Below are 904,654 nucleotides of genomic sequence, written 5' to 3' on the forward strand. Positions count from 1 at the left end.
ATGACAGTAGACGAAGCCAACCACGCGAATACTGTCGGAAGTTCCTGGCGGCGGGTTGTGAGTCTTCTGGAGCAGGACCACCGGGTTTCACCCCGGCAGCGCGGCTTCGTAATCCTCGCCCAGGCGCAGGGCCTGATCGGCTCAACCCTCCTGGTGGCAGTGCCCAACGAACTCACCCGCGAAGTGCTCCAGACCCAGGTCAAGGACGCCCTCGACGACGCCCTGCACAACGTCTTCTCCGACGACATTCGCTGCGCCATCGATGTGGACACGGATCTGGTTCCCCTCCACACGGAGCCCGAACCCGCCGTCGAACTTTCCCTCGCTACAGATCCCACCGTGGAACAGAAGCCGCAGCCCATGCTGCCGAGTACCTCCCACGAATTCGGCCGGCTCAACCCGAAGTATGTCTTCGACACGTTTGTGATCGGTTCGTCGAACCGGTTCGCACACGCAGCGGCCGTCGCCGTTGCCGAGGCACCGGCCAAGGCCTACAACCCGCTGTTCATCTACGGTGATTCCGGTCTGGGAAAGACCCACCTGCTGCACGCAATCGGGCACTACGCCCGCCGCCTCTACAGCGGCATCCGGGTCCGCTACGTGAACTCCGAAGAATTCACCAACGACTTCATCAACTCCATCCGGGACGATGAGGGCACTAGCTTCAAGACCACGTACCGCAACGTGGACGTCCTGCTGATCGACGACATCCAGTTCCTGGCCGGCAAGGACCGCACGCTGGAGGAGTTCTTCCACACGTTCAACGCGCTCCACAACAACAACAAGCAGGTGGTCATCACCTCCGACCAGCCGCCCAAGCTGCTCGCAGGATTCGAGGACCGGATGAAGTCCCGCTTCGAGTGGGGCCTGCTGACCGACATCCAGCCGCCGGAACTGGAAACACGCATCGCGATCCTCCGCAAGAAGGCCCTCAGCGAAGGCCTGTCCGCACCGGACGACGCCCTGGAGTACATCGCATCCAAGATCTCCAGCAACATCCGCGAACTCGAAGGCGCACTCATCCGTGTCACCGCGTTCGCCAGCCTGAACCGGCAGCCGGTGGACGTTGCCCTCGCCGAAATGGTCCTCAAGGACCTCATCACGGACGACGGCGCCCAGGAGATCACTTCGGCGCAGATCCTGACACAGACCGCAGACTACTTCAAGCTCAGCATGGAGGAACTCTGCAGCAAGTCCCGGACCCGCACCCTGGTGACGGCGCGGCAGATCGCCATGTACCTGTGCCGCGAGCTGACCGACATGTCGCTCCCCAAGATCGGGCAGGAGCTCGGCGGCCGCGACCACACCACGGTGATCCACGCAGACCGCAAAATCCGTGAACTGATGGCCGAGCGTCGTGTGATCTACAACCAGGTGACGGAGCTGACCAACCGCATCAAGCAGCAGCAGCGGGACTCCTAAGCCGGGCTTCCGCCCCGCCTCCTTACCTTATTAACAGGCACATGTGGATAAGCCTGTGGATAGTTAAGGGGACAACCGCGGTTAATGGGCTTAAAACCCTTAAGGCATCTGTGGATCAGCGAAACGGCCGAAAAAGTTGTCCCCATCCACACCCTGTTTAAAACCTGCTTCGCCCACAACTGATGAACAGGGCTTAACCGCGGAACCGCACCGCGAAACAGGGTTATCCACAGTTTCCACAGCAGTTATTAACACTACTAATCCCAAAAAATTGAAATTCCCTCAAACAACAATCTCGTTCCCCGCCGCACACAGCCTCGTGGCCTCGGACCCGAAGGGCCAGCGGGCCGGGCGGGGATGGGGAAATCCTCAATCTTCCGGCTAAGCTGTCAGCAGCGCTCCCATCCTTGGGTCTGTTTGTGGTTCAGCAAGCGCGGACCATGCAGGTTCCGGTGTCCGGGGCAAGGTTTTTTTGAACTCCCTGTGGGAGTTCCCGTTGAGAAAATGGCAGCAGCAATGAAAGGCGGCACCCTTCCGTGAAGTTCAGAGTCGAACGGGACGTCCTGGCAGAAGCCGTTACATGGACCGCCCGGTCGTTGTCTCCGCGGCCGCCGGTTCCGGTGCTCTCCGGACTCCTCCTCAAGGCCGAAGCCGGCACCGTCAGCCTCTCGAGCTTCGACTACGAAACGTCGGCCCGCCTTGAGATCCCGGCCGACATCAGTGTTGAGGGCACCATCCTGGTTTCCGGCCGACTCCTCGCGGACATCTGCCGCAGCCTCCCATCTGCTCCTGTCGACGTTGAGACCGACGGCAACAAAGTCACACTCACCTGCCGCCGCAGCAGCTTCCACCTGGCCACCATGCCTGAGGCCGAATACCCCCCGCTGCCTGCGCTGCCCACCATCAGCGGAACCGTCCCGGGCGATTCCTTCGCCCAGGCGGTCTCCCAGGTGATCATCGCTGCCAGCAAGGACGACACGCTGCCGATCCTCACCGGCGTTCGGATGGAAATCGAGGACGACCTCATCACCCTGCTGGCCACGGACCGCTATCGCTTGGCCATGCGCGAAGTGCCCTGGAAGCCCGTCACCCCCGGGATTTCCACCAGTGCCCTGGTGAAGGCCAAAACCCTCAACGAAGTTGCGAAAACGCTGGGCAACAGCGGCGACATCAACCTTGCCCTGGCCGACGACGACAGCCGGCTCATCGGCTTCGAAAGCGGCGGCCGCACCACAACGTCCCTGCTGGTGGACGGCGACTACCCGAAGATCCGCTCGCTGTTCCCGGACGCCACCCCGATCCACGCCACCGTGCAGACCCAGGAACTGGTCGAAGCGGTCCGGCGTGTATCCCTGGTTGCCGAGCGCAATACCCCGGTCCGGCTGGCATTCACCGACGGCCAGCTTCACCTCGACGCCGGCACAGGCGAGGACGCCCAGGCTTCGGAAGAGCTCGAAGCCCAGCTGACAGGTGATGAAATCACGGTTGCGTTCAACCCGCATTACCTCATCGAGGGCCTGAGCGTCATCGAAACCAAGTTCGTCCGGTTCTCCTTCACCACGGCACCCAAGCCGGCCATGATCACGGCACAGGTCGATGCCGACGGTGAAGACCAGGACGACTACCGGTACCTGGTCATGCCGGTGCGCCTGCCCAACTAGGCAGCCACCCTCCCGGTCGGGTTCACCACCTCAGCCCCTCACCTCACCAGCGCAGAAAAGAGTTCCTACCGTGCACATCGGACTGATCGGCCTTGGCAAAATGGGTTTCAACATGCGCGAAAGGCTGCGCAAGGGAGGCGTCGAAGTTACCGGCTTCGACCGCAACCCCGACGTCACCGACGTGGCCACGGTGGACGAACTCATCGCAGCTGTTCCGGCTCCGCGTGTCATCTGGGTCATGGTGCCGGCCGGCGAGATCACCGATGCCGTAATCACCGAGCTGGGTTCCAAGCTCGACGCCGGCGACCTGGTGATTGACGGCGGCAACTCCCGCTTCACGGAAGACCAGAAACACGGCGCCGCGCTGGCTGAAAAGGGCATTCGCTTCGCGGACTGCGGCGTATCCGGCGGTGTGTGGGGCCTGCAGAACGGTTACGGACTGATGGCCGGCGGAGATGCAGCCGACATCGAGCGGGCAATGCCGGCTTTTGACGCACTCCGCCCCGAAGGCGACCGGGCGGACAGCTTTGTCCACGTGGGCGGTATCGGCGCGGGCCACTACGCCAAGATGGTGCACAACGGCATCGAGTACGGGCTCATGCAGGCATATGCAGAGGGCTACGAACTGCTGGCGGCAAAGGACATTGTCACCGACCTGCCGGGAACCTTCCGCGCCTGGCAGAAGGGAACGGTTGTGCGTTCCTGGCTGCTGGACCTTATGGTCAAAGCCCTGGACGAGGACCCGGGCCTGGCCTCCATCGACGACTACGTCGAGGATTCCGGTGAAGGCCGCTGGACTGTTGAAGAGGCAATCGCGAATGCGGTTCCGGCGCCGGCCATTACAGCGGCGTTGTTTGCGCGGTTCTCGTCCCGCGAGGACAACTCTCCGGCCATGAAGATGGTGTCCGCGCTGCGCCATCAGTTTGGCGGGCATGCCACCCGTCCGGCCAAGTAGCGGCAATCCGAGCAGTCCGGGAATCCTGAAGACGGCGTGTACCTAGAAAAGCTTTCGCTGACCGATTTTCGCAGTTATGCCCAGGTGGACCTCACCCTCGAACCCGGGGTGACGGTCCTCGTGGGGTACAACGGCATTGGCAAAACCAACCTCATGGAAGCCATCGGGTACCTGGCCACGCTCAGCTCGCACCGCGTCAGTTCGGATGCTCCGCTGCTGCGTTTCGGCACCGAGCGCGCGCTGATCAGGGCCAAGCTGGTCCGCGGCGAGCAGTCCACCGTGCTGGAGCTGGAAATCAACGGAAGCCGCGCCAACCGCGGGCGTATCAACCGCAGCAACCCCGTCCGGGCCCGCGACATCCTCGGCATCTGCCAGACGGTGCTTTTTGCGCCTGAAGACCTTGCCCTGGTGAAGGGGGACCCGTCCAACCGCCGCCGTTTCCTCGACGAGTTGCTGGTCAGCCTCACACCGCGCCATTCAGCCACGCGGACTGATTACGACCGCGTCCTCAAGCAGCGGAACGCCCTCCTGAAATCCGGCCGGACCGGGAAGTTCACTGCCGGGCACGAGGCCACCCTCGATGTCTGGGACCAGCACATGGCCAGGGCCGGTGCGGAGCTGCTGCATGCCCGGCTGGAACTTGTGGAACGGATCAGGCCGCACCTTGCGAAGGCGTATGCCCAACTCACCGACGGGTCCAAGGCGGCGGATGCGATCTACCGGTCCACGCTCCAGGGCATGATGGACGACGACGGCGCCGGCGCGGGCTACGCGGCGGAACCCGCCGCCGTCGAACGCGTTGAGGACCTCCGGTTACTGTCCGTCGATGAACTTACCCAGTGCTATGTGCAGGCGTTTGCTGCGTCTCGCCGCAAGGAACTGGAACGGGGCATTTCCCTCGTGGGTCCGCACCGCGACGACGTCGAACTCATCCTCGGCGAGGCGCCGGCGAAGGGATATGCCTCCCACGGCGAAACGTGGTCCATGTGCCTTTCCCTGCGGCTCGCGTCCTACTACGTGATGCTCGACGACGCCCGCACCGGCGGCTCCGCCCCGATCCTCATCCTGGACGATGTGTTCGCCGAACTGGACGTCCAGCGGCGGCGTAAACTGGCGGCAATAGTATCCGGTGCCGAACAGGTGCTGGTGACTGCCGCCGTCGACGCCGATATTCCGGACGAGTTGGCCGGGCGGCGGGTGAAGGTGGTCCCCGGAGGAATCGATGAGTCGGAATCCCGATGAATAAAGATACTGGCGGCCTGCAGCCGGGCCGCGACCCCGACGACATCGACGCTGCCCAGGCGGCGCTCAACCGGATGCGCGAGGCGGCCGCCGCCCGCGGCGAAATCCGCCGCAAGGCTCCGCTTCCCGGCGGCGCAGCCAAGAAGCCGGGGCGCAGCGGCGCCGGAACCCGGGGTTTCACCCAGTTCCACGGCACGGGCCGGGACCCGCTGGGCCTGGGGAAAGTGGTGGGGCGGCTGGTGGCCGAACGGGGCTGGACGTCACCGGTTGCGGTCGGTTCCGTCATGGCGGAGTGGGGAACCCTGGTGGGTCCGGAAATTTCGGCGCACTGCACCCCGGAGAGCTTCACCGACACCACGCTCCATGTGCGCTGCGATTCCACGGCGTGGGCCACCCAGCTGCGCCTGCTCAGCTTCAGCCTCCTGGAGAAGTTCCGGACCGAACTGGGCGAGGGCGTAGTCACCAAGATCCAGGTCCTCGGACCGGCGGCCCCGAGTTGGCGGAAGGGCGGGCGGACAGTCAACGGCCGCGGCCCGCGGGACACGTACGGATAACGCCGCGGATCCTGACAGCCGGTGCGATCCCGGCCGCCGCCGGGCCGGACTCTTGAAAAATGGCCAAACGGCGTGTAGGGCGCTCTAACGCCCCTTGGCCGTATAGGAACCCAGAGACCGGACCCCTGGAGCCTTGCAGGCGGGGCCAATGGCCTGCCAGCAGCATATTCCCGCGCGTTTACGGGCCTGGAATGCGGGATTACGCTCTCCAGCACGGTAGAATCGTGGTAGATAACTGGGCGCCGGTGAAACGTTGACTGAGTCCGTTTTCCGGCGCTTTTCCTGCAGCCGGGGCACGGTTCCGCCAGCCAACGAAGTAAGCGGCGTTATCAGTGACGTGCCTGTTGGCAGGAGCCTCTTCTATCGGAGACGGTGACGGCCGGCCATACGAATACAGAGGAGTCGAAAGCGCCTGTGGCTAACGACAATGCAGATATCCCGGCAGTGGAACCCGCAGCTGAGGATGCCCGTACACCCGATGCGCCGGCGGAGGCAGCCGAACGCAAGGGATACGGTGCGAGCGACATCACCGTCCTTGAAGGACTTGAAGCTGTTCGGAAACGTCCCGGCATGTACATCGGTTCCACCGGACCCCGCGGACTCCACCACCTTGTGTACGAAGTGGTGGACAACTCCGTAGATGAAGCCCTCGCCGGGTATTGCACCCACATTGAGGTTGTTCTGCAGGCGGACGGCGGCGTCAAAGTAGTTGACGATGGCCGCGGCATCCCGGTGGACATGCACCCCACCGAGCACAAGCCCACCGTTGAGGTTGTCATGACTATCCTGCACGCCGGTGGAAAGTTCGGCGGTGGCGGGTATGCCGTCTCCGGCGGCCTCCACGGCGTGGGCATTTCCGTAGTCAACGCGCTTTCCAGCCGCGTGGACACCGAAGTGCGGCGCCAGGGCCACGTCTGGCGGATGTCCTTCGCCGACGGCGGCAAGCCCCAGGGCAGCCTGGTCAAGGGTGAAGAGACGGACCAGACGGGCACAACGCAAACGTTCTACCCTGATGCCAGCATTTTCGAGAGCACGGAATTCGACTTCGAGACGCTGCGCGCCCGCTTCCAGCAGATGGCGTTCCTCAACAAGGGCCTGCGCATCACGCTGACCGATGAGCGCAGTGTTCCGCAGGAATCGCCCGAGGACGGCGACCTGGACCTGGACGCCGTTCCCACCGAAGGTGAAGTCGCCGCCGAATACCGGACCGTGGTGTACCAGTACGACGACGGCCTGCTGGACTACGTGAAGCACTTGAACTCCGGCAAAAAGGTTGACGTGGTCCACGAGGACGTCATCGCCTTCGAAACCGAGGACAAGGACCGGAAGATCGCCCTGGAAATGGCGATGCAGTGGACCAACGCGTACTCCGAGAGCGTCCACACCTACGCCAACACCATCAATACGCACGAGGGCGGCACCCACGAAGAGGGCTTCCGCGCCGCCATGACGTCGCTCATCAACCGCTACGCGCGCGAGAAGAACATCATCAAGGAAAAAGACGACAACCTCACGGGTGATGACATCCGTGAAGGCCTCACCGCCGTCATTTCCGTGAAGCTGGCCGAGCCGCAGTTCGAAGGCCAGACCAAGACCAAACTGGGCAACTCTGAGGTTAAGGGCTTCGTCCAGCGCGTAGTCACCGATGGTCTGGGCGACTGGCTGGAGCGCAATCCCGGCCCGGCCCGCGACGTTATCCGCAAAGCGATTTCCGCAGCGCAGGCCCGCATGGCGGCCCGCAAGGCCCGCGATAACGCACGCCGCAAGAGCCCGCTGGAGTCCTTCGGCATGCCGGGCAAGCTGTCAGACTGCTCCTCCAAGGACCCGGAAAAGTGCGAGGTCTACATCGTGGAGGGTGACTCCGCCGGTGGTTCGGCCAAGCGGGGCCGCAATCCGGAAACGCAGGCCATCCTGCCGCTGCGCGGCAAGATCCTGAACGTTGAGCGGGCGCGGCTGGACAAGGCCCTGGGCAACAACGAGGTCCAGTCTATGATCACCGCGTTCGGTACGGGCATCGGCGAGGACTTCGACCTCGCAAAGCTGCGCTACCACAAGATCGTGCTCATGGCCGATGCCGACGTGGACGGCCAGCACATCACCACGCTGCTGATGACCCTGCTGTTCCGCTACATGCGCCCGCTGATTGAAAACGGCTATGTATACCTGGCCCAGCCGCCGCTGTACCGGATCAAATGGTCCAACGCTCCGCACGATTACGTCTACAGCGACCGCGAACGCGACGCGCGTCTTGTGGCCGGCCAGGCCGCGGGACGCCGCATTCCGAAGGACAACGGCATCCAGCGGTACAAAGGCCTTGGCGAGATGGACTACACGGAACTGTGGGACACCACCATGGATCCGGACCACCGGACACTGTTGCAGGTCACCATGGACGACGCCCTTGCGGCAGACCAGATCTTCACCGTGCTGATGGGCGAGGACGTTGAATCACGCCGAAACTTCATTCAGCAAAACGCCAAGGATGTCAGGTTCCTGGATATCTAACGAGCCTCTATACGGCTCCTAAGTATTCCTGAATCGACATATACCTGAAACGGAAAATATAGACTATGAGTGACGAAACACCCGAGGTTCCCGCGGATTCCGCCGGTTCCGTCGAGCCCGTTCTGGAGAGCGACGTGCTGGTCGACCGCGTGGAACAGGTGGACCTGCAGACGGAAATGCAGCGCTCCTACCTCGACTACGCCATGGCCGTCATTGTCGGCCGCGCTTTGCCGGACGTCCGCGACGGCCTCAAGCCCGTCCACCGCCGGGTTCTCTACGCCATGTTCGACGGCGGCTACCGCCCGGACCGCTCCTTCAACAAGTGCGCCCGTGTGGTGGGCGAGGTCATGGGCCAGTACCACCCGCACGGCGATACGGCCATCTACGATGCCCTGGTGCGCCTGATCCAGGATTGGACCATGCGGTACCCGCTGGCCCTGGGGCAGGGTAACTTCGGTTCGCCCGGCAACGACGGCGCAGCAGCACCGCGGTACACCGAAACGAAAATGGCCCCTCTTGCCATGGAAATGGTCCGCGACATCGACGAGGAAACCGTCGATTTCCAGGACAACTATGACGGCAAGAACCAGGAACCCACCATCCTGCCGGCGCGTTTCCCGAACCTGCTGGTCAACGGTTCCTCGGGCATCGCCGTCGGCATGGCCACCAACATTCCGCCGCACAACCTCCGCGAGGTTGCCGACGGTGTCCAGTGGTACCTGGCCAATCCGACCGCCAGCCGCGAAGAGCTGCTGGAAGAACTGTTGCTGCGCATTAAGGGCCCGGACTTCCCGACCGGCGCCACCATCCTGGGCCACAAGGGCATCGAAGACGCCTACCGGACCGGACGCGGCTCCATCACCATGCGTGCCGTGGTGAACGTCGAAGAGCTCCAGGGCCGCACCTGCCTTGTGGTCACCGAACTGCCGTACCAGGCAAACCCGGACAACCTGGCCATCAAGATCGCCGAACTGGTCAAGGACGGGAAGATCTCCGGCATCGCCGACCTTCGGGATGAGACCTCCGGCCGCACCGGCCAGCGCCTGGTCATCGTGCTCAAGCGCGACGCCGTGGCGAAGGTGGTGCTGAACAACCTCTACAAGCACACCCAGCTGCAGGACAACTTCGCGGCCAACATGCTGGCGATTGTTGACGGTGTTCCGCGGACGCTCAGCCTGGATGCCTTCATCCGCCACTGGGTGACCCACCAGATGGACGTCATCGCACGACGGACCCGGTACCGCCTGCGCAAGGCTGAAGAAGAGGCGCACATCCTGCGCGCCCTCCTCAAGGCACTGGACATGCTGGACGAGGTCATTGCCCTCATCCGCGCGTCCAACACCACCGAGGCTGCCCGCGACGGCCTGATGCAGCTGCTGGACATCGACGAACTGCAGGCCCGCGCCATCCTGGACATGCAGCTGCGGCGCCTTGCAGCCCTGGAACGCCAGAAGATCCAGGACCGCCACGCTGAACTCGAGGCCCTGATCGCGGAGTACAACTCGATCCTTGCCTCGGAGGAGCGCCAGCGCGAGATCATCAGCACCGAGCTGTCGGAAATTGTCGCAAAGCACGGGGATGACCGCCGCACGAAGATCCTGATGGGCTTCGACGGTGACATGTCTATGGAGGACCTCATTCCCGAAGAGGAAATGGTGGTCACCATCACGCGTGGCGGCTATGTGAAGCGCACGCGCAGCGACAACTACCGCTCACAGCAGCGGGGCGGCAAGGGCATCAAGGGTGCCCAGCTGCGCGGGGATGACGTGGTGGAGCACTTCTTTGTGACCACCACCCACCACTGGCTGCTGTTCTTCACCAACCTGGGACGCGTCTACCGTGCCAAGGCCTACGAACTCGTGGAAGCGGGACGCGATGCGAAGGGCCAGCACGTCGCCAACCTGCTGGCCTTCCAGCCGGACGAGCACATTGCCCAGGTGCTGGACCTCCGCGACTACCAGCACGCCCCGTACCTGGTGCTGGCCACCAAGCGCGGCCTGGTCAAGAAGACCCGTCTGGAGGACTACGACACCAACCGCTCGGCCGGCGTCATCGCCATCAACCTGCGCGACGGCGACGAACTGGTTTCCGCCCAGCTTGTCTCGGAAACCGATGACCTGATGCTGGTCTCACGGATGGGCCAGTCCATCCGCTTCACGGCTACCGACGATGCGCTGCGCCCCATGGGGCGTGCCACCTCGGGCGTGACCGGCATGAAGTTCCGCGAGGACGATGAACTGCTGGCGGCCGACGTCGTCAAGGACGGTTCCTTCGTCTTCATCGTCACCGAGGGCGGCTACGCCAAGCGGACCGCGGTGGAAGAATACCGCCTCCAGGGCCGCGGCGGCCTGGGCATCAAGGTTGGTAAATACCAGGAAGAGCGGGGCCATCTCGTAGGCGCCCTCATTGTCCAGGAAGAGGATGAAGTCCTGGTGGTCATGGAAGGCGGGAAGGTGGTCCGGTCCTCGGTGGCCGGGGTGCCCGCCAAGGGCCGCGACACCATGGGAGTCATCTTCGCCAAGCCGGACAAGAACGACCGGATCATCGAGGTGGCCCGGAACAGTGAACGCGGCCTTGAGGCTGAGGATGCCGAAGCCGTCGACCCGGAAAACCCGGCTGAAAGCCCGGCTGCGGCCGGGGATGACGTAACGTTGGCTGAAGGTGCCGGGTCCCATGAAGGGTCCGCAGAGGCAGATTCAGCACCGGCCGTGGAATCCGACGAGTCATCGGACGACGCTGAGCTGGACGAAGAAAATACCGGAGGTAACGAGTGAGTAATTCCGACTCATATCCCAAGCCGAACAGCAACACTCCCGGCGGGATCAGGCAGCCGGCGTCCGCTCCGCGCGTGAACGCCCCCGTACGTCCCCAGCAGCGGCCGTCGACGCCGGGTGCCCCGGCCCAGCGTCCGGTGGTTCCCGGCCAGCGTCCGGTGCAGGGCCAGCGCCCCGGCCAGGCGCCCCAGGGCCAGCGTCCCGGGGTTCCCGCCCAGCGGCCCGGCCAAGGCAGTGCCCAGGGTGCCCCCGGCCTGGTTAAGCCGGCTCCCAAGGCGAAGGTACGCCGTGCCCGGCTCCTCGTCAGCAAGGTGGACCCCTGGTCCGTGCTGAAGATGGCATTCCTGCTGTCCGTTGCCCTCGGCATCGTCACAGTCGTAGCGGCAATCGTTCTTTGGACCGTCCTGGACCTGACTGGCATCTTCGACCAGGTGGACAGCCTGCTCGGAACCCTGGCCGGTTCCGAAGGCGGCGGGTTCGAACTGAAGAAGGTCGCGTCGCTGGGCCAGGTGGCCTCGTTCGCGGTCATCATCGCCGTGGTGAACGTTGTACTGCTGACTGCCCTGTCGATGCTTTCGGCGGTGCTGTACAACATTTCCGCCACCCTTGTCGGGGGTATCGGCGTGACCCTCACGGACGACTAGTCCGCGGAATTTCGCCGGAATTCCACCCGCGAAATGCCTCGATTTGAGATCGGGCCGGGATGTGCTGTAAAGTCATGTCTCGGCCCGATGAGGCATCGGGGCGTATAGCTCAGGCGGTTAGAGCGCTTCGCTGATAACGAAGAGGTCCCAGGTTCAAGTCCTGGTACGCCCACGGAACCTGCACAGGTTTCGGAAATGGTTCGGATGAAACCGAACCGGAACGGGGTGCATGTGAAGAAGTTGCTGGTTGTTGCAGTGGCTATCGCAGGCGCCTTGCTCGTCAAGAAGGTGCAGGAATCCGAAGCCCGGAAAACGGTCTGGAGCTACTCGACTGACACAGTCGAGTAGCGCAGGTCCCCGGTCTGGAAGCTGGTCAGAAGGCTTCCGGAACTAGGGTATGATTGACGGGTTGCTTCTTATGGGGGCATGGCGCAATTGGTAGCGCACCTGCTTTGCAAGCAGGGGGTTCGGGGTTCGAGTCCCCGTGCCTCCACCATAAGGAAGGCCCCGGAATGCGGAAACGCAGTCCGGGGCCTTTTGCTTTGCCTTCAGTCCTTGCGCTCCTTTTTGATGATGGTGAGACCGGGAGTTAACGACTGGCAGCGCGGTTTTGCACGGTCAAGGACGCCCGAATTGCGCCGCGTTGCCCGCCCGCGGAAGGGGTGCGCCGGGACCACAGAGGCACCACTACTGTTGGAACGGTGAACTTCTTTATAGCCGCTTTGGGTGTGCTCGGCGTGGCTTCCTCGGGTCCCCTCATTGCGGCCACTCTTGGCGCCACGACGGTCAGCGCACTGGCTATCGCGTTCTGGCGTAATGCCATCGGAGCCGCCGTCATGGCCACTCCGGTTCTGGTGGCCAATCCCCGGCAGTTCAGCAAAATCACACCCCGCGAGTTCCGCTGGTCCGTGCTGGCTGCCGTAGCACTGGCGCTGCACTTCGCCTGCTTCATCACCTCGCTCCAGCTCACCTCCGTTGCTGCCGCCACGGCGCTGGTCTGCCTTCAGTCCGGCTGGATCGCCATCTTCCAGCTCTTCCGGGGCGTGCGGCACCGCTGGCAGGTCCTGGCGGGTCTGGGGATGGCGTTCGGAGGCGTTGTCGCCATCACGGGGTTCGACATGGGCACCTCGCCCGATGCCTTGCTCGGAGATGTGCTGGCGGTGGCAGGAGGCGCCCTGGCGGGCCTCTACACGCTGGCAGGGGGCAAGGCACGCGAAACCATGGGAACGGGGACCTACACGACGCTCTGCTACGGCATGTGCGCGGCCCTGGTGGCCTTGCTTGCGCTCGTCGCCGGACAGCCGCTGCTGGGCTTCGACGCCGCCGGCTGGGTGGGGATCGTGGCCATTACCGTCTGCGCCCAACTGGTGGGGCACACGGCCTTCAACCATTTGCTGGCCACCATGAGCCCGCTGCTCGTATCGATGATCATCCTGCTGGAGATTCCCGGGGCCGCGCTGCTGGCCGCCGTGTTCCTGGCTGAGACCTTGCCGGGAGGCACCTACGCCGGGCTGGCGCTCATTCTGGTGGGTCTCGCCGTCGTGGTGGCCGGCCAGCGGCGCAAAAGGCCCCCACGGCCCGGCGGGAACCTTCTGGCGGAGTTGGGAACGGACTGAAGCCGGCCGGCCCCGGTTCCGACGCCGGGCTGTCAGCGGGCTTGGAGCTACTGGCCGCCGCGGCGCACGGGCTGTGCAGAGTTCACGGTGTGAATGGCGCGCAGGAGCTTAGCCGGGAAGTACACGGAGAAGAACACCACCATGGGTGCCTTGAGGGCCATCTTCTTGACGTTGTGGGCCTTGTACGTCCGGTCGAACCTGGTCACGTAGTACCTGTAATCGCGCGGCGAGTCTTCGAGGCGGCGGGCTGACATGCCGGAGACCATCTGGGGCCAGTACTGCACGCGCAGGTCATGGTCGGCCAAGTGCAGGGACAGGTCGATGTCCTCGTGCATCTCGTCTTTTTCATCCCGGCACGTTTCGTCCCGGATGGTTTCCCAGGCTGAGCGGCGAAGCGCCATATTGGAGCCGAAGAGGAAGTGGTACTGATGCTTGGCCAGCTTGAGCATCAGCTGGCGCATTTTGTCGTCAGCTTTGAGGCCGAAGCGGCGCATCGGCATGTCGTAGTAGACCACCGGTCCGGTGGCAGCCTGGACAGCCGGGTCGAGGAAGGCTTTCTGGACCTGTTCCACCCAGTCAGGTTCCACCACGGAGTCCGCGTCGATCCGGCCCAGCACCTCGCCGGTGGCGTGGTTGAGGCCGAAATTCCGGGTGGGGATGAGCCCCTGGTCCCGGTCCTGGCTCAGCAGGATGATGGGACTTTCAGGGTATTCCTGTTGCATCTGGCGCACTATGTCTGCCGTGCGGTCCTTGGACATGTTGTCCACAACAATGATCTCTGCTGCCGGCACCGATTGGTAGATGGCCGCAATAAGGCATTGCCTGATAACGCTGGCCTCGTTGTATGCCGGGATGACGATGGATACGCCCGGCATAAGCGCAGCGTCGTGCGAGGCATCCTCGGCGGATCTATCGGGTGACATCACCACAAATTTAGCACCCTTGTGTGCTGCGGACCGGGACGGCGGGTGAAGGTCGGAGAAACAGCCGAGGAGCCCCGCACTCAAATGTGCGGGACTCCTCCGGTGTGTGGTGCCGTCCCGTGACGGCGGAGTTCTAGTTTTCGGTTGCCTTGGTGGAACCGTTGTTCATGCTCGACGCAATGTTCTTCACGGCAGTTTTGGCATCCGTGGCAACCTTGGCGGCCTCGTCCTTGGCATCTTCGGCGGCGTCCGCAGCCTTCGCCGCGGCGTCGTCGGACGCGTCGGCAGCAGCGTCCGCTGCATCAACGGCCTTTTCGCCGGCGGTTGCCGTTGCGTCCTTGTCCGTGGCAGCAACGTCATTGACGGTCGTGGCCGGAACGGGTGCGGGGGTTACCGGGGCGGGGGTCTTCCAGGGGTCCTCAACCGGCTTGGAGGCCTTCCATGCTGCCACTCCGGCGGCGACGGCCGCGGCGATGACGCCGAAAATCAGCAGCCCGCGGTGCTTCGGCTTCTGCGGCTTGGCAACTTCGCCGGTGACAACCCGGGTGGCCTCCGCGGCTGCAGCCTTGAGCTGGTGGCCTGCGGCCTGGGCCTGATCCTGGATGGAATGCACAACGCCGGAGTCCGCAAGCCTCTGGGCGACGGCGTCCACGTGGGCCGGTGCGCTTTCGAGGGTACGGTGGACTGCCTCAGAGGCGTGGCCGATCTGGTCCGAGAGCCGGGGCAGGTACTCCACCACCACACGGTCACGGGCCTGGGAGATGACCGGGGTGGCCTTGTCCAGTGCTTCGTGTAAGCGCGGGGTGGCGCTGTCCACAGCGTCATGGATCTTGGGCGCGAGGTGCGCGAGCCCGTCCTGGATGCGCGGCGTCACGGTGGCAACGCCGTCGGCCAGGTTGTGGGCTGCCGATTTGAGCCCCTCCTGGATCTTCGGGGATGCTGTGTCAATGCCGTGCTGCAGGCGGGGAACCGCCCAGTCCACGGCTGCTTCTACGCGGGGGGCTGCCCAATCCTTGGCGTTCTCTACCGCGCTGCTGACTGACTGCTCCAGGTCACGGGCAATACGATCCGATTTCTTCACAACTACCTCCCGATTAATGTGACGGTTCTGTTGTTAGCCTACGTGGATTGGCCCCCACCGGCTATTCTTCAAAGCCATTTCGGGCCGATTTCACCTAGCGCGGAACTGGCCGGCAGGCCTGATGCCGCATTAGCACGACGTGGAACAATGGGCCTATGACTGCCATCGCAACCGCAAAAGCAACCATCCACACCAGCCTCGGCGACATCGTCGTTAACCTCTTCGGCAACCATGCGCCCAAGACGGTCAAGAACTTCATTGGACTGGCCACCGGCGAGCAGACCTGGACCCACCCGGAAACCGGTGAAGACAAGACCGGAACCCCCCTGTACAACGGCACCATCTTCCACCGCATCATCAAGGACTTCATGATCCAGGCCGGAGATCCCCTGGGCCGTGGCGTGGGCGGACCGGGCTACAAGTTCGACGACGAAATCCACCCCGAGCTGACCTTCAACCAGCCGTACAAGCTGGCCATGGCCAACGCCGGCATCCAGATGGGCAAGGGCACCAACGGCTCGCAGTTCTTCATCACCACGATCCCCACCGACTGGCTCCAGGGCAAGCACAGCATCTTCGGTGAAGTTGCCGATGAGGAATCCAAGAAGGTCGTCGACGCCATCGAAGGTGTCCGTACGGGCATGGGCGACCGCCCGGTCGAGGACGTCGTTATTAACAGCATCGACGTCGAGCAGCTTTAACCCCTCATGAGCTACGGAATTCCGGCGGCTGAGCCGTCCGCGCAGATTCCGGTGTGCCCCCGGCACCCGGAAAGGCCTTCCTATGTCCGGTGCCAGCGCTGCGGGCGCCCGGCCTGCCCGGAATGCCAGCGGGCGGCCGCCGTCGGATTCCAATGCATTGATTGCGTCAACGAGACAAAACGGACGACGCCGGCAGCAAAGACGGTCTACGGCGGAACCGCCGTCGGCGGCCGCCCGCTGGTGACGTTCGGAATCATCGCGGCCTGTGCGCTCGTCTACGTGCTGCAGTGGATAGTTCCCAATGACGGGATCTACCAGAACTTCGCCTTCGCCACGGTCTATGCCACCCCCGAATACGGGGTCTTCGAACCCTGGCGCATGCTGACTTCGGCCTTCCTGCACTCTCAAGGGTTCATCCTCCACATCGTGTTGAACATGTACATGCTGTGGATGTTCGGCCAGGCGCTGGAACCCCTTCTCGGGCGCATCCGCTTCCTGGCCCTCTACCTGATATCCGCAATCGGCGGATCCGTAGGCTATGCCCTCCTCACCCCGGCCCTCCCCCCTTCCGGGGTAGTGGGTGCCTCCGGTGCCATCTTCGGGCTGTTCGGCGCCATGCTGGTGGTCCAGCGGCACCGCGGCGGTGATACGAAGCAGCTGTGGGTGCTGATCGCCATCAACGGCGTGATCGGCTTCGTCGTCCCCCAGATCGCCTGGCAGGCACATCTTGGCGGCCTGGTGACCGGTGCTGCCTGCGCCGCGGCAATCGCCTACGCCCCCCGCGGCCCCCGGCGGTGGCTGTGGCAAGCGGCCGGCCTTGTGCTGGTGCTCGGCCTGCTCATCGGCGCCACCGCGGTTCGAATGGCCGGCGCCTAAACACCCTCGCCTTAGTGCGCACAGTCTGTGCGCGCACAATCTGAATGCGCACAATCTGCAGCCGCGCGTGGGCATACCCATGCCACGGCGCTCCAGCCCCAATGCCGTCCTCCCGCGCTGCCCCAGTACCCTCGCAGCCGGACTTCGTGCTGCCGTCAACCTGCCCTGTGGCCGCGCTAGCAGCGGCTGTTTGGCTCGCTCGAACCGGACGTCCGTGAAGTTTTCCACAGCAGTTATCCACATTGTTGGTAACTTACACGCCTGTAGTTCACCACGACTCCCCCACGCAGCCCCTGCCAGCTGGCGATTATCGACAGCACGCCGCACCGTTGTCCACATTTGTGGATAAAGATGTTCCTGCAGGCTGTGGTTAAGTGGACAACTCGGCAAGGAGAACCGGATGCAGGGCGCCTGCCGCAACCACCGCGGCGGACCGAAGTCCGCGTGAACGACGGCCGGGGAGGGGGAACACACACGATCCACCACCCACGTTCGGGGTCGAAAAACCCCGTCCGATCCTTGGTTCATCCTGGGAACGGGACTTGATCAACAGGTTATGCACAGTGTTAATAACTTGCGACGCGGACGTTTCACCCAAGAATTTGGCGGGTTGGAGCCTCGGCCAGGCCCAAAGGTCGAATTATCCCCCGCTTTATCCCCACCTGTGGATAACTTCTGGGGATAGCGTTGTTCTTAAGTGGATAAGTCCACCGCCGCCCCTTGGCAGTCCCAAGTGTGAGATTTTGGTCCCGCCACGGGAACAGCTCCCTGATGGTGTCAGGATTTTCTTCCGATTGGGGTCCGGCAAACGGGTTATCCACAGACAATCCACACTGTTAATAACTTACGGGACTGTGATTCAACCCCTGCGCGGCTCAGATCGGGCCATGGCTGGCAGAACTGCCCCTCGCCGGCGTCTGACTTATCAACAATGGGGATAAGTTTCCCCACAGGGACGGGATAACTCAGGCCGGTCCGTCCACACGCCGGAGGAGCCCCGTCGATGGCTGTCCACTAGGTGCGTGTCAATCATGCCGATCGCTTCCATGAGCGCGTGCATCGTGGTGGGTCCCACAAAAGCGAAGCCTTTGGCGCGCAATGCCTTGGAGAGGGCAATGGATTCCAGTGAGGTTGTGGCGATCTCTGCGTGGCTCTGCGGACTGGGTGTCACCGCCGGCTGGAAGCCCCACACGAAGTCCACCAGCCCGCCCTCGCCCCGGAGGGCGATGGTGGCCTGGGCATTGGTGATGGCCGCCCTGATCTTCAAGCGGTTCCGGACAATGCCGGCATCGAGCATCAGGCGTTCGACGTCGTCTTCGGTGAACGCCGCCACCGTGTCGGGCTGGAAGTCGTGGAACGCCGACCGGAAGGCTGGCCTTTTCCGCAGGATGGTGGCCCAGGAGAGTCCGGCCTGGAAAGCCTCCAGGCTGATGCGTTCGAACAGGCCCTGTTCGTCACGGACGGGCATGCCCCATTCGGTGTCGTAATACTGCTGGAGCAGCGGGTCCGCCGCGGCCCACGGCGGACGGGCCAGGCCGTCGCTCCCGATGATGGTGCGGCTTTCGTCCGGGATCATCTGGTTTCCTTAGCTATTCCTGCACGGTGTTGCCACGTCCAGCATATTGAGCGGCCGGCGCAGGACATGACGTGGTGATCGCGAAATTCATAGTCGAACGCTCACTCTCACATTATGCTGTGGCTCTGATCACAAATTACTGGGAGGTACGTGTGAGGAAAACCAAAATTGCCGTGGCCGGCGTGGCGGGGGTCGTTCTCGGGATGCTCAGCATCCAGGCCCCGGCCGTAGCCGCGCCACCTGCCGACGACGGCTCAACCAGGGCCGCCGCGGCAGTCCGGCAGGACAACCGTCCGGGACCGCGGACGAAGGAACTCGTGGATCGGCGCAACGCAGCCATAGAAAAGGTGGCCAAGGGGCAGGCGAAAGCCAGCCAGGACGGCGTGGTCCAGCTGGCGCCGGACAAATTCGCCGAGGTGGAAACCGCTAAGCAGGACAAGATCTTCACCATCCTGGCTGAGTTCGGCGACCAGGGATCGGGCCGGTTCGGAACGACGCCCGGGCCGGTACACAACACCATCGCGCAACCGGACCGGGCGGTGGACAACACCACGCTGTGGACCAAGGATTTCAGCCCTGCCTACTACGAAGAACTCTTCAATGGCAGCGGCGAATCCATGAAGGGGTACTACGAGGCCGTTTCCAATAACGCGTATTCGGTAACCAACACCGTGACGGACTGGGTTAAGGTGCCCAATAACGGCTCCTTCTATGGCGACAACGCCACCGAGGACACCGGCGGTGCCTGGGCCTTTGTCCGGGACTCCGGCAACGCATGGTGGGATTCCCAGGTGGCGGCCGGCAAGTCACCGGCTGACATTGACGCGTACCTCGCGCAGTTCGATGTGTGGGACCGCTACGACTACAACAACAACGGCAACTTCAACGAACCAGACGGCTACATCGACCACTTCCAGGCAGTCCACGCAGGCGAGGGCGAGGAAGCCGGAGGTGGCACCCTCGGCGAAGACGCCATCTGGTCCCACCGCTGGTATGCCTTTGGCAACCAGTTCGGCTCCGCCGGCCCGGAAGGCAACCTCTCCGGTGGAACCCGGATCGGGTCCTCCAAATACTGGCTGGGCGATTACACGACAGAACCCGAAAACGGCGGAGTCGGCGTCTTCGCCCACGAATTCGGCCACGACCTTGGACTGCCGGACTTCTATGACACCTCGGGAGCTGCAACCAACAGCACTGCGTTCTGGACCCTCATGAGCGCAGGCTCCTGGCTGGGCCATGGAACTTCCGCCAACGAAGGGATCGGCACCACCCCGGGTCTGATGGGGCCCGAAGAGAAGCTCTTCCTCGGCTGGCTCGATTTCAGCACAGTGACGGCGGGGGCTAGCGGAGACTTTGTCCTCAACCCGTCCCAGCTCCAGGCTGAGGGCAAGGACCAGGCTGTCCGGGTCAACCTGCCGGATAAGACCACCACCACCAACTACACAACTCCCGCCTCAGGGAGCCACGCGTGGTGGACAGGCAGCGCGGACAACCTCAACAAGTCCCTGACCCGCACCGTCCCGCCACAGTCGCGGGTGACCGTCACGGCGAATGCCTGGTACGACATCGAAGCGAACTACGACTACCTCTACGGCGAGTATTCCACCGACGGCGGCAAGACCTGGAAGTCCGCAGGGCGTGCACTCAGCGGATCCGCGGCCTGGGGACAGGTGCGTTACTCCTACGACGCAGCCGGCCTGGAATCGCTGTTCCGCTTCAGGTACCAGACCGACGGCGGTGTCCACAACCCCGGCGCCTTCATTGACGACGTCAAGATTTCGGCCGGAAAGACTGTCATCGCGAGCGAGGACTTCGAATCCGGCGCAGGACAGTGGATTGCCGAAGAGCCGTGGCAGCTGAGCAGCGGTTCCGTGACCCGGACCACTGAGCAGTACTACCTCGTGGAGAACCGTGAATATGTGGGCTTTGACGCCACGCTAGCGGAAGGACCGTATGCCTTCACCAAGGCCATCACGGCACCGAACTGGGTGGACTTCTTCAAGTACCAGAACGGAATGCTGGTCTGGTACATCGACGATTCCTACGCGGACAACAACGTGTCGGCACACCCCGGCGGCGGGTCGGCACTGCCCGTGGATGCCCGGCCCGCACCGCTGAAGTGGTCTGATGGCACGATGCCCGGCAACACCCGCCAGCCCTTCGACGCGACCTTCGGGTTGGAGGCCACCGACCCGCTGTGCATCGGGAAGGAAGTCCAGTCCGGCACGAAGCGCAGTCCGTCCGTCAGTTCGCTCGACGCCTGCGCCCCGAGCAGCGCCCCGATCGGTGTCTTCAAGGACAGTGATCCGCTGGCCTACTACAGCGCCGACAACCCGTACGGAAGCGTGAAGGTTGCAGGTCACGGCGTGGAGATTTCCGTAACCTCCGACGCCGGTACTGACCTGGCAATCCATGTGGTCAACCCCGGCCAGTAGGAAGTAACTGCCGGCAATACACAAGCAACAAAAAGTCGGACCGGCACAGCGTGCCGGTCCGACTTTTTCGTGTAGCGGAGGTGTTGGCCGGGCGGATGCCGGGCGCGGGAAGTCTGTGGCTAGGAACGCCAGCGGGTGGTCATCAGGAAACCGGCAATGGCAATGCCGAAGCCGGCCACGATGTTCCAGGATCCCCAGTCCCTGACCGGGAGGGCGCCTTCGCTGATGTAGAAGGTGATGATCCACAGCAGTCCGATGATCATCAGGCCGAACATGACCGGCTTAAACCAGACGGCGTTGGGCTTGTAGGCCTGCGATGCTGAAGCCGGCTTTTCCGCGGCGGCGGTCTTTTTTCGTGGCTTTGACTCGGGCACAGGTCCTCCTGGTCGGGCTGAATCAGGGCGGAGCCTCCGGCTTGATATCCTGCAGGAAGGAACATGCCGGCGGGGTTGGCGCCCTGGTCAGGTCTGAAGTCTTACTAGCAGCCAATTCTAGCTGTAGTTCAGAACACGCCGGCGCCAGCCCAGGCCGCCAATTGAGGAGACCACGTGGTGTTGCTGGAGAAGGAGGCCGCCGCTGCCGTGCCGGCACGCGGCGTCGGGATTCTCCGTAAACTCGTCCAGATCGTTGGCGAGCTGCTGATCACGGTGGGTGTCGTCCTGCTCCTGTTCGTTGCGTGGCAGCTTTGGTGGACCAACGTGGAATCCGATGCGAAGCAGAGCGAGACCATCCGGAATTTCGCCCAGGAACTGGGCGGGTCCCCGGCTCCCGCGGCATCCGATGCGCCGGGCCCCTCGACCTCCGCGCCAGCCGACTACGGTCCGCCCAAGGTCGCCGAAGCGCCCGGACACGGCCAGACCATCGGCATCATGTACATCCCCCGTTTTGGCGCGGACTATACCCGGCCCATCGTGCAGGGAACCTCCACGGACGTCCTGGATACGCTGGGCCTGGGCCACTACAACGACACGGCGATGCCCGGGGCCACCGGCAACTTCGCCGTGGCCGGTCACCGCCAGACCCATGGAGCGGTCCTGGACAACATCCACACCCTGGTTCCCGGCGACAAAATCTACGTACAGACCAGGGACGGGTTCTATGTGTACGTCTTTCGGAACAACCAGATCGTGCTTCCGTCGGCCACGGATGTGCTGCTCCCCGTGCCCACCCAGCCCGCCGCCCGGCCCACGGAGGCCTACCTCACCATGACCAGCTGCAATCCGCGCTTCGGCTCGCAGGAACGCATCATTGCATACTCCCTGCTGGACCACTGGCAGCCCGCTTCGGCTGGACCACCGGCAGAAATCGCGGCCCAGGTGGCCAAGGCACTCGGGAAGGGCTGACGCCATGTACGGATGGATTTTCCGCCACCTGCCCGGGCCGCTGTGGTTCAGGATTGCCACGTCACTGGTGCTGCTGGCCGGAGTGCTGGTATTGATGGTTCAGTTCCTCTTCCCCTGGATGTCACAGTTCACCCAGTTCACCGACTCAACGATTGGTTTAGTAACTCGACAATGAGCACCACCAAGATCCTGGTCGTAGACAACTACGACAGCTTTGTTTACACCCTGGTGGGCTACCTCCAGGAGCTCGGCGCCGAAACGACGGTGGTCCGGAACGACGACGTCACCCTCGCTGAGGCAATCGAGATGGCGGACGCGCGCGACGGCGTCCTCATCTCGCCGGGCCCTGGCACCCCTGCGGAAGCCGGCGTCTGCATTGACCTGATCAAGTGGTGCGGCAGCCGCGACAAGCCGATGTTCGGCGTCTGCCTGGGGCACCAGGCACTGGCTGAGGCCTACGGAGCCACGGTGACGCACGCTCCCGAGCTGATGCACGGCAAGACGTCCCTCGTGGAGCATGAAGGAGCCAGCGTCTTCGCCGGACTTCCCTCCCCTGTCACCGCCACGCGGTACCACTCCCTGGCCGCTGTCCGCGAAACCATCCCGGACATCCTCGAGATCACAGCCCAGACGGCAAACGGCGTGATCATGGGCCTGCAGCACCGGACGGCACCGCTCTGCGGTGTGCAGTTCCACCCGGAGTCGGTCCTCACGGAGGGCGGTTACCAGATGCTGGGCAACTGGCTGGAATCCCTCGGCATGACCGGTGCAGCGGAGCGGGCCGCCAAACTCAGCCCGCTGATCCAGCACTAACGGCCGGGCGCCTTTTTTTCAGGCACCCAATTAGAGGCGCCGGGGCCGCGCCCGTTATCCTCGGTTCCGGCCCGTCTCAGTCGGCGTCGGCGTCGGCGTGGGGGTCGGCGTGGGACTCGGGCTGGGAGCCGGCGCCTTGGCAACGACAATGCTGATGGTCTTCCCCTGCTCAACCAGGGCATTGACGGCGTCGCTCTGGTCGGTCACCTTCCCGGGTTCAACTTCGGAGTTCTCGACTTCTTTCACGTCGATCCCCAGGCCAAGGTTCTTGAGTGCCGTCTCGGCCTCCGCCCGGGGCAGACCGCGGAGTTCGGGCATGGCCACCTTGCCGGTGGACACCACGATTTCCACGGCGGTTCCGACGGCGACCGTCTCGCCCGGTGCCGGCTTGGTGGTGATCACGATTCCGGCGGGAACGGTGGCACTGTTGGCCATGGTGGTCCCGGGGGCGCCGGCAAGGCCTATTTGGCGCAGGACATCCCGGGCCGCTGCTTCCGTCCGCCCGGGCAGGTTATCCGGGATTTTGACAGCGCTTGGACCGTCGGAGATGTTCAAGGTTATCTTCGATTCCGGCTCCATGGCCGTGCCGGCGGCCGGCACCGTGCCGATCGCCGTTCCCTTGGTGATGGTGTCGTGCGGCAGCCTGGTGATCTGCGGGCTCAGCCTGGCATTGTAGAGCCGCTGCAGCGCCTCGGACTCCGTGAGCGCCGATACGGCCGGCACCTCCACCTTCGCCACCGCAGGCGGCGGCTGGTTCATCATGTTGTAGAGCCACAGGCCACCGCCAGCCAGCACCAGCAGGGTGAATATCACCAAAGTGGCAATCCACGTCCGACGGCGGGACTTCTGCCGCGGGGTACGTTCCCGTTCCGGCGGAAAGCCGAGGGGGAGATCGTTGGATTCCGAAGGCTCATATACCTGGGCGGGAATAGCCTGGTCGTCGCCTAGCGTGTCATGGAGGGGGCGGAGCCGGCCGCTTGGCGAATCGTCAAGGAAGCTTGCCCCGGTCAGCGAGTACGGCGCGGCCTGGGCCGTCCGTTCGTTGGCTGGCACGGTGTTGTTGGGATCCGTCGATGCCTCGCCCGCCGCCACATCGGGCACGGGGACACCATTGCGGGCTGCCCGGAGTGCCCGCTGGAATGCGGCGGCATCCTGGAAACGGTCTGCACGGTTCTTCTGCAAGGCCTTGGCCAGGACACTGTCCAGGGCATCTGACACTTCGTGGTTGAGGCTGCTGGCCGGTTCCGGAATCTCGCGCACGTGCTGGTAGGCCACCGAAACGGGGCTGTCGCCGATGAACGGAGGCCGCCCTGTCAGCATCTCGTACAGCAGGCAAGCCGCGGAATAGAGATCGCTGCGGGCGTCCACGGTTTCACCGCGTGCCTGTTCCGGGGAAAGATACTGCGCCGTGCCCACCACTGCCTGTGTCTGGGTCATCGTGGCGGACGAATCGGCCATGGCCCGGGCAATCCCGAAATCCATCACCTTGATGGTGTCCGAATCTTCGCAGAACATCACGTTGGCCGGCTTGATGTCCCGGTGCACGATTCCGGCCCTGTGGCTGTACTCGAGGGCGGACAGTACGCCAAGGGTGAAGTCGATGGCATGACCGATGCTGACTTCCTTCGCGCGGATGAGGTCCCTCAGGGTCTTCCCGGACACGAACTCCATCACGATGTACGGCACCCGGACGGTGTCCTCGGGGCCGCCGGGCACGGCATGGTCCCCGGTGTCGTAAATGGCGACGATCGAAGGATGGTTCAATGCCGCCACGGCCTGGGCCTCGCGCTTGAAGCGTGCCTGGAACTGCGGATCACGGGCAAGGTCCGGCCGCAGCAACTTGATGGCCACGGTCCGGCCCAGCCGGGTGTCAACGCCGCGGTGGACGTCCGCCATGCCGCCTCGGCCGATCAGCTCACCGAGTTCGTACCGTCCGTTGAGGACGCGCTGGGTATTCACTGGGAGGCTGTCCTCTCTGTGCGACGGGAGACGGGGTGAGTTCGGCACGGTACGCGTTAGTTCGTCGTCGACGTGCTCGGGGTGGGCGCGGGTTCGGCGGCGAGGTGGTAGGTCACCACGGATCCGGCGGGGACCTTTTGTCCTGCGCCCGGCTCCGAACTGACGAAGGTCCCCGCTTTTTGTCCGGTGCTGCCGGGTACGTCCGCTCCCTTGACCCACCGGAGCCCGGCGTCTTCGATCGCCTTCTGCGTCTGGGCCTCGGTGCTGCCAACGCCAATCGCGGGCACTGACGACTCCTGAACAGGTTCCGGTCCCTTGGAATAGGTGACCGTGATGGTTTCCCCGGGGTTTACGGGGCCGGACGGCTCAATGTTGGTGACCGTTCCCTCCGCCGCGTCGCTGAAGACCGGGTCGCCCTTGACTGTCAGCCCCATGCCGACGAGCTGGCTGCGGACTGTGTTGTACGGCTGGCCCAGATAGGCGTCCGGGATCAGGTTGATGGTCTCCGGAGTCGACTGCGTGGGAGTGGGCGTCGGGCTCGCGCTGGAGGGTGTGGGGCTGGCCGAACGGGACGTCGGCGAGGCGCTGGTGGTGCTGGGCCTGGCGCTGGTGGACGTCGCCGAAGACTCGGCGGGGCGGGACGGGGAGAAGATGCCAGCCTGGGTAAGCAGGAGACCCACCAGTGCGAAGAGGACGAGCACGATGAGGGCGATGAGCGGCCACGTCCAGGGGCTGCGGCCCTTGCGCTGCGGCTCGTCCACCGGTTCGTCGTACCGGTCCTGCTCTTCTTCCTGGTCCCAGCTGCGTTGGGCAGCCAGTGCGTCGGCGCGTGACAGTGTGCTGTGCGGACCGGTGGCCCCGGCAGCGGCTGCACCCGCCGCAAGCCCTGCTGCCGCGCCGGCACCCGCGGCGCCGACCACCGGAAGTGCGGAAGTCGCCGTCGTCGATTTGTCCTTTTCGGGTGACTCAATGACGCCGGTGGCGGCGGTGGGAATGTCCACCGGCGCGGTGATCGGTCCCGTGGCCGCTTCGAAAAGCAGCATTCCGGGAACGGCGGCGTGGGCTGTGGCGATGTCACCGTTGCGGATGGCTTCCGCTGCCTCGGACAGCTTGATGGCGTTGGCCGGGCGGTTCTTGGGATCCTTGGCGAGCATGGACATCAGGAGTGCCCGCACCGGCGTCGGCAGTGTTTCCGGAAGAGGCGGCGGTGCATCATTGACCTGGGCAAGCGCAATGGCAATCTGCGATTCACCGGAGAACGGACGGTGCCCCGTGAGGCACTCATAGCCGATAACGCCGAGCGAGTAGATGTCCGAGGCACCGGTGGCGGTCTGGCCGGTGGCCTGTTCCGGTGCGAGGTACTGGGCAGTGCCCATCACCTGCCCGGTCTGCGTCAGCGGGACCTGGTCCGCGAGCCGGGCGATGCCGAAGTCGGTGACTTTGACACGGCCGTCCGGGGTGATCAGCAGGTTCCCGGGTTTGATGTCGCGGTGCACCAGCCCCTGGGAGTGGGCCACCGAGAGGGCACGGGCGGTCTGGGCGATCATGGACAGCGTACGGTCCGGTGACAGGACCTGTTCGTGCTCAATGATGCTGCTCAGGGGCTGGCCCGGGACCAGCTCCATGACGAGGTACGCCGATCCCTCTTCTTCGCCGTAGTCAAAAACGTTGGCGATGCCCACATGGTTCAGCAGCGCCGTGTGGCGCGCCTCGGCACGGAAGCGCTGGAGGAACCCGGGATCGCCCGTGTACTCCTCTTTGAGCACCTTGATGGCGACAATCCGTCCAAGGATAAGGTCCTTGGCCTTCCAGACTTCTCCCATCCCGCCAATCGCAATACGCGTGGTCAGCTGGAATCTCCCGCCGAGTGTGATCCCTGATGTAGGCCTCACTTATTCAACACCGCCTCAAAAATCTTCTTCGCGTTCGGACTGGTTAGCTGTGCACCGGTGGTGATGTCCACGCCCTGCATGACGATGGTCACCGACACCTGAGGGTCGTTGGCCGGGGCGAACCCGGTAAACCATGAATTGTTCAAGCCGTCGGTTCCAAGCTCTGCAGTGCCGGTCTTGCCGGCCACCTGGACGCCCGGTACGGCGGCCCCGCGGCCGATGCCTTCACTGACCACACTGGCCATCCACTCGGTGATCTGCCGGGAAATTTCCGGGCTGGTGGATGTCCGGAGGACTTCGGGTTTCGGTTCGCTGATAACGCGCAGGTCCGGGGACCGTACCGTTTTGATCAGGTTGGGCCTCATCTGGACTCCTCCGTTGGCGATGGCTGACGTCATCAGCGCAATCTGCAGCGGGGTGGCACGGACGTCGCGCTGGCCAATGGCGGACTGGGCGAGGCCGGCCGGGTCCAGCTCCTCCTCCGGGAAGGCCTTCTTGGCGTAATCCAGTTTCAGCTGGTCGCCCAGGTCCTCGCCGAAGCCGAACTTTGCGGCCTGGTCGGCGATTGCCTTCTGGCCCAGGTCCCGGGCAATGGACGCGAACGGGGTGTTGCAGGACTGCTGAAGGGCGAACGCGAAGCTGGCCGTGTTCTGGGTGTAGCAGTTGCCGCCGGCGTAGTTCGGCAGCTTGTACTGGATGCCGGGGAAGCTCATCTCGGCGGGGTTGGGCAGCTCACTGTCCTTGTTGTACTTGCCTGAGCTGAGCGCCGCGGCGGTATCCACGAGTTTGAAGACCGAACCCGGCGCCAGGAGTGCACCGGTGGGCCCGCTGACATTCGGGTTCAGGTTGATCCCCGGGACCTTGTTCAGCTCGTTGAAATTCGCAGCCTCGGCATTCGCGTCCTGGGTTGCGATCAGGTTGGGATCGTAGGACGGCTTGGAGACCATGGCCAGGATGTCACCCGTTTTCGGGTTCGTCACCACGATCGAGCCGCGCTGGCCGTCCGGAATGAGGTCGTAGGCGAGCTTTTGGATCGCGGGGTCCAGCGTAAGTTCCACCGAGGCGCCCTTCGGCTGGTTGCCGAGGAACAGCTGGCCGACGCGGTCCAGGAAGAGTTGGTCCGAGCTGCCGGCGAGCTGCTCGTTGAGGGCACTTTCCAGGCCTGTGACGCCGTAGTTCTTGGAAAAGTACCCCGTGATGCCGGCGTACAGTTCGGGCTCCGTGTAGGTGCGCTGGAACTTACAGCTTTCGGTGGCGGCAACGGACTGCGCGACGGGTTTTCCGCCGACGATGATGGCTCCGCGGTCGTTGCAGTAGTTCTGCAGGATGGCGCGCTTGTTCCAGGGGTTTGCCTGCAGTTCGTCGGCGCCCACCACCTGCACATAGCTGAGGGCGCCGAAGATCAGCGCGAACATGGCCACAGCGGCGATCCATGAATTCCGAATGGCGTGGTTCACAGCTGTTTCACCGCTTCAGTTGGCGCGTCGGGATGGGTGGAGGAGGGCTGCCGGCCGGGCTGTTTGGCCGGGCGCGGCGGGGAGGGCGGAACAGGCTTCTCTTCGGCGGGCGCGGCGCCCTGCGGCATGGGCGTGGTATCCACCGGGCCACGGGCCGCGTGCGAAATCATCAGCAACAGCCCCACGATGATCCAGTTGGCCAGCAGCGAGGATCCGCCGGCAGCCAGGAAGGGTGTGGTGAGCCCGGTCAGCGGGATCAGCCGCGTCACGCCACCAATCACCACGAAACACTGAAGCGCGATGGCGAACGACAGGCCGCAGGCCAGCAGCTTTCCGAAGGCATCCCGTGTTCCCAGGGCCGCCCGGAACCCGCGCGTGAACAGCAGGAGGTACATCAGGACGATCGCGAAGAGCCCGATCAGGCCGAGTTCCTCGCCGAAGGAAGCGATGATCATGTCGCTGTTGGCAAACGGGACCAGGTTCGGGCGCCCCTGGCCAAGGCCGGTGCCCACGAGGCCGCCGTTTGCCATGCCAAACAGGCCTTCCACAATCTGGAAGCTTCCGCCGAACTGCCGCCCGTACACCTCGTCCGTAAAGGCGTTCAGCCACCCGTCGATGCGGAGGCCAACGTGGGAGAAAACCTTGGAGGCCACATATCCGCCGCCCAGGATCAGGGCCACGCCGATCACTACCCAACTGATCCGGCTCGTGGCCACGTAGATCATCACAATGAAGAGGCCGAAGAACAGCACGGAGGAACCGAGGTCACGCTGGAAGATCAGCACTCCGATGCTCACCAGCCAGGCGGTGATCATCGGGCCCATGTCCTTGACCCGGGGGAACTGCAACGGGCCTAGTTTGCGGCCTGCGAGGAGAATCAGGTCCCGGTTGGAGGAAAGATACCCGGCGAAGAATATGGCCAACGTAATCTTGGCGATTTCGCCCGGCTGGAAGGTCATGGGGCCGAGCTTGATCCAGACGCGGGCACCGAGGATTTCACCGGCCGAAATGCCCGGGATCAGCGGCAGGATCAGCAGGAGTGCACTGGCGGCCAGGGAAATGAAAGTAAACCGCCGGAGAATCCGGTGGTCTTTGAGGAACCAGATGACCGCGATGGCCACGGCCATGGCAATCAGGGTCCAGCGGAGCTGGTTGTTGCCTGTATCGTCCCCCGGGGCGTCCAGCCGGTGGATCATGGCCAGGCCCAGGCCGTTAAGGGCCACAACCAGCGGAAGTATAACCGGGTCGGCATATTTGGCCCGGACGCGGAGCACGACGTGGAAGACCAGGGCGGCGGCAGCGAGCAGGCTGGACTGGAACCAGAAATCCTGGTCAAATGCTTTTTCCTGGTCCACGCCCACCAGGGCATTGGCGCCGATGCCCACGGCAAGGGCAAGGATCAGGAGCGCCAGTTCGGTGTTCCTGCGCGGCTTGGGGGTGGCCTCAATCTGTGTCACTTGGCCTCCTCGCAAGGGTTGGTGGACGGGCTGGGGGTTCCGGACTGTGTTGCCTTTCCGGGCGGCGCCGTGCCGCTTGGCGCCGGCGCGGCTCCCGAGGCGGACGGGGAGGCGGCGGTGGGCGTGGCTGACGCGCTGGCGCACTCCTCGGCCGGCGACGTCGTTCCGGTGAGATCGAGGTTCTTGACGATCCGCTGCGCATCGTAAAGGTCGCGGGCCGGGACGGTCTGGCGGACCCGCTGCTGCGAGAACTCCGGAAGATCGGACATGCGGATGTCCGTTACCGTCTCCAGCGTTGAGAGCTGAATTGGCCCCAGCCGCTGGGACACGCCGTTATAGATGGCGACCCGCGAATCGTATTCGCCGATGTAGTAGCGCGTTTGCGTCCAGGCATAGCCGAGCCACAGCCCGACGCTCAGGATGACGAGGAGAGCCGCCGCGGTGGCGATTGTCACCCAGCGGCGCGGCTTGGCGGCCGGCTTGTACTCGTCCGTTTCCTCGCGGTCCTGCTCCGATTTGTGGGTGAGGACGGTCGCGGCGCGTCGCGCGACAGTCCGGCCGGCAATCGTGGGAATGGACCCCGACTCGGCGGCGGAGGCGGCTGCGCCGACGAGCTCATGCGGACGCATGGAAAGTTCCTCACGGAGGACGGCGGCAGAGAGGTGCTCGCCCAGGTGCGGGTCCGTGCTGGTGGTGGGCTCAGTGGCCTTGGATGCCGGACCGGTGCCGGCGTCTTCGCCGCGGGTGTCGCTTTCGCCGCGGGTGTCGCTGCCGCTCGCGTCGTCGGCAGGTTTTGCTTTAGGCTCCGGGTTCGGCTGGGCCGTTGCCAGGGCGGCCGCCTTGGTGACGTCCTCGGCGGCGGCCGGCGGCTGCACGATCTCAACAGCAGCGGTGCGGATGTCGTCGGGGGTCTGCTCCGCGATTTCAAGCATCACCACCGTGACGTTGTCCGGCGCTCCGGCTTCGAGGGTGAGATCCACCAGCGTTTCGACGCACTCGCGCAGATCCTTGGTTTCGCGGACTGTGCGCTCCACGACGTGTCCGGCAACGTAGTTCAGGCCGTCGGAGCAGAGCAGCCATCGCTCGCCGGGTTCGACGTCGAGGGTGGCGAGGTCCAGTTCGGGGCTGGCGTCGACGTCGCCCAGGACGCGCATGAGGACATTCTTGTGCGGATGGGTTTCCGCTTCCTCAGGGCGCAGCCGGCCTTCGTCGATGAGCCTTTGGACGAAGGTGTGGTCGACGCTGATCTGCTTGAATTCGCCATTGCGCAGCCGGTATGCCCGGGAGTCGCCGATATGGGCGAAGTGCAGTTTGCCTTCGGCGAGGAGGAGTGCCGTGACGGTGGTCCCCATGCCGGCGAGCTTGGGATTGATGTGGACCAGTTCGGACAGGAGGGAATTTGCGGTCTGGATCTCGTCCGCCAGGACGGTGCCGGCATCGCCGTCGTAATTTCCGTGGTCCAGGTGGAGCATATCCAGGACGGTGGCCGCTGAAGCAACGTCACCTCCGGCGTGGCCACCCATGCCGTCCGCCACGATGGCCAGGTGCCGGCCGACGTAGGCGGAGTCGTCGTTTTTGGCTCGGATTCGTCCCACATCTGAGCGGGCGGCGTAGCGCATGATGAGCGGCCGCGTCGGGGTGGAGCCCTTGTCGGCGGGAGTTTCCGGGACGGCCACGGCTATGGCCTCAATTCGATGACCGTCTTGCCGATTCTCACGGGGACACCGAGCTCCACCGGGAGGGCGCGGGTGAGCTGCTGATTGGCCAGGTACGTGCCGTTGGTCGAGCCGAGATCTTCGATGAACCAGCGGCTGCCCTGCGGAAAGAGCCGGGCGTGCCGGCCTGAGGCGTAGTCGTCCTCAAGGACCAGGGTGGCCTCCTGTGCGCGGCCAAGGAGGATGGGACTGTCCGCGAGCGGAATTGTGTGGCCCTTGAGCGGACCTTCCGTGACAACAAGCTGGCGGGCCTGCTGCTTCGCGGGCGGCGGTGCAGTCTCCGCCAGTTCAGGGTGCTTGCGGACCTGGCGGGCAGTGGGGGCGCCCATGGCGGCCTTCCTGCCGATCATCAGGTCGCGGCGCATGGCGGACACGATGCTGAAGATGAGGACCCATAGCAGCAGGAGGAACCCGAACCGCAGGGCCGTAATAGTCAGTTCGCTCACGGGCGGCCACCGGAATTGGCGGGCAAAAGGCGGAAGATAATTTTGGTCCGTCCCATCGTGATGGTGGAGCCGTCGGTCAGGTCGACGCTGCCGACGACCTTGCGTCCATTGACGTAGCTGCCGTTGGTGGATCCCAGGTCGACGGCCTCTGTGGTGCCGTTGGCGGTGCGGATTTCGAGGTGGCGGCGGGAAACTCCGGTGTCGTCCACCAGGATGTCGGCTTCCGAAGACCGGCCCAACACGATGGAAGCGGCGTTGAGCGAGTAGCGCTGGCCGTCAATGTCCAGGACCGGCTGAAGCCGCACCGGCTGGCGGCTGGGCGCGGCCGGCACGTTGTTGCGCGGCACGGGAGGGGCCGCGGCGGAACCGGAGGCCTTTTCCGTCCTTGAATCGATCTCGAAATCTCCGGCGCGGATTTCTCCGTCGCGCCGGAAAGAAATGCGTACCGAGCCCTGGAGTGTGTAGCCCTGGCTGCGGACGTGGTTGATCACCACATCGCACAGTTCCTCGGCGAGGGGGGTGCCCCATTCCTGGGCGCGCTTGAAGTCGTCTTCGCTCAGGCGGACATCAAAAACGTTGGGTGCAAGGGTGCGTCCGGCGGCGATGGTGATGGCCTTGTGGTCCACTTCCCGGCGGAGGCGGCTGGCGATTTCCACAGGCTCAACCTGGGCCCGCGAACCGGTGGAGAAGACACCGCGGACGGCCTTTTCGATGCCGCGCTCGACTTTGTCCAGCATTCCCATGGCACCTCTCCTCTCCTTACGGCTGCGGGGCAGCACACGATTCGGAACTCAGTTCACAACACTGCCGGAAGTGCGCCGGGGACGGGCACTCCTACACCTGATACTACTGGGCGGGGCTGTGAATGACCTTAATGCACAACGCCGGGGCGGGGAGAATAGTTCTTTCCGCCCCGGCCTGACGCGGGCCCGGCGGCATCGTTTTAAGGGCCCGTCCGGGTGGATGATTCAGCCCGCCGGGAGTGCTGCAGGGCCCGATTGGTGTTTTGCCGTGGTTGTCCGTTATGCTTGATCTCGCTGCTTTTACGAGGCTGGCAGTCCGGAAAACGGGCTCCTGTCGGGTGAAAGAAGTTGCGCGCGAGTGGCGGAACGGCAGACGCGCTGGCTTCAGGTGCCAGTGTCCGAAAGGGCGTGGGGGTTCAAATCCCCCCTCGCGCACGCAATGAAAGAGCCCCGGTCTTAGGACCGGGGTTCTTTTGCTTTAACCGACCGCTTTTCGCCGTTTCGGCCCATCGCGCCGCCGACCGCGCCTCGCCTTTTCCCTGCAGCGCGCCTCCCGCGCCCACCTCAGCCCAGCCCCACCCTGCTAAACGACAGTTAACTTCGCTGAAACGGCTCGGGCTGATTCCTGAAACAACCGTTCCATAGTGTCGGTGCCAGACGGCCCACGGGGCCGCTTGTACATGTGACCGCCCCCCGATTTGGAGTAGACGAATGACAGCTTTCAGTTCGGAAAAACGCCCGCTGCGCCCATCACGGCGGATGGTGCTTGCAGGATTTTCGTCGGCGGCGCTGGTGGCGCTGACCGGCTGCGGAGGTGAATCGGGAGCCACGGCACCGGCTGCGTCAGGCAGTGCTTCGGGGGCTGCGGCCGATTTCGGAACGCTCGAGGTCCAGCTTTCGTGGCTGAAGAACTCGGAGTTCGCCGGTGAGTACTTTGCCGACAGCAAGGGCTATTACAAGGACGCCGGCTTCAGCGCGGTCAACCTGATCGCCGGCGGCCCCGGCGGGGCTTCGGCGGAAACCATGGTCCTCTCCGGCAAGGCGCTGGTGGGCACGTCGTCGCCCGTCGGAGTGGCGCCGGTGGTCCTCAACGAAGGAGCGCCGCTGAAGATCATCGGCTCCACGTACCAGAAGAATCCGTTCACGATCGTTTCGCTGGCTGCCAACTCGATCACCGCCCCGGAGGACCTGGTCGGCAAGAAGATCGGCGTCCAGGCCGGCGTTAACGAAACGCTGTTCGATGCCCTCCTCGAGGTCAACAAGATTGACCCGTCCAAGGTCACCAAGGTGCCGGTGCAGTACGATCCGCAGCCACTGCTGAACGGCGACGTCGAGGGGTTCTTCGCGTACCTGACCAACGAAGTGCTCACCCTTGAGCTGGGCGGGCACAAGACGGCGGTCCTGCCGTTTGCGGACAATGGCCTGCCCTTTGTTGCCGAGAGCTTCGTGGTCACGGACGAGTCCATCAAGAACAAGAGGCCGGAGCTGAAGGCCTTCCTGGCGGCGACCATCAAGGGCTGGAAGGACGCCCTGGCTGATCCGGCTGAGTCTGCCCGGCTCGCCGTTGAGGTGTATGGCAAAGAGCTGGGCCTGACCATGGACAAGGAAAAGGGCCAGGCCGAGGCCCAGAACACCAAGCTCATCACCACGCCGGAGACGGACAGCAACGGCCTGTTCACAGTATCCAAGGAGCTGATGGACAAGAACATCGAGATCCTCAAGCTGGCCGGCTACGACACCACCGCAGAAACGATCTTTGACCTGAGCCTCCTGGACGAGGTCTATGCCGAAAACCCGGACCTGAAGTAGGACGCATGACTGAAGTGAGAACGGAAGCCGTAGCCGGGGGACTGCTTTCCGGAACCGGCATATCGCTCAGTAACCTGGGCAAGAGCTTCCGGATGGGCAGGCAGAGTGTCGTGGCGCTGGAAGACGCCAACCTGATGACGTCCAAGGGAACGTTCCTTTCCCTGCTGGGACCCTCCGGATGCGGCAAGTCCACCATCCTGCGGATCCTGGCCGGGCTGGAAACCCCCACCTCCGGCCAAGTCACGGTGGACGGCCATACGCCGGCCGAGCTGCGGACCCGGCACGAACTGGGGATTGCCTTTCAGGATCCGGCGCTGCTCCCTTGGCGCAGCGCCGTGTCCAACATCCGGCTGCCCTTCGAGGTGGCAGGACTCCCCGTCGACCACGCCATGGTGGACGACCTGGTGGACCTGATCGGGCTGAAGGGGTTTGAAAAGGCGAAGCCGGCCCAGTTGTCCGGCGGCATGCGCCAGCGGGTGTCCATTGCCCGGGCCCTGGCGCTCAAGCCCTCGGTGCTGTTGCTGGATGAGCCGTTCGGGGCGCTGGACGACATGACCCGGCAACGGCTGAACCTGGAACTGCTGCGGATCTGGACGGAGAAGCCCGCCACAACTTTGATGGTCACCCACGGCATCGCGGAGGCCATGTTCCTCTCCGATGTGGTGGCTGTGATGAGCGCCCGTCCGGGCCGGATCAAGGAGATCATCACCGTGGACCTTCCCCGGCCGCGGACACCGGAAATGATGCGGACCCCGGAGTTTCATGCGCTGTGCGACCGGGCCTCCGAACTCCTGTTCGGCGACGCCGGTGCGCCCCTTGAGGAGGTGGAATCACCATGACGCGGTCGTTCCTGTTAAGTACGACGGCGGCCCGGCCGCTGCCGCCATGGGCTTCGGCCGGGATCGGCGTTGCGGCCACCGTCGCGCTCTGGTGGCTGGCCGCCGCGACAGTGCTTTCCGGAGTGGGTGCCAGTGCGGACGGATCCGGCGGAGCCGTCCCGACGCCGCCGGAAGTCCTGGGACAGCTGGCGAGCGACGGCGTCGGGTTTTACTGGCCCAACCTGGCGGTGACAGTGGCGGAGGCTTCCGCAGGATACCTGTGGGGGAACGCCGCCGCGCTGCTGCTGTCCGCGAGTGTCCTGGTGCTTCCGTCACTGGAACGGCTGGTCACCCAACTGGCGGTGATCAGCTATTGCCTGCCCATCGTTGCCATCGGGCCGCTGGCGTTCATAGTTATCGGGTCGCCCGCCCGGGGGGAATCCTCGGGCACGGCCGTCCTGCTGGCGGGCATCTCGGTCTTCTTCACCACCGTGGTGGGTGCGCTGGCCGCACTCAAGAGCGCGGACCGGGCAAGCCTGGACCTCGTGGCAGTCTACGGCGGCGGCCGGCTGAAACAGCTGGTCAAGGTACAGCTCATCTCCGCCCTGCCCGGAATCCTGAACGCGTTGAAGATCGCCGTCCCGGCCGCCGTGCTGGGGGCCGTGCTCGGCGAATACGTGGGCGGCGTGGACCGGGGGATCGGCCCGGCACTGGTCAATGCCCAACAGAACCTCGAGATCGCCAGGGCGTGGGGCGTTGCCCTGGTGGCAGGCCTGCTCGCCGGCGCAGGCTATGGCGTCTTCGCGCTGCTGGCACGGTTCGTGACGCCGTGGTCCTCCGGACGCCGGGCGGCAGCATGATGCCGGGATCGGCGGCCGGCCTGGCTGCACTCAAAGGCGCGGCCCGCGCGGCCGCCGGCCTGCTGGTTTCCCTGGCCGTGGTGCTGCTGCTGTGGGTGGCACTGCTGAAGCTCTTCAACATCTCGCCGTTCGTCGGCAAGGGGCCGCTGGACGTGTTCAACTTCCTGTTCTCGGTGCCGGCCGCGGAGGCCAACCGGCAGGCCGTCCTGCAGAACCTTGGCCAGACCATGGTGGACGCTTTCCTGGGGTTCGCCGCCGGAATGGTGGGAGCCGTTGTGATTGCCGGTGTGTTTGTGTTGTTCCGCGGGGTGGAGAACGCGCTGATGCCGGTGGCCATGCTCCTGCGTTCGGTGCCGCTTGTGGCCCTCGCGCCCATCATCATCCTGATTTTCGGCAGGCAGGAACCGGCTGTTGCTGCCATCGGCGGGATTGTGGTGCTGTTCCCGGCCCTGGTCACGATTGTGTTCGGGCTGCGCTCGGCCTCCCCGGCCATGATCGAAGTGATCGATGTCTACGGCGGTTCCCGTTGGACCGCCCTGCTGAAGGTCGCCCTGCCGTCGTCCCTGCCGGCGTTCTTCACGGCCGTGAAGGTCTCCATCCCGGGGGCGATCACCGGCGCGCTGCTGGCGGAATGGCTGGCCACCGGCGAGGGAATCGGCTACGCCATCATCTCCGCAGTGTCCCGGGCCAGGAACAATGAAGTATGGGCATCGGTGGTGGTGATCACGCTGGTTTCGATCATCCTCTACACCGTGGTGGCACTGCTCGAGGAGGCCATGCTGCGGAGGTCCGGGCAGGCGCCGTCGACGTCCGGCTGACCGGGCTAAGGAGGTGCCTAGCGGATCGCGGCCGGTTCCCGGGTCACCGTAGGGGCATTGTCGGCAGGCACGACGGCGGGCGGCTCCGCCGTCGTCGTCCGTTCCTTGAGGAAGTACACCAGACCGGCGGCGAGGGTGGACGCCGCCGCCAGTGCGAACAGTCCCGGAACCACGCTTCCGGTCTGTTCCTTGATGATGCCGAAGCCGAAAGGGGCCACGAAGCCGCCGAGGTTTCCGAGTGAGTTGATGATGGCGATGGCCGGTGCAAGTACGAGGGGATGCAGGCCCGACTGGGGGAGGGTCCAGAACAACGGCGAGGCGCTCTTGAAGCCCATCGCGGCGACGGCCAGGAACACCAGGGCTAGGACCGGAGTGGCGGTGGCCGCTGCGAACGTTCCCACGGCGGCGACGAGCAGGGCCACCACCAGCAGCGGGCGCTTGGATTTGCCCTTGTCCTGCCACTTGGCGGCGAAGTGCATGGCGACGACGGCGCAGACCCACGGAATGGCGGACAGGAATCCGACGCTCAGGTCCGTGGTGCCGGGGATCTGCTTCACGATGCTTGGCAGCCAGAAGGTGTTGGCGTAGATGGACAGTTGGACTGAGAAGTAGATGCCGCACAGCAGGAGGATCTGCGGGTTCAGCAGCATCTTCCAACGGTCGACGCTATTGTCCTGTCTGCCGTTGTTGCTGCCGCTAGGAGCGTGCTGGGCATCCTCGCTGGCGATGGCGCTGATGAGCGCAGCCTTTTCTCTGAGCGTGAGCCATTTGGCGTCCTCGATTTTGGCATCCAGAAGGAAGTACACCGTAAAGCCAACGACCACGGAGAGCAGGCCCTCGAAACCAAAAAGCCACTGCCAACCGCGGAATCCCAGCACACCCTGAAGGCTGAGCAGCATTCCGGCGATAGCTCCCGAAAGAGCCGCCGCCACCGAGGAACCGGCGATAAAGATGGCGGTGGCCTTGACCCGCTGGCCTGCCGGCACCCAGCGGGCGAAATAGAAGATGGCGGCGGGGAAGAACCCGGCCTCACGCTCCCAGCAGAAACCGCAGCACGTAGAACATGGTCTCGTTCTCCACGAACGCCATCAGGAAGGAGATGCCCCCCCAGCTGACCATGATCCTGGTCAGCCAGATCCTGGCGCCAAACTTCTCCATCATCACGTTGCTGGGGAGTCCAAAGATGGCGTAGGCGATAAAGAACAGCCCGGCTCCGAAACCGTAGGCGGCGGCGCCGATGCCGACATCAGCCTGCAGGTGGTCCTGAGCGTAGCCGATGTTTGACCGGTTCAGCTGGTTGCAGACGAGCATGACCAACATGATGGGCAGGACGCGCCGGAAGAACTTCTTGGTGGCAGACGCCAGATCCGTGACAGCGATGTCTACAGACTGCATGCGGAAAATCCTCTGTATCGATGAATGAAGCTCCCGCGGGGGGACAGGGAGGCCGGCCCTTGTGGTCATCGCCACAGCTTCCCCTCGACTTTATTCAACCGCTGTGATGCACGTCCAACTCGTCTATTGCATTGCGTGATACCTACAGGGCACCGCGGAGGTCCATAGCTCAGAGGCGTGGGCCTACGTCGGCCTTTACCGCAGTGACCGGGCAACCGGCCTCAAGGATGACCCGCTGGGCAGTGCTGCCTAGGAACAGCTTTCCCACCGGGGAGCGCCGCCGCACTCCGATCACAATCAGTTCAACGTCCTCTTCGTACGAGGCATCGATCATCAGGTCCGCGGCGTCCGTGCCGTCATGAGGGCGGAGCGTAGCCTGCACGCCCGCTGCCGCTGCCGCGGCGATGGCATCGCGGATGTCCGAGTCCGCCGCAGCGGACGCTTCGCCCGCCACGGGGCCCATGATCTGCAGAGCGGTCCTCCTCAGCGCGGCCTCCTCGATGGCGGCGCTGAGGGCGGCCCGGCCCTCCTGGCTGGCCACATATCCCACAGCCACGCTCATGCCTGCACTCCCGTGAGGACCGAACCGGTTGCCATGAACTGATGCAGGTTTGCGAGCGTAAGTTCTGCCATTGCCGCCCTCGTTTCGTGGGTTCCACTGCCCAGATGCGGCAGCAAGACGACGTTGTCCAGAGCGAGGAGGTCTTCGGGGACCTTGGGCTCCTCCTCGAAAACGTCCAGCCCCGCACCGGCGAGCCGGCCGGCCAGCAGGGCAGCCACCAGGGCATCCTCATCCACCACGGATCCCCGTGCGATGTTGATCAGGTAGCCGTCGGGCCCGATCGCATTGATTACTTTCGCGTCCACGAGCCTCGCTGAGTCCGGGCCGCCGGCGGCGGCGACAACCAGCACGTCACAACCTGCAGCGAGCTCGCTCGGCGAGCCCTTGTACTTGTAGCTGACGCCCTCCACCGGGTTGCGGCTGTGGTAGCTGATGTCGCAGTCGAAGCCCTCGAGCCGGCGGGCGATGACGCGTCCGATCCGGCCCAGCCCCAGGATGCCCACTCTCTTGCCGCTGGCTTTCCCGGCCAGCGGGAAGTTGCCCTGGCTGAGCCAGTCCCCGCGGCGAACGAAGCGGTCCGCGGCGCTCACCCGGCGTAGGACGTCGAGGTACAGCGCGATGGCAGTATCCGCGACGCAGTCGTTCAGGACGTCGGGGGTGTTGCTGACCACGATGCCGCGCCGGGCGGCCTGGGCAACGTCCGTGGTGTCATAGCCGACGCCGAAGTTGATGACCGCGCGAAGGTTGGGGAGGGCGCGCATCAAGTCCGGGCCCACGCCGAACTTTCCGGACGTCACGGCAACCTCGAAGGACCCGCCATGGTGCTGCAGGAATTCTTCCCGCTCCGGGGTGGAATCGGGGAGCCTCACGGCGTCGTATTCGCTCCTAATGGATTCTTGGACGGTTGGCATGAGTGGCCCTACCTGCAGGACAGCGATGTTCTTCATATGTGCACCCTAGGTTTCCGCTCCATACGCGTCCAACATGTAAATGGCATTGTTCGATTCCCGAAGTGAATCGATGTGTCTACTCCGGCGGAACCGCGCGGATTTCTGGGAGGCGTGGTGCTCGTCACGGCATGTTGGAGCCCGTCGTATGCACTCCGGCGGGCTGTGCGCGGGCGGCAAAAGCCTTGTGGCGCCTGTGGCCCTCAACTAGCTTGAGTCCAGCGCGGCCCGAAACAGCTGATCTTGTTGCCCGGTTCCACGGGTGCAAGAGCACACCCCTGCCGCAACACCCAATTCGGAGGAATCCAATGACGTCTTCTTCAAAGTCCCCATTTCCCGCCGCTTTCCTCAAATTGCCGGTCCTGGCATCGGTCGCGGTGCTCGGTCTTAGCGGCTGTTCAGTGGCTAATTCCGACGCCGGCGCCGCCCCCTCGAACACGGTGCGCGTGGTTCTCGGCCAGGAACCGCCGACGCTGGAAGCCTGTGAGTCCAACCTGACCTCCACCGGCGTTGTGGTGCGCTCGAACGTCACCGAACCGCTGATTGAACGCAACCCGACCAGTGGCGAACTTGAGCCCAAGCTCGCCACCGAATGGAAGGCCACCACCGATACCGAGTGGACCCTTAAGCTGCGCGAAGGCGTGACGTTCCAGGACGGCACACCGTTCAATGCCGAGGCCGCCGCCTTCACCATCGAAAGGGCGGTCAACTCCAAGCTCGGCTGCAACGTGGAGGGTTACGTCTTCGGCGACGCGGACCTCGCTGTGAAGGCTGTGGATGCCACCACCCTGACTGTTACCACTCCCGAACCTGACCCGATCCTGCCGCTGCGCCTTTCGTTCCTGGAGGTTGTGCCGACGTCCACGAGTGCCACGGAGAAGGTCCGTGAACCGATTGGCACGGGCCCGTACAAGATCGAGAAGTGGGACGCCGGCCAGAAGATCACCTTGTCCAGCTGGGACGGCTATTGGGGAGACAAGCCCGCCTATGCCAAGGCCGAGTACCAGTGGCGTTCCGAGAGTTCGGTTCGCGCTGCCATGATTACCAGCGGCGAAGCTGATGTTGCCATGGGACTGAGCCCGGACGACAACATCGGCGACCTGGGCGTCGACTACCCCAACAACGAGACCGTAGCACTGCGGCTCGATGCCAACGAGGCGCCGCTCAATGACATCCGCGTCCGCCAGGCAGTTAATTACGCCATCGACAAGGAGGGAATCGTCAACTCCCTCTATCAGGGCAAGCACCAGGTGGCTGCCCAGTTGATTCCGGAAGGCGTTGTGGGGCACAACGCCGACCTGAAGGGCTGGCCGTTCGACCTGGACAAGGCGAAGTCCCTCGTTGCCGATGCCAAGGCGGACGGCGTTGATACGTCCGCGCAGGTCTCGCTGGTAGTCCGCAGCGCGCAGTTCCCGAAGATCACTGAACTGGCCCAGGTCCTGCAGGAGCAGCTGAGCCAGGCCGGCCTGAACGTGAAGCTGAAGATGCTGGAAACCAGCCAGCACCTGACCTACCAGGTCCGCCCGTTCGCGGACGACGAAGGCGCAGTTGCGCTGATGACCCAGCACGGCAACCAGGCCGGTGATGCGGCCTTCACGGTTGACCAGTACATGCTGTCCACTGGAGCGCAGAGCTACTTCGGCACGCCTGAGTTTGACGCCATGATCAAGAAGGCGGATGCGGCCTCCGGCGATGAGCGGAAGAAGGACTTCGAGGAGATCTTCGCCTACCAGAACGACAAGGTTGTCCAGTTTGCCCACATCTCGCACCAGACCGGCATCATCGGCAAGGCCAAGTCCGTGAATTACACGCCCAATTCGTCCAGTGGCGACGAGCTGCGTGTTTCGGAAATGACCCCGACAAACTAGTGCGGACCTCCGGGAAAGAAGGACAGCCATGCTGATCTACTTGAGAAAGCGGATTGTCTCCAGCGCTTTGCCGCTGGTGGTGGTGATCGTTGGCGTGTTCGCGCTGGCCAGGATGACGGGAAATCCCGCCAGCCTGTACCTGCCGCTGAATGCCACCCAGCAGATGCGCGACGACTTCACCGCGCGGAACGGACTGGACCAGCCGCTGCTGGTGCAGATGGCCGACTACTTCGGCGGAGTGCTGCGGCTCGATTTCGGGCAGTCGCTGCGCACGGGGCAGGATGCCGCGGCCATGGCGCTGCGTGCCTTTCCGGCCACCCTGCAGCTGGCCGCCACCACCATGGTGCTGGCCGTGCTGCTGGCTTTGGTGGTCGGTTGCTGGGCTGCGCTGAAGCCGAACGGCATTGCGGACCGTATCTCAAGTTTCGTCTCCATGGCTGCCGCTTCGATCCCTGATTTCTGGCTGGCAATCGTGGGCATCTGGGTCTTCGCCATTACCTTGGGCTGGCTCCCGACATCAGGTGTGTCGGGCGCCGGCGCCTGGGTGCTGCCGATCGCCACGTTGCTCCTGCGGCCGTTCGGCGTGCTGGTCCAGATTGTCCGCGGCTCCATGGTATCCGCCCTCTCGGAGCCCTACATCAAACTGGCCCGCAGCCGCGGAGCAGGCGAGCTCCGCGTGGTCACGCACCATGCGCTACGAAATGCGGCCGCCCCTGCGCTGACGGTGGCCGGTGACCTGACCGTGGGCCTCGTCAACGGCGCCGTGGTGGTGGAGACCATCTTCGGCTGGCCGGGCATTGGAAAGCTCATGATCGATTCGATTTTGCAGCGGGACTTCGCCGTCCTGCAGGCAGCCGTACTGCTCACTGCCGTCGCGATCTTTGCCCTGAACATCCTCATCGACATGGGGTATGCGCTGCTGGACGCGCGCGTCCGTCCCGTCACGGTAAAGGCATAGGAGTAGCCATGAAGACTTCACTCACTGAGGGTGCGGCACCAGAGAAGCTGCCGGCGGCCCACGAACACCAGAACCAAAAGAAGGACGAAAAACAGGACGGGAAACTGAGCCTCTTCCGCCTCTTGCTCAAGGACCGCTTTGCCACCGTCTCTGCGCTGGTCCTCGTCTTCATCGGCCTGACCGCACTCCTTGGTCCTGCGTTGATGGGCGACTTGGCCACCAAACAGAACCTGCTGTTCGCCAACAAAGCACCATTCACGCTGGCACACGGCTGGGAATACTTCCTGGGCAGCGATTCCCTGGGCCGCAGCATGCTGGCCCGGCTAGTCGTTGCCAGCCGGACCACGCTTTCCGTCGCTTTGCCCGCAGTCGCTGTGGCCCTCCTCATTGGCTCCCTGTGGGGCGTGTGGGCCGGCTATCACCGGGGTTGGCGGGAGAACGTGTCCATGCGCATCGCCGACGTGATCATGAGTTTCCCGTCCCTGCTGCTCGCCGTCGTCGTGCTTTATGTGTTTAGCCCGAGCGCAGCGAATATCGTGTTGATTCTGGCCCTTACCCGCATCCCTATCTACCTGCGCACCGCCCGCGCCGAATCGGCGGAGCTCCAAAGCCGTACATTCGTGGACGCGGCCCGCACCTTCGGTGCCAAGCCCAATGCGATCATCGTCCGGCACGTCATTCCCGTGGTGCTGCCGACGCTTTTGACGCTGGCCACCCTCGAGTTCTGCTATGTGATGCTCGCCGAGTCATCACTGAGCTTCCTGGGCATCGGCATCCAGCCGCCGGACGTCAGCTGGGGCCTGATGGTCTCCCAGGGCCGGCAGTACCTGCAGACCGCCTGGTGGTTGTCGATATTCCCCGGCGTCGCGATCGTGGTCACCACCATTGCCGCCAATGTACTCGCCGCCTGGCTGCGGATCGCTACTGATCCGGCCCAGCGCTGGCGCCTGGCACTTCCCCGCAAGCGGCTGACCGGCCGCATTCCAGTCAAGGAGGCAAAGCCGTGAAAACAGCTACTGACCAAGCTCCCGCAAGACGCTCGCGTGCCGCCGGTGCAGCTGCACCCCCCGTGCAGGCGAAGGCGCACGACGTCGTCCTGCAGGTACGTGACCTCGCGGTGGACATCCGCACGCACCGCGGTACCGTGCGCGCTGTCAACAGCGTGGCCTTCGAAGCTCGCGCCGGCGAAACGCTGGCGTTGCTCGGGGAATCCGGCTGCGGTAAGTCCATGACAGCCAAGGCGCTGGCCGGGATCATGGATCCGGTCTGCGACCTGGCCGACGGCGAAATCGTCCTCAACGGCACCGATCTCGCCGCACTCAGCGCCAAGGAACGGCTCAAGTTTGCCGGGCCGGAGTTGGGCATCGTCTTCCAGGACGCGCTGACGGCGCTGAACCCCGTCTATACGGTGGGCACGCAACTGGGCGAGGCCTTCCGCATCCACCGCGGGCTCAGTGCCAAGGAGGCCCGGGTCAAGGCGATTGACCTGATGAAGCGCGTCGGAATCCCCGAGCCGGAATCCAGGATCAATTCCTACCCGCACCAGTTCTCCGGCGGCATGCGCCAGCGCATCCTCATCGCCATGGCCGTGGCCCTCAACCCGCGCCTGCTGATCGCCGATGAACCCACCACCGCGCTCGACGTCACGGTCCAGGCGCAAATCATGCAGCTGCTGCGGAAGCTCCGTGAGGAGGGCCAAATGGCCGTCATCCTCATTACCCACGACCTCGCGGTGGTGGCCGAGGAAGCTGACTCCGTGGCTGTGATGTACGCCGGAAACGTGGTGGAGAGCGGCCCGGTCGCCGAGCTTTTCTCCGACCCCCGCCACCCCTATACCAAGGGCCTGCTGGAATCGGTGCCCGTCCACCTGGGGCGGGGCGCCCAGCTGAAGTCCATTGCCGGCAGCCCGCCGGAGCTCCACGACATTCCCGCCGGCTGCGTCTACCAGTCCCGCTGCCCACTGGTGCAGGACATCTGCCGGGCCGAGCGTCCCCTGCTCCGCCCGGTAGCCGGCGCCGCCCCCGGCGCCGCTTCCGGCAACCCGGTGAACGCCCCTTCCGGCCGGGAACCGCGGCCCGTCCGCATGGCCGCCTGCCACTTCAGCGAGGAGATCAACAATGTCTGAGCCGCTTCTGAGAATCGACGGCCTGACCAAGACGTTCCACGTGGCCAAGAGCGCCAGCGGCAACACCCGGCTCAAAGCCCTGGACGGCATCAGCCTGACGGTGGGCCGCGGGGAAACCCTAGGGCTGGTAGGCGAGTCAGGCTGCGGCAAGTCCACCCTGGCGCGGACCCTGATGATGCTGGAAACACCGGATGAAGGGCACGTGAGCTTTGAGGGAACGAATCCCTTCGGGCTCCGCGGTAAAGAACTGCTGGGCTGGCGACGGCGGGTGCAGATGGTATTCCAGGACCCATTTGCGTCCTTGAACGCCCGGATGAACGCCGGCGACATCATCGCCGAGCCGTGGGCCACTCACCGTAGCCTCTACCGGACGTCCAGGGAACGCGAAGCCAGGGTCCGGGAACTGCTGCACATGGTGGGGCTGCGTCCCTCCGACGCACGCAAGTCGCCGCAGGAATTCTCCGGCGGTCAGCGCCAGCGCATCGGCATTGCCCGGGCCCTGGCCCTAAACCCGGACGTCATCATCCTCGACGAGCCGGTCTCAGCCCTGGACCTTTCCGTTCAGGCACAGGTCCTGAACTTGCTCAACCAGCTCCAGCAGGATCTCGGGGTGTCCTACATCTTCATCTCGCACGACCTGACGGTGGTCCGCCATGTGGCAGACAGGGTGGCCGTGATGTACCTCGGACGGATCATCGAGACAGGGGCCACTGAGGAAGTCTTTGACCATCCCCGGCACCCCTATACGGCGGCCCTGATGTCGGCGTCCCCGAAGCTTGACGTCAGTGGGACCAAGCGGGACAGGATTGTCCTCCAAGGCGAGCTCCCCTCTCCGCTGGATCCGCCGTCGGGATGCCGCTTCCGGACGCGGTGCTGGAAAGCCCAGGACATCTGCGCTAAAGTGTCGCCGGAACCGCAGGTCCTCGCGGCCCCTGACGGCACGAAGCATATTGCGGAGTGCCATTTTCCGCTCGACTCCATCAAGGGCCTGACGGGCGCCCCGGCGACTGCTGCCGCTGGCACCAAGGCCACGGCAACTGCCACTGCCGCCGCCCCGTGACGGGCCCCGAGTGACTGGTGCCGAGTATGCCGTCATCGCCGGTGTGATCTTCCTGGCCGCATGCCTTCAGGCGTCCAGCGGCTTCGGCATGGGCATGCTGGCGGCGCCGGTGATCGCGATGGTGGATCCGGCGCTGCTTCCGGCCACACTGATCCTCCTGGCCCTGCTCGTCACCGTCATGGTGACCGTGCGGGAACGGCAAAGCCTGGACCTGCGGGGCACGGGCTGGGCGTTAGTGGGCAGGATTCCCGGGAGTCTCCTTGGCGCGTGGCTGGTGGCCGCCCTGTCGAAGGAGGGTCTGGCCTGGGTGGTGGTGGCCGTCGTGCTGACCGGCCTCATCCTTGCGGTCCGCGGCTGGGCGCCCCGACCCGTCCGGACCAACCTCATCGCTGCGGGTGCGGCCTCCGGCATCATGGGCACGGCCACCTCCATCGGCGGCCCGCCCATGGCCCTGGTCTGGCAAGGACACGACGGTCCCCGGCTGCGCGGCACCATGAGCGCCTTCTTTATGGTGGGATCGTCGATTTCGATGGTGATGCTCTGGATCACCGGCGCGGTCACCGCAGAGATGCTGTCCGTGGCGCTGTGGATGGTTCCCGCGGCAGTTGGCGGCTACGTGGCGTCCCGGTTCGTGAACCGCTTCCTCAATGCCGCACGCCTGAAGGCGCTGGCCCTGGGTGCGTCGGCGCTGGGGAGCACGTTGCTGATCGTGCAGCTGGTCGTGGCGGCTACCTAGCCGGGACGGGCCGCGGCACCAGGTTCACAAGCGCCCCGCCGCGCGCAAGCAGCCCGATATTGGCGGCGATGTCAGCGGCACGGCTTTCAAAGGTAGTGCGTGCATGGCCGGAATGGTGCGGGGTCAGCACGGTGTTCGGCAGGGATGCGAAGGGCAGTTCAGCGGGCGGAATTGCGCCGTCCGCTGGCGACCCCCACCAGACGTCGAGGCCGGCTCCGGCGATCCGCCGCTCCTTCAGTGCCGCGAACAGTGCCGCCTGTTCCACCACCGGTCCGCGTGCCACGTTAATAAGGAACGCTGACGGTTTCATGGCGGACAGTTCTGCTGCCCCGATCATCCCCTCCGTCCCGGACTCCAGCGGGACGGTCACCACCACGACGTCGGACGCCGCCAGGAGCCGGTGGAGCTCGCGGATCCCGCCCACCCAGTCGAGGCGGACCCCCTGCGGCAGGGCAGCCGAAGGACTGCGCCGGACAGCGCGGACCTTCATGCCCAGTGCTCCGGCCACGCGGGCAACCTCGGCGCCGATGGACCCCAGGCCCACCAGGCCCAGCGTCAGGTCAGCGAGGACGGGATGGAACGGCACGTCGTCGGCCGTTGCGATGGTCCGCCACTGTCCCTGGCGGACCTCCCGGTCGGCTGCCGCAACATTGCGGGAAAGCATCAGGGTGACCATCAGGACGTGCTCGGCGATGGGCCGTGCGTGGTGGAAGGTGTTGGCCACCAAGGCTGACGGCAGCAGGTGCGGGAAGGAAATCTTGTCGTAGCCCGCTCCTGTCACATGGACCAGCCGCACGCGGCCGGCGGCCTCCGCTTCCACGGGGCCGAGGACGGAGCAAACTACTACGTCGGCGCCCGCCAGGGCTTCCAGCCGGCGGCCGGGAGTCCAAGCCGCCGCCATATCCCACTGGTGAGTGCCGCCGTCGACCTTTAGCCGGTCCTCGAAGCGGCTGATGATGGGATCGGTGACCACGATCTTCAGTGATTCAAGACGGACCGGAGCCTGTTCTCCGGTGTTTACCACCGGGGACCCTGAAGCTCGTAGGAGGGGTGGAGTCGCTGCATATAGCCGGTGTCGTCCCGGCTCCTGATCCCGCAGTCCAAGTACTGGCGGTGTAGGCGCTCCAGGGCGTCACGGTCCACCTCGACCCCGAGGCCCGGGCCTGTGGGGACCTTGACGGCGCCGTCCTTGAACGTGAACACACCGTCGGCAATGACGTCCTCCGACGGGTCCTTCCAGGGCCAGTGCGTGTCGCACGCGTAGTCGAGGTTGGGGGTCGCCGCCGCCAAATGGACCATGGCGGCGAGGCTGATGCCCAGGTGGGAATTGGAATGCATGGACAGCCCCAGGCCGAACGTCTCGGTAATGCCAGCCAGGAACTGGGTCCGGCGGAGGCCGCCCCAGAAGTGGTGGTCCGAGAGGATGACATCCACTGCCCCGGCCGCCACGGCAGGGGCCACGTCCGCGAAGCTGACCACGCACATGTTCGTGGCCAGTGGCATGCCTACCTCGCTGCGCACCGCCGCCATGCCTTCAATGCCTGGTGTGGGGTCCTCAAGGTACTCCAGGACGCCGTGCAATTCCTTGCCCACGCGGATGGAGGTCTCCACTGTCCAAGCGCCGTTGGGATCGATGCGGAGGGGGAGGTCGGGGAACGCGGCGCGGAGGGCATGGATGGCGGCGATCTCTTCTTCCGGCGGGAACACCCCGGCTTTGAGTTTGAGTGCGCTGAAACCGTAGCGGTCCACCATGGTCCGTGCCTGCTGCACAATCCCGGCCGGGTCCAGGGCCGCACCCCAGGCGTCGTCTTCCTGGCCGGGGTGGCCCGCCCACTTGTAGAACAGGTATCCGCTGAACTGCACGGAGTCACGGACGGCGCCGCCCAGGAGGTCGCTGACCGGCCGGCCGAGGAGTCTGCCCTGGATATCCAGCGCGGCGACGTCGAACGCGGACAGGACGCGGTCCGCTGTGCTGGAACCGGTGACCATGCCGCTCATGCCGTGCCCGCCCTGGATGGTGTCCTGCTGCAGGGCCTGGGCGATCCGGAGGCGCAGCACGTTGATGTTGAAAATGTCCGTGCCGGGCACGGCCGCAGCTGCGAGCCGGAGGCGGGCAATATGGCCGGCATCCCCGTAGGTTTCACCGAAGCCCGATACTCCGGCATCCGTCCGGACCTCCACGATCGCCCGCAGCGCGAACGGTTCGTGAACGCCCACGGTGTTCAGGAGCGGAGGGTCCTTGAACGCTACCGGCGTGATGGAGACGCCGGTAATCCTGGCCTGGTTGACGTACTGGGCGGGATCGTATGCCTGGTCCACAGCGCTGTGCTCCTTGGGTTGCCTCGGGGTTGATTTACCTGCTCCGTTCACCGACCATAAGGGGAGTCATCGATCTAAGTCCAAGCTAATTTGTGCACTCAATAATTCAGTAAAGGTATGAATGTTTTCGCTACCACCGTTAGAGGCGTTTGTGGCCGTCGCTGAAGAGCTCCACTTCGGCGCCGCGGCTGAGCGGCTCAACATGACCCAGCCGCCGCTGAGCCGCCAGATCCAGATGCTTGAGAAGAAGCTGGGTACCCAGCTGTTCGGCCGCACCAGCAGGAAGGTGGAGCTGACGGCCGCAGGCGCCACCCTGCTGCCGAGGGCACGCCAGATCCTGGATATGTGTATTAAGACCGACCTGGATGTCCGCCGGGTGTCCTCCGGCGAGGCGGGTGCCATCACAGTGGGGTACACGGCCATAGCCGGTCAGAGCGCCCTGCCGCTGATGCTGCGGCGCGCCGCGGAAGGGATGCCGGGAGTGTCCTTTGTGCTCCGGGAACTGGTCTCAACGGACCAGATGGACGGGCTGGTGAAGGGCAGCGTTGACATCGGCCTGCTGCGGCCCATCGTCGCCCGGCCCGGTGTGGTGTCACGGCCGCTCATGCAGGACCGGCTGGTGGTGGCGCTGCCTGAGGGGAGTTCGCTGCTGGGCAACATGGCGGCGCCGGAGGGGGAGCCGCTGCCGCTTGGATCCTTGGACAGGCTGCCGCTGCTGATGTACTCCACCAAGGAGGCCCGGTACTTCCACGACCTGGTACTCCGGCTGTTCGCCAGCGCCGGCGCGCACGCCAACGTCACGCAGTACGCGAGCCAGGTCCCTGCGCTTCTGGCCTTCGTCCAGGCTGGCCTGGGGGTGACGCTCGTCCCAGCCTCGGCCATGGCTTTCGCCCCCGCAGGAGTGGAATTCCACGAGATTGACGGGCGGCACGGAATCCAGGAGCTGAACCGCGTGGACCTGGAGCTGGCGTGGAACGAAGAGACGGCCAACCCCGCTGTCTTGAGGCTTCTTGAGCTGATCGAGACTTTCTGAGCGGCCGGCTGACCTCCACGCCTGAGCGGCGCCCGGCCGGCCAGCCAGCAGCGGCAACTGGCCGGGTCTACTGGCGGCCGGCCCGCAGCCGCCGCCTTGAGTTGGCCAGGTGGCTGCGCATGGCAGCCGACGACGACGGCACGTCACCTTCCGCGATGGCCGCATAGATCGATTCGTGCTCGTGGACCACTTGGTCGAAGTGGTCGCGGGCGGAGTGTTCGTCGCCGGTGATCAGCCGGGTGCGTGGCATGGCAATCATGGTCTGGCCCAGTGAGGCCAGGGAGTCGGAGTAGAAGGGGTTCCCGGACGCGGCGGCGATGGCTTTGTGGAATTCGTAGTCGGCCTTCATTGCATGCGCCGGGTGGCCGCTGCTTGACGTGAAGTCCTCCAGTGCTTTCTGCACGGCCCTCAACTGCCGGTCCGTCCGGTTTCGCGCGGCCAGTGCGGCAGCCTCGGATTCGACGCCGATGCGGAACTCGAGCAGGCGGAGCCGGTCCTCCAGGCTGGTCACCGGCCGGCCGCCGGGGGCCCACGGATCACCGGCCGGGGGCGGGGTCAGTGCGAAGCTGCCCCGCCCCCGTTCGGTTTCCACCAGTCCCTCTGCCTGCAGCCGGGTCAGGGCTGCCCGGACCACGGTGCGGCTGACGCCGAACTCGCCGATCAGCGTGTTTTCGCTGGGCAGCTTGTCGCCGGGCTGGATGGCGCCGTCAACAATGCGCGTGCGAAGGTCGGCGGCGAGGTCCGCGGTCAGGTTCCGGCTCATGCGTTCAAGGTTACGCGCCGAACTCCACGGATTCGGTGGTCCAGGCGCGTGCCTGGTCGCTGAGGGACACGCCGAGGCCCGGGCGGTCCGGAACCAGCATGCGGCCGTTCTTGGTTTCGAGGCGCTCATTGAACAGCGGGTCGAGCCAGTCGAAGTGCTCCACCCACGGTTCGCGGGGGTAGGCGGCGGCGAGGTGCAGGTGGATTTCCATGGCGAAGTGCGGGGCGAGGCCCAGGCCCCGCTCGTCCGCCAGGGCGGCCAGGCGCAGGAACTGGGTGATGCCGCCGACGCGGGGTGCATCGGGCTGGATGATGTCGCAGCCATTGGCGTTGATCAGGCCCTTGTGCTCGGCCACGGACGCCAGCATCTCGCCGGTGGCGATAGGGGTGTCCAGAACCTGGGCGAGGTGGGCATGGCCTTCGAAGTCGTAGGCGTCCAGCGGTTCTTCGATCCAGATGAGGTTGAATTCCTCCAACTGCCGGCCCATCCGCAGGGCGGTGGCGCGGTCCCACTGCTGGTTGGCATCCACCATGAGCGGTACGTCCCAGCCGATGTGTTCGCGGATTCCGGCCACGCGGCGCAGGTCCTCTTTGCTATCGGGGAGGCCCACCTTGATCTTGATGCCGCCGATGCCTTCGTTGATGGACTGGGTTGCGCGTGCCTTGACCTCGTCCAGGGAGGCGTTGAGGAAGCCGCCGGACGTGTTGTAGGTCTGGACGGAGTCGCGGTAGGAGCCCAGCAGCTTGGCGAGAGGAAGCCCGGCGCGCTTGGCCTTGAGGTCATAGAGGGCGATGTCGATGGCGGCCAGCGCCTGGGTTGCCACGCCTGAGCGGCCTACGGAAGCGCCGGCCCAGAGGAGCTTCGTGTAGATCTTGCCGATGTCGTTGGGGTCCTCACCGATGATGCCCTCGGCCACCTCTTTGGCGTGCGCGTACTGGGCGGGGCCTCCTGCGCGCTTGGAGTAGCTGAAGCCGATGCCGCTGTGGCCTTGTTCGGTTGTGATCTCGGCGAAGAGGAAGACCACTTCCGTCATGGGCTTCTGGCGGCCGGTAAACACCTTGGCGTCGCTGATCGGCACGGCGAGGGGAAGCCTGGCGGCGGAGAGTTTTACGTGGCGGATGAGGTCTACGGTGCTCATGGCTTGCTCCTCGTAAGCAGGATGGTGGGCTGCATTGCCCTCTTACTTAGGATACAAGTATCAAACATGTATTACAAGTAGTTGATCCCCGCCGTCTACCCCACCAGCCACGCCACCACGAGAAGCGCTCCGATACTTAAGACGGTTGTGCAGAGGATGACGTCGCGGGCTACGGTCATGCCGCGGCCGTACGGCGACGCGAAGAGGAACACGTTCTGGGCGGTGGGCAGCGCGGCCATGATCACGCTGGCCAGCAGATGCTGCCCCTCCAGGCCAAAAACAAAGCGGCCCAGGACCCACACAATGAGGGGCATTCCAGCAATTTTCAGGAACGTGGCCACGAGGGTTTCCGTGCGGCCGTCGTCTTTCTGCAGCGGGGCCCGGCCGGCGAGGGACAGCCCGAAGGCGAGCAGCACCATGGGCACGGCACCACCGGCCAGCATGTCGATGGGTTTCTGCATGAGGTCCGGGGCGCTCCAGCCCGTCAGGGCAACGGCGGCACCCAGTCCGGAGGCGATAATCATCGGGTTGGCGAAAGGCTGGAGCAGCAGCTTCTTCCAGGAGATTTTGGAGCCTGACACCAAGCCCAGCACGGTGAGATAGAACGGCGCCATCACCAAAATCTGCACCAGCAGCACCGGTGCCACGTGCTGCGCCGTTCCGACGGCGTAGAGCGACACCGGAATGCCGATGTTGTTCGCGTTGGCGTAGCTGCTGGCCATGGCGCCCACGGCTGTTTCGGCTGCGGGGCGGCGGAAAAACAGAAAACTGGCAAGGCAGTAAAGAAGCCCCACTACTGCTGCCGAAAGCAACGCCAGCGGGGCGTCCGTTCCAAGGGCTGCCCGGATATCGCTACCGGCCACCACTGTGTACAGCAGCGCCGGGTTGGTGACGTAATAGGCGGTGCGGGTCAGTGCGCCCTGGACTTCCGGTCCCAGGATCCGGAAGCGGGCGGCGAAATAGCCCACGGCAATGACAGCGGAGACAATAAGTATTCCGGAGACAACGCCGCCCAAAAGTGCGCCCTTCTATTTACTGTAAGTCCTGGATCCCGCACGGCCGTTGCATCAGGAGGGCCGGCCGTGCGGAAGCTTAAGTTCTATCGCAGGACGTCTACCGCACCAGGCAGGGGCGCTTCGGGTCGAACGACCAGCCGTCGACGTAATACTGCATCCCGATGCTGTCGTCCCGGGCATCCAGGCCGTGCTCCAGGTAGAGCTGGTGGGCCTTGTCCAGGGCGTCACGGTCCAGTTCGATGCCCAGGCCCGGCGCGTCCGGGACCTCGATGGCGCCGCCCTTGATCTGCAGCGGATCCTTGGTCAGCCCCTGCCCGTCCTGCCAGATCCAGTGGGTGTCCAGCGCGGTGATCTCGCCCGGGGCTGCCGCGCCGGTGTGCGTGAACATCGCCAGTGAGATGTCGAAGTGGTTGTTGGAGTGCGAGCCCCAGGTGAGCCCGAAATCATGGCAGAGCTGCGCCACCCGGACGGAGCCGTGCATGGTCCAGAAGTGCGGGTCCGCGAGCGGAATATCGACGGCGTTGCTGCGGATCGCGTGGGACATTTCGCGCCAGTCCGTGGCAATCATGTTAGTGGCCGTCTTGAGCCCTGTGGCGCGGCGGAATTCGGCCATGATCTCGCGGCCGGAGAATCGGCCTTCGGCGCCGCAGGGGTCCTCGGCGTAGGCAACCACGCCCTGCATCCGCTTGCCGAGTCGGATCGCCTCGTCCAGCAGCCAGCCGCCGTTCGGGTCCAAGGTGACCCGGGCGTCCGGGAAGTGCTTGGCCAGGGCGGTGACCACGTCCACTTCGTCGCCGCCGGACAGCACTCCGCCCTTGAGCTTGAAGTCACTGAAGCCGTACCGTTCCTGGGCCGCTTCGGCCAGGGCAACCACCGCCGCAGGTGTCATGGCCTCCTGCCGGCGCAGCCTCTCCCAGCGGTCCGCCGGCGCATCCTCCACCAGGTACGGCAGGTCCGTCCGCCGGCGGTCGCCGACGAAGAAGAGGTACCCGAGCATCGGAACGGAGGAGCGCTGCTGCCCGTCACCGAGCAGTTCGGCCACCGGGACGCCCAGGAACTGGCCGTGGAGGTCCAGCAGGGCGGATTCGACGGCGGTGACCGCGTGGACGGTGGTGCGGAGGTCGAAGGTCTGCAGCCCGCGGCCGCCGGCGTCGCGGTCCGCAAACTCGGCCGCGATCTCCCGCAGCAGCGAGCGGTAGCGGGCCACCGGTTTGCTGGCAATGAACGCCCCGGCCTCCTCAATGGTGGTGCGGATCTTCTCCCCGCCGGGGACTTCACCCAGGCCGGAGCGTCCGTCCGAGTCGGTAATGATCACCACATTGCGCGTGAAGAACGGTCCGTGCGCGCCGCTGAGGTTCATTAGCATGCTGTCGTATCCGGCGACGGGAACTACCTCAACCTTGGCGACGGTGGGCTGGCTGCTCATGCGTTGACCCTATCTTCTGCGTCGGCTGCGGCTTCGACCGTGCCGTCGATCCGGCGGTTCAGGTGCCACGGGTTGGCGTCCTGCAGCGGAGCCGGGAGCAGCTCCTGGGGCAGGTTCTGGTAGGCGACCGGCCGCAGGAAACGGTTGATGGCCAAGGTGCCAACCGACGTCGTGCGGGTGTCCGACGTCGCCGGGAAGGGGCCGCCGTGGACCATAGCGTGGCCCACCTCGACGCCGGTGGGCCAGCCGTTCACGATGATCCGCCCCACCTTCTGTTCGAGGGCGGGCAGCAGTTGCGCCGCCGTCGGGTAGTCCTCTTCGGTGAGCTGCAGGGAAGCGGTGAGCTGGCCTTCGAGCCGGTTGGTCGCCTGGATCAGTTCCTCCGCGGTGGAGTAGCGGATCACCAGGCTTGCCGCGCCGAAGATCTCGGCGTGCAGGACGTGGTTGCTGACGAAGTCGGCGATGTCGGTCCCGAAGATGGTGGGGGCCGGCGCGTTCTCAGTGGGGCCGGCGGTGCCCTTGCCGACGACGGTCACGTTGCCGGCGGATCCGAGCGCCTCGGCGCCGTTGTTCCAGGAACCGGCGATGCCGGCGGTCAGCATGGTCTGGCCGGCACAGGCGGAGACTGCGCGTCCGACGGCGGCAGCCAGCTTGTCGCCTGCCTCGCCGGCCGGCGCGAACAGCAGGCCTGGGGACGTGCAGAGCTGCCCTGAACTTCCGGTGACGGCCGCGACGTACTGCTGGGCGAGTGCGTCGACATCACCCTTGAGGGCGCCGGGGAAGACGAAGACCGGGTTGAGCGAGGACATCTCCGCGTAAACCGGGATAGGCTCCGCCCGTGCCGCCGCGGTGCGCATCAGGGCGATGCCGGCACTTTGCGAGCCGGTGAAACCTACGGCCTTGATGGCCGGGTCCGCAACGAGGGCTTGGCCGATGCTGCTGCCGGGGCCGTAGATGAGTGAGAAGACGCCGGGGTGGAGCCCGGAGTCGCGGACGGCCTTCGCAATGGCCTGGCCGACGAGTTCGCCGGTGCCAGGGTGGGCGTTGTGTGCCTTGAAGACCACCGGGCAGCCGGCGGCGAGGGCCGATGCGGTGTCTCCTCCCGCCGTCGAAAAGGCCAACGGGAAGTTGCTCGCGCCGAAGACGGCCACCGGCCCCAGCGGAATCTGGCGCTGGCGGATGTCGGCGCGGGGGAGCGGCGTGCGCTCCGGCAAAGCCGGATCGATGCGGACGCCCCGGAAATCGCCCTGCCTGACCACCGTGGCGAACAGCCGGAGCTGCCCCGAGGTGCGGGCACGTTCGCCCTGCAGCCGGGCCGCGGGGAGGCCGGTCTCCTGGCCTGCCCGGAGGATCAGTTCGTCACCTATGGCCTCGATGTTATTCGCGATGGCTTCCAGGAAGCTGGCGTGCGTCTCGGGATCGAGGGTGCTGAAGGACGGGTAGGCCGCGGCGGCTGCGGCCGTGGCTGCCGTCAGTTGGTCCTCGGTGAGCAGGGTGTAAGCGGGCTCGAGCTGTTCGTTGCTGGCGGGGTTGAACCCAAAGGCGTTGTTGCCTTCGCCGACGACAGGTCGTCCGGCGATGAGCGAATGTCCGGTGAGTGTCACGGTGGTTACTCCTTGGAAGCGGTGGGTCAGGTGGCAGCGGGTCAGGAGACGGTGGCGATGAGGGCCTTGAGGTCCGCAAGGTCCTGCGGTGCCAGGTTCTGCAGCGGGGGGCGGACGCCGCCGGCCGAGCGCCCGATGGCGTCCAGGCCGCCCTTGACGATGGAAACGGAGTAGCCCTTGACCCTGTCCCGGATGTCCAGGTACGGGATCACGAAGTCGTTGAGCTTCTTGTTCACGGCCACGCGGTCCTGGTTGCGCACGTCCTGGTAGAAGTCCAGGGCGAACTGCGGGACGAAGTTGTACATGGCGCTGGAGTAGGTGCTCATGCCCAGCTGCAGCAGCGGCAGCGCGAAGGTCTCCGCAGTCGGGAGGCCGCCGAGGTAGAAGAGGCGGTCACCGAGCTTGGCGTAAACGCGGGCGTCGTGTTCGAGGTCGCCCACGCCGTCCTTGAAACCGATGAGGTTCTCGTGGCGGTCGGCCAGGGCGGCAACGGTGGTGTCCTTGTAGATCGCGTTGGCACGGTTGTAGATGATGACGCCGAGCGAGGTGGAACTGCAGACGGCGCTGACGTGCTCGATCAGGCCGCCCTGGTCCGCTTCTGTCAGGTACGGCGGCAGCAGCAGGATGCCCTCGGCGCCAGCCGCTTCGGCGGCTTGGGCGTTTTCGATGGCCTGGGCCGTGGAACCGCCGGCTGACGCCAGAACGGGAACTGTGTTGCCGACCTCCTCGACGGCCGCGCGCACGACGCGGGCGGATTCGGCCGGCGTGAGGGAGAAACCTTCGCCCGTGCCGCCGGCGGCGAAAAGCCCGGCCACCGGGTAGCTGGCCTGCCAGGCAAGGTGCTTGCGGTAGTTTTCCTCATCGAACTGGAGCTGCGAATCGAACGAGGTCACCGGGAAGGAGAGCAACCCGTCTTTGAGAACGCTGGCAAGTTCCTGGGGTGAGTGTTTGGCCACGATGGTCCTCCATGTCGGCGCCGCAGCGGTGCGGCAGATGATGTCTTCCCCTTCAGCCTAGGGAGTCAAGTGATGCCTGTCTAAGTTCAATTTTGTATGCATTGATACCCTTTCTGCATCACTTCGGGCCATGATGGGCCTAGGCGGCGACGGTTCCAGTCGGCGGTCCTAGTTCTCCTGGAACTCCAGCGTCTTCAAGGCCAGGGCGAGTGCGGGGTTGGTGATGCTGCGGCTCCAGATCGCGTGCAGTTCCACCGGATCATCCACGCTGCTCTCCAGCGGAAGGAATTCGACGCCGTGGACGCCCAGCAGCGTTGCCGAGTGCGGGACGAAGGCGACGCCGCGTTTGGCAGCTACCAGGGACACCATGGTGAGGATCTGGCTGACGGTGTGGACCACATTGGCGTGCTGGATGGACATCATCCGGACCACGAGGTCATAGAAATACTGGGCCTGAGTGGAGGAGTGCATGATGAGCGGCTCGTCCCGGAGATCCTTCTCGGTGATGTCCCGCTTGAGTCCGGCCAGCGGATGGCTGGATGGCACCGCCAGCACCATGGCTTCCCGGTACAGAAGATGCGAATCGAAGACTTCGTTATCGAAGGGCGGCCTGGCGAGGCCGAGGTCCAGTTCGCCCGAGAGGAGTCCGGCGATCTGCTCGCCCGTCACGAGTTCCTGCAGGTCGATGTCGACGTCGGGTAAAGCTGCGGAAATCTCCTCCAGCAGGGGACCGAGAATACTGAAGCCGCTGGCTGCAGTGAAGCCGATCCGCAAAAGCCCGGAGTGTCCGGAGGCTATCCGCCGTGCCGTGACGGGCGCGCGGCTGGCCAGGGCCATCAGCCGCCGGGCCTCATCCAGGAAGGCGCGCCCCGCGGCCGTCAGCTGGACTTTGCGGTTGTCCCGTTCCAGCAGCTCCGCGCCCACGGCCTTCTCCAGTTTCTGGATCTGGCGGCTCAGGGGCGGCTGGGTCATGTTGAGGCGTTCCGCCGCTCTCCCGAAGTGGAGCTCCTCAGCTACGGCGATGAATCCCGCCAGCTGGTCAAAGGTAAACATGATGCCTTCCGGGTATCACTCGATGCATATTCGGGCTTAGACATGCATCATAGTGGGTTCCTACACTCGATACAGCCAACCGGCCGTGATCCGGTTCACAAACGTATTGGGGCCTAGCCCTGTAGCGCCAACGAGGAGTTCCAATGATGCACTTCCCCACCCGCCGAGCCGTCCTCGGAACGGCTTCAGCCATTACGCTCCTGGCCCTGACCGCCTGCGGCAACGTCGCCGGCAGCGGCGGCGCAGATTCATCCAAATACCCGTCCGGCCCCGTCAACCTCTCCGTTGGCCAGGCTGCCGGCGGCAGCACCGACCTGATCGCCCGCGCCCTCGCCGAAGGCGCCTCCAAAACGCTTGGCCAGCCGATGCCCGTGGTCAACAAGCCCGGTGCAAACGGCGCCCTCGCAACGAAGGAAGTGGCCGGCAAGCCCGCCGATGGCCAGGAGCTGGTCCTGCTGAACGCCTCCCTGATCACCATCACCCCTCTGGCGGTCTCAGCTGAAGAAGCCGTGAACATTGACGATCTGGACATCATCGCCGGCCTGTCCCAGGACGACTACGTCCTAGTGGCAAGCCCCGGGTCCGGATTCAAGACCTTCAAAGATGTGACGAATGCCGGCCGTAATGTGACCTTCGGTACCACGGGCGTGGGCACCGGCAGCCAGCTGGCCCAGACCGTGCTCTTCAAGCAGGCCAAGGTCACCGGCACCGACATCCCCTTTGACAGCGGCAAGCCCGCCCTGACAGCAGCCCTGGGAAACCAGGTGGAGCTCGCAACCATCCAGCTGGGTGAAGCAATGCCGCAGATCGAAGCCGGAAAGGTCGCCCCGCTCCTGGTCTTCTCTGAAGGGCGCAACACGTTCCTGCCGGACACCCCGACCGCGAAGGAAGCGGGATATGACGTTCCAGTAGCCCAGTACCGGGCCGTCGCCGCTCCCAAGGGCACCCCGCAGGATGTCAAGGACAAGCTGCTTGCCGCATTCCAGGAGGCTTTCAAGTCGGACGCCTACAAGGAGTTCAACAAAAAGAACATGCTGACGCCCAAAGAAATCTCGGGTAAGGAAGTGGTCACCGAATGGAAGGCCTACGCAGCGAAGTACAAAGAGCTGGTGGAGAAGTACGACATCAGCCTCGGCGGAAATAAGTGACTCCTGTGAAAGGAATACCCGCAGCACCCGCCGGAGGCAGCAGCGAGACAGCTGCCTCCGGCGGGGACGCCCCTCGAGACCTTGCAGAGGAATTTGCCGACGACCTGACGCCCGAGCAGCTCGCAGCCCAGTGGGAGGAGGAAAAGCCTCCCGCGGCCGGAGCCCTTGCCAACGCCTCGTCATCCCTGGTGGTCATTGGGGTCGGGATCGGCGCCCTCATCCTTTCGGTCGCCATGGGCCTCGGTACGCCTGACAAGCCACAGCCCGGGCTGTGGCCGTTCATCATCAGCTGCGTCATGGTTGCCCTCGGGGCCTTTCAGCTCATCGCCGGGCGGCACAACCGGGATGCGGAGAAATTCACCCGCATGTCCAACGCGCCGCTGACGGGTCTGGTGACCCTCGCCGCCATGGTGGCGCTTATGCCGCTGATCGGTTTTGAACTGCCGGCCCTGGTGTTGTGCATCATCTGGATGCGCTTCCTCGGCGGTGAAACCTGGCGCTCCACCCTTGTGGTCAGCGCGAGCGTCGTCATTGCCTTTTACGGGATCTTTGTCCTCGCGCTCAACACCTCCATTCCCCACCTCTTCTAGGAGACCCCCGTGGATTTTCTAAATCCCGTTATCAACGGATTTGCGGTTGTCCTGGAGCCGACAAACCTCCTTTACTGCCTGATCGGCGTCGTGATCGGGATGCTGATCGGGGTGCTGCCCGGACTGGGGCCCGCGGCCACCATCGCCATCCTCCTTCCGCTTACCTACAACGTTGAGCCCGTCACCGCCATCATCATGCTGGCCGGGATCTTTTACGGTGCGCAGTACGGCGGCACCATCACCTCCGTACTCCTGCGGCTGCCCGGCGAAGCGTCGTCCGTGGTCACAGTGTTCGACGGCTACCAGATGGCAAAGCAAGGCAGGGCCGGTACCGCGCTGGGCCTGGCATCGATCGGTTCCTTCGTTGGTGGCACCGCAGCCATTATCGGCCTGACCTTCCTGGCTCCCATCGTTGCCAGCTTCGCCTTGGATTTCGGACCGCCTGAGTACACCGCCCTGGCACTGCTCGGCATCCTCCTCGTGGCAACGATCAGCAACGGATCGAAGGCCAAAGCGCTCATCGCCGCGGCCCTTGGACTTCTGCTCGCCACAGTCGGCAGGGACATTTTCACTGGTGAAAGCCGCTTTACATTCGGCAGCCTGCAACTCGCGGATGGCATCGACTTCGTGCCGATCGCGATGGGCATTTTCGGCCTCGGCGAGATCCTCTACAATCTGGAGGAACGGCACCGGGCCGCGAAGGCGCCGTCGAAGGTCACCAACGTCTGGCCCTCCCGGAAGGACCTGAAGCAGGCCTCCGGCGCGATCGGCCGCGGCTCCGTCCTGGGCTTCTTCCTGGGCATCCTCCCCGGCGGCGGCGCCACCATCGCCTCCATGGCCTCCTACGCAATGGAGAAGAAACGGGCTAAGCAGCCTGAACGTTTCGGGAAGGGCGCACCCGAGGGTGTCGCCGGACCGGAAACCGCGAACAATGCCGCGGCGACGTCCTCCTTCATCCCGCTGCTGACGCTCGGCATTCCCGCGAACGCCACCATGGCCCTGATGTTCGGTGCCTTGCTGATCCAGGGCGTCACTCCCGGCCCGCAGTTGGTGGAACAGAACCCGGAGCTGTTCTGGGGTGTGGTGAACTCCATGTACATCGGCAACATCCTGCTGCTGATCATGAGCCTGCCGCTGGTGGGGATCTTCGTGAAGATCCTCCGCGTCCGTGGTGCCATCCTGGCACCCATCACGGCCCTCATCACGCTGCTGGGTGCCTACACCATCAACAACAGCATGTTCGATGTCACGCTGGTGGTTGTCTTCGGCATCGTTGGCTACCTCATGAAGAAGTTCGGCTTCGAACCCGGCCCCCTCGTGCTGGCATTCGTGCTCGGAGAGCTGCTGGAAAGCTCCATGCGGCGCTCACTGCTGGTCTTCGGCGGCGACCCGGTGGGCTTCGTCGGCCGCCCGATCTCGGCCACGCTACTCGTGGTGTTCGTGCTGGTCGCGGTGCTTCCGGGCCTCCGGTCCATGCTGGCCAAGCGCAGAACCTCCGCCGCGGCAGAGCCCGCCCCCACCAAAATCAAGGAGAAGGTATGAGCATCATCGTCGGATTCGTTCCCACGCCTGCCGGCGAGGCGGCGCTCACGGCCGCCATCGCCGAGGCAACCCTCCGCAATGAGGACCTGGTGATCGTCAACTCAGCCCGTGAGGGTGCGCTGGTGGACAAGTCCGTGGCGGGCGAGGATGTCCTGGCCCTGGCGGCGAAGCGTGCGGCGGAAGCCGGCGTCGCGGCAAGGGTCATCCAGCCGCCCTACCACCACGACCTCGCTGACGAATTCCTGGATGTGGCCCGTGAAGCGAATGCGTCCCTCATTGTTATTGGCCTGCGGCACCGCTCCCAGGTGGGCAAGTTCATCCTAGGCAGCCACGCCCAGCGCATCCTGATGCAAGCCGACCGGCCGGTCCTGGCAGTGAAGGCGGACGGCGCGCACTTCTAGGAACCACTCCTCAGCCAAGCAGCCCGGTGCCAGGGGCGGTACGCGACCTCAACGGGGTCGCGGACCGCCCCTTTCCGCACCTGCCCCGCGCCCGCCTGGCAGGCTGACCGCAAGCCAAAGCCTACTTCCGCAGCGCCCCGAGCCCCGAGATCAACGCCTCCAGGCCCAGGCTGAAGGCGATGTCCGCAGGCTTTTCGTGGCCTTGCTCGGCGAGGCTCTGCACGGCGGCCGTGAAGTTGGGCGTTGATTCCGCCATGCTGCCCGGATCGAAGATGTCCGCCGGAGCCGTGACGTCGAAGGCCGAACCGAAAATGAAGGACTCCAGCGCCACGATCGAGGAGATGATGCGTTCCTCGGGGAAGCCGGCTTTCCGCAGCCCTGCGCTGACGCTCTCGTACATGGCCAGGGTCTGCGGCGCATCCGTCACCGGCAGGACCGCGATCACCGGGATGAGCGGCGTGTGCTTGGAGAAAACGTCCCGGTAACTCCACGCCCACCGCCGCACGGCATCGTCCCAGGGTTCACGGCCGAACGCGGACACGTCCACCAGGGCCGCGAGGTGGTCCTCCACCAGGACCAGCACGTCCCGTTTGGACGTCACATGGTTGTAGAGGGCCGACGGCGCCACGTCCAGTGAGCGTGCCAGCGCCGCCATGGTGAGCCCGTCGTAGCCGCTTTTCCCGATCAGCCGCAGCGCTGCCGCGGTGATCACCGCCTGGTCCAGTACGGCTGATGCCGGCCTGCCCGCGCGTCGCTTCGGCGGGGTTGCTGCGGGGAGGGAGTCCGTGCGGGATGTGGCGTTCTGGCGGGCGGCTGCCGGCATCGTCGGCCTTTCTGCTGGCTGGGTCCCCAGCATTATTCCATTGACCCCTTCCGCGGCGGAGCTGGAACCGCTATAGTTTCCTAAATGAATGGCATTCATTTAGTGGTACGCATCACTCCCGCGGCCACAGAGAGGACATCATGCTGGAACTTGACCGCGACGTCGTCGTCGTAGGCGCTGGCCCCTCGGGACTCACCGCAGCCCGCGAACTGAAGAAGGCAGGCCTCAGCGTCGCCGTGCTGGAAGCGCGGGACCGGGTAGGCGGCCGCACCTGGACGGACACCGTTGACGGCGCCATGCTGGAAATCGGCGGCCAGTGGGTCTCGCCGGACCAGACGGTGCTGTTGGAACTCCTGGACGAGCTGGGACTTGAAACCTACTCCCGCTACCGCGAAGGCGAATCGATCTATATCGGCGCCGACGGCAGGAAGACCCGCTACACCGGGGATTCCTTCCCGGTCAGCGACACCACGGCCGCCGAGATGGACAAGCTGGTCGGCCTGCTGGACGGACTGGCGGCGGAGATCGGCCCCACCGAACCCTGGGCCCATCCCAAGGCCCGGGAACTGGACACCATTTCCTTCCATCACTGGCTCCGCGAGAACTCCCCGGATGAGGAGGCATGCAACAACATCGGCCTGTTCATCGCCGGCGGCATGCTGACCAAGCCAGCGCACGCATTTTCCGCGCTGCAGGCAGTCCTGATGGCTGCCTCCGCCGGGTCCTTCAGCCACCTCACGGACGAGGACTTCATCCTGGACAAGCGGGTTGTGGGCGGCATGCAGCAGGTTTCGCTGCTGCAGGCACGCGAACTGGGTGACGACGTCGTTCTTAACAGCCCGGTGCGCACCATTAACTGGACGGAAAGGTCCGACGGCGGCACGCGCGTCACCGTGGTGTCCGAACGGGCCACGGTGAACGCCCGCTACGTGGTCATGGCGGTGCCGCCGAACCTGTATTCGCGGGTTTCCTTCAACCCGCCGCTGCCGCGCAGGCAGCACCAGATGCACCAGCACCAGTCACTGGGCCTGGTCATCAAGGTGCACGCCGTCTACAAGACGCCGTTCTGGCGCGAGGAGGGGCTCTCCGGCACGTGCTTCAGCGCTGGCTCGCTGGTGCAGGAGGTGTACGACAACACCAACCACGGGGATTCCCGCGGCACCCTGGTGGGTTTCGTCTCGGACGAGAAGGCCGACGCCGTCTTCGAGCTGAGTGCCGAAGAGCGCAAGCGCACCATCCTGGAATCAATCGCGGCCTTCCTGGGCGACAAGGCACTGGAGCCCGAGGTGTACTACGAGTCCGACTGGGGCGCCGAGGAGTGGACTCGCGGCGCCTATGCCTCCAGCTACGACCTCGGCGGCCTGCACCGCTACGGCAAGGACCAGCACCAGCCCGTGGGCCCCATCTACTGGAGCTCCTCCGACCTTGCGGCCGAGGGCTACCAGCACGTCGACGGCGCCATCCGGATGGGTCAGCTGACCGCCGCCCGGGTTGCCGCCGTTGCGCACCGCGCTTCAGTCACGCAGTAGGAAACCAGTTAAGAGAGGAACGGCCAGATGCGGTACGTAGTGGGGTATTCAGCAAATGCCAGAGGCCATGATGCCGTAAATCTGGCCGTTTCACTGGCCCGGGGCCGTGGTGCAGCCCTGGACCTGGTGGTCGCCATTCCGGAGGTGTCGCCGTTCAGCGCGGCCCATGCGCCGAAGGCCGGATTCGAAACCCTGCTCCATGAGCAGGCCCGCGCGTGGCTCGACGAGGCACTGGCGCTGGTTCCGGCCGATGTCCCGGCGGAAGGGCACGTTCGCAGAGGGGGGTCGGACGCGCAGACCCTGATGGATGCGTGCGCGGAATTTCAGGCGGACATGCTGATTATCGGGGCCACGAGCAACGGGCTGTTCAAACGGTTCACCATCGGATCCGTGGCTGGTGCGCTGCTCCATGCAGCCACCGTTCCAGTGGCGTTGGCACCTCACGGATACCACCGCAGGGAAGCCCTGACCCGGATCAGCTGCGGACTCGGCACCCGCCCCGGTGCCGACGAACTACTGGACTACGCCGTTTCGATGGCGTCCAACCGCGATGTGCCCCTGCGGGTGGTGTCGCTTTTGACGCTCGACGACGGCGGGTCGCCGGACGTCGCCGAGGCGGCCCGCAGCCATGCCGGCAATCGCGTGTCCGCCGCCCTTCCCGGCGGAGACGCGGGCGTCCACGTTGCCGCGAAGGCGGACGTCGTGGTGGCGCAGGGCCGGAGCATCGAGGAAGCCGTGGACCGGCTCGACTGGGAGGACGGCGAGGTCCTGGTGATCGGATCAAGCAGGCTCGCCAGGAGCCGTGCCATCTTCCTGGGCAGCACAGCGAACCGCATCCTCCGCGCCCTGCCGGTGCCCATGATCGTGGTCCCGAGCGACTACGAACTCAAGCACCAGACCCATTCAATGTCGAATGAAACCTCCGGAGAGGCACCATCATGACCACAGAGCACGCGACTTCCGCGGCATCGCAGACCGACCACAAGGGCATTAGTGCCAAAGGCCTGAAGGCCGGATCCGTAGGGCTGATCGGCGCAGTCGTCATCGGCGTCTCCTGCATTGCCCCGGCCTACACCCTCACCGCAGCGCTCGGGCCAACAGTGTCCGAGGTCGGCGTCCACTTGCCGGCCATCTTCCTGGTGGGATTCATTCCCATGCTGCTCGTGGCGTTCGGCTACCGGGAACTCAACAACGCCATGCCCGACGCCGGCACCTCCTTCACCTGGGCATCACGGGCATTCGGGCCGTGGATTGGCTGGATGGGCGGCTGGGGACTGATTGCGGCCACCATTATTGTGCTGTCCAACCTGGCCGCCGTCGCCGTCGATTTCTTCTACCTCATGCTGGCCCAGCTCTTCAGCAATCCGGAACTGGGGGAGCTGAGCAAGAACCTGCCGCTCAATATCGCCACAACGCTGGTGTTCATTGCGCTGGCCTGCTGGATCTCATACCGCGGCATGGATACCACCAAGGGTGTCCAGTATGTTCTGGTGGCGTTCCAGCTCCTGGTGCTCGGCTGGTTTGCGGTGGCTGCGTTCAGCCACGTTGCCAACGGTTCGGCTTTTGATGCCACAGCCATCTCGCCCGACTGGTTCAACCCGTTCGCCGTGGACTCCTTTTCTTCCTTTGCTGCCGGGGTGTCCCTGTCGATCTTCATTTACTGGGGATGGGACGTCACGCTCACCATGAACGAGGAAACCCGGAATCCGGAAAAGACGCCGGGCCGCGCCGCGACGGTCACCGTCCTGGTGATCGTGATCATCTACATGACCGTGGCGCTCTCCACCCTGGCATTCGCCGGCACCGGCGACACCGGCCTGGGCGCGGGCAACCCCGATAACCAGGGCAGCATCTTCGCCGTCCTCGCCGGTCCGGTGATGGGGCCGTTCGCCATCCTGATGTCGCTGGCAATTCTGAGCAGCTCGGCCGCTTCCCTGCAGTCCACGTTTGTGTCGCCGGCCCGGACGCTTCTCTCCATGGGCCACTATAAGGCGTTGCCGGCCAAGTTCGGGCGGATCAGCCCTACGTACAAGTCCCCCAGCTATGCCACCATTGCGGCAGCCATCGCCGCTGCGGCGTTCTACGTCATTACCCGGACCACCTCCGAGAATGCGCTTTGGGACACCATCACCGCGCTGGGCATGATGATCTGCTTCTACTACGGCATCACGGCCCTCGCCTGCGTCTGGTTCTTCCGGGCCCAGGCGTTCAGCGGAGCACACGCGTTCTTCTTCAAATTCCTGGCGCCCCTGCTGGGCGGGGTCATCCTGCTGGTCATGTTCTTCAAGACCGCCTATGACTCCATGGATCCCGCCTATGGTTCCGGCTCCTCCGTGGGCGGGGTGGGCCTGGTGTTCATTCTGGGCATGGGCGTGATCCTGCTGGGCGTGGTGCTGATGCTGGTCATGGCCAAACTCCGCCCGGAGTTCTTCAAGGGGCAGGTCCTGGCGCGGGGTATCTGAGCTGCTGGTATCTGAGCTGCAACCCCCTGGCGTCCCGAACCTCCGGCCCGTCGTTGAAAGTAAGCAAACTTACTAATAGGCTGGGCTGGCGGGGAATTTCCCCGTTCGACACGAACGAGGTGAGTGCATGTCTGACACTGAGAACATCAGCAAAGTCACGAAGATCATCAACGATTCCCACATCGGGATGCTGACCACCATCAACGAAGAAGGCGCGCTGGTCAGCCGGCCGCTTGCCGTCCAGGAAGTCAAGGACGACGGCGACATGTGGTTCTTCACGTCATCGGAAACTTCCCAGGTGGCGCACGTCCGTGCCGACCCGCGGGTGAACGTGTCCTTCGGCAAGAACACCGAGTGGGTATCCGTGGCCGGCACGGCGGAAATCGTCACCGACAGGCAGAAGATCCACGACATGTGGAACCAGGTGGTTGAGGCCTGGTTCCCGGACGGCCCCGACACTCCTGAGGTTGTCCTGCTGCGGGTTGATTCCGATTCCGCCGAGTACTGGACCAGCCCCGGCGGCCGGGCTGCCACGGTGCTTCAGTGGGTCAAGTCGAAGGTGACGAACAGCCGCATGAGCGTCGGCGAAAGCGGCACAGTGGACCTGTAGTCCTCACTGCAGTTGCCGGAGGGCCGCCAGCACCTCCGGCAACAGCACGTCGTTCCGGCCCCACACCGGGTCCAGGACTTCCACATACCAGGAATCTGCGAGGAGCAGGGCCAGTGCGTCGTTGGTTTCCTCGGACCAGTCGCGGAGTGCGTCCTCGTCCACCGGGTTCTCACTGGACCCGAGGACGGTGACCACTGCATCGCCGTCGAACGTTACCGGGACGGCCGCCGCGCTCACCTCACCCGGGGCGTGGCCGATGGTGACGAGCTCGGACCGGGTGGACAGGGCCATGAGTTCGGCTGCGGCCGCGGCGCTGCAGAAGCCGGTTACGTACTGCCTCTGCGAATGGCCGGTGTCGCTGCGGATGCCCGGCTGGGATTCCTTGGTGAAGAGGCCGTTCCTGTTGATCTCTGCCAGTTCAGCGGCGATGGGCCGCGTCTCCTCGTCGAAGCTGGGTGCAAACGTTCCAGGCTGGTATTCGCTGTGGGATTCAAGCCACCGCGCGGTCAGTTCGCCCGCCGCTTCGAGGGTTGTCGCCTGACGCCAGGCTCCCCGGTCAGATCGCAACCGGCCGTGCTGGTCTCGTGTGTCCGTGACTAAAGGCTCCATCATGGGATGCTACCGCCGCAGCTTCCGGCCTTTCCAATGGTCCCGACACACCAGTTAACGTCGCGGCCCTAACTCGTCGGCACTCCCGCCGCGGCTTCCGCGCGGCCCAGGGCATGTTCCAGCCGGGTGACGGCGGGAAGGTAGCCGGCGGCCTCGACTGCCCGAATCCGTTCAGCCTCCCTCATGGCCTTGATCAGGGCCGCCGTCTCCGGCCGGCGCACATCGGTCATGTCCGGGTAGTCAATGCAGCACGCGGGATCCAGCTCATAGCGCTGCCATCTGCTCAGCACTGTGCGGTGCCGCGCGGCCGCGGCTTCGATCTCTGCCTGTGCGGCTGCCTCGTGGAGCCGCGCTTGCTGCCGTGCCATCACCCGGGGACTCCACACATACGCGGCCACTGCAGTGGCGGCGGCAAGGAAGCCCATGGCGAGGCCCAGCCACGGGGATGCCAGGAAGGGGATGAGGACAGCGGGGAACACCACCACCAGTCCGGCGAAACCGTCCCAGAACACGGCGTCGGTCATCTGTCCGGCGTCGCGCCTTGCGTGGTAGCGCGCCGAATAGACTGCGCCGGCCACGCCGCACACCACGACGGCGGCGCAGACTACTAGCTGTAAGGGCCCCATGGGGACCGATTCCGTGATGACAGACACCGTTCCACCTCCCACGGGACCTGCCCGGGCTGGCTGGTTCCGCTACTTCCATTGGAATCCCGCCGCGTCCGGACGTCAATGGGCTGGCCCCGGAGTAACCCGGCCGGGGTGGCTGCCCTGCCCCGTTCCCGGCAGCACCGTGCACCGGTAGCCTAGGCAGCATGCGACTAAAAATGTGCAGCATCCACGTCAAGGATCCGGGCGCGGCCCACCACTTCTACACGGAGACACTGGGTTTTGAAACGCTCATGGCCATGCCCGAATACAACCTGTACATCGTGAAGGATCCCGGCTCCGCCGGGGGCAGTTCGGGATCCCTGGGGCTGCTGCTGGAGCCCAGCGACAATCCCATTGCGGCGACCTATATGAACGGCCTGCACGACGCCGGTTTGCCGGCGATCGTTTTCGGCGTTCCCGATGTGCGGGCTGAATACAAGCGGCTCGCAGCCCTTGGCGTCATCTTCCAGGGGGAACCGACCGAGGGCCCCACGGGCACATCGGTGGTGCTGGACGACGGCTGCGGAAACTACGTCCAACTGCACCAGGACTAGGCCGGCAGCCCCAGAACAGGGGCCAGGGGACTCTGGACTCGACCCGGCAACCGGCTGGTACTGTGGCCGCATGAGCGCAGCATTGGTACGGCCCAGGAATGGCAAAATGATCGCTGGCGTCTGCGCCGGCCTCGCAGCCCGGTTCGGCATTTCAAAAGCCCTCGTCCGCATTGGCTTTGTGCTCTTCGGCCTGTTCGGTGTGGGTGAGCTGGTCTACATCGCGTTGTGGATCGTTATGCCAAAGGAGTAGCACCGCGGGTCAGCGGGGAGGCGCCACTGATTCCCGAACAACCAGCGTGCCCTCCGGGACAGCGGGTTGGGCCGCCGACGCGCCCGGGTCGGTCTTGCCCTCAATGGCATCAATGAGGTGGTCCGTGGCCCATGCGCCCATCACGTAGTGAGGCGACTGCACTGTGGTCAGCGCCGGATCAAGGTTCTCGGCGATGAGTTCCTGGTCCCCGAGGCCCACCACCGACAACTCGTCGGGGATCCTGACGCCCACTTCGCCGGCGGCCCGGTACAGGCCCATGGCCATGAGGTCGTTGAAGCAGAACACTGCCGTCGGCCGGTCCCCGGGCTGCAGCAGGCGCAGGGCCGGCTGGCCTGAGCCGCGGCCAGGTCCTCGCAGATCACCCCGATAACCCCGGAACGCCGGGTCCGCAGGGCCCGGGCCAGCCGGTTCGGATCGTATCCGAGCATGTTCGCGGCTTCGTGGACCCGGTCCCGGTTTTCGGCACCCACCCGGGCGTAGGCCACGTTGTTGAGGACCTGGGAGACGGTGGTGACGGACACTCCTGCGCCGGCTGCCACGTCCTTGATTCCCACTGCCTTATTGCTCATGCATCTCCCGCGTCGTTCTGGCCTAGGGCGATTCTATGGGCGGGACGCTGCGTCCATGGCTGCCCAGCGGTCATCCCGTCCGGCTGCAAGGTCTTCGGGGAGGGGGCCGCCGGCCGGGGTGTTGATCGCTGCGGTGAGCGCGGCCAGTACCTCGTCCTGTGAGCCGCCGGCGTCGATGGGGACGAAGCGGCTGAACTCCGGAAGGGTGCGGTAGCCTTCGCTGAGCGCGGTCAGCTCCTCGAGTGTTTCGGTGTCCGTTCCGCGCAGGAGGATGCGTTCCAGCGCCTGCTCCGGCGCAACGTCGAAGTGGATCACCTTGTCCGGTGCGGGAAGGCGCCGCAGCAGCCAGGGGAGCAACCGGCCCGGCGGGAGTCCGCGGACGCTGCGCAGGGCAAGCTGGCAACACAGGTGACGGTCCATGACCACCAAGCCCGAAAAGCTGCGGGCACGGGCATGGGACACCAGAACGTTGGCCGTCCGGATCACGGTCTCCAGTGCGTTCGCCAGGCGGGGGTTGAGGGGAATTCCGGAGCGCTCCGACCACTGCGACATGTTGCGGCGGCCCGCGTGGTTGCGCAGCAGCAGGGCGTTGCCGCCAGCCAGGCGGGCCGCTTCGACGGCGGCGCGTGCAGCGGTGGTCTTTCCGGCACCGTCAATTCCGGTGAGGACAATTAGCAGGGGTGGCTCGTTTCGTTGGGGCGGGCAGCTCGTGCGTCGGAGGCGTTCAGGCAGTTGATCGGGTGGTACCCGCTTAACGCGGGGCAAGCCCCGATTGTCCCGCGGAACTTGTTTTCTGTTCGCCGTCGCGATTTCATGCGCCGTTAATGGCGGGGTTTTAGCGTGGTTCTTCAGGCACCATCCGCTAGAAGGGATCCATCATGGCCGATATTGCTGCTGTGCTGGGACGGCTCACTCCGGAAGAGCTCGACGAGCTCCGGGAGATTGGTCCCCAGGGGCACCTCACCAGGCGACTTGTTGATGCCTTGGACAGGGCGGCCGGCGGTTCAGGCGCGGGCCGGGGCTACTACGTGCCCACGGGCAGCGTGAGTGCAACCGGCGGACCCCACCTCGTGCTGCGCAGCGACGTCTCCGCATGGTTGTTCGGCGCAGGCCCGCAGCTTCCGCACGGGCACCAAACGGGAGAAGCAACCGACGGGCCTGTACGGCAGGAATCTGACTGGTCGGAGCTGCGCCCCGGCGACAGGGTGGCGATTGTGCGGGGCAACCGTGTCACGGCGTCGGGAATTGTTGACACGATGACCGACGACGCCTCCACGGTGTGGGTCCTGTTCGAAGGTGTTGCACCCCGCCGCATGTTCCACCGGGGCGACCCGGACGACCTTCGTCCCGTCCGCTAACCTCCCACGACGTCAGGGGCCTACTCGGCCTTGGCGCGGGCTTTCTTCGCGTCCTTCTTGGCCGCTTCGTCCTTGACGCGCTGCGCTTCGGCGCGGACTGCCGCATGCGTGGAGCGCTCGGCGACCAGCCAGGCGGGGGGAGCCTGCAGCAGCGCGGTGATTTCCGCCGTCGTGAGTGCCTCTTCGACGCCGCCGCGGGCCAGGCCGCTGATGGAAACGTTCAGCTTCTGCGCCACCACCGGGCGGGGGTGCGGGCCGTTGCGGCGGAGTTCGGCCAGCCACTCCGGCGGATTGGCCTGGAGCTCGGCGAAATCGGCGCGGGTGATAACCGAATCCTGGAACTCCTGGGGTGTTGCGGGCAGGTAGATGCCAAGCTTCTTGGCAACGGTGGCCGGCTTCATGGACTGGGAGTTTGCAGAGGTCATGGTTCAAGGGTATCCGGCGGGGGACCGTACCCTAGCACTGGCGGTACTGTGAACCTGTGTCCGCTGAAGAAGAATCCCCGCAAGTACCCGCACCCGCTGAACCCGAAGGCCGCGTGCTGCGCTTCGCCTACGTTGCCGGCGTGACGCCGGGGAAATGGATCCGCCGCTGGGAAGAGCGGATGCCGGATGTTCCGTTGCGGTCCTTTATGTCCGACGACGGCGCGCAGCTCGCCGTTCTACGTGACGGTTCCGCAGACCTTAGTTTCGTCCGGCTGCCGGTGGAGCGCGAGGGCCTGAACGTGATTCCCCTGTACGAGGAGCAGCCCGTGGTGGTTGCTCCCAAGGGGCATGAGATCTCCGTGTTCGAAGAGGTGGCGCTGGCGGACCTTGCCGCGGAGACGTTCCTCGATGTGGCGGAGCTCGGCGGCCCGGAAACGGCGTTGCAGGTGGTTGCCTCCGGTGCGGGGCTTGCCATCCTGCCGATGTCCGTTGCCCGGCATTTCAACGTTAAGGACACAGTGGCGCGGAAACTCACCGGCGCAGCCACCACGCAGATTGCGCTTGCCTGGCCCAACGAGGCCTCGCGTGAAGCGATGGCCGGGGCCGAACAGCCGGCCATGGATGAAGTGATCGAGGAGTTCATCGGGATTGTCCGCGGACGGACCGCCCAGAGCTCCCGCCAGCCGTCGGCGAAGGTGGAGCCGCCCAAGAAGGAACCGAAGCCGGACCGGCGCGGGACCGGCGTCAAGAAGCCCAAGGTGGCGCAGCGCTACGCTCCCAATCCGGACAAGGGCCGTGGCAAGGGATCGCGCAAAAAGGGAAAACGCTAAGGCTCAGGCGGTGCAGGCGTCCTTGAGTGCGGTGACGGATTCCGCCGGAACCTGGTCGCCCGACGCAGCAATCTGACGCAGCGGGGTGGTGATCTCGGAGGGCACACCGGCGGTCTCGGCGCCGGCCACGAGGCCACCGAGGAGTTCCTTGTCCTTCACGCTGACAAGCCCGTCTTCCACGAGCGCGCACACCTGGCCCTTGACCTGGTCCGCGGCCGCGGTGGCAACCTCGGACGCACCGTCGCTCACTGCCTTTTCGGCTGCTTCCTGGACCTGCCCGCAACCGGTCAGTGCAACGATGAGGGCGGCAACGGACAGGGCGGCGAGGCGGGATTTCATTGTTCCAGCGTAGCAAGCGGTGCCGCGGCCCCCGACGGATCCCTGCCGTCAGCCCGTGAAGCGTGACGTGGTGCCGCGGACCACGAGGACCGGTTCGATCAGTTTGCGGCCCGGCGCCAGGCCGGGGTCCTGGATCCGTGCCAGCAGCGTCTGCGCGGAGTCCGCTCCCACCACGTCGCTGCGGTTGTCCACGGTGGTGATGTCCAAATACCGTGATTTCGCCAGCGGCGAGTTGTCGTAGCCGATCACCGACAGGTCCTCCGGCACGGACCGGCCCCGTGCCTTCGCCGCGGCGAACGCCCCCACAGCCATGGTGTCGTTGGCCGCGAAAATGGCCGTGGTGTCGGGGTAGTGGTCCAGCAGCCAGCAGGCCGACGCGTAACCGTCCTCCTCCGACGTTCCCCCGGATTCCCCTGCGATCCGAAGCTCCAGGCCGGCCGCCACCATACCGCTGCGGAAGCCCTCACGCCGGTGCGCCGCCGCGCCGTCCGAGCCGGACAGATGCCCGATCCGGGCATGGCCAAGCTTCAGCAGGTGGCCGACGGCGAGGCGGCCGCCGCCGTCGTCGTCGTTCGTGATGAGGTCGGCACCGGCCGGAACGCCGTTCCGCCAGCCCGCGACGACGGTGGGAACCCAGGTGCCCGCGAGCATGGGCTCGCTGGGTTCAGCGGCGATCACCAGGCCTGCGACGTGCAGGGCAAGGAGGCCGTCGGTGGCCTCCTTGATCCGGTTCTGCCCGGGCCGAGAGTCCGCCACCGTGACCTGGTAGCCGTGCACCGAGAGCGCGGATTCCATGCCGCGCAACAGATCCACGAACCACGGGTTCCTGAAGTCGTCGATTACCAGCCCGATGCTCTTCGTCTGGCTGCTCGCGAGGGCGGTCGCGGCGCGGCTGGGCCGGTACCCGAGTTGCGAGATGGCGGCCAGCACGGCCTCCCGCCGCTTGTCGCTGACCCGTGAGGGGTTCTGCAGGACCAAGGACACCAGCGACGGCGAAACGCCGGCGCTTTTGGCGACGTCGTAGATCGTGGGCCGGCGGGACCGGGGGGTGTTAAGCGTCATGAAGAGCCTTTCCTGTCTCGTTATCGAGGATAGCCGCATGATGATTGACAGGACATATAGACAAAGCTACGCTCTTTTCAGCGAGTGTTTTTGTAGCGCTACAATTTTCTGGACAGGCGATCGGCCTGGCCGAATTTCAAAGGAGAAATCAATGGCTGAAAGCCTCGGCGTCGCCGTCATTGGCGCAGGCATGGCGGGCAAGGCCCACGCTGCTGCGTACCGGACGGCCTCTACGCTGTATAGCCCCGTGCTTCCCCCGGTGCGGCTGGTCTCGATCGGCGACGTCAACGCCGAATTCGGCTCGCTGGCTGCCCGCCGCTTCGGCTACGAACGCAACGACACCTCGTGGCAGGCCATCGCCGAAGCCGATGACATCGACGTCGTCAGTGTTGTCATCGCCAACTCGCTCCACCGCGAAGTCGTGGAAGGCCTGCTCGCCGCCGGCAAGCACGTTCTGTGCGAAAAGCCGCTGAGCGACTCCCTTGAGGACGCCCGGGCCATGGCTGAGGCCTCCCGCAACACGAGCTCGATTGCCCGCATCGGCTTCACCTTCCGCCGCACGCCCGGCATCGCCTACATCCGCGACCTCATCCGCAGCGGCGTCCTCGGCAAGGTGCTGCACTTCAGCGGCCGCTACTGGACCGACTACGGCTTCAGTCCTTCCGCTCCCATGAGCTGGCGCTACAAGGGCGGCCCCGGCTCCGGGGCGCTTGCCGACGTCGGAAGCCACCTGGCTTACGTCTCCGAGTTCCTCTGCGGCGACATTCAGTCCATCAGCGGCGGCCGCCTCAGCACCGCGATCGATAAGCGACCCCTGCCTCTTGGCGCAGTCATCGGGCACGATCATGCTGCGGTCAGCGACACGTTTGAAGCCGTGGAGAACGACGACTACGCAGCATTCAACGCAGAGTTCGCCAACGGCGCCGGCAGCTTTGAAGTCTCGCGGGTTGCCGCAGGGCACGCCAACAGCCTCAACTTCGAGGTGTTCTGCGAGAACGGTGCCGCCAAGTTCGACCAGCGCCGCCCTGCGGAAATCCAGCTGTTCCTCCACGACGGATCGGGCAACGACAACGGCTACCGCCAGGTGATTCTCGGCCCGGGCCACCCCTACATCGCCGGCGGCCTCGCCATGGACGCCCCCGAGGTCGGCTTCGGCCAGAACGACGCGTTCGGCTACCAGGCCCGTGCGTTCCTCGAAGAGGTTGCCGGCCTCAGCGAGGCCGAGTCGCTTCCCCGCTGCGCCACGTTCGACGAGGGCGTGCGCAACATGGAGCTGCTCGGCGCCGTCACTGAATCCGCGCTCAACAACGGAAAGAAAATCACGCTATGAAGCTCGGCGTCTACAACGCGATCCTCCACGACCGGCCGCTTCCCGAGGCCCTGAAGGTCATCGCCGACCTCGGGCTCACCGGAATCGAAATCAACACCGGCGGATTCCTGCCGGCCGTCCACGTTCCGAACATGGACCAGATCCTGGAAAGCGACGCGGCCCGGGACGACTACCTGGCGATCTTCGAGGGGACCGGCGTCGCCATCGCCGGCCTGAACTGCAACGGCAACCCGCTGCACCCGAAGCGGGAAATCGGCGAGAAGCATGCCGAGGACATCCGTCGTTCCATCCGGCTGGCACACCGGCTGGGTCAGGACCGGGTGGTGACCATGTCCGGCCTGCCCGGCGGCGAACCCGGAGCAACCACGGTCAACTGGGTGGTCAACGCCTGGAACTCGGCCGCCCTGGACGTGCTCGACTACCAGTGGGGCATCGCGGCCGGCTTCTGGAAGGAAACCGACCGACTCGCAGCCGACCACGGCGTCAAGGTTGCGCTTGAGCTGCACCCGCAGAACATCGTGTTCAACACGGCCGACGTCCGCAAGCTCATCGACCTCACCGGCGCCACCCACGTGGGTGTTGAACTGGACGCCTCGCACCTGTTCTGGCAGCAGATGGATCCCGTGACCGTGGTCCGCGAACTCGGTCCGCTGGTCTTCCAGGCAGCCGCGAAAGACGTCCGCGTCAACACCGAAAACGCCGCGCTATACGGCGTCCTCGACAACAGCTTCCGCCGGCTCTCGCCGGATGAAGACCGGACAAACCTCGGCGGAGACGAGTGGGCCAACCAGTGGCCCAAGAACTCCGCCTGGGACTTCGTGGCACTGGGCCGCGGGCACGACACCGCCTACTGGACCGAGTTCCTGCGCGCACTCTACGAGGTGGACCCCAACATGCTGGTCAACATCGAGCACGAGGACACCTCCCTGGGCCGGATCGAAGGTCTCCAGGTGGCGGCCAAGGTCCTGCGGGACGCCGATGCGGCACTGACCGCATCGCTGCACCCGACGTCCTAGTTTCGGCTGGACGCGTCAGTGCGGAGGGCGGTTGTGGTCATCACCGGATGGCCACCACCGTCCTTTTGCGTTTGCCGCTGTACTCCCGGCCCGGCGCCTGGCCGGGACGGTGCGCCGGAACAGTCGGCTCAGTACGAATGACACATGTGACGCGACTCTGTTGCGAGCCGCCCCGGCAACCTATAAAGTGTGAGCCGTGTCACCGACAAGTGGCACATGCTTTTGATCTGCGGCGGGAGAGTCCTGCCGGTACGTTCAGCAGGCGCCGTAGGAGCAAATCCTCCCCAGGAATCTCTCAGGCCCACGTACCGCCGCGGCGAGGCAACTCTGGAAAGTAGTCCGGTCCCCGGGCTCACCGACGGTGCAAGCGGCGCTCTGTAACAGCAGGGTACGCGGAAACTCTCAGGTCACATACAGAGCGGGGAGGAACCCAATCAATGTGGCGCCCTGCGCCACCTGAATTATGGAGTTCCTCGTGACGATTCAGCCGTCCTCTTCCGCGTTTGCGGGCCCCCGCATTTGCCTGCCCTGCAGCCTCAGTGCGCGTCCCCGGTCCGCTCCGCAGCGCCTGGGCAACTAAGGAACCCCGGCCATGGCTGTTGGTGTTTTCGATCTTTTTTCCATCGGGATTGGGCCCTCGAGTTCGCATACGGTGGGCCCGATGCGGGCCGCTGCGGTCTTCGCCGAGGAGCTGAGGGCGTCCGGGGACCTGGGCAAGGTGGCCGGGCTGCGGGTGGATTTGTACGGTTCCCTCGCCGCCACCGGGCACGGGCACGGGACCATGACGGCGATCCTGCTGGGTTTGGAGGGTTACCACCCGGAGAAGATCCTCCCCGCGGAGGTGGAGGAGCGGCTCGCGGCGATCGCCGAGACCGGGACCCTGCAGCTTGCCGGTGCCGGTGACCGTGCGGGCGTTCCGCTGCCGTACGGGGTGAAGGACATGGTGCTGCGGCCGTTGACCATCCTGCCGCGGCACACCAACGGGATGACGTTCACCGTCACGGACGCCGGCGGGGAAGTCCTGCACCAGGCGACGTTCTTCTCCGTGGGCGGCGGCTTCATTGTCCGCGAGGGCGAGGAAGAGGCGGCGCTGAAGGAACTGGACGAGTCCAAGAAGGAGCTTCCGCTGCCGTTCCGCACCGCGGCGGAGCTGTTGAAGCACTGCCGGAACACCTCATTGAGCATCAGCGACGTGATGCGGGTCAATGAAGAAGAGGGCCGGTCCGAGGCCGAGATCCGCGAGGGCCTGCTTCACATCTATTCGGTGATGGAGGAATGCGTCGCGGTGTCCCTGAAGCGGGAGGGGCTGCTGCCGGGCGGGCTGAAGGTCCGCCGTCGGGCACCGGACTGGCACGAACGCCTGTTGAAGGAGAACCGCGGCCAGGACCCCGCCTACCGGGATCCGAAGTACTGGCAGGAGTGGGTGAACCTGATCGCGCTGGCGGTCAATGAGGAGAACGCTTCAGGTGGCAGGGTGGTCACTGCGCCGACGAACGGGGCTGCCGGGATCATCCCGGCGGTGCTGTATTACGCGCTGCATTTCGCTCCAGGCATGGACCAGGCCACCCGGCAGGACCGTGACGATGTGGTGGTGAAGTTCCTGCTGGCTGCCGCCGCGGTGGGGGTGCTTTACAAGGAGCAGGCCTCGATCTCGGGGGCGGAAGTGGGTTGCCAGGGCGAGGTGGGCTCGGCGTCGTCGATGGCGGCCGCGGGCCTGGCCGAGGTGATGGGCGGGACGCCGCAGCAGGTGGAAAACGCCGCGGAGATCGCGATGGAGCACAACCTGGGGCTGACGTGTGATCCGATCGGCGGGCTGGTGCAGATCCCTTGTATTGAGCGGAACGCGATCGCGGCGGCGAAGGCCATTAACGCCGCGAAGATGGCGTTGTGGGGGGACGGCACGCACCGGGTGTCCCTGGACGAGGTGATCGTGACCATGCGCGAAACCGGCAAGGACATGTCCTCCAAATACAAGGAGACCGCGATGGGCGGCCTCGCCGTCAACGTCGTGGAATGCTAAAGGAAAGAGAACTATGACACTGGCACCAGAAGGCCGGAAGATGCTGCGTATTGAGCAGCGCAATGCGGCCACACCGGTGGAGCGCAAGCCGGAGTGGATCAAGGCCAAGGTCCAGATGGGCCCGGAGTTCGTCCAGCTCAAGAACCTCGTCAAAAAGGAGAGCCTGCACACCGTCTGTGAGGAAGCAGGCTGCCCGAACATCTTCGAGTGCTGGGAAGACAAGGAAGCCACGTTCCTGATCGGCGGCTCCGAGTGCACCCGGCGCTGCGATTTCTGCCAGATCGACACCGGCAAGCCGTCCCCGGTGGACATGTTCGAACCCACCAAGGTGGCCCGCTCGGTCCAGGCCATGCAGCTGCGCTACGCCACCGTCACCGGGGTGGCCCGGGACGACCTCGCCGACGAGGGCGTGTGGCTCTACGCCGAAACGGTCCGGAAGATTCACGAACTGAACCCGGGCACCGGCGTCGAACTGCTGATCCCGGACTTCTCCGGCAAACCCGAACACATCGCCGCGATCTGCGACTCCAAGCCCGAGGTCTTCGCGCACAACGTCGAAACCGTGCCGCGGATCTTCAAGCGCATCCGCCCCGCGTTCCGCTACGAGCGGTCCCTGGATGTCATCACGCAGGGCCGGAACCTGGGCATGGTCACCAAGTCCAACCTGATCCTGGGCATGGGCGAGACCCGCGAGGAAATCTCCGAGGCCCTCCGGGACCTGCACGAGGCCGGCTGCGACCTGATCACCATCACCCAGTACCTGCGCCCGTCCGAACGGCACCTCCCGGTGGACCGCTGGGTCAAGCCGCAGGAATTCGTGGACCTCGCCACGGAGGCGGACGAGATCGGCTTCCTCGGTGTCATGTCCGGGCCGCTGGTCCGCTCCTCCTACCGTGCCGGCCGGCTCTGGGCCACCGCGATGCGCAAGAAGGGCTGGGACATCCCGGCCGAACTCGCCCACATCGAGAGCTCCGGCAGCACCCGCCAGGAAGCCAGCTCCCTCATCGCAGCACATTCCTGAGAACCATTTGATAGCCAGAGAGGACCAATGATGTTCCCCATCAGGACCGAAATCATCCCTTCAGAGGGAATCGTTGACCGGGTCAGGGCCCACGTGCCTTTGACCACGGCGCTCACCGTGACGTGCCTGCCCCACCATGGCATTGAGCGGACCATGCGAGCCGCCGTGCAGCTTGGTTTGCTCGGCTATTCGGTCATCCCGCACCTCGCGGCGCGGAGCCTTCCCGGCCGTTCCGAGCTCACCGGCATCCTGCGTGATTGCGACGTTGCCGGCATCGGTGAAGTGTTTGTGATCGGCGGAGACCGGAAGCAGCCGGCAGGCCCCTACGGCTCGGCCCTCCCGGTACTGGAAGACATCGCGCAGTACACCGGGGGCAGGATGCGGGTTGGCATTGCGGGCTACCCGGAGGGCCACCCGTCGGTGGGCCCGGTGGACCTGCTGGACGCCCTGCTGGAAAAGCAGCACCTGGCATCGAACGTTGTCACGCAAATGTGCTTCTCCGCGCCGAAAATCCTCGACTTCGCGGCGCTCCTGCGCCGGGAAGGGGTGCGGCTGCCAGTGTGGGCCGGTGTGGCCGGGGCGGTTCCGCGGACCAAGCTGGTCTCCCTGGCGACGCAGATCGGCGTCGGAAGTTCGCTGAAGTTCCTCAGCCGCAAGGGGCCGCTGGCGCGCAAGCTGCTGAGCGGTGACCGCTACTCGCCGCAGAGCCTGGTGGCCGGGCTGGAAAGCCAGCCGGGGAACATCGCAGGCATCCATCTGTACAGCTTCAACAACCTTGATCCAGCCCCCGGCGGGCCGGATCAGGCGACCACCTCAGCAGCACTCCAGTCCGCTTTGATCCGAGGAGCAGCACGTGACAACTAAGACCCTGACCGCCCACCAGGAGCCGCATCTTGAGCGGCAGCTGAGCAACCGGCACATCCAGCTGATCGCCATTGGCGGCGCCATCGGCACCGGGCTCTTCATGGGCTCCGGCAAAACCATCTCGGCGGCCGGTCCGTCCGTCATCTTCGTCTACATGATCATCGGCTTCATGCTGTTCTTCGTGATGCGGGCCATGGGCGAGCTCCTGCTGTCCAACCTGAATTACAAGTCCTTCAGCGACTTCGCGGCGGACCTGCTGGGCCCCTGGGCCGGCTTCTTCACCGGCTGGACCTACTGGTTCTGCTGGGTGATCACCGGAATCGCGGACGTCATCGCCATCGCCGGCTACTCAAAGGAACTCTGGCCGGGGCTTCCCCTGTGGATCCCGGGCCTGGCCACGATCGCCATCCTCCTGCTCCTGAACCTCACCACGGTGAGGGCCTTCGGCGAGACGGAGTTCTGGTTCGCGCTGATCAAAATCATCGCCATCGCGGCGCTGATCCTGGTGGGCCTGTTCATGATTTTCAGCGGATTCCAGTCCGACGCCGGCCCGGCCACCTTCTCGAACCTGTGGAGCCATGGCGGTTTCTTCCCGAACGAGTTCATGGGTTTTGTGGCCGGCTTCCAGATCGCAGTGTTCGCCTTTGTGGGCATTGAGCTGGTGGGCACCACGGCCGCGGAGGCCAAGGACCCGGAGAAGAACCTGCCCAAGGCCATCAACTCCATCCCCATCCGCGTGCTGCTCTTCTACGTGGGCGCCCTCATCATCCTGATGTCCGTCACGCCCTGGACCCAGTTCCAGGCCGGCCACAGCCCGTTCATCGCCATGTTCTCCCTGGCCGGACTCGGCGCCGCCGCCACTGTGGTGAACCTGGTGGTGCTCAGCTCGGCCATGTCCTCGGCCAACTCCGGCATCTACTCCACCTCGCGCATGGTCTACGGCCTGGCCCAGGAGGGTGACGCCCCGTCGGTTTTCGGCGCCCTGTCACGGCGCAAGGTCCCGCAGAACGCGCTGTTCCTCTCCTGCGTCCTGCTGCTCTCCGGCGTGGTGCTGATGTACGCGGGCCAGGACATCGGCAAGGCCTTCGACATGGTGACCACCGTCTCCGCCGTCTGCTTCGTGTTTGTGTGGTCCATCATCCTGGCCAGCTACATCGCGTTCCGCAGGCGCCGCCCGCAGCTGCACGATGCGTCCAAGTACCGGATGCCCGGCGGCGTCCCCATGGTGTGGGTGGTCTTCGCCTTCTTCGCCTTCGTCCTGTGGGCGCTCACCACGCAGCCGGACACGCTGCTGGCGCTCCTGGTGACGCCGGTGTGGTTCATCCTGCTCGGCGCCGCCTGGCTGGTACTGCGCCGACGCCCCGCGCACCTGGCCCGCTACGCCACGTTCCAGGCTGAACTCAGCCAGGACATGGAGCCCGAATCCGCCGCGCAGGAACTGGGGAACGTGAAGAAATGAGCACCGCACAGACGCTGAACCCTTCTGCCCCGGAACCGGTGGAGCCTGAGGCCGAGGCCGAGCACGTGCTGACCCTCGACTGCGCCGAGTCGCCCGGCATTGTCCACGCGATTTCGGGATTCCTGCTGGACCACGGCTGCGACATCATCGATAACAAGCAGTACGGGGACCGCAAGGAGGGGCACTTCTTCATGCGGGTCCATTTCTCCTCTCCGCAGGAGGCATTCAGCACGGAGGAGCTGCGCAGGGACTTCACCGCCCTCGCGGAAAAGTGGCAGATGAACTGGCAGCTGGAGCCGCACGGCCGCCAACGCCGCGTCCTGGTGATGGTGTCCAAGATGGGCCACTGCCTCAATGACCTGCTGTTCCGGGCGCGCACCGGGGACATCCCGGTGGAGATCGTCGCCGTCGTCTCCAACCACCGCGAGCAGGAGGCGCTGGTCCAGTGGCACGGCATCCCCTTCTTCCACCTGCCGGTGACGAAGGAGACGAAACCGGAAGCCGAAGCACGGCTGATGGAACTCGTAGACGAGCTTGATGTGGAACTGGTGGTGCTTGCCCGCTACATGCAGGTCCTGAGCGATGAACTCTCGGCCAGGCTCGCGGGCCGGACCATCAACATCCACCACTCGTTCCTGCCCAGCTTCAAGGGTGCCAAGCCTTACCACCAGGCTTATGACCGCGGCGTGAAGACCGTGGGCGCAACGGCCCACTACGTCAACGCTGAACTCGACGAGGGCCCGATCATTTCGCAGCAGGTCATCGACGTGGACCACACCTACACGGCGGACGACCTGGTGGCCGTTGGCCGGGACGCCGAATGCGCCGCCCTGCGCAATGCCGTGCGCTGGCACTGCGAAGGCAGGATCCTGCTGCTCGGCAACCGCACGGTGATTCTGCGGTAGGTCCGCCTCCCGCCGCCCGTGACGTCGGACTCGTCGGCAGCTTCGGGGGAATAACAGGAGCATTGATGCGACTTGTTATTACTGGGGCGCCGACCACCGGTTGCCTCGTGAGAGGACCTCTTTTGCCTACTGCCTTTATCCCGTTCACCGTTCGTGCCACCGTCCGTGAGGACCACAAGCGCTCTTTCCGCACGGACATTGAGCGACTCACATCCAGCCACCGTGGCTGGGCGCCGCTGGACGTGGTCAAGTCCACTGACACGCAGGCGCTTTTGCGGGGAGCGGTGCCGAATAGCGTTCACACCGCCACCGATGCGAGCCTGGCCCGTTACCTCCAGGACCGCCTTGTGGCCGACAGCGACATTCACTTGGATCTCGCCGTCAGCATCGAGCGGTAACAGGCTCCAAAGCCCCGGACCATTAGGTCCGGGGCTTTTGTGTGCCAAAAATCGGCCGCCGGCCGGTCCGCCGGGGTTGCGCCGCCGTCGGGAGGGGAAGCAACGGGAAGATGGTGTAAGTTGCTCCCGGCTAAACAAAACACCGGAAATGAGAACCGCCACGTCCATGCTCCGCCTCAAGCGCCTTGCCGTCTTCTGCCTTTTCGCGACCTGCGTCATCACGGGGCTCCTGTTCTGGGTGGTCCGCCCGTCCGGCACGGCAGGGCCTTGGGATCCGTCGGCACCGCCCCAATCCGGGGCGAAACTCGCGTCGCTGACCGATTTCAGCTCCAGGGCCGTGGACATTACGGACAGCACGATCGACGCGGAATGGCTCACCCGGACCGCGGCGCAGACCGGCATTCCCGCCCGGGCACTCCAGGCCTACGCAGCTGCTGCGGAGCTCGCCAACGCCGCCACGCCCGAGTGCCGGATCGGGTGGAATACCGTGGCCGCCATCGGCTTCGTGGAGTCCGCGCACGGGAGTCACGGAGGCGGCAGCCTGTCGAACACCGGGCAGGTGAGCGGACCGATTATCGGCCCCAGCCTCGACGGCGACAGTTTCGCCGCCATCCCGGACACGGACGATGGCGTGCTCGACGGCGACGCCCTCTGGGACCGCGCCGTCGGACCCATGCAGTTCATTCCCTCCACCTGGGAACAGGCAGGGCGGGACGGAAACGGAGACGGTGTCGCCGACCCGCTGAACATCGACGATGCCGCACTCAGCGCCGCCACCTACCTGTGCGGGGGCGGCCGTGACCTCACCACCGCCAAGGGGTGGACCGGTGCGGTGCTCGCCTACAACCAGTCCGACTCCTATGTTCGCCAAGTGCGCGACCAGGCCACCGCCTACGCGGAACAGTCCGGGTCTGCCGGGTAGGTCCGGAATAGTGTCCGGAAGATATCGGTTGAGGCCTGCATGAAGGCAATTACTTACAGCGAATACGGAAGTCCGGACGTCCTTGGGTTGACGGAGGAGCCCCTGCCGAAGGTCGGGCCGGGGATGGTCCTGGTCAAGGTCAAGGCGGCGGCGGTGAATCCGGTCGATTGGAAAATCATGGCCGGTTACCTCGACGCAGCCATGGACCTGCAGTTCCCGGCCATCCCCGGGTGGGATGTGGCCGGCGTTGTAGAGTCGGTCGGCATCGATGCGCCGCATTTCCAGCCCGGCGATGAAGTCATTTCCTATGGCCGCAAAGACTATGTCCACGGCGGCAGTTTCGCCGAGTACATCGCATTGCCGGAACGGCTCCTGGCCCGCAAGCCCGCCTCCCTGACCTGGAACGAGGCCGCAGGCCTTCCGCTGGCGGGACTGACGGCATACCAGGTCCTTAACCGCCTGGGCCTCAAGGCGGGGGAGACCGTGTTGATCCATGGCGGCGCCGGCGGCGTCGGGTCCCTGGGTATCCAGATTGCCGTGGCGCGCGGCGCCAAAGTGATTGCGACCGCTTCAGAAAAGAACCACGACTTCATCCGGTCGCTCGGTGCCGAGCCCGTCAGCTACGGCGAAGGACTCGAAGACAGGGTCCGCGCCTTGCGTCCTGAAGGCGTCGACGTGGTCGCGGACTTCGTGGGCGGCAACCTCGAATCCACGCTGGCTGTCCTGGCTGACGGAGGCAGGCATGCCTCCATCGCGGACAGCGAGGTGGAGCAGCACGGCGGTACCTGGATGTGGGTGAACCCCGTAGGCGCCGAGCTGCAGGAACTCGCCGATCTGGTCGATGAGCGCAAACTCCGGGTTGAGGTGGCACAAACCTTCCCGCTGGCGCAGTCGGCAGATGCCTTCCGCGTCAACATGGAGGGGCACACCCGCGGCAAGATTGTGGTTACAGTCGACGCCGAGTGAGTGCCGAGGGGCGGCCGGATTCCGGCCGCCCCTTTCTTCGTTGGGCCGTAGGCTGGGACCCAGCGGGTGAATGACCGGGAGGTTGGAATGTCCGAGACGACAGTTGCCGAGTTGAAAGCCGAACTGGCCGAGCTTGAAGACCCAGGAATGCGCTCAGTCAACGAGAAGCACGGCGATGATCACGGCGTGAACCTCGCCAAGCTGCGTGCCATCGCCAAGCGGCTCAAGGCCCAGCAGGGCCTCGCCCGCGAGCTGTGGGCGACGGACGACACCGCGGCCCGGCTGCTCGGGCTGTTGATCTGCCGGCCCAAGGAGTTCGAACGCGGGGAACTGGATGCCATGCTGCGCCAGGCGCGGGCGCCCAAGGTACAGGACTGGCTGGTGAACTACGTGGTCAAGCGCAGCCCGCATGCCGAAGGGCTGCGGGTGGCCTGGACTGCGGATTCAGATCCGGTGGTGGCCAGCGCCGGCTGGGCGCTCACCAGCGAACGGGTCGCGAAGAATCCTGAAGGGCTGGACCTGCCGGGGCTGCTGGATACCATCGAGGCGCAGATGAAGGAGGCACCCGATCGCCTGCAATGGGCGATGAACACCTGCCTGGCGCAGATCGGGATTCACCATGCCGCGTACCGTGCCCGGGCGATCGACATCGGTGAACGGCTCGAAGTGCTCAAGGACTACCCGACGCCGCCGAATTGCACCTCCCCGTTCGCGCCGATCTGGATCAACGAGATCGTGCGACGGCAGGCCGCGGGCTGATTCCCGGAAGATACGGCAGGCTGCGTTCCCTGCGGGATATGACCTGCCGCACCGTGGACTGCGCTTAGTCCGTACCGTGGCAGAAGCACTGAGGCCGGTCGCACTGTGTGTCATACGGACCGACGAAGTTGTACGAATCAGTAGGAGGGTCGGCGTCCGTCGAAGGCGATGCGGCTGCTTCCTGGACGTTGCAGCCAGCCTACGACCCGAAGGTCTCCGTTGCCGATCTGCACCGTTTCGCCGGTGTTACAAGGGTCCCGGGTGGCATCCAAGGTACCTTCAGTTCCGGACCCAGCCCGCCCTCAAGGCACAATGGAAGGCATGACCCTTACGACGTTCGCCCTTGTCCGCCATGGCCAGACTGACTGGAATGCGCAGCGCCGGCTGCAGGGATCCACGGACATTCCGCTCAACGACGTCGGCCGCGAACGGGCGCGCGACGCCGCCGCTGCTCTGTCCGGCCACGAGTGGGACGCGATCGTGTCCTCGCCGCTGAGCCGTGCCGCCGAAACCGCCAAGCTTATTGCCGACGGGCTGGGGCTCAGCGTGGACCGGCACGTGCCGGAGCTCACCGAGCGCAGCTTCGGACCGGCCGAGGGCCTGCAGGCCGGCCCCGAACTTGAAGCGCTGCGCATCCCCGGTGGTTTTCGCGGCGCGGAAAGTGAGGACGAGGCAGCCTTCCGCGGGCTGGCCGCGCTGGAGGCACTGGCCGAGGAATTTCGCGGCCGCCGTGTCCTGGTGGTGGCCCACGGCACGCTCATCCGTGTCAGCCTCAGCCGTGCCATCGGCCGCACGCTGCAAAGCGTCGACAACGCCGTTCTGAACCTGGCACACCACCACGCCGTTGACGGCTGGCAGCTGGAATACTTCAACGGCGAACGGTTCGCAGCTCCCGTCGAAGCCTGAGTGGGGCCTATGGGTGGTAGTACGTTTCCGTCGGCGTGAACCCCACCCGGTCCACTTTCCGGTGGTAATGAACTCCAACCATGCCGCCCAGGACGGAGCCCAGCAGGGCCAGCGCGGCGACGGCGATGGCCGCGATGATGCTGCCCGCGCCCAGCGGGACCTCGTTCACGGGAAGGCGAAGTAATTCGTTGAGCATGTTCCGGACATTCAGCTGGCCGCCGCCAACAATCCCACTCACCATGGCGACGACGGCCGCTGCCGCGGCCACAATCACCGCCCATAGCCACACCATGAGTCCCTGTCCGACGCCGTTGAACCGCGCCATCCGTCCCGCGACGTAACCGCCCGAAAAATAGGCGAGGAGGGGGATCACCAGCAGCAGCGCCGTGCCGGTGACACCACCGGGCCATGACCATGCCTGGCCGGCTGCTGTCATGTCCGAGCCAGCCAGAAGGCCCGCCCGTGCGGCCGCCATGACAAAGACGGCCAGCACGACAGTCACAGCGGTCGCCGTCAGCCAGCCGAAGAAGGCCGCACCGATCTTGATGCCGCCGAACCGTTCCTCTTCGCGGGCAACCACCGTTTCCCGGGTGGTAGCAGCCGGACCTGCCGGCAAGGAACCTTCTTCCGGGGCACCCACATCGTCCAAATAGCCCCGGTCCTCCTCGTAGGGGACGTCGCCGTCGTAAGGCACAGGCTCGGTGTAGGGGACAACACCGTCGGGGACAGCCCCGTCGGGTTCGTCGTCGCGGCCGCGTCCGCCATCAGGATCCCTTGCGCCACCCATCACGCATCCCCGCTTTCAATGACCTAACGGTGGGTATGCGTTAAAGCTAATCCCACTCAGGCGCGTCCCACGAGAGGCTTTGGGCCCGGCCCGGCTTCGCCGGTCGAGCAGGGACGCTGTCCGGTAAACCCGGGCGTCAGGCCGCCTGACGGTTACCGTCCGAAAGGGACCGCGGCGGAGAGCTTGCCGACGCCCTGGTCCTGGCCGGGAGGCGGCTGCCTTGGGCGACCTTGCTGTCGCCGTGGAGGCGGACTCCGTGACCTATCACGGCGCCCGCTCCGATCTTGGAGTGGCTGCCGATACGGGCGCGGTGGCCGATCACCGCTCCCTGCCCCACGTACACAGCATCACCGATCACCACCCTGTGGCCGACGCGAGCATGCCTGTCGATCCAGCTGCCGCCGCCCACACGGCATCCGGGGCCCACCTGGGCGCCGGCCTCCACATAGGCGGTTGGACTGATGAAGGACGACTCGTCCACCTCGGCTCCACGGCCGATCAGGCCCCCGCCGTTGGGGTGCCGGCGGTAGCTGATGACCTTCCCGGTGTCGGTTTCCACTGTTTCGATTTTCCTGCTCATGACCTTCCCGTCAGTCCGGTGCTACCCATAACAGCGGACACTCGTTTTAACGCCCGGCGAGCAGCAAGCATTCCATTCACAAACACGGCATTCCGCCAGGTTTTCGGAACATGTGGACCCCTTCCGTGGTTAATCAGAGAAAGGGCGCAGGCTTCCCACGAGGAGGTGTGTGGTGACAACTAATGACAAGGATCTGTCAGGACGCCAGGCCCAAGGTGGCGTGCGCAGCTCGGGGTATCCGGCCGCTGCAGGCGGGCATCCGTGGCGCCGGTACGTGGCATTGGGGGACTCGTTCACCGAAGGAGTGGGCGACCCCGACCCCCGGCGTCCGGGCGGGGTCCGCGGTTGGGCCGACCGGGTGGCGGAGGAACTGAGTGCAGGGCATGCGGACTTCGCGTACGCGAATCTGGCCGTGCGCGGCCTGCTGCTGGAGCAGATCCTGGCCCGGCAGGCCGGTCCTGCGCTGGTCCTCCAGCCGGATCTGATCACGCTTTCCGCCGGAGGCAACGACATGGTTTTCCACGGCAGTGATCCGGACAAGCTCGCTGACAGGCTCGACGACGGCGTGGCGCTGCTCAGGTCTTGCGGCGCCACCCTGGTGCTCTTCACCGGGCCGGACTGGGGGTCAACGCCGGTGCTCGGCCGCAACCGGAGCAGGGTTGCAGTCTTCAACGAAAACATCCGTGAGATCGCCTCCCGGCATGACGCCGTGATCGCCGACCTGTGGGGCCTGCGGGAGCTCCGGGACCGGCGGATGTGGGACCAGGACAGGCTGCACTTGTCCCCGCTGGGACACTACGCCGTGGCGATGAGGGTGCTGGATGCGCTCAGGGTGCCGCACCCCCTGCCGCCCCTGCAGGCCGGTGACCTGCCGCGGGGCGACTGGCGCCAGGCCAGGGCCGAGGACCTTGTGTGGGCCCGCCAGTACCTGTTGCCCTGGGCTTGGCGACGGGTCCACAGGCCTGCCGGCGTTACGGAACCGACCGCGAAGCGGCCGGCCGCCGCCCCGGTTAACAGTTCCGGGGAACCGGCCGTCGCCATGGAGGGCCAGGCTTAGGCGGAGTTCAGCGCACCCCTAGCTCAGCTGGGAGAGCAGGGGACTTTTAATCCTCGGGTCGTGGGTTCGAGCCCCACCGGGTGCACGCTGGAGTGTCGCCCCCGCGGCGTCGGTGCCCTGCCATAAACTCACCCAGTGGCAGATTCAAGCACCGAAGGCAGTGCAAACGTGGCGGTGATCCCGGTGCTGGAGGGTCAGACCTGCATTGGCGAGCTGCTTCCGGACGTTAAATACATGGTGGGAATGAGCTCACCCGAAGGTCCGCTGGCCGACCCCGATGGAACAGCAGACGGCCAGCGGACGCTTTTCTGACCGCCGGCCGCGCGCCGGTCACGGCTGCAGCGGAAGGAACACTACGGTGTAAATCCCCAGCAGGGCGAGGACGACGACGCTCGCGGCCACCGCCGCCGTCGACCCTATGTGCGGGTCCATGGTTTCGTGCTTAATGCCCCGAACGGCGCGGTGGAAGCGGTGTTTCTGCGTCAGGTTAATGGCCAGCGCGGTGACGACGGCGGCACCCACGAGCGTTCCCACGAACCAGCCGTGGTGGGGCAGCCAGCGCAGGAAAACGGCGGCGGCGATCACCATGGACAGGGTGGTGCGGCTCCAGGCAAGATCGGTGCGTTCCGGCTGGAGGCCGGCGTCGCCGTGCCAGGGGGCCTCGCGGTGGGAAGCCATGCTCAGGCCGGCCGGGCGATCACGAACACCACCATGATGGCCGCCACGAGCGCTCCGCCAATTGCCAGCACCGGGGCCATGAGGGGGAGCGGCATTGGTGCTTTTGACCGCATGGCGCGTTCCACATTCACCCACCGGAAGAACGATCCGCCGCCAATCACGAGCGCAAGGACCAGCAGCAGTACCGAAATGGTCTTGCGAAGTTCAGGGCCCAGGAGCTCGGCCATAAACGCCTCAACGGCGACGCCGCCGGCAAGCAGGGCGAGGGACGTTCGGATCCACGCGAGGAAGGTGCGCTCGTTCGCCAAGGTGAACCGCGGATCGGGCTCGGTGCCGCCGCGGAGGATTCGGGACGTGAGCCGGCCCCTCGGGTCCGGCGCTCCGGTATTCGAATCTTCTGACAACGTGAATCCCTCCGCGAGCGGCAGGTCGCAGGCATGCTCCCCTCTCCTGCCTACCACGTTACCGGCCGCGGGTCAGGGATGCCCTTTCGTCCCCCGGAGCCGGAGCCGGAGCCGCCGCCGCGACTGTCTGACGTCAGGGCCGCCCCGACGTCAGGCTGCCCCCGACCAGTGCGGAGTCCGGCGGGCCGCGGCATGCTTGCGGAAGCCGTCAACCGGCAACCGCCGGGTGTCGCAGGCGGCCGGGGCCGGCATGGCAGCAGCCGGTGCCTGCGCGGGTGGCAGAGCCGAACTGCCGGCAGGGCAGAGGTCGCTGATCAGTCCCATACCCGCGCACTCGCGGACTGCATCGATGGCCGCAACGGCCGACGGTTTGTCGCGGTACGCGCCTGACACAGCCAGCTCGGTTCCCTCCGGCGTTGTCAGCCGGAACCGGTACTGCAACTCTGCATCAACAAAAACTTCGAACTTGCCGGCCATAACTAATCCTTCCGGTCTGCGGAGCCGGCCCGCCGGCAGCTTCGCCGCGAAACGGGCCGAACGCATCTCTGCGAACAACTTCCGCTGGTCTGGTCGAACGATCAGAATTGATCGGTTCATCAAGTGCTTTAAGTCTGTCGCGGCCTCTTGTAGGCTCACAAGACCGATCAAGTTAAGCCCACGTAAAATGCATGCAACGGACTGCCACTTCAGGGCCGTCGCATGTCCGGCAAACACTGAGGAGCCCGTCATGACCACACTGTCGGATCGACCCAACACCGCCTTGCTGGTGGTCGACGTCCAGAACGGAGTGGTGTCCGATGTCCACCAGCGCGACGCCGTCGTCGCCAACATCGCCACCCTCGTGGACAAGGCCCGGGGCGAAGGAGTGCCAGTGGTCTGGGTCCAGCACTCGAGTGGGCAACTGGCGAAGGGAAGCGATGCCTGGGAGCTCGTGCCGGAACTGAAGCGCCAGGACGGGGAACCGCTGGTGCACAAGACCTTTGCGGACTCCTTCGAAGACACCGACCTGGAAGACGTTCTGGCCCGGGAAGGCGTGGGCCGGCTGATCGTCTCCGGCGCTCAGACCGATGAGTGCATCCGCTCCACGATCCACGGAGCCTTCGTCCGCGGCTACGACGTGACGCTCGTTGGTGATGCACACACAACGGAGGACCAGAGCGAGTGGGGTGCCCCGCCGCCGGACAAGGTCATCGCGCACACCAACCTCTACTGGAAGTACCACACGGCTCCCGGCCGCACCGCTGCCGTGGAGGACACCAGCGATGTAACCTTCGCAGGCTGAACCGCGCCATCCGGAAGAATGGGTCCCGGCAACAGGCCTCGTGACGAGGCCGCGGGACTGAGTTGGGTGGAGCTGTGGTGGAAGTTGACGTCGTTGTAGTCGGCGGAGGGGCGATGGGATCCGCTGCCGCGTGGCAACTGGCCCGCCGCGGCAGGTCCGTAGTCCTGCTCGAGCAGTTCGAACAGGGGCATCACATCGGCGCCTCCCACGGCTCGACCCGCAATTTCAACATGGCGTACGCCGAGCCCGACTATCTGGACCTGGTCACCGAGGCCAAAGACCTCTGGAACGAGCTCGAGAGTGAAACGGGCACGCAGCTCCTGGACCTGGTGGGGTTGGTGAACCACGGCAACGTCCGGCGGCTGCGCGAGGTCCGTTCGTCGCACGCGGAGCGGGGCATTGCGAGCCACTTCATCCCGGCCGCAGAGGCGGCGGAGCGCTGGCGGGGCATGAACTTCCGGGGCGAGGTCCTGGTGGTGCCCGGCTCGGGACGGGTCCGCGCCGCCGACGCGCTGGTGGCGCTGCGCCAGGCGGCCGAAGCGCACGGCGCCCGCTTTGAATATTCGACGCCGGTCCGGGACATCCGCGTTGACGGCGACCGCGCCGTCGTCGTTATTGACTCCGGCCAGATCACCGCGCATCGCGTAGTGGTCACCGCCGGTGCATGGACCGGCAAGCTCCTCGGTGGCCACGTCCCGCTCCCGGAGCTTGTGGTCACACAGGAGCAGCCGGCCCACTTCACGCCATGGGACGACTCGCTGGAGTGGCCCAGCTTCAACCACAACCCGGACCCGGATGATCCCCGCGACGCCTACTGGTACAGCCCCGTCTATGGCATGCTCACCCCGGGCGAAGGCATCAAGGCCGGCTGGCACGGAGTGGGTCCGGTGACCGACCCGGACGCGCGCAGCTTCACCCCCGAACCTGTCCAGCTGGAGGCGCTGGTGCGGTACGTCCGGGAGTGGCTGCCCGGCGTGGATGCGGGGTCGGCGGTTCCCATCAGTTGCACGTACACCAGCACCGCCAATGAGGACTTTGTGCTGGACCGTTCTGGTCCGGTGGTGGTCGGGGCCGGCTTCTCCGGCCACGGGTTCAAGTTCACCCCTGCCGTTGGCCGGGTGCTCGCAGACCTGGCCGACGGCGGCGGCGCACCCGCCCGTTTCACCGCCCGGCGCTAGGGTCTGCCTTCCGGCCGGCGGAGCGGATTTTGCCGGAGCGGGTAGCGTAGGGTGACATGCGCAACGGTCGACTCGTTCCCTGCATCCTCGCGGTGCTGGCCGTCGTCGTCGGCTTTTTCCTGGCTTTCGCCGGACCCGCAGGTGCCGAACCCTGCCCGGACAAACGGGTTCCGGCTGCCGCTGGCGGCTTCTGTGTTTCCGGCGGACCGCCTTCCCCGGCGTCCACCCCGTCATCAACTGCCCCGGCCGGTGCAGTCAGCCCCGGGCCCGCGCAGGGCGGAGCCGGTCCCGTCGACACGCGGCCCGTGCTCCCCGGTTCCGGCGCGGAAAACGTGCCGCCGCAGGGAAACATGGCAGGCCAGGAATCAGGGCCCGCCCCTGCAGCGTCCGCCGAACCGCCGTCAGCTGCTCAGCCCGCCACGCCTCCTATAAGGGCTGTCTCGCCGATGCCGTCCCGGTCAGCCCGGACGTTGACAGCGGCGCCGCCGGATTCCGGCAGGGGCGGCGCCGGGGGCGTTCCCTTGGCCGGGTACCTGGTTGCCGTCGGCGGCGGGATGCTCCTGCTCTCCTCAGCCTTCGGTTTCATGAGGTTCCGTCCCTCAGCCCGCTGAGGGGACGCGGGTTTTTCCTGGCGCCCGGGAGGCTTCGGCTAGGCTGGCAGCGATAGGCCGTCGACTGCCGTTGCCCCCTGTGGCCGGTGTTGACGGTGCGTCCGGACAACGAGGGGTATGCATCCGTGCGGCAAAGACCTGACCTGAAGCGGGCCCAGCCATGATGCCCGCAAACGCCGTGGACGAGCTCACGGGAATAGCCGGCTTCGCCGCGCGCGGCATCGATGCGCTGGGGGAGTGGGGCGTGGGACTCTTCACCTTTGCCGAAACCATCATCCCGCCCATCCCGAGCGAGGTCATCCTGCCGCTGGCGGGTTTCCTCACCAAGCAGGGGAGCATGAGCCTGGCCCTGGTGTTCGTCACCAGCACGCTCGGCGCCTACGCTGGAGCCTTGCTGCTGTACTGGATTGGCGCGAAGCTGGGACTGGAGCGGGCCATCCGCGGGCTGTCCAGGCTTCCGCTGATGGACCGCGAGGACTTCGAGAAGGCCGCGGACTGGTTCCAGCGCCACGGCAAGTCGGCGGTGTTCTTCGGCCGGTTCCTGCCCGGTGTGCGGAGCCTGATTTCCCTGCCCGCCGGTGCGGAGAAAATGAACCTGGCCACCTTCAGCATCTTCACGATTGCCGGGAGCGGGCTCTGGAACGCCCTGCTGATCGGTCTGGGTGTGCTCCTCGGAGCGCAGTACCGGCTCATCGAGGAGTACTCCAAGTACCTCAATTACGCCGTCTATGCAGCGATTGCGGCCACCCTTGCGTGGTTGTCCGTGAGGGCCTACCGGCGGCAGCGCGAACGCGTGGACCAGAACCAGGGCTAGGGAGTGGCTGGAATGAGCACTGAAGCGCACGGCCGGATCGTCGTCGTCGGCTCCTTGAATGCCGACCTGACCATCTATTGCGACAGGCTCCCACTGCCGGGTGAGACGGTCCACGGCACCGGATTCGCCGTGAATCCCGGCGGCAAAAGTGCCAACCAGGCCGTGGCGGCAAGCCTGCTGGGCGGGGCTGTCAGCCTCGTCGGCGCCGTGGGGGACGACTCCAACGGCGAGATGCTCCTCGCCTCCACCGCCGGCGCAGGCGTGGACATCTCGCACGTGCGCACCTCGGAGTCTGCCGCCACGGGAGTCGCCGTGATCGCGGTGGACGCGCACGGCGAGAACAACATCATCATTTCCGCGGGGGCCAACGGAACCCTCGCTCCCGCCGATGTCGCGGCGTCCGCGGATGCGTTCGACGGCGCGTCCGCGGTCTGCCTCTGCCTCGAGGTCAGCCTCGACACTGTAGCGGCGGCAGCCCGGTTGGGGCACGACGCCGGCGCGACAGTCCTGCTCAACCTCTCGCCTTACGGCGAGATCCCGCAGAGCCTGGCGGATCTTACGGACATCCTGCTGGTCAACGCGCACGAGGCGTCACTGTTCCTCGGTTCAGGTGAGATGCCCGGCGCCGATGCGGACGACGCCGCCTGGAACCAGGTCCGGGAGCGTTTCGCCGGGCGCGGGCTGCAGCGGGTCCTGGTCACCCTGGGTTCCAGCGGTTCCGTTGTCCTGGATTCGCTGGTTTCAGGGACGGGCCGGGTCACCCGGATCGCGCCGGTGAAGGTCCATGCAGTGGACACCACCGGCGCCGGCGACGCGTTCACCGGCGCAGTGGCCGCACGGCTCGCCGCCGGACAGGCGCTGGCCGAAGCCGCTGCCTTCGCCTCCGTGGCGGCGGCACTCGCCGTCACCCGGAAGGGCACGCAGGCCGCCTACGCCGGAATTGTGGATGTGGAGCGGATGCGGGGCACGGGCATTTAGCCCGGGCGGGCTCAGAAGGACCGTCCGGGCTTCTTCCTCTGGACTTCCGTATCGAGTGGGTTGCCAAGGTATGCGCCACGCCCTAAGATGCGACCAAGGCGCCCTGCGAAGTCGTTTATCGGAGGCTGGGCGGCCCTCGGAAGAGGTATTGAGGCAGCATATGGTCGGATTGAAAATCTTGCGCAGTTGCAGCAATGCCCGCCGTTCTCAGCGGAGCGTTGTGATTGGTGACGCTAGGGCGCCCGGTTATCTTCACGCTCGCTCAAGCCTGTGCACGGTGCGCCATGCCTGAGTATGAGGAAGCGCCAGAAAAGGGACCGAATCCGGTCAAAAACTCCGGAACAGGAAAACGCGGTCCAGCGTGGGAGATAGATCCCCGCAACGACCAACTGGCCTATGAGATGCTAACCGCCCGTTTTCTCGCGCACGACGAGCTGTTATGGCAGACGCCCGTCCTCGCCCTCACCGCGCAGTCTTTCCTGATGACGATCTCTCTGAGCCGTGACGTGGCCAATCTGGCGGCAGCAACGGCGGCTGCATTGGGCACAATCTTGATATTGATGTCCATGCATTTGCTCGGCAGGCATCGATTCCTGGAGCTTATCGAGAAACACAAACTCAGGCAGCTTGAAGAAGCTCTGCAAATTGAACCGCTGAGTACCCATTCATGGGCATGGCAGTATCGGCCAACACCCAAGCTGGGCAGTGCATTCAAGCGCCGAGACTATGGACTGGAAAACCCGCGGTATCTATGGATATTTTCCGTTCCGAGTTATGTCATATGGCAGATTGGCCTATCCTTCTTTGCCGTCGCCAATACAGCAATATGCATTTTCCGGCTGAGCCAAATGGGACAGGCCTGAATCGGCGGCACCGTATTCATCGTTCCCCCAGCCTGATGTGGCCCCTCGTCTCACGGCGCCCTACTCCCCGTGCACTTCCGCCTGCTTCTCTTCCGAGCGGTCCAGGTAGGCCAGCAGCAGTTCGGCGGCCCGCTCCAGCTCGCCCGCCTCCAGCGCCTCGCAGATTTCCTCGTTGTCCTTGAGGTAGCCGCTGTAGAAGTGCGCATCCATCGTGGCCTTGTGGAAGAACAGCCGCATCTCAGCCAGGACCTGGGACATGATGGTGTTCAGCCGGCGGCTGCCCGCCAAGGCAACGATCGCCCCGTGAAAGTGCTGGTTCGCGGTGCCCAGCCCCTCGTCGTCGTTCGCTGCGGCCGCGAGCTTGCCTTCCTCCACCGCCGCCCGGACGGCGGCCACGGCCTCCGGGCTGCCGCCGCCACGGATGGCGCTGACTTCGATGGTCCGGCGCACGGTGTAGACGTCGTGGATATCCCCGGCTTCCAGGCTCGCCACGAAGACCCCTCGGTTGGGGTGGCGGACCACCAGCCGTTCGCTCGCGAGCTCGGCGAAAGCTTCGCGCACGGTGTTGCGGGAGACGCCAAGGTCCTCGGCAATCGTGGATTCGGTCAGCCGTGTGCCCGGGAGGAGGACCCCTTCAGCCAACTGCAGGCGCAGTTCATCAGCCACCCTGTCGGCCACCGAAGGCACGATGACGCGCAGCCGGGCTGCTGCCGTTGATGCGCTTGAGACTGCTGCGGAGGTGCCCCGGGTTGCTGCTGATGAAGTGGCCATACTCCAGAATTTACACGATCGTCACATCGTTGAATCGAAGGATTGTTGAACAATCGATAAATTTGGTGCATCCTAGTAAGACCAAATCAATGAGACGAGGATCACAATGGTGTACATGGACCTGAACAGCGACGTAGGCGAGTCCTTCGGTCGCTGGACCCTGGGCGACGACACGGCGATGTTCCAATCCGTGTCCAGTGCCAATGTGGCCTGCGGTTTCCACGCCGGCGATCCCACCGTCATCCGCCGCACCTGCCGCGAAGCCGTGCAAGCCGGCGTGATGATCGGCGCCCACGTGGGCTACCGTGACCTCTCCGGATTCGGCCGCCGCTTCGTGGACATCGATCCCAACGAACTGGCTGACGACATCGTCTACCAGATCGGCGCGCTGCAGGCGCTGGCCGCCACCGAAGGCGCCCGCGTCCGCTACGTCAAGCCGCACGGCGGCCTGTACAACGCGATCGTCTCCCACACCGCCCAGGCACGCGCCGTCGTCGACGCCGTCAAGTCGATCGACGCCTCACTGCCCATCCTCGGCCTTCCCGGCTCGGAGGTGCTGCGCCTTGCAGAAGCAGCCGGACTCCGCGCTGTTTCCGAAGCCTTCGCCGACCGCGCCTACAACCCCGACGGTACGCTCGTCTCCCGCTCGCTCCCCGGAGCCGTCCTGCATGACCCGGCCCAGGTGGCCGAACACGTCCTGCGGATGGCAGCCGACTCCGCCATCCGCACCGTGGACGGCTCCATCCTGAGAATCAATGCAGACAGCATCTGCGTCCATGGCGATTCCCCCGGGGCTGTTGCCATGGCCATCGCAGTGAGGGCTGCGCTTTCCGACGCCGGCATCGCCATCAAAGCTTTTGCCTAACACGGCTTTCGCTTAAGCCGTGTACGCCTAAAACCGTTCGCCTCACCCCGTTACTGCTTTGCGGAGTAAAAAGTTCCGCCCGGCAACCGCGCCCAGCATGCAGGCAGCACCACCGCACCCCCTGAAGGAAAGACCATGACCACACACCACACGGCCGCCCGTACCGGCCGGAAGATCCCGCCCGGCGCCCTGAAGGCGTACATTGCCAGCCTCACCGGCACCTCGCTGGAGTACTACGACTTCGCCATCTACTCGGTGGCCTCGGCATTGGTCTTCCCCAAGATCTTCTTCCCGGGCAACGACGAATTCGTGGGCCTGCTGCTTTCCTTCTCGGCTTTTGCCGTGGGTTACCTGGCACGGCCCATCGGCGGCGTGATCTTCGGCCGCCTGGGCGACAAGATCGGCCGCAAGCACGTCCTCGTGGTCACCCTGATGCTGATCGGCGTCGCCACAGTCCTCATCGGCCTGCTTCCCGACTACTCCGTGATCGGCGTTGCGGCCCCCACCATCCTGGTGCTCCTGCGCCTGGCCCAGGGCATCGGCGTCGGCGGCGAATGGGGCGGTGCCGTCCTGCTCTCCAGCGAATTCGGTGACGCCAACAAGCGCGGCTTCTGGTCTTCCGCAGCACAGATCGGCCCGCCCGCCGGCAACCTGATGGCCAACGGCGTCCTGGCCGTGCTGGCGGCCACGCTCAGCACCGAAGCCTTCCTCTCCTGGGGCTGGCGCGTGGCCTTCCTCGCCTCCGCACTGCTGGTGGTCTTCGGGCTGATCATCCGGCTCAAGCTCGAGGAAACCCCTGTGTTCAAGGCCATAGCGGCCCACGGCGAACAGCCCAAGGCCCCCATCACCGAGGTCTTCACCAGGGAACCGCGCGCGCTGATTGCCGCCGCCCTGTCCCGGGTCTGCCCCGACGTCCTCTACGCCCTGTTCACCGTGTTCGTGGCCGTCTACGCCACCAAGGAACTCGGCCTGACCACCGGCAACGTCCTCACCGCCATCCTGATCGGCTCGGCCTTCCAGCTGTTCCTGATCCCGCTGGCCGGCGCCCTCACGGACCGCTTCAACCGCCGCCTGGTCTACGGCATCGCCGCGGTGGGCACCGCCCTCTACATCCCGCTGTTCTTCCTCATGATCGAGGGCAGATCCGTGCTGATGCTCATTATCGGCGTGGTGATCGGCCTGGCCTTCCACGCCTTCATGTACGGCCCGCAGGCCGCCTACATCACCGAGCAGTTCCCGGCGCGGCTGCGCTACGCCGGCAGCTCGCTGGCCTACACCCTGGCCGGCGTGATCGGCGGGGCTGTGGCACCCCTGATCTTCACTGCGCTCTACGCCGTCTCAGGTGACTGGTTCCTGATTGCGGCCTATCTCCTGGTGGCCGCGGCAGTTACCGTGGTGGGTCTGGCCCTCGGCCGGAACCCGCAGACCGCTGAAGAAGAGCGCCTCCTGGCGGACTCCCACGCCTAGCCGGCGCGGGAAACCTATCCGGCACACCAACCCGTTCAAGCCACCGGCAACGATGAAAGCAGCAGCTATGGAAACCCTGACCGTGCACAAGGTCCTCTCCGTGCGGCCCGTGGGAACACGTGCGGTGCTCGCGGAGCTACCCGGAACACAGGACGTCCTCGCCCTGCAGACCCTGCTCCTGGAATCGCCGTTGCCGGGCCAGGTGGACGTACTGGCGGCCGCGCAGACCGTCATGGTCCGCGCGGATTCGCCGGCGGCTGCCCGCCGCATGGGCGCGCTCCTGCTGGAACTGGACCTCACCGCTCCGGCCAAGCAGGACGGCGGCCTGGTGTTCATCGATACCGTGTACGACGGCGAGGACCTCGCCGAGGTGGGGCGGCTCACCGGCCTGGGCACGGAGGGCGTCATCGAGGCCCATTCCGGCCAGGTCTGGACGGTGGCTTTTGCCGGGTTCGCGCCCGGGTTCGGTTACATGGTGGGGGAGAACCAGGCCCTGGAAGTGCCGCGCCGGAGCTCACCGCGCACCGCCGTGCCCGCGGGGTCGGTGGCACTGGCAGGCAATTACTCGGCAGTGTATCCGCGCCGGTCTCCGGGCGGCTGGCAGCTGATCGGCCGCACCGGGGCCCGCATGTGGGACCTCAGCCGGGCCGAGCCTGCCCTGGCCAGCCCGGGCCACCGCGTCCAGTTCCGAGCCGTCCGCGACGTTGTGACCATGGCACCGGAGCACGCAGCCTCCGAAGCCGCAGCCGCGGCCGGGACGCCGGCCGACACGCCGGACCGGGAAAAACGTTCCGGGCTGCGGATCGTTGCACCCGGGCTGCAAAGCCTCATCCAGGACCTCGGCCGGCACGGCCACTCCGCCCTCGGCGTCTCCGCCGCCGGTGCGCTGGACCGGGCCTCGCTCCGGCGGGCCAACCGGCTCGTGGGCAACAGCCCGTCCGCCGCAGCCATCGAAAGCGTGGCCGGCGGACTTCGGATCCAAGCCGTCGGGGACCAGGTCCTGGCCGTCGCCGGGGCGCCGTCGGCACTGACTGTTGACCCGCCGTCGGACGCTGAGTCCGACGCCGAAGGCAATCAGAGGCGGCAGCGCTCCGTTCCCATGGCCACCCCGTTTGCCCTGCTCGACGGCGAAATCCTCACCCTCGGCGCACCGGAGTCCGGGTTCCGCAGCTACCTGGCCGTCCGCGGCGGGGTTGACGCTGAGCCGGTGCTGGGCAGCCGTTCCACCGACACCATGTCCGGCATCGGGCCGGCGCCGCTTGCCGCGGGCCAGCTGCTGGCGTCCGGCGACGTCACCGAGTCCGGCGTGGTGGGCAGCCCCGAACTTCAGCCGGAGTTCCCCGGAGACGGCGTCACCGTACTGGACATTGTCCTGGGTCCGCGGGCCGACTGGTTCGACGAGGCCGCCCTGGACTCCCTGTGCGGGCAGGAGTGGGTAGTGAAGCCCCAGTCCAACCGGGTGGGCATGCGGCTGGACGGCACGCCCTTGCAGCGCAGCCGGCAGGGCGAACTGCCCAGCGAAGGCACTGTGGCCGGGGCCATCCAGGTCCCGCCCGAGGGCCTCCCGGTCCTCTTCCTGGCGGACCACCCGATTACAGGCGGCTACCCGGTGATCGGCGTGGTGGTGGACCACCAGCTGGACCTTGCCGCCCAGGTGCCGATCGGCGGCAGCATCCGCTTCCGCCGCGTTCCCGAGCAAACATCCCCCGAACGAAATTCTTCCGAACAGACTTCCCAAGAAAAAGTGAGTAACTGATGCGCAAGGTCCTGATCGCCAACCGTGGTGAAATCGCCGTCCGGATTGCCCGAGCCTGCGACGACGCCCGGCTGGAATCCGTCGCCGTGTACGCGGACATCGACGCCGATGCCATGCACGTGGGTACTGCCAGCGAAGCCTTCAGCCTGGACGGCAACTCCCCGGCGGACACGTACCTGAACATCACCAAGCTGCTGGACGTGGCTGCCAGGTCAGGTGCCGACGCCGTCCACCCCGGCTACGGGTTCCTGTCCGAGAACGCCGATTTTGCCCAGGCAGTGCTCGACGCCGGGCTGGCGTGGATCGGCCCCGCGCCGGAGGCCATCCGGCAGCTTGGCAACAAGATCACTGCCCGCGAAATCGCCGTCCGTGCCGGTGCCCCGCTCGTGGCCGGCAGTGACGGTCCCGTGGATTCCGCGGCGGAGGCCCGTGCCTTCGCCGAACAGCACGGCCTGCCCATCGCCATCAAGGCCGCCTTCGGCGGCGGCGGGCGCGGGCTGAAGGTGGTCCGGAACATGGACGAGATCGAGGAATCCTTCGACTCCGCAGTGCGTGAAGCCGTGGCAGCCTTCGGCCGCGGCGAATGCTTCGTGGAGCGCTACCTGGACCGTCCGCGCCACGTCGAAGCGCAGGTCCTGGCGGATACCCACGGCAACGTGGTGGTGGTCGGAACCCGCGACTGCTCGTTGCAGCGCCGGCACCAGAAGCTTGTGGAGGAAGCACCCGCACCGTTCCTCAGCGACGATCAGCGGCAGCAGATCTACAGCGCCGCCAAGGCAGTCTGCCGGGAAGCCGGCTACTCCGGCGCCGGAACCGTGGAGTTCCTGGTTGCCGCGGACGGCACCGTGGCGTTCCTGGAAGTGAACACCCGGCTGCAGGTGGAGCACCCCATCACCGAGGAAACCACCGGGATCGACCTGGTCCAGGAACAGTTCCGGATCGCTGACGGGGAGGCCCTGCGCATCACCGCGGACCCCGAGCCCCGCGGCCACTCCTTCGAGTTCCGCCTCAACGCCGAGGACGTGGGGCGCGGCTTCCTGCCCTCGCCCGGAACCATCGCCGACTTCCACGGCCCCACAGGCCCGGGCATCCGCCTGGACACCGGCGTCCGCTCCGGGTCCTTCGTGGCGCCGCAGTTCGACTCGCTCCTGGCCAAGCTGATCGTCACCGGCGCGGACCGCCAGCAGGCACTGCGCCGCGCCCGCCGCGCGCTCGCCGAAATCGAGATCACCGGCGTGGCCACCGTGCTGCCGTTCCACCGCGCAGTGCTTGAATCGCCGGACTTCACCTCCGAGACCGGCCTGGGCATCCACACCCGCTGGATTGAAACGGACTTCGCGGACCGGATCCCTGCGGATCCGGGCTACAGCACCACCGCCCCCGAGGGCGCACGCCGCACCGTCACCGTCGAGGTGGACGGCCGCCGCCTGGCAGTCGGACTGCCCGCTGACCTGCTGGACGGCTGGGCACGCTCGGGCGGAGCCCTCCCCGCCGGTGTTTCGGTTGGCGACGCGTCCGACGGCGGAGCTGCCGCCGGTTCGGGCGCAGCCGATCCGGGTGAGCTGCGCGCTGACATGGCCGGAACCGTAGTGAAGTGGCTCGTGGAGCCGGGCGCCGAAGTGGCGGCGGGGGACGCCGTCGTCGTTCTTGAAGCGATGAAGATGGAAACACAGGTGACGGCGCACCGCGACGGAACGGTGACCGGCATCCGCGCCGAAGCCGGCGGTGTGGTCGTTGCCGGGGCGGTGCTCGCGCTGATCGGCTAGCTGCCGCCCGGGGACCAAATACCGTGGCGCTGACCAGCGTTCCGGAGGAAAATGCGAGACGTTAGCCAAACATCAAGTCCTCCAGGAACCAGGTCGGAATCATGGCTGAAACGAGCGCAAACGAGAACGTCGTCAACCGGCTGATTGGCTGTATCAATGACCGTCACATCGAGGTCATGGATGAGCTGTTTCATGACGACGCGGTGATGCACTGGCCGCAATCCGGAGAAATTGTGCGCGGCGCCGAGAACCGCAGGGGAATCTACAACGCCTTCCCGCAGCTGCCCACCATCACGCCGCGCCGGCTGCTCAGCGGAGGTGATCTGGTCATCGCCGAGGCCCTGCTGGATTACGGCGGGCCACAGTACGAAACGGTGTTTATCTTCGAATTCCGTGACGGCCGCATTGCGAAAGAAACGGCCTATTGGAGCGAGGCATTCGAAGCGCCGGAATGGCGCGCCCAGTGGGTTGAAAAGGGGTAGCTGGCCCGCGACGCGAACACCTGCGGGAAGAAGGCACCCGGTGTTAGAAGCGCTGGACGTTGACGCCTGCAGCCGCCAGGGCCGCAAGGCACCGCTCCTGGCGGTCCACTGATCCAAGGCTCAGCAGATATCCCCGCCCGGCGTCGAGTTGGACGGCGGGCCCCGTATCCTGGATGATTCCCAGGCCGAAGGCACCGAACCGCAGCCCGAAGCCGTAACGCAGGCCGTGGATGGTCGCCGGAGCCGCCGAACGGATGGCCGCAATGGGAATCCTGCGGCGGTAGAACGGAAACCAGCGCAACCGCACTTCGTTTTCGACGACTTGGATCCTGGAGAAGCCGAACGCCAGGAAAGTGATCAGGATGAGGGCGCATGCAATGGAAGTCCATGCCACGGGTTCCGACTGCAGCGCGCCGGTGAGGAAGATGGCCAGCAGGATTCCTGCCAACAGTAAGACGCTGCCGCCGAGGATTGCGCGCGGCAGGCGGCCGTAGAACATCCGGCCGGAATCGAACAACATACCGGCGTCCTCAGGAGTTGGGCTCACAGCTTCATCCTCACACGGATACCGAACGGCATCTGGCAGACAACCCTAAGGCGCCGCCCCGTCCGAGTTGCCGGCGGGGCTAGCGGCCCACTGCTTCCTTCGCGGACCCGTCCACGGACGTCAATGTCAGGCGTGTCGACTGCAGGACGGTGCCCAGCAGTGAGTGCGCTGAGAGGAGGAGGCTGCTCACTTCGGGGCAGGACAGTTCATAAAACAGCCGGCCGTCCTGGCGCGAGGGGATGACCAGGCGCTGGCGGCGGAGCACGCCGAGGTGCTGTGAAAGATTCGAGGGCTCAAGCCCTGTGTCATCCCGCAACCGGCTGACGGCCACGGGGCCTTCGGAGAGCATCTCCAGAACCTGGATGCGTGCGGGGTGTCCCATGGACTTGAAAAGTTCGGCCTTCACGTCACTCAGGACCAGGCCTGCGGGCAACTCGTCCTTCATCGGGCCTCCCTTCCAACATCCACTATTCGGCGATTACCATAACGCTTGTTCAACGAATACAGCTTATGACAGACAGAAAAGTCTGTCTCGCCCGCACCGCCAGTTGGCGTGATGTGCACCTATATCGTAGCCCCGGCCGGTTTGGGATGATCGCTGGATTTAGTCCGTGGGCACCCCTTGCGCGGACGGCTTGAGTAGTTCAGAATTTCATGAATTCATCAATTCGAACCGGCCGCTCAGCTGCGGCCGGCCACACATGGATGGATTCAGGCTGCTCCTGCTGACAACGGCGTCACGGGAGTGGCGTGATCCCAAGTTCCAGGAGGGCTCAATGGCAGGCATGTTCGAACTATTCGCCGACTCGGATACTTCCTTTAGATTTCGACTGACAGCCCCGGACGGAACAGTCATGGCGCTCTCCAGGCCTTTCCCGGACAAGCGGGCCGCCGTGGCCGGGATCGCCGCGGTGCGCGAGTACGCAGGCATGGGCTTTGTTACCGAAGTCCCGGCGCCGAAGCCCGGCCCGGCCCGCGTAGCCGTGCCGGCGCGTGTCCCCGGCCGGCGTCCCGCGAGCCGGAAAAGCCAGATCCTTCTCCGGTGGCGGCAATCGCTGAGGCCGCGGGGCGTCGTCGCCGATTTCCCCGCGTGGTGAGTTCCATGTCCGCCCGGAGGGCCCCGCAGGCGCACTCCAGCCTGCTCGCGGCGGGGGACTGCATCGCCGGGACATTCCGGTTTGACGCCGTGACCGGCAAGCTCGACTGGTCCGAGGAGCTTTTCCGGATTCACGGCTACGGCCGCGGCGAGATCGTGCCCACCCTTGACCTGTTCCTCTCGCACAAGCACCCTGACGACCGCGGGCGGGGCCTGGAGATTCTTACCCGGATCCGCAACGCCGGAGGCAGTTTCTTCAGCTATGACAGGCTCATTGACGCCCGTATGCGGGAGCACCGGATCCTGACGACCGGCGAGGGTGTGCTTGACGAGGCGGGCAGGCTAAGCCACATTGACGCCTTCGTCATCGACCTCACCAAGATGCTCCAGCGCGAGACGGAACAGTTTGCCCGCGCCGCCGTCACGGCAGCCAACGCGAGCCGCAGCACCATCGAGCAGGCCAAGGGCATCCTGATGGGCGCCCTGCGTATCGGCTCCGAGGAGGCCTTCAGGCTGCTGGTCGGCCACAGCCAGCACAGCAACATCAAGGTGGCTAGGACCGCGGCTGACCTCGTGGCCCTGGCCAACAATGCCAAGGACCCCGCACTGCTGGACGGTTTAATTCAGGCCCTCCATCGCGGCCCTGCCGGACGACGGTCCGGAACGATCGGCGTCCACGGCCCTCCGGGGAGGCGCCCGCAGCGCTCCATGTAAAATTCCTTCTACGATGACTGCCGACGACGCCAACCATTCCACCCTGCTGCCCGCCCAGGCAATGGCGGGCCGCGACGACCCAGTGGACCGCATCCTTGCCGCCGCTTACGAGCTGTTTTCCCGCCGCGGGATCCGCGATGTGGGCACCAATGAACTCATCAGCCGTTCCGGCGTGGCCAAAGCGACGTTCTACCGGCACTTCCCGTCCAAGGATGCCCTGGTCCTGGCCTTCCTGGCACTTCGTGACCAGGTGTGGACCGTGGACCTGATTGTCTCCGAAGCCCGCCGCCGCGGCAGCACTCCCGAGGAACGGCTGCTCGCTATTTTCGATGTGTTCGGCGACTGGTTCCACCGTGACGACTTTGAAGCCTGCACGTTCATCAATGTCCTGCTGGAAATGGGGCCAGACCATCCGCTGGGGAAGGCGAGTATCGGCTACCTGAGCAGGATCCGCGGCCACATCGAGGCCCTGGCCGAGGAAGCCGGGCTCAACCGCACCGAGGAATTCGCCCGCTCCTGGCACATCCTGATGAAGGGCTCGATCATTTCGGCCACCGAAGGGGACTTCCTGGCGTCAAAACGCGCGCAGCAGATGGCCGGCTGGCTGATCGAGCACCACCGGAACTGAGCTCTTAGGCGTCGGCGGCGGCCGCGCCGCGAACAGTTGCGCCGGGAACCGGGGCATCACTCAGCGGGCGCCGGGCCAGCCATGCGGCCACGATCGCGCCCGAGATGTTGTGCCAGAGCGAGAACACGGCGGACGGCCGCGCGGCCAGCGGGCTGAAGTGCGCGGTGGCCAGCGTGGCGGCCAGTCCGGAGTTCTGCATTCCCACTTCGAAGGCCAGCGCCCGGCGGGCCTTGTCGTCCAGGCGGCCCAGCTTCCCTGCCAGGTACCCGAGGCCCAGGCCAAAGCCGTTGTGCAGCACCACGGCGAGGAACACGATGCCGCCGGCGGCCACAATCTTGCTGGCGCTGCCGGCCACCACGATCGCAACGATCAGGGAAATCACAACGGCGGAGGCCCAGGGGAGTGCCGGCAGTACCTTCGCGACGAGCTTCTTGAGGAACAGCCGCGCCAGCAGGCCTGCAATCACCGGCAGGAGGACGGTCTTGACGATGTCCAGGACCATGGCGCCGGCGTCGATCTGCAGGAAGGACCCGGCCAGGAACAGGACCAGCAGGGGAGTGACGATGGGAGCTATCAGCGTGGAGACGGAGGCTACGGCCACCGAGAGGGCAACGTCGCCCTTGGCCAGGAAGGCCATCACGTTGGACGCGGTCCCGGACGGCGCGCAGCCCACCAGGATGAGGCCCACTGCCAGTTCCGGCGGGAGGTTGAGCGCCACCGCAATCAGCCAGCCGGCGCCCGGCATGATTACGTAGTGGGCCACGATGCCCAGCACCACGGCCCAGGGCCGCTTGACCACGGATGCGAAGTCCGGCGGGGTGAGCGTCAGGCCCATGCAGAACATGATGATGCCCAGCAGGTAGGGGACGCTCGGGGCCATGGGCTTGAAGGCGCCCGGCAGCAGGAAGCCGGCAACGCCGGCGGCCACGACCAGGAGCGGAAAGACGGTGACTGCGATCCGGGCGATTTTGGCCTCTGCGGCCAGGGCCGGATTCAGCGGTGCGGCATCAGCTGCGGTGCCGCCGGCCGTGGGTTCGGTGGTTTTGGTTGCCTCAAGCATCCAATAATGCTCACATCCGGACGCCGGGTCCTGCCAGTTCATGAACAGACGTCTGACATTTATGTCGGATCCGGCTCCCGGATGCGGGCCCGCTGCTGCGCCGGCCTGCCGCGGCGGCTTATTGCCCCGGCGGGGTGCTGTAATCGGCGATGTGTGCTGTGGCCGCGTGCTCACGAATCTCCGTGACGCCGGAGGCGGCCGCGGCGCTGTCCCGGTAGATTCCCGAGACCGCCAGGACGTGGCCTGCGCCGTTGACGAGCCGGATGCGGACCCCGCCCTGTTCCTCGGTGACGAGTTCGAATTTCCCTGCCATGCTGGACCTCCCCCAAGGTGGTGCGCCTGCGTGGTGGCCGCAGGCTGCTTCCCTTCCAACCATAGATGACAAATATTGTCACAAAAATTACACAACGTTTTGTGTCTGGAGAACGCAGCGCCCGCCGTGATGGCTGCCGGCCCGCTGGAGCCGGCTAGTGCCCGGCGTTGAGTTTTCCGGCAAGCCGCTCACGCATCTGGGTGCTCGCCGAGTTCAGGCCGATCAGTTCCACTTTCCGGCCGTGCCTTCGGTACTTCTCGGTGACGGCGTCCAGGACGGCGATGGTGGAGGCATCCCACAGGTGCGAAGCGTGAAGATCGATGATGACGCGGTCCACCGAGGGTGCGGAATCGCGGGCGTATTCGAACTGGGTGTAGAGGTCGTTGGAGGAGGCGAAGAACAGCTCTCCGTCCACGGTGTAGGTGGCAACGGTCTCGCCGTTGAGTTCGATCTCCGTGCGTTCAACCGTGGCGAAATGCGCCACCCGCCGGGCAAACATGGCCATGGCCGCCAGGACGCCCACGCCCACGCCGATGGCCAGGTTGTGCGTGGCCACCACGGTGCCCACCGTGATGAGCATGACCGCGGTTTCGGATTTGGGCATCCGCTTGAGCGTCTTCGGCGCGATGGAGTGCCAGTCGAACGTGATGGCGGAAACGAAGATCATCACGGCCACGAGCGCGGCCATGGGGATCAGGCCCACAACATCGCCCAGCGTCACCACCAGGACCAGCAGGAAGACGCCGGCCAGGAACGTTGAGACCCTGCTCCGGGCGCCGGAGCCCTTGACGTTGATCATGGTCTGGCCGATCACGGCGCAGCCGCCCATGCCGCCCAGGAAGCCGGTGACGATGTTCGCCACGCCCTGGCCCCAGGACTCGCGGGTCTTGTTCGAGCGGGTGTCCGTGATGTCGTCAACAAGCTTCGCCGTCATGAGGGATTCCAGCAGGCCCACCAGAGCCATGGACAGCGCGAACGGGGCGAGGATCTGGAAGGTTTCCAGCGTCAGCGGCACGTTGGGAATGAAGAGCGTGGGCAGGCTTTCCGGGAGCTGGCCCTTGTCCTGGACGGCGGGAACGTCGATCCCGGCGAGCACCGCAAACAGCGTCAGGGCTACGATCGCCACCAGTGGGGACGGCACGGCTGTGGTCAGCCGCGGGAACGCAATGACAATCACCAGGCCCACAGCCACGAGCGGATAGACCGGCCACGGCACGTTGATCAGCTCGGGGAGCTGCGCCATGAACACCAGGATGGCCAGTGCGTTCACAAACCCCACCATCACCGACCGCGGAATGAAGCGCATGAGCTTGGTGACGCCCAGGACGGCGAGGAGGATCTGGAAGACCCCCGCCAGGATCACCCCGGCGATGAGGTAATCCAGGCCGTGGCTCCGCATCAGCGGGGCGATCACCAAGGCAACCGCGCCGGTGGCCGCGGAGATCATGGCGGGCCGGCCGCCCACAAAGGAAATAGTGACGGCCATGGTGAAGGACGCGAACAGCCCGATCCTGGGATCCACGCCGGCAATGACGGAGAAGGCAATCGCTTCGGGGATGAGGGCCAGCGCCACCACCAGTCCGGCGAGGGCCTCCGTCTTGAGGCGGCGCGGGGAACGGAGCGTAGCCCGGACGGACTGGAGTTGTTCGGGCTTCATATCTTCCTAAAGCTTGGTCTGGCGATAGCGCTCGATCTGCTTCAGCCGCCGCAGGAGGCTGTCGCGCCGGGGGTGCGGAACGGCGTCGGGCGCCTCCGCGGTGAGGTCAATGTGTTTGGTGCCGTACTGCCACAGCAGCAGGTCATCCAGCAACCGGTCCGGGCCCGGGGAGTACCTGTGGTCCAAGGCTTTGCGGACTTCGGTGATGCGGTTGGCACCGAGCAGCTCAGCAAGCTGCACGGTCTGGTTGAGGCCGTGGGCCGCCATGAGTTCGGCTGCCCAGCCCCAGTCATCATCCACTTTACGGTCCACGTGCGGCAGGAGGGTCCGCCAGACGTCGCGGATCCGGTTCGGGGTGAGCTGTGCAGCGCCCTCGCCGTCCGTGTCCCAGTAGCTGCGCACCTCTTCGTAGCGTTCGTGCAGGTCCGCGAAGGCTGTTTCCACCGTTTCCAGCATGGCCGCGGTGGCCGTGAACTGGCGGTCAAAATGCGGGGTCCAGGCGCGGGGGTCCTCGGCCTTGAAACGGATGTCGTGCTCGATCTCGCTCCAGGCGTGGGCAAAGACGGTGCGGATCTGGCATTCGAAAAAGTAGCTGCCGTTGGGCTGGAGCTCCGGGTTGAACACCTTCTGGTAATCCTTGACGGCTTCGTTCTGGATGGTCCGCAGGATCAGGTGGCGGCTGGAGTAGCCGTAGGTGCCGGACTCGATGGAGCCGATGTCCTTCTCGCGGTCTCCCCGGCAGTCAAAGAGCTGGCGCTGGCGCTTGATCAGGTTGGCCACCACCGCGTTCTCCGCCGGCAGCTTGGTGATGACTCGGACGCCCACCATGTCGTTGAGGGTCCGGAACGGGTCCGGGAACTTCAGAACGGGCGGCCCGCCCGGTTCCAGCGGCTTCTCCGTGCGGGAGATCTTTTCCTTGAAGGACTCCACTGTTTTGGTGCGGCCGGTGACAAACAGGGGCGTCACTTCGGTGTCCTTGAGCATGCTGCGGAGCGTGAGCAGGACTTCCCGGGTGACCAGCTTCAGGGCAGGGCGGACCCGTTCATAGAGCTCCACGTTTTCCTGCACGGATTCGCGCAGGCCTGCGTCCAGGCGGTCCCAGTTGGTAGCCATGGTTCCAGCTTACGGGCGGCCTGTGACAGCAGGGCGGGTGACACCCCCGCGGCTGTTCGGTCGGTGGCGCCGGCCCACGGTGCGCGCCGCCGCCGTCGACCGCGCTGGCGCAAAGCTGTCCGGCACCCAAGGTAGGCTCGGCACATGGCTGATGTGCGGCGTCGGACCCTGCTTTCGCAGGGGCTGCCCGGTGCCGCCGCAGCAGTGACACTGGGGGCACTGTCCGCTTCCTGTTCGTCGGGCCCGAAGGAGGACGCAGTGAAGCGGCACAAGTACCAGTACGGCGATGACCCCAGCCAGTGGGGTGAACTCTTCCTGCCGGAAGCCCCTGGAACCCGGGGCGTGGTGGTGGTCATCCACGGCGGGTACTGGCGCTCGCAGTACGGCGCTGAGCTCGGCGAGCCGCTGGCCAGGGACCTTGCCATGCACGGTATGCCGGCCTGGAACCTGGAGTACCGGCGTGCCGGCAACGGCGGCGGCTGGCCGCACACCTTCGAGGACGTGCTGGCGGGCATCGACAAGCTCCGGGACGTTGCCGCGATGCACGGGCTGGGCCTTGAGAAGGTGGTGGCCCTGGGCCACTCGGCCGGCGGGCACCTGGCCGTCTGGGCGGCCGGCCGTTCCCGCCTGGAGCAGCTCGGGGCGCCGGACGCTGACCGCCAGTTGCAGCGGAAGCACGACGACGGCGCCGTGCACCTCACCGGGGTGGTCAGCCAGGCCGGCCTCCTGAACCTGGCCGATGCCGAAAAGCTGAACCTCAGCAACGGCGCGGTCAGCAACCTGCTGGGCGGTTCGTCAGGGAAGTACCCGAAACGGCACAAGTTTGTTGATCCCATGAGCGCGGTGCCGCTGCGGGTCCCTGTTTACGCAGTCCACGGAAGCGACGACGACGACGTTCCGGCCAGCCAGTCCGTGTCCTACGCCAGCGCGGCCAAGGCTGCCGGCGCGCCCGTCCAGCTGCTGAACGTGCCCGGCGACCACTTCTCCCTGATTGACCCCAAGGCGCCGGCCTACCGAAAGTGCCGGGACCTGGTGCAGGAACTCCTGGGCTGAACCGGCAACCTCCGTCCCGTAGACTGGACTAAGGTGCGCCGGGAAGTCTGGTCGGCATAATTTTGTCGACTCAACGTTTAGGACGTTTCATGAGCCACACCCCTACGCCCACACCCGACGCCAAACCGCGCACTATTCTCGGCTACGGCAGCTACGCCGAATCGCTCCGCATTGGAGAGATCCTGCGCAAGGAAACGGTAGGCGGCGCCCTCTTGGTGGCCGCGGCCGTCATCGCCTTGATCTGGGCCAATTCACCGGCTTCCGACAGCTACTTCGCCCTGCGGGATTACAAAATCGGCTATGAGCCCTGGCACCTCGAACTGAGCTTGGGCGCCTGGGCTGCCGACGGACTGCTGGCTATCTTCTTCTTCCTGGTGGGCCTGGAACTCAAGCGTGAGTTCGTGGCGGGCGACCTCCGCCAGCTCAACAAATCGATCGTGCCCGTGGCGGCTGCCGCCGGCGGCGTGATTGTTCCCGCGCTGATCTACGCCGCCGTGAACATCTACAGCCCTGAAACCCTGCGCGGATGGGCCATCCCCACGGCCACCGACATCGCGTTTGCTGTGGCCGTCCTTGCCATCATCGGCTCACACCTGCCCAGCGCCCTGCGCATCTTCCTGCTCACCCTGGCAGTGGTGGATGACTTGATCGCCATCAGCATCATCGCGTTCTTCTACTCCAGCGACATCCAGGCAGCCCCGCTGCTGCTCGCACTCATCCCGCTGGCCCTCTATGCTTTCCTGGCCCAGAAGTACCGCCGCTTCTTCGGCACCCACTTCATGGCCGCCTGGGCCATCCTCCTGCCGCTCGGCATCGTCACGTGGGCGCTGGTGCACGCCTCCGGCATCCACGCCACGGTGGCCGGTGTCCTGCTGGGGTTCGCCGTTCCGGTGCTCCGTTCCAAGGCCAGCGGGGGTCCGGAAGCCGGCCCCGGCCTCGCGGAAATCTTCGAACACCGCTTCCGTCCCATCTCCGCCGGAGTGGCCGTTCCCATCTTCGCCTTCTTCTCCGCCGGCGTGGCCGTAGGCGGCTGGGAAGGCCTGGGCTCCGCCCTGGCTGACCCCGTGGCCATCGGCATCATCATGGCCCTCGTCCTGGGCAAGCCGATCGGCATCATGGGCACCACGTGGATCCTCACCAAGGTCACCAGGGCGCGCCTGGACTCGTCCTTCAAGTGGATCGACGTCTTTGGCGTATCAATGCTGGCCGGAATCGGCTTCACGGTGTCCCTGCTGGTCGCGGAACTCAGTTTCGGCCACGGCAGCCTGCATGACGACCACGCCAAGGTGGGCATCCTGGCGGCATCGTTCCTCGCCGCCATCCTGGCCACCGTGGTGCTGCGGACCAGGAACCGCCAGTACCGCCTGGCGGAGGAGCGGGAGAAGGTCGACTCGGACCAGGATGGCATCCCGGACGTCTACGAGCACGAGAACCGCTAGCCTCCTCAACTGGTGAGGTCGCGCCGCCCCAGCAGGTAGGCCGCCAACCCGGCTCCGGCCACCGAGATGGCAGCCATCAGCAGGGCTCCTGTTCCGTTGAAGGCTTCCACGGGCATTGCCGAGGAGTGGCGGAACGGGCTCAGTTCGGCAAGGCCCGCCACCCCGGCCCCGCCCAGGGCCGACAAAACAGCGGCGAGGTCCTCCGCGTCGGCGTCGAACTCCACTCCCGTCCCGGCGGTGCGGACACCGTGCACCACGGGCAGCAAGGCGAGTGCGTCCTGTGCGCTGAGACCCAGGACGGTGAAATGGGTCCGGCTGAGGTGACGGAGTACCTTCAGGGACCCGGATTCGACGGCGGTTCCGGTCCTGATGATCGTCACCCTGTCGCAGAGCTGTTCCACTTCGCCGAGGATGTGGCTGGACAGCAGAACCGTGGCTCCGTCACTGCGGACCCGCTGGATGTGCCGCCGGAAGACGGCATCCATGATCGGATCCAGGCCGGCGCAGTGACTGGTCCAACGCCGCCGCGCAGGCCTGTCAGCAGGTCGATCACCTCGCCCCCGCTCAGGTTCGGCCACAGGCTGACGTCACCCGGCACGTACGCGATGTCGCGGTGGGTGCGGACCGGGTCAGCACCCGTGGCGTCCGCCAGGGCACTCCGCGGACTTTCCCGCAGGCCGACCAGGCTTCCCGGCTCTCCGATCCACAGCTTACAAGCGGCACGCCGGGCGCGTAAGTGCAGGCGGCACGGACCAGCACCGCTCCGTGGCAGGACGATGAACCGGGCGATTGAAAGACCATACCCCTCCGGGTATGGTCGTGGTATGGCATCGAAGCCGCCGCCACCGTCGAGGAGGAAGTCATGGACGTTGTTGTCATCGATACCCCGCAGCTGGGGGACCGGAGCTACCTGGTGCACGACGGCACGGTGGGGCTGGTCATCGACCCGCAGCGGGACACGGACCGCGTGGAAGCCGCCGCCCGTGAAGCGGGTGTGACCATCACGCACGTCGCTGAAACCCACCTGCACAACGACTACGTCACCGGCGGCCTGGAGCTGGCCCAGGCGCACGGCGCGAAGTACCTCGTCAATGCCGCCGATCCCGTCCAGTTCGAGCGCGAAGCCATCACCGACGGCCAGGCGGTCCGGGTGGGATCGCTGACCGTGAGGGCAGTCGCCACCCCGGGCCACACCCACACGCACCTGTCCTTCATCGTGGACGACGGCGACAAGCAGGCGGTCTTCTCCGGCGGCAGCCTGCTTTACGGTTCCGTGGGCCGGACGGACCTGGTTGCTGCGTCCGACACCGTGGGCCTGACCCATGACCAGTACGCGTCCGTGCGTCGGCTCGTGGCCGAGGCCCGGCACGATGCAGCGCTGTTCCCCACCCACGGGTTCGGCTCGTTCTGTTCGTCCGGCCCGGCCACCGGCGCCGGCTCCTCCACGGTGGGTGAGCAGCTCACCGCCAACCACGCCCTGACCGATCCGGACGAGGACCACTTCGTCCAGGAGCTCATCGCCAACCTCTCCGCGTACCCGGCCTACTACGCGCACATGGGGGCCATGAACGCCAAGGGCCCGGGCCCCGCGGACCTCGCCGTTCCGGAGTCGGTGGACCCGGCCGAGCTCACCCGCCGCCTGGAGGACGGCGAATGGGTGGTTGACCTCCGCCGCCGCGTGGCGTTCGCCAGCAACCACCTCAAGGGCAGTGTCAGCTTCGAATACGGCAGCGGCTCCAACTTCACCACCTACCTGGGCTGGGTCCTGCCCTGGGATGAGAAGCTCACCCTCGTGGGTTCGCGGGAGGACGTCGAAAAAGCCATCCGCGATCTCTCCCGCATCGGCATCGATTCGCCGGACGCCGCCGTCGGAACCGAACCGCACGCACTGGCGCCGGATGCCGCCGTCGCCTCCTACCCGCGCGTCGGCTGGGACGGACTGCTGGCAGGCCGGGCCGACGGCGACACGGTCCTTGATGTCCGGCGGACGGACGAGTTTGCCGCCTCCCACGTTTCCGGAGCCGTCAACGTCCCCGTCCACCAGCTCCTCACACGCATGGATGAAGTTCCGGCCGGCAAGCTGTGGGTCCACTGCGGAACCGGCTACCGCGCCGGCGTTGCCGCCAGCCTGTTGCAGCGTGCGGGCAGGGACGTGGTGCACCTGGATGCGAAGTTTGAGGATGCCGGGAAGTCCGGCGTCCCCATGGACAAAGCGCCTGGGGCGTAACCGGGAGCGCGTCATCAGGAGCGCGCCCGCCCGGTTCTCTGGCAGAGTATGACCATGCTCACAGTTATTGGCGAAGGCCTGGTTGACGTTGTCCAACGATCCTCGGGAATCGAGGCCCACGTGGGCGGCAGCCCGCTCAACGTTGCAGTGGGACTGGCGCGGCTGGACCACCCCGTGCAGTTCATCGGCAGGTTCGGGCGCGACGCCTACGGAGAGTCCGTGGCCGCCCACCTGAAATCCAGTTCGGTGATGGTGCCGCAGGGCCCCGACGCCCTGCCCACCAGCGTGGCCACCGCGCTCATCGACGACGACGGCGCCGCCACCTACACGTTCGACCTCGCCTGGGAGCTTCCCGGCCTGGCGGACCGGCTGCCGTTCATGCTGCAGGGAACCACCCTGGTGCACACCGGCTCCATTGCCACCATGCTGGCCCCGGGCGCCGCCGAGGTGCTTGCCGCCGTCGAACACGCGCACCCCTCCGCCACCATCAGCTTCGACCCCAACTGCCGCCCCACCATCATCACCGACGTGGACTATGCCCGCCGGCAGGCGGAAAAGTTCGTCACCCTCGCGGACGTGGTGAAGGCTTCCGATGAGGATCTCGCGTGGCTCTACCCCGGCGTGGACGTCCTGGACTCGGCCCGGCGCTGGCTCTCCCTGGGCGGTCCCGAGGGGCCCGCGCTGGTGGTGGTGACCCGCGGCGCGGCCGGTCCCTGGGGCATCACCGCCGCCGGCGAAGCTGAGTTCCCCGCCCCCAAGGTGGATGTGGCGGACACCGTGGGCGCAGGCGATTCCTTCATGGCCGCGCTGATTTCCGGGCTCGTGGACCGCGGCCTGGACGGTGCGCAGAACCGGAAGGAGCTGCGGGAACTGCCGGCCGAATCGCTCCGTGAACTGCTGGCCCATGCCGCGTGGGCCGCGGCCGTCACGGTGTCCCGGCCGGGAGCAAACCCGCCCACCCGGGCCGAGCTGAACCACTTCGAGCTCGACAGCCTGGAACGCGACAGCCTGGCGCGCGACACCGCGCCCGCCGGAGACGACCTGAGGAATGCCGACTCCGCCAGCAACTGAAAGGCAGCACATGTCCCCCCACGATTCCCCGTCCCTGCACGTCAGCAGCGAGTCCTTCCGGAACGGCCAAACCCTGCCGCCCGCCCAGCGCAGCGGCAGGATGCGCGCCGGCGGCAAGGATGAATCGCCGCAACTGGGCTGGAGCGGCGCGCCGGCCGGAACCAAGGGGTATGCAGTCACCGTGTTCGATCCCGATGCCCCGGGCCGCGGCGGGTTCTGGCACTGGGCCGTGCTGGACCTCCCCGCAGCCGTGACCTCGCTCCCCGCCGGCGCGGGTGCGGAAGGCGGCGGTCACCTTCCGGGCGGTGCACTGCAGTTGAAGAACGACGGCGGTTTCCACGGCTACCTGGGGGCCGCGCCGCCTCCCGGCCACGGCCCGCACCGCTACATCGTCACCGTCTATGCCCTCGATGTGGAGCACCTCGGACTGGACGCCGGGTTCAGCCCGGCCAGGCTCGAAGCCAAGCTGGCCCCGCACGTCCTGGGCCGCGGCACCCTCACGGGCATCTTCGAGCGCTAAGGCCCGCCGGCTGCCGGGCCGCGCCCGCCGGGCCCGCGGGCCAACGTAGACTGGCAGTATGCGGCTGGTAGCAAGTGACATTGACGGAACGATCCTCGGGCATGACGGCAAAATCAGCCACCGGACCATCCGCGCCTTCCACGCGTGCCGTGACGCCGGCGTCGAACTGGTCTTCGTCACCGGACGCCCGCCCCGCTGGCTGCACCCGCTGGAGGACCAGCTGGGGCACGCCGGAACCGTCATCTGCTCGAACGGTGCAGTGGTGTGGGACCTCGAGGAGGGCCGCCTGGTGTCCGCACGCGCACTTGCCCTCGACGCGGTCTTCGAGGCACGCCGCATCATCAAGCAGCTGCGGCCGTCTGCGCTGTTCGCCGCCGAAACCCTCACCGGCTTCCACCTGGAACCGGGTTTCATCGAAAACGACTCCAGCGAACTCCTGTCCGAGTTCACCCCGGCGCCGCTGGCCAGCACCCTCACCGCTGACGACGCCGTGGTGAAGTTCCTGGCAATTGTCCGCGAAGGCACCGCTGACGACTTCCTCGCCGAGGTGTCGCCCGCAGTGGCGCACCTCGCGTCGGCCACCCACTCGGCGCCCACCGTCGCAATGCTGGAGCTGGCGCTGCCGGGCGTCAACAAAGCCGTGACCCTCGCCGAATACGCTGCCACCCTGGGCATTGACGCGGCCGACGTGGTGGCCTTCGGGGACATGCCCAACGACATCGAGATGCTGCGCTGGGCCGGCAACGGCTACGCGATGGCCAGCGGCCACCCTGAGGCCATCCGCGCCGCGGGGCAGCAGGCGCCCCATTTCGACGACGACGGCGTGGCCCAGATCCTCGAAGCCAAGTTGGCCGAACTTGGCGTGAAGCCCGTCTAGGCAGGCGCCTGGAATGACGGAGCCCCTGCCGTTCTTCGCCGCCGGAAGCGCCTCCGCGCGGGTCGCCATGGCGCACCGCGGTTTTTCACCGGACGGGCTGGAAAACTCGATGCCGGCGTTCCGCGCCGCCGTCGAACTTGGCTACCGGTACCTGGAAATGGATGTCCACACCACTGCCGACGGGGTGCTGCTGGTGTTCCACGACCCCTCACTGGACCGTGTCACTGACGGGCAGGGCCGCATTGCCGATCTGCCCGCCGGGACAGTAGCGCAAGCAAGGATCGGCGGCCTGGAACCCATCCCGCTCTTCGAAGAGCTGGTGCGGGCCTTCCCCGACGTGCGGCTGAACCTGGACGTCAAGGACTGGAACTCAGTACCCGTTCTGGCCGCCGCGATTGAGAGGCACGGCGTTCACGACCAGGTGCTGATTGCGAGCTTCTCGGACCGCCGGCGACGTGCCGTCCTCAGGCAGTTGAGCAGGCCGGTCGCGGCGTCTGCCGGCATCGTGTCCAACGCGCTGTTCACCATGTTGGGGCCGGTGCTCCCGGCGCCGGTCATCAGGAGGGCGCTGCGGGGCGTACACGCGCTTCAGGTGCCGGTCAGCTACAGCGGCGTCCGGGTGGTGACGCCGGCCTTTGTCCGCCGCGCCCACCGGCACGGCCTGCAGGTCCATGTGTGGACCATCAACGACCCCGCGGAGATGCACCGGCTCCTGGACCTTGGCGTTGACGGTATCGTCACCGACCGGGCGGATCTCCTGAAAACGGTGCTTCAGGACCGGGGCCAGTGGGACTAGCCGCCGTGGCGTGAAGACCGCTGCGCGTCCAGCACCGCGGCGAACTCATCTGCCGGGACCGGCCGGCCGAAGTAGTATCCCTGGGCGCTGACGCAACCGATGCTGGCGAGGTGCTCTGCCTGCTCCGCGGTTTCCACGCCTTCCCAGACCGCTTCAAGCCCGCAGGCCCGGATCAGCTGCAGGATCGCGGCCACCAGGGCCGGCTGGGCCGGGTCGGTTCCCAGGTCCTTCAGGAGTGAGCGGTCCACTTTGACCTTGTCCACGGGGAGCTTGCGCAGGTAGCTGATGGAGGAGTAGCCCGTACCAAAGTCATCGATCTCCAGCCCCACCCCCAGCTTCCGCAGGCTGTTCAAGGAGTACCGGTCCAGTTCGTTGCCGCTGACGATTGCGCCTTCCGTCAGTTCGAGGACCAGCAGTTCCGGATTGAGTTCCGCCGCGCTGAGGGTGTCCCGGACCTCTTCGATGAACTCAAGCCGCTGCAGGTCCGTGGGGGAGATGTTGATGCGCATGGAGAATTCGTCACCCGCGCGGCCCGCGGCCCGCCAGTCCCGCAACTGTCCGACGGCGGTGCGCAGGACCCAGCCGCCCAGCTCGGAAATGAGTCCGGCGTCTTCCGCGAGCGGAATGAATTCGTCCGGCATCACCATTCCGCGGGAAGGGTGCTTCCAGCGGACCAGGGCTTCCGCTCCTTCAATCCGCCCCGTGGTCAGGTCAACCACAGGCTGGTAGTAAAGCACCAGCTCCGAGCCGGAAATGGCCGTTCGCAGGTCCTCGATAAGCTGGCTCCGGAGCTGGCGGGCGTGCAGCATGGCCGGTTCGAACACCTTGAGCCTGTTGCGGCCCCCGGCCTTGGACGCATACATGGCCACGTCAGCTTCAATGAGCAGTTGTTCCGCGCTCTGACCGGCGCCGCCGATGCACAGTCCCATGCTGGCACCGCACTGGACGGCGTCGTTTTCGAGCTCCACCTGGCCGTCCAGGGAGGCGAGGATGCGGCTGCCCACGCTTCTGGCCCTGGCCAGGGTGGTGGCGGGCATCAGGACGGCAAATTCGTCTCCCCCCAAGCGGGCAACGGTGTCCGTCTCCCGGACTGAGCCCTTGATCCGCTCCCCGACAGCAGCCAGCACCTGGTCTCCGGCGGCGTGTCCAAGGGTGTCGTTGATTCCCTTGAATGCATCAAGGTCCAGGAGGAGGAGTGCCGGCGGCAGGCTGCCCAGCGCAGCTTCCGCCAGTGCCCCGTTGATGGCGCTGACCAGGGCCGCGCGGTTGGCCAGGCCGGTGAGCGAGTCCGTGAGCGCCATCTTCTGCATTTCCAGGTGCGCCTCGTTGAGCAGCCGGGTGCGCAGTTCCACCCGTTGTTCCAGCTCCTGGTACATGATCTGAAGATCTTCGGCGAGGAGGTTGGTGCCCATGATGACGGCATCCAGTTCGTCCCTGGCGGGGGACACTTCGATCCTGGAGTGCAGCTCTCCTGCGGCAAGGCGGACGATTCCATCCAGCAGCTTGCCAAGGCGCGGATCGCCGTCAGTGAACATGGGCGTTTTCCTTCAACCACTTGAGTGCTTCAAGTTCGGACGTGAAGTAGCTCGCGGGCCCGGACTTGAAGTCGCCGCCAAGGATGAAATGGGCCAGGATGCGGTCCACCGGGGTGCGGCCCAGCAGTGCCCATGCGGCCACCGTGCTCACATTGCTGAACACGGCCCGCGCCGCCCTGCTGACGGACGCAACGTCCGTCACATCCATCAGCACAGCCAATGGCGATCCGGACTGCGGGGCCCGAAGGCCGGCAGCCAGCAACTCTGCCGAGTGCTCGTCCAGGTGCTCGTCCCGGGGAAGCACGATCCGGACAATCTGCTCCTGCATCAATTCAAGCGGCTTAGGCATCAATCCCCCGAACATATGAGAGGAGCCGTCTGGCCTCCCTTGGCCCACCGAACCTCCGGCGAGGCTTTGTGACTAAAGTACACCGTCCACCCGCGTCCGGAGCCCGCTACCCTACATCGGCCGCAAACGCGCGGACCTGTGCGCTCCGTTCCGAGGCGGCGGCGTTGTCGAAAAGCTCGGCCGCATCCGCCAGCCGCTGCAGCGCCTCGTCCCGTTCACCGTTGGCTAGAAGGGATTTCCCCAGCAGGAATGAGGCTTCTCCGGCCGTTTGGGTGGCCAGGATCCCGGCTTCGGTGCACAGCGGCCTGAGCATGTTGATTGCGGTGGCCATGTCGCCGGTCAGGAAATTCCAATGCGCGCGGGCAAAGGACATTTCGAGAAGATCGCGATCGCTGCCGCCCACCACTTCGGTGGCTAGTTCGGCCCGTTCGATGCAGCGGAGGGTCGCGGGTCCGGTGAGTTCGGCCTCCAGGCGCATCACCGCTGAGGCGCGGTTGAACCTGGCCCAGAGGTCCACGTCCTTCGACGGCGAGAGGCTTTCGGCAGCCATGTCATGGTACCGGCCGCCGTCCGCCACCCTGCCGGTAAGGAACGCTACGTTTCCGATCACCCAATACGCCTTGCCGGCGGTGTCCTCGTCCACGAGTTCAGTCAGCAGGCCCTCCAACAGGAGGCACTGCTCCCAGGCCTCATCCAGCCGGCGGCTTTCGGCGAGGGCGGCAATCAGGGCGCGCTGTGCCTCTACATGGAGGTAGACATACTCAGCGTTGCCGGCCACGAGGTTGGCCGCTGCCGCAGCCGAGGACACGGCATCCGGGAGCCGGCCAAGCCCTTGCTGTGCGACAGCCAGGAGCGTGTAGGCCCGGGCTGCCAATAATGCATGCTCCGCCGAGAGCGGAGACTCGGCGAGGGACTTGGCGACGTCCAGGCACTCGGAGATCGAGCCCTCGTCACGGAGGCACTCGGCCTTCAGGTAGATCATGTTCCACCAGCCGGAATAGTCCCCGGACTCCACAGCGAGGGCGGCGGCCGCGGCAGCCTGCGCTTTCGCGGCCGCATAATCGCGGTTCCTGGCGCTTTCGCGGGCCTGCAGCTCGGCAACTACGTAAGGAGTCAAATTCCGGGGAGACGGCATTTGACAATTATCCACCCTCGCAGCCCCCGCTGCTGTCGGGCCTCCGGAATTACTTTCGTATTACATGGCTTATATGTTGATGATCCGACCGTATAATGACGCTCGTAATGCATGATCGAACCTAATTGATTGAAAGGACCAACGGATGAAGAAGATTGCCGCAACATTCTTGCTCACCGGCGTTCTGGCTGTCGCTGGATTTGCAGCACCCGCCAACGCCGCTCCTAAGTCGGACACAACTGTCAGCAGCTCCGGTAAGACGACGACTACCCAGTCCTCCATCGGTTGGTGGCCCAACTAGTTCGGCAAAACAGAACTGCCCCCGGATTTCGCATCCGGGGGCAGTTCTTTTTAAGACCGGAATACGGTTTAAGGTCCGGAAACAGGCAACTGAACGGTGATGGTGGTCCCTGCCCCGAGTGCCGAGCTGACCGCCAGGTACCCGCGGTGCGCTTTCACAATGTCGTATGCAATGGCGAGTCCCAGGCCGCTGCCGGGGACGGCAGTGGACGTGGCATTGGATGCACGGAAAAACCGGGTGAACAGATGCGGAATTTCTTCCTCCGGGATTCCAACGCCGGTGTCGCGTACATGCACATTTACGCCTGGCTCGCCATCCGTCATTGCCTCAAAACGGCAGCTGACAACAATCTTGCCTCCGCGTGGCGTGAATTTGATGGCATTTGAAACAAGGTTGGTAAACACCTGCTCCAACTGGACTTCATCGGCGATTATCGCGGGGTCGCCGTCACACAGCTCCAAGGAGATGGAAACATCACCCAGTTCCGCCAGGGGTCGCAGCGCCACCGTCACAATCTGCAGGGTGTGCCCCAGCTGGACGGGCCCCAAGTGCAGGTTGGCGCCGTCGTAGTCCTGGCGCGAAACAGTGAGCATATCCTCGATCAGGCGGCGGAGCCGCTCCGAGTTCCGGACAATGATGTCCAGCATCCGGTCCACTTCAGGGGGCACCGGCCCTCCCACGCCGTCCTGGATCATGTCCAGGTAGGCGGAGATGGACGTGAGCGGGGTCCGGAGCTCATGGTTGACGGTGGCCAGGAAATCGGTCTTGGCCTGGTCAAGATGCCGCAACTGCTTTACCACCTGTTGCTGGGCGCTCATCAGGTGGCTTTGGATGAGCCCGTAGGCAACGTTGCCGGCAACGTGCTGGATCAGGGAGATTTCGGTGCGTGTCCAGACCCGCGGCTCGTCCAGCTGCGCAATCCAGATCACGCCAAGGGCCGATTTCCCTTCACCCACGGGAACGAAGGCGGACGCCCAGGGGCCCATGTGTTCAGACCAGGCCGCCAGTTCCTGGTCCTCAGGGGACCATTCGTGGAAGTGGTGGTCCTCCACTGCAAGCACTTCGGCCTCCGACCACAGCCGGTCCGCAACACCGTGCGCGGAGAACTCCTGGATGCCCAGTCCGTCCGGGACCGGGGCGAGGTCAGGGCGGTGCCACTCGGCAGCTATCCGGGGCACGCGGTCGTCGTCGAACGTGGTGAACAGTACGCGGTCGGCACCAAACGTCTCGCCGAATCCCCTCACCACGCAATCCGAAATCAGGCGGGGATCGTGGGTGGCGCGGATTGCGGAGGACACTCCCCGGAGTTTTTCGCGGAGCCGTTCAGCGCTTTGCCGTGCGTCGGAGCGCTGGGCGGCGCGGCTGATCAGGACGTCCGCCCGGTGAACGAGCTCGTCCGGAGCGGCGGGCTTTGCGATGTAGTCCGCCATGCCTAGTGTCCGGAGGCTTTCCGCCGCGGACTCGTCCGCAAGATCGATGAGGAGGAGCAGCGGTGCATTCACCGGCGAGCCCGCCAATGCATGATCCGCGACGACGATGCTGGGATTGTGCTTCTCCAGCAGCGCGGTCAGGATTTCGTGGTTTAAGGCCGTGGAGACCTCGAACCCCGCGGCCGCAAGGACCGCGGCCGTAGCGGACAGGCGGCCGCTGTCCGGATCCGCCACGATGGCCGTGCGTGGTACGAGTGATTTCTCCGCCGTCTGAATTACCACACTGCCCCCTTCGGTCCCCGGTTGAGTACATTGTAGGGTGACATCAGTCGCACGCATCCCGTGCGGGGTAACCCTGGCGGGAGGAATGGCGGATATGTCCGGAGATAGCGAGGTGGGCACAGAGGCGGGATTGTCGCTGGGAACCGACGGAGTGCTTCGGCTGACGTGGCCGCGGGGGGCCTCCATAACGGCTGAGGACGCGGAGCGCGCCATGCTCAGGGTGAACCAGCTGTGCGGCAGTGACCGGCATCCCATGCTGGTGGACATGGCCACCACCGCCGATGTGTCGCGCGGCGCCCGCGCAGTCTTCGGGCGCCCGTGCCAGGCGTCCAGGATCGCATTGCTGGGGTCCTCGCCGGTGGACCGGGTCCTGGCTAATTTCTTCCTCGGGATCAACGCGGTGCCGTGCCCCACCAGGTTCTTCACGTCGGAGCCGGACGCACTTACCTGGCTTGCCCTCACGTGACTCATGGCGCCTGATTCCGCGGGCGCCACTTCGGATGCCCTTATATTTGGACAATGCTCGCCGCCCTGAAGAAGTATCTGCTGGTCCCCAAGCTTGTGCGGTTGTCCGCAGGGGCGCCGCGGGACCACCACGTCGCCTGGGACCGGTTCTGGTCCACTGTGAAAACCACGGGGGCCAGCGGCGACGTTCTCTGGGACTCCGGCACCGACCACGAGATGCAGGGCTACGTGGACAGGCTGCGCCTGCACCTGGACCGGGCGCTGCCGGTTGTGGATATCGGCTGCGGCAACGGCAGCTTCACCCGGCAACTGGCCGGCCATTTCCCGTATGCCGTGGGTGTCGATGTTTCCGCCCACGCGGTCCGGCGTGCCCGCGCCGAGTCGGCCGGGCTGACTAATGTCTCTTACGCCGTCCGGGACATGACGGCTTCCGGCGCCGGCCATGGACTGGATGCGGAGCTTGCCGCGCTGGCCGCGGGGGGACAGGCGGGACGCGGCGCGAATGTGTTCATCCGCGGCGTGCTGCACGTCCTGGGCGAACGTGACCGGTATGCCCTGGCCGAGAACGCCCGCGCCATCACGGGGGCAAACGGCCGCGTGTTCCTGGCCGAAACCGACTTCCGGGGAAACGCCATCGACTACGTGTCGCACCTCGGCGCAACGCTCCGGTCCATCCCTGCGCCGCTTGAAGGTGCCATTCGCGCGCTGCCGATGCCGGGACGTTTCGGCCCCAGGGAGCGGAGCCTGGCGTTCCCGGCCAGCCGCTGGGAACTGATCGAGGAGGGTCCCGCGACGATCGAGACGATGCCCTTGTCCAACCCCGCTCGGGCTGACCTCATCCCCGGCTACTTCGCCGTGCTGCAGGCGCGGGGCTAGCTGCAGGGGAGGGGCCAGGAGCCACTCCCGCCCCTGCGGCCGCTGGCGCTAGCCGCGGCCCATGCTGGTTGAGGGGTCGCCGTCCGCCTCGGACGGATCCGCGCGCAGGTCGCCTGGGTCCGGCTCCGGGAGGCCTGCGGGGCCAGGCGTTCCGTGTCCGGCGGCGCCGGCGCGGAAGCCCGGGTCTTCACCGGGATCCGGATTTTCACCGCGGTCCGGGCCTTCGCCCGGCGCGGGGGCGCCATGAGGATCATCGAGCGGCGGAGCGTCGTCCGGCCGGGTCCGGGGCCTCTCCGGCGGCATGCCGGGCGGGCCTTCGCCCGGATCCACTGAGTCCGTGGCGTTGGAACCTTCGCTGATGGAGGAGTGAACCCGGATGTCCTCGTTCGGATCGCCGGGATCCGGCACATGCCCGTCGTCGGTTCTGGGCGCGGTGCCCGCCAAGTCCTCGACGGCGTTCCTGGCAGCTTTCTCGATGCTGTCTCCGATTCCCATTGCCCCGCTCCTCACTGTTCCCTCGGACTGTTCCATCGGGCTCTTCCATCGGCGTGAGCCGACAAGCCGGTGATGCTGACACTCCAGATTTATCAGCATGCTTATGAATAGTCCAGAGTCCTCCGAAGCCTCAGCTTCCAAGTTCCATCATCAGGGCGGGCAGTTCATCGGCAAGTTCCCGGGCCAGGTAGCCGAGGCTTCCCAGCCGGCTCGCCAGCCTGTCGCCGGCGGCGGCGTGGAGGTGGGTGCCCCAGCACGTCGCCTGCGCATCCGACGTCCCCCGGGCGCGCAGTCCGGCGATGGCGCCGGCCAGAATGTCCCCGCTGCCGGACGTGCCCAAGCCGCCGTATCCGGTGGTGATTTCCCATAGCCGGATACCGCCGTCGCCGGTGTCCTCCGGGCTTCCGCCTTTCCTTCCGCCCTGTCCCGGACCGGCGATGACGCCCTGGCAACTCACCACGGCGCTGTAACGAGCTGCTATTTCCGCAACGTCCTGGTGCAGGTCCTTGACGTCCCGCCCCAACAGGATTCCGGATTCGGTGATATTCGGTGTCAGGATGAGCCGGCCCGCCCATGGGCCCAGCTCGTCGAGGAGGGCCGGAAGGCAGCCCAAAGCGTAGGCGTCGAGTACCACCGCGGGCCGGTCGGCAGAGTCTTCGCCGTCCCCGTCGCCTTCGTCCAGTTTCAGCAGCTCCCTTAGGAGCGACTCCGCCTCGCCCAGGTCGTCCAGTCCCGGTCCCACCAGGACCGCCGTAGCTTTCCCTAGTTCGTCGGCCAAGGCCGATGTCCCGGAGCCCCGGACAGCGCCGTCGTTCGTTTCAGCGAGGCCCACCACCCCCGCTTCCGGCAGCGCCACCGCAACGTGCACCGCCGTGGACCCCGCAACTGCCAGGGTGAGCCGGCCCGCGCCGGCGCGCAGGGCCGCGGTGCCGGCCAGCAGGGCGGCGCCCGGAGTCTTCCGGGCTCCGCCAATGACCAGCACGGATCCGCGGTCGTCCTTGCCGGATCCGCCGCCCGGAAGCGGCCAGTCGTGCAGCAGGGTGGGGGTGACCGGCTCGGCTGCCGGCCTACGCGGGGTGGACACTGGCGTCTCCCGCATGCTCGGTCACTGCAACGCCTTCGCTGACCAGATGATCGGCCATGTTGAAGCTTTCCAGCACCCACGGTCCGGCACCGTCCGGCCGCACGAACCGCGTGAGGGAGGCGTTGAGGATGGTGGATGTGGCCGCGATATCGAGGATTTCCGGTTCGGTGAGCCCTTCCAGGATGTAACGGAACAGCAGGATCAGGGCGTCGTGGCACACCAGCACCACCCGGCCGGCGCCCGGTTGCCGTTCCAGGTCGGCCAGCAGGGAGCGAAGCCGAAGCACGACGTCGGCCCAGGATTCGCCGCCGGGCGGCCGGTAGTAGAACTTTCCCAGCCATCGCCGCCGTGCCGCTTCCTCCGGCAGCCGGGCTTCCACGCCCGCGGAGGTCAGCATGTCCAGGATGCCCAGTTCCCGGTCGCGAAGCCGCTCATCGATGAGGATTGCCGCGGGCCACCCGCCCGTCTTCACGGCGAGTTCGGCCGTTTGGCGGGCGCGGACGTAGGGCGATGACCAGACTGATGCGGGCCGCTGCTCGTCGGGAAAGTCAGCGAACAGCCTGCCGAGGGCAACTGCCTGGTCCCGTCCGGTGGCGGAAAGCTCCACATCGGCATCCCGCGCCGGAACCGCAATGACGTGGGCTCCGGATTCCCTGGCCATCGTCGCGGCCACGTTGCCCTCGCTCTCGCCGTGCCGCACCAGCAGAAGCTCGGTCAGTCCCGTTCGCATGGGACCTCTTCCTGAAGAATCTCGGTCATAGGATTGCGGCATTGCTACCCCCTTGGTCCTGGCCCGTTCCGTGGGCCGTAGTCGCGCCCCCATTGGCGGCGCATGGCTCAGGAATGCCCACGTTACTACTCCTCGTGAGTCCTTGTCGCGGCAACCGGGGAGGGCTAGGCTGGCCACCCATCAGCTTGCGCATCTCCGCATTCTCCCGAAGAACGGACTACACATGAGCACGTACCACCCGGAGAACGACCCCTCGAATCCGGACCGTCCCGGCAACGCGGAACCGGCGTCAGGGCGGCCGGACCCTGAAGCAACGAAACCTGAAGAAACGGCCGGGAAGGACCGGACGTCCAAGGATCCTGCGGCCACGGCGAATCCTGACCCATTGGAAGGAAACATCACCGGCCTGGAGCCCGGCGGCGGCGTTCCGCCCGGCGAAACGCCGCCCGCGGAAGACTCCATGAGCGCGGACCAGGGGCACGGCGAATAGCTGAATCCGGTCCGCCGGGGGCTATCCTCAACGGATGAAGGGTGCCGTAGCTACAGACGTCGAGGCCGGGGGCCTCCGCGGGCGGATGTACGCTTCGCGTGCCACACCAGCCGTCCGCGCGGAGGCCCCCGCGGAGTCCCCGACCATTGTCCTCATCCACGGGATTGGCGTCTCCCACCGCTACCTTGTCCGGCTGCACCAGGCAATGGCCCGGGTGGCGGACACCATTTCGATCGACCTTCCCGGCTTCGGCTCCACGCCTCGCCCGGACCGCCAGCTCATGGTGGCGGACCAGGCAGCCTTTATCCATGACGTGCTGGACAAGGCCGGGGTGGGGCCCCGTGTCCTGGTGGGCCACTCTATGGGGGCGCAGTTCGTCTTGGAAGCCGCCCTGCAGCGTCCGGATCAGGTGCCGCAGGTGGTGCTGATGGGGCCGGTGGTGGACGTTCGGCGCCGCACGTTGCCCCGCCAGATGCTCGCGCTGGCCAAAGACGCAGTCCTGTACGAAACCCCGGGCTCTAACGCCCTGGTGTTCAGCGACTACCTGCGGTGCGGGCCGCTCTGGTACCTCAAAGAGCTGCGGGTCATGATGAACTACCGGACCGAGGAGCGGATCCGCGGGCTGGTCACGCCCGTGATGGTCCTCCGCGGCACATCCGATCCCATCGCAACGGGTGAATGGTGCCGGATCCTGACCCGCCGGGCACCGGCGGGGACGTTGGTGGAGGTCCCCGGCTCCGGGCACGTGGTCCAGCACACCGGCACGGCCCAGGTGGCGGACGCAATCAGCAGCTTCACGGGACTCCCCGGTTCCGGCGCCCCGGAACAAGTCCTGAACCGTCAGTAGTCCGGGCCGCGCTGGTCACTTACGCGGGGTTCATGACAACAGGCAAGCGCTTTCCTATGGATGCTGGCAGGATAGACGCATGCGCATTCTCATCGCTCCGGACAAGTTCAAAGGGTCACTCACCGCTGCAGAGGCCGCCAGCGCCATCGCCGAGGGGGCGCTGCGCGTCTATCCGGATGCGGTTGCCACGCAGTTCCCTGTTGCCGACGGCGGGGAGGGCACCCTTGAGGCCGCCGTTGCCGCCGGCTACGAGGAACGGCTGAACGCGGTCGTCGGCCCCATCCTGGCGCCCATCGGCGCGGCCTGGGCCATCCGCAAGGATGCCTTCGGCGGCGCGACCGCCGTCATTGAGACCGCCCAGGCGTCGGGGCTGGCGCACATGGAGCCGACACCAGCGAACGCGCTGCGCGCCCACAGCTACGGCTGCGGCCAGCTGATCGCCGCTGCGCTGGACGCCGGAGCCACGGAAATCGTGCTGGGCGTGGGCGGCTCCGCCATGACCGACGGCGGCAGCGGCGCCCTGCGCGCCCTCGGCCTGAAGCCGCTGGACGCCGCCGGGAACGTGGTTCCCCTGGGCGGCGGTTCCCTGATGGACGTTGCGGAGGTGGATGTCTCCGGCCTTGATCCCCGGCTGGCTGCCGTCACGTTCCGGATTGCGGTGGATGTCCAGAACCCGCTGTTCGGACCCAACGGCGCGGCGCACGTCTTCGGCCCGCAGAAGGGGGCCGATGAGGACGCCGTCGAACGGCTGGACGCAGGGCTTCGCAACTGGGCATCCGTCCTCCGGGAAGCCACGGGGCGCGATGTCGGCGAGCCCGGAGCCGGCGCGGCGGGCGGGTTCCCGGCGTCGTTCCTGGCGTTCAGCAACGCAACCCTGGAAGGCGGCTTCGCGCTGGTGGCGGGCCTGACCGGCCTGGCGGCGCAGCTGGCGGAAGCGGACCTTGTGATCACCGGCGAGGGGTCCATGGATTCGCAGTCGCTGGAAGGCAAGGCGCCCATTGCCCTGGCCGATGCAGCACGCGAGCGGGGCATCCCCGTGATTGTGGTGGCCGGGCGCATCCTGGTCACTCCCGAGGACCTTGCCGAGCACGGAGTGGTGGCCGCCGCGCAGCTGCTGGACGTCGCGGCCAGCCCGGAAGACGCGGTGGCCAACGCCGCCAAGTACCTCGCGTGGGCCACCAGCCAGGTCCTCGAGGGGGCCTGACGCCGGCGCCTCCGGATATGCGTTAGGCGCCGGTCTCGTAATGCGGTTCGGCCACAGGTTTGGATTCGGGGGAACCCCGTTCGCGAAGGTAGACCGAGGCTCCCACCAGGACGGCAACGGCCAGGAATTCGCTCTGCCAGTTCTGGAAGGACTCAAACCAGAACCGGCTGGTGGCGAGGTAGCCAAGCAGCGTCACGCCGGGCTGCCCGTGGCTTTGCTGTTCCTGGCTGTATTCCTCGCTTCCGCCCACGGCATGGAGGGTGAAGGATGCCAGGAACAGCAGCAGGAACATGATCGACAGTGAGTGCTCATACACCTTGAGCACCACGCCTCCGCGGCGCACGGGCCATGGCGTGGCCGCCTTAACCGTCGCGTCCCGCGGATCCTGGTCCTGCGGCGCGGCGCGGCCCATCGGCTTGGATTCCGAGGAGCCCTTCTGGAAAAGGAAGACCGTCAGGATGACGTACATGCCCATCTGCAGGAATTCCGATTCCCAGTTCTCGAAGGTCGCTTCCATGAATGCGCCGGTGGCGAGGTAGCCGGCAATTCCCACCGCCGGCTGTCCATGGGCAAGCTGGTCTTCGCTGTAATCGCTTGCCCCGCTGACCACCATGCCGCCGAAAAACAACGCGAACAGCCCAATGTTGGCCAGCAGCAGCCCGTGTTCCTTAACCCACTTCTTCATGGCGCCTCCCGTAGAGTTTGGTTGAATTCAGTCACAGGTCCCGGCATTCCGGCTAGACCTTCGCTGCCCGTTTGAGGAGCCAGAGCGGCACGAATACAAGTAGCAGGATCATCGCGGCGAGGATTCCTCCGCCTGCGAGGAGTCCGGCATCGCGCCCGGCGGTCACATCAAACACGAGTGACGCCGTTCCGGCGCTCAGGAGTGCAACGCCGGCCAGCGCCACTTTGGCTATCCGGTCCGCACTCGAGACGAGCATCTTCTTGAGCTGCTTCCGGAAGAGCCTGCGGTGCACGCTGACAGGCAGGAGGATGACGGCGGTGGTCAGTGCGGCGAGGATCACGTTGGCAAGGTAAAGGCCCACCTGGTAGTCGTCCAGTGTCTTGAACCGCTCCTGGAAGGGGATGGTCAGGAGGAAACCTGCGAGGATCTGCACCCCGGTCTGCAGGACCCGGAGTTCCTGGATCAGCTCTCCCCAGTTGCGGTCCATCTGTTGGTTGACGGTCTCGTTCCTGCCGTCGCCAACCACCGCATCGCGTTCTGACATGGGCTCACCTCCGGGCCTCGCACGCCGCAGCGCGCCACTAACTCTCAACCTAGGCTTGAAGCCTCCGTCAGGCAATACTCCGCCCCAGGGCAATACTAAGTTTACTGACTAATTTGTCCAAAACGGTGGACTTGCCCTGTCTGCTGGGATAGTTTCGAAGGGCCGGTCATGGACCGGAACCAGCACAACCGAGACGCTAGCGAGGTGGACTATGACGGACAAGAAGCAGGACCACCAGCCGCGGGACCCCAGGGCGGGCTACCACGAGGGGCCTTTCCCGGAGCAGGTCCAGGAGCAGCCCGGGCTCACCGCGCCCATGGATCCGCAGCCGGACCACGGCGAGGAAAGCTACGAGGGAAGCAACGCGCTAACCGGCAAGGCGGCGCTCATCACCGGCGGGGATTCCGGGATCGGCAGGGCCGTGGCCATTGCCTTCGCCCGCGAGGGGGCCGACGTCGCCATTTCCTACCTTCCCGAAGAGGAAGACGACGCCCAGGACACGGCGGCGTGGATCCGCAAGGCCGGGCAACGGGCCCTGTTGCTGGCCGGCGATGGCCGCAGCGAAGAGTTCAGCACCCGGATCGTGGCGGATACCCTGGCGGAGTTCGGGCGCCTGGACGTGGTAGTGCTGAATGCGGCCTACCAAAAGAACCGCGACAGCTTTGAGTCGCTTCCCACCGAGGAATTCGACCGCGTCTTCAAGACCAACCTGTATTCCCTGCTCTGGACGGCCAGGGGGGCAGTGCCCCACCTCAAGGCCGGCGCCTCCATCATCACCACCGCTTCCATTCAGGCCTTCAACCCGTCACCGGGCCTCATCGACTACGCCATGACGAAGGGCGCCCAGGTCGCTTTCACCAAGGCCCTGGCCCAGGAGCTTGGCCCCAAGGGCATCCGGGTCAACGCCGTCGCGCCCGGTCCCATCTGGACGCCGCTGATTCCCGCCACGGAGTGGCCCGAAAAGCTGCCGGAGTTCGGCCAGGACACCCCGTTGGGCCGTGCGGGACAGCCCGCCGAGCTCGCGGCAGCCTATGTCCTGCTCGCCTCGGATCACGGCTCCTACATCTCCGGGGCCGTCCTTCCGGTGACAGGCGGCAAGGGCCTCTAACGCTTGCCACGGACTTTCCCTTAAGACCCGTCTATCCAGGAGGAATGACATGACGCAGGAGAACCAGGGCACACCCATCGAGGAGGAGGGCGGCTACGGTACGCCCACAGTCGAGCAGGAAATGGGCGGTGCAGACAACAAGAAGTTCGCCCAGCCCCGTGAGGAGGAAGCCTTCGACGCGGCTGGCCTGAGCCAGGACAGCCCCGACGGCGAAACCTACCCCGCCGGCGCGCCGGACCTCAGCCAGTTCGGCGCCGAAGACCAGGACAGTGCAGGAGAACCCGGAGCGGGACGCTTCGGAGGAACGGAGGACCAGATGAACGCGGAAACCGAAAGCAGCGGCCCCGGCTTTGAGCCGGAGAACTCAGGGCCGGACAACCAGACGGCAGCCGGAAGCAACGCCGCGGTTCCGTCCGCGGAGGCCGAGATGGATGAGTCCAATACGGAGGATCCCGACGCAGGGCGGCCGTTCTCCTCGGAACCGAACCAGGACGCGGCCGGAATTCCGGACGGCAGCGGCACGGACCTGCCGGACAGCAAGGCCCCCAAGGACCGGGACGACGACAGTTTTGACGCCGGATAAGTCGACGCCGGATGTACGGCCCGGGCGGGCGGCTGCTGATGCGGCCGCCCGCCCGCGTCGTTAAGGGCGCTTTTTCGGAGTCCGCTTGGCCGCGGCGTTGATCGCGGCCTTGACTGCCGGGGGCAGCCCAGCCTGTTCGGTTTCCGGTTCCGCGACGCTGCCGCGGGCCTTCGCGATCGCCTTCATGCCGTGGTAGATCACCAGTGCGGCAGCGGAGCCCAGGGCGATGCCGGTGAACGTCAGTTCGCCGATGGTCCAGGTGTAGTTCGCGATGCCGATGATCAGGGCCACTGCTGCGGTGGTCAGGTTGACCGGGTTGGAGAAGTTGACCTTGTTCTGGACCCAGATCTTGACGCCCAGGATGCCGATCATGCCGTAGAGCATGGTGGCGGCCCCGCCCAGCACGCCCGCCGGAACCGTGGCGATCAGTTCGCCGAATTTGGGGGAGAAGCTCAGGATGATTGCGAAGATGCCGGCCACCCAGTAGGCCGCCGTCGAATAGACCTTCGTTGCAGCCATGACGCCGATGTTCTCGGCGTAGGTGGTGGTTCCGGAACCGCCGCCGAAGCCGGCCAGCACCGTGGCGGCGCCATCGGCCATCAGGGCGCGGCCGGAGACGCCGTCGAGGTTCTGGCCCGTCATGGCGGACACGGACTTCACGTGGCCGATGTTCTCGGCAACCAGCACCAGCACCACGGGAACGAAGAGGCCCACCACACCAAGGTGGAATTCGGGGGTCTGGAAGTGCGGCAGCCCCACCCACGCGGCGGCGTCCATTTTGGCGTAGTCAACTTCGCCGCGGATCATTGCCACCAGGTAGCCCACCACCACGCCCACCAGGATGCTCAGCCGGCCCAGGATGCCCTTGAACAGCACGCTGACCAGAATGATGGTGGCCAGGGTGATCGCCGCGGTGACGGGGGCGGCGTCGAAGTTGCTTTTCGCGGCCGGGGCCAGGTTCAGCCCGATCAGGGCCACGATGGCCCCGGTGACGATGGGCGGCATGAGCCGGTTGATCCACCCGGCCCCGAATTTCTGCACCACGGCGCCGATAACGGCCAGCCCGGCGCCGGCGAGCACCACTCCGCCCAGTGCGCCGGGAATCCCGAACTGCTGCTGGGAGGCCATGATGGGGGCAATAAACGCAAAGCTTGAGCCAAGGTAGCTGGGCACCCGGCCCTGCGTGATCACCAGGAACAGCAGGGTTCCGATGCCGGAGAAGAACAGGGTGGTTGCCGGCGGCATTCCAGTGATGATCGGCACCAGGAACGTGGCGCCGAACATGGCCACCACGTGCTGCATTCCCACGCCGATGGTCAGCGGCCAGGTGAGCCGTTCACCGGGGGCCACCACCTCACCGGGCCGGACCGACTTTCCGTTGCCGTGAAGCTTCCATTTGGTACCAAGCATGCTCATGGCCGGGAGCCTTTCAAAGAAATTTGTGTCGGGAGCGGGGAAGGAATCTTCCGGAGCAACATTACCGCCCGACGCCGTGGTGCCCGCCGCTGTGGGGAAGGTCACGCGGGGTCACGGGAAGAGGAAGGATTCGCTTGAAGTTGCAACTATGGATAGCAGAACCGCCGGCCGCCTCCGGGTGAGCGGGCCCAGCGAGAGGGATGCAGATGACAATTGCCCATGAAGAAGCAGTGATCGACGCAGCCGCAGTGGACGCGATCTTCGCCGAAGCCCGCACGGCCAACGCCTTCACCGGAGAGGTTACGGATGAGCAGGCCCGCGCCATCTACGAGCTGACCAAGTTCGGACCCACGGCTTTCAATTCCCAGCCGCTGCGCGTGACGTATGTCCGCTCCGACGAGGCCCGCGCCCGGCTGGTCGACACCCTGGCCAACGGCAACAAAGCCAAGACTGCCTCCGCCCCGCTGGTCGCAATCCTCAGCTACGACACCGCATGGCAGGACCAGTGGGAGAACTTCCTGCCCCGCTACAACGCACCCAAGGCCATGTACGACGCTGCGCCGGACCTCGCCGCCAGCACGGGCAACAACAACGCCCACCTTCAGGCCGGCTACTTCATCCTGGCGGTCCGCTCGCTCGGTTTCGCGGCCGGCCCCATGACGGGCGCCGACTTCTCCGCCATCGACGCGGCGTTCTTCCCCGCCGGCGACCAGAAGAGCTTCCTGGTGGTCAACATCGGCCAGCCCGGTCCCGACGCCTGGGGCGAAGCCAAGCCGAAGTTCCCGTACGAAGATGTGGTCCGCACCGTCTAGTTCCGCCGCGTGCGGATCCGCGCGGTTCCGGGGCGGCGTGCTGCCGGATTAGAACGCGGGTAAAAACGCGGGCCCGTCGCGCAAAGAGGCCCCCGGCACGATGGGGGACACGCCGGAGGCACTCTGGACAACATTTCTGCGGTTGAATGCACGGCATGTGTCCGGGGCCACTTCCCATTTTAGTCAAAATCGCCACTGTGGCTACTGTGCCCGGCCGCCTGCGCGGACGGGCGCGGGCTGACCAGCGCCGTGGCACACTGGCCCTATGCGGAACCTGATTCTGGTGGCCTTCATCGAGCCCGTCTCCGACGGGCTCGTGTTCCCCCGCGACGACTGGCCCCTGCACATCACCTTGGTGAGGTTCGACGTCGACATGCAGGTCGGCGGCGCCGTCACCAGCGTTGATGTGAAGAACGACGGCGGCGACGGGCACGGGGACGACGTCGCCGAGCTGATTGCCGGACTTATCGACCAGCCCGTGCGGGCGGCCCTGGGTACCGTGCTCACCATCGGTGCGGACGCCGGTTTTGGCCGGCAGGAGTCCGTCCCTGTCAGCCTCGTCGAGCCCAGCCGGCCCCTGCAGGAACTTCACGAGTCACTGGTGCGAACGGTTGCGGAGTTGCCGGGACGGGTGCCCACGCCGCACCACACCCTGGACAACTACCGTCCCCATGTGTCCCATCACGGTGCCAAGCGCCCCCGTCCGGGAGACGTCGTCGTGCTGGACCGCGTCGCCCTGGTGGACATGGCGCCGGACGGAAACCATTCCGTCCGGCGCATCCTCCACCTGTGGGAACTTACGAAATAACCCCGTCAACCAAGGCCTTGGCTTCGGCCTGGACCTGCTTGAGGTGCTCGGCGCCCTTGAACGACTCGGCGTAGATCTTGTAGACGTCCTCGGTGCCGGACGGGCGGGCGGCGAACCAGGCGTTTTCGGTGACCACCTTCAGGCCGCCGATGGACGCGCCGTTACCGGGAGCCTCGGTGAGCTTGGCCGTGATCGTTTCGCCGGCGAGTTCGGTGGCGGTAACGTCGGACGGCGAGAGCTTGCCCAGCGCCGCCTTCTGCTCGCGCGTGGCTGCGGCATCGATCCGGGCATAGACGGGATCGCCGAACTGGTCCGTGAGGCCCTTGTAGAGCTGCGACGGCGACTTGCCCGTGACGGCGGTGATTTCCGAAGCCAGCAGCGCCAGCAGGATGCCGTCCTTGTCGGTGGTCCATACGCTGCCGTCCATCTTGTTGAACGAAGCGCCGGCGGATTCCTCGCCGCCGAAGGCGCCTTCGCCGGACAGCAGCCCGGGCACGAACCACTTGAAGCCCACCGGCACCTCGACGAGCTTGCGGCCCAGGCTTTCGGCCACGCGGTCGATGATCGAGGACGAGACGAGGGTCTTGCCGATCACTGACTGCGGGTTCCAGCCGGTGCGGTGGCGGTACAGGTAGTCGATGGCGACGGCCAGGTAATGGTTCGGGTTCATCAGCCCGCCGTCCGGCGTGACGATGCCGTGGCGGTCCGCGTCGGCGTCGTTGCCGGTGGCGATGTCAAAGTTCGCGCCGCTGGACATGCGGTTGATCAGCGAGGCCATCGCCGAGGGGGAGGAGCAGTCCATCCGGATCTTTTCGTCCCAGTCCAGGGTCATGAAGGCCCACTGCGGGTCTACGGTGGGGTTCACCACGGTGAGGTTCAGGTGGTGGCGCTCGCCGATCTCGCCCCAGTAGTCCACCGAGGCGCCGCCCATGGGATCGGCGCCGATCCGGACGCCGGCCTCGCGGATGGCGTTCAGGTCCAGGACGGACGGGAGGTCGTCCACATAGCTGCTGAGGAAGTCGAACTTGCCCGTTGTCTCAGCCGCGAGGGCCTCCGCCACCGGGATGCGCTTGACGCCGCGGAGCCCGTTTTCAAGGAGCTCGTTGGCCCGGTTCGCGATCCAGCCGGTGGCGTCAGTGTCTGCGGGTCCGCCGTGCGGGGGGTTGTATTTGAAGCCGCCGTCGCCGGGCGGGTTGTGGCTGGGAGTGACAACAATTCCGTCAGCCTGCGGGGCTCCCGCGGGGGCGTTCCGGTTGTGGGTGAGGATGGCGTGGCTCAGGGCCGGCGTGGGCGTATAGCCATGGCGGGCGTCGATCAGCACGTTCACGCCGTTGGCGGCCAGGACCTCCAGGGCGGAGTTTTGCGCCGGTTCGCTGAGGCCGTGCGTGTCCTTTGCCATGTACAGCGGACCGGTGATGCCCTGCCCGGCGCGGTATTCGACGATCGCCTGGGTAATGGCCACGATGTGGGGCTCATTGAACGAAGCCTTCAAGCTGGATCCCCGGTGTCCGGAGGTGCCGAACGCAACGCGCTGGCCCGGATCGCTCAGATCGGGGGAAACATCGTAGTACGCATCCAGGAGCGCAGTGAGGTCAACAAGGTCTTGGGGTTGGGCAACTGTGCCCGCGCGGCTAGCCATGGCACCAGCATGCCAGACGACGGCGGGACGCAACACGATTTGTCCGGAATCCGGTCCCTATGACGCCGAATTTCATCCGGCATTCACCAATTCATTCCGCTTTGCATTTATTTCGGGGCAGTAATTTGCTCCGGAAAAGCGAGTAGTGGCCCCAAAACTACCTATATACCGGCCGTGCCGCGGCTGCTAATTTTCTAAACAAATTACGACGGCGGGTCCTCCGCCGCCGTCAGCGTTGCGGCGAATCCAAGGGGAGGACAGTCCATGGCAGCAGGCGAGGGAGCGTCAGAACAGTCACGGCTGGCTGCAGAGCGGATTGCGCGGCTGAAGCGCCAATTGGACCACGCCGAACGCGCCGCGGAAACGTGGGGCGCGGGAGCCGAGGGGGAGCGCCGCACGGCCGGCCGGCTCGGTGAGCTGACCCCGGCCGGCTGGTTCATGCTGCACGACGTCCACTGGCCCGGCCGGCCGCTGGCCAATCTTGACCACGTCCTGGTGGGGCCGGGCGGCATAGTGGTGGTGGATGCCAAGAACTGGTCCGGCATGGTTGAGGTGAGGGACGGGGTCCTCAGGCAGAACGGCTATTCACGGAACCCCGCGGTGGACGGTGCCCTGGGGCAGGCGGCGGCCGTCGCTGCACTGCTCGGCGCGCCGCACCGGCGCCTGGTCCGCTCCATCATTTGCCTGACCGGCCAGCCCGACTTTGCAGAGGTAACAGACTCCGGCGTCGAAGTGCTGGGCATCAACCGCGTGGTGGCACGGATAGCGGCCCTCCCGGCAGTGATTGATCCGCAGACGGTGGTTGGCCTGTACTCCCACCTGGGGCAGCAGCTCACGCAGCCCCAGCCGCCCCCAGGACGCGACTACCACGGTGCCGCGCGGCAGAGCGCAGCCCACCATCCGCCACGTCAACGGCCGCAGGTCCCGGCGCCCCGCCCGGACACGGGTGCGGTGTATCCGCCGCCCCTTCCCAGCCGCTATCACGGTTCCGCGGGCAGGGGCACTGCCGGGCTGGCCCCGACGCACATGCGGCGCCCCGCGCACGGTGGCGGGCGGCAGTTGGCGGCCTTTTTGTGCAGCCTGCTGGTCCTGGGAATCGTGGCGTTCTCGCTCGCGGCGCCGCTCTGGAGCCGGTAGTCCCCGCTGGCCGGCGTATCACGGGTGTATCACGGCAGCGCTCGTCCGGTCGGCGCGTTGGTAGGCTGGTTATAGCCACCAAAAAGGGGATTTCCCAATGACGAACCAGCCTGCCCCCGGCGACGAGGGGACGCCCCAGGGCTACCAACCGCCGTCGTATATTCCACCGCAGGGATCACCTCCCGTGCCGCCCGGTGACCCCTATGGCCAGCTGCCGGAATACGGCCAGCAGCCCGGACCGTATGGCACCGCCTACGGGCAGTCGTCCTATTACGGGATGCCGCCCGAGCCCAAGGGCCTGAGCATCGCCAGCCTGTGTTGCGGCATCGCGGTATTCCTCGGACTGGGTCTTTTCATCCTGCCGCAAATTGCCGCCGTGGTCCTGGGGCACCTGGCCTTGCTCCGCGAGCCTGCCGGACGCGGACTCGCCATCGCGGGTCTGGTGCTCGGCTACATTGGCCTGGCGCTGACTGCCATTGTGCTGACGTTCGCGGTGGTGGCGATTTTCGCTGCAGCCAACGCGGGTTACGGGTACTAGACCCGGCCCGCAGATGCCCGGCTCAGTCCGTCAACGTCCGGCGGTCGCCCATCGGGTCAGCGTACGCCGGCCATGAGCCTCTTGATGGCCGGCGAGGCGGCCGCGAGGCCTACAGCCAGCACCATGGCCGTGCCCCCGATGCCGATGAAGTACGGCAGTTCGTCGGCCGGGTTGTATAGCCCGGACAGGATGCCGGCCAGGGTGGTGCCCAGCGAAACGGACAGGAAGAACAGTGCCACCATCTGCGTGTGGAAGGCCTGGGGCGCCAGTTTGGTGGTGACGGACAGCCCGATGGGGGAGAGGAAGAGCTCCGCCAGGGTGAACAGGAACAGGATGCCCACGAGGGCCAGGAGCGGCGTCTTGCCGCTGCCGGCCAGCGGGATGAAGGCCAGGAAGGCCAGGCCCATCACGAACAGGCCGATGGAGAACTTCAGGGCCGAACCGGGCTGCTTGTTGCCCAGGCGGGTCCACAGTGCCGCCATGACGCCGGCGAAAATGATGATGAACACCGGGTTGATCGACTGCACCCAGGCGGCCGGCATTTCCCAGCCGAAGAGGTTCCGGTCCAGTTTCTCCTCGGAGTACACGGCAATGAACGTGAATTGCTGCTGGAAGAGTGCCCAGAACGCTGCGGAGGCAATGTAGAGCGGGATGAATGCCGCCGCCCGCTTGCGTTCGGTGCCCGTCACCTTCCTGCTGGAGAAGATCAGGCCGAAGTAGAGAACGGAAGCTCCGATGGCCGCGTATGCCATGGACATGGCCAGGTTTTCGGCATTCACTGCCCCGGTGGCCAGGAGAACCGCCACCACGGCGGCGATGCCCAGGAAGATCAGCCCGTACCTGGTGCGCTGGGCAGCCGGGAGCGGGTTGGGCACGTGGTGCGCCGCTTCGGGGAGCTTCTTGCGTCCCATGGCGTAGATGCCCAGGCCAAGGGCCATTCCGACGGCGGCGGCGCCGAAGCCCCAGTGGAACCCCTGGCTTTCCTGCAGCCAGCCGGTGACCAGCGGGCCGATCAGTGCGCCGGCGTTGATGCCCATGTAGAAAATGGAGAAGCCGGCGTCGCGGCGTTCGTCCTTCTCCCCGTAGAGGGTGCCCACCAGCGCGGTGGCATTGGCCTTGAGGCCGCCGGAGCCGACGCCCACCAGCACCAGCCCGGCGATGAGTCCGGGAATGCCGGGCACAAGCGCCAACGCGATGTGGCCCGCCATGATCAGGACGGCCGAGCCGAACAGGACGCGTTCCGAACCGAAGAGCCGGTCAGCCAGCCACGCGCCCAGGATGGTGGACAGATAGACTCCGCCGCCGTAGGCGCCTACCAGGCTGGCTGCCAGGCCCTGCTCGATTTCGAGGCCGCCCTGCCCAGCCGTGAAGTACATGTAATAGAGGAGGATGCCCTGCATCCCGTAGAAGGAGAAGCGCTCCCACATTTCAACGGAGAAGAGGCTGGCCAGCATCTTTGGGTGGCCAAAAAATGACGTATCGCCCGGCGTTGTAGCGGGGCGATCGGATAAATGAGTAGTGCTCATTTACTTAAGGGTGGCACTCGGCCGCGCGATTGTCACATTCCCGCTGGCAGGAAAGCAAGGCGGACACGCCTCTAGAACCCGATCTGCGCCGCCACCTGCAGGAGCAGCGCCTCGGACCCCATAGGCCCCACTAGCTGGATGCCCATCGGCAGTCCGGCGCGGGGTGAGCCGCCCGTCCAGTGCACCGGAACGCTGATGGCCGGCAGTCCGCACACGTTGACCATGCTGGACCACGGCGCGTATTCGCACTGCTTCCGGTAGTCGCCGTCGGCGTCGCCCGCCCACTCCGAGACGGGCCAGTAGCCGTCCCCGTGCGAGGCCCCGGTGAACCAGCCCACTGGCCGGGGTGTCTGGGCAAGAGCCGGCGTCAGCATGAGATCCCACTGTGCGTACTGCGCAACAGTGTCCCGCTCGAACTGGCGCAGGAAACCCAGGGCCTCGTTGAGTTTTGACGCGCTCCGCTGCTGTGCGCGCCGCCGGAACGTGCGCGTGAGCGGGGTCAGGAGCGCTTCCCGCTGCGGCGCAATCCTGGCGCTCCCGACTCCCGCCGTCCACGCCGTGGTGAACGCATCCGGGTACCGGTTGTCATACCGGACAGCCGCTTCCGCGGTGGAGTGGCCCGCCGCTTCGAGTAAGCGCACGCCCTCGTTGAGCGCATCCATGGCTTCGGCGGCGGCCGTAAACGGAAAAATAGCCTGCCACGGGCTGTCCAGGCTCACGCCGATCCGGAGTGGGCGCGGCGGCCGGGACACGGACGCGAGGTACCCGCCCGCTTCCGGCGCGGCCACCAGGGCGTCCAGCATCAGGGCGGCATCCCCGGCCGACCGGGCCAGCGGGCCGGCCACCACCAGCCGGGCGGGATCACCCGTGCTTTCACCGGCCGGGACGAGTCCGCGCCCCGGTTTCAGGCCCACCAGCCCGCAGGCCGCCGCGGGGATCCGTACTGAGCCGCCGCCGTCGGACCCCGGAGCGAACGGAACCAGGCCGGCGGCAACCGCCGCGGCGCTTCCGCCCGAGGATCCCCCTGAGCTGCGGCTTAGCGCGTGCGGATTGCGCGACGGCGGCGCGATCAGGTTTTCGCTGTAGGCGGTCAGGCCGAACTCCGGAACCTGGGTCTTGCCCAGCGAGATGGCACCGGCGCCCTTCAATACCGCCGCCAGTGCTCCGTCCGCGGACGCTGGTTTGTGCTCCAGGGCCGCGCTGCCATGGGTGGTCACCACGCCGGCCACGTCGGTCAGGTCCTTGAAGGCCACCGGCATGCCGTGCAGCAGCGGAAGCTGGTCAGGCGATCGGGCGTAGCGCGAGTCCGCGGCCGCCGCATCCGCCAGCGCCTGTTCCCCGGTCACCGTGATGAAGGCGCCAAGGCCGGGATTCCGGGCCTCGATGCGTGCGAGGAAATGCTCCGTCACCTCCCGGGCGGAGAGCCCGCCCGAGTGCAGGGCGTCACGGAGCCCAACCGCGGAGAGTTCGTGGATGTCAGCCAAGGAAACGGGCCTCCAGCCGCTCTTCGACCGCGGTCGCGGCGCCGCCGTCCACCTGCCGGGTGACGCGGTACGCAGCCTTGCCCCGCACCTCGGTGACCGCCTCCACAAGGTCCGTGCCGAAGTAAACCAGGCCCGCGCCGTCGTCCGTGCAGTGGGTTTCGCCGAGCGTGCCGTCGGCCACCAGCCGGTGCACCAGCGGGCGGCGCTGTACCTCGGAGTCGTGGTGCACGCCGTTGGCATAGGGGAGGAAACCCAGGGCGTTGGTCACCGGACGCAGCTGCGGGCCGAACGAATCAGTGGTGCCGGCCTGGAACCAGCAGATGGAGCCGCCCGAGACACCGGCGAGGACCACGCCTGCTTCCCACACCCGCCGCAGGATTCCGTCGAGGCCGTGCGCCCGCCAGACTGCCAGGAGGTTCACCACCGAACCGCCGTTGACCCACACCACATCCTGTTCCAGCAGGTGTGCTTCCGGGTCCTCGATGCTTGGCATGGTGAAAAGGTTGAGGTGGCTGAAATCGAAGCCCGCGGTCTTTGCCGCCTGGTCCATTTCCGCGTTGAACCAGCGCTGGTCACCCGCAGCAGTGCCGATATGCGTCACGCGCGGGGCGCGCCCGGTGACGCCGGAAAGTTCGACGGCGTGGTGCAGCAGTGCGTCAAACTCCAGCCGTGAGCGCCGGCCGGCCTTGTAACCGCCGGACGTGGCAAGGATGGTTGGCTGGTGGGCTGCCATCGACGGTCCTCCTTTACGGTCCCCTTGAAGCGTAACGTGCCCCGGATTCGGGATGCCCGACTCCCGCGGAGGCTACGCTGGAGGCGGACCCGTATTTTCCGGAGAGGACTTCCATGAGCGACTTCGAAACCGTGACCGTGACCGACGTTCCTGCCGACGCCAGAATCCTTGACGTGCGGGAGGACTACGAGTGGTCGGCCGGGCACGCCGAGGGTGCCCTGCACATTCCACTAGACCAGCTGCCGGCCAGACTCGGCGAGCTGGACCCGGACGAGGACGTGTATGTCATCTGCCGCACCGGCGGCCGCTCATTCCGCGCCGCCAAGTGGCTCGTGGGGCAGGGATATTCCGCTTTCAATGTGGCCGGCGGAATGGACCAATGGCTTGAGTCGGGCCTGCCGCTGGTTTCGGACAACGGCCTCAAGCCGGTCATCCTCTAGCACGCGCCCTGGCCGCGCGGCACCAGTACTTCCACAGGCCGCCCACCGGGCGGCGCTGACCTGATCAAGAAGGACCCTCCATGCCCGCAGCATCCGTCACCTACACCTTCCTCGGCCCGGCGGGAACGTTCACCGAGGCCGCGCTGATGCAGGTGCCGGGTGCCGTCGAGGCTGTCCGCATCCCTTCGTCCAACGTGAATACAGCCTTGGACAAGGTCCGCGACGGATCAGCCGACGCCGCCATGGTGCCCATCGAGAACTCCGTGGAGGGCGGCGTCACGGCAACACTGGATGCCATCGCGTCCGGTGCCGAACTACGGATAGTCCGGGAGGCGCTGGTGCCCATCAGCTTCGTGCTGGTAGCCCGGCCGGGCGTGGACATCCCGGATATCCGCCGGATCTCCACCCACGGCCACGCGTGGGCCCAATGCAGGCTGTGGGTGGAAGCTAATATGCCAAATGTGGAATACATTCCGGCGTCTTCCACCGCGGCAGGGGCAATGGGTTTGCTGGGCGAGGAGGGCGTCCACTACGACGCCGCCATCTGCGCACCGATCGTGGCCGCCGAGCAGCCCGGACTGCACGTCCTGGCCGAGAACATCGGGGACAACCCGGGCGCGGTAACGCGTTTCGTCCTGGTCAGCCGGCCCGGCGCGCTCCAGCCCCGCACCGGAGCGGACAAGACCACGGTGGTGGTCCCGCTGCCGGAGGACCGGCCAGGTGCACTGATGGAGATCCTGGACCAGTTCGCCACCCGCGGCGTGAACCTCAGCCGCATCGAATCCCGCCCCACCGGGCAGTACCTCGGCCACTATTTCTTCAGCATCGACGCCGACGGCCACGTGGAGGACGCCCGTGTTGCCGACGCCCTGGCGGGGTTGCACCGCATCAGCCCCGCCACACGCTTCCTGGGGTCCTACCCGCGGGCCGATGCGCAGAGCCCGGACGTGGCACCGCATACCTCGGACGAAGCATTCCAGGCCGCACATGGATGGGTGGCAGGGATACTCAAAGGGGCATCGATCGAGCCTGTTCATGCCCCGCGCGGTTCGCCCACAGCTTAGGCAAATGCCCCTCCGGGTACTTCCCCGCCTGCACCGCAGTGCGTATGCTTGCCTGATCCATTGGGGAAGGCCTCTACCGGAAGGAGCGGGTCATGTCAGGATCCAGCAGCGACAACGACGGCCAGGGAATGATCGTTAATCCCAAACCGACTGCCGATAACCAGGACTGGGACGGCGACGATGCAGACAGGGCGGATCGCCTGCGCTTCGAAGAGGAGCAAGCCATGATCCGTGAGCAGTCCGAAGCGCGTGCGGCGGCCAAGGCCGCAGCGGAGGCAGAGGAGAAGAAGGCCAGCGCCTGAGTCCTGGGTCTCCGCAGGAGGCTTCCCCTCCCGGGTGCCTACTGCGGGGCCGAGGCTACTCTGTCGGCGGCTTCGGCACCCTTACTCTCCGGCACCCGGACCAGCAGGGACCGCGGCTCCACTTGAACGGTAACGTCGGTCGCCTCCCCGGAGGGGTCGCCGTCGATCTGGGTGGCCACCGGCTCGGCGCACTTGATGACGATCTTGCCGGAGCGGTAATAGCTCATCACCGGCAGGTTCCTCTTGTGCTTGAACATGATTTTTGCGTACATCGCGATCCACCCGATGGCGCTGCGGGGGCTCATCACCACCACGTCGAGCATGCCGTCGTCGATCATTGCCTGCGGAATGAAGTCGATGCCGCCCGGAATGAGGCCGCAGTTGGCGAACAACACACTGCGGATCTTCCGGGACTGTTCCGGCTGGTCATCCAATGCGATGGACACCTTCTTGCGCCGCCCGGGCAGGTGCCGGACTCCGGCCTCCGTGTAGGCGAGCCAGCCCACCGCCTTTTTCAACCCGTCGTTGGTGTCTCCCACCACCTCGGCGTCCATGCCCATGCCCGCGATCACCAGGAACGCGTGCTCTGACGAGGCGCCAGTCCGCGAGTTCCTGATACCCATGCGGGCCGTGTCGATGTGCCGCTGGTGCCCGAAGAGTGCTGTCTGGATGCTGCCGTGGAGGTCGTTGACGTCCAAGTGGATGTTCCTGGCCAACAGGTTGCCCGTCCCCAGCGGGACCAGGCCCATCGGCACATTCGTGCGGGCCAGCTTCTCAGCCACCACGCGCACGGTGCCGTCCCCGCCGCCCACCAGGACGACGTCGGCCCCGCTGGCGACTGCCGCCTCGGCCTGAGCGTATCCGGGGTCCTCGGCCGTTGTCTCGAAAAAGAGGGGGGCTTCCCAGCCGGCGGACAGGCAGGCGCGCTGGATGAGCGCACGGGCTTCCGACGATTTCGCCTTGACCGGGTTCATCACCACGGCCACCTTCTGTTGCACCATGCCCGGATGGTGCGTGTCCTCCTGGACGGCGCTGCGCGTATGCAGTGCCTTCAGCCTCCGCACGCCCCACCAGCTGGAGACCGCGAAAGCCAGGGCCGCAGCAAGGATGAGGTAGAGCAGCCAATCGTTCATGGTGCTCCAACACTATCCCGCGCCGACGTCCGCACGGCCCACCGTGTCATGGCGGGCGGATTCGATACTCTTGTCTGGTGATCGACGTAAAAGACCTCAGCGAAAATCCGGACAAGTTCCGTGCCAGCCAGCGCGCCCGCGGCGCCGACGAGTCCGTGGTGGATGCGATCATCTCGGCAGACGCGGCACGGCGTGCCGCTCTGATCCGCTTCGAGAACCTCCGCGCCGAGCAGAATGTGTTCGGCAAGAAGGTGGCGCAGGCCAAGGGCGAGGAGAAGCAGGCACTGCTGGCAGAGGTCAAGGTCCTGGCGGCATCGGTCAAGGCCGCTTCGGCTGAGGCCGACGTTGCCCAGGCCCAGCAGGAGGAATTGCTCCGGGCCATACCCAACCTGATTGTGGACGGCGTTCCGGAAGGCGGCGAGGACGACTACATTGTGGTCAAGACCGTCGGCGAACCCCGCGAGTTCCCCGATTTCGAGCCGAAGGACCATTTGGAAATCGGTGAGCTGATCGGCGCCATCGACATGGAGCGCGGGGCGAAGGTCTCCGGCTCACGTTTCTACTTCCTCCGCGGCGTCGGCGCGCGGCTGGAGATGGCACTTCTGCAGATGGCCATGGAACAGGCCATCGAGGCCGGCTTCGTCCCCATGATCACCCCCACGCTGGTCCGTCCGGAAACGATGCAGGGCACCGGCTTCGACGTCAAGCACGACGCCGAGATCTACCGCCTCGCCGAAGACGACCTGTACCTGGTGGGCACCTCGGAGGTGGCCCTCGCCGGGTACCACGCGGACGAGATCCTGGACCTCTCTGCCGGCCCCATCCGCTATGCCGGCCAGAGCTCCTGCTACCGCCGCGAGGCGGGGTCGCACGGCAAGGACACCCGCGGCATCATCCGGGTCCACCAGTTCAACAAGGTGGAAATGTTCATCTACACCACGGTGGAAGAGGCCGCCGCCGAGCACGAGCGCCTGCTTGCGTGGGAAGAGGAGATGCTGGCCAAGTGCGAGCTCCCGTACCGCGTGATCGATACCGCGGCGGGCGACCTCGGCAACTCGGCGGCCCGGAAGTTCGACTGCGAGGCCTGGGTGCCCACGCAGGGCGCCTACCGCGAACTGACGTCCACCTCGAACTGCACCACGTTCCAGGCGCGCCGCCTGAACATCCGTGAGCGGGTGCTGAACGAGGACGGCGCCCCCAAGGGGACCCGCGCCGTCGCCACTTTGAACGGCACGCTGGCAACCACCCGGTGGATCGTGGCCATTCTGGAGCACCACCAGAACGAGGACGGCTCGGTAAACGTCCCGAAGGCACTCCAGAAGTACCTCGGCGGGATGGAAGTACTGCCGGTGCTGTAGTTCCCGGATTCGGGGGACTTCTGCACCGTGATGCCGGCAGCCGAGAGCTTGCGCCTTAGGAGCGCAGCGTTGGTTGCGGCCTGCCAGTCCCAGCGGACAACCTGGTAGCCGAGCGCCCGAAGCCTGTCCTCACGCTTCTTTTCCGCCAGAATGGCTTCGCGGGTGCTCCTGTCGCCTAGGAATGCGTCGTCGAGGTACTTTGCGTCGCCATCGAACTCCCCGATGACTCTTTGTTCCGGCCAGAAGAAATCCGTCCGCCCGATAAAGCCTTCGTCATCGTAGAACGCATGCTGCAGGACGGGCGCAGGAGTCAACTTCTCGCTACTGGCGCGGCGGCTGCCGAGCACCGCGTCCATGGCGGCCACAGCCTCGGGCAGTTCCATTCGGACTACGCAGTCAATCACCGTCTGGACGAGTGAAGTGACGGCCACGCCCCGGTGTTCCACAATGTCAGCGGTCCAGTGATGCCGTGAGATTCCGTAGCCGCGCACTTGTTCCAGCCCGGTGAGGCCGGTCTTCGGATCCTTGGCCGCCTCGGTGGTTGCGGGCAGCCTGCCAGCTTTGTGCGGCGACTCCGTGATGATGTGGATGTGCGCCGGAACCCGGGGGAGGGGCAACCGCCAGAGGCGGAGTGCAGTCAGGTAGCAGAATGCGGCGGACGGATCACTGGAGGCCACCGCCCCAATTGTGGCCCCATACCGTTGCCAGGGCTTGAGGGCGAGCCATGCGGACTTGTTGTAATAGACCCCGAATCTTACCCGCACCAACTCGCCCTTTTTATAGGCGCGGCTCAGGCTCCTGCTGTTTCCCGTGAGGGCACGTCTCCGGCTGGCAAGAATGAGCATCGGGGGAGCGGAATTCATGCTCCCATGCTGGAGCGGCCATCCCCGCTCATCCAGACGCGCGTGCCCCGATGTGGATAAGTCCAGTCAACTCCCTTAGGAATGGACGACTCCTTGTGGAACGCCGAGGGGAGTTGACCATGCAGCGGGGGCATCTGCCGGGCTTCGGAGCGGGCACCGTCCTGGCAGCCGGGCCGCGGGGTGACCAAGCGGTAAACACCCACAGTGTGGACAAACTGTGGGTGTTTACCACAAGTTCATGGCCGCTGTGGCGTGCGTCCTAGCGGCGCGTCCGGGGCGTCTGCTGTACTAGGTGAATGACAACATTGACTGAAACCTCAGTCGCTGGCAACGACGACCAGCGAAACAACGGCCAGAACGACCCCGCCCAGAAGCTCATGGTGGCCCTGGACGTCGACGGCACCCTCGTCAACCATGACGGCCACATGTCGGCTCCCGTGCGTGAAGCGGCCCAAGCGGTTGTGGCCGCCGGCCACGAAGTTCTCATCGCCACCGGCCGATCCCTGAATGCCACCCTGCCCATCATCGAGCAGATCGGGATCGACACGGGCTACGCGGTGTGCTGCAACGGCGGCGTGACCCTCCGGCTCGATCCGGCCCACCCCGACGGCTACGAAGTCATCCGCAAAGCCACGTTCGATCCGGGCCCGGCGCTCCGCGCCCTCCGCAAGCGGCTTCCCATGGCCAAGTACGCGCTGGAGGATGAGCACGGCAACTTCCTTTCCACCGAGCGCTTCCAGGACGCAAGCTTTGGCGTCGAGGCAATCGGCGTGGACTTCCAGACAATGCTGGATGCCACCGCTGTGCGCGTTGTGGTGTTCAGTTCAGAGAATACGTCCGAGGAATTCAACGAGGCCATCAAGCACATCGGCCTCTCCGGCGTCACGTATTCGGTTGGGTGGACCGCCTGGCTGGACATCGCCGCCGAAGGGGTGACCAAGGCCAGCGCCCTGGAACACCTCCGCGGGCACCTGAGCATCGAGTCGCACCTCACGGTGGCGATCGGCGACGGCCGCAACGACATCGAGATGCTCACCTGGGCCGGCCGCGGCGTCGCCATGGGCCAGGCTCCCGACGAAGTGCTTGCCGTTGCGGACGAGGTCACCATGTCCGTCCACGACGACGGCGCCGCGCACGTTCTCCGCAGCCTGCTTTCCTAAGTAGCTGCTTCCCTAGCGGCAGGTTGCGCCGGTTCTACTTCTGTTCCGCTCCCAGATTGGGCCCGACGGCGAACCGCACCTCGCGCGTCGCGCTTCCGTGCAGTTCCAGGACGGCGAGCTGGTTGGTGCCTTCGCGGATCAAGGGTCCCGGAACGTAGAGCGTGCGCTGGGGACCGCGGCTCCAGTAGCGGCCAAGGTTGAAACCGTTGATGAAGGCAACACCCTTGGTCCAGCCGTCCAGGCGCACGAACCGGTCGCCGGGACCATCGGCCTCGAACGACGCAAACGACAGCGACGGGCCCGGCACTCCGGCCACAGTGTTGCCCTGCGCCGGCAGTTCCTGTGCCGCATCCCTCAAGGACTCCAGATCGCCGACGTCGACATGCCGGATCTGCCAGCCCTTCACTTCGACGCCGTTCAGCAGCGCCGGCCCGATCAGCCCCTTGGCCTCGCCGATCCGCTCGCCGTAATTGACCCTGCCCTGGTCCTCCAGCAGGACCCGTAGGCGCCCGCCGCCGGGCAGGGTGATGGCGCTCTCGCCGAGGTCGCGGCTCAGGACGCCCACGGGAACGCCAGCCAGGAAGAACTGGGCCCGGTCCCTGACCTCCTCGAAGGACAGGACGCCTCCGTGGGCAATGTCCACCTCGTAGAGGAAGAAGCCGCGATATCGCCCGGTGGCCTCTGCAGTAGGCACCGGACCGGGCACCGTGGACGCGGAACCGAGGAAGGGCGCGATGTCCGGGAGCGACGCCGACGTCCGCACGGAAACAACCGATGCGGGCGCCTCCGGACGGAGCTCCGGGACCTCCACCGGCACGGGGAAGTGCTTCGCGATGACGTCCCGGAACGCAAAATACTTGGCGGTGGGGTGGCCGTCCTCGGCGAGCGGTGCGTCGTAGTCGTATGAGGTGATGGTCGGTTCGTAGATGCCTTTGTCGTTGGCGCCGTTGGTGAAGCCGAAGTTGGTGCCGCCATGGAACATGTAGATGTTCACCGAAGCCCCTGCGGTCAGGAGCGCGTCGAGTTCGGCGGCGGAGGCGGCGGCGTCGGTGGTGTGGTGGTGGGTGCCCCAGTTGTCGAACCAGCCGTTCCAGAACTCGGCGCACATGAGCGGCCCGGCGGGCTGCCGTTCGCGAAGGAACGCCAGACGCTCAGCAGAACGCGAACCGAAGGTGCCGGTCTTGTGCAGCCCGGGCAGTGAGCCGTTCTCGATCATGGTGCCGAAGGGCTGGTCGCAGGTGAACAGCGGAACGTCCACGCCCTCGCGCTTTACGAGGTCCACCAGGTGCTGCAGGTACGCCTTGTCGTTGCCGTAGGCGCCGTACTCGTTCTCTATCTGGACCATGATCACCGGCCCGCCGCGGCTGATCTGCCGCTCCGCGACTATCGGCAGGAGGGCTTCGAAATAGGAGTCGACGGCGGCGAGGTAGCCGGGCTCGCTGCTGCGGACACCGACGCTGGGATCGGTGAAGAGCCATGCCGGCAGTCCGCCGTTGTCCCACTCCGCGCAGATGAACGGGCCCGGCCGGACAATGGCGCGCATGCCTTCGGCCGCGATCAGGTCCAGGAACCGGCCCAGGTCCAGCGGCCCCTCCGTCAGGAAGGTGCCCGGCACAGGCGAATGCTCATTCCACGGCACGTATGTCTCGATGGTGTTCAGCCCCATGAGGCGGGCCTTGCGGATCCGGTCCGCCCACAAGTCAGGGTGGACCCGGAAATAGTGAATGGATCCGGAGAGGACGCGGAAGGGTTCATCGTTCAGGAGGAAGTCCTGATCGCCGATGACAAAAGTGTCCAAGGAAGTTCCTAACGGAGGTGCTGCGCGCAGCGGTGCTAAGGGGAGTGCAGCGCGGCGTGGAATGCGTACGAGGCGTTGCTCCAGACCACGAACAGCAGCGGCGCGGGCGCCAGGGCAATGCCGAGCACGGGCTGCAGGACAGCGGCCGAGACGATGATACCCAGCAGGACCAGCATGGCCACGCTCAGGTACCAGCGCTGCGCGACCAGGTAGAGGGATGCCTTGAGGATGCTTTTCAGCCTTGCCTCGGGCAAAAGTACGACGCCGGCAACCGCCGTCACCGTCAGGCTCACCGTCACAGCGGCCGCGACGACAATCAGCGGTACCAGCACGGCTGCTGCCGGCATGGACTGGACGATGACCAGGTCCACGCCGAGGAACATCAGCACGGCAACCGCACTCAGGCCGAGCGGTGCGGCCCGCCGGAAATTGCGCTTGTATCCGCGAAGGAAGGCGGCAACCGGCTTGACCGCGGCGCCGTCGTCGTTCAATGAGCGCAAGGCGGCGAAGATGCCGGCGAGCGACGGGGCCACGGTGACCGTGAGGGCCAGGAAGAACGGCCAGGCGGCCGCAGGATCGGCCACGAGCGCGAGGCAGAGCACCAACGGTGCGTTGGCCACGGCCAGCAGGACGTTCCCGGCCAGGAAGGTGTAAATGAATCCGAAGATGCTCCCGAAGGTTTCGAATCCCGGGCCGGCCCACCGGCGTCGCTGCTCCGGCGCAACCTGTTCACGCACAGCCGTCATCCTTTCATTCCGCTCGTTGCGATGCCCTGGATGAAGTAGCGCTGGCCAAGCAGGAAGATGATGAGGATCGGGATGACGGAGATCACGGATCCGGTCATGATCATGGCGTACTCGGCGTCGAACTGGCCCACGAAGGAGCGCAGTCCCAGCTGGACGGTCCAGAGGCGGTTGCTGGTGAGGTAGATGAACGGGCCCATGTAGTCGTTCCATGTGTTGACGAAGGTCAGCAGCGCCAGGCTGGCCAGGGCCGGCTTGGACAGGGGCAGGATCACGCGTGCCCAGATGCCGTACTCGCTGAGGCCGTCGATGCGGGCTGCTTCGCAGAGCTCATCCGGGATGGTCATGTAGTACTGGCGCATCAGGAACACCCCGAAGGCGCCGAATGCCTGCAGGAGAATGAGGGCGTTGAAGCTGTTGGTCAGTCCCAGCTGCTGCATCATGATGTACTGCGGCACCATGTAGGCCTGCCACGGCACGGCGATGGTGCCGATGTAGGCCAGGAACAGGACATCCCGGCCCGGGAAGCGGACCTTGGAGAAGCCGTAGGCCGCCAGCGACCCCGTCAGCACCTGCAGGCAGGTGATGATCACGGCAAGGTACAGCGAGTTCTGCAGGTAGCCCAGCATGGGGATGCGGGTCCAGATGTCCGTGTAGTTGCTCCACACGAACTCGCTGGGGATCCACTGGATAGGAACGGTGAGGACCTGGTTGTTTTCCTTCAGCGAGGAGGAAATCATCCAGAAGAACGGCACCAGGAGCGCCATAACCAGCACCACGAGCACGCCGTAGATGATGACATTGGCGGTCCGCTTCTTCTGTTCGCGCGTGGAGCGCTTGCGCTGTGAAGCGCGGCGGTCTTCCGGGCTAATTGCCCCGCCCCTCAACGGTACCCCGCCTGTGAGATCAGGGGCTTTGAGGTCTTCGGCCATGTTGGTCATCAGCGTTCCCTCCGCTGTTGGATCTTGAATTGCAGGACGGTGACCGTCAGGACGATGAGGAACAGGACCAGGGAGATGGCCGACGAGTAGCCGAACTTCCCTTCGCCGATGCCTTCTTGGTAGATCAGCTGGGACAGTACCGTGGTGGAACGTCCGGGACCGCCGTTGGTCATGACCACGATCAGGTCGAACACCTTGAAGCTGGAGACGGTCAGCATGACCACCACGAAAAAGGTGGTGGGCCGCAGTGAGGGGATGGTGACGTTCCAGAAGCGTTGCCAGGCGCTGGCGCCGTCCACTTCGGCGGCTTCATACAGCTCGGTGGGGATGGCCTGCAGGCCGGCTAAATACAGGACCATGTAGTAGCCCATGTCGCGCCAGACGCTGGTAATGATGACGGCCGGGAGGGCCCAGTCGGAGCTGGACGTCCAGCCGGGGGCCTCGGCGATGCCGATCGCATGCAGGAACTGGTTGATGGGGCCGCTGTCCGGACTGAACAGCATGTTCCAGACGACGGCGACTGCCACCAGCGAGGTGATGTAAGGGAAGAAGATGGCCACGCGGAAGAAGCCGATGCCCCTGAGCTTGCGGTTCAGCAGCATCGCCAGGACCAGGGCGAGGGCCATGGTGAGGGGGACGTGGCCGAGTGCGTAGACAACGGTGTTGCGCAGGGCCACCCAGAACGAGTCGCTGGCGAACATCCGCTGGAAGTTGGCCAGGCCCACCCACTTGGGCGCACTGAACGAGGTCCATTCCATGAAGGAGAGAGCGAAGGCGGCCAGGACGGGGATGAGGGTGAAGGCCAGGAAGCCGAGGAAGTTCGGAAGGATGAAGGTCCAGCCGATCAGCGTGTTGCGCCTGGCCTGCTTCCTGTTGCCGCGGCTGTGCACGGGGGCGGGAGCCTGGGTGATTGTGTCTGTAGTCATGATGACCGCTCCCGGGGGCCGGGGCGTTCCTCCATTTCAGGATCCGGAAAGTTCAGGTCCGGTTCCGGTGCCTCGTCCTGGGACGTGGCACCGGAACCGGGAGGTGTCACTGGAGCGCTATTGCCCCAGGACTTCGCTCTTGACGCGCTTGCCCATCTCGGCGATGCCATCGGTGATGGAGCGCTCGCCGACCATGATGAGGTCGTGCTCCTGGTTGAGGATCTTGTCCGTGGCTGCGGACTTGTCGCTCACCGGCATTTCAAGGGCGGTCTGGTCCGGCGTGAAGGCCTTCTTGGAGAGCTCGTCGGTGGGCAGGCCTTCCAGCTTGAAGTACTCCGCCGTGACGGCGTCGTTCTTCAAGGCCGGCACAACACCGATCTTGGAGATGGCCTTCGCGCCTTCCTCGCCGGCTGCCCACTCGATGAACTTCTTGGCTTCATCGGAGTGCGCTGCGTTCTTGTTCACAGCGAAAGCAGTGGGGGAACCGAACGTTGTGACCTTGCCGTCGGCGTCCTTCTGCGGCAGTGGAGCCAAGCCCCAGTTGACGTTGGTTTTGCCGTCCTTCTTGGCCTGGAGGATGCCGGCGATGTACCAGGTGCCCATGGGCATCATGGCGGCCTGACCGGATTCGAACATGGTGCGGTAGCTGGTCTTCTGGCTCTTCGCGGTGCCGAAGTCCAAGGTGGCACCGGACTTCTGGAGGTCCAGCGCAGTGTTGTACTGGTGCTCGAAGAAGCCGTAGTCGCCGCTGATCTGGTCGCCACCGTTCTGTGCCGCCGCGATCGCCTGGACCACCGAACGCCAGATGTGGTGGTACGTGCCGTAGACCTTCTTGCCGTCGGCAGTGGTGGTGAGCTTCTTGGCGAGCTCAGAGTACTTCTCCCACGTGAGGTCCTTGGGCTCTTCCACGCCCGCGGCCTTCAATAGGTCCTTGTTGTAGTACAGCAGCCAGAAGTCCTGCCGGTACGGAGCGGCGAAGTACTTGCCGTCCAGATCGAAGGCGTCCAGGCCTGCAAGGTTGTCCTTGCCGACTTTGTCCACCACGCTGTTGATCTCCTGCAGCTGGCCGTTGCTGGCGTAGCGGGAGTAATCGATGACGTTCTTCATGGTGAGGACGTCGGTGGTGTCGCCGCCGGCAAGCATGGTGGTGACCTTTTGCGGGTAGTCGTCCGCCAGGATGTCCACGGGTTCAATGTCGACGTCGGGATGGGCCGCTTCGTAGCCGTCAAAGAGTGCCTTGAACTCCGGAGTGCCCTCGTAGTTCCAGACCGAAACCGTCAGCCGGGTCCTGCCTTCGGCCGCCTGAGGTTCCGCGGGGCCGGCGGCACCGGCGCAGCCGGTAAGGCCGAGCCCTGCAGTCACCGCCAGTGCGATCCCGGCGAGGGTTGTGCGCTTCATTGCGTTCTCCTTAGTAGGGGTTAAAGTTTGCCGCACATGCGGCTGTCATGAGGTGGGGAGGGGTGCCTAGGCGCTGAGGCCGAGGTCTTCGTGCATTACCTGGGCCACAAGGTCCTTGCCGGCGAGGTACCGTTCAAGGTCGTCCAGCGCTGCATCCGACATCCTCCGTGTTTCGGTGCCCAGGGAGCCTGCGATGTGCGGAGTGATGATCACGTTGGGGAGGTCGTACAGCACGGAGTCCGCGGGCAGGGGCTCGGGTTCGGTGACGTCAAGCAGGGCGGTGATGCGTCCCGTGGCGCACTCGGCTTCGAGTGCTTTGGTATCAAGGAGTGATCCGCGGGCGGTGTTGATGAGCGTCGCGTGGTCCTTCATGGCGCGAAGCTCCCGGGTGCTGATCATGTTGCGTGTTTCCGGCAGCGCCGGCGCGTGGATGGTGACGACGTCGGACACGGGCAGGAGTTCTTCAAGCGCCACCAGCCTGCCGCCCGCCGCCGCTACCTCGATGGGATCGGCGTAGGGATCGCTGACCAGGCAGGTGACGTCCTGGAGTTGCTGGACCAGTTGGACCACCCTGCGGCCGATGCGTGAGAAGCCGATGACGCCCACCACACGGCCGATGTTTCCGAGCTCGCCCCGTTTCGTGGCGTAGCGCCAGTCATCTCGGCAGGCCCGGGCATCGTTGGCGAGGACATGGGCCTTCTTACCGGCCAGGATGATCGATGCGAACGTGAATTCGGCAACGGGGATCGCGTTGGCATCTGCGCCGTTGGTCACCAGGATGCCCCGGTCCCACAGTTCTTCGCTGACGAAGCCCCGGACCGTTCCTGCGCAGTGGAAGACAGCGCGCAGCTTGGGCATGCGCGCCAGCCGCTCTGCGCTAAGGCGCGGTACTCCCCAGCTGGTAAGGAGGATTTCAACGTCCTCCAGACGTCCTGCGAGTTCAGGTGCGTCAAGGGAATCCGTCCACGGCTGGCCGCCGAGGTCCACCAGTCTTGCCAGCCGGTCCAGCCGTGTGGAGTCAAACTGGTCAGCAAAGGTTCCGCTATTCATGACCAGCAGTGCCAGGGGCTTGAGCGACATTGAGGGGATCCTCCCTTCGAGTTCTTGGCCGGCCTGCCCGGCCGGTGATTTATGTGTTGCATCACATCTAATAATCAGTACATACTCATAAACAAGACAATTCATTCAACCCAATCGAACTTGATCCCAAACGATCAGACTCGAACAAGCGAGGGAAGAATCTAGTATGGCAACATCCGTCGGCAGCGCAGCCGTGGAAGCGCCGCCCCGGTCCCGCAGGCACCCGCTACGCGCCGCATGGGGCAGCAAGGCTGACGCCGCTGCGCTGATCGAGGCGCTGAATGGTTCGAGGCTGCGCCTCACCGTCCGTCCCGCGGCCGACGCCGCGTGGCAGATCGCTGCGTCCCGCCCGCGGGGGCAGTTGGCTGCAAGGGCGCACGGCGAAAAGGGGAGCCCCTGGCCCCAGCCGCTTGTGTCCCAGTACGCGCGATATTTCCGCGATGGAAACCGCACGGCCTATGAAGGGCTGGTGGCGGCCCGGCAGCAGCGGTTGACCCGCGCCGTGGTGATGGCTGCTACTTCTGCCGAGCGTGACTGGCTGGATGAGGCGATCGACGGGGCGTACCTGCTGTGCGAGCAGAGTTCCTGGAGCTGGGCCGCGCACGACGACGTCAACAGCCACGCCGGGGAGGTTGTCCCGGACCCTTCCCGCCCTTACGTTGACCTCGGCGCAGGGGAGGTTGCGGCGCAGCTGGCCTGGCTGGACCTGGTGCTTGGCGAATGGCTGGATGAGCGGGCACCCGGACTGCGGAAGCGTCTGCGGTACGAGACGCACCACCGCGTGATCCGGCCTTTCCTGGACCGGCTCGACTGGCACTGGCTCGGCCTCGACGGGGATGTCCATAACTGGAACCCGTGGATCCACTCGAACATCATCGTCGCCGCGCTGCTCCTGGAGGATGATCCCGATCTGCAGGCCCGCACCATCGCGCGGTGCATCGAGGGCCTTGACCGCTTCTTCGCCTCCATCCCGGACGACGGCGCCATCGACGAGGGCTTCGCCTACTGGTGGAACGGCGCGGGCCGGGCGCTGGAAGGGCTCGCCGTCTTGGAGCAAGCCACCGGTGGCATGCTCGACGCCGACCTCCCGGTCATCCGTGCGCTGGCCGCATTCCCGCACCGCATGCACCTCGGCCACCGGTGGTTCCTCAATGTCGCCGACGGTCCGGCACGCGCAGCCGACGGTCTGCCGTGGGACATGCTGCACTGCTGGGCCGTGCGGCTGGGCGACACGGAAGCCGCGCAGCACGCTGCTGCCTTCGCCGGCACAGAACCCGATGCGACGGCGGGACTCGGCCGGGTGCTGCACTCGCTGCTGGCGCCCGCGCCGGAGGCCGGCGATAAGCACCCGACGGAGCCGCCACTGACGGCCTTCGCCTACCTTCCGTCCGTGCAGATCATGGTGGCCCGGCAAACTCCGGGCACCGCGTCCGGACTGACCCTGGCAGCCAAGGGCGGCCACAACGGCGAACACCACAACCACCGCGACGTCGGCTCGGTAGTGGTGGCCGTCGACGGTGTGCCGTTGCTTGTGGACGCCGGCCAGCCCACCTACACCGCCCGGACGTTCGGACCCGACCGCTACGAAATCCGGGCCATGCAAAGCGCCTGGCATAGTGTCCCGGCGCCGTTTGGGCTGGAGCAGGGGACCGGGAAGGAGTTCGCCGCGACCGTCCTCCAGGAGCCCACGGCGGAGGAACCGGCACTCGCCCTCGGACTCGGCGCCGCCTACGGACTCGGCCAGGCCGAACAATGGATCCGCACTTCGCTTCTCAACCGGAAACACGGCACGGTTGTCATCGACGATCGCTGGAACCTGCCTGGAACGCCGCCGGGAGGGCGTCCGCCGGAAGGAACGGACGACGTCGACATCACCTACCTTGTGGCCGGAACCCTTAGCGTCGGCACCGACGCCACCGCAACAGTCATGCCGCACGGCATTCCAGCGGGCGGCATGGCGGCCCGAAGTGGAGGCCGGGGCGTCCGGTTGCGCTGGAAGCCGGCCACCGCCGTCGTACTGGTGGACGAATGGCCCCTAGACGATCCGCTGCTGGGGGACGTTTGGGGCGAAAAACTGACCCGCCTGCGGTTCCGCATGCCCGCCGAAACCCGCGCCTCCGGCGCATTCACCCTCACTGTGGAGTCAACGAATGAGTACTGAACCAGGCCCGGAAGCGGGCGGCAAGTCCCTGTTCTCGCTGCAGCGCCGTGAGCGGCTCATGGAGGAACTCCGGGCCCACGGGGCCATCACGGTCCGTGGCATCGCCGCGAAACTGGGTGTCAGCGAACTGACCATCCGGCGTGACGTGAACATCCTTGCGGACGAAGGACTGGTGTCCCGCGTGCACGGCGGCGCCACGCTGCCCAGCCCGCTGGACCGATCCGCGACGGCGGGCCGGCCGTCGTCGCACAGCTACTCCATCGGCATGGTGGTCCCGTCCCTGGACTACTACTGGCCGCAGGTCATCAGCGGCGCCCGCGCGGAAGCCGAGGAGCAGAACCTGAGGATCCTGGTCCGCGGTTCCGCCTACGACGCCGCCGACAACCGCCGGCAGGTGCAGGCCCTACTTGACACCCAGAACATCGACGGGCTGATTGTGGCCCCGGACATGACCGGCGAACGCGGCCAGGAGCTGCTTCGCTGGCTGAACGCGCTGCGCATTCCGGTGGTGCTGGCAGAGCGCCGTTCGCCCGGTGACATTCCGGCCCACCGCCTCGAGTGGGTTGCCACTGACCACGCGTTCGGCGCCGGCATGGCGGTCCGGCACCTGTGGCAGGAGGGCCACCGGCAGATCGGCTGCCTTACCGATTCCTCCAGTCCCACCAGCCCGCACGTGGTGCGGGGGTGGCGGCAGGCCCTGAAAGCCCTGAAGATCCCGCTGGAATGCTCCATCCACGAGGATTCGGCCCAGCTGGTGAACGGCGACCGCACGGCGCACTTCGACCACGTCCTTGAGCTCTGCAAGAAGACGGGGACCACGGCCATGCTGGTCCATTCGGACACCCAGGCGGTGGCGTTCGTGCAGCACTGCGTGGACAGGGGACTGCAGGTGCCCGGGGACATGGCGATCGTAGGGTACGACGACGAAGTGGCCTATCTTGCCGAGCCCGCCATCTCCGCCGTGCGGCCGCCCAAGCAGTACGTGGGAAAGGTTGCCGTCCAGCTCATGGCCGCGCGCCTGGCGGAGGGGAGGATGAGGCCGGTACACCGCATTGAGCTGAACCCGGAGCTGATCCTTCGCGAGTCGTCGGTCGGGGCGCCCCGCGTTCCTGCCGCAGGTGTGCTCCAGGACTCCCTGTGACAGCGGCTGTGGCTGCACCGCGGGCGCTGGTGTTGAGCGGCGCGGGGCGGTACGCGGATCCCTGGCACGCCTTCACGGACACCTCCGCGGCACTGGCGGAGCTCCTCCGGGAGGCCCGCCTCGGCGTCGAGACAGCCGACGACGTCGACGCCGCCTTGGCGGGGCTGGCCGGCCCGACAGGGTCATCCCCTTCGGACCTTCCTGACCTGTTGGTGGTGAACGTCGGCCTTCCGCGTGATGGCCTGCCCTCGCCCGGAACGCCGGAAGCTTTGGCCGGCCTGCGGCGCTGGCTGGCGGACGGCAGGCCCATGCTGGTGAGCCACGCCAGCTCCACCAGCTTCCTGGACTTCCCGGAATGGGCGGAAGCGCTGGGTGGGCGTTGGATCCGCGGCACGTCCATGCACCCTGACTACGGCCCCGCAGCGATTCGCGTGCGGACGGAATCCGGAGACCTGGGTGAAGGCATCACGGACTTTGAGCTGATGGATGAGCGTTACAGCTACCTGCGGACGGCGCCTGCCATCAACATCCATGCCACCCAGACCCACGACGGCCTCGAGCACCCGGTGATGTGGTCCCTGGACCGGGGACCGGGCCGGACGTTCTACGACGCCCTGGGCCACGATGCCGCCTCCTACGAATCCCCCGAGCACCGCGAGCTCCTTTTGCGCGCCATTGCGTGGCTCACCGCGTAGCCTCCACGACCCCAAGGAACCCATGCCCTTCACAGCGACTCCTGCTGCCTTGACCCTGCCCGCATTGGACCGCTCGCTTTCGCCGCACACCGGCCTGACCCGCGAGCATTGGTGCGCCTACGCCGACTTCCTGCTCCGCTCCGCCCACCGCTACGGCAGCGAAGACCACGCGAACCTCCGGCTGCCTGGTGCCAACAGCGCCTACGGCCCGCGCAGCGATTCGCTGGAAGCGTTCGCCCGGACCTTCCTTCTGGCGTCCTTCCGGATGGCCGGCGACCCCGAGGGGACCGGCTGGATTGCGGACTGGTACGCCCGTGGGCTCGACGCCGGGACGAACCCCGCCAATGCGGACCGCTGGCCTACGCCCGGGGAACTCGGTCAGGCCAAGGTGGAGGCGGCCTCGCTGGCGGTCGGGCTGGCTTTGACCCGCGACGTGCTGTGGGACAAACTCCCGCAGCGGGTCCAGGAACAACTGATCGCCTGGTTCGAGACGGTCATCGGAGAGGAATACCCGCCCATCAACTGGGTGTGGTTCCAGATTGTGGTGGAGACGTTCCTGGCCAGCGTGGGAGGACGATATTCGGAGGCGGACATCGACGCCGGGCTGGCCATCCATGATTCCCTGTATCGCGGCCACGGCTGGTTTGCCGACGGCGGGGAGCGCGCCTATGACCACTACGTCGGCTGGGCTTTCCAGGTTTACCCGCAGCTCTGGGCGCTCATGGCCCCGGATGATCCGCGGGTGCGCGCCCGGAAAAAGCTTGATGGAGAGCGGCTCGCTGACTTCCTCGACGACGCCGCATGCCTTGTCGGGGGCAACGGTGCGCCGCTGATCCAGGGACGCAGCCTCATTTACCGCTTCGCCGCCGCCGCGCCTTTCTGGGCGGGCGAGCTTTCGGGTTACACCCGGCTGGCGCCCGGGATGAGCCGGCGGGCCGCTTCCGGGATGCTGGACTATTTCGCCCGCCGCGGGGCGATTAACGGGGACGGCCTGCTCTCCATCGGCTGGCACGGCGAATTTCCCGGCATGAGGCAGTCCTATTCGGGCGCCGGCTCACCTTACTGGGCCGCCAAGGGCTTCCTCGGGCTGGCCCTGCCTGCGGACCACCGGGTGTGGACCGCGGTCGAGGAGCCTCTCCCCGTCGAAGCCGGCGATATCCAGCGGCTCATCACCGCCCCGGGATGGCAGGTGGACGGAACGGCCGCGGACGGCGTAGTGCGCATCCGGAACCACGGAACTGACCACGCCAATCCCGGTATCGAGGCGGCGGACTCACCGCTTTACGCTCGCCTCGGATACTCCACCCATACCTTCCCGGACCTTGAACCGGAATCCCTGGACAACGCCGTTGTGCTGGTGGACAGCGAGGGCCGCCTCACGCACCGCACAGGCTTCGAACACCTCGGCCAGAGGGACCTCGGCGGAGTCCTCGCCGGGGCATCCCGCGCCGTCGTCAACTGGATTGCGGTTGATCCCGACGGCGGGCCTGACCACGGCAGCGGCGCCGCCGGCACTGCCACCCGGGGACCGGAGGTCACCGTGGTGTCGCTGACACGGGGAGCGGTGGAGCTGCGGCTGGTCCGCGTCCGCGGCACGGCCGCCGACGCAGACGCCACGCTCCGGATCGGCGGCTGGCCGGTGGATGCCGCGGCCTCCGTGACCTTCGGGCTTCGTCCCCTCACGGGGTGGGGTTCCCCGCTGGAGGACGCCGGAACCTGGCACCGTGAGGCTCCGCATCCGATGGGGGAGTGCCTGGCCATTCCGTGGGTTGGTACGTCGGGGCCGGTGGCGGACGGCGACTACGCCGCCGTCGTCGGGCTTGGTGGAAAAGGTTCGGACCAGGCCCTGGACGGTGCCCGCCTGACCGACGGGGGACGGCGTTTCGAGTTCGCGGACGGCACCTTGGTTGACCTTGACGCCGTGTGGGCGGAGTTCACCGCACCATAAATTTCACAGCATGGCATAAATGGCACGGCGCGGACGGAACCGGCTCAGCGGACCTCGAGGATCAGTTGGAGCAGCCGGGCCGCTGCCGGGCGGGCCGCGTGTTCCTCGTTCCACTGGGCCCTGGCCACGGCCTTGCTGACGGCCTGGGTGGTGATGCCAAGCTCCTGGGCCACAGCCTTCTGCTGGCCCCGCACACCGGGCGTCAGCAGGTCCAGGACACGCCACTCTGCCGCGCTGCGCTCGTGCACAATGTGGCCGAGGAGCTTCAGGACGGCCTCAGCCTCCGCGGCGAGATCGGCGAACGGGCCGTCAACAGCAACGGGGACGCGGTCCTTGCCGTTCCGCATGCGGTCCACGGCGCGGCGGGCGTAGACCAGGCCGTGCCCGGTAGCGTCCTTGATCTGGTTGGGCAGCGGTTCGTTCACGGGACCCACGCCGATTCCCACGAACCAACTGCCGCAGCGAAGGGCGATCAGGGCTGCCTCCACCGCCTGGTGCGGAAACTCGACGATGCCCTGGACCTCGTCCTCAACTGACCGGTCGAAGTCAAGGCGCGCCGGGATGTGCCGCAGGTCCTTGAGCAACTGCGGCACCCGGTCGCCGTCGCGCCGGCTGTCCGTTTGGTTGATGGTCAGCGTGAACATGGTGGATCACAGAATACCCGGTGGCCGTCCTTCCGGGCCTACCACTGCGCGGACGTCCACGGCCGTGAACTTCGCGTCAAAGGTGTCCCCGCTGCCGCCTCCGAGTGCGGAGGCGAACGCCATCAGCATGTAGGCGGGCGCGAACGACCAGCCGACGGCGCGCCATCCGCCGAGCCAGGCGCCCGACGGCGCGCCATCCGCCGAGCCAGGCGCCCGACGGCGCGCCATCCGCCGAGCCAGGCGCCCGACGGCGCGCCATCCGCCGAGCCAGGCGCCCGACGTCGTGCCGTCCGCGATCCTGACAGAACGCATCCCGGCTGCCGCGTCACCCAGGCTGCCAACCGCACCGCCGATCATGCCGTAGCCGAAGAGGACCAGGAGTCACACGGCCGCCAGGGCTGAAAAAACAGCCAGTCGCTGTATAGCAATGCCAGCGACAGCGAGCCCAAGGCAATATTCTGGACCGAGGAGTTCAGCACTGCCCGTAGGTTGTGCCCGTGCCGTGAAGATGTTGCGATGGGGGAGGACGCTGCCGACGGCGGCATTGACGGAAACGGAGGACCGCCATGGCCAACGCGCCCGGTGGGGACATAGTCAGTGACACCACACCAAGTGATGCCAAGACTTTCGCAGGCGACAGCAGCGAATTGGCTCTCGTGGACCGCTGGTGGCGGGCGGCCAACTACCTGTCTGTGGGTCAGATCTACCTTCGCTCCAACCCGCTGCTGCGGGAACCCCTCCACGCTGAGGACACCAAATCCAGGCTCCTGGGCCACTGGGGCACCACGCCCGGACTCAACTTCGTCTACGCCCACCTCAACCGGGTCATCCGGCGGGACCGGCAGGAGATGCTGTTCATCGCCGGGCCCGGCCACGGCGGTCCCGCGGTGGTGGCCAACGCCTGGCTGGAGGGCACCTACTCGGAGATCTACAGCAACGTGGGAAACGACGAACCGGGGCTCGCAGAACTCTTCCGCCAGTTTTCCTACCCGGGCGGCATCCCCAGCCACGCCGCGCCCGAAACGCCGGGATCCATCAGCGAGGGCGGCGAACTCGGATACTCGCTGGCACACGCTTACGGGTCCGTCTTCGACAATCCCAACCTGATTACCGCCGTCGTGATCGGTGACGGCGAGGCCGAAACCGGGCCGCTCGCGGCCAGCTGGCACTCGCACAACTTCCTGGACCCCGTGGCTGACGGCGCCGTGCTGCCCATCCTGCACCTGAACGGCTACAAGATCGCCAACCCCACCGTCCTGGCCCGGATGCCGGAAGCCCAGCTCGAACAACTGCTCCGCGGCTACGGCCACACACCACACTTCGTCACCGTGACGGACCCGGACGATGTCGAGGGGGCCCACAGCGACTTCGCCGCAGCCGTTGACACCTGCCTTGCCGAAATCCGCGCCATCCAGGCGGAGCGCCGCGCCGCCGGGGTCCCGTCTGCAAACGACGCAGGCGCCGCCCAGTGGCCGATGATTGTGCTTCGTTCACCCAAAGGCTGGACCGGCCCCAAAAAGGTGGACGGCAAGCAGGTGGAAGGCACGTGGCGGAGCCATCAGGTGCCGCTGTCCGAGGTCCGCACCAACCCGGAGCACCTGGCCCAGCTGGAAGCCTGGCTCCAGTCCTACCGGCCCGAAGAGCTCTTCGACGGCGACGGCCGTCTCCGGCCCGACGTCGCTGAAAACGCTCCCAAGGGGGAGCTGCGAATGAGTGCCACGCCGTATGCCAACGGCGGCATCCTGCTGCGCGACCTCAAACTGCCTGACTACCGCAAGCACGCCGTCGAGGTGCCCCGGCCGGGAGTTGAGCGGGTCAGCGCCATGATCACTCTCGGCGGCTGGATGCGGGACCTCATTGCCCAAAACCCGGAGACTTTCCGGCTTTTCGGCCCCGACGAGACTGCTTCCAACCGCCTGCAGGACGTCTACGACGTCACGGACAAAGTGTGGCAGTACCGGATCGACGACGTCGACGAGCACCTTGCGCGCGCCGGCCGCGTGATGGAGGTGCTCAGTGAGCACCTGTGCCAGGGCTGGCTGGAAGGCTACCTCCTGACCGGCCGGCACGGTGTGTTCAGCTGCTATGAGGCCTTCATCCACATTGTCGATTCCATGTTCAACCAGCACGCCAAGTGGCTCAAGGTCCACCGTGAGCTCGCCTGGCGCCAGCCGGTCGCGTCGTTGAACTACGTGCTTTCATCGCACGTCTGGCAGCAGGACCACAACGGCTTCTCGCACCAGGACCCCGGCTTCATCGACCACGCAGTGAACAAGAAGGCCGAGGTCATCCGCGTCTACCTGCCGCCGGACGCCAACACGCTGCTTTCCGTCATGGAGCACTGCCTCGGGTCCAGGGACTACGTCAATATCGTGGTCAGCGGCAAGCAGCCCTCACCCACCTGGCTGGGGCCGGCCGACGCCGCACACCACTGCCAGCGGGGCCTGGGCATCTGGGAATTCGCCGGATCCGAGGTGCCTGGAGAGGAACCGGACGTGGTGCTTGCCTGCGCCGGCGATGTTCCCACCGTGGAAACCGTCGCAGCCGCCGAACTGCTCAAGAAGGGTGCGCCCGGACTGAAGATCCGCGTGGTCAACGTGGTGGACCTGATGCGCCTCCAGGACGCCAGCGAACACCCGCACGGCCTGACCTCGCGGGACTTTGACGGCATCTTCACTGCGGACAAGCCCGTCATCTTCGCCTACCACGGCTACCCGTCCCTGATCCACCGGCTGGCGTACCGGCGGACCAACCAGGAAGGCCTGCACGTCCGGGGATACAAGGAAGAAGGGACCACCACCACGGCGTTCGACATGGCCATGCTCAACGGCATCGACCGCTTCCAGCTGGCCATAGATGCCATCGACCGGGTTCCCGGCCTGGCCGAGCGGCACTCCCTGCTGCGCCAGTCGTTGCAGGACAGCCGCATCCGTGCGCACAACCACACGCGCAGCCACGGCGAAGACCAGGCCGAGATCAGTGACTGGTCGCTCGGCGGGTAATCCCGTTACCCGGTGAGGGCTGCGAGAGGGCCGGACGGCACGTGGATCCAGCCTTCCGTGAGGGCCGCCGCGGCGTGGTCCTCCGGCGGCGCGAGAGTCTGGCCCAGGCCGGCCGCTCGGGCGGTGAGGGAGGCGATGACGGCGTCGAACATGTCGTCAGAAGCCAGGAGGGCATCACGGTATCCGGCCAGGTCCAGCCAGGGGGCGGCTTGGACCAGGCTGTCCACGATGAGGGCCAGCCGCTCCGCCTCCGGGGTTCCTCGCCCTTTGTAGCCGCGGGCGTGGATTCCCCAGAGTTTCAGCGAAGCCGCCGGGTAGACCTCCGCCAGCCGGCCGGAGCCGTCCCTGGCCTGCGGTCCGCGGTCCCGGGCGATCTTGGCCTGGATGACCGCGCAGCGCATGGCAGGGTGGGCCAGCCGGTCCGCGGAGACGCTGAGCGGGATCAGGCCTGTGGCGCGGGTGACGAACCGGTCGGTGTCCCGGTAGGCCAGTAACCGGCGGCCCTCGATGCCGTCGTGGTCCAGCACCGGGCGGGCGTCGAAGTTCAGGTGCCCGGCAAGGAAAGGCAGGAAGGCGTCCGGCCAGCCCACGGGGCAGTCGATGCCCGTCATGTCGGTGCCGCCGAACTGCTCCACGATCTCCTCGTCAGTGACGTTCAGGGAGAGGTGGACCAGCCGTGCGCCTCCGTCCGCCCACTCGATCACCGCCGCCGCGGTTTTCCTGGTGGCCGCCGCGAGGTCCACGCCCAGGGTCTTCACGGTCAGACCGAGCGGTAGCGGAGTGCGCCGGGAAGCTCTCCCCGGTCGCCGAGGCCTTCCCCGGAGGCGAACCGGGCCCAGACGGCGCGGACGGCCCGGCCCTGGGCATTGATCTCGTCCCAGGTGGCGCCGGCGACAAGACCTGCCGCTGCCCAGGTCTGCTGGTCGCCGAACAGCAGCGGCAGGTCAACAGTGTGGGCGGCGCCGAAGAAGTTGCCGGGCGCGGCCCAGGTCAGCACGTAGCTGTAGGCTTTTCCACCCGCCCGGGCGTGCCGCCGGGCGAACTTCCGGGCGGACCGGCCGTACACGGCTTCGGTCACGGCCCGACTCATGGCGTTGACGACGGCGGTCCCGACCACCGGAACCCTGGCAAGACGGCTGGCGACGGGGTTGCCCGGCAGGAACATGCGCGCCTCGTCCGCGGTATGGCCGATCAGGACCTCGATGGCGGGGGCGGCCTGGTTCCACGCGGCTTCAATCTCATGTTCCGGAGGCAGGGGCGCGTGTCCGTACTGTGTGCCGAAGGGCATTGCCGCCTTCAGCCCGAACTTCCGGGCCACCTGCGCAACACGCTCTTCAACGGCAACCACGTCCATTGCAGGGGTGTCCTCCGTGACATGTTCGGCTGCGGCGCCCATGGCAGCGCTCATTTTCTCCCGGCCCCTGGTGATGCCAAGGGGCGCGCTCTGGATGATGGCCCGCTGGAACAGCGACGGCGCCTCCGGCGTCGCCATCAGGTGGGCGACGGCGTCCCCGCCTGCTGACTGGCCGAACGCCGTGACGCGTTCCGGATCTCCGCCGAAGGCGCTGATGTTCCGCTGCACCCAGCGGAACGCCTCGAGCTGGTCCAGCAGGCCAAGGTTGGCGGGCCGGCCCGTTCCGGTTGCCAGATATCCGAACAGGCCCAGGCGGTACGTCACGGACACAACGATGATCCGGTTCTCGGCAACCAGCGCCTTCGGGTCGAAGATGGCCAGGTCTCCGGAGCCGGACGTGTAGGACCCGCCATGGAGCCACACCATGACCGGGACGCGTTCGCCGTCGGCGAGGTCTGCCGGAAGGGTGATGGAGAGCCGCTGGCAGTCCTCGCTGCCGGGAAGCTCGCCGTAGCGGGTCCCCAGGATGTCGTCCAGGAACGGCACCGGACCCTGCGGGCATGCGGGCGAGAGCGAGGTGGCTGAGCGAACTTCGGTCCAGTCGGGTGCACTTGCCGGCGGCTGGAAACGGCCAGCTGTGGCGTAGGGGATCCCCGTGGCGCGCACAACGTCGCCGTCCCGCCAGCCGGCGACCGGCCCGCACGGAGGGCTGAAGCGCGGAGGACTAAAGGCAGGGGCGGCGTTCATGACGCAACGATTTCACGGATTCCTGACACACCCCTGAAAACGACGACGGCGGGCGTCGGGTTCCCGCCAACCGTCAACAGCGCGAACGGACACTTGAGGCCCCGGAATCCGCAGATTACAGGGCCTCAAGTGTCCGTTCGCGCTAGTACGCGAGGCGGTGGAATTGCTAGTGAGCTGCCGGAACGTAGCGCTTGATGGATGCTTCCAGTTCGGCTTCGGCAGCGGCGCGGTCGCCCCAGCCTTCGGCCTTGACCCACTTGCCCGGCTCCAGGTCCTTGTAACGGGTGAAGAAGTGCTCGATTTCCTTGATCAGGTATTCGCTGACGTCGCTGACCTCTTTGATGTGGTCGAAGCGGGCGTCGACGGGCACGCAGAGAACCTTGGCGTCCCCGCCGCCGTCGTCCGTCATGTTGAACACGCCGATGGGTCGTGCTTCAACGATGACGCCCGGGTGCAGATCGAAGTCCTGCAGGAGCACCAGTGCGTCCAGCGGGTCGCCGTCTTCGCCGAGGGTGTTCTCGAAGAAACCGTAGTGGGTGGGGTACTGCATGGAGGTGAACAGGACACGGTCCAGGCGGACGCGGCCGGTCTCGTGATCGACTTCGTACTTGACGCGTGATCCCTTGGGGATCTCGATGGTCACGTCATGCTTCATGGAATGCTCCTCGACTTCAGGGGTGTTCGCGGCACACAGAAAGACCGGAAAAAGGAGTGTCGGTGCCGCCGACTACTATTGAGGATATAGCGATAGGCCCAGGTTTCATGAACTAGTGGGGACATTTCAGGACTATAAGGACCAACAGCAGCATGAAACGCATGATGAGCCGCGCGGCCAGGCATCCCTGGTTTGCGAGCATCGGGCGGCAACTGCCGATGGTGCTGCTGGCCATCCTTATTGTGGCGCTCGCCGTCCCGGCTGCCATGCTCGTCGCACCCGCCTTTACCGGCCGGGGCGCCAGCCCGGAAGGCGCTGCGCCCGCGGTTCCGGCCTGGCAGCAGGTCCCGCGGGACCTTTCCCTCCCGCAGGGCATCTCACCCCTTAAGGACTCGGCCCCGGTCCCGTGGCCGGACACGCTCGCCGCCCGGCTCAATGCCACGCTAAAGACCGACGGCGCCGGGTCATTTACCGGCGTAGTGCAGGACGCCGCCACCGGCCAGGTGCTGTACAACCGGAACGGCTCGGACGGCAGGGTGCCCGCCTCCAACATGAAGCTCCTGACGGCCGCCGCCGCTCTCCGCGCCATCGGACCGGATCAGCGCTTCAGCACCAGGGTGGTAGCGGGCGCCGACGAGGGGTCGGTGGTCCTGACCGGCGGCGGGGATGTCCTGCTGGGTGCGGGAGAGTCATCCCCGGACGCCGTGATGGGCCACGCCGGACTGTCCACGCTGGCCCGGCTCACCATCGCGTCCCTTCAGGAAAGCAGCATCAAGGGTCCGGTGCAGGTTCGGCTGGACGACTCCTTATTCACCGGTCCCGCGCTGAATCCGACGTGGAGCCCGGAGGACGTGGCCGCAGGCGAGACCGCGCCACTGTTCCCGCTGGCCCTCAACTCGGCGCGGTACGACCCCGCCGTCACCACCGGACCGCGCCCGCAGGACGCAGCCATGGGCGCCGCGGAGGCGTTCTCCGCCCAGCTCACCGCTGCAGGCGCCGCTGCCGGGTTGTCCGTCACGCCCGGCGTCGAGCGTGCCAAAGCCCCGGAATCCGGCAAAGTGCTGGCCGAAGTCCAGTCCGCCACGCTCCGCCAGCAGGTGGACCTGATGCTGCAGACCTCGGACAATTATCTGGCCGAGGTGGCGGGCCGGATGACCGCCGTCGCCATGGGACAACCCGGCAGCAATGACGGCGCCACTGCCGCCGTGTACAAACAGGTGCAGGACCTGGGAATCCCCACCGACGGACTCCTCATGGCGGACGTCTCCGGCCTGTCGCTGGGCAACCAGGTGTCGGCCGGCCAGCTCTCGGAGGTCGTCCGGGCCATCACGTCCGGTGCCGAACCCAGCCTCCGGGCTGCCATCGGAGGCTTTCCCGTGGCAGGCCTTACCGGAACGCTGGGCAGCAGGTACACCGACGCATCCACTGAAGGCGGTGCGGGGCTGGTTCGGGCCAAGACCGGAACCCTGAACTCCGTGATTGCCCTCAGCGGCTACGTTGTGGACGCCGACGGCCGCCTCCTGGTGTTCTCCATTATAGGGAACGGGCTGGAGCCCGGCGCGGCGGGGAACAGGACGGCGCTGGACCTCACGGCGTCAGCACTGGCCTCCTGCGGCTGCCGCTAGCCGGCGGGATCGTGCTCAGCAGTGCCGCCATGACAACGGCGGACAGGACGGACCTCCAGTTGTTGCACTGACCCAGGCTCATTGAACCGTTCGCCGGTCAGCGAACTTAACGCGCAACCGCGGGGTGCTGTGATCTGATGGACGCTATGGAGTCAACTGCAGGCGATTCATCAGTACAGGCCCAGGCATTGATCAACTGGGAGCTCGCAGCGTCAACAGCCGCGCGCCTGGCTCCGGCGGGCCCGTCGCTGGGATCCGCCGAAATCGGGGCGGCCGTGGAGAACCTGCGCCTCATGGCGGATATTTCCGTGCCGCACGTCCATGACATCACCGGGCTCGAGGCCGCGCGGGATCTCCGTGATTCCTCTGTGCTGGTGGTGGACCGCGCCTCCTGGGCCAAGGCCAACACGCAAAGCTTCGCCGTCATGCTGAAGCCTGCCATGGAAAAAATGCTGGAGGGCCGCCACGGAGCCATGAGCCCGGGTGCCGCGTCCGTCAGCGGCGCCATCACGGGAAGCCAGTTGGGTGCTGTGCTTGCCTTCCTGTCCAGCAAGGTCCTGGGACAGTACGATCCCTTCTCGGCGCTCGCCGAAGACTCCACCGCCCCGGCAGCCGGACGCCTCCTGCTGGTCGCGCCGAACATCGTCCAGGTGGAGCGCGAACTCAACGTCACCCCCGAGGACTTCCGGCTGTGGGTCTGCCTGCACGAGCAGACGCACCGCGTGCAGTTTGCGGCCGCACCCTGGCTGCGCCACCACATGCTGAGCGAAATCGACACCCTCAGCGAACACCTGCTGGGCAACGTCGACACCCTCCTCGAGCGCGCGTCTGCAGCGGCCCGGTCACTCAAGGACCGCACAGCCGCCGGAACCGCCCCGGGACGCGGCGCCATCCTGGACCTGCTGCAGGACCCGGAGGAGAAGGCCTCCCTGTCGCACCTGACCGCCGTGATGAGCCTGCTGGAGGGCCACGCCAACGTGGTCATGGACGCCGTCGACGCCAGCATCGTTCCGTCCGTCAAGACCATCCGGCAGCGCTTCAACGCCCGCGGCAAGGACCGGGGCGTCGTGGAGAAGTTCATCCGCAGCCTGCTGGGCCTCGATGCCAAGATGCGCCAGTACACGGACGGCGCCAAGTTCGTCCGCGCCGTGGTGGACGTGGCCGGCATGGAAGGCTTCAACCGGGTCTGGGAATCCGCTGCGAACCTGCCCACGGAACCGGAAATCCATGACGCCAAGCTCTGGCTCGAGCGGATGGGGCACTAGTTGTCCCACCCTCCCGGCGGACGACGGCGGCCCGGCCGGCTGTCGCCCGTCGTCGGCAAGGCGCGCAAAATGCTGCAGAACGCCCTGGCCGACGCCGGCTACCCCGAACGGGTGCTCGTCGCCTGCAGCGGCGGCCCGGATTCGCTGGCCCTCGCGGCCGTCGCGTCCTACTTCGGCCGCCGCGGCCACGTTGACGGCCACCCCGTGTCGGTGGGTGCCGTCGTCGTCGACCATCAGCTGCAGCCCGGCTCCGCCGGCGTCGCCGCCCACACCGCCGACGTCCTCCGGGACCTGGCCCTTTCCCCCGTGGAAGTGCGGCGCGTGGACGTCGCATCCACCGGGATCGGCCCCGAAGCCGCGGCACGGGACGCCAGGCACGCGGCCCTGGAGCACGCTGCCGCCCAGGCCGGTGCCGGCGTGATCCTCCTCGGCCACACGCTGGACGACCAGGCGGAACAGGTATTGCTCGGCCTGGCCCGGGGCTCCGGAACGCGTTCGCTGGCGGGAATGCGGCCGGTCCGCGGACTCCTGCTCCGGCCGTTCCTGGGCCTCCGCCGTGCCGACACCCTGGAGATCTGCGCCGTCGAGGGACTGGACCCGTGGCATGACCCCAGTAACGCCGACCCCTCCTTTGCCCGGTCCCGCACACGGGTGGAGGTCCTTCCCATGCTGGAGGAAAAACTCGGCCCCGGGGTCGCGGAGTCCCTCGCCAGGACGGCCGCCATCCTGCAGCTGGACGCCGACTACCTCGACGACGTGGCGAACAGCACGTACGAGCAGCTGGCGGAGCATTCCGGCGTCGAAATCCGCCTGCCCGAAGCCGCGCTCGGTGAGCTGGCCCCTGCCATCCGGTTCCGAGTGATCGCCAAGGCAGCCGCCGCCGTCGGAGGCCAGCAGCCGAGCTATCAGCGGCTGCTGGCCGCGGAGGCGCTCCTGCGCCGGCAGGGTTCCGCCGGCCCGGTGGAACTTCCCGGCGGAGTGAGCGCCTACCGGCTGTCGCTGGCGCAAATCCTCGCCGGCGAAGGACGGAATCCGCCGGAACGGGCGGGGGAGGACGACAACGGCGGTCCCCGTGAGGCCGCCCGCTGTGGGAAGCTAGTATTCCGGCCTCAAAAGCCGCCCCAAAAATAGTCGCACCCGCATCTACACAGGAGCCATTGGTGGATTCAAACGACGTCCAGGCAGACCTCAAGCACGTTCTCTACACCAAGGATCAGATCCAGCAGCGGATTACCGAGCTCGCTGCACAGATCGACAAGGACTACGAGGGCCGGGAGCTCCTCATCGTCGGCGTTTTGAAGGGCGCGGTCATGGTCATGGCAGACCTGGCGCGGGCGCTTCACAGCCACGTTTCCATGGACTGGATGGCAGTTTCCTCCTACGGTTCCGGGACCCAGTCCTCCGGTGTTGTCCGCATCCTCAAGGACCTCGACACCGACCTCATGGGCAAGGATGTGCTGATTGTCGAGGACATCATCGACTCCGGCCTGACGCTTTCGTGGCTCAAGACGAACCTGGAATCCCGCGGCACCGCGTCCGTGGAAATCTGCACCGCCTTCCGCAAGCCCACGGCTGCCAAGGTCCAGATCGACGTCAAGTACGTCGGCTACGACATCCCGAACGAATTCGTGGTGGGCTACGGCCTGGACTACGCCGAGAAGTACCGCAACCTTGACTTCGTGGGCACACTGGCGCCCCACGTCTACGAATAGGCGCATTCCCCGGGATCCCTCCCGGCCGGCCGGACCCCCGCGGGGCCGCGGCCCTGTACCGCTACGCCTAGAGGGAACTTTTGCCTCGCACCGTGCGTGATTCACTCCGAACGGTGTATAGCTAGTAGCTGACGCAGCACCACACGCGCGCAGACCAGTCGCCGTGCAGCACTACCAGGAGGGACGGGGCCAGCCCCCGATCAGATGAAAGCTAAGAGTTTCTTCAAGGGCCCGGGCATCTGGATCGTTGTTGTGGTCGGAATGCTCCTGCTGGCCTTTGCCACGCTCGCCCCCGGCGGGGCCACCCGGATCGACACCAAACCGGGCCTCGAGCTCCTTGCGGACAAGGGCAAGGTGGAACAGGCCAAGATCTTCGACGCGGAGAACCGCGTGGACCTTGTCCTCAAGGACAACCTGGTCATCGACGGGCAGGACAAGGGCAAGAACGTCCAGTTCTTCTTCGTCAACGCCCGCGCCGCGGACGTTGTCAAGGCCGTCACCGATGCCAACCCCTCAAACGGATACACCGACCAGCCCATCGAAAACAACTGGTTCTCCGGGCTGTTCTCCCTCCTGATTCCCGTACTGCTGCTGGGTGTCCTGTTCTGGTTCCTGCTGTCCCGCATGCAGGGCGGCGGATCCAAGATCATGCAGTTCGGCAAGTCCAAGGCCAAGCTGGTTAACAAGGACATGCCCCAGGTGACCTTCAGCGACGTCGCCGGCGCCGATGAGGCTGTAGAGGAACTCCAGGAAATCAAGGAATTCCTCCAGGAACCGGCCAAGTTTCAGGCCGTGGGCGCCAAGATCCCCAAGGGCGTGCTGCTCTACGGCCCTCCGGGTACCGGTAAGACCCTGCTGGCCCGCGCCGTCGCCGGTGAAGCCGGCGTGCCGTTCTTCTCCATCTCGGGTTCGGACTTCGTCGAAATGTTCGTCGGCGTGGGTGCGTCCCGTGTCCGCGACCTCTTCGAGCAGGCCAAGGCCAGTTCGCCGGCGATCATCTTCGTTGACGAGATCGACGCCGTCGGCCGTCACCGCGGCGCCGGAATCGGCGGCGGCAACGACGAACGCGAGCAGACCCTCAACCAGCTGCTGGTTGAAATGGACGGCTTCGACGTCAAGACCAACGTCATCCTGATCGCCGCCACCAACCGCCCCGACGTCCTGGACCCGGCACTGCTGCGCCCGGGCCGCTTCGACCGCCAGATCACCGTTGAAGCCCCGGACCTCGTGGGCCGCGACCAGATCCTGCAGGTCCACGCGAAGGGCAAGCCGATGGCGCCCGGCGTCGACCTCAAGGCCGTTGCCAAGAAGACCCCCGGCTACACGGGTGCAGACCTCGCGAACGTCCTCAACGAGGCTGCCCTGCTGACGGCCCGCTCCAACGCCAACCTGATTGACGACCGCGCGCTCGATGAGGCCATTGACCGCGTCATGGCCGGCCCGCAGAAGCGCAGCCGCGTCATGAAGGAACACGAGCGCAAGATCACGGCCTACCACGAAGGCGGACACGCCCTGGTGGCTGCCGCACTGCGGAATTCCGCCCCCGTCACCAAGATCACCATCCTGCCCCGCGGCCGCGCCCTGGGCTACACCATGGTGGTTCCGGAGAACGACAAGTACTCCGTCACCCGCAACGAACTGCTGGACCAGATGGCTTACGCCATGGGCGGCCGCGTGGCCGAGGAAATCGTCTTCCACGATCCGTCCACCGGCGCCTCCAACGACATCGAAAAGGCCACGTCAACGGCCCGCAAGATGGTCACGGAGTTCGGCATGAGCGAACGCGTCGGTGCAGTGCGCCTGGGCCAGGGCGGCGGTGAGCCGTTCCTGGGCCGCGACGCCGGCCACGAGCGCAACTACTCGGACCAGATCGCCTACATCGTGGACGAGGAAGTGCGCCGCCTGATCGACCAGGCGCACGACGAGGCCTACGCGATCCTCACCGAGAACCGCGACATCCTGGATTCCTTGGCCTTGGAACTCCTTGAGCGGGAAACCCTCAACCAGGCCGAAATTGCGTACGTCTTCCGGGACATCCGCAAGCGTGACTTCCGTGAAGTGTGGCTCTCCAAGGAAACCCGGCCGGTACAGGCGGCCGGTCCCGTGGAGTCCCGGCACGAGCGGGCCGAACGTGAGGCCCAGGAGGAAGCCAAGGAAGCCCGCCTGGAGGAACCGCTGGACGCCCGGCCGCCGCACCCGCAGGGCGTGGCAGGCCAGGAGACCTTCGGCGGCGGTGTTACGGACGTCAGCACCGACGGACCGCAGCACGGCTAAGCTTCTGCTGTGAATCATTTCGACGACGACGACGTTTCCACCACCTCCGATCCCTCGGCTGCGGGCCACTCGCGCCATGCCGGCCACACCAAGGTTGACCGGCCGAGGATCGAGGCGGCGGTCAGGGAAATCCTGCTGGCGATCGGGGAAGACCCGGACCGCGGGGGCCTTCTGGACACCCCCAAAAGGGTGGCCAAGGCCTACGCTGAGGTCTTCGCCGGCCTGCACCACGACCCCGCGGAAATCCTGTCCACCACCTTCGACCTGGACCATGAGGAACTGGTCCTCGTCAAGGACATTCCGTTCTACTCCACCTGCGAGCACCACCTGGTGCCGTTCCACGGTGTGGCACATGTTGGCTACATTCCGTCCCATGACGGAAAGGTCACCGGGCTGAGCAAGCTCGCCAGGCTGGTGGACATGTTCGCAAAGCGCCCCCAGGTGCAGGAACGGCTCACCACCCAGATCGTCGAAGCACTGGTAACGCACTTGAAGCCGCGCGGAGCGATCGTCGTGGTCGAATGCGAACACCTGTGCATGTCCATGCGAGGCATCCGCAAGCCCGGTGCCAAGACCGTCACCAGCGCCGTGCGCGGTCAACTGCATGACCCGGCCACCCGCGCCGAAGCCATGAGCCTCATACTCGGAAGGTAATAAACAGACTATGGACTCCTTAGCTGCAGCCCCTGGAACCGGACCCGCAACAAGCCCATTGCCCATCCTGCGCAAACCGCGGCCGGCAGCCAAGTTTGAAGATCTCCCCACGGACCGCACGCTGGTGATGGGTATCCTGAACGTCACCCCGGATTCCTTTAGCGACGGCGGCTCGCACCCGACGCCGGACACCGCCATCGCGGCCGGCCTCCGGATGTTCTACGCGGGCGCCGACATCATCGACGTCGGCGGCGAGTCCACGCGGCCCGGTGCCGAGGAAGTCAGCCCCGAAGAGGAACAGCGCCGTGTGCTGCCGGTGGTCGAGGCCATGGTCAAGGCCGGTGCCCTGGTCAGCATTGACACCACCCATGCTTCAACGGCTGCCGCTGCGCTCAAGGCCGGCGCCACCATCATCAACGACGTGTCCGGGCTGACGATGGAGCCGGAGATGGCCGAATTGGCCGCCCGCACCGGCGCCCCGTACGTGCTGACCCACCGCCGCGGCGACGCCAAGACCATGAACTCGCTCACGGACTACGGCAACGTGGCGGAGGACGTCGCCGCTGAACTGGTGGGCGTGCGGGACAAACTGTATGCCGCCGGGGTGTCGCCGGAACAGATCATCGTGGACCCGGGCCTGGGCTTCTCCAAGAACGATGTCCAGAACTGGGAGCTCCTGCGGAACATGGGTCCGCTGGAGGCGCTTGGCCACAGGATTTTGGTGGGAGCGTCCCGCAAGCGCTTCCTGGGTACGTTGCTGACCGTTGCGGGCAAGGCCGCCGCTCCGGGGGAGCGGGACCATGCGACTGCCGCGATCACAGCCATCAGCGCCGCCCGCGGCGCCTGGGCAGTGCGCGTGCACGACGTCGGACCCAGCCTTGACGCCGTCAAGGTTGCCGCACGCCTGTCCGCCGGGCCGCTCGGCCACTCCAGTCCCACCAACTAGGCAGCCATCATGGACACAATCACGCTGAGCGGTGTTACCGCCGTCGGCCATCACGGGGTGTTCGATTTCGAACGCCGCAACGGCCAGCCGTTCATCGTCGATGCCGTTCTGCACCTGGATTTCACCAAGGCCGCCGCCTCGGACGATGTCCTGGACACCGCGCATTACGGCGAGGTGGCCGAACGCATCAAGCACTGGATCACCGGCGACCCGCTCAACCTGATCGAGGCCCTGGCCGTCCGCATCGCGGAAGACCTGCTGCAGGAATTCCCGCTGGCCGCCGTGGACATCACGGTGCACAAGCCCAAGGCCCCCATTGAGGTGGAGTTCGGCGACGTCTCCGTCAGCGTGCATCGGCGGCGGTCATGAACCCCCCGTACTCGAACAACCCTTATGTCCGCGCGGTACTGGCTCTCGGCAGCAACCTGGGGGAGCGGAACGACACCCTGTCCAGCGCCGTTGCCGACCTGGTGGACCGGCCCGAAGTGCGGCTGATCGCGGTTTCCCCGGTGGTGCAGACCAAGGCCGTCGGCGGACCTGAGGGCCAGCCGGACTTCCTGAACATGGTGATCACAGTGGAAACGTCGCTGCCACCGTCGGAGCTGCTGCGCCATTGCCAGTCCGTGGAAAACAAGCACCACCGGGTGCGCGAAGTCAGGTGGGGTCCGCGGACCCTGGACGTTGACATCATCACCTACGGCGACCTGGTGAGTTCGGATCCCGCACTGACCCTGCCGCATCCCCGTGCCGCCGAGCGTGCATTTGTGCTGTACCCGTGGTCGCTCATCGACCCCTCGGCCGAGCTCAACGGCGTGCGGGTGGGCGAACTGGCTGCCAGGGCCGCGGACTTCCCGGATCTTTCCCCCTTCGACGGTTTCGGGGACTTCGACGGCCTTCCCACCGCGGGAGCAGTGGAGTAGGCCGTGAAACCCGTCAATCCATTCCTGCTGATCGTCGTGGGGCTGATCCTGGCCATTGCCGGCTGGTTCGCGACTGTCATGACCACCCGCTACGGCCTGGCCACCCCGGTGCTTCCGCAGACCGGCCTGGTGACCATGGGCGTGATCGTGGTGCTCACGCTGGTGCTGGGGATCCGCGTCCTGCGCTGGCGGAACGGCAAGAAAAAGAAAATGCTGAACCCCATCCTGGCCGCATGGACCCTTGTCCTCGCCCAGGCCTGCGCGTACACCGGAACGGTGCTGCTGGGCTGGCACGCGGGAATCTTCCTGGACCTGCTGAGGCTCTGGAACCTGCGCAGCGACCAGGGGATCACCTGGCTGGCCGCGTCGATGGCAGGCGGAGGCCTGGCCATGATCATCGTGGGCCTGGTCGTGGAACGCTTCTGCCGGATTCCGCCCGAAGACGGTGACGCCGACGGGGCCACGGGAACGCCGGGACGGGGCGCCCGCAAGCCCAAAGGGGAAGGCGAATATGCCTACCGAGGCGATTGATCCGCCGGGGATTTCCTGGCTCCGGGTCTCGCCCAAATACGTGACGGTCCGACTGGTGGAATGGGCGTTCGGGAACCTCATAGCCGTGGCGCTGCTGTCGCTGCCGCTCGTGTTCAGGCTGGCGGGCTGGTGGGAGTGGGTTCCGCTCTGGCTGGCCATCACCGTCCCGGCGGTCACCCTGCTGCTGGCCGTCTGGCGGCTGCTGCTGATTCCCCGCCAGGTGCGGGCCATCGGCTATGCCGAGCGGGACGACGACCTCCTGATCCGCAGCGGCATCTTCTTCCAGCGCACCCTGGTGGTTCCCTACGGCCGGATGCAGTACGTGGACATCGGAGTTGGCCCCGTGGAACGCGGACTCGGCCTGTGCACGCTAAAGCTGCACACTGCCTCGGCCGGAACCAACGCTGAAATTCCCGGCCTGCCGGCCGACGAGGGGGCGCGGCTCCGCGAGCAGCTGTCCGCCCGGGGCGCTGCACGTCTGGCCGGGCTGTGACCCCTGACAGCGCTCTGACACCCGGCAGCGCCGGTACCGGGCCGGCTCCCGGCACTGACGGGCAGGTTTCCGGAAAGCCCGGCGGCGAGTGGCTGCGGGTCCACCCCGCGTCGCCGTTCATCCGGGGATGGGTGGCGCTTGCCGCCATCGGTTTCTTCTTCGGCCGCGATTCCTTTGAGCGCCTCCTGCAGGGCCGCCCGCTCTTGGACGACATGTATACCGGGCGCGTGCCGTTCCTTGTCGCCGGCGGCGGACTGATCCTTCTGCTGGCCGTCCTGGGGTTCATCACCACGTGGTACTTCACCAGGTACCAGGTGGCCGAGGGCTACGTCCGGGTCAACACAGGATTCCTGTTCAAGCAGCAGCGCCAGGCCCGCCTGGACCGGGTGCAGGCCATCGACATCGTGCAGCCGCTCCTGGCAAGGATCTTCGGCCTGGCCGAACTCAAGTTCGAGGTGGCCGACGCCGGCGAATCAGCCGTGCGCCTCGCCTACCTCCGCATTGACGATGCCCGCCAGCTGCGGGCCACCATCCTGGCCCGGGCTGCCGGGCTCGTGCCCGAGCCCGGGCAACCCGAAGCAGCCCTGCCGGAGGCGCCCGAATACGCCGTCCTGTCCGTGCCGCCGTCGCGGTTGGTCGGTTCGCTGCTGCTCAGCGAGCAGAGCTTCTTCCTGGTCCTTGGCGCGGCAGCGTCGGTGGTGCTGTCCGCCGTCACTGAAAGCCGCCAAATCTACTTTTACCTGATCCCGGCGGTCCTGGGCATGGCCGCCGCCTACTGGGGATCATTCAACAAGGGCTACAACTTCACTGCGGCCATTTCGCCGGACGGGATCCGGCTCCGGTACGGGCTGCTGGACACGCAGGCGCAGACCCTGCCGCCGGGCAGGATCCAGGCCGTGAAAGTAACGCAGCCGCCGCTGTGGCGGATCTTCGGCTGGTACCGGATGCAGGTGAATGTGGCCGGCTACGGCGGCCCGGGGAGCAACGGTGAAGGTGCGTCGCGCACCATGCTTCTCCCCGTAGGTGGCCTGGCCGACGTCATGCGGATGCTCTCGCTGGTGCTCCCGGACCCGGGAACGCCCGACCCGGCACGCGTCTTTACGGCCGGCCTGACCGGTATGGCCCCGGCCGGACTCCCTCCGGCCGCTCCGTCTCCGGCCGGTCCGTCTCAGCACGGGGTGATCTCCGAAGAAGCGCCCGACGGCGGGTTCCTCACCAGCCCGCGCCGCGTGCGCCTGTTGGCGCCGCTGGGCTGGCGCCGCAACGGGTTCACCGCCACGGACACTGCACTGCTGATCCGTTCCGGCCGCCTGTGGCGCGAGCTGGTGGTGGTTCCGCACCAGCGCACGCAATCGATGGCCCTGCACCAGGGGCCGCTGGCGAGACGCTTCCGGGTGGCGGACCTGGTGCTGCACACCACGGCCGGCCCGGTGTCACCGCGCGTCATCCAGGCCGGACTGGACGAGGCCCGCGACCTGTTTGACGCCCAGGCCGCCCGCGCCCGGGAAGCCCGCAAACGCCAGACCAGCGAGCAATGGCTCACGCAGGTCGCCCCCGCCACGGTGGTTGAGCCCGTCGAAACCAAGGATCCCGACAAGCTCGATCACCGGCACACGCCCGATCACGCCCAGAACCACCAGGAAGGCCCGCACCATGGCTAAGCCAGGACGCCTCGGCGTCGGTATCATCGGCGCAGGAAAGGTGGGCGCAGTGCTCGGCGCGGCGCTCCGCGCTGCCGAGCACGCCGTCGTCGGGGTTTCCGCGGTCTCGGACGCAAGCCGGGAACGCGCCGAAACCCTGCTGCCCGGCGTGCCGGTACTCGACGTGCAGGACATCGTGGAACGGTCCGAGCTGGTGCTGCTGGCCGTCCCGGACGACGCCCTCGGCGGGCTCGTGGAAGGCCTCGCCAAGCTGGGCGCGTGGCAGCCCGGGCAGCTTGTGGCCCACACCTCGGGCCGCTTCGGCGTGGGTATCCTGCACCCGGTTCGGGCGGCCGGCGCCGTCCCGCTCGCGCTGCACCCCGCTATGACCTTCACCGGAATGAGCCTGGACCTCACCCGGCTGCTGGACTGCACGTTCGGGGTCACGGCGGACGCTGCGATGCTGCCCATCGCGCAGGCGCTGGTGGTGGAGATGGGCGCCGAACCCGTGGTCATCGCGGAAGGCGACCGCACCCAGTACCACGCGGCCCTGGCGCACGGTTCGAACCACCTGGTGACCCTCGTTGCCCAGGCCTCGCAGCTGCTGCGCGAAGTGGGCGTCGAAACCCCCGAGCGCATGCTGGGCCCGCTGCTGCGGGCAACGCTGGAGAATGCCCTTGCTTCCGGGGAGTCGGCCCTGACCGGTCCGGTGGCACGGGGCGATGCCGGCACGGTTGCTGCGCACGCGGAGGCCCTGCGGGAACACGACGCCGGCGCCGGCGGCGATATTCTGGAGGCCTACCTGGCGATGGCACGGGCCACCGCGCGCCGCGCCGGGAGCCGGGGGCTGCTGAAGCCGGACCAGCTGGATGCGATCCGGAAAGCCCTGGACGGCGTTGACAACGACGGTGAGGACAACGACGGCCCGCAGGCCACTGGAGGAAACTGACTTGGCGATCAAACTCGTGACCACCGCGGCGCAGCTGCGGGCCGAAAGCGCACGGCTGCTGACGGAGAAACAGGGCTCGTCGCAGGGCCTCGTTCCCACCATGGGAGCCCTGCACGAGGGCCATGCCAGGCTGGCCCGCACCGCCGTCGAACACAACGACGTAGTGGTGGCCAGCATCTTCGTCAATCCGCTGCAGTTCGGCGAGGCCGTGGACCTGGACCGCTACCCCCGGACCCTCGAAGCGGACATGGAGCTCCTGGACGCCGAGGGCGTGGACCTGGTGTTCGCACCCTCCGTTGAGGAGGTCTATCCGGGCGGCGAGCCCCTGGTCCGGGTGACGGCGGGCCGTCTGGCAGAGAAATGGGAAGGCGCGTCCCGCCCCGGCCACTTCGACGGCGCACTCACGGTGGTGGCCAAGCTGCTGCACTACGGAATTCCGGGGACCGGGCTGCCCGCGGGAGGCGCCTTCGTGACCGGCACCGGTGCGGGCCTGCCGGCGTACCGCGCCTACTTCGGCCAGAAGGACGCCCAGCAGCTCACCCTGGTGCGGCGCATGGTGGCGGACCTGAACTTTCCCGTGGAGATCGTGGCGGTTCCCACGGTCCGTTCCGCTGACGGGCTGGCGTTGAGCAGCCGGAACAGGTTCCTGTCCGGCGAGGAACGCGAGGCCGCCCTGGTGCTGTCCCGGGCGCTGCGCCTCCTCGAAGAGCGCGCCAATGCCCACGAACCGCTGGACCTGGAATCCGCCCAGGCCCTGGTGGAGTCCCAGCCCCTGGTGGGTCTGGATTACTTCGACGTGGTGGACCCGGAGACCCTGGAGCCCCTGGCTGAGAACTGCAGGGAGACGCCGTTCCGCGGTGAAGGCCTGGCTATCATCGCGGCCAAGGTGGGGCCGGTCCGGCTGATTGACAACGTGCCGCTGAGCTCCTGAGCCGCCGGACTTCCCGGCCGGGACAGGATTTTTTCCAGTGACGGGAATTACCCCGGGAGATAGACTGTTGGAATCTGCGGCGACGATGCTCGCCGGAAACCACTTCACATCTCCCTGAGGGAATCCCCATGTCTACAGACGTCTCTTCCAACGCCCACGGCGATCCCGTGGGCCCTGCCGCTGCGGCGACTGAGGCGGTCCCGGCGGCCGGGCCGGTGAAGATGTCCCGCGAGTCGGTCACCATCATCGTCACGCTGCTCGTTGCCACCTTCGTGGTGATCCTGAACGAAACCATCATGAACGTCGCGCTGCAGCGGCTGATGGTGGACCTCGGTGTTGACGCGCCCACGGTGCAGTGGCTGTCCACGGGCTTCATGCTCACCATGGCCGTGGTCATCCCCACCACCGGGTTCATCCTGCAGCGGCTGTCCACCAGGGCCGTCTTTATGCTGGCCATGGGACTGTTTTCGGGCGGCACGCTCCTGGCCGCGCTGGCTCCGGGATTCGAAGTCCTCCTGCTGGCCCGCATTGTCCAGGCCGGCGGCACGGCCATCATGCTTCCGCTCCTGATGACCACCATCCTGACGCTGGTGCCGATCGAACGGCGCGGCGCCGTCATGGGCAACGTGAGCATCGCCATTTCAGTAGCACCGGCCATGGGCCCCACCGTGTCCGGGCTGATCCTGGAACACTTCACCTGGCGCTTCATGTTCGTGTTCGTCCTGCCCATCGCCCTGGCTGCCTTCGCCATCGGGGCCCGCTACCTCACCAACATCGGCGAAACCGAGAAGACCCGGCTGGACATCCTGTCCGTGCTGCTGACCGTTCCCGCCTTCGGCGGACTGGTGTACGGCCTCAGCCAGATCGGCGGAGGCCACGGCGGACAAAGCGGTCCCGGCACCGCAGCGGTGGCCGCGCTCGCCATAGGCCTGGTGGCCATGACGGCATTTGTCTTCCGCCAGCTGAAACTGCAGAGGTCCGACGGCCCCCTGCTGGACCTGCGCGCCTTCAACTTCCGCATGTTCACCGTGTCCGTGCTGCTCCTGGTGGTGGCCATGATCGCCCTGTTCGGCGCCGTCATCCTGCTCCCGCTGTACCTGCAGGAAATCCGCGGCCTGAAGTCCCTGGAGACCGGCCTGGTGCTGCTGCCCGGCGGCCTGGCCATGGGGCTCCTTGGGCCGTTCATCGGCCGCCTCTTCGACAAGGTGGGCCCGTTGCCGCTGACCGTCACCGGTTCCGTCATGATGGTGCTGTCCCTCTGGCAGTTCTCCATGCTGAACGAGGAAACGGCCGTGTGGTGGATTGTGGCGCTGCACGTGGTCCTCAGCCTGGGCCTGGCGCTCCTGTTCACGCCTGCCTTCACCACCGGGCTCAACCCGCTGCCGCCGCACCTCTACTCGCATGGATCGGCCATCATGAGCACGCTCCAGCAGGTGGCCGGTGCCGCCGGAACCGCGCTCCTGGTCTCGATCTACGCCGTCGTGTCCGCCGGGTCAGGCGTCGTCGCCGGCATGCACGCGGCGTTCCTGACGGCCGCCGTCATAGCCGTGGCCGCCGTCGTGCTCTCGGCAATGATGCGCAAGACCGCCGGCGCGGAACACCCGGTGCCCGCAGCCCACTAACCCTTTAAGCGCGAACGGACACTTGCGGCCCTCTCCGGAGGGGCTCCAAGTGTCCGTTCGCGCTGTCTGTGCGGCACTAGGTGCCGTTGCGAAGGGTCAGCCGGCGAAGAACTCGCTGAGTTCGGTGATTAGCTTGTCCGGCGCGCGGTTGACGCCGTCGTGGCCGGCTCCGGGCAGGATGGTGTAGCTCGAACCGGACAGGACGTCGTGGATCTGGCCGCACGCGATCCCGAAGTACGCCGGGCTCTTTTCGCCCACGATAATGAGGGTCTCCAGCGGCAAAGCCAGGAACGGCTCAGCCGGCATGTCCGCCGCGATGATCGCCTTGATCTCCCGCACCCCGGTCTTCATCAGCTCGCGCTGCTGCTTGCCGACCGGCGTTCCGGCGGTGAGCTTGTTGGCAAGCGTCAGCATGGAGAGGGGCATCCGCGAGGACAGGGCGCCGCCCGTCTCAAGTGCCCTGACCAGCACGGCGAGGGCGCGGTCGTCGTCGCCGACCGCGTTGGCACGTTCGTATTCGGCGATCCAGTCGGCCTTGACGCTGTGGTTCACGGAGACGGCGGGGTCGTAGACAGCCAGCCGTTCCACCGGAAGCGTACGTGCGGCGTGGAGCGCCACGGCGCCGCCGAAGCTGTGGCCGAAGACGTCCGTGCTGGCCGTGTGCTTCATCACGGTATCCAGGTCGCGGATGTCAACGTCGAGCATGTAGTCGTCCGGCTGCGGTGACGATTCACCCCGTCCCCGTCGGTTGAACGTGTGCACCGGCCGGCCCAGCGAAGCACTTAGTTTCTGGGCAAAGCGCGTGTAGTCAGCGGCAGTGACCATTGAAGCCTGAACGACGACGACGCCCGAGCCCGCCGAGGCCAGCTCGGCTCCCGTGGTGTAAAGCTCCAGCGTTCCGCCGTCGGGTGTTGTGATGTTCTCGCGCGTCATGTTCCGAGCCTACCCGGGGTGGCAGGAACCGCGCAGCAGCTTCGCGCCGCCAAGGGTGCGTCAGCCCTTGTAATACTCGGAGATGTCCTGGACCAGTTCCTTGACTGCCGCGGGGATGGAGGCATGGACGCACTTGGGTGAAATCTGGAGAGCGCTTCCGGGGACCGCGCGGTGCAGCAGTTCCGCTGTCACCTTGTAGTACCGGGGGCTTTTGGCGCCCACCATGAACCGGGTGTTCGGCGGCAGGACGGCGAAATCGCGGACGTGGTCGGCTTCATCGAACACCGCCTTGAGTTCGCCTACGCCGCTGGGCATGAGCTCCTTGAAGAGCCGGTTCACCTTGGTCCGCGAAACGAGCGCCATCAGCCCGGCGAGGACGGGCTCCGGAATCCTGGCCATCGCCGTGCCGGGCTGCATGCCTTTCTTGAGCTTGGCCAGGGCGTGCGGGACGTTTCCGTCGTTGACTGAGCGTTTGAAATCGTCCAGCCAGGACGTGTCCACGCTGCCGTCGATATTTATTGCCGCGTCATAGACCGCAAGCTTGTCCGGCTGGTGCACAGTGCCGGTGAACTCCTGGACCGCGTTGAGGGCAACGGAGCCGCCCAGGCTGTGCCCGAAGAGGTTGCGGGCGCCGGTGGCGTCCATGATGGTGCGGACATCGGCGATCTCGGTGGCCATCGAGTAGTCCTCCGGTTGCGGCGTGGAATCGCCGCGGCCGCGCCGGTCGTAGACGTCCACCGCCCAGCCTTCGCCCAGTCCTTTGGACAGGGCCTCGGAAAACGGCCGGTAGATCAGCGCCGTGAGGAAGGCTCCGCCGATCACCACAACCCGGCGCTCGCCGGGCGCGTCCGCGGTTCCGTATGTGTACAAAGCCAGCCGCCCGCCGTCGTGCGTGGTGATGGCCTGCTGCTTTACTGTTCCCTCAGGTTCGCGGGTTCCCTTCACGGGCCCATCCTAAACGGTTGCCCAGGGGGTTCCCTGCAGTCCGGATGCGCTGGAACCGCAGGCCGGCGTCGTTGGCCAGGAAGCGCGCTGTGGTCAGGGCCAGGCGGTGCCCGGGCCGGAGCGGTCCTTCGTGCAGTTGCCCGGGGACGAGCGCGAAGTCGATCGACGGGACTGCCGCGGCGAGCTGGCGGCCGGTCTCGGCGAAGTACGCCGGGCTCCAGCCTCCGCTGAGCATCAGGGTGGGTGTGGTGACGCCGGCGAAGTCCGCAAGTTCCGCATCGGCGTCCAGCACAGCCCGCATTTCGGCCACCGCGGTGGGCAGCAGCTGCCGCATTTCAGCGCCAAGGCGGGTCCGGGCGGACAGGATGCTGAGCATGCGCAGGGCGCCGAGCGGGAGCTTGGAGACCGGCCCCGCAGTTTCCAGGCCTTGGACCAGGTGCGCCCACGCGTGGTCCAGCTGTCCCGCCGCCATGGAGTGCTCAAGTTCCGGCCGCCAGCGCCGGCTGAGGCTGCCGGACAGGGAAACCGCGGCGTCGTACGTCACGAGCCGCCGGATGGGCTCCGTCCTGGCCGCCTGCAGTGCCACGAATCCGCCGTAGCTGTGGGCCACCACGTCCGTGGAACCGGTGTCCCGCATGATGGTGCGGAGGTCGTTGACTTCAGTCGCCGCCGAATAGTCTTCGAGCTGGCCCGAAGAACCGCCGCGGCCGCGGCGGTTATAGGTATGCACGGGGCGCCCCAGCAGGCGCGCGATCTTCATCGCGAACGGCCGGTAGAGCGCGTCGGTCACCAAGGTTCCGTGAACGACGACGACGCCGGGTTGCGCAGCGCCGTCCGGGAAGCCGCCCGCGCGGCCGTCCGGACCGCCTCCTGCCGCTGGCAGGGCCGGGCCGGCAGCGGGACTGAAGGAGTGCACCTGAAGGTGCCCGTCGCCGTCGTCCGTCCTGATCGTCCGAGTTTCCACAGCCACGAGTCTATTCCCCTCCCCGTGGCGTCCTCCGTGGTGAGGGGGATCATGGCCAGCCGGATAACGTGCCGGGGAACTCCCGGTAAACTTAGGGACTGTGACTTCCCAAAACACCCCCACCCCGACCAATGCTGCCGAACCGGCGGACGCCAGCGAGCAGATGCGCATCCGTATGGAGAAGCGCGCCAAGCTGATTGAACGCGGCGTCGAGGCCTATCCGGTGGGTGTTGAACGCACGCATTCCCTGAGCGAAATCCGTGAGAAGTATTCGCACCTCGAGGCCGATGAGACCACGGGTGACATCGTGGGCGTCACCGGCCGCATCGTGTTTATCCGGAACACCGGCAAGCTCTGCTTCGCCACTCTCCAGGAAGGCGGCACGGACGGCAAGGGCACCCGCCTGCAGGCCATGCTGAGCCTGGCCAACCTGGGTGAGGAGTCCCTGGCCGAATGGAAGGCCCTGGTTGACCTGGGCGACCACGTCCACATCAAGGGCGAGGTCATTTCCTCCCGCCGCGGTGAACTGTCCGTGATGGCCGATTCCTGGACCATGGCGTCGAAGGCCCTGCGCCCGCTGCCGGTGCTGCACGCCGGCCTCAACGAGGAAACCCGCGTCCGCCAGCGCTACGTGGACCTGATGGTCCGCGATGAGGCCCGCGAGATGGTCTACACCCGTGCCGCGATCACCCGTTCCATCCGGGAAAGCCTGCACCGCCGCAACTACGTCGAGGTGGAAACCCCCATGCTCCAGCTGGTCCACGGCGGTGCCCTGGCCCGGCCGTTCGAGACCCACATGAACGCCTTCGACCAGAAGATGACGCTGCGCATCGCCACCGAGCTGTACCTCAAGCGCGCCGTGGTGGGCGGCATCGACCGCGTGTACGACATGGGGCGGGTGTTCCGCAACGAAGGCGTGGACTCCACGCACAGCCCGGAGTTCACCACGCTGGAATGCTACGAAGCCTGGGCGGACCAGTTCGTCATGGCGGACCGCATCAAGGAGATCATCCTCGACGCCGCTGACGCCGCCGGTGTGGGCCGCACCATCCAGACGGAAGCCGGCGAGATCAACCTCGACGGCGAATGGACATGGCTGGCCGTCTACCCCGGACTTTCCGACGCCGTGGGCAAGGAAATCACGCCGGACACCACCGTGGAGGAACTGCGGGCAGTGGCGGCCAAGCACGACGTCAAGGTGGACCCGAAGTGGGATGCCGAAAAGCTGGCGGTTGAACTGTTCGGCGAACTCGTGGAGCCCACACTGCTGAACCCCACCTTCGTTTACGACTACCCGCCCTCCGCGCAGCCGCTCGCACGCCAGCACCGCAACGACGACCGCCTGATTGAAGCCTGGGACCTGATCATCGGCGGCATGGAACGCGGCACGGCCTTCTCCGAGCTCATCGACCCGGTGATCCAGCGTGAACGCCTCACCGAACAGTCCATGCACGCAGCCGCCGGAGATGTCGAAGCCATGCAGCTGGACGAAGATTTCCTCCGCGCTCTGGAGTACGGTGCTCCGCCCATGGGCGGAATCGGGCTGGGCATCGACCGCCTGGTCATGCTGTTCACCGGTGCCGGCATTCGCGAGACCATCCTCTTCCCGCTGCTGAAGCCCGAGGGACACTGACCATGGAGTACGTAGCAGTCCTCCTGCCGTCCCTCGTTGTCGGCTTGCTGTTCTGGTTTGCCATGAAGTCGATCTTCAACGCCGACAAGTCGGAGCGCCAGGCCGAGGCGCGCGCCCAGGCCGAGGCCGATGCCGGCGCGGCCGAATCCAATCACGGAACGAATGGCGCGCCGAATACCGGAACGAATGCCGGCAACGGCAACGGCACAAACTAATACTCCCTGCATATTCCTGCCCACCATTCACAGGAACCTTTTGCGGCTTTGACGCGTTGCCATAAACCGGGGGATACTTTTTACAGATACATCCTGCTTTTCTGCATACCCGTCCTTTCCAAAAGAGAGAATTTATATGGCACAGAAAGTGAAAATCATCCTTGTCGATGATCTGGATGGGGGAACCGCGGACGAAACTGTCCGATTTGGCCTTGACGGCGTCAGTTACGAAATTGACCTGTCGGCTGCCAATGCTGCAGAACTCCGCTCCTCCGTGGAGCGGTTTGTTTCAAGCGCCCGCAAGACGTCCACCGGCCGCGCCACCCGTACCAAGGTCTCAGGCGGCCGTAACCAGGACTCTGCTCAGATTCGTCAGTGGGCCAGGGAGAATGGCTATGCGGTTAACAGCCGCGGCCGTATCCAGGCTGAAATTCAGGAAGCCTACCAGAAGGCAAATTCCTAGCACTGCCGCAGTTTTGCGTGGAAACGCAATGCCCCTGCCAAACGGCGGGGGCATTGCCATTTGAATACCCGGCCCGGCAGTGAAGGGTGCAAGGGGAAAGCGGCACGGATATTCCCGGGCTTATTGCGCCGGGAAACCGCCCGGGGACGAGTTTCCCATCCCGGGTCACGCAATTGGAAGACCGGCCCGCGGGCGGATACCGGGCCTGCAACAAAGGCGATTCGCACCCGGCGAGGGTGGTTCTGCGTCTCCGGCGCCCGGTGGCGGCAACCCCTGGAGGCGCCCCCGGGTTTCCCCTGTGGCGAACACGCTCCACAAGTCCGGGTCTGCCACGTAGCATCAAAGTACGTCGTAGCTAGGAGTGTGGCGAAATGTTTGAGCGATTTACGGACCGTGCCCGTCGCGTAGTTGTGCTTGCCCAAGAAGAGGCACGCATGCTGAACCACAATTACATCGGTACCGAACACATCCTCTTGGGTCTGATCCATGAGGGTGAGGGCGTTGCCGCCAAAGCTCTGGAGTCCTTGAGCATTTCGCTCGACGGCGTACGCGAGCAGGTACAGGAGATCATCGGCCAGGGCCAGCAGGCCCCGTCCGGCCACATCCCCTTCACCCCGCGCGCCAAGAAGGTGCTGGAGCTCTCGCTCCGCGAAGCCCTGCAGCTGGGCCACAACTACATCGGCACGGAGCACATCCTGCTGGGGCTCATCCGCGAGGGTGAAGGCGTGGCCGCCCAGGTTCTCGTGAAGCTCGGAGCGGACCTCAACCGCGTCCGCCAGCAGGTGATCCAGCTGCTCTCGGGCTACCAGGGCAAGGAGACCACCGGCGCAGGCGTCGGCGCCGGCCAGCCGGAGGGCACCCCCGCCGGCTCCGTTGTCCTGGACCAGTTCGGCCGCAACCTGACCCAGGCTGCGCGCGAGAACAAGCTGGACCCTGTGATCGGACGCGAACAGGAAATGGAACGCGTCATGCAGGTCCTTTCCCGGCGCACCAAGAACAACCCCGTCCTCATCGGCGAGCCCGGCGTCGGCAAGACAGCCGTCGTCGAAGGACTCGCCCAGGCGATCGTCCGCGGCGACGTCCCGGAGACCATCAAGGACAAGCAGCTTTACACGCTGGACCTTGGGTCCCTGGTGGCTGGCTCCCGCTACCGCGGTGATTTCGAAGAGCGCCTGAAGAAGGTCCTCAAGGAGATCCGCACCCGCGGCGACATCATCCTGTTCATCGACGAGATCCATACCCTTGTGGGTGCGGGTGCCGCCGAAGGCGCTATCGATGCCGCGTCGATCCTGAAGCCCATGCTGGCCCGCGGCGAGCTCCAGACCATTGGTGCCACCACGCTGGATGAATACCGCAAGCACATCGAGAAGGATGCGGCCCTTGAGCGCCGCTTCCAGCCGATCCAGGTCAAGGAGCCTTCGGTTGCGCACGCGATCGAGATCCTCAAGGGCCTGCGTGACCGCTACGAGGCGCACCACCGGGTGACCATCACCGACGGCGCCCTCGCGTCGGCTGCGAACCTGTCCGAACGCTACATCTCGGACCGCTTCCTGCCGGACAAGGCGATCGACCTCATCGATGAAGCCGGCGCACGCCTGCGCATCCGCCGGATGACAGCCCCGCCGGAGCTGAAGGCCATGGACGAGCGCATCGCCGAACTCAAGATGGAGAAGGAGTCTGCGATTGACGCGCAGGACTTCGAAGGCGCTGCCTCGCTGCGCGACAAGGAGCAGAAGCTCATTGCCGAGCGGGCCGAGAAGGAACGCCACTGGAAGACCGGCGGCATGGACGACATCTCCGAGGTGGATGAGGATCTCATCGCCGAGGTGCTGGCAAACTCCACCGGCATTCCGGTCTTCAAGCTGACCGAGGAAGAGTCCTCGCGCCTGCTGAAGATGGAAGACGAGCTGCACAAGCGCGTCGTCGGCCAGAACGAGGCCATCAAGGCCCTGTCCCAGGCCATCCGGCGCACCCGTGCCGGCCTCAAGGACCCCAAGCGTCCGGGCGGCTCGTTCATCTTCGCCGGCCCCACCGGCGTCGGCAAGACCGAGCTCGCCAAGGCCCTCGCGGAGTTCCTGTTCGGTGAAGAGGATGCCCTCATCACGCTGGACATGTCCGAATACTCCGAGAAGCACACGGTGTCGCGGCTCTTCGGTGCCCCTCCGGGCTACGTAGGCTACGAAGAAGGCGGACAGCTGACCGAAAAGGTCCGCCGCCGTCCGTTCTCCGTGGTGCTGTTCGACGAAGTGGAGAAGGCCCACGCGGACCTCTTCAACTCGCTGCTGCAGATTCTGGAAGACGGCCGCCTGACCGACTCCCAGGGCCGCGTGGTGGACTTCAAGAACACCGTGATCATCATGACCACCAACCTCGGTACGCGGGACATCTCCAAGAGCGTTGCCACCGGCTTCCAGTCCGGCACGGACACGCAGACCGGCTACAACCGGATGCGCGCCCGGGTCACCGAGGAACTCAAGCAGCACTTCCGTCCCGAGTTCCTGAACCGTGTTGACGACGTTGTGGTGTTCCCGCAGCTGACCCAGGACGAGATCATCGAGATCGTGGACCTGTTCGTGAGCCGCTTGGAGAAGCGCCTCAAGGACAAGGACATGGGCATCGAGCTCACCAAGGCGGCCAAGGTCCTCCTGGCCACCCGCGGTTACGACCCCGCCATGGGTGCCCGGCCTCTGCGCCGCACCATCCAGCGCGAGATCGAGGACCAGCTGTCCGAGAAGATCCTCTTCGGAGAGATCCACGCGGGCGACATCGTGGTAGTGGATGTGGACGGCGAAGGCGACGACGCCAAGTTCACCTTCGAAGGGAATGCCAAGCCGCGCATCCCCGAAATCGCCCCGAGCGTCTAAAGCATTACCGCTAAGGCCCGTCTGCTCCGAAAGGAGTCGGCGGGCCTTAGCGTTGGCTCGGCGCCGGGTCCCCGTGGCCGGATCGCGTTGTCACCCGCCTCCAGCTTGGCACCGGCGACATTTGCCGCTTGCTGCTCCTTCGTCGCTTTGACGCAAGCTACACAAATGCCACCGACGCCTTCGCTTCGGTGATGGGCCGGGGCGGCCCCGCGCAGGCGGTGGCGGTCAGGCATTTGCGTAGGCGCCGTCTAAGGGAGGAACGACCGAGGCGCCGGCAAATGTCTCGGCCGACAGCGCCGACCCAAAGCGCCCCGGCGATGCGGGCATAACCCTGAGACGCCGCCGCCTTCCGCTTGGGATGGGCGGGATCTGAGAGCATCGTTTCACTAGTAGTGAACGTGCTGTGATCCGGCGCACAGGCGGTGTTGAATCTCTTCATGGCTTCTGAGGACTCAGCGACCCTGAGCGAACAACCGGCGACCCCCTTCCACGACATTGACCACTACCTCGCCATACCCCGGCTGAGCGGCCTGGCGTTGAGCCCCGACGGAAAGCGCCTGGTGACCACCGTCTCCACGCTCAACGACAAGGGCACCGAGTATGTCACTGCCCTGTGGGAACTGGATCCGGCCGGGGAGAAGCATGCCCGGCGGATCACCCGCAGCGCCAAGGGTGAAGCCGGCGCAGCCTTTGCCGCCACGGGTGACCTCTACTTCACTTCGGCGCGCCCGGATCCCGAGAACCCTGAGGACCGCCCCGTCAGCGCACTCTGGCAGCTGCCCGCCGACGGCGGCGAAGCGCGCGTGGTCCTTTCCCGCGCAGGCGGGATCAGCCAGGTGATGACGGCCAGGGACGCAGGTTCCACCTTCGTCACTGCATCCATCCTGACGGGTTCCGCTGACGAGGAAGCAGACAAGGCGCGGCGAAAGGGCCGCAAGGACAACAAGGTGTCCGCGATCCTCCACAGCGGCTACCCGGTGCGCTACTGGGATGCCGACCTGGGCCCGGACCAGCCGCGAATCTTCGCCGTGGAGCCTGGAGACGAGCCGGATCCCGGCAAGCCGGCCACTGTTGACGTGGCCCCACCGCTGAAGCTGCGCAACCTGACGCCGGACGCGGCAGGCATGCTCCGGAATGCGGACTCGGTGGTCAGTCCCGATGGCAGGACGATCTACACCAGCTTCGACAAGCCCCTCGCCAAGGCGGACTCGCGATCCGTCCTGGTGGCTATCGACGTGGACACCGCAACGCACAGGGTCCTGCTGGACCGGGAAGGCATGAGCTACTTCGCCGGACCGGTGAGCCCCGACAACCGCACGCTCGTCGTCCTCAGCGAATCCGACACCACTCCGCTCCAGGCTCCGCAGGTCAAGCTCCACCTGCTGGACGTCAGCGCGCCGGGGGAGCCGGAAGCAAACCTCCGGCCGCTGGCCCGTGACTGGGACCGCTGGGCCATCAAGGCGGCGTGGTTGCCGGACGGCTCTGCCCTCCTGGTGACGGCCGACGACGACGGCGCCTCCCCGGTCTTCCGGATCTCTCCCGCCGGGGCGGCGGGGTCGGGGCAAGGAGCCGGCGGAACGGCCGGCGAGGAGGAAGTCACCCGCGTGACCCGCGACGCGGCGGCCTACACCGACGTCGTGGTTTCACCGGACGGGCGGAGCGCCTACGCGCTCCGGAGTTCGTACGAATATCCGCCCGAGGCGGTACGGATCGACCTGGCGAGCGGCCAGGTCATCCGGCTGCAGGCTCCAGCCGGGCGCCCGGCGATCCAGGGATCACTGGAACGAATCGAAGCGACCGCCGCCGACGGCGCCCGGGTTCCCGCCTACCTTGCCCTGCCGGAAGGCGCCTCTGCGCAGAACCCGGCGCCGCTGCTGCTCTGGATCCACGGCGGGCCGCTGGGCTCGTGGAACGCATGGACGTGGCGCTGGAACCCTTGGCTGCTGGTGGCCAAGGGCTACGCCGTCCTCCTGCCGGATCCCGCCCTGTCCACCGGCTACGGCCAGGACCACATCCAGCGCGGCTGGGGAGAATGGGGCAAGGCGCCGTATACGGACCTCATGGAAATTACGGACGCCGCGGTGCAACGCCCGGACATTGATGCGTCGCGGACGGCAGCCATGGGCGGCTCCTTCGGCGGCTACATGGCCAACTGGGTGGCGGGGCAGACGGACCGCTTCGACGCGATCGTCACGCACGCCAGCCTGTGGGCCCTGGACCAGTTCGGCCCCACCACGGACGCGTCGCAGTACTGGCTGAAGGAAATGACGGCGGAGATGGCACTGGCGAATTCGCCCCACCTGCACGTCGAGAAGATCAGCACACCCATGCTGGTGATCCATGGTGACAAGGACTACCGCGTCCCCATCGGCGAGGGACTGCGGCTCTGGTGCGAGCTGCTGTCCAAGTCGCAGCTCGCGGCGGATGACGACGGCCGGACACCCCACCGTTTCCTCTACTACCCGGACGAGAACCACTGGATCCTGCAGCCGCAGCACGCCAAGGTCTGGTACGGCGTGGTGGAACATTTCCTGGCAAAGAACGTGCTGGACCAGGACGTGCCTTTGCCCGCTGACCTGGGCCTCTAGTCACCTGCAAGCCGGAGGCGGGGCGGCCGTAAGATGGGGGCTGTGACTGAGACCTTCCGCATCCGCCCTGCCCGCACCAGCGACGTAGCTGCCATCAAGCGCCTTGTGGCCCCGCTGGCGGACAAGAGGATCCTCATGGCCAAGGAGACGGTGGCGTACTACGAGAGCCTGCAGGAGTTCAGGATCGCGGAGTCGGCTGACGGCGAAGTGATCGGTTGCGGCGCCCTGCACGTCATGTGGGAGGACCTGGCCGAGGTGCGCACCCTGGCCGCCTCCGATGAGTGGCGCGGCAAGGGCGTGGGGCATGTCCTGGTGGAAAGTCTCCTGGCGGAAGCCCGTGCACTGGGCGTCTCCCGGGTGTTCTGCCTGACCTTCGAAGTGGACTTTTTCAAGAAGCACGGCTTCGACGTCATGGCAGACCAGACGGCGGTGGACCCGGTGGTCTATTCCGAGCTGCTGCGCTCGCATGACGAAGGCGTGGCGGAGTTCCTGGACCTCGCCCGGGTCAAGCCCAACACCCTGGGCAACACCCGCATGATCAGGTTCCTCTAGCCGCTCGTGGGGCCCGTCGATTACGTCTGACTTCTAAACTCTTCCCTTATATCGAATCGATGTATAAAATTACATCAGCTTGCCCGGTAGCACCCGAATCCCGAGACCACTTCAGAGGACAGAAATGCGCGAGTACGCCATTTTTCCGGATTTTTCGGCGTTTCAAATGGATCTTCCTACGGTACTGAACAGTAGAGAGTCCCTGGGTCGGCCCGCTGAGGCGTCGGCATTCCACATTGGGGCCGCCGCGTGGCCGGATTTCCTGCCGGCCTCCTGGGCGAAGCGCTGAGCGTGGCCGGGGGATCCAAGGCTTGGCAAGGAAGGGACAGTCAATTGGGGGCTGTCCCTTTCGTTTGCCCTTCTTAGCCGGACCGTAGCCGGACGATTCGACAGGGCGCTACCGCTGCCCGGGCCGCGGTAGTAGGGTCAAGACAAAGCCGCCAGGACACTCCAGGGAGCACTCCAATGAAGAAGCTGATCAACGATCCCCGCGCTGTAGTGGACGAGTCCGTGGAAGGCTTCGGCCTTGCCCATGCGGACATCGTGACCGTCAGTGCCGAGCCGAAGTATATTACCCGCAAGGATGCCCCGGTAGCCGGGAAAGTGGGCCTCGTGAGCGGCGGCGGCAGCGGCCATGAACCGCTTCACGGCGGGTTCGTCGGGCTGGGAATGCTCGACGCCGCGGTGCCCGGTGCCGTCTTCACCTCGCCAACGCCTGACCAGATCATTCCGGCGACCCTCGCCGTGAACTCGGGTGCCGGCGTCGTGCACATCGTCAAGAACTACACCGGCGACGTCCTGAATTTCGAAACGGCCGCCGAGATGGCGGAAGCCGAAGGCGTGCAGGTCCGCACGGTGCTGGTCAATGACGACGTCGCCGTGGAGGACTCGCTGTACACGGCGGGCCGGCGCGGCGTGGGCGGGACCGTCCTGGTGGAGAAGATCGCCGGTGCGGCAGCCGAACGCGGGGACGGCCTGGATGCCGTCGCCGCCATCGGGGACCGCGTCAACCAGAACGTCCGCAGCATGGGCGTCGCACTGTCCGCCTGCACGGTCCCGCACGCAGGGGTGCCCAGCTTTGACCTGGAAGAGAACGAAATCGAAATCGGCATCGGAATCCACGGGGAACCAGGACGGCACCGGATCCCCATGGAAAACGCCGACGGCATTACCGACCGCCTCCTGGAGCCCATCCTGTCCGACCTCGGCGCAGCCTCCGGCGACAAGGTGCTCCTGTTCGTGAACGGCATGGGCGGGACGCCGCAAAGCGAGCTGTACATCGTCTACCGCCGGGCAGCGCAGGTGCTCGCGGAGAAAGGCATCACGGTGGAGCGCTCCCTGGTGGGCAACTACATCACCTCGCTGGAGATGCAGGGCTGCTCCATCACCGTGCTTCGGCTCGACGACGAACTGACCAGCCTCTGGGACGCCCCGGTCCACACCGCCGCACTGCGCTGGGGCATCTGACCGTGGGGCTGGACGTTGACTGGGCGGTAAGGTGGCTGACTCTTTCCGCGCAGGCGATGGCGGACCACCGGGTGGAACTGATTGAGCTGGACCGTGCCATCGGGGATTCCGATCACGGCGAAAACATGGACCGCGGCTTCAAGGCAGTGATGGAAAAACTCGCCGAAGCGCCGCCCGCCACCCCGGGAGCTGCCCTGAAGCTGACGGCCATGGCACTGATGTCCAAGGTGGGCGGAGCGGCCGGGCCCCTCTACGGCACCGCCTTCCTGCGTGCCTCCAGCTCGCTGGGCGACGCGGAGGACATTGATCCCGCGGCGCTCGCCGCCGCCATCCAGGCCGCCCGCGACGGCGTTGTGGCCCGGGGCAAGGCCGAATCCGGCGACAAGACCATGGTGGACGCGTGGACGCCCGCCGTCGACGCTGCAGCAGCGCAGGCCGCTGCGGGGGACGGGGACGTCGTCAAGGTCCTCCTGGCGGCCGCGGAAGCCGCCGAGGCGGGTGCAGTTGCCACTGATCCGCTCATCGCCCGCAAGGGACGCGCCAGCTACCTGGGTGAGCGCAGCGCCGGCCACCGGGATCCCGGGGCAGTCTCCACCGCCCTCATCCTGCGCGCCGCGGCCGGGGCGGCCGAATGACGGTCAGCCTCGTGGTGGTGTCGCATAGCGAAAAGATCGCCGACGGGGCGGCGGAACTGGCCGCCCAAATGGCGCCCGACGTCGTGATCCTCCCGGCTGGCGGTACCGACGACGGCCGGATCGGCACCAGTCTCGAAAAGGTCATGGCAGCCCTGGACCAAGCGGCAGGCGAAGACGGCATCGTGGTGCTCACGGACCTCGGCTCAGCCGTGATGACGGCTGAATCGGCCGTGGAATTCCAGCCGGATCCGGACTCTGTGCTGTTGGCCGATGCTCCACTGGTCGAGGGACTGGTGGCGGCAGCTGTTGCCGCGCAGTCGGGGGCGGACGCCATTGGGGTCAAGCAGGCTGCCGAAGCGGTTCGCCGTGCTCCTGCGCCGGAGGCGCCCTCCGAGGCGGAGACCCTGGGACCGCCCGAAGCCGCAGGCGATTTCGAGCTGGTCAACCAGGCCGGCATGCACGCACGGCCCGCGGCAAAGATCGCCGGCGGACTTGCGGGCCTGGACGCGGAGGTGACCGTCAACGGCATGGACGGCGCTTCCATGACCGGCCTGATGACCCTGGGTGCAGGCAAAGGGTCCGTCCTCCACGTCGAGGCCTGGGGGCCGGACGCAGCCAAGGCTGTGAAGTACGTCGGCGGCCTGGTGGAGGCTGGGTTCGGGGAGCCCTGACTTACGGGGCCTGCCGGAGGCCGTCGGCATCCAGCAGCACGGTGGCCGTGACGAACTTTCCGCACTGCTCTCCGTACGGGTACTCCGCCCTGGGCATGAAGCTCAGCGTGCGCCCGGGCAGCGGAGCCCCCGACGTGGAGGTGCCGGTGGCCGTGGCATCAATGCGCGATTCGGTCAGGACATCCATCATCAGCATGCCGGTGAGCGTGCCGTCAGGCGAGGATGTTGCCGAACACGTGCCGTCCGGCCCGGCCGAGGGTTCGCAGCCCAGGTCCACGGCCGTGCTGCCCGGCATCAGCTCAAGGTCCGCTTCCCGGCACGTGCCGTCCTGGCAGGCCTTCAGGTGGATGGCCTCGACGGTTGGGACGTAGCTGGCCGCCACCGTCAGCGCCACCACCGGCGCCTGCGCTATTGCCGGGCACGGCACTGCCTCGGGCAGGCACGCGGACGGGATCAGCGAGGTCGTGACCGCTACCAGGAGTACGCCCAAGGTGCGCATGCTTCACAGTAGATCCGTCCGGGGGCGCGCCGCCAGAGGAAGCCGGGAGGATGCCCGCGAACGCGGACCCTAGCTGACCGGAAAGATGCCGATGAACCAGAACGCGGCAACAGCGAAGACGGCAATAAAGGCGATCATGCAGCCCATGCCGGCTTTCTCCTTCGACGCCTGGTGGATGGACTGGTTCGGATCTGCCGGGTTGTAGGCCACCTCCACGGTTGAGCCCGGCACCGGTTCAGACCGGAACGGGACGTCCGACTCCCCGAAATACAGGGTTCCGCGCGGGTCGGCGAAGCGGTAGGTGGGGCGGTAGAGGCGGTGGCGCGACCCCGACGAGCCAACGGCGCTGGACCACCCGGCAGTGCTGCCGGTCACCGTCGCCTGGACCGTTGGCCACTGTGCCGCGAGCTTCTCCTGGCGTTTGGCCTTCCGCATCGCCACGGTGATCGACACGGCCGCCGCGACAACGAACAATGCCCAGATGATGTACAGCACGGTTTTCACGGTTCTCCCTTTCGGTCAGCAAGCAGTATGCCACTGCCGCTTCGCTTCAATGGCGGACCGCCGTCAGGCGGGTAGCCTCAGGCCGGCCGGGTGCAGTTCCGCCAAGCCGTCGCTGACCAGCCCTGCGAGGGCGCGCTCCAACTGCTCCGGGGCCGAATTCAGCCGGTGCAGCGCCGCCAGCGGAACCCCGATACCTTCCGCCTCGAAGCCAAGGTCCGCGGCGGGCTGATGGAACATCTCCGGGGCCACCGGCGCATCCGCCAGCCGGAGGACGGCCATGACGGCTCCCCGGACCTGCCGGTCGGTGCCGTGCCAGGACTGGCCCTTCGGCGTGTACGACGGCGGCGGCTCACCGGCCGCCAGCCACGCGCACGCTCCGCGCACCGGGCACTCACCGCACTTCGGCGCCCTCGCCGTGCAGGCCAGCGCCCCCAGCTCCATGACCGCCGCGTTCCAGCGGACGGAGAGTCCGACGTCGGCGGGCAAGAGCTCGGCGGCCAGCCGCATTTCGGCCGCCGTCAGCGACTGTGACGGCAGCGCAGTGCCGGAAAAGAGCCGCGCATGGACGCGGCGGATATTGGTGTCCACCACGGTTTCGCGGCGGCCGAAGGCGAACGCGGCGACCGCGGCCGCCGTGTAGCTGCCCACTCCGGGGAGTTCCAGCAGTTCGTCGTACGTGCCCGGCACGCCGCCGTCGTGCTTTTCCACAATGGCGACGGCGGCTGCATGCAGGCGCAGTGCCCGCCGCGGATAGCCAAGCCTGCCCCAGTGCCGGACAGCCTCGCCGGAGGCCTCGGCCGCCAGATGCGCCGGCGACGGCCAGCGGCGGAGCCAGTCCTCCCAGACAGGCAGGACCCGGACCACGGGTGTCTGCTGGAGCATGATCTCACTGACCAGGACACCCCAGGGGGAGCACCCGGGCTCGCGCCACGGCAGATCCCGGGCGGTGGCGCCGAACCAGGCGTCAAGGGCTTCGTGGAGGGCGGCAAGCGGCGGCAATGCCGGGCGACTCGCCGGGGGCGGGGCAGTGGGTACGGCTAAGGCTTCGATGCAAATACTGTAGTGGATACTGGCCAGCCGTCCGGCTTCCCGGCGTGGTGGTGCCCCAATGCGCCCGGCGTTCTCTAGCCTAGAAGGATGGTCAGGCAAGGCACTTCAGGAAAGAACGGTTCGAAACCGAAGGGCACCCCCGGCCGGCAGGCGGGACGGCCTCCGCTGAAGGCCGTCTACCGCCGTCGCAGGCTGTTCGTTGGCCTGGTCCTGCTTCTCGTTGCCTCGGTGGCGCTGGGAGGCTTTGCTGCCGTATCCGGCGCCATGCGCTCGGCCGAGCAGGCTTCCTCCACCGACCGGAACGGTTCTGACGGGCAGGCCGCCAAGCCGGAGGCCACGCCGTCCGCGTCCGCCACGCCCAGCACTCCGGCCACGCCCACCTGTGACCAAAGCCTGGTGACCGTCTCTGCTTCGACCGACAAGGCTGCCTACGCGGAGGGTGAGAATCCGCTGCTCAGCCTGAAAGTAACCAACGGCGGAAAGGTGGCGTGCGAGGTGAACCTGGGCACGTCCCAGATGGAATACACCGTCACCAGCGGCTCCGACCGGATCTTCTCCTCGGTTGACTGCCAGGTTGAGAGCGGGGACCTCGTCAAGACCATCGCTCCGGGCCAGAGTGAGACCGCCAACTTCCCGTGGCAGCGCAACCGCAGCATTCCCGGCTGCGGCGCAGTGTCCGCGAAGCCCGGCGCCGGCGGCGCGTATTACATGTTTGTGGCCAGGCTGGGGTCCAAGGCCAGCTCGAAGGCCGTCTTCCAGCTTCTCTAGGCTGGATGGGGGGCTAGAGGAAGCGGTCCAGCAGGCTCGCCTCGGCCATCCGGCTCAGTCCCTCCCGGACCGTGCGGGCGCGCTGGTCGCCGATGCCGTCCACCGTCATGAGGTCGTCGATGGTGGCTGCCATCAGGTACTGGAGCCCGCCGAAGTGGTCAACAAGCCTGTCCGCCACGGCCTTTGGCACCGCTTTCAGGCCGGACAGGAGACGGTAACCGCGCGGCTGCACCACGGCGTCGAGCGTCTCCACGCCGCCCGCGAAGCCGATAATGCCGGCAATCCTGCTCAGGTCGATCAGTTCGGTGGGGCCGAGGCTCAGCAGGGCGTTGACGGCGCCGTCAATGTCCTCCGGAGTAGCGTTCGGGCCGGCGTAATCGCGGATGATCACATCGCTGCCGGGTCCCCGGCCAACCGTGAGTTCATCCAGCTGGAGCGAAAGCAGGCGCCCGTCCTCGCCGAGCTCAAGGACGTACTGGGAGATTTCCTCGGAGATCCGGCGCACCATTTCCTGGCGCTGCAGCGTCACCGCGACGTCCCGGACAGTCACCATGGCTTCGATTTCCAGGGCCGAAAGGGAACTGGTGACCTGGTCCAGCCGGGACCGGTAGCGTTCCAGGGTGGCCAGCGCCTGGTTGGCGCGGGCCAGGACCTTCTCGGAGCCCTCCAGGACGTGCCGCAGCCCGTTCACGTACAGGGCGATGATCTGCATGGACTGGCTGACAGAGATCACGGGAACGCCGGTCTGGATGGCCACGCGCTCTGCAGTGCGGTGCCTGGTGCCCGATTCCTGGGTTTCGATGCTGGAGTCCGGAACCAGCTGCACGGCGGCCCGAAGGATGTTGCCGGCGTCTTTGTCGCAGATGATGGCGCCGTCCATTTTGGCCAGCTCGCGAAGGCGCGTGGGGGAGAAGTCGATCCCGATGTCGAACCCGCCGGAGCAGATGGACTCGATGGTCTTGTCAATGCCCAGGACGATCAACGCGCCCGTGCGCCCGCGAAGGATGCGTTCCAGGCCATCGCGCAGAGCGGTGCCTGGAGCCACTCTGCCCAGAGTCGCCTTAAGCGAATCTTCAGGGCTCCGAGCCATAGGTTTTCCCTTCAAAGGTGCAGGCCGCTGCCTGCAAGTATGCCGGTTTTACGATTCCGCCGGCAGGATCAAAAGTACTCATTTCCCCACTGGCTCCATCCTAGAGGCAAAGAAGAGCATTAACCGCACGGACAAGCCTCAAAGTGGCCCGTTTGGCCTGCTGCCGGCAGCGGTCCGGAAGGCCCGGGACGACGGCGGCGGGAGGCGGCAGTTGGGCCGTTTACCGGCGCCTCCTGCCGCCCTGCGATAAACTGGAAACCTTGGCTGCACAGTTAACGCCTGCCGGCCCCACGTTTAAATTGCGTTCACATCACATTCACATCCCTTACCCGCCCCCTGTCGCAGCGAAAGTAGCACCGTGTCTCAAGAAGTCCTTAGCCCCGCCCGAGTCCAGGAGATTCACAAGCAGGCGGCCCGGCGTCGGACTTTCGCGGTCATTTCCCACCCTGACGCCGGCAAGTCCACGCTCACTGAAGCCCTGGCGCTGCACGCGAAGGTGATCGGCACGGCCGGTGCGTCCAGCGGCAAGTCCAACCGCAAGGAAACTGTCTCGGACTGGATGCAGATGGAAAAGGACCGCGGCATCTCCATCAGCTCCGCAGCCCTGCAGTTCGCCTACCGTGACACCGTGATCAACCTCCTGGACACCCCCGGCCACGCCGACTTCTCCGAGGACACCTACCGCGTCCTGGCCGCCGTGGACTGCGCCGTGATGCTGGTTGATGCAGCCAAGGGCCTGGAAACGCAGACCATGAAGCTCTTCGAGGTCTGCAAGCAGCGCAACCTGCCCATCATCACCGTGATCAACAAGTGGGACCGTCCCGGCCTCGATGCCCTGGCGCTGATGGACGAAATCACCGAGCGCACGGGACTCCAGCCCATGCCGCTGACCTGGGCCGTAGGCATCTCGGGCGACTTCCGCGGCGTGTGGGACCTCCGCAACGACCGCTTCGCCCGGTTCCAGAGGAACAACGCAGGCGCCAACATCGCGCTCACCGAGTACTTCACCCCCGAAGAAGCCGCCGCCAACCAGGGCGACGACTGGTCCAACGCCGTGGACGAAGCCGGACTGGTCATCGAATCCAACCTGGAGTTCGACGTCGACGCCTTCCACGCAGGCAAGGCAACCCCCATCCTCTTCAGCTCCGCCGCCCTCAACTTCGGCGTCAAGGAAATCCTGGACGCTTTGGTGGACTTCGCCCCGCCGGCGGCGCCGCGGCCCGACGTCGACGGCGAGCCCCGTGCGGTGGATGCTCCGTTCGCGGGCTTCGTCTTCAAGGTCCAGGCCGGCATGAACAAGGCCCACCGCGACCACGTCGCCTTCATCCGCGTTTGCTCCGGCATCTTCGAACGCGGCATGGTGGTCACGCAGACGCGCACCGGCAAATCGTTCGCCACCAAATACGCCCAGCAGGTGTTCGGCCGTGAGCGCGAGGTGATCGACGAAGCCTTCCCCGGCGACGTCGTTGGCCTGGTGAATGCCTCGTCGCTGCGCGTGGGCGACAGCCTGTTCCTGGACGAACCCGTGGAGTTCCCCGCGATCCCGCTGTTCGCTCCGGAGCACTTCCAGGTGGCGCGTTCCAAGGACCCAAGCCGCTTCAAGCAGTTCCGCCGCGGCATCGAGCAGCTCGAGCACGAGGGCGTCATCCAGGTGCTCCGCTCCGACATCCGCGGCGACCAGGCGCCGGTGCTCGCCGCCGTCGGCCCCATGCAGTTCGAAGTGGTGGAGGACCGCATGGCGCACGACTTCAGCGCGCCGATGCGCCTGGAGCGGCTCCCGTACTCGATGGCAAGGATTTCGACGGCGGACGCCATGCCCGCCCTGGCCAACGTGCCGGGCGCCGAGGTGCTGCTGCGCTCCGACGGCGAATACCTGGCCCTCTTCAACGACATTTGGGCGCTGCGGCGGATCGAAAAGAACCACCCGGACCTGACCCTGGTGCCGATCGGCACGCACAACCCCGCCAAATAGCGGGCCTCCGTCAACTCCGCGACCATCGCCGGGATATCATAAGCATACTTATTAAATAACCAGCTGGGAGGCCGATCATGACTGCAAGCATGGAACCCGGCTACCTCCTCAGCGGCCGATACCGGATCGGTGCCCTCGTTGGCAGAGGGAGCCAGTCAGGCGTCTACAAGGCCTTCGATGAGCTCCTGCAGCGCGACGTCGCGGTCAAGCTCTTCCGGGACGACCCCGGGAACCTGGACCACGTGCGCCGCCAGGGCGAGGAAGCGCGCATCCTGGCCGGAATGAGCCACCACGCCCTGGTCACCCTGCTGGACGCGGGCGCGGACCTCAGTGACCCCCGGGACCGGCGCACGTATCTTGTCATGGAACTGGTCCGCGGGCCGGACCTGCGCCAGCGCGCGGCCCAAGGCCCCCTTTCCGCGGCGCACCTGGCACTGATCGGCCACGACCTCGCCGACGGGCTTGCGTATATCCACCACCACGGCATCGTCCACCGGGACGTCAAGCCCGCCAATATCCTCCTGGTGGACTACAACAACGACGACCGCCGGCCACGCGCCAAGCTGAGCGACTTCGGCGTGGCGATGATCCTCGGCGAAGGCCAGCGGAGCGGACCCGGGGAAAGCTCCGGCACCCCGCAGTACCTCAGCCCCGAACAGGCTGCCAGCGAGCCGGTGGGCCCGCCCAGTGACGTGTACTCCCTGGGGCTGGTCCTGCTTGAGGGGCTGACCGGCAAGCCCGTGTACCCCGGGGCGCCGATCGCCTCGGCCATGGCGCGGCTCCTGCGGGATCCGCACATTCCCGAAGCAGTAGCACCCAAATGGGCGGCCCTGCTCACTTCCATGCTGTCCCGCGAGCCGGCGGACCGGCCCGGCGCCCGGGACGTTTCCCTTGCCCTGCGGCAGGAGGTTATCAGCGCGGCCGGGCGCCGGCGGAGCATCAGCCCGGCATCGTCCGGGACCTCAGCGCCCGGGACCCGGGACGCCGGAACTGTGGCGGAAGCGCCGCCGTCGGACGTTTCCGCCGCGAATGAAGAGGCGCGGATGCGCGCCGTCGAACGCTACCGGATCCTGGACACGCCGCCGGACGGCACGTTCGACCGGATCGTGGGCCTGGCCGCCCGGATGTTCTCCGTCCCCGTGGCCATCGTCAGCGTGGTGGACCATGACCGGATCTGGTTCAAAGCCCATCACGGGACCGACGTGGGCGAAATTGGGCGTGATCCCGGGCTGTGCGCATCCGCCATCCTGCAGGACGACGTCTGGGTGGTCCCCGACGCCGTCACGGACCCGCGCACCCTGGCGAACCCGCTCGTCGCGGGCGAGTTCGGCCTGCAGTTCTATGCCGGAGTGCCGCTGCGCACCCCCGACGGATACAACCTGGGGACGTTCTGCATCCTGGACCGCAAGCCGCGGGAGTTCACCGCGGAAGATTCCCGCACGTTGGAGGATCTGGCCGCGATCGTGATGAACGACCTTGAGCTGCGGCTGCAAAGCCGCAGCGCGCTGGCGGCCGGCAGATGAACCGCCGCCTAGCGACGCCCCGCATGCAGGGTCAGTTCCAGCTCAAACCTGGCCCGCGGGTCTTCCAGCGCATCACCGAAGAGTTCGCGCAGCTGCGCCGCCCGGTAACCCACGGTCTGCGGATGGATGCCGAGCTCGGCCGCCACCGGAGCCCGCTGCCCCCAGTGCCGCAGCCAGGAAAGGAGGGTCTCCGCCAGCCTTTCGCGCTGCGCCGGGCGCAGGCCTTCCAGCGGCGCAAGCCTGCGCTCCGCCAATTCGGCGATGGCGGAGGGCTCAGAACCGAGGACAATCTGGGCCAGGTGGTCATCCGCCCAGATGGGCGGATCCTCAGGGCCTTCCCGCGGCGGCAGCACCGAGGCTGCCAGCACGGCGAGCCGCAGCGAGTCGGGCACCTTTTCCCAGCTGCCGGCGGGCCCCACGGCAGCGGACCTGCCCTTCAGCGCCTTGTCCAGCGCCGCCCGGGCGCCCTCGGACTTCCGGGCCGGAACCAAGGCCACGGCATCCGTTTCGCGCTCCACTACCAGTGTTCCCGGCCCCAGCTGCAGCCGCAGCCCTGCCGACCGGTCCAGCGGGAGGGTGACCACCACGAGCCTCCCCGGCAGCGACCAGTCGGCCATGGAAGCCGCCTGCCGCAGCGCGGCTTCGTCCGCCTGGCCCATCAGCAGCAGCTCCAGGAGTTCGGTCCTGCGCCGGTCCACGGCCCCGGCGCGCTCGGACTGTTCAAAGGCGTAGGCCTCGGCGCTCACGGCGGACAGTTCGTCGATGTATGCCAGGATCGATTCGCCCAGGTCCACCACCACGCTCTGGCCCAGGTCCTTTTCCATCGAGATCCGCGACATCTCCCGGAATGTCACTCGGGCACCCATACGGTACGCGCTCAGCAGCGCGTCCATGCTTCGGCCCTGGCGGAATTCGCCGCTGCCAAGCCCCGCCACGAGCTGCCGGCTCTCCTCGGACAGGGCGGGCAGCCTGGTACCGGGCAGCTGGAGGAACCGCTCCAGAGCAGCAGCCACCCCGCGCCGCAGGCCGCGGCCGAAGCGGCCCTCGATGGGCCTGGCGTAGGCAGGAACCAGCTGCGGGACCGCATCGATGATGGCCTCCACAATGCCGGGCATCTTGGGGCGCAGCAGGTCGCTGACCTCACGGGGCAGGGCGAGCCACGGCGGATCGTATGCGGGAGCTGCAGGACTCTTCGAGGCCGGAGGGTTCATGAGAGACTTCCATAAGTTGTTTCGGGGGAACAGTTTAGAACGTTCGATCGTATGCCTTGGGAGAAGAAATATGCCTCGATCCAACATAAGGTTAATAACATGATCCGGCTCCGTAAGCTGGCGCGCGCCGCATCTGTACTGACCACCCCGCTAGCTCCAGAAGATATTCTGTCGCTCTTCAACCCTGTGTTCTCTGCCCGCCAGTTGCGCGGCATCGTCACCAGGGTGGTGGCCGAGACGGCCGATTCCGCCACTATCTTCTTCCGTCCAGGCCGCGGCTGGAAGGCCCACCAGGCCGGCCAGTGGGCCCGCATCGGCGTCGAACTCGACGGCGTGCGGCACTGGCGTTCCTATTCCCTGAGCGCCCCCGCCGGCCAGGATCCCGCCATCACCGTGACCGACGTTGGCGCCGTTTCCGGCGTCCTGGTGCGCAACACCCGCCCCGGTGACGTGCTGTTCCTGGCCCCGCCGCAGGGCGACTTCGTCCTTCCCGAGCACCCCCGGCCGTTGCTGATGCTCACCGCCGGCAGCGGCATCACCCCCGTGATGTCCATGGTGCGAACGCTGGTTCCGCACCGCCCGGATGCCGACGTCGTGCTGATCCATTCAGCCCGGACCCCCGAAGACAGCATCTTCCGGGAAGAACTGTCGGAGCTTGCCGACCAGTTCCCCAACTTCAAGGTCACCCACTGGTTTACGGGCGAACGCGGCCGGGTGGACTTCTCCTCTGCCGCCATGCTGGACGAACTCTGCCCGGACTGGCGCCACCGCGCAGCCTATGCGTGCGGACCCGAAGGATTCCTGGACGACGCCGAAGCACTGTGGTCCGCGGAGGCCGCTGCTGCAGCGGAGGATTCCACGCGCACCGAAGGTTCGGCCGCCGGAGAGTCCCACCAGCCGGAGGGGCCCTTTGCAGCCGACCCGATCAACCTCATCATCGAACGCTTCACCACCAGCCTCGCCGCCGGTGCAGGGCACGACGGCGGACTGGTCACCTTTGAGGCCTCCGACCGCGAGGTTGAGGCGGACGGAAGCACCCCGCTGCTGGACGTCGGCGAAGACGCCGGCGTGCTGATGCCCAGCGGCTGCCGGATGGGCATCTGCCACAGCTGCCTTACCCCCCTGCGGGCGGGGCACGTCCGCGACCTCCGCACCGGCGAAGTCCATGGCGAGCCGGGCCAACTAATCCAGACGTGTGTATCGGCAGCCGCCGGACCCGTTAACCTCGACATTTGAGGAGCACCACCGCATGGCAATAGTTACCAACCACGAAGCCGAGACCACGGAAGACGCCGTTGTGCCCGCGAAGACGCGGCGAGGGGCGCTGGCCACTTCCGGCAGCCCGCTGGTCCGTCCGCCGGCCGCAGCGCACCTCTCAGACGAGCAGGTGGCCGAGCTGGGCCGCGAACTTGATGCCATCAAGGACGACATCCTGGCCAAGCGGGGATCCTCCGACGCCGCATATATCCGCCGCATGATCAAGATCCAGCGCGGACTGGAGATCTCCGGCCGCGCAACGCTCCTGGTCAGCCGGAATAAAGCTGCCTGGATCACCGGCACCACCCTGCTGAGCCTTGCCAAGATCCTGGAAAACATGGAGATCGGGCACAACGTCCTGCACGGCCAGTGGGACTGGATGCGGGACCCGGACATCCACTCCACCACCTGGGAATGGGACTTCGTCACCCCGGCCCGCTCCTGGCAGCACACGCACAATGACCTGCACCACCGCTGGACCAACGTGGTGGGCAAGGACAACGACGTCGGATACAACCTGCTGCGGATGGACCCCCAGCAGGAGTGGAAGCCGTTCAACCTCGGCAACCCGCTCTACAACGCCATCCTGGCACCGGTCTTCGAGTGGGGCATCGCGATCTACGATCTCGAGCTCCAGGACTACAAGGAAGGCAACAAGTCCAAGGAAGCCCTGGTCAAGGACCTCAAGGCGCTCGGCATCAAGGCGCTCAAGCAGTTCACCAAGGACTACGCCGCCACCCCCGCCGTCGCAATGCTGACCGGCTCCGGCAAACAGGCGCTCTACGGCACGCTGACCGCCAACGCGGTACGCAACGTCTGGGCCCACGCAGTGATCTTCTGCGGTCACTTCCCCGAGGGGACGGACACCTTCACCGAGGAAATGGTGGAAGGGGAGACCCGCGGGGACTGGTACGTGCGGCAGATGATCGGCTCCGCCAACATCTCCGGTTCCAAGTTCATGCACCTCATGACCGGCAACCTTTCGCACCAGATCGAGCACCACCTCTTCCCGGACATTCCGTCCAACCGCTATGCCGAGGTGGCGCCGAAGGTGCAGGAGATCTGCAAGCGCTACGGCCTGCCGTACACCACGGGACCGATCTGGAAGCAGGTCGGATCCACGTGGGCCAAGGTCTTCAAGCTGGCGCTGCCGCCCAAGAAGGCCTAACCGCCGGCTCCCGGTGTGACGTGAGAGGGCGCCTGCCATTGCGGCAGGCGCCCTCTGTCATGCCCGGGACATCACGCCGGGGCTCACACCGCGACCTCACGCCGGGGCTTTGCCGCTGCACCGAGAATGTGGGCTACCCGGGGATTGCCCGGGAGGACTGAAAATCCGAAGCGTTCCACATTCTGCAGTGTGAGGCCCGCGGCTGCGATCACGCCGGCGGTGTCGCGGTTCGGATGGCATCCGCCGGCCATCCGGCTCCACAGCGGGGTGAGCAGATCCTCGGCAGCCGCCAGTACAAAGTGTGCGGAGCGGACATGCTCGTAGAACAGCAGAAGGCCGCCGGGCCGGAGGACCCGCAGCGTCTCCGTCAGGACGGCGGACTGGTCCGCCACGCTGCACAGGACCAGGCTGCAGACCACCACGTCCACGGATTCATCAGCCGCGGGCAGTGATTCCGCCACGCCGTTGTGGACCGTGATGGGTACGGGAGCCTGGATTGCCTCGGCCAGCGCCAGCGCCCGGAGCGTCGGGTCCGGTTCGAGCGCCAGCACGCTGCTCACGGCTGAAGGGTAGAAGGGGAAAGTGGCACCGTAGCCCGCGCCGATTTCGACGACGGTGCCGTGCGCTGCCTCGACGAGGCGCCGGCGGTGCTCCGCAGCCCCGCGCGCGTCCATGCGCGGGCCCACACGGGCGAAGTATTGTCCGAAGGATGAATTCCGGCGGTTGGTTTCCGGCATCGGGGGCTCCTTGGGTCAGTGTGCCTGCGCCGGATTGAGCTTCAGCCGGCGCAGCAGCTGCGCATTGAGGGCCACCACCACCGTGGACGCGGACATCAGCACGGCACCGGCTGCGGGGGACAGGACAATCCCGGCGAAGGCCAGCACGCCGGCCGCCAGCGGCACCGCAATGATGTTGTAGCCCGTGGCCCAGACGAGGTTCTGCCACATCTTGCGGTAGCTCGCCCGCGAAAGGTCCACCATGGAGAGGACGGCCCGGGGATCGTTGCCGGCCAGGACCACGCCGGCGGACTCCATGGCCACGTCGGTCCCGCCGCCGATCGCTATGCCCACTTCGGCGCGGGCCAGGGCGGGGGAGTCGTTGACGCCGTCACCCACCATGGCCACCCGGAGTCCGCGGCCCTGGAGCTCGGCGACTTTTTTGTCCTTGTCCGCGGGGAGGACTTCGGCGAAGACCTCGTCGATCTGGAGGTCCGCCGCGACGGCCTGCGCCACCTGCCGGGCATCCCCGGTGATCATGGCCACCTTGATTCCGCGGTTCTGCAGGGCCGCGACGGCCTGCCGGGATTCCGGACGGACGGCGTCTTCGAGGCTGACGGCGCCAAGGACCCGCCCGGCGTCGTCCACTACATGGAGGACAGCTGCGCCCCGGTCCATCCAGGCTGCTGTAACGGCAGCGAGCGTCGGCGGCTCGGCGGCACCCAGTTCGCGGAGGAGGGCGGGACCGCCCACGTATACGGTCCTGCCATCGATGCCGGCACGGACACCGCGGCCGGTCATGGAACTGAAGTCCCTGGCCTCCGGGACGGTGAGCCCGCGCCCGCGGGCGGCCGCGACGATGGCGCGTGCCACCGGGTGCTCGCTGTCCGATTCCACGGCTGCGGCAAGTGCCAGGAGCCCGTCCCGGTCCATCCCCTCAACCGCGGCCACTTCCTTCAGCTCGGGCTCGCCCTTGGTCAGGGTTCCGGTTTTATCGAAAAGCACGACGTCGACGGTCCGCATGCGCTCCAGTGCCATCCGGTTTTTGATCAGCACGCCGGCCCGGGCTGCGCGTTCGGTGGAAATGGCGATCACCAGCGGGATGGCGAGCCCCAGCGCGTGGGGGCAGGCAATGACCAATACCGTAACGGTGCGTGTCACGGCGTCGGGAACACTGCCCAGCAGCGTCCAGACGACGAAAGTGATGACGCCTGCGCCTGCGGCGAAGTAGAAGAGGAACGCCGCTGCCCGGTCCGCGAGGGCCTGGGCCCGGGAGGACGACGCCTGCGCTTCGGCAACAAGCCGCTGGATTCCGGCCAGGGCCGTGTCCTCGCCGATGGCGGTCACCCGAACCCTGACCGCGTTGTCCGTGGCGATGGTTCCGGCCACCACCGGGTCTCCCGGCGAACGCAGGACGGTCTTGGACTCGCCCGTGATCATGGATTCATCGAACTCCGCCTGCCCGTCGCTGACAGTGCCGTCCGCCGGCATCCGGCCGCCCGAGCGGACCAGGATGAGATCGCCGGACCGGAGTTCGGACACGCTGACGGTCTCGGTGCCCGCGTCCGTGATACGTTCAGCTTCGTCCGGAAGCAGGGCCGCCAGGGCATCCAGGGCCCCCTGGGCCGAACCCAGCGCCCGCATCTCGATCCAGTGGCCCAGCAGCATGATGGCAACGAGCAGCGCGAGCTCCCACCAGAAGTCCAGGTCGAATCCGCCGAGCCCCAGGCTGGTGGCCCAGGACGCGACGAACGCCACCGTGATGGCCATGCCGATGAGGAGCATCATGCCGGGTTTCCGGGACTTGAGCTCGTTGAGCCCGCCGCGGAGGAACGGCTGGCCTCCGTAGACGAAAATCACGGTGCCCAGGAGCGGCGGGATCCAGATGGAGCCAGGGAATACCGGCGGCATGTAGCCCAGCAGGTGTCCGAACATCGGGCTGAAGTAGACCACCGGCACAGCCAGGGCAAGGGTCAGCCAGAACCTGTTCTTGAACATCGCTACACTGTGCCCGGCATGCTGGCCGTGGCTGTGGACCATGTGTTCATCGTCAACCGGCCCGCTGCCGCCGGGCTGGTGGCCGGCGGGGTGCCCGCCCTGGCCATGCAACTGGTGGTTGCCGTGATCCGGCAGCGCGGACTGGCCGGCGTGTTGCGGGCCCGGATCTGTTTGCCCGGTGTGCAGTTGGCCTGCACCGTGGCGGGGTTCCATGATGTGCTCCTTTGAGACGTCACCTTGGTTGGCGTTGATCTACCGCCAATATACCCCCAGGGGGTATAAACCGCAAGGGTCTAGCGGACGTCGATGACGCCCATCATTCCGAGGTCCTCGTGGTCAAGGATGTGGCAGTGGTAGACGGACCGGCCCACGAAGTCGTTGAAGGCCACGCGGACCTTCACCCGGCCCTGCGCCGGAACGTTGACGACGTCCCGCCACTCCGGCCGGTCCGGGGCGCGGCCGCCCTCCTCAATGACCTGCATCGGCCAGACATGCAGGTGGAACGGGTGGTCCATGGGGCTGGGATTGGTCAGGGTCCATTCCTCCACGCTTCCTGCCGCCACCGTGGTGTCCGTCCTCGCCTCGCTGAACTCCCGGCCGTTGATGGTGAAGCCCATCATGGCCCCGCCCATTCCCATGCCTGCGCCGGAGGAGAGCGTGAGCTGCCGGTGCGCTGCCACTGCGGCCGTCCGCAGGTCGTCCGGTTCCCGGGCCGACGGCAGCGGCGGCGACGACGGGGACGGCAGCGGCGACGGGGAAGTTCCGGGGCTTCCCGCGACGCGCAGGGTGGCCAGCGCCGCGCCGGCCGCATCCGGTTGGCCCGTCCGCCGGGGGCCGGGTCCCGGGCCCATCATGCCGGCCATGCTGCCGCGGTCGTAGTACGCGGCACGCAGGATGGAATCTCCGGCCGCTGTGGTGACCAGCACGTCTGCCCGGTTGCCCGGTGCCAGGAAGAGTTCCTCCACCGGCGACGGCGTGCGGAACCGACCCGAATCCATCCCCAGCAGCTGAAGCTGCTGGCCGTCAAGCCGCAGCGCGAGATAGCGGGCCACGCAGGCGTTGATGATGCGCCACCGTTCGCGCTGGCCCGGCACGGCGGTGAACTCGGGATTGCTCTGGCCGTTGACCAGGATGAGTTCGCCCTCCCTGCCCAGCATCCGCTCCATCTGTGACACGCGGACAACGTTCCCGCCGCCGTCCAGGGTGGTGTCGGAAATGACCAGGACGCGTTCGGTGCTTGCCGGAGCGGGTTCCGGGTCCTCCACGATGATCGCGCCAAAGAGGCCGGCGAAGACCTGGTCGGCAACCATGCCGTGGTGGTGCGGGTGGTACCAGTACACTCCGGGAGGGTGGTCCGCCGGGAGCCGGTACTCGTAGTCATGGGCGGCGCCCGGATTTACCACAACGAAAGGGTTGTCCCCGGCGCCCTCGGGGGAGACGTGGAGTCCGTGGACGTGCAGGTTGGTGGGCTGGTCAAGGTTGTTGGCCAGCCGGACGCTCAGAACATCGCCCCGCCGCAGGCGGAAGGTCGGGCCGGGAATCCCGCCGTTGTAGCCCAGGGCCCAGGCCTGCTGCCCGGCCAGCTGAATCCGGGCTGCGGCAGCTTCGAGCCGCACCTCCAGCCGGCCGCCGGTGCTGCGCAGCTCGGAAGGCTGCGACAGTTCAGCTCCTGCTGCCGGGGCGGTCCGGGATGATGACCGGGAAGCCAGCGACCACCACAGCCCGGCGCCGCCGGCTGCGGTGGCCGCCGCTCCGAGTCCGCCCAGGAGCAGCGCGCCGCGCCGGCTCATGGGACGGCGGGCGGGACGGCCAGCCACTGGTTCGCGGCTTGGTTCGGCGCCGGGCTGCCGGCGCGGTTCCCTGTCCGGCTGCGGGCCCGGTGGCGTGCTGGCAGGCGGCACTAGGGTTCCTCGCCAAGTGCTCTGACCTGCTCGCGGTACTCGTCGGCGGTCACTTCCCCTTTCGCGAACCGTTCGTCCAGGATCTGCCGGGCCCTGCTGCGGCCAAACCCGGGACCGCCCTGCCCGGGACCGCCGGGTCCCGGCCAGGGACCCGCTCCCGGGTGGTCGGAAGGGGTGAATCCACCACCCTGGTACCCGCCGCGGCCGCCACCGGAGAACACCCGCACGGCAACCAGCACCAGAAGGGCTATGCCCACCAGCATCAGCAATCCCCACAGCCACATCCAGCCCATGTCCGGACCATAACCCCACATCATCGCTGTTCCTTCCGTGGCCTGCAGTCCATACCCCTAGGGTGCGCGCGCTTCGGAGACTCCACTAGGGTCCTAAGTCGCTTGTGGAGGACTGTCTTCAGGGCGGAGCCTGTAACCATAGCCGCGCCCCTGCCGGGGGCCAACCTTCGCCGAGGAGCAGGCCATGCCGCCAGCCGCGTACCCGTCCCGCTTCGCGGGCAAGACTGTCATCGTGACCGGAGCGGGCTCCGGCATCGGACTGGCCACCGCCACCCGCCTGGCCCATGAAGGCGCCAGGGTCATCGCCACGGACGTTGTGGGGCAGCGGCTCACGGACCTTGCCGCCGGCCTGCCGGATTTCGACGTCGTCACGGTCGCCGGAGACGTTGCCGAACCGGAGACCACCGCTGCGATTGTGGCTGCGGCCGACGGCCGGGTGGACTGCCTGGCGAACGTCGCGGGGATCATGGACGCCTTCCTGCCGCCCGCCGAGGTGGACGATGCCACCTGGGACAGGGTGTTCAGCGTCAACCTGACCGACCCCATGCGCCTTACCCGCGCGGTCCTGCCCATGATGCTGGCGGCCGGAACGGGAACCATCGTGAATGTTGCGTCCGAGGCGTCGCTCCGGGCATCAGCTTCCGGCGTTGCCTACACGTCGTCCAAGCATGCGCTGGTGGGCTTCACCAAGAGCGTGGCGTTCTTCTACGGACCCCAGGGCATCCGGGCGAACGCGGTGGCACCGGGGGCTGTTGCCACCAATATCGAGGCTCCCTGGAAGTCGGACTTCGCGGCCGGGCGGATCGGCCCCATCCTCCAGGCCACTGTGGGCTCTGTGGCACAGCCCGCCCAGCTCGCCGCAGCCATCACCTGGCTGCTGAGCGAGGACTCGGCCAACGTCAACGGCGCGATCCTGCCCAGCGACGGGGGCTGGTCCACCATCTGACGCTCAGCTGATGAGCAGGCTCAGGGCCTCGGTCAGGTGCCCCACTTCCCGGACGGAGAAACCGGCCGGAACAGGCCCCGGGCCGTTGGGGCTTGCCGGGACCACAGCGTGGGTGAACCCCAGCCGGTGGGCTTCCTGGATGCGCTGGTTGATGCCCGGAACGGGACGCACTTCCCCGGCCAGTCCCACTTCGCCGAACGCGATCAGCCGGATGGGCAGCGGCTTTTTCGCCTTGGCCGAGGCCACTGCCAGGGCCACGGCAAGGTCGGTTGCCGGTTCGCTCAGCTTCACGCCGCCCACCGTTGCCACGTACGAGTCATCCTTGTGCAGCAGGCAGCCGGCGCGCTGCTGGAGCACGGCCAGCAGCATGGCCACCCGGGAGCTGTCCAGGCCGCTGGTGGCACGCCGGGGCTGCGAACTGGCGCTCTCGGCCAGAAGGGACTGCACCTCTGCCAGCAGCGGCCGCCGGCCTTCCAGGGTCACCGTGATGCACGTGCCGGACACGGGCTCCTTGGTCCGTGAGACGAACAGGCCGCTGGGATCGGCAAGGCCCACGATGCCGTCCTCGTTGAGGTCGAAGCAGCCGACGTCGTCCGTGGGCCCGTACCGGTTCTTCACGGCCCGCAGCAGCCGGAGCCGCGAGTGGCGCTCGCCTTCGAACTGGCAGACCACGTCCACCAGGTGCTCCAGGAGGCGGGGGCCGGCGATGGAGCCGTCCTTGGTCACGTGCCCCACCAGGAGCGTGGTCATGTTGCGGCGCTTGGCCGCGGCGATCAGGGAGGCGGCCACCTCGCGCACCTGGGAGACGCCGCCGGCGCTGCCATCGACGTCCGCGCTGCTGAGCGTCTGGACGGAGTCCACCACCAGCAGCCGCGGCTCCAGCTTCTCCACCTGCCCGAGGGCCTGGCCCAGGTCTGTTTCAGCCGAAAGGTAGAGGGACTCCGCGACAGCATCGATCCGGTCCGCCCGCAGCTTGACCTGTGCAGCGGACTCCTCACCCGTGATGTAGAGGACGTCCTGCGCCGTGCGGGCGAACTTGGCCGCAACGTCCAGGAGTAGCGTGGACTTGCCCACGCCGGGTTCGCCGGCCAGCAGGATCACGGCGCCCGGAACCAGTCCGCCGCCCAGCACGCGGTCCAGTTCGTCCACACCCGTGGGGAGGAACGCGGCGGTGGTGGCATCGACGTCGGCGATCCGGCGGGCAGGCTCCAAAACGGTGGTGGCCGCCGTCGTGCGCGCAACGGCGGCGCCGGTTTCCTCAACGGTGCCCCACGCCTGGCACTCGCCGCAGCGCCCCACCCATTTGACGGTGGTCCAGCCGCATTCGGCGCATTTGTAGGCCGGGGCTTTGGACGCCCGGGAAGTCTTGGTTGCCATTGCTCCACACTATCCGGGGGCAGTGACATCCCGGCGCCAGCTTGTCGGGATCCTGGTTCCGACGAGCCCAACCACCGGGCCCTTGCTACAGCGGCGGGAGGATGTCCCGGGCCTCCCGGGAGTCCATTCCGCTGGCTTCGAGCAAGTCCACCATCAGCGGGCGGAACAGCATGACCACCGTTTCGCCCTCGAGGCGCTGGACTTCCAGCAGCTTCGGGTGCAGGCGCAGTGCGATCGCGCTCAGGTCCTGCCGGGCCGTCCGGAGATGGGCCCGCCGCGCGCCGTCGTGCGTTTCGGCAAGGCCCAGGGACAGTTCGTCGATGGCGGCAGCGGTTTCCTGCAGCACCTCGGCGATGTTTTCGGTGGCTTCGTCGGACAATGCGGCATGGTTGATGGCGCTGGTCAGCCGACGGGCGAAAACCCGGCTGTTACGGAGCGCGAGGTCGATGAAGTCCAGCGACTGCTCCAGCCGGTCCAGCTCATCCCGGTGCCTGCGGTACGCCGGTGCGAGCGTGGCCACTTCACCGGAAGCGCGGAGGGTATGGCGCATCGCGTCCACCAGGGGCTGGCAGTTCCGGCCGCGGATCAGGGCATGCCATGCCTGGGTGGAGTCGCTTTTAAGTAGGGCCTGGGCGCATTCGCGCAGCACCTCGGCGAGCTCGTGCAGCAGTTTCCGGACGTCCTTGCGCGGTTCCCGCCGGGGATCCTTGGGGATGAGGATGGTGACCAGCAGCGCGAACAGACCGCCCACTATCGCATCGATGCTGCGGGTGAACGGGCCGCCGGCGGGCGCCGGCAGCAGCACCACCAAGAGCGACTGCAGCCCCAGCTGCGTGGTGAAGATGTTGCCGCTGTCCAGGAAACGCGCCAGCAGGATGGAGGTGAGTAGCACGACGGCGGCCACCCAGATGTCGTCGCCCAGCCAGTGCAGGAGCAGGTCGCCCACCGCAATGCCGATGGTGCAGCCCAGGCCCACCTCAACCACCCGGCGCAGCCGGGGCTCCCGCGAGAAGCCCAGCGCGATCAGCGACGACGTCGCCGCGAAGAGGGGACCCGAATGCCCCAGTACGTACTCGGCGAAGGCATAGGCCCCCACGGCGCACCCGGTCATCTGGACGGCGGGGATCAGAGAGTTGCGGCTCCGGACCAGGCCGGTGCGGATGCGGCCGCGCAGGAAACGCCCGCTTGCTGAAAGTCCTGCTGGGATGGCCATGCGTTCCAGTCTATTCACTGGCGTTGCACTACGGCCGGAGATGTGATGTGCGCAATGGCGACGCTGCACATGTAAGCCGATGTCCCGCCGTCGTTAACCTTCCGTTCACCTTGGTCCCCACATCCCGTTACCTGAGGCCCATAACTTCAATAAAGGTACAAAAAGTACGCAACTTCTTATGTTCGGACGTCTCCGGTCCGCTACGCATCAGAAATCCCTGGAAGGGGTACATCTAGTGAAGGCACTCCGCTTCGGCCGCCACGCGGCTATCGCTGTCATCGCAGCCGGCGCACTCGCGCTCACCGCCTGTGGCTCAGACAACGCCACGAACACGGCACAGTCCGGCGCTCCCTCTGCCACGGGCGCCAAGGTCACCGGCACGCTGACCGGCATCGGTTCCTCCGCCCAGGGTGCGGCCATGGACGTATGGAAGACCAACTTCGCGTCCGCCAACCAGGGTGCCTCCGTGCAGTACTCCCCGGATGGATCCGGCGCGGGACGCAAGGCCATCATCGACGGTTCGGCCCAGTTCGCCGGTTCCGACGCCTACCTCAAGGATGAGGAGCTCGCCAGCTCCAAGGAAAAGTGCGGCCCCGAGGGCGCCATCAACATCCCGGTTTACATCTCTCCGATCGCCATCGCCTTCAACATCCCGGATGTCAAGGAACTGAAGCTGGACGCCGCCACCGTGGCCAAGATCTTCCGCGGCGAAATCGCCAACTGGAACGATCCCGCGATCGCGGCTTTGAACCCCGACGTTAAGCTGCCGGACCTCAAGGTCACGCCGGTCAACCGTTCCGATGACTCCGGCACCACCAGCAACTTCACCGACTACCTGGCCGCCGCAGCTCCGGAGGCCTGGACCGACAAGGCTTCCGGCGTGTGGCCGGCATCCCTGAAGGGTGAGAACGCCAAGGGCACCTCCGGTGTGGTCAAGACCGTCACCGACACCCCGGGCGCCGTAACCTACGCCGATGACTCGGCCGTCAGCGGCAAGCTCGGCATCGCCCAGATCAAGGTGGGCGAAACCTTCACCAAGATTTCCGCCGAAGCTGCTGCCAAGGCCGTCGACGCCGGCAAGCCGGTGGAAGGCCGTTCCGCCAACGACCTTTCCATCAAGTTGGACCGCAAAACCACCATCGAAGGCGCCTACCCGGTTGTCCTGGTCTCCTTCCACGTGGTGTGCTCCACCTACGCCACCCAGGAAACCGCTGACCTGGTGAAGGCCTTCGAAAACTACGTAGTGTCCGACGCCGGCCAGCAGGCCGCAGCGGACGCGGCGAAGTCCGCTCCCCTCTCCAAGGACCTCCAGGAGAAGGCTGCCAAGGCCATCGACTCCATCAAGGTCAAGTCCTAGGGTTTTCACTGCACAGCAAGGCATAGTGGAAACACGAGCCTGAGCCAGGTTCCCTGTCCCGGACGGGGCGGTCACAGACCGTCGCGCGGGGCAGGGAACCTCGGTGTTTGTCCGAAGTACAGCCAGTTTCACCGCTGCTTGCCGGGTCAGCCCGGACCAGGCAGTCGGTTCTATTCGAACCCAGAGGATCGTTTGTGACCACCACCTCCCTGACACAGTCCCGGGGCGCAGGACGCGCCGGAGACAAGGTCTTTTCCGGAGCCGCCCTGGCCGCAGGATGCCTGATCCTTGCCGTGCTCTTCGGCGTGGCCCTGTTCCTGGTAGTCCAGGCGATCCCTGCCCTGGTGGCTTCGCCGGACAAGATCCAAGGCGGCGAAGGCTTCTTCGCGTACATCTGGCCGATCGTCATCGGCACTGTGATCGCAGCCGTCATTGCCCTGGTCATTGCCACCCCCGTGGCCATCGGGGTCGCGCTCTTCATCTCGCACTTCGCGCCGCGCGGCCTGGCCTCCGGCCTGGGCTACGTCATCGACCTCCTGGCCGCCATCCCGTCGGTGGTCTACGGCGCCTGGGGCGCCGCGTTCCTGGCCAGGGAAATCTCCCCGGCCTATGACTGGCTGGCCAACAACATGGGCTGGCTGCCCATCTTCCAGGGCCCCGCGTCCGCCACCGGCAAGACCATCCTGACCGCCGGCATCGTGCTGGCCGTGATGGTCCTTCCCATCATCACCTCCCTGAGCCGCGAAATCTTCCTGCAGACCCCCAAGCTGCACGAGGAAGCCGCCCTGGCCCTGGGTGCCACCCGCTGGGAAATGATCAAGATGGCCGTTCTTCCGTTCGGCCGCCCGGGTATCGTCAGCGCCGTGATGCTGGGCCTGGGCAGGGCCCTCGGCGAAACCATGGCCGTTGCGCTGGTACTGTCCTCCGGCGCCCTCACCGCCAGCCTGATCCAGTCCGGCAACCAGACCATCGCCGCCGAAATCGCCCTGAACTTCCCGGAGGCCAGCGGCCTGAAGGTGAGCACGCTGATCGCGGCGGGCCTGGTCCTGTTCGTCATCACGCTCGGCGTCAACATGATTGCCCGCTGGATCATCAGCCGGCACAAAGAATTCTCGGGAGCCAACTAAATGACCTCCACCCTCACCCCGGTCCGGAAGCGCTCCGCGCTCACCAAGGGTCAGCTGCCCAAGTTCGCGCCGTACATCGTCCTGGCCCTCGCGCTGGTGGTCGCCGCCGCCATCATGGCCGTGATCGGCTTCAATGCGTTCGGTTGGGGCATCGTCTCCGCCATCCTGTTCACGGCCGGGCTGGTGGGCTGGAGCGCCGCCGTCGAAGGAGGCCGCAAGGCCAAGGACAAACTGGCCACGTGCCTGGTGGTCGGTTCCTTCCTGGTGGCCCTGCTGCCGCTGATCTCGGTGATCTGGACCGTCCTGGTCAACGGGCTCCCCGGCCTCCTGGACCCGGGCTTCCTCACCACCTCCATGAACGGTGTCACCGGCGCCTTCGACAACAAGAGCGTGGAGGAAGGCGCACCCGTTGTGGGCGGCATCTACCACGCCCTTCTGGGCACCATCCAGATCACCCTGCTGGCCACGGTTATCTCGGTTCCGGTGGGCCTGCTGACCGCGATCTACCTCGTGGAGTACGGCGAGGACCGCCCGCTGGCCCGCGCCATCACGTTCTTCGTGGACGTCATGACGGGCATCCCCTCGATCGTGGCCGGCCTCTTCGCCGCCGCCTTCTTCTTCGCCGTGGTGGGGCCCGGCACCAAAACGGGGGCTGTGGCCGCCGTCGCGCTTTCCGTCCTGATGATCCCGGTGGTGGTGCGCTCCAGCGAGGAAATGCTCAAGATCGTCCCCAACGAACTCCGTGAAGCGGCGTACGCACTGGGCGTCCGCAAATGGCGCACCATCCTCAAAGTGGTCATTCCGACGGCGATCTCCGGCATCGCGTCCGGCGTCACCCTGGCGATTGCCCGCGTGATCGGCGAAACCGCCCCGATCCTGGTGACCGCGGGCTTCGCCACCAACATCAACAGCAACGTGTTCAGCGGCTGGATGGCCTCGCTGCCCACGTTCATCTACACCCAGATCCTGAACCCCACCTCGCCGTCCAACCCGGATCCGTCCTCGCAGCGGGCCTGGGGTGCCGCGCTGGTGCTCATCATCCTGGTCATGCTGCTGAACCTCGGCGCACGGCTCATCGCCAGGATCTTCGCACCCAAGACCGGCCGCTAGCTCCGCCGGTAAAATACAATTCGTATCCAGCAAGTGAAGGAATACCATGTCTAAGCGCATCGACGTCAAGGATTTGAACGTCTACTACGGCAAGTTCCTGGCCGTTGAGGACGTCAACATCAACATCGAAGCCAAGTCCGTCACGGCATTCATTGGCCCGTCCGGCTGTGGCAAGTCCACGTTCCTGCGGACGCTGAACCGCATGCACGAAGTGATTCCGGGCGCCCGGGTTGAAGGCGAAGTTCTGCTGGACGGGGACAACCTCTACGGCCCCGGCGTGGACCCTGTGACCGTTCGTTCGCAGATCGGCATGGTGTTCCAGCGGCCCAACCCGTTCCCCACCATGTCCATCCGGGACAACGTCCTGGCCGGCGTCAAGCTGAACAACCAGAAGATCTCCAAGGGCGAGGCTGATGCCCTCGTGGAGCGCTCCCTGCAGGGCGCCAACCTGTGGAACGAAGTGAAGGACCGCCTGGCCAAGCCCGGATCCGGACTCTCCGGCGGCCAGCAGCAGCGCCTTTGCATTGCCCGCGCCATCGCCGTGGAACCGCAGGTCATCCTGATGGACGAGCCCTGCTCCGCGCTGGACCCCATTTCCACCCTGGCCATTGAGGACCTCATCAACGACCTCAAGGACCAGTACACGGTGGTCATCGTCACCCACAACATGCAGCAGGCCGCGCGCGTCTCGGACCGGACCGCGTTCTTCAACATCGCCGGGACCGGCAAGCCGGGCAAGCTGATCGAGGTAGGCGACACCCACACCATCTTCAGCAACCCCACCCAGAAGGCCACGGAAGACTACGTCTCAGGCCGCTTCGGATAAGCCCCGGCCCCCGGTGGTTGAGCTTGTCGAAACCTAAAGCCCGGTGAGGGGCGAGAGCGAAAGCTCCAGCACGAAGGCCGCCCCCGCCGTCACCACCGGGGTGAGGACCCAGAACGCCAGGATCCGGAGCACCAGCCTGCGGTTGGTGACCGGGAAGCCCTGGTTGCTGCCGGCCCCCAGCACGGCCGCCGTCACCGTGTGCGTGGTGGAAACCGGCCATTGCAGCCCGATCGCCCCGAGCAGCAGGAGAACGGAGCTGTAGAGCTGTGCCACGAAGCCCCGCAGCGGGTCGATCCGGGTGAGCTTGTAGCCGATGGTGTAGGAGATGCGCCAGCCTCCGGCCAGGGTTCCGGCCGTGAGCATCGCCGCGGTAAGCAGCGGCACCCAGCCGGGTAGGCCCGCGCCGTCGGACAGCCCCGCGGCGAGTAGCGCCAGGAGCAGCACCGCGCCGGTCCGCTGCCCGTCCTGCAGGCCGTGGCCGAAGGCCACCGCTCCGGCAGCAATGGCCTGGGTGCGGCGCGACCGGCTGTTGACCACGTTGGGCGGCGTGTAGCGGGCCGCCCAGGTGGCAGGCCACACCAGCAGGTAGGCGCCGACGAACGCTATGACGGGGGACAGCAGGAGGGGCAGCACCACCTGGAACAACAGGGAGTTGTTCACTCCGTCCACGGCATTGCCGCCCACCAGCACGCTGGCAAGGCCTCCGCCGGCCAGCCCGCCCACAAGGGCATGCGTGGAGGAGGACGGAATGCCGCGCCACCAGGTGTAAATGCCCCATACGACGGCGCTGAGCAGGCCGGCGAGGAGGATGGTCAGGCCGTTTTCGCCCGGCGGCAGCGAGATCCAGGTCCGGCTGACCTGCAGCGCCAGGAGCCCGCTCAGCCCGGCGCCGACGAAGTTGAAGAGGGCGGCCAGCAGGACGGCGACCGTGGGCGTCAGGGCCCGGGTACGCACGGCCAGGGCCACGGACGTCGACGCGTCCCTGAAACCGTTCAGGAAGGCGAATGCGGAGGCAAACAGCGCCACCACGACGAAAAAGAACAGGGTCACGTCAGGATTCCTTGACGATGATGCTGCCTACCTGGGTGGCGATCCGCCGCATGTCCTTGGTGACTTCCACCAACTGGTTGGCGATATCCCGGTTGCGGGCGTACTGAGCCCACTTCATGTCCTTGATCATGTCCGCAACCCACACCCGGTGGGTCCGTTCCGCGCGCTTGGCCAGGCGGAGGATCTCGATCCAGTAGTCCTCCAGATCGTCCAGGTTGTTCAGCTGCCGCATGGCATCCACGGTGAGCTCGGCCTGCCGGCTGATGATCTCCAGTTGGTCGGCGGCGCGCTTGGGGAGGCGCTCGAGCTTGTACAGGGCCACCAGTTCTGCGGCGGCGTCCAGCTTCTCCATGGCCTCGTTGAGGTAGCGGGAGAGGGCGTACATGTCCTCGCGGGGGAGCGGATTCACGAAGCTGGTGCGCATGTGGGTCAGCAGCGCGAACTGCAGCTCAGCCGATTTGGCCTCGTGATCGTGCATGTCTTCAACCAGGCGGTTGTGTTCGGCGGCCGGGACGCCGAGGATTTCGGCCAGGGTCCCGGTGGCGAGGACGATCTGGCGGGCCATCTGCGAGAGCAGGTGCAGCCCTGCGGGCTCCTGCGGGAAGAGGCGGAGCTTCACCTTCGGGTTCCGGCGACGGCAGGGAGCGGCAGGGAATGTGGCCCTCGGGCCATGTGACTTGACGTTGACCCGCACATGGGGATTACTTTACCGGCAGATCCATGCGGGCATAAAAGTGGTGCCGAACCGGATACGCCTCTCGGCGGTAGGCCGCTCTAGGCGGCTAAATGTTGAAGCCCGGGGGTTTCGCGGTTCGGCACCGGTTTCAGTTTTCTACTTTGGCTGAACCAAGTCAACATTGACAGCCGGGCAGCTCCGTGCGTAACAGTGGAAGACTTGCGCAGCGGGCTCTGTCCGCACGGATGCCTGGCGGGCACGGATGCCTGGCGGGCACGGATGCCTCGCGGGGCGCCTCAGTCCAGTTCGCCCAGCCGCCAGGCGTTGGCCGCGTGCTCCAGGTCCTCGGCGGTCTTCACCAGGAGGTGGGAATTGCGGGTCAGTTTGCTGGCGTGGTTCTCGTTGCTGTGTTCGGCGCCGTCCGCCAGGGTGGCCTGGCCCAGGGCAACCACCCGGCAGAAAGCGGCGGAACGTTCCAGCGCGACGTCGAATTCGCCGTCGAACGCTCCCGAGAGGATGGCGTCCGCCATCGTCTTCATTTCGTCCGCTCCCGGCGGCTCGGCAGCGCCGGCCACCACGTTGGACACCTGCGCCGTGTCCTTGCCGGCCTTGAAGTACACGGAGATCCGCTCGGGGTCCTGGATCGTCGCGGCACGCAGCGCGTAGAGGCGCCACAGGGCGCCGGGCAGCGACCGGGCCGGGCTTTCCGCCCACATCTCGGCGATGGCTTCCAGGCCCTGCTCGTCCGCCAGCTTGACGAGGCGCTTGGTCACCTTGGGATCGTCGCTGTCACGGCCGTGGCGCACCAGCGCCTGGGCGGCAAGGTGCGCAGCCTCGGAGACCCGGGCAGGGTCTGCGCCGCCCGCGAACGGCTCAAAGTCGATGGGCGCAAATGGCTTGGGCTTGTGATGCCGGTTTGCACCGCCGTAGGGCTTGGATCCAGCTTGCTCGCTCATGCCCCCACGCTACTCCTGTGCTGTTCTGTTATCGAGCTTGCCGCCCGGCGGCTTAAGGAGTATTAGGGGGACGCTTGAGCGCCATTGTTCGCGTGAGGGCGCCGGGGTTAAGGCACGACGGCGCCACGCGCCGTTGTGTCAAAGCTGCCCCCGGCGTGGGGTACAGTATTTAACGTCCAGAAATGGACTGGGCTGACAGTTCGTTTTGTGCGCTTTCGCGCACATTCGCGGCAGTCAGTTGGGGCCTTTAGCTCAGTTGGTAGAGCATCGGACTTTTAATCCGTGGGTCGTGGGTTCGATCCCCACAGGGCCCACTCTTTTAGCGAAGAGTGGAAAACCCCCGGCTTCCTGGTGACAGGAGGCCGGGGGTTTTTGTTGTCCGGGCCGGTTGGCCCTTATCCGCATCGACCATTGTCGATATGCTGGCCGGGTGAAGTTTCTCGAGAACGCGCCCCGCTTCCTGTTTTTCACCGGCAAGGGCGGCGTGGGCAAGACCTCCGTGGCGTGTGCAACAGCGCTCTCCCTCGCCAAGGCCGGTCAGAGGGTCCTGCTGGTCAGCACCGACCCCGCGTCCAATGTGGGGCAGGTCTTCGGCGTGACCATTGGGAACACCGTCACTGCCATCCCGGATGTATCGGGTCTCTTTGCGCTGGAAATTGACCCGGAGCAGGCCGTCGAAGCCTACCGGGAACGCATCATCGCGCCCGTCCGCGGACTGCTGCCCGAGAGTGAATTGGCCGGGATCGCCGAGAGCCTCTCAGGTTCGTGCACCACGGAGATCGCCTCCTTCGACGAATTCACCAACCTGCTCGCCGACGACAGCTCCTACGGGGAGTATGACCACATCCTCTTCGATACTGCACCCACCGGCCACACGATCCGCCTGTTGCAGCTGCCCGGCTCGTGGACCGATTTCCTGGCGGCCGGCAAGGGGGACCCGTCCTGCCTGGGCCCGCTGTCGGGGCTCGAGAAGCACAAGCAGGTATATGCCAAGGCTGTGCGGGCCCTCACCGACCCGGCGAGGACGCGGCTTGTGCTGGTCAGCCGTGCGCAGACATCGTCGCTGGGCGAGATCGAGCGGACCTACCTGGAGCTCAACCAGATCGGGATCGGTAGCGGCTACGTCGTCTTAAACGGCGTCCTGCCGGAAGCGGCCGGCGAGGAGGAACTGGCGCGGGCCCTGCGGGCGCGGGAGGCTGCGGCCATCGGGGCCATTCCCGAGGCGGTCGCCGGCCTGCCCCGCGATGTCCTGGACCTGAAGCCGGGCAATATGGTCGGCATTCCGGCGCTGGAGACACTGTTTGCGGCAACTTCCGGTGCCGGCGTCACAGGTTCCGGCACCGGTGACGCAGCGCGGGTCCCGGAGGTTGAGGACGCCCCTCTTGCTGCGCTGGTGGACGAAATAGAGCTGGATGGCCACGGCCTCGTGATGTGCATGGGCAAGGGCGGCGTCGGGAAGACCACGGTGGCGGCCGCCATCGCGGTGGCCCTGGCCAGGCGGGGTCATGCAGTCCACCTCACCACCACTGACCCGGCGGCGCACCTCACCGAAACGCTCCACGGCTCCATTCCGGGCCTGAAAGTTTCCCGCATCGATCCGGAAGCGGCCATCCAGGAATATCGCAGCCACGTGATGGAGACCAAGGGCCGGAACCTGGACGATGACGGACGCGCTGCACTGGCCGAGGACCTGATGTCCCCGTGCACGGACGAGGTGGCTGTGTTCCGGCAGTTCTCCAGGGTGGTGCAGGAATCCCGCCGGAACTTTGTGGTGATAGATACGGCGCCGACCGGCCACACGCTGCTGCTCCTGGATGCAACGGGTTCGTACCACCGGGAGATTGCCCGTCAGGTTGGCGCCACAATGGGGTTCGTTACCCCGCTCATGCGGCTTCAGGACCCGGCGCAGACGAAGGTTGTCCTGGTCACCTTGGCCGAAACGACGCCTGTGCTGGAAGCCGTGGAGCTGCAGGATGACCTGGAAAGGGCCGGGATTCACCCGTGGGCCTGGGTGATCAACAACTCGATCGCCGCCGCACACCCGCAAACACCGTTCCTTCGGGCCCGCGCCGCGAACGAGATCGAACAGATCACGAAAGTGCACACCCTCACGGACCGGGTGGCCCTCATTCCGTTGCTGCCCGAAGAACCCGTTGGTGAAGGTAAATTGGCGGGGCTGACCGCCCTCAGCTCCCAGCCTGCCTGACGGGCAGCATTGCTTCGATGTCCCGGGCCGTGGCGTCCAGCCTGGCGATCGTATCGCGCTGGATCGACCGCAGGTACTCGGCGTCCGACTCGCCGTCCTGCACCCAGTCCTCGTCTCCGGGTGAATCCATCGCCTGGCGCGTGTTGGCTGTCGCGATCCTGATGTTTTCCAGCATCGCGTGCAACCGGTCCTCGATGGCGGGGGTCTCGGCGTTCATGGTTTCCTCCTTGGTTGCGGTCGCGTCGTCAGCTCCCAGGGACTACTCTTGCCGCTGCCGTGTGCGTGGCACAAGAACTAAAGGACCTGTGTGCGCCGTTCGATGAGGACGGTGTCCCGCCATTGGCCCGCAGCGTTGCCGTGGGCCATCCGTGCAATTTTTTCGCGTCGTCCCAAAACCCTGACGTCGGGCGCCGGACTGTGGCTCACAGGGACGCCAGGAGGCCGGCCGTCTGCTCCAGGGCGCCCGGAACGAGGGAGTAGTAGGCCCACGTGCCGCGCTTCTCGCGATGCAGCAGGCCGGCGTCGACGAGGATCTTAAGGTGATGGGACACGGTGGGCTGCCCCAGGTCCAGTGGCTCAGTGAGATCGCAGACGCAGGCCTCCCCGGACCCGCCGCTCTTGACGATGGAAAGCAGCCGCAATCTATTGGGATCGGACAGGGCCTTGAACACGAGGGCCTTGCGCCGGGCATCCTCAGCACTGAGGACAGGCTGACCGGACGGCGCGCAGCAGGCCTCGTCGAGGGCCGGCTCAACAGTTTGCAGAGAATTCATGCGTCTATTATGCACACAGATTGACATTCATCGATATAGTTGGGAATACTTCATATCGACAAACATCAATCTTTCGCAGAGCAGCACAAATGCAGCACAGGAGTCCCGTGAGAACCCAGACCATCCCGTCGCCCACTCGTGGAGGCGAGGCCGCCGTCGTCGGCAAACTCTCCACCTTGGACCGGTTCCTGCCGGTATGGATCATCGCCGCCATGGTCCTGGGCCTGCTCCTGGGCAGCTTCATTCCGGGCCTGAACACCGCACTTGAGGCAGTCAAGGTCGGTGAGGTGTCGCTGCCGATCGCCATCGGCCTGCTGGTGATGATGTATCCGGTGCTGGCGAAGGTCCGATACGACCAGGCCCACCGGGTCGTCGCGGACCGCAAACTCATGATCACTTCGCTGGTTCTCAACTGGGTCCTCGCCCCGGCATTCATGTTTGCCCTGGCCTGGATCTTCATCCCGGACCTGCCGGAATACCGGACCGGCCTGATCATCGTGGGCCTGGCCCGTTGCATCGCCATGGTGATGATCTGGAACGACCTCGCCTGCGGCGACCGGGAAGCCGCCGCGGTGCTGGTGGCCATCAATTCCGTCTTCCAGGTCATCGCATTCGGCGCGCTGGGCTGGTTCTACCTGCAGGTGCTGCCCTCCCTGCTGGGCCTGCCGACCACGAGCGCTGACTTCTCCTTCTGGGCCATCACCGCGTCGGTGCTGATCTTCCTTGGAATCCCGCTGCTGGCCGGCTTCCTCACCCGCACGATCGGAGAAAAGGCCAAGGGCCGCGACTGGTATGAAGGCCGCTTCCTGCCCAGGCTGGGCCCCTGGGCGCTGTACGGGCTGCTCTTCACCATCACCCTGCTCTTCGCCCTGCAGGGCGGTACCATCACTTCCCGCCCGCTCGACGTGGTCCGGATCGCCCTGCCCCTGCTGGTCTACTTCCTGGTGGTCTTCGGCGCCGGCATGCTGATCGGAAAGTGGCTGGACCTGGGCTACGCAAAAACCACCACCCTGGCCTTCACCGCCGCGGGCAACAACTTCGAGCTCGCCATCGCTGTGGCGATCGGCACCTTCGGAGTGACCTCCGGGCAGGCCCTGGCCGGCGTCGTCGGCCCCTTGATTGAGGTCCCCGTCCTTGTTGCACTGGTTTATGCAGCCCTCTGGGCCCGCAAACGCTACTTCACGCCCAGCCCCCTTTCCGTCTAACCCACACACTTCAGGAGAACCCCATGAGCACCGAAGCCGCCAAGAAGCCCTCCGTCCTGTTCGTCTGCGTCCACAACGCAGGCCGCTCCCAGATGGCCGCGGCGTTCCTCACCACCCTCTCCAAGGGCGCCATCGAGGTCCGCTCCGCCGGCTCCCAGCCCGCGGACAAGGTCAACCCGGCCGCTGTTGAGGCCATGGCCGAACTGGGAATCGACATGTCCGCCGAGATCCCCAAGGTCCTCACCACGGAGGCCGTGAAGGAATCGGACGTGGTGATCACCATGGGCTGCGGCGACACCTGCCCGATCTTCCCCGGCAAGCGCTATGAAGACTGGGAACTCGAAGATCCGGCCGGACAGGGCGTGGCTGCCGTCCGCCCCATCCGGGACGATATCAAGGCCCGCATCGAGGACCTCATCGCCTCCCTTACTCCCGCCGCCAAGTAACCGCCCGAACCTAGGAGACCTTCCGTGAGCACCGAAGTGAGCACCCAACAGCTGATCATCATCGGATCAGGCCCTGCCGGCTACACAGCGGCCATCTACGCCGCCCGCGCAGGCCTGAAGCCCCTGGTCCTTGCCGGCTCGGTAACGGCCGGCGGCGCCCTGATGAACACCACCGAAGTGGAGAACTTCCCGGGCTTCCCCGCGGGCATCCAGGGCCCTGAACTGATGGACGGGCTCCAGGAGCAGGCGCAGCGGTTCGGCGCGCAGGTAGTGTTCGACGACGTCACCGAAGTGACGCTGACCGGACACCTCAAGCGGGTGGTCACCGGCGCCGGAGACATCCACGAGGCACCCGCAGTCATCCTCGCGACCGGCTCTGCGTACAAAGAGCTCGGCCTGCCCGAGGAGAAGAAGCTCAGTGGCCACGGTGTCTCCTGGTGCGCCACCTGCGACGGCTTCTTCTTCCGCGACCAGGACATCATCGTGGTTGGCGGCGGCGACTCCGCCATGGAGGAAGCCACCTTCCTCACCCGCTTCGCGCGGAACGTCACCGTGGTGGTCCGCAAGGGCGAACTCCGCGCCTCCCGCATCATGGCGCAGCGCGCCAAGGACAACCCGAAAATCAGCTTCGCCTGGAACTCCGCCGTCACCGCCATCCACGGCGACCCCAAGGTCACCGGCGTCACACTGACAGACACGCGGAACGGCGAAACCCGCGAACATGCCGCAACGGGCATATTCGTGGCGATCGGACACGTGCCGCGCACCGAACTTGTCGAGGGCCAGGTTGACCTCGACGCCGAGGGCTACATCAAGGTGGACTCGCCCACCACCGTCACCAACCTGACCGGTGTGTTCGCCTGCGGGGACGCCGTGGACCACCGCTACCGCCAGGCCATCACCGCCGCCGGCACCGGGTGCGCCGCCGCCCTTGACGCCGAAGGCTACCTCGCCGCCCTGGATGATGCGGACAGTATCGCGACCGCCCTGGTCGAAGAACCAACCCACGCCTAGTTGTTCACAACGGGAAGGGGGTGAGCTGAATGGATACCGACTGCTGCACTGATTCGACCTGTACCGGCACCAGCCAGGACTGCTGCGACAGCGATCTGGACTGCTGCTGACCAGCTCCTCCGCCGCTTGCCGGTCCCACAAGGACCGGCAAGCCCCCCGCAATGCACCGCCGCCCCACCGGATGAAACAGAGGACGCCATGGCTGTAACCACACCCCTTCCCGTAGCTGTCATCGGAGCCGGACCCATCGGCCTCGCCGCGGCAGCCCACCTGATCGAACGCGGCGTGGAGCCGCTGATCCTCGAGGTCGGCGCCACCCCCGCCGCAGCCATCGAGCAGTGGCGCCACATCCGGCTCTTCTCCCCGTGGCAGTACAACACCGACGCTGCCGCCGTCCGCCTGCTCGACACCGCCGGGTGGGAAGCGCCGGAGCCGACGGCGCTGCCCACCGGCGGCGAACTCATCGACCAGTACCTCACCCCGCTGGCTTCCCTGCCCGCGATCGCGTCCCGCCTGCACACCGGCGCCCGCGTCGTGGCCGTGACCCGGCAGGGCATGGACAAAACCCACAGCCGTCACCGGAACGCCACACCCTTCCTGGTCCGGGTGGAACACGCCGACGGGGAAGTCCGCGACTACCAGGCCGCCGGTGTCATCGACGCCTCCGGCACCTGGTCCACCCGCAACCCGCTCGGAACCTCCGGACTGCCCGCCCTTGGCGAGGCTGAGGCGGCTGCCCGCATCTCGTCTCCGCTGCCGGACGTCCTGGGCCGCGACCGCGAAACGTTCGAGGGTCGCACAGTCGTCGTCATCGGCGCCGGCCACTCCGCCGCCAACACGCTGCTCAACCTCTCCGAACTCGCGGCCCAGGTGCCCGGGACGAAGATCGTGTGGGCCATCCGCGGCTCCTCCGCTGCCAAGGTCTACGGCGGCGGCGACGCTGACGGCCTCGCCGCCCGCGGCCAGCTGGGCAGCCGGCTCCGCAGCCTCGTCGAGTCCGGCGCCGTGGAACTTCACACGGGGTTCGGCATCGCCGCCCTCGCAGCTGCCGGCGGCGCCGCCACCCTGACCTCCACAGACGGCCGCACCCTCGAGGCCGACGTCGTGGTGCCCGCCACGGGCTTCCGCCCCGATCTGGGCATCCTCCGGGAACTCCGGCTGGAACTCGACCCCGGTGTGGAAGCCCCGCGTGAGCTCGGCCCCCTGATCGACCCCGAATTTCATTCCTGCGGCACGGTGGAACCCCACGGCGCCAGGATGCTGGCCCACCCGGAGGAAGACTTCTACATCGTCGGCATGAAGTCCTACGGCCGTGCCCCCACCTTCCTGCTCGCCACCGGCTACGAGCAGGTACGCTCCGTCGCCGCTGCCCTGGCAGGGGACCGGAAGGCGGCCGACACCGTCCAGCTCGAGCTCCCCGAAACGGGTGTCTGCTCCTCCGACATCGGCACCAGCTGCGACATCCCCGCGGCCCAGCCCGCAGGTTTTGTGGCCGAAACCTCCGGCGGCTGCTGCGGAACGCCCGAACCGGTCCTCGTCGGATTCCCCACCGGACTGGCCCACGGCCGCTCCGGCGAGAACTGACCTCCTTCGCATGCTTTCGTCAACCGACCCCACCGGAGTGCAAACATGACTGACCACCCTGAACACGGCCTGGGCCTGCAGGACAACACCGAACTGCTGCACCGGATCAGCGCGCGCCTGGCGGAGCGGTTTGCCGGTGTGTTTGCCGCAGAGACGGTGGAACGCTACGTCTTCGAGTCCTATACGGCCCTGGCCCGGACCGCGAAGATCAGCGCCTACCTGCCATCCACTACCGAACATTTCGCCAGCGACCGGCTCAATGCCCTGGCCAAATCCAAAGGCGCGGTCGCCTCCGAGGTGCCCGAAGTGCTGTTTGTCTGCGTGCAGAACGCCGGCCGCTCCCAGATGGCCGCCGCCCTGCTCACGGTCGAGGCCAAGGGCAGGATCCGCGTACGGTCCTCCGGCTCCCTGCCGGCCGCTGAACTCGACCCCGTCGTCTTGACCGTGATGTCTGAAATGGGGCTGGACCTGAGCAAGGAATACCCCAAGCCCCTCACCGATGACGTGGTGCGCGCCTCCGACGTAGTGATCACAATGGGCTGCGGCGACTCCTGCCCCATCTACCCTGGCAAGCGTTACGAGGACTGGGAGCTGGCGGACCCGGCCGGACTGCCCGTCGAGGCGGTGCGGATCATCCGCGACGAGATCCACGACCGGGTCAAAGCACTGGCCGCTTCACTGCTCACCAACCCCGGCTCCCGCAAGGAAGAATCCACCGCATGAACGAGACCACTAAAAAGCCCGCCGTCCTGTTCGTCTGCAGCAAGAACGGCGGAAAATCGCAGCTTGCCGCCGGGCTCATGAACCAGCTCGCTGCCGGGACCGTCACGGTGTACTCCGCCGGGACCAAACCCGGCAAAACGCTGAACCCCCAGTCCGTGGACGCCCTGGCAGAACTCGACATCGACATCAGCGGCGAACACCCCAAGCCCGTCGCGGATGAGGTCCTGGACGCCGTCGACGTGGTGGTGATTCTCGGGACCGAAGCGAAACTTGAACCCCACGAAGGCACGCGCTTTGAGGTCTGGGAAACGGACGAACCCTCCGAACGCGGCATCGAAGGCATGGAACGCATGCGCCTGGTCCGGGACGACATCAGGGCCCGTGTCCGGAAGCTGTACGCGGAGCTCACCGGGAACTGACAGTGACCGCGCCCGCTCCCGCCCGGGTCCTGGTCGCGGAGGGTGCACCTCGCGGCGGCCTCGCTGCGTTGTGCATCACCCAGACCATCGGATGGGGCGTCCTGTATTACGCGCTGATCGCTGCGGTCCGCCCCATCAGCCAGGACACCGGCTGGGGCACGGCCCTGGTGACGGCGGCCTTTTCCGCCGGCCTGCTGGTGTCCGCCATGGCCGGGGTCTTCGTCGGCAGGTTCCTCGACCGGTCCGGGCCGCGCACGCTGATGATCGGCGGATCCATCATCGGAGTGCTGGCCCTGGGCATAGTTGCGGCGGCGCCGAACCTGCCCGTGTTCTTTGCGGCCTGGCTTCTTGCCGGCATCGCGCAGGCAGCCGTGCTGTACCAGCCGGCCTTCACGGTGATCAGCCGCTGGTACGGGACCGCCCGTCTGCGGCCGCTGACTGTACTGACTCTCGTCGCCGGATTCGCCTCCACCATTTTCGCGCCGGTCACCGCAGCCCTGACGTCCGCGTTCGGCTGGAGGGGCGCCTTCATCGTCCTCGCCGGCGTCATGGGACTCATTACGGTGCCGCTGCACGCCCGGTACCTGAACCGGGACTGGGCTCCGGCCGCTACCGGGCCACTTGTGACGGACCAGCGGGATGCAGTGCGCACCATCCGCCGCAGTGGTGAATTCCTTGGCCTGCAGGCACTCATGGTCCTGCTGTGCCTCGGTCTTTACACCGTGACGCTGAATATCATCCCGGTGTTGATGGAAAAGGGGGTCGGTTACGCCACGGCCGCGCTCGGGCTCGGCCTCGTGGGTGCCGGGCAGGTGGGCGGATGGTTGGTATTCTCCGCCATCCCCGCCGGTGCGCGGCTGCCGGTCATCACCGGTACCGCCGCCGCCTCCGCCTTGCTTCTCGCCGCCATTCCCGGACCCGCGCCCGCACTGGTGGCCGCCGGGATGCTCGCCGGCGCCGTCCGCGGGTGCCAGACCCTCCTCCAGGCCACCGTCGTGGCTGAGCGGTGGGGAACACAGCATCTCGGCTCTTTGCAGGGATTGTTCGCGGCACCGCTGACGGCAGTCACCGCCATCGCCCCGGTTGCCGGACCTGCACTCGCAGCCTGGCTCGGAAGTTACACGAACATGGCCTACGCCACGGCTGCCGCCACCGGGACCGCCGCAGTCATCGCCGTCGTCGCTTTTCGACGCACACCGACAATCCCCGCCTAGGTCCGCTGCGGGTGAGCCGGCCCCGCCGCGGGCACCTGCTACTTAGACGTGAGCGTCCACGACCGCTTGGACAGGCCGAACCAGAAGCCGTCGATGGCCGTTCTTGCGGCGAGATCGCCGGACTCGTAGGCAGCACCGAGGGCGACATAGAGCGGTGCCCAGTGCTCGCTGCGCGGATGTGCCTCGCGGGCGGCCGGGGCCTTGTGCAGGAAATCCAGGATGGAGTCGACGTCGCCGGCCGCCATGGTTTCCTCTGCCCAGTGGTCAAATTCGCTCGACACTGAGGGCGGCGTGGTGTCCGGGCCGCCGGCGGGGTTGAACCAGCGCAGGTTGTGCGTGGTGAAGCCTGAGCCAACAATGAGCGTGCCGCGGTCACGCAGCGGCGCCAGCGTCTTGCCGAGGTTGAACAGGCCCTGCGGATCCAGGGTGGGCATGGACATCTGAAGTACCGGAATATCGGCTTCAGGGAACATTTCCACGAGCGGCACGTAGGCGCCGTGGTCCAAGCCGCGTTCCTCGTCGCGTTCCACGTGGTGGCCGTGGGTGGCAACGAGCTTCTCCACTTCGGTGGCCAGCTCCCCGGCTTGGGGGGCGTCGTACGTGACGTCGTAGTACTTCTGCGGGAAGCCCCAAAAGTCGTACACCAGCCCCGGCTTGTTGACTGTGGCACTGAGGGTCACCGGCGCGTTTTCCCAGTGCGCGGACACCATAAGGATGTCCTTGGGCTTACCGAAGGTGCCCGACCAGGCGCTGAGCTCGCTGGTCCAGCGCGCGTCGTCTGCCAGGGGAGGGGCGCCGTGGCTTAGGAAGAGAACCGGCGGGCCGTCAAGTGTTGGTGTCATAAATCCATTGTAGAAGCATTTACTTGAATCTTCAACTATAAATTTCACGAATGCTTTCGTGGATGCGCTGCAGGCTCGCGCACAATAGCTTCATGGCCTACAGCAGCGAGCGGCGCCTTCCGCGACTTGAAGATGTAGCGGAACGCGCCAGCGTCTCGCACCAAACGGTATCCCGCGTCATCAACAACCACCCCAACGTGAGCAAAGCGACCAGGGAGCGTGTTGAGGCGGCCATTGCCGAACTGGGATACCGGCGGAACACCGCGGCGCGCAGCCTGGTGACGCGGCGTTCGCACACCATCGGCGTCCTGGCCAGCGAGTTGTCCCAGTACGGGCCCGCCAACACGCTACTCGGTGTGGAGCAGGCCGCCCGCGATGCCGGCTATTTCGTGAGCATCGCGGCCATCCGCGAGGTCAGCGCGGAATCGATCGCCGATGCCGCACGCCATTTTATGGACCAGGGCGTCGACGGCATAGTGGCCCTGGTGCCGCACACCGGAACCCTGGAGGCCTTGGAAGTGCTGAACCTGGATGTGCCGGTAGTGGTGGTCGGTTCCAGCGGGGCAGGCAGGTTCAGCGGAGCCATGGTGGACCAGAAGCGGGGGGCGCGGCTCGCCGTCGAGCATCTGATTGAGCGTGGCCACAAGCGCATCGGGCATATCTCCGGGCCCCAGGACTGGATCGATGCCGCCGAGCGAACCGAGGGCTGGCGGGAGGCGCTCGCAGCAGTGGGGCTGCCTGCCGACCTTTTTGTTGAGGGCGACTGGAGCGCCGGCAGCGGCTACGGCATCGGCCAGAAGCTCGCCGTCGAGCGTACTGCCACGGCGCTGTTCGTGGGCAACGACCAGATGGCGCTGGGGGTCTTGCGCGCCTTCAGTGAAGCGGGCGTGAGGGTGCCGGAGGATGTGTCCCTGGTGGGCTTCGATGACCAGCCCGAGGCGGGCTTCTTCACGCCCCCGCTCACCACCGTCCGCCAGGACTTCGAAGAGCTCGGCCGCCGCTGCGTAGACCTGATGCTGAGGCTGCTGGAAGACGGCGCCGGGGCAAGCACCACGGTGGTGGAGCCGCGGATGGTGGTGCGGGCAAGTACCGCACCACCATCGACCGAGGCATTTGTTGAGAGATTATGAGGTCGCGGGGCTACCTCACGGAGTTCGCGCGTACGGCTTCCGGCTGAACGGGCGGCGTGACGGGTTCTGAGGCAGCAGGCGGGGTGCCTTTCCATTTGAACCGCTTGCCGGTGGCGGACCCGGACCCACTGGCGCTGCGGTTCTTGTTGAAGATGTCGAAGCCGACGGCGAGCAGAAGAACCAGGCCCTTGATGAGCTGTTGGTAGTCCGTACCCAGACCCAGAATGGACATGCCGTTGTTCAGGACGCCCATGATGAGGCCGCCGATCATGGCCCCGGCAACGGTCCCGATGCCGCCCTGTACTGCGGCGCCGCCGATGAAGGCCGCGGCGATGGAATCGAGTTCGAAGCCCGTACCGCCAGCCGGCTGGGCCGAGTTCAGGCGTGCAGTGAAGACCAGACCGGCCAACGCAGCCAGAACGCCCATGTTCACGAACAGCCGGAAGGTCACGGCTTTGGTCTTGATACCGGACAGCTGTGCTGCGTGCAGGTTGCCACCGATAGCGTACGTGTGCCTGCCGAAGATGCTGTTGTTCATGAGCGCGGAGTAAACGATAACCAGGACGGCGAGAACTATGAGGACGATCGGTGTTCCCCGGTAGCTTGCCAGCAGGAAGGTGATTGCCAGCATAAGGAAGGCGATGAAGGCTGTCTTGGTGGCGAACCAGGCCAGGGGCTCGTTTTCCAGGTGGAACTTGCGACGAACGCGGCGTTCCTTGATGGCCTGGAAGAGTATGGCCGCGGTCCCGCCGACGCCGAGGATGACCGTCAGCCACTCCAGGACGGAGGTCCCGCCGGAAATGTCCGGGAGGAAGCCGCCGCCGAGGGCGCGCAGTTCATTGGGAAACGGCGTGATCTGCTGGTTCTTGAGGGTGATCAGTGTCAGGCCGCGGAAGATGAGCATGCCTGCCAGCGTCACGATGAAGGCGGGGATGCCAACATACGCGATCCAGTAACCTTGCCAGGCGCCCACAAGTGCACCGACGAGGAGGCAGGCCGGGATGGCAATCCACCAGGCCCAGCCCCAATGGACAATCATCACGCCCGACACCGCGCCGATGAAGCCGGCAATGGAACCGACCGACAAATCAATGTGGCCGGCAATGATGACCATGACCATGCCGATGGCAAGGATCAGGATGTAGCTGTTTTGGACTACGAGGTTGGTGACATTCTGCGGCTGCAGGAGGATACCGTCGGTGAGGACTTGGAACAGGATGACGATCAGAATCAGGGCGACGAAGATGCCGACCTGGCGGAGGCGGCTTGTCAGGAAGCCGAGGGATTCTCGTAGGGCTGACATGGGTCGTTATTCCTTTTCTTGGGTCATGTAATGCATAAGGGTTTCCTGGGAGGCTTCCGCGATGGGAACTTCACCGGTGATGTGCCCGGCCGAGAGGGTGTATATCCGGTCGCAGATGCCCAGGAGTTCGGGTAGCTCGGAGGAGATCACAATCACGGCCTTCCCCTCGGCTGCGAGCTCGGCGATGATCGTATAGATCTCAAACTTGGCGCCGACGTCGATGCCCCGGGTTGGTTCGTCCAGGATCAGCACATCGGGGTCGGAGAACATCCACTTGCTCAGGACCACTTTCTGCTGATTGCCGCCGGAGAGTTTTCCGGTGATAGCGGCGACCGAGGGAGCCTTGATGTTCATGCTCTTCCGGTAGCGGTTGGCCACCGTGGTCTCTTTGTTGCTGTCCACCCAGCCGCGTTTGGCGAGCTTGCCGAGGGCGGCCATGGAGATGTTGCGCTGGATGTCCTCGATCAGGTTCAAACCGTAGTGTTTGCGGTCTTCCGTGGCGTAGGCGATCCCGTTGCGGATGGCGTCCGGGACGGTGGAGGTGTCTATTTCCTGCCCGTACTTGAACACCTTCCCGGAGAGCGCGCGTCCGTAGGACCTGCCGAACACGCTCATGGCCAGCTCTGTGCGGCCGGCTCCCATGAGCCCGGCAAGGCCCACCACTTCGCCCTTCCTGACGTTCAGGCTGGCGTTGTGGACCACGGTGCGGGAGTGGTCTTGCGGATGCTGGACCGTCCAGTCCTCGATCCGGAGGACCTCCTCGCCAATGACGGGGGCGCGGTCCGGATAGAGGCTTTCGAGGTCGCGGCCCACCATGCCGCGGATGATCCGTTCCTGGGTGATCTGGCCTTCATCGAGGCGGAGGGTCTCGATCGATTTGCCGTCCCTGATGATGGTCACGGCGTCCGCCACTTTGCGGATTTCGTTGAGTTTGTGGCTGATGATGATGCTGGTGACACCCTGCTGCTTCAAGTGCAGGATGAGGTCGAGCAGGTGGTCCGAGTCTTCATCGTTGAGCGCCGCCGTCGGCTCGTCCAGGATGAGCAGCTTGACTTCCTTCGACAGCGCCTTGGCGATTTCGACCAGCTGCTGCTTGCCGACGCTGATGTGCTGGATAGGCGTCACCGGGTTCTCATTGAGTCCCACCCGGGCGAGCAGCTTCGCTGCTTCGACGTTGGTCTTGCGCCAGTCCACCCAGCCGCGGGTGGCCAGCTCGTTTCCGAGGAAAATGTTTTCGGCGATGGACAGGTACGGGCTCAGCGCCAGTTCCTGATGGATGATGACGATTCCGCGCTTTTCGCTGTCGCTGATGGTGGCGAAGTCGCAGGGCTGGTTCTCGAAGAGGATGTCGCCATCAAAGGTGTTGTGCGGGTACACACCGGACAACACCTTCATGAGGGTGGATTTGCCGGCCCCGTTTTCGCCGCAGATGGCGTGGACTTCGCCTCGATTGACATCAAGGGTGACGTCCTGGAGGGCTTTGACACCGGGGAAGGTCTTGGTGATTCCCCGCATTTGAAGGATGGGTGCGTTCATGCTCATTTCCCGCTGACTGGTTGGAGCTGGGCTCCTGCGGATGCAGGGCCCCAGGAAGGGTGCGGCCAGCCGCCGGCCGCACCCCTCACGGTGCCTACTTGACGTCGGCGTCCGTGTAATAACCGGAGTCGATAAGTTGCTGCTTGTAGTTGTCCTTGGTGATGATCACGGACTCCAGCAGGTAGGCGGGAACCACCTTCACCTTGTTGTTGTAGGTCTTGGTGTCGTTGGTTTCAGGCTCCTGGCCCTTGAGGACCGCATCGACCATCTTGACGGCCTGCTCACCGAGCTTGCGCGTGTCCTTGAAAATGGTGGAGTACTGTTCCCCGGCGATGATGGACTTCACGGAGCCCTTTTCTGCATCCTGTCCGGTGACGATCGGAAGGTTGCCCTTTGAGTAGCCGCCGGTGCTGGTCAGAGCCGAGATGATGCCGATGGACAGGCCGTCGTAAGGCGACAGAACGCCGTCGAGCTTGGTGCCGGAGCTGTAAGCCGCGGTGAGAATGTCCTCCATCCGCTTCTGGGCAACCGGTGCCTGCCAGCGGAGGATGGCAGCCTGTTCAAACTTGGTCTGCCCGCTGGGCACTTTCAGGGTGCCGGCATCCATGAACGGCTTCAGGGTGTCCATCGCTCCGGTCCAGAAGAAGTTGGCGTTGTTGTCGTCGGGGCTGCCGGCGAAGAGTTCGACATTGAACGGGCCCTTGCCGTCAACCTTCTTGCCGCTTGCGTCGAGCAGGCCCAGGCCGGTGAGCAGCGAGGTGGCCTGCTGGACGCCCACGGTGTAGTTGTCGAATGTGGTGTAGTAGTCCACGTTCGGCGTGCCGTTGATGAGCCGGTCGTAGGCGATAACCTTGACGTTCTGCTCCTTGGCTTTTGCCAGGACGTCCGTGAGCGTGGTGCCGTCGATGGCAGCGATGATCAGGGCCTTGGCGCCCTTGGTCAGCATGTTTTCAATCTGGGATACCTGCGTGGGGATGTCATCATTGGCGAACTGCAGGTCGGTCTTGTACCCGAGGTCCTTCAGGGACTTTTCCACGTTCCCGCCGTCGGCAATCCACCGTTCGGATGTCTGCGTGGGCATGGAGATTCCCACCAGGGCGCCCGCCGTGTCCGCGCTCCCGGTGGCGGGCGCGCTGCCCGGCCGGGATCCGCAGCCGGTGGCCCCGACCGTTAGTGCCAGGGCGACTGCCACGACGCCCAGAAGTTTCTTGATTCTCACGGTTTCTCCTTCCACGGCGGGGATGCGCCGCGAACTGGTTCTGAAGCGGAAAGCGAAATGCTCCTCGCCGTAATGTCGGCCACTGCTGTCCGCTCGCCCAACCGCAGGGCGTGGGCCGACGTCGTTGTGACCAATGCTCACGCAACACCTCTGTTAGCGCTAACAACTGACCTAATATTAGGCCTCAAATTGCTGTGAAGCAAATCACAGTGGAATCGCTATTTCCGGGCATCAGGCACCCTGGCCGCCTCCGGGGGAGTGCACGCAGACTACTTGACGCAGAACTTGTTAGCGCTCACAATTGGTGAAGCCGGCGCAGATGCGGGCAGGTTACGGGAGGACATCATGGGCGTCACAGGAGACGGCAAAGAACACTACGTTGTCGGCGTGGACTACGGCACGCTGTCCGGGCGGGCCGTGGTGGTTCGCGTCCGGGACGGCAAGGAACTGGGCAGCGGCGTATTTGAGTACCCGCACGCCGTGGTCACCAATGCGCTCCCGGCGGACCTGGCGGACGTACAAGATGGAACAGCCGCTCGGCTCCCCGGGGAATGGGCGCTGCAGGTGCCCAACGATTACCGTGACGTGCTCCGCCGTGCGGTGCCCGCTGCCATTGCCGACGCCGGGATCGACCCCGCGGCCGTGGTGGGCATCGCCACCGACTTCACGGCCTGCACCATGGTCCCGGTCAAGGCCGACGGCACACCGTTGAACGAACTTCCCGGCTTCGCCAACCGGCCGCATGCTTACGTCAAGCTGTGGCGGCATCATGCCGCCCAGCCGCAGGCGGACCGGATCAACGCCCTTGCCGCGGAACGCGGAGAAGCCTGGCTGCCGCGCTACGGCGGGCTCATCTCCTCCGAGTGGGAGTTCGCCAAGGGACTGCAGCTGCTGGAGGAAGACCCGGACGCCTACGCCGCCATGGACCGCTGGGTGGAAGCTGCCGATTGGATCGTCTGGCAGCTCTGCGGCACGTACGTCCGCAACGCCTGCACCGCCGGGTACAAGGGCATCTTCCAGGACGGCCGCTACCCGTCCGAAGAGTTCCTGGCGGCCCTGAACCCGGGCTTCAAGGATTTTGTCAGCACCAAGCTGGAGCACACCATCGGGAGGCTCGGCGACGCTGCCGGCTACTTGACGGCCGAGGCCGCGGCCTGGACCGGGCTGCCGGAAGGTATCGCGGTGGCAGTGGGCAACGTGGACGCCCACGTCACGGCACCCGCGGCGAAGGCGGTGGAGCCCGGGCAGCTGGTGGCCATCATGGGCACCTCCACCTGCCACGTGATGAACGGCGCCGAGCTGCGTGAAGTCCCGGGCATGTGCGGCGTGGTGGACGGCGGAATCGTCGACGGACTGTGGGGCTACGAAGCGGGCCAGAGCGGGGTGGGCGACATCTTCGGCTGGTTCACCGCGAACGGGGTCCCGCCCGAATACCACCAGGCCGCCGCCGAGCAGGGACTGGGCATCCACGAATACCTCACCGAGCTGGCCTCCCGCCAAGCCATCGGCGAACACGGGCTCATTGCCCTGGACTGGCACTCCGGCAACCGCTCCGTGCTGGTGGACCATGAACTGTCCGGCGTGGTGGTGGGCCAGACCCTCGCCACCCGCCCCGAAGACACCTACCGCGCGCTGCTGGAAGCCACGGCCTTCGGCACGCGCACCATCGTGGACGCTTTCCGCGACTCGGGAGTGCCGGTGAAGGAGTTCATCGTGGCCGGCGGCCTGCTCAAGAACAAGCTGCTCATGCAGATTTATGCGGACGTCACCGGCTTGCCACTGTCCACCGTCGGCTCCATCCAGGGGCCTGCTCTGGGCTCGGCCATCCACGCCGCCGTCGCGGCGGGCGAATACCCGGACATCCGCGCTGCCGCAGCGTCTATGGGATCCGAGCCCGGCGGGGTCTATATTCCCATTCCGGAAAATGTTGCTGCCTACGAGGAACTCTTCCGGGAGTACCGCACCCTGCACGACTACTTCGGCCGCGGCACGAACAGCGTGATGCACCGGCTCAAGGCCATCCAGCGCGCGGCCAGGCCGCCGCTTGCGGCCCCCGCTGGACCGGCTGCCACCGAAGCAGCCTCCAATAATCCGGCCGAAGAGGAGGTGTCCGCGTGAGCGACCTCCTGGAAACCATTGCGCAGGTCCGCCGCGAGGTCTGCGAACTGCACGCCGAACTCACCCGCTATGAACTGGTGGTGTGGACGGCCGGCAACGTCTCTGCCCGCGTTCCCGGCCACGAGTTGATGGTCATCAAGCCGTCCGGAGTCTCCTATACGGACCTCACGCCCGAGAGCATGGTTGTCACCGACCTCTACGGCACCCCGGCGGACGGGGAGTGGGGCAATCCGCCGTTCTCGCCGTCGTCGGATACTGCTGCGCATGCATACGTCTACCGGCATATGCCGGAAGTGGGCGGGGTAGTGCACACGCACTCCACTTACGCCACGGCATGGGCGGCCCGTGGCGAGGCCATTCCCTGCGTGCTGACCATGATGAGCGACGAGTTCGGCGGCAGCATCCCGGTGGGCCCGTTCGCGCTGATCGGCGACGACTCGATCGGCCAGGGGATTGTGGAGACGCTGCGGAACTCCACGTCGCCGGCGGTCCTGATGCAGAACCACGGGCCGTTCACCATCGGCAAGGATGCCCGGGCCGCGGTGAAGGCCGCCGTGATGTGCGAGGAAGTGGCGCGCACCGTCCATATCTCCCGCCAGCTGGGCGAACCGCTGCCCATCGACCAGGCCAGCATCAAATCCCTCTATGCCCGCTACCAGAACGTTTACGGCCAGTAGCGCCGGCCGCCCACTTCTTCAGGAGAACCCCCATGAGCAACGCCAACAACACGTCCGCCAACACAACTTCGCTCGGGCAGTATGAGGTCTGGTTCCTTACCGGCAGCCAGCACCTCTACGGTGAGGACGTCCTCAAGCAGGTCGCCGCGCAGTCGCAGGAGATTGCCAACGCGCTGAACGGGTCCCCGGACGTTCCGGTCAAGGTGGTCTGGAAGCCCGTCCTTACGGATTCGGACGCCATCCGCCGCACCGCGCTGGAAGCCAACTCCGACGATTCCGTGATCGGCGTGACCGCCTGGATGCACACTTTCAGCCCGGCCAAGATGTGGATCCAGGGACTGGACCTGCTGCGCAAACCGCTGCTGCACCTGCATACCCAGGCCAACGTTGAGCTGCCCTGGGCGGATATCGACTTCGACTTCATGAACCTCAACCAGGCCGCCCACGGCGACCGCGAGTTCGGCTACATCCAGTCCCGCCTGGGCATCCCGCGCAAGACAGTGGTCGGCCACGTGTCCAACCCCGAGGTCTCGCGCCAGGTGGGCGTGTGGCAGCGCGCTTCCGCCGGCTGGGCCGCCGTCCGCACCCTGAAGCTGACCCGCTTCGGCGACAACATGCGCAACGTGGCCGTCACCGAGGGCGACAAGACCGAGGCGGAGCTCCGCTACGGCGTCTCGGTGAACACCTGGTCCGTGAACGAGCTCGCCGATGCAGTGCACGGCGCCGCTGAGTCCGACGTCGACGCGCTCGTTGAGGAATATGAGCGCCTTTACGACGTAGCGCCGGAACTGAAGGCCGGGGGAGCGCGGCACGAATCGCTCCGGTACAGCGCGCGGATCGAACTGGGCCTGCGTAGTTTCCTCGAGGCCAACGGCTCCGCCGCGTTCACCACCTCCTTTGAGGACCTGGGCGAGCTGCGCCAGCTGCCCGGCATGGCCGTGCAGCGGCTGATGGCGGACGGATACGGCTTCGGCGCCGAGGGGGACTGGAAGACCGCCATTCTGGTCCGGGCCGCCAAGGTGATGGGCTCGGGCCTGCCCGGCGGCGCCTCGCTGATGGAGGACTACACGTATCACCTGGCGCCCGGGCAGGAGAAGATCCTCGGTGCGCACATGCTGGAGGTCTGCCCGTCGCTTACCTCCACCAAACCGCGCGTGGAGATCCATCCGCTGGGCATCGGCGGCAAGGAGGACCCGGTCCGGATGGTGTTCGACACCGACGCCGGACCCGGGGTTGTGGTGGCCCTCTCCGACATGCGCGACCGCTTCCGCCTCGTGGCGAACGCCGTCGACGTGGTGGACCTGGACGAACCGCTGCCCAACCTGCCGGTGGCCCGGGCGCTGTGGTCTCCCAAACCGGACTTCGCGACGTCCGCCGCGGCCTGGCTGACCGCCGGTGCAGCGCACCACACGGTGCTGTCCACCCAGGTGGGCATGGACGTATTCGAGGACTTCGCCGAGATTGCGAAGACCGAGCTCCTGACCATCGACGAGGGCACCACCATCAAGCAGTTCAAGAAGGAACTGAACTGGAACGCGGCGTATTACAAGCTGGCCGGCGGGCTGTAGGGGGTCCAGCTCAGGCGGTCCCCGCGGCCGCGGCGGCCGTTCAGCAAGCCCGCATCCGTAACGGATGCGGGCTTGCGCGGTTAAGCCGGACGAGGCCCGGACCGGCCTTGACGGATCCGGGATGAACGCTAACAATTATCTTCTATAACGTTGTAGAGAACGAGAAAACGAGGATGTTACGTGGGCACCACCGAACCGACCACCGCCAAGATCACCCTGGACCCCGCCTTCGCCGTAGGCCCGGTCCGGCGCCGCACCTTCGGTGCCTTCGTGGAGCACCTTGGCCGCTGCGTCTACACCGGCATCTTCGAGCCGGGCCACCCGAAAGCCGACGACGACGGCTTCCGGACCGACGTCCTGGAGCTCACCCGCGAACTGGGCGTGTCCACGGTCCGCTATCCCGGCGGGAACTTCGTCTCGGGCTACCGCTGGGAGGACGGCGTGGGGCCGGTGGAGCAGCGGCCGGCGCGGCTGGACCTGGCCTGGCACTCCACCGACCCCAACCATGTGGGCGTGGACGAGTTCGCCAAGTGGTCCGCCAAAGCGGGCGTCGAACCGATGATGGCCGTGAATCTGGGCACGCGCGGTACGCAGGAAGCCCTGGACCTGCTGGAGTACTGCAACGTCGACGGCGGGACGGCGTTCTCCGACCAGCGCCGGGCCAACGGGGCCGAAAACGGCTATGGCATCACAATGTGGTGCCTGGGCAACGAGATGGACGGCTTCTGGCAGATCGGCCACAAGAACGCCACCGAATACGGCCGGCTCGCTGCCGATACTGCCCGCGCCATGCGGATGGTGGACCCCGGCCTGGAGCTGGTGGCCTGCGGCAGCTCCGCCCCGAGCATGCCCACGTTCGGCGAGTGGGAGCGCGTGGTCCTCACCGAAACCTACGACCTCGTGGACCTGATCTCCGCCCACCAATATTTCGAGGACTTCGGCGATCTGCAGGAGCACCTCTCGTCCGGGCACCGGATGGAGGCGTTCATCAAGGACATCGTGGCGCACATCGACCATGTGAAGTCGGTCAAGAAGTCCGCCAAGCAGGTGAACATCTCCTTCGACGAGTGGAACGTCTGGCACATGAGCCGCGACGAATCGAAGTCGCCCACCGGCAAGGACTGGCCCGTGGCCCCCGTGCTGCTCGAGGACCGCTACACCGTGGCGGACGCCGTGGTTGTCGGCGACCTCCTCATCACGCTGCTCCGCAACACCGACCGCGTCCACTCCGCCAGCCTGGCGCAGCTGGTCAATGTCATCGCCCCGATCATGACCGAACCCGGCGGCCGCGCCTGGAAGCAGACCACCTTCCACCCGTTTGCCCTGACCTCGGAGCACGCCAGGGGCACGGTGCTGCAGCTCGCCGTCGAATCCCCGCTCCTCAGCGGCGGCAAGACCGCGGACTTCGCCGCGCTGTCCGCCGTGGCCACTTTCGATGAGGCATCCGGGGAGGCCGTGGTGTTTGCCGTGAACCGCTCGGCGACGGAACCGCTCGCGTTGGACGCCGCCGTCGCCGGGCTGGGGAACGCGAAGGTTGTCGAGGCAGTCACCTACGCCAACAAGTACCCATACTGGCAGGCGACGGCGGATGACTCCACCTCGGTGCTGCCCGGCGAAAACGTCAGTGTAAAGCTCGACGGCGGCCGGCTCACCGCCGAGCTCCCTGCGGTGTCGTGGAGCATGATCCGCCTGGCTGTCGACAGGGCGGGCAGCTAGTGCCCAAGCAGCGCCGGGTCTAGGTGAACGGGGGCGTCCAGGTCGCGTGTGCAGACCAGGACGTCCCCTTCCACATGCAGCCGTGCCGCGTGGATGCTGGTGCGCTGCTCCCGGACCGCCCGGGCCGGATCTTCCAGGCCGTTGGCCATCTCGGTGTCCTGCCACTCCGGATGCGTGAAGTAGAAGATGTAGGCGTGGTGGCCCTGGGTGACCACATCCGCGTGCCGCCCGTAGGTGGCGTCGTCCGCTCCGGTGCCGGGGGTGTCCAGGATGAGGCCGCCGTTGGCCTCCTGCCGGGTCCACGTGAGGCCGTCGGCCGAGCGGTGCACGGCCTGGCCGCGCCACTCATCCACCACCATCCAGTACCAGCCGCCCAGCCGGAACACGTTGGGACCTTCGTGGGCGGGCAGCCCGATCACCTGGCCCTCGGCCCGCCAATGACCGTCGGAACCCATGCGTCCGGCGCGCCCGACGGCGGTGCTGCCGCTGCTGCCGCCGCCGTCGTCCGTTTCTTCCCGGAGGGCCGTTTCTTCCCACACCGCCGACCAGGTGGTGGAGCCGTCCACCTCGTCCTTGAACCACAGGCGCAGCCGGCCGTCCGCCACCACGGCGAAGGCAGCGTCAATGACGTTTTCGGAGCCGACGTCCACCCGGCCCGCGAACTCCCACTGCTCCAGGTCGGGGCTGGTGAAGGGCACCAGGCGACGCCTGGTCTGCTCGGCCCAGGTGCCCGGAGCGCCCGCGCCCCAGGTCAGGAACATGTGATATTCGCCGTCATGCCACACCACCTCCGGCGCCCAGTGGGTATTCAGCCCGGGGGAGTCTTCCGGATCGAGCCCCTCCGCCACGCCGCGGTACTGCCAGGTGGCTCCGGCATCGTTGGAGACGGCAATTCCGATCCGGGTGCCGGTGATCCAGTCCACGCCGTCTGTGGTGAGGGTGGCGCGGCGGGCCGTGTAGAACATCCACCACTCGCCGGTGCCGCGGCGGTGGATGACGGCGGGATCGGCCGCGCCGTCGAACACGGGGCAGCGGAAGAGAGGGGAATGGGCAAGGGGCATGGCTGTTCCTTCGGGACTCGCTGGCGGAGGCCGGGTGGGACGGTTCGGCCGGGCCTAGCCTATAGCTTGTACAAGCTATGGACAGGGCAAAAACCGCGCTGGTCTGCAACGATGTAGCTGAAAGTGTTGCCGGGAAGGGAATCACCTGTGGCTGTGACCATGAACGACGTTGCGCGCGCGGCCGGCGTCTCGCTGAAGACCGTGTCCAACGTGCTCAACGAGTACGAGTTCATCCGGCCGGCCACGAAGCAAAAGGTGCTGGATGCCATCGCGGAACTGGGTTACGAAGCCAACCTGACGGCGCGCAGCCTGCGCTCCGGGAAGACCCGCATGCTGGGGCTGGTATTGTCCGACCTCTCCATCCCCTACTACGCTGAGCTCGCGTCCCGGCTGATGAATGTCGCAGCCGGCCGCGGGTACCGCGTCCTGGTGGAGCAGTCCGGGGCCACTGCTGCGCACGAGTTGAGCGCCCTGCAGGGTCCGTTTCGGCAGCTCACGGACGGGCTGCTGTTCACCCCGCTGACCCTTGATGCCGGGACCATTGCCGCGCACCGGGGCGCCAAGCCGGTGGTGATGCTGGGGGAGCACATCGCGGACCTGCGGTTCGACCTGGTGACCATGAAGAACGCCGAGGCGGCGGCTGCAATCACCGCCCATCTCCTCGCAGGCGGCCGGCGCCGCATCGCCGTCCTCGGCGCCGCGGCAGGCGACACTACGGACAGTCCCGGCCTGCGCCTGAACGGCTACCGTCAGGCACTAAAAGCGGCGGGAGTGGAATTCGATCCCGCCCTGGTGGTGGAGTGCGACTGGCGGCGCGACGGCGGCGCCTCGGCTGTGGGCGGACTGCTCGGCAGCGGCGTCCCGTTCGACGCGGTCTGTGGCCTGAACGATGCCATAGCGCTGGGCGCGCTGCACGAACTCCTGATCCGCGGTATTCAAGTACCTGACGACGTTGCAGTGGCAGGCTTCGACGACATCGAGGAAGCCCGCTTCGCGTCGCCATCCCTCACCACGGTGTCGCCCGGCATGGCGGAAATCGCCGAGAGGTCCATCGCATTGCTCATCGACAGGATCGAAGGCGCGGAGCGGGCCGCCGAAGGCCTCCGCATCGAGGCCGGTTTCGAGCTGAAGATCCGGGATTCGGCGCCTTAGGGCGAGGCCCGGCCGGCCCAGCGTAACGTTCGGCTAATTAGCGCACGTTTGGTTTGCTTAATTCTCGAGCTTGGGTGATCCTCGTATGAGGCAAGCCTAACCTTGGCTCCGATAATTGAGGCTCTACGTTCATGACCGCAAACTATTTGATCGGCCTGCGCGAAGGCCTTGAGGCGACACTCATCGTCGTGCTCCTGATGGCATATCTCCTCAAGACCGGACGGCAGCACCTGCTGCCCAGGCTGTGGGCGGGCGTCGCAGTGGCCGTCGCCGTGTCCGCAGGGTTCGGGGCGCTGCTCACCTTCGGTCCGCGCGGTCTCACGTTCGAGGCGCAGGAAGCCATCGGCGGCAGCCTCTCCGTAGTGGCCGTGGCACTGGTGACCTGGATGGTCTTCTGGATGGCCCGTACCGCCCGCACCCTCGGTACCGAACTCCGCTCGCAAGTGGACAGGGCGGCAGGCGGCGCCGGCTGGGGGCTGGCCGTCGTCGCCGCGCTGGCTGTGGGCCGGGAGGGCCTTGAAACTGCGCTCTTCCTGTGGGCGGCCGCCCAGGCCACCGGAGAGTCGGCAACACCGCTCTTCGGCGCGCTGCTGGGGCTGGCCACCGCCGTCCTGCTCGGATTCCTGCTCCACCGCGGAGTCCTCAGGATCAACCTCGGAGCGTTCTTCACTTGGAGCGGCGCCGCGCTCGTCGTCATCGCCGGGGGCGTGCTTGCCTACGCCGTCCATGACTTCCAAGAGGCCGGGATCCTCCCGGGACTCCACAGCCTGGCCTTCGACGTTTCGGCGGCCATCCCGCCGTCGTCCTGGTACGGGACCGTACTTAAGGGCACCCTGAACTTCTCACCTGCCACCACGTGGCTGGAAGCGGCGGCATGGCTGCTGTACGTCCCGGCCGTGCTGTTCTTCTACCTTCGCTCCAACCGCCGCGGCCGCGCATCGTCGCAGCCGGACACCGCCGCCCGGGCTGCCGTCGCGGCCTCCTGACCCCCACTCCCACACCCCAAAGGACCACCCAATGCCCAGCCCCAGCCTGCCCGAATTCGACCGCTCAGCATCAGCCCGCACGCCGGGGCGCCGCTACGGCGCGGCCAGCCGCCTGGCCGCGGCAGCCGCCGTCGCCGTCCTTCCGCTGACACTGGCCGCCTGCACGGACAACGCAGCGCCGTCGTCCTCGGCCGGCGCCGCAGGTCCCATCCAGGTCACCAGCACCGGCGACGCCTGCAAGGTGTCCACGGCGTCCGCGAAGAGCGGAAACCTCACCTTCGCCGTCCAGAACGACGGCGAGCAGGTCACCGAGTTTTACCTGCTGGCGGAAGACGGCCTGCGGATCCTGGGCGAAGTGGAAAACATCGGGCCCGGCCTGTCCCGGAACCTGGTGGTCACGGTCCCCGCCGGGAAATACACCACGGCCTGCAAGCCCGGCATGGTGGGTGACGGCATCCGGGCCGGCTTCGACGTGACCGAATCCGGCAGCCAGCCCGCGGTGGACAGCGACCTGAAGGCGCTCAGCGACCAGGGGACGGCCCAGTACGTGGCCTACGTCAAGGACCAGACCGAACAGCTGCTGGCCGGTACCAGGAAGTTTGCCGAGGCCTACGCGGCCGGCGATGCCGCCACCGCAAGGAATCTCTACGCCGCAACGCGCATGCACTGGGAGCGTGTCGAGCCGGTGGCCGAGTCATTCGGCGACCTCGATCCCAAGCTGGACGCCCGCGAAGCGGACCTGGCCGAAGGCGAAGTATGGACCGGCTGGCACCGCGCCGAAAAGGACCTGTTCCCGCCGGCCGGATTCCAGCCGCTGAGCGCCGCGGACCGCGAAAAGCTCGCAGCCCAGCTGGTGGCTGACACGGAAGAGCTGGCCACCCGCACCCGGACCGTGGAGCTCACTGCCGACAAGCTGGGCAACGGCGCCAAGGAACTGCTGGACGAAGTGGCCACCGGCAAGGTCACGGGTGAAGAGGAAATCTGGTCCCACACCGACCTGTGGGACTTCCAGGCCAACTTGGACGGCGCACGGATCGCCTTCGAAAACCTCAAGCCTGTGCTGGAGCAGAAAGACCCGGAGCTTGCCAAGAGCCTCGACACCAAATTCGCTGCGCTGCAGGCCGAGCTGAAGACCCATGCCAAGGGTGAGGGCTTTGCCTACTACAACGAGCTGAGCCCCGAGCAGGTGCAGCGCCTCGCCGCCCTGGTGGACTCCCTCGGCGAGCCGCTGTCCAACCTCACCGCGGCAGTCGTACTGTGAGCGGCTGCCCTTTCAGCGGCGGCCAGGACGGGGTTGAACGGGACGCGTCCCAAGCTAACCCGGTTGCGGGGCGCGGGGTTTCACGGCGTGGCCTGCTCTCCTTCGCCGGCGTCGGGGGCGCCGGGGCACTCGCCGGTCTCGCCGCCGGGCTGTGGGGGCGTGACGCCGTTTTCGCGGCCGAGCCTGCCGCCGTGGAACCGGCCGCTGACACCGTCCCCTTCCATGGGGAACGCCAGGCCGGAATTACGACGGCGGCGCAGGACCGCCTGCACATGGCCGCCTTCGATGTCATCACCGAGGACCGCGACGAGCTGATTCGGCTCCTCAAAGACTGGACCTCCGCCGCGGAGGCCATGACACAGGGCCGCGAAACGGGTGAAACCGGGGCGGCAGGCGGCTCCTATGACGCCCCGCCGCAGGACACCGGCGAGGCCATGGGCCTTAGCGCCGGCAAGCTCACCGTGACCTTCGGCTTCGGTGCCAGCCTGTTCGAAAAGGACGGGAAAGTGCGGTTCGGACTTGAGGGCCGGCGGCCGGATGCCCTCATCGACCTGCCGCATTTCCCGGGCGATGACCTGCAGGCGGGACGCAGCGGCGGAGACATCATTGTGCAGGCCTGTGCCGACGATCCGCAGGTTGCCGTGCACGCCATCCGCAATCTGGCCCGGCTGGGGTTCGGGAAGGTCCGCGTCCGCTGGTCCCAGCTGGGCTTCGGACGCACGGCCTCCACATCGCGGGCGCAGCAGACGCCCCGCAACCTGTTCGGGTTCAAGGACGGCACCAACAACCTCAAGGTCGAAGACACTGAGCTGCTGGAGAACCATGTCTGGGCTGAGGCGGGCACCCGTCCCGGGGAGGCCTGGATGGAGGGCGGAAGCTACCTGGTGGCCCGCCGCATCCGCATGCACATCGAGATCTGGGACCGGACGTCCCTGGGCGAGCAGGAAGCCCTGATCGGACGGACCAAGGCCGAGGGCGCCCCGCTGTCCGGCGGCAAGGAATTCACCGCCCCGGACTTCAGCATCAAGGGCAAGGACGGCAAGCCCCTGATGGGCATGGATTCACATGTCCGGCTCGCCCACGCAGACCAGAACGGCGGCATCCGGATGCTGCGCCGCGGGTACAACTACACGGACGGGTCAGACGGACTGGGGCACCTGGACGCCGGGCTGTTCTTCATCGCCTTCGTCAAGGACCCGCGCACGCACTACGTGCCCATGCAGATGGCGATGGCCAAGCAGGACACCCTGGCCGTGGAGTACCTCAAGCACACCGGCTCCGCCCTGGCCGCGGTGCCGCGGGGCACGGGGCCCGGCGGCTTCATCGGAGAAGGCCTCTTCAGCTGACGCCGGCGGCGCCTACAGCCGAAGCGGAGCGCTCCGGCGCGGCGAGGTAGGCGAACAGCTGACGCAGCCCGAAGTGCCACCGCGGCAGCTCTTCGGCGGCACCCACCGTGTTGATGAGGGCCCCGAGGTGGCGGCTGCTGATGGTGACCACGTCCCCCATCTTGTGGGTGAAGCCCTGCCCGGGTTCGTCCCGGTCCTGCGTGGGCGCGAACAGTGTGCCCGTAAACAGCGCGAAACCGTCCGGGTACTGGTGGTGCCTGCCGAAGGTCGCGGCCACCAGCTCCTCGAACGGCCGGCTGATCCGGGCCACGGTGTTCCTGCCTTCCAGCAGGTACCCGTCTGAGCCCTCCACCCGGAGCAGGATCTCTTCCTGCCGCAGGGTCTCGAGCGTGAACCCGCCGTCGAACAGCCGGATCAGCGGCCCCAGCGAGCTGGAGGCGTTGTTGTCCTTGGCCTTGCCCAGCAGCAGCGCACTTCGTCCTTCAACATCGCGGAGGTTCACATCGTTGCCGAGTGTCGCGCCAACAACCTTGCCCGTGGACGTGGCAATCAGTACGAGCTCCGGCTCCGGGTTGTTCCAAGAGGAGAACGCAGGAATTCCGATGCCGGCACCCAGGCCCACCGAAGAAAGCACCGGTGCCTTGGTGAAGACCTCGGGGTCGGGACCGATGCCCACCTCGAGGTACTGCGACCACAGCCCTTCGGCCATGAGCACCCGCTTGGCTTCGGCGGCCTCGGGGGAGCCCGGCCGTACCTCGCCGATACTTCCGCCGAGTGCCCTGCCCACAAGCTCCCGCATCTCGGTGGCCCGGCCGGCGTCCCCGCCGCAGCGCTCCTCGATGACGCGCTCGATCATGCTGTCCACGAACGTCACTCCGCAGGCCTTGATGACCTGGAGGTCAACGGGGGCCAGCAGGTGCGGCCGCGTTGTGTCCCGCGCCAGAGACGCCTCGACGACGTCCGCGGTCTTCCAGCGCGGCTCGGACATGGCGGAACGGACGTCCGCAGCGGGTTCGGAACGTTCCAGCAGTTCGGATACCGTGCCGGCGAGGTGCTGCAGGTCGAACACGTCCCTGCCTTGCACGGCCACTACCCGCGGTCCGGAGCTTTCCACGTCCCAGAGGCGGCCGATGAGGAGGGCGTCCTCCGCGTCCTCCGGAAGGACAGTTGCGGGCGACGCCGGCAGCGCCGTCACAGCCGACCCTCCGGCAGTGCGGACGGGCGGCGCCAGACGCCGTCGACCCTTTGTGGGACGTTCCACGGGTTTGCATCCTGCAGCGGCTCGGGCAGCCGCGGCTGCGGGAAGGACTGGAAGGCCACTGGCCGCAGGAACCGCCGGATGGCGGCCGTCCCCACGGAGGTGGTGCCCGACGTCGTAGCGGGGTACGGGCCACCGTGGTGCTGGGCGTAACTGACGGTCACTCCCGTCGGCCAGCCGTTCCAGAGCAGGCGCCCGCTGATGTCCGCGAGCCTGCCGGCAAGCTCGGCGACGTCGTCCTCGGGTTCCGCCTGCAGGGTGGTGGTCAGCTGGCCCTCCAGGAGCCCGGCAAGGGCGCCGAGTTCGGATTCGTCGTTGTACTCCACCACCAGGCTGGCCGGCCCGAACATCTCCTGGCGGAGGATGCCGGGGTCCCGGCGGACGGCATCGGCCGTGGTCAGCAGGACGGTGGGTGCCGGCGCCTCGGCGAAGTCGCCGTCCAGCAACACCTGCACGCCTGCGGTGTCCCGCAGGTCAGCAACTGCCTGCCGGAACCCTTCATGCAGCCGTCCGCTGAGCAGCTGCGCCGGGGCGAAGTCCGCGAGGGCGGTCCGGAGTTCGTCCCGTACCTTCTCAGTTTCTCCTGCTGGGACGAAGAGCACACCCGGCTTGGTGCAGAACTGACCCATTCCCAGGGTGAAGGAGCCGGCATAGCCGGCCAGGATCTCCTCGCGGCGCGCGGACCAGGCGTTGCCGGTGACGAAAACGGCATTGATGCCGCCCAGTTCGCCAAAGAACGGGATCGGCTCGGGCCGCGCAGCTGCGCGGTCGAACAAAGCCCGCCCGCCCGCCGTCGAACCCGTGAACCCGATGGCCTTCACCAGCGGGTGGTCAACCAGTGCCTCCGCAGCCTGGCGGCCGGTGACCAGGGAGAAGAGTCCCGACGGCGCCCCCGCGCCCTCGAGTGCCGTGGCAACGGTTTCGGCGGTGCGGACCGCAAGTTCCCGGTGTCCGTCGTGCGCCTTGTGGACGACGGCGCAGCCGGCCGCCAGGGCTGACGCGGAGTCACCGCCCATCACGCTGAAGGCGAAGGGGAAGTTGGACGCCCCGAAGACACCCACCACGCCGAGCGGCACGTTGTAGCGGCGAAGGTCCGGCCGCGGCCCCATGCCCCAGGCGGCATCTTCGTGGTCGATCGTCGCGTCGAAGTGCTCGCCGCGGCGGATCTCGTCGGCGAAGAGCCGGAGCTGGAAGACGGTGCGCTTCAGCTCGCCCTGGAGCCGCGGACCGGCGAGATGGGTTTCCGCGGCCGCGGTCTCAACGAGGACCGCGGCGTCGCCTTCCAGGCCGGCGGCTACCGCTTCTAGCCATGAGGCCCGTGTTCCGGGACCTGCCAGGCGGGCCTTTTCGAAGGCTGCGTGGGCGGCCTCGACGGACGCGTTCAGCTGGCCGGCGGTGGTGTTCATCGGCCGGCTCCGGCAGGTGCAAGGCTGGCGCCGGTGACGGCGGCACGGTTTCCCACTTCAAGCCACCCTGCGCCGGAGGGGAATTCCCAGCGCGTCCGGGAGGCGCTGAGCATCTCGGCCCCGGTGCCCGGGCGTTCCGGGGCGGCATAGCGTCCGCCGGCGATCCGGACCGGTTCGGCGAAGTGTTCATGCAGGTGGTCCACGTATTCGATCATGCGGCCGTCCTGGCTTCCGGTGATGGCGGCGTAGTCGAAGAAGGAGAAATGCTGGACCAGTTCGCACAGGCCAACGCCGCCGGCATGCGGGCAGACCGGGACGCCGAACTTGGCGGCGAGCAGCAGGTTGGCGATGTTTTCGTTGACGCCGCCCACCCGGGTGGAATCCAGCTGCAGGACGTCGATGGCCCCTGCCTGCAGCAGCTGCTTGAACACAATGCGGCTGGCTACGGCCTCGCCGGTGGCGACGCGGACCGGGGCTACTCCCTTCCGGATGTCCGCATGCCCCAGGATGTCATCTGTGCTGGTGGGCTCTTCGATCCAGAAGGGGTTGAACTCGGCCAGCTGGTTGACCCATTCGATCGCCTCGGACACTTCCCAGCGCTGGTTGGCATCAATGGCGATGGGGAGGTTGCCCACGGCCTGCCTGGCGAGGGCCATGCGGCGGCGGTCGTCAGCGATGTCGCCGCCCACCTTGAGCTTGATCATGGAGAACCCGGCGGCGGCGGCCTCCTTGCTGAGCCGGACGAGCTTCTCGTCGCTGTAGCCCAGCCACCCCGGCGAGGTGGTGTAGGCGGGGTAGCCATCCGCCCTGAGGGAGGCGATCCGTGCGGACTTGCCGTCCTGGCCTGCCCGGAGGATGTCCAGTGCCTGCTGCGGGTCCAGTGCGTCGCGGATGTGGGTGAAGTCGACGACGTCCACGATCTCTTCCGGGGACATCTCGCTCAGGAGCAGCCAGAGCGGTTTGTTCTCGCGGCGGGCGCGGATGTCCCAAAGGGCGCTGACCAGCGCGCCGGCCGCCATCTGGGTAACGCCCTTTTCCGGGCCGAGCCAGCGGAGCTGGGAATCGTGGATGAGGCGCTTGGAGGCGTTGCCCAGGTCGTAGATCAGTTCATCGATGTCCCGGCCCCGGAGAAGGGCTGCGTAGGAGTTGATGGCTGCCGTGAGGATCTCGTTGCCGCGGCCGCAGCTGAACACAAAGCCGTGGCCTTCATCGCCCGCATCGGTGCGGATGACGACGTAGGCGGCGGAGTAGTCGGGGTCAACGTTGACCGCGTCGGAGCCATCGAGTTCCAGCGATGTGGGAAAGCGGACGTCCTGGGTGGTGATGGAAGTGATGGAAGGCATGGATCTCTTCTCTCGCATTGATCTGGAGGGTGTGCATGATTTCCTATATGAATTTCAACAATCATATAGGAACTGTGATCCAGATCAAGTGCCGAGGGTAAAAAGGAGCCCCGGCCGAGGGGCCGGGGCTTGGATCTAATCCACGATGTGCCGCCTGGGCGGGCCGCCGTCCTGCAGCGGCGCGAGGTCGGCGTGGCCTTCGAAGGCCTGGGCGAAGCGGGCGAAGGAGTTGCGGATGTGCTCCGCCATGGCCGCTTCGGCCAGCTCGGGCTGGCAGGCTTTGATGGCTTCGCGGACCGCCGAATGTTCCGCCACGGTAATGGCGCCGTCCACGTCTGCCGGATAGAGGCGGAAGGTGTGCAGGTGGCAGTGCGTCTGTGCGAAAGCGTGGCGGACTACGGTGTTGCCGGCCGCGGCAAGGATCGTGTCGTGGAAGCGGGTGTCATGGGCTACCAGGTCCTGCCGCAGGTCACCCGCGGACTTCATGGCGCCGCGGAACGCTGCGATTTCCTTCTCGAGGGCGGCCGCGGGGTTGGCCAGCCGGTCTATGGCGGCCGAGCGTGCAGCCCAGGGCTCCACCAGAAGCCGGAACTCAAAGAGTGAGCGCAGTTCGGCCAGGTCCAGGAGCGGCGTGGTGCTGTATCCCCGGCCGGGGTTGTAGACCACGAGATTGTCCCCTTCGAGCCGCTGCAGCACTTCGCGCACCGGCGTTTGCGATACGCCCAGCCTCCGCGACACGGCGTCGATGTTGATCCGGGTTCCGGGTGCGATTTCGCCTTCGAGGATGGAGGCGCGCATGGACGAATACACGTCGCTGACCGCCGCTTTGCCGCGGGAGATGTCGGAAGACTGACGTGGGGGCACGCGCTGACCTCTTAGTGGTGGTTGGGGTTGTCGTTCGGGTGGGAGTCGCTGGGGGAATCATATTCCACGGGACCTACAGTCGCCCCGGCGGGCGTTGCTTCGGGCGATTTTTGGGGGGGGCTTGATCTGGATCACGTTTTCTATATGATTAACCAGATTCCTATATGATTTGGCATCGATATCTTCGGTGTCTTCCCCCGGTGCCACAGGCACCCGAAGCCATGTTCACGTCGAAGGAGACCACATGACTGCGCTCGGAAGTAAAGTTGCCAGTACGTCATCGCCTAAAAATCCCCGCAGCATGACCCGCAAGCGCTGGGTCATTATCTGGCTTGCCTTCATCGGGTTGAGCATCAACTACCTGGACCGCTCCAGCCTCAGCGTTGCCCTGCCTTTCATGGGCAAGGACTTCGAACTCACCGCCACCCAGCAAGGCCTCATTTTTGCGGCCTTCTTCTGGGCCTACGACTTCTGCCAGCTGGCTGCCGGCTGGTACGTGGATAAAGTCGGGCCGCGCCGGTCGTTTTCGCTGGCGGCCGTCTGGTGGTCCGTCTTCACCATGGTGACCGCCGCGGCGACGAACTTCTGGTCCCTGTTTGCAGCCCGGTTCCTCCTGGGTGTGGGCGAAAGCCCTGCGCCCAGCACCGCTGCCAAGGTGGTGGCCACCTGGTTCCCGGTCCGTGAACGGGCTTTCGCCACCAGTATTTGGGACTCGGGTTCCCGCGTGGGGGCCGTGATCGCGCTGCCCATCGTTACCCTGATCGTGGCGCTGACCTCATGGCATGCTGTGTTCATCATCATCGGCGTGGCGGGCCTCATCTGGGCCGCCGTCTGGTGGAAGGTGTACCGCAGCCCCCAGGAGCACCCCGGCGTCAACGCCGCCGAGGTGGCCTACATCGAGGAAGGCGGTGCCCGCGGCGAAGGCAGCGATGACGCCAATGCCGCCAAGCTCCCCTGGCGCTCACTCTTCAAGTACCGGACCATCCTCAGCATGATGTTCGGCTTCTTCTGCCTGAACAGCGCCATTTACTTCTTCATCACCTTCTTCCCGAGCTACCTCGTCAAGGAGCGCGGATTCGACCTGCTCAAGCTCGGCTTCTTCGGCGCCATTCCGGGTATCTGCGCGGTGCTGTGCGGCTGGCTGGGCGGATACCTGGCCGACCGCGCCGTCCGCGCCGGCGCATCCGTCACCAAGGTCCGGAAGACCGCCATCGCCGGCGGCCTCGCAGGTGGTTCGGTGATCATGTTTGCCGCCCTCGTGCCGGAAGCCTGGATGGCCCTGGCGCTGCTCTCGGTCGCCTACTCAAGCCTCACCGTCGCAGCGACCGGCATCTGGTCGCTGCCCGCGGACGTCGCCCCGAGTTCCAGGCACGTCGGATCCATCGGCGGACTGCAGAACTTCGCCTCCAACCTGGCCGGGATCTTCACCCCGATCCTGATCGGCGTGCTGGTGGACCAGACCGGTTCCTTCGTGGCCCCGCTGGCGGTCATCGGAGCAGTCTCGCTCGTGGGCGCCGCAAACTACCTCTTTGTCATGGGCAAGATTGAGCCCCTGAAGGTCAAAGAGCCCGTAGCCGTGGTGTAACCGTAGAAAGGACGGCGGCAACCCGGAGGGGTTTGCCGCCGTCCTTTTGGCACTTGCCCCGGCGCCGTAACGCCTGCGGCTGATCGTGGCACCTTGCCGTAGCCTGAGTCGAAAAGGCGCAAGGGGAGGCAACAGGCATGGTTGACGTAGTGGTGGAAACCGAGATCCGCCGCCCCCGCGGAGTGGTGGCGGCCTTTGCCGCCGATCCGGAGAACGCTTCGGCTTGGTACGCGAACATCAAGGCAGTCAGCTGGGAGTCGTCTCCGCCCTTGGCGGTGGGATCGAAGGTGGCCTTCAGGGCGCAGTTCCTGGGCAAGACCCTGGAGTACCTCTACGAATTCACCGAGCTGGACCCCGGCCGAAAGGTCGTCATGCGCACGGCTCAAGGCCCCTTCCCCATGCAAACCACTTACACGTGGTCGGATTCGGGAAGCGATGCCACGCGGATGACCCTGCGAAACACCGGGAAACCCGCCGGTTTCTCCGCTGTCGCGGGCCTGGTGATGGCCCCCATGATGCGCCGCGCCATGCGCAAGGACCTCGCGAAGCTGAAATCCCTTCTGGAAGCCGACTGACCGCAGCCAACGGTTTCCTTCCGGCCGCATTTCCGCTTTCGCCGAAGTATCGGACGGATGCGAACGTCCCGGCCGGTCAGGTCGCTGTGTTGGCGAGCTCAGCCTCCAGGCGTTCCACGTCGGCCCGGTGGCACAGTTCGGTGGCAGGCGTCATGACCGTGGCACTTCCGGCGGCCACGGCGGCCCGGAAAGCCGCTTCAAGCGGGCGGCCCTGGGCGAGCCGGAGCACAAAAGCGCCGAGGAAACTGTCCCCGGCTCCCACCGTGCTGACCACCGGCACGTCCGGCACGGTGAGCCGGATGAGGCCGGATTTCGACGCAAGCAGGGCACCGGACCCGCCGAGCGTGAGGGCGACGTGTTCCGCAGCTCCGTCAGCAACGAGGGCGGACGCCGCGTCCACCTGGCTCTGCTCACTGTCGAGGGCGGCGCCGAAGTGCGCTCCCAGTTCGCGGAGGCTTGGCTTGACCATGAACACTCCAGCGGCCAGCGCCTCGGTGAGTGCCGGCCCGGAGGCGTCAACGACGCAGTGGGCACCCGCCTGCCGCGCCAGGCGGGCAACCCTTGCATAGAAGTCGTCCGGGACTCCCGGCGGGAGGCTGCCGCTGGCCACCACGTAGCCGCCCGCCGACATGGACGCGGCAACAAGGTCCAGGCAGGCCTGCCATTCCGGTTCCCTGAGCTCCGGGCCCTGGAGCACGAACCGGAACTGTTTCCCGGTGGACGTCTCATCAACGGTGAAGTCCTGACGGGTGCTCCCTTGGATGGGGACCGCCAGCGTCGGGATGCGCTCGGCCTCGATGAGCCGGCGGTAGGCGTCCCCGGTGGGTCCGCCCGCAGTGTACACCGCCAGGGTTTGTCCGCCGAGGCGCTGGATGACACGTGCCACGTTGATGCCTCCGCCGCCCGGGTCGAGGCGGCTTGCGCCGCACCTGAGCTTATGGCCGCTGCTGACCTGTTCGGTTGAGGTGCTGATGTCCAAGGCCGGATTCACCGTCAGGGTGAGAATCGGCTTACTGCCCAACTGCTGTGAGGCGTCCATGGCCCCAGCTTAGGAGACGCGGGGACCTGAAGGGCTGACGGCCACCCGTCCCAACTGCCACACTGTTGCTGATGCAGGCATTCTTCGACGGACTCCTCAACGCCAGCCCGGTGCTGGTGGCGTGTGTTGTGTTCGCGCTCGTTTTCGCTGAGGACGCCCTCTTCATCGGCTTCGTCATTCCGGGCGAAACCGCGGCGGTGGTGGGAGGTGTGATCGCCGGCAAGGGTGGCTTCCCGCTCGCTGCGATGATTGCCGTCGTGGTCTCCGCCGCGATCCTGGGCGACACGGTGGGGTACGAAATCGGCAAGCACTTTGGCCCCCGGCTGATGTCACTCAGGATCTTTGACCGGAAACGCCACCAGCTGGAGAAGGCCCAGGAGTTCCTGAAGCGGCGGGGCGGCCCCGCCATCTTCCTTGGCCGGTTCACCGCTTTCTTCCGCGCCGTGATGCCGGCCCTGGCCGGGCTGAGCGACATGCCCTACCGGCGCTTCGCGCTGTGGAACATCACTGGCGGCGTGCTGTGGGGGAGCCTGTTCGTGACCCTCGGATACCTTGCCGGGAACTTGTACGACGAGGTGGCACACACCGCCGGAAGTGCCGCCGCCATCGTTGTAGCCGCAGTGGCAGTCGGCCTGCTGGTCACATGGCGGATCCGCCGGCACCGGCGGGCGACGGCGGCAGACAGCAGCGCGCGTCCACAACGGTGACCCCCAGGGCGGTGACTACTCACTAGGGGGTGACTACTCACTAGGGATGACGGGGCAGCAGAGGTAAGGCCGATCCTAGGCCGCGATGAAGAGGGCCCAGTCTGGGAAGGGGTCCGCGGGTAGTGGTGGCCCGGTCTCTCCGGGGCCGGGGGCGCCGGCAAGTACGTCCGGCCAGTCGTGCGGTTCCCAGTCCGGTTCCCGTTGGGGTGCCCACCCGGTGTCGTCGTCCGCGAGGCCGGGGCCGTCCCCGTGTCTGGCGTCGCCCGCGGCCCCGGGGCCGACCGGGTGGCCTTGGCCGCCTGCGGGCCTGGCGGCAGCGGAGGCACCGGCAAGTATTTCCGGCCAGTGTGGTGGTTCCCAGTCCTGTTGTTCGCTGGGGTAGGAGCGTCCGGCGGGTGAGATCCAGCCCGGTGGCTGGTCCCGGGTCGCGCCGATCGGTCTCCATGCTGTGGTGTGTTTGAGTCGGTGGTGCTTCCGGCAGGGCTGAGAGAGGTTGCTGACGCCGGTGCCGCCTCCCTCGGACCAAGCCAGCAGATGGTCCGCTTCGTTATCCAGGGAGGGGTTGTTGCAGCCGGGAAAAGGGCACCGGCCGTCCCGAAGCCGCAGCCATTGGCGCATCGCTTTCGGAACCGGGTAGCTGGTGCGTCCGATCTCCAGCGGCGCCCCGTTGCGCGGGTCGGTCAGCACCCGCAGGAACGATCCGGCACCGTCCGCGACCAGCCGGCGGGCCATGGACGGCGGAACGGGACCATACCCGTCCAGGATGGCCGGTTCCGTCCCGGCACCCAGGAGCGAGAACACCGGAACCGTCACCAACACCTGCGCCTTCGGCGACGGGGTACCGTCGGCCACCCCGGCCAGCAGCCAGTCCGCGGCGACGTCCGCACGGAGCTGGGTCAGGGTCCGGGACTCGGCCGGGCCCTGCAGGGCCCGCGCCGCGTCCGTGGCACGGGCCCACACACCCGCCGCCACCTCCGCAGTCACATAGGCCGAGAGCCAGGCCATGCCGTCCCGGTCCGGGACAAATTCCAGCCGACGGTCCGTCACGCCCTTGCGGTGGCGCGTTTCGATGCTGACCGGATGGTGCCGCTCACGCCAGCTGCGCGCCTTGGCCCGGAACCTGCCCGGCACCAGCTCCCCGGCCGGGCAGCCACGCGCAGCAAAAGGAGCCCCGGGGTCCAGGAAATGAGCCTCCAACGCAGCAGCCGCGGCGGGGTCCAGGCCGGATGTTTCATCACACATCACCCGGGCGTGCTGCCACGAAATACTCCCCGACCCCAGCGCGGACAGCGTCAGCGGCAACCCGGTGGTCAGGGCGGCTGACTCCGCCAACAACGCCGCCGCCGATCGTTCACTCACCGTCAGGACACAGGCGACCTCTGCCGTCACCGCCATTTCCCGGGCGGTGCGCTCCTGCGGGGAAACGGCCGGCGCCGCCAACGCCGCGGCCGCGGCCGCGTAACCGGCGGCGAAGTGCACCTTCACCGCGGCCAGCATGGCTTCCATGCCGCCGACCCCCGCCAGACCGTCCAGGCACGCGTCCGCCTCGTCCCGGAGAGGGTCAGCACCAGCAGAGCCCACGGCCCCGGCCCCGCGACCGGCCACGCGACCTGCAAAGCCAGCCAACACGGCAAGGGAAGCCGCCATGGCCTCCAACGTCTCCGCAACCACCCTGCCCTCCATACCCACAGCATGACAGCAGGCACCGACAATAAAGCGGCCTCAAAACGCGGCCTCAGAGTTGCCCCGGAACCGCAGCCGCAAGGGCCGCCACCGCCGTTGTTGCCGCAGGCGGCGGCATTCCTGGCCCTCCGGCTGGCCCTCCGCCGCCTCGCTGCGTGCCAACATCATCTCGGCGAATCCGGACTACAGTGTGGCCGCTCATTTCCAGCGCTACTTCGGCGTCGCCGGCGCGCGCCAGCTGTTTGCGCTTGCGGCCAACGGCGAAACCCTGGAATAAACACGCGTAGAATTGACTACCCGCTGGTGGTCAGGGACTCCACGGCAGCGCCCGCGGCCTGATTTTTCGCGCAGCGTGCCGCACATTACACCACTTCGACTTAGTTCGTGGTGGTGGAGCGGGAATAAGGGTGCGATGGTGTAGGTTGCATTCCCGTCAGACAAGAACATCAGAAAAGAGAAACACCCCAGTGGCAACCGATTACGACGAAGTACGATCCGACGTCAAGGAATCCCAGGAGAACTCCCTGGAGGCGCTCCAGTCCGCCAACGCCCCCGATGCGCGAAGCGTCGTCCGGGAACTGGATGAGACCGACGCCCTCGATGACGGCATGGTCCCCGGCGGGGAGTTCGTCGCCGAGGAACTGGTAGTCCAGGTCATCCCGCAGGCACAGGATGAATTCACCTGCTATTCCTGTTTCCTGGTCCGGCACCGGTCCCAGATCGCCCGCGAAAAGAACGGTCACGCCTATTGCGTTGAATGTGAAGGCTAAGGGCCTCCCTGCGGTCTCCCGCCGTCCCTGAAAACGGGAGAAGAGCCCCGGAAATCTCACGGAAATGTGACCGGCCTACTGTGGTTACATAAGCAGTACGTTGAAGGGATTTCCGATGCATCTGATGCCCCGTGAGCAGGAAAAGCTCATGATCGTGGTCGCCGCAGACCTAGCCCGCCGCCGCCAGGCCCGCGGCCTGAAGCTGAACTTCCCTGAATCCGTGGCGATCATCAGCTACGAACTGATCGAGGGCGCCCGGGACGGCCGCACGGTGGCGGAACTCATGAGCTACGGCACCACGCTGCTGACCCGCGACGACGTGATGGAGGGCGTGCCTGAAATGATCCACGACGTCCAGATCGAAGCAACGTTCCCGGACGGCACCAAGCTCGTCACTGTCCACGATCCGATCCGCTAGGGGCAGGCGATGATTCCAGGAGAGTACATTCTCGGGCCTGCGCCCGTGCTGGTTAACGCCGGACGCGAGGCGATCGACGTCGTCGTCGTTAACACCGGTGACCGGCCCGTGCAGGTGGGCTCGCACTACCACTTCGCTGAAGCGAACGCCGCCCTTGAGTTCGACCGCACGGCTGCCTACGGCCGCCGGCTGGACATCCCGGCCGGCACCGCGGCCCGGTTTGAGCCGGGGGACAGCAAGACCGTCCGGCTGATCGAACTGGCGGGCAGCCGCGAGGTGTACGGCCTCAGCAACGCCGTCAACGGCCCGCTGGCAACGGCCGGACAATCCGGAACGACGGAGGGTGCCAAGTGAGCTTCGAACTGACCCGCAGGCAGTACGCGGACATTTACGGCCCGACGACGGGTGACTCCATCCGCCTCGCGGACACCGAGTTGTTCCTTGAGATCGAAAAGGACCTCACCGTGTACGGCGAGGAAGTGGTGTTCGGCGGCGGAAAGGTAATCCGCGACGGCATGGGCCAGAACGGCCAGGTGACCCGGGAAGAAGACGTGCCGGACACCGTCATCACCAACGCCGTCATCCTGGACTACACCGGCATCTACAAGGCGGACGTGGCCATCAGGGACGGCCACATCTTCAAGATCGGCAAGGCCGGCAACCCGCAGATCACCGACGGCGTGGACATCGTGATCGGCGCCAGCACCGAAATCATCGCCGGGGAGCGGAAGATCCTCACCGCCGGCGGCGTGGACACGCATATCCACTTCATCTCCCCGGACCAGGTCCCCACCGCGCTCACCAGCGGCGTGACCACCATGGTGGGCGGCGGCACCGGGCCGGCGGAAGGCACCAAGGCCACCACCGTCACGCCCGGCAAATGGCACATCCAGCGGATGCTGCAGGCCACCGAGGGGATGCCCATCAACATCGGGCTGTTCGGCAAGGGTCACGCCTCCGCCGTCGAACCGCTGGCCGAACAGATCCGGGCCGGCGCCATCGGGCTCAAGGTGCACGAGGACTGGGGTTCCACCACGTCCTCGATCGACAACTCCTTGAAGGTGGCGGACGAATACGACGTCCAGGTGGCCATCCACACGGACACCCTCAACGAGTGCGGCTTCGTGGAGGACACCATCCGGGCCATTGCAGGCCGGGTGATCCACACCTTCCACACCGAGGGCGCCGGCGGCGGGCACGCCCCGGACATCATCAAGATCGCAGGTCTGCCCAACGTCCTGCCCGCCTCCACCAACCCCACGCTGCCTTACACGCGCAACACCATCGAAGAGCACCTGGACATGCTGATGGTGTGCCACCACCTCAACCCGGATATCCCGGAAGACGTGGCCTTCGCCGATTCCCGCATCCGCGCCGAAACCATCGCCGCGGAGGACGTCCTGCAGGATATGGGCATCTTCGCCATCACCTCCTCCGACTCCCAGGCCATGGGCCGGGTGGGCGAGGTGATCACCCGCACCTGGCAGGTGGCTGACAAGATGAAGAAGCAGCGCGGCGTGCTGAAGGATCCTGCAGGCGCTGCCCATGGATCCGAAGACAGCGACAACTTCCGGATCAAGCGCTACGTGGCGAAGTACACCATCAACGCCGCGATCGCGCAGGGCATGGTGGACTCCATCGGCTCGGTGGAGGAGGGCAAGTTCGCGGACCTGGTGCTCTGGGACCCCGCGTTCTTCGGAGTGAAGCCCGAACTGGTGCTCAAAGGCGGCCAGATCGCCTACGCACTGATGGGCGACGCCAACGCCTCCATCCCCACTCCGCAGCCGCGGACCATGCGCCCGATGTTTGCCGCGTTCGGCAAGGCGGTGCAGCAGTCCTCCATCACGTTCCTGTCCCAGGCCGCGATCGACGCCGGAGTTCCCGAGGAGCTGGGCCTGCAGAAGGTCATCCGGCCCGTGTCCGGGATCCGCACGCTGTCCAAGGCCGACCTCAAGTTCAACGACGCCACCCCGGACATCCAGGTGGACCCGGAAACGTACCAGGTGACCGTGGACGGCGAGGACGTCACCTGTGAGCCGTCGGACGTGCTGCCCATGGCCCAGCGCTACTTCCTCTTCTAACCTCCCGAGCACCGGAGCACCCGTGATTATCGAAAAGATCCTCGGCAACCTGCACGACCTCCCTGCCGCTGAGACCGCCGCCTTCGCCGGGCTGCACCAGGAGAAGGTGGTGCTGCCCAGCGCCCAGCTGGTGAAGCGCATCCAGCGCGTCACCACAGACCACGGCCAGGAGATCGGAATCCGGCTGCCGTCCGGATCCGGTGACCTCCGCGACGGCGACATCCTGCACGTGGCCGAATCCAACATGATCGTGGTGTCCGTGCTGCCCACCGACGTCCTGGTGGTGGCGCCCCGGACCATCCATGAAATGGGCGTGGTGGCGCACTCCCTGGGCAACCGGCACCTGCAGGCCCAGTTCTTCGATGCGTCCTCGGAGTACGGCGCCGAGGTGATGGTGTGCGCCTACGACCACACAGTGGAGGACTACCTCAAACACGTCGGCGTGCCCTACGACCGCCAGGAACGCGTCATGCCCGTCCCCTTCCGCCATGCCGAACACAGCCACTAGCTACCAGCTGGCGCTGCAGCAGCTCACCGACTCCGCCCTGCCTACCGGGGCGTTTGCGCACTCGCTGGGGTTTGAGACATACATTGAGCGCGGGCTGGTCCACGATGAGGCGAGCTTCGGGGTGTGGCTGAACGCGTTCATCGGGCAGCAGCTCACCTACTCCGACGGGCTGGCTATCCGGTTCCTCTATGAGGACGTTCCCGTGGCGGAGCTGGACTCGCTGCTCACCGCACAGCTCCTCCCGCGGCAGCTGCGGGAGGCCAGCACCAAGATGGGCACCCGGCTGCTCGAGATCGGCTCCGAGGTCTTCCCTTCCCAGGAGCTGGCGGAGTACCGGGCGCTGGTGACCACCGGCCGCGCCGCCGGTCACCAGCCGCTGGCGTTCGCCGTCGTCGCCCGTTCCCTGGGGGTACCGCTTACGGAGGCGCTGGCCGCGTACCTTTTCGCCGGGGTCACCTCACTGACCCAGAACGCCGTCCGCGCCATTCCGCTGGGGCAGAACGCCGGCCAGCGGCTGCTGCGGACAGCGTCCGACGGCGTCGCTGCCGCCGTCGAACGGATCGGCCGCCTGGCGCCGGACGACTTCGGGGCCGTCAGCCCCGGACTGGAAATTTCGCAGATGCGGCACGAGCGCCAACGTGCCCGCATGTTCATGAGCTAGCAGGAGGACACCATGTCTGAACCCATCAAGATCGGCATCGGCGGACCGGTAGGCGCCGGCAAGACGCAGCTCGTGGAGCGGCTGACCCGGCACATGAGCCGCGAAATCTCCATGGCCGCCATCACCAACGACATCTACACGATCGAGGACGCCAAGATCCTGGCCGCCAACGGCATCCTCCCCGAGGACCGGATCATCGGCGTCGAAACCGGCGGCTGCCCGCACACCGCCATCCGCGAGGACACGTCGATGAACACCGCGGCCATCGAGGAACTCAAGAAGCGCCACCCGGACCTGCAGGTCATCTTCGTCGAATCCGGCGGGGACAACCTCTCCGCCACGTTCAGCCCCGAGCTCGTCGATTTTTCGATCTACATCATCGACGTGGCCCAGGGCGAGAAGATCCCGCGCAAGGCCGGCCAGGGCATGATCAAGTCCGACCTCTTCATCATCAACAAAACGGACCTCGCCCCGCACGTCGGCGCCGACCTCGCCGTCATGGAGCGGGATTCAAAGGAATTCAGGGGCAACAAGCCGTTCTGCTTCACCAACCTGAAAACGGACGAAGGGCTGGACGCCGTCATCGAATGGGTGCGGCGCGACGTCCTGATGCTCGACCTGGCCCAATGAGCACGACGGCGGGATTTCGACAGGCTCAATCACCGGCGGTTGAGCCCGTCGAGACCCGGGGATTTAGACAGGCTCAATCACCGGCGCCGATGGGGGAGCTGGAGCTTGTCGTCGCTGCTCGGGGTGGCAAGTCGGTGGCCGCGCATCAGTACCATCGGGGCGCCTTGAGGATACTGCGGCCGCATTACCTGGATGACTCCGGGCAGGTTTGTTATGTCATGGTGAATCCGGGCGGGGCCTATCTTGGGGCCGATCTCTATGTGATTGACGTGGAGGTGGCGGACGGGGCGAGGCTCCTGCTGACCACGCAGTCGGCCACGAAGATCTACCGGACTCCCGGCTCCTTTGCCGAGCAGCGGATGACCCTGCGGCTGGGGGAGGGGGCGCAGCTGGAGCTGGCTCCGGACCAGCTGATCGCGTACCGGGAGGCCAGCTACCGGCAGAACACACGCATTACCGTGCGGCCGTCGTCGAGCCTGGTGATGGCTGAAGTGGTCACGCCGGGGTGGTCCCCCGACGGGGCGTCGTTCCGGTACGAGGAACTGCGGCTCCGCAACGAGGTCCGCGTGGAGACACCGGACGGTGCCGGACTGCTGGCCCTGGACAACCTGCTGGTCCGGCCGCCCCTCAACGATGTCACCGGCATGGGGTTCATGGAGGGCTACAGCCATCTGGGTTCGCTGGTGGTGGTGGACGCCCGCGTGGACCAGGCGCTCGCCGACGAGTTCCACGCGCTGACGGCCGGGCACGACGCCTGCACAGGGGTGTCGCTGACCGCATCCGTCGGCGGAACCACCGGCCTGGTGCTGCGGTCGCTTTCCAATTCCACGGAGGAACTCAACCGGCTGCTGGGCGCGTGCACCGCCCTGCTGCGGGACCGCTGGCACGGGCAGGCGCCCCTGAACCTGAGGAAGTATTGATGGCTACGCTCACCGGGGTCGCCGCGATGTACCGGGAACGGGAGCAGCTGCCGCTCCGGACCCGCCTGTTCTTCGCCTTTGGGGCGGTGGGAGCACTCCATCTTGCCGCCGTCGTATTTTTGCTGGCCGGTTCGGCGGGTGCCGCGCAACCGCTGGCGCTGGGGCTGGTGCTCACCGCCTACCTGGCCGGCGTCAAGCACAGCTACGACTGGGACCACCTCGCCGCGATCGACAATTCGACGCGGAAGTTCGTGGCCCAGCACAGGGACCCGGTGAGCGTGGGGTTCGCGTTCAGCCTGGGCCACAGTTCGGTGGTGGTCCTGGCCGGGGTCCTGGTGGTGGGCGGCGCCGCGATAGTGGGCCAGTTCATGACCGAAGGGACCGCCGGGAACGTGGTGCTGGGACTGATCGGCAGCGGGGTTTCCGGGTTGTTCCTGCTGGCCATGGGACTGTTCAACGGCTCGGCGTTCCTGCGCGCCGTGCAGGTATACCGCAACGTGCAGGGCGGCGGGGCAGTGCGGGACGAAGACCTCGAGGCGACGGGTTTCGTGGCACGCCTGCTGGCCACGCCGCTGTCCAAGGTCCGGCGGCCGCGGAACATCTACGTGATCGGCTTCCTGTTCGGGCTGGGTTTCGATACGGCCACCACCATCGGGCTTTTGGTGATGACGACGGCGGCCTCCCTCGCCGGAGTCTCCCCGCTCGCGTTGCTGGCGCTGCCGCTGGCATTCACCGCGGCCATGACGCTCTGCGACACCACGAACGGTGTGGCCATGATGCGCATGTACCGGTCAGCCATCCATGATCCGCAGCGGAAGCTCGGTTTCAACGCCCTGATCGCCGGGATCTCGGCCGTGTCCGCACTGTTCATTTCAGCCATCACGCTGGGCGGATTCTTCAATGCGGCGTTTGGTTTGGAGGATCCCCTGACCACCTGGCTTGGCCGGGTGGACCTGGGCGAGGCCGGACTTCTGCTGGTGGCCGTCCTGCTGGCCGTGTGGGGCATTGCGGCGTGGCGGGAGCGGTGGAAGGGCCGCTCGCAGGTCGTCTAGCCCGATCCCGCGGGAGCCCCATGACGCAGGCCGGAGCGGGTGGCAGGATAGGACGCATGGAACTGCACATCACCGGGGACCCGGCTGCCGACAAACTACTCAGCGACGACGCGTTTGCACTGCTCACCGGAATGCTGCTTGACCAGCAGGTGACCATGGAGTCGGCGTTTGCCGGTCCCGAGAAGATCCGGACGCGCATCGGTTCCATGGACCCTGCGGCGATCGCCGGGTACGATCCGCAGGAATTCGTCGAGATGTTCAAGGAGCGCCCGGCCGTCCACCGGTTCCCCGGCTCCATGGCCGGACGCGTCCAGGCTCTCGCGGAGACCGTGCACCAGGAGTGGAACGGGGACGCCACAGCCATCTGGACCGAGGGCGACCCCGACGGCAAGGAAGTGCTCCGCCGGCTGAAGGCCCTGCCGGGATTCGGCGAGCAAAAGGCTAAGATCTTCCTCGCGCTGCTCGGGAAGCAGTGCGGCCTCAAAGCCGAAGGGTGGCGCGAAGCGGCCGGCCACTACGGCCAGGAGGACGCCTACCTGTCCGTGGCCGACATTGTGGATCCGGAGTCCCTGGTCAAGGTGCGCGCCAGCAAGCAGGCAGCCAAAGCTGCTGCCAAGGCCGCGAAAACCGCCGGGGACTGACCGGCCGGCATTGACCGCCCGGCGTCGGGAAGCGTACTAGTTGGGGAAGCCGACTACGTGGAAGGCGGGACCATCAGTGACTGAGCAGCTCGCAGGCAGGCCGGGTTCCCTGTGGGTGGCCAGCAGCGCACCGACCGGCTACGCCGCGCTCCGGGAGGGGATCGACGTCGATGTAACCGTGATCGGTGGCGGCATCGCGGGCCTCACCGCCGCACTGGCACTGAAACGTGCCGGCCAGACGGTGGCCGTGCTGGAGGCCGCCAGGGTGGGCACCGGAGTCACCGGGAACACCACCGGCAAGGTCACCTCGCTGCACCGGCTGGCCTACACCGAACTTGCCGCACATCACGGCGACGCGGCAGCCCGCTTCTACGGGCAGGCCAACGAGGCCGCGATCGAGCACATCGCCGGCACTGTGGCGGACGAAAGGATCGACTGCGGCTTCCGGCGGGTCTCCAACTACACCTACGCCGAATCGGAGCCTGCCCTTGCGCTGGTCCGGGAGGAGGCTGCGCTCGCCGGGAGGCTCGGGCTTCCGGCTTCCTTTACCACCGACGTGCCGCTGCCGTTCGACGTCCGCGGGGCGGTGCGCTTCGACAACCAGGCGCAGATCCACGCACTCAGGTACGTGCAAGGCCTGGCCCGCGCAGTGGACGGCGATGGCAGCTTTGTCTTCGAAGAGTCGCCAGCCACCGGCTTCCGGGACGGATCGCCGGCCGTCGTCGACACGGGGCGGCGCTCGGTCCGGGCGAAGGAAATCATCGTGGCGACCAACCTGCCGTTCGGGGACAACGGAATCTTCGCCGGGCGATGCTCGGCGCATCGCTCGTATATCGTTGCTGCCCGCTCCGTCCTGCCGCCGCAGGACGCCACCTTCGTTAGCGTTGACGAGCCGATGCGATCCATCCTGACCGTCAACGTGGAGGGCGTCAGCTATGTCCTTGCCGGCGGTGAGGGACACCCCGCCTCGGAGCAGGTTGACTCCGCCGAACGGTACCGCAGGCTCGCCGCTTTTGCCCGGGACCGCCTGGGTGCCGGCGAGATCGCCTTTCGCTGGTCCACCCAGGACGCCATGCCCGCCGACGGGCTGCCCTTCGTCGGCCGCCTGTCGCCGGACTTCCGGCACGTTCACGTGATCACGGGCCTGCGCAAATGGGGCCTGACCAATGGAACGGCCGCTGCGCTGATCCTCCGGGACACCCTCTGCGGGACGCACAACCCGGGGGCGGCCTTGTTTGACAGCACTCGGGCCGTCCGCGAGGAGGATGCGGTGCCGCCTGCAGGGGGTAGGCAGGGCGCCGCACAGCCGGAGGCACCTCTCCCGGAGGTACCTCTGAAAGCGCAGGATATCGCTCCGGGCCAAGGGAGAGTCTTGGACGTGGAGGGTGCAAAGACCGCCGTCTACGTCAGTCTTGCGGGTGAGGTCAGCGCCGTTTCGGCCGTTTGCACGCACCTGGGCTGCACCGTGGAGTTCAACCCGGCCGACGTGACCTGGGACTGCCCGTGCCACGGTTCCCGGTTCAGCACCGACGGCACCGTCATCCAGGGGCCTGCCATCCGGAACCTCGCGTCCAGCCCGGCACCGGCGGACCTTAGCTGAGCCCGGCCAGCTTCGTCCGGAGTCCGCCGATAATTACATCCAAGCCGAAGTCGAAGGCGTGCCCGCCCCGTTCCTCCGACGGTCCCGCATTGCCGAGTGCGCGCTTGAGGGTGGGGTAACCCTCCGCCGGCGGGTCCCAGACAACTTCCGGTGCCGCGAGGTCCAATGCGGCTCCCAGGGCAAAGCTGTCGATCGTGGAGATGGCCGCCACCACGTCCCGTCCCCGGAATCCTGCCGCCTCAAGGGCCAGCGCCAGGTCTTCGTAAAGTCCGATGACGTCCGGATCGGTGATCGTTTGCAGGACCAGGAGCGGTGCCAGCCGCGGGTGGCGCACGAACGCGTCCCGGTAGGCGCGGATCAGGACCCGCAGGGCCGCTTCCCAGTCGCCGTGGTCCACCGGCGGATACGGCTCTTCGGTGATGATCCGGTGGCGCAGGAGCTCCAGGATTTCGTCCCTGCCACTGACGTGGTTGTAGATGGAGGACTGGCTGACGCCGATCTTCTTCGCCAGTTTCGGGAAGCTGAAGTCGCCGCTCTCATCGACCAGCTCGAGGGCGGCCGTGGTGAGGGCCTCCATGGATATCAGCGGGAGGAGCGGGCGCCCCATGGGTTCTCCTGACTGCAGCTCTTGACGGTCAAGCCCAGCCTAGTCGGCGGGACCCGGCGACGCCGTTTTCGGAAAACTATTGTGCTCTGCGCCACACGCATTCATAATAAACGAAAGCCTTTCGTTTAGCAGGGCTTCCCAGAAAGGACGGACTAGTGCCGGATACCCAAACCAGACCACCGACGTCGTCCGCGGACGGCGCCCTCAAACGCAATGCCCTGGGAACGGGAGGCATTGCCTTCCTCGTCATCTCGGCAGCAGCCCCGCTCACCGTCATGGCAGGAGTGGCACCCGTAGCCATCGGCGTGGGCGGCATCGGCGCCCCGGCCGGCTACCTCATGGCGGGCATCGTGCTCACCCTCTTCGCGATCGGCTTTATGGCCATGACCCGCCACGTCAAGGCATCCGGCGGCTTCTACACGTACATCTCACTTGCCATGGGCAAGACCGTGGGACTGGCCTCCGCCATCCTGGCGATCGTCTCCTACAACTGCCTGCAGATCGGCGTCTACGGCCTCTTCGCCGTCCAGACCCACGACATGTTCAAGGTGCTGTTCGGGCTCGAGGTGCCCTGGCCGGCCATCGCGCTCGCCGCCGTCGCAGCCGTATGGTTCCTCGGCTACCGGGGGATCGACGTCGGCGCGAAGGTGCTCGGCGTGCTCCTGGTGGCCGAGACGGGCATCCTGGCCGTGATGGGAGCGGGCATCCTCGGCAGCGGCGGAGCCCACGGGATCAGCGTGGGGTCCTTCAGCCCGGAGAACGCGTTCGGTCCTGGCGTCCTGGCGATCCTTGGCATCTGCTTCGCCGCCTTCATGGGCTTCGAGTCCACCGTGCTGTACCGCTCCGAGGCCCGCAACCCGGACACATCCGTGCCGCGGGCCATGTACATCGCCGTCGGCTTTATGTCCGTGTTCTACGCCTTCATCGTCTGGACCGTCGTCCAGGCCTACGGCGAAGACCGCGCCGCCGAAGCCGCGGGTGAAATGGCCGGCGGGATGTTCTTCCAGACCATCAACCACTATGTGGGGCCGTGGGCGGAAGTGGTGATGTACGTCCTGATCGTCACCAGTGTCTACGCCTCGCAGCTCGCCTTCCACAACGCGATCAACCGTTACGTCTACATGCTGGCGCGCGACGGCGTCCTGCCCGCTTTCCTCGGCCGAACCCACGCCAGGTTCCAATCCCCGCACCGCGCAGGCCAGTTGCAGACCATCCTCGCCGCCGTGGTCATCGCCATCTGCGCCCTGCTCAACGCCGACCCCTACCAGCAGCTGCTGATCTGGGTGAACACGCCGGGGATCTTCGGCATTGTCGGGCTCCAGGGCCTGGTGTCAGTCGCAGCCTTCCTCTACCTGCGCCGGAATCCCGCCGCGGCGTCGCACAAACTCATGGTGCCGCTCAGCCTGGCCTCGGCCATCCTGCTCTTCGGCGTGGTGCTGCTGATCGGCCTGAACATCGAGCTGCTCACCTTCGCCGACGCGCTGACCAACACCATCCTCATCCTGGTGACGCCCCTCGTCTTCATCGCAGGGCTCCTGGCCGCCCGCTGGGTGCGCCGCCACCGTCCCGCGACCTTTGCACAGATTGGAAGCTTCGAAACCCATGAATCCTGACGTGATCATCCTCGCCGGCACCATCCACACGATGGATGGCAGGCCCGCCCAAAGTCCCGCGCCGCAGGCGGTGGCTGTCCAGGGCGGCATGATTGCCGCCGTCGGAAGCCGTTCGGATGCCGAGAGCTGGCCGGCAGCGGAGGTCATCGACTTCGGTGCCGCCGTGCTGACTCCCGGCCTGGTGGACTGCCACATCCACCCTGTCTTCGGCCTGGAACTGACGCGCGGCTGCGACCTTTCCGGCGCCACGGACCTTGCCGGGGTGCGCGCACTGTTGCGCACCGAAGCGGAGGCAGCTACGCCGGGGGACTGGGTGCGGGGCTGGGGCCTGGACCCCAATGTGTTCGGATCCGCCGTCCCCCACCGCGAGCTGATTGACGACGTCGTCTCCGGGCTGCCGTGCCTCATCCGCCTTTTCGACGGGCATTCCGCACTGGCCAGCTCCCGGGCACTCGAACTGGCGGGGGTCACCGGAGCACGGAAGTTCGACCAGGCCTCGGAAGTGGTCTGCGACCCCGGCGGCAGGCCCACGGGGCTCCTGCTGGAGGCCGCCGCCATCGAGCTGGTGGCGCAGCTGATGCCGGCGGAGTCCTTCGACGAGCGGAAGGCGAGGCTGGCGGAATTCTTCATGCAGTTCTCCCGGTCCGGGCTGGCCGGGGCGCACGTGATGGACTGCGGGGAGGGCTCACTGGAGCTCTTCCGGGCGCTCGAAGATGACCTGTATGGCGGCCTCCCGCTGCGCCTGCGGATCTCACCGTGGTGCATGCCGGGCAGCGGCGAGGAAGACTGGCGCCGGCTCGCGGAGCAGATCGGGGTGGGCGGAAAGCGATGGGAGGTGGCCGGCATCAAGCTGTTCGTTGACGGCACGGTGGACAACGGCACCGCGTGGCTGTTTGAACCCGATATCTACGGGGAGTCCGTGGCCCCGTTCTGGCCGCGCCCCGAGGAGTACGCGGCGGCGGTGCGTTTCTTCGCCGGCCGCGGGATCCCCACGGCCACACACGCGATCGGCGACGCCGGAGTGGCCGCGGTCCTGGATGCCTTCGAGTCGCTGCCTCCCGCGGTGCGGTCGGTTGGACCGGAAGCCGTGCACCGGGTCGAACACCTCGAAACAGTCCCGGACGCCCTGATTGAGAGGTTCTCCCGGGCGGGCCTGGTGGCAAGCATGCAGCCGTCGCACTGCACCCACTATTCCCGCGCCGACCAGTCGGACAACTGGTCCACGCGGCTGGGCACGGAGCGCGCGAACAACGGCTGGCGGTGCGCGGACCTCCGCGCGGCGGGAACCACCCTGGCGCTCGGCTCCGACTGGCCGATCGCGCCGTTCGAGCCGCTGCCCATCCTGGCGGACGCGCAATTACGACGGCGGGCCGGCCAGCCGGGCGAACAGCCGGTCGTTCCGGGCCAGGCACTCACTGCCTTGCAGGCGCTCGAAGGCTACACCTCGCATGCTGCCAAGGCTGCGGGGGAGTGGGCGGTTTCCGGGTCCGTCACCGTGGGCAAGCGCGCGGACTTCACAGTGTTCGACGTAGATCCGCTGTCGGTTGCCCCGGATGACCTGGCTGCCGCTCAGGTTCTGGCCACGTTCGTGGACGGACGTGTGCAGCACCTGGCGGTGGGGTCAGCCCGGTAGGACTCCGCCCGGGGCGACGGCGGACGCCGCCCGCCCTTAGGTGGCCGTGTCGTAGTCAAACCGCTCGACGACGGCGCTCCCGTTGGGCGCGGACACTCCGACGACGCGTCCGTGCAGGCAATCTCCAACTGCACGGTGCCCGTCGAGGCCGAGCCGGACGGATTCCGCGGGACCGTTTCCAGCACCTGGTGCAGGGGTCCGATCCGCGCCACGGCCCGGACTTCGTGTTCGGAGGCTTCAACCGCGTACCAGTGGGAGTCGTCGATCCGGAGGACGAGCCTCACCACCGCGCCTGGCGAAAGGCGGAACGTTGCGCGGGTGGTCGCAAGACCCACCGCAGGTGGAGCCGGTCCGAGGCAAAGTCGTCGGAAAAGGATGTGACGCCAGCGGGCACCCGGTGCCGGTCCTCGTCGAAGCGTGGCCAGTCCTGGTCCCAGGTGATGCCGGCGACGAAGGTTTCCCGCCCCAGGACGTGAAAGCCGGGAACCACGCCCCGGGGACGCACGCCCAGATAGACCGCCGCCCAACCGCCGTCGGCCGTTTCGACGAGGTCGGCGTGCCCTACATTCTGTACCGTGGCAGCGGTGCTGCGGTGGCTGAAGGAGGTTCCAGCAGCTGTCCCGCCAGGGGATCCAGCCGCACCTGGACGATCCCCGACTCGTTCTCGCCGGGGCCGAAGCCCACCCAGGTGAGGTAGCAGTTGCCGTCCACGTCCCACGCAATGTCCGGGTCGATGCCCAGCGTCCCGGGTATCTGGACCGGATCACTCCACGGCCCCGCCGCGCTGCTGGCCTGCAGCGAACTGGCTCCGCCGGGTGAGGATGTTCCCGATCTGCTCCCACGTGACAAGGTCCCGGCTGTGAAAGACCGGCGCTCCGGGAAAGTATTCGAAGCTGGACGTTGCCAGGAAGTAGTCCCCGCCCACACGGCAGACGGTGGGTCCGAATAGAAGCCCGGAATGACCGGTGTGGCGGCGGCCGGGGATGTGGCTGGCCGCGCTAGTTCGACTGCACTGTCAAGCAACCAAGGCTCCGTCCGTAGCAACGTGTTCACTTCCCGTCCTCGTTAGGCGGGGAGTCCCTACGCTACGTCCCCGGTTTCCGCAGCCGAACCGGGTTTGTCAATGGTTGGAAGACCAGCGCCGTGGCTTGCCCAGAACTCGCGGAGCCTGCCCCGGGGATCGGACTCCACCCGCGGCTCGGCGTCGAGGACCATCGTCGGCCGGATTCCGCGGTGATCCCGCGCCCCCGTGTGATCCCGGGCCCCGGTGTGATCCCGGTATTCGGGCCAGGGCGGCAGCCCCGGGGCCGCAGGTGTACCGGACCCGGCAAAGGCCGCCCAGGCCGCACTCATGGACCCGCCCAGCTCTTCGGGCGCCTTCCCCCGGGTCAGGTACGCAGCCTCCGCCGAGTCCAATTGCCGGAACACGAAGGGAATCTCCAGTGCATGGCACGAGCCCAGCTTGCCGCCCATGGCCGGGCTCCTCCACGTGAAGAGGTAGCTGAAGTTCCTCCCCGTCGACTCGCTGCGGGCGTCGAGGAGCCTGGTGGTGGGCTGGCGGTATTGCACGTCGGACAGGTAGGCCTCCAGGAGCTGTTTCCCGGTGGGCGCTGTGCCCAGGGTTTCAAAGAGTGCTTCCCCATAGCGGGCCCGATCCCCGCCCGGATCGCCGCTGCGTTCAGCCATCATCTGTTCCACCCGGTCAGCGAGCTCGGGCGGATCCGACGGTGACGCGGGCCGGAGTTCCACGGCGAAGGAACCCTCGTTGAGGTTCGTGCCGGCCAAAAGGTCCACCCCCGAGTTGAGTCCCCGGCGGATTGCGTCCAGCGGGGGCTCAGGAATCGCCGGCGTGCCGGTGGCGGGCTGGAACGGCAGGGGAACACCAAAGGTTTCAGCGGCCGCCGCCTTGCCCAACGCCTCCTGCGCTGCCAGCAACCGGTCCACCGGCAGGGTCAGTAGTTCTGCGGCGCTGGAGGCGTCCAGCCCGCAGTGCCCCAGAAATTCCTCCGTGATTCGGTGGGACGCCTCCGGAGTCCGGACCCGCTCGGCGGTGCCGCTTTGCATGATGGCGCGCCGGAACAGTCCTTCCGACGCCGGCATGCCCAGCAGCGTGCCCACGGCCGCCGCACCTGCGGACTCGCCGAAAAGGGTCACGTTGGCGGCATCGCCCCCGAACGCCGCGATGTTGCTGCGGACCCAGCGCAGCGCCTCCAGGATGTCCAGGAGCCCCGAATTGGAGGAGTCCGCATACTCCGGACCCAGGAGTTCCGGAAGATGCAGGAAGCCCAGTGCTCCCAGCCGGTAATTGACGGCGACCACCACCACGCCCAGCGCGGCAGCCAGCCTGCCGCCGTCGTGCAGTCCGCCGTTGTTGGAACCGGTGACGTACCCGCCGCCGTGGACCCACACCATCACCGGCCGGGCTGCGCCGTCCGCGCCGGGGGTCCACACATTGAGGTTGAGGCAGCTGTCCTCGTCCCACAGTTCCGCGAAACCGTCCGACGGCGGCAGGAACGGGTCCGGGTTCTGCGGCGCCATGGCGCCCGGCGCCGTACAGTCACGGATGCCATCCCAAGGGCGCACCGGCACGGGCGGCAGGAAGCGTTGCTGCCCGGAAGGGGATTCCGAGTAGGGGATTCCCAGGAAGCGGTGCAGCGTCCGGCCGTCCACAGTATCGGCCCTGCCGAGAATCCGGCCGTCGGGAGTGATGGCGAGGCTCACGGCAGCGTCACCCCTGGCGCGGTCACGGCTGCGCCTGGTGCCGCACGCCGCCGCTGGCCTCGGCCTTGAACCCGAGGTTTCGGGACACTGCCCTTGCCGTGGCCTGGACCGCCGGCGCCAGCACATTCGGGGGAGTGGCGCCGTCCGGAACCACAATCGAAAGCGCGGCCGCGACGGCTCCCTGGGCGTCGAAAATCGGCGAGGCCACGGACACCGTCCGGGAAGGTGCTGACCTTCTGATCATGGCCACGCCCGTGCGGCGCACATCGGAGAGGGTGCGCCTGAGCTGCCCCTCCGGCATGGCGTCCACCCCGGCTTCCACGTCGGCCGGCTGCCGGATGACGGCGTCCTGGAACGCCGTGTCCGCGCCGGCCAGCAGGACCAGTCCGACGGCGGTAGACCGGAGCGGCGCGCGTCCGCCCACCCGGTAGGCCACCTCCGTAGCCTCCTTGGAGGACAGCCGCTCGATGAGAACAGCCTCGTTCCCGTCGCGCACGGCCAGCAGCACGTGGTGGCGCGTCACTTCGAAGAGATCCTCGAGGTACGGCAGGGCGATTTCGCGAACGCCGTGTCCGCGGGGTGACAGGGACGCAACTTCCCAGAGCCGCACGCCCACCACGTACCGCCCGTCGTCGAGCCTTTCCAGCGCACCCCAGGCCACCAGCCGGGCGATCAGCCTCAGCGCCGTTGGCGCCGGCATGTCCGCGTACCGGGCCATCTCGGACAGCGTGAGGGCCCGGCGCCGGTCCGTAAACACGGCCAGAAGGCTCAACGCGCGGTCGATCACGGGTTCGCCCTGCTTGGGCCTCTTGCCGCGGACGGGAGCAGTGATGACCGGTCCGGTGCCGTTCGGATCCCCGTTCGGGACTGCTGTCATGTCACACCGTTCCTTCGTCGTCGACAGTGACCCCCACCACCTTAGTGTTTCGACCAATGAAACCAGTAGTCAGCACAATGCCGGGCAGGTAGCGTCCTCCGCGAACCTGCCCGGCATTGATCAGCAAACTGCTAGGAAGCGGACTCCTGCGCCTGGAGCCTGTCCATCCCGTCCGCCAGGATGGTCAACTCGACGCTGTCCGGCCGCTCCACAGTGCTGTTGATGCGTACTGCCGAGCCAGTGTGGGCGGATTCGAGTACTGATTCCATGACTTCAAGGACGTGGTAGGCCAGGGTCCCGCCCGCCCGGGGTTCGGCTCCGTCCGGGGTGCAAGCCAGGTCCGCAATGCCAAAACCGCGGCCGGAGTCCACGTACCCGGCGGACACCGGAAGGGTCTCCCAGGCATCCGCGCCCAGGGAAAACAGCTGGACCTCGCCATCAAAGTGGTTGGGGTCCGGCACCACCAGCGACCCGCGTTCCCCATGGATCTCGATGTTCGGCGACTTGGACTTCACGGCGTCGAAGCTCATAAAGAGGGTGGACAGCGCGCCGGAGGCATGGACCAGGACGCCGGTGACGTGGGAGTCGATGTCTACGGGGACCTTTTCGCCTTGGCGCGGCCCGGAGCCGATGGTGCGTTCATTGCGGGTGTGGCTCGCGGCGCCCACCACGGAGACGACGGGACCCAGCAGGGTTACCAAGGCGGTCACGTAGTAGGGGCCCATGTCCAGGAGGGGACCGCCGCCGGGCTGGTAGTAGAAGTCCGGATTCGGGTGCCAGCGCTCGTGGCCGGGTGTCACCATGGTGGCAGAAGCGGAGATGGGTGCGCCGATCAGTCCGTCATCGATCGCTTTGCGGGCGGTCTGTATGCCCGTGCCGAGGACGGTGTCGGGAGCGCAGCCGACCGCCACGCCTGCCTCGCGTGCTGCGTCCAGCACCTGGCGTGCCTCCGCAGTGGTGGCGGCAAGCGGCTTCTCGCCGTACACGCCTTTGCCCGCCGCGATGGCCTTCAGGGCCACCTCGGCGTGCGCGGCCGGGATGGTCAGGTTCAGGACAAGTTCGACGTCGTCCGCTGCGAGGAGCTCGTCAACGGATACGGCCCGAACACCCTCATACTGTTCCGCCACCGCCTGGGCGCGCGCCGGATCCAGGTCTGCGACGGCCACTAGCTCGATGTCCTTGAGCGTGCGGAAATTAGTGAGGTACTGCGCGATGATGGCGCCGCAGCCGACGATTCCTACTTTCAACGGCTTGCCCACAGCAGGCCCCTTTCGATGATGGTGCGGACGTTGGCGTCCTGGAGGATTTCGACACGGTGTCCGGGGGTGGCGACGAAGATCCGGCCCGTGCCCCATTGCCGCGTCCAGATGGCCGGGGAGGTGACTTCGCGGTTCCATGGGTCCCACTCGCGGACTTTCTGGGTGGTGGTGGCGAGTACGTCGATGTAGTCGTCCGAGAGCACCCAGTACTGCTCGGTCACCAGGTCGAAGTCCATGATGCCCTTGGTGATGGGGTGCTCCGCCGCTGCGGGGAGCATGTTGACCGTGTAGGGAACGTAGTTGTCCGACTGCTCGCCGGTGCACTCATCCGGATGCTTCCCGGGGTGGCAGGCGAACTGGCCGCCGATCAGGTGAAGGTAGTCGGAGTTGTTCCGGTAGGAGTCGGCGATCCCACCGTGCCAGCCGGCCAGGCCGGTGCCGTTTTCGACGGCGGCGCGCAGCCCGGCGAACTCGTCCTTTTCGATGGTGGTCATGGTCATGCACTGCATGATCAGGTCCACCCCTGCCATGTAATCGGCATCGGCGTACACCTTGGGGGATTCCTCCACGCGGACGTCGTAGCCGTTGTCCGTGAGGAAGGGGATAAAGAGCTCCGTGGCCTCGTACGGCTGGTGGCCATCCCAGCCGCCGCGGACCACCAGGGCGTTCTTGCGTTCTGTCATGTCGGGGTTCCTTTTGTTTGGCTGCCGGCCGGTGGGGGCCGGAAAGTCTGGGTCAGCGGCTGGAGAATGCGGCGTCGAAAGCGGCTGCCGGCGGGGCGATCCGGGCAAGTTCCTTGACCATGGCCAGCGCCTGCGGTGCGCCGACAAGCCGGTCCATGCCCGCGTCCTCCCACTCGATGCTGGTGGGGCCGTCGTAGCCGATGGCGTTCAGGGTCCGGAAGATCCGGTTCCACTGGACGTCGCCGTGCCCGGCGGTGACGAAGTCCCAGCCGCGCCGGGGATCTGCCCAGGCCAGGTGGGAGCCGAGGCGCCCGTTGCGCCCGTCAAGCTGGCGGACCGATTCCTTGACGTGTACGTGGAAGATGTGTTCCGCGAAGTCCTGCAGGAACATGACGGGGTCCAGGTCCTGCCAGATGAAGTGGGACGGGTCGAAGTTCAGTCCGAAGCCCTTGCGGTGCCCGATCGCCTCCAGGGTGCGCTTGGCGGTCCAGTAGTCGTAGGCGATTTCGGACGGGTGGACCTCCAGGGCGAAACGGACCCCCACCTCGGCGAAGACGTCCAGGATGGGGTTCCAGCGGTCCGCGAAGTCCTGGTAGCCGGCGTCGATCATTGCCTCAGAGGCAGGGGGAAACATCGCCACCGCCTTCCAGATGGAGGACCCGGTGAACCCTGTCACGGTTTTCACACCGAGTCGGGCCGCTGCCCGTGCGGTGTCTTTCATCGACTCCGCGGCCCGGCGGCGCACCCCTTCAGCTTCGCCGTTTCCCCAGATTTCCGCGGACAGGATGCCCTGGTGGCGTTCGTCGATGGGGTCGTCGCATACGGCCTGGCCGGTGAGGTGGTTGGCGATTGCGAAGACCTGCAGGTTGTTCTTCTCCAGGATGTCCAGCCGGCCTTGGAGGTAGTTGTCGTCCTCCGCTGCGCGCCGAGGGTCCAGGTGGTCGCCCCAGCAGGCAATCTCAAGTCCATCAAAGCCCCATTCGCCGGCGAGTCGGGCCACCTCTTCAAACGGCAGGTCGGCCCACTGCCCGGTAAAAAGCGTTATTGGTCGTGTCATCAGGTTTCCTTGGTTGTGCTGTCTCCGGGCGGGCCGGCTCAGACTTTCTGCCATTGGCTGGAGTTGGCCGCACTGGACTCCACGGCCGCCAGGACCCGCTGGACCTGCAACGCGTCGGCGAAAGAGGGTTCCGGTTGGCGGCCTTCACCGATCGCGGTGACGAGGTCCACTACCTGGTGGGTGAAGCCGTGTTCGTACCCCAGTCCGTGGCCGGTGGGCCACCAGTTCCCGACGTACGGGTGCTCCGGCTCGGTGACAATAATCCGGCGGAATCCGGCGTCGGGGGATTCGGCTGCGTCGTAGAAGGACAGGACGTTCATTTCCTCGAAGTCGAAAGCAAGTGAGCCCCGGGTTCCGTTGAGTTCCAGGCGCATGGCGTTCTTCCGGCCCAGCGCGTAACGGGTGGCCTCGAAGACACCGACCGCACCCGCGGAAGTAGCTCCGCCGTCGAACCTTGCGCTGAAGATCGCAGCGTCGTCCACGGTGACACGTCCCCGAGGTGCGTCGCTGCTGAGGTCGCCGTGTCCGCCCAGGCCCACAAGGTCCCCGGCAAGGGGGCGTTCCGGGACGAATGTTTCCAGCAGCGCCGAGACGCCGGTGATGTTCTGTCCGGTGACCCACTGGGCAGTGTCGATGCTGTGCGCCCCAATGTCTCCCAGGGAGCCGGATCCCGACTTGGCCTTGTCCAGCCGCCAGGTCATGGGGGCGTTTTCGTCGGAGAGCCAGTCCTGCAGATACTGGGCACGGATGTGCCGGAGGTCGCCGAGCCTGCCTTGTTCGACGAACCGTTTCGCCAATGCCAGGGCGGGAGTCCGGCGGTAGCTGAAGCCGCACATCGAGAGGATGCCCTGCTTGGCAGCCGTCTCCGCCGCGAGGGTCATCCTTTCCGCTTCCTCGACGGAATTTGCCAGCGGCTTCTCGCACAGCACATGCTTGCCGGCCTCAAGGGCGGCGATCGCAATCTCGGCATGGGTGTCGCCGGGTGTGCAGATGTCGATCAGGTCGATGTCGTCGCGCTCGATCAGGCGCCGCCAGTCCGTCTCAACCGATTCCCAGCCAAGCTTGTCTGCTGCGGCCCGCACGCCGTCGGCGTTCCGACCGGCAACGGCGGTGAGCCGCGGCTGCAGCGGGAGGTCGAAAAACCGGGGCGCGGTACGCCAGGCGTGGGAGTGGGCTGCGCCCATGAAGGCGTAACCCACCATGCCGACCCGGAGGGGCTGTGCGGGGGTCATGTGTCCGTCCTTTCGTGAAGATCTGGTTGTTACTTGCTGAAGCCGGCGGTGAGGCCTGCGAGCAGCTGGCGCCGGCCGATCACGTAGAGCACGAGGATGGGCAGGGTGCTGAGCACCACCGAGGCAAGCACTGCCGGAATGTTGACGCTGTACTCGCCTTGGAATGTCCACAACGCCAGGGGGAGGACGCGCAGGCCCGGGCTCTGGGTGAGGACCAGCGGAAGCAGGAACCCGTTCCAGACGTGCAGCCCGTTGTAGATGGCCACCGTCACGAGCGCAGGGCGGGTCAGCGGCAGCGCAAGCCGCCACATGGTCTGCCATTCACTGCAGCCGTCGAGCCGCATCGACTCGAACAGCTCATTGGGAACGTCGCGGATGAAGTTGGACAGGATCAGCACGGTCAACGGGATGGCAAAAGCAATGGAGGGAAGCATGAGCGCCAGCAGGCTGTCGTACAGGTTGAGCCGGATGATCATCAGGTAGATCGGGATGATCGTGGCCTGCAGCGGGATCGCCAGACCCATCAGGAACATGCCGTTGACCAGTTTGAGGAACCTGCCCCTGCCCCGGACAATCGCGAACGCGGCCATGAAGGAGATCAGCACGGTGGGAATGACGGCACCCAGCGTGACGATCGTGCTGTTCATGAAGTACTTCGCGAAGTCGGCCTCGAGGACCATCTGATAGTTTTCCAGCGTCGGGGAGGTGGGAATCGCCAGCGGATTCTGGCCGAAATACCCTTCCTGGGTCTTCAGGCTGGTGATAACCACGTAGTAGACCGGAACAATGATGATGGCGAGCCAGATCCAGCCGCCGAGGCCTGCCGGAACGTTGAGCCGCCGCATCCGGGAACCAAATCCCCGCTTGGGGACTGCGACGTTGGGCCGTGAGCCGGTGGGAGTTTCCTCCGGGCTGCGTTTCAGGACGGTGCTCACCTACATACCTTCCAATTGGCTGCCCTGCTTGTCCTTGCCTCCAAGGCGCTGGAGGAACAGGGCGAGTGCAAGGCCGATGAGTACGAGAATGACGGCGATGACGCTTGCCGGGCCCATGAGGTTGGCCCGGAATCCACGCAGGTACATGTCCAGGGCCAGGATCCGCGTGGAGTTTCCGGGGCCGCCGCCGGTGAGGACGAAGATCAGGTCGAAGTACGTCAGCGACCCGACAACCATCAGGGTGGACGACGTGATGATGGTGTACTTCAACTGGGGGAGGGTGATATGGAAGAACTGCTTGATGGTTCCCGCCCCGTCGATTTCCGCTGCTTCGTACAGTGACTTGGGAATTTGCCGCACACCGCCCTGGTAGATGAGTGTGTGGAACGGCACGAACTGCCACGCGATCACAAAGATGACCAGCCCCAGCGCCAGGTGCGGGACGCCAAGCCAGTCCTGCGCCAGGAAGGGCAGTCCCAGCCCGGTGGCCAGGCCGAAGTTCGGGTCCAGCAGGGCCTTGAAAGCGATGGCAACTGCTGCCGAGGAAAGCAGCAGTGGCACGAAGTACAGCACGGCCAGGGCCGCCCGGTAGCGCTGGCTTCCTGCGGTGAAGACACCGAGAAGGAGGCTGATCGGCGTCTGAACCAGCCAGGAGACGATCATGACTAGGAAGGTCAGTCCGAGGGCGTTGTACAGCCCCGGGTCTGCAAGCACGGAGAACCAGTTGCCCAGTCCGGCTGATCCGATGGCCCCGATGCCGTCCCAGCTGGCAAAGCTCAGGATGAGGACACCGACCAGCGGCACAACGGCGAACACTAGGAAGAAGAACAGCGCAGGCGCTGTGAGCCAGGCGAGGGCGGCGTCGCGCCGGCCGCCCTGCCCGGAATCACCTTTGGTGGGGACAGCCCTGGGAGGGCTGGAGACGGCGCTACTCATTTTCCGAGGGTGGCATTCATGTTCTCGGCGAACTGCTGCGGGGTGATCGACTTCAGGAACAGCTGGTCGATGTTATTCAGCAGGGCTTCGGCGGCGGTGGGGCTCAGGGCCTGGTCCCACGACTGCTGGAAGTTGGGGGCGTTCTTGGCCAGGTCGTAGACGAAGTTCAGGAAGCCCTTGTCCTCGGACGTATCGAGCTTGTCCTCGATCCCGTTGACGATCGGTACGGAGCCGGAATTGATGTAGGTGTCGATGACTGTATCGGTCAGGATGCCGTCCTTGAGGAACTTCTTCGCCGTCTCCTTTTCTTTGTCGTTGGCCTTGGAGGAGATGGACATGTACTGGGCGGGGTTTCCTACGCCGTTTTTCGGATCGCCCTTGCCACCGGCGACCGTCGGGAACTGGACGAACCCGAGCTTCCCGTCCTGGACGAAGTTCTGTCCGCCCTTTTTCATGGCACCGTAGGTCCAGGAACCGTGCAGCATCATGGCGGCCTTGCCCGTGAACAGCAGGGCCTGGTCCGCGTTGGAGTCCGCTGCGATGGAGGAGAAGCCCTTGATGAAGCCGTCCGCGGAAACGAGCTCCTGGATCTTGGTTCCGGTTTCGACGACGGCGGGGTGCATCCAGGCGTTGGGCTTACCCTCGAAGATGGCGGTAAATACTTCGGCCCCGCCGATGCGGTCGAGCAGGTATTCCAGCCACATCATGGAGGTCCAACGGGACTGTCCGCCGAGCGAGAAGGGTGCTACTCCCATGTCGTTGAAGGTATTGACGAGGGACATGACGTCGTCCCAGGTCTTGGGCGGCTGGACGCCGGCCTTTCCGAACAGTTCCTTGTTGTAGAACAGGACGATCGGGGCGACGTACTGGTTGGGCAGCGCATAGATCTTGCCATCGACGGTAGCTGCACCGAAGGAGGCGGGGAAGAATTTGTTCTTCAGGTCCGGGTTTTCTGCCAGCCAACTGGTCAGGTCCTCTACCTGGTTAGCCTCGGCGTAGGTCTTCAGGGTGCCGCCACCCCAGCCGTAGATGATGGTCGGGGCCTGACCGGCGCCGATCGCGGTTTTGATTTTGGTTTTGTAGGCGTCGTTCTGGAAGTACGTCACGGCGATCTTGTTGTCCGGGTTAGCCGAACCGAACGCGTCCACTGCCTTCTGCATGGTGGTCTGGTTCGGCTCACCGGAGAGGTACCACATGCTGGCACCGCCGCCACTGGAGGCGCCCGGCCCCGATGTCCCGCAGGCAGTGGTCACCATGGCGGCGAAGGGAGTGAGGGCGGCAAGGGCGAGAAAAGAGCGCCGGGATGTCTGGGGTTGCTTCATTGCTTCTCCATCTGAAATCGCTTCTCTGAGCAGGCCGGACAGTTGTTCCGGAAACCAGTTCGAAATCTTTCGTCCTGGTGATTTAGGTCACGGTCTAAACTAATAAGCTGATAGCGCCCCAGTCAAGAGGCCCGGGCAAGAATATCCGTGTGGAATCGCCCTGACCTTGACCCCGGCCCCTGGCCTGCGCAGAATGAAGGGTCTGAAACTATCGAAAGGTTTCGAAGCTTATGGCAACCAAAATCCGGCCCGAGAAGCCAACCCTTGCCGCCGTGGCGCGGCAGACGGGGGTCTCAACCCCCACGGTCTCCAAGGTGGTGAATGGCCGTGAGGACGTGGCGCCGGAAACGCGCGCCCGCGTTCTTGCCGCTCTGGAGCAGGCGGGGTACCAGTCGCCCCTGCAGCGCCGCTCCGCTACTAAGGCCGGCACGGTGGTTGAGGTGGTTGTCGACGTGCTCACCGCGGCCTACACGGTGGAGGTCCTGAACGGGATACTGCAGTTCGCCGCTGGAGCCGATGTTGAAATCCTGGTGAGCGCCACCGGTCCGGCAACCTCAAGGGAGAGCAACCCGGAGCGCCGCGCCCAGCGAATCATAGACGAGGGCCGGGCGGGAATGATTGTGGTGACATCAGCCTTCAGTGAGGCTCAACTGCACGCGTTCCGGCGCCGCCAGGTTCCCGTCGTCGTGATCGACCCGCTCAATCCGCCCCCGGCGGACGTGGTCAGCGTAGGAGCGACGAACTGGGCAGGCGGCAAGGCGGCAACGGAGCACCTGTTGGAGTTGGGGCACCGGAGGATCGCCTACATTGGCGGCATAGAGCGGGCCGAGTGCAACCAGGCGAGGCTGCACGGCTACATGGCCGCGCTGACGGCTCACGGCGTACCGCTCGATCCCCGGTACGTCATTTCCGGCGGCAGGTTCCGGCGTGACAGCGGAACGGCCGGGCTGAAGGCACTGCTCAAACTTGATGAACGGCCCACAGCCATCTTTGCCGCAAGCGACAGCATCGCACTGGGCGTTTTGAGTGAAGCAGCCCGTCAGGGTATCAGGATTCCGGAAGACATGAGCCTCATTGGCTTCGATGGGACAACCCAGGGTGAGGAGTCTGTCCCGGCCCTAACCTCCGTGGCCCAGCCGCTGGAGGAAATGGGGCGGACTGCATTGCGGGCATTGCTCCGCCAGGCCCGCGGGGAGGTTCTCGACTCCCGCCGCGTCGAATTGGCCACGCAGGTGATTGTCCGTGACTCCACGGCTCCGCCGGCGGCCTGAGTTCATCTTCTCGAAAGGGAAGAACCGCGGAGCGGACCCCTGGCCGTCAACCAAAATGGCGTCGGACCAGGGGCCGGGCGGGTGCGCCGATCCGGTCAGGCAGGCTGCACTGTCCTGCTGGTCGCCACCTCACGCTGCGCCGCGTGCGCGTGCGCGTGCGCGTGCGCCTGTGCCTGCCTGCCGAGCCAGTGCGCGCTTTCCTTGGGGGTCCGTTCCTGCGTGGTCCGGTCCACCGCGATGAGGCCGAACTTCGGACCGTAGCCGAAGATCCACTCGAAGTTGTCGAAGGCCGTCCAGGCGATGTAGCCGCGGACGTCGATGCCGTCAGCCAGGCAGGACGCCACGCCGGCTACCGCTGTGCGGAGGTAGGCCGCGCGCTGGGCGTCGTCGTCAGTGGACAGTCCGTTCTCCGTGACCATGACAGGAATCCCGGCGATGCGGGCTGCCTCGCGGATGGTCGCTTCGAGGGCCTCAGGGTAGATTTCCTCGCCCATCTGGTTGGTCTCGGCCCCCTCGGGAGCGGGTACAACGCCGTCCGGCCCGAACACCGTCCGGCCGTACGTCTGGATCCCCACGAAGTCGTCGCCGCGGGAAGCCGCCAGGAAGCGTTCGTTGACCTCACGGCGGATCCGGTCCGCCCGGTCCCGTCCGCCATCGGCTGCCTGGATGTCAGTGTTGGCCAGGGTCCAGCCGACCTGGAGTTCCGGGCGGATTGCCTTGATGGCGGCCGTGCCCTCGCGGTGTGCTGCGAGCTTGATATCGAAGCCTGCCTCGGAAACCGTGAACTGGAAGGGCGCCACGCGGCTCGGATCGATCCCGAGCCGGTCTGCCGCGGCCGCCCACATCGGCACTTCTCCACGGTGCTCGGCGGCCTCCCCGCCCAGGCCGAGTTCCTTCAGCAGCCACGGGAGGTTGGCTTCGTTGAGGGTGCAGGCCACACCGATGAGGTCGCCGAGGTGCCTCATGGCGCGGTCGCAGTAGCGGGCGAACAGTCCGGGCGTCCGCGAATCCTCCCAGCCGCCGGCCGCCAGGAGCCACCGGGGCGACGTGAAGTGATGGAACGTGACCACCGGGGTAAGCCCGTGCTCGTGGCAGGCCTCCAGCATGCGGCGGTAGTGGTCGAGCTCCGCCACCGAGAAACAGCCTTCTTCGGGCTCGATGCGTGCCCACTCCAGCGAGAAGCGGTAGCTGGTGAACCCCAGGCCGGCGATCAGGGCGATGTCCTCGCGGTACCGGTGGTAATGATCCACGGCGTCCCCGGACGGTTCGGCGAAGATCGTGCCGGGGAGCCTTTCCAGGAACCAGCAGTCACTGTTGACGTTGTTTCCTTCGACCTGGTGGGCTGCCGTGGCAACGCCCCAGAGGAAATCCTGCGGGAAGGCAAAAGAGTCGGTCATCTGGTTCCTTTCGATGCAAGCGCCAAGCGACTGTGCCTGGGCTGACTGTCCATCCTCGGCGGTCGACCCGGTCGGCGGGACCGGCACTTTCATTAGTTGGAAGACTCCTCGCCGAAGCACCTGGTCCGCCAAGCGCCTCCTCGTGACGGCCAACACATAAGTATTTCAACCAATGAAATCCTCGTGTCTCCCCCGAATAGCCGCCATCGATGCTTGAGGGGAGCCGGCCACACGCCTGGCCCCCATAACTGCTTCCCTCCGTTGTCACATCAGAATGCAAAGGCGCACTACATGAAACTTCTGAACTCCACCGCACGCGGCAGCTCCGCCGTACTGGCCGGAGCGCTCCTCCTGGGCTCGTTGACGGCCTGCGGCGGCTCCAGCCAGGCGACCGCCAAAGCGGACACCAGCAACCTGACGCTCGCCATCGATAGCGACTCTGCTTCGTTCGGGTTTGATCCGCTCCGGGTTTCGGCGGCCCAGCGGCAGTTCTTCGAGGGCCTCTACGACAGCCTGATGACCCTCCAGCCGGACGGATCCGCAGGCCCGGGCCTGGCCACGGAGTTCAGCTACAACGCGGACAGCACGGTCCTGACGCTGACCCTCAAGGACGGCGTGACGTTCACCGACGGGTCAAAGCTCGACGCCGAGCTGGTCAAGGCAAACCTGGACCGCCGGTCCGATCCTGCACTGAGCGCCTACTCGGCGGTCGCCAAGGGCGGCGCCCAGGAAATCACCTCCGTGGACGTGGTCAGCCCCACCCAGGTGTCACTGACCTTTGCCAAGCCGCAACCGGGATTCGAGAAGAACCTGGCCTCCACCACCGGCATGATCGTCGGCAAGACCGGCGTCAAGGACACCGCCAGCCTGGCTGCGACCCCGGACGGCTCCGGCCCGTACACCCTGGATCCCTCCACGGTGAAGGGCAACAAGTACGTGCTGGTCAAGAATGACAAGAGCCCGGACGCGTCAAAATACGCCTTCAGCAAGGTCACCTTCAGCGTCATCCAGGATCCCCAGGCGCGGGCCAACGCCCTCGTCTCCGGACAGGCCGACGTCGCCATGCTGACGTCGTCCACCGTGGACTTCGCCAAATCCAAGGGTGTTGGCGTGTCCCAGATCGGCGGCACGGTCAACACCATGATTTCCTTTGACAAGACCGGCAAGACCGCTCCGGCCTTCGGCAGCGAGAAGGTGCGCCAGGCCATCCAGCACGCCATCAACCGCAAGGCCCTGGTGGATGCCCTGCACAAGGGTGACATCCCCGCCTGGAACGCCCTGCCCAAGGATTCCGCGGGCTTCACCGAGGAGCTGGAGAGCCGGTTCACCTATGACCCGGCGAAGGCCAAGAGCCTGCTGGCGGAAGCCGGCTACGCCAACGGCTTCGAATTCACCATCATCGCCAGCGCCCAGACCCAGACGGACCTGCAGGCCGTCCAGAAGGACCTTGCCGCCGTCGGAATCACCATGAACGTCAAGATGGCCGCTTCCACGGATGAAGCGTTTGCCGCGGTGGCGACCACGCCGCTCGGCTATGCGCCGCTGAACTGGGACAACCCGGTGGGCGTGATGTACGGAGCAATCCTTAACGGATTCACGAATGTGCAGAAGGCCACCGACGACCAGCTGAGCGCTGCCACCGGCGAGGCTGCCGCAGCCAAGGACGATGCCGCCAGCAAGGCTGCGCTGACCAAACTGAACACCCGGCTGGTGGAATCCGGCTGGATGATCCCGCTCTACGAAGCCCTCACCAACCAGGGCTACAACACCAAGAAGATCAAGCAGGTGGAGTTCGCCGGTACCAACGCGTACCCGCTGCTTTCGTCCTACGCACCAGCCAGCTAATACCCGGACTTTGCCGGGCTGCTTTCCGCACGGAGGGCAGCCCGGCAGATCCTGACCGATGGAGGTCACCATGGCACTATTCATTTCCAAGCGCCTGCTGATGGCGCTCGCCACCGTGCTGGTGGTGGCGGTGCTGGCATTCCTGCTGGTACATGCAATGCCCGGCAGCCCCGGAGCAGTTTCGCTCGGAGCCGGCGCGTCCCAGGAAGCTATTGACGAGGTCAACCAGCGCCTCGGCTGGAATGATCCACTGCTGGTCCAGTTCTTCCGCTGGCTGGGCGACGCGGTCCAGGGCGATTTCGGGATCTCCCTCATCGACGGCCGCTCCGTGTCCGCCGACCTTGCCAACCGGCTCCCCGTGACCGCGTCGCTGGCTGCCGGCGCGACGGTGCTGAGCGCTGCGCTGGGGATCGTCCTCGGCGTGACCGCCGCCGTGCGCGGCGGCCTCGCGGACCGGATCGTCGGGGGGATCTGCGGCCTGGCCGTGGCACTGCCCGCCTTCTGGATCGGCATCATCTTTGTGTACCTCTTCGCCGTCCAGTCCTCGGTCTTTCCCGCCACCGGCTACGTTCCCTTCGAGGTCTCGCCGCAGGACTGGGCCATGTCCCTCGCACTGCCGGTGATCACCCTGGCCGTGGGCGGTGCGGCGTTCATTGCCCGGCAGACCAGGGCTTCCATGCTTGAGGCGCTGCAGCAGGAACATATCCGTACGCTCCGTGCCACAGCCACGCCCGCTTGGAAGATCCTCTACGTCCACGCCCTCCGCTACGCCAGCCTCCCCATCGTGGCCGGCATCGCCCTGCAGTTCATCGGTTTGTTCGGCGGCTCGGTCATCGCGGAGCAGCTGTTCGCCATGCCCGGCCTGGGCCAGGCAGTCCAGAACTCCGTCAGCACCCACGATGCCCCGTCCGTGCAGGGTGTCGTGGTCATCGCCACCGTTGTGGTGGTGGCTGTGAACCTGGTGCTGGAACTCGCCACCAAGTTCCTCGACCCGAAGTTGCGTGCCTCATGATCCCCTCCGTCGCTCCCGCCCCGCTCCAGCGCAGGAACGCCCTCGCCCGGTTCTCCGCCCACCGCCTCCTAGCCTCTCCGGGCGGCGTGGCGGGCGTCATCTGGCTGGCGGCCCTGGTGGCCGCATCGCTGACAGCCCAGTGGTGGCTGCCGTACAAGACCGAAGACCAGGACTTCACCGCCGTGCTGTCGGGTCCCACCGCGGCCCACTGGCTCGGCACCGATGAACTCGGCCGGGACCTCCTCAGCCGCATTTTCGCTGCGGCCGCAGGCACCCTCGGAACCTCACTGATCACGGTGATTGTCGGCGTCGTGCTTGGAACGGTCCTGGCGATGATGGCGGCCGCCGCCGGCGAACGCGTTGAGGCGGTCATCAGCCGGGCCACCGAAATCATGATGTCCCTGCCCGGCACGGTGATCATCCTGGCCGTCATCGGCGCAGTGGGGACGAACATTCCGCTGATCATGGCGATCCTGGGCGTCCTCATCTCCGCCGGTATCTACCGCGTGATGCTCGGCCAGGCGAAGTCCCTCCAGTCCCAGCTCTACGTGGACGCCGCCAAGGTTGACGGTGTCAGCACGCTGGGTATCAGTCTCCGTCATGTCCTGCCCGGACTGACCAACACGATTGTGGTGCAGTCCGCCCTCATCTTCGCCGTCGGCATGCTCATCCAGGCCGGCCTGGCGTTCATCGGCTTCGGCCCGCCCATCCCGCAGCCCAGCTGGGGCGGCATGATCCAGGGCGCTTCGCAGCACGTCTACGACGCCCCGTGGCTGATGGTCCCCACCGGCGCCGTGCTGGCACTGACGGTCCTCGCCGCCAACGCCATCGGCAACGCCCTGGGCAAGGCGCCCAACGCCACCGCCTCCCACCTGCCGTCAGCGGCGGCCCGCCGCCGGCGCGCCAGTGTAGTGGCTGCAGCCGTGTCCGCCGTCGGAGCCGCCCCGGTGGCTGCTGCGGGGACCGAAACCGCACCCGGAAAGGGCCAGCTGAGCGTCCGCGGACTCTGTGTAGGGGTCGACGGCGGAACTCCGCTGGTCACGGACGTCTCGTTCGACGTCGAGCAGGGGACCGTGCTGGGGCTCGTTGGCGAGTCCGGTTGCGGCAAGACCATGACGGCGCTGTCCCTGCTGGGACTGCTGCCCTCCGGTGTCTCGGTAACGGGCGGCCAGATCCTGTGGAACGGCAAAAACCTCGCCGCCGCTACGGAACGCGACATGGAAGGCATCCGCGGCCGGGACATCGCCCTGATCTCCCAGGAGCCCATGCGGGCCCTGGATCCCATGTTCACCGTGGGCTACCAGCTCACTGCCGCCATCCGGCGGCTCCGGAAAATGGGTAAGGCAGAGGCCCGGAAAGAAGCCCTCGGCCTGCTTGAAAAGGTGGGCATTGTGGATGCCGAACGGATCCTCAAGACCTACCCGCACCAGATCAGCGGCGGCATGGCCCAGCGCGTGGCCATCGCCCTGGCCCTGTCGGGCCGGCCGCGGCTGCTGGTGGCCGATGAACCCACCACCGCGCTGGATGTGACGGTCCAGGCTGAAATCCTGTCCCTGCTCCGCTCCCTGGTGAAGGACACCGGCATGTCTGTGGTGATGGTGACGCACGACCTCGGCGTCGTGGCGGATATCTGCGACAACGTCGCCGTGATGTACGCCGGCCAGGTGGTGGAAAGCGGCCGGACCGCCAACATCCTGGACAACCCCCGCCACCCCTACACGCTGGCCCTCCTCGCCGCGGACCCGCACGCCAACTCCGCGGCTGACATGCCTGAACGGCTGGCCACCATCAGCGGCCAGGTCCCGCAGCCCAAGGACTGGCCTGCCGGCTGCCGCTTTGCGGCCCGCTGCCAGTTCGCCGGATCGGCCTGCGCCACCCCGGTGCCGCTGCTGGCCTCCGGCTCCGAGGAGGGACGGGTTCGCTGCGTCAAGGCCGACGAACTGGCCGTGGAAGGCCTGGAGTGGCTTGCCACCGAAGTGCCCACGCACCGAGTACTGAAAATCGTTGAAAAGGACCTGGCATGAGCATCGAGACGGCGGAACGGCAGGACACGGCGGCAGTTGCGCCGGAGCAGCCCATGCTGGAAGTCAAGGACCTGGTGGTCCGCTATGGCCGCGGGCGCAAGGCTGCGGCCGTGCCGGCAGCAGTGGACGGGGTGAGTTTCAGCATCCTCCCCGGCGAGACCGTGGGCCTGGTAGGAGAGTCCGGTTCAGGAAAGTCCACCATCGGCAAGGCGATCCTCGGCCTCCAGAAGAGTGCCGGCGGCACCATCACCTACCAGGGCGAGGACATCACCCACGCCGGTGCTGCCAAGCGCCGTGCCCTGGGCGGCGAACTGCGGGCCGTCTTCCAGGACCCCAACTCCTCGCTGAATCCGCGGCAGACCGTCGGTGCTTCGCTGGCGGAACCGCTCCGCCTCCGCGGAGTTACTGCCGCGGAGGCGCGGGAGAAGGCCGAAGCCATGCTGGAACGCGTGGGCCTGCCCCGCGAAGCCGTGGACCGCTATCCCAGCCAGTTCTCCGGCGGCCAGCGCCAGCGCATCGCGGTGGCGCGTGCCCTGATTTGCGACCCCCGGCTGGTGGTGTGTGACGAGGCGGTCAGCGCCCTGGACCTTTCCACCCAGGCGCAGGTGCTGAACCTGCTTGCCGACCTCCGGGACGAGCGCGGCCTGAGCTACCTGTTCATCGCCCACGACATTTCGGTGGTCCAGTTCCTCGCCCAGCGGGTGGTGGTCCTGTACCGCGGCCAGGTGATGGAAAGCGGACCCGCGGCCGCAGTGACTGAGGCGCCCAAGCACCCGTTCACGCAGGCCCTCGTGGCGGCCTCACCGGTGCCGAGGCCCGCGGAACAGGCCCAGCGTCGGGCGGCGCGCGAAGCCCTAGGTGTGCGTACTGCCGCCGCCGCGGCGGTATCGCCGGGCGGCTGCCCCTTCAGCCAGCGCTGCCCGCTGGCAACGGAACTGTGCACCTCTGAACGGCCCGCGCTGCGCAAGGTGGGCGCATCCGACGTCGCCTGCCACTACGCCTGATGGAACCCGCGTTGACTGAGCACCGCGCATCCCCGAATCCCGCGCGCCTCCGGACTGAGAGCCTCAGCGGGGCCTTCGGCATCACCAGCACAACCCCGCGGTTCAGCTGGACGCCGCCGCAGGGCACCGTCCGGCAGGCCGCGTTCCAGCTGACCGCCAGCACCGGCTGGGACACCGGGCGCATGGACAGCGGCAAGCACAGCTTGGTGCCCTACGGCGGGCCGGGCCTTGGGTCCCGTGACCGCTTTGAGTGGAAAGTCCGGACCTGGAACGTGGCACCGGACGGCACCGAGGAGCTGTCCGGCTGGTCCGAGCCCATGGCCGTGGAGCTGGGCCTGCTGCACCCCGGCGACTGGAGCGCCCGGTGGATCGGCCCCGACGAGCCGGTGATCCCGGAACCTGGCCAGCGGCCCGGGTACGCCCTGCACCGCGACTTCACGCTGGACGCCGCGCCGGCCTTCGCCCGGGCCTATGCCACGGCGCATGGAATCTATGAGCTGTTCATCAACGGCCAGCGGGTGGGGGACCAGCAGCTCACCCCCGGCTCCACGAGCTACCGCAGCACGCTGCAGGTCCAGACGTTCGATATCGCTCCTTTGCTCCGGCCCGGCTCCAACACCGTGCGTGCCGTCCTTACTGACGGATGGTTCCGCGGTTCCTTCGGGTTCACGCGCGACGCCGACAAGTACGGAACGCAGACGGCGTTCCTTGCGCAGCTGGAAATTGAGTCCGGGGGAGCCCGGACGGTCATCGGCACCGATGAGACGTGGCGTGTTTCGGCGACGGAGATCCTCGCCGCGGACCTGATGGCGGGCCAGCGCGTGGACCTCCGGGCGGCGGCTGTCCAGGATGAAGCAGCCCGGCATGCCGTTCTGCGGGAAGGCAGCTTCAGCACCCTGACCGGTCCGGTGGCGCCGCCCACCCGGATCGTGGAGGAGCTCGTTCCGGTCTCCATCACCAGGCTCGGCAGCGGCCACCAGATCGTGGACCTGGGGCAGAACATCAACGGCTGGGTCCAGCTCAACCGGCTCGGCGCCGCCGGGACCGAAGTGACGCTGGTGTACGGGGAAGCACTCGACGCCGACGGCGAGGTGACCCGGGACCACCTCCGCCCCATCGACTTCAAGAACCCCGGCCAGTACCTCGACGCCGGGCAGGTGGATTCGGTGGTCTCCGCGGGCGTGCCAGGCGAAGTGTTCGAACCCCGCCACACCGCCCACGGTTTCCAGTACGTGTCCGTCCGGGGCCTGGCTGAAACGCTGCAGCCGGAGGACATCGTCGGCTGCCTGGTGCAGACCGATCTGGAGCGCCTGGGCACCTTCAGCTGCAGCGACGACCGGCTCAACAAGCTGCACGAAATCGTGGACTGGAGTTTCCGCGGCAACGCCTGCGAGGTCCCCACGGACTGCCCGCAGCGTGAGAAGGCGGGCTGGACCGGTGACTGGCAGCTGTTTGTGCCCACCGCCGCCTACCTCTACGACGTGGCAGGTTTTTCGCGCAAATGGCTCAATGATGTCCGCGCCGACCAGTGGGACAACGGCGTGATCGTCAACATCTCGCCGTCGCCCGGTCCCGAGGTGACCGGTGCCGAATTCATGGCTTTCACCAACGGGTCCTCAGGCTGGGGCGACGCTATCGTCATGGTGCCCTGGGAGATCCACCTCGCCACCGGTGACACCGGAATCCTGGAAGAGAACTGGGAAGCCATGAACCGGTGGCTCGGCTTCATCCGCCGCACCGCGGAGGGAAACCGGCACCCGGCCAGGGCGGCCGAACGGCCCACACCGGCGCCACACGAGCAGTACCTCTGGGACACCGGCTTCCATTTCGGCGAATGGATGGAACCGGGCGGCCCGGCGCCGGACCTGTTCGCCTCCAAGTCCATGGACAACGGCATCGTGGCCACCGCGTACTACCGGCACTCCTCCGCCATCATGGCCAAGGTGGCTGCCGTCCTGGGCCGGGACGCAGAAGCCCGCGAACTGGGGGCGCTATCCGAAAACGTCCGCCGGGCCTGGCAGCACGAATACCTGCTGGCCGACGGAACAGTGCGCGGCGGCACCCAGGCCAATTGCGTTCGTGCGCTCGCCTTCGACCTGGTGCCGGATACCGCCCGCGCCGCCGTTACGGAGCAGCTCGCCGGCCTGGTCAGGGAGGCGGGCACCCACCTGGGGACCGGCTTCCTGGCCACCCCCTACCTCCTGCCGGCGCTCGCCGACAACGGCCAGCTGGACCTGGCGTACCGGCTGCTGATGCAGGACTCTGCTCCGTCCTGGCTGCTGATGGTGGACCGTGGCGCCACTACCATCTGGGAAGACTGGAGCGGTCTCGGCCCCGACGGCAACGCGCGGGGTTCGCTGAACCATTACAGCAAGGGCGCCGTAGTCTCCTTCCTGCACCGCTACACCGCCGGGCTGTGTCAGGCACCCGGGAGTGCGGGCTGGGAGCGGGTCATCATCGAACCACGTCCGGGCGCCGGGTTGACCTCCGCCAGTACCTCGCACCGGGGCCCGCAGGGGCCTATCCGGGTGGACTGGGCCATCCACGACGGCGTGCTGACGCTCACGGCCGCCGTTCCGTCCGGCACCACCGCGGAAATCCGCTTGCCCGGTGAACCGGCCGCCGTCGTCGGACCCGGAACCCATACCTTTGCCTCCCCCGCAGCCGCCCCCGCAGCCGCCCCCGCAGCCGCCTCCGCCGCAGCGGACGGCGCAGCCACGTACCCCAGCCTTGCAAGGAGCACGCCATGACCCAGGAAACCGCCACCACCACAGCTGCGCCGGAGCGGATGCCTTCACCGCCTCCCTTCCCGGCCTTCCACTCACCGGGAACGCCCCATCCGGCGTCGGAGGTGTCGATGGTGCACCGCGAAGTCAGCTATGCGATCGCCGTCGGCTTCCGGCGCCTTGCCATGGACATCTGGCTGCCGCGCGACGGCGCCGGACCGGTCCCGGTGGTGGTGTGGATCCACGGCGGAGCCTTCCAGCTCGGTGACCGCCGCGAACTGCCGCCCACGTTCGCCAAAGACTCGGTCTTCCGGTTGCTCAACCAGTCAGGCATCGCGTGCGCCACCGTGGACTACCGACATGCCCTGGAAGCACCCTTCCCGGCGCAGCTTCACGACCTGAAGGCCGCCGTCCGGTACCTCCGGGAACACGCTGATGCCCTGGGCATCGACCCGGACCGCATCGGTGCCTGGCGCGAGTCGGCCGGCGGACACCTCGCCGCGCTGCTGGGTGCCACGGGGTCGCGTGAGGACCTTGAGGGCGGGCTGGGCGTGCAGGGGCATTCCAGCGCCGTCAGCGCCGTCGTCGATTTCTACGGTGTGTCCTCGCTGCCGGACATGCCGGTGATGGATATGCCCTCCGGCCTGATGTCCGGCGCACTCATGGCCGCCGTGCCGCCGGGCATGACCATGGAACCAGGTCCCATGCTGGTGGGCGGCACCGCCGACCCCGCACTCCTGGCGGCGGCCAGCCCACTTGGCTACGTGACTGCCGACGCGCCGCCGTTCCTGTTGATCCACGGCGACAGCGACGGCCTGGTCCCGCTGTCCCAGAGCGAACTGCTGGCCGCGGCGCTGACGGACGCCGGTGTCCGCAACGAACTGGTCACCATCCGGGGCGGCGACCACTGCTTCTTCTTTGCTGAAGACCAGCTGGACGGAATCCTCAGCATGGCAGTGGCCTATTTCGTCCGCGAACTCTAAATCGCGGGCTCTAGCGACAGGCCCGGCAGCGGGCGGTAGCATGCCGCTATGGCTATCGCACGCTACCCCACCCTTGTTATTGACTGCCCCGACGCCAGTGCCCTTGCGGGCTTCTACGCTGCCCTGCTCGGGTGGAACGTCAAGGGCGAAGACGGCTGGACCGAGATCCGCCCCGACGACGGCAGTAACTGCATCTCCTTCCAGCAGGTCGAAGACTACCGGGCACCGGAATGGCCGGGTCAGGCCGTGCCCCAGCAAATGCACCTTGACCTCGTGGTGGCGGACCTGGACGAAGGCGAACGGGAAGCCATCAAGCTGGGAGCCACCAAAGCGGACACGCAGCCCGGCACCACCTTCCGCGTCTTCCTTGACCCTGCCGGCCACCCGTTCTGCCTTTGCTCGAGCTGAGCGTACCGCTTGATGGACGTTGATTTCAGTCAATGAAACTCCGCTAGCGGGGGTGTTGGCGGTTCCGGGACGCTGGAGGAAGCACTGAATCCTCCTCCATCTTTGACGAATCGAGCCGACGTTGACTCACCACACCCTCACCGCAAAGCCCGGAGCCATCCGATGAGCGCCGTGCCTTCCGCCCTCCGCTTTGAACACCACGAGGAGCCGTTCGGCATCGGCGAGGACCGGCCGCGGCTCTCCTGGCAGGTCAGCACCGAAACACCGGACTGGGTGCAGACCGCCTACGAACTGGAGCTCGGCCCGGACGAAGACAGCTTGGCCAGCTATGGCCGCATCGAATCCGCCGAACAGCTCCTCGTGCCGTGGCCGGCGCCCCCGCTGCAGAGCCGCGAGCGCGTCGCCGCCCGGGTCCGCGTGTGGGGCAGCGACGACGGCGGCCCCTCCGGGTGGAGCCCCGTCACCTACGTCGAAGCCGGGCTCCTGAACCCGGCGGACTGGCAGGCAGCCATGATCCGGCCGGCCTGGGACGAAGCGAGCGAAGACACGGAACCCGCCTCCCGGCTGAGCCGGACGTTCGAGGTCACCGGCCCGGTGGCCTCCGCACGCCTCTACGCCAGCGCCCACGGCATCTATGTTGCCTCGATCAACGGCCGGCGCGTGGGGCGGGACCTCCTGGCGCCGGGCTGGACCAGCTACCACCACCGCCTCCGCTACCAGAGCCACGACGTCACGGATTACCTGCAGCCGGGCACCAACCTCATTGGATTGGAGGTGGCGGACGGCTGGTGGCGCGGATACCTGGGATTCCAGGGCAAACGCAACACCTATGGCAACCGCACCGCGGCGATCGCCCAGCTGGAGATTTTCGACGACGGCGGCAACGTGATGGTGGTCGGCACTGACAGCGACTGGTTGGCAGGCAGGAGCCCTGTCACCTCGGCAGATCTCTACGTCGGCGAAAGCTACGACGCCCGGCTGGAACCCGAAGGCTGGGCTGGTTCCGGTGGAGCCCTGGACCGCGTGGTCGAGGAGGACTTCGACCCCGCCGTGCTGGTGGCTCCGGACGGCCCGCCGGTCCGCGCAACGGAGGAGCTGGCTGTCCGCGCCGTCCTGGCATCGCCGTCGGCCAAGGCCATCCTGGACTTCGGCCAGAACCTCGTGGGCCACGTGCGTTTCCGTGTCACGGGGAATGCCGGAACCGAAGTGGTGCTGCGGCACGCCGAGGTTCTGGAACATGGTGAGCTTGGTGTCCGGCCGCTCCGTGAGGCGAAGCAGACTGACCGCTACACCCTGCGCGGCGGAGCCGAAGAGCAATGGGAACCTGAGTTCACCATCCACGGCTTCCGGTATGTAGAAGTGACCGGCTGGCCGGGTGAGCTGGACCCGGAGGCCTTCACCGCCGTCGTGATCCATTCAGACCTTGTGCGCACCGGCACGTTCGAATGCTCGGATCCGATGCTGAACCAGCTGCACTCCAACGTGCTGTGGGGCATGCGTGGCAACTTCGTGGATGTGCCCACGGACTGCCCGCAGCGCAACGAGCGCCTGGGCTGGACCGGGGACTTCCAGATCTTCGCGGCAACGGCGTCCTTCCTGTACCGGATTCCGGGGTTCACCACGTCCTGGCTCAAGGACATGGCGGCGGAGCAGGGCACCGACGGTCCGCCGCCGCTGGTTGTCCCCGAGGTGGTGGCCGAGAAGCCGCCCTTCCCGGACCGCCCGGTGATGGCCGCCTGGGGTGACGCCGCAGTGCTGGTCCCCTGGGTCCTCTACCAGCGGACGGGGGACCTCGAGTTCCTTCGGCGGCAGCTGCCGGGAATGATTGCGTGGCTGGAGGCTGCTGCCCAGGCCGCCGGACCGGAGCTGCGCTTTGAGCGCGGTTTCCAGTTCGGCGACTGGCTGGACCCGGCGGCGCCGCCGGACTCCCCGGGCGACGCACGCACCCCCTGGCAGTTCGTGGCGCAGGCCTACGTGGCGTACTCGGCCCGCGTGGCCGGCAAGGCGGCGGAGCTGCTGGGCGAGGATGCCGCCGCCCTGGCTGAGCTCTCGCAGCGGGCCGCCGCGGTGTTCCGCGAGCGTTACGTGGCCGGCGGCGAGCTGCTGCCGCCCACCCAGACGGCCTACGCCGTGGCACTGAGCTTCGGACTGCTGGAAGGCGGGGAGGAAGCTGTGGCCGCCGCCGGACTGGCTGCGGCAGTGGAAGCCGACGGCTACCGCATCGCCACCGGCTTCGTCGGGACACCGCTGGTATGCGACGCGCTGACCGACCACGGCCATACGACGGCGGCCTACCGCCTCCTGCTGCAGACGGAATGCCCGTCCTGGCTCTATCCCGTCACAATGGGTGCCACCACCATCTGGGAGCGCTGGGACTCCATGCTTCCGGACGGCAGCATCAACGAAGGCGAAATGACGTCCTTCAACCACTACGCCCTGGGTGCGGTGGCCGACTGGATGCACCGCAGCCTGGCCGGGCTGGCGCCGGCCGAACCGGGCTACCGGAAGCTCCTGGTCCGGCCCCGGCCCGGCGGCGGGCTCGAGTGGGCCGAGGCCCGGCACGAGACCCCCTACGGGATGGCCGCGGTCCGCTGGAAGCTGGCGGGCCCTGACTTCACGCTGCAGCTGACCGTGCCGGCGGGCTGCACCGCCATTGTGGTACTGCCGGACGCTGACGCTACGGCACATGACGTAGGTTCGGGGACGCATTCGTTCAGCTGCGTCGCGGCGCTGCCCGACGGCGCCGCCAGGGCACCCGAGCTCGCGGCACGGCCATGACCGTGGATCCGGAGCTGGCCGGCCTCATGCACCATGTGGCCGGCGCCGGCTCCTTCGCCGAGCTCCTGGCGGATCCGTCCGGCCTGCAGCGGCTGGAAGCCTTCAGCGCCGGGACGGCCCCGTATACGGCGCCCGACGTTGCGGTCCGGAGCGTGGACGTGCCCGGCCCCAACGGCCCGGTGCCGGTGCGGATTTACGGCGGGCCGGCGTCGGGCTCTTCAGGTCCGGAAGCTTCCACCGGCTCTCCAACCACAGGCTCTCCAACTACAGGCTCTCCAACCACGGACGCGTCCGACGGCGGACGTGCAGGCGGCGCCGGGGGCGCCGGGGGCGGCGGACGTGCAGGCGGCGGCCTGCCCGCCCTCGTGTGGATTCACGGTGGCGGTTTCGCCGGGGGCGGCCTGGACATGCGGGAAGCGGACCAGCTGGCACGGGAAGTGGCTGCCAGAACCGGCGGGATGGTGTTGTCCGTGGACTACCGGCTGGCGCGCGACGGCGTGCACTTTCCGGTGCCGCACGAGGATGTCCTGGCGGCCTGGCTGTGGGCCGTGGAGCACGCCGCGGAGCTGGGTGCTGATCCGCTGACCCTGTGCCTGGGCGGAGCCAGCGCCGGCGGCAACCTGGCAGTCGGGGCTGCCCTGTACCTGAAGGATGCAGGCCGGCAACTGCCCGCAAAACTGGTGCTCGCCTACCCGTTCCTGCATGCGGAGCTGCCGGCATCGGGCGACCCGGAGCCTGCCGGCATGGGGGGTCTTCCGCGGATCCTCCGCTTCACGGCGGACGATTGCCGCGGGATGGTGGAGAACTATATCGGCGGCCCCCTCCTGATGGCATCCTCCTACGCCATGCCCGGGTACGCGGACCCCGCCGGCCTGCCGCCGGCCGCCGTCCTGATCTGCGAATACGATGACCTGCGCGTTTCCGCCGAGCTGTTCGTTGACGGTCTCCGCTCGGCCGGGATTCCCGTGGAGTGCAGGCTGGAGGCCGGCGCCACGCACGGCTACCTGAACCACTCGGCCGGACTGGGCGTTGTGCAGCGCGGCCTGCAGTTCCTGGCGGACGAAGTGGGCTCGGCGAAGCCCTTCCAATGATTGAAATTTCCCGTTTCCAGCGATGCTTTCGTCCAGCAGGCTTAGGGAAGAAGCCGGATCGATCCTGATACCGGCCATGGCAACGGATGGAGTCATTGATGACTGCAGGACAAGTCCTGAAGGGGATCGAGTTTTCCCATCCCGGCGGATTGCCGTTGCTGCTGGACCTCTACTTGCCGGCGGAGTCCGGACCGGAGGGCGGATCCCGGGTTACGGTGCCGGCCGTTGTGCATTTCCATGGCGGCGGCTGGCGGGTGGGGGAGCGTTCCTCCCTCGGGCCGGTGACGGACGGTTTTTCGCTGACTCCCTTTGAGCGTGTGGCCGCGGCCGGATTCGTCGTGGTGTCGGCGGACTACCGCCTGTCCTCGGAGGCCGTGTTTCCGGCCCAGCTGGAGGACGCCCTGGCGGCGGTCTCCTGGATCCGGGCCCACGCGGCGGACTTCAACGTCGATCCGGGCCGGATCTACGCCTGGGGGGATTCCGCCGGCGGCCACCTTGCCTGCCTGGTGGGCCTGGGGGCGGACGGTTCCGGTGCACCGGCCGGCAATGGTGACGGCCCTTCCGGCGGTGCGGCGCCCGTTGCCGCCGTCGCCGCCTGGTACCCGCCCACTGATCTGGTACGGATGGGTGCGCAGGCCCTCCCCGATGCCGTCGCAACGGCCGACGACACCGGTTCCCGGGAGGCGCTTCTTATCGGGACGCAGCCGGCTGAGGCCCCGGACAAGGCAGCCGCCGCGAGCCCGCTGAGCTACGTCGGCGGACACGCGCCGCCGTTCTTCCTGGCCCACGGTACCGCCGACCGGTTCGTCCCGCCGGCGCAGGCCACCACGTTTGCCGCGGCGCTGGAAGCCGCCGGGGCCGACGTCGAACTTCTCCTCATTGAGGGCGCGGACCACATGTGGCTGCTGCCGGACAAAAGCCCGGCAGCAGCGCAGAAGGTGCTGGATGCCACCATCGATTTCTTCCGCAGGCAAGCCCAGGCTTCCTGACCTTGCACCTCCTGACTTTGCACCTTCTGACCTTGCACCTTCTGACTTCGCACCTTCTGACGTGAACCCAGCCTGACCGGCACTCCGTGTGCCCGGGCTAGACCTGAAAGGCTCCACATGCAGTACATCGGCATCAACTACCGCGGGGAATCCTGGGCAGCGGCCCTGGTGGACTCCCGCGTCTTCCCGCTGGCGCCCGTGGGCGAGTTCTGGGCGGACGCCGCCGGCTGGCAAGACAAGTCTGTCCCTTTGACGGCTGGCAGCTCGCAGCCCGGCGCGCCCGTATCCGCCGCCACAGCGTCCGGCGCCTCACAGTCCGGCGCCTCGCAGTTCGACGACGGTTCGCTGGAGCGCGGCAGCGTCACGGAGGTGCCGCTGGTGCCGGCATCGGCCCGGGTCATTTGCGTCGGCCTCAACTACAAGGCCCACGCCGCAGAGGGCAGCTACAAGGACCAGGACCTTCCCCCGTACCCCACGCTGTTCGGCCGCTGGACGGCCTCATTGTCGGTGGGAAACGTGCCGGTCCCGGTGCCCGCCGGTGAGGATGGCCTCGATTGGGAGGGCGAAGTGGCGGCCTACATCGGCCGGCGCGTGGAGTCGGCAGACGAGGCCGGAGCGGCTGAAGCGGTCTTCGGCTACTCCACCTTCAACGACCTGACCGCCCGCCGCGCCCAGAAGCTCACCTCACAATGGACCCTGGGAAAGAACGGCGACTTCACGGGCCCCCTGGGCCCGCTGGTCAGCAGCGATGAGGTGGGCGACCTCCGGGACGGCCTGCAGGTCCGCACCCGGGTGAACGGCGCCGAAGTCCAGAACGGCAACACTCGGGACATGATCTTCTCCGTGCCGGCCATCATCTCGCTGATCAGCCAGACCCTCACCCTCCATCCCGGGGACGTCATTGCCACCGGAACCCCGGAGGGCGTCGGGTACGCCCGCACCCCGCAGTGGCTGCTGCAGCCCGGCGACACCGTTGAAGTGGAAATCGACCGCCTCGGCACGCTGACCACTCCGGTCGGCGACATCTCACTCCGCGGCCGTGCCTGATGGTTACCCTGCAATCCGCATCTCCTGAGAAGCTGCCGGAGGAGGTGCAGGTACTGATCTCCGGCGGCGGCCCCAGCGGACTCTTCCTGTCGCTGGACCTGGCATCCCGTGGCATCCCCAGCGTGGTGATCGAACCGCGGACGTCCGTGGATCCGGCGCGGCCCCGCGCCAAGACCACCAACGCCCGCACCATGACGCACCTGCGCAGGCTGGGACTGGCGGACGCACTCCGCGCCGCAGCTCCGCTTCCGGTGGACTACGCCCAGGATGTGATTTTCTGCACCGGCCTCACCGGGCCGGCAGCCCATGAACTGCGGACCTTCAAGCACGCCTTCCAGCTGGTGCCCGGCCGCTACGGTCCGCAGCCCGAATGCGGCCAGCAGGTTCCGCAGCCCGTCCTGGAGGAAGTCCTCCGCGCGGCGGTGTCCGAGGCTCCGCTGGTCACCCTGCTGACCGGGTGGCATGTTGAAGAGGTCGCTGTTCACCCCGAAGCTGCTCTCGCCGGAACCGCTGTGGCCGGAACTGCTCTTGCCGGACCAGCTGTGCCCGGAACCGCTGTGGCCGGAGCTGCCGTCGTGGTGGCGGACGGTGCCGGACGTACCCGCACCATCACCGCCGGCTTTGTGATCGGTGCCGACGGCGGTTCCTCCGCCGTGCGCCGCAGCCTTGGCATCCGGCTCGAGGGCGGCTCCGCCGCGCTGTCCAACATCAGCATCATGTTCCGCTCCAAGGACCTGGGCTCCTCGATCACCCTGCCCCCGGCCGTCCAGTACTGGGTGGTGGGTGCGGAAACCGCCGGAATGGTGGGCCGGATGGACCTCGCCGATACGTGGTGGGCCATCATCCAGGGTGTGGACGCCGCCGCAGCAAGCGTGTTGACGGACGCCGCCGCCGTCGCCATGGTCCGCGAACTGGTGGGCGCGGAGGTGGATGTCGAGGTGGTGGCCACGGACCCCTGGACTGCCCGCATGCTCCTGGCCCCCGGCTACGGCCGCGACGGTGTGTTCCTGGTGGGCGACGCGGCGCACCTGAATCCGCCATGGGGCGGCCACGGCTTCAACACGTGCATCGGCGACGCAGCCAACGTGGCGTGGAAGATCGCCGCCAGCCTCGCAGGCTGGGGCGGACCGGAACTCCTGGCCAGCTACGGGCTGGAACGACGCCCGGTGGCGGCCAGGACCATCCGCGACGCCGCCGCGAACGGCGAGGCCCTCGCCTACCATTTCGCTGATCCGGCACTCCGCAGCGCCGGCGACGACGGCCTCCGGGCCCGGCAGGCGGCCCACGAGGCGCTCGCCGTGAAGCAGAGCGAGTTCGATTCGCTGGGACTGGTGCTCGGCTACGCCTATGGGGATTCGCTTGTGGTGGTGCCGGACGGTTCACCGGTTCCCGCTGAGGACCCCATCCGGTACGTCGCGTCGGCCAGCCCGGGCGCGTTGCTTCCTCACGCCTGGCTGGATGACTCCACCTCCGTCTACAGCCTCCTCGGCCAGGGCTTCACCCTGTTGGCCGACGCCGGCGCCCTGGGCGGGGTGCAGGAAGCCCGGGTTTTCGCGCCGGTACTCGAAGCCGCGGCCCGGCAGAGCATCCCCGTGACCGTCACCGCCGTCGGGCCCTCCGATGACGGGACGCCGATGGCCGACCTGTGGGGAGCCGACGCCGTGCTGGTCCGTCCGGACCAGCACGTGGCCTGGCGCGGCAGCGTGCCGGAAGCAGCCGCGGCAGCGCTGTCCGTGGCCGCCGGCTGGGGCAGCTCAGCCGATATTTCTTCTCAGCACCCGACGCAGTACAACGAGATGCAGTACAACGAAAGGGACTCCCGTGTCAGCGCCGTCATTCCGTGATTTTCTTTTCGCTCCGGACCATCCGCGGGTGGCCGGGATCCGCGGCCTCACTGCCCGGGACTATGCCGAAGCGGCTAAGACCGACTCGTTTGCCGGGCCCATGATCAAAGGCTGGGAGGCGCTCTACCCGGAACCGTTCACAGGAGTAACGAACGACGGCGTGCTCCGCCCGGGGCTGTATCCGCTGGAGCCCGCACGGGCAGGCGAGGAAGCGCCCACGGCAGCGATGGTGGCTGCCGGCCGAAAACTGCTGGAGGTGGTCACGCTGCAGCAGGCGTCCCGGTTGAGCTATGCCGTGGACGCGCACGAGTGGCAAAGCTGGGCCAACCCGGAGTTCATGCAGCATGACACCGGGCTGCGGCTGGATGAACTCGATCCGCCTGTCCGCGATGCCGCGCTGGCTGTGGTGGAGGCAAGCCTGAGCCCGGCCGGCTTCGAGCTGGCCAGGAACCTCATGCGGATCAACGGATTCCTCGGGGAACTGGTGGAACTGCCGCTGCTGATGAACGAGTTCAGCTACAACTTTGCCCTGTTCGGCGATCCGTCCGAGACCGAACCGTGGGGCTGGCAGCTTTTCGGCCACCACGTGGCGCTTAACTGCCTGGTGGCGGGCACTCGGCTGGTGATCTCACCGGTGTTCCTCGGAGCGGAGCCTGATGTTATCGACGCCGGTCCTCACCGGGGCGTCAAAGTCTTCAAGGAACGTACCGCGCTGGCCCGGCAGCTGATGGGGGCGCTGCCTGACGGGCTCCGGGCTGACGCCACGGTCTATGGCTCAATGGTGGATCCGATCATGCCCGAAGGACGGATCCACCCGGGGGACGAGCGGCACCTGGGCGGCTGCTTCCAGGACAACCGGGTGATTCCCTACGAGGGCATTCCGGTCAGCTCCATGCCGCCCGGGGCCCGGGCAGTGGTGGATGATCTCGTGGAGGACTTCATCGCCTACCTGCCGGACGGGCCCAGGGCAGCGCGGCGCCGGGAGATCCAGGACCACTACGGTGAGAGCTGGTTCAGCTGGATCGGCGGCTGGGACGGCCAGGAGGCCTTCTACTTCCGGCTGCAGAGCCCGGTGGTGCTGATGGAACTGGACCACCACACCGGCGTCTTCCTCCGCAACGACGAGCCTGCGCCGTTCCACATGCACACCGTCCTGCGCACGCCCAACGGCAACGATTATGGCCGCGAGCTGGTGCGCCAGGCGTTGGCTGAATAGAAAAGCGTGCTGCGGCCGGCCCGCCGACATGAATGGCCCGAACTTCCTTTCGGAGGTCCGGGCCATTTCTTTGTCAGGTGCGGCTGTCCTGTCAGGTGAGGGCGTTTTGCCTGGTGCGGCCCGGCTCAGATATCCAGGGCCGCCCGGCGCTGCGGCGGCGGGCCAACCACGGTGAGGTCCATCTCGGCCTGCGCGCGGCCGAAGCCCTCCATGTCCATGTACGGCGCGCCGCCTTCGGTGTACATGTAGTCCTCGGTGGGCTTGTTGAAGTACTCAAAGAAACCGTTGAAGACCGACGGCGTCAGGAAGCCAACCATCTGGGTGTTGTGCGAATCGAACGCGAAGGAGTGGACGGTGCCGGCCGGGGCGTGCAGGAAATCGCCCTTGGTCAGGAGTACCTCGCGGCCGTTGGCGTAGAGCCACATCCGCCCCTCGGTGCACAGGAAGTTCTCAGTGTGCTCCGAGTGGAAGTGCAGCGGAATGTACGGGGACTTGGCTCCCTTGGTATGCACCGCGAAGTAGTTTGAACCGGTGTTAGCCGGCCGGGAGAGATAGGTGAACATGGTCTGGTAGCTCACCAGGCGCTCACCTTCGCCGGCGCTGAGGAAGTACGGGCTCTGCGTGGCAGGAAGGCCGGCATCCTGCTGGAAGGAGGGTGCCACCCGTTCCACGTCCGGAAAACTGATGCCGAATTCCGCGCCAACCTCGGCTTGCTCCTGGGCGCTGCGATTGTGGCCCGCACGCACCGGCGGGACGTGGGAATCGATGGGGGTGCCGACGCGTTCGTAGTATGCCTCGGCGCCGCCCGGGGTCATCCAGTTCAGGAAGCGGGTGTAGTGGCTTGCCATGCGGTAGGCGTGCGGCGTTCCGGGCGGGATCACCACGGAATCACCTGGAGTGAGGATGCGGCTCTCACCAGGCAGCCAGACGTGCAGGATGCCGTCGAAAACGTACAAGGTCTTGTGCTCCACCTTGTGGCTCACGAAGGGGGATTCGGCCCCCATGCCGCCGGAGATATAGGCGGCACTGAAGATGCCTCCGGTGTCCGCCGCGCGGGCGATGACAGTGACCAACTGCCCGTTGATTTCGTACCGGGCACCCTCCCCGGAAGCCATGTAGTAAGGGACGGCCTCGCCGGGCAGCGCGTTCGCCACCGGGAGTTGTTTGTTCATTTCCTCAACGCTGAGGGACATTGGTTCCTTCTTTCCAGTCCGGAGCTTCGCCGTGGCGTGGTCACCAGCATGCCTCCAAACCCGCAGTCCAGGCGTCAGGGTTTCCAATGAGTGAAATACATTTCGGCACGCCGGTAGACCAGGGCAGGATCACTCGAGTCTGAAGTAGTTGTTTCGTTGGGGTTGTTGGCGTGGGTCGATGTGGGGTGGCGGGATGAACCAGGGGATCCCGGTTTTGACCTGGATCTGCCACTGCTCCTTGTGGATCAGGTGGTGGTGATGCGAGCAGAGCAGGGTGCCGTTTTCCGTGCTGGTGGTTCCGCCGTGTGACCAGTAGGTGATGTGGTGGGCTTCGCACCAGGGCGCGGGGATGGTGCAGTTCGGGAAGGCGCAGCCCTGGTCGCGGGCGGTGATGGCTTTGCGGATGTGGGGCGGGAAGATCCTGGTGGTGCGGCCGATATCCAGGACGCGGCCCTCGCTGCCAAGGAGGACGGGAATGATGTCCGCGTCGCAGGCGATCTTGCGGACGGTGGACGCAGTGACTGGCCCCGTGAAGGTGAAAGATGCGGTGCCGGGGGTTCCGAGGCGGTCGAGGAGGTCGCGGTAGTCGATGGTGACCATGACCTGGGGACGCAAACCGCCCGCTGCGGGGAGGTTTCCGGTGGCGAGGGCGGTTTTGGCGGCGCCGACGAGCCCGTCCAGGAGTTGCTGCGGCCGGGTGCGCCCGTCCAGATCACCGCCATTGGCGGTTCCGTTGTTGCCTTCAGCCATTCCGGGGCGGGTGCGGGGGTTGGTGGCGATGTTCATCACGGTCAGGAGGGGTTCGTACTGGTCCTGGGTGGCGAAGATTTCCAGGTGGTGCAGTCCGCGACGGGTTTTCCGGATGAAGGCGCCCTGCCGGTGCCGCAGTTCCTCCTCTGAGGGTTCTGTGCCGTCCTGGTCGATCGCCTCAACCAGTTGCCGGGCAATCCGGGCGACGAAATCGGTGTCGTTCTCCGCCGCTGTCCGGGTCAGGGTGTGTTCCATCCGGGCCATGGTCTCTTCGGGGGCGTGGTGCCGGACCCGGTCCAGGGCGACGGTGATGATGGTCGCGGAACGGGAGCCCACCGACCCGGACGCCACCGCCGCGGCCAGCACAGGCCGTTCCGGAGGTTCGGCGTGGCCGGTGATCCCGGTGCGGGGCAGCACGGCCTCGGCCAGCGCGAGGCGGCGTCGGGCTTCCGCGGCGCTGATCCGCAGCCGGGCGCGGAGGAACTCGGTGGTGTTCCGGCACCCGTCATCCGCCGGATCCGGATCGTTGGACTTCGGCACCCCGGTGCTCGTTCCGGGAACCGCGGCGGCGTCTGTGCCTCGATCGCTGGCGCCCGGGCCGCCATTGGGAGTGCCGGTAGCCCAGCCGATCGGCCCATGCACAGCCGTCTCGCTGCCCCACCCGGTGATCCAGCCCACCGCCGCACTGGAACCGGAACCAGCCCGCGCAGCAGCGGAAGCCTCCCGCCGCGCCCGGTCCACAGCCCCGGCAGCAACCACCTGCAAATATTCAAGGGTCCGGGAAATCTCCTCGACTGTGGCCGCGAAGTCAGCAGCCTCCCGGAAGCGCATCACCGCAGCGTCCGCCACCGCCGTCGAACTCAAAGACACCAGCAGCGCAAGGCACCCGGCCAGATCACCGGAACCCCTGCCGTCGGACGCTAAGGACTCGGGGCGTTGGATTACTTCGGGGACGCTCCGCAGGCCGCGGCTGCGCACAGCGGCAGCAGCGGCGGGCAGCTTGGTCCACCGCAACGCCCCTCCTGCTGCAAGTTCCCCCATAACTTCCATGGGATAACTCTGCCGCGGGGGTGTGACAATTTAGCCCTGCCGCCCTGGCGAGGTAACACGGCACCCGTCCCGGGAACCCCGAGCAGCTACCTGGCGCCGTATTCCTCGTCGGTGACGTGCTCGCCCCAGGTCGCTTCCGGGCCCTCCTGGCCTTCACCCAAGGCTTCCCACATGGCCAGGTGGCTCATGAAATGCTCAGGTGCAGCGCCATGCCAGTGCCATTCACCCGGGGGCGTGTAGATGGTGTCGCCCGGACGGATCTCGATGACCTCGCCGCCGCGGGACTGGACCAGGCCGCGGCCCTCGGTCACGTGCAGGGTTTGGCCGTTCGCATGCGAGTGCCACGCAGTGTGCGCGCCAGGGGCGAAACGGACCATGTTCACGCGCAGCTGGGAGGGTGCTTCGCCCTTGGCGATGACGTCGAACCAGACGTCGCCGCTGAACATGTCCCCAGGTCCCTTGTTGCTTGACGCTTTCGGCTGGATCTCCAACTCTTCTCCTCTGTTGACGGCTGTGTGCCGCACGGATGCGGCATTCCTCGCCTTCAACACTAGGAGCGTTCCGTCGCTGCAGGGAGGCCCTGCCAGTACCTGTACCAACAGGACCTTCCCCGCGCCTAGAGGACGCGGTTTGCTGGATAGGCAGCGAAAACTTCCTAAGGAGCACCACCATGGCAACAGAGACCCCTTCGGCGGCCCAGCAGTTGATCGGCGACGTCGCCCCGAAGCTGGTCCAGCTCACCGACGACGTGCTGTTCGGCGACGTGTGGGAACGGCCCGGACTCTCGCCCCGCGACCGCAGCCTGATCACCGTTGCGGCGCTGACGGCGCTGTACCGCACAGGCCAGCTTCCGTTTCACCTGAAGCGCGCCATCGCGAACGGCGTCACGCCCGATGAATTGGTGGAAACGATCACCCACCTGGCCTTCTACGCCGGATGGCCCAACGCCATGAGCTCCACCACGGCCCTGAAGGAGGTTCTCGCAGAAGAACAGCCGGCAGAAGAGCCGACGACGGCGCACGCCGGCTAGGCAGGCCGGCCCACCCATAGATCCCCATCACCAAAGACACTGCGAAGAGGATTCCCATGCGAGCAACAATGATGTACGGCGCCGACGACGTGCGCGTGGAAAACGTGCCCGACGCGGCCATTAAGGAACCGACGGACGCCGTGGTGCGGGTGGTCCTGTCCTGCGTGTGCGGCAGCGACCTGTGGCCCTCAAACGCGGCGACCTCGTGGTGGCCCCGTTCGTCTGGTCGGACAACACCTGCGACTTCTGCCGTGAAGGCCTGCAGACCTCCTGCCGCCACGGCGGCCAGTGGGGCCACAACCTCGACGGCGGCCAGGGCGAAGCCGTGCGCGTGCCGCAGGCACAGGGCACCTTGGTGAAGCTGCCGGTCGCTGAGGACTCCCCGCTTTTGATCTCCGTGCTGACGCTTTCAGATGTGCTGTGCACCGGGCACCACGCACACGGTCCTGGAGTGCGTCGGGACCCAGGATGCCATCAACACCGCGATCGCCGCCGTGCGCGACGGCGGTGCCGTTGGTAGGGTGGGAGCTGCCCAGTACACCGATGTGCCCATGAATTTCGGCACCGTGATGCGCAATATCACCCTGACCGGCGGCGTGGCCCCGGCCCGGGCCTACATCGAAGAACTCATGCCGGACATCCTCTCGGGAACAATCCAGCCCGGCAGGGTGTTTGACCAGACTGTAGCCCTCGACGACGTCGCTGCCGGCTACCGCGCGATGGCCGACCGCACAGCGCTCAAGGTGCTCATCCGCCCATAAGACCTCCACCCAACCAAATGAATCTCTCACCCAACATTGGAGAATATATTGCTTACCGCTAACGCATATGCCGCCCCGTCCGCTGACGGAGACCTCGTTCCCACCACCATCGAACGCCGCGACGTCGGCCCGCACGATGTGCTGATCGAGATCAAGTACGCCGGCATCTGCCACTCGGACATCCACACCGTGCGCGGTGACTGGGGACCCCAGCAGTACCCGCTGGCACCGGGACACGAAATCGCCGGAATCGTCACCGAAGTGGGTGCTGAAGTCACCAAGCACGCCGTCGGCGACCGCGTCGGCGTCGGCTGCATGGTCAACTCCTGCCGCGAGTGCGTCAACTGCCTGAAGGGCGAGGAGCAGTACTGCCTCAAGGGCAACATCGGCACCTATGGCGCCGTGGACCGCGACGGCACCATCACCCAGGGCGGCTACTCCACCCACGTTGTCGTGACCGAAGACTTCGTGGTGCGGATTCCGGAGGGCATCGAGCTCGACGTCGCCGCACCGCTGCTCTGCGCCGGCATCACGACCTACTCGCCGCTGCGCCACTGGGGTGCAGGACCCGGCAAGAAGGTCGCCGTCGTCGGACTGGGCGGCCTGGGCCACATGGCCGTCAAGATCGCCCACGCCATGGGCGCCGAGGTTACGGTGCTGTCCCAGTCCCTCAAGAAGCAGGAAGACGGCCTGAAACTGGGCGCGGACCACTACTACGCCACCAGCGATGAGAACACCTTCAGCGACCTGGCCGGCAGCTTCGACCTGATCATCAACACCGTCAGCGCGTCGATCGACATCAGCTCCTACCTGCAGCTGCTGACCCTTGACGGCGCCCTGGTGAACGTCGGCGCACCGGCCGAGCCGCTCCCCGTGAACGCGTTCGCGCTGATCGCCGGCCGCCGCTCCTTCGCCGGTTCGATGATCGGCGGCATCCGCGAGACCCAGGAAATGCTGGACTTCTGCGCCGAGCACCACCTGGGCGCCGAAATCGAGGTCATCCCGGCCGAGAAGATCAACGAGGCCTACGAGCGCGTCCTCGCCTCCGACGTCCGCTACCGCTTCGTGATCGACACCGCGACGCTGAGCTAGCAGAAGCCACCAGCGCGCCGTCATAGTGCAGCGCGCCGCGGCAAACTAGTAACACGAAAGCAGCGCCGTCCTCAGGAGAGGGCGGCGCTGCTTTCGGTTGTCATCGGCCGGCGGGCTGCTTGCCCGGTCAGGCCAAAGCCGCTATCCGGCAGTCATCACATGCGTGAAGTGGTCGTACCGGATGGTGAGCGGGCCGCCGTCGTGCACCAGGCTGATGTTGGCGCCGTTCGGCAAACCGCCGGCGCCGTAGCTCTCGGCCCAGGACCGGTTCAGGGCCGCTTTGAACTCGTAGTTGCCGGCGGGCAGGTTGGTCACGGACAGCTTCCACACCAGGTCGGCCGGGTCCAGCTTCAACTGCGCCTGGTCGCAGGCGGGCATCCAGTCCTCCGGGCACCCCTGTTCCAGGTTCATGCTGCCGGCCGCAGCCACGGCGCCGGGCTGCTGTGATGCGTAGACCGGACTGAGCAGGTGGGTCGTGTGGTCGTAGCGGAACGTCACGGCCCCGCCCGGGTGCTCCAGCACAATGTTCGCCCCGTTCAGGGCACCCCCTGCGCCGTAGTTCTCGTCCCACTTGCCGTTGAGCGCGGCCTTGAACTCATACGTGCCCGCCGGCAGTTTCGGCACCGTCAGGCGCCAGACTTTGTCCGCCGGGTCCAGCGTCATGAAGGCCGCTCCGCACGCCGGCTGCCAGTCGTCCGGGCAACCTATTTCAGAATCCAGGCTTCCGGCCACCGTCACGGAGTCAGGCTGCGGAATCTCACCGGCCACTACGGTCCGGATGTCGCTGACCACGCTCTCGGCGCCCGGAACGGACATGGTTGCCCGGTAGCGGACCGCGGTGCCGTCGTCGAGGCCCAAGGCCGCGAGGTCATCGAAGACCGTGTACGCCGGCGAGGAACTGTCCGAACCGATCGCTGCCCACTGGCCGCCGTCCACGCTGCGTTCGAAGTTGACGGTGTAATCAGCTTTCTCGGGGCTGGCCGTGGCGCTGACCTCCACCTTGCCGTCCACGCTGCTGCCCTCCGCCGGTTTCTGCATGGCGAGGACAGGGGAGGGGACCGTACCCGTACGGGCCGGGCTGACCGAAGTGTGTCCGCCGTTGTCCAGGACCGCCGCGCGGTATTCCACGGCGGTGCCGGGCTCAAGCCCAGTGACGTCATGGAACACCTGGTACGGAGCGGTGTCGTCCGTGCCGATCGGCTCCCATTCCCCGCCCGCTGTTCGTGCCTGGAAGGTGACTTCGTAGAACGAGGAACCGTCGACGTCGGCCGCCACCCGGATCCTGCCGTTGTCACCTTCCGCCGTGGCCGGCTCCTGGAGGGCGACGGCGGGAGCCGCCTTGGAGTGCGGAATCCGCCCCGACGATTCGTAGACCACTGCGGAGAGCGGCGGAACGGTGACGGTGAGCTTGCCGTCGTCAGCAGTCTTGGACTCGGCAGCGGAACCGCCGGAGTCGCCGTAGATCCGGCTGTAGTTGCGCTTTGCGATGTAGGTGGGCACCGCGGCCGTCTGCGCGGCCCCGCTGTTGTTTACCGCCACGACGTACTCGCGCTGGTCCTTCGCATCGGTGCGGGAGAACGCGTAGATTCCCTGGCCCTCCGCCGCGTACCGGTTCTGGTGGGCGCCGTTGCGCAGTGCCGGGTGCTCGGCGGTCAGCGCTGCGAGTTCGCTGATCTTGCTGTACAGCGGGTGGCCGGTGTTGAAGTTGTCCGTGGCATGGGTGGCATCAGTGCCCAGCAGGTCGTCGTCAAGGTATTCCGGCACCTGGCTGGCGAAGAGCGTCTGGCGTGCATCCTGGTCCCCGCCCGGGCCGGTGAAGCCCTGCTCGTCGCCGTAGTACACCACCGGGTTGCCGCGCGAGAAGTACATCAGCTCGTGGGCCAGCCGGTCCCGGGCGAGGCGTTCGGTGTCGTCCGCACCGGGGTTGTCGGCGGCAATGAAGCTGCCGATCCGGCCCATGTCGTGGTTGCCCAGGAAGGTGGGGAGTTCGTAGACGTTGGAGTCGGCATCGGTGTACCAGTCGTCCCCGGCGAAGAACGTCTCCAGCTGGCTGGCGGGCTGGCTGCGGGACGCAAAGTTCCGGGCGGCATCCTGGAACGGGAAGTCCAGCACGGCCTGCATCTTGTTGCGGGTGGTGAACTGGGAGGTGAAGCTCTTGGAGGTGTCAAAGACCTCGCCGAACATAAAGAACTCGTCCTTGCCCTGTTCCTTGGCGTATTGCAGGACCTTGGGCCCGAACTCCTGCCAGAACTCGTCGTTGACGTGCTTCATGGTGTCGATCCGGAAGCCGTCCACCCCGAAATCTTTGATCCAGTCTTCGTAGACCTTCGTCATTCCCTCGACCACTTTGGGGTTCTCGGTGAAAAGGTCGTCCAGGCCGAAGAAATCGCCGTAGAAGGAGTCCTCGCCCTGGAAGGTGGTGTCACCGCGGTTGTGGTACAGCGTGGGGTCGTTAAGCCAGGCCGGAACCTTGAGGTCCTCTTCGCCTTTCTCCAGGACTGGCGTGTAGGGGAAGGACTTGGCCGGATCCAGTTCCGGGAACGTGTCCGTGCCGGCGTAGTCGCGGTCGTCGAACACTTCGCCGGCGGCCGTCTTGTACGGTTCGGCGTCCTTGGACTTGTAGGCCGTGCGGGCGCCTTCCTCGTAGCCGATCACGTCCGCCGTGTGGTTGGTAATGATGTCGAAGTAGACCTTCATCCCGCGCGAGTGGGCTTCGTCGATCAGCGCCTTCAGCTCGGCGTTGGTGCCCAGGTGGGGGTCGATCTGGGTGAAATCGGTGACCCAGTAGCCGTGGTAGCCGGCCGATTTGTCCTCCGGCTGGACCGCCTTGTTCTTGAAGCTGGGCGTCAGCCAGATGGACGTGGTGCCCAGGCCCTGGATGTAGTCGATCTTGTCCAGCAGGCCCTTGAGGTCGCCGCCGTTGTAGAAGCCCTTCTTCGTCGGGTCGAAACCGGAGACCATCGGATCGGAACCCAGCCCGCCGTCGTCGTTCGCGCTGCTTCCGTTGCTGAAGCGGTCCGCCATCACGAAGTAGAAGTTTTCGTCCGTCACCGGGGCGCGGAGCGAATGCGAGGCCGACGGCGTGCCCGGGTTTTTCGGCTCCGGCGCGGCGTGGGCGGGGGCCGCCAGCGCGGCGCCGGCAACCAGCGCCGCAACCACCGCGGCGAGGCCCCTTCCCGGTTGCTTGCAGGGTGGATTCTTGGGGTTTGAACTGCGGAAAAACACGATAAGGAAACCTTCCGGAAAGCGACGTTGCTGCTGTGAAGGACGACGCGGGAGACCGGCTTCTGAGAGCCAACTCACAACTGTAAGCGCTTGCACCGACTTTTTCCAGCAAATCCCAAGGTTGCTTGGTATCTGTCCGGATTCGATAGCATGAAACCCACCGACCCGGAGCTAAGGGAGCCTGCTGTTGCCGCCAGAACGCTCAAGACAGCCCGGCCGGCCCGGACCTGCCCACAGCCCGGCAGCCCGCCGCACGGAACAGTGGAGTCAAGAAAACACGGTCCGCCGCCTCAGGGCCGCCGGCTGCGTGTTCGCCGAGGAGGAAGCACGCCTGCTCACCGGCGCGGCTGCCTCAGCTGCCGAGCTGGAAACGATGATCGAGCAGCGCGTTGACGGCCTGCCGCTGGAGCACATCCTCGGCTGGGCCGAATTCTGCGGGCTCCGCATCGGCGTCGCGGCGGGCGTGTTTGTGCCGCGCCGCCGCACCGAATTCCTTGTCCGCCAGGCGGAGTTGCTGCTCCGCGGAACTTCCGGGAGCGCAGCTCCCGACGGTGCAGCTCACGACGGCGGGAGTCCCGACGGCGGGAGTCCCGACGGCGGGACTCCCGACGGCGCGCAGCGCGCCGTCGTCGTGGACCTGTGCTGCGGTTCGGGGGCCGTGGGGGCGGCCCTGGCGGCGCACGTGCCCGGAATCGAACTGCACGCCTCCGACCTGGACCCGGCGGCTGCGCGGTGCGCCAGGAGAAATATCGGGCCGGCCGGTGGGCATGTCCATGAAGGTGACCTCTTCGAACCGCTGCCGGCGCGGCTGCGCGGCCGCATCACGGTCCTGGTGGCCAACGCTCCTTATGTGCCCACCGCCGCGATCGGCACCATGCCGCCGGAAGCCCGCACGCACGAGCCGCTGATGTCCCTGGACGGCGGTCCGGACGGGCTGGACATCCAGCGGAGGGTTATTGCCGGGGCACCGGTCTGGCTTGCCCCGGGCGGGCACGTGCTGATCGAGACAAGCCGGAGGCAGGCGCGGCGGACCGTCGGCCTCATGCGGAGCGCGGGACTCGCCGCCCGGCTGACCGCCGACCCGGAGCTGGACGCCACAGTAGCGATCGGCAGGAGGCCGGGCTGACGCGGGGTGCCGGGGATCCGCTGCTTGCGTCAGTATCCGGCTGCAGCGGTCTCCTCCGCCGCCCGGGACGATCCCGCCAGGAGCTCCGTATAGAACCGGATGTAGTCACCGACCATCCGTTGGGAACTGAAGCGCTGCTCGGCCGCCCGCCTGCAGTCGCGCCGGCTCAGCCAGGTGCAGCCCTGCAGCGCTTCGGCGAGGCCTTGGACGCTGTCCGCCAGGAACCCTGTTTCGCCGTCGCTGACGATTTCCGGAGCCGAGCCCCGGTGCGTGGCCACCACCGGGGTTCCGGCGGCCAGGGCCTCGATCATCACCATCCCGAACGGTTCCGGCCACTGGATCGGGTTCAGCAGGGCAACGGATTCGCCCAGCAGCCGGTACTTGTCCGCCGTGCCCAGCTCGCCGAGGTATTCAACATCCGGGCCCAGCAGCGGTTCGATCACGTCGTGGAAGTAATCGAGCTCGAACGGTTCACGCATCTTGGCACCGATCCGCAACGGGATTCCCGCCCGGCGCGCCACCATGATGGCCTGCAGGAGGCCCTTGTTGGGGTGCATCCGCCCCAGGAAGCAGGCGCCGCCCGTGTGCGACGGGCTGTAGCGGACGCTCCGGACGTCGATCCCGTGGTGGATGACGGCGTCGATGTTCACTCCCCGCGCGGTGGAGGCCTGGTGGTGCGAAATGGCCACCAGCGCTGTCTCCCGCTGCATGGCCCGGTAGATCAGGGTGAGTTCGTCGTCGAAAGGTCCGTGCAGGGTGGTGGCGCGGGGAACACCGGACATGCGCCGCTTGCACAGCGGTCCGAGCAGCGTGTGGTCGTGGATGATGTCCACGTTCTCCATGGCGTCGTAGGCGCGGAGCACGTGGAGGATTTCCTGCCGTCCGGAATCCATGCTCAGCTCGGACGAGTCCGGCAGGCTGGGAACCATCGGCACGGGACACGTGCTGTCTCCCGAGGCCGCCAGCACAACATTGTGCCCCGCTTCCTCAAGTCCCACGGCCAGGGTGTGGACCACTGATTCGGTTCCGCCGTAGCTTGGCGGGGGAACGGGTATCCAGGGTGGTGCCAGTATGCCAATGCGCATTGTGCCTCCTACATCAGCCGGCCTTCCGGCCGGGGTCGTGGTGGACCCGGATGAGGTCCGCCAGGGGTTCCTGCGTCCCCAGATGCAGTTCAATGGACGCCGGCAGCCCCGTCACGTGCGCGGCGTTGCCTGAAACTTCGATGGTCAGCCGGGAGCCGGCCAGCGGCACTTGTTCCTTCTTCAGGTAGCCGAATCCGTCCGGAAAGGCCGGACTCAGCCAGAGCCGGCCGGTGGGTGCGGAAGGATCCAGGCGCAGCAGGACACGGATGAGGTAAAGGGGGGTGGCAGAAGCCCAGGCCTGTGGAGAGCACGACGACGGGTAGGCCACCGGGGGCCTGCCCGCTTCGCGCGGGAAACCGCAGAAAAGTTCCGGGAGCCTGCCGCCGAACGCCTCTGCGGCGTCGAAGATGGACATGGCCACCCGCTGCGCTTCTTCAATGAAGCCGTACCGCATCAGCCCGGCAGCAATCAGGGCGTTGTCATGCGGCCAGATGGAGCCGTTGTGGTAGCTCACGGGGTTGAAAGCGCCCATGCTGGAGGCCAGGGTGCGGACGCCCCAGCCGGAGAACATGTCTGGCTCCATCATGCGCTCCGCCACGCGGGGAGCCTTGTCATCGTCCACAATTCCGGACCAGAGGCAGTGCCCCATGTTGGAGGCGCAGGCATCCACGGGCCGCTTGTCCTTGTCCAGGGCCACCGCGAAGTAGCCGCGCTGCGGCAGCCAGAACCTGCGGTTGAACTCCTCCTTCAGTCCGGCCGCCCGGTCACCCCAGCTGCGTGCAAGGGCGGCATCGCCGACCTCCAGGGCCAGCAGGGCGCGGGCCACGAAGGCGCTGTACGCGTATCCCTGCACCTCGCACAGGGCGATGGGCGGTTCGGCGAGGGTGCCGTCCGCAAAATTGATTCCGTCGTAGGAGTCCTTCCAGCCCTGGTTGAGGAGACCATGCCGGGTGGCGCGCTCATATTCCACGAAGCCGTCCCCGTCACGGTCGCCGTACTGTGTAATCCACTCCAGCGCGCGGTCAGCGTTGGGGAGGAGTTCCTGGACCGCCCGCGGCTCCAGTCCCCAGCGGCTGACTTCGCCCAGCAGCGTGACGAAAAGAGGCGTGGCATCCGCCGTCCCGTAGTAGGTCGTTTCTCCGCCCAGTGACAAGGCGGCGCCGGAACCGAGGCGCACTTCGTGGAGGATCCGTCCGGGCTGTTCCTCAGTGATCTTGTTGATTTTTTGGCCCTGGTGTTTTGCGAGTGTCTGCAGCGTTCCGAGCGCGATGGTGGGATCCACGGGTAGCGCCATCAGGGAGGTCAGCAGGGCATCGCGGCCGAACAGTGCCATGAACCACGGGGCGCCGGCGGCGATCACGGTGCGGTCCGGATGCGCGGGATCCGTGATCCGCAGCGAGCCCAGGTCCCGCTGGCTCTGGCGCAGGATCTTTTCCAGCATGGGATTGTCCATGCTGATGACTGGCGCAGCGGCCCGCCAGGTCCGGTGGCGCAGGGCGGGAACCGATTCGTGCTGGGGTGTGCTGGCGGAAAACCTGCCCGCCGGTTCGCTGCCGTCGGAGCTGGGCGTGACCACAATGGTGGCGGTCCACGAGCTCTTCGCAGGAATGGTCACTTTGAACATCACCCCGTGGCGGTTCACGTCTGCTCCCGGGGCGCGGATGGTCACGCCGAGCAGCCTGCCGTTGTGTCGGCCGCTGATGACCAGCCGGTCATCCTCCGGCCGGTGGGAGGGGCGGAGCTGGCGGGTCTTCCGGCCGGCTTTGACCTCGAACAGGTCCGCGAAGTCCGCCTCCACCGCCAGTTTGATGCTGCAGGGTGCCGGGCTGCTGGAGTAGTTGTGCAGGGTTAGTGTCTCGCGTACACCGTCGCCCACCTGCCGGTCCCGCTCAACCACCATGGGCCGGTCGGCCGCCCCGTCCGGTTGGGGCGCCCGGCCGGTGAAGACGGCGCGGTATGGCTCCGGGTTCGCTGCCAGGAGGCCCTCCACCACGTGGTTGTTCACCAGCAGGTTCCACCGGGACAGGATCCTGGTGTCCTGGTAGAAGACGCCGTGGGCCAGTCCGGGATCCAGGTCACCGTTGCCGGCGGAAATGAAGAACGACGATCCCTCAACGATAGTCACGGCATTGGGGCCCACGGATCCGGCCGTGTCCAGGTTCCAGCCGCTCATGGGCGCCGCCGGGCAAGGGGCCGCGCCGCAGGTGCCGGGGGAACGGGGGCCAGGCGTCGAGAACTCATGAAATCACTCCGGAACGGGGATTCAATGGCTGACTGCTTAGCCACCCACATTCTAGGATTCCGTGCTGGCCGGCCACAAGGTTCTTTGGACCCTTGCTCAGGCCCTTTGCAGACCTTGGCGAACGGAACGTCCCCAAGGGGAATGCGGGCAGAAACGCGCCGACCCGCCCGGAACCAATGGTCCGGACGGGTCGGCGCGACCGCTGACGGAGTTTTAGGTCCGCTCAGGGTTCGTGTTGGTGGCGGCGCCGGCAGGCGTGGCGCCCCCCTCGTCAGACCAGTCTTGGCCGGTGGAGTCGTTCAGGGCCGGATCGCTGGTGGTGTCCGGGATGCCGGTGGCGGCGGTGCTGCCTTCAGTGCTGCTGCCCGTCGTGCCGCTGTCCGCGGTCCCCAGGTTGACAGTCTCCGGATGCGTGCTGTGCGACGGGACGTAGTCGCCGGCAGGCAGCTCGCCCTCCGCGGTGGGGACTTCGGATGTGGCCGTGCTGCCCTTGGTGCTGTCGGTTGACTTGTCCCGGTGCACAGCGGAACTGATAACCGTGCCGGCGCGGCGCGCGGCTTCCGTCAGCTGGTCAGAAACTTCCGGAGCCTTTTCCTTGACCGCCTCCGTTGCCGCAGCCACTTTGTCCTGGACGGGTTTGCTGTCCCAGAACGCCGCTGCCCTTGCCTTGATTTTTTCGTAGGCAGCACGGCCGGACCTGGAGCCCAGGACGAAACCAGCCGCCATTCCGGTACCGAAAAGAAGTTTTGCTTTCATGATGTACTCCTGCTCCGTGAGAAGGTTCCGTACGTGGACGGGCCGGCAAGAAAGGACGCCCGCCCGCCGCTGTAAGGCCGAAAAATTGATGGGGCCCGAATGAAAAAACGGCCCCAGGAAAAAATCCCGGGGCCGTTTCTCAGGCCGGACTCCGCTTTAGCGGGCCGTGCGCTTGGTGATCATGCCGTAAACAAGCAGGACGATGATCGCGCCGCCGATGGCCAGGAGCCATGTGGACAGCGAGAAGAACTCGTTGATGCCAACACCGAAGAGCAGGCTGCCAATCCAGCCGCCGAGGAAAGCTCCTACGACGCCCAGGAGCAGGGTGATGAAAATGCCACCGCCCTGACGGCCGGGGAGGATTGCCTTAGCGATTGCTCCGGCGATAAGACCCAGAATCAGAAATGCGAAAAAACCCATTTTATCGTTCCTTCTTCTTTCATTGAGGAGGTGCCCGGATCCCGGGCACGCTACATCCTTCTACCCAATACTAATCATGCTTAGTATTAATCTGCCAGTCGGTGGACCTGTGAATTCCGTGGAACGCCGATTTTCAGTGGCCTTGGACGTCGGAATTAACTCCGGACCCGTCACCTCCGTCCAGCGTTGCCATGGCTGTTGTGTCGTCCGCGTCCAGGGCAAAACCGAAGATGTCCAGGTTCTCTTTGATGCGTTGTGGACTGGCCGACTTGGGGATGGCAACGAGTCCCTGTTCAACATGCCAGCGGAGCACGATCTGGCCGGGGGTTTTGCCATACTTGTGGGCGATCCTTCCCAGCACTGGGGCGTTTAGGAGGTCACTGCCCGCACCCAGCGGGCTGTATGACTCGGTGACGATTCCGTGCCGCCTGTTGTAGGCGATATCCACGATCCGGGTGATGGCGGGGCTGACCTGGATCTGGTTGACGGCCGGTACAACGTCGCAGGCGGCCAGGAGCCGCTCCAGGTGCGCCGGCTTGAAGTTGGACACGCCGATCGACCGCACTTTGCCGTCCGCCTGCAACCGTTCAAAAGTTTTCCAGGTGGAGATGAATTCATCCCGCCGGGGGAGCGGCCAATGGATCAAAAGCAGGTCCACGTAGTCCAGTCCGAGGCGTTTGAGCGATCCGTCCAGGCCGGCCACGGCCCTGTCCTGACCCTGGAATTCGCCGTCCAGTTTGGTGGTGATGAACAGTTCGGAACGGTCAAGGCCGCTGGACCGGATGCCGTTTCCCACGCCTTTTTCGTTGCCGTATTTCACCGCGGTGTCGATGTGCCGGTACCCGGCGTCCACGGCTTCCACAACGGCGGCAGCCACCTGGCGATCGTCCAGCGGCCAGGTCCCCAGTCCGATCTGGGGAATCCGGTGTCCGTCATTTAGCTCAATCACTGGTGAGAGTGCCATGTGGAAAGTCTTTCCTATCGGAGTCGGTTTGCCCAGATGTCAGAAGGCACGGTATTCCAACGATTCCGCAGCCCTTGCAGGGGACCTCGAACGGCGGCCAACACCGTACTAGGGCCGGCGCGACCATGCGATCAACCGGCCGCTGAGCTCCATGTAAGCGGCGTCTACCTGCCGCAGTTCAGGGTGGGCATCGTGCCAGCGGATGCTTTCGCGGGCGCCGTCCGCGAACGGGATGGAAGCGTGGAACCACGGCACCAGCGACTTGATTTTGGAGTTGTCGAACACCACGGAGTGCGCCCTGTCGCCGAGCAGCCACGGGCCGCGTTCGGCGTCGTGGGCGGCGATGGTTTCCGAGGCCACGTGCACCAGTTCCGGGTCGGCGACGCCGGCTGCCCGGGCAAACAGCCGGTACACCTGGTCCCAGGGCAGGAACTCGTCGGAGGTGATGGTGTAGCTCTCTCCCACCGCCTGCGGCCGGCCAAGCAGGCCCACGAAGGCCTCGGCGAAGTCCCGGCTGTGTGTCAGAGTCCACAGCGAGGTGCCGTCGCCGTGGACCAGCACCGGCAGGCCCTCCCGCATCCGGTGGATGTCCGTCCAGCCGCCCAACAGGGCGATCTTGGTGCGGTCGTAGGTGTGGGAGGGACGGACCACCGTGACCGGGAAGCCGTCGTCGCGGTATGCCCGCATCAGCAGGTCCTCGCAGGCGATTTTGTCGCGCGAATACTGCCAGAAGGGGTTGCGCAGCGGCGTCGATTCCAGGATCGGCAGCCGCGCGGGCGGTTTCTGGTAGGCGGAGGCTGAGCTAATGAACACGTACTGGCCAGTCCTGCCGGAAAACTGCCCGATGGCGGCCGCTGCGTGCTCCGGGGTGAACGAAATGAAGTCCGCCACCACGTCGAAGTCGCGGCCCCGCAGGGCTTCGGGCACGGCTGCGGTGTCCCGGATATCCGCGGTGACCACCTGTGCGCCTTTGGGCGCCGGCCGGCCGGCCGACTTCCCGCGGTTCAGGATGGTCAGCCGGTGGCCCAGCGCGACGGCGTGTTCTGCCGCCGCCGCGCTGATCACGCCGGTTCCGCCGATGAACAGGATGTCCGACGGCGCAGCCACCTTTGCCGGAAAACTCACCAGGCGTAGTCCTCCGGGGCGGTGCGGTGCCCTGGGAAGATGTCGTCGAGGCGCTTGAGCGCGTCGGAGTCGAGCGTCACATCCAGGGCCCGGATGGCGGCGTCGAGCTGTTCCTGCGTGCGGGGACCGACGATCGGTGCGGTGACCGCGGGCTGGTGCAGCAGCCACGCGAGGGCAACGTCGCCGGGCTCGTGGCCGAGGTCGTCGGCCAGGTCCTCGTACTGGCGGATCTGGTCCTGGTGCTTCTTCAGCGTTTCGGCCGCCCGTCCTTCGGTGCGCCGGACGCCGTCGCGCTCTTTCTTCAACACGCCGCCCAGCAGGCCGCCGTGCAGCGGCGACCAGGGGATCAGCCCCAGCCCGTACTGCTGCGCGGCCGGGATGACTTCCAGTTCCAGGTTGCGGGTCAGGAGGTTGTAGATGGACTGCTCGCTGACGAGTCCGGTGAAGTTGCGCCGGGCAGCGGATTCCTGTGCCTGGGCGATGTGCCAGCCGGCAAAGTTGCTGCTGCCCGCGTAGAGGATCTTGCCCTGCTGCACGGCCACTTCCATGGCCTGCCAGATTTCATCCCAGGGAGTGTTCCGGTCGATGTGGTGGAACTGGTAGATGTCGATGTAGTCCGTCTGGAGCCGCTTGAGGCTCGCGTCCAGCGCCCGCCTGATGTTCAGGGCGGACAGCTTGGATTCGTTGGGCCGCTCCGTCATAGTCCCGTAGAGCTTGGTGGCCAGCACCGTGCGTTCCCGGCGCTCGCCGCCCTGGGCGAACCAGCGGCCAACGATTTCCTCGGTCCAGCCGCGGCGGTCGGTGCCGCCGTATACGTTGGCGGTGTCAAAGAAATTGATGCCGGAGTCCAGTGCGGAGTCCATGATGGAGTGCGCGGCCGATTCTTCGGTCTGGGGCCCAAAGTTCATGGTGCCCAGGCACAGGCGTGAAACCTGAAGGCCGGAGCGGCCAAGATGTGTGTACTGCATGCTGAGATGTCCTATCTGTCTGTGATCGAGCTTGTCCGGTGGTTGAGCCCGTCGAGATCGGTTTCGACAGGCTCAACCGCCGACGGTCGGCTACATCTGGCTGAAAGCGGCAACGGCGGGGTCGGCGCCCGCACGGGCGCCCGACTCCAGGGCGGTGATGTCGCTGAGTTCGGCGGCGGAGAGTTCGACGGCGACGGCCCCCAGGTTCTCCCGCATGCGCTTCGAGTCGGCTGACTTGGGGATGACGATGGTTCCCTGGGCAAGGTGCCAGGCCAGCACCACCTGGGCCGAGGTGGCGTCATATTTGCCGGCAAGGTCCTTCACCGCCGCCGCGTTCAGGTCCGCTCCCTGGCCGAGCGGGCTGTACGCCTCAACGGCAATGCCGAGTTCCCTGCACCTGGCGGCCAGCTCCTGCTGCTGGAAAGTGGGGTGGATTTCGAACTGGTTCACAGCCGGGACGACGTCCGCCGCCGGGAGGAGCGTGTCCAGGTGGTCTGCGAGGAAGTTGGAGACGCCGATGGCGCGGATCTGGCTATTGGCGTAGAGCTTTTCCATCGCTTTCCAGGCTTCGGTGAAGAGCCCTTGGGAGGGTACCGGCCAGTGGATCAGGTAGAGGTCCACGAACTCGACGCCGAGTGCCTTGCGGCTGTTTTGGAACGCCTCATGGGCGTTGCCCTGTTCGCCATTGCGGAGCTTGGTGGTGATGAAGATATCCTCGCGGGGAATACCTGATGCTGCGATGGCAGCACCCACCCCGGCCTCGTTCCGGTAGGCGGCAGCGGTATCGATGTGCCGGTAGCCCGCTTCGAGCGCATCTTCGACGATGCGCTGCGTCTCTTCCGGCGGAACCTGGAACACGCCGAAGCCGAGTTGCGGGATCTGGACCCCATTGTTGAGGGTCACCTGCGGGATGGTGTTTTGGTGCGTCTGGGACATCGTCAGTTCTTCCGGTCGAAGGGATCGTCGAATGGCAAGCGGGAAACCGCTTTCGTGCTGGCTATGTTCCGAGCCTATGCACTTTGCACCGCACTGTCAGTAGGGGTGCCTGTTCCTGTTTTTCCTAGGACTGGCAGTCCTACGTTCGTTGTATAAATCAGGCTTCCTGGCCGTGCACAATGGAAGGCATGGGTCAGAGCGCCGAGTTTGGAAAATTCCTGAAGGCCATGAGGTCACGGCTGAAGCCGGAGGACGCCGGGTTGCCCGGAACCTCCGGCGCCCGACGGGTTCCGGGGCTGCGCCGCGAGGAGATAGCCCGGCTGGCGGATGTGAGTACGGACTATTACACGCGACTGGAGCAGGGCCGTAACATCCACCCGTCAAGGGCGGTGCTCGATTCAGTGGCGCGGGCCCTGCGCCTGGATTCCAGCGAGCAGGCGCACATGATGGACCTTCTGGAGAACTGTGCGGAATCGCAGCGCTCACCGATCCCGGCCCAGGGTGTCCGCCCGGCCCTCCGCCAGCTCCTCGGCGCGGTGGGTGACGTTCCCGCGCTGGTTTTGGGCCGCCGGAGCGACGTGCTGGCCGGCAACCCGCTGGCCTTCCTGCTGTTCGCGGATTTCCCGGCCATGCCGGCAGGGGAGCGAAACCTCACGCGCTGGCTGATGCTGGACCCGCGCGCCCGTGAACTGTTCCCGGACTGGAAGGCCGTGGCAGCTGAGGCCGTCGGGGCCCTGCGCGGGGACGTTGGCCGCCACCCGAATGATGCCCAGGCCAATCAGCTGGTGGGTGAGCTTGCGGTGCACAGCGAACACTTCCGCCAGTGGTGGGCCGGGCACCGCGTGGCTGCTCCGTCGGCGGGAAGCATACGGCTCCGCCACCCGGTGGTGGGAGACCTGGAGCTGGACTTTGAAAACCTGGTGCTGCCGGAGGACCCGGACCAAGTCCTCCGCATATTTTCCGCGAAGCCGGGTTCGCCGTCGGCCGATTCCTTGACGCTGCTGGGCAGCTTCGGTGCCGGCATCGAAGACGCAGCGTCTACGGCCCCGCGACCGGCTGTGCAGCTGCCACATGAACCCGGCTGATTCTGGGCAAACGCCCATTGGGGCAGTGCGGTGGGTTTCCTAGCCTTGGGGTAGACCTTTTTTCACTACCAAGGATGGGATTCAACGATGAAGCGCATCGCACTGCTCCGTGAACGGGTGGCCACCGCCGGCGCCACAGGAACCCACTGCCCGGCCTCCGGACTGTGGGCCCCCGTGGACGCACCGCATGACGGCCACACCTTTTTCGAAGGACACATCTTCCCGTCCTACAACGGTTCGCCTGCTGTGTGGCGCCGCCTGACGTCACGGGATACGTCCCGCTGAACTCCGCGGTTTCAGCGCTCCAGGCGGAATCCCAGTTTGATGGTCACCTGCCAGTCGGCCACCTGTCCGTTTTCAAGGTGTCCGCGGATTTCCTTGACCTCGAACCAGTCCAGGTTGCGGAGGGTCTTGGCGGCCTCGGCGATCCCGTTGCGGACGGCAGCGTCCACGCCTTCGTTTGAAGTCCCGACAATTTCAGAAATGCTGTAGGTGTGATTCGACAACTTCGCTCCTCATAATCTCCATTGACACCCGGAACTGCGGGGCGTCCCTGCAGATTAGCGGACGCAGGGCGGCGCGACTAGGGCTTTGTGGCGGCTAGCGGACCCGGAGGTTGCCGCCGCCACGGCCTGGTGGCCGCAGCCCTGAGGCCCGGCGGCCGAGACTCAACGGTCGGGCCCGGTGGGGAGCGGGCCGCCGGAGAACGGTCCGCCGGGGAAGGGGCCGTGCGCGACGCCTGGACCGAATATGGGCCCGGGTTCGGGTCGTTTGGCTTTAAGGCCCAGGTTCGCGGGCCGTTGCCGGACCCGGCGCACCACCCACGGGAAGAGGTAGTCCTTGGCCCAGACCAGGTCGCTGCTCCTGGCCTGCCGCCAGCTGCTGGCGGGCAGCACCTTGGGCTCCAGCGGCTTGAGGGTGTGGGGCACGTTCAGTGTTTCCAGCACCATGGCCGCGATGGTGTGGTGGCCCAGCGGGGAAAAATGGAGGCGGTCGGGATCCCACATGTGCGGAGCCGCCAACTGTCGCAGCGTCCACAGGTCGGCCACCACGCCGTCGTGGCGGGCCGCTATGGTGCGAAGGTTTTCGTTGAAGATGGCCACCTTGCCGCGGATCCGGCCGAACACGGGGGTGCCTCCCCAGTCCGGGCCGGTGAACAGCACCACTGTTGCCCCGGTGGCACTGAGGAGTCCTATGGCCGGCTCCAGCTTTTCCGCCAGCTTGTCCGGATCGCTGCCGCGGAAGACGATGTCGTTGCCTCCGGCTGAGAGCGTGACCAGGTCCGGTTTAAGTTCCACGGCCGGCCCTAACTGGTCATCCACGATCTGCTGCAACAGTCGGCCCCTGACCGCCAGGTTTGCGTAGGCGAAGTCCTGGTGGCCCAGGCTCAGCTCTTCCGCAACCCGGTCTGCCCAGCCCCGGACACCGCCGGGGCTTCGCGGCTCCGGATCGCCGTAACCCTCCGTAAATGAATCACCTAGTGCCACGTATCGGTTCCAGGGGTGCGGAGCCGGAGTGCTCGACGCGGAGGGTGTTCGCGCCGGTCCAGGAATGCTGAACGTACTCACGTTCCCATGGTGACCCCATCGGGGGCCCAATAACAGGGTCGAAGGGCGCAATTCCCTGCGAACCGCAGGGCCTTCGGGCGGTGTGATTCCAGTGACATCAGCCGGAATCGATACCAAGGGGGGTATATGATAGTGGAAGTCCTAGAATCACGGAGGAAGCAATGGAACTCGATCCCACCGACATGAAGCCGGTCATCAACCGCCTGCGCCGCGCCCAGGGGCAGCTCGCGGCTGTAACCCGGATGATCGAAGAGGGCCGCGACTGCAAGAGCGTGGTCACACAGCTTGCCGCTGTTTCCAGTGCCCTGGACAGGGCCGGGTTCTCCATCATCGCCACCGGCCTGCAGCAGTGCCTGCAGCAGGAGGACCCCAGCCTGGACAAGGCTGAACTGGAAAAGCTCTTCCTCTCCCTCGCCTAAGGGCTAGCCGTCAGGCGGTCTTCGCCTCAAGCACGTACGTCTTCAGGTCGTCCAGCGTCTGCTGCATGTGGGCGTCCATGGCGCTGCGCGAGCGTCCGGCGTCCCGCGATTCCAGCGCCTCGGCAATGGCCTGGTGGTGCCCGATCGCATGCTCCTGGATGTCGCGGAACTTGGACGTCTGCGTCCGGCGCTTCTCCAGCACGCGGTGCAGGGGCTCGAACAGGACGGCCACAAAAACGTTCTCCGAGGCGCGGAGGATGACGTCGTGGAACGCGAGGTCGGCCTCAACGAAGGCGGCCAGGTCGTCGGAGTCATGGGCCTTGCGCATGGCTGCCACGTAGCCGTGCAGTGTCCCGATTTCAGCGTCGCTGATGCGGCCCGCCGCCAGTTCGCATGCCCCCGTTTCCAGCATCCGGCGGAGTTCGATCAGCTGGATGGCGGCGGAGGCGTCATTCACGCCCTCTGACGCGGCGCGGAGAACTGCTTCCAGTGATGCCCAGCGGTTGAGCGGGTTGACGAACGTGCCCCGCCCCCGCTCCACGCTCAGGATGCGCTGCGCTTCAAGTGTCTTCATGGCTTCGCGCACAGTCATGCGGCTGACTTCGTGTTTCGCGCTCAGTTCCAGCTCGCCGGGGACACTGGACCCGGGAGGAAACTCGCCGGCAATGATCCGGTCCAGGAGCTCATCGGCCACCACGCCGACCAGTGATTTACGTGCCAATTTTCCCCCGTTCAGCGGTGAGCGACGATTTGTCCGACAAGTCTACTTGCGCGTCCCTGTGCCTTGTGCCACACTAGCATTCAAATGTTAGATGTCTGACATCTTACAAATACCTACCCGCAGCAGAGATTTCATACACAACGGAGTGCAAAGTGCCCCTTGAAGCAGATGTGCTGGCAGCCTTCCCGGCAGAGGTCCAGATTCCCGCTGAGCTGGTTGCCGACGCTGTAGCGGCGTCTTCGGCAGCCTCCCCCCGAGTGCTCGTAGTGCTCGACGACGACCCCACCGGCACCCAGTCCGTCGCGGACCTGCCGGTCCTCACCCGCTGGGACGTGGCCGATTTCACCTGGGCGTTCGCCCATATCCGGGAGAACCAGACGAAGCCCGCCGTCTACGTGCTCACCAACACCCGCAGCCTGGACGCTGCCGAGGCTGCGGCCCGGAACGAAGAAATCGTCCGCAACGCGCTGGCCGCAGCAGGCTCGTCCGAGACCGAATCCGGCAGTGCCGGTTCCAGCCTCCGGCTCGGTTTCGTCAGCCGCAGCGACTCCACCCTCCGCGGCCACTACCCGCTCGAGCCGGATGTCATCGCCGCCACCGTCGCCGCCGTCAGCGGCGAGGCGACTGACGGCGTCGTCATCATTCCTGCCTTTCCCGACGCCGGCCGCGTCACCATCGGCGGCGTGCATTACATGCGGGGCACCGGGGAGGAAGCCGGGACCCTGACACCCGTTGCGGAGACCGAATTCGCGAAGGACGCCTCCTTCGGTTTCGCCAACTCAGAAATGGCCAAGTACGTGGAGGAGAAGTCACAGGGCCGCTTTGCCGCGGACTCGGTGATCGTCCTGGACCTGAACATCATCCGGGCCTCCACCGATCCGCACATCTCCGCCAAGGCCATCGCCGACGCGATCGAATCCGCGACGGACTCCACCCCGATCGTGGCCGACATCGTCTCCGAAAACGACCTCCGCGCCCTCTCGCTGGGCCTCGAGGAAGCCGAACGCCGCGGGAAGAAACTCCTCTACCGCGTGGGCCCGCCCTTTGTCCGGGCCCGGATCGGCCAGGAAATCCGCGCCCAGCTCAGCGGCGAAGAGGCCTACGCCGGCAATACCCCCTCGGAAGCCGGTGGACTCATCGTGGTGGGCTCCCACGTGGGCGTCACCACCCGCCAGCTCAAGGCACTCACTGAACAGCACCGCGCGGCACGAATCGTGGAGATCGACGTCGAGAAGCTGCTTGGCGATAGCGCGGCCGGCTACCTTGACGAGACTGTGGACAAGGTGGTGGAGGCGCTGCGCGGAGGCGACGTCATCGTCCACACCAGCCGCCTGCTCATCAAGACCGATGACGCCGCCGAAAGCCTGCGGATCGCACGCACGGTGTCCGCAGCCGTCGTCGCGGTCGTGAACCGCACGCTCAAGACCTTCCCGCCGCGCTTTGTGATCGCCAAGGGCGGCATCACGTCCTCGGACGTCGCTGCGCACGGCCTGGAAATCCGCCACGCGATCGTCCGCGGTCCCATGCTTCCGGGCATCGTGAGCCTGTGGGAACCGGTGGACGGCCCCGCGAAGGGCATCCCCTACATCGTCTTCGCCGGCAACGTGGGGGACGACCAGTCCCTCGCCGACGTCACCCGCAAGCTCAGCAACACCTTCTGAAACCCGGATTTCGACGGGCTCAATCACCGATCTCATTACTCATTCAATGGAGAACACCATGACCAGCAACTACACCATCACAGTCCTGGGCCTCGGCGCCATGGGCCTGCCCATGGCCACCCGCCTCGCCAGCCAGCTCACCGTCCACGGCTTCGACATTGCCGAGCCGCGGCTGAAGCTCGCCCAGGAAGCCGGCATCCGCACCTTCGACTCCGCCCGCGAAGCCTCCGAAGGCGCCGACGCCCTGCTCCTGGCAGTGCGTAACGGCGAGCAGCTCAACGACGTACTCTTCGGCGAGAACGGTGTGGCCTCCGTGCTGAAGCCGGGCGCCGTGGTGATCCTCGGCAGCACCGTGGGCACCGACGCCATCCCGGCCACGGTGGACCGCCTGGCCGAATACGGCGTCGAACTGGTGGATGCGCCCCTGTCCGGCGGCCCCAAGCGCGCCGGCGAAGGCGACCTGTTGATCGTGGTGGGAGCATCGCCCGAGGCACAGGAAAAGGCCCGCCCGGCACTGGAGCTGCTGGCCTCCACCCTCACCGTTGTGGGCGACAAGCCCGGCGACGGCCAGGCCCTCAAGACCGTCAACCAGCTCCTCTGCGGTGTCCACATCGCCGCCGCCGCGGAGGCCCTGGCCCTGGCCGACGCCCTCGGCCTGGACCAGGAGAAGACCCTCAAGGCGCTCGAAGCGGGCGCAGCGGGTTCGTTCATGCTCTCCAACCGCGGTCCCCGCATCCTGGAGGCCTACACCGAGTACGGTGCCGAGGTGCTGAGCCGCCTGGACATCTTCGTCAAGGACATGGGCATCGTGGGCAAGGCCACCCGCGCCGCCGGCCTGGCCGCTCCCGTTGCCGCCGCGGCCGAGCAGCTCTACCTCCTGGGCCAGGCCCAGGGCCTCGCCGCTGCCGACGACTCCGCCGTCATCAAGGTCGTCGCCCCCACCAAGCGCACCGCTTAACACCAACTAAAGCCCGACGACGGCGGTCCCCCTCCGCCGTCGTCGAACCACCCCGTCCGGCCAGCCGCCCTGGCCTGTCAAAGGAGACACCCAATGAGCGCTCTAGCTCTTCTGGCCATAGCAGTAGCAGGCGTGGCCCTGCTGCTCGTGGCAGTGATCAAGTTCAAGATTCCCGCTTTCCTGGCACTGCTTGTGGTCAGCGTCGGCGTAGCCCTCGTCGCCGGGATCCCCCTTCCGGACATCATCAAAACAGTCACGGAAGGCATGGGCGGAACGCTCGGTTCCGTGGCCATCCTGGTAGGCCTCGGCGCCATGCTCGGAAAGATGATCGAAATCTCCGGCGGGGCGCAGTCCCTTGCCGGAAAGTTCACCCAGCTGCTGGGCCCGCGCCGGGTTATTGCAGCCCTCACGGCAGCAGCATTCCTGCTCGCCATACCGGTGTTCTTCGATGTCGGATTCATCATCCTGATTCCCATCATTTACGGCTTCTCCAAAGCTGCGGGCGTGAACCCGGTCAAGATCGGACTTCCCGTCGGCGCCATCATGCTGGCCATCCATGTGGTTGTTCCGCCGCATCCCGGAGTCGTCGGCGGTGCCGGCATCCTCAAGGCAGACATCGGCTGGGCCACGATTTTCGGCCTGCTCATCTGCATCCCCGTGGGTTTCCTCGGCTATTTTGTGGCCAAGAAGCTGAACCGCCGCGAATACAGCATGCTGTCCACCACGGCCGAGCAGTTCCGCCTCTTCGGCAGCGGCAAGTCGGAAGTTGAACAGGATGCGCCCCAGGGCACGTCGAAGTCGTCCGTGCTCACCGCCGTCAAAACGGCGCCCAGCCCGGCCATGATCATTACCTTGATTGTCCTGCCCATCCTCATGATCATGGTGGGCACGGTGGGCGCGGTCATGCTGCCCAAGGATTCCTTCGCATCCCAGCTCGCCGCGTTCATCGGCGCACCCCTGATCGCGCTGCTCACGGCGTTGGGACTGGCCTACTACTTCCTTGGCATCCGCCGCGGCTGGTCCTCGCAGCACACCGGTGAAGTCATGGACTCAGCGCTCGCTCCCACCGCTATCGTGATCCTCGTGACCGGCGCCGGCGGCGTATTCGGCAAGGTCCTGACAGTTTCCGGCATCGGTAAGGCGCTGGCCGAAGGACTGCAGTCTGCCGGCCTCCCGGTCATCCTGATGGCTTTCATCCTCGCCGCCATCCTCCGCGCCTCGCAGGGCTCCGCCACCGTAGCCATCATCACCACGGCGGGTCTGCTTGCCGCCTCAGTGGCTGACGGCGGCTACTCGCCGGTGCAGACAGCACTCATCCTGGTTGCCATCGGCTTCGGCGCCTTCGGCCTCAGCCACGTCAACGACTCGGGCTTCTGGATCGTGACCCGCTACCTGGGCCTGTCCGTGGCCGACGGCCTCCGGACCTGGACCGTCCTCACCACCATCCTGGGCGTGGCAGGCTTTGCCCTGACCTTCCTGATCTGGACCCTGGTGGGGGGCCTGAGCGTCTGATGCGTGCCCGACTGGACCACCTGGTTGTTTCCGCCCTCCAGCAGGGCGCAGCCGTCCCGGCCTTCACCTGCTACGACTTCACCACAGCCCTGGCCGTGGTGGAGGCGGCGGAAGAAGCCGGCCGCGGGGCCATCCTGCTGGTGGCTCCGAAGACCGCCGGCACAGCCAACGGGCTGCGGCTCATCACGGCGCTGCGCGGACTGGCCGACTCCGCCGGTGTCCCGATTGCCGTGCAGCTCGACCACGCCTCCGACCTCCGCGTGATCGCCGACGCCGTCGCGGCGGGGGCGGATTCGGTCCTCGCGGACGGTTCGTCGCTGCCCTACGAGGAAAACATCGCCCTGGTCCGCGAAGCGCGCGCCGTGCTGGAAGCGCAAGGCCATGCCGACGTCGTGATTGAAGCGGAACTGGGCGGACTGGCCGGTGACGAGGACCGCGCCTTCGGGGCGGACGTCGCAGCGTCTTCCGCGCAGGGCGCCGCCGGGCTGACCGACTCCGCGCAGGTGGAGGACTTCGTTGCCCGCACCGGCGCCCAGCTGCTGGCCGTGGCCGTGGGCAACGTGCATGGCAAGTACAAGGGGGAGCCGCAGCTGCGGTGGGACGTGCTGCAGGACATCGCAGTACGCACGCACATCCCGCTGGTGCTGCACGGTGCCTCCGGCATTCCCGCGGAGGAACTGGTCAAGGCCGCAGCCATGAACGTGGGCAAGGTGAACTTCAACACCGAACTCCGCACCGGCGTGCTGGCCACGCTGGAAGCCGAAACGGGTCCGCACCGTGCCGACGGCGAGAACCTCCAGGGTTTGCTCGGGAAGTGGAACGCCTCGGCCAGGGACTTCGCCGCCGGCGCCCTGTCCACCCTCACCCGCTAGTTCCGGGCTGCGGAAAAACCCCGGACGGGGGAGGCTAGGATCGAGCCATGATCCCGGCCTCCCTCGTTTTTGCGTTCATCGCTGCCCTGCTGCACGTCTACATCTTCACCATGGAGTCCGTCACCTGGACCCGGCCGGCCACGTGGAAGCGCTTCGGGGTCGCCTCGCAGGCCGACGCCGAGACCACCCGTCCGCTGGCCTACAACCAGGGGTTCTACAACCTGTTCCTGGCCGTGGGCGCGCTGATCGGGATCGGCGCGGTCCTTTGGGGCCAGCCACAGGTGGGCTGGACCCTCATCTTTGCCTCCTGCGGTTCCATGCTGCTCGCGGCCGCCGTCCTGGGGCTGAGCGGACGGAAGTACCTCCGCGCGGCCGCCACCCAGGGTACGGCGCCGTTGCTCGCCGTCGTGCTGGGCGTCCTGGGGCTGCTCACCGCCTGACGGGCAAGGCTTCTGGCCCTTGACGGAGGCCCGGCGGACAATGGACAGTACGCAGAGAATCGTTCCGCGTCCTAGGGAGCCCCATGGGTGTTCCGCAGCAGCAGAAGCCGCAGGCCAGCGGAGGGCAGGACCTGCCCGCGCCGGACCGCGACGCCGTGATCGACCTTGCCCGTTTCTTTTGCCTGGCCCTGGTGGTGGTGGGCCACACCATGATGGTCAGCCCCGTGCTCAACCCTGACGGGACCGTCACCACCGAAAACACTCTCGCCTTGCAGGACTGGTTCGAGCCGGTCATCTGGATCTTTATGGTGATGCCGCTCTTTTTCGTGGCCGGCGGGATCACGGGGCTGCAGTCCTGGCGGCGGCTCAGGGTCCGCGGCGGCAACGGCTTCGAATTCGCGCAGGCCCGGTTGCTGCGGCTTGTCCGGCCCGCCGCCGCGCTGCTGGCCGTCATGTTTGCCGGACTATGGGTGGCGCGGCTCTTCGGCGTTGAACCTCAAGTGGTGGAGCTGATTGTCACCGGTGCCGGCATGCCGCTGTGGTTCCTCGCCGCCTACCTGGCGGCCCAGCTGAACATTCCTGTGCTTGCGGCGCTCCATGACCGTGCGCCTTGGCTGACCCTGGCCGGCCTCACTGCACTCGTGATCGCTGTCGACTGCTTCCGCGGGACCCTGCCGCTGCTGGCCTACGCCAACATCCTGTTCCTGTGGTGCGCCGTCCAGCAGCTCGGGTTCTTCCTCGCGGATGTCCCGGCGGGCAAGCCCGGCGCCTCCGCCCTGGTGGGGGTCATCGTGGGGAGCAACCTGCTCCTGGGCCTGGTGACTGGCCTGGGGCTGTACCGCGGCAACATGCTGGTTAACCTGAACCCGCCCAACTTTTGCCTGCTGCTTCTTGGCGCGGCGCAGGCGGCGGCGCTCCAGCTCTCCCGGCCGGCGCTCATCGGCGCCGCATCGGCGCGTTGGGTCCGGGCCGTGGTGGGACTGGCCGGGCGGCGCGCCATGACGGTCTACTTGTGGCACCTGCCGCTGCTGGCTGCCATGTCCGGGCTGCTGCTGCTTACCGATTTCCCCAAGCCGGCAGCCGGAACCGCTTCCTGGTGGTGGTCGCGGCCCGTGGTCCTGTTCGGCGTCATCGCGCTCCTGCTGCCGGTCCTTGCCGTGTTCGGGCGGCTGGAAGAGCGGCCGACGGCGCCTGCGCGCTCCCGCCGCCGGCCGGCAGCCGCGGTGGTCACCGCCGTCGTCGTCGTCTTCATCCCGGTGGTTGACGCCGCGGTCAACGGGCTGACGCTCGCCCTCCTGGGCGGGGGCGCGGCGTGCTTTGCCCTGGCCGTGCTCCTGCTTGGCCGGATTCCGGAGGCGCCCGGCGGCGCGCCGGGCGCCGCCCTCGGACCATTGCCACAGGCGCCTTTTAGTGCCAATGTCGAACCATGACGGAGAACACGGTATCCACTGAAGACACGTTCAGCCCGGACGTCACCACCATCCGGAATGATGACCTCCACCGCTACGAATTGCTTGTCGGCGGGAAACTGGCGGTGCAGTCGCGCTTCGTGGACAGGCCCGGGCACGTGGACTTCATCCACACCGACACGGCGGAGGAATTCAAAGGGCAGGGGCTGGCAAAGGTGCTGGTGCATTTCGCCCTCGATGACGTGGTGTCCGCAGGCAAGCGGATCATCCCGCATTGCCCCTTCATCTACGGCTACCTGAAGAAGCACGACGCCTACGGCCAGTTCATCGACTGGCCTGAGCAGCCGCCGACGGACGAGGTGACCGCTTCCTAGGATTGCGTTCCGGCCGCTGGAGGCCTTGGTGAGGATAGCTGCCTGCAAAGCGACATCGCGTGGAGGCAGGGGCCGTCGCCGTAATTGTGCTGGATCTCGTCGAAGAGGCAGGCCTCCGGGTTGCTCCAGGCTGCCGTGGAGGTCCGGCGGTGACGGCGCAGCGTGACAGCGCAGGAAACGTCGTTGCTGCTGATGACCAGGTCCTGCAGCTGTTCGGCCACGGATGTGTCCAGCGTGGTCTCCTCCATGTTCCAAGTCCAGGTCCGGGTTCCAACTCCGGGTCCGGGCGGAGCCGAAGGGCCCGGACCGGACGGGCAGCTTGTGGCACGGACAACAATTTCGTATGGTTTAGGTGAGTTATGAAGCTGGCTCTTGGATGTCTCATTGGGAGAAACCTTGAACCATAAGCTGCGTGTGCTGGTCCGTGTGGATGTTGATCCCGGACGGGTGACCCTCGAAGTCGCCGGATGCCTGACCCAGGTAAATTACCCAGTGCTGCTGCACATCATGCGCCGTGGCCGCCGGCTCTCGCCGGAGCAGGACATCACCGTTGACCTCCACAAAGCGTCGCACCTGGACCCCGAGGTCCTGATGTACCTGCGCCACATCGCCGGGCAGAACGCTGAAGGCGGCCCCGAAGCTTTCCGGCTCACGCTGGCCGAGCCCGCGGAACTTCCCATCTGCCTTGAGCACGCCGGGCTAGCCGGCGGCGCGGAGTCCACCCTTGACGGGGAAATCAACGCACTCCTGGAGGCTGAAGCCAACCCGGGGTTCGACCTCGACGGAGGTCCTGCAGTTGCCGGGGAACAGCGCACCATTGACGGCCTGGAACTGTCCGAGTACCTCGAGGGGAACCTGGATCCCGCTTCGACAGTCCGGGCGTTGTCCGACGATGCGCTCGGCAAACTGGCCGACGCACTGTACCGGCACCTGGACACTCGCAGCCCCTCCTTCGGGGCGCATACCTGGTACGAACTGGCCGCGGAGGAACTTCATCAGCGGCACCTGACGGAACCCGAGGGGCCTTCGCAGGAGGAAGTCGCGGCCGGCTGACCCCGAACCCCGGTTCCGGGACCATAATCCGCTCCGCGCCTTAGCCCTTTTCCGTGCCGGGCGGATATTGTTGGAGTGACTCAGGACAGTCCGCCCTTCCCGCTCCACGGTCTCACCCCGGAGCCGGATCCTCACCCGGCGGCTGACTGAACGGACGAGGATCCAGGGGGACAGCCGGGCGTGCTGGGGCGAAATGTGGTGCAATCCGCGCCGGAAGCATGGGGACTTCCGCAGGACCGTCTCAGCAGGCGTGCCCGGGCGGTGGCAGGCCTGGAGATTGTGGGCTCCCCGCCGGAAGAGCGGTTCGACCGGATCACGCGCATGGCGCGGCTGATGTTCCGGGCACCCATAGCCACCATTACCATTTTCGACGGCGACACCGCCTGGTTTAAGTCCGCGGACGGCTTTGACGGGCACCAGGCGCCGCTCAGCCAGGTCTTCTGCAGCACCACCGCTGAGACGGGTGAGCGCCTGATCGGGGAAAATGCGGCAGAGGACAGGCGGTTCCGGGATCTGCCCGGCGTCACCGGCGAAGCCCACGTGCGTTTCTACGCCGGAGAACCGCTAGTGGACAGGCACGGCGAAATGGTGGGTTCCTTCAGCGTCTATGACGACCGGCCCAGGGTATTCCGGCCGGATGAACTTGAGCTCTTCCAGGAGCTCGCGGCCTGGGCGCAGGCTGAACTCATTGAGCGGACCGACCTTGCCCGGGCCAAGGAAGTGCAGGAGGCCCTGTTGCCGGGCCGCACGCCCCACATGCCCGGCTACGAGCTGGCAGCCACTGCGGTGGACGACGTAACCGCAATCGTTGTACGGAGGCAGGCATGAGACCGCGACAGCTGACACTACGAGGGCTGACACCGAGACAGCTGACGATCAGGCTGATCGTCCTGGCCACGGCCATCCTCGGCCTGAACTACATCATTTGGCGCTGGATGGTCTCGATCAACTGGGACGCATGGTGGATCGCGGTTCCGCTGGTCCTGGCCGAGACCTACTCCCTGCTGGACTCCCTGCTGTTCGGCGTCACCATGTGGCGTTACAGGCAACGGGACACTCCGCCGCCACCGCCCGCCGGCCTGACCGTGGACGTGTTCATCACCACCTACAACGAGCCGCTGGACCTCGTCATGGGAACGGCGCGGGCCGCCAGGAACATTGAGTACCCGCACAGGACCTGGATCCTCGACGACGGCAACCGCGCCGAACTGCGGGCCATCGCAGAAGCCGAAGGAATCGGCTGGATCACCCGCTCCGAGGATTGGGCCAACCGGCCGCGCCATGCGAAGGCAGGCAACCTGAACAACGCGCTGCTCGCCACCGACGGCGAGTTCATGCTCATCCTGGACGCCGACCAAATGCCGGATCCGAAGATCCTTGACCATACGCTGGGCTACTTCAATGACCGCAAGATGGCCCTGGTCCAGACTCCCCAGGTGTTCGTGAATGTCCCGCCCAATGATCCGCTGGGCAGCCAGGCGCCCCTGTTCTACGGCCCCATCCAGCAGGGCAAGGACGGCTGGAACGCCGCGTTCTTCTGCGGCTCCAACGCGATCATCCGCCGGGAAGCCCTGATGCAGCTGGGCGTGATGCGCTACGTTTCGGAAACGGAACTTGCCCTGAACAAGGCGCTCAAGACGGCGGACAAAGTGGTGGCCAGGGCGAGGCGCCAGCTTGGCCCCGGGCAGGAACGGCTGGCCGCGGCACTGAACACCGTGGCGGCTGACCTGCAGCAGGTCCGGCGTGAGCTCAGCGAGGGACAGGCCATTGCCGGCGTCACGTACCGCTTCCAGGAGCGCGTGGACGCCGTGGCCCGGAACCTTGTGGCCGAAGACTTCGCGGCGCTGCATGCGGAGCTGAACTCCATTGAGGGGCTTTCCCGGACCATCGACGTCGACGGCTCCCTCGCCGTCGTCGACGACGTTGCGCTGGACAGGCTGTCACAGCGCGACTGGTCCCCACTGGGAGCGGTGGAAACCGTGCGCGTCCTGATCGATTCCGTGAACGCCGAGAAGGCTGGCGAGGCCCAGGCCGTGATGCCGCTGGCGACCATCTCGGTTACCGAGGACATGGCCACATGCATGCGGCTGCATTCCCTCGGCTGGGAGTCGGCCTACCACCACGAAAAGCTGGCCGACGGCCTGGCCCCCGAGGACCTCGACTCGATGCTGACGCAGCGGCTGCGGTGGGCCCAGGGCACCATGCAGGTGATGTTCCGGGAGAACCCGCTGCTGCAAAAAGGGCTCAGCGTGGCCCAGAGGCTGATGTACCTCGCAACCATGTGGAGCTATTTGTCCGGGTTTGCCGCCGTGGCCTACATTGCCGCTCCTGTCATCTACCTGGTGCTCGGAATCCTGCCGGTGCAGTCGTTGAGCAACGAGTTCTTCCTCCGGCTCATCCCGTTCCTCGTGATCAACCAGATCCTGTTCATGGTGGTGGGACGCGGCGTCAAGACGTGGCGCGGCCAGCAGTACTCCCTGGCGCTTTTCCCCACCTGGATCAAATCCGTCACATCCGCGTTCGGGAACGTATTCCTGGGCCGGGACCTGGACTTCCGTGTCACCCCCAAGACGCTGCAGGAACGCAACCGGCTGCCGTGGCACCTGGTCCGGCCGCAGCTGATTGCCATGGCTGTCCTTGTCCTCGCTGCAGTGGCGGGCGTTATCCGCCTCCTGCTGGGCCAGGGAGATGTCCTGGGCAGTTCCGTCAACTTTGTGTGGATAGCCTTCGACCTGCTGATCTTCAGCGTGGTCATCGAGGCTGTCCGCTACCCCGGCTATGATGCCTGGCTGGACAGCAACGAAACGAAAGAGGTAAGTCGATGATCGAATTCACCAATGAGACCCTGGCCAACGGCGTGGGCGTGATCCGTCCCGTGGGGAGGCTCAACATGGTCTCTGCGCCGCGTCTCGGCGCCAACATTGACGCGCTCATCAGCGACGGCACGGTCCGGCTGGTGGTTGACCTGGCCGGCACCGACTTCATTGACTCGTCCGGCCTGGGCGCCCTGATTACCGGTCTGAAGAAGACCCGGCAGGCCGGCGGCGACCTCCGGCTGGCCAACCCCACGGCGCAGATCACGGCGGTCCTGGAGATGACCAACCTGAACAGGGTGCTGCAGCCGGTAGCCTCCGTGGACGGAGCCTATTGATGAGCAGCCAGTTCGGCCTGCGGGCCGCCGCGGTTCCCGAAAGCCTGGAGCTGATCCATGAGCTGCTGGAGGAAGTCTGGGTTGGCGAACCCGGGATTGAGCCCATGGACCGGATCCGGTTCGAGACGGCGCTCATCGAAGTGGCGTCCAACATCATCGAGCATTCGCAGCCGGCCAGCACCGACCCCGTCCGGTTCGTCCTGGCGGTCGAATGCGAACCGGAGCGGCTGTATGCCGAATTCACGGACAACGCCCGGCCTGCCGGCATCGACCTGGGGGCGGCCGAACTGCCGGACGACATGTCCGGGAGCGGCCGCGGACTGGCGCTGGCCAAGGTGGCCCTGGACCAGTTTTCCTATGCCAAGGAGGACAAGGGCAACCGCTGGACCCTGCTCTGCCGCCGCAAGTCAGCAGCCACCGCCACGCATTAGGCGGCGAATTCTGCCCCAACCGCTGCGTCGGCGACAGTCAATGACGCCCGATTGAGCCTCAACCACCCCGGAAATCCGCCAATTTAACAATTAGCTCACAAAAGTTTGACTAAAAGGTTTACCTAAGTAAGGCTTGCCTTGCTACGCGTTAGCGCGCCGCCAAACGCCTACCAAAGGAAAACCTTGTGACGCTGTTGCCCCCTGTGGACCAAAAACCCCTGGGCCTCCCTGCCCCGACTGCCGGGCACGACTTCGGCTCCCGGGTGGAGCTCGCCCTTGCCGCCACCAACCATCTGTTCAACTCCCGCAATGCGCCGCGCTACGTGGCCCAGGTCCTCCAGGGCGTCAACGCCGTGGCCACCAAACTGGAGCGGACCACCAAACCGTTCACCGGCGTCGGACCTCGCGAACTCCGGGAACGCGTCGCCGCCGTCGACCTGGGCCGCCCCCTCCCGGACACCGCTGCCGCGCTGGCTGAACTTGAAGAGGTGTACCTGAAGGACGCCGTCTACTTCCACGACGCGAAGTACGCGGCCCACCTGAACTGCCCCGTGGTCATCCCGGCGCTGGTGGGGGAGAGCATCCTGTCCGCCGTGAATTCCTCCATGGACACCTGGGACCAAAGCGCCGGCGCCACCATGATCGAGCGCCGCCTCATCGACTGGACTGCGGAGCGGCTGCACCTGGGCGACACGGCGGACGGCGTGTTCACGTCCGGTGGCAGCCAGTCCAACCTCCAGGCGCTGCTTATTGCCCGCAACCACGCAGTCGCCGCGCTGCGGAAGCTGCCCGGCAATGATTCCCTCCGGCTGCCGGGCCTGCTGGACAAGCTGCGGGTCTTCGCCTCGGAGGACAGCCACTTCAGCATCCGCAAGTCGGCGTCCATGCTGGGACTGGGGTACGACGCCGTCGTGCCGGTCGCGTACGGACCTGACCACCGGATGGACGCGGCCGCGCTGGCGGCCGCCCTCGCGCGGACTGTCGACGCCGGCCTGGTGCCGATGGCCGTAGTGGGAACCGCCGGGACAACCGATTTCGGCGCGGTGGATCCGCTCGCGGAGCTGGTCGCCCTCGCCAGGGCGTACGGGGCGTGGTTCCACGTCGACGCCGCCTACGGCGGCGGGCTCATGGTTTCCGGCCGCTACGGGCACCGGCTGGAAGGAATCGGCTTGGCCGACTCGATCACCGTGGACTTCCACAAGACCTTCTTCCAGCCCGTCAGTTCCAGTGCCCTGCTGGTGCGGGACCGGGCCATGCTGCAGCACGTGACCTACTATGCGGACTACCTCAATCCCGAGAGCGCGGTGCTGGCGGGTATTCCCAACCAGGTGGACAAGAGCATCCAGACCACGCGGCGCTTTGACGCGCTGAAGCTCTGGCTCACCCTCCGGATCATGGGGGCGGATGCCGTGGGTGCGTTGCTGGACGAAGCGATCGACCTTGCAGCCCGCACCGGGCAGGCCCTGGCCGAGGATCCGGACTTTGAGCTGGCCGCCGAACCGCAGTTGAGCACGCTCGTGTTCCGTTACCGCCCGGTCCTTGCTGACGGAAAACGCCTCGCTGAGGACACTTCGGATACCCTCAATCCGGCCATCCGGGCCGCGGTATTTGCCTCGGGCGAGGCGGTGGTGGCCGGCACCAAGGTGGCCGGCAGGCATTACCTGAAGTTCACGCTGCTCAACGCCGAGGCCACCCCGGAGGACATCAACTCGATCATCAGCCTGCTCCGCAGCACCGGCGAAGCGTTGCTTTCCGGGCAGGAGGCCGCAGCGTGAGCGCAGCATCCGGCACCTCCAACTCCGGCACCTCCAACTCCAGCACCTCGGGCGCGGGCCGCATTTACGACGTCGCCGGAATCGGCGTCGGACCCTTCAACCTGGGACTCGCCGCGCTTGCGGAACCTGTGGACGGGCTCGACGCGGTGTTCCTGGAGCGCCGCGACTCGTTCGACTGGCACCCCGGCATGATGCTGGAGCCCGCCCACCTGCAGGTCCCGTTCATGGCGGACCTCGTGTCGCTGGCCGACCCCACTTCCCCGTATTCGTTCCTGAACTTCCTGAAGCAGACGGGCAGGCTCTACCGCTTCTACATCCGGGAAAACTTCTACCCGCTCCGCGCCGAGTACAACCAGTACTGCCAGTGGGTGGCCGGCCAGCTCGAATCGGTGCGGTTCGGCACGGACGTCCGGGAGATCACGTACGACGACGGCGTGTACACGCTGTCCGTGGACGGTCCCGCAGGGCCTGAGGTGCTGTGCGCGCGGCGGCTGGTGCTGGGCACCGGAACGTCGCCGTATGTCCCTGCTGCCTGCAGCGGAATAGTCGAGGCGGCAGCCAACGGCGGCGGTGTGGTGCTCCACAACGCCGACTACCTGGCGCGGAAGAGTGGACTGCAGAAGCAGCGGAGCATCACCATCGTGGGGAGCGGCCAGAGCGCCGCCGAAATCTACTACGAACTGCTGCAGGAGATCGACGTCCACGGATACGGGCTGAACTGGGTTACCCGGTCCGGCCGGTTCTTCCCGCTGGAGTACACCAAGCTCACCCTGGAGATGACGTCGCCGGAGTACGTGGACTACTTCCACGGGCTTCCGGAGGAGCAGCGCGACGGCCTGATCAAGAGCCAGAAGAACCTGTACAAAGGCATCAACTCCGAGCTCATCGACGCCATCTACGACCTCCTCTATGCCAAGAGCCTCGCCGGCGTCGTGGACACGCGGCTGCTGACGCACTCGGCACTCACCGGGGCGTCCTGGGACCCGGCATCCGGTACACACACCCTGCAGCTGCGGCACGAGGAGCAGGGCGCGGACTACTCGCTGGACACCGGCGCCGTGGTGCTCGCCACCGGCTACGGCTACCGCGAACCGGAGTTTCTGGCCGGGGTGCAGGACCGCATCGCCCGGGACGGCGCCGGCAGGTTCGCCGTGGAGCGCAACTACAGTACCGGCGTCGAACCCGGCGAGATCTTCGTCCAGAACGCCGAACTGCACACCCACGGCTTTGTCACGCCGGACCTCGGCATGGCCGCCTACCGCAACTCCTGCATCCTGCGCGGGATCTGCGGGCGCGAGGTCTACCCCGTGGAACAAAGCATTGCCTTCCAGGAGTTCGGGCTGCCGGAGCGGGCACTGGTGAACGCATGAGTTTCACGTTCCGCTGCTTTGACCCCGTCGCCGACGCACAGCTCCTCCACAACTGGGTGACCCGGCCGTACGCCTCCTTCTGGGGGATGCAGTCCGCCACCGTGGCCGACGTTGTGGAGGAATATTCCACCATCCAGTCCAGCGGGCACCACCATGCGCTGCTGGGGCTCGACGACGGCGTCCCCGCATTCCTGATGGAGGAGTACCTTCCGGCCTTCTCGCCGCTGGCAAGCCTGTACGCCGTGCAGCCGGGGGACATCGGGATGCACCTCCTGGTGGCCCCGCCGGCCGGGCCGCCGCGCACCGGCTATACCGCCGCCGTGATGGAAACGGTCCTGGACCGGCTTTTTGCGAAGGACAGGGTGGAGCGCGTGGTGGTTGAGCCCGACGCCCGTAACCACAAAATCCATGTCCTCAATGAACGGCTGGGATTCCAGCCTGCCGGAGAGATCGCACTGCCGGACAAGCAGGCCCTCCTCAGTTTCTGCACGCGGGAGGCCTTCCACTCCGCACGCGCAGCCCTTCATTCACCCCGATCCACCCGTCCCCGATCCAGCAGGGAGCATCACTATGACCGTCGCTGAACTTGAATCCATCCGGACCGCGGACAACGCGGCAACACACCTCACCCCGGAACGCTGGGCCGCGGCCAACCGCCACCTGGTCCGCAAGGCGCTCGCCGAGTTCTCCCACGAGCGCATCCTCAGCCCGGAACGGACCAGCGCCGGGGACCCTGCCGGGGGCGGCAGGGAATCCGCAGCCCGGTCCCACGATTACCGGGTACTGAGTGATGACGCCACGGTTGAATACCGGTTCTCCGCCAGGATCCTGCAGCTGGACCACTGGTCCGTGGACGCCGCTTCGATTAGGTCCAGCCGCGAGGGGCAGGACGCGCCCCTGGATGCGCTCCGGTTCATCACGGAATTCCGCAACGCCCTGGGGATCCGGGAGGAGATGCTTCCGGTGTACCTCGAAGAAATCAGCAGCACGCTCTCCAGCCATGCCTATAAGCAGTGGATGGGCCAGCCGTCCTCCGCTGAACTGGCAGCCGGCATCACCCGGGGCGCGGATGCGGCCACGGACTTCCAGGCCATTGAACGGAGCATGACCGAAGGCCACCCCTGTTTCGTGGCCAACAACGGCCGGCTGGGCTTCGGCATCAACGATTACCGCGCCTTTGCTCCGGAAGCCGGCGCCCCTGTTCAGCTGGAATGGATCGCAGTGCACCGGAGCACGGCAGTGTTCACCTCCAGCGAGGGGCTGGACTACGCCGCCCACCTTGAAACCGAACTGGGCGCAGGCGCCCTCGCCTTCTTCGCCGCCGAGCTCAGTGCCCTGGGGCTGGACCCGGCGGGGTACTTCCTGATGCCGGTGCACCCGTGGCAGTGGGAGAACAAGCTGACGGTGACCTTCGCGGCCGAAATCGCCCGGCAGCACATTGTCCACCTCGGCATCGGGGCGGACAGCTACCAGGCCCAGCAGTCCATCCGGACATTCTTCAACACCGCGGCGCCAGAAAAGGCGTACGTGAAGACGGCCATGTCCGTCCTGAACATGGGCTTCATGCGCGGGCTCTCGCCGCTGTACATGAAGGCCACCCCGGCCATCAATGACTGGCTTCAGGAGCTGATCAGCAGCGACGATGCCCTGCGGGGCAGGGGACTTGCCATGATCCGCGAGGTGGCCGCCATCGGTTATCACAACGGCTATTACGAGGCGGCATCCGTCAAAGATTCGCCGTACCGGAAAATGCTGTCGGCGCTGTGGCGGGAGAGCCCGCTGCCGTTGTTGAAGGACGGCCAGCAGCTGGCCACCATGGCCTCGCTCCTGCACGTTGACTCGGCCGGCAGGCCCATGGTGTCCGCGCTGATCCAACAGTCCGGGCTCGAACCGGGGGAGTGGCTGCGCCGGTACTTCGAGGCCTACCTCGTTCCGCTGGTGCACTGCCTGTACCGCTACGAGCTGGCGTTCATGCCGCACGGCGAGAACGTGATCCTTGTCCTCGAAAACGGCGTCCCCGTGCGCGCAGTGATGAAGGATATAGCCGAGGAAATCGTGGTGATGGGGGACCGGCTTGAGCTGCCGGAGGCCGTGTCCCGGATCAAAGTGGATATTCCCGACGGCGAGAAGGCCCTGGCCATCTTCACCGATGTATTTGACTGCATCTTCCGGTTCCTCGGTGCCCTCCTCGAGGAAGACGGAGTGCTTGGCGGCAAGGAATTCTGGCGCATCGCGGCTGAGGCCATTCGCGACTACCAGGCCGAACACCCGGAGCTGGCGGACCAGTTTGCCCGCCATGACCTGTTTGCGCCCCACTTCCAGTTCTCCTGCCTGAACAGGCTGCAGCTGCGCAACAACCAGCAGATGCTGGACCTCGCGGACCCGTCCGGAGGCCTGCAGATGGCAGGCCGGCTGGCGAACCCGCTCGCAACGTTCGCCTAGGAGGGTCCGCCGAGATGGCATATCACGGCAGTCGTGGCCGCAGAAACTGCCGTGATGTGCCATCTCGGCGCTGGCTAGGAGGGGCGCCAGGGGCAACGGGCTACTAGGCTTCTGCCATGACCGAACAAGTTCCCGGAACCACAGCCCTGATCACCGGCGCCACCGCGGGCCTTGGCGCCGAGTTTGCCCGCCAGCTCGCCGAGCAGGGCCACCACGTGGTGCTTGTTGCGCGGGACGCGGAGCGGCTGCGGGCCTCCGCGCATGAACTGGAGAACAACTACAGCATCACTGTTGAGGTGCTGTCCGCGGACCTGACGGACGACGTCGGGGTGGCCGCCGTCGTCGAACGCCTTTCCGACCCGGCGCGTCCGGTGGAGATCCTGGTCAACAACGCCGGGATCGGCCTGCTGAAGCCCTTCGACCAGAACAGCCTGGACGAGGAACGCAGGCACCTCCGGCTGCATGTCCAGACGCCCATGGAACTGTGCCACGCGGCGTTGCAGGGAATGCTGGCGCGCCACTCGGGCAGGATCATCAACGTGGCCAGCGTTGCGGCCTTCGCCAACCGCGGGAGTTACTCGGCGGCGAAAGCGTGGCAGGTGACGTTCAGCCGCTGGGCCAACCTGGCCTATGCCGGGAGCGGCGTGAAGGTGACTGCGGTGTGCCCCGGTTTCACCCACACCGAATTCCACGAACGCATGGGCATGGACAAGACCGTGGCCCCGCGCTGGCTGTGGCTGCACGCCGATCGCGTAGTCCGCGAGGGACTGGCGGACAACGAACGCGGCCGCGCGGTTTCCATCCCCACGAAGCGGTACAAAATGGTCGCAGCCGCCTCAAGGATGCTGCCCGCGCGGTTCACGTCGGGGCCTCCGCGGCGGCCGGCGAAGTAGCTGCGCGCCTAGCGGGCCAGGCGGCGGCGCCGGACCAGCACGATGACCAAAATTCCGGTCACCGCGCCCACCACCGTTTCCACCGCACGTTCCGTGATGAGCAGTCGCGGGTCCGCCGGGGCGGCCAGCTGCGTCATCAACAGGATCACCGGGGTGAAGGACACCATCGCCAGGCCGTAGTGCCGGGTCATGAACAGTTCGGTGGTGAACTGGAAAACGATGACCAGCACCGCGAGCACGGCGGCTTCCGCCCCCGGAAAGAACGTCAGCGGCGCCCAGGGGGCCGGAAGAAGTACGACGGCGACGACCACCAGTCCCAGGAAGGTCCCCACCATGCGGTGGAGGCCGCGGTGCACGCTGCTGGGCAGGTCGGCCCCGGCCAGCGGAACCGCTGCGGCAGCCATGGCCCAGTGGGGGTGGCCGCTGCCGCTGAGGACGCCGATGGTGCCGGCAGTTCCTACTGCCAGCACATACCGCGTCGCGTGGATCACTGCCGCGTGCCGCCGCAGTCCGCTCAAGGGTGCCGCGGCCCGGACCGCTCCCGGCTGCCACCTTCGGCCGCGCACCCAGCCGCCAAACCCGATGACGATGGAAAACGCCGCGGAGGCAGCGGCGATGAGGAGCGCCGCGAACCAGGGGACGGTTGTGGGGACGGAAGCGCAGGCGCCCAGTGCAAGGATTCCGAAGAACGGGCCGTTGGGCTTCAGGTTCACCCTGTCGGAGAACACCGAACCGGCGCCGGCCAGGACGGCTTCCACACCCACCAGCCACCACGAATGCAAGTGGTTGACGGACAGGAAGATGCCGACGCCAACCCCGCTGAGCAGGACCAGCGCTGCCTGGGCCTGGTGCGTGAGGCGGAGCTGGTGGGGTTCGGACCGCCCGTACATTCCCGTCAGGGCGCCGAACACGCCGTAGATGATCAGGTCCGGTCGTCCCAGGAACAGGAGGGCGAGCGAGGGAACCGCCACGCTCACGGCAACCCGGAGGGCAGACAGGTGATCGTTGTTGGCCGGGCCGAGGCTGTGCAGGGCGCGGAGATGCCGCAGCAGGGCGTGTGCCATGCGAACCTCCGATCTTCCGTCCGTAATCTTCTACCGCAAAAAGTCTGCCAGACGCGCCGGAGGCCTGCTTTGCACGCTGTCACAAAGGAACATGGTGCAAAGCAGGCCTCATCGGGCGGGGTGCTGGACTACAAGGTCAGGCCTTCGCAGGAACCTTTTCGGTTTCCCGCAGCTCGTCCTCGAACGGCATGTCGTCCAGGTTGATCAGCGGGTTCTCGTCCTGGGTGGCCACGAGCTCATGGGCCTCCGCCTTGGTGTCCACGCTGGGCATGGAGCCCGGCAGGGGACGGTTGGCCGATTCCTTCAGGAAGTAGATGGCCACCGCGCCAATGGCCGAGGTAGCCATCAGGTAGTACGCCGGCATCATGTCGTTGCCGGTCGCCTTGATCAGCGCTGCCACGATGAACGGCGTGGTGCCGCCGAAAATCGCCACGGAGAAGTTGTAGGCGATGCCCATGGCGCTGTAGCGGCTGGACGTGGGGAACTGGGCCGGCAGGGCCGAGGCCAGGTTTGCCACGTAAAACGTCACGGGGAAGGCGATCAGTGCCAGGCCGGCCAGGGTGGACCAGATCTCGCCGACGCCGATCAGCAGGAAGGCGGGAGTTGCCAGCACGATGGTGCTCACGGCACCGATCCACAGCACCGGGCGGCGTCCGATGCGGTCCGAAAGCTTTCCGGTCAGCGGAATGCACAGGCTCATAACGACCAGCACGGGGATGGTCAGCAGCGTGCCGTGGACGGGATCGTAGCCCTTGGAGTCCGTGAGGCACGTCGGCATGTAGGAGGTCAGTGCGTAACCGGCCGTGTTCGCCGCTGCCACCAGGATCATGGCCACAATAATGGGGCGCCAGTTGGCCTTCACCACGCCTACCGGGCCCTTGGCGGCAAGGTCGGAGGACTTGGCCGCGTCCTTGCTGAGTTCTTCCTGCGCGTCCAGGGTTGCCTGGAACTGCGGGGATTCCTCAATCTTGCTCCGGAAGTACACGGCGATGAGGCCCAGGGGACCTGCGACGAGGAACGGAATGCGCCAGCCCCACTCTTCCATGGCGGCCTGGCCCATGGTCAGCTGGAGGGCTGATACCAGGGCGGCGCCGATGGCGAAGCCAAGGTAGCTTCCAAGGTCCAGGAAGCTGGCGAAGAACCCGCGGCGCTTGTCCGGGGCGTACTCGCTCACGAAGGTGGTGGCTCCGGCGTACTCGCCGCCGGTGGAGAACCCCTGCACGATCTTGAGCAGCACCAGCAAGGCGGCCGCCCACAGTCCGATCTGCGCGTAGCCGGGCAGGAGGCCGATGGCGAACGTGCTAGCCGCCATCAGCATCAGGGTTGCTGCCAGGACCTTCTGGCGGCCCACCTTGTCACCGAACCAGCCGAAGATCACCCCGCCAAGCGGGCGGGCGATGAAGGTGGCGGCAAACGTGCCCAGCAGGAACAGCGTCTGCGTGGACGGATCGGATTCCGGCAGGAACACCGGACCCATGGTGGTGATCAGGTAGCCGAACACACCGACGTCGTACCACTCCATGGTGTTACCCACGATGGTTCCGCCGAGTGCTTTCTTAAGCATCGGCTTGTTGACGACGTTGACGTCGGAGACTTTGAGTCTGCGGCGAGGCAACAGCCTCGGCTTCTTGGCGCCCTGGGGCGTAACGCCCTCAGGCAAAATATTGTCGGTTCCGCGGGCGTTATCCACGCCTGCTGAAGAGTCGGTCATGCTTCGGTCTTTGGGCATTTGGGCTTCTCCCATGGAGGTCATTTGCTTGCGACTTGTAGCTGCCCCGCTCCGGGCAGGCTTTCAATTTTACGCGACTTCCATGGAGTTTCCGAGTTCGGTGGCGTATGATCCGGGGTTCCGGGGCTGATAGGGGACCGAAACGGAACTTATTTATGCGCCGTTTCACCGCGCCAGCACTGGAAACCCGGGCGAACCGCGCATCGTTACCAAATATTTTCCGATGAACCGGCCAAAAAAGCCCCAAACGCGCCGGATTCGGCGCTGAGCGCCCACCCGCCCGGCCCTCCGTGCAGGCCCTGAATCCCTCCCTGGAGCGGGGGTTCCCAACCGGCCGGATCACTGCCTAAGGTTGACCCATGGGAGGCGTACTTCCGTGTTGATCCCCGGCCGACCCCCGTCGTCGTGACTTCTCCACCGCGATCTTGCAGCGTGTGCGTCCGCACCTCATCACCGCCACCCGATTCCGCACCACAAGGAGAGCACCGTGAACGATAAAGACAGCACCCAGAGCGCCGAACCGGCAACCGGCCAAAGCACCGATGCGCAGGAAGCCGGCACGCCGGACGAGGACGCGCAGAACGCCGGCAAGGGCATCAAGTCCCGGCTGACGGACGCCCAGCGCGAAATGCTGGCCAGCAAGTCCCGCGGCGGTGCCGGTTCGCAGAGCGTGTCGCACGGCCATAAGCCAACGCAGGCAAGCGGCAAGCAAGGCCCTGCCCAGAAAAAAGTCCGCTGGTAGCGCCTGCAGACAAGCAGTAACTGCAGTCCTACTATTGGTGGACACTTCATTTCAATGTGGAAAGGAAGAGCACAATGGCTGAGAACAATCCCGGGGGGCAGCTGGAGCCGGAGCTCGCCGGCCACCTGGCGGAATCCATGGACGAGGCGCCCGCACCGGAGACTGAGCCGGTCGAAACCCCCGCCTCGGCGAACGGCCCCAAATGGCCGGACGGCAGCGGGAAACACAAGCACCCCAAGGATCGCGGCACCTTGCACGGCCGCGAACACGAGACTGCGGTGGGCGCCATCCACCGGACCAGCCGGCCGCAGATTCCGCACCACGATTAGTTGCCCGCCGTGGCACCGGCTTCCAGTGCTACGGACCCGCCAATGCCCCGGTGCCCGCCTGCAACAGGCGGGCACCGGGGCATTTCCGTGGCGTCCCGCGGTGACGGATCAGCCGGACTCCGCCACGACGTCGTCGGCGTTCTTGTCCAGGCGCCAGCCGCGCCACACCGGGTGCCGGAGCTTCCCGCCGCCGGTCCATTCCCCGTAAGTCACTTCACCCACCATCCGGGGCGTGACCCAGTGCGCGTCGGAGGCGTCCGCGGCCGGAACTTCGGCGAAAGGGGAGGTCTTCCTGGCGAGTGTGTCCACCTGCAGCCGCAGCTCCTTCAGCTCCCGGTCGCTGAATCCGCTGCCCACGCGTCCCACATAGCGCAGTTTGGCGCCGTCGGGGATGCCCACCAGCAGGGACCCCACCGCTCCCTGCCGGGACCCCTTGCCGGGGCGCCAGCCGCCCACCACCACTTCCTGGGTGCGCTCGAACTTGAGCTTCAGCCAGGATCTGGTGCGCTCGCCGCTGACATAGCGGCCGTCAAGGCGCTTGGCCATGATCCCCTCAAGCCCCAGTTCCCGTGCGCTTTCCAGGATGTGCTCCACCTCGTGGTCCAGGACTTCGGACAGGTGCACGGGGCAGCCGTCCGGCCAAACCAGCCGCTCCAAACGCTCCCGGCGCTTGCGGAGCGGCAGCCGGCGGAGATCCTCTCCGGCGTCGGACAGCAGGTCGAACACCATCAGCCGGACCGGCGTCGCAGCCCGCGCTTTGGTGACGTCGGCCGCTTTGGTCAGCTTCATCCGTGTCTGCAGCAGTCCGAAATCAGGCCTCCCGGAAGGGCCGACGGCGATGATCTCGCCGTCGGCGGTGAAGCTCTGCTCCGGCCAGCAGGCGCGGTCAGTCAGTTCGGGGTAGCTTGCGGACATGTCATTGCCGTTGCGGCTGATGAGGCGGATCCTGTCGGCGTCTCCAATGATCAGGGCACGGATGCCGTCCCATTTCAGTTCGAAGTGCCAGTCCATGCCGCGAAGATCGGCCGGGGTCCCGGCGCTGGCGAGCATTGGCGTGAAGTCAGGCAAGGCAGAAGGCGCCGGCGGCGGCGCCTCAGCAGAGCTGGCGGCGGAGCCGCCGTGGGAGGTGCGGGCGGAAGCGGGCGGCGGCCCCTCCTTTTCCTTTGGCTCTGCCGGGGCGCCGGTTGCTGAAGCGGCACCTGCGGCTGCCGGAGCCCCGTGCCCCCTGCGGTCCATCAGATGGATCAGCCACTGGGCCTGCTCTGGCGACTTTGACGCGTCGCTGTCCCGGCCGGTCCTGATCAGCGCGAACTTCCGGGTACCGCCGAGCCCGCCGCCGTCAGCCCCCGTGAGGGTGGCGATGACTTCCTTGCCCGCGATCCATTTGTCACATTCGTAGTAGCCGTGGTCCCAGACGGTGACGGTTCCGGCGCCGTACTGGCCTTTGGGGATGGTGCCTTCGAAATCGAGGTAGTCCATGGGGTGGTCCTCGGTCTGGACCGCCAGGTGGTTCTGCCCGCCGGAGGTGGGTACGCCCTTCGGCAGCGCCCAGGAGACCAGGACGCCGTCCCGCTCCAGCCGGAAGTCGTAATGCAGCCGGCTGGCGTGGTGCTCCTGGATGACGAACCGCTCCCTGATGGTGCCCGCGCCGGGGTCGGCCCGGTGCCGGTCGGCGCTGAACGGCTCCGGGGTCCCTTCCGGATCCCGCATGGAGCGGTACTTTTCCAGCCTCGGGTCCGTGCTGCCGCCGTCGGCCGTTGCGCTGCCGCGGTGCCCGGACCCGCTATCGGGACTGGCACCGCCGGGACTGCCGCCGTCGGGATGGCCTTCAACGTGTCCGCCGCCACGGGAAACCACCGCGAACGGATCCTTTCCGTCCTTGACCCGCCGCATGACCTCCCGGTAGTCCAGCTGCTTCAGCGTGGGGGAGGACAGTTCACGCCAGGTCCTTGGCGCGGCCACCGTCGGACGGAGCCGGCCGCGGAGGGAGTACGGGACGATGGTGGTCTTGGCCGCGTTGTTCTGGCTCCAGTCCACCAGAACCTTGCCCGTGCGGAGGGTCTTCTTCATGTCGCTGACGGCAAGGTCCGGGTGGTCGGCTTCCAGGGCGCGGGCAAGTTCGTGGGCGAATTCGGAGATCTGGTCTGAGCTCTGCGTGCCATCGAGCCCGGCATAGAGGTGGATGCCCTTGCTGCCGCTGGTCACCGGAACGGGATCCAGGCCAACGTCCTTCAGGATGGCGCGGGCAAGCCGGGCCACTTCGACGCACTCCGCCAGGCCGGCTCCCTCGCCGGGATCCAGGTCCAGCACCAGGCGGTCGGGGTTCATGGGATTCCCGTGCGGGTCCACGCGCCACTGGGGGACGTGGATTTCAAGCGAACCCATCTGGGCCAGCCAGGTCAGCGTGGCGGCGTCGTTGACCAGGGGGTACTGGTTGCTGCGCTCCTTGTGGCGGATGGAGGCACGTGGAATCCAGCCCGGGGTGGATTCCTCCAGATTCTTCTGGAAGAACATCTGGCCCGGCGCCTCCGCGGTTCCCACGCCGTTGACCCAGCGCTTGCGCGTGGCCGGCCGGTTCGCGGCGGCGGGGATCAGCACTGGGGCGACCGCGGCGTAGTACGCCAAGACATCCGCCTTGGTGGTTCCCGTCTCCGGGTACATCACCTTGTCCAGGTTGGTGACCACCAGTTCGCGGCCCTGGACCCGGACACGTTCCCTACTGCCTGCCAAAGGTCTTCACCTCCGGGCAACTCTGGGGTTCACTTGATCCATGAGAGCCATCTGGAAAGGCGCTATCGCATTTGGGCTGGTCAACGTGCCGGTCAAGGTCTACAGCGCCACCGAGGACCACGACATCGGACTCCACCAGGTCCACAACGCAGACGGCGGCCGCATCCGCTACCAGCGCCGCTGTGAGGTATGCGGCGAGATCGTGGACTACGCGGACATCGACAAAGCCTACGAGGAGGACGGCCGCACGGTGATCCTCACCCGCGACGAACTCAAGGCCATCCCCGCGGAGAGCAGCCACGAGATTGAAGTGGTGCAGTTTGTCCCGTCCGAGCAGCTCGACCCCATCATGTTCGAGAAGAGCTACTACCTCGAACCCGACTCCAAATCGCCCAAGGCCTATGTGCTGCTCCGCCGTGCACTGGAGGACACTGACCGGGTGGCCGTGGTGCAGTTCGCCCTCCGCGAGAAGACCCGGCTGGGCGCCCTGCGGATCCGGGATGATGTCCTGGTGCTGCAGTCCCTGCTGTGGGCGGACGAAGTGCGGGAAGCGGCGTTCCCCGCCCTGGAAACGTCCGTCCGCATCTCCGCCCAGGAACGCGAGATGTCCGCGGCCCTGGTGGACTCCATGGCCGGGGACTTTGAACCGGGCCAGTTCACGGACGACTACCAGGTGCAGCTCCGCAAGCTCATCGACGCCAAGATCGAGCAGGGCGAGTCCCTGGACACGGAACAGACGTTCGGTGCCGAGGCCGCCGAAGCGGGCAGCGGGGAAGTGATCGACCTGATGGAAGCCCTCAAGCGCAGCCTGGAAAAGAAGCGGGGAGGCGGCAGCGGCGACGCGGCAACGGCCGACGACACCGCGGAAGCTCCGGCGAAGGCGACCCGCGCCAAGGCTCCCGCCAAGGCTGCTGAAAAGGCCTCCGCCGGAACGGCACGCAAGGCCTCCGCCGGAACGGCACGCAAGGCCTCCGCCGGAACGGCAGGCAAAGCGGCCGCCGGAACGGCAGGCAAGGCCGCTGCCGGAACGGCAAGCAAGGCCGCTGCAGCCAAACCGGAAGCCAAAGAACCGGCGAAGAGCCGGCGTAAGGGGGCCTGACCCGCGGTTACCCATTGCTGCCGGTCAGGAGTTTCTGAGCGCTGAAATGAGCTCGCTTTTCTTCTTGGAGGAGTAGCCGGTGAGCCCGATTTCCTTGGCGCGCTCCTTGAGCTGGGCCACCGTCCAGTCTTCGTAGTCGCCGACCTTGCCGCCCTTGCGGCCCACTGCGGAGCGCCCTTTATTGGCGGCGGCGTTGGAAATCCGGGCCGCCTTCTGCTTGGAGGCGCCGTCTTCACGGAGTTCTTCGTACAGCTCCGGGTCCTTGAGGCCGGGGTTCTTTTTCTCAGGCATGGCCGGCCGGATCCGATGGTTCAGCGTCGTCAATGAAAGGGGCCACCCCTGCCGGGCGCTGCGGCGAAGGGGCCGGTGTGTGCGGCGGCTGCGCGTGGGCTGCGAGTGGGGCGGCCTCGTGCGCGTGGTGCGCAGGTGCGTTCGCCGCGAAGCCGGCCTCTTCCTCGGTTTCCTCGACTTCTCCGTTGTCCACGGCAGAGCGCCAGGCGCCCGTTTCAATACCGCGTGCCTCGATGAACTGCTTGAACCGCTTCAGGTCGGCGCTGACCTGGTGGCTGTCGGCGCCCACTGCGGAGCCGGCTTTCTCCACCAGCCCCTCGGGCTCCCATTCCAGCGCTACGGTGACCCGGGTGTGGTCCGGCCCGAGGGGTTCGAAGGAGACCTCCCCGGCGTTGCGCGGCTTGTCCGTGCTGACCCAGGCGATGCGCCGGTCCGGCAGCTGCTCAGTGATCTGGGCGCTGTATTCACGCCTGACTCCACCGATGTCCGTCCGGAAATGCAGGGACGTCTCGTCGATCTGCTCAACGGACTCCACGCCCCGCATGAACTCCGGAAAGGACTCGAACTGCGTCCATTGGTTGTAGGCGGTGGACACGGGAACATCCACCTCGATGGTTTCCTGCAGAGTAGCCACTTTTCATCCTCTTTCAGCCCGGGACGTGCCCCCGATTGCGGGCGTGTTGAGCGGCGTGTCGCCACAATGCCACGCTAATCGGGCCGCCAGGCAAACACAAGGATTTACTAAGGCTGCTTAGTTCAGCCGGCAGGGAGTCAAAAGCCGGGAGTTAAAGGCAGCGGCCGGGCCGCGCGCCGCGTGCCCGGAAGACGGGACTTATCGTGGCGCAGCGGGCCGGCCGCTGACTGCTGGTACCGGAGGCGGGCTGTACTAGTCCGCCGTGCCGCTACTCGGCGTCGTGATCGGTTTCCAGGATCTGGACCAGGTGGTCCAGGGCGGTGTCGGCGCCGTCGCCCTCGGCGCGGAGGACCACAACGTCGCCGTGCGATGCACCCAGGCTCATGAGGGACAGGATGCTCGCGGCGTCCATGGCCTCGTCGGCCGGTTCGCCCTGGCGGGCAATGGTGATCTCGTGCGGGTATTCGCCGGCTGCCTCGGCAAAGATGGCGGCGGGGCGGGCGTGCAGGCCCACGCGGCTGGCGATGGTGGCGGTGCGTTCAAACATGTGTGCTCCTTGGATATCAGGTCGAGACAGGTGGTTCGGAAGTCTTCCGAACCGGGTCAGACAGTTACTGGAACCGGCTCCACGGTATCAACGGTCTTGCGGACGGCCCAGCGCTTGAGTGCGATCACTGCCAGGGCGGTGACGATGGTGCCGACGAGGATCGAGACAACAAACATCACGAAGTTGTCGATGGCGAAGAAGACGAAGATTCCGCCGTGCGGGGCCTTCGAGCCTACGCCCGCTGCCATGGAGATGGCGCCGGTCACGGCTCCGCCGAGCATGCTGGCCGGGATCACACGGAGCGGGTCGGCCGCGGCGAACGGGATGGCGCCTTCGGAGATGAAGGACGCTCCCAGCAGCCAGGCGGCCTTGCCGTTTTCACGCTCGGCCAGGCTGAAGCGCTTCTTGTCCAGGACGGTGGAGGCGAGGGCCATGGCCAGTGGCGGAACCATGCCCGAGGCCATGACGGCTGCCATGATCTGCCACGGTGCCTGGTTGTCCAGGGTTGCGGCACCCAGGCCGGCGACGGCGAAGGAGTAGGCAACCTTGTTGACCGGGCCGCCGAGGTCGAAGCACATCATGAGGCCCAGGATGACGCCCAGTGCGATGGCGCTGGCACCGGTGAGGCCGGAGAGCCAACCGTTCAGGCCCTTGGTGATGGCAACGATCGGGGCGCCCAGGATCAGGAACATCAGGCCGGAAGCCACCAGGGAAGCCACCAGCGGAATGATCACCACGGGCATCAGGCCGCGCAGCCAGCGGGCCACCTGGATCCTGCCGATGGAATGGGCGATGTAACCGGCCAGGAGGCCGCCCACGATGCCGCCCAGGAAGCCTGCACCCATGAACCCTGCCACGGCGCCTGCCACGAAGCCTGGTGCGATGCCCGGGCGGTCGGCGATGCCGTAGGCGATGTAGCCGGCCAAGGCAGGGACCAGGAAGCCGAGAGACAGGGCACCGATCTTGAAGAGCACGGCACCGATGTAGGCGCCGAGCGGACCCCAGGCGTTTTCAGGGTATTCGGTGGGCAGGTTGAAGATGCTGTTGTCCACCACGATGGCGTCGGCGAACTGGGTGATCAGGTAACCGCCCATCAGGAAGCCCAGGGCGATCAGGAGACCGCCACCGGCCACAAATGGGATCATGTAGCTGACGCCCGTGAGGAGCGCCTTCTTCAGCTTCTGGCCGATGTGCTCGCCCTTTTCGCTGGCCTCTGCTTCAGCCTGCTCTTCAGCGCCGTAATGCGGGACCCGCCGGGCGTTGGGATTGTCCGCGGCGGCCAATGCCTCCTGGACCATCTTGTCCGGCTCGTCGATGCCGCGCTTGACCGGAGCGTTGATCACCGGCATGCCGGCGAAGCGCTCCTTGCCGCGGACATCCACGTCCACCGCGAAAATCACGGCATCGGCGGCTGCGATCACCGCGGGGTCCAGCGGTTTGGCGCCGGAGGAACCCTGGGTTTCCACCTGCAGGTCCACGCCGACTTCCTTGGCTGCCGCAACGAGGGAGTCGGCTGCCATGTAGGTGTGGGCGATGCCCGTGGGGCAGGCCGTCACGGCCACGAGGCGCTTGGGGCCCCTGCCACCGGCACCAGCAGCGGCACCGGCGGCGGCACCGGCGGACGGTGCGGCTGCGGTCGCTGTTGCGGGTTCTGCGGCGGCCGCAGGCTTGTCGGCCAGGGCGCCCTCCACCAGTTCAACAATGTCGGCCTGCGTGGTGGCTGCGCGGAGCGCCGCAGTGAAGTCCTTCTTGATCAGCGAGCGGGCCAGCTTGGACAGGAGCTTCAAGTGCTCCTGGTCCGCGCCTTCGGGGGCTGCGATGAAGAAGATGAGGTCCGCCGGGCCGTCCTTGGCGCCGAAGTCCACAGGCTGTGAGAGCCGGGCCATGGCCAGGGTGGGCACCGTCACCGCGGTGGAGCGGCAGTGCGGAATGGCAATTCCGCCGGGAACGCCGGTGGCGGTTTTGGACTCACGGGCAAAGGCGTCCGTGAAGAGGCCTTCCGCCTCGGTGGCGCGTCCGGTGGCGGCAACCCTGCCGGCCAGATGGCGGATCACGTCCTCGGGCGAATTGCCCAGGTTCTGGTCTAGCTCGACCAGATCAGTAGTAATGAGCTGAGTCACTGTCAGTCCTTCCGGAGGGCCGTGATGGTTACGGCATCAGGGGTGGTTTGGTGGACCGCCGGAACTGTGGAGCCCGGCAGGGAGGCGGCAGCGGCACCATGTGCCACGGCCTGACGGAGGCAGTCGGCCGGGGCGGCGCCCTGGCTGGAGGCGAGCAGGTAGCCGGCCAGGGAGGAATCTCCCGCGCCGACCGTGCTGACCGCTTTGACCGGCGGGTGCGTGGCCAGCCACGCGCCGTCGGATGTCACAAGTACCGCACCCTTGGAACCGAGCGTTGCCAGCACGGCACCTACACCGGAACGCACGACGGCGGCGGCGGCTGCCGCGGCAGCCTCCGGATCCGCTTCCAGTTCGTCAGCGGTGGACGCCGTGGCGAAACCGGCTGCGGCAGCCAGTTCAGCCAGTTCTTCGGCGTTGGGCTTGAGGAGGTCCGGCATTCCCGACGCACCGCCCGAGAGGGCGGCGGCGAGGGGAGCGCCGGACGAGTCGACGGCGATGCGCGGGGCAGTCTGTCCTGTGCCGTTGCCGTCGTGGGTGGAGCGAAGCCGCCGGGTCACGGTGGCGTAGAAGTCAGCCGGAACCCCGGGTGGGAGCGAGCCGGCCAGGACAACCCAGCTGGCGCCGCGGGAACGTTCCAGCAGCAGCCCGATCAGGGCTTCCTGCTGGTCTTCGCTCAGCACCGGGCCGGGTTCGTTGATCTTGGTGGTGACGCCATCCGGCTCCGTCAACGCCACATTGGTACGCAACGGCTCGTGGATGGGGAGGGCGGCGAAGGGAACGCCGCTGTCACGAAGCCCCGCAAGCACGGGATCGGAGTCGCCCCCCGGGAGGACCGCCACTGTTTCCAGCCCGGAGGCCACCAAAGCGCGGGAGACGTTGACGCCTTTGCCCCCGGATTCCTGGCGGACGGAGATGGCCCGCTGCACTTCCCCGCGCAGCAGGGGCGAGGGGAGGCTGACTGTGCGGTCAAGGCTGGGGTTCGCGGTGAGGGTGACAATCATGCGATCACCACGTCCACGCCGGCGTCAGCAAGCGCCGCTGCGAGTTCCGGGCTGGGTTCACTGTCTGTAATCAAGGTGTCCAGATCTTTCAACGAGGCGAACTGGACCAGCGTTTCCGCATCCAGCTTGGACGAATCGGCCAGCACCACAATGCGGCGTGCCGATTGGACGAAGGCAGCCTTGACGGCGGCTTCTTCAGGATCGGGCGTGCTGAGCCCGAAGGCGGAGTGGATTCCATTGGCGCCGATGAAGGCGATGTCCGGACGGATCCGGTGGGCTGCGTCCACGGTGGACTGCCCCACGGCAGCCTGGGTGAGGCCGCGGACCCTGCCGCCCAGGAGGTGGAGTGCGATGCCCGGTTCGCCGGCGAGTTTCGCCGCGATGGGGATCGCATGCGTGATGACCACCAGTTCATTCTCCGAACCGGCGGACGGGGAAGCGGCGGGATCGGCGAGGCGCAGGGCGATCAGGTCCGCCAGGGCCTCCGTGGTTGAGCCCGCGTCCACCAGGATGCTGCCGGCCGGGCTTTGCGGGATGAACGCCAGGGCGGCCTCGGCGATGCGCAGTTTCTCCGGCTGCCGCTGGATGGTCCGCTCAAGGATGCTTTCCTCGGTGGTGCTGATGCGGTCCGGGGCGACGGCGCCGCCATGGACCCGGCGCACGCTTCCGGCTGATTCGAGGGCGGCAAGGTCCCGCCGGACGGTTTCGGTGGTGATGTTGAAGCGCTCGGCAAGGGCGGTGACGCTGGCGCGGCCGCTCTCGGCGACTAGACCTGCGATCAGCTGCTGGCGCTCCTCGGCGAACACTTACCCTCCATTGCGTAAATACTGCGGGTCCTGCAAGGACGAAGCTTCAGTTACTAGCGTCAGTGATTGGCGTCAGTGACTGCCATCACATGATGTTGAATTGTTTGACTTTATCTTTGTTCTTGTTGGTTTGTCAATGAAAACAACACGAACAAAGATAATTGCTCCCGTGAACGCCGGAAGCCGGGCCGGACCGTGGTGGTCTGGCCCGGCTTCCGGGATGTTCAGTTGCGGATTACCGCTGGCCTTCGTCAACGGCGGCCGGAGGGTCATGGCTAGAGGCTGCCGTCCCGGCTCTCGTTGCGGACAATGCGCTCGCCCGTGTTCGGGTCCACCACTGACCTGGTTTCACTCACCCGCCGGGTGCGCCCCGGCGACGCCAGGACCAGCGAGGCGATCAGGCCGATGACGCCAACGGCCATCAGGATGTAGCCGATCAGGGTCTGGTCCACGTTCGGGATCAGGCCCGGGGTGATGGCCCACGCCAGGATGGCACCGAGGGCGATAAGGAAAATGGAGGAACCGATTCTCATGACTTGCTCCTAGCTGTCCGGGGGACTTGCGGGCAAAACTTGATCAGCATGCTGTCTAGCGACACGCTACAGCCCACCCACGGCTGTTTCAATGAAGCGGACGCCGCGCACCGTGGCCGTGTCCGAGTCGTTATTCTGGGCGATTCCGCGCGGGGAACGTGCCCTTCCGCGGAGGTCGTCTCCTTAGAGCTGACGGCCGGGTTCCGGCGGTGCTGCTGCCGGCCCCCGAAGTAACACCCGGCAGCCGGAGGCGTGCCCCGCGTACTGTGGATTGCGCACGCATTCTCCGGTCAGCCGGAGGAGTGCGTCCGCGATGAACGCAGCGTCACCGGATCCGGCGTCAACAAATCCCAGGAGCAGTGTTACCCATGTCTGAACCATTCCCCGCGGTTGTAGTCACCGGCCTGGGAGCAGTGACTCCCGTCGGCTCAACCGCCGGCGAAACGTGGGACTCGCTCCTGGCAGGCCGCTCCGGAATCGTGCCCCTCGACGACGACTGGGTTGCCGGGCTACCTGTGCGCATCGCGGGACGCGTTACCGCGGACGTCCCGTCGCTGCTCTCCACCTTGGAATACAAGAGGATGGACCGTTGCGGCCATCTGGCCCTCATCGCCGCCCGCGAAGCCTGGGCGCACGCCGGCCGGCCGGAAACCGACCCGGAACGGCTCGCCGTGGTGATCGGCTCCGGCTACGGAGGCCTGGACACCACCCTGGAGCAGGCCCGGACCCTGGACGCCAAGGGACCGCGCCGGGTTTCGCCGCACACCCTCACCCGGATCATGGTCAACGGTCCCGCGGCCTGGGTATCCATCGACATGGGAGCCCGCGGCGGGGCACGGACCCCCGTCAGCGCCTGCGCCTCCGGGGCTGAAGCGATCTCGCAGGCTGCCGACCTGATCCGGAGCGGCGCCGCCGACGTCGTCATCGCCGGCGGAGTGGACTCCTGCATCAACGGCCTGACCATCAGCGGGTTCTCGCAAATCCGGGCGCTCTCCACCCGCAACGACAGCCCGCAGGCCGCCTCCCGGCCCTTTGACCGCGATCGCGACGGCTTTGTCATGGCTGAGGGTGCCGGGATCGTGGTCCTTGAACGCGAAGACCATGCCCGTTCCCGCGGGGCCGAGGTGCTCGGGGTCATTGCCGGAACCGCCGTCACTTCCGACGCCGTGGACATCGTGGCGGCCGACCCCGCCATGCAGCGACGCGTCCTGCAGAAGGCCATTGCCGCAGCCGGCCTCACCGGCGGCGACATCGGCTTCGTCCACGCCCACGCCACGTCCACCCCGGTGGGGGACCGGCTTGAAGCGGAAGCCATCGGCGCCGTCGTCGGGCATTCCGTCCCTGTCACGTCCACGAAATCCCTCACCGGGCACCTGCTGGGCGGGGCCGGGGCGCTCGGTGCCATCGTCACCATCCAGGCGCTGCGCGCGGGCGCCGTCCCGGGAACCCTCAACCTCGACAACCCGGACCCGGACATCCACCTCAACATCGTTTCGGAGACAACCCGCGGGCTGGCCGCAAAGGCCGGTATTTCCAATGCGTTCGGCTTCGGCGGACACAGCGCCTCGCTGGTGATCACTGCCGGCTGAGGCCCGCCGCCGAAAGTTAGGCTGATGCGATGGAAACAGTCGTATGGTCCCGGCCGGAAAACCAGCGCGCCGGCACGCCATTGCTCGTGATGATGCACGGCTACGGAACGGACGAGGTGCGGATGTCGGACCTCTTCGGCCAGCTGCCGCCCGAGTTCACCTGCGCGGCCCTGCGCGCGCCCAAAGTGATCGGTGACGACTACGGCTGGTTCCTGCTGGATTACTTCCTGACCCATGACTTCGCCGACGTCATCTCCGTCAGCAACGCGGTGTTCGACTGGATCAACTCAGTCAAGGGGCAGCACAGCAGCGTGAGTTTGCTGGGATTCTCGCAGGGCATGGCCATGGCCAGCACGCTGCTGCGGCTGCGGCCGCACGACTTCCGGGCTGTGGTGGGGTTGTCCGGATTCGTCCTGGACAACGAACTGCTGGCGATGAGCGAATCCTTCGACAGCAGGCCGCCGTTCTTTTGGGGCCGGGACAAGGCCGACCTGGTGATCAATGAAGCCGCCGTGGAGCACACCGCGGAGTGGTTGGACCGGAACACGCAGCTGACTGCACGGACCTATCCGGGAATGGGCCATACGATTTCCAAGGCCGAGATGGCGGACGTTAGTGCCTTCCTGCGCCACTACGTACTGCGCTGAGCCGCGCAGCTAAGCCACAACGGCCGGCCCTCAAACAGGACGCTCCCGCCCGTAAGCCCGCCACAATCCGCACTCTTGGGAAAAACTAGTTGCGCGCTAAATTTGTAAGCGCTTACACTCTTCTTCGGCCATGTACCGGGCCCAGGACTTCCGCCGAAGAAAGGGTTGAGCCCGTGTTGCATGGCTAGAGCGCCGCGCGTGACCATCCAGGACGTCGCCGCATTGTCGGGGCTGTCCATCTGTACTGTTTCCCGGGCGCTGCGCGGGCTGCCCAACGTGTCGGAAACGGCCCGGGTGAAAGTGGCTGACGCCGCCACCAAGCTCGGTTACAAAGCGTCCCCGGCAGCATCGCGCCTTGCCGGCGGCACCACCGGGTCCGTGGCCATCATCGCGCCCACGGCCACGGCATGGTTCTTCGCCCAGGCCGTGGAGGCGGCTGAGGAAGTCTTCGCTGACAGCGGCTTCGACACCGTGCTCATCAGCCTGCGCAACACTCCCGGCGTGCAGCGCAAGGTCTTCGGCGACCTCGACGCCCTGGCGCAGCGCGTGGATGGCGTCCTGCTGCTCAACATTGCACTCAGCGTCACCGAAATCGACGCCCTGGCCTCCTCCGGACTGGCCGTCGCGAGCGTGGGCATGCACGACGTTCCCTGGGACAACGTGGGGATCGACAACGAGGACGCGGCATGGAAGGCCACCAGCCACCTGCTCGGCCTGGGGCACTGGGACCTGGCCATCCTCTCCGGACGCGAACCGGGGGAGCGCACCGTGGCCACGGCCACGGACCGGCTCAAAGGTTTCCGGCGGGCCCTTGCGGAGCACGACCTGACCGTGGATCCGGACCTGGTGATGGACGCCGGTTCGAGCATCGAAGGCGGCCGCCGGGCCATGACCGAGCTCATCGAAAACCGCAGGATGCCGTCCGCAATCTTCGCCGGCTGCGACGAAACGGCCTTCGGCGCGCTCATGGCCCTGCGGGAGCTCGGTTTGTCAGCGCCGAAAAACGTGTCCATCATAGGAATAGACGATCATCAGATGAGCTGGTTCCTTGGCCTGAGCACAATCGCCCAGCCAGTGGCCGACCAGGGCGCCTTCGCCGCCAACCTGCTGATCGAAGGACTCCAGCGTCCGGGGCCGGTGAGTGCCCCAGCCAGCCACGTACTGGAAACCAAACTGATCGAACGCAAGAGCACACGGCGGAAACGCTGATGAAAACGGTCAGTGGAAACGCTGAGCGAAAAACGCTGAGCACAAACGCCAGCTCCGGCCGCCGACGCCCGCCTCCACCGGCCCGGCCCTGGGCCCGACTGTTCCGGCCCGCACCAAACCTGCAGTATCCATGCACTTCCCCTGCCGCCGTCTGAAAGGACACCGAGTACCGCATGACTGAGCTTTCCAACAGCACCACCGGCAACAGCACCACCTCAAGCTGGACCGGCGCGTCCGCCATCCTCTTCGACCTCGACGGCGTGCTTACGCCCACGGCGATCGTCCACGAGCGCGCATGGCAGGAGCTCTTCGACGGCTACCTGAAGGACGTTCCCGAAGCGGACGGCTACCGCGAAAGCGACTACTTCGACCATATCGACGGCAAGCCACGCTTCGACGGCGTCCGGGACTTCCTCGCCTCGCGCAGCATCGTGCTGCCCGAGGGCCCGGCGGACGACGACCCGGCCAACAACACGGTCCACGGCCTCGGCAACCGCAAGAACAAGGTCTTCAACGACATCGTCGAAGCCGGCGGAGTGGCACCGTACGAAGGCTCCGTGCGCTTCCTGGAAGCCGCGCTCACGCTGGGACTCAAGGTCGCCGTCGTCTCTTCCTCCCGGAATGCTCCGGCGGTGCTGAACGCGGCGGGACTGGCGCACCACTTCCCGGTGGTGGTGGACGGCGTTGTCGCCGCGGCCGCGGGCCTGCCCGGAAAGCCCAGCCCGGCCACCTACGAATACGCAGCGCAACTGCTGGACCTCCCCAGCGCCGAATGCGTCGTGGTTGAAGACGCAGTGTCCGGCGTCCAGGCCGGGAACGCCGGTACCTTCCATTCCGTGATTGGAGTGGACCGGGGAGCCGGCCGGCAGACGCTGCTGGACGCCGGCGCCACCCTGGTGGTCGAGGACCTGAACGAACTCCTCTAGACCGCCCACACGCCCCAACCTGCACCAACGCCAAAAGGAACCCCAACAGCCATGGCACTCATCACCTCTGACCGTGCTCGTTTCCCCAACGACCCCTGGCAGCTCGTGGAGACCGTCCACCTTCCCGGAAACGCCGGAACCCTGGAAACGCTCTTCAGCCTGGGCAACGGCCATCTCGGCATCCGCGGCGCCCACTGGGCCTCCGCGGACGCCGACCTGCCCGGCAGCTTCATCAACGGCTTCCACGAAACCTGGGACATCAAGCACGCGGAAAACGCCTACGGCTTCGCCCGCACGGGCCAGCGGATCCTCTATATCCCGGACGTCAACAACTTCACGGTGATCATCGACGGCGAGACGCTCACCCTGAGCGAATCAACGGTGCTGGACTACCGGCGCTCCGTTGACTTCGCCACCGGCATCTACGAATGCCGGATCACCTGGCAGTGCCGTTCCGGTGCCACCGTGACCACCACCGAGCGCCGGGCCGTGGGCTACCAGTCCCGCGGCACCCTGGGCATCAGCCTCGAAGTCGCTGCGGACCGGGACGTGTACGCGGATGTGACATCCTCCGTGATCAACCGCCAGGACCAGCCCGTGGAGGACCACTCCACCCACGATCCGCGCCGGGCCGGACGGCACGCCGGCCGCGTCCTGCTGCCGGTACGGCTCGACGGCGGGGACGGCTCTCTGCGCCTGTCCTGGGAAGCAGCCGAGTCCCGGCAGCGTGTCGGCCTGGCCGTGGACCACTGGACCTCTGCCGACGTGCAGCCGTTCGAGACCCTGGTTGACCAGGACGACAGCAGCGTCCGGTACGTCCTCGCCGTGAGCGCGGATCAGCCCTTCCGCCTCGAAAAGAGCGCCAGCTACGCCGTGGCGCGGGCCTTCCGCGAGGGAACCATCGACGGCGGCTCCCCCCAGGACCCTTCCGACGCAGCGGAGAACGCCCTGCAGCCCGTCGGCGCGATCTTCGCCGAAAGCGAGGCGCACTACCGGGACTACTGGGCCACCACGGACATTGTGGTGGGCGGCCAGCCCGAACTGCAGCAGGCCATCCGCTGGAACCTTTTCCAGCTGGCACAGGCCACCGCCCGCGCGGACGTTGCCGGCATCCCGGCGAAGGGCGTCAGCGGCTCCGGCTACGAGGGACACTACTTCTGGGACCAGGAGGTGTACCTGCTGCCGTACCTGACCTACACCAGCCCGGACAACGCGCGCCAGGTCCTCGAGTTCCGCCACGAGATGCTCCCCGACGCCAAGGTCCGGGCCAAGGAACTGAGCGTGGACGGGGCACTGTTCCCGTGGCGCACCATCAACGGGCTCGAAGCCAGCGCCTACTACGCTGCCGGGACCGCGCAGTTCCACATCGCAGCCGCCGTCGCCTTCGCCACCAACAGGTACATCTGGGCCAGCGGCGATGAGGACTTCAAGCACGGCATGGGCTCGGAACTGCTGATCGAAACCGCCCGGATGTGGGTGTCCCTCGGCTTCTTCGGCAAGGACGGGCTGTTCCACATCCACGGCGTTACGGGCCCGGACGAGTACACGGCCGTGGTGAACGACAACCTCTATACCAACGTCATGGCGCGGTTCAACCTCCGCACCGCGGCAGCCCTGGACCACCCGGAAATCGACGACGCCGAACGCGAACTCTGGGAGCAGGCCGCCGTCCGGATGCAGTTGCCGTACGACGAGGACCTCGAGGTGTATTCGCAGGACAACGACTTCATGACCCTGGAGCCGTGGGACTGGAGCACGCCCCGATCCAAGTACCCCCTGCTGCTGAACTTCCACCCGCTGGTGATCTACCGCCACCAGGTCCTCAAGCAGGCCGACACCGTGCTGGCGATGTTCCTGCAGTGGCAGGACTTCACGGCTGAGGAGAAGCGGCGCGCGTTCGACTTCTACGATCCGATCACCACGGGAGACTCCACCCTGTCCGCCTGCGTCCAGGGGATCATGGCGGCCGAGGTGGGCTACGGGAAAGCCGCGCTGGACCACTTCACCCACGCGCTGTACATCGACCTTGACGACACCCACGGCAACACGATCGACGGCGTGCACATAGCCTCCACCGGCGGCGTCTGGAGTTCGCTGGTCAGCGGCTTCGCGGGCCTGCGCGACCAGGGCGACGTTCCGTTCTTCGATCCGAGGCTGCCGGTGGAATGGGAGGGCCTGACCTTCCATCTCAAGGTGCAGGGCCGCCTGCTCTTCGTGGAGCTGGACCATGGATCCATCGGCCTGAGCATCCGGGAGGGCGAACCGCTGGAGGTCAACGTCCGCGGCGAGCTGTTCACCGTGGGCAACGAGGTTACCCGGGTGCCGCTGGCCCCCGTCGGCGCGCCCGAGCCCACCATTTTCCCGAGCGGACTCCCGACGGCGTCCATTCCGATTGTGCGCGCGCAGCTAAGCGCGCAGTAGTCCCAGCGGGCAGCAGTCCCAACGCGCAGTAGCCCCAGCGGGCGGGCGGGATCAACCGAACGGTTGATCCCGCCGTCGTGCTGGCCCGCGGCCGCCGGAAGGCCGGCCTAGGGGCTGTCTGCGGGCTCCCGGTCTTCGGAGCTGCGGTCCAGCGGGTGCGCCAGTTCGTCGGCGGGCATCCGCGCCACCACCATCGCCAGTACGGCCATGACGGGGCAGACGCCGCCGGCCACCAGGAAAATCACCCAGGTGGGCACCACCGCCGCCGCGGGTCCGGCCAGCGCCATGGAGACGGGCATCAGGGCCAGCGACACAAAGAAGTCCAGGCTGGAGACCCGGCCCAGCAGGTGGGCCGGTACGCGCCGTTGCAGGAGCGTCCCCCAGATGACCATTCCGATGCCTCCCGTGGCACCGAAAATGAACAGCGCCGCGGCCACCATCCAGAAACTGTCCATGACACCTACGGCCGCGATGGGAAGGCTGCCGGCACCCCAGGAAACCATCATCACCGTGAGGTAGCGGCGCGGCAGCGCAAAGGATGCCGTGGCCAGGGACGCGGCCGCTCCGCCCACGCCCATCACCGCCAGCAGGAAGCCGAACATGCGCGAATCGCCGCCCAGCTGGTCGCGGACAACGAACGGCAGGAGCACCTCGATGGGGCCGATCAGGAACAGCACCGAGATGCAGGCCCAGAGCAGCGTCCACAACAGCCACGGCGTCCGGACCGTATAGCTGACGCCTTCGCGGAGGTCGTGGAAGAAGGACGTTTTGGCCCGTTTGTCGGCGGCCCCGCCGTGGGCGCTGTCCCTGCCCCCGCTGCCGTCGGCGTCCTGGGTGCCGGGAGCTTCAAGGGCGTGCTGGCCGAGGAAGTTGAGGATGATGAAGGCGAGGAGGTGGCAGGCCGCCACGCCCGTGACGGCGTGCGAGGGGGACAACGCCGCCACCAGGATGCCGGCCACGGCGGGCCCGGCCGCTTGCTGCAGGATGGGCCGCATGGTTCCCTCCATGCCGTTGGCCGCCAGCAGGTCCTCCGCCGGCAGGATCCTGGGCAGGATGGCTGAATAAGCCGGGAAAAAGAACGCCGCCCCCACACCCAGCACGAAGGCACCCACGGCCAGGTGCCACAGCTGCAGCCAGCCCGCCAGCGCCAGCCCGCTGATGGCGGCGATCACGGCGAGGTTGGTGCCTTCCACTGCGATGATCAGCAGCCGCTGCGGCACCCGGTCCGCGGCGATCCCGCCGGCCAGGACGAACGCCACCAGCCCCACGCTGCCGGCCGTGGCGACGAGGGACAGCTCAAGCGGGCCGCCGCCCAGATGGATCACCTGGTAGACCATGGCCACGGCCCACATCCCGGAGCCGAAAATCGAGACGGCCAGCGCGGCGATCAGCACCCGGTATTCCCGGTGCACAAAGGGCCGGAGGGCTCTTGGGGTGGGCATAGGGCTAGTGTAGGCCTGCTCTTCCGGCCGCGCCGCGCGCCCGCAGGCACCATTTTCGCCACTGCCCCGTTAGGCTCAGCGGATGGGGAACAGTCCGGCGGGCACCTGGCGCCGCAGCATGGCATTCATCGGCAGCAACCCGGGACTTGCACTGCATCCGGTGAACCGTGACGGGGTCCACATCCCCGGCGAACCCGCCAGCTGCTTCGCCTCCTTTTGGATGGCCGAGTGGTCCAAATGGGGCGCCGGCAACGCCCTGCTGATCGCAACCCGCCAGGGCTGGCGCAGCTACGGCTCCAACGGCTACTTCGCCGAAACCCTGGCCAAGGAACTGACCTGCTACTTTCCGGAGGCAGCCCGGTTCCCGCTGGTCGACATCACCCACACCCAGGACGAGTTCGACGTCGAACTGGACATCGAGCGCGGCTTCCGGGCCGTCGGGGGCAAGGCGGAGCTGGAGATCAGCGGCGTCCTGGACCGGCGCCAGTTCCTGGCGCCCGACTTCCAGCTCGGCGGAAACAGCGCCGCCCTGAGCAACGTGTACCTGCCGTGCAGCACGGGCCGGCTGTCGGAGTTCGGGGTGGAATGGCCCGGCGCCCCCTCGGTGTATCCCGGACCCCGGGGGCCGTCGTCGTCAGCGTACATAGCGGTGGCCGAATCCTGGGTGATGTAGCAAGGTGGCTTAGTGTTAAGGGTGAGGGGCCGGCCACGCGCTGTCCCCGCCCGGAGTGACCACGGTTGCTCCGGCGGCTTGATCCCGTTCCAGGAAAGGTGACGATGGCCATGCGGAAGAACCCGGCAATGAGAATTGCACAAAAGACCGCGCACAAAGCGGTGTTCGACTCCGAGGGCAAGCCAAAGCCCGGACTGCACAACATGATGCTGCGTGCGGTCGAAATCCAGCGCCCGCTGGTGCTCGCCAACCTCCGGCGCCTCCAGCGGAGGCACCCGCGTGCCACGGCGGCGCAGCTGGCAGAAAAACTGGAGCGCGACTACCTGCTCGCCGTGACCGGCGGCGGAGCACTGGTTGGCGGATCCGCCGTCATCCCCGGGGTCGGCACAGTCGCCGCGCTGGGCCTCTCGGCGGCTGCGACCGTCGGCTTCCTGGAGGCCACCGCCCTGTACGCAACGTCCCTGGCCGAACTGCACGGCATCCGCATGGTCGATCCCGAAAAAGCCGGCCTCATGGTCATGGCCATCATGCTGGGCGAGGAAGGGAGTGCCCTCCTCGGAAGCCTCAGCGGCCAGGCCGCGGGCCGCAGCAAGGGTCCTACCGACGCCTGGGGTTCCGTGTTCGCCCGCAAGACGTCCTTCCCCGGTTTCGGGTCGGTGCGGGACCGGATCCAGCGCGCGTTCCTCCGCAACCTCCTGCAGCGGCAGGGAACTGCGCTCCTGGGCCGGGCGCTGCCGTTCGGCGTCGGAGCAGTGGTGGGCGGCGTAGGCAACCGCGTGATGGGACGCGCCGTCGCCGCAAGCGCCAAGGAGGCCTTTGGCCCCATGCCGGACACAATTCCCGGTGAGCTGGCTGCCGGCACGCCGGCCAGCGGCGGAACAACCGGCGGCCGAACAACAAGCGGCGGAACAACCGGCAGCGCCGGTGGCCCGGCCGCCATTGACACCGCCGGGGCGAACCCCGGCGCAAACACCCCCGGTGGGGACTCAACCGTGAAAGGCGGATTCATTGGATCTGAACGCTGACCTGGGGGAGTCCTTCGGCTCCTGGACCATGGGGGATGACGCCGCCATGTTCCCGCTCATCACCAGCGCCAGCGTGGCCTGCGGCCTGCACGCCGGGGACCCGGTCACCATGCTGGACACCTGCCGGGCGGCCTATGAGCTGGACGTCCGCGTGGGCGCCCACGTCGGTTACCCGGACCTCCCCGGCTTTGGCCTGCGGTCCATCGACATGACCTTCGACGACCTTTTCGGGGCCGTGCTGTACCAGCTCGGCGCGCTCGACGGCGTGGCGCACGCCGTCGGGGCCTCGGTGGACTTCGTCAAGGCCCACGGCGCGCTGTACGACCGCACGGTACACGACGCCGAGCAGGCCTCCGCCGTGATCGCAGCTGTCCAGGCCTACGATCCCGGGCTGCCCATCCTGGGGCAGCAGGGGTCCGCGCTCCTGTCCGCCGCCGCGGAGGCCGGGCACCCTGTGTTCCACGAGGCCTTCGCTGACCGGGCCTACTTCCCGGACGGAACATTGGTGCCGCGCTCCCAGGACGGTGCGCTGCTGGAGGACGCCGGGGAGATCGCCGAGCGTGCCGTCCGCCTTGCCGTGCATGGTGAAGTGGAAGCCGTGGACGGAACCGTGATCAGGCTGCAGCCCCATTCGCTGTGCCTGCACGGCGACACTCCCGGCTCGGTGGAGACGGCGACCGCCGTCCGCAAGGCGCTTGAAGCAGCCGGCGTGGAGATCGAACCCTTCGCCTGACGATCCGCCTTCCCCGCTCCGATGAGCGCGAACGGACACTTGCGGCCCCTCGGAAGGCTCGGGAGCGGTGCTTAAGTGTCCGTTCGCGCTTCCAAGGGGGAGGGCTAGTGCCGTTCGGCCCTATCGGGGGCTTGAACCTGCCACCTAGCTTGAGGGCATGGCTGCCGGACCCCATGCGGGGTTAGATGGACCCGCATCAGATGCAATGTTGAAGCTGGGCCGTTTCTTCACCAAATGGGACCAGACCGACGACGGCAGGGCGGTGTTCCGGGAGGGCGGCCGTAAGGGCGATATCTTCTACCGCGACCGCTGGAGCCACGACAAGGTGGTCCGCTCCACGCACGGGGTGAACTGCACCGGCTCCTGTTCCTGGAAGGTGTACGTCAAGGACGGCATCATCACCTGGGAGTCGCAGCAGACCGACTATCCCTCGGTGGGCCCGGACAGCCCGGAATACGAACCACGAGGCTGCCCGCGCGGGGCCGCCTTTTCCTGGTACACCTACTCGCCCACCCGGGTCCGGTTCCCCTACGCCCGGGGTGTCCTCGTGGAGATGTACCGTGAGGCGAAGGCCCGGCTGGGCGATCCGGTTCTCGCCTTCGCCGAGATAGCGGCTGACCCGGAAAAGCGGCGCCGCTACCAGCAGGCCCGCGGCAAGGGCGGCCTGGTGCGTGTCTCCTGGCAGGAGGCGGTGGAGATCGCGGCCGCCGCGCACGTCAACACCATCAAGACCTACGGCCCGGACCGCTGCGCCGGGTTCTCCCCGATCCCCGCGATGTCGATGGTCTCGCACGCCGTGGGGACCCGCTTCATCCAGCTGATCGGCGGGGTGATGACGTCCTTCTACGACTGGTACGCGGACCTGCCCGTAGCCAGTCCGCAGGTCTTCGGCGACCAGACCGACGTCCCGGAGTCCGGTGACTGGTGGGATGCGCGCTACCTCATGATGTGGGGCTCCAACGTCCCGGTCACGCGGACCCCGGACGCGCACTGGATGGCGGAGGTACGGTACCGCGGCACCAAGGTAGTCACGGTCAGCCCGGACTATGCGGACAACACGAAGTTCGCCGACGAATGGCTCCCCGCCCAGGCCGGAACGGACGCCGCGCTGGCCATGGCCATGGGGCACGTCATGCTCAAGGAGTTCTTCGTGGACCGTGAGGTCCCGTTCTTCAACGATTACGTCCGGCAGTACACGGACCTCCCGTTCCTGGTCCGGCTGGAAAGGAACGACGACGGCGCGCTGACGCCGTCGAAATTCCTCACCGCCAAGGACCTCCCCGCCGAAGCAGGGGCTGAGGACGCGGCGTTCCGCACCGTGCTGTTCGACAAGAAGACCAGCCGGACGGCGGTGCCCAACGGCTCGATGGGGTTCCGTTATTCGGGCAGCGGCGAGGGCAAGTGGAACCTTGACCTCGAAGGGATCGAGCCCGTGTTGTCCCTCCGCGAGGTGTCCGGGGAAAGCGCTGAAATCCTGCTGCCGTGCTTCGAGGATGCCGGCGGCGAGGGCAGCGTGCTGCGCCGCGGCGTGCCTGTCCTCGAGGTGGAAGGCCAGCTGGTCACCACGGTGTTCGACCTGATGCTTGCCCAGTACGGCGTGGGCCGCGACGGTCTCCCGGGGGACTGGGCCGCCGGCTACGACGACGCGGCGACGCCCTACACCCCGGCCTGGCAGGAGGAAATCACGTCCGTTCCGGCCCAGGCCTGCATCCGGGTGGCGCGGGAGTTCGCCCGGAATGCCGAGCAGTCGAAAGGCCGGTCCATGATCATCATGGGCGCCGGGATCTGCCAGTGGTTCCACGGGGACACCACCTACCGTGCCGTGCTGGCCCTGGTGATGCTGACCGGCTGCATGGGCCGCAACGGCGGCGGCTGGGCGCACTACGTGGGGCAGGAAAAGACCCGCCCCGTCACCGGCTGGCTGTCGCTGGCCAACGCGCTGGACTGGTCCCGGCCGCCGCGGACCATGATCGGCACCGGCTACTGGTACATGCACACGGACCAGTGGCGGCAGGACGGCTACTCCGCGGACGCACTGAAGTCCCCGCTGTCCACGGGAGCCCTGGACGGCATGCACACCGCGGACGCACTGGCCCAGTCCGCCCGGCTGGGCTGGATGCCGTTCTACCCGCAGTTCGACCGCAACCCCCTGGACCTCGCGGACGAGGCCGAAGCCGCCGTCGCCGCAGGAACCGCCCAGGACACCCCCGGCTACATCGCGGACGCGCTCCAGAACCGCACCCTGAACCCCGCGATCGAGGACGTGGACGCCCCGGAAAACTGGCCGCGGACCCTGGTGCTGTGGCGCTCCAACCTCTTCGGTTCCTCGGCCAAGGGCAACGAGTACTTCCTGCGGAACCTGCTGGGCACCCACAACAACGTGCTGGGCAAGGACCACGCCGAAGGGCTCAAGCCCCGGGACGTGAAATGGCACGAGCAGGCGCCGGAAGGGAAGCTGGACCTGCTGGTCTCCGCGGACTTCCGGATGACCTCCACCACCCTCCTGTCCGACGTCGTGTTCCCGGCTGCTACCTGGTACGAGAAGCACGACCTGTCATCCACCGACATGCACCCCTTTGTGCATGCCTTCAGCCCGGCGATCGACCCGCCGTGGGAGACCAAGACGGACTTCGACACCTTCCACCTGCTGGCCAGGGAGTTCTCCCGGCAGGCGAAGACCCACCTGGGCGTCCGCCGGGACCTGGTCAGCGTGCCGCTGCAGCACGACACCCCCGGCCAGCTGGCCCAGCCCGGCGGGATCGTGCGGGACTGGCGGGACGCGTCCATCCCCGCAGTGCCCGGCCAGAACATGCCCGTCTTTTCCGTGGTGGAGCGGGACTATACGGCCATCGCGGACAAGCTCGCCGCCGTCGGGCCCCTTGCCGACAAGCTGGGCTTCACCGTCAAGAACGTCACCTACAAGCTTGCCGGAGCGCTGGACCGGCTCAGCCGGTCCAACGGCGTGATGCTCGGCGGCGCCGCGGACGGCCGGCCGGCAATCGACACCGACGCGAAAATGGCCGAAGCGATCCTGGCTTTCTCCGGCACCACCAACGGTGCGCTGTCCGTGCAGGGCTTCAAGGACCTGGAAGTCCGGACCGGCCGGAAGCTGGCCGACCTGTCCGAGGGCTCGGAGGAAAAGTTCATCACCTTCGCCCAGACCCAGGCCGGGCCGGTGCCCGTGATTACCTCGCCGGAGTGGTCCGGCTCGGAGACCGGGGGCCGGCGCTACGCCCCGTTCACCATCAACGTGGAACGGCTCAAGCCCTTCCACACCCTCACCGGGCGGATGCACTTCTTCCTGGACCACGACTGGATGATCGACATCGGCGAGGCGCTGCCGATCTACCGGCCGCCGCTGGACATGCACCGGCTCTTCGGTGAACCCAAACTCGGCAGGGACGGGTCCATGGAAGTGGTGGTCCGGTACCTGACGCCGCACTCGAAGTGGTCCATCCACTCCGAGTACCAGGACAACCTGCTGATGCTCTCGTTGTCCCGCGGCGGCCCCACGGTCTGGATGAGCCCGGCCGACGCCGAGGCGATCCAGGTCAAGGACAACGACTGGGTGGAGTGCCTGAACATCAATGGCGTCCTGGTGGCCCGGGCCATCGTCAGCCACCGGATGCCGGCCGGCGTGGTCTACGTCCACCACGCGCAGGAGCGCACCATCGACGTGCCGAAGTCCGAGGCCACCGGCAGGCGCGGCGGCATCCACAACTCCGTGACCCGGCTGCTGGTCAAGCCCTCGCACCTGATCGGCGGCTACGCCCAGCTGGCCTACGCGTTCAACTACCTTGGCCCCACCGGGAACCAGCGCGACATGGTTGCCACCGTCCGCCGTCGTTCCCAGGAGGTGCAGTACTGATGCGTGTCATGGCTCAAATGGGCATGGTCATGAACCTGGACAAATGCATCGGCTGCCACACGTGTTCCGTGACCTGCAAACAGGCCTGGACCAACCGTGCGGGCACCGAATACGTCTGGTTCAACAACGTGGAAACCCGCCCCGGCCAGGGGTATCCGCGCCGCTACGAGGACCAGGAGCGGTGGCACGGCGGCTGGGTGCTGAACAAGCGTGGCAAGCTGGTGCTCAAGGCCGGCGGCCGGGTGAAGAAGCTCTTGGGGATCTTCGCCAGCCCCGTTCAGCCCGAGCTCAAGGACTACTACGAGCCGTGGACCTACGACTACAAGACCCTAGTGGACGCCCCGCTCGGCGACGACTTCCCGGTGGCCCGGCCCAAGTCCCTGATCACCGGCAAGGACACGAAGATCACCTGGTCCGCGAACTGGGACGACGACCTTGGCGGGTCTACCGAAAACGGCCATCTGGACCCCATCGTCGAAAAGGTGCGCCGCGAGTCCGAGGACAAGATCAAGTTCGCCTACGAGCAGACCTTCATGTTCTACCTGCCGCGGATCTGCGAGCACTGCCTGAACCCCTCCTGCATGGCATCCTGCCCCTCCGGCGCCATCTACAAGCGGGTGGAGGACGGGATTGTCCTGGTGGACCAGGACAAATGCCGCGGCTGGCGGCAGTGCGTCACCGGCTGCCCGTACAAGAAGATCTACTTCAACCACAAGACGGGCAAGGCCGAGAAGTGCACCTTCTGCTACCCGCGCGTGGAGGTGGGGCTGCCCACGGTCTGCTCGGAGACCTGCGTGGGCAGGCTGCGGTACCTGGGGCTGTTCCTGTACGACGCCGACGCCGTCACCGCCGCGGCCGCCGTCACCGACCCGAAGGAACTCTACGACGCCCAGATGGACGTGCTGCTGGACCCGAACGACCCCGCCGTCCAGGCCGAGGCCCGGGCCCAGGGCATCCCGGAGGACTGGATCGACGCCGCCCGGCGCTCGCCGGTGTACGCCCTCGCGAAGGTCTACAAGGTGGCCCTGCCGCTGCACCCGGAATACCGGACCATGCCGATGGTCTGGTACGTGCCGCCGCTCTCACCCGTGGTGGACCTGCTGCGGGACCAGGGGCACGACGGCGAGGATCACGGCAACCTCTTCGGCGCCATCGACGCGCTGCGCATCCCGGTGGAATACCTCGCCGAACTCTTCACCGCCGGGGACGCGGACAGGGTCACGGCGGTCCTGAAGAAGCTCGCCGCCATGCGGTCCTTCATGCGCAGCATCAGCCTGGGCAACGACCCCGACGACTCCATTCCCGAGGCCGTGGGCATGGACGGCCAGACCATGTACGAGATGTACCGGCTGATGGCGATCGCCAAGTACGACGAGCGCTACGTCATCCCCAAGGCCCACGTGGAGCAGGCCCACGACCTGGAGGAGATGGGCTGCTCCTTGGATTTCGACGGCGGCCCCGGCATGCAGGACTCCTCCCCGTTCGGCGAAGCCAGCGGCCGGCCCGTTCCGGTGGCGGTGGAAACCTTCAATGCGCTGAAGGACCGCCAGACGTCCGAGTCCGCGCCGGGTGAAACCACCCTGCGCGGCAGGGTGAACCTGCTCAACTGGGACGGCACCGGGGCGCCGCCGGGGTTGTTCCCGGAAAAAGCGCTCTTTCCGGACAAGCACACGCCCGGGGCTGGCAGCACAGCTGCGGCTGGCACCCCGGCGGCAGGGGACCAGCCGTGAGCCGGCGCCAGCAGGTGGTCTACCTCGCAGCGGCCTGGTGCCTGTCCTACCCGGACGAGGAACTGATCGGCAGGGTGCCGCTCATGCGGGCCGCGCTGGGAGAGTTCCCCGGCGCCGTCGCTGACTTCGCGGCGGTGCTGGAGCTCCTGGAATCCACGCCCCCCATGGAGGTGCAGGCCCACTACGTCCGTGAATTCGACCTCGGCAAGCGCCACGCCCTGCACCTGAGCTACTGGACGGACGGGGACACCCGGCGCCGCGGCGAGGTGCTGGGCAACTTCAAGAAGGCCTACCGGCAAAGCGACATCCTGGTGGACACCCACGGCGAACTGCCGGACTACCTGCCCATGGTCCTGGAATACGCCGCCGTGGTGGACCTCGCCGCCGGGCGGGAGCTGCTGACCCGTTTCCGCGCGAGCCTGGAGATGCTCCGTTTCGGGCTGCTGCGGGACGAGTTGCCGCACGCCCGGGTCCTGCAGGCCGTGTGCGCCACGCTGCCCGGGAAATCGCCCGCGGATGAGCAGGCCGTGATGCGGATGGCCGGCTACGGGCCGCCCACCGAAGCGGTGGGACTGGACCCCTACGATCCGCGACTCCTGCCCGTGAAGGGGGCATGACCATGCCGGCATTCGAAGCGGAGCCCGGATCCGCCGTCGAAATTTCCGCACTGGACACGGTCCTCTGGGGCGTCCTGCCGTACCTCATGGTGGTGGTGCTGGTGGGCGGCCTCGTGTGGCGCTACAAGTACGACCAGTTCGGCTGGACCACCAGGTCTTCGCAGCTGTACGAATCGAAGCTGCTCAGGATTGCCTCGCCGCTGTTCCACTTCGGCCTGCTGGCGGTGATTGCCGGGCACTTCTTCGGCCTGGTCATTCCGATGGCGTGGACGCAGGCAGTGGGAATGAGCCAGGATTTCTACCACTTCAACGCGCTGTTTGTGGGCGGGATTGCGGGGGTGGGGACGCTCGGCGGCATCCTCCTGCTGATCTATCGCCGCCGCACCACCGGACCCGTGTTCATGGCCACCACCACGAACGACAAGACCATGTACGTGGTTCTCACCGCCGCCATCGTGTTCGGCCTCTGGACCACCCTGGCCAGCGTTTTCGAGGGCGAGCACGGGCACAATTACCGCGAGACCGTGGCCCCGTGGTTCCGCTCGCTGTTCATCCTCCAGCCGGACATCGCGGCCATGGCCGGGGCGCCGTTCTCCTTCCACCTGCACACGCTGGTGGGCATGGCACTGTTCGTCATCTGGCCGTTCACCCGTCTGGTCCACGCCTTCACGGCGCCGCTGCACTACCTCTTCCGCCCCTACATCGTGTACCGCTCCCGGGATGTTGCGGTCCGACGCGGCTGGTCGCCCGTGGGTACCAAGGACAGGGATACCCGTAACCGCTGAAGTGGCCGGCTGAATCCAAAGCCGGCCGAATCCGAAGGAGTGAACTGTGGCTGGAACAGCACCGTCCCCGACGTCCGACTCCACGGGCCGGACCCTGAACCTGGTGCTGGCCACCGCGGCGTCCGTGGCAGGCTTCTGGGCCTGGAATTCCGTGGCCACCCTCGGCGCCTTCTACACGCAGAACCTGCAGCTCAACCCGGCCACCACCGGCGTCCTGGTCGCCATGCCGGTGTTCGTCGGCTCGCTGGGGCGGATCGTCGTCGGCACCCTGACGGACAAGTACGGCGGGCGGGCGATGTTCACCTTCGTGCTGCTCGCCTCCATCCTGCCGATCCTGCTCGTGTCCGCCGGCGGCACCCTGCGCTCCTTCCCGCTGGTGCTGGGCGCCGGCCTGCTGCTCGGCGTCGCCGGAACCGTGTTCGCCGTCGGAATCCCCTTTGTCAGCGCGTGGTACGAACCGTCCCGGCGGGGCTTCGCCACCGGCGTCTTTGGGGCCGGCATGGGCGGAACGGCGCTGGCCGCCTTCCTGAACCCCCGGCTCGTCGCCGGGATCGGGTACTTCCCCACGCACCTGCTGATCGCCGGGGTCCTCGCCGTCATGGCTGCCCTGGTCTGGTTCCTGATGAAGGAATCTCCGGGCTGGACCCGCAGCAACGCGCCGGTCCTGCCCAAACTGCTCGACGCCGCGAAGACGCCGGTCACCTGGAAGATGTGCTTCCTCTACGCGGTGGTCTTCGGCGGCTTCGTCTCCTTCGCCACCTACCTGCCCACCTACCTGCGGGATGTGTACAGCTTCGATCCCAGCGGCGCCGGTGCCCGCACGGCAGGGTTTGCCCTGGCAGCCGTCCTGGCACGGCCGGTGGGCGGCGTGCTCGCGGACAAGCTCGGGCCCAAACCGGTGGTGATCACCTCGCTCACCGCCGTCGCAATCCTCGCGTGGGTGGTGAACCTGCAGCCCGACGGCGAGGTCCCGGCCGGCCTGACCTTCGTCGCCATGGCGGCCGCCCTGGGACTGGGGACGGGCGGGGTGTTCGCCTGGGTGGGCGTGCTGGCTCCGCACGGGAAAGTGGGCAGCATCAGCGGTGTGGTCAGCGCGGCCGGCGGCCTGGGCGGCTACTTTCCGCCGCTGGTGATGGGCGCGACGTACGACGCCGCGAGCCGCAGCTATTCGATCGGGCTGCTCCTGCTGGTGGTCACGGCGATTGTGGCCCTGGCCTTCACGGTGTTCGCCGTGCAGGGCCGGACCAGGACAAAGGCCGTGCCGGTGTAGCTTCGCTTCCAAGGAGCGCGAACGGACACTTGCGGCCCTTCCGGAAGGCGCGGCGGGGTGCTTAAGTGTCCGTTCGCGCTGGACCGGTCAGCCGAAGACCAGGTGCGCCGCCGTGAAGATGGCCAGCCCGGCCAGGGCGCCCACCACGGTGCCGTTGATCCGGATGAACTGCAGGTCCTTGCCGACCTGAAGCTCGATCTTCTGCGAGGTCTCCTCGGCATCCCAGCGCGCCACCGTATCCGTGATCACGCCGGCGATGTCCGAGCGGTACGTCTTCACCAGGTAGCCCGCGGCGTCACCGATCCACGCGTTGACCTTGCCCGCCAGTTCGGGGTCCACCACCAGCCGTGTGCCGAAGTCGTGCACGGCGGCCTTGAATTTGACGGTCAGTTCGCTGTGCGGATCGTCGACGGCGCCGAGCAGCGCCGCTTTGATGGTGCCCCAGGTGCGGGATGCCAGCTCCCGTACCTCGGGGTCGCCCAGGACCTGCGCCTTGATGCCTTCGGCCCGGGCGATCATCACCGGATCGTGCTGCAGGTCCTGCGCGAGCGAGGTGAGGTAGGTGTCGATGGACTGCCGGACCTGGTGCTGCGGGTCGGCCTGCACGGCTTTGGTGAACTTGAGGATTTCCACGTACACCTTGTCGCCCACAAGGCCGTCCACGAACTGCGGAACCCACTGCGGGGACCGGTCCGAGACCAGCCTGCTGACGGTTTCATGGTTGTCCCGGACCCAGTCCACCGTGCGGTCCACCAGCAGGTCCACCAGGGTGTGATGGTGCCCGTCGGCGAAGATCCGCTCGGCGAGCCTGCCCACCGGAGGCCCCCACGGCGGAGTGAGCAGATGCTTGCGGACCATTGACTCGATCACGGCCTGGACGTCGTCGTCGTTCAATACCTTGAACGCGCCGCGGATGACGGCGGCGCCCTCCTTGGCCACGCGCTCGGCGCCGCCGGGTCCGGACAACCACGCACCGGCTTTCCGCGCGATGTCCACCGAGGCAAGCTTCTCCTGGACCACCTGTTCGGACAGGAAATTCGTCTCCACGAACTCGCCCAGCGAGGCGCCGATCTGGTCCTTGCGGCGCGGAATGATGGCCGTGTGCGGAATCTTGATCCCCATGGGGTACTTGAACAGGGCCGTCACGGCGAACCAGTCCGCCAGGGCGCCCACCATGCCGCCTTCCGCCGCGGCCCGCACGTATTCCAACCACGGGTACTGCTTCTGCAGGGCGAAGGCAACGACGAAGATCACCGCCATGACAATCAGCAGCGCCAGGGCCAGAAGCTTCATCTTGCGCAGGGCGGCGGCTTTTTCGGCATCACTGCCGGGACGGGGAGGTACGACGGCGGCACCGGTAGCGGGTGGGCCGGCATGCGGCGGGCGGGCTGCCGCTGGACGGGTGGTTTGTTCACTGTTCACCTGCATGTGCCAAGCCTAGCCCCGCATCCGCCACGGGTGTCCGCTAACGTGTCACCATGACTACCGACGAGTCCGCCTCCTCCCGGCCGCTGGTCTACGCCCACCGGGGAGCCAGCGCCGCCTTCGCCGAACACACCCGGGCCGCCTATCTGCAGGCCATCGCCGACGGCGCCGACGGAGTGGAATGCGATGTCCACCTCACCCGGGACCAGCACGTGGTCCTGCTGCATGACGCGAACCTGGACCGCACTTCGGACGGCACCGGCCCCGTGGCCGACCGGACCCTCGATGACCTGAGGCTGCTGGATTTTTCCTCCTGGAAGGGCGCCCGGATCCCGCTCGGGTTCGGCGGGAAGTCGGACCAGCTCCTGACGCTGCCGGAGCTGCTGGACATCCTCCGCGAGGCGGGCCGGGACATCGGGCTGGCCATCGAACTCAAACACCCCAGCCCTTATCTGCTGCAGCTGGAGGACCGGGTGCTGGAGGTGCTGGAATCCGAAGGCTGGGATCCCGCCACCTCGAAGGTGGACAACATCAGCGTCTCCTTCATGAGCTTCAGCCCGGACTCTGTGAAGCACCTGCTCAAGACCGTTCCCGCCGAGTTCGTCTGCCAGCTGGTGGATGACGTCAATGCGGAGGAAATCCGCGAGGAACTGGGTCTGGGAGTCATCACGGGCGGGGCGTTGGCGAACGTCATGCGGGCGGCCCAGGTGGAGGGCGAACGGATCCTGAACGACTGCGAAGTGCGGCTGGCAGGACCGGGCATCGAGTACGTCCGCCGCCACGCCCGCACCGTGAAGCGCTGGCTGGATTCCGGCCGGAGGTTCAGGGTGTGGACCGTGGATTCGGATGAGGACGTGGCGCTGTGCCGGGAACTGGGAATCCACGAGATCACTACCAACCGGCCGGCGCAGGTGCTGGCGCGGCTTTCGGACAGCAAACACCCCGTCAGCTGAACGGACTGAGCCTCCGTCCAGGGGCCTCGGCTCTGTTCAGGCGCTTCCGTACCGTTCAGGCGGCAAGGTCGCGTCGCCGCCAACCGGCTAAACCCAGCGCGCCGAGCAGCGCCGCCGCAGCCGTGAGCGCAACAAGCGCCGGGATTCCGTCCGCGTCCACCGGAAGCAGCGGGCTGTGCCGGAACGGCGAGAGATCCATCAGCCATTCCGGAGCGTTCCAGAGCACACCGAATTCGCCCAGTGCAATCAGTCCCAGCAGCAGCACCCAGACTGCCCCCGTCATCCGGGGCACCCACCCGAACACCGCCAGGGCGGCACTGGTCAGCACCCACGCCGCCGGAACCTGGGCCAAAGCCGCCACGGTGGACCGGCCCACCAGGTCCGCGTTGTTGAGGGCCGCTGCGGCCCCGATGCCGATGGAGACGCCGGTCAGCACCTGCAGCAGCCCCACGCCGGCCAGTGCCACGGCGAAGTGGCTGCCGGCCCAGCGGATGCGCGTGGTGGCGGTGCCCAGCAGGGCTTCGGTGTGCCCCGCCGATTCCTCGCTGCGGAGATGGTTGGCGGCGGAAATTCCGTAGGCCGCCGCGAGGACGCCCATGATGCTTATCTCTGCGGCGAGGAACGCGTCGGTGAGGGCCTGCCGGCCGCCCAGGGAACGCATCAGGTCCTGGGCGCCCGGCGACGCCAGGAAGTCCGCCACATTACCGACCAGCGAGCCGATCACCACACCGAAGAGGGCAAAGGCCACGCACCACGCCACCAGCACGCGGTACTGCAGCCGCACGGCCAGGCCCAGGACGCCGGAGAGCTTGCCGCGTGCGGGGCCGGGCCGCTCGTCGCGCAGCCCGGCGCCGAGGTCGCGCCGGGCCCGCAGGAAGAACGCCACAGGAACAAGGGCAGCGCAAAGGGCCAGCGGCAAGGAGAGCACCCACCAGTGGTCCCCGGCATAGGCCCGGATCTGCTGGTTCCACCCGATCGGGGAGAGCCAGGACCACATCGAAGGGCCGGGTTCGGCGAGGTCGCCCACCGCCCGCAGCCCGTAGGTGACGGCAATGACCCCGATGCTGAAGCCGGTGGCGGCCCGGGCGCTTGCCGTCACCTGCGCCGCCACAGCCGCCACGGTGCTGTAGGCCATCCCGGTGGCCGCCCAGCCCAGTCCGAAGGCCAGTGATCCGCTGCCGGGCAGGCCTCCAACGGCAAGGGCGGCCGCCGAGAGCAGCCCGGTCAGGATGCTGGTGGCAAAGCTGATGGCCAGCGCGGACACCAGCGGTGCGTCGCGTCCCAGCCGGCCGCCGCCGAGGAGTTCCAGCCGCCCGCTTTCCTCGTCCCCGCGCGTGTGCCGGATGGTGAGGATGACCATGAGCACGGCCAGGATGGCTGTCATGAAGGCGGTGTACTTGATCAGGGAAAGGGCGCCGAGCGACGCCGGATCGTAGATCCGCCCGAAGAGCGCCACCATGGATGCCGTGGCGTTCAGAGCGGTGGCGGCTGCCACCCGGCTGGGTTCATCCGGGTACAGCTCGGCGCCGGCCACCGCCGTCGAGTAGGCAATCAGGGCGAAGCCCAGGATCCACAGCGGCAACATCCAGCGGTCACGTCTGAGGGCGAGCCGTACCATGACGCCGGTGCCGGCCAGAGTGCCGGCCATCGCCCGCCCGGTCCTAGCGGGGCTTGCTGCCGCGGTACCGGTCATTGCCTGGCCGCTTCGAACGATCCGGCCGGCCCGTAGTGGCGCAGGAACAGATCCTCCAGTGTGGGCGGCTGGCTGGTCAGGGCGTGCAGCCCGGCGGCCGTCAGGGCCTGCAGGAACGGACCCAGCCCCGCGGGGTCCACCTGCGCGCTGACCCGATGGTCCGTCACCACCAGGTCGTGGACGCCCGGCAGGAGATCCAGGCCCACGGGCACCCGTGCGACGTCGGCCGTGACCGACGTGCGGGTCAGGTGCCGCAGCTGCTCGAGCGGACCGGACTCCACCACCCGGCCGGCGCGGATGATACTGACCCTGTCCGAGAGGGCCTCGGCCTCACTGAGGATGTGGCTGCTCAGCAGCACCGTGCGGCCCTGGGCGCGCAGCTCGCGCACGCACCCGCGGAAGGCTTCCTCCATCAACGGGTCCAGTCCGCTGGTGGGCTCGTCCAGGAGGAAGAGCTCGGCGTCCGTGGCCAGGGCGGCCACCAGGGCGACTTTTTGCCGGTTGCCCTTGGAATACGTGCGCGACTTCTTGGTGGGGTCGAGGTCGAAGGTCTGCAGCAGCCGGTCACGCCGGCCGCGGTCGTGTCCGCCCTGGAGCCGTCCCAGCAGGTCGATCACCTCGCCGCCGGTCAGGTTCGGCCACAGGGCAACGTCCCCGGGCACGTACGCCAGCCGGCGGTGCAGCGTGGCAACATCGTGCCAGGGATCCAGACCCAGCACCCGGATCGAGCCCGAGTTGGCGCGCAGCATGCCCAGCAGAAGCCGCAAGGTGGTGGACTTTCCGGATCCGTTGGGACCCAGGAAGCCATGAACCTCGCCCGCCGCCACCTCGAAGTCGAGGCCGTCGAGGGCTGTAACGGTTCCGAAGCGCTTTACGACGCCGGTCATCTCCACAACGCTGTTCATGGTCAACAAACTACGCCCGGATCCGCGTCCTGACACGGGCGGAAAGTCCTGTCCCTGCTGGCACCGCGCTCCTGTTGATCTTCAAGTGTCTTCTCCCTTGTCTTTTCCCTTCGGGACCTCCGCGGTTACCGGGGTGTCCGCGGCTGTGGTTGCATGGATCCATGCCATTCACCTGGTCCGCCCGGGCCACCCAGACCCTTTCAGCGGCCGCCTTGAGCGCCCTGCTGCTGGCCAGTGCCATGAAGCACTTCCGCGACCCCGCGTTCTTCCACCAGGTGGTTCCCGATTTCCTGTGCCGCGATGATTCCGGCGCCCGGCCCAACGGCCCGTGTGCCGTGATGACCCGCGACGAATGGGTGGCGCTCAGCGGCCTGCTCGAGGCCGGTGCCGCCGTCGGACTCCTCGTCCCGGCCACGCGCAGAGCCTCCGCGTGGGGCGTCACTGCGATGTTCACGGTGTTCGTTGCCGGGCACGTCGACGCACTGCGGCGTGCCTACGGGCCGGACGGCACGGCTGGGCAGCGGAAGGTGCATTCCGTGCGGCTGCCGCTGCAGGTGCCGCTCATCCTCTGGGCCTGGAGCCTGCGGAAACCCGCTCCCGGCCCCGTTGCCGGCCGGTGGGCGTGAAGCTCCTCCAGTCCCCGGCCGTGCGTGTGGGGCTGTCCATCAGCATCGCCACGGGGCTGTACGGGATTTCCTTCGGGGCGCTGGGCGTGACGTCCGGGCTGGACTTCTGGCAGACCATGGCACTGAGCCTGCTGCTGTTCAGCGGCGGGTCGCAGTTCGCGTTCATTGGTGTGGTGGCGGGCGGCGGATCGGGCGTGGCCGCCATGGGCGCGGCCACGCTCCTGGGCATGCGCAACGGCATCTATGGCATGCAGCTCAATGCGCTGCTGCAGCCGCGCGGGTGGCGGAAGTACGCCGCGGCCCATGTCACCATCGACGAGTCGACCGCCACCAGCACCGGGCAGACGGACCCGGGGGAGCAGCAGCGCGGATTCTGGACGGCGGGCATCGGCATCTTCGTGCTGTGGAACGTTTTCACGGCCGTTGGTGCGCTGGCGGGCGGCGCACTCGGGGATCCCAAGCAATGGGGACTCGACGGCGCCGCGGTGGCGGCATTCCTGGGCCTGCTCTGGCCCCGGCTCAAGGGCCGCGAGCCGGTGGCCATTGCCGTGGTGTGCGCCCTGGCCACGGTACTGGCGGTGCCGTTCGTGCCCGCGGGAGTTCCAATTCTGATCGCTGCTTTTGTGGCCGCGGCGATCGGCTGGTTCAGCCACGGACGCAGCGACGAAGGCCTGGAGCCTGATGTGGACCCTTATGCCGAAGACCACCACGAGCACCGGGATGAAGGCACGCACCCGCGTCGGCACCCGCATGCGGGAGGTGCGGCGAAATGAACCTTTGGCTGTGGCTGTTGCTGGCCTGCCTCTTTGGCTACGCCTGGAAGCTTCTGGGCTATCTGGTCCCTGCCAGCCTGCTGCGCAACCCGCGGATGTCCCGGATCGCCGGCACCATGACCATCGGCCTGCTGGCCTCGCTCACCATCGTGAACGCGGTGGCGTCGGGCCAGGCGCTGGCGTTTGACGCCCGGATGGGCGCCCTCGCGGCGGCCGGAATTGCGCTCTGGTTCCGGGCGCCCTTCCTGGTGGTTGTCCTGGCAGGGGCTGGCGCGGCGGCCGGGCTCAGGATGCTGGGCTGGAGCTAACGACAGCCGTTAGGCCCTAGTAGTGCCCGGCATGCTGTGGCAGGATGCCACCATGAGCGAAGAACAAGCGCCCGCGGTTCCTGCTGCCGAAAGAGACCCTAAATCCAGGCCCTACGTGCCATCGCCGGGATCCGAATCCACCCGCGAAATGCGCGAGATGTCCCGCCGCCGCAGGGACGCCGAGGAGAAACTCCAGCAGCATCTCCAAGAGGCGGATCACCTGCACGAAGAGCACATGAAGGCCCATCAACGGGAGACGGAATCGGCCCATGAGGACGAGGCCCCGGACGGCGGCGAAGCGTCCGCCGCAGCGGAGGCGGCAGCCGAAGGGAGGGACCCGGACGAACAGGAGGAAGGCAGCAAGCCGGTCGAATGACGCGGCTGCCGAATGACGCGGCTTAGGCCGCGCCAACCGAATCTGTACCGGTCAAGCCGTTGGCCCGTGGGGAGGCTCCGTTGTTCCTGTTTTCCAGCTCCTCCAGCGCGAGGTCGTACCAGACCTGCGCCCCAAAGACCGGGTGGGACGTATCAAGGTCCCTGAACAGGGCATCTGTGAGGGCCTGCAGTTCCGACGTGCTTGCCGCCGAAATTACCAGCAAGGGGTCGGCGTCGCCGTTCATGAGCAAGGCAAGCTGCTGGCGTGTCATTGCTGCACCGGAAGGGGGACTGTACGTAGTGCGTAGACCATGTCGAACTCCAAGGAGAGATACCGTGGCTGACTGCGTAACCTCCATAATTCTATGGTGGTGTGGCGCAAGTCACAATATTTCGGCCTCAGGCCGCACCGGTCACCGGCAGAGGCTGTGGTCAGCGGCCCCGCCGGACGGAAGCTGCCCGGGAGTCCGGAAGTGACCGGGACCCGCCTGGGCCCGTTCCTGGCGGAACGGCTGCAGGACCTTGTTCTTGAAAGCGCCGGTGTGCAGGACTTCCTCCAGGAGCTGTGCGTGTTCTCGGCCGGCTTCATCGGCAAGACCACCGGGTTGCCAATGCTGTGCACCGTAACCCTGGTCCGTCCCCGCCGTCCCGTGGCGTCAGCCGGCAGCGGACCCGGAACGCGGCTGCCTGCGGAAGTCCAGCAGGCCACCGGCCTCAGCCCGTCGCTGGCTGCCCTCGAATCCGGGGCTACGGTTTCCGTACCCGATGCCCGTGCCGACTCCCGCTGGCCCCGCTACAACCGCGCCGTGCTGAAGGCGGGCCAGCTCAGCGTCCTGGCCCTCCCGCTGCAGCTGGATCCGGATGCCTCCGCTTCCGTATCGTTCTTCGCGCCGGAGGCAGGGGCGTTCGACGACGAGGCAATCGTGATTTGTGAAGCCTTCGCCGCCCGTGCAGGCAAGGCCGTGCGGCTGGCCGCACGCATCGGCGCCTCAAGGGACCTCAACGACGACCTCCTCGAGGCCCTGAAGTCCCGCACCAGCATCAACCTTGCCTCCGGAATCGTCATGGGCCAGAGCCGCTGCTCGCAGGCCGAGGCGTTTGCGATCCTGGGCAAGGTCTCCAGCAACCGCAACGTGAAGCTCCGCGTCGTGGCCGAGGACCTGCTGCGAAAATTCGATACCACCCCGGAGGCCACCCACTTCACGGGCTAGCAAAAGTCGCTGCGGCTGTGCTTCAGTGAGGAGTTGTGGCTGAGGTACTTCAGCATTGGCGGCATTGCAGGGCAGTTTGAAGTCGAAGACGAATCAGGCCAGGACGACTGAATCGAAAGCCGTGCCCGGCAGCGGCGACTGCGGTGGCAGCGGCCGGCGGGGGCGCTCGGTACGGATGGCATCCTCCACCAGCGCCACGGGGCGCCGCCACGCGTCGGACCCGGGTTCCATGGTGTCCACGACGCCGATCAGCATGGCCAGCAGGCGGATCACGTCCGTCATCGAGATGTCGGTGCGCAGGGTTCCCTGGGCCTGGCCGCGGCCCAGCAGGACAGCCACCGACTCGAAGAGGCCACCGGTGATTCCGGTCAGCAGCCCGCGGCGTCCCGCCACGGCGCCGAGCAGGTTGGCATCCTCGCTGGCGGCTGCCATCAGCGCATCGATCACCCGGAACAGCCCGGCGGCGGCATCAGGGCCGGCCAGGGCGTCGTCAATCACGGGGTCAACCATCAGGCGGAGCTGGCGGTTCAGTGCGGCCAGGACCAGCTGCTCCTTGTCGGCGAAGTTCCGGAACAGGGTGGCGGGTCCGACGCCGGCGGTCACGGCGATGGTCTGGAGCGGCACGTCCGGGCCGTACTCACGGAAGCATTTCCGGGCTGCGGTGATGATCTTGTCCACATTGCGCGCAGCATCCGCACGAAGGGGCTTGCGTTCCACTGCGAGGTTCATTTTTCAAGGTTAGCAACGCTGGCGCTGAGCGCCGGGGTTACTGATTGGTAGCGGCGAATGTACTCCTATATGACGTTTGCGGCTGTGGCAGACTGGGTCCATGTTGCTCGCATTCTCTGTTGCCCCCTCCGGCCAGCCGGCCCGCCTCGCGGGCGATTCCGCCGCTGATTCCGGCGCGGGTGCGGCTTCCGCGGACGCTTCGGTGCACGACGCCGTCGCTGCCGCCGTCAAGATCGTCCGGGACTCCGGCCTGCCCAACCATACGGACTCCATGTTCACCACCATCGAAGGTGAGTGGGATGAGGTGTTCGCCGTGGTCAAGAAAGCCACCGAGGCCGTGGGGCGCTTCGGCAGCCGCGTGTCGCTGGTCATCAAGGCGGACATCCGCCCCGGCTACTCCGGTGAGCTCACCGCCAAAGTGGAACGGCTGGAATCCGCCATCGCCGACGCCGGCTGATTTCCGCTTCCGCTTTCCACTTCCCCCTTCCACTTCCCGTGGGGCAGCGGCAACTGCCAGACTGACCCCATGGTTGAGCACAAGCCCGAGCCCGGCTGGGTGGCCGTAGAGGAGTTCCTGACGCAGGTCGTGGTCCGCCCCGGCGGCCCGCTCATGCGGGCCGTGACGTCCGCCGCCGACGCCGGAATGCCGCCCATCGAGGTGGCGCCGAACGCAGGCAAGCTGCTCAAGCTGCTGGTGCAGCTTTCCGGCGCCAAGCGCGTCCTGGAGATCGGTACGCTGGCCGGCTTCAGCACCATCTGGATGGCCCAGGGGCTGCCCGACGACGGCGAGCTCGTCACGTGCGAATACCTGCCCAAACATGCCCGCGTGGCCCGCGGCAACGTGGACGCCGCGGGGGTGGGGAGCAAGGTTGATATCCGGGTGGGGGCCGCACTGGACACCCTTCCCGGGCTGCAGGATGACGGCCGCGGACCCTTCGATTTTGTTTTTATCGACGCGGACAAGGAAAACAACCCCCGCTACCTGGACTGGGCCATCAGGCTGGGCCGGCCGGGCACCGTGATCGTGATGGACAACGTGGTGTGGGAGGGCGCGCTGCTCGATCCGTCCATGGACGACGTCAACGCGCCGGGAATCATCAGTGCCCTGGAAATGATGGGGGAGGACCCGCGGCTGGACGGGACGGTCATGCAGACCGTGGGCTCGAAAGGCTGGGACGGTTTCGCGCTGGCCGTGGTGCGCTGAAGAGCGAGGGCGGGGTCCTGCCGACCACCACGGGCCGGACGCCGCCGAGATGCTAAGTATGCTTAGAATAGGCTCATGCCGGACGACCCCGTCCACCACCGCCTGCACCGGAGGAAGAAATGAAGGCTTCACCGACTCTCGCCAGCAATCTGCAGATGGTCCTCACGGACCTGATCGAACTCCACGTCCAGGGCAAGCAGGCGCACTGGAACATCGTGGGAACCAACTTCCGGGACCTCCACCTGCAGCTCGACGAAATCGTCGCCAGCGTCCGGCTGTTCGCGGACGAAATGGCCGAACGTATGCGCGCCCTGCACGCGCTGCCCGACGGCAGGAGCACAACCGTGTCCGCCGACACCCGGCTGGAACAGTTCCCCGCAGGTCTCACGTCCACCAAGGACGCCGTCAAACTCATCACCGCCCGGCTGGAGCGCACTGTGAAGACCATGCGTGACGTCCATGACGAGGTGGACGAGGAAGACCCCACCAGCGCCGACCTGCTGCACGCCGGCATCTCGCGCCTGGAGCAGCTGGCCTGGATGGTCAACGCCGAGACCATGTCGGCGGCCGCCTCCGTCACCGTGCCGGACGAAGACTGAATGCAGCGGCAGGCGGAATGGCGCACGGCAGGCATGGTTCGGACCAGGCGTTGACGAGCGGAAGCACGCGTCAGCCACGACCGCAGGCGGTGCGGATCAGTTCAACGCATGAGCAGCTTGAAGCGATGGGACCGCTGCTCGAGTCGGTGCGCCTCGCGGCGGGAGACGTGCCGGCACTGCTGGGCCTTGCGCGTGACGTCGGACGGACAGCGCCGCGGCCGGCCGAGGGCAGCACCGCGCAGCTGTGGGAACTGCTGGCGTCCGTGACCGCCGTGGACGTGGCAGCCGGCCGGGTGCTTGAACCGCACCTCGACGCCGTCGCCATCCTCGCGCAAGCCGGTTCGACAGACCCGGCCCCGGAGGGGACAACCGAGGGGGCATGGGGTGTGTTTGCCGCGGAGGGACCGGGGCTGCGGCTCGAGGCCACGGCGGACGGCACCGGGAAATACGTCCTCAACGGATCCAAGCCCTGGTGCTCGCTCGCGGCCCGGCTGGACGGCGCTGTGCTGACCGCCCACCTTGCAGCCGGCGAAACGGCGGCAGGCACAGACTCCGGAACGCCGTCGGGCGCCCGGGCCGCCTTTGCCGTCGACCTGCACGCGCCCGGGGTTTCCTGCGAGACCCCTGAGTGGACCAGCCGCGGCCTGCGCGAAATCCCCAGCGGCACCGTGCACTTCGAGGGCGTCACCGCCGTACCGGTAGGCGGGCCGGGCTGGTACTTCCAGCGCCCGGGCTTCGCCTGGGGAGGCATGGGCGTGGCGGCCTGCTGGTTCGGCGGAGCCGTTGCCGTGGCGCGCGATTTCAGCTCCGCGCTGGCTGCCGCCGCGGACAAGGGGCGTGAGCCGGACCAGATCGCGCTGGCCCACCTCGGCGAAACGGACCGGATCCTCACCTCGCTGGCCGGCTACCTGGCCCGGACCGCCGAACGGATCGACGCCGGCGAACTGTCCGGCTCCGGCGCGTGGAGCGAGGCGCTGCGTGTCCGCGGCACCGTTGCCGCCGCTGTCGAACGCGTCCAGACGGTGGTGGCACAGAACCTGGGCCCGGGCCCCCTGGCCTTCAACGAAGCTTACGGAAAGCGCATGGCTGACCTGTCGCTGTACATCCGGCAGCACCACGCCATGCGCGACGACGCCCAGCTTGGTGCCCTGACCTTGAAAGGGGACCGCTCATGGTGACCTTCTCGCACGCGGATACCGGCACTGCCGAGTCCGAATGGGAGGCCAGTGGCCTGTCCGTCCTTCCGGAACTTCCCCTGGATCCGGCCGAACTCGCGGCCCTGACCTTCATTGTGCTGGCGGCTCATCCGGATGACGAGACGCTGGGGGCCGGAGGATTCCTGGCCCGGCTGCACGCCGCCGGCGCGGCCGTCGAGGTGCTGCTGTGCACGGCCGGGGAGGCATCGCACCCGGACTCTCCGACCACGACGCCGGACCAGCTGGCCGCCGTCCGGCTCAGCGAGTTCCGGGCGGCTGTGTCCGGGCTGGCACCCGGAGCGTCCCGGCAGTTCCTGCACTTCCGGGACGGCCACCTCGACGCCGACCGGGACCGCATCGCTGCCGCCGTTCGGGAAACGATCGGAACGTCCGGCCGTCCGGCTAACCAGGTAGTGATCGTGGCGCCGTATCGCTCCGATGGCCACACGGACCACGACGTCCTGGGCGCCGTGGCTGCCGACGTGGCGGCGCAGGGCGGCCACGGGCTGCTGGAGTACCCCGTCTGGTACTGGCTGTGGGCCTCACCGGCGGACGACGCCTGGCAGTCCTGGGTCCGGGTGCCGCTCACTCCGGACGAGCAGCGGGCCAAGGCTGCGGCCCTCCTGGCCCACGCCTCGCAGACACAACCTCTTTCCGACCAGCCCGGCGACGAGGCGCTCCTTGCCGGGAGCTTCCTCGATCACTTCTCCCGGCCGTGGGAAACGTTCGCCTGGCACCGGCCCGCCGGCGGAACCAACAGTGCCGGCGACGCCGAGCAGATCTTCGACGCCGTGCACAGCGGCAACGCCGACCCCTGGAGCTACACCACCAGCTGGTATGAACGGCGGAAGCGCGCGCTCACCCTGGCCATCCTGCCGGAAGCTGCCTACGGCTCCGGGGTGGAAATAGGCTGTTCCATCGGCACCCTCAGCGTGGAACTGGCGGCCCGCTGCAACGAATTCCTTGCGGTTGACGCCAGCAGCGCCGCCCTTGCCCGGGCAGCGGAGCGCCTCTCCGGCCATCCGTCCGCCCGGACCCTCCACCTCACCGTTCCGCAGCACTGGCCGGAAGGCCGCTTCGACCTGGTGGTGGTGTCCGAGACCGGCTACTACCTGAGCATGGAGGAGCTGGCGGAACTCTTCGCGCGGGTCAAAGGCTCGCTGAACCCCGGCGGGACGCTGCTCCTGTGCCATTGGCGCCACCCGGTGTCCGGATGGGAACTGGACGGCGACACCGTCCATGCCGTGGCCCGGCAGCAGCTCCGCTGGCCAACTACGGGACTGTACCGGGACAAGGACTTCGTCCTGGAAGTCCTGGTGTCCCCGGACGGAGCCCAGGCCGGAGCCGTCCCGGAGCCGCCTTCCGCCAGCGGTTCGGAAGAGCCCTGAGATGGCCAGTGGTGCGAGATGACCAGTGAGATGACCGAACGGGCCGGTGACAGTCTTGCGGGGGAGGTCAGGTCCGGGGAGGGCATCGACCGGGTGGTGGTGGTGATGCCCGCCCACAACGAAGACCAGCACCTGGACCGGGCGCTGGCGGCGCTCCGTGCCGCCGCCGACACGCTGCAACGGGAACGTCCGGCGGTGGAGACGGCCATCACGGTGGTGCTCGACACGTGCACCGACCGCTCCGCGGACATCGCCGCCGGCTATGCTGCGGCGGACCCGCGGTTCACGGCCATCCAGGTCCGGCTGGGAAGCACCGGCGAAAGCCGCGCTGCCGGCGTCCTGGCCGCCGGCATCACCACCGCGCCAGGGGCCGGCAGCACCTGGCTGGCGAATACCGACGCCGACTCCGCCGTTCCGCGGAACTGGCTGGTGCGCCAGGTTGAAATGGCCGATGCCGGGGCCGACGCCGTCCTGGGCTCGGTGGAGCCGGACCCTGCCGGAACGGACCCGGCGATCCTGCGCCGGTGGCTGGAGCGGCACCCGTTCCGGGAGGACCACCCGCACATCTACGGCGCCAACTTCGGCGTCCGGGCCTCCGCCTACCTGGCGGCCGGCGGCTTCCCCCGCATGCGCGTCCACGAGGACCGGGTCCTGGTGGAGAACCTGCGCAAGCAGGCCTACTCAGTGCGGGCCACCGACACCAACCGGGTGATTACGTCGGGCCGTACGCACGCCCGCGCCCCGCAGGGGTTCGGGGCGTACCTCCGGGTGCTGGCGCTGGACCTGCCTGCGTTGGACGGGGGCAGTGGTGACTTTCGACCCTAGGAGGCTGAACTCCTAGACCCCATGCTCGATCCATGGGGTTCCTCCGCAGGGCCGTAGTCCCGTGTGTCCGGCGCTGCCCGTGAACAGCGGGCTGGAGCCGTGATTCCCCGCGCCGGCGCGTTGCCGCAGGCCGCCGGCCTCAGCTCCGAGGAGGCCGCCCTCCGGCTGCGACAGATCGGACCGAACCGGCTTCCGGAGGGGCACACGGTCCCGCGCTGGCGAAAACTCCTGGCCGAACTGACGCACTTCTTCGCCATCATGCTATGGGTTGCGGCCGGGCTCGCCTACGTGGCCGGCATGCCGCAGCTGGCCGTGGCAATCGTCGTGGTGATCCTGGTCAACGGACTGTTCGCGTATATCCAGCAGGAACGTGCCCAACGGGCGGCCTCCAAGCTGCGCGAGCTGCTGCCGGCCATGGTTTCAGTACGCCGCGACAACCGCGTTACCAAGATCCACACCACCGAGGTGGTACCCGATGACGTGGTGGTGCTGGTTGCCGGGGACAGGGTCCCGGCGGATCTCCGGCTGGTACTTGCCGCCGGCTGTTCGGTGGACGAGTCGATGCTCACCGGTGAAAGCGAAGCCGTGGCCAAAGACGTGGGCGACGCCGTGCTCGGCGGGACTTTCCTGGTCAACGGCGAGGCGGAGGGGACCGTCACCGGCACCGGCGGCGCCACCCGCCTCGCCGAGATAGCGGCCCTGTCGGGGAAGGTCCAGGCGCCCCCCAGCCCGCTCGCGCGGGAACTGCAACGGATTGTCCGGGTGGTGGCGGCCGTGGCGCTGGGGATCGGTGTGCTGTTCTTTGTGCTCTCGCTGCTGGTGGGCATTTCCTGGCGGGACGCGTTCCTCTTCGCAATCGGGGTGGCCGTGGCGCTCGTGCCCGAAGGCCTGCTGCCCACCGTGACACTGTCCCTGGCTGTCGGGGCGCAGCGGATGGCGCAGCGGAGCGCGCTGGTCCGGAACCTGGAAGCGGTGGAAACCCTCGGCTCCACCACTTTCATCTGCACGGACAAGACCGGCACGCTCACCCAGAACCGGATGAACGCCGTCGAGGTCTGGACCCCGGCAGGGCTGCTCAGCGTCATCGGTGCCGGCTACGGGCCGCAGGCCGAGGTCACCGGCAAGGGCGCCGGGGAGGCCCGGCACCTCAGCACCGCGGCGCTGGCCGCTTCCGCGGGCCGCGCGGTGCTCCGTGAGGGGCAGTGGATCGCCGAGGGTGACCCGATGGAGGCTGCCATTGATGCGCTCGCCACCCGGCTGGCGGGTCCGGGACAAACCGATGATCCCGTGGTGACGCACCGCTTTGCCTTCGATCCCCGCCGGCTAAGGGAGTCGGCGATCGTGGGCACCACGCTCTTCGTCAAGGGTGCACCGGAGTCCGTGATTCCGCTGTGTGGCGGAGACGCCGCGGACCGTGCACTGCAGATGGTCGACCAGATGGCCTCCCACGGCCTGCGGGTGCTGGCCGTGGCCGAGCGGAGCCTGCCCGGGCTGCCCGGCGCCAGCTTCAAACTGGAAGAGGTGGAGCGCGGGCTGACGCTGCTGGGGCTGATCGGCCTGCATGACCCGCCCCGGGCCGAGGTCCGGCTGGCGCTCGAGGCCGCCCGCGAGGCGGGGATCAAGGTGGCCATGGTCACCGGCGACCACGCCTTCACGGCGGCCGCCATAGCCCGTGAAACCGGGCTGATCGGGTCACCCGAGCTGGTGCTGGAGGGACACACGCTGCCGGAGGACGACGCCGTCCTCACCGCCCTGCTGGACCGCGACGGCGTGGTGGTCAGCAGGGTCACCCCTGAGCAGAAACTCCGCGTTGCCCGCCTGCTCCAGCGCAAGGGCCACGTAGTGGCGATGACCGGCGACGGCGTCAACGACGGACCGGCCCTCCAGCAGGCCGACATCGGCGTGGCCATGGGACTGAGCGGCACGGACGTGGCCCGCGAGGCGGCGGACCTGGTGCTCCTGGATGACGACTTCGCCACCATCATCGCCGCAGTGGAGCAGGGCCGGGCCACCTACGCGAACATCCGCCGGTTCCTGACCTACCACCTGACGGACAACGTCGCCGAACTCACCCCCTTTGTGATCTGGGCACTCTCGGGCGGCCGGTTCCCGCTGGCGCTGAGCGTGCTGCAGATCCTTGCCCTGGACATCGGCACCGACCTGCTGCCGGCGCTGGCCCTGGGCAGCGAAGCCCCCGGCAAGGGCACCCTGAAGCGGCCGCCGGAGCGAAGGCACCTGATGGACCGCGCCCTGATGTTCCGGGTGTTCGGGCTGCTGGGACCGGTCGAGGCGGTATTCGAAATGACCGCGTACACCGCCGTGCTCCTCGGTGCGGGCTGGACCCCCGGGGCTGAACTTCCGGCGTCGGACGTCCTGATGGCCGCCTCCGGCGCGGCGTTCACCACCGTGGTCCTGGCCCAGCTTGCCAACGCCTTCGCCTGCCGCAGCGCTTCCGTGCCGCCGTGGCGGCTGGGCTGGTTCAGTAACCGCCTGCTGCTCTGGGCCGTGCTGGCCGAGCTGGGGCTGCTGGCGGTGTTCCTGTTCCTCGGACCGCTCGCCACCCTGCTGGGCCACGCCCCGCCGTCGCCCGGGGGCCTGGCCGTGGCGCTCGCCGCCATTCCCGCCGTGATCGTGGCGGACTGGCTGTACAAGGTAGCCCGGCACCGCAGGACCGGCAGGTGAGGTCCAAAGCCTCTGACCAGCGGGGGCCACGCAAACGAGGATCAATCCATGGAGAGCAACCGGCGGGAGCAGCCATGACTGAAGGCCATGTGGTGTGGTTCGATGAAATCGGGATGGAGGATGTGCCCCAGGTGGGCGGCAAGAACGCGTCGCTGGGAGAGCTGACCCGCTCGCTGAAGTCCCGCGGAGTGCGGGTGCCTGACGGCTTCGCCACCACGGCCGCCGCCTACCGCACGTTCATCGAAGCCAACGGAATCGACGCCGCCATGCGCGCCCGGATCGCGGAGTACCGGGCCGGCGAGATCTCGCTGCGGTCCACGGGCGAGGCCATCCGGGAGCTGTTCCTGGACAGCGAATTCCCGGAGGACATTGCCGAGTCCATCCGCAGCCACTACCGCACCCTTGCTGAAAGGGCGGGGCTGGACCGGCTGTCCGTTGCCGTCCGCAGCAGCGCCACCGCCGAGGACCTTCCTGACGCCAGCTTCGCCGGGCAGCAGGAGACGTTCCTGAACATTTCCGGTGAACGCGAACTGCTGGACGCCTGCCGGCGCTGCTACGCATCGCTGTTCACGGACCGCGCCATCAGCTACCGGGAGGTCAAGGGATTCGACCACTTGGACGTGGCGCTTTCCATCGGGGTGCAGCGGATGGTGAGGTCCGACGTCGGCGCGTCCGGTGTGATGTTTTCCATCGACACCGATTCGGGCTTCCCCCGCGCGGCCGTGATCAGTGCGGCCTGGGGCCTCGGCGAAACCGTGGTCCAGGGCACCATCAACCCGGATAAATATGTGGTGTTCAAGCCGCTCCTGGCGGACCAGGGCCTGGCGCCGATCATCGAGAAAACCCTAGGCTCCAAGGCCCGCAAGATGGTCTACAGCCGGGGCGGCCACGCGCGTACCCGGATGGTGGAAACGTCCGCGGAAGAGCGGGGCTCGTTCGTGCTGGGCGACGCCGAAATCCTGGACCTGGCGCGCTGGGCCGTGACGGTGGAGGAGCACTACGGCCGCCCCATGGACATGGAGTGGGCCCGCGACGGGGAAACCGGTGAGCTGTTCATGGTGCAGGCGCGGCCCGAAACCGTGCAGGCGCTCAAGAGCGGGACACGCTTCACCATCCACCACCTCCGCGGAACGGGCACCGTCCTGGCGTCCGGGGCAGCGATCGGGGATTCGATCGCGCAGGGCACGGCGTGCGTCATCCGGAGCGCCCGGGACATCGAAACCTTCCGCGACGGCGCCATCCTCGTCACCGAGATGACGGACCCGGACTGGGTCCCCGTGATGAAGCGGGCCTCGGGGATCGTCACCGACCACGGCGGGACAACCAGCCACGCGGCCATCGTGAGCCGGGAACTGGGCGTTCCCGCCGTCGTCGGAACCGGGAACGGCACCAGCGTCCTGGGCGAAGGCCAGGCCGTGACGCTGAGCTGCGCTGAAGGGGACCTGGGCCGGGTGTACGAGGGCACGGTCCCGTTCGACACCGAGGACGTGGACCTGGGCGCCCTTCCCGCCACCCGCACCGCCATGATGGTGAACATCGCCAGCCCGGGGGCCGCGTTCCAGTGGTGGCGGCTGCCCGCGGCGGGGGTTGGCCTGGCCCGGATGGAGTTCATCATCAGCAACCTGATCCGGGTCCACCCGATGGCCCTGGTTCATCCGGAGCGGGTCACGGACGCGGACGAGGCCCGGCAGATCAAGGAGCTGACCAGCGGCTACGCGGACCCCCGGGAGTACTTCGTGGAGGCCCTGGCGTTGGGTATCGCCAAGATCGCGGCACCGTACCATCCGCATCCGGTCATCGTCAGGCTCAGCGACTTCAAGACCAACGAGTACGCGCACCTCATCGGCGGCAGCGCTTTCGAACAGCCTGAAGAGAACCCCATGCTGGGCTTCCGAGGCGCATCCCGCTACTACGATGAGCGCTACCGGGAAGGCTTCGCGCTGGAGTGCGCCGCGCTCAAACGGGTGCGGGAAACCATCGGCTTCAGCAATGTCATTGTGATGATCCCGTTCTGCCGCACGCCGGACGAAGCGGACCGGGTGCTGGCCGTCATGGCTCAGAACGGCCTGGTGCGCGGCGAAAACGGCCTGCAGGTGTACATGATGTGCGAGATCCCCTCCAACGTGGTGCTGGCCGAGAAGTTCGCGCCGAAGTTTGACGGTTTCTCCATCGGATCCAACGACCTCACGCAGCTGATCCTGGGCGTGGACCGGGATTCGGAGCAGTTGGCCGGTCTTTTCGACGAACGCGACGAGGCCGTCACTGCCATGATCAGCGAAGCCATCCGCAAGGCTCACGCCGCCGGAATCAAGATTGGAATCTGCGGCCAGGGGCCCAGCAACCACCCCGACTTCGCGGCCTTCCTGGTGGGCGAAGGCATCGACTCCATCTCCCTCAACCCGGACAGCTACCTCAAGACGGTGCGGGTGATCGCGGACGTGGAGGCTTCCCCCTGAGGCTTGGGCGGTGCCGTGTGCCGGCCAAGCCTCAGTGCCCGCAGCGCATTGAGGATGGTGGCCAGGTCCACCAATTCCTGGGACAGGGCGCCGGCGATGGCCGGCACGTAGCCCGCCGCCGCTGCCACCATAAGCCCCACGCTCAGCACGATGCCGATCCAGATGCTCTGCATCGCCACCCGCACGGTCCGCTGCCCGATCCGCACGGCATGCGCCGCCTTGGACAGGTCGTCAAGGATAATCACGACGTCGGCAGACTCGCCCGCCGCGGTGGAACCGCGCGCGCCCATGGCGATTCCGACGTCGGCCACCGCCAGGACGGGGGCGTCGTTGACGCCGTCGCCCACCATCATGACGGGACGGTGCGGCAGCGACCTCACAGCTTCCACTTTGTCCGGCGGAAGGCACTCGGCGCGGACGTCGGTGAGCCCCACTTCGGCGGCGATGTGCTGGGCGGTGGCCAGGGCGTCGCCGGTCAGCATCACAGTCTCGGTGACCCCCAGCGCGGAGAGCTCAGCCAGGGTCCTGCGGGCCTCGGCACGCAGCGGATCGCTCATGACCAGGGCCCCGACGTACACTCCGCCGACGCCCACGTAGATGGCCAGCTGGCCGCTTTCCAGCTCCGTCTCCGCCACTCCGGGCGCAAATTCGGCCACGAAGGCGGGCTTGCCCACCACTACTTCCCGCCCGTCGAAGACGGCGCGGACCCCGTGCGTGGCATGTTCCAGCGCCTCGCTGGCGGTCTCGAACCGGAGGTCGCGCGAGGTGGCGGCCTCCATCACGGACGCGGCCAGGACGTGGGAGGAATACTGTTCCGCGGAGCCCGCTAAGCGGAGCAGTTCGTCCTGGCCCATGGAGTCGGCCGTCACGATGGCCACCAGCGAGGGCCGGCCGTAGGTGAGTGTTCCGGTCTTGTCGAAGGCGGCGGTGCGCACCTTGCCGAGCTGCTCGAGGACCCCCGCGTATTTGACGATGATGCCGGACTTGGCCGCCTGGCTCATGCCGCCCAGGAACGCCACCGGCGCCGCGATGAGCAGCGGGCAGGGAGTGGCCACCACCAGCACCTCCGCGAACCGGGCGGGGCTTCCGCTGGCGATCCAGGCGATGGCGCCGAGCACATAGGCGAACGCTGTGAAGGGAATGGCGTAGCGGTCGGCCAGGCGCACCATGGGTGCGCGGCTTTCCGAGGCCTCCTTCACCAGGGCGACGATCCGGCTGTACTGGGAATCCTCCATGACGGCCGTGACCCGCATCCGGATGGCGGCCTCGCCGTTGACCGAACCGCTCATGATCCCCTCGCCGGCGGTGCGTTCCACCGGAAGGCTTTCGCCGGTGAGGGACGACTCGTCGAACGTGCCGGCGTCGGAAAGCAGCACGCCATCCAGCGGCACCACCTCGCCGGGCTTGACCAGCAGGATGTCGCCCACGACGACGTCCGTGGCCGCAACGTCCTCGTGGGCGCCGTTTTCCCCGTTGCCGTTGGGGCTGGTGCCGTTTCCGGGGGCGACGTTCCGCTCCCGGTGGGCTGTCTGCGGAACACGCGCCAACAGGGCACTGAGTTCCCCCTTCGCCCTGCCCGCCGCGTAGTCCTCCAGGGCGGTGCCGCCGGCCATCATGAGCACGATGATCATGGACGCAATGAACTCGCCCACCAGCACCGTGCTGACAATTGCCGTCACTGCCAGGATGTCGATGCCCCAGTGCCCGCTGCGCAACCGCTGAATCATTCCGACAGACAGGTACGCAGCCACCGCGAGGGCATAGCCGCTCGCCGCGAACCGGGCGATCAGGGGCTGGCCGGATGCCAGCAGGACGACGACGGCAAGCAACGCCAGCACCGTGCCCGCCACGAGCGGATACCGGAGCACAAGTTTCACAGGTAGATCTCCGCCTTTGTCTGGATAGCACGCACGCCATGGCATCCCCGGCCGGGGCGCACCTTTACGTAACACTCCATTGAACCCGGACTCCGGAGCTAGGGGAATAGGTCCTTGATGCGCCGCGGTGTGATGCTTCCCAGGGTGGCGTTGGGTGGCGTTGGGTGGCGTTGGGTGCGAGCGTTCGGCGGCTAAGCCTCGGGCCGCCGATCAGCCGGCTTCGTCCCGAGCGCCACGACGACGGGTGTGGACATGTTGTCCGACGCGCACCCGGCACAGCAGGCGTCGTCGCTTTCGGCATGGGCGGCGCCGGTGCCCGGGACGGCGCAGCACGATTCGCCGCGCCAGGCATTGATGCCCTCCCGGACCGCGATGCCGGCGATGACCAAGGCGGCCCCGGCATCGGCCCACCACCAGCCCAGCGCGCTGTTCAGGACCAGCCCGACCAGCAGGACGGCCGAAAGGTAGGTGCACAGCAGTGTCTGTTTGGAGTCGGCCACGGCCGTCCGGGAACCGAGTTCGCGGCCGGCGCGGCGCTGCGCCCAGGAAAGCAGGGGCATGATTGCCAGGCTCAGCGCGGCGATCACGATGCCCGGCGTCGAGTGCTGTGCCTCTTCCCCGCCAGTCAGGGCCCGCACTGCATCCACGGTCACGAACGCGGCGAGGGCGAAGAACGAAACGGCGATGATCCGCAGGGTCAGGTGCTCACGCCGTTCCGGGTCCTTGGCGGAAAACTGCCACGACAACGCCAGGGCGGAGCTCACCTCAATGACGGAGTCCAGTCCGAAACCTATGAGCGCCGAGGAATCAGCCTCTCCGCCGGCCCAGAGCGCCACAACGGCTTCAATGAGGTTGTAGGTGATGGTCGCGGCGGCGAACAGCCGGATCCTGAGGCTCAACACGGCTCGGCGTTCCGGGCTGGGTGCGTTCAGCGGGGCCGTCATGCGAGGCACTCCCCGTCCGGGGCGCAGCAGGCCGGATCAACCGCCAGGACTACGCCGAGCAGGTCCTTGATTGCGTGGCCAAGCCGGGCGTCCGCGAGTTCATACCGGCTTCGCCGACCGTCAGGAACAGCAGCCACCAGGCCGCAGCCACGAAGGCAGGTCAGGTGGTTGGACATGCTCTGCCGGGAAACCCCGAGGGAGTCTGCCAGGTCCGAGGGGTAGGACGGGGCGTCCGAGAGTGCCAGCAGGATCCGGGCGCGGGTCGGGTCCGAGACCGCATAGCCGAACCTGGCCAGGACGCGAGCCTGGGTGAGCGTTTCCATGCCCTCAAAGTACATCCTTGGGTGTATTCATGCCAATGTGTACCCAAATGGAGCGTCCGCTGGGCCGGGCCATGACGGCGCCAGTGCAGACAGGGAAAAGGCTCCCCGCGGTGTCGCGATGTCGCGGGGCCGTGGCTGCCGGGCCCTTCAGCCCTAGGCGCGGCCCTGCCCCGGCTGTCATGGTTGAACATGGTCGGTGAACCGCCCCTCGAACCGCGCCATCAGCCGCGCAACCGCCGCCGCCTGCTGGCGGCGATCCTCGTGGCGGCCGCTGCGGTCGCCGCGGTTGTCCTCGCTGTGATCCTGGCCGGAGCGCCGCGCGGATCGAACCCGCAAACCGGCCCTCCGCCGGAAAGCCGGTCCTCCACTTCGCCGCCGTCGACGCCGGTCACCCCGACGCCGTCGGTCACCCCGACGCCGTCGGAAAACCAGCCTCCCGAGGCCTCCGAAACCCCGGGCGAAGCGACATCCCCGGCTCCGGTTGCGCCCGGCCCCACACCGCCGCCGGAAACGCTGCCCGTTCCGCAACCCCCTCCGCCGGCTGCACCGTTTCCCCTTGGCCTGGCCGGGAAGGACGTGGAGCTGGTTCCCGGTGCGGGTCCGGTTGTTGCCTTGACGTTCGACGCCGGCGCCAACTCGGCGGGCCTCCCTTCGATCCTGCAGACACTGGCGGGCGCCGGAGTGCAAGGGACGTTCTTCCTGACCGGATCTTGGGCCGCGGCCAATCCGGCCGGAGTGGCCGCCATCGTGGCGGGAGGCCACCGGGTGGGAAACCACTCCCAGACCCATCCGGACTTCACCGGCCTGACGGACGCCGGGATCGGGGACCAGGTCCGCGCGGCGGAGCAGGCGGTGATGGCCGCCGGAGCGGACCCCCGCCCGTTGTTCAGGTTCCCGTTCGGCGCCCGCGACGCGCGTACCATTGCCGCCGTGAACAACCTGGGCTATGTGCCGGTGCGCTGGTCCGTGGACACGCTCGGCTGGAAAGGAACCAGCGGAGGCGTCACTGCACAGTTGGTGGCGGACCGTGCGTTGTCCGCCCTGCAGCCTGGCGAAATCGTCCTGATGCACATCGGGTCCAACCCGGACGACGGCACCACCCTGGACGCCGACGCCCTGCCGCAGATGATCGGGAGGATGCGCCAGGCCGGCTACGGCTTCGTCACGCTGGACAGCCTGCTTGCAGGATAGCCAGCCGGCTAGCCGGCCGGATAGCCAGCGGGACCGGGATCCGGATGGCGGGCAGCAAGACGGGTCCAATGTCTCTGGGCAGGCCGGCCCAACGCTGGTAGGACTGAGCCATGACTGAGTCGCCGACCGCTGCCGCCGCGCTGGCCCCGGTTGACGCCGTGGTGTTCGACCTTGACGGTGTGGTCACGGACACCGCGGAGTTGCATGCCGCCGCGTGGAAGGAACTGTTCGACGACGTCCTCCAGGATTCCAGGATCCCGCAGGACGCCCGGCGCGATCCCTTCACGGACGCGGACTACCTGAGCTACGTGGACGGCCGCACCAGGGAGGACGGAGTGGCGGCCTTCCTGGACTCGCGCGGGGTGACACTCCCTGCGGGCGGGCCGGCGGACGGTCCGGCGGAATGGACTGCGGCCGGTCTTGGGGCACGCAAGAACGGGATTTTCGAAAAACTGCTGAGCCTCAGGCCCGTACCCGTTTTCCCTGGCACACAAGCCCTGCTCGAACGCCTCAAGGCCGGGAAGGTCCCGGTGGCGCTCGCGACTGCCAGCCGGAACGCCCGCGCCGTGCTGGCATCCGCCGGCCTCGAAGACGGCTTCGACGTCGTAGTCGACGGAAACACCGCAGCGCAGCTGGGACTGGCAGGCAAACCCGATCCCGCGCTGTTCCTCCACGCCATCAGGGAGCTCGGGGTGGCGCCGGAACGGGCGGTGGTCATCGAGGATGCCGTGGCCGGCGTGGCGGCCGGCCGCCGCGGCGGGTTCGGCCTGGTGGTGGGGATCGACCGGGCAGGGCACCGGGCTGAGCTGGAAGCCGCTGGCGCCGACGTCGTGCTTGAAGACGTCAGTGAACTGGACCTCGGCCTGGTGATCGCAGACCCCTGGCAGCTGGTTTATGAGGGATTCGACCCCGCCCACGAGGGCCACCGGGAGGCCCTGACCACCCTGGGTAACGGCTACATGGCTACGCGGGGGGCGGCCCCTGAACACCGCAAGGACGATGTGCACTATCCGGGAACCTACCTGGCCGGCGTCTACAACCGGCTCACCAGCGTGATCGAAGGGCAGGAAACCGAGGACGAGCATATGGTCAATATGCCGGACTGGCTCCCCCTGGACGTCTGCGTGCAGGCCGGCAAATGGTGGTCCGAGGGGGGACTGCGGCTCCGCAGCGAGCGGCGCACCCTGGACCTGAAGCGCGCCCTGCTGACGCGGGAAGCTGTGCTGGAGGACGACGCCGGCCGGCAGCTTGAGGTGGTCCAGCGCCGGATGGTCTCCATGGCGGAGCCGCACCTCGCGGCGCTTGAGATGACATTGACAGCCGTCGGGTGGGACGGACAGGTGGGCATCCGCAGCGGCTGCGACACGGACATCACCAACTCAAACGTGGCGGTGGAAGCGCTTCTGTCCAACCGGCACCTGACAGGTGTGGCGGTCTCCGGGGCAGATGACGGGCCAGGGGCAGCCACCCAGGTCGTTCTGGTCCGGACCACCCAGAGCAGGGTGGGTGTTGCGGTGGCCATCAGGACGGAGGTCCCCGCCAGCCTGCATGCCGCCAGGCCCGAAGAGCTTGGCGGAATGTTCGTACACCGCTTCGACGCGGAGCTTCGGGACGGCCAACCTGCCATTGTCACCAAGACCGTGGCAGTGGCCACCTCCCGCGACCACGCCATTTCCTCGCCCCGGACCGCCGCCCTGGATGTCCTCAACCGTTCCCGGGGAGGCTTCGATGTGCTGCTGGCCAGCCACGAGGCGGCGTGGAGGGGGCTGCTCACGCCCTTCGTCATCGAGGTGGACGACTCCACCGAGTCGCAGCTGATCCTGAACCTGCATGTCTTCCACCTGCTCCAGACCATTTCGGCGCACACGGCGGAGCTGGACGCCGGTGTCCCCGCCCGCGGCCTGCACGGCGAGGGCTACCGGGGCCATATCTTCTGGGACGAACTGTTCGTCCTGCCCCTCCTGACGTCCCGGCTTCCTGCCGTGACGCGGGCGCTCCTTGACTATCGGTGGCGGCGGCTGGGAACAGCACGGGATGCCGCGAGGGCAGCCGGGTTCGCAGGCGCCATGATCCCGTGGCAGAGCGGAAGCGACGGCCGGGAGGAGACACCCAGGCGCCTGTTCAACTCCCGTTCCGGCCGCTGGGTGCCGGACTACTCCCACCTGCAGCGCCACTCGGGGCTGACGGTCGCCTACAACGCCTGGCAGTATTTCGAAGCGACCCAGGACCGCGCCTGGCTGACCCACCACGGCGCGGAGATCATCGTGGAAGTTGCCCGGCTCTTCGCGTCGATGGCGGAGTACGATCCCGCAGAAGACAGGTTCCACATCCGGGGGGTGGTGGGTCCGGACGAGTACCACACCGGCTACCCGGACAACCCCGGCGGCGGCCTGGACGACAACGCCTATACGAATGTCATGGCGGCCTGGGTGTGTGACCAGGCGGTGTGGATCATGAGTTCGGTGCGGGGTTTCGACATGGACGATTTCCGGGAAAGGCTGCAGGTCACGGAAGCCGAAATCGACGGCTGGGCGCGCCTGGGGCGCAGGGTGTTTGTTCCTTTCCACGCCGACGGCATCATCAGCCAGTTCGCCGGGTACGAGGATCTCCCGGAGCTGGACTGGGAGCACTACCGCCGCACCTACCGGAACGTCCAGCGGCTGGACCTCATCCTCGAAGCCGAAGGCAGCAGCACCAACCACTACCGGCTGGCCAAACAGGCGGACGTGCTGATGCTGCTCTACGTCCTCGGTGAAGACCAGCTCACTACCTTCCTGGATCGGCTCGGGTACACCGTGACGGCGGAGCAGATCGCCAGGACCGTCGACTTCTACCTTTCCCGGACGGCGCACGGGTCCACGTTGAGCAGGGTGGCGCATGCCTCCGTGCTGGCGCAGCTTGATCCGGAACGGGCATGGGACACCTTCCGCGAAGCCCTCGATGCGGACCTGGACGACACCCAGGGCGGCACCACCCGCGCGGGCATCCACCTGGGCGCCATGGCCGGCTCCATCGACGTGGTCCAGCGCAGCTTCGCGGGCCTGCGGATTACCAGGGACGCCCTGGATTTCTCGCCCCGCCTTCCCGCCGAACTCGGCAAGGTCACGTTCAATGTGCGCTACCGGGACCAGCTGCTCGCCGTGCACCTGGACAAGGACTGCCTGCTGGTTTCCGCGGCCCCCGGAGATGCTTCCCCGGTGATGGTCCGGCTGGGCACCCAGCACGTGCTGCTGCACGCCGGGCAGGACCACGAATTCCGGCTCGGCCACTAACCCATATGGAGGACCGCCGCTCCGGTAATGCGGTCCGCGGCGAGGTCCTGCAGCGCCCGCGCGGCGTCCTCCATCCGGTAGGGGACGGTGGTGGGGCGAAGCGGAATTTCCGCTGCGACGCGAAGGAATTCCTCGCCGTCGGCCCTGGTATTTGCGGTGACGCTGCGAAGCTGGCGTTCCTGGAACAGCTCCGATCCGTAGTGCAGCGGCGGGATGTCGCTCAGGTGGATGCCGGCCACCGCCAGCGTGCCTCCGCGGTCCAGGGCCCGCAGCGCCTGCGGCACCAGCCAGCCCACCGGTGCAAAAAGGATGGCCGAATCCAGCGGGACGGGCGGTTCGTCGTCGGCGTCCCCGGCGAATGCCGCCCCGAGCTCCAAGGCGAGGCTCCGCGCCTCTTCCGAGCGGGTCATCACGTACACGCTGGCGCCGCGGTGCATGGCCACCTGGGCAGCCAGATGCGCGGAGCCCCCAAAACCGTAGATGCCGAGGCGTCCACCTTCCGGAACCGCGGCGCGCGCCAGGGCCCGGTAGCCGATGATGCCCGCGCACAGCAGGGGCGCCGCCTGCTCGTCCGGGAAGACCTCCGGTATCCGGTAGGCATAGCCCTCGTTGACCGTCACGAGGTCGGCGTAACCGCCGTCCCGGTCCCAGCCTGTGAAAGTGGGGGACAGGCACAGGTTCTCCTGGGAACGGAGGCAGAAACGGCAGTGCCCGCAGGTGCCGCCCAGCCAGGCCACACCCACCCGTTCCCCGATCCGGAACCTCGCGGCTCCTTCGCCGAGCTCCACCACTTCGCCCACAACCTCATGGCCGGGAATGATGCCGGTCCGGCGGGGCGGCAGGTCGCCTTCGGCCAGGTGGAGGTCGGTGCGGCACACGCCGCATACCCGCACGGAAAGCAGGACCTCGCCCGGCCCGGGGCGTGGATCGGGTCGTTCGCCGAACACCAAGGGATGCCCTGCCACGGGACCCGGCTTGCCAACCCACCACGCACGCACGGCACACTTCCTGTTCTGATATTCCGCCGCGGCTCTCACCGCGTGATCACCACGTTGCACAGAGCACGCTCCAACGCCGAGGAAACAGTGCTGCCCGGATGGCCCTCCCGGTGATGCGCGCCCAGGACCAGGACGTCCGCCTGCGCCGCGGCGGCCAAGAGTTCCTTTGCCACGGGGTGGCTCTCCAGCAGGATGCCCTCCACGGGAACGTCGGGGGCCAGGCCCCTGGCCCGTTCCACGGCCTGGTCCAGCAGCTCCTTGCCGCGGAGCGGCGCGTGACGCCCGTGCGGGGCCTGGGCCTGGTCCCCGGCTACGTGGATCAGCTGCAGCGGGACGTTCAATGCGGCCGCCATCCGGGCCGCCTCCGCCACAACCTTTGCGTGCCGGGGTTTCTCGTCTACTCCGGCCGCTATCGGCTGGCCGGGACGTCCCGGGTAGCGGACCACCATGAGCGGGCACGGTGAGTGGACGGCCAGATCGAGGCAGGCGGACCCCACCAGTTGGCCCAGGAAGCGGCCCATACCGCGGTGGCCCACGGCGAGGATACCCGCGTCGTGCGCCGCGGCGCGGAGAACCTGGGCGGGAAGTCCGGGTTCGATGACGCCGTCAATGTCGAGAGTGACCCCCAGCCCGGCCGCAACCGAGCCGGCCAGGTCCAGGCCCTCCTGGAGGGTGGCTTCGGCGGCATGCCTGAGCCCGCTCCCTTCAACGCCTTTGACCGGACCCAGATTCTTGGTGAAGACGGGCCACACCCACGCGTGGATGACCTTCAATTTCCGGTTCGTGGCGGCGGCGTGCCCGGCGGCCCAGCGGAGGGCCAGCTGCGACGGTTCGGAGCCGTCATAGCCCACCAGGACCGGTCCGTGCGGGTTCCCGGCTGGATCCGGCATGGAACCTCCCCTCGTGGACGGGGGCGGCGCAATGTCCACCCGGGCGCAATGTCCACCCAGTAGAGACCGGGCATGCCGTTTGTGCTAGGGCCTTTGGTCCTGTCCGCGCTCCCGGCGCTCGCGGTCGTGACGTTCGCGCAGGTCGCGTCCCCGCCGGATATCCTCTTCTTCCCGGACCTGCAGCTTGTCGCTTTGCTTGGTGTCCCGGGGCGGCAGCTGGATGGTTTCCTCAGCCTCGATGCCGGCCTGGAGCTGGCGGCCCCGCTCCATCTCGGCGTCGAACTCGGCGCCGAACAGCAGGGACATGTTCAGGATCCACAGCCAGAGCAGCGCGATGATCACGCCGCCGATAGCGCCGTAGGTCTTGTTGTAGCTGTTGAAATTCGCCACGTAGAAGCCGAACGCCAGGGAAGCCAGCAGGAAGACCACCAGGGCGATGCCGGATCCCATGCTCATCCAGCGGAATTTCGGCTGCTTGACGTTGGGGGTGGCGTAGAAGAGCACGGCAATCGCCGCAATGACCAGTACCAGCATCACCGGCCATTTGGCGATGTTCCAGACGGCCAGGAACGCGTCGCCCAGGCCGATGACGTTCCCGACGGACTCTGCCACGGGCCCGCTGAGCACCAGCATCGCGGCCAGCACGACGACGATCAGCAGATTCACCAGGGTGACGCCGAGCATGGTGCCCCGGAGCTTGAGGAAGGGCCGGCCCTCATCGACCTCGTACACCCGGTTCATGGCCCGGCCGAAGGCGCCCACGTAGCCGGACGCGGACCAGAGCGCGGTGAGGAGCCCAAGGACCAGGGTGAAGCCGGCAGCCGAGGAGCCGGCCAGGTCTTCAACCACAGGGCGGAGTGTGTTGACGGTCTCGCCCGGGGCTATGCCCTGGACGATGTCGAGCAGTGCTGACGTAGTTTTCTGGGCGTCGCCGAAAATACCGAGCAGGGACACCAGTGCCAACAACGCCGGGAAGATTGAGAGGACCGAATAGTAGGTCAGGGCGGCGGCGAGGTCAGGGCACTGGTCCTTGGAGAATTCCCGGAAGGTCTTCTTCGCGATGTACTTCCACGAGGGCTTGCTGACATCGGCGGGACTGTCCGGTTTGCGGGAATCATCCGGTGCGGGAGCGGTACGTGCCTTGGCGGTGCTGCTCTCAGGGGTTTCGGCGGCGTCCATGGAGCCAGTTTCCGCCTTGGTGAAGTTCTTGGCCATTGGAATCTTCTTTCGTGGTTAAGCGCAGCGGCCGGCTGCCCAGCGCGTCAGCGAGGGCAACCGGCCGTCTTTCGGGTCGTGCTACACCTGTTGGACATTGTCCTTGGCGTCTGCGGCGCGGTACTTCACGTCGTCCACTGCGCCCTGGCCTTCGGCCTTGACGTGGTCCGTTGCTTCCATCGCAGTGGCCTTGACGTTTTCCATGGCATCCTGCGCGGGCGCCTTCAGTCCTGCGGCGACGTCCTTGGCAGCTTCGGTCAGCTCGGTGGTGAGCGGCTCGGCCTTGGTTTTGAGCGCATCCGCAGCTTCACGCTCCTTCTGACTCGCCGGAATCAGCGAGGAGAACAGCATCCCGGCGCCGAAGGCGATCAGGCCTGCCGCAAGCGGGTTGCCCTGAGTCTTGGCGCGGACCTGGCGGGGGGCGTCCCCGATGGCCGCGCCGGCGTCGGACAGCTGCCCTCCGGCGCCGGAGGTGCCTGAATGCATCCGATCAGTGGCGTGCTCGGCTGTTCCCATGACCTTCTCCTTCACTCCGAACACGGCGTCCTTCACCTTGTCCGTCTGGCGGTGGACGATGTTCGACGGGGTAACTTTGTCCGCCACGGCGTCGACATTGGTGCCGAGCCGCGCGCGGGTTGCTTCGATGTCGGCGCGGATGGCGTCCGGGTTTTCACTCATCGTGTGTACCTCGAGCTCTCTTGTACCTGGGTCTAGTGGCTGGGTTTGAGGGTGGGGGGTATTTCCTGGAGCGTTTCTGCGGTCTGCGGCATGCCCTTGATCGCGTTGAGCTGTTTACGGCCAACGGCTGCCAGGACAGCGGCGATGATGCCCCAGATAACGGCGAGGACGACGGCGGACCAGCCGAGTCCCATCACCGTTCCCAGCGCCCACCAGAGTGCCAGGGAGAGGAACAGGAGGACGAAGTGGCCCGCCACTCCGGCCCCGGCCAGCATCCCGCCGCCTTTTCCGGCGCGGGACGCCGACTGCTTCAGTTCGGCCTTGGCAAGTTCCACCTCCTGGCGCATCAGGGTGGAGATATCCCGGGTGACGTCGCCAAGGAGGTCACCCAAGGAGGTGTTGTCCGCCTTGGCGTGGGCCGCCGCAGGAGGGGTTTCCGGAAATTGGCTGCTCATCGCTGCCCTCCGCGCAGGGGATCATCCCGGTTCGGGTCGTCGGCGGCGAGGGGGTCGGCGGCGAGGGGGTCAGCGGCCAGCGGATCTGCGGGCCACTGGTCCTGTTGCGTACCTTCGTCTGCCACCGGGTTGGGCGGGTACGTGTCTGCCGGATAACCTTCGGCTCCGGTCTGGGCGTCGCCATAGGCGTCCGCGCCGGCATAGGCTCCGGCGCCCGCTCCGGCTGCGGACAGGCCCGCAGTGGTGGCGTCGGGGGCCGGCATCTGTACCGGCGGCGGCGGAACCGCTGTCCCCGTGTCGGGAACATAGCCGGGAACGGTGGAAATGGGGGCGCGTGAGGTGCGGCCGCCCAGCGAATCAGTGGAGTCCGGTGCCCCGGCAGTGAGGCTGCGTGTCAGCCGGCCTGCGAGGATTCCCGCTCCGGCGGCCAGCATCAGGAATGTTCCGGGGCGCTGCCGGGCGAACGTCTTCACTTCGTCGAGCAGTGATCCGGGGTCCCGGCCTTCCAGCCACGACGCCACGGACGCGGACCGGTCCGCAGCCTGGCGGATCAGGTCAGTGGCCACGCCGGGCTGATCGGAGGCGTCAGCCATGGTGCGGAGCTCGCCGGAAATGGAATGGAGGCCCTGGGCCACCTTCTGCTGCTGGGCGCCGGCCTGGTCTGTCAGGTCCGTCTTTGCCTGGTAGAGCAGATCCTTGGCGTTGGCCTTGACCTCACCGGCGACGTTGGCGGCCTCGGCCTTGGCGGTTTCAGCCACGTGCTGGGCGGAGTCCGTTGCCTGGTGGGCCACGTCCCCGGCCTCCTGCTTGGCCGTCTCCGTCTTCGACGGCGTGCCTTGCGATGCCGGGTAGGTGGTGTCATAGGTGGCGGTGTCATAGGCGGCGTCGGTTTCCGGCATCGCCGGGACGGCCGTTTGCTCTGCGACCCCAGGGGTGCCGTAGCTACCGTCCTGTGGCCATCGGTTCTCTGTCATCTTCGCGCTCTCTTTCCAGAAGGTCGGCTGCTGATCAAGAACCAGCAATAACTGGCTACTAAATAGTAAGCATGATTACTATCAAATAGTAAGCACCCTTGGTGTACTAGTTTTTTGAGCAGGCATTTTCCGGTGCGGCGCTCCCTTCGGATCAGCGCCGCGAGCTGCGCCGCGAGCTTCGCGGGCTCAGCACCGGGCCCAGGCGATGGTGAGGGGGCCGCAGTCGGCGAGGCGCCGGTCAACTAGGGTTGAAGCATGAGCAATGCGGTGGCCGGCTAAATGGCAAAGAAGGGCCGGTCTGTCGGCAGGAACGCTGAACGGTCGACGCCGGGAGTAGTGGAAGTGCCCAGAGGAACCCGCCCTGACGGGCCGGTTGAGGGCGTGTACTACATCGACACCGGGGACTGTGAGCTGATTGCGGACCAGGACAATTCGACCGGCTGGCTCCTGCGCATCAACGGCGTCATGAGCTCGCACATCGACCTGGCGGACCCGCTTTTCCTCGACTTCGAGTACATGCGGTGGATGTCCGCTCTGGTGGAATCGCGGTGGCCCCGGGAAGGCCGGCCCAAGCTGCGCGCCCTGCACCTGGGCGGGGGTGCGTGCTCGCTGGCGCGCTACTTCCACGCCGCCTACCCGGAAGCCCGCCAGGTGGTGGTGGAGCTGGACGGCAAACTGGCCGAGTATGTCCGCGGCTGGTTCGACCTCCCCAAAGCGCCGCTGCTGAGGCTTCGGGTGGGGGAGGCGCGTGAGGTCACGGAGTCGCTCACGCCCCAGACCCGCGACGTCATCATCCGCGATGTGTTTGCCGGCGCCCTGACACCCCGGCCGCTGACCACCGCCGAATTCAACGGGCACGCCAGGAGCGTGCTGGCTCCGGGCGGGATCTACGTGGTGAACTCCGGCGACGCTCCGGACCTGAAGAACGCCCGCGAAGACGCCGCCACCATCGCCGCCGTTTTCGAGCACACCCTGATCATCGCCGACCCCGCCATGCTCAAGGGCCGGCGGTACGGCAACATGGTGATGGCCGGCAGTGACCAGCCGTTCGACGACGACCCCCAGCTGGCCCGCAGGCTGCTGGGCGGCGGCGTCCCGGCCCACATCTGGGACGACGCCAAGGTGCGTGCCTTTGCCGCCGGCGCGCCCGTCCGCCATGACCCCGCACCGCCGTCGCCCGCACCGTAAGCGCAAGGCCGGTGCAACAAAAGCCGCGGTAGGCGCAAAGTTGCGTCAAGAATCGGCTATCGCGGTCATTTTTGTCTTTCCGGCCCTGTGCGCGTTGTAAGTTTGTGGAAGCTCTCCGCTTTCCCCCAAGACCGGAGGGCAGGAAGCCTCCGCGCTTGAGTCCCCTGACTCGCGCGGAGGCTTCCTTCATTCCATCCGGACACCCCCGCGGGGAGTCTCCCCGCCGGGAGTCCTGCCGAGCAGGGCCTCCCGGTGTTCCACCGCCTGGTCCCGCAAGGCCTGCACCACCGCCGCAACTGCGGGCCGCCGCATGGAGTCGGGACGAAGCACCATCCAGTAGGGGAGCCGCTCGGAGAAGGCGTCCGGAAGCAGCCGGACCAGGTCGTCGTGCAGGTCACCCATGAAACACGGCAGGAAGCCAATGCCCGCGCCGGCCCGGGTCGCCTCCACATGGACAAACACATTGGTGGAGCTCAGGCCGTCCTTCATGGCCGGGACCAGCCTGCGCGGCGCATCGAGGTCGTCCACCTGAAGCATGGAGTCCACGAAATAGACCAGCGGGTGTTCCGTCAGTTCCTCCACCGTTGCCGGCGTCCCGTTTTCGGCCAGGTAGGCCTTCGAGGCATACATGCCCAGCACGTATTCGCCCAGTTTGAAGGCTTCGGCGCGGTGCACCTGGGGCTCGCCCACCACCACCTCGATGTCCAGCCCGGAGCGCTGCTGCAGGGCCCGCCGGGTCACGGTGACGATCTCCACGCTGAGTCCCGGATGCTTCCGCCGCAGCTTCGCCACTGCAGGTGCGGCGATGTAGGCGCTGAAGCCGTCGGTGGCTGTCATGCGCACAACGCCCGTGATGGGGTCCGGTGCCTGGCCGGGCCGGCCCAGGCTGCGCACGGCCTTTTCCACCTGCTCGGCCACCAGCACCGCCGCGGCGCCGAGTTCCGTCATTTCCCAGGCGCCGGCCGCACGGGAGAGGACACGGCCGCCGAGCGTTTTCTCCAGGGCCGCTATCCGGCGGGAAACAGTGGTGTGGTTCAGTCCCAGCGCCTGTGCCGCCGTCGTGAATTTTGCTGACCGCGAGACGGCCAGCAGGACCAGAAGGTCATCAGGATTGGCTTCCATATCTGCAATTCTGCACACAAGGAGTGCCGGTTTGGCCATTGAACCGCCGAGTTTCTGCGGCAATACTCATCTGAGCCCATTCAGTGCTGTGGATCACAGCGCGTGTCGACGTGGACACTAAAGGAGAAACAAATATGAGCGTAGAACAACGCTCTGCAGCACCGGCCGCTTCCGCCCCAAAGGGCGCCGGCCTCAAGAAGATCGTCGCAGCCTCCATGGTTGGCACCGTAGTGGAATGGTATGAATTCTTCCTCTACGCCACCGCAGCAACCCTGGTGTTCGGAAAGTACTTCTTCCCCGCCACCGGCAATGAGCTGGACGGCATCATCCAGGCCTTCATCACCTACGCGGTCGGCTTCGTGGCGCGCCCGCTCGGCGGCATCGTCTTCGGCCAGATCGGCGACAAGCTGGGCCGCAAGCCCACCCTTCAGCTCACTATCGTGATCATCGGTGTGTCCACCTTCCTGATGGGCTGCCTCCCCGGCTTCGCCGAGATCGGCTACCTGGCACCGGCACTCCTGGTGTTCCTGCGCTTCATCCAGGGCTTCGCGCTGGGCGGCGAATGGGGCGGCGCCGTGCTGCTCGTCGCCGAGCACAGCCCCAACAAGTCCCGCGGATTCTGGTCCAGCTGGCCCCAGTCCGCTGTTCCGGTAGGCAACCTGCTGGCCACCCTGGTCCTGTTCATCATGTCCAACGTCCTCAGCAGCGCGGACTTCCTCGGCTGGGGCTGGCGCGTGGCGTTCTGGCTCTCCGCCGTGATCGTGTTCGTCGGCTACTACATCCGCACCAACGTTTCCGAGTCACCGATCTTCCTGGAAGCGAAAGCCCAACTGGAGCAGGAGCAGGCCGTCAGCTACGGCGTCGGCGAAGTCATCCGCAAGTACCCCAAAGGCATCCTGCAGGCCATGGGCCTCCGGTTCGCGGAAAACATCATGTACTACCTCGTGGTCAGCTTCGCGATCGTGTACCTCAAGAGCGTGCACAAGTACGACACGTCCTCGCTCCTGCTGGCGCTGCTGATCGCCCACCTCATCCACTTCCTGGTCATCCCCCAGGTGGGACGGCTCGTGGACAGCTGGGGCCGGAAGCCCGTGTACCTGGTCGGCGCCATCACCGGTGCCACCTGGCCGTTCTTCGCCTTCCCCATGTTCGACACCAAGAACGCCGTGGTCATCGTCCTGGCAGTGACTATCGGCCTGTGCCTGCACGCGTTTATGTACGCGGGCCAGCCCGCCCTCATGGCGGAGCTGTTCCCCACCAGGATGCGCTACGCAGGTGTATCGCTGGGCTCGCAGGTCACCTCGATCTTCGCCGGTTCGCTGGCGCCGCTCCTGGCCACGCAGTGGCTCAAGGACACCGGATCGTGGGTCCCCACCGCCATCTACCTGGTGGTGGCGTGCGCCGTCACCACGGTGGCAGTGTTGAGCCTCAAGGAAACCAAGGGCATTGCCCTCGAGGACGTGGACAGGGCCGACGCCGAGCGCGAAGGCCTGGCGGTGGCAGCCACACGCTGAGCTGCTGGATTTTGGCCGGCTCCAGCCTTGCTGGAGCCGGCCGGCTCGTTGAAACATTCGAACAGGAAGGCTGGTTATGGAAAACACGCTGAACGGCCGCAAGGCACTGGTCACCGGAGGAGCCGGCGGCATCGGCGCAGCCAGTGTGCGGGCCCTCGCCGCACGCGGCGCCAAAGTGGTGATCGCCGACGTCGACGAGGCCGCCGCGGCAGCGCTCGCCGGCGAAGTGGGCGGTACTGTCTGGGCGGTGGACCTGCTGGACGTGGATGCACTGGCAACGGCCAGCCTGGACTGCGACATCCTGGTCAACAACGCCGGAATCCAGCGCATCAGCCCCATCGAGGACTTCGAGCCGGCCGATTTCCGCCGGCTCATCACCCTCATGCTGGAGGCGCCGTTCCTGCTGATCCGGGCGGCGTTGCCACACATGTATGCGAACAACTTCGGCCGGATCATCAACCTCTCGTCGGTTCACGGGATCCGGGCCTCACCGTTCAAGAGCGCCTACGTTTCCGCCAAGCACGGCCTGGAAGGGCTCAGCAAGGTCACGGCGCTTGAGGGCGGGGCCCACGGGGTCACGTCCAACTGCATCAACCCCGGGTACGTGCGCACGCCCCTGGTGGAGTCGCAGATCGCCGACCAGGCCAAGGTCCACGGCATCCCCGAGGAAGAGGTGCTCGCCAAGATCATGCTCACCGAGTCCGCCATCAAGCGGCTGGTGGAGCCGGAGGAAGTCGCCTCGCTGGTCGCCTGGCTCGCCTCGAACGACGCCGGCATGGTCACCGGCGCCAGCTACACCATGGATGGCGGCTGGTCGGCGCGGTAGGCCCGGGTCCAGGAAGGTAGGTGGGGAGGCAGCGCTCGGCGCCGGCGGCATTGCCGGTGCCGGCGCCGATAGGCTGGGACCATGCGCAAGGATTTTAGTCCCGATGATTTGCCCGCCGGGGACTTCTACCGGCTGCTGACGGCCGTGGTTGTTCCCCGCCCCATTGCCTGGGTGTCCAGCAGGTCAGCCGACGGTGTGGACAACCTCGCCCCGCACTCCTTTTTCACTGTTGCGTCCGTGACGCCGCCCATCGTGCAGTTCACGTCGGTGGGGAGGAAGGACTCGTTGCGGAACATCCTTGACCGGGGCGAGTTCGTGGTCAACCTTGCACCGGCCGACCTCATGGCCGAGGTCAATGCGACGGGCACCAACTTCCCGCCCGACGTGAGTGAGTTCGATGCCGCCGGCCTGACCCGCGAACAGGGCCTCACCGTGGGTGTTCCGCGGGTGGCGGAGTCCCCGGTGGCCCTGGAGTGCCGGCTGCATTCCACCCTGGAAATGGGAGACTGCGTCCTGGTCTTCGGGGAGGTCACCCATGCCGCCATTTCCACGGACGTATTGGAGGGCAGCCACCCCCGGATCGACCTTCTGGAACCGCTGGCGCGGCTCGGCCGGGATGAATGGGGGCACCTGGGTCCGGTTGAGGAACTCGGACGTATCCGCAGGTCCGAATGGCCGGGCCATTTTCGACGGCGGGACGAACCGGACGCCTGACGCCCTCCCAGCCTGGCGCTGACGGGATCCGCATAAGAGACGCGATACCCACAAAAACGGGGCCGGCCATCCGCTACGGATGACCGGCCCCGTTGCCGGTTCTACTTCAAGAACTCGTTCGTGTAGGTGTCTGCGAGCTGGATGTCCTTGTCGCCAACCTCAGGGTTGGCCACGCGCTGGGTTTTCAGCACCGCCTGGACGCCGTCCTCGGTGAAGGCGCCGTCCTTGCTGAGGGTTTTCTTCAGATCCTCGATCACCTTCGCGTACAAGGCTTTGTCCCCGCCCGCGAACTTCTCCGGCATTTTCGCAGCGATCTCTTCGCCCGAATGTCCGTCGATGAATTCAAGGGTGCGCTTAATCGCCTTGGCAAGTTTGCCGGCCGTCTCCTTGTTCTGGTCCAGCCAGTCGGCTTTGGCATAGAGGCTCGCTGACGGCCACGCGTCGGCGTCGAACACTTCCTTCAGCCCTTCGGCGGTCCGGACGTCTTCCAGCAATACGGGGTCATGTCCGATCCGCTTGGTGAGCACCGAGACGTCGGGTTCGAGCATCACCGCGGCATCGACCTGCCCCTGCTCCATCGCCGCAACGGCGGACGATCCGGCGCCGATGGCGGACACGGAGGCGTCCGTCTGCTGCATGCCGTTCTTGGCGAGCAGGAACTTGATGAACATGTCCGTGGAGGACCCGGGTGCCGTGACGCCCACGTTCTTGCCCTTGAGGTCGGCAATGGTCTTGATCTTGCCTTCGTTCTTCGGCGCCACCAACAAGGCCAGGCCGGAGGACCTGCCCATGTCCACGAAGGCCTTGACCTTCTGGTTTTTCGCCTGCATCTGGATGGTGTGCTCGTAGTACCCGCTGGTCACCTGGGTGCTGCCGCCGATCATGGCAGTCAATGCCTTCGACCCGCCCTGCAAGTCCTGAAGCTCTACGTTCACGCCCTCTTCCTGGTAGTAGCCAAGCTCCTGCGCGAGGGTCGTCGGAAGGTACGTCAGGAGCGTCTGGCCTCCGACGCCGACAATCACCTTGGTGCCTCCGGCCGCGCCGTTGGCTGCGCCTCCCGTTCCAGTCTGTCCCGGGGGTGCAGCGGACGGCGTGCCGCAGGCTGAGAGGGCCAGGGTTGCGGCTGCAACGATGGCCAATGGCCGGATGATGCTCCGGCGCCTTTGCCGGTTTTCGTTTCGAATCATCGAGTGTCCCTTCGTGACAGTGATAGTGGTGTGTTGCGAGCGCCTAGGACGACTGAACAGGGCGCCAACGGAGCAGATGCCGCTCCAAGCGATTGACGAGCAGGTCGATGATGAGGACCACGATCATCAGGATGAACATCCCGGCGAAGACGCCCTTGGTGTCGAAGACGCCCTGCGCCTGGGCGATCGCGTACCCCACGCCGGCGGAAGCGCCGAGGTATTCACCAACCACCGCACCGGTGATGGCGAAGCCCACGCTGATGTGCAGGCTGGAGAAAATCCAGGTGAGGGCACTGGGAATGAAGACGTGGCGAAGCAGTTGCTTCTCGGACGCCCCCAGCATCCGGGCATTGTCAACGAGAACGCGGTCAACGCTCTTCACACCCTCAAGGGTGTTGAAAAAGACAATGAAGAAAACCAGGGTGAATCCGAAGGCCACCTTTGACCAGATTCCCAGACCGAACCAGAGCAGGAAGATCGGGGCCAGGACCACGCGGGGGAGCGCGTTGAACATTTGCAGGAACGGGTCCAGAAGCCGCTCAAGAAAGCGCACGCGGGCCAGGACGAAGCCGAGGAGGAGCCCTGCGGCAGCCCCCACGATGAAGGCGAGTATGGCCTCCTGCATGGTGACCCACAGGTGGGGGAAGACGAATCCGGACGACACCCAGACCCAGACGGTCTGGAAGATATCCGAGGGAAGCGGAAAGAAGAACTCGTCCACCACTCCGGTCCGCACGGAAAGCTCCCACGCGCCGAGGACAGCGAGCGTCAGGAGGAGCTGGGTGCTTCGCATCGCCAGCGGGGACATCTCAGTCCGGGCCGTCCGGCGGCGTGTGCCCGGCTCCAGTGCTGCCGAAAGTCCGTTTTTCTTTGATCCAACGATAGTCATGCGACGTCGCCTTCCTCCGCCATTGCCGTTTCGTAGGTCTTCGAAACTTCGATCTTCAACCTGCCCCAGATCTCACGGTGCAACGCCACGAACTGGGGGTCATCGCGGATATCGAGCAGGTCGCGCGGACGTGGAATATCGATTTCGTAGCTTCCGACCACCGTGCTCCCGGGTCCGGCGCCCAGGATCACCACTTCGTCGGAAAGCGCGATGGCTTCATCCAGGTCATGGGTGATGAAGACCACCGCCTTGCCCGATTCCTGCCACAGCTGAAGCAGTTCGTTCTCCATGATTTGCCGGGTCTGCACATCGAGTGCTGAAAACGGCTCGTCCATGAGCAGGACGTCCGGGTTGACGATCCAGGCCTGGGCGATGGCGGTGCGTTTACGCATGCCGCCGCTGAGCTGGTGGGGGTAGCGGTCAGCGAAGTTCTTGAGTCCGACTTTCTCCAGCCAGCGCCGTGCCTCCGCATGGGCTTCTGACTTCGATACCCCGGCCATCGTCAGGCCGAGGCTCACGTTGTCAATCACCGTCTTCCACGGCAGGAGGGGGTCCTGCTGGAACATGTAGGAAGCGCGTCGGTTGACGCCGTTTACGGGTTCCCCGAAGCTCATCACTTCGCCAGCGCTTGGGTTCAAGAGCCCTGCCGCCATGTTGAGGATGGTGGACTTGCCGGAACCGGTGGGACCCACGATCGAGACAAACCTGCCGGGCTCGACTTTGAGGTTGATGTCCCGGACGGCAAAGTAGGTCTCACCCCCGGGCGTGGGGAACTGCCTGGTGCACCCGGCGAGCTCCACCGCGTACTTGGACTTGTCTGCCTGTGCAGCTGGCATCATTGCACTCTTCCCGGCCCGCGCTGGCCGATTTGTTGTCGCTGCTGATTCTGTGCGGACGAACGTGTTGCGTCGTCCACGTGCCCGCTTCGTCGGCTTTGGCGAGTTGGGCACCTTTTCCACATCGTGGGTTCACCATCAGGATGTGGACCCGATGCTAGCAGTAACCTGCATCACACTCAACGATCCCGGTGAAACTTTCCCGAGGGCCGTCAACCAGGCTCAGCTTGTGGGCGGGGCTCATACACTTTGTCCATGAGCCCCAACGAATCATCGGTCACGCCCTTGCTGGTTCTCCGAAAGATCACCGCCATCCTTGACGCTTTTTCCCTCGCCCAGCCGGAGCTTTCCCTGGCGGGAATCCGGGCGGCCACGGGAATGCCCCACTCCACCGTCCAGCGTCTGGTCGCGAACATGGTCCAGGAGGGGATCCTGGACCGGAGCGGAGACCGGTTCCGCGTCGGGGTTCGGATGGCCCACTGGGCTGCGCCGGCCACCCAGGGCCTGGACTTTCTGGAATTATTGACGCCCGTTCTGCGAAGGCTGCGGGATGAACTCGGTGAAACGGCCTGCATCTTCCGGGAATCCCAGGGAAAGCGGGTGTGCATTGCGCTCGCCGAGACCCGGCGGATGCTCAGGCGGGTAGTGCAGGTGGGCGAGATCATGCCGCTCCACGTGGGTGCCGCGGGCCGCGTCCTGCTGGCCTGGAACCCGGACGTTGCCGAGCAGGTATACCGATCCGGACTGCATTCGCTGACGGACCAGACGATCACGGATGCTACGAGCCTGGAGGCCGCCGTCGCCAAGACCCGGGCTGACGGATTCGCCATCACCACGGGTGAGCGGGTCTCGGGTGCGAGCGGAATCTCGGCTCCGATCTTCGGTCCGCAGGCGGAACTGTACGGCGCGCTGACCGTGATGGGCCCGGCCATGAGGATGCCCTACGACGTGTGCGCCTCGTGGCTTGAGCCCGTCCTCGCGGCGGCGGAAGAGGCCACGAGGGTCATCGGAGGAGCGATCCCGCAAGAGGGGCTACCCACATCGTGGATTTAGGTCCACAATATGAAATAGTCTGGCGCCCAGGAAAAACATCTCACTAGGCTTCCCGCTAACCGAATCCGTGACGGTTGCCGTGGATTTTCCGGTGACCGCAGACCACCGGCGCCCGCAGAACAGGAGTCCAAAGATGGTGAAGGTTTCCGAGACGCCCACGCACGACGACACGTCAAGCGCTGTGTCCGTGCCCGATGTCCCGCAGCAGGCGATGCCCCTGGCCGGCGTGCGGGTCCTGGAGCTGGGATCCCTCATTGCTGGTCCGTTCGCGGGGCGGCAGCTTGCCGACTTCGGTGCGGAAGTCATCAAAATCGAATCACCGGACCGTCCGGATCCAATGCGGGAATGGGGCCGGGCGCGCGTGGACGGCCACACGCTGTGGTGGTCCGTGCAGTCCCGCGGCAAGAAGTGCGTGACGCTGGACCTGAAGTCCCCGCGCGGACGCGAGCTGTTCCTTGAGCTGTGCGAGGAGGCGGACGTCATCCTGGAGAACTTCCGCCCCGGTACGCTCGAAAAATTGGGGCTTTCCCCCGAGGAGGTCTGGCGGGTGAACCCCGGTCTTATCATTGCCAGGGTGTCCGGCTACGGCCAGACAGGGCCCGACGCGCACAAGCCGGGCTACGCCTCCGTTGCCGAGGCGCGGGGAGGTTTGCGATACCTCAACGGATATCCTGACCAGGCCCCGCCGCGCACCGGCATCTCGCTGGGGGACAGCTTGGCGTCGCTCTATGCCCTGCAGGGAATTTTGCTGGCCCTGTACTGGAGGGATGCCCGGGGAGGAACAGGGCAGGTAGTGGACGTGTCCCTCGTGGAAGCATGCTTTTCGCTCCTGGAAAGCGCAGTGCCGGATTACGCGGCAACCGGCGTTGTTCCCGGCCCCAGCGGCTCAGGACTGAAAGGGATCGCGCCGTCCAACATCTTCCGTTCCGCCGACGGAAAGTGGGTGGTGATCGCCGCGAACCAGGACTCGGTGTTCGTGCGGTTGGCTGCCGCCATGGGACGCTCCGAGCTGGCGTCGGACGCGCGCTACAGCAACCATGCGGCGCGGGGCATGCACCAGGAAGAGCTGGAGTCCCTCATTGCCGAATGGGCCGCTGGCTACAACCATGACGAGCTCACCTCGTTGTTGGACCGGCACTCCGTGCCCAACAGCCCGGTCAGCAGCATCGAGGACATTTTCGCGGATCCACAGCTGCGCGCCAGGGGAATGTTGGTGGACGTCCCGGACGAGCAGCTGGGTACCGTTGTGCAACCCGGGATCATTCCGAAGCTGACGCGCAGCGCTGGGGAGATCGGCTGGAGCGGTCCCCTGACGCCGGGCTTCCACAACCGCGACATTTACGAGGGCCTGCTGGGGCTCTCCGACAAGGACCTGCAGGACGCTCGGGCGGAAGGTGCCATCTGATGAATGACATGCAGGCTTCACGGTCGGTTTCCATCGTGGATGTCAGTCCCCGGGACGGACTCCAGAATGAGAAGGTGCCCGTCAGCACCGATGACAAGTTGCGCCTCATCCACGAGCTCATTTCCCTGGGCGCGCGCAGGATTGAGGCCGTCAGTTTTGTGAACCCCAGGAAAGTCCCGCAGATGGCGGACGCGGATGCGGTCATGGCCGGGGTGCCCAGGGACACAGGCGCCAGCTTCATCGGGCTGGTCCTGAATACCCGCGGCGCGCTCCGCGCAGTTGACGCCGGCGTGGACGAGATGAACTATGTGCTGCCAGTGACTGACGCCTTTGCTGCTGCCAACCAGAACACCACCGTCGCCGCCGCCCTCGACGCCCTGGAAGAGGTGTCCGCCATTGCCGCAGCGGCGTCGATTCTGCTCACGGTGACGGCGGCCGTCGCATTTGGCTGTCCCTATCAGGGTGACGTGCCCAAGGAACAGACTCTCGCCGTCGTCCGCAGTGCCCTGCAGCGTGGGACGCTGGCCGAGGTCGCCCTCGCGGACACGATCGGCTGCGCCGTCCCGTGGCAGGTCGGCGACGTGTTCGCCGGGCTGCGCTCGGAGACCGATGTGCAGCTGCGGGCGCATTTTCACGAAACGCGCCACACAGCGCTGGCCAACACGTACGCCGCCATGGCCGCAGGCGTCGGAGTATTCGACAGCGCGGTAGGGGGCCTGGGCGGCTGTCCCTTCGCGCCGGGCGCCGCAGGCAACATTTCCACCGAAGACCTGGCATGGATGCTGGAACGCGCGGGCTTCTGGACCTCAATTGATCCGTTGCGGGCAACGGAACTTGGCCGCTGGATCTGCGACAAAGTGGCAACTGCCCCACGCTCCGGGCTGTCCGCCGCGGGGGTGTTTCCGCAGAAGGCCTGAACGCGGCCGTCCTCCTGCAGTCCCATCCCGCAGACGGCCGCTAGTCCGGCATCCGCACCTGGCGGTAGTCGTAGTAGAGCACTTCGGGCACCAGGTCGGGGTGGGCGTCTGCGGCCGTCCGCAGGCCCAGCGATGAGCCGCGGATCACCGCCACCACGCCGAGCCTGCGGCCGTTGAAGGGGTCGTCGCCGAGGACCACGTCCCCCACCTTGTAGGGCACGGCAGCCGTACGCACCTTCTCGGCTGCATCGCTGAGCCAGGAGGCCAATCGGCCCCTGTCCCGGGGGAGGACAGACGGGGAAGCTGGAAGATCCTTCATCAAAACCACTCCTTTGCAGTGCCCGGACCAGCAGGACGTGCAGGCGGTCCCGAAGCTGCAGCAAAGAGTTCAAATGTCCGGTCTGCGCCTGGTGTCTAACCTATGAGCCAAACCCCACGCGTCGCATGCGTAACTCCTACCCCTTCTGTACCGTCCAACACTCGGAATTTTTTCCGGACTACTTGCCCGGCTCAGCGGGTGCTGAGGCCGTCTCATCCACCAGTTCGGCGCGGATTCGGCCATGGCCCCGGACCCACATGCGGTAGGCAAGCACCAGCAGGCCCAACCACACGGCACCCACGTAAAGGGCAACCCGGGTATCCTCGAACGCCCCCAGGATCACGATCACCAGGGCCATGAACGCGATGGTCAGGATAGAAGCTGCAGGCCACCAGGGGGAGGGAAATTCCGACGCCGGCAGCCGCTTGCGGGCGATCTCCCGTTTCATGGCCACACGGGACGCCAGGATCATGACCCACACCCAGACAGTGGCGAAGGTAGCGATTGAGGCGATGAGCAGGAACACATCCTCAGGGATCACGGCGTTGAGCACCACTCCCACCAGCAGGACCACGGTCATCATCACCACGGTCATCCACGGCACCCCGTTGCGGGAAACCTTGCCGAAGCTGGCGGGTGCGTGGCCCTGCCGGGCCAATCCGAAGAGGATGCGGCCGGCGCCGAAAATGTCGCTGTTGATGGCTGACAGGGCTGCGGTAATCACCACGGCGTTCAGGATGTGCGGGGCGGCGGGAATGCCGAGGCCGCTGAAGATCTGGACGAACGGGCTGCCGTTGGTGCCCACTTCGTTCCATGGGAACAGGCTCATGAGTACGGCCAGGGTCAGCACGTAGAACAGCAGCACACGCACGGGCACGGTGTTGACGGCCTTGGGGATGACCTTCTTGGGGTCGGCCGCTTCACCGGCCGTGACGCCGATGGTTTCGATCCCGCCGAAGGCGAACATCACGACGGCGAACGAGGCCAGGAGCCCTTCGAAGCCGTTGGGGAACAGGCCTCCGTGCTCCACGAGGTTGCCGATCCCCGGAGCGACGGTTGCCCCGCCGGCCTGGAAACCGAAGATGATGATCGCGGCACCGCCGGCGATCATGGCGACGATGGCCACGACTTTGATCAGCGAGAACCAGAACTCCAGCTCTCCGAATACCTTGACGCTGAGCAGGTTCAGGGCCGCCAGGAAGAAGATGACGGCCAGGACCCAGATCCACCGCTCTACTTCCGGGAACCAGAACCCCATATAGATACTGAAGGCCGTGACGTCCGCGATGGCCACGATCGCCATCTCGAAGACGTACGTCCAGCCGGTCACGAAACCGGCCAGCGGGCCGAGGTAGCGGCTGGCGTACTGGCCGAAGGATCCGGAAACGGGGTGCCGCACGGCCATTTCGCCCAGCGCACGCATCACCATGAACACGGCGGCGCCGCCGATCATGTAGGCCAGGAGGACCGCCGGACCGGCTTTCTGGATGGCGGAGGCAGAGCCGTAGAACAGGCCTGTCCCAATGGCCGACCCCAAGGCCATGAAGCGGATGTGGCGGACGTTGAGCCCGCGGTTCAGGACGGTGTCGACGGCGGCGCGGACACTGCTTCCGGCGGCTCCTGATGCCGTGGCGGTGTTTTCGGGCGCCGCTTGTCCTGTTGTCTTGGCTGCTGGTGGGGCTTGTTGCATGCGAATACCTTCTCGTCTTTGGGAGGGGGATCGCTATCCAGCAGACCATTTTCGCGGCCTACGTGATGAGCCTCACGGGGGTTTGGTGTCTTTCATTTCAGACTGTCCGTTGCTCGTCCGCTTTCCCTCCAGGCGCGAACGGACAGTTGCGGCCCCGTTGCCAGGCGCGAACGGACAGTTGCGGCCCCGATGCTCTGTGCGAACGGACAGTTGCGGCCCCGGTGGCTGATGGGGCATCGTCGTTTCTGAGGGTGTTGACCGACCCTCGGGATGCTGCGCCGTTGGAGATCGGCCAGACCAGTTACCGGATTCCCAAAGCGCTGCGGCAATGGCCGGGGGTTAGGGACGGAAAATGCCCGTTTCCCGGCTGTAGCAACCAGTCCCTGGACAACGAAGCAGACCACCTCCTGGCCTGGGCCCGCGGCGGGACCACCGGGATCAGCAACGTCGGCCAACCTTGCCCCAAACACCATCGCCTCAAACACGCCACCGCATGGCCCTACCGGCGCCAGCGCCAACGAACCGCCCGGCTGGACTTCACCCGCAGGCCGCCGCCACGCCAGCGAACAACCAGACTGGGAACCGCCCCAGTTGCCAGGTGAGATCCTGGCCGTGGCCGATTACCTTGCCCCGGGGCCGCCTGGACAGTTCGAAAACTGTCGCGATTCCGCCCTGCCCGCACATCTTGACGCAGATTGGGACCGCGAATGGGTGGTACCCGGGGAGCCGCTGCCCGAAGACCCGCTGCCCGAAGACCTGTGGTCCAAACTCGAACCAACAGACCATCCGCTGGCCGAGGACCCATTCCAGGACTGGGCCCTGTTCCTCACCTCCGAGGCGCACGCGGCCGCCTAGGAAGGTGCGCAGCGCATTCTCAGGTCTAGCCTTGTAGCGTCAACGGTAGCCTCTGGCATCCGCCGGGAGCCCTGCCTCCTGGACTTCCACGAGGTATCGCCAGCCGTCCTGCCGCGCGTGGCCCCCCGCCACCAGAGCTATTTTTCCCGCGAGTGGTTTGGTCATGGGTGGCTTCCTAACCGCTGGGTTCCTAGCCATTCTGCTGTACGGCCAGCACGATGATGGCGGCGTTGATTCCGAGCCCGATGAGCCACCACTTGTTGAAGGTCAGCAAGAGCAGCGCCGCCGAGATCGTTGCTCCGGAAACAGTGACGGGCACCCACCAGGACGTCCCGCCGATAAGCCCCATGCCGCCCGCGGCCAGCACAATGGCGGCGGCTACAGCAAGGGTCGCCGCAAGGCGCCTGACGTTCCCGGCGAACGGCGAGTGCCCGACGTCGAACGGTGCTTTCGAGTCCGGCTTCGGGAGCCAAATGGCGAGGTGGACAAGTCCGTGGGCGATCAGGAATAGCCCAGCAATCCACTGCATGGCCACCTCCTCGCAACTGTCGCTGGCCCCTATCGAAGCACCGGAAGGAAGGCGCGGCATAGGGGCGGAAGTCCCCGGAGGCCCCTGCCTTGGGGAATGTCTGGTATCCCGGACGCCCGTGTGGTTCGATTGCATGCCCGGGCACCCAGGAGTGGAGGACGCTTAAGTACGGGATACCGGACACCTGCAGGTGGCCGGCTGCGAACGATGGAGGACACATGGCGGACAACGAGTCGCCCCCGCAGGCAGCGCCAAAAGCGGCGTCAAAGCCGGCATCAAAGACGGCGGCGAAGGTGACGTCGAAAGTCCCGGCGGCCGAAAACACCCTCCGCATCCTCAAACTGCTGGCCTCCAAGCGCGGCCCCATGGCGGCGTCGAACATTGCCACCGCACTGGGCCTGCCGCGCTCAAGCGTCTACCATCTGCTCGGCGTGATGGAAGCCAACGGCTTCGTGATGCACCTGCACGAGGAGCAGCGGTACGGGCTGGGAATCAGCGCGTTTGAACTTAGCTCGGCCTACTCGAGACAGGAGCCGCTGTCCCGACTGGGCCGGCCGATGCTTGCCTCCCTGGTGGACGTCATCGGCGAAAGCGCGCACCTTGCGGTGCTCCACGGCCGCGACGTGCTGTACATCGTGGAAGAGCGCGCCAAGAACCGGCCGTCCCTGGTGACCGACGTCGGCGTCCGGCTGCCCAGCCACCTCACCGCCAGCGGACGGGCCATCCTGGCCGCGCTGCCCAAGTCGCAGGTCCGCGCGCTGTACCCCGATGCCGCGGCCTTCACCGCCCGGCACGACGTGGAGGGTGCCATTATGAAGTATTCGGCGCTGTCCTCGCACCTGGACCAGGTCCGGCAGCGCGGCTATGCCACCGAGCACGGTGAAGTGACCCCCGGATTCGGCTCGATTGCCGCCGCCGTGACGGACCACGTGGGATGGCCGACGGCGGCGGTCGCCGTGACCTTCCTCGAGGACAAGCTCCCGGCGGACCAATGGCCGGCCCTCGCGGCGCGTGTCCGGAAGGTGGCGGACGAACTCTCCGTCCGCATCCACGGCCGCCCCGCCAGCTAGCCTGCCCCCCATCCATCTAACTGACAATTTGCGTCGTTAAGCGCGCTTTTCGCGACGTTAACTGCCAGCCAGTTGGGCTTGGAGGGCGCGTCTGGAATTCCGGACAGCACCCTTCCGAAAGCTCTGTTTCCGCACCCGCGGACAGGCTTTAGTTGATACAGAACCTCTTCCCCCGAACCACCCGAAACAATGAAGGAGCCCCTCATGGCACCCGCCGATTTCACCACCGGTGCCCGCCCGGTCAAAGCAGCCCGCGGCACCGAGCTCACCGCCAAGAGCTGGCAGACGGAAGCCCCGCTGCGCATGCTCATGAACAACCTGGACCCCGAGGTGGCCGAACGTCCTGATGACCTGGTGGTCTACGGCGGTACCGGCCGCGCCGTCCGCAGCTGGGCCGCGTTCGACGCGATCACCCGCACCCTGGAAACCATGGAAAAGGACGAGACCCTGCTGGTCCAGTCCGGCAAGCCGGTGGGCGTTTTCCGCACCAACGAATGGGCGCCGCGGGTGCTGCTGGCGAACTCCAACCTCGTCGGCGACTGGGCCAACTGGCCCGAATTCCGCCGGCTCGAGGCCGAGGGCCTGATGATGTACGGCCAGATGACCGCCGGGTCCTGGATCTACATCGGCACCCAGGGCATCCTGCAAGGCACCTTCGAGACCTTCGCCGCGATCGCCCGCAAGCTCACCGGCGACGAAAACGGAACCCTCGCCGGCACCCTGACCCTCACCGGTGGCTGCGGCGGCATGGGCGGCGCCCAGCCGCTCGCCGTCACCCTCAACGACGGCGCCTGCCTGATCGTCGACGTCGACGAAACCCGCCTGCGCCGCCGCGCCGGCAAGCGCTACCTCGACGAGGTGGAAACCGACCTCGACGCCGCCATCGCCAAAGTGCTCAAGGCCAAGGAAGAGCGCCGCGGCTGGTCCGTCGGCTACGTCGGCAACGCCGCCGAGGTCTTCCCGGAGATCCTCCGCCGCCACAACGCCGGCGAGCTCACCGTGGACATCGTTACGGACCAGACCTCCGCGCACGATCCGCTGAGCTACCTCCCCGAGGGCATCACGGTGGAGGAATGGCACCGCGAGGCCGCTGCCGACCCCGAAGGCTTCACCAAGAAGGCCCAGGCCTCCATGGCCAAGCATGTCCAGGCCATGGTGGAGTTCCAGGATGCCGGCGCCGAAGTGTTCGACTACGGCAACTCCATCCGCGACGAGGCCCGCAAGGGCGGCTACAGCCGCGCCTTTGAATTCCCCGGCTTCGTCCCGGCCTACATCCGCCCGCTGTTCTGTGAGGGCCTCGGCCCGTTCCGCTGGGTGGCGCTCTCCGGCGACCCCGAGGATATCCGGGTCACCGATGAGGCCATCAAGGAACTGTTCCCGGAAAACAAGCACCTGCATCGCTGGATCGACGCCGCCGCCGAGCGCGTCGAGTTCGAGGGCCTGCCGGCGCGCATCTGCTGGCTGGGCTACGGCGAACGCGCCAAGGCCGGCCTGCTGTTCAACCAGCTCGTCAAGGAAGGCAAGGTCAAGGCCCCCATCGTGATCGGCCGCGACCACCTCGACTCCGGCTCCGTCGCCTCGCCGTACCGCGAGACCGAAGCGATGGCAGACGGCTCCGACGCCATCGCCGACTGGCCGCTGCTCAACGCCCTGCTCAACACCGCCTCCGGCGCCACCTGGGTCTCCATCCACCACGGCGGCGGCGTGGGCATCGGCCGCTCCATCCACGCCGGCCAGGTCTCGGTAGCCGACGGCACCGACCTCGCCGCGGAAAAACTCGAACGCCTGCTCACCAACGACCCCGGCATGGGCGTCATCCGCCACGCCGACGCCGGCTACGACCGCGCCGTCGAGGTCGCCAAGGAACGCGGCGTCCGCATCCCCATGAACGAAGGAACCACAAAGTGACTCTCACGACCCACGAACCGCTCACCGTCACCCTCGGCTCCAGCGGCGTCACCCCCGAGGACGTCGTCGCCGTCGCCCGCCACGACGCCAGGGTGACCATCTCCCAGGAAGCCCTGGACACGGTCGCCAAGGTGCGCGCCCACATCGATGACCTCGCCCACAGCGAGATCCCGGCCTACGGCATCTCCACCGGCTTTGGCGCGCTGGCCAACAGGCACATCCCCAACGAGCTCCGCACCCAGCTGCAGAAGTCGCTGATCCGCAGCCACGCCGCCGGCATGGGGCCGGCCGTGGAACGCGAAGTGGTCCGCTGCATCATGTTCCTGCGCGCCAAGACCCTCGCCTCCGGCCGCACCGGGGTCCGCCCGGTAGTGCTGCAGACCATGGTGGACGTCCTCAACGCCGGCATCACGCCGGTGGTCCGCGAATTCGGCTCGCTCGGCTGCTCCGGCGACCTCGCCCCGCTGTCCCACTGCGCCCTGGTGCTGATGGGCGAAGGCGAAGCGATGGGCCCTGATGGCGCGCTGTACGGGGCCAAAGGCGAAAGGCCCGTTGCCGAACTGCTCGCCGAACACGGAATCGAACCCGTCACGCTCGCCGAGAAGGAAGGGCTGGCCCTGGTCAACGGGACCGAGGGCATGCTGGGCATGCTTCTGATGGCCATCGCGGACATCCGCCAGCTGCTCACGACGGCGGACATCACCGCGGCGCTCAGCGTCGAGGCGCTGCTCGGCACCGACCAGGTGTTCCTGCCCGAGCTGCACGCGGCCCTCCGCCCGCACCCGGGCCAGGCTGCCTCTGCGGACAACATGCTCCGCGTGCTGTCCAACTCCCCGATCGTGGCCTCGCACCGGATCAACGACACCAAAGTCCAGGACGCTTACTCGCTGCGCTGCGCACCCCAGGTGGCGGGAGCCGTCCGCGACACCGTGGACCATGCTGCGCTGGTCGCTTCCCGCGAACTCGCCGCGGCCATCGACAATCCCGTGGTCCTGCCGGACGGCCGGGTGAGTTCCAATGGCAATTTCCATGGCGCCCCGGTGGCATACGTTTTGGATTTCCTGGCCATTACCGTGGCGGATTTGAGTTCCATTGCCGAACGCCGCACCGACCGCATGCTGGACCCTGCGCGTTCACACGGGCTGCCGGCGTTCCTGGCCGCAGACCCCGGCGTCGATTCCGGCCTGATGATTGCGCAGTACACCCAGGCCGGGCTGGTCTCGGACAACAAGCGGCTGGCCGTCCCGGCGTCGGTGGACTCGATCCCCAGCTCGGCGATGCAGGAGGACCATGTGTCCATGGGCTGGCACGCGGCCCGGAAGCTCCGCAAGGCCGTGGAGAACCTCCGCCGCGTCCTGGCCATCGAACTGGTCACGTCAGCGCGCGCCATCGACATGCGGACCCAGCTGTCCGGGGGAGAACTGACCCCGGGGCCGGCCGGAACCGCGGTCATTGCGGCGCTCCGCAACGTGGTGGACGGTCCGGGAACGGACAGGTTCCTGTCCCCGGAGCTGGAGGCCGCAGACCGGCTCGTCGCCTCGGGCGAGGTCCGCGCGGCGGCCGAATCCGCCGTCGGAATTCTGGCCTAAAAGTGAATATTGTGCATAAGGAATGACAATTTCCCGGCGCCCCCGAAATACTGCGCGACACAACAGGCGGGGGCCCGGGAATTGTAGTAGAACTAAAGATGTAGTGATGAAGCCCACACCAAAGATGTTGTGGCAAAAGAACATATACAAAGGGGTAGAAGTTCAATGAAAGCACGGGGGACGGTTCTGTCCAGGCGGGCGGCATTTGCTGCCACGGTTTCCGACTGGAGAACCCTCAAAGCAGGCGAGCGGGTCGAAATCCTCAAGCATGCGCATGTTGTGGCCGCAGGTGAAGTCGAGGAAATTTCCGTGAGTGGAAACGTGCTTTGGCTGGTGCCTTCGGGCCCGCTGGAAACCCAGCTCTTTATGAAGTCCGACGGCGTCCAGGTCCGCAGGATATAGGGCCAGGCGTAAGCCGCGGAGTTAGGCGGCGATGTCCTCGTAGGTCTCACCGAAGGGGACGGACTCGTCCAGGGCCACGGTGAACGCGCCCGGCTCGTGGCGGGTGACTCGGATGCCGCAGTTGCCATCCTCGACGGCTGCTCCGATGAGTTCCTTGACGGCGCTGTCCAGGCCGTCGTGGACCTCCTCGGCGGTCGAAAAGGTCAGGTGGATGGACCGAATGTCCGTGGTCTGGGATTCCATGGTGGCTGAGCTCATTGCAGGACTTTCTCTAAAATATGTGCCGGTTGGCATCAGTCCATTCTACCGTCGATGTCAAGATACGTAAGATGTCTGGCATTTGTCCCCCCGGGCTTCGGGTGCACCGAAGCCCGGGGGGACAACCTGTTTAAGGCTCGCTCGGGCCGTCAGCGTGAGCCGAACGGCGGCGGCCCCAGGAGTTCGATCCCGCCGTTCTTGCGTGCCGACTCCTGCACCTTGGAGAAATCCACGGGGCCGTCCCCGGCGTCAGTGTCCAGCGGGGTGCTCGCGTCCCAATAGAAGGCCTGGCAGCACCCCGGCGTGTGCAGGCACAGCATCCGGGCATGCGGAGAAGTGACCATAAAGGCGTGGGGGACACCCCGGGGCGCAACCACCAGTCCGCCCTCGCGGATCCGGTGTTCCGTTCCGTCCAGGTGCATCAGGATCTCGCCCTCCAGGATGAACATGGTTTCGTCTGAATCGGGATGCGTATGCAGCGGGGTCATTTTGCCGCCGGTCATCTGGTCTTCGAACATCATGAAGGCCCCGCCGGTCTCCTCGGCCTTGGCTTTCCAGACGTGCACGCCGCCGCCGAAGAACCAGCGCCGTTCACCCTGCTCCCGTCCCCGGATGAAGGCTGCGGGCTGAACGACTACAGAGCTGTGGGCTGCGGGGCTGTGGGCTGTGTCCATGGGACTGCCTCTTTACTGAGTGTTTATGGGACTTATGTCCCATAACAAGACTGGAGTACCATAAGGTCCATGTCAACCCCCTATCAGGCCGGCGGGCGAACGGGCCAGAAACAACGGACGTTCCGGGCGCTGGTGGCGGCTGCCCGGGAGGCGGTGGCCGCGGGCCGCACCCCCACGGTGGATGACGCTGCCGTTGCCGCCGGTGTCGCCCGCAGTACCGCCTACCGCTATTTTCCGAGCCAGCGGGAGCTGTTGGCAGCCGCGCATCCGGAGACCGCGCGGACATCCCTCCTTCCGCCCGATGCACCGGAGGACCCCGCCGCCCGGCTGGACGCCGTCGTGCTCGAGTTCACGCAGCTGATCGTCCGGACGGAAGCGCAACAACGCACCATGCTCCGGCTCTCACTTGAGGAGGCCAAGGAGGATCCGCCGCTGCCGTTGCGGCAGGGCAGGGCCATTGCCTGGATCGAGGAGTCCCTGCTCCCGCTTCGTAGCAACTGGTCGCCGGAGGACGTGCGGGCGCTGGCCTTGACCATCCGCAGCGCGATCGGCATCGAGGCCCTTGTCTGGCTCACGGACATCGGCGGCCTCTCACGGGAGCAGGCCGTGGCGTCCATGCGGTGGTCCGCGCAGGCGCTGCTGCGCCAGTCGGTAACATCGGGGCCGCCCCCGCATCCGGCCTGACGGGCAGTAAGCCCTGACGGACGGCCATTGAGCCCCCGCGCCTCTTCCGATATCGTCAAGTCCACAGGACCGGCCCGGGGTCAGCTGGGCGCAGTCACCAGCCACCAGAGAGCAGCCTCCCGTGTCTACCGAGCACTCCGCAACACTGTCCGCCCCGGCGGCATCCGACCAGCGCCCGCCGCTCGAACAGCGCCTTGATCCGCAGATCCGCAAGCTCGCGGTGGGCGTCTGGACGGCGGAGCTGATCGGGGACGAGCTGGCAAACATCAGCTACGGGGGCCGGCCCGTGCTCCGTGCCGTCAAGGCCGTGGTGCGGGACCACGAATGGCGCACCTTTGCGCCGTCGGTGCGGGATGTCGCGGAACTGAAGGACGACGACGGCATCAGCCTCCGGATCCACGTTGACTACGCAGCACCTGATGCAGCACCTGACGCGGAGGCCGCCAGCCCGGACGCGCCCGGCACAGCCGCCGGCCCGGCCTACGAAGCCATGCTGATGCTCCGGATCACCCCGGCCACGGTCGAAGTATCGTTCTCCGGCCGGGCGAAGACGGCGTTCCGGCGCAACCGGATCGGCCTGGTGGTCCTCCATCCCACCAGCGAAGCCGGACGGGACGTCAACGTGGTGTCCCCGGACGGCACCGCGACCAGCGGCGCCTTTCCCGTGGACATCAGGCCCGACCTGGTCTTCACGGATATTTCCTCGCTGGAATGGGCCGACGCCGGCACCGCGTTTGACCTTGGCATCTCCGGCGACATCTTCGAGACCGAGGACCAGCGGAACTGGAGCGATGGTTCCTTCAAGACCTACAGCACCCCCTCCGCGGCGCCCATCCCGGTGGACGTTGCCGCGGGCGACACCGTGAACCAGTCGGTCAGCATCGAGGCCCTCAGCATCGAGACGCCGGACAACCCCTTCCGTGAAAGCCACGAACAAGCGGCCTTCACGGTGGGCGAACCGGCGGGAACCGTTCCGGCGCTTGCCGTGTCCGTGGACTCAACGGAAGCGGACTCCACGGAATTGCCTGCCGGCAGCCCCGGGGAACGGCCGCAGCTGCCCGGCCTCGACGCCGTCCTGGTGGAACTGTACGAGCCCCGGGAACAGTGGCCCGCCAAGCTTGCCGCCGCGGCCCGTGAGGCGGACCGCCATGGCGCAGCGCTGGACGTGCGGGTGGTCTCCGACTCCGCCGACGGAGTTGCGGAGGCCCTCGGCAGCGCTCTGGGCGGGCAGCTGTCACGGATCGTCCGGCTGGGGTTGTTCCACCCCGGGACGCAGTGCACCGATCCGGCGGCGTTTGGTGCACTGAAGGCTTCGCTAAGCGAGGCAGGCTTCAGCGGGCAGTTCCTGGCCGGCACCCGTTCCCATTTCACCGAACTCAACCGCTGGATTTCCGGCAGCAGTGACGGCAGCCCCGTCCCGCAGGACGCCGACGCGCTGACGTTCAGCCTCGCGCCGCAAGTCCACAGCACGGAGGTTCCCCACATCGTGGAGACCGTGCCCGTCCAGCGGCTCGCCGCGGCCAACGCCCTGAAGCTCGGCGACGGGCGTCCGGTCTACGTGGGCCCCGTTACGCTGAAGCCCAGGCTTCACGCCCCGGACCAGCAGGCCGCCGGCGATGAACTCCAGGACCACAGCTTCACCGCGGCGTGGATGTTGGCCAGCCTCGCAGCCCTCACCATAGACGGCGTCGCCTCCGTGACGTACTTCGAAGCCGCGCCGCCGCGTGGCATCACCGCTGCGGACGGCACACTCAACCCCGCGGGGGAGCTGCTGCAAAAGCTCGCCGCGTGCAAGGGGGACCCGGTGCTGGCCGCGGCACCTGTGGCTTCGCACCGGCCGGAAGGAACGAGCGCCCTGACCGTCTACCCGGTACAGTCGGCTGCCGGGCTGCAGCTGTTCATCGGCAACCTCAGCCCGCGCGAGGCCACAGCCCGGCTCAACCTTCCGGGCGGTTCCGCGCCGGGCGCGGCCGACGTGGCGGTCATCGGGGCCTCCGCGGGGGCCCGCGCCCAGGCAATGCCAGCGGAGGCGTCATCACCGGACGACGGCGCCCTGGCGGTAACGCTGGCACCGTGGGCCACCGCCGTCGTCACCTTCCGGGACTGACGGCAGGCGACTGAACTAGCCCAACAGCGTGTTGACCAGCCGCGCGGCCACCTTGGCCGTGCGCTGGTCGATGTCGAACTTCGGGTTCAACTCGGCCACGTCCAGGTGCAGCAGCTTCCCGCTGGCAGCCACCTGGCGGCACACGGCACTGATCACGGGCAACGGAACCCCGTACGCGGCGGGCGCGCTGACTCCCGGGGCCACGGCGGCGGGCAGGACGTCCAGGTCGATGGTCAGGTAGAGCACGTCCACGGTGTCCAGGAAGTCGGCCACGAACTGCCGGGTGGCGTCAGCCGTGCAGTCCTCGTCGAGAAGGTACTTCACGCCCAGCCGTTCAGCGGTCTTGAATAGCACGCGGGTGTTGTTGGGTTCGGAGATCCCCACGACGGCGTAGTTCAGTGTGCGTTCGGCGGCTTCCTCGGCCCGGGCCATCTGCAGGAAGGGTGTGCCGGAGGACGGCTCCGGTGCGTCGCGGAGGTCGAAGTGTGCGTCCAGGTTCAGCACGCCCAGCCGCTTCCCGCCGCGCACGGCTTCGGATCCGGCCACGCCCAGGTAGCTGGCGAATGCGGTCTCGTGGCCGCCGCCCAGCAGCACGGTGAGGTTGCCGGCGTCGAGCATTTCCGAAACAGCCAGCCCGGCACGGGCCTGGCCGGCCTCCAGCGCGTTGTCCTTGACGGTCACATCGCCGGCGTCGAACACGTCCCGCGGTAGGTGGAACGCGAGCGGACCCAGCGCGGCCCGGATGGCACCGGGGGCTGCGGCGGCGCCCACCCGGCCCTTGTTGCGCAGCACTCCCGCGTCGCTGCAGAAACCGAGAATGACGGCGGGGCGCCGGCCTGACTCCGGCGTGCCGGTCTGCAGGTGTTCCGGCAGCGGGGCGGCAGTCTCGTGGCGATACGGCGTGACCGCCTGCCACCATCGGCGGTGCTCGGCGCCGTCGCCGTCGAAACGGCCCCTCCAGGTGACCGGCGGGATATCGACTGTGAGCGCTGTGTGGGGCATACTCCAAGCTCACCGCAGCGGAGCCCCGAAAACCAGCCCTGCCGCCGTCGGACTGTCTCAAATCCCGGACATCATGCTTAAACAGCGCCGAGATGGCACGTCACGGCAATGTTCCTGAAGAACACTGCCGCGAAGTGCCATCTCGGGCGGGCGGGAGAGAGGAGCCGGGGAGCCCCTAGTGGATGCCGATCGCCTGCTCGATGGGCCCGATGCCGAAGAACAGCAGGAACGCGGCGGCCACGGCCCACATCAGCGGGTGGATGTCCCGCACGCGGCCCTGGAACGTGCGGATCAGCACGTACGCGATGAAGCCGGCGCCCAGGCCGTTGGCGATCGAGTAGGTGAACGGCATCAGGGTGAACGTGAGGAACGCGGGGATGGCGATGCCCCAGTCCTGCCAGTCGATCTTGCCCACCTGCGAAACCATCATGAAGCCCACCACCACCAGGGCGGGAGCCACCGCCTCGAACGGGACCAGGTTGATCAGCGGCGTGAAGAACATGGCCACCAGGAACAGCAGGCCGGTGACGATCGAGGCCACGCCCGTGCGTGCGCCCTCGCCGATGCCCGCGCCGGATTCCACGTAGATCTGGTTGGAGGAGACAGACGCGCCGCCGCCCACGATCGCTCCGAGCGCGTCAACCTGCAGCACGCGGTCCACATCCGGGATGTTGCCGTCCTTGTCCACGGTGCCGGCTTCATTGGCCAGGCCCACCATGGTGCCCATGGCGTCGAAGAAGATGCTCAGCAGGATCACGAAGGCCAGCAGCGTCGCGGCTACGAAGCCGAGGTGTTCGAACGCGCCGATCGGGTTGGCCTTGCCGATTAGTGACAGGTCGGGCGCCGCCCACTCGGTGAACTTGGGTGCCACCAGGGACCAGCCCTGCGGGTTGAAGTTCTTGCCGTCGAAGCTGGGGCCGATGTGCAGGGTGAATTCCAGGATGACGGACAGGATGGTGGAGGCGATGATGCCGATCAGGATGGCGCCCTTGACCTTGCGGACCAGCAGGCCGATGGTCAGGATGAGCCCGAAGACGAACACTGCCGTGGGCCAGCCCAGGAGCTTGCCGTCAAAGCCAAGGCCCACCGGGACCGTGGTGCCCGCGGCGTCCGGGATGCGGCGCACAAACCCGGCGTTGACCAGTCCGATCAGGGCAATGAACAGGCCGATGCCCACCACGATTGCAGTCTTGAGGCCGTCCGGAACAGCCTTGAACACGGCGGTCCGGAATCCTGTGAGCACCAGGATCAGCATGGTGATGCCGGAGAGGACAACCAGGCCCATCATGTCCGGCCAGGTCAGGCCGGGATTCGTTGCCACGGTGACAGCCACGAAGGCGTTCACGCCCAGCCCGGTGGCCATGGCGAACGGGTGCCTGGCCCAGGCGCCCATGAGGATGGTCAGGATGCCTGCGGCAAAAGCGGTGACTGCGGCGACGGCCGGGAAGCCCAGGGTTGCGCCGCTGGAGTCAGGTCCGGAGAGGATCAGGGGATTCAGCACCACGATGTAGCTCATGGCGAAGAACGTGGCAAAGCCTCCGCGGATCTCGCGGGAGAAATTTGACCCCCGCTCGGAAATCTTGAAGTACCGGTCCAGTGCAGAGCCCTGCTTAAGCATTAGTCCTCCGGGGGAGAGTGTTGGGGATTACTTGAATCCTAGTAGGTTGCCGGGTTGCGACCCCGCGATTTCGCCTAGTCTGTAAGGAAGCCAACACACAGGAGTAGCACCGCATGCGTTCCATCCGCCACCTGCTGAGCGCCCTCGTCGGGGCACTGTTTTTCACCGCCGCCGTGCTGTCCGCAGCGGTGCCCGCCTCAGCCCACGACGCCGCAGAGTCCAGCAGCCCGGCCCAGGGAGCCACCGTGGCCACTCCTCCGGAGAAGGTGTCCGTGACCTTCAACAAGGACCCGCTGGCCCTCGGTTCGCAGATCCAGGTCAAGGATGCGGCAGGCACCAACTGGGCGGAGGGCCCGGTGGAAATCGTGGACAACGTGGCATCGCAAAAGCTGCGCGCAGGTGCCCCGGCCGGGGAATTCACTGTGGTGTGGCGCGTGGTCAGTTCCGATTCGCACCCGATCGAGGGAACCTTCACATTCACGGCCACGGCCGCTGCGCCGGGTTCCGGGGCTGCTAGCTCAACGCCGGGAGGTTCGACGACGGCGGGACAGGTCCCCACGGCCGGTACCGCGCAGCCCGGCACCACCACCGCGCCAGAGCAGGCGCCCGACGCCTCGGAGCCGTTCCCCTGGAGCCTGGTGCTTTTCGCCGGAACTGCCCTGGGCATCCTCGTGGCGCTGGGCGTGCTGGCGAAGCGCAACCTCAAGTCCGCTGACGGCGACGACGGCGACGCCGGCGACGAGCGGTAGGTCCGGACGGTCACCGGACCCGGCGGGGCGGCGGGGGACGGCGACGGCGTCGGGCGCTAAGCGTGGTCAGTTCAGCAGAGCCGCGGACGGCAGTGCGGCGAAGCTTCCCGTGAGCACTGACGGAACGCTGTCCGGATAGACCTTGGTGGATATCGCCTGCCCTACAACCTTGGCCTGGCGGAGCACTTCCTTAGGCGTAGGAGTGATGAGTTCGCCCACGCCGACGAGGTACATGCCGATGGCCCGCATGGCCGCCGCCAGGTTCTGGCCCAGTGCCAGCCCCAGGTCCGCGAGCATGCGGCGCAACTGGCTGTGCGCGCCCCGGGTCAGGACAATGTGGTGGGCCAGCAGGACGCCGTCCGGCGTGTGGACGGCCCACTGATGCACGGAGGGCTCGGAGAGCCCGGTGCCTAGCAGGTTCAACTGGACGGCGCGGGTGTTGGGGCGGATGTCCAGGTTGTGGCTGCTGGCGTAGTTCCTCAGGTGCCGGAGGATTTCGTTGCGCTCCTGCATGGTGGTGGAATTCGGCGCGTCACAACGCGGCAGGGACACGGTATTGGCGGACTGGATTCCGCCGAGGGTTTCGAGAGCATCCACGGTGATGGAATCCACGCCGCGCCGCCGGAGCTCGCTGGCGATAGCCAGGCCCGGAAGCCCTGAGCCGATGATCACCGTGGTGGTCTGCTCGGTCCCACCATAAATTGGCATGCTCGACACTGCTCGTTCCTCCTCGAATGGTTCACTGTGCAGGCCTCGTACCCCTGCACCTTCCGAAACCCCCAAAGTCCGGCCGCCGCGCGTAAAGCTGTCACTGTGTTCTGAAACACATATCTCAGTTTCGCAACGCCTCGACAATACAGAACTTTTCGAGCTCTGGATAGCCCTTGCCGGACAATGGCTACCCCAACAATCTCACACTTGTAATTCGGCTCATCGGAGGTGGGATCTCTATGTTTCGGGGCGGTTAAAAGTGGGAGCCTGCTTGGATGTCCACAGCCTCTCCGGCAGCCTCCTGAGCACTGGAAGTAGGGTGCTTGCTTACTGTTTGGGAACCGAGAATAGTGGGCTAAAAGAGCGGATTTCCGGCCAAAAGCAGGTCCTGGCTCCGCGTTCACGCGGCGGACGTACACTTCTGGCAGAATAGCGGCAACATCAGGCAGTATCGCGAGGAGGCGGACCCCATGGGCCGAGATCAGGTGCACCCGTCAAGGGATGACGACGGCGGTTCCCCCGCCCCCGAGGGGATCGTGGTGGGCGTGGACGGTTCCGACCACAGCCAGTGCGCCCTCGTCTGGGCAGCCCGCGAAGCTGAGCGTCGCCACCGCCCGCTGCATATCGTGACCGCATACTCCGTGCCGATCTTTGCGGCGTCCGGCCTGGACGGCGGCTACGCCACCGTTGACGACTCAGTAATCCGCGAGGGTGCCGAGGCCATCCTCAAGCAGGCGCTGGACAAGGTGGCTCCCTACGACATCGACGTTGACGCTTCCGTGGAGAACGGCGACGCCTCGGGCGTGCTGCTTGAAATGTCCGAAACCGCCGAACTGCTGGTGTTCGGCACCCGCGGCCGGGGCGGCTTCGTCGGCAGGCTGCTTGGCTCGGTGAGCAGCGCCCTGCCGGCGCACGCAAAGTGCCCCACCGTTACCGTGCCGCTGATCTGCGCGGACCGCCTGGGCGAGACCACGGACGACAGGCACGTCAAGGCCGAGCGGGCCAAGTCCGGCCACCAGCCGGTGGAACACGTGGTGGTAGTGGGCGTTGACGGTTCAGAGCAGGCCCGCATTGCCGTTCTGGAGGCCGCGGACCAGGCCGAACGGCTGGGCGCGCCGCTTCGCGTGGTGTGCGCCGTGCCGCAGTACAGCGGTTCACTGGCGTGGGTCCCTGCCCCCATGGACCGGGAGGCCCTGTTTGCCGACATCCGCGTCCAGCTCGACGCCGGAGTGGCCTGGCTGAAGAGCCACTATCCCAAGCTGACCGTGGAAACGCAGTTCGTGGACGGTTCCCCCATCGACGTGCTGGTTGAAGCCAGCCGGCACGTGGAATTGGTGGTTGTGGGAACGCGCGGACGCGGGGGATTCACCGGAATGCTGCTGGGCTCGACGTCGGACGGCATCCTCCACCACGCCAAGGGGCCGGTGCTGGTGGTTCCGGACCGGGACGACCCTCGGCTCGCCGACCGTGCCAGCTTCGGGCCCATGCTCGGCGCGGCCTGACCCGTCCTCACTCTCCAGCACGTCCGCCCGGCGCACGCACCAGGAGGCCATCAGTGAGCCAGACCAGCACCCCGGACGCGTCCGCGGACAGTCTGGTGCTGGGCCTGGAGCAGATCAACGCCGGAATGCTGTTGCGGGTGGGCGGCAAGGCCGCCAACCTGGGTGAAACCACAACAGCCGGGCTGCCTGTTCCGCCGGGCTTCTGCCTGACCACGGACGCCTACCGGCAGGCGGTGGGTTCCGCGGGGCTCGAAGACGTGCACCGCGCGCTGGCCGCCACCGGTGCCCATGAACTGGCGGCCCTCGCCGGGCTGGCGGCCCGGGCGCGCGAACTCATCCTGCGCGTGGACATTCCGCCGGAGATCGCTCGTGCGGTCCTGGACTACTACGCCGCGCTGGGGACGGACGTACCGGTGGCCGTGAGGTCTTCGGCGACGGCCGAGGACCTGCCCTTCGCCAGCTTCGCCGGGCAGCAGGACACCTACCTGAACGTGGTGGGCGCCGACGCCGTCCTCGAGGCTGTCCGGCGGTGCTGGGCGTCACTGTGGACGGACAGGACGGTGGCCTACCGGGCCACGCACGGGATCAGCCCGTCAACAGTGGCGCTCGCGGTGGTGGTCCAGCGCATGGTGGATGCCGCCGTCGCGGGGGTCCTGTTCACGGCGAACCCGGTGACGGGACGGCGCCATGAGGCTGTCATCGATGCCAGTCCCGGGCTGGGCGAGGCCGTGGTTTCCGGAGCGGTGAATCCGGACCACTTCGTAGTGGACTCTGCCACCAGGGAGATTCTGGAACGGCGCCCCGGGGACAAGGGAATCGCCATCAGGCCGCTCACCGGGGGCGGCACCGAACGGATCATGCTCGCACCGGATCCGGCCCCTTCACTGAGCGATGCCCAGATCCGTGCCCTTGCGGCGCTGGGCAGCCGGGTGGAGCTCCACTACCGGGCGCCGCAGGACATCGAATGGGCCATCGACGCGGCGGACAAGCTCTGGCTGGTGCAGTCCCGGCCCATCACCACGCTGTACCCCCTGCCGGACCCCCGTCCCGATCTGCCGGCCGCTGAAGGAACACGCGTGTTCCTGTGCTTCAGCCTTGCCCAGGGGCTCACACGCCCCCTCACGCCGATGGGCATGGCCGGTTTCCGGCTGATCGCGTCCTCCGTTGCCCGTGCAGCCGGCTTTGAGGTGCCCGAGCCGCGGAACGGTCCTGCACCCTACCGGCAGGCAGGGCAGCGTCTCTTCTTTGATCTCACACCGGTGGTCCGCAGCAACGTGGGCCGCGCCATCGTGCCCCGGGTCTTCGACATCATGGAAGCCAGGTCCGCCACGGTGCTCCGCCGGCTTTTCGCAGACCCGCGGTTCACGGTGACCATCAGGTCCCCGTGGCCACTGCTCCGGCACGTGGTCCCGGTCGCGGCGAAGGCCGGGGTACCGGAGTCGCTGCTCCGGGCACTGCTCCGTCCGGAGTCGGCGCTCCGGCGCGTTGACAGTCTCGGCGAGCGGCTCCGGGCCGCCCTCATGGTTCCTTCCTCAGCCACCCCGGCGGAACGGCTCAACCATGCCGAGCGTATCCTCGGTGAGGAACTCTTTCCCATCGTCCCGGCAGTGCTGCCGCTGCCTGCCCTGGGGTTTGCCCTGCTGGCCGTCGCCGGGAAACTTGCCGGGCGGGGCGCGGAGTCAGGCGAGTTGCAGGCCGTTCTTCGCGGGCTCCCCAACAACGTGACCACGGAGATGGACCTGGCGCTCTGGCAGCTCGCCACGGACATCCGCGCCCACCCCGGTGCGGCCGCAGTCTTTGAGGAGTCATCCCCGCCGGAATTGGCGCGGCGGTACCGCTCAGGCGGGCTTCCCGCCGTCGTGCGGTCCGGGCTGGCGGGTTTCCTGGCACGGTACGGCCACCGGGCCGTCGCGGAAATCGACCTCGGCATGCCCCGCTGGTCAGACGACCCCGCGCACATCCTCGGAGTCCTGGCGAACTACCTCAAACTCGACGATCCGGCCTTGGCCCCGGACCGGCAGTTCGCCAAAGCCGCCCGCGAGGCGGACGTCCAGATCGCGCGGCTGGTGGCAATTGCGGGGAGCAGGGGCGGTCCGGCGGGCAGGCTCCGCGCCCGCATCGTGCGGGGCGCGCTGGAGCGGACCCGGCTGTATGCCGGGCTGCGCGAACTGCCGAAGTACTACCTCGTCGAGGCCTTGGCCTCGGTGCGGAGGCAGCTCACGGCGGTAGGGGCGGAACTTGCGGCGGCCGGCAGCATCGCCGAAGCCGATGACATCTTTTTCCTCGACTTCCCCGAAGCCCACCGGGGCCTGGCCGGGGCGTCGCTGCGGGAGGTCGTGGCCGAACGCCGGGAGGCCTACGATGCCGAATTGGACCGGCGCCGCATTCCCCGGGTACTGCTTTCGGACGGAACGGAACCTGAGGCGCTGCAGGCGGCCGGCACGGGTGCCGCAGCGGGCGTCCTGTCCGGTACGCCGGCCTCAGCCGGAACCGTCACGGCCAAGGCCCGCGTCATCCTCGACCCTCAGGGCGCCGCGCTGGAGCCCGGAGAGATCCTGGTGGCCCCGTCAACCGATCCCGGGTGGACGCCCTTGTTCCTCACCGCCGGCGGCCTCGTGATGGAAATGGGCGGCCCCAATTCCCATGGCGCGGTGGTGGCGCGGGAGTACGGAATCCCCGCCGTCGTGGGTGTCCCGGACGCCACCTCCGCCATCAGCACAGGGCAGGTCATTACGCTCGACGGCGGCGCCGGTACCGTCGCGCCGTCGGCAGGCTGACGGGCTCCGGAGCAAACGCGGGACAGCAATGTCCAAAGGGGTGTACCGGGCCAGTCCGAAGCGTACTCTGGAATCAATAAGCTGCAATGTTGGAGCGGAGTTGTCATGACCAGAAAGTGGCTGCGGTGGATGCCCGCCGCCGCCGTGCCCGCCGTTATTGCCGCCGCTGCGCTGGCCGGGTCCGTGCCCGCAAGCGCGGGCGACCCCCTGCCCGCGAAAACGCAGGAAGAAGTCCTGGCGCTGGTGGCGCAGCACGCTGCTCCGTCCCTCTCCGGGACCCTGGAGCAGACGTCCCAACTCGGCCTGCCCGCACTGCCGCAGACCGGGCCGTCCGCCGGAAGCGACGCCGCCTCTGTCCTGGAACTCCTCAGTGGCCCGCACACCGCACGTGTCTTCACGGACGGACCAGACAACATGCGGGTCCAGGTGCTGGACCGCCTGGCTGAACGCAATGCCGTGCGCAGCGGAGACCAGGTGTGGCTCTACAGCTCCAAGGACAACACCGCCACCCACCTGACCCTCCCCGCCGATGCCGGCCGGCACAAGGATTTCAGCCAGTTCAAGCATCCGGGTGCCGGCACCGACGGTGTGATGCCGACGCCGGAGGCCCTGGCCGCGCGGCTGCTTGCCGCCGCCGATCCCACAACTGAAATTGCAGTGCTTCCGGAGGTTACCGTTGCGGGCCGGGCGGCCTACAACCTGACGATCACGCCACGGACGGAAGGTACCTTGATCGGTTCGGTGGCCATCGCGGTTGACGGACAGAGCGGCCTGCCGCTCAGCGTGGAACTGAAGGCCCGCGGCCAGGAAGAACCGGCCTTCAAGCTGGCGTTCACCAGCCTGTCCCTTGAAGCTCCGGACGCCGCGCTGTTCGCCTTCAGCCCGCCGCCTGGTGCCACTGTCAAGGAGATTGACGTGCCCGCCCACGGTACCGAGCCTCATGCGGCGGTGCCCGGCTCCGTTCCTGGACCGATGGATCGCCATGGCGGGCTCCCGAAGCCCACGGTGACCGGTACCGGCTGGGAGAGCGTAGTTGAGTTCCCTGCCAGCCCGGGGTCAACGGAGGCCGGTGCGATGGCATCCAACGATCCGCTGCTTCAGCAGGCCACTGTTGCGGTGCCGGGCGGACGGCTCTTCAGCACCGCCGTCGTGAACGTGCTGTTGACCGATGACGGGCGCGTCTTCGCCGGGTCTGTTCCCGCGGAGCGCCTGCTGACCGCTGCCGCCGCGAGGTGACAGCCGCGGGCCGGCGTGTCGATCTGGCCATAGAGACGCGCGGCCTCAGCAAACGGTTCGGCCATCAATTGGCAGTGGACGGGGTCAACCTCGCCGTCCCGAGTGGTTCTGTCTTCGGTTTCCTGGGACCGAACGGCTCCGGCAAGACCACCACCATCCGCATGATGCTGGGCCTCGCCGGAGCCACGGAAGGCTCCGTCAGCGTGCTGGGGCTGGCGATGCCGGACCGTTTCCACGAGGTCCTGCCGCGCGTGGGTGCCCTGGTGGAAGGTCCCGCGTTCTATCCGTTCCTTTCCGGGGCAGCCAATCTTCGGCGCCTCGATGCCGCGGACCCCTATGCGGCAGCCTCTACGCGGAGTGCCCGGGTGGAGGCCGCGCTGGAACGAGTGGGCCTCTCGCACGCCGCCGGAAAGAAAGTCCGCGCGTATTCGCTCGGCATGAAACAGCGCCTGGGAATCGCCAACGCCCTCCTTTCGCCCCGGGAACTGCTGGTGCTCGACGAGCCCACCAACGGCCTGGACCCGCAGGGAACCCGCGAAGTGCGCTCGCTGGTGCGCTCCCTCGCGGCCGACGGCGCCACGGTCTTCGTCTCCAGCCACCTGCTGGCCGAAGTGGAGCAGATCTGCACCCACGCGGCCATCATGAGTGCTGGGCGGCTGGTGGCGCAGGGAACGCTTGCCCAACTGCGCGACGCAGGCAAGGCCCGGATCCGCCTGGTAACTCCCGACGCCGGACTGGCCGAGGGTGTCTTCGCCAGCTTGGGAATGAGTCCTGCAGGGGGCCGGAGCAACGGGGCGCTGGTTTACGGCGACGGCGGGCAGGAGGGCGAGGTGGTGGAACCTGAAGCCGTGGTAGCCGCCCTGGTGGCTGCCGGGGTGCGGGTCCGCGGCTTCGCGGTGGAGCAGGGCAGCCTGGAAGACCGGTTTGTGGCGCTGACGGGGGAGGGGTTCGACATTGCCCAGTAACAACATCACCAGGGCGTCCGGATGGCCGCTGCTGGCCTCCGAACTGAGTGTTCTTTTCCGCCGCCGCCGCACCTGGGCCATGCTGCTGGCGCTCGCCGCCGTACCGGTGCTGATGGCCGTCGCTGTCCGGGTTTCCTCGGCAGTCCCGCCCGGCCGCGGACCCGCCTTCCTGGACCGGTTCACCCAGAACGGCCTGTTTGTGGGCGTGACCGCGCTGCTGGTGTGCGTGCCGCTCTTCCTGCCCCTCACGGTGGGGGTGGTGGCCGGGGACACCATCGCGGGCGAAGCGGGCCTGGGGACTCTGCGTTATCTCCTCGTGGCACCGGCCGGCCGCGTGCGGTTGCTGCTGGTGAAGTACGCGGGCGCTGCGGCGTTCTGCATCGTCGCGCCGCTAGTGGTGGCACTGGCGGGGGCCGGCATTGGAGCGTCGCTGTTTCCGGTAGGGCCGGTAACGCTGCTGTCGGGTGACGTGATCAGTCCCCAGGAGGCTGTGCTGCGCCTGGTGCTCGTGGCCGCGTACCTGACGGTGTCACTGCTGGGGCTCTCCGCCGTCGGGCTCTTCCTGTCCACGCTGACGGACGTACCGGTGGGTGCCATGGCTGCCACCATCGTGGCGTCCGTGGTGTCCCAGGTCATGGGTGAGCTGCCCCAACTGGACTGGCTGCACCCCTGGCTGTTCAGCTACTACTGGTTCGGTTTTGCGGACCTGCTCAGGCAGCCGATTGCCTGGGATTCCTTTGCCGGCAATGCGCTGCTGCAGGGCGGCTACATTGCCGTCTTCGGGGCGCTCGCCTACGGCAGGTTCGTGACAAAGGACGTTCTGTCCTAGCCCGGCGGAGCGGCCGGTCCCGGTGCTGCCACTCCCGCTGCTGCTTGTCCCAGTGCAGGCAGTCCTAGTACCGGGCCACGGTGGGGTGGAGCTGCATTCCGGCCATCCACGCCAGGTCCGTCACCGTGATGCCGTCCTCGGGGTTGAGGGCCTGGACCACGCGGCCGCCGCCGAGGTAGATGCCCACATGGTAGAAATCGGGGGCCGATCCCCAGACCAGGAGGTCACCGGGCTGCGCCTGGGAGAGGGGCACGTGCACGGGCGCTTGGGCGTACTGCTGTGCTGCCGTGCGCGGAAGGTATTTGCCGGCAGCCGCGAAAGCGTTCTGCACCAGGCCTGAACAGTCGAACCCGAGCGGGCCGGAGCCGCCGTACTTGTAGAAATACGGAGAGCCCACTTTGCTGAGTGCCACCGAGATGGCGGTCTGGTTGGAGCCTCCGGGGGACGGAGCAGGGACCGGCGCGGGAGCGGGCGCCGGAACTGCCGGGGCGGGGGTCTCGGGCTCGGGCTCCGCGGGTGCGGGGGCCACGGGTGCAGGCGGGGCGGGAGCGGGCGGTGCCGGAGTGTTCGGTGCGGCTGGCGCCGGCCCCGGAGACGCCGCGGCGGGTGCAGCCGGTGCAGCGGGCCTGTTCTGTGCAGCGGCGCCGCCCTGGGCCGTTCCCTGGGACGCCGCGGCCGCGGTAACGGCCGCCAAGCGTTCCTGGGCGCGCTGGCGGTCCAACGCGTCAACCCTGGCGGATTCCAGCGCCACCGTAGTGTTCTTGAGGTTTGCCAACTGGTCCACCAGCACCGTCCGTTGGGACTTCGCCTCGGACACCGCCTTCGCCTGGGCAGCGTTGGCGCGCTCGGCCTCAGCCTTGCGGTCTTCGGCCGACCGGGCCGCGTCATCGGCGGCGCGGTTGGCGTCCTCCGCGGCGGCGGTCAGGGACTTGGCGGCAGAGGCGGCGTTTTCGGCTGCCTCAAAGGCCCGGCTGCGGCTCGCGGAAATGGCTTCGAGGGTGGCGGCCTGTTTCAGCACTTCGCCGTTTCCACTGACAAATGTGCTCAGTGCGGGGTTGAGGCCGCCATTGCGGTACAAGTCCCCGGCCAGTTGCCCTACCTGCTTGCGGGTCTTCGCTTGTTCGGCCTCGGCGGATGCGGCCTTGGCCGAGGCGAGCGTGGCTGCATCCCGCCGGATCTCGAGCGTGACCAGGGCGTCGCCGTAGGCGTTGTTGGCCTGCATGGCGGCGGCAAAGCTGGCTTCCTGGGCGGCAGACGCGTCCGCCAGGATGCGGTCGATCCGGGCGACCTGGTCCGCCGTCGCGCTTTCACTGGCTTTGGCCGCCGCGATCTCTTCGGGGGAGGGGATCTCCGGTGACGCCGGAACGCTCACGGCGGGCACTGCGGCCCGCGGAAGCGGCGCGGCCCCGGCGGGCAGGGCAAGGGATCCGAGGAGTACGACGGCGGTGCTCAGCACAGCCGCTTTGCGGCCGGATCCGGTGAAACCCATCAAGTAACCTCGCAAGAGTTGGGCTGGAATGAGCGAGGAGATTCGATTTCACAGGTGATTGTCACAGGTGAATACCCCGCTGCGGAGACCCAGCACACACGAGGCTACGTGGCCAGCTGCAACTTTGGCAACACTGGTCACATCAATAACATAAACAACAACAATGTAATTTCGTCACATTGGCACGTGGTGTGTCGGGAAAAGGCTGCGCCACGGATCGCTAGCTGTACTCGGAGGCCGGAACCGCTCAGGCGTGCTGGTGGGCCTCGTGTTCGGAGTGGCTCTCGGGCTCCAGCTGGAACGTGCAGTGTTCCGTGTCGAAGTGTGAGCCCAGGCAGGTGGCGAGCTTGTCCAGTACCTGGTCTGCCCCGCGTGCGCTGAGAACGGCGTCCTCCACCACCACGTGGGCCGAGAAGACCGGCACGCCGGAGGTGATGGTCCAGATGTGGATATCGTGCACGGACACCACACCCTGCACGGACAGGATGTGCTCGCGGATCATCTGCACTTCAACACCCTTGGGGGTGGCTTCCAGCAGCACGTCCACAACGTCGCGGAGCAGGTGCCACGCCCGGGGCAGGATCATCAGCGCGATCACCATGGAGGCAAGGGTGTCCGCCGCCTGGAAACCGGTAAACATGATCACCACTGCTGCGGCTATGACAGCGAACGATCCGAGCAGGTCGCCGAGCACCTCAAGGTAGGCGCCACGCACGTTGAGGCTTTCCTTCTGGGCACCGCGCAGGATCAGCAGGGACACCAGGTTGGCCACGGCACCCAGGACGGCGGCGTAGAGCATCACGTCGGTCTGGACTTCGGGAGCCGACCCTATCCGCCGGATGGCTTCGGTGAAAATCACCACGGAAATGACGATCAGCACCAAGGCGTTGGCCAGGGCAGCCAGGACCTCGGCGCGCTGGTACCCGTAGGTCCGCTGGTCGCTCGCCGGCCGGGCGGCAATCCAGGCGGCCAGCAGGGCGATGAAGACGCCGGCGGCGTCGGACAGCATGTGCCCGGCGTCGGCGAGCAGGGCCAGCGAACCGGAAATGACGGCGCCGACGATCTGGATCAGGACCACTGCCAGGGTGATGCCGAGAACGGCGATCAGGCGCTTGCGGTGCTTGCCCGTGGCCGTGATGCCGTGAGAGTGGCTGTGGTCGTGTCCCATGCCTACAAGGCTAGCTAGTCCCAGCCGAGTTCGTGCAGCCGTTCGTCGCTAATGCCGAAGTGGTGGGCAATCTCATGCGTCACGGTCACGGCCACCTCCTGGATGACCTCTTCGCGGGAGGAACAGATTTCCAGGATGGGCTCGCGGTAGATGGTGATGCGGTCAGGGAGTGATCCGGCGTCCCACCAGGAGTCACGCTCGGTCAGCGGAACGCCTTCGTAGAGTCCCAGCAGCACGGTGTCGGGGTCTTCGCCGGGTTGCGGGACGTAGTCGTCCTCGATGAACACGGCAACGTTGTCCATGGCCCGCGCCACTTCCGGCGGGATGCGCTCCAGGGCGTCGCTGACGGCCGACTCGAAATCTTCCTCGGTCATGGGGAACGGCTCGTCATTCTCCGCCCCGTCCGGGACGATCGGCAGGCCGGGCGGCAGGTTGGCGGGCATATCAAGACTCTAGCGGGATTTGCGCCGCGTCAGCCCCACTCCCACCAGGCAGATCACGCCGCCCACAAGACCCCACACGGTGGGCACTTCGCCGAGCACCAGCCAGGAGATGAGGATGGTGGTTCCAGGTACCAGATACGTCGTGGCGGCCAGCTTCCCGGCGTCGATGAGGGACAGCGCGTACGCCCAAGTGGTGAACGCAATCGCCGTCGGGAAGATCCCCAGGTACACCAGCCCCAGGGTGGCCGGCAACGGGGCCTGCTGCAGCTCGCCCACCAGCTGGCCGCTGAACGGCAGGCAGCAGACTGCACCCACCATGATGCCGAACCAGGTGGCCTGTGCAGCGGGGAACTTCCGCAGAACCGGCTTCTGGACAATCACACTGACGGCGGCGAGCACAGCGGCCAGGAGGCAGAGCAGCACGCCGGCCACATCCGCCGTCGAACGCTGGCCCGAACTGAGCGCGATCACCGCGACGCCGGTGAACGCTATCAGGCTGCCGATGATCAGCCAGCGGGGGAACCCTTCCTTGAGCAGAAGGCCCGCCATGACCGCCACCAGGATGGGGTTGACGTTGATCAGCAGGGCAGCAGTGCCGGCGTCCAGCAGGTGCTCAGCGGCGTTGAGGGCCACGTTGTAGCCGCCGAACCACATGACGCCGTACGCCAGGATGGGCCACCACTCACGGCCCTTGGGCAGCATCCGCAGCTTGGGCAGCACCACCAGGCCGAGTACGACGGCGGCAATCGCCAGCCGTCCCAGGGTCAGGGAACCGGGGGAGAAGCTTGGTCCCACGGCGCGGATGCCCACGAAGGCGGAGGCCCACAGGACCACGGTGACGACGACGGCGGCGACGCCCAGTTTGGTGACCGGTGCCCGGCCGGGTGAGTGCCGCGGCGCGGGCGCGTTGCCCTTCGACAGGTGCGGGGCGGGTGAAGGTGCGGCGTGCGGAGACCCTTCGTGGGGGCCTGCGGGCGGCGTGGGGCCGGATTCGGCGGTGGTAGCCATGCTGCCAATCTAGCCCTTGCAGCAGCTACGGGGCTGGCGGAAATCGGCCACGTCTAGTCGAGATCCTGCCAAAGTCTCCCGGCGCAGTGACCCCGTGTCCGGACTGGCGCGATCTAGACTCGAGCCACCCCACTAACGCCCTGATGGTCTGCCAGGGCTAGCTTCCTGGCCCGGCTTTGGGTGCTCTCCTGTTGGTATCCCTCACCTCAGCACGCGCGCAGCGTCCTGGACGGCGGCGGCAACGTCGTCCAGCACGGCCGAACCATAACGCCACTGCTGCCAGTGCAGCGGAACGTCTACGAAGGACTTGGGTGCCAGCCTCTGCAGTGTCCCCTGATCGAGGTCGTCGCCGATTTCGAGCTCGGGAAGCAGGCCCCACCCCATGCCCAGCCGGATCGCCTCGCCGAACTCGTGGGCGGCCGGCACGTAGTGGCGCGGCGGTTGCAGGGCCTTGCGCCTGAACCGCCGCAGGTAGCGGTCCTGCAGGTCGTCCTTGCGGTCGAAGATGATGACAGGAGCCCTTGACAGCGACTCCGCAGTCGGGCCGGCATCGAACCACTGCCCGGCGAAGGCCGGAGTGCAGACCGGCAGGTAACGCATGACGCCCAGCCGGCGCGAAGTGCAGCCCGGGGCCGGTTTTGCGGTGGCCGTGATGGCCGCCGCCGCTGCTCCGCTGCGGAGGAGCTCCAGCGAGTAGTCCTGGTCCTCGCGCAGGATTTCCAGCTGCACCGTGCCGGCCGCCGCGGCCAGCCCGGCCAGCGCCCAGGTATGGAGGGAGTCGCTGTTGATCACCAGCGTGAGGCGGGTGTCCGGGTGCGGGTTCCCCGGCTGCAGTTCATCGGCGAGGTCCGCCGAAAGCATTTCGAGCTGGCGGGCGAACCGCACCACGGCCTGGCCGGACTCGGTGAGCTCGATGGGCCTCGTCCTTCTCAGTACGGGACGGCCGACGGCGACTTCGAGGGCACGGATGCGCTGGCTGACGGCGGAGGCCGTGACGGAAAGGTGGCTGGCGGCGGCATCGAAACTTCCCTGCGCGACGATGGCCGCGAGTGTACGGGCCTGGTCCGGATGGATGTCGATCATTAGCTCATCTTATCTAGTGAAAGAATCTTTAACTGGTTTCATGTGCGCGGGCCTCTTACCGTTGAAAGCGTGATTATTCCCGTGCTTTCAGGCCTGGCCAGCGGCCTGTCCCTCATAGTCGCCATCGGCGCCCAGAATGCCTTCGTCCTCCGCCAGGGCCTCCAGCGCTCGCATGTGGCCCTCGTTATCGCGGTCTGCGCGGTCTCGGACCTGGTGCTGATCCTGCTCGGAGTGGCCGGCATCGGCGTCGTCATTGAGCGGGCGCCGGCGGTGCTCGAGGTGGTGCGCTGGGCGGGGGCCGCTTTCCTGGCGGGCTATGGCGCCCTTGCCGCCTGGCGGGCCATCCGCGGGCAGGCACTCGGACAGCTCGGGCCGGCGCGTGCTGTCAGCTGGGCGGCCGTCCTGGGGACGGGCCTGGCGTTTACGTGGCTGAACCCGCACGTCTACCTGGACACCGTGCTGCTGCTCGGATCCCTGGCCAGTGCGCACGGGCCCGACGGCCGGTGGTGGTTCGCCGCCGGTGCAGGCGTGGCCAGCATCGCCTGGTTCACGGCCCTGGGTGTCGGCGCACGGTTCCTCGCTCCGGTCTTCCGGCGCCGGAGCGCGTGGCGCACCCTCGATGCCGTCATCGCCGCCGTCATGTTTACGATGGCCATACTCCTGGTCAGCTGAGTTCCGCCCGCTCCACCCGCCTGCCTGCCCTCCTGGACTTTCAAACCTAAGGAACCACCATGTACGTCCCCGCGCATTTCGCTGCCGATGCAGGCTCGCTCCGTCAGCTCCTGTCCCGCCCTGGCGCCGCCAATCTGGTGACCTCCACGGCCCAGGGCATGCTGGCCACGTTGCTTCCCTTCGTGTACGACCCGTCGGCCGGTGAGCATGGCGCGCTGCTGGGGCACGTGGCCCGCAACAACCCGCAGTGGTCTGAGCCTGCCCTGGGCGAGTCATTGGTGATCGTCCAGGGTGCGGACGCCTACGTGTCCCCGTCCTGGTACGCCTCGAAGGCCGAACACGGGCGGGTTGTGCCCACCTGGAACTACTCGACGGCGCACGTGTACGGAAACCTGGTCATCCACGACGACCCCGAATGGCTCGGCGCCATGGTCCGCCGCCTGACGGAACTGCATGAAGCGCCCTTCGACCGGCCATGGTCCGTGGACGATGCCCCGGAGCGATACATAGCCGGCCAGCTAAGGGCGATTGTCGGCGTCGAACTGCTCATCACCCGCGTGGAAGGGAAGCTCAAGCTGAGCCAGAACCGGCCTGAGGCCGATATCGACGGCGTGGTGGCAGGCCTGCACCGCCGCGGAAACGATGACGCCGCCCATGACGTTGAGCGGGCACGTCCGGCGGGCCGGTAGACCTCCGGAACGGACGGTTGAAGGGGCCGCACGCCAATTCCCGAATGCTACTTTCCGCCTCCGGACCACTCCAGAAGGCGTTCCAGCGGCCAGGTGTTGACGATCCGCTCGGCCGGCACGCCGTTCGAGGCCGCACGCGCTGCGCCGTACTGCAGGAAATCCAGCTGGCCCGGTGCGTGGGCGTCGCTGTCAATGCTGAAGAGGCAGCCGGCGCTGAGGGCCAGCTTGATCAGTTCATCCGGCGGATCCTGCCGCTCGGGACGGGAATTGATTTCGACGGCCACACCCTGCTCGGCGCATGCCGCGAACACCCGTTCGGCATCGAACTCCGACTGGGGCCGTGTTCCCCTGGACCCCTGCAGGAGCCGGCCGGTGCAGTGGCCGAGGACGTTCATGTGCGGGTCGCTGATTGCCCCGAGCATTCGGGCTGTCATGGTGCTCCGGTCGGAGCGGAGTTTCGAGTGGACGCTCGCCACCACAACGTCCAGCCGGTCCAGCAGGTCCGGTGACTGGTCCAGGGTCCCGTCTTCCAGGATGTCCACCTCAATCCCGGCGAGCAGGCGGAAGTTGCCGTCGCCGTCGTCGTTAAACCCCGCGACGATGTCGAGCTGTTCGGTGAGGCGTTCAGCGCTCAGCCCGTTGGCGATCTTGAGGCTGGGGGAGTGGTCCGTCAGGGCGAGGTACTCCCGGCCCAGGGTGCGGGCGGCGTCCGCCATCAGCTGGATCGGGGACCCGCCGTCGGACCAGTCGCTGTGGCTATGCAGGTCCCCGCGGAGTGCGGAGTGCAGTTCCGTGCCGCCCTCCGCGAGCGGCTGCTGCCCGCGCTGGCGCAGGCCTTCGAGGTAGTCAGGGATGCCGCCGTCCACCGCCTGGCGGATCACCTCAAAGGTTCTGTCCCCGATTCCCTTCATGCTCTTCAGCCTGCCGTTGCGTGCCCGCGCCGCAACCTCGGCCGGATCCAGGACCCCGATGATCCCGGCAGCCTTCCGGAAGGCCTGGACCTTGAACGTCGGGGCCAGTTCGCGTTCCAGCCAGAAGGCGATCTCATTGAGGGCATCAGCGGCATCCATCTGTCCATCTTGCACCCGCTGAATGCCGATTTTGGATATTCCCAAGGTCTGCCCTACACTTTTATAGTCCAGTTCGGAGCAACTCGAAAGGACAAAAACGAAAGGCTTCGGCCCTTTATTTTTGCCCTGATAGAGCCGGATTGAGTTCAGGCCCCCATCGTCTAGCGGCCTAGGACACCGCCCTTTCACGGCGGCGGCACGGGTTCGAATCCCGTTGGGGGTACGCAAGGAAGTGGTCAGGCCGGATGAAAAAGTCTGGTAGGCTAAAGGCCTTGAAAAATTGCAGTAGCGATACTGCAGGCAGCAAGAAAATAGCAAGGCCCTGTAGCGCAGTTGGTTAGCGCGCCGCCCTGTCACGGCGGAGGTCGCGGGTTCAAGTCCCGTCAGGGTCGCTCTGATTGCCAGAAGAAATTCCGGCCGTCAAGGTGACATGTCACCTAGGCTCTGTAGCTCAGTTGGTAGAGCGTTCGACTGAAAATCGAAAGGTCACCGGATCGACGCCGGTCGGAGCCACCACTGGGAAGCATCAGTTCTTCGGAACTGGTGCTTTTCTTCTTTAAACCGCGGACGTTATTGTCTGACCCGCATTTTCGAAGGTAGAGCCGTTCGGCCCGATGTCCGGTGCCCAAGATGGCGTTACCCTCAGGCATGGGCCCCTCAGAAAACCAGGAAAAACCCCGGATCGTCGTAGGCGTTGACGGTTCCGAGATGTCGGTCGCCGCGCTGCGTTGGGCTGCCCGGATTGCCCCCGCGCTGGATGCCACGATTACTGCCGTTGCCGCCTGGCATTTCCCGGTGGACGCGGGATTCGGGTGGTCCGTGCCGCCGGCCTGGGACCCGGAGGCGGCCGCCCGGAGCGTTCTCGAGGATGCCCTCACCACCGCCTTCGGAGACAAGCCCCCTCAGGGCCTCACCCGACGGACGGTCATGGGACACGCAGCCTACGTCCTGATCGAGGAAAGCCGCAGCGCCCAGATGCTTGTTGTCGGATCCCGCGGCCATGGCGGCTTCGCGGGACTCTTACTGGGGTCGGTCAGCTCAGCCTGCGCCGAGCACGCCCATTGTCCGGTGATGGTGGTCCACGGACCGGATGCCCGGGAGGGCGACGCCTCCTGAGGTGCACGGCTGCCTCCCGAGACACCCGCCCGTCGGCTTTCCCCGTCACGTGGTCCTTTCCTCCCGTAAGCCGTGGGGGATTAGGCCATTTCGGGGGGATTTCCTGGTGGTCCCAAGAGTCGCGCTGCCTTCGGTCCGGAAACCCAACTTTGTTGGCGGAACCTTGCCATCCCAGTTCGGATCTGCGGACAAGCCTGGGAGCGGCGGCCCGTCACCATCCGAGGCCGGAACTGCCGTCGAAAATTAGTCGTTGACAGCATCCTAGTAACGCGCGTAACCTAAATCACACGCTCGAAGTAACGCGCGTTAGTAAATAGGTTTCAGCTGGCCATGGCGGCCAGCTCGGCAGGATTTTCGGAGCATTCAATGGCGAAGAGCACACAGGCGGCGGCACCCGCACCGGCACCGACCCCCGCCGCACCCGCCCCCGCGGCGTCCCCCGCGGCTCCCGTACACCGGGGCGTCACCATGGCGGATGTGGCCAAGGCGGCCGGGGTGTCCCGAACCGCGGTGTCCTTCGTCCTCAGCAACCGCGAGAACGCCAGCATCTCGGAAGAAACCAAGCACCGCATCCTCGAAGCCGTCCAGGCGCTCGGCTACCGGCCTAACGCCGGTGCACGTGCCCTCGCGTCGCAGCGCAGCGACTGGTACGGCATCGTCACGGAGATCGTCACCGCACCGTTCGCCGTCGACATCATCAAGGGCGCGCAGGACCAGGCCTGGCTGTCCCGCCGGTTCCTGCTCATCGCGCCCTCCGACCAGGCCGATGCAACAGGACCAAACCGGGGCATGGAAGACGCAGCCGTTGAAAAGCTACTGGAACAAAGAGTGGAAGGACTTCTCTACGCGGCCACGTACCACCGGGCCGTGCACGTTCCGAAAAGTGCCTACGAGGTCCCCACGGTCCTCATCAACTGCTTCGACGCGGACGGGAAGCTGCCCTCGATCGTCCCGGACGAGCGCGCCGGGGGCCGCGTCGCCGTCGAGCGTTTACTGCAAGCCGGCCACACCAGAATCGGTGTCATCAACCTTGATCCGGACATTCCCGCCGCAGTCGGCCGTTTGGAGGGGTGCCGCGAAGCACTCGCCGAAGCAGGGCTGGAACTTGATCCTGAACTCGTCGTCTCGGGACACGCGACGGCGGATGGCGGCTACGAGGCCGCCTGCGAAATTCTTGATAAATATCAGGCCGGGGCAGGCAGGCCAACTGCCCTGTTCTGCCTCAACGACCGGATGGCTATGGGCGCTTACGACGCCATCAAGGAGCGCGGGCTCGCCATCCCCCAAGACATCGCCGTGATCGGCTTCGACAACCAGGAACTCATTGCGGCCTACCTCAGGCCAAAACTGACCACGGTTGCGTTGCCCTTCGAGGAGATGGGTGCGCTGGGTGTCCAGACACTCGCAAGCCTTACAGCCGGACAGCCGATCACTGCACATCAGCAAATGGTCGACTGTCCGCTGCTAGAACGCTATTCAGTCTGACGGCAAATCAACTACTGAACAGCAACCCCAACCACACCTTCACCTTCACCAGCGAAGACGAGGAAAGAGATATCCATCATGACACAAGCACGATTCCTGAGGTCTGCCCGCATCGCAGCGGCCGGACTGGCCATGGGCGCCATGGTGCTCACCGGGTGCTCCGCCAACGCGGGCAACACCGGCTCCGCGAAGGCTGACGCCTCGGCCCAAACCGCCCTGCTGACCATTCCCCGCGAGGACATGGGCACGTTCGTCCGGAACTTCAACCCGTTCGCCCCCACCGTGGCACCCATGACCCAGCAGGCGATCTACGAATCCCTGCTCATCTACAACCCGGCCAACGGCGACACCACCCCGTGGCTGGCCAGCGAATGGAAGGCCGCGGAGGACGGCAAGTCCATCATCTTCACCCTCCGCGACGGCGTGAAGTGGTCCGACGGCCAGCCCCTTGTCCCTGCCGACGTGGTCACCACGTTCGCGCTGCAGAAGAAGATCAAGGGCGGCTACGACTACCTGGACACCGTCACGGCCGAGGGCACCAACCAGGTCAAGTTCAGCTTCAAGACCGCCTGGTCCCCGGCGCTGTTCGATCTCGGCCAGCTGAGCATCCTGCCGGACCACGTCTGGTCCAAGATTGCCGACCCCGAAAAGGACGCCAACGAGAAGCCGGTGGGCACGGGCCCCTACACCGAGGTGGACACCTTCCAGGCCCAGTCCTTCGTGCTGAAGAAGAACCCCAACTACTGGCAGCCGGAGAAGCAGAAGATCGCCGGCATCAAGATGCTCGCCTTCGCCGGGAACGACGGCGCCAACCTCGCCGCCGCGAACGGGGACGTGGACTGGGCTCCGCAGTACATGCCAAACATCGAGAAGACCTTCATTTCCAAGGACCCGGACCACCGCAAGTACTGGTTCCCGCCCACGGGTTCCATGATCAACTGGCAGCTCAACACCACCAAGGCCCCGTTCAACGACACGGACGTCCGCAAGGCCCTCAGCATGGCCGTAGACCGCGACCAGGTCACCAAGATCGGCATGAGCGGATACACCAAGCCCGCGGATTGCACAGGGCTGTCCGGAAACTACGAAACCTGGAAGAACAAAGAAGTCCAGGACAACTGCGAGTGGACCAAGCTCAACGTGGACGAGGCCAACAAGCTCCTGGACAAAGCCGGCTACCCCAAGGGCGCGGACGGCAAGCGCACCCTGAAGGACGGCAAGCCCTTCGAGTTCAAGATCTCCGTGGGCGCGGCGTCCTCCGACTGGCTCTCCGTCGCCAATGTGATCGCACAGAACCTCGCCGAGGTGGGCGTCACGGCCAAGGTCGATTCCCCGGACTGGGCTGCCGTGGTGGCAGGCTACGAGACCGGTGACTTCGATTCCGGCATCGTGTGGACTGCCAACGATCCCAGCCCGTACAAGTACTTCGCGGGAACCATGGGAACCAGCACGGTCAAGCCGGTGGGGGAAAAGGCCTTCGAGAACTACCACCGCTTCGGCGACCCCAAGGCGGACGCCCTGCTGACCGAGTTCGCAGCCGCAGCCGACGAGGACACCCAGCACGACATCGCGGACAAGCTCCAGGAGGAGTACAGCGCGGTTGCCCCCACCATCCCGCTGTTCGCCGGCCCGGAATGGGGCGCCTACAACAACACCCGGTTCACCGGCTGGCCGACGGAGGAAAACCCCTACGCCACCCTGTCGGTCCGCGCCCCCACCACGGTGCTGGTCCTGACGTCGCTGGAACCGGCCAAGTAAGGCACCGGCGGCTCCGACCCGGCTTAACGGCCTTCCGAGGCCGCCCCATACCGCACACCCGGCGCTGTTTCCGGCGCCGGGTGTGCGCCCCTCCCCATTACCTCCCCAAACTCGCAAGCTCGCTTGGGGCCCTCGGTAACGGGGCCCCATCTCTGCAATTCCCGAATGGAGGGAAACCGTGCGCTTTATCCTGCGCCGCCTGGGTTTCTACCTGATCGCCTTCTGGGTGTCCATCACTCTGAACTTCCTGCTCCCGCGCTTTATGCCGGGGGACCCCGTATCCCGCATGTTCGCCCGCACCCAGGACCGCATGCAGCCCGAACAGATCGAGGCGCTGCGCAAGCTGCTCGGCGTCGACGACCGGCCCATCTGGGAGCAATACGTCGACTACCTGCACAACATGGTCACCGGCCAGATGGGCGTCTCCATCTCCCGGTTCCCCACCCCGGTCACGGAAGTGATCGCCTCGCAGGTGGGCTGGACCCTCCTGCTGGGCGGGACCGCGCTGGTGATTGCCGCCGTCGTGGGCAACCTGCTGGGCATCCTTGCCGCCTGGCGGCGCGGCGGGGCGATTGACTCCGCGCTCCCTCCCGTACTGATCTTCATCGGCTCCTTCCCGTACTTCTGGCTCGCCATGGGCGCGCTGTACCTGTTCGGCGTCACGCTGGGCTGGTTCCCCATCCGCCACGCGTTCAGCGACACCATTGAGCCCAGCTTCAGCTGGGAGTTCATGTCCGACGTCGGGATGCACCTGGTGCTGCCGGCCCTCACCATTGTGCTGGTTTCGGTGGGCGGCTGGATGCTGGGCATGCGCAACACCATGATCGCCACCAACGCCGAGGACTACATCACCATGGCCGAAGCCAAGGGGCTGCGCCCCGGGCGGATCATGTTCCGCTACGCCGCCCGCAACGCCATGCTCCCGTCCGTGACCAGCTTCGGCATGAGCCTGGGCTTCGTGGTGGGCGGTGCGCTGCTGACCGAGGTGGTGTTCGCCTATCCGGGCGTGGGCTACCAGCTCCTTAACGCCGTGCAGGGGCTCGACTACCCGCTCATGCAGGGCCTCTTCCTGACCATCACCGCCGCCGTGCTGCTGGCCAACTTCCTGGTGGACATCTTCTACGTCCGCCTCGACCCGCGCGTCCGCGCCAACTAGGAAGGACGGACCATGACCATTTCCATCGGAACCACCGCCTCCACCGTGGCGGGGGAGACCCTCGCCGACAGTACCCTGCCGGGCACCCTGCCGGGTGACGCTGCCGGAACGCCCGACGGCGGCACGGGACTTCCGCCCGGAGCTTCCGTCCGCAGGCCAAACCGGAGCCTGCTGCACGGGCTGCTGACCAACAAGAAGGCCATGACCGGCGCGGCCATCCTGTTCATTTTCATCGCCCTGGCGCTGCTTGCCCCGGTGCTGTACCCGGACAACCCCTCGAAGATCACCGGCATGGCGTCCCAGGAGCCCGATGCCGAGTTCTGGCTGGGCACCACGGCCAAGGGCCAGGATGTCCTGGCCCTCACTATCCACGGCGCCCGCAGCTCCCTGTTCGTGGGCCTGACGGTGGGCTTCGCCTCCACGTTCATCGGCATCCTGGTGGGCCTGGCCTCGGCCTACTTCGGCAAGTTCATCGACGAAGCACTCTCCCTCACCACCAACATTTTCCTTCTCCTGCCGGGGCTTCCGCTCCTGGTGATCCTGGCCGCGTTCCTGCCGCCGGGACTGGGCACAGTGATCCTGGTCCTGGTGGTGACCGGCTGGGCCGGCTCGGCCCGGGTGCTGCGCTCACAGGCACTCTCGATCCGGTCCAAGGACTTCGTGGCCGCTGCCGTGGTCACCGGCGAGCGGCCGCTGCGGATCATGTTCCGCGAAATTCTGCCCAATATGGCCTCCATCGTGATGGGGACGCTCCTGGCCTGCATCATTTACGGCATCGGTGCGCAGGCAGGCCTCGAGTTCCTGGGCCTGGGCGACGTCAGCACGGTCTCCTGGGGCAACAACCTCTACTGGGCCGGCAACGAAGGCGCCCTCCTCACGGGCAGCTGGTGGGTGTTCGTGCCCTCCGGACTGTGCATCGCGCTGGTGGCGTTCTCGCTGTCGCTGATCAACTACGCGGTGGACGAGGTCACCAACCCGCGCCTCAGGAAGATCCGTAAGACCAAGCCTGCAAAAACCGGAAAGCGAGCATCGGCATGACCGTCTCCCAGACTTCCTTCGGTTCCCGCGAACCGGTGCTGGAAATCACGGACCTCACCGTGAAGTACCGCGGCGACACCCGCTCCACCACCGCCGTCGACCGCGTGTCCTTCAGCATCGGCACCGGAGAAATCTTCGGCCTGGCCGGCGAATCCGGCTGCGGCAAATCCACCATCGCCAACGCCATCATGCGGCTCCTGCGCGACCCGGCGGAGATCGCCGGCGGCAGCATCCGCTTCGGCGGCCAGGACGTCCTGGCCATGGGCCCTGAGCAGCTGCGCCGGTTCCGCTGGCAGGACGTGGCCATGGTGTTCCAGTCCGCCATGAATTCGCTGAATCCGGTGATGACCATCGGCGATCAGATCGTGGACATCTACACCACCCACGCAGGCTACACGCGGAAGGAGTCGCTGCGGCGGGCCGCCGGACTGCTGGAACTCGTCCGGATCGACCCCGCCCGGCTGAAGTCCTACCCGCACCAGCTCTCCGGCGGAATGCGGCAACGTGCGGTGATTGCGATGGCCGTCGCCCTCAAGCCCTCGCTGCTGATCCTGGACGAGCCCACCACCGCGCTGGACGTGGTGGTGCAGCAGGAGATCATGGCCCAGATCAAGGAGCTGCAGCGCGAACTGGGCTTCTCCGTCCTGTTCATCACGCACGACATGTCTCTCATGGTGGAGCTCTCGCACCGGATGGCCGTGATGTACGGCGGCCGGATCGTGGAGACCGCCAGGGCCAAGGACATCCATGCCGCCCCGCTGCACCCCTACACCCAGGCCCTCATGGGTGCGTTCCCCCCGCTCACCGGGCCCAGGATGCCGCTGACCGGCCTGGCCGACGGCGTGAAGTTCAGCAACATCGCCGACCTTGAGGAAGCCTCACCCGGCCACTTCGTTTCGCCCCTTCCAGCCCTCCAAGGAGCACAGCCATGAGCACCCCGGTATCAGCCCGGCCGGCAACGGCGGCACTTAAGACGCAGGACCGGACCATTGACGCGGCCCCGGCACTCGAAGTGAGGGGCCTGGTAAAGGACTTCCACAGTGGAGGGCTCTTCTCCCGGGCCGCGGTGCGCGCCCTCGGCGGCGTAGACCTCGCCATCAGGAAAGGCGAGATCGTGGCCCTGGTGGGGGAGTCCGGGTCCGGCAAGAGCACACTGGCCCGCTGCATCGCGCGGCTGGAGAAGCCCACGGCTGGCCGGATCCTGCTTAATGGCACGGATGTGCTAAAACGCGACCGCTTCCAGGCATCCAGGGAATACCGGTCGCAGCTGCAGATGGTCTTCCAGGACCCCTTCGGCTCGCTCAACCCGGTCCACCGGATCGAACATTTCCTGACCCGCTCGCTGACCCTGCACGGCAAAGCCGGCACACCGGCCCAGCTGCGCACACGCCTGGATGAACTGATGACCACCGTGGGCCTCACCCCGGACATGCTCAACTCCTACCCGCACGAACTTTCCGGCGGCCAGCGGCAGCGCGTGGCCATCGCCAGGGCGCTCGCGGTGGAACCCGAGGTGATCCTCGCGGACGAACCCACCTCCATGCTGGACGTGTCCGTGCGGATCGGCATCCTGAACCTGATGCGGCAACTGCGGGATGAGCAGGGCATTTCGATGCTTTACATCACCCACGACCTCGCCTCCGCACGCTACCTGGCGGACCGGATCGCCGTGATGTTCGCCGGGGAGCTGGTGGAGGAGGGCGAATCGCTGGACCTGCTGGCCAACCCCGCCCACCCGTACACCCGGCTGCTGGTCTCGGCGGTGCCGGATCCGGCCCGCACCGGATCCTACGATCCCCACGAACGGGCGGCGCTGCGCGCTGCGGTGATGGAGTCGGCGTCGTGCGCGTTCGACGGCGACCCGGAGCAGCGCTGTTCCGCTGACGAACCCGTCCGGCACCGGGTGGGTGATCCCGCGAATGAACACTGGGTGCGCTGCCACCTTTACCGGCCCCCGGCCACGGCGGCAAGCCACGCCCTCTCCGCCGAGCCCCTCGAATCCGCCGAGCGCCCGGACACGCCGCCAACGGACGAATCCCGCACAGAAAACAAGGCTTCCTCATGACCGAACTGACCCATCCCCTGGCCACCGTTCCGCAGGACGAACTCGTGGCACGTGCCGAGGCGGACCCGCTCAGGCCGCGCTTCCACTTTGTCTCGCCCGCCGGCTGGCTCAACGACCCCAACGGCGTGGGCCAGTGGAACGGGACCTACCACCTCTTTTACCAGTACAACCCGGAGGGCGCCTTCCACCACCGCATCCTGTGGGGGCATGCCACCAGCCCGGACCTGGTCAACTGGACGGACCAGCCCGTCGCACTGGAGCCCTCCGGCGGTCCGGATGCGGACGGCTGCTGGTCCGGTGTGCTGGTGAACGACGGCGGGACGCCCACCCTGGTGTACTCCGGCCGGAACGGCGAGCGGGAACTGCCCTGTGTGGCGGTGGGCTCGCCGGACCTCCTGAGCTGGACCAAAGCGCCGGAAAACCCCGTGATTCCTGCACCGCCGGCCGGTGTGGACATCACCGCCTACCGCGATCACTGCGTCTGGAGGGAAGGCTCACGCTGGCGGCAGCTGGTAGGATCCGGAATCCGCGGGCGCGGCGGCACCGCGTTCCTCTACGAATCCGCGGACCTCCGCCGCTGGGACTACATCGGCCCGCTGTTCATCGGCGATGCGTCGTCCGGTGACCCGTCGGGCACGGACTGGCAGGGCACCATGTGGGAGTGCGTGGACCTGTTCCGCGCCGGGTCCGGGGCCCTGGGTGACCAGGAACCGGACGGCGACGGCGGTCCGGACGCCGACGTGCTCGTCTTTTCGGCCTGGCACGACGGCGATACCCGCCACCCGCTGTACTGGACCGGCCGCTACTCCGGGGATTCCTACACGCCCCGGGAACTCCACCGGCTGGACTACGGCGGCCGCTACTTCTACGCCCCGCAGTCTTTCGCGGACGAGTCCGGGCGCCGGGTCATGTTCGGCTGGCTGCAGGAGGGCCGCACGGAGGCCGCCACGGTGGAAGCCGGCTGGTCCGGCGTGATGAGCCTGCCGCGGGTGGCCACCCCGGGTTCAGAGGGGGAACTGGCCTTCGCTCCGGTGCCGGAGGTGGAGCTGCTGCGGCGCGGCCATGTCCGGACCGGTCCCTGCACGGTGGGCGGCAGCGAGGTCCTGGCCGGAGTGTCCGGAAAACAGCTGGACCTGGAGCTGGACCTGGAACTGGAGCCCGGGAGCGTCTTCCGGCTGGGTGTGCTGGGCTCGGGTGCAGAGAACCCGGACGGAATCCCGGGCCCTGACGGTGTGCCCGCCGGGGCGGAGGAAACGGTCATCGAGGTGGGCTGCGACGTGGGCAGCGGCGGCTTTACACAGTCCTATGTGCTCCTGGACCGCACGCGCAGCAGCCTGGACCAGACGGTGGATGCGGAGGAAAAGTCCGGGCCGGTGCAGCTGCCCGGCGGCAGGCTGCACCTCCGCGTGCTGGTGGACCGCTCGGCGCTGGAGATCTTCGCCAACGGCAAACCGCTTACAGCCCGGGCGTATCCGACGCTCGGCGGGGAAACCGTTCGACTGTCCGCCACCGGCACAGTCCGGCTGCTGCAGCTGGACGCCTGGCGGATGGAAGAAGTGTTCAGCGCCCCGCGCCCGCTGTTCCCCTAGAGCACCACACGGTCGATCAAAGACGATCTGAATGTCCAAAAGGTTAGTTGCAGGTTTTACCGCGGCCGCACTCGGCCTGGGCGCCGTGGGGTCCGGTTCGGTGCTTGTCCAGGCCATGCTGGCTCCGTCCGCCCAGGCCGTCCCGGGCGGCTCTTCCCCGGCAGGACCCGTCACGCTGGGGAGCAGCACCAGCCCCATGCCGGACGTGGTGGCCGTGAGCGGACACTGGACCCGGCAGCCCGACGGCGGCCAGGCCGCCGTCGCGGAGCCGGACCACAACGCCGCGGCCATCAGCGAACAGCTGATCAGCGGCACCGCCCGGTACACGGCCGGAGTCTCAGTCGACCCCGGCAGCCCGTACGCCGTGGGCGCCCTGGTGTTCCGCAGCGCGGCCGATGCCAGCAGCGGCTATGCGGCCACCATCGATCCCAACCTGGACAGGGTCCGGCTGTTCGACCTGGCCACGGGCCAGGATGTGGCACCTCCCGCCGCGGTGGCGCTGGATACCGGCCGGAGCTACGCCGTGGACGTCCATGTGGACGGAGCCCGGATCTACGTGGCGGTGGACGAAGTGCCGCGGATCGATGCCTCCAACCAGCGCTACCAGGGCGGCCATGTGGGCCTCCACGCCTACAACGGGTCCGTGAACTTCAGCGAGCCGCGGGTGCGCAGCGTTGACGCCAACGTGAGCGGCTGGCTGGCTGGCTGACGGGCAGGGCTGGACGGCCACTGCTACCGGATTCCGGGGGACTGCCCCGGGCGGCGCCAACCTCAGGGCTGTTGCCACGGACCAGGCGCCGCAGGTCACGGATTTCAGGGCCGACGTCCAAGTGACGTCCGCGTATGCCGTGGGCGCCGTCCTGTTCCGCGCCAACTCTTCGGGAACGGCAGGCTACGCGGCGGAGGTGGACGCCAATGCCGGCCGGCTGCGGCTGTACAGGATCGAGGACAACGCCACCCTGGGCATCTTCGCGACGGACATCACCGTCAACGCGGTGTACCGGCTGCGGGTGACGGCCGACGGCGGGCAGCTCGCCGTGCACTGGCAGACGGACCTGATGGACCCGAACGGCTACGCCCCGGCCATCACGGCAACGGACACCACGCACGGCTCCGGCCATGTGGGGCTGCTGGCCTTCAACGGCAGCGCCGTCTTCCAAGGCATGGCCCTCAAAGGCCTGGACACCTCCCTGCAGGGCTGGCCCACCGCCGCAGGCAGTGGGAACCGGACGCCCGCGGCCTTCGCTGCGCAACCGACGGCCTGGCCGCCGGCACGGACGCCGCACGCTTCGTTCCGGCGGTGGCGTCCGACGTCGTCGCGTCCCTGGACCTGGACGTCGCCGCCCCGGCCACGGCCGCCGTCGTGGTCCGGAGCGCGCCCGACGGCACCGGCGGCACCGAACTCAGGGTGGACCCCGGCGCCGGGTCGGTGGTCCTGAAGGACCGCGCCACGGGGAGCGTCCTTGCCGGCGGAGTGGTCCCGCCCGACAGCTTTGCCGCCGGCCAGCTCAACCGCATCCAGCTCACCGTCCGCGGCAGGCAGGCCGCGGCGCTGATCAACGGCGTCCAGGCCGTCGCCGGGCCGCCGGGCCGGCGGGGCCGGCTGCAGGCAGCGGCTTCGGCCTGCGGCGGGGGCGCCTACTTCCAGAACGTCCGCGCGGACGACGCCGCCGGCTACACGAACGGCCTCTACCAGCCCGGGTACCACTACAGCCAGAATTCCGGGAACAGTTCGGACCCCAACGGCTTGGTGTATTTCGACGGCGAATATCACCTGTTCCACCAGGACCGCGGCCGCTGGGCCCACGCAGTCAGCACCGACCTGCTGCACTGGAAGCAACTGCCCATTGCCCTGCCGCACCTTGCCGCGGGCGAGTCCTGGTCCGGCTCCGCGGTGGTGGACGCCAACGATTCCAGCGGACTGTTCGCCGGCGGGCAGGGGCTCGTCGCGTTCTATGCGAGCTTCAACCACGACGCCCCCAACGGGAACCAGTCCGTACACGCCGCGTACAGCAAGGACCGCGGCCGCACGTGGTCAACCGTGCAGGGTCCGCCTGTGGTGGAAAATCCGGGCGGCTCGGATGGCGGCTGGGATTTCCGGGACCCCAAGGTCACCTGGGACGCCGCCACCGGCACATGGACCATGGTGGTGGCCGCCGGGGACCACCTGCGCTTCCACACGTCCACGGACCTGGTCCACTGGACGTTCACGAGCTCGTTCGGCTACGGCGACTGGGTCCGCGGCGGAGTCTGGGAATGTCCGGACTTCTTCGAGCTGCCGGTGGAAGGGCAGCCCGGCGCCAAACGCTGGGTGCTCTGGTGGAGCACCGGTGCCGTCAGGCCCACCAATGGCTCCTCGGCGCAATACGTCACCGGAACATGGAACGGGACGTCCTTCACTGCGGACACGGACGCGGAGCAGGTGCTGCAGGCCGATTCCGGCCGCGACTACTACGCTGCCATGAGCTTCTTCGGCGTACCGGACGGGCGGCGGATCATGCTGGGCTGGATGAGCAACTGGGACTATGCCGTCAGCCCGCCCACCGGCCGCTGGAACGGGCAGTTGAGCGTCCCGCGGCAGCTCAGTCTCAAGGACATTCCGGGGGCCGGGCTCCGGCTGGTGCAGGAACCCGTAACCGAACTGGGCGGGCTGCGCACGTCCACGTGGCAGGCGTCCGACGTCACGGTCACGCCCACGTCAGCCAACCCGCTGGCTGCTGCCTCCGGCCGGTCGTTCGAGCTGGCGGCCGAGGTGGCCCTCCCGTCCTCCGGCGGCGCCTCGGGCTTCACGTTCGGGCTCCGGAAAGGCGCGGCGGACAGCGCCGCCGCCGGCACCGCCCAGGAAACCCTGATCCGCTATGCCGCCGGCACGGGAACAGACGCAGCGACGGGCACCGCAGCCGGCACCATGACGGTGGACCGCGGACAATCCGGCCGGGAAGATTTCACCCGGTATTTCGCGGGCGCAGCGGCGGACAACTCCAGCACGGCGTGGAGTTCCGAGACAGTGGCAGCGGCCGGAGGCGGGACCGAGCGGCGGGTGAAGCTGCGTGCGCTGGTGGATTCCTCCTCGGTGGAACTCTTCGGCGGGGACGGCACGGCCGCCATCACCTCCCTTGTCTTCCCGGATCCGTCCTCCACAGGGTTGTCCTTCAGCACCACGGGCGGGACCGCGCGGCTGGTGTCCGCCCAAGTACACGAGCTGGCGGACACGTCCCGCCTCACCACGGCGCCGCCGTCGACCGTCCTGCCCGCGCCGGGCGGTACCGCCCGGCACAACCTGGGTTCCTATGCCGTGGTTCCAGGCGGCCGCTGGGAAAGCACGGGAGCGGGGCTGGCCGGGACGTTCGACAAGGACTCCACCGCCCTAAGCGCCGCCACCTTCTCGAATGTCCGGGTGGCTGCGACCGTGCGCTTCGGCGGCGAGCCCTACGCGGGCGCCATGCTCAGGAGCGACCAGGTGCCGGGGCGGGGTTACGGCGGCGCCGGTTCGGTGCTGCTGCGGGCCTCGGCCGACGGCGCTACGGCGTACTACGTCAACCTGGACCCGAACCTGCGGCTGGCGCGGATCTTCAAGCTGCAGGACGGCGTCTTCGATCCCGCCGCGAGCGTTCTGGCCAGTGTTCCTGTGCTGCTCAGCCACGGCGTCAGTTACAGCCTGGAGGCCGCGGCGGCGGGGGAGCGGCTGACGGTGACGCTCGACGGTGTCGAAATCCTCGCCGTCGATGATGCCTCGCTGTCCTCCGGCAGGGCGGGACTGAACGTGTTCGACGGCCGGGCAGCGTATCAGGATGTGCTGGTGACAGGCTCGGGGTGAGCCCCTTCCAATCCGTCGCGGAAGGTGAATTTCGGGTGGCTGCAGGGTGACATTTCACACTAAGTCTGATTTTATAATGCAACATTTGACTCACCGAATCTGATGTGTCACGCGCGCGCAATGGGCAATGTAAGCGCTTGCACTTTTGGAGCGAAACTCGGTTTTTGGGGCCTTGAAACACGGTTTGATAAGCATGCTTCAGCGTGCCAGCGTAGAGAGCGGCGCAGGAAAGGAGTCCTTTCCGAATCGCCTCCCGGGGCCCTACCCAAGCCCCGTCCCCCTCGACACAAAGGCGTCCTCGATGACGCCTGCCGTGTCATCGGGAAAGCCGGAGTATCGGGGAATGAGGGCACATGCCCGTCTTCCACGAATGGTCTCAACTCCGCGAGAAGAGCAAAAATGCACAAGCACCCCAATACACACCGGATGCTGCGGTGGCGCCCCGCCGCCGCAGCACTGGCAGCGGCCGTGGCGGCCTCCGCCTTCCTTGCCGTTCCGTCGGCCCAGGCCAACGAACCCTCGGACCCGCCGGCCACCCAGCAGATGCCGGCGCCCACCCCCGGCTTCCCGCTGCCCACCGATCACAGCCAGGCGGCCTACGATCCGGCGGCGGACTTCACCTCCAAATGGACCCGCGCCGACGCCAAGCAGATCATGGCGCAGAGCGACTCCACAGTGGCTCCCGGCCAGAACTCGATGAGCCCGGATGTCACCATGCCGGAAATCCCCGAGGATTTCCCCGCGATGAACGACGACGTCTGGGTCTGGGACACCTGGTCCCTGACGGACGAGAACGCCAACCAGATCAGCTACAAGGGCTGGGACGTCATCTTCTCCCTCGTTGCCGACCGCCACGCAGGCTACGGCTTCGACCAGCGCCACTGGAACGCCCGGATTGGTTACTTCTTCCGCAAGACCAACGCCGATCCGGCCAAGGACAAGTGGAACTACGGTGGCCACGTCTTCGCTGACGGCGCCTCCATCGGCAACACCGAATGGTCCGGCTCCACCCGCCTGATGCAGGGTGACCAGGTGAACGTGTTCTACACGGCCACCACGTTCTACGACGTCGCCGAGCGCAACGCAGGCGGCGGCGGCATTGCCCCGGACGCGGCCATCGCCAAGGCGCTGGGCAAGATCCATGCCGACAAGAACGGCGTGACCTTCGACGGCTTCAAGCACACCAAGCTGCTTGAGCCGGACGGCAAGATGTACCAGAACAAGGCCCAGAACCCCGGCTTCGCCTTCCGCGACCCGTACACGTTCGCTGACCCGGCCCACCCGGGCAAGACCTTCATGGTCTTCGAAGGCAACACCGGCGGAACCCGCGGCGAATACGAGTGCAAGCCCGAGGACCTCGGTTACAAGGCCGGCGACCCGAACGCGGAAAGCGTCAACGAGGTCAACAGCAGCGGCGCCTATTACCAGACCGCCAACGTGGGGCTGGCAGTGGCGGACAACAAGGACCTGACTAAGTGGTCCTTCCTGCCGCCGATCCTTTCGGCCAACTGCGTCAACGACCAGACCGAGCGTCCGCAGATCTTCATCCAGAATGAAGGCGGCAAGAACAAGTACTACCTGTTCACCATCAGCCACCAGTTCACCTACGCGGCCGGCATGCGCGGTCCCGACGGCGTCTACGGTTTCGTGGGCAACGGTGTCCGTTCGGACTACCAGCCGATGAACAACAGCGGCCTGGCCCTGGGCTCGCCCACGGACCTGAACCTTCCGTCCGAGTCCCCGGAGGCACCCACCCCGAACCAGAACGGCCGGCAGTTCCAGGCCTACTCGCACTACGTGCAGCCGGGCGGCCTGGTGCAGTCCTTCATCGACAACGTGAACGGCGTCCGCGGCGGCTCCCTGTCGCCCACCGTGAAGATCAACTTCCGTGACGGCGTGTCCCAGGTTGACCGCACCTTCGGCAAGAACGGCCTGGGTCCCTTCGGCTACCTGCCCACCAACGTCAAGGTCGGCGGCGAAGGCCTCTACAAGTAAACCCGCAGCGGGGTGGTAATCACCCGCAGTCAACCGCAGGGGCGTCCGGAAACCATCCGGGCGCCCCTGCGGTTTTCATACCTATATATACGGACACATCACCGAAGCCCGCTTGCCTTCAGGGGAGGGCGCCGCGCCCGCCGCTTGGGATCCCGGCAGGCATCCGGGCTAGACTCGCACGCCGGGGACAGAACGCCATTGCCGCTCGAAGCCCCCAGGGAACGGGCGGCGCAATCTCGACCAGAAAAGTGACTCTTGAACAACCTTTCACGCCCTCTGACCGCAGCAGCCCTCTTCGCCGCGCTGGCACTCACTGCCTGCTCCGCGCCGGAAGCGGGCAGCGCGCCGTCGTCGTCCGCTCCGGGAACCGCCGCGGCAACCGCGACGCCGAGCCCCAGCAAGAGCTCCGGCCCGTTTGGGGACTTTCCGTCCGCGGCGGAGGCATGCACCACCATTTCCCAGCAGGCCACGGGTGCCTCATTGTTTCCACTGTCTGCCGCGCAGGGCAAAACGGCGGAACTGGAACAGCTCAAGGCGGAGCTCAGTGAAACCGCTGAACGTGTACCGGACGAGCTCAAAGCCGACTTCGCCAATCTCAACGCGGTGGCCGTCGCCGGGCTGAGCGACCAGAGCGTGTACTCCAGCGGAAAGTTCGACGCCGCCATGACCCCGGTAACGGCCTGGCTCGCCGCCAACTGCAAATAGCCGATTTCGGCTTGGCGATTTTCACTGGCGTCCGGCCGCTTGTCGCGGCCAAGGGATAGGGTGGTGTTCAAGAGAAGGGGAGTGCCTGATGGAATACCAGAATTCACATCCCGCGCCGGGGGCCCACGCTGATCCAGCCGTTGCCCTGCCAGCCGGCACCGGACGCACCGTCATTTCAGAAACGGCAGTTGCCAAGGTCGCAGGCATCGCCGCCCGTGCCGTTCCGGGGGTATATTCGCTCGGCACCGGCCCGTCCCGTGCCCTCGGGGCCATCCGGGACGCCGTCGGCAGCTCGGACCACGCCGCCGGCGTCCACGCGGAGGTCGGCGAGACGCAGGTGGCGGTGGACATCAACCTCGTGGCCCTCTACGGGACGCCGCTGCATTCGCTGGCGGACCAGGTCCGTGCCGCCGTCTATGCCGCCGTGGAGGAGCTCGTTGGCCTGCAGGTCATCGAGGTCAACGTGGAGATCAATGACGTCTACGTGGCAGGGCCGGCAAAGCCAGGCGTGCCGGTGGATGCCCGGACTGAAAGGGAGGCCATCCAGTGAACCTGACAGTGGTGGGAATAGCAGTGGGGGCCTTCGTGGCCTTTATGTCTTTCCAGTTCGGCGTCTGGGGCTTCCTGGTCTCGCTGCTGTTCATGGGGATCGGCGCCTTCCTAGGCCGTGCCGCGGAAGGGAAACTTGACCTGCGCAGCGTGTTCGATGCCATCACAGGCCGGCGCTCATCGTCATGAGCAGCCCGGCCGGAACCGTGGCCGGTGGCTCCGTGATGGCCGGGCACAACCGCATCAGCACCCAGGCGCTCACCAGCCTTGCACGGGCCGCCGCCGCTGAAGCGCTGGGTGTCCCGGCGCACGACGTCAGGGCTGACTGGTCCGACGACGACGGCCTGCTGGCGTTGTCGCTCGTCCTGCCCATCAGGATCCCCCCGCTCACCGCGGTCCTGCGTGACCCCGGCCGCGTTGCCGGCTTTGGCGGGTCTATCCGGGAGCGCGCCGTCGCGGCCAGGTCCGTGATCCTGCACCGCGTGGCGGAACTTAGCGGGGCGCAGCTGAGCCGGGTGGACATCCGGATCAGCGGCGCCGCCATCAGCGAAGGGGGAAGGGTCCAGTGAATAACGCCACCGACGTCCGCTCCAAGGGCAGCCACGCAGCGGGAAACGGTGCCTCCGGCAAGAGTTCCGGCGGCGCCTCCGGGCCGGAACTCTTGCCGGATTCCCGGGGTGCCGGGATGCGCCGGATCCTGGACCGTGAAACGCGTTCCTCGCGGGCCGGAGTCTCCGGGATCGCCGCGGTCCTGGTGATCCTTTTGTGCGGCTACGGGCTCCTCGAGGCTGCGGTGCGCGCCGTCGGGCAGCCGCCGTGGCTCATCGATCCGCAGACTGCCGCGGAACGGATCATCGCGCTCCCGCAGGGGATGCCGCCGCTGCTGCTCGCCGTCATCGGAGCCGTGACGGCCATGGCGGGGCTGTTCTTCCTGCTCAATGCCGTCCTGCCCGGACGCCGTGCGCGGCATTTGCTCCCTGCCCCGCGCGCCGGAGTGGTGGTTGACGACGAAGTGATTGCCTCCGCGCTGGCCCGGCGTGCCCGGCTGGCCGCGAACGTTACGCAGGAACAGGTGATGGTGGTGGTCTCCCAACGCCAGGTGACCGTCAACGTGCGGCCCACCTCGGGAGTGCCCGTCAGCGAGGACGCCGTCCTGGCCGCCGTGCTTGAAGAACTGCGGGAAATGGCTCCGGAACCGATGCCCGAAGTGCGCGTCAACGTGGCCGCGTCAGGGGTGATCGGGGCATGAACAACACCCCCCGGACCCTGAACCGGATCCTGATCGGAATCCTGGGTGTGAAGCTGCTGGTCATCGGGCTGCTGCTGGTGCTGCTGGCCACCGTTCCGGCAGTGGCCTCCTGGTGGCAGCAGTGGTCCGCCGGCGTGTGGAGCGGCATCAGCCAGCTCCTCCAGCGAACAGGCATCCCCGGCCGCGAGGAAAGCTGGGTGTGGGCCGTGATCGCGCTGCTGCTGGCAGTGGTGATTGGCTTGATGGTGGCCTGGGTGGCCCAGCAGGGCAAGGGCCGCGCCAACCTGATCGTTGCCGAGGACGACGCCGAGGATTTCCCCGGCAACGTGAGGATCGGCGGCGGTGTTGCCGAGCAGGCCCTGCGCGCGGCGTTGGCCGAGCGGCAGGACCTGGCCGGCGCCACGGTGGCCACGTACGAGATCCGCGGCGAGCCGGCGTTGAAGATCCGGTTGCAGCCCCGTCAGGGCGTGGCACCGCACCTGCTTGCGGCTGATGTTTCGGCGCTCGTGGAAGCGCTCGACGCCGTCGTGGGCAAGCGCATCCCTGTGCTCATCCACATCGGCGCCGGTGCCCGTTCACGTTTCGGCCGGGCGGAACGCGTCCGCTAGCCCGCCATAAGCTAGACCGCCACGAGATACACGGCGGAGTTCGGCGCAAGTTTCCGTGCGCCGCCCGTCACCGCCTCCTCCGCGCTGGCCACGGCTACCCGGTAGCCCGCCGGCAAAGTGGCGGGAGCCAGACCCATGTTGGCGATCACCAGCACGTCCCCGTTGTGGAAGGCGAGCACCCCGTCTTCCGGTGCGTGCACCTCGGCCCAGCGGAAGCTCCCGGCGCCCAGCCGGTGTTCCTTACGCAGCGCAAGTGCTGCACGGTACAGCTCCAGGGTGGAACCGTCGACGCCGTCCTGCCGGTCGGCGGCCAGCTCGCCGAAGGCCTCCGGCTGGGGGAGCCAGGGGGCCGCCGGTGTCCTGCCCGTGAACGCCGACGCAAAGCCGTAACCGGGCTCGGCGGCTTCCCACGGCAGCGGTACACGGCAGCCGTCGCGTCCCCGCTCGATGCCGTTCGTCCGGAAGAAGGTGGGGTCCTGGCGGGCCTCGGCGGGAACCGTGGTGTGCTCCGGAAGGCCCAGTTCCTCCCCCTGGTACAGATACGCCGAGCCGGGGAGGGCGAGCGAAACCATGGTGGCTGCCCGGGCGCGGGCCAGGCCGAGTCCGGCGTCAGGCTGTTCGTCCTCGGCAGCAATGCCCTTCGGGAAGGTCGTGGGATCCTTCAGCCCAAAGCGGGTGGTGTGCCGGACCGTGTCGTGGTTGCTGAGGACCCAGGTGGTGGTGGCGCCCACCGTGGCGGCCGCCCGCAGCGAGTCCTCAATGGCCGCTGCCGTCCGCCCGGCATCCCAGCCGGCCAGCAGGAAGTCGAAGTTGAACGCCTGCTGCATTTCATCGGGCCGGACGTACCGGGCCAGCCGCTCGGCCGGTTCCACCCAGGCCTCGGCCACCATCATGCGGTCGCCGTCGTATTCGGACAGCACCCGGTGCCAGTCACGGTAGATCTCGTGCACGCCGTCCTGGTCGAAGAACGGCGACGGCGGGTAGAGCGGCGAGACGGCCTGGTGGTCGTCGTCGGTGTCTGCAGTTATTACGGCGGAGCCGGCGACGGCGGCAGGCTGGGGAGCCGCGGCGGCGTGGGCGCGGTGCGGCTCCTCCGCTTCGGTATGGCCGCCATGGGCTTCACCCGGAAGTTCGGTGGCACCCTCCACCATGGCAGCGGAGCCTTCCCAGTCCGGAAGCCCCGCTTCCTTGACCATGCCGTGGGCCACGTCCACACGGAAGCCTTCCACGCCGCGGTCCAGCCAGAACCGCAGCACCGAGCGCATTTCCTCCCGGACCTCGGCGTTGTCCCAGTTCAGGTCCGGCTGCTTGGTGTCGAAGAGGTGAAGGTACCATTCGCCTGGCTTGCCGTCGGCCTCCGTGACGCGGGTCCAGGCGGGACCGCCAAAAATGGATTTCCAGTTGTTCGGCGCCAGGTCGCCCTTGCCCGAACCAGGGACCGAATCCTTGCCGGGCCGGAACATGTAGCGGTCCCGCTCGCGTGAACCCGGGGGCGCCGCGAGGGCCTCCTGGAACCAGGCGTGTTCGTCCGAGGTGTGGTTGGGCACCAGGTCAACTATGACCTTCAGCCCCAGGCCGTGAGCTTTCTGCAACATTTCGTCGAAGTCCGCCAGGGTACCGAAGAGGGGGTCAACCATGCGGTAGTCAGCCACGTCGTATCCGGCATCCGCCTGGGGTGACTTATAGAACGGGGAGAGCCAGACGGCGTCCACGCCAAGCTTGTGCAGATGGTCCAAATGCGCCGTCACTCCGCGGAGATCGCCCATCCCGTCCCCGTTGGCGTCGGCAAATGAGCGGGGGTAAACCTGGTACACGACGGCGCTGGCCCACCACGCCGGAATCGAGGAGCCGGAAGTGGGAACTGAGCTGCTTGGCACAGATATCCTTTCCATAACATCGGTGTAAACGCTTGCATTTCTCACCGCAACGTTACTAGTGTGATGGGCACCACTTCAACCGCACCGCCGATTTTGCTCGACACTCAGCGAGGAGTCTCTTCATATGAAATCCCCTAAAATCCTTTTGCCGGCAGCTGCTGCCGGCGTTTTGGCGTTAACCCTTTCCGCCTGTGGCGGCGGAGGCGGCACAACGGGCGGGGGTGGCGGCGGCGACGCTGAACAAGGCCTCGACGGCCGCGGTCCCATCACCTACGTCCAGGGCAAGGACAACAGCAACGTCGTCCGCCCCCTCATTGAAAAATGGAACGCCGCGCACCCGAACGAGAAGGTCACCTTCAAGGAACAGACCGACTCCGCCGACCAGCAGCACGACGACCTGGTCCAGAATTACCAGGCAAAGAACCCGAACTACGACGTTGCCAGCGTCGACGTTGTGTGGACGGCCGAATTCGCCGCCAAGGGCTGGCTCCAGCCGCTGAAGGACAAGATGGCGGTTGACACCAAGGGCATGCTGGAGCCCACCATTGAGGCCGGCTCCTACAAGGGCACTCTCTATGCAGCACCGGTGTCCTCCGATGGCGGCATCCTCTACTACCGCAAGGACCTCGTCCCCACTCCGCCCAAGACCTGGGACGAGATGATGCAGATGTGCTCCATCGCCAAGGCCAACAACATCGGCTGCTACGCGGGCCAGTTCAAGAAGTATGAAGGCCTCACTGTCAACGCTTCGGAAGCGATCAACTCCTTCGGCGGCTCCGTGCTGGACAAGGACGGCAAGCCGAGCCTGAACACGCCGGACGCCAAGACCGGCCTGGAGAACCTGGCGAAGGCTTACGCGGACGGCAACATCCCGAAGGAAGCCATCACCTACCAGGAAGAGGAAGGACGCCAGGCGTTCCAGGACGGCAAACTCCTCTTCCACCGCAACTGGCCCTACGTGTACAACCTGGCCACCACCGAAGCATCGTCCAAGGTCAAGGACGTCCTGGGCATGACCGCCCTGCCCGGTAAGGACGGCCCCGGTGCCTCCTCGCTGGGTGGTCACAGCGCCGCTGTGAGCGTGTACTCCAAGAACAAGGCCACTGCCCTGGACTTCGTGAAGTTCCTCACCGACGCAGAACAGCAGAAGTTCTTTGCCACCCAGGGTTCGCTGGCGCCCGTGCTCGGTGACCTCTACGAGGACAAAGAGCTCGTGGCCAAGCTGCCGTACCTGCCGGTCCTGAAGACGTCCATCGAAAACGCGGTACCGCGGCCTGTGACGCCGTTCTACCCGGCGGTGACCAAGGCCATCCAGGAAAACGCCTACCCTGCCATCAAGGGAGAGAAGTCCGTGGAATCAGCACTGTCTGACATGCAAAAGTCCATCGAATCAGCTAGCGCGGGACAGTAGCCTCTCATGGCTACCGAATTGGGCCCGACGCCGGTAAAAAAGCCGGCGTCGGGCGGTCCCGAGATCCACCACGCACCCAAGGGGGTGGGGGAAGACAACCGGATCGCCAGCCAGGGCAGGTGGGCGTCGTGGCTGTTGGCTCCCACTATCATCGCGCTGGCGGTAGTGATTGTTTACCCGATCATCAGCGCACTCGTTATGTCCTTCCAAAAGGACGCCGGCCTGGATCCCGTCACCGGGCTTTTCACCGCCGGCGGTCCTGCAGGCGTCCAGAACTACGTGAACTGGCTGGCCCAGCAGTGCTCCGCTCCCGGCGGCGGCACGGTTGCCTGCCCGCCCGGAACGCTCGGCGCCCAGTTCTGGACCGCGACGGCCACCACCTTTTTCTTCACCGTGGTGACCGTGACCCTGGAAACCGTCCTCGGCTTCTGGATGGCCCTCATCATGGCCAGGACCTTCCGGGGACGCAGCCTGGTCCGTGCAGCGGTCCTGGTCCCGTGGGCCATTCCCACCGCCGTGACTGCCAAGCTGTGGCTGTTCATCTTCGCTTTCGAAGGCATCGCGAACAAGCTGTTCAACACCACCATCCTGTGGACCGGCAGTGAGTGGCCGGCCAAGTGGGCGGTCATCATCGCCGACGTCTGGAAGACCACGCCCTTCATGGCCCTCCTCATCCTCGCCGGCCTGCAGATGATCCCCGCAGAGGTCTATGAGGCTGCCAAGGTTGACGGTGCCAGCACTTGGCAGCGGTTCCGCATGATCACCCTGCCGCTGGTCAAGCCGGCGCTGATGGTGGCCATCCTGTTCCGTACGTTGGACGCACTTCGCATGTTCGACCTCCCGTACATCCTGACGGGCGGTGCCAACAACACCACCACGCTGTCCATCCTGGTGATCAACCAAATCAGACAAGGGTTCAACGCGGCGGCAGCATTGTCCACCATTACGTTCATCATCATCTTCCTCGTCGCGTTCATCTTCGTGCGCTTCCTGGGAGCAAACGTTGTGGAACAAAGCGGAGCCACCGGTAAGAAGGGGAAGAAATGAGCGCCGGGACAGCCGCGACTGCCCTGAGGGCAGAACAGGACAGGGGCAGGAAGACGGCCCAGAACCGGGAGAAGATCGCGCAGGGGCGTACTTACATCAGCGCCGCGGTGATCCTCATCTGGTGCCTGGCGCCCGCGTATTGGATGGTGGTGACCGCGTTCCGGGATGTGGACTTCACGTACGACACCTCGATACTGCCGACCCACATCACGCTGGACAACTTCAACACGGCCTTCGATACCTCCTTTGGCAACAGGTTCGGGCAGGCACTGCTCAACAGTGTTTTCATCGGCGCCGTCGTTACGCTGGTGTCGTTGCTGATCGGTGTTTTCGCCGCCTACGCGCTGGCACGGTTGAACTTCCGGTTCAAGTACCTGGTGCTGGGCTTCATCCTGGGCGCATCCATGTTCCCGGGCGTCGCCCTCATCACCCCGCTGTTCCAGCTCTTCACCAACATCGGCTGGATGGGTACGTACCAGGCGCTGATCATCCCGAACATCTCCTTCGTGCTTCCTCTGACCGTGTACACGATGACCTCCTTCTTCCGCGAAATGCCGTGGGAGCTTGAGGAATCGGCGCGGGTGGACGGCTGCACCCAGGGGCAGGCGTTCCGAAAGGTGATCCTGCCGCTGGCGGCCCCGGCCATCTTCACCACGGCCATCCTGGCGTTCATCTCCTCCTGGAATGAATTCCTGATCGCCAGCCAGCTGTCCAGCGACGCGACCCAGCCGGTTACGGTTGCCATCGCGAGCTTCGCCGGCGCGCAACCGAACCAGATTCCGTACACGGCCATCATGGCCGCCGGAACCATCGTCACCATTCCCTTGGTAATCCTGGTCCTGGTCTTCCAGCGCAAGATTGTTGCCGGCCTCACCGCCGGCGCCGTCAAGTGACTGGTTCGGCTGTGGGCGGGGAACAGAACCACGGACGGGTCCGCAGTGAACACCGGCGGACCCGCTCCGGGGAGGACTTCGACATCATCATCGGCTTCCTCGGGTTCTGGGCTGTCGTGCTGGTGGTGGTCACCGTCTGGATGGAGGTGACCGCCCAGCCGGCAGTCGGATGGGCGCTGGGACTGCTGGGCGTGCTTCTTGCCCTCTATGGCATGGTGCGGCTCCGCCGTCGCCTGCCCGCAAGGACCGCTACGCGTAAGAAATAGGAGCTAATCAAGAGCTCAAGGCTGGGCGGATTAGACTGGCTTGTTGCCGCAGGGGAAGCACAGGTAGCAAGAATCTGCGAACAGCAAGCAAGGGGAAACTGTGGCACGCACAACGGACAGGGCTCAACGGGGCGGCCATTCCGGCGTCAGCATTGAGGACGTCGCAGCCGCAGCGGGGGTTTCTACTGCCACAGTCTCGCGCGCAGTCCGCGGACTGCCCAGGGTTTCGCCGGCCACCCGGGAAAAGATTCTCGAGGTGGCCGGCGCCTTGGGCTATGTGGCTTCATCATCCGCCTCGGGCCTGGCCACGGGACGGACCAAAACCATCGGAGTGCTGGCGCCGTTCGTCAGCCGCTGGTTCTTCTCCAAGGCGATCGAGGGCGCCGACCGTGAGCTGCACGCGCGCCAGTACAACCTGTCGCTGTTCAACCTGGGCGGCCATGGCAGCAACCGTGAGCGGCTCTTCAGCAAGACCATGGTCTATAAGCAGATCGATGCCCTCCTGGTGCTGTGTATGGCGCTGACCCACGAGGAAATCGAGCACCTGCAGAAGATCGACATCCCCCTGGTGGTGGTGGGCGGCCACGTGGAGGAATGCCCCTACATCGGCATCGATGATTACGCTGCGGCGTCCACCGCTGTCCGGCACCTGATCAGCCTCGGCCACAAGGACATCGCCCTTCTCCACGGCGATGACGAAACCGACCTCAACTTCGATGTTCCCCGTGTCCGCATCAAGGCGTTCCAGGACGTCATGGCCGGCTCCGGGCTGCCTGTCCGTCCGGAGTGGGATGAATGGGGCGACTTCACGGTCCGGAGCGGGCAGGATGCATTCACCAGGATGTGGACCCGGCCCGGCGCGAAGCCCACCGCGATCTTCTGCGCGTCCGACGAGATGGCCATGGGCGTCATTTTCGAAGCCAACAAAATGGGTGTCCGCGTGCCGGAGGACCTGTCCGTCATCGGAATCGATGACCACGATTTCTCGGATGCCATGGGACTGACCACCGTGAGGCAGCGGCCTGATGAGCAGGCCGAACTCGGCACCAAGATGCTGCTCGATGAACTGGACGGCGCCCTCGGTGCGGTCCACTCGGAAGTTGCGCCCCACCAGCTGATCGTCAGAAGGACGACGGCGCCGCCGCCGCCTCCACAGACCGCCTAGAACCGACCGCTTAGGGCGGGCGGACGGGTCCAACGGCTAGGACGCCCGGGCCAGCTGCCTGATCGGAATCCAGCGGGAGGCAAGCCGCCGGTAGGCCGCTGCAGCTCCGGTCATATCCCCCTCGGCCAGGCATTCGATGCCGAGCCTCACGTCCATGGGTGAATCGTCCGGATACACCTTGTCCGCAACAGCGCCGTAGTCCAGTTCCACCACTGAGCCGGGGTGGAAGAGTTCCAGCCACTCGGTGAGCTGGGTCATGTCGTCCAGCATGTCCAGGTCCGGGGCGGCGAGGGCCAGGTTGGCTACGGCAAAGCGGACGCGTTCCAGGGCTTCACCAATCGGTGCCCACACGCGGACCGTGATGATTCGCCCGTCGGACTCCACCACATCCTGGGGATCGGATTCCTTGAAGAGGGAGAACCAGCTGAACGGGATGCCCCAAGTGGACGCGCGCGTGTGGACGCGGCTGGTGCCTTCGCGGGCCTTCACCAGGTCGATGCGTTCCTGGTGCTTGTCCCGCTGTTCTTCCGGGATCAGCAGCTCGGCCAGGGGCCCGTGGATGCCCTCCATCAGGGCGTTGGCGGCCAGTCCCGCCCGCAGCACCAGCTGGCTGGGGCAGTACAGCAGTGCCTGCTCCGCGCTTTCGGCGCCGGCAGCGGCGTCACCCTGCGCGCCGGCGTCGGCCGTTCCGGACGCATCGGGTGCGCCGGAAGACTTCTGCGCACCCGGTTGCTTAGGCTCCGGGGGAGCCGGAATGACGCGGACCAGGTCGGTGCGCCCGGTGGGGAAGGGATCGCCGCCGGGGCGTGTGATCCGGCCGAGGGAGGCCTGCAGCTCGGCGTTTTCCACGGCTGCGCGGGAGGCCGTCCTGGCGCCCGCCGCCCTGAGCGCGGCGCGCTGCTCTTCCGGGAAAGCGGAGAGCGGCTCGTAAATCCGCAGCGCGGAGGAGAAAGGCAGGCCCGCCTGGCCGCGGTAGATGTTGCCCGTCATCGCGGCCCCATCAGTCGGCCAGCTCTACGATGACCGGTGCGTGGTCAGATGCGCCCTTGCCCTTGCGTTCCTCGCGGTCGATCGACGCGCCGGTCACGCGTGCGGCGAGTGCGGGGGAGGCGAGGACGAAGTCGATCCGCATGCCTTCCTTCTTGGGGAAGCGAAGCTGGGTGTAGTCCCAGTAGGTGTAGACGCCCGGGCCCGGAGTGTGCGGGCGGACAACGTCCTGGAACCCGGCGGCTTCGAAGGCATGGAAGGCGGCGCGCTCGGGTTCGCTGACGTGGGTCATGGCGTTGGCGCGGAAGAAGTCGATGTCCCACACGTCGTCGTCCTGCGGGGCGATGTTCCAGTCGCCCATCAAGGCAATCTGCGCTTCAGGGTTTTCAGTGACCCAGGTCTGGGCGTGGGTCTTCAGCATGTCCAGCCAGCTGAGCTTGTAGGGCATGTGTTCGTCGTCGAGCGCCCGGCCGTTGGGAACGTAGAGGCTCCATACCCGGACGCCGCCGCACGTGGCACCGATGGCGCGGGCCTCCTGGATGGGATCCTTGCCGTTCTTGCCGAATACCGGCTGGTCCACGAAGGAGCGTTCCACATCTTCGAGGCCAACGCGGGAGACGATGGCCACGCCGTTCCACTGGTTCACGCCAAAGTGGGCCACCTCGTAGCCCATGCGTTCGAAGAGTTCCCAGGGAAAGTTGTCGTCCTTGCACTTGGTTTCCTGGATGGCCAGGACATCGCAGTCGCTGCGCTCGAGCCAGGCCTCCACGCGGTCGGCGCGGGCACGGAGGGAGTTCACATTCCAGGTAGCAATCTTCACAGTTCCTAACTTACCCAACTTGGGCGCAGGGGATCTGTCCAGCGCAGCTGTTTGCCGCCGTCGTGACCCTATTTCGCCCGGAACGGGCCCAAACACGCGGGGCGGGCGGCGGGTATGCGAACAGAAGTGGGCAAAGAAGGTCACGACGGCGGGCGGGACACCAACGCACGACGGCGGCGTGGCGCCTTTGAGGGGCAGCCCCGGGCGCTCTGGAATTTAGTAGGAAGTCCGAGTATATTCAGCAGCAAGGATGATGTAGGTCACATGCAAAGGAGCATTCCGCCATGGTTCGCGAGCTTTCCCATTACATAGACGGACAGCGGGTGGATGGCACCTCAGGGCGCTTCGCCGACGTCTACGATCCCTGCACCGGCAAGGTCCAGGCCAAGGTGCCGTTGGCCAGCGCCGACGAGGTAGGCAACGTGGTTGCCAGCGCGGAGAAGGCCCAGCTTGAGTGGGGCGCCATGAATCCCCAGCGCCGCGGCCGGATCCTGCTGAAGTTCGTGGACCTGGTGAACGAGCACCTGGACGAACTCGCCGCGCTGCTCTCCTCCGAACACGGCAAGACGCTCCTGGACGCCAAGGGGGACATCCAGCGCGGCATTGAGGTGGTGGAATTCGCCGCCGGCGCCCCGCACCTGCTCAAGGGCGAGTTTTCGGACAACGCCGGGACCGGAATCGACGTGCATTCGCTGCGCCAGCCGCTCGGCGTGGTGGCCGGAATTACGCCCTTCAACTTCCCCGCCATGATTCCGCTGTGGAAGTCCGGACCTGCCCTGGCCGCGGGCAATGCATTCATCCTCAAGCCCTCGGAGCGGGACCCGTCCGTGCCGCTGCGCCTCGCGGAACTTTTCACCGAGGCAGGTGTCCCGGACGGCGTGTTCAACGTGGTCAACGGTGACAAAGAGGCAGTGGACGCGCTGCTCGAGGACGAGCGGGTCAAGGCCATCGGCTTCGTGGGTTCCACCCCGATTGCCCAGTACATCTACGCCACCGCCGCCGCCCACGGAAAGCGCGCACAGTGCTTCGGCGGGGCCAAGAACCACATGGTGATCATGCCGGACGCGGACCTGGACATGGCGGTCGATGCCCTGATGGGGGCGGGCTACGGCTCCGCGGGGGAACGGTGCATGGCCATCTCCGTGGCGGTCCCGGTGGGCAAGGAGACGGCCGATGCCCTGGTGTCCAAGCTGGAGGAACGGGTCAAGCGCCTCAAGGTGGGCCACAGCCTGGCCAAGGACTCGGACTTCGGGCCGGTGGTGGCGGCGTCCGCCAAGGAACGGATCGAAGGCTACATCCAGTCCGGCGTGGACCAGGGGGCAACCCTCGTGACGGACGGCCGCGGCCTCACCGTGGACGGTTACGACGGCGGGTTCTGGGTTGGCCCCACGCTCTTCGACAACGTCACCAAGGACATGAAGATCTACAAGGAGGAAATCTTCGGACCGGTACTGAGCGTCCTCCGCGCGGCGGACTACGACGAAGCGCTCCGGCTCTGCAGCGAGCACGAGTTCGGCAACGGTGTGGCCATCTTCACCCGCGACGGCGACGCCGCCCGGGACTTCGCCAGCCGCGTGCAGGTGGGTATGGTGGGCATCAACGTGCCCATCCCGGTGCCGATCGCCTATTACACGTTCGGCGGCTGGAAGGCCTCCGGTTTCGGGGACCTGAACCAGCACGGGGCCGACGCGTTCCGTTTCTACACCAAGACCAAGACCGTGACCACCCGCTGGCCTTCCGGTATCCGCCAGGGCGCCAGCTTCGTGATGCCGGAAGGCAGCTGATGACCGAAGAAACCACAGCAGCAAGCCCCGCGGCGGGCCCCGCTGATGAAGTCCTGTTTGAGCGGCGCGGCCACCTCGGCGTCATCACACTCAATCGCCCTAAGGCCGTCAATGCGCTGACGCTGGGGATGGTGGGTGCCATGCTGGAGCAGCTCACTGCATGGGCGGACGACGACGGCGTGGCCACCGTCCTGGTGCACGGCGCCGGAGACCGCGGCCTCTGCGCCGGCGGCGACATTGTGGCGATTTACCAGGACATGCTGGCCGGAGGGAAGGAAGCGGCCGGCTTCTGGCAGAACGAATACCGGCTGAATGCCCTTATAGCCGGCTATCCCAAGCCGTATGTGGCCTTTATGGACGGCCTCGTCCTGGGCGGCGGCGTGGGGATTTCTGCGCACGGGTCCGTGCGGTTGGTCACCGAGCGCACCCGCTCCGGCATGCCGGAGACCACCATTGGTTTTGTGCCCGACGTCGGCGGCACCCTGCTGCTGTCCCGCTCGCCGGGGGAGGCGGGCACCCATGCGGCCCTGACCGGCGCTCACCTGAGCGGCGCGGATGCCCTCTTCCTGGGCCTGGCGGACCACTATGTGGCGTCCGGGAACCTTCCCGCGCTGGCAGCGGCACTGGAAACCGAGACGGCGGACGCCGCCGTCGAACGTTTCGCCGAAAAGCCGCCGGCATCGGTGCTGGGCGGCCAACGGGACTGGATCGACAGCTGCTACGCCAGCGATGACGCTGAGGACATCCTCCGCCGTCTCCGCAGTTTCGACGGCGAAGCCGCCAGCGAGGCCTTGGAGGCGGCGGACACCATCGAGGCGAAGTCGCCCACCGCCGTGAAGGTGGCACTGGAATCGCTCCGCCGCGCGCGGACGCTGACCCTGGAGGAGGCACTGGCGCAGGAATACCGCGTCGGTTTGCGGTTCCTGGCCGGCGCGGACTTCCGCGAAGGCATCCGTGCGCAGGTGGTGGACAAGGACCGGAACCCGCAATGGAAGCCGGCCAGCCTGCACGAGGTCTCCGCGGCCGACGTCGAGAGGTTCTTCGAGCCGCTGGGGGACCGGGAACTCAACCTGCATTCAAAGGAGGCACGCAATGTCTGACGCATCAGGACCCGGGAAGAAGGAACACGTCGCGTTCCTCGGGCTGGGACACATGGGCGGGCCCATGGCCGTCAATCTGGTCAAGGCCGGGTACACGGTGGCGGGATTCGATGTCGTGCCCGCAGCGCTGGACGCGGCCCGCGAGCACGGCGTACCCACCGTGGCGACGCCCGCCGAAGCCGTTGCCGGAGCCGACGTGGTGCTCACCATGTTCCCCAGCGGACAGCACGTCCTGGCCGCCTACCGCGGGACGGAGGGCCGGCCCGGCCTGCTTGAAGCCGCAGCGCCGGACACCATGTTCCTGGACTGCTCCACCATCAACGTTGACGAGGCCCGCGAAGCGTCGGCGCTCGCGGTTGCCGCAGGCCACAGGGCCGTGGATGCACCCGTCTCCGGCGGTGTGGTGGGCGCGGAAGCCGGCACGCTGACGTTCATGGTGGGCGCACAGCCCGAGGACTTCGAATCCGTCCGGCCGCTGCTGGAAGTGATGGGCAAGCGAGTGGTCCACTGCGGCGGCCACGGGGCGGGCCAGGCCGCCAAGGTCTGCAACAACCTGATCCTGGGCATCTCCATGATCGCGGTGAGCGAAGCGTTCGTGCTCGGCGAGAAGCTGGGGCTGACCCACCAGGCCCTGTTCGATGTTGCGTCCGCGGCATCGGGGCAGTGCTGGGCGCTCACCACCAACTGCCCGGTTCCGGGGCCTGTGCCCACCAGCCCGGCCAACCGCGACTACCAGCCGGGCTTTGCCGGGGCTCTGATGGCGAAGGACCTCAAGCTGGCCCTCAACGCGCTGCAAAGCACCGGGGTGGCCGCGCGGATGGGGCCGCTGGCATCGGAGATCTACGATACTTTTGCGGCTGAGGGCGGCGCGGGCCGGGACTTCTCCGGCATCATCACGGACATCCGGGACAAGTCAGCGCACTAGTTTTGAACGCACCAGGCAGTATTGAAGCAGAACCACGTGAGGAGTCAGGCATGACGGAACAGTACGGGAACATTCTGGTGGAACAGCGCGGACGCGTGGGGCTGGTGACGCTCAACCGGCCGGAAGCACTGAACGCGCTGAACAAGGCCACCATGGACGAACTCGTGGCTGCCGTCACGGCCATGGACTCGGACCCAGGCGTGGGCGCCGTGGTGGTCACCGGGTCCGGCAAGGCGTTTGCCGCCGGCGCGGACATCAAGGAGATGGCAGCCCAGGGCTACATGGACATGTACGCCGCGGACTGGTTCCGCGGCTGGGAGGATTTCACCAGGCTCCGCATTCCGGTGGTGGCGGCTGTCTCGGGTTTCGCCCTGGGCGGCGGCTGCGAGCTGGCCATGATGTGCGATTTCATCATCGCCGGGGACAACGCCAAGTTCGGCCAGCCCGAGATCAACCTGGGCGTCCTGCCGGGCATGGGCGGATCGCAGCGCCTCACCCGGGCCGTAGGCAAGGCCAAGGCCATGGACCTGATCCTCACCGGGCGGTTCATGGACGCTGAGGAGGCCGAGCGCTCGGGGCTGGTATCCAGGGTGGTGCCGGCAGCCGACGTGGTGGAAGAGGCCGTGAAAGTTGCCGAGGTGATTGCTTCCAAGTCCAAGTCGGCGGCCATGCTGGCCAAGGAGGCCGTCAACGCCGCCTTTGAAACCGGCCTGGGGCAGGGCGTGCTTTTCGAACGGCGCCTCTTCCACTCACTGTTCGCCACCGAGGACCAAAAGGAAGGCATGGCAGCCTTCACGGAGAAGCGGCAGCCCGAATTCAAGCACCGCTAGGGGCCCCGGCACCAGTCCCGCAAGGAAGCGCCATACCGGCTATGCCGGCACTCGAGGCGGCGTGTGCCGTCAGCGCAGCTTCCAGTTCCTCGGCCGTCGGCGGATTCGCGCCCGCCCGGCCCACGGTGATAGCCGCAGCCATCGCCGCTGTATGGCCAATTGTTGTGGGCTGTGAGGGCGCCAGGCCGTCCGTCCCGCCGGTGAGCAGCCCGTGGATGAGTGCCGCCATGTACGAGTCGCCAGCGCCGATGGTGTCTTCCACCACGCACTTGATGGCGGACACCAGCGCGGGCGAGATGATCTTCAAGCATGGCGCCGCGAGGGTCCCCGCCAATGGACGTCAGGAGTTGATGCGGCGTGATTGCTGGGATGCACGGTCATGCCAAGTCCGTAAGCTGCAGGGAAGCCTCCGCCGTGCCCCCGTTGGAGAACACCGTAATGCCGGTGTGCAGCGGGTCCGGGAATATCAGCTCAGTGAGTGTGGCGAGTCCGCCCTGGGCGAAGACTTCGACCGAGCAGTGGTCTACGAAGATCCGCAGGGAGTAGGTGCCATCGTCTGCCAGCAGTGGTGCCGTGCTGATGGACGGGAAGGCCTCGTGGAAGCCAGTGTCGCCGGAGTTGGTTCGGTCCACCATGAGTTGTCCGCTGACGGGGCGGATGCTGATCCGGGTCCCCGATGAACCGTTCCCGGAGCCGCGGACCACCAAACCGAACTCGCTTGCTGTCCCCGGCGTAAAGGTGGCCTCGATCAGCTGTACTGCCCTGCCGCCGTCGACCTTTACGCTGCCGTTCAGGGACAGGCGCTGGGTCGGGCCGGAAACAGAACCCTCGGTGCATGCCGGCACGGGCTGCTGGACGAGCCGGGGTTCGCCGTCGATCGAGGCGAGGGAAACTTCGCGCACCAGGCTCATGGGGCTGCGCCAGGGTGAAGTGGGGATGTGGTTGGCATACTGCCAGTTGTTCATCCATCCGATCATGAGCCGCCGTCCGCCCGGGACGTTGCTGAAGGACACAGCCGCGTAGTAGTCCCGGCCCCAATCGAGCCACTGGTAGTCAACCACGCGCTCCGGGTCCTGCATGCCGTCCGTGACGGTGGTCTCGGAGGTGAACGTCACGCCGTCGAAGTCTCCCACGAAGTACTGCCCTGCTGATCCTCCGTTGGGTCCGCCGGGGCTCATGTTCACGGTCAGGACCCACCTGGTGTTTCCTGCATCTCCGTTCACGGGCAGCTCAAAGAGGTCCGGGCACTCCCAGATGCCGCCGGTGCCGTTGGCCGGGCCGAAGGTGCTGAGGTATTCCCAGTTCTTTAGGTCGTCGGAGCGGTAGAGCAGCACGGCGTAGTCGTGGGCTTCGACGGCGGCCATCACCCAGTAGGTTCCGGCGGGTCCGTCGTAGCGGAAGACCTTGGGGTCGCGGAATTCCGGTGAGTTCCTGGTGAGGACCGGGTTGCCAGAGTACTTGGTCCAGGTGTATCCGCCGTCGGTGCTCCACGCGATGGACTGGGCCTGCATGCCCTCGTGTGCCGAACCGGCCTTGTAGGCGCTGGTGTAGACGGCAACCAGGGGGGAGGTCCCGGACGCGCCGAAGCCGGCGGTGTTGTAATGGTCCACCACGATGCTGCCCGAGAAGATTTCCTCAGTTTCGTCGCAGGGGATGGCCACCGGCTGCTCGTCCCAGTTCACCAGGTCGGTGGATGTGGCGTGGCCCCAGGACATGTTGCTGTGGACGTTCCCGAAGGGGTTGTTTTGGTAGTACAGGTGATAAATGCCGTCATGGAAGACCAAGCCGTTGGGGTCGTTGAGCCAGGTGTCCTTGCAGGCGTAGTGCATCGCCGGCCGGTAGGCCCCAAGGATGGGCGTGGCGGTGTTCATGGGTCAGGATCTCGTTTCATGGGGCTGCCGCGGGAAGCGTGGGGCCCGGGCAGGGTGATGGAGCCGCCGGGTACGGAAGTTCGTCCCCGGCGGCTTGAGCGGAGGAAAGGTCAGGAGTTCTTCCGGTACCTGTCGTAGGCCTGCTGGTAGACATCCACCATCTTGTCCAGGCCGATGTTCTTCAGCTGCGAGACGTAGCCGTCCCACTCCGCGTCGATGCCGCCGGAGACGATCCACTTGGCCGTGCTCTGCTTGACGATGGCGGCCACGTCTGTCTCGATGGTGCTGATCTGCTGCACTTCCTCGTTGGACAGCGCCACCGGAGGGTACCCGTCGTTGGCTGCGAAAGGCTTGTAGTTCTCCTCGACGGTCTTCTGCCGCTCGGCCGCGCGCGGCTCGGGTGCCACGACCTTCTCGAAGTTCTCCGCGGTGTTGGCCTTCGGGCCGCCCGGCGCTACCTTCTGGCGGCGTTCGCCTTCACTGGTTCCCGCGGCTGCGGGGATCTGGGTCAGCAGTCCGGTGGCGGGGTCCTTCTGCAGGGTTTCACCGATGGGGCCCCAGTTGGCCTGGGCGGACTGGATGGGATCGTACAGGTTGTCTGCCCAGCGGATGGTGGCGGCAGGGTATTTGTTGGTTCGGGTCACAGCGAAGGCGCCGCGGGCGATTTCCTGGTTGTTGGACTGGCTGGCGAGCCGCTTGCCGTCCACGCCCTCAAGTACGGGGAGCAGTTTGTAGTCGCTGGCGCGGTCGGCGCCGACCATTTCCTTGACTTCCCACCAGACGAAGGAGCCCAGGTTTTCGGTGCTGGCCTTGCCCTTGGCCAGGTAGGCCTTGTCATCCTGGGAGAACGATTCGGGATCGATCAGGCCTTCCTGATACCAGGCATGCAGGGTCTGGAGGGCCTTTTTGTAGCCGTCCTGGGTGGCGGTGTAGATGACCTTGCCGTCCTGGACGATCCTGTGGTCCATGTTGTCCGGGACTCCGCCCAAGGCGGCGATGAGGTCAACGATGTCACCGCACCAGGAGCCGGGCATGAAGCTCAGCGGGATGGTTTTACCGGTGCCTGACGCGTCCTTGGTCTTGAAGGCGAGCAGGGCATCATGCAGTTCGTCCACGGTCCTGGGCATCGGGATGCCCAGCTTGTTCAGCCACGCGGTGTTGATCGCCATTTCGTTGGGGAACTGGACGAGTCCCAGTTCTTCGATGGAGGGCAGGGAGTAGATGTGCCCGTCGGAGGAGGTGATGGCCGCTTTGATGTCCGGCCGGTCGGCGAGCAGCTTGGACAGGTTGGGGGCATTCTTCTGAATGAGGTCTTCGAGGGGGATCAGTGTTCCGCTGGCCGAGTAGGTGGCGATTTCCGCGTCGGTGAGCCCGCTGTTGAAGAAGGCGTCGGGCAGGTCGCCGCTGGCCAGGATGAGGTTTTTCTTTTCCTTGAACACCGTCTCCGGGAGGTTCTCCCAGTCAATATGGATGTTGGTGTCCTTTTCCCACTGCTGCACCAGGGACATGGTGTTGTAATCAGGGGCGAGCGCTGACTTGGTTCCGGAGAACTTGAGCGTCAGCGTGTCCTTGACGATCGGGAAGCCGGTCTCCTGGAAGCCGAACTCCGCGGAAGAGTCTTTGATGGCAGCGGAACCGTTGGAGCTGCCCGAGCAGGCGGTGAACAGCATCGTTCCTGCCATGAGGGCGCCAAGGACGGCGAGTTTGCGGCTGGTAGCCATGGGTCGTTCCTTTTCTGGGTGGGGGAGGAGGAGGTGTGGTGACGGCGAAAGGAAGTTCCGGCGTCGGGCATTGCGTTTGGTTTTGAGGCGGTCAGCTCTTCACAGCGCCGATCATGGTGCCTTTGGTGAAGTGCTTCTGCATGAACGGAAGCGCGATCATCAGCGGCAGGCTGGAGACGACGATCATGGCGTACTTGGTCAGTTCGCCGATCCTCTGCGCTGCGGCGTAGGACTCGATGTCTCCACCGGTGGTGCCTGCGGAGGAGACGTCCGACTGGATCAGGATGTTCCGGAGCACCAGCTGCAGCGGGTATTTCGTGTCATCGTTCAGGAAGATGAGGGCGTCGAAGAACGAGTTCCAGTGCGCCACCACGTGGACCATGATCATCAGCATGATCAGCGGCTTGGACAGGGGCAGGACCATCCTGAAGAAAAAGGCAAAGTCGTTGGCGCCGTCCATCTGGGCCGCTTCCCGGAGCTCTCCCGGGATGGTGTTTTCGAAGAAGGACCGGGCGATGATCAGGTTCCACACACCCACGGCGCCGGGCAGCACAACTGCCCAGACCGTGTCCAGCATGCCGAGGTCCCGGACCACCAGGTACTTCGTGATGAGGCCGCCGTCGAAGAACATGGTGACAACGAACAGGAGCATCAGGATCTTCCGCCCCGGCATGTCCTTGCGGGACAGGGCGTAAGCGCCGAACAGGATGGTGGTCACGCTGATGGCCGAGCCCAGGACGGTGTAAATCACGGTGTTGCCCAGGCCGTTCCAGATCCGGCTGTCCGCGAAGATCCGTTGGTATCCCTCAAGGGTCACGCCGGACGGGAACAGCCAGACTTTGCCTTCGTAGACGGCGTTGGGATCGCTGATGGAGGCGATGACGATGAAATAGAGCGGGTAGACCACCGCGATGATGGACAGCGACAGGATGGTGACCGCGGCGATGTTGAAGGCGGAGTCTGCCCACTTGTCGCGGAACGATTGTGTGCGCTTGGCGGCCGGATGGGGCCTGGTTGCGGGGGCCGGAACGGCCACGGGTTTGGTGTTCAGGGTCATAGCGGCATCACCACAGGGTTGCTTGGTTGGCCCGGCGCGCTACCCAGTTGAAGGTCAGCAGCAGCACGAGGTTGAGGACGGAATTGAACAGGCCGATGGCGGCGGAATAGCTGAACTGGGCCTGCTGCAGGCCGGCGTGGTAGACGTACGTCTGGATTATTTCCGACGTCGGCAGGTTCAGGTTTGTCTGCATGAGCAGCGCCTTTTCGAAGCCGACGTTGAGCAGGTTGCCGATGGCCAGGATGAACAGGACAGTGATCACGGGCATGATCCCCGGCAGATCGATGTGCCGGATGCGCTGCAGTTTGGAGGCGCCGTCCACCTTGGCGGCGTCATGCAGGGCTGGGTCGATGCCGGACAAGGCCGCCAGGTAGACAATCATCGCGAAACCGGCGTTCTGCCAGACATCGGAGATCACGTAGATGGGCCGGAACCACTCGGCGGAGCCCATGAAGAAAACGGGTTCCCCTCCCGCCAGCTGGATCGCATTGTTCACCAGCCCGGACCGCGGGGATAGCAGGACGAACATGATGCCCACCACCACCACCGTGGAGATGAACGCCGGCGAGTACAGCACCGTCTGGGTGAACTTCTTGAACCGCTCACTCTGGAGCTGGTTGACCAGGAGCGCCAGGATGATCGGGATCGGAAAGGCCACAAGCAGACCCAGGATGGCGATCCAGAGCGTGTTCCCCACGACCACACCGAACTGGTAGGAGTTGATGAACCGCATGAAGTGCTGCAGCCCCACCCACGGGCTCCCGGTAAAACCGTCCACGGGGTTGTAGTTGCGGAAAGCGATCTGCACCCCGTACATGGGCCAGTACTTGAAGACGGCGATGTAGATCAGCGCCGGGATTAGTAATACGTATAACTGCCACGCCCGGCCAACCCTTTTCAGGCGCAGCGGAAACGGCTTCCTGCGTGGGGGCCCGGGCGTTGGAGCCAGCGGCGGTGCCGGCGTGGATCGGGCCAAGGTGCGGCTCATGGCTTCTCCTTTGGATGTGTCACTGAGTTCCGTTCAATCAGGGGACAGGTCATGAACTCGACCCGCCCGTCCGGCTCGGCGCCCTGCAGGATGAGGTCCACCGCGCGGCGCCCCATTTCCACGAAGGGCAACTCAAGGGTGGTGAGACCCGGCCGCAGGTGCGGGGCCAAGGTTTCCTGGTTGTCGAAGCCGATGATGGATACATCGCGGGGAATCGACAGGTGCAGCTCCGTGGCGGCCTGGTAGGCGCCCCACGCGGTGCGGTCATTCGCGCAGAAGATGGCCGTCGGCGGGTTGTTTCCCGTCATCAGGTCCATAGTGTGGGTAAATCCGTCCAGTTCGTTGCCGCTGCCGAATCGCACCAGTTCCGGGCGGACGGGCAGTCCGGCTTCGGCCATGGCTTTCGTATAGCCGTTATAGCGTCCGACGGCGGCAGGAAGTTCGCTCTCGAGCGTTTCGATGTTGATCATCGCCACCCGCTCATGCCCCGCGTCGAGAAGGCGTCGGGTGGCGGTGTAGCCGCCCAGTTCCTCATCCGGCGCAACGCTGGGAAGTCTCAGCTTGCGATCCTGCGAGTTCAGCACAACCGAAGGGACTGTCGAGAGGGCCTCGGGTACGTCGAGCCGCCGGTGGTACATGCCGGCGTAGACCACGCCAGCCACCTTGTAAGACAGCATGGAGTCCAGCGAGGCTGCCTCCAGGGCTTTGTCGCCGCCCGTGTTCATGGTGAGCAGGAGGAGGCCGTCCTCCCAGGCGCGCTCTTGTGCCCCTTCGATGATCTTGCCTGCGAAAGGGGACGTGGCGACGGCGTCGCCCAGGAAACCGATGATGCCCGAGATGCCGTCCCGGAGGGTCTTGGCGTGGGCGTTGGTGCGGTAACCAAGCTGGCGCACGGCATCCATCACGCGTTTCCGGGTCTCGTCCGAAAAGCGCGAGCCGGACGCGGAGTTCAGCACCAGCGAAACTGTTGCCTGGGAAACGCCGGCGGCTGCCGCTACGTCGTGCATGGTGGGACCTGACGATGGTCGAGGCTTTGTCACGGGCACCTCCTTGGGCCTGGTTATACGAATCAGTTATTCGTATAACCGACGGAAAAAACTGTAACCTGCGTCATAGGATGCCGTCAAGTACTGGTTGTGAAGATGTGTAGGCCTGCGAGTCGGGCCGGCCTAGGGCCGGGGTGCCCGCCGGTGGGCGCGGAGCACGGAATCGGTGACGGTTACGGAGCCGCCCTCTGCGTCCGTCACGGACCTTCGGCGGGCTTCGCAGACGTCGATTTCCCACTCGTCCGCATCCAGCCCGGCCGCGATCTCCTCCGGGGTGAAAAGCAGGCCCGGCTCGCTGGGGCGGCGGATCCCCACTTCCAGGTCGGAGGGATGGTGGCCCACAACCAGCAGCGTCCCGCCGGGCGCCACTGACGCTGCCAGCCGGTGGTACAGCTCGGTACGCTCGGCCAGGGGCAGGTGCATGAACTGCGCGGAGACGAGGTCGAAGGTGCCGGACGGCGGCGGTGAACTGGTGAGGTCGTGATGGACCCAGGTGATCCGCGCGGCAGCGTCAGCATCCTGCGATGCCCGCTCGGCGGCCCGGGCCAGCGCCACTGAGGAGATGTCCACCGCCGTGACCCGCCAGCCCTGGCGTGCCAGCCAGAGCGAATCGGCGCCTTCGCCGCTGCCCACGTCCAGTGCAGAGCCCGGGCGCAGCTCGGCGGCCTCGGCCAGCAGGTGCGGGTTCGGATTGCGGCTCCAGACCGAGCCGTGCTGGCGGTAGCGTTCATCCCAGAACGACTCGTCAAACTTCATCCGTGGTCTCCTTGCTGGCCGGCGATCCCGTCCCGGCAGCGTGCCCCCAGGGACGGTCCGCGCTACGCCGTGACACTGCCACGATACGCCGTCACCGCGTCCTCCAGTTCCTTCCGCTTCCCAAGGGGCAGGGCTGCCCGCAGCTAGGCCGCGCTGATGCCGAAGAGCCCGATGATCAGCCCCATGACCACCAGCGTGACCAGTTCGTGTGCGCAGTTCAGGACGGTCAGGCCGGCGGGGCGGCCGTCGAAGGCGTCGTGGGTGATGAAGCGGGAGGCCGTGAAGCCGGCCCAGAGGATGACGGCGGTGATCAGGGTGTTGGCCAGGAAGTTTCCGCCGTAGAAGTGCTGGGAAATAGCGGCCGATCCGGCAAGGACCAGGGCGCTGACGAAGCTGACCACCAGCGTGATCAGGATGGGTTTGACGGCGTCCTTTGCATCCCCGCTGGGGGTGACTTTCGCGAGCTTCATCCAGTAGTTGCCGAAGACCTTGGGCGTGTACCAGACCGAGCCAACCACCATGCTGGACATGGTGGCCAGCACCACGGCCCAGATGTTGATTTCCGGAATCATTGCGTTCTCCTCAATCGGCGAAGTCGCCGGCGTTCCGTCGAAATTTCCCCAGGATCCGGATCAGCTGGTCCACGTCCTGGCCGGCGAAACCGGACTGGCCGAACACCTCGGCGTTGAGTGCCGCCGTCGCGCTTTTGGCCAGGGTGCGGCCCTCCGCGGTGAGTTCGATCAGTGTGGTGCGGCCGTCGGTCGGGTGCGGGGAGCGGACCACCAGGCCCGCGTCCTGAAGGCGGTCGACGGCGTTGGTCACCGATGTGGGGTGGACCTGCAGGAGCGCGCTCGCCTTGTTCATGGGCAGCGCGCCGCTGCGGGCGAAACTCAGCAGCGCCAGGAGTTCGTAGCGGGCGAACGTCAGGCCGAAGGGCTTGAGCACTCCCTCGATCCGGGCCAGCAGGATCTGCTGGGTGCGCATGATGGCCGTGATGGCAGCCATGGGCGCGGCAACATCGCCCCAGCCGTGCCGTTCCCAGTTGCGTTGGGCGTCGGCAATGGGATCGCGCGGGAGGGGGGTTCCCATGGCACCTCCTGACAAGTGGGTTGCTCCAGCCTAGCTTTTCAAACCCGGGAAATCCGACTCCGAGTACTCGACGCCCATGCCTTCCGGGACGGGGCCCGCTCCGTGCCGGAGCTCTTCGCTGTGCCGGAGCTCAACGCGCCGGATCTTGCCTGAGATGGTCTTGGGCAGTTCCGCGAATTCCAGCCGCCGGATGCGCTTGAACGGGGCCAGATGGTCCCGGCAATAGCGCAGGATGTCCTCTGCAAGTTCGGGGCCGGGCTGGTGCCCGGCGGCCAGGACCACGAAGGCCTTTGGCACGGACAGCTTCAGCGGATCGGGGGAGGGCACGACGGCGGCCTCCGCCACCGCGGGGTGCTCGATCAGGACGCTTTCCAGCTCGAACGGGGACAACCGGTAATCGGAGGACTTGAACACGTCGTCACCTCGGCCCACGTAGGTGATGATGCCGCGCTCGTCCCTGCTGGCCATGTCGCCCGTGTGGTAGTAGCCGTCGCGGAAGGCGTCCGCGGTCTTTTCCGGGTCGCCGTAGTAGGCCTTCATCAGTCCCACGGGGCGGGGGTCAAGGCGGAGGCACAGTTCGCCGTCGTCGGCCTCCTCTCCCGTGGCGGGGTCAACCAGAACTACGTCGTAGCCGGGCAGCGGCCTGCCCATGGCGCCGATCTTGATCGGCTGGCCGGGGGTGTTGGCGACCTGCACGGTGGATTCCGTCTGGCCGAAGCCGTCCCGGATGGTCTGCCCCCAGGCGCGGTGCACCTGGTCGATCACCTCGGCGTTGAGGGGCTCCCCGGCGGACACCACTTTGGTGGGCGGGTTTTTCAGGACGGTGAGGTCGGCCTGGATCAGCATGCGCCACACGGTGGGCGGGGCACAGAAGCTGGTCACCTTTTCGCGGTCCATCTGTTCCATGAGGGCCTTGGCATCGAACCGGCTGTAGTTGTAGATGAAAACGCAGGCTTCGGCGATCCAGGGCGTGAAAACGTTGGACCAGGCGTGCTTTGCCCAGCCGGGCGAGGCGACGTTGAGGTGCACGTCGCCGGGTCCCAGCCCGATCCAGAACATGGTGGACAGGTGGCCTACGGGGTAGGACGTGTGCGTGTGTTCCACCAGTTTGGCCTTGGACGTGGTTCCGGAGGTGAAGTACAGCAGCAGGGTTTCGTCCGCCTTGGTGGGCGCGTCCGGGGTGAACTCTGTCGGTGCAGTGTGGGAATCGGCGTACTGCAGGGCAGCTGTGTTGGCGTCGGCGCTGTTTACATCGGTCCTGCTGGACTCGCCGTCGGCAATTTGGATCAGTTTGTAGTTGCCCGGAACGCCGGCGAACTTGCCGATGTTGGAACTTCCGACGGCGGCCCAGCCCGCTTCGCCGCGTTCCACCCGGTCCGCCAGGTCCGCCGGGCCCATCAGCGTGGTGGTGGGGATCATCACGATGCCCAGCTTGATGCCGGCCAGCATGAGTTCCCACAGCTCCACCTGGTTGCCCAGCATGATGATCATCCGGTCGCCGCGGCGAACGCCCTGGCTCCTTAGCCAGTTGGCCACCTGGTTGGAGCGCGCGGCAAGCTCACCGAAGCTCCGCCGGGTGGCGCTGCCGTCCTGTTCCACGATCACCAGGGCGGGCTTGGCACCCTTGGCGGGGTCGGCCGCGATCTGGTCGAACCAGTCGAGGGCGAAGTTGAACTCCTCGAAGCGCGGCCACTGGAACTCATCCCGCGCCTGGTCGTAGTCCTCGTGGAGGGCCAGAAGCCTGTCCCTCGCGGCCCGGAAGTCGTCGGTGACTGTCATGGGGGCCCTTTCGCCTAGTGATCCATGTCACTGTGCAATATACTAGGACATCCAAGGGTTTGGAAGAGCGAAGGGATGCGTGCCGGTGCAGCCACAACGACGTGACGGCGGGGAAACCACCACAGTTCCGGAGCAGCCGCCGTTCCCGGACGCGGACCTGATGTACATCGTGGATCTGCTGCCGGCGGGAGAGCGCTCGCGGTACCTGGAAGTGCGGGAGTTCCTGCAATCCCGCATCCGTGCGGCATCCATCGAGTACTGGAACCGCGAGGAATTCCCGTTCGGCCTGCTGGCTGAAATGGGGAAGTACGGGCTCGGCGGGCTGCAGACGGACGGAACGTCGGCGCTCTTCAAGGGCTTGATGTATGTGGAAGTTGCCCGGGCTGACGTGTCATTGTCCGCCCTGGTTGGCATCCACAACGAACTGATCGTCGGGATGATCGACGAGCTCGGTTCGGAAGCGCAGAAGCAGCGCTGGCTTCCCGGGCTGAAAGCCTTTACGCAGCTGGGTGCCTTCGCGCTGACCGAGCCGGATCACGGTTCGGACATAGCCGGCGGCCTCGAAACGTCAGCCCGGCTGGAGCGCGGCGAATGGGTCATCAACGGCGCCAAGCGTTGGATCGGCGCCGGGACGATCGCCGACTTTGCGCTGGTGTGGGCCCGGGATGAGGCGGACCGGCAGATCAAGGGCTTCATTGTGGAGACGGACCGCCCCGGCTACTCCGCTACGAAGATTTCCAACAAGATCGGCCTGCGGATCATGCAGAACGCGGACATCGTCCTCGATGAGGTCCGCATTCCGGAGTCGAATCTCCTGCCCGGAGCCACGGACTTTTCGAAAGCGAACGACCTCCTGCGGGATTCGCGGGCCTGGGTGGGCTGGCAGGCTGCCGGTATCCAGCTGGCCGCGTTCGACGTCGCCCGTTCCTATGCCTTGGAGCGGAAGCAGTTCGGCAAGGAGCTGGCGCGGTTCCAGCTCATCCAGCAGCAGCTGGCCGAAATCCTGGGCAACGCCAGTGCCTCCCTGGCGCTGATGGCGCAGCTGGCCCGGATCCAGCAGGACGGAAAGCTGGAGATGGTGCAGGCCGCCATGGCGAAATCCACCACCACCCGGCTGGCGCGCGCCTCGGTGGCGATGGGCAGGTCGCTGATGGGCGGAAACGGCATCAGCACTGACTACGAGATGGGCAAGCTGTTTGGTGACGCCGAGATTCTGTATACCTATGAGGGCAGCTACGAGATCAACTCGCTGATCGTGGCACGTGCAGTGACCGGGAAGTCGGCGTTCGTCTGACGGTTCTCCGCGGTCCTGGTCTTCTCAGTCCTGTTTTTCTTGGTCCTGGCCGCGCTCGTAGCGGAGCTGAACAACTCCGTTGCCGAACGTCCGGGTGCCGGCCAGCCTCAGGTTCAACCGCACGTCCGGTGACTCGAACAGCGGCCGGCCCTTGCCTTGGCCCAGAACCACGGGGTGCACGTAGATCCGGTATTCGTCGATCAGGCCGAACCGCATGAACGTTGCCCCCAGATTGGCGCCACTGACCGCAAGGTCGCCGCCGGGCTGCGCCTTGAGGGCCGCGATCTCTTCAGGCACGACGTCGTGCATCACCGTGGTGTTCCAGCCGGCGTCGGTGAGGGTCCGGGAGAAAACGATTTTGGGCATGTCACGCCAGATCCCGGCGAACTCGGCCATGACCGCGGGGCTGTCCGGATCCTGGTCCGCCGTAGGCCAGAAATCGGCCATCAACTCGTAAGTGATCCTTCCGTCCAGGAACCCGCCCAGCGCCCTGCACTCATCGTTGAAGTGTTGGTGTAGTTCCTCGTCCACCAAATGCCAGCTGATGTCGCGGTCCAGCCCTTCGAAGTATCCGTCCACCGACACTGACGCCATCAGAATGATCTTCCGCATGTGGATCCCTCCATGGAGTGGCGCCCGGGCGGGACCGCCGTCGTATTTCCCAGTGAATCACTCAAGGATGCGTTGGAACAGGACATGGTCCTGCCAGATTCCAGCAATCTTGAGATACGACGGTGCCAGGCCGATCTCTTCGAATCCTGCGCGGGCCAGTATCTTGCGGGATGCCGCGGCCGGTGAATTCCTTGTCGATCCAGTCTTCCCGCCGGTGCACCGAAGTTGTACCAAGGGGGTCCTTTGTCCCTTCCCCCCGACGGACCTGAAGGCCACAGTTGTCATAGGGGAACCGCGTGTGGGCAGCCCCGACTTGAATGCGCCGTAGAAGGAGGAGCCGTGAAGATCGAATCATGGATTTTCGGAGGCCTGGCCATGTTCTTCGTACCCGTTGGTGTGGTCTATGGCTTTGTCACAGGCTGGACCGAGCCGGTGGGCTTCCTGGCCTTATGGCTGGTGGGCGGGCTGGCAGGACTGATCGGGGGCTACCTCGGCTACACCGGGCGGAGGATCGGAATGCGTCCGGAGGATCGCCAGGACGCGGAGACCCACGAAGGGGCCGGCGAACAGGGCCACTTCAGCCCCTGGAGCTGGTGGCCCATCGCCTTGGGCATTTCCGCGGCGACTGGGTTCCTGGGCCTGGCCATCGGATTTTGGATCCTCTATCTCGGTGCAGGATTTGCGCTGGTTGCGCTGATTGGCTGGGTTTACGAATACAGCCGCGGGGACCACGCCCACTAGGCCGCCAGGCCGCAAGGCGCGGTGCGCGCCGTCGTGCCGGAATGTGGCTCATAAAAAAGTTCGCCCATCGACTTGAAGCTAAGCCTGCTTATGATTAGGCTTGAAGTCATGAAGGGGTGCAGCGTTGTTGCGCACGGACGCCCTTTCGCAAGGTCCTAAAGGGATCGAGCAGCTCGGGAGTGGGACCTGTTCCATGGGCCCTCCCGGTGCCCACGGAGGCTGAGAGCTGTAAGCAACCAAAAAGAGATGCAGAGAAGCGCGGCCTGAAACCGGGCCGCAGTCACCCTGGTGGTCGCCTGACCGCACCTGGGGGCGGATTCTGCCTGCATCACAATCGAGGGAGCGAAACATGTCAGTTATGAAGAAAGCCACTACCGCCGTTGCCGGATCGCTTTTCCTGGTGGGGATGGCCGCAGCGCCTTCGCTGGCCGCGGACAACAGCACCGTCAATGACGGCCTGGTGAACGTAACCGTCGGGGACGTGACAATCCTTGAGGACGTTAACGTGGGTGTGGCCGCTGATGTGACGGCGCAGATTTGTGGCGTGGAAGTTGGGCCTGTGGCCGTTCTGGGCGAGGCTGTCGACGCCACCAGCGCTGAGTCTGTGGTCTGCACTGACAGTGACGGCCCGGTCACCATCACCCAGAATTGACGTTCTGCACTAACGTGCGGAGGCGTTCGCGCCCTGCATTGTTGACTTGATGCCGAAAGGGCGGCGGGACCTCGGTCCCGCCGCCCTTTCGGCATCTCACGGCCCGGGTGTACGTAGTACACTCGATGACAATCATCAGCTAGCAAAGGGGCCAATATGACTCAGCAGGCGGAAGCCACGCGCCGGGTCCCGTTGAACCGGGACCGCGTCCTGACTGCCGCCGTCGTACTGGCCGATGAGGCGGGTATCGAGTCACTCAGCATGAGAAGGCTGGCGCAGGAGCTTGGCGTGGTGCCGATGGCGCTGTACAAGCACGTCGCCAACAAGGAGGAACTTCTCGACGGCATGGTGGACGTGCTTGTTGCCGAAATCGATCCTCCCGTCAGCGACGCCGGCTGGAAGAATGCGGTCCGGCTGCGGGTGCTGTCGGCGAGGAGGTCCTTGCTGCGGCATCCGTGGGCCCGCCAGGTGCTTGAGTCCCGAAGCACCAGGACGCCTGCGGTACTCGGGTATATGGATTCGTTCATCGGGATGTTCCTGGCCGGCGGTTTTTCCGTCGATCTCACCCATCATGTGATGCATGCACTCGGCAGCCGGATGTGGGGGTTCACCCAGGAGTTGTTCGACGATTCCGCCGGCCCGGCGCCAGCTGACCTGGCACCGGAGATGCAGGCGGCCATGCTCCAGGAGATGGCACAACGGTATCCGAACATTCTGCAGGTCGCCATGGCGGCAGAACACGACGACGGGTCCGTGGTTTCGCAGGGCTGCGACGACCAGTTCGAGTTCGAGTTCGCCCTCGACCTCCTCCTGGACGGATTCGAGCGGTTCCATCAGCAGGGCTGGACATCGGAGCGGGCGAGGCTGGAGCGGTGGCTGCCCGGATGTTAGCTTGTGGGGATGGAGGCGCTCGACTGGCTGCTCGACTCTGACCCCGCAATCCGCTGGCAGGTCCTGCGTGACCTCACGGGCGCGCCGCCCGAGGAAGTCCAGGCCGAGCGTGCCCGCGTAGCCACCCACGGCTGGGGCGCGCGGCTGCTGGCGCTGCAGGATGAAGAGGGCCAATGGGACGGCGGCACGTACTTCCCGGCGCAGTTCGACGCTTCCGAAAAAGGCCAGCCCTGGACGGCCACCACGTACAGCCTGCTGTTGCTGCGGGATTTCGGGCTCGACCCCCGCAGCGATCAGGCCCGACGCGCCGTCGCGCTCGTTCGCGAAAGCAGCCGCTGGGAGGAAGGCGGTCAGCCGTTCTTCGACGGGGAAACGGAGCCGTGCGTCAACGGTATGGCCGTGGCGCTCGGCGCGTACTTCGGCGAAAACGTCGACGGCGTGGTGGGGCGTTTGCTGCGTGAGCAGCTCGCCGACGGCGGCTGGAACTGTGAGGCGGAACGAGGCTCGGTGCGTTCGTCGTTCGGGACCACTATCAACGTTCTGGAAGGCCTGCTGGAGTACGAGCACGCGACCGGCGGGTCGCCGGACTCGGCGGTGGCCAGGCAGCGCGGCGAGGAATACCTGCTGGAACGCGGACTGCTTCGGCGCAAGAGCACCGGCGAGCTGATCGACCGTGACTGGCTGGAGTTCTCGTACCCCACCCGGTGGTTTTACGACGCCCTGCGCGGGCTCGATTACTTCCGCGCCGTCCGCAACCGTCCGGACGAACGCATCTCCGAAGCGGTGGAGGTGCTCCGGTCAAAACGGCAACCCGATGGCACCTGGCTGCTGGAAAACACCCACCCCGGCCGGATCCACTTCGCCTTGGAGGACGGTGACGGACGCCCGAGCCGGTGGAACACCCTCAGGGCGCTGCGGGTACTTCAGTGGTTCGAGGGACAGTAGACGACGACGCCACCGCGCGCCCTCCGCCGTCCGGTCACAATCCGGTTCCTCGGCCGGAGTTTTTCCGGACGCCGGCGGCACGGCTACGCTGGCAACCACTACGTGCGCGTCACGTGACCTGAGAGCAGCAGGCAGGGTCGTAATGAGCTGGCAGCAGTTGATGCCGGCTCATCTTCAGTGGGTCGGCGCAGGCCGCCGGGGGGACTCCCCGGTTCTGATCGCAGGAGAGCACCGATGAGCAATGACCAGGGCATGCCGGACATCAGCGGAGAACCCGGGAGCGGAAGCCACCCGCCTGTCCGGACGTCCCGGAAGCGGACCAAGCACCCGCGGTTCCGGACCGGTGAGCACGTCCGCTTCGCCGACGGCCACCTGACCGGCACCGGCGTTGTGGATGACTCCACTAAGGACGGATCGGTCCTCTGGGTCTGGGCTGACGGCGGCAACGGCAGGAAGATGCTCCTGCAAGGCCGCGGTACATCGGTTGAATCGCTGACTTAAGCGCCACCGGCCAGTCTCGGTTGAGCCTCAGGCGAGCAGCCTGGCCACCAGTTCGCCGCGGCTTCCCACTCCCACCTTGTCAAAGAGGGACTTCAGGTGGTCATGGACCGTATGCGGCGAGATGTACAGGTGGTCGGCGATTTCCGCCGTCGCCGAACCGGAGACCAGCTCGAGGCAGACGTCCCGCTCGCGGGGCGTGGCGCCGTAGGCGGCAAGCAGGAGGGTGACCATTTCGCGCGTGGTGGCGGGTTCCACCGTAACCACCATCTGGCCAGGGTCGTCCCCGGTGATGAGCCTGCTGGCCTGGAGCACCACCCAGTGGTCCCCGGCGTCGCGCATCCTCATGCGGGCCGTCCCGGAACCGGCAACCTTTGCGGCGCCCACCACGGAATACAGGGTCATGCCGAAACGCCCGGGAGCCAGGTCTTCCAGCGCCGCCAGCCAGGTGGCCGCGGCCGGCGTGGCGGCACGCAACTCGCCGCGCGGTCCCACCAGGACGATCACCGGACCGTCCGGTCCGCGCATCGCATGCCGCTCAACGCGCAGCGCAACCCGGGTGGCGGCGGCCAGTGTCCCTGCGATGGACGTCAGGAAATCCACTTCCCGGTCAGTGAAGTCCGGACCCGTCTCACGGAACAGCCCGCCCACGGCCCAGCACACGCCATCGGTCCGAAACACCGCACGCAGTTCGTGCTCCAGCCCCTGCGGACGGAGCAGGTCATTGAGGCGCACGCTCCTGACAACGTCGCGGTGCGGTGCATCGGACAGCCGGGCAGCCGGCATCGGCCGCCGGGTGAGCTGCGCGAAGGGGTTCGGCTCCGTGCCCGCGTATTCGGTCTCGGCGAAGCGCACGCCGTACTCATCGGGCGTCGGCCAGGGCGGCCAGTTGGTGATCGACGTCATGATGAGGGTTGCAGGATCCACGCCGGCCCAGCAAGCCTGCTGAAACGGCACGGTGTCATGCACGACGGCGAGCGCTGCGGCGTGCAGGTCAGCCACGCCCATGCCGGTGGCCGCCATCGCCGCGATCTCCTGCCGGGCCCGCTCTGCGCGATCTGCCCACATGCTTCCAGTATCCGCCGCCGACGGCGGACTGCAATCCCCTCATCGGGGGATCTTCCGGACCCTTGGTAACCCCCTCAGCCGGGGATGGGAAAGGCCTCCACCCGCGACGTACTCTTCGAGCATGAACGCAGTTGCCCAGCTGTTCGCCCTGATCGAGGCCCTGATCTATATCGCGGTGTTTCCCCTGGAGGCCTTCTTCCTGCGCCGCCCCGCAGTGCAGAAGTTCCTGAGCACCCCGGCCGGCAACGTCCGCGCCGTCATGATGTGGGCCATTCCTGTCGGCTTCCGGAACCTCCTGATAGCCCTGGGGGTGATTGCGGGACTAGTGGCCCTGAACACCGGGAGCGAGGTGGTGGGCCGGACGCTGGTCACCTACTGCTGCGCCTATATGGTCCTGGGCGGGGCCACCATGGCACTGGCGGATGCCTTGGGGCATTACCCCAGGAAGGGCGACAGCATACCCGGAACGCTGGCGGCCACTGTGCCCGCCCTGATCGCGCTCGTCGCCTCGGCCTTCTGAACAGGGCTTGCCAAGCGGGTTTCACGGACAACGAAGGCCCGCCTATGGGGGACAGACGGACCTTCGCAACTAAAACGCTACAACCCTTCTAAATAGCTATCGAGTGGACAAGCCCGGGGCCCTCGGCGGGTGCGGCATCGTCCCTTGCGATCGCCGGAAGCAGCGGCGTAGTCTCCCTGCTATCAGGCCATCCGGCGGGAGGATCCATGGACGGCTATGCCGAGTTGCGGGCGTTCCGGGCCGCCCACCCGTACCGGTCGCTGACTGTGGACGCCGGCATCGCAGCCGTCCTCGACGCCGAGGGCATCCAGTCCGCGAACGTTTTCGGCCACTCCCTCGGTGCCGGGGTGGCGCACGCCTTTGCCCGCCGTTATCCGCAGCGGGTGGACAAGCTCGTCCTTTCCGGGTTCGGCCTTTTCACCCGTGGCCACACGCGGTTGGTGACCGCCTTTGTCCGCCTGTTCTCAAGGCTTCCCGAGTCGGCCCTCGCAGCTTTCTACCGCCCCAGGATCGCCCGGCTGCTCGACGGGGCCGACGAGGACGAGCGGGTTTTCCTCAGCGCCTACACTGAGGACCTCTTCGCGGCACACACCAAGGAGTCAGCCCTGGCGCGATTTGCAGTGCTCCTGGATCTGGCGGCGCATCCGGACCGTTACGCCGCTGCATCGGCCTTCGAAAGACCGGAGGACGTGCTGCTGATTGCTGCGTCCGACGACCGCGGCTTCACGGCGCGCGAACGCGAGGCCTTGCTGGCCACCTATCCCGGCGCCAGGGCCCATGTTTTCGGACGCGGCGGCCACTGGGCGGCGGTCACCCACCCGACCGAGTACGACGCGTACCTCCTGTATGCCGACCCCCGCATCGGCCATCGAGGGAGTCACAGGCAGAGCAGTGTCCTGTTTATCGGTCCGCACCGGCCCTACCTGGCCTATGTCGCCGATGTCCTTCCCAGCCTCGGCGAGGAGGGCGTGCAGACGTGCACCCTGCGGGACCTCGTCCCGGAGGGTGCCGCAGCGACATTCGAAGCCGACCCGAAGGCGGCTCTCCTGAAGTCGTCGGCGGACATGGTTCTATGAGGAGCCGCCCGCACAGGGGATGGAGGTCGGGACGCCGTGGGCCGACGTCTGGCTCAGTGCAGACGAATGGGCCGAGGCGTTCGAGTCGCCCGCCCCGGGTACGCCGCACAACGAGGCACGCGACGAAGTCTGGGAGGAGTTGCTCAAAATCCTCGTCGGCAAGCACGACGACGATGACGTGCCGGAGGACGTGTTCCGCAGGGTTCTGGCGCAGAACGCGGAGTTGACCGGCGCGTTCAGCAGGGCGTGGCCGCTGCTCCAGTACACGGACGTTGTGGGCGATCTTTGGACCGTGCCCGCCTACCTGCGCATGTGCGCACCCTGGCTGAGCCCGGACGACGCTGGGATGTTGCGGCGCCAGGACCCCACAGCCTGGACTGTGTCCGACGTGCCGCTCCTGGACGCAGCCCGGCAACGGCTGCTTGGCGACCCCGGGGCGTCCCGGCGCAAACGCCGGCAGGACGCCGCCCTGGCAGCAGAACGGAAGCTCATGGACCGGGTGGTGGACAACCTGATCGCGGCGGACGATTCCGAACTGCTGGTGATGTCGATGCTGCGCGGGCAGGACATGCAGGACAAGCTGGCCGATGAGGACGCGCTGCCAGGCGCCGACCCGGACCTGCGCGCCGGACCGTTCGCCCACATTGTGGTCGACGAAGCGCAGGAGCTGACCGATGCCGAGTGGCAGATGCTGCTGCTCCGCTACCCGTCCCGGAGTTTCACCGTCGTCGGGGACCGCGCCCAGGCCAGGCACGGCTTCACGGAATCCTGGCAGGAACGGCTCCGCCGGGTTGGAATGGCGGACGTGAACGTGGCGACCCTCAGCATCAACTACCGAACCCCGGCGGAGGTCATGGCGGAAGCCGAGCCGGTCATCCGCGCCGTGATCCCGGACGCCAACGTGCCCACCTCCATCCGCAGCGGCGGCATCCCGGTGGTCCACGGGTCCGCGTCGGAGCGGGACTCGATCCTCGACAGCTGGCTCGCCGCGCACGCCGATGGGACTGCCTGCGTCATCGGCCCGAGCGGCGCCGCCAGTTCGTTCCGGGCGAGCGCACGCGTCCGGCCGCTGACCCCGGAGCTGTCGAAAGGACTCGAGTTCGACCTGGTGGTCCTTATCGACCCGGAGGCGTTCGGCACCGGCATCGAAGGAACCGTGGACCGCTACGTTGCGATGACCCGCGCGACCCGGCAACTCGTCATCCTCGCAACCCCGGACGTCGGCCCGGGATCCTGATTGCACCCGCCCGATGGTGCCGCGGACTGTCACTCGCCCGCAGAAATGCGGCCCTTGTCCTCGGCCGCTCCATGCTCCATTCTTGGCCTAAACGGGGAGTAGCGGAAGGGGAATGGAATGTCCGGTGTGGATTTGGAAGGCGTCCAGCGGCCGGCGGTGACGGCCCTCGTTTCGGCTGGCATCTGGCTGGTCGGTGTCAGCCCGGTGCCGGGAGTTTATCTCGAGCCCGACCCCGTTCGCCGGCTCGAGATGCTCCGCAGGGGGAAGCGCTCATGGGTTGTCGGACAGCACATCGCCGCGGCAGGCACCGCCGCTGTGCCTGCCGCTTTCGCGCGAGTGGCCCTTGCCCTGCCCCCGGGAAGGACGAGGGTCTTTGCGGCCACCGCCGCTGTTGCGCTCGCCGCCGGGGCACCGTTGTTCGTGTCCCAGCTTGCCTTGCGCGCATCGGATCCTGAGCGCTTTGCGTCGCGGGGTCTTCCCGCGTGGCCCTTCCTCGCCTATTCGTGGCTGCACGTGCTCGCCCTGGGGTCACTTTCCGGCGCCCTGGCTTCCCTGCCCCACAGGGGGAAGGAAGCCGCGGCCGTAGGCATCGCCGCAGTCGGCTCCGGCGCCGTCCTGGCCAGGACCGGTGACATCCCGCCCTTTGTGTTCTACGTTTCCGAACAGCTCGCTGCCGGCAGCCTTCTTCGCCGTGTTTGACCTCTGCATCCCGGCCCCGTTCCGGGAAAGTTAACTCTGGTGGTCGCCGGCCGACATATCGCCGACGCCGGGTGTGCCGTCGGCGAGGGCGTAGCGCTGCATCACCGCACCCTTCGGTGAGGCCACGACCGGCTCGATGAGTCTGAGATTCGTCGGAACCACCCCGTCGGCGAAGACCTTCTTTCCGCTGCCGAGGAGGATCGGATACACCCAGAGGGTGAGCCGATCGAAGAGCCGCTCGGCGAACAGGGTCTGCACGAAGTCGAGACTGCCGATGACGTGGATGTTCGCGTGCCGGTCGCGCAGTTCGCGCACCGCGGCGGCGACATCAGGGCCGAGCAGCGTGGAATCGGCCCACTCGAGAGTCGGCGTCTGGCGTGAGGCAACGTATTTCGGGAGGCTGTTGAACAGCCGTGCGATGCCCCCGTCCGCGTGCGGCCAGTACCCGGCGAAAATGTCGTAGGTGCGGCGTCCAAGCAGCAGCGCGTCCATCCCCGCCATCCCGGAAGTGATCTGTTCGCCGACGACTTCGTCAATGAGAGGCGCTTGCCAGCCGCCAAACGCGAAACCGTCGGCAGGGTCCTCGTCCGGCCCGCCGGGCGCCTGCGCGACGCCGTCGAGCGTGGTGAACAGGTCGATATGGATGAGCCCCATGCCGTGCTCCTTTTCTGTTGCCCGTCGTCGCCCCGGCGGCGGGATCACTTCGAGGTTGCCACACGATCCGTAAGGAAACAACGGGTATCACGGGCGCGGCACGAGGACGGAACGACGGTCTTCAGCATGGTTGTGGCAGGTCCTCAGTACTTGCCTTTGATCACAAAGAAGGAGCCGCGGATTACGCCTGCCAGTTTTGATTTCTGGCGGGCGAACTTGAAACGTGATGCCAGTTCCTCTGGAATCTCCATGCCTTCGGCCAGTTTGAATCCGACCGCCCGCTTCCCGCCGTCGTCGATGCTGTACATGACGTTGACGGAAAGCCCCGACTCGTAGAACACATAAGCCATCTGCAAACCGTCCACTTCGAAGGCGGTCGCTTCGAGCGGGCGGGAGCCGATGACGATGTCACGTTCTTCCTTGAGGATGCGGCTTACCCGCTCTACCACTTCCGGGACCTCGTTGGCGGGGCTCACGGTGAAAACGTGGTCGTACTTGTTCCGGTAGTAGCGCCCCTCGTTGGCGCGCAACCCGGCCAGCGCCTCGGCGACGGGAGACGATTCCAGGCCGACTGTGGAAACGTCCTTGAAGTCAACGATGTACGGCATGCGCCCTCCTGGTCAGATGTGTTGGGACCAACGATAACGTGCGGAAGCGGGAGTCCCGCCAGGCGTAGTGGAGAGCCGGTGCTTGCCGGGGGTGTTTAGGGCAGACTGGTGACCTGAGCGGAATCCGGTGGGTGCTGCACGTCGATCTCGACCAGTTCATCGCGGCGGTCGAAGTGCTGCGGCGGCCGGAGCTTGCGGGCAAGCCAATCATTGTCGGCGGTCGGGGCGACCCCACGGAACGTGCTGTGGTGTCGACCGCATCCTACGAAGCCAGGGCGTTCGGAGTGGGTTCCGGAATGCCCTTACGCATCGCGGCCCGGAAAGTGCCCGACGCCGTGATCCTGCCCGTCGACCAGGAGGCTTACCTCGCGGCGTCTGAAACGGTGATGGCTACCCTGCGCGCCCAGCCCGGCGCCACCGTGCAGGTGCTGGGCTGGGACGAAGCCTTTATAGGCACTGAAACAGAGAATCCGGAAGCCTACGCCCGGCTGGTGCAGGCAGCCGTCCTGGAGCGAACGCACCTGCATTGCAGCGTGGGCATCGGCGATACCCTGGTCCGAGCGAAGGTCGCCACCGGTTTCGGCAAGCCCGCCGGCGTCTTCCGTCTCACTGCCGGGAACTGGCTGGACGTCATGGGCAACCGGCCCACCAAGGACCTGTGGGGCGTCGGAGCCAAAGTGTCGGGCCGGCTGGCCAAACTCGGCATCAACACAGTCGCCGAGCTTGCCGCGTCGGACCCCCAGGACCTGGTCCCTGAGTTCGGCCCCAGGATGGGTCCTTGGTACGCGGAGCTCGGACGCGGGGACGGCGCCAGCGTTGTGGACGACACCCCATGGGTTGCCCGCGGGCATAGCCGGGAGACCACCTTCCAGCAGGACCTGACCGAGCCCGCCCAGGTGGACGACGCCGTCAGGGAGCTGACAGCCCGTGTCCTGGAGGACGTTGAGGCCGAAGGGCGGCCCGTGGTTGGGCTGACCCTCAAGGTTCGGTACGCGCCGTTTTTCACCAAGACCCACGCGAGGAAGATTCCCGAAACATTCGACCGGAACGAAATCCTCGCGCGGGCGTTGGACCTCGCAGCCGCAATCGAAGAGGGACGCCCGATCCGGCTCCTGGGCCTGCGGGCCGAAATGGCAATGCCCGATGACGCCCGACAGGGACATACGCCGACGCGCGGCGGTTGGTGACGGCGTCGCTCCTTTCCTTACTGGCACGGATGAACTGCTTCGCGGTAGCAACGGTCATTTTTCTTCGCAACGGTATTGGCGGACATCGCCTTGGCTCAGCCGGCGTACCGACGAGCGGAGCGCAGGGGCCAGCCACCGATCGTTAGGGCTTCGTGGGCGTCAGCGCCAGAACTCGGTGAGTTGCTCGGCAAGGTCTCTGCCTTGGTCGTAGCCAGCTCGCGCAGCGGGCGGACGCAGCGACAGATCCATTGCATTGGCGCCGAACATGTGCTCCGAGTTGCTGTCCGGAAAGACCGTTGCGACTCTGCTGCCGCTTGCGCGCAGTTCGTCGACCTGCGCTGCAAGGTGCATGCCCCACTCCAGCGGCGCCCGTGATCTGCCGCCGAATGGTGACAGCACCAGTACCCGCCCGTATCCGGATGCCAGATCGGCATTCTCGCTGGATCGTCGGTAGCCGCCGTCGATGTATCTGTCATCTCCGATCCTGTAGGCGAAGCCGCTGGCACAGCTGGCGGCCACGGCGTCCGCCAGGTCGACCCCGCTGTGGCGGTCGAACACGACCGGTTCGCCGGTTTGGGCATTGACCGCCGTGATGAGCAACGTTTGCTCCGGCCAGTGCTGGCTGGGGAGCCGGGAGGCGACGGTATCGCGCCACCGCGTTTGTCCCGAGACGTCCGACGCCGGGTCCAGGTCGAGTGCCGCCGCACCTATCCTGCGGCGCATATCGGCCGCATCCTCAGCGGCGGCCATGATTCGGCTCGTTCTCTCCATATGGTTCGCCGCTGCTCCAGTGGGAACGCGCCCACCGCCGGATCCCGCCGGAGCAGTCCGTTGCTGGGGTGCGGCGGAAAGGATGTCGGCAAGCAGCTGGGCCGGGCTCGCGCCGGTTATCTGGGCCGCGGCCGTAGATCCGGCCGACGTGCCGATGATCAGATCGGCCTTGGTCACATCCAGCCCGGCACCAGACAGACCGGCAATGACGCCGATCAGCCACGCGTTGCCTGTCGACCCGCCACCCCCGAGGACCAACGCCCGCCCGCCCGCGGCCCGTACCTGCTCGGTGGCGTTGACCTGCGGCTGATCCTGGTCGGACCGCGGCAGCTCGGAGGCGGTCGCCGAGGTTAAATGCAGAGTTGGAAATGGTGTTTTGCGCATGGGAGTCGCCTTTCGCGAATTGCCTGGGGGGCGCTCCCGGTGACGACTACTGCCGAAAGCGAGTGCAACTAGCTCGCCGGGTCGTACATGAACTCGCGGAGCTCCTGCGAGCAACGGCAGGCCACCGAGATCTTCCTCGCCCACTCGACCGCGTCTTCGCGCGTCGGCAGCTCCAGCACGGTGAACCCGCCCCTGAGTTCGGAGCCCGGATAAATCTCGTTGCTCACCGACCCGTCGGCGGTGACCAGTACGGGATCGACTTCCTCATCGATTCCACCGCCGAATACGTAGACGCCGGCGGCCTTCGCCTCCTCGATCACGGCGTGGGCTTCGGCGGAGACGATAGGGAAATCCTCGTCCGTGAGCACCATGGCTTCGCTCGGGAAGGAGATAAGGAATTTGGTCATGATCTGATGGTGCCTCGCGGGCGGCCCGGACAGCAAGGGTTGTGGAGTTGAAGGCAACCACTCGGCCCCGCTGGGAGTATTCCGGAACGGGCCACCATTGCTGTGGCTGCGGCAATAATGACCGTTTCGCGTCCATAAAGCCCTGGCCACCCGTCGTCGTACACAGGCTCCTGCCGCGCGCAGCAGGAGTCTTCCTCGCGTCGCGAATCCGCCGTAAACTCCGTCTTGGGCCATTCTGAAACGAGAATGTGGAGGTGTTGCTCATGACACGAGTCATGCGGTTCGACCATGTTGGCGTCACCGTTCAGGATCTCGACCTCGTGACGGCATTCTTCGTGGGACTCGGGCTCGAGGTCGAGGGCCGGACGTTTGTGGAGGGCGAGTTCATCGACACGGTGATAGCAATCCCGGACTCCCGCACAGAGATCGTCATGTTGCGAACGCCTGACGGCGGCACAGGCGTGGAGCTTTCCAGCTTTATCCGGCCAGATCCCGCTCCCGGGTCGCCTGCTGCGATGGCAAACGAACTCGGACTGCGCAGTTTGTCCTTCGAAGTTGACGATCTTCAGTCTCACATCGATCGGCTGGCCGCGGAGGGATACGGGCTGGTCGGCGGCATCGGCCGGTATGAGGATGTCTGGCGTATGGCCTACGTGCGCGGTCCGGAGGGAATTATCGTGGCGTTGGCTGAACGGATTAGCTGACCCAAGTATCGGCCCGACAAGCGCGGTGCGGACGTAACGTTGACCGGGGCGGAATTTTGGCTTTCCGACGAGTGCACGGTTGTCTCTATCCCTCCGGGGTATTTGGCCCCCGGGGGCTGTCGTCCACGCTGCTGAGGCGTTCCGGATGTTTCGGGTCTTTGCCGCGTTCGCGCCAGATTCATCCCGTTGCCACAGCGAGAACCGGGTCGCCCAAATACCGAAAATGATGGTTCCAACCACGATGATGCCGGTTTTGATCCAGAGCCACGGTTCGGTGACGATCGGCAGGAGGCTCAGGACCAGCATCACAGGCGTATAAACCATCATGAAGCGGCCGAGACGACGGAATCTACGCTGCACTTCAGGGCTTGCGGGTGCAGGCTGGAATGCCGAACGCTTCTTTGGCTCCATATATGAACTGAACCACTAACGCAGGTCACCCGATAGTCCCGCAAAAGCAGGAGGGGAGCTGTCTATCCAATCTGGGGATCCCTAACCGTGTCGGCTCGACGGCGCGTGAATGACAGCTTCTAGGCCGCGTTGGAACCGGTCTGAGCCTTCTTGGACTGCCGCCACATCACGAAGTAGGCAGCGGCCAGCACGAGAGAGATGACTGCAAGTGTGAGATGCAGATAGTCAGGGGTTCCTCGGGAGAATTCCATAATCGTCAGGGTCAGCCACAGGAGCGAAGTTAGGGACCAAAGCACCGTCCAAAACACTAGGACGCGCCGACTGGGCTTCGGTGGTTTCTTCCCGGGCTCAGTTAGGCCCATCATGTCCGTCATCCGCAACCAGGCGTCGCGTGGCCCGCTACCCGTCATGGCCCAACGCTAGCCGCCGTCCAGGGGGTTAGGAATGGCCAAGGCGGGCGAGTGTGCGAGGTCGCAAGCTCAGGGCCAATCCTGACAAGTGAGGCACTGGTTTAACAGTGGAGCTCCGGCAGGGGAGGGGCAGGCTATATGCCTGGCCTAGTCGACGAGCGGAAATTGTTCTCGCCGGCGGATATCCGGCGAACCCTGACCGGGCGAAAAAGTGGCTGGCTTGCGAGGGCGACCGGAAGTGGCAAGAAATGAGCAGCCATTGGAAAGCTACCGTCACAATGCTGTCGGGCTGTCGCCATTCCTGACCGGGTCAGGATCTCGTCGACCTAGGCCCGCTCTGCCAGCCGTTTGATCCTGACGATCGCCTCCGACCACATGCCGCGCATGTCGTCCGCCCACTCGTCGGGCACCTCAAGCTCGACGACGAGAGTCGTCACCCCGTCCGTCTCGCTGAACGAGTAGCTCTCGTGCAGCCCGACGGCGGGCCCTTCGCGGTTCTCGACGTCGTTCTCGATATCGCCGAGATAGCGGATCGACACGAACTCGTGGGGCCGGTTCTCGACGATGGTGCCGAAGAGACCGCTCGCCGTGCCGTCGTCGTTCGGGCCGAGGAAGCGGATCTCGTCGCCCTCGTTCCAGCCGCCCTCGTAGGTCGATCCCTCGTGGAAGGCGCCCGTCCATTCGCGGTAGGTGTCGAGGTCGAGCATAACGTTCCAGACGTGCTGCGCGGGAGCGTCGACATCGATGCGGAACCGAAGATTCTCCATGCGCGATTGTAGAACCGAGGCACCCTGGCGACGCAAGACCGCCTGCCCTTTTCTCCCTCGTGGTCTCGGCAATTAGAAGCGATTGGACGTCCGCCATAGCGGGCGCAGCAGCAGTGATGTCACTGGTCCTAACCGGCATTCTTAGACGACAGAAGCGCAGCCCCCAAAGGGAAGGCTGGGTAGTGTCGGTGCACTGGTTGGTGGGGGCGTGAGCCGAACCGTCAGGGGCACGGTCCGCTCGGAGATCCTTTCCGTACGGAGCATCTGCTTGGCGTGGTGGTCAAGTGGCCGTCGGTGTGGCCTGACCGATGACTTTTCCGCGCCGTGCTGGTCTATACAACGAATACCGTCTCACGGGAGACTGAGGCCATGCGCAAACTGACCTTCGGTATGAACCTGAGCGTGGACGGCTACATCGCCGCGCCCGGCGACGACCTCGGCTGGAGCGTACCGAGCGATGAGCTGTTCCAATGGTGGTCAGACCGGGTGGGGACGACGGGCCTGGCGCTGTATGGGCGCAAACTGTGGGAGACGATGAGCTCCCACTGGCCGATCGCGGACCAGCAGCCTGGCGCCACACCGGCGCAGATCGAGTTCGCCCGCCGCTGGCGGGACATGCCGAAGGTGGTGTTCTCCTCGACGACCAGCACGGTCGACTGGAATACCCGCCTGGTCACCGGCGACGCGGTCACCGAAATCACCCGGCTCAAGGCGGACGACGGCGGCCCCATGGACATAGGCGGTGCCACACTCGCCGCGGCGGCCATGCGGGCCGGGCTGATCGACGAGTACGCGATCGTCACCCATCCGGTCCTGGTCGGCGGCGGCACGCCGTTCTTCACAGCCCTGGACAACTGGGTGAACCTGAGCCTGGTGGAAACCCGGACGTTTCCTGGCAGTGTTGTCCTTACCAGGTACGAGACCAGGCGCTGACTGCCCGATGTCGACTCAGCGCGGGCTTCAGAGACTGACACACGATAATGTCCAGCTTCATGCCCGACGGTGGCCACTCCGGCGTCCCCGGGGATGTGGATTTGATCGCTTCGTGGCGGTGTTCTGTCATCGCTTGGTGTCGCACCTGCCCGTTAGCTGATCGTGAGCCCAACCCTTACCGGGCTGAAATTCGGTGTTCCCACGCGCCTCGAACCGAAAATAAGGCGGCATGAGCAGCCCCAAGGAAAGCGACCTTGACCGGGCGCCCGTGACGGGGAACCGAGGTAAAACTATGGTTATGCCAGTTGCGGAACCTTAGGCTGTCAGCATCAAGCCTGGGTGGCTTGGGAGCTCGGCCGGACACGCCGGGCAAGGCGACAAGGGTGACACATGCTCCAAAAAGATGCTGGCCACGAAGACAATAAACGGGAGAGCGCCCGGCTCCTGCGGATGTTGATGTTCTTTGGCAAATACCCCGAACTATTAGCCATCATTTTGGTCGTCATCCTTGCGCTAGTCGGCCTCGTGTTGACCGTTTTCCTGCAATGACGTCAACGGAGCCAGCCAGGCGCAGCAGGATGAACCGATGGAAGGAGCGTCATCAAAACTATCCGTGGGATCAAGCGACTCCTGACCGAATTGCCCCAACCCGCCAGGACCTTCTATTGGTGCTCTTACGCGATGTTTCTTGCGACCTTCGTTATCGGCGCAGCAACCCGGATGAACTCGGCTGTTCGCTGAGTTCCACGACGCCAAGCCTCTCACGCGAAGACGACGCCGCTGCGGATGGGCGTGCTTGTTGACCTACAGCACGACGGCTACCGGGGCTAGGGTTGGGCCATGACAGACGGTGGGCGCCGCAACGTTTGGTTGCGGATGACGGACTCGATAGGCGTGACCGAACCAGGGAAGAAGCCGGCGCGGCCCAGCCCCCGCATCTTGGTGCTCCAAATAGTGGGCTATACCGTAATGACCGTGTGCTTCACGGCGCTAGCGTTTGGGACACAGGACAACATTGTTTTTCTCATCGCCGCTGCCCTGTCCCTCACAGTTGCGGTCGCCTCTCTCGTGATGTGGATTCAGTACATGCGCTCGGACCGTCCCAAACCGCATAGGAACCCTGAGACTGACACACGATAATGTCCAGCTTCATGCCCGATGGTGGCCACTGCGGCGTCCCCGGGGATGTGGATTTGATCGCTTCGTGGCGGTGTTCTGTCATCGCTTGGTGTCGCACCTGCGCCCGTTAGCTGATCGTGAGCCCAACCCTGAGCGGGCCGAAAGGATGGTCAGCCCGCCATATCGGTGGAAAAGTCCGTTCGCCGCAGAAACCACGTGTCTCGGGATAAAAGCATTGGAATGCGGGCAGCCAGGAGGTCGTTTCAGGATGGCCTGTTTTGGGACCTGACCATGGTTTACGCTCTGGTCATGGCAAGCGGAACTAGGGGCACGGTGAGTCCCCGGAAGGAGTAAGGAAGCCACCATTCGAGGTGCCCTTCGCTGCTTGGGCATTGATGGCGGCTATAGCAGTGATGGACATTTTTGGCGGTCAACCTCACGACGGAGCAGATAGATGAAGATCTACACAATGGACGATAGCTTCACGGTCGCAGAAGACGTCAATCTAGTTTCCCGCCGTATAGTCGATCATCTGAGTTCCGCAGGACTACGACCGGATCAGACCCAGGACAGTATCCAGGTTCGCGCCGGCTCGGATATTCTCCTTCGTCTCTTGGGCTTCCTTTTAGTCCCCAACAGCTACCCGGTTGGCCTCGACGTGCATGTGGCCGAAGATGAGCAAGGAACCAAAGTTACATCCGCTGCCTACGACCGACTCGGATGGTACGTGAACAAGAAACTTTTGTGGGGCGAAGATGTTCTCAGTCGCAGGCTCACAGAATTGCTCAACGAAGTACGAACAGCTGTAGGCAAACCGGAGCTTCCGCAACGGTCCGCAACCTTCAGCCCCTAAATAGCGGGCAATAAGCAAACCAGCGAACGAACGGATCCACACCTGCTTCTGGGCTGGTTTCCCCAGTCATCAGAAAGCAGAACCTCCACGCGTCCTATGCGGCGGAAGGGAGCGAACATGGCCAAGCGCCGAATGCACGGTATCTGGGTGTTGTACTTGTTGCCACCCTTCGCCTTCGCCGCCTTTCTCGTTTGGCTCATGAGGAACGTCTGGCACTGGTTCTGACGGGCCTCAGCGAAACTTTGACCCTCGAGCCCCTTACAACCTGTCCCGCCATCCGCAAGTACCGCAGTGCGCATCCGCTGAGATTGGCCGCCAGCGTCCTGGGTGGTTTTGGTACAAGCAGTGACCAGCTCCTGTTGCTTGCCACCGCAGTAACCCTGAGCGGGCCGAAAATTGGCTGCTGTGCACGCGTGACTGGAATTGGAAAGGACTGAGGTGCCCACGGGAGAGCTACCTCTAACGGGCCGGCTCGTGGGAGACTTCCAAAATCCATGTGGCAGATCGTGGTTGACGCCTCTCACGAGTGCCCTACGACCTCACTCAGCTTGTCCAGAGATTCCGGAGCGGCAGCGATCTCCACCTTGCCGTCGTCTGTCAAAAGGGTCATGGCCTGGATCCCGAAGACCTGGATGTATTTACGGTCCTTGCCGCTAACTTTTCTGCGCTCTGGGAGCAGATCCAGGACTTTGATGGTGGTCGGCCGCCCGGAGGGCTCAAGAGTGTCGTAAACCGCGGGCTGGAAGTGGATTGATCCCATGCTGGGCGTCGCGATCCCTTGGTTCCAGATGCTGCTGAGTGAACCGGTTGGAGAGTCCGGGTAGCGGATATAGGCCATGATTTGGTCGTGTTCTTCGAGGCGGACTTTGGTTTTGCTTCTTCGCCGTGTTTCGAAGACTGCAAGGAGCCAGTAGGCCAAGGTCCACACAAAGGCGGTGATGAGGGCGTTCTCGAGGTCGTGTTGTCCAAGGGCAAACCAAACAACTGTCGTGAACACAAAGAAGAGTATGTAGCCCAAAGCCAGGGCTAGATATGGGTGATGTCGGACCCATTCCTTCATAGGGCAATACTAGGCATGCCTCTTACTACGCGATACTCCCGTGGTACATGGTGGAATCCCTTTCGGGACAGTCCACGCCGTTGTTCCGAGGAATTAGGGTCAAGGCTGGCGGCTAGCCTCGTCAGCCGCAGCGCTACATTGAGATCTGCTGGACCGCGCTTGGTATGAACGCCAGAGTGTTGATCAATGCCAGCGTGGCTATGCCATACCCAATGACCAGGGCAGCGATGGCTAGCCCACGGCCACTTTCGCCTCTCAGACGGATCTGATTGAGGGCAACGTGTCCGGCCCCGACTGCAAAAACAGCGAGAACCGCGACGCCGAATACCCAGAATCCTGAGGCAGCGATAACGGCGAAAATGATGGCCGCAAGGGCCAGTTTGTTTGGTCGTCCAGTTGCTGTGCGAGCCGGCACCATAGGCGTACTCATTTCGGTTCCCCCAACCTCGTTAGTACAAGCGAGTTTAGCGGGCCACATGCGCAGACAGAATGGACTTGAAGCGTTTGTTTCGGGAACGCTCTCAAAACCCGAGGTACCCTTGCGGGCACTCGTCTGCACCCACCACCCCGCGAAACACAGCGAAACATTTCTCGCATACCCGCCCGTACAAGCCGTCCCGTTAGCCGGTCCTCCTCCGGACGACCCGCCTCTCACCAGCACAAACGCAGCTCCGCAAGGACACCTCCGCCGTAAGACCCGTCCGGTGAACTGCCCGGTGACGGTGGCATATCTGGTCCACCAAAAAGTCGCGTGGCACACTGTTGCGCATGACCGCTTTGCTGGTCGGCTACGCGCGGGTGTCCACGGAGCAACAGGACCTCACGGCGCAGCGCGACGCACTGTCAGCTATGGGGATCACGCCGGACCGGATCTACGTAGATCACGGGCTGACCGGCACTGACCGGAACCGTCCGGGACTCCGGGAAGCGATGGCGGCCTGCCGGGACGGTGACACCTTCGTGGTCACCAAGCTGGACCGCCTCGCCAGGTCCGTTCGGGATGCCCACGAAATCGTCGACGAGCTCGCCCAGCGGAATGTGAAACTCAGCATCGGCGGATCGGTGCACGATCCCACGGACCCCATCGGAAAGCTGCTGTTCAATGTCCTGGCCATGGTGGCCGAATTCGAGAGCGACCTGATCCGGGCGCGTACCCGCGAGGGCATGAAAATCGCCAAAGCCAAGGGCCGCCTGAAAGGCAAAAAACCGAAGCTGTCTCCGGCGCAGGAAGCCCACCTGGTCAAACTGCACGACGCTGGCGAGCACACCACAGGGGAACTCGCAGAACTCTTTTCCGTAGCCAGGTCCACGGTGTACCGGGCGGTGCAGCGCGCCCGCCACAAGACGGGAGCGGCCCGCTAGCCGGAATCTCAACGCAACAGCCCCTCCGGACCGGAATGGTTCGGAGGGGCTGTTGGTGGTGCAGGGAGGTCCGGCTAGGCGCCGGGACCATTACCCCAAGCCTTTAGAGAGGGCGGATGTTCTCTGCCTGAGGGCCCTTCGGACCCTGGGTCACATCGAATTCGACCTTCTGGTTCTCATCCAGTGAACGGTAACCGCTGCTCGCGATTGCCGAATAGTGGGCGAAAACGTCTGCTGATCCGTCATCGGGGGCAATGAAGCCAAAACCCTTTTCGGCGTTGAACCATTTAACTGTGCCTGTTGCCATGGCTGCATTCCTTTATGTGACTCTGATTCTCTCTGCAGACACAAATGCCCGCAGAGCGGAGAACGTCCCCCGCTGTCCCCAACGTACGGGTCCGACGCCCTGCTTGCAAGGGTATAAGTGCCCTTGCGACACTATATGTCCGTTTCAGCTGCCCTCGGCGTACATGGCAAGCAGGTCCCGGCCGAACTGATGCGGCGACGTTTCGGACGGGCTGTGCCCGCCGCGGTACACCGAAATCCGGGCTCCGATGGACTGCGCGAACTGGCGGTGCAGCTGCAGCGGCCACAGATCGTGCTCGCCCACGGCCACGAATTTCGGCACGGTCGCGGCGGCGAGCACCTCCCTCAGGTCCGGGACGTTCTTCATCAGCCCGTAGATGTCCCGCACCGACTGGCGCCGCGTAAACCTGAACCGGTTCCGGACAAACCGCAGCCGGTGGGGGGAGACCTTGTTGACGTTCCGCCGGATGCCCCAGATCATCAGCGCAGCGCCCACCCGGCCGTTGGCCCAGCCGGTGAGCCGCCCGAACCTGCTGATTCCCCGGAAGCATTGCCCTGTCAGGGGCGGGCAGCTAAGGAGGGTAAAGCTGCGGAACAGCTCCGGGCGCTTCGAATACGCAATCTGTGCCACGATCGCGGCAAAGGAGTAACCCACCACATGGACAGGAACCCCACCCGACTCGAGGACGGCGATGAAATCGTTCACGAACAGCTCGTAGTCATAATGCCTGCGGGGCGGGACAAGGTTCTCCGGCCCGGCGCCTGCCGATTCGTACTGGCCCGCAAGGTCGTAACTCAGTACATAGAACCCTGCCTCGGCAAGCTCCGGCATCATCACGGCGAAATCCTCTTTGGAGCCCGTGGCGCCGGGAACCAGCACCACCCGCGGGTTCTGCGGCTTTCCCATGGCCACCATCGCAAGGCTCCCGCTCGGGGCCGCAAAACGGGTGCTCACCGAGCCTTTGGGCAGTACGGCCCAGTTCCAGTCGCGGATCTCCGCGTCCTTCAGCGCCGCGTCATCCATCACCCCGTCCGTGGAAGGGTATTCCTCGTGCTCGGGGGACGCCATGGCTCAACGATAGCCCCGGCGGAACACGTTTCTTTCAGAAGGACCTCACCACGTCACGGTTCCGGCCGCGCCGTCCACGGTGACAGTCTGCCCGTCGCGCAGCCGCACGGTAGCATCAGCCACACCCACGACGGCGGGGATGCCGTACTCCCGCGCCACCACCGCGCCATGGGAAATGACGCCGCCCATCTCCATCACCAGGGCACCCGCGGTCAGGAAGAGCGGGGTCCAGCCTGGATCAGTGGAGGGGGCCACCAGAATTTCCCCTGGTTCCACATGGGCGCCCACCGGATCCATGACCACCCTGACCTTCCCGGTGGCGGTGCCGGCCGAGGCCGGCGTTCCCGAGAGGCGGTCCGCGGCAGCCGGCTGGGGCAGCGCAGCGGCCGCAGCCATCATGGCGGCCTCGACGTCGGTGCCGTCCGAGAGCAAAAGGCGCGGAACGCGCCGCCGCCGCAGTTCGACGTCGTACACCCGACGGCGGGCGGCGACCATTTCCTTCAGGTCCGCACCGCGAAGCCCCACACGCAGTTCATCAAAGTCCAGGAAGAAGACGTCGCCGGCAGCCGCGACGGTGCCGGTCTTCGCCAGTTCTTCGCCGACGGCGGTGAGCTGCCGGTGCATCTCCGCGAGCACCATCACGATGTAGAACTTGGGCAGTTCCCGCAGGCCGGACAGCTGGCGTGCCCGGCGCAGGCACAGCGCCACCAGGCGTCCCCGCAACCGGCTCCTGGCCGCCGCCCGTTCCACGAGTTCGCTTACCCGGGCCTCCGCGTGATCGGCAGCGCGGGCAAACTGGCGGTCCGGAGCCTGCTCCGGATCCTCAACCCGGAGGTAGTTCGAGATCATCCCCAGAAGGTGGTCCGGTTCTTCGGCCCACCGCGGCATCCCCAGGTCGATCTCCGCCACGGCCCGGTGGCCGTACTTGGACAGGAATGTCCGCAGCCCCGCCTGGACAACCCCCGGCAAAGCGCCCGCCTTGTAGAGGGCCGCCAGCTCATCCGGCCGCAGCTCCGTGAACACCCTGCGTGCCTCCGGGTCCCGGCCGAGGGACACCGCCAGCTGCCACAGTTCCAGGTCCATGATGGTGGTCACGTTGTGGGGAAGCCCCCGAAGGACCGCTTCAAGTTCGCGCGGTTTGGCAATCCCGCGCAGCAGCCTTCGGGCCGCAGCCAGCATCAGGTATCCCGCGGACGGAGCCGGCAAAGTGGCCTCGATCAGCCCGTTGACCGTGCTTCCCAGAAGGTCCTCCGCGTGCTGCAGCCGCCGCGCCGGAGTCGCAGGGAGAGGGAGCGCCAGCTGGGCCTGCAGGCGGTCCTGGTAGCGCCGCGCCCGGCGGAGTTCCCAATCCGGCCACAGCAGTGTCCTGATCATCGCCGGAAGGAGCCCGAGAACCAGGCCAAGGCTCTGGGTTCCCTCGGTACCCTTTGTGCGTGTTCCGGCGGGGCCCTGCGTTCGCTTCCGGCCCGGCTTCCTGCGGGCCGGGCGGACAATGCTGAACCGCGGGTCTTCCAGCAGCGCAGGGAAGACCGCGGCCGACCTCCCGTCAGCCAGCGGCAGCAGCCTCAACAGTGCCTTGCGGCCGGATTTGTTGCGGACCACCGCCGTCAGGTCGACGTACATCCGCAATCCCGGGTTCACGTACTTCCATGGCCCCTTGCTGTTCCTCATGAGGCCCAGTACGGAGAGGCCCATGGGCGTGATGGGGCGGGTAAGTCCCTGGAGCAGCGTGCCGCACAGGTAGACGCGGGTGTCCCCGCCCGCTGCTGCGCGGTCCGCGCCGCCAGGCCCGCCAGGTGATTCGTCCTCCGGCAGCGGATACAGCGTGGTGATGGGCCGCGACTGGGTCAGCCAGGCCTTGCCGCCGGCGTCGATCACCCATTCCACGTCCTGGGGAGCGTCAAACAGCCGCTGGGCGGCGTCACCGAGGGATGTCAGTTCGCGTACCTGGGCCGGGGCCAAGCTGCTCCCGGTGCCCTGCGGCCCCTGCAGGATCCGCGCAGTGGCCGTGTCCACCACGAAGTGGTCCGGATTAACGGCGCCGGACACCACCGCCTGTCCCGGCCCGGGGCTGGAATCGATGACGCTTTCGGTCCGCGTGCCCGTCACCGGGTTGGCGGTGAACAGCACGCCCGCCGTGCCGGCGTCGACCATTTGTTGAACGACGACGGCGAGGCCCGCCTCGCGGTTGCTGATCCCGTTCGCTGTGCGGTAGGCCACCGCACGGTCCGTCCACAGCGACGCCCAGCAGCGCCGGACGGCCTGGACGACGGCGTCGGCGCCGACGACGTCCATGAAGGAGTCCTGCTGCCCCGCGAAGCTGGCAAAGGGCAGGTCCTCAGCGGTGGCGGAAGACCGGACCGCCACCGAAACGTTGCCCATCGCGGCATAGGCTCCGCGGACGGCGGCCTCGACCTCGGCCGGAACCGGCGCTGCGGCCATCGCCTCGCGGGCGTGCCGCGCAAGGCCGTCCCGCTGGTCGTCCGGCAGCCCGGGAACGCCGTCGAACTGTTTCGCCCCGTCCGGACTCTTCGCCCCGTCCAGACTGTCCGCCCCGTCCAGGTGGGCGGCGATGGAGCCCAGTTCCGAAGGCGCGGCCATCCAGTAGCCCGTTGTGGTCAGGCAGAATCCTGCCGGGACGGGGAAGCCTGAGGCGGCGAGCTTGCCGAGGTTCATGGCCTTGCCGCCCACCAGCGCCAGCGATCCTGCTGCCAGTTGGCCGAGATCGACCACCAGGCTGTTTCCGGCGCCGCTGGCCGGCTCCGGAGCGGGGCTTACGGAAGCCATGTCCGGCTCCTAGCCGTTGTCCGAACCCTCTCCGGTGTCCTCCCACATGACATCCAGGTTGCGGAAGATCAGCGGCCCGTCGCACAGCGCCGCCATCTTCGCGGAGAACTCCGACGTCTCCGGCCGGTTGGAATTCTCCATCGCCGATTCATAGGAATCGAAGTCGACGATGGTGAAGTACGTTCCGGGGCGGTCCCTGTCCGCGGTGGCCACGATGCGGCGGAACGTGGCCGGGGTGCCTCCCTCGGTCCGTGACGGGCGCCCCAGTTGTTCTATCTCCTCGATGCGGGAGGTCTGGAATTCGATGATCTGCACAAACCCGGCCATGACTGCTCCTCGACGGCAGTGGATGCTGACGCGGATCACGTTAGACCCGGCGGCGTCCGGTGCAAAGAGGAGAAATGCCCTACTTCGTGGACTGCGTCCCCTGCGGACTACGGTGTGTGGATCCCGCGGACCGTGCGGTTGCGGCCCAGCGATTTGGCCCGGTACAAGGCGGCGTCCGCGGTCGCGATCAGCTCATCAAGGCCGGACGTTCCTTTGCCGATAGGGGCGATGCCGTAACTGACCGTGGGCATCCTGGAACCGTCAGGGCCCTCGACCGCTTCAAGCTGCTTGTTGATCTCCGCCGTGATGGCCTCAGCGCGGTCCGGGCTCACACCGGGCAACAGGAAGATGAATTCCTCCCCGCCGTAGCGTCCCACGAGGTCGGTTGAGCGGACCGTCTCGTTGCAGGCGGAGGCGAACGACTGCAGCGCAGCGTCGCCGGCCGCATGGCCGTAGGTATCGTTGACGGCCTTGAAGTGGTCCAGGTCGGCCAGGACCAGGGTGCCGTGCGCCCGGGTGTGCCGCAGCCGGAGCAGCTCCTCGGAAGCGAGGTCCAGGAACGCCACCCTGTTGAGCAGCCCCGTGAGGCCGTCCTGGGTGGCCACCGCCCGGAGCGCGCGTGTCTGCTGCTCGCTGCTCAGCGCCGCCATGCTGAAGGACACCACCACCAGCAGCACCATGGTCACCAGCGTGGTCACCGCCGACCCGAAATAGGTGACGAAGACCAGTCCGTCCGGGCCTACGCCCAAGTACACGACCAGCCGGCAGAAATAGTAGGCGGAGAAGAACGCCGCCGCGATGGCCAGCGGAATCCGGACCCGGGAGTACCCGGGCTCCAGCCGCCAGAGTTCGCGGGACGCCAGGCCCAGCATCAAACTCATCAGGGCAAGGAAGACAGCGCCGCCGGCCCAGATGTTCACCTCCGGGTTTTCCAGGGCTGATGACACCGTCACCAGGGCGGGACCCGCCGCCAGTTGCCAGGAGCGCGGCCGTGCAGCCCGCAGGGACCGGGCTCCGGCCCAGACGCAGGCTCCGCCGGCAACCAGCAGGCAGTTCCCCAGCGGATTGGCCCACGCCTGATGCGGTGTTCCGTTGAAGAGGTAGGCCGCTGACCCGGCGAGGAAGAGCGTCAGGGCCACGCACCACCAGGCACTGTAAGGCGACCGGGTGCTCCGGTACGCGGCAAAGTAGAACAGGAGCGCCAACGTGAACGCCACAATGGCGAAGGCAACCCGGAGGGTTAAGGTGTCGAGTTGCATTCAGTTTCCCCCAGTTCGCAACCAAGCAAGACCCGGACCGTGCGCGGACCGGGTCCCCTACGCAGACTTAGTATCGCATTCCGGGCCGCCGGGCCGGGCCCCGATGTCGCGCTGCCTGCTGAGCCTGTGTCGGGCTGCCTGCCGGGTCAGGGTGTGAGCAGCACCTTGATGGCTCGGCGTTCATCCATGGCCTTGTAGGCTTCCGGCGCTTCCTCCAGCGGCATGACGGAGTCGAACACGCGCCCGGGGTTGATGGTTCCGGCCAGCACGTCCGCCAGCAGTTCGGGGATGTAGGTCCGCGCAGGTGCCATGCCGCCCGCGATGGACACGTTGGAGTCGAACAGGTACCGCAAGGGGACCTCGCCCCCGCCGGTGGGCACGCCCACGAAACCAAGAGCGCCGCCCGGGCGGACGCAGTGCAGGGCCTGCTCCATGGATTCCTTGGTGCCCACGCATTCCAGCACTGAGTCGGCCAGCACGCCGCCCAGCAGCGCGCGGACCTTGGCCACGCCGTCGTCGCCCCGTTCCTCCACGATGTCCGTGGCGCCGAACTCCCGGGCCAGGGCCTGCCGGTCCGCGTGGCGGGACATGGCAATGATCCGCTCCGCCCCAAGCCGTTTGGCCGCGAGAACACCGCAAAGCCCGACGGCGCCGTCGCCCACCACTACAACGGTGCGGCCGGGCGCCACCTTCGCGGCGAGGGCGGCGTGGTGGCCGGTGGCCATGACGTCGGACAGCGTCAGCAGGTTGGCTGTCAGTTCAGCGTCAGGTTCGGTGACACCCGGGACCTTGACCAGGGTGCTCTCGGCCAGTGGAACCCGGACGGCCTGGCCCTGGCCGCCGTCGATCTTGTGTCCGGTGTCGTCCCGGCCGCCCCAGCCGGCCAGGTGGTCGCAGGCAACGGTGACGCCGTTCAGGCACTGCGGACACTCGCCGCAGCTGATCACGAAGGGAGCGATGACGAAATCGCCCTCCGCAAGCCCGGTCACGGCCTCGCCGACGCTTTCCACCACGCCGACAAACTCGTGGCCGATGGCTGAGGGCCTGCGGGTCGGCCTGACGCCGCGGTACGGCCACAGGTCCGAGCCGCAGACGCAGGACGCCGTCACCTTGACCACCACGTCCGTGGGCAGCTGGATGGTGGGGTAGTCCCGGTCCTCAACCCGGATGTCTCCAGGACCGTGGATGATGGTGGCGCGCATGGGGGCTCCTTCGAACGAGTGCTGGGCTAGGACCGAGTCTAAACCCGGCTCAGTGCGGCGGGAATCCTCTAGCGCATCCCCTCGCGCCGGATTGCCGTGGCGATCGCAGCGGCCCGGGTTTCCACTCCGAGCTTGGCGTAGATGTGCGCCAAGTGGGTCTTCACCGTGGCCTCGGAGATGAACAGCCGCAGGCCGAGCTCCCGGTTGCTGAGGCCCTCGGTTAGCAGGCTCAGCAGCTCCGCCTCACACGGAGTCAGGATCTCCTCCGGGCTCCGCAGCTGCTGGAAGAGCCGCGAAGCCACCGGGGCGCTCATCACGCTCCTTCCCTGGACCGCGCCACGGATCGCGGCGAAAATCTCCTCCGGCGCGGCGTCCTTGAGCAGGTATCCCATGGCTCCCGCGTCGACGGCCCGGACAATGTCCGCGTCCGAGTCGTAGGTGGTGAACACCAGCACGGCCTGCCCGGCGTAGCGCCGGCGCAGCTGCTTGATGGCCTCGATTCCGTCCATGCCCGCACCCATGGCCAGGTCCATCACCACCACGGCGGGGCTGAGCTGCGCCGCCAGGGCCAGCGCGTCCTCCCCGGATGCCGCCTCCGCCACCACCTCGACGTCGGGCTGCGTTCCCAGCAGCGCCTTGAGCCCGCTGCGGACCACCAAGTGGTCATCCACCAGCAGCACGGTAACGGGCTTCACTGTTCCTCCCCGGTGGGCAGTTGCGCGGCCACGATCGTCCCTTCCCCGGGGCTGCTTTCCACCGAGAATACGCCGCCCAGCTGCTCCACCCGCTGCCGCATGGCCCGGATTCCGTAACCTCCGGTGTCCGACGGAGGTGCCAGCGACTGCGGGTCGAAGCCGGCGCCGTCGTCGTACACATCCAGGGTGACGGCGCCCGGCAGGAAGCCCAGTGTCACGGTGGCGTTCGCCGCCGCTGCATGCAGCTTCGTGTTTGCTGCCGCGCTCTGGACCACGCGCACCATCGCATGCCGGACAGCCGCAGGAACGGGGCGCGGCTCGCCGGTGACCAGCAGGCCATCCAGGACTCCGCGTTCCTCTATGCCGGGGCCGACGGCTTCAAGGAGGTGCTTCAGCTGACCCTGGCCGCCGGGGCGGACGTGCGCAGCACCAACCGCTTCGGCGGAACGGCGCTGATCCCCGCCAGCGAACACGGACACGTTGACACCGTACGGATCCTCATTGCTGCCGGCGTGCCCGTGAACCACGTGAACAACCTGAGCTGGACCGCGCTGCAGGAAGCCATCCTGCTCAACGACGGCGGGCCAAGGCAGCAGGACGTGGTCCGCCAGCTACTCGACGCCGGTGCCGACCCCGGTAGTCGGGACCCGCAGGGGAGGACCGCGCTGGAAAATGCCGAGCGGCTGGGGTTCAGCGCAATCGCGGGGCTGATCCGGGGACGCTAGGACGCCGTCAACTCCGCCGTCCTGACCCTCATTCAGCGGCCACCCGGTCCGACACGCCGGTGCATTCGCGTGTCGGACCGTGTCTGCGGACAAAAGAGGGTCAGGACGGGCGCTGGCGCCGCTAACCACTCCGCCACCCACCCGGGTAGTCGCCCACGCCCCGAATAGTCCACCCGGTCAGGTGGTTGCGGGCCACTCCGGCTGCTGGGACACACTGAGGTCAGTCCTCAATGTGGCTTGGATCACAGTCGCATGTTGGGGAATCCGCCGCTGGTGTCACCGCGCCTCAACATACAAAGGAGTATCAATGGAACGGCTCATTAACATCGACAACGGTGGGACGCTGACCGATATTTGTGTCTGGGACGGTGAGAATTTTTCGTTCACGAAGACTCTCACCACGCCCTTTGACCTCTCCCAGTGTCTCTTCGACGGCATGGCCAAAGCTTCCAAGGAAATCTTCGGTGAAGAGGATCTCCCCGGGCTTCTGCACTCAACCCGTCACATCCGGTACTCCACCACCCAGGGAACCAACGCACTCGTGGAGCGCAAAGGTCCCCGGATCGGCATCCTCACTGACAGCCCCACACTGGCCGGCGAACTCCGCGAGGGCCAGACGGCAGCTGAGCTCTTTGAAGACCTCGTCGGCACCCGGGTGGCAGTCATCAACGCTGAACAGGACGTGGAGGAGCTCTCCCAGGACATCGTCAAGCATGTCAACCGACTGACGACCGACGGCGCCGCACGGCTTGTCATCGCCATGGCGGACCGCAACAAGGAGAAGGCCGTCAAAGGCGTCCTGCTCCGGAAGTTCCCCCGCCATCTGCTGGGTTCGGTTCCCATGTTGTTCTCCTGGGAGTTCACGCCCGACACCGTTCAGGCCCGCAGGGTGTGGTCCGGAATCATCAACTCTTTCCTGCATCCCACCATGGAGCGGTTCCTCTACAACACCGAGCACCGGCTTCGCGACCACAAGGTCAAGAACCCGCTCCTCATCTATCGCAATGACGGAGCTTCTTCACGGGTGGCCAAGTCCGTCGCGTTGAAGACCTACTCCTCCGGCCCGCGCGGCGGCCTGGAAGGAACCAAGGCCCTCTCGGAGGCGTATGGACTCGCACACGTTCTGATGATCGACGTCGGCGGCACCACCACGGACGTCGGCTCGGTCAAGAACTCGGCCATCTCGACCGATCGCCGGGGTTCCATCCAGGGAGTTCCGGTGTCATTCGAGATGAGCAACGTCCACTCCAGCGGCGTGGGAGGCAGTTCCGTCATCGCCGTCCGCCACGGCGTCATCACCGTCGGCCCCGAGAGCGTCGGGGCTGCACCGGGGCCTGCTTGTTTTGGTTTTGGGGGCAAGCAGGCCACCATCACGGACGTCAATCTGCTGCTGGGCGTGCTGGATCCGGACACCTACCTCGATGGAGGTTTCAGCCTGGACGCGGAACGCTCCCGCGCCGTCATCACCGAAGCCATCGCCGAACCTTTGGGGATCACCCTGAATGACGCCCTGATCCGGATGGAGGCTGCCTACTTCGAACGCATGTCGCAGTCCTTCGCTGCCGACGTCGAGGCCGCGGACGCCACGACGGTTGCCGCGTTCGGGGGTGCCGGACCGATGAGCGCTTGTGGTGCCGCACGGATCGCGGGAGTCCGCCGTGTCCTGGTGCCCAAGATGGCCGCTGTCTTCTCAGCCTTCGGAATCGGGTTTTCAGACATTGCGCAGACCTACGAGGCGAACGTCGCGGGAATGGACGCGGAAAACTTCGGCGCAACCAAGGAGACGCTGCTGGCCCGGGCTACGCGGGACATGTTCCAGGAGGGCCACGACATCGGCGAATGCCGGCTCGAATGGAACGTGGTCCTGGAAGACGCCGAAGGCCAGCTGGTTTCCGAACTGCCGTACCTGGCGTCCGATCCGCAGCCAGGCACCAGCGAACACAACACCATGCTGACCCTGACCGCCCGGTACGAACTGCCGCACGCATCGATCAGGCGGGCCGAATCAGTGGCGAAGACGCCCGCCGTCGCCGCTTCCACCCGAAAGGTCCGCTCCGCCGTGGACAAGGTGGACGAGGTTCAGGTCTTCGACTTGGACAGCCAAACGGCCGGGGCTTCGGCGGCGGGTCCCGCAATCGTCGAAGGCCCCTACTTCACGGCCCGCGTGCCGCACGGCTGGGTCTTCGACGTGACGGTCTCCGGTGACCTCATGCTCACAGACATGCTCCAGAAGTGACCCCATACAACCAGCAAGAAAACAGGTGAGACACGCTATGCGAATTCCAATGACGGAATATCTGATCATCGATCTCGACACCGAGCGGTGGAACTGCAAGGTATGCGACCACGACCTCGGCGACGCCAGAGGCAACTACAAGGAGGGGACACTGGTCTACGACCGGGACCCCACCGAAATCCACCAGTCGATCCTGGACCCGGAGAAATACGAATTCACATTCGCTCCGGACCCCACCTTCTGCCGGATTCTCGAGTTCTACTGCCCGGGTTGCGGGACACAGCTGGAAACGGAGTACGTACCGCCGGGACACCCGCCCACAGTGGACATGCTGTGGGACATCGACTCGCTCCGCGAAACCTGGATCAAGCGCGGCACCAAGCCTGAGGTCGTCATCAACTACGGACCCGGCGAAGAGGCCGTTGCCGATTTCACCCCGGCCCTCGGCTCCTACAACACCCACAACCATTCCCCCCATTCGTTCAGCTAGTACTTGGAATAAAGGAGACCACTGGTCATGAAACGAATCTCCGTCGACATCGGCGGCACATTTACCGACTGCTTCTTTGCCTGGGAAGACCAATACGTTGAAGCAAAGGCGCTCACAACGCACCACAACCTGGCCCAAGGCTTCAACGAAGCACTCGACCTCGCCTGCTCCCGGGCCGGACTGGACAGGGATCTCGTCCTGAAGGAAGTCGACTCCGTCCGCTACGCCACCACACTCGGCACCAACGCCCTGATCGAAGGCAAAGGCCCCCGGGTGGGGGCGCTGGTCACCCACGGCTTCGAGGACACCATCCCGCTTTCCCGCGGCCGTGGCTACGGAGAAGGCCTGGATCCTTCCAAGCAGCAGAACATGCCTGATGCCACCCGCCCTGACCCGCTCGTGCCCCGCGCGCTGATCCGGTCGGTGAAGGAGCGGATCAACTCGGCCGGCAACGTGGTCGTTTCACTGATGGAAGACGATGTCCGCACCCAGGTGCGGGAACTCGTTGACGCCGGGGCGGAGGCGATCGTGGTCTCCCTGGTCAACTCGACCGAGAACCCGGTCCATGAGCAGCAGATCCTGGAGATCATCCTGGACGAGTACCCGGCCCACGAGCTCGGGGCGATCCCTGTCCTGCTGGGAAGCCAGGTGTCGGGCCGAAAAGGCGAGTACGTCCGTGCGACGTCGACGATCGTGGACGCGTTCCTGCACGAGATCATGTTCCACGCGCTGGGACAACTGTCCAACAACCTGCGTACGTCCGGTTACGACAAGCCCATGCTGGTGATCCACAACTCGGGCGGCATGGCGCAGTCCAACTCGACGGATGCCCTGCAGACCATCCACTCCGGTCCCATCGCCGGCGTGGGCGCTGCCCAGCACCTGGCTGACAGCACCGGTCTGGGAAACGTGATTTCGACGGACATGGGCGGCACCTCCTTTGACATCGGACTGGTCCCGGAAGGCGGCGTCAAGCACTACGACTTCCAGCCGACCATCGGCCGCTGGCTGGTATCCGTTCCCATGATCCACCTTCTGACGCTGGGTGCGGGTGGCGGTTCGATTGCCAGTTATGACCGCATCCACCACGCAGTCCAGATCGGGCCGGAATCAGCTGGCTCGGATCCGGGCCCCGCCTGCTACGACCGCGGCGGCCTCCGCCCCACAGTCACGGACGCCGACCTGGTCCTTGGGTACCTGGACCCGGACAACTACGCCAACGGCTACATCAAGCTGAACAAGAAACGTTCCGCCTACGCAATCGACGAGGTCCTCGCTGATGACCTGAACATGGACACCATCCAGGTCGCCAAGATCATCAAGAATGCTGTCGACGAGCAGATGGCGATCGGAATGGCCAAAGAACTGCGGGTCCGGGGATACCTTCCGGAAGACTTCACCATGCTGGCCTATGGCGGCAACGGGCCCCTGCACGCCTGCGGCATCGCCGATCACGCCGGCATCCGCAGGATCCTTGCACCGCCGTTTTCCTCGGTATTCTCGGCCTGCGGCGCCGGCAACATGAAACCCCTGCACATCCACGAACGCGGCTCCCATGTGGTGCTGTACAACCCAACAGACCGCAGCCTCTACCAAAGCTACGACGAGCTGAACAACGTCATCCAGGAGCTGGAAGCCAAGGGCAAGGAAGACCTGATCCGCCAGGGCTACGACGCCGCCGACATCCGCTACAGCCTCGAAATGGACATGCGCTACGGCAACCAGTTGGTGACCACCGCCGTCGTTTTCGACATCAACCGCGTGAACGGCGTCGCCGACGTGCTTCACCTGATCCGGACGTTCTCGGAAATCTATGGCAAGCGCTACGGTGCCGGCAGCCAGGCTCCCGAGGCCGGCATCCGGGCCCAGACCGTGCGGGTGTCGTCCTATGTGGACGGGGACGTGGTCAAGTTTGATTCGATCGACTCCGGGCATGACCGGACCATGCCCAGCCCGGTGGGCACCCGGCAGGTCCACTTCGTGAAGATCGACGGGGCCGTCGACACTCCGGTGTACGACGCCGAGGCCCTCCACCACCAGCACGTCATCCACGGACCGGCCATCGTCACCACGGAAAACACCACGTACCTGGTGGAACCGGGCTGGCGCCTGGAACCGACATCGCAAGGAGCCGTGTGGTTCCTCAAAGACTGATCCCGTGCCCCACGGATCCCATCCAGACCTTCCAGCTACTCCCATTGAAGGAGCTCGACAGCAATGACGCTTACAGCAAATGAACCCAGCACTTCTGGCACAGCCGGAGATACAGCCGGAGAAGCAGCTTCCCAGCCGCTGACTGCCCAGGAGCAGCAGTGGGTGGACCAGTTCATGGACGAAACAACCCTGTTCCTCGGCCCGGACCCGGCCATCATGCGAAGCCACCAGATCACGTCCCGCTCCGCCTACGAGGAAGAGTGCATCTCCAAGGGCGTGGACCCCATCAAAGTGGACCGCATCCGCAAGCGCCTGGCCGGCGCCCTGGATGAGGGCTACGAAATGTGCGAGGCCATGGGTGCCGCTCCCGGTGCCAAATGGGGGGACCTGACGACGGCGATCTACACCGCCGAAGGGGACGTCACGTACCTGTCATGCCACGGCGTGATCGCGTTCTCGGCGATCCTGCACCACCCGATCCGCTACATCATGAAGTACTGGAAGGACGAGCCGACGGTGGGGATCAACCCCGGCGACGGATTCATCCACAATGACGCCCGGTACGGAAACGTCCACAACACCGACCAGTCCATGATCATGCCGATCTTCCGCGGGGGAAAGATCATCGCCTGGGTCGCCGCGACCATCCACGAAGGCGAAAACGGGGCCTGCGAGCCCGGCGGCATGCCGTCAGGCTCCGAGACCCCGTTCGACGACGGACTCCGGATGTCCCCGTTCAAGATCGTTGAGAAGGGCGAGCTGCGCCGGGACCTGCTGACGTTCCTGCAGCACTCGGTTCGCGACCCCAAGCTGCAACTGGCTGACCTCAAGGTCAAGATCGGTGCCGTCCAGCGCATCCAGGAGCGGGTCGACAGCATCATCGACGAAGTGGGAGTGGAGACCTTCGTCGCTGCCCTGCGGGTCACCGTTGAAGACGTGGAACAGGAAGTCAAGCGCCGCATCAGTGAACTGCCGGACGGGACCGTGTCCTTCAACCAGTTCATGGACTCCACGCTCAAGGAGAACATCCTGATCAAGTTCGCCTGCAAGGTGACGGTCAAGGGTGACAAAATGACCGTGGACTTGAGGGGCACAGGCCCCGAAATCCTCAACCGGGCCATCAACTCCCCGCTGTGCTCGGTCAAGTCGATGATGATGCAGGCGATCCTGGCATTCTGGTGGCCTGACCTGCCCCGCTGTACTTCGGCAATGTCGCCCATCGACATCATCTCGGATGAACACACGTGGGCCGACGCCGGTTACGACGCACCGATGGGGCAGTCGCTGCAGGCCTCGTTCCGGGGATTCTCTGCCCTCCAGACAGCCTTTGCCAAGATGCAGTTCTCCAATCCGGAGAAGTTCTCCAATGTCCTGGCTCCGTGGTTCAACCAGATCAACACCTTCCTGTGGGGAGGCCTGACCCAGCACGGCGACCAGGTGGGAAACCTGTGTGCCGACCTCAACGGCATGGGCGGCGGGGCGAAGGCATTCCGCGACGGTGAAGACGCCGTCTCACCGCTGTTCTGTGCCATGGCGGACACCGCTGAACAGGAAGTCATGGAAGAGGAAGTACCTTTCATGCAGCTGGTCAGCAAGCGGATCGTCCGGGACAATCAGGGCTTCGGCAAGAACAGCGGTGGCATGGGCTACGAGATGATTGTTGCCGCCGAGGGAACGCCGATGTGGGGCTTCATGACCGTTACCTCGGGGTCCAAGTTCTCGTCCGTCACGGGAATGTTCGGCGGCTACGGCTGCAGCACAACGCCGCTGGCCATGGTCAAGGGCATCAACATCTACGACGTGATCCGCAAGGACTCCAGCAAATTCGATTTGTCCATGGAGCGGATCATGAACGAGCAGCCCTATGAGGGCGGTAAGTACACCACTTCCCATATGGGGCTGCAGTTCGACGTCGCCAAGGACGGCGAGATGTACATGATCGCCCAGGGCTCCGGCGGGGGGTACGGCGACGTTCTGGAACGCGATCCGGAAGCGGTGGCCAAAGACCTGGAACTCGGCCGCATTTCACCGAAGGTCGCCACCAGCATCTACGGCGTCGTCTGGGATCCCGAAACCTTCGTGGTGGACCAGGAGGCAACCGCACGGTTGCGCCACGACTCACGGCAGGCGCGGATCGCCCGCGGCAAGCCGTACAAGGAGTTCCTTGAGGGCTACGTGAAGACCGAGCCCCCGAAGGACCTGCTCTACTACGGGTCCTGGGGCGACGACACGGAGGAGCTCACCGCCACCCACTTCACCAACAACGGACCGGAACGGGTCAAGGCGACCATCGACAAGCTGCCGCTGATCATGCTTCCGGACCGCAGGGAAGTGAAGATCAGCGCACTGGAGGACCGGATCCGCGAGCTCGAACTCAAGCACGGGGAAGTTGTCCACCGCAAGTCCTAGACCGTTGCGGCCCGTCCCGACTTGGGACGCAGCAACTCGGAAGCCTTCAGCGCCGCATCCTCCCCATCCAGGACGGTGCGGCGCTGAAGTCCTTTATCAGCCAAAGTATGGAGAAAGACGTCATGACCACTTCCACAGCCACCACCCTCGCCAGCGTTGTTGCCTCCCCTCCGTCCGGGCGGCCGAAAGCCGTGGTGTTCGACCACCACGAGTACGCAGCTTCCGTGATTCTTCGCGGGCGGCCCGTCCCGTGGGACAACGCCACTGCGTACGCGGCTTTCTTCGCCCAGGCACAGGGGCTGCTCCGGCCGGACGTGGCGCTCCTGGACCTGAACCGTTTGTACGGTCACCTGACAGCCGGCAACACCAGGCTCGAGGCCGGCATGGCGGCCAGATCCCGGACAGGGTTCGCGCTGAGGACTTTGCTGGGGGACGAGGACCTTAACCGGGCGGTGCTGGACTTCGTCACCGTGTTCGCCAAGACAGCCCGCCAGCCAGTTGTGCTGCGCATCCCGTCGCCGATGATGTGGCTCAGGGGCACGCATCACCTCTCGGGCGCGGAGGACGCCAGCGACCTCGACGCCGACAACGCCGAGAATGCCTCCATGTATGTCAGTGACTGGCTGCGGGCGTTCGCGGGACTCCCCATCGCCGGCATCCTGCTGGACAACCGGACCCCTTCCGGTGCCTCCCGCGGCGTGCACGTTCCGTTGGAGGCCTACACCCCGATTGCCAATCTGGCCGGCAACTACCGTTGGACGCTTGGGCAGCTCGACGACGACCAGACGCGTCTGCACGGGGACGCTGCCGTTGGCGCCTATATTCCTGCAGGGTTCTGGCTGGAGCGGGACGTGGAACTCCCTGCCGGGGACTTCTACCTGGGCGAGATCCCCGGCACCGCTTCGCCGGAGGTGGTCCTGGCCAGGCTGGAAACCCTGGGGTGACTGCCCCGGGTTACTTCGGGGGGAGCAGGTGCCGGCGTCGGGCCTCTACGACGCAGGCCCTTCTGTCGCTGACGCCGAGAGTGTTGAACAGGCTCTTGAGATACCACTTGACGGTGTTGATGCCCAGATGCAGCTCCTGGGCGATTTCGCGGTTGGACCGATCCTTCTCGACAAGGCGCAGGATCATCTGTTCGCGTTGCGACAGGCCTGGTTCCGGAACGGTGGTGCCCGCGCCGGTGGTGGGAGAGAGTGCCTCTGCAGGCCACCCGGCATCGCGGGTGGTCCTGGCCTGGGCATCCAGCCGGATGAGGATACTGAGGAAACGGGCTAGCTCGTGGCTGCTCCCTTCCGCGACGGGCTCGCGCCGGAGCCTGGCCGAGGTGGCGCGCACCAGCTCCAGGCAGCTTGCGCCGCCATCGAGCACGGGCCGGACCAGGCCCAGCCGGGTACACGTCTCCAGGGCCGGCCGGAGCGTTGATTCGGCTTCCCCGCGGTTCCCCGCCTGTTCGAGGGCGGCCGCCAGCAGGATACGGGCATTCAGCTCTGCCCTCGGCCCCAGATAGGCTGCGGCCCGCGACAGCAGTCGGCGGGCGCCGTTCACCGTGTCCAGCTGGCCGGGGGAGTCCGGGCCTTCGTGCCCGGCGTCAGCCATGGCGGACCGCAGCTGCGTGGCCAGCCGGATCTGGTGCTTGGTCTCGGCCAGCCCTTCCAACCGTGGTCCGGTGGTGTCCGCCGGGTCCCGGGCGGCGCCCACCAGGGCACCATGGGGTTCGGCGTTGACGGGCCGGGGGCTGATTCCCAACTGCACGCGTTCCAGATTCATGGCCAGTTTGAGCCGGCTGAGGCCTAGACTGTCGGCCACCAGATCGCCTTCATCGAGTATTTCCCGTGCCCGCGGCGTGTCCCCCCGGAGTGCTTTGATCCTTGCCAGCGTCCCGTACGTGGACAACATGAAGTCCACCACCCCGCCTTCGGAGCCCAGCTCGCGGGTTTCCTCCAGCAACTTCTCGGCTTTGTCGAGTTCGCCGCGTTCGTACAGGAGCTGGCCCATCATCGCTCCTGCCAGCCGCGCCGCATGTGAGTACCGCCCTGCCTTGCGGCGGCCGAGTTCCACCGCGGACGTGAAGTGCTGGTCCACGCTGTCCAGATCGAGCAGGGCGTAGGCGGCAAGACCTGCGAAACAGTGTCCGTACACGCCGCTGAAGGGTCCGGAGGTGAGGCCGTGGAACTTCGCGGCCCAGCGCTGTTGTTCCAGTGCGAGAGGGTAATCGCCGTCGTGGATCTTCTTGAACGTTGAGACGTTCGCGGCCACTGAGACGATCCAGGGCCGGAGCAGGTCCGCCTGGGCGAAGCACCTCTCGTCCAGTTCGTCCACGTGATTCACCCGGTCGCTGTACATGTCGATGCAGCTCTGCACCACCAGCCCTTCGACGTCCAGTTCAAAACGGTCGTGATCGGTCAGCGTCGCATCGGAGGGCATCACGGCTTCGGCCCGGTCCAGGGCACTCTGCGCCGCTGCAGATTGGTGGAGCAGCGTATGGGCCCACGATATCGCCGTCTGGAGACGGGCTTGCCCGGCCACATGGTCAGCCGGGATCTTGCTGACAAGAGCCAACAGGGTGGACATGCTGGAGTGTTCCACCAGCCACATTGCACGGAATTCGACAATTTCCACTGCGAGCTCAACGTCCCCGGCGGCGAGCGCATGGTCCACTGCGTCGCTGGGGAACCCGTTTTCCGAATACCAGCGGGCCGCGATCAGGTTCAATTCCTTGGTCCGGCCCGGGTAATCGCGCTCCAGGCGGCGGCGCAGGTAGTCCTCAAACAGGTGGTGATAGCGGTACCACGTGCCGTCCTCGTCAAGCGGCTGCAGGAAAAGGTCCTGTGCCTGGATCTTCTCCAGCATTGCCTGGCCCAGTTCCACCCCCGAGAGGGCTGACGCCAGCCCCGCGCACAGCCGCTCCGGAACCGACGTCATCAGGAGGAAGTCCAGCGTCTCGGGGTCGAGGGTGTCGAGGACGTTTTCAGCCAGATATTCACCGATGGACGCGTGCCTGCCGGAGAGCCGTTCGATCAGCTCGGAGGCCTCGCGGTGGTCCCTCAGGGACAGGGAAACCAGCTGCAACGCAGCGATCCAGCCCTCGGTCGTCCGGTGGAGGCTGGCCACGTCTCCCGCGTCCAGATCGAGCCGGTTGATGCCCACCAGGAAGTCCTGGGATTCGTTTTCATCGAACCTCAGCGCGACCGCGTCCACTTCGACCAACTGGTCCCGCACCATCAGCCGGCCCAGTGGCAGGCCCGAGCGCGTGCGGCTGGTGATGATGAAGGACAGATGTGAACCGCCGGCTTCGAGCAGCCGTTCCACCACCGCCCGGGTTCGGGGCTCCGTGACCAGGTGCCAGTCATCCAGGGTGATGACGATGTCCCGGCCGGCTTCATCGATGGCGTTGATGAGTGCGGGAACCACGTATTGCTCGGCGTCGTCCGGACGCTCCTCCAGCAACTGCTGCAGTTCCTCCTCGAGCCCGGGCCAGGCTTTCCGGATTGCCTGCAGCAGATGGGAAAGGAACCAGATGGTGTTGTTGTCGTCCCGGTCCAGGGACAACCAGACGGTAACGAGGCCCTGGGAGGCCAAATTTTCCATCCATTGGGCGGCAAGGGTCGACTTGCCAAAGCCAGCGGGGGCATGGATCAACGCGAGCCGCCGTTTCCGGTCCGAGTGGAGCATCTCGGTCAGCCGGGTGCGATGAACCCACTGTCCAACCGGCTCGGGCGCGCGGAACTTGCTTGACGCACTGGGTGGTCCTGTCGGCATCCGCCACCTCCTTGTGGTCCGGCGTTTGCCGGGAATGCATTTGGCCCTCTGAAATCCTATGGGAACCGCGGCATCATAGACAGCGGTGACCCCTTCCTGCTCTTTCCTGCGGTTCCCGGACCCCCGCTGGTTGGTTCCCTTAGACCGCCTCAAGCACGCTGACGTAGTTGGCGATGCCCACTCCACCCATGTTCTGCACGGCGGCGCGGCGCGGGTTGGCCAGCTGCATGGCGCCGGCGGTGCCGGTGAGCTGCATGGCGGCGATGACATGCTGGGAGACACCGGTGGCACCCACGGGGTGGCCCTTGGCCTTGAGTCCGCCGGAGACGTTGATGGGCAGCTTGCCGTCCTTGAAGACCCAGCCTTCCTCAATAGCGCGGGTCCCCTGGCCGGGTTCGGTCAGTCCCATGGCCTCGTACATCAGCAGCTCGGCGATGGTGAAGCAGTCGTGCACTTCAGCGAAGTCCAGGTCTTCAAGCCCGACCCCGGCCATCCCCAGTGCGCGCTGCCAGGACGCCCGCGTCGCCGCAAACGCCGTGGGGTCGCGCCGCTCGGCGGGGAAGAAATCGTTCGCATGGCCGAAACCGGCGAGCCGCACCGGGGCGGTGGCCCCGCCGGTGGGCGAGACGGAAAGCACGACGGCGGCGGCGCCGTCGGACACGGGGGAGCAGTCGGTGCGGCGCAGAGGGTCGGCCACCATCGGATTCTTGTCCGAAACGGTGCGGCAGAATTCCTCGCCGAGGTCCTTGCGGAGCTGGGCGTAAGGGTTGTCCACGCCGTTGCGGTGGTTCTTCGCGGCGATGGTGCCCAGGACGTCGGACAGGTTCCCTGCGCCAGCGCCATAGCGCTTCTCGTAATGCTTGGCCACCTCGGCGAACAGGCCGGTGAAGCCGGTGGTGGAGGTTTTGCCGGCCATGTCGTAGTCCGCGCCGAGCAGGGCCGCCCCGACGACGTCGGCGCCGGCCTGGGTCATCTTCTCGGCGCCGATCACGAGGACCGTCTTCGCGGTACCGGCCAGCAGGGACTTGGTGCCCTGCTGGAACGCGGCCGAGCCGGAGGCGCAGGCGTTCTCCACCCGCGTGGACGGGACGTTGGCGAGCTGCTCCGAGACCTGCAGGGCCAGCGAGGACGGGAACGCCAGCGGCATCATGCCGGAGTTGAACTGGCCGAGGTAGATCTCGTCAATCTGGCCCGGCTCGATCCCGGCGTTGCCGATCGCTTCCGTGGCAACCTGGACGATCAGGGACTCCAGGGTCTCGTCCGTGAGTTTGCCGAAGCGGCTGTGGCCCCAGCCGGTGAGCAGGATATCTTTTCCGAATTGTTCGCGCAGGCTCATGCTGTGGCTCCTTCAAGGGTGGGGGTTGAGTCGAGGGAAGGGGCGACGTCGAACGCGGCTTCGGTCTTCCCGCGGATCTCCTCGACGGTGACGCCGGGGGCGAGGCGGGTCAGCGTGAGCTGCCTGCCGCCGTCGTCCGTCTTGTCAAGGTCAAAGACCGCCAGGTCGCTGATGATCCGGTCAACGCAGCTCAGCCCGGTGAGGGGCAGGGTGCATTCGGTGACAATCTTGGCGGTGCCGTCCTTGGCGTTGTGTTCGGTGAGGACCACGACGCGCGGGGTGCCGGCCACGAGGTCCATGGCGCCGCCCATGCCCTTGACCATCTTGCCCGGGATGGTCCAGTTGGCGAGGTCGCCGCTGCCGGAGACCTGCATGGCGCCGAGGATGGCCACCTTCACGTGGCCGCCGCGGATCATGCCGAAGGACGCGGCCGAGTCGAAAATGCTGCCGCCGGGCAGCACCGTGACCGTTTGCTTGCCGGCGTTGATCAGGTCCGCGTCCTCCTCGCCCTCGTAGGGGAACGGTCCCATGCCGAGCAGGCCGTTCTCGCTCTGGAGCACGACGCGGACGCCGTCGGGCAGGTTGTTGGCCACCAGCGTGGGGATGCCGATGCCGAGGTTCACGTAGTCGCCGTCGTTCAGTTCTTCGGCCGCGATGGCAGCCATTTCATCCCTGGTCCAGGCCATGGGGTTCTCCTTGGGTTCTTGAAGTCTATTGGGGCGGGGCTTAAGTGTTCGTTCGCGCTGGGGGGCCGGGCAGGAGCGCCGGCTGTCAGGCGGGAACCGGCTCGGCGGCGCGGGAGCGTACCGTGCGCTGTTCGATGTCCTTGACCCTGTCGCTGGCCTGCACCAGGCGCTGGACGAAGACGCCGGGGGTGATGACGTGGTTGGGGTCCAGCTGGCCGGGCTCCACGATCACCTCGGCCTCGGCGACCGTCACCGCACCGGCCGTGGCCACCACCGGGTTGAAGTTGCGGGCGGTGTAGCGGTAGATCAAATTGCCGTCGGTATCTGCGGTGTGCGCGTGGACCAGTGCGACGTCGGCCAGGATGGCGCGCTCCTGGACGTACGTTTCGCCGTCGAACTCCGCGAGCGGCTTCCCCTCGGCGACGAGGGTGCCCACACCGGTCTTGGTGTAGAACGCCGGGATGCCGGCGCCGCCGGCGCGGAGGCGCTCGGCGAGGGTGCCCTGTGGGGTGAACTCCACTTCCAGCTTGCCGGCGAGGTACTGCTCGGCGAAGAGCTTGTTCTCGCCCACATAGGAGGCGATCACCTTGCGGACCTGTCCGGCTTCGATCAGGATGCCGAGGCCTTTGCCGTCCACGCCCATGTTGTTGGACACCACGGTGAGGTCCCTGACGCCGGAATCGCGGACGGCCTCGATCAGGTCCGCCGGGATGCCGCTGAGGCCAAAGCCTCCGACGGCGAGCGTCATGCCGTCCCGCAGTACGTCCTGGAGCGCGGCGGCCGCGCCGGATTTCACCTTTGACATTGCATCTCCTCATTGAGCCTTTAAAGCAATCCACTTTGTGGACTGTTCCTCTGGTATTGGAGCCTACGGTGCCGAAATGGGCACTGTCAATGGACGATTTTGCCCTAAACAGCAGCATTTTTACAGTGTGGACGGTAGGCTTATGCGTGTCCATAATATGGATAGTTTGGGTGGATCTAACGCAAAGTCCGAGGAAAAAGATGTCTTCATTACCGGTCCAGGGCGCACAAGTCGTCAGCCGCGTCGCGTCCCTGCTGCGCATTGTCGGACGGAAACCGGAAGGTTCCCCGCTCGTGGAACTCGTCAGGGAATCCGGGCTCACGCGCCCCACCGTGCACAGGCTGCTTTCCTCCCTGGCTTCCGAGGGCTTGCTGGACCAGGACCCGCAGAGCGGCAACTGGGTGCTGGGTCCTGAGATCCTGCTGATGGGGTCCGTGGCCTCAGCCCGCTTTCCGCTCGAGGACATTGCCCGGCCCAGCCTCCGCCGGCTCGCTGAGGAGACCGGCGAGAGCGCCTTCTTCTCCATCCGCCGCGGAGCGGAAACCGTGTGCCTGCTCCGCGAGGAAGGCAGCTTCCCGGTGCGCTCCTTTGTGCTGCATGAAGGCGTCCGGTTCCCGCTGGGGGTGGCATCCGCCGGGACCGCGATCATGGCGTTCCTGCCCGAGGCGGAGCAGGAGGAGCTGCTGGCCGGCTGGGCCGCACATGCCGGCAGTTTTGCGGCGGCTCACACCGAGGCGCTGGTCCGGGAGAACCTGGCCAAGACCCGGCAGGCCGGCTACTCGGTCAACCCCGGGCTGGTACTGGAGGGCAGCTGGGGCATGGGTGCAGCGGTCTTCGACCAGCGCGGGCGTCCGGCCTGGGCGTTGTCGCTGACCGGAATCGAGCCGCGTTTCAAGGGGGAGCGGCAGGAGACGCTGGGCCGCCTCCTGATGGAAGAGGCGCACCGGATCTCCACGCTGCTGACGCGGTCGCCGGGCGGAGCCTGACGTTGCGCTGGAGTATCGACAAATCCCCGGGCTCGGAGCACGATTGGACTGTATCGGCAGCTCCCAGTGCGGCAGCTGCGCTAGTGGTACTTCTGAAGTTCACAGGAACCGCGTCACGCCTCATAACGGGTGGCGCGTCGGATCCTCATCACTTCTTCCCCGCCTTGAGCCTGGGTAGCCGCGGGGGAGGAGGCACGTGGCTGGCGTATGCCGGGCGGGCACCGGGCCGACGTCGTTGACGACAACCGGAACCGTCAGACCGGTCTCCCGGCCCCAAACGAGAACACAGCGAAACATACAGAAGGAATGAGTCTTATGGCTCTCCAAAAAGAAAGCCGCCGAATGGTGCGCGCGCTCCTGGCGGCCTTAATCTCGCTGCTCATGCCGGTGGCACTCAGTGGCACCGCCGTCGCGGACGGCGGGAAATCACCCAGGACCTGGACTGTCCAGGTTGGTTCCGAGTCAGCGGATCAGGCGATCCAGGGGATGTCCTTCCTCCCGGAAAACATTTACATCAATGCCGGGGACAGGATTACCTGGAAAGCGAACGCGGCAGAAATCCATACCGTGACGTTCCTTGCCGAAGGCCAGTCTCTGGAGTCCACGCAGCCGTTCAACCCGGGCAATCCCCAGTACGTCGAAGCGCAGGGTGGCAAGTCCTACGACGGAAAGTCGTATTACAACTCCGGTGTGATGACGAACGTGTCAGACAGCGGCTTCAAGGAAGTGGGACGCTACTCGCTGAAATTCCCGGACCCTGGCGAGTTCACGTACTACTGCCTGGTCCACGGCATGGCCATGAAGGGGACCGTCCACGTGCGCGAGGCGGGAACTGACTACCCTTACACCCAGTCGCAGTACGACCGTCAGTCAAACAAACAGGAGAGGAAAATCCTGCGGGATGGATACGAGCAGTGGGACGCAGCACGGGCCAAAGCCGATGACCACACCGTCATCGCAGGCACCGACAACGAAACGGCCATGCTCATGCGGTTCGTCCGGGCCCACATCGTGGTCCACGTTGGCGACGAAGTGACCTTCGTGAATGACGGCATGGGAGCCCCGCACACTGTCACTTTCGGTGAAGAGCCGGCGGATGAGTTCGCTGCAGTGGGAGATCCCGCTGACTTCACCGGCGGGGACCTGAGCTCGGGCCTGATGCTGCCGAAGGGCACCTTCACTGTGAAGTTCAACAAGGCCGGAGAATTCGACTACATCTGCGCCCTCCACGACTTCATGGGGATGAAGGGGACGGTGGAAGTCCGGGACTGACCTGAACCTGCGGACCCTACTGGACGAAGGAGCGGGAGCTAGGCCGTGGGCATCAGGATGCACTTTGCGGAATTCGGCGGCCCGGAGGCCGTTACCGCTGACGAGGAGGAGCTGCCGCCGCCGGGCGACGGCGAGGCACAGGTGGACGTGCGCGCCATCGCCGTCAATCCGATGGACTGGAAGGTGGTTGCCGGCTACCTGCAAGCGTTCCTACCGCTGCAGCTGCCAGCTGTTCCCGGGTGCGAAGCGGCCGGAACGGTGACCGCCGTCGGCAACGGCGTCACTGACCTCAAGGTGGGGGACGAGGTCATCTGGAACGGCGTCGCCGGAGGCTACCGCTCGGCGGCCAACTTCCCGGCCGGCCAGCTGACGCCCAAACCCGCAGCCCTGGACTTTGAGCAGGCAGCCTGCGTGTCGATCGCCGGCGGTGCGGCCTATTCAGCCATCGTCCAGCTGGGGATCGGCCCGGGTGACACGGTTCTGGTCCATGGCGCGGCGGGCGGGCTCGGCTCGGCGGCGGTGCAGATCGCCCGGAACCTCGGTGCCCGCGTCATCGGCACCGCTTCGGAGCCGAACCATGAGTACCTTCGCGGTCTCGGAGCCGAACCCGTGACTTATGGCGAGGGGCTCGTGGACACGGTCCGCTCCCTGGGCGGCGTCACCGCAGTGATGGACACCGTTGGCGGAGAGGAAGCGACGGCGGCGATCGTCGCGTTGCTGGGCGGCCACGGCACGGCCGTGACCACTGTGCCCGGGAAGGAGTCCAACGCCGCCGGAATTGCCCGGATCCGGCTGCTGGAGGGGCGGGTGGCGGCAGCGGCCAGGCTGGCTGCCGAGGGAAAGCTCCGCTTCCACATCCAGGAACGGCTCCCTCTCACCGAGGCGGCCCGCGCACTGGCCATCAGCCGCGCGGGCCACGTCCGGGGCAAGATCGTGCTGATTCCGTAAGCAGCCCCTCGACGTCGACCCGGAAAACCGTTCGGGGCAAACCGTCCGGGGCAAGCCGTCGCGGGGCACTTTGACACGGCCACGCCGGAACTGCGGGCCGCAATGGCCCAACCGGTGCCCAACGTGCCCCGTTTCGGGTCATGCAGTTTCGGTTCAGAGCCCTGCCCGGGGATCCGCGGCTACGGCTATTTCCACCAGGTATCGAAGATGGTGACCGGGACCGTGCGCTTGTGGCGCGTACGGAGGTATTTCTGCTCGATCGATTCGGCAACGGCGTCCGGGACGTCGCGGCCTTCGAGGTAGTCGTCGATCTGGTCGTACTTCAGGCCCAGTTCGTCCTCGTCCGTGCGGCCGGGTTTGCCGTCGAGGAGGTCGGCCGTGGGGACCTTCTCCCAGATGCGGGCGGGGGCGCCAAGCTCGGCGAGGAGCGCCCGGTTCTGGCGCTTGTTCAGCCCGAACAGTGGCAGGATGTCCGCGCCGCCGTCGCCGTACTTGGTGAAGAAGCCCGTCACTGATTCGGCGCCGTGGTCCGTTCCGATGACCAGGTAGTTGTGCTCGCCGGCGAGGGCGTACTGCGCGATCATCCGGGTGCGGGCCTTGGTGTTGCCCTTGTGGAAGTCGGAGATCCCGTTGCCCACCGTCTTTTCGAATTCGTCCTCGAAACCGTCCACCGCGGCGGAGATGTTGAACGTCCACTCGGTCTTGGCCTGGATGAAGTCCAGTGCTGCCTGGGCGTCGTCCTCATCGTGCTGCACGCCGTAAGGAAGGCGGACAGCCACGAAGTTCGCTTCTGTTCCTTCCGCCGCGAGCTCTTCGACGGCGAGCTGGGCCAGCCGGCCCGCGAGCGAAGAATCAAGGCCTCCGGAGATGCCCAGGACGAAGCCCTTGGTGTTCGTGGCCTTGAGGTATTCCTTCAGGAACGTGACGCGTTTGCGCACCTCCCCGGCGGGGTCGATCCGGGGCTGGACGCCCATTTCTTCAATGATCCTGGCCTGGAGTTCGCGCATGTGATCCAGACTAGCCAGCAGTGTCAACCATGCTCAACTGTGTCCGCCTGAATCAGCGCGGAATTACTGCGCGGTTGGACCAGGCACAGGACCGGGCGCAGGCGCCGGACCGGTGGAGCCGCGGACGGTCAGATGCGTGGGCATCACGGACCGGCTGCGGGTGCCGCCGCCCGCCAGCGGGTTCAGCTGGGCCAGCAGCATGGAGACTGCCACGCGGCCGGCCTGTTCGATCGGGGAGGCCATGGTGGTCAGCGGCGGATTGCAGAAGTCTGCGCCGAAGATGTCGTCGCAGCCCACAATGCTCATGTCCTCCGGAACCCGGATGCCGCGTTCGCGGAGGCGCTGGAGCATTCCGATGGCGATGAGGTCGTTGAACGCGATGCAGGCGGTTACTCCGCTGTGCACGGCGGCGTCCGCGGCAGCTGCACCGGACTGTGTCTTGGGGGCGAACGGCCCCAGCCGGCGCACTTCGACGCCGCGCTCCTCGGCCGCTTTGGACAGGGCGGTCCAGCGCCGTTCGCTGGATTGTGAGGTGGGAGGTCCTGACATGTAGGCGATCCGGGTGTGGCCCAGCGAAACGAGGTGGTCCAGTGCCTGGCTGGTGGCGGACGGAGTGTCAATGAGGACAGCGGGGACGCCCGGGACGTCCCGGTTGATGGTGACCATGGGCATCTTCGCCGCGGCCGCGAGCAGGGCGTCGTCACTCAGGCGGGACGCGGCCACCACGATTCCGTCCGCGCTCTTGCGCAGTTGTTCCATGGTGCTGGCTTCCACCTCGTCGGATTCCTCGGTGTCCACCAGCAGCTGGGTGTACCCGGCCGCTTTGAGCTGGAGCTGGGTGCCCCTGATGAGGTCGAAGTAGAACGGGTTGGTGATGTCCGGAACCAGCACTCCCACTGCGCCCGTGCGGCCGGAGCTCAGCGCCTTGGCCTGGCTGTTGGGGATGTAGTTCAGCTGGGCCGCCGCGGCCTCGATCCGCTGCCGTGTCCTGATATTGACGCGGTCCGGGGTGGAGAGCGCCCGGGACACGGTGGAGGCCGCCACGCCGCAGAGGGCGGCAATGTCGTGGATCGTGGGCGGGCGGTCCACTGCTGCTGGTTGCGTCGTAGCCACGGCGCTCCTCTCTGAACGTGGTGGCCGGGCCGTGACGGCCGGGTCGGTGGTATGGACCTGTGACTGCGGCCACAGGTCCATACAGCAAAGAATGCCACAGATTGTCAAACAATGGCAACCGGTTGTCACGCGTCGCCGGGCTGGCTACACTGGGCTGGACACCGTTTGTGAACTGCGTCACCGCGCTGGAGCTGGAATGCGAGCTGCCGCGCGGCGGCCGCGAAACCCAGGAGATCCCGCGTGAGCAATACGACAACCGCAGTCTGGCCGCTTTCAGGCTTCGGCGATGAAATTGATCCGGACCCCGCGGTGCAGGCCGCAGTGTTGCTGGCGCTGGGGGCGGGCCACATCGAGGTCCGCAGCGCCTGGGGCACCAACGTTTCCGAACTGGAACCGCAGCAGGTTGCCACGCTCAAGGAAATCCTTGACGAGAAGGGCCTCAAAGTCTCTGCCGTGGCCAGCCCCATCGGGAAGGTGGACGTGGGCCTGCCGGTGGAACACGAACTGGACCGGCTCCGCCAGATCATCTCCGTGGCCAGGGGCCTGGATACCAAGTACGTCCGGATCTTCTCGTTCTACCGGGCGGAAGGCCGCAGCGCTGAAGACATCCGCGACGACGTCATGGTCCGCATGGGTGCGCTGGCAGCGCTTGCTGAAGAGTCCGGCGTCGTACTCCTGCATGAAAACGAAAAGGGCATCTACGGGGACACCCCCGAGCGTGTCCTGGACATCATGAAAACCGTGGACTCCCCGGCGCTGCGCATCGCCTGGGACAACGCCAACTTCGTCCAGGTGGGCGTCAAGCCCTACACCGACGGCTACGCCATGCTGCGCCCCTACCTCGAGTACTTCCAGGTCAAGGACGCCCTGTCCACCACCGGCGAAGTGGTGCCCTCCGGCGAAGGCGACGGCGAGCTGGATGCCACCATTGCCGCCCTGAAGGCCGACGGCTTCACCGGCTTCGCCTCCCTGGAACCCCACCTGGCCAGCGCCCACGAGCTGGGCGGTTTCTCCGGGCCGGTGGCCTTCGGCATCGCTGCCCGCGCCTTTGCCGCGCTCGCCGCAAAGAACGGGATTGAACTCTCGTGAGTACGACGGCGGCGGTGATCGGATGCGGGGACGTTTCCGCCGTGCACTTCGAGGCGGTGGCAAAGCTCGACGGCGCCACGCTGGTTGCGGTCTGTGATGCGGATCCGCAGCGGCTGGCTGCAGCCGTGGCCGCCTACGGCGTCCCCGGTTTCGCCGACCACCTGAGCCTGATCGACACCGTCCGGCCGGACGTGGTGCACATCTGCACCCCGCACGACCAGCACGCCTCGCTGGCCGCGGACTGCCTGGAACGCGGCGTCAACGTCATCGTAGAGAAGCCGCTGGCCCACACCCTGGCCGAGGGCCGGCGGCTGGTGGAAGCCTCAGTTGAAGCCGCCGCGGCGGGCACGGCGAAAATAGCGGTGTGCTTCCAGAACCGGTACAACGCGACATCGCAGGCGATGCACGCCCTGCTGCAGTCCGGCGAGCTGGGCGCGGTGGTGGGAGCATCGGCGACCGTGATGTGGCAGCGCTCCGCCGGGTACTACCAGGACCGGCCGTGGCGGGGGACCTGGGCCGGCGGTGGCGGCGGGTTGATGATGAACCAGGCCATCCACACCGTGGACCTGCTGCAATGGCTGGTGGGCGACGTCGTCGCTGTCACCGGAAACGCCTCCACGCGGTTCCTGGGTGGCGCCATCGAGGTGGAAGACACTGCGGAATTCGTGGCGGAACACGCCAACGGTGCCCGGAGTGCCTTCTATGCCACCCTGGCCAACGCCTTCAATGCGCCGGTGACGCTCGACGTGGTCACCGAAAAGGCGGTCCTGAGCCTGCGCGGCGACCTTACGGTGACCCATGCGGACGGACGCGTGGACGTCGTTCCTGAGCGCAGGAGCGACTCCGGCGGCCGGTCCTACTGGGGTGTCTCGCACGAACTGCTGATCAACGATTTCTATGGCCGCCTGGACGACGCGGAGCCCTTCTGGATCAGCCCCGCGGAAGCCGAAAAGTCGCTGGCAATCATCAAGGATGTCTACCGGCAGAGCTACCCGGAGTCCGCGGACCAAGTGTCCTAAAGGGTTCAGAAGCAGGCGATTGCAGTCGGTTGCGGCCCTTAGAACATTTCATTTGCGGGTATTTATCACGATTATTGCAACACTTTTGACAATCGGTTGCCAAAGCGGGCAACACTGCGTACTGTGAGTCTCACAAGGCCGATGTGGCCCACGCCACACTGGCCTATTCCGTAAGCCTCACGTTCCACAGATTCTAGGAGCCAACAATGAAGTTAGGTCCCAAAGCGGTAGCAACCGCCCTCACCGTCAGTGCGGCCCTCGCGCTGACCGCGTGCGGCGGCGCCGCGAACTCCGGCCAGGCGGCCGGTGCGGCTGCCACCGCACTGACCATCGGCACCATCCAGGACGTACGTTCCTGGGACCCGGCCCAGGCTCACGTGGGGCACGCGCTCCAGCCGTACCAGGCTGTGTACGACACACTAATTCTGCGCGAACCGGACGGAAAGCTCAGCCCCATGCTGGCCACCGACTGGAAGTACAACGACACCAACACGAAGCTCACCGTGGACTTGCGCACGGACGTCACTTTCAGCGACGGTGCCAAGTTCGACGCCGAAGCCGCCAAGGCCAATATGGACCACTTCAAGAAGGCCAACGGCCCGCAGATGGCCCAGCTCGCCTCGGTCCAGGATGTAGCCGTGGTGGACGCGGACACCATTGATATCAACCTCGCCACGCCGGACCCGGCCCTGGAGTACTTCCTGAGCCAGGCAGCCGGCCTGATGGGCAGCCCCAAGGCGCTGGGAACCGAAGGCATCAAGACGGAGCCGGCCGGGTCCGGCCCCTACGTTATGGACAAGGCAGGCTCCGTCAAGGATTCCCAGACCGTGTTCAATGCCCGCAAGGACTACTGGAACAAGGACCTGCAGAAGTACCAGAAGCTGACTTTCAAGATCCTGGCGGATATTACCGCCCGCACCAACGCCCTGGTTTCCGGCCAGGTTGACGCCACAATCCTGGACCCCAAGACGGGCAAGCAGGCCGAGGGTGCCAAGATGAAGCTCGCCGCCAACGAGGTGGACTGGCAGGGACTGCTGCTCATGGACCGCGACGGCGTTAAGAACGCGCCGCTGAAGGACGTCCGGGTCCGGCAGGCCATCAACTACGCGTTTGACCGCAAGACGATCCTGGACCAGGTCATGCTGGGCCAGGGCACTCCCACGTCCCAGCCGTTCGGCAAGGCCAGCGGAGCCTGGACCGAAGAGCTGGAGAACCACTACAGCTACGATCCGGCCAAGGCCAAGCAGCTCCTCAAGGAAGCCGGCTACGAAAACGGCGTCACCCTGGAAATCCCGAGCATCCAGAACTTCGAAACCCAGATCTCCGTAGTGAAGCAGCAGTTGGCGGACGTGGGTATCACGCTCAATGTCGGCGCGGCCCTGACCAACACCTTCACGTCTGACGTCGCAGCACAGAAGTACACCACCATGTTCTTCTCCCTCTTCCAGGGCGAGCCGACGGTTGCCATCAACCAGATCATCTCCACCAAGGCGCTCTATAACCCGTTCAAGAACGCCTCCCCGGAGCTGGACGCCAAGATTGAGGCCGTGCGCACCGGTGGCGCCGACGCCGGCAAGCTGGCGCAGGACGTGAATAAGTACGTCGTTGAGCAGGCGTGGTTCGCCCCGCTGTTCCGCGTCAACCAGATGTACTACCACAACTCCAAGGTGGACGTGGAGCCGCAGATCCAGCAGGCCGTTCCTTCCATCTACAACTACTCACCGGCCAAGTAGGACACCATGATCAGGTTCATTGCGAAGAGGCTGGGCAGCGGGCTGGTGGTGCTGTTTGTTGTCTCGGCGATCACCTTCTTCCTGCTGTACATGTCCAGCGGGAGCATCGCCCGGAACATCCTGGGCGACCAGGCCACGGCTGAGCAGGTGGCGCTGAAAGAAGCGGAACTGGGGCTGGACCAGCCCCTGGTGGCCCGCTACTTCTCCTGGGTGCTCGATGCCCTGGGCGGCAACCTGGGTGCTTCGTGGTTCACCTCGGAACCGGTGGCCAACTCCCTGGCCAGCCGGATTCCGGTCACCATGACCATGGTTTTCGCCGCAATGATCCTGATCGCAATTTGCGCCGCCCTCATCGGCGTTACTGCCGCGGTGAAGCGCGGCTGGGTGGACAGGGTGGTCCAGGTTGGCGCCATCATCGGGGACTCCGTACCGGGGTTCGTGATCGGCGTCATCCTGGTCACCGTCCTGGCCATCCAGCTGGGCCTCTTCCCGGCCACCAGCACCATTTCCCCCGAATCCGGGCCCGACGCGTGGGTCTACTCCATGTCACTGCCGGTGATCGCACTGCTGGTCAACGGCGTCACCGGCGGCGCACAGCAAATCCGCAGCGCCGTCATCAAACAGCTCGAGCGGGACTATGTCCGCACTTTGCGCAGCCGCGGCATCGGTGAGCGCGAGATCCTGTTCAAGCACGTACTGCGCAGCGCCGCTCCGGCCGGCCTCACCGTGCTGAGCCTGCAGCTGATCGGCATGCTTGGCGGCGTGGTGATCATCGAGCAGATCTTCGCCCTCCCGGGTATGGGGCCGCTGGCGGTCACCGCCACCGGCCAGTCGGATCTACCCGTGGTGATGGGTGTCGTGATGTACACGGTGGTCGTCGTCATCGTGGTGAACCTGCTGGTGGACATTCTCAATGGCTGGCTCAACCCGAAGGTACGTGTGTCATGAGCGATTCAGTAGAAACCGCGGCAGTAGCGGCCACCGTGCCTACCGGGCAGAGCGGTACGGTGGTCCGTTCCACCGTCCTGCGGCGCCTGTTCAAGAACCCCCTTGGCATCGTTGCCATGGCGATCCTGCTGGTGATTGCGCTCCTGGCCATCCTGGCTCCGGTCCTCGCGCCGTTCGAGGAGAACTACTCGAACATCGCCAAGACGCTGGCCGCCCCGGACTCCGTGAACATCCTGGGAACGGACAGCGCCGGGCGCGATGTCTGGAGCCGCCTTCTGTTCGGGGCGCAGCTGACCCTTCTGTCCGCTTTGCTCTGCGCGGGCGTTGCCATCGCCATCGGCCTGCCCGCCGGCCTGATCGCAGGCTACTACGCCGGAAAGTTTGAGGCGGTCTCCAACTGGGTAGTCAGCATCCTCATGAGCCTTCCCGGCCTGATCGTGCTGCTGACCATCCGGGCGGCATTCGGACCGTCCGTATGGATTTCCATGATCGCCTTCGGCATCCTGATCAGCCCGTCCTACTTCCGGCTGACCCGCACGGCCGTGCAGTCGGTACGCAATGAGCTGTACGTTGACGCCGCCCGGGTGTCCGGGCTCTCCGACTGGAGCATCATCGCCCGCCACATCTTCTCCGTGGTCCGCGCCCCCATCATCATCCAGACCGCGGCCATCGCCGGAGTGGCCATCGCCATCCAGTCCGGCCTCGAGTTCCTTGGCCTGGGTGATCCCAGTAAGGCAACCTGGGGCGTGATGCTCTCCGAGGGTTTCAAGAACGTCTACCTCACGCCCACGCTGCTCTTTTGGCCGGCCTTTGCCATGGCGCTCACCATCGGCGCCCTGGTGCTGCTCGGCAACGCCATCCGTGATGCGCTGGAAGACGGCGAGAAGATCAAGCACCGCAGGAAGCCTCTGTCCCCGGCCACCGCCACAAACAATCCCACGACTGCGGCGCCCGCTGCCGGGCGCCCGTCACGCAAGTCCGTGGCCGCCGTCGACGCCGGAACGGAGCACCACCTGGTGAAGGTGACCAATCTCGGCGTCGGCTATCCGCAGGCGGACGGCTCCGTGAAGAAGGTGGTGGACGACGTCTCCTTCCACGTTGACCGCGGGGAGATCCTGGGCATCGTGGGTGAATCCGGTTCGGGCAAGTCCCAGACGGCGTTCTCCATCCTGGGGCTACTCCCGGATAACGCCCGCATCGTGGCAGGTTCCATCCAGTTCGATGGCAACTACACCGTGGCCCCCGGCGACGAACGCGTCAACCAGGGCCGGCTGTCCAAGCTGCGGGGCAAGCGGATCTCCTACATTCCGCAGGAACCCATGAGCAACCTGGACCCGGCCTTCACCATCGGCTACCAACTGGTCACGCCCATGGTGCGTGTCCTCGGCATCTCCAAGGACGAAGCCCGCAAGCGGGCACTGAAACTGTTGACCGACGTCGGAATCACCAACCCGGAACGGACCTTCAGCGCCTACCCGCACGAAGTCTCCGGAGGCATGGCCCAGCGTGTGCTGATTGCCGGGGCCATCAGCTGCGAACCGGACCTGGTGATCGCGGATGAGCCCACCACGGCGCTGGACGTCACGGTGCAGGCGGACGTGCTGGACCTCCTGCGCGAGCTCCAGCAGCGCCTGAACATCGGCGTGATCCTGGTGACCCACAACTTCGGTGTGGTGGCCGACCTCTGCGACCGCGTGGCCGTGATGCAGAACGGCCGGCTGGTGGAGGAAGGCTCCGTCCGCGACATCCTCCGCAACCCCAAAGAGCAGTACACCCGGACCCTCCTGGCGTCCATGCTTGAAGGCAAGACACCCATGTCCATGCTTGTATCCAGCCAGAAGGAGCCGGTCGCATGAGCACCACGGAGAACGCCCCGCTGCTGACGGTGGACAACCTGGTGGTGGAATACCCCAGCAAGAAGTTCCGCGCCAAGCCGTTCCGGGCCCTGACGGACATCAACATCACCATCGGCCGGGGCGAAACCCTGGGCCTGGTGGGGGAGTCCGGTTCCGGAAAGACCACCCTGGGCCGCGCCGTCCTGGGCCTGGCCCCCGTGACAGGCGGCAAGATCATCTTCGAAGGCCAGGACATCAGCCACGCCACGCGCAAGCAGCGGCGGACCCTGAGCCGGGACCTCCAGGTGGTCTTCCAAGACCCGTACACCTCGCTCAACCCTGCACTGGAGATCGGCGACATCCTCGCCGAACCCCTCGGCGTGCAGGGCATGGAACAGGCAGCGGCGAAGAAACGGGTCAAGGAACTGCTCGACCAGGTGGGGCTGCCCTCGGATGCCATCCACCGCCTGCCGCGGGAGTTCAGCGGCGGCCAGCGCCAGCGTGTGGCGATCGCCCGGGCCCTTGCCCTCTCGCCCAAGCTGATCGTCTGCGACGAACCCGTCAGCGCACTGGATCTGTCCACCCAGGCGCGCGTCCTGGACCTGTTCCTGCAGATCCAGAAGGACACCGGCGTTTCCTACCTGTTCGTCTCCCACGACCTGGACGTCGTCCGGCACATCAGCCACCGCGTGGCCGTGATGTACCACGGCGAGATTGTGGAGCAGGGGCCGGCGGAGATCGTCACCCGGGACCCGGAACACCCCTACACCCAGCGTCTGCTGCTGGCGTCCCCGGTACCCGATCCGGACCGGCAGGAGCAACGCCGCGCGGACCGCCACCGGCTCCTGGAGATCCAGCGGCAACAGACAGAACAGGCCGGCGCTCTCGCCTGACACCGGGCGTCAGCAAAGGTAACAGCAGCAAACCGGCAAAGCGGCCCTCGAGGGGCCGGAACATTACGGAGGAACACAGTGGCCAAAATAGGCGTACAGGCGATGATGCTGAAAGGCAGCTTCAGCGAACTCGGGGCGTTTGAGACGCTCCGCAAGGTCAGCGCGATCGGTTACAACGCCGTCGAGATTTCCCAGATTCCGATGACTCCGGAGAACGTTGCGGAGCTGGACCGGTCCCGCAGTGAACTGGGCATGGACATTGCGGCGCTGTCCGTGGCGATGGAAACCCCCAAGGGCATGCCGGCCGATTCGCTCAAGGACCATTTCGACAAGGTCGTGGATGACGCCCGGCGGCTGGACACGAAGCTCCTGCGGATCGGCATGCTCCCGTTCCCTGCCATGAAGTCGATCCACGCCGTGGTGGACTTCGCCAAGCAAGCCAACGAGTACGCCGAGCGGCTGCAGGAGCAGGGCATCGGTCTGTACTACCACAACCATCACATCGAGTTCGCGAAGTTCGACGGCAAGTACATGCTGGACGTCATCGCGGAGAACTCCCCGGCCATGGGCATGGAAATCGACGTCCACTGGGTGCAGCGCGGCGGCCTTGATCCGGTCCGGACGCTGGAGAAGTACGCAGGCCGCACCGCCATGGTCCACCTGAAGGACTACCGGATCGGCCAGATGCCGGAATCGTCCTTCACCCTCCTGGAATCGGGTGACTTCGCTGGCTTCATGGCGGAGTTCAGGAACGTGGTCCAGTTTGCCGAAGTGGGCGAAGGAAACCTGGACTTCCCGGCCATCATCCCGGCTGCGGAGGCCGCCGGCGCTCAGTACCTGCTGGTGGAGCAGGACGAACTCTACGGCCGCACCGTGTGGGACGCGCTTCAGACGTCCTACGACAACCTGGCCGCCATGGGCCACTCGAACCTTTTCTAGACCACACCGACTGACTACGGAGAATCACCGCATGAGCAAGAAAGTACGCCTCGGCATCATCGGCCTGGGCCAGCAGGGCGGCGCCTACGCCAGGTTCATCACGGAGGGCATGGTCCCCAACATGGTGGTCGGCGCCATCTGCGATACCGACCCCGCGAAGAAGGAACTGGCCGCTTCCCAGTACCCGGACGCACCCTTCTACGACGACTACATCACCATGCTCGAAAGCGGCGATGTGGACGCCGTCGTCACCTGCGTGCCGCACTTCCTGCACCCGGAAATGGGCATTGAAACGCTCAAGCGCAACATCCACGCCCTCGTGGAGAAGCCGGCCGGCGTTTACACCAAGCAGGTCAAGGAGCTCAACGAGTTTGCCGCGAGCAAGCCCGAGCTGTCCTTCGCCATCATGTTCAACCAGCGCAACAACCCGCTGTACCGGAAGCTCAAGGAGATCGTCGAGAACGGCGAAATCGGCAGCATCCGCCGCACCAACTGGATCATCACCAACTGGTGGCGCCCGCAGGGGTACTACAACTCCAGCGAATGGCGCGCCACGTGGGGCGGCGAGGGCGGCGGCGTGCTGGTCAACCAGGCACCGCACCAGCTGGACCTGTGGCAGTGGATCTGCGGCGTGCCCAAGTCCGTCTACTCCAAGGTTGCCTACGGCTTCCGCCGCGACATCGCCGTGGAAGACGAGGTCACCGCCGTCGTCGACTATGGAAACGGTGCCACCGGCGTCTTCGTCACCGCCACGCACGACCTCGTGGGAACCGACCGCTTCGAAATCCTGGGAGACCAGGGCAAGATCGTCGTCGAAAATTCCAAGACCGCCACCGTGACCCGCCTGAAGAAGCCCGAGCGCGAACTCAGCGACGCCATGGACATGGACGATGTCCGCAAGCTCTTTATGGGCCAGCTGAACCCGGAGCAGTACTACAGCACCGAGGTCATCGAGTTCGAGTCCGTCTGGGGCGGGCAGCATGCCGGCGTCCTTGAGAACTTCGCAGCCAACATCCTGGACGGCACCCCGTTGCTGGCCCCGGGATCGGACGGAATCAACGGCGTCCGCCTGGCCAACGCCATCCACCTCTCCAGCTGGACCGGCACGGAAGTGGGCCTGGACTTCGACGAGGACGTGTTCCTGGCCGAGCTGAACAAGCGTATCGCGGACGAGGGCAAGTTCCCCGAGCGCTCCTAGCCCGAGCCTGCTGGCGGCCCGTTCCCGGCAACCGCTGGCCAACTCAGCCCAACTGGCTCGCAGTTAATGTCGTGATGAGTACTTTTCCCGACATTAACTGCGGCCCGGTTGAGGCGTTACCTCGTTAGGATGGGGCGGTGACTGAACCCAAGACGCCGGACGCTGCCGCACCGACAAGCCCGGCCAAGAAGCACCCCCGGGACGGAAAACCCCACGCCACCATCTACGACATTGCCAAGGTTGCCGGCGTCAATCCCTCCACGGTGTCCCGCGCGCTCAGCAAGCCGGGCCGGGTCAGCGCCAAGACCCAGAAGCTCATCGAGGACGCCGCCGCCGAGCTGAACTACCAGGTCAACCCGTTCGCCCGCGCCCTGCCCACAGGCCGCACCAACACCTTCGGCCTGATCGTCGCGGACATCACCAACCCCACCTTTTTCGACATCATCCGCGGGGCGCAGACAACCGCCACCGTGCGGGACTACACGCTGGTGCTGGCCGAGTCCGCAGAGTCCGCCGTCACCGAACTGACGGCAGCGCGACGGATGATGGCCACCGTGGACGGCCTCATCCTGGCCAGCCCGCGGATGGACGACGACGACATCAGGGCCCTGGCCCGGGACAAGCCGGTGGTGGTCATCAACCGCGAAGTGGACGGCGTTCCCTGCGTGGTCCCGGACGTGAACAAGGGCATCAGCGAGGCGGTCCGCAGCCTGGCCGCCAACGGGCACACGAAAGTTGCCTTTGTTGCCGGGCCTCAGCAGTCCTGGATGTCCGCCCGCCGCTGGGAAGGCGTGCAGGCGGCCTGCGAATGGTCCCGGCTTGAGGCCGTGCGGCTGGAATCAACCAAACCCACGGTCGAGGGCGGCAGGCAGGTGGCGCGCGACGTCCGCGCCAGCGGCGCCACGGCCGTGCTGACGTACAACGACCTCCTGGCCATCGGACTCATGCAGGAACTCCAGGCCGCGGGCATGGTGGTGCCGGACCAGATCAGCATCGTGGGCTTCGACGACATCTTCGGCGCCGACTTCACCACACCTCCGCTCACCACCGTCCGCTCGCCGCTGGGGGAGTGCGGCTCGGGCGCCGCCACCCTGCTGCTCGACCTGCTGCACGGCACGGGGGACCCGGCGGCTACGCTGCGCGTCGAAACGGAGCTGGTGCTGCGGGGCTCGAGCGGAAGGCTGCTGCCCGCCGGCTAGGTCCCGGGACGCAGAATCGGTCCGGGGACACCCGGATTCGCGCGTCCCCGGACCGAAACGGCGTCCTCCGCCTAAATCCAGGCCCCACGTCACCCCGCAACCGGAGTGGCAATTTTTGGCAACCGGTTGACAAACGCCCACAGCAGGCCGGACCATTGATGTATGTCACAGTCGATTGCCGCCAACCCAGACCGGCTCCTGCCCGCGGATCCCGGAACGCGCAGCATTGCGCGCGACCTCCTGCAGCGCGTCCAGGACCTCCCCATCATTTCCCCGCACGGCCACGTTGACGCCGCAGTCATCGAGCACAACACACCCTTCCCGGACCCGGCGGCGCTGCTGGTCAGCCCGGACCACTACGTCACCCGCCTGATCCACGCCAGCGGCGTCCCGCTGAACCGGCTGCGCGGCTCCAACGCCTCGGAGCCTGACTCCCGCGCAGTGTGGCATGAGTTCTGCAAGGCCTGGCCGTTGTTCGAAGGCACCGCTTCCGGCTACTGGCTCCGCACCCAGTTCGACAGCGTGTTCGGCCTCCAGCAGGAGATCAGCGCCGAAACCGCCGATGCCAGCTACGACGCGATTTCCGCCAAGCTGCTGGAGCCCGGTTTCCGGCCCCGCCAGCTCTTCAAGGACTTCAACATCGAGGTCCTGGCCACCACGGACGATCCCCTGGATACCTTGGCCAGCCACAAGGCAATTGCCCAGGACCCCACCTTCCACGGGCGCGTGCTGCCCACGTTCCGCCCGGACGCCTACCTCAACATCGCCCACCCCGCGTGGTCCGCGAACGTTGACCGGCTCATCGCGGCAGCGGGCGACGGCGCCACCGGCTATGCCGGGTACATCACCGCGCTGGAGAACCGGCGTCGTTATTTCGTGGAGCACGGCGCGGTTTCCGCGGACCATGGAGTCCGCACTCCCGCCACGCTCAAGCTCGACGCCGGCGAGGCGGCCAAGCTGTTTGACCGCGCCCGTTCGGGCCAGGCCACGGCGCAGGACCGCGAAGACTTCGAAGCCCACATGATGTACCAGATGGCGCGGATGTCCGTGGAGGACGGCCTGGTCATGACCATCCACCCGGGGTCCTACCGCAACCACCATGAGCCCACGTTCAACGCGTACGGCGCGGACACCGGCCACGACATCCCGTTCGCCGTGAACTACACCGAGGCCATCCGCCCGCTGCTGCAGGACTTCGGCACCGCCGAGGACTTCCACCTGGTGCTGTTCACCCTGGATGAGACCGTCTTCTCCCGTGAACTGGCGCCGCTGGCGGGCTTCTACCCGTCCGTGTACCTCGGCGCCCCGTGGTGGTTCCTCGACGCGCCGGACGCCATGCTGCGCTTCCGCTCGGCCGTCACGGAGACCGCCGGCTTCTCCCGCTCGTCCGGCTTCATCGACGACACCCGCGCCTTCTGCTCCATCCCCGCGCGCCACGACGCCTCCCGCCGGATCGAGGCCTCCTTCCTGGCGCGCCTCGTCGCCGAGCACCGCGTCAGCGAGGACCGCGCACACGAACTGATCGTTGACATCGTGGACGGTTCTCCCCGGCGGGTGTTCAAGCTGTGAGCATCGAACTGCAACCGACGGCGGAACCGGCAGCGCACCTTCCCCGGCTGAGCCGCAGCCTGCGCCCGTCCGCCAAGGCGCCGGTAAGGATCGTCCACCTGGGGCTGGGCGCCTTCCACCGCTCGCACCAGGCCTGGTACACCCAGCAGGCGGGCGACTCCGCGGACTGGGGAATTGCCGCCTTCACCGGCCGGCGCCCCGACGCAGCGTTGGCCCTGGCGGAACAGGACGGGCTGTACACCGTCGTGGAACGCGCCGACGCCAGCGACTCCTTCACGGTGGTGAGCAGCATCGTGGAGGCCGTGGACGGCGCCGACGTGCAGCGGCTGGCGGAGCTCCTTGCGGCTCCCGCCACCGCCGTCGTCACCCTGACCATCACCGAAGCCGCCTACCGGCTCGGCTCCGACGGGCAGCTTGACCGCACGGCGTCCGACGTCGTTGCCGACCTTGCGCTGCTGGCCTCCGGCAGCGGCAATCCGACGACGCCGCTGGGCCGGCTGGTGCTGGCCCTCGCCGCCCGCCGGGCTGCCGGGGGAGGACCGCTTGCCGTGGTCTGCTGCGACAACCTTTCCAACAACGGCACCGTGGCCCACAACGCAGTGGTAGGCATGGCCGGGGCGTGGGACGAAGGCCTGGCCGGCTGGATCGACGCCAACGTCAGCTTCGTCAGCACGTCCGTGGACCGCATCACGCCGCGAACCACGGATGCGGACATCGACGCGGTTGAGTCCGCCTGCGGCTACCGGGACAATTCCCCTGTGGTGGCCGAGCCGTTCTCCAACTGGGTGCTCAGCGGGGACTTCCCCGCCGGGCGTCCCCGCTGGGAAGACGCCGGCGCAGTGTTCGTGGCCGAGATCGAACCCTACGAGAACCGGAAGCTGTGGCTCCTGAACGGCGCGCACTCCCTGCTGGCCTACGCGGGACAGCTCCGCGGGCACGCCACTGTGGCCCAGGCGCTGGTGGACCCGGCTTGCCTGCAGGCTGTTGAAAGCTTCTGGGATGAGGCGGAGGCGAACCTTTCCGGCGCGGAAGGGACAGCAGACCTCCAGATCCCGGCCTACCGGGCCGCCCTGCTGGCTCGCTTCAGCAACGCCCGGATTGCCCACCACCTGGCGCAAATCGCCATGGACGGCAGCACCAAGCTGCGGATGCGCGCCGTTCCGGTGCTGCAGGCCGAACGTGCCGCGGGCAGGTCCGGGGCGGCCGCCGCGCTCATGATTGCGGCCTGGATGGACTACAGCGCTGTCGCTGAGGCATTCCAGGATCCCCTGGCCGACGAGGTGGCTGCTGCCAACCGGCTCAGCGGCACCGAGCGGATCCGTACCCTGCTGGCCCTCGTGGACCCGGGCCTGGCCGGGGACGACGCCGTTGTGGGCCTGATCGAAGACCTGTGCGGAACGTTCGGGGAGCGGGCTGTCTCCCTCTAGCGTCCTCCGCACACGCGCTGCTGCCCGGCTCCCGGATCACGGGGGCCGGGCAGCGGTGTTTCAATGAACATTCAACAAAAGCTATGGCAACCGCTTGCCATTTGATTGCCAAGTGACTAGGATTACAGCAAGAGCTAGTGGCGGGATTCCGGGCTTCGCACCTGTCGGACGCTCAGGACTTTCCAAGTACCAAGCATTTTCACAATTTTTGCCGGCTCCACGGGGGCGGGCACCGGGTAAAGGAGCCCAACCATGAAAAAGCTGAGCAAGCTAAGCATCCTCGGCTACGGCGCCGGCGATGCCGCCAACAACCTCGCCTTCACCACCGCCACCATGTTCCTCCTGGTCTACTACACGGACGTTGCAGGAATCTCCGCGGCCGCGGCAGGCACCCTGCTCCTGGTGGTCAGGATCTTTGATGCGTTCGCCGACGTTTTCGCCGGCCGCATGGTGGACCGCACCTTCAGCAGGCGCTTCGGGAAGTTCCGTCCGTTCATCATGTTCGGTTCCATCCCGCTGCTGCTCCTGAGCGTGGCAACGTTCTCCGTCCCGCAGCTGGGCGAATCTGGCACCCTGCTCTACGCCTACGTCACCTACGCGGCACTCGGCCTGGCCTATAGCCTGGTCAACATCCCCTACGGCTCGCTGGCCGGCGCCATGACCCAGGACCCGGGGGAGCGCGCCAAGCTGGGATCGGCCCGCATGGTGGGCGGACTGCTGGTGGGTTCGGCCCTTGGCATCTTCGTGGCACCGCTGATCAAGCCGGGCGCCGACCTGCAGGGAACCTTCACCACCATCACCCTGCTGTTCGTCGTGATCGGTGCGGTCCTCTACTTCTTCACCGTGATGACCGCCAAGGAACGCGTCCACCGCGCCGTCCCGAACGTCTCCGTCAAGCAGAGCATGGAAACCCTGAAGGGCAACAAGCCCCTCCTGATGCTGTGCATCAGCTCCTTCTTTTTCCTCTCCGGCTACCTGGCGCTCACCTCGGTGCAGCTGTACTACCTGCGCGACGTCCTCGGCCACCTGGACCTGTACCCGGTGCTGTCCATCATCCAGCTGGCCGCCACCTTCGTGCTGGCCGGGTTCATGCCCAGGCTGGTCCGCACCATCGGCAAGAAGCGCGTCTACATCTACTCGTCAGTGCTCACCGTCATAGGCGGCGCCATCATCTTCTTCATCCCCGCCGGCCAGATCTGGATCGGGTTCTCCGGCCTGGTGATCAGCCTCGTGGGCGTCCTCGCCGTCAACATCGTGGTGTGGGCCCTGGAAGCCGACACTGTGGAATACGGCGAATGGAAGACCGGCGTCCGGACCGAGGGCATCACCTACGCCCTGTTCTCCTTCACCCGCAAGACCGGCCAGGCCGTAGGCGGCGCCCTCGCCGCCTACGCACTGGCACTGGGCGGCTACAAGTCCGGCGGTGCACAGACTGCCGACGCCCTCTTCGGAATCCAGCTGGCAGCGGGCGCCATCCCGGCCGTGCTCACCATCCTCGCCGTCCTGGTCATGTCCAAGTACAAGCTCACGGACGCCATGCACGCCGAGATCCTCACCGAAATCCAGGCACGCCGCACCAGCGGCGAAGCCGCAGCCTCAGAGGCAGCCCCGGAAGCCGCCTCGGAGGACGCCGCAGGCAAAACCGCTGCCGCCGCCAAGCCTCTCTCCACCTCCACCAACTAAGCCTCGCCCCAGCCCCGCTCGAAAGGAACAGCTGTGAAAATCATTGCCGCGGAAGTCTTCGTGACAAGCCCTTCCCGTAACTTCGTGACCCTCCGGATCACCACGGAGGACGGCGTGACCGGCATCGGTGACGCCACCCTGAACGGCCGCGAACTCGCCGTCGCCGCCTACCTCAAGGAACACGTCGCCCAGCTGCTGATCGGCAAGGACCCGCACCGGATCGAGGACACCTGGCAGTTCCTGTACCGGTCCTCGTACTGGCGCCGCGGCCCGGTGACCATGGCAGCGATCGCCGCAGTGGACATGGCCCTCTGGGACATCAAGGGCAAGATGGCCGGCATGCCGGTCTACCAGCTCCTCGGCGGAGCCTCCCGCAACGGCCTGCGCGCCTACGGCCACGCCTCCGGTGCGGACATCCCGTCCCTCTTCGATTCCGTCCGGGAGCACCTGGAACTCGGCTACAAGTCCGTCCGCATCCAGACCGCCGTCCCCGGCATCAAGGCCGTCTACGGCGTGGCCGCCCAGGCCCAGGCCTCCGGCGAGCGCTACGACTACGAGCCCGCCGGCCGCGGCGCCTTCCCGGTGGAGGAAGACTGGGACACCCGCGCCTACCTCCGGCACCTGCCCACCGTGTTCGAGGCTGTCCGCAACGAATTCGGCCCGGAACTGCCGCTGCTGCACGACGGCCACCACCGGATGACCCCGATCCAGGCCGCCAAGCTGGGCAAGGCACTGGAACCGTACGACCTCTTCTGGCTCGAGGACTGCACCCCGGCCGAGAACCAGGAAGCCCTGCGCCTGGTGCGCCAGCACACCACCACCCCGCTGGCCATCGGTGAAATCTTCAACACCGTGTACGACTACCAGACCATCATCAAGGAACAGCTGATCGACTACGTCCGGGCAGCTTCCACGCACTTCGGCGGGATCTCCCCGCTGAAGAAGGTCATGGACTTCGCCGCGCAGTACCAGATCAAGTCCGGCTTCCACGGCCCCACCGACATCTCCCCGGTGGGCTTCGCCGCCCAGCTGCACGTGGGCCTGGCCATCCACAACTACGGCATCCAGGAATACATGCAGCACTCGGACAAGACCAACGAGGTCTTCGAGCAGTCCATGACCTTCGTGGACGGCTACCTGCACCCGGGCGACAAGCCCGGCATCGGCGTCGAATTCAACGAAGAGGCCGCAGCCGCGTTCCCGTACCAGCAGGCCTACCTGCCCTACAACCGCCTCGTCGACGGCACCGTCCATGACTGGTGAGGCACGGCTCGTGACAACGCACGCCATCAAACACCGCATCATCGTTATGGGCGTCTCCGGCTGCGGCAAGACCACCATCGGCGACCTCGTGGCCCGCGAACTGGGCGTACCGTTCCTCGACGGCGACTCCCTCCACCCCGTGGAAAACGTGGCCAAAATGGCCGCCGGCACGCCCCTGACCGACGAGGACCGCTGGCCCTGGCTGGCCACCGTGGGCGCCGAACTCGCCACCGCCGGCGACGGCGGCCTGGTGCTTGCATGCTCCGCCCTGCGGCGCAGCTACCGCGACGCCATCCGGGAGCAGGCGCCGGACACCGTGTTCCTGCACCTGCACGGCAGCAAAGAGGTGCTGAGGGAACGGACTGAAGGGCGCACCGGCCACTTCATGCCGCCCGCCCTCTTTGATTCGCAGCTCGCCACCCTGGAACCGCTCGACGCCGACGAAGCCGGCATCGTGGTGGACATCGCCGCCCCGGTTGACCAGGTGGTGACCGAAGCGCTGGCGGGCCTCGCCCTCCTGAACGCTGCCGTCGTCGCCGGTTCCACGGCAGCGGGCACCCGCGAAGGTGCCGCCGGCACCCAGCCGCGGCAGTTCGACGTCGACCTCCAGGCCGCGCCGTTCAACCTCGATGACGCAGCGGTTCAGTGGGTGAACAGCACCCTCGAGTCGATGAGCCTCGAGGAAAAGATCGGACAGCTGTTCATCAACCACAACAACGACTACTCCCCGGAGTACCTCGACGGTGTGCTGGAGAACTACCACGTGGGCGGCATGCGCTACCGGCCCGGCCCCTCGGCCGCGGTGCAGGAACACATCCGCTACGCGCAGTCCAAGACCCGCATCCCGCTGCTGGTGGCCTCCAACCCGGAAATGGGGGGAGCCGGAAGCTGCGACGACGGCACGTTCGTGGCCACGCACCTGCAGGCCGGTTCGCACCCGGACAAGGCCATCGCCCGGCAGATGGGCCAGGTGGCCGGCGTCGAAACCGCGGCGCTGGGCTGCAACTGGGCCTTCGCGCCGATCGTGGACATCCACTACAACTGGCGGAACACGGTCATCTCCACCCGGGCCTTCGGCAACACCCCGGAGATCGTGGTGGAGCGCGCCAAGGAGTACTTCGACGGCATCAGCGAGTCACCCACCGCCTGCGCCATGAAGCACTTCCCCGGCGACGGCATGGACGAGCGCGACCAGCACGTGGTCACGTCCTACAACACCCTTGGCTACGAGGAGTGGAACCGGAGCTACGGGCACGTGTACCGCGAAATGATCGGGCACGGCGTGCAGTCCATCATGATCGGCCACATCGGCGCACCGGAACTGTCCCGGCACTTCCGCCCGGGCCTCGCGGACAAGGACATCAAGCCTGCCACGCTGGCGCCGGAACTGCTGCAGGACCTGCTCCGCGGCGAGCTGGGCTTCAACGGGCTGATCCTCACCGACGCCTCGCAGATGATTGGCCTCACCCAGGCCATGAAGCGCAAGGACCTGGTGCCGGCCACCATCGCCGCCGGCTGCGACATGTTCCTGTTCTTCCGCAACCCTGCGGAGGACTTCCAGTACATGCTGGACGGCTACAAGTCCGGCGTCATCACCGAGCAGCGCCTGCATGACGCGCTGCGCCGGATCCTCGCCCTGAAGGCTAGCCTGGGCCTCCACCGGAAGGCGCGCCACGAGCTGGTCCCGCCGGCGGACGCGCTCGCCGTGATCGGCAGCGACGCCCACCGGGCCATTGCGGCAGAGATCGCGGACAAGACCGTCACCCTGGTCAAGGACACTGCCGGCAACCTGCCCATCACGCCGGAGACCCACAAGCGGATCCGCCTGTACGGCATTTCCGGCGGCTCGGACTTCACCAGGGCTGACCCGCTGGCCTACCTGGACACCGTCAAGGCGGAGCTGGAGAACGCCGGCTTCGAGGTGCACCTGTTCAAGACGGCGGACCAGCGCGAGGCGGCAGGGGAGACCGGCGTGAACTTCATGTCGGTCATCTCGGAGGAAGCCACCGGCGACTACGCGGACAAGTACGACGCCGCCTTCGTGTTCGCCAACGTGAAGGGCTTCGCCCAGGAGGCAGCCATCCGGATCAAGTGGTCCACCCCGATGGCCGCGGAGATCCCGTGGTACGTCACCGAGGTCCCCACCGTGTTCGTCTCGCTCAACCAGCCCAACCACCTGATCGACGTGCCGATGGTGAAGACCGCCATCCACGCCCACGCAGGGTCGCCCGAGGCCATTCGGGCGACCATCGGGAAGATCATGGGCAAATCGGAATTCCAGGGAACGTTCAACGACAACGTTTTCTGCAATTCTTTCGACACCCGGCTCTGACCCGGTAACGGCCGGGGGACACTGAAACGGCCTGGGGACACACGAATCCGTGTGTCCCCGGGCCGTTTCGGTGTCCGGGGACCTTTTGCGCGTCCCATTCCCTGCGGCGGCGCGTCCGGCGTAGCGTGGGTGCATGGAGCGAACGGGGTGCGTGGTTGTCGGCGGAGGGCCGGCGGGGATGATGCTGGGCCTCCTGCTGGCCCGGGCCGGGGTGGAGGTTACGGTCCTCGAAAAGCACGGCGACTTCCTCCGGGATTTCCGCGGCGACACCGTGCACGCGTCCACCATCAGGCTGATCGACGAACTGGGGCTGGGCGACGGGTTCCGGAAGCTTCCGCAGAGCAAGCTGAACAACGTCGCCTTTCCCATCCCGGGCGCCGGACTGGTCACCCTGGGCGATTTCGCGTCCCTGAAGCCCCCGTACAACTACATCGCCATGATGCCGCAGTGGGACTTCCTGAACTTCCTCGCCTCCGAGGCTGCCCGCGAACCCACGTTCACGCTCCTGATGGAGCATGAAGCCACCTCGTTAATGTTCGACGGCGGGCGGGTCACCGGCGTCCGCTACCGGACGCGCGGGAACGGCAGTGCGCAGGGTGGGATGCAGGGTACTGACGGGGCGCTCCACGCGGACCTCGTGGTGGCCACGGACGGGCGCCATTCCGTACTGCGCCGGGCCGCCGGCCTGCAGTCGAAGGAGTATCCGGTTCCCTTCGACACCTGGTGGTTCAAGCTCCCGCGCCACGCTTCGGAACAGGGCGCGGTGGCGGGCATCGTCCCGGCGTTCCGGGACCGCGAAGCCATGATTGCCCTGTTCCGCGACGACTACTACCAGATGGGCTACCTCGGCCCCAAGGGAGCGGACGCCAGGATCCGGGCCGAAGGGGTGGAGCGGTTCAGGGAGCGGGTCGCCGCCTTGCGTCCTGACCTGGCGGACCGCGTGGACTCCATCCGTTCGCTCGACGACCTCCACTGGCTGGACGTGCGGCTGGACCGGCTGCGGCGCTGGTACGTGGACGGGCTGCTGTGCATCGGCGACGCCGCCCATGCCATGTCCCCGGCGGGCGGCGTGGGCATCAACCTGGCCATCCAGGATGCCGTGGCGGCGGCCGCGCGGCTGGCACCGGCCTTGCTCCGGGGGCAGGTGCCGGTGAAGGACCTTGCCGCGGTGGAACGGCGGCGCCGGATGCCCACCGTCGTTGTCCAGACCGTCCAGCGCGTGATGCACCGGGCAGTGTTCGTTCCGCTGTTCGCCGGGAAGCGGTCCGGGGCTCCGCCGGTCCTGCTGTTCTTTGTCCGGCATGCCCCGGTGGTGCGGCGGCTGATGCCGCGGCTCATCGCTTTCGGCCCCAGGCCGGAACACGCGCCGCCGTTTGCCCGCCGCGGTCAGCCGCGGGCGGCGAGGTAATCGATCAGGCCCTTGACGGTGGCTACCGCGGCGTAGTCGCGTTCCGGAATGTCCACGCCGGTGCCCTCGTTGATGGTCTCGACGAGCCGGAGGAAATCCAGCGAATCGAGTTCGAGGTCCTGCCGCAGCCGGGAGCCTTCGTCGAGGCCGTCAAAGTCGACGTCCGGCGCAACCTGGCTGATGGCCGTGTGCACGGCCTGCCGTGCCTCCTGCTCGTTCATAGCTCCTCCGGTTTTTGCAGCAGTTCGTCGATGCGGGCCAGGAAGCGGCCGCCCCGGAGCCCGTCGCTGACCCGGTGGTCGGCGGAGAGGGTGGCGGTGACAGCGGGCCGCACGCCCAGCATGCCGTCGTGCGCCCAGGGCTGCTCCACCACTTTGCCCAGGCCCACCATGGCCACCTGCGGCGGGTAGATGACGCCGTAAACGGCCTCCACGCCGAGGTCGCCCAGGTTGGTGACCGTAATGGTGGGATCGGCCATTTCCGCGCGCTGCAGCCGCCCGGCACGCGCCCGGCTGACCAGGTCCCGCAACTGCTGCATCAGCACGTCCACGGCCAGGGTGTCGGCGTCGTGGATGGCGGGCGCCACCAGTCCGCCGTGCCGCAGGGCCACGGCAACGCCGAGGTGCACGGAGCTGCTCGGCCGGAACGCTCCGTCGGTGAAGAAGCCGTTGATTTCCGGGACTTCCCGGGCGGCCACGGCCGTTGCCTTCAACAGCAGGGCCGACGGAACCAGCCGCGAGGCCACCGGCCGCTGTTCGTTGACCTGTTGCATCCACCCGATGGCGGCACGTAGGTCCAGCGTGGTGCTGACGTAATAGTGCGGGATGGACTGCTTGGACCGGGTCATCAGCGAACCGATGGCCCGCCGGAGGCTGGACAGGCGGTCCTGCGCGTCCGACGGCGGTGCCTCCTTCGGGTGCGGCACCTCCACCCCGGGAAGAATGGCTTCTTCCGGCGGCTCTTCAGCGGGAACGGGCGCCGCCCGTCCGCTGACGGCACGCCGGACGTCAGCCTCGGTGACGGCGCCGTCGGGTCCCGTCCCGGGCACGGTGCCGATGTCGACGCCGAGCTGGTCCGCGAGCCGCCGCGCCCGCGGCGAGGACCGGATCCTGGTGCCAGGGGGCGCAGGGGCGGTGCGCTGAGCCGCCGGGGCTGCCGGTTCTGCCGGTTCTGCCGGGGCTGAACGGACAGCCGGGGCCAGCGCCGGCCGGGCGGCCGCAGCGCGTTCCACGTCGGCGCGGGTGACGGCGCCGTGCTTTCCGGTCCCGCGGATCCCTGCCGTTTCCACGCCAAGCTGGTGTGCCAAGTGCCGGACCGGGGGAGGAACATGGGCCGCGGCCGCGCCTTCGGGCTCTGCGGCAGCGGCGGTGACGGCTGCTTCTGCCGGGGCGGCTGCCGCCTTCGCCTGCGCACCAGCGGGCCGACCTCCTGCCTGGCCGGCGCCGTCGTCGGGAGTCTGGGTGATCCGGGCCAGGGGAGTGCCGATGGGAACAGTGGTGCCAATATCCACCAGCAGTTCGGCCACCACGCCCTCTTCGAAGGACTCCACGTCCATTACGGTCTTGTCCGTGTCCACAACGGCCACCACATCGCCGCGGTGCACGTAGTCTCCCGGTTTGACGAGCCACTCCACCATCTTGCCGTGCTCCATGTCCGCGCCAAGGGACGGCATCCTGAAATCACCCACGCGCCCCTACCGCCTCCCGGGCCGCAGCAACAATGCGTTCCACCGTGGGCAGCGCCGCCAGTTCCAGGTGTTTGGCGTAGGGCAGCGGCGCCTCCGCGCTGCACACCCGGCCTACGGGCGCGTCCAGGTCGAAGAACGAATTTTCGGTGATCCGTGCGCTCAGCTCGGCGGAGATGCTGCCGCTCCGCCAGCCTTCGTCCACCACAACGGCGCGGTGGGTCTTGGCCACGCTCCCCAGGATGGCGGCGTCGTCGAGCGGGCGCAGGACGCGCAAATCGAGCACCTCGGCATCGATGCCCTCAGCTGCCAACTGGGCGGCGGCGTCGAGCACTGCCGGCAGCGTTCCGCCGTACGTGATGAGCGAAATGTCCTGGCCGGCGCGGCGGACCGCAGCGGTGCTGATATCCACGGGGCCGGCGTCGTCAGCGAGCTCCCCGGCCACGTTGTAGAGGGTTCCGTGCTCGAAGATGAGCACCGGATCCGGGTCTTCCAGGGCGGTCCACAGCATCCCGCGGGCGTCCTCAAGGGTTGCGGGGGTGAGGATGCGCAGGCCCGGGATGTGCGCGTACCACCCCTCCAGGCTGTGCGAGTGCTGGGCGCCCAGTTGGCGGCCTGCGCCCGTGGTCATCCGGATGACCAGCGGCACGTTGAACTGCCCGCCGGACATGTGCAGCAGGGTGGCCGCATTGTTCACCAGCTGATCCAGCGCCAGCAGGCTGAAATTCACGGTCATGATCTCCACTATCGGCCGCATCCCGCCCAGGGCCGCCCCGATGCCTGCGCCCACGAAGCCGGCTTCGGACAGCGGAGTGTCCCGGATCCTTTCCGGACCGAACTCCTCGAACAAGCCAAGGCTCACGGCGAAGCAGCCGCCGTAGGCGCCAACATCCTCACCCATGAGGAACACCCGCTCATCGCGCTGGATGGCATCCCGGATGGCTGCCCGCATGGCTTCGCGGTAGGTGGTCTTCATTCCGGGCCCCGCTCGCTGTAGACGAACCGGGTCAGGTCTTCCAGCGGCTCCGGGGTGCCGGCCTCGGCGAATTCCACCGCGGCTTTTACTTCGTCCTCCACCTCCCGCTGGATGGCCTTCCAGTCCTTTCCCGACAACTGCCCGGTGGCTTCCAACGCCGTCCGCAGCGTGTCGATGGGATCGCGCTCCATCCAGCGGGAGACCTCCTTCTTGTCCCGGTAGCGTTCGGGATCGAACATGGAGTGGGCCCTGAAACGGTAGGTCCGCAGCTCGAGGAAATGCGGTCCGCCGCCGGCCCGGACGGCGTCCACCGCGCGGCGGGCTGCCTCTTCGACGGCGAGCACATCCATTCCGTCCGCGGACCACGACGCGATCTCGTAGCCGGCGGCTTTAAGGGCAATGTCGGTCTGCGATTCGGAACGTGCCAGCGCGGTGCCCATGGCGTACAGGTTGTTTTCGCAGCAGAACAGCACCGGCAGCTGCCAGAGCGCGGCCAGGTTCAGGCTTTCGTGGAATGCGCCCTCGGCCACGGCTCCTTCGCCGAAGAAGCAGACGGTCACGCGGGAGCGCCCGGACATTTTGTCGGCGAGAGCCAGGCCCACGGCCAGCGGCAGTCCGCCCGCCACGATCGCGTTGCCGCCGAAGAAGCGGGTGGCGGCGTCGAACAGGTGCATGGAGCCGCCGCGGCCGCGGCAGCAGCCCTCCACGTGGCCGTACATCTCGGCCAGGATGGCTCCGGCGGGCACGCCGCGCAGCAGCGCGTGGCCGTGCTCCCGGTACGTGGCCACCACGGCGTCGTCCGGAGCCAGGGTGCTCATCACGCCTGCGGCCACCGCTTCCTCGCCGATGTAGACGTGCAGGAACCCGCGGATCTTGGCCGCGCTGTAGAGTTCCACGCACTGTTCCTCGAGCCGCCGCACCCGAAGCATCTGGTGGAGCAGGTGGCGGGCATGGTCGGAGTCCGCTTTTCCCGTGCCGCGCGCTGCTGTGCCGGTCACGCTGGCGCTCCGGGATAGCGGCCGGGAGGCGACTCGATGGTGGAGGTGTCCCCCTCGGGGAGGCCGAGCTCGCGGGCCTTCAGGAGCCGCCGGAGGATCTTGCCGCTCCGGGTCTTCGGCAGGGCATCGGTGAAGTCCAGCAACCGGGGAGCCACCGCGGGGCCCAGCCGTTTGCGGGCGAAGCCGATGATGTCCAGCTTGAGTGCCTCCGAGGGCTGCCACCCGGTGCGGAGTTCCACGAAGGCCTTGACCACTTCGCCGGCCACGGGATCCGGGACGCCGATCACCCCGGCCTCGGCCACGGCCTCGTGCTCCATGAGCGAGCTCTCCACCTCGAAGGGGCCGATCAGGTGGCCCGAGGATTTGATGACGTCGTCGCCCCTGCCCACAAACCAGAAATACCCGTCGGCGTCCATCTTCGCGAGGTCCCCGGTGAGGTACCAGCCGCCGGCAAAGCAACGCCGGTACCGCTCGTCCTCGTGGAGGTAGCCGCGGAACATCGACGGCCAGCCGGGACGGAGGGCCAGTTCGCCCACCCCTTCCGGTTCAGTCACGAGGACAGCCTCGCCGTTCCTGAGCACCGCTTTGCCGTCCGGGTCCCGGGCCACAATCGCGGCCTCAACGCCGGGAAGGGGCCGCCCCATGGAACCGGGCCGGATCTCCATGGCGGGGTAGTTCGAAATCATGATGCCGCCGGTTTCGGTCTGCCACCAGTTGTCATGGACGGGCTGGCCGAAGGCCTCCTGGCCCCACACCACCACTTCGGGGTTGAGCGGTTCGCCCACGCTGGCCACAAACCGCAGCGCGGACAAATCGTGCCCTGCCGCGTGGCCGGCCCCGGCCTTCATCAGTATGCGCAGTGCGGTGGGGGCCGTGTACCAGACGGTGACGTGCTGCTCGGCGAGGATCCGGTACCACCTGTCCGCGTCCATCTCCTCTTCGTCCACAATGGTGGTCACGCCGTGGGTGAGGGGAGCAATCACGCCGTAGGAGGTGCCGGTGACCCAGCCGGGATCCGCGGTGCACCAGTAAACGTCGTCCGGGTGCAGGTCCAGCGCGAAGAAGCCGGTGGCGTGGTGTGCCGTGACGGCGTCGTGCACGTGGATGGCCCCTTTGGGGGTGCCGGTGGTGCCGCTGGTGAAGTGCAGCAGGGCCATTTCTTCGGCACGGGTGGACACGGTCTCCAGCCGCTGCGCGTCCCGCATCAGTTCGGCCAGATCCAGGGTTCCGGGGTCCGGCCGGCCCTCGGCATCAATGAGCAGCACGTGTTCCAGTTCCGGCAGCTCGTCGCGTATCTGGGCAACCTTCCGCCGGTACAGTGCCCGGGTGGTGATCAGGGCGCGGCCGGATCCCAGGTGGAGTCGCTGACGGACAGGCTCTGGGCCGAAGGCGGAAAACAGGGGGCAGAAGACGCTGGCATTCTTAAGCGTTCCCAGTACCGCGACATACAGTTCCGGGCTGCGGCCCATGAGCGAAAAGACCCGTTCCCCGCGGCCGATTCCCAGCCCGTGCAGGACGCCGGCAAACCGTCCGGTCTGTTCCGCCAGCTCTGCGTAACTCAGGGACCGGGCGGTACCGTCGGCGCGGATGAAACGCAGCGCCTCGTGGCCTGCCCGTTCTCCGGCGGCGTGGCGGTCCACGGCCTCGTACGCGATGTTGACGCCGCCATCGGGCAGGCCGGCCAGGGCGTGCCGGGCTTCGTCCCAGGAAAACGCGGCGCGGCTGGCGTCGTAGTCCACCATGTTCGGGCGGACGGCGAGGCCGCGGAGGTCCTTGGGGATTGCGGGCCAGCGGGTCGATGGAGCGGTTCCGGCCGTCATGGTTCAATCGGACTCCTCGCCGGGGAAGCTGCATAGAGTAGAAAGTCCCGTGGGTTTCCGGTCTGCCCGCCGGTGTGTCCCCCAGCAATGCGGCACGGGCCGGCACGCACCGCAGAGCCACTAAACTGGAGCCCATGACTGCTCCCAGCTTCCCTGCAGCTGACGCTGCTGCCGCCCGTGCCCGCCTGCTTGAACTGATCAAGGAACTCGCCGTGGTCCGCGGCAAGGTGATCCTGTCCAGCGGAGCCGAAGCCGACTACTACATCGACCTCCGCCGCATCACGCTGCACCACGAGGCCTCCAAACTGGTCGGCCAAGTCATGCTGTCGCTGATGGACGACGCCGGGATCGACTTTGAGTGCGCCGGCGGACTCACCATGGGGGCGGACCCGGTGGGCACCGCCGTGATGCATGCCGCCGTCGACGCCGGCCGGCCCGTCGACGCGTTCGTTGTCCGCAAGGTGCAGAAGTCCTACGGCATGGGCCGCCAGGTTGAGGGCCCCTCGGTGGAGGGCCGCAAGGTCCTGGTCCTGGAGGACACCTCCACCACGGGCGGCTCCGCGCTCACCGCGGTCGAAGGGGTGCGGCGGGCCGGCGGCAACGTCGTCGCCGTCGCCGTGATTGTGGACCGCGACACCGGCGCCAAGGAAAAGATCGAAGCCGAAGCCGGCGTCCCCTACCTGTTCGCCTTCGGGAAGGATGAACTCGGCCTGCACTAGCGTGCAGTTACCGGCGGCGCCTGCCGGGGGAACAATTCAGCCGGAAGCAAACCCCGCTTGGACGGTCAAGAGGCGCGACCTTACAATTTGCGTAGCTCAATTTCAAGTCACGCACCTGGAGAGAACGCGCCATGCTCCCGTCGAACCCGGCACCCACCACCGTCGACCAGATCCAGAACCTCATCCTGGAGAGTGCCGATTTCGAGGACTTCCTCAACGAACTGGCGCGCTTCTCCGCGCACCAGATGGCGGGCGACGGTGACGATGCACTCTGCGGCATCACCCTGCTCCGGGACCGCAAGGCCGCCACCATCGGCTGGAGCAGCGACTCCGCCCGTGAAGTGGACGAGATCCAGTACCGGCTGTCGCAGGGACCGTGTCTGACCGCCGCGCAGGAGGAACGGGAAGTCCACGTCCCGGACCTCTTCGAAGAAGACCGGTGGGGTCCCGATTATGCCAACGCCGTGGCCTCGCACGGGCTGCGTTCGGTGCTGTCGCTTCCCTTTAGCCTCCAGGGGGAAGCCAAGGCAGCCCTGAACCTCTACTCGGACGTTCCGCGCAAGTTTGACGAAAAAGCAGCGGCCCGCGCCCGCGAGTACACCCGTGAAATCTCGCAGGCGCTCCGCCTGGCGGTCCGTTTTTCGTTGCACACGGACAGTGCCACCAACCTCCGTGCGACGCTGGAATCCCGGACCACCATCGACATCGCCATAGGAATTGTGATGGCGCAGAACCGCTGCAGCCAGGAGGCGGCAGTGCAAATCCTGACCGACGCGTCCAGCAACAGCAACGTCAAGCTGCGGGATATCGCGAAGTCGCTGGTGGACTCGGTCGGCGGGGCAGGCACCCGCACGCACTTCGAGGAGCCGGGACAGGGCCAGGACCGCGGCCAGGGACGCGCGACGGCCCGGAACCAGGACCGCCGCGAAGACCGAAGCCAGGCCGGATAGCCGCCAAGTGCAGGCTTGTGGCGCCGCCCCGCGGGGGATACGCTAGCCAAGGTTGAGCCGTCGGCCATAGACACCCTTTTTTGGAGTACTTATGGACCGCAATCTTCATGCCCTCGTTAAGCTGGACGTCGCAGCCGATGTTGTTCGGATCGAGGTCCGGGGCAGCCTCAACCAGGAATCCCGCCCCGCCCTTGTGCACGTCATCCGGCGCATCCGCCGCATGGGAATTACCGCCCACATCCGCGTGGATCTTTCGCAGGCCGCGTTCGTGGAATCGCCTGCGTTGGTGGGGCTTCGCAACGACCTGAACGCGATCGACGGCGGCGCCTCCAACGGCGACACCTCGACCGTCTCCGGCGTATCACTCGAATTCATGCCGCAGCGGGAGTCCCTTTCTCCCGAGGCCGGATCGGCCCTGCAGACAATTGAAATCAGCGGAGAATTCGCCGCCTCCATCGACCCCTCGGGATGCGGGCCGCTGGCCCGGTACTCCGACGACGAACTCCTGGCAGCCAGCGATTCCATCTTCGGCCTCCTGGACGATCCCGCCGCGATTGCCGGAACGGAGCTGCTGGCGCAGTATGACGCGATCGGGATGGAAATCTCACGGCGGGAGAGCGCCGAAGCCGGCCGGAAGCACTCAGCAGACGGCCTGTCGGCGCGTCCGGCGGAGCCCGTGATCTAGCTGGTTTCGCGGGTTTCATATCCGGGTTCCGCTGTGGCTACGGTAGAGGTGTGCCGCGTGTCCAGGAGCCACCACAGCCTGAGGGCGGCCCCGGTTCAGCCGAGGGCCGCCTCCTCAAGCATGCTGCCGAACTCAAGAGGTTTTCCCGGCGCAATTTCCTGACGGGGACGGGGGCGGCGGCGGTGCTGGCCGCAGACATGTTCTTCACCCGGCACGTCCAGGCGGAGCGACGCACCAACAGGATCCTGGCTGTCCGCGATGACTTCGCGGAGAGTTACTACCCGAACGCCAGCTGGATTTTGTTTCCCGGTTACAAGACCAGCTGGGAGGAGGCGCAGTGGATCCTCAACTCGCTGCGCGGTGCCCTGCGCCAGCGCGGCCAGCTGGCCGCCGTCGGGTATTCCAACGAGGGGCTGGACATTGACGAGATCGTGATCGCAGTGATCGAACACGTGCGGGCGAAGCAGTTGACCAGCCTGTACTTCTACGGCCACAGCTTCGGCGGCATGGTGGCCACCCAGGTGGCGGCCCGCCTGCGTGAACTGCACGGCGTGGAGGTGGAGTTCATCCTCTTGGACTCCAGTCCGTACAGCAAGTTCGACGTCCTGGACCAGAGCTGGTTCGAGGGCGTCGTGGTCCTCTACGAGGGCGGCTTCCGGGTGCCCACCGTGCTGCGCGGCGGGTATGAGCTGGGCGAACGCATCATGCACAAGGACGAACGGTCCTGGCGCCAGGTGCTGGACCAGAGCCTGGAGCAGTTGTCACCGATCGCCCCGTCCAGCGTGCTGATCCAGTCCGAATCCGCCTACATCTACCACTTTGACGCCACCCGGTTCGCCGGCAAGCTGGGCGGCACCCGGATGGCCTTCATCGGCAACCCCCGTGACGGCACCGTGAACTACGAGACGGCCCGCCAGTCGTGGGCGCAGACGTTTGCGGCCAACATGGTGTCCAACGACCGCCGCACCGACGATGCACTACCGGCGCATGCCAGCCCGCAGTGGAACCCGTTCGTCTACCGGCCCATCATCGAGGAACTGCAGGATGAGATCTTCCCGCTGCCTTCCGGCGGCCCCAGGATGACTGTGTTCTGAACCTGCGGCCTAGATCTGGCTCTTGAGGTCGGCTACCGAGTTCAGGATCTGGTTGGGACGGAACGGGTACGCGGCGATGTCGTCCTTGTGCGTGATGCCGCTGAGGACCAGCACCGTGTGCAGGCCTGCCTCCATGCCGGCGATGATGTCAGTGTCCATCCGGTCGCCGATCATGGCGGTGGTCTCGGAGTGGGCATCGATCTGGTTCATGGCCGAACGGAACATCATGGGGTTCGGCTTGCCCACAATGTAGGGCTCACGGCCGGTGGCCTTGGTGATCAGGGCCGCGATGGCGCCGGTGGCGGGCATGGGGCCGTCCTTGGACGGGCCCGTGGCGTCAGGGTTGGTGGCGATGAAGCGGGCACCGGCAAGGATCAGCCGGATGGCCATGGTGATGGCCTCGAACGAGTACGTGCGCGTTTCGCCGAGCACCACAAAGTCCGGGTTCTGGTCGGTGAGGATGAAGCCGGCCTCGTGCAGCGCCGTCGTCAGTCCCGCCTCGCCGATGGTGTAGGCGCGGTTCCCGGAGTCCGAACCGCGCACCTGGTCCTTGAGGAACTGGGCGGTGGCCAGCGCCGAGGTCCAGATGTTCTCCTCGGGGATCTCCAGGCCGGAGGAGCGCAGGCGCGCAGCCAGGTCGCGGGGCGTGAAGATGGAGTTGTTGGTGAGTACCAGGAAGCGCTTGGAAGTGTCCACCCAGCGCTGGATCAGTTCAGCCGCGCCGGGAATCGGCTGGTTCTCGTGGACCAGGACACCGTCCATGTCAGTCAGCCAGCACTCGATCTCCTGGCCGCTCCGGTAAACCGCTGCCGATGAACGTACTTCGTCTGACTCTGCCATGCTGATCCTCCAACGCTGATGTGCCGGTTTCCGGGTCCCAGTCTGTCATTTTTCGGGCGCAGGAACATCCCGGGGCCCGCAGAATGACGGACAGCCGGGGCCTTCCTTTCCGTTAGGCTCGAAGCTGGCACCTGTGTGCCAGCGGCCACGGATCGGGGGATATCCGCGGCGGTTTGTTGTGCCGGCGTGCGCCGGCAGATCCCCGCCGCCGGATATCAGCAGGCATCCAGGGAACCCCGGGATGCCCGCCAGCACCTGAAAGGGCCCACCATGAGCAACAACTACAGTGCACCGCCGCCCCGGGACAACCGGGCAGGAGAGACCGGGGAGTACCCGGAGGTCCCCCGCCCGCCGCAGCCGCACCAGGCACCTCCGTACCCGCCGCAGCAGTTCCAGCCCCAGCCCTACCCTCCACAGCCGCCTTACGCGGGCCAGCCGCAGCGCAACAACAAGAACCTGGTCATCGTGCTCGCCGCCGTTGGCGCCGCCGTGATCGTTGCGCTGGTCGCCGTGTTCGTCTGGGTCATCCCGGCGTTCAGCAAGCCGCAGGCGCAGGACAATCCCGTGCCGGCGGCAACGTCCTCCGACGCGGTGTCATCGGAAGCGGCCGAGGAGAGCACCGCCCCTGCGGAATCCGCGGCGCCGTCGGCTGATCCGGGTACGGACGGCATGCCCGCCGGGGCCTTCCCGCTTCCCCAGGGCTGGGATGAACTGCAGGGCCCCGCCAACATTCCCGCCGACGACGATCCGTTGTTCACCAGGTTCGTCACCGGGGAATCCTCATTTGCCTACCTTGCTTCCTGGAGCAGCGACGAAACCTTCGGGATCAGCAAGGACCCCTCCACCGGCGCCCCCATGCAGCAAAAGGCCCAGGGCACTGAGGAGCGCGACGGGGACGGCATCTCCACGGCCTTCGCTTTCTTCGCGGAGGCGGAGGAAGGCAAGTTCGGCAAGGAGCCCGCGAAGGTGCAGGCCGCGATCAAGGATATTGAGGCCAAACTCAAGGCCATCCCCGCCACTGAACTGCCGCAGCACCTGGTCGGCCACAAGTGCGCCAGCAATTTTGAGGCGTCGACGCCGGAAATCCGGGAGTTCCGCCGCGCGGCCGCCGTCGTGGTCGGGTTCACCTGCACCAACGCCGGGGGCGACGCCATCCGGGCCGTCAACCTGTTTACCATCACCCCGTGGGGCACGCCGCAGATGGTGGGTGTCAGCGGACACGAGAGCTACTGGAGCGCCAACCCGGAGGCTTTGGAGAAGGTTGCCAACTCCTACCGGGCCAACCGCTGGAAGCTGGACGGCTAAAGTTGAGGCGTGACTGAACCCCGGACCCCAGCCCTGCCCGTTCCCCCGCCCGAGGAGGAACCGGAACCCAAGGCGGAGGTCGGCGTCGGGCCCTGGGAAGGTGAGCTCCCCGAAGGCGGGCACTGGGACCCGGACCTGCTCGCCGACGGGGACCGGCGCAACGTGGTGGACAAGTACCGGTACTGGAAGCACGAGGCCATCGTGGCGGACCTTGACTCCAAGCGCCACGACTTCCACATCGCGATCGAAAACTGGCAGCACGACCTCAACATCGGCACCGTGGTCCGCACGGCCAACGCCTTCCTCGCCAAGGAAGTCCACATCATCGGACGACGCCGGTGGAACCGCCGGGGAGCCATGGTCACCGACCGCTACCAGCACGTCCGCCACCACCCCACGGTGGAGGACTTCGTGGCATGGGCGCAGGGGGAGGGGCTGGCGATCATCGGGATCGACATCTTCCCCGATTCCGTGCCCCTGGAAACCTATGACCTCCCGAAAAACTGCGTCCTGGTGTTCGGCCAGGAAGGCCCGGGGCTGACCCCGGAGGTCCACGAGGCCGCCCTGGATACGCTGTCGATCGAACAGTTCGGCTCCACCCGGTCCATCAACGCGGCGTCGGCTGCGGCCATCGCCATGCACGCCTGGATCCGCCGGCACGTGTTCAGCCAGCACGTCTAACTCCCTCGCCGAGATGGCACTTCACGGCAGTGCCGGCGGCGAACATTGCCGCGAACTGCCATCTCGGTGCTGTTCAGGACGGCTGCCTGTGGATAACCCTCCCCGGCGGGCCCGCCATCGGGAAGAATTTGGGGATGCACAGGGCCCCGCTTCCCGAACACCTGACGGCCGGCTCGTTCTCCCTTCGCATGTCGGACAAGGCCGGCGTCAGCAGGACGCGCACGGAAGCCAAGGACCTGGCCACAGTTTCCAGGGGGATCCGTGTCCACCTCGGATCCGATGCCAAGGGTGCCGCGGCGTTGCGGGCCTACACCGAACTGGACGACTCTTCTGCCCTGACCCACGTGTCCGCCGCCCGTGTCTGGCGCGTGGCCTTGGCATGGCGGCTGGAGGATGACTGGCGGATCCACCTGTCCCGTCGGCCCGGATTCAGCATGCCCCGCAGGGTCAACGTGGTGGGGCACCTGTTGACCCTCCTCCCCGGCGAGCTCGTGGAGTACGACGGCGTCCGCCTCACCTCGCCTGCCAGGACCTGGCTGGACCTGGCTTCCATGGCCGGCGTGGATGAACTTGTCATCGCAGGGGATTCCCTGGTCTGCTCCCACGGGCCGGAGTTCCCGGCGCCCCGCGACCCACTGTGTACCGAGGCGGAGCTGCGGAACATGGTTGCAAACCATCCCGGCGCCAGGGGAATCCGGTCGGCGAGGACTGCCCTGGAGTTGATCCGCGTCGGGGCCGACTCGCAGCCTGAAACCATGACGCGTCTGGCCTTGGTCAGGGCGGGGCTGCCCGAACCGGAACTGAACCACGTGCTGTGGGGTGTGCACGGCGCCCCGGTGCTGTGGCCCGATGCGGCGTACGTAGAGTGGCGTATCTCGATCCAGTACGACGGCGCCGGCCATGGCGGTGCCGAGCAATACCGGAGGGATATCCGCCGCGAATCCCTGACGCGCGAGCACGGCTGGCTCGAGGTCCGCGTGTCCAAAGACGACCTCACAGGGGACCATCCCGCCGTCGTACCTAAAGTCCGTGCCGCGCTGGAAAGCCGTGGCTGGCACCCGAGATGACATTTCGCGGCAGTGTTGGCACGAAACACTGCCGCGAAGTGCCACCTCGGGCGGGCGCAGGGCAAAGTGTTACCCGGCCAGTGACCCGAAACACTGCCCCCGCGCAGAAATGGCTAGGATGGGTGCTAGCCGACGAGGTTCACTCCAGGGTCAACACAACCCGTAGACGAAATTCACTTTAGGAGTCAGCATGCCCATTGCAACCCCAGAGATCTACTCCGAGATGATCGACCGCGCAAAGGCGGGCGGCTTCGCTTTCCCGGCCGTCAACGTCACGTCCTCGCAGACGCTGAACGCTGCCCTGCGCGGCTTCGCCGAGGCAGAGTCGGACGGTATCGTCCAGGTGTCCACCGGCGGCGCTGCCTACTGGTCCGGCGCGTCCACCAAGGACATGGTTGCCGGCTCGCTCGGCTTCGCCGCATTCGCCCGCGAGGTCGCCAAGAACTACGGCGTCAACATCGCGCTGCACACCGACCACTGCCCCAAGGACAAGCTGGACGGCTTTGTCCTGCCGCTGCTGGCGGCCTCCGAGGCCGAGGTCAAGGCCGGACGCAACCCGCTCTTCAACTCGCATATGTGGGACGGCTCCGCGGAGACCCTGCAGGAAAACCTGCGCATCGCCCGTGAACTGCTGGAGCGCACCGCTGCCGCCAGGATGATCCTTGAGGTGGAGATCGGCACGGTGGGCGGCGAGGAAGACGGCGTCGAGAACGCCATCAACGACAAGCTCTACACCACGGTGGAAGACGCCCTGGCCACCATCGATGCCCTCGGTGCCGGCGAGAACGGCCGCTACATCACCGCCCTGACCTTCGGCAACGTGCACGGCGTGTACAAGCCCGGCGGCGTGAAGCTGCGCCCGGAAATCCTCAAGGACATCCAGGCCCAGGTCGGCGCCAAGATCGGCAAGGAAAACCCGTTCGACCTCGTCTTCCACGGCGGCTCCGGTTCCTCGGACCAGGAAATCGCGGATGCCGTTTCCTACGGAACCATCAAGATGAACATCGACACCGACACCCAGTACGCCTACACGCGTCCCGTGGCGGACCACATGTTCAAGAACTACGACGGCGTGCTGAAGGTTGACGGCGAAGTCGGCAACAAGAAGACCTACGACCCGCGCGTCTGGGGAGCCTCCGCTGAAGCCGGACTGGCTGCCCGCGTTGTTGAAGCAACGAAGCAGCTCGGCTCGGCCGGAAAGACGTTCTAATCATGTCCGACGAGTTCCGCAGGAACCTCATGGGCCCCGAGCCCACGCTCCTGCCCGCGGAGTCCGAGATCTACCAGCACCTGGCCCTCGGCCAGGAGGCGGTGGACCTTGTGGCGAAGCACCCCACGTCCTCGCTCCTGTGGGCGATCCTCGCGGAGGAAGCCTGGGATGAGGGCAGGGTCATCGAGTCCTACGCCTACGCCCGCGTTGGCTACCACCGCGGCCTGGATTCGCTGCGGCGCAACGGCTGGCGCGGCGTGGGACCTATCCCGTGGGAACACGAGCCCAACCGCGGCTTCCTGCGCGCCCTGTACTCCCTGGGCCGTGCGTCCTCGGCCATCGGCGAGGCAGAGGAACCGGAACGCATTGAGAAGTTCCTCAATGACTCCGATCCCACTGCGAAGGCGGCCATCGAAGGCGAGAACCTCAACTGAATTAACGACGGCGGCTCCCCACCTTTCCGGGTGGGGAGCCGCCGTCGTATGTGCTTCAGGCCGTTAGTTCGCCTTGGTGAGGCCGGTGCGGGCCATGGCGTCAGCGTACGCAACGTGCATTTCGTCCAGGTACTGCTGCTGGCGGGCCTCGGTACCTGCGAAGGCGCGGCCGCTGAGCGAGCGGACCTTGTAGGTCTTCAGGCCGCGGCGCCACAGCAGCGGCACCTCGGTCTTCAGGAGCAGCTGGGCGAGGCGGTTGGCCTCGGTGCCGTGGGCCACGATCACGGAGGCACGGGGCACCAGCGCAAGGAACTTCAGGAGCGGCTTGAGGCCTGCCGAAATCTGGTCCGGGGTGAACTTGCCGTTGGGCTCGCCGGGGATGTGCCACGGGTGGACGTTCCAGGGCATGACGAATTCGGGGCGGAGGCCCAGCTTCCACTGCACGCCGAGCATGCGGGTGGCCGCTTCGGTGTCGCCGGCGGTGATGAAGCCGGATTCGTCGGCGGTGCCGATGTTGGAGTACAGGCTGATGATGCGGCACTCGTCGACGTCGTGCATCGGGTCCACATAGGGGACCACGGTGTCCGGCTTGAGGCTCTGGAAGGTGTCGCACAGCTCATTGACAACTGCGACGTTGGGTTCGTAACGGCGGCTCAGAAGCTGCTCGCGGAAAGATTCAGTAGCCAGGGCTGTCATGTATTGCTGTGTCTCCTGCGGGGATCGGTGACGCTGCCGCACCGGATACGGGCATGCCAATTACGGGCACGCCGGATACGGTGTGGTTTGAAAATGTGGTGAGTGGACCGATTCCTGATCGATCCTTATCAGTCTATCAAGCCCAGCGAAATGCCGGGCCTGCCGTCGCTGACAGGCCCGGCACACTGGGCCTCAAGGTTCGGGAAAAGTCCCTAGGACGTCACCACAGCCGCTTGGTGGCGCGGCGTGCGCCTTCGCCCAGGGACTCCAGCTTGGCCATGGCGATCTGCGGGTGGACGCGGCCGCCCAGGCCGCAGTCAGTGGACGCGATGACGTTCTCGCGCCCCACGAGGTCGGCGAACCGGACGATCCTGTCCGCAACGAGGTCGGGGTGCTCCACCACGTTGGTGGCGTGCGAGACGACGCCCGGGATGATGATCTTGCCCTCGGGGAGCTTGGTGTCCTCCCAGACCCGCCACTCATGTTCGTGCCGCACGTTGGCGGCTTCGAAGGAGTAGGCCCCGGCGTTGACCTGGAGCACTGAATCGATAATGTCCGCGAAGGGGATGTCGGTGGTGTGCGGGCCGTGCCAGGAGCCCCAGCAGACGTGCAGCCGGATCTGGTCCTGGGGGAGGTCCCGCAGCGCCCAGTTGGTGGCCTCGATACGAAGCTGGATGAACTTCAGGTAGTCCTCCAGGCTTGGCTCGGGGTTGATCTGGTCCCAGCTTTCGGCCAGGGACGGATCATCCAGCTGGACGGTGAGTCCGGCGTCGATGATTGCCTTGTACTCCTCGCGCATGGCGTCGGCGCAGGCGTAGACGAGCTCTTCGTCGGATGCGTAGTACTCGTTGGCCACGCGGGCGCAGGATCCGGGGGAGAGGGACGCCACGAAGCCCTCGGCCAGCCCGGCAGCGGCCAGGCCCTTCTTCAGGTTGGTGATGTCCGAGGCCACCAGGTCCTGGCCGGTGTATGCCAGCGGGCCGGCGATTTTGGGCTGGGCGACGCTCTTGCGGTGGGCCAGGATCCCGGACGAGGGGTCGTTGTAGGCGTCGTTGAACTTCTGCCGGTCCCGCCGGTCCGGAAACGACGTCAGCACGATGTTGCCGGGTGAGGAACGGTGCACCTCGGCGTCGGCCCAGCGGTCAACGTTGGTGGGCTCCAGGCCGCCGAGCCGGGAGAAGGAGTAGTTCCACCAGGCGCCGTAGTCCACGGAGCTGGCCATGGCGTGGCCGTACTCCCCGTCGTTGGGGATGTCGATGCCCAGGTCCTTCTGCCGCTGGACCACGTCCACCACGGAGGTTTCCAGGAGCTCCAGGAATTCCGGGGTGATACCGCCGGATTCCTTGGCCTCGTTGGCAGCTATCAGTTCCGGAGTGCGGGGCAACGAGCCTGCATGGGTGACGCGGATGTGGTCGGTGTTCAAAGGCATGGCGGATGGTTCCTTTCCATCGGTCCTGGCAGTAGCACCTTCGTTGGGTCGCGGCGTCCTTCAGGGAAGAAGCATTGCGTCCGGCCAAGGTTGCTGCGGCGTCAACGATCCAGGTCTCTCGGCCGCTCGGGATGGGTCACTCTCACTTAATTCCATCCGGGGAAGTTTCCGCAAATCGCTGCCACGCTGTGAACCGGGTGTGAAGCCGCTCCGGTGGAGGGCGAAAGCGGTGCTTGTCACTCGTATCGGCTAAACTTGGGTGGTAAGAGCCCCGGAACTCTTGCGTTGTGCGTGGCGGTCAGTTGGCCGGACAGGCGCGGCAGTGGAATTCGGGGCATTCTCATGAACGGCGCTGTCCCTGGCGGGTCACTTCGGTGAACCGGCTGCGGTCCGGCCCGAACGAATGGGGGAGGATCCCATGCCAGCAATCGTGATCGTCGGAGCCCAATGGGGCGACGAAGGCAAAGGTAAAGCCACTGACCTGCTTGGCGGCCGCGTCGACTACGTGGTCAAGCCGAACGGCGGCAACAACGCCGGGCACACCGTCGTCGTGGGCGGTGAGAAGTATGAGCTCAAGCTCCTTCCTGCCGGCATCCTGAGCCCGAACGCAGTCCCGATCATCGGCAATGGCTGCGTGGTGAACCTTGAAGCCCTGTTCCAGGAAATCGACGGCCTTGAGGCCCGCGGTGCGGACACCTCCAAGCTCCGGGTCTCCGCCAACGCCCACCTCGTGGCGCCCTACCACCAGGTGCTGGACAAGGTCACGGAGCGGTTCCTGGGCAGCCGCGCCATCGGCACCACGGGCCGCGGCATCGGCCCGGCGTACATGGACAAGGTGGCCCGTCTCGGCATCCGCGTCCAGGACGTCTTCGACGAGTCCATCCTCCGCCAGAAGGTGGAAGGCTCGCTGCGCCAGAAGAACGAACTCCTCGTCAAGGTGTACAACCGCCGTGACATCGAGGTGGAGGAGATCGTCAGCTACTTCCTCTCCTTCGCCGAACGCCTGCGCCCGCTGGTCATCGACAGCACGTTCGTCCTGAACAAGGCGCTGGATGAGGGCAAGGTGGTCCTCATGGAGGGCGGCCAGGCCACCTTCCTGGATGTGGACCACGGCACCTACCCGTTCGTCACCTCCTCCAACCCGACCGCCGGCGGCGCCTCGGTGGGCTCCGGCATCGGCCCCACCCGGATCTCGCGCTCCATCGGCATCATCAAGGCGTACACCACCCGTGTGGGCGCCGGGCCGTTCCCCACGGAACTGTTCGACGACATGGGCATGTACCTGCAGAAGACCGGCGGCGAGTTCGGCGTCAACACCGGCCGCCCGCGCCGCTGCGGCTGGTACGACGCCGTGCTGGCGCGCCACGCCTCCCGCGTCAACGGCTTCACGGACTACTTCGTCACCAAGCTGGACGTGCTGACGGGCATCGAGCAGATCCCGGTCTGCGTGGCCTACGATGTGGACGGCGTCCGGCACGACGAGATGCCGATGACCCAGACCGAGTTCCACCACGCCAAGCCGATCTTCGAGTACTTCGAGGGCTGGACCGAGGACATCACCGGTGCGCGCACCCTGGAGGACCTCCCGGAGAACGCCAAGAACTACGTGCTGGCCCTTGAGAAGCTGTCCGGCACGCGCTTCTCGGCGATCGGCGTCGGTCCGGACCGCGACCAGACCATCGTGGTCAACGACCTGATTCTTGACTGACCCCTACTGACGTCCGACGGCGGCGGGTCACCTGGAAGGGTGGCCCGCCGCCGTCGTCGTTAGTGGAGTATGTCCGGGTGGTTACCGGCTAGCCGGGGGACTGCTTGCTGCGGGTCTGCAGCAGGTGCTGCTGCAGTTTCGCTTCGGCATCGCGGCGGCGGCGTGCCTGTTCGCGCATGGCCCGCGTCGCGGCGGAACCCTGCGAACCCATCAGTCCGGTCACATGTTTGGGGGTCGCTGCCGGACCGGCGGCAGGGACGGCCATCACTTCCTCGCTCATGCCCGTATCCTGACACTCCCGCCTGCCGCACGTAAGCCCTGGCGCTGGAGCGTTACAGGATCGGGACCTGCGTGGCGACCACGCGCCGGATACGTAGCGATGCTCATGATGCAGGTGATACCGGGTGTGATTCGGGTACCGGACACTCGTGACCCGGCGGATCCGCTGTCCCTATCTTGGTTTCACCGGCACTGCGCTGGGAGTGGGGTTCCCACAGGCAAGTCGTCGGGCCGCTAACGGGAGGGGATGGACGTCATGGGTCTCAGCTTGAAGTCAACGAAGAACAAAACCGTGTCGGAGCCAGGGCTGCCGGAGCGCTCCGCCGCCCTGGAACAGGGATCGCGCCGGTACCGTGCCCGCGTTAACCGGGCGCCGGTCCTCGACCCCCTGCGCGTGCAGGAGCTCGCCGGGAACATCCACTCGCAAAGCCGGCTGCTTGAATTTTTGAATCTCTTCCTGGTGCTGCTCCCTTCCAGGGTAAACAACGTTGTCGGAGCCCTGGACGGCGGCGACCTTGAGGCGGCGAGTGCGGCAGCCCAAAGCCTTGCCTCGTCTGCCGCGATGGCGGGGGCCAGCCGGCTGGAGCTGGTTGCGTTGCTCGTCGATTCTGACCTCCGTATCGGCCGAGTGGACCGGGCACGCGAGACGGGGCGGCGTCTCGGACCGGACGCCGCTGAGCTGGCATCAGCCCTTTCCCGCCTGCTGACGGGCCGCTGACGGCCGCTAACGGCCAACGCCCGGACCGGCCAACGCCCGGACCCGTCAACGCCCGGACCCGCCAACGCCCGGACCCGTCAGGGCCGCGGATCCTATTCGAAGCGGGTCGCCGTTATCGCCGTCTGGCCACGGACCAGGCTGAACGTTGCGGTCACTGCGCCGAGGGCAAGGAACAGGCTGAGGCCAAGGGCTATGAAGTAGTCGGGCGCCGGCCAGGTTACCCGGTAGGCGTCGTCGATTCCCGTAACCATCAACCAGGCCACGAGGAACCCGAGTCCGATCGAGAGCAGCAGCACGGTGACTAGAGGGACGGCCGCCTCACGCGCGATGATCCGGCGCAGGACAAAGACAGGCATCCCCATCAGCCGCATCAGGCCGAGAACCCTCTTCCGGTCCAGGACGGCGGCGGCGGTGGCGACGGCCAGGGACAGCCCGGCGATGGCGACCGCCACGAACATACCCAAGTAGGCGAGCACGGCCAGGCCCTGGATAAGCCGGGTGCCGGACTGCAGCTGGACGTCCAGCGGGGCGGTGGCCGGGATAGCCGTGACACCCGAACTGTTCAGCGCTGTACGGGCGCGATCCATGGCCGTGGGAGTCCCGTCGGTGCCGACCACAACCACCACTGGAACCAGCCCGTCCAGCTGTGCGGCCGGCGCAGGTGTCAGTGCCAGAGGCTGCGTTGTCCAGTAATGGAGGAATGACGCATCGACCACGACGGTGTCCGCATCGGGGACATCCACGAAGCCCAGCCCTGGGGCGTCCACGGCAGGAAGGTAGATGTCCGGGCCGGCAGCCGTCTCGGTGAGCGCCGCTGGACCATAGCCGACGGCGGCACTCCGGATTCCGGGAAGTTCCTTGATTCTGCGTGCGACGTCCGAGACCTGAACCTGGGTCTGTCCGGCGGCAACGGTTGCATGGAGGCTGGTGGGCTGGAGCAGACCGGGGCGGGCCGGCGGTGCCTCTGTTGTTTGGACGATGCTGGATGCTCCTGCGAAGACGGAGACGACGAAGACCGCGACAACGAGCCCGGAAACAGAACGGAAGGTGGCCACCGGGGTGTTGCGGATCCGGCTGGCGGCAATGACTGCCGATGCGGTCCGCGCCAGGCGCAGCCCCATCCTGCTGACCACCAAGGTCAGCCAGGGGCCGATCACCACAATTCCCACGAGCACCAGCCCAAAACCGCCGATGAGCAGCAGTGATTCAATCCACGGCAGGTTCAACTCCGCGCCCCGGATGATGACGACTGCCGCGATCATGGCGGCGAGCCCGGTGAGCAGCGGCACGGTTCGCCGCATGGTGGGTGCTTTTTCGTGGACTGCGCGGGTCACCCCCAGAGGACCGACGTCCGCCCGGGCGGTACGGTAGCCCGCCACCGCGGAGGAAGCCGCCACCACCGCGGTGACGACGGCGGTGGCAGCCATCCAGCCCGGGGCCAGGTCAGCTTCGAACATCCTGGTGCCATTGACCGGTATTTGCGCGGCAAGGGGCCTCAACAGCACGGCCAAAACAACGCCCAGCACCGCACCGGCCAGGCTCGGGACAGCGGTTTCGACGGCGGCCATGCGTGAGACCACGTGCGGCGATGCGCCGATGAGCCGCAGGGTGGCGAAGCGCTCCCGGCGCTCGGCTGCGCCCAGGCCTGTGACAATGCTGATCAGCAGCAGCACAGGGAAGAACACCGCAATGGCGCCGATGACCAGCACCGTGCTGTAGCCGGCTGCGCTGCCTCCGTAGGGATCAGCAGTGAACCCGGAAACGAGGGACGCCCGTCCACTGCGGCGGAGTTCGGCTTCCGTGGCGCCCGCGACCACCACCAGGGAATCCGGACCGGGCAGGGCGGCATCGCCGATCGGGCCGGCGAACTCGCCGAAACGTTCGCCAAGCTGATCCGGGGGTGTTGAATCGATCAGGTGCTGGAGGGCCGGGGAAGCGTAATACTGGCCCGGCTTCGGCGGGCTGCCGATCCCCGGGATCGTGACGGTGGTCCGGCTCAGGGCCGCGACGTCGCGGCGGTTGATCAGCTGGTCGCGGAACACTTCCACCGGGTTCGCCGTCATAAGCATCGTGTCCGCCGTCAAAGGCACGGGTGTTGCCGGGGCCGAAGAGGCTGGATCGCCCGTCATGAGGGGAACGGCCACGGAGGGCTGGCCGGCTTCCCGCAACCAGGCACCTCGGTCATCGCGTGCGCTGAGGCCGTTGGCGCCACCCCAGAGCAACAGCAGCAGGCATACTCCGACGGCGACCCCTCCCGCGATGCCGGCCAGCCTTCCGTAGGCGGACCGGCTGCCGGCGACTGCCAGCCGGAGCAACCCGGGATTCATGGGGACACCCGGTAGCCAGCGCCGATTGCGCCGTCGCGCACGATGACCTCCCGGTCGGCGTACGCGGCGGTGCGTGCGTCGTGGGTGATGATGACGACTGTCGTTCCCACTTCCCGGACGAGTTCGAGCATGAGTGTCAGAACGTTTTCGGCGGCGAGTGAATCCAGGGACCCCGTGGGCTCATCGGCGAACAAAACGGCAGGGGAGCTCACCAAAGCCCGGGCAACGGCGACGCGCTGGGCCTGCCCGCCCGACAGTTCGCCGGGCAGCTTGGCGCCCAGCCCGTTGAGTCCGAGGCGGTCCAGCAGCTCGCTTGACCGTCGGGCCGCCCCGGAGCGCTTGGTCCCGCCCAGGAGCAGGGGGAGGCTGACGTTGTCCACTGCCGTGAGCTCCGGCAGGAGCTGGCCGAACTGGAAGACGAATCCGAAGTCGGCCAGGCGCAGTTTGGCCCTTTTAGGTTCAGTGAGGGCACTGATCTCCAGCGGCGTCTGCCGTTTTGGCGGAGTGTAGGTCACTGTGCCGCTGTTCGGCACGAGGACGCCTGCCAGGCAGTGCAGCAGCGTTGACTTGCCGGATCCCGAGGGGCCCATCACGGCGAGCACTTCGCCGCGATGGACGTCGAGGTCGATCCCGCGCAGTGCCCGGGTCTGTCCGAAGGAGTGGTGCAGCCCGCGGGCGCTGAGGACGGGTGAAGCGGCGCCAATCGTACTCATGCGCTCAGGAGCTCCTTCTTGAGTTGGGTCAGGCGGGCGCTGGTCAGTTCTATCCAGCGAAGGTCGGCTTCGATGTGAAACAGGCCGTGGTCGCACATCAGCACATGCAACAGGTCCGAGTCCTGCTTGAGGCGGGTGAGTTCACGCATTCGGGCCATGTGTTCCGCCCGCTGTACGTCGAGCAAGCGGTCGGCGTCGTCATCGGTGAGCAATGCGATCACGGTCTTGGCAAAGAGGTTGCTTTGCATGGTTTCCGAGGGAACGTCGGGAGTGAAAAGCCACTCACGGACCTTGTCCTGGCCAGCCACGGTGATCTCGTATTTCTTGCGGTCCGGGCCGCCGCCGGTTTCCTCGCCCAGGGCGCGGATCAGTTCGTCACGGACCATGCGGGCCAGTGTGGAATAGACCTGGCCGAAGGCCAACGCCTTTCCGGTTCCGAAGTAGCGGTCATAGGAGTGCTTCAGGTCGTAGCCGTAGCTCGCTTGGCGGCTCAGGAGGCCCAGCAGCGTGAGGGAGTTGTTCACGCTTCAATCTATACACTGAGTGAATAGTGGATGCCGGCACCGCGTCCTGCCCGTCTGACCGTGTCGTCGGAACGCCGGCGGCGTCGGGGAGGGCTGGGCCGCTGAAAAGTTTCTTTAGAGTTTTTGGGATTTCGCGTAACCCCCGGCACCCCCGCGACGATTACCAGTATGAAAGCGCCGGGTTCGAAGTTGTCCCCCATCAGGTTCGTACCCGGCGCTTGACTGCAAATAGAGAGCCGGGCTGGAACTGCCCCCCATCATGTTCCAGCCCGGCCCTTTTTTGTCCGAAGCCGGTTCAGCAGCAAGCCGGCCCAGGAGTGCGCGGTTTCCGGCGGCTTTCCTTGGGTTACCCGGGGTAAAGTTACGGAGCGGGACACAGCCCGGCCGCCACATCATGGCCATACAATGATGTAGCCATCTCCCTTGAACGAAAGCCATCCGTCCGTGACCGAAGCACTGACCGACGCCTCATTGATGGCCCTCAAGGGCCGCGATGGCGAGTTGTTCAACCTGGTCTATCGGAGTTATGCGTCGCAGGTACTGGGGTACCTGACCGCCCGGGGCGTCGAGGACCCGGAGGCCACCATGCAGGACGTCTTCCTGGCGGTCCTGCCCCGGATAGCCACTATCAGCGGCGGTGCCAGCGGGCTTCGGACGTTCCTGTTCTCGGTGGCCCATGCGCGGATGGTTGACGATCACCGAAGGCAAAGCCGGACGCCCCCGAAGCAGCCTTTCGAACCCGATCTTGACCGGCGGGAAGCCGCCTCGGCTGAAGCCGGGGCAATGCTGCTGGTGGCGCCGGGGGAGGTGCTGGAACTGCTTGACGTGCTGGGAGAGGACCAGAAGGAGGTCCTGACCCTCCGGATCATCGCAGATCTCACCGTTGAGCAAGTGGCCGAAATCATGGGGAAAAGCGCCGGAGCCGTAAAACAGCTTCAGCGACGTGCTTTGGACAGACTCCGTGAACATTCGGCCGTAAAGGACTACGTGGCGCCATGACAACCAGGGATGAGGTTTCTGCCGGGACCGTTGACGGGCTTCTGCTCGACAGTGGCCACACGGACGTGCCCGAGCTGAGGGCCGCCCTTTTGTCCATAGCCTCGCTGGCGCAGATGCAGGTTCCTGCTCCGGGCCCTGAGCTTGCCGCCATGCTGGCCGGACCCCGGGATGAACTGACCCGGAAGCGGTGGCTGCGCCGGCACCGCCCCACGGTGGTGGGCCTTGCAGTCCTGGCCGGCATGGGCCTCGGAGTCAGCGGTGTTGCCGCAACCAGCCAGGGAGCCGCAGAGGGTTCTGGGCTCTGGTCCATCCAAGAGCTGACGACGGACTGGGCCCCGGACTGGAAGCTTCCCGTCGGACCGGGTGCGTCGAACCAGGGCGGGCCCATGGCGTGGAAGTCGCCGCTCGTCCTGCAGCTTGACCAGGCGGCTCCGCCAGGTGCAGGCGAGCCCGCAGACCCGGTGACACCGTCCGAAGGCCGAGAGCCCTCGGACGACGAGGTGCCGGCGACAGCTCCCGATTCGACGGCCTCTCCGCCGGCCAAAGCTCCCGACCGGGATCCCGGGGCGGATGCCGGCAACAGCCAGTCCGGGAAGCCGGGCGGCGGGACGCCCGGCGGCAACGGGGGCGAAGCCGCCTCGGAGGAACATTCCAGGCCGGTCGCCCCGCAAAAGACCGACGCGCCCTCCGAAAAGGCCGCCACAGAGCCGGAAGCGGACAGCACCGGGCATCGCAGCGGCAAACCTCAGAAGGACGAATCCAGGGCGGTCTCAGTGGACTCGGCGCTGGGTTCCGCCGTCGAACCTGTCAACCGCTGGCTGAAGAAGTTCCGGCCGTAGCCGGGCCGCCCCCACCAAGCGCGAACGGACACTTGAGGCCCCGCAAGGCGGGGCCTCAAGTGTCCGTTCGGGCTGAACAGGCTTTGGCTAGGCCAGGACCTGCCGCTTGGAGGAGATAACCCCCGTGTCGAAGCCGGCAAGGTGGAGTCCGCCGTGGAAGCGTGCGTGCTCGATCTTGACGCAGCGGTCCATGACGACGTCGAGCCCGGCAGCTTCCGCTTCCTTCGCCACGTCCTCATGCCAGGAACCGAGTTGCAGCCACAGCGTCTTGGCGCCGGCCTCGACGGCCTCGTCCAGGACGCCGGGAAGGTCGTCGTGCTTGCGGAAGACGTCCACGATGTCGGGGCTCTCCGGCAGGTCGGCAAGCGACGCATAGGTGGGCTGGCCCAGGATTTCCTTGACCACCGGGTTCACGAAGTACACCTTGTAGCGGGTGGAGGACTGCAGGTAGGTGGCCACGAAATAGCTGGCCCGCGAGGGCTTGTCCGAGGCGCCCACAATGGCGATGGACTTCGCCTGGCGGAGCAGGTTGAGGCGTTCGGGAGCGGTAGGACCTTCCCAGGTCCTGGTTTCTGCAGCGCTCATGCGTTTGCTCCGATCGTGCAGGTTTCGACAGCGACGGTTTCGACAGGCTCAACCACCGACGAAGACGCTGCATCCAGCGCCTGGTCGAGGTCCCACAGAATGTCCTCGATGTCCTCGAGCCCGACGGAAATCCTGACCAGGTCTTCCGGTACGCCCGCGGACTCGAGCTGGGCCGGGCTCAGCTGCTGGTGGGTGGTGGAGCCGGGGTGGATCACGAGGGTACGCGAATCGCCGACGTTGGCCAGGTGCGAGGCCAGCTGGAGCGCCTCGATGAACTTCTGCCCGGCCGCGCGGCCGCCCTTGACGCCGAAGGAGAACACCGATCCCGGACCCAGGGGCAGGTACTTCTGCGCCCGCTCGAAGTGCGGGTGGGACGGCAGCCCGGAGAAGTTCACGTAGGCCACGCGCTCGTCCGCTTCAAGCCATTCGGCCACGGTCTGGGCGTTCTTCAGGTGTTCGTCCAGGCGCTGCGGAAGGGTTTCCACGCCTTGCAGCAGCTGGAACGCGGACTGCGGAGAGAGCGCGGGGCCTATGTCGCGCAGCTGCTCGCAGCGGAGCTTGGTCAGGAACCCGTACTCGCCGAAGTTGCCCCACCAGGAGACGTTGCCGTAGGAGGCCACGGGTTCGGTCATGGTGGGGAACTTGCCGTTGCCCCAGTTGAAGCGGCCGCTTTCGACGATGACGCCGCCGAGGGTGGTGCCGTGCCCGCCGAGGAACTTGGTGGCCGAGTGGATCACGATGTCCGCCCCGTGTTCGATCGGCCGCACGAGGTACGGCGTGCTCAAAGTGGCATCGACCACGAGGGGGATGCCGGCGTCGTGCGCCACCTTTGCCAGCCCCTCCAGGTCCTGGACCTCCGACGACGGGTTGGCCACCACCTCCACGAAGATCGCCTTGGTGTTGTCCCGGACTGCGGCGGCGTAGTCCGCCGGGTCAGTGCCGGGAACGAACGTAGTGTCCACCCCGAAGCGGCGCAGCGTGACATCGAGCTGGGTCACCGTGCCGCCGTAGAGCTGGGAGGCCGCGACGATATGGTCGCCGGACTGGGTGAGCGCGGCGAACGTGATGAACTCCGCGGCCATGCCGGATGACGTGGCAACGGCGCCGATGCCACCCTCCAGGGACGCGATCCGCTCCTCGAACGCGGCCACCGTGGGGTTGCCGATCCGGGAGTAGATGTTGCCGTACTTCTGCAGCGCGAACAGGTTGGCGGCGTCCTGGGTGTCCTTGAACACGAAGGACGTGGTCTGGTAGATGGGCACCGCGCGGGCGCCGTGCTCGGCGTCGGGCGTGCCGCCGGCGTGCAGGGCGCGGGTGCGGAAGCCGAACTTGCGGTCAGCCATTAGACGGCCACCAGCCCGGTGGTGGAGCGTGCCGAAGCCACAGGGGTGCCGGACAGGTCCAGTTCGGCGCCGTTCCTGCGGGCGAGGTCCGCTTCGAGTTCGCGGACGATCGGCAGGATGTCCTGGCCGAACGCGGCAACTTCCTCCTGGAAGTGCAGGTAGCCGGTGAGGAAAAGGTTCACGCCGATCTTCTTGTATTCCACGATCCGCTCCGCGATCTGTTCCGGCGTGCCGATCAGCTGGGTCTTGAAGCCGTCGTTGTACTGGACCAGGTCCTCGAAGCTCGAGTCGGCCCACATGCCCTTGCCGTCCTTCGTGGAGGCCCCGGCCTCCTGGACAGCGTCGCGGAATCCCTCGACGGCGGGCTTGTGCGCCTTCTCCACGATCTCACGGAGGGTGTCCCGGGCTTCCTTCTCGGAATCGCGGGCGATCACGAAGCCGTTGAGGCCAAATCTCGGAGAGGGCAAAGCGGCCGGGAGCGCACCCTCGGAGCCGCGCTGCGTCTCGCGCCCACTTTCTCCTGCGGAAGTCACCACCCCCGCGATGTTCTCCTTGAAGCCCTCCAGGTCCTTGCCGTTGGAGAAGTACCAGTCGGCCACGCGGCCGGCGGTGGCCTGCGCCGCGGTGGAGTTGCCGCCGAAGAAGATCTCGGGGTGCGCGCGGCCCGGAACAGCAACCGGGGCCGGGTTCAGGGTGAAGTCGGTGATGTTGTAGTACTTGCCGGACTGGCTGTACTCCTGCTCGGTCCACAGGCCGCGGAGGACTCTGATGAACTCCTCGGTGCGGACGTAGCGTTCGTCGTGCTCCAGCCATTCCAGGCCGAAGTTGGTGAACTCGTTCTTGAGCCAGCCGGAGACGATGTTGACGGCGGCGCGGCCGTTGGAGATGTGGTCCGCGGTGATGATGTACTTGGCCAGCACGCCGGGGTGCCACATGCCCGGGTGGACGGCCGAAATGACCTTCAGCCGCTCCGTGGCCGCCAGCAGCGCCAGGCTGAAGGACGTGGCCTCGTGCTGCTTGTCCGCACCGTAGGAAGCTGCGTACCTGGTCTGCGTCAGGGCGTATTCGAAGCCTGAATCCTCGGCGATCCGGGCCAGCTTCTTGTTGTAGTCGAAGTCCCAACTGGTCCGCTGTTCGATGGTGGAGACCACCAGGCCGCCGGAAACGTTCGGCACCCAGTAGGCAAACTTGAGCGGCTCGGAAAGACGGGCAACGCTGCTGATGTCGTTCATGATTGTTCCTTTACTTCTGTCCGTTGAGGGTGGATGCCGGGGAGGCGGTGTAGCCATCCAAGGCTTCCTGGATGCCGGCGATTGCCGGTTCGTTCTGCAGTGAAGTGGTGTCGCCGAGGGTGGTTCCCTCGAAAAGCTGGGTGAGCAGCCGGCGCATGATCTTGCCGCTGCGGGTCTTGGGCACGTCGGGAACCACGACGACGTCGCGCGGCTTGGCGATCGGGCCGATCTCCTTCGCGACGTGGTTCCGTAGTTCCTCGGTGGTTGAGCCCCTCGAAACCCCGCCCTTCAGCACCACGAACGCGACGATGGCGTGGCCGGTCTTGGGGTCAGCCACCGGGCAGACACCGGCTTCCACCACGTCCGGGTGGGAGACGAGGGCCGATTCGATTTCGATCGTCGAGAGCAGGTGACCGGAGACGTTGAGGGTGTCATCCACCCGCCCCAGGATCCAGATGTCGCCGTCGTCGTCGTATTTGGCGCCGTCCCCGGCCAGGAACCAGCCCTGCGCCGCGTATTTGCGCCAGTACGAATCGAAGTAGCGCTGCGGGTTGCCCCAGACGGTGCGGGCAATCGCGGGTCCGGGGGTGTCCACCACGATGAATCCCTGGACGCCCGGCGGCACGGTGTTGCCGGCGTCGTCCACGATCCGGGTGCTGACGCCGGGAAGGGGGCGGGCCGCGCAGCCCGGCTTGAACTCGGTGTCCGTCGGTGCGGGGGAGAGGATGGTGGCGCCCGTCTCGGACTGCCACCACGTGTCCACCACCGGCGCGGTGCCGGCGCCGACGTTCTGCCGCAGCCAGCGCCAGGCCTCCGGGTTCACCGCTTCGCCCACTGTGCCGAGCATCCGGATGGAGGAGAGGTCGTAGCTGTCCGGGACGCCGTCCGGGAACCAGCCCATCAGCGAGCGGACCAGGGTGGGAGCGGTGTAATACTGCGTCACGCCGTAGCGCTCGATGATCTCGAAGTGCCGGCCCGGATGCGGCGTGTTCGGCGTGCCTTCGAAGATCACCTGCGTGACGCCGTTGGAGAGCGGACCGTAGATCTCGTAGGTGTGCGCTGTAACCCAGGCCAGGTCCGCGGTGCACCAGTGCACGTCCTGGTCCCGGAGCGCCGGGTCCGGATTGCTGAACAGGTGCTCGAAGCTCCAGGACGCCTGCGTCAGGTAGCCGCCGGAAGTGTGCACCAGGCCCTTGGGCTTCCCGGTGGTCCCGGAGGTGTACATGATGAACAGGGGAGTCTCGGCGTCGAACGCTTCGGGTTCGTGGTTGTCGGAGGCCTGCCCGACGGCGTCGTGCCACCAGACGTCGCGGCCTTCAGTCATGGGGACCGTCGCCAGCTGGTCCGCAGGGGTGGTGCGGTTGACCACCAGGACGTGCTCGACGGCGTTTTCCCCGGCAACGGCGGCATCGGCGTTGTCCTTGACCGGCACTGCCACGCCCCGGCGGAACTGGCCGTCCGTGGTGACCAGGAGCTTGGCCCGGGTGTCCTCCACCCGGAATTTCAGCGCCTCGGCGGAAAACCCGCCGAACACCAGGGAGTGGATGGCGCCGATGCGGGCCACCGCGAGGGTGATGATGACTGTTTCGGGGATGACCGGCAGGTAGATGACCACCCGGTCGCCCTTGGTGATGCCCAGTGCGAGCAGGGCATTGGCGGCCTTGGACACTTCGCGCTGCAGTTCGGCGTAGGTGATGGCGCGCCGGTCGCCCGGCTCGCCCTCGAAGTGCAGCGCCACCTTGTCTCCGCGGCCGGCGGCAACGTGGCGGTCCACGCAGTTGTAGGCGACGTTGAGCTTGCCGCCCTCGAACCAGGTGATGTCCGGTCCGGTGCCGGCGTCGAGGTCAGCCGCCACGCGCCGGTGCGCGGTGTGCCAGGGCTTGCCGCTGCGGGGGCCGGCGTCGGGCTCTGCCCAGTCGAGGCGGAGGGCCTGTTCTTCCCAGAAGGCAACGTTGGTGGTACTGCGGTGACGCGCCGGTCCGTCAATGGGGACGCCGTGCACTGCGCCGTCCGTGGGCTCGGTCAGGGACCATCCCGAAGAGCCACGAGAGGAGCCGGGCGCGTCACGCAGCCCTGCTTCGTTCGCCGTCGCGTCCGAAGTGGTTTGTGGGGTTGCCTCGGACGGAATCCGGGCAAGGGTGGGCAGGGCGGAAGAAATCTCTGGGGTCATTGCAGCACTCCATCGGTCCTGGCAGTAGCACCCTTAGTTCCTTTGGTTCCATCAAAAAGAGGAGGAACGGCTTCGTGGGAGTGGTCGTCTCACGTCACCGGGGGTTGCTGCGGCTTCATCGATCCAGGTCTCTCGGCCGCTCGGGATGGTCACTACCTACTAGAACCGAAATGCACGATTTCACAAAATCCGCGCCTTCCGCGCTGTAATATTCGTTCATTGCCGGAGGTTTTCCCGCTGTTCATTCATTTATTCGGGGATTGTCCCGAAATGCCGCAGGAGTAAGGTAGATGCATGGCCCACGTTAACGATCCGGCAGTTATTGACCGACTCATGCGAACCAAAGGCACGTGGGCAATCGTCGGCCTCACAACCAACGAGTGGCGCTCGGCGTATGACGTCTCCTTATATATCCGCGACCGGATGGGCATGGAAATCATTCCGGTCAATCTCCCCGGTGATGACGTGCACGGGGAGAAGGGATACCGCTCCCTGGCTGACATCCCCGCGGAAAAGCACCCGATCGACGTCGTGGACTGCTTCGTGAACTCCCACAAGGTGGGGCCCGTCATAGACCAGGCCATCGCCATGGGAGCCAAGGCAGTGTGGTTGCAGCTTGGCGTGTTCGACGACGCCGCCGTGGAGCGCGCGAAGGCCGCCGGACTGGACGTGGTGGTCAACTCGTGCCCTGCCCGCGAAGGGTGGCGCGTGGGCATCTAGCCCCTGCGGGATGCCGCGCAGCCGGATAGGCTCGTGCCATGGACGTCCACACCCTCCGGAAGATCTGCCTGAGCTTCCCCGGCGCCTTCGAGGACTTTCCGTTCGGCCCGGAAACCTCCGTCTTCAAGGTGAGGGCGGCCGTGACGGGCGGGTCTCGGCACGAAGCCAAAATGTTTGCGGCGTCCGCGATGGATCCGGCTGACTGGTCGGTGAGCCTCAAGTGCGAGCCTGCGCTGGCCGAACAGCTCCGGGCCATCCATCCGGAAATCACCGGCGCCTGGCACATGAACAAGACGCACTGGAACGGCGTCCGGCTGGACGGAACGCTGCCGGATGACATGATCCGGGACATGGTGGAGGACTCCTACGACCTGGTGGTGGCCACGCTAAGCCGGAAGCAGCGTGAACAGCTGGGATGGGCCGGGCTCGCCAGGGAAGAAGGAACATGAAACGTAACCGCCGCCTTGCCCGAGGCAGCCTGAATTACCCGGGTATTGGTTCCACCGAACACGGACGGACGCCGGATGGCGTCCCCTGCGTGGTGACCCAGGCCTACCTCGGCGAGGGGGCGGCACTGTACCGGAGGGTGGCCCACGGGATCCTGGCCTGGCGGCTGCAGAAACGGTCCGGGCTTCGGGTCCGCGCCGACTCCGACGTCGTGGTGCCCGGCGCCCGCGTGGTGAGCGGATTCGGCGTCGGACCTTTCCGGATCAACGCGCCCTGCGAGGTGGTATGGGTACGCCGGCCGGTGCCCGGCGACGGGCCGCAAAGCGCAGGTTTCGGTTACGGGACCCTGCCCGGCCATCCGGTGCGGGGCGAGGAAGCCTTTGAAGTGGAACTGGACAACCGGGGGAGGGTATTCCTGAAGATCACTGCCTTCAGCCGGCCCGCCAACTGGTTTTACGCGGCGGGCAGCGCCGTCACAGCACGCGCACAAAGACACGTCACTTCCCGATACATTGGGAGTGCGCACGAACTGGCCGCAGGTGAAAGCTGATCAGGAGCAGGTGGATGCTGGAACAGAAAACCCTTGACCAATTGTGGAACTTCGATGACCCCGCCGGATCGGAATCCCGTTTCCGGACGGCTGCGGAAGACGAAAAATACGACGCCGACGAGCAGGCCGAGCTCGCCACCCAGGTGGGGCGGGCCATCGGGCTGCAGGGCCGCTACGAGGAAGCCGATGCCCTCCTGGACGCGATCGACGCCGATGAGCCCACCGTGGCCGTCCGCGTGCTCCTGGAACGGGGCCGCCTGCTGAACTCCAGCGGGCACGCCGCGATGGCCGTGCCGCTGTTTGAACAGGCCGCCGAACTGGCAGACCACCTCAGTGAGGAATTCCTCGCCGTCGACGCGCTGCACATGCTGGCCATCGCCGATCCGGAGCACGCCGAGTCCTGGACCCGCAGCGCCCTCGAGTATGCTTCCACGGTGCATGATCCGCGGACCAGGCGCTGGATGGTCTCGCTGCACAACAACCTGGGCTGGACGCTGCACCAGGCCGGGCGCTTCACCGAAGCATTGGTGGAGTTCCAGCTGGCCGAGCAGTGGGCGGAACGCGTCGGAACTCCCCAGCAGCAGGAATGGGCCCGTGAAGCGATTGAGGTGTGCCAGCAATCCCTCGCGTCCGGGCCCGGCATAGAAAAACAACGAAAGGCATAACCCCGTGATCTTCATTGTCGTCAAGTTCAAGGTCAAGCCGGACTGGTCGGAAAAGTGGCTGGGCCTGGTGGAGGACTTCACCACAGCGACCCGGCAGGAGCCCGGCAACCTGTGGTTCGACTGGTCCCGCAGCGTGGAGGACCCCAACGAGTTTGTCCTCGTGGAAGCCTTCAAGGACGATGCCGCTGGCGACCACGTCAACAGCGCACACTTCCAGAAGGCCATGGCTGATATGCCGCAGGCCCTCGCCGAGACGCCGCGCATCATCAGCCGCCAGCTCGACGGCGACGGCTGGGACCGCATGGGCGAACTCACCATCGCCTAGCTGCGCCGGGGAAGGAATGCGATGTGGATCGGCTGGATTGAGTTCGACCTCCTTCTGGGCGACGTGCACACCCTCAAGGAGAAGCGTTCCGTGGTGCGGCCGCTGCTGGCGGAGCTGAAGCGGCGCTTCGAGGTCTCAGTGGCTGAGGTGGGTGACCACGAGCAGTACCGGCGTACGCAGCTTGGCGCCGGGCTGGTTGCAGCCGACCGGGCGCACCTCGTGGAGGTGCTCACCGCCGTCGAGCGCTTCGTGGCCAACCGCCCCGAACTGGAGCTCCTCAGCGCCCGCCAGCGGGAGCTCCGCAGCGACGATTAACGAGCCCTTAAGCGCGAACGGACACTTAAGCCCCCGGCTGGGGGCCATAAGTGTCCGTTCGCGCTTGGCGGGGCCTAGTCGAAGTACTTCGGCAGGGTGGCCTCGTGCGCTTCGCGGAGGGCGGCGAGGGACAGGGTGTCCACGCCGTTGATCTCCAGCTGGCCGCTCGCTGCGTCCACCACACCGATGCGGGTGTGGGCAAAGCCGCGGGCGGTGCACATGTCCGTGAACCGGACTTCCTCGGAGCGCGGCACGCCAACAATGGCGCGGCCCTGCGTCTCGGAGAACAGCGCAGTGAACAGATCCACGCCGTCACGGTCCATGACGTCCTGCAGGGCAATCCGGGCACCCACACCGTAGCGCAGCGCGGACTCCACGAGCGCTGCCGCGAGGCCGCCCTCGGAGAGGTCGTGCGCGGAGTCCACCATGCCGTCGCGGGAGGCGTTGATCAGGATTTCGCCCAGGGCGCGTTCGGCGGCGAGGTCAACCTTCGGCGGCTGTCCGCCCAGGTGGCCGCGCAGGTTGGCCCATTCGGATCCGTCCAGCTCGGCCGCCGTCGTGCCCAACAGGTAGATGGCCTGGCCATCTTCCTTCCAGCCCGACGGCGTGCGGCGGGCGACGTCGTCGAGCTTGCCCAGCACTGCCACCACCGGGGAGGGGTGGATCGGGGTGGTCCCGGTCTGGTTGTACAGCGAGACGTTGCCGCCGGTGACCGGGATGCCCAGCACCATGCAGGCGTCGGACAGGCCGCGGATGGCCTCGGCCAGCTGCCACATGACGTCGGGGTCCTCGGGGGAGCCGAAGTTCAGGCAGTCGCTGACGGCCATCGGTACGGCGCCGGAGGTGGCGACGTTGCGGTAGGCCTCGGCCAGGGCGAGCTGTGCGCCGTGGTACGGATCGAGGTAGGTGTAGCGGCCGTTGGCGTCAGTGGCCAGGGCTACGCCCAGGCCGGTTTCCTCATCCACGCGGACCACGCCGGCGTCGTCCGGGAACGCCATGGCGGTGTTGCCGCCGACATAGCGGTCGTACTGGTTGGTGATCCAGGACTTGTCGCACATGTTCGGCGAAGCCACGAGTTCGGTGACGGCTGCGGCCAGTTCTGCCGGGGCAGAAGGACGGCCTGCGTCCTGCACGGATCCGGTGAAGGCGTCGGCCTGAACGGCGTCCTGCCATTCCGGGCGGGCATACGGGCGGTCGTAGACCGGGCCGTCGTGGGCCACGGTGCGCGGGTCGACGTCGACGATGACTTCGCCTTCCCACGTGATGATCAGGCGGCCGGTGTCGGTCACCTCGCCCAGCCAGGAGTACTCCACGGCCCACTTGTCCATGACGGCCTCGAAGGCGGCCACGTTCTCGGGGGTCACCACGGCCATCATGCGTTCCTGCGACTCGGACATCAGGATTTCGCCCGGGGTCAGGGTGGGGTCGCGCAGCAGCACCGAGGTCAGCTCGACTTCCATGCCGCCGTCGCCGTTCGAGGCGAGCTCGGACGTGGCGCAGGAAATGCCTGCCGCTCCGAGGTCCTGGATGCCCTCAACGAGGGAGCCCTTGAACAGCTCGAGGCAGCACTCGATGAGGACCTTCTCGGCGAAGGGGTCGCCCACCTGGACGGCGGGGCGCTTGGACGGCTTGGTGTCGTCGAAGGACTCGGAGGCCAGCACAGAGGCGCCACCGATGCCGTCGCCGCCGGTGCGGGCGCCGAACAGCACCACCTTGTTGCCCTTGCCGGAGGCATTGGCGAGGCGGATGTCCTCGTGGCGCATGACGCCGACGGCCAGCGCGTTGACCAGCGGGTTGCCCTGGTACACGGAGTCGAACACCATTTCGCCGCCGATGTTGGGCAGGCCGAGGGAGTTTCCGTAGCCGCCGATGCCGGCAACGGCACCGTGCATCACGCGGGCGGTGTCCGGGTGGTCGATGGCGCCGAACCTCAGCGGGTCCATCACGGCCACCGGGCGGGCGCCCATGGAGATGATGTCGCGGACAATGCCGCCGATGCCGGTGGCAGCGCCCTGGTAGGGCTCCACGAACGACGGCGAGTTGTGGGACTCGATCTTGAACGTTACGGCCCAGCCGTCGCCCAGGTTGGTGACGCCGGCGTTCTCGCCGATGCCCACCAGCATGTCCTTCTTCATTTCGTCCGTCACCTTTTCGCCGAACTGGCGCAGGTGGTTCTTTGAGGACTTGTACGAGCAGTGCTCGCTCCACATCACGGAGTACATGGCGAGCTCGGCGCCGGTGGGGCGGCGGCCCAGGACCTTGACCACTTCGTCGAACTCGTTCTGCTTCAGGCCCAGTTCGGCCCAGGGGAGTTCGACGTCGGGGGTCTTGGCCGCGTTCTCGACGGTGTCGATGTTGAACTTCTTGCTGACGGTTTCAGCTGAGGTACTCACTTTGCGCCTCCCACAATCTTGTTCAATACGGAGGTGAAGAAACCGAGGCCGTCGGTGTCTGAGCTGCCGTTTCCGGCGGAGCCGGACAACCCCGTCTCAGGGCCGAAGCCGACCTCCACGGCATGCTCCGGGTGCGGCATGAGGCCCACCACGTTGCCGGCGGCGTTGGAGATGCCGGCGATGTCGCGGCGGGAGCCGTTCGGGTTGAAGCCCACGTAGCGGAACACCACGCGGCCTTCAGCCTCAAGGGCGTCCAGGACCTTCTCATCTGCGATGTACTGGCCGTCCTGGTTCTTCAGCGGCACGGTGATTTCCTGGCCGGAGGCGTAGTCGCTGGTCCAGGCGGTGCTGTTGTTTTCCACGCGCAGGACCTGGTCGCGGCACATGAACTTCAGTTGGTCGTTCTTGATCATCGAGCCGGGCAACAGGTGCGACTCCGTGAGGATCTGGAAGCCGTTGCAGATGCCAAGCACGGGAAGCTTGGCATCGGAGTTGGCGGCGTCGATGATCTGGGACATCAGCGGTGCGAAGCGTGCGATGGCGCCGGCACGGAGGTAGTCGCCGTAGGAGAAACCGCCGGGAATCACGACGGCGTCGACGTCACCGAGGGTGGTGTCCGCGTGCCAGAGTTCCACCGGGGTGGCGCCTGCCAGGCGGACCGCGCGGGCGGCGTCGCGGTCGTCCAGTGTGCCGGGGAAGGTGACGACGCCGATGCGGGCGCCGGCGAGCCGCGGGTTGGCCGTCACGGCCACCGCCTCGCCAATCAGGGGGAGTTCAGTCATCTCAGGCCTCGACGACCTCGACGTTGACTACGTCCTCGATGACGGGGTTGGACAGCAGGGTTTCTGCGGCGTTCCGGGCCTGGGCCAGGATTTCCTCGGTCACCTCGCCGTCGACAGTGAGTTCAAAGCGCTTGCCCTGGCGGACAGAGCTAAAGGCAGTGAAGCCCAGCCGGGGGAGTGCACCCACGATGGCCTTCCCCTGCGGGTCCAGAATCTCGGGCTTGGGCATGACGTCGACAACGATCCGGGGCATCCGGTAACTCCTGTGCGTGAGCGTTGGGTAAGGGCGCAGCGGAGTGGTGCCGTCTCACGCTGGTCTGCTGCTGTATTTACAGCCACTGCGGACTCCAAACATAAGACAGCGGGAACGAGCGCTCCGCGAGCTTGCTAGCCCATTCTACCGGGCGGAATGCGTCAACCCGCATTCGCGGGTTGACTGTGAAATGGGGCACTCGCCGGAGGATGAAGCACGACGCCGGCACTGGTGGTGCGCTGCCGGGCTCAGTAGGATGGCGGCATGGCTCAGAAACCCAAATCCGTACTTCTTCCGGTTATGGCTGTCGCGGTTTTTGCGGGCCTGGGCCGAATGGTGATGCAGAAGATCAAAGCCGATCGCGCGGCCCGGGAAACAAACGTGGCCGGTCCCATCGACGAGAAGACACGCGAGTGGATCAGCGAGGTAGTGCGCACTCCGCGCCAGTAACGCTCCCCGAACACCGGCGCCGGTAGGGCGCCCGAATACGTGACCTTAACAGAAGGCGGTTTCCCCTGCGGAAGCCGCCTTTTGCCGTGCCCTGCCGGTGCCCCGAGTGACAAAAGTAAAACGAATGTTGTGTCCTATGTCATATTCGGCTCTCACTCTGTACTGTTTGACTCGGCTGGTCTCGCCGGATGACAGGAACTGTCGATCCGGCTGCCGTTTCCCAGCTGACCGAGACCGGCCGCACCGCCGGACCCGTACCTCATGAAAGGTTTCAGTCGCTCGTGAAATCAAAAGGAATAAGCCTTGTCCGGGTCGGGGGACTCCGGAAGGCTGCAGCGCTGGCTGTTGGCCTCCCGCTGCTGCTCTCCTCCGTTGCAGTGGGTCCCGCTACCGCGGCGCCTGCTGAACCCACCGGCGTGGAGCAGACCAAAAACGTCAACCCGACAGACTACAAGGACGGCCGCTACATCGTGGTCCTCGCCGAGCAAGCCGCCGCAGCCTACGACGGCGGGACGGCGGGCATAGGGGCAACCAAGCCGCAGCAGGGCCGCAAGCTTGATCCCGGCAGCCAGAACTACAAGGCCTACGACGCACACCTCCGCAAGGCCCAGCGGGACGTCGCCTCCAAGCAGGGCGTCACCCCGACCAAGCAGTTCACGGGCGCACTCAACGGCTTCGTGGCCGAGCTCACCGCGGCGCAGGCAGCCGGGCTTGCCAAGGACAGCAACGTACTCGTGGTGTCACCGGACGTGGAGAACACCCCGGACTACACCACCACCGACTTCCTGAAGCTCACGGGCAGCGACGGCGCCTGGGCGAAGCAGTTCGGCGGCGAATCCGGTGCGGGCAAGGGCGTGGTGGTCGGCGTGATCGACTCCGGCTACGCCCCGGACAACCCGTTCCTGCAGGGTGACCCGGTGCAGCCGCTCACGGGCAAGGCCCAAGTGGGTGTCCCTTATCTCACGGCGGACGGCAAGATCGCCATGCTCAAGGCGGACGGCACCACCTTCCAGGGCGAATGCCAGAAGGGCATCGAATCCGGTGCTTCCTTCGACGGGACCCTCTGCAACTCCAAGGTGGTCAGCGCCCGCTACTTCGCCGACTCCTTCCTGCAGTACGTGGCGCCCGAACACCGCGCCCCGGAGGAACTGATCTCCCCGGTGGACGTGGGAAGCCACGGCACGCACACGGCCACCACCGCCGCCGGAAACGCCAACGTGGAACAGGTGATTGACGGCGCCAGCTTCGGCAAGAGCTCCGGCGTTGCCCCGGCCGCCAAGGTCTCCGTCTACAAGGTCTGCTGGGAAGACGACAACCCCAATACGGGCGGCTGCTACTCATCCGCCTCGGTTGAAGCTGTTGACGCGGCCATCAAGGACGGCGTGGACGTCCTCAACTACTCCATCTCCGGCAACACCAACAGCACCACGGATCCCGTTGCGCTGGCGTTCCTGAACGCAGCGGCTGCCGGCGTATTCGTTTCGGCCTCTGCAGGAAACTCCGGCCCCACCGTCTCCACCGTGAACCACGCCTCGCCGTGGCTGACCACCGTGGCAGCCGCAACCTTCCCCAGCGACCTGCTGGGCACGGTGAAGGTATCCGACGGCAGCATGTACCGGGGCGCTTCCATCATGAAGTCCGAAGTCAAGGACGCCGCCGTGGTGGTGGCCGCGGACGCTGCTGCCCCCGCTGCGCCGACACCTGCGAACCTTTGCGGCCCGGGAACGCTGGACGCTGCCAAGGTTGCCGGCAAGGTCGTAGTCTGTGACCGCGGCGTTGTGGACCGCACGGCCAAGAGCCTCGAGGTCCAGGCAAAGGGCGGCGTGGGCATGATCCTGGTCAACCTGTCCTCCAGTTCCGAGGACGCAGACAACCACGTCGTGCCCACCGTCCACGTCAACGCGCCCAAGAGCCTGGAACTGAAGTCCAGGCTCGCTGCCAATCCGACGCTCACGGTGAGCCTCGTCAAGGGCGACCTCACCGGCGAACCGCTGCCGCCGGCGCCGCAGGTGGCCGGGTTCTCCTCCCGTGGCCCGAGCCTGGCCTCCGGCGGTGACCTCCTGAAGCCGGATATCTCTGCTCCCGGCGTGAACGTCCTCGCGGGCGTTTCCACCATCGGCAACAACGGCGCGCAGTTCGGCTTCATGTCCGGCACCTCCATGGCTGCCCCGCATATTGCGGGGTTCGGAGCCCTGGTTCTCAGCAAGCAGCCCGCGTGGTCGCCTGCCATGGTCAAGTCCGCCATGATGACCACCGCCTACCCGCTGGTCAACGCTGACGGTACGCCGAACCGGAACCCGTTCGAAGGCGGGGCAGGGCATATTGACGCCACGCGGGTGCTGGATCCGGGACTCGTGTACAACTCGGACATCAAGCAGTGGCTGGCCTTCCTGAACGGCCAGGGCGTGGAGACCGGCGAACCGCAGGCCGGCAGCATTGCCGCGCGCGACCTCAACCTGCCGTCCATTGCCCTGGGCAGCCTGGTGGGTGAGATCCAGGTCAAGCGTCAGCTCACGGCGCTGGTTCCGGGTATGTACCGGCCCTCGGTGGACCTGCCCGGCGTCAGCGTCCACGTGGAGCCGCAGGTGCTGAACTTCGCCAAGGCCGGGCAGACCCGTGAGGTCACCATCACCATCAAGAATGTCAGCGCACCGGTGGGCAAATTCACCACGGGAACGCTGACTTGGAAGGGGCCGCGCACGGTCAGTTCGCCCATCGCGGTCCGCCCGGTGGACGCCCAGATTGCACCTTCGTTCTCCTTCAGCTCAGCCACCGGCACGGGCAGCGGAACCATGGACCTGGTCTCCGGCTCGGATTCGCCCATCGCAGTGGGTGTGGAAGGGCTTGCGCCCCTGTCCGAGACGGCCGTCACCAAAACACCCGGCGCGTACGCAGCAAAGAATGACGAACACAACGCACTCGTCAAAGTGGAGGTGCCCGCCGGTGCGACCTTCGCTCGGCTCGGCATCCAGGCTGAAACGGACGACGTCGACTGGGACATGGTGGTTTACGCGCCCAACGGAAGCGGCGGCCTCGCCGCAACCCAGGTGGCCACGGCATCGGCCAGCGAGTTCCTGAACCTGGAATCGCCCCGTGCCGGCACGTATTACATCGTGGCGAATCTGTACTCCACCCCGGACAACGGACCCGCTTCCGCACACATCCAGGCCGTCTCGTTCCTCGGCAATTCCGGGAACCTCACTGTCAGCCCGAATCCGATCGTTGCCCCCAACGGCACGGCCACCACGGCCACAGCCAACTGGACCGGCCTGGCATCGGGATCCTACCTGGGCCGGCTGAGCCTGGGCGGAAACGGGATCAAGACGTGGATCAACGTCAAGGTGGGCTCCGGTACGGCGCCCGCACCGGCCGGTGCCCCGGCGGTCACGCCCGTTGACTCCGTTCCGGGAACCTAGCCCGGAACGCCCCCGCTAAGTAAGCAGCGTCCTCAGGAACGTCCCGGCAGCCGCAAGGCTCCCGGGACGTTCCTGCGTTTGTGGCTTGCCCGTCAGGTCTGGCCGGTGGATCCTGGCGTGCCGCCGAACAACGGAGCCAGGGAGCGCCACCGCGCAATCTCGCAGCCGTCGGTCAGGCTGAAGCGGCTGTGGACGGGGCGGCCGTGGAACGTCCCCGTGACAACGGCCACCTGCGGGCCGCCGTACTGCTGGGTGCACATCATGTCCTTCCGCCGCGGCACGAAGAAGACCTCGTGGCCGAAACGCTCGACGGCGGCCAGCGCCGCAGCGGGGTCCGGCAGGGTTGACCCTTTCAGGGCGGCAGCCTGCGGTGTTATCCCGTGGCGCACAATGAGGCGGAACTCGTGCTCCGGGGCGCCCGGCGCCTCGGTCAACCGGACGGTCAGGTCCACGTCGGCGGGCATCAGTCCCGGACCTCATCGATCAGTGGCGCCAGGGCATCGAGCAGCCGCCTCCGCAGCTCCTGAGCCTCCGCGGCGAACGCCCGCTGGTGTTCCACGTACTCCGCCTTGCCGGCGGCTGTTTCGATCGCGATGGGCGGGTAACCCCACTCCTCGAGGTCGTACGGAGAGGCCTGCATGTCCATGGCGCGGACCCGCCAGGACAGTTCGAAGCAGTCCATGACAAGCTCGCTGGGCAGGGCGGGCACCAGCTTGTAGGCCCATTTGTAGAGGTCCATGTTGGCATGCAGGCATCCGGGCTGCTCCATGGCGCGCTGGTTGTCCCGGCTCGGAGTGAGTTCGTTCAGGGGTGCCGCATCCGGCGTGTAGAAGCGGAAGGCGTCAAAGTGCGAGCACCGGATCCGGTTGTCCTCCACCACACGGTCGGTGCCCTCTGATCCGAGGCGCAGCTGCAGGTATTCGTGGCGCAGCTCAAACTTGTCCTGGTGGTACACCATCGCCCACTCGTGCAGGCCGAAACAGCCGAACTGGCCAGGCCGCGATGCCGTGCCGCGCAGGATTATTTCGGCGAACTGCAGTGCCTCCCTGCGCTCGGCCGCGAATGCGACGAGGTCAACGGTGGCGGCGGTGGTCCCGGGCGGCAGACCGACGGCGGCGAGGTCGCCGTCGTCGAGCATCCGGTAGTACTTCCACTGCGAGCGGGCTGCGGCCCCAGGCCCGGTAAGGAGCACGCCGGCGCCGGGGTGCCAGCGCAGGAGCTGGCCTGGTTTTTGGGTGTAGTACGTGAAGAGGAAATCCTCAACAGGGTGTTTCCTGCCGGCGGCGCGGCGGGCAAGGTAGGGGTCGGCGTAACGCCGGACCCGGGCCTGATGGGCTGCTTCGTGCTGTTTCCAGGTGTCCGCCGGCAGCATCGTTTGCGGGCCGCGCTTCAGAATCTGCATCAGCCTAGGAGGCTCCGCCCGCAGATGCCAGGATGTCCTTGGCCGCATTCCACAGGCCGATCTCGCAGCCGTCTTTGCGGTTAAAGGACGAATCCACCGGTGTGTCATCCACGATCCCGGTGACGGTGGCCTCCTGCGGACCGCCGTACTGCTGGGTGCAGGCCTGGTCCGTTCCACGGGGCGCAGGGCTTAACACGGCAGGGTTTTCCTTCAACGCGGTGCAGGCCGCCGCGGCCGAGGGGTGGCTGCTCTCGGCCGTCGGAACACCGTCCTTGCACACCAGCGTGTAGTTCAGGGCCGGTTCGGATGCCGAGGGCTTAACCATGATGGCGAGCTCGGCGTTTCCCTTGCCCGGGCCGGACGTACCTGGCGCGGCGGTCGGCGGAGGAGAGGGGGCCGGGACGGTTGTTTCCGTGTCCGGCGACGACGTGGCCGTGGGGCTGGCGGTGCTGGAGGTGGCCGAGGGTGAAGGAGTGGGCCCGCCCCCGCCCGGCGAGCAAGCCGAGAGCCCGGCGACGGATACCAGGACGAGTGCGTGAAACCATGCCTTACGCATTACCGGTCCTCCTCATTTTGGTTCATTCTATCGCCGGAGTTGCGCGATGAACCCTGCCGTTCGGCCCGGGGTCCCGGTTTGCAACCCCGGCGGCACGCTGAAGCCGGCGGGGGCGGAGATTAAATCTGTCCGGAACATCTCGATTCCGCAGCCCCACTCCGGTATGTTTCTCCCATCACTGGATGTATGGCCTCACGCCCACGTTGCGCCGACGTGGACGGATGCATCCAGGAGGTGGGACCGGCTACGCCGCCGGTCCGACAACCTAGGAGGCAGTACGTCATGACTTACCAGCCTGTCGGCTCCCGCGCTCACAACAAAAACCCGGCCACCCGCCTCGCAGCCGTCGTCGCCCTGGGAATCTCCCTGATGATCGGCCAGGGGCTGGCTGCCCCCGCTTGGGCCGCCGCCGACCCCGGGGCGGAAGAAACGCCGAGCCTCGATGCCGGCCGCTACATTGTGATGCTGAAGGACAGGCCCCTCGCCGCTTACACCGGCGGCGTCGACGGCATGCCGGCCACCGCCGCGTCCAACGGCAGGAAGCTCGACGCCGGCAGCGCGGAGTCCCGGCGCTATTCGGCACATTTGGAGTCACAGCAAAGCAGGCTGGCCGCGGCGGAAGGCGTGGCGATCGAGGACAGCTACACGCTGGCGGTGAACGGCTTCAGCGCGGAGCTGACCGCGCAGCAGGCAAACGCGTTGACCAAGGACGGAAGCGTCCTTGCTGTCGTTAAGGACGCCCAGTACAAAATCGACTACTCCAGCACCGAATTCCTCGGACTGCCGGGCCCGGGGGGAGTCTGGGCGGAACAGTTCGGCGGCGACGCCAACGCCGGCAAGGGCACCGTGGTGGGCGTACTCGATACCGGCTACACGCCGGGCAATCCCTACTTTGCCGGGGAACAGGTGGCGCCGCTGTCCGGAGCTCCCCGCGTGGGCGAGCCGTACCGGTCGGCAGGAAACCAGATCACCATGCTGAAAGCGGACGGCAGCACTTTCGCGGGCGTCTGTCAGGCGGGCGACCAGTTCGCCGGAACTGAATGCAACAGCAAGGTCATCGGCGCCCGGTACTACGACGCAGCATTCAAGTCCGCTGTCCCGCCGGGCCTGCGCTCGCCGAAGGAAGTGTACTCGCCCGTTGACATCAATAACCACGGCTCGCATACCGCCAGTACCGCCGTGGGCAACAGCGGCGTCAGCCAGGCCGTGGGCGGCCGGGACTTCGGCAAAGGCTCCGGCGTTGCCCCCGCGGCGAAGCTCGCCATCTACAAGGTCTGCTGGGAGGGCGCCAGCCCGGCAACCACCGGCTGCTTCGCTTCGAGCGGCGTGGAGGCCATCGAGGATGCCATCAGGGACGGCGTCGACGTCCTGAGCTACTCCATCTCCGGCACCAACAACTCAACGGTCGACCCCGTGTCCATCGCCTTCCTGAACGCCGCGGCGGCAGGGATCTTCGTGGCCGCGTCGGCCGGCAACTCCGGACCGGTGGCCAGTACCGTCAACCATGCTGCCCCCTGGATGACCAGCGTGGCAGCCTCCACCCACAGCAGCAGCCTCCGCGGCACGGTGGAGTTGTCCAGCGGCGAAAAGTTCGCGGGCGCCAGCATCATGGCCACTGAAGTTGCGGATGCGCCCATCGCGCTCGCCGTGGCTCTAAAGGCGGCAGACGCCCTCGACGCCAACGCCGCCCTGTGCGCGCCCGGCACCTTGGACCCGGCCAAGACCGCCGGCAAGATCGTGGTCTGCGACCGGGGCGTGGTGGACCGGACGGCCAAGAGCATGACCGTGGCCCAGGCGGGCGGCGTCGGCATGGTCCTGGTCAACCTGACGCCGAATTCGCTGGACGCGGACCTGCACAGTGTCCCCACGGTCCACCTCGACGACCCCGCCATCAAGGACGTGGTGGGGGCGGATGCGGCGTTGACGGCGAGGCTCGTGTCCACTGACACCTCCGGCCTGGACCCGCCGCCGGTCCCTCAGATCGCAGGGTTCTCCTCCCGCGGACCCACCCTTGCAGCCAACGGTGACCTCCTGAAACCGGACATTGCAGCTCCGGGGGTAGCCGTGCTGGCAGCCGTCTCACCGGCCGGTTCCAACGGCCAGAACTTCGGGTTCCTGTCAGGTACGTCCATGGCCGCGCCGCATATTGCGGGCTTCGGCGCACTCCTGCTGGGTAAGAACCCGCTGTGGTCCCCGGCTGCCGTGAAGTCAGCGATGATGACCACGGCATACGACCTGGTGGACGCGCAGGGGTCCCCGGTCCACGACGTCTTTGCCCAGGGCGCCGGACAGGTGGACCCCGCCAGGATCGCAACGCCCGGACTGGTGTACGACGCCGGCCCCAGCGACTGGCTCGCTTTCCTGCAGGGGCTGGGCTATCAGCTGGGCGTTGCTCCGGTGGCCGCCAAGGACGTCAACTTGCCGTCCATTGCCCTCGGCGGCCTCACCGGCACCCAGACCGTCACCCGGACCGTGACGGCTCTGTCGGCCGGGAGCTACCGGGCGGAAGTCGACGTTCCCGGGATCACGGCTGAGGTGACGCCGGATGAAGTGACCCTGGCAGAGGGTGAAAAAGCCACGTTCACGGTACAGTTCACCAACTCCGGGGCCACCCTGGACGCCTTTGTCGGCGGCTCGCTCACCTGGACTTCGGATAAGACCGTTGTCCGTTCGCCGGTGGCCATCCGTTCGGTGACCGCAGTTGCGCCGGCCGTCGTCAATGCCTCGTCCGCCGGCGGCAGCGGCAGCGTCGTCATTCCGGTCACGTCAGGCAGTCCCGAGCCAATTGACGTGACCGTGAACGGGCTTGCCAAGGCGAATTCGACGGCGATCAGCCTGGTTCCCGGGCCGTACACCGGGGTCAAGGATGCCGCGAACGACGTTCAGATCGTGAACGTTCCTGCGGGTTCATCCCTGGCGAGGTTTGCAGTGAATTCCGCTAACCCGGCCGCGGACTTCGACCTCTACGTGGTTTCGCCGGCCGGCCTGCTCTATCCGGGGGCTACGCCTGCAGCCAATGAGGCAGTCTCCATTCCGGATCCGGTGGCGGGGGACTGGAAGGTGACCACCAACCTGTTCGCCAGCCCTGGCGGCGCGGCCACGGCAGCTTCCGTAGAAGTGATGATCCTCGCCGGCAATGCCGGAAACCTGACGGTGAGCCCCAACCCGCTCTCCATTGACAACGGCGCCACCGGCGAGCTGACTGCCAGCTGGGCCGGACTGGAAGCCGGCAACTGGGTGGGCCTGATCAAATACGGCACGGGCCCGTCGACGCAGTTGAACGTGGCCGTGACGGCGCCGTGAGTTCGCCCGGTTCCCGGGTGGTAGCCGACGACGACGGATCCCCCGGGACGTTGCACCCGGGCTAGGCCCCGGCGTGGTCCCGTCCGGCCGCATCGCGTGCAGCCGCGTCTTTGGTGGCAGCGATCAGGTCGGTCATCGCCTGGTGGAGTGCGCCCACCTGGTCGCGGGTCAGGCCCAAGCGCTCCATCATGGTACCGGGCACCGCCGTCGCCTGCTGCCGGAGGGCTGCGCCGCTCGGGGTAAGCCCCACGGCGAGGGCGCGTTCGTTGCCGGCTGCGCGGCCGCGGGTGATGTAGCCGGCCGCTTCGAGGCGGCGCAACAGCGGCGAGATGGTGGCCGGCTCCTGAGCCAGGGCGTCGCTGATGTCCCGGACCGAGCGCGGGCTGGATTCCCAGAGGCAAAGCATCACAAGGTACTGCGGGTGGGTCAGCCCGAGGGCATCCAGTACCGGTTTGTAGGCACCCACCACGCTTCGGGAGGCAACCGTCAGGGCGAAGCAGAGCTGGTGTTCCAGCAGGAGGTCTTCGTCAGACGCTTGGGTGGCCGCGGCCGAGCGCTGATTCATCGGTTTCTCCTCAATCGTTAGTGGGCTAATGATTAGCGTACACTGGGTTAGACTCGAACGTTCTGAAGGGAATCCGCAATGGCCAACAAGGAAAACGCCGCCCAGAAGTTCATGCGCGCCACCGGCAGGCTCCGGGCCATCTTCGGGCCAGCCAACCGCAGCGCCCTGGGCCATGAGATGACCGCCGAGAACAAAGCCCTCCTTGCCCGCCGCGAAGCGGAGACGCAGCAGTGGGAAACCATGCACCGGCCGGACGGCAGCACCTACGTGGTGCCCAAAAACCCGGACGACAAGTCCCTTCGCTAGGCTTCTGACGGCCGCGCAGCCCGGGGCCTTTTTTGGTCTCCGGGCGTAAGATATGGGCACAGGTACCAACCGGCCAATGCATCACTGCTTGACCCGAGACAGGGAAAGGGGGTGGGAATTGTGGCAAAGGCGATACAGCGCTTCATGAGCAAGACCGACAAACTGCGGTTCTTCTTCGGACCCGCCACGCGGGGTGATCCGACCGCCCCCGTTGTTCACAAGCATGACGACTTCGAGGCTGCATCCGAAGAGGACTTGCAGCACTTCGAAGTGGAGACAGACTCTGAAGGACACCACTACGCGGTCCGCAGGGAAGACGTCACATAGACCGCTGCATCACACAAGATCGGCATAGCAGAACGGCACGGCGGTTCTCCCGCCGTGCCGTTCTGCTATGCCGTTCTGTTTGCGCCGTCCCGTATGTCCGGCGCTGGCCGACTTTAGCGGCCCGTGCCGCCGTAAACCGTTGCTTCGTCTTCGCTGTCCAGGTCGAATGCCTTGTGGATTGCCCGGACTGCATCGTCGAGCAGGTCGGCGTGCGTCACCACGGAGATGCGGATTTCCGACGTCGAGATCATGTTGATGTTGATGCCGGCGTCGGACAGGGCCTTGAAGAACGTGGCGGAGACGCCGGGGTGCGACCGCATGCCCGCGCCGATCAGCGAGAGCTTGCCGATCTGCTCGTTGTATTCGATGCTTTCGAAGCCGATTTCCGGCTGGGCCGCACGGAGGGCAGCGAGGGCGTCTGCTCCTTCCACGATGGGGAGCGTGAAGGAGATGTCCGTGCGGCCCGTGCCGTGCGTGGACACGTTCTGCACAATCATGTCGATGTTGGAGTGCGCGTCGGCGATGACCTGGAAGATCGCGGCGGCCTTGCCCGGGATATCGGGCACGCCCACAACGGTGACCTTGGCTTCGGAACGGTCGTGTGCAACGCCGGAGATGATTGGCTGCTCCAAGGCAACTCCCTTTTGAGTCGTGATCTTGTCGTCGGCGCCGGGCATGACCCAAGTGCCTTCGTTCTGGCTGAATGACGAACGCACGTGCAACGGTACGCCGAAGCGGCGTGCGTATTCCACGCAGCGCAGGTGCAGGATCTTGGCGCCGGAGGCTGCCAGTTCCAGCATTTCCTCGCTGGAGATGCGGTCGATCTTCTGGGCGGACGGCACTACTCGGGGATCGGCCGTGTAAATGCCGTCCACATCCGTGTAGATCTCACAGACATCGGCGTCCAGGGCGGCGGCCAGGGCCACCGCGGTGGTGTCGGATCCGCCACGTCCCAGGGTGGTGATCTCATTGGTGGTGCGGCTCATGCCCTGGAAGCCGGCCACGATGGCGATGTGTCCCTTGTCCAGGGCGGTGCGGATCCGGTGGGGATCGACGTCGATAATGCGCGCCTTGCCATGGATGCCGTCGGTGATCATGCCGGCCTGCGAGCCCGTGAAGGACTGGGCCGAAGCGCCAAGCTTGTTGATGGCCATGGCAACCAGGGCCATCGAGATGCGCTCACCCGAAGAGAGGAGCATGTCCATTTCACGTGCCGGGGCGGAGTCGGTGACCTGCGCGGCGAGGTCCAGCAGTTCGTCCGTGGTGTCACCCATGGCGGACACCACAACAACCACTTCGTTGCCTGCCCTCTGGGCGTCGACGACGCGCTTGGCAACCCGCTTGATGCCGTCAGCGTCGGACACCGAGGAGCCGCCGAACTTCTGCACGATGAGCTGCTTGGTGCGGGCCGTGGCGACGGGCAGCACGTACGGCTGGTTCTCTGTCTTCACTTCGGTAGTGGGCATACTCATGCGCGCACCCTCACTGCATCAAATCGGGGTTCCTGGGCCAAGCAACCAAAACGGCGCGACGGCGTAACTGATGTGCCCAGTTTATCGCCGGGAACCGCGCGGCGCTGAATTGTGACCGCATGGTGGCCCCCGTCAGTCATCTCCGGCTAGTCATCTCCTGCAAGGGGCCACGACGCCCGGTCCAGGCGGTAGCGCCAGGATGCCAGTGCCTTGCCGTATGTGTCCTGACTGGCGGTGAAGTAGTGATCCCGGGTGAAGCCCAGGCTTTCGAGGAGGCGCCGTGACGCCGTGTTGGGCTCGTAGACTCCGGCGTAGATGGTGTGGGTGCCGCGTTCTGTGAAGAGCCAGCGGACCAGGGCTCCGGCGGCTTCTCGTCCGTATCCCTTGCCGTGGTGGTCCGGGTGGAGCAGGTAGCCGAGGCTGGCGCACCGGGCCGGCACGCCGCCCGGCAGCGGCGGCTCGGTTGTGTTCCACGTGCGGCCGTCGCCGATCACCGCACCCGTTGAGCGCAGGACCACTGCCCAGCCATAGTGGAACCACTCGGCCGTCGAGCGTTCGGCACGAGCTAGCAGATCGGCGAGCAGCCGGTCGGTCTGTCCTGCGGTCAGGGCATGGTGCGACAGGTAGCGGACGGCATCGGGGTTTCCCCTGAATGCCCGCAGCGCGGCGGCGTCGGTGTGCGCCAGGAGCCGCAGTTCCAAGCGTTCCGTGACGAGGGAGGGGAGCGGTTCCATGGACTGCCGGCGCCGCCCGGATCAGCTCAGCGCGTTGCGGCGGCCCTCGAAGGCGCGCCCCAGGGTGACCTCGTCCGCGTATTCCAGGTCGCCGCCCACCGGCAGGCCCGAGGCGAGCCTGGTGACTGTGATTCCGATCGATTTCAGCATCCTGGCCAGATACGTGGCCGTGGCCTCGCCCTCAAGGTTGGGGTCCGTGGCGATGATGATTTCCTGGATGGCGCCGTCGTTCAGCCGGGTCAGGAGCTCCCTGATCCGCAGCTGCTCCGGCCCCACACCGGCGATGGGATTAATCGCGCCGCCGAGGACGTGGTAGCGGCCGCGGAAGGAACGGGTCCGTTCGACTGCCAGGACGTCCTTGGATTCCTCCACCACGCAGATGACCGAAGGATCCCGGCGGGGGTCGCGGCAGATGTTGCACAATTCCTGCTCCGTGACGTTGCCGCACACCGTGCAGAATTTCACGCGTTCCTTAACGGTGGTGATGGCCTCGACAAGCCGCTTCATGTCCTGCGGGTCCGCCTCGAGGATGTGGAATGCCAGACGCTGGGCGGACTTGGGTCCCACACCGGGAAGGCGGCCAAGCTCGTCGATCAGCTCTTGAACTGCACCTTCGTACACAATGTCCTCGTTCGTTTGAATCGTTTGGTTGGATCATAGGTTGGCGGGCGGGCGCGGTTGTGCCGTTCCTTGCCGGGAGGCTGGCGGGGTCAGGCCCCAACGCGGGGGCCGGTTGAAGGATGCCGTCCGGCGGGCAGGCTAGAAGCGGGGTGCGATCGGGCTCCCGTCCAGGGACCGTTCCTCCACCAGCTTTCCGCCCAGAATACGCTCGACGGCGGCGCGTCCAAATACGCCCGATTCTTCAATCGTTTCGTCGTCCGGACTAGGTGTGTCCTGGACGTAGGTTTTGACGGCCTCGGCCTGCCGCGCAGGGGCTTTGGCCCTGCCGGCTTCTGCCTCGGGGCTGTTGGACAGCCGCTGGTACAGGCTCTGCTTCACCGCCCCGCCGGGAGCGGCTGCCGGGGCAGGGGCAGGCGGGACTGTGGGTGATGCGTAAGCCGCCGGTGCGGGTGATGGCGCGATGCTCCTGACATCCGGGCCAGCCATTGCCGGCGACGGGTCGGCTGCCGCAGCGGGACCATACTGCGCGGACGTCGCCCAGCCCGCGCCAGCGGACATTCCGGCACCGGACAGTGCACCTACCGGCTGCCTGACTTCGGCCGGAGCCGGGGCCTCAACGGGTTGAATGCCCTCGGCTTCGTCCCGGATCGCGGCGGACCGGGGCAGCTGTGCCGCCGCCGGTTCGTAGTGGGGCGCCTGGGGCTCCGGGACCACAGGCAGGCCGGCCTGGTCCGGCTCCTCCACGGACTTGCCAACGTTCGATTCGGCACCCACGGTCCACACGCCCGGTGCCTCTTCCTTGGCGCGGGACCAGGGATCATCGGTGAAGGTCTCGCGTGCAGAGCGCGGAGCCTCGACAGAAGCGGAGATCCCGGCCGGCTGATCGCGTGCGACGCTGCTTTCCGGAGCCGCGCGGTCCGGAGCCGGACGGCCCGGTGCGACGGAGGTGGCGGGTCCCGGCCGGGTTGCCCTTGATTGCGCCGGGACGGACGGCGTCCAGTCCATCGGAGGCTCTTCCTCGAGTGGCGGAGCATCTTCGTCCAGCGGCGGGCCCCAGTCGTCATCCGGGTAGCTGTACGATCCGGATGCGTCGTCCTGCTGCCGCGGGGCAGGCGGGGCCTGGGCAGCCTCGGCCTGCGCGGGCTCACGCCCACTGACTGTGTTAGCGGCGTCGGCTGTGTCCGCGGCGCCTGCGGCGCGGCCGGGCGTTGCGTCCGCGACCGGACGCGGGTCCGTGGTACCTGCCGGGGCGGCGGCCGGTGGTGCAGCTGCGGGGCTCATGTCGGGAGTTGCAACCGGTGCGGAGGACGCCGGGGCGAGGCCCCAGGCTACGTCAGCGGCCGTCGCGGCCGTCGCGGGCGGTGCCGGGCTGGCGGCGGGCGCGGGCGTTTCCGGCCTAGCGGGCGTCGCGGGCGTGTCCGGGCTGGCCGGTGCTTTTGGGTTTGGCTCAGAGCTCGCTGAGCTGCTGGCGCCGCCGGATACCGCATTGATCTGGCAGTCGATCCCAACGGTTTTGTGGATTGCCTGGCGAAGATTTTCCGAGTGGTCTGCCCGGCCGAAAGCGCCAGCCAGTCCGGAGGTAGTGAAGGCCAAGGTAAGTACCTGGCCGTCGAACTGGGCCACCTGGGCGTTGGGTTCCACGAGTGCCCACGTGCTGCGCTTGATCTTGCTCAGTGTCTGCAGGACTTCAGGCCAGGCACGGCGCAGGACTTCGACGTCGCCGCCGGCTCCGGGTGCCGGGACGTTGCGTTCCGTCGCCGGCTGGCCCGCTTCGGGGCGCATGGGTGTCCGCTCGGCCGTGGTGGGCTCCACGGGGGCCTGCGCTGCGGGTCCCGATGCAGAGGCAGGTGCAGGTTCGGCCGTGGGCTGCGGACCTGACGCCTGCGGACCTGAAGCCTGCGGACCTGCAGGACGGGCGGGGGCCTGGCCGGGTGCGCCCCGATTCGCCGACGGTGGCTCGTCAACCGGCCAGTCGGTGGTGGAGACGCGCGGCGGGGTGAGGGATTCGCGGGCGGGTGCAGCGGGTGCGGGAGTCACTGACTGCTGCGGCACTGACTGTTGCGGCACTGACTGCTGCGGCACTGACTGCTGCGGTGCGGACGCAGCAGGAACGGCGACGGGTGCAGGCGCCACGGGGGACGCCGCAGCGGGGGCAGGCGTCGGCTCCGGCGCGGGTGCCGGCGCAGGGGCTGCCACGGTGGGAGCCGCTGCGACGGGAGGTGCTGCTGCAGGGGCTGCCACGGCGGGAGCCGCTGCGACGGGAGGTGCCGCTGCAGCAGCGGCGGTAGTTCTGACGTCGTTCCCGCCGTAGTTCAGCCGGCGCTCCACGCGGTCGATCCGGGCTGCGATGCCGCGTTCGGTCTGTTCGGAGTTGGGGAGGAGGATGCGTGCACACAGCAACTCAAGGTGGAGTCGCGGCGACGTTGCCCCGGTCATCTCGGTCAGGGCAGTGTTGGTGACGTCCGCAGCACGGGAGAGCTCGGCTGCGCCAAGGTTGTGGGCTTGGTTCTGCAGGCGGGCTATCTGGTCGGCCGGCATCCCGCGCAGGATGGACTGGGCGCTCTCCGGCATCGCCTGGACGATGATGAGGTCGCGGAAGCGTTCCAGCAGGTCCTCCACGAAACGGCGCGGGTCGTGGCCGGTCTGGATCACCCGGTCCACCGCGCGGAAGACGGTGGCGGCATCGGACGCAGCCACGGCTTCAACGACGTCGTCCAGCAGGGACGCGTGCGTGTAGCCCAGCAGTGCGACGGCGAGCTCGTAGTCGAGCCCGCTGGGGCCGGCACCTGCCATGAGCTGGTCCAGGACGGAGAGTGAGTCCCGGACGGAACCGCCGCCGGCGCGAATGACCAGGGACAGCACTCCGGGCGCCACGGGAACGTTTTCCTGGTTGCAGAGCAACTCAAGGTAGGCCATGAGGGGCTCGGGCGGGACCAGCCGGAACGGGTAGTGGTGGGTCCGCGAACGGATGGTGCCGATCACCTTGTCCGGCTCCGTGGTGGCGAAGATGAACTTGATGTGTTCCGGCGGCTCTTCCACGATCTTCAGCAGGGCGTTGAAGCCTGCCGAGGTGACCATGTGGGCTTCGTCGATGATGAAGATCTTGTACCGGTCCCGGACGGGAGCGTACGTGGCGCGTTCGCGGAGGTCGCGGGCGTCGTCCACGCCGCCGTGGCTGGCGGCGTCGATCTCGATCACGTCGAGGGAACCGGAACCGCCGCGTGCAAGCTCTACGCAGCTGGGGCACTTGCCGCAGGGGGTATCCGTGGGGCCTTCGGCACAGTTGAGGCAGCGGGCCAGGATGCGGGCCGATGTGGTCTTTCCGCAGCCGCGCGGACCGGAAAACAGGTAGGCGTGGTTGACGCGGTTCTTTCGCAGCGCCGTCATCAGCGGCTCCGTGACGTGTTCCTGCCCGATAACGTCAGCAAAGGAATCTGGACGGTATCTGCGATAAAGGGCGGTTGTAACACTCACAGAGAAAACCCTACCAATCCGGGCTGACAGTTTGCCGCCCTGTGGGGGAATAGTAAAGACCCCCCATGCACCCGCCAGAGCCCATTTACCCTTGCTACCTTCCGGTCCTGGGGGAGTTCAACAGGATGACGCCACATGAGGGGCCGTCAATGAGTTTACCCGATGATTTCGTGTGCCCCGAATCGGCCGCCGGCGTCCCGTTCCGGCCCCGCGGCTACGCTCCCCGGCCGCCCTGCAATGGTGCCGGACGGTGTCCGTTGACTGCCCAGCTCATCAGTGCGGGCTCCTCGTAGGGGTGGGCTGAGCGAAGGGCGGCCACCACGGCCTTGAGCACCTCTTCCCCGACGACGCATTCGATCCTCACCTCCGCCACCTGTTCGGTGCGGCCTTCCGCACCGATGAACGGCCGGGATCCAGCCAAGGGCGTGAACCGGCCTGTGCCCGGGGTAGTGAACGCGCAGTGTGAATAGTTGCCGATCCGTCCGGCACCCGCGTTGCCCACGGCAGCCAGGACAGCCTCCGCGTGGTCCGCGGGAACGTAGGTCACCAGGGCGTGCAGTTGCGTCATGTGCCCATCTTGGCAGGACTTACGCTCCTGGTTAGCGGCACAACTCGGTAACGGTCCGGCGATAATCGCGGAGGAACCCTTGCCATCCACCGGCTCAAAGCGGACGATGGATATGTACACCGATTGGGGCAATCTCAAGTTGAGCTCAAGGTTGTGAGCTGCAGGGCCTGGCGCGAGGGCCGGACCCGGCAGCTCAACGGTGTTCCGGAAGAGTGGGCGCATTGGGGGCGTCCATTTTGACGTTAAGGACATATTTTGACTGCAGGATTGGCCCGGAAATGCGCGGGCCGGGGGCGGTTGCCGAGCGTGCTGCCGTAACGCTCCGTTTGGCCCAATTGGGTGATGCCGAAAAGTTCAGGTATTCTAGTATCTGCTTTTGATTCAGAAGCTACTGGAGAATTCGCCTAGCGGCCTATGGCGCACGCCTGGAACGCGTGTTGGGTTAACGCCCTCGGGGGTTCAAATCCCCCATTCTCCGCGGTTTGGCCCCGGTCCTCGGACCGGGGCCTTTTTGCGTTCCGGACCTAGGATGCCCATCCCAGGCGGCGCAGGCGGCGCCGTGCGGCTTGCTCGCTCGGTCCACCCCTGCCGCTGCGGCCGGCCCCGCCCAGGGCCAGCTGGACGACGGCGAGAGTGACTTTGGTGCCAAACCTCACCGGCAACGGCAGCGGGCCCAGCCGCGGCTGCCGGAGTCCCAGCATGTCCCGGTATTTCGGTTCAAGGCTGGAAACGGCAGCGGCAAACAACACCCGGTAGCCGGGTCGCAGCGAAGGATGAAGCGGCGGATTGCGGATGAAGGCCACAATCTCGGCCACCCTTTCGTCGGAGCGGAGGTCGCCGTCGTCGTACCACTTGTCCAGCTGCTGCCGCATGTCCGCCTCGCTCAGCGGCGGTGAGTCCACGCCCATCAGCAGTCCCGCGTGCGCCCACTCCCGGACGTAGGCGTCCGGCCCGCCGGGGATGGGCCGGCCCCAGATCTTGTGGGCGGAGAGGAACGCGTCCGTAAAAGCGATATGCACCCACCGGAGGAGTTCGGGGTCGTTCGCGGCGTAGGTCCTGGCGATGCCGTGGGCGTCCACATACTCTCCCCGCACGGATTCGTGCAGCCGAAGGACCCAGCCGGAGGCTGCACGCGCCGCGGACGTCGAGCCATAGGACACGGTGAAGATCCAGCGGATGGTTCCGGCGAGCCGTCCCAACGGGTCCTCCCGGAACCGCGAATGGTCGTGCACACCCGCCAGGGCTCCAGGATGAAGGGCCTGCATCAGGAGCGCGCGGATTCCCGCCACAATAGTGGTCATTGAACCGTGCACCGCCCAGACGGCGGACCCCGGGAGGTGGTAGCCGGCGTCGTCACCCTCTTCGAGCAGGGGAACCCACCCCGGCACGGCCCCCCGCGTTCCGGTGAATGTTTGCCTGAGCTCGGCCTGCCACTCTTTGAGGACATTGCGCATGGTCCATTCTTGCGCACCGGCGGCGGGCCGCGTCAGGGGAAGATCCAACGCATCAGGGGAACGCCCGGCTCGTGGAGTTTCAGGAGCCCGTGGCTGTGAGCCAGCTGGGAATTTCGGCGTGAAAGGGCGGAATCCCGCGGGAGGATCTGGCGCGGCCCGATGTTGGGGGTTCACAGGGGCGGAGGGCTGTGGTCCCATAGGAATCGTAAGTCCGTCGAGATTGGGGTCTGGCGGGCCTATCGCAGGAGTCAGCACGTGGGAAATCACTGGGGATACGGACCCGACGAACATCCAGGCAGGCCTTGCCTGGCCGCTGCACGGATACTTGGCATATGCGCTGTTTCCACGCTTGGCGTGGTTGCGCTTAGTCTCCAGGGACCCGCCTCACCGCCATCCGCCGTGGTTGCCTCAACCGTGCAGCAGGCCGCGGTGGGCGGTCCGGGTTTTGCGCCCTTATGGCCTGACGCCTTCATGAAACCGCTGGGGATTTCACCCGGGGCTATCGCAGCGAATTCCAACGCCCTGATTTCGTACAGCCGCAGCGATATTCGGACCATTTCCAAGAGCGGCAAACGCGAACTGAACGTTGCTTCCGAGGAGCTGAAGCGGCCGCCCGCCGGTTCGCTGATGGCGCCCCTCGAAGTACTGACCGAGACCTCCGGCTTCGGACTCAGGACAAGTCCCCTGACCGGTACTGCGGGGGAGTTCCACTGGGGCCAGGACTTCGCGGCTGCCTGCGGCACCCGGGTGTACGCGGCCGACGCCGGCGTGGTCAGGGCGGTCGGCTGGCACCCCTGGGGCGGCGGGAACCGGGTGGAGATCGATCACGGCAACGGGCTGATCACCACGTACAACCACCTGGAAGGGATTGCGGTCAAGAAGGGTGACTCCGTCCAGGTGGGCGAGGTCATCGCGAAGGTTGGCACCACGGGTTCGTCCACCGGCTGCCACCTGCATTTCGAAACCATCCTCAACGGCGTCCACACCAATCCGCTCGACTGGAAGCTCCTCCCCACCAGGCAACTGGACGAGCTCGGGAATATTGACATGATCAGCTACGTCCCTGGCGGCAACGCCCCGCAGGGCGATCCCACCTGGGCGATCCCCGTCTCCGCGGACAATTCGCACACAGTGGCGGGCGGAGAGAAGGAGGGTTCCGTGCAGGGAACGCCGTCGGCCGCTGCGACGCCATCCGCGACGGCCACTGCGACGCCATCCGCGACGGCCACTGCGACGCCGACGCCGAGCGTGTCCGCCACACCCACCGCGCCCTCGACCGCGACTACAACCCCGTCGCCCACACCGTCGGAGACTGATACGCCAACGCCGTCGGCCACCCAGACCGAGCAGGCCACTGCCACAGCGTCGCCGACGCAGACCGTCACCAGTGAGCCGGCGGCCGAGCCAACGCCCACCACTGAGCCAACGGCCGAGCCCACCACTGAGCCAACGGCCACCACTGAGCCAACGGCCGAGCCAACGGCCACCGCCGCCGCCACGGCTACCGCCACGTTCAGCGGGGACCCTTCGGCGGAGCCCACAGCCGACACCGACCCAACAGCGACACCCCAGCCGACTCCGACCGGGACGGGCACGCCCACGCCCACGCCCTGACAGCGTCCCGCTCCTCGGCCGCGGATGGCCAGCCACTAAAATTCACTGGGGCACCAACCCATACCCTTGGCCGTTATCAACGAATAACAGCCATGACCAGTTTCTTAAGGAAGCCCACAGTGAATTCGATCCACTCCATTCCACTGACCCTCAACGACGGCACGGAAACAGATTTTGGCCGCTTCAAGGGGCAGGTGGTGATGGTGGTCAACGTGGCTTCCCAATGCGGCTTCACCCCGCAGTACGCCGGCCTTGAGCTGCTCTACGGGAAGTTCAGGGACCAGGGTTTCGAGATCCTCGGCGTCCCCTGCAACCAGTTCGCCGGCCAGGAACCGGGGAGCGACGACGAAATCGCCGAATTCTGCGAGCGTAATTTCGGCGTGACGTTCCCGCTGACCGCGAAGTCCGACGTCCGCGGCAAGAACCAGCACCCGCTGTACGCCGAGCTCACCCGCTTCAAGAACGGACTGCTCCCGGGCCTCGTGAAATGGAACTTCGAAAAGTTCCTGGTAAACCGCGACGGCGTTGTGGTGGCCCGCTTTGCCCCCACCGTTGAGCCGGACTCGCCAGAGGTCATGGCGGCGATTGAGGAAGCCCTCGCCTGACCGCGGCCGCGGGATAGTCCGCGACTGAAGCTAGGGCCCAACGGCCCCTACCCCTAAGTAGGCTTACCGCCTAGACTGGCCGAACCCTCCATACTGTCCAGTACGGCTGCGGCTTTGCCGGCGCAGCACTGCGGGACGGCACGGCCGGTCCATGCCTGCCTCGGAGGGCGCATCAGAACTTCGCGAATCACACTCGGCACCCACGTCGGTGCCAGTGAAACCAGGAGGAAAGAGATGACAGGGAACAAAGCCGTTGCCTACAAGGGGCCGGGAAAAGTCGAACTGATCGACATTGACTACCCCACGTTCGAACTTAAGGACGGACCGGGCGTCAACCCCGCCAACATAGGCCGCCCCGTGCGCCATGGGGTGATCCTCAAGACCGTCGCCACGAACATCTGCGGTTCGGACCAGCACATGGTCCGAGGCCGTACCACCGCCCCCGCTGACTTGGTGCTCGGTCACGAAATCACGGGCGAAGTGGTGGAGGTGGGCCCGGACGTCGAGTTCATCAAGGTGGGGGACGTTTGCTCGGTTCCCTTCAACATCGCCTGCGGCCGCTGTCGCAACTGCAAGGAGCGCAAAACCGGTATTTGCCTGAACGTAAACCCCGCCCGCCCGGGCGCCGCCTACGGGTATGTCGACATGGGCGGCTGGGTTGGCGGGCAGGCGAACTACGTCCTGGTGCCCTACGCGGACTGGAACCTGCTGAAGTTCCCGGACAAGGACCAGGCCATGGAAAAGATCCTCGACCTGGCCATGCTGTCGGATATCTTCCCCACGGGCTTCCACGGCGCAGTCACCGCCGGCGTTGGTGTGGGCTCCACCGTCTACATTGCCGGTGCAGGTCCTGTGGGCCTGGCTGCGGCCACCAGTGCCCACCTGCTCGGAGCTGCGGCTGTGATCGTGGGCGACCTGAACGAGGGGCGGCTGGCGCAGGCACGCAGCTTCGGCTGCGAGACGGTGGACCTGTCCAAGGGCGGCCCGGCGGAGCAGATTGAGCAGATCCTCGGTGTGCCCGAAGTTGACTGCGGCGTTGACGCTGTGGGCTTCGAAGCCAGGGGCCACGGCCACGACGCCAAGGAGGCTCCGGCCACGGTGCTGAACTCCTTGATGGAGCTCACTGCGGCCGGCGGTGCCCTCGGCATCCCCGGTCTCTACGTCACCGGCGACCCGGGCGGCGTTGACGAGGCCGCCAAGAAGGGCGCTCTCTCGCTCAGCCTGGGCACCGGCTGGGCCAAGTCGCTGAGCTTCACCACCGGCCAGTGTCCGGTCATGAAGTACAACCGCCAGTTGATGATGGCGATCCTGCACGACAAAGTGCACATCGCCAAGAACGTCAACGCCAAGGCGATCAGCCTTGAAGACGCGCCCAAGGGCTACGCCGAGTTCGACGCCGGTGCCGCCACGAAGTACGTCCTCAACCCCAACGGCTACTTGAGCTAGTTGCCAAGTACTTGAGTAACCGGGTTCGGCGGCCACATCCCCAGGCGGGTAAGTGGCCGCCGAACTACTTGTTCTTGCCGTTTTTCCAAATATGAACACTGGAGTTTGCACACTATTTGCCGAATGTCTGGTTGGATAGACATTACTGAGAGGGAAGTTGGGGGCTACAGCCTCCACCCAACCAGGAAGGCAGTAATGGAGCTCATCGAGGCCGAACATCCGCGGCCACGTCATTTTCTACTCCACCTGAGCGACCCCCACCTGTTGGGAGGTCAGGATCATCTCTATGGCGCGGTAGACAGCGAAGCCCGCCTGAAGCAATTGTTTGAGGAAGTCAAGGCCTCAGGGGCCCGGCCGGAAGCCGTGATTTTCACCGGCGACCTGGCCGACCGTGGCGAACCGGAGGCCTACTCAAAGCTCCGGGCGATCGTCGAACCCGCCTGCAAATCGATGAACGCGCAGATCATCTGGGCGATGGGAAACCACGACGACCGTGAGAACTTCCGTACCGGCCTGCTTGACCAGCCCGGAAACGACTCGCCGGTGGACCACAGCTACTTCATCAACGGCTTGAGGGTGATCACCCTGGATACGTCGGTGCCGGGATACCACCACGGTGAACTTAGCCGGTCACAGTTGGAATGGCTGGCTGCTGAACTCGCCACTCCTGCGCCGGACGGCACCATCCTGGCGCTGCACCACCCGCCGGTGCCCTCCATCCTGGACCTGGCAGTGCTCGTGGAGTTGCGCGACCAGCACGCCCTGGCTGCGGTCCTGCGCAACTCGGATGTCCGCACCATCCTGGCCGGGCACCTGCATTACTCCACCACCGCCAGCTTCGCCGGCATCCCGGTATCGGTGGCCTCCGCCACCTGCTACACCCAGGATCTGAACGTACCTGTGGGAGGTACCCGGCCGATCGACGGCGGACAGGCCTTCAACCTGGTGCACGTTTACGAGCACACAATCGTGCACTCCGTGGTGCCTGTCGGCAGCGCAGCCACAGTGGGCGAGGTGGTGAGTGCGGCCGAAACACAGCGGCGGCTGGCGGCGGCCGGCATCCGCATTCCGCGGCAGGCCAAAACCCAGGGACACCCGCCCACGCAGAGCATCCCCATGATCAGCCTGGGCTCCGGGCGCTAAGGACCCCGGCCGGGGAGCCCTACTTTTCCCAGGGTGCCTTGATGGGGTAGTACTTCTCCAGGAAGTCCGTCACCAGCCTGGCGCGTTCCTCGGCCTCCACTTCGGGGAAGCTGCCGTCGTTCAGGCAGAAGAAGTCCATGTTGCGCTTGGCCAGCAGCTTGGGCAGGTAGTTGAGCCCGGCGCGGACGGTGGTGTCCACATACCTGACCTTCGCTGCGGTCTGGGTGACCGCGCGTCCGGTCAGCAGTGCGTAGTAGTGGTAGAAGGAATTCGTCACGGAGATATTGTCCGCAGCGCGGAACCGGCTGGCTGCGGTCTTGGCGAATTCCTGCGGGAATTCCTGCTCCATGGTGGCTACAACGCTCCGCCGCAACGGGGCCGCGGTGTGTTCCAGATGGCGGGTGGTGATGCGGCCGAACCGGTCCCACAGGAGCTTCCGGTTCACCCTGGCGGCATTCTCGAAGCCGCTGCGTTCCGCGTCGTTGTCGCCCAGCCCGATGCGGGTTTCCGCCTCGATGAACTTGGTGACCCCTCCCGGGGTGAAGAACATGTCCGGTCCCACTGCACGACCGAAGAACATGTCGTCGTTGGAGTACAGGAAATGCTCCGACAGCCCTTCGATGTGGTGCAGCTGGCACTCGACGGCCTGTGAGTTGTGCGTGGGCAGCACGGACGGGTCCGCGAAGAATTCCTCACTGCGCACAATGGTCACCGACGGGTGGTCGGCCAGCCAGGCGGGAGCCGGGGAGTCCGTGGCAATGAAGATCCGCCGCACCCATGGCGCAAACATGTACACCGAGCGCAGGGCGTACTTCAGTTCGTCAATCTGGCGGTACCGCGCCTCATGGTCATCGCCTTCGCCCACAACAATGCCAGCCATCCTGGCGCGCCGCGCGGCGATGTACTCCGGGGAACTGCCGTCCACCCAGGAAAACACCATGTCGATGTCGAAGCTGATGTCGCTGGCGTGGTCCGCGAACATGTTCTCGATGGTGGGCCAGGTGTGCCCGTAGCGCTCCACGGTGCCGCGAACAGCGTCGGTGGTGAGCATGGTCCGGCGGGTCAGGGAATTTTCAATCGGCAGGACCAGCTGGTCGCCTTCGAAGCTCCACAGCTCGATCTGCACGCCGGCGGAGGAGCCGAACTCGAAACCGCCGTTGGGTTCCACCCGCGGGCGGTAGAGCCGGAAGATCCGGGCCTGGCGGCTGGGGGAGAGCTCGCCGTCGGCCACCAGGACAGAGGACTTCTTCTTGGCATCCACGGTCATGGAGTAGACGGGCTCGTCACGGCATGCTTCCACCAGCGCGGCCCGGAGTTTCTTCCGGTTCTCCCAGTCCAGCGCAATGACCGGCCTGTGGTTGTTGCCGCGGACCAAGAGGTAGTCCAGGCCCGCGTTCGCCAGGACATTGCGGATAAACAGCAGGTCCTCCACCATGGCCTGGTACGGCGTGCGGGTGTCGTTGATCAGCGCATAACGCCCGCGGTGGCGGACCACATCGGGGCGGTTCTTCAGCCGCGCGACAGCCGCCGGCGACGTTACCTCGGGGTGGCTCCTGCCGTCGTCGGAGGCCTGACCGCCGTAGTAGATCTCATCCTGAACGAGTGCGTCTGTAATGGTGTTTCTCCGAGCTTTTGTCTATAGAGGTCCTACCTGCATGATAACCCGCGCCAAAAAACTGGACTAATCCGGACTTAGCCGGCCAGAGCCTCCCGCCAGCTGCGCAGGAAAGCCCCGCCGGCGTCGTCGTGGATCACGTCTTCGGCGAGCCCCAGATCGGCGGCCGTCAGGACCGCATACGGCTTGACGGGAATCCCGTCCGCGGGGCGGACGTCCACATGCTTCACGTCGTGGTCGTTGTGGTGCAGCCAGTCGGCCATGGCGTAGTCGGTGCGCGAATCGCCCACGGTCCGCCAGGCCTGCGGCCGGACGCCCTGCGCCGCGAGCAGCTCCACAGCACGGCTTGCACCCAGGTCCTTGCCGAGGCGTACTGACTCGATGTCCGTGGAAATGATGGTGGGATCCACCCGGTAGTCGATCTGGTCGTCCGAGTCGGGAGCATGGTGGTCCAGGCGGACCACGCCCAGGCCGTGGCGGGCCATCAGCTCCATGGCGTCGGCGTCGAACAGCTTTTGTTCGTCGAGGTAGTCCTGGCTGGACACTTCGATGTGCTGCTCCACGGACACCATGGCACGCTTGGTTTCGTCGTAGAACATGTGTTTCGAGTAATCCTCCGAAACCAGTCGGCGGACGTCATCACCGTAGGCGCGTGGGACGGCAAGGTCGTGGTCCACGTGCACAGGCCCGGGCCCGGCAGCCGTGTAGCTGAACCAGACGGCCCCCTTTTCGCAGATGGCGTGAATGACCGTTCCGGCGGGCATGCCGGCCGCGATCATGGGCCCCATCACCTGTTCGCGGATGAATGCGTCCGAGCGGCCGGTGTTGAAGATGACGGGAATCCCGGCGGTGGCGAGGGCCACCATGTCCGCGATGATCTCCGGCTTGACGTTGCGGGTGACCGGGCTCGCCACCGGGCCGTCGACGTCGAGCAGGAGGGCAAGGGGAGGAGCCGACGACGACGCGGCGGCCTGGGTCTCGGATGCAGTCATGGCTTCATTCTCTCAGTCCGGGCGGTCCCGGCGCAGAATGTTGCCTTGCGCCGCCGCGGGCAGCCAATGGTCACTGTTTGGCTACAACCTTGGCCCTGCGTGGGGTCATTCGTTCCCTTGGGCGGGCAACATCCATAGGCTTGCAGGGTGATATTCAAAGCTGTGGGCGAGGGACGCCCTTACCCCGACCATGGTTACAACACCCCGAAGGAATGGGCTGCCCTGCCTCCGCGGCCCGTCCGGCTCGACGAACTGGTGACCACCAAGCGCACCCTCGACCTCGAGGCCCTCCTCGCTGAGGACTCCACGTTCTTCGGCGACCTCTTTCCCCATGTGGTGCAATACCGGGGAACCCTGTACCTCGAGGACGGGCTGCACCGTGCCGTCCGCACCGCACTGCACCAGCGCACCGCCATCCACGCCCGCGTGCTGGTGATAGATGGCTAGGAAACCCAAGGACATCACGGTCCTGCACGGGCACCGCGTGGTCTCCGGGCCTGAGCTCAGAGCCACGTTTGTCGATGACGACGAAACCGCGGACGACCCCGTCCGATTGCGACGACGCATCCTGCACGGCGTGGTGCTGGTTCTGCTGCTGGGGCTGATCATCTCCGCAATCATCGTTGCCTTGGCCATCATGAACGGACAGATCAAGATCCCGACGGCGGAGCGGAGCCGGTCTGCCGCTTCCGCGTGTCCCACAGCCACTTTTGACTACACCCCGAACGAGAAGGTCAGCCTCAACGTCTACAACGCCACCAACCGGCCGGGCCTGGCGCGTGCCGTGGCGGACCAGTTCCTGGCCAGGAAATTCGCGGTGGCAGTGGTGGACAACACCCAGTCCGGTTACAGGGGCGTGGCCGCAGTGGTTTCCGGGGCTGCGGGCCAGTCGGCCGCTTTCACCGTCCAGCGGAACCTCCCCGCGTCTGACTACTTTCAGGACGGCCGTTCGGACGGCAGCGTGGATGTGATCCTCACGGGTGACTTCAAGGAACTGACCGCGCCGGAACTCGTGGACCAGACGCCCGGTCAACTCAGCTGCCCGCGCGAGAGCCGCCGGATCGTGGACAGCGCCAAGTGGCCGGTGATCCCCAAAGCCGGCTGAGCCCGCTTACGGCTGGGCGAGCCGGACCGGCTGGCCGCCGTCGTCGAACCGTGCCCCGGCGCCCAGTTGGATGAACCGCACGGTGCGGAGCACCGCCTCGGCGGTGCCGTCGCCGCGGGCGGCGCTGGAGGACAGGGTGCCGTGGATGAGCTGGGCCAGCTGCGCGATGTCAGCCTCAGGGAGGTAGCCCTGCGCCATCGCGTCGCGCAGGATGTCCTGCAGCAGGAGGCTGAGTTCGCCCACATGGTCCGCGAGTTTGGAGAAGGACGCGGGCGAGAGCACGGCGGCCATGGCAGGACCCGGCGGCAGGTGGCGGCGGCTCAGGTCCTCCACCTGGGCCCGGACGTAGAGTGCAAGGCGTTCCACCGGGTTCTCCAGGGACTGCAGCGACTCCCGGAGGCCGTCGAGGAAGCGCTCGGTTTCGTCCAGTGCGTAGGCGATGAGCAGCTCTTCGATGTCCGCGTAGTAGTTGTACACGGCGGTGCGCCCGATGCCGGCATGGCGGGCAACATCGGTCATGGTGAGCCCGGGCAGGCCGTGGGTGAAGAGGAGCTCGCCGAAGCCGGTCAGGATGCGGCGTTGGGTCTCGGCTCGTTGGGCAGCATTCGTGGCGGCCGAAATCCTAGGCATACAGACACTTTACAGTGATCTGTCAGCAAACCTGCCCGTGGCGGGCGCGGCGAGCGCGGCGGCTTAGACCGCGCAGCCGTCGGGGCCGCACGCGCCGGCAGTGTCGTCGGAGCTGTTCTTGCTCCCGGGGGCGCCGGTGCCGGCCATAACGAGGGGCTGCTTTTCCTGCCATGCCTGGTTGAGTGCCTGGCTGAACATGGCCGATGGCTGGGCGCCCGATAGTCCGAACTTCCGGTCGATCACGAAGAACGGCACGCCGCTGATGCCCAGGGCACGGCCTTCTTCGAAGTCGAAGCGGACGTCCTCGGCGTACTTGTCCGTGGTGAACAGCTCATCCAGTTCCCCGGCGTCGATCCCCAGGTCCTGCCCCAGGGAGGTGAGGTACTCCCGGCTGCCGATGTCCTTGCCGTGCTCAAAGTGATCGCTCAACAGGCGCTCCTTGGCGGCGTCCTGCCTGCCGTGCGCGGCGGCCAGGTGGATCAGCCGGTGTGCCGTGAAGCTGTTGGCAACCACTACGGTGTCGAACCGGTAGTTGAGGCCCTCGCCCTTCGCCTGCTCCGCCACGTGGTCGAACATCTGTGAGACCTGCGCCGGGGCCATGCCCTTGCGGGTGCTGAGGTAGTCCAGCTCGGTGCCGTCGTAGTGCTCGGGCAGGCCGGGATCCAACTGGTAGCTGCGCCACTTCACCTCCACGGAATCGCGGTGCGGGAATTCGGCCAGGGCCGCTTCGAAACGGCGCTTGCCGATGTAGCACCAGGGGCAGGCGACGTCGGACCAGATCTCAATCTTCATGCCGGCAACAACCCGTCGCCCGCGGCATCCATTCCCCAGCGGGCATGTAGCGTTGCTCACTGCTTGGGGCTTAAGTGTCCGTTCGCGCTGCTGGGTGGGCGAGCGGCCGCTCCATCACGAAGTCGTGTTCCACCGTGGTTCCCAGGTTGAAGGATTTGGTGCCGACCTTCCGGAATCCTGATTTTTCGTAGAATCGGATGGCCTTGGCGTTCTGGCTGTTGACGCCCAGCCACATTCCGCGGGCACCGGAGGCTGCGGCTTCATCCAGGCTGGCGTGCATCAGTTCGGCCGCGGCACCGAGCCCGTGATGGTCCGGGTGGACATAGCATTTGCTGAGCTCGGCCGACGGCAGGACGGTCAGTGCGGCGGCAACGTCCGGGTCGCCGGCCGGACGGTCCACGAGCATGCTGTAGCCGCGGAGATCGCCGTCGGAATCGATCACCAGGACTGTAATGTCCGGGTCCGCCAGGTAACTCCGGAACTTTGCTTCGCTGAGGGTGTTCGCCAGGTGTGCCGCGATGTCGTCCGGGGAGGATTCCGGCGGGCAGGCCAGCGGGAAGGTGACGGCGGCGAGCCCGGCCAGCCGGCCGGCGTCGTCCGCTGTTGCTTTGCGGATGGTGTGCGTCATGCCCAAAACTCTAGTTCCCGCACGCCCTCAGTGGGCGGGATAGGCGACGTAGGCGAAGCGGATGGAGTCCGGCGACCAGCTGTTCACGTTGAGCGTTCCCTGTCCTCCGAAGAGCGGCCAGATGTGCAGCGGTGTGCCCCAGTCACTGGTGGAGACCAGCACGACGTCGACCGGCAGGTCCGCGGGATGGCCTTCGGTTCCGCTGGGAAACCGTATATAGCTGGTCGGGCCCGTCGCAGTGCCCGTCGCCCGTGTCGAACGACGACGTCGGCCCGCCGTCCGCGGGGATGGTCAGGAGCCGTCCGGGCCGGCTGAAGTCGCCGCCGTCGATTCCCACGTACGCGAGGTCACCGCCGTCGGGACTCACGCCATGCAGGAAGTGGAAGGAGCCGTCGTCGGCCGTGACCCGCTCGGCCGCGCCGCCGCCCAGCGGCGCACAGTAGATGTGGCCGTCGTTCGCCGAGAGATAGATCTGCCTGCCGTCCGGGGCCAGGACGTGGTCGTTGTTGAGGTCGGGAACGCCGGTGAGCGGAACCGGGCTGAGTGAACCGCTGCCCGGCTCGAAGCCATAGCTTCCCGTCCCCGTTGAGGATGAGGGCCGAGCCGTCGAGCGTCCAGTTGGGTGCTTCGAGGAGGAACTCGTCCGTGTTGTAGACAAGTTCGGATTCGCCCGTGACGGACGCAATCCACACCTCGCAGCGCTGTCCGGGCTGAAGTGTGCGCAGCATGCCTAGAGCTCCTTGATCCGGATGTTCCGCCACCGGCACTGCGCGCCGACGCCCCAGCGGGCTTCGCCGAAGGCGGCGTCGTCGTCGTGCACCTCGAGGTGCGTCAGAGGGCGCCATAGACCCTAGTCCTTGCTGCTGAAGGCGGCGTCGAAGCTGGTCTGGGAGGCGGGGAAGTCGAACTTCTTGAGGGCGGCGAGGGCTTCGGGGGCGCCGTGGAGGCGGTCCATGCCGGCGTCTTCCCATTCGACGGAGATGGGGCCGTTGTAGCCGATCGCCGTCAGGGCGCGGAACGACGATTCCCAAGGGACGTCGCCGCGGCCGGCGGAGACGAAGTCCCAGCCCCGGCGCGGGTCGCCCCAGGGCAGGTGGGAGCCCATGACGGTGTTCCGGCCGGTGGGGCGGAGCTTGGTGTCCTTGCAGTCCACGTGGTAGATCCGGTCCTTGAAGTCCCAGATGAAGGAGACGGGGTCGATGCCCTGCCACATGAAGTGGGACGGGTCCCAGTTCAGGCCAAACGCGGGCCGGTGGCCGATCGCTTCGAGGGTGCGGACGGTGGTCCAGTAGTCGTAGGCGATTTCGGAGGGGTGGACTTCGTGGGCGAAGCGGACGCCGCATTCGTCGAAGACGTCCAGGACGGGGTTCCAGCGGTCCGCGAAGTCCTGGTAGCCGGCCTCGATGACCTTCTCCGGGACGGGCGGGAACATGGCGACGTACTGCCAGATGGAGGAGCCGGTGAATCCGACGACGGTGTCCACGCCGAGGGCTTTGGCGAGCCGGGCGGTGTGTTTCATTTCTTCGGCGGCGCGGGTGCGGACGCCTTCGGGGTCGCCGTCGCCCCAGACCTTGGACCCGACGATCGCTTCGTGGCGGAAGTCGATGGGGTCATCGCAGACGGCCTGGCCCTTGAGGTGGTTGGAGATGGCCCAGACTTTGAGGTTATATTTTTCCAGGACGGCGAGTTTGGACTCGACATAGCCGGGCTCGTCCCAGCGCCAGGCGTCCAGATGGTCCCCGGAGACGGCGATTTCGAGGCCGTCGTAGCCCCAGCCGGAGGCCAGCTTGGCGACTTCCTCAAAGGGGAGGTCGGCCCACTGGCCGGTGAACAGGGTGTACGGGCGGGGCATGTCAGGCTCCTTCGGTGGCGGGGACGGGGGAGGTGGTGAGCTGGATGATGGAGGATTTGGCGTTGGCGGATTCTTCGATGGCAGCCAGCACCCGCTGGACGGCCAGGCCCTCGTCGAACGACGGCGACGGCGGGGTGCCGCCGTCGATCGCGGCGAGGAAGTCCCGGATCTCGTGCGTGAAGGTGTGTTCCCAGCCGATCACGTGGCCCTGCGGCCACCAGGCAGCCATGTACGGGTGCTCGGGTTCGTTGACCAGGATGCGCCGGAAGCCCTGTTCCCGGACGGGGACGGTGGCGTCCAGGAAGCCGAGTTCGTTGATGGCTTCGAGGTCGAACAGCAGGGAGCCCTTGTCCCCGTAGATCTCCAGTTTGAGCGAGTTCTTTTGCCCGGTGGCCATGCGCGAAACCTCCACCGAGGCGATGGCCCCGGAGTCCAGGGTCAGCGTGGCCCAGGCGGCGTCGTCGACCGTTACCTCTTCGGGGCCGTGCGTCCCGGGGCGGCTGGTCACGAAGGTGTGCAGCCGCCCGGAAACCTCGGTGACCGTGCCGTCGAGGAGGAACATGACCTGGTCGATCGCGTGCGAGGCGATGTCGCCCAGGGCGCCGGACCCGGCTGTTTCCTTGTTCAGCCGCCACGTCATGGGGGAGTCGGGGTCCACCAGCCAGTCCTGCAGGTACGCGGCGCGGACGTGCCGGACTGTTCCCAGCCTGCCCTCGGCAATGAGTTCCTTCGCAAGGGCCAGGGCCGGGACACGCCGGTAGTTGAAACCGATCATGGACTGCACGCCGCGTTCCCGGGCGGTGCGGGCAGCGTCCGCCATGGCCTCGGCCTCGGCCAAGGTGTTGGCCAGGGGCTTCTCGACCAGGACGTGTTTGCCGGCCTCGAGCGCCGCGATGGCAATCTCGGCATGCATCCAGCCCGGCGCGCAGATATCCACGATGTGGATGTCGTCCCGGTCCAGGACCGAGCGCCAGTCCGTCGCCGACTCGGCCCAGCCATACTTCGCGGCGGCGGCCGCGACCTGCCCCGCGTCCCGGCCCACGAGCACTTTCTGCTCGAAGGCCGGAACATCGAAGTAGGAGGCCACGTTGCGCCAGGCGTTCGAATGGGCCTTGCCCATAAACGCGTAGCCGATCATCGCCACACCCAGTGGAGGGTTTTCCGGGTTTGTGCCGTCCGTGCTTTCGGGGGAGTTCATTGCCTGGTTCCTAGAGGGTGGAAGCGGTGGGGTTCCAGTCCTCGGGGAGGGCCGGGGACGCGGGGGCGGAGCTTTCGACGTTGACAAAGGTGCCGGATTCCACGGACTCGGAAATCGAGACCATGGTGTCCAGCACGTGGTAGGCGAGGTTGCCCGTGGCGCGGTGCGGAACCCCGGCCCGGATGGAGCGGGCCATGTCCAGCACGCCCATGCCGCGGCCGTTGGACGGTCCGGTGGCGGGAATGACGGTCCACTCTTCATCGCCCGCGCGCCAGAGCCGCGCGTCGCCGTCGAAGTAGTTGGGATCCGGGAGGGAAATGGTGGCCTCCGTGCCGGTGATCTCCACGAAGCCCATCCGCTGCCGCGGCGACTCGAACGAGAAGACGCTGTGCGAGGACTGGCCGCCCTCGAACTGGGCCATCGCGGACACGTGGGTGGGCACTTCGACCGTGAATTCCTCACCCAGTTTGGGGCCGGAGCCGATGACCCGGACTTCCTTGGCTTTGGAGCCGATGGCCGCCACCTTGCGCACGGAACCGAATGTCTGGACCAGTGCGGTGATGTAATACGGGCCCATGTCGAACAGGGGACCGGCACCGTATTGGAAGAGGAACGCCGGGTTCGGGTGCCAGGATTCCGGGCCGGGGGTCTGGAACGTGGTCATGGCGGTCAGCGGGGTGCCGATGTCGCCGCGTTCAATGATCCGCAGGGCCGTCTGCAGGCCGGCGCCGAGGAAGGTGTCCGGCGCGCAGCCGAGCCGGAGCCCGGCGGCATCCGCGGCCTTCAGCAGCCCCAGGCCGGATTCGCGGTCCAGCGAGAACGGTTTCTCGGTCCACACGTGCTTGCCGGCGTTGACGGCGGCGGTGGCCACCTCCACGTGCGCGGCCGGGATGGTCAGGTTGACGATGATTTCGACGTCGGGATGGTTTAGGGCCGCATCCACCCCGCCGGACTCGGCGATTCCGTATTCCTTCGCCCGCGCCGCGGCCGCGTCCTCGAAGAGGTCGGCGATGACGTGGACCTTCAGGTCCGGGAACATCGTCAGGTTGTCCAGGTACTGCTTGCTGATGTTGCCGGCACCGATGACGGCGACGCCCACCGGCCCCTTCTTCGTGGAGGAGATGCTCATGCCCGCGCTCCTTCGGACTGGGCGCCTTCGCTGGCGTCGGCGTTCAGGAACGCCAGGGACTGGGCGATGCCGTCGAAGATGTCGCCGGAGTAGTCGTCAAACTCCACGACTCCCACTTCCAGGGACTTGGCGGCGCCGATGACATCCCAGACGGCGATCTTGCCCTGGCCGGCGGGCTGCTGGGCCTTGGTGTCGGTGTTCAGCGGGCCGTCCTTGATGTGGATGAACTTCACCCTGTCCCCGAGTTTCGTCAGGATGTCCACGGGGTCCTGGCCGCCCACGGCAACCCAGTAGGTGTCCACTTCCAGGACCAGTTCGGGGTCCAGGAGGTCGGCGAAGTACTCCAGTGCCGTGCGGCCCTCGATGCTGGACTCCAGTTCCCATGCGTGGTTGTGGTACCCGACCCGGATGCCGTATTCGGCGCCCTTCTTGGCCGCCGCGTTGAGGTTCGCGGCGGTGGCCTGGATGTCCCCGGCCTTCTGCCAGTGCTCGGCCGGCAGGAACGGGTCGATGACGGTGCTGATGCCCAGTTCCTTGGCGGCGGCGAAGATCTCGTCCTGGTCCTGGCTGAGCAGGGGAGCATGGCCGGACGGTGCAGTGAGGCCGTTCTCCTTCAGGGCGGCGCCGAGCTCCTTGGCCGTGGCCACGAAGTTGTAGGGCTCAACCTGGGTGAAGCCGATCTCAGCTACCTTGCGGATGGTGCCGGGCAGGTCCTCCTGGATGGCATTGCGCAGGGTGTAGAGCTGGAGTGAGTAAGACATTTTGTTCCTTTGCGGGAGTTTCGTTCCGGAATTGGTTCAGTGCCGGCTGCAGGCGGTGCGGCTTAGCGGCCGGCGTTGCTTAGCGGCCGGCGAGGGATCCGCCGATGCCCCCGACGCTGAAGTATTTGTTCAGGGTGGCGAAGACGATGACGGGCGGGAGCATCATGACCACGGCGAGGGCCATGACGGAGGTCCAGTCCGTGGCGTTCTGCTGGAAGAAAGACTGGACGCCCATGGGGAGAGTGAAGATCTCGTTGGAGCGAAGGAAGACGATGGCCACGAGGTAGTCGTTCCAGGCCAGCAGGAAGGCGAAGATCGCGGTGGAGAGGATGCCGGGCAGGGAGTTGCGGAGTACCACTTTGGTGAAGGAGCCGAAGACGGAGCAGCCATCGATCCAGGACGCTTCCTCGAGGCTGATGGGGATGGAGTCGAAGTAGGCAGCCATCATCCAGGTGGCCACCGTCATGGTGGAGCCGACGTAGATGATGGTGATGCCCAGCAGGTTGTCCACGAGTCCCATGGCTGCGAAGAGGATGAACAGCGGCACCACTGAGGTGATGATGGGCAGGGACTGCATCACGAACAGGAGCAGGGAGTAGCCGGACACGGCCTTGCTGCGGCCGCGGGAGAGGACGTAGCCGGCCGGGGCTGCAACCGCGACGGATACCACCACGGTGGACAAGGTGGTGATGAGGCTGTTCTGCAGCCAGGTTGCGGCGAGGGTCTTGGAGAAGACGCCGCTGATGTTCTCGAACGTCAGGCCCGTGGCGGTGCTGTTCGGCCCGGGTGTGAAGGCCAGGAGTACGGTGACGATGATGGGCACCAACACGATCGCGGTGATGACCAGGATCAGTGTGAACCGCCACCAGCGTCCGCGCATGCCGGCTTCGGAGAGGACGCGCTTGTTCTTGGCGGGGCCGACGACGCCGAGGGTGGGGCCGGATTCTGGGTGGGCGTGAAGGACTGCGCTCATTATTCGACGCTCGACTTTCGGATCTGGCGGTAGAGGATGACGGAGATGACTACGAGCGTCATGGTCATGAGGAAGGCGATCGCGACACCGGGTCCGGTGGCGAAGTCCTGGAAGACGGTGCGGTAGGCCAGGACCACGAGGGAGGTGGTGGCGCTGACCGGGCCGCCGCCGGTGAGCAGGTAGATCGTGGGGAAATCGTTCACGCAGAAGATGGTCATCAGGATCCAGCTGATGTAGGTGGACCGGGCGATCAGCGGCAGGGTGATCTGGCTGAACTGCTGCCAGCGGGTGGCGCCGTCCATGCTGGCAGCCTCGTACACGGTGCTGTCCACGGAGGCCAGGGCTGCCGAGATCATCATCATCATGAACGGGAAGCTGACCCAGACCTTGAACGCCATGACTGTGACGGAAGCGAGGGCGGGGTCCGCCAGGAACAGCGGGGTTCCCAGGCCGAGGTTGCGGAAGAGAGAGGGGATCAGGCTGTCCGGAGTGGCCACCAGCCAGTTCCACGCCGTGGAAGACACCACGATCGGCACCACCCAGGGCAGGAGGAGCAGGACCTTGAAGGTACTGCCGGCGGGAATCTTGGTGCGGAGCAGCAACGCCAGGCCCAGGCCGACCAGCCAGGAGCCGAACACGCCCACAAGGGTGAACCAGAGAGTGAACTGCGCTGCTTTCCAGAACGCCGGTGAGCTCAGCACGTTGGAGAAGTTTTCCACGCCAACGAAATTTCCGGTCTGGAGCAGGTTGCCGTCGTGGGTGGCCTGGACGCCGGCCTGGATCAGCGGCCAGCCGTGGATCAGCACGAGCAGGACCACTGAGGGGAGCAGCAGCAAGAAGAATGTTCTTGTGGCTTGGGCGGAGAGTTTGCTCTTGCGTTTACCGGGGGCTGTCCCGGTCCCGCCGGGAGCAACTCCGCGGCGGGCCCGGGCCAGCCCGAACTGTGTTGTGGTGCTGGACATAGCCGGTTCCGTTCTACTTCTTCAGTACGGATTCGAGGCCGGACTGGAACGCCTGCAGCGCGGTTTTGGCATCCGACTTTCCAGTGATGATCGTCTGGCTGAACTGGTTCAGCGCCTGTCCGCCGTCAAGTGCGGCGAGGTTGGCGTTGAGGGTGTTGCCCTGGGAGGCGAAGGTTTTGGCGATGGGCTGCCAGTCCTTGACGATTTTGACGTTGTTGGGATCGCTGGCGAACTCGGGCATTTCGGTGATGGATTTGAAGACGGGCAGGGCTGACATCAGCTTCTTCTGCCACAGCTGCTTGAGCTGGCCCAGGTAGTACACCAGGAACTCCTCGGACGCTTCCTGGGAGGGCGTGTTGGTGTACATCATGATGTTGTTCGGGAAGACGATGGTGGCTTTGTCGCCGTGCGGCCCGGTCAGGGGGTCGGCCACCAGCAGGTCTCCGGAGGTGTCGCCCACACGCTGCGGGACATTCACCTGGAACAGGCCAAATCCTGCCTTGCCATCCTTCCACTGCGCTGACATGTTGTCGGTGGTGTAGCTGACCGCGGCGGGGTCGACGATGCCGTTGGACACGAGTTCCAGGACGAACTCCATGGCTTCGACGTTGCGGTCGTTGAGGAGGTCCAGTTCGCCGTCCTTGTTGAACACACCGCCGCCGTTGTTGACCATCATCATGATCATCGAGTGGTTGGCGTAGTTGTTGCCGGCGCCTGCGCCTGTGGTGAAGCCGAATGCGCCGATCTTCTTCAGCGCCTTGCCCGCTTCAAGGAGGGAAGGCCAGTCCGTCGGCAGGGCAACGTTTGCCTTCTCGAACAAGGACTTGCGGTACCAGAAGACGCGCATGTCCAGCTGCCACGGAACGGCCACGTAACCCTTGCTCGACTTGAACGGGTCCAGTACGCCCGGCAGGAAGTCATCGAACTGGCCGTTGGCCTTCAGCTTCTCAATGACCTTGTCCGCGTAGGCGATCTGGCCCTGCTGCTCAAACTGGAAGGCCTGGAAACCGCCACCCGTGGACACCGCGGGACCGGTCTTGGATGCGATTGCCGAAGAGAAGGTCTGGTAGAAGTTGGCCCACTGGATGATCTGGTAGGAGGCCTTGCCGCCGTTGGCACCCGAGAAACCCTCGGCAATACCCTTCGCGGCGTCGTTGTAGGCCGGGGTGGCCCACGGCATGTCCCAGAACTTGATGGTTCCAGCCGCGCCGCCTCCACCGCCCTGCGAAGCGGACCCTCCGCCGCAGGCGGCCAGGAGGGGAACGGAGGCCGCAGCCGCGGCGAATCCCAGGAACCCCCGCCGGGAGAAGGCGGAAGATGCGATGGAGGGTTTCGTAGACACGATAGTTTCCTTTCAGGGCCCGGAGTGACTGAATGCCCGGGCCCTTCTCGACAATGAGTGGATGGTGACTTGAGGAACTGGAACTGCTGGTGGTTCGGTAGGGCTGTCTAGCTGGTGAGTTGGTTGAGGAGTGCCATGACGGCGGTGAACTGTGCCAGGTCGTTGGCGGTGGTTCCGGAGGAAACATGCCAGTGGACCCTCGACCAGCTGGTCCGGTGGGAGGATTCGTACAGTGTGGGAAGCGTCGTCGCACCGTCTGCGGTGACTGCCCGGACTTCGGCCGGCCAGGCTGCTGCGGGGTCCGGCAGTACCACGTCGGCACGCCCGGCTGTCGTAAGGATTGAGACGCTGGCGGTGGCCGGCAGTGCGGAGGTGAGGATGCCCTGCAGCGCGACGGGCGCTCCGCCTGCAAGGACGCCGGCCACGGTGTAGCCGTTCCCGTTGCGCTGGACCATCCGGAGGTTGTGGACGTCAATCCCGCATTGCACCAGGACGGCAAGCTGGTCCGTCAGCGGCCGCAGGGGATCCGCCCCCGGTGCCGCAATGGCAACCGAGTCCACCAGGACAGCGTCGTTGAGGGCGGCGGCGATGACAACGTGCACGTTCTTGCTGGTGGAGGCAAGCGCCACGTTTCCGGCCCACTGCAGGTCAAGAACCACCACGGCGGCGGCAGCATCTGCAACGACTGCGAGTCCGGCGGGGTCTTCTGCCACCGGGGCGGACACCACAACGCCTTTGGCTCCGTTGCGGATGGCAGTGGACGCCCGATCAGTCCAGCCGGCATGGCCGGCGACGGCGACGACGTCCGGCGTGCCTGCGCCGTCCGGAGCAAACCGGGCCGGAGCCAGGGACAGGGGAAGGGAAGCGACGACGGCTGACACCGCGCCGGTTGCTTCTGCCTGTGCGTCCGCGTACACGGACAACTGCGTGCTCATGCGTTGACCTCCTGCTCTGCGGCTGCGTCGTGGGGAGCACCGGCGTCAATCCGGCCTGCGGCCGCCTCGGCGATCGCCAGCGCGAACTCAAGGTCATGGATCAGCGTCTCGGCAGACGGCGGCTGGCCCGTCCCGCCGGCCAGTTCGGCCAGCTTGCGCCACTCGCCCTCGTAGCCGTTGTGGCCGAAAGGCCCCAGGGTGACGGTCCGCCCGGCCGTCCGGATCCGGGCGGTTGCCGAGCCTGCATGGACGTAGGACGGGGTGAAGTCGATTTCCAGGGAGGCGTCGTTGCCGATCGCTTCAAACGTCCAGCACGGTTCCCAGGTCCCGTTCATTGCGGCCCGGAGCTCGATGGTGACGTCTCCGGCCCGCAGGGAGATGACGTAGCCGTAGGGGCTTACGGTTTCAGCGTGGAGGACTTCCACCGCCGCAAAGTCGGGGGTGAAGCGGCGGACCAGCGGAAGGTCGTGGATGGCCAGGCCCATCACGCCCCCGGTGAGCATGGCCTTGAGGGCCTCCGGATCGGTGGAGTCACGGCCCGGCACGGGAACGCGGCCCACAATCTCGGTGGCGAAGTCCTCGAAGCGGGGGTTGGGCGGAAGGACGATGGACGACCGGACGGTGTGGACCTGCTCGGGCAGGCCGCCCCAGGCTTCCTCCGCCGCGAGCCAGCCGGGATCGAAGGTGTGCATGGCGCCCACGATGATGGGAACGCGGGTTTCGGCGGAAACGGCGGAAATGGCGGCAGCCTCTTCCCCGTTCATGGCGAACGGTTTTTCGCACAGCACAGCCTTCTTGCCGGCCCGGCAGGCGGCGATGACCTGGGGTGCGTGGAACTGGTGCGGGCTGCAGATGGCAACGATGTCCACCGCCGGGTCCGCGAGGAGTTTGTCCATGCTGGTGCTGAAGCGTGCTCCGACCCGGCCTGCCACCGACTCGGCCACGGCGGGGTCGACGTCCATGATGTGGCGGACTTCGAGAATGTCCCCCAGCCGCGCGAGGGAGGGGAGGTGGATCGCCTGCGTCACAGGTCCCGCGCCCAGAATGCCGACTCCCAGGAGGGTCGGTGATTGCTGTGCTTGGCTCGACAAGTTGATTACCTCTTTGTAATAGCTGGAGCGTGCGGGCTAGGGCTTCTCAGCAATGCCTCGTCTCAGTGACACCGCTCACACATCAAGCTAGACACACTTTTGTCGATCGTCAAGCAAAAGTTGAAAAGTTATCGACGATCTTTCGGTGGCGTGACACGCATAAGACCTTCGTGCTATCACTGACTCATGAGTCCAACGTCTGGAAAAGAGCCCGGCATCGACGCCGGAACCGAGGCCGCGCCCGACGGTGCCGGAAGCCTTTCCCGGGCCGGTGACCTCTTCCAGCTGCTCCGCGACGGGAAGGCCCGCACCCGGGCCGAACTGGCCCTGACCACAGGCCTTGCACGGTCCACGGTCGCCGCCCGCATTGACGCCCTCATCTCCTCCGGGCTGGTGGGTCCTGCCGGTGAGGCCAGTTCCAGCGGCGGCAGGCCGCCGTCGCGCTTTGCCTTTAACCCGGCCGCGCGTTCTATCCTGGCAGTCGACGTCGGCGCCACGCACGTGATCGTCGCCGTCACCGACCTCGGCGGCAACGTCCTGGCCGAACGGCGCCTGGCCCAGGATGTTGCCGACGGCCCGGAAGCGGTCCTGGGCCTTGTGGTTGACGAAGGCAAAACACTCCTCAGCGAGGCAGGCCGGAGTGCAACGGACCTCGCCGGCATCGGGATCGGGCTGCCCGGTCCGGTGGAGCACGCCACCGGGAAGCCGGTGAAGCCGCCCATCATGCCCGGCTGGGACGGGTTCGATGTGGTCCGTTATGTGCAGCGCTCGCTGCCGGTGCCGGTGCTGGTGGACAACGACGTCAACATCATGGCGCTCGGCGAACGTACGGCGTACTGGCCGGAACACGACAACTTCCTCTTCATCAAAGTGGCAACGGGCATCGGTGCCGGCATCATCAGCAGCGGCGAACTCCAGCGCGGCGCCAACGGAACGGCCGGGGACCTGGGCCACGTGCGGGTTCCGCGCGGCGACGAGATCCTGTGCCGCTGCGGCAACTACGGCTGCCTTGAAGCGCTGGCCTCGGGCCCCGCCGTCGCACGCGAACTGGCCCGCCAGGGTCTTCCGGCCGAAAAGGGAGGCGATGTCCTGCGGCTGGTCTCCGAGGGAAACCTCCAGGCCATCCAGGCGCTGCGCCAGGCCGGCCGTGACGTGGGGGACGTGCTGGCCACTGTGGTCAACCTGCTGAATCCCTCGGTAATCGTGATCGGCGGCAGCCTCGGCCAGGCCGGCGAGCACCTGATGGCCGGAGTGCGCGAAGTGGTTTACCGGCGGTCCCTGCCGCTGGCCACGTCACACCTGCGGATAGCGCTCTCGATGGCCGGCGACCAGGCCGCGATCCTCGGCGCCAGCCAGATGGTCACACAGCACGTGTTGTCTCCCGCCGTGATCGAAGCCACCTTGCAGGCAACGGGATAACGCCCGTCATGTTGCCGCGGGCATGATAGCAATGAGTGGATGAAACCGATTTCCAGCACCCGCATTAAGCCGCAGCCCGCATCATGACGGCGAACATCCTCGCCAGGATTCCGCGCGGCTGGATCCTGCTGGCCAGTATCGGGCTCATTGCGCTGAACATGCGCGGCCCCTTCGTGGCTGTGGCCCCGGTGGTGGGCCCGATGCAGCAGGACCTCGGGTTCTCTCCGGTTGAACTGGGGCTGCTGACCGGTATTCCGGTGCTGTGTTTTTCGCTGGCGGCGCCGCTCGCGTCGTTTGCGGGCCGGAAATTCGGGGCGGAATTCGCCATCATGCTGACGCTTCTGGGCGTGCTGGCCGGCGTCATTGTCCGGTCGGCCGGAAACGGCGGCCTGGTGCTGTTCGGAACAGTGATCATCGGTGTGGCCATCACCATCGGCAACATTGCCGTGCCGCTGATCATCCGGCGCGACTTTTCGCCGCAGCGCCAGGGGACCGCCATGGGCATCTACACCGCGGCCCTGAACATCGGGTCCTTCCTCACTTCGGTGGTCACCGCGCCCCTGGCTGAGCTGGCCGGATGGCGGCTCTCGCTCGCGGCCAGCGGGCTTTTCGCCGTGGCCGCCGCGGTTTTCTGGGTGATGGCAGTGGGCCGTCATGCCTTCGTTCCGGCCGCCGTCGAAGAGTCCGATCCCCGTCCCGCCGGCGTTCGGCCGGCGTCCCGCTGGATCACGGCCGGGCTGACCGCGGGCTTTGCCGGGCAGGCGTTCTCCTACTACGGCGTCACGGCCTGGTTGCCGACCTTCCTCACGGACGAACTGGGCATGGCGCCCTCGGCCGCCGGCGCAGGGTCCTCGCTCTTCCAGATCCTTGCTATTGTGGGCGGCCTCGGCGTGCCGATGGTGGCCAGGTTTGCCAGCACGACGGCGGTGGCGGTCACCCTGGGCCTGATGTGGCTGACAGTTCCGCTTGGTCTGCTGCTGGCCCCGGATCTGTGGTGGCTCTGGTCCTCGGTGGGCGGCGCGGCGCAGGGCGGCGGCATCACGGTCATCTTCATTGCCATCATCAAGCTGGCCCGCGACCAGGCGTCCGCCGGCCGGATGTCCGCCGTCGTCCAGGGCGTGGGCTACTCGGTTGGCGCTGTTGCCCCGACGCTGGTGGGCTACGTCCACTCGGTTTCCGGATCGTGGACCAACCCGCTGCTGCTGATCCTTGCATCGGTGGCGGCGTTCGTCCTGGGCACCACCCTCTCCGTGCGCAAGGTGCCGAAGACCCGCTGACGGCCCCGCCGTCGTCGTACCTCCCCCCCACACGAAAAGCGCGAACGGACAGCTGAGGCCCTTACTCAAGGGCCTCAACTGTCCGTTCGCGCTTAATGGTTCTTCCGTTGCCGGGCCGCCGCCCCGGATTTCGGGGTGCCTGTTGCGAAGGGCGTGGCAGCCCGGCAAACGGAAATCTTCTCGATTACCGCGGGCTCAGGCTCGGTTACCGCGGGATCAGGCGGCGACGAGTTCCGCGTCCTCGACCGGTTCCTCGGTGCGGTCCCGGGCCTCGTGCAGGAAGCGGGAGTAGGCCGGCAGGGTCAGGAACGTGGGGAATGCGTCGGCCAGGGTGACTTCCTCGAAGATGTCCCGTGCGTCGGCGAAGCGGTCGCCCTCGAAGCGTTCCAGGCGGGCGAATTCCTCGTCCAGCAGTTCCTCCACCCAGTGGCGGGTGATGATTTCACCCTGGTCGGTAATGGCGCGGGAGAAGATCCACTGCCACAGCTGTGAGCGGGAGATCTCCGCGGTGGCGGCGTCCTCCATCAGGTTGTGGATGGCCACGGCACCGTTGCCGCGCAGCCAGGACTCGATGTAGCGGATGCCCACTTCGATGTTGTTCCGGATGCCCTGCTCGGTGATGGTGCCCTTTGTGGAGGCGATGTCCAGCAGCGCACGGTCGTCCGGGGTGACGTCTTCGCGGAGGCGGTCCAGCTGGTTCGGGCGGTCGCCGAGGACGCCGTCGAACACTTCGCGGCACACCGGAACCAGGTCCGGGTGGGCCACCCAGGAGCCGTCAAAGCCGTCGCCGGCCTCGCGGGTCTTGTCCGCGCGGACCTTCTCGAACGCGATGGCGTTGGCTTCCTCGTCCTTGCGGTTGGGGACGGCTGCGGCCATGCCGCCGATGGCCATGGCGCCGCGCTTGTGGCAGGCACGGACCAGCTGTTCGGTGTAGGCGCGCATGAACGGGGCCGTCATGGTTACCTGCACGCGGTCCGGCAGGACGAAGCGGGGGCCGCGGGTGCGGAAGTTCTTGATCATGGAGAAGATGTAGTCCCAGCGGCCGGCGTTCAGGCCCGCCGCGTGGTCGCGGAGTTCGTAGAGGATCTCTTCCATCTCGAAGGAGGCCGTGATGGTCTCGATCAGCACGGTGGCGCGGATGGTGCCCTGCGGGATGCCGAGGAGATCCTGGGCGAGGATGAAGATGTCGTTCCACAGGCGTGCCTCCAGGTGGTTCTCGATCTTCGGCAGGTAGAAGTAGGGGCCTTTGCCCTGGGCCAGCAGCCGGCGGGCGTTGTGGAAGAAGTACAGGCCGAAGTCCACGATGCCGCCGGCAATGGGTTCGCCGTCGATGAGCATGTGCTTCTCGGGCAGGTGCCAGCCGCGGGGACGGACCACGATGGTGGGCAGTTCGCCGGCCGGGCGCAGTTTGTAGTCCTTGCCCTCGGGGGAGGTGAAGTCGATCCGGCGTTCCAGCGCGTCCGTGAGGTTGAGCTGTCCCTGGATCACGTTCCGCCACGACGGCGTGGAGGAGTCTTCCATGTCGGCCAGCCACACCTTGGCGCCGGAGTTCAGCGCGTTGATGGTCATCTTCTTGTCCACCGGACCGGTGATTTCCACGCGGCGGTCCTCCAGGCCCGGCGCCGGGGGAGCAACGCGCCAGTTCGGATCGTTCCGGACGGACTCGGTCTCGCGGAGGAACCGCGGATCCTGGCCCTTGGCGATCTCGGCACGTCGGGTCCGCCGGGCCTGCAGCAGCTCCTGCCGGCGCTCCGCCGTGGCCCGGTGCAGCTTGGCAACAAACGCCAATGCATCCGGAGTAAGAACCTCGCCCTGCCGGCAAATCGGCTGCGCGGTCAAAGTGATCCCGTTGATGGTGAAGTTGTCAGTGAAGCTGTTCATTTCTGTCTCCTTAAAAGACGAAAAGGGAGTTCGACGGCGGGGTGCGGGTTGGGGCCGAAAAAGGCAATCCTCCGCGTGCTATTCCCCATCCCCGCCATGGGCCTCGCAGAGCTCGGCCGGGCGGGGACGGGGCCCCTTTTACGCACGCTTCCGGATCACCTTTTCCGACCCCCGATGGCTAAGGCACCATGGGTGCCGGCCGCCGTCGTGCCTTCCGGTGAGCGTCATGATCGGCTCACCTTTGGCGGCGAAAGGTTAGTGGAACTGGCCTTCTTCGGTGGATCCCACCAAGGCCAGGGTGGATGCGTTCGGGTTGAGCGCAGTTGCGATGTCGTCGAAGTAGCCGGTGCCGACTTCGCGCTGGTGCTTGGTCGCGGTGTAGCCGCGGGACTCGGAGGCGAATTCCTTTTCCTGGAGCTCGACGTAGGCGCTCATGCCTTCACGGGCGTAGCCGTGGGCGAGGTCGAACATCGAGTAGTTCAGGGCGTGGAAGCCGGCCAGGGTGATGAACTGGAACGTGAAGCCCATGGCGCCGAGTTCACGCTGGAACTTGGCGATGGTGGCGTCGTCCAGGTGCTTGCGCCAGTTGAACGACGGCGAGCAGTTGTAGGAGAGCATCTGGTCCGGGAACTCGGCCTTGACGGCTTCGGCGAACTTACGGGCCAGCTCGAGGTCCGGGGTGCCCGTTTCCATCCAGATGAGGTCGGAGTACGGGGCGTAGGCCTTGGCGCGGGCGATGCAGGGTTCGATGCCGTTGCGGACCTTGTAGAAGCCTTCCGGGGTGCGGACCGGCTGTCCGCCTTCGCGGAGGATGAATTCCTGGTCGCGCTCGTCGACGTCGGAGGTGATCAGGGTTGCTGCCTCGGCGTCGGTGCGGGCGATGACCACGGACGGGGTGCCGGCGACGTCGGCGGCCAGGCGGGCGGCGTTCAGGGTGCGGACGTGCTGCTGGGTGGGGATGAGCACCTTGCCGCCGAGGTGGCCGCACTTCTTCTCCGACGCGAGCTGGTCCTCCCAGTGAACGCCTGAGGCGCCGGCCTGGATCATGGACTTCATCAGCTCGTATGCGTTGAGCGGGCCGCCGAAGCCGGCTTCGGCGTCGGCGACGATCGGCACCATCCAGTCCTCGACGGTCTGGATGCCTTCGGAGAACTCGATCTGGTCGGCGCGGAGGAGGGCGTTGTTGATGCGGCGGACCACCGTGGGAACGGAGTTGGCCGGGTAGAGGGACTGGTCCGGGTACGTGTGGCCGGAGTTGTTGGCATCCGCAGCGACCTGCCAGCCGGAGAGGTAGATGGCGCGGAGGCCGGCCTTGACCTGCTGCACGGCCTGGTTGCCGGTCAGGGCGCCCAGAGCGTTGGTGTAGCCGCCGGTCTTGTGCTCTTCGGTCAGCTGCTTCCACAGCTTCTCGGAGCCGCGGCGGGCCAGCGTGTGCTCTTCGGAGACGCGGCCGCGGAGGCGGACGACATCCGTTGCCTTGTAGTCACGGGTCACACCTTCCCAGCGCGGGTTGGCGGCCCACTCGAGCTCCAGTGCGGCGGCCTGCTGCTCGGGCGTCTGCTGGGTGGGCTCAAATGCTGCAGTCATCTTTGTCTCCTTGTTTGTGCTCCGGGGTGTCCTGGCCGGTCCCCGCCCTGCGCCTTTGCAGTGGGGGGACCGGCTGGACCGGTGCGGTGTTTCTTTCCGTGAGATCTACTTTTCTGCACTTTCAAGAGGGTTACTAGATGAAAACCATGGAAAGAAATGCGTTTCTTCGCGTATGCTCAATAAATGTCGCCTACGAGCTGGAACCGCAAAGCCGCCACCCCGCCGTCGTCCCCTGCAACCGCCGAACTGGACGTCATCAGCCTGGGCCGCCGCGTCCGCCACCTGCGCAAAGCGGCGGCGATGACCCTCGATGACCTGAGTGCCGCCGTCGGGACCGCGCCGAGCCAGCTGAGCCTGATCGAGAACGGCAAGCGGGAACCCAAACTGGGACTGCTGCAGCAACTGGCGGCCGCACTGAATGTCAGCATCGACCAGCTGCTCGGGGCAGAGCCGCCCAACCGCAGGGCGGCTCTGGAAATCGAGCTGGAACGGTACCAGCGCAGCCCCCTCTATGAGTCCCTGGACCTGCCGAAAATCCGCATCAGCTCGCGGCTTCCGATGGATGTGCTGGAGTCCATGGTGGGCCTGCAGCACGAGCTGGAGCGCAGGCTCAACGAGCAGGTGGCCACGCCGGAAGAGGCCCGACGCGCCAACGGTGAACTGCGGGCCATGATGCGGGAGCGGAACAACTACTTCCCGGAGTACGAGGCGGAGGCGCAGAAGGTCCTGGCCTCGGTGGGCCACACCAGCGGCCCGCTCTCCCACCACGTCATCGCGGACATCGCCGGGCACCTCGGTTTCAGCCTGCACCACGTGGGCGACCTGCCGCATTCCACCCGTTCCGTGACGGATCTTAAGAACCACCGAATTTATCTCACGCAGAACCAGCGCACCGATCACGACCCCCGTTCGGTGCTGCTGCAGGCGCTGGGCCACTACGTCCTGGGCCACCAGACACCCTCGAACTACGGGGACTTCCTGATGCAGCGCGTGGCCACGAACTACTTCGCCGCGGCGCTGATGCTGCCGGAGCAGGCCACCGTGGAGTTCCTGCAGAAGGCCAAGCAGGCCAAGGAAATCGCCGTGGAGGACATCCGGGACGCCTTCGCCGTGTCCTACGAGACCGCGGCGCACCGGTTCACGAACCTGGCCACCCAGCACCTGGACATCCGCACACACTTCCAGAAGACGCACAAGAGCGGCATCATCTACAAGGCCTATGAGAACGACGGCGTGACGTTCCCGCAGGACCACACCGGCGCCATTGAGGGCCAGCCGTCGTGCAAAAACTGGACGTCGCGGGTGGTATTCGACGTGCCGGACAAGTTCAGTGCCTACAGCCAGTACACGGACACTCCGTCGGGGACCTACTGGTGCACGGCCCGGACGGAGCGCTCCGCCACCGGCGAGTTTTCGCTGTCCGTCGGCGTTCCGTACGCGCAGGTGAAGTGGTTCCGCGGCCGCGAAACCACGGAGCGGTCCAAGTCCACGTGCCCGGACGAGAACTGCTGCCGCCGGCCGCCTGCCTCGCTGACCTCCGAGTGGGCGGGCAACGCCTGGCCCTCGGCGCGCGCGCACTCGCACCTGCTTGCCGCCATGCCGCCGGGCGCCTTCCCCGGCGTGGACGAGACCGAGGTGTACAGCTTCCTGCAGGCGCACTCGGGGAGCTGAACGGACGCTCTCTCACTTCTTGCGGTGTTTTCCCGGACGCTCTCTCACTTTCTTGGGGAAAGTGAGAGAGCGTTTCGGCGTTTGGCGCCGGAAGTGAGAGAGCGTCCGGGTTTTCGGTGCGAAAGGTGAGAGAGCGTCTGTCCTCACCCGTGCAGTTCCCGGTAGGCCGCAGCGGCTGCGGGGTGCAGCGGCAGGCCGGCCGTGTTGATCAGCGATTCCGGGCTCAGGAACTGGACTCCCAGGCTGGAACGGGGGATCAGTTCCTGGGCATGGTCCACCAGCAGTTCGACGGTTCGCTTCACGGTCCGCGAGTCCAGGTCACTGCGGCACAGGAGCAGGTTGGCCACGCCCACTGCCCAGACAGCCGGGACGCCCTCGTAGGCCCCTTCCGGGATGAGCACCCGGTCATAAAACGCGCCGTACCTGGTCCTCAGTTTGGGCAGCAGGGGCGAGAGGTCCAGGAATCCGAGCCCCACCTCATGGTGGGTGGCGGCAATGGCGGCCGTAGGCACACCGCCGGACCAGAACAGCGCGTCCACCGACCCGTCCTGCAGCGCCGCAAGCCCCGCGTTGAGTCCGAGGTTCAGTACGGTGACCGTTTTGTCGGCCCCGGCAGCGGGCGTGGCACCCACAGCCACGGAAGCCAGCCCGGCGGCCTCCAGCAGGCGAGGAGTGGTGAGTGACGTCCCTGAACCGGGCTCGCCGACAGCAACGGTTCTGCCAGCCAGTTCCGTGACGCCGCGTATGCCGCTGCCTTTCCGGACGACGCAGTGGACGTAGTTTTCGTACACCCTTCCCAGGGCTGTGATGCGAATGTTCGACGTGCTGTGGGTTTCTATGTCCTGCGCGGCGGCATCCGCCAGCGCGACGGCGAACGTCGCTTGCCCGCTCAGGAGCTGCTGCAGGTTGTCCAGGCTGCCCCCGGTGGTCAGGGCTGATGCACTGCCGGCCACGCCATGGCGCTGGAGGGACTCTGCCAGCAGCGTTGCGAATTCAAGGTAGAAGCCTCCCGGCTCACCGCCGGCGACGGTCACGGTGCCCGGCTTGTCCTCAGCCGTGCAGGCGTTGAGGGCCGGGACGAACAGCCCGGCCAGCGCGGCAGCCAGCCCGGCCTTGAGGGCTGATCTCCGTGGCGGTAGGGCTCCGGTCAGGTCGGTCGTGCCGGTCATGCAAGGGCTCCCGGCTCATGAAAAGCCGCGGCACGCGGGAACTCGATGCGCGCGATCAGCCCGTGTGGCGAGGCTTCCGCCAGCAGCAGGCGGCCCCCGTTGGCTCCGGCCAGTTTGTCCACAATCGTCATACCAAGGCCGTTGCCGCGGATATCCCTGTGTTGCGGCGAGCGCCAAAATCGGCTGGTGGCAGCAGCCCGTTCCGCAGCGGAAAGCCCCGGGCCGTCGTCGGAGACTTCCACGGCAACCGCGTCCGGACGAACGCGGACTGCCACGGAGATCCTGGCGCCGGCTGCGTATTTGATGGCGTTGTTGATCAGTTCCCCCACCATCTGGGCCAGTTCGGCGGCATTGCAGGCGATGTGCACCGCCGGGTCCGGCGGATCCTCCAGCACGATCGACGAGCCGCCGCGCCGTGCCGCGGGTCCCGCCCGTTCGGATTCTTCCTGCAGCACGGGGTACGGGTCAATGGCGTCCGGGAGCCCGCGTGAAGGGGTCCCCGGAAGGCCTCCGGCGGAGTCTTCAAACGCCCGGTGCTCGGCTGTCGCCAGCTTCAAGACCCCGTCCAGGATTTCTTCGACGCGTTCCAGTTCCGCCAGGACTCCGGCCGCGGCATTGTGCTCCCGTGCTGTTTGGAGTTCAAGCTGCAGCAGGTCGATCCGCAAGCGCAGGGCACCCACGGGATTGCGCAGCTGATGGGACGTGTCGGCAATCAGCTGGCGCTGGGAGTCGATGCTGTCGCTGACCGTCCGGGCCATCCTGGTGAAGGAACGGCTCAGTTCCCGCAGTTCAGGCGGGCCATCTTCGGGGAGTTGGCCGGCCCGGCCTGTTGCCTCCAGCTCGGTTACCGCCGAATTGAGGCGGTGGACAGGGCGCAGTACCCAGCGTGTCACGCGGGCGGCACCGAGGAGGAGCACTGCGGCGAGGGCGGCCGCCGCCACTCCGACGAGGAGCCACCGTTCCCGGAGTTTCTGCCGGGCTGCATCCAGATTGACCTCCAGGACCGCCTCGCCAAGAACCTGGCTTGCGCTGCCGAAGGAGCGTGAAATCACCTCGGACCCGGTTCCGAACGGCTGAATCGGACTGAGGGTGGTGTCGCTAAGGTTCAGCTTTGCCCGGGCAACAGCGTCGCGGACCTCTGCCCTCTCCTCGCTCAGGCCGCCTGAGCGCAGGGTGCCCTGCTGGAGGCGGATCAGCACCCCCTCACCGTACAGTTCCGAGTACCTGTCCATTTCTGCCTGCAGCTGGATGGATTCACCGTCGGTCGCGGCGTCGAACGCCACCTGCGCGAGCCTGTTCAGGGCAGCCGCCCGGTTGATTTGGAGTTCCTGGGTGAGCTCCCGGCTGGCCGAAGTCAGGAGCGCGGTGGAGGCGAAGATGACGATGAGGACGGACAGCACGCTCAGGATTCCGAGGACGCGGAGCTTCACGCAGGATCCGCCTCGACCCGGTAGCCCACTCCGCGCACGTTGATGATGAAACCGGGGAGCTGGAGCTTCGACCGGAGACCCGTCAGGTGCACGTCAAGGGAACGCGAGGAGGCCAGGAAGGCGTCCCCCCACAGCGCATCCAGGATTTGTTCCCGGGTGACCACGGAGCCTGCATGCCCGGCCAGAAGGGCGAGCAGGTCGAACTCGGTGGCCGTCAGCGGCAGGACCTTGGGGCCGATGGCGGCCACGCGCCGTTCGAGGTCCACTTGGAGTTCCCCCAGCACAATGCTCCGCTGCCTGCTGTCCTTTGCGCGGCCTGCCCGCCTTGTCACGGCTTCGATGCGGGCCAGCAGCTCAACCAGTTTCACCGGCTTGACGAGGTAGTCATCAGCACCCGACCGCAGGCCAAGGACCACGCTGCGCTCGTCGTCACGGGCGGTGAGGATCAGGATCGGGACCGGGGTGACCTGGCGTAGCTTCCGCAGCACGTCGAGGCCGTCCATGTCCGGAAGTCCCAGGTCCAGCAGGATGACCTCGAACCGCCGGTGTTCCAGGAGCGCATCGGCCCCGCGGGCAACCCGGAAAGAGGTGTGTCCGGCGGATACCACCGCCGCATCGAGGGCGGACGCCATCGCGTCGTCGTCCTCGACGATGAGCACATCCATTGCCTGTTCCTGTTCGTTGACGGGGCATCTGCTATCTGCCCGCTGTGGAGATTATCCCTTGTCCCGGCGAAACCTAAGGAAGTGTTAGGAATTCCCCCTCCACGTTGGCTGTGGGGTGGATCACCCATAGCTTGGATGAGTCCTCGGCTTTCGGAGGACCGTCAATGTCGAGGAGGAACCATGAGCAATGTTGCCATGGACAGCACAAAAGTTCGCCCGGAAAGGTTGCCGGGAGCACAGTCAAGCGAGGTTCAGCGATGAGCACCCAGCAAGCAGAAATCCAGAGTGAGTCAGCCCAGACCCGCCGCGCCGTGAGCAACATCCTCAAGGGCTCAGCCGGCAACCTGGTGGAGTGGTACGACCTCTACGTCTACACAGTCTTTGCCGCGTACTTCCAGTCCCACTTCTTCAACTCCAAGGACGAGCTGCAGGCCGGCCTGGAGGCGATGGCCGTCTTCTCGACGTCGTTCCTCATGCGCCCCATCGGCGCCTGGTTCTTCGGCCGCTATGCGGACCGCAAGGGCCGCAAGGCCGCGCTGACGCTCAGTGTGACGCTGATGTCCGCGGGATCCTTCGCCATTGCGATCCTCCCCACCACGCAGCAGATCGGCGTCTGGGCATTGTTGCTGCTGATCCTGGTCCGCCTCATCCAGGGCTTCTCCGTGGGCGGCGAATACGGCACCAGCGCCACCTACATGTCCGAGGCCGCCACATCCAAGCGCCGCGGCTTCTTCTCGAGCTTCCAGTACGTCACCCTGATCGGCGGCCAGATGATGGCCCTGCTGGTCCTCGTCATCCTGCAGAACGTCATGCCGAAGGGCGACCTCACTGAGTGGGGCTGGCGGATTCCCTTTGCCATCGGCGGCGTAGCTGCGCTGGTGGTCCTGTGGCTGCGGCGCTCGATGGAGGAAACCGTATCGGCGGAGCAGGTCGAGGCCGCCAAGATCCCGGCCGTCGCGGGCGTAGCCCAGCCCGGCACCATGAAGCTGCTGTTCACGCAGTACTGGAAGCCGCTGATGATCTGCATCGGCGTCACCCTCGGCGGCACCGTGGCGTTCTACACGTACACCAACTTCATCCTGAAGTTCATGAACGATACCTCCGGCATCGCCAAGACCGACACCTCGGTCATCAACTTCTGGGCCCTCTTCATCTTCATGCTGCTCCAGCCGGTGTACGGCATCATCTCCGACAAGGTCGGCCGCAAGCCGCTGCTGCTCTGGTTCGGCATCACCGGCGTCCTCTTCACCTGGCCGCTGCTCTCCACCCTGGCCGGCACCAAGGACCCCTTCACCGCATTCCTGCTCATGATGGGCGGCCTCCTCATCGTTGGCGGCTACACGTCCATCAACGCACTGGTGAAGGCGGAGCTGTTCCCTGCGTCCATCCGCGCACTCGGCGTCGGGCTGGGCTACGCGATCGCCAATTCGCTCTTCGGCGGAACCGTCCCGCTGATCGGCGCCGCATTCCAGAAGGCCGAGCGGGTGGACCTGTTCTTCACCTACGTCACTGTGGCCATCGCCATCTCGCTGGTGGTCTACGTCTTCGCACTGAGGAACAAGAAGGCCACCCACCTCGACCACGAACAGGGCCACGCCTGGTCCCAGGAGCGCAAGGACGACGACAAGGACAAGGACCTCCTCAACGTCTGACCCGGGGACGGTACGGCGGCCGTAAGGTTCGGGGAAGTAAAAGTACGACGGCGGGGGCCCACCCGCCGTCGTCCCCTCACCACCCCCAGGACGCTCTTTCAGATCCTGCAGGAAAAACCCGGATGCTCTCTCACTTTCTTCTGGAAAGTGAGAGAGCGTCTCGGGGTTTTTTGCCTTAAGTGAGAGAGCGTTCAGCTGGGCGAGGGTCCCCGGGGCGGCGGGCCGCCGTCGGCGGCCGCGGTCAGCCCTGAGATCCCGTCGTCTGAGAAGCCGGCGGCCCGGAACCTGGGAGGCGCCCCAAGGCGGGCGGACTATATTGGCCCTGTCAGCTCATCAAACCTGATCGCGGGAGTGTGCACTCATGGCCAAGGAACTCGCCAGCCAGCTCATTGAACAACTCCAGGCTGCCGGCGTGCAGCGAATCTACGGGATCGTGGGCGACAGCCTCAACCCGATTGTCGACGCCGTCCGCAAGACGGGCGGCTCCCAGCAGGGCGGCATCGACTGGATCCACGTCCGGCACGAGGAGGCGGCTGCCTTCGCCGCCGCGGCCGAAGCCCAGCTGACCGGCCGGCTGGCCGTCTGCGCCGGCTCGTGCGGCCCCGGCAACCTGCACCTGATCAACGGCCTGTACGACGCCAACCGCTCGGGCGCGCCGGTGCTGGCCATCGCCTCGCACATTCCGAGCAAGCAGATCGGCAGCGGCTACTTCCAGGAAACCCACCCGGACCGGCTCTTCAACGAATGCTCGGTGTACTCGGAACTCGTCAGCACGGCAGAGCAGGCGCCCCGGGTGATGCACAGCGCCATCCAGCACGCCGTCGGGCTCGGGGGAGTCGCCGTCGTCACGCTTCCCGGCGACATCGCGGGGCTGGAAGCCACCGGCGAGACGCCGCTGCCTGCAGCCTTCCGCCGCGCCACGCTGACTCCCGACGCCGCCAGCGTCCGGGAGCTCGCCGATGCCATCAACGCGGCCGATAGAGTTGCCATCTTTGCCGGCGCGGGAACGCAGGGCGCCCACGATGAAGTGGTGGCCCTCGCGGAACTCATCGGCGCCCCGATCGGCCACTCGCTGCGGGGCAAGGACCTCATGCAGTACGACAACCCATACGACATCGGCATGACGGGCCTGCTCGGTTACGGCGCCGCCGCCGAGGGCATCGAGGACGCTGACCTGCTGATCCTGCTCGGCACCGACTTTCCGTACGACCAGTTCCTTCCCGGCACCCGGACCGCGCAGGTGGACCGCGCCGCGCACAAGCTGGGGAGGCGAACCGACGTCGACATCGCCGTCCATGGCGACGTGCTGCCCACGCTCTCGGCGCTCATGCCCCTGCTCGCCCGGAAGAAAAACCGCCGCTTCCTCAACCAGATGCTCAAGAAGCACGACAGGCTGATGAACAAGGCCGTGGGCGCCTACACCCGCAAGGTGGAAAAGAAGCAGCCCATCCACCCGGAGTACGCGGCCTCGGTCCTGGACCAAGTCGCGGCGGAGAACGCCATTTTCACCGCGGACACCGGCATGTGCAACGTCTGGACTGCGCGCTACATCAACCCGCTGGGAACGCGCAGGCTGATCGGATCGTACCTGCACGGCTCCATGGCCAACGCCCTGCCGCATGCGATCGGCGCGCAGCTGGCCTATCCCGGCCGACAGGTCATTTCGGTGTCCGGTGACGGCGGCCTGTCCATGCTGCTGGGCGAGCTCGTCACCGTTGCGGCGCACCGGCTCCCGGTGAACGTGGTGGTCTTCAACAACTCCACACTGGGCATGGTCAAGCTGGAGATGCTGGTGGACGGGCTTCCCGATTTCGGCGTTGACGTGCCCGACGCCGATTACGCCGCCGTCGCCCGGGCGCTCGGCTTCCACGCCGTCCGCGTGACCGATCCTGCCCGGATCGAGGACGCCTACCGGGAGGCCTTCGCCCACCCCGGGCCGTCGCTGGTGGAGCTCATCACGGATCCGAAGGCGCTGTCGATTCCGCCGAAAATCACCGGCTCGCAGGTCCTGGGCTTCGCGACTGCGATGTCGAAAGTGGTCCTGAACCGCGGCGCCGGCGAAGCCGTCAGCATGGCCCGGAGCAACCTGCGCAACATCCCGCGGCGCTAGCCGCGCCGTTCGGCGGCAAGCAGTGCCGCCGCTTTTCGATGACCTCGTATGGACGGCCTGCCCAGGGGGAGTTTCAGCGTTGCTGAAATCGTTGCCAAAAGTGAGAGAGCGTCAAAGGACGAGACCAAAACGACGGCAAACCGTGATCCTGCGGGCATCGTTCTGCGGCGGCCAGGCTGGTTGACTGAGGAGACAGGCAGAGTCGCGCCCAGACCCGGCGCGGCAGGTTCCAAGAGCAGGTTCCAAGAGCAGGTCCCAGGGGGAAAAATGAAATCGTTCCGCGTGGCCAGAATCGCGACGGCCGGCGCCCTTGCAGCGCTCACCGCCTGCTCGGCGTCGTCCCCGGAGCTCCTGAAGGCCGACGGCGTGGAACGGGTTTCGGTGGACGACGCGGCGTATGCCGCTGAACTGCGCTCCTTCCGGGCCTCCGCTTTCGGGCTGGGCGAGGCACTGCTGGCCGACGGCGGCGACGGCTCCAACGGGAATGTGGTGTCCTCGCCGGGAAGCCTGCTGATTGCCCTCGCGATGCTCCGCGCCGGGGCCTCTGGCGAGACGGCGGCCGAGATGGACAGCGTCCTGAAACTCCCTGCGGAGAACCGCGACGAGGCCATGAACGCGCTGCTCACCTCCCTCGAGAAGTTCGACGGCGACCCCGGCTCGGTGGATGAGGACAACCCGCCGCGGAAGCCCGTGATGCATGCCGCCAACGGACTGTTTGTGGACAAGGACGTGCCGACGGGCGAGGCCTTCCTGGACACCCTGGCCCGGCACTACGGAACCGGTGTCTATCCCGTGGACTTCAGCAACGAAGGTGCAACGAAGCCGGCCATCGATGCCTGGGTGAACAGGAACACGGGCGGCCGGATCAAGGAAGCCCCCGCACAGTACGATCCGGACAACACGTTCAGCCTGCTCAACTCCCTGTACTTCGCGTCCGCCTGGAGCGCGCCGTTTGACCCGAATAACACCTCGGACCTGCCCTTCACCACCGCCGCAGGCGAGGAAATCGAAGCTCCCGCGATGCATAACGAACTGGAGATGAAATACGCGGAGGGGGCTGGCTGGAAGGGCGTGGACCTGCCCTACGCCGACGGTTTCGTCATGCGGCTGGTCCTTCCCGGCGCCGATGCAGGCGCAGGTGCAGGCTCAACGGCCCTTGGTGCGGAACGGCTCACGGAAATCGCGGACGCTTTGGACGGAGCACCGCTCGAGACCGTGCAGATCCAGCTGCCCCGCTGGGACCACAAGTGCAGTTTCGACCTGCGCAAGGTCTTCGAATCACTCGGGCTCCGGAAGACCCTCAACACCACGGAGGACTTCAACAACATCCAGCCCAAGATGATGATCACCCAGGCCGCGCAGGCTACCAACATCACGGTCGCGGAAAAGGGCACGGTCGCCGCCGCTGTCACCCAGATCAACGGCGAGGCCACCAGCGCTCCGCCGCAGCCCGAGCGCATCATCACGTTCGACCGGCCGTTCCACTACCAGATCGTGCACATGGAAACCGGGCTGCCGCTCTTCATGGGAGTAGTGGCCGACCCCCGTTCCTGACCGGACGCTCTCTCAGATCCTGCACGAAAATCCCGGACGCTCTCTCTTGGGTGAGCGAGCGTCGGGGATTTTCCTGCGACAAGTGAGAGAGCGTCCGGGGCGGTGAGCGCGGACCGCCGGGTTGGCGTCCTTCGGAAAAGGGGTTAGCGCGGGCCACCCTGCCAGAGGGCGTCGAACGGGGCGCCCGAAGCCACGCGGTTGCGGATCCCGGCGGTCACAAAGGCTTTCGCCGTGCGGGCAGCCTCGAGCGGGGTCGCACCCTTGGCCAGCTCAGCCGTCACTGCGGCGGCGAGGGAACAGCCGGCACCCGAAACTGCCACTTCGCCCACCTTGGGGGCGGAGAGGATTTCCAGGGTGTCGCCGTCGTAGTAAACGTCGACGGCGTCAGGCCCGGCCAGGCGCACGCCGCCCTTGGCCAGCACAGCGGCTCCGCTCAGCTCATGGATGCGGATGGCAGCGGCCTTGAGGGACTCGACGTCGGTGATTTCCAGTCCGGAGAGCGATTCGGCCTCGAAGTGGTTCGGCGTGACAAAAGTGGCCAGCGGCAGGATCTGCGCCTTGAGCGCCTCGTCGGTGTCCAGGGCGTGGCCCGGCTCCTGGCCCTTGCAGATCAGCACCGGGTCCAGCACCACGTTGGCGAACCCGCCGGCAGCCAGTGCGGACGCCACGGTCGAAATGGTGGCCGGGCTGCCCAGCATGCCGATCTTCACGGTGTCCAGCACGGACGGCGCGCCGGACGCCGCACCGTATGCCGCCGTCGTCGCCTCCAACTGGTCCGCGATGACCTGCTGGTCCACCGGCACAAAACGGTGGTTCCAGTTGTCGTTCGGGTTGAAGGAAACGATGCAGGTCAGGTTGGCGATGCCAAAGACACCCAGTTCCTGGAACGTCTTCAGGTCCGCCTGCGCACCGGCACCGCCCGTCGCCTCGGAACCGGCAATGGTCAGGGCGACGGCGGGGTACGTGTCAACAGCAGCAGAAGTCATCCACCCATACTGCCACCGGGCCCAAAGAGGGCGCATTGTGCGTATGACCAATATGACGGGACCCCGGCGGCCCGCCGTCGCCGCAGTAGTCGCCGCAGTAAAAGTGCGAGAATGGAACCCGGTTCCGGCGGCAGCACGCCGCGGGGACCCCTCCCAGTGCTAATACCGCCGGCTGCTGCAGCGATCTCCTCCGCGACCTTCACGGGCAGCCGCGCGAACCACTCCGAATGGATCACCATGACTTCCGCCAAGACTTTCCCCGCCCCCGCGGCGCCGAAATTCGCCTCGATCGGTTCCCCCTATTTCGGCATCATGCTGGCCTTTATGGCGGTGGTGCTGATCCTGTCCAACATCGGCGCCTCAAAGGGCGTGGCGATCGGTCCGATCATCACGGACGGCGGCTTCTTCCTCTTCCCGCTGGCATACATCCTGGGTGACGTCATCAGCGAGGTCTACGGGTTCGCCGTGGCGCGCAAGGCAATCATCACCACGTTTGCCCTGTCCGTGTTCGCCTCCGTCTGCTACTGGGTGATCATCGCGCTGCCCGGCTTTGACGACGAATTCGGTGCTTCCAAGCAGGCCGCGCTCGAGGGCGCCCTGGGTCCGGTTCCGCAGATTGTGCTGGCTTCGCTGCTGGCGTTCGTGGCCGGCCAGACCATCAACTCCTGGATCCTGGTGAAGATGAAGGCGCGCACGGGCGAGAAATCCCTGTGGGCGCGGATCATGGGCTCCTCAGTGGCCGGTGAATTCGTGGACACGCTCATTTTCTGCAGCATCGCGGCGTCCGTCATCGGCATCACGGACGTGGGCACCTTCGTGAACTACGTGCTGGTGGGCTTCCTCTACAAGACCCTCGTGGAGTTCCTCTTTGTGCCCGTGACTGCATCTGCCATCGGCTGGATCAAGAAGCGCGAACCCAGCTACGGGGCGTAGCCGCCCCCACCCCGGCCGCCGGTGGGGCTGGTAGTGCCGGTGGGTCAGCCCTTGAGCGTTGAGTCCAGGAGGGTCCGGAGTTCGCGGAAGTGCCGTTCCGTGGCTTCGGCGTGGAATGCAGAGGTGTCGGCCATCGAATACCCGTGGGATGCCCCGGGGTAGATCTCGTTCAACGCCTCGAGGCCCGCGGCGTCGAGCGCCTCGCCCAGGCGCGCGACGGCGTCGGGATCCATGCTCTGGTCATGGTCGGCGTGGCCGAACACGAACCGGGCCGAAGCCTTGCCGAGTCCCAGATGGGGGCTGTCCGGGGCGTCGGTGGCCAGGCCGCCGCCGTGGAAGCCCCCGCAGGCTGCGACCACTCCAGGGTGGGCGGTAGCCGTGCGCACCGCGAGCCGGGCGCCCATGCAGTATCCGAACGTACCGACCGGGCCGGGTGCGACGCCGTCGAGCGTCCGCAGGGCAGCAACCCACGCATCGATATCCGGCTGCGCCTTGTCCGTAGTGAGGCGGCCGACCCGCGGGAACGCTGCCTTGCCGGCAGCCGCCCGGCCCTCGGAGGTGGTCATGTCCGTGCCCGGATCGAGTTCCGCGGCCGTCCCCTCGCGGTAGAAGACGTTCGGCGCCAGGACCACGTAGCCCCAGTCCGCGATGCGCTGCGCCATCTCCTGGATGCGGGGACGCAGGCCGAAGGCGTCCATGTACAGGATGACACCCGGGAAGGGGCCGACGCCGGTGGTGGGGCGGGCGACGAGGGCCTCGGCAGTTCCTTCTGCGGCTGGGATCTTGATGAGCATCCGGTCAGGATATCGGACGACGACGGCGGGAGGCGCCTTTGGGGCGCCGCGCCCCTGCGCCCGCCCCTGCGGCCCGCCCCATACGCCCGCCACATACGCCCGGCCTAGGCGTAGTAGCGGCCCAGGGTCTCGGCCTTGAAGTCGAAGAAATTGCCTGCCTCGATGGCCAGCCGGGCGTCGTCCACCATCTTCACCACGAAGCGCTCGTTGTGGATCGAGATCAGAGTGGCCGAGACCATCTCCTTGGCCTTGAACAGGTGGTGGATGTAAGCCCGCGAATAGTTCAGGCAGGCGTAGCAGTCGCAGCCTTCCTGCAGCGGGCCGAAGTCGCGCTTATACTTGGCGCCGGAGAGGTTGAACCGCCCGTCCGGGTGGTAGAACGCCGAATTGCGGGCAACCCTGGTGGGGGAGACGCAGTCGAAGGTATCCGCCCCGTTCTCGATCGCGGTGAAGATGTCGTCCGGCTCGGAGATGCCCAGCAGGTGCCGCGGCTTGTTCTCCGGCAGTTCCTCGTTGCACCAGCGAACGATGGTTCCGAGGTTCTCCTTCTCCAGTGCCCCGCCGATGCCGAAGCCGTCAAAGTTCATGGCGCCGAGGTCCCGGCAGGCCTTGCGGCGCAGGTCCTCGTACTGGGCGCCCTGGATCACTCCGAACAAGGCCTGGTAGGGCTTCCCCACCCGTTCGTCGGTCAGCCGGAAGTGCTCGGTGATGCAGCGTTCAGCCCAGCGGCGCGTCCGCTCCAGTGACTCCTCCTGGTAGCCCCGCGAGTTCTGCAGCGTGGTCAGCTCGTCAAAGGCGAACATGATGTCCGCGCCTATCCGGTGCTGGACGTTCATCGAGATCTCGGGGCTAAAGCGGTGCCGGTCGCCGTTGAGGTGGCTCTTGAACCACACGCCCTCCTCATCCACGTGGGCCAGCCGTTCCTTGCCGGGGGCGACGGCGTCGTCCGGCCCGGAAGTGTCCACCGACTTCATGTCGATGACTTTCTTGAAGCCGGAGCCGAGGCTCATCACCTGGAAACCGCCGGAGTCCGTGAACGTGGGCCCGCGCCAGTTCATGAAGGCACCCAGGCCGCCGGCTTCGTCCAGGATGTCCGCCCCCGGCTGGAGGTACAGGTGGTAGGCGTTGGCCAGCACGGCCTGGGCGCCGAGTTCGGCGACGGACTCGGGCAGCACCGACTTCACCGTGGCCTTGGTGCCCACGGCGATGAACGCCGGGGTCCGGATCTCGCCGTGCGGGGTGGTGATGGTGCCGGTGCGGCCCAGGAACTCCCCGCCGTTGGCGGCCTCCTGCTCCGGCGTCGGCGAGCATGTCTCGCTCAGCCGCTTGCCCACGGTGAAGGAAAACTCGGACTGCAGGGCTGCGGCTGCCGGCTCGAGAGGCGGGAGTGAAGGATCAGTATTGGCTGGCACGGTTCAAGTGTGCCAGCTTGGCACCGGGAAACTTAGCCGGGGGTCAGTGCACCGGGTCCGATGTGGGATAGTTCTCAGCCCGCCAGCTGTCCAAGCTGTTGCGGATTTCCTCCAGCCGGTGGGCGCCGAGGTCGTAGGTGGACACGATCACCATGGACCCGCCGTCGGGCCTTATGTCGGCAATGGGCGGCTGGTCGGCCACGATCAGCAGGCCGTCGCCGTGCTCGGCGTAGCTGTGCACGGTGAGCCCCACCTGGTGGTTGGTCCGGTACCAGACCTTGCCGGAGATCTCGTCTCCGGTCCCAAGGGTCAGCGAATACGGCTCTCCCGGCTTGGGCAGGTCCCCCAGGCCCAGCTTGTCGATGGCCGAACCGTCCCCGCCCGGAACGGAGAAAAAGGCCGTGCGGCGTTTGCCGTGCGGGTGGTGCTCCAGGGCGAAGCGGAGCTGCTGGAGGAACGTCAGCCAGCTTTGGGTGATGTCCTCGTCCCAGGCTGCCCACTCGGAATTGTGGTCCAGGGCGGCCCGTGTCACGCTGACCTCGGTGCCGGCGGGGACGGGTTTGAGGGTGAACTCGTCCCCGCCGTCCACGGTCAGGCTGGTGTGGTCCGAACCTTCGACTACGGTGTCCTTGAAGTAGATCTCGTTGATTTCGGCCGCAAGATCGTCGGCCTCCCAGCCGTGCCACTGGGCAACCTTGGCCGGTTCGCGCAGCATTGTCCAAACCTGCTGCGCATCGGAGTTGATCACAACGCTCAGATTGTTCGTCATGGGGCGAATCTACAACTCCCGGCGCCGCCCGGGTAGGGCCTAACGGGTACGGACTCGAGGACGGGGGCTTACGGGCCTTAGCCCCGCACGGACTCCAGTTCGTTGCCGATCCGGCGTTCCAGTTCCTTCAGCCCGATCGTTTCCGAGCCGCCGTGAGCCCGCAGGAACATCAGGGCCTCAAGCCGGAGCAGCCGCCATTCGCGTTCGGCGTCAGGGTTCGAATTGTCGATCGCCCGGAAGATTTCCTTGTCGTACAGGTTGGGTTCGTTCAGCGAGCGCTGCCGGACCTTGGCATTCATCCGGGCCTTGAACGGGTCCGTTTCCATCGCGTCGGGGGCACGGAGGAGCTTTTCGTACACCTCGGCGCGGTCCTCCTGCCCGGTCTGCCGGCAGATGTAGCTGGACAGGGCCAGCGCCGCCTCGACGGACGTCCAGCGGCCGGGGTTGCCGTCGAAGGGCAGCACATTGAGCAGGTCCGCTACGGCCAAGGCGCCCTCGGCATCCTTGAGGACGACGAACAGTTCGTGGGCGAGGTCGTTGAGGTCCTTGAGGCAGCTACCGGACTTGGTGTTGATGCCCTTGGCCAGGCGGTCACTCAGCAGCATCACGCCCGACGCGTCCGGGTGGGCGGAGGCGGCCGCCTCCACCACAGACTCGGGCGTTCCCGAGGGCTCCGGGATCAGCGCCAGTTCTTCCTCGCTGGGACCGGCCGCGGCGGCCGCTGTCGGTGTTGTGGCAGGAAGGGGAGGTACAACGACGGCGGGAGCCGCCGGGGCGGAGTCCTCCCCGGCGGAGTCTGCCCGGGCGGCGCGGGGCTCAGCCAGCTGAAGCGGGCTGGCGGCGTCGGACTCTCCGGAAACTGTCGTCTCTTCGCCGCCGGCGTTGACTGCGGTGGTCCCGGCAGAGACCGACTCCCCGCCCGTCCCGGGACCCGCCACCAGGACCGTGGAGCCGGCCGCGATGCGAAGGATCCCGCCGCCGGTGAGCGTCGCGAGGACGACGGCCGGGGTGCCGAAATCGTCGTCCTCGATGAGGACGCTCTGGATTTCGGCGGACCGTTCGCCGTCGGGTAGGAGCAGCAGGTGGCCGGTCTGCAGAGAGCCAGCCTGGAGCTCGCTGTAGTGCTGGGCGGCTGGGCGGTGGGTCATCGGGGGTCCTTAAGTTCTCTTGCGGTCCGCCCTACAGTCTACAAAGGAGCCTGCCCGAAATCGGGGACGCCCGGGTTCCTTCGAGCGTCCCCGCCGAAGCCGCGGGGCTTAGCTGCCGACGCCCGCGAACGCGAGTGCCTGCCGGACCAGGACCCCGCGGCCGCCGCTGAATTCCAGCTGCACATCCGGGCTCAGGACCTCTTCGGGGGTCATCCAGGTGAGCTCGAGAGCGTCCTGGCGGGGCTCGCACTCACCCGTGACCGGAATGATGTAGGCCAGCGAAACGGCATGCTGGCGGTCGTCGGTGAAGCCCGTGTGGGACGGTGCCGGGAAGTACTCGGCCACGGTGAACGGCACCGGGCTGATAGGCAGCTGCGGGAAGGCCAGCGGGCCGAGGTCCTTCTCCATGTGACGGAGCAGGGCGGCGCGGATGGTCTCGCGGTAGAGGACTCGGCCGGACACGAGGGAGCGGATCATGGTGCCGTCCTCGTCGGCCTGCAGCAGCGTGCCCACTTCGTTCACGAACCCCAGCGGATCAAGGCGGACGGGTACGGCTTCCACGTAAACCATGGGAAGCCGGCCCCTGGCTTCGAAGAGGTCCTCATCGGACAGCCAGCCGGGATTCGGGTCAGGAGTGCGCACGTTCATGCTTAAGTTCTACCCCATCCCTGCCCGAACCCCGCGCCGGACCGCCTGTCAGTGCCGGGAAGAGACCCAGAGCGCCGGGGCGTCCCCTCCCGCCGCATCCGGATTTGCCACATGCAGGGTCCGCCCGAATGCTTCTTCCGTCATGGTCACTTTGACGCCCGCGGCCTCCAGCCGGTCCCGCATGGCGGACAGCTCGCCCGTGTACTCGAAGCCCAGTCCGGACCGCGGAGCGCCGCTGCCGGGGCGGACCATCAGCACGCCGCCGTTCTTCGCGGTGAAATCCGCGGTTTCGTCGTCATCCGGCACGGGCCGGAGCCGCGCGCCCATGTTTCGCAGTGTCTGTGCAGCGGCGGCGGCGTCCGGAGTGAACCAGACTCCGACGACGGCGAGCCCCGGATCGGCGTCCGCGCACTGGGCGCCGTGGGCGGCTTTGTCCGCGAAGAAGCTGAAGGCGTCCTCGCCCGTGATCCGGCAGGCGGCGCCGTGGTCGGCATCCACCAGCTCGGCCGCTGTGGTCCCGTCCTCCACGGAGGCCAGGTTGGTCCGCCGGGCGAATTCGGCGAGGTCGCCCACTTCGACGCCGAACGACGTCGTGCCGTCTTCGGCGGAACCGGCCCCGGCAGCGTGCAGCGCCACGCGGCCCGAACCGGCGTCGTACTCTTTCCAGGGGCCGTCGTCGACGGTTTTCACCATTCCCAGCGCCGTCAGGAGCTGCTCCCACTGGTCCGGGCGGGAGGTGAAATGGATGGGTCGGACACGCAGCATTGGATCTCCTGAGCTCGGTTGGCGGTGCAAACGACGGTGGCACTGCCATGATGCCACGCCTTGTGTCTGGAAAGGCGGGGGGCAGAATGGTGCCATGGCCATCGAACTCGAGGAACTGCTGGTGAAGGACGCCGCCGAATGGCGCGCCTGGCTGGAACAGCACCACGCCACCAGCCCGGGCGTCTGGCTGGTGCTGCATAAGAAGGGCGGCAACACCACTGAGCTGGACTACGAAGCGGCATTGCAGGAGGCGCTGTGCTTCGGCTGGATCGACGGGCAGGGCAAGAGGCGCGACGACGACAGCTCCTTCCAGCGGATGACCCGCCGTGGTCCGAAGAGCGTGTGGTCGGCGCGGAACGTGGACCGCATCGAAAAGCTTGAAGCGGCAGGCAGGATGACCGAGGCCGGCCGGGCCGCCGTCGAGGCCGCCAAAGCGGACGGGCGCTGGGAGGCGGCGTATTCCGGGCAGGCATCCGCGGAAGTGCCGGCGGACCTGGCGGCGGCCATCGCCGCCGAACCACGCGCACAGGCGATGTTCGACGTGCTGACGTCGGTGAACCGCTACGCCCTGATTTACCGCACCAACTCCGTTAAGCAGGCCGCAACCCGGGAGCGCAAAATCAACGGATTCGTGGAGATGCTGGCACGCGGCGAGACGCCGTATCCGCAGAAGAAGCGACCCGCCGGGTAGCGTGCGCCCGCGTGCCCCGACAGTCATGGCGTCCGGGGCCGGGTGTCAGGCGGAGGCGTCCTCGTCCACAGGGAAGGCCACGGCCTCGCCCACCACGCGCAGGCAGAGTTCCATGCCCGGCCGCGCAATGGACGCGTTCCAGTGCCGGATGGTGATCACTTCGCCGCCGCCCGGGAAACGGTGGTCCGGGATGGCGCCGGCTGCCAGTTCCGGCGGCACGGCCAGTTTCAGGCGGACTGTGGTTTCCGGTCCGAAGTAGTCCGTGTCAACCACTACGCCGCGGATGGGGCCGTCTTCGGCGATGCGGATCTGTTCGGGCCGCAGCATGAGCTGCACACGGCCCTGGGCCGGGGGCCTGCGCACCGGAATGCCGCCCAGCGAACACGTGGCGAGAGAACCCTCCATCCAGGCGTCCAGGATGACGGCGTCGCCCAGGAACTCCGCCGTGGCGCGGTCCGCCGGCCGGGTGTAGACCACAAAGGGGTTGCCGATCTGGGCCAGCCTGCCGCCGCGCATCACGGCCACTTGGTCCGCGAAGGAGAGCGCCTCGGCCTGATCGTGCGTGACCAGGATGGTGGTCACGCCGGCTTCGTTGAGGACCTTGGCCACAGCGCGCCGGGTGGCTACGCGGAGGCCGGCGTCCAGGGCGGAGAAGGGCTCGTCCAGCAGCATCAGCTCCGGCTCGCGGGCCAGGGCCCGGGCCAGGGCCACACGCTGCTGCTGCCCGCCGGACAGCTGGTGCGGCCGGCGCTTGGCCATGGACGGATCGAGCGACACCATTTCCAGGAGCTCACCGACCCGGGCCGCGACCTCACGCCGTCCGCCGGAGAGGCGGCTGGCGCTGAGGCCAAAGGAGACGTTCTGGCCCACGGTGAGGTGCGGGAACAGGGCGCCGTCCTGGGCGACGTACCCGACGTGGCGTTTGTGCGCCGGCACCCAGCTGCCTTCGCCGGCCACCTTGGCGCCGTTGAGGGAAATGCTGCCGGTATCGGGATGCTCGAAGCCCGCGATGAGGCGCAGCAGGGTGGTCTTGCCCGAGCCGGAGGGGCCCACGATCGCGGTGGTGCCGCCCTTGGCCACGGACAGGTTGACGCCCTTGAGGACCGCCTGTGAACCGAAGTTCTTGGTGACGGCCTCGATCTCCAGGTGGCTGTTGGTGCTGGGCGCCACGGACGGGGCGATCCGGGGTTCCGGAAGCCTGGAGGGGGCATGAGGCGAAGTGTAGGAATCTGTCACTGGCCGGCCACTTTCTTGGACTGCTGGAAGAGGAGATAGGTCATGGGGGCGGAAATGAGGATCATCAGCAGCGCATACGGTGCCGCGCCGGCATAGTCGATCTCGCTGCTCTTGCTCCAGAACTCGGTGGCAAGGGTCCGCGTGCCATTGGGGGAGAGCAGCAGGGTGGCCGTGAGTTCGTTGACGATGGCCAGGAACACGAGGGCGGCCCCGCCGGCGGCAGCGGGTGCCGTGAGCCGCAGCGTGACCCGGATGAAGGACACCAGCGGCGGCTTGCCCAGTGCCTGTGCGGCTTCGTCGAGTTCCTTGGGTGCCTGGGCCAGCCCTGCCCGGATATTGACCAGCGCACGGGGGAGGAACAACAGCACATAGGCCGCGATGAGCAGCACCGTGGTCTGGTAGAAGCCCGGGGCAACCCTGATGCTCACGGTCACGAAGGCCAGTCCCACCACGATGCCCGGCATCGAACTGGTGACGTAGTTGGACAGTTCCAGTGCCTTGCTGAACCAGCCGGGGTGCCGGACGGCGAGGTAGGCCATGGGGAACGCCACCACGGTGGTGGCCAGCGCACCGGCCAGGCCGTAGCCCATGGTCTGCATCAGGGCCGGAAGGAACTCGTCGGCCACCCAGATATCGGCGCCACCCGCGACGATCCAGCGCAGGACGAACGTCAGCGGAAGGCCGAAGGCCAGGGCCGTGAGGGCGGCCAGGAAGAGCTGGGCCGGAGCCTGGTAGACGTGCAGCGGCAGCCGCAGCGCCCTGGCCTGCGCGCCGGAGCCCACCCGGGCGTAGCGCGCGGTGCCGCGGCTTCGCACCTCCACCAGGAGCAGGATCAGGCAGAAGAACACCAACACGCTGGCCAGCATGTTGCCGGCGGTGCCGTTGAACGTTGATTGGTACTGCACCATGATCGCGGTAGTGAACGTGTCGAAGCGGATCATCGCGAACGCGCCGTATTCGGCGAGCAGGTGCAGCGAGACCAGGAGCGCTCCGCCGGTCATGGCGATGCGGAGCTGCGGGAGGACCACCCGGAAGAATGTGCGCCAGGCGCCCAGGCCCAGCGACGCCGCGGACTGCTCGATTGCGGGGTCCAGCCGGCTGAGGGTGGCGGCGGCGGGGATGTACACCAGCGGAAAGTAGGACAGCGTGGCGATCAGGACGCCGGACCAGAGCCCGCCCAGGGACGGCACGGCCGAAACCCAGGCGTAGCTGTTGACGAAGGCCGGGATGGCCAGCGGCGCGGCCAGCAGGACGGCCCACCATTTGTGCCCGCGGAGGGTGGTGCGCTCCACCAGCCAGGCCCCGCCCACGCCCAGAACCACGCAGAGCGGCACGGTCACGGCCATCAGGAGCACCGTGTTGAGGAGTAGCTCCCCGACGCGCTCGCGGAAGATCAGCCCGACGGCGGTGTCCCACCCGGTCGCGGCCGTCATGACGACGACGTACCCGAGGGGGACCAGGGAAAACAGGGCGATGAGGACGGCAATGACGGATACTGCGGAAACGCCGAAAGGCGGGCGGGGGCGCTTGCCCCTACCCGCCGTCGTCGTGCTTCCGGAAGTTTCCGGCGCCGCTAGGTCAGTTGACACTGAGTTGCTTTTTCCTCACGGGTTACAGGAGTCCTGCCTTGGTCATCAGCTCGGTGACCTTTTCGGAATTGAGCTTGGCCGGGTCAACGGTGGGCGCCTGCAGTTCCTTCAACGGAACCAGCTTCTCGTTGGCCGGAACATCGGAGGCAATGGCGTACTCGAAGGAGGTGCCCTTCTGGAGGACTTCCTGGCCCTTCTTGCCGGTGATGAACTTCAGGAAGGCCTGGGCAGCCGCCGCGTTCTTTGAGGAGTTCAGCACGCCGCCGCCGGAGACGGAAACGAAGGCGCCCGGGTCCTGGTTCTTGAAGTAGTACGGCGTGACGTTCTTGGAGTTTTCGCCGGTCTTCGCCTGGTCGCCGTAGTAGTAGTAGTGGTAGATCAGGGCGGCATCCACTTCGCCGGCGTTGACGGCCTTCATGGCCGTGCTGTTGCCCTTGTAGGCCTTGAAGTTCTCCTTCATGCCCTTGAGCCATTCCTCGGCAGCGGCTTCGCCCTTGAGCTCAAGCAGTGCGGAAACGATGGCCTGGAAGTCGGCGCCGGACGGTGAAGCGGCCCACTTGCCCTTCCACTCCGGCTTGGCGAGGTCCAGCATGGACTTGGGCAGCTGGTCTTCGCTCAGCTTGGCCTTGTCGTACACCAGGACCGTGGAGCGCGCGGCAATGCCGGTCCACTTGCCGGTGGAGGGACGGAACTCGGAAGGCACCTGGTCAATGGTCGACTTGTCCACGTCAGCGAACAGCCCGGCATTCTCAACCTGCGCCATCGCGGGGGAGTTTTCCGTGAGGAACACGTCTGCGGGGGAGGCTGCGCCTTCCTGGATGATCTGGTTGGACATCTCGGTGTCCGAACCCTGGCGAAGCGTGACCTTGACGCCGGTTTCCGCGGTGAAAGCGTCAACCCATTCCTTGGTGAGGCTTTCATGCTGGGCGTTGTAGACGGTGATTTCGCCGGACACCTTGCCGTCTGCCCCGGCGGTGCTTGCCGCGGGGGTGGAGTTTCCGGAGCCGCAGGCGGCGAGGCCGAGGGCTGCGGTGGCGGCGAGTGCGATTCCTGCCAGCGCGTTGGTGCGGATCTTCATTGGGGCTTCTTTCTGCAAAAAAGTCTTGGTGGACCGTGGTCCGCATGAGGGGGAAGTTAGGGCATGCTCACTGCAAAAACTGTAGGTTAGCCAAACCTAACGAACCAAGCCGAAATGGGCTTAAGTGATCAGGATCACATCAATTACGTAACTTTTACGTGACTTAATTCCCGTAGGCCCGAAGGTGAGGCATCCGGGGCTCAGTTCCGGGCCGCGGGCTTCGGGGCCTGTCCTGCGGCCTGCACCGACGCAGCAGCCTCCAGCACCATCCACGCCTGGAGCTGGGTGGAAAGTTCGACGGCGGCACCCGCCGGATATGACCGGCCCGCCGGTGTCTCGGGGAACACCGGGAACACCAGGAGCCCGCCGTGCCGCGCCAGCGGTTCCTGCGGATCCACGGCGCGGCGGCCATCCCAGAGCGCCTGTGCCGTCTCCGTAACCAGGGTGGCAGCAGTGGCGCGCGTCCGGTCCGAAAGTCGTCCGTCCATTGCCGCCAGCGCGAGGTACCGCGCCAGGATCCCGGTGAACAGGCCGCCGTCGCCCGTTCCGTCGCAGCGGAGCACAGCGGCTGTCCTGCCGGACTCAAGGGTGGCCGGACGGGTCAGGTTGCGGGACACTGAGTCCACCAGGGCGGCAGCCCGGTCAAGGTTCGCCGGGCCGCCGAGCTCCAGCAGTGCCCCCAGGACCGGGCCCTGGTTGTAGGTGTAGATGGCGGCTTCCAGCACCACCTCGCCGCCGGCGCCGATCCGCAGCCCGTCCTGATACATGCCCAGGCCGGGGTCGAACAGCTTGGCCTGGAGCCAGTCCACCAGGGCCTGGGCCTTGGCCGTGTTGCCGGTGCGGGCATAGTAGAGAGCCACCGGAGCCGTGGCGGGCGTGTTCTTGAAGTCCCGCTTCTTGCTCCAGAAGGTTCCGCCGCCCAGGTCGTCCGTGGAGGCGGAATCGAACTGCAGCGTGAGGCTTTGCCGGATCCGGGCGTGGCGTCGGGCGCCCGGCTTTCGCGTGGCTTCGGCGAGTTTCTCGAGCCGGAGGGTGGACAGCGCGAGCCAGGCCATGTCGTCGTAGTAGTTGTTGACGAACGTGAGGAAGTTGCGCAGCCGGATACCGGTGACCAGCTGCGACGCCAGCCGTCCGGCGCTGGGGCGGCTCCCGCCGTCGAACCTTGCGCCCCGCACCAGCTCGCGGCGGCCGGCGTCCACCAGGCAGTCCACGTAGTGCGCCTGCCACCAGTAGTGCCAGGGCCGCCTCAGGTTCTTCAGCCGGCTGGACGGACGTTCGATCGCCGCGATATGCGTTCCGGGCAGGAAAAACAGCCGCTGCCCGAACATCCTGGTCACGGAGCGGGCTGCTTCGTCGGCGCGGGCGGACCAGTCCGCGGGCGCGGTGACGTCTGGGGAGGTCATGGTGCCAGCCTAGCGGGGCGGCGGCCGGATGCGCCTCACAGGTGGCCGCGGGCGTGCGGTTTGCGCCCAGTCCAGTTAACATGCATTAACTGCGTTACGCCGGGTTCGGTTCCACATCAAGGAGGATGCATGGACATCAAAGGTACTGTCGCGCTCATTACGGGAGGAGCCTCCGGGCTGGGCGCCGCAACCGCGCGCCGCCTGTTCGACGCCGGGGCCTCGGTGGTGCTGGTGGATCTGCCGTCGTCGCAGGGGGAGGCGTATGCGGCGGAGCTGAATGGCGGGTCCGGCGTGTCCGGCGTGTCCGGCGGTGCCGGCGGTGCGTCCGCCGGGGCCGCTTCCGGCGCGTCCGGCCAGACTGCCGCGTTTGTCCCGGCCGACGTGACCAGCGAGGAGCAGGTGAAGGCCGCCGTCGATGCCGCCGTTGCCCTGGGACCGCTGCGCATCGTGGTGAACTGCGCCGGCATCGCCACCCCGGGTAAGGTCCTGGGCCGCGAGGGTGTGCTGCCGCTGGACACCTTCAACCGCGTCATCCAGATCAACCTCGTGGGCACCTTCAACGTGATCCGGCTCGCGGCCGCCGCCATGGCCGCCACCGAGCCCGCCGTGACCGACCTTGGCGGCCCGGAGCGCGGCGTCATCATCAACACCGCGTCCGTGGCCGCGTTCGACGGGCAGATCGGCCAGCCCGCCTACGCCGCGTCCAAGGGTGCCGTGGCCGCAATGACCCTGCCGATCGCCCGTGAACTGGCCCGGTCCCTGATCCGCGTGGTCACCATCGCGCCCGGGATCTTCGAGACGCCCATGATGGCCGGACTGCCGCAGGAGGCGCAGGACTCGCTGGGGAAGCAGGTGCCGCATCCGTCCCGGCTGGGCCGGCCGGCCGAGTACGCCAACCTGGCCGCGCACATCGTCGACAACGCCATGCTCAACGGCGAAACCATCCGCCTCGACGGCGCCATCCGGATGGGACCGAAATGACGGCGGCGCCGGGTCAGGGCGCGGTTCCGGCGCAGCCGGCTCCGGCCGCGAACGCCGTGGATTCACTGCCCACGGCCGACTTCTTCGGGTTCGAATCGCTGCTCAGCGACCGGGAACGGCGGAAGCTGGAGGAGCTGCGGGAATTCCTGGCGACGGAGATCGCGCCGTTCGCCACGGAATGGTGGAACAACGCCGAATTTCCCGCGCACATCCTGCCCGAACTCGCCGCCCTCGAGCTGAGTGCCCCCGCCCAGCGCGGCTACAGCCACCTGTTCGCGGGCCTGGTGATTGCCGAAATCACCAGGGTGGACACGTCCATCGCCACGTTCTTCCTGGTGCACCATGACCTCTTCGTTGAGTCCCTGTACGGGTTCGGTTCCGAGGAACAGAAGGGCCGCCTGCTCGACGACGCCGCCAGCCTCCGCACTACCGGCGCCTTTGCGCTGACCGAACCGGAGCACGGCTCCGATGTGGCCGGCGGGATGGAGACCCGGGCGCGCCGCGTAACCGGGGGAGCCGACGACGGCGGCGACTGCTGGATCCTCAACGGCGCCAAACGCTGGATCGGCAACGGGACGTTCTGCGACTACATGCTCGTGTGGGCCCGGGACGAGGACGACGGCGCCATCCGGGGCTTCATCGTGGACGCGAAACTCCCAGGCCTCAGCCGAAGCCGGATCGAGAACAAGATCGCCCTGCGCACGGTGCAGAATGCCGACATCATTTTCCGGGATGTGCGTGTGGCGGAGGCGGACCGCTTCGCCGGCATCGGAAGCTTCGAGGACACCAACGAACTGCTTCGCGGGTCCAGGATCATGGTGGCGTGGCAGGCGGTTGGCCAGCAGCTGGCGGCGTTCGACGTTGCCCGGCAGCACGCCGTCGAACGCCAGCAGTTCGGCCGCCCGCTGGCCAAATTCCAGCTCATCCAGCAGCAGCTGGTGACCATGCTGGGCAACGCCGTGGCCAGCATGGGCATGATGGTCCGGATCGCCCAGCTGCAGCAGGACGGCATGGCGGACATGGCCCAGGTGGCGCTGGCGAAGTCGTATACCAGCGCCCGGATGCGCGAAACCGTGGCGATGGGGCGGTCCATCCTGGGCGGAAACGGGATCGTCACGGATTTCCGGATGGCCAAGATCTTCGCCGACGCAGAGGCCATCTACACCTATGAAGGATCCTTCGAGATCAACTCGCTGATCGTGGGCCGCGCCGTCACCGGGGTGTCGGCGATCGTCTAAGGCCCCCGGCGGCACGGCACGGGCGCGAACGGACACTTCGGGCCCTCCGGCGGCGCGAACGGGCACTTGGCGCCCTCCGCGCCGGGCTTAAGTGTCCGTTCGCGCTCAGTCGGCGATCATCGGGTCCTTCTCGCCGGCTTCGATCCGGTAGTCCAGGCTGTTGTTCTTCACGGGCATGGGGCAGGTCCCGTAGGGCGTGAAGGCGCTCGGGTAGTTGATGGCGCGGTTGAAGTCCAGGACCACCGAACCGTCCGGCCTGGGCCGCGCCGTGGACACCTTCCGCCACTCGTCCGTCGAGTCCCCGTTGGTTTCGTCGTGGAACGTGGCAGTCAGGGCGCCGAGCTTCTCCTCTTCGGCCTGCAGGTGGAACTCGTGGTCCTTGCCGGGCAGCCGGAATACCAGCTCGCCCACAGTGCGGTGCACGCCGTCCACCAGCGGGTTGGCGGTTCCGATGGGAACGTCCACCGGCGTCGGGTAGGGGCGGAACTCGGCATCGATCACCAGGTCAGGGCGGTACTCAAAGGTGGGCACGCCGTCGAACTCCGTGAACACCGGCGAGCTGGAATCCCGGGTGCGGATGGCGTACTTGTCCGCGCGCACGGCCAGTTCCACCACCACCTGCGTGCCGTCGTCGCCGCCGAACTGCACCCACATCAGCGACTCCTCGTCCGCCAACGCGGCCGAGATGGTGCCGTCCACGGCTTCGCCCGTCTCCATCAGTGTCAGCCCATCGGTCGCCGCCGCGGTGAGGAACGCCGTCGTGCCGTCCGTTGACCAGAGTCCGGGGGCGAGGTCGACGGCGGCCGGCTGGCTGTCCAGCCACTGGAACGACGTGAGAGTCAGCCAGCCGTGCTCGCTGGCCAGTGCCTTGTTGCGGTTGGCGCGGAACCGGTTCCAGCGTTCGAGTTGAGCGTCGGTGGCAGTGTTCATGGTTCCTCGTTCTTAGTCCTGGTTCCTGGGCGGGGCTGGTTACTCCGGTGAGCCCAGGCTGGCGGCTATCAGCTGGGACGCCGCATCCCGGGCTGTTTGTGCGGCTTCCGGGTCACCGTCCAGCACGCCGCTGGCCAGGCCCCCGTCCAGAATCAGCGAGAGGCTCCGTGCGAGCCGGTCCGGCCGCTCGGCGCCTGCCTCGGCGGCGAGCCCCTCCATCCACGCCAGCACCGCCTTCTTATGGGCAACGGTGCGCTCATGAACCCGCGTACCGGACGCTGACTCGGCGGCGGCGTTGATGAAGGCGCAGCCCCGGTATCCGTCGCGGCGGCACGCGGAAGCGAGGGCGTCGAACAACCCCGCCAGCTGCGCCGCCGGAGCCGGACCCGCGGCCTCCGCCGCAGCGTGGAGCTGGCCCGTCCAGATGGCATCCACCTTGTCCAGGTAGGCGAGGATCAGTTCGTCCTTGGCGGGAAAGTACTTGTAGAACGTGGCCTTGGAGATTCCGGATTCCGCGATGATGGTGTCGATGCCGGCGGCGCGCAGGCCGTGGGCGTAGAAGAGCCTGAAGGCGGTGGCCAGGATCTTTTCCCTGGCGGGTCCGGCTGGCGTTCGGACAGCCTGCGGTACGGGTGCTGGCGTCGTCATGACTCTATGGTACACAGACAAGTCTGTCTGCGCCTGCCGCTTGGAGTTCCCCATATTCAAACCGTGATCGTCCTCTGATGGTTGCTTGCCGTAGACAGGTCTGTCTGATAGCGTCGCTGCTAGCAGTAGACGGACCTGTCTACCCAGGACGCTGCAACTAACAGATCAGAATGAGGACACCATGAAAATTGCTGTATTGGGAACCGGCACGGTCGGCAGGACCTTGGCCGGAGCGCTGGCGGAACTCGGCCACGAAATCGTCATCGGGACCCGCGATCCGAAGATCACCCTGGCCCGGACGGAACCGGACGCCATGGGCGCTCCTCCCTTCGGCCAGTGGCTTCCGGAGCACCCCCACGTCCACCTGGCTGCGTACGCTGACGTCGCGGCCGGCGCCGGGCTGATCGTCAACGCCACCGAAGGCGCACGTTCCGTTGCGGCGCTCTCGGCCGCCGGTGCGGAAAATCTTGCCGGCAAGATCATCGTGGATATCGCCAATCCGCTCGACTTCTCGCACGGCATGCCCCCTACGCTTAACCCGGTCAACACGGACAGCCTCGGGGAGCAGATCCAGCGGGCGTTCCCCGACGCCAAGGTGGTCAAGACCCTCAACACCATGAACGCGAGCCTGATGGTGGACCCCGGCCGTGCGGCAGGAGGTGACCACTCCGTGTTCGTCTCAGGCAACGATCCCGAGGCAAAACGTGAGGTGACCACCCTCCTCAAGAGCCTTGGACATCAGGACGTCATTGACCTGGGCGATATCACCACGGCACGCGGCGCTGAGATGCTCCTGCCCATCTGGCTGCGGCTCTGGGGCGCCCTGGGAACGGCGAACTTCAACTTCAAGATCGCACGCTGAGTCGGTCTTTGAGGCGCCGGACCACCGGCGGCGGAGTCTCAAAGTCCGGGGGGCGGCGCCTAATAAAACAGGCGCCGCGGCGGACGTCAAGGGCGCGAACACTATCTGAGACAAATTCCCACGCCGCAACAGTGCCGGGTAACATCCCATAGGAACACGTAACCCGGCTCACAGTATCCAGCGCAGTGTACGAGCCAAGTCCGAACCCTCGAAAGATAGTTTCCATGGCTGACACTGCAGTAAATCCAGGCACCCATCTCGCAGGCACTGACCTTCCCGGCGCCGATGCCAGCACCGACCTCGCGTCCGAGCTCCGGGCGGACGTCCGGCGCGTCTCCACGCTGCTGGGTGAGTCGCTGGTCCGCCAGCACGGCCCCGAGCTCCTCGACCTCGTGGAACAGGTCCGGCTCCTGACCAAGGAGTCCAAGGAGGCTGCGCGCGGAGGCGCGGATGCCACCGGCCCCTGGAGCTCGCACGACGTCGTCGCCCAGGTCCGCGAACTCCTGGGCTCCCTGCCCATTGACCAGGCCACCGACCTGGTACGTGCCTTTGCGTTCTACTTCCACCTGGCCAATGCCGCCGAGCAGGTCCATCGGGTCCGCGGACTGCGGACCCGGCAGGAGAAGGACGGCTGGCTGGCCAAGGCCGTGCAGGAGATCGCCGGCCAGGCCGGCCAGTCCGTGCTGCAGGAAGTAGTCAACGAACTGGACGTCCGTCCCATCTTCACGGCCCACCCCACGGAGGCTTCCCGGCGCTCCGTCCTGGATAAGATCCGCAGGCTGTCCGACGTCCTGGCAGTTTCCACCGAGGAAGGCACCTCGGCCCGCCGCCGCCAGGACCGCCAGCTCGCCGAAGTGATCGACCAGATGTGGCAGACGGACGAGCTCCGCCAGGTCCGGCCAACTCCGGTGGACGAGGCGCGCAATGCCATCTACTACCTGAACAGCATCCTCACCGACGCCATGCCCGAAATGCTCTCGGACCTCTCCGAGCTGCTGGGGGAGCACGGCGTCACGCTGCCGTCGCAGAAGGCCCCCATCCGCTTCGGCTCGTGGATCGGCGGCGACCGCGACGGCAACCCCAACGTCACTGCCGGCGTCACCCGCGAAATCCTGCAGATCCAGAACCAGCACGCGGTCCGGATCAGTATCGCCATGATCGACGAGCTCATCGCCATCCTGTCCAACTCCACCGCGCTGGCCGGGGCGGACCAGGAACTGCTGGACTCGATCGATACGGACCTTAAGAACCTGCCGGGACTCGACCGCCGCGTTCTGGAACTCAATGCCCAGGAGCCGTACCGGCTCAAGCTCACCTGCATCAAGGCCAAGCTCCTCAACACGGCCAAGCGCGTGGCGGCCGGTTCTTCGCATGAGCCCGGCCGGGACTACACCTCGACCGCCGGCGTGCTTGCTGAGCTCGGGCTGCTGGAGAAGTCACTCCGCAACCACCACGCCGGCCTGGCCGCGGACGGTGCGCTCGCACGGGTACGCCGCGCCATCGCTTCCTTCGGGCTGCACCTCGCCACCCTGGACATCCGCGAACACGCCGACCACCACCACGACGCCGTCGGGCAGCTTATGGACCGCCTCGGCGGCCCCGGCGTGCGGTACTCCGAACTCAGCCGCGCCGAGCGCCTGGAGGTGCTGGGGGCGGAACTGGGGTCCCGCCGTCCGCTGTCGGGCCACCCGATTAAGCTCGACGGCGTCGCCGACGGCACGTACGACGTCTTCCGCGAGATCCGCCGCGCCCTGAAGACCTACGGTCCGGATGTCATCGAGACGTACATCATTTCCATGACCCGCGGCGCCGACGACGTCCTGGCCGCTGCCGTTCTGGCCCGCGAAGCAGGGCTCGTCAGCCTCTTCGGTGACGCGCCGTACGCCAAGATCGGCTTCGCTCCGCTACTGGAGACGGTGGAGGAGCTGCGGGCTTCTGCCGAGATCGTGGACCAGCTGCTGTCCGATCCTTCCTACCGGGAACTCGTCCGGCTGCGCGGCGACGTGCAGGAAATCATGCTTGGCTACTCGGACTCCAACAAGGAGTCCGGCGTTATGACCAGCCAGTGGGAAATCCACAAAACCCAGCGGAAGCTGCGCGACGTCGCGGCCAAGCACGGCGTCCGGGTCCGGCTCTTCCACGGCCGCGGCGGATCCGTAGGCCGCGGCGGCGGACCCACGTACGACGCGATCATGGCCCAGCCGAACGGCGTCCTGGAAGGCGAAATCAAGTTCACCGAGCAGGGTGAGGTCATCTCGGACAAGTACTCGTTGCCCGAACTGGCACGCGAGAACCTTGAGCTTTCCCTCGCTGCCGTCATGCAGGGTTCCGCCCTGCACCGCACGCCGCGTACGTCCGAGGACCAGCGCGAGCGCTACGGCCACGTCATGGAGACCATCTCCGATGCCGCGTTCGCACGCTACCGCTCGCTGATCGACGATCCGGACCTGCCGGCGTACTTCATGGCGTCCACGCCAGTGGAACAGCTTGGCTCCCTCAACATCGGCTCGCGTCCGTCCAAGCGTCCGGACTCCGGCGCCGGGCTGGGCGGGCTGCGCGCCATCCCGTGGGTGTTCGGCTGGACCCAGTCGCGGCAGATCGTGCCGGGCTGGTTCGGCGTCGGCTCCGGGCTGAAGGCCGCCCGCGAAGCCGGCAACACGGAGCAGCTCACGGAAATGATGGACCGCTGGCACTTCTTCCGCTCAGTGCTGTCCAACGTGGAAATGACCCTGGCCAAGACGGACATGGATATCGCCGGCTACTACGTCTCCACCTTGGTTCCGGAGGAGCTGCACCACCTGTTCCGGGCCATCCGGGAGGAATACGAACTCACGGTCACAGAGATCCAGAAGCTCACCGGTGAGCACGTGCTCCTCGACGCGCAGCCCACCCTCAAGCGCTCCCTGGAGATCCGAGACCAATACCTAGACCCCATTAGCTACCTCCAGGTGGAACTGATGCGCCGCATCCGGGCCGAAGGCTCGGAGGGCGAGAGCATGTCCGGGGCCGAGATTGACGAGCGCCTCCAGCGGGCCATGCTCATCACGGTCAACGGAGTGGCAGCTGGCCTCCGCAACACCGGGTAGCCCCCCTCGACTCCGGAGCGGTGAGCGCGAACGGGCAGATAAGGCCCTGCGGACGAGGATCTGCGGGCGTTATCTGCCCGTTCGCGCTGACGTTAGGGTTGTTTTCATGCCTTCGTTCCAGACCAGACTCAAGATCACCGGGCTGAAGCCTGGAAATCCTCCCGAGGCCGTGATGGCCGCTGCTGTCGAAGCCCTTGGAACAAGGCACCACGTGGAATCGAACCAGCTCCAGATTGCGGGCGGCGTGCCGGAGCTGAACCTCCGCTTCCTGGTGGAGCCAACGGAATACACCGGTGAGAACAACCAGGCGCGGGAGTCGGCGGCGATGATGCGCGACGCCGTCGAGAACGTTGCGGTGACGGGCGCGCTTTTGGTGCTCCGCCGCAACCGCGGCCGCTGGGCTCCGGTCTAAGCCGGATCGCCGGGTTCGTCCACGGGGGACCGGCTGCCGCGGCGGCGGGTGACAATCATGCCCACGACGGCGCCGATCACCAGCCCGACGGCGACGCCGATCAGCGAGCTCGCCCAGAACGGCAGCTTGGTGGCGGATCCGGTGAAATAGCCGAGCGCCGTGAGCCAGGTGCCCCAGAGAACTCCGCCCAGCGCGGCGCAGAAGCTGAATGCCCGGGTGGTGACGTCGGCAATTCCGGCAGCGGCCGACGTCGCCAGCCGTCCGCCCGGAATGAACCGGACGCCGATGATGGCACCGTACGTGGTGGAACGGCCCGCTTTCGCGATGGCCGAGTGGATGCCCCTGTGGAACGTGCGGCCCCAGCGCCACCGGTCCAGGACGTGGCTGAGGCGGCGCTTGAACAGCTGGAACACCACAACGTCGCCGATCCACGACGCCAGCGCGGCAAGGATTCCCACGAGCAGGAAGTTGGCGCGGCCTTCAGCGGCGAGCGCCCCGCCCGTGATCACCACCATTTCGGAAGGGATGGGCGGGAAGATGGCGTCGCCAAGGACGATGGGGATGATCCAGAAATAGATCGCGGCGCCCCAGGTGTCAACGTTGGCAAGGTCCATGGGCACAAGGTATCTCATTTTCGCGCCCCGGGACTTCCGGCCCCGGGCCGGACTGCGCCGGTATTACGCCGGGGCCTCGCTGAGCCGAAGCCGGCTGCGGTACTCCACCGGCTGCTTGGTGATGGGGTCTACAAAACTGATCCCGCGGGCCAGCAGCTGGAGCGGCTTGGTGTAGTCGTCCGGGGCCTTGTCCAGCAGCTCGGGGTAGAAGGCATCGTTGACGATTCCCAGTCCCAGCGACGCCATGTGCACCCTGAGCTGGTGGGTCTTTCCCGAGTGCGGCTCGAGGCGGTACAGCGCACGGCGTTCCGGGGCACCTGCTGACCTGCCGCCGTCGAACGTTTTCATCCGTTCAATGCGGGTTTCCGCATTGGGTTCGCCATCGACCACCTCGGCCAGGAGGTAGCTGCGGGACTTGGTCATGCGGTTCCGGACCACCACCGGGAAGTCGACGGCGGGATGCCCGGCAGCCGGTTCCGCGGCGGACACGCACTCGTACTCCTTCTGGACCTGGCGCTTCTCGAAGAGCACCTGGTACCTGCCGCGGGTCTCCGGGTTGGTGGAGAGCAGGAGGATGCCGGCCGTCATCCGGTCCAGGCGGTGCATGGGGATCAGGTCCGGGAGGTTCAGCTGGTTCCGGAGCCGCACCAGGGCCGATTCCTGGATGTAGGTGCCGCCCGGCGTGGTGGGCAGGAAGTGGGGTTTGTCCACCACCAGGATGTGATCGTCCTGGTGCAGGATGCTGAGCTCAACGGGAAGCCGGGTCTCCGGCGGGAGGGTGCGGTAGTACCAGATAAAGGTGTGGTCCTCGAGCCTGGTGCGTCTGTCCAGCGGGACGCCGCCCTCGCCCACGATCTCGCCGGCGTCGAAACGGTCCTCGATGCCCCGCGGGTCGATGTGGCCCCAGCGGTGCATCATGTAGTCCATTGCGGTGTCCCACGGCCCCTCGTCCGGGAGGCGCAGGCGGGTCGCGTTCACGCCGTCGCGCACGGGGAGAGGGGATTGCATCACCGGTCCATTCTACTTTGCGCACCACCGACGGTTAAAAAGTTCTTGACAAATAAAATTGTCGGTACCGATACTTAACCCATGTTGGACATCGAAGTGATCGAGGACCCGGCCGCGGCGGAAGCCTCGCTGGACCCCATCCGGACCCGCATTCTCCGGGAGCTGGCGGAGCCCGGCTCGGCCACGCAGCTCGCCGCCAAGGTGGGGCTGCCGCGGCAGAAGGTGAACTACCACCTCAAAGCGCTGGAACGGCATGGGCTCGTGGAGCTTGTGGAGGAGCGGCGCAAGGGCAACGTCACGGAGCGAGTGCTGCAGGCCACCGCGGCGTCGTACCTGATTTCCCCTGTGGCTCTGGCCTCCGTGGCGCCGGATCCGCACCGTTTCGCGGACCGGTTCTCCGCCTTCTGGCTGCTGGCGCTCGCCGGCCGCATGGTCCAGGAGGTGGGGAAGCTCATCGCAGGGGCAGCGGCCGCACGCCAGAAACTCGCCACGTTCGCCATCGACGGCGAGATCACCTTCCGCACCGCCGCGGACCGGGCCGCCTTCGCCGAAGAGCTTGGCGTTGCGGTCACCCGGCTCGTGGACAAGTACCACGACGACGGCGGTACGGGCGGGCGGAAGCACCGCCTCGTCGTCGCGCTTCACCCGGCACTCAAGGAACCGGCACTCAAGGAACGCACAACCACCCCGTCCGGGGAAAATGAACAGGAGCAGGACAATGGCTGACAACCGCAAATTCGAGATTGTTTACGACACCGAACTGCCGGGCACCCCGGAGCGGGTGTGGGAGGCCGTCACCAAGGGCACCCCCGGGTGGATGTTCCGCACGGACCAGTGGCCGGACGTGAAGACCGTGGAGGAATACCCGCAGCACCTGGTGTCCCGCATGGAGGGGCCGGACGGCTGGTTCAACCAGCTGGAGCACGTCCTGGAACCGCTCGAGGGCGGCCGGGCCAGGCTGCATTACGTGCACAGCGGCATTTTCGCGGACAACTGGGACCAGCAGTACGACGGCGCCAGTAAGCACACGGAGTTCTACCTCCACACACTGGGCCAGTACCTGCAGTACTTCGACGGCCGGCCGGTGGTTTTCACGGACATCCAAGGCCCCGCGGACTCGCAGGTGCCGGACGGCTTCGTCCGGCTGAAGAAGGCCCTCGGCGTGGACGCCGCGTCGCAGGGGGACGCGTTTGAGGTGGACCTCGACGGCGTGGGGCGGCTCACGGGGCAGGTGGACTTCTCCAACGAGAACTTCCTGGGCCTGCGGACGGCGGACACCATGTACCGCTTCTTTGGCCGCAACGCCTTCGGAGCGCCGGTGGGCATGACCGTCCACGATTTCAGCGGCGCCGGGGATTCCGAGGCTACGGCCAGGGCCTGGGGCGGCTACCTCGGGAAGGTCTACGCGTAGGACCAGGCCGGCGACACGCGGCCGGCCGGCGACACGCGGCCGGCCGGCGTCAGGCGATGGCGCCGGCGGGCGCGATGGCGCCGGCGGGCGTGCGCTGGAGGCTGCGGTGGAGCCGGGGTGCGGCCTCGAGCTTGTCCTGGGCTGAGCGCAGGGCAAGCACCGCCGTCTCCAACTGAGCGGGCGGGAGCGTGAACGGGATGCGCAGGTAATGCTCGAAAGCCCCGCCCACGCCGAACCTTGGGCCGGCCGCCAGCCTCACCCCGAAGTCGGGCCCGATGACCGTCAGCGCGGTGCTGACCGGTGCGGGGAGCCGGCACCAGACGCTCAACCCGCCATCGGGCCGTTCCGGCTGCCAGCCGGGAAGGACCCCGCCGAGCAGCTCGAGCAGCGCTGCCCGGTTCTCGCGGAGGGCTGCCAGCCGGGCCGGCAGCGGCTCGTCGAGTGACCGGACAAGGTGAGCGGCCGCCAGCTGTTCCACCACCGGTCCGCCCAGGTCCATGGTGGTACGGGCGGCCGCGAAGCGCTGGATCAGCGAACTGCCCGCCCGGATCCAGCCGGTCCGCAGCCCGGCCCAGTGCGACTTGCTCAGGGAGCCGATGGTGACCACCGCAGGGCTGAAGACCGCCAGCGGGGCGCTTTCCACGGCGTCGAGGTTCAGCTCGCGCAGAGTTTCGTCCACCACCAGCACGGTTCCCGCGGCCGCCGCCGCCCGCACAAGCCGGCGGCGCTGGGGATCGGACATCAGCCGGCCGGTCGGGTTGTGGAAGTCCGGCACCACGTATGCCATCGTCGGCCGCTGCTGCATCATGGCGGCTTCCATTCCGGCCACGTCCCAGCCGCGACCGTGCGGGAGGGCGACCGGAACGGGCCGGCAGCCGCTGGCGCGGATGGCATCCAGTGCGTGCGGGTAGGTGGGGTGGTCCACGAGCACTTTGTCCTGCCGCCCGGCCAGTGTGCGGAGCACGATGTTCAGGGCATGCTGCGCCCCCGATGTCACCAGGATCTGGTCCGCCGTGGTGGCGGCCCCGGCCGCCGTGTAGCGCGCGGCAATCGCCTCCCTCAGCGGTGCAATGCCGATGGCGTCATACCCAAAACCCGGAAGCAGTGCCGGGAGTTCCGTCAGTGCGGCGGCGAAGGCCCGGTGCACCACCTCGCCGCTGGCAGGCAGGGACGCGTAGGCGAGATCGAGCAGGCCGGGCGGTGCTGCCAGCCCGGGCGCCCCGGCAAGGGAAGTTGGACTCAACAGTTCGGTGAATGCCGGCCCGCTTGCGCCTGCGGGGATGCGGCGGGGGATGCAGGTCCGGCCGCGGCTGCCCTGCCGGCTGCTCAGGAAACCCTGCTCACGCAGGCTGGCGTAGGCAGCCGTCACCGTGGTCCGGCTGACTCCCAGGGTTGCCGCCAGGGCGCGCTCGCTGGGCAGCGCCATGTCCAGCGGGACGCGTCCGTCCAGGATCAGGAGGCGGACGACGTCGGCCAGCTCGCGGTAGGCGGGCGCCGTGCCGCGGTTCCACCCGCCCAGGAGCCGCGTCAAGGCGGTGGGGTTCAAGGAGCCGGACATGTAGCCAGTATCTCAAACTGGATATGGATTACAAGGCCAGTTATGGCGGACGATGATTCTCATGATGACCCGCAGACTCCTCCAACTGTTCACCGGCCTGGCCATGTACGGCATTTCGCTGGCCATGTTCATCCGTGCCGGCCTTGGCCTTGACCCCTGGGATGTATTCCATCAGGGCCTGGCCGGAAAGACCGGCCTCTCGATCGGCGCCGTGGTGGTCATCGTGAGCTTCCTCGTCCTGCTCCTCTGGATTCCGCTCCGGCAGTGGCCCGGGTTCGGCACCTTGTGCAACGCCGTACTGGTAGGTGTGTTCGCGGATGTGGGGCTGGCGCTGATTCCGGAGTTCTCGCATCTGGGCGGCCAGATCGGCATGCTGGCGGGCGCTGTGCTGCTGAACGGGATTGCGTCTGCCTGCTACATCGGCGCCCGGTTCGGCCCCGGCGCCCGCGACGGGCTGATGACCGGCCTGGCGCGGCGGACGGGGTGGTCGGTGCGGACATCCCGGACGGGGATCGAAGTGGTTGTCCTTGCCACCGGCTGGCTGCTGGGCGGATCCGTCGGCGTGGGCACGGTGGTGTATGCCTTGGCTATCGGCCCGCTGGTGCAGTTGTTGCTGCCGCGGTTCACGGTGCCGGAGGCGGGGAAATCCGTTGCGGACAGGGACGCCGCCGGAGTTGGCCCGGTGCCTGAGCCGGCTTCCTGATCCGTTTCGGGACCCGGTGGCTCAGGCGTTGGGCCCCGGCGGCGGCTGGCAGGTGGGGCAATAGTAGATGTCGCGCTCTTCGGTGCCGGTGCCTTTGGCGAGCACGCCGTGACGGATGGGCGTAGCGCATTTGAGGCACGGCTGGTGCTCGCGGCGGTATACCCAGTATCCAGGACGTCCGGCCATCCGTCCGACGGGCATTCCACGCGGGTTGAGGACGGTGGTCCGGCGGCCCGGTCCCAGGTTGGCCTCCAGCAGCTGCTTGGCCGTGGCCATCATGGCGGGCAGGTCCGTGACATCGGAGACCGGTGCCGCGGGATGGATGCCGGACAGGAAGCAGGCCTCGCAGCGGTAGATGTTGCCGATGCCGGCGAGGTTGCGCTGGTCCAGCAGGGCCACGCCGATGGGGACGTCAGGGGCTGCCCGCAGCCGCCGTTCAGCCTCCGCCATGTCCCAGTCCGGACCCAGCAGGTCCGGCCCGAGGTGGCCGACAACGGAATCCTCGTCGGCGGTGCGGACCACTTCCAGGATGCCAAGGGAAAACCCGACGGCGTCCGCCGTGGCAGTGCGCAGCACGCACCGGGCGGTGAACCCCGGTTTCCGCCAGCGGCCGCCGGGCGGGTAGACCTGCCAGGCGCCTTCCATCTTCAGGTGGGAGTGGATAGTCAGCCGCTCCTCCGCCGGGCCACGTAGCCGCATGAGCAGGTGTTTGCCGCGGGGCACCACCTCGTCCACGGTCCACCCCGCCAGCTTCAGGGTGGCGAACCGGGGCACCCGGAAGTCGGAGGCGGTGAGCTGCTGCCCGGCCAAGGCGGCATGCAGCTGGGCCGCCGCCCGCCAGACGGAATCGCCTTCAGGCACGGATTCTCAGTCCCTTCGGAGTGGAGTACGCGCCGGCGTGGGTCAGGGCGGCGGCGGCAGGAGTGTCCAGGATGCCGTGGCCGTTGACCTTCTCCATGATCAGCTTGTCCACGGCGCCGCGCTTGACCACGCCCACCAGGGCTGCCGCGGCGGCGGCCAGCACGTCAGGGTCTTCATCGAAGGCGAGCAGCGTCTTGCCGCCGCGTTCCACGTACAGGGCCAGGGCGCCGTCGACCATCACCACCAGCGCTCCGGCTTTCCTGCCCGGACGGTGGCCGCTGCCGGCTTCCACGCTCAGCGCGGGCCACGGCAGGGCCGCACCGTAGGGGTTGGCGGGGTCCGTGGCGGCAAGGGCCAGGGCAACGGGCTCCGGCTTGGCCAGCTGGGAGTCTTCGGAGTAAGACCGCAGCCTGTCCACGGTGGCCGGAACGGCGAACTGCGCGGCGCCGAGGTGTTCAATGAAGTAACCCCGGCGGCAACGCCCTGCCTCTTCCAGCCTGGCCAGGACTTTGTACATCAGCCCGAAGCCGCCCAGGATGTTCTCCGCCATGACGGACCCGCGGGTCACAACACCGTAGCGGTCCAGCAGGAGCTCGGCCGTGGCACGGGCGTGGATGGTGGGGTCAAGCTCGGGCAGCGGCAGGGCGGACCACCGGCCGGCCGCCAGCGGCGGGGTGGGAGCGGCGCCGGTCACAGAGCCGTAGCGTCCGCCGGTCAGCCCGGCAGATCCCATCAGACCCGTCCCGTGGGCGCGTCCCAGCCTGCTCATGCGGGGCGCGCGTGCCCGCGGCGCCCGGGCAACCTGGCGGTGCGCCGTGTGGCCCCCGGCGATCATGGCCCGGACCGGAGCGAAGGTGTCGCCGGTGATACGGCCGGCCCACGCCAGGTCCCACAGGGCAGACACCACATCCTGGTCGCTCAGCACGGAGTCCATGCCGCCCGCAATGTCCGTTAGCTGCCGGAAGAAGTAGCCGCCGCCGTTGTTCTGCAGGTGCTCCAGCAGCCGCTGCTGCGCGTCCCCCGGCTGGTAGTCCGGCGCGGGATTCAGCGTCAGTTCGGCCGAGTCCGCGAGGTGCAGGCTCACCCAGCCGTCATTGCCCGGCAGCGCGCCGGCGCCGGACCAGAGGACCTCGCCGGCGGCCATCAGCTCATCCAGCATGGCCGGCTGGTAGTCGCTGACGCGGCTGGCGAGGACCAGCGGCTCCCACGCCGAAGCCGGAACCGGCACGCCGGAAAGCTGGTCGACGGCGGTGATGATGCCGTCCAGGCCGCGCAGGGCGGACTGGCCCCGGCCGTGCCCGGGGATCCGGACGTTCTGCCAGGCCGGGAGGAAGCGTCCGTAGGCGCCGGCATCCACGGGCTCAACTTCGGCCCGCAGCGCCGCCAGCGACCGGCGGCGCAGCTTCCGCAGCACCTCGGCATCGCACCATTCACTGCTGCCGGCCAGGGGTGCGACGGCGGCGGCGTGCGGCGCAGGGGCATCCTCCTCGCCCGGCTCCGGAGTTTCGGGCGCGGGCGCCTGCTGGGGCGGTGTGGCATGCGGGCGGAACTCGCCTTCCACCACGCGGCCGTCCGCGGCGAGCCGCTTGAGCGCGGTGCCGACGACGGCGACGCCGAGTCCCAGCCGGGCCGCGGCTTCCGTTGCGGTGAAGGGCCCGTGGGTGCGGGCGTAGCGGGAGACAAGGTCGCCAAGGGGGTCGGCCACCGGCTCGATGAAGGCCAGCGGCACACCCATGGGCAGGGGCACCCCGATGGCGTCACGCAGGCGGGCCGCATCCTCGACGGCTGCAAAACGTTCCACGCCGCCGATGTTCACCCGGAGTGCGCGGTTGGCCCGTTGCAGGGCGGCAAGGTGGGCAACGGCATCGGCCATGAGGGTTTCGGCAGGCTCAACCACCGGGGTTGGCTCAGGCTCCGCGGCAGGCTCAACCACCTGGGCTGGCTCAAGCTCCGCAGCAGGCTCAACCACGGGTTCGGCACGTTCCAGCCGCGCGGCCACTTCCCCGGGGGTCAGCGGGCCGAGCAGGCGGAGCAGGTCCGCGACGCCTTCCATGCCGCGAACCCGTCGGTCCGGGGCAAGGCGCTGCAGCTCCCGTTCGGTGGCTTCAATTACCTTGGCATCCAGGAGCTCGCGCAGCTCCACCCGGCCCAGGAGCTCATTGAGCAGCGTTGAATCCAGGGCCAGCGCGGCTGCCCGGCGCTCGGCAAGCGGCGAATCGCCCTCGTAGAGGAACTGGGCCACATAGCCGAAGAGCAGGGACTTGGCGAACGGCGAAGGCTGCTGCGTGGTGGTCTGCAGGATCCGCAGCTCGCGCCGCTCAATGGACGCCGCGATGTCCTTCAGCGCCGGGAGGTCGTAAACGTCCTGCAGGCACTCGCGCACCGTTTCCAGCACTATCGGGAAAGTAGGGTACTTCCGGGCCACGTCCAGCAACTGCGCGGACCGCTGGCGCTGCTGCCACAGGGGCTGGCGCTTTCCCGGGTTTTGCCGGGGCAGCAGCAGGGCACGGGCGGCGCATTCACGGAACCGCGAGGCAAAGAGGGCGCTGCCGCCCACCTCGGCCGTCACGATCTGTTCGAGTTCCTCCGGATCGAAGAGGAACAGTTCGGCTCCGGGCGGCTCGTCCTCCATCATGGGCACCCGCAGCACGATGCCGTCGTCCGCGGCCATGGCGGAGCCGTCCATCCCGTAGCGCTGGTGCAGGCGCTGCCCCACCGCAAGGGCCCAGGGCGCGTGCACCGGCATGCCGAACGGGCTGTGCAGCACCACGCGCCAGTCGCCCAGTTCGTCATGGAACCGCTCCACCACCATGGTGGTGTCGCTGGGGACAACTTCGGTGGCCAGCTTCTGTTCGGCGAGGTACTGGATCAGGTTGTTCGCGGCGAAATCATCAAGCCCGCTGGCCTTGCAGCGTTCCGTGGCGGGGCCGACGTCGGACGCTGAGAGCTCACGCACAAAAGCGCCCAGCGCGCGGCCCAGGTCCACCGGCCGGCCCAGCGAATCACCCTTCCAGAAGGGGAGTTTGCCCGGCTGGCCGAAGGCCGGGGAAACGAGGACACGGTCGTGCGTGATGTCCTCGATCTTCCAGCTCGTGGCACCCAGGGCGAAGATGTCCCCTACGCGGGATTCGTAGACCATTTCCTCGTCGAGTTCACCCACGCGGCGGCCGCCCTTGGCGGCGGAGGCGCCGGGGCTGGCGGCTTTTCCGTCGGCGGACGGCGACGCCGAGCCTTCCACCTCGGTGCCGATGATGTAGACGCCGAAGAGCCCGCGGTCCGGAATGGTGCCGCCGGATGTCACGGCCAGCCGCTGCGCCCCGGGGCGGCCTTCGATGGTGCCGGCATTGCGGTCCCAGATGATCCTTGGCCGGAGCTCGGCAAATTCGTCCGAAGGGTAGCGGCCGGCCAGCAGGTCCAGTGTGGCCTCGAACGCCGAGCGGGGGAGGGACGCGAAGGGGGCGGACCGGCGGACCGTGGCGAACCATTCCTCCACGTCGATGGAGCCCAGCGCCGTGGCGGCCACAGTCTGCTGCGCCAGGATGTCCAACGGGTTGGCGGGAACGCTGAGCCGTTCGATCTTGCCGCCCAGCATGCGTTCCACGGTGATGGCCGTATGCACGAGGTCGGCGCGGTGCTTGGGGAACAGGACACCCTGCGACACCTCGCCCACCTGGTGCCCGGCGCGGCCCACGCGCTGCAGCCCGCTGGCCACGGACGGCGGCGACTCCACCTGGACCACCAGGTCCACCGCGCCCATGTCGATGCCAAGCTCAAGGGAGGACGTGGCAACAACGCACCGCAGCCGGCCCGACTTGAGGTCGTCCTCGATCAGCGCCCGCTGGTCCTTCGACACGGAGCCGTGGTGTGCCCGAGCCAGCACGGGGTCGGCGCCTGCGGTACTCCCGGCCTGTGCCATCATGTGCGCCGGGGTCGCCGTTGACGTCGGTGTGCCGGCCGCCGGCCCGCCGGCAGGCACCGTTTCAAAGTCCGGGGCCCCGGCGCCGAACTCTCCCCAGCCGCCGCCCGCGGCCACCAGTTGGCGTTCGGCGTAGATTTCGTTGAGGCGCGCAGTCAGGCGTTCCGCGAGGCGGCGGGAGTTGGCGAACACGATGGTGGACTGGTTGGCCATCACCAGGTCCACGATCTTTTCCTCCACATGCGGCCATATGGATGCCTGCGGCTGCAGCCCCGAAGCAGGCCCGGAGTCGAAGGCGCCGGCGGCCCCCTGCAGGTCGGACATGTCCTCCACCGGCACGGAAACCGTGAGGTCCCAGTTCTTTTTTGACGGCGGGGCCACGATTTCCACCGGCGCGGTGCCCGCCAGGAACTGTGCCACGAGTTCGCGGGGTTCCACGGTCGCGGAGAGCCCGATCCGCTGCGCCGGCTTGGGCAGGAGGGCGTCCAGGCGTTCAAGTGATACGGCCAGATGCGCGCCGCGCTTGGTGCCGGCAACGGCGTGGACCTCGTCCACGATGATCGTGTCCACCTCGGCCAGCGTTTCCCGGGCTTTGGACGTGAGCATCAGGAAGAGGGATTCGGGCGTGGTGATGAGGATGTCCGGCGGGTGGCTGAGCAGCGCGCGGCGGTCCGCCGTCGTCGTATCTCCCGAACGGACGCCCACGGTAATCAGCGGAGCGGGCAGTCCCAGCCGCTTTGCTGTCTGGGTGATGCCGATGAGCGGCGCGCGGAGGTTGCGTTCGACGTCGACGCCAAGCGCCTTGAGCGGCGAGATGTACAGGACGCGGGTTTTCCGCTTGGGCGTCTTTGGCTTCCTGCCTTTGGCGGCCGGGTCCAGGCCCGGCAAGGCTTCCGGCTCGGCGGGAGCGGATGACTGGAGGCGGTCCAGCGCCCAGAGGAACGCTGCGAGCGTCTTGCCGGAGCCCGTCGGGGCGACCACCAGCGCGTGGGACCCGGAAGAGATGGCATTCCAGGCGCCGTTTTGTGCGGGCGTGGGCGCGGAAAACGCGCCGAGGAACCACTCCCTGGTGGCCTGGCTGAACCTGTCCATGGTCGGCGCGGAGGAACGCCGGCCGGCCGGCGCTCCTGACGGTGTGTCGCCTGGCGGCATGCCGCCGGCGGACTCCTTCCCCTGCATTCCTCCATCATGCCCTACGGCACCGACACTCTTGGCGGCACCCCTGGCGACACTACGGGCGGTGTCGCCCGGCGGCAACGAAGCCGCCTCAGCGCCGTCAGTCAAGCTGTCGCAGGTTGCGGACGGCGGGTCCTTCCAGCACCGTGCCGTCGCTGCTGAACCGGGAGCCGTGCAGCGGGCAGTCCCACGATTTTTCGCTGTCATTCCAGCGCACGATTCCACCCAGGTGGGTGCAGACGGCGGACAACGTGCAACTGGTGCCGTCCACGGTGGACACCGCCACAGGCCTCCGGCCGCGGCGGGACACAAGCCCTGTACCTTCCGGCGGCTGCTCCCGGGACTCATCCAGGCGCTTGAGCCCCACCTGCCCCCAGTCCTTGGCCGCAGTAGCCGCCGCGGACGCATTGAGGGAGACCGCGGAGACGGCCCCGGGCGGGGACGTAACCCTATGGTGGATGATGCTGGCCCAGGGGAGGCGGGTGCCCAGGATGTCGGCGGTGACGTCCAGGGCGGCGGCCACGGAGTTGGTCATGCCCCATTTGTAGTAGCCGGTGGCGAAATAAACCCGGCCCCGCCCGCGCGGGAGTTTGCCGAAGAACGGCATCAGGTTCGTGGCCTGGTAGTCCTGGGCCGACCACGAATGGGTGAGACTGGCGCCCGGGAACTGCGCCGTTGTCCACGCAATCAACGTGTCAAGGTAGGCCTGCGCTGACCTCGCGTGGCCCACGGGGTGGCCGTTGCCTCCCACCAGGAGGAGCCGCCGGCCGTCGCCCGGATAATCCCGCAGGGATCGGATCGGCTGTTCAACGGAAAGGAACATGCCGTCCGGGACGGCAGTTGTCCCGGGCAATTCGAACGACGCCGCGTAGGAACGGAGCGGCTTGAGCTTGGCAAAGTAGAGCCCCCGGTCCAGGACCGGAGTGCCCGTTGCCAGCACCACTTCCAGCGCGCGGACCGGCCCATGATCAGTCTGGACTTCCACAGGATCCGGCCCGCCGCCCGCGCGGAGTCCCCGGAGCCCGTTCAGCCGCACGCCGGAGACGATCTGGCCGCCGTGCGAGCGGACATCCTCCACCAGGGAATCGATGACCTCCATTGGATGAATCTGCGCCTGGCCGCCGAGGCGGATGGCACCTGTGACGGTAAAGGGCAGCCCGGGATCGTGGACGTACTCCGCATCAATCCCGGCGGCCCGGGCGGCGGCCAGCTCCCGGCGGAGTGCATCGGTGCCGTCGGCGGAGGTGGCGTAGGTGTAGGCATCGCGGTGCTGGAACGCCACCTCCCGGTCCGCCAGGTATCGGAGCAGCCAGGCCTGGCCCTCGCGGTTCATCTCGACGTAGGCACGCACCACCCGCGGTGAATACTGCTGCTGGAGCGCCGACAGCACGGTTCCCTGCAGGAGGGAGACTTTGGCGGTGGTGTTGCCGGTGGTCACGGCTCCCGGGCTCCGGGCTTCCACCACCAGCACCTTCTTGCCGGCGCGGGCCAGGAGCAGGGCGGCCACCAGTCCGGTCAACCCGGCCCCTGCCACCACGGTGTCAAACGTGCTGCGCGGGTGGAACTGGTCGCTGCGGAAGGAGTGGTTGCGGTCCAACCAGAGCGAGGTCATGGTCCTGCCTGCCTTTCCCCAATTCCGCCGGCACCGGTTACCGGGACCTCGTCGGCGGGACTCCGAAGGATTTCATAAGTAGACTTATCATGTCACGAGCGGCGTGACCGGGGAACAGGAGCGGGACCATGAAGACCACCGAAGCCGCAAGCGCCCGATTTGGCCTTCGGAAGAACGTCCAGAAGTCGTCCCTCATTGCCGGGGCGGCGCTTTTTGTCGTGGGAGTGCTGGGTTTTATCCCGGGCATCACCGAAAACTATGGCTCGCTGGCGTTTGCCGGGCACGGCTCGGAGGCAATGCTCCTTGGGGTCTTCCAGGTGTCCGTGCTGCACAACCTAATCCACCTGCTGTCCGGACTCGCCGGCATGCTGATGTCACGGCGTCCGCTGCCCGCCCGGAACTTCCTCATCGGCGCAGGGGTGTCGTACATGGTTCTGTGGACCCTCGGGCAGTTCCTGGCACAGGATTCTCCCGTGAATATCCTCCCCGTGAACAGCGCCGACAACTGGCTGCACCTGATTCTGGGCATGGCACTGATCGGGTTCGGGGTGGCGTTCTCCCGCGATGCGCCAGCAAAGCTGCGGGAATCCCGGGCCTAAGTTCCTGGCGCTTGAATTCCTGCCGAGGCTACGTTCCTAGCGGGCGTGGAATGCTCCGATGGTCAGCAGTTCGATCGCTTCGTTGTTGCAGGCGGTCCGGGGCTCGGCTAGGAACAAGGAGGCCGTTTCCTCCGGCGGATAGATCCGGTATCCGGCAGCCTGTGCGGGGTCGCACTCGGGGTAATTACCCGCCTGCGTGTAGCGCATGTCCGCCGCGCCCGCCTGCCCCGGGGCGAGGAGGACGTCCGCAACGGGCGAGGCCCCGTCCTGCCGGGCGGGGGCGCCAATGGGGGCCCCGTTGGCGTCCGCGGTGAGGGAGACGCCGGGGAATCCCCGCAGGAGGCAGGGTTCGGTGCCGGAGTTGGTAAGGATGAGCTTGGAATAGACACTGCCCGCTGCACCGCCACCGGTGGAATCCGACGACGCCGTCAGGTTGGCGGCCTTGCACAGCCCCGGTTGCGCGGCGGCCGAAGACGACGGCGGCTGCGACTGCGACTGTGACGGCGCCGGAGTGCTGGGCGACTGGCTCTCGGAGGCAGTCGACGAGGCGGGCGGGGTGCTGGACGTGGAGGCAGTCCCGGAGGTTGCCTGGGGCTGCGGCTGGCTGGGCCCGCAGGCGGTGAGCAGGAACGCGGCGGCCGCAACCGCCGTCGTGATGGCAAGTCCGTTTTTGATTGGCTGAGACCTCATGGCTCAAACTTTATGCCCGCAGTTGCCTGAGTCAACAATGCCACGACCGCTGCCGCGGATTGATGCCCGGATTGTGATTTCCGGGCATCAGTCCTGCGCGCTACTTCTTAGGGGCCGCAGCGGATCCTGACACGCGGGCTTCTGCGGGCTTCCGGTTCCGGCCGCGCATCAGCGCCACCCCGCCCAGGGCAAGTCCGCCGAAACCGGCCACCAGGCCCGCCCAGCTCCGCGCCTGCGCGCCGTCGTCCGGTGTGGAAGCCGAAACGGAGGAGGCCTGCGAAGCGTCCGCCCCTGTTTCTGCGGACGCCGACGCATGTCCGCCATGTGCGTCCGCGGCGGCGGCCGTGACGGTGAGCGAGGGTGCCGGCGCCTTGAGGGAGTGCGGATCCTGGCCGTCCTTGGCGATCTCGGACCAGTCCGTCTGCCCCTGTTCGCAGTTCTGCAAGGTGGGGAAATGGAGGGTCTTGCCGGCGGCGTCAGGGAGCTTGACGGAGAGCACCAGGGCGTCCCGGAGTTCGGGATTCAAGGGTGCCTTGGCGGTGTAGACGATCTGGCTGGTGCGCTTGGTGATGGTGGCGCCGTCCTCCAGCTTCTTGGGCTCCGGCAGTTGCTCCACGACCTTCTCCACGGTCCAGTTCGGGTTCACCGTGGGCTGGGCGTCGTTGAGTTCCTCGGGCAGCGTGATGGTCACCTTGGTGGTGCCGGACTCGTCGCAGCCGTGCGGGATCCCGAAGGTGAGCAGGGCGTAGGAGTTCGCGTCGGTCTTGTCCGGTGTGACGCCGACATGCGCGGAGGCGGCCGTGACTCCGGCCAGCATGAGGGCTGCGGTACCGCCGGCCACAGCAGCTGCGGAGAGGGTACGGCGGAAGGACGTGGGTGAGGGCTTGTTCACAAGGGGGGCCTTTCAGGGGTGCACGAACGCGCCAAAGGCGGTGCGCGAAGAGTATGGAGGGGGTGTCCGGCGCCGGACGGGGACCGCCGGGAACGGCGGATTAGCAGGCGGGCGGGGCCGGGAAGAGTGTCAGGAAAGTACGACGGCGGCGGGCGGGCCCCGCAGGCAGTCAGCCCTGAGGTTGCGCCAGGGGAGGGGAGCTGAATCCTCCGGCCAGCCGGCGGCGGCGGGTGCCGCGACGACGTCGGGCATTGCCGTGCGGGGGAGCCGGACGAGCGGGCGGAGCCACGCCGCGAGGGACCAGAGCGCTGCCTCGCCCTTGGCCAGCATCAGCGCGCACGCGAGGGTGGCCAGGGCGTGTCCGCCCAGCATGAGGCCGGCAACCCAGCCTGAGTCGTAATAGTGCAGGTGTGTGGCGGCGCTGCTGGCGGCGTCCAGCGTGAGGCCGGGGAACGCTGCTGAGGCGGTGTGGTGCCCCGTGGCGCTGTATGGTACCGCTCCGGCCGGAGAGCTGAAGGCGCTGAAAGCCTCGTGGAGGACCAGTTGCCCGGTAACCAGGAGCGCGGCCATCGCGGGAAAGCGCAGTTTGAACCGGGTGGCCGCGGTGGCCGCCATGCCGTTGAGGGCCAGGACCGCCGCCATGATGCCGGGCGCCGGCAGGTCACCGCCGCCAACCACGTGGGCTGCTGCTGCAAGGGTCACGATCATGGCGGCGACCATGGCCGCGCGGAGGGAATGGAAAGGAGTCCGGGCGTGGTGGGTGTGCACGGAGTCCTCCCTCGGGATCGGTTCGTTGCCGGCGTCGGTCCGCGCTCTGGCCGCAGTGGTGGCGCAGCGGCAGCGTGACGGATCCCTGTCATTCTAATAGGGAAGTAGCGACCGCCTGGTTAGTCCGTTTCCGGTCCGGAGCAGTAGTGGCAGTCATCCTCGCAGTGGATGGTGCCGGGGTCGGCCTGCAGCGCTGTGTTGGTTGCGCCGGTCACGAGGTGCTCCCGGTGAGCTGGTAGCCGTCGGCCACGTGGAAGAGCCGCCGGCGGCCAAGGCTGGACTTGATCCACACGACATCGCCGTCCGCAGTGCGGTCGTCCACCTGCCCGGTGTACTCGATGCGGCCGTTACGGCTCAGCTGCACGCTGTCGCCCACCTGCACGTCGTCCCAGCCCCTGGTGCTGATCACCGATTTGTTCTGCGAAGTCACGTATCGTCCCCGTTGCCGTTCCTGAAGCCTGCTTGATTCCCGGTGCCGGCAACTGGTGGTCAGCGCCGACATGATTCATCTAAGCCGCCGGGCCGGGGCGCATTCAATGGATGAAGTGCTGATGCTGGCTGCAGGGAACTGTGCAGGCGCCCAGCAGTCCCTATGCCGTGTCCGGAGCCGGGCCTAGACTGCTGGCATAGCAGCGACCAATCCGAGGAGACAACCATGGACTACGCAGGTACGGGCAATGAGAAAGCTGTTGCGGCAGGCGAGCTGAACCGGACGCACATCGGGCACACTGTCAGCTTCCAGCCGGACGAGTTCACGCTGGTGTTCGGCAGGATCGGTGCCATTGCGCGCAAGGAGGGCGGAGTGACCATTGCGCTGGACGGGGTTGACGGAGCCGGCGGCCTGCAGTCGCACTACAGCCTGCCGCCGACGCAGAATGTGTACGTCCAGCCGGACATGCTGACCAACACGGAGTCCACCATCAAGGACCTGTTCGGCAAGGTCCAGGAGAACCTGCGGGGTGGCGGCCACAAGGGCGACCAGCGCCCCGACGTGCCGTAAGGCCCGCTCCGTAAGGCCCGGACGCTCCGTATGGTCAGCGGCGCGTTATAGAGGACCGTCCACGGCATCCCGGAACGAGGCGCGGAGTGCCGCAAGCAGCCTGTCGAAGACCTCATCCTCGTGGCCGGTGCCTTCAACGCTCAGGAGGATCCCGCGCGCTGAGTAGGCCGCGGCCACCGGCTCCGTCTCGCGGTAGTAGAGCTTGAGGCGGTGCCGGATGACCTCCTCGGTGTCGTCGGTGCGTCCGGTCACGGTGGCGCGGTGAAGCAGGCGGCGGGAAAGTTCGGCGTCGTCGACCGTTAGTTGGAGTGCGACGTCCAGGGCATGTCCGTCGGCGGCAAGCATGATGTCGAGTTCAGCCAGCTGCGAGGTGTTGCGCGGATAGCCGTCCAGGAGGAAGCCGTCCCGGACATCGGCCCGGGCAAGGCGGTCACGGACCATGCGGTTCGTCAGGTCGTCGGGGACGAGGTTGCCCGCGTTCAGGTGAGCCTTGACGTCGCGACCCAGCGGCGTCAGGTCTTTCACGTGATCGCGGAAGACCTCGCCGGTGGACACTCCGTTGATGCCGAGGCGCTGTGACAACCGTTCGGCCTGGGTTCCTTTGCCGCACCCCGGAGGGCCCATAATCAGCATTCGCATCGTTGAGACCGCTCCCCGGGTGCCGTTGAAAGGTGTCCCCCTATGGTGTCCGCATGGAGGCGGCAGCACAAGGGAAGGCCTCACGCCGGGAAGGTGATGCCGCCGAATCCGGCACGAAGACCAAACGGTCTGTCGGCGGCCTGCCGACCGCTGACGCGGGATTCATGCCGCGCTCGCAGTTCATCAGTCAGTCTTTCTGACCAGGCTCCAAGAGATTAATGTCGACGTTGCCGCTTCCGGGTTTCGGTGACCCGCGGCGCTTCCGGAGTTGGGTAGCGCGGTATTCATCGCGTGCGAGGTTGAATGCATAGGGAGTGAAAAACCCTGAGATGCCGATGATCCACAACGCGCCCCCGTCAGGTCCGTCTCCCTCCCACAAGGGGCGCTGGAGCAGCCAGCAGCCCACGATGAACAGGACTCCTGAGAAGATCATGAGAATCCCCATGCCCCACCAGGTGCTGACCTGGGCATGGCCACGGCCGGGCGTGAAGCCGATCTCGTCGCTGGGATAGCTGTGCAGCTCGCCGGTGCTGGTCTTGCGGAGCACCCGCTTCTCACCGGCAGCGACAGCCTTCTTGTGTTCGGCGTATACGGCATCCTGGCGCCGCTCCCGCTCACGGTTGTGGACCACGGTCGGTCCTTTCCGGTGCAATAAATCCCGGCTCTCCAGGGAAGGGGCTCGTGCTGTTCGGGAAGTTCTCCCGGGTGATCTCCAGGGTTCCGGGGTGCTCCTCGAACCATCTTCGTGCCTGATCGTCGGTCACCGCGTACAAGGGCTTTGGCAGCCCCTTGGCTTTCCGGAGCTTGCGGGCCTGCCACTCTTCGCGGAGCGCCTTGATGCTAAGGAGCCAGCCGCCGGTGAACAGGGCCGTGCATAGGAGGGAACCAACGATGGTTATCAGGCCCATGCCCATGTCTCCCGGGTCCGGGAAGGATATGAGTAGGGCTATGAGCCCGAAAAGTACACCCATCGGGGCGAGGATGGCCGGGATCGTCATCAGCACGGTGACGACGCTAAGCCCTGTGAAGGTCCTGGCGCGGTAGTTGCCGCCTGAGGGGTTGTTGCCTCCAAGGCCCCACTCTTCCGGGGTGTAGGCGTGGATGATCGGCTTGTTGTTCCACCCCTCAATTCCGTGCCCGTACCAGTATTTGGGTACGTCTGGAAGCTGTTTGGGTTGAGTGCCGGTCAAAGGTCTGTTTTGTCCCTTCTAAGGAGTTGCCGACGGCCCGTGATCTGTGGAGATCGCTGTTTGGGCGCGTAGCCCTCACACTAGCGAAAAATGAGGCCGCCGACGGCCACCGCCTCGGACGGGGAGGGAGGCCCGGAATTGGGCTGGGCGTAGGGTGGAAGGTGGACGAAAGGAACACTTCATGAAGAAAATCCTCATGGTACTGACCAGCGTTTCCGAGATCGGCGATACGGGAGAGAAGACCGGCTACAACGTGGCCGAGGCTGCACATCCCTGGAAGGTCTTCAAGGATTCCGGGCATTTCGTCGACTTTGCGTCCATCAAAGGCGGCCAGCCCCCGCGCGACGAGGTGGACTCGAAAGATCCCATTCAGGTCGCTTTCACGGAGGACGAGACCACGCGCGCCGGTCTCTACAACACAGCCCGCGTCGACGTCGTTGATCCCGAACAGTACGACGCCGTCTTCCTCGTGGGCGGCCACGGCACCATGTGGGACTTCCCGGACAGCGAAGGCTTGCAGAACCTGGTGGCCAGCGTCTACAATGCCGGCGGCTTGGTGGGCGCGGTCTGCCATGGACCGGCCGGCCTGCTGAACGTGGAACTGGAGAACGGGTTCCGCCTCGTCGAGGGCCGGAAGGTGGCCGCCTTCACCAATGACGAGGAGGTTGCCGCAGGGAAGGACAAGGTCATCCCGTTCTTCCTGGCTGACCGCCTTGAGGAACAGGGCGCCACCCACGTCTTTGCGGATGTCTTTGAGGAGAAGGTCGTGGTTGACGAGCGCCTGGTTACCGGCCAGAATCCGGCCTCAGCCGCCGGCGTGGCCAAGGAAATGGAGAAGCTCTTCGCACAGGTCATCCACCAGGAAAAAGCCGAGGAACAGCAAGAGACGGAATCTCTGCGTGCCGAGAAGGACGCCGAGAAGAACGCCAAGAAGGCTGCTGCGGAAGCAGAGCACTAACAGCTGCAGCCCCTGACGTGAGAGAGCAAGCACAACGTGATGTTCAGCCGACCCATCTTTCGGCGGTTGCCGTCCAGTCCGGCATGACAAGTCCGCCCCCCTTCGCCGCCGCCCAGCCCGCGCATCCCCTCGATTACTGGCTCTCGCCTGAACTGGCCCGGATCAGCCCGCCAACTGCACCTTCCCGGTTGCGGCAACTAGCCGACGCCCAAGGCGCCCTGGCGGCGGCCTGGAGCAGCGCGATCGGCTCCGGACCCCTCCTGATCCTGGGTGGCGGGTTCATCACCGTCATGTCAGGGAACCCTGTTTGGGTCCTGGTCCTCGGTTTGACGGGTGCTGCGCTGATGGTGCTTGGCCGGTATTCCTGGAAGCGGGTACGCGCTTCACTGCCCAATACAGACAGTCTCCTCATCACGCGGGGCCCTGGCACGGCCCGCGGTGGCGTAGTGATGGTGTCTTTGCTGGCTGCCGTCCTGGGCGGATTCCTGGCCACGGAATTGCCTGCCAGCGCCGCCAGGGGCACGGCTACGCTCGTCGCCCTGGTTGGCGCTTACGTGCTCATTGTGGCCCTTCTGGTGGTCTGCATCCTGGTCCCTTCGGTGGTGATGGGCCGGGCCCGGCAGTCCTTCCGACGACGGGTCCAGGCGGACCCGACTCTCCGCACGGCTGTGGAAGACGATCTGGCCACCTGGCGCGACCCTTACGGCAACGCGGGCTACGGCCCCCTCTAGACGTCGAGGCCGGGCTGGCGGCAAGCTGCGGCCAGCGGTGAATGACCCTCCTGCTGCGCAGGAGGACGGCAGTGCGGTTAGCTGACGCGGCGGTAGCGGATGTGGGTGGCCAGCGGTGAGTGAAGCACCTCTGCGGGTTCGAAGCCGAAGGATTCAACGCCGTCGAAGATGCGCTCGCCCGAACTGAGCAGGACCGGTGCGATGTCGAGGGTGAGCTCGTCGATCACGCCGGCCATCAGTGCCTGTCGGACGGTCGAGGCCCCGCCGGCGATGTCCACGCCTTTGTCCCCGGCGGCCTGGCACGCTGCGGAGTAGGCGGCGTCGAAGCCCTCGGTGACGAAGTGGAAGGTCGTCCCGCCGTCCAGCTGGATCGGGTCATGTGCGTGATGGGTCAGCACGAACACCGGCGCGTGGTACGGCGGTTCGGCTCCCCACCACCCGGTCCATTCCTCGTCCCAGTCCCCGCGGATCGGGCCGAACATGTTCCGACCCATCACGTACGCGCCCCGCGGGCGCATGAGCCACTCGTTCGCGACCTTGTCGGCATCGTTGGCTCGGGGGTCGCCGATGTGCCAGCCGTGCAGCTCCAGCCCCCGCTTGCCCAGGGGGTCCTCGCGGCTCTGGTCCGGCCCGGCGACGAAGCCGTCCAGCGAGATCGACATGTGGCAGGTGGTGTCCGGCACCGCGAACCTCCTGAGTGATGACGACCTGCATGCGGTCGTGTTGGGATTCTGGGGATCATAGCACGGGCCGGCATAATGGCCGACCGCCTCCGCCGGGGCAGCCGGGGCCGGGCTCCGTATCCGGGCGCCACGGTTTGACCCGCAAAAGCAATGCTGACCGACAACGGGACGATTCCGCATTTTTGGAAGCAGGCAGCTATCGGGCCCTACGTCCTCGCTCCAAGCACCACGGGACCACCTTTAGCCGCCAGACAAAGCAAAGGCCCTGCTTCCCTTGTGCAAAGGAAGCAGGGCCTTTCTCATTGGCGGTGACGGTGGGATTTGAACCCACGTTGGCTTTGACACCAAACAACATTTCGAGTGTTGCACCTTCGGCCGCTCGGACACGTCACCAACCTGAATAGGTTACCGGAGCATGGCTCGCTTCCCCAAAACGGGGGCGCGCCGAGCAGCATAGTCTTCCCCGCGCCAGTCACGGGGACTAGATTCATAAGCAAGATGATCAATTCCCAGCAGCACTCCCAACACCCTTCCCGGGCCCGGGCCTATTGGACCGTCGGCCACGAAAAAGGCGAGCTCCGCACCGAGGACCTTCCCGCGCCGGGCCCCGGTGAGGCGCTGGTCCGCGCCCTGTACTCCGGAATCAGCAAAGGCACCGAAACCGTGGTCCACTGCGGCAAGGTGCCGCCACGGGTTGCCGAACAAATGCGGGCTCCCCTGCAGGAGGGATCCTTCCCGTCGCCGGTGAAGTTCGGCTACCTCTCCGTGGGAATAGTGGAGGACGGCCCGGAGGGCTGGGTGGGCCGCACGGTGTTCTGCCTGCACCCGCACCAGGACCGCTACATCGTTCCGGTCGAGTCCCTGACCGTGGTCCCGGAGAACGTCCCGGCCCGCCGGGCAGTTCTCACGGGAACCGTCGAAACGGCCGTTAATGCGCTGTGGGAAGCCGGACCCCGGCTCGGCGACCGCGTCGCCGTCGTCGGCGCCGGCCTGGTGGGCGGCATGGTGGCCACCCTCCTGCGGACGTTCCCGCTGCAACGGTTGCAGCTGGTGGATGTCGATCCGGCAAAGCGGGCTTTCGCCGATGCCCTTGGCGTGGAATTCAGCCACCCGGACGACGCCCTGGCCGACTGCGACATCGTGTTCCACTGTTCGGCCTCCCAGGAGGGCCTCGAACGCGCTCTCCAGCTGGTGGGCGACGAAGGGGACGTCATCGAGATGTCCTGGTACGCCGACCGCAAGGTCACCATCCCGCTGGGGGAGGACTTCCACGCCCGCCGGCTGTCCATCCGCGCAAGCCAGGTGGGAGTCGTGGCACGCGCCCGCCGCCACCGCCGGACCACCGCCGACCGCCTGGCGCTCGCCGTGTCCCTGCTCAGCGATCCCGTCTATGACACCTTCCTCACGGGGGCGTCGCCGTTTGCGGAACTTCCCGCCGTCGTTCACGCGCTGGCCGAGGGCCGCCTGGACGCCCTCTGCCACGTGATCGAATACCCTTCCGAACGCCCCGCCGAAGACAAGAGGTAGCCCTTGTTCAGCCTGACCGTCCGCCGCCACTTCATGATTGCCCACAGCCTCCCCCGGGAAGCCTTCGGGCCCGCCCAGGGCCTGCACGGGGCCACCTTCGTGGCGGAGGTGACCTTCCGCCGTCGTGCGCTGAACGACGACGCCATCGTCCTGGACATCGGCGCCGCCGGCGGACTCATCGAAGAAGTGCTGGCCGGCCTGAACTACAAAAACCTGGACGAGCACCCCGACTTTGCCGGCAAGCTGAGCACCACCGAAGCGCTCGCACAGTACATCGCCGAGGCCGTGGCAGCCGAAGTCCGTGGCAGCGAAGACGGGCGGGAGCTGGCCGGACTGGCCGTCACCCTCCGGGAGAACCCGGACGCCTGGGCGTCGTTCGCACTCGACTTCGACGCCGAGTAGCGCCTTCCATGATTAAGCCGGGCAGCCCGGCGGTCCGGCTGGTCGTTCCGGGCAATGTGCGGCACAACTCGGGAGGCAACGCCTACAACGCCGCACTGGCCAAGGGACTCAGGGCCCTGGGGGCGGAGGTGGACATCTGCCGCGTTGAGGGGAACTGGCCGGTGGGCGGCGAGGATGAACGACGGCGGCTGGCCCGGCGGCTGCTCGACGGCGGGGAGGGCGTCGGTTCCATGGGCGCGACGTCCCGGACACCGGTGACCATCGTGGACGGACTGGTTGCGCTGGGCGCGCCGCAGGCCTTGGAAGAGGCAGCCGCCGGCGGGAGGCCGGCCTGGATCCTGGTGCACATGCCGCTGCCCGGGCACCCTGACCTGGAGGGCCGCGCACTGGCTGCCGCGGCGGGCGTCATCTGCGCCAGTTCGACGGCGGCCGACGAGCTCCGCGGCAGGCACAGTTCAGGCAGCCACAGCACAGCCCCGATCCATGTGGCGTTGCCGGGGACCTCGGCCGCCCCGCTGGCAGCCGGATCGAATCCGCCGCATTTCGTTGCTGTGGCAGCCCTCCTGCCGAACAAAAACCAACTCATGCTGCTGGAGGCGCTCGCTGCGATCAGGGAGCTGCCCTGGACCGCGTCCCTGGTGGGCTCCGATTCCGCAGACCCCGCCTACGCGCAGGCCGTCCGCGGCGCGATCCTCTCGCTGGGGTTGACGGACCGGGTCTCAGTCCAAGGTGAGCTCACCGGGCAGGCCCTCGACGCGGAGTGGAGCCGGGCGGATCTCAGCGTGCTCGTTTCACAGGCTGAAGCGTACGGGATGGTGGTTACCGAGTCGCTCGCCCGCGGCATCCCGGTGGTGGTGCGGGACGGCACCGGCGCCGTTGAGGCGCTCGCCGCCGGGTCACCGGATGGCTCAGAAGCTCCCGACGGCGGCGGGGCAGCCGCCCTGCCGGGCACCGCCGTCGTGCTCGGCGCGGACCCGGCCCCGCTGGAAGCCGTGCTGCGCCGCTGGCTCAGCGAACCGGATTTGCGATGCCGCTGGCGCGAAGCGGCGCTGGCCGCGCGGAACCGGCTGCCCGGCTGGGATGTTACGGCCGGGACCGTGCTGCGCATCATTGCAGGGGCTGGCTGACTTGCCGGTGACCTGCGAAGAAGTCCCGGAGCAACGCGGCGCACTCCTGCTCGCGGACTCCGGCGTAGACCTCCACCCAGTGGTTGAGGCGGCGTTCGCGAAGAATGTCGAACACCGATCCGGCAGCTCCCGCCTTTTCGTCCCACGCTCCGAACACAACGCGGGGGATCCTGGCCAGGACGATGGCGCCGGCACACATGGCGCACGGTTCCAACGTCACCACCAGGGTGCAGTCCGACAGCCGCCAGCCGTCGCCCTGCGGAAGGGCCTGCAGCCGGGCGGCCGCTTCACGGATCGCCACCATCTCGGCGTGCGCGGTGGGATCACCGTGCGCCTCCCGTTCGTTCCTCCCTGTACCCAGAACATCGCCGCCGGGCCCGATAACGACGGCGCCGATGGGCACGTCCTCGGTGCCCAGGGCGCGCTGCGCCTCGGCGAGGGCAAGGCCCATCCATTCGGCATGGCGGGGCTCCGGGGAGGTCATGGCTCAATGATAGTTTCGAAGATTAGGAAGGCGCAGGCGACGTATGAGCCCGGGAGACGACGTGAAGACCTTGACTGACCGCATTACCGACCGGTGGGGGCGGTGGGTGGTGCCGTACGCAGCCCTCTGGATCACCATGCTGATTGGCGGCGTGATCGTTGTGACGCTGGCGTTCCTCGGCGCCGAAGTCTACGACAACGTGGTGGATGAGGCCGGCCTCGCCAACCTGGACAAGCCGGCGCTGGCGCTATCGGAGGACCTCCGGACCCCCTGGCTCAATTCCGCGGTCACCGCCTTCACCAATATTGGCGGCGGGATCGGCATGCCGATCCTCGGCAGCATCCTGACGGCGTGGCTGACGTGGGCAGGGCGCACCTGGCGGCCCCTCATTCTGGTAGGCGGCGCCGCGGCTGCTTCGGTCACTGCAACAACGTTTGGCAAGAAGCTCTTTGGCCGCACCCGCCCGGACCATGCAGACGCTGTTCCGCCTTACGAAGATTCGCCGTCATTCCCCAGCGGGCACACGCTCAACACCACCGTCGTGATCGGACTGGTGGTCTATCTGGCCTGCCTACAGATCCAGCGGACCGTTGCGCGGGTGTCCATGATCACGGCCGGTTCCCTCTTCATCATCGCCATGGGCCTGAGCAGGGTGTTCCTCGGCCACCACTGGCTGACTGACGTCATCGCCGGATGGCTCCTTGGCATGGCCTGGGTGGGAATCGTGATCCTTGCCCACAGGCTATTCCACGTGATGCGGCACCGCGAGCATGCCGGTCCTGCCCCGACGTTCGACCACCCGGTGCTCCGGGACGAACTTGCGGCCCACCATGCCGCCCACCGTGCCGAGGACCACTCCGAGGGCAAGGACAGCCCCGGGCAGGCCCACGGCTCACGCGGGGACACTACCTCCGGGTGATAGTTTTGACCCATGCGCACACTCGTCGTGGACCACCCGCTGGTCGCTCACAAGCTCACCGTTCTGCGGGACAAGAACACCCCTTCCCCGGTCTTCCGGCAGCTCACCGAGGAGCTCGTCACGCTCCTCGCCTATGAGGCCACGCGGGACGTCCGCACCGAGCCCGTCACCATCGAAACGCCGGTCAGCACCACCATCGGCACCGCCTTCACCAAGCCCACACCGCTGGTGGTTCCCATCCTCCGCGCCGGACTGGGCATGCTCGAGGGCATGACCAAGCTGGTGCCCACTGCCGAGGTCGGCTTCCTGGGCATGGCCCGCGATGAGGAAACCCTGGACATCATCACCTACGCGGAGCGCCTCCCGGAGGACCTGACGGACCGGCAGATCTTTGTCCTGGACCCCATGCTCGCCACCGGCGGCACGCTGCGCGAAGCCATCAAGTTCCTCTTCAAGCGAGGCGCCTCGGACGTGACGTGCATCTGCCTGCTGGCCGCCCCGGAGGGCCTGGCCAAGCTGGAGGAAGAGCTTTCCGACGCCAACGTGACCATTGTCCTGGCCTCCATCGACGAGAAGCTCAACGAGAAGTCCTACATCGTGCCGGGCCTCGGCGACGCCGGAGACCGTCTCTACGGCATCGCCGGCTAGTTGCTGGGCTGAATCTTCAAGCCGTGGCTGCGGGCCGGGGACTGCGTTCCGGAACGCAGCCCCCGGCCCGCACCCGCGTTCCCGGGAAGCGATCCCGGACCCGCGTTCCCGGGAAGCGATCGCCCCTTCCGGTTTCCGGCGGCCACGGCTAGCCTGTGGCCCATGGACTGGAAACTTGAACTGGTGTTTGTTCCTGTGTCCGACGTGGACCGTGCCAAGGATTTTTACGTCAACAAGGTGGGCTTCAACGCCGACTACGACGAACGGCCCATGGAGGGCATCCGCTTCGTCCAGCTGACCCCGCCGGGCTCTGGCTGCTCGATCGCCATCGGCGAGGGCCTCAACGACGCTCCGCCGGGCACCGCTCCCAGCCTGCAGTTGGTGGTCAGCGACATCCAGGCCGCGCACAAGCAGCTCAAAGACAACGGCGTTGACGTCAGTGACGTGGACGTGCAGGACTGGGGCCACTTCGTCCATTTCGCGGACCCCGACGGCAACAAATGGGCTGTCCAGTACATCCCCCACCGCCCGAACGGCTGAGTCACACAATCGGTCACCGTTGCGGTGTGGGGCAGGATGGAAGCATGAGCTTTCACACCGACGCCACCGCACCGGTTACCGACGCCTCGGCAGCCGTCACCGTTACCGCCCGGGGCGTACTGTTCGACATGGACGGCACCCTGGTTGATTCCACGGCCGTTGTGGAGCAGGTGTGGGGCGAATTTGCCGCCCGATACGACCTGGACATCGCCGAGATCCTCCGGACTTCCCACGGCGTCCAGGCCGGGGATACAGTACGCCGTTTTGCGCCTGCCGGCACCGATGTCGTAGCCCTCACCGCGGAACTGGGCGCCATGGAGCGGGTCCGGACTGACGGTATTGTGGCCCTCCCCGGGGCCGCTGAACTGCTGCGTAGCCTTCCGGCGGATGCCGTGGCGCTGGTGACCTCCGCCGACCGGATCCTTGCCGATATCCGAATGGGCGCCGCGAACCTGGCCATGCCGACCATTGCCGTCACAGCCGACCGTGTCACCCGGGGCAAGCCGCATCCGGAAGGCTACCTCCGGGCCGCCGAACTCCTCGGCGTGGACCCGGCCGATGCGCTGGTCTTTGAGGACGCCCCGGCGGGCATTGCGGCCGGAGTTGCCGCCGGGATTCGGACCATTGCCATCGGACCCAACACCGGTCCGCTGCCGGACGGTGTCCTGCACATCACCGATTACACCGCAGTTTCCGTCAGCACGAACGTGGACGCTGTAGGGGTCAGGCGGATTTCCTTCCGCTTCTGAGGCCCAACCCGGCTCCATGTCCAGTAGTCTCAGTGAAGACGGCTGACTCTTATCTTGGGGGGGGATAGGGATGACCGAAATTCCGATCGACGGCGACAGGGGCACTGTCCAGCTGCGGGGCGGTGTCCTGCGTGTGCGATGGATTCCAGGCCTGGCCATTTGCGAGGAAGCTGCCGTGGCCGTGATGTCGGCCGTCAACGAGTTGAGCCACGGACGGTCGTTTCCGATGCTGGTGGACATGGCTGCGACGGCCACCATGAGTCGCGGTGCCCGGCGCGTCTTTGCCAGTCCCAGCACTGTTGCCAGGGTGGCGCTCCTTGGATCGTCCCCGGTGGACCGGGCTCTCGCCAATTTCTTCCTCCGCATTCACTCTCCGGCCGCTCCGACGCGTTACTTCACCTGCCCGGAGGAAGCCATGCGGTGGCTCCGGCTCCTTTAGCCGTCACCTCTAGCCGTCACCGCAGGAGTGGCGCACCCGGTGCGAGTTCCGCCCGCAGGTCCGCAACCGGAATGCGGCCTGTTGCCAGGTCGCGCGCGAGGCGGGGCCCATGCCGCGCAGGTCGGCGAGGGCGGTCTGCATAAGGTCCACGCCGGAGTCGCCACCGTCGGTCCAGTCCACCGGAACCTCGTGCACTCGCAGTCCGCACTTTTCGGCCAGAACCAGCATCTCGGTGTCGAAAAACCAGGCGCTATCCGCCGTGTGCGGCAGGATGTGCCGGGCAACATCTGCACGGATGGCCTTGAAACCGCACTGTGCATCGCTGAAGTGCACACCCATCAGCGCATGCAGCAGGAAGTTGTAGCCGCGGGAGATGAACCCGCGCATGGTTTGCGGGCAACACGGGAAGTTCTTGCCAGCCGGGTTCCAATCGCAAGGTCCGAATGCCCGGACACGAGCGGTGCCACCAGGGGAGCGAGGGCTGCGAGGTCGGTGGAAAGGTTCACATCCATGTATGCCAGTACGGGTGACGGCGAGGCCAGCCACACCGTCCGAAGGGCATTGCCGCGGCCTTTGGAGGCGAGCCTGACCACAGCAACCTCGCGGAACTCCCGGGCCACACGCTCGGCGACCTTGAGCGTGCCGTCAGTGCTGGCATTGTCTGCCACCGTGATCCGGAAGGCGTGCGGAAACGTGCCGGCCAGATAGGAGTGGAGCTGGCGGAGGGAGTGCTCCAGGACCTGTTCCTCGTTGTACACCGGGATGACTACATCGAGGACAGGCACTGTTGTCGCTGAATGCCCGTGGATCGCCGTTGCGATGGGGGCCCGACGTGCGTATCCCGGCCGCGGGAACGTCGGGGCGGGAGAACCCGGCCGGGCGCCGACGGCGGCCCGCGGTTGCGGGTGCAGCAGGGGTCCCGTGGCCAGGTCTGTGGGCGTCATGGTTCAACTATGCTGCCGCCGCATATGAAGGATTTAGGCCAAAGCTGTGTGGCTGCTGTGGGATTTGCCGGGGCACGGAAGCCGGAACGGAAACGACGGCGGTGCTCCCACCGTCATTGGTGGAAGCACCGCCGCCGCGGATCCTGGGTTAGGGTGCCAGAACTTCGCAGACGTCGATCACCCTGCCCGGTCCCGAGTATCGCCTGAGTTCCCTTTGGAAGTCCCCGGTAACGGCGAAGTTGAAGTTGCCCGATACGAGGACCACTCCGGAAACGTCAGGTCCGGTGTTGTCAGTATCAGCGAATGAAAGAAGGTTCCTGCCGGTCGACTTGAATTCGACGCTGGTGGGATCTTCGGCGTTTGGCACGAATTGGATATGTGAGGCGCCAGTGATGACGTAACTCACAGTCTTACCGTTTGCAGTTAGTGTCACATTAAGGTTTGGGGCAATGGAAATGACTCTGTCCCCAGGGATGACGATGTCCTTTACCCGGCCAGTCACGGTGGCCTCGATGTCGAAGCCACCGGCAGCTTGGCCGCAATGAAAGATGTATTCGGTTTGAAGCGGTGGCTGCGGCGGCGAAGATTGACGCCAGGACGGCCGTCGGAACTAACCATTTTTTCATTGTTGTGCTCCCTGCATCTTGATGACGGCGCTGGGGCCGGCAGCCGCTTGGAAGACGATTGAAAGCGGCGGCGACCAAGAGTCACTCCTCGACCTTGTGAAAACCTTGTGGCGGCGAAACGGAGCACGAAGGTTCCCGGACGCAGCGAAGGCCCCGAATCCGGGTGGATTCGGGGCCTCCGCTGTTGCGAACCAAGATGGCTACAGGTGCCGGCTTAGTACCAGTTGTTGGCGTAGTGGAAGTCCAGGGCGCCGCAGGGGGAGCCGTAGCGTTCCTTCACGTAGTTCAAGCCCCAGTTGATCTGGGTGCGGAAGTTGGTCAGGTAGTCGGACCCGGCGCTGGCCATCTTTTCGGCCGGCAGCGACTGGACAATGCCGTACGCGCCACTGCTGGCGTTCGTGGCGGTGGTCTTCCAATCCGATTCCTTGGTCCAGAGCGTGGTGAGGCACTGCATCTGGTCAGCCGCCCAGCCGTACGTGCCCAGCTGCGAGGCAGCATATGCCTGGGCAGCTGCGGGATCGTCAACGGCGACGGGCGGTGCCGGGGCAGGAGCCGGTTCGGGGGCGGCTGCAGGTGCCGGTGCGGGGGCCGCTGCAGGTGCTTCCGGTGCCTTCTCCGCCGGCTTCTCCTCCGACGACTGCGCGGTCACGCTGACAGAGGCCGGTGCGGGCATGGCGGAAACGAGGATCTTTTCGAACGCGAGCCTCGATTCGGCGTCGGCCGTTGTCGCTGTGTTTCCTGAACCCGTTGCCGATGTTGCGGGGGCTACGGGTTCGGAAGCCTGGCCGGCGGCGCCGACGCCAATCAGCACGGCGCAGGCGGTGGCCACTACGGCGGCACGGCGGCCGGAGCCCTGCAGGCCGGCAGTGAACCGGGACAGCGGGGACGCCGTGGCGGCTGGTTCAGCACGGTGGCGTGAATGGTGCGCAGGCGCTGCGGACTTGTGGGAAGCGGGCTCAGGACGTACTTCTGGCGTGGATTTAGTCATGGTTGCCTCTCGATGCCGGCGGAGTTAGCTGTCGGGTTCGGATGAGGTCATCCGGCCGCACGGAACTTCACGTGTCGGCTTCACCCCAAGGGCGGCAATGCAGAATGCCCGGAGACCTGGGTCCCCCGCCTCTGCCTGATCATGAGGAAATCCGGGTAGCGGCAGAGTTTGGCGTCCATCCGGATATGCGGCCGGAACGGTGGCCGCACTCTAAAAACCGTACAGGAGTCCGGCGCTTAAGTCACATTTAGGTAACGAGGATCACGACGACGGCGCGTTGGCTTGCGCGTGCGCTGAACCTCTCACCCCAAACCGAAGTCGCTAAGCGTCCGGCGATTCCCCCGGAAGGCGCAGTGCGAACTCAGTACGTCCCGGGCGGGAGTTCACTTCCACGGTTCCGCCGTGCGCCTCCACGATCGACTGCACAATCGACAGGCCCAGGCCGCTTGTCCCCTCGGCTGCGGCGGCCCCGGCAGCGCCCCAACGCGCAGCGGATCCAGCCGGGCTGGTGCGGGCAGCGTCCGCCCTGGCAAAGCGTGCAAACACCCGGTCCACGAACTCCGGCGGAATCCCAGCACCGTTGTCCGTCACGGTTACCACGGCGCTGCCGTCGGCCGAGCGCATCACTCCGGTGACCACGGTGGTGCCCGGCTCCGTATGCTTGCGTGCGTTGGAGAGCAGGTTGGCCAGCACTTGGTGCAGCTGCTTGGCATCGCCGCGCACCACCACGGGCTCTTCGGGCAGTTCGAGCTGCCAGATGCGGTCCGGCGCCATGACCTTTTCGTCGCTGACGGTTTCCACTGCGAGCTGCGTCAGGTCCACGTCGCTGATCTTCAGCGGCTGGCCTTCGTCGAGCCGGGCCAGCAGGAGGAGGTCCTCCACCAGGGTGGTCATCCGTTCGGACTGGCTCTGCACCCTGGCGAGTGACTTCTTGCCGTCGGGGGTGAAGTCCTCGGTCATCCGCATCAGCTCCGTGTAGCCGCGGATAGCCGTGAGCGGCGTGCGCAGCTCGTGCGAGGCGTCGGCCACGAACTGGCGCACTTTGGTCTCGCTCTGCTGCCGGGCCTCCAGTGCCTTGGAGACGTTGTCCAGCATCAGGTTGAGGGCGTGGCCCACGCTGCCCACTTCAGTTCCAGGATGCGCGTTCGACGGCGGGACGCGGACTGCGAGGGCCACCTCACCGGCGTCGAGCGGCAGTTGCGAAACCTGCGTGGCGACTTCGGACAGCTGCTCGAGGGGTTTCATGGTGCGTCGGATCAGCACTGTTCCGGCAAGCCCGATCAGGACGAGGCCGCCCATCGAGACGATCACCATCGTCCAGACCAAAGAGCTGAGCGTGTTCTGTTTTTCGTTGAGGGGAAGTCCGGTGACAACCACGTCCCCGTACGGCGCCTCCACCGCCACCAGGCGGTAGGAGCCGGTGGACAGGGCCCGATCGACGGGTGTTCCGTCGTGCTGGAGTGCCAAGAGGATCTGGTTGTCCTCGGGGGAGAGGGACGCCACGGTGGCGTCTTTGGCGAGGAACCCGGCGCTGCTGACATTCCCGTTGTCAATGCGCGCGATGAGCGTCCCGACTCCTTGGCCCGGGCCTTCGAACCCGTCCTGCCTGCCGGACGGGTTGCTGGGCCGTGGCCGTCCTGCCTCGTTCGATAGCCGTGAGGCCTGCCCCAGCCGTTCATCGAGCTGCCTGGTCAGGAAGGAATCCATGGAGGCATAGCTGAAGAGGCCAATGGCGCCGCAGATGGCCACCAGCAGCGCCATGGCCACCAGGACCAGCCGGGTGCGCAGGTGCCACGTCGAAGGGTCGAGCCAGCGGCGGCGGTCTTTGCGGATTTCCCCGGAGAGTGTGGGCACCGCTCAATCCGCCGGTTTGATGACGTAGCCCGCTCCGCGGACGGTGTGGATCATGGGCGGGTGCGTGGCATCCACCTTCTTGCGCAGGTAGGAGATGTAGAGCTCTACGATGTTGGCCTGGCCGCCGAAGTCGTAGTCCCATACGCGGTCCAGGATCTGGGCCTTGCTGACAACGCGCTTGGGGTTCTCCATGAGGTAGCGGAGGAGTTCGAACTGGGTGGCCGTCAGCTGCAGTTCCTCCCCGGCCCGCGTCACTTCACGGGTGTCAATGTTGAGGACGAGGTCGCCCACCACCAGTTCAGCGGTGTCCATAGCGGCCACGCCGGAGCGCTGTACCAGCCGGTGCAGGCGGAGGAGCACTTCTTCCATGCTGAAGGGCTTGGTGACGTAGTCGTCGCCGCCGGCCGCCAGGCCGAGGATGCGGTCCTGGACGGCGTCTTTCGCCGTCAAGAAGAGTGCGGGCACCTCCGGCGCAAAGGCGCGGATCCTGGTGAGCAGTTCGACGCCGTCGAACCCGGGAAGCATCACGTCCAGGACCAGCACATCCGGGCGGAACTCCTTGGCGAGCTTCACGGCCTCGGGGCCGTCGGCAGCGACGGCCACGGACCAGCCGGCCATGCGCAGGCCCATGCTCATCAGTTCGGAGAGGCTGGGCTCGTCGTCGACCACCAGGGCGCGGATGGGGGAGCCGTCCGGGTGGGTGAGCTGGGGAAGGTTGTTAGTCATGGAGTGCGAAGTGGCCATGCGACAACTCTCCGATCTGTCGGTTAGTCCGCGCTATGGGCTTCCTGTGCGCAGCCTGTGAATCACAGCCTAGCGAGCTGGAAGGGCCGCCGGGCGTTTCGCGGGCCGCCTGGCCCGGATCGGCTGCTGTGCCGGGGTGAAGCGGGTCTCACAAGGTCACAGCTTGACCTGTTGCCCCGCACAGCCCGCGCACAGGAACGCTTCCGACTCTGGAGGGGACAAAGCCCCGCGCCAGAGGAGTACGCAATGAACAAGCACCACAGCACGCCGGTTCCGGAGAACGAACCGGACGGGACTTGGGAAAGCCATCCGGTTCCGGACGGCTCTTTGAGCAATCCCGACAGCAGCAACGTCGGATCCCCCGAAAGCAGTTCCGCGAGCGCCGGGCCAGCCTCCACATGGGGAGCGCCGCCGTCGGCTCCTGCTTCCGGGTCATTGCCCGCGGCGGGGTGGGGTTCGTCCCGGCCGTCCGGTGGCTGGGGCGCGCCGGCATCTTCCGGGACCTTCGCCGGAACCGGGCCGAACGGCAGTTCGAAGCAGTGGACAAAGAAGCGTGGGCTGGTCGTGGCCGGTGCGGCCGCGGTGCTGGCTGGCGGAGCCGGCGTAGGGGTCTACGCCTTGACTTCCAGCGCCGCGAAAGCGGACACAGCAGCAGGAGGCCAGACTCTGTTGGAAACTACGCCGGGCGGCCGCGGTGGCGCGCAGGGTGACTTCGCCGACGGCGGGATGCCGCCCCAGGGCGGCCCCGGCAACTTCGGCCCGGACGGACTGGGCGGAATGGGCAGTGGAGTGTCCGCCGCCGTCCACTCCGAGTACGTGACCCTCGTGGACGGCGCCTATGTCACCAAAGTGGAACAGCAGGGGACGGTCACCGAGGTCAGCTCTGACGCCGTGACAGTCAAGAGCACAGACGGGTTCAGCCGGACCTATGCACTCGGTTCGGCTGTGACTGTGAGCAATCAGCAACAAAGGCGTCAACAGGCCGGCGGCACGTCCACCAGCCAACTGACCGTGGCAGACATCGTGTCCGGCGCCATGGTAAAGGTGGTGGCTGGAAAGGATGGCGACAGCTTCCAGGCGGAGTCCGTCCAGTTGGTGCCCGCGACGCTCACCGGCCAGTCCAACTGAGCCGGCAGGCGGAGCCGGCCGGGCACATCGGGCGAATATTTTTGATGTAGCCCGGCCGGGGGCTGGACATGTGCCTTAAGTGAGTCTTGGTATTTCAGCAAATCCATGCTGGCAGAATTTCTGCCTCGAAGAAGGGGCCTCCGGAGAAGAAAATTCGGAAATGGGCACTATCTGATCGACCGTTCTGAAAAACACCTGTTATTTTATTGGCATTTCAGAATCGTGATTTAGGCCACAATGTGGGATTTCGTCTCACGATGCGGACGGAAATGTCCATTGTTACTTGCAAGTTTTCATTGTTACGTTGCACACTTCAATTGTGAACAAGAACTCAACAGCACCTGCAGCCGCAGAATCCTGGACCAGCCCACCTGCTGGCGAAGACATGCGCTGTTGTCGAATGCACGCCTAACTTTCCCACCCCGAGAAGTTTTTAGGCATTCGCCCCTAGCCCAGCGTCGGGCGCCCCTCCCCAGATCTCATTGCGGGGAAAGCCAGCATTCGAGCCGCGATGACGGCCATTCACATTGAGGTAAGCATTCCATGTCAGTTGCATCTGGATACGTCCACATCTCCGTCCGAAACGCCAATAAGGGCGGCCAGCCTTCAGGCCTCCGCCAGGGATTCGGTGCCCGCCCGGCCTTCGCCCCTGCAGCGCCGGGCAATAGCTTCCCGGCCCCCGGTTACGCGCCGCAGGGCTACAACCCCAACTCCTACGGCCAGCTTCGCGCCGTTCCCGCCGCGGAGACCGCCCCGCAGACGGCGCCCACGCCCGTGATCGCCCCGGCCGCCGGCAGCGCCGTCCGCCCCGTCGCAAACGAAAACGTCGCCCGCGGATTTGTCCTGTACATGGGCATCGATGAGGAAACTGCGGCAGCAGCCGGGACCTCCATCGCCAAGCTTGCCCAGGAAATCCGCGCCTACGCGCAGTCCCTCGTCTCCGGTGCGGAGAGCTACGCCGCGGTTGCTGTGGCGCCTGCCAGCGCTCCGGGTTCCGCGCTCGACGTCGTACGGTCCACCTTCGGTGACCCCACCGTCAACTCCCGCCAGCGCACGGAGGCCACCCGGCTGCCCCAGCCGCAGGATCCCCGGCCGTCCGGCGTCCTCATTGACCTGGCCCGCCGCGAAGTCCACCTCGACGGCGAATCCCTGAACCTCACGTTCAAGGAGTTCGAACTCCTCAACTACCTCGTCGAAAACGGCACCCGCACCGTGGGCCGCGACGAACTGCTCGAGGGACTGTGGCGCAATGCCGAAGAGGTTCCCAACGAGCGCACCATCGACGTCCATATCCGCCGCCTCCGCTCCAAGCTGGGCCGTCTCGCCAACACCGTGCGCACCGTCCGCGGCCAGGGCTACCGGTTCTACGAGCACCCGGAGGTCGTGGTCTGGGCCGCTCCGGAATACTCCATCTAGTCTTAATTTCCCGCGAAGCGTCCGTTCCCTTGCTGGGGGCGGGCGCTTTCGCTTTCGCGGCACGATCCCTCGGCGCCTGCGCTCGTTCCTCACGCAACAACGCCGCTTTCGGGATGTGCCGCTGCGCTTCAGCGCCCACTCGCTGCCGGAACGCTGCTCTTGCGCAGGTGGGCCCTGGGAGCATGTGCCTCCGCGGCTGGTGGGGCGTTGGCGCAGGCTGAGGTGTGGTCCTTTGACCCTGTTGGCTCCGGGTGGGGCGGCGTAGGCTCTGATCGTTTATCCGACCATCAGGAGGAACTATGTCTGTCGCACGTATTACAACTCTGAGTTCCAATTCCAAAACCTCGTTCGATGCTGCCATCAAAGAGGGCATCGAGCGCGCCAACAAGACACTTCGTGGTGTCACGGGGGCTTGGGTCAAGGAGCAGAAAGTCGAAATCGCGGACGGTGCCGTCGTCGCGTGGCACGTTGTGCTTGAAGTGACCTTCGTACTGGAGGACTGAACCCCGTGCAGGGCGGCCGTGACCTGAGGGGCAGGGCCGCCGCACTAGGATTGGGGCATGAGCGAGCATCACATCCGGCGTCTGGTCCTCATGCGGCACTCCAAGGCAGACTGGCCCGGAGGCGTGCCCGATCATGAGCGCCCGCTGGAGGAACGCGGGCACCGGGAGGCTCCCCTGGCCGGAAAGTGGCTGCTCAAGCACGGTGTGGTTCCCGATTTCATCCTCTGCTCCAGTGCGCTGCGTACGCGGCAGACGTGCACCTGGGTGTGCGCTGAATTAGGGGACAAGGCCCCGACGCCGAAACTTGAGGACGGCCTCTACGGCGCGTCCGCGCTGCGCATGCTGACGGTCATCAACCACGTTCCCGATACCGTGACCACGCTTATGGTGATCTCCCATATGCCCGGCGTGCAGGACCTTGCCATGCACCTGGCATCGCGCGATTCCAACCACGATGCCTATATGGACGCCGCCACCAGGTTTCCCACCAGCGGCCTGACGGTTCTGGAAACCGAAAAGAGCTGGGCTGAGCTGGACGGTCAGGACGCCCGGCTCACGCACTTCAAGGTCCCCCGGGCGCACTAACGGGGCGCAGAGGACCGGGAGGCCGCCCGCGGGCCTGACACCGGACCGTTCTGCCGCCGTGTTCATGGTCAGCACGGGGTTTGTGATGTTTACTGGAGATATTCGTCAGCGGCCCAGGTTAGAAGGAGATCATCGTGGACTCAGGACAGCTTGTGGGGATCATTATCGGCGTTGTGGTGGTGGTTGCGATCATCGCAGCAGTGCTGTTCTTCAACCGGCGGCGCAAGGTGGAAGCGGACCGGAACCGGGCCGCCGAGATGCGTGAAAAAGCCAAAGCCGACGAGCTCGGAGCGCGGGATCGCGAGGCCAAAGCCGCCCGTGCCGAGGCCGATGCCAAGCAGGCCGAGGTCGAGGCGGAGCGCCTGCGCCGGGACGCCCGCGAAAAGCAGACGGAAGCCGAACGAGTCCGGGCCGCCTCGCAGGACCAGCTCCGCAAAGCCGATGAGATTGACCCGGACGTGGTCACAGCAGATCGCCCTGACACCAGCCGGCATGACGCTGACCGCCATGACGCTGACCGGCACGACACTGACCGGCACGGCGAAACCCTGCCCGCCCAGCCACAGACGCGTGCAGAAGCTGGAACCCGCGGACGCGGGGACAACGTGCCGGCCGCAGCCCCGGGCACCGCAGCCCCGGGCCACGTACCCCCGGGCACGGTAACGCCGGGCCACGCAGAACCCGGCCATGCCGAACCAGTCACCACCGAACCAGGTGCAACACGCCGGCGCGACGCTGCTGACCGTGGCGCAGTGCCTGACCGCGACGCTGCCGACCGCAACGTCACCGCCCACGAAGCTGCCCCGCGTGACGCTACCGACCGTGACGCTACCGACCGTGACGCTACCGACCGTGACGCTACCGACCGTGACGCTACAGACCGCGATGCCACCGACCGCGACGCTGCCCGACGCGACGCCGCCAAGCACGACGCCGTGCCCGAACGCGGCGCGGACGGGGCTCCGGGAGAGCGCCCGCGGAATCTTTGAGCCCGCGTCCTGTGACGCGCCAGCCCTGAACCGGTAGCCCGGAGCGTGAACCTTCGCCATTCCGCCCTTGCGGTCCTTGTGGCCGTCCTGTGGGGCGCCAACTTCGTAGCGATCGACCTTGGCCTGCATGCCAACGGCACGGAGGTGCCGCCGCTGCTCTTTGTGGCCATGCGCTTCGTGCTGGTGGTCTTTCCGTGGATTTTCTTCATCCGCCGGCCGGACGTCAGCTGGCGTGCGATCCTCGGCGTCGGCGTCTTCATGAGTGCCGGACAATTCGGCCTTCTCTACCTGGCCATGGCGCTGGGCATGCCGGCGGGGCTCGCCTCACTCGTCCTGCAGGCGCAGGTGCTGCTTACGGTTCTGCTGGCTGCCGGACTTCTGGGCGAGCGTCCCAGCGTCAGGCAGTTCGCCGGCGTCGTCCTCGGAGTGGCCGGCCTCGCGGTGGTGGCAGTGGGGCGCAGTCTGGTGGCGCCCGTCCTTCCCCTGCTCATCGTCCTGGCGGCTGCGCTGTCCTGGGCGGCCGGCAACATCGTTGCAAGGCAGGCGAAAGCCTCTTCCGGCCTGGGGCTCGTGGTCTGGTCAGGCGCTGTGGTCCCGTTGCCCCTGATCGCGCTGTCACTACTGATCGACGGGCCGGCCGCCGTGGGCGCGACACTCGCAGGCCTGCAGGTGGTCACCATCCTCAGCGCCATCTACACGGCAGTCCTGGGGTCGCTGGTGGGCTACGGAATCTGGAACTGGCTGCTGGGGATATATCCGTCGTCCGCGGTGGTTCCCTTTACGCTGCTCGTCCCGGTGGTGGGAATGACGACGGCGTGGCTGGTCCTGGGCGAGGTGCCTTCACCAGCCGAGGTGGCTGGCGGCCTCCTGCTGCTGGGCGGAGTGGCAGTCGCCGTCCTCCGTCCGGGCCGGCAGGGCGCCACACCCGGCCAGCGACGGTGGCATGCTCAACGCCGCGACGTTGCCTTTGCGGGGGACGTGGGCGACGGCTTGGCAGGAGGCTTGGGCGCAGATTTGGGGGCGGCGGACTTGGGCGCAGGCCGGGCCGCGCGCGGGGCCGGTGACGTGGCCGAAGGCGACGCCGGCCGCTTGGCCGCCGGCACACGGACCGCTCCGGATCGCGACACCGGAGGGCGGCCGTAGGTCGTCCCGGCTGCAGGGCGCGGGGCAGGCCTGGACGCCGGACGCCTGGCGGCGGCTGCGGGCCTGCGCCGTCCTGACTCGCTGCGGCCGGACGGACTCCGGCCGGACTGACCGCGCCGTGACCGGAGCCGCTTTCCGGCTGGCCATACCGCTCCGGCGAACAGAACCAAGAGAGTCCCCCCGCCGGAAACTGCAGCGAGGTAGAAGTAGATGTCGGAGTCCTGGGTGGTCACCGCGGCGCCAAGGGAATCCTGCTCGGCGGTGAAAGCCAGACCCCACATGCGCAGGAACGCGATGGTGAACCCGATGAACAGGCTGGTGCCCACGCCTCCCGCCAGCAGGGCCAGGTTGCGGCCCCGTGCCACGACCTGGATGACGCAGGCGAGGTATCCCACGGCCACAGCCCCGAGGAACGTGAACAGCACGGCCTCTTCGAGCGTGATTGCGGTCAGCACCAGGAGGCCCGCAGCGGCGCAGGCCGCAACGATGGCTATCCTTCCGCTGTTACCCATGTGGCGCATGTGACTAATCTTCCCCGATGCGGGCTACTTCCGGACGTAGCCACGCATGATTGCCATGATGGCCGCGACGCTTTGTTCACGGGTGCGTTCAGGGTTATACGTCTGGCGGTCCAGGCCCACCACGAAACATGCACCGAAGATGGCAGTCTCCAGGCTGCCCCGTGAGATGGATTCGTCCACGGGGTACCGTGCGGCTACGCCCTCGATCGCGCCGCCGATCACTGCGAGCAGCCGGCCGCGGAGCTCAGCGAAGGTGTCCTGCCATTCGCTGGGGATCCGCCAGTTTTCGCTGACCCATAGCCTGGCGAACGACGGGTACTCGGCCATGAAGTCCATCGCCTGGCCGATCATCTCGTCCATGGCGGCCAACGGATCGGCGGAGGAGTCCTGCACGCTCACCAGCCTGGCGTGCAGGATGTCCACTCCGTGGCGCAGCAGCTGGGCAATCAGGTCGGACTTGCTGCCGAAGTTGTAATACACGGTCCCCTTGGACACGCCGGCGGCCGCGGCGATCTCGTCCACGGTGACACCCGCCGCACCGCGCTCGCCGATCAGCTCCATGGAGGCGTCGAACAGCTTCTGCTTGGTGGCGTTGGTACGGGCCGGGCGGAGCTTCTTTTCGCCGGCTTCCTGCATGCTCATACGGCGATCTCCGGTTTCAGCGACTTCAAGGTCCAGAACTTGTGCTTGTGAACGGCCAGCGTTGACAGCGCGGCCCCCAGCACAGTGTAGCCAAGCAGGCCCGCCACGGTGGGCAGGATCATGGACAGGTCCGCGCCGTAGATCAGGTGCCGCATGCCGGTCACCACATAGCCCATGGGAAGGACCTCGTGCACCACGTGCAAGGGCTGGGGCGTGGTCTGCCAGGGGAACGTGCCGCCGGAAGACACCAGCTGGAGTACCAGCAGGATCAGCACCACCAGCTTTCCGGGGGAGCCAAGCAGCGCAACCACGCCCTGGATGATGGCGCTGAAGGCCATGGCAGCCGCCAGCATAAACAGCCACATCAGCACCGGGTGCGCGGGGTTGAGGCCCAGCGCCACGTCCACCACCAGGGTGAGCAGGCTCGCTTGGACAACGGAGACGGCCAGGAACGGCAGCCAGCCGCCGAAGGCGATCTTCCACGACGGCGCGTTGGAGGCCAGCGCACGCTGCGTGACGGGCCGCATGGCCTGGATCAGCATGAAGATGCCGATCCAGAGCGCCAAGGTGAGGAAGAACGGAGCCAGGCCGGCCCCGTAGGATCCTGCTTTGGCCTGAGAGACGTTGCTGACGGCCACGGGATCCGCCATGACCTTCGACAGGCTGCTCTTCTGGGCGTCATCGGGATTGGGCACCTGGCCCGCGCCCTTGGCCAGCTCGGAGGCGAGGGTCCCGGCCCCGGTGGCGGCGGTGGCGGCTCCGTCCTCAAGCTGCGCCGCGCCGCCGTCGAGCGTCCTGGCTCCTTCGGCGAGCTTTTCGGTGCCGTCGACGGCACTCTGCTCGCCGGCGGCCAGCGCGGAGGTCCCGGTATGGAGCTGGTCCGCACCCGCGGACGCCCGGGAGATAGCGTCCGTCAGGGCAGGCGTGGCCGCTGCAAGCTTGGCGGCGCCGGCGCTCACCGCGGCCGAACCGTCCGCGAGCTGCTGGATCTGCGCGGCGTCGGACTGGATTTTCGCCTTGGCGTCAGCCGCGGGCCCGGATGCCGCTGCCGCGTCAAAGTCCGCCAGGATGCTGTCCGCCTGCGCCTGGGTGATAATGCCCGCGGCCATCAGCCTCCCGTTGGACTCCACCACGCGGTTCCTCAGCCCCTGGTCCGCGGCGTCCAGTTGCCCGACGACGTCCTGAACCTTGGTGTTCAGCGTCGCGTTTCCGGCCGCAACCTGGGCGGCGCCGTCGGCCAGTTTCTGCGAATCGGCCGGCAGGGAGGCCGTCTTGTCCTTGAGCTGGCCGAGTCCGTCACTGAGCTGTGCCGCGCCGTCGTTCAGCTGGTTGGCGCCGTCGCGCAGCTTGAGCTGGCCGCTGTAGAGTTCGCCGGCGCCGTTGCTGAGCTGCGTGGTGCCCTGGTGCAGGGTGACGGTGCCGTCGTGGAGCTTGCTGACGCCGTCGGACAGCTGGCCTGCGCCGTCAGCCGCTTTGACCATCTGGGTGTGGATGGTGCCGAAGCCGGTCAGCAGCTGGTTGGCGGTTTCCTCGCCCACTTCCTTTGCCACACTCGAGTGGACGGCAGTGGTCAGCTTGTCCACGATGGTGCTCAGCAGGTAATTGTTGGCATCGTTGGTGGTCACGTTCAGCATGGCCTGGTTGGCGGCGTCGAAGCTGCCGGGTGACACCAGGTTGGCGGAGAAATCCCTCGGAATCTTCAGCGCGAAGGCATACTTGCCGCTGCTGACTCCCTGGTCGGCCTGTTCGGAGGAATCCACGGACTGCCAGTTGAACACGTGCCCGTCGATGAGGCTGTCCGCCACCTTCCGGCCCGCCTGCAGCTGTGTTCCGTCGCTGGAGGTGGCTCCGGTGTCCTCCACCACCAGCGCAGCGTCGATCTGGTCCAGGTTGCTGTACGGATCCCAGTTGGCGTACAGGTACACCGCCCCGTACAGCAGGGGAACCATGGTCAGGGCAAGGATGGTCAGCTTGGGCAGCAGCCCGCCGGTCATGCGCTTGAGTTCGGAGCGGGCCAGCCGCAGCACAGTCACTTTGCATCCTCTGTTTCGGGGGTCGGGGAATCGGCCACAGTTGCTTCCGGGGGTGCGACGTCGGCGGGAGCCGAGGGCCGGGGGACGGCGTTGCCGATCTCGGCGGCGGGGCCCGTCCAGTTGTCCGGGAGGGCGGCAACGGTGGCGACGACGGCGAGGGGCCGGCCGCCGTCGTACGCCAGTTCCTGGAGCCGCGGCAGCCAGGCCGCGGGATCCGCGCTGTGGCGGTCGGGGGAATCGACCACGAGGAGGTCGGTGTGCGGGTCGGCCAGCGAGAGGGCCGTCAGCAGTTCGATGCGCCTGGCCGGGGCCAGCTGCTCCGCCCACAGGCCGGCGATGTCCTCGAAGCGGTTGACCTTGAGCCACGGCGTGCTGAGCAGGGCGCCGCGGTAGCGCCGCGGGATCAGCGCGAGGTCTTCCGTGACGAGGTCCCGCACGCTCAGGTGCTGTTCGGGCTCATTGACGCCGGGGGAGTCCACGAGCGAGCTGGCACTCCGGAGGCGCTTCGTCTTCGCCAGGCCGTCCCAGAGGAGCTCGCCGGTGGACGGCTTCATCCGCCCGCTCAGGGTGAGCGCCAGCGCGGTCCGCTGGTCCTGGCGCGTGCCGGAAACCAGAAGCAGCTCGCCGCGCCTTGCCTGGAGTGAAGTGGGCGGGAGTAGGTCATCCCGCCGGCCTTTCACGTGAAGCTGTCGAACCGAGAGCATGGAAGCCTTTCGCAGTGGGTGTCTGCATCAAGGCTAACTAAACTGACCAGTCAGTTCAAATAGAGCTGGCGGGATGTGAGCAACCAGTCAGCGCGAATGGACACTTGAGGCCCCTGACCAGCGTGGATCGGGGGCCTCAAGTGTCCGTTCGCGCTGTTGTATCAGAGGCCGTACTCCTCGAGCAGCCGCAACCACACCTCGCTGATGGTGGGATAGGACGGCACGGCGTGCCACAGTCGGTCCAGGGGCACCTGGCCCACCACGGCAATGGTGGCGGCGTGGAGGAGTTCGGCCACGTCCGGTCCCGCGAACGTGGCCCCGAGAAGCACCTTACGGTCCTCGTCCACCACCAGCTGGGCCCAGCCCTCGTAGTGCTCGGAATGCAGCGAGGACCCCGCCACGCTGATGGGAAGCTCCACTGAGGACGCGTTGTAGCCGTCTTTTTGTGCCTGCTCCACCGACCGCCCCACGCTGGCCAGCTCGGGATCGGTGAACACCACGTTGGGCACGGCGTGGTCGTTGGCCGTCTGCGCGAAGCGGCTCCAGGGCTCCGGCACCCCGTCCAGCTCGCCTTTGGCCCGCGCCGCGATAGCGTCTCCGGTGGCGCGCGCGGAGTACTTGCCTTGATGCGTCAGCATGACCTTGCCGGCGGCATCCCCCACCGCGTACAGCCAACCGCCGCTGCCGACGTCGTCCAGGCCCTCAACCAGGCCGGTGGTATCCGTGCGAAGGGGCGGCACCTTGCCATCGGCGGCGCCAAGTCCCACGGTTTCCAGGGCCAGCCCGTCCAGCGCGGGATGGCGCCCGGTTGCCACGAGCAGCCGTTCGGCCCTGATGCTGTCGCCGTCGGCCAGGCTTATGCTGAACGAGCCGTCCTCGTTTCTGCTGACCCGCTCCGTCGCGGTGTCGAGGCGGACGTCCACGCCGTCAGCCCGGAGACCGGCCAGCACCAGCTTCGCCGCATCCTTCGGGTACATGCTGAGCAGGCCGCCGCGCGCTACGAGCGTCACGGCCGAACCCAGGCGGGCAAAGGCCTGGGCCAGCTCAGTGCCGGCAACCCCGCCGCCGAGGACCGCCAGGCTGCGCGGAACGCTGCGGGCGGATGTGGCCTCGCGGGTGGTCCAGTAGTCCAGTCCCGCCAGTCCCGCGACCGGCGGCGCCGAGGGGGCCGACCCGGTGGAAAGTACGACGGCGTGCCTCGCCGAGAGCAGGTAGGTGACGCCGTCCTGCCCGGCTACTTCGACGGCCCGCGGTCCGGTGAGGCGGCCGCGGCCGCGGATCAGTTCGATTCCTGTGTCCTCCACCCATTTGACCTGGCCGTCATCCTGCCAGTTGGACGTGAAGTAATCCCTGCGTTTCAGGACTGCGGAGGCATCCAGGGTACGTGTGACCGCCTCCTCGGCGCCGGGGACCGTTTGCGCGCCGTGGAGGGCGGTCCCGGGGCGGAGCAGGGCTTTGGACGGCATGCAGGCCCAGTAGGAGCACTCGCCGCCCACCAGCTCCGCCTCAACCAGCACCGCGGTGAGGCCGCCCTGGACCACGCGGTCCGCGACGTTTTCCCCCACGGCTCCGGCACCGATCACAATGACATCGAATTCGCGTTCAACTCTGGGCGTCATGGCACCAGACTACGCCCGGCTGCGGTGCCGGCCGGCGCGATGAAAGCCACGGGGATGGCGCCGCGAAGCGGGTCCGTGCGGGGCGCGGGAACTTAACAGAAGGTGGGACATCCAATATTGTTTGCTGTGACCCACTCCGCATGGTGGTTCAGAACACTCGGTTAGGGGAACCCATGACTACTTCAGGCTTCGCTTCGCAGGCGCGGTTCAGCGCGCAGGCGCGGCTCCGTGCCCTTCAGGCGGACATCATGGACCTCATCCTCGAGCGTGACCTTGAAGCCGGTGATCCGCTCCCCACGGAGAACGAACTGGCCCTCGCCCTGGGTGTGGGACGCAATACCCTCCGTGAGTCACTCAAGGTCCTCCAGGCGCTTGGCGTTGTTGAAATCCGGCACGGATTCGGCATGTTCGTGGCGCCCAGCAACTTTGACGCCCTGACCGACGGCCTGACCTTCCGGGGCAGGCTGTCGCTGCGGCACAAGGGCGGGGAGGCCCTGGAGCTGGTGGACGTCAGGCAGGCGCTTGAGTCGGGCCTGATCGGGAGCGCCATGGACACCATGACGTCCGGCCAGCTGGCGGCGGTTGAGGAGTCCGTGATCCGGATGGAGGAGCTGGCTGCCGCGGGGGAGACGTTTGTGGAAGCTGACTCGGAGTTCCACCGGCGCCTGTTCGAACCACTCAACAACACGCTGCTGATCAGCTTGCTCGCCGTTTTCTGGAAGGTGTACCGGCAGATCCACCTGGAAGTTGGCGGCGGCACCGAGGACCTCACGGAAACGGCCGCCGTCCACCGCCGCATCTACGAAGCCGTGGCGCAGGGGGACAGGTCGCTGGCCGCGGAACGGCTCAACCACCATTTCGACGGCATCCGCAACCGCATCACCGACGCAATAAACGAGTAGGCCGCAGGGCCGCTGGCGGTCAGCCAGGGGCGGGACCGCCTGGCTGACCGTCCAGGGCGTCAGGCCCAGGCCCTTTTGGCCCGGCGGACGAAACAAACTGAAACAAAAAAGATCCACACCGGCGAACCGGTGCGGATCTTTTGTCTCTGTGCGCCCAAAGGGATTCGAACCCCTGACCTTCTGTTCCGTAGACAGACGCTCTATCCAGCTGAGCTATGGGCGCATTCTCGGCTCCGGGAGTTTTTCGTTCACCCCCGAACCTCGAATTACTTTACGCGAGTTGCCCCGGAGTTCCAAATCGAAACGCCTGTAATGTGCGCGACTAGACCGGTCTATGTGACCTTACTCACAAAAAGGGCCCATTTGGTATATGCAGTTCCTTGATTTTCCGCGGTTTTTGCTTTTTAGGCCCCCGGACATCCCACGTCTGACTCAAAATTTTCAGTGGTCTAGAGCCCTAGCATTTAGGACACACCACTGACCCCGAGGAAGGGAACCGCAATGGGCGATCTCGCACGACTGCCGCTGCTTGAGAAAGCACCCACCACACATGCTGGCCTGCTGGCATGGGTCGAAGAGGTTGCAGAACTTACCCAGCCCGACCGAATCCACTGGGTTGACGGTACGGAAGAGGAATACACCCGGCTCACTGACGAACTCGTCGAAGCCGGAACGCTCACCAGGCTGAACCCGGAGCTGTTCCCGAACTCCTTCGCTGCCTTCTCCGATCCCGCGGACGTGGCGCGCGTTGAAGAGCAGACCTTCATCTGCTCCGAGAACGAGCGCGACGCCGGCTTCACCAACAACTGGATGGCACCGGCCGAGATGAAGCAGAAGCTTCGCGGCCTGTTCTCCGGCTCCATGCGCGGCCGCACCATGTACGTGATCCCGTTCGTCATGGGCCACCTCGACGCGGAAGATCCCAAGTTCGGTGTGGAAATCACCGACAGCGCCTACGTTGTGGCCTCCATGCGCATCATGGCCAATATCGGCACCGAGGTGCTGGATAAGATCACCGCAACGAACGCGTTCTTCGTTCCCGCCCTGCACTCCCTCGGCGCGCCGCTTGCCCCCGGCCAGGCCGACGTCGCATGGCCGTGCAACACGGACAAGTGGATTGTCCACTTCCCGGAGGAGCGCTCCATCTGGTCCTTCGGCTCCGGCTACGGCGGCAACGCCCTCCTGGGCAAGAAGTGCTACGCGCTGCGCATCGCCTCCGTGATGGCACGGGATGAGGGCTGGCTTGCAGAGCACATGCTCATCCTCAAGCTCACCTCCCCGGAGAAGAAGTCGTACTACATGTCCGCCGCCTTCCCCTCGGCCTGCGGCAAAACCAACCTCGCCCTGCTCGATCCGACCATCGAAGGCTGGGAAGTCGAAACCCTCGGTGACGACATCACCTGGATGCGGATCGGCAAGGAAGGCGAACTGCGCGCCACCAACCCGGAGGCCGGCCTGTTCGGCGTCGCCCCGGGCACCGGCTGGGGCACCAACCCCAACGCCATGCGCGCCATCGCCAAGGGCCACAGCATCTTCACCAACGTCGCCCTCACGGACGACGGCGGCGTCTGGTGGGAGGGTATGACCGAGGAAACCCCGGCGCACCTGACCGACTGGCAGGGCAACTCCTGGACTCCGGATTCGGACAAGCCGGCCGCCCACCCGAACTCCCGCTTCTGCACGCCGATCTCGCAGATCGACATGCTGGCCGAGGAGTACTACAGCCCCGAAGGCGTGGAGCTTTCAGCAATCCTCTTCGGCGGACGCCGCAAGACCACGGTTCCCCTGGTAACGCAGGCCCGCAGCTGGACCAACGGCATTTTCATGGGTTCCACGCTCTCCTCCGAGACCACGGCTGCGGCTGCAGGCCAGGTCGGCGTGCTGCGCCGCGACCCGATGGCCATGCTGCCCTTCATCGGCTACGACGCAGGCGACTACCTGAAGCACTGGATCAGCGTCTCAGGCAAGGCCAACCCGGAGCGCCTGCCGCACATCTTCCTGGTCAACTGGTTCCGGCGCACGGCCGACGGCGACTTTGCCTGGCCCGGGTTCGGCGACAACGCCCGTGTCCTCAAGTGGGCCATCGAGCGTCTCGAGGGCAAGGCTGACGCCATTGAGACCCCGATCGGCTTCGTGCCGGCGGGCCACTCGCTGGACCTCACCGGCCTGGACCTGACCCACGCCCACGTGGAGGACGCTGTCCGCGTCGACCGCGAGGAATGGGACGCCGAGCTGGCCTCCATCGAGGAGTGGTACGCGAAGTTCGGAGACTCCCTGCCCGACGCCCTGCGCGCCGAGCTCGAAGCCTTGAAGGAACGCATGGCTGAGCACTAGCAGCGAGCTGGTAACAGGCATAACGACGGCGGCGCCGCACCTTTTCGAAAAGGTGCGGCGCCGCCGTCGTACGTTGCGCGAACGGACACTTGAGCCCCGGAAACGCGAACGGCCACTTGAGCCCCCCGAAACGCGAACGGCCACTTGAGCCCCGGGGCTTAAGTGTCCGTTCGCGCTTCTGCGGTCGGCTGGAGGTCAGCTGGCGAGCCAGATATCGGGGCCGAAGACTTCGTAGTGGATCTTGGTGGCGGGGATGCCGGCGTTGATGGCTTCGTTGCGGATGTGCTTCATGAACGGAAGCGGCCCACAGAGGTACAGCGACGCGTTGGCGGGCAGGTCCACCTCGCGCAGTGACATGAAGCCGGCGTTGGCACCGGCCTGCGGTTCTTCCAGCCAGAGCTGGAGGTCGGCACCCTCGAGGCGTTCGACGTCGTCCGTCATCTGCCCGCGCAGCGCCCAGCTGTCCAGCGTGCTTTCCGCGTGGAGCACCAGAACCCTGCGGTCGGATCCGGCCTCGGCGAGGGACCGGAGGATGGAGGCGGTGGGGGTGCAGCCGATGCCGGCGGAGGCCAGGACCACGGGACCGTCGCCCTCCTTGAGCGTGATTTCGCCGTACGGGTTGGAGATCTCCAGGATGTCGCCCACTTCGACGCCGTTGTGCAGCACCGGGGACACCTCTCCGCCGTCGTCCAGCTTGGTGGTGAAGGTGCGGCTGGTGCCGGCGTCGTCGGAGAGGGAGTACTGGCGCACCTGGCGCAGGCCGTCCGGGAGCTGGACCTTGACGCTGACGTACTGGCCCGGGAGGGCGGGGGTGATGGGAGTGTCGTCGGCGGGCTCCAGGGTGAAGGTCATGGCGCCGGTGCCGGCCGGTGTCTTGGCGGCAACGCGCCACGGGGTCCACATCTTGTCGTTGGCCTGGACGGCGTAGAGACCTTTCTCAATCTTGATGAGAGCGTCGGCCATGAGCCAGTAGACCTCGGTCCACGCTTCCGCGATCTCCGGCGTGATGACCTCGGCCAGATCCTCTGCAATGGCTGCGAAGAGGTGCTCGTAGACAACCTGGTACTGGGGTTCGGTGATCCCCAGGGAAGCGTGCTTGTGGGCGATCCGGGAGAGCACGGTCTCCGGCAGGGTGCCGGGGTTGTTCACCAGGTGGGTGGCGAAAGCCGCGATGCTTCCGGCCAGGGCCTGCTGCTGGTTGCCCGACCGCTGGTTGGAGCGGCTGAACAGTCCGTCCAGCAGTTCCGGGTGGGCGCCAAAGAGGCGGGCGTAAAACTTGGGGGTGATTTCGCCGATCCGGGAACCGACCAGCGGCAGGGTGGCCTCGATGACGGGGCGGGATTTGTCCGAGAGCATGTGTACTCCTGAGGTAAGGGCCCGGGGTCTTCGGCCGGACCGCGATAAATACATGTATCTGAAATACGAGTATTCGTACCTAAGTTCTACACGTCGTAGAAAAGATTTCCAAATCGGAGTTTCAGGCCTCCGGAGGTTACGGAAATTCGCAGGGAATCCGGGGCCGGGACGCCGGTGAATCCGGGCTCGCGGACCTAGAGCCCGGGCCGGAGTCCGATCGCCTGGAAGACCGGTGCCATCTGGCGCGAGCCCGGAAGGGTGGACACCACGATGTCGTCGAGCTCCCGGTAAAAGGCTTCCCGCGCCCGCGCAAGGGCGCCGCGGAGCCGGCACTCGTTGATGAGCGGGCAGTCGCCATTCAGGGAGTGGCAGTCGGCCGGATCGGTCCGGGTGTTCAGCTGCCGCAGGAGCTGACCCACGGTGGCCCGGCGGCCGGCCTCGTTGAGCCGGGAGCCGCCGTTGCGGCCCCGTTCGACGTCGATCACGCCGAGTTCGCGAAGCCTGGCCATCGCCTTGCTGACATGGTTGTAGGGGGTGCCGACGGCGTCGGCGATGCTCTGCGTGGTGAGGAGGTTGCCGTCGGGTGCGGCCGCCAGCACCATCATGGCGCGCAGGCTCACATCAGCGAAGGCATTGATCTTCATGTCAGCAACCCACTGGAGGTCTAGTCCACCCAGATGGAGGGCTCGTTGGAATCAGCTGCCAGCTGCCCGAACTCCCATTCATGGGACTCGGCATGGGGTTCGTACGGCAGCACGGCTGCGAAAACGGATCCGTCACGGTGCTCGGCCGCGACATGGATGGCGTCCGTGTCCTCTTCCAGCAGGGTGATGTCGCAGACCACGGCGGCGGCACGGAAGTCGTCCCGGTTCTGCCGGAGCAGCTCGGTGAGGTCCCTGATCATCGCGTCGGCATCGAAGCCGCCCTCCGAGCCGTCCTCTGCGTCAGCCGGGGTGACGGCGACGAGGCGGACCTCGCCGTCGTTCTCCACTACGAGGGCGAAGGGCAGGAAGCCGCCGTTGCGCCCGAGCTGCTCCTGGGCAGCGCCGACGCCGGTGCCCAGCAGGTTCTCGAGGTCCGTAGCCGTTGCTTCGGGCACCGAGTCCCGCCAGGACGTTCCGGAGAGTTCAGTCATGCGGGCGGCCTAGCCGTTGACCAGGGCCAGCACGCGGTCGCGGATGCGTTCCATGGTGGCCCGGTCCGTGGCTTCGGCGTTCAGGCGGAGGAACGGTTCGGTGTTGGAAGGACGCAGGTTGAACCACCAGCTGCCGTCGCGGGCCGTGAAGGTGCTGCCGTCCAGCAGGTCGATATCCATGTCTTCGCCGGCAAAATCTGCGCGGACCCGCTCCACTGCGCCCGCCTTGTCTTCAATTTCGGAGTTGATTTCCCCGGAAGAGACGTACGGCTCGTACTCGTGGCCGAGTTCGGACAACGGGCGGTCCTGTTCGCCAAGGGCGGCCAGGACATGCATTGCGGCCAGCATGCCGGTGTCTGCATTCCAGAAATCGCGGAAGTAGAAGTGCGCTGAGTGCTCGCCGCCGAAGACGGCGCCCTCTTCGGCCATCTCGGCCTTGATGAACGAGTGGCCGACGCGCGTGCGTACCGCGCGGCCGCCGTCGTGCGCCACAAGTTCCGGGACGGCCTTGGAGGTCAGCAGGTTGTGGATGATGGTGGGTGTTTCCTCGCCCTGCGCCTTGGCGCGGGCGATCTCGCGGCGGGCCACCATTGCAGTGATAGCCGACGGGGACACCGGGTTGCCCTTTTCGTCGATAACGAAGCAGCGGTCGGCGTCGCCGTCGAACGCCAGCCCGATGTCCGCACCGTGTTCGACGACGGCGGACTGCAGGTCCAGCAGGTTTTCCGGCTCGAGGGGGTTGGCCGGGTGGTTCGGGAAAGAACCGTCCAGCTCGAAGTAGAGGGGGACGATGTCCAGCGGCAGCTTGGGCAGGAGGGCATCGCCGAGGACTGCAGGGGTGGTCAGGCCGGCCATGCCGTTGCCGGCGTCGACAACCACCTTCAGCGGGCGTGAGCCCCCGAGGTCCACCAGCGTCCGGAGGTATTCGGCATAGTCCTTCAGGACATCGTGGACTCCGATGAGGCCGCGCGTGCCGGCGGCCGGGATGGATCCGGCGTGGAGGTAGTCCTCCGCGCGGGCCTGGATTTCCTTCAGGCCCGATTCCGACGAGATGGGCTGGGCGCCGGCCTTGGACATCTTGATGCCGTTGTACTCGGCGGGATTGTGGCTGGCAGTGAACGTTGCGCCGGCCGCGTTGAGCGCACCGCAGGCGTAGTAGAGCTCGTCCGTGGAAATGAGGTCCAGCAGCTGTACGTTGGCTCCGCGGGTGGCGGCGCCGTTGGCGAATGCCTTGCTGAACTCGGGGGAGGAAGGGCGCATGTCACCGCCCACCAGGACGGTCTGGCCCTCGAGCTTCAGGACGTCCACGAATGCGGCGCCTACGGCTTCGACGATTTCGGCGGTAATGGACTCGCCCACAATGCCACGAACGTCGTAGGCCTTGAACGATGCCGAAAGGTCAAAAGTCTTTGTCTGGTCGCTAGTCACGCGTTCCATCTTACGTGGAAGCGCCAAACGGCTGTGGAGGAGTGGTTGCGTTACGTGGGCGGCGCGCCGGGCAGGGCGGCGGCAGGGCGGGGGCGCGGGCTTCGGCTGCGCGGAGCCCGGGCGGTGGCAGGGAGCCCGGCTGTCCACATGGCCGGGCTCAAGGCTTCGCGGCTGTCAGAGGGGGCTGGGATACTGAATCAATGGTCAATAACCAGAATGCTGCTGTCCTTTCCGCTACCGCTGACCTCCCCGCGGGTGAAAAGGGGACCCATCACCAGGCTTTGGAGGTGCTGCGGGAGCTGGTGGGGCATCCGGAGGCCAGTTTCCATGACGGCCAGTTCGAGGCCATTGAGGCACTGGTCGACGGCGGCCGCCGCGCCCTGGTGGTCCAGCGGACCGGCTGGGGAAAGTCCGCCGTGTACTTTGTGGCATCGCTGCTGCTCCGGCGCCGCGGTGCCGGCCCCACACTGATCGTCTCGCCGCTGCTGGCGCTGATGCGGGACCAGGTGGCGGCAGCCGCCAGGGCGGGGGTGCGCGCCGTGGCCATCAACTCCGCCAACCAGCTCGAGTGGGACACGGTCCGCGAGCAGCTGGCCGCGGACGAGGTGGACGTGCTGCTCGTGTCCCCGGAACGGCTCACCAACCCGTCCTTCCGGGAGAACCAGCTTCCGGAGCTGATCCGCCGCACGGGTCTCCTGGTGATTGACGAGGCACACTGCATCTCCGACTGGGGCCATGACTTCCGTCCCGACTACCGGCGCATCGCGGACCTCATCACCCAGCTGCCGGACACCGTGCCGGTGCTGGCCACCACCGCCACCGCCAACTCCCGGGTGGTCCATGACATCGAGGAACAGCTGGGCGACGGTGTGCTGACCATCCGCGGGGCCCTGGGCCGTGAATCGCTCCGGCTCGGCGTGCTGCGCCTGCAGGACTCCCGCGACCGGCTGGGCTGGCTGCTGACCCATCTGGCGGACCTGCCCGGCAGCGGCATCATCTACACCCTGACAGTGTCCGCCGCCGAGGACACCGCGCGACTGCTTGCCGAGGCCGGCCATGAGGTCCTCGCCTACACCGGCAGGACGGACCCCGCGGACCGGGAGCGCGCGGAGCAGCTGCTCAAGGACAACCAGGTCAAGGCGCTGGTGGCCACCTCGGCACTGGGCATGGGCTTCGATAAACCCGACCTGGGCTTCGTGGTGCACCTCGGGGCCCCGTCATCGCCCGTGGCGTACTACCAGCAGGTGGGACGTGCCGGGCGTGGCGCGGCCAACGCGGACGTCCTGCTGCTGCCCGGTTCCGAGGACCGTGACATCTGGCAGTACTTTGCCACGGCCTCCATGCCGTCGGAGGAAAAGGCAGCCGCAGTCCTGACCGCGCTGGCCGAGGCCGGCACCGCCGTGTCAACTGTGGCCCTCGAGGCCCGCGTGGACCTGCGCCGCACACCGCTGGAACTGCTGCTCAAGGTCCTGTCGGTGGACGGCGCGGTAGAACGGGTAGGCGGCGGCTGGCGCTCCACCGGCCAGCCCTGGACCTACGACGCCGAGCGGTACACCCGCATTGCCGAGGCCCGAGTGGACGAGCAGGATTCCATGGTCATCTACCAGGACACGGCAGGCTGCCGGATGGAGTACATCACCTCGGTCCTCGACGATGAAACAGCCCGTGCCTGCGGCCGCTGCGACAACTGCGCCGGACGATGGTTCCCGGCGGACATCTCTTCTTCGGCCACGGAGGCAGCCGGGCAGACGCTCAGCCGCGCCGGCGTGGCACTGGAACCGCGGCTGCAGTGGCCCAGCGGCATGGACCGGCTCGGCGTGCCCGTCAAGGGCAAGATCAAGCCGGATGAAAGCCTCGCCGAAGGACGGGTGCTGGCCCGCCTGACTGACCTTGGCTGGGGCGGCGCGCTGCGGGAAATCTTCGCTTCCGGTGGCGCCGACCGCGAGGTGGATCCCGCCATGCTCCAGGCCTGCGTGCAGGTGCTCCGCGAATGGGGCACCGGAAACGGGCGAACACCCGGCTGGAGCGGGGCCGGGCGTCCTGCAGCTATTGTCAGCATCCCGTCTCGCAGCAAGCCCGCCCTGGTCGATTCCCTGGCGCGTGGCATTTCCGGCATTGGCCGCATACCGTACCTGGGCCAGCTGCAGCTGGAGCACGGCGGACCCACCGGCGGGCGTGGAGGCAACAGTGCCTACCGGCTGGCCGGAGTGTGGGACCGGCTGGTGGTGGGGCCGGAGCTGGAAGCTGCCATGGCCGGCATCCAGGGGCAGAGCATCATGCTCGTGGACGATCTCACGGACAGCCGCTGGACGATGACAGTGGCCGGCCGGGCGCTGCGCCGCGCCGGGGCGGGAGCCGTGCTTCCCCTCGTGCTGGGACAGGCGGGATAAGGACCCTGCGGCCCCTCCGCGTAAGGGGCGGACTTATTCTGGCACCGCGCCTGGCACGCCTATAGGATCGGCGAATGAGTCCAGGCCAGGAGCCATGAGCGAATCCCAGAGCAGCGCCGCTTCGACGGTCCGGCAGGAATGGCAGCCCCGTCTGGCCCTGCTGGTGGCTGCCACCTTCTTTATGGAATTCCTGGACGGCACGGTGCTGACCACGGCCATCCCCAGCATCGCGGGAGATTTCGCCGTGGCTCCGGCGGACGTCAACATCACCATGACGGCCTACCTTATGACGGTGGCCATGGGCATTCCGGTCAGCGGGTGGCTCGCGGAGCGCGTGGGTGCCCGCCGCGTCTTCTGCGCCGCCATCGCCGTTTTCACGATTGCCTCCCTGCTGTGCGCGCTGAGCCAGGACCTCACGATGCTCACGGTCAGCCGCGTCCTGCAGGGCGCGGGCGGCGCGATGATGGTGCCGGTCGGGACGCTGGTGGTGCTGCGCAGGACACCGAAGGAGGACCTGCTCCGGGCCACGGCCTACCTTGTGTGGCCCGGACTGCTGGCTCCGGTCCTTGCGCCGCTGGTGGGCGGAGCGCTGACCACGTTCCTGTCGTGGCACTGGATCTTCCTGATCAACGTTCCGTTGGGCCTGGCCGCGTTCATAGCAGCACTTCGCCTTGTTCCACAGGGTGCCGGGGACCAGTCCCGGCGCCTTGACTGGGTGGGGCTGGTGCTGACAACGGCCGGCGTGGGCGCGCTTGTGGTGGGGCTCGAACTGGCCACGGCGCACCCCTCCGGGCCCTTCGGGGCGATCAGCGTGGCCGCCGGTTTCGTATCCATCGCCGGTGCGGTTCTGTGGCTGCGGCGCACCAGCAACCCGCTCTTCCAGTTGAATGTCTTTGGCACCCGGACGTTCCGGGCAACATCCACCGGCGGGTTCGTGTACCGCCTGACCATCAGCGCGGTTCCCTTCCTGCTGCCACTGATGTTCCAGGACGGTTTTGGCTGGGATCCGCTGCACGCCGGCGCCATGGTGGCGGCGGTCTTCATCGGCAACATCGGCATCAAACCGGCAACCACGCCGCTCATCCGCAGGTTCGGCTTCAAGCCCGTTCTCGTCTTCGCCTCGCTCGCCTCGGCTGCCACTTTTGCCTTGTGCGCCCTGCTGGACGCCGGAACCCCGGGACCGCTGATCTTCGCACTGCTGGTCTGCAGCGGCGCCTTCCGCTCCATTGGTTTTTCGGCCTACGCCTCGATCCAGTACGCCGACATCGTGCCGGCGCAGTTGCCGTCTGCCAACGCCATTTCGGCAACCCTGGTCCAGCTGGCGGCCGGTGCGGGCATCGCCGTCGGCGCCCTGTTCCTCCGGCTCTTTGCCGCCCCCGGCGCTTTCGGCGCCGACCCCGTTGCGCCCTACCGCGGGGCATTCCTGGCCATCACTGTGCTGATGCTGCTCAGCGCCGCTGACAGCCTGGCGTTGCACCCGCAGGCGGGCGCCGAGGTCAGCCGCGGGCGTTCGGCGGCGCCGAAGGCCGCAAACCCCTAGCGTGCCGGGCCGTCCGGGCCCCGGTGGCGCCTAGGACTCCAGCACCGCCATGGCAGCATTGTGGCCGCCTATGGCGCTCACCGCCCCGCCGCGCCGCGCTCCGGAGCCGCACAGCAGGATCCGGGGATCGTCGGTGGCCACGCCCCAGCGCCGGGCGGGTGTGTCCAGCGGGTCATCGTCCTCCGCGAAAGGCCAGTCGAGTCCGCCGTGGAAGATGTTGCCGCGCGGCATGCCCACGGCGCGCTGGATATCCAGCGTGGTTTTCGTTTCAATGCACGGGGTCCCGCCGGCACCGGTCAGCAGCAGGTCCTCGATGGGCTCCGCCAGCACCGAGTTGAGGGACTTCACGACGGCGGCCTGCAGCCGCGCCCGCATGGCCTCGTTGTTCTCCGCAGTGATGAGCCTGTCCGGCACATGCAGTCCGAAGACGGTCAGGGTGTGGGCGCCGGAAGCCTGCAGTTCCGGTGAGAGGATGCTGGGATCGGTCAGCGAATGGCAGTAGATTTCGCAGGGCAGCGGGTCCGGAACCGTTCCCTGTTCGGCGGCCAGGTAGGCGTCGTCCAGCTGGGTCCAGGTCTCGTTGATGTGGAAGGTGCCGCCGAAAGCGGCCTCCGGGCTGATGCTGCGGTCCAGTAACCGCGGAAGGCGTTTCAGCAGGAGGTTCACCTTGACCTGGGAGCCCTCGCGCCGGTGGTTGGGGTTCGAGGCCTCGCCCGCCCCGCCGCGCAGCCCGTCCAGCCCCCGAAGCCTGTCCAGGACTGCGGGCGCGACGTTGGACAGCACCCACTCAGCGGATGCGGAACGTTCCAGGCCCTCGTGGCGGTAGCCCACCGAGCCGCCGGGCAGGATGCCCGTGACTTCGGCGGACGTCAGGATGGTGGCGCCGGCCTCACGGGCGGCCCGCTCCAGTTCACCGGAAACGGCACCCATACCGCCGATGGGTACGTCCCAGTCGCCGGTTCCGCCGCCCAGGAGGTGGTACAGGAAGCAGATGTTCTGCTGCAGGTCCGCGCTGCCCGCCCGGGCAAACGTGCCGATCAGGGCATCCGTCAGCACCACGCCGCGCACCAGGTCGCTGTGCAGCCCGCGGGTGATGGCTTCGCCGACGGGCCGTTCGGTCACTGACTCCCACACTTCGCCAGCGCCGGCAGCCTCAGCGAGTTGCCTGGCCTCGGAACGGGTGGGCAGCGGCAACGTCATGGTGGGCCACAGCGCACCGGTGAGCTTTCGGCACTCTGCATAGAACCGTTCAAAGGCCGCGGCCTCGGTGGGCGGTGCACCTACTGAAGCAAAGGACGCCGCCGTGGCCGCCGCGTCCCCGTTGTCGATCAGGAGGCCGCGGCCGGGGCTGGCCGGTTCCGGCGTGTACGAGGAGTAGCGGCGGCGTGCCAGCCGGATGCGCAGTCCCAGGTCGTCAATGATTTCCTGCGGCAGCAGGCTCACCAGATAGGAGTACCGCGACAGCCGGGCGTCCACGCCGTCGAACGCCTGGGTGGATACGGCCGCGCCGCCGGCGTGGTCAAGCTTTTCCAGCAGCAGCACGTCCCGGCCTGCCCTGGCCAGATAGGCCGCAGCCGCCAGACCGTTGTGTCCGCCACCGACAATGACTACGTCATGATTGCTGCTGCCCGCCATGGGCCCATCCTGCCACCCGGTCCAGGGCGCAAGGCCGAAGAAACGCAAAAGGCCCCGGTCCGAGGACCGGGGCCAAACGCGGAGACGGGGGGATTTGAACCCCCGGTGGAGTTGTGCCCCACACTTCATTAGCAGTGAAGCCCATTCGGCCGCTCTGGCACGTCTCCAATTGCTATTCCTAGCCCACCAAGGATACGCAGAACGGGCCATTCAGTGCAAAACGGCCCCACACCGTGAGGAATGCCGCCCTGAACAGGCCTGGCAGGGGCCGCCGCAGGCGAATACGGCAGAGCTAGCTGCCGGAGCGGCCAGCCAGGGAACGCCACAGGAAATGCTGGCTCCGGCTCTGGAGCGCTGCCGCCTGCCGGTTGTCGGAAGCGCCGGCGTGTCCGCCCTCCAGGGCCTCGTGGAACCAGACATTGGGGATGCCCATGGCCTGCATGCGCGCAGCCATCTTGCGTCCCTGCACGGGACCCACCCGGTCATCTGAGGTCGCTGTCCAGATGAACGTTTCGGGGTAGTCCACGCCGTCGCGGAGCAGGTGGTAGGGCGAGAACGTCCGGATGAACTCCCAGTCCTCGGCCACGTCCGGGTCCCCGTATTCGGCGATCCAGGAGTAACCTGCGGACAGCTTGGTGTAGCGGCGCATGTCCAGCAGCGGCACGCCGCAGGACACGGCACCGAAGAGTTCCGGATAGCGGGTCAGCATGTTGCCCACCAGGAGGCCTCCGTTGGAGCCTCCCACGCAGCCGAGGCGTTCCCTGGACGTGACTCCCCGCGAGATGAGGTCCCTGGCCACCGCGGCGAAGTCCTCAAACGCGCGGTGCCGTTTTTCCTGCAGCGCGGCCCGGTGCCACGAGGGGCCGTATTCGCCGCCACCGCGGATGTTTGCCACCACGTAAACACCGCCGCGGCTGTGGGCCGGGGCCTCTCCGCTCTCACCGGCGGCGCCCTGGCCTGCGGTGGCTGCGCCTGCGGCCGGCGCGTCCGTCCTGCGCTCCAGCCAGGCGCGGCCGATCGCACCGCTGTAAGCGGGAGTGCGGGAAACTTCAAAGCCGCCGTAGCCGGACAGCTGCGTGGGGTTCTGGCCGTCGAGCACCAGGTCCTTGGATGCCACCTGGAAGTAGGGGACCCGGGTACCGTCGTCCGACACCGCGAAGTGCTGCTGGACCTCGTACGCCGCCTCGTCAAAGTAGGACGGCGAGGTGCGGACCACCTCGTGGGTGCTCACCACGCCGCCGTCGCCGCTGCGGCGCAGGGTACCCCGGGTGAGGGTGCTCGGCGTGGTGAAGCCGGTGGCAACAAGCCAAAAGTCGTTCCCCGCGCCGGGCGCCTCGCCTTCCGGCACGGGTACGTTGCCGCCCGAACCGTCGTCGTCGTGCTCCTCGTCAACCTCGACGCTGTCATCCTCGTCGTCAACGGCGAAGGCGTTGACGTCGTGCAGCGGCGGGCACGCGTCCAGGAGGCTGGATGCCCAGGCTGACTCACTCGCGCTCCCGCTCCCCGTCCGCTCCGGATCAAGGACGCGGATCTCCGAGGATACATCCCGCAGGAGGTTCAAAAGGAGGAAGTTCCGGGTCCAGCTCCAGGACTGCAGCGAGGTGTGCGCATCCGGGGTGAACAGGACGGCGAGTTCGCGGCTGCCGGCAAGGTAGTCCTCGAACTTCGCGGCGAGCAGCGAGCCGGCGGGGTACGTCGTGCCGTCGACGGCCCAGTCGCCCTGCGGCCGGAACAGCAGCCACTCACGGTGCACGCTCAGGTTCACGTCGGTGGGGGCGTCGATGGCCACCCACGACCCGTCACGCAGCACGGACGTGCTCTTGTTGAAGAAGCTGATCCAGTCCATCGCGAAGGTCCGCTCGTACCCCGGAGTGGAGTCATGGGCCACCAGCGCCATCATGTGGTCCTCGGGGATTTCGAAGATCCGTTCAGCCTCCGGAAGCGACCCTCCGCGGGCCAGCTTGACGGCCGTGCGCGCGTAGGACGAGGAGGTCTTGGGCATGCCGTCGGCGGTGGTGGACACCAGCAGCGTGTCACGGTCCAGCCAGGACGCATTGCCCTTGGCCGTGGGCAGGTCGAACCCGCCCGACGCCGGGTCCACGAACGTGCGGGTCTCGACGTCGAACTCCCGGTAGCGGTTGGCGTCGCCGCCGTCGGGGGAGAGAGCCAGCAGCGCCAGCCGGTGCGGTTCGCCGGGACCGGGGCGGAGGAAATTGGCGCCGTGGAAGACCCACTCTTCGCTTTCGGCAGCGGCCAGCGCGTCGACGTCCAGGAGGACATCCCAATCGGGCTGCCCGCTCCGGTAGCTCTCCCACGACGTCCTGCGCCACAGCCCTTTGGGGTTCTGCCCGTCCCGCCAGAAGTTGTAGTACCAGTCGCCGTGCTTGCCCACCATGGCGATTTTGTCCGTTGAATCCAGCACCTCCAGGATGCGGCTTTCGAGCCTCTCGTAGTCGGCGTCTTCGAGTAGGTCCTCGGTGCGGGCGTTCTGTTCACGGACCCACGCCAGCGGTTCCTCGCCGTAGATCTCCTCAAGCCAGATATTCTCGTCGGTCGGTTCGGGCGCTTGCCCGGCGGCGGAAGGGGTGCCGGAGACGGGCGGTTGATCAGCTGCTGTGGTGGTCATGGCCCTACGAAACAGCATCGGCGCGCAGCTAGCAAGTCACATGCGGATACTCTGGAAGGCGTGGGCACATCGCAAATCATCCGGACGGTACTAGCAGGGGCCGGACCCCGCGGCATCAGTGTCCTGGAGCGACTCCTCGCCAACTGGCGGCTCAAAAACCCCTCCGCTTCCGCGACTTCAGGGCCCGGAGGCGCCGCCACGCTCCATGTTGACGTGGTGGATCCCTACCCGGCCGGACCGGGCCACGTGTGGCAGCCCGGCCAGTCCCGGCTGTACCTGATGAACACGCAGTCGTTCTATCCCACGGTCATTCCCGAAGACCCTGAACTGGCCGAACCGGTGGCCGGTGGCACCTTCGACCAGTGGCGCCGAGCGCAGCAGGACAGTCCGGACTCTTCGCTGGCGGAGGACGAGCACGCGGAACTTTCCGTCCTTGGATCCCGGGATTTTCCCAGCCGCGCCCTGTACGGCCGTTACCTCAGTTCCACCCTGGACGAGCTGCTCGCGCACCTTCCTGAGGGCGTCACCGTGCAGTTCCACCGCACCACCGCCACCGCCGTCCGGCCGGCAGGGAACGGAACGTTCGACGTCGAACTTGAGGAGGGCGGGCCGCTCACCGCAGGGTCCGTGGTGCTTGCCCTGGGGCACCTGGACTCCCGGCTTAACGCCGAGCAGCGCGACCTGCAGTCGGGCGCCGGCCAGTTGGGGCTGCTGTACCTGCCCCCGGCGGTACCGGCCGACGTCGACTGGTCAGTGGTGCCGGCCGGCCAGCCGGTGCTGGTCCGCGGCATGGGCCTGAATTTTTTCGACGTCATGGGCCAGCTGACCGAAGGCCGCGGCGGAAAGTTCGTGGCAACGGAGGACCACGGCACTGCGGGTGAGGTTCCAGGGCAGGGCAGGGACGGACTGGAGTACATCCCGTCCGGTGACGAGCCGCTGATTGTTGCGGCCTCCCGGCGCGGGACCCCTTACCGTGCCAAGGCCAACCTGGCAGGGTATTACCCGTCCGGGGTGACGCTGCGGTACTGCACCGAAGCCGCCGTCGGACGGTTCGCCGCTGCCGGAATCACCCCCGGCTTCGATCACGACCTCTGGCCCCTCCTGCAGCGCGACGCGCTCTGGGCCTACTACTCCACCCTCGTCCGTACCCGCCCGGACGCCGTCACCGAGCCCGAAGCGTTCCTGGCGCTGCTGCAGGAGGCGATGCGGCCGCACGCCCACAGCGTGTCCCACTGGGAAGCCGAAGCGGACGCCCTGGTTGCGCGGCATGTTGAGCCGGACCAGCGCCTGAACCTGCCGGGCCTGGCGGCACCCCTGGCCGGCCGCAGCTTCGCCTCACGGGCGGAAGTGGACGCCGCCGTCGTCGAATACCTGTTTGATGACGCCCGGCGCTCGGCGCTGGGGGAGGACGATCCCGTGAAGATGACCATCGGGGCCCTGCACCACGGCAGGGCGGTACTGAAGACGGCGGTGGCCGACGGCGGCATCACCGACGAGTCCTGGGTCGCCGGCCTGCGAGGCTGGTTTGAATCGTTCGTCGAGGGGCTGGCCAGCGGCCCGCCGGCAATCCGGGCGGAGCAGCTCGCGGCGCTCGCCCGGGCCGGGGTGGTGAGTTTTGTGGGACCGGATCCGAAGTTTTCGCTCGACCGCTCCGCCGGGACGTTTACGGCGACATCCCCGTGGGTGCGGGACGGTGTGGTCCGCGCCCGCGCCATGATCGAGGCCCTTGCGCCCGCCAACAGGGTGTCCGTCAACGTGTCGCCGGTGCTGGAGCAGCTCCTGGCCGACGGCATGGTGCGGCCCCGGATGATGATGACGGTGGAGGGCGCCCCGGTGGAGACGTCAGGGCTGGATGTCAGCCCGCACCCGTACCGGCCGGTGGGCGCCAACGGATCCGTCACAGAGGGGCTGTATGTGCTGGGCCTGCAGCTATCCGCAGCGCAGTGGGGCACGGCCATCGCCGCCGAGGCGCGTCCCCTGAACGGGCCGGTGTACAGCAGCGGCCAGCGGACCCTCCGCGACGCCGACGAAATAGCCCGCCACATCCTCGGCCTCTGACCCGCCCAGACCATCGCCCTCAACCACCGGGACGCTCTCTCACTTTCTTCGACGCAGTGAGAGAGCGTCGTTGGAAGGCCGGCCGGCAGTGAGAGAGCGTCGCAGCCAAACGAAACGTGCCCCGCGTCCGGGGCCGGGAGTCCGAGGGGTCCCGGCCCCGGGGCGGGGCACGTTCATTTGCTGTCAGGCGGGGAAAACTAGCCCTTCAGGCACTTGCGGTAGGCGGCCATTGCGGTTCCGTAGTTGGCCTGGCCCACGAGGTCCGCGGGCCGCTCCGGCTTCACCGGTGCTGTGCAGACCGGCGGTACCGGGCCGCTGTCGGCAACCTGGACTGCGGTCTTGACCACGGTCCCGGACTCGGCAGCGGTGAGCACCAGGGTTCCGGCGCCGGCAGCCGCGCCGGCCGGGACCTTCACGTCCACTGCCGCTGCTCCGCCGGACACCGGGATGCTGCCGAGCTGCGTCACGGTACCCGCTGCATCGGTGAAGGAAGCGGCCAGCGAGGTGTTGACCGGGCTGCCCAGGGATGTGAGGTCCAGCTTGGAGACCGCCAGCGTGATGGAGTCCCCGGCCTTGACCTCGGCGGCCGTGGTGTTCACGACAGCCACGGTGCGGCGGGCAAAGTCCGGCGATACCGGGTTGTGCCCCTGCAGGTACTTGATCCAGGCGTCCCGGTCCACGAGGCCAGAGTCCTTGGTGCCGGTTCCTTCCGTGAAGATCCGGAAGTTGTCGCCGCCGGTTGCCAGGAAGCTGAAGGTACCGATCCGGTAGGACTTGGCCGGGTCGACGAGCGAGCCGTTGACCCGGATGGACGTGATGCGGTCACCTGCGGTGCGGGCGGCGTCGTAGGTGTAGTTGACGTTCTTGGACAACCCCAGCTGCTGGTAGGCGCGGCTCGGGACCGTGCCGTCCGGGTTGGTCTGCCACTGCTGTTCCAGGAGCGTTTTGAACTGGGCCCCCGTCAGGGACGTGGTCCAGAGGTTGTTCACGAACGGAAGCACGGCGTTAGCCTCCGCGTAGGTGATGGTTCCGTCCGGCGCGTAGTACAGCTCGTTGCGCAATCCGCCGGGGTTTACGACGCCGATTTCGGCGGCGCCGAGGTCCGGTGCCCCGAGGGCGTCCACGAGTGAATCCGCCACGAGGTTGCCCAGGGTGGATTCGTTCGCGCGGTCGTCACGGGATGCCGGGCTGGTTACCGTGGCGGGTGTGAAGGCGGTGGTGATATCGGCAGTGACCTTTCCGACCGGCTGGTTCCCGACCACCGCGGCCTCTGCCAAGGCCTTGTCCACAATCGTCTTGACTGCTGCCACGCGCGGGTACTTGGCCACGAGGTCAGCGGCCGTTTCCGTGGTGGTGGGCACAGTGCGCTTGACGTTGCCGGCCTTGTAGCCCGTGACCTGCATGGTCGCGGTGTCGACGGTCAGCTGAATCTGGCCGATGAACTCGCCGTAGCTGCCGGTCTGGACGATGGGGCGTGTCTTGCCGGTCGGCTGGCCGCTGGCATCCAGCATCGGAGCATCCCAGGCATACTGCTTGTGGGTGTGCCCGGTGAAGATGGCGTCCACCTCGGGGGAGGTTTCGTTGACCAGTTTGGCGAAGGGGCCGCCGGCAGCGACTTCCTGTTCCAGAGTGGTGCCCTCGGGCGTACCGGAACCGGCGCCGTCGTGGTCTTCCACGATGATGACGTCGGCGAGCTTGTCCGCGGTGATCTTCGCGGCGACGCGGTTGATCGCGTCAACCGGATCGCCGAACTCAAGCTCGGTGATGCCGGCGGGCGTGACCAGTGACGGCACTTCCTGGGTGACCGTGCCGATCACGGCCACCTTGACGCCGTTCAAATCCAGCACCGTGTATTCAGGCAGGGCCGGTTCCGTGGTGCCTTTCTTATAGACGTTGGCCCCGAGGTACGGGAACGTGGCATTGCTGCCGCCGGCGATGACGCGGTCGCGCAGGTCCGCCCAGCCGCCGTCGAACTCGTGGTTGCCCACGGCGGACGTGCGCAGCTCCAGGGCGTTCAGCACGTCGATGGTGGGCTGGTCCTTGGCGACGGCGGACGCGAACAGCGAGGCTCCGATGTTGTCGCCTGCGGACAGGAAGGCGGTGGCGCCGGGGGCAGCAGCCTCGCGGAGCTTTTCGACGGTGGCGGCGAACAGGACCGAGTTGGAGTCGATGCGTCCGTGGAAGTCGTTGATGCCCAGGAAGTTCAGGTCAACGCTCGGCGGCAGGACCGGTGCGGCCGGCAGATCGAGGCCCACCACCACGGGGTCGTGGTCGCTGGCCCGGAACTGGTCCGGCGCATAGTAATTGGTCACATTGTTGTTATACCGGCTGTACTCCAGCGCCACGGACTCCACGGAGTTGATGTTCCAGATGTCGGCGCCGGTGACCACCGAGTCCGCACCCGGCGAGGCGAGGACATGGTCCAGGGAACCCGTCAGGCCGCCGAACAGGTAGGAGTGCTTGGCTGATCCGTCCGCGTTCCGGGCCTTCTCGTCCTGGTTGATGTAGCCGGCGGCCGTGAGGACGTTGATGGGGTCTTCCTTGGCGTAGGCGTTGAAGTCGCCCATCAGGAAGACCTTGTCCGTGCCCTTGGACGCCTGCAGGTCGTTCGAAAATGCGAGCAGCGACTTGGCCTGCTCGGTGCGGGCGAGGTTCGAGGCGCCCTGGCCCTTGTCGGTGTCTTCAGGAGTTGCAGCCGAGCCCTTGGACTTGAAGTGGTTGGCGATGGCGATGAACTTCTTGTCATCGGACGCGCCAACCGGCTTGAACACCTGAGCCAGCGGCTTGCGGGCGCTGGCGAAAGCCACCGTGTCGTTGTGGATGATGGATTCGCCCACCGGCTCCGCTGCAGCCTTCCTGTAGATGAACGCGGTGCGGATCATGTCCTCGTCTGCCAGCGGGGGAGCGTTGGCGGGTGTGCGGACGTAGTCCCAGATCCCCGGCGTGGGAATGTTCAGGGCCTCTACCAGCTTGGCCAGGGCGTCGTCGCGGTCCTTGCCGAACTGCGCCGAATTCTCAACTTCCATCAGGGACACGACGTCGGCACCGGACTTGCCGATGGCCGCCACGATCTTGTCCTGCTGGCGCTTCAGGTTCTCGGCGTTGGCTGCACCGCGGGCGTCGCAGCCGCCGCGGACGGTGATGGGGTTGCCGTCGCGGTCGGTGTAGAAGGTGCAGCCCGCCAGCATGTCACCGGTGGTGGGGAAGTAGTTCAGCACGTTGAAGGAGGCAATCTTCAGGGTGCCTCCGACGGCGGCGGGGGCCTCGGCGCGGGTGGCACCGAAGGTTGCGGGCTGGATGATGCCGGCGTTTTCCGGCGTCAGGTGGGTCAGCGGCTGGAACTTCCAGGAGTTGTTGGCGTAGCTGAGCACCACGTCGGTCTGGAACGTCACGGGGGCGCCCACGCGGACGGGATCCGCGGTGGTCAGGTACGGCAGTACCTGCGCCTTGGTGGTGGCGTCCTTGAGGAAGTTGGTGGTGGCGCCGTCGTCGAGCTTAATGCCGCGGGCGGCATTGGCCGCCACGGTTGCCGTGTATTCGGCGGAGCCGTACGGGGCGACGGCGGTGGGCTGCTCCAGCGTAGTGGTGCCGCCTGCCAGGCCGATTTCGCCGTACTGGTTCAGGGAGTAGTTGTCGGTGACCGTCACCGGTCCCTGCGGCGTCAGCAGCATGCCTTCGAGGGATTCGCGGAAGGCTTCGTCCGCCGGGAGGGTGAAGCCGGTGGACTTCACTTCCGGGGCGGCCTCATCAAGCTTCTTCAGGCCTACAGCATCAGCCACGTTCACCTGGGTCATCCCATAGAACTCGGCCACGGTTCCGGTGATTTCGACGTAGTCGCCAATCGCGACGGAGCCCACCGTTGCGGGGGAGTAGACGAAGATGGCGTCCGACGCCGTGTGGTTGGCCGGCGTCAGGTCACCGCCGGTTCCCGGGGTCTGGAGGTAGAAGCCGCTAAAGCCGCCGGTCGGGAAGGCCGCGGTCACCTTGCCGCGGGTGGTGACGGCGGTGCCGGGGAACGGGCTGGCCGCGCCGGCGCCCTGGATCTCGGCAATGCTCTTCAGTTCCGAGGGGGTGACCGGCCCCGGGTCAACCGGTGCGGGCTCGGCTGCGCCGTTGGCGGCCTTGGGCGTGATGGCGGCGTTGAGCGTGAAGTCGGCAGAGTTGTTGTTGCTGTCCACGCCGCCGCTGCGGTTCAGGCTCCTGACGTCGGTGTTGCTTCCCGGGGCGGTGGCGGCCTTGGTCTCGAACGTGTTGGAGGTGCCGTAGCCGAGCAGGTCCGCAACGTTGGCAGGCTCGATTACCGAGCCGGTGGCCAGCGGGTTCAGGGCCGCGGTCTGCTTGGCCAGGACGATCGTGCCGCCAGCGCCCCCCGGGTTGAATCCGGTGGCGGTCACATCGGCGGCGGGAAGATCCAGGCCGACGGTGCCGTTGCTGCCGCCCTTGAGCAGGTAATACCCCTTGGCCGGGATCGTACCGGCGAGCGGAGCCGTGCTGCTCGGCGCGGTCGTGCCCGTGGCGGAGCGGTACTGCAGGGACCAGCCGTCCAGGGCCACCGGCGCATCAGACGCGTTGTACAGCTCTACGAATTTGTTCTTATAGGCCGCTCCGGAGCTGCCGCCACTGAGGTAAGCCTCGTTGATGACGACCGGTGACGTGCCCGCAGCGGCCGGTGAGACCTCCACTGCAAACGCGGGAACGGCGGCCAGCGGAGCCGCAATGAGCCCCGCTGACACCGCCGTTCCCAGCGCAATCTTCCATGGTGTGCGTTTCATCCGCTCTAACTCTCATTAGGGTGCCCCGGGTAAGGGCTCAGTGGAATGTGTCCGGCTTTGTGGCACGGACAAAGGGCCCGGACTTTACTCCTGGTCAAGTAGTTTCCGGCACAGCAAAACAGAGTCGAATGAACGTGCGGTTGATTCAGCGTGCATTCTGCGAGACGTCCCCCAGCGAAACGTTCACGGCCAGCCACGGGGCGGCATCGGCCCAGTCCCGGCAACAGTGTTTTTGATTTTTTGCGTATGCCGGCCCACCCCATGCGCCGGACATGCCAAAAGAATACCGGCCAGTAGCTCCGATGGGAGCAGCTGGCCGGTATTTCTTATATCAATTTACTTAAATGAAACGCGGGGGCGTTTCAGGCCCCGGTGGTATCTCCTGAATGTGCCGGATCTGCGGCTCCCTGCCCGGTGTCGGCCACAACCTTGAACAACGCTCCGGTGGGGTCGGCAAGGGTTGCCAGCCGGCCGAACGGGGTGTCGTCCGGTCCGTCGATCACCTGCCCGCCCAGGCTGACGGCCTTTTCTATGGAGGCGTCGGCGTCCTCCACGGCGAAGTAGACCTGCCAGTTGGACGGAACGTCGGCCGGCAGGTAGGCGGAGGCGTCCATGATGCCCGCCTTCGCCGCGTCCCCGGCCCCCAGGGTGGTGTAACGGAACTCGGGGGTGTCGCTCATGACGGCGGTGTCCCAGCCGAAGACGTCCTCGTAGAACTTGACGGCGGCAGGGTAGTCCTTGGTGTGAAGCTCGTGCCACGCCGGTGCGCCGGGCTCGGCCACGAGCTGGTAACCGGTCATTTCACGCGGCTGCCAGACGCCGATGGCCGCGCCGGTGGCATCGCCGAAGATGGCCATGACCCCCTGTTCCGGTACGTCCATCGGGGGCATGTAGACCTGGCCGCCGTGTTCGGTGACGGCGGCAGCCGTGGCGGCGGCGTCGTCGGAACGCAGGTAGGTGGACCAGGCGTCAGGCATCCCTGCCTGGCTGTCGTCCTTCTGCATGAGGCCGGCCACCGACTGGCCGTTCTTCGTGGCGGTGATGTAGCCGCCGTACTTTTCCTGGTCGCCCGCCTGGAATTCCCAGCCGAACAGTTCGCCGTAGAACTGCCGTGCCTTGTCGGTGTCAGAGGTCATGAGGTCGATCCAGCAGGGTGCGCCGGGAGTGATGTCAGGGCTGGGCATGGTGGCTCCTGTCGGTATCCGCGGCAGACGGGACCGCGGGGAAGGCTTGGTCGGTGCAGACAAACCAGACACTATTGCGGAGCGCCGACACTTTCAATGGTCCCGGTCCACACGTCCCCTTAACGGAAAAAGCCCCGGGTCCTGATGGTTCAGGACCCGGGGCTTTCTTCGCGGAAGGTAAGAGATTCGAACTCTTGGTACGGGGTTACCGCACACTGGTTTTCAAGACCAGCTCCTTCGGCCGCTCGGACAACCTTCCTTACCGAGTAGTGTTTCATAGGCAGTTGGCTGCGACAAAAACCGACCGGAGCGTTTGCGGGCAGGCGCTGCCGCTGCGCACTATTTTTGTGGCAGGAAGTAGCTAGGAATCGGGGTTCACCATGAAGGCCGTCTACGTGAGCAAGGCCGGCGGGCCAGAGGTGCTCGAAGTGCGCGAGGTCCCGGCGCCGTTTCCCGGGCCCGGCGAGGTGCTGATCGACGTCGTCGCCGCAGGCCTCAACCGCGCTGATGTCCAGCAGCGCCGGGGCTTCTACCCTCCGCCGCCCGGAGCGTCGGAGATCCTTGGCCTGGAAGTTTCCGGCCGGATAGCGGGCTTCGGGACCGGCGTGTCCAAGCCGTTTTCCGTTGGGGACAGGGTGGTGGCACTGCTTGCGGGCGGCGGCTACGCCCAGCAGGTGGCCGTCCCCGCCGAACAGGTACTGAGAATTCCCGACGGCGTGGACCTTGTTACCGCGGCCTCCCTCCCCGAAGTGGCGGCCACCGTCTACTCGAATTTGATCATGACGGCGCAGCTCCAGCCGGGTGAGACGGTGCTGATCCATGGCGCCACCGGCGGCATCGGCACCATGGCCATCCAGCTCGCCAAGGCCTTCGGTGCCACGGTGGCCACTACGGCCGGAACGGCGGAGAAGGTTGGTACGGCCAAGGCCTTCCTCGGCGCGGACATCGCCATCAATTACACCGAAGAGGATTTTCCCGAAGCCCTCCGGGCCCAAAACAGCGGGCACGGTGCCGACGTCATCCTCGACGTGGTGGGTGCCAAATATCTCCAGCAGAATGTTGACGCCCTGGCGGACTACGGCCGTCTGATTGTGATCGGCCTCCAGGGCGGCACTAAAGCCGAACTGGACCTGGGCAAGCTCCTCAGCAAGCGGGCCGCCATCATCGGCACGGCGTTGCGTCCGCGTCCGGTGGCAGAGAAGGGCGTAATTATGAATGCCGTCCGGGAGGCCGTGTGGCCGCTCCTGTCCGACGGGCGCATCCGGCCGCTGGTGGCCAAGACCTTCCCGCTGGACCAGGTGCGCGCGGCCCACGAATACTTCGACTCCGGCGACCACGTGGGTAAGGTCCTGCTGGTGATGTAGCCGGCCACCCGGAGCCGCGAATGAATACCCGGTATTGCCCCCCCCGGGTAAATCACGCTACTGTAATTCCATACGCGGTATGCACGCGTCTTGGGGGCGCGTGTATGCCGTCGTCTTTGCGACATCAGGGGGCAGCATGTCCATTCGCCATAGTCTCCTCGCCCTGCTCCAGGACAAGCCCCGTTACGGCTACCAGTTGAGGGTTGAGTTCGAGGACCGCACCGGCTCCGCCTGGCCGCTGAACATCGGGCAGGTCTACACCACGCTGGACCGGCTGGAACGGGATGGGCTCGTTAGGAAAGACGGCGGCGACGGCGAGGGACACGTCATCTACAGCATCACCGACGCTGGCCGGAGCGAAGTCGCGGGCTGGTTCCAGGCCCCGGTGGGCCGCGGCAACCCTCCCCGGAACGAACTCGCCATCAAGCTCGCCCTCGCCGTGACCATTCCCGGCGTCGATGTTGCAGCCGTCATCCAAGCCCAGCGCGTCGCGTCCATGAAGGCGCTGCAGGACTACACCAAGTCCCGTCGGGACGCCTCTGCCAGCCAGCGCGGGGCGGACGTCGCCTGGCTGCTTGTTCTGGATTCGCTGATCTTCCAGACCGAAGCCGAAGTCCGGTGGCTGGACCTCTGCGAAGCGCGGATGGCGCAGTTGAATTCCCGGGTCAACCCCTAGCCGGGCCCCCGTCTCCTGCCACTCAACGCTGCTGTCCGACCGTTCGGCGAGGCATACAGGGCCCTCCGTCCCAAAGCAGTATCCGTGCGTCGCCGGCGTTGGTATGGTGCGATGGGGAGATCAATTTCAGCTGGGGTTCTCGAGGAGGAGACATGGGCAAAATGCCGGATGGCAAGGCGCGGACAGCATTATCGGAGGACGCGCTGGTGCCGGATCCAAAGCTTCCGCCAACATCGGTGGACGAGGCGGTCCTGGAGGCCGAAGAGCGCAAATGGACACCTGCGAAAATCGCCATCTGGGCGGCCATCGCCCTGCTTGGCGGCGTTGCCTGGTTCATGCTGGCCATCGTCCGCGGCGAAACAGTCAACGCAATCTGGTTTGTGTTCGCCTCTGTCTGCACGTACCTGATCGGCTACCGCTTCTACTCCAAGGTGATCGAACGGTACATCACCAGGCCGAACGACCGCCGTGCTACTCCTGCCGAGTACAAGGCTGACGGCAAGGACTACGTCCGGACTGACCGGAACGTCCTGTTCGGGCACCACTTTGCGGCCATTGCAGGCGCCGGCCCCCTGGTGGGCCCGGTCATTGCGGCCCAGATGGGGTACCTTCCCGGCACTATCTGGATCATCATCGGCGTCGTACTGGCCGGAGCGGTGCAGGACTATCTCGTCCTGTTCTTCTCCATGCGCCGGGGCGGCCGCTCGCTTGGCCAGATGGCCCGTGAGGAACTCGGTGTGATCGGCGGAACCGCCGCCCTGGTTGCCACCCTGCTCATCATGGTGATCATCGTGGCCATCCTGGCCCTCGTCGTCGTGAACGCGCTGGGCGAAAGCCCCTGGGGTGTCTTCTCCGTGGGGATGACCATCCCCATCGCCCTCTTCATGGGCGTGTACCTGCGCTACCTCCGCCCCGGCAAGGTCCTTGAAGTGTCCCTGATCGGCTTCGTGCTGCTCATGGCCGCCATCATCGGCGGCGGCGCCGTCGCCGGCACCGGGTGGGGCGCGGCGTTCTTCCACCTGGACAAGGTCACCATCGCCTGGGGCCTGATCGTGTACGGCTTCATCGCCGCCATCCTTCCGGTATGGCTTCTGCTGGCACCGCGAGACTACCTCTCCACGTTCATGAAAATCGGTGTGATCGTTATGCTGGCGCTGGCCATCATCGTGGTCCGCCCCGAAATCACTGTCCCGGCCTTCAGCGAATTTGCGAGCCGGGAGAACGGGCCGGTGTTCCCCGGCGCGCTCTTCCCGTTCCTGTTCGTGACCATTGCCTGCGGGGCGCTTTCCGGCTTCCACGCGCTGATCTCCTCCGGCACCACCCCGAAGCTGATCGAAAAGGAACGCCAGGCCCGCCTGATCGGCTACGGCGGCATGCTGATGGAGTCCTTCGTGGCCATCATGGCCCTCGTCGCAGCCATCTCCATCGACCGCGGCCTGTACTTCGCCATGAACTCCCCGGCAGCCCTGACCGGCGGCACCGTGCAAACTGCCGCCACCTGGGTCAACAGCCTGGGTCTTGCCGGGGTGAACATCACTCCGGATCTCCTGACGGAAACCGCCAGGAACGTCGGCGAGGAAAGCATCGTGTCGCGCACCGGCGGCGCACCCACGCTCGCTGTGGGCCTCGCCCACATCATGCAGCAGTTCATCGGCGGCACCGCGATGATGGCGTTCTGGTACCACTTCGCCATCATGTTCGAGGCGCTGTTCATCCTGACCGCCGTGGACGCCGGCACCCGCGTGGCCCGCTTTATGCTGCAGGATTCCATCGGCAACCTCATCCCCAAGTTCAAGGAACACTCATGGCGTCCGGGAGCCTGGCTCTGCACGGCCATCATGGTGGGCGCCTGGGGAGCTGTGCTGCTGATGGGCGTCACTGACCCGCTGGGCGGCATCAACACGCTGTTCCCGCTGTTCGGAATCGCCAACCAGCTGCTCGCAGCCATCGCACTGTCCGTCTGCCTGGCCATCGCCGCCAGGCGGGCCTCGTTCAAGTACCTCTGGATCGTGGCCCTTCCGCTTGCCTTCGCAGCGGTCGTCACCATTACCGCCAGCTTCCAGAAGATCTTCTCGCCGGTTCCGGCCGTGGGTTACTTCGCCAACAACGCAGCCTTCGCCAAGGCCCTGGCCGACGGAAAGACGGAATTTGGCACGGCCAAGAGCGTCGCGGCCATGGAGGCCGTGGTCCGCAACACCATGATCCAGGGCTGGCTGTCGGTCATCTTCGTGGTGCTGAGCATCATCGTCATCATCACGGCGATAGTGGCCACAGCAAAGGCGTTCCGCGATGCACGAAACGGCGTTGCCCACGCCGACCACGAGGACCCTGCGTTGCCGTCCCGGGCCTACGCACCGGCGGGGTTCATCCCCACGCCGGCCGAGCGGGAACTCGTGGCCGAGTGGAACAAACTTCCCGCCGATCTGCGGCTGGAAAAGTCCGCCCACCACTGACGGGAGACGGTCATGAACGCAATACTCGAAGGGTTCCGCGGCTTCGCCCGGTACTTCGGCGGAGTGATGGGTGCGGACGCCTATGCGAAATACCTGGAGCACCATGCGGCCTCGGGACATGAGGAAGCGCCCATGACAGAGCGCGAGTTCTGGCGGGACCACACGGACCGGCAGGACAGCAATCCCCAGGGCCGCTGTTGTTGAACGGCTGCCGCTAGGCACACCTGCGCCGAGGGCGCCGCCGGATCGTTAAGATCCGACGGCGCTCTCGGCCTTTCCGCGCCCTTGGCCTTTCCGGGTCCGTCCCGGGTCCCCCGGGTCCGCCGGGTCCGTCGCGGGGCCGCCGGGTCCGTCAGGGTCAACTGGGTTCATCGACTGGCGCCTGCGCGGGCGGCTCGTGAGAGTATGAACCCATGAGCGATCCGAACGACACTCAGCCTGCTGTTGAGGACCCGGTAGAGGGCACCACTCTCGACAACGCGGCCCCTTCCGGTGCGGCGTCGAACCCTGGGGACGGAACCCGGCCGAAGGGAAGCAACCTCCAGGACCTGGTGGACGAGCCCGCCAAGGTGATGCGGATCGGCACCATGATCAAGCAGTTGCTGGATGAAGTGAAGTCGGCGCCCCTGGATGAAGCCGCACGCGGGCGCCTCGCAGCGATCCATGAACGCTCCATCAAGGAACTCGAGGACGGGCTGGCGCCGGAACTCGTCGCAGAGTTGGAACGGATCAGCCTGCCGTTTCCGGCACAGGCCACGCCGTCCGACGCGGAACTGCGCATTGCCCAGGCCCAGCTGGTCGGCTGGCTGGAAGGGCTGTTCCACGGCATCCAGACCGCCATCGCCGCGCAGCACGCCGCCCGCGAACACGCCGTGGCGCAGCGGCAGCTGCGCCAGCTGCCGCCCGGCACCGTGATCGCGCCCGGCGTCGTAATCGGCGAAGACGGGGAGCCGCAGCGCGCCCGGGCACCGCATCCCGGCGGGGAACGGGCAGGCGAGCCGGAGGACCCGGACCACGGTCCCGGCCAATACCTTTAGGTTCCGCGTGGCATTTTTCGCAGCCGCCCGCCAGGGGCGCAAGGACGACGCCGAGCTCGGAAAGGGGCTGTGGCGCCGCGCCCATGACCGTTTCCTTCGCGGGCTTGACCGTTTCCATCAGGTCCTCGAAGGCGTGGAGGACGACGAGCTGTATGGCGAGCTTGTGGAGATCGCCAACGACCTCGCCGGCCTCGCCGTCCGGGTCCGGCAGGTGTGCGTCGAAGCCCAGCGTCGTTCCCCCAGCGAAGGACTGGACATCCCGGGAGCCTTGGCGGGCGTGCACCGTTCCCTGTCCAAGGCAGGCAACTCGCTCGCCACCACAGCGGAGGCGGCAGCGATGCTGCGCCTCGCCGTCGGGCCCGTCCCGGTGGGCGCCGCCTCGGTCCGCCGCCGGGCGGAGTCGGTTTTTGAACAGATCGCCGATGCCGAACGGCGCCTTGCGGACCAGCCCCAGGACACTTAGGGGCCAAGGGGGACCGGCCCGGCCAGACGGCGGGCGGGGGCGGCTATTCCCGGTTAAGCGCCTAGCTTAGCGGGCCGTTTTCACTGGCCGGGCGGTGCCGTGGTTGGCACTATGAAGTAATGACTCTTTCTCCTGAACTGACTTTCAACGACGGCAACACCATTCCCCAGCTTGGCTACGGAGTGTGGCAGGTTGAGGACGACGTAGCGGAAAAGGTAGTGGTCCAGGCCTTCGAAGCCGGATTCCGCCACATCGACACCGCCAAGATCTACGGCAACGAAGCAGGCGTGGGCCGCGCCATCGAACGCTCCGGGCTGAAGCCTGAGGACATCTTCATCACCACCAAGCTGTGGAATGCCGACCAGGGGTACGAGTCCACCCTCGCGGCCTTTGAGGCATCCATGGAGCGCCTCGGCCTCGAAACCCTGGACCTGTACCTGATCCACTGGCAGCAGCCGAAGCAGGACAAGTACGTGGACACCTGGAAGGCGCTGATCGAACTGCAGAAGCGCGGCCGGGTCAAGTCCATCGGTGTTTCCAACTTCACCACCGAGGGGCTCCAGCGGATCATTGATGAGACCGGCGTTGTCCCGGCCATCAACCAGATTGAGCTGCACCCGTTCTTCAACCAGGCCGAGTTGCGCGAATTCAATGCATCCAAGGGCATCCTCACGCAGGCGTGGTCGCCGCTGGGCCAGGGCGGCGAGCTCCTGGAGCACCCGGCCATCGCGGAAATCGCGGCCAAGCACAATGCCACGCCGGCCCAGGTGGTCATTGCCTGGCACCTGGCCATCGGCAACGTGGTGATCCCGAAATCCGTTACGGAGTCCCGGATCCGCGAAAATTACGCGGCCCTCGACGTCACGTTGGACAAGGCCGACATCCAGGCCATCAACGGGCTGGACCGGACAGCTGAAGGTACCGGCCGCATCGGCGCGGACCCGGCCGTTTCCGACTTCGCCTAAACGTCGTCGGCAAAGCCCGGTGAATCAGTCCCGGTCAGGAGGCCCCGCACTCACGCAGTGCGGGGCCTCCTGCGTATCCTCAGGCCGCCAGCCGCCCCTGCTCTACGGGCACGGCGTCGATAATGGCCCAGCCCTCCTCATCGGAAACGTTCCGGCTGGCGAACCGCTCTGCTTCCGGCAACGTGTCGAAGGCTTCCGTGCGGATCAGGCCGCAGCCGGTATCAAAAAAGGTGACGTGGAATTCCCGGTGCTCCATGACGTCGCCGAGGGTTACCGGGGTGGGTGCCTGGCTGGTGCTGAGGTTCTTGTCCATGAATCCAGTGTGCAACCGGCCTCTGACAGTAAAGGCCACTCAGTCCGGCGTGTTGCGAAGCCGGAGCACCCTCTCCCTGGCGAGGACCTCTGCCCGGTGGCCCCTCTCCGCGGCGCGGGCGGCCAGCTGCATCTGTGCAGCAGCGGCCTCGCGCCGTCTCCTTGCCAGCTCGAACTCCTCCTCCACCTTTTTGAGGCGTGCGCGAAGGCTGCGGGCTTCTCCGTCCAGCCGGGTCATTGCCTGGACGGCTTCCTCGAATTCCGCTGCGCGGTGCGTGGCTTCGTCCGCGGCTGACCGGGCGGCCTCTTCCGCTTCGGCCAGGCGCGCCTCTGCCCGGACGACCGCCGACGGCGTGGGAGCAGACCGCTTCGTCCCCACCGCCTTCAACCGCGGCCGGCCGGCAGAGGCTGCAGGCGCGGTGCTGTCCGGCGGGGCGGTCTCCACGGACGGGCCAGCGTCCGACGGCGGCTCTGCCGGCAGTGCGAGGGCGCCGGGGACGGCCATTGCATCCCGGAGGTCCACCCTGTCCACACCGTCCGCCGAAAGCACACGGAGCAGCCGGCCGCTCCGCACGGCGTCCTCCGCACCCTCGTCAACAGTGGCGGCCCGCAACGTGGATTCCACCTCGGCTGCCACGGCGGCACTCACCTTGCGCCCCTGCTGCTCGGCCACTTCACGTACCGTCCCAATCACGCGGGTGAGGAGCTGGCGGCGCTCCTGGGAGAGCGTGCGGAGGGCGCCGGCGTCGAGGTCTTCCTGGGCGCGCCGCATGGCGGCTCCAAGCTCACCGAGCTCCCGGAGTGAGCCCGGTCGATGCACAGCAAGCATGTTCACCGCCCAGGCAGCGGCCGAGGGTTTGGGCAGGGCACGGACAGCCTCTGCAAGGTCCCGCCCGTTCTCCGCGGCAGCAGCCTTTGCCGCCGCGGCCCGGGCCGCCACGAATCCCTCGAGCGGCAGCCGATAGAGCGCGGAGGCAATGTCCGCCAATTGTTGCTCTCCCATGCGAGCATCATAGGGGCCCGGTGGAGCGGCCGGAGCGTCAGCACATCAGTCCATCGGGGTATTCAACGTCGCATTGGAGGAAATCGAATGATCGAAATTGCCGGGCTGCCTGCCCATATCCTGCTCATCCACGGCGTCGTCGTATTGGCTCCGCTCGCCGGGTTGGCGGCCATCGTGTACGGCGTGTGGCGCGCCGCGCAACAGTATCTGGCGTGGCCGCTGGGTGTGCTGGCCCTGGGGCTCGTCCCGTTGACATTGGTCACCGCGCAGGCCGGCGAGCAGTTGGAAAAAGCCCGCCCGGCCTCACAGCTTCTCCACGAGCACGTTGAACAGGGCGACGTGCTGAAATATCTTGCCGTGGCCTTTTTTGCGGTGACTGCAGTGATGCTGGCGGTCACTTACGAGCCCTTTGCCCGTCGTCTGGAGCGCCTTGGCAGCCTGGGCTTCATTGGCCGGCTGGGGGGCAGCCGTGGAGCGCGGATTGCCCTGCTGACGGCCGGAGCCGTTGCCGGTGCGGTGCTGATCTACCAGAGCATCATCACCGGCCACTCCGGTGCTGCGTCGGTGTGGGCGGGCCGGTAAGGCGAGGCCATGACCGGTGCCCTTGGCCCCTTGCGGTGCCCCGGCCGGTGAGCGAGTGTAGGGGCATGTGGGTGACAGCGGCATGACGGATGCTCCCCGCCAGGTGGCATTTCATGACGCCGGCTCCTGGCACATCCGCCATGCAGCCGAGGCGGTGGCCGCCTACGGCGTTGACCCCGGTACCGGTCTCACCTCGGACGAAGCTGCCCGCCGGCTCGAGCGTGACGGTCCCAACCAGCTCGAGTCCGCGCCGCCGGTACCGTGGTGGCGAAGGGTCCTGTCCCAGTTCCAGGACCCGCTGATCTACCTGTTGCTGGCGGCGATCGCCATTTCGGTGGTGGCCTGGACGGTGGAAGGTGCCCGCGGCGTTCCGGTCGATGCGCTGGTGATCAGTGCCGTGGTCCTGTTCAATGCGGTGCTGGGCTTCGTCCAGGAGAACAAAGCCGAGACCGCCGTGGCGGCCCTGCAGGTCATGACAGCGGCCAACTCCACGGTCCTCCGCGACGGCGAGCTGCAGACGGTGCCTTCAGCGGGACTCGTTCGCGGCGACATCCTTGCCCTGGGCGAAGGCGACGCCGTTGGCGCGGATGCCCGCCTGCTCACCGCCACCTCGCTCCGGGTCAGCGAAGCCTCCCTGACCGGCGAAAGTGAACCGGTTTCCAAGGCCCCGGGAACCCTGGCGGGAAATGTTCCGCTGGGGGACCGGCTGAACATGGTGTTCAAAGGCACGGCCGTCGCCCAGGGCGTGGGCCGGGCGGTGGTGACGGGAACAGCCATGGACACTGAAGTTGGCGCCATCGCCGGGATGCTGGAGCGGACGGTAGCGGAGCCGACTCCGCTGCAAAAGGAAATTGCGGGCGTGAGCCGGTTGCTGGGCACGACGGTGATCGTCATCGCCGTCGTCGTGATGGCCACCGTGGTTGCGGTTAACGGCGTCACCTCCCTGGGCGATCTTGTGACCGTCCTGCTGCTCGGGGTATCGCTGGCCGTGGCGGCTGTCCCCGAGGGACTGCCCGCCATCCTGTCCGTCGTGCTGGCGTTGGGCGTGCAGCGCATGGCCCGCCGCAACGCCGTCGTCAAGCAACTGCACTCGGTGGAAACACTCGGCTCCGCCACGGTGATCGCCTCGGACAAAACGGGGACACTGACCAGGAACGAGATGACGGTGGGCCGGATTGTCACGGCCTCGGGCGAGGTGGAACTGACGGGGGTCGGGTACCGGCCCGAGGGCGGTGCCCGCCAGGACGGCCGGGACGATATTGATCCGGCCGTCCTGTTTGAAGCGGGGCTGGTCCTGGCCGGCGGCACCTTTGCGAACAACGCCCAGCTGAAGGAGCACGACGGCGAGTGGGAGATCCAGGGGGACCCCACCGAAGCTGCTTTCCTTGTCGCGGCACGCAAGCTCGAAGGTGTTACCGAGCGCGTCGGCGAATATGAACGCCACGGTGAAGTGCCGTTCACCTCGGAGCGCAAGCTGATGTCCGCGGTGGCCCACCATAAGGAGCTGGGCACACTGTCCCTCATCACCAAGGGAGCCCCGGACGTGCTGCTTGGACGCTGCACCGGGGTGCAGGTGGGTGAAAGCATTGTCCCGCTGGACGACAGGCGCCGCGAACAGGCACTCGCTGCGGTGGATGCCCTGTCCGCGCAGGCCTTCCGGACGCTCGGCGTCGCCTATCGTCGGTACGGGGACGAGGACCGGCACGAACTTGAGGTACTGGACGAAGCCGATGAAAGCACGCTCGTGTACCTCGGGGTGGTGGGCATCATCGACCCTCCCCGGGCGGAGGCCGCCGCCGCGGTGGCCGCGGCCCAGCACGCCGGAATTCGGGTGCTGATGATTACCGGAGACCACCCGCTCAGTGCGGCACGCATCGCCCGCGACCTGGGGATAGCGGGGGCCGGGGAGCGGGCCGTCACCGGGGCGGAACTCGACGCGCTGGACGAGGCAGGGCTGCGCGCCGTTGCTGCCGCCACATCGGTCTATGCACGGGTGGCCCCGCAGAACAAACTGCAGATCATCGATGCACTCCAGGCTCAGGGCAACGTGGTGGCCATGACGGGGGACGGGGTCAACGATGCGCCGGCGCTGAAATCTGCGGATATTGGCATCGCGATGGGCATCGCCGGGACGGAAGTGACCAAGGAAGCATCCAAGATGATCCTGGCCGATGACAACTTCGCCACCATTGTCGCGGCCGTACGCCAGGGCCGCATCATCTTTGAGAACATCGAAAAGTTTCTTCGCTACCTGCTCTCCTCCAACATGGGCGAGGTGTTCACCGTGTTCCTCGGCGTCGTTTTCGCCGGGGCGCTGGGCCTGGCCGACGCACCGGGTGAAGCCGTGGCGCTTCCCTTGCTGGCCACCCAGATCCTCTGGATCAACCTGGTGACGGATTCCGGACCGGCGCTCGCCATGGGGGTGGACCCGGAGATCGACGACGTCATGGCCCGCAGGCCGCGTGCGACCACCGAGCGGATCATCGGCAGACGGATGTGGTCAGGCATCCTTTCGGTGGGACTTGTCATGGGACTCGCGTCCCTGCTCAGTATCGACATCTTCCTGCCGGGCGGCCTGGTGGAGGGTGACGATTCCCTGCAGGTGGCGCGTACCGCCGGGTTCACCACCCTGGTGTTCGCCCAGCTGTTCAATGCGTTCAATTCGCGTTCCGAGACCTCCAGCGCCTTTCACCGCCTGTTCGTCAACAAATGGCTGTGGGGTGCTGTCACACTGGCTGTGGCCCTGCAGGTGGCCGTCGTTGAGATGCCGTTTCTGCAGGGGGCGTTCGGGACCGCGTCCATGGATGCCTACCACTGGGGAATGTGCGTGCTGCTGGCGTCCGCGGTGCTGGCTTTTGGTGAACTCCGGAAAATGTCATTCAGGCTCCGGACCCGGCTCCGGCACCGCAACGGGGCGGCGGCGTGACCGGACCACTGTGGCTATCAGCAGAACAATAGCCACCAACTGCAGGGCCGCCACGGCGGCAATGAGCGCCGGACGGGAGCCGTAGAGCGCGCCGTACAAGGCTCCACCGGCAAGTGCGCCGCCCCCTTCGAAGGCGGCAAAGATGCCATAAGCTGTCCCCTGCCTGGCCGGCACCACCAGATCGGCCACCAGCGCCTTCACGGTTGAGTCCTGGATGCCCGTGGCGGCTCCCCATACGAGGACCCCGGCCAGCACAGGTCCCAAAGTGGGGGAGAACGCCAGGACCGGGATCAAAGCAACAAGGACCGGCAGGACAAGGAGCACGGCACCGCCGGCGTGGTCGTAGCCGTATCCGCTGGCGAGGGCTCCCAGCGCCGCTGCCGCCATGGCGGCAGCATAAACCAGCGGGACGGCGGAAACAGGGGTATCAACCGCGGCCGTCAGATGGAACGCGATGACGCCGAAGGCCACCAGGCCAGCACTCCAGAAGAACGCGGAGGCGGCGAAGAGGACGAACACAGGAGGAAGGCGTCCCCCCGGCTTGGCGACAAGTCCCGGCGCACCCCGGGCGCCCGGGGCACCTCGGGTGCCAGGGGCGCGCGGGGTGTCTCCCGCATCCGGCGTTTCCAGTAGTTCAGCCGCTCGCTGTGGGTCGGGGACGCGGGGCCGCATCCGGAACAGGAGGGCCATGGCAAGGGCCCCGGGAAGGGCCAGGACCGCAAAAGCCGGCCACAGTGCCCCGGTGGCCGCGATGACCGCGGAGGCGATCAGGGGCCCAGCAAACGCGCCGGCAAGGTCGAGGGACTTGTGCACGGCGAAACCGCGTCCACGTCCGACTGGCCCGGCAACAGAGGCGAGCAGGACAGTCTTCGCAGGGCTCCGCACGGCCTTGCCCACGCGGTCGCCGATGATCATTGCGGACGCCAGCAGCAGCCCCGCGGCTCCCGCAAACGGTGTAACAGCCAGCAGGGGAACACTCAGCACTGTCAGTGCATAGCCGGCAAGCGTGAAAGTCCAGTACTTACCAGTGCGGTCCGCCCATGGGCCAAAAATCAGCCGGAGCCCCTGGGCTGCGGCCTCGGCAGCGCCCGTGACCAGCCCGACCACCAAGGCGGAGGCACCGAGCTGGGCCAGCAGGGGGCCGGCGAGAGGACGTGCGCCGTCGGACACGGCGTCGACAGCCAGGCTGACCAGACCGAATCCAAGCACCATCTTCCAGGGCGAACCCGGCAGCGCCGGGCCGCCTGGAGCAGCCTGGTCGGAAGGATGCGGTTTCACAGCTCAAGCGTTTCGGACGGCCTGCAGGAATACAATAGCTCCGGCTGTTGCCGGTGGCCGTGGACAGACCAGCGGATAAGATCACAGGGTGACGAACTCACCGAGTGGCGAACGCTATGTCGTGCGCCGGTGGTGGAGCAGCCGGGCGCTGCCTTGGGCAGGCCTGGTGGGTCTTTCCATCATCCTGACAGGCATTTCCTTGGAGCGGACCATGTTGTTCGCCTACGAGCCGGTACCGGAGTTTGTAGAGCGGCTGCGTGTGGGCAGGCTGTTCATGCTCGCGGGATCGGCAGCGTCCATCGCCGCCGCAGTCTGGTCCCAGATCCGGCAGTATCCGCTGTGGGTAACGCTCTGCGTTGCCGCTCCGGTGGCGCTGGTGGGCCTGGCCACGATGATCACCACGCCGCCATCGTTCATGCCGCAGATCTTTGGCCTGTTCGCCCTGCCGGCAGCACTGGCAGGTCTCATCGGAGGGGTCACCTTCAAACGCCGGTGACGACCCGGCATGCCTTGCAGGCAGTGCATCCACCTGCGGTCGATGAGGAATACTGATCTACGCATGTCTCCTTATGGAGACCATCGACCTCGGAAAGCCCCTGGAGCATCATGGACACCGAATCAGCACCAACGCGGCCACCCATCAAGGAGCCGCACTTCGGGCCCCGCGTATCCATCACAGGGATCATCATCGCCATCCTTTGGGTGATCACTTTCAATAGCCACTCTCCCCAGGAAGGCAGCGTGTTCACTAACGGAACCGTCGTCGACCAAGAGATCGCCTCCAAGGGCATCTGCTCACCGATCGCCGAGCTGATTGTGGACGGAGTTGCCTACCGGACTCGTCCAGGCCTCGGAGCTGAGCCCTGTGCACACGAAATCGGCGATCCGATCGAGGTCGCGTACCACCCCGACGACATCAGCGGAACCCTGCAGATTCCCTACGATGACAAGGCCACACGGCAAGTGATCGTCATTTCCTTGCCCGGCTGGATTCTTCTCTCGGCCAGCGCCGTCTCACTTGTCAACAACATCAGGTACCGCCGGAGAGTGCGGTCGGCCCCGGCCTGAACACGCGGAAGCCGGCGTCGTCGCGCTGCTATTTTCGGAGCGGGCACCCGGGGCGGTCACGTGGCCGGCCGACGTCTCGTCGCGCATCAGGCGGGTCAATTCCCCGTGCTCAATGTGTGCCGTACGGTCGCCTTGAGCTCAAACGGCGACCACAGATATGCCAGTAAAAAACCCCGCATCGTCACCGAACCAGCGACAACACGGGGTTCTTCCCGAGCTTCCTATCAGAATCGAACTGATGACCTTTTCATTACGAGTGAAACGCTCTACCGACTGAGCTAAGGAAGCACCGCATGAAATTCCCGGAAGAACCGGGCGGATCATGCAAGAGACAACTGTAATAGAGTCCCTTCCCCGGGTCAAAATGAGCCATTCATGTGCCCGCCGGGGAGCCGTCTTGGACGTTGTCTGGATGTTCACCCGGCCGTCAGGGCGGGTTCAGCAGGGTGTCCGGGAGCGCCTGCACTGTGGAACGACCACTTGCGGCCGCGTCGGCGGCCGTTTCTCAGCGAAGGGGCTTGGGCCATGACTCCGGACACAGCAGACGCATCCGCACGGGAAGTATGGGAAACCGCGCCGGCAGCGGCCCGCACGCAGCCGGGTGCCGCCGAAGATCTCCGGCACGAGGTCCGGCTGGCCGTCCTGGCGATGGTGGGAACAACAGTGTTCGACGGCGGCCTGCTGGAGCGTGCCATGACCCGCACCTTGGCGGACCAGGGTGTGGCGGAAGGGTCGGCGCCGTTTGAGCGCATGCTCCGGTACGCACGGGACACCGCAGGGACGTCGAAACTTGAAGTCTTCAGCCATCTGTTCGAGGACCGTTCACGGACGGCCGCGGCGAACTCTTTCTTCGAGCGCAGCTGCGATGAACTGATAGCAGACGGCATCATCCGGGCCGTTCCCGGCGCCGAGGACGCCATTGGCTGGCTGCGGGAGGCCGGCATCATGGTCTGCCTGGCCACCGGGTTCGGTCGCCACACGCAGAACATGGTGCTGGAAAGCCTTGGCTGGATGGGGCTGGCGGACCTGAGCCTTTGCCCGGCCGACGCAGGGCGGGGCAGGCCCTATCCGGACATGATCCTGACAGCCGTCCTGGCGCTGGACCTGGACGATGTCCGGAAGGTTGCCGTCGTGGGTGACAGCTGCGCGGACATCGAATCGGGACTGCGGGCCGGTGCCACCACGGTGGCCGGAGTCCTCACGGGGGCGCACGGGGAGCCGGCCCTGCGAGCGGCGGGTGCCACCGCCGTCGTGCAGTCCGTCCGTGACCTGCCGGTGCTGCTGGAGCCCCGGTCCGCTTAGCCGGTTACGGCAACGCGGCTTACGGCAACGCGGCGGTGCGCCCGCCTAACACTGCGTGTTATCCGCAGGCGCCTCTCCGGTGAGGAGGTAGCCGTCCACGGCGTCGGTGACGCAGCTGTTGGAGCGCCCGTACGCCGTGTGGCCTTCCCCCTTCCACGTCACCAGCGACGCGTTGCCCAGCTGCTTGCGCAGGGCCCCCGCCCATTCCACCGGCGTCGCGGGGTCACCCGTGGTGCCCACCACCACAATGGGGGCCGAGCCCGGGTACTCCACGGGCGCCGGCGTGCGGATGCTCTTGTAGGGCCAGTCCTGGCAGTTGGTGCCGCCGTAGGCAAAGAAGTAGCCCAGGGTGGGGGATTCCTGCCGCAGCTTCTGCTCTTCGGCCCGCATGGCGGCAGGGTCCGTCACCATGGGGTAGTCCAGGCAGTTGATGGCGTTGAAAGCGAAGGCGCTGTTGGACGTATATTTGCCGCTCGGGTCGCGGTCGGCGCCAAAGTCGGCCAGCCGCAGCATCGGCGAGGGATCGCCCTTGAGGGCCGCGTCCAGCGCCTGGGTGAGCAACGGCCAGTTGTCGTCGTTGTACAGGGGCAAAATGAGGCCGCTGACGAAGGCCGAGCCGGTCACCATCCTGCCGTCCTGGGCGCGCCGCGGACTCGCGTCCACGGACTCCACCAGGTCCCGGATCTGCTGGACGCCGCTGTCCACGGTGCCGGTCAGGGGGCAGCCGCTATCCGCGAGGCACTTCGCCACGTAGGCGCGGATTGCCTTCTCAAACGCGCGGGCCTGGCCGCTGGTGAGCTCCTCGTTGCTGAGGGAAGGGTCCAGGGCGCCGTCCAGCACCATGCGGCCCACGTTGTCCGGGAACAGGGAGGCGTAGGTGGATCCCAGGAAGGTGCCGTAGGAGTAGCCCAGGTAGTTCAGTTTGGTGTCGTTGACCACGGCCCGCAGGATGTCCAGGTCCTTGGCAGCGCTGACCGTGTCCACGTGCGCCAGCACAGGGCCGGTCTTTTCGGCGCACTTGGCCGCCGTTGCCTTGTTGTCGGCGAGGGCGGCTGCGAGGCCGGCGTCCGAACTCAGGTCGTAGTTCTTGGTGCGGGACTCGTCGCGTTCCTGGTCGGTGAGGCACGTGACGGGGGCGGACCGCTTCACTCCGCGCGGGTCGAAGCCCACCAGGTCGTAGCGGGCACGCACTTCACTGGAAACGTTCGTCGCACCGGCGTCCTTGACGAAGTCGTAGCCCGAACCGCCCGGACCACCGGGGTTCACCAGCAGGCTGCCGGTCTTTTTGCCCGTTGCCTTCATTTTGAGGGCCGCGATCTCGATGCTGTCGCCGGCGGGCTTCGTGTAGTCGACGGGGACCTTGATTTTGGCGCACTCGAGCTTGTCCTCGCAGGACGTCCAGGAAACTTCCTGCGAGTAGAAGCTCCGGAGCTCTTCGGGAGCCGCTTCGGCGATGGACGGGTCCGCTTTGCCGGTGCTCCCGCCGGCCGATCCGCCGTCGGACTGGCCCAGCAGGGTGCAGCCTGTCAGGGCGAGCAACACGGCCAGGGTGCCAGCAGCTGCCTTGGCCACGGCCGATCCGGACCGTGACCGTAGGGGCAGACGTCGGGCAGGCTTCATGCAGGGCTCCTTGAGGGACTTGGCGTGGGCTCGGGCGAACATACGGCGGCGGGAGGGGGTTGGGCGGGGCGGCACTAGATCAGGCTCGCCGCCATGGATTCGATGGCCAGCAGGGGCGCCACGTTGGTGGTGGTGATCCGTTGTCGCGCCTTGTTGATGGCATCCATCCGGGCAAGTGTTGCCTCCGGACCTGAACGGGCGGCAAACTCCGCCAGCTCGCTCGTGAGTTCAACGTTCACCAGTTCCACGGCGTTCCCCATCTGGATGATCAGCACGTCACGGTAAAACGAGAGCAGGTCCGTGAGGGTCCGGTCAAGGGAATCGGTAATGGAACGTTTGGCCCGCCGCTTCTGGTCATCCTCGAGCTGCTTGAGCTGGCTTCTCATGGCGGGCGGCAGGGTGCCGCTTTCCGGTGCCCCGAGCGTGGCCAGCAGCGCCGCCTTTTCTTCGGCGTCGCGCACTTCGTTGGAGCTGTTGGCTTCCTCGGTGGCGATCTTCACCAGCTTTTCGGCCATCAGGACCGCGGCGGTGATGCCCCGCAGTCCCAGCGGAAAGCGGACGGTTTCCATGCGCCGCTCGCGGGCGTCGGCGTCCCGGGCGAGCCGGCGGGCAATGCCCACGTGGCTCTGGGCGGCGCGGGCCGCGCGTTCAGCAAGAGCCGGATCCACGCCGTCGCGCCTCACCAGCAGCGCCGCGACGTCGGCAGCAGGGGGGAGCCGCAGCGCCACCGGCCGGCAGCGGGAACGGATGGTGACCAGGACGTCCGCCGGCGACGGCGCGCACAGCATCCACACGGTGCGGGGCGTGGGCTCCTCGATTGCCTTGAGCAGCACGTTCGTGGTCCGTTCCGCCATGCGGTCGGCATCCTCCACGACGATGATCCGCCAGCGTCCGGACGAGGGGCGGTTTCCCGCCGTGGACACGAGGTCCCGGGCTTCATCAATGGTGATGGTGACTTTTTCGGTGCGGACGAAGGCCACATCCGAATGCGTTTCCCCCAGGATGGTCAGGCAGGCGGCGCATTCGCCGCAGCCGCGCTGGGTGACGTCCTCCTGGTCGCAGTTGAGGGCGGCGGCAAAGGCTTTAGCGGCGTTGGACCGGCCGGATCCGGGCGGCCCGGTGAACAGCCAGGCATGGGTCAGGCCTTCGCCCTGTGCGGCCTGGCGGAGCTGGGCGACGACGGCGGGCTGGCCCTGCAGATCGTCCCATACCGTCATGGGGCAACGCCTTCTGCGGTGGCCTGCCGGGCCCCTATCAGCGCATCCACCCGTGCCAGGATGAGCCCGGCCAGCTCGGCGACGGGCAGGTGGGCCGGCAGCACCAGGTAACGGTCCGGCCGGCCCGCGGCGAGGTCAAGGAAAGCGGTACGGATCGTGGCGTGGAATTCGTCCGCTTCGGATTCCATCCGGTCTTCGGCGGCGTCACCGGCGGTGCGGCGGAGACGGCCCACGGCGGGGTCGACGTCAAGCAGCACGGTCAGGTCCGGCTGAAGGCCCGACGTGGCCCATTCGTTCAGTTCGCGCACGGCATCGGTTCCGAGTTCCCGTCCGGCGCCCTGGTAGGCCACTGAGGAATCGATGTAACGGTCCGTGAGGACGATGTCGCCGCGTTCCAGGGCGGGCAGGATGACCTGGTCCGCGTGGGCGGCACGGGATGCGGCAAAGATCAGGGCTTCGGTGCGGGCGTCGATGTGGCCGTGGCCGTGGTCCAGTACAAGGGACCGCAGCTTTTCACCGATCGGCGTGCCGCCCGGTTCCCGGGTGCGCAGCACCGTGAAGCCGCGCGAATCAAGGGCCCCGGCCAGTGCTGCGGCCTGCGTGGACTTGCCTGCGCCGTCGCCGCCTTCGAAGGCGATGAACAGTCCGGGGTTCTGGGTAGTCACATGACCAGCCTACCGATAATCACTGACACCGTAGGTGCCGGGCCGTAACGCCTTTCCTGCGCTGTGGGCCTCCCACGTACTCTTTCACCATGAGTCTTTCCGAACAGCAAGCGGCCGCGCTGTCGGCTGAAACGGTGGTTGTGGCCGCCGGCCGCCCGGCCCGCAAACGCGATGCGCCCGTCAACCCGCCCATCGTCCTGTCCTCCACCTATTTCGGGACGGGACCGCTCGCAGACGGCGACCGCGGCTACGGGCGCTACTCCAATCCCACGTGGGATCCGTTCGAAGAAGCCCTGGGCCAGCTGGAGGGGGCGTCCCTCCCAGGGCTGCTGTACGCCTCCGGGCTGGCCGCCGTCAGTTCTGCGCTGTCCCTCATCCCGGCCGGGGGAGTGCTGGTGATGCCGTCGCACAGCTATGCCGGTTCATTGGTGATGGCAACGGAACTCGCGGAGAAGGGCCTGTTCGAACTTCGCACCGTGGACATCGCGGACACCGATGCCGTGAAGGCCCTGCTCGCTCCGGCGGAGGGCAAGCCCGCCAGCATGCTGTGGCTGGAAAGCCCCACCAACCCGATGCTCGGCATCGCTGACATCCGTGCCCTGACCGCTGCCGCCCACGAGGCAGGCGCGATCGTTGTCACCGACAACACGTTTTCCACGCCACTCGTCCAGCAGCCGCTGAACCTGGGGTCCGACGTCGTCCTCCATTCCGTGACCAAATACCTGGCCGGACATTCCGACGTCGTTTTGGGCGCCCTGGTGACCTCCGACGCTGCGATCCGCGCAAAGCTGCTGCACCACCGCATCATCCACGGCGGTATCGCAGGCCCGTTCGAAGCCTGGCTTGCACTGCGCGGGCTGCGGACCCTGGCGCTGCGCATCGAGCGTTCGCAGGCGTCGGCGGCCGTCCTTGCCGAGCGGCTGAGTAACCATCCCCGGATCGAGAGCATCCGGTTCCCGGGACTGGAGACGGATCCAGGCCACGAGCGCGCCAAGTCGCAGATGAAGGGCTTCGGTTCCATCCTGTGCGTGCAGATCGCCCCGGCCGGCGGCCTCAACGGGGCCGACGCTGCGGACAAGGTGGTCCGTGCCCTGCACCTGTGGCTGCCCGCCACCTCGCTGGGCGGGGTTGAATCCCTGATTGAACGACGACGCCGCCACGCGGCCGAACCGGTCAGCGTACCGGACAACCTGGTCCGCCTGAGCGTCGGGATTGAAAACGTTGAAGACCTCTGGGCCGATTTGGAGCAGGCCTTGGACGCTTTGGGCGGCTAGGCTGGGGACGTGGACGGAAAACAGTTGATTATCTTCGTCGAGACCTGGGTCTATTTCATCCTTGCGCTCGTGGCTTTTGGCCTTGAAGCATGGGCGTTCTTTGATTGCCTGCGCCACAAGGCGAACGCCTTTGAGGCTGTTTCCAAGCGGACCAAAACGTTCTGGCTGGCATTGACCGGCGGCGCTGTGGCCATCGGCGGCCTGTCCCTTTACGGTGGCGGCGGTGGCGGTTTCGGCACCCTCGGCCTGTTCGGCCTCGCGGCGGTCACCGCTGCGTCGGTGTACCTCGCTGACGTGCGACCCGCAGTGAAAGACGCCGGCCGCGGCGGCAGCCGCAACATGGGCCCCTACGGGCCCTGGTAACCAGGCAACACCTCAGGCGGGCGCCACAGCGTCCCAACCGACAGTTAACTCGCCCAGCCGCCAGCGTGACGGTCCGTCCTGGACGGGCCAGCCGCCGTCGAGCATTGCCCGGCACATGGCTGTCCACCGTTGCCGGTTCCCGAACGCGGCCAGCGGCGCTGCGTCCAGCCAGGCCTTGTCCAGTGCCTGCAGGAAGCCGTGGATTCTCTCCCCGGGCACGTTTCGGTGGATCAGGGCTTTCGGCAGCCGCTCGGCAATCTCGGAGGGCAGCGCGAAGCCGCCGAAGCGCATGGAGATGCTCAGGCTCAGCGGGCCGCCGGCGTCCAGCGCCACCCAGGTCACGCGGCGTCCTATTTCGTCGCAGGTGCCGTCGATGAACAGCCCGTTGGGGCCCAGCCGGCCCCGGACCAGCGCCCAGATGGCCTCAACGTCCGCTTCCTCGTACTGCCGAAGGACGTTGAACGCGCGTACTATGACCGGCTGCCCGGGCACGGGGATCTCGAACCCGCCCACATGGAAGCTCAGCCCGGACCGCTCCAAGGGTTTGGCCGCCCGGACCCGCTCGGGCTCAATCTCTATCCCGGCCACCCGGACATCCGTGCGCACCGCGGACAAACGGTCGAACAGTTCGACGGCGGTGGCCGGCGAGGCGCCGTAGCCCAGGTCAATGACCAGCGGGTCGCTTGCCCGGCGCAGCCGCCAGGCCTGTGTCCCCGTGAGCCACCGGTCCAGGCGCCGCATCCGGTTGGGGTTGGTGGTGCCGCGGGTCACGTTGCCCACCGGCCGGCTGTTTTTGCCTGCGCCGCCGGCCCCGCCCCGGGTTCCGCTCCCGGTCCGGGCGGCGGCCACCCGTTCAGCTTTCTGCACCACCGGACAAGCTTAACGGTCCTGGTCCCGGCGTCCTGCCCCGATTACGGCCGGCCGGTGTAACGCTCGGCGGTGCCGCCGCCTGCTCGGCTAGGATGAAAACCATGACTTACAAGCTGATTCTGCTGCGCCACGGCCACAGCGAATGGAACGCCAAGAACCTGTTCACCGGCTGGGTGGATGTTGACCTCAACGACCAGGGCCGCGAGGAAGCGGCACGCGGCGGGGAGCTTCTGGTTGAGAACAATGTTCTCCCGGATGTGCTCTACACCTCCCTCCTGAAGCGTGCCATCAACACCGCCAACATCTCCCTGGACAAGGCCGACCGCGGCTGGATCCCGGTCAAGCGCGACTGGCGCCTGAACGAGCGCCACTACGGTGCACTGCAGGGCAAGGACAAGGCACAGACGCTCGCCGAGTACGGTGAAGAGCAGTTCATGGAGTGGCGCCGTTCGTACGACACCCCGCCGCCGCCCCTGGACGACAGCAGCGAGTTCTCCCAGGCGCACGATCCCCGCTATGCCGACCTGGGCGACGCCCTCCCGCGCACCGAGTGCCTCAAGGACGTCCTCATCCGCCTGATGCCCTACTGGGAATCGGACATCAAGGAAGACCTCAAAGCCGGTAAGACCGTCCTGGTCACCGCCCACGGCAACTCCCTGCGCGCCTTGGTCAAGCACCTTGACGGCATCAGCGACGAAGCCATTGCCGGCCTGAACATCCCCACCGGCATCCCGCTGGTCTACGACCTCGACGAGGACTTCAAGCCGCTCAACCCCGGCGGCACCTACCTCGACCCCGAGGCCGCTGCCGAATCCATCAAGGCAGTCGCGAACCAAGGCAAAAAGTAAGCGAACGACGGCGGGCCGGTCACCTTTCGGTGACCGGCCCGCCGTCGTTATGCCGGATGGAATCCCGGCAGAGAGGTCAGCTGATTTCGGTGCTGTGCGGGTGCCACGCGCCGGTGACCAGGTACGTGACTTTCTGGGCGACGGACACGCCGTGGTCTGCGAAGCGTTCAAAGTAGCGGCTGGCCAGGGCGACGTCCACGGTGGTGGCCGGTGACTCGTTCCAGTCGCTGCGGGCGATGGCCTTGAAGACGCTCAGGTGGAGGTCGTTGACGGTCGCATTCGCCTTGAGGATGTCACGGGCAACTTCCAGGTCACGCGTTTCCAGGAGCTCGGTGAGCTTGTCCGCGATCAGCTGGTCCTGCTCGGCGAAGCTCTTGAAGGTTTCGGCGAGCTGCGCCGGAATCACGTTGGCCGGGTAGCGGAGCCGCGCCAGCTGGGCGATGTGCCGGGCGAGGTCTCCCATGCGCTCCAGCGAGGCACTCATCCGCAGGGAACCCACGATCATCCGGAGGTCGCTGGCCACGGGGCCCTGGAGGGCCAGGATGTCGATGGCCCGCTCGTCCAGGCTGTTCTGCAGGAAGTCGATCCTGGCGTCGGCGGCGATGACATCCTGGGCGAGGTCGACGTCCGCCCCCTCGAAAGCAGTGGTGGCCTTGGCGATGGCCTCGCTCACCAGCTTTGAAATTTCGACGAGCTGCTCGCCCACCTGTGTGAGCTCCTCCTGAAAAACCTTACGCACTACGCGTCCTTTCCTTGGAAAACCGTCCCCCACCGAAGTGGCAGCCGGATTTCGTATCACCGCTCTGCAGTCCAACTAATAACTCTGTCAGCGTCCGGTGAACTGTTACGCACCTATAGGTGAACGTTAGCTGAACCCGGCCGGGAATCGCATCAGATTCGCTTTGGGCGCCCGGGGCAGAGCATAAGCTGGAACCGTGGATCCTATGCTCATCGGTGTCATCGCGGGCCTCATCGGCCTGTCCTTCGGCATCTTTGGCGTGCTCGCCTTCCGGGTCAGCGAACAGCAGCGCAAGCTGGTGGATGTTGAATTCGACGAACCGGCGCTGCCGCCCGGCGCCGCGGAGGTGCTCGCCGTCGTCGGCCGTGCCTTCGTCGTGGTCGACGCGATCGACGGCGTGGTGAGGGCAAGCCCGGCGGCGTACGCCTTCGGCCTCGTCCGCGGCCACACGGTAGTCCACAAGCAGCTCCTGGACATGACGGCGCGGGTGCGGCGCGACGGCGTCATCCTCGAGAAGCAGTTCGAACTGCCCCGGGGTCCGCTGGGCCAGGGGACCATCATCGTCCAGGTCCGGGCAGCCATGCTCGGAGAGGAATACATCCTGCTGCTGGCGGACGACCGGACCGAGATCACCCGTACCGAGGAGATCCGCAACGACTTCGTGGCCAACGTGTCCCACGAGCTCAAGACCCCGGTCGGCGCCATATCCCTGCTGGCGGAAGCGCTTGAGTCCTCGGCGGACGACGAAGAGGCCGTCCGCCGCTTCGCCAAGCGGATGCAGAAGGAATCGACCCGGCTGGCCGCGCTGGTGCAGGACATCATTGAACTCTCCCGGCTGCAGGGCGCCAACGTTGCCCAGCAGGGGCACGCGGTGGACATCAACTCCGTCATCACCGAGGCCGTGGACCGTTCGCAGCTGCCCGCCGAAAGCAAGAACATCTCCATCGTGGTCGGCGGCCATGTGGACGCCATGGTGTACGGGGACCAGGACCTGCTCGTGACGGCGCTGCGGAACCTGATCGACAACGCCATCCGCTATTCTCCGGAGAACACCAAGGTGGGGGTCGGGGTTCGCGCCAAGGAAGGGCTGATCTCGATCTCTGTCACCGACCAGGGGGACGGCCTCAGCCCGGAGGACCAGGAACGCGTCTTTGAACGCTTCTACCGTGTGGACGCCGCCAGGTCGCGGCAGACCGGCGGCACCGGCCTGGGCCTGAGCATCGTCAAGCACGTTATTTCCAACCACGGCGGGGAAGTGACGCTGTGGTCGCAGCCCGGCCAGGGGTCCACCTTCACCATCAGGCTTCCAGAGATGGAGGGGCAGGACGACGGCGACGCCTCCGCGGCGCCGGCAGCGGCCGCCCGCAGCACCTCACTACACAGTAACGACGCCTCCGGCGTCCATGAGCAAGGAGCCAGCGCTTGAGCAGGATTCTCATAGTCGAGGACGAGGAGTCGTTCAGCGACCCGCTGTCCTACCTTCTGGGCAAGGAAGGATTCGAGGTGGAGGTCGTGGATAACGGCCTGGACGCCATCACGGAGTTCGACCGGAACGGGGCTGACCTGGTGCTCCTGGACCTCCAGCTGCCCGGCCAGTCCGGCACCGAAGTGTGCCGGCAGCTTCGCCAGCGTTCCACCGTTCCTGTCATCATGCTGACAGCCAAGGACGCTGAAATCGATAAGGTCGTGGGGCTGGAACTCGGGGCTGACGACTACGTCACCAAACCGTATTCATCCCGGGAACTTGTTGCCCGGGTCAGGGCGGTCCTGCGGCGGCAGGGCGAGCCCGAGGAGCTCATCACCAACACGGTCCAGGCCGGTCCCGTGCGGATGGACGTCGAACGCCACGTGGTGAGCGTGGACGGCGAGCAGGTATCGCTGCCGCTGAAGGAATTCGAACTGCTGGAGATGCTGCTCCGCAATTCAGGCCGGGTGCTGACCCGCGGCCAGTTGATCGACCGGGTCTGGGGGTCCGATTACGTTGGCGACACCAAGACTCTTGATGTCCACGTCAAGAGGCTGCGCAGCAAGATCGAGCCGGACCCGTCGGCACCGAGGTACCTCGTGACGGTCCGCGGCCTGGGCTACAAGTTCGAACCCTAGGCACACCGCCCGGCGCGCCGGGCCCCCGGCGCACCGGCCCCCGGCGCACCGGCCCCCGGCGCGCCGCCCGGCGCGTCGGGCAGGGCGAAACCGGCGCAACACAACCGGACAGCACAAAAGGAGGGCTCCCGCGCGGCGGGAGCCCTCCTTTGTGGTGTTGCGAGCTAGTGGCTTTCGCTGCTCGTGGGAGTCGGCGTAGCGGTCCCGGACGGGGTGGGTTCGCTGCCTTCCGGCAGGTACTGCTTGTACTCGGGCAGCGTGGCGTCCAGCACGGGCACCTTGACCTTGGCGGTCTGGTTGGTGCCGTCCTCGGAAATGGTGACCTCGGACAGGGAGCCCGGGATGGCGCCCGTGGTGCTGAGGATCGCCGGATCCGCGGATTCGTTGAGGAGGGTGTAGGAGTTCTTCTTCACAGGCACCTGCGTCTGTGAGCCTCCCGCACCGTTGATGGTCAGCTTGACGTCGCTGGACGAGGAGTTGTAAACAGCCCCGACCACGCGGCCCGGCTTGTCCTCGCCGGTGGAAACGATCATGAAGTTGCGGATCTGGAGGGGGCCCAGATCTTCCCTGGTGCCGTCAGACGCCGAGTACTGCTCAGAAGTTTGCTGCGGGTTGATGTAGCCGCAGCCGGTCACGGTCAGCAGGCCGATGGCAAGTGCTGCCGTTGCCATTGCCAGCTTGCCGCGCTGGCCCCGGTTCATCGCAGTGAAACGCACGTCACGCACTCCTTGAGAGTCTTGAAACATTATTCAGCCATAGCCTATCCTCAAACGGTCTCAAACAAGGATTCGGGCGGTACACATTAACGTCCGGAAACCCGTCCCGCCTGACCGGTCCGTACCCTGTCGGCTGCGCCGCAACCCTGGCCGGCGGCTGCCTCCGTCTGCCCTTGGCACGCCCCTCCCGATGCACTAATATCCGCATCCGTCAAGGGGTTGGAGGGGGTTGATTGGCCCCATTTTCCTTGTATTTACTGGGTTCGAGGCCCCGATCCGTGCCAGTTGTATGCCTTAATCGTGATAAACTGGTCTGCGGGAAAGGGGAAAGTCCACATGGTTTTTGAGGTCGGCGAGACAGTAGTTTACCCTCACCACGGTGCAGCAAAAATTGAAGAAATCAAGATGCGCACCATCAAGGGCGAAGAGAAAATGTATCTCAAGCTCAAGGTGGCCCAGGGTGATCTGACCATTGAAGTTCCAGCAGAGAACGTTGACCTTGTTGGTGTTCGTGACGTAGTGGGCAAAGAAGGTTTGGAGCATGTCTTTGACGTGCTGCGAGCCGAGTTCACTGAAGAGCCTACCAACTGGTCGCGTCGTTACAAGGCAAATCTGGAGAAGCTTGCTTCCGGGGACGTCATCAAGGTGGCAGAGGTCGTTCGCGATCTGTGGCGCCGGGATCACGACCGCGGCCTTTCCGCAGGTGAGAAGCGTATGCTGGCCAAGGCCCGCCAGATTCTGATTTCAGAACTGGCACTGGCTGAAAAGACGGATGAAGAGAAGGCTGCAAGCGTTCTCGACGAAGTCTTGGCTTCCTAAGAATTGAACCCCGGTGGCTCACCAGCCGCCGGGGTTTCTTTTTGCCCTTTTTTGGACAAAATCCGGGATTTCGCCCGGCGCCGGAAGGGCCCGGCCACGTAGTGTTGTGCCCATGACTGCAACAGAAATTTCCGCCGGAGCCGCGCCGGACGACGGGGAATACGCCCCCCGTCCCGTGGTAGCCGTGGTGTTGGTCGCGGCCGGGTCCGGGCAGCGGCTCGGTTATGGCATGCCCAAGGCGAGGGTCCCCCTCGGCGGGGAACCCATCCTGATGCACGCGCTGCGCGGGATCGTTTCCTCAGGCGTCGCGCAGCAGGTCTGCGTCGCGCTCCCGCCGGGCGACGGAGCACTCCGGCGGATGTGCGATGACTTCACAGGCGAACTCGCCGACGGCGGGCCGCTGCTGACGATCGTCGACGGCGGTGCCACGCGTACCGAATCGGTCCGTTCGGCCTTGGCAGCCCTGGAAGAGGGCACCCAGGCTGTGCTGGTCCACGACGCCGCCCGCGCACTGACGCCGGAGTCTGTCTTCCATCGCGTGGTGGACTCCCTAGCGGCCGGCGCCCTGGCGGTCATCCCCGTGATACCCGTGGTGGACACCGTCAAGACCGTTGAAGCAACCAGCGACGAGGACGCACGTATTGCGCCGGAGGTGGTGGTGGGCACGGCACCGCGGGAGAAGCTGCGCGCCGTGCAGACCCCGCAGGGATTCGACCTTGGCACGTTACTGAAGGCGCACCGGGAGGCTGCCGGCTTCGACGAAGCCCAGGCCGCCGCCATAACGGATGACGCCATGCTGGTGGAACGGCTGGGTGTCCCGGTCCATGCTGTCCGCGGAGCCAGCCAGTCACTGAAGATCACTACTCCCTTGGACCTCATCATTGCCGAGGGCCTGCTGGAAGGGCCGCTCGGCGCACGCTGGGTGGAGGGCTGAACATGGCGCCTCCCCTCATTCCCAGGACCGGCATCGGCATCGACGTCCATGCTTTTGCCTCCCCGGACAACCCGCGGGCGCTCTGGCTGGGCGGACTTCTGTGGGAAGGCGAGCAGGGCCTGGCCGGGCACTCCGATGGCGATCCCGTGGCCCACGCGGCTGCAGATGCACTGTTTTCGGCCGCCGGAATAGGGGATCTCGGCACCCATTTCGGCACGGACCGCCCTGAATTCGCGGGCGCCTCCGGCGTGACCCTCCTAGCCGAGGCCGCCCGCATTGTGCGGGCGGAAGGGTTTGAGATAGGGAACATCGCGGTGCAGTTCGTCGGCAACAGGCCCAAATTCGGTCCGCGCCGGGAGGAATCCCAGACGGTCCTGAGTGCTGCGGCGGACGCCCCCGTCAGCGTCAGCGCCACCACCAGCGACGGCCTCGGCTTCACCGGCCGCGGGGAAGGCATCTCGGCCTTGGCCACCGCGCTGGTGTACCGGACGGGCTGAAGCGGGGCCGGCGTTTCGCCTAGGCTTAAAGGAGCCATTTCCCAGCCGAACACTCCAGGAGACCCCTCGTGAAGAAGCCGCTTGCCGCCGTCGTACTCGTTGCAGGGATGCTGCTGAGCGGCTGCGGCACTCCGAAGATGAGCGTTGAGGAAAGCTGCAAGTTCCTCAACGGGGACACTTTCGTCCCCACCGGAAACCAGCAGCAGCAGGCTGACCAGATCGCCAAGCATTACCAGGAAGTGGCGGACAAGGTGGCCCCTGAGGTTGCCGGACCCATCCAAAAAATGGCGGACATCATGAAGAAGGTGGCCGAAACGTCGCTGGGCACCAAAAGCTCCGAACAGACAAAGCAGCTGGGCGAACAGAACAACAAGATCGGCGAAGTCTGCAAATAGCTCTGGTGGGCACCGCCCTAAAGGCCATCGGCTAATCTGGAGCAGTGACCCTGCGCTTTTACGACACAGCATCCGCCGAAGTCCGCGACTTCGTCCCTCTGATACCGGGCAAGGTGAGCCTGTATTACTGCGGCGCGACGGTGCAGGGCCTGCCGCACGTGGGGCACATCCGGTCGGCCATTGCCTTCGACCAGCTCACCCGGTGGCTGGAGTACCGCGGCTTCCGCGTGACAGTGGTCCGCAACGTCACCGACATCGACGACAAAATCCTCGCCAAGTCCGCACTCTCCTTTGAACCGGACTTCGAGGAAGGCCCGGACGACATCCGCGAGGAAGAATGGTGGGCGCTGGCCTACCGCTACGAACAGGCGTTCCTCAAGGCCTACGACACGCTCGGCGTTTCCCGCCCCACGTACGAGCCGCGCGCCACCGGCCACATTCCGGAAATGCACGCCCTGATCCAGCGCCTGATCGACCGCGGCCACGCTTACCCAGCCCTCGACGACTCCGGCGACGTCTACTTCGACGTCCGCTCCTGGAACCGCTACGGCTCGCTCACCCGCCAGAAGATCGATGACATGCAGGGAGCTCCCGACGCCGACCCCCGGGGAAAGAAGGATCCGAGGGACTTTGCGCTGTGGAAGGGCCACAAGGAGGGGGAGCCGACGACGGCCAGCTGGGTTTCGCCCTGGGGAGCCGGCCGTCCGGGCTGGCATCTGGAGTGCTCGGCCATGGTCACCAAATACCTCGGCACCGAATTCGACATCCACGGCGGCGGCCTGGACCTCCGGTTCCCGCACCATGAAAACGAAATGGCCCAGTCCCAGGCGGCAGGGCACCCCTTCGCCAACTTCTGGATGCACAACGGCATGGTGACGTACCAGGGCGAAAAGATGTCCAAGTCCATCGGCAACACCGTCAGCCCGGCGGAAATGCTGGAACTCGCTTCGCCGCGGGTGGTGCGTTACTACCTTGGCCAGGCACAGTACCGCTCCGTGCTGGACTACCAGCCCACCTCGCTGCAGGAGGCGGCCGCCGCGATGGAACGGATCGACGGCTTCGTGGCCCGCGCCGTGCGGACGCTGTCTGACGACGGCTTGTCCGGTGCAGGCTCCTTGCTGTTCGGCAGCTACGGCGAGGTTCCGGACGCCTTCGCCGCGGCCATGGACGACGACCTCAACGTTCCGCAGGCCCTGGCCGCCCTGCACGACACCGTGCGGGCCGGGAACACCGCCCTCACCGCAGGCGACAACGCCGCGGCACGGACTGCCCTGCACTCGGTCACCGACATGCTCCGCGTCCTGGGCCTGAACGATGTCGCAGCCCCCGCACGGGACGACCACGCGGACACGGCACTGGGCGTCCTCGTCGAAGCCCAGCTGGGTGCCCGGGCGCAGGCGCGGGCCACCAAGGACTGGGCGGCATCGGATGCCATCCGGGACACCCTGGCGGCGGCGGGTGTCGTCGTCGAGGATGGTCCGGACGGTGCCAGCTGGAGCCTCAAGCGCGGCTGAGTTCCGCAGGACCGGGCGCCGGACCGGCAATTTAGCCTGAGTAAGTAGACTGGAGGTCAGACTTACTCAACAAAGCAAGGGTGAAACTCATGGCCAACAACGGTCGCCGGTCGGTCAAAGCAAAGAAGGGCCCCACCATCGGAACGGGTGGCCACGGCCGCAAGGCCCTCGAGGGCAAGGGCCCCACTCCCAAGGCGGAGGACCGCCCGTACCACAAGGCCCACAAGAACAAGCAGCTTGCCGAGCGGTCCGCCGCCAAGCGTCCGGGCGCAGCCCGCGGCGCTGGTGCGCGCTCAGGTCCGAAGGGCCGTGCCACGGAGGAAGTCGTCACCGGACGCAACTCGGTGGTTGAAGCGCTTCGCGCCGGGATCCCGGCCAAGGCCCTCCACGTTGCCATCCGCATTGAGATGGATGACCGTGTCAAGGAGTCCCTCAAGCTCGCGGCCGAACGCGGCATTCCGCTGCTGGAAACCGGCAAGCCGGAACTGGACCGGATGACGGACGACGCCATCCACCAGGGCCTCGTGCTGCAGATCCCGCCCTACGAATACCAGGACGCTTACGAGCTCGCCGAGGAAACCGTGGAGAGCTGGAAGAAGGGCCACGTTGCCAACGCGCCGCTCTTCGTCGCACTGGACGGCATCACCGATCCGCGCAACCTCGGCGCGATCATCCGGTCCGTGTCGGCCTTCAGCGGCCACGGCGTCATCGTGCCGGAGCGCCGCTCGGTCGGCGTCACTGCCTCCGCCTGGAAGACCAGCGCCGGCGCAGCCGTCCGCGTTCCGGTGGCGCGCGCCGCCAACCTGAACAACACACTCAAGGCGTTCAAGAACATGGGCATCTACGTGCTGGGCCTCGACGGCGACGGCGACGTCTCGCTGCCGGACCTCAGCCTGGCCAAGGAACCCGTGTGCATTGTGGTCGGTTCCGAGGGCAAGGGCCTGAGCCGCCTGGTCCGCGAAAACTGCGACCAGATCGTCTCAATCCCGATCGACTCGGCGATGGAATCGCTCAACGCCTCCATGGCCGTCGGCATTTCCCTGTACGAAATTTCCAGGCAGCGCGCCGCGAAGTAGGATCCCGTCTCACCGGGGACGCTCTCTCACTTCCTGCAGCTTAAACAGCGATGCTCTCTCACCCGTGAGAGAGCATCGCTGTTTTTGTTGCCAAAAGTGAGAGAGCGTCTGGCGAGGGGCTCAGAACGTGCGGCGGTTAGCCAGGACCGGGAGTTTGGTCCGGGCTTCCTTGACGACCGCGGGGTCCAGGTCGGCGAACAGCAGCCCGGTCCCGGCGTCGAGCTCGTCCAGGACGTCACCCAGCGGGGAGACGACGGCGGAGTGGCCCACCCCGGTGGGCGCCGATCCCTTCGTTTCGACGCCTTCGGTAGCGGGATCGGCCTGGCCGCATGCCAGCACGTAGGTGGTGGTATCCACGGCGCGGGCGCGAGCCAGCAGGCGCCACTGATCGACCTTCCCCGGGCCGGCTCCCCAGGAGGCACACACGATGTTGGCCTCGGCGCCCAGGTCGGCGTTGGCCGTGAACAGTGCCGGGAACCGGATGTCGTAGCAGGTGGCCAGGCCGAAGCTGATGCCGCCGAGCTCAAACGTGACAGGGCGAGTGCCAGCATCCACCGTGTCTGATTCGGCGAAGCCAAATGCGTCGAACAGGTGGATCTTGTCGTAGCTGGCGTCCACACCGGGACCGGTGGCCAGGAGGGTGTTACGAACTTTCCGGCCACGGTTGCCGGAATCGCTGCCGGTGGCATCGCCGGACTCCCCGGGGGTGAACATTCCCGCCACGATCACGATGTCCCTTTTCCGGGCAATGCTGCGCAGCCGGGTGGCCCACGGGCCATCCAGCGGTTCGGCAATGTCAATGAGCGAATTACCGAAAGCGCGCATGGTGGCTTCCGGGAAGACCACCAATTCGGCCCCGCCTTCTTTCGCTTTGCGGGCGAATTTTTCCACGATGTCCAGATTCCCGGAAATATCGCGGCCCGTAACTACCTGAGCAAGTGCAACTCGCACAATTACCTCCAACTTGGCGTCTCACTTCAGTATGCAACGCAGTATGCAGCGCTGAACAAGGCCAGCCCATTTCCCGACACATAGGGCGGAATATCGGACATTTGTGTGGCACAGCTAATATTTAAGCAATGGTCATGCCACTCCTAGACACAGCCTCCACCGTGGACGCCTCCCGGCCGTTTCCACTGGGTATCAGCGTTCCGCGCACGGGTTCTCCGGCAACGGACGATCCTCAGAGTGCCTGCGCCAATGTCGCGGTCTACGCCCCCGGGGTGGCGACGCTGGAAATCGCCTACTGCGCGCCCGGCGGCACATGGCAGCTGAAGACCCTGCCCAACATCACCAACGACGTCCACCACGGCATTGTGGACGGCTTCCCCGCGGGATCCCGCTACGGTTTCCGCTCCTCGCCCGAGGACGACGCCTTGCCCGTATCGGTGCCAACCGTGGCGTTCGACGACGACGGCGAGCAGCCGCTGCTGCTGGACCCGTACGGCCGCGCCGTGGATCAGCGCGACGGATTCCTCACCAATGTGCGCATGTCCGGCGGATTCGACTGGGGCGAGGACCGCAATCCCCACGTCTCGTGGCGCAACACCATCATTTACGAAGCCCACGTCCGTGGCCAGAGCATGCTGCATCCGGACATTCCCGAGGACCTCCGGGGCACGTACGCCGGCATGGCCCACCCGGCAATGATCGAGCATCTCGTCGGCCTGGGCATTACCTCTGTCCAGTTGTTGCCTGTCCACTTCCACTTGGACGAGCCGCATCTGCAGAACCTGGGCATGACCAATTACTGGGGCTACAACACGGCGGCGTTTTTTGCGCCCCATCCGGCCTACGCCACCCGGGCCGCCCAGGCTGCTGGCCCTCAGGCTGTGCAGGACGAATTCAAGGGCATGGTCAAGCTCCTGCACGCAGCCGGCCTGGAAGTGATCCTGGACGTCGTGTACAACCACACGGCCGAGGGCGGCCGGGACGGCCAGACGCTCAGCTTCCGCGGCCTCGGCGAGATGCAGTACTACCGGAACGACGGCCACGGCAGGTACGTGGATACCACCGGGTGCGGCAACAGCCTGAACTTCGGCCACCCCCGCGTGGTCCAGTTGGTCCTTGACTCGCTGAGGTACTGGGTGGACGAGTTCCACATTGACGGCTTCCGTTTTGATCTCGCGGTCACGTTGTGCCGCAACGCCGCGAACGACTTCGATCCGCACCACCCCTTCCTCGTGGCTGTCGCCGCCGACCCGGTGCTGTCCTCCGTCAAGCTGATCGCCGAGCCTTGGGACGTGGGCTACGGCGGCTGGCAGACCGGACGCTTCCCGCCCGGCTGGGTGGACTGGAACGACCACTACCGTGATGCCCTGCGCTCGTTCTGGCTCGCAGACCGGGCCGCGATAGACGCTGGCGGCCAGGGCGGCTCCGTCGCCCGCCTGGCCGACTCCATCTCCGGCTCCGCAAGCCTTTTCGCGGAATCGGGACGGTCCCGTATGGCCTCCGTCAACCTCGTCACCGCGCATGACGGCTTCACGCTGGCCGACCTCGTGTCCTACGACCGCAAGCACAACGAGGCCAACGGCGAGCAGAACCGGGACGGCCACGGGGACAACCGCAGCTACAACCACGGCTTCGAGGGGCCCACCGAAGACGAAGAGATCCTGGCGCTCCGGGCGCAGACCAGCCGCAACCTGATGGCCACCCTGATGGTATCCATGGGCATCCCCATGATCACCGCCGGTGACGAGATCGGCCGCACCCAGCAGGGCAACAACAACGCCTACTGCCAGGACAACCACATCACCTGGCTCGACTGGACCAGCACGCCCGAATCCCATGCCATGCTCAGGAGCACCAAGCGCGTCATCCGGCTCCGGAAGGAGTTCCTGGCCGGCCAGCCGCACCACTACCCTTCGCGGGACAAACAGGCCTACCTGCACTGGTTCGACGAACACGGCAAGCCCATGTCCATGGACCGCTGGAACGATCCCCAGCACCGGGTGGTCCAGTTGTTGCTGGGCTCGGACGACGGCCAGGTGGACGGACTCGTGGTGGTGAACGGCAGCGCACACGACATCAAGATCACGCTGCCCGACGTCAGCAACGACGAAGGCACGGGCAAGCGGCTGTTCGAACTCCGGTTGACCACGTCGGAGCTTCAAGACCGCCGCCAGGGAGTCCGGGTGGCGGCCGGCGAACGGGACGTGGTGCAGTCCAATACCATCAGCATCTACCGCACGTAGGTCCCGGCACATGGGGAATGCATGAGGGGGATCGCGAGGCTCCTGCTGTTGGCTGCGGTCCTGGTGCTCGTTGCCGGACTGGGCATGCTGCTGTCCAACACGCAGGGGAGCCCGGATACTTCGGCGGGTTCGACGACGGCGTCCGCGCCCGCCGTCAGAAGTTCCGTCCCTGCCGTTCCCGACGTGCAAAACACCTCGGGGCTGGAGGCTGTCGCTGCCTCCGGCCTTCCGCCCGAGGCCCGGGAGGCCCTGGCCTTGATCGCCCGAGGCGGCCCGTATCCCTTTTCGCGTGACGGTGCCGTCTTCAGCAATTTCGAGCGTCTGCTGCCGCGGAAGCCGGGCGGCTACTACAAGGAATTCACAGTCAGGACTCCCGGCGAATCGGACCGGGGAGCCCGCCGGATTGTCGTGGGCGGGGCCGGCGAGAAGTACTACACGCCCGACCACTATGAATCTTTTCTGCTAATTCTGGAAGGCAAATAGAGGCACGAATGAAGATTTACTCCGCAGACACCTGGACCATAGATGAGCTTCGCGAGCAGGCGTCGGACGCCGGCCGCCGGGTCCTGGTGATCCCGGCCGCCGATACCAAAAAGGAGGTGCTCCAGACATTCGGGGAAGTACTGGATTTCCCGGAGCACTATGGAGTGAACCTTGATGCCCTCAACGACTCGCTGCACGACTTCGCGGACACGGTCACGGACGACGGCAAGGAGCCTCTGACGTTTATCTGGCAGGTCCCGGCCGTTTTCCGTTCGGACCGGTCCTTCGGCATTATCTGCGAGATCCTGCAGGACGCCGAGAGCTACGCAGGCAAGAGCCTGTCCGTCATCACCGTCTGCCTCTAACCGGACGCTCTCTCACCTCCCGCCGCCTGAAACCAAACGCTCTCTCACCTTTGGCAAGGAAATCACAAACTGCGCTCGTCAAGTTTTTGAGACAGTTCTCGTTGTTGTTGTTTAGGCGGCCAGGGGTTCCTGAACGGTGCTTTGGTAAGCGGTGTGGGCTGTTACGGGTGGTGCGCCGCCGGCCCGGCGGTTGGGTCGCCGGCGGTTGTACCAGCCCTCGATGTAGTCCATCACAGCGCTCCGGGCGGCGAGCCTGGAACCGAAGCGCTTGTGGTGGTAGAACTCGGTTTTGAGGTGTGAGAAGAAGTTCTCGGCGACCGCGTTGTCCCAGCACACCCCGACCTTGCCCATGGACTGAGTGACCGCGTTAGTGCCGCACCATTGCTGGAATTCGTCAGAGGTGTACTGGGTGCCGCGGTCGGAGTGGAAGACCACAGAATTCTCGGCGAAGCGGCCGTGGTTCCGGGCCATCCGCAGGGCCGCGGTGCACAGGCTCGCACGCATGTGTCCGGCCATGGCCCAGCCAATCACCATGCCGGAGAACAGATCGATGACGGTGGCCAGGTAGAGCCAGCCCTCACCGGTGCGCAGGTAGGTGATATCGCCGACCAGACGGGTCCCGGGCATGGTGGAGGTGAAGTCGCGTTTGCCCGTGGCATCGAGCATGTGGTTCTCGATGTGGGCGGTCTTGGCCTGCTGGTCCTGGACCGTGGTCTGCTTCCAGGCCTGAGTTCGGATGGCACGCAGGCCGGTCTCGCGCATGATGGCCCCAACGGTTGGGGCGGAGACCTTGGTCCCGGCGGCGTTCAGCAGCAGGGTCAGCTGGTCCCGGCCGGCACGGCCTTCCTCCTTCGTGTAGAGGTTGGTGACCGCGGCGGTCAGATCCTCATGCCGCACCGCGCGTGGTGAGGGCCCGGCGGGGTTGCGCCACCGGTAGAACGAGGCCCGGGAAACCTTCAACGCCCGGCACAGCCACACCACCGAATGGTTGGCCTTCTCCGCTTCGATGAACTCGTAGAAGTCCTCTACTTTTGCTTCGCGGCAAAGAAGGCGCTGACTTTTCCCAGGAACTCGACCTCGGCCTTCAGCCTGGCGTTTTCGGCCAAGGCCTTTTGGTGCTCTTCCCAGGCAACCGGGCCCCTGTCCTCGGGCGGGACAGGAGCGTTTGGTTGACGTTCCCGATGCCGGTGAAGCCAGTTCCCCAGCGTGCTTTCCTTCACCCCGATCTCTTCGGCGACCTGCTTCACCGAACGGTTCGTGGACAAAACCAGCCGCACTGCTTCCTCACGGAAAGCGGCATCATATTTTCTTCTGGGCGTGGTCATCTGAAGTGAAGCTCCCATCAAGCTGTCTCAGAAAACCATACGACCGCAAACGCTTTCTCACCTTTCACCGTTAAAAACGCAACGCTCCCTCACTGAGGGAGCGTTGCGTTTGACGGCGGGTCAGGCGTTGACGATCAGCCCGAGTTCGGCCCGTGAGGCGAGGGCTGAATGCTTGGGCAGCACGCGCACGGTGTAGCCGAAGGACCCGGACCGGTCGATCAGCAGCGAGCCGCTGAAGAGGTAGCGTCCCTTGCCGAGGTCCTCCTTGGGCACCAGGTCGGCGACAGTGATGTCGGCCAGTTCGTCGCTTTCCTCGGCGCGGCCGAAGGCGACCTCCACAGCCACGTCGTCCGGATCGAGGTCGTGCAGCGCGATGTAGGCGTTCACCTGGAGGGTGTCGCCGATCTGCGGGTCCTCGGACACGCCCACCGAGTCGACGTGCTCCACCTGGATCTGGGGCCACGCAGCACGGATCCGTGACGTCCAGGCTGCCAGGGACTTGGACTGGGCGAAGTTATCCGCGACGGCACGCCGGCCGGCGATGGCAGCGGGGCGGTAGAGGATGTTCACGTAGTCCTGGAGCATCCTCTCAGCGGACACGGCCGGGCCCAGGTGCGCCATGGTGTGCTTGATCATCGATACCCAGTGGGTGGGCACCTTCTGCGGGCCGGACTCCGACGGCCCTGCGGCTCCGGCGCCGTCGGACACGGTGAGCCCGTAGAAGCGGGGCGCCACCTGCGTCTCGAGAAGCTCGTACAGCGCCGCCGCTTCGATGTCGTCCCGTTCCTCGGGCGAGGCGTTGTTGTTGGCCGTGGGGATGGCCCAGCCGTTTTCGCCGTCGTACATTTCATCCCACCAGCCGTCCAGCACCGAAAGGTTCAGTGAACCGTTGATGGCTGCCTTCATTCCGGACGTACCGCAGGCCTCAAGCGGACGCAGCGGGTTGTTCAGCCAGACGTCACAGCCGGGGAAGAGCGTGCGCGCCATGGCGATGTCGTAGTTGGGCAGGAACGCGATCCGGTGGCGCACTTCGGGGTCGTCGGTGAACCGGACCAGGTCCTGGATCATCTTCTTGCCGGCGTCATCCGCCGGGTGCGACTTGCCCGCGATCACCAGTTGGATGGGGTGTGTCTCGTGCAGCAGCAGGGCCTTGAGCCGGGCGGGTTCCCGGAGCATCAGGGTGAGCCGCTTGTACGTGGGCACCCGGCGGGCGAAACCGATGGTGAGGACGTCCGGGTCCAGCACGGAATCAGTCCATCCGAGTTCGGCGTCTGCCGCCCCGCGCTTCTTCCAGGCCGCACGCAGCCGCTTACGGACGTCCTCGACGAGCGAGACACGCATTTCGCGGCGAAGGGCCCAGACGTCCTCGTCGCTGACGTTGTAGGCAAGGTCCCAGCGGCCCATGGCTTCCGCCTCGGCGCCGAACTGCTCACGGGCCAGCTTGGAAACGCGGCTGTCCACCCACGTCGGGACATGGACTCCGTTGGTCACGGAGGTGATGGGAACTTCAGAGTGGTCGAATCCCGGCCACAGGGCCGAGAACATCCCGCGGGACACTACTCCGTGGAGCTTGGCCACGCCGTTGGCCCGCTGCGCCAGGCGCAACCCCATCACGGCCATGTTGAAGACCGAAGGATTGCCGTCGGCAAAGTTTTCGCGTCCCAGGTCCAGGATCCGGGACACCGGCACGTCGGGAGCCAGGCCGGCCTCGAAGAAGTGCTGGATCTGGGAGACCTCGAACCGGTCGATGCCCGCCGGGACCGGGGTGTGCGTGGTGAAGACGGTGGAGGCGCGCCCCGCCGCGAGGGCTTCCTCCCAGGTGAGCGGGCTGTCCGAGGACATGAGCTCCTGGATGCGCTCCACGCCAAGGAAACCAGCATGGCCCTCGTTGGTGTGGAAGACCTCCGGCGCGGCGCACCCGGTGAGGCGCTGGTAAACGCGCAGCGCCTTAACTCCGCCCATACCCAGCAGCAGTTCCTGCTGGAGACGGTGGTCGCCGCCGCCGCCGTACAGGCGGTCCGTGATGCCGCGGGCGGCGTCGTCGTTGCCCGGAACGTTTGAATCGAGCAGCAGCAAGGGAACGCGCCCGACGTCGGCACGCCAGATGTGTGCCAGCAACCGGCGCCCGTGGGGGAGCGGCAGCGAAATTTGGATGGGCTTGCCGTTGCCGTCGGGGGTTTCCTCGCGGAGGAGGGTCAGCGGGAGCCCGTCCGGATCAAGGACCGGGTAGGTTTCCTGCTGCCAGGCATCCCTGGAGAGGGACTGCTTGAAATAGCCGGCCTGGTAGAGAAGGCCGACGCCGATGAGCGGTACGCCCAGGTCCGATGCCGCCTTAAGGTGGTCTCCGGCCAGAATTCCCAAACCGCCCGAATACTGGGGCAAAACTTCGGTGATCCCGAATTCCGGTGAGAAGTACGCGATGCAGGACGGTGCATCGTCGCCGAGGCTCTGGTACCAGCGGGGCTGTTCCAGGTACCGGTCCAGGTCTTCGGCGGCGGCGTGCACGCGGCGGACGACGTCCTGGTCTGCGGCGAGTCGCTGCAGCTCCTCACGGCTCACGAGGCCCAGGAAACTGACGGGATCGTGTGCGCTCTCGTCCCAGATGGCGGGGTTGAGACCTTCAAAAAGCTCCCGGGTGGGCCGGTGCCATGACCACCGCAGGTTGGTGGCCAAACGGGCCAACGGCCGGATAGATTCCGGAAGAACGGTTCGGACAGTAAATCTGCGGATAGCCTTCACCTGCGTCACACTAACGGACAAGATGGGCCGTCGGAACAGGTTTAGGTTTCTTTTAGGTAAATGACGGATTGCTCGGGGAAAAACGGAAGTTCCCTTAGCAAAATGGGGGATTTCTCGATAACGTCGAGTTCGTGACGACTAATACGCGAACCAGTGCCGGATCCAGCAAAAAGCCTAAGGCCCTGATCACGGAAGGCCTGCAGTTTGGCAGGTTCCCGATCACCGCCGTTCAGCCCGTGGTGGACGGAGGTAGGTTTCCCGCGAAGGCGCTCCCCGGCGAAGGGCTCGTAGTCGGCGCGACAGCATTCCGCGAAGGGCACGACCAGCTCGGCGTCAGCGCGGTGTTGTTCGACCCCAAGGGCAAGGAACGCCAGCGCGTACGGCTGGCGCCGCCCCGCGGCGACCGGGGCAAGGGCACCGACCGGTGGGAAGGCATCCTCACGCCTACCGGCACGGGAAACTGGTCGTTCGCCATCGAAGCCTGGCATGACCGGTACGGAACGTGGCACCACAACGCCGAGGTCAAGGTCGAGGCGGGCATCGACGTCGAACTGATGCTGGCCGAAGGTGCCGCACTGCTGTCCCAGGCAGCCGAAGACCCTGCCCGCCCGTCCGCTGACCGGCGGACGCTGCGCACCGCCGTCGTGGTCCTGTCCGATACGTCGCGGTCCGCGGAGGAACGGCTCGCTGCCGGGTTCGGATCCGAGGTGACTGACATCGTCGGCCGCCAGCCCATCCGCGAACTCGTCACTGTCTCCGAACGCTTCCCCCTTCTCGTGGAACGCGACCTTGCCGGCCGCGGCGCCTGGTATGAGTTCTTCCCCCGTTCGGAAGGGGCCGTCCGCGACCACACGACCGGGGAGTGGCAGTCCGGCACCTTCCAGACTGCCGCCAAACGGCTCGATGCCGTGGCGGGAATGGGCTTTGACGTCATCTACATGCCGCCCATCCATCCGATCGGCATCCAGCACCGCAAGGGACCCAACAACACCCTGATTGCCGGTCCGCACGATCCCGGTTCGCCCTGGGCCATCGGCGCCAAGGAAGGCGGACACGACGCCATCCATCCGGACCTCGGCACATTCGAGGACTTCGACGCATTCGTGGCCCGCGCCCGGGAGCTCGGGCTCGAGGTTGCCCTGGACCTCGCGCTGCAGGCGGCCCCGGACCACCCGTGGGTCGAGTCGCATCCGGAATGGTTCACCACCCGCGTTGACGGCAGCATCGCCTACGCCGAGAACCCGCCGAAGAAGTACCAGGACATCTTCCCGCTGAACTTCGACAACGATCCCGAGGGCCTGTCCAAGGAGATCCTGCGGATCGTGCTGCTCTGGGTGAGCCACGGCGTCAAAATCTTCCGGGTGGACAACCCGCACACCAAACCTGTGTGGTTCTGGGAGTGGCTGATCGCGAAGGTCAACAAGAAGCACCCCGAGGTTGTGTTCCTCGCGGAGGCCTTCACCCGGCCTGCCATGATGCATGCCCTGGGACGTGCCGGTTTCCAGCAGTCCTACACGTACTTCACCTGGCGGAACACCAAGACGGAGCTTGAAGAGTACTTCACCGAGGTCAGCCAGAAGTCCCCGGCGTATTTCCGTCCGAACTTCTTCGTGAACACCCCGGACATCCTGACCGAGTACCTGCAGTTCGGCGGCCCTGCCGCGTTCAAGATCCGCGCCGCGCTCGCAGCAACGGCCAGCCCGCTGTGGGGCGTCTACGCCGGCTACGAACTGTATGAGCACGTGGCCCGCCCCGGCGCCGAGGAATACATCGACAACGAGAAATTCGAATACAAGGCCCGCGACTGGGATGCTGCGGCTGAATCCGGCCGGACGCTCGCGCCGTACCTGACCAGGCTCAACGAAATCCGCCACACCCACCCGGCGCTGGGGGACCTGCAGAACCTGACGCTGCACCACAGCACCGATGACGCCACGATCGTCTACTCCAAGCACAAGACGCTTCCCGACGGCACCAAGGACACCCTGATCATCGTGGTGAACGTCGATCCGCACAGCACCCGGGAGAGCACCGTTTCCCTGGATCTGGCCGCACTTGAACTCGACCCGGCCGACCTCACGCACAACGGCGGCTTCAGGGTGGATGATTTGCTGACCGGCGAGAGCTGGGAATGGGGCGAATACAACTACGTGCGGCTTGACGCCCACGTGGAGCCGGCACACATCCTGAACATCCGGAGGTAGCATACGTGAGTTTCAGTCCGCAGAACCCGAGCCAGCATTTCACCCCGAAGGGCACGTTTGAACTCAACGCCCCCGGCCTGCAACACGATCCCCTCTGGTACCGCAAAGCAGTGTTCTACGAAGTCCTGGTCCGTGGCTTTGCTGACGGAAACGGCGACGGTTCCGGCGACTTCCACGGGCTAATCGACAAACTGGACTACCTGCAGTGGCTGGGCGTCGATTGCCTCTGGCTGCCGCCGTTCTTCCAGTCGCCGCTCCGTGACGGCGGCTACGACATCTCGGACTACAACTCCGTCCTGGACGAGTTCGGCACCATCAGCGACTTCAAGCGGCTCGTGGCCGAGGCGCACGCCCGCGGCGTGCGCGTCATCATTGACCTGCCGCTGAACCACACCTCGGACCAGCACCCGTGGTTCCAGGAGTCCCGCAAGGACCCGGACGGGCCGTTCGGCGACTTCTACGTCTGGAGCGACACCGACGAGAAGTACCAGGATGCCCGCATCATCTTCGTGGACACCGAGGAATCCAACTGGACCTTCGACCCCATCCGGCGGCAGTTCTTCTGGCACCGGTTCTTCAGCCACCAGCCCGACCTGAACTTTGAGAACCCCAAAGTCATCGACGCCCTTTTCGACGTCGTCCGGTTCTGGCTGGACCAGGGAATTGACGGTTTCCGCGCGGACGCCATCCCGTACCTCTTCGAGGAAGAGGGCACCAACTGCGAGAACCTGCCCGCCACGCACGATTTCCTGCGCAAGCTACGGAAAATGGTGGACGATAACTACCCGGGCAGGGTCATCATTGCCGAGGCCAACCAACCGCCTGTCGAGGTGGTGGAGTACTTCGGCACCGAGGAAGAACCCGAGTGCCACATGGCCTTCCACTTCCCCATCATGCCGCGGCTCTACTACGCGCTGCGGGACCAGAAGGCGGCGCCCATCATCGAGACGATGAAGGACACCCCGGACATTCCCGAAGGCGCCCAGTGGGGCACCTTCCTGCGGAACCACGACGAACTCACCCTGGAAATGGTCACCGCGGACGAACGCGCGGCCATGCTCGGCTGGTACGCGCCGGACCCCCGCATGCGAGCCAACATCGGCATCCGCCGCAGGCTGGCACCGCTGCTGGATAATTCCCGGTCCGAGATTGAGCTCATCAATGCCCTGCTGCTTTCGCTCCCGGGCAGCCCGTTCCTGTACTACGGCGATGAAATCGGCATGGGCGACAACATCTGGCTCGAGGACCGTGACGCCGTCCGCACGCCCATGCAGTGGAACCCGGACCGCAATGCGGGCTTCTCGCACGCGGATCCGGGCAAGCTCTACCTGCCGGTCATCCAGTCGCTGGTGTACAACTACGGCATGGCCAATGTGGAGGCCGAGGCCGCGCATTCCGGATCGCTGCTCCGGTGGACCCGGCAGATCCTCAGCGTGCGGAAGAACCACCCCGCTTTCGGGCTGGGCACGTTCAAGCACGTCGAGGCAGATCACGACGTCGTCCTTGCCTACCTGCGGGAACTGGGCCCGGATAATGCTGCGGGAGAAGATGCCGAATCGATCCTGTGCGCGTTCAACCTTTCGCAGCACCCCGTGGCCACCACGCTGCGGATTCCGCAGTACGCCGGCCGCGGCCTCCGGGACGTTTTCGGGGGGCAGCCGTTCCCGGCTATTGGCGACGACGGACGCCTCACGCTGACGCTCGGCAGCCACGATTTCTTCTGGCTGCGAATCCGTTCCGCTGCTTCCAACCCGGCGTCGCCGTTTACCCAGGCCATGCCGGTCCTGTCCATCGAAGGCTGAAATGACCCAATCCACACTCAACCCCCCGCTCGCCGAACTGCTCCGCGGCTGGCTCCCGCGCCAGCGCTGGTTCCCCGTCAAGACGGGCGACTTCACCTTGTCAGCCGTCGGCGGGGTGCGCCTGGACGACGGCAGCGGTGAGGTGGGCCTTGAGGTGTTCCTCGCGGCGGTCACCTATCCCACGGCCGACGGCGGCAGCCGCACCGATGTTGTTCAGGTCCCGCTCAGCTATCGCGTGGAGCCCTTGGCCGGCAAGGAGGCTGCGCTGGTCGGTGAGGGCGTCGACGCAGCCCATGAACGGCGCTGGATTTACGACGCCGTCCACGACCCCGTGTTCGTCTCCGCCTGGCTGGAACTGATGCGCAGCGGCGGCACGTCGCCGGAAGGAAAGGCCGTTGGCCATCTGGTCCCCTCCGACTACCGGCTGCCCACCGCCACCGGGACCGTGAAGGTCCTTTCCGGCGAGCAGTCGAACAGTTCGGTGATAGTGGACGACGGCGGCTCTGCAGCGATCGTCAAATTCTTCCGCGTGCTGTCCGAAGGACGGAACCCCGAGGTTGAAATCGGGGCTGCCCTCACACAAGCCAGGACCTCGGAAGTGCCGGCCACGTTGGGATGGGTCACGGGGGAGTGGGAAGCCCCGCTGGGAGGCACCGAGGATAAGCCGCGGGCCGTTGTAGGCGAACTCGCCGTGGCGCATGAGTTCCTGGCCGGCGGGCGGGACGCCTGGCGGCTGGCCGTTGATGCCGCCAGCTCCGGTAAGGACTTCACTGCTGAGGCCCATGCCCTGGGCGTGGCCACAGCAACAGTGCACCGGCGCCTGGCCGAGGCGCTGGGCCTGGCCGCGGAATCCGCGCCGGGAAAGGACATAGCTCCCGGAGTAGTCCAGCGCGTGCGCCAGTCCTGGGCGGAAGCCGGCTCCGCCGTCGGGCCCTATGACGACTCCCTGGCCGGCCTGCTCGGTCAGCTGGAAGGCAGTAATGCCGGGGCGCTGCAGCGGATCCATGGCGACCTGCACCTGGGACAGATCCTGCAGGTGCCGGGGCATCCCGGGGAGCCGGAGCGCTGGGCCATCCTGGACTTCGAAGGCGAGCCGCTGAGGCCCATTGCGGAACGCAACTTCCCGGACGTGCCGCTGCGCGACGTCGTCGGCATGTTGCGGTCTTTCGACTACGCCGCCGGTGCCGCCGAACGCGAGCGGGACGGCGTCCATGTACCCGGTTCGTGGGTGGATGACTGCGCCGAGGCGTTCCTGGCGGGATACGGGGAAATCACGCCCGGGACCATTGACCGCGGCTCGCCCCTGTTTGTGGCATTGTGGCTGGACAAGGCGTTGTATGAAGTTGTCTATGAGTTGCGGAACAGGCCCGGATGGCTGGACATTCCGGTAAATGCATCACGACGTCTCCTCAGCAGTACAGGTTCCGGCGCTTCAGCCGCGGCCGCAGCGGAAGGTAACAAAATGACAGGCTCAGCACGTACAGACCGGCCCGGGGCACCACTGCAGGTGGACCCGGACACCCTTTCAAAGGTGGCGTCCGGCGAATACCACGCCCCGCACTCCGTCCTGGGCGCGCACCTTGACGACCACGGCCATGTCACTGTCCGCACCGTCAAGCACCTTGCAGCCGCCGTGTCAGTGGTGACCGCCGCCGGGACGGTGCCGATGACGCACGAGGCCAACGGCGTCTGGGCTGCCGTCCTCGAACCCCTGCAGCCGGGCCACGTTCCCGACTACAGGCTGGAGGTAACCTACGAGGGTGCGCCGCCGCAGGCCACTGACGATCCGTACCACTACCTGCCCACGGTCGGCGAAGTGGACCTGCACCTGATAGGTGAAGGCCGTCACGAGAAGCTGTGGGAGGTGCTGGGCGCACACGTCCAGCACTACAAGTCTTCCCTCGGCGACGTGGACGGCGTCTCGTTTGCGGTATGGGCGCCGAATGCGCAGGCAGTGAGGGTCAAGGGTGATTTCAACGCCTGGGACGGCCGGGAGAACTCGATGCGCTCACTGGGCTCATCCGGTGTCTGGGAACTCTTCATCCCCGGTGTTTTAGCAGGGGCGTGCTACAAATTTGAAATCAAGACAAAAGCCGGCCACTGGGTGGAAAAGGCCGATCCCCTGGCATTCGGAACCGAGGTCCCGCCGCTCACTGCGTCGCGGGTGGTTGAGTCTGCCTACGCGTTCAAAGACGAGGAATGGATGACGGCCCGCGCCGAGCGGGACCCGCACAATTCGCCCATGAGCGTGTACGAAGTCCACCTTGGATCCTGGCGCCTCGGGCTGGGGTACCGCGAGCTGGCCAAGGAGCTGGTGGAGTACGTCAAGTGGCTCGGGTTCACCCACGTGGAGTTCATGCCGGTGGCAGAGCACCCGTTCGGCGGTTCCTGGGGCTACCAGGTGACGTCCTACTTCGCGCCCACATCCAGGTTCGGCCACCCCGACGAATTCAGGTTCCTCGTGGATGCCCTCCACCAGGAAGGAATCGGCGTCCTTCTTGACTGGGTACCGGCCCACTTCCCCAAGGACGCCTGGGCCCTCGCCCAGTTCGACGGCGAGCCACTGTACGAGCATGCCGACCCGAACCTCGGCGAGCACCCGGACTGGGGCACGCTGATCTTCGACTTTGGCCGGACGGAAGTCCGCAACTTCCTCGTGTCCAACGCGCTCTACTGGCTGGACGAGTTCCACATTGACGGCCTCCGTGTGGATGCCGTGGCCTCCATGCTGTACCTCGACTACTCACGTGAGGAAGGCCAGTGGCAGCCCAACAGGTACGGCGGCCGCGAGAACCTCGAAGCCATCTCCTTCCTGCAGGAAGCCAACGCCACGGTGTACAAGACCCACCCGGGCGCGGTGATGATCGCCGAGGAGTCCACAGCATTCCCCGGCGTGACCGCCCCGACCAGCGTCGGCGGCCTGGGCTTCGGCCTCAAATGGAACATGGGCTGGATGCACGACTCGCTCAAGTACGCGTCTGAGGACCCGGTAAACCGCAAGTGGCATCACGGAACCGTGACGTTCTCGCTGGTCTACGCATTCACGGAAAACTTCCTCCTGCCCATCAGCCACGACGAAGTTGTGCACGGCAAGGGCTCCATGCTCCGTAAAATGCCCGGCGACCGCTGGCAGCAGCTGGCCAACCTTCGCGCGTTCCTGGCTTACCAGTGGGCCCACCCCGGCAAGCAGCTGATTTTCATGGGTACCGAATTCGGGCAGGAAGCGGAATGGTCCGAACAGCACGGCCTGGACTGGTACCTGGCGGACATCCCCGCGCACCGCGGTGTCCAGCTGCTCACCAAGGAACTAAACGAGCTCTACGCTTCGACGCCCGCACTCTACGAGCGGGACAACGAACCGGGCGGATTCCAGTGGATCAACGGTGGGGACGCCGACCGCAACGTCTTGTCGTTCATCCGGTGGGATACCGATGGCAACCCGCTGGTGTGCGCGATCAACTTCTCCGGCGCCCCGCACCAGGGCTACACCCTGGGCGTGCCTGCAGCCGGCGCCTGGCAGGAAGTCCTCAACACGGACGACTCCAGCTACGGCGGCTCGGGCGTCCTGAACCAAGGCGCGCTCACTGCCACCACCGAGGGGCAGGATGGCCAGCCGGCGACGCTGACCGTGACGCTGCCTCCGCTGGGCGCGGCGTTCTTCAAACCTGCAAGCTGATCTTGCGGTGTTGAGCCGCTAACTGATTGGGCGGCGTAGACCCGCTCGAGGGAGATCGGCTGGGAAAAGCCCGGAATCCTTGTGATTCCGGGCTTTTCCCATGCTCCTGACGGGCGGCTTTGTATCCTCGTCCAAGTGGTGGTACAGTTTATTTCCGCGCCGCTCCCCGGAGTTGGCCAACCAAGACAACACGGAATGCGACAAGCACTGTGAGTCGGGATGGCCGATTTGACTCGGGTGAAGCGAGCGGGTAAGTTAGAAAAGTTGCTCCGGAGCGATCCACGGCTGTGAAGTTGTGGTGGTGCCGGGTGTGTCTGTTGTTTGAGAACTCAATAGTGTGCCAAGTTTGTTGATACCAATTTATTTTATGGATTGGTTGAATGTGCTGGATTGTCCACCCCGTGGATGGTCTGGTGTTTTTGGCTGGTTTCAAATTTTGTGCAGCCTGGTTCCGCGTTTTCCCGTGGTGCCTGGTTGTGTCTGTTTTTGTTTTACTTCAACGGAGAGTTTGATCCTGGCTCAGGATGAACGCTGGCGGCGTGCTTAACACATGCAAGTCGAACGATGATCCCAGCTTGCTGGGGGATTAGTGGCGAACGGGTGAGTAACACGTGAGTAACCTGCCCTTAACTCTGGGATAAGCCTGGGAAACTGGGTCTAATACCGGATATGACTCCTCATCGCATGGTGGGGGGTGGAAAGCTTTTTGTGGTTTTGGATGGACTCGCGGCCTATCAGCTTGTTGGTGAGGTAATGGCTCACCAAGGCGACGACGGGTAGCCGGCCTGAGAGGGTGACCGGCCACACTGGGACTGAGACACGGCCCAGACTCCTACGGGAGGCAGCAGTGGGGAATATTGCACAATGGGCGAAAGCCTGATGCAGCGACGCCGCGTGAGGGATGACGGCCTTCGGGTTGTAAACCTCTTTCAGTAGGGAAGAAGCGAAAGTGACGGTACCTGCAGAAGAAGCGCCGGCTAACTACGTGCCAGCAGCCGCGGTAATACGTAGGGCGCAAGCGTTATCCGGAATTATTGGGCGTAAAGAGCTCGTAGGCGGTTTGTCGCGTCTGCCGTGAAAGTCCGGGGCTCAACTCCGGATCTGCGGTGGGTACGGGCAGACTAGAGTGATGTAGGGGAGACTGGAATTCCTGGTGTAGCGGTGAAATGCGCAGATATCAGGAGGAACACCGATGGCGAAGGCAGGTCTCTGGGCATTAACTGACGCTGAGGAGCGAAAGCATGGGGAGCGAACAGGATTAGATACCCTGGTAGTCCATGCCGTAAACGTTGGGCACTAGGTGTGGGGGACATTCCACGTTTTCCGCGCCGTAGCTAACGCATTAAGTGCCCCGCCTGGGGAGTACGGCCGCAAGGCTAAAACTCAAAGGAATTGACGGGGGCCCGCACAAGCGGCGGAGCATGCGGATTAATTCGATGCAACGCGAAGAACCTTACCAAGGCTTGACATGGGCCGGACCGGGCTGGAAACAGTCCTTCCCCTTTGGGGCCGGTTCACAGGTGGTGCATGGTTGTCGTCAGCTCGTGTCGTGAGATGTTGGGTTAAGTCCCGCAACGAGCGCAACCCTCGTTCCATGTTGCCAGCGCGTAATGGCGGGGACTCATGGGAGACTGCCGGGGTCAACTCGGAGGAAGGTGGGGACGACGTCAAATCATCATGCCCCTTATGTCTTGGGCTTCACGCATGCTACAATGGCCGGTACAAAGGGTTGCGATACTGTGAGGTGGAGCTAATCCCAAAAAGCCGGTCTCAGTTCGGATTGGGGTCTGCAACTCGACCCCATGAAGTCGGAGTCGCTAGTAATCGCAGATCAGCAACGCTGCGGTGAATACGTTCCCGGGCCTTGTACACACCGCCCGTCAAGTCACGAAAGTTGGTAACACCCGAAGCCGGTGGCCTAACCCCTTGTGGGAGGGAGCTGTCGAAGGTGGGACTGGCGATTGGGACTAAGTCGTAACAAGGTAGCCGTACCGGAAGGTGCGGCTGGATCACCTCCTTTCTAAGGAGCACCTACAATCACCCTGCCTCATGTATGTGAGTGTTCGGGGGTTGTCAGGAGTACGCCCGTTGCGCAGACGCTAGTTCTGCGGCGGGTGCTCACGGGTGGAATATCAACAAATAGCGGCCGCATGGTTTTGTCCTTGCCCAGTACGGATGTGCTGCTCTCTTGTGGAGCAGGGTGTCCTGGAACGGCGGGGGCGGAGTTGGTGCGGTTTAGTGTTTGGCACACTGTTGGGTCCTGAGGCAACAGGACCATGATCTCCCTTTGCGGGGTTGATCCTGGTACTTGTTTGTTTCTGGTTTCCCGGCTGCAGCGAGCATGCACTGTTTGGGTGTGTGGGGTGTGTGGTACGGGGTTGTTGTTTGAGAACTACATAGTGGACGCGAGCATCTTTTATAAGAAGCAATTTCCAAGAATATGAACCTGGATCTGGCTGCGCGTGATGATGATTCCTTGTCTTTCGGGGCGGGGGGTGGTTGTTGGGTGTGGTTGGTTTCTGTGGTTCTCTCGAAAATTTCTGATTGATCTTTTGTGGTCAAGTTTTTAAGAGCACACGGTGGATGCCTTGGCATTAGGAGCCGAAGAAGGACGTAGGAATCTGCGATAAGCCTGGGGGAGTCGATAACCGGACTGTGATCCCAGGGTGTCCGAATGGGGAAACCCCGCCAGGGACGCGAGTTACCTGGTGACCCGCATCTGAACACATAGGGTGCGTGGAGGGAACGCGGGGAAGTGAAACATCTCAGTACCCGCAGGAAGAGAAAACAATAGTGATTCCGTTAGTAGTGGCGAGCGAACGCGGATCAGGCTAAACCGTTCCATGTGTGATAGCCGGCGGGCGTTGCATGGTCGGGGTTGTGGGACTTTCCGTTCTGTCTCTGCCGGGACAGTGGGGTGTGATGTGCAGGCATAGGTGAACGGTCTTGAAAGGCCGGCCAGAGAGGGTGTGAGCCCCGTAACCGTAATGTTGTGTACCGCCTGGAGAGTATCCCAAGTAGCACGGGGCCCGAGAAATCCCGTGCGAATCTGTCAGGACCACCTGATAAGCCTAAATACTCCCTAATGACCGATAGCGGACCAGTACCGTGAGGGAAAGGTGAAAAGTACCCCGGGAGGGGAGTGAAACAGTACCTGAAACCGTGTGCTTACAATCCGTCGGAGCCAGTCTGATTCTGGTGACGGCGTGCCTTTTGAAGAATGAGCCTGCGAGTTAGTGTTACGTCGCGAGGTTAACCCGTGTGGGGCAGCCGTAGCGAAAGCGAGTCTGAATAGGGCGTTGCAGTGGCGTGATCTAGACCCGAAGCGAAGTGATCTACCCATGGCCAGGTTGAAGCGACGGTAAGACGTCGTGGAGGACCGAACCCACTTCAGTTGAAAATGGAGGGGATGAGCTGTGGGTAGGGGTGAAAGGCCAATCAAACTTCGTGATAGCTGGTTCTCCCCGAAATGCATTTAGGTGCAGCGTTGCGTGTTTCTTACCGGAGGTAGAGCTACTGGATGGCTAATGGGCCCTACAAGGTTACTGACGTCAGCCAAACTCCGAATGCCGGTAAGTGAGAGCGCAGCAGTGAGACTGTGGGGGATAAGCTTCATAGTCGAGAGGGAAACAGCCCAGACCACCAACTAAGGCCCCTAAGCGTGTGCTAAGTGGGAAAGGATGTGGAGTTGCGAAGACAACCAGGAGGTTGGCTTAGAAGCAGCCATCCTTAAAAGAGTGCGTAATAGCTCACTGGTCAAGTGATTCCGCGCCGACAATGTAGCGGGGCTCAAGTACACCGCCGAAGTTGTGGCATTCACATTTTATCCAAGCCTTTGTGGTTCAGGAGTGTGGATGGGTAGGGGAGCGTCGTGTGGGCAGTGAAGTCGCGGTGTAAACCAGCGGTGGAGCCTACACGAGTGAGAATGCAGGCATGAGTAGCGAAAGACGGGTGAGAAACCCGTCCGCCGAATGATCAAGGGTTCCAGGGTCAAGCTAATCTGCCCTGGGTAAGTCGGGACCTAAGGCGAGGCCGACAGGCGTAGTCGATGGACAACGGGTTGATATTCCCGTACCGGCGAAAAACCGCCCATGCTGAACAGGGGATACTAACCGCCCGAGACCTGACCAATCACCCTTGTGGTGTGCGGTTTTTGGTGGAGCGCGGGACCTGATCCTGGGAGGTAAGCGTATTAACAGGTGTGACGCAGGAAGGTAGCCGAGCCGGGCGATGGTTGTCCCGGTCCAAGGATGTAGGGCGAACGGTAGGCAAATCCGCCGTTCATGATGCCTGAGACCTGACGGGACCCCCGTAGGGGGGGATTCGGTGATCCTATGCTGCCTAGAAAAGCATCGACGCGAGGTTTTAGCCGCCCGTACCCCAAACCGACACAGGTGATCAGGTAGAGAATACTAAGGCGATCGAGAGAATTATGGTTAAGGAACTCGGCAAAATGCCCCCGTAACTTCGGGAGAAGGGGGGCCCCAACCTTGATGGACACATGCTGTCCGGAGGGGATCGGGGCCGCAGAGACCAGGGGGAAGCGACTGTTTACTAAAAACACAGGTCCGTGCGAAGTCGCAAGACGATGTATACGGACTGACTCCTGCCCGGTGCTGGAAGGTTAAGAGGACCGGTTAGCCGCAAGGCGAAGCTGAGAATTTAAGCCCCAGTAAACGGCGGTGGTAACTATAACCATCCTAAGGTAGCGAAATTCCTTGTCGGGTAAGTTCCGACCTGCACGAATGGAGTAACGACTTCCCCGCTGTCTCAACCATAAACTCGGCGAAATTGCAGTACGAGTAAAGATGCTCGTTACGCGCAGCAGGACGGAAAGACCCCGAGACCTTTACTATAGTTTGGTATTGGTGTTCGGAGTGGCTTGTGTAGGATAGGTGGGAGACGTTGAAGCCCGGACGCCAGTTCGGGTGGAGTCATCGTTGAAATACCACTCTGGTCACTTTGGACATCTAACTTCGGCCCGTAATCCGGGTCAGGGACAGTGCCTGATGGGTAGTTTAACTGGGGCGGTTGCCTCCTAAAAAGTAACGGAGGCGCCCAAAGGTTCCCTCAGCCTGGTTGGCAATCAGGTGTCGAGTGTAAGTGCACAAGGGAGCTTGACTGTGAGAGAGACATCTCGAGCAGGGACGAAAGTCGGGACTAGTGATCCGGCGGTACATTGTGGAATGGCCGTCGCTCAACGGATAAAAGGTACCTCGGGGATAACAGGCTGATCTTGCCCAAGAGTCCATATCGACGGCATGGTTTGGCACCTCGATGTCGGCTCGTCGCATCCTGGGGCTGGAGTAGGTCCCAAGGGTTGGGCTGTTCGCCCATTAAAGCGGTACGCGAGCTGGGTTTAGAACGTCGTGAGACAGTTCGGTCCCTATCCGCTGCGCGCGCAGGAAATTTGAGAAGGGCTGTCCTTAGTACGAGAGGACCGGGACGGACGAACCTCTGGTGTGTCAGTTGTACTGCCAAGTGCACCGCTGATTAGCTACGTTCGGATGGGATAACCGCTGAAAGCATCTAAGCGGGAAGCTCGCTTCGAGATGAGATTTCCATACACCTTGTGTGTGAGAGGCCCCCAGCCAGACCACTGGGTTGATAGGCCGGATGTGGAAGCGAGGACTAACGACTCGTGAAGCTGACCGGTACTAATAGGCCGATAACTTACACCACACACCACCCCTGCAAACCCGTTCAAAAGGGGTTTGCACCCAGGGGCGGTAAAAAGATAACAAGACTGCTTGCGTCCACTATGTGGTTCCCAACCAACAAACCCGTTGCTTGAGAACCAAAAAACTACATAACAACACCACAACTGCCCTACCAGGCAGAGCATGTTGTAACCACAAAATTTCCCGACCCGCCAGGGTTGTGGAGCAAGGGTTACGGCGGTCATAGCGTGGGGGAAACGCCCGGTCCCATTCCGAACCCGGAAGCTAAGACCCACAGCGCCGATGGTACTGCACCCGGGAGGGTGTGGGAGAGTAGGTCACCGCCGGAACACCATTCAGGTCGAGAGCCCCAACCACACGGTTGGGGCTCTCCCACTTTAACCACCACACCACACCAGCACCCTCTTAAGGCCCCCTTCCAAGCGACCCTCTCTCACTACCGCGGCCCCGGCCCCCGGGCACCCGGGCCGGCCACCGCCCTCGAACCCGGCAACAAGCGAGAGCGTCCGCGAAAAACCGCCCACAGGAGAGCGTCCGCGGCCGGAAAGCGCCGTTTGGGGCCTCCTCGCGTCCGGGTAAAGTTGGTGAGCATGGATAACCTCTTCAGCCACGCGTCCCCTGCGGACGAAGCACCCGACCCCGGAGATGCCCTGCACGCCGTGGTGCACACCGTGGTGGTGCCCGGACCGGTGTCCAAGGCTTTCATCGGATTCACCGAACACACCCACCTTTGGTGGCCACTTGAGGACCACAGCGTGTTCGGCGCCGGCTCGTACGTGGAGTTCGAAGAGAACCTGGTCCTGGAGACCGCTGATGACGGCCGCAGCGCGGTGTGGGGGACCATCGACGACTGGCAGCCTCCGCTGTCGTTCCATGCCAGCTGGCACCCGGGCACAACAGCGTTGTGGTCCACCGAACTCCGCGTTGCCTTTAGGGCAGTTGACGGCGGAACCGAGCTCCGCCTCGTTCATGACGGCTGGGAGGGCGCCGAAAACCCTGCCGTTACCCGTGCCGAATACGATGCCGACTGGCCCGACGTCCTGGCCCGTTTTGTCCGGTTCATGGGTGGTGCCGTTGGCTAGGGTCCGGAGGATGGCTGAGGGGGAGTGGGCTGCCCTGCGCACCGTGAGGCTTGAGATGCTGGCCGATACTCCAACGGCCTACGTTGAGTCCCTGGTGTCTGCCCAAGCGCAGACGGAGGGCCAATGGCGGAGCCGGGCGGCCGCAATGACCGCTCCGGGCAGCGCGACGTTCGTCGCCGAGCGTGGTTTCACGGCTGACTCCTTTTGTGGCCTGATGCGCGTGGTGGTGAAGCACCCCCAGGAGCCTAACCGGCCACGCCAGGCCATGCTCATCAGCGTTTATGTGGCTAGCCTCTATCGGGGCAGCGGCCTCGCAGACGAGCTGCTTGGTAAGACGGTTGAGGCTGCAGCGGGTGAGCTGGGCGCCGGTCTGCTGCAACTGGGAGTCCACGAAGACAATGCCCGCGCGCTTGCTTTCTACGAACACCACGGCTTCCGGGACACAGGGGGCCGGGAAGCCTATGCGCTCGATCCCGGCAAGAAAGAGATCATCATGGAGCGGGAGCTGTCACCGGAAGCGCCGGCCACCTAGAGGGGCAGGCACGGAGACGCTAACGCTGCACGGTGTCTTCCGGTGGCACGGACGTACTGGACCTGACCACAAGGTTGGTGGGGAACTCCGTATCGGTTGCGCCGCCGTCGGCTGCGTCCTCGAGCCCTGCCAGCAGGAGCCGGACCGCCAGTGCACCCTGGCCGCGGGGATCCTGGTCGAAGGTGGTCAGGCCGAAGACTTCTCCAAGTTCATGGCCGTCGATGCCGATGACGGACAGGTCGTAGGGGATCCGCAGGCCGAAGTCCCGTGCAGCGAGAATGGTTCCGATGGCCATCTCGTCGGAAGCCGCGAACACCGCGGTGGGGCGTTCAGAGGCGCCGCCGAGCAGCTGCCTGGCACTCGCGTACGCCCCTTGTATGGTGAAGTCGGCGGAGACCTGCCATTCCGGGCGGACCTGCACCCCGGCAGCTGCCATGGCTTTCTCGAAGCCGCCTTGACGCGTCCCGGGGAGCCGGAAGTCCTGCTGGTAGGAGGCGTCGCCGGTCATATGGGCGATCCGCGTGTGTCCCAGCCTGATCAGGTGGTTGGTTGCGGCTTCGGCGATGCCGGGGTCGTCAATCCTGATAGTGGAGGCGCCGGGCAGCGGGCCGCCGATTCCCACGATTGGTCGGTGGATGGCGAGCAGCTGCTGTATTTCGGCTTCACTGAGTTCGAGTGATACCGCGATGACCGCGTCCACGCGTTTCCGCAGAAGAAAGTCGTTCAACACGCTGTGCCGGCGGTCGGGCCCTTCACTGACGTTGTACAGGGTCAGGTCGTACCCCGCATCGAGCAGTGTGGCCGATACCCCTTCCACCACCGAGGAGAAAAACCAGCGGTGGACGGAAGGGACAACGACGCCAACATTATGGTTCCGGCCCGAAGCCAGGCTGGAGGCGTGGTACGACAGGACAAAGCCAAGCTCGGCTGCCGCAGCCTGCGCACGTTCGCGGCTGCGGGCAGAGACATTGCCTTTGCCGCTGAGCGCCCGTGACACAGTGGCGATGGAAAGGCCCGCACGCTCAGCTACGTCCTTGATGCCGGGCATATTCAGTTCTCCGTGTTCTTACCTGCGAATTTAACCTGCAGCCCGATCACCCAACAGGAAGGTTCAACCAGACCGTCTCACCTGAGCCTAGCTGATGACCGCCTTCGTGCGTTTCGGCTGACCCGGAGGAGCTGCGGAGCAGCACCTGGCCTGGCGGAAGTTCCAGGGACTCATGCCCCACATTCATGACCACGAGGGTGGTGCCGTTGAGGTACGCCAGGGATGTATCCGTGCACCAGCTCTCCAGCCACGCCAACGAACCCCGGCCAAGGTCCAGTTCCCTGCGCATCGCCAACATCCGGCGGTAGAGGTTCAAGTGCGACGTCGGCTGTTCAGCCTGCGCATCACGCGCCAGCTCGCTGAAGCTCTCCGGCTGGGGCAGCCAGGGATCCGCTCCGGACCCGAAACCGGCGTGCAGCTCGGCGGCTCGCCAGGGAAGGGGCACCCGGCAGCCGTCCCTGCCCAGCCGTTCTCCGCCAGTGCGTGCGAACGTGGGGTCCTGGCGCTGGCTGTCAGGGATATCGATTCCGTCGGGAAGGCCCAGCTCCTCACCCTGGTAGAGGTACGCCCCGCCGGGAAGCCCCAGCATGAACATGGAAGCTGCTGCGGCCCGGGTCCTGCCCAAGGCAAAGTCGGGTTGCCGGTCAAAGGCGCCGATCCCGTCGCCGTCGCGCGGTGCGGGGCCGTCATAGCCAAAGCGGGTGGCGTGGCGGACGACGTCGTGGTTGGAGAGTACCCAGGTGCTTGGCGCACCAACGGCGTCCAGCGCCACCAGTGAGTCCGTGATCACGCCGCGCAGGCGGTGAACGTTCAGGCCCGCGTGGAGGTAGGGGAAATTGAACGCCTGGTGCATTTCGTCCGGGCGCACCCACTCGGCCAGGCGGGGCAACGGATCCACATTGGCTTCGGCGCACAGGATACGGTCCTGACCGTACTCCGCCAGGATGCGTCGCCACGCCCGGTAGATATCGTGCAGCGCGGGCTGGCCGAACATGGGTGCATCGTGGCCCGGGTAGCCGTCGCAGCTGTTGCCGTCGGCCCGGCCACCCCACTCCGGCAGCCCGGGGGCTTTGACCAGGGCGTGGGCCACGTCCACGCGGAAACCGGAGACCCCACGGTCCAGCCAGAAGCGAAGCACCCGCTCGAATTCGTCGTGGACTGCCTGGTTGTCCCAGTTGAAGTCTGGCTGGGAGGTATCAAAAAGGTGGAGATACCACTGCCCGGGCCGGCCGTCCGGCTCCGTGATGCGTGTCCATGCCGGCCCGCCAAAGTGGGACTGCCAGTTGTTGGGAGGCTCTTCGCCGAAGGCTCCGCGCCCGTCCCGGAAGATGAACATGTCACGCTCCGGACTACCGGCGGGGGCGGCGAGGGCAGCCTGGAAGGCGGCATGCTGGTCCGAGCAGTGATTGGGTACAAGGTCCACGATCACCCGCAGGTCCAGGAGTGTCGCTTCCGCCATCATGGCGTCGAAGTCGGCCAGGGTGCCGAAGAGCGGGTCCACGTCGCAGTAATCGCTGACGTCGTATCCGGCATCCTTCTGGGGAGAACGGTAGAACGGCGACAGCCAGACGGCATCCACACCCAGCCGGGCCAGCTGGGGAAGCTCTGCGGTTATCCCGGCAAGATCGCCGATTCCGTCCCCGTTCAGGTCCCGGAAGGACCGCGGATAGACCTGATAGATGACGGCGGACCGCCACCACCCGGAAGTTTCATCGGCAGGGTGGACCAGGGTCAGCGGTCCTGCCGCAACGGCGGGGGCTTTGGGCATTGAGTCGACGGACATGCCGGTAATCGTAGAACGGAACATCGCCAAATTGAAAACGCTTCCAATTGTGACGTGCGACTCATTGCTGCCGGTTGGGCTTTGACCCCGCCCTTGAATGCAGCCATTTGCAGGCGATGATCTCCGGAGCCGCCCCTGTCCTGAGTTTTGCTCCGCAGGCTACCGCCGAGTAGGGTAACTTTCCAGCATGGGTCATTCCGTGTAGTTTGGAAGCGCTTGCAGCTGTGAGCCACATCACCGACGATGCCACAGGGCCCTAGGGGCCGACGCGTGGATGCAGGATTTTTTATGAAAGGGACACCAATGAAGGTGCAGAACACCCTCACGAGCGGGACCAGCCGCCGCGTCTTTACGGCGGGCGCGCTCTCCGTCGTGGCAGCCCTGGCGCTCAGCGCCTGCGGCGGCGCATCGGCCACCGCACCGGCCACCGCCACCGCCAAGCCGGACCTGAAGTCCGCCGGCGCAGGCACCATCACCATGTGGGTCGACGCCGAACGGTCACCGGCCCTCAAGGACATCACCGCCAAGTTCCAGGCCGATACGGGTATTGAGGTCAAACTTGTCGTCAAGGATTTCGCGGCCGTCCGCGATGACTTCATTACCCAGGTGCCCACGGGCAAGGGCCCGGACCTGATCGTTGGACCGCACGACTGGGTCGGTAAGTTCGTCCAGAACGGCGTCATTGCTCCGATCGAACTCGGCGACAAGTCCTCGGCCTTCCAGGATTCCTCCATCAAGGCCATGACCTTCAACGGCTCCGTCTATGGCGTCCCGTACGCCATCGAAAACATCGCCCTGCTGCGCAACACCGACATTGTGGCCGAGAGCGCGGCAACGCTGGATGAAGTGGTGGCCAACGGCAAGAAGGCAGTTGCGGACGGCAAAGCGAAGTTCCCGTTCCTGGTGGGCATGGATCCTAAGCAGGGCGACCCGTACCACCTCTACCCGCTGCAGGCCTCCATGGGTTCGCAGGTCTTCGGCCAGGCTGCCGACGGCGGCTACGATCCCAAACAGCTCCTCATCGGTGACGCCGCCGGCGTCGAGTTCGCCAAGAAGCTCGTGGCCTGGGGCGACGCCGGTGAAAAGATCATCAACTCCAACATCACCGGTGACATTGCCAAGGAGAAGTTCCTGGCCGGCGAATCCCCGTACTTCCTGACGGGTCCCTGGAATGTTCCGGACGTGCAGAAGAAGGGCATCACGTTTGCCGTAGACGCCCTGCCGACCGCCGGTGACAAGCCTGCCCAGCCGTTTATCGGCGTCAACGGCTTCTTCATCAGCGCCAAGAGCGCCAACGCCCTTGCCACCAACGAGTTCGTGACAAACTACCTCACCTCGGAAGCGGCGCAGGATTCCATGTACAAGGCGGGCGGCCGTCCGCCGGCGCTGAAGGCCTCCTTCGAGAAGGCTGCCAGCGACCCGGTGGTGGAGGCATTCGGCAAGATCGGTGCCACCGGCGTGCCCATGCCTGCCATTCCGGAAATGAGCGCGGTCTGGGCCGACTGGGGAGCCACTGAACTCGCCTTGATCAAGGGCCAGGGCGATCCCGCTGCCGAATGGGCCAAGATGGCTGCCAGCATCAAGGCGAAGATCGCCGGCTAGCGCCTTCCGCCGGCTAAGCCTTCCGCCGGCTAAGCCTTCCGCCGGTTCACTCGCGCCGGCTGACGCCTTCCGCCGGTTCACCCGCGCCGGCTAACCACTCGCGCCGGCACGGGCCGGGCAGCTTCACCGCCGCCCGGCCCGTTGCCGCAGCGCCCCTCCCGCAGCGCCGCTCCTGCAGCGTCCTGCACTTTCCACGGCCCCGCTTCTTCCAAGGACCATAGACAGCCATGCCCAAAACAGACCTTTTCCAGGACGCCCCGCCGCCCCCGTCGTCGGGAGCCGGGCCTACGCCGGGAGCCGCGACATCACCGGGCGGCAGTACCTCAGGCCGCAGGCCGGGGGCGCCCCACCGCAGCTCCCGCCAGGATTCCGTCAAGGGGACGGTGGCCAAGATCGTGCTCCTGGGCCTTGTTGACGCCCTGGCCGTCTATGTCCTGATGATGCTCTTCCTGAGCCAGTCCTGGGGTGCCCTGGCTGTCTCGTCCGCCGTCGTACTGGCTATTAACTGGATCTACCTCCGCAAGGGGGGACTGCCCGCAAAATACCTGGCCCCGGGCGTACTGTTCCTGCTCGTGTTCCAGGTCTTCGTGGTGCTCTTCAGCGGCTACATCGCCTTCACCAACTACGGCGACGGGCACAACAGCACCAAGGACGACGCAATCTCGGCCATCCAGCTGACCGCCCAGAAGCGTGTCCCGGACTCACCCGCCTACAAGGCCGCCGTCCTCACCAAGGGCAACGACTTCTACCTGCTGTTCACCGATCCCGACGGCAAGGCCTCGATCGGCAGCACCGGTGCGCCGCTGACGGAAGTGTCCGACGCCGGCACGGACTCCACCGGTAAGGCCAACTCCGTTGACGGCTACCGGACGCTGAACTTCCAGGAAATCGTCGCCAACCAGCAGTCGATCCTGGCCATCACCGTGCCCGTCTCGGACGACCCCGCTGACGGCACCCTGCGCACGGCAGACGGCAGCAGCGCCTACGAGTTCAAGCCGGCGCTGACCTATGACGCGGCGGCCGACACCTTCACCGACACCGACACCGGCGCCGTTTACCGCGACAACGGCAAGGGAGCCTTCGCGGACGGCAACGGCCAGACCCTCACCACGGGCTGGAAGATCGACGTCGGCATGGATAACTTCGCCCGCGCCTTCACCGATCCGAGCCTGCGCGGTCCGCTGCTGGGTGTCATCCTCTGGACCTTCACGTTTGCCGTCGCCTCAGTTGCGCTGACCTTCGCGCTGGGCCTTTTCCTGGCCATCACGTTCAACCGCGAGGACCTGCGCGGCAAGAAGGTGTACCGGATCCTGATGATCCTGCCCTACGCCTTCCCCGCATTCCTGTCCGGCCTCGTCTGGTCCGGAATCCTCAACCCGCAGTTCGGCTGGCTTAACCAGACCCTGCTGGGCGGTGCCACCATCGGCTGGCTCACGGACCCGGTCCTGGCCAAGATCAGCGTGCTGGTGGTCAACCTGTGGCTGGGCTTCCCGTACATGTTCCTGGTCTGCACCGGCGCCCTGCAGTCGCTGCCCACCGAACTTGACGAGGCTGCCCGGATGGATGGCGCCGGCCCATGGCGTGTCTTCCGCTCCATCAAACTTCCCCTGCTGCTGGTCTCGATCGCCCCGCTGCTGATCTCCTCCTTTGCCTTCAACTTCAACAACTTCAACGTGATCTTCATGCTCACCGGCGGCGGCCCGCGCTTTGCGGACACCGACCGGGACATCGGGGCCACGGACATCCTGATCACCCTCGTCTACAAAGTGGCGTTCGGGCAGGGGACGGGGCGTGACTACGGCCTCGCCAGCGCCCTGGCCATCATTATCTTCATCATCGTGGCCACCGTTTCGGCCATCAGCTTCAAGCAGACCAAAGCACTCGAGGACGTGAACTCATGAACGGGTCAACGGCACGCACCGGTACGACGGCGGCCCCCGCCGCAGGTTCACCCGCCACAGGTCCTGCCACCGCAGGCACCGTCACCGCAGCCGGCACCGACGTCCACCAGCTGAAGCAGCTGCACCGGCGGCGCACGTTCGGCGCCTGGTTCAAGGACAAGGGCTGGCGGCACCTGGTGGGAATAGCAGTGACCGTCTTCGCGATCTTCCCGCTGCTCTATGTGCTGTCCGCGGCGTTCAATTCCACCGGCACCCTCGTGGGCTCGAATGCACTCTTCAGCAAGCTGGACCTCGGCAACTTCACCGCCTTGTTCAACGACCCGTCCCGGCCCTTCGGGCGCTGGTTCGTGAACACCATGGTGGTGGGCGTGGTTACCTCCGCCGCCACAGTGTTCCTGGGGGCCATGGCCGCCTACGCGTTTTCCCGCATGCGGTTCAAAGGGCGACGGATCGGGCTGCTGAGCCTTCTGCTGCTCCAGATGTTCCCGCAGCTGCTGGCCGTTGTGGCCATCTTCCTGCTGCTCAGCGGGATCTCCGAGGTCATTCCGAGCCTTGGGCTGGGCAGCCAGCTCGGCCTGATCATGGTCTACCTTGGCGGCGCACTCGGGGTGAACACCTACCTCATGTACGGCTTCTTCAACACCGTGCCGCAGTCCCTGGACGAGGCGGCCAAAATCGACGGCGCCAGCCACGTGCAGATTTTCTTCGGCATCATCCTGCGCCTGGTCACGCCGATCCTCGCAGTAGTGGGGCTGCTCGCCTTCATCGGCATCTCCAGCGAATTCGTGATCGCCAGCGTGGTGCTGACCGACCCGGACAGCCAGACGCTCGCCGTCGGGCTCTACTCCTTCGTGGCCCAGCAGCGCTCGGAGAACTGGGGCGTCTTCGCGGCCGGTGCCGTGCTCGCTGCCGTCCCTGTGATGGCACTGTTCCTGTTCCTCCAGCGCTACATCGTCAGCGGCCTCACCCAGGGCTCGGTCAAAGGCTGAGCATGACGGCTTTCCTCCCGCGCTGCCCCCTCCCGCACCACGACGGTTCACCGCTGCATGCGGCCCGGGGCGCCGGACTTGGCGATACTGCCCGCCTCCGCGTGCGGATACCCGCGGCGTGGGGGCGTGCCGCCCGGGTCTGGGTGCGGTCGGTCCAGGACGGTGAACCGCGGTACGACGCCGCCCGCAGCCTGGGGGACCTGGACGGCTGGGCATGGTGGGAGGCGGACATGACCGTCGCCAATCCCGTGGCCCGGTACCGCTTCCTGCTGGAAGTCCCGGACGAACACGACGGCGGCGAACGCGACGGCGGCATGTCCGGCAGTGGAAAAGCCGGGAGCACCCCGGGGTACTGGAGCCTCAACGCCCAGGGGCTGTTCCGCCGCGACGTCTCCGACTACGCGGATTTCCGGCTGACCACGTTCCCTGCCGCGCCGCAGTGGCTGCGCAGGGGAACGATGTACCAAGTGTTTCCGGACCGCTTCGCGCGCTCCGCCGGCGCCGATTCGCATCCCGTGCCGGACTGGGCCATCCCGTCCGGCTGGGACCACACGCCCGTCGAGGGGACCGGAGCGGCCACGCCGTTCCAGTTCTACGGCGGCGACCTCACCGGGGTGGCCGAAAAACTGGACCATATCCAGGGCCTCGGCGCGGACGTCATCTACCTGACACCCTTCTTTCCGGCACGTTCCAACCACCGTTACGACGCCTCCACCTTCGACCAAGTGGATCCGCTGCTCGGCGGAAACGACGCGCTCGTGAAGTTAGTCGAAGCGGCCCATGCCCGCGGGATCAAAGTGATGGGCGACCTCACGGCCAACCATTCCGGCGACGCCCACGAGTGGTTCCGGCAGGCGCTGGCCGATCCGGTATCCGCCGAGGCCGGCTACTACTACTTCAACGCGGAGCACACGGAGTATGAAGCCTGGTACGGCGTTGCCTCCCTGCCCAAGTTCAACTGGTCTTCCGACAGGGTGAAAGACAAGTTCGTCCTCGACGATGACTCGCCGGTGGCGCGCTGGCTCAGGCCCCCGTTCAACCTGGACGGCTGGCGGATCGACGTCGGCAACATGACCGGACGGCTGGGCGCCACGGACCTCAACCGGGAGGTGGCCCGCCTGATCGCGGACCGGGTCCGGGGCATCAACCCCGACGCTGCGTTGCTGGCCGAGGCGACCAACGATGCCGCGCCGGACTTCACCGGCGAACACTGGCACGGCGCCATGACCTACGCCAACTTCACCCGCCCGCTGTGGTCCTGGCTGGCGGGGGACGCCGCGCACGTCAATTTCTTCGGCACCCCGCTGGCCGGCCCCAACCGGATGGGCGCAGAGGATTTCCTTGCCACCCACCTGGACCTGGCAGCGGCGTTCAGCTGGGATCTCCGCCTTCAGAACATGAACGCGCTGAACAGCCACGACACGGCCCGTGCAGCCACGGTGATGATCCCCGGCGGGCAGCTACTCGGGGCAGTCATGATGTTCACCATTCCCGGTGTTCCGGTGGTCTTCGCGGGAGACGAGTTCGGCCTCAAGGGGTACAACGGCGAAGACTCCAGGACACCGATGCCGTGGAACAACACCGCCCGGATCGAGGCGGATCTTCGTGCCGGCTATTCGGCGCTGGCGGCCCTGCGGCGGAATCAGCCGGCGCTCACCGGGGGCGGAATCCGCTGGCTGCACGCCGACGGCGACGCGCTCGCCTATATCCGCGAGACAGCGGAGAGCGCGGTCCTGGTGTTCGTGGCCCGCGCAGCCGCCCGGGCCGATCTCGCGGCTGCCGCGCTGTCTCCGGCCCAGTTCGCAGTCCTCGCCGCAGATCCTGCCTTCTGCACCGGCCACGTCCGAACGGATGCGGGTGCCCGGAGCGCCGGCATCCGGATCAGTGCGGATGAAGCCGCGGCCGCGGTCTGGGTGCTTCCCGGGACCCGGACACCGGACTCCTCAGCTGCTCCGGACATAACTGCAGGGACGCAAGGTCCTGCCGTCTAGACTGGAGGCCGGATTCGACGGACCTGGAGGCCGCATGAGCAACATTGTGGACGAGCTCAAAACCATCCTGGAGCCCGGCAAGCTGGCCGTGGACGACATGACCTTGGCGACCTACGCCGTGGACCAGGCCCCGGTGCTCGACTACCAGCTGCCGCTGGCCGTGGTCAGGGCCGAAACCGTAGCGGACGTCCAGGCCGTGGTCAGGGCCGAAACCGTAGCGGACGTCCAGGCCGTGGTCAGTGCCTGCGCCAAACACAGTGTGCCCATTGTTGCGCGCGGCGCCGGTACCGGTGTGTCCGGCGGCGCCCACGCCAGCCAGGGGTGCATCGTGCTGAGCCTTGAACGGATGAACCGCATCCTTGACCTGAACCCGGATGACGAGACCGCCGTCGTCGAACCCGGCGTTATCAATGCCGACCTCAACGACGCCGCAGCCGTCCACGGGCTGATGTACGCGCCGGACCCCGCAAGCTTCCGCATGTCCACCATCGGCGGCAATGTGGCCACCAACGCCGGCGGCCTGCGCTGCGCCAAGTACGGCGTTACCCGCGATTCGGTCCTGGCTCTCGACGTGGTGCTGGCCGACGGTTCCCTGATCCACACGGGGCACCAGACGTTCAAAGGCGTTGCCGGCTATGACCTGACCGGCCTGTTCGTCGGCTCGGAGGGAACACTTGGAATCGTGGTGGGGGCGACCGTGCGGCTGAAGTACCTGCCCCGCGAAGTCCATACCATCGCCGCCTTCTACCCGGACTTCCGCAGCGCCGCAGCGGGGGTCCTTGCCGTGGGGAAGGCCCGCGTGCAGCCCGCCATCATGGAACTGCTCGACGGCGGTTCGCTGCATCAGCTCGACGAGATCCATGGCTCGGACCTCAGCTCCCGGGGAGCGTCGCTCCTGCTGATCCAGACGGACGGCTTCGGGGCAGCCGCGGAGGCTGAGGTGGTCCGCGAGGTCCTTGCCGCCGGCGGAGCCACGGTGACCACTGAGGACACCGCCGAAGCCGAGCGGCTGGTGGACCTGCGGCGCAACAGCCGCGGCGTTGAAGTGGACGACGAATACCGGGTGGGGGAGGACGTGGCCGTGCCGCGCTCGCGGCTGGTGGACTACGTCGGCGAACTCGAAGCCATGGCTGTGGCCCACGGCGTGCAGCTCAAGGTCGTGGCCCACGCCGGCGACGGCAACCTGCACCCCACCTTCTGGGTGGACCGCGTGGACAACCAGGTGGACGCCGATGCGATGCAACGCCTGGGCGAGGCCCTGGACCGGTCCATCACGGTGGCCCTGGCGATGGGCGGGACCATCACGGGCGAGCACGGGATCGGCCAGTACAAACTGCGGTGGCTGGGCCTGGAACAGCCTGAGCCTGTCCGGGAGCTGCAGCGCCGGATCAAGCACCTCTTTGATCCGGCCGGCATCCTGAACCCCGGAAAAGCGATCTAATTAGTCGTCGGAGTCAGGGTACTCGTCGATGTCTTCGTCGCCGTACCGGGACTGCTCGGTTTCCACTTCGAGGATCTTGAGCAGTTCCGTATCGGGGTTGAGCATGATTGCTGCCTCGTCGCGGCGGTGCCGGAGGATGGAATCGATGTAGGACTGCACGGCCTCAGCCAGCGGAATGTGCCGTTCCTGCTTCTCGGACATATACCAGCGGTGTTCCAGCACTTCGTGGACAGCTTCCGCCGGCTCGAGCTTGCCTGAGAGGTCGCGAGGAATCGAACGGACAATAGGCTCGAAGATCTGGCTGACCCACAGGTGGGCGCTGTATTCCTCATCCATCTTCGGGTTGTTGTCGGCACGGAACGAGTCCATGTCGTTGAGGAGGCGGCGCGCCTGGTTCTCCTGGGCGTCCAGTCCGGTCAGCCGCAGCAGCCGGCGCTGGTGGTGGCCCGCGTCCACCACCTTGGGCTGGAGCTGGATGGTGGATCCGTTCTGGGTGGTCTTGATCGCGTATTCCTCAACGTCAAACCCCAGCTCGTTGAGCTTCCGGATCCGGGCGGCCACACGCCAGCGTTCGCCGATTTCGAAGGATTCCTTCTCGGTGAGCTCGGTCCACAGCCGGCGGTAGCTGTCCATGATGAGTTCACTGGTGGCCACCGGGTCCACCTTTTCTTCGATCAGGCCGCCGTCCAGCAGGTCCATCAGCTCACCGGCGATGTTGACCCGGGCGATCTCGAGATCGTACTCGCGCTGGCCGGTGGAGAGGTCCGGATACAGCTCGCCCGTCTCGGCATCCACCAGGTAAGCGGCGAAAGCGCCGGCGTCGCGGCGGAAGAGGGTGTTGGAGAGCGAGACGTCGCCCCAGTAGAAACCAATGAGGTGCAGCCGCACCATCAGCAGCGCCTGGGCGTCGATCAGGCGGGTGAGGGTGTCTTTGCGCAGCATCTGGGAAAAGAGTGCCCGGTAGGGCATGGAGAACTTCAGGTGCCGGGTGACCAGTACCGGATTCAGCGGCCTGCCGTCCGGTGTGGTGCGGCCGGTGATGACGGCCACCGGCTCAACGCAGGGCACGTCCAGGCGCGCCAGCTTGCGGAGCATGTGGTACTCGTGGCGGGCCACGTGTTCGGAGGTTTCCTTGATGGCGATCACGGAGCCGCCCAGGTGCGCAAAGCGCACGATGTGCCGGGAGATACCGCGGGGGAGCGCCGCGAGGTACTCCGCGGGCCAGTCCTCCAGTGCGATGTGCCACGGCAGGTCCAGGAGCTCAGGATCAGCCGACGCGGCGGTGATGCTCAGATTGCTGGAGACGTTGGCGCCCTTGTCGTCGTTGGCGCTGGCCGCTTCAAACCGAGGCAGTTTGCCGATCTGGCCGTAGTCGGTGGGTTCGTCGTGCCATTGGGCGTTGCTTTCCTCGGTCATGTGCCAATTCTTCCGTACGTAGGGGCAGGCCGCCTAAACAAAGTCAGGAAACCGCGGTTAAATCACGACGGCGGCCCGTCCAGTGAGGAGGGGCCGCCGTCGGTCATTGCTGCGGGGTGCCGGTCAGGTGGTGGCAGGTGGCGCAACCACCTGATTCAGGCTCCGCAACCGGGAACTAGTCGCCGAGGCGCAGGCCGGTCTTGGTGTCGAACAGGTGCACGTGTCCGGACTGCGGGCGAACGTAGATGGACTCACCCTTCATCGGGGGGCGGCGGCCGTCGACGCGTGCCACGATGTCGTGGCTCTTGCCGTCCAGCGTGGTGTGGCCGTAGACGTAGGCGTCGGCGCCGAGTTCTTCGACGACGTCAACCTCAACCTGGAGGCCTTCGCCTGCGGCGACCTGCTCCAGGTCCTCCGGGCGGGAACCCAGGGTGACAGTGCGGCCGTGTGCCTCTTCGAGGACGTCGCGGGGAACCGGGTAGACCGTTCCGCCGAACTGGACGCCGCCGTCGACAACGGGGAGTTCCAGCAGGTTCATGGCCGGGGAGCCGATGAAGCCGGCGACGAAGACGTTCTTGGGCTTGTCGTAGAGGTTGCGCGGGGTGTCGACCTGCATCAGCAGGCCGTCCTTCAGCACAGCCACGCGGTCACCCATGGTCATGGCCTCGACCTGGTCGTGCGTCACGTAGACGGTGGTGACGCCCAGGCGGCGGGTCAGGGACGCAATCTGCGTACGGGTCTGCACGCGGAGCTTGGCGTCGAGGTTTGAGAGCGGCTCGTCCATGAGGAAGACCTGCGGGTTACGCACGATGGCGCGGCCCATGGCAACACGCTGGCGCTGACCGCCGGAGAGTGCCTTCGGCTTGCGGTCCAGGTACGGCTCGAGGTCAAGAAGCTTGGCTGCTTCGCGGACACGCTCGGCGCGCTCTTCCTTGCTGACGCCGGCGATCTTCAGTGCGAAGCCCATGTTGTCCGCCACGGTCATGTGCGGGTACAGGGCGTAGTTCTGGAAGACCATCGCGATGTCGCGGTCCTTCGGCGGAACATCGGTGACGTCGCGGTCGCCAATGAGGATGCGGCCTGCGTTGACGTCCTCAAGGCCTGCGAGCATGCGCAGGGAGGTGGACTTGCCACAGCCGGAGGGTCCAACGAGGACCAGGAATTCGCCATCGGCGATGTCGATGTTGAGCTTATCGACGGCGGGCTTATCGGTGCCCGGGTACAGACGCGTTGCGTTATCAAAAGTAACTGTTGCCACAGTTATCAATCCCTTCACCGGCAGGTACGTGCCGGACGATCCGTTGTGAATGGTTCATGTTTATTCAGTTGTCCACGGTTTTCCAGCCGTGTACTCCCCGGCCGAAGCCGAGGAGTATCACGTGACGCCGCACGGTGTCTGTGCGCCACATCACAAACAGAGTATGTCAGATTTTATGCATTTGGGTGCAAATGTTACGGGCGTCACATGTGAGATTCGTAACCGGGGACCGGCCGGCCCGCGGATTTACGGGGCTTCCCCAACAGCAAGGGTTCGTTCCCGGAGCAGCGTTTCCAGCAGTTCGGCTATGTGTACGGGGGCCTCGACGCGGAACTGAGCCTGGGTGAAGTCCAGCCCCACTTTTACGCCCACGTCCCCCGGATACAGCCGCCCCAGGGCGTCTTCGTCGGTGGTGTCGTCGCCGGCGAACACGACCGCAGTGGCATCGGTCGCCTGGCGGAGGAACGCCATTCCTTCGCCCTTGGACGCGTGGACCACGGAGGTTTCCAGCACCCGGTTGCCGTTTTTCAGGTACACGTCCGGCCGGTCCTGCAGGGCCGCGCGGGCGGCGGCGACGGCGTCCTCGGCCACGTCGTCGGCGGCCAGGCGGGTGTGGAGCACCACGCCGGCCGGCTTGTCTTCCAGCAAGGTGCCCGGCGCCTGCTCCACGATTTCCTCCAGCGTGCGCCGGACGTCTGCCAGCAGGGTCAGCTGGTCGGGGTCAAGCGTCAGTTCCGACGAACCCGGCCCCAACCAGGCTTCGGCCCCGTGGCTGCCGATGAGCAGGGTCTCCGGGGGCGGCGAAGCGACCGCCCGGAGGCTGTCCAGGGCCCGGCCCGAGATGAGTGCCGTCGTCGTCCGCGGGAGGGCGGCCAGGGCGGCGAAGGCCGCGGCGGACCGGGGGAGGGGGCGGGCGTCAGCCGCGTGGTCAACCAGCGGGGAGATTGTGCCGTCAAAATCCATGGCCACCAGGAGATGCTCGGTGGCGGCAACCTTTTTGAGTGCCGCCAGGAGTTCCGGCTGAAGAGTGAGGGGGGCTTTGCCCTGGGCTGCATCAGGTGTCATCGCGGACCACTTTCTCTTTAAGCGCTGCAAGGAAGTCGGCTGACCAGTGGTCGACGTCGTGGTCCAGGATCTGCTTCCGCATGGACCGCATGCGCCGGGCTGCCTCGGCCGGCTGCATATTGACCGCCCTCATGATGGTGTCCTTGAGGCCGTCGATATCGTGCGGGTTCATCAGCAGCGCCTGCTTGAGCTGGTCTGCCGCGCCGGCGAATTCGCTGAGGACCAGCGCGCCGTCGTTGTTGGTGCGGGCGGTCACGTATTCCTTGGCAACCAGGTTCATGCCGTCCCGCAGTGCGGTGACCAGCATGACGTCGGCGGCCAGGTAGAGGGCCACCATTTCGTCGATGGGGTAGCTGTGGTGCAGGTACCTGACGGCGGTGTTCTGCATGGTGTCGTAGGTGCCGTTGATGTGGCCCACGGTGCCTTCCACCTCTTCGCGCAGGAGGCGGTACTGCTCCACCCGCTCCCGGCTGGGGCTCGCCACCTGGATCAGTGCTGCGTCCTCCACGGTGACCTTGCCGTCCGCCAGGAGCTCCTCGTAGGCCTTGAGCCGGTGCCGGATGCCCTTGGTGTAGTCGAGGCGGTCCACGCCCAGGAGGATGGTCTTGGGGTTGCCAAGGTCCCGCCGGATTTGGTGTGCGCGTTCGATGATTTCGGGCTTGCGGGCCAGCTCGCTGATCTGCTTGACGTCGATGGAGATGGGGAATGCCTGCGCGCGGGCAATGTGGGTGGTTTCGCCGTCCGGACCCTTGACGTGGACCTGCTGCTGCTTGACGCTGGCACCCAGGAAACGCCGGGCGGAACGCATGAAGTTGCCGGCATCGCTGGGGCGCTGGAAGCCCACAAGGTCGGCGCCGAGGAGGCCGTCGATAATGGCCCGGCGCCACGGAAGTTGGGCGAAGATTTCCGGCGGCGGGAAGGGAATGTGGTTGAAGAAGCCGATTTTGAGGTCGGGGCGTGCTTCGCGGAGCATCTTGGGGACCAGCTGAAGCTGGTAGTCCTGCACCCAGACGGTGGCACCGTGATCGGCGTGGCGCACGACGGCGTCGGCGAACCGCCGGTTGACCTTCCGGTACGAATCCCACCAGGTCCGGTGGAATTCCGGCGGCGCGATTACGTCGTGGTAGAGCGGCCACAGGGTGGCGTTGGAAAATCCCTCGTAGAAGAGTTCGACGTCGTCCGTACTCAGCTGCACCGGGACCAGGTCCATGCCGCCATGGCTGAAAGGCTTGACGGTTTCATCGGGGGCGCCGTGCCAGCCCACCCATGCGCCGTCAGTTTTGGTCATCATCGGGGCGAGGGCGGTCACCAGTCCGCCGGGCGACCGCCGCCAGCCGTCCTCGCAACCCCTGTCCTCCGGGGCACAGCGGTCTACTGGAAGGCGGTTGGACACCACCATGAAGTCATACAGCGCGTCAGCCGCGTGGCCGCCGCCGCGCGCGGGCTCCCCTTCGGCGCTTGCTTCGGATTTTTCACGGTGCGTAGTCTGCATTGGTGCCCCTTGGGTAGCTAACGGCTCGAAGTCAACCCTAGTCCGCCGGAATCTTCCGGGCTATTCATCCGTTGGGCAGGCGGACAGAAACTTGAAAGCGCAAGCTCTCAGGTTTCTCCCCTAAACTGACAAAGTTGCCACTGACGTGGTCCGCACCTGGCCGATCGACCCGAGGAACTGATGAGCGCCGCAAACGAACCCCGCAAGTCCAAAGCAGAACGCACTGCCGAGGCCCGCGAGAAAGCCCGTGAGATCCGTGAGGCGCAGCTGAAGAAGGACAAGCGCAACAAGCTCCTTATCGGTTGGGGCATCGTAGTGGCCGTTGTTGCCATCCTCGCGATCGTTGCCCTGGTCGTCAGTTCCAACATCAGGAACAACGCTCCCGTGGCGGACGAAGGCCCCACCCCGGCCAACGGCAACATCCACGGCGGTGTGACGCTGCTGGCCAACTCCGAGGTAGTGAAGTCGGACCCCGCCACCGTCAATGTGAAGGACGTCCCGGCCAAGCCGGAAACGGCGCCCGCCGAAGTAAAGGCTCCCGGCGCTGAGGCGGAAGCCGGCAAGCCCGTGAAGGTGGTCGTCTACATCGACTTCATCTGCCCCGTCTGCAAGCGGTTCGAAACGACCTACAACGAGCAGTTGACCAGCCTCCGCAACGAAGGCAAGATCTCGCTGGAGTACCGCCCGCTCGGCTTCCTGGACCAGCAGTCCACCACCAACTACTCCTCCCGCGCGGCCAACGCCGCCGCCTGCGTGGTCAACGAATCCCCGGAAAAGTACTCAGACTTCCTGAATACACTCTTCGACAAGCAGCCGGCAGAAGGCAGCGCCGGCCTCTCGGACAACGACCTGAAGAAGCTGGCCACGGACGTCGGCGCCAAGAGCATCGATTCCTGTGTGGAAGAGAAAAAATACCGGCCCTACGTCAAGGTAGCCACCCAGGAAGCTGCGGCCATCGGCGTGACCGGCACTCCGACCGCCTTCGTGGACGGCAAGCAGTGGGGCAAGGGCGACTCCGCCAACACAGACTTGATCCCCTTCATCCAGGCCGCAATCGACGCCAAGGGCTAGCAGCCGCCTGCCGTGCAGCATTCCAGCGGCCCAGTTCCGGAACCCTCCGGAACCGGGCCGCTGCCGTTTTTACCAGCGGGGCGTCCTTGGGCTAACCTTATCTAGCACTGCATCCAGCGCGGCTGTTTGCGCCTGATCCGTCAGGCAGAAACAAGCACGCCTCCTTAGCTCAGTTGGCCAGAGCACCGCTCTTGTAAAGCGGGGGTCGTCGGTTCGAATCCGACAGGGGGCTCCACGAAGCACCGCGCCTGCCTGCCGGTGTGCCCGGCTATTCGCCTCCGGACTCCGGGCCGTTTGCCTCTGGGCTGGCGCGTCCGCAGGACGGAACGTTGGCTTATGAGCCAAGAGAAAGCCGGGATCCGGCTGGTCCAGCGTCCCGAACAGCCCACCGCCGTCGTCCGGGATAAAGTGCCCATGAACGAGCTGCCGGACTTCTTTGGCCGCGCTTACGGCGCCGTTATGGCAGCGGCCCAAAACCAGGGCGTGCAGCTGACCGGCCCGCCTTTTGGCCGGTACCTGGGCATGCCCACGGACACCGTCGACGTCGAGGCGGGCTTTCCGGTGTCGGCGCCCATCACGGCGTCAGCGGGAGTGGAGGCCGGAACCCTGCCCGCGTGCCGGGCCTTCGAAGCCACCCACGTTGGTCCTTACGACTCGCTGGTCACCACGTACAACGACATCCAGGAGCGGATGAAGGAAGAGGGATTCAGCCCGTCCGATTCCATGTGGGAGTACTACTTAAGCGACCCTGCCACGGAGCCCGACCCGGCAACATGGCGGACCCTCGTTGTATGGCCGGTGGCATAGGTCCCGGGGCAGCCCCCTGGTTCCCCGGACTAGTCCTTCTTCCCCGGACTAGTCCTCCGCATCGATCTTTTCGAGCAGGTCCTTGGCGGCCTTGGCGATTTCATCGTGGTTGTGCTGGGCAGCCCGGCTTTCCAGGGACACAACGGCGCAACGGTGGACTTTTTTGAAATCCCCAAAAGGAAAACTCACGCTGCCCTTGGTTCCCTCTGATTCGTCAGGGTCCAGGCCGAGGTGCCACGCGGAGAATTCCGAAAAGCCGTGCTTGTCGATGAAGGCATTTTCCTGGTCCGTCGAAGGTGCGTGCTCGCTCCAGTCGTCCCGGGTGTCACGGACAACCTTCCCGTCCTTCACCAGGCTGCGGGCGTGCTCCAGCGCCTTTCTGTTCAGTTTCGTGGCCATGCCATACCTCCGGAGGTCTCGGATGCGGTGTGCATCAAGGCTAAATCCACGGTGTGCAGGCCGCCAAGGGCCGCCGCGTCTAAAAGCCGCGCCAAAAAAAGTAACGCCGTGGAGACTGCGGCGAAACGTGCCCACAACATGGGGAGCCTACTTTGGGCCTATGACTTCACGCCTGCTCACCACAATCGCCTCATGGTTCGAGGCACGGCCCGCGCCTGCAGCTGCGTCACCCGCGGGCCACGGCGCCTGGGAACAGGGCAACGACGCCATCGCCGACGTCACCAGGTGGGGCTGGCTGCCGGCGCTGAGCGGCGTGGCACTTGCCGGTGACCACGCGGCCAAGGCGCACCGGGAAACGGCTGCTGCTGCCGGCGAGGGATAACCGCCAGGCTGCGGCCCAGGAAGCATGGTTTCCGCCTACAGGCGACGCAATGTGTCGGGTTGAACACACTTTTCTTCAACTACCGGCATAATGCCCTAAACTGCTTCACTGAGGTGCCTGAAATGGCGCTGCGCAGCAACGAAAGTGAACCCCCAAATGGCTACCGATTACGACGCCCCACGCAAGACAGAAGAAGAGTCTCCGGCTGAATCCCTGGAGGCCCTTCAGGCGTCCCGCGGCGGCGGAGCCCAGACTGCCGTTATCGACGTTGATGAAAACGACACGGCTGAGGGTATCGACCTTCCCGGTGCGGATCTTTCCGGCGAAGAACTCACGGTCACCGTTGTTCCCGAGCAGTCCGATGAATTCACCTGTTCCTCCTGCTTCCTGGTCCGTCACCGGTCCCAGGTTGCGCGCGAAAAGAACGGCATGAAGTACTGCCGCGACTGCGAAGGCTAGGCAGCCCCCGGCGCACCCCACAAGTTCAGAAGCACGGCATCGCAAGGCGCCGGCGGCCCGCAGGGGCTGCCGGCGCCTCGCTGTGTCACCAGGAACTGAGCCCGGGGCCGCCGTCGTTATCACGCATCACGGAACCACGCGCAACGGGCGTCCAAACGGCCCCGGAACGCTTGGATTTTCGCCGCTGAATAACCGTCCCGTAACCTCTCCGGCAGCACGCTAACAGTTGGGCGCCGAAGGCATTTCGGCCCTCGTATTCACTTCCCCGCGCTCCTACGCTTGAGATATCTCATCACTTCCAAGGGTGGCTGAAATGAAGAAATTCCAAGTGTGGCTGGCCGCAATCCTGATGGCGGCAGGATTGGGCCTGGTGGCGCCTGCCCCGGCGTCCGCCTCGTACTGCGGACTCGTGTGGGGATCGCTGTCGAAGTCCGAGGCGGCCATGAGCACCGCGAAGGTCACCAACGTGCGGACAGGGCAGCACTACTGCTTCGACCGCCTGGTGGTTGACCTCAACGGTCCGGTGGAAGGCTACACGGTGCGGTACGTCCCCACGGTGGTGCAGGACGGTTCGGGCCTGCCCATTCCCTTGAGGGGACGGGCATTCCTGCAGATCACGGTCAATGCTCCTGCCTATGACGACAGCGGAAACTCCACGTACAAGCCGGCCGACCCGAACGAACTGACCAACGTTGGCGGCTACCAAACCTTCCGCCAAGTGGCCTGGGCCGGGAGTTTCGAAGGATATTCGAGCATGGGCCTTGGCGTCCGCGGGCGCCTTCCGTTCCGGGTATTCAGCCTGGACGGACCCGGGACCGGATCCCGCCTGGTCATTGACGTGGCCCACTACTGGTGACCTGCTGGCGTAACCTGACCGGCCCTTACTCCGGAACCACCAGGGCGGGGGTGTCCTTGCGGATGGTTTCGCCGCGGAAGAACCCGGGGCTCAGCCTGGCCATAAGCAGCATGAATACGGCGCCCAGGGCGAGGATTCCGACGCCGAGGACGAACACCAGCCCCACGCCGAAGATTTCGGATCCGCTGCCGAACTCCGGCGCCAGGCTGTCCGCGGCCGTCTGCAGGAACACCACCAGCAGCCCCAGCCCGCCCAGCAGCGGGCAGAGGAGCCGCAGCACGAAATTGCGGACGCTGCTGAAGACGGTGTTGCGGAAGTACCAGGCGCACGCGAACGCCGTCAGCCCGTAGTAGAAGCAGATCATGAGTCCCAGGGCTAGGATGGTGTCGTTGAGGACGTTTTCGCTGACCACGTGCATCACCGCGTAGAACCCCGCGGAAAGGACACCTGCTGCGACCGTCGCGAAGCCCGGCGTCGCAAACTTCTTGCTCATGTGGCTAAAGGGCTTCGGCAGGGCGCCGTAGTGGGCCATGGCCAAGAGGCTCCGGGACGGCGAGGTAAACGTGGACTGCAGCGACGCTGCCGAGCTGGACAGAACCGCCAGCGACATCAGGATGGCGAACGGGCCCATGACGGGGGACGCCAGCGCGGTGAAGATGTTTGCGTGGTTCTCTTCGTTGTTCAGCCCGACACCCTCAGTGCCCACGCCGGCGAACATCATGGTGGCAATGGTGACCAGGAGGTAGATGCCCAGGACCACAACGGCGGTCAGGGTGCCGGCAATGCCCGCGGTCTTCTTGCCGTTGGCCGTTTCCTCGTTCACGGTGAGGCAGACATCCCAGCCCCAGTACACAAAGATGGACAGCGAAATTCCGGCGGCGATCTGGCCGAACGTTTCAATCTTCGTGACGTCGAACCATTCCCAGCTGAACGGGATGGAGGTTTCCGAGGAAGACCAGTTGGCGAAGGCCATCGCAACGAACAGTCCGAGCACCAGCAGCTGGAACCCCACCAGGCCGTACTGCACAACCTTGGTGGTGTGCAGGCCGCGGTAGCTGACCCAGACAGCCAGCGCCACAAACACGATGCAGGTGGCGACATTCAGGACCTTGTTGGCGGCGAGGTCCGCCAACTCCGGCACACCCGTGAGTTGGGCGAGGAACAGATAGAAGAAGTCCACCGCCACTGCGGCCAGGTTGGACAGCACGATGATGTTCGCTGCGAGGAGTCCCCAGCCTCCCATCCATCCCACCCACGGGCCGAACGCCTTGGTGACCCAGGTGAAGGTGGTGCCGCTGTCCGGCGAATCGGCGTTGAGCTCCCGGTAGGCCAGTGACACCAGGATCATGGGAATGAAGCCGATGAGGAAGATGACGGGCAACTGCAGCCCGGCCTCATTGACGGTGGGGCCAAGGGCGCTGGTGAGCGTATAGGCCGGTGCAATGGTGGAAATGCCGAGGACGACGACGGCGAGGAGGCCCAGCTGCCCGCCCTTCAGTCCTTTTCCGGTAATGCCGTGTTGCGTGCCGGGGGCGTCGGTACCTGTTAATGCCGTACCGGCTGCGGAGCTGGGGCGGATGGTTTGGGTCATGTCAGGCCCTTTCTGGGTGGTCAGTTCGGTCTAGGAGGCAGCGGGTTGCTGCTGGGTGATGCAGTGGATGCCGCCGCCCCTGGCGAACAGCTCGCGGGCGTCAATGCCCACAACCCGGCGGCCGGGGTAGGCGTCGGCGAGGATGCGGAGGGCCTTTTCGTCGTTGGGATCCCCGAAGGTGCAGGCAATCACGCCGCCGTTGACCACGAGGTGGTTGATGTAGCTGTAGTCCACGAAGCCCTCGTGGTCACTGAGCCTTTCGGGAGCGGGGACCTCGATGATGTTCCACTCGCGGCCGGCTGCGTCCCGGGTGGCGGACAGGAAACTGATGATTTCGCGGCTGACCTCGAAGTCGGGGTGTGCCGGGTCCTGCTGGGAGTGGACCAGCAGTGTGCCCGGGGACGGGATGGCGGCCACAATGTCCACGTGGCCGCGGGTGCCGAAGCGCTCTGAATCCCTGGTCAGGCCGCGGGGAAGCCAGATGACATGGGTGGCGCCCAGGGTGCGGGCGAGCTCTGCTTCCACCTCGGCCTTGGACAGCCCGGGGTTGCGTCCCGGATCCAGCTGCACGGTCTCGGTCACCAGCACGGTTCCCTCGCCGTCCGCCTGGATGCCGCCGCCTTCATTGACGAGGGCGGAGGCAATGTGCCGGGCGCCGGACCGGCCGGCTACTTCCGCTCCGATCAGCGAGTCCTTGTCCCAGCGGGCCCAGTCCTGCCCGCCCCAGCCGTTGAAGACCCAGTCGACGGCACCGAGGCGCCCGTCGCCGTCGAGGACAAAGGTGGGGCCGATGTCCCGCATCCAGGCGTCATTCAGGTCCGCGGTGAGCACCTCGACGGCGGGACGCAGGTAGCGCGCGGCGGTCTCGACGTCGTCGGGCGTCACCACCACGGTGACCGGCTCGAACTCCACCGCGGCATTGGCGACGGCGGCCCAGACGGTCCGCGCGGCATGTGCCTCTTCGGCGGTGTCGCCGAGGGTGTAGCCGCCGGTGGGGAACGCCATCCAGATGCGTTCCTGCGGCGCCGTCTCTGCGGGCATGCGCCAGTGGCTCACGCGGTCACCTCGTGGTAGGTGTGTGCTTCGCCGCCGAGCGGTTGCCCGCGCCGCACGGGTTCGGTGAGCCGGGCGTAAGTGTCCGGACGGCGGGTGGCCAGGAACGGGAACAGCGTGAGCCAGTCCCTGCCCTGGTCCAGGTCCAGGTCGGCGACGAGGACGGCGGATTCGTCGCGGGGCGCCTGGGCCAGGATCCGGCCGTAGGGGTCCGAGATGAAGGAGGAGCCGTAGAAGTTCAGCGTGCCCTCGTTACCCCACCGGTTGGGCGCCACCATGAACAGGCCGTTCGCGATGCCGTTGCCCACGATCACCTGCTGCCAGAGCGGCTGGGTGTCGAAGCCGGGGTGGTCCGGTTCGGAGCCGATGGCGGTGGGGTAGACCAGGATTTCCGCCCCGCCGAGCGAGTACAGCCGCGCGAGTTCAGGGAACCATTCGTCCCAGCAGGTGGGCATCCCCAGCCTGGCGCCGCCGAGTTCGGCGGCGGAGTGGACCTCGTAGGCATCCTCCGAGGCCGGGCCTTGGCGGAAGAACTTGTCCTCGTAGTATCCGGCGGTCACCGGGATGTGGAGCTTATGCGTACGGGCCAGCAGCTCACCCTCGGGGGACACCAGGATCGCAGTGTTCAGTCCCAGGCCGTCGTCCGAACCGTCCGGGTTCTCCGCGCGCTGGTACAGCGAGGCGTGCACGGTAATGCCGTGCCGCCGTGCGGCCTCGGCGGCGAACCGGAACGTGGGGCCGGTCAGCAGGTCCTCGGCGAGGTCCGAGGGGCGTGGCCGGGCGGCCCAGGAGCGGGAAGTGTCGTTTTCGGGAAGCGCATCCGCCGGGTAGCGGGACAGCGTGAGCTCCGGCAGGAAGACGACGGTGGCTCCCAGCCGGGCTGCGCGTGCGATGCCGTCCCCAAGTTCTGCGCGGAGGTCCGCGGGGTCGGCATGCCAGCGGTGCTGGACTACACCGATCCTCAGGGCAGGACGGTCAGAAGGCTGCGTCCGCGCCAGGGAAGCGGGCGGTTCAAGGCGGGTGATTTCAATCATGGTGAATACTCCAGTGAGACGGTCGTCACTAAATGAATGACGTTCATTTAGTATTCACATGAAGGGGCCCTGTGGCAAGGAAAAAATGAAGAATAATCATTTTGTTAAGCCGCCCGCGAGATTCGGTGGCGCCGTTGTGATGGCTGGGATAGTTTCGGATTACCCGAGAAACCGCTGACACCAGGAGGATCAATGAAGGCATCACCGACGCTGACGAATAATCTGCAGGCTGTGCTCGCGGACCTGATTGAACTGCACATCCAGGGCAAGCAGGCCCACTGGAACATCGTGGGAACGAACTTCCGCGACCTCCACCTGCAGCTGGATGAAATCATCGATGCCGCCCGGAACTTCGCCGATGACATGGCGGAGCGCATGCGGGCACTCCACGCCCTGCCGGACGGCCGCAGTTCCACCGTCGCGGAGACCACCAGCCTTGCGCAGTTCCCGCAGGGGCTGATCAACACCAAGGATGCAGTCGACCGCATCGTCGCGGCGCTCGAAGCTGCTGTAGGCACCATGCGCAAGGTCCACGATGAAGTTGATGAGGAAGATCCCACGACGGCGGACCTTTTGCATGAGTTCATCTCCAAGCTCGAGCAGTATGCCTGGATGGTGGGCGCGGAGAACATGAAGGCCTCGGCCAGTGTGACCACTCCCGACAGCAAGTAAGCCCGGCAGTACAGCAGCCAGGTATGACGAAAGCCCGGCGCCGGATGATTCCGGTGCCGGGCTTTCTGTTGCACTACGGAGCGCTGGACGCGCTCCAGGCATTTGTCGAGCAGGACTGAGGCGGGGCGGCTTTACGTGGCTTTGGGCACTCCGCGAAGTACGACGGCGACAAAGGCTGCCGCCCCCGCCATCAGTACCAGCCCGATAAACGCCGTCACGTGGACACCCGACTCAAACGCAACCCGGGCGGCGGACGTCAGGGCGTCCGCCAGCGGTGCCGGGAGCGAGTGTGCCAGTTCCATGGCCCCCGCCAGGGTCTCGCGGGCCTGGGTGATCCCGTGCCAGCCGCCGCCGGGGCCCGCAGCTGCGATGCCCTCCGGCAGGACCAGGTTCCGCTGGTAGGACGCCGTCAGGATCGAGCCGAGGACGGCCGTGCCAAGCAGCGAGCCGATCTCGTAGCCGGTCTCAGAGATGGCCGCAGCCGCCCCTGATTTCTCCGGCGGCACCGCCCCCAGGATCAGGTCGTTGGAAATCGTTTCGGCTGCTCCCACCCCGAGGGCCAGGACCAGGAGGGCGCCCAGCAAAAGCGCCGGGCCGCCGGAGTGGTCGCCGAACGCCACCATGAAGTAGCCGGTGGCGCTCAGCGAAAGGCCTCCGGCCACGACGAAGCCGGGCCGTATTTTCCGCACCAGCGGGACCACCAGCAGCCCGGCGGCCACGGTGGCAATTAGGGCAGGGATCATGGCGATGCCGGCCTCCGTGGGCCGCTGGCCCTCCAGGAGCTGGAGGTGCTGGGCCAGGAACAGGATGAAGCCGTTAAAGGAAAACAGTGCCAGGACGTTGGCCGTGATGGCCGTGCTGAAAATCCTGTTTCCGAAAAGACTGATGTCCAGCAGGGGGCTGGGCAGCCTCTTTTGGCGCCGGACGAACGTGTAGCCCATCAGGAGTCCGAGGCTGATGGCCGCTGCCGGCAGCGGCCCGAAACCCTCGGTTGCCAATGCCTTGATGCCGTAGACCAGCGGAACCATTGTCAACAGGGAGAGGGCGATGCTGGCACCATCCACCGCTCCGGGCCGGGGGTCCCTGGACTCGGGAATCAGGGCCCGGCCAAGCAGCAGGATAGGCAGCATGATGGGCACGGACACCAGCAGGATTGCGCCCCACCAGTAGTGCTCCACGAGCCAGCCGCCGAAAATCGGCCCCAGCGCTGCGCCGCCCGAGAATCCTGCCGCCCACATCGCGATTGCCAGCCGCCGCCGGTTGGGGTCGGGAAAGATGTTGCGGATCAGGGACAGGGTGGAGGGCATGAGCATCGCGCCGAAAAGTCCAAGTGCTGCGCGGCCGGCGATGAGCCATTCTGCACTGGGGGCGAAAGCTGTGGCAGCTGAGACCGCGGCAAAGCCGGTGCTGCCGATCAGCAGGAGCCGGCGCCGGCCGATCCTGTCGCCGAGGCTCCCCATGGCCACCAGGAGGCCGGCGAGGACCAGGGGGTAAGCGTCAACAATCCACAGCAGCTGAACGCCGGTGGGCGCAAGGGCAGTGGCGATGGCAGGCAGCGCGAACGTCAGCGCGGTGTTGTCCACGGCGACCAGCAGTACCGGGAACATCAAAAGCGCCAGGGCCAGCCAGTCGCGGCCCGGCTTCGCGGCGGGTGAGCGGGTGCCGGCGGCGGGGGACGTTGCGGCGACGAGGCGCTGCGCGGCCGGCGTCGAAGGTGATGACAAGTTTCCCATGGGAATAACTGTACCGTCTGGACGGTATAGTTAAGAAATGAGCCCGGACCACCGGGCATGATAGGAACCATGGCCAGAAAACCCGTAGCGCGCGAAGCTGTGCTCGATGCTTTTGAATCCCTGCTGATTGAGGTGGGCGAACGCGCCGCCACGCTGGATGCCGTGGCCCGGCGTGCGGAGGTGTCCAAAGGCGGGCTCCTCTACCACTTTCCGAACAAGGAGGCCATGATTTCGGCCCTTCTGGAACGGATGGATCGGCTGGTTGCGGGGGACTTGGACGCCATGGCTAAAGCTCCCGAAGGAGCCGCCGTCTACTTCATCAAGTCCTCCCTCTGGGCGGACACTCCGCTGGACCGGGCTTTTGTGGCGGCCACCCGGCTCGCCGAAGTTGCGCACAAGGAAACGCTGCACCGTTTTGCGGCCGTCCAGGGGAGCTGGCTTGGACTGTTGGCCGGGGACGTCGGCCCGGCCATGGCCAAGGCCGTGCTGTACATGGGTGACGGCCTCTACTTCAATGCCATGCTGGCCAGCGGCCCCGGCGCCGCCCCGCCCGAAATGAGCGGCGACGTCGATAGCCTGCTGGCCGCCGTCGAGCGGCTCCGCGGCTGACCGTCCCGCGAGGCCGCGGGTCTTTCTGCCGGCACGGCCGCGACCCGGCCCGTAATGCGGCGCTGGACTGTCTGCGGAGTTTGCAGACTGGACTTCCACGTAGGACAATTACAGCTGTGACTGTTGTCACCGCTAACTAAATATGCCTTTGATCTGCGGCGGGAGAGTTCTGCAAGTAGGTACAAGCAGGCGCCGTAGGAGCAAACCCTCCCCAGGAATCTCTCAGGCCCACGTACCGCCGCGGCAAGGCAACTCTGGAAAGCAGCAGGCTGTCCGTTCGTGCCCCAACCCGCTTGGAGGCAGCAGACCGGACACGCCATGCTCACCGACGGTGCAAGCGGAGCTGTGCGAAAGCACGGTCCTGCGGAAACTCTCAGGTCCAATACAGAGCGGGGAGGAACCCGGACCACTGCGGCGTACCCTGCGCCGCCATTAGTAATGGAGTTCCTTCGTGACGGTTAGTTCAGCCTCCACCACCTTCGTCGACCGGCATATTGGCGCCCGCCGCCAGGCCGACATCGACACCATGCTCAAGTCCGTCGGCTACGACACCGTCGAGTCGCTGGTAGACACCGCGGTTCCCAAAGACATCCGCCAGGAAGTCGCCCTGACCTTGCAGGACGCCCTGAGCGAGGTCGAAGTACTGGCCGAGCTGCGCAAGCTGGCTGCCAAGAACAAGACGGCCGTGCAGATGATCGGCCAGGGCTACTACGACACAGTGACCCCGGCGGTGATCCGCCGCAACATCCTGGAATCCCCGGCCTGGTACACCGCCTACACCCCGTACCAGCCGGAAATCTCGCAGGGCCGCCTCGAAGCCCTCCTGAACTTCCAGACCATGGTCCAGGACCTCGTGGGCCTGCCCATCGCCAACGCCTCCCTGCTGGACGAAGCCACTGCCGTGGCCGAAGCGGTCCTCATGATGCGGCGTGCCAACAAGAACAAAGCCGCCCACGACGGCAAGACCGTCCTGGACGCCGATGTCCTGCCCCAGACCATCGCCATCGTCAAGGGCCGGGCCGAGGCCCTCGGCTTCGAAGTCGAGGTGGCGGACCTGTCCCAGGGACTTCCCGACGGCGACATCAACGGCATCGTGCTGCAGCAGCCGGGCGTTTCCGGCCGGGTGTTTGACCACGCCGCCGTCATTGCCGCCGCGAAGGAACGGGGCGCACTGGTCACCGTTGCGGCCGACCTCCTCTCGCTGACCCTGATCACCCCTCCGGGCGAGCAGGGTGCGGACATCGCCGTCGGCTCCACCCAGCGCCTGGGCGTGCCGCTGTTCTTCGGCGGCCCGCACGCCGCCTACATGGCCGTCCAGAAGGGCCTCGAGCGCTCCATGCCCGGCCGCCTGGTGGGTGTGTCCAAGGACAACGCCGGAACCCCGGCCTACCGCCTTGCCCTGCAGACCCGCGAGCAGCACATCCGCCGCGAGAAGGCCACGTCCAACATCTGCACCGCACAGGCCCTGCTGGCCATCGTTTCCTCCATGTACGCCGTCTACCACGGCCCCGACGGACTGAAGGCCATCGCCGAGGCCGTCCACAACAACGCCCGCACCCTGGCCGCGTCCCTGCAGTCCGCGGGGCTCGAGGTCCTGCACGGCAGCTTCTTCGACACCATCACCGTCCGCGTCCCGGACAAGGCCGCTGACATCGTCGCCGCCGCCGAAGCCAAGGGCATCAACCTGCGCGGCATCGACGCAGACACCGTCGGCATTTCCACTGACGAAACCACGACGCCGGAAACCGTCGCCGCCGTGGCCGGCGTCTTTGGCGCTTCGGTTGTGGACGCCGCCGACGGCGGTTCTGACAGTGGCGCTGCCTTTGCCCTCGAGGCCGCCGTCGAGCGTTCCTCGGAGTACCTGCAGCACCCGGTGTTCAACACGCACCGCTCGGAAACCCAGCTGCTGCGCTACATCCGCAAGCTCTCGGACCGCGACCTCGCGCTGGACCGCACCATGATCCCGCTGGGCTCGTGCACCATGAAGCTGAACGCCACCGCCGAGATGGAAGCCATCTCCTGGCCGGAGTTCGCCTCCATCCACCCCTTCGCCCCGGATTCCCAGACCGAGGGCTGGCGCGAACTCATCGAGGGCCTGGAAGCGGACCTCGCCGAGATCACCGGCTACGACCAGGTCTCCATCCAGCCGAACGCCGGCTCCCAGGGCGAGCTCGCGGGCCTGCTCGCGATCCGCGGCTACCACCTGTCCCGCGGCGATGACCAGCGCAACGTCTGCCTGATCCCGGCGTCGGCGCACGGCACCAACGCCGCCTCGGCCGTCCTGGCCGGCATGAAGGTGGTGGTCGTGGCCACCGCCGCCGACGGCACCATCGACCACGCGGACTTCCAGGCCAAGATCGAAGCCCACAAGGACGTCCTGTCCGCGATCATGATCACCTACCCGTCCACGCACGGCGTGTACGACGCCGACGTCCGCGAAATCTGCGACTCGGTGCACGCGGCCGGTGGGCAGGTGTACGTTGACGGCGCCAACCTGAACGCCCTGGTGGGCCTCGCGCAGCCGGGCAAGTTCGGCGGCGACGTGTCCCACCTGAACCTGCATAAAACCTTCTGCATCCCGCACGGCGGCGGCGGACCGGGCGTCGGCCCGGTGGCGGCCAAGGCCCACCTGGCGCCGTTCATGCCGGGGGATGCCAACAAGGCTGCACACGAGGACGGCCACGGCGTGGCGATCTCGGCGTCGCGCTTCGGTTCCGCCGGAGTGCTGCCGATCTCCTGGGCCTACGTGAAGCTGATGGGCGGTGCCGGCCTGACCGAGGCCACCAAGTCCGCCCTGCTGGCGGCGAACTACATCGCTTCCCGCCTGAACGAGTTCTTCCCGGTCCTGTACACCGGCGAAGGCGGACTCGTGGCGCACGAGTGCATCCTGGACCTCCGTGAACTGACGGCCAGGACCGGCGTTACCGCGGAAGACGTGGCCAAGCGCCTCATCGACTTCGGTTTCCACGCACCCACCCTGGCGTTCCCGGTTGCCGGCACACTCATGGTGGAGCCCACCGAGTCCGAGGACCTCGTGGAGATCGACCGCTTCATCGACGCGATGATCACCATCCGCCAGGAAATCGACCAGGTGGCCAACGGCGACTTCACCGTGGAGAACAGCCCGCTGCGCAACGCGCCGCACACCGCTGCCGCCGTCGTCTCCTCCGACTGGAAGCGCGAGTACCCGCGTGAGCAGGCCGCCTTCCCGGTCCACCACCTCAAGCAGGACAAGTACTTCCCGCCCGTGGGCCGCATTGACGGCGCAGCCGGTGACCGCAACCTGATCTGCTCCTGCCCGCCCATCGAAGACTTCGAAAACTAAGGATTGCCCCGATGACTGAGAACTACACCGCGCTCTATGAAGAGCACAAGAAGCTCGGCGCGTCCTTCACCGATTTCGGTGGCTGGCAGATGCCCCTGAAGTATTCCTCCGAGCTGGCCGAGCACCACGCCGTCCGCAACGCCGCCGGCCTGTTCGATCTCTCCCACATGGGCGAAGTCTGGGTCACCGGCCCGGACGCCGCAGCATTCCTGGACTACGCCCTGGTGGGAAAGATCTCCGCCATGTCTGTGGGCAAGGCCAAGTACTCGCTGATCTGCCAGGAAGACGGCGGCATCATCGACGACCTCATCACCTACCGGCGTCCAGCGGCGGACGCCGCAGGAGACAGCACGGACAAGTTCCTGGTGGTGCCCAACGCCGGCAACGCCGCCGTGGTCGCCGCCGCCCTCGCCGAACGGGCAGCAACATTCGACGTCGTCGTGGACGACGCTTCCGCCCGGACCTCGCTGATCGCCGTCCAGGGTCCCAAGGCCGAAGGCATCCTGCTTCGCCTGGTTCCGGCGGCCCAGCACGAGCTGGTTACCGGACTGAAGTACTACGCCGCCCTCGAAGTACCCTTCATGGTGGGCGGCAGCAGCAAGGACCTCCTGCTGGCCCGCACCGGGTACACCGGTGAGGACGGCTTCGAGATCTTCGTCGACAACGACGACGCCGCAGCCCTGTGGCAGGCCATCGCGGCCGTCGCCGAGGAAGGCGAGCTCGTTCCCGCCGGCCTGGCATGCCGCGACTCGCTGCGCCTGGAAGCCGGCATGCCGCTCTACGGCAACGAGCTCTCCCGCGAAGGCAACCCCTTCGCAGCGGGCCTCGGCCCGGTTGTTTCGCTCGCCAAGGAAAGCGACTTCGTGGGCCGCGCGGCCCTCGAGGCACTCAAGGCCGGCGGCGCCGGCTCCACAAGCGGGCGCAAGCTGGTGGGCCTCAAGGGCCTGGGCCGGCGCGCAGGCCGGGGCCACTACCCGGTCCTCAAGGACGGCGCAGTGGTTGGCGAAGTGACCTCCGGCCAGCCGAGCCCCACGCTTGGTTACCCTGTGGCGCTCGCTTATGTCGACGTCGAATACTCCGAGGTGGGGACCGCCCTGGACATCGACCTGCGCGGCAAGGCGGAGCCCTTCGAAGTCGTCGCACTGCCTTTCTACAAGCGCCAAAAGTAGCCCGGCTGGCTCCATCGGGGCCGTTGCCGGCTCCGGGGCCGCAGGCCCCGTCGGGGCTGACATCCTCCGCGTGCTCGGTCGCGTAGACGCCCGCTGGGCGGACGTGACGCTCCCTTAGACGCACGCTTCCGGATGCCAGCCCCGAAGGGGGCCGTCAGCTGTCGCATGCCCACCCGGCAAGCTCGATCATTGGGGGTTGAGCTTGTCCAAACCCGGCCACACGCGGAGAACTCGGTCACCCCGCCTCCCCGCTCGACCACATGAGATTTCAAACGTAAAGGAAAAAACACATGGCAAAAGTAGCCGCTGAACTTCAGTACTCCGACGAGCACGAGTGGGTGGCCCGGGAAGCCGGCAACCTGGTCTCGATCGGCATCTCCGCCGTGGCCACGGACGCCCTCGGCGACATCGTGTACGTTGACCTGCCCGAGGTCGGCGCCACTGTGACCGCGGGGGAGACCTGCGGCGAAGTCGAATCCACCAAGTCCGTTTCGGACCTGTACTCCCCGGTTACGGGCGAGGTCACGGAAACCAACTCCGCCGTCGTCGACGACCCCGCACTGATCAACAGCGATCCGTACGGTGCCGGCTGGCTCTTCAAGGTCGCCGCTGAATCCGACGGCCCGCTGCTCTCCGCCGAGGAATACGCTGCCAAGAACGGCGGCGAACTGTGAGCGGCGCAACCGCGGCCGCAGGCACAAGCACCGTCGCGTTTGAGCAGGTTGTCTCCCCGTCCCTGGATGCGGACCTGTCCGCACTGGACCCGGAGATCGCGGCGAAGATCGACGACGAGCTGGCCCGCCAGCGCACCGGCCTGGAAATGATCGCCTCGGAAAACCACACCGCCAAGGCCGTCATGCAGGCGCAGGGCTCGGTGCTGACGAACAAGTACGCCGAGGGCTACCCGGGGAAGCGCTACTACGGCGGCTGTGAGCACGTTGACGTGGTGGAGCAGCTGGCCATCGACCGGGTGAAGGCGCTGTTCGGTGCCGAGTACGCGAATGTCCAGCCGCACTCCGGTGCCCAGGCCAACGCCTCGGTGATGCACGCGCTGATCAAGCCGGGCGACACCATCATGGGCCTGAACCTGGCACATGGCGGGCACCTGACCCACGGCATGCGGATCAATTTCTCCGGCCGCCTGTACAACGTCATCCCGTACCAGGTCCGCGAAGAGGACCACCGGATCGACATGGCCGAGGTGGAGCGCCTGGCCCAGGAGCACAAGCCGCAGCTGATCGTCGCCGGCTGGTCCGCCTACGCCCGGCAGCTGGACTTTGCCGAGTTCCGCCGGATCGCCGACTCCGTGGGCGCTTACCTCATGGTGGACATGGCGCACTTCGCCGGGCTGGTCGCGGCCGGGCTGCACCCGTCACCGGTTCCGCACGCGCACGTCACCACCTCCACCACGCATAAGACCCTCGCCGGTCCGCGCGGCGGCATCATCCTCTCCAACGACGCCGACATCGCCAAGAAGATCAACTCGGCAGTGTTCCCCGGCCAGCAGGGCGGACCGCTGGAGCACGTTATCGCCGGCAAGGCCGTCGCCTTCAAGATCGCGGCGTCCCCGGAGTTCAAGGAACGCCAGGAGCGCGTCCTTGCCGGTGCCCGGATCTTGGCTGACCGCCTGGTCCAGCCGGACGTCACCGCCAAGGGGATTAACGTGATATCCGGCGGCACCGACGTGCACCTGGTCCTGGTGGACCTGCGCAACTGCGTACTCGACGGCCAGCAGGCTGAGGACCGCCTCGCTGCCATCGACATCACCGTGAACCGCAATGCCGTTCCGTTTGATCCGCGGCCGCCGATGGTCACCTCGGGACTGCGCATCGGCACCCCGGCCCTCGCGACCCGCGGTTTCGGCGAAGCCGCCTTCGCCGAGGTTGCGGATATCATCGCTGAGGCGCTGATTGCCGACGCCGACGCGGACCTCTCCGGTCTGCGTTCACGGGTCGAGGCACTCGCCGCCGCCCACCCGCTCTACCCGTCAGTTGCCAACCTCGGCTAGAGCCCGTATTACAGAAGTACAGATCACGACGCCGGGCGGCCGCCACAAGCTGCCGCCCGGCGTCGTGCATCCGGCAGTGCGACCGCCCACCGGCGGCTGCACTGCCCTCCGGCAGGACCATCTGCCGGACCAGAGTTAGAGCTAGTGAGGAACCGGCCATGGCTGTTGGTGTTTTCGATCTTTTTTCCATCGGGATTGGGCCCTCGAGTTCGCACACGGTGGGCCCGATGCGGGCCGCTGCGGTGTTCGCCGAGGAGCTGAGGGCGTCCGGGGACCTGGGCAAGGTGGCCGGGCTGCGGGTGGATTTGTACGGGTCCCTCGCCGCCACCGGGCACGGGCACGGGACCATGACGGCGATCCTGCTGGGTTTGGAGGGGTACCACCCGGAGAAGATCCTTCCCGCGGAGGTGGAGGAGCGGCTCGCGGCGATCGCCGAGACCGGGACCCTGCAGCTTGCCGGTGCCGGTACTGGTGCCGGTGACGGTGCGGGTGTTCCGCTGCCGTACGGGGTGAAGGACATGGTGCTGCGGCCGTTGACCATCCTGCCGCGGCACACCAACGGGATGACGTTCACGGTCACGGACGCCGGCGGGGAAGTCCTGCACCAGGCGACGTTCTTCTCCGTGGGCGGCGGCTTCATTGTCCGCGAGGGCGAGGAAGAGGCGGCGCTGAAGGAACTGGACGAGTCCAAGAAGGAGCTTCCGCTGCCGTTCCGCACCGCGGCGGAGCTGTTGGGCCGCTGCCAGTCCAAGGGCCTGTCCATCGGCGAGATCATGTTCGTCAACGAACGCGCCTCCCGCTCGGAGCAGGAGATCCGCGAGGGCCTGCTGCACATCTACTCGGTGATGGAGGAATGCGTCGCGGTGTCCCTGAAGCGGGAGGGGCTGCTGCCGGGCGGGCTGAAGGTCCGCCGTCGGGCACCGGACTGGCACGAACGCCTGTTGAAGGAGAACCGCGGCCAGGACCCCGCCTACCGGGATCCGAAGTACTGGCAGGAGTGGGTGAACCTGATCGCGCTGGCGGTCAATGAGGAGAACGCTTCAGGTGGCCGGGTGGTCACTGCGCCGACGAACGGGGCTGCCGGGATCATCCCGGCGGTGCTGTATTACGCGCTGCATTTCGCTCCGGGCATGGACCAGGCCACCCAGCAGGACCGTGACGATGTGGTGGTGAAGTTCCTGCTGGCTGCCGCCGCGGTGGGGGTGCTTTACAAGGAGCAGGCCTCGATCTCGGGGGCGGAAGTGGGTTGCCAGGGCGAGGTGGGCTCGGCGTCGTCGATGGCGGCCGCGGGCCTGGCCGAGGTGATGGGCGGGACGCCGCAGCAGGTGGAAAACGCCGCGGAGATCGCGATGGAGCACAACCTGGGGCTGACGTGTGATCCGATCGGCGGGCTGGTGCAGATCCCGTGTATTGAGCGGAACGCGATCGCGGCGGCGAAGGCCATTAACGCCGCGAAGATGGCGTTGTGGGGGGACGGCACGCACCGGGTGTCCCTGGACGAGGTGATCGTGACCATGCGCGAAACCGGCAAGGACATGTCCTCCAAATACAAGGAAACCGCGATGGGCGGCCTCGCCGTCAACGTCGTGGAATGCTGAGTCCGCAGTTCAATGGCTGAGGGTACAGTGCCCGGGCCTGTCGGGACCTAGTTGTGCAGGGCCGCCCACCAGTTCAGGCTGGTGGCGAAAACGAGCCATGAGATATAGGGCAGCAGCAGGAGGCCGGCGGTTCGGCTGATGGGGCCGAAGTACAGGACAGTCACGGTCACGGCGATGATCAGGGAAATGATGATCGCAAGCCCCAGCCACAGCGCCGCCGTGCCCATGGCCGGATAGAGGCCGAAGAACACCGGCGTCCACAACAGGTTCAACCCCAGCTGCATCCCGTACGCCCTCAGGGCGGGGCCGGTGCGTTGTCCGCCGCGCCGCCAGACGAGCCATGCGGCCACTGCCATGGCCGTGTAGAGCACTGTCCAGGCCGGACCGAAAACCCAGTTCGGCGGGGACCACGGGGCCTTGTCCGCTGTGGCGTACCAGCCGTCCACACTGCCCAGGGTGGCGAAAGCACCCAGCCAGGCAACCAGCGCGGAGGCTCCCAGGAAAACGGCCAGACCGAGCAGCTGCGCACCCGTACTGCGGCTTCCGGGACGGGCGCCAGACCCGCCGCCAGACCCGCCGCCGTCAGCGGCGCTTGCCATGGACCGTTCGTGCGGAGCCTTCATGCTTCAACCCTTGCCAGTCCGGCACCTCGAGTCAAGCGTCAGCCCGGAGCCACGCCGCCGGCGTGCACCGGTCACGCCCTGGCCAGCCCCGCTGTCTACCACTCTGGCCACCTTGCGGGTGGAGTGCCACTATGGAGCTATGACTGGGGGATATGACCGGGACTTTCTGCGGGCACGCCTTGAGCTGCCCAGTCCGTCGGCAGCAACGGTTCTACTTGACTACATCCACTTTTCCGTCCGGCTGCGCACGGCGCGCAAGCTGGCCGCCGTCGTCGGCGTTAATATTCACGGACGCGAGCTGGTGCCGCTGGCCCGCGAGGGGACCTGGCATTTCGATCCCCGGATCCCGAAGGAGCAACAGGCAGGTCCGGAGGTGTACAAGAACAACGCCTTTGACCGTGGGCACCTTGTGCGGCGCCTGGATCCGGTGTGGGGCGATGAGGCGACGGCCAGGGCAGCCAACCAGGACACCTTCGCGTTCACCAATGCCGCGCCCCAGGTCGACGACTTCAACCAGGGCAAGGAACTGTGGGTGGGGCTGGAGGACCACGTCCTCAGCCATGCGGACCTCTATGACGCCAAGCTCAGCGTGTTCACGGGGCCGGTATTGGAAGACGACGACCTGCCGTATCGCGGCGTGCAGATACCCCGGAAGTTCTGGAAGATCGCGGCCTGGACCATGGACGGAAAACTCGCTGCTGCCGGATTCCTGCTGGACCAGTCCCCGCTGTTGGGGAAGGTGGAACTCAAGAAGGCCATCCGGGAACGGCTCCTGGCCGACGAACCGCCGCCGTTGGGCCCCTACCGCACCTTCCAGGTTCCCGTGGCCCGGATCGCCGAAATGACCGGACTGAGCCTTTCCCGGCTGGAAAATGCGGACCGGCTGGCCAAGAGCCAACGTGCCCTGGGCAAGGAGCCCCTGGCCGTCCGGCTTGAGTCCCTGGAGCAGATCCGGCTGTGAGCCCGGCGGACCGCGGGGAACCATCCGGTCAGCGTCCTCCTAGGGAGGCCCGATAGACTTGTGGATTGCATGCCCGGCATGCAGCCGCAGCACCGACCGCAAAGATTGGACACCGCGCACTTGCGAGAATTTACCGCCCGCTTTGCCTCCGCCGAGGAGGTCGCCAACTGGGACAACCACGTCATTGCGAACCCGAACGGCGGAAACCTGCTTCAGTCCGAGGCCTTCGCCGAGGTCAAACAGCACTTCGGCTGGAAGCCCCTCCACCTGGTCTACGAAACCGCGGACTACACGAGCTACAACCTGGTGCTGCAGAAGTCGTTTCCTGTGCTGGGCAAGCTCTGGTACCTCATCAAGGGACCGGACGTGGCAGCGGTTGAGGACATCCCGGGCATCGCTGCGGCGAACGCCGAGTTCGTGAAGCGTGCAAAGCTCGGCGTCTTTGCCATCAAGATTGAGCCGGACATCGTCCTGTCCGATGATGCGCGGCGGGTCATCGAAGGTGCCGGCCTGCTCAAAACGCCCAACCTCCAGCCCAATGACTCCACCGCGCTGCTGGACATTGCCCCGGAAGAGAACCAGTTGCTCCGCAACCTGCACTCCAGGGGACGCAACGCTGTTCGCCGGGCCATCCGGGAGGGCGTGGAAGTCCACAACGTCGAGCCCACCGAGGAGAACTTCCGGGCCATGTACTCGCTGATGACCACCACGGTGGAAGCGAAGTCGCAGGTCAGGGTTCGCGAATACGAGTATTACCGGCAGTTCTGGACCAACTTCATCAACCGCGGCCAGGGCCGGCTCCTGTTTGTCTACGAGAACGGCGTCCCCTCAGTGGGTGCCTTTGTGATCAACTACGGCCGGAAAGGCACGTACAAGGACGGCGGCTCACTCCAGAAGCGCAGCCAGTACGGCGACTCCCACCTGGTCCAGTGGACGGCCATCAACCAGGTCAAGGAGCTCGGCTGCACGGAGTACGACTTCTGCGGCACACCGCCAAGCGACAAACTCAAGGACACGTCCAACCCGTTCCACGGACTCGGCCTGTTCAAGACCAGTTTCAGCAAGACGGTCACCGACTTCGTGGGCTGCTATGACCAGGTCATCAGCCCGGTGAAATACAAAACCTGGACGGCGGCCGGCGAACGCGTCGCCCGCCAGCTGTACACCCGGCGAACAGGCAAGCAGTTCTACTAGACCCTTTGTGAAGCCCTTGAGGAGGCCGCAATGACCAAAGCACCCGACGGTCGCCGCAGGCCGCCTACGACGGCGCTGCCCCCGACCCAGCCGCTCACCGCTTCCCAGGTGCGGCAGAACGCCGCCGCCAAGCGCATGCTGCGCAGGCTGGTGCAGGGCGAAAACCCGCCCACCGCCCCGATGAGCATCGTGGACCGGCTCGCGGGTAGCCCGTATGCCAACCCCATGATCCAGGTCGGGGGAGTGGATACGTCCGCCCGCAAGACGATCGACTTCGCACTCCATCTCGCTGAGTCCATGTTCCGTTACGGCGCCGGCGCCCTCGAAGTGGAAACCAGCATCATCGCCGTCACTGCAGCCTTGGGCCTGAAACACATCGAAGTGGACATCACCAACCAGTCGGTGGCCATCAACTATGCGCCCAAGGACCAGACCCCCATTTCCTTGCTCAGGGTGGTGCGGTCCTGGACCAACAACTATGCGGGCCTGGCACAGGTGCACCAGCTGGTTACGGACATCGTTGCCGGCGGCGTCGGCCGCGACGAGGCAGTCCGCCGGCTGGAAGAAATCATCCGCAGCTCCAAGCCGTTTCCGCGCTGGATGGTCACCGTGGCCTTCGGCGTATTCGCCGCCGTCTTCGTGGGCGTCCTGGGCGGCGGGCCCGGTGCCTCCGCCGTCGCGTTCGGTTCCAACCTGCTGGTCAGCCTGCTCGCCCGGCAACTGGGCCGCTGGCGGGTGCCCGACTTCTTCACCACGGCATCATGTGCCTTCCTGGTGACGCTCATCGCCTTGCTGCTGTGGCGGTTCGGCACTCCCGTCGGGATCCAGATCGCGCCCGAGATTGTGGTGGTGGGCGGAATCCTGCTGCTCCTGCCCACAGGACGCCTCGTGTCGTCCGTGCAGGACGCCATCAACGGCTTCCCCGTCACGGCGGCCGGCCGGTTCCTGTCCACCATGCTGACCTTCGGTGCGCTGGTAACCGGAATCGCCGTGGGTTTCGTGGTCGTGGACAAGACGGGGATGGAACCGATCAACGTCACCAAAACATTCCCTCCGGCGTATCCCTGGTGGGCTTTGATCATCATGGTTGCTATCGCAGTGGTGGCGATCGGCATCACGGAGCAGACCGCCTGGAAGCTGCTCCTGCCCACCGCGGGCGTGGGGGTGGTGGGCCATCTTGTGCTCCTCGGCACGGACCTGATGGGCATGGGTGCCAGGTTTTCCCCGGCAGTGGCGGCAGTGGTTATCGGCCTCCTGGCCCGCGTCATCGCCCTGAAGATGGGCGCCCCCCAGTTGGTGGTGGCCGTGCCTGCGGCGCTGATCCTCTTGCCGGGCCTGACTATATTCCGCTCCATGTATGTCTTGACCATCGAAGAATCCGAAATCCTGATGGGCGCAGGGGGCATGTTGAACGCCGGCGCGATCGTGCTGGGAGTTGCCGCCGGAATCGTCCTCGGCGACACCCTGGCCCGGCCGCTCACCCGCAGCCTTGCAAGCAACGAACGCCGCCGCGCGCGGCGCCGCTAGCCGGTCCCGATCTGACAGGGCCGGCCCTGACCCGCCGGATCCGGACCTGTCAGATCCGGACCTGTCAGATCCGGCGCGTCAGATCTGGCCGACGGGGAGCTTCTTTTCGGCCTGGAAGTCGTCTTCGACCCGCCCCTTGGCCCAGTAGCCGGACAACGACACCTGCGCGCGCTCCAGGCCCCGCTCACGGAACAAGACCTCGCGGAGGGACTTCATATAGCCCCGCTCGCCATGGGCGAAGACCTGAACCCGCCCGGCAGGCCACTCGGCTTCCCGCACGGCGCTCACCAGGAGGTCGCCGCTTCCGGCAGGAGTGCCGTTGCGCGGCAGCCAGTTGATCTGGAGTCCGGCAGGGGCCTTGATGGGCTGCACCTCGGCGTCACTGTCCACTTCCAGGAACGCGATGCCGCGCGCTTCCGGCGGCAGCGACTCGATGACGGCGGCGATGGCCGGCAGGGCGGCCTCATCGCCGGCGAAGAGGTGCCAGTCGGCCGCGGGATCCGGGTTGTAGCCGCCTCCCGGGCCGGTGAACACCAGGCTGTCGCCGGGCCGGGCTTTCGCTGCCCAAGGGCCCGCCAGGCCCTCGTCGCCGTGAATCACGAAATCGATGGCCAGTTCGCGGGCCGCTTCGTCCACCCAGCGGACCGTGTACGTCCGCGTGTACGGCCACTGCTCGCGGGGCATCGATTCGCGGATGGCCCAAAGGTCCAGGGGCAGGGGGTATTCGACGCCCGGCTGCGGGAAGACGATCTTCACGTAGCGGTCGACGTAATCGTTGTTCACGTAGCCGGCGAAGCCTTCGCCGCCGGCCACGATGCGCACCATGTGCGGAGAGAGCTCCTCGCGCCGGAGGACGGTGAGGTTCGTCTGGGGGCGCGATTTTCGGCTGGCTGACGTGGCAGCAGGAACGGAAGTCATGGAAGTAAGCCTAGGCCAGGCTGCCGAGCCGACGCCCCTTACCAACCCGGCCGGGTTCGCTACATTACTGCAGTTGTTGGTCTAATTGATCAGCGCCGCTTTGCAAACCTGGGGGATACACAGCCATGCCTTTGTCCGGAACACTATTCGCGAAACGCGGCAAGGCCCTTCAGGTCACCGGATTTTCCGCGGTTGCCGCGTTCCTCGCTGCCGCCGCCATCCTTTACCCCGGTGTCGAGTCCGCTGATGTCGACCTCAACGACGGCGGCGTGTGGGTTACGAACAAGAACCTCTCCATGACCGCCCGTCTGAACTATCCGTCGCAGGCTCTGGACGGGGGCGTCACCCCGCCGGGTGCAGGCTTCGACGTGGTCCAGCACGCCGGGGAGGTCTTCATTGATGACGGCGCCACCCTGACGCCGGTGGACCCTGCAGCCATGCGGTTGGAAAACCCCCTCGAGCTTCCTGCCGGGGTGCGGGCTTCCGCGGGGCAGGGTTCGTACGTCCTCAGCGACACAGGCTCCGGCGAGGCGTGGGTCGCTTCCGCGGGAAGCGTAGCCGGCTTCACGACGGAGTCCGAACCGGTGGTGACCGGAGCCAAAAACCTGGTTGCGATGATCGGCGCGGACGGCGCGGCCTACATCGCTGATTCCGCGGCCAGCCACGTCACACGGATAGTCGTCAACCCGGACGGAAGCCCGGGCAAAACCGAAAAGGTTGCCTTTGCCGACTTCTCGGCCGCCAAGGACCTGCAGCTGACCACCCTTGGATCCCGGCCGGTGCTTCTGGACGGGGACACGGGTACGGTGTATCTGCCCGGCGGCCGGACGGCTGTGGTGCCCGACGGCAAAGGGGCCCTTCTGCAGCATTCCGGCGCAGATAGCGGATTTGTGGCCGTGGCCACGCCCGGCGGCCTGTTCAAGCAGCCATTGAACGGTGACCCGGCCAGTTCCCAGCCGGTAGCGGACGGCGGCCTTCCGGCCAAGCCGGTGCAGCTCGACGGGTGTGTGCATTCCGCGTGGCACAAGGCGGCCTTGTATGTCCGTGACTGCGAGGACGACGCTTACGACAAGCGCTCCGGCATACCCGGGGCAGACAAGAAATCGGAACTCGTCTTCAGGGTGAACCGCAGCCTTGTAGTTCTCAACGACACCAACGGGGGCAACGTCTGGCTTGTCCAGAAGGAAATGCAGCTGGTCAACAACTGGCAGGATCTTCAGACGCCGCCGAACAAGTCGGAAGAAGAGAAGGAAGACGCCGCAGACCAAAATCCGCTGACCCAGCTTCCGGACAGGACCCAGGAAAACCGGCAACCCAACGCGCAGGATGACGAATTCGGTGTACGGCCGGGCAAGACGACGCTGTTGACGCCCCTTGACAATGATTCCGATCCGGACGGCGACATGCTGACCCTGAACGTTCTCGGGGCGGGGCCCGGCAACGGGGCGGTAACGCCGATCTATAACGGCTCGGCAATGCAGATCGCTGTTCCGGCCGGAGCATCCGGAACGTCAACGTTTGGCTATCAGGTCGAGGACGGCCGGGGGAAGAGCGCGCAGGCCAAAGTCACTGTCCGGGTGCGTCAGGCCTCTGAAAACGGACCGCCGACGCAGAAGCGGAAAACGGTCATCCTTCTGGAACAGGGTAAGTCGATCAGCCAGAACGTCCTGGCGGACTGGGCCGACCCGGACGGGGACGATCTCTTCCTGCGGTCCGCAGTTGCCGACAACGGCAGCGATCAGGTCCAGGCCCGCGCCGACGGGCTGCTGCAGTTCCAGGACATCGGCACCACGACGGGGCAAAAGACGGTCACCCTTCGGGTCTCGGACGGCCAGATCGAGGCCGAAGGCAAAATCACGGTGGATGTCCGTCCCCGAGGCACGCTCCCCCCGGTGGCCAACCCGGACCACATCAGCGTGGTCGCAGGCCAGGACGTGGTGGTCTCGCCCCTGGAAAACGACCTCGACCCGGCCGGGGCATCGCTGCGCCTTGCCCGCGTGGACGGCCCGGCATCGGCAAGAGTGACGCCCCATTTTGACGCGGGAACGTTTGTTTTCAATGCAGCATCGGCCGGAACCTATTACGTCACCTACCAGGTGACCAACGGCCCGGCCAGCCAACTGGGCCTGGTCCGAATCGACGCCACCAATGGAGCGGACAGCGGCGCCCCTGTCGCTGTCCGCGACGTGGCAAGGCTTCCGCAGGGCGGCCAGACCCTTGTTGACGCACTCGCCAACGACATCGACCCCGCCGGCGGAGTGATGGTGATCCAGTCGGTGACGGTCCCGCCGGGTTCACCGCTGTCTGTGGCCATCCTGGACCACAGTGTCCTGAGGGTAACCGACGCCCACGGTGCCACGTCGCCCACGACCTTTTCATATACGGTGTCCAACGGCCGGGAGACGGCGGTGGGCGAAGTGACTGTCCAGCCCGTCCCGGCGCCTGCAACCTTGCGTCCGCCGCGGGCGCTGCCCGATGAGATCACCGTGCGGGCCAATGATGTCGCCTCCATCCACGTCCTGGCGAACGATGTCCACCCGGACGGCGCGCAGCTGACGCTCAACCCCAAGCTGGCCCAGACCGTCGATGCGGCGGACGGGATGCTGGCGGTCTCGGGCGGCGTACTCCGCTTCAAGGCCGGCCCTGCCCCCAAGACAGTGCACGCGATCTATGTGGCGGCGGGTCCCGATGGCCAGGAATCGTCCGCGCAGGTCACCATCCGGATCAAGGGCGGCGGGGAAGACCAGAATTCCCGTCCAGAGCCCCGGAACTTGACGGCCCGCACCATCGCCGGGAGCACCACCCGCATCCAGGTCCCGTTGGACGGCATCGACCCGGACGGAGACTCTGTTGAGCTGATCGGCCTGGACAAAGCCCCCGCCCAGGGAACGGTGGCGGTCGGGGCGACCTACCTGGAATACACGGCAGCTGCCAAGGCATCAGGGCAGGACACCTTCAGCTACGTGGTGCAGGACACTTTCGGGGTCCGGAACACCGCCACTGTCGCGGTGGGGATCGGGCTGGCCTCCGGATCCAACCAGCAGCCAGTAGCGGGTGACGACGCCGTTACGCTCCTGCCTGGCCGGAACGTGGCAGTGAACGTTCTGATGAACGACACGGACCCCGACGGCGATCCGGTCTCCTTGGTGCGGGACGGGATCGAGGCGGATGCTGCCCTCGGTGCGCACACCGAGGACGGCAGGGTGCGGTTCACGACGCCGGCAGAAGCATCCGCCGTCGTCCTCCGTTACAAGATTTCAGACGGCCGGGGCGGAACGGCGACGGGCACCCTGAAGGTGAGCGTCCGTCCGGACGCGCCCCGACAGGCTCCCATCGCCCGGGACGACAGGGTGTCCTTTGCCGAGACGCTGGGCAAGACCGCTGTTGACGTTCCGGTTCTCACAAACGATGAGGATCCCGACGGCGTGACCTCCGATCTGCGGATCACGACCGGAACGGAGCAGACCGGTGTATCGGTGCGCCCCAACGGAAGCGTCAACGTCACGCTGACGCCGAAAGCCAGGATCATTCCCTACACCGTCACCGACCCGGACGGCCTCGGGTCGACCGCGTTCATCCGCGTGCCTGGAACGTCGGAGCAACGCCCCGCGCTGAAAGACAGCACGCCGCTGGAGGTGGTGAGCGGCAAGGTGTTGACTGTCGATCTGAACAGCCTCGTGCTGACCAGGAAGGACCGTGCACCCCGCATCACGGTTGATTCGCGTGTATCGGCGGTGGCTGCCAGCGGGAGCCCCCTGGTCCAGGACGAGGACACGCTACTCTTCACCTCGGCGGATGGCTATGCCGGCCCGGCGTCCCTGACCTTTGAGGTGGCCGACGGCCCCGTGGACGCTCCGGACACACTGACGGCAGTTCTCACGATCAGCATCAAAGTGCTTCCCGATCCTGACCGCAACCATCCTCCGGTGTTCTCCTCGAGCAAGGCCAACGTGGTCCGGGGCGAAGAATCCGTGGTTGACCTGGCCGAACTCAGCGCTGATCCGGACGAAGCAGATCAAGGCAAGCTGAAGTTCTCCCTGGTTCCTCCCCTTCCCAACGGCGTCACCGCCACTATTGATGGAAGCTCACTCAAAGTCACCGCCGGTGGTGACTCCGCTGCCGAGGGCAGCCGCGTGGCCGTCTCGGTTGCAGACCCCCGCGGGCTCTCTTCCCAAGGGACAGTGGAGCTGCTGCCCACCCCGTCGTTGCGCCCCCTGCCGGTGGCAAACGATGACGTGGTTGCCGAGGCCCGGGCGGGTGAGAACCGGAACATAGATGTCCTCGCCAACGACGTGAACCCGTTCCCCGATAGCGGCCTCAAGCTTCTCCATGCGGTTGTTGAGACGGGTGACGGCAGCGCCACCGTGGCCGGCGGGACCGTCGACGTCAGACCGTCCGAAACGTTCGTGGGAACCATGGTGGTCAGGTATCGGATCCAGGACAAGACCGGCGACACCCAGCGGGAGGCCGACGGCCGGATCCGCTTGACGGTAAAGGCCAAGCCGGGCAAGCCCGGCACCCCGGTAGCGACCGAGGTCCGGGACCGGACAGTGGTCCTGAACTGGACGCCGCCACCCGCCAACGGTTCCCCGATCACCGGTTACAGGGTCACGACTACTGCGGGAGTAAGCAAAGTGTGCCCGACGAACACTTGCACCATGGACGGCCTGACCAACGACGTCGAGTATGTCTTTTCCGTGGTTGCCGGGAATGGCATCGGCGACTCGCCGGCTTCCGAACCTTCAGCTCCGGCGCGCCCTGACCAGCGCCCAGAGGCTCCGCAGGCTCCGACGCTGGCATTCGGTGACAAGCAGCTCTCCATCAGCTGGTCCGCCGGCACCAGTACAGGGTCTGCAATCAGCGACTATGAACTGCAGCTGTCACCAGCTCCGCCCTCCGGCCAGACGGTCCGTTCAGCCGGCCCCGGCCTGAGCTTCACGTGGAGCGGCCTCGCCAATGGAACGTCGTACCGGGTGCAACTGCGCGCCAAGAACAAGGCTCCGGAGCCCTCGGACTGGAGCCCATTCTCTGCAGCGGAAACACCCGCTGGCGTCCCGGCTGTTCCAGCCAAGCCCACTACGACCCTCGCCACCTCCGGCGCCGCGAGTTCGGTGATCCAAGTCAACTGGTCAGCCCCGGACGGGAACGGCGACGCAGTAACCGAGTACACGGTGGTGTCCGCCCATGCAGGCTCGGCGTCCGCTACCCAGGTGGTACCCGGGAACCAGACGAGCGCCGCTTTCAGCGTGGGGAATTCGGACACCGGCTACACGTTCACCGTGGCCGCGCGGAACAAGGCGGGATACTCGGCCGCAAGCCCGCGGTCGGACGCCCGCCGGGCGGTGGGCGCACCGGGCCCGGTGGGCGGGCTCAGGGCGGATCCGTTGGACAACAGTGCCCAGTTGACTTTCAGCAGCCCCGGGACCACCGGCGGAGCCGCGGCCGGGGAAACCGTGTACGAGTATCGTGTCAACGGCGGCCAGGTTGCCGGGGTCCCGGCCAGCAAGGTTATTCCAGGCCTTGCGAACAACGGCACTTACACCATCGGTGTCCGTGCTACGAACATCGTGGACGGCCAGTCATACCCGGGGCCGTTTACCGACGCCAACCCCGTGGCGCCCTTCGGGAAGCCGTTCCAGGCGATCACCGATGGGTTCCACTACGGGACGTCCCAGGTGCGGACCGTTGTGACGCCCCCGGCTGCAAACGGCCGGCCCGTGGCGGGCTTTGAATGGACCAGCCGGTATCCCGACGAGGGGCGTGACGGCCCGTCCGGTACCCTTCCTGCCGGCGGAGGTGAGATCTTTGCCGGTGACAAGCCCGACCAGAACGTCCAGGTCTTCATCACCACCCTTGACAGCGAAGGCCACCGCAGTGATGTCCTGCAGGCAGGCGGCAGGACTTACCAGAACGTGAGTTTTGCGGTCAATGGTGAATTCGGGGGACTCTGCGCCTGGACCAGCCGCGACGGAGGACCGGCCGACAACAAGGTGGACTGCCTTGCGGCGGGCGGAGATTGGATTGTCAACGGCACGCGGGTGTCCATCAACTGCTCCATTGCCGCCGCGGGCTATACGTTCCGTGGCGCTCCGGCCAACCTCTGGGCGGTCGGGAGCACATATTCCGTGGCCAGGAACCTGAGGGTGGCGGGCCAGACGTTCAGTGCCCCGGCCCAGACGTGCCCGTCGTGATGCGCGGGGAACGGGGCCGGATCAAGCTGTTGAGGACCGGCTGAAGGTCACAGCACCGGGAGTTCCCAGTCCACGGGCTCCGATCCTTGGGCCCGGAGGAGTTCGTTGGCCCTGCTGAACGGACGGGATCCCAAGAATCCGCGCGCGGCCGACAACGGGCTGGGATGGGCGCTGGCGAGCACCGGAGTGTCTCCAAGCAGCGGGCGAACGCCCTCGGCATCCTTGCCCCACAACACGGCCACGAGGGGCGCTGCCGTCCCGTCAGCAACCCGGCGCCCGGCGACGGCGGCGATTGCCGCCGTCGTGATCGGTTCCCAGCCTTTGCCCCGGTGCGATCCCGCCGCCCCTGCCCGGACCGTAAGGACACGGTTCAGCAGGAGCACGCCCTGGTCCGCCCAGCGCGTGAGGTCCCCGTGGACGCGGGCCGGAAGGCCGAGGTCCGATTCGAGTTCCTTGTAGATGTTCGCGAGGCTGCGGGGAATGGGCCTGGTGTGCCCTTCCACCGCGAAGGACAACCCGATGGGGTGGCCCGGGGTCGGGTAAGGATCCTGGCCGACGATCAGGACCCTGACCGCGGCCAGCGGCCGTTGAAAGGCACGCAAAACGTTCGACGGCGATGGCAGCACCTGGTGCCCGGCCGCCACTTCCGCGGCGAGGTAGTCCAGGACACTCCGCAATTCCGCTTCCACGGGAGCCAGCGCCGCTGCCCAGTCTGCAGCCATCAGGCGGTCCAGCGGCATCTGCGCCATCTTGGCGAAGTCCGCACCCTCGACGGCAGGCTCCAGCTCGAACAAAGCTTCAGAATCAAACACGAGTCCATTCTCGCAGTGCCGGACTCGCAGGAGGCTGGCGGGTGCATTCACGTAGCCGGCACCATCAGAGCCCGCGCCACCCGGGAGCACGTCACACTGCGTAAATGACAGGCGTGTTATTCGCCCGTACCATGGAAAGAGACTTTGACCGGATTAAGTGAGGGATTTTGCCGTGGCCGAACCAGTGCGCGATGACCTGTCACTTGCGGGCACCGGCAGCGAAACCGTGTCCGGCACGGACCCTGCAGCCGCTCCGCGTCCCGGCTCCCGGCTGAGCGAGCGGGACCAGCAGATGCTGGCCTTGGAACGGCAGTGGTGGAAGTACGCCGGGGCCAAGGAACAGGCGATTCGTGAGTTATTCGACCTCTCAGCCACCCACTACTACCAGATCCTCAACACACTGATTGACACTGAGGACGCCCTGGCCCACGACCCCATGCTCGTGAAGAGATTGCGTAGACTACGTACGTCACGCCAACGGGCACGCACGGCGCGCCGTTTGGGCTCCGACGCTTAGACGTCAGGGCCGGGCAACCAGCAAGAACCAGCAAGGACATCGTTTTACCATGACCAAATACGCTCGGGATGAATTCGACAGGGTCCCTGAGGCCTCCTCGCGACAGGGTGTCCACCGTGTCGCCTCCGAGGCTTCCCGGCGCCGGCTGGGACCGATCCTCGCCGTTGGTGTCGCGGCTCTCGCCATCGGACTGGTCGCTTTCCTCTTCCTTCCCAAGCTCGGATTTGCTCCTGCCGGCAGCCCGCTGATGGCGGCGGGGTCCGCCTTGGGCAGCCCTTCGGCTTCCCCCTCCGTCGAGGTGCCGCAGGGCACCGCATCCCCTGGCGCTGAGCCCTGCGCTGAGGCGAGCGTGGCTCCTGCTGCCAGCGAGACGCCTGCCGCAGATAGCCCTTCCGCCACGGTTCCCTCCGCCGAAGCGCAGGCCATGGACAAGACCCAGGCCGTCGCCGTCTATAACGGGACCACCACCGCGGGGTTGGCCGGCCGCGTGAGCAACACCGTCGCCGGGGACGGCTGGACGCTGGGACCGGTGGGCAACTGGGGCGGAATGCCGCAGCAGTCCTCCGTGATCTACTACAGCGGGCCCGAACAGAAAGCGAACGCGGAGGCTCTGGGTGAGCTCCTGAACATCACGTCGCTGGTGGACTCTGCGGAGTTCCAGTTGCCGGTGGTTGTGGTACTGGGCCCCGGTTTCCAGTAGGAATTTTCGGTTACGCCTGAATAACTATTAGGGGCTCGCAGGGCCGGGTCCTGCACCCGGCAAACAGCAATGGCTAAAGTGATTCCGGATGCCGCGCTGCAACGCGGACCGTCCCGTCGGCGCACAATGACGTGGGCCGAGCACAAAGCAACCGGAAAGTGTGGGCAACATGGCATTGGGAACCGTCAAATGGTTCAACGCCGAAAAAGGCTATGGCTTCATCACCGTTGACGGCCCCGGAGACGACGTCTTCGTCCACTGGTCGGCCATCGACGGCGAGGGCTACCGGGCCCTCGACGAAGGGCAGCGAGTGCAGTTCGAGATCGGCGAAGGCGAGAAGGGTCCGCAGGCAGAGAACGTCCGGCCGGCCTGATGCTACCCACCGCGGCAATGCATGCCTCAGGCATCCCCGCCCGCACTGGCCCTGCGCGGCTGAGGTTCACCGCTGCGGTGCTTGTTGCGGCGGGAACGGCGCTCGGGCTGGCCGGCTGCTCCGGCACGTCCGGCAACGCGCGTGTTGATGCCGTCGACGCCGGCGGCGACGGCACGCTGCGGATAGGCCTGATGCTGGACAACACAGGAAAGCAGTCCTTCCTCAACTCGGCCCAGCTTGCCGCGGCCAAACTGGCGGTGCAGGAGATCAATGCCGCCGGGGGCCACAAAGGCCGGCCGGTGGAACTCCTTCCCCAAAAAGTCAGTGAGGACACCACCTCGCTGGCAAAGGAACTCGTGGCGGCCAAGGCTGATGTAGTCATCGGTCCAACTGACTCAAGCCGCGCCCCGGGTGCTATCGACGTCCTGTCGCGGGCCAAAGTGGCCGTCATCTCCCCGGCGAATGCCGCGCACGGCCTCACGCGGTACAAGAGCGGCGGATACTACTTCCGCACGTCGGCAGCAGATGTGGCCCAGGCGCCCGTGCTGGTGAAGCTGGCCAAGGACAACGGGGCCCGGACAATAGCGGTGGTCCACGAGGACGGCATGTACGGCAAGGATGTCTCCGCGGCCGTCGCCGCTGCAGCAAAGGCTGCCGGACTTGGCATTGTGGCGGACTCCGGGTTCGCCGCCGGCCAGGCACACCAGGCCGCGGCAGCCGCCAAGGCCGCAGGGCCGGACTCCGTCATCCTCGTGGCCAGGACCGGCGCGCAGGGCGCCATAGCGGAACTCAACAACGCGGGAGTGGCGGGCAGCAAGCTAATCCTCAGCGACGGCGCCGTCAACCAGTACGGATCCGCTCTGGGGTCCAAGGCGCTCGAGGGTGCGCGCGGAATCCTGCCTGGCGTCTTCCCTTCGGCGCACTTCCAAGGCGAACTGGTAGCGGTTGATCCCGGGCTCAAGGACATGACGTTCGCCGCGGAAACATATGACGCCGTGAACCTGGCCGCTATTGCCGCGACCGCTGCCCAGGACGACGCCGGGCAGTCCATCGCTGCGAAGCTGATCGCGGTCTCCGGGCAGCGCGGCACCGGGGCGGCCGAACCCTGCAGGAACTACCAGGAATGCGCCGATGCCATCAAGGCCGGCAAAGCGGCGGATTACGACGGCGAATCCGGGCCGATCGGCTTTGACTCCAACGGGGACATCACCACCGCCAACTACATGGTGTTCACGTATGCCGCAGATAACAGCGCCCGCATGAGTGGAAGCGAAACTGCGGCCCGGGCCGGCGGCTGATCGCTCCTAGCGTAGTGCGGGCCGCGGAAGGGCCTTTCACCGCAATCTCTGCTTGCACTCTCCCCGGGGGAGTGCTAATTATTGATTTAGCACTCCCACGGACTGACTGCTAAATCAACGCCCGGCTCCGGCCGGCTGCGGAGAGGGGCGGGAAGGACTGGGAGCGAAAGAAATACCTTGCTGGGGTGAGATCCCATCCGCGCGACATACAGAGGCCGCCGGTGAAGGGTCGTCCGTCGCGGGCACCGCAGTGAAGGTTCATTCTTAACGACTGTCCCGAAAGGACTACTGCCGTTATGGCCAAGATCATTGCATTTGATGAAGAGGCACGCCGCGGTCTTGAGCGGGGCCTGAACATCCTCGCCGACGCCGTCAAGGTCACCCTCGGCCCGCGTGGACGCAACGTCGTCCTCGAAAAGAAGTGGGGCGCCCCCACGATCACCAACGATGGTGTGTCCATCGCCAAGGAGATCGAGCTGGACGATCCCTACGAGAAGATCGGCGCCGAGCTGGTTAAGGAAGTTGCCAAGAAGACGGATGACGTCGCTGGCGACGGCACCACCACGGCGACCGTGCTTGCTCAGGCCCTGGTCAAGGAAGGCCTGCGCAACGTCGCGGCCGGCGCTGATCCGCTGTCCCTGAAGCGCGGCATCGAGAAGGCTGTCGAAGCCGTCACCACCGAGCTGCTTGCCTCCGCCAAGGAAATCGAAACCAAGGAAGAGATCGCCGCCACGGCATCCATCTCCGCCGGTGACGACGAAATCGGCGCACTGATCGCTGAGGCGCTGGACAAGGTCGGCAAGGAAGGCGTCATCACCGTCGAGGAGTCCAACACCTTTGGACTTGAGCTTGAGCTCACCGAAGGCATGCGCTTCGACAAGGGCTACATCTCCGCCTACTTCGTCACCGACGCCGAGCGCCAGGAAACGGTCCTCGAAGACCCGTACATCCTGATCGTCAACTCCAAGATCTCCAACGTCAAGGAACTGGTTGCTGTCCTCGAGAAGGTCATGCAGTCCAACAAGCCGCTGCTGATCATCGCCGAAGACATCGAGGGCGAGGCCCTGGCCACCCTGATCGTCAACAAGATCCGTGGCACCTTCAAGTCCGTCGCCGTCAAGGCTCCGGGCTTCGGCGACCGCCGCAAGGCGCAGCTCGCTGACATTGCCATCCTCACCGGCGGCCAGGTCATCTCCGAGGAAGTCGGCCTCAAGCTTGAGACCGCAGGCCTCGAACTCCTGGGCAGGGCACGCAAGGTTGTTGTCACCAAGGATGAGACCACCATCGTCGAGGGTGCAGGCGACGCCGACCAGATCGCCGGCCGCGTTTCCCAGATCCGTGCCGAGATCGAGAACTCCGATTCCGACTACGACCGCGAGAAGCTGCAGGAACGCCTGGCCAAGCTGGCCGGCGGCGTTGCAGTCATCAAGGCCGGTGCCGCTACCGAAGTTGAGCTCAAGGAACGCAAGCACCGCATCGAGGACGCTGTCCGCAATGCGAAGGCTGCCGTTGAAGAAGGCATCGTTGCCGGTGGTGGCGTGGCCCTGATCCAGGCCGGCGCCAAGGCATTCGCCAACCTGCAGCTCGAAGGCGACGAAGCAACGGGCGCCAACATCGTCCGCGTTGCCATCGACGCACCGCTGAAGCAGATTGCCTTCAACGCCGGCCTCGAGCCCGGCGTTGTTGTGGACAAGGTCCGCGGCCTGCCCGCAGGCCACGGCCTGAACGCCGCAACCGGACAGTACGTTGACCTTCTGGCTGCCGGCATCAACGACCCCGTCAAGGTGACGCGCTCTGCACTGCAGAACGCTGCCTCCATCGCGGGCCTGTTCCTCACCACCGAGGCCGTAGTGGCCGACAAGCCGGAGAAGAACGCTCCGGCCATGGGCGGCGGCGACGACATGGGCGGCATGGGCGGCATGGGCGGTTTCTAACCTGCCCGCCCGCACCTAGCGCACCACAATAAAAGTGCGGCTCCCTCGCTTCGAGGGAGCCGCACTTTTGTTTATGGCAGCTAAGGCTTCGGAAACCTCGTGGTGATCATTTGCGCGCCGAGGCAAGCATGTCCTCGACTTCCTTCTTGAAGTCCTCGGCGGCTGCGGACGGCGTCTTGCGGTCATAGAGTACTTCGTCGGTATACCGCTTGATGACGTTCTGCACGCTCCCCGAACCGACGGGAGGGACAGGGGGCGCCTCGGCCATGTCCGGCTTGATGTCCTGGAGGAAATTGACCACTGTCGAGTCCGCGGGCTTCAGCTTCGACGTAATGGTCGTCAGTATTTCAGAGTTGGCAGGGACGCCGCGGTCGGTCATCAGGATCTCTCCCGCCTCCGGGCTGTTTGCCAGGTAATTGATGAACGTTGCGGCTGCCTCCGGGTTCTTGGACCTCGAAGAGGCGGACCAGAACATTGACGGCTTGTAGTACATGCCGTTGTCCGCCGCTTTCCCGTCCGTGCTCGGTGCGCGGAGCATCTTTATGCTGCTTCCCGTGGTGGTCTGCAGGGATCCGAGCTGATTCGTCCACCACCACGCCATGCCAATCCGGTTGGTCCCAAAGAGGCTCTCCTCCAGGCCGGCACCTGCATCCTCCGTTGCGACAGTCGCCGGCGGGCTCGCCTGGGAATCGCGCTGCTTCTTCAGGCGCTCCCAGAATGACGCAGCAGTGCCGGCGTTGAAGTCCAGCTTGCCGTCCTGCGAATACAGGTTTTCGCCATGCTGCCGAAGCCAGATGATGAGGTCGGCTTCGTTGCTGCCGTAGGCGGCTCCGTAGTTCTTGCCCCCGCCTGCCGCTGTGAGTTTTGTGGCGATTCCGTTGAAGTCATCCCAGGTCCACGTGGCGTCGTCGGGCAGCGGTACATTGGCGGCCTCGAACACCTTGGTGTTTGCCATCACCACGTAGGCGTTCTTGCCGGTGCTGAGTCCGTACTGGGCGTCGTTATACCGGCCGGAGGCGAGCTGTTCCTGATCCATTTTCGAGAGGTCGATGCCGTCTTGCTTGGCCAGGTCAAGGAGTGCTCCGCGGCCCCCATACTCAGCGATGTATTTTTGATCCATCTGGATCACGTCGGGTGCATCGTTGGCTGCGGTGGTGGTGGCCAACTTGTCCCAGTATCCGCTCCATTCGCCGGGTGCGGCCTTGATCTTGATGTTCGGATGGTCCGCTTCGAACGCGTCAATCACCTTTTGGGTCTGGGCATTGAGGTACTCGTTGCCCCACCAGGCGAAGCGCAACGTGACTTCCTTGTCCGCTCCGGAACCCGCGGATGCCCCGCAACCTGTGACAAGCAGTGCGAGGGCAGCGGCGGTGGCTCCTATCTTCAGTCGAAACCTGTTTCCGGACGAGATCTTCATTGATACACCTTCCTGTGTACAGCCGGTGGAATGATCAGGAACCGGGCTGTCCGCCCCGCGGGGCACGTGAACTGCAAGAGGATCCACACTCAAGAAAACGTTTTCTGAGTGAGGATTTTGATTCTCGCACGCACCCTCCGAGCCTGTCAACGACCCGCGGTAAGCGTTTTCCAGCGAGCCCCGGGGATTGCCGGAAGCTGGAATGTCGGGCCGGTCTGGCAGGATAGTGCGGTGACGATTACTGCAGCAGCCGACGGTTCGGCTTTAGGAAATCCCGGTCCGGCCGGATGGGCCTGGTACGTGAACGATGACTGCTGGCGGGCGGGCGGCTGGCCGCACGGCACCAACAACCAGGGCGAACTGATGGCCGTGCTGGATCTCTTCCGCTGCACCGCGCACCTTCCCGAGGAAGAGCTGCACATTCTTTGCGACAGCCAATATGTCATCAACTCGGTTACCAAGTGGATGCCAGGCTGGAAGCGCAAAGGCTGGCGGAAAGCCGACGGCAAGCCGGTCCTGAACGTGGAGATCCTGCGGGAAATCGACCAGGCACTGATTGGGCGCAAGTACCGCTTTGAGTGGGTCCGCGGCCACGCCGGGCACGATCTGAATGAGGCTGCCGACGACCGCGCGCGGGCTGCTGCGACTGCCTATCAGCAGGGCATCGCGGTGCGGTCCGGGCCGGGCTTTGTCCGAGGCGACGGGTCCTCCGCCGCCGCCGCAGCAGCCAAAGCGCCGGTGTTGCAGGAGTCCGTGCCGACAGGAACCAGCAACCAGCCGGATCTCTTCAGCGAGCCGGACCTTTTCAGTGAGCTGGACGCGGATCCGTTCGCGTCGCCGGCCGGGCGGGAAGCAGCTCCCGAGGCCATTGTTGAAGCATTGGAACGGGAGCTGCTCAGCCCCGATACCCGTGCCGATATCGGGCGGACCGGCGTGCTGCTGCACCCCGAGTTCACGGAAATCGGCAGCTCAGGGCGGCTGTGGACGCGTGATTCAATGATGATGTCGCTCGAGGAGAACCCCGGCGGTGCAGTTGACCTGGAGATGATCGGAGCCGAGCGGATCGGCGCTGAAGCGGTCCTTCTGACCTACCGCAGCAAGGGGCGGGCGGGATCCTCGCTCCGCAGTTCGCTGTGGGTTCTCGACGGGAAACGGTGGCGCCTGCGCTTCCATCAAGGAACGCCGGAGGCTTAGCCCGGTTCAGCTGAACCGCTGCGTATTGCCCTGCTCTGCCTGGGCATACGTGGCGGCCGCGGAGGCGAGGGCCGTATTGATGGAGGCGAGGGCGGCTTCGACTTTGCCCTGGGTGAGGGTCCACTCCGTGATCAGTCCTTGGAAGTTGGTGGCCGCCGACCCACGCCACGTGCCCTGCAGCTCATCGAGGCCCCTTTTCATCGCCTGGACGTCCGCGCTGATGCGGTCAACCGTGGCCTTGACGTTGGCGGATTTGAGCTGGAGCAGTTCGGTATCAACAGAGATGATGCTCATTGTTAGTGCCCTTCGACGCTGTTCGGAAGCTTGTTCAAGCTTGCGGGCGGCCTGGGTGTCCGGACCGCTACGTCGAGCCTAGGAAGCGGGCGGAAGGCCGCGCTACAGCTGCTGCCTATATGTGGACAACTTCGCCGCCGTCGCCGCCGTCTCGCCGGCTGTCTGCATAGTGGGCTGCCTCGTCCTGAAAGGGGAGGCTCACCACCATGGTGGCACCGCCGCCGTCTGTCGGGACCACCCGGACGGAGCCTGAATGCGATCCGACAATGGCAGCAACGATGGCGAGGCCGAGCCCGCTGCCCCCGGTTTCGCGGGTCCGCGAGGTGTCCGACCGGTAGAAACGCTCGAAGATCCGGGGTGCTTCCTCCTCAGGGATTCCGGCGCCGTGGTCGCGTACTTCTATGACGGAGGACCGCCCGCCGGCATTGTCCGTCCGCACCCCTACGGCGAGCTCTACGGGCGTCCCGGCCGGGGTGTAGCGGAGGGCGTTGCCCACCAGGTTGCCCACCACCTGGCGCAGTTTTGCCTCATCGCCCAGAACCGGCGCCGGGGACGGCGGGCCGCCGTCGAGGCCGGTCAGGGAAATGGTACGGTCCCGGTCGCTGGCCTGGGTGTCCACGACGGCGTCGTTGGCGAGAAGCAGCAGATCCACCGGCTTCTGCTGCAGGGGGCGCTGCTCGTCCAGCCTGGCGAGGAGAAGGAGGTCCTCCACCATGGAGCCCATCCGCTTGGCCTCGCTCTCAATGCGGCCCATTGCGGTGGCCACGTCCTCTTCCCTGGTCAGCGCGCCCTGGCGGTAAAGCTCGGAGAATCCCCGGATGGTCACGAGGGGGGTGCGGAGTTCATGCGAAGCGTCAGCGGCAAAGCGGCGCATCCGCTCTTCCGATGCCATCCTGGCCGCGAAAGCGGACTCAATATGGCTCAGCATCGCGTTGAGGGAGCCGCCCAGCCGGCCCACCTCCGTGGCGGGATTCTCCACGTCCACTCGGCGGGAGAGGTCACCCGCGGCGATGGCGGCGGCGGTCCGCTCCACGCGCGCCAAGGGCCGGAAGGACCTGGACACCGTCCAGGTGGCAATGAAGAAGGCCAGCACCAGGGTCAGGAAACCCACTCCGATGACCACCAGCGAGGCGTGCTCCACGACCGAGTCCACGGGAGCCAGGGGCAGGCCGATGATGACGACGGCATTGCGCTGGTTGCCGTCCACGACAGGCAGCGCCACAACGCGCCAGTTCCGCCCGTCGGTACCCCTGACCTGGAAGGGGGCCAGGTCGAGCTTGTTGGCTTCGGCAGGGGAGAGGATGTCGATGTCCGGGTGCGAGTCCTTGCTGCCGCCGAAGGGGAACGCGTCCTGGTCCTGGCGCAGGAGCATCAGGGAGTAATCCGTGGGGATGTTCGGATTCTGCTGCAGCAACTGGCTGAAGGACTGCTGCTGCTTCACGGAATTTACGGCGACCTTGAGCTTGTCGTCAACCTGCCCCTGCAGATAGCTATGCAGGAGTGTCAGTGTGCCGGAACCGGTCACGGCGAGTGCCACCAGCATCAGCGCCATCATGATGGCCACCAGCTGGGAACGCAGCGAGGCCGACTTCCAACGGTGCACCAAGGTCAGCGCTTCTCAGCTGTCCGCAGTACGTAGCCCACCCCGCGCTTGGTCTGGATCAGGGCCGGGGCGTCGGGGTCGATGTCCACCTTGCGCCGCAGGTACGAGATGTAGGACTCCACGATGGATGCGTCACCATTGAAGTCGTATTCCCAGACATGGTCCAGGATCTGGGACTTGGACAGCACCCGGTTGGGGTTCAGCATCAGGTAGCGGAGGAGCTTGAACTCGGTGGGCGAGAGCTCAATGACGGTGCCGCCGCGGCGCACCTCGTGGGCGTCGTCGTCGAGTTCGAGGTCGTCCACCCGGATCACCGCGTCGTCGTCAGGCATTGGCTGGGTGCGCCGCAGCACGGCGCGGATCCGGGCCACCACCTCGTCCAGGCTGAACGGCTTGGTGACATAGTCGTCGCCGCCCACGGTGAGCCCGGTGACCTTGTCCTCGGTGTCGTCCTTCGCAGTGAGGAACAGGACGGGGAAGTGCTTGCCGGAGGCACGCAGCCGGCGGGTGACGGTGAACCCGTCCATGTCCGGCAGCATGACGTCCAACACGGCAAGGTCGGGGGCGTGGAGCTCGGCGGCGGCGAGGGCGTCGCGTCCGTTGCCGGCCGAGACGACCTCGAAGCCTGCGAACCTCAATGAGGTGGAGAGCAGCTCGCGGATGTTTGGTTCGTCATCGACGACGAGCAGCTTGGCTTCGGGACCGTTCTTTTTCATACCTCCCATGATGCTCCCAGAATCTGGGAGTTTTCTGAGTGAACGTTGAGTGTCCCATGAGTGGATCCCGGCACTCGGGGCGGCGTTACTCTACTATTTTGCCCAAAGGCCTTCTTCGAGGCCGCCCGGGCCACCGAAGGGTATCCATGAAGGCGCCGTTGCTCGAAAATATGGATGCCCTGGGCGATGCCGGGCCAGAACCCCACGAGTTGGCAGCATTGGCTGCGTCGGCCCTGGGCGAAGCAGCCGTCGAATTGCTGACCGCCCGTGCAGAGGCGATTGACTTCCCCATGCTCAACATGACCACCGCAGGGCTCTGGCGGATCGACGGAACGGTCCGCGCCAGCAGTGCCGGTGCCGGCAATACTGGTGGCGTCGCCCGCTTCAGCCTGGTGGTCAAGGTCATTCAGTCACCACTCCTGTGGCAGGGCATTGAGCAGGTACCGGAAGCTTTCCGTGCAGCGCTCGCCGCCCGGTACCCGTGGCGCACCGAGGCGCAGGTCTATGCGTCGGGGCTCGGCGACGTCATGCCGCAGGGCGGACGCCTTCCCGCGGTCTTCAAGATTGCCGAACTGGATAGCCAGCGGACGGCAATTTGGATGGAAGATGTTACGGACGCTGCGATGGCCGGCTGGACGGACCGGTGTTTCGCGGATGCGGCCCGGTTCCTGGGCAGGCTGTCGGGCAGCGCCGGTGCGCGGGAATGCCTCGCCGCCATCCCGGATGCAAGCACTCCCGAAGGACTCCGCTTTTTTGTGGACGGCGTGGGCGCGAACGTCTTCATCCCCGCGATTCAGGGAAAATCCCTCTGGCGGCACCCGGTGGTGGCCGATGCTGCGGACGCGGATCTGATCGCAGGACTGCGTGGCCTTGCGGACAGGGCGTATGCGCTGGTGGAGGAAATCATCGCCCTGCCCCAGCTCCCGGCGCACGGTGACGCCAGTCCGCAAAACCTGCTGGTGGAGGTGCTGCCCGACGGGCCGGCCCCGGCGTCGTTCGCAGTCATTGACTGGGGGAGGTACGGCCTCGCCTGCAGCGGCTTTGACCTCGGCCAGTTACTGTCCGGCTGGGTCAACCAGGGCGTCATGGCAGGGCACGAGCTGTACCGGCTGGGACCCGTGTGCCTTGAGGCGTATTGTGCCGGCCTGGCCGATTCCGGGGCCGACGTCGACGAAGCGTCAGTCAGGCGGGGCCACGCGGCTTCGATGGCCATCTTCACAGGCCTCTCCGCTATCCCGATCCAGAAGCTGGCAGAGCAGGACTCAGCTGCGCTCCGGAGCCTGGTGGCTGCACGTGCGGACATGGCACGCTTTGTCCTGGACCAGCTTGCAGCCACCGACTGACGGGAAAGCGGGAACCCTTTTCGCGGAAAATTCGTTCGTGCCCGAAAGGGTTTCCACTGCTACGAGCCAGCACTAGAGTGAGGCCACTGAGTCCACGAGGATTCAGGACGAATCGTTCATGCGGCACCCAATGAAGGGCATTACCACCATGACGGAAATAAACGCGCCTGAGAGTACCCGTACTGCCGACCGCAGCATCCGCGACTGGGCAGACCTGGCTGAGGAAATGTGGTCCTACCTGACGGGCAAGGGCGCAGCGATCAACTATAACTTCATCGACATGACCGTGGAGGTCCCGCGGGACATCGGCCCCGACGCCCCGCGCGCTACGTGGAAGCTCAACGGCAGCCTCCGGGTGACCACCAGTGACAAAGACGCCCTGGGGTCAGACGAGAACCGGAGCTGAGCCGGACGTGAACGGATTCCGCCTCGACATGGACCTGGACTTCTCATTCACTGATGAGTCCGGAACGGTAACGCGGGGAACGGCGCGGGCCGGCGGCAGCGAGGTACGAATCGCCGTGGACGGCCTGGAATCGTTCAGTTCAAACGGCATGCCGTCGCTTGATGAGATCCGTCCGCTGGCCCAAACGCTCGCGGAACGGGGGCTCACGGTGGTGGTTGACGGTCCGGACGGCCACATCGTGAGCCTCGGCGCGGTGACGAGCCCGGCATCGCAGCGGCTCATCACCCGCTCACCCCATATCAAGCTCGGAAAACTTGGCGCCCTGGCGCCCCTCATGAAGCGTGGACGGCGCCCGGCGCGGGGATTCTCGCTGTTGCCACCGCAGACACCGCTGCCGTTGATGCCGACCGTCAGGCGGAGCATCGTCCGCCATGTCACCACCACCCACCACACGCGGGGCAGCGGCAGGCCGCGGCTTATTTTCGTGCAGGACTCGGCCACGTGGAACGGCCAGGTGCCGCGCGAATTTACGCTCAGCAGGGAGATCGTGAGGATCGGAAGCGACGATTCCTCGGACATCCAGCTTGCCGGCCTGGACGGGATCCATGCGGAAATAGTCCATAACGCTGATGACGAGTACGTACTGGTGCCGCACGGGCGGGTCGCCGGAAGCGTCGCGTCAACCGGCGAGTCCATTCTCCGAACGGGCGCGCGGATCCAAATGGGGCAGTGGTGCCTGGCCTATTTCCGTGAGGAATTCGCCGACCACGGGCGTCCCTTCGGTGGCCGCAGCGGCGGCGAGCTGGCCTACCAGGCGCCGCAGCTGGATCCGCGGACAGGAACTACGGAAGTGGACGGATCGCGCGGGATCAGCTGACCGCCGGCCGTCCGCAGCAGTGGGAGGGCCGGCCGGACCTGCGGGTGCCGTGGATTACGTGGCCGTGGGATTCCGTCCGACGTCTTTGGCGTCCATGATCCGGTATGCGTATCCCTGCTCGGCGAGGAACCGCTGGCGCTTTGCCGCGAAGTCCTGGTCGAGGGTGTCCCGGGCCACCAGGGAGTAGAACCGTGCCGCGCGGCCGTCCTGCTTGGGGCGAAGCAGGCGGCCCAGGCGCTGGGCTTCCTCCTGCCGGGAACCGAACGAGCCGGAGACCTGGATGGCCACCGAAGCCTCCGGAAGGTCAATGGAGAAGTTGGCCACCTTGGACACCACCAGGGTCTTCACCTCGCCCGTCCGGAAGGCCGCGAAGAGCTTCTGGCGTTCCTTCACCGACGTGTCACCCTTGATCACCGGTGCCTGGAGCCGCTCACCCAGCTCGTCCAGCTGGTCAATGTATTGGCCGATGACCAGCAGCTGCTCACCCCGGTGTTGCGCCACGAGTTGTTCCACCACGGTGGTCTTCGTCTCGGACGTGGCACACAGCCGGTATTTGTCGGCGTCCTCGGCCATCGCGTACGCAACGCGTTCGTCGTGTGGAAGGTCCACGCGGACTTCCACGCAGTCCGCGGGCGCGATGTAGCCCTGGGCCTCGATGTCCTTCCACGGGGCGTCGTAGCGCTTGGGGCCAATCAGGCTGAAGACTTCGCCTTCGCGGCCGTCCTCGCGCACCAGCGTTGCCGTCAGCCCCAGCCTCCGCCGCGCCTGCAGGTCCGCCGTCATCCGGAAGATGGGTGCCGGCAGCAGGTGGACCTCGTCGTAGATGATCAGGCCCCAGTCGTGGCCGTCCACCAGTTCAAGGTGGGGGTAGAGCCCGCCGCGTTTGGTGGTCAGGACCTGGTACGTCGCGATCGTGACCGGGCGGACCTCCTTGACCGAACCGGAGTACTCGCCGATCTCCTCCGCCGTCAGCGACGTCCGCTTGACCAGCTCGTCTTTCCACTGCCGGGCGGAGACGGTGTTGGTCACCAGGATCAGCGTCGTGGTGGAGCTGGTTGCCATGGCGGCCGCGCCCACCAGCGTTTTCCCTGCACCGCAGGGGAGCACGACGACGCCGCTGCCGCCGGCCCAGAAGTTCTCTGTGGCCAGTTTCTGGTACGGCCGGAGCTTCCAGCCGGATTCGTTGAGCATGATGGGGTGCGGCGTGCCGTCCACGTAGCCGGCCAGGTCTTCGGCGGGCCAGCCGATCTTGAGGAGCAGCTGCTTCAGCTGCCCGCGCTGCGAGGAGTGGACCACCACGGTCTCGCCGTCGATCCGCGGACCGAGCAAGGGCTGGATTTTCTTGGCACGGGAGACTTCCTCGAGCACGGGGTAGTCGCTGGTCCGCATCACGAGGCCGTGCTGCGGGTCCTTTTCCAGCCGCAGCCGGCCGTACCGGGACATGGTTTCTTCGATGTCGATCAGCAGCGAATGCGGCACCGGGAAACGTGAATACTTCAACAGCGTGTCCAGCACGCGTTCCGCGTCCAGCCCTGCCGCACGGGCGTTCCACAGTCCCAGCGGAGTAAGGCGGTAGCTGTGCACGTGTTCCGGTGCGCGCTCCAGTTCGGCGAAGGCGGCGATGGCGTGCCTGGCTTCGGTCGCCTGCTCATGGTCCACCTCGAGCAGGATGGTTTTGTCGCTCTGGACGATCAGGGGCCCGTCGTTCACGGTGCCCAAGCCGTCATACGGGAGGTACGTGGGGTGCTGGTCACTGCTGGAATTCCTCTTCCGCCTCAATGTCGATGATCCGGTGGATGGAGAGCACGCGTTCCGTTTCGCGTGCGGGGTCGAAGACCCTGACCCGTCCGCCGTTCACAGAAACCGGAACAACCGTTTCCCGGCTGGAATTCCCTTGGCTGTCCACAACGTTCATTACCACTGCCTGCCGGAGGCGGATGGCTTTTTGCAGGGTCTCGAGGCCGAGCTGCGTTGCTTCCTCCCCGCTTGTTGCCGACGGCGGGCGGTGGCCCCCGTTCCCGCTCGGAGCGTGGGGGGCGCTCTGGCTGCGAAGAATCGCAAGCTGGGCGTCGACGTCGGCCTCCGCCGGCGCCGTGCGCGGCGCGCTGTACACGGGACGTCCGCTGCCCGGAACGGCCGTGGTCCGGCGGATCCGGATCAGCGTTGACTGCGGTTCCTCGACGGCCGGCGACAAACCCAGCGCACGCAGTACCTGCGCGGTTTCCTTGGGGGCCGCATGGGAGACGAGGACCGTAGGGGCGATGCGGACCAGCCCCAGCCCGGCGGCGCCGGATTCCTTGACCAGTTCCAGCAGGGCATCTTCGTCGTCACTTTGGATGAAGCTGGCGGCCACGCCAACGCGCAGCCTCCCGTGCCGGGCCGCGGTGTCCTCCACGAGGTATTCGAGCGGCTGCGGTACAGCGGTGGCCGAGTGCTCGCGCAGGAAACCCAACAGGCTGGCGGCGTCATGGCCGGCGTCGAGGGCGCGGCGGACGGACGCCACGGAGAAGCGGTAGATGGTGGCCGGGCCCTGCCCCTCGGCGTCGGCCATCACCAGCAGCTTTTCGCTCAACTCCGGTGCCAGGTAGCCCGGCGCCACGGCGGTGAGGTCAGCCTGCAGCAGGACGTGGTTGAGTGCGGCCGGCAGATGCTCTCCAAGGATGTCCAGTGCCTCATCCGGCCGTTCCGCGGCAATGGCCGAGCCCAGCTGGCTGAGTGCGCCCGATCCGATGAGGCCGAGCATTTCCGCTTCGGCCAGGACACCCCGAATCAGTGAACTGAAGCGCCGGGCCATCCGGGGCTGGGTCCATTCGGCCCGTTGAAGCACGGCCGCGGCGTCCAGTACCGGCGCCTTGCCGTCCGCTTCCTCGGCCTCAAGGGTGAGTTCGTTGAGGATCTCCAGGATGCGCTTCCGGACGACGGGCGCGTCCGGCCGCTGGGCTTCGGCTGAGAGTGCGTTGATGGTGGTGCCGGCAGCTGCCCGGTGCGGGACCTGCCCCGCACCGGGGCCGGTGACGGGCTGGCCCACCAGCGACGGGGCGCGTTCGCTGGCCAGCCAGGCGTTCACGAGCCAGAGCCACTGCTCCTGGCGTGGCAGCGTCAGCCACTCCAGCTGTTCCGGCTGGACCCAGGCGGAACTGTCAACGTCCAGCCGGAGCAGTCCGGCCAGGGCACAGAGCTCAACCAGCAGGCCGGCCCGGTGCAGATCTATCCGCAGCGAGTCAGCCAGCCGCTTCATCTCACGCACCCCGACGCCGCCGCTCCGCAAGGTAACGAGGGGCTGCTCCCGCACGGCATACAGGAGTTCGCCGGTCAGGCGGAGGGTCTCGGCGATGGCGCCCAGGGCGGCATTGCGGCGCAACGCTGCGGTGGTCTGCCCAAGTTTCGGAGCGGGGGGAGTGAGCGTGAAGTCCTCGATCACGGCGCCGCCGCGGAGGGCGATTCCCACGCTGTGCGGCAATTCCACGTGTGCGGCGTCCAGCGGCACCAGCAGGCCCCTTGCCAGGAGCCAGTCCACAGGCCCGACGTCGGAGCCTTCGTGAAGCACCGACGCCCGCCGCTGCGCCTGCGGTACGGCGCCCATGGCCCAGTTCCCGAAGCGGGCCAGGAGGGCCGTGGTGCGGTCCGGGGCTGTGGCGAGTATCTGGTTCAAGGCTTCAGGTGTGGCCGTCCAATGCTGCAGTGACAGGGCTGCTTCCATCGGGGTGGTGGCGGGATGGATCGCGGCTCCGCTGTGGTGCAGTTCGGCGACGAGCTGCACCACGCGCTGGGCGAAGGCCGGCTGCAGCCGGACCAGTTCCGTATAGCTCCGGCCCAGTCCCGCCGGATAAATCCCCACAACGTCACGGAGGCTTCCCACCGGGAGGTAGAAGCGCTGGCGGGGACCGGCCGGGACGACGGCGCCGTGCGGGGGTTCTGCACGGTGCACGAGGGCCAGTTCTTCAAGTGACTGCAGGATGCGTTCAATGGCGGCCAGCGACGCGCCGTGGATGACTTTCTTCAGTCCCGCGGCCGATGCGCTGTGGGCGGTGTCCGTATTGGTGCAGAGGTGGAGGGTCTCCAGGACCTGCATCTGCGGCCGGTTCAGCCGCTCCAGTGCGCGTTGCACGCTGACCCTCGCGCTGGCCCGGGCCGCGAGGGCCGCAAAGTCGGGAACGTTCGGTGAGACCAGGTCCGGCCGCGCGGAGAACAAGGCCCGCAACGAGTCGTCGCTGCGTGCCTCCAGTTCCTTGCTGAGCGCGCGAATAAGGGACATCAGTCCAACGTTACCGCCCGCCGGACTTTCCTGCCCGGCGGCGGGCGGCGACGCCGTCGATCACCAGGACGATCATGAGGAGGAAAGCCAGCGGCAGGCCGTACAGGGCCAGGGACGTCACCCACACCGGGGCTGCGCTGCCGGCAAAGGCAATGGCCATGACGGCGCCCACGGCAGCCAGTGAAAGGACGGCAATAGCCGCCGCAACGATCATCAGTGGCCGCCGGTAGCGGGAGGGTGTCATGGAAGTAACGCTAACAGCCCGGCCCCTGCCGTGCCGCAAAGCGGGAATCCTGGTCCCGGCAGGATAACCTTGAAGATACAGACCAACATGGTCCAGGCAGTCATACCCTGAACCCGCATATCAGTGCGGATGCGGTGGCCGCCGGCCGTGTCACAGGAAGTCCAGAACGAAGAAGGTTGATTACGTGCCTACCGGCAAGGTCAAGTGGTATGACAAGGAAAAAGGCTTCGGATTCCTCGCAGGTGAGGACGGCCAGGAAGTGTTCCTGCCCAAATCCGCGCTGCCCGAGGGCGTAACGGAACTCAAGGCCGGCACCCGCGTGGAGTTCGGCGTTGCTGACGGGCGCAAGGGAGCCCAGGCCCTCGGCCTGCGCGTGCTGGACAAGACACCGTCCATTGCCAAGGCAAAGCGTCCCAGCGCCAAGGACCTGGCACCCCTCGTCCAGGACCTGGTGACCGTGCTGGACAACCTGTCCGGAACGCTGTCCGCCGGAAAGTACCCGGAAGGCAACAAGGCCAAGGCGATCGCCGCTGCCCTCCGTAAGGTTGCCGACGAGCTGGACGCCTAGGCATCCGCATGACTTCCCAACCTGACCAGAGCACCCCCAAACCGGCGTCAAAGCCCCGTGCCGGCGTTCCTGTGTGGCGCACCGGCAAACCGGACGCGGTGCTCGCTGCGGCCGTGGACTTTGCCAGGGCTGCTGTTGAGGGCATCGCCCCGGCCGAGCAGATCGGACAGCATCTGGGAGCCAAGAGCGAGGGGGACCGTGTTGTCACGCATCTCTTCGAATCAAGGCTGGCCGGGTACCAGGGATGGCAGTGGTACGCCGTGATCACGCGCAATTCCCGGTCCAAGGTCATCACGGTGAACGAACTTGGCCTGCTGCCTTCGGAGGACTCGATCCTGGCTCCTGAGTGGGTGCCGTGGGCTGAACGGGTACGCCCGGAAGACGCCCAGGACGATGAATCCGACGCCGACATGGTGGACGCCGGCCCGGCCCTTTCCGACGGCGACGAAGATGCCGCTTCCGATGACGACGGCGAGGTTGCCGGTTCGAACGGCGACCCCGGCGACGCCCCGGAGAGCGAAACCGACTCGGCCCGCGAGGTCGACTAGCCAGTTGGAACCATGGGGGACTGAGCAACCCGGAGGCCGGCGATGATGTCTACCTTCAAGTCCCTGCACATCCTCAATTACCGCCTGTGGTTTGTGGGCGCCCTGATTTCCAACATCGGTACCTGGATGCAGCGCACGGCCCAGGACTGGTTGGTCTTCGCCCATCTGACAGACCACGATGCAGGGGCAATGGGTATAACCATGGCCCTGCAGTTGGGGCCGCAGCTCTTCCTCGCGCCCGTGGCCGGGCTGGTGGCGGACCGTTTCAACCGCCGCCACCTCCTGGTGATGACGCAGTCGGCCATGGCGCTGCTGAGCACAGGCCTCGGGCTCCTGGTGGTCCTGGGCGCCGGGCAACTATGGCACGTCTACGCCTTCGCCCTGCTGCTGGGCCTGGTGTCCGCCCTTGATGCTCCCGTCAGGCAGACGTTCGTCTCGGAACTGGTGCGCGACGATTACCTGCCCAATGCCGTGGCACTCAACAGTGCCTCCTTCAATGTCGCCAGGATGATCGGGCCCGCAGTGGCCGGCGTGCTGACGGTGGCCGTCGGGCCGGGGTGGGTGTTCCTGATCAACACTGTGACGTTCCTGGCCCTCTTGTTCAGCCTGTGGAAGATACCCTCTTCATCCCTGCGCGTCCTTCCCAGGGCGGCGGCCGGCAAGGGACGTATCCGTGAGGGACTGCGCTATGTGCGGTTCCGCCCGGACATCGTAGTGGTGCTCGTGGCGGTCTTTATCGTGGGCACCCTCGGGTTGAACTTCGTCCTGTTCATCGCGGCCATGGTGGGCACGGAATTCGGTCTGGATGCCAGTGCCTTCGGGTTGATGAACTCCATCATGGCCATCGGCTCCGTGGCGGGTGCATTGCTGTCCGCCGGCCGGGCCAAGCCCCGGCTCCGGATCATTTTCGGGGCAGCCGGCGCGTTCGGCGTCACGTCCGGGCTGGCGGCCCTGGCGCCCAGCTACTTCTGGTTCGGCGTCGCTCTGGTGCCGGTGGGCCTCTTTGCCATCACGATGATGACCAGCGCCAACGGCTATGTGCAGACCACCACGGACCCGGTGATGCGCGGCCGGGTGATGGCCCTTTATATGGCTATCTTCATGGGCGGCACACCCGTCGGGGCTCCTCTGGTGGGATGGGTGGCCAACGTTGCCGGCCCCCGGTGGTCCATGTCCGTGGCTGCCGCTTCCGGGCTGCTGGCCGCACTGATCGGCATGGTGTGGATCATCCGGGCTAAGCAGCTGCGGCTCGGATTCAACCGCCGCGCCCGGGGGCTGCGCTATTTCCGGGTGGTGTCCGCGAAGTCCAACAACTCCGGCGAAGCTGAAAGCAGCGTGGGCAAAGAAGAAGGCGCCGTCCGGGACCAAAACCCGGACGACGCCGTCGAACGCTAACGCATCAGCGTTGACTGGTTACTTACTTCCGCAGTTCGCCCACGACGTAGTCGATGCTGGACAGGAGCGCGGTGACGTCGTCCGGATCGATCGCCACGAAGGTGGCGATGCGCAGCTGGTTGCGTCCCAGCTTGCGGTACGGCTCCGTGTCCACAATCCCGTTGGAGCGGAGGACCTTCGCGATAGCCGCTGCGTCGATTGAATCGTCGAAGTCGATGGTGGCAATCACGTTTGAACGGTCTTCGGCCTTGGCCACGAACGGGGTGGCGTATTCGGAGGCTTCTGCCCAGGAGTAGATGCGGCCAGCCGAGTCGGCGGTGCGCGCAGCGGCAAAATCGAGCCCGCCGCTGGCGTTGAGCCACTGCACCTGCGCGTTCATAGTCACCAAGGTGGCCAGCGCCGGCGTGTTGTACGTTTGGTTGAGACGCGAATTGTCAATGGCGGTCTGCAGGTCCAGGAAGTCGGGGATCCACCGGCCGCTTGCCTTGATGCGCGCCGCGCGCTCCAACGCGGCGGGGGAGAAGAGGCCGAGCCACAGCCCGCCGTCGGACGCGAAGTTCTTCTGCGGCGCAAAGTAGTACACGTCAGCTTCCGACACATCGACATCCAGTCCGCCGGCAGCGGAGGTGGCATCGATCAGGACGAGCGACCCTTCATCTGCCCCGGCCACCCGCTTGACGGGGGCGGCCACACCCGTGGACGTTTCGTTCTGGGGCCAGGCGTAGACGTCAATGCCCGACTCTGCCTGCGCCACGGGCCGCGTGCCGGGATCGGCCTTGATGATGGAGGATGCGTCCAGGAACGGAGCCTGGTTGGTGGCAGAGGCGAATTTGGAGCCGAACTCGCCGAAGGAGAGGTGCTGGGCCTTGCTGTCCACCAGTCCGAATGCCGCGACATCCCAGAATGCGGTGGAGCCACCCACGCCGAGGATGACTTCGTAGCCTTCAGGGGCGCGGAAGAACTCGCTGAGGCCGTTGCGGACGGACCCTACGAGGTTCTTGACCGGGGCCTGGCGGTGCGACGTGCCCAGAAGCGTGGCTGATGCGGCGGACAGTGCTTCGATCTGCTCGGGGCGGACCTTTGAAGGCCCGGCGCCGAACCGTCCGTCCTTGGGCAGGAGGTTGGCGGGGATAGTGATGCTGGTGTCGCTCACAGTGGCTCCAATTTTTCGGCGTGGACGTGGAAAAGGCCCGGCAATGCACGGGTTCCTGCAGTGGGAATCCCCTACATTCTGCCTGACGTGCCCGCGGGGCACGGAACGGCATCCGTCATAGTCCAGTCACTGAGACATTGCAGGGGCAACTGTGTTTCCGTCGCTGTTCCGTTCTGCTTCGGTTCCGCTTTGGTTCTGTGGGGGGATTATCCGGAGTAATTCAAAATAGGCTAAGCTGTTCCCTGACGTACAGCGGGCCGCGATGCCGGCCGGGCTGATCCCGTGAGGCCGTCCCCGGAGGTTGATCGGTGGATGCAGGCCCACGTCGCCGAGGCCAACAGGAAGGCCTCCGCGCGGTACGGTGGGACTGACGCAAGGACTGTGCTCGAGGAGCTGAGCTGGATGACGGATCTGATCGACACTACTGAGATGTATCTTCGGACAATCTTGGAGCTTGAGGAAGAGAACATCGTTGCTCTCCGCGCCCGGATTGCCGAACGGCTGCGCCACTCCGGCCCCACCGTCTCGCAGACCATCGGGCGGATGGAACGCGACGGACTTGTAGTTGTTTCGGGTGACCGCCACCTTGAGCTCACCGAAACCGGCCGGAAACGGGCCACGGAGGTCATGCGCAAGCACCGCCTCGCGGAACGGCTACTGGCTGATGTCATCGGCCTCGACTGGGCGTACGTCCACGACGAAGCGTGCCGTTGGGAACACGTCATGAGCGAACGCGTGGAGCGGCGCATCTTCGAACTACTGGACCACCCCACGGTTTCCCCCTACGGCAATCCCATTCCCGGCCTGGCAGCCCTCGGCGGCCAGCCCGCCCCCGCGTTCACCGACGGCGTGGTGAACCTCCTCGACGCCATGAGCGCATACGGGGCCGACTCCCGCGTCACTGTCAGCCGGCTGGCCGAGCCGATCCAGGTTGAGCCGGAGCTTCTGGTGCAGCTCGACGAAGGCGGGATCCGCCCGGGCGCAACCCTCGCGCTGGAGCGTGTGGGCGAGTACATCTCGGTGCGCGTGCCCGAGATCGAAGGCGCCTTGGAACTGCCGCCCGAAGTTGCGGCCCACGTGTTTGTTACCGTCAGCTAACCGCCCAACTCGTAGGACCACCTACAACCGGGCTGAGACGAAGATAACGGAATTATTACCGCGCTGGTTAATCACCTATAGTTGAGGACTAGCGCCGATACTAAAGCGTTACCTGATCCGAAGCCGAGCTCTGCCAGCGGATCAGCGTACGAATCACCTCCTGGCAGAGGCGGGGGAACCACCATCGGCCGTTATCAAACGGTCTTGGGGTGAAGTCCGTCAGCGGCAAGCCACTTCCGACGAAGGATTCCTTAGGGACACCCCTGTGTCGGATGCCTTGCATTGGCGGGCCGGGTCTGTGATCTCTCTGACCCGAATCCGACAGCTAACTTCGCAGGCTATCCAGAGAGGATATTTCTTGACCACGCAGACCGTCAGGGGCCGCCGCAGGGCGACCGGTCCCGCTTCGGAGTACCCCGTGGCCGAAGCCGTTATGACGGTCAGGCCGCGCGATGCACACCGCGATGCCCGGCGACGCCGGAGCCTGTTCAGCCAGGTGACCGAGTTTGCTGCCGCCAGCGGCGTGGGTCAGAAAGCCGGCATTGCTCTGGCGGCCACCGGACTGGTCCTCACCGTGACCGTGCCGTCCACTGGACCCATGACATCCACGGCAGACACGGGAAACCCCGCTGCCGCAGCAGTCGCGGCGCAGCCGGAGGTCTCCGCTGCCGCCAGCGCCAAAATCGACTTCAACCGGACCACCGTAGCCACCAAGGGGGATCCCGACGGCAAGCTCAAGCAACTCCTGAGCGCCCAGTCAGCGGGAACGATCACCCGTGCGGCGTCCACCGGCAGCCTGGGGGCGCCGCTGGAACAGATGGTCACCGCTTCACCCTTCGGTTTCCGGGTCAGCCCCATCACGGGCGGAGCCGGCGAGTTCCACCGCGGCCAGGACTACGCGGCCCAGTGCGGCACCAGCGTCTTCGCTGCTGCCAGTGGAACCGTGACCTTCTCCGGCTGGCACCCCTACGGCGGCGGTAACCGCGTGGTGCTCGACCACGGCAACGGCCTGGAAACCACGTACAACCACCTCTCGTCGTCCAGCGTCCAGGTAGGCCAGAAGGTCAGCCGCGGCGACGTCGTGGCGCTCAGCGGGACCACTGGAGCCTCTACCGGCTGCCACCTCCATTTCGAAGTAATGGTCAACGGCGAAGTCGTCGACCCGCTCGGCTGGCTCTGATCCAAACGATGGGTCACTCTCGCATTCCTGTGACATGCCGTGATCTGAATGTGACATTCGTTCGGAATTCCTGTACCGTTTAGAGCACGCCAACTTTTCCGAAGTTGGCGCTCTTGAGTGGATTGCCTAACTCTGCCACCGCTCAAGGTCCGTTCGCATGACATCGTCTGGCAGAGGCGGGGGAACCAATTTTGGTCTTCGCAAGAAGACCTTGGGGTTAAGTCGCAACGCTTCCCAGGAAGCCGAGCGGCCGGGTGACTCCCATCCGAATCCGACAGCTCACCTCGTAGGCATTGGGAGAGGCTACCTTCGTGTCTACACGTCACAATTCTGCGCGCCACCGTGCGCAAACGGTTCGTACGAACCCGTTGAACTCCGTGTCCAGGGCTGTTACTGCCAACGCCGGGACCGTAGGTCGCCAGGCGGCTGTCATCGCAGCTGCTTCCGGATTGATCCTCAGCGTTGGGATGCCGGCAAATGCCGCCGATACCAACCTGGGCGTTTCCGCTTCGACGGAGTCCGGCTCACAGTCAGCACAGCTGGCCGTAACTGCAGAACCCACAGCGACTGTTTCCTTCGAGCGTCCGGCAGTGACCACGATGGCAGCGCCCAAGGTTGAAACCGTTCGGGCACAGTCCACCGGTGCAGATGCCAGCGAGACCTCCACTGAAGCTGACGGAGAAGCCAAGGCAGGCAAGCTTGCCGACGCCGCTTCCTCAGCCGCAGCATCGGGCCTCGCTGCTATCGCTTACACGGGCATTGGCAGTCCGTACGTCTGGGGTGGAACCACTCCCGGCGGCTGGGACTGCTCAGGCTTCACCCAGTGGGTTTACGCGCAGGCCGGCATCAGCATCCCCCGTACCAATGCATGGACCGCCATGAAGCCCACCGCCACTCCGGCGCCGGGCGACTTGGTCATGCAAAACGGTGGCGCACATGTTGGCATCTACGTCGGCAACGGCATGATGATCAGCGCGCTGAACCCCTCGCAGGGCACCCTCCTGCACGCGGTGTCCGCCACGGGCACCTCCGCGTTCTACACGCTTCGCTAAAACACGCCGCGCTTCCCATCGCTGAAGCGCGCGTACTTCGCTAAAAAACCCTGTTCGGGCCGTTCCGGCTTACCCCCAAGATGCCGGAGCGTCCAAAAACCGCGGCCTGCCATGCAGTCTGAGGAAAACGAAAGAGAGAACTAATGACTACACGTGCCATCGCACGGCACCGCGCCGAGGTTACCAAAACCAACTCGCTTGCTGTCATTGCCAAGGCTGTCGGCGACAACGCCGGCGGCATGGGTCGCCAGGCTGCGGTTATCGCTGCTGCCTCCGGCCTGGTCCTGACGAGCGGTATCGCAGCCAACGCTGCCGACACCAACGTTCAGCGCGAAGCAACCTCTGCTTCCACCCTGGAAGTACAGTCTTCCGCTCCGGCCAACATCTCGGCTGCCTCCAGCATCGCCATCTCCTTCGAGAAGCCGGCTGTTTCCACCTCCCCGGCTCCGGTCGTTGAGGCTCCCAAGCCCGTCGTTGAGGTTCAGGAAGCTGCTCCCGCGGCCGCTCCGGTTGCCGTCGCCGAGACCGTATCCGCTCCGGCTGCTCCCGCAGCACCGGCCGCCCCCGCCGTTGCCAGCGGAAACGGCGCTTCGATCGCAGCTGCGGCTTATGCCCAGCTCGGCGTTGCCCAGGACTGCACCGCCCTTGCCACCAACGCACTTGCTGCCGTGGGCATCAACTACCACGGCTGGCCGGCAGGGTACCTGTCCCTGGGCCGCACCGTGAGTGCCGCCGAGGCACAGCCGGGCGACCTTGCTTACTACGAGAACGGCGGCATGGGCATGGCCCACATCGCCGTATACGTCGGCAACGGCCAGGCCGTGCACGGTGGCTGGAACGGTGGAACCACCTCACTGTTCAGCGTCAACGTCGGCTCCGGCCCGGTCTTCATCCGCGTCGGCGGCTAAAGCCCCGGCTAACGTTTGCCAGAAGAACCCCTGCCTCCGGGCAGGGGTTCTTCTGCGTTTCCGGCAGGTGAATTTTTGCCGACACGGACTGTATGGTATTGGCCCGATTCGGTGATCGGCCACTTGAGTGTTTACTCTTGTGTTGTCGATTCATAGCCCGGACAAGCAGAGGGCAGCCGGCCCTCGAGCCCCTGACGGGTGCGGCCGTGAAGAGGTATGTGCATGCGCACTCTCGTTCTTAATGCTGGATATGAACCGCTGGCGGTTGTGACCTTCCGCCGGGCGCTGGTTCTTGTGCTGACCGGAAAAGCTAGCGTGGTGGCCGAAGGCGACGATCCTGTCGTCGGGCCGCAGGAAATCCTGGGCCGTCCGTCCGTGATTCTCCTGAACCGTTACATCCGGCCGCGGTACAACACCGCCACCGCCGTGAGCCGCCGGGGCGTCCTGCGCCGTGACGGCCACCGGTGCGCCTATTGCGGTAAGGCAGCACACACCATTGACCACGTCCACCCGAAATCGAGAGGCGGCGCGGACTCCTGGGAAAACCTGGTGGCCGCCTGCCTTCGGTGCAACAACGTGAAGGGCGACCACACGCCGGCCGAGATGGGCTGGAAGCTCAGGTTCGTGCCCGCGCCTCCGCACGGCACGATGTGGCAGATTAAAGAGTTGGAAAAGCCCACGCCCGCGTGGGACCCTTTCCTGCTACCCGAATCCGCCGCCTAAGGCGTCACCTCTGCGCAGGGCGGCCTCAATGGCTAGGCTGGCCCTGTGGAGTTTGATGCCTTGATCCTGGCCGGCGGGCGGTCGTCCCGCCTCGGTGGCGTGCCCAAGTCCCAGTTGGTGTACGACGGCGCCACCCTCCTGTCGCGGTCGCTCACGGCGGCTGCCGGCGCGGGCGCCGCCGTCGTAGTTGGCCCGGATCCCGGTGAACTGCCGGCGGGAGTCCTGACCTGCCGGGAGGAGCCAGCTTACGCGGGCCCCGCCGCGGCCATTGCCGCAGGCCTGGAGGCTTTGGGCCGTGCGCGCGGTCCGCTGAGGGCGGCGATGACGCTGGTCCTGGCCTGCGACATGCCCAAAGCGGATCAGGCGGTCGGCGCCCTGAGGACCGCCCTCGCGGACGACCGCCCCGGCCGCCCGGAGTCGGAGGGAGTCATGGCCGTCTCCCCGGACGGCCGCAAACAGCCACTCGCAGGCTTTTATAGCACGGCTGCGCTACAACGGTCCGTGGGCGAAATGGAAAAGAGCGGGGGGCTTGTGGGGGCATCAGTCTTCGCCCTCCTTGCTAGGCTTGACGTGCGGACTGTTACCGTCCCCGCCGGTGCCACGGACGACGTGGATACCTGGGACGATGCCACCGCGCTAGGGGTGTCCCGGCAGGGGTCGTGAGCCATCATTGGTGGGACTGTGCAGTGGCACCGCAACTGAATTCTGAGTTTGGAGGCAACAGTGAAAAGCCAGGACGAAACGCTGGAGGACTGGTGCCGGGCGCTGCTGCAGGCCTTCGAGCTGGAGGACGTCGAGGTGGACGTCAATGAAGTACTCGCGCTGGCAGGTGTTGCGGCCCACTCCGTCGTGCGGCCTGCGGCGCCGCTGACCACGTTCATCGCCGGCTTCGCGGCGGGTATGGCGACCGGCTCGGGGCAGGCCCCGGATGCGGTTTCCATGCAGGCCGCCCTGGGCGTGGCGCGGGCGCTTGCAATGGACTATGCAGCAGTGGATACGGCTGTCGGCGCGCCGCACACCGCGGACGTGTCCGACCCCGTCCGGACCGATCCTGCCTCCGGACTGTCCACCAACAGCGGGAACTCCGGCGCATGACGGCTGCGCCGCCGGACGGCGGTGACGCCGTCAGCGACGTTCCTGACTACGGGGAAACCTCCCACCGCACCGGAGCCGAGGCGCCCGGAGCTTCCGCAGACGGATCCCACGATGCCGGCCCGGCAGGGGCCGTCGATGCCGGGCACACCCATGTGGCGCACACCTGGCAGGAGGCCAGGCAGCTGTCTTTCGATTGCGCCACACCCATCCCGCCCGGGCCGGTGCCGCTGAAGAACGCGCTGGGCCGGACCCTTGCTGCGGATATTACGGCGCTTCAGGACATGCCGCACTACGCTTCCTCGGCCATGGACGGCTGGGCGGTCAACGGGACAGGACCATGGATTTTGGCCGAACCCGGCCAGAGGCTGGCGCCGCACCAGGCAAGCCCCATTGTCACGGGCGGGCTCATGCCCCCCGGCGCGAAGGCTGTGCTCCGCAGCGAAAGCGGCGTGATGGCTACGGATGACGAAGGGCTCCCAGTGCTGGCCCTTGGCGGCGCAGCCAGGCCCGGTGAACCGAAGAACGGCCAGCATATCCGGAAAGCAGGCGAGGAAGCAGCTGCCGGTGACGTCCTGGTCAAGAGCGGTGCCGTCCTTAACCCGGCGCACCTGGCCCTCGCCGCGCTGGCGGGCCACGACTCGCTCCAGGTTCAAGGGAAACCGGTGGTCAGGATCCTGCTGACGGGCTCCGAGGTGGTCGCCGCGGGCCTGCCCGCGCCGGGCAAGGTGCGCGACACCTTTGGCCCGCAGCTTGGAGCGGTGGTGGGGATGCTGGGCGGCATCTTCGCCGGGCAGGAGAAGATCGGCGACGCCTACGACGAGTGGCTTGCTGCCTTGGAAGACGACGGGCCGGAACCCGGCGGGCCGGAGGAAGGCACCGGACCCGTTCACGGCTCGGTGCTGCCGAAGGAGGCAGGGGAGGCGGCCGCGGAAGAGGCACCTGCCGACGTCGTCATCACCACCGGCGGAACCGGCCAGTCCGGGACCGACCACCTCCGCCGTGCAGTCGCGGATCTGGGCGGGCGCCTGTTGATCGACGGCATCGCAATGCGCCCGGGGCACCCGGCCGTCCTCGCTGAGCTTCCGGACGGCCGCTTCATCCTTGGCCTGCCAGGCAATCCGCTGGCCGCAATGATGGCACTCTGCACGGTGGGCGCGCCGCTGCTGGCTGCCTTGGGCCATGGAAGCTTCCCGCCGGTCAGTGAGGTGCCCTGCGGAGCGATGATCGAGGCTGATCCGGGCCGGACCCGGCTGATGCCCTTCAGGCTGTTGTACGGCATGGCATCGCCTGCGCGGCATACGGGACCCGGCATGATGCGCGGACTGGCGGCTGCCGACGGCGTCCTGGTTGTTCCGCCGCACGGCGTTCAGCTAGGGGAGCCGGTACCCGCGTTCGCGTTGCCCTGGGGCGCTCCGATCCAGGCGCCTGAACCTGCCGCCGCCAAGGCCAAGGCGGCTCACCGCAAGCCCCCGCGGAAGCCGGCGGCTGCGGACGGGCCGGTGGACTGGAGCGCCCTGCTCGGCTAAAGCGGCCCCGGCTGGTGAAGGTGGTCCCGGCTTGCAATGATGGTCATATCCCGCACTCTAAGGAGCACATCGTGGCCCGCATGACGCAACGCCGCAAAATCCACAGGTTCGTCCTGGACGGCTCGCCCCAGTCCCTCGAATTTCCCGTGCGGCACCGGGAGGATGTCCTGGCTGTGGAGGAACCGCTGGAAATACGGCTGGATTCCCTTCCGTTTACCGTCACCATGCGCACGCCCGGCGACGATTTTGACCTCGTGGCCGGTTTCCTGGTCTCCGAGGGCATCATCTGGAACCCCGAGCAGCTCATCTCCCTGCGGTTCTGCGCGGGCGAGGACGAGAACGGCGTTCAGACCTTCAACGTCGTGGAAGCGCAGCTCAGGCCGGACGTCGTCCGCCCTGACAGGGGGCGCAACATCTTCACGTCAAGCTCGTGCGGCATCTGCGGGACTGATTCAATCGACGCCGTCCGCAAGTCGTCGCATTTCAGCCCCGCGGCGGATCCGCTGACTGTGCCCGTGGAGACCCTGTCCGGGCTCCCGGACAAACTCCGTGCGGCACAGGCCGTCTTTGACGCCACCGGGGGTGTCCATGCGGCGGGTCTCTTTAGAATCACTGACGACGGCGGCGCGGAGCTGCTGTGCCTGCGCGAGGACGTGGGACGCCACAATGCCGTGGACAAGGTGGTTGGCTGGGCGCTGCGCGAACGGAGGCTGCCGCTGGCCGGGACAGTGCTGCAGGTCTCCGGCCGGGCCTCCTTCGAACTCGTCCAGAAGGCGGCGCTCGCCGGTATTCCGGTACTCGCCGCCGTCAGCGCCCCCTCCAGCCTGGCCGTTGAACTTGCTGATGCCAGCGGCATGACGCTGGCCGGCTTCAGCCGGGGTTCCACCCTCAACGTCTATGCCGGGGACCACCGCATCACTGCTCCCGCCCCGGTGCCGGGATAGGGCAAAAGTGCTTGGCTTATTGGACCCGGCACAGTAGATTTTATCCATCGAATGGACGCGCCGATCCGCTCCTTCGGCTGAGTTCAAGGGCTTGCGCATAAGCTGAAGCCAAAGTCCGGACGCATACCGCGAACCAGCTGTCAGCTTCCATACAACAGGCATTAAAGAGGACCACATTGCACGACGACCGCCGCATCACGGAAGTCCGTCTTGACCGCTTCATGCGCGAACGCGTGGACCCCGCGGTGTACGCCCGCAGCGTCCCGCTGAACCTCAGCAGCTGGGACGTTCCGGACGAGCCTGTTTCCGTCCTGGAAGCACTGCGCCACGACTTTGTCCCGCTGGAACACGGATCGGCGTGGGGCCACCCGTGGAGCACCAAATGGCTGAGGCTGCAGGGCGAGGTGCCCGACTCGTGGGGCACCGCTCCGGATACCGCGGTGGAGATCGTGGTGGACCTCGGGTTCACCCGGGAGCTCCCGGGCTTCCAGTGCGAGGGGATCGCGTGGCGGCCGGACGGCACCATCATCAAGGCCATCTCGCCGCGGAACCAGTACATTCCACTGAAGCTCCTCGGAAGCGGGATGGCAGTGGACTTCTACGTGGAGGCAGCCGCGAATCCTGACGTTGCCCAGGGGTGGACGTTCGCGGCCATGCCTTACGGCGACAAGGCAACAGCGGGACGCGATCCCAAGTACCGGCTGGGTGCCATGGCCATCGCCGAACTCAACCAGACCGTGTGGGAACTTCAGCAGGACGTCTGGACCCTCAGCGGACTCATGCATGAGCTCCCGACGGAACTGCCGCGCCGGCACGAGATCCTGCGGGCCCTGGAACGGATGCTTGACGTCATGGATCCGGATGATGTTCCCGGCACCGCGGCGGCAGGCCGTGCAGAACTGGCTGAAGTTCTCTCCCGTCCGGCGTATGCCTCGGCCCATCAGCTGGTTGCCACGGGTCACGCGCACATCGACTCGGCCTGGCTGTGGCCTGTGCGGGAAACCATCCGCAAGTGCGCCCGCACGTTCTCGAATGTCGTTGCCCTCATGGACGAGTTCCCCGACTTCATCTTCTCCTGCTCGTCCGCGCAGCAGTTCGCCTGGATGAAGGAGTTCTACCCGGAGCTCTTCGGCCGTATCCGCGAGAAGGTCAAGGCCGGGCAATTCGTGCCCGTGGGCGGCATGTGGGTGGAATCCGATACCAACATGCCGGGCGGCGAGGCCATGGCCCGGCAGTTCATCGAAGGCAAGAAGTTCTTCCTCGACGAGTTCGGGGTGGAATGCCGGGAAGCCTGGCTGCCCGACTCCTTCGGCTACTCCGCCGCCTTGCCACAGATCGTTAAGGCTGCCGGCAGCAAGTGGTTCCTGACCCAGAAGATATCCTGGAACCAGGTCAACCGGATGCCGCACCACACCTTCAACTGGGAGGGAATCGACGGCACCCGGCTGTTCACCCACTTCCCGCCCGTGGACACCTACAACTCGGAGCTAAGCGGCCGGGAACTGGCGCACGCGGAACGGAACTACCGGGACCACGGCCGCGGGACTGTCTCCCTGGTCCCGTTCGGCTACGGCGACGGCGGCGGCGGACCGACCCGGGAGATGATCGCCGCAGCCCACCGCACTGCCGACCTCGAGGGGTCCCCGAGGGTCCGGATCGGAACGGCAGCGAACTTCTTCACCCAGGCGCAGGCCGAATACACGTCCCTGCCCGTGTGGGTGGGGGAGATGTACCTGGAACTGCACCGCGGAACCTACACCAGCCAGGCGAAGACCAAACGGGGCAACCGGCGCAGCGAGCACCTGCTCCGGGAAGCCGAACTCTGGTGTGCCACGGCATCAGTCCGCACCGCCGGCGGATTCGCGTACCCGGCCGCCGAGCTGAAGCGCCTGTGGCAACTCGTCCTGCTTCAGCAGTTCCACGATATCCTGCCCGGCAGTTCCATTGCCTGGGTCCATCAGGACGCAGAGCGGAACTATGCGGCCATCTCGGATGCCCTGGAAGCCATCATTGCGGGCGCCGCACGCGCCATGCTCGGTGAGGGCAGCCGCGAGTTCCTGCTCAACGCGGCGCCGCACGAACGCAGCGGCGTGCCCGCGCTGGCTGCCGCAGAACCGGTCCGCAGCGACCACCCGGTAGCGGTCACTGAAGCCGGCGGGGGATACATCCTGGACAACGGCGTCATCAGGGCCGTGCTGGACTCCAACGGACTCCTGACGTCCCTGATCGACCACGCAAGCGGGCGCGATGCGATTGCCCCGGGCCGGTTCGGGAACCATCTGGAACTCCACCGCGATACGCCCAACGAATGGGACGCGTGGGATATTGACGAGTTCTACCGCCGCAACGTGACCTCACTGACCGACGCGCGTTCGGTGACACTCGAGCGGGGAGGCTGGGACGCCGTCGTGGTGGTGGAACGGCTGGCCGGATCATCCGCGATCACCCAGCGGATTTCACTGGAGGCGGGTTCCGGGTCCCTGGGCATCCTGACCTCCGTGGATTGGCAGGAACGCGAAAAGCTGCTCAAGATCGGCTTCCCCCTGGACGTGCGCGCAGACCGCTCAGCGTCGGAGACGCAGTTCGGGCATGTCTTCCGGCCCACGCACACCAACACGTCCTGGGAAGCGGCCAAGTTCGAAATCTGCGCCCACCGCTGGATCCACGTGGCGGAGCCGGGTTACGGTGTGGCGGTCACCAATGCCTCCAGCTACGGACACGATGTCACCCGCAGCGTGCGGGACGACGGCGGCACCACCACTACGGTCCGCACGTCACTGCTGCGCGCACCCAAGTACCCGGACCCCGACGCCGACCGCGGACGGCACGAGCTATTGGTCAGCATCCGGCCCGGAGCGGCCATCGCCGACGCCGTGGAGGAAGGCTACCGCACCAACCTCGCACCCCGCGTAGTCAAGGGGGCCACAGCTGTCAGCCCGCTGTTCACGGTGTTCAACCAGGGGATCGTGGTGGAGGCGGTGAAGCTGGCGGAGGACGGTTCCGGTGACGTCATTGTGCGTCTCTATGAATCTTTGGGGGAGCGCTCCGAGGGCATGGTGACGGCTAACTTCGACACCAGCGACGTGCGGGTGGTGGACCTGCTGGAACGTCCGGTGGAGGGGCAGGGCGTTGAACCGGGCCGTGATTCCGCACAGCTGACGCTGCGCCCGTTCCAGCTGGTCACCCTGCGGTTTGCCCGCTGAGGCCCAGCCGCTGAGGCTGTCCGACCGTTGAATAGGCTGAGTGGGGGCGGTCCCCAACGGCCCGCCACCACTCATCCCCCCAATAGCGTTCAGTAGACGCGCGGCGCCGCACGGATTGTCCCCGTTCGCGAGCCTCGGCATCCACTTTCACACATTCATGATTCTCTCACGTTCTAATGATTATGTGAAAGCGCTAAGCCTACTTTGCAGTAGATGGGCTCCGCGCGGGCGGCCGCGTTGCCCGGATCCGTGCAAGCCAGATGGCGGCAAGGCCCAGGACGAAGCAGAGGGCGGCTCCGTAGTTGATGATGAACCTCAGGGGCCACTGCGGCGGGATAAAGGGGAAGAGCAGGCTCAGGGTCAGGGATACGCCGCCGATGGCCAACAGGAGGGCACCCGCCCGGACCAGCGCCGGCAGCCTGCTGGCGGCCGCCTTCACCATGGCGGGGAGCAGAACCAGGGAGACGTAGGCCGGGTAGGCCCGGCCGGCGGCGCCGTAATACTCGACCAGCGCGGCATTCCGGGCACTGCGCCCGGAGACGGCCGAAAGCCCGGCCGAGGACCCGGACGAATCCATCATTAGGAAAAAGGCGACCATGACGGCGGCGATGACGCCAAAGACCAGGATTCCCGGCAGTCCCAGGAGCCAGCGTCGCGAGCCGTGGACGCCGAACGCCTTGATGAAACGCAGCCCAACGAAAAAGATGACGGCGAAGATCACGAAGCGCAAGATGAGGTTGGTGACGTTGGTACCGCCGAGCAGCCGGTCGATCGCCACGTACGGGCCATCAATGCTGAGGAGGATCGCGAGGGTGGCCAGCACGAAAATGTAGAAGAGCGACCTGTTCTCACCCCTGACGGCACTTGGAATGCGGGCCACCGCGGCGGCGCCACAAATCGCCAGGGTGGACCATTGCAGGATCTCGATCATCCGAGGTTCTCCCAGATTGTCTTGGTTTGTTCGTGGTCTTGTTCCTGGCGCTTGAGGGTTTTTCCCAGTGCCTGGAGCCTTTCGCCCGCGAGCGCGGCGAGTTCGCCGTCAGTTAAGGCGTCCAGGGCCGCCTGCCTCGCTCCGGGTGGCCATCCGGCTTCCGCTTCGGTGATCATCCCGGTGGCTACCAGGCCGCCCGTCAGCCCCACCCCGGCTTCCCGGGACGTGGCGAGGGCCAGTTCCGGAGTCAACCGGTTTGCGGTCAGCTGCGCGGAGTAGTTCTGCGGGGCGATCCCGGTTGCTGTGGAAACCCGGTGCCGCAGCTCGCCGTCGTCAATCGCATCCACCCAGTTCTTCACTGAGGTTGCATGCGGTGCCGGGGTCAGCGGCGGGGCGTGCTCCGGTGCATCCGTTCCACCCCTGCCCGCAGCTCCGGCGGAGCGGGCAATGACTGCTTTCAGCAGATCCATCGTGGCGATCTGGCTGACCAGCTCCGCGGCGCTGGGAAGCATCGGGCTTGCGGCCAGCTCGCTGTAGTTCTCGAAAGTGGCCAGTGCCGCTACGGGGTTGATGTTGAAGGCCCGGCTGATGCTGACAACGGTGCTTTCGGCCACTTTTCCACGGACCAGCTGCTGCGCCAGGGTGGTCCGCTTGACCCCGGAGATTCTGCAGATGTCGGCAGTGCTCGCTTGGGGCGCGATTCCGTGGAGCCAGCGTTGGAACGCCTTGGCGGGGAGTGGCATAGATGGCTTTCTGCAGGATGGGGCGGGCGGATGTCACCGGTCGATTTTACGGCGGGGGGTATATGAACTATGCTAAATGGTCGAACCCGTTGGTCCGTACACCCCCCAAGTCCGGACCAGCGGGTTCTTCCATGCCCGGCGGGATTCCAGGCGGTTTTGGGCCGCAGTGAGAGGATGGACTAATGACTGCAACCCTTGTTGCCAAAGACCTTTCGGGCGGTCACGACCACCGCACACTCTTCTCAAATCTTTCCCTCACAGTGGCCCCTGGCGACGTTGTGGGCGTCGTCGGCGCTAACGGCGCCGGCAAATCCACCCTGCTCCGCCTGCTCGCCGGTGTGGACCAGCCCCTGGCAGGCTCGGTAAGCCTGGCCCCGTCGGACGCCTTCGTTGGCTGGCTGCCGCAGGAACACGAACGCATCCCGGGCGAAACCGTGGCGGACTACGTGGCGCGCCGGACCGGCTGTGCCCAGGCAACGGCGGACATGGAGTCCACGGCTGAGGCCCTCGGTTCGGGCGCCCCGGGCGCCGACGACGCCTATTCCCTGGCATTCGACCGCTGGATGGCCTCCGGCGCGGCGGACCTTGACGAGCGGGTTGCACCGGTCCTTGCCGACCTGGGGCTGGACGTGGGTCCGGAGGCGCTCATGACAGGCCTGTCCGGCGGGCAGGCCGCGCGCGTGGCACTGGCGGCCCTGCTGCTGAGCCGCTTCGACGTGGTGCTCCTCGACGAGCCCACCAACGACCTGGACCTCAACGGGCTGGCCAAACTCGAGTCATTCGTGCAGGGCCTCCGCGGGGGCGTGGTCCTGGTGTCCCACGACCGTGAATTCCTGGCCCGCTGTGTCACCACCATCGTTGAACTGGACCTTGCACAGAACTCCGTTGCAGTCTATGACGGCGGCTACGAGGCATTCCTGGAGGAACGCGCCGTGGCGCGCCGCCACGCCCGTGAGCGCTACGAAGAGTACGCCTCCACCAAGGCGGACCTGGTCTCCCGGGCCAGGACGCAGCGCGAGTGGAGCTCCCAGGGTGTGCGCAACGCCATGAAGAAGAGCCCGGACAATGACAAGATCCGCCGTGCGGCCTCCACCGAATCATCGGAAAAGCAGGCCCAGAAGGTGCGGCAAATGGAATCCCGGATCGCGCGGCTCGATGAAGTCGAGGAACCCCGCAAGGAGTGGCAGCTGCAGTTCAGCATCGGCCAGGCGCCGCGGTCCAGCGCGGTGGTGGCAACCCTGCGCGACGCCGTCGTACACCAGGGCGACTTCACCCTGGGGCCGGTGAACCTGCAGCTCAACGCCGGAGAGCGGATCGGCATCACGGGCCCCAACGGGGCCGGTAAGTCGACGCTGCTCCGGCTCCTGCTGGGGATCCGGCAGCCTGATTCCGGCAATGCGGCCATGGGCGCCTCAGTGGCCGTGGGCGAGATCGACCAGGCCCGCGGCCTGCTGGCCGGGCATCTCACGCTGGGTGACGCCGTCGAGGCCGTCCTGACCGAGCTGACCCCGGCGGAAGTCCGTACCCTGCTGGCCAAATTCGGCCTCAAGGCGGACCACACCTCGCGCCCTGTCGACTCGCTGTCCCCGGGCGAGCGGACCCGCGCGGCGCTGGCGCTCCTGCAGGCGCGCGGGGTGAACCTGCTGGTCCTGGATGAGCCCACCAACCACCTGGACCTGCCCGCTATCGAGCAGCTCGAGGAAGCACTGGAAAGCTACGACGGCGCGCTGCTCCTGGTCACCCACGACCGGCGACTGCTGGAAAACGTGCGCCTGGACGTCCGCTGGAACGTCGAGGACGGCGTGGTGACCGAACAGCACGCCGGCGCAACAACGCCGCACGGCGGCACGGACCGAGTCAACGAACGAACCACGAAAGGCCAGTCACGATGAGCATGGACCGGGTAGCGTGGAGCTCCCTTTACAACATCACGCGGGCCTCCAGCGGTTCCAAGCCGTTCTCCAAGGCCACGCTGAAGCGCGTGTTCGGCTTCGCCCGGCCGCACCGGCGCAAGCTGATCGCCTTCGTACTGCTGTCCATCGCCATGGCTGTCCTTGCCGTGGCCACCCCGGTGCTGGCCGGCCAAGTGGTGGACGCCATCATCGCCGGCGTGGGTGCCGACGTGGTGATCCGGCTGGCCGTGCTGATCGCCGTCGTGGCCGTGGCCGAGGCCGGACTGGGACTCGTGACGCGCTGGCTGTCCTCGACCATCGGTGAGGGCGTGATCGTGGACCTGCGCACCAAGGTGTTCGACCACGTCCAGAAAATGCCGATCGCTTTCTTCACCCGAACCCGGACCGGGGCCCTGGTCAGCCGGCTGAACAACGACGTGATCGGCGCCCAGTCCGCCTTCGCCGGAACACTGTCCGGCGTGGTGAGCAACGTGGTGGCTTTGGCACTGACCCTGGTGGTGATGCTGGGCAAGTCCTGGCTGGTGACCGTGCTGGCCATGGTCCTGCTGCCGATCTTCCTCATCCCGGCCCGCCGGATGGGCTCCAAGCTGGCAGACCTGCGGCGCGAGGCGGCCGAGCACAACGCCGCCATGGGCACGCAGATGACCGAACGCTTCTCTGCCCCCGGGGCCACCCTGGTCAAGCTCTTCGGCCGCCCCGATGAAGAGTCCCGCGAATTCGCCGTCCGTGCCGGCCGCGTGCGGGACATCGGCGTGCGGACCGCCATGCTCCAGTTCACCTTCGTCACGGCGCTGACGCTCGTCTCGGCGCTGGCCCTCGCCCTGGTCTACGGGCTGGGCGGCTTCCTGGCGCTGCAAGGGCAGCTGGCCGCGGGCGACGTCGTGGTGCTGGCACTGCTTCTGACGCGCCTCTATGCGCCGCTCACCGCGCTCTCGAACGCCCGGGTGGAGATCATGAGCGCCCTGGTCAGCTTCGAGCGGGTCTTCGAGATCCTCGACCTCAAGCCCCTGATCCAGCAGAAGCCCGACGCCGTGGAGGTGCCCCCGGGACCCGTCTCGGTGGAGTTCGACGACGTCCGCTTCGCCTACCCCTCAGCGGACAAAGTGTCACTCGCTTCGCTCGAGGACGTGTCCACCCTGGATACCCGCGGCGGCGAGGAAGTGCTGCACGGCATCAGCTTCCGGGTGGAACCCGGCCAGACCGTGGCCCTGGTCGGCTCCTCCGGCGCCGGCAAGTCCACCATCGCCCAGCTGCTGTCACGGCTGTACGACGTCGATTCCGGCGCCGTGCGCCTCGGCGGCAGCCTGCCCGGCACGGGCCTGGACGTCCGTGACACCACGTTCGATTCGATGCGGGCCACGCTGGGCATGGTGACCCAGGACGGCCACCTTTTCCACGAATCCATCGCGTCCAACCTGCGGCTGGCCCGTCCGGACGCCACCGAGGAGGACATGTGGGACGTGCTGCGCAGGGCACGGCTCGAGTACATGATCCGGTCCCTGCCGGACGGCCTCAACACCGTGGTGGGGGAGCGCGGCTACCGGCTCTCCGGCGGTGAACGCCAGCGACTCACGATTGCCCGGCTCCTGATTGCGCAGCCCCGCGTCGTGATCCTGGACGAGGCCACCGCAGCCCTCGACTCCACCAATGAGGCGGCCGTGCAGGCTGCGCTGGGGGCTGCGCTCGAGGGCCGCACGGCCCTCGTCATCGCCCACCGGCTGTCCACCGTGCGCGCCGCGGACATGATCCTGGTGGTGGAGGACGGCACCATCGTGGAGCGCGGTACCCACACCGAACTGCTCGCGGCTGAAGGCCGCTACGCGGAGCTCTACCGCACGCAGTTCGCGGAAGCCAGTGCAGTGGTGGAAGAAGCCGTTCCGGAGTTCTAATCCGGCGCTTAGGCGCGGACGCCCGGCGCTATGCCCGGTCCGCTGCGAGGGCGGGCAGGATGTGGTCCGTGAGCAGCGGTGCGAGGTCCGCCGGCAGGTCGCCGGCGAGGTCGAGCCAGCGGATTTCGGCTATCTCCGCGGACGGGTGCGCGCTCCAGGTGCCCGGAGCGGCGAAAACCGTTGCCTCGATGTCCGTGGCTGCCTCGTTGGCGGCGTCGGCAAGCCACACGCCCATGAGCCGGAGGTCTTCCGGCGCCACGGCGATGCCCACCTCTTCGAGGAGTTCACGCGAGGCGGCCTGGGCTGCGGTTTCGCCGGGTTCGGGTTTGCCGCCCGGGTGCATGAACTTGTCCGTGCCGCGCTTGCGGACGGTCAGCAGGCGGCCGGCCTGGTCATAGACGCAGACGGCGGACACAACAATGCGGTCTTTCACGGCTCCGACCCTAGCCCATCGGCGGCTGGCCGAGCCGTTTCCGGCGCCTTGGTGTGCGGCCCGTCGATGCGCGGCGCATCCGTGCCCGGACCGAGCCGCTGCAGCACCGATTCCAGGAGCAGGTCCTTCCTGGGCCCCTGGACATCCCAGGAATAGCTGAATTCGTCGGGTCCGCGGAGGGCGTATGTCACCCGGTAGGTGTCCGGATCACACCAGTGGTTGTCCTGCCTGGCTGTTTCCCGGAAGCTCATCCGGTGGAAGGGACGCCCGTCGGGGAACGTCATGTCCATCGCGTCGGGGGAATCCGCAGGGTGCAGGAGATAGTCGCGGCTTGCAGGGCCGGTGAAAGTGCCGCCAGCCGGAGCAGGCCAGCGCATGGTGCCGTCTTCGTGGAAGGCAAGGCCGCCGTCGTCGTCCTCCGCGGAAAAGCGGGCGACGCCGGTGAACGTGCCCCGCGCGCCGGAGCTGCGGTCCCACAGGGTGCGGTCCACGGACCAGCTGCCCAGCAGGTAGGACCGCAGATCGAAATCCTGCGCAGAGTTCTGCGCTGCATCCTGCGGCTGGAAGTTCAAGTGCCCTCGATTGGAATCGAACCAACGACACCGGCTTTAGGAGAGCCGTGCTCTATCCACTGAGCTACGAGGGCGGGCGTCCGAAGCGGTTGGCACAGGCCGTCCTGTTCGGGCACGGATACAAGCATACAAGGTGCCGGCCCGTACTACGCTCTTGGCATGACTGCAGCAACACCAGCAACTTCCTACCGGGCCGGATTCCTTCCAGAGATTGCCTCCGCGCGGGAGTATTTCGGGGCGTGGGCCAAGCTGAGCGTGTTGCAGTATTTCGTGGCTGAAGCGGCCGTGATCGCGGCGTGGGCGGGGCCCAGGCCCTATGACCGCCGGACCGGCTACATCAGCGATCTTGGTGCCATCCATTGCGCGGTCTACGAGGGCCGTGACGTGTGCTCGCCCCTGCACACGGTGATGAATGCCTCGTTCGTCGTGCAAGGCCTGGGCATGCTGGTGGGGGCGCTGCTCCTCAGCTCTGCGCTCCTGTGCGTGGCAGCCAGGCCCGGCGTGAGGCTTGCCGTCGGTCCCGGCCACCGCGTCCCGTGGTTCACCGCCCTCGCGGCCAAGGTCCTTACCTTCACCGCGGGAACCGGGACAATCATCGTGGGTGTGGTGCCCGAAGACGCCGGATGGTTTGCCGTGCACCTGACCGGCGCCGTGATGTTCTTCCTGGGGGGAGCGCTGGCGCTCCTGATGTTGGGGTGGCTGTGGCTGCGGCAATCACCCCTGGCCTGGTTCATCCTCGCCTGCGGAGCTATTTCCCTCGGGGCGCTGGTGATCGGCGGGCTGACTGGCATGGATGTCCCGGAACCGGGCACGCTGGAACGCTTTATGGGTTACCCCGTCACCATTGGCCTGGCCACCGCGGGGCTGGTCATCGCCCAGCGCGTGCGCCATGAACTGAAGGCGCGAAAGGCTGCGCTGGCAGCCGCCCGGGCTACCGCGTCCGCGGCTTCCGGCCAATAACGACGGCGGCGCCGCCGGCCAGCAGGCTCAGCACGAGCAGGACCCAGCCGGCAACAGTGAGGCCGGATGCGAGGGCAACCTGGCCGGCGTCGGCCGTTGGCGCGGACATCATCGAATCAATGGCGGCATTTCCCCACAACCGCACGGCGGCGAAAAGGAGCGGGAGCACCCACAGCGCCCAGCGGAGCCCCTTCCGGGCCACGTTGGTCCCGATCAACAGCAGCCAGGTGAAGCTGAAAATCAGCGGAAACAAGGTGCCCGCCGTCTTGTGGAGGTAGTTGAGCTGGCCGCGCGCGTCGTCGTTCATGGCAGCCCTCAGCTGGTCCACGAAGCCCTGGTCAAAGCCGCCGACCAGCGAATCGGGCATGGGCAGGCCGCCCGAGAGCTGGGTGAGCTGGTTCAGCGTCAGCAAATGCAGGTACCAGAACAGGAAAAGGCTGGCCACAACGCCGGCAATGAGGATCAGGCTGCTGTTGTTCTGCGCCTTCTCCGGGGTTCGCCCGGTGGTGGGGTTGATCACCGGCGGCAGATGGTGCTGGGGAACGGACGCCTTGGCGCCGTGCTTCTTGATCCGCTGTGCTGGTGTCTTGGCCATGTGTTCATTATCGCTGGTCCAGTGCACGCTGCTGTTCCCGGATCCTGTCCCTAGCCTGTCCTTGGCGCCTGTCCTTGGCCTGCGGCCCCGGATAGGCTGGACGCGTGACGGAACTGGGAAGACACAAACTTGGCAGGCACAGTGCGGCGGAACTCAACGCGGGCCTGGACGACTACCAGCTGGCCGAAGCGCTGGTCAGGGAAGCAGGCATGCTGGCGCTGATGATGCGCCAGGGCGGCCTGGAAGGGCAGCAAAAAACGTCCGTTTCCGACGTGGTCACGGCCGCCGACCATGCCGCTGAAGACTATGTGCTGGAACAGCTGCGCCGCTGCCGGCCGGACGACGGCATCCTGGGGGAGGAAGGCGCCTCCGTAAAGGGGAACAGCGGCCGGACCTGGGTGATCGACCCCGTGGACGGCACCTACAACTTCCTGCACGGCTCCACGTACTGGTGCTCCGCGCTCGCCCTCAAGGACACCGCCGGCACGGTCCTGGGCGCCATTTTCCAGCCCGAAGAGGACAAGCTCTGGCTTGGCGGAACCACCCGGCCCGCAACCCTCAACGGTGAACGGCTCAGCTCCTTCCAGGACGACGGCGGAGCCCGGACCCTTACACCGCTGGCTGATCAGGGCGCCGCAACGTACATCCACCCGTCCTGGCTCGCTGACCCGCTGTGCGCCATGCCCTGGCATGCCGCGGCCACGGGCGCGGCGGCGCTGCGGATGTTCGGGTCAGGGTCCTGCGACCTGGGCCGGGTGGCCGACGGCGAACTGGACTGCTGGTTCCAGCACAGCTGCCCCGAATGGGACTGGCTGCCCGGCAAGGCAATCGTGATCGCCGCCGGCGGCGCCGCCGAGACCGTCCGGGTCAACGGACTCGAGTGGTTCGTCGCGGGCGGCACGACGGCGGTCCGGCAGCTCCGCGCGGCCCTTGAATCGGGCTCGGTGGAGTAGCCACGGAAGTTAGTGTCGGCCCTACCGCCTAGACTTGTAGCACCATGGATATGTTGTTTGACCCGTATGCTGACGGACCGTTCAAGGCTGCCCCGCAAGCGGCAGCGCTCGCCACATCGCGCCCGGGGGCCGGCGAAGACACGGCGCGCCACTGGAACGGCGGGCCGGAATCCGAGGGGGAACGGGCACGTCCGAAGCTGCCCGGCGTGGACGAACTCCTGCAGGGCCTCAACCCCCAGCAGGAAGAAGCGGTCAAGCACACCGGCGGTGCGCTGCTCATCGTTGCCGGAGCCGGATCCGGAAAGACACGCGTGCTCAGCAACCGCATCGCGTACCTCATCGCCACGAGGAGAGCGCATCACGGCGAGATCCTGGCGATCACCTTCACCAACAAGGCCGCCGCGGAAATGCGGGAGCGCATCGAGGCGCTGGTGGGCGGCCGCGCCAAAATCATGTGGATTTCCACCTTCCACTCGTCCTGCGTGCGCATCCTCCGGCAGGAAGCCGCCAACGTCGGGCTGAAGTCCAATTTCTCCATCTATGACTCCGCGGACTCGCTCCGGCTGGTCACGCAGGTGTCCAAGAGCCTCGACCTGGATCCCAAGAAATTCGCACCTAAGGCCATCCAGCACAAGATCTCGGCGCTGAAGAACGAGCTCATCGACGCCGATTCCTACTCCTCCTCCGCCAACCACAACGATCCCTTCGAGTCTGCCGTGGCCGATGTCTTCAAGGGCTACACCCAGCGGCTGCGCCAGGCGAACGCCATGGACTTTGACGACCTCATTGCCGAAACCGTCTACATGTTCCGCGCGTTCCCGGCGCTCGCCGAATCGTACCGCCGGCGCTTCCGGCACGTGCTGGTGGACGAGTACCAGGACACCAACCACGCCCAGTACGCGCTGGTCCGTGAAATTGTGGGCGAAGGTCCCGGGGCCTCCGAGCTCACCGTGGTGGGTGACTCGGACCAGTCCATCTACGCGTTCCGCGGTGCAGACATCCGCAACATTGTCGAGTTCGAAAAGGACTACCCGAACGCCCGGACCATCAAGCTGGAACAGAACTACCGTTCCACCCAGAACATCCTGAGTGCCGCCAACTCGGTGATCTCCCGCAACCCCAACCGGCCGGAGAAACGGCTCTGGACCGCCGAGGGCGAAGGCCACAAAATCATCGGCTACGTGGGCGAGAACGAACACGACGAAGCCCAGTTCATCGCCAAGGAAATCGACAGGCTGCAGGACGAGGACAACCTCCGTCCCGGCGACGTCGCCATCTTCTACCGCACCAACGCCCAGTCGCGTTCGATCGAAGACGTGCTGGTGCGCGTGGGACTGCCTTACAAGGTGGTGGGGGGCACGCGGTTCTACGAGCGCAAGGAGATCAAGGACGCCCTTGCCTACCTGCGCGTGCTGGTAAACCCCGACGACGACGTCAACCTCCGCCGGGTGCTCAACGAGCCCAAGCGCGGCATCGGCGACCGCGCCGAGGGCGCCGTGGCAGCCCTGGCCGAACGCGAACGCACGTCGTTCATGGCCGCCGCCCGCCGGGCGGACCAGGCCCCGGGCATGGCAACCCGCTCGGTCAACGCAGTGCTGGGCTTCGTGAAACTCCTGGATGACCTCGCCGAGCTGGCCAGCGGTTCCGGTGCGGCGGCCGCCCTGGAAGCCGTCCTGGAGCAGACCGGCTACCTGGCCGGGCTGCGGTCCAGTACAGATCCCCAGGATGAGTCCCGCGTGGAGAACCTCGCTGAACTGGTCGCCGTCGTGCGTGAATACGAACAGGAGAACCCCGAAGGTTCCCTGGGCGCGTTCCTGGAGCAGGTGTCCCTCGTGGCGGACGCGGACCAGATCCCGGATGCCCCGGGCGCGGACATCGACGCCGCGGTGGCGGAAGCCAAACGGCTGGGGGTCGTCACGCTCATGACCCTCCACACGGCCAAGGGGCTGGAGTTCCCGGTGGTCTTCCTCACCGGGATGGAGCACGGCCTCTTCCCGCACCAGCGTTCGGCCACGGATCCCAAGGAACTCGCCGAGGAGCGCCGGCTGGCCTACGTGGGCCTGACCCGTGCCCGCAAGCGACTTTACGTAACTCGGTCGGAAGTCCGCAGCATGTGGGGCCAGAGCCAGTACAACCCGGCCAGCCAGTTCATCGAGGAAATCCCGGCCGAACTCGTGGAATGGCGTCGTGAAGGCACCAGCCGTCAGGTCAGCGGCTGGGGGAGCGGAGCCTCCATCGGGTCCAGCCGGTACGGCGGTTCGTTCTGGGGCGCCGGCACTGCCCGCGGCCAGGCCGCCAGCCCGTCCGCCGGCTTCAACGCCGACGTGCCGGCCGCCGTCGCGAAGAACCGCGTGCAACCGCAAAAGGAAGTGGTGGCCGTCAGCGTGGGGGACAAGGTCAACCACACAAGCTTCGGCAACGGCACGGTCCTGGCCGTTGAAGGCGCCGGCGACAAGACGGTCGCGAAGGTGAAGTTCAGCGTTGGCGAAAAGCGGCTATTGCTAAGGTACGCGCCGCTGACCAAACTGGACGCATAGCGCCGCAGTTTCGCGGCGCGGAGCCGCTCAAGCCCAGAGCGAGTCCGGGGGAACCATGAAGATCCTGTTCGCCAGCCAGGCCATTGACGGCCATTTCAATCCGATGACCGGCGTTGCCGTGCGGCTAAGGGAGCGCGGCCACGAGGTCGGCTGGTACACGGGTCCTGTCTATGAGGACAGACTGCGGAAGCTCGAGGTTCAGCACTTCCCGTTTCGCCGCGCCATTGAGCACCGGGGCGACAACCTGAACGAGCTGTATCCGGAACGCGCCCGGCTCAAAGGCCCCAGGGCCATCGGATTCGACGGTGAAAAGATCTTTGCCAGCAACATCAGCAACTTCTTCGAGGACATCCGGGAGCTCCACGGTGCCTTCCCTTTCGACGTGGCAGTGGTGGACAGCTCCATGTTCATCCAGCGGCTGGTTTCCCGGTTGATGAGCACGCCGGTGGTGACGTTCGTGGCGATTCCCAACATGGAAAGCGACCCCCTGGTGCCGCCGCTCTTCTTCGGTTTCAAGCCGTCCCGCAACCTGGCAGAGAAAGCCGCCCAGGCCGCGGCGGGGCTGCTGTCAGACAAGGTCATCCTCCGGCCGGCCAGCCAGAGCTACCGGCGGCAGCACGCGGCCTATGGCCAGGAGGTCCCCCGACGGGGACGGCTGACCGACGAACCGTACCGCTGCGCGGCTGCCGTCATCCAAACAGGCCCGGAGTCGCTGGACTTCCCGCGCCGGAACGTGAATCCGAAGGTCCACTACGTCGGCGCGCTCCTTCCGTACCGGGCGCCGGAGGCTGTCCATCCCGGGACGGACGGCGCCCGTTCAGCGGAGGCGGTGCCGGGCACAGACGGCGAATGGCCGCGGTCCTACCCGGCCACTATGGTGGTGACGCAGGGAACCGTGGACAACATAGACCAGAACAAGCTGATCGTCCCTGCGCTCGAAGCCGTGAAGGACATGGACGCGCTGGTGATCGTTGCCACCGGCGGCCGCGGCACCGAGGAATTGAAGGCCAGATATCCGCAGCCCAATGTCATCGTGCGCGACTACGTGGACTTCGCCAAAGTCTTCGAGTACACCGATGTGTTCATCAGCAACGGCGGTTTTGGCGGCGTGCAGCTGAGCCTGTCCAAGGGCGTTCCGCTGGTGGTGTCCGGCATCAACGAGGGCAAGAGCGACGTCAATGCCCGGGTGGAATACGCCGGCGTGGGCATCAGCCTGCGGACTGAGGCACCCAGGCCCGGCGACATAGCCCGGGCGGTGGCCGACGTCCTGGGGGATCCCGCCTGGAAGAGACGGGCGGCGCAGATGCGGGAGCAGTTTGACCAGGCGGACCCCGCCGAAGCGGCTGCCGCTGTCGTCGAAGGCGCAAGGCCTGCCGCCGGCTCCTAGCCGCTGCAGGCATAATGGAGCGCATGCGACGGACTGTACCGGGGATCCTGGCCGCCCTCATCCTGCTGGCCTGCACGTCGTGCACCATCACGCAGAAGGACCCGGACTACGTCCCGCCGCCGCCGCTTTCGGCACTGGAACAGCTCAAGCAGGCACCCGTGGCGGACGCCACTCCGTTCTCGGCGGGCAGCGACGTGCTCAGCTTCGTCACCGCCGATCACAGCGCCGTCTGTTCGCTGACCTCGGCACGCGGCGAGCACATCAACCTGCCCTACGAGCAGAACGCGTACAGCGACGCCGCCAACAACAAGCTGGCCATCGTCCCGGTAGCGCACTGCGAACTGGCCGTTTACCCCAAAGCCGAGGCCGCGGACGTGGCGGATGATTGCGCCGGCACGGGCCTGGGCTACCTCGGCGGCACCGCGTTGCTCACGCCGGAGAGGGCGAGTTACGGCGAATGCCGCTCCGGCGTCACGCAGATGGAGGCAGAATTCGGGCCCAGGGGCAGCAAGAACGGGCCGGTATCCCAGCTGCCCGTACTCGAAGACGGACAGAACCTCGAACGGAACGGCCTGCGATGCTCGGCCTATAACGGCGGCGTGGCCTGCGGAAACGTCTCGGCCGGCGTTGCCTTCTTCGTTTCGCGGGACCGTTACGAACTAATTTCCGCGGAGGGTGCAGACCCCTCCGCTACGCCGTCAGAGGCGCCAAAAACCCCGTAATCTAGGGGTTTTTCTACGCTCCATAGAATAGTGTCCTTACTCACATAACGGGTACTCTGGAACGGGCCGGTCCGCAGAAAGGACTAGAGTTCCGAGAGGAGCATTGCGCCGTGTGGCTCGTTTCCGAACCAGTCGCAGGGTGCGTTTATTCCGCAGCCCGGTAACCACGATTACGTGGGGTCCGGCTGTACAGAAACTACTTCGACGTAGAAGGACACTAAACCGTGGACCTGTTTGAATATCAGGCGCGCGATATGTTCGAGGCGCACGGTGTACCCGTGCTTGCTGGCATCGTGGCGCACACCCCTGAAGAAGCAAAGGCAGCTGCCGAGAAGATCGGCGGCGTAACTGTCGTCAAGGCACAGGTTAAGGTCGGTGGCCGCGGCAAGGCCGGCGGCGTTAAGGTCGCAAAGACCGCCGATGAGGCGCTGGAGCACTCCACCAACATCCTGGGCATGGACATCAAGGGCCACACGGTCAACAAGGTCATGATCGCCCAGGGCGCGGACATCGCCGAGGAATACTACTTCTCCGTCCTGCTGGACCGGGCCAACCGCAACTACCTGGCCATGTGCTCGGTTGAAGGCGGCATGGAAATCGAACAGCTCGCCGTCGAACGCCCCGACGCCCTCGCCAAGATCGCCATCGATCCCGCAGTGGGCATCGACCAGGCCAAGGCCGACGAAATCGTTGCCGCTGCCGGCTTCGCTGAGGAACTGCGCGGCAAAGTCGCCGCCGTCATCCTGAAGCTCTGGGACGTTTTCAAGAAGGAAGACGCCACCCTGGTGGAGGTCAACCCGCTGGTCAAGACCGGTGCCGGCGACATCGTCGCCCTTGACGGAAAGGTCTCGCTGGACGAGAACGCCGACTTCCGCCACCCCAAGCACGCTCACCTTGAAGACAAGGACGCTGCTGACCCGCTCGAGGCCAAGGCCAAGGCGCAGGACCTGAACTACGTCAAGCTGGACGGCGAAGTGGGCATCATCGGCAACGGCGCCGGCCTGGTCATGTCCACCCTGGACGTCGTTGCCTACGCCGGTGAAAACCACGGCAACGTCAAGCCGGCCAACTTCCTGGACATCGGCGGCGGAGCCTCCGCCGAGGTCATGGCAGCCGGCCTGGACGTCATCCTGGGCGACGAACAGGTCAAGTCCGTGTTCGTCAACGTCTTCGGCGGAATCACCGCCTGCGACGCCGTGGCCAAGGGCATCGTCGGAGCACTGGCCGAGCTGGGCCACTCCGCGAACAAGCCGCTGGTCGTCCGCCTCGACGGCAACAACGTCGAGGAAGGCCGCCGCATCCTGGCCGAGGCCAACCACCCGCTGGTTACCCTGGCCGCCACCATGGACGAGGGCGCCGACAAGGCTGCCGAGCTCGCCAACGCAGCTAAGTAAAGGGACGCACCATGTCTATCTATCTGAACAAGGACTCCAAGGTCATCGTCCAGGGCATCACCGGCGGCGAAGGCACCAAGCACACCGCCCTGATGCTCAAGGCCGGCACCAACATTGTGGGCGGCGTCAACGCCCGCAAGGCCGGCACCACGGTCCTGCACGGCGATAACGAAATCACCGTTTTCGGCACCGTCAAGGAAGCCATGGCCGAGACCGGGGCCGACGTCTCCATCGTCTTCGTCCCCCCGGCATTCACCAAGGACGCCGTTGTTGAAGCCATCGAGGCCGGCATCGGCCTGGTCGTCGTCATCACCGAAGGCGTGCCGGTCCAGGACTCCGCCGAGTTCTGGGCACTGGCCCAGTCCAAGGTTGACGCGAACGGCAAGCAGGTCACCCGCATCATCGGGCCGAACTGCCCCGGCATCATCACCCCGGGTGAGGCCCTCGTCGGCATCACCCCGGCCAACATCACCGGCAAGGGCCCCATCGGCCTCGTCTCCAAGTCAGGCACCCTGACCTACCAGATGATGTACGAACTGCGCGACCTCGGCTTCTCCACCGCCATCGGCATCGGCGGCGACCCCGTCATCGGCACCACGCACATCGACGCCCTCGAAGCGTTCGAAGCCGACCCCGAGACCAAGGCGATCGTGATGATCGGCGAAATCGGTGGCGACGCTGAAGAGCGTGCTGCGGACTACATCAAGGCGCACGTCACCAAGCCGGTCGTCGGCTACGTGGCAGGCTTCACCGCTCCGGAAGGCAAGACCATGGGCCACGCAGGCGCCATCGTCTCCGGTTCCGCGGGCACCGCTCAGGCCAAGAAGGAAGCCCTCGAGGCTGCCGGCGTGAAGGTCGGCAAGACGCCGTCCGAAACCGCCAAGCTGCTGCGCGAGGTTTACGCAGCCCTCTAGTTCGACCAAGCAGCGCGGGGTCACCTGCCGTCCTTACGGGACGGGGGGCGGCCCCGCGTTTTGCGTTTAATGACGACGACGGACGGCACCTCCCGGCGATGGGGGGACCGTCCGTCGTCGTACTTTTCTGCGGCCTAAACCTTCGCGCCGCTGAGGAGCTCGTCGAGCCGCTCGTAGCCCTCGGTCAACCCGCCTTCCATGCCGGACTGGGCCATGCCGTCGCGGGCCTCAAGGCTCGGATAGACAGAGTGGGCCGTCAGCCGGGTGCGTCCGCCGCCCAGATCCACGAAGGTCAGGAACTCGATGCTGACCACGTCCGGGTAGCCGTCGAATTCGAAGGTCTGGATGGCGAAGTCGTTCTCCCGGACAGTGTGGAAGACGCCGTTGAAGCCATAGCTTTCGCCGTCGGGTGCGATGTGCGTGTAGCGGTAGCTGCCGCCGGTGCGGAAGTCGTAGTGGTCCACGTCCATCTTCAACCGCCGCGGTCCAAGCCACTGGGCGACGAGTTCGGGCTCCTTATGGGCGCGGAAGACATCCGCCACGGGAAAGTCGAACTCCCGCTCGAAGTCGATGAAGGGCAGCCCCTCCGGAACGGAGACTTTCAGGGCGTTGGTCATGATGGGTCCTTTGCCTGTGCGCCGCGTGACGCGGCATTTGATTGGAGCACGGCGTCAAGGCTGCGGAACTGCCTCTCGTGGACCAGCCGGTACTGGTCGATCCAAGCGGTGAGTGCCTCCAGCCGTGCAGGGTTCAGGTGGACGGGCCGGCGCTGGGCGTCACGCGTGCGGGTGACCAGCTGTGCCTGCTCGAGGACCTGGATGTGCTTCGAGACCGCCTGTTTGGTGATCGCGAAGGGTTCCGCCAGTTCGTTTACGGTCGCCGGGCCCCGGCTGAGCCGGGAGATGATGCGGCGGCGGACCGGGTCGGCCAGGGCCAGGAAGGCCGCGTCGAGCTGTTCGTCGTCGCCGGTGTCCATGGCCTGCCAATCATCCGCCCTTTAGTCAATCAATGTCTTTATCAACCTTTTGGTTGTTTAAACATACTCCCGGTATGGAGCGGATGGCAAGGTCGTCTTTCACCGGCATCTTGAACTTCGGGAATGTACTTTGTTAGTATGACAGGACAAACTACTGAGGGAGCTAAAGTGCCGCTGGTACGAATTGATGTCAATCAGGGGCGCAGCCCCGAGGACCTGGGCCGGCTCAGCCGGGGGATCCACGATGCGATCCTGGCCGAGTACGGGATTCCGGAGCGCGACTATTTCCATGTCCTCACCGAACATCCCCGCGGGCAGATCTTTGCGCAGGATGCGGGACTCGGCTTTGAACGCACGCCGGATGTGGTGATGATCCAGATCTTCACTCAGGGCGGCCGGAGCCAAGAGGCGAAGCAGTCCCTCTTTGCAGCCATTGCCGCGAGGTTGGCGGAGCTGGGGGTGGCTGGTGAGGACGTGTTCATCGGGTATGTGGAAAACACTGCCGGCGACTGGTCGTTCGGCTTCGGGCGGGCCCAGTATGTTACCGGCGAGCTGGCGGTTCCACGGAAATAGCCCCCGCATGGGCCCGTTGAGCGTGGTCCCGAGGGGGCCAATCGGCCGGATTATGCCAAGTTGTAAATATGTCAGTACAAACCTTTGACAGGACAATAATTCTAGGGCAAAGTAGTGGTTGTGGCCCCGCTCATGGGGGTCCGCCAGGCACCGGAGCTCTATCTGTTTAGAGGTACAGAGTTCAAACCAGAAAGGTCTGCGATTACCGTGACCCACGAACTGCTCACGATCGGGCGCATCAGCGTTGATATCTACCCGAACGACATCGGGGTTGACCTGGAGGATGTCACGTCCTTCGGAAAGTACCTCGGTGGATCACCGTCCAATGTGGCCGTCGCAGCCGCCCGGCATGGCCGCCGGACCGGAGTGATCACCCGCACCGGCGACGACGCCTTCGGAAAATACCTGCACCGGGAACTGCGCAAGTTCAACGTGGACGACACGTTCGTCACGCCGGTGAAGGAATGGCCCACGGCAGTCACGTTCTGCGCCATCAAGCCGCCGGAGGACTTCCCGCTCTACTTCTACGGACGCTTCCCTACGGCCCCGGACCTGCAGATCAAGGCCGAAGAACTGGATCTTGACGCCATCCGGGATGCACGGATCTTCTGGTCCACGGTCACCGGACTGTGCCAGGAACCCAGCCGAGACGCCCACATCAAGGCCCACGAGGCCCGCCCGCGTAAAGAGCTCAAGGAAGGCCAGTACACCATTCTTGACCTGGACTACCGCCCCATGTTCTGGGCCTCGGAAGAGGAAGCCCGGGCCCAGGTTGCCAGGATCCTGCCGCACGTCACGGTGGCTATCGGCAACGACAAGGAATGCGCCGTGGCCGTGGGCGAGGGAACCCCGGACGAGCAGGCGGACCGACTCCTGGCCGCCGGCGTCGAAATCGCCGTCGTCAAACTCGGCGCTGAAGGTGTCATGGCGAAGACCCGCACCGAGCGCGTGGTGTCCGCCCCCGTTCCGGTGGAAACCGTCAACGGCCTGGGCGCCGGGGACTCCTTCGGCGGAGCCTTCTGCCACGGACTGCTGTCCGGCTGGAGCCTTGCCGAGGTCCTCGATTACGCGAACGCCGCCGGTGCGATCGTCGCGTCCCGCCTGTCCTGTGCGGATGCCATGCCGACGCCGGACGAGGTCACCTCGCTGCTGGCCGAGCGCGGCCGGCTTGTTCCCGGCACCCTGATCACTAATGGGCTCGCCACCGAAGGAGCAGCACTGTGACTCTCAACGTCTCCCGTACCACTCCGGATACCCTCCCGGCCGCTGCGGGCGCGGACGACGATCCCCGCCGTTACGCCCACCTGAGCACCATCCGCCTGGAGGATCCGGACGCTGTTGCCCGCGCCGCGAAGGCACGGCGCCGGCACCCCGGCCTCAAGTACGGCCGGCAGAACTTCATCGTGGCAGCTGACCACCCTGCCCGCGGCGCCCTCGCGGTGGGCAATGACCCTGTGGCCATGGCCGACCGCCGGCAGTTGCTGGACCGGCTGCAGATCGCCCTGGCAAACCCGGACGTGGACGGCATCCTCGCCTCCCCGGACATCATGGATGACCTGCTGCTGCTGGGCGCACTCGACGGCAAACTGGTCTTCGGCTCCATGAACCGCGGCGGACTCACGGGTCTGGTCAACGAATTCGACGACCGCTTTACCGGCCACACGGCGGCAGCGCTGGAGGCACTGGGTGCCGACGGCGGCAAGATGCTCACGCGCATCTGCCTTGGCGACCCCGATACCGTTTCCCTGCTGGAAGCGACGGCAAAGGCGATCGACTCCCTTGCCGAGCGCAAGCTGATTGCCATGGTGGAGCCGTTCCTGTCCGCCTGGCACAACGGCAGGGTCCGCAACGATCTGTCCACCGACGCCGTGATCAAGTCCGTGGCCATCGCCGAGGGTCTTGGTTCCACCAGCGCCTACACCTGGATGAAGCTGCCCGTGGTGGCCGAGATGGAGCGCGTCATGGCTGCCACCACCATGCCCACCGTGCTGCTGGGCGGAGACCCGGAAGGTACCCAGAACGAAGTGTTCGCCAGCTGGGAAGCCGCCCTCGCCCTCCCCGGCGTGCAGGGCCTGACGGTCGGCCGGACCCTGCTGTACCCGCAGGACGGCGACGTTGCCGGCGCCGTGGCCACCGCGGCCTCCCTCCTCCACCACACCGCATCAGCCCACACCGCAGAAGTATCGGAGTAACCTCCCATGGGGATGAAAACTGCCACAGCAGGAACCCGCCGCATGACGGTCGCCCAGGCCGTCGTCGAATACCTTTCCAAGCAGTACACCGTTGACTCTGTCGGCGGACTGGATTACCGCGAACGCCTGATCCCGGGAACGTTCGGCATCTTCGGACACGGCAACGTTGCCGGCATCGGCCAGGCCCTCAAGCAGTACCAGGCTGCCGACCCCACGATCATGCCGTACTACCAGGGCCGCAACGAGCAGGCGCAGGCGCACCAGGCCGTGGGCTACGCACGCCACACCCGGCGCCGCCAGACGTTCGCCATCAGCACCTCGATCGGGCCGGGCTCCTCCAACCTGCTCACCGGCGCGGCCCTGGCCACCACCAACCGCCTCCCGGTCCTGCTGCTCCCCAGCGACACCTTCGCCACCCGCGCTGCGGACCCGGTGCTTCAGCAGCTCGAACAGCCCTACGCCTACGACATCACCGTCAACGACGCCTTCCGGCCGCTGTCCAAGTTCTTCGACCGTGTCTCACGGCCCGAGCAGCTGTTCTCCGCGTTCCACCACGGCCTCCGGGTTCTGACGGATCCGGCCGAAACCGGCGCCGTCACCATCTCCCTCCCGCAGGATGTCCAGGCGGAAGCCTTCGACGTGCCCGAGGAGTTCCTGGCCGAACGCGAGTGGCGGATCCGCCGCCCGGACGCGGACGACGAGGACATCCGCCGCGCCGCCGAAGTGATCCGCGCCGCGAAGCGCCCGCTGATCATCGCCGGCGGCGGAGTCCTCTACGCCTACGCCAACGATGAACTCGCGAAGTTCGTCGAACTGACAGGCATTCCGGTGGGCAACACCCAGGCCGGCGTGGGAGTCCTGCCCTGGGACCACAAGTTCTCCCTCGGCGCGATCGGCTCCACCGGCACGACGGCGGCGAACGCCATCGCAGCCGAAGCGGACCTGATCATCGGGATTGGCACCCGCTACGAGGACTTCACCACCGCCTCCCGGACCGCGTTCCAGAACCCGGACGTGAAGTTCATCAACATCAACGTCGCCGCCATCGATGCGTACAAGCACGGCACCACGCTGCCGATCGTGGCCGATGCCCGCAAGGCCCTGGTCAAGTTGAACCAGGCGCTCGGCGGCTACCGCGTGGGCGCGGACTTGGAACAGCAGGTCGCGGCCGAGAAGAAGCGCTGGGACGCCACCGTGGACGAAGCGTTCGACACCCGCTTCACCCCGCTGCCGGCCCAGAACGAGATCATCGGCGCCACCAGCCGGGCCATGGACGCCCAGGACGTCGTCATCTGCGCCGCCGGGTCGCTGCCCGGTGACCTGCACAAGATGTGGCGCGTCCGGGACCCCTTTGGCTACCAC

At 66.3% G+C, this 904,654-nt stretch carries 823 protein-coding genes, 16 tRNA genes, 3 rRNA genes, 1 other RNA gene, 7 pseudogenes and 5 riboswitches (1 of these 855 cut by a window edge); of the genes and pseudogenes, 494 read left to right on the forward strand and 356 right to left on the reverse strand.

The genetic code is table 11. The annotated features are described in order from the left end of the window. The 12 genes from dnaA to AC1MDG_RS00060 all read left to right on the forward strand — a co-directional run bounded on the left by dnaA (position 1) and on the right by AC1MDG_RS00060 (position 13,373). Positions 1-1,422, forward strand: a complete 1,422-nt coding sequence (gene dnaA, locus AC1MDG_RS00005; protein ID WP_479806744.1) for a chromosomal replication initiator protein DnaA — start codon at positions 1-3, stop codon at positions 1,420-1,422. A gap of 536 nt (positions 1,423-1,958) precedes the next feature. Beyond that, positions 1,959-3,083, forward strand: a complete 1,125-nt coding sequence (gene dnaN, locus AC1MDG_RS00010) for a DNA polymerase III subunit beta (protein WP_011689873.1) — start codon at positions 1,959-1,961, stop codon at positions 3,081-3,083. Between the two features lie 70 nt (positions 3,084-3,153). Continuing rightward, positions 3,154-4,038: a phosphogluconate dehydrogenase (NAD(+)-dependent, decarboxylating) gene (gnd, locus tag AC1MDG_RS00015; protein ID WP_043479798.1), complete on the forward strand. Its 885-nt coding sequence runs from the start codon at positions 3,154-3,156 to the stop codon at positions 4,036-4,038. Positions 4,039-4,074: 36 nt separating this feature from the next. Continuing rightward, positions 4,075-5,280, forward strand: coding sequence for a DNA replication/repair protein RecF (recF, locus tag AC1MDG_RS00020; RefSeq protein ID WP_479806745.1), 1,206 nt, complete (start codon positions 4,075-4,077; stop codon positions 5,278-5,280). Further along, positions 5,277-5,834 carry a DciA family protein gene (locus AC1MDG_RS00025; protein WP_479806746.1) on the forward strand — a complete coding sequence of 186 codons (558 nt, stop codon included), beginning with the start codon at positions 5,277-5,279 and terminating at the stop codon, positions 5,832-5,834. The genes recF and AC1MDG_RS00025 overlap by 4 nt, the downstream gene beginning before the upstream one ends. A 414-nt stretch (positions 5,835-6,248) precedes the next feature. Beyond that, on the forward strand, positions 6,249-8,339 hold the full coding sequence (gyrB, locus tag AC1MDG_RS00030; protein WP_043479804.1) for a DNA topoisomerase (ATP-hydrolyzing) subunit B: 2,091 nt from the start codon (positions 6,249-6,251) through the stop codon (positions 8,337-8,339). A gap of 65 nt (positions 8,340-8,404) precedes the next feature. Next, positions 8,405-11,113, forward strand: coding sequence for a DNA gyrase subunit A (gene gyrA, locus AC1MDG_RS00035; RefSeq protein ID WP_479806747.1), 2,709 nt, complete (start codon positions 8,405-8,407; stop codon positions 11,111-11,113). Then, positions 11,110-11,757, forward strand: a complete 648-nt coding sequence (locus AC1MDG_RS00040; protein ID WP_479806748.1) for a DUF3566 domain-containing protein — start codon at positions 11,110-11,112, stop codon at positions 11,755-11,757. The genes gyrA and AC1MDG_RS00040 overlap by 4 nt, the downstream gene beginning before the upstream one ends. 98 nt (positions 11,758-11,855) lie before the next feature. Further along, positions 11,856-11,929, forward strand: a tRNA-Ile gene (locus AC1MDG_RS00045). Between the two features lie 23 nt (positions 11,930-11,952). Continuing rightward, positions 11,953-12,105: a DLW-39 family protein gene (locus AC1MDG_RS00050; protein WP_479806749.1), complete on the forward strand. Its 153-nt coding sequence runs from the start codon at positions 11,953-11,955 to the stop codon at positions 12,103-12,105. A gap of 72 nt (positions 12,106-12,177) precedes the next feature. After that, positions 12,178-12,253, forward strand: a tRNA-Ala gene (locus AC1MDG_RS00055). Between the two features lie 205 nt (positions 12,254-12,458). Next, on the forward strand, positions 12,459-13,373 hold the full coding sequence (locus AC1MDG_RS00060; protein ID WP_479806750.1) for a DMT family transporter: 915 nt from the start codon (positions 12,459-12,461) through the stop codon (positions 13,371-13,373). Between the two features lie 47 nt (positions 13,374-13,420). On the opposite strand, the gene AC1MDG_RS00065 is transcribed toward AC1MDG_RS00060, so the two are convergent. Next, positions 13,421-14,296 carry a glycosyltransferase family 2 protein gene (locus AC1MDG_RS00065; RefSeq protein ID WP_479806751.1) on the reverse strand — a complete coding sequence of 292 codons (876 nt, stop codon included), beginning with the start codon at positions 14,294-14,296 and terminating at the stop codon, positions 13,421-13,423. 133 nt (positions 14,297-14,429) lie between these two features. Beyond that, positions 14,430-15,377 carry a hypothetical protein gene (locus AC1MDG_RS00070; RefSeq protein WP_479806752.1) on the reverse strand — a complete coding sequence of 316 codons (948 nt, stop codon included), beginning with the start codon at positions 15,375-15,377 and terminating at the stop codon, positions 14,430-14,432. Positions 15,378-15,532: 155 nt separating this feature from the next. On the opposite strand from AC1MDG_RS00070, the gene AC1MDG_RS00075 reads away from it, so the two are divergent. Then, the gene (locus AC1MDG_RS00075; protein ID WP_479806753.1) at positions 15,533-16,078 is read left to right on the forward strand and encodes a peptidylprolyl isomerase; all 546 of its coding nucleotides are present in this window, start codon (positions 15,533-15,535) and stop codon (positions 16,076-16,078) included. Between the two features lie 6 nt (positions 16,079-16,084). Continuing rightward, a complete protein-coding gene (locus AC1MDG_RS00080; RefSeq protein WP_479806754.1) occupies positions 16,085-16,954 on the forward strand; it encodes a rhomboid family intramembrane serine protease in 870 nt (289 codons plus the stop codon). 925 nt (positions 16,955-17,879) lie between these two features. On the opposite strand, the gene AC1MDG_RS00085 is transcribed toward AC1MDG_RS00080, so the two are convergent. Continuing rightward, positions 17,880-18,530, reverse strand: coding sequence for a DNA-3-methyladenine glycosylase I (locus tag AC1MDG_RS00085; protein WP_479806755.1), 651 nt, complete (start codon positions 18,528-18,530; stop codon positions 17,880-17,882). Positions 18,531-18,682: 152 nt separating this feature from the next. On the opposite strand from AC1MDG_RS00085, the gene AC1MDG_RS00090 reads away from it, so the two are divergent. Beyond that, the gene (locus AC1MDG_RS00090; RefSeq protein ID WP_479806756.1) at positions 18,683-20,965 is read left to right on the forward strand and encodes an immune inhibitor A domain-containing protein; all 2,283 of its coding nucleotides are present in this window, start codon (positions 18,683-18,685) and stop codon (positions 20,963-20,965) included. A gap of 119 nt (positions 20,966-21,084) precedes the next feature. Here AC1MDG_RS00090 and AC1MDG_RS00095 read toward each other — a convergent pair whose 3' ends face one another. Beyond that, positions 21,085-21,339 (reverse strand): cell division protein CrgA, encoded by a 255-nt coding sequence (locus AC1MDG_RS00095; RefSeq protein WP_043479817.1) that lies wholly within the window; start codon positions 21,337-21,339, stop codon positions 21,085-21,087. A gap of 174 nt (positions 21,340-21,513) precedes the next feature. Here AC1MDG_RS00095 and AC1MDG_RS00100 point away from each other — a divergent pair, with 174 nt between their 5' ends. From AC1MDG_RS00100 to AC1MDG_RS00110, 3 genes are read left to right on the forward strand one after another with little or no spacing between them, the layout of a single operon-like run. Continuing rightward, entirely contained in the window at positions 21,514-22,308 is a 795-nt protein-coding gene (locus AC1MDG_RS00100; protein WP_479806757.1) for a class E sortase, read from the forward strand. A gap of 4 nt (positions 22,309-22,312) precedes the next feature. Next, positions 22,313-22,483: a hypothetical protein gene (locus AC1MDG_RS00105; RefSeq protein ID WP_011689889.1), complete on the forward strand. Its 171-nt coding sequence runs from the start codon at positions 22,313-22,315 to the stop codon at positions 22,481-22,483. After that, the gene (locus AC1MDG_RS00110; RefSeq protein ID WP_479806758.1) at positions 22,480-23,121 is read left to right on the forward strand and encodes an aminodeoxychorismate/anthranilate synthase component II; all 642 of its coding nucleotides are present in this window, start codon (positions 22,480-22,482) and stop codon (positions 23,119-23,121) included. Before AC1MDG_RS00105 ends, AC1MDG_RS00110 begins: the two co-directional genes overlap by 4 nt. A gap of 54 nt (positions 23,122-23,175) precedes the next feature. Here the strand turns inward: AC1MDG_RS00110 and pknB are convergent, their stop codons facing one another. From pknB to AC1MDG_RS00145, 7 genes are read right to left on the reverse strand one after another with little or no spacing between them, the layout of a single operon-like run. Next, the gene (pknB, locus tag AC1MDG_RS00115) at positions 23,176-25,128 is read right to left on the reverse strand and encodes a Stk1 family PASTA domain-containing Ser/Thr kinase (protein ID WP_479806759.1); all 1,953 of its coding nucleotides are present in this window, start codon (positions 25,126-25,128) and stop codon (positions 23,176-23,178) included. Positions 25,129-25,136: 8 nt separating this feature from the next. Then, positions 25,137-26,972, reverse strand: coding sequence for a protein kinase domain-containing protein (locus AC1MDG_RS00120; protein WP_479806760.1), 1,836 nt, complete (start codon positions 26,970-26,972; stop codon positions 25,137-25,139). Then, complete coding sequence (locus AC1MDG_RS00125; protein ID WP_479806761.1) at positions 26,969-28,429, reverse strand: peptidoglycan D,D-transpeptidase FtsI family protein; 1,461 nt, start codon at positions 28,427-28,429, stop codon at positions 26,969-26,971. Before AC1MDG_RS00125 ends, AC1MDG_RS00120 begins: the two co-directional genes overlap by 4 nt. Continuing rightward, a complete protein-coding gene (locus AC1MDG_RS00130) occupies positions 28,426-29,886 on the reverse strand; it encodes an FtsW/RodA/SpoVE family cell cycle protein (protein ID WP_043479827.1) in 1,461 nt (486 codons plus the stop codon). Before AC1MDG_RS00130 ends, AC1MDG_RS00125 begins: the two co-directional genes overlap by 4 nt. Next, a complete protein-coding gene (locus AC1MDG_RS00135; protein ID WP_479806762.1) occupies positions 29,883-31,562 on the reverse strand; it encodes a PP2C family protein-serine/threonine phosphatase in 1,680 nt (559 codons plus the stop codon). Before AC1MDG_RS00135 ends, AC1MDG_RS00130 begins: the two co-directional genes overlap by 4 nt. A 2-nt stretch (positions 31,563-31,564) precedes the next feature. After that, positions 31,565-32,047, reverse strand: a complete 483-nt coding sequence (locus AC1MDG_RS00140) for an FHA domain-containing protein FhaB/FipA (protein WP_011689896.1) — start codon at positions 32,045-32,047, stop codon at positions 31,565-31,567. Continuing rightward, positions 32,044-32,790: an FhaA domain-containing protein gene (locus AC1MDG_RS00145; protein WP_043479832.1), complete on the reverse strand. Its 747-nt coding sequence runs from the start codon at positions 32,788-32,790 to the stop codon at positions 32,044-32,046. Before AC1MDG_RS00145 ends, AC1MDG_RS00140 begins: the two co-directional genes overlap by 4 nt. 352 nt (positions 32,791-33,142) lie before the next feature. Between AC1MDG_RS00145 and AC1MDG_RS00150 the strand changes: the two genes are divergently transcribed. From AC1MDG_RS00150 to AC1MDG_RS00170, 5 genes are all read left to right on the forward strand, one after another. Then, a tRNA-Leu gene (locus tag AC1MDG_RS00150) sits at positions 33,143-33,225 on the forward strand. A 276-nt stretch (positions 33,226-33,501) separates the two neighbouring features. After that, the gene (locus AC1MDG_RS00155) at positions 33,502-34,599 is read left to right on the forward strand and encodes an ABC transporter substrate-binding protein (protein ID WP_479806763.1); all 1,098 of its coding nucleotides are present in this window, start codon (positions 33,502-33,504) and stop codon (positions 34,597-34,599) included. 5 nt (positions 34,600-34,604) lie between these two features. Beyond that, entirely contained in the window at positions 34,605-35,438 is an 834-nt protein-coding gene (locus AC1MDG_RS00160; protein ID WP_479806764.1) for an ABC transporter ATP-binding protein, read from the forward strand. Next, positions 35,435-36,277, forward strand: a complete 843-nt coding sequence (locus tag AC1MDG_RS00165) for an ABC transporter permease (RefSeq protein ID WP_479806765.1) — start codon at positions 35,435-35,437, stop codon at positions 36,275-36,277. The genes AC1MDG_RS00160 and AC1MDG_RS00165 overlap by 4 nt, the downstream gene beginning before the upstream one ends. Next, positions 36,274-37,095 carry an ABC transporter permease gene (locus AC1MDG_RS00170; protein ID WP_479806766.1) on the forward strand — a complete coding sequence of 274 codons (822 nt, stop codon included), beginning with the start codon at positions 36,274-36,276 and terminating at the stop codon, positions 37,093-37,095. Before AC1MDG_RS00165 ends, AC1MDG_RS00170 begins: the two co-directional genes overlap by 4 nt. Positions 37,096-37,112: 17 nt before the next feature. On the opposite strand, the gene AC1MDG_RS00175 is transcribed toward AC1MDG_RS00170, so the two are convergent. The 4 genes from AC1MDG_RS00175 to AC1MDG_RS00190 all read right to left on the reverse strand — a co-directional run bounded on the left by AC1MDG_RS00175 (position 37,113) and on the right by AC1MDG_RS00190 (position 39,963). Beyond that, positions 37,113-38,081 carry an MFS transporter gene (locus AC1MDG_RS00175; protein WP_479806767.1) on the reverse strand — a complete coding sequence of 323 codons (969 nt, stop codon included), beginning with the start codon at positions 38,079-38,081 and terminating at the stop codon, positions 37,113-37,115. A gap of 43 nt (positions 38,082-38,124) precedes the next feature. After that, on the reverse strand, positions 38,125-38,490 hold the full coding sequence (locus tag AC1MDG_RS00180; protein WP_479806768.1) for an MFS transporter: 366 nt from the start codon (positions 38,488-38,490) through the stop codon (positions 38,125-38,127). A 169-nt stretch (positions 38,491-38,659) separates the two neighbouring features. Then, positions 38,660-39,052 carry a universal stress protein gene (locus AC1MDG_RS00185; RefSeq protein WP_479806769.1) on the reverse strand — a complete coding sequence of 131 codons (393 nt, stop codon included), beginning with the start codon at positions 39,050-39,052 and terminating at the stop codon, positions 38,660-38,662. After that, positions 39,049-39,963, reverse strand: a complete 915-nt coding sequence (locus tag AC1MDG_RS00190) for a 2-hydroxyacid dehydrogenase (RefSeq protein ID WP_479806770.1) — start codon at positions 39,961-39,963, stop codon at positions 39,049-39,051. Before AC1MDG_RS00190 ends, AC1MDG_RS00185 begins: the two co-directional genes overlap by 4 nt. 437 nt (positions 39,964-40,400) lie before the next feature. On the opposite strand from AC1MDG_RS00190, the gene AC1MDG_RS00195 reads away from it, so the two are divergent. The 6 genes from AC1MDG_RS00195 to AC1MDG_RS00220 are packed head-to-tail and all read left to right on the forward strand — an operon-like array spanning position 40,401 to position 46,746. Further along, a complete protein-coding gene (locus AC1MDG_RS00195; protein WP_479806771.1) occupies positions 40,401-41,867 on the forward strand; it encodes an ABC transporter substrate-binding protein in 1,467 nt (488 codons plus the stop codon). 28 nt (positions 41,868-41,895) lie between these two features. After that, positions 41,896-42,825, forward strand: a complete 930-nt coding sequence (locus AC1MDG_RS00200) for an ABC transporter permease (RefSeq protein WP_028272355.1) — start codon at positions 41,896-41,898, stop codon at positions 42,823-42,825. 8 nt (positions 42,826-42,833) lie between these two features. Beyond that, positions 42,834-43,832: an ABC transporter permease gene (locus tag AC1MDG_RS00205; RefSeq protein WP_479806772.1), complete on the forward strand. Its 999-nt coding sequence runs from the start codon at positions 42,834-42,836 to the stop codon at positions 43,830-43,832. Continuing rightward, positions 43,829-44,950, forward strand: a complete 1,122-nt coding sequence (locus AC1MDG_RS00210; RefSeq protein ID WP_479806773.1) for an ABC transporter ATP-binding protein — start codon at positions 43,829-43,831, stop codon at positions 44,948-44,950. The genes AC1MDG_RS00205 and AC1MDG_RS00210 overlap by 4 nt, the downstream gene beginning before the upstream one ends. Continuing rightward, positions 44,943-46,010 (forward strand): ABC transporter ATP-binding protein, encoded by a 1,068-nt coding sequence (locus AC1MDG_RS00215; protein WP_479806774.1) that lies wholly within the window; start codon positions 44,943-44,945, stop codon positions 46,008-46,010. The genes AC1MDG_RS00210 and AC1MDG_RS00215 overlap by 8 nt, the downstream gene beginning before the upstream one ends. Before the next feature lie 10 nt (positions 46,011-46,020). Then, a complete protein-coding gene (locus AC1MDG_RS00220; protein WP_479806775.1) occupies positions 46,021-46,746 on the forward strand; it encodes a sulfite exporter TauE/SafE family protein in 726 nt (241 codons plus the stop codon). Here AC1MDG_RS00220 and AC1MDG_RS00225 read toward each other — a convergent pair. Both AC1MDG_RS00225 and AC1MDG_RS00230 read right to left on the reverse strand, forming a co-directional pair. Beyond that, on the reverse strand, positions 46,739-47,770 hold the full coding sequence (locus tag AC1MDG_RS00225) for a 2-hydroxyacid dehydrogenase (RefSeq protein WP_479806776.1): 1,032 nt from the start codon (positions 47,768-47,770) through the stop codon (positions 46,739-46,741). The two genes, AC1MDG_RS00220 and AC1MDG_RS00225, sit on opposite strands and share 8 nt — an antisense overlap. Further along, the gene (locus tag AC1MDG_RS00230; RefSeq protein ID WP_479806777.1) at positions 47,764-49,065 is read right to left on the reverse strand and encodes a glucarate dehydratase family protein; all 1,302 of its coding nucleotides are present in this window, start codon (positions 49,063-49,065) and stop codon (positions 47,764-47,766) included. The genes AC1MDG_RS00225 and AC1MDG_RS00230 overlap by 7 nt, the downstream gene beginning before the upstream one ends. 121 nt (positions 49,066-49,186) lie before the next feature. Between AC1MDG_RS00230 and AC1MDG_RS00235 the strand changes: the two genes are divergently transcribed. Next, positions 49,187-50,098, forward strand: coding sequence for a LysR family transcriptional regulator (locus AC1MDG_RS00235; RefSeq protein WP_479806778.1), 912 nt, complete (start codon positions 49,187-49,189; stop codon positions 50,096-50,098). A 67-nt stretch (positions 50,099-50,165) separates the two neighbouring features. Here AC1MDG_RS00235 and AC1MDG_RS00240 read toward each other — a convergent pair whose 3' ends face one another. The 7 genes from AC1MDG_RS00240 to AC1MDG_RS00270 all read right to left on the reverse strand — a co-directional run bounded on the left by AC1MDG_RS00240 (position 50,166) and on the right by AC1MDG_RS00270 (position 58,054). Beyond that, on the reverse strand, positions 50,166-50,861 hold the full coding sequence (locus AC1MDG_RS00240; RefSeq protein ID WP_479806779.1) for a FadR/GntR family transcriptional regulator: 696 nt from the start codon (positions 50,859-50,861) through the stop codon (positions 50,166-50,168). 10 nt (positions 50,862-50,871) lie between these two features. Further along, complete coding sequence (locus tag AC1MDG_RS00245; protein ID WP_479806780.1) at positions 50,872-51,999, reverse strand: L-talarate/galactarate dehydratase; 1,128 nt, start codon at positions 51,997-51,999, stop codon at positions 50,872-50,874. A 95-nt stretch (positions 52,000-52,094) separates the two neighbouring features. Beyond that, positions 52,095-53,015 (reverse strand): AEC family transporter, encoded by a 921-nt coding sequence (locus tag AC1MDG_RS00250; RefSeq protein ID WP_479806781.1) that lies wholly within the window; start codon positions 53,013-53,015, stop codon positions 52,095-52,097. Between the two features lie 97 nt (positions 53,016-53,112). Then, complete coding sequence (locus AC1MDG_RS00255) at positions 53,113-54,441, reverse strand: enolase C-terminal domain-like protein (protein WP_479806782.1); 1,329 nt, start codon at positions 54,439-54,441, stop codon at positions 53,113-53,115. Beyond that, complete coding sequence (locus AC1MDG_RS00260; protein ID WP_479806783.1) at positions 54,438-56,045, reverse strand: aldehyde dehydrogenase (NADP(+)); 1,608 nt, start codon at positions 56,043-56,045, stop codon at positions 54,438-54,440. Before AC1MDG_RS00260 ends, AC1MDG_RS00255 begins: the two co-directional genes overlap by 4 nt. Positions 56,046-56,086: 41 nt before the next feature. After that, on the reverse strand, positions 56,087-57,001 hold the full coding sequence (kdgD, locus tag AC1MDG_RS00265; RefSeq protein WP_479806784.1) for a 5-dehydro-4-deoxyglucarate dehydratase: 915 nt from the start codon (positions 56,999-57,001) through the stop codon (positions 56,087-56,089). Between the two features lie 168 nt (positions 57,002-57,169). Next, a complete protein-coding gene (locus tag AC1MDG_RS00270; protein ID WP_479806785.1) occupies positions 57,170-58,054 on the reverse strand; it encodes a LysR family transcriptional regulator in 885 nt (294 codons plus the stop codon). 143 nt (positions 58,055-58,197) lie between these two features. On the opposite strand from AC1MDG_RS00270, the gene AC1MDG_RS00275 reads away from it, so the two are divergent. From AC1MDG_RS00275 to AC1MDG_RS00290, 4 genes are read left to right on the forward strand one after another with little or no spacing between them, the layout of a single operon-like run. Then, complete coding sequence (locus tag AC1MDG_RS00275; RefSeq protein WP_479806786.1) at positions 58,198-59,202, forward strand: Bug family tripartite tricarboxylate transporter substrate binding protein; 1,005 nt, start codon at positions 58,198-58,200, stop codon at positions 59,200-59,202. Continuing rightward, entirely contained in the window at positions 59,199-59,792 is a 594-nt protein-coding gene (locus tag AC1MDG_RS00280; protein ID WP_479806787.1) for a tripartite tricarboxylate transporter TctB family protein, read from the forward strand. Before AC1MDG_RS00275 ends, AC1MDG_RS00280 begins: the two co-directional genes overlap by 4 nt. Before the next feature lie 9 nt (positions 59,793-59,801). Further along, complete coding sequence (locus AC1MDG_RS00285; protein WP_479806788.1) at positions 59,802-61,334, forward strand: tripartite tricarboxylate transporter permease; 1,533 nt, start codon at positions 59,802-59,804, stop codon at positions 61,332-61,334. After that, the gene (locus AC1MDG_RS00290) at positions 61,331-61,735 is read left to right on the forward strand and encodes a universal stress protein (RefSeq protein ID WP_479806789.1); all 405 of its coding nucleotides are present in this window, start codon (positions 61,331-61,333) and stop codon (positions 61,733-61,735) included. The genes AC1MDG_RS00285 and AC1MDG_RS00290 overlap by 4 nt, the downstream gene beginning before the upstream one ends. 121 nt (positions 61,736-61,856) lie before the next feature. Here the strand turns inward: AC1MDG_RS00290 and AC1MDG_RS00295 are convergent, their stop codons facing one another. Further along, entirely contained in the window at positions 61,857-62,558 is a 702-nt protein-coding gene (locus AC1MDG_RS00295) for a TetR/AcrR family transcriptional regulator (RefSeq protein ID WP_479806790.1), read from the reverse strand. 140 nt (positions 62,559-62,698) lie between these two features. On the opposite strand from AC1MDG_RS00295, the gene AC1MDG_RS00300 reads away from it, so the two are divergent. The 4 genes from AC1MDG_RS00300 to AC1MDG_RS00315 all read left to right on the forward strand — a co-directional run bounded on the left by AC1MDG_RS00300 (position 62,699) and on the right by AC1MDG_RS00315 (position 67,159). Beyond that, positions 62,699-64,087, forward strand: coding sequence for a flavin monoamine oxidase family protein (locus tag AC1MDG_RS00300; RefSeq protein ID WP_479806791.1), 1,389 nt, complete (start codon positions 62,699-62,701; stop codon positions 64,085-64,087). Positions 64,088-64,114: 27 nt separating this feature from the next. Then, entirely contained in the window at positions 64,115-65,029 is a 915-nt protein-coding gene (locus tag AC1MDG_RS00305; RefSeq protein ID WP_479806792.1) for a universal stress protein, read from the forward strand. Beyond that, complete coding sequence (locus AC1MDG_RS00310) at positions 65,026-66,549, forward strand: APC family permease (protein ID WP_479806793.1); 1,524 nt, start codon at positions 65,026-65,028, stop codon at positions 66,547-66,549. Before AC1MDG_RS00305 ends, AC1MDG_RS00310 begins: the two co-directional genes overlap by 4 nt. A gap of 127 nt (positions 66,550-66,676) precedes the next feature. Then, positions 66,677-67,159, forward strand: coding sequence for a pyridoxamine 5'-phosphate oxidase family protein (locus tag AC1MDG_RS00315; RefSeq protein ID WP_043479863.1), 483 nt, complete (start codon positions 66,677-66,679; stop codon positions 67,157-67,159). 3 nt (positions 67,160-67,162) lie between these two features. Here the strand turns inward: AC1MDG_RS00315 and AC1MDG_RS00320 are convergent, their stop codons facing one another. Next, positions 67,163-67,768, reverse strand: a complete 606-nt coding sequence (locus AC1MDG_RS00320) for a DUF6919 domain-containing protein (protein WP_479806794.1) — start codon at positions 67,766-67,768, stop codon at positions 67,163-67,165. A gap of 68 nt (positions 67,769-67,836) precedes the next feature. Continuing rightward, positions 67,837-68,421 carry a hypothetical protein gene (locus AC1MDG_RS00325; protein ID WP_479806795.1) on the reverse strand — a complete coding sequence of 195 codons (585 nt, stop codon included), beginning with the start codon at positions 68,419-68,421 and terminating at the stop codon, positions 67,837-67,839. A gap of 161 nt (positions 68,422-68,582) precedes the next feature. Between AC1MDG_RS00325 and AC1MDG_RS00330 the strand changes: the two genes are divergently transcribed. Both AC1MDG_RS00330 and AC1MDG_RS00335 read left to right on the forward strand, forming a co-directional pair. Beyond that, positions 68,583-68,972: a VOC family protein gene (locus AC1MDG_RS00330; RefSeq protein ID WP_479806796.1), complete on the forward strand. Its 390-nt coding sequence runs from the start codon at positions 68,583-68,585 to the stop codon at positions 68,970-68,972. 70 nt (positions 68,973-69,042) lie between these two features. Beyond that, positions 69,043-69,222 carry a PspC domain-containing protein gene (locus AC1MDG_RS00335; protein ID WP_011689918.1) on the forward strand — a complete coding sequence of 60 codons (180 nt, stop codon included), beginning with the start codon at positions 69,043-69,045 and terminating at the stop codon, positions 69,220-69,222. A gap of 9 nt (positions 69,223-69,231) precedes the next feature. Here AC1MDG_RS00335 and AC1MDG_RS00340 read toward each other — a convergent pair whose 3' ends face one another. The 3 genes and pseudogenes from AC1MDG_RS00340 to AC1MDG_RS00350 all read right to left on the reverse strand — a co-directional run bounded on the left by AC1MDG_RS00340 (position 69,232) and on the right by AC1MDG_RS00350 (position 70,490). Then, positions 69,232-69,528 carry a substrate-binding domain-containing protein gene (locus AC1MDG_RS00340; protein WP_479806797.1) on the reverse strand — a complete coding sequence of 99 codons (297 nt, stop codon included), beginning with the start codon at positions 69,526-69,528 and terminating at the stop codon, positions 69,232-69,234. 182 nt (positions 69,529-69,710) lie between these two features. Further along, positions 69,711-69,812: pseudogene (locus tag AC1MDG_RS00345) on the reverse strand (LacI family DNA-binding transcriptional regulator); the annotation flags it as partial. A gap of 33 nt (positions 69,813-69,845) precedes the next feature. After that, positions 69,846-70,490: a nucleoside/nucleotide kinase family protein gene (locus AC1MDG_RS00350; protein ID WP_479809160.1), complete on the reverse strand. Its 645-nt coding sequence runs from the start codon at positions 70,488-70,490 to the stop codon at positions 69,846-69,848. Between the two features lie 200 nt (positions 70,491-70,690). On the opposite strand from AC1MDG_RS00350, the gene AC1MDG_RS00355 reads away from it, so the two are divergent. Further along, positions 70,691-71,170 carry a hypothetical protein gene (locus AC1MDG_RS00355; protein ID WP_479806798.1) on the forward strand — a complete coding sequence of 160 codons (480 nt, stop codon included), beginning with the start codon at positions 70,691-70,693 and terminating at the stop codon, positions 71,168-71,170. A 20-nt stretch (positions 71,171-71,190) separates the two neighbouring features. Here AC1MDG_RS00355 and AC1MDG_RS00360 read toward each other — a convergent pair whose 3' ends face one another. Next, on the reverse strand, positions 71,191-71,595 hold the full coding sequence (locus tag AC1MDG_RS00360; protein WP_043479868.1) for a DUF5997 family protein: 405 nt from the start codon (positions 71,593-71,595) through the stop codon (positions 71,191-71,193). A gap of 56 nt (positions 71,596-71,651) precedes the next feature. Between AC1MDG_RS00360 and AC1MDG_RS00365 the strand changes: the two genes are divergently transcribed. Beyond that, a complete protein-coding gene (locus tag AC1MDG_RS00365; protein WP_479806799.1) occupies positions 71,652-72,425 on the forward strand; it encodes a LysR family transcriptional regulator substrate-binding protein in 774 nt (257 codons plus the stop codon). 3 nt (positions 72,426-72,428) lie between these two features. Here the strand turns inward: AC1MDG_RS00365 and AC1MDG_RS00370 are convergent, their stop codons facing one another. Further along, complete coding sequence (locus AC1MDG_RS00370) at positions 72,429-72,764, reverse strand: hypothetical protein (RefSeq protein WP_479806800.1); 336 nt, start codon at positions 72,762-72,764, stop codon at positions 72,429-72,431. Positions 72,765-72,812: 48 nt separating this feature from the next. Continuing rightward, positions 72,813-73,826: a LacI family DNA-binding transcriptional regulator gene (locus AC1MDG_RS00375; protein ID WP_479806801.1), complete on the reverse strand. Its 1,014-nt coding sequence runs from the start codon at positions 73,824-73,826 to the stop codon at positions 72,813-72,815. Between the two features lie 151 nt (positions 73,827-73,977). On the opposite strand from AC1MDG_RS00375, the gene AC1MDG_RS00380 reads away from it, so the two are divergent. The 12 genes from AC1MDG_RS00380 to AC1MDG_RS00435 all read left to right on the forward strand — a co-directional run bounded on the left by AC1MDG_RS00380 (position 73,978) and on the right by AC1MDG_RS00435 (position 86,392). Continuing rightward, complete coding sequence (locus AC1MDG_RS00380) at positions 73,978-75,156, forward strand: Gfo/Idh/MocA family protein (protein ID WP_479806802.1); 1,179 nt, start codon at positions 73,978-73,980, stop codon at positions 75,154-75,156. Next, positions 75,153-76,172 carry a sugar phosphate isomerase/epimerase family protein gene (locus AC1MDG_RS00385; protein ID WP_479806803.1) on the forward strand — a complete coding sequence of 340 codons (1,020 nt, stop codon included), beginning with the start codon at positions 75,153-75,155 and terminating at the stop codon, positions 76,170-76,172. Before AC1MDG_RS00380 ends, AC1MDG_RS00385 begins: the two co-directional genes overlap by 4 nt. 223 nt (positions 76,173-76,395) lie before the next feature. Continuing rightward, a riboswitch (glycine riboswitch) is annotated at positions 76,396-76,493 on the forward strand. Positions 76,494-76,764: 271 nt separating this feature from the next. Beyond that, positions 76,765-78,192 (forward strand): L-serine ammonia-lyase, encoded by a 1,428-nt coding sequence (locus AC1MDG_RS00390; protein WP_479806804.1) that lies wholly within the window; start codon positions 76,765-76,767, stop codon positions 78,190-78,192. Between the two features lie 13 nt (positions 78,193-78,205). Beyond that, on the forward strand, positions 78,206-79,213 hold the full coding sequence (lipA, locus tag AC1MDG_RS00395; protein ID WP_479806805.1) for a lipoyl synthase: 1,008 nt from the start codon (positions 78,206-78,208) through the stop codon (positions 79,211-79,213). 27 nt (positions 79,214-79,240) lie between these two features. After that, positions 79,241-80,077 carry a methylenetetrahydrofolate reductase gene (locus AC1MDG_RS00400; RefSeq protein ID WP_479806806.1) on the forward strand — a complete coding sequence of 279 codons (837 nt, stop codon included), beginning with the start codon at positions 79,241-79,243 and terminating at the stop codon, positions 80,075-80,077. Further along, on the forward strand, positions 80,067-81,536 hold the full coding sequence (cycA, locus tag AC1MDG_RS00405) for a D-serine/D-alanine/glycine transporter (RefSeq protein ID WP_479806807.1): 1,470 nt from the start codon (positions 80,067-80,069) through the stop codon (positions 81,534-81,536). The genes AC1MDG_RS00400 and cycA overlap by 11 nt, the downstream gene beginning before the upstream one ends. Beyond that, positions 81,533-82,441 (forward strand): formyltetrahydrofolate deformylase, encoded by a 909-nt coding sequence (purU, locus tag AC1MDG_RS00410; protein ID WP_479806808.1) that lies wholly within the window; start codon positions 81,533-81,535, stop codon positions 82,439-82,441. The genes cycA and purU overlap by 4 nt, the downstream gene beginning before the upstream one ends. Positions 82,442-82,563: 122 nt before the next feature. Further along, positions 82,564-82,839 carry a hypothetical protein gene (locus AC1MDG_RS00415; RefSeq protein ID WP_390247600.1) on the forward strand — a complete coding sequence of 92 codons (276 nt, stop codon included), beginning with the start codon at positions 82,564-82,566 and terminating at the stop codon, positions 82,837-82,839. Between the two features lie 148 nt (positions 82,840-82,987). After that, on the forward strand, positions 82,988-83,761 hold the full coding sequence (locus AC1MDG_RS00420) for a lytic transglycosylase domain-containing protein (RefSeq protein ID WP_479806809.1): 774 nt from the start codon (positions 82,988-82,990) through the stop codon (positions 83,759-83,761). A gap of 39 nt (positions 83,762-83,800) precedes the next feature. Continuing rightward, positions 83,801-84,727: an NADP-dependent oxidoreductase gene (locus AC1MDG_RS00425; protein WP_479806810.1), complete on the forward strand. Its 927-nt coding sequence runs from the start codon at positions 83,801-83,803 to the stop codon at positions 84,725-84,727. An 87-nt stretch (positions 84,728-84,814) separates the two neighbouring features. After that, positions 84,815-85,486 (forward strand): DNA alkylation repair protein, encoded by a 672-nt coding sequence (locus AC1MDG_RS00430; RefSeq protein WP_479806811.1) that lies wholly within the window; start codon positions 84,815-84,817, stop codon positions 85,484-85,486. A gap of 312 nt (positions 85,487-85,798) precedes the next feature. Then, positions 85,799-86,392 (forward strand): histidine phosphatase family protein, encoded by a 594-nt coding sequence (locus AC1MDG_RS00435; RefSeq protein WP_479806812.1) that lies wholly within the window; start codon positions 85,799-85,801, stop codon positions 86,390-86,392. 7 nt (positions 86,393-86,399) lie between these two features. On the opposite strand, the gene AC1MDG_RS00440 is transcribed toward AC1MDG_RS00435, so the two are convergent. Together AC1MDG_RS00440 and AC1MDG_RS00445 are read right to left on the reverse strand one after the other, a co-directional pair. Next, positions 86,400-87,179 carry a hypothetical protein gene (locus AC1MDG_RS00440; protein ID WP_479806813.1) on the reverse strand — a complete coding sequence of 260 codons (780 nt, stop codon included), beginning with the start codon at positions 87,177-87,179 and terminating at the stop codon, positions 86,400-86,402. Between the two features lie 136 nt (positions 87,180-87,315). Then, positions 87,316-87,759 carry a transferase gene (locus AC1MDG_RS00445; RefSeq protein WP_479806814.1) on the reverse strand — a complete coding sequence of 148 codons (444 nt, stop codon included), beginning with the start codon at positions 87,757-87,759 and terminating at the stop codon, positions 87,316-87,318. Between the two features lie 172 nt (positions 87,760-87,931). On the opposite strand from AC1MDG_RS00445, the gene AC1MDG_RS00450 reads away from it, so the two are divergent. The 3 genes from AC1MDG_RS00450 to AC1MDG_RS00460 all read left to right on the forward strand — a co-directional run bounded on the left by AC1MDG_RS00450 (position 87,932) and on the right by AC1MDG_RS00460 (position 89,128). Next, positions 87,932-88,816 carry an SGNH/GDSL hydrolase family protein gene (locus AC1MDG_RS00450; RefSeq protein WP_479806815.1) on the forward strand — a complete coding sequence of 295 codons (885 nt, stop codon included), beginning with the start codon at positions 87,932-87,934 and terminating at the stop codon, positions 88,814-88,816. Positions 88,817-88,828: 12 nt separating this feature from the next. Continuing rightward, positions 88,829-88,901 (forward strand) — tRNA-Lys (locus AC1MDG_RS00455). 50 nt (positions 88,902-88,951) lie between these two features. After that, on the forward strand, positions 88,952-89,128 hold the full coding sequence (locus AC1MDG_RS00460; protein ID WP_479806816.1) for a hypothetical protein: 177 nt from the start codon (positions 88,952-88,954) through the stop codon (positions 89,126-89,128). An 18-nt stretch (positions 89,129-89,146) separates the two neighbouring features. On the opposite strand, the gene AC1MDG_RS00465 is transcribed toward AC1MDG_RS00460, so the two are convergent. The 3 genes from AC1MDG_RS00465 to AC1MDG_RS00475 all read right to left on the reverse strand — a co-directional run bounded on the left by AC1MDG_RS00465 (position 89,147) and on the right by AC1MDG_RS00475 (position 90,375). After that, positions 89,147-89,494, reverse strand: coding sequence for a DUF202 domain-containing protein (locus tag AC1MDG_RS00465; protein WP_479806817.1), 348 nt, complete (start codon positions 89,492-89,494; stop codon positions 89,147-89,149). A gap of 2 nt (positions 89,495-89,496) precedes the next feature. Next, a complete protein-coding gene (locus AC1MDG_RS00470; RefSeq protein WP_479806818.1) occupies positions 89,497-89,898 on the reverse strand; it encodes a YidH family protein in 402 nt (133 codons plus the stop codon). Between the two features lie 150 nt (positions 89,899-90,048). Beyond that, positions 90,049-90,375 (reverse strand): YegP family protein, encoded by a 327-nt coding sequence (locus AC1MDG_RS00475; protein ID WP_043476610.1) that lies wholly within the window; start codon positions 90,373-90,375, stop codon positions 90,049-90,051. Between the two features lie 250 nt (positions 90,376-90,625). Here AC1MDG_RS00475 and AC1MDG_RS00480 point away from each other — a divergent pair, with 250 nt between their 5' ends. The 6 genes from AC1MDG_RS00480 (at position 90,626) to AC1MDG_RS00505 (ending at position 95,624) form a co-directional block, all read left to right on the forward strand. Continuing rightward, positions 90,626-91,180 carry a cysteine hydrolase family protein gene (locus tag AC1MDG_RS00480; protein WP_479806819.1) on the forward strand — a complete coding sequence of 185 codons (555 nt, stop codon included), beginning with the start codon at positions 90,626-90,628 and terminating at the stop codon, positions 91,178-91,180. A 77-nt stretch (positions 91,181-91,257) separates the two neighbouring features. Continuing rightward, positions 91,258-92,358, forward strand: coding sequence for an FAD-dependent oxidoreductase (locus AC1MDG_RS00485; RefSeq protein ID WP_479806820.1), 1,101 nt, complete (start codon positions 91,258-91,260; stop codon positions 92,356-92,358). A gap of 56 nt (positions 92,359-92,414) precedes the next feature. Further along, positions 92,415-92,969: a hypothetical protein gene (locus tag AC1MDG_RS00490; protein WP_479806821.1), complete on the forward strand. Its 555-nt coding sequence runs from the start codon at positions 92,415-92,417 to the stop codon at positions 92,967-92,969. 160 nt (positions 92,970-93,129) lie between these two features. Further along, positions 93,130-93,783, forward strand: a complete 654-nt coding sequence (locus AC1MDG_RS00495; protein WP_479806822.1) for a DedA family protein — start codon at positions 93,130-93,132, stop codon at positions 93,781-93,783. 12 nt (positions 93,784-93,795) lie between these two features. After that, positions 93,796-94,761 carry a ribokinase gene (locus AC1MDG_RS00500; protein ID WP_479806823.1) on the forward strand — a complete coding sequence of 322 codons (966 nt, stop codon included), beginning with the start codon at positions 93,796-93,798 and terminating at the stop codon, positions 94,759-94,761. 284 nt (positions 94,762-95,045) lie between these two features. After that, positions 95,046-95,624 (forward strand): hypothetical protein, encoded by a 579-nt coding sequence (locus AC1MDG_RS00505; RefSeq protein WP_479806824.1) that lies wholly within the window; start codon positions 95,046-95,048, stop codon positions 95,622-95,624. 60 nt (positions 95,625-95,684) lie between these two features. Here AC1MDG_RS00505 and AC1MDG_RS00510 read toward each other — a convergent pair whose 3' ends face one another. Next, positions 95,685-96,395, reverse strand: a complete 711-nt coding sequence (locus AC1MDG_RS00510) for a GntR family transcriptional regulator (RefSeq protein WP_043476627.1) — start codon at positions 96,393-96,395, stop codon at positions 95,685-95,687. A 106-nt stretch (positions 96,396-96,501) separates the two neighbouring features. On the opposite strand from AC1MDG_RS00510, the gene AC1MDG_RS00515 reads away from it, so the two are divergent. From AC1MDG_RS00515 to AC1MDG_RS00535, 5 genes are all read left to right on the forward strand, one after another. Further along, positions 96,502-97,260: a LamB/YcsF family protein gene (locus tag AC1MDG_RS00515; RefSeq protein WP_479806825.1), complete on the forward strand. Its 759-nt coding sequence runs from the start codon at positions 96,502-96,504 to the stop codon at positions 97,258-97,260. Between the two features lie 135 nt (positions 97,261-97,395). Beyond that, positions 97,396-98,727 (forward strand): MFS transporter, encoded by a 1,332-nt coding sequence (locus AC1MDG_RS00520; protein ID WP_479806826.1) that lies wholly within the window; start codon positions 97,396-97,398, stop codon positions 98,725-98,727. A gap of 67 nt (positions 98,728-98,794) precedes the next feature. Further along, positions 98,795-100,483: a 5-oxoprolinase subunit B/C family protein gene (locus AC1MDG_RS00525; RefSeq protein ID WP_479806827.1), complete on the forward strand. Its 1,689-nt coding sequence runs from the start codon at positions 98,795-98,797 to the stop codon at positions 100,481-100,483. Next, a complete protein-coding gene (locus AC1MDG_RS00530; protein WP_479806828.1) occupies positions 100,483-102,249 on the forward strand; it encodes an acetyl/propionyl/methylcrotonyl-CoA carboxylase subunit alpha in 1,767 nt (588 codons plus the stop codon). The genes AC1MDG_RS00525 and AC1MDG_RS00530 overlap by 1 nt, the downstream gene beginning before the upstream one ends. A gap of 101 nt (positions 102,250-102,350) precedes the next feature. Beyond that, positions 102,351-102,731 carry a nuclear transport factor 2 family protein gene (locus AC1MDG_RS00535; protein WP_479806829.1) on the forward strand — a complete coding sequence of 127 codons (381 nt, stop codon included), beginning with the start codon at positions 102,351-102,353 and terminating at the stop codon, positions 102,729-102,731. Between the two features lie 43 nt (positions 102,732-102,774). On the opposite strand, the gene AC1MDG_RS00540 is transcribed toward AC1MDG_RS00535, so the two are convergent. Together AC1MDG_RS00540 and AC1MDG_RS00545 are read right to left on the reverse strand one after the other, a co-directional pair. Further along, positions 102,775-103,278: a PH domain-containing protein gene (locus AC1MDG_RS00540; protein WP_479806830.1), complete on the reverse strand. Its 504-nt coding sequence runs from the start codon at positions 103,276-103,278 to the stop codon at positions 102,775-102,777. Between the two features lie 79 nt (positions 103,279-103,357). Next, positions 103,358-103,723: an ArsR/SmtB family transcription factor gene (locus AC1MDG_RS00545; RefSeq protein WP_479806831.1), complete on the reverse strand. Its 366-nt coding sequence runs from the start codon at positions 103,721-103,723 to the stop codon at positions 103,358-103,360. 331 nt (positions 103,724-104,054) lie between these two features. On the opposite strand from AC1MDG_RS00545, the gene AC1MDG_RS00550 reads away from it, so the two are divergent. Genes AC1MDG_RS00550 through AC1MDG_RS00560 form a run of 3 tightly spaced genes read left to right on the forward strand, consistent with a single transcriptional unit; the run spans position 104,055 to position 105,716 of the window. Next, positions 104,055-104,375: a YegP family protein gene (locus AC1MDG_RS00550; RefSeq protein ID WP_479806832.1), complete on the forward strand. Its 321-nt coding sequence runs from the start codon at positions 104,055-104,057 to the stop codon at positions 104,373-104,375. 5 nt (positions 104,376-104,380) lie between these two features. Further along, positions 104,381-105,088, forward strand: coding sequence for a PAS and ANTAR domain-containing protein (locus AC1MDG_RS00555; RefSeq protein WP_479806833.1), 708 nt, complete (start codon positions 104,381-104,383; stop codon positions 105,086-105,088). Positions 105,089-105,101: 13 nt separating this feature from the next. Further along, positions 105,102-105,716, forward strand: a complete 615-nt coding sequence (locus AC1MDG_RS00560) for a TetR/AcrR family transcriptional regulator (RefSeq protein ID WP_479806834.1) — start codon at positions 105,102-105,104, stop codon at positions 105,714-105,716. 4 nt (positions 105,717-105,720) lie between these two features. Here the strand turns inward: AC1MDG_RS00560 and AC1MDG_RS00565 are convergent, their stop codons facing one another. The 4 genes from AC1MDG_RS00565 to AC1MDG_RS00580 all read right to left on the reverse strand — a co-directional run bounded on the left by AC1MDG_RS00565 (position 105,721) and on the right by AC1MDG_RS00580 (position 109,859). Then, positions 105,721-106,776, reverse strand: a complete 1,056-nt coding sequence (locus AC1MDG_RS00565; protein WP_479806835.1) for a bile acid:sodium symporter family protein — start codon at positions 106,774-106,776, stop codon at positions 105,721-105,723. A 118-nt stretch (positions 106,777-106,894) separates the two neighbouring features. Continuing rightward, positions 106,895-107,089, reverse strand: a complete 195-nt coding sequence (locus AC1MDG_RS00570) for a YegP family protein (protein WP_043476651.1) — start codon at positions 107,087-107,089, stop codon at positions 106,895-106,897. 154 nt (positions 107,090-107,243) lie between these two features. Beyond that, on the reverse strand, positions 107,244-108,746 hold the full coding sequence (locus AC1MDG_RS00575; protein ID WP_479806836.1) for a SulP family inorganic anion transporter: 1,503 nt from the start codon (positions 108,744-108,746) through the stop codon (positions 107,244-107,246). Between the two features lie 6 nt (positions 108,747-108,752). After that, positions 108,753-109,859 carry a GTP pyrophosphokinase gene (locus AC1MDG_RS00580; protein ID WP_479806837.1) on the reverse strand — a complete coding sequence of 369 codons (1,107 nt, stop codon included), beginning with the start codon at positions 109,857-109,859 and terminating at the stop codon, positions 108,753-108,755. Between the two features lie 258 nt (positions 109,860-110,117). Between AC1MDG_RS00580 and AC1MDG_RS00585 the strand changes: the two genes are divergently transcribed. Continuing rightward, on the forward strand, positions 110,118-110,912 hold the full coding sequence (locus AC1MDG_RS00585; RefSeq protein WP_479808991.1) for an alpha/beta hydrolase: 795 nt from the start codon (positions 110,118-110,120) through the stop codon (positions 110,910-110,912). 89 nt (positions 110,913-111,001) lie between these two features. Beyond that, positions 111,002-112,351, forward strand: coding sequence for a Na+/H+ antiporter NhaA (nhaA, locus tag AC1MDG_RS00590; protein ID WP_479806838.1), 1,350 nt, complete (start codon positions 111,002-111,004; stop codon positions 112,349-112,351). Between the two features lie 5 nt (positions 112,352-112,356). On the opposite strand, the gene AC1MDG_RS00595 is transcribed toward nhaA, so the two are convergent. Beyond that, positions 112,357-112,836 (reverse strand): ATP-binding cassette domain-containing protein, encoded by a 480-nt coding sequence (locus AC1MDG_RS00595; protein ID WP_479806839.1) that lies wholly within the window; start codon positions 112,834-112,836, stop codon positions 112,357-112,359. 377 nt (positions 112,837-113,213) lie between these two features. On the opposite strand from AC1MDG_RS00595, the gene AC1MDG_RS00600 reads away from it, so the two are divergent. From AC1MDG_RS00600 to AC1MDG_RS00620, 5 genes are read left to right on the forward strand one after another with little or no spacing between them, the layout of a single operon-like run. Next, on the forward strand, positions 113,214-114,578 hold the full coding sequence (locus AC1MDG_RS00600) for an MBL fold metallo-hydrolase (RefSeq protein ID WP_479806840.1): 1,365 nt from the start codon (positions 113,214-113,216) through the stop codon (positions 114,576-114,578). Between the two features lie 54 nt (positions 114,579-114,632). Further along, on the forward strand, positions 114,633-115,649 hold the full coding sequence (locus AC1MDG_RS00605; RefSeq protein ID WP_479806841.1) for a carbohydrate kinase family protein: 1,017 nt from the start codon (positions 114,633-114,635) through the stop codon (positions 115,647-115,649). Between the two features lie 10 nt (positions 115,650-115,659). Beyond that, complete coding sequence (locus AC1MDG_RS00610; protein ID WP_479806842.1) at positions 115,660-116,169, forward strand: YbhB/YbcL family Raf kinase inhibitor-like protein; 510 nt, start codon at positions 115,660-115,662, stop codon at positions 116,167-116,169. A gap of 58 nt (positions 116,170-116,227) precedes the next feature. Then, positions 116,228-117,046 (forward strand): Cof-type HAD-IIB family hydrolase, encoded by an 819-nt coding sequence (locus AC1MDG_RS00615; protein ID WP_043476674.1) that lies wholly within the window; start codon positions 116,228-116,230, stop codon positions 117,044-117,046. 13 nt (positions 117,047-117,059) lie between these two features. After that, positions 117,060-117,842 carry a glycerophosphodiester phosphodiesterase family protein gene (locus AC1MDG_RS00620; RefSeq protein WP_479806843.1) on the forward strand — a complete coding sequence of 261 codons (783 nt, stop codon included), beginning with the start codon at positions 117,060-117,062 and terminating at the stop codon, positions 117,840-117,842. Here AC1MDG_RS00620 and AC1MDG_RS00625 read toward each other — a convergent pair. From AC1MDG_RS00625 to AC1MDG_RS00640, 4 genes are all read right to left on the reverse strand, one after another. Further along, positions 117,839-119,377, reverse strand: a complete 1,539-nt coding sequence (locus AC1MDG_RS00625; protein ID WP_043476678.1) for a putative bifunctional diguanylate cyclase/phosphodiesterase — start codon at positions 119,375-119,377, stop codon at positions 117,839-117,841. The genes AC1MDG_RS00620 and AC1MDG_RS00625 overlap by 4 nt on opposite strands. Then, entirely contained in the window at positions 119,367-119,726 is a 360-nt protein-coding gene (locus AC1MDG_RS00630) for a DUF7793 family protein (protein WP_144406258.1), read from the reverse strand. The genes AC1MDG_RS00625 and AC1MDG_RS00630 overlap by 11 nt, the downstream gene beginning before the upstream one ends. 106 nt (positions 119,727-119,832) lie before the next feature. Further along, positions 119,833-120,843, reverse strand: coding sequence for a hypothetical protein (locus AC1MDG_RS00635; protein WP_479806844.1), 1,011 nt, complete (start codon positions 120,841-120,843; stop codon positions 119,833-119,835). 387 nt (positions 120,844-121,230) lie between these two features. Next, positions 121,231-122,874, reverse strand: a complete 1,644-nt coding sequence (locus AC1MDG_RS00640) for an ATP-binding protein (RefSeq protein WP_479806845.1) — start codon at positions 122,872-122,874, stop codon at positions 121,231-121,233. A gap of 94 nt (positions 122,875-122,968) precedes the next feature. Here AC1MDG_RS00640 and AC1MDG_RS00645 point away from each other — a divergent pair, with 94 nt between their 5' ends. Continuing rightward, positions 122,969-123,340, forward strand: coding sequence for a DUF7793 family protein (locus AC1MDG_RS00645; protein ID WP_479806846.1), 372 nt, complete (start codon positions 122,969-122,971; stop codon positions 123,338-123,340). Positions 123,341-123,393: 53 nt separating this feature from the next. Continuing rightward, on the forward strand, positions 123,394-124,215 hold the full coding sequence (locus AC1MDG_RS00650; RefSeq protein WP_479806847.1) for a class I SAM-dependent methyltransferase: 822 nt from the start codon (positions 123,394-123,396) through the stop codon (positions 124,213-124,215). A 48-nt stretch (positions 124,216-124,263) separates the two neighbouring features. Here AC1MDG_RS00650 and AC1MDG_RS00655 read toward each other — a convergent pair whose 3' ends face one another. From AC1MDG_RS00655 to AC1MDG_RS00665, 3 genes are all read right to left on the reverse strand, one after another. Continuing rightward, entirely contained in the window at positions 124,264-124,710 is a 447-nt protein-coding gene (locus AC1MDG_RS00655; protein WP_479806848.1) for a hypothetical protein, read from the reverse strand. Positions 124,711-124,840: 130 nt separating this feature from the next. Continuing rightward, positions 124,841-125,794 carry an ADP-dependent NAD(P)H-hydrate dehydratase gene (locus tag AC1MDG_RS00660; protein ID WP_479806849.1) on the reverse strand — a complete coding sequence of 318 codons (954 nt, stop codon included), beginning with the start codon at positions 125,792-125,794 and terminating at the stop codon, positions 124,841-124,843. Beyond that, a complete protein-coding gene (locus AC1MDG_RS00665; protein WP_479806850.1) occupies positions 125,778-126,524 on the reverse strand; it encodes a histidine phosphatase family protein in 747 nt (248 codons plus the stop codon). The genes AC1MDG_RS00660 and AC1MDG_RS00665 overlap by 17 nt, the downstream gene beginning before the upstream one ends. A 223-nt stretch (positions 126,525-126,747) precedes the next feature. Between AC1MDG_RS00665 and AC1MDG_RS00670 the strand changes: the two genes are divergently transcribed. The 3 genes from AC1MDG_RS00670 (at position 126,748) to AC1MDG_RS00680 (ending at position 129,065) form a co-directional block, all read left to right on the forward strand. Then, a complete protein-coding gene (locus AC1MDG_RS00670) occupies positions 126,748-127,014 on the forward strand; it encodes a DUF6480 family protein (RefSeq protein WP_479806851.1) in 267 nt (88 codons plus the stop codon). Positions 127,015-127,048: 34 nt separating this feature from the next. Continuing rightward, on the forward strand, positions 127,049-127,861 hold the full coding sequence (locus tag AC1MDG_RS00675; protein ID WP_479806852.1) for an alpha/beta fold hydrolase: 813 nt from the start codon (positions 127,049-127,051) through the stop codon (positions 127,859-127,861). A 79-nt stretch (positions 127,862-127,940) separates the two neighbouring features. Further along, positions 127,941-129,065 carry a glycerate kinase gene (locus tag AC1MDG_RS00680; RefSeq protein WP_479806853.1) on the forward strand — a complete coding sequence of 375 codons (1,125 nt, stop codon included), beginning with the start codon at positions 127,941-127,943 and terminating at the stop codon, positions 129,063-129,065. A 22-nt stretch (positions 129,066-129,087) separates the two neighbouring features. Here AC1MDG_RS00680 and AC1MDG_RS00685 read toward each other — a convergent pair whose 3' ends face one another. Then, positions 129,088-129,750: a DUF6766 family protein gene (locus AC1MDG_RS00685; RefSeq protein ID WP_479806854.1), complete on the reverse strand. Its 663-nt coding sequence runs from the start codon at positions 129,748-129,750 to the stop codon at positions 129,088-129,090. A 52-nt stretch (positions 129,751-129,802) separates the two neighbouring features. Then, on the reverse strand, positions 129,803-130,294 hold the full coding sequence (locus AC1MDG_RS00690) for a DUF6328 family protein (protein WP_479806855.1): 492 nt from the start codon (positions 130,292-130,294) through the stop codon (positions 129,803-129,805). Positions 130,295-130,505: 211 nt separating this feature from the next. Here AC1MDG_RS00690 and AC1MDG_RS00695 point away from each other — a divergent pair, with 211 nt between their 5' ends. Together AC1MDG_RS00695 and AC1MDG_RS00700 are read left to right on the forward strand one after the other, a co-directional pair. Beyond that, entirely contained in the window at positions 130,506-131,402 is an 897-nt protein-coding gene (locus AC1MDG_RS00695; protein WP_479806856.1) for an SDR family oxidoreductase, read from the forward strand. A gap of 49 nt (positions 131,403-131,451) precedes the next feature. Continuing rightward, positions 131,452-131,985 (forward strand): hypothetical protein, encoded by a 534-nt coding sequence (locus AC1MDG_RS00700; RefSeq protein WP_479806857.1) that lies wholly within the window; start codon positions 131,452-131,454, stop codon positions 131,983-131,985. 60 nt (positions 131,986-132,045) lie between these two features. On the opposite strand, the gene AC1MDG_RS00705 is transcribed toward AC1MDG_RS00700, so the two are convergent. Continuing rightward, a complete protein-coding gene (locus AC1MDG_RS00705) occupies positions 132,046-133,401 on the reverse strand; it encodes a uracil-xanthine permease family protein (protein ID WP_043476715.1) in 1,356 nt (451 codons plus the stop codon). Between the two features lie 206 nt (positions 133,402-133,607). Between AC1MDG_RS00705 and AC1MDG_RS00710 the strand changes: the two genes are divergently transcribed. After that, the gene (locus AC1MDG_RS00710) at positions 133,608-134,213 is read left to right on the forward strand and encodes a malonic semialdehyde reductase (protein WP_479806858.1); all 606 of its coding nucleotides are present in this window, start codon (positions 133,608-133,610) and stop codon (positions 134,211-134,213) included. Between the two features lie 265 nt (positions 134,214-134,478). Next, positions 134,479-135,021, forward strand: a complete 543-nt coding sequence (locus AC1MDG_RS00715; RefSeq protein ID WP_479806859.1) for a 2'-5' RNA ligase family protein — start codon at positions 134,479-134,481, stop codon at positions 135,019-135,021. Here AC1MDG_RS00715 and pgm read toward each other — a convergent pair. Then, entirely contained in the window at positions 135,011-136,660 is a 1,650-nt protein-coding gene (pgm, locus tag AC1MDG_RS00720; protein ID WP_043476723.1) for a phosphoglucomutase (alpha-D-glucose-1,6-bisphosphate-dependent), read from the reverse strand. The two genes, AC1MDG_RS00715 and pgm, sit on opposite strands and share 11 nt — an antisense overlap. 264 nt (positions 136,661-136,924) lie before the next feature. Here pgm and AC1MDG_RS00725 point away from each other — a divergent pair, with 264 nt between their 5' ends. Next, positions 136,925-137,797, forward strand: coding sequence for a nuclease-related domain-containing protein (locus tag AC1MDG_RS00725; protein ID WP_479806860.1), 873 nt, complete (start codon positions 136,925-136,927; stop codon positions 137,795-137,797). A gap of 97 nt (positions 137,798-137,894) precedes the next feature. Next, a complete protein-coding gene (locus tag AC1MDG_RS00730; RefSeq protein ID WP_043476728.1) occupies positions 137,895-138,335 on the forward strand; it encodes a DUF4190 domain-containing protein in 441 nt (146 codons plus the stop codon). A gap of 56 nt (positions 138,336-138,391) precedes the next feature. On the opposite strand, the gene AC1MDG_RS00735 is transcribed toward AC1MDG_RS00730, so the two are convergent. The 3 genes from AC1MDG_RS00735 to AC1MDG_RS00745 all read right to left on the reverse strand — a co-directional run bounded on the left by AC1MDG_RS00735 (position 138,392) and on the right by AC1MDG_RS00745 (position 142,078). Next, complete coding sequence (locus tag AC1MDG_RS00735) at positions 138,392-139,861, reverse strand: peptide MFS transporter (protein WP_479806861.1); 1,470 nt, start codon at positions 139,859-139,861, stop codon at positions 138,392-138,394. Between the two features lie 71 nt (positions 139,862-139,932). Further along, positions 139,933-141,345, reverse strand: a complete 1,413-nt coding sequence (locus AC1MDG_RS00740) for an amidase (RefSeq protein ID WP_479806862.1) — start codon at positions 141,343-141,345, stop codon at positions 139,933-139,935. Further along, complete coding sequence (locus tag AC1MDG_RS00745) at positions 141,338-142,078, reverse strand: Type 1 glutamine amidotransferase-like domain-containing protein (RefSeq protein WP_479806863.1); 741 nt, start codon at positions 142,076-142,078, stop codon at positions 141,338-141,340. The genes AC1MDG_RS00740 and AC1MDG_RS00745 overlap by 8 nt, the downstream gene beginning before the upstream one ends. 113 nt (positions 142,079-142,191) lie before the next feature. On the opposite strand from AC1MDG_RS00745, the gene AC1MDG_RS00750 reads away from it, so the two are divergent. The 3 genes from AC1MDG_RS00750 to AC1MDG_RS00760 all read left to right on the forward strand — a co-directional run bounded on the left by AC1MDG_RS00750 (position 142,192) and on the right by AC1MDG_RS00760 (position 143,884). After that, positions 142,192-142,518: a rhodanese-like domain-containing protein gene (locus AC1MDG_RS00750; RefSeq protein WP_011690008.1), complete on the forward strand. Its 327-nt coding sequence runs from the start codon at positions 142,192-142,194 to the stop codon at positions 142,516-142,518. 80 nt (positions 142,519-142,598) lie between these two features. Continuing rightward, positions 142,599-143,582, forward strand: coding sequence for a prephenate dehydratase (gene pheA, locus AC1MDG_RS00755; RefSeq protein ID WP_479806864.1), 984 nt, complete (start codon positions 142,599-142,601; stop codon positions 143,580-143,582). Between the two features lie 92 nt (positions 143,583-143,674). After that, the gene (locus AC1MDG_RS00760; protein WP_043429215.1) at positions 143,675-143,884 is read left to right on the forward strand and encodes a hypothetical protein; all 210 of its coding nucleotides are present in this window, start codon (positions 143,675-143,677) and stop codon (positions 143,882-143,884) included. Positions 143,885-143,922: 38 nt separating this feature from the next. On the opposite strand, the gene AC1MDG_RS00765 is transcribed toward AC1MDG_RS00760, so the two are convergent. Then, a complete protein-coding gene (locus tag AC1MDG_RS00765) occupies positions 143,923-145,017 on the reverse strand; it encodes a diacylglycerol/lipid kinase family protein (protein ID WP_479806865.1) in 1,095 nt (364 codons plus the stop codon). Between the two features lie 77 nt (positions 145,018-145,094). Here AC1MDG_RS00765 and serS point away from each other — a divergent pair, with 77 nt between their 5' ends. Beyond that, complete coding sequence (gene serS, locus AC1MDG_RS00770) at positions 145,095-146,375, forward strand: serine--tRNA ligase (protein ID WP_479806866.1); 1,281 nt, start codon at positions 145,095-145,097, stop codon at positions 146,373-146,375. 1,159 nt (positions 146,376-147,534) lie between these two features. After that, on the forward strand, positions 147,535-148,398 hold the full coding sequence (locus AC1MDG_RS00775) for an HAD family hydrolase (RefSeq protein WP_390247739.1): 864 nt from the start codon (positions 147,535-147,537) through the stop codon (positions 148,396-148,398). A gap of 34 nt (positions 148,399-148,432) precedes the next feature. Here AC1MDG_RS00775 and AC1MDG_RS00780 read toward each other — a convergent pair whose 3' ends face one another. The 6 genes from AC1MDG_RS00780 to AC1MDG_RS00805 all read right to left on the reverse strand — a co-directional run bounded on the left by AC1MDG_RS00780 (position 148,433) and on the right by AC1MDG_RS00805 (position 155,284). Continuing rightward, entirely contained in the window at positions 148,433-150,196 is a 1,764-nt protein-coding gene (locus AC1MDG_RS00780) for a beta-galactosidase (RefSeq protein WP_479806867.1), read from the reverse strand. 35 nt (positions 150,197-150,231) lie between these two features. Further along, positions 150,232-150,933 carry a DUF624 domain-containing protein gene (locus AC1MDG_RS00785; RefSeq protein WP_479806868.1) on the reverse strand — a complete coding sequence of 234 codons (702 nt, stop codon included), beginning with the start codon at positions 150,931-150,933 and terminating at the stop codon, positions 150,232-150,234. Between the two features lie 5 nt (positions 150,934-150,938). Next, positions 150,939-151,880 carry a carbohydrate ABC transporter permease gene (locus AC1MDG_RS00790; RefSeq protein WP_479806869.1) on the reverse strand — a complete coding sequence of 314 codons (942 nt, stop codon included), beginning with the start codon at positions 151,878-151,880 and terminating at the stop codon, positions 150,939-150,941. Next, positions 151,880-152,806 (reverse strand): carbohydrate ABC transporter permease, encoded by a 927-nt coding sequence (locus AC1MDG_RS00795; RefSeq protein ID WP_479806870.1) that lies wholly within the window; start codon positions 152,804-152,806, stop codon positions 151,880-151,882. Before AC1MDG_RS00795 ends, AC1MDG_RS00790 begins: the two co-directional genes overlap by 1 nt. A gap of 117 nt (positions 152,807-152,923) precedes the next feature. Then, the gene (locus tag AC1MDG_RS00800; RefSeq protein ID WP_479806871.1) at positions 152,924-154,204 is read right to left on the reverse strand and encodes an ABC transporter substrate-binding protein; all 1,281 of its coding nucleotides are present in this window, start codon (positions 154,202-154,204) and stop codon (positions 152,924-152,926) included. A 66-nt stretch (positions 154,205-154,270) separates the two neighbouring features. Further along, positions 154,271-155,284, reverse strand: a complete 1,014-nt coding sequence (locus AC1MDG_RS00805; RefSeq protein ID WP_479806872.1) for a hydroxyacid dehydrogenase — start codon at positions 155,282-155,284, stop codon at positions 154,271-154,273. A 166-nt stretch (positions 155,285-155,450) separates the two neighbouring features. Between AC1MDG_RS00805 and AC1MDG_RS00810 the strand changes: the two genes are divergently transcribed. From AC1MDG_RS00810 to AC1MDG_RS00825, 4 genes are read left to right on the forward strand one after another with little or no spacing between them, the layout of a single operon-like run. Beyond that, complete coding sequence (locus AC1MDG_RS00810; protein WP_479806873.1) at positions 155,451-157,445, forward strand: heparinase; 1,995 nt, start codon at positions 155,451-155,453, stop codon at positions 157,443-157,445. After that, positions 157,435-158,586 carry a LacI family DNA-binding transcriptional regulator gene (locus AC1MDG_RS00815; RefSeq protein ID WP_479806874.1) on the forward strand — a complete coding sequence of 384 codons (1,152 nt, stop codon included), beginning with the start codon at positions 157,435-157,437 and terminating at the stop codon, positions 158,584-158,586. Before AC1MDG_RS00810 ends, AC1MDG_RS00815 begins: the two co-directional genes overlap by 11 nt. Beyond that, complete coding sequence (locus AC1MDG_RS00820) at positions 158,583-159,281, forward strand: ThuA domain-containing protein (protein ID WP_479806875.1); 699 nt, start codon at positions 158,583-158,585, stop codon at positions 159,279-159,281. The genes AC1MDG_RS00815 and AC1MDG_RS00820 overlap by 4 nt, the downstream gene beginning before the upstream one ends. 22 nt (positions 159,282-159,303) lie before the next feature. Beyond that, positions 159,304-161,229: a DUF2264 domain-containing protein gene (locus AC1MDG_RS00825; RefSeq protein WP_479806876.1), complete on the forward strand. Its 1,926-nt coding sequence runs from the start codon at positions 159,304-159,306 to the stop codon at positions 161,227-161,229. Positions 161,230-161,273: 44 nt separating this feature from the next. Here AC1MDG_RS00825 and AC1MDG_RS00830 read toward each other — a convergent pair whose 3' ends face one another. Together AC1MDG_RS00830 and AC1MDG_RS00835 are read right to left on the reverse strand one after the other, a co-directional pair. Beyond that, the gene (locus AC1MDG_RS00830; RefSeq protein ID WP_479806877.1) at positions 161,274-161,873 is read right to left on the reverse strand and encodes a hypothetical protein; all 600 of its coding nucleotides are present in this window, start codon (positions 161,871-161,873) and stop codon (positions 161,274-161,276) included. 6 nt (positions 161,874-161,879) lie between these two features. Beyond that, entirely contained in the window at positions 161,880-162,185 is a 306-nt protein-coding gene (locus AC1MDG_RS00835) for a hypothetical protein (RefSeq protein ID WP_479806878.1), read from the reverse strand. 254 nt (positions 162,186-162,439) lie between these two features. Here AC1MDG_RS00835 and AC1MDG_RS00840 point away from each other — a divergent pair, with 254 nt between their 5' ends. Beyond that, positions 162,440-164,875 carry a phosphoketolase family protein gene (locus AC1MDG_RS00840; protein ID WP_479806879.1) on the forward strand — a complete coding sequence of 812 codons (2,436 nt, stop codon included), beginning with the start codon at positions 162,440-162,442 and terminating at the stop codon, positions 164,873-164,875. A gap of 5 nt (positions 164,876-164,880) precedes the next feature. Here the strand turns inward: AC1MDG_RS00840 and AC1MDG_RS00845 are convergent, their stop codons facing one another. The 3 genes from AC1MDG_RS00845 to AC1MDG_RS00855 all read right to left on the reverse strand — a co-directional run bounded on the left by AC1MDG_RS00845 (position 164,881) and on the right by AC1MDG_RS00855 (position 167,631). Continuing rightward, on the reverse strand, positions 164,881-165,633 hold the full coding sequence (locus tag AC1MDG_RS00845; RefSeq protein ID WP_479806880.1) for a DUF429 domain-containing protein: 753 nt from the start codon (positions 165,631-165,633) through the stop codon (positions 164,881-164,883). 2 nt (positions 165,634-165,635) lie between these two features. After that, positions 165,636-166,976 (reverse strand): carboxylesterase family protein, encoded by a 1,341-nt coding sequence (locus tag AC1MDG_RS00850; protein WP_479806881.1) that lies wholly within the window; start codon positions 166,974-166,976, stop codon positions 165,636-165,638. A gap of 166 nt (positions 166,977-167,142) precedes the next feature. Continuing rightward, complete coding sequence (locus AC1MDG_RS00855) at positions 167,143-167,631, reverse strand: inorganic diphosphatase (protein WP_209741677.1); 489 nt, start codon at positions 167,629-167,631, stop codon at positions 167,143-167,145. A gap of 152 nt (positions 167,632-167,783) precedes the next feature. On the opposite strand from AC1MDG_RS00855, the gene dacB reads away from it, so the two are divergent. The 15 genes from dacB to AC1MDG_RS00930 all read left to right on the forward strand — a co-directional run bounded on the left by dacB (position 167,784) and on the right by AC1MDG_RS00930 (position 183,193). Next, positions 167,784-169,256 carry a D-alanyl-D-alanine carboxypeptidase/D-alanyl-D-alanine endopeptidase gene (dacB, locus tag AC1MDG_RS00860; protein WP_479806882.1) on the forward strand — a complete coding sequence of 491 codons (1,473 nt, stop codon included), beginning with the start codon at positions 167,784-167,786 and terminating at the stop codon, positions 169,254-169,256. Between the two features lie 146 nt (positions 169,257-169,402). Continuing rightward, complete coding sequence (locus tag AC1MDG_RS00865; protein WP_479806883.1) at positions 169,403-170,521, forward strand: zinc-dependent metalloprotease; 1,119 nt, start codon at positions 169,403-169,405, stop codon at positions 170,519-170,521. A 69-nt stretch (positions 170,522-170,590) separates the two neighbouring features. Next, entirely contained in the window at positions 170,591-171,652 is a 1,062-nt protein-coding gene (tilS, locus tag AC1MDG_RS00870; protein ID WP_479806884.1) for a tRNA lysidine(34) synthetase TilS, read from the forward strand. A gap of 29 nt (positions 171,653-171,681) precedes the next feature. Beyond that, positions 171,682-172,233, forward strand: a complete 552-nt coding sequence (hpt, locus tag AC1MDG_RS00875) for a hypoxanthine phosphoribosyltransferase (RefSeq protein ID WP_011690021.1) — start codon at positions 171,682-171,684, stop codon at positions 172,231-172,233. A gap of 204 nt (positions 172,234-172,437) precedes the next feature. After that, the gene (gene ftsH, locus AC1MDG_RS00880; protein WP_043476768.1) at positions 172,438-174,507 is read left to right on the forward strand and encodes an ATP-dependent zinc metalloprotease FtsH; all 2,070 of its coding nucleotides are present in this window, start codon (positions 172,438-172,440) and stop codon (positions 174,505-174,507) included. Positions 174,508-174,516: 9 nt separating this feature from the next. Continuing rightward, positions 174,517-175,161, forward strand: coding sequence for a GTP cyclohydrolase I FolE (folE, locus tag AC1MDG_RS00885; protein ID WP_479806885.1), 645 nt, complete (start codon positions 174,517-174,519; stop codon positions 175,159-175,161). Positions 175,162-175,171: 10 nt separating this feature from the next. Beyond that, complete coding sequence (folP, locus tag AC1MDG_RS00890) at positions 175,172-176,107, forward strand: dihydropteroate synthase (RefSeq protein WP_479806886.1); 936 nt, start codon at positions 175,172-175,174, stop codon at positions 176,105-176,107. 9 nt (positions 176,108-176,116) lie between these two features. Beyond that, the gene (gene folB, locus AC1MDG_RS00895) at positions 176,117-176,476 is read left to right on the forward strand and encodes a dihydroneopterin aldolase (protein WP_043476775.1); all 360 of its coding nucleotides are present in this window, start codon (positions 176,117-176,119) and stop codon (positions 176,474-176,476) included. After that, positions 176,473-177,027: a 2-amino-4-hydroxy-6-hydroxymethyldihydropteridine diphosphokinase gene (folK, locus tag AC1MDG_RS00900; RefSeq protein WP_043476777.1), complete on the forward strand. Its 555-nt coding sequence runs from the start codon at positions 176,473-176,475 to the stop codon at positions 177,025-177,027. Before folB ends, folK begins: the two co-directional genes overlap by 4 nt. A 3-nt stretch (positions 177,028-177,030) precedes the next feature. After that, a complete protein-coding gene (locus AC1MDG_RS00905; RefSeq protein ID WP_479806887.1) occupies positions 177,031-177,558 on the forward strand; it encodes a DUF3180 domain-containing protein in 528 nt (175 codons plus the stop codon). Then, positions 177,539-178,051, forward strand: a complete 513-nt coding sequence (locus tag AC1MDG_RS00910) for a PH domain-containing protein (RefSeq protein ID WP_479806888.1) — start codon at positions 177,539-177,541, stop codon at positions 178,049-178,051. The genes AC1MDG_RS00905 and AC1MDG_RS00910 overlap by 20 nt, the downstream gene beginning before the upstream one ends. Continuing rightward, positions 178,048-179,712, forward strand: a complete 1,665-nt coding sequence (locus AC1MDG_RS00915) for a PH domain-containing protein (protein WP_479806889.1) — start codon at positions 178,048-178,050, stop codon at positions 179,710-179,712. The genes AC1MDG_RS00910 and AC1MDG_RS00915 overlap by 4 nt, the downstream gene beginning before the upstream one ends. Continuing rightward, positions 179,705-180,640, forward strand: coding sequence for a Rossmann-like and DUF2520 domain-containing protein (locus AC1MDG_RS00920; RefSeq protein WP_479806890.1), 936 nt, complete (start codon positions 179,705-179,707; stop codon positions 180,638-180,640). Before AC1MDG_RS00915 ends, AC1MDG_RS00920 begins: the two co-directional genes overlap by 8 nt. A 1-nt stretch (position 180,641) precedes the next feature. After that, on the forward strand, positions 180,642-181,571 hold the full coding sequence (locus AC1MDG_RS00925) for a 4-phosphopantoate--beta-alanine ligase (RefSeq protein ID WP_043476791.1): 930 nt from the start codon (positions 180,642-180,644) through the stop codon (positions 181,569-181,571). A 128-nt stretch (positions 181,572-181,699) separates the two neighbouring features. Continuing rightward, complete coding sequence (locus AC1MDG_RS00930) at positions 181,700-183,193, forward strand: MDR family MFS transporter (protein WP_479806891.1); 1,494 nt, start codon at positions 181,700-181,702, stop codon at positions 183,191-183,193. A 96-nt stretch (positions 183,194-183,289) separates the two neighbouring features. On the opposite strand, the gene AC1MDG_RS00935 is transcribed toward AC1MDG_RS00930, so the two are convergent. From AC1MDG_RS00935 to AC1MDG_RS00945, 3 genes are read right to left on the reverse strand one after another with little or no spacing between them, the layout of a single operon-like run. After that, positions 183,290-184,126 (reverse strand): alpha/beta fold hydrolase, encoded by an 837-nt coding sequence (locus AC1MDG_RS00935; RefSeq protein ID WP_479806892.1) that lies wholly within the window; start codon positions 184,124-184,126, stop codon positions 183,290-183,292. A 60-nt stretch (positions 184,127-184,186) separates the two neighbouring features. Next, positions 184,187-185,071 (reverse strand): alpha/beta hydrolase, encoded by an 885-nt coding sequence (locus tag AC1MDG_RS00940; RefSeq protein WP_479806893.1) that lies wholly within the window; start codon positions 185,069-185,071, stop codon positions 184,187-184,189. Continuing rightward, a complete protein-coding gene (locus tag AC1MDG_RS00945; RefSeq protein ID WP_479806894.1) occupies positions 185,049-186,035 on the reverse strand; it encodes an alpha/beta fold hydrolase in 987 nt (328 codons plus the stop codon). The genes AC1MDG_RS00940 and AC1MDG_RS00945 overlap by 23 nt, the downstream gene beginning before the upstream one ends. Positions 186,036-186,135: 100 nt before the next feature. Between AC1MDG_RS00945 and lysS the strand changes: the two genes are divergently transcribed. The 9 genes from lysS (at position 186,136) to dhaM (ending at position 197,123) form a co-directional block, all read left to right on the forward strand. Then, complete coding sequence (gene lysS, locus AC1MDG_RS00950; protein ID WP_479806895.1) at positions 186,136-187,668, forward strand: lysine--tRNA ligase; 1,533 nt, start codon at positions 186,136-186,138, stop codon at positions 187,666-187,668. Positions 187,669-187,670: 2 nt separating this feature from the next. Further along, positions 187,671-187,883 (forward strand): hypothetical protein, encoded by a 213-nt coding sequence (locus AC1MDG_RS00955; RefSeq protein ID WP_479806896.1) that lies wholly within the window; start codon positions 187,671-187,673, stop codon positions 187,881-187,883. Positions 187,884-188,019: 136 nt separating this feature from the next. Then, positions 188,020-188,346 carry a histone-like nucleoid-structuring protein Lsr2 gene (locus tag AC1MDG_RS00960; protein ID WP_011690038.1) on the forward strand — a complete coding sequence of 109 codons (327 nt, stop codon included), beginning with the start codon at positions 188,020-188,022 and terminating at the stop codon, positions 188,344-188,346. 371 nt (positions 188,347-188,717) lie between these two features. Further along, positions 188,718-191,210 (forward strand): ATP-dependent Clp protease ATP-binding subunit, encoded by a 2,493-nt coding sequence (locus tag AC1MDG_RS00965; protein ID WP_011690039.1) that lies wholly within the window; start codon positions 188,718-188,720, stop codon positions 191,208-191,210. 437 nt (positions 191,211-191,647) lie between these two features. After that, positions 191,648-193,798 (forward strand): S9 family peptidase, encoded by a 2,151-nt coding sequence (locus tag AC1MDG_RS00970; RefSeq protein ID WP_479806897.1) that lies wholly within the window; start codon positions 191,648-191,650, stop codon positions 193,796-193,798. Between the two features lie 33 nt (positions 193,799-193,831). Beyond that, positions 193,832-194,350: an amino-acid N-acetyltransferase gene (locus AC1MDG_RS00975; RefSeq protein ID WP_479806898.1), complete on the forward strand. Its 519-nt coding sequence runs from the start codon at positions 193,832-193,834 to the stop codon at positions 194,348-194,350. 465 nt (positions 194,351-194,815) lie between these two features. Then, positions 194,816-195,817, forward strand: coding sequence for a dihydroxyacetone kinase subunit DhaK (gene dhaK / locus AC1MDG_RS00980; protein WP_479806900.1), 1,002 nt, complete (start codon positions 194,816-194,818; stop codon positions 195,815-195,817). Between the two features lie 2 nt (positions 195,818-195,819). Then, on the forward strand, positions 195,820-196,452 hold the full coding sequence (gene dhaL, locus AC1MDG_RS00985; RefSeq protein ID WP_479806902.1) for a dihydroxyacetone kinase subunit DhaL: 633 nt from the start codon (positions 195,820-195,822) through the stop codon (positions 196,450-196,452). Further along, entirely contained in the window at positions 196,449-197,123 is a 675-nt protein-coding gene (gene dhaM, locus AC1MDG_RS00990; protein ID WP_043476817.1) for a dihydroxyacetone kinase phosphoryl donor subunit DhaM, read from the forward strand. The genes dhaL and dhaM overlap by 4 nt, the downstream gene beginning before the upstream one ends. A 1-nt stretch (position 197,124) precedes the next feature. Here the strand turns inward: dhaM and AC1MDG_RS00995 are convergent, their stop codons facing one another. The 3 genes from AC1MDG_RS00995 to AC1MDG_RS01005 all read right to left on the reverse strand — a co-directional run bounded on the left by AC1MDG_RS00995 (position 197,125) and on the right by AC1MDG_RS01005 (position 199,008). Next, positions 197,125-197,622 (reverse strand): hypothetical protein, encoded by a 498-nt coding sequence (locus tag AC1MDG_RS00995; RefSeq protein ID WP_479806904.1) that lies wholly within the window; start codon positions 197,620-197,622, stop codon positions 197,125-197,127. Positions 197,623-197,691: 69 nt separating this feature from the next. Beyond that, entirely contained in the window at positions 197,692-198,126 is a 435-nt protein-coding gene (locus AC1MDG_RS01000; RefSeq protein WP_479806906.1) for a DUF3592 domain-containing protein, read from the reverse strand. 63 nt (positions 198,127-198,189) lie between these two features. After that, positions 198,190-199,008, reverse strand: a complete 819-nt coding sequence (locus AC1MDG_RS01005; RefSeq protein ID WP_479808992.1) for an HhH-GPD family protein — start codon at positions 199,006-199,008, stop codon at positions 198,190-198,192. A 255-nt stretch (positions 199,009-199,263) separates the two neighbouring features. Here AC1MDG_RS01005 and AC1MDG_RS01010 point away from each other — a divergent pair, with 255 nt between their 5' ends. Then, on the forward strand, positions 199,264-199,944 hold the full coding sequence (locus tag AC1MDG_RS01010; RefSeq protein ID WP_479806908.1) for a hypothetical protein: 681 nt from the start codon (positions 199,264-199,266) through the stop codon (positions 199,942-199,944). 13 nt (positions 199,945-199,957) lie between these two features. On the opposite strand, the gene disA is transcribed toward AC1MDG_RS01010, so the two are convergent. After that, the gene (gene disA, locus AC1MDG_RS01015; RefSeq protein ID WP_479806910.1) at positions 199,958-201,034 is read right to left on the reverse strand and encodes a DNA integrity scanning diadenylate cyclase DisA; all 1,077 of its coding nucleotides are present in this window, start codon (positions 201,032-201,034) and stop codon (positions 199,958-199,960) included. Between the two features lie 358 nt (positions 201,035-201,392). On the opposite strand from disA, the gene AC1MDG_RS01020 reads away from it, so the two are divergent. Continuing rightward, entirely contained in the window at positions 201,393-203,006 is a 1,614-nt protein-coding gene (locus AC1MDG_RS01020; RefSeq protein ID WP_479806911.1) for a peptide chain release factor 3, read from the forward strand. Positions 203,007-203,083: 77 nt separating this feature from the next. Then, entirely contained in the window at positions 203,084-204,529 is a 1,446-nt protein-coding gene (locus AC1MDG_RS01025; protein ID WP_479806912.1) for a GAF domain-containing serine/threonine-protein kinase, read from the forward strand. A gap of 8 nt (positions 204,530-204,537) precedes the next feature. Here the strand turns inward: AC1MDG_RS01025 and AC1MDG_RS01030 are convergent, their stop codons facing one another. Beyond that, positions 204,538-205,740, reverse strand: coding sequence for a PucR family transcriptional regulator (locus tag AC1MDG_RS01030; RefSeq protein WP_479806914.1), 1,203 nt, complete (start codon positions 205,738-205,740; stop codon positions 204,538-204,540). Positions 205,741-205,839: 99 nt separating this feature from the next. Between AC1MDG_RS01030 and AC1MDG_RS01035 the strand changes: the two genes are divergently transcribed. Both AC1MDG_RS01035 and AC1MDG_RS01040 read left to right on the forward strand, forming a co-directional pair. Further along, positions 205,840-206,976: a ferredoxin reductase gene (locus AC1MDG_RS01035; protein ID WP_479806915.1), complete on the forward strand. Its 1,137-nt coding sequence runs from the start codon at positions 205,840-205,842 to the stop codon at positions 206,974-206,976. Between the two features lie 13 nt (positions 206,977-206,989). Continuing rightward, complete coding sequence (locus AC1MDG_RS01040) at positions 206,990-208,165, forward strand: fatty acid desaturase family protein (RefSeq protein ID WP_479806917.1); 1,176 nt, start codon at positions 206,990-206,992, stop codon at positions 208,163-208,165. An 83-nt stretch (positions 208,166-208,248) separates the two neighbouring features. On the opposite strand, the gene AC1MDG_RS01045 is transcribed toward AC1MDG_RS01040, so the two are convergent. Together AC1MDG_RS01045 and AC1MDG_RS01050 are read right to left on the reverse strand one after the other, a co-directional pair. Next, entirely contained in the window at positions 208,249-208,902 is a 654-nt protein-coding gene (locus AC1MDG_RS01045) for a class I SAM-dependent methyltransferase (RefSeq protein WP_479806918.1), read from the reverse strand. A 15-nt stretch (positions 208,903-208,917) separates the two neighbouring features. Next, positions 208,918-210,879: a heavy metal translocating P-type ATPase gene (locus AC1MDG_RS01050; protein ID WP_479806920.1), complete on the reverse strand. Its 1,962-nt coding sequence runs from the start codon at positions 210,877-210,879 to the stop codon at positions 208,918-208,920. 18 nt (positions 210,880-210,897) lie between these two features. Here AC1MDG_RS01050 and AC1MDG_RS01055 point away from each other — a divergent pair, with 18 nt between their 5' ends. Beyond that, on the forward strand, positions 210,898-211,107 hold the full coding sequence (locus AC1MDG_RS01055) for a hypothetical protein (protein ID WP_479806921.1): 210 nt from the start codon (positions 210,898-210,900) through the stop codon (positions 211,105-211,107). Positions 211,108-211,172: 65 nt separating this feature from the next. Here AC1MDG_RS01055 and AC1MDG_RS01060 read toward each other — a convergent pair whose 3' ends face one another. Continuing rightward, positions 211,173-212,669, reverse strand: coding sequence for a multicopper oxidase family protein (locus AC1MDG_RS01060; RefSeq protein WP_479808993.1), 1,497 nt, complete (start codon positions 212,667-212,669; stop codon positions 211,173-211,175). Between the two features lie 110 nt (positions 212,670-212,779). After that, a complete protein-coding gene (locus AC1MDG_RS01065) occupies positions 212,780-213,097 on the reverse strand; it encodes an SHOCT domain-containing protein (RefSeq protein ID WP_479806922.1) in 318 nt (105 codons plus the stop codon). A 160-nt stretch (positions 213,098-213,257) separates the two neighbouring features. Here AC1MDG_RS01065 and AC1MDG_RS01070 point away from each other — a divergent pair, with 160 nt between their 5' ends. Next, on the forward strand, positions 213,258-214,019 hold the full coding sequence (locus AC1MDG_RS01070) for an SDR family NAD(P)-dependent oxidoreductase (protein WP_479806924.1): 762 nt from the start codon (positions 213,258-213,260) through the stop codon (positions 214,017-214,019). A gap of 3 nt (positions 214,020-214,022) precedes the next feature. Here the strand turns inward: AC1MDG_RS01070 and radA are convergent, their stop codons facing one another. Both radA and AC1MDG_RS01080 read right to left on the reverse strand, forming a co-directional pair. After that, a complete protein-coding gene (gene radA, locus AC1MDG_RS01075; RefSeq protein WP_043476862.1) occupies positions 214,023-215,396 on the reverse strand; it encodes a DNA repair protein RadA in 1,374 nt (457 codons plus the stop codon). 85 nt (positions 215,397-215,481) lie between these two features. Further along, positions 215,482-216,609: an FUSC family protein gene (locus AC1MDG_RS01080; protein WP_043476865.1), complete on the reverse strand. Its 1,128-nt coding sequence runs from the start codon at positions 216,607-216,609 to the stop codon at positions 215,482-215,484. Between the two features lie 235 nt (positions 216,610-216,844). Here AC1MDG_RS01080 and pstS point away from each other — a divergent pair, with 235 nt between their 5' ends. The 4 genes from pstS (at position 216,845) to pstB (ending at position 221,029) form a co-directional block, all read left to right on the forward strand. Beyond that, entirely contained in the window at positions 216,845-217,966 is a 1,122-nt protein-coding gene (gene pstS, locus AC1MDG_RS01085) for a phosphate ABC transporter substrate-binding protein PstS (protein ID WP_043476867.1), read from the forward strand. A 194-nt stretch (positions 217,967-218,160) separates the two neighbouring features. After that, positions 218,161-219,093, forward strand: a complete 933-nt coding sequence (gene pstC / locus AC1MDG_RS01090) for a phosphate ABC transporter permease subunit PstC (protein ID WP_043476868.1) — start codon at positions 218,161-218,163, stop codon at positions 219,091-219,093. Then, positions 219,094-220,203 carry a phosphate ABC transporter permease PstA gene (pstA, locus tag AC1MDG_RS01095; protein WP_479806927.1) on the forward strand — a complete coding sequence of 370 codons (1,110 nt, stop codon included), beginning with the start codon at positions 219,094-219,096 and terminating at the stop codon, positions 220,201-220,203. 46 nt (positions 220,204-220,249) lie between these two features. Continuing rightward, positions 220,250-221,029, forward strand: coding sequence for a phosphate ABC transporter ATP-binding protein PstB (gene pstB / locus AC1MDG_RS01100; RefSeq protein ID WP_011690076.1), 780 nt, complete (start codon positions 220,250-220,252; stop codon positions 221,027-221,029). A gap of 33 nt (positions 221,030-221,062) precedes the next feature. Here the strand turns inward: pstB and AC1MDG_RS01105 are convergent, their stop codons facing one another. The 3 genes from AC1MDG_RS01105 to AC1MDG_RS01115 all read right to left on the reverse strand — a co-directional run bounded on the left by AC1MDG_RS01105 (position 221,063) and on the right by AC1MDG_RS01115 (position 223,711). Then, on the reverse strand, positions 221,063-222,079 hold the full coding sequence (locus AC1MDG_RS01105) for an inorganic phosphate transporter (protein WP_479806929.1): 1,017 nt from the start codon (positions 222,077-222,079) through the stop codon (positions 221,063-221,065). A gap of 1 nt (position 222,080) precedes the next feature. Continuing rightward, positions 222,081-222,698: a DUF47 domain-containing protein gene (locus AC1MDG_RS01110; RefSeq protein WP_043476874.1), complete on the reverse strand. Its 618-nt coding sequence runs from the start codon at positions 222,696-222,698 to the stop codon at positions 222,081-222,083. A 353-nt stretch (positions 222,699-223,051) separates the two neighbouring features. Then, positions 223,052-223,711, reverse strand: coding sequence for a hypothetical protein (locus AC1MDG_RS01115; RefSeq protein ID WP_011690079.1), 660 nt, complete (start codon positions 223,709-223,711; stop codon positions 223,052-223,054). Positions 223,712-223,952: 241 nt separating this feature from the next. Between AC1MDG_RS01115 and AC1MDG_RS01120 the strand changes: the two genes are divergently transcribed. Beyond that, positions 223,953-224,025: transfer RNA gene (locus AC1MDG_RS01120), tRNA-Lys, on the forward strand. A gap of 116 nt (positions 224,026-224,141) precedes the next feature. Continuing rightward, positions 224,142-225,917: an arsenical pump-driving ATPase gene (gene arsA / locus AC1MDG_RS01125; protein WP_479806932.1), complete on the forward strand. Its 1,776-nt coding sequence runs from the start codon at positions 224,142-224,144 to the stop codon at positions 225,915-225,917. On the opposite strand, the gene AC1MDG_RS01130 is transcribed toward arsA, so the two are convergent. Beyond that, entirely contained in the window at positions 225,898-226,134 is a 237-nt protein-coding gene (locus AC1MDG_RS01130) for a hypothetical protein (RefSeq protein ID WP_479806934.1), read from the reverse strand. The genes arsA and AC1MDG_RS01130 overlap by 20 nt on opposite strands. 205 nt (positions 226,135-226,339) lie before the next feature. Next, on the reverse strand, positions 226,340-226,690 hold the full coding sequence (locus tag AC1MDG_RS01135; RefSeq protein WP_479806936.1) for an ArsR/SmtB family transcription factor: 351 nt from the start codon (positions 226,688-226,690) through the stop codon (positions 226,340-226,342). A gap of 107 nt (positions 226,691-226,797) precedes the next feature. Between AC1MDG_RS01135 and arsB the strand changes: the two genes are divergently transcribed. From arsB to AC1MDG_RS01170, 7 genes are all read left to right on the forward strand, one after another. Next, entirely contained in the window at positions 226,798-227,895 is a 1,098-nt protein-coding gene (gene arsB, locus AC1MDG_RS01140; RefSeq protein WP_479806938.1) for an ACR3 family arsenite efflux transporter, read from the forward strand. 23 nt (positions 227,896-227,918) lie between these two features. Continuing rightward, positions 227,919-228,341: an arsenate reductase ArsC gene (locus AC1MDG_RS01145; protein ID WP_043476883.1), complete on the forward strand. Its 423-nt coding sequence runs from the start codon at positions 227,919-227,921 to the stop codon at positions 228,339-228,341. A 36-nt stretch (positions 228,342-228,377) separates the two neighbouring features. Then, positions 228,378-229,355, forward strand: a complete 978-nt coding sequence (gene trxB, locus AC1MDG_RS01150) for a thioredoxin-disulfide reductase (RefSeq protein WP_479808994.1) — start codon at positions 228,378-228,380, stop codon at positions 229,353-229,355. A 198-nt stretch (positions 229,356-229,553) separates the two neighbouring features. Further along, positions 229,554-230,939 (forward strand): NAD(P)-binding domain-containing protein, encoded by a 1,386-nt coding sequence (locus tag AC1MDG_RS01155; protein ID WP_479806940.1) that lies wholly within the window; start codon positions 229,554-229,556, stop codon positions 230,937-230,939. A gap of 45 nt (positions 230,940-230,984) precedes the next feature. After that, the gene (locus tag AC1MDG_RS01160) at positions 230,985-231,662 is read left to right on the forward strand and encodes an arsenate reductase ArsC (RefSeq protein ID WP_479806942.1); all 678 of its coding nucleotides are present in this window, start codon (positions 230,985-230,987) and stop codon (positions 231,660-231,662) included. Beyond that, the gene (locus tag AC1MDG_RS01165) at positions 231,659-232,081 is read left to right on the forward strand and encodes an arsenate-mycothiol transferase ArsC (RefSeq protein ID WP_479806944.1); all 423 of its coding nucleotides are present in this window, start codon (positions 231,659-231,661) and stop codon (positions 232,079-232,081) included. Before AC1MDG_RS01160 ends, AC1MDG_RS01165 begins: the two co-directional genes overlap by 4 nt. 2 nt (positions 232,082-232,083) lie before the next feature. Continuing rightward, a complete protein-coding gene (locus tag AC1MDG_RS01170; protein ID WP_479806946.1) occupies positions 232,084-233,295 on the forward strand; it encodes an MFS transporter in 1,212 nt (403 codons plus the stop codon). 38 nt (positions 233,296-233,333) lie between these two features. Here AC1MDG_RS01170 and AC1MDG_RS01175 read toward each other — a convergent pair whose 3' ends face one another. Next, positions 233,334-234,137, reverse strand: coding sequence for a dioxygenase family protein (locus AC1MDG_RS01175; protein ID WP_479806947.1), 804 nt, complete (start codon positions 234,135-234,137; stop codon positions 233,334-233,336). A 92-nt stretch (positions 234,138-234,229) separates the two neighbouring features. Between AC1MDG_RS01175 and AC1MDG_RS01180 the strand changes: the two genes are divergently transcribed. Further along, a complete protein-coding gene (locus tag AC1MDG_RS01180; RefSeq protein ID WP_479806948.1) occupies positions 234,230-235,267 on the forward strand; it encodes a LacI family DNA-binding transcriptional regulator in 1,038 nt (345 codons plus the stop codon). A 10-nt stretch (positions 235,268-235,277) separates the two neighbouring features. On the opposite strand, the gene mmsB (AC1MDG_RS01185) is transcribed toward AC1MDG_RS01180, so the two are convergent. The 3 genes from mmsB (AC1MDG_RS01185) to chvE form a co-directional block, all read right to left on the reverse strand. After that, complete coding sequence (gene mmsB, locus AC1MDG_RS01185; protein WP_479806949.1) at positions 235,278-236,570, reverse strand: multiple monosaccharide ABC transporter permease; 1,293 nt, start codon at positions 236,568-236,570, stop codon at positions 235,278-235,280. Between the two features lie 6 nt (positions 236,571-236,576). Next, a complete protein-coding gene (gene mmsA, locus AC1MDG_RS01190) occupies positions 236,577-238,106 on the reverse strand; it encodes a multiple monosaccharide ABC transporter ATP-binding protein (RefSeq protein ID WP_479806951.1) in 1,530 nt (509 codons plus the stop codon). A 94-nt stretch (positions 238,107-238,200) separates the two neighbouring features. Next, positions 238,201-239,325, reverse strand: a complete 1,125-nt coding sequence (gene chvE, locus AC1MDG_RS01195; RefSeq protein ID WP_479806953.1) for a multiple monosaccharide ABC transporter substrate-binding protein — start codon at positions 239,323-239,325, stop codon at positions 238,201-238,203. A 345-nt stretch (positions 239,326-239,670) separates the two neighbouring features. Here chvE and araB point away from each other — a divergent pair, with 345 nt between their 5' ends. From araB to arfA, 4 genes are all read left to right on the forward strand, one after another. Beyond that, on the forward strand, positions 239,671-241,443 hold the full coding sequence (gene araB, locus AC1MDG_RS01200; protein WP_479806954.1) for a ribulokinase: 1,773 nt from the start codon (positions 239,671-239,673) through the stop codon (positions 241,441-241,443). Then, positions 241,440-242,120: an L-ribulose-5-phosphate 4-epimerase gene (locus AC1MDG_RS01205; RefSeq protein ID WP_479806955.1), complete on the forward strand. Its 681-nt coding sequence runs from the start codon at positions 241,440-241,442 to the stop codon at positions 242,118-242,120. The genes araB and AC1MDG_RS01205 overlap by 4 nt, the downstream gene beginning before the upstream one ends. Positions 242,121-242,152: 32 nt before the next feature. Then, entirely contained in the window at positions 242,153-243,688 is a 1,536-nt protein-coding gene (gene araA, locus AC1MDG_RS01210) for an L-arabinose isomerase (protein WP_479806957.1), read from the forward strand. A 180-nt stretch (positions 243,689-243,868) separates the two neighbouring features. After that, positions 243,869-245,404, forward strand: a complete 1,536-nt coding sequence (gene arfA, locus AC1MDG_RS01215; RefSeq protein WP_479806958.1) for an arabinosylfuranosidase ArfA — start codon at positions 243,869-243,871, stop codon at positions 245,402-245,404. Here arfA and AC1MDG_RS01220 read toward each other — a convergent pair. Beyond that, positions 245,401-246,465, reverse strand: a complete 1,065-nt coding sequence (locus AC1MDG_RS01220) for a family 43 glycosylhydrolase (RefSeq protein WP_479806960.1) — start codon at positions 246,463-246,465, stop codon at positions 245,401-245,403. The genes arfA and AC1MDG_RS01220 overlap by 4 nt on opposite strands. Before the next feature lie 147 nt (positions 246,466-246,612). Between AC1MDG_RS01220 and AC1MDG_RS01225 the strand changes: the two genes are divergently transcribed. The 4 genes from AC1MDG_RS01225 (at position 246,613) to efeB (ending at position 251,210) form a co-directional block, all read left to right on the forward strand. After that, a complete protein-coding gene (locus AC1MDG_RS01225) occupies positions 246,613-247,617 on the forward strand; it encodes a LacI family DNA-binding transcriptional regulator (protein WP_479806962.1) in 1,005 nt (334 codons plus the stop codon). Positions 247,618-247,748: 131 nt separating this feature from the next. Further along, a complete protein-coding gene (gene efeU / locus AC1MDG_RS01230; RefSeq protein ID WP_479806964.1) occupies positions 247,749-248,603 on the forward strand; it encodes an iron uptake transporter permease EfeU in 855 nt (284 codons plus the stop codon). A 31-nt stretch (positions 248,604-248,634) separates the two neighbouring features. Next, on the forward strand, positions 248,635-249,864 hold the full coding sequence (gene efeO, locus AC1MDG_RS01235; protein WP_479806965.1) for an iron uptake system protein EfeO: 1,230 nt from the start codon (positions 248,635-248,637) through the stop codon (positions 249,862-249,864). Continuing rightward, the gene (gene efeB, locus AC1MDG_RS01240; protein ID WP_479806966.1) at positions 249,861-251,210 is read left to right on the forward strand and encodes an iron uptake transporter deferrochelatase/peroxidase subunit; all 1,350 of its coding nucleotides are present in this window, start codon (positions 249,861-249,863) and stop codon (positions 251,208-251,210) included. Before efeO ends, efeB begins: the two co-directional genes overlap by 4 nt. Here efeB and AC1MDG_RS01245 read toward each other — a convergent pair. The 4 genes from AC1MDG_RS01245 to AC1MDG_RS01260 form a co-directional block, all read right to left on the reverse strand. Next, on the reverse strand, positions 251,203-252,405 hold the full coding sequence (locus AC1MDG_RS01245; RefSeq protein WP_479806968.1) for a fumarylacetoacetate hydrolase family protein: 1,203 nt from the start codon (positions 252,403-252,405) through the stop codon (positions 251,203-251,205). The two genes, efeB and AC1MDG_RS01245, sit on opposite strands and share 8 nt — an antisense overlap. Beyond that, positions 252,402-253,874 (reverse strand): aldehyde dehydrogenase (NADP(+)), encoded by a 1,473-nt coding sequence (locus AC1MDG_RS01250; RefSeq protein WP_479806970.1) that lies wholly within the window; start codon positions 253,872-253,874, stop codon positions 252,402-252,404. The genes AC1MDG_RS01245 and AC1MDG_RS01250 overlap by 4 nt, the downstream gene beginning before the upstream one ends. Beyond that, positions 253,871-255,217, reverse strand: coding sequence for an L-fuconate dehydratase (locus AC1MDG_RS01255; protein ID WP_479806972.1), 1,347 nt, complete (start codon positions 255,215-255,217; stop codon positions 253,871-253,873). The genes AC1MDG_RS01250 and AC1MDG_RS01255 overlap by 4 nt, the downstream gene beginning before the upstream one ends. A gap of 135 nt (positions 255,218-255,352) precedes the next feature. After that, positions 255,353-256,081: a GntR family transcriptional regulator gene (locus tag AC1MDG_RS01260; protein WP_043476933.1), complete on the reverse strand. Its 729-nt coding sequence runs from the start codon at positions 256,079-256,081 to the stop codon at positions 255,353-255,355. A 244-nt stretch (positions 256,082-256,325) separates the two neighbouring features. Between AC1MDG_RS01260 and AC1MDG_RS01265 the strand changes: the two genes are divergently transcribed. Beyond that, entirely contained in the window at positions 256,326-257,666 is a 1,341-nt protein-coding gene (locus AC1MDG_RS01265; protein WP_479806974.1) for an MFS transporter, read from the forward strand. Positions 257,667-257,803: 137 nt separating this feature from the next. Then, complete coding sequence (locus tag AC1MDG_RS01270) at positions 257,804-258,241, forward strand: SRPBCC family protein (protein ID WP_479806976.1); 438 nt, start codon at positions 257,804-257,806, stop codon at positions 258,239-258,241. 76 nt (positions 258,242-258,317) lie between these two features. Here the strand turns inward: AC1MDG_RS01270 and AC1MDG_RS01275 are convergent, their stop codons facing one another. Continuing rightward, positions 258,318-259,280 carry a 1-phosphofructokinase family hexose kinase gene (locus AC1MDG_RS01275; protein WP_479806978.1) on the reverse strand — a complete coding sequence of 321 codons (963 nt, stop codon included), beginning with the start codon at positions 259,278-259,280 and terminating at the stop codon, positions 258,318-258,320. Positions 259,281-259,351: 71 nt separating this feature from the next. Between AC1MDG_RS01275 and AC1MDG_RS01280 the strand changes: the two genes are divergently transcribed. Then, complete coding sequence (locus AC1MDG_RS01280; protein WP_479806979.1) at positions 259,352-259,987, forward strand: DedA family protein; 636 nt, start codon at positions 259,352-259,354, stop codon at positions 259,985-259,987. Between the two features lie 75 nt (positions 259,988-260,062). Here AC1MDG_RS01280 and AC1MDG_RS01285 read toward each other — a convergent pair whose 3' ends face one another. Further along, positions 260,063-261,670 carry an HNH endonuclease signature motif containing protein gene (locus AC1MDG_RS01285; protein ID WP_479806981.1) on the reverse strand — a complete coding sequence of 536 codons (1,608 nt, stop codon included), beginning with the start codon at positions 261,668-261,670 and terminating at the stop codon, positions 260,063-260,065. Positions 261,671-261,728: 58 nt separating this feature from the next. Here AC1MDG_RS01285 and AC1MDG_RS01290 point away from each other — a divergent pair, with 58 nt between their 5' ends. The 12 genes from AC1MDG_RS01290 to AC1MDG_RS01345 all read left to right on the forward strand — a co-directional run bounded on the left by AC1MDG_RS01290 (position 261,729) and on the right by AC1MDG_RS01345 (position 270,951). Continuing rightward, positions 261,729-261,947 (forward strand): hypothetical protein, encoded by a 219-nt coding sequence (locus AC1MDG_RS01290; protein ID WP_479806983.1) that lies wholly within the window; start codon positions 261,729-261,731, stop codon positions 261,945-261,947. Positions 261,948-262,137: 190 nt separating this feature from the next. Then, complete coding sequence (locus tag AC1MDG_RS01295) at positions 262,138-262,440, forward strand: DUF4193 domain-containing protein (protein ID WP_011690111.1); 303 nt, start codon at positions 262,138-262,140, stop codon at positions 262,438-262,440. 115 nt (positions 262,441-262,555) lie between these two features. Further along, a complete protein-coding gene (locus AC1MDG_RS01300; RefSeq protein ID WP_043477022.1) occupies positions 262,556-262,858 on the forward strand; it encodes an urease subunit gamma in 303 nt (100 codons plus the stop codon). A 9-nt stretch (positions 262,859-262,867) separates the two neighbouring features. Continuing rightward, on the forward strand, positions 262,868-263,212 hold the full coding sequence (locus AC1MDG_RS01305; RefSeq protein WP_479806985.1) for an urease subunit beta: 345 nt from the start codon (positions 262,868-262,870) through the stop codon (positions 263,210-263,212). Continuing rightward, complete coding sequence (ureC, locus tag AC1MDG_RS01310) at positions 263,209-264,939, forward strand: urease subunit alpha (RefSeq protein WP_479806987.1); 1,731 nt, start codon at positions 263,209-263,211, stop codon at positions 264,937-264,939. The genes AC1MDG_RS01305 and ureC overlap by 4 nt, the downstream gene beginning before the upstream one ends. Before the next feature lie 22 nt (positions 264,940-264,961). Then, positions 264,962-265,447, forward strand: a complete 486-nt coding sequence (ureE, locus tag AC1MDG_RS01315; protein ID WP_479806989.1) for an urease accessory protein UreE — start codon at positions 264,962-264,964, stop codon at positions 265,445-265,447. After that, a complete protein-coding gene (locus AC1MDG_RS01320) occupies positions 265,428-266,108 on the forward strand; it encodes an urease accessory protein UreF (protein WP_479806991.1) in 681 nt (226 codons plus the stop codon). The genes ureE and AC1MDG_RS01320 overlap by 20 nt, the downstream gene beginning before the upstream one ends. 12 nt (positions 266,109-266,120) lie before the next feature. Beyond that, complete coding sequence (ureG, locus tag AC1MDG_RS01325) at positions 266,121-266,738, forward strand: urease accessory protein UreG (protein ID WP_479806992.1); 618 nt, start codon at positions 266,121-266,123, stop codon at positions 266,736-266,738. A gap of 89 nt (positions 266,739-266,827) precedes the next feature. Then, positions 266,828-267,658 carry an urease accessory protein UreD gene (locus AC1MDG_RS01330; RefSeq protein WP_479806994.1) on the forward strand — a complete coding sequence of 277 codons (831 nt, stop codon included), beginning with the start codon at positions 266,828-266,830 and terminating at the stop codon, positions 267,656-267,658. Continuing rightward, complete coding sequence (locus AC1MDG_RS01335; protein WP_479806996.1) at positions 267,658-268,710, forward strand: HoxN/HupN/NixA family nickel/cobalt transporter; 1,053 nt, start codon at positions 267,658-267,660, stop codon at positions 268,708-268,710. The genes AC1MDG_RS01330 and AC1MDG_RS01335 overlap by 1 nt, the downstream gene beginning before the upstream one ends. A 56-nt stretch (positions 268,711-268,766) precedes the next feature. Beyond that, on the forward strand, positions 268,767-269,351 hold the full coding sequence (locus AC1MDG_RS01340) for an HhH-GPD-type base excision DNA repair protein (protein ID WP_479806998.1): 585 nt from the start codon (positions 268,767-268,769) through the stop codon (positions 269,349-269,351). A 76-nt stretch (positions 269,352-269,427) separates the two neighbouring features. Next, entirely contained in the window at positions 269,428-270,951 is a 1,524-nt protein-coding gene (locus AC1MDG_RS01345) for an FAD-dependent oxidoreductase (protein ID WP_479807000.1), read from the forward strand. On the opposite strand, the gene AC1MDG_RS01350 is transcribed toward AC1MDG_RS01345, so the two are convergent. Next, positions 270,944-271,558, reverse strand: a complete 615-nt coding sequence (locus AC1MDG_RS01350; protein ID WP_479807001.1) for a TetR/AcrR family transcriptional regulator — start codon at positions 271,556-271,558, stop codon at positions 270,944-270,946. The two genes, AC1MDG_RS01345 and AC1MDG_RS01350, sit on opposite strands and share 8 nt — an antisense overlap. 155 nt (positions 271,559-271,713) lie before the next feature. Between AC1MDG_RS01350 and AC1MDG_RS01355 the strand changes: the two genes are divergently transcribed. Next, a complete protein-coding gene (locus tag AC1MDG_RS01355) occupies positions 271,714-273,171 on the forward strand; it encodes an APC family permease (protein WP_479807003.1) in 1,458 nt (485 codons plus the stop codon). Further along, a complete protein-coding gene (locus AC1MDG_RS01360) occupies positions 273,161-274,804 on the forward strand; it encodes an amidohydrolase (protein WP_479807005.1) in 1,644 nt (547 codons plus the stop codon). The genes AC1MDG_RS01355 and AC1MDG_RS01360 overlap by 11 nt, the downstream gene beginning before the upstream one ends. A gap of 280 nt (positions 274,805-275,084) precedes the next feature. Here the strand turns inward: AC1MDG_RS01360 and AC1MDG_RS01365 are convergent, their stop codons facing one another. The 11 genes and pseudogenes from AC1MDG_RS01365 to AC1MDG_RS01415 all read right to left on the reverse strand — a co-directional run bounded on the left by AC1MDG_RS01365 (position 275,085) and on the right by AC1MDG_RS01415 (position 285,826). After that, entirely contained in the window at positions 275,085-275,522 is a 438-nt protein-coding gene (locus AC1MDG_RS01365; protein WP_479807007.1) for a family 43 glycosylhydrolase, read from the reverse strand. Next, positions 275,465-275,729: pseudogene (locus AC1MDG_RS01370) on the reverse strand (family 43 glycosylhydrolase); the annotation flags it as partial. The pseudogene AC1MDG_RS01370 and the gene AC1MDG_RS01365, both read right to left, overlap by 58 nt. 155 nt (positions 275,730-275,884) lie before the next feature. Next, on the reverse strand, positions 275,885-277,525 hold the full coding sequence (locus AC1MDG_RS01375) for a carboxylesterase/lipase family protein (RefSeq protein ID WP_479807008.1): 1,641 nt from the start codon (positions 277,523-277,525) through the stop codon (positions 275,885-275,887). Positions 277,526-277,547: 22 nt separating this feature from the next. Beyond that, the gene (locus tag AC1MDG_RS01380) at positions 277,548-278,402 is read right to left on the reverse strand and encodes an IclR family transcriptional regulator (protein ID WP_479807009.1); all 855 of its coding nucleotides are present in this window, start codon (positions 278,400-278,402) and stop codon (positions 277,548-277,550) included. Positions 278,403-278,533: 131 nt separating this feature from the next. Beyond that, positions 278,534-279,661 carry a Gfo/Idh/MocA family protein gene (locus AC1MDG_RS01385; RefSeq protein ID WP_479807011.1) on the reverse strand — a complete coding sequence of 376 codons (1,128 nt, stop codon included), beginning with the start codon at positions 279,659-279,661 and terminating at the stop codon, positions 278,534-278,536. Beyond that, the gene (locus tag AC1MDG_RS01390; protein WP_479807012.1) at positions 279,646-280,344 is read right to left on the reverse strand and encodes a ThuA domain-containing protein; all 699 of its coding nucleotides are present in this window, start codon (positions 280,342-280,344) and stop codon (positions 279,646-279,648) included. Before AC1MDG_RS01390 ends, AC1MDG_RS01385 begins: the two co-directional genes overlap by 16 nt. A 52-nt stretch (positions 280,345-280,396) precedes the next feature. After that, positions 280,397-281,401: a sugar phosphate isomerase/epimerase family protein gene (locus AC1MDG_RS01395; protein WP_479807014.1), complete on the reverse strand. Its 1,005-nt coding sequence runs from the start codon at positions 281,399-281,401 to the stop codon at positions 280,397-280,399. 38 nt (positions 281,402-281,439) lie between these two features. Continuing rightward, positions 281,440-282,633 (reverse strand): Gfo/Idh/MocA family protein, encoded by a 1,194-nt coding sequence (locus AC1MDG_RS01400; RefSeq protein ID WP_479807015.1) that lies wholly within the window; start codon positions 282,631-282,633, stop codon positions 281,440-281,442. 29 nt (positions 282,634-282,662) lie between these two features. Then, positions 282,663-283,568, reverse strand: coding sequence for a carbohydrate ABC transporter permease (locus tag AC1MDG_RS01405; RefSeq protein ID WP_479807016.1), 906 nt, complete (start codon positions 283,566-283,568; stop codon positions 282,663-282,665). Beyond that, positions 283,569-284,504, reverse strand: coding sequence for a carbohydrate ABC transporter permease (locus AC1MDG_RS01410; protein ID WP_479807017.1), 936 nt, complete (start codon positions 284,502-284,504; stop codon positions 283,569-283,571). After that, a complete protein-coding gene (locus AC1MDG_RS01415) occupies positions 284,501-285,826 on the reverse strand; it encodes an extracellular solute-binding protein (RefSeq protein ID WP_479807019.1) in 1,326 nt (441 codons plus the stop codon). Before AC1MDG_RS01415 ends, AC1MDG_RS01410 begins: the two co-directional genes overlap by 4 nt. 230 nt (positions 285,827-286,056) lie before the next feature. On the opposite strand from AC1MDG_RS01415, the gene AC1MDG_RS01420 reads away from it, so the two are divergent. Then, positions 286,057-287,097, forward strand: a complete 1,041-nt coding sequence (locus AC1MDG_RS01420; RefSeq protein ID WP_479807021.1) for a LacI family DNA-binding transcriptional regulator — start codon at positions 286,057-286,059, stop codon at positions 287,095-287,097. A gap of 95 nt (positions 287,098-287,192) precedes the next feature. On the opposite strand, the gene AC1MDG_RS01425 is transcribed toward AC1MDG_RS01420, so the two are convergent. Further along, complete coding sequence (locus AC1MDG_RS01425; protein ID WP_479807023.1) at positions 287,193-288,494, reverse strand: glycoside hydrolase family 1 protein; 1,302 nt, start codon at positions 288,492-288,494, stop codon at positions 287,193-287,195. 291 nt (positions 288,495-288,785) lie between these two features. Here AC1MDG_RS01425 and AC1MDG_RS01430 point away from each other — a divergent pair, with 291 nt between their 5' ends. The 13 genes from AC1MDG_RS01430 to AC1MDG_RS01490 all read left to right on the forward strand — a co-directional run bounded on the left by AC1MDG_RS01430 (position 288,786) and on the right by AC1MDG_RS01490 (position 307,461). Beyond that, complete coding sequence (locus AC1MDG_RS01430; protein ID WP_479807025.1) at positions 288,786-290,339, forward strand: ABC transporter substrate-binding protein; 1,554 nt, start codon at positions 288,786-288,788, stop codon at positions 290,337-290,339. Positions 290,340-290,397: 58 nt separating this feature from the next. Then, complete coding sequence (locus AC1MDG_RS01435; protein WP_479807027.1) at positions 290,398-291,351, forward strand: ABC transporter permease; 954 nt, start codon at positions 290,398-290,400, stop codon at positions 291,349-291,351. Next, entirely contained in the window at positions 291,348-293,375 is a 2,028-nt protein-coding gene (locus AC1MDG_RS01440) for a dipeptide/oligopeptide/nickel ABC transporter permease/ATP-binding protein (RefSeq protein ID WP_479807029.1), read from the forward strand. Before AC1MDG_RS01435 ends, AC1MDG_RS01440 begins: the two co-directional genes overlap by 4 nt. After that, positions 293,372-294,379, forward strand: a complete 1,008-nt coding sequence (locus AC1MDG_RS01445; protein WP_479807030.1) for an oligopeptide/dipeptide ABC transporter ATP-binding protein — start codon at positions 293,372-293,374, stop codon at positions 294,377-294,379. Before AC1MDG_RS01440 ends, AC1MDG_RS01445 begins: the two co-directional genes overlap by 4 nt. An 11-nt stretch (positions 294,380-294,390) precedes the next feature. Beyond that, positions 294,391-297,129 carry an alpha-L-rhamnosidase gene (locus tag AC1MDG_RS01450; protein ID WP_479807032.1) on the forward strand — a complete coding sequence of 913 codons (2,739 nt, stop codon included), beginning with the start codon at positions 294,391-294,393 and terminating at the stop codon, positions 297,127-297,129. Further along, positions 297,126-298,088, forward strand: coding sequence for an alpha/beta hydrolase fold domain-containing protein (locus tag AC1MDG_RS01455; protein ID WP_479807034.1), 963 nt, complete (start codon positions 297,126-297,128; stop codon positions 298,086-298,088). Before AC1MDG_RS01450 ends, AC1MDG_RS01455 begins: the two co-directional genes overlap by 4 nt. Positions 298,089-298,136: 48 nt before the next feature. Continuing rightward, positions 298,137-298,496, forward strand: coding sequence for a VOC family protein (locus tag AC1MDG_RS01460; protein WP_479807036.1), 360 nt, complete (start codon positions 298,137-298,139; stop codon positions 298,494-298,496). A 162-nt stretch (positions 298,497-298,658) separates the two neighbouring features. Continuing rightward, complete coding sequence (locus tag AC1MDG_RS01465) at positions 298,659-301,274, forward strand: glycoside hydrolase family 78 protein (protein ID WP_479807038.1); 2,616 nt, start codon at positions 298,659-298,661, stop codon at positions 301,272-301,274. Then, positions 301,271-302,365, forward strand: coding sequence for an alpha/beta hydrolase fold domain-containing protein (locus AC1MDG_RS01470; RefSeq protein ID WP_479807040.1), 1,095 nt, complete (start codon positions 301,271-301,273; stop codon positions 302,363-302,365). Before AC1MDG_RS01465 ends, AC1MDG_RS01470 begins: the two co-directional genes overlap by 4 nt. A 98-nt stretch (positions 302,366-302,463) precedes the next feature. Then, complete coding sequence (locus AC1MDG_RS01475) at positions 302,464-303,354, forward strand: alpha/beta hydrolase fold domain-containing protein (protein ID WP_479807042.1); 891 nt, start codon at positions 302,464-302,466, stop codon at positions 303,352-303,354. Positions 303,355-303,471: 117 nt separating this feature from the next. Beyond that, the gene (locus AC1MDG_RS01480; protein ID WP_479807043.1) at positions 303,472-304,401 is read left to right on the forward strand and encodes a fumarylacetoacetate hydrolase family protein; all 930 of its coding nucleotides are present in this window, start codon (positions 303,472-303,474) and stop codon (positions 304,399-304,401) included. Beyond that, positions 304,401-306,245 (forward strand): FAD-dependent monooxygenase, encoded by a 1,845-nt coding sequence (locus tag AC1MDG_RS01485; RefSeq protein WP_479807044.1) that lies wholly within the window; start codon positions 304,401-304,403, stop codon positions 306,243-306,245. The genes AC1MDG_RS01480 and AC1MDG_RS01485 overlap by 1 nt, the downstream gene beginning before the upstream one ends. Continuing rightward, complete coding sequence (locus AC1MDG_RS01490) at positions 306,223-307,461, forward strand: DUF3500 domain-containing protein (RefSeq protein WP_479807046.1); 1,239 nt, start codon at positions 306,223-306,225, stop codon at positions 307,459-307,461. The genes AC1MDG_RS01485 and AC1MDG_RS01490 overlap by 23 nt, the downstream gene beginning before the upstream one ends. A gap of 125 nt (positions 307,462-307,586) precedes the next feature. Here AC1MDG_RS01490 and AC1MDG_RS01495 read toward each other — a convergent pair whose 3' ends face one another. The 3 genes from AC1MDG_RS01495 to AC1MDG_RS01505 form a co-directional block, all read right to left on the reverse strand. Then, positions 307,587-308,654 carry a quercetin 2,3-dioxygenase gene (locus AC1MDG_RS01495; protein ID WP_479807047.1) on the reverse strand — a complete coding sequence of 356 codons (1,068 nt, stop codon included), beginning with the start codon at positions 308,652-308,654 and terminating at the stop codon, positions 307,587-307,589. 129 nt (positions 308,655-308,783) lie between these two features. Continuing rightward, positions 308,784-310,454, reverse strand: a complete 1,671-nt coding sequence (locus tag AC1MDG_RS01500; RefSeq protein ID WP_479807049.1) for an HNH endonuclease signature motif containing protein — start codon at positions 310,452-310,454, stop codon at positions 308,784-308,786. 86 nt (positions 310,455-310,540) lie between these two features. Beyond that, positions 310,541-310,945, reverse strand: coding sequence for a (R)-mandelonitrile lyase (locus tag AC1MDG_RS01505; protein WP_479807050.1), 405 nt, complete (start codon positions 310,943-310,945; stop codon positions 310,541-310,543). Between the two features lie 179 nt (positions 310,946-311,124). On the opposite strand from AC1MDG_RS01505, the gene AC1MDG_RS01510 reads away from it, so the two are divergent. From AC1MDG_RS01510 to AC1MDG_RS01525, 4 genes are all read left to right on the forward strand, one after another. Then, positions 311,125-311,484, forward strand: a complete 360-nt coding sequence (locus AC1MDG_RS01510) for a carboxymuconolactone decarboxylase family protein (RefSeq protein ID WP_479807052.1) — start codon at positions 311,125-311,127, stop codon at positions 311,482-311,484. A gap of 208 nt (positions 311,485-311,692) precedes the next feature. After that, complete coding sequence (locus AC1MDG_RS01515; RefSeq protein ID WP_479808995.1) at positions 311,693-312,004, forward strand: hypothetical protein; 312 nt, start codon at positions 311,693-311,695, stop codon at positions 312,002-312,004. Then, the gene (locus tag AC1MDG_RS01520) at positions 311,898-312,245 is read left to right on the forward strand and encodes a hypothetical protein (RefSeq protein ID WP_479809162.1); all 348 of its coding nucleotides are present in this window, start codon (positions 311,898-311,900) and stop codon (positions 312,243-312,245) included. Before AC1MDG_RS01515 ends, AC1MDG_RS01520 begins: the two co-directional genes overlap by 107 nt. A 48-nt stretch (positions 312,246-312,293) precedes the next feature. Then, complete coding sequence (locus tag AC1MDG_RS01525; protein ID WP_043477144.1) at positions 312,294-313,337, forward strand: NAD(P)-dependent alcohol dehydrogenase; 1,044 nt, start codon at positions 312,294-312,296, stop codon at positions 313,335-313,337. 141 nt (positions 313,338-313,478) lie between these two features. Here the strand turns inward: AC1MDG_RS01525 and AC1MDG_RS01530 are convergent, their stop codons facing one another. Beyond that, positions 313,479-316,496, reverse strand: coding sequence for an alpha-amylase family glycosyl hydrolase (locus AC1MDG_RS01530; RefSeq protein ID WP_479808996.1), 3,018 nt, complete (start codon positions 316,494-316,496; stop codon positions 313,479-313,481). A gap of 373 nt (positions 316,497-316,869) precedes the next feature. Between AC1MDG_RS01530 and AC1MDG_RS01535 the strand changes: the two genes are divergently transcribed. Continuing rightward, positions 316,870-317,688: a putative protein N(5)-glutamine methyltransferase gene (locus AC1MDG_RS01535; protein ID WP_479807054.1), complete on the forward strand. Its 819-nt coding sequence runs from the start codon at positions 316,870-316,872 to the stop codon at positions 317,686-317,688. Between the two features lie 29 nt (positions 317,689-317,717). Here AC1MDG_RS01535 and AC1MDG_RS01540 read toward each other — a convergent pair whose 3' ends face one another. From AC1MDG_RS01540 to AC1MDG_RS01575, 8 genes are all read right to left on the reverse strand, one after another. Then, complete coding sequence (locus tag AC1MDG_RS01540; protein WP_479807056.1) at positions 317,718-318,773, reverse strand: glycosyltransferase family 4 protein; 1,056 nt, start codon at positions 318,771-318,773, stop codon at positions 317,718-317,720. Positions 318,774-318,786: 13 nt separating this feature from the next. Further along, positions 318,787-320,946 (reverse strand): amylo-alpha-1,6-glucosidase, encoded by a 2,160-nt coding sequence (locus tag AC1MDG_RS01545; protein ID WP_479807058.1) that lies wholly within the window; start codon positions 320,944-320,946, stop codon positions 318,787-318,789. A 282-nt stretch (positions 320,947-321,228) separates the two neighbouring features. Beyond that, positions 321,229-321,771, reverse strand: coding sequence for a hypothetical protein (locus tag AC1MDG_RS01550; RefSeq protein ID WP_479807060.1), 543 nt, complete (start codon positions 321,769-321,771; stop codon positions 321,229-321,231). A 156-nt stretch (positions 321,772-321,927) separates the two neighbouring features. Next, positions 321,928-322,191 carry a GlsB/YeaQ/YmgE family stress response membrane protein gene (locus tag AC1MDG_RS01555; protein WP_011690132.1) on the reverse strand — a complete coding sequence of 88 codons (264 nt, stop codon included), beginning with the start codon at positions 322,189-322,191 and terminating at the stop codon, positions 321,928-321,930. 133 nt (positions 322,192-322,324) lie between these two features. Then, on the reverse strand, positions 322,325-323,155 hold the full coding sequence (locus tag AC1MDG_RS01560) for an aldo/keto reductase (protein ID WP_479807062.1): 831 nt from the start codon (positions 323,153-323,155) through the stop codon (positions 322,325-322,327). 108 nt (positions 323,156-323,263) lie between these two features. Continuing rightward, entirely contained in the window at positions 323,264-324,283 is a 1,020-nt protein-coding gene (locus AC1MDG_RS01565) for an NAD-dependent epimerase/dehydratase family protein (RefSeq protein WP_479808997.1), read from the reverse strand. Further along, positions 324,277-325,248, reverse strand: coding sequence for an aldo/keto reductase (locus tag AC1MDG_RS01570; protein WP_479807064.1), 972 nt, complete (start codon positions 325,246-325,248; stop codon positions 324,277-324,279). The genes AC1MDG_RS01565 and AC1MDG_RS01570 overlap by 7 nt, the downstream gene beginning before the upstream one ends. A 90-nt stretch (positions 325,249-325,338) precedes the next feature. Continuing rightward, positions 325,339-326,184: an aldo/keto reductase gene (locus AC1MDG_RS01575; protein WP_479807066.1), complete on the reverse strand. Its 846-nt coding sequence runs from the start codon at positions 326,182-326,184 to the stop codon at positions 325,339-325,341. A 188-nt stretch (positions 326,185-326,372) separates the two neighbouring features. On the opposite strand from AC1MDG_RS01575, the gene AC1MDG_RS01580 reads away from it, so the two are divergent. Both AC1MDG_RS01580 and AC1MDG_RS01585 read left to right on the forward strand, forming a co-directional pair. After that, positions 326,373-327,269, forward strand: coding sequence for a helix-turn-helix transcriptional regulator (locus tag AC1MDG_RS01580; RefSeq protein WP_479807067.1), 897 nt, complete (start codon positions 326,373-326,375; stop codon positions 327,267-327,269). Between the two features lie 87 nt (positions 327,270-327,356). Then, entirely contained in the window at positions 327,357-327,554 is a 198-nt protein-coding gene (locus tag AC1MDG_RS01585; RefSeq protein ID WP_479807069.1) for a hypothetical protein, read from the forward strand. A gap of 11 nt (positions 327,555-327,565) precedes the next feature. Here AC1MDG_RS01585 and AC1MDG_RS01590 read toward each other — a convergent pair whose 3' ends face one another. Both AC1MDG_RS01590 and AC1MDG_RS01595 read right to left on the reverse strand, forming a co-directional pair. After that, positions 327,566-327,775: a dodecin gene (locus tag AC1MDG_RS01590; RefSeq protein ID WP_011690139.1), complete on the reverse strand. Its 210-nt coding sequence runs from the start codon at positions 327,773-327,775 to the stop codon at positions 327,566-327,568. A gap of 162 nt (positions 327,776-327,937) precedes the next feature. Then, positions 327,938-328,837: an SGNH/GDSL hydrolase family protein gene (locus tag AC1MDG_RS01595; protein ID WP_479807071.1), complete on the reverse strand. Its 900-nt coding sequence runs from the start codon at positions 328,835-328,837 to the stop codon at positions 327,938-327,940. Between the two features lie 161 nt (positions 328,838-328,998). On the opposite strand from AC1MDG_RS01595, the gene AC1MDG_RS01600 reads away from it, so the two are divergent. Next, positions 328,999-329,256, forward strand: a complete 258-nt coding sequence (locus AC1MDG_RS01600; RefSeq protein WP_043477171.1) for a metal-sensitive transcriptional regulator — start codon at positions 328,999-329,001, stop codon at positions 329,254-329,256. A 10-nt stretch (positions 329,257-329,266) separates the two neighbouring features. Here the strand turns inward: AC1MDG_RS01600 and AC1MDG_RS01605 are convergent, their stop codons facing one another. Continuing rightward, the gene (locus AC1MDG_RS01605) at positions 329,267-329,977 is read right to left on the reverse strand and encodes a FadR/GntR family transcriptional regulator (protein WP_043477175.1); all 711 of its coding nucleotides are present in this window, start codon (positions 329,975-329,977) and stop codon (positions 329,267-329,269) included. A 152-nt stretch (positions 329,978-330,129) separates the two neighbouring features. On the opposite strand from AC1MDG_RS01605, the gene AC1MDG_RS01610 reads away from it, so the two are divergent. The 7 genes from AC1MDG_RS01610 to AC1MDG_RS01640 all read left to right on the forward strand — a co-directional run bounded on the left by AC1MDG_RS01610 (position 330,130) and on the right by AC1MDG_RS01640 (position 337,203). Next, positions 330,130-331,638, forward strand: a complete 1,509-nt coding sequence (locus tag AC1MDG_RS01610) for a four-carbon acid sugar kinase family protein (RefSeq protein WP_479807073.1) — start codon at positions 330,130-330,132, stop codon at positions 331,636-331,638. A 58-nt stretch (positions 331,639-331,696) separates the two neighbouring features. Beyond that, positions 331,697-332,596: an NAD(P)-dependent oxidoreductase gene (locus tag AC1MDG_RS01615; RefSeq protein ID WP_479807075.1), complete on the forward strand. Its 900-nt coding sequence runs from the start codon at positions 331,697-331,699 to the stop codon at positions 332,594-332,596. A gap of 93 nt (positions 332,597-332,689) precedes the next feature. Beyond that, entirely contained in the window at positions 332,690-334,108 is a 1,419-nt protein-coding gene (locus AC1MDG_RS01620; RefSeq protein ID WP_479807077.1) for a GntP family transporter, read from the forward strand. Beyond that, on the forward strand, positions 334,108-334,980 hold the full coding sequence (locus tag AC1MDG_RS01625; protein ID WP_479807079.1) for a class II fructose-bisphosphate aldolase: 873 nt from the start codon (positions 334,108-334,110) through the stop codon (positions 334,978-334,980). The genes AC1MDG_RS01620 and AC1MDG_RS01625 overlap by 1 nt, the downstream gene beginning before the upstream one ends. A gap of 47 nt (positions 334,981-335,027) precedes the next feature. Further along, the gene (locus AC1MDG_RS01630) at positions 335,028-335,420 is read left to right on the forward strand and encodes a DUF1304 domain-containing protein (RefSeq protein WP_479807081.1); all 393 of its coding nucleotides are present in this window, start codon (positions 335,028-335,030) and stop codon (positions 335,418-335,420) included. 83 nt (positions 335,421-335,503) lie between these two features. After that, positions 335,504-336,850: an acyltransferase family protein gene (locus AC1MDG_RS01635; protein ID WP_479807082.1), complete on the forward strand. Its 1,347-nt coding sequence runs from the start codon at positions 335,504-335,506 to the stop codon at positions 336,848-336,850. Next, positions 336,847-337,203 carry a GNAT family N-acetyltransferase gene (locus AC1MDG_RS01640; RefSeq protein WP_043477193.1) on the forward strand — a complete coding sequence of 119 codons (357 nt, stop codon included), beginning with the start codon at positions 336,847-336,849 and terminating at the stop codon, positions 337,201-337,203. Before AC1MDG_RS01635 ends, AC1MDG_RS01640 begins: the two co-directional genes overlap by 4 nt. Here AC1MDG_RS01640 and AC1MDG_RS01645 read toward each other — a convergent pair. Then, positions 337,200-337,451 (reverse strand): hypothetical protein, encoded by a 252-nt coding sequence (locus AC1MDG_RS01645; RefSeq protein ID WP_479807084.1) that lies wholly within the window; start codon positions 337,449-337,451, stop codon positions 337,200-337,202. The two genes, AC1MDG_RS01640 and AC1MDG_RS01645, sit on opposite strands and share 4 nt — an antisense overlap. A gap of 148 nt (positions 337,452-337,599) precedes the next feature. On the opposite strand from AC1MDG_RS01645, the gene AC1MDG_RS01650 reads away from it, so the two are divergent. The 10 genes from AC1MDG_RS01650 (at position 337,600) to AC1MDG_RS01695 (ending at position 348,318) form a co-directional block, all read left to right on the forward strand. Beyond that, positions 337,600-338,256, forward strand: a complete 657-nt coding sequence (locus AC1MDG_RS01650) for a hypothetical protein (RefSeq protein ID WP_479807086.1) — start codon at positions 337,600-337,602, stop codon at positions 338,254-338,256. 195 nt (positions 338,257-338,451) lie between these two features. Further along, on the forward strand, positions 338,452-339,084 hold the full coding sequence (locus AC1MDG_RS01655; RefSeq protein WP_479807088.1) for a GAF domain-containing protein: 633 nt from the start codon (positions 338,452-338,454) through the stop codon (positions 339,082-339,084). After that, positions 339,081-341,081, forward strand: a complete 2,001-nt coding sequence (locus AC1MDG_RS01660) for a glycosyltransferase family 2 protein (protein WP_479807090.1) — start codon at positions 339,081-339,083, stop codon at positions 341,079-341,081. Before AC1MDG_RS01655 ends, AC1MDG_RS01660 begins: the two co-directional genes overlap by 4 nt. Next, positions 341,078-341,407: an STAS domain-containing protein gene (locus AC1MDG_RS01665; RefSeq protein ID WP_479807092.1), complete on the forward strand. Its 330-nt coding sequence runs from the start codon at positions 341,078-341,080 to the stop codon at positions 341,405-341,407. Before AC1MDG_RS01660 ends, AC1MDG_RS01665 begins: the two co-directional genes overlap by 4 nt. Beyond that, positions 341,407-341,838 (forward strand): ATP-binding protein, encoded by a 432-nt coding sequence (locus AC1MDG_RS01670; protein ID WP_479807093.1) that lies wholly within the window; start codon positions 341,407-341,409, stop codon positions 341,836-341,838. The genes AC1MDG_RS01665 and AC1MDG_RS01670 overlap by 1 nt, the downstream gene beginning before the upstream one ends. Before the next feature lie 191 nt (positions 341,839-342,029). Next, on the forward strand, positions 342,030-343,613 hold the full coding sequence (locus tag AC1MDG_RS01675) for a pyridoxal phosphate-dependent decarboxylase family protein (protein WP_479808998.1): 1,584 nt from the start codon (positions 342,030-342,032) through the stop codon (positions 343,611-343,613). Beyond that, a complete protein-coding gene (locus AC1MDG_RS01680; RefSeq protein ID WP_479807095.1) occupies positions 343,610-344,983 on the forward strand; it encodes a lysine N(6)-hydroxylase/L-ornithine N(5)-oxygenase family protein in 1,374 nt (457 codons plus the stop codon). The genes AC1MDG_RS01675 and AC1MDG_RS01680 overlap by 4 nt, the downstream gene beginning before the upstream one ends. Beyond that, positions 344,980-345,567 carry a GNAT family N-acetyltransferase gene (locus tag AC1MDG_RS01685; protein ID WP_479807097.1) on the forward strand — a complete coding sequence of 196 codons (588 nt, stop codon included), beginning with the start codon at positions 344,980-344,982 and terminating at the stop codon, positions 345,565-345,567. The genes AC1MDG_RS01680 and AC1MDG_RS01685 overlap by 4 nt, the downstream gene beginning before the upstream one ends. Continuing rightward, positions 345,554-347,425, forward strand: a complete 1,872-nt coding sequence (locus AC1MDG_RS01690) for an IucA/IucC family protein (RefSeq protein WP_479807099.1) — start codon at positions 345,554-345,556, stop codon at positions 347,423-347,425. Before AC1MDG_RS01685 ends, AC1MDG_RS01690 begins: the two co-directional genes overlap by 14 nt. A 116-nt stretch (positions 347,426-347,541) precedes the next feature. Then, on the forward strand, positions 347,542-348,318 hold the full coding sequence (locus AC1MDG_RS01695; protein WP_479807101.1) for an SDR family NAD(P)-dependent oxidoreductase: 777 nt from the start codon (positions 347,542-347,544) through the stop codon (positions 348,316-348,318). Between the two features lie 8 nt (positions 348,319-348,326). Here the strand turns inward: AC1MDG_RS01695 and AC1MDG_RS01700 are convergent, their stop codons facing one another. Next, the gene (locus AC1MDG_RS01700) at positions 348,327-349,382 is read right to left on the reverse strand and encodes an FUSC family protein (RefSeq protein ID WP_479807102.1); all 1,056 of its coding nucleotides are present in this window, start codon (positions 349,380-349,382) and stop codon (positions 348,327-348,329) included. Between the two features lie 136 nt (positions 349,383-349,518). Next, positions 349,519-351,111 carry an MFS transporter gene (locus AC1MDG_RS01705; RefSeq protein ID WP_479807104.1) on the reverse strand — a complete coding sequence of 531 codons (1,593 nt, stop codon included), beginning with the start codon at positions 351,109-351,111 and terminating at the stop codon, positions 349,519-349,521. Positions 351,112-351,598: 487 nt separating this feature from the next. Here AC1MDG_RS01705 and AC1MDG_RS01710 point away from each other — a divergent pair, with 487 nt between their 5' ends. Both AC1MDG_RS01710 and AC1MDG_RS01715 read left to right on the forward strand, forming a co-directional pair. Then, positions 351,599-351,853 carry a hypothetical protein gene (locus tag AC1MDG_RS01710; RefSeq protein ID WP_479807106.1) on the forward strand — a complete coding sequence of 85 codons (255 nt, stop codon included), beginning with the start codon at positions 351,599-351,601 and terminating at the stop codon, positions 351,851-351,853. A gap of 74 nt (positions 351,854-351,927) precedes the next feature. Then, a complete protein-coding gene (locus tag AC1MDG_RS01715; protein WP_479807108.1) occupies positions 351,928-352,182 on the forward strand; it encodes a hypothetical protein in 255 nt (84 codons plus the stop codon). Positions 352,183-352,290: 108 nt separating this feature from the next. Here the strand turns inward: AC1MDG_RS01715 and AC1MDG_RS01720 are convergent, their stop codons facing one another. Further along, complete coding sequence (locus AC1MDG_RS01720) at positions 352,291-354,912, reverse strand: ATP-dependent DNA ligase (protein ID WP_479807110.1); 2,622 nt, start codon at positions 354,910-354,912, stop codon at positions 352,291-352,293. A gap of 40 nt (positions 354,913-354,952) precedes the next feature. On the opposite strand from AC1MDG_RS01720, the gene ku reads away from it, so the two are divergent. Next, complete coding sequence (gene ku / locus AC1MDG_RS01725) at positions 354,953-356,011, forward strand: non-homologous end joining protein Ku (RefSeq protein ID WP_479807112.1); 1,059 nt, start codon at positions 354,953-354,955, stop codon at positions 356,009-356,011. Between the two features lie 24 nt (positions 356,012-356,035). Here ku and AC1MDG_RS01730 read toward each other — a convergent pair whose 3' ends face one another. The 7 genes from AC1MDG_RS01730 to AC1MDG_RS01760 form a co-directional block, all read right to left on the reverse strand. Then, the gene (locus tag AC1MDG_RS01730; RefSeq protein ID WP_479807114.1) at positions 356,036-356,302 is read right to left on the reverse strand and encodes a DUF7218 family protein; all 267 of its coding nucleotides are present in this window, start codon (positions 356,300-356,302) and stop codon (positions 356,036-356,038) included. After that, entirely contained in the window at positions 356,295-356,936 is a 642-nt protein-coding gene (locus AC1MDG_RS01735; protein WP_479807116.1) for an SRPBCC family protein, read from the reverse strand. Before AC1MDG_RS01735 ends, AC1MDG_RS01730 begins: the two co-directional genes overlap by 8 nt. A gap of 268 nt (positions 356,937-357,204) precedes the next feature. After that, entirely contained in the window at positions 357,205-357,483 is a 279-nt protein-coding gene (locus AC1MDG_RS01740; RefSeq protein WP_028270626.1) for an HPr family phosphocarrier protein, read from the reverse strand. A gap of 56 nt (positions 357,484-357,539) precedes the next feature. Further along, positions 357,540-359,603, reverse strand: coding sequence for a PTS fructose transporter subunit IIABC (locus AC1MDG_RS01745; protein ID WP_479807117.1), 2,064 nt, complete (start codon positions 359,601-359,603; stop codon positions 357,540-357,542). A 2-nt stretch (positions 359,604-359,605) separates the two neighbouring features. After that, on the reverse strand, positions 359,606-360,604 hold the full coding sequence (locus AC1MDG_RS01750) for a 1-phosphofructokinase family hexose kinase (protein WP_479807119.1): 999 nt from the start codon (positions 360,602-360,604) through the stop codon (positions 359,606-359,608). Beyond that, positions 360,601-361,410: a DeoR/GlpR family DNA-binding transcription regulator gene (locus AC1MDG_RS01755; protein WP_479807121.1), complete on the reverse strand. Its 810-nt coding sequence runs from the start codon at positions 361,408-361,410 to the stop codon at positions 360,601-360,603. Before AC1MDG_RS01755 ends, AC1MDG_RS01750 begins: the two co-directional genes overlap by 4 nt. A gap of 275 nt (positions 361,411-361,685) precedes the next feature. Next, complete coding sequence (locus AC1MDG_RS01760) at positions 361,686-361,943, reverse strand: DUF6458 family protein (protein WP_043477252.1); 258 nt, start codon at positions 361,941-361,943, stop codon at positions 361,686-361,688. Positions 361,944-362,311: 368 nt separating this feature from the next. Between AC1MDG_RS01760 and AC1MDG_RS01765 the strand changes: the two genes are divergently transcribed. The 5 genes from AC1MDG_RS01765 to AC1MDG_RS01785 all read left to right on the forward strand — a co-directional run bounded on the left by AC1MDG_RS01765 (position 362,312) and on the right by AC1MDG_RS01785 (position 368,735). Beyond that, positions 362,312-363,532, forward strand: a complete 1,221-nt coding sequence (locus tag AC1MDG_RS01765) for a beta-ketoacyl-[acyl-carrier-protein] synthase family protein (RefSeq protein ID WP_479807123.1) — start codon at positions 362,312-362,314, stop codon at positions 363,530-363,532. A gap of 29 nt (positions 363,533-363,561) precedes the next feature. After that, positions 363,562-364,179 (forward strand): alpha/beta hydrolase, encoded by a 618-nt coding sequence (locus AC1MDG_RS01770; protein ID WP_043477258.1) that lies wholly within the window; start codon positions 363,562-363,564, stop codon positions 364,177-364,179. A 198-nt stretch (positions 364,180-364,377) separates the two neighbouring features. After that, positions 364,378-365,388, forward strand: coding sequence for a LacI family DNA-binding transcriptional regulator (locus AC1MDG_RS01775; RefSeq protein WP_479807125.1), 1,011 nt, complete (start codon positions 364,378-364,380; stop codon positions 365,386-365,388). A gap of 173 nt (positions 365,389-365,561) precedes the next feature. Further along, positions 365,562-366,314, forward strand: coding sequence for an HAD family hydrolase (locus AC1MDG_RS01780; protein WP_479807127.1), 753 nt, complete (start codon positions 365,562-365,564; stop codon positions 366,312-366,314). Between the two features lie 51 nt (positions 366,315-366,365). Continuing rightward, complete coding sequence (locus tag AC1MDG_RS01785; RefSeq protein ID WP_479807128.1) at positions 366,366-368,735, forward strand: glycoside hydrolase family 65 protein; 2,370 nt, start codon at positions 366,366-366,368, stop codon at positions 368,733-368,735. 107 nt (positions 368,736-368,842) lie between these two features. Here AC1MDG_RS01785 and AC1MDG_RS01790 read toward each other — a convergent pair whose 3' ends face one another. Beyond that, positions 368,843-370,177, reverse strand: a complete 1,335-nt coding sequence (locus AC1MDG_RS01790) for an MFS transporter (RefSeq protein WP_479807130.1) — start codon at positions 370,175-370,177, stop codon at positions 368,843-368,845. A gap of 82 nt (positions 370,178-370,259) precedes the next feature. On the opposite strand from AC1MDG_RS01790, the gene AC1MDG_RS01795 reads away from it, so the two are divergent. The 8 genes from AC1MDG_RS01795 (at position 370,260) to AC1MDG_RS01830 (ending at position 380,878) form a co-directional block, all read left to right on the forward strand. Further along, on the forward strand, positions 370,260-370,850 hold the full coding sequence (locus tag AC1MDG_RS01795; protein ID WP_479807131.1) for a hypothetical protein: 591 nt from the start codon (positions 370,260-370,262) through the stop codon (positions 370,848-370,850). Positions 370,851-370,954: 104 nt separating this feature from the next. Continuing rightward, a complete protein-coding gene (locus tag AC1MDG_RS01800) occupies positions 370,955-371,875 on the forward strand; it encodes a hypothetical protein (protein ID WP_479808999.1) in 921 nt (306 codons plus the stop codon). Continuing rightward, entirely contained in the window at positions 371,859-372,608 is a 750-nt protein-coding gene (locus tag AC1MDG_RS01805; protein WP_043477279.1) for a LamB/YcsF family protein, read from the forward strand. Before AC1MDG_RS01800 ends, AC1MDG_RS01805 begins: the two co-directional genes overlap by 17 nt. A 157-nt stretch (positions 372,609-372,765) precedes the next feature. Continuing rightward, a complete protein-coding gene (locus tag AC1MDG_RS01810; protein ID WP_479807133.1) occupies positions 372,766-376,476 on the forward strand; it encodes a nitrate reductase subunit alpha in 3,711 nt (1,236 codons plus the stop codon). Then, positions 376,476-378,206 (forward strand): nitrate reductase subunit beta, encoded by a 1,731-nt coding sequence (gene narH, locus AC1MDG_RS01815; RefSeq protein ID WP_479807135.1) that lies wholly within the window; start codon positions 376,476-376,478, stop codon positions 378,204-378,206. Before AC1MDG_RS01810 ends, narH begins: the two co-directional genes overlap by 1 nt. Then, a complete protein-coding gene (gene narJ, locus AC1MDG_RS01820; RefSeq protein ID WP_479807137.1) occupies positions 378,203-378,823 on the forward strand; it encodes a nitrate reductase molybdenum cofactor assembly chaperone in 621 nt (206 codons plus the stop codon). Before narH ends, narJ begins: the two co-directional genes overlap by 4 nt. Before the next feature lie 2 nt (positions 378,824-378,825). Beyond that, positions 378,826-379,608, forward strand: a complete 783-nt coding sequence (gene narI, locus AC1MDG_RS01825) for a respiratory nitrate reductase subunit gamma (protein ID WP_479809000.1) — start codon at positions 378,826-378,828, stop codon at positions 379,606-379,608. 46 nt (positions 379,609-379,654) lie between these two features. Further along, the gene (locus AC1MDG_RS01830) at positions 379,655-380,878 is read left to right on the forward strand and encodes an MFS transporter (protein WP_479807138.1); all 1,224 of its coding nucleotides are present in this window, start codon (positions 379,655-379,657) and stop codon (positions 380,876-380,878) included. Positions 380,879-380,965: 87 nt separating this feature from the next. On the opposite strand, the gene AC1MDG_RS01835 is transcribed toward AC1MDG_RS01830, so the two are convergent. Then, positions 380,966-382,306 carry a DUF445 domain-containing protein gene (locus AC1MDG_RS01835; RefSeq protein ID WP_479807140.1) on the reverse strand — a complete coding sequence of 447 codons (1,341 nt, stop codon included), beginning with the start codon at positions 382,304-382,306 and terminating at the stop codon, positions 380,966-380,968. 50 nt (positions 382,307-382,356) lie between these two features. Between AC1MDG_RS01835 and AC1MDG_RS01840 the strand changes: the two genes are divergently transcribed. Beyond that, positions 382,357-383,256 (forward strand): glycerophosphodiester phosphodiesterase family protein, encoded by a 900-nt coding sequence (locus AC1MDG_RS01840; protein WP_479807142.1) that lies wholly within the window; start codon positions 382,357-382,359, stop codon positions 383,254-383,256. A gap of 55 nt (positions 383,257-383,311) precedes the next feature. Here the strand turns inward: AC1MDG_RS01840 and AC1MDG_RS01845 are convergent, their stop codons facing one another. Both AC1MDG_RS01845 and AC1MDG_RS01850 read right to left on the reverse strand, forming a co-directional pair. Beyond that, positions 383,312-384,904, reverse strand: coding sequence for an ABC transporter permease (locus AC1MDG_RS01845; RefSeq protein ID WP_479807144.1), 1,593 nt, complete (start codon positions 384,902-384,904; stop codon positions 383,312-383,314). 41 nt (positions 384,905-384,945) lie between these two features. Beyond that, a complete protein-coding gene (locus tag AC1MDG_RS01850) occupies positions 384,946-385,854 on the reverse strand; it encodes an ABC transporter ATP-binding protein (RefSeq protein ID WP_479807145.1) in 909 nt (302 codons plus the stop codon). 161 nt (positions 385,855-386,015) lie between these two features. On the opposite strand from AC1MDG_RS01850, the gene AC1MDG_RS01855 reads away from it, so the two are divergent. The 4 genes from AC1MDG_RS01855 to AC1MDG_RS01870 are packed head-to-tail and all read left to right on the forward strand — an operon-like array spanning position 386,016 to position 387,937. Further along, on the forward strand, positions 386,016-386,480 hold the full coding sequence (locus AC1MDG_RS01855) for a DoxX family protein (RefSeq protein WP_479807147.1): 465 nt from the start codon (positions 386,016-386,018) through the stop codon (positions 386,478-386,480). Further along, positions 386,477-387,253: an AzlC family ABC transporter permease gene (locus AC1MDG_RS01860; protein WP_479807148.1), complete on the forward strand. Its 777-nt coding sequence runs from the start codon at positions 386,477-386,479 to the stop codon at positions 387,251-387,253. The genes AC1MDG_RS01855 and AC1MDG_RS01860 overlap by 4 nt, the downstream gene beginning before the upstream one ends. Then, positions 387,250-387,561: an AzlD domain-containing protein gene (locus AC1MDG_RS01865; RefSeq protein WP_043477309.1), complete on the forward strand. Its 312-nt coding sequence runs from the start codon at positions 387,250-387,252 to the stop codon at positions 387,559-387,561. Before AC1MDG_RS01860 ends, AC1MDG_RS01865 begins: the two co-directional genes overlap by 4 nt. Before the next feature lie 52 nt (positions 387,562-387,613). Then, on the forward strand, positions 387,614-387,937 hold the full coding sequence (locus AC1MDG_RS01870) for a hypothetical protein (RefSeq protein ID WP_479807150.1): 324 nt from the start codon (positions 387,614-387,616) through the stop codon (positions 387,935-387,937). A 22-nt stretch (positions 387,938-387,959) separates the two neighbouring features. Here the strand turns inward: AC1MDG_RS01870 and AC1MDG_RS01875 are convergent, their stop codons facing one another. Continuing rightward, positions 387,960-388,208 (reverse strand): hypothetical protein, encoded by a 249-nt coding sequence (locus AC1MDG_RS01875; RefSeq protein WP_479807152.1) that lies wholly within the window; start codon positions 388,206-388,208, stop codon positions 387,960-387,962. A 201-nt stretch (positions 388,209-388,409) separates the two neighbouring features. Between AC1MDG_RS01875 and AC1MDG_RS01880 the strand changes: the two genes are divergently transcribed. Further along, entirely contained in the window at positions 388,410-389,147 is a 738-nt protein-coding gene (locus AC1MDG_RS01880) for a GAF and ANTAR domain-containing protein (RefSeq protein WP_479807153.1), read from the forward strand. A 93-nt stretch (positions 389,148-389,240) separates the two neighbouring features. On the opposite strand, the gene AC1MDG_RS01885 is transcribed toward AC1MDG_RS01880, so the two are convergent. Beyond that, positions 389,241-389,876 (reverse strand): TetR/AcrR family transcriptional regulator, encoded by a 636-nt coding sequence (locus tag AC1MDG_RS01885; RefSeq protein ID WP_479807154.1) that lies wholly within the window; start codon positions 389,874-389,876, stop codon positions 389,241-389,243. Positions 389,877-389,976: 100 nt separating this feature from the next. Between AC1MDG_RS01885 and AC1MDG_RS01890 the strand changes: the two genes are divergently transcribed. From AC1MDG_RS01890 to ppsA, 8 genes are all read left to right on the forward strand, one after another. After that, positions 389,977-390,333, forward strand: a complete 357-nt coding sequence (locus AC1MDG_RS01890; RefSeq protein WP_043477319.1) for a thiamine-binding protein — start codon at positions 389,977-389,979, stop codon at positions 390,331-390,333. 69 nt (positions 390,334-390,402) lie between these two features. Further along, positions 390,403-391,080, forward strand: a complete 678-nt coding sequence (locus AC1MDG_RS01895; protein WP_479807156.1) for an O-methyltransferase — start codon at positions 390,403-390,405, stop codon at positions 391,078-391,080. 119 nt (positions 391,081-391,199) lie between these two features. Continuing rightward, positions 391,200-391,679, forward strand: coding sequence for a Dps family protein (locus AC1MDG_RS01900; protein WP_043477325.1), 480 nt, complete (start codon positions 391,200-391,202; stop codon positions 391,677-391,679). 125 nt (positions 391,680-391,804) lie between these two features. Then, positions 391,805-392,857 carry an acyl-CoA dehydrogenase family protein gene (locus tag AC1MDG_RS01905; RefSeq protein WP_479807159.1) on the forward strand — a complete coding sequence of 351 codons (1,053 nt, stop codon included), beginning with the start codon at positions 391,805-391,807 and terminating at the stop codon, positions 392,855-392,857. Beyond that, entirely contained in the window at positions 392,851-394,263 is a 1,413-nt protein-coding gene (locus tag AC1MDG_RS01910; RefSeq protein ID WP_479807161.1) for a PIG-L family deacetylase, read from the forward strand. Before AC1MDG_RS01905 ends, AC1MDG_RS01910 begins: the two co-directional genes overlap by 7 nt. 18 nt (positions 394,264-394,281) lie before the next feature. After that, positions 394,282-395,088, forward strand: a complete 807-nt coding sequence (locus AC1MDG_RS01915) for a glycosyltransferase family 2 protein (RefSeq protein WP_479807162.1) — start codon at positions 394,282-394,284, stop codon at positions 395,086-395,088. Between the two features lie 99 nt (positions 395,089-395,187). Beyond that, on the forward strand, positions 395,188-397,770 hold the full coding sequence (locus AC1MDG_RS01920; RefSeq protein ID WP_479807164.1) for a cation-translocating P-type ATPase: 2,583 nt from the start codon (positions 395,188-395,190) through the stop codon (positions 397,768-397,770). Positions 397,771-397,844: 74 nt separating this feature from the next. Then, the gene (gene ppsA / locus AC1MDG_RS01925) at positions 397,845-400,226 is read left to right on the forward strand and encodes a phosphoenolpyruvate synthase (protein ID WP_479807166.1); all 2,382 of its coding nucleotides are present in this window, start codon (positions 397,845-397,847) and stop codon (positions 400,224-400,226) included. On the opposite strand, the gene AC1MDG_RS01930 is transcribed toward ppsA, so the two are convergent. The 3 genes from AC1MDG_RS01930 to AC1MDG_RS01940 all read right to left on the reverse strand — a co-directional run bounded on the left by AC1MDG_RS01930 (position 400,178) and on the right by AC1MDG_RS01940 (position 403,370). Further along, positions 400,178-402,148: a heavy metal translocating P-type ATPase gene (locus AC1MDG_RS01930; protein ID WP_479807167.1), complete on the reverse strand. Its 1,971-nt coding sequence runs from the start codon at positions 402,146-402,148 to the stop codon at positions 400,178-400,180. The genes ppsA and AC1MDG_RS01930 overlap by 49 nt on opposite strands. Before the next feature lie 146 nt (positions 402,149-402,294). Beyond that, complete coding sequence (locus AC1MDG_RS01935) at positions 402,295-403,047, reverse strand: cation diffusion facilitator family transporter (protein ID WP_479807169.1); 753 nt, start codon at positions 403,045-403,047, stop codon at positions 402,295-402,297. Further along, positions 403,044-403,370: an ArsR/SmtB family transcription factor gene (locus AC1MDG_RS01940; RefSeq protein WP_479807170.1), complete on the reverse strand. Its 327-nt coding sequence runs from the start codon at positions 403,368-403,370 to the stop codon at positions 403,044-403,046. The genes AC1MDG_RS01935 and AC1MDG_RS01940 overlap by 4 nt, the downstream gene beginning before the upstream one ends. A gap of 189 nt (positions 403,371-403,559) precedes the next feature. Here AC1MDG_RS01940 and AC1MDG_RS01945 point away from each other — a divergent pair, with 189 nt between their 5' ends. Both AC1MDG_RS01945 and AC1MDG_RS01950 read left to right on the forward strand, forming a co-directional pair. Then, positions 403,560-404,561 carry a polysaccharide deacetylase family protein gene (locus AC1MDG_RS01945; protein ID WP_479807172.1) on the forward strand — a complete coding sequence of 334 codons (1,002 nt, stop codon included), beginning with the start codon at positions 403,560-403,562 and terminating at the stop codon, positions 404,559-404,561. A gap of 110 nt (positions 404,562-404,671) precedes the next feature. Next, complete coding sequence (locus tag AC1MDG_RS01950; RefSeq protein WP_479807173.1) at positions 404,672-407,833, forward strand: beta-phosphoglucomutase family hydrolase; 3,162 nt, start codon at positions 404,672-404,674, stop codon at positions 407,831-407,833. Here AC1MDG_RS01950 and AC1MDG_RS01955 read toward each other — a convergent pair. The 6 genes from AC1MDG_RS01955 to AC1MDG_RS01980 all read right to left on the reverse strand — a co-directional run bounded on the left by AC1MDG_RS01955 (position 407,830) and on the right by AC1MDG_RS01980 (position 413,043). Beyond that, complete coding sequence (locus tag AC1MDG_RS01955) at positions 407,830-408,798, reverse strand: zinc-dependent alcohol dehydrogenase family protein (protein WP_479807175.1); 969 nt, start codon at positions 408,796-408,798, stop codon at positions 407,830-407,832. The genes AC1MDG_RS01950 and AC1MDG_RS01955 overlap by 4 nt on opposite strands. Before the next feature lie 68 nt (positions 408,799-408,866). Further along, positions 408,867-409,721, reverse strand: coding sequence for a universal stress protein (locus tag AC1MDG_RS01960; RefSeq protein ID WP_479807176.1), 855 nt, complete (start codon positions 409,719-409,721; stop codon positions 408,867-408,869). An 84-nt stretch (positions 409,722-409,805) separates the two neighbouring features. Continuing rightward, a complete protein-coding gene (locus tag AC1MDG_RS01965; protein WP_479807178.1) occupies positions 409,806-410,936 on the reverse strand; it encodes a YihY/virulence factor BrkB family protein in 1,131 nt (376 codons plus the stop codon). An 81-nt stretch (positions 410,937-411,017) separates the two neighbouring features. Further along, positions 411,018-411,614, reverse strand: coding sequence for a DUF3618 domain-containing protein (locus AC1MDG_RS01970; protein WP_479807180.1), 597 nt, complete (start codon positions 411,612-411,614; stop codon positions 411,018-411,020). A gap of 32 nt (positions 411,615-411,646) precedes the next feature. Next, complete coding sequence (locus AC1MDG_RS01975; RefSeq protein ID WP_479807182.1) at positions 411,647-412,069, reverse strand: phage holin family protein; 423 nt, start codon at positions 412,067-412,069, stop codon at positions 411,647-411,649. After that, positions 412,066-413,043, reverse strand: a complete 978-nt coding sequence (locus tag AC1MDG_RS01980; RefSeq protein ID WP_479807184.1) for a hypothetical protein — start codon at positions 413,041-413,043, stop codon at positions 412,066-412,068. The genes AC1MDG_RS01975 and AC1MDG_RS01980 overlap by 4 nt, the downstream gene beginning before the upstream one ends. Before the next feature lie 279 nt (positions 413,044-413,322). On the opposite strand from AC1MDG_RS01980, the gene AC1MDG_RS01985 reads away from it, so the two are divergent. Then, the gene (locus AC1MDG_RS01985; protein WP_479807186.1) at positions 413,323-414,231 is read left to right on the forward strand and encodes a spermidine synthase; all 909 of its coding nucleotides are present in this window, start codon (positions 413,323-413,325) and stop codon (positions 414,229-414,231) included. Positions 414,232-414,417: 186 nt separating this feature from the next. Here the strand turns inward: AC1MDG_RS01985 and AC1MDG_RS01990 are convergent, their stop codons facing one another. Then, a complete protein-coding gene (locus AC1MDG_RS01990; protein WP_479807188.1) occupies positions 414,418-415,353 on the reverse strand; it encodes a LysR family transcriptional regulator in 936 nt (311 codons plus the stop codon). A gap of 134 nt (positions 415,354-415,487) precedes the next feature. On the opposite strand from AC1MDG_RS01990, the gene AC1MDG_RS01995 reads away from it, so the two are divergent. From AC1MDG_RS01995 to AC1MDG_RS02005, 3 genes are all read left to right on the forward strand, one after another. Next, the gene (locus AC1MDG_RS01995) at positions 415,488-416,867 is read left to right on the forward strand and encodes an MFS transporter (RefSeq protein ID WP_479807190.1); all 1,380 of its coding nucleotides are present in this window, start codon (positions 415,488-415,490) and stop codon (positions 416,865-416,867) included. Between the two features lie 76 nt (positions 416,868-416,943). Further along, positions 416,944-417,693, forward strand: coding sequence for a 3-hydroxybutyrate dehydrogenase (locus tag AC1MDG_RS02000; RefSeq protein WP_479807192.1), 750 nt, complete (start codon positions 416,944-416,946; stop codon positions 417,691-417,693). An 81-nt stretch (positions 417,694-417,774) separates the two neighbouring features. Continuing rightward, complete coding sequence (locus AC1MDG_RS02005) at positions 417,775-418,407, forward strand: flavin reductase family protein (protein WP_479807194.1); 633 nt, start codon at positions 417,775-417,777, stop codon at positions 418,405-418,407. A gap of 101 nt (positions 418,408-418,508) precedes the next feature. Here the strand turns inward: AC1MDG_RS02005 and AC1MDG_RS02010 are convergent, their stop codons facing one another. From AC1MDG_RS02010 to AC1MDG_RS02020, 3 genes are all read right to left on the reverse strand, one after another. Then, positions 418,509-419,546: an ABC transporter substrate-binding protein gene (locus AC1MDG_RS02010; protein WP_479807196.1), complete on the reverse strand. Its 1,038-nt coding sequence runs from the start codon at positions 419,544-419,546 to the stop codon at positions 418,509-418,511. A 91-nt stretch (positions 419,547-419,637) separates the two neighbouring features. After that, complete coding sequence (locus AC1MDG_RS02015) at positions 419,638-420,483, reverse strand: ABC transporter permease (RefSeq protein WP_200890924.1); 846 nt, start codon at positions 420,481-420,483, stop codon at positions 419,638-419,640. After that, positions 420,480-421,319 (reverse strand): ABC transporter ATP-binding protein, encoded by an 840-nt coding sequence (locus tag AC1MDG_RS02020; RefSeq protein ID WP_144406270.1) that lies wholly within the window; start codon positions 421,317-421,319, stop codon positions 420,480-420,482. Before AC1MDG_RS02020 ends, AC1MDG_RS02015 begins: the two co-directional genes overlap by 4 nt. A gap of 255 nt (positions 421,320-421,574) precedes the next feature. On the opposite strand from AC1MDG_RS02020, the gene AC1MDG_RS02025 reads away from it, so the two are divergent. From AC1MDG_RS02025 to AC1MDG_RS02035, 3 genes are all read left to right on the forward strand, one after another. Further along, the gene (locus AC1MDG_RS02025; protein WP_043477378.1) at positions 421,575-422,372 is read left to right on the forward strand and encodes an IclR family transcriptional regulator; all 798 of its coding nucleotides are present in this window, start codon (positions 421,575-421,577) and stop codon (positions 422,370-422,372) included. A gap of 133 nt (positions 422,373-422,505) precedes the next feature. Continuing rightward, positions 422,506-423,777 carry a CaiB/BaiF CoA transferase family protein gene (locus AC1MDG_RS02030; protein WP_479807198.1) on the forward strand — a complete coding sequence of 424 codons (1,272 nt, stop codon included), beginning with the start codon at positions 422,506-422,508 and terminating at the stop codon, positions 423,775-423,777. Beyond that, positions 423,777-424,694: a hydroxymethylglutaryl-CoA lyase gene (locus AC1MDG_RS02035; RefSeq protein ID WP_479807199.1), complete on the forward strand. Its 918-nt coding sequence runs from the start codon at positions 423,777-423,779 to the stop codon at positions 424,692-424,694. Before AC1MDG_RS02030 ends, AC1MDG_RS02035 begins: the two co-directional genes overlap by 1 nt. Positions 424,695-424,734: 40 nt before the next feature. Here AC1MDG_RS02035 and AC1MDG_RS02040 read toward each other — a convergent pair whose 3' ends face one another. Further along, positions 424,735-425,013, reverse strand: a complete 279-nt coding sequence (locus AC1MDG_RS02040; RefSeq protein ID WP_479807201.1) for a hypothetical protein — start codon at positions 425,011-425,013, stop codon at positions 424,735-424,737. A gap of 178 nt (positions 425,014-425,191) precedes the next feature. After that, positions 425,192-426,703 carry an amino acid permease gene (locus AC1MDG_RS02045; RefSeq protein WP_479807203.1) on the reverse strand — a complete coding sequence of 504 codons (1,512 nt, stop codon included), beginning with the start codon at positions 426,701-426,703 and terminating at the stop codon, positions 425,192-425,194. Between the two features lie 221 nt (positions 426,704-426,924). On the opposite strand from AC1MDG_RS02045, the pseudogene AC1MDG_RS02050 reads away from it, so the two are divergent. After that, a pseudogene (locus AC1MDG_RS02050) lies at positions 426,925-427,558 on the forward strand (HNH endonuclease signature motif containing protein); the annotation flags it as partial. Positions 427,559-427,597: 39 nt separating this feature from the next. On the opposite strand, the gene AC1MDG_RS02055 reads toward AC1MDG_RS02050, so the two are convergent. Together AC1MDG_RS02055 and AC1MDG_RS02060 are read right to left on the reverse strand one after the other, a co-directional pair. Further along, positions 427,598-427,723, reverse strand: coding sequence for a hypothetical protein (locus AC1MDG_RS02055; RefSeq protein ID WP_479807205.1), 126 nt, complete (start codon positions 427,721-427,723; stop codon positions 427,598-427,600). A 25-nt stretch (positions 427,724-427,748) separates the two neighbouring features. Next, entirely contained in the window at positions 427,749-428,087 is a 339-nt protein-coding gene (locus tag AC1MDG_RS02060; protein WP_479807207.1) for a hypothetical protein, read from the reverse strand. Positions 428,088-428,305: 218 nt separating this feature from the next. On the opposite strand from AC1MDG_RS02060, the gene AC1MDG_RS02065 reads away from it, so the two are divergent. From AC1MDG_RS02065 to AC1MDG_RS02080, 4 genes are all read left to right on the forward strand, one after another. Continuing rightward, complete coding sequence (locus AC1MDG_RS02065; RefSeq protein WP_479807208.1) at positions 428,306-429,157, forward strand: IclR family transcriptional regulator; 852 nt, start codon at positions 428,306-428,308, stop codon at positions 429,155-429,157. A gap of 204 nt (positions 429,158-429,361) precedes the next feature. Then, positions 429,362-431,065, forward strand: coding sequence for a urocanate hydratase (gene hutU / locus AC1MDG_RS02070; RefSeq protein WP_479807210.1), 1,704 nt, complete (start codon positions 429,362-429,364; stop codon positions 431,063-431,065). Further along, positions 431,062-432,654, forward strand: coding sequence for a histidine ammonia-lyase (hutH, locus tag AC1MDG_RS02075; RefSeq protein WP_479807212.1), 1,593 nt, complete (start codon positions 431,062-431,064; stop codon positions 432,652-432,654). Before hutU ends, hutH begins: the two co-directional genes overlap by 4 nt. A gap of 165 nt (positions 432,655-432,819) precedes the next feature. Continuing rightward, the gene (locus tag AC1MDG_RS02080; RefSeq protein WP_479807214.1) at positions 432,820-433,056 is read left to right on the forward strand and encodes a hypothetical protein; all 237 of its coding nucleotides are present in this window, start codon (positions 432,820-432,822) and stop codon (positions 433,054-433,056) included. Between the two features lie 21 nt (positions 433,057-433,077). On the opposite strand, the gene AC1MDG_RS02085 is transcribed toward AC1MDG_RS02080, so the two are convergent. Then, positions 433,078-433,314 (reverse strand): hypothetical protein, encoded by a 237-nt coding sequence (locus AC1MDG_RS02085; RefSeq protein WP_082049399.1) that lies wholly within the window; start codon positions 433,312-433,314, stop codon positions 433,078-433,080. Positions 433,315-433,463: 149 nt separating this feature from the next. After that, positions 433,464-433,988, reverse strand: coding sequence for a cupin domain-containing protein (locus AC1MDG_RS02090; RefSeq protein ID WP_479807215.1), 525 nt, complete (start codon positions 433,986-433,988; stop codon positions 433,464-433,466). Between the two features lie 69 nt (positions 433,989-434,057). Between AC1MDG_RS02090 and AC1MDG_RS02095 the strand changes: the two genes are divergently transcribed. Together AC1MDG_RS02095 and AC1MDG_RS02100 are read left to right on the forward strand one after the other, a co-directional pair. After that, positions 434,058-434,672, forward strand: a complete 615-nt coding sequence (locus AC1MDG_RS02095) for a TetR/AcrR family transcriptional regulator (RefSeq protein WP_479807217.1) — start codon at positions 434,058-434,060, stop codon at positions 434,670-434,672. Positions 434,673-434,793: 121 nt separating this feature from the next. Next, on the forward strand, positions 434,794-436,779 hold the full coding sequence (locus AC1MDG_RS02100) for a D-apionate lactonase family protein (RefSeq protein ID WP_479807219.1): 1,986 nt from the start codon (positions 434,794-434,796) through the stop codon (positions 436,777-436,779). Positions 436,780-436,794: 15 nt separating this feature from the next. On the opposite strand, the gene hutG is transcribed toward AC1MDG_RS02100, so the two are convergent. Both hutG and AC1MDG_RS02110 read right to left on the reverse strand, forming a co-directional pair. Beyond that, the gene (hutG, locus tag AC1MDG_RS02105; protein WP_479807221.1) at positions 436,795-437,781 is read right to left on the reverse strand and encodes a formimidoylglutamase; all 987 of its coding nucleotides are present in this window, start codon (positions 437,779-437,781) and stop codon (positions 436,795-436,797) included. A 175-nt stretch (positions 437,782-437,956) separates the two neighbouring features. Then, the gene (locus tag AC1MDG_RS02110; protein WP_043477402.1) at positions 437,957-439,399 is read right to left on the reverse strand and encodes an NCS2 family permease; all 1,443 of its coding nucleotides are present in this window, start codon (positions 439,397-439,399) and stop codon (positions 437,957-437,959) included. A 113-nt stretch (positions 439,400-439,512) separates the two neighbouring features. Between AC1MDG_RS02110 and AC1MDG_RS02115 the strand changes: the two genes are divergently transcribed. After that, complete coding sequence (locus tag AC1MDG_RS02115; protein ID WP_479807223.1) at positions 439,513-440,148, forward strand: copper resistance CopC family protein; 636 nt, start codon at positions 439,513-439,515, stop codon at positions 440,146-440,148. A 66-nt stretch (positions 440,149-440,214) separates the two neighbouring features. On the opposite strand, the gene AC1MDG_RS02120 is transcribed toward AC1MDG_RS02115, so the two are convergent. After that, positions 440,215-440,856 (reverse strand): FAD-dependent monooxygenase, encoded by a 642-nt coding sequence (locus tag AC1MDG_RS02120; RefSeq protein ID WP_479809001.1) that lies wholly within the window; start codon positions 440,854-440,856, stop codon positions 440,215-440,217. Between the two features lie 473 nt (positions 440,857-441,329). Between AC1MDG_RS02120 and AC1MDG_RS02125 the strand changes: the two genes are divergently transcribed. The 5 genes from AC1MDG_RS02125 to AC1MDG_RS02145 all read left to right on the forward strand — a co-directional run bounded on the left by AC1MDG_RS02125 (position 441,330) and on the right by AC1MDG_RS02145 (position 448,168). Beyond that, complete coding sequence (locus tag AC1MDG_RS02125; RefSeq protein ID WP_479807225.1) at positions 441,330-442,361, forward strand: universal stress protein; 1,032 nt, start codon at positions 441,330-441,332, stop codon at positions 442,359-442,361. Positions 442,362-442,414: 53 nt separating this feature from the next. Further along, entirely contained in the window at positions 442,415-445,138 is a 2,724-nt protein-coding gene (locus AC1MDG_RS02130) for a PEP/pyruvate-binding domain-containing protein (protein ID WP_479807227.1), read from the forward strand. Positions 445,139-445,243: 105 nt separating this feature from the next. Next, the gene (locus AC1MDG_RS02135; protein ID WP_479807228.1) at positions 445,244-446,374 is read left to right on the forward strand and encodes a LolA family protein; all 1,131 of its coding nucleotides are present in this window, start codon (positions 445,244-445,246) and stop codon (positions 446,372-446,374) included. After that, positions 446,371-447,339 carry an ABC transporter ATP-binding protein gene (locus AC1MDG_RS02140; RefSeq protein ID WP_479807230.1) on the forward strand — a complete coding sequence of 323 codons (969 nt, stop codon included), beginning with the start codon at positions 446,371-446,373 and terminating at the stop codon, positions 447,337-447,339. Before AC1MDG_RS02135 ends, AC1MDG_RS02140 begins: the two co-directional genes overlap by 4 nt. 79 nt (positions 447,340-447,418) lie before the next feature. After that, a complete protein-coding gene (locus tag AC1MDG_RS02145; RefSeq protein ID WP_235347240.1) occupies positions 447,419-448,168 on the forward strand; it encodes an ABC transporter permease in 750 nt (249 codons plus the stop codon). A 64-nt stretch (positions 448,169-448,232) separates the two neighbouring features. On the opposite strand, the gene AC1MDG_RS02150 is transcribed toward AC1MDG_RS02145, so the two are convergent. The 5 genes from AC1MDG_RS02150 to AC1MDG_RS02170 form a co-directional block, all read right to left on the reverse strand. Beyond that, positions 448,233-449,657 carry a C40 family peptidase gene (locus tag AC1MDG_RS02150; protein ID WP_479807232.1) on the reverse strand — a complete coding sequence of 475 codons (1,425 nt, stop codon included), beginning with the start codon at positions 449,655-449,657 and terminating at the stop codon, positions 448,233-448,235. Between the two features lie 247 nt (positions 449,658-449,904). Then, positions 449,905-450,825 carry a cation diffusion facilitator family transporter gene (locus tag AC1MDG_RS02155; protein ID WP_479807234.1) on the reverse strand — a complete coding sequence of 307 codons (921 nt, stop codon included), beginning with the start codon at positions 450,823-450,825 and terminating at the stop codon, positions 449,905-449,907. Positions 450,826-450,839: 14 nt separating this feature from the next. After that, positions 450,840-451,268 (reverse strand): metallopeptidase family protein, encoded by a 429-nt coding sequence (locus AC1MDG_RS02160; RefSeq protein WP_043477480.1) that lies wholly within the window; start codon positions 451,266-451,268, stop codon positions 450,840-450,842. 9 nt (positions 451,269-451,277) lie between these two features. Continuing rightward, on the reverse strand, positions 451,278-452,276 hold the full coding sequence (locus tag AC1MDG_RS02165; RefSeq protein WP_479807235.1) for a DMT family transporter: 999 nt from the start codon (positions 452,274-452,276) through the stop codon (positions 451,278-451,280). Between the two features lie 201 nt (positions 452,277-452,477). Then, positions 452,478-453,359 carry an ArgP/LysG family DNA-binding transcriptional regulator gene (locus AC1MDG_RS02170; RefSeq protein WP_479807236.1) on the reverse strand — a complete coding sequence of 294 codons (882 nt, stop codon included), beginning with the start codon at positions 453,357-453,359 and terminating at the stop codon, positions 452,478-452,480. A gap of 69 nt (positions 453,360-453,428) precedes the next feature. Here AC1MDG_RS02170 and AC1MDG_RS02175 point away from each other — a divergent pair, with 69 nt between their 5' ends. Both AC1MDG_RS02175 and AC1MDG_RS02180 read left to right on the forward strand, forming a co-directional pair. Further along, positions 453,429-454,031 carry a LysE/ArgO family amino acid transporter gene (locus AC1MDG_RS02175; protein ID WP_479807238.1) on the forward strand — a complete coding sequence of 201 codons (603 nt, stop codon included), beginning with the start codon at positions 453,429-453,431 and terminating at the stop codon, positions 454,029-454,031. A gap of 59 nt (positions 454,032-454,090) precedes the next feature. Further along, a complete protein-coding gene (locus tag AC1MDG_RS02180; RefSeq protein ID WP_479807239.1) occupies positions 454,091-454,720 on the forward strand; it encodes an FMN-binding negative transcriptional regulator in 630 nt (209 codons plus the stop codon). A gap of 47 nt (positions 454,721-454,767) precedes the next feature. On the opposite strand, the gene AC1MDG_RS02185 is transcribed toward AC1MDG_RS02180, so the two are convergent. Then, positions 454,768-455,790, reverse strand: a complete 1,023-nt coding sequence (locus AC1MDG_RS02185) for a PHP domain-containing protein (RefSeq protein ID WP_479807241.1) — start codon at positions 455,788-455,790, stop codon at positions 454,768-454,770. A gap of 150 nt (positions 455,791-455,940) precedes the next feature. Here AC1MDG_RS02185 and AC1MDG_RS02190 point away from each other — a divergent pair. The 21 genes from AC1MDG_RS02190 to AC1MDG_RS02290 all read left to right on the forward strand — a co-directional run bounded on the left by AC1MDG_RS02190 (position 455,941) and on the right by AC1MDG_RS02290 (position 474,920). After that, positions 455,941-456,013 (forward strand) — tRNA-Glu (locus AC1MDG_RS02190). 95 nt (positions 456,014-456,108) lie between these two features. Next, positions 456,109-456,182: transfer RNA gene (locus AC1MDG_RS02195), tRNA-Asp, on the forward strand. A gap of 48 nt (positions 456,183-456,230) precedes the next feature. Then, positions 456,231-456,306, forward strand: a tRNA-Phe gene (locus AC1MDG_RS02200). A 132-nt stretch (positions 456,307-456,438) separates the two neighbouring features. Next, positions 456,439-456,906 carry a universal stress protein gene (locus AC1MDG_RS02205; protein ID WP_479807242.1) on the forward strand — a complete coding sequence of 156 codons (468 nt, stop codon included), beginning with the start codon at positions 456,439-456,441 and terminating at the stop codon, positions 456,904-456,906. A gap of 468 nt (positions 456,907-457,374) precedes the next feature. Continuing rightward, positions 457,375-458,391, forward strand: coding sequence for a LacI family DNA-binding transcriptional regulator (locus AC1MDG_RS02210; protein ID WP_479809002.1), 1,017 nt, complete (start codon positions 457,375-457,377; stop codon positions 458,389-458,391). 78 nt (positions 458,392-458,469) lie between these two features. Then, on the forward strand, positions 458,470-460,149 hold the full coding sequence (locus AC1MDG_RS02215) for an ABC transporter substrate-binding protein (RefSeq protein WP_479807244.1): 1,680 nt from the start codon (positions 458,470-458,472) through the stop codon (positions 460,147-460,149). A 178-nt stretch (positions 460,150-460,327) separates the two neighbouring features. Beyond that, positions 460,328-461,305 (forward strand): ABC transporter permease, encoded by a 978-nt coding sequence (locus AC1MDG_RS02220; RefSeq protein WP_479807246.1) that lies wholly within the window; start codon positions 460,328-460,330, stop codon positions 461,303-461,305. Positions 461,306-461,317: 12 nt separating this feature from the next. Continuing rightward, complete coding sequence (locus AC1MDG_RS02225; protein ID WP_479807247.1) at positions 461,318-462,343, forward strand: ABC transporter permease; 1,026 nt, start codon at positions 461,318-461,320, stop codon at positions 462,341-462,343. After that, positions 462,340-463,275 (forward strand): ABC transporter ATP-binding protein, encoded by a 936-nt coding sequence (locus AC1MDG_RS02230; protein WP_479807248.1) that lies wholly within the window; start codon positions 462,340-462,342, stop codon positions 463,273-463,275. The genes AC1MDG_RS02225 and AC1MDG_RS02230 overlap by 4 nt, the downstream gene beginning before the upstream one ends. After that, positions 463,272-464,408: an ATP-binding cassette domain-containing protein gene (locus tag AC1MDG_RS02235; RefSeq protein WP_479807249.1), complete on the forward strand. Its 1,137-nt coding sequence runs from the start codon at positions 463,272-463,274 to the stop codon at positions 464,406-464,408. The genes AC1MDG_RS02230 and AC1MDG_RS02235 overlap by 4 nt, the downstream gene beginning before the upstream one ends. Continuing rightward, positions 464,405-465,997 carry a glycoside hydrolase family 32 protein gene (locus AC1MDG_RS02240; RefSeq protein ID WP_479807251.1) on the forward strand — a complete coding sequence of 531 codons (1,593 nt, stop codon included), beginning with the start codon at positions 464,405-464,407 and terminating at the stop codon, positions 465,995-465,997. Before AC1MDG_RS02235 ends, AC1MDG_RS02240 begins: the two co-directional genes overlap by 4 nt. A gap of 31 nt (positions 465,998-466,028) precedes the next feature. Then, a complete protein-coding gene (locus AC1MDG_RS02245) occupies positions 466,029-466,706 on the forward strand; it encodes a hypothetical protein (protein ID WP_479807252.1) in 678 nt (225 codons plus the stop codon). A gap of 121 nt (positions 466,707-466,827) precedes the next feature. Further along, a complete protein-coding gene (locus AC1MDG_RS02250) occupies positions 466,828-467,436 on the forward strand; it encodes a hypothetical protein (RefSeq protein ID WP_479807254.1) in 609 nt (202 codons plus the stop codon). 311 nt (positions 467,437-467,747) lie between these two features. Then, entirely contained in the window at positions 467,748-469,814 is a 2,067-nt protein-coding gene (locus AC1MDG_RS02255; protein ID WP_479809003.1) for a glycoside hydrolase family 32 protein, read from the forward strand. 399 nt (positions 469,815-470,213) lie between these two features. After that, positions 470,214-471,809, forward strand: coding sequence for a glycoside hydrolase family 68 protein (locus tag AC1MDG_RS02260; RefSeq protein WP_479807255.1), 1,596 nt, complete (start codon positions 470,214-470,216; stop codon positions 471,807-471,809). 255 nt (positions 471,810-472,064) lie between these two features. Continuing rightward, on the forward strand, positions 472,065-472,514 hold the full coding sequence (locus tag AC1MDG_RS02265) for a hypothetical protein (protein WP_479807257.1): 450 nt from the start codon (positions 472,065-472,067) through the stop codon (positions 472,512-472,514). An 88-nt stretch (positions 472,515-472,602) separates the two neighbouring features. Continuing rightward, positions 472,603-473,064, forward strand: a complete 462-nt coding sequence (locus AC1MDG_RS02270; protein ID WP_479807259.1) for an Asp23/Gls24 family envelope stress response protein — start codon at positions 472,603-472,605, stop codon at positions 473,062-473,064. Beyond that, positions 473,061-473,252: a DUF2273 domain-containing protein gene (locus AC1MDG_RS02275; RefSeq protein WP_043477524.1), complete on the forward strand. Its 192-nt coding sequence runs from the start codon at positions 473,061-473,063 to the stop codon at positions 473,250-473,252. Before AC1MDG_RS02270 ends, AC1MDG_RS02275 begins: the two co-directional genes overlap by 4 nt. Continuing rightward, positions 473,249-473,632 (forward strand): hypothetical protein, encoded by a 384-nt coding sequence (locus AC1MDG_RS02280; protein WP_043477527.1) that lies wholly within the window; start codon positions 473,249-473,251, stop codon positions 473,630-473,632. Before AC1MDG_RS02275 ends, AC1MDG_RS02280 begins: the two co-directional genes overlap by 4 nt. Continuing rightward, on the forward strand, positions 473,629-474,312 hold the full coding sequence (locus tag AC1MDG_RS02285) for a hypothetical protein (RefSeq protein WP_479807261.1): 684 nt from the start codon (positions 473,629-473,631) through the stop codon (positions 474,310-474,312). The genes AC1MDG_RS02280 and AC1MDG_RS02285 overlap by 4 nt, the downstream gene beginning before the upstream one ends. Continuing rightward, positions 474,309-474,920, forward strand: a complete 612-nt coding sequence (locus tag AC1MDG_RS02290; RefSeq protein ID WP_479807263.1) for a hypothetical protein — start codon at positions 474,309-474,311, stop codon at positions 474,918-474,920. Before AC1MDG_RS02285 ends, AC1MDG_RS02290 begins: the two co-directional genes overlap by 4 nt. An 11-nt stretch (positions 474,921-474,931) precedes the next feature. Here AC1MDG_RS02290 and AC1MDG_RS02295 read toward each other — a convergent pair whose 3' ends face one another. Then, complete coding sequence (locus tag AC1MDG_RS02295; RefSeq protein ID WP_479807265.1) at positions 474,932-476,812, reverse strand: glycoside hydrolase family 13 protein; 1,881 nt, start codon at positions 476,810-476,812, stop codon at positions 474,932-474,934. Between the two features lie 109 nt (positions 476,813-476,921). On the opposite strand from AC1MDG_RS02295, the gene AC1MDG_RS02300 reads away from it, so the two are divergent. From AC1MDG_RS02300 to AC1MDG_RS02320, 5 genes are all read left to right on the forward strand, one after another. Then, positions 476,922-478,208: an ABC transporter substrate-binding protein gene (locus AC1MDG_RS02300; protein WP_479807267.1), complete on the forward strand. Its 1,287-nt coding sequence runs from the start codon at positions 476,922-476,924 to the stop codon at positions 478,206-478,208. A gap of 6 nt (positions 478,209-478,214) precedes the next feature. Beyond that, positions 478,215-479,255 (forward strand): carbohydrate ABC transporter permease, encoded by a 1,041-nt coding sequence (locus AC1MDG_RS02305; RefSeq protein WP_043477543.1) that lies wholly within the window; start codon positions 478,215-478,217, stop codon positions 479,253-479,255. Then, positions 479,252-480,148 (forward strand): carbohydrate ABC transporter permease, encoded by an 897-nt coding sequence (locus AC1MDG_RS02310; protein ID WP_043477545.1) that lies wholly within the window; start codon positions 479,252-479,254, stop codon positions 480,146-480,148. Before AC1MDG_RS02305 ends, AC1MDG_RS02310 begins: the two co-directional genes overlap by 4 nt. Then, on the forward strand, positions 480,145-480,414 hold the full coding sequence (locus AC1MDG_RS02315; protein WP_479807269.1) for a hypothetical protein: 270 nt from the start codon (positions 480,145-480,147) through the stop codon (positions 480,412-480,414). Before AC1MDG_RS02310 ends, AC1MDG_RS02315 begins: the two co-directional genes overlap by 4 nt. Positions 480,415-480,514: 100 nt before the next feature. Next, the gene (locus AC1MDG_RS02320; RefSeq protein ID WP_479807271.1) at positions 480,515-481,579 is read left to right on the forward strand and encodes a LacI family DNA-binding transcriptional regulator; all 1,065 of its coding nucleotides are present in this window, start codon (positions 480,515-480,517) and stop codon (positions 481,577-481,579) included. 36 nt (positions 481,580-481,615) lie between these two features. On the opposite strand, the gene AC1MDG_RS02325 is transcribed toward AC1MDG_RS02320, so the two are convergent. Both AC1MDG_RS02325 and AC1MDG_RS02330 read right to left on the reverse strand, forming a co-directional pair. After that, complete coding sequence (locus AC1MDG_RS02325) at positions 481,616-482,569, reverse strand: DUF8083 family protein (RefSeq protein WP_479807273.1); 954 nt, start codon at positions 482,567-482,569, stop codon at positions 481,616-481,618. Between the two features lie 10 nt (positions 482,570-482,579). Beyond that, positions 482,580-483,386, reverse strand: a complete 807-nt coding sequence (locus AC1MDG_RS02330) for an exodeoxyribonuclease III (RefSeq protein WP_043477558.1) — start codon at positions 483,384-483,386, stop codon at positions 482,580-482,582. Positions 483,387-483,670: 284 nt separating this feature from the next. Between AC1MDG_RS02330 and AC1MDG_RS02335 the strand changes: the two genes are divergently transcribed. Genes AC1MDG_RS02335 through AC1MDG_RS02350 form a run of 4 tightly spaced genes read left to right on the forward strand, consistent with a single transcriptional unit; the run spans position 483,671 to position 488,025 of the window. After that, complete coding sequence (locus AC1MDG_RS02335; RefSeq protein ID WP_479807275.1) at positions 483,671-485,170, forward strand: CoA-acylating methylmalonate-semialdehyde dehydrogenase; 1,500 nt, start codon at positions 483,671-483,673, stop codon at positions 485,168-485,170. Continuing rightward, positions 485,170-486,270 carry an enoyl-CoA hydratase/isomerase family protein gene (locus AC1MDG_RS02340; RefSeq protein WP_479807277.1) on the forward strand — a complete coding sequence of 367 codons (1,101 nt, stop codon included), beginning with the start codon at positions 485,170-485,172 and terminating at the stop codon, positions 486,268-486,270. Before AC1MDG_RS02335 ends, AC1MDG_RS02340 begins: the two co-directional genes overlap by 1 nt. After that, complete coding sequence (gene mmsB / locus AC1MDG_RS02345) at positions 486,263-487,195, forward strand: 3-hydroxyisobutyrate dehydrogenase (RefSeq protein WP_479807279.1); 933 nt, start codon at positions 486,263-486,265, stop codon at positions 487,193-487,195. Before AC1MDG_RS02340 ends, mmsB (AC1MDG_RS02345) begins: the two co-directional genes overlap by 8 nt. 50 nt (positions 487,196-487,245) lie before the next feature. Continuing rightward, the gene (locus tag AC1MDG_RS02350; RefSeq protein ID WP_479807281.1) at positions 487,246-488,025 is read left to right on the forward strand and encodes an enoyl-CoA hydratase; all 780 of its coding nucleotides are present in this window, start codon (positions 487,246-487,248) and stop codon (positions 488,023-488,025) included. Here AC1MDG_RS02350 and AC1MDG_RS02355 read toward each other — a convergent pair. From AC1MDG_RS02355 to AC1MDG_RS02400, 10 genes and pseudogenes are all read right to left on the reverse strand, one after another. Then, positions 488,012-488,296 (reverse strand): annotated as a pseudogene (locus tag AC1MDG_RS02355) (PfkB family carbohydrate kinase); the annotation flags it as partial. The gene AC1MDG_RS02350 and the pseudogene AC1MDG_RS02355 overlap by 14 nt on opposite strands. A gap of 106 nt (positions 488,297-488,402) precedes the next feature. Then, positions 488,403-489,896 carry a glycoside hydrolase family 32 protein gene (locus AC1MDG_RS02360; protein WP_479807283.1) on the reverse strand — a complete coding sequence of 498 codons (1,494 nt, stop codon included), beginning with the start codon at positions 489,894-489,896 and terminating at the stop codon, positions 488,403-488,405. Positions 489,897-490,006: 110 nt separating this feature from the next. Then, a complete protein-coding gene (locus tag AC1MDG_RS02365) occupies positions 490,007-491,617 on the reverse strand; it encodes an ABC transporter substrate-binding protein (protein ID WP_479807285.1) in 1,611 nt (536 codons plus the stop codon). A gap of 91 nt (positions 491,618-491,708) precedes the next feature. After that, positions 491,709-492,674 carry a carbohydrate ABC transporter permease gene (locus tag AC1MDG_RS02370; protein ID WP_479807286.1) on the reverse strand — a complete coding sequence of 322 codons (966 nt, stop codon included), beginning with the start codon at positions 492,672-492,674 and terminating at the stop codon, positions 491,709-491,711. A 7-nt stretch (positions 492,675-492,681) separates the two neighbouring features. Next, on the reverse strand, positions 492,682-493,662 hold the full coding sequence (locus AC1MDG_RS02375) for an ABC transporter permease (RefSeq protein WP_479807288.1): 981 nt from the start codon (positions 493,660-493,662) through the stop codon (positions 492,682-492,684). Next, positions 493,659-494,702, reverse strand: a complete 1,044-nt coding sequence (locus AC1MDG_RS02380) for a LacI family DNA-binding transcriptional regulator (protein ID WP_479807289.1) — start codon at positions 494,700-494,702, stop codon at positions 493,659-493,661. Before AC1MDG_RS02380 ends, AC1MDG_RS02375 begins: the two co-directional genes overlap by 4 nt. 129 nt (positions 494,703-494,831) lie before the next feature. Beyond that, entirely contained in the window at positions 494,832-495,464 is a 633-nt protein-coding gene (locus AC1MDG_RS02385; RefSeq protein WP_479807291.1) for an SAM-dependent methyltransferase, read from the reverse strand. Between the two features lie 143 nt (positions 495,465-495,607). Then, on the reverse strand, positions 495,608-496,036 hold the full coding sequence (locus tag AC1MDG_RS02390) for a DUF1761 domain-containing protein (RefSeq protein ID WP_479807293.1): 429 nt from the start codon (positions 496,034-496,036) through the stop codon (positions 495,608-495,610). Between the two features lie 10 nt (positions 496,037-496,046). Then, complete coding sequence (locus tag AC1MDG_RS02395) at positions 496,047-496,553, reverse strand: MarR family winged helix-turn-helix transcriptional regulator (protein ID WP_479807294.1); 507 nt, start codon at positions 496,551-496,553, stop codon at positions 496,047-496,049. Between the two features lie 30 nt (positions 496,554-496,583). After that, the gene (locus tag AC1MDG_RS02400; protein WP_479807295.1) at positions 496,584-498,332 is read right to left on the reverse strand and encodes an AMP-binding protein; all 1,749 of its coding nucleotides are present in this window, start codon (positions 498,330-498,332) and stop codon (positions 496,584-496,586) included. Positions 498,333-498,492: 160 nt separating this feature from the next. Between AC1MDG_RS02400 and AC1MDG_RS02405 the strand changes: the two genes are divergently transcribed. Further along, the gene (locus AC1MDG_RS02405) at positions 498,493-499,626 is read left to right on the forward strand and encodes an acyl-CoA dehydrogenase family protein (protein WP_479809004.1); all 1,134 of its coding nucleotides are present in this window, start codon (positions 498,493-498,495) and stop codon (positions 499,624-499,626) included. Between the two features lie 24 nt (positions 499,627-499,650). Here AC1MDG_RS02405 and AC1MDG_RS02410 read toward each other — a convergent pair whose 3' ends face one another. After that, positions 499,651-500,238, reverse strand: a complete 588-nt coding sequence (locus AC1MDG_RS02410; protein ID WP_479807296.1) for a dihydrofolate reductase family protein — start codon at positions 500,236-500,238, stop codon at positions 499,651-499,653. Positions 500,239-500,295: 57 nt separating this feature from the next. Beyond that, positions 500,296-500,412, reverse strand: a pseudogene (locus AC1MDG_RS02415) (GNAT family N-acetyltransferase); the annotation flags it as partial. A gap of 165 nt (positions 500,413-500,577) precedes the next feature. Between AC1MDG_RS02415 and AC1MDG_RS02420 the strand changes: the two are divergent. The 5 genes from AC1MDG_RS02420 to AC1MDG_RS02440 all read left to right on the forward strand — a co-directional run bounded on the left by AC1MDG_RS02420 (position 500,578) and on the right by AC1MDG_RS02440 (position 503,968). Then, entirely contained in the window at positions 500,578-500,979 is a 402-nt protein-coding gene (locus AC1MDG_RS02420; RefSeq protein ID WP_043477598.1) for a cytochrome c oxidase subunit 4, read from the forward strand. A 349-nt stretch (positions 500,980-501,328) separates the two neighbouring features. After that, positions 501,329-501,631 (forward strand): hypothetical protein, encoded by a 303-nt coding sequence (locus AC1MDG_RS02425; RefSeq protein ID WP_479807298.1) that lies wholly within the window; start codon positions 501,329-501,331, stop codon positions 501,629-501,631. A gap of 156 nt (positions 501,632-501,787) precedes the next feature. After that, on the forward strand, positions 501,788-502,522 hold the full coding sequence (locus AC1MDG_RS02430; protein ID WP_479807300.1) for a TetR/AcrR family transcriptional regulator: 735 nt from the start codon (positions 501,788-501,790) through the stop codon (positions 502,520-502,522). Between the two features lie 9 nt (positions 502,523-502,531). Beyond that, a complete protein-coding gene (locus tag AC1MDG_RS02435) occupies positions 502,532-503,467 on the forward strand; it encodes a hypothetical protein (RefSeq protein ID WP_479807302.1) in 936 nt (311 codons plus the stop codon). Between the two features lie 234 nt (positions 503,468-503,701). Further along, positions 503,702-503,968: a hypothetical protein gene (locus AC1MDG_RS02440; RefSeq protein ID WP_479807304.1), complete on the forward strand. Its 267-nt coding sequence runs from the start codon at positions 503,702-503,704 to the stop codon at positions 503,966-503,968. 27 nt (positions 503,969-503,995) lie between these two features. On the opposite strand, the gene AC1MDG_RS02445 is transcribed toward AC1MDG_RS02440, so the two are convergent. After that, positions 503,996-505,033 carry a helix-turn-helix transcriptional regulator gene (locus tag AC1MDG_RS02445; protein ID WP_479807305.1) on the reverse strand — a complete coding sequence of 346 codons (1,038 nt, stop codon included), beginning with the start codon at positions 505,031-505,033 and terminating at the stop codon, positions 503,996-503,998. 121 nt (positions 505,034-505,154) lie between these two features. On the opposite strand from AC1MDG_RS02445, the gene AC1MDG_RS02450 reads away from it, so the two are divergent. The 4 genes from AC1MDG_RS02450 (at position 505,155) to AC1MDG_RS02465 (ending at position 508,565) form a co-directional block, all read left to right on the forward strand. After that, entirely contained in the window at positions 505,155-505,553 is a 399-nt protein-coding gene (locus AC1MDG_RS02450; protein ID WP_043477613.1) for a DUF1304 domain-containing protein, read from the forward strand. 176 nt (positions 505,554-505,729) lie between these two features. Beyond that, a complete protein-coding gene (locus tag AC1MDG_RS02455) occupies positions 505,730-506,629 on the forward strand; it encodes an alpha/beta fold hydrolase (RefSeq protein ID WP_479809005.1) in 900 nt (299 codons plus the stop codon). A gap of 19 nt (positions 506,630-506,648) precedes the next feature. Next, positions 506,649-507,866, forward strand: coding sequence for a helicase domain-containing protein (locus AC1MDG_RS02460; RefSeq protein ID WP_479807307.1), 1,218 nt, complete (start codon positions 506,649-506,651; stop codon positions 507,864-507,866). Positions 507,867-507,983: 117 nt separating this feature from the next. Then, the gene (locus AC1MDG_RS02465) at positions 507,984-508,565 is read left to right on the forward strand and encodes a hypothetical protein (RefSeq protein ID WP_479807308.1); all 582 of its coding nucleotides are present in this window, start codon (positions 507,984-507,986) and stop codon (positions 508,563-508,565) included. 30 nt (positions 508,566-508,595) lie between these two features. Here the strand turns inward: AC1MDG_RS02465 and AC1MDG_RS02470 are convergent, their stop codons facing one another. Next, a complete protein-coding gene (locus tag AC1MDG_RS02470; RefSeq protein ID WP_479807310.1) occupies positions 508,596-509,219 on the reverse strand; it encodes a dihydrofolate reductase family protein in 624 nt (207 codons plus the stop codon). A gap of 143 nt (positions 509,220-509,362) precedes the next feature. After that, positions 509,363-509,827 (reverse strand): phage tail protein, encoded by a 465-nt coding sequence (locus tag AC1MDG_RS02475; RefSeq protein ID WP_479807312.1) that lies wholly within the window; start codon positions 509,825-509,827, stop codon positions 509,363-509,365. Between the two features lie 113 nt (positions 509,828-509,940). On the opposite strand from AC1MDG_RS02475, the gene AC1MDG_RS02480 reads away from it, so the two are divergent. Further along, positions 509,941-511,014, forward strand: a complete 1,074-nt coding sequence (locus tag AC1MDG_RS02480) for a DNA polymerase IV (protein ID WP_479809006.1) — start codon at positions 509,941-509,943, stop codon at positions 511,012-511,014. 159 nt (positions 511,015-511,173) lie between these two features. Here the strand turns inward: AC1MDG_RS02480 and AC1MDG_RS02485 are convergent, their stop codons facing one another. Both AC1MDG_RS02485 and AC1MDG_RS02490 read right to left on the reverse strand, forming a co-directional pair. Then, positions 511,174-512,169 (reverse strand): patatin-like phospholipase family protein, encoded by a 996-nt coding sequence (locus AC1MDG_RS02485; RefSeq protein WP_479807314.1) that lies wholly within the window; start codon positions 512,167-512,169, stop codon positions 511,174-511,176. Positions 512,170-512,237: 68 nt separating this feature from the next. Next, on the reverse strand, positions 512,238-512,576 hold the full coding sequence (locus AC1MDG_RS02490; protein WP_043477631.1) for a YciI family protein: 339 nt from the start codon (positions 512,574-512,576) through the stop codon (positions 512,238-512,240). Between the two features lie 263 nt (positions 512,577-512,839). On the opposite strand from AC1MDG_RS02490, the gene AC1MDG_RS02495 reads away from it, so the two are divergent. Continuing rightward, positions 512,840-513,280, forward strand: a complete 441-nt coding sequence (locus tag AC1MDG_RS02495; protein WP_479807316.1) for a VOC family protein — start codon at positions 512,840-512,842, stop codon at positions 513,278-513,280. 530 nt (positions 513,281-513,810) lie between these two features. Here the strand turns inward: AC1MDG_RS02495 and AC1MDG_RS02500 are convergent. Together AC1MDG_RS02500 and AC1MDG_RS02505 are read right to left on the reverse strand one after the other, a co-directional pair. Next, positions 513,811-513,942 (reverse strand): hypothetical protein, encoded by a 132-nt coding sequence (locus AC1MDG_RS02500; protein WP_479807318.1) that lies wholly within the window; start codon positions 513,940-513,942, stop codon positions 513,811-513,813. A gap of 485 nt (positions 513,943-514,427) precedes the next feature. Beyond that, positions 514,428-514,868, reverse strand: a complete 441-nt coding sequence (locus tag AC1MDG_RS02505; RefSeq protein WP_479807319.1) for an SRPBCC family protein — start codon at positions 514,866-514,868, stop codon at positions 514,428-514,430. A 369-nt stretch (positions 514,869-515,237) separates the two neighbouring features. Here AC1MDG_RS02505 and AC1MDG_RS02510 point away from each other — a divergent pair, with 369 nt between their 5' ends. From AC1MDG_RS02510 to AC1MDG_RS02520, 3 genes are all read left to right on the forward strand, one after another. Then, positions 515,238-515,801 (forward strand): dihydrofolate reductase family protein, encoded by a 564-nt coding sequence (locus AC1MDG_RS02510; RefSeq protein WP_479807321.1) that lies wholly within the window; start codon positions 515,238-515,240, stop codon positions 515,799-515,801. A 390-nt stretch (positions 515,802-516,191) separates the two neighbouring features. Continuing rightward, positions 516,192-516,350: a hypothetical protein gene (locus AC1MDG_RS02515; protein ID WP_479807323.1), complete on the forward strand. Its 159-nt coding sequence runs from the start codon at positions 516,192-516,194 to the stop codon at positions 516,348-516,350. Positions 516,351-517,374: 1,024 nt separating this feature from the next. After that, on the forward strand, positions 517,375-517,773 hold the full coding sequence (locus AC1MDG_RS02520; protein ID WP_479807325.1) for a hypothetical protein: 399 nt from the start codon (positions 517,375-517,377) through the stop codon (positions 517,771-517,773). Positions 517,774-518,293: 520 nt separating this feature from the next. Here the strand turns inward: AC1MDG_RS02520 and AC1MDG_RS02525 are convergent. Then, a complete protein-coding gene (locus AC1MDG_RS02525; protein WP_479807327.1) occupies positions 518,294-518,833 on the reverse strand; it encodes a hypothetical protein in 540 nt (179 codons plus the stop codon). A 768-nt stretch (positions 518,834-519,601) separates the two neighbouring features. Here AC1MDG_RS02525 and AC1MDG_RS02530 point away from each other — a divergent pair. Further along, positions 519,602-520,195: a recombinase family protein gene (locus tag AC1MDG_RS02530; RefSeq protein ID WP_043477665.1), complete on the forward strand. Its 594-nt coding sequence runs from the start codon at positions 519,602-519,604 to the stop codon at positions 520,193-520,195. A gap of 103 nt (positions 520,196-520,298) precedes the next feature. Here the strand turns inward: AC1MDG_RS02530 and AC1MDG_RS02535 are convergent, their stop codons facing one another. The 8 genes and pseudogenes from AC1MDG_RS02535 to AC1MDG_RS02570 form a co-directional block, all read right to left on the reverse strand. Further along, positions 520,299-520,502, reverse strand: a complete 204-nt coding sequence (locus AC1MDG_RS02535) for a cold-shock protein (RefSeq protein WP_013599688.1) — start codon at positions 520,500-520,502, stop codon at positions 520,299-520,301. A gap of 144 nt (positions 520,503-520,646) precedes the next feature. Continuing rightward, positions 520,647-521,570 carry an alpha/beta fold hydrolase gene (locus AC1MDG_RS02540; RefSeq protein ID WP_479807329.1) on the reverse strand — a complete coding sequence of 308 codons (924 nt, stop codon included), beginning with the start codon at positions 521,568-521,570 and terminating at the stop codon, positions 520,647-520,649. 45 nt (positions 521,571-521,615) lie between these two features. After that, on the reverse strand, positions 521,616-524,357 hold the full coding sequence (locus AC1MDG_RS02545; RefSeq protein ID WP_479807331.1) for a PEP/pyruvate-binding domain-containing protein: 2,742 nt from the start codon (positions 524,355-524,357) through the stop codon (positions 521,616-521,618). Positions 524,358-524,366: 9 nt separating this feature from the next. Further along, positions 524,367-524,684: a hypothetical protein gene (locus AC1MDG_RS02550; RefSeq protein WP_479807333.1), complete on the reverse strand. Its 318-nt coding sequence runs from the start codon at positions 524,682-524,684 to the stop codon at positions 524,367-524,369. Positions 524,685-524,791: 107 nt separating this feature from the next. Then, on the reverse strand, positions 524,792-525,943 hold the full coding sequence (locus AC1MDG_RS02555; RefSeq protein WP_479807335.1) for a GGDEF domain-containing protein: 1,152 nt from the start codon (positions 525,941-525,943) through the stop codon (positions 524,792-524,794). Between the two features lie 146 nt (positions 525,944-526,089). Then, positions 526,090-527,145 (reverse strand): zinc-dependent alcohol dehydrogenase family protein, encoded by a 1,056-nt coding sequence (locus tag AC1MDG_RS02560; RefSeq protein WP_479807337.1) that lies wholly within the window; start codon positions 527,143-527,145, stop codon positions 526,090-526,092. 68 nt (positions 527,146-527,213) lie between these two features. Next, positions 527,214-527,840: a response regulator gene (locus tag AC1MDG_RS02565; protein WP_479807339.1), complete on the reverse strand. Its 627-nt coding sequence runs from the start codon at positions 527,838-527,840 to the stop codon at positions 527,214-527,216. After that, positions 527,837-528,175 (reverse strand): annotated as a pseudogene (locus tag AC1MDG_RS02570) (sensor histidine kinase); the annotation flags it as partial. The pseudogene AC1MDG_RS02570 and the gene AC1MDG_RS02565, both read right to left, overlap by 4 nt. A 3-nt stretch (positions 528,176-528,178) precedes the next feature. Between AC1MDG_RS02570 and AC1MDG_RS02575 the strand changes: the two are divergent. The 6 genes and pseudogenes from AC1MDG_RS02575 to AC1MDG_RS02600 form a co-directional block, all read left to right on the forward strand. Beyond that, a pseudogene (locus AC1MDG_RS02575) lies at positions 528,179-528,565 on the forward strand (ankyrin repeat domain-containing protein); the annotation flags it as partial. A 307-nt stretch (positions 528,566-528,872) separates the two neighbouring features. Next, the gene (locus tag AC1MDG_RS02580) at positions 528,873-530,801 is read left to right on the forward strand and encodes a hydantoinase/oxoprolinase family protein (protein WP_479807341.1); all 1,929 of its coding nucleotides are present in this window, start codon (positions 528,873-528,875) and stop codon (positions 530,799-530,801) included. A gap of 49 nt (positions 530,802-530,850) precedes the next feature. Further along, complete coding sequence (locus AC1MDG_RS02585; protein WP_235347246.1) at positions 530,851-531,291, forward strand: acetone carboxylase subunit gamma; 441 nt, start codon at positions 530,851-530,853, stop codon at positions 531,289-531,291. A gap of 27 nt (positions 531,292-531,318) precedes the next feature. Continuing rightward, entirely contained in the window at positions 531,319-533,445 is a 2,127-nt protein-coding gene (locus tag AC1MDG_RS02590; protein WP_479807343.1) for a hydantoinase/oxoprolinase family protein, read from the forward strand. 63 nt (positions 533,446-533,508) lie between these two features. Next, positions 533,509-535,854, forward strand: coding sequence for a hydantoinase B/oxoprolinase family protein (locus AC1MDG_RS02595; RefSeq protein WP_479807345.1), 2,346 nt, complete (start codon positions 533,509-533,511; stop codon positions 535,852-535,854). Between the two features lie 122 nt (positions 535,855-535,976). Further along, the gene (locus AC1MDG_RS02600) at positions 535,977-536,798 is read left to right on the forward strand and encodes a hypothetical protein (protein WP_479807347.1); all 822 of its coding nucleotides are present in this window, start codon (positions 535,977-535,979) and stop codon (positions 536,796-536,798) included. Between the two features lie 10 nt (positions 536,799-536,808). Here AC1MDG_RS02600 and AC1MDG_RS02605 read toward each other — a convergent pair whose 3' ends face one another. From AC1MDG_RS02605 to AC1MDG_RS02620, 4 genes are all read right to left on the reverse strand, one after another. After that, on the reverse strand, positions 536,809-539,613 hold the full coding sequence (locus AC1MDG_RS02605) for a winged helix-turn-helix domain-containing protein (RefSeq protein WP_479807349.1): 2,805 nt from the start codon (positions 539,611-539,613) through the stop codon (positions 536,809-536,811). A gap of 139 nt (positions 539,614-539,752) precedes the next feature. Then, complete coding sequence (locus AC1MDG_RS02610; RefSeq protein ID WP_479807350.1) at positions 539,753-540,949, reverse strand: acetyl-CoA acetyltransferase; 1,197 nt, start codon at positions 540,947-540,949, stop codon at positions 539,753-539,755. Beyond that, positions 540,946-541,635 carry a CoA transferase subunit B gene (locus AC1MDG_RS02615; protein WP_479807352.1) on the reverse strand — a complete coding sequence of 230 codons (690 nt, stop codon included), beginning with the start codon at positions 541,633-541,635 and terminating at the stop codon, positions 540,946-540,948. The genes AC1MDG_RS02610 and AC1MDG_RS02615 overlap by 4 nt, the downstream gene beginning before the upstream one ends. Positions 541,636-541,720: 85 nt before the next feature. Then, positions 541,721-542,440, reverse strand: a complete 720-nt coding sequence (locus AC1MDG_RS02620) for a CoA transferase subunit A (RefSeq protein ID WP_479807353.1) — start codon at positions 542,438-542,440, stop codon at positions 541,721-541,723. 200 nt (positions 542,441-542,640) lie between these two features. Here AC1MDG_RS02620 and AC1MDG_RS02625 point away from each other — a divergent pair, with 200 nt between their 5' ends. The 3 genes from AC1MDG_RS02625 (at position 542,641) to AC1MDG_RS02635 (ending at position 545,646) form a co-directional block, all read left to right on the forward strand. Then, positions 542,641-543,426, forward strand: coding sequence for an IclR family transcriptional regulator (locus AC1MDG_RS02625; protein ID WP_479807354.1), 786 nt, complete (start codon positions 542,641-542,643; stop codon positions 543,424-543,426). 315 nt (positions 543,427-543,741) lie between these two features. Further along, entirely contained in the window at positions 543,742-544,698 is a 957-nt protein-coding gene (locus AC1MDG_RS02630) for a plastocyanin/azurin family copper-binding protein (protein ID WP_043477704.1), read from the forward strand. Between the two features lie 45 nt (positions 544,699-544,743). Beyond that, complete coding sequence (locus AC1MDG_RS02635) at positions 544,744-545,646, forward strand: NADP-dependent oxidoreductase (RefSeq protein WP_479807355.1); 903 nt, start codon at positions 544,744-544,746, stop codon at positions 545,644-545,646. 185 nt (positions 545,647-545,831) lie between these two features. On the opposite strand, the gene nadE is transcribed toward AC1MDG_RS02635, so the two are convergent. Then, positions 545,832-546,653, reverse strand: a complete 822-nt coding sequence (gene nadE / locus AC1MDG_RS02640; RefSeq protein ID WP_043477706.1) for an ammonia-dependent NAD(+) synthetase — start codon at positions 546,651-546,653, stop codon at positions 545,832-545,834. A gap of 63 nt (positions 546,654-546,716) precedes the next feature. Continuing rightward, positions 546,717-547,766, reverse strand: coding sequence for a LacI family DNA-binding transcriptional regulator (locus tag AC1MDG_RS02645; protein WP_479807358.1), 1,050 nt, complete (start codon positions 547,764-547,766; stop codon positions 546,717-546,719). A gap of 240 nt (positions 547,767-548,006) precedes the next feature. On the opposite strand from AC1MDG_RS02645, the gene AC1MDG_RS02650 reads away from it, so the two are divergent. From AC1MDG_RS02650 to AC1MDG_RS02720, 15 genes are all read left to right on the forward strand, one after another. Further along, the gene (locus tag AC1MDG_RS02650) at positions 548,007-548,855 is read left to right on the forward strand and encodes a sugar phosphate isomerase/epimerase family protein (protein ID WP_479807360.1); all 849 of its coding nucleotides are present in this window, start codon (positions 548,007-548,009) and stop codon (positions 548,853-548,855) included. Beyond that, positions 548,852-549,874, forward strand: coding sequence for a Gfo/Idh/MocA family protein (locus tag AC1MDG_RS02655; RefSeq protein ID WP_479807362.1), 1,023 nt, complete (start codon positions 548,852-548,854; stop codon positions 549,872-549,874). The genes AC1MDG_RS02650 and AC1MDG_RS02655 overlap by 4 nt, the downstream gene beginning before the upstream one ends. Positions 549,875-550,080: 206 nt before the next feature. Continuing rightward, a complete protein-coding gene (locus tag AC1MDG_RS02660; protein WP_479807364.1) occupies positions 550,081-551,607 on the forward strand; it encodes an ABC transporter substrate-binding protein in 1,527 nt (508 codons plus the stop codon). 6 nt (positions 551,608-551,613) lie between these two features. Continuing rightward, complete coding sequence (locus AC1MDG_RS02665; protein WP_043477720.1) at positions 551,614-552,555, forward strand: ABC transporter permease; 942 nt, start codon at positions 551,614-551,616, stop codon at positions 552,553-552,555. Further along, complete coding sequence (locus AC1MDG_RS02670; RefSeq protein ID WP_479807365.1) at positions 552,552-554,411, forward strand: dipeptide/oligopeptide/nickel ABC transporter permease/ATP-binding protein; 1,860 nt, start codon at positions 552,552-552,554, stop codon at positions 554,409-554,411. The genes AC1MDG_RS02665 and AC1MDG_RS02670 overlap by 4 nt, the downstream gene beginning before the upstream one ends. Continuing rightward, the gene (locus AC1MDG_RS02675) at positions 554,408-555,283 is read left to right on the forward strand and encodes an ATP-binding cassette domain-containing protein (protein WP_479807367.1); all 876 of its coding nucleotides are present in this window, start codon (positions 554,408-554,410) and stop codon (positions 555,281-555,283) included. The genes AC1MDG_RS02670 and AC1MDG_RS02675 overlap by 4 nt, the downstream gene beginning before the upstream one ends. 78 nt (positions 555,284-555,361) lie before the next feature. Beyond that, on the forward strand, positions 555,362-556,222 hold the full coding sequence (locus AC1MDG_RS02680; RefSeq protein ID WP_479807369.1) for a sugar phosphate isomerase/epimerase family protein: 861 nt from the start codon (positions 555,362-555,364) through the stop codon (positions 556,220-556,222). Between the two features lie 31 nt (positions 556,223-556,253). Continuing rightward, the gene (locus tag AC1MDG_RS02685; protein ID WP_479807371.1) at positions 556,254-557,420 is read left to right on the forward strand and encodes a Gfo/Idh/MocA family protein; all 1,167 of its coding nucleotides are present in this window, start codon (positions 556,254-556,256) and stop codon (positions 557,418-557,420) included. Positions 557,421-557,557: 137 nt separating this feature from the next. After that, positions 557,558-558,619 (forward strand): LacI family DNA-binding transcriptional regulator, encoded by a 1,062-nt coding sequence (locus AC1MDG_RS02690; RefSeq protein ID WP_479807373.1) that lies wholly within the window; start codon positions 557,558-557,560, stop codon positions 558,617-558,619. Positions 558,620-558,781: 162 nt separating this feature from the next. Next, entirely contained in the window at positions 558,782-560,188 is a 1,407-nt protein-coding gene (gene uxaC, locus AC1MDG_RS02695; protein ID WP_479807375.1) for a glucuronate isomerase, read from the forward strand. Further along, entirely contained in the window at positions 560,185-561,615 is a 1,431-nt protein-coding gene (locus AC1MDG_RS02700) for a mannitol dehydrogenase family protein (protein WP_479807377.1), read from the forward strand. Before uxaC ends, AC1MDG_RS02700 begins: the two co-directional genes overlap by 4 nt. 252 nt (positions 561,616-561,867) lie before the next feature. After that, the gene (uidB, locus tag AC1MDG_RS02705) at positions 561,868-563,298 is read left to right on the forward strand and encodes a glucuronide transporter (RefSeq protein WP_479807379.1); all 1,431 of its coding nucleotides are present in this window, start codon (positions 561,868-561,870) and stop codon (positions 563,296-563,298) included. Between the two features lie 33 nt (positions 563,299-563,331). After that, positions 563,332-564,561: a D-mannonate dehydratase ManD gene (manD, locus tag AC1MDG_RS02710; RefSeq protein ID WP_305943393.1), complete on the forward strand. Its 1,230-nt coding sequence runs from the start codon at positions 563,332-563,334 to the stop codon at positions 564,559-564,561. After that, positions 564,551-566,893, forward strand: a complete 2,343-nt coding sequence (locus AC1MDG_RS02715; protein ID WP_479807380.1) for a gluconokinase, GntK/IdnK-type — start codon at positions 564,551-564,553, stop codon at positions 566,891-566,893. Before manD ends, AC1MDG_RS02715 begins: the two co-directional genes overlap by 11 nt. A gap of 133 nt (positions 566,894-567,026) precedes the next feature. After that, complete coding sequence (locus AC1MDG_RS02720; protein WP_479807382.1) at positions 567,027-568,301, forward strand: FAD-dependent oxidoreductase; 1,275 nt, start codon at positions 567,027-567,029, stop codon at positions 568,299-568,301. On the opposite strand, the gene AC1MDG_RS02725 is transcribed toward AC1MDG_RS02720, so the two are convergent. From AC1MDG_RS02725 to acsA, 5 genes are read right to left on the reverse strand one after another with little or no spacing between them, the layout of a single operon-like run. Beyond that, the gene (locus AC1MDG_RS02725) at positions 568,280-568,522 is read right to left on the reverse strand and encodes an acyl carrier protein (RefSeq protein WP_043477746.1); all 243 of its coding nucleotides are present in this window, start codon (positions 568,520-568,522) and stop codon (positions 568,280-568,282) included. The two genes, AC1MDG_RS02720 and AC1MDG_RS02725, sit on opposite strands and share 22 nt — an antisense overlap. After that, a complete protein-coding gene (locus tag AC1MDG_RS02730; RefSeq protein WP_479807384.1) occupies positions 568,519-569,988 on the reverse strand; it encodes a dihydrolipoamide acetyltransferase family protein in 1,470 nt (489 codons plus the stop codon). The genes AC1MDG_RS02725 and AC1MDG_RS02730 overlap by 4 nt, the downstream gene beginning before the upstream one ends. Next, positions 569,981-570,961 (reverse strand): alpha-ketoacid dehydrogenase subunit beta, encoded by a 981-nt coding sequence (locus AC1MDG_RS02735; RefSeq protein WP_479807386.1) that lies wholly within the window; start codon positions 570,959-570,961, stop codon positions 569,981-569,983. Before AC1MDG_RS02735 ends, AC1MDG_RS02730 begins: the two co-directional genes overlap by 8 nt. After that, a complete protein-coding gene (pdhA, locus tag AC1MDG_RS02740; protein ID WP_479807388.1) occupies positions 570,958-571,959 on the reverse strand; it encodes a pyruvate dehydrogenase (acetyl-transferring) E1 component subunit alpha in 1,002 nt (333 codons plus the stop codon). The genes AC1MDG_RS02735 and pdhA overlap by 4 nt, the downstream gene beginning before the upstream one ends. After that, complete coding sequence (gene acsA / locus AC1MDG_RS02745) at positions 571,956-573,779, reverse strand: acetate--CoA ligase (RefSeq protein ID WP_479807390.1); 1,824 nt, start codon at positions 573,777-573,779, stop codon at positions 571,956-571,958. The genes pdhA and acsA overlap by 4 nt, the downstream gene beginning before the upstream one ends. A gap of 134 nt (positions 573,780-573,913) precedes the next feature. On the opposite strand from acsA, the gene pyrE reads away from it, so the two are divergent. The 4 genes from pyrE to AC1MDG_RS02765 all read left to right on the forward strand — a co-directional run bounded on the left by pyrE (position 573,914) and on the right by AC1MDG_RS02765 (position 577,227). Beyond that, a complete protein-coding gene (gene pyrE, locus AC1MDG_RS02750) occupies positions 573,914-574,498 on the forward strand; it encodes an orotate phosphoribosyltransferase (RefSeq protein ID WP_479807392.1) in 585 nt (194 codons plus the stop codon). Positions 574,499-574,629: 131 nt separating this feature from the next. After that, positions 574,630-575,448, forward strand: a complete 819-nt coding sequence (locus AC1MDG_RS02755) for a GAF and ANTAR domain-containing protein (RefSeq protein ID WP_043477758.1) — start codon at positions 574,630-574,632, stop codon at positions 575,446-575,448. 91 nt (positions 575,449-575,539) lie between these two features. Beyond that, the gene (locus tag AC1MDG_RS02760) at positions 575,540-576,133 is read left to right on the forward strand and encodes a hypothetical protein (protein ID WP_479807394.1); all 594 of its coding nucleotides are present in this window, start codon (positions 575,540-575,542) and stop codon (positions 576,131-576,133) included. Between the two features lie 50 nt (positions 576,134-576,183). Beyond that, positions 576,184-577,227, forward strand: coding sequence for a thioesterase domain-containing protein (locus AC1MDG_RS02765; RefSeq protein WP_479807396.1), 1,044 nt, complete (start codon positions 576,184-576,186; stop codon positions 577,225-577,227). 9 nt (positions 577,228-577,236) lie between these two features. On the opposite strand, the gene AC1MDG_RS02770 is transcribed toward AC1MDG_RS02765, so the two are convergent. Then, a complete protein-coding gene (locus tag AC1MDG_RS02770; protein ID WP_011690383.1) occupies positions 577,237-578,067 on the reverse strand; it encodes an HAD-IIA family hydrolase in 831 nt (276 codons plus the stop codon). Between the two features lie 270 nt (positions 578,068-578,337). Between AC1MDG_RS02770 and AC1MDG_RS02775 the strand changes: the two genes are divergently transcribed. From AC1MDG_RS02775 to AC1MDG_RS02795, 5 genes are all read left to right on the forward strand, one after another. Beyond that, positions 578,338-579,372 carry a hypothetical protein gene (locus tag AC1MDG_RS02775; RefSeq protein ID WP_479807398.1) on the forward strand — a complete coding sequence of 345 codons (1,035 nt, stop codon included), beginning with the start codon at positions 578,338-578,340 and terminating at the stop codon, positions 579,370-579,372. Between the two features lie 9 nt (positions 579,373-579,381). Continuing rightward, complete coding sequence (locus AC1MDG_RS02780; RefSeq protein WP_479807400.1) at positions 579,382-580,053, forward strand: TrmH family RNA methyltransferase; 672 nt, start codon at positions 579,382-579,384, stop codon at positions 580,051-580,053. Between the two features lie 134 nt (positions 580,054-580,187). Further along, entirely contained in the window at positions 580,188-581,120 is a 933-nt protein-coding gene (locus tag AC1MDG_RS02785; protein WP_479807402.1) for a hypothetical protein, read from the forward strand. Between the two features lie 190 nt (positions 581,121-581,310). Then, the gene (gene fbaA / locus AC1MDG_RS02790; protein WP_043477775.1) at positions 581,311-582,330 is read left to right on the forward strand and encodes a class II fructose-bisphosphate aldolase; all 1,020 of its coding nucleotides are present in this window, start codon (positions 581,311-581,313) and stop codon (positions 582,328-582,330) included. Between the two features lie 2 nt (positions 582,331-582,332). Next, complete coding sequence (locus AC1MDG_RS02795; protein WP_479807404.1) at positions 582,333-582,764, forward strand: DUF3151 domain-containing protein; 432 nt, start codon at positions 582,333-582,335, stop codon at positions 582,762-582,764. Between the two features lie 63 nt (positions 582,765-582,827). Here AC1MDG_RS02795 and AC1MDG_RS02800 read toward each other — a convergent pair whose 3' ends face one another. Together AC1MDG_RS02800 and AC1MDG_RS02805 are read right to left on the reverse strand one after the other, a co-directional pair. Then, positions 582,828-583,460, reverse strand: coding sequence for a uracil-DNA glycosylase family protein (locus AC1MDG_RS02800; RefSeq protein WP_043477781.1), 633 nt, complete (start codon positions 583,458-583,460; stop codon positions 582,828-582,830). A 220-nt stretch (positions 583,461-583,680) separates the two neighbouring features. Next, a complete protein-coding gene (locus tag AC1MDG_RS02805) occupies positions 583,681-584,889 on the reverse strand; it encodes a cobalamin-independent methionine synthase II family protein (protein WP_479807406.1) in 1,209 nt (402 codons plus the stop codon). 418 nt (positions 584,890-585,307) lie between these two features. Between AC1MDG_RS02805 and AC1MDG_RS02810 the strand changes: the two genes are divergently transcribed. Further along, a complete protein-coding gene (locus tag AC1MDG_RS02810) occupies positions 585,308-586,597 on the forward strand; it encodes an adenylosuccinate synthase (protein WP_043477785.1) in 1,290 nt (429 codons plus the stop codon). A gap of 88 nt (positions 586,598-586,685) precedes the next feature. On the opposite strand, the gene AC1MDG_RS02815 is transcribed toward AC1MDG_RS02810, so the two are convergent. Further along, entirely contained in the window at positions 586,686-586,877 is a 192-nt protein-coding gene (locus tag AC1MDG_RS02815; RefSeq protein WP_479807408.1) for a hypothetical protein, read from the reverse strand. A gap of 291 nt (positions 586,878-587,168) precedes the next feature. On the opposite strand from AC1MDG_RS02815, the gene AC1MDG_RS02820 reads away from it, so the two are divergent. Next, positions 587,169-587,594 (forward strand): Hpt domain-containing protein, encoded by a 426-nt coding sequence (locus AC1MDG_RS02820; RefSeq protein WP_479807409.1) that lies wholly within the window; start codon positions 587,169-587,171, stop codon positions 587,592-587,594. 92 nt (positions 587,595-587,686) lie between these two features. On the opposite strand, the gene AC1MDG_RS02825 is transcribed toward AC1MDG_RS02820, so the two are convergent. Genes AC1MDG_RS02825 through AC1MDG_RS02835 form a run of 3 tightly spaced genes read right to left on the reverse strand, consistent with a single transcriptional unit; the run spans position 587,687 to position 591,158 of the window. Then, positions 587,687-589,921 (reverse strand): FtsX-like permease family protein, encoded by a 2,235-nt coding sequence (locus tag AC1MDG_RS02825; RefSeq protein ID WP_479807411.1) that lies wholly within the window; start codon positions 589,919-589,921, stop codon positions 587,687-587,689. Then, positions 589,918-590,634, reverse strand: coding sequence for an ABC transporter ATP-binding protein (locus tag AC1MDG_RS02830; RefSeq protein WP_479807413.1), 717 nt, complete (start codon positions 590,632-590,634; stop codon positions 589,918-589,920). The genes AC1MDG_RS02825 and AC1MDG_RS02830 overlap by 4 nt, the downstream gene beginning before the upstream one ends. Continuing rightward, positions 590,631-591,158, reverse strand: coding sequence for a helix-turn-helix transcriptional regulator (locus tag AC1MDG_RS02835; RefSeq protein WP_479807414.1), 528 nt, complete (start codon positions 591,156-591,158; stop codon positions 590,631-590,633). The genes AC1MDG_RS02830 and AC1MDG_RS02835 overlap by 4 nt, the downstream gene beginning before the upstream one ends. A 444-nt stretch (positions 591,159-591,602) precedes the next feature. Between AC1MDG_RS02835 and AC1MDG_RS02840 the strand changes: the two genes are divergently transcribed. Further along, on the forward strand, positions 591,603-592,157 hold the full coding sequence (locus tag AC1MDG_RS02840) for an RNA polymerase sigma factor (RefSeq protein WP_011690396.1): 555 nt from the start codon (positions 591,603-591,605) through the stop codon (positions 592,155-592,157). After that, entirely contained in the window at positions 592,154-592,996 is an 843-nt protein-coding gene (locus AC1MDG_RS02845) for a hypothetical protein (protein WP_479807416.1), read from the forward strand. The genes AC1MDG_RS02840 and AC1MDG_RS02845 overlap by 4 nt, the downstream gene beginning before the upstream one ends. Before the next feature lie 87 nt (positions 592,997-593,083). On the opposite strand, the gene AC1MDG_RS02850 is transcribed toward AC1MDG_RS02845, so the two are convergent. From AC1MDG_RS02850 to acs, 4 genes are read right to left on the reverse strand one after another with little or no spacing between them, the layout of a single operon-like run. Continuing rightward, positions 593,084-593,581 (reverse strand): CoA-binding protein, encoded by a 498-nt coding sequence (locus AC1MDG_RS02850; protein WP_479807418.1) that lies wholly within the window; start codon positions 593,579-593,581, stop codon positions 593,084-593,086. After that, complete coding sequence (locus AC1MDG_RS02855; RefSeq protein WP_479807420.1) at positions 593,578-594,924, reverse strand: O-acetylhomoserine aminocarboxypropyltransferase/cysteine synthase family protein; 1,347 nt, start codon at positions 594,922-594,924, stop codon at positions 593,578-593,580. Before AC1MDG_RS02855 ends, AC1MDG_RS02850 begins: the two co-directional genes overlap by 4 nt. Continuing rightward, positions 594,924-596,156: a dimethylsulfone monooxygenase SfnG gene (sfnG, locus tag AC1MDG_RS02860; RefSeq protein ID WP_479807422.1), complete on the reverse strand. Its 1,233-nt coding sequence runs from the start codon at positions 596,154-596,156 to the stop codon at positions 594,924-594,926. Before sfnG ends, AC1MDG_RS02855 begins: the two co-directional genes overlap by 1 nt. Positions 596,157-596,166: 10 nt before the next feature. Further along, positions 596,167-598,326 (reverse strand): acetate--CoA ligase, encoded by a 2,160-nt coding sequence (gene acs, locus AC1MDG_RS02865; RefSeq protein ID WP_479807424.1) that lies wholly within the window; start codon positions 598,324-598,326, stop codon positions 596,167-596,169. Positions 598,327-598,620: 294 nt separating this feature from the next. Between acs and AC1MDG_RS02870 the strand changes: the two genes are divergently transcribed. The 6 genes from AC1MDG_RS02870 to AC1MDG_RS02895 are packed head-to-tail and all read left to right on the forward strand — an operon-like array spanning position 598,621 to position 601,348. Continuing rightward, positions 598,621-599,046 (forward strand): CoA-binding protein, encoded by a 426-nt coding sequence (locus AC1MDG_RS02870; RefSeq protein ID WP_043477811.1) that lies wholly within the window; start codon positions 598,621-598,623, stop codon positions 599,044-599,046. 38 nt (positions 599,047-599,084) lie between these two features. Continuing rightward, a complete protein-coding gene (locus AC1MDG_RS02875) occupies positions 599,085-599,495 on the forward strand; it encodes an MmcQ/YjbR family DNA-binding protein (RefSeq protein ID WP_479807426.1) in 411 nt (136 codons plus the stop codon). Beyond that, positions 599,492-600,043, forward strand: a complete 552-nt coding sequence (locus tag AC1MDG_RS02880) for a DUF1990 family protein (protein ID WP_479807427.1) — start codon at positions 599,492-599,494, stop codon at positions 600,041-600,043. Before AC1MDG_RS02875 ends, AC1MDG_RS02880 begins: the two co-directional genes overlap by 4 nt. 14 nt (positions 600,044-600,057) lie before the next feature. Next, entirely contained in the window at positions 600,058-600,708 is a 651-nt protein-coding gene (locus AC1MDG_RS02885) for a hypothetical protein (RefSeq protein ID WP_479807429.1), read from the forward strand. A 4-nt stretch (positions 600,709-600,712) separates the two neighbouring features. Further along, positions 600,713-601,033: a putative quinol monooxygenase gene (locus tag AC1MDG_RS02890; RefSeq protein ID WP_479807431.1), complete on the forward strand. Its 321-nt coding sequence runs from the start codon at positions 600,713-600,715 to the stop codon at positions 601,031-601,033. A gap of 21 nt (positions 601,034-601,054) precedes the next feature. After that, positions 601,055-601,348, forward strand: a complete 294-nt coding sequence (locus AC1MDG_RS02895) for a DUF503 domain-containing protein (RefSeq protein ID WP_479807433.1) — start codon at positions 601,055-601,057, stop codon at positions 601,346-601,348. A gap of 74 nt (positions 601,349-601,422) precedes the next feature. Here the strand turns inward: AC1MDG_RS02895 and purL are convergent, their stop codons facing one another. Genes purL through purS form a run of 3 tightly spaced genes read right to left on the reverse strand, consistent with a single transcriptional unit; the run spans position 601,423 to position 604,776 of the window. Continuing rightward, a complete protein-coding gene (purL, locus tag AC1MDG_RS02900; protein ID WP_479807434.1) occupies positions 601,423-603,741 on the reverse strand; it encodes a phosphoribosylformylglycinamidine synthase subunit PurL in 2,319 nt (772 codons plus the stop codon). Then, entirely contained in the window at positions 603,738-604,523 is a 786-nt protein-coding gene (purQ, locus tag AC1MDG_RS02905; protein WP_479807436.1) for a phosphoribosylformylglycinamidine synthase subunit PurQ, read from the reverse strand. The genes purL and purQ overlap by 4 nt, the downstream gene beginning before the upstream one ends. A 1-nt stretch (position 604,524) precedes the next feature. After that, on the reverse strand, positions 604,525-604,776 hold the full coding sequence (gene purS / locus AC1MDG_RS02910) for a phosphoribosylformylglycinamidine synthase subunit PurS (protein ID WP_011690410.1): 252 nt from the start codon (positions 604,774-604,776) through the stop codon (positions 604,525-604,527). A 264-nt stretch (positions 604,777-605,040) separates the two neighbouring features. Between purS and AC1MDG_RS02915 the strand changes: the two genes are divergently transcribed. Beyond that, on the forward strand, positions 605,041-605,226 hold the full coding sequence (locus AC1MDG_RS02915; protein ID WP_479807438.1) for a hypothetical protein: 186 nt from the start codon (positions 605,041-605,043) through the stop codon (positions 605,224-605,226). 281 nt (positions 605,227-605,507) lie between these two features. Continuing rightward, positions 605,508-608,642 (forward strand): S8 family serine peptidase, encoded by a 3,135-nt coding sequence (locus AC1MDG_RS02920; protein WP_479807439.1) that lies wholly within the window; start codon positions 605,508-605,510, stop codon positions 608,640-608,642. A 92-nt stretch (positions 608,643-608,734) separates the two neighbouring features. Here the strand turns inward: AC1MDG_RS02920 and AC1MDG_RS02925 are convergent, their stop codons facing one another. From AC1MDG_RS02925 to AC1MDG_RS02935, 3 genes are read right to left on the reverse strand one after another with little or no spacing between them, the layout of a single operon-like run. Beyond that, positions 608,735-609,106: a serine protease inhibitor gene (locus AC1MDG_RS02925; protein ID WP_479807440.1), complete on the reverse strand. Its 372-nt coding sequence runs from the start codon at positions 609,104-609,106 to the stop codon at positions 608,735-608,737. Then, positions 609,106-610,044 (reverse strand): 3-methyladenine DNA glycosylase, encoded by a 939-nt coding sequence (locus tag AC1MDG_RS02930; RefSeq protein WP_479807441.1) that lies wholly within the window; start codon positions 610,042-610,044, stop codon positions 609,106-609,108. The genes AC1MDG_RS02925 and AC1MDG_RS02930 overlap by 1 nt, the downstream gene beginning before the upstream one ends. A 4-nt stretch (positions 610,045-610,048) precedes the next feature. Next, a complete protein-coding gene (locus tag AC1MDG_RS02935) occupies positions 610,049-610,600 on the reverse strand; it encodes a subtilase-type protease inhibitor (protein ID WP_479807442.1) in 552 nt (183 codons plus the stop codon). Between the two features lie 282 nt (positions 610,601-610,882). Between AC1MDG_RS02935 and AC1MDG_RS02940 the strand changes: the two genes are divergently transcribed. Further along, positions 610,883-613,903: a S8 family serine peptidase gene (locus AC1MDG_RS02940; RefSeq protein ID WP_479807443.1), complete on the forward strand. Its 3,021-nt coding sequence runs from the start codon at positions 610,883-610,885 to the stop codon at positions 613,901-613,903. 61 nt (positions 613,904-613,964) lie between these two features. Here the strand turns inward: AC1MDG_RS02940 and AC1MDG_RS02945 are convergent, their stop codons facing one another. Continuing rightward, entirely contained in the window at positions 613,965-614,468 is a 504-nt protein-coding gene (locus tag AC1MDG_RS02945; RefSeq protein WP_479807444.1) for a MarR family winged helix-turn-helix transcriptional regulator, read from the reverse strand. 78 nt (positions 614,469-614,546) lie between these two features. On the opposite strand from AC1MDG_RS02945, the gene AC1MDG_RS02950 reads away from it, so the two are divergent. Both AC1MDG_RS02950 and AC1MDG_RS02955 read left to right on the forward strand, forming a co-directional pair. Further along, positions 614,547-614,774: a hypothetical protein gene (locus tag AC1MDG_RS02950; protein ID WP_043477849.1), complete on the forward strand. Its 228-nt coding sequence runs from the start codon at positions 614,547-614,549 to the stop codon at positions 614,772-614,774. 144 nt (positions 614,775-614,918) lie between these two features. Beyond that, complete coding sequence (locus AC1MDG_RS02955; protein ID WP_479807445.1) at positions 614,919-615,101, forward strand: hypothetical protein; 183 nt, start codon at positions 614,919-614,921, stop codon at positions 615,099-615,101. Positions 615,102-615,214: 113 nt separating this feature from the next. On the opposite strand, the gene AC1MDG_RS02960 is transcribed toward AC1MDG_RS02955, so the two are convergent. The 6 genes from AC1MDG_RS02960 to AC1MDG_RS02985 all read right to left on the reverse strand — a co-directional run bounded on the left by AC1MDG_RS02960 (position 615,215) and on the right by AC1MDG_RS02985 (position 621,970). Further along, positions 615,215-616,573, reverse strand: coding sequence for an aspartate kinase (locus AC1MDG_RS02960; RefSeq protein ID WP_043477855.1), 1,359 nt, complete (start codon positions 616,571-616,573; stop codon positions 615,215-615,217). Between the two features lie 146 nt (positions 616,574-616,719). After that, complete coding sequence (locus tag AC1MDG_RS02965; protein WP_479807446.1) at positions 616,720-617,307, reverse strand: GNAT family N-acetyltransferase; 588 nt, start codon at positions 617,305-617,307, stop codon at positions 616,720-616,722. Between the two features lie 21 nt (positions 617,308-617,328). Further along, a complete protein-coding gene (gene recR, locus AC1MDG_RS02970; protein ID WP_028272227.1) occupies positions 617,329-617,928 on the reverse strand; it encodes a recombination mediator RecR in 600 nt (199 codons plus the stop codon). A 138-nt stretch (positions 617,929-618,066) separates the two neighbouring features. Then, on the reverse strand, positions 618,067-621,402 hold the full coding sequence (locus AC1MDG_RS02975; protein ID WP_479807447.1) for a DNA polymerase III subunit gamma and tau: 3,336 nt from the start codon (positions 621,400-621,402) through the stop codon (positions 618,067-618,069). Between the two features lie 51 nt (positions 621,403-621,453). Further along, an RNA gene (gene ffs / locus AC1MDG_RS02980) (signal recognition particle sRNA small type) lies at positions 621,454-621,550 on the reverse strand. A gap of 66 nt (positions 621,551-621,616) precedes the next feature. Next, entirely contained in the window at positions 621,617-621,970 is a 354-nt protein-coding gene (locus AC1MDG_RS02985) for a hypothetical protein (protein WP_479807448.1), read from the reverse strand. A 393-nt stretch (positions 621,971-622,363) separates the two neighbouring features. Here AC1MDG_RS02985 and AC1MDG_RS02990 point away from each other — a divergent pair. Next, positions 622,364-622,448: transfer RNA gene (locus AC1MDG_RS02990), tRNA-Ser, on the forward strand. A gap of 46 nt (positions 622,449-622,494) precedes the next feature. Here AC1MDG_RS02990 and AC1MDG_RS02995 read toward each other — a convergent pair. Further along, positions 622,495-623,424, reverse strand: a complete 930-nt coding sequence (locus AC1MDG_RS02995; protein WP_479807449.1) for an oxygenase MpaB family protein — start codon at positions 623,422-623,424, stop codon at positions 622,495-622,497. Positions 623,425-623,823: 399 nt separating this feature from the next. Between AC1MDG_RS02995 and AC1MDG_RS03000 the strand changes: the two genes are divergently transcribed. From AC1MDG_RS03000 to AC1MDG_RS03015, 4 genes are all read left to right on the forward strand, one after another. After that, positions 623,824-625,038 carry a M23 family metallopeptidase gene (locus tag AC1MDG_RS03000; protein WP_479807450.1) on the forward strand — a complete coding sequence of 405 codons (1,215 nt, stop codon included), beginning with the start codon at positions 623,824-623,826 and terminating at the stop codon, positions 625,036-625,038. A gap of 119 nt (positions 625,039-625,157) precedes the next feature. Then, a complete protein-coding gene (locus AC1MDG_RS03005; RefSeq protein ID WP_479807451.1) occupies positions 625,158-625,643 on the forward strand; it encodes a glutathione peroxidase in 486 nt (161 codons plus the stop codon). Positions 625,644-625,877: 234 nt separating this feature from the next. Further along, positions 625,878-627,089, forward strand: coding sequence for a formaldehyde dehydrogenase, glutathione-independent (gene fdhA / locus AC1MDG_RS03010; RefSeq protein ID WP_479807452.1), 1,212 nt, complete (start codon positions 625,878-625,880; stop codon positions 627,087-627,089). A gap of 195 nt (positions 627,090-627,284) precedes the next feature. Then, positions 627,285-628,232, forward strand: a complete 948-nt coding sequence (locus tag AC1MDG_RS03015; protein WP_479807453.1) for a phosphodiesterase — start codon at positions 627,285-627,287, stop codon at positions 628,230-628,232. A 19-nt stretch (positions 628,233-628,251) separates the two neighbouring features. Here the strand turns inward: AC1MDG_RS03015 and AC1MDG_RS03020 are convergent, their stop codons facing one another. Beyond that, positions 628,252-629,727: a stealth family protein gene (locus tag AC1MDG_RS03020; protein ID WP_479807454.1), complete on the reverse strand. Its 1,476-nt coding sequence runs from the start codon at positions 629,725-629,727 to the stop codon at positions 628,252-628,254. Positions 629,728-629,924: 197 nt separating this feature from the next. Then, on the reverse strand, positions 629,925-630,839 hold the full coding sequence (locus tag AC1MDG_RS03025) for a hypothetical protein (RefSeq protein ID WP_479807455.1): 915 nt from the start codon (positions 630,837-630,839) through the stop codon (positions 629,925-629,927). A 147-nt stretch (positions 630,840-630,986) separates the two neighbouring features. On the opposite strand from AC1MDG_RS03025, the gene AC1MDG_RS03030 reads away from it, so the two are divergent. Beyond that, positions 630,987-631,286, forward strand: a complete 300-nt coding sequence (locus AC1MDG_RS03030) for a type II toxin-antitoxin system VapB family antitoxin (RefSeq protein ID WP_028272925.1) — start codon at positions 630,987-630,989, stop codon at positions 631,284-631,286. Beyond that, complete coding sequence (locus AC1MDG_RS03035; protein ID WP_479807456.1) at positions 631,279-631,944, forward strand: LytR C-terminal domain-containing protein; 666 nt, start codon at positions 631,279-631,281, stop codon at positions 631,942-631,944. The genes AC1MDG_RS03030 and AC1MDG_RS03035 overlap by 8 nt, the downstream gene beginning before the upstream one ends. Positions 631,945-631,950: 6 nt before the next feature. Here the strand turns inward: AC1MDG_RS03035 and AC1MDG_RS03040 are convergent, their stop codons facing one another. The 14 genes from AC1MDG_RS03040 to AC1MDG_RS03105 all read right to left on the reverse strand — a co-directional run bounded on the left by AC1MDG_RS03040 (position 631,951) and on the right by AC1MDG_RS03105 (position 644,237). Then, complete coding sequence (locus AC1MDG_RS03040) at positions 631,951-632,574, reverse strand: TetR/AcrR family transcriptional regulator (RefSeq protein ID WP_479807457.1); 624 nt, start codon at positions 632,572-632,574, stop codon at positions 631,951-631,953. A gap of 63 nt (positions 632,575-632,637) precedes the next feature. Next, on the reverse strand, positions 632,638-633,366 hold the full coding sequence (locus AC1MDG_RS03045; RefSeq protein WP_479807458.1) for a DsbA family oxidoreductase: 729 nt from the start codon (positions 633,364-633,366) through the stop codon (positions 632,638-632,640). A gap of 70 nt (positions 633,367-633,436) precedes the next feature. Continuing rightward, positions 633,437-633,994, reverse strand: coding sequence for an N-acetyltransferase family protein (locus AC1MDG_RS03050; protein ID WP_479807459.1), 558 nt, complete (start codon positions 633,992-633,994; stop codon positions 633,437-633,439). A 27-nt stretch (positions 633,995-634,021) separates the two neighbouring features. Next, on the reverse strand, positions 634,022-634,156 hold the full coding sequence (locus AC1MDG_RS03055) for a hypothetical protein (protein WP_479807460.1): 135 nt from the start codon (positions 634,154-634,156) through the stop codon (positions 634,022-634,024). Next, positions 634,137-634,652, reverse strand: a complete 516-nt coding sequence (locus AC1MDG_RS03060; RefSeq protein WP_479807461.1) for a TolB family protein — start codon at positions 634,650-634,652, stop codon at positions 634,137-634,139. Before AC1MDG_RS03060 ends, AC1MDG_RS03055 begins: the two co-directional genes overlap by 20 nt. Before the next feature lie 192 nt (positions 634,653-634,844). Beyond that, positions 634,845-635,846: a sugar phosphate isomerase/epimerase family protein gene (locus AC1MDG_RS03065; RefSeq protein ID WP_479807462.1), complete on the reverse strand. Its 1,002-nt coding sequence runs from the start codon at positions 635,844-635,846 to the stop codon at positions 634,845-634,847. Position 635,847: 1 nt separating this feature from the next. After that, entirely contained in the window at positions 635,848-637,044 is a 1,197-nt protein-coding gene (locus tag AC1MDG_RS03070) for a Gfo/Idh/MocA family protein (protein ID WP_479807463.1), read from the reverse strand. A 10-nt stretch (positions 637,045-637,054) separates the two neighbouring features. Next, positions 637,055-638,173 (reverse strand): Gfo/Idh/MocA family protein, encoded by a 1,119-nt coding sequence (locus AC1MDG_RS03075; protein WP_479807464.1) that lies wholly within the window; start codon positions 638,171-638,173, stop codon positions 637,055-637,057. Next, on the reverse strand, positions 638,170-638,934 hold the full coding sequence (locus AC1MDG_RS03080) for a sugar phosphate isomerase/epimerase family protein (RefSeq protein ID WP_479807465.1): 765 nt from the start codon (positions 638,932-638,934) through the stop codon (positions 638,170-638,172). The genes AC1MDG_RS03075 and AC1MDG_RS03080 overlap by 4 nt, the downstream gene beginning before the upstream one ends. A gap of 79 nt (positions 638,935-639,013) precedes the next feature. After that, positions 639,014-639,907 (reverse strand): carbohydrate ABC transporter permease, encoded by an 894-nt coding sequence (locus AC1MDG_RS03085; RefSeq protein WP_479807466.1) that lies wholly within the window; start codon positions 639,905-639,907, stop codon positions 639,014-639,016. Beyond that, positions 639,907-640,869, reverse strand: a complete 963-nt coding sequence (locus AC1MDG_RS03090; protein ID WP_479807467.1) for a carbohydrate ABC transporter permease — start codon at positions 640,867-640,869, stop codon at positions 639,907-639,909. The genes AC1MDG_RS03085 and AC1MDG_RS03090 overlap by 1 nt, the downstream gene beginning before the upstream one ends. Before the next feature lie 13 nt (positions 640,870-640,882). Then, positions 640,883-642,211 (reverse strand): ABC transporter substrate-binding protein, encoded by a 1,329-nt coding sequence (locus tag AC1MDG_RS03095; protein ID WP_479807468.1) that lies wholly within the window; start codon positions 642,209-642,211, stop codon positions 640,883-640,885. 107 nt (positions 642,212-642,318) lie between these two features. Next, complete coding sequence (locus AC1MDG_RS03100; RefSeq protein WP_479807469.1) at positions 642,319-643,146, reverse strand: hypothetical protein; 828 nt, start codon at positions 643,144-643,146, stop codon at positions 642,319-642,321. Continuing rightward, complete coding sequence (locus AC1MDG_RS03105) at positions 643,143-644,237, reverse strand: Gfo/Idh/MocA family protein (RefSeq protein ID WP_479807470.1); 1,095 nt, start codon at positions 644,235-644,237, stop codon at positions 643,143-643,145. Before AC1MDG_RS03105 ends, AC1MDG_RS03100 begins: the two co-directional genes overlap by 4 nt. Before the next feature lie 186 nt (positions 644,238-644,423). On the opposite strand from AC1MDG_RS03105, the gene AC1MDG_RS03110 reads away from it, so the two are divergent. Both AC1MDG_RS03110 and AC1MDG_RS03115 read left to right on the forward strand, forming a co-directional pair. After that, complete coding sequence (locus AC1MDG_RS03110) at positions 644,424-645,656, forward strand: ROK family protein (protein ID WP_479807473.1); 1,233 nt, start codon at positions 644,424-644,426, stop codon at positions 645,654-645,656. Positions 645,657-645,739: 83 nt separating this feature from the next. After that, complete coding sequence (locus AC1MDG_RS03115) at positions 645,740-646,933, forward strand: MFS transporter (RefSeq protein WP_479807475.1); 1,194 nt, start codon at positions 645,740-645,742, stop codon at positions 646,931-646,933. 216 nt (positions 646,934-647,149) lie between these two features. Here AC1MDG_RS03115 and aceB read toward each other — a convergent pair whose 3' ends face one another. Next, positions 647,150-648,814, reverse strand: coding sequence for a malate synthase A (gene aceB, locus AC1MDG_RS03120; RefSeq protein WP_043478013.1), 1,665 nt, complete (start codon positions 648,812-648,814; stop codon positions 647,150-647,152). A 255-nt stretch (positions 648,815-649,069) separates the two neighbouring features. After that, on the reverse strand, positions 649,070-650,401 hold the full coding sequence (aceA, locus tag AC1MDG_RS03125) for an isocitrate lyase (protein ID WP_209747512.1): 1,332 nt from the start codon (positions 650,399-650,401) through the stop codon (positions 649,070-649,072). 183 nt (positions 650,402-650,584) lie between these two features. Between aceA and AC1MDG_RS03130 the strand changes: the two genes are divergently transcribed. After that, entirely contained in the window at positions 650,585-652,072 is a 1,488-nt protein-coding gene (locus tag AC1MDG_RS03130; RefSeq protein ID WP_043478018.1) for a helix-turn-helix transcriptional regulator, read from the forward strand. Between the two features lie 143 nt (positions 652,073-652,215). Here the strand turns inward: AC1MDG_RS03130 and AC1MDG_RS03135 are convergent, their stop codons facing one another. From AC1MDG_RS03135 to AC1MDG_RS03145, 3 genes are read right to left on the reverse strand one after another with little or no spacing between them, the layout of a single operon-like run. Next, complete coding sequence (locus tag AC1MDG_RS03135; protein WP_479807478.1) at positions 652,216-653,241, reverse strand: TAXI family TRAP transporter solute-binding subunit; 1,026 nt, start codon at positions 653,239-653,241, stop codon at positions 652,216-652,218. Further along, positions 653,238-654,671, reverse strand: coding sequence for a HAMP domain-containing sensor histidine kinase (locus AC1MDG_RS03140; RefSeq protein ID WP_479807480.1), 1,434 nt, complete (start codon positions 654,669-654,671; stop codon positions 653,238-653,240). Before AC1MDG_RS03140 ends, AC1MDG_RS03135 begins: the two co-directional genes overlap by 4 nt. Continuing rightward, positions 654,668-655,336, reverse strand: coding sequence for a response regulator transcription factor (locus AC1MDG_RS03145; protein WP_479807482.1), 669 nt, complete (start codon positions 655,334-655,336; stop codon positions 654,668-654,670). Before AC1MDG_RS03145 ends, AC1MDG_RS03140 begins: the two co-directional genes overlap by 4 nt. Positions 655,337-655,593: 257 nt before the next feature. Between AC1MDG_RS03145 and AC1MDG_RS03150 the strand changes: the two genes are divergently transcribed. The 3 genes from AC1MDG_RS03150 to AC1MDG_RS03160 all read left to right on the forward strand — a co-directional run bounded on the left by AC1MDG_RS03150 (position 655,594) and on the right by AC1MDG_RS03160 (position 660,652). Then, positions 655,594-656,988 (forward strand): MFS transporter, encoded by a 1,395-nt coding sequence (locus AC1MDG_RS03150; RefSeq protein WP_479807484.1) that lies wholly within the window; start codon positions 655,594-655,596, stop codon positions 656,986-656,988. Positions 656,989-657,349: 361 nt separating this feature from the next. Continuing rightward, positions 657,350-659,098 (forward strand): pyruvate dehydrogenase, encoded by a 1,749-nt coding sequence (locus AC1MDG_RS03155; protein ID WP_479807486.1) that lies wholly within the window; start codon positions 657,350-657,352, stop codon positions 659,096-659,098. A gap of 267 nt (positions 659,099-659,365) precedes the next feature. Continuing rightward, the gene (locus tag AC1MDG_RS03160; protein ID WP_479807488.1) at positions 659,366-660,652 is read left to right on the forward strand and encodes a serpin family protein; all 1,287 of its coding nucleotides are present in this window, start codon (positions 659,366-659,368) and stop codon (positions 660,650-660,652) included. Between the two features lie 143 nt (positions 660,653-660,795). Here the strand turns inward: AC1MDG_RS03160 and AC1MDG_RS03165 are convergent, their stop codons facing one another. Then, positions 660,796-661,638, reverse strand: a complete 843-nt coding sequence (locus AC1MDG_RS03165) for a hydroxymethylpyrimidine/phosphomethylpyrimidine kinase (RefSeq protein ID WP_479807490.1) — start codon at positions 661,636-661,638, stop codon at positions 660,796-660,798. 237 nt (positions 661,639-661,875) lie between these two features. On the opposite strand from AC1MDG_RS03165, the gene AC1MDG_RS03170 reads away from it, so the two are divergent. Continuing rightward, on the forward strand, positions 661,876-662,571 hold the full coding sequence (locus tag AC1MDG_RS03170) for a queuosine precursor transporter (RefSeq protein ID WP_479807492.1): 696 nt from the start codon (positions 661,876-661,878) through the stop codon (positions 662,569-662,571). 44 nt (positions 662,572-662,615) lie between these two features. Here AC1MDG_RS03170 and AC1MDG_RS03175 read toward each other — a convergent pair whose 3' ends face one another. The 6 genes from AC1MDG_RS03175 to AC1MDG_RS03200 form a co-directional block, all read right to left on the reverse strand. Then, the gene (locus AC1MDG_RS03175) at positions 662,616-663,365 is read right to left on the reverse strand and encodes a dienelactone hydrolase family protein (RefSeq protein ID WP_479807494.1); all 750 of its coding nucleotides are present in this window, start codon (positions 663,363-663,365) and stop codon (positions 662,616-662,618) included. A 104-nt stretch (positions 663,366-663,469) separates the two neighbouring features. Continuing rightward, entirely contained in the window at positions 663,470-664,777 is a 1,308-nt protein-coding gene (gene tgt / locus AC1MDG_RS03180; RefSeq protein ID WP_479807496.1) for a tRNA guanosine(34) transglycosylase Tgt, read from the reverse strand. A 43-nt stretch (positions 664,778-664,820) separates the two neighbouring features. Beyond that, on the reverse strand, positions 664,821-665,546 hold the full coding sequence (locus AC1MDG_RS03185) for an SRPBCC family protein (RefSeq protein WP_479807498.1): 726 nt from the start codon (positions 665,544-665,546) through the stop codon (positions 664,821-664,823). Between the two features lie 77 nt (positions 665,547-665,623). Next, positions 665,624-666,694 (reverse strand): DUF6707 family protein, encoded by a 1,071-nt coding sequence (locus AC1MDG_RS03190; protein WP_479807500.1) that lies wholly within the window; start codon positions 666,692-666,694, stop codon positions 665,624-665,626. Between the two features lie 108 nt (positions 666,695-666,802). Then, positions 666,803-667,342 (reverse strand): NUDIX hydrolase family protein, encoded by a 540-nt coding sequence (locus tag AC1MDG_RS03195; RefSeq protein ID WP_011690469.1) that lies wholly within the window; start codon positions 667,340-667,342, stop codon positions 666,803-666,805. A gap of 48 nt (positions 667,343-667,390) precedes the next feature. After that, entirely contained in the window at positions 667,391-668,107 is a 717-nt protein-coding gene (locus tag AC1MDG_RS03200; protein ID WP_479807502.1) for a VOC family protein, read from the reverse strand. A gap of 94 nt (positions 668,108-668,201) precedes the next feature. Here AC1MDG_RS03200 and AC1MDG_RS03205 point away from each other — a divergent pair, with 94 nt between their 5' ends. Then, the gene (locus AC1MDG_RS03205) at positions 668,202-668,798 is read left to right on the forward strand and encodes a YdeI/OmpD-associated family protein (RefSeq protein ID WP_479807503.1); all 597 of its coding nucleotides are present in this window, start codon (positions 668,202-668,204) and stop codon (positions 668,796-668,798) included. Positions 668,799-668,843: 45 nt separating this feature from the next. Here the strand turns inward: AC1MDG_RS03205 and AC1MDG_RS03210 are convergent, their stop codons facing one another. The 4 genes from AC1MDG_RS03210 to AC1MDG_RS03225 all read right to left on the reverse strand — a co-directional run bounded on the left by AC1MDG_RS03210 (position 668,844) and on the right by AC1MDG_RS03225 (position 674,104). Continuing rightward, the gene (locus tag AC1MDG_RS03210) at positions 668,844-670,034 is read right to left on the reverse strand and encodes an ABC transporter ATP-binding protein (RefSeq protein ID WP_479807505.1); all 1,191 of its coding nucleotides are present in this window, start codon (positions 670,032-670,034) and stop codon (positions 668,844-668,846) included. Continuing rightward, positions 670,031-671,623 carry an ABC transporter permease gene (locus tag AC1MDG_RS03215; protein ID WP_479807507.1) on the reverse strand — a complete coding sequence of 531 codons (1,593 nt, stop codon included), beginning with the start codon at positions 671,621-671,623 and terminating at the stop codon, positions 670,031-670,033. The genes AC1MDG_RS03210 and AC1MDG_RS03215 overlap by 4 nt, the downstream gene beginning before the upstream one ends. A gap of 22 nt (positions 671,624-671,645) precedes the next feature. Continuing rightward, the gene (locus AC1MDG_RS03220) at positions 671,646-672,701 is read right to left on the reverse strand and encodes an iron ABC transporter substrate-binding protein (RefSeq protein ID WP_479807509.1); all 1,056 of its coding nucleotides are present in this window, start codon (positions 672,699-672,701) and stop codon (positions 671,646-671,648) included. Positions 672,702-672,901: 200 nt separating this feature from the next. Then, on the reverse strand, positions 672,902-674,104 hold the full coding sequence (locus AC1MDG_RS03225) for a glycoside hydrolase family 76 protein (RefSeq protein ID WP_479807511.1): 1,203 nt from the start codon (positions 674,102-674,104) through the stop codon (positions 672,902-672,904). A gap of 129 nt (positions 674,105-674,233) precedes the next feature. On the opposite strand from AC1MDG_RS03225, the gene AC1MDG_RS03230 reads away from it, so the two are divergent. Continuing rightward, positions 674,234-675,085, forward strand: a complete 852-nt coding sequence (locus tag AC1MDG_RS03230) for an SDR family NAD(P)-dependent oxidoreductase (protein WP_479807513.1) — start codon at positions 674,234-674,236, stop codon at positions 675,083-675,085. Beyond that, a complete protein-coding gene (locus tag AC1MDG_RS03235; RefSeq protein ID WP_479807515.1) occupies positions 675,082-676,323 on the forward strand; it encodes an acyl-CoA dehydrogenase family protein in 1,242 nt (413 codons plus the stop codon). Before AC1MDG_RS03230 ends, AC1MDG_RS03235 begins: the two co-directional genes overlap by 4 nt. A 105-nt stretch (positions 676,324-676,428) precedes the next feature. Here the strand turns inward: AC1MDG_RS03235 and AC1MDG_RS03240 are convergent, their stop codons facing one another. Then, the gene (locus AC1MDG_RS03240; RefSeq protein ID WP_479807517.1) at positions 676,429-677,253 is read right to left on the reverse strand and encodes a DUF1684 domain-containing protein; all 825 of its coding nucleotides are present in this window, start codon (positions 677,251-677,253) and stop codon (positions 676,429-676,431) included. A gap of 39 nt (positions 677,254-677,292) precedes the next feature. Continuing rightward, positions 677,293-677,901 (reverse strand): TetR/AcrR family transcriptional regulator, encoded by a 609-nt coding sequence (locus tag AC1MDG_RS03245; RefSeq protein ID WP_479807519.1) that lies wholly within the window; start codon positions 677,899-677,901, stop codon positions 677,293-677,295. Between the two features lie 181 nt (positions 677,902-678,082). Here AC1MDG_RS03245 and AC1MDG_RS03250 point away from each other — a divergent pair, with 181 nt between their 5' ends. From AC1MDG_RS03250 to AC1MDG_RS03260, 3 genes are all read left to right on the forward strand, one after another. Further along, positions 678,083-678,763: an NADPH-dependent F420 reductase gene (locus AC1MDG_RS03250; protein ID WP_479807521.1), complete on the forward strand. Its 681-nt coding sequence runs from the start codon at positions 678,083-678,085 to the stop codon at positions 678,761-678,763. A gap of 224 nt (positions 678,764-678,987) precedes the next feature. Beyond that, entirely contained in the window at positions 678,988-681,849 is a 2,862-nt protein-coding gene (ppc, locus tag AC1MDG_RS03255; RefSeq protein ID WP_043478101.1) for a phosphoenolpyruvate carboxylase, read from the forward strand. Positions 681,850-681,955: 106 nt separating this feature from the next. After that, positions 681,956-682,261: a hypothetical protein gene (locus AC1MDG_RS03260; protein WP_043478103.1), complete on the forward strand. Its 306-nt coding sequence runs from the start codon at positions 681,956-681,958 to the stop codon at positions 682,259-682,261. Here AC1MDG_RS03260 and AC1MDG_RS03265 read toward each other — a convergent pair. Next, positions 682,258-682,875 (reverse strand): DedA family protein, encoded by a 618-nt coding sequence (locus tag AC1MDG_RS03265; protein WP_043478106.1) that lies wholly within the window; start codon positions 682,873-682,875, stop codon positions 682,258-682,260. The genes AC1MDG_RS03260 and AC1MDG_RS03265 overlap by 4 nt on opposite strands. A gap of 63 nt (positions 682,876-682,938) precedes the next feature. Further along, a complete protein-coding gene (locus AC1MDG_RS03270) occupies positions 682,939-683,883 on the reverse strand; it encodes an RluA family pseudouridine synthase (RefSeq protein ID WP_479809007.1) in 945 nt (314 codons plus the stop codon). 81 nt (positions 683,884-683,964) lie between these two features. Here AC1MDG_RS03270 and AC1MDG_RS03275 point away from each other — a divergent pair, with 81 nt between their 5' ends. Together AC1MDG_RS03275 and AC1MDG_RS03280 are read left to right on the forward strand one after the other, a co-directional pair. Beyond that, positions 683,965-684,609, forward strand: a complete 645-nt coding sequence (locus tag AC1MDG_RS03275; protein WP_479807524.1) for a helix-turn-helix domain-containing protein — start codon at positions 683,965-683,967, stop codon at positions 684,607-684,609. Then, positions 684,602-685,294 carry an SRPBCC family protein gene (locus AC1MDG_RS03280; RefSeq protein WP_479807526.1) on the forward strand — a complete coding sequence of 231 codons (693 nt, stop codon included), beginning with the start codon at positions 684,602-684,604 and terminating at the stop codon, positions 685,292-685,294. The genes AC1MDG_RS03275 and AC1MDG_RS03280 overlap by 8 nt, the downstream gene beginning before the upstream one ends. Before the next feature lie 49 nt (positions 685,295-685,343). On the opposite strand, the gene yczR is transcribed toward AC1MDG_RS03280, so the two are convergent. Next, entirely contained in the window at positions 685,344-686,852 is a 1,509-nt protein-coding gene (gene yczR / locus AC1MDG_RS03285) for a MocR-like transcription factor YczR (RefSeq protein WP_479807528.1), read from the reverse strand. 61 nt (positions 686,853-686,913) lie between these two features. Between yczR and yczE the strand changes: the two genes are divergently transcribed. Beyond that, positions 686,914-687,555 (forward strand): membrane protein YczE, encoded by a 642-nt coding sequence (gene yczE, locus AC1MDG_RS03290; protein ID WP_043478220.1) that lies wholly within the window; start codon positions 686,914-686,916, stop codon positions 687,553-687,555. A 21-nt stretch (positions 687,556-687,576) separates the two neighbouring features. Here yczE and AC1MDG_RS03295 read toward each other — a convergent pair whose 3' ends face one another. The 3 genes from AC1MDG_RS03295 to AC1MDG_RS03305 all read right to left on the reverse strand — a co-directional run bounded on the left by AC1MDG_RS03295 (position 687,577) and on the right by AC1MDG_RS03305 (position 695,120). Continuing rightward, a complete protein-coding gene (locus AC1MDG_RS03295) occupies positions 687,577-688,416 on the reverse strand; it encodes a DNA-formamidopyrimidine glycosylase family protein (protein WP_479807531.1) in 840 nt (279 codons plus the stop codon). After that, entirely contained in the window at positions 688,409-693,424 is a 5,016-nt protein-coding gene (locus AC1MDG_RS03300; protein WP_479809008.1) for an Lhr family helicase, read from the reverse strand. Before AC1MDG_RS03300 ends, AC1MDG_RS03295 begins: the two co-directional genes overlap by 8 nt. Positions 693,425-693,608: 184 nt before the next feature. Continuing rightward, positions 693,609-695,120, reverse strand: coding sequence for an FAD-dependent oxidoreductase (locus AC1MDG_RS03305; protein WP_479807533.1), 1,512 nt, complete (start codon positions 695,118-695,120; stop codon positions 693,609-693,611). A 128-nt stretch (positions 695,121-695,248) separates the two neighbouring features. On the opposite strand from AC1MDG_RS03305, the gene AC1MDG_RS03310 reads away from it, so the two are divergent. Next, entirely contained in the window at positions 695,249-695,719 is a 471-nt protein-coding gene (locus AC1MDG_RS03310; RefSeq protein WP_043478128.1) for a DUF4383 domain-containing protein, read from the forward strand. Positions 695,720-695,755: 36 nt separating this feature from the next. Here the strand turns inward: AC1MDG_RS03310 and AC1MDG_RS03315 are convergent, their stop codons facing one another. The 4 genes from AC1MDG_RS03315 to AC1MDG_RS03330 all read right to left on the reverse strand — a co-directional run bounded on the left by AC1MDG_RS03315 (position 695,756) and on the right by AC1MDG_RS03330 (position 698,499). Continuing rightward, complete coding sequence (locus tag AC1MDG_RS03315; RefSeq protein WP_479807535.1) at positions 695,756-696,409, reverse strand: DUF4232 domain-containing protein; 654 nt, start codon at positions 696,407-696,409, stop codon at positions 695,756-695,758. Between the two features lie 100 nt (positions 696,410-696,509). Then, positions 696,510-697,226, reverse strand: coding sequence for a YcnI family copper-binding membrane protein (locus AC1MDG_RS03320; protein WP_479809009.1), 717 nt, complete (start codon positions 697,224-697,226; stop codon positions 696,510-696,512). Positions 697,227-697,430: 204 nt separating this feature from the next. Beyond that, complete coding sequence (locus tag AC1MDG_RS03325) at positions 697,431-698,069, reverse strand: hypothetical protein (protein ID WP_479807537.1); 639 nt, start codon at positions 698,067-698,069, stop codon at positions 697,431-697,433. A gap of 211 nt (positions 698,070-698,280) precedes the next feature. Beyond that, complete coding sequence (locus AC1MDG_RS03330; RefSeq protein ID WP_479807539.1) at positions 698,281-698,499, reverse strand: hypothetical protein; 219 nt, start codon at positions 698,497-698,499, stop codon at positions 698,281-698,283. A gap of 225 nt (positions 698,500-698,724) precedes the next feature. Here AC1MDG_RS03330 and AC1MDG_RS03335 point away from each other — a divergent pair, with 225 nt between their 5' ends. Continuing rightward, a complete protein-coding gene (locus AC1MDG_RS03335) occupies positions 698,725-699,069 on the forward strand; it encodes a hypothetical protein (protein ID WP_043478140.1) in 345 nt (114 codons plus the stop codon). A gap of 45 nt (positions 699,070-699,114) precedes the next feature. On the opposite strand, the gene AC1MDG_RS03340 is transcribed toward AC1MDG_RS03335, so the two are convergent. Continuing rightward, positions 699,115-699,702: an adenylate kinase gene (locus AC1MDG_RS03340; protein ID WP_479809010.1), complete on the reverse strand. Its 588-nt coding sequence runs from the start codon at positions 699,700-699,702 to the stop codon at positions 699,115-699,117. 59 nt (positions 699,703-699,761) lie between these two features. Here AC1MDG_RS03340 and AC1MDG_RS03345 point away from each other — a divergent pair, with 59 nt between their 5' ends. Continuing rightward, positions 699,762-699,908 carry a hypothetical protein gene (locus AC1MDG_RS03345; protein WP_479807541.1) on the forward strand — a complete coding sequence of 49 codons (147 nt, stop codon included), beginning with the start codon at positions 699,762-699,764 and terminating at the stop codon, positions 699,906-699,908. On the opposite strand, the gene AC1MDG_RS03350 is transcribed toward AC1MDG_RS03345, so the two are convergent. Further along, entirely contained in the window at positions 699,896-700,339 is a 444-nt protein-coding gene (locus tag AC1MDG_RS03350; protein WP_479807543.1) for a hypothetical protein, read from the reverse strand. The two genes, AC1MDG_RS03345 and AC1MDG_RS03350, sit on opposite strands and share 13 nt — an antisense overlap. Next, entirely contained in the window at positions 700,323-700,898 is a 576-nt protein-coding gene (locus AC1MDG_RS03355) for a hypothetical protein (protein ID WP_479807545.1), read from the reverse strand. The genes AC1MDG_RS03350 and AC1MDG_RS03355 overlap by 17 nt, the downstream gene beginning before the upstream one ends. 181 nt (positions 700,899-701,079) lie before the next feature. On the opposite strand from AC1MDG_RS03355, the gene AC1MDG_RS03360 reads away from it, so the two are divergent. Both AC1MDG_RS03360 and AC1MDG_RS03365 read left to right on the forward strand, forming a co-directional pair. Beyond that, entirely contained in the window at positions 701,080-701,856 is a 777-nt protein-coding gene (locus tag AC1MDG_RS03360) for a type 1 glutamine amidotransferase domain-containing protein (RefSeq protein WP_479807547.1), read from the forward strand. 83 nt (positions 701,857-701,939) lie between these two features. Next, positions 701,940-702,587 (forward strand): hypothetical protein, encoded by a 648-nt coding sequence (locus AC1MDG_RS03365; protein WP_479807549.1) that lies wholly within the window; start codon positions 701,940-701,942, stop codon positions 702,585-702,587. A 77-nt stretch (positions 702,588-702,664) separates the two neighbouring features. On the opposite strand, the gene AC1MDG_RS03370 is transcribed toward AC1MDG_RS03365, so the two are convergent. Together AC1MDG_RS03370 and AC1MDG_RS03375 are read right to left on the reverse strand one after the other, a co-directional pair. Then, positions 702,665-703,270 (reverse strand): dihydrofolate reductase family protein, encoded by a 606-nt coding sequence (locus tag AC1MDG_RS03370; RefSeq protein WP_479807551.1) that lies wholly within the window; start codon positions 703,268-703,270, stop codon positions 702,665-702,667. A gap of 303 nt (positions 703,271-703,573) precedes the next feature. Further along, positions 703,574-703,663, reverse strand: a tRNA-Ser gene (locus AC1MDG_RS03375). 105 nt (positions 703,664-703,768) lie between these two features. Between AC1MDG_RS03375 and AC1MDG_RS03380 the strand changes: the two genes are divergently transcribed. From AC1MDG_RS03380 to AC1MDG_RS03390, 3 genes are read left to right on the forward strand one after another with little or no spacing between them, the layout of a single operon-like run. Next, positions 703,769-704,797, forward strand: coding sequence for a zinc-dependent alcohol dehydrogenase (locus AC1MDG_RS03380; RefSeq protein WP_479807553.1), 1,029 nt, complete (start codon positions 703,769-703,771; stop codon positions 704,795-704,797). 3 nt (positions 704,798-704,800) lie between these two features. Beyond that, the gene (locus tag AC1MDG_RS03385; RefSeq protein WP_479807555.1) at positions 704,801-705,199 is read left to right on the forward strand and encodes a 6-pyruvoyl trahydropterin synthase family protein; all 399 of its coding nucleotides are present in this window, start codon (positions 704,801-704,803) and stop codon (positions 705,197-705,199) included. An 8-nt stretch (positions 705,200-705,207) separates the two neighbouring features. After that, complete coding sequence (locus AC1MDG_RS03390) at positions 705,208-706,326, forward strand: glycosyltransferase family 4 protein (protein WP_479807557.1); 1,119 nt, start codon at positions 705,208-705,210, stop codon at positions 706,324-706,326. Here AC1MDG_RS03390 and tadA read toward each other — a convergent pair. Continuing rightward, the gene (gene tadA, locus AC1MDG_RS03395) at positions 706,307-706,810 is read right to left on the reverse strand and encodes a tRNA adenosine(34) deaminase TadA (RefSeq protein ID WP_479807559.1); all 504 of its coding nucleotides are present in this window, start codon (positions 706,808-706,810) and stop codon (positions 706,307-706,309) included. The two genes, AC1MDG_RS03390 and tadA, sit on opposite strands and share 20 nt — an antisense overlap. Before the next feature lie 136 nt (positions 706,811-706,946). Between tadA and AC1MDG_RS03400 the strand changes: the two genes are divergently transcribed. The 5 genes from AC1MDG_RS03400 to AC1MDG_RS03420 all read left to right on the forward strand — a co-directional run bounded on the left by AC1MDG_RS03400 (position 706,947) and on the right by AC1MDG_RS03420 (position 710,105). Next, the gene (locus AC1MDG_RS03400) at positions 706,947-707,729 is read left to right on the forward strand and encodes a phosphatase PAP2 family protein (RefSeq protein WP_479809011.1); all 783 of its coding nucleotides are present in this window, start codon (positions 706,947-706,949) and stop codon (positions 707,727-707,729) included. Between the two features lie 12 nt (positions 707,730-707,741). Then, positions 707,742-708,377, forward strand: coding sequence for a uracil phosphoribosyltransferase (gene upp / locus AC1MDG_RS03405; protein WP_043478170.1), 636 nt, complete (start codon positions 707,742-707,744; stop codon positions 708,375-708,377). Positions 708,378-708,539: 162 nt separating this feature from the next. Beyond that, a complete protein-coding gene (locus AC1MDG_RS03410) occupies positions 708,540-708,917 on the forward strand; it encodes a glyoxalase superfamily protein (RefSeq protein ID WP_479807560.1) in 378 nt (125 codons plus the stop codon). Positions 708,918-708,961: 44 nt separating this feature from the next. After that, positions 708,962-709,666: an HAD-IA family hydrolase gene (locus AC1MDG_RS03415; protein WP_479807562.1), complete on the forward strand. Its 705-nt coding sequence runs from the start codon at positions 708,962-708,964 to the stop codon at positions 709,664-709,666. A gap of 70 nt (positions 709,667-709,736) precedes the next feature. After that, positions 709,737-710,105 carry a DUF7793 family protein gene (locus tag AC1MDG_RS03420; RefSeq protein WP_479807564.1) on the forward strand — a complete coding sequence of 123 codons (369 nt, stop codon included), beginning with the start codon at positions 709,737-709,739 and terminating at the stop codon, positions 710,103-710,105. A gap of 9 nt (positions 710,106-710,114) precedes the next feature. Here AC1MDG_RS03420 and AC1MDG_RS03425 read toward each other — a convergent pair whose 3' ends face one another. From AC1MDG_RS03425 to AC1MDG_RS03450, 6 genes are all read right to left on the reverse strand, one after another. Beyond that, on the reverse strand, positions 710,115-710,492 hold the full coding sequence (locus AC1MDG_RS03425) for a glycosyltransferase family protein (protein WP_479807566.1): 378 nt from the start codon (positions 710,490-710,492) through the stop codon (positions 710,115-710,117). After that, positions 710,444-711,049, reverse strand: a complete 606-nt coding sequence (locus AC1MDG_RS03430; protein WP_479807568.1) for a glycosyltransferase — start codon at positions 711,047-711,049, stop codon at positions 710,444-710,446. The genes AC1MDG_RS03425 and AC1MDG_RS03430 overlap by 49 nt, the downstream gene beginning before the upstream one ends. A gap of 148 nt (positions 711,050-711,197) precedes the next feature. Next, positions 711,198-711,416 carry a hypothetical protein gene (locus tag AC1MDG_RS03435; RefSeq protein WP_479807570.1) on the reverse strand — a complete coding sequence of 73 codons (219 nt, stop codon included), beginning with the start codon at positions 711,414-711,416 and terminating at the stop codon, positions 711,198-711,200. A gap of 473 nt (positions 711,417-711,889) precedes the next feature. Further along, positions 711,890-712,663, reverse strand: a complete 774-nt coding sequence (locus AC1MDG_RS03440; protein WP_479807572.1) for an aggregation-promoting factor C-terminal-like domain-containing protein — start codon at positions 712,661-712,663, stop codon at positions 711,890-711,892. Then, a riboswitch (cyclic di-AMP (ydaO/yuaA leader) is annotated at positions 712,663-712,837 on the reverse strand. (Overlaps the previous gene by 1 nt.) A 147-nt stretch (positions 712,838-712,984) precedes the next feature. Beyond that, complete coding sequence (locus AC1MDG_RS03445) at positions 712,985-714,517, reverse strand: HAMP domain-containing sensor histidine kinase (RefSeq protein WP_479807574.1); 1,533 nt, start codon at positions 714,515-714,517, stop codon at positions 712,985-712,987. Between the two features lie 3 nt (positions 714,518-714,520). Beyond that, positions 714,521-715,261, reverse strand: coding sequence for a response regulator transcription factor (locus AC1MDG_RS03450; protein WP_043478189.1), 741 nt, complete (start codon positions 715,259-715,261; stop codon positions 714,521-714,523). A gap of 246 nt (positions 715,262-715,507) precedes the next feature. Here AC1MDG_RS03450 and AC1MDG_RS03455 point away from each other — a divergent pair, with 246 nt between their 5' ends. From AC1MDG_RS03455 to AC1MDG_RS03480, 6 genes are all read left to right on the forward strand, one after another. Then, a complete protein-coding gene (locus AC1MDG_RS03455) occupies positions 715,508-716,389 on the forward strand; it encodes a hypothetical protein (protein ID WP_479807576.1) in 882 nt (293 codons plus the stop codon). Between the two features lie 543 nt (positions 716,390-716,932). Beyond that, positions 716,933-717,805 (forward strand): winged helix-turn-helix domain-containing protein, encoded by an 873-nt coding sequence (locus tag AC1MDG_RS03460; RefSeq protein WP_043478191.1) that lies wholly within the window; start codon positions 716,933-716,935, stop codon positions 717,803-717,805. A gap of 299 nt (positions 717,806-718,104) precedes the next feature. After that, positions 718,105-718,308: a dodecin family protein gene (locus tag AC1MDG_RS03465; RefSeq protein WP_011690525.1), complete on the forward strand. Its 204-nt coding sequence runs from the start codon at positions 718,105-718,107 to the stop codon at positions 718,306-718,308. Positions 718,309-718,365: 57 nt separating this feature from the next. After that, on the forward strand, positions 718,366-718,893 hold the full coding sequence (locus tag AC1MDG_RS03470) for a SixA phosphatase family protein (RefSeq protein WP_043478194.1): 528 nt from the start codon (positions 718,366-718,368) through the stop codon (positions 718,891-718,893). A 134-nt stretch (positions 718,894-719,027) separates the two neighbouring features. Further along, the gene (locus AC1MDG_RS03475) at positions 719,028-719,882 is read left to right on the forward strand and encodes a hypothetical protein (RefSeq protein ID WP_479807579.1); all 855 of its coding nucleotides are present in this window, start codon (positions 719,028-719,030) and stop codon (positions 719,880-719,882) included. Positions 719,883-719,927: 45 nt separating this feature from the next. Beyond that, positions 719,928-721,025: an EamA family transporter gene (locus AC1MDG_RS03480; protein WP_479807581.1), complete on the forward strand. Its 1,098-nt coding sequence runs from the start codon at positions 719,928-719,930 to the stop codon at positions 721,023-721,025. 545 nt (positions 721,026-721,570) lie between these two features. On the opposite strand, the gene AC1MDG_RS03485 is transcribed toward AC1MDG_RS03480, so the two are convergent. The 4 genes from AC1MDG_RS03485 to AC1MDG_RS03500 form a co-directional block, all read right to left on the reverse strand. Continuing rightward, entirely contained in the window at positions 721,571-722,188 is a 618-nt protein-coding gene (locus AC1MDG_RS03485) for a TetR/AcrR family transcriptional regulator (protein WP_479807583.1), read from the reverse strand. Continuing rightward, a complete protein-coding gene (locus tag AC1MDG_RS03490; RefSeq protein ID WP_479807585.1) occupies positions 722,185-724,221 on the reverse strand; it encodes a YhgE/Pip family protein in 2,037 nt (678 codons plus the stop codon). The genes AC1MDG_RS03485 and AC1MDG_RS03490 overlap by 4 nt, the downstream gene beginning before the upstream one ends. Then, complete coding sequence (locus AC1MDG_RS03495; RefSeq protein ID WP_479807587.1) at positions 724,218-724,925, reverse strand: ABC transporter ATP-binding protein; 708 nt, start codon at positions 724,923-724,925, stop codon at positions 724,218-724,220. Before AC1MDG_RS03495 ends, AC1MDG_RS03490 begins: the two co-directional genes overlap by 4 nt. A 161-nt stretch (positions 724,926-725,086) precedes the next feature. Continuing rightward, a complete protein-coding gene (locus AC1MDG_RS03500; protein ID WP_479807589.1) occupies positions 725,087-726,544 on the reverse strand; it encodes a dihydrolipoyl dehydrogenase family protein in 1,458 nt (485 codons plus the stop codon). A 173-nt stretch (positions 726,545-726,717) separates the two neighbouring features. Between AC1MDG_RS03500 and AC1MDG_RS03505 the strand changes: the two genes are divergently transcribed. After that, positions 726,718-727,446 (forward strand): FadR/GntR family transcriptional regulator, encoded by a 729-nt coding sequence (locus AC1MDG_RS03505; RefSeq protein WP_479807591.1) that lies wholly within the window; start codon positions 726,718-726,720, stop codon positions 727,444-727,446. 149 nt (positions 727,447-727,595) lie between these two features. Here the strand turns inward: AC1MDG_RS03505 and AC1MDG_RS03510 are convergent. Next, a tRNA-Arg gene (locus tag AC1MDG_RS03510) sits at positions 727,596-727,669 on the reverse strand. Between the two features lie 278 nt (positions 727,670-727,947). Here AC1MDG_RS03510 and AC1MDG_RS03515 point away from each other — a divergent pair. Then, the gene (locus tag AC1MDG_RS03515; RefSeq protein WP_043478217.1) at positions 727,948-729,780 is read left to right on the forward strand and encodes a phosphoenolpyruvate carboxykinase (GTP); all 1,833 of its coding nucleotides are present in this window, start codon (positions 727,948-727,950) and stop codon (positions 729,778-729,780) included. Positions 729,781-729,975: 195 nt separating this feature from the next. Here the strand turns inward: AC1MDG_RS03515 and AC1MDG_RS03520 are convergent, their stop codons facing one another. The 4 genes from AC1MDG_RS03520 to AC1MDG_RS03535 form a co-directional block, all read right to left on the reverse strand. Beyond that, positions 729,976-731,136, reverse strand: coding sequence for a globin domain-containing protein (locus AC1MDG_RS03520; protein ID WP_043478246.1), 1,161 nt, complete (start codon positions 731,134-731,136; stop codon positions 729,976-729,978). Between the two features lie 194 nt (positions 731,137-731,330). Further along, on the reverse strand, positions 731,331-731,780 hold the full coding sequence (locus AC1MDG_RS03525; protein WP_479807593.1) for an RrF2 family transcriptional regulator: 450 nt from the start codon (positions 731,778-731,780) through the stop codon (positions 731,331-731,333). Positions 731,781-731,800: 20 nt separating this feature from the next. Further along, positions 731,801-732,271, reverse strand: a complete 471-nt coding sequence (locus AC1MDG_RS03530; RefSeq protein ID WP_479807595.1) for a hypothetical protein — start codon at positions 732,269-732,271, stop codon at positions 731,801-731,803. Between the two features lie 9 nt (positions 732,272-732,280). Continuing rightward, on the reverse strand, positions 732,281-733,699 hold the full coding sequence (locus AC1MDG_RS03535) for a phosphomannomutase/phosphoglucomutase (protein WP_479807597.1): 1,419 nt from the start codon (positions 733,697-733,699) through the stop codon (positions 732,281-732,283). A gap of 200 nt (positions 733,700-733,899) precedes the next feature. Between AC1MDG_RS03535 and AC1MDG_RS03540 the strand changes: the two genes are divergently transcribed. Next, the gene (locus AC1MDG_RS03540) at positions 733,900-736,089 is read left to right on the forward strand and encodes a RecQ family ATP-dependent DNA helicase (protein ID WP_479807599.1); all 2,190 of its coding nucleotides are present in this window, start codon (positions 733,900-733,902) and stop codon (positions 736,087-736,089) included. Positions 736,090-736,183: 94 nt separating this feature from the next. Further along, entirely contained in the window at positions 736,184-737,629 is a 1,446-nt protein-coding gene (locus tag AC1MDG_RS03545) for an MFS transporter (protein WP_479807601.1), read from the forward strand. 30 nt (positions 737,630-737,659) lie between these two features. Here AC1MDG_RS03545 and AC1MDG_RS03550 read toward each other — a convergent pair whose 3' ends face one another. The 3 genes from AC1MDG_RS03550 to AC1MDG_RS03560 form a co-directional block, all read right to left on the reverse strand. Continuing rightward, positions 737,660-739,264, reverse strand: coding sequence for a phytoene desaturase family protein (locus AC1MDG_RS03550; protein WP_479807603.1), 1,605 nt, complete (start codon positions 739,262-739,264; stop codon positions 737,660-737,662). A 79-nt stretch (positions 739,265-739,343) separates the two neighbouring features. Continuing rightward, positions 739,344-739,431, reverse strand: a tRNA-Ser gene (locus AC1MDG_RS03555). A gap of 125 nt (positions 739,432-739,556) precedes the next feature. Further along, complete coding sequence (locus AC1MDG_RS03560; RefSeq protein ID WP_479807605.1) at positions 739,557-741,890, reverse strand: prolyl oligopeptidase family serine peptidase; 2,334 nt, start codon at positions 741,888-741,890, stop codon at positions 739,557-739,559. Between the two features lie 60 nt (positions 741,891-741,950). Here AC1MDG_RS03560 and AC1MDG_RS03565 point away from each other — a divergent pair, with 60 nt between their 5' ends. Beyond that, the gene (locus AC1MDG_RS03565; RefSeq protein WP_479807607.1) at positions 741,951-743,948 is read left to right on the forward strand and encodes an FAD/NAD(P)-binding protein; all 1,998 of its coding nucleotides are present in this window, start codon (positions 741,951-741,953) and stop codon (positions 743,946-743,948) included. Positions 743,949-744,145: 197 nt separating this feature from the next. On the opposite strand, the gene AC1MDG_RS03570 is transcribed toward AC1MDG_RS03565, so the two are convergent. The 3 genes from AC1MDG_RS03570 to AC1MDG_RS03580 form a co-directional block, all read right to left on the reverse strand. Next, a complete protein-coding gene (locus AC1MDG_RS03570) occupies positions 744,146-748,720 on the reverse strand; it encodes an ExeM/NucH family extracellular endonuclease (protein WP_479807609.1) in 4,575 nt (1,524 codons plus the stop codon). Positions 748,721-749,082: 362 nt separating this feature from the next. Further along, positions 749,083-749,904: a VOC family protein gene (locus tag AC1MDG_RS03575; protein ID WP_043478277.1), complete on the reverse strand. Its 822-nt coding sequence runs from the start codon at positions 749,902-749,904 to the stop codon at positions 749,083-749,085. 171 nt (positions 749,905-750,075) lie between these two features. Next, positions 750,076-750,163 (reverse strand) — tRNA-Ser (locus AC1MDG_RS03580). Positions 750,164-750,284: 121 nt separating this feature from the next. On the opposite strand from AC1MDG_RS03580, the gene AC1MDG_RS03585 reads away from it, so the two are divergent. From AC1MDG_RS03585 to AC1MDG_RS03615, 7 genes are all read left to right on the forward strand, one after another. After that, the gene (locus tag AC1MDG_RS03585) at positions 750,285-751,268 is read left to right on the forward strand and encodes an NAD(P)H-quinone oxidoreductase (RefSeq protein ID WP_479807611.1); all 984 of its coding nucleotides are present in this window, start codon (positions 750,285-750,287) and stop codon (positions 751,266-751,268) included. Between the two features lie 136 nt (positions 751,269-751,404). Continuing rightward, positions 751,405-751,944, forward strand: a complete 540-nt coding sequence (locus AC1MDG_RS03590) for a PadR family transcriptional regulator (RefSeq protein ID WP_479807613.1) — start codon at positions 751,405-751,407, stop codon at positions 751,942-751,944. Positions 751,945-752,096: 152 nt separating this feature from the next. Further along, positions 752,097-754,397, forward strand: coding sequence for a carbon starvation CstA family protein (locus AC1MDG_RS03595; protein WP_479807615.1), 2,301 nt, complete (start codon positions 752,097-752,099; stop codon positions 754,395-754,397). A 12-nt stretch (positions 754,398-754,409) separates the two neighbouring features. After that, the gene (locus tag AC1MDG_RS03600; protein WP_043478289.1) at positions 754,410-754,601 is read left to right on the forward strand and encodes a YbdD/YjiX family protein; all 192 of its coding nucleotides are present in this window, start codon (positions 754,410-754,412) and stop codon (positions 754,599-754,601) included. A gap of 209 nt (positions 754,602-754,810) precedes the next feature. Next, on the forward strand, positions 754,811-755,434 hold the full coding sequence (locus AC1MDG_RS03605; RefSeq protein ID WP_043478292.1) for a bacterial proteasome activator family protein: 624 nt from the start codon (positions 754,811-754,813) through the stop codon (positions 755,432-755,434). Between the two features lie 7 nt (positions 755,435-755,441). Continuing rightward, on the forward strand, positions 755,442-755,897 hold the full coding sequence (locus AC1MDG_RS03610) for a hypothetical protein (RefSeq protein ID WP_043478295.1): 456 nt from the start codon (positions 755,442-755,444) through the stop codon (positions 755,895-755,897). Positions 755,898-756,016: 119 nt separating this feature from the next. Continuing rightward, complete coding sequence (locus tag AC1MDG_RS03615; protein WP_479807618.1) at positions 756,017-756,862, forward strand: aldo/keto reductase; 846 nt, start codon at positions 756,017-756,019, stop codon at positions 756,860-756,862. Between the two features lie 79 nt (positions 756,863-756,941). On the opposite strand, the gene AC1MDG_RS03620 is transcribed toward AC1MDG_RS03615, so the two are convergent. Both AC1MDG_RS03620 and AC1MDG_RS03625 read right to left on the reverse strand, forming a co-directional pair. Next, positions 756,942-757,175 (reverse strand): hypothetical protein, encoded by a 234-nt coding sequence (locus tag AC1MDG_RS03620; RefSeq protein ID WP_479807620.1) that lies wholly within the window; start codon positions 757,173-757,175, stop codon positions 756,942-756,944. Positions 757,176-757,214: 39 nt separating this feature from the next. After that, on the reverse strand, positions 757,215-758,177 hold the full coding sequence (locus AC1MDG_RS03625) for a hypothetical protein (RefSeq protein ID WP_479807622.1): 963 nt from the start codon (positions 758,175-758,177) through the stop codon (positions 757,215-757,217). A gap of 87 nt (positions 758,178-758,264) precedes the next feature. Between AC1MDG_RS03625 and AC1MDG_RS03630 the strand changes: the two genes are divergently transcribed. Both AC1MDG_RS03630 and AC1MDG_RS03635 read left to right on the forward strand, forming a co-directional pair. Further along, complete coding sequence (locus AC1MDG_RS03630) at positions 758,265-758,759, forward strand: hypothetical protein (RefSeq protein WP_479807624.1); 495 nt, start codon at positions 758,265-758,267, stop codon at positions 758,757-758,759. 82 nt (positions 758,760-758,841) lie between these two features. Beyond that, a complete protein-coding gene (locus AC1MDG_RS03635) occupies positions 758,842-761,685 on the forward strand; it encodes a cation-translocating P-type ATPase (protein ID WP_479807626.1) in 2,844 nt (947 codons plus the stop codon). On the opposite strand, the gene AC1MDG_RS03640 is transcribed toward AC1MDG_RS03635, so the two are convergent. Further along, positions 761,635-762,963, reverse strand: coding sequence for an MFS transporter (locus tag AC1MDG_RS03640; protein ID WP_479807627.1), 1,329 nt, complete (start codon positions 762,961-762,963; stop codon positions 761,635-761,637). The two genes, AC1MDG_RS03635 and AC1MDG_RS03640, sit on opposite strands and share 51 nt — an antisense overlap. Before the next feature lie 88 nt (positions 762,964-763,051). On the opposite strand from AC1MDG_RS03640, the gene AC1MDG_RS03645 reads away from it, so the two are divergent. Both AC1MDG_RS03645 and AC1MDG_RS03650 read left to right on the forward strand, forming a co-directional pair. After that, positions 763,052-763,459, forward strand: a complete 408-nt coding sequence (locus AC1MDG_RS03645; RefSeq protein ID WP_052500473.1) for a hypothetical protein — start codon at positions 763,052-763,054, stop codon at positions 763,457-763,459. Positions 763,460-763,569: 110 nt separating this feature from the next. Continuing rightward, positions 763,570-764,031, forward strand: coding sequence for a hypothetical protein (locus AC1MDG_RS03650; RefSeq protein WP_479807629.1), 462 nt, complete (start codon positions 763,570-763,572; stop codon positions 764,029-764,031). Positions 764,032-764,246: 215 nt separating this feature from the next. Here AC1MDG_RS03650 and AC1MDG_RS03655 read toward each other — a convergent pair. Continuing rightward, positions 764,247-764,319: transfer RNA gene (locus tag AC1MDG_RS03655), tRNA-Thr, on the reverse strand. A 237-nt stretch (positions 764,320-764,556) separates the two neighbouring features. Between AC1MDG_RS03655 and AC1MDG_RS03660 the strand changes: the two genes are divergently transcribed. Further along, complete coding sequence (locus AC1MDG_RS03660; protein ID WP_479807631.1) at positions 764,557-765,333, forward strand: HAD family hydrolase; 777 nt, start codon at positions 764,557-764,559, stop codon at positions 765,331-765,333. Positions 765,334-765,378: 45 nt separating this feature from the next. On the opposite strand, the gene AC1MDG_RS03665 is transcribed toward AC1MDG_RS03660, so the two are convergent. From AC1MDG_RS03665 to tmk, 3 genes are all read right to left on the reverse strand, one after another. Next, positions 765,379-766,953: an alpha/beta hydrolase gene (locus AC1MDG_RS03665; protein ID WP_479807633.1), complete on the reverse strand. Its 1,575-nt coding sequence runs from the start codon at positions 766,951-766,953 to the stop codon at positions 765,379-765,381. A gap of 74 nt (positions 766,954-767,027) precedes the next feature. After that, positions 767,028-768,170: a DNA polymerase III subunit delta' gene (locus tag AC1MDG_RS03670; RefSeq protein WP_479807635.1), complete on the reverse strand. Its 1,143-nt coding sequence runs from the start codon at positions 768,168-768,170 to the stop codon at positions 767,028-767,030. Next, a complete protein-coding gene (tmk, locus tag AC1MDG_RS03675; RefSeq protein WP_479807637.1) occupies positions 768,167-768,835 on the reverse strand; it encodes a dTMP kinase in 669 nt (222 codons plus the stop codon). The genes AC1MDG_RS03670 and tmk overlap by 4 nt, the downstream gene beginning before the upstream one ends. 89 nt (positions 768,836-768,924) lie before the next feature. Here tmk and AC1MDG_RS03680 point away from each other — a divergent pair, with 89 nt between their 5' ends. Beyond that, on the forward strand, positions 768,925-770,109 hold the full coding sequence (locus AC1MDG_RS03680; protein WP_479807639.1) for a trans-sulfuration enzyme family protein: 1,185 nt from the start codon (positions 768,925-768,927) through the stop codon (positions 770,107-770,109). A gap of 9 nt (positions 770,110-770,118) precedes the next feature. Next, complete coding sequence (locus AC1MDG_RS03685; protein ID WP_011690585.1) at positions 770,119-770,472, forward strand: DUF2516 family protein; 354 nt, start codon at positions 770,119-770,121, stop codon at positions 770,470-770,472. A gap of 12 nt (positions 770,473-770,484) precedes the next feature. Here the strand turns inward: AC1MDG_RS03685 and AC1MDG_RS03690 are convergent, their stop codons facing one another. Continuing rightward, positions 770,485-771,342 (reverse strand): class I SAM-dependent methyltransferase, encoded by an 858-nt coding sequence (locus AC1MDG_RS03690; protein ID WP_200890937.1) that lies wholly within the window; start codon positions 771,340-771,342, stop codon positions 770,485-770,487. Positions 771,343-771,443: 101 nt separating this feature from the next. On the opposite strand from AC1MDG_RS03690, the gene AC1MDG_RS03695 reads away from it, so the two are divergent. Next, the gene (locus AC1MDG_RS03695) at positions 771,444-772,190 is read left to right on the forward strand and encodes a phosphoglyceromutase (protein WP_479807642.1); all 747 of its coding nucleotides are present in this window, start codon (positions 771,444-771,446) and stop codon (positions 772,188-772,190) included. A gap of 76 nt (positions 772,191-772,266) precedes the next feature. Here the strand turns inward: AC1MDG_RS03695 and phoU are convergent, their stop codons facing one another. Beyond that, positions 772,267-772,929: a phosphate signaling complex protein PhoU gene (gene phoU / locus AC1MDG_RS03700; protein ID WP_043478326.1), complete on the reverse strand. Its 663-nt coding sequence runs from the start codon at positions 772,927-772,929 to the stop codon at positions 772,267-772,269. Between the two features lie 205 nt (positions 772,930-773,134). On the opposite strand from phoU, the gene AC1MDG_RS03705 reads away from it, so the two are divergent. Beyond that, entirely contained in the window at positions 773,135-774,355 is a 1,221-nt protein-coding gene (locus AC1MDG_RS03705) for a sensor histidine kinase (RefSeq protein WP_043478329.1), read from the forward strand. Then, complete coding sequence (locus AC1MDG_RS03710; protein ID WP_043478332.1) at positions 774,352-775,032, forward strand: response regulator transcription factor; 681 nt, start codon at positions 774,352-774,354, stop codon at positions 775,030-775,032. The genes AC1MDG_RS03705 and AC1MDG_RS03710 overlap by 4 nt, the downstream gene beginning before the upstream one ends. A 164-nt stretch (positions 775,033-775,196) precedes the next feature. Here AC1MDG_RS03710 and AC1MDG_RS03715 read toward each other — a convergent pair whose 3' ends face one another. Then, positions 775,197-775,733, reverse strand: a complete 537-nt coding sequence (locus tag AC1MDG_RS03715) for a hypothetical protein (RefSeq protein WP_479809012.1) — start codon at positions 775,731-775,733, stop codon at positions 775,197-775,199. Between the two features lie 351 nt (positions 775,734-776,084). On the opposite strand from AC1MDG_RS03715, the gene AC1MDG_RS03720 reads away from it, so the two are divergent. The 6 genes from AC1MDG_RS03720 to rlmB all read left to right on the forward strand — a co-directional run bounded on the left by AC1MDG_RS03720 (position 776,085) and on the right by rlmB (position 780,983). Then, positions 776,085-776,567, forward strand: a complete 483-nt coding sequence (locus AC1MDG_RS03720) for a CarD family transcriptional regulator (protein ID WP_011690592.1) — start codon at positions 776,085-776,087, stop codon at positions 776,565-776,567. Positions 776,568-776,679: 112 nt separating this feature from the next. After that, positions 776,680-777,501 carry a 2-C-methyl-D-erythritol 4-phosphate cytidylyltransferase gene (gene ispD, locus AC1MDG_RS03725; protein ID WP_479807648.1) on the forward strand — a complete coding sequence of 274 codons (822 nt, stop codon included), beginning with the start codon at positions 776,680-776,682 and terminating at the stop codon, positions 777,499-777,501. A gap of 2 nt (positions 777,502-777,503) precedes the next feature. Beyond that, entirely contained in the window at positions 777,504-777,998 is a 495-nt protein-coding gene (ispF, locus tag AC1MDG_RS03730) for a 2-C-methyl-D-erythritol 2,4-cyclodiphosphate synthase (protein WP_479807650.1), read from the forward strand. A 68-nt stretch (positions 777,999-778,066) separates the two neighbouring features. Further along, positions 778,067-778,393, forward strand: a complete 327-nt coding sequence (locus AC1MDG_RS03735) for a hypothetical protein (protein ID WP_479807652.1) — start codon at positions 778,067-778,069, stop codon at positions 778,391-778,393. 44 nt (positions 778,394-778,437) lie between these two features. Then, positions 778,438-779,907 (forward strand): cysteine--tRNA ligase, encoded by a 1,470-nt coding sequence (cysS, locus tag AC1MDG_RS03740; protein ID WP_479807654.1) that lies wholly within the window; start codon positions 778,438-778,440, stop codon positions 779,905-779,907. Between the two features lie 89 nt (positions 779,908-779,996). Continuing rightward, a complete protein-coding gene (gene rlmB / locus AC1MDG_RS03745; RefSeq protein WP_011690597.1) occupies positions 779,997-780,983 on the forward strand; it encodes a 23S rRNA (guanosine(2251)-2'-O)-methyltransferase RlmB in 987 nt (328 codons plus the stop codon). Between the two features lie 120 nt (positions 780,984-781,103). Here the strand turns inward: rlmB and AC1MDG_RS03750 are convergent, their stop codons facing one another. Beyond that, a complete protein-coding gene (locus AC1MDG_RS03750) occupies positions 781,104-781,934 on the reverse strand; it encodes a carbon-nitrogen hydrolase family protein (protein WP_479807656.1) in 831 nt (276 codons plus the stop codon). Positions 781,935-782,062: 128 nt separating this feature from the next. Here AC1MDG_RS03750 and glgX point away from each other — a divergent pair, with 128 nt between their 5' ends. Genes glgX through AC1MDG_RS03765 form a run of 3 tightly spaced genes read left to right on the forward strand, consistent with a single transcriptional unit; the run spans position 782,063 to position 785,025 of the window. Next, on the forward strand, positions 782,063-784,177 hold the full coding sequence (gene glgX, locus AC1MDG_RS03755) for a glycogen debranching protein GlgX (protein ID WP_479807658.1): 2,115 nt from the start codon (positions 782,063-782,065) through the stop codon (positions 784,175-784,177). 21 nt (positions 784,178-784,198) lie between these two features. Next, entirely contained in the window at positions 784,199-784,660 is a 462-nt protein-coding gene (locus AC1MDG_RS03760; protein WP_479807660.1) for a guanyl-specific ribonuclease, read from the forward strand. A gap of 8 nt (positions 784,661-784,668) precedes the next feature. Further along, positions 784,669-785,025 carry a barstar family protein gene (locus AC1MDG_RS03765; RefSeq protein WP_479807662.1) on the forward strand — a complete coding sequence of 119 codons (357 nt, stop codon included), beginning with the start codon at positions 784,669-784,671 and terminating at the stop codon, positions 785,023-785,025. Between the two features lie 111 nt (positions 785,026-785,136). Here the strand turns inward: AC1MDG_RS03765 and AC1MDG_RS03770 are convergent. Then, a protein-coding gene (locus tag AC1MDG_RS03770; protein ID WP_479805279.1) for an IS3 family transposase occupies positions 785,137-786,350 on the reverse strand; the annotation gives its coding sequence in 2 pieces (ribosomal slippage) (positions 785,137-786,089 and positions 786,089-786,350; 1,215 coding nt in all). Positions 786,351-786,470: 120 nt separating this feature from the next. Then, complete coding sequence (gene glgP / locus AC1MDG_RS03775) at positions 786,471-789,089, reverse strand: alpha-glucan family phosphorylase (RefSeq protein WP_200890938.1); 2,619 nt, start codon at positions 789,087-789,089, stop codon at positions 786,471-786,473. 131 nt (positions 789,090-789,220) lie between these two features. On the opposite strand from glgP, the gene AC1MDG_RS03780 reads away from it, so the two are divergent. From AC1MDG_RS03780 to AC1MDG_RS03815, 8 genes are all read left to right on the forward strand, one after another. After that, complete coding sequence (locus tag AC1MDG_RS03780; RefSeq protein ID WP_479807665.1) at positions 789,221-791,293, forward strand: alpha-1,4-glucan--maltose-1-phosphate maltosyltransferase; 2,073 nt, start codon at positions 789,221-789,223, stop codon at positions 791,291-791,293. Positions 791,294-791,298: 5 nt separating this feature from the next. Then, entirely contained in the window at positions 791,299-793,095 is a 1,797-nt protein-coding gene (treS, locus tag AC1MDG_RS03785) for a maltose alpha-D-glucosyltransferase (protein WP_479807667.1), read from the forward strand. 1 nt (position 793,096) lies between these two features. Beyond that, positions 793,097-796,771 carry a 1,4-alpha-glucan branching enzyme gene (locus tag AC1MDG_RS03790; protein WP_479807669.1) on the forward strand — a complete coding sequence of 1,225 codons (3,675 nt, stop codon included), beginning with the start codon at positions 793,097-793,099 and terminating at the stop codon, positions 796,769-796,771. Positions 796,772-797,267: 496 nt separating this feature from the next. Beyond that, a 16S ribosomal RNA gene (locus AC1MDG_RS03795) occupies positions 797,268-798,791 on the forward strand. 536 nt (positions 798,792-799,327) lie between these two features. After that, a 23S ribosomal RNA gene (locus tag AC1MDG_RS03800) occupies positions 799,328-802,453 on the forward strand. A gap of 211 nt (positions 802,454-802,664) precedes the next feature. Then, positions 802,665-802,781 (forward strand): 5S ribosomal RNA (rrf, locus tag AC1MDG_RS03805). Together the 16S, 23S and 5S rRNA genes form the textbook arrangement of a ribosomal RNA operon. 261 nt (positions 802,782-803,042) lie before the next feature. Further along, complete coding sequence (locus AC1MDG_RS03810) at positions 803,043-803,534, forward strand: SRPBCC family protein (protein ID WP_479807671.1); 492 nt, start codon at positions 803,043-803,045, stop codon at positions 803,532-803,534. Between the two features lie 10 nt (positions 803,535-803,544). Continuing rightward, on the forward strand, positions 803,545-804,066 hold the full coding sequence (locus AC1MDG_RS03815) for an N-acetyltransferase family protein (protein WP_479807673.1): 522 nt from the start codon (positions 803,545-803,547) through the stop codon (positions 804,064-804,066). A 19-nt stretch (positions 804,067-804,085) separates the two neighbouring features. On the opposite strand, the gene AC1MDG_RS03820 is transcribed toward AC1MDG_RS03815, so the two are convergent. Then, complete coding sequence (locus tag AC1MDG_RS03820) at positions 804,086-805,114, reverse strand: LacI family DNA-binding transcriptional regulator (protein ID WP_043478382.1); 1,029 nt, start codon at positions 805,112-805,114, stop codon at positions 804,086-804,088. A gap of 46 nt (positions 805,115-805,160) precedes the next feature. Continuing rightward, positions 805,161-806,897, reverse strand: coding sequence for a glycoside hydrolase family 13 protein (locus AC1MDG_RS03825; RefSeq protein ID WP_479807675.1), 1,737 nt, complete (start codon positions 806,895-806,897; stop codon positions 805,161-805,163). Between the two features lie 303 nt (positions 806,898-807,200). Between AC1MDG_RS03825 and AC1MDG_RS03830 the strand changes: the two genes are divergently transcribed. From AC1MDG_RS03830 to AC1MDG_RS03850, 5 genes are all read left to right on the forward strand, one after another. Beyond that, positions 807,201-808,499 carry a sugar ABC transporter substrate-binding protein gene (locus AC1MDG_RS03830; protein ID WP_479809013.1) on the forward strand — a complete coding sequence of 433 codons (1,299 nt, stop codon included), beginning with the start codon at positions 807,201-807,203 and terminating at the stop codon, positions 808,497-808,499. Between the two features lie 227 nt (positions 808,500-808,726). Continuing rightward, positions 808,727-810,400 (forward strand): ABC transporter permease subunit, encoded by a 1,674-nt coding sequence (locus tag AC1MDG_RS03835; RefSeq protein ID WP_479807677.1) that lies wholly within the window; start codon positions 808,727-808,729, stop codon positions 810,398-810,400. Beyond that, positions 810,397-811,389, forward strand: coding sequence for a sugar ABC transporter permease (locus AC1MDG_RS03840; protein WP_479807679.1), 993 nt, complete (start codon positions 810,397-810,399; stop codon positions 811,387-811,389). Before AC1MDG_RS03835 ends, AC1MDG_RS03840 begins: the two co-directional genes overlap by 4 nt. A 2-nt stretch (positions 811,390-811,391) precedes the next feature. Beyond that, positions 811,392-813,380: a glycoside hydrolase family 13 protein gene (locus AC1MDG_RS03845; protein WP_479807681.1), complete on the forward strand. Its 1,989-nt coding sequence runs from the start codon at positions 811,392-811,394 to the stop codon at positions 813,378-813,380. A gap of 34 nt (positions 813,381-813,414) precedes the next feature. Beyond that, entirely contained in the window at positions 813,415-814,821 is a 1,407-nt protein-coding gene (locus AC1MDG_RS03850) for an FAD-binding oxidoreductase (RefSeq protein ID WP_479807683.1), read from the forward strand. Here the strand turns inward: AC1MDG_RS03850 and AC1MDG_RS03855 are convergent, their stop codons facing one another. The 4 genes from AC1MDG_RS03855 to AC1MDG_RS03870 all read right to left on the reverse strand — a co-directional run bounded on the left by AC1MDG_RS03855 (position 814,822) and on the right by AC1MDG_RS03870 (position 820,052). Further along, complete coding sequence (locus tag AC1MDG_RS03855; RefSeq protein ID WP_479807685.1) at positions 814,822-816,237, reverse strand: DUF4032 domain-containing protein; 1,416 nt, start codon at positions 816,235-816,237, stop codon at positions 814,822-814,824. Positions 816,238-816,412: 175 nt separating this feature from the next. Then, positions 816,413-817,495 (reverse strand): ABC transporter ATP-binding protein, encoded by a 1,083-nt coding sequence (locus tag AC1MDG_RS03860; protein ID WP_043429380.1) that lies wholly within the window; start codon positions 817,493-817,495, stop codon positions 816,413-816,415. 246 nt (positions 817,496-817,741) lie between these two features. Next, positions 817,742-818,560 carry a trehalose-phosphatase gene (otsB, locus tag AC1MDG_RS03865; RefSeq protein ID WP_043478399.1) on the reverse strand — a complete coding sequence of 273 codons (819 nt, stop codon included), beginning with the start codon at positions 818,558-818,560 and terminating at the stop codon, positions 817,742-817,744. Then, positions 818,550-820,052: an alpha,alpha-trehalose-phosphate synthase (UDP-forming) gene (locus tag AC1MDG_RS03870; RefSeq protein WP_479807688.1), complete on the reverse strand. Its 1,503-nt coding sequence runs from the start codon at positions 820,050-820,052 to the stop codon at positions 818,550-818,552. Before AC1MDG_RS03870 ends, otsB begins: the two co-directional genes overlap by 11 nt. 180 nt (positions 820,053-820,232) lie before the next feature. On the opposite strand from AC1MDG_RS03870, the gene AC1MDG_RS03875 reads away from it, so the two are divergent. The 3 genes from AC1MDG_RS03875 to AC1MDG_RS03885 all read left to right on the forward strand — a co-directional run bounded on the left by AC1MDG_RS03875 (position 820,233) and on the right by AC1MDG_RS03885 (position 821,930). After that, positions 820,233-821,123, forward strand: coding sequence for a DsbA family protein (locus tag AC1MDG_RS03875; protein WP_479807690.1), 891 nt, complete (start codon positions 820,233-820,235; stop codon positions 821,121-821,123). Positions 821,124-821,281: 158 nt separating this feature from the next. Beyond that, positions 821,282-821,358: transfer RNA gene (locus AC1MDG_RS03880), tRNA-Thr, on the forward strand. Positions 821,359-821,459: 101 nt separating this feature from the next. Next, on the forward strand, positions 821,460-821,930 hold the full coding sequence (locus AC1MDG_RS03885; protein WP_479807692.1) for a GyrI-like domain-containing protein: 471 nt from the start codon (positions 821,460-821,462) through the stop codon (positions 821,928-821,930). Between the two features lie 48 nt (positions 821,931-821,978). On the opposite strand, the gene AC1MDG_RS03890 is transcribed toward AC1MDG_RS03885, so the two are convergent. Beyond that, complete coding sequence (locus tag AC1MDG_RS03890) at positions 821,979-822,329, reverse strand: hypothetical protein (protein WP_479807694.1); 351 nt, start codon at positions 822,327-822,329, stop codon at positions 821,979-821,981. A 160-nt stretch (positions 822,330-822,489) separates the two neighbouring features. On the opposite strand from AC1MDG_RS03890, the gene AC1MDG_RS03895 reads away from it, so the two are divergent. From AC1MDG_RS03895 to AC1MDG_RS03905, 3 genes are all read left to right on the forward strand, one after another. After that, positions 822,490-822,711 (forward strand): hypothetical protein, encoded by a 222-nt coding sequence (locus AC1MDG_RS03895; RefSeq protein ID WP_479807696.1) that lies wholly within the window; start codon positions 822,490-822,492, stop codon positions 822,709-822,711. A gap of 156 nt (positions 822,712-822,867) precedes the next feature. Beyond that, positions 822,868-823,170: a DUF4193 domain-containing protein gene (locus tag AC1MDG_RS03900; protein WP_011690622.1), complete on the forward strand. Its 303-nt coding sequence runs from the start codon at positions 822,868-822,870 to the stop codon at positions 823,168-823,170. Between the two features lie 313 nt (positions 823,171-823,483). Then, positions 823,484-824,026 (forward strand): AMIN-like domain-containing (lipo)protein, encoded by a 543-nt coding sequence (locus AC1MDG_RS03905; protein ID WP_479807698.1) that lies wholly within the window; start codon positions 823,484-823,486, stop codon positions 824,024-824,026. A gap of 25 nt (positions 824,027-824,051) precedes the next feature. On the opposite strand, the gene AC1MDG_RS03910 is transcribed toward AC1MDG_RS03905, so the two are convergent. Genes AC1MDG_RS03910 through AC1MDG_RS03920 form a run of 3 tightly spaced genes read right to left on the reverse strand, consistent with a single transcriptional unit; the run spans position 824,052 to position 827,704 of the window. Continuing rightward, entirely contained in the window at positions 824,052-825,617 is a 1,566-nt protein-coding gene (locus tag AC1MDG_RS03910; protein WP_479807700.1) for an APC family permease, read from the reverse strand. 30 nt (positions 825,618-825,647) lie between these two features. Further along, positions 825,648-826,673, reverse strand: coding sequence for an agmatine deiminase family protein (locus tag AC1MDG_RS03915; protein WP_479807702.1), 1,026 nt, complete (start codon positions 826,671-826,673; stop codon positions 825,648-825,650). Next, entirely contained in the window at positions 826,670-827,704 is a 1,035-nt protein-coding gene (locus AC1MDG_RS03920; protein WP_479807704.1) for a nitrilase-related carbon-nitrogen hydrolase, read from the reverse strand. Before AC1MDG_RS03920 ends, AC1MDG_RS03915 begins: the two co-directional genes overlap by 4 nt. Positions 827,705-827,896: 192 nt before the next feature. Here AC1MDG_RS03920 and AC1MDG_RS03925 point away from each other — a divergent pair, with 192 nt between their 5' ends. Further along, positions 827,897-828,376, forward strand: coding sequence for a Dps family protein (locus tag AC1MDG_RS03925; protein ID WP_043478424.1), 480 nt, complete (start codon positions 827,897-827,899; stop codon positions 828,374-828,376). 131 nt (positions 828,377-828,507) lie between these two features. Here the strand turns inward: AC1MDG_RS03925 and AC1MDG_RS03930 are convergent, their stop codons facing one another. Then, complete coding sequence (locus AC1MDG_RS03930; protein ID WP_479807706.1) at positions 828,508-830,109, reverse strand: MFS transporter; 1,602 nt, start codon at positions 830,107-830,109, stop codon at positions 828,508-828,510. 69 nt (positions 830,110-830,178) lie between these two features. On the opposite strand from AC1MDG_RS03930, the gene AC1MDG_RS03935 reads away from it, so the two are divergent. From AC1MDG_RS03935 to AC1MDG_RS03960, 6 genes are all read left to right on the forward strand, one after another. Further along, positions 830,179-830,718: a TetR/AcrR family transcriptional regulator gene (locus tag AC1MDG_RS03935; RefSeq protein WP_043479054.1), complete on the forward strand. Its 540-nt coding sequence runs from the start codon at positions 830,179-830,181 to the stop codon at positions 830,716-830,718. 149 nt (positions 830,719-830,867) lie between these two features. Further along, positions 830,868-830,966, forward strand: a riboswitch (glycine riboswitch). Positions 830,967-831,169: 203 nt separating this feature from the next. Then, on the forward strand, positions 831,170-834,043 hold the full coding sequence (gene gcvP, locus AC1MDG_RS03940) for an aminomethyl-transferring glycine dehydrogenase (RefSeq protein WP_479807708.1): 2,874 nt from the start codon (positions 831,170-831,172) through the stop codon (positions 834,041-834,043). A gap of 11 nt (positions 834,044-834,054) precedes the next feature. After that, a complete protein-coding gene (gene gcvT / locus AC1MDG_RS03945) occupies positions 834,055-835,212 on the forward strand; it encodes a glycine cleavage system aminomethyltransferase GcvT (protein WP_479807710.1) in 1,158 nt (385 codons plus the stop codon). Positions 835,213-835,502: 290 nt separating this feature from the next. Further along, the gene (gene gcvH / locus AC1MDG_RS03950) at positions 835,503-835,886 is read left to right on the forward strand and encodes a glycine cleavage system protein GcvH (protein ID WP_043478433.1); all 384 of its coding nucleotides are present in this window, start codon (positions 835,503-835,505) and stop codon (positions 835,884-835,886) included. After that, positions 835,883-837,220, forward strand: a complete 1,338-nt coding sequence (glyA, locus tag AC1MDG_RS03955) for a serine hydroxymethyltransferase (protein ID WP_479807712.1) — start codon at positions 835,883-835,885, stop codon at positions 837,218-837,220. The genes gcvH and glyA overlap by 4 nt, the downstream gene beginning before the upstream one ends. A 158-nt stretch (positions 837,221-837,378) precedes the next feature. Then, the gene (locus AC1MDG_RS03960) at positions 837,379-838,818 is read left to right on the forward strand and encodes an L-serine ammonia-lyase (protein WP_479807714.1); all 1,440 of its coding nucleotides are present in this window, start codon (positions 837,379-837,381) and stop codon (positions 838,816-838,818) included. A gap of 47 nt (positions 838,819-838,865) precedes the next feature. Here AC1MDG_RS03960 and AC1MDG_RS03965 read toward each other — a convergent pair whose 3' ends face one another. Further along, entirely contained in the window at positions 838,866-839,441 is a 576-nt protein-coding gene (locus tag AC1MDG_RS03965; RefSeq protein ID WP_479807716.1) for a TspO/MBR family protein, read from the reverse strand. 139 nt (positions 839,442-839,580) lie between these two features. On the opposite strand from AC1MDG_RS03965, the gene AC1MDG_RS03970 reads away from it, so the two are divergent. From AC1MDG_RS03970 to AC1MDG_RS03980, 3 genes are all read left to right on the forward strand, one after another. Beyond that, complete coding sequence (locus AC1MDG_RS03970; protein WP_479807718.1) at positions 839,581-840,402, forward strand: DNA/RNA non-specific endonuclease; 822 nt, start codon at positions 839,581-839,583, stop codon at positions 840,400-840,402. A gap of 120 nt (positions 840,403-840,522) precedes the next feature. Further along, positions 840,523-841,596 (forward strand): lipid II:glycine glycyltransferase FemX, encoded by a 1,074-nt coding sequence (locus AC1MDG_RS03975; protein ID WP_479807720.1) that lies wholly within the window; start codon positions 840,523-840,525, stop codon positions 841,594-841,596. A 30-nt stretch (positions 841,597-841,626) separates the two neighbouring features. After that, on the forward strand, positions 841,627-843,123 hold the full coding sequence (locus AC1MDG_RS03980) for a threonine/serine exporter family protein (protein WP_479807722.1): 1,497 nt from the start codon (positions 841,627-841,629) through the stop codon (positions 843,121-843,123). Between the two features lie 78 nt (positions 843,124-843,201). Here AC1MDG_RS03980 and AC1MDG_RS03985 read toward each other — a convergent pair whose 3' ends face one another. Continuing rightward, the gene (locus AC1MDG_RS03985) at positions 843,202-844,041 is read right to left on the reverse strand and encodes a siderophore-interacting protein (protein WP_479807724.1); all 840 of its coding nucleotides are present in this window, start codon (positions 844,039-844,041) and stop codon (positions 843,202-843,204) included. Between the two features lie 125 nt (positions 844,042-844,166). Here AC1MDG_RS03985 and AC1MDG_RS03990 point away from each other — a divergent pair, with 125 nt between their 5' ends. Then, the gene (locus tag AC1MDG_RS03990; protein ID WP_479807726.1) at positions 844,167-850,232 is read left to right on the forward strand and encodes an Ig-like domain-containing protein; all 6,066 of its coding nucleotides are present in this window, start codon (positions 844,167-844,169) and stop codon (positions 850,230-850,232) included. 47 nt (positions 850,233-850,279) lie between these two features. On the opposite strand, the gene AC1MDG_RS03995 is transcribed toward AC1MDG_RS03990, so the two are convergent. Beyond that, positions 850,280-851,044 carry a uracil-DNA glycosylase gene (locus AC1MDG_RS03995; protein ID WP_479807728.1) on the reverse strand — a complete coding sequence of 255 codons (765 nt, stop codon included), beginning with the start codon at positions 851,042-851,044 and terminating at the stop codon, positions 850,280-850,282. A 226-nt stretch (positions 851,045-851,270) separates the two neighbouring features. Between AC1MDG_RS03995 and AC1MDG_RS04000 the strand changes: the two genes are divergently transcribed. From AC1MDG_RS04000 to groL, 5 genes are all read left to right on the forward strand, one after another. Then, positions 851,271-851,561 carry a DUF3263 domain-containing protein gene (locus AC1MDG_RS04000; RefSeq protein WP_479809014.1) on the forward strand — a complete coding sequence of 97 codons (291 nt, stop codon included), beginning with the start codon at positions 851,271-851,273 and terminating at the stop codon, positions 851,559-851,561. Between the two features lie 49 nt (positions 851,562-851,610). After that, positions 851,611-852,261, forward strand: a complete 651-nt coding sequence (locus AC1MDG_RS04005) for a LytR C-terminal domain-containing protein (protein WP_479807730.1) — start codon at positions 851,611-851,613, stop codon at positions 852,259-852,261. Positions 852,262-852,430: 169 nt separating this feature from the next. After that, positions 852,431-852,634: a cold-shock protein gene (locus tag AC1MDG_RS04010; RefSeq protein ID WP_144406301.1), complete on the forward strand. Its 204-nt coding sequence runs from the start codon at positions 852,431-852,433 to the stop codon at positions 852,632-852,634. Positions 852,635-852,651: 17 nt separating this feature from the next. Then, positions 852,652-853,932: an ABC transporter substrate-binding protein gene (locus tag AC1MDG_RS04015; protein ID WP_479807733.1), complete on the forward strand. Its 1,281-nt coding sequence runs from the start codon at positions 852,652-852,654 to the stop codon at positions 853,930-853,932. A 296-nt stretch (positions 853,933-854,228) separates the two neighbouring features. Next, a complete protein-coding gene (gene groL / locus AC1MDG_RS04020; protein WP_043478465.1) occupies positions 854,229-855,866 on the forward strand; it encodes a chaperonin GroEL in 1,638 nt (545 codons plus the stop codon). Positions 855,867-855,972: 106 nt separating this feature from the next. Here the strand turns inward: groL and AC1MDG_RS04025 are convergent, their stop codons facing one another. After that, positions 855,973-857,283: an ABC transporter substrate-binding protein gene (locus tag AC1MDG_RS04025; protein WP_479807735.1), complete on the reverse strand. Its 1,311-nt coding sequence runs from the start codon at positions 857,281-857,283 to the stop codon at positions 855,973-855,975. Positions 857,284-857,514: 231 nt separating this feature from the next. Here AC1MDG_RS04025 and AC1MDG_RS04030 point away from each other — a divergent pair, with 231 nt between their 5' ends. Next, complete coding sequence (locus tag AC1MDG_RS04030) at positions 857,515-858,477, forward strand: RNase H family protein (RefSeq protein ID WP_479807737.1); 963 nt, start codon at positions 857,515-857,517, stop codon at positions 858,475-858,477. Positions 858,478-858,483: 6 nt separating this feature from the next. Here the strand turns inward: AC1MDG_RS04030 and AC1MDG_RS04035 are convergent, their stop codons facing one another. From AC1MDG_RS04035 to AC1MDG_RS04045, 3 genes are all read right to left on the reverse strand, one after another. Further along, positions 858,484-858,771 (reverse strand): WXG100 family type VII secretion target, encoded by a 288-nt coding sequence (locus tag AC1MDG_RS04035; RefSeq protein WP_043478474.1) that lies wholly within the window; start codon positions 858,769-858,771, stop codon positions 858,484-858,486. 115 nt (positions 858,772-858,886) lie between these two features. Beyond that, complete coding sequence (locus AC1MDG_RS04040; RefSeq protein WP_479807739.1) at positions 858,887-860,377, reverse strand: sensor histidine kinase; 1,491 nt, start codon at positions 860,375-860,377, stop codon at positions 858,887-858,889. A 2-nt stretch (positions 860,378-860,379) separates the two neighbouring features. Further along, on the reverse strand, positions 860,380-861,090 hold the full coding sequence (locus AC1MDG_RS04045) for a response regulator transcription factor (RefSeq protein WP_043478479.1): 711 nt from the start codon (positions 861,088-861,090) through the stop codon (positions 860,380-860,382). Between the two features lie 146 nt (positions 861,091-861,236). On the opposite strand from AC1MDG_RS04045, the gene AC1MDG_RS04050 reads away from it, so the two are divergent. The 3 genes from AC1MDG_RS04050 to AC1MDG_RS04060 all read left to right on the forward strand — a co-directional run bounded on the left by AC1MDG_RS04050 (position 861,237) and on the right by AC1MDG_RS04060 (position 863,716). Continuing rightward, on the forward strand, positions 861,237-862,433 hold the full coding sequence (locus AC1MDG_RS04050; protein WP_479807741.1) for a phosphotransferase: 1,197 nt from the start codon (positions 861,237-861,239) through the stop codon (positions 862,431-862,433). Positions 862,434-862,581: 148 nt separating this feature from the next. Then, positions 862,582-862,839, forward strand: coding sequence for a hypothetical protein (locus tag AC1MDG_RS04055; protein WP_043479064.1), 258 nt, complete (start codon positions 862,582-862,584; stop codon positions 862,837-862,839). Between the two features lie 7 nt (positions 862,840-862,846). Further along, positions 862,847-863,716, forward strand: a complete 870-nt coding sequence (locus AC1MDG_RS04060; protein ID WP_479807743.1) for an FHA domain-containing protein — start codon at positions 862,847-862,849, stop codon at positions 863,714-863,716. A 54-nt stretch (positions 863,717-863,770) separates the two neighbouring features. Here AC1MDG_RS04060 and AC1MDG_RS04065 read toward each other — a convergent pair whose 3' ends face one another. Genes AC1MDG_RS04065 through AC1MDG_RS04075 form a run of 3 tightly spaced genes read right to left on the reverse strand, consistent with a single transcriptional unit; the run spans position 863,771 to position 868,215 of the window. Further along, positions 863,771-865,426, reverse strand: coding sequence for a DNA repair helicase XPB (locus AC1MDG_RS04065; protein WP_479809015.1), 1,656 nt, complete (start codon positions 865,424-865,426; stop codon positions 863,771-863,773). 40 nt (positions 865,427-865,466) lie between these two features. Then, the gene (locus AC1MDG_RS04070; protein ID WP_479807745.1) at positions 865,467-867,971 is read right to left on the reverse strand and encodes a helicase-associated domain-containing protein; all 2,505 of its coding nucleotides are present in this window, start codon (positions 867,969-867,971) and stop codon (positions 865,467-865,469) included. 10 nt (positions 867,972-867,981) lie between these two features. Beyond that, the gene (locus tag AC1MDG_RS04075; protein WP_479807747.1) at positions 867,982-868,215 is read right to left on the reverse strand and encodes a hypothetical protein; all 234 of its coding nucleotides are present in this window, start codon (positions 868,213-868,215) and stop codon (positions 867,982-867,984) included. Between the two features lie 184 nt (positions 868,216-868,399). Here AC1MDG_RS04075 and AC1MDG_RS04080 point away from each other — a divergent pair, with 184 nt between their 5' ends. From AC1MDG_RS04080 to AC1MDG_RS04090, 3 genes are read left to right on the forward strand one after another with little or no spacing between them, the layout of a single operon-like run. Further along, positions 868,400-868,783 (forward strand): cold-shock protein, encoded by a 384-nt coding sequence (locus tag AC1MDG_RS04080; RefSeq protein WP_011690655.1) that lies wholly within the window; start codon positions 868,400-868,402, stop codon positions 868,781-868,783. Between the two features lie 8 nt (positions 868,784-868,791). Next, a complete protein-coding gene (locus tag AC1MDG_RS04085; RefSeq protein WP_479807749.1) occupies positions 868,792-869,331 on the forward strand; it encodes a DUF3027 domain-containing protein in 540 nt (179 codons plus the stop codon). A gap of 45 nt (positions 869,332-869,376) precedes the next feature. Then, positions 869,377-870,726 carry an MFS transporter gene (locus tag AC1MDG_RS04090; protein ID WP_082049499.1) on the forward strand — a complete coding sequence of 450 codons (1,350 nt, stop codon included), beginning with the start codon at positions 869,377-869,379 and terminating at the stop codon, positions 870,724-870,726. Positions 870,727-870,748: 22 nt separating this feature from the next. Here AC1MDG_RS04090 and serC read toward each other — a convergent pair whose 3' ends face one another. Then, complete coding sequence (gene serC, locus AC1MDG_RS04095) at positions 870,749-871,879, reverse strand: phosphoserine transaminase (protein WP_479807751.1); 1,131 nt, start codon at positions 871,877-871,879, stop codon at positions 870,749-870,751. A 402-nt stretch (positions 871,880-872,281) separates the two neighbouring features. Here serC and AC1MDG_RS04100 point away from each other — a divergent pair, with 402 nt between their 5' ends. The 10 genes from AC1MDG_RS04100 to AC1MDG_RS04145 all read left to right on the forward strand — a co-directional run bounded on the left by AC1MDG_RS04100 (position 872,282) and on the right by AC1MDG_RS04145 (position 883,608). Continuing rightward, the gene (locus AC1MDG_RS04100; RefSeq protein ID WP_043479080.1) at positions 872,282-872,977 is read left to right on the forward strand and encodes an iron-dependent transcriptional repressor DtxR; all 696 of its coding nucleotides are present in this window, start codon (positions 872,282-872,284) and stop codon (positions 872,975-872,977) included. Positions 872,978-873,118: 141 nt separating this feature from the next. Beyond that, positions 873,119-873,332, forward strand: a riboswitch (cyclic di-AMP (ydaO/yuaA leader). Positions 873,333-873,335: 3 nt separating this feature from the next. Next, a complete protein-coding gene (locus AC1MDG_RS04105) occupies positions 873,336-874,157 on the forward strand; it encodes a M23 family metallopeptidase (RefSeq protein WP_479807753.1) in 822 nt (273 codons plus the stop codon). Positions 874,158-874,305: 148 nt separating this feature from the next. Beyond that, a riboswitch (cyclic di-AMP (ydaO/yuaA leader) is annotated at positions 874,306-874,464 on the forward strand. Between the two features lie 160 nt (positions 874,465-874,624). Further along, positions 874,625-875,209: a C40 family peptidase gene (locus AC1MDG_RS04110; RefSeq protein ID WP_235347262.1), complete on the forward strand. Its 585-nt coding sequence runs from the start codon at positions 874,625-874,627 to the stop codon at positions 875,207-875,209. Positions 875,210-875,352: 143 nt separating this feature from the next. Next, positions 875,353-876,117 carry an NlpC/P60 family protein gene (locus AC1MDG_RS04115; protein ID WP_479807755.1) on the forward strand — a complete coding sequence of 255 codons (765 nt, stop codon included), beginning with the start codon at positions 875,353-875,355 and terminating at the stop codon, positions 876,115-876,117. Between the two features lie 222 nt (positions 876,118-876,339). Then, positions 876,340-876,840, forward strand: coding sequence for an HNH endonuclease (locus AC1MDG_RS04120; RefSeq protein ID WP_043479086.1), 501 nt, complete (start codon positions 876,340-876,342; stop codon positions 876,838-876,840). A gap of 45 nt (positions 876,841-876,885) precedes the next feature. Further along, on the forward strand, positions 876,886-877,503 hold the full coding sequence (gene mobA / locus AC1MDG_RS04125; RefSeq protein WP_479807758.1) for a molybdenum cofactor guanylyltransferase: 618 nt from the start codon (positions 876,886-876,888) through the stop codon (positions 877,501-877,503). Between the two features lie 60 nt (positions 877,504-877,563). Beyond that, positions 877,564-877,935 (forward strand): DUF6457 domain-containing protein, encoded by a 372-nt coding sequence (locus AC1MDG_RS04130; protein ID WP_479807760.1) that lies wholly within the window; start codon positions 877,564-877,566, stop codon positions 877,933-877,935. Continuing rightward, positions 877,932-879,461 (forward strand): molybdopterin molybdotransferase MoeA, encoded by a 1,530-nt coding sequence (locus tag AC1MDG_RS04135; protein WP_479807762.1) that lies wholly within the window; start codon positions 877,932-877,934, stop codon positions 879,459-879,461. Before AC1MDG_RS04130 ends, AC1MDG_RS04135 begins: the two co-directional genes overlap by 4 nt. A gap of 71 nt (positions 879,462-879,532) precedes the next feature. Beyond that, the gene (fdhD, locus tag AC1MDG_RS04140; protein WP_043478505.1) at positions 879,533-880,405 is read left to right on the forward strand and encodes a formate dehydrogenase accessory sulfurtransferase FdhD; all 873 of its coding nucleotides are present in this window, start codon (positions 879,533-879,535) and stop codon (positions 880,403-880,405) included. A gap of 176 nt (positions 880,406-880,581) precedes the next feature. After that, a complete protein-coding gene (locus tag AC1MDG_RS04145; RefSeq protein WP_479807764.1) occupies positions 880,582-883,608 on the forward strand; it encodes an alpha-mannosidase in 3,027 nt (1,008 codons plus the stop codon). Positions 883,609-883,807: 199 nt separating this feature from the next. Here AC1MDG_RS04145 and AC1MDG_RS04150 read toward each other — a convergent pair whose 3' ends face one another. Both AC1MDG_RS04150 and AC1MDG_RS04155 read right to left on the reverse strand, forming a co-directional pair. After that, positions 883,808-884,539, reverse strand: coding sequence for a hypothetical protein (locus tag AC1MDG_RS04150; RefSeq protein WP_479807766.1), 732 nt, complete (start codon positions 884,537-884,539; stop codon positions 883,808-883,810). After that, on the reverse strand, positions 884,536-885,282 hold the full coding sequence (locus AC1MDG_RS04155) for a hypothetical protein (protein ID WP_479807768.1): 747 nt from the start codon (positions 885,280-885,282) through the stop codon (positions 884,536-884,538). The genes AC1MDG_RS04150 and AC1MDG_RS04155 overlap by 4 nt, the downstream gene beginning before the upstream one ends. A gap of 182 nt (positions 885,283-885,464) precedes the next feature. Between AC1MDG_RS04155 and AC1MDG_RS04160 the strand changes: the two genes are divergently transcribed. Next, the gene (locus AC1MDG_RS04160; protein WP_479807770.1) at positions 885,465-887,174 is read left to right on the forward strand and encodes an ABC-F family ATP-binding cassette domain-containing protein; all 1,710 of its coding nucleotides are present in this window, start codon (positions 885,465-885,467) and stop codon (positions 887,172-887,174) included. After that, the gene (locus tag AC1MDG_RS04165; RefSeq protein WP_043478521.1) at positions 887,171-889,084 is read left to right on the forward strand and encodes an ABC transporter ATP-binding protein; all 1,914 of its coding nucleotides are present in this window, start codon (positions 887,171-887,173) and stop codon (positions 889,082-889,084) included. Before AC1MDG_RS04160 ends, AC1MDG_RS04165 begins: the two co-directional genes overlap by 4 nt. A 28-nt stretch (positions 889,085-889,112) precedes the next feature. Here the strand turns inward: AC1MDG_RS04165 and AC1MDG_RS04170 are convergent, their stop codons facing one another. From AC1MDG_RS04170 to AC1MDG_RS04180, 3 genes are all read right to left on the reverse strand, one after another. After that, entirely contained in the window at positions 889,113-889,517 is a 405-nt protein-coding gene (locus tag AC1MDG_RS04170; protein ID WP_043478524.1) for an NUDIX hydrolase, read from the reverse strand. Continuing rightward, on the reverse strand, positions 889,514-890,089 hold the full coding sequence (locus AC1MDG_RS04175) for a DUF6314 family protein (protein WP_479807773.1): 576 nt from the start codon (positions 890,087-890,089) through the stop codon (positions 889,514-889,516). The genes AC1MDG_RS04170 and AC1MDG_RS04175 overlap by 4 nt, the downstream gene beginning before the upstream one ends. 1 nt (position 890,090) lies before the next feature. Beyond that, positions 890,091-890,163, reverse strand: a tRNA-Arg gene (locus tag AC1MDG_RS04180). Positions 890,164-890,248: 85 nt separating this feature from the next. On the opposite strand from AC1MDG_RS04180, the gene AC1MDG_RS04185 reads away from it, so the two are divergent. Then, entirely contained in the window at positions 890,249-891,049 is an 801-nt protein-coding gene (locus AC1MDG_RS04185; RefSeq protein ID WP_479807775.1) for a DUF998 domain-containing protein, read from the forward strand. Here the strand turns inward: AC1MDG_RS04185 and AC1MDG_RS04190 are convergent. Beyond that, positions 891,021-891,644, reverse strand: a complete 624-nt coding sequence (locus AC1MDG_RS04190) for a hypothetical protein (RefSeq protein ID WP_479807777.1) — start codon at positions 891,642-891,644, stop codon at positions 891,021-891,023. The genes AC1MDG_RS04185 and AC1MDG_RS04190 overlap by 29 nt on opposite strands. 104 nt (positions 891,645-891,748) lie before the next feature. Here AC1MDG_RS04190 and AC1MDG_RS04195 point away from each other — a divergent pair, with 104 nt between their 5' ends. The 6 genes from AC1MDG_RS04195 to sucD all read left to right on the forward strand — a co-directional run bounded on the left by AC1MDG_RS04195 (position 891,749) and on the right by sucD (position 899,551). Then, a complete protein-coding gene (locus tag AC1MDG_RS04195; RefSeq protein WP_479807779.1) occupies positions 891,749-892,597 on the forward strand; it encodes an inositol monophosphatase family protein in 849 nt (282 codons plus the stop codon). 44 nt (positions 892,598-892,641) lie between these two features. Then, entirely contained in the window at positions 892,642-895,134 is a 2,493-nt protein-coding gene (gene pcrA, locus AC1MDG_RS04200; protein WP_479807781.1) for a DNA helicase PcrA, read from the forward strand. 55 nt (positions 895,135-895,189) lie between these two features. Next, on the forward strand, positions 895,190-896,521 hold the full coding sequence (locus AC1MDG_RS04205) for a glycosyltransferase (RefSeq protein ID WP_479807783.1): 1,332 nt from the start codon (positions 895,190-895,192) through the stop codon (positions 896,519-896,521). 14 nt (positions 896,522-896,535) lie between these two features. Next, a complete protein-coding gene (locus tag AC1MDG_RS04210; RefSeq protein ID WP_479807785.1) occupies positions 896,536-897,243 on the forward strand; it encodes a hypothetical protein in 708 nt (235 codons plus the stop codon). 224 nt (positions 897,244-897,467) lie between these two features. After that, positions 897,468-898,637 (forward strand): ADP-forming succinate--CoA ligase subunit beta, encoded by a 1,170-nt coding sequence (sucC, locus tag AC1MDG_RS04215; RefSeq protein WP_043478540.1) that lies wholly within the window; start codon positions 897,468-897,470, stop codon positions 898,635-898,637. 11 nt (positions 898,638-898,648) lie between these two features. Next, positions 898,649-899,551 carry a succinate--CoA ligase subunit alpha gene (gene sucD / locus AC1MDG_RS04220; RefSeq protein WP_043478543.1) on the forward strand — a complete coding sequence of 301 codons (903 nt, stop codon included), beginning with the start codon at positions 898,649-898,651 and terminating at the stop codon, positions 899,549-899,551. 134 nt (positions 899,552-899,685) lie between these two features. Here the strand turns inward: sucD and AC1MDG_RS04225 are convergent, their stop codons facing one another. Together AC1MDG_RS04225 and AC1MDG_RS04230 are read right to left on the reverse strand one after the other, a co-directional pair. After that, a complete protein-coding gene (locus AC1MDG_RS04225; RefSeq protein WP_479807787.1) occupies positions 899,686-900,168 on the reverse strand; it encodes an SRPBCC family protein in 483 nt (160 codons plus the stop codon). Beyond that, entirely contained in the window at positions 900,165-900,527 is a 363-nt protein-coding gene (locus AC1MDG_RS04230; protein WP_043478552.1) for an ArsR/SmtB family transcription factor, read from the reverse strand. Before AC1MDG_RS04230 ends, AC1MDG_RS04225 begins: the two co-directional genes overlap by 4 nt. Positions 900,528-900,695: 168 nt before the next feature. On the opposite strand from AC1MDG_RS04230, the gene AC1MDG_RS04235 reads away from it, so the two are divergent. From AC1MDG_RS04235 to iolD, 4 genes are all read left to right on the forward strand, one after another. Further along, positions 900,696-901,100 carry a tautomerase family protein gene (locus AC1MDG_RS04235; RefSeq protein WP_043478555.1) on the forward strand — a complete coding sequence of 135 codons (405 nt, stop codon included), beginning with the start codon at positions 900,696-900,698 and terminating at the stop codon, positions 901,098-901,100. Positions 901,101-901,307: 207 nt separating this feature from the next. Next, a complete protein-coding gene (iolC, locus tag AC1MDG_RS04240; RefSeq protein ID WP_479807790.1) occupies positions 901,308-902,324 on the forward strand; it encodes a 5-dehydro-2-deoxygluconokinase in 1,017 nt (338 codons plus the stop codon). After that, positions 902,321-903,292, forward strand: coding sequence for a Cgl0159 family (beta/alpha)8-fold protein (locus AC1MDG_RS04245; protein ID WP_479807792.1), 972 nt, complete (start codon positions 902,321-902,323; stop codon positions 903,290-903,292). Before iolC ends, AC1MDG_RS04245 begins: the two co-directional genes overlap by 4 nt. Before the next feature lie 42 nt (positions 903,293-903,334). After that, a protein-coding gene (gene iolD, locus AC1MDG_RS04250) for a 3D-(3,5/4)-trihydroxycyclohexane-1,2-dione acylhydrolase (decyclizing) (RefSeq protein WP_479807794.1) crosses the window boundary here: on the forward strand, positions 903,335-904,654 show its 5' portion. Its footprint extends 609 nt past the window's final position; 1,320 of the gene's 1,929 nt are visible here — the first part of the coding sequence; its start codon is at positions 903,335-903,337; its stop codon lies off the right edge, out of view.

It is taken from the genome of Arthrobacter sp. AIWTK1, from assembly GCF_056680535.1.

Excerpts from the sequence above, each read along its gene's own strand:
- AC1MDG_RS03110 (WP_479807473.1), top strand. The coding sequence starts at position 644,424 with ATGAGTCCAACGTCTGGAAAAGAGCCCGGCATCGACGCCGGAACCGAG.
- AC1MDG_RS00625 (WP_043476678.1), bottom strand. The coding sequence starts at position 119,377 with ATGTTCACTGACGGCGATCCGCGCCTTGGCAAGCTGCTGGATGGAATC.
- AC1MDG_RS01930 (WP_479807167.1), bottom strand. The coding sequence starts at position 402,148 with ATGCCATGGCGTGCGTGCTATCCAGACAAAGGCGGAGATCTACCTGTG.
- mmsA (WP_479806951.1), bottom strand. The coding sequence starts at position 238,106 with ATGAACGCACCCATCCTTCAAATGCGGGGAATCACCAAGACCTTCCCC.
- AC1MDG_RS01050 (WP_479806920.1), bottom strand. The coding sequence starts at position 210,879 with ATGTTCAAGAACAGGTTCTGGCTGACCCTTGCCCTGGCTGTGCCGGTG.
- AC1MDG_RS03200 (WP_479807502.1), bottom strand. The coding sequence starts at position 668,107 with ATGCTGCGTGTCCGACCCATCCATTTCACCTCCCGCCCGGACCAGTGG.
- AC1MDG_RS03485 (WP_479807583.1), bottom strand. The coding sequence starts at position 722,188 with ATGAGCATGCAGGAAGCCGGCGAAAAGAAGCTCCGCCCGGCCCGTACC.
- AC1MDG_RS03765 (WP_479807662.1), top strand. The coding sequence starts at position 784,669 with ATGAAGATTTACTCCGCAGACACCTGGACCATAGATGAGCTTCGCGAG.
- AC1MDG_RS00445 (WP_479806814.1), bottom strand. The coding sequence starts at position 87,759 with ATGAGCAGGAAAATCGAAACAGTGGAAACCGACACCGGGAAGGTCATC.
- AC1MDG_RS00670 (WP_479806851.1), top strand. The coding sequence starts at position 126,748 with ATGAGCACGTACCACCCGGAGAACGACCCCTCGAATCCGGACCGTCCC.
- AC1MDG_RS00110 (WP_479806758.1), top strand. The coding sequence starts at position 22,480 with ATGAGCACCACCAAGATCCTGGTCGTAGACAACTACGACAGCTTTGTT.
- AC1MDG_RS00645 (WP_479806846.1), top strand. The coding sequence starts at position 122,969 with ATGTCCGGAGATAGCGAGGTGGGCACAGAGGCGGGATTGTCGCTGGGA.
- acsA (WP_479807390.1), bottom strand. The coding sequence starts at position 573,779 with ATGACGGCCGGAACCGCTCCATCGACCCGCTGGCCCGCAATCCCCAAG.
- mmsB (WP_479807279.1), top strand. The coding sequence starts at position 486,263 with ATGTCTGACGCATCAGGACCCGGGAAGAAGGAACACGTCGCGTTCCTC.
- AC1MDG_RS00620 (WP_479806843.1), top strand. The coding sequence starts at position 117,060 with ATGACGGAGCCCCTGCCGTTCTTCGCCGCCGGAAGCGCCTCCGCGCGG.
- AC1MDG_RS02450 (WP_043477613.1), top strand. The coding sequence starts at position 505,155 with ATGAACGCAGTTGCCCAGCTGTTCGCCCTGATCGAGGCCCTGATCTAT.
- AC1MDG_RS03190 (WP_479807500.1), bottom strand. The coding sequence starts at position 666,694 with ATGACCCACCGCCCAGCCGCCCAGCACTACAGCGAGCTCCAGGCTGGC.
- AC1MDG_RS02185 (WP_479807241.1), bottom strand. The coding sequence starts at position 455,790 with ATGGATGCCGCTGATGCCCTCAATGAGATCGCCTTCTGGCTGGAACGC.
- AC1MDG_RS01975 (WP_479807182.1), bottom strand. The coding sequence starts at position 412,069 with ATGAGCAGCCAATTTCCGGAAACCCCTCCTGCGGCGGCCCACGCCAAG.
- AC1MDG_RS02825 (WP_479807411.1), bottom strand. The coding sequence starts at position 589,921 with ATGAATCCCGGGTTGCTCCGGCTGGCAGTCGCCGGCAGCCGGTCCGCC.
- AC1MDG_RS03205 (WP_479807503.1), top strand. The coding sequence starts at position 668,202 with ATGGCCATCGAACTCGAGGAACTGCTGGTGAAGGACGCCGCCGAATGG.
- AC1MDG_RS00810 (WP_479806873.1), top strand. The coding sequence starts at position 155,451 with ATGGCAACATCCGTCGGCAGCGCAGCCGTGGAAGCGCCGCCCCGGTCC.
- pgm (WP_043476723.1), bottom strand. The coding sequence starts at position 136,660 with ATGGCTAGCCGCGCGGGCACAGTTGCCCAACCCCAAGACCTTGTTGAC.
- folK (WP_043476777.1), top strand. The coding sequence starts at position 176,473 with ATGAACCCCCCGTACTCGAACAACCCTTATGTCCGCGCGGTACTGGCT.
- AC1MDG_RS00305 (WP_479806792.1), top strand. The coding sequence starts at position 64,115 with ATGCGGTACGTAGTGGGGTATTCAGCAAATGCCAGAGGCCATGATGCC.
- AC1MDG_RS00675 (WP_479806852.1), top strand. The coding sequence starts at position 127,049 with ATGAAGGGTGCCGTAGCTACAGACGTCGAGGCCGGGGGCCTCCGCGGG.
- AC1MDG_RS00385 (WP_479806803.1), top strand. The coding sequence starts at position 75,153 with ATGAAGCTCGGCGTCTACAACGCGATCCTCCACGACCGGCCGCTTCCC.
- AC1MDG_RS02770 (WP_011690383.1), bottom strand. The coding sequence starts at position 578,067 with ATGGCAGAGTCAGACGAAGTACGTTCATCGGCAGCGGTTTACCGGAGC.
- AC1MDG_RS02400 (WP_479807295.1), bottom strand. The coding sequence starts at position 498,332 with ATGACAGTCACCGACGACTTCCGGGCCGCGAGGGACAGGCTTCTGGCC.
- purU (WP_479806808.1), top strand. The coding sequence starts at position 81,533 with ATGAGCACCGCACAGACGCTGAACCCTTCTGCCCCGGAACCGGTGGAG.
- AC1MDG_RS01945 (WP_479807172.1), top strand. The coding sequence starts at position 403,560 with ATGGTCGGTGAACCGCCCCTCGAACCGCGCCATCAGCCGCGCAACCGC.
- sfnG (WP_479807422.1), bottom strand. The coding sequence starts at position 596,156 with ATGAACGACATCAGCAGCGTTGCCCGTCTTTCCGAGCCGCTCAAGTTT.
- AC1MDG_RS02155 (WP_479807234.1), bottom strand. The coding sequence starts at position 450,825 with ATGGGACACGACCACAGCCACTCTCACGGCATCACGGCCACGGGCAAG.
- AC1MDG_RS02540 (WP_479807329.1), bottom strand. The coding sequence starts at position 521,570 with ATGGCGTCCCCCGAGCACGAGGAATACCCTTCCACGGACGGGGTGATG.
- AC1MDG_RS00520 (WP_479806826.1), top strand. The coding sequence starts at position 97,396 with ATGACCACACACCACACGGCCGCCCGTACCGGCCGGAAGATCCCGCCC.
- AC1MDG_RS00290 (WP_479806789.1), top strand. The coding sequence starts at position 61,331 with ATGAGCATCATCGTCGGATTCGTTCCCACGCCTGCCGGCGAGGCGGCG.
- AC1MDG_RS01770 (WP_043477258.1), top strand. The coding sequence starts at position 363,562 with ATGGAAACAGTCGTATGGTCCCGGCCGGAAAACCAGCGCGCCGGCACG.
- AC1MDG_RS04135 (WP_479807762.1), top strand. The coding sequence starts at position 877,932 with ATGACGGCTGCGCCGCCGGACGGCGGTGACGCCGTCAGCGACGTTCCT.
- AC1MDG_RS03340 (WP_479809010.1), bottom strand. The coding sequence starts at position 699,702 with ATGCTGATTATGGGCCCTCCGGGGTGCGGCAAAGGAACCCAGGCCGAA.
- pstA (WP_479806927.1), top strand. The coding sequence starts at position 219,094 with ATGACCTCCACCCTCACCCCGGTCCGGAAGCGCTCCGCGCTCACCAAG.
- AC1MDG_RS03660 (WP_479807631.1), top strand. The coding sequence starts at position 764,557 with ATGACTCCGGACACAGCAGACGCATCCGCACGGGAAGTATGGGAAACC.
- groL (WP_043478465.1), top strand. The coding sequence starts at position 854,229 with ATGGCCAAGATCATTGCATTTGATGAAGAGGCACGCCGCGGTCTTGAG.
- AC1MDG_RS00440 (WP_479806813.1), bottom strand. The coding sequence starts at position 87,179 with ATGGGTGGCGCAAGGGATCCTGATGGCGGACGCGGCCGCGACGACGAA.
- AC1MDG_RS02580 (WP_479807341.1), top strand. The coding sequence starts at position 528,873 with ATGGAACGGCTCATTAACATCGACAACGGTGGGACGCTGACCGATATT.
- AC1MDG_RS02210 (WP_479809002.1), top strand. The coding sequence starts at position 457,375 with ATGGCGGATGTGGCCAAGGCGGCCGGGGTGTCCCGAACCGCGGTGTCC.
- AC1MDG_RS03695 (WP_479807642.1), top strand. The coding sequence starts at position 771,444 with ATGACTTACAAGCTGATTCTGCTGCGCCACGGCCACAGCGAATGGAAC.
- AC1MDG_RS03635 (WP_479807626.1), top strand. The coding sequence starts at position 758,842 with ATGACGGATGCTCCCCGCCAGGTGGCATTTCATGACGCCGGCTCCTGG.
- AC1MDG_RS01070 (WP_479806924.1), top strand. The coding sequence starts at position 213,258 with ATGCCGCCAGCCGCGTACCCGTCCCGCTTCGCGGGCAAGACTGTCATC.
- AC1MDG_RS03985 (WP_479807724.1), bottom strand. The coding sequence starts at position 844,041 with ATGACTTCCGTTCCTGCTGCCACGTCAGCCAGCCGAAAATCGCGCCCC.
- AC1MDG_RS00495 (WP_479806822.1), top strand. The coding sequence starts at position 93,130 with ATGATGCCCGCAAACGCCGTGGACGAGCTCACGGGAATAGCCGGCTTC.
- AC1MDG_RS01425 (WP_479807023.1), bottom strand. The coding sequence starts at position 288,494 with ATGACCGACTCTTTTGCCTTCCCGCAGGATTTCCTCTGGGGCGTTGCC.
- AC1MDG_RS00600 (WP_479806840.1), top strand. The coding sequence starts at position 113,214 with ATGGACGTTGTTGTCATCGATACCCCGCAGCTGGGGGACCGGAGCTAC.
- uxaC (WP_479807375.1), top strand. The coding sequence starts at position 558,782 with ATGTCACAGTCGATTGCCGCCAACCCAGACCGGCTCCTGCCCGCGGAT.
- AC1MDG_RS00665 (WP_479806850.1), bottom strand. The coding sequence starts at position 126,524 with ATGCGAACGGGACTGACCGAGCTTCTGCTGGTGCGGCACGGCGAGAGC.
- AC1MDG_RS02205 (WP_479807242.1), top strand. The coding sequence starts at position 456,439 with ATGGGCCCCTCAGAAAACCAGGAAAAACCCCGGATCGTCGTAGGCGTT.
- AC1MDG_RS00200 (WP_028272355.1), top strand. The coding sequence starts at position 41,896 with ATGCTGATCTACTTGAGAAAGCGGATTGTCTCCAGCGCTTTGCCGCTG.
- AC1MDG_RS00205 (WP_479806772.1), top strand. The coding sequence starts at position 42,834 with ATGAAGACTTCACTCACTGAGGGTGCGGCACCAGAGAAGCTGCCGGCG.
- AC1MDG_RS02490 (WP_043477631.1), bottom strand. The coding sequence starts at position 512,576 with ATGACCAAATTCCTTATCTCCTTCCCGAGCGAAGCCATGGTGCTCACG.
- AC1MDG_RS02530 (WP_043477665.1), top strand. The coding sequence starts at position 519,602 with ATGACCGCTTTGCTGGTCGGCTACGCGCGGGTGTCCACGGAGCAACAG.
- AC1MDG_RS00145 (WP_043479832.1), bottom strand. The coding sequence starts at position 32,790 with ATGGGAATGCTGGACAAAGTCGAGCGCGGCATCGAAAAGGCCGTCCGC.
- AC1MDG_RS00155 (WP_479806763.1), top strand. The coding sequence starts at position 33,502 with ATGACAGCTTTCAGTTCGGAAAAACGCCCGCTGCGCCCATCACGGCGG.
- AC1MDG_RS02460 (WP_479807307.1), top strand. The coding sequence starts at position 506,649 with ATGGAGGTCGGGACGCCGTGGGCCGACGTCTGGCTCAGTGCAGACGAA.
- AC1MDG_RS03115 (WP_479807475.1), top strand. The coding sequence starts at position 645,740 with ATGACGGCGAACATCCTCGCCAGGATTCCGCGCGGCTGGATCCTGCTG.
- AC1MDG_RS00185 (WP_479806769.1), bottom strand. The coding sequence starts at position 39,052 with ATGAGCGTGGCTGTGGGATATGTGGCCAGCCAGGAGGGCCGGGCCGCC.
- AC1MDG_RS03970 (WP_479807718.1), top strand. The coding sequence starts at position 839,581 with ATGACTGGGGGATATGACCGGGACTTTCTGCGGGCACGCCTTGAGCTG.
- AC1MDG_RS00765 (WP_479806865.1), bottom strand. The coding sequence starts at position 145,017 with ATGAACGATTGGCTGCTCTACCTCATCCTTGCTGCGGCCCTGGCTTTC.
- AC1MDG_RS03390 (WP_479807557.1), top strand. The coding sequence starts at position 705,208 with ATGATTAAGCCGGGCAGCCCGGCGGTCCGGCTGGTCGTTCCGGGCAAT.
- AC1MDG_RS02735 (WP_479807386.1), bottom strand. The coding sequence starts at position 570,961 with ATGAAGACCACCTACCGCGAAGCCATGCGGGCAGCCATCCGGGATGCC.
- AC1MDG_RS01645 (WP_479807084.1), bottom strand. The coding sequence starts at position 337,451 with ATGGAGGAGACCACGCTGGACACATCCGTGGCCGAACAGCTGCAGGAC.
- AC1MDG_RS03035 (WP_479807456.1), top strand. The coding sequence starts at position 631,279 with ATGGCTAGGAAACCCAAGGACATCACGGTCCTGCACGGGCACCGCGTG.
- AC1MDG_RS02915 (WP_479807438.1), top strand. The coding sequence starts at position 605,041 with ATGGCTCAGAAACCCAAATCCGTACTTCTTCCGGTTATGGCTGTCGCG.
- AC1MDG_RS01695 (WP_479807101.1), top strand. The coding sequence starts at position 347,542 with ATGACCGAACAAGTTCCCGGAACCACAGCCCTGATCACCGGCGCCACC.
- AC1MDG_RS02390 (WP_479807293.1), bottom strand. The coding sequence starts at position 496,036 with ATGATTCCGGAAATCAACATCTGGGCCGTGGTGCTGGCCACCATGTCC.
- AC1MDG_RS01910 (WP_479807161.1), top strand. The coding sequence starts at position 392,851 with ATGGTGACCTTCTCGCACGCGGATACCGGCACTGCCGAGTCCGAATGG.
- AC1MDG_RS02060 (WP_479807207.1), bottom strand. The coding sequence starts at position 428,087 with ATGCAGTGGATTGCTGGGCTATTCCTGATCGCCCACGGACTTGTCCAC.
- AC1MDG_RS02850 (WP_479807418.1), bottom strand. The coding sequence starts at position 593,581 with ATGAGCGCTGCAGAAACCAGGACCTGGGAAGGTCCTACCGCTCCCGAA.
- AC1MDG_RS02775 (WP_479807398.1), top strand. The coding sequence starts at position 578,338 with ATGAGCAACAACTACAGTGCACCGCCGCCCCGGGACAACCGGGCAGGA.
- AC1MDG_RS03015 (WP_479807453.1), top strand. The coding sequence starts at position 627,285 with ATGGAGCTCATCGAGGCCGAACATCCGCGGCCACGTCATTTTCTACTC.
- gyrA (WP_479806747.1), top strand. The coding sequence starts at position 8,405 with ATGAGTGACGAAACACCCGAGGTTCCCGCGGATTCCGCCGGTTCCGTC.
- AC1MDG_RS01550 (WP_479807060.1), bottom strand. The coding sequence starts at position 321,771 with ATGAAAGCAAAACTTCTTTTCGGTACCGGAATGGCGGCTGGTTTCGTC.
- AC1MDG_RS00965 (WP_011690039.1), top strand. The coding sequence starts at position 188,718 with ATGTTTGAGCGATTTACGGACCGTGCCCGTCGCGTAGTTGTGCTTGCC.
- AC1MDG_RS02395 (WP_479807294.1), bottom strand. The coding sequence starts at position 496,553 with ATGGGAACCCCCCTCCCGCGCGATCCCATTGCCGACGCCCAACGCAAC.
- AC1MDG_RS02385 (WP_479807291.1), bottom strand. The coding sequence starts at position 495,464 with ATGAAGTTTGACGAGTCGTTCTGGGATGAACGCTACCGCCAGCACGGC.
- nadE (WP_043477706.1), bottom strand. The coding sequence starts at position 546,653 with ATGCGCGAACTCCAGGCCAGGATCATTGAAGAAATGGGCGTCCAGCCC.
- AC1MDG_RS02605 (WP_479807349.1), bottom strand. The coding sequence starts at position 539,613 with ATGCCGACAGGACCACCCAGTGCGTCAAGCAAGTTCCGCGCGCCCGAG.
- AC1MDG_RS01395 (WP_479807014.1), bottom strand. The coding sequence starts at position 281,401 with ATGACACGACCAATAACGCTTTTTACCGGGCAGTGGGCCGACCTGCCG.
- AC1MDG_RS03665 (WP_479807633.1), bottom strand. The coding sequence starts at position 766,953 with ATGAAGCCTGCCCGACGTCTGCCCCTACGGTCACGGTCCGGATCGGCC.
- AC1MDG_RS00255 (WP_479806782.1), bottom strand. The coding sequence starts at position 54,441 with ATGAGCAGCCAGCCCACCGTCGCCAAGGTTGAGGTAGTTCCCGTCGCC.
- AC1MDG_RS00735 (WP_479806861.1), bottom strand. The coding sequence starts at position 139,861 with ATGAGCACTACTCATTTATCCGATCGCCCCGCTACAACGCCGGGCGAT.
- AC1MDG_RS02340 (WP_479807277.1), top strand. The coding sequence starts at position 485,170 with ATGACCGAAGAAACCACAGCAGCAAGCCCCGCGGCGGGCCCCGCTGAT.
- ku (WP_479807112.1), top strand. The coding sequence starts at position 354,953 with ATGAGAGCCATCTGGAAAGGCGCTATCGCATTTGGGCTGGTCAACGTG.
- AC1MDG_RS01485 (WP_479807044.1), top strand. The coding sequence starts at position 304,401 with ATGGTTACCCTGCAATCCGCATCTCCTGAGAAGCTGCCGGAGGAGGTG.
- AC1MDG_RS01165 (WP_479806944.1), top strand. The coding sequence starts at position 231,659 with ATGAACGAGACCACTAAAAAGCCCGCCGTCCTGTTCGTCTGCAGCAAG.
- lipA (WP_479806805.1), top strand. The coding sequence starts at position 78,206 with ATGACACTGGCACCAGAAGGCCGGAAGATGCTGCGTATTGAGCAGCGC.
- AC1MDG_RS01445 (WP_479807030.1), top strand. The coding sequence starts at position 293,372 with ATGAGCATCGAGACGGCGGAACGGCAGGACACGGCGGCAGTTGCGCCG.
- AC1MDG_RS04015 (WP_479807733.1), top strand. The coding sequence starts at position 852,652 with ATGCATGCCTCAGGCATCCCCGCCCGCACTGGCCCTGCGCGGCTGAGG.
- AC1MDG_RS04075 (WP_479807747.1), bottom strand. The coding sequence starts at position 868,215 with ATGACACCCTCCCGCTACCGGCGGCCACTGATGATCGTTGCGGCGGCT.
- AC1MDG_RS03165 (WP_479807490.1), bottom strand. The coding sequence starts at position 661,638 with ATGACTTCTGCTGCTGTTGACACGTACCCCGCCGTCGCCCTGACCATT.
- AC1MDG_RS04205 (WP_479807783.1), top strand. The coding sequence starts at position 895,190 with ATGAAGATCCTGTTCGCCAGCCAGGCCATTGACGGCCATTTCAATCCG.
- AC1MDG_RS01850 (WP_479807145.1), bottom strand. The coding sequence starts at position 385,854 with ATGAACAGCGTTGTGGAGATGACCGGCGTCGTAAAGCGCTTCGGAACC.
- AC1MDG_RS02505 (WP_479807319.1), bottom strand. The coding sequence starts at position 514,868 with ATGGAGAATCTTCGGTTCCGCATCGATGTCGACGCTCCCGCGCAGCAC.
- AC1MDG_RS03530 (WP_479807595.1), bottom strand. The coding sequence starts at position 732,271 with ATGACTGAACTCTCCGGAACGTCCTGGCGGGACTCGGTGCCCGAAGCA.
- AC1MDG_RS01470 (WP_479807040.1), top strand. The coding sequence starts at position 301,271 with ATGACCGTGGATCCGGAGCTGGCCGGCCTCATGCACCATGTGGCCGGC.
- AC1MDG_RS01510 (WP_479807052.1), top strand. The coding sequence starts at position 311,125 with ATGGCAACAGAGACCCCTTCGGCGGCCCAGCAGTTGATCGGCGACGTC.
- AC1MDG_RS01540 (WP_479807056.1), bottom strand. The coding sequence starts at position 318,773 with ATGCGCATTGGCATACTGGCACCACCCTGGATACCCGTTCCCCCGCCA.
- ureG (WP_479806992.1), top strand. The coding sequence starts at position 266,121 with ATGTCTGAACCCATCAAGATCGGCATCGGCGGACCGGTAGGCGCCGGC.
- AC1MDG_RS02000 (WP_479807192.1), top strand. The coding sequence starts at position 416,944 with ATGGAAAACACGCTGAACGGCCGCAAGGCACTGGTCACCGGAGGAGCC.
- AC1MDG_RS03345 (WP_479807541.1), top strand. The coding sequence starts at position 699,762 with ATGGAGGCGGCAGCACAAGGGAAGGCCTCACGCCGGGAAGGTGATGCC.
- AC1MDG_RS00315 (WP_043479863.1), top strand. The coding sequence starts at position 66,677 with ATGTCTGACACTGAGAACATCAGCAAAGTCACGAAGATCATCAACGAT.
- AC1MDG_RS02350 (WP_479807281.1), top strand. The coding sequence starts at position 487,246 with ATGACGGAACAGTACGGGAACATTCTGGTGGAACAGCGCGGACGCGTG.
- AC1MDG_RS01330 (WP_479806994.1), top strand. The coding sequence starts at position 266,828 with ATGGGGGAGCTGGAGCTTGTCGTCGCTGCTCGGGGTGGCAAGTCGGTG.
- AC1MDG_RS03245 (WP_479807519.1), bottom strand. The coding sequence starts at position 677,901 with ATGACGACGCCAGCACCCGTACCGCAGGCTGTCCGAACGCCAGCCGGA.
- AC1MDG_RS04005 (WP_479807730.1), top strand. The coding sequence starts at position 851,611 with ATGACCAAATACGCTCGGGATGAATTCGACAGGGTCCCTGAGGCCTCC.
- folP (WP_479806886.1), top strand. The coding sequence starts at position 175,172 with ATGGACTCCTTAGCTGCAGCCCCTGGAACCGGACCCGCAACAAGCCCA.
- AC1MDG_RS01555 (WP_011690132.1), bottom strand. The coding sequence starts at position 322,191 with ATGGGTTTTTTCGCATTTCTGATTCTGGGTCTTATCGCCGGAGCAATC.
- AC1MDG_RS00530 (WP_479806828.1), top strand. The coding sequence starts at position 100,483 with ATGCGCAAGGTCCTGATCGCCAACCGTGGTGAAATCGCCGTCCGGATT.
- AC1MDG_RS00245 (WP_479806780.1), bottom strand. The coding sequence starts at position 51,999 with ATGAGCACCGTAGACCTCATCCGCCACGTAAAACTCTCCGCCGCCAGG.
- AC1MDG_RS02685 (WP_479807371.1), top strand. The coding sequence starts at position 556,254 with ATGAGCAAGAAAGTACGCCTCGGCATCATCGGCCTGGGCCAGCAGGGC.
- AC1MDG_RS02495 (WP_479807316.1), top strand. The coding sequence starts at position 512,840 with ATGACACGAGTCATGCGGTTCGACCATGTTGGCGTCACCGTTCAGGAT.
- AC1MDG_RS02025 (WP_043477378.1), top strand. The coding sequence starts at position 421,575 with ATGAGCCCCAACGAATCATCGGTCACGCCCTTGCTGGTTCTCCGAAAG.
- AC1MDG_RS03590 (WP_479807613.1), top strand. The coding sequence starts at position 751,405 with ATGTCCATTCGCCATAGTCTCCTCGCCCTGCTCCAGGACAAGCCCCGT.
- AC1MDG_RS02015 (WP_200890924.1), bottom strand. The coding sequence starts at position 420,483 with ATGACTATCGTTGGATCAAAGAAAAACGGACTTTCGGCAGCACTGGAG.
- AC1MDG_RS00830 (WP_479806877.1), bottom strand. The coding sequence starts at position 161,873 with ATGTTCACGCTGACCATCAACCAAACGGACAGCCGGCGCGACGGCGAC.
- AC1MDG_RS02550 (WP_479807333.1), bottom strand. The coding sequence starts at position 524,684 with ATGGCCGGGTTTGTGCAGATCATCGAATTCCAGACCTCCCGCATCGAG.
- AC1MDG_RS01460 (WP_479807036.1), top strand. The coding sequence starts at position 298,137 with ATGGCTATCGCACGCTACCCCACCCTTGTTATTGACTGCCCCGACGCC.
- AC1MDG_RS00715 (WP_479806859.1), top strand. The coding sequence starts at position 134,479 with ATGCGGAACCTGATTCTGGTGGCCTTCATCGAGCCCGTCTCCGACGGG.
- AC1MDG_RS03425 (WP_479807566.1), bottom strand. The coding sequence starts at position 710,492 with ATGCGCGGGTTCATCTCCCGCGGCTACAACTTCCTGCTGCATGCGCTG.
- AC1MDG_RS02170 (WP_479807236.1), bottom strand. The coding sequence starts at position 453,359 with ATGATCGACATCCATCCGGACCAGGCCCGTACACTCGCGGCCATCGTC.
- pcrA (WP_479807781.1), top strand. The coding sequence starts at position 892,642 with ATGGATATGTTGTTTGACCCGTATGCTGACGGACCGTTCAAGGCTGCC.
- narI (WP_479809000.1), top strand. The coding sequence starts at position 378,826 with ATGCCGGCATTCGAAGCGGAGCCCGGATCCGCCGTCGAAATTTCCGCA.
- AC1MDG_RS00105 (WP_011689889.1), top strand. The coding sequence starts at position 22,313 with ATGTACGGATGGATTTTCCGCCACCTGCCCGGGCCGCTGTGGTTCAGG.
- AC1MDG_RS00695 (WP_479806856.1), top strand. The coding sequence starts at position 130,506 with ATGACGGACAAGAAGCAGGACCACCAGCCGCGGGACCCCAGGGCGGGC.
- AC1MDG_RS01560 (WP_479807062.1), bottom strand. The coding sequence starts at position 323,155 with ATGGCACTCTCACCAGTGATTGAGCTAAATGACGGACACCGGATTCCC.
- AC1MDG_RS04100 (WP_043479080.1), top strand. The coding sequence starts at position 872,282 with ATGACGGATCTGATCGACACTACTGAGATGTATCTTCGGACAATCTTG.
- AC1MDG_RS01180 (WP_479806948.1), top strand. The coding sequence starts at position 234,230 with ATGGCCTACAGCAGCGAGCGGCGCCTTCCGCGACTTGAAGATGTAGCG.
- AC1MDG_RS00420 (WP_479806809.1), top strand. The coding sequence starts at position 82,988 with ATGAGAACCGCCACGTCCATGCTCCGCCTCAAGCGCCTTGCCGTCTTC.
- AC1MDG_RS04050 (WP_479807741.1), top strand. The coding sequence starts at position 861,237 with ATGAAGGCGCCGTTGCTCGAAAATATGGATGCCCTGGGCGATGCCGGG.
- AC1MDG_RS02755 (WP_043477758.1), top strand. The coding sequence starts at position 574,630 with ATGCTCCCGTCGAACCCGGCACCCACCACCGTCGACCAGATCCAGAAC.
- AC1MDG_RS02520 (WP_479807325.1), top strand. The coding sequence starts at position 517,375 with ATGAAGATCTACACAATGGACGATAGCTTCACGGTCGCAGAAGACGTC.
- AC1MDG_RS02240 (WP_479807251.1), top strand. The coding sequence starts at position 464,405 with ATGACCGAACTGACCCATCCCCTGGCCACCGTTCCGCAGGACGAACTC.
- AC1MDG_RS01275 (WP_479806978.1), bottom strand. The coding sequence starts at position 259,280 with ATGGACGCCTCACAGCAGTTGGGCAGTAAGCCGATTCTCACCCTGACG.
- purQ (WP_479807436.1), bottom strand. The coding sequence starts at position 604,523 with ATGACTGAACTCCCCCTGATTGGCGAGGCGGTGGCCGTGACGGCCAAC.
- AC1MDG_RS02630 (WP_043477704.1), top strand. The coding sequence starts at position 543,742 with ATGGCTCTCCAAAAAGAAAGCCGCCGAATGGTGCGCGCGCTCCTGGCG.
- AC1MDG_RS04190 (WP_479807777.1), bottom strand. The coding sequence starts at position 891,644 with ATGGCCAAGACACCAGCACAGCGGATCAAGAAGCACGGCGCCAAGGCG.
- AC1MDG_RS01145 (WP_043476883.1), top strand. The coding sequence starts at position 227,919 with ATGAGCACCGAAGCCGCCAAGAAGCCCTCCGTCCTGTTCGTCTGCGTC.
- AC1MDG_RS01970 (WP_479807180.1), bottom strand. The coding sequence starts at position 411,614 with ATGAGTGAAAACCCGGACGCCATCCGCGCCGACATCGAAGCAACCCGC.
- AC1MDG_RS02090 (WP_479807215.1), bottom strand. The coding sequence starts at position 433,988 with ATGGACACAGCCCACAGCCCCGCAGCCCACAGCTCTGTAGTCGTTCAG.
- AC1MDG_RS02270 (WP_479807259.1), top strand. The coding sequence starts at position 472,603 with ATGGAATACCAGAATTCACATCCCGCGCCGGGGGCCCACGCTGATCCA.
- AC1MDG_RS01740 (WP_028270626.1), bottom strand. The coding sequence starts at position 357,483 with ATGTTTGAACGCACCGCCACCATCGCCAGCCGCGTGGGCCTGCACGCC.
- AC1MDG_RS03815 (WP_479807673.1), top strand. The coding sequence starts at position 803,545 with ATGGCTGAGGGGGAGTGGGCTGCCCTGCGCACCGTGAGGCTTGAGATG.
- AC1MDG_RS03085 (WP_479807466.1), bottom strand. The coding sequence starts at position 639,907 with ATGAGCGCAGTCCTTCACGCCCACCCAGAATCCGGCCCCACCCTCGGC.
- AC1MDG_RS03065 (WP_479807462.1), bottom strand. The coding sequence starts at position 635,846 with ATGCCCCGCCCGTACACCCTGTTCACCGGCCAGTGGGCCGACCTCCCC.
- AC1MDG_RS03515 (WP_043478217.1), top strand. The coding sequence starts at position 727,948 with ATGGGCGATCTCGCACGACTGCCGCTGCTTGAGAAAGCACCCACCACA.
- AC1MDG_RS01995 (WP_479807190.1), top strand. The coding sequence starts at position 415,488 with ATGAGCGTAGAACAACGCTCTGCAGCACCGGCCGCTTCCGCCCCAAAG.
- AC1MDG_RS02600 (WP_479807347.1), top strand. The coding sequence starts at position 535,977 with ATGACCACTTCCACAGCCACCACCCTCGCCAGCGTTGTTGCCTCCCCT.
- AC1MDG_RS03705 (WP_043478329.1), top strand. The coding sequence starts at position 773,135 with ATGCTCATCGGTGTCATCGCGGGCCTCATCGGCCTGTCCTTCGGCATC.
- AC1MDG_RS00575 (WP_479806836.1), bottom strand. The coding sequence starts at position 108,746 with ATGAAGCCCGAACAACTCCAGTCCGTCCGGGCTACGCTCCGTTCCCCG.
- AC1MDG_RS01255 (WP_479806972.1), bottom strand. The coding sequence starts at position 255,217 with ATGCCTTCCATCACTTCCATCACCACCCAGGACGTCCGCTTTCCCACA.
- AC1MDG_RS00465 (WP_479806817.1), bottom strand. The coding sequence starts at position 89,494 with ATGGCTTCCCACCGCGAGGCCCCCTGGCACGGCGACGCCGGCCTCCAG.
- AC1MDG_RS01885 (WP_479807154.1), bottom strand. The coding sequence starts at position 389,876 with ATGAACCTCGCAGTGGAACGCAAGCCCCTTCGTGCGGATGCTGCGCGC.
- AC1MDG_RS03625 (WP_479807622.1), bottom strand. The coding sequence starts at position 758,177 with ATGGGAGAGCAACAATTGGCGGACATTGCCTCCGCGCTCTATCGGCTG.
- AC1MDG_RS03070 (WP_479807463.1), bottom strand. The coding sequence starts at position 637,044 with ATGAACTCCCCCGAAAGCACGGACGGCACAAACCCGGAAAACCCTCCA.
- AC1MDG_RS03855 (WP_479807685.1), bottom strand. The coding sequence starts at position 816,237 with ATGACCGAGGAAAGCAACGCCCAATGGCACGACGAACCCACCGACTAC.
- AC1MDG_RS02260 (WP_479807255.1), top strand. The coding sequence starts at position 470,214 with ATGCACAAGCACCCCAATACACACCGGATGCTGCGGTGGCGCCCCGCC.
- AC1MDG_RS01390 (WP_479807012.1), bottom strand. The coding sequence starts at position 280,344 with ATGACAGAACGCAAGAACGCCCTGGTGGTCCGCGGCGGCTGGGATGGC.
- fdhA (WP_479807452.1), top strand. The coding sequence starts at position 625,878 with ATGACAGGGAACAAAGCCGTTGCCTACAAGGGGCCGGGAAAAGTCGAA.
- AC1MDG_RS01900 (WP_043477325.1), top strand. The coding sequence starts at position 391,200 with ATGAAGGCTTCACCGACTCTCGCCAGCAATCTGCAGATGGTCCTCACG.
- AC1MDG_RS02120 (WP_479809001.1), bottom strand. The coding sequence starts at position 440,856 with ATGCCAATTTATGGTGGGACCGAGCAGACCACCACGGTGATCATCGGC.
- AC1MDG_RS03465 (WP_011690525.1), top strand. The coding sequence starts at position 718,105 with ATGTCTGTCGCACGTATTACAACTCTGAGTTCCAATTCCAAAACCTCG.
- AC1MDG_RS01715 (WP_479807108.1), top strand. The coding sequence starts at position 351,928 with ATGGCTGAGAACAATCCCGGGGGGCAGCTGGAGCCGGAGCTCGCCGGC.
- AC1MDG_RS03150 (WP_479807484.1), top strand. The coding sequence starts at position 655,594 with ATGAGCACCCAGCAAGCAGAAATCCAGAGTGAGTCAGCCCAGACCCGC.
- AC1MDG_RS02880 (WP_479807427.1), top strand. The coding sequence starts at position 599,492 with ATGAAACGTAACCGCCGCCTTGCCCGAGGCAGCCTGAATTACCCGGGT.
- AC1MDG_RS02020 (WP_144406270.1), bottom strand. The coding sequence starts at position 421,319 with ATGCCAGCTGCACAGGCAGACAAGTCCAAGTACGCGGTGGAGCTCGCC.
- radA (WP_043476862.1), bottom strand. The coding sequence starts at position 215,396 with ATGGCAACCAAGACTTCCCGGGCGTCCAAAGCCCCGGCCTACAAATGC.
- AC1MDG_RS03820 (WP_043478382.1), bottom strand. The coding sequence starts at position 805,114 with ATGCCCGGCATCAAGGACGTAGCTGAGCGTGCGGGCCTTTCCATCGCC.
- AC1MDG_RS02560 (WP_479807337.1), bottom strand. The coding sequence starts at position 527,145 with ATGCGCGCCACCATCATCCACGGTCCTGGAGACATCCGGGTTGAGGAC.
- AC1MDG_RS02715 (WP_479807380.1), top strand. The coding sequence starts at position 564,551 with ATGACTGGTGAGGCACGGCTCGTGACAACGCACGCCATCAAACACCGC.
- AC1MDG_RS03275 (WP_479807524.1), top strand. The coding sequence starts at position 683,965 with ATGTTGGACATCGAAGTGATCGAGGACCCGGCCGCGGCGGAAGCCTCG.
- AC1MDG_RS01570 (WP_479807064.1), bottom strand. The coding sequence starts at position 325,248 with ATGCAGTACACACATCTTGGCCGCTCCGGCCTTCAGGTTTCACGCCTG.
- AC1MDG_RS01800 (WP_479808999.1), top strand. The coding sequence starts at position 370,955 with ATGGCCATGCGGAAGAACCCGGCAATGAGAATTGCACAAAAGACCGCG.
- AC1MDG_RS00320 (WP_479806794.1), bottom strand. The coding sequence starts at position 67,768 with ATGGAGCCTTTAGTCACGGACACACGAGACCAGCACGGCCGGTTGCGA.
- AC1MDG_RS01065 (WP_479806922.1), bottom strand. The coding sequence starts at position 213,097 with ATGATGTGGGGTTATGGTCCGGACATGGGCTGGATGTGGCTGTGGGGA.
- AC1MDG_RS03650 (WP_479807629.1), top strand. The coding sequence starts at position 763,570 with ATGGACACCGAATCAGCACCAACGCGGCCACCCATCAAGGAGCCGCAC.
- AC1MDG_RS01690 (WP_479807099.1), top strand. The coding sequence starts at position 345,554 with ATGACCGTCGCTGAACTTGAATCCATCCGGACCGCGGACAACGCGGCA.
- uidB (WP_479807379.1), top strand. The coding sequence starts at position 561,868 with ATGAAAAAGCTGAGCAAGCTAAGCATCCTCGGCTACGGCGCCGGCGAT.
- ppc (WP_043478101.1), top strand. The coding sequence starts at position 678,988 with ATGGCTGACACTGCAGTAAATCCAGGCACCCATCTCGCAGGCACTGAC.
- AC1MDG_RS00655 (WP_479806848.1), bottom strand. The coding sequence starts at position 124,710 with ATGGGAATCGGAGACAGCATCGAGAAAGCTGCCAGGAACGCCGTCGAG.
- dhaM (WP_043476817.1), top strand. The coding sequence starts at position 196,449 with ATGACGGTCAGCCTCGTGGTGGTGTCGCATAGCGAAAAGATCGCCGAC.
- AC1MDG_RS03040 (WP_479807457.1), bottom strand. The coding sequence starts at position 632,574 with ATGCCTAGGATTTCGGCCGCCACGAATGCTGCCCAACGAGCCGAGACC.
- AC1MDG_RS01980 (WP_479807184.1), bottom strand. The coding sequence starts at position 413,043 with ATGACAGAGAACCGATGGCCACAGGACGGTAGCTACGGCACCCCTGGG.
- purS (WP_011690410.1), bottom strand. The coding sequence starts at position 604,776 with ATGCCCCGGATCGTTGTCGACGTCATGCCCAAGCCCGAGATTCTGGAC.
- AC1MDG_RS03905 (WP_479807698.1), top strand. The coding sequence starts at position 823,484 with ATGAAGAAATTCCAAGTGTGGCTGGCCGCAATCCTGATGGCGGCAGGA.
- AC1MDG_RS02815 (WP_479807408.1), bottom strand. The coding sequence starts at position 586,877 with ATGAGCGAGGAAGTGATGGCCGTCCCTGCCGCCGGTCCGGCAGCGACC.
- AC1MDG_RS00800 (WP_479806871.1), bottom strand. The coding sequence starts at position 154,204 with ATGAAGCGCACAACCCTCGCCGGGATCGCACTGGCGGTGACTGCAGGG.
- AC1MDG_RS00355 (WP_479806798.1), top strand. The coding sequence starts at position 70,691 with ATGGCCGATATTGCTGCTGTGCTGGGACGGCTCACTCCGGAAGAGCTC.
- AC1MDG_RS04090 (WP_082049499.1), top strand. The coding sequence starts at position 869,377 with ATGTCTACCTTCAAGTCCCTGCACATCCTCAATTACCGCCTGTGGTTT.
- AC1MDG_RS03460 (WP_043478191.1), top strand. The coding sequence starts at position 716,933 with ATGTCAGTTGCATCTGGATACGTCCACATCTCCGTCCGAAACGCCAAT.
- AC1MDG_RS02515 (WP_479807323.1), top strand. The coding sequence starts at position 516,192 with ATGCTCCAAAAAGATGCTGGCCACGAAGACAATAAACGGGAGAGCGCC.
- AC1MDG_RS00650 (WP_479806847.1), top strand. The coding sequence starts at position 123,394 with ATGCTCGCCGCCCTGAAGAAGTATCTGCTGGTCCCCAAGCTTGTGCGG.
- hutG (WP_479807221.1), bottom strand. The coding sequence starts at position 437,781 with ATGCCCCACACAGCGCTCACAGTCGATATCCCGCCGGTCACCTGGAGG.
- AC1MDG_RS01795 (WP_479807131.1), top strand. The coding sequence starts at position 370,260 with ATGGGGAACAGTCCGGCGGGCACCTGGCGCCGCAGCATGGCATTCATC.
- dacB (WP_479806882.1), top strand. The coding sequence starts at position 167,784 with ATGAAACGCATGATGAGCCGCGCGGCCAGGCATCCCTGGTTTGCGAGC.
- AC1MDG_RS02300 (WP_479807267.1), top strand. The coding sequence starts at position 476,922 with ATGAAATCCCCTAAAATCCTTTTGCCGGCAGCTGCTGCCGGCGTTTTG.
- AC1MDG_RS00335 (WP_011689918.1), top strand. The coding sequence starts at position 69,043 with ATGAGCGCAGCATTGGTACGGCCCAGGAATGGCAAAATGATCGCTGGC.
- AC1MDG_RS03415 (WP_479807562.1), top strand. The coding sequence starts at position 708,962 with ATGAGCTTTCACACCGACGCCACCGCACCGGTTACCGACGCCTCGGCA.
- AC1MDG_RS01250 (WP_479806970.1), bottom strand. The coding sequence starts at position 253,874 with ATGAACACCACCGCCGGCCAGCTGAACGCGTCCGTCGAGGCCGCCCAC.
- AC1MDG_RS02225 (WP_479807247.1), top strand. The coding sequence starts at position 461,318 with ATGACCATTTCCATCGGAACCACCGCCTCCACCGTGGCGGGGGAGACC.
- AC1MDG_RS00490 (WP_479806821.1), top strand. The coding sequence starts at position 92,415 with ATGCGCAACGGTCGACTCGTTCCCTGCATCCTCGCGGTGCTGGCCGTC.
- AC1MDG_RS03790 (WP_479807669.1), top strand. The coding sequence starts at position 793,097 with ATGACCCAATCCACACTCAACCCCCCGCTCGCCGAACTGCTCCGCGGC.
- efeO (WP_479806965.1), top strand. The coding sequence starts at position 248,635 with ATGCCCAGCCCCAGCCTGCCCGAATTCGACCGCTCAGCATCAGCCCGC.
- AC1MDG_RS02960 (WP_043477855.1), bottom strand. The coding sequence starts at position 616,573 with ATGAGTATGCCCACTACCGAAGTGAAGACAGAGAACCAGCCGTACGTG.
- AC1MDG_RS00595 (WP_479806839.1), bottom strand. The coding sequence starts at position 112,836 with ATGGATGCCGTCTTCCGGCGGCACATCCAGCGGGTCCGCAGTGACGGA.
- AC1MDG_RS03845 (WP_479807681.1), top strand. The coding sequence starts at position 811,392 with ATGACGGCTTTCCTCCCGCGCTGCCCCCTCCCGCACCACGACGGTTCA.
- AC1MDG_RS01845 (WP_479807144.1), bottom strand. The coding sequence starts at position 384,904 with ATGGCCGGCACTCTGGCCGGCACCGGCGTCATGGTACGGCTCGCCCTC.
- AC1MDG_RS00075 (WP_479806753.1), top strand. The coding sequence starts at position 15,533 with ATGACTGCCATCGCAACCGCAAAAGCAACCATCCACACCAGCCTCGGC.
- AC1MDG_RS03550 (WP_479807603.1), bottom strand. The coding sequence starts at position 739,264 with ATGGCGGGCAGCAGCAATCATGACGTAGTCATTGTCGGTGGCGGACAC.
- AC1MDG_RS03885 (WP_479807692.1), top strand. The coding sequence starts at position 821,460 with ATGAGCCAAGAGAAAGCCGGGATCCGGCTGGTCCAGCGTCCCGAACAG.
- AC1MDG_RS01350 (WP_479807001.1), bottom strand. The coding sequence starts at position 271,558 with ATGGGGCGCCCGCTCCTCCCGCTGATATCCATGGAGGCCCTCACCACG.
- AC1MDG_RS00215 (WP_479806774.1), top strand. The coding sequence starts at position 44,943 with ATGTCTGAGCCGCTTCTGAGAATCGACGGCCTGACCAAGACGTTCCAC.
- AC1MDG_RS03420 (WP_479807564.1), top strand. The coding sequence starts at position 709,737 with ATGACCGAAATTCCGATCGACGGCGACAGGGGCACTGTCCAGCTGCGG.
- AC1MDG_RS02360 (WP_479807283.1), bottom strand. The coding sequence starts at position 489,896 with ATGAACACCGCCACGCCCATCCTTGGGGCCTACCGGCCGGCGATGCAC.
- AC1MDG_RS02095 (WP_479807217.1), top strand. The coding sequence starts at position 434,058 with ATGTCAACCCCCTATCAGGCCGGCGGGCGAACGGGCCAGAAACAACGG.
- AC1MDG_RS03935 (WP_043479054.1), top strand. The coding sequence starts at position 830,179 with ATGGCCAGAAAACCCGTAGCGCGCGAAGCTGTGCTCGATGCTTTTGAA.
- ppsA (WP_479807166.1), top strand. The coding sequence starts at position 397,845 with ATGACTGAAGGCCATGTGGTGTGGTTCGATGAAATCGGGATGGAGGAT.
- ftsH (WP_043476768.1), top strand. The coding sequence starts at position 172,438 with ATGAAAGCTAAGAGTTTCTTCAAGGGCCCGGGCATCTGGATCGTTGTT.
- aceA (WP_209747512.1), bottom strand. The coding sequence starts at position 650,401 with ATGACTGCAGCATTTGAGCCCACCCAGCAGACGCCCGAGCAGCAGGCC.
- AC1MDG_RS01155 (WP_479806940.1), top strand. The coding sequence starts at position 229,554 with ATGGCTGTAACCACACCCCTTCCCGTAGCTGTCATCGGAGCCGGACCC.
- AC1MDG_RS00480 (WP_479806819.1), top strand. The coding sequence starts at position 90,626 with ATGACCACACTGTCGGATCGACCCAACACCGCCTTGCTGGTGGTCGAC.
- AC1MDG_RS01665 (WP_479807092.1), top strand. The coding sequence starts at position 341,078 with ATGATCGAATTCACCAATGAGACCCTGGCCAACGGCGTGGGCGTGATC.
- AC1MDG_RS02625 (WP_479807354.1), top strand. The coding sequence starts at position 542,641 with ATGTCTTCATTACCGGTCCAGGGCGCACAAGTCGTCAGCCGCGTCGCG.
- AC1MDG_RS00815 (WP_479806874.1), top strand. The coding sequence starts at position 157,435 with ATGAGTACTGAACCAGGCCCGGAAGCGGGCGGCAAGTCCCTGTTCTCG.
- AC1MDG_RS01670 (WP_479807093.1), top strand. The coding sequence starts at position 341,407 with ATGAGCAGCCAGTTCGGCCTGCGGGCCGCCGCGGTTCCCGAAAGCCTG.
- AC1MDG_RS00680 (WP_479806853.1), top strand. The coding sequence starts at position 127,941 with ATGCGCATTCTCATCGCTCCGGACAAGTTCAAAGGGTCACTCACCGCT.
- AC1MDG_RS01400 (WP_479807015.1), bottom strand. The coding sequence starts at position 282,633 with ATGACCCCCGCACAGCCCCTCCGGGTCGGCATGGTGGGTTACGCCTTC.
- AC1MDG_RS02325 (WP_479807273.1), bottom strand. The coding sequence starts at position 482,569 with ATGACGGGCAACATCTACCGCGGCCAGGCGGGCCTGCCTTTCTCCTCC.
- AC1MDG_RS04115 (WP_479807755.1), top strand. The coding sequence starts at position 875,353 with ATGACTACACGTGCCATCGCACGGCACCGCGCCGAGGTTACCAAAACC.
- AC1MDG_RS02845 (WP_479807416.1), top strand. The coding sequence starts at position 592,154 with ATGACAACCAGGGATGAGGTTTCTGCCGGGACCGTTGACGGGCTTCTG.
- AC1MDG_RS03830 (WP_479809013.1), top strand. The coding sequence starts at position 807,201 with ATGAAGGTGCAGAACACCCTCACGAGCGGGACCAGCCGCCGCGTCTTT.
- AC1MDG_RS01990 (WP_479807188.1), bottom strand. The coding sequence starts at position 415,353 with ATGGAAGCCAATCCTGATGACCTTCTGGTCCTGCTGGCCGTCTCGCGG.
- AC1MDG_RS02665 (WP_043477720.1), top strand. The coding sequence starts at position 551,614 with ATGATCAGGTTCATTGCGAAGAGGCTGGGCAGCGGGCTGGTGGTGCTG.
- AC1MDG_RS00775 (WP_390247739.1), top strand. The coding sequence starts at position 147,535 with ATGACAACATTGACTGAAACCTCAGTCGCTGGCAACGACGACCAGCGA.
- sucD (WP_043478543.1), top strand. The coding sequence starts at position 898,649 with ATGTCTATCTATCTGAACAAGGACTCCAAGGTCATCGTCCAGGGCATC.
- AC1MDG_RS01465 (WP_479807038.1), top strand. The coding sequence starts at position 298,659 with ATGAGCGCCGTGCCTTCCGCCCTCCGCTTTGAACACCACGAGGAGCCG.
- AC1MDG_RS03090 (WP_479807467.1), bottom strand. The coding sequence starts at position 640,869 with ATGTCCAGCACCACAACACAGTTCGGGCTGGCCCGGGCCCGCCGCGGA.
- AC1MDG_RS01835 (WP_479807140.1), bottom strand. The coding sequence starts at position 382,306 with ATGCAGGTGAACAGTGAACAAACCACCCGTCCAGCGGCAGCCCGCCCG.
- AC1MDG_RS00930 (WP_479806891.1), top strand. The coding sequence starts at position 181,700 with ATGTCTACAGACGTCTCTTCCAACGCCCACGGCGATCCCGTGGGCCCT.
- AC1MDG_RS00795 (WP_479806870.1), bottom strand. The coding sequence starts at position 152,806 with ATGACTACAGACACAATCACCCAGGCTCCCGCCCCCGTGCACAGCCGC.
- AC1MDG_RS00300 (WP_479806791.1), top strand. The coding sequence starts at position 62,699 with ATGCTGGAACTTGACCGCGACGTCGTCGTCGTAGGCGCTGGCCCCTCG.
- AC1MDG_RS02895 (WP_479807433.1), top strand. The coding sequence starts at position 601,055 with ATGTGGATCGGCTGGATTGAGTTCGACCTCCTTCTGGGCGACGTGCAC.
- AC1MDG_RS03560 (WP_479807605.1), bottom strand. The coding sequence starts at position 741,890 with ATGACCACCACAGCAGCTGATCAACCGCCCGTCTCCGGCACCCCTTCC.
- AC1MDG_RS01545 (WP_479807058.1), bottom strand. The coding sequence starts at position 320,946 with ATGAGCGGCTGGAACCTGGACACGGCCGGATCCGTGGGCCCCAATGCC.
- AC1MDG_RS02160 (WP_043477480.1), bottom strand. The coding sequence starts at position 451,268 with ATGCCCGCCAACCTGCCGCCCGGCCTGCCGATCGTCCCGGACGGGGCG.
- AC1MDG_RS01300 (WP_043477022.1), top strand. The coding sequence starts at position 262,556 with ATGCATCTGATGCCCCGTGAGCAGGAAAAGCTCATGATCGTGGTCGCC.
- AC1MDG_RS04160 (WP_479807770.1), top strand. The coding sequence starts at position 885,465 with ATGACTGCAACCCTTGTTGCCAAAGACCTTTCGGGCGGTCACGACCAC.
- AC1MDG_RS02055 (WP_479807205.1), bottom strand. The coding sequence starts at position 427,723 with ATGACCAAACCACTCGCGGGAAAAATAGCTCTGGTGGCGGGGGGCCAC.
- AC1MDG_RS03630 (WP_479807624.1), top strand. The coding sequence starts at position 758,265 with ATGATCGAAATTGCCGGGCTGCCTGCCCATATCCTGCTCATCCACGGC.
- AC1MDG_RS00920 (WP_479806890.1), top strand. The coding sequence starts at position 179,705 with ATGGCTAAGCCAGGACGCCTCGGCGTCGGTATCATCGGCGCAGGAAAG.
- AC1MDG_RS01430 (WP_479807025.1), top strand. The coding sequence starts at position 288,786 with ATGAAACTTCTGAACTCCACCGCACGCGGCAGCTCCGCCGTACTGGCC.
- AC1MDG_RS02870 (WP_043477811.1), top strand. The coding sequence starts at position 598,621 with ATGGCCCACGTTAACGATCCGGCAGTTATTGACCGACTCATGCGAACC.
- AC1MDG_RS00550 (WP_479806832.1), top strand. The coding sequence starts at position 104,055 with ATGGCAGGCATGTTCGAACTATTCGCCGACTCGGATACTTCCTTTAGA.
- AC1MDG_RS03335 (WP_043478140.1), top strand. The coding sequence starts at position 698,725 with ATGGACTACGCAGGTACGGGCAATGAGAAAGCTGTTGCGGCAGGCGAG.
- AC1MDG_RS02590 (WP_479807343.1), top strand. The coding sequence starts at position 531,319 with ATGAAACGAATCTCCGTCGACATCGGCGGCACATTTACCGACTGCTTC.
- AC1MDG_RS00685 (WP_479806854.1), bottom strand. The coding sequence starts at position 129,750 with ATGAAGAAGTGGGTTAAGGAACACGGGCTGCTGCTGGCCAACATTGGG.
- AC1MDG_RS02435 (WP_479807302.1), top strand. The coding sequence starts at position 502,532 with ATGGAGGCGCTCGACTGGCTGCTCGACTCTGACCCCGCAATCCGCTGG.
- AC1MDG_RS03235 (WP_479807515.1), top strand. The coding sequence starts at position 675,082 with ATGACGGCGGCGCCGGGTCAGGGCGCGGTTCCGGCGCAGCCGGCTCCG.
- AC1MDG_RS00865 (WP_479806883.1), top strand. The coding sequence starts at position 169,403 with ATGGAGTCAACTGCAGGCGATTCATCAGTACAGGCCCAGGCATTGATC.
- ispD (WP_479807648.1), top strand. The coding sequence starts at position 776,680 with ATGACTGCAACAGAAATTTCCGCCGGAGCCGCGCCGGACGACGGGGAA.
- AC1MDG_RS03170 (WP_479807492.1), top strand. The coding sequence starts at position 661,876 with ATGACTTCCGCCAAGACTTTCCCCGCCCCCGCGGCGCCGAAATTCGCC.
- AC1MDG_RS03320 (WP_479809009.1), bottom strand. The coding sequence starts at position 697,226 with ATGCTGGCCGGAGTCACGGCCGCCTCCGCGCATGTCGGCGTCACACCG.
- AC1MDG_RS00570 (WP_043476651.1), bottom strand. The coding sequence starts at position 107,089 with ATGGCAGGGAAATTCGAACTCGTCACCGAGGAACAGGGCGGGGTCCGC.
- AC1MDG_RS02030 (WP_479807198.1), top strand. The coding sequence starts at position 422,506 with ATGGTGAAGGTTTCCGAGACGCCCACGCACGACGACACGTCAAGCGCT.
- AC1MDG_RS02945 (WP_479807444.1), bottom strand. The coding sequence starts at position 614,468 with ATGAATCAGCGCTCGGCCGCGGCCACCCAAGCGTCTGACGAAGACCTC.
- AC1MDG_RS02595 (WP_479807345.1), top strand. The coding sequence starts at position 533,509 with ATGACGCTTACAGCAAATGAACCCAGCACTTCTGGCACAGCCGGAGAT.
- AC1MDG_RS02795 (WP_479807404.1), top strand. The coding sequence starts at position 582,333 with ATGTCCGACGAGTTCCGCAGGAACCTCATGGGCCCCGAGCCCACGCTC.
- AC1MDG_RS01865 (WP_043477309.1), top strand. The coding sequence starts at position 387,250 with ATGAACCTTTGGCTGTGGCTGTTGCTGGCCTGCCTCTTTGGCTACGCC.
- AC1MDG_RS01115 (WP_011690079.1), bottom strand. The coding sequence starts at position 223,711 with ATGAGCGAGCAAGCTGGATCCAAGCCCTACGGCGGTGCAAACCGGCAT.
- AC1MDG_RS01660 (WP_479807090.1), top strand. The coding sequence starts at position 339,081 with ATGAGACCGCGACAGCTGACACTACGAGGGCTGACACCGAGACAGCTG.
- AC1MDG_RS03440 (WP_479807572.1), bottom strand. The coding sequence starts at position 712,663 with ATGACTAAATCCACGCCAGAAGTACGTCCTGAGCCCGCTTCCCACAAG.
- AC1MDG_RS02125 (WP_479807225.1), top strand. The coding sequence starts at position 441,330 with ATGGGCCGAGATCAGGTGCACCCGTCAAGGGATGACGACGGCGGTTCC.
- AC1MDG_RS01855 (WP_479807147.1), top strand. The coding sequence starts at position 386,016 with ATGCCATTCACCTGGTCCGCCCGGGCCACCCAGACCCTTTCAGCGGCC.
- AC1MDG_RS03310 (WP_043478128.1), top strand. The coding sequence starts at position 695,249 with ATGAAGACCACCGAAGCCGCAAGCGCCCGATTTGGCCTTCGGAAGAAC.
- AC1MDG_RS03715 (WP_479809012.1), bottom strand. The coding sequence starts at position 775,733 with ATGAACCGGGGCCAGCGCGGCAAGCTGGCAATGGCAACGGCAGCACTT.
- AC1MDG_RS00725 (WP_479806860.1), top strand. The coding sequence starts at position 136,925 with ATGGCAGCAGGCGAGGGAGCGTCAGAACAGTCACGGCTGGCTGCAGAG.
- AC1MDG_RS02995 (WP_479807449.1), bottom strand. The coding sequence starts at position 623,424 with ATGCGCAATGTCCTCAAAGAGTGGCAGGCCGAGCTCAGGCAAACATTC.
- AC1MDG_RS01765 (WP_479807123.1), top strand. The coding sequence starts at position 362,312 with ATGTCTGAACCATTCCCCGCGGTTGTAGTCACCGGCCTGGGAGCAGTG.
- AC1MDG_RS03960 (WP_479807714.1), top strand. The coding sequence starts at position 837,379 with ATGGCTGTTGGTGTTTTCGATCTTTTTTCCATCGGGATTGGGCCCTCG.
- AC1MDG_RS03225 (WP_479807511.1), bottom strand. The coding sequence starts at position 674,104 with ATGACCTCCCCAGACGTCACCGCGCCCGCGGACTGGTCCGCCCGCGCC.
- AC1MDG_RS01895 (WP_479807156.1), top strand. The coding sequence starts at position 390,403 with ATGGTTGAGCACAAGCCCGAGCCCGGCTGGGTGGCCGTAGAGGAGTTC.
- AC1MDG_RS00240 (WP_479806779.1), bottom strand. The coding sequence starts at position 50,861 with ATGAGCCGGAACCTGACCGCGGACCTCGCCGCCGACCTTCGCACGCGC.
- AC1MDG_RS00190 (WP_479806770.1), bottom strand. The coding sequence starts at position 39,963 with ATGCCAACCGTCCAAGAATCCATTAGGAGCGAATACGACGCCGTGAGG.
- AC1MDG_RS00840 (WP_479806879.1), top strand. The coding sequence starts at position 162,440 with ATGGCCAACGCGCCCGGTGGGGACATAGTCAGTGACACCACACCAAGT.
- AC1MDG_RS04110 (WP_235347262.1), top strand. The coding sequence starts at position 874,625 with ATGCCGGCAAATGCCGCCGATACCAACCTGGGCGTTTCCGCTTCGACG.
- folB (WP_043476775.1), top strand. The coding sequence starts at position 176,117 with ATGGACACAATCACGCTGAGCGGTGTTACCGCCGTCGGCCATCACGGG.
- AC1MDG_RS01965 (WP_479807178.1), bottom strand. The coding sequence starts at position 410,936 with ATGGCCAAGAACTTCACCAAGGCGGAAACTGGCTCCATGGACGCCGCC.
- AC1MDG_RS02510 (WP_479807321.1), top strand. The coding sequence starts at position 515,238 with ATGCGCAAACTGACCTTCGGTATGAACCTGAGCGTGGACGGCTACATC.
- AC1MDG_RS02375 (WP_479807288.1), bottom strand. The coding sequence starts at position 493,662 with ATGAGCCGCACCTTGGCCCGATCCACGCCGGCACCGCCGCTGGCTCCA.
- AC1MDG_RS00065 (WP_479806751.1), bottom strand. The coding sequence starts at position 14,296 with ATGTCACCCGATAGATCCGCCGAGGATGCCTCGCACGACGCTGCGCTT.
- AC1MDG_RS00545 (WP_479806831.1), bottom strand. The coding sequence starts at position 103,723 with ATGAAGGACGAGTTGCCCGCAGGCCTGGTCCTGAGTGACGTGAAGGCC.
- AC1MDG_RS01135 (WP_479806936.1), bottom strand. The coding sequence starts at position 226,690 with ATGAATTCTCTGCAAACTGTTGAGCCGGCCCTCGACGAGGCCTGCTGC.
- AC1MDG_RS00080 (WP_479806754.1), top strand. The coding sequence starts at position 16,085 with ATGAGCTACGGAATTCCGGCGGCTGAGCCGTCCGCGCAGATTCCGGTG.
- AC1MDG_RS02555 (WP_479807335.1), bottom strand. The coding sequence starts at position 525,943 with ATGCAACTCGACACCTTAACCCTCCGGGTTGCCTTCGCCATTGTGGCG.
- AC1MDG_RS01810 (WP_479807133.1), top strand. The coding sequence starts at position 372,766 with ATGGCTGCCGGACCCCATGCGGGGTTAGATGGACCCGCATCAGATGCA.
- AC1MDG_RS01635 (WP_479807082.1), top strand. The coding sequence starts at position 335,504 with ATGGGTGTTCCGCAGCAGCAGAAGCCGCAGGCCAGCGGAGGGCAGGAC.
- AC1MDG_RS02725 (WP_043477746.1), bottom strand. The coding sequence starts at position 568,522 with ATGAACGAGCAGGAGGCACGGCAGGCCGTGCACACGGCCATCAGCCAG.
- AC1MDG_RS01790 (WP_479807130.1), bottom strand. The coding sequence starts at position 370,177 with ATGCCCACCCCAAGAGCCCTCCGGCCCTTTGTGCACCGGGAATACCGG.
- AC1MDG_RS02370 (WP_479807286.1), bottom strand. The coding sequence starts at position 492,674 with ATGACCCTGAACACCAAACCCGTGGCCGTTCCGGCCCCCGCAACCAGG.
- AC1MDG_RS02305 (WP_043477543.1), top strand. The coding sequence starts at position 478,215 with ATGGCTACCGAATTGGGCCCGACGCCGGTAAAAAAGCCGGCGTCGGGC.
- AC1MDG_RS01580 (WP_479807067.1), top strand. The coding sequence starts at position 326,373 with ATGGGTCAGAGCGCCGAGTTTGGAAAATTCCTGAAGGCCATGAGGTCA.
- AC1MDG_RS03910 (WP_479807700.1), bottom strand. The coding sequence starts at position 825,617 with ATGACCCAAACCATCCGCCCCAGCTCCGCAGCCGGTACGGCATTAACA.
- AC1MDG_RS01600 (WP_043477171.1), top strand. The coding sequence starts at position 328,999 with ATGGAACTCGATCCCACCGACATGAAGCCGGTCATCAACCGCCTGCGC.
- AC1MDG_RS00690 (WP_479806855.1), bottom strand. The coding sequence starts at position 130,294 with ATGTCAGAACGCGATGCGGTGGTTGGCGACGGCAGGAACGAGACCGTC.
- efeU (WP_479806964.1), top strand. The coding sequence starts at position 247,749 with ATGACCGCAAACTATTTGATCGGCCTGCGCGAAGGCCTTGAGGCGACA.
- AC1MDG_RS03850 (WP_479807683.1), top strand. The coding sequence starts at position 813,415 with ATGAGCAACATTGTGGACGAGCTCAAAACCATCCTGGAGCCCGGCAAG.
- AC1MDG_RS02585 (WP_235347246.1), top strand. The coding sequence starts at position 530,851 with ATGACGGAATATCTGATCATCGATCTCGACACCGAGCGGTGGAACTGC.
- AC1MDG_RS00825 (WP_479806876.1), top strand. The coding sequence starts at position 159,304 with ATGCCCTTCACAGCGACTCCTGCTGCCTTGACCCTGCCCGCATTGGAC.
- AC1MDG_RS03575 (WP_043478277.1), bottom strand. The coding sequence starts at position 749,904 with ATGCCCAGCCCTGACATCACTCCCGGCGCACCCTGCTGGATCGACCTC.
- AC1MDG_RS01435 (WP_479807027.1), top strand. The coding sequence starts at position 290,398 with ATGGAGGTCACCATGGCACTATTCATTTCCAAGCGCCTGCTGATGGCG.
- AC1MDG_RS02135 (WP_479807228.1), top strand. The coding sequence starts at position 445,244 with ATGACCAGAAAGTGGCTGCGGTGGATGCCCGCCGCCGCCGTGCCCGCC.
- AC1MDG_RS00910 (WP_479806888.1), top strand. The coding sequence starts at position 177,539 with ATGCCTACCGAGGCGATTGATCCGCCGGGGATTTCCTGGCTCCGGGTC.
- AC1MDG_RS02425 (WP_479807298.1), top strand. The coding sequence starts at position 501,329 with ATGTCAGTTATGAAGAAAGCCACTACCGCCGTTGCCGGATCGCTTTTC.
- upp (WP_043478170.1), top strand. The coding sequence starts at position 707,742 with ATGCGCACACTCGTCGTGGACCACCCGCTGGTCGCTCACAAGCTCACC.
- AC1MDG_RS04035 (WP_043478474.1), bottom strand. The coding sequence starts at position 858,771 with ATGAGCATCATCTCTGTTGATACCGAACTGCTCCAGCTCAAATCCGCC.
- AC1MDG_RS00295 (WP_479806790.1), bottom strand. The coding sequence starts at position 62,558 with ATGCCGGCAGCCGCCCGCCAGAACGCCACATCCCGCACGGACTCCCTC.
- AC1MDG_RS01705 (WP_479807104.1), bottom strand. The coding sequence starts at position 351,111 with ATGCCCAAAGACCGAAGCATGACCGACTCTTCAGCAGGCGTGGATAAC.
- yczR (WP_479807528.1), bottom strand. The coding sequence starts at position 686,852 with ATGTCCGGCTCCTTGAACCCCACCGCCTTGACGCGGCTCCTGGGCGGG.
- AC1MDG_RS01360 (WP_479807005.1), top strand. The coding sequence starts at position 273,161 with ATGAATCCTGACGTGATCATCCTCGCCGGCACCATCCACACGATGGAT.
- AC1MDG_RS02485 (WP_479807314.1), bottom strand. The coding sequence starts at position 512,169 with ATGCGCAAAACACCATTTCCAACTCTGCATTTAACCTCGGCGACCGCC.
- AC1MDG_RS03050 (WP_479807459.1), bottom strand. The coding sequence starts at position 633,994 with ATGACGCACACCATCCGCAAAGCAACAGCGGACGACGCCGGCCGGCTG.
- AC1MDG_RS02465 (WP_479807308.1), top strand. The coding sequence starts at position 507,984 with ATGTCCGGTGTGGATTTGGAAGGCGTCCAGCGGCCGGCGGTGACGGCC.
- AC1MDG_RS03400 (WP_479809011.1), top strand. The coding sequence starts at position 706,947 with ATGCTGATTGGCGGCGTGATCGTTGTGACGCTGGCGTTCCTCGGCGCC.
- disA (WP_479806910.1), bottom strand. The coding sequence starts at position 201,034 with ATGGCTCGGAGCCCTGAAGATTCGCTTAAGGCGACTCTGGGCAGAGTG.
- AC1MDG_RS02115 (WP_479807223.1), top strand. The coding sequence starts at position 439,513 with ATGCGTTCCATCCGCCACCTGCTGAGCGCCCTCGTCGGGGCACTGTTT.
- AC1MDG_RS02295 (WP_479807265.1), bottom strand. The coding sequence starts at position 476,812 with ATGGAAAGGATATCTGTGCCAAGCAGCTCAGTTCCCACTTCCGGCTCC.
- AC1MDG_RS00995 (WP_479806904.1), bottom strand. The coding sequence starts at position 197,622 with ATGCGCACCTTGGGCGTACTCCTGGTAGCGGTCACGACCTCGCTGATC.
- AC1MDG_RS01960 (WP_479807176.1), bottom strand. The coding sequence starts at position 409,721 with ATGCCGGATCCAGCCGGGAACCCGCACGGACCGGTCCTGGTGGGCTAT.
- AC1MDG_RS01415 (WP_479807019.1), bottom strand. The coding sequence starts at position 285,826 with ATGAAGCAACCCCAGACATCCCGGCGCTCTTTTCTCGCCCTTGCCGCC.
- AC1MDG_RS03100 (WP_479807469.1), bottom strand. The coding sequence starts at position 643,146 with ATGAGCACGCAGTTGTCCGTGTACGCGGACGCACAGGCAGAAGCAACC.
- AC1MDG_RS02855 (WP_479807420.1), bottom strand. The coding sequence starts at position 594,924 with ATGGCTGACCGCAAGTTCGGCTTCCGCACCCGCGCCCTGCACGCCGGC.
- AC1MDG_RS00805 (WP_479806872.1), bottom strand. The coding sequence starts at position 155,284 with ATGTCGCTCAAGCCCCTGGCACTGCTGGTCATGAATAGCGGAACCTTT.
- AC1MDG_RS01500 (WP_479807049.1), bottom strand. The coding sequence starts at position 310,454 with ATGGAAGTTATGGGGGAACTTGCAGCAGGAGGGGCGTTGCGGTGGACC.
- AC1MDG_RS01520 (WP_479809162.1), top strand. The coding sequence starts at position 311,898 with ATGTGCTGTGCACCGGGCACCACGCACACGGTCCTGGAGTGCGTCGGG.
- AC1MDG_RS02810 (WP_043477785.1), top strand. The coding sequence starts at position 585,308 with ATGCCAGCAATCGTGATCGTCGGAGCCCAATGGGGCGACGAAGGCAAA.
- AC1MDG_RS02150 (WP_479807232.1), bottom strand. The coding sequence starts at position 449,657 with ATGGGTTTCACCGGATCCGGCCGCAAAGCGGCTGTGCTGAGCACCGCC.
- AC1MDG_RS02805 (WP_479807406.1), bottom strand. The coding sequence starts at position 584,889 with ATGCCTTTGAACACCGACCACATCCGCGTCACCCATGCAGGCTCGTTG.
- AC1MDG_RS00535 (WP_479806829.1), top strand. The coding sequence starts at position 102,351 with ATGGCTGAAACGAGCGCAAACGAGAACGTCGTCAACCGGCTGATTGGC.
- AC1MDG_RS01950 (WP_479807173.1), top strand. The coding sequence starts at position 404,672 with ATGACTGAGTCGCCGACCGCTGCCGCCGCGCTGGCCCCGGTTGACGCC.
- AC1MDG_RS01480 (WP_479807043.1), top strand. The coding sequence starts at position 303,472 with ATGCAGTACATCGGCATCAACTACCGCGGGGAATCCTGGGCAGCGGCC.
- AC1MDG_RS04165 (WP_043478521.1), top strand. The coding sequence starts at position 887,171 with ATGAGCATGGACCGGGTAGCGTGGAGCTCCCTTTACAACATCACGCGG.
- AC1MDG_RS01030 (WP_479806914.1), bottom strand. The coding sequence starts at position 205,740 with ATGAACCCTCCGGCCTCGAAGAGTCCTGCAGCTCCCGCATACGATCCG.
- AC1MDG_RS03890 (WP_479807694.1), bottom strand. The coding sequence starts at position 822,329 with ATGGCCACGAAACTGAACAGAAAGGCGCTGGAGCACGCCCGCAGCCTG.
- AC1MDG_RS00955 (WP_479806896.1), top strand. The coding sequence starts at position 187,671 with ATGGAGTACGTAGCAGTCCTCCTGCCGTCCCTCGTTGTCGGCTTGCTG.
- AC1MDG_RS00745 (WP_479806863.1), bottom strand. The coding sequence starts at position 142,078 with ATGGCAGCCCACCAGCCAACCATCCTTGCCACGTCCGGCGGTTACAAG.
- AC1MDG_RS01585 (WP_479807069.1), top strand. The coding sequence starts at position 327,357 with ATGAAGCGCATCGCACTGCTCCGTGAACGGGTGGCCACCGCCGGCGCC.
- AC1MDG_RS03280 (WP_479807526.1), top strand. The coding sequence starts at position 684,602 with ATGGCTGACAACCGCAAATTCGAGATTGTTTACGACACCGAACTGCCG.
- AC1MDG_RS04185 (WP_479807775.1), top strand. The coding sequence starts at position 890,249 with ATGACTGCAGCAACACCAGCAACTTCCTACCGGGCCGGATTCCTTCCA.
- acs (WP_479807424.1), bottom strand. The coding sequence starts at position 598,326 with ATGACCCCAGAGATTTCTTCCGCCCTGCCCACCCTTGCCCGGATTCCG.
- AC1MDG_RS03185 (WP_479807498.1), bottom strand. The coding sequence starts at position 665,546 with ATGACGAACAATCTGAGCGTTGTGATCAACTCCGATGCGCAGCAGGTT.
- AC1MDG_RS03600 (WP_043478289.1), top strand. The coding sequence starts at position 754,410 with ATGAACGCAATACTCGAAGGGTTCCGCGGCTTCGCCCGGTACTTCGGC.
- AC1MDG_RS01840 (WP_479807142.1), top strand. The coding sequence starts at position 382,357 with ATGACTACCGACGAGTCCGCCTCCTCCCGGCCGCTGGTCTACGCCCAC.
- AC1MDG_RS01455 (WP_479807034.1), top strand. The coding sequence starts at position 297,126 with ATGACCCAGGAAACCGCCACCACCACAGCTGCGCCGGAGCGGATGCCT.
- AC1MDG_RS00515 (WP_479806825.1), top strand. The coding sequence starts at position 96,502 with ATGGTGTACATGGACCTGAACAGCGACGTAGGCGAGTCCTTCGGTCGC.
- AC1MDG_RS03155 (WP_479807486.1), top strand. The coding sequence starts at position 657,350 with ATGGCCAAGGAACTCGCCAGCCAGCTCATTGAACAACTCCAGGCTGCC.
- glgX (WP_479807658.1), top strand. The coding sequence starts at position 782,063 with ATGGTCATGCCACTCCTAGACACAGCCTCCACCGTGGACGCCTCCCGG.
- pyrE (WP_479807392.1), top strand. The coding sequence starts at position 573,914 with ATGACTGCTCCCAGCTTCCCTGCAGCTGACGCTGCTGCCGCCCGTGCC.
- AC1MDG_RS00370 (WP_479806800.1), bottom strand. The coding sequence starts at position 72,764 with ATGAAATCCCGCCTCGCCGCCCTGTCCGTTGCCGCCCTCATCGTTGCA.
- AC1MDG_RS01280 (WP_479806979.1), top strand. The coding sequence starts at position 259,352 with ATGCAGGCATTCTTCGACGGACTCCTCAACGCCAGCCCGGTGCTGGTG.
- AC1MDG_RS03130 (WP_043478018.1), top strand. The coding sequence starts at position 650,585 with ATGTCGCCTACGAGCTGGAACCGCAAAGCCGCCACCCCGCCGTCGTCC.
- AC1MDG_RS02045 (WP_479807203.1), bottom strand. The coding sequence starts at position 426,703 with ATGCAACAAGCCCCACCAGCAGCCAAGACAACAGGACAAGCGGCGCCC.
- dnaA (WP_479806744.1), top strand. The coding sequence starts at position 1 with ATGACAGTAGACGAAGCCAACCACGCGAATACTGTCGGAAGTTCCTGG.
- AC1MDG_RS00500 (WP_479806823.1), top strand. The coding sequence starts at position 93,796 with ATGAGCACTGAAGCGCACGGCCGGATCGTCGTCGTCGGCTCCTTGAAT.
- AC1MDG_RS00505 (WP_479806824.1), top strand. The coding sequence starts at position 95,046 with ATGCCTGAGTATGAGGAAGCGCCAGAAAAGGGACCGAATCCGGTCAAA.
- AC1MDG_RS03500 (WP_479807589.1), bottom strand. The coding sequence starts at position 726,544 with ATGACGCCCAGAGTTGAACGCGAATTCGATGTCATTGTGATCGGTGCC.
- AC1MDG_RS00170 (WP_479806766.1), top strand. The coding sequence starts at position 36,274 with ATGATGCCGGGATCGGCGGCCGGCCTGGCTGCACTCAAAGGCGCGGCC.
- AC1MDG_RS03315 (WP_479807535.1), bottom strand. The coding sequence starts at position 696,409 with ATGAGGTCTCAGCCAATCAAAAACGGACTTGCCATCACGACGGCGGTT.
- ispF (WP_479807650.1), top strand. The coding sequence starts at position 777,504 with ATGGCGCCTCCCCTCATTCCCAGGACCGGCATCGGCATCGACGTCCAT.
- AC1MDG_RS02670 (WP_479807365.1), top strand. The coding sequence starts at position 552,552 with ATGAGCGATTCAGTAGAAACCGCGGCAGTAGCGGCCACCGTGCCTACC.
- AC1MDG_RS02925 (WP_479807440.1), bottom strand. The coding sequence starts at position 609,106 with ATGCCCGCCGACGTGGACCTGACCGTCCGGTTGACCGAGGCGCCGGGC.
- AC1MDG_RS03220 (WP_479807509.1), bottom strand. The coding sequence starts at position 672,701 with ATGAAGATCCGCACCAACGCGCTGGCAGGAATCGCACTCGCCGCCACC.
- AC1MDG_RS03825 (WP_479807675.1), bottom strand. The coding sequence starts at position 806,897 with ATGTCCGTCGACTCAATGCCCAAAGCCCCCGCCGTTGCGGCAGGACCG.
- AC1MDG_RS03250 (WP_479807521.1), top strand. The coding sequence starts at position 678,083 with ATGAAAATTGCTGTATTGGGAACCGGCACGGTCGGCAGGACCTTGGCC.
- AC1MDG_RS01220 (WP_479806960.1), bottom strand. The coding sequence starts at position 246,465 with ATGCCCCTTGCCCATTCCCCTCTCTTCCGCTGCCCCGTGTTCGACGGC.
- AC1MDG_RS04210 (WP_479807785.1), top strand. The coding sequence starts at position 896,536 with ATGGAGCGCATGCGACGGACTGTACCGGGGATCCTGGCCGCCCTCATC.
- gcvH (WP_043478433.1), top strand. The coding sequence starts at position 835,503 with ATGGCAAAAGTAGCCGCTGAACTTCAGTACTCCGACGAGCACGAGTGG.
- AC1MDG_RS00975 (WP_479806898.1), top strand. The coding sequence starts at position 193,832 with ATGGGGGCTGTGACTGAGACCTTCCGCATCCGCCCTGCCCGCACCAGC.
- AC1MDG_RS03595 (WP_479807615.1), top strand. The coding sequence starts at position 752,097 with ATGGGCAAAATGCCGGATGGCAAGGCGCGGACAGCATTATCGGAGGAC.
- AC1MDG_RS01985 (WP_479807186.1), top strand. The coding sequence starts at position 413,323 with ATGGCAAAGAAGGGCCGGTCTGTCGGCAGGAACGCTGAACGGTCGACG.
- AC1MDG_RS00235 (WP_479806778.1), top strand. The coding sequence starts at position 49,187 with ATGTTTTCGCTACCACCGTTAGAGGCGTTTGTGGCCGTCGCTGAAGAG.
- AC1MDG_RS03160 (WP_479807488.1), top strand. The coding sequence starts at position 659,366 with ATGAAATCGTTCCGCGTGGCCAGAATCGCGACGGCCGGCGCCCTTGCA.
- AC1MDG_RS03670 (WP_479807635.1), bottom strand. The coding sequence starts at position 768,170 with ATGACGGTATGGGACGATCTGCAGGGCCAGCCCGCCGTCGTCGCCCAG.
- AC1MDG_RS00580 (WP_479806837.1), bottom strand. The coding sequence starts at position 109,859 with ATGGCTACCAACTGGGACCGCCTGGACGCAGGCCTGCGCGAATCCGTG.
- AC1MDG_RS03045 (WP_479807458.1), bottom strand. The coding sequence starts at position 633,366 with ATGAAGATTGAGATCTGGTCCGACGTCGCCTGCCCCTGGTGCTACATC.
- AC1MDG_RS01750 (WP_479807119.1), bottom strand. The coding sequence starts at position 360,604 with ATGATTGTCACCCTCACCGCGAACCCCAGCCTTGACCGCACAGTCAGC.
- AC1MDG_RS00935 (WP_479806892.1), bottom strand. The coding sequence starts at position 184,126 with ATGACGCGCGAGAACATCACAACACCCGACGGCGGAACGCTGGAGCTT.
- AC1MDG_RS03450 (WP_043478189.1), bottom strand. The coding sequence starts at position 715,261 with ATGGCCACTTCGCACTCCATGACTAACAACCTTCCCCAGCTCACCCAC.
- AC1MDG_RS01685 (WP_479807097.1), top strand. The coding sequence starts at position 344,980 with ATGAGTTTCACGTTCCGCTGCTTTGACCCCGTCGCCGACGCACAGCTC.
- AC1MDG_RS03305 (WP_479807533.1), bottom strand. The coding sequence starts at position 695,120 with ATGACCTCGCTCTGGTTGGACCGCAACCACTCCTTCCGCAGCGACCAG.
- fbaA (WP_043477775.1), top strand. The coding sequence starts at position 581,311 with ATGCCCATTGCAACCCCAGAGATCTACTCCGAGATGATCGACCGCGCA.
- AC1MDG_RS02955 (WP_479807445.1), top strand. The coding sequence starts at position 614,919 with ATGAGCAAGACCGACAAACTGCGGTTCTTCTTCGGACCCGCCACGCGG.
- AC1MDG_RS02215 (WP_479807244.1), top strand. The coding sequence starts at position 458,470 with ATGACACAAGCACGATTCCTGAGGTCTGCCCGCATCGCAGCGGCCGGA.
- AC1MDG_RS00850 (WP_479806881.1), bottom strand. The coding sequence starts at position 166,976 with ATGAACGCCGCCCCTGCCTTTAGTCCTCCGCGCTTCAGCCCTCCGTGC.
- AC1MDG_RS01380 (WP_479807009.1), bottom strand. The coding sequence starts at position 278,402 with ATGACAGCAGTCCCGAACGGGGATCCGAACGGCACCGGACCGGTCATC.
- AC1MDG_RS03990 (WP_479807726.1), top strand. The coding sequence starts at position 844,167 with ATGCCTTTGTCCGGAACACTATTCGCGAAACGCGGCAAGGCCCTTCAG.
- AC1MDG_RS01005 (WP_479808992.1), bottom strand. The coding sequence starts at position 199,008 with ATGCTCCAGCAGACACCCGTGGTCCGGGTCCTGCCTGTCTGGGAGGAC.
- AC1MDG_RS00615 (WP_043476674.1), top strand. The coding sequence starts at position 116,228 with ATGCGGCTGGTAGCAAGTGACATTGACGGAACGATCCTCGGGCATGAC.
- AC1MDG_RS00400 (WP_479806806.1), top strand. The coding sequence starts at position 79,241 with ATGATGTTCCCCATCAGGACCGAAATCATCCCTTCAGAGGGAATCGTT.
- AC1MDG_RS02675 (WP_479807367.1), top strand. The coding sequence starts at position 554,408 with ATGAGCACCACGGAGAACGCCCCGCTGCTGACGGTGGACAACCTGGTG.
- AC1MDG_RS00510 (WP_043476627.1), bottom strand. The coding sequence starts at position 96,395 with ATGGCCACTTCATCAGCAGCAACCCGGGGCACCTCCGCAGCAGTCTCA.
- AC1MDG_RS01335 (WP_479806996.1), top strand. The coding sequence starts at position 267,658 with ATGGCTACGCTCACCGGGGTCGCCGCGATGTACCGGGAACGGGAGCAG.
- AC1MDG_RS02365 (WP_479807285.1), bottom strand. The coding sequence starts at position 491,617 with ATGGCTACCAGCCGCAAACTCGCCGTCCTTGGCGCCCTCATGGCAGGA.
- AC1MDG_RS03075 (WP_479807464.1), bottom strand. The coding sequence starts at position 638,173 with ATGAGCATCTCCTCCACGAAGAAGGGGCCGGTGGGCGTCGCCGTCATC.
- AC1MDG_RS00380 (WP_479806802.1), top strand. The coding sequence starts at position 73,978 with ATGGCTGAAAGCCTCGGCGTCGCCGTCATTGGCGCAGGCATGGCGGGC.
- AC1MDG_RS00565 (WP_479806835.1), bottom strand. The coding sequence starts at position 106,776 with ATGCTTGAGGCAACCAAAACCACCGAACCCACGGCCGGCGGCACCGCA.
- AC1MDG_RS00700 (WP_479806857.1), top strand. The coding sequence starts at position 131,452 with ATGACGCAGGAGAACCAGGGCACACCCATCGAGGAGGAGGGCGGCTAC.
- tadA (WP_479807559.1), bottom strand. The coding sequence starts at position 706,810 with ATGACCTCCCCGGAGCCCCGCCATGCCGAATGGATGGGCCTTGCCCTC.
- AC1MDG_RS02760 (WP_479807394.1), top strand. The coding sequence starts at position 575,540 with ATGGACCGCAATCTTCATGCCCTCGTTAAGCTGGACGTCGCAGCCGAT.
- AC1MDG_RS00560 (WP_479806834.1), top strand. The coding sequence starts at position 105,102 with ATGACTGCCGACGACGCCAACCATTCCACCCTGCTGCCCGCCCAGGCA.
- AC1MDG_RS02290 (WP_479807263.1), top strand. The coding sequence starts at position 474,309 with ATGAACAACACCCCCCGGACCCTGAACCGGATCCTGATCGGAATCCTG.
- AC1MDG_RS02615 (WP_479807352.1), bottom strand. The coding sequence starts at position 541,635 with ATGGCCTGGACCAGGGATGAAATGGCTGCCATCGCGGCCGAAGAACTG.
- AC1MDG_RS02940 (WP_479807443.1), top strand. The coding sequence starts at position 610,883 with ATGACTTACCAGCCTGTCGGCTCCCGCGCTCACAACAAAAACCCGGCC.
- AC1MDG_RS03925 (WP_043478424.1), top strand. The coding sequence starts at position 827,897 with ATGAAGGCATCACCGACGCTGACGAATAATCTGCAGGCTGTGCTCGCG.
- AC1MDG_RS03470 (WP_043478194.1), top strand. The coding sequence starts at position 718,366 with ATGAGCGAGCATCACATCCGGCGTCTGGTCCTCATGCGGCACTCCAAG.
- AC1MDG_RS02405 (WP_479809004.1), top strand. The coding sequence starts at position 498,493 with ATGTACATCGTGGATCTGCTGCCGGCGGGAGAGCGCTCGCGGTACCTG.
- tilS (WP_479806884.1), top strand. The coding sequence starts at position 170,591 with ATGCTGCAGAACGCCCTGGCCGACGCCGGCTACCCCGAACGGGTGCTC.
- AC1MDG_RS03900 (WP_011690622.1), top strand. The coding sequence starts at position 822,868 with ATGGCTACCGATTACGACGCCCCACGCAAGACAGAAGAAGAGTCTCCG.
- AC1MDG_RS00430 (WP_479806811.1), top strand. The coding sequence starts at position 84,815 with ATGTCCGAGACGACAGTTGCCGAGTTGAAAGCCGAACTGGCCGAGCTT.
- AC1MDG_RS01055 (WP_479806921.1), top strand. The coding sequence starts at position 210,898 with ATGCTGGCCGTGGCTGTGGACCATGTGTTCATCGTCAACCGGCCCGCT.
- AC1MDG_RS02110 (WP_043477402.1), bottom strand. The coding sequence starts at position 439,399 with ATGCTTAAGCAGGGCTCTGCACTGGACCGGTACTTCAAGATTTCCGAG.
- AC1MDG_RS02245 (WP_479807252.1), top strand. The coding sequence starts at position 466,029 with ATGTCCAAAAGGTTAGTTGCAGGTTTTACCGCGGCCGCACTCGGCCTG.
- AC1MDG_RS01265 (WP_479806974.1), top strand. The coding sequence starts at position 256,326 with ATGACTGCGCTCGGAAGTAAAGTTGCCAGTACGTCATCGCCTAAAAAT.
- AC1MDG_RS03240 (WP_479807517.1), bottom strand. The coding sequence starts at position 677,253 with ATGAACACTGCCACCGACGCTCAACTCGAACGCTGGAACCGGTTCCGC.
- AC1MDG_RS01575 (WP_479807066.1), bottom strand. The coding sequence starts at position 326,184 with ATGTCCCAGACGCACCAAAACACCATCCCGCAGGTGACCCTCAACAAT.
- AC1MDG_RS00270 (WP_479806785.1), bottom strand. The coding sequence starts at position 58,054 with ATGTTTACCTTTGACCAGCTGGCGGGATTCATCGCCGTAGCTGAGGAG.
- AC1MDG_RS00525 (WP_479806827.1), top strand. The coding sequence starts at position 98,795 with ATGGAAACCCTGACCGTGCACAAGGTCCTCTCCGTGCGGCCCGTGGGA.
- AC1MDG_RS01285 (WP_479806981.1), bottom strand. The coding sequence starts at position 261,670 with ATGGAGGGCAGGGTGGTTGCGGAGACGTTGGAGGCCATGGCGGCTTCC.
- AC1MDG_RS01025 (WP_479806912.1), top strand. The coding sequence starts at position 203,084 with ATGACTGCAAGCATGGAACCCGGCTACCTCCTCAGCGGCCGATACCGG.
- AC1MDG_RS02080 (WP_479807214.1), top strand. The coding sequence starts at position 432,820 with ATGAAAGCACGGGGGACGGTTCTGTCCAGGCGGGCGGCATTTGCTGCC.
- AC1MDG_RS04045 (WP_043478479.1), bottom strand. The coding sequence starts at position 861,090 with ATGAAAAAGAACGGTCCCGAAGCCAAGCTGCTCGTCGTCGATGACGAA.
- araB (WP_479806954.1), top strand. The coding sequence starts at position 239,671 with ATGGGCGTCACAGGAGACGGCAAAGAACACTACGTTGTCGGCGTGGAC.
- AC1MDG_RS00475 (WP_043476610.1), bottom strand. The coding sequence starts at position 90,375 with ATGGCCGGCAAGTTCGAAGTTTTTGTTGATGCAGAGTTGCAGTACCGG.
- AC1MDG_RS00610 (WP_479806842.1), top strand. The coding sequence starts at position 115,660 with ATGTCCCCCCACGATTCCCCGTCCCTGCACGTCAGCAGCGAGTCCTTC.
- AC1MDG_RS01035 (WP_479806915.1), top strand. The coding sequence starts at position 205,840 with ATGATCCGGCTCCGTAAGCTGGCGCGCGCCGCATCTGTACTGACCACC.
- AC1MDG_RS03505 (WP_479807591.1), top strand. The coding sequence starts at position 726,718 with ATGACTACTTCAGGCTTCGCTTCGCAGGCGCGGTTCAGCGCGCAGGCG.
- AC1MDG_RS03360 (WP_479807547.1), top strand. The coding sequence starts at position 701,080 with ATGAAGAAAATCCTCATGGTACTGACCAGCGTTTCCGAGATCGGCGAT.
- AC1MDG_RS04025 (WP_479807735.1), bottom strand. The coding sequence starts at position 857,283 with ATGAAGATCTCGTCCGGAAACAGGTTTCGACTGAAGATAGGAGCCACC.
- AC1MDG_RS04070 (WP_479807745.1), bottom strand. The coding sequence starts at position 867,971 with ATGTCCCTTATTCGCGCGCTCAGCAAGGAACTGGAGGCACGCAGCGAC.
- AC1MDG_RS01495 (WP_479807047.1), bottom strand. The coding sequence starts at position 308,654 with ATGTCCCTCAGCGTTGAGGAAATGAACAAACAACTCCCGGTGGCGAAC.
- AC1MDG_RS00180 (WP_479806768.1), bottom strand. The coding sequence starts at position 38,490 with ATGCAGTCTGTAGACATCGCTGTCACGGATCTGGCGTCTGCCACCAAG.
- AC1MDG_RS00760 (WP_043429215.1), top strand. The coding sequence starts at position 143,675 with ATGTCAGGATCCAGCAGCGACAACGACGGCCAGGGAATGATCGTTAAT.
- otsB (WP_043478399.1), bottom strand. The coding sequence starts at position 818,560 with ATGACACCTGATGCAGCCCAGGGCAAAGCCCCCCTCACTCTTCAGCCG.
- AC1MDG_RS03570 (WP_479807609.1), bottom strand. The coding sequence starts at position 748,720 with ATGAAACGCACACCATGGAAGATTGCGCTGGGAACGGCGGTGTCAGCG.
- aceB (WP_043478013.1), bottom strand. The coding sequence starts at position 648,814 with ATGAACAGCTTCACTGACAACTTCACCATCAACGGGATCACTTTGACC.
- AC1MDG_RS03585 (WP_479807611.1), top strand. The coding sequence starts at position 750,285 with ATGAAGGCCGTCTACGTGAGCAAGGCCGGCGGGCCAGAGGTGCTCGAA.
- AC1MDG_RS03365 (WP_479807549.1), top strand. The coding sequence starts at position 701,940 with ATGACAAGTCCGCCCCCCTTCGCCGCCGCCCAGCCCGCGCATCCCCTC.
- AC1MDG_RS02875 (WP_479807426.1), top strand. The coding sequence starts at position 599,085 with ATGGACGTCCACACCCTCCGGAAGATCTGCCTGAGCTTCCCCGGCGCC.
- AC1MDG_RS02965 (WP_479807446.1), bottom strand. The coding sequence starts at position 617,307 with ATGGAACCGCTCCCCTCCCTCGTCACGGAACGCTTGGAACTGCGGCTC.
- AC1MDG_RS02445 (WP_479807305.1), bottom strand. The coding sequence starts at position 505,033 with ATGTGGGCAGATCGCGCAGAGCGGGCCCGGCAGGAGATCGCGGCGATG.
- AC1MDG_RS00375 (WP_479806801.1), bottom strand. The coding sequence starts at position 73,826 with ATGACGCTTAACACCCCCCGGTCCCGCCGGCCCACGATCTACGACGTC.
- AC1MDG_RS03455 (WP_479807576.1), top strand. The coding sequence starts at position 715,508 with ATGAACAAGCACCACAGCACGCCGGTTCCGGAGAACGAACCGGACGGG.
- AC1MDG_RS02180 (WP_479807239.1), top strand. The coding sequence starts at position 454,091 with ATGTACGTCCCCGCGCATTTCGCTGCCGATGCAGGCTCGCTCCGTCAG.
- dhaK (WP_479806900.1), top strand. The coding sequence starts at position 194,816 with ATGAAGAAGCTGATCAACGATCCCCGCGCTGTAGTGGACGAGTCCGTG.
- AC1MDG_RS01420 (WP_479807021.1), top strand. The coding sequence starts at position 286,057 with ATGGCAACCAAAATCCGGCCCGAGAAGCCAACCCTTGCCGCCGTGGCG.
- AC1MDG_RS02800 (WP_043477781.1), bottom strand. The coding sequence starts at position 583,460 with ATGACAGCCCTGGCTACTGAATCTTTCCGCGAGCAGCTTCTGAGCCGC.
- AC1MDG_RS02720 (WP_479807382.1), top strand. The coding sequence starts at position 567,027 with ATGGAGCGAACGGGGTGCGTGGTTGTCGGCGGAGGGCCGGCGGGGATG.
- AC1MDG_RS00970 (WP_479806897.1), top strand. The coding sequence starts at position 191,648 with ATGGCTTCTGAGGACTCAGCGACCCTGAGCGAACAACCGGCGACCCCC.
- AC1MDG_RS01270 (WP_479806976.1), top strand. The coding sequence starts at position 257,804 with ATGGTTGACGTAGTGGTGGAAACCGAGATCCGCCGCCCCCGCGGAGTG.
- nhaA (WP_479806838.1), top strand. The coding sequence starts at position 111,002 with ATGAGCCACACCCCTACGCCCACACCCGACGCCAAACCGCGCACTATT.
- AC1MDG_RS01010 (WP_479806908.1), top strand. The coding sequence starts at position 199,264 with ATGGTCAGGCAAGGCACTTCAGGAAAGAACGGTTCGAAACCGAAGGGC.
- AC1MDG_RS02470 (WP_479807310.1), bottom strand. The coding sequence starts at position 509,219 with ATGGGGCTCATCCATATCGACCTGTTCACCACGCTCGACGGCGTCGCG.
- AC1MDG_RS02040 (WP_479807201.1), bottom strand. The coding sequence starts at position 425,013 with ATGAAGGATCTTCCAGCTTCCCCGTCTGTCCTCCCCCGGGACAGGGGC.
- AC1MDG_RS01440 (WP_479807029.1), top strand. The coding sequence starts at position 291,348 with ATGATCCCCTCCGTCGCTCCCGCCCCGCTCCAGCGCAGGAACGCCCTC.
- AC1MDG_RS02535 (WP_013599688.1), bottom strand. The coding sequence starts at position 520,502 with ATGGCAACAGGCACAGTTAAATGGTTCAACGCCGAAAAGGGTTTTGGC.
- pstB (WP_011690076.1), top strand. The coding sequence starts at position 220,250 with ATGTCTAAGCGCATCGACGTCAAGGATTTGAACGTCTACTACGGCAAG.
- AC1MDG_RS01040 (WP_479806917.1), top strand. The coding sequence starts at position 206,990 with ATGGCAATAGTTACCAACCACGAAGCCGAGACCACGGAAGACGCCGTT.
- AC1MDG_RS00425 (WP_479806810.1), top strand. The coding sequence starts at position 83,801 with ATGAAGGCAATTACTTACAGCGAATACGGAAGTCCGGACGTCCTTGGG.
- AC1MDG_RS00160 (WP_479806764.1), top strand. The coding sequence starts at position 34,605 with ATGACTGAAGTGAGAACGGAAGCCGTAGCCGGGGGACTGCTTTCCGGA.
- AC1MDG_RS03265 (WP_043478106.1), bottom strand. The coding sequence starts at position 682,875 with ATGGACCTTGCCAACGTTGACACCTGGGGCGCCGCGATCTATTTCTGG.
- AC1MDG_RS00025 (WP_479806746.1), top strand. The coding sequence starts at position 5,277 with ATGAATAAAGATACTGGCGGCCTGCAGCCGGGCCGCGACCCCGACGAC.
- AC1MDG_RS04010 (WP_144406301.1), top strand. The coding sequence starts at position 852,431 with ATGGCATTGGGAACCGTCAAATGGTTCAACGCCGAAAAAGGCTATGGC.
- AC1MDG_RS01080 (WP_043476865.1), bottom strand. The coding sequence starts at position 216,609 with ATGGCCATCCCAGCAGGACTTTCAGCAAGCGGGCGTTTCCTGCGCGGC.
- AC1MDG_RS02005 (WP_479807194.1), top strand. The coding sequence starts at position 417,775 with ATGCGCAAGGATTTTAGTCCCGATGATTTGCCCGCCGGGGACTTCTAC.
- AC1MDG_RS02620 (WP_479807353.1), bottom strand. The coding sequence starts at position 542,440 with ATGTCAAAGGTGAAATCCGGCGCGGCCGCCGCGCTCCAGGACGTACTG.
- AC1MDG_RS03495 (WP_479807587.1), bottom strand. The coding sequence starts at position 724,925 with ATGCTCTCGGTTCGACAGCTTCACGTGAAAGGCCGGCGGGATGACCTA.
- AC1MDG_RS01760 (WP_043477252.1), bottom strand. The coding sequence starts at position 361,943 with ATGAGAATCGGTTCCTCCATTTTCCTTATCGCCCTCGGTGCCATCCTG.
- AC1MDG_RS00750 (WP_011690008.1), top strand. The coding sequence starts at position 142,192 with ATGAGCGACTTCGAAACCGTGACCGTGACCGACGTTCCTGCCGACGCC.
- AC1MDG_RS03540 (WP_479807599.1), top strand. The coding sequence starts at position 733,900 with ATGGTCAATAACCAGAATGCTGCTGTCCTTTCCGCTACCGCTGACCTC.
- AC1MDG_RS02610 (WP_479807350.1), bottom strand. The coding sequence starts at position 540,949 with ATGAGCCTGCGCGAACAATTCGGAAAAGATATCCTGCTCACCGGCTGG.
- AC1MDG_RS01875 (WP_479807152.1), bottom strand. The coding sequence starts at position 388,208 with ATGACACGCCAGCAGCTTGCCTTGCTCATGAACGGCGACGCCGACCCC.
- AC1MDG_RS00310 (WP_479806793.1), top strand. The coding sequence starts at position 65,026 with ATGACCACAGAGCACGCGACTTCCGCGGCATCGCAGACCGACCACAAG.
- AC1MDG_RS03270 (WP_479809007.1), bottom strand. The coding sequence starts at position 683,883 with ATGCAATCCCCTCTCCCCGTGCGCGACGGCGTGAACGCGACCCGCCTG.
- AC1MDG_RS03840 (WP_479807679.1), top strand. The coding sequence starts at position 810,397 with ATGAACGGGTCAACGGCACGCACCGGTACGACGGCGGCCCCCGCCGCA.
- AC1MDG_RS03145 (WP_479807482.1), bottom strand. The coding sequence starts at position 655,336 with ATGGATGTGCTCATCGTCGAGGACGACGACGCGATGGCGTCCGCCCTC.
- AC1MDG_RS03895 (WP_479807696.1), top strand. The coding sequence starts at position 822,490 with ATGACTTCACGCCTGCTCACCACAATCGCCTCATGGTTCGAGGCACGG.
- AC1MDG_RS00730 (WP_043476728.1), top strand. The coding sequence starts at position 137,895 with ATGACGAACCAGCCTGCCCCCGGCGACGAGGGGACGCCCCAGGGCTAC.
- yczE (WP_043478220.1), top strand. The coding sequence starts at position 686,914 with ATGATGACCCGCAGACTCCTCCAACTGTTCACCGGCCTGGCCATGTAC.
- AC1MDG_RS03680 (WP_479807639.1), top strand. The coding sequence starts at position 768,925 with ATGAGTCTTTCCGAACAGCAAGCGGCCGCGCTGTCGGCTGAAACGGTG.
- AC1MDG_RS02280 (WP_043477527.1), top strand. The coding sequence starts at position 473,249 with ATGAGCAGCCCGGCCGGAACCGTGGCCGGTGGCTCCGTGATGGCCGGG.
- AC1MDG_RS02335 (WP_479807275.1), top strand. The coding sequence starts at position 483,671 with ATGGTTCGCGAGCTTTCCCATTACATAGACGGACAGCGGGTGGATGGC.
- AC1MDG_RS01640 (WP_043477193.1), top strand. The coding sequence starts at position 336,847 with ATGACGGAGAACACGGTATCCACTGAAGACACGTTCAGCCCGGACGTC.
- AC1MDG_RS00330 (WP_479806796.1), top strand. The coding sequence starts at position 68,583 with ATGCGACTAAAAATGTGCAGCATCCACGTCAAGGATCCGGGCGCGGCC.
- AC1MDG_RS04120 (WP_043479086.1), top strand. The coding sequence starts at position 876,340 with ATGCGCACTCTCGTTCTTAATGCTGGATATGAACCGCTGGCGGTTGTG.
- AC1MDG_RS01870 (WP_479807150.1), top strand. The coding sequence starts at position 387,614 with ATGAGCGAAGAACAAGCGCCCGCGGTTCCTGCTGCCGAAAGAGACCCT.
- AC1MDG_RS00360 (WP_043479868.1), bottom strand. The coding sequence starts at position 71,595 with ATGACCTCTGCAAACTCCCAGTCCATGAAGCCGGCCACCGTTGCCAAG.
- AC1MDG_RS02065 (WP_479807208.1), top strand. The coding sequence starts at position 428,306 with ATGGCGGACAACGAGTCGCCCCCGCAGGCAGCGCCAAAAGCGGCGTCA.
- pheA (WP_479806864.1), top strand. The coding sequence starts at position 142,599 with ATGCCCGCAGCATCCGTCACCTACACCTTCCTCGGCCCGGCGGGAACG.
- AC1MDG_RS00705 (WP_043476715.1), bottom strand. The coding sequence starts at position 133,401 with ATGAGCATGCTTGGTACCAAATGGAAGCTTCACGGCAACGGAAAGTCG.
- AC1MDG_RS01305 (WP_479806985.1), top strand. The coding sequence starts at position 262,868 with ATGATTCCAGGAGAGTACATTCTCGGGCCTGCGCCCGTGCTGGTTAAC.
- AC1MDG_RS03930 (WP_479807706.1), bottom strand. The coding sequence starts at position 830,109 with ATGGGAAACTTGTCATCACCTTCGACGCCGGCCGCGCAGCGCCTCGTC.
- AC1MDG_RS02885 (WP_479807429.1), top strand. The coding sequence starts at position 600,058 with ATGCTGGAACAGAAAACCCTTGACCAATTGTGGAACTTCGATGACCCC.
- AC1MDG_RS02545 (WP_479807331.1), bottom strand. The coding sequence starts at position 524,357 with ATGGCTTCCGTAAGCCCCGCTCCGGAGCCGGCCAGCGGCGCCGGAAAC.
- AC1MDG_RS00275 (WP_479806786.1), top strand. The coding sequence starts at position 58,198 with ATGATGCACTTCCCCACCCGCCGAGCCGTCCTCGGAACGGCTTCAGCC.
- AC1MDG_RS02500 (WP_479807318.1), bottom strand. The coding sequence starts at position 513,942 with ATGGAATTCTCCCGAGGAACCCCTGACTATCTGCATCTCACACTTGCA.
- AC1MDG_RS01700 (WP_479807102.1), bottom strand. The coding sequence starts at position 349,382 with ATGGCACACGCCCTGCTGCGGCATCTCCGCGCCCTGCACAGCCTCGGC.
- AC1MDG_RS00960 (WP_011690038.1), top strand. The coding sequence starts at position 188,020 with ATGGCACAGAAAGTGAAAATCATCCTTGTCGATGATCTGGATGGGGGA.
- AC1MDG_RS00390 (WP_479806804.1), top strand. The coding sequence starts at position 76,765 with ATGGCTGTTGGTGTTTTCGATCTTTTTTCCATCGGGATTGGGCCCTCG.
- AC1MDG_RS03965 (WP_479807716.1), bottom strand. The coding sequence starts at position 839,441 with ATGAAGGCTCCGCACGAACGGTCCATGGCAAGCGCCGCTGACGGCGGC.
- AC1MDG_RS01410 (WP_479807017.1), bottom strand. The coding sequence starts at position 284,504 with ATGAGTAGCGCCGTCTCCAGCCCTCCCAGGGCTGTCCCCACCAAAGGT.
- AC1MDG_RS01175 (WP_479806947.1), bottom strand. The coding sequence starts at position 234,137 with ATGACACCAACACTTGACGGCCCGCCGGTTCTCTTCCTAAGCCACGGC.
- AC1MDG_RS01060 (WP_479808993.1), bottom strand. The coding sequence starts at position 212,669 with ATGAGCCGGCGCGGCGCGCTGCTCCTGGGCGGACTCGGAGCGGCGGCC.
- AC1MDG_RS02525 (WP_479807327.1), bottom strand. The coding sequence starts at position 518,833 with ATGAAGGAATGGGTCCGACATCACCCATATCTAGCCCTGGCTTTGGGC.
- AC1MDG_RS03080 (WP_479807465.1), bottom strand. The coding sequence starts at position 638,934 with ATGTCTTACTCACTCCAGCTCTACACCCTGCGCAATGCCATCCAGGAG.
- AC1MDG_RS02235 (WP_479807249.1), top strand. The coding sequence starts at position 463,272 with ATGAGCACCCCGGTATCAGCCCGGCCGGCAACGGCGGCACTTAAGACG.
- AC1MDG_RS04085 (WP_479807749.1), top strand. The coding sequence starts at position 868,792 with ATGACTTCCCAACCTGACCAGAGCACCCCCAAACCGGCGTCAAAGCCC.
- AC1MDG_RS01730 (WP_479807114.1), bottom strand. The coding sequence starts at position 356,302 with ATGCCTGAGAAAAAGAACCCCGGCCTCAAGGACCCGGAGCTGTACGAA.
- AC1MDG_RS02145 (WP_235347240.1), top strand. The coding sequence starts at position 447,419 with ATGCTGCTGGCGCTCGCCGCCGTACCGGTGCTGATGGCCGTCGCTGTC.
- AC1MDG_RS00435 (WP_479806812.1), top strand. The coding sequence starts at position 85,799 with ATGGAAGGCATGACCCTTACGACGTTCGCCCTTGTCCGCCATGGCCAG.
- AC1MDG_RS02410 (WP_479807296.1), bottom strand. The coding sequence starts at position 500,238 with ATGCGGAAGATCATTCTGATGGCGTCAGTGTCGGTGGACGGATACTTC.
- AC1MDG_RS04055 (WP_043479064.1), top strand. The coding sequence starts at position 862,582 with ATGACGGAAATAAACGCGCCTGAGAGTACCCGTACTGCCGACCGCAGC.
- AC1MDG_RS03835 (WP_479807677.1), top strand. The coding sequence starts at position 808,727 with ATGCCCAAAACAGACCTTTTCCAGGACGCCCCGCCGCCCCCGTCGTCG.
- AC1MDG_RS03410 (WP_479807560.1), top strand. The coding sequence starts at position 708,540 with ATGGACTGGAAACTTGAACTGGTGTTTGTTCCTGTGTCCGACGTGGAC.
- AC1MDG_RS01045 (WP_479806918.1), bottom strand. The coding sequence starts at position 208,902 with ATGCCGGAAACCAACCGCCGGAATTCATCCTTCGGACAATACTTCGCC.
- AC1MDG_RS03980 (WP_479807722.1), top strand. The coding sequence starts at position 841,627 with ATGACCAAAGCACCCGACGGTCGCCGCAGGCCGCCTACGACGGCGCTG.
- AC1MDG_RS04230 (WP_043478552.1), bottom strand. The coding sequence starts at position 900,527 with ATGGACACCGGCGACGACGAACAGCTCGACGCGGCCTTCCTGGCCCTG.
- rlmB (WP_011690597.1), top strand. The coding sequence starts at position 779,997 with ATGGCCAACAACGGTCGCCGGTCGGTCAAAGCAAAGAAGGGCCCCACC.
- AC1MDG_RS03870 (WP_479807688.1), bottom strand. The coding sequence starts at position 820,052 with ATGCAGACTACGCACCGTGAAAAATCCGAAGCAAGCGCCGAAGGGGAG.
- AC1MDG_RS02475 (WP_479807312.1), bottom strand. The coding sequence starts at position 509,827 with ATGCCGTACATCGTTGACTTCAAGGACGTTTCCACAGTCGGCCTGGAA.
- AC1MDG_RS01625 (WP_479807079.1), top strand. The coding sequence starts at position 334,108 with ATGCGTGCCCGACTGGACCACCTGGTTGTTTCCGCCCTCCAGCAGGGC.
- AC1MDG_RS04155 (WP_479807768.1), bottom strand. The coding sequence starts at position 885,282 with ATGCCACTCCCCGCCAAGGCGTTCCAACGCTGGCTCCACGGAATCGCG.
- AC1MDG_RS00710 (WP_479806858.1), top strand. The coding sequence starts at position 133,608 with ATGACAATTGCCCATGAAGAAGCAGTGATCGACGCAGCCGCAGTGGAC.
- AC1MDG_RS01780 (WP_479807127.1), top strand. The coding sequence starts at position 365,562 with ATGACTGAGCTTTCCAACAGCACCACCGGCAACAGCACCACCTCAAGC.
- AC1MDG_RS03135 (WP_479807478.1), bottom strand. The coding sequence starts at position 653,241 with ATGACCGGCACGACCGACCTGACCGGAGCCCTACCGCCACGGAGATCA.
- AC1MDG_RS03300 (WP_479809008.1), bottom strand. The coding sequence starts at position 693,424 with ATGGACAGGTTCAGCCAGGCCACCAGGGAGTGGTTCCTCGGCGCGTTT.
- AC1MDG_RS02440 (WP_479807304.1), top strand. The coding sequence starts at position 503,702 with ATGAGCAATGACCAGGGCATGCCGGACATCAGCGGAGAACCCGGGAGC.
- AC1MDG_RS03525 (WP_479807593.1), bottom strand. The coding sequence starts at position 731,780 with ATGAAGATCAATGCCTTCGCTGATGTGAGCCTGCGCGCCATGATGGTG.
- AC1MDG_RS00555 (WP_479806833.1), top strand. The coding sequence starts at position 104,381 with ATGTCCGCCCGGAGGGCCCCGCAGGCGCACTCCAGCCTGCTCGCGGCG.
- AC1MDG_RS02310 (WP_043477545.1), top strand. The coding sequence starts at position 479,252 with ATGAGCGCCGGGACAGCCGCGACTGCCCTGAGGGCAGAACAGGACAGG.
- AC1MDG_RS02930 (WP_479807441.1), bottom strand. The coding sequence starts at position 610,044 with ATGCAGATTCTGAAGCGCGGCCCGCAAACGATGCTGCCGGCGGACACC.
- AC1MDG_RS03230 (WP_479807513.1), top strand. The coding sequence starts at position 674,234 with ATGGACATCAAAGGTACTGTCGCGCTCATTACGGGAGGAGCCTCCGGG.
- AC1MDG_RS01620 (WP_479807077.1), top strand. The coding sequence starts at position 332,690 with ATGAGCGCTCTAGCTCTTCTGGCCATAGCAGTAGCAGGCGTGGCCCTG.
- AC1MDG_RS03620 (WP_479807620.1), bottom strand. The coding sequence starts at position 757,175 with ATGGACAAGAACCTCAGCACCAGCCAGGCACCCACCCCGGTAACCCTC.
- AC1MDG_RS03615 (WP_479807618.1), top strand. The coding sequence starts at position 756,017 with ATGACTCTTTCTCCTGAACTGACTTTCAACGACGGCAACACCATTCCC.
- AC1MDG_RS01320 (WP_479806991.1), top strand. The coding sequence starts at position 265,428 with ATGCCGAACACAGCCACTAGCTACCAGCTGGCGCTGCAGCAGCTCACC.
- AC1MDG_RS02785 (WP_479807402.1), top strand. The coding sequence starts at position 580,188 with ATGCACAGGGCCCCGCTTCCCGAACACCTGACGGCCGGCTCGTTCTCC.
- AC1MDG_RS00085 (WP_479806755.1), bottom strand. The coding sequence starts at position 18,530 with ATGATCCCGGACGAAAGCCGCACCATCATCGGGAGCGACGGCCTGGCC.
- AC1MDG_RS03520 (WP_043478246.1), bottom strand. The coding sequence starts at position 731,136 with ATGCTCTCGGACAAATCCCGCCCCGTCATCGAGGCCACCCTGCCGCTG.
- AC1MDG_RS01630 (WP_479807081.1), top strand. The coding sequence starts at position 335,028 with ATGATCCCGGCCTCCCTCGTTTTTGCGTTCATCGCTGCCCTGCTGCAC.
- AC1MDG_RS02985 (WP_479807448.1), bottom strand. The coding sequence starts at position 621,970 with ATGACGCAACTGCACGCCCTGGTGACCTACGTTCCCGCGGACCACGCG.
- AC1MDG_RS01935 (WP_479807169.1), bottom strand. The coding sequence starts at position 403,047 with ATGACGGCCCCGCTGAACGCACCCAGCCCGGAACGCCGAGCCGTGTTG.
- AC1MDG_RS04225 (WP_479807787.1), bottom strand. The coding sequence starts at position 900,168 with ATGACCAACGCCCTGAAAGTCTCCGTTCCGGAGGGGCTGCCCTTCATC.
- AC1MDG_RS00630 (WP_144406258.1), bottom strand. The coding sequence starts at position 119,726 with ATGCCTAAGCCGCTTGAATTGATGCAGGAGCAGATTGTCCGGATCGTG.
- AC1MDG_RS02165 (WP_479807235.1), bottom strand. The coding sequence starts at position 452,276 with ATGGCTACCACCGCCGAATCCGGCCCCACGCCGCCCGCAGGCCCCCAC.
- narH (WP_479807135.1), top strand. The coding sequence starts at position 376,476 with ATGCGTGTCATGGCTCAAATGGGCATGGTCATGAACCTGGACAAATGC.
- AC1MDG_RS02935 (WP_479807442.1), bottom strand. The coding sequence starts at position 610,600 with ATGCGTAAGGCATGGTTTCACGCACTCGTCCTGGTATCCGTCGCCGGG.
- AC1MDG_RS01905 (WP_479807159.1), top strand. The coding sequence starts at position 391,805 with ATGGGACCGCTGCTCGAGTCGGTGCGCCTCGCGGCGGGAGACGTGCCG.
- gcvT (WP_479807710.1), top strand. The coding sequence starts at position 834,055 with ATGACTGAGAACTACACCGCGCTCTATGAAGAGCACAAGAAGCTCGGC.
- AC1MDG_RS00165 (WP_479806765.1), top strand. The coding sequence starts at position 35,435 with ATGACGCGGTCGTTCCTGTTAAGTACGACGGCGGCCCGGCCGCTGCCG.
- AC1MDG_RS02660 (WP_479807364.1), top strand. The coding sequence starts at position 550,081 with ATGAAGTTAGGTCCCAAAGCGGTAGCAACCGCCCTCACCGTCAGTGCG.
- AC1MDG_RS01940 (WP_479807170.1), bottom strand. The coding sequence starts at position 403,370 with ATGGAAACGCTCACCCAGGCTCGCGTCCTGGCCAGGTTCGGCTATGCG.
- AC1MDG_RS03760 (WP_479807660.1), top strand. The coding sequence starts at position 784,199 with ATGAGGGGGATCGCGAGGCTCCTGCTGTTGGCTGCGGTCCTGGTGCTC.
- AC1MDG_RS03380 (WP_479807553.1), top strand. The coding sequence starts at position 703,769 with ATGATCAATTCCCAGCAGCACTCCCAACACCCTTCCCGGGCCCGGGCC.
- araA (WP_479806957.1), top strand. The coding sequence starts at position 242,153 with ATGAGCAACGCCAACAACACGTCCGCCAACACAACTTCGCTCGGGCAG.
- AC1MDG_RS01160 (WP_479806942.1), top strand. The coding sequence starts at position 230,985 with ATGACTGACCACCCTGAACACGGCCTGGGCCTGCAGGACAACACCGAA.
- AC1MDG_RS01130 (WP_479806934.1), bottom strand. The coding sequence starts at position 226,134 with ATGAACGCCGAGACCCCCGCCATCGAGGACCGGTTGCACGCGATGCTG.
- AC1MDG_RS02230 (WP_479807248.1), top strand. The coding sequence starts at position 462,340 with ATGACCGTCTCCCAGACTTCCTTCGGTTCCCGCGAACCGGTGCTGGAA.
- AC1MDG_RS03875 (WP_479807690.1), top strand. The coding sequence starts at position 820,233 with ATGAGCGCCGCAAACGAACCCCGCAAGTCCAAAGCAGAACGCACTGCC.
- AC1MDG_RS00790 (WP_479806869.1), bottom strand. The coding sequence starts at position 151,880 with ATGACCAACATGGCCGAAGACCTCAAAGCCCCTGATCTCACAGGCGGG.
- AC1MDG_RS03605 (WP_043478292.1), top strand. The coding sequence starts at position 754,811 with ATGAGCGATCCGAACGACACTCAGCCTGCTGTTGAGGACCCGGTAGAG.
- AC1MDG_RS02085 (WP_082049399.1), bottom strand. The coding sequence starts at position 433,314 with ATGAGCTCAGCCACCATGGAATCCCAGACCACGGACATTCGGTCCATC.
- AC1MDG_RS00835 (WP_479806878.1), bottom strand. The coding sequence starts at position 162,185 with ATGCGTTCTGTCAGGATCGCGGACGGCACGACGTCGGGCGCCTGGCTC.
- AC1MDG_RS01890 (WP_043477319.1), top strand. The coding sequence starts at position 389,977 with ATGTTGCTCGCATTCTCTGTTGCCCCCTCCGGCCAGCCGGCCCGCCTC.
- AC1MDG_RS02830 (WP_479807413.1), bottom strand. The coding sequence starts at position 590,634 with ATGAGTACGATTGGCGCCGCTTCACCCGTCCTCAGCGCCCGCGGGCTG.
- AC1MDG_RS03430 (WP_479807568.1), bottom strand. The coding sequence starts at position 711,049 with ATGACGCCCACAGACCTGGCCACGGGACCCCTGCTGCACCCGCAACCG.
- hutU (WP_479807210.1), top strand. The coding sequence starts at position 429,362 with ATGGCACCCGCCGATTTCACCACCGGTGCCCGCCCGGTCAAAGCAGCC.
- AC1MDG_RS00050 (WP_479806749.1), top strand. The coding sequence starts at position 11,953 with ATGGTTCGGATGAAACCGAACCGGAACGGGGTGCATGTGAAGAAGTTG.
- AC1MDG_RS01615 (WP_479807075.1), top strand. The coding sequence starts at position 331,697 with ATGACCAGCAACTACACCATCACAGTCCTGGGCCTCGGCGCCATGGGC.
- AC1MDG_RS01785 (WP_479807128.1), top strand. The coding sequence starts at position 366,366 with ATGGCACTCATCACCTCTGACCGTGCTCGTTTCCCCAACGACCCCTGG.
- AC1MDG_RS03260 (WP_043478103.1), top strand. The coding sequence starts at position 681,956 with ATGCCTTCGTTCCAGACCAGACTCAAGATCACCGGGCTGAAGCCTGGA.
- mmsB (WP_479806949.1), bottom strand. The coding sequence starts at position 236,570 with ATGTCAGCCCTACGAGAATCCCTCGGCTTCCTGACAAGCCGCCTCCGC.
- AC1MDG_RS01915 (WP_479807162.1), top strand. The coding sequence starts at position 394,282 with ATGACCAGTGAGATGACCGAACGGGCCGGTGACAGTCTTGCGGGGGAG.
- AC1MDG_RS03175 (WP_479807494.1), bottom strand. The coding sequence starts at position 663,365 with ATGCTCATCAAGATCCCAGCCGCAGAAGGAACTGCCGAGGCCCTCGTC.
- AC1MDG_RS01340 (WP_479806998.1), top strand. The coding sequence starts at position 268,767 with ATGGAACTGCACATCACCGGGGACCCGGCTGCCGACAAACTACTCAGC.
- AC1MDG_RS00855 (WP_209741677.1), bottom strand. The coding sequence starts at position 167,631 with ATGAAGCATGACGTGACCATCGAGATCCCCAAGGGATCACGCGTCAAG.
- AC1MDG_RS03545 (WP_479807601.1), top strand. The coding sequence starts at position 736,184 with ATGAGCGAATCCCAGAGCAGCGCCGCTTCGACGGTCCGGCAGGAATGG.
- AC1MDG_RS03920 (WP_479807704.1), bottom strand. The coding sequence starts at position 827,704 with ATGATTGAAATCACCCGCCTTGAACCGCCCGCTTCCCTGGCGCGGACG.
- AC1MDG_RS00605 (WP_479806841.1), top strand. The coding sequence starts at position 114,633 with ATGCTCACAGTTATTGGCGAAGGCCTGGTTGACGTTGTCCAACGATCC.
- AC1MDG_RS02950 (WP_043477849.1), top strand. The coding sequence starts at position 614,547 with ATGGCCAACAAGGAAAACGCCGCCCAGAAGTTCATGCGCGCCACCGGC.
- AC1MDG_RS02035 (WP_479807199.1), top strand. The coding sequence starts at position 423,777 with ATGAATGACATGCAGGCTTCACGGTCGGTTTCCATCGTGGATGTCAGT.
- AC1MDG_RS03720 (WP_011690592.1), top strand. The coding sequence starts at position 776,085 with ATGGTTTTTGAGGTCGGCGAGACAGTAGTTTACCCTCACCACGGTGCA.
- AC1MDG_RS02430 (WP_479807300.1), top strand. The coding sequence starts at position 501,788 with ATGACTCAGCAGGCGGAAGCCACGCGCCGGGTCCCGTTGAACCGGGAC.
- AC1MDG_RS03810 (WP_479807671.1), top strand. The coding sequence starts at position 803,043 with ATGGATAACCTCTTCAGCCACGCGTCCCCTGCGGACGAAGCACCCGAC.
- AC1MDG_RS01475 (WP_479807042.1), top strand. The coding sequence starts at position 302,464 with ATGACTGCAGGACAAGTCCTGAAGGGGATCGAGTTTTCCCATCCCGGC.
- AC1MDG_RS03025 (WP_479807455.1), bottom strand. The coding sequence starts at position 630,839 with ATGACTGCATCCGAGACCCAGGCCGCCGCGTCGTCGTCGGCTCCTCCC.
- AC1MDG_RS03195 (WP_011690469.1), bottom strand. The coding sequence starts at position 667,342 with ATGAACGTGCGCACTCCTGACCCGAATCCCGGCTGGCTGTCCGATGAG.
- AC1MDG_RS04150 (WP_479807766.1), bottom strand. The coding sequence starts at position 884,539 with ATGATCGAGATCCTGCAATGGTCCACCCTGGCGATTTGTGGCGCCGCC.